This window comes from Arthrobacter sp. MDT2-34-1 (assembly GCF_059091365.1).
In genome coordinates this window covers 1,198,704-2,094,123 of sequence record NZ_JBNHGO010000001.1, presented here as the reverse complement: position 1 = coordinate 2,094,123, position 895,420 = coordinate 1,198,704, and the positions used below count along the sequence as shown (strand labels likewise).

Sequence of the window (895,420 nt, the reverse complement as noted above, 5' to 3'; positions counted from 1 at the left end):
CGATGGAGGCGGCGGCCTGCGGCGGCGGCAGTTCGAGGGAGGCAGCTGCGGTGGGTCCGAGGCCGTTCTTGATCAGGGCGGCCTGGAGGCACATGTCTATGCCTCCTTTAAGGGCATTGACTCCGACCACTTTGCCGGCCAAGTCCTTGATGCTTGAGATGGAACCATCGGTCACGACAGCACCGTTGTACGGTGCTTCCTTGCTCACTGCGGCGGCAGTGGCGACGAACTTCAATGGAGTCCCTTGACTCACACCTTTCAGGACGGGAACAGGGGAGGCCTCCCCGATCATGTAGCTGCCCTGTAGAACGCCGGTGACAATCGAAGAACCTGCATCGACCAAGCTGGACTCGAGCTTCAATCCTTCTGCTTTGAAGAAACCCTGCTTATCGCCGAGCGCGACTACCGCGGCTTCCTGGCCGGGAACCATCGCCACCGAAACCGGCGTCAAGCCGTCGGCACCTTCCGCGGCTGATGAAGAGGCGGCACCAGAACAGCCAGTGAGAGCGGCAACACTGACGGCGGCAGCGACGGCGGTGAGCCGCAGGTTCCGATTGGACATGTCATCTCCTTTGGAAGGTTTTCCTTCCATTTGGAAGGAGGGCGTTTGCCCGTTGTGCATTTCGGCCGGCCTTTTCCGATAGGCGGTTCGGCGACTCACCTAAGCCTTGGGGTCCAACTCACAAGGTTCAAATCTTTTCTTCTATATGGAACGCACAGTATCTTTTTGGAGCCTGGAAACCGAATTGACGTTTCACATAGCAGAATCTTGTTGATGATGAGTGATCCTGTGTCCGAGAGTTGGGGAGCACTGGCGTGATGTACTTCGCGCAGCCTACCCATGTCCCGAAAATATGGAGATCCAGTTGAGCCTCTCGGAAAACTACGAAATGGCCGGTTCGACCTTTGTCGTGACCGGCGTTTCATCAGGTATTGGGCAGGCCCTCGGGCGGCTGCTGGTCGCGGCGGGGGCGCGGGTAGTGGGCATCGACCGACAGGCGCCGGCGGACGAACTGACTGATTTCATCGAGGCCGATCTGACCGATGCCGATGCCCGTGAGCACATTGGCCGAGAACTACCAGATCAGCTCTCTGGCCTCTTCAATGTCGCAGGGGTTCCAGGTACAGCTCCTGTGGAAACTCAACTGATGGTAAACATTGAGGGCTGTCGGCTCATGACGGAGCTGTGTCGCCCGCGGATTGAGCGAGGTGGGTCAATCACCAACATCGCTTCGCTCGCAGGCTCCGGATGGCGGAACAGGGCGGAGCTGATCCGCGACTTTCTGATCCTTGGAGATCCGGTAGCGCAGCTGGTATGGCTCGCCGAACAGGGAATCGCTGGCGCGGCGATGTACTCCTTCACCAAGGAGTGTGTCATTCTCCTCAGTTCACAACTGGCTGTGGACTTCTTGCCTGATGGAATCCGAGTTAACTCAATCAGCCCAGGGCCTGTGGATACCCCCATCTTGGCTGATTTCCGCCAGACCATCGGAGACCGGGTCATTGATGGATCCGCAGCCGTTTTGGGCCGCCTGGCCACGCCTGAGGACGTTGCAGCCGCGGCGCTGTTCACTGCGAGCCCCGCTGCGGGATGGGTCAACGGGATTGACCTGCCGGTGGACGGTGGGCTCTCTGCCTATCGCTTGGCAAGCGCCTAAAGACCGAAGTCCCAGCAAGATTCGAGGATATCCATGAACACTCATCTCGTTCCGCAGGTGGCGGCCGGAGTACGCCCGATTGTAGAGAAGGTACTCGAAAATCGGCCGGCCGAACATGTCTTCACCGTCGACGGCCTGCGGAAGAATACGCCTAATCTGAAGGCCTTAATGGGCTCCTACTCCCTGGGCTGCCAGATCGACGAGGTTTCCATCCTCCGACTGGAAGATCGTGAACTGACGGGACGGCTCTACACTCCTCAGGCCGGTAGCCAGGAAACGCTTCTGATCTACATTCACGGTGGCGGATGGGCCTACGGCAACGCGGACTTCGTCGCTGATACCGCGGCATACATGAGTATGGCCACCGGCTGCCGTGTGCTGTCTATCAGCTACCGGCTCGCGCCTGAGCACCGCAGCCCTGCGGCTCAGGAGGACGTGACCGCCCAACTGCGCAGGATCTGTGCAGAGCCCGGCGCGTATGTTGATGGAGCACGGCGTTTGGTGATCGTTGGCGACAGCGCAGGCGGATATCTCGCTCTCTGCGGGGTGCTGAGCATTAATCCGGATGAGCGGGTGGCCGTAGATTCCATGGCACTGGTTTACCCGGTGGTAGATCCTCCTCACCAGCATGACAGCTACCGGACCAATTCCGACGGGGGCACGCTTACAGCCAACCGTATGGAGATGTTCTGGAATCTGTACGAGCCCAATCCGGCGGCCCGTAAGTCGGCTTTGGACGCTGCCTCGCCTCAATCGCCCCTGGAGAGCCTGCCGATGACCACGGTCATCACTGTCGACCTAGATCCCCTCCGTGATGAGGGACAGGCTCTGGCTGAACGTCTCGCGCAGGCTGGGCGGCTCGCAGGCGCGGTTAACCTCCCTGGCCAGGTACATGGCCTGATGTGGATGCGCGGACAGACATCTGATGCCGACCTCATCTTCAATGAGCTCAGGTCTCTTGTGAGCGCATGAATATTGCACAACTAGCCGTTGTCTCCGATCCCGCGACTCTGCAGGAGATTGACGCCATCACCTTTGATGCCCCTGAGGCGGTGGAAAACACCGTCGCTCGGGGTTCCTCGGCCTTTGAACAATGGAGCAAAACTCCTGGCGAAGAACGGGCGAGGCTCCTGAACCTAGCTGCAGAGGAATTGCGTAGCGGGGCGGTGCCGTTGAGTGATTTGCTGACCCGCGAGCAGGGTAAACCCCTGCCCATGGCGCTGGCAGAGGTGCTCAACGCGGCAGAGATGCTTTCCGGCAGCAACGCTCCGGAAGTTCCCGTTGTTAGATCGGCAAGAGGTGGAAATCAGGTCGTCCGACGCTCACTTGAGCCGTTCGGGGTGGTCGCAGCAATTTGCCCATCGAACTTTCCTCTGCTGTCGCTGGCGTCCCGGATGGCGCCGGCGCTGCTTGGGGGAAACGTCGTCATCGCCAAGCCAGCGCTCTCCACGCCCCTGACGACTCGCAGAGTGGCAGAGTTATTCGCTGACATCCTGCCTGCAGACGTGTTTCAAGTGGTGACTGGTGACCGGACTGTGGGTGAAGTCCTGCTGGGCCATAGCCTGGTGCGACGAGTGTCTATCGGCGGGTCCGTACGCACCGCAGGAGCCGTGGCACGGAGCCTGGGCGCAGCGGTGGAAAAGGTTCAGTTCCAGATCAGTAGCAACGACGCAGCCGTGGTTATGCCAGATGCCGATATCTTCGCTGCCGCCGCCGGAATAAGTGCTTCGGCCTTTCGGAACTCGGGGCAGGCCGATTACTCAGTTAGGCGGGTCTACGTACCGGAATCCCGGCTGGATGAGTTTCTCCAGGCAGCCAGCTCATTCTGTGAGGACCATGTCGTTGGCCACGGGCTCCATCCCGAGGTCACTGTCGGCCCACTGCATTCCCTCAAGGCGCTTGACCGGGTTAACGGTCTGGTTGAGGAAACTTTGCGCTACGGTGGCCGGATGGTGGCGGGCGGCATGCCGGGCACGGATTTGCCCGGTTACTTTGTGGCTCCCGCACTTCTGTTCTGCCCCAATGGCGATGAACCCCTGGTTACTCACACCCAGACCGGCTGCGCGCTTCCGGTGGTGCCGTACCGTTCAGCCGCAGACCTATTGGAGAGGCTTGGCCGGGAGGCCGGTTCATTTACGACATCCCTATGGACCGACGAGCCCGATGCTGCGGCGGCCACAGCGGCAGGCACTCGCCTGCGGTCAGTCTGCGTCAATCATCACTCCAACACAATCGACGTCCAGTACGCCCAGACGTACGGCGCGCCAAACAGCTTCATCGCACCGCGAACAATCAGCATTTTCTACTAAATTTTCCGATCCGAGCGATCACCAGACTACTAAGGAGCACGAAAATGTCGCCTTCGAAAGCCCCGGGTTATCCCCGGCGCCAGGTAGCGATTATTGGTGCCGGGTTTGCAGGGGTGGCCATGGCCCACTATCTGCAACAGGCCGGTATCCACGACTTTGATGTCTTGGAGCGGGCCTCTAGCCCCGGTGGCACCTGGCGTGACAATAAGTACCCCGGGGCGGCGTGCGACGTCCCTTCGCTGCTCTATTCCTTTTCGTTCTACGACAAGAAGGACTGGCGGGATTTCTTTGGTACACAGGCAGATATCCACAACTACATCAACGAGTCCTGCCAGGCGCTCGGTATTGACCGCCACATCCGCTACGACACTTCAGTCATTAAAGCGGCCTTTGATGAGGAAGCGTCCGCGTGGACGCTCACCACGGGCACCGGTGAACAGCTTGAGTACGAGCATGTAGTTTTCGCCGTCGGCCAACTCAGTGAGCCCCACATTCCAGCGATTGACGGCCTTGAAGGTTTCAGTGGCACGTACTTCCATTCGGCGCGCTGGGACGATTCTGTGGACTTGACTGGTAGAAAGGTTGCCATTGTCGGCAACGGTGCAACAGTTATTCAGCTGGCTCCCGCCATCGCAGATTCGGTTGGGGATCTGAAGGTTTTTCAACGTTCGGCCAATTGGATCATTCCCAAGCCGGTACGTCCCCGAAACCCGTTGTATGACCGGCTCGAAAAGTCCAAGGCAGGCCGAAAGCTCATTCGGGGCTGGTTGTACACCCAGCGTGAGCGCCGCATTGCCGTCATGACCGACGACGAAGCCAACGCGAAGATGACCGAAGCGTCGCGGCAGTACTTCGAACAATCCGTTCAAGATGACACGTTGCGTTCGCGTATGATTCCCGACTATAAGCTCGGGTGCAAGAGGATTTTGATCTCAAATCATTATTTGCAGACGTTCAACCGCGCGAATGTCGATTTGGTCAGCGACAAGATTGTCCGGGTGTCGGAATCGGGTGTCATGACCGCGGACGGAATTGAGCACGAGGCAGACGTGATCGTCTTCTGCACTGGGTTCAAGGCCACGGAGTTCCTTGGCTCAATCCACATCACCGGCCGCGGCGGCCGGTCCCTGCACTCGGTCTGGGACAAGGGCGCCAGCGCGTACTTGGGCATCTCTGTCCCGGAGTTCCCAAATATGTCCATCATGTACGGGCCTAATACAAACCTGGGGTTCAACTCAGTGGTGTATATGCTTGAATCACAGGCAAGTCACATCGTCCGACTCCTAAAAGCCAGGAGGGTACTGGGCGCAGCCGAGGTAGAGGTCAAGCAAACGGCTGCGGAAAAGTTTGAGATTTGGGCGCAGCAAAAGCTGGACAAGACCGCTTGGGCGTCTGGCTGCACCGCTTGGTATAAGACGGAAAGCGGCAAGATCACCAACAACTGGCCGTCGCACACCTATGCCTACCGACTCCTCACACGTTACGCGCCTTTGACCGGTTACCGGTTCGCTGCTGCCCGGCCTGCCGAACGCCCGTCCGATCACCGGGAGAGTGTGGGGGCCTGACATACAGTAATCCGGTGGGAACAGAGAACACTTCGGTTCGTAATGCGCTCCGGCTGGCCAAGCTGTTGCTGAGCCAGGACCGGGTGCGGGTTACCGATGCGGCAAATTTTCTGGGTGTGGCCCCGTCCACAGCCCATCGCTTGCTGACGACGTTGGTGGGGAGAGGATACGCCCAAAAAAACTCCGACCATGCTTATTCGGTGGGGCGCGTACTGCAGCGGCCGAGTCTTCGCCATGACCTGTATGCAAAGGTCAAGGACGCATCCCAGCCGTTCCTCGAACAGCTGGCGGAACGGACCAATGAGACGGTCAATCTCCAAGCGCTGGAACACGACGAAATCCGGTTTGTTCTCTGCGTCGAGGCTCGGCGAGGGAACCGAGTGGGCGACCGTACCGGCCATGTGCTGCCGCTTTTCAGTTCAGCAGGCGGCCGGGCAATCCTCGCTCATCCTGCCTCAGAAGCAGTGCTGGAACAGGTAGCTGTCCTGGCAGAGGCCGACCCAGCATATTCCCGGTTCAAGGCTGAACTGCCAGTCATCCGGAGCCAGAGATTCGCCGTCAACAAGGATGAAACACAACCAGGCATCACGGCAATAAGTAGAGGGCTCCTGGTCCAGGCGGAGACGGTCATGGCCGTCAGCGTCGCGATTCCGACCTTCAGGCATGACCCGGAGTCTCATGTCTATTTTCTGCGGGAACTAGACAATACCTGCCGCCGGATCGAGGCGGCGCTCACAGAAGTGGAGGAAGAAGTTGGATGATTTCAAGGGGCGGACCCTGCTTGTAACCGGAGGTTTCGGCGGCATCGGCAGGAGCACAGCCGAATATTTCCATAGCCGGGGAAGCAACGTGTTTGTAATCGACTACGACGCAGAAGCGGCCAAGGAAGTAGCGACTTCGCTAGACCCTGGCCAACGCACGGCTGGTTTTGCTTCGGCCGACGTCACCTCGGCCGAAGCCTGCGTAAGGGCGGTAGAGCAATGCGCATCCAGCTTTGGAACCATCGACTTCGTGGTGCCTTCGGCAGGCATATTCGGCCACGGTCCCTTGGACGGAGCGGACCTGAAGCAATGGCGGCAGATCATGGAAGTCAATGTGATGGGCGTCGTCAATACGCTTCAGGCCTGCATTCCGCACCTGGGCGAGGGCAGCGCCGTCGTGAATCTCAGCTCCATGGCCGGTAGCCGGAGCAACGCCGGAGTGTCGTCCTATTCCGCTTCCAAGGGTGCAGTCGAAAGCCTGACGCGGTCGATCGCGCGCGAACTCTCACCCCGGACTCGGGTCAATGCCGTGGCCCCCGGAATCATCGCCACGTCAATGGGAGATACCGCTGCCGGTGCCGCCGGAGAGCCCCCGATTCCGCTCGGCCGCCGAGGCGAGCCGTCAGAAGTAGCCTCTGTCATCGGCTTCTTATGCTCGAAGCAGGCCAGCTACATAACGGGTGAGACGATTCACGTCAATGGTGGGCTGCTAATGAAATAAACTCCCACGCGCGGGTAAAGCCTGCAGCGTCGGTCAGTTTGTATTGCCCTGCATAACGTTCGGGGACGGGCTTGGGAGTGTACTTGTGGCCTTGCCGTTCAACACAGCGCTGAAGCGTTTCTGACTGCGGGGTCGAAGGACCGGTCATCCGCGCGAAGCTAGCAGCGGAACTGCCGCTCTCACATGAGGCGGTAAATCTATGGTTGGCCTAACCTGACAGCCTCGGTTGTAAAAAGCACGCGGACCAACGACTGAACTACCTGAATCACATTATCTACGCCGATAACCGTGAGTATGTCCCGGCAGTGTCTCGATGAAGCATCCGCTAACGGGACATACATGAACCTTGGTGGACATGAATCCCATCGCGCTGGGGCCGTTCACAGGCGTTCCTAAGTTCCCGCTCATCTTTGTCGCGGTGTGCGGCCGGCTTGCGAGACTGTCAGGCCGAGGCGCGCAGGGTTCGGCCCTGAGCAGGGAAGGAATGCGACTTAGACAACCATGCTCCTCCATTGCGGACACTTGTATGGCACTGCTCATTGTTCTCCGGCCAGTGCCCGCATATCAAACGGAGACCCGGTGTCGCGTGAACTACGGCCAAAGGGGGATACTCGTGAGGCCAACCGCTCCCCGGTCGGGAACCGGGTACTACAGTGAGTGCATGGCTCCCAGCCGCAATCCCCTCGACGACCTGCGCGAAACAATCGGCCATCTGGCCGATCAGCTCAAGCTGCACGGTTCGGAGCGCGTCGACGACTTGGTCGGCGATCGCATCGGTGCGAGGCCCGGGCCGGCCCGGCCGCTGTCCGAGGTGCAGGCCGAGCTCGACACACTGGTCGGACTGGGGACCGTGAAGGAACAGGTGCGGGCCCTCGTCGCACTGCTCCAGGTCCAGGCCCGCCGTAAGGCGCACGGCCTGCCGGAGGTGGCCACATCACAGCATCTGGTGTTCCTCGGAAACCCGGGCACGGGCAAGACCACCGTGGCGCGGCTTCTGGCCGAGATGTACCGCGCGGTCGGTCTACTGCAGAAAGGCCACCTGGTCGAGGTCGATCGTTCGGGCCTGGTGGGGCAGTACGTCGGCGCGACCGCCATCAAGACGGACCGGGTGATCCGGCGTGCGCTGGACGGCGTCCTGTTCATCGATGAGGCCTACGCGCTGGCCCCAGAGGACGGCCGGGCGGACTTCGGCCCCGAGGCGATCGAGGTCCTGCTCAAGCGGATGGAGGACTACCGCCACCGCCTGGTCGTGATCGTGGCCGGGTATCCGCAGCTGATGGAGTCCTTCCTGCTCTCGAACCCCGGACTGCGCTCCCGATTCGCCCGCGAGATCACGTTCCCCGACTACTCCATCGACGAACTCCAGACGATCTTCCACCGGATGCTGGCCCAACACGAGTACACGCTGGAGCCGGGTGCGGACCAGATGCTGCGCCGCATTTTCACCGGCCTCCACGCGGGCGAGGACTCCGGCAACGCACGGTTCGCCCGCACGCTGTTCGAGCAGTCGCTCAACCGCCAGGCGCTGCGGCTGTCGCTGGACGAGGAACGAAGTCTCGATGCGCTCGATCGTGAAGCCGTCATGACGCTCACCGAAGACGACATCGTCGAGGCCGCGCTGGCCTTGGGCGAGGAGCCGGAACCGGAACCAACGCCGGAACCGGAGCAGTCACGCTGGCGGCGCTGGCTGGCCTAACCGGCAAACAGCGGTTGCGATCCGAACAACCAGCTGCCGGAGCATCACCAAAGGGAGACGGAAGGCCCGCGACGTTGCGGGCCTTCCGTACCTTATAACTTCTCCCCATGGCTGCCGAGGCGTCTTTGCCCCGGGACCGCAGTGGTGGCCAAACCAGCTACCCTGCCGGGAGCGCCGGCGGGGCTGGGCAGCCGCTGGGCCACCTCGCCCTGCGTGTCAGCCGCCGAAGAGCGGGGCGATCGACTTGACCAGCTGCTGGATACCGAGGACGCCGAACAGCAGGGCACAGATGCCCAGTGCGATGTTCGTGTGCAGCCGGTTGGCCCACGCCTTCGGGATCCGCTTGCCGTTGAGGAGGCCGAGCAGGGTCAGGGCAAGGAACGGCATGAACAGCGAGCCGAGGACGCCGTAGGCCAGGATCAGCGCGATCGGCTTGCCCATGATGAACAGCAGCATGGGCGGGAAGGTCAGCCAGAGCACATAGAACTTGAAGTACTTGCCCCCCACGCGGGTGTCCGGATGGCCGGAGGGCTTCTTGCGCATGTGGCCCCAGAAGTCGGCGAACATCAGGGACACGCCGTTCCAGACGCCGATGATGGAGGAGAACGACGCCGCCCAGAAGCCGACCAGGAAGGCGGTGCCGACGACCTCGCCGTAGCGATCGTTGAGGACGTTGCCCAGATCCAGCAGGCCCTCATCGCTTCCGCTGATGGAGACTCCGGCCGAGCGGACGACCTCCGCGCCGACGATCAGCATGGCAATGACGAAGATGCCGGTCATGACGTAGGCCATGGAGTTATCGATGCGCATGACACGCATCCACTTGGGGGTGTACCAGCCCTTTTCACGCAGCCAGTAGCCGTAGGCTGCCAGCGTGATGGTGCCGCCGACGCCGCCGGCGAGGGCCAGGGTGGACAGGAGGCCGCCTTCTGCCGGGATCGAGGGGATCAGCCCCTTGAGCATTTCGGGGATGTTGGGAACGGCAATGATGGCCAGGCCCACGACGGTGACGAACATGATGCCGACCAGCGCTGCGGTGATTTTCTCGAAGGTGGCATATTTGCCGAACCAGATCATGACGAAGCCGGCCAGGCTGTTCAGGATGGCCCACGCCCACAGCGGGAGCACCGGGAACATGGCGGCCAGCGGCAGCGCTGCCGCGGAGGTGGCGGTGGCGCCGTAGACGAAGCCCCAGATGATGATGTACGGGCCGAAGTACCACGTGGTCCAGCGGCCGAGTGTCAGCCAGCCTTCGAAGATGGTCTTGCCGGTGGCCAGGGTGTAGCGTCCGGCGCCTTCGACCAGGACGATCTTCATGACGACACCGACGATGACGGCCCAGAAGAGCTGGTAACCGAATTGGGTGCCGGCCACCAGGGTGGCGACCATGTCCCCAGCCCCCACGCCGGTGGCCGCTACGACGAGCCCGGGGCCGACAATTTTCCATTTGGCGGGCTTGCCGCCGTCGTCGTCAATCCGGTCGGCGTGGTTCACCGCTCCGGTTGGCGCGTTGTACTCAGACATTTGGATTTCCTGTTCTTGGAAGAATTGGTGCAATCGACGTGAGGCTTGTTCCGTCAGGGCAGCCTCTGGTTCTTTCCCCTTTCTCGATCGGGCTCGCAGCGGGCAGGTGTCAGGACGCCTGGGGTTCCAGCCGCCGGCAGAAAAGAGCCATCAGGAGAACCAGGGCGGTGGGAACGGCGAGGGCCGTGAGGCCGGCAAAGGGTACGACGGCCGCACCGACGATGGCGCCGCCCAGCATGCTTCCAACGGCTGCCAGCTGGCGCGCCGAAACACGCCGTTTGCGCCAGGTTCGGCCCGCTCCGGCCTCGGCGAAGAATTGCGAGAGCGTGGAGGTGACGACCACGGTGTTGATCTCGGGGACCGCCAGAAGTCTCGCGGCGAGGCTCTGGCAACCCATGGCCACCCCGATGAGGGCGGTGATGACCAGTCCCAAAGATCCGCCCCCGTTCATGAAAGCGAGGGCGGTGCTCGCGGCCAGGAGCACCCCGGTGGTGAGGAACAGCATCCGTGGGGCCGGGGATCCCCGCTTTGTTGCCTCCAGCAGCCTGTTGCACAGGCCCGCCACCATGCATCCGACGCAGAACGCGAGGAGGGCGACCAGCGGGTGGATCAATTCGGCCCAGTCCCCGCTCAGTCCGATTCCCACCAGGATCAGGTTTCCGGTCATGTTGGCGCCGAAAATGCGGTCCAGTCCGAGGTAGGTCAGGGCATCAAGGAAGCCCGTGCCGAACGAGAGCACCGTCAAGAGGAGCGGATCGGGAAGCAGCCAGCCGCGCCGGGCACTCTTTGCCGGACGCCTTTCCGTCAGCGTCATCCGAGCGGTCCATAGCGTCCGGATCCGTCCGATCGGGGATCGCTGGCCGCCACCGGAGCGCCGGCGGAATCCACCGTGACCAGCTGCATGTGCCCCAGCCCGTCGGTGAAGTCCGGCTCCATGCGGGTCCTGCCGAGGCTCGCGGCCAACTGCTCCCGCGTCCCGGCATCCACGGACTGTTCAATGACGGCCACATCGGCACCCTGGTCGTCCTGCACGATCATCCAGCGCGGGCCCAGCAGCGCAGACGCCGGCGATTCGCCCGCCCACTGCCTCAGCAATACCTGGGCGTGGATCTGCGGCTGGGCCTTGCCGCCCATGGTCGACTGGATGTAGCGGATGCGCTCGTGCTCGTCGGTCACCATGACCGGCATCAGCGTGTGCGGCGGCATGGCTCCGCCCCGGAAGGCGTTCGGCTGCGAGTCGTTCAGCGAGAACATTGAGCCCCGGCACTGCAGGATGACGCCGGTAGCCGGATCCATCAGGTACGAGCCGAAGGCCGAATACAGGCTCTGGATCCAGGACACGCTCAATCCCGTGCTGTCCACGCACGAAATTCCGACCGTGTCTCCGTCGGCCCGGGCCGAGGCCAGTGCGGGGGTTCCCGACGACGGCAGGTCCTCCAGGCCGTAATTGCGGTAGAAGTACGGTTCGGAGTCTTCGCTGAGGATGTTGTCCCGCAGGTGGTTGCAGATCCGGGCATTGACCTGCATGGCCTCGACGACATCCGGCGAGGTCACCGCATGGCCCGTCGCCGCGGACAGGTTCTCCAGTAGCCGGATCAGTGCGAAGCCCTGGGTGGGCGGCGGGCTGGTGTACACGGTGTGGCTTTCGCCGCGATGGGACAGCGGCGCGGCCGTGACCGGGACGACCGATGCGAAGTCGTCGGCGCTGAATTCGGCGCGATGGCCCTGCATAAACGAGAGCAGTGACTCGCCCGTCGTGCCCCGGTAGAACTCCTGGAACCCCGCCGAACCCATGCGGCGCAGCGTTTCCGCCAGCGCCGGGTTCGACACGCGCTTGCCCGGCTCAAACGAGGAACCAAACAAGGCGGAGACGAGTTCGGCACTTATTCCTCCGGCAGCTGCTGCTTTGACCGCTGCCATCGTCACCGACCGGGACAGCTGATAGCCGCCGGCGAGTTCGGCCGCCCTTTCGAGCAGGGTCGAGGGATCCAGACGCCCGTACCGCTCGTGCAGGTGCTGCCAGCCGGCGGGGGCTCCGGGAACCGTGAGGGTCGCCGGTCCCCGGGCCGGCATCTTCTCGCCAAACCGATCCCTCATGTCCGCCAGGCGGCCGGCACCGGGGGCCCGGCCTACGGCAAGCACGCACTCAGGCTCTGCATCGGGTTCCTTCACCAGCGCCACCAGATCGCCGCCGATGGAACAGTTGTGCGGATAGACGACGGACAGGACGGCGGCCGCGGCGATGGCCGCGTCGACGGCGCTCCCGCCTTCCTGGAGAACGGCCCACCCGGCCTCCGTGGCCAAGTGGTGCGGTGTTGAGATTGCTGCTTGATTCATTGCGGGGGCTTCCTCTGCTAGTTCACAGAACCGGTAGGGTGGTTGGACCACTTTGGGTAGCATAGTGAGGTGAGTCACTAAACCACAAGGTGTGGTGCCGGGAAATACACTTTTAATTGCCGGGAACTTGTGCGGTCAGGGGGGAGACCCGCTAGCCGGTACCCATAGAGAGGACGAATATGCGGAGCCTGAGGCAGGAGCCTTTATTGGTATTCAGCGATCGCGTAGACGTCCTCGCCGAGGCAATTCGGACCCGGATTGAGGACGGTACCCTGAGCCCCGGAGCTAAACTTCCGAGCGAACGGGAAATTGCCGAGAATTACCGCTTGTCCAGAAATACGGTGCGGGAAGCCCTGCGTGAGCTCGAGGCCGTCGGCCTGCTGTACCGCCGCCCCGGCAGCGGCACCTACGTAGCCGACGAACCGCTTTTGGCCTTCGGCTCCTCGTCGCTGACCGGCAGTACCGGTGCCGGAGACCCGATGAATCACGTCATGGATCTCCGCCTTGTCATCGAACCGGGGATCGCCAAGCGGGCGGCCATCAGGGCACGGGGCCAGGTCTCCAAATTGCGGTCGATCCTCGATGCCGCCACCAAAGAGGCGGCCCGCCCCCAGCCTTCGAACGCGGAATTAAGAAAACTGGATTTGGATTTCCATGCGGAACTGGCCCGGCTCTCCCTGAACCCGCTGCTGACCGAATTGTTGGCGATGTCCAATGACCTGATGGCCCCCTCACGTGCCGACGAATTCCTGACGCTGGAGCGTGTCCGAAGCTCTGTGATGTGGCACGGCCGCATTTTTGAGGCTGTTTTGGCGCGCGACGGAGACGGGGCCTTCGATGCCATGGAGGAGCACCTGATCGACATCAAGGGCCACACCGAAAAGGGACAGTGAATACGGGGCAATACCGCCGCCCGCGAGGCTTAGCCGGACCGGCGCGCGGTTAGCACTCGACGACGTTGACGGCCAGGCCTCCCATCGCGGTTTCCTTGTACTTGGAGCTCATGTCCTTGCCGGTTTCACGCATGGTGATGATGACTTCGTCCAGCGAGACGCGGTGCGTCCCGTCGCCCCAGAGCGCCATCTTGGCCGCGTTCACGGCCTTGGCGGCGCCGATGGCGTTGCGTTCGATGCAGGGGATCTGCACCAGGCCGCCGATCGGGTCGCAGGTCAGTCCCAGATTGTGCTCCATGGCGATCTCGGCGGCATTTTCCACCTGCGCGGGACTGCCGCCCATCACCTCGGCCAGTCCCGCTGCGGCCATCGAGGACGCGGAACCCACCTCGCCCTGGCAGCCGACCTCGGCGCCGGAGATGGAGGCCTGCTCCTTGTAGAGGACCCCGACGGCGGCGGCAGCCAGCAGGAACTTGACGATGACGTCTTCCTTGTCCGCCTGCGTCGCCTTGTCCATGCCGGGCGCGTAGTGCGTGGCGTAGAACATGACCGCGGGGATGATGCCGGCCGCTCCGTTGGTCGGTGCGGTGACGACGCGGCCGCCCGAGGCGTTCTCCTCGTTTACGGCCAGGGCCACCAGGTTGACCCATTCCTGCCAGTATTTGTGGTCCCGGTCCTTGTCTTCCTTGCGCAGCCGCTCATGCCAGGCGGGGGCCCGGCGCCGGACGTTCAGCCCGCCGGGCAGGACACCTTCGCGCCTGATGGCGGAGTCCTTGCATTCCTCCATCACCTGCCAGATGTGGATCAGGCCTGCGCGGATGTCCGCCTCGGAGCGCGAGGCCTTCTCGTTGAGCATCATGATGTCGCTGATGCCCAGGCCGGTGTTGCGGCAGTGTTCGAGCAGTTCCGCCGCCGTCCGGAAGGGGTAGGGGAGCGTCGCCTGGGCGGCATCCGGCTCCCGGGCGGCGGCACCTTCCTCGCCGTCGCGGACCACGAAGCCGCCGCCCACGGAAAAGAACGTCGCCTCGTGAAGGACCGAGCCGGCGTCGTCGGTCACCTGGAATTTCATCCCGTTGGTGTGCCGGGGCAGCACGGTGAGCGGGTGCTGCACCATGTCCTCGACCCGGTAGGCCAGGACCCGCCCGGCCGAGCCTTCGACCCGCGCGCACATCTGCAGCTCGCCGGTCGAGGCCATCTCCGCCAGGCGGGATTCGACGTCGTCGGGCAGGATCTGCTCGGGCTGGAAACCTTCCAGCCCGAGCATCACCGCCGTGAACGTGCCGTGGCCGCGGCCGGTGGCCGCGAGGGACCCGTACAGGTCCACCCGCAGCCCGGCCACCCGGTCCAGCACGCCGCTTGACACCAGTTCCCCGGCAAAGACCGCGGCCGCCCGCATCGGACCGACGGTGTGCGAACTGGACGGACCGATGCCCACGGTAAAGAGGTCGAAGACGCCGACGGCCATGATGGCTCCTCAGCGCCCTTCGGTTGCGGAAACCGGTGCCAGGTCCGGGTAGAGCGGGTGCGCCTGGGCCAGTGCCTCCACCCGGGCCTTCAAACCGGACAGGTCCGCGGCCGGCCCGGCGATGAGGGCCTCGGCGATGATGTCCGCGACCTGGCGGAACGCCTCGTCGCCGAAGCCGCGGGTGGCCAGCGCCGGCGTGCCGATGCGCAGGCCGGAGGTGACCATGGGCGGCCGCGGGTCGAACGGCACCGCGTTGCGGTTCACCGTGATGTCGATGGCCGCCAGCAGGTCCTCGCCCTGCTGTCCGTCCAGCTCGGAATTGCGCAGGTCGACCAGGACCAGGTGCACGTCCGTGCCGCCGGTCAGCACCGTGATGCCCTTCTCCGCGACGTCGTGCTGCGACAGCCGCTCGGCCAGGATCCGTGCGCCCGCCAGCGTACGCTGCTGGCGGTCGGCGAATTCCTTGGAGGCGGCAACCTTGAACGCCACGGCCTTGCCCGCGATGACATGTTCGAGCGGCCCGCCCTGCTGGCCGGGGAACACCGCGGAATTGATCTTCTTGGCGATGTCCGCCTCGTTGGTCAGGATGATGCCGCCGCGCGGCCCCGCCAACGTCTTGTGCGTGGTGGACGTGACAACGTGGGCGTGCGGCACCGGGCTGGCGTGCAGGCCGGCGGCCACCAGGCCGGCGATGTGCGCCATGTCCACCATCAGGTACGCCCCGACGTCGTCGGCGATCCGGCGGAATTCCGCGAAGTCGAGCTCGCGCGGGTAGGCGGACCAGCCGGCGATGATCAGCTGCGGCCGGTGCTCGTGCGCCAGCCGCTCCACCTCGGCCATGTCGACCCGGTGGTCCTCCTCGGAGACGCCATAGGCGGCCACGCTGTAGAGCTTGCCGGAGAAGTTGATCTTCATGCCGTGGGTCAGGTGTCCGCCGTGGGCCAGGTTCAGTCCCAGGATGATGTCGCCGGGCTTGATCAGGGCGTGCATTACCGAGGCGTTGGCCTGCGCGCCGGAGTGCGGCTGGACGTTGGCGAAGCCGGCGCCGAACAGCTCCTTGACCCGGTCGATGGCCAGCTGCTCGATCACGTCGACGTGCTCGCAGCCGCCGTAGTACCGGCGCCCCGGGTAACCCTCGGCGTATTTGTTGGTCAGCACCGAGCCCTGGGCCTGCATGACGGCGACGGGGGTGTGGTTCTCGGAGGCGATCATTTCCAGCCCGGACTGTTGGCGGCGCAGCTCGTTGTCGATCTGGGCGGCAATTTCCGGATCGAGGACACCCAGGTCCGCGTTCAGGCTGGTGCTGGCGACCGCCGTCATTGCCGCGCTCACGCTACTTCACCACCGTTGGCGGAGGCGTACTCCTCGGCGGAGAGCAGCGGGCCCTCCTCCGACACCTGGACGGTGAACAGCCAGCCGGCACCGTAGGGGTCGTTGTTGATCACGGCGGGGTCGGCCACGGCGTCGCCGTTGACTTCGATGACCTCACCGGTCACCGGGGAGTAGAGGTCTGAAACGGATTTGGTGGACTCGATTTCACCGCAGGTCTCGCCGGCCGTCACGACGGTACCGACCTCGGGGAGATCCACGTACACGATGTCGCCCAGCGCCTCGGTTGCCACGGCAGAAACGCCGATTTTGGACGGGCCGGAACCGTCGGCGGCCACCCATTCGTGCTCCGCGGAGTATCGTAGTTCGGCGTTGACTTTGCTCACTGTGATGCCTTTCTTAAACACGCTTTTTGTTGAGGAGATGAGAGGAGGTCGCCTCGGCCCCTTTAGTGCACCCGTTGTGTTCGCCTTGACGCTTCGGGGCGGAAGCACGTGCGGACGGCGATCATGGCTTCGATGAAGCGGTCGCTGGTCGCCAGATCCCCGGACTCCTTGGCTCGAGGATCAGGGCGCGGGCACCGGGAACGACGGGGCGGGATTAAGGTGGGGCGAGGGCCGGCAACCAAGTCTTTGAGCGATGGCTGCGGAGGACGCGCCGCTGCAGGTAGGAAGTCATGAGGAACTCCAAGATTGGGCCGGCCCGAGGGCTCGGCTGGGATTTGGGTTCCTCCCCGCTCTGTATTTGACCTGAGAGATTCCGCGGAGTGTGTTCCGCTTGCACCGTCGGTGAGCCAGGCTGCTGCCTGACTGCTTTCCAGAGTTGCCTAGCCGCGGCGGTACATGGGCCTGAGAGATTCCTGGGGAGGATTTGCTCCTACGGCGCCTGCCCGAATGGTGTGCGGAGAGGACTCTCCCGCCACGGTTCAAAAGGCATTCAGTTGTGGGTGATTCGCCTCACACCCTACACACAGTGCCGGTGCGATCCCAAATTTCCGCCACCAGACGTCAGGCCCCGTCGCCGCTCCAGGGTTGCGCCGGCCGCCAATTCAAGGTCGCGTCCCGCCGGCCGTCGTTCTCCGGTCCCGCCGGTCCAGTTCAGGGCCACGTCCGCCTCCGCCGGTCCAGTTCAGGGCAGTGTCCGCCGCTGCGCGTGCGGCCGAACGCCGACGCCTACACAATGAATGGATTCATCAGTATGCTTTGCGTTGATGTCGTCGAGAGGAAGGCTGATGACCGAGGCGCCGGTACCGCCGGGCCGTTGACAAGAATCGACAGGTTGCGACAACGGGTTGGAACGAATGGCGCTTTGCGCCGGAAACGGAGATTTTGATGAGCAACGACATAGGACGCACGCCGCTATCGCCGGAGGAACTCGAATCCCAGTCCGGGACCGCGCTGCCGGACAAGGAAGTCGCGTCCATCCTGGATCTGAATGCCGATCTCGACCTGGCCATCGATGCGGCCGCGCCGATCGACCTGGCCGTCGCGGCTAACGCCAACGTGGCGGCCCCCATCGATGCCGCCGCCTCGGCGAACCTCCTCTCGTCCGGCTCCACGGCGCAGGCCCTGTCCGACCAGGGCGTCATCATCAATCAGGGCATCACGGCCGACGCGACCGCCGAGTCGACCCAGGACAGCACCATCGACCAGGGCAATGACACCGTAGAGGACGCCGGGGCAACGGCCGGTTCCGCTGCCGGGACGGGCGCCGCCGTCGGCGCTTCCGGCCTTGCCCAGGAGGGCGCCGCCGGGCAGGAGGAAACTGCTCCGGCGCTGCTGCCCGACGGTACCCTTCCCGATGGCACCCTGCCCGACGGCACGTTGCCGGACGGGACCCTGCCCGACACCGGATCCGTCACGGACGGCCTCGGGTCGACCCTCGACGGGAACCTGCTCAACGTCAACGTCGATCTGGCCGCGGACGCCGATATTGCCGCCCCGATCAACGGCGCCGTGGCAGCCAACGCCAACGTTGCCGCGCCGATCGACGCCGCGGTGGCGGCGAATATCGGCTCGATCGACAGCAACGCCGTCGCGGTGGCGCAGCAGGACGCCATCATCAACCAGCAGATTGACGGCAGCGCCGAGGCCAGCGCCGGCCAGCAGTCCGATCTCGAACAATAGCCCCTGAATGAGCATCAGTCCGAGCCGGCCGCCGGCCACGAGTGACCCGTTGCCCGGCGGCCGGTCGGCTGCCCCTTTGATTGACGTCCCGGCGCTGGCCGACGGGGTGCAGCTCCTCGGACCGGCGCGGGGATCCGGCTACCGGGAGCCGCCCGCGCTAGTCCGGCGCGCGGACGGCCAGACGCTCCAGCTCACCCCGCTCCTGTATGCCATTCTGGAGGGCGTCGACGGCTCCCGGAGCCTCGACCAGATTGCCGAGCACGCCGGCGAGAAGTCCGGCAGGCTGATCACTGCCGGAAACGTGCAGACCCTGATCGACAAACAACTGCTGCCGCTGGGCCTGCTGCGGCTCGCCGACGGCTCGCAGCCCGACGTCAAAAAGGCGAGCCCGCTCCTGGGCATGCGCTTCCGCTACACGGTCACGGATCCCGCGCTGACCCGGAAGCTGACGGCTCCGTTCGCTGTCCTGTTCCATCCGCTGATCGCCCTGCCCGTAACCCTGGCCTTCCTGGCGGCGTGCTGGTGGGTGCTCATGGTCAAGGGCCTCGGCTCGGCAACGCACCAGGCCTTCGCCAACCCGGGGTTGCTGCTCCTGGTCTTCGCCATCACCATCCTCTCGGCCGGCTTCCACGAGTTCGGCCATGCGGCCGGGGCGCGCCGCGGCGGCGCAACGCCGGGAGCCATGGGCGTGGGCCTGTACCTGATCTGGCCGGCCTTCTACACCGACGTCACCGACTCCTACCGCCTGGGACGCGGCGGCCGGCTCCGCACGGACCTGGGCGGCCTTTACTTCAACGCCATCGTCGTGGTGGGCACGATAGGCGCCTGGTGGCTCACCGGCTTCGACGCGCTGCTGCTGGTGGTGGTGACCCAGATCCTGCAGATGGTGCGCCAACTGCTGCCCCTGGTCCGCTTCGACGGCTACCACATCCTCGCCGACGCCACCGGGGTTCCCGACCTGTTCCAACGGATCAAGCCCACCCTGCTGGGGCTGCTGCCCTGGCGGTGGTCCGACCCCGAACCCAAGCTGCTCAAGCCCTGGGCCAGGGCCGTCGTGACCGCCTGGGTCCTGACCACGGTGCCGCTGCTCCTGTTTTGCCTGGCCATGATGGTGGTCTCGCTTCCCCGGGTCCTGGGGACGGCCTGGGCCAGCATCATGGACCAACACAGGCTGCTGGCCGATGCCGGTGCGGACGGCGATGTCGCCGGCATGGCCGTGCGTGTCCTGGCGATCACCGCCGTCGCGCTTCCCGTTCTCGGGATGGCCTACATCCTGCTGCGCCTGGCCCGCCAGCTTGGCACGGCGGCCTGGGCGAAAACCCGTGGCCGGCCGCTCCGGCGGGTGACCGCCATGGCCGCCGCCGCCGCCGTTCTTGCCGGCCTGGCCTGGGCCTGGTGGCCCGACGACGGCGCCTACCGCCCGGTGCAGCCCTACGAACGCGGAACCCTGTTCGATGCGGCGGCTTTCTTCGCCCCGATGTCACCGCCAGGGCTGGCAGAAGGCGGCGCAGGACAAACGGTGGCGGCATGGCCCTCCGGCACCGACCTGCCCACGGCGGAGGAACCGCAACTGGCGATGGTCCTCGTTCCCCGCGAGCTGCAGGCCGGGCATCAGGAGACCGCTACGGCGGACACCGCCGAGGCTTTACAGCACGACGGCGGTTCCGGCACCACCGTTACTGAGGCCGGCGCCGGCACACCGCCGGCCTGGGTCTTCCCGTTCGACCGGCCGCTGGCCCCCGAGGAGGATGGTAACCAGGCCCTTGCCGTGAACGTTGAGGACGGATCCGTGGTTTACGACGTCGCCTTCGCCCTGGTGTGGGCCGAAGGCGGGCCGGTAGACGCCACGAACGAGGCCTACGCCTTCGCTTCCTGCCGGGACTGCACCGCCGTCGCCGTCGGCTTCCAGGTTGTCCTGATCCTCGGCCAGGCCGACGTCGTCGTCCCCCAAAACCTTTCGGCGGCGGCCAACTACAACTGCGTCGAGTGCCTCACCTACGCCCTCGCCAGCCAGCTTGTCCTCACCCTCGACGGCCCGCTCAGCGACGCAGGCATGGAGAAATTGGCAACCCTGTGGGAAGAGATCGCGGCCTACGGCCGGTCGCTCGAAGACGTTCCCCTGGACCAAATCCAGGCCCGCCTGAACGACTACAAGATGCGCATCCTCGGCATCATCGAACAGGACGCCGCCATCAGTGACGGCAACGCCGACACAGGCACCGACGCGGCGTCCGAAACAGACGAGACCGCCGACACTGGCTCGTCTCCCGAGGCAACACCTCCGGCGGACACCGGCAGCGGATTGCCGCCCGCCCCGGCAGAGGCACCCGCCGGTGAACCCGAGCCCGGAACGGCGACAACATCCCCCGCACCCATGCCCACCGGTACGCCGCAGCCCGAACCCGCCCCCGTGCAGGAGCCTGCCCCCGCACCCACTCCCGCCGACGAGCCCGCTCCGGCGCCGAGCGGGTGACACCGGGCAGGTTGCCGCCATAACGTGGCGAGCGGCTACGGCCGGGGCCCCGCAGCGCTTGAGTACCGCCGGTGCCCCGCTCCGTCTGGGTAGCCCGGGGGCAGCAGGGTCACCGGGTGGCGTGGGCGGGTTCCTCCTCGAGGTCCTCCGGTGACCGAAGGTCCATCTCGAGCAGCGGCACCATCTTGGACTTGGTGATGAAGCGGTGGGCCAGCCATAGGGCGATGAAGACCGGCAGCCCGATGTAGGAGGAAAGCACCTCCATGCCCCGCCCGGCCAGCACGGCCTCGTAATTCTGTCCGGCGATCACCAGGACCAGCATGGCGAAGGCCAGCAGCGGGCCGACGGGGAACAGGGAGGCCTTGTACGGCAAGTCGCTGACCTTATTGCCCTGCGCCAGAAAGCCGCGCCTGAAGCGATAGTGGGAGATCGCGATTCCCGCCCACACGATGAAGCCGCACAGGCCGGACATGTTCAGCAGCCAGGAGTAGGCCGCGCCCTGACCGACGATCGCTGAGAGGAACCCGAAGAGTCCCACGGCCGCGGTGGCCAGGAGCGCCGGAATCGGCACGCCGCGCGCATTGGTACGTTGGAAGATTTTCGGGGCCTTGCCGTCATGGGCCATGGCATAAAGCATGCGCGTGGAGGCATACAGTCCGGAGTTGCCCGCCGAGAGGATGGCGGTCAGGATCACCGCGTTCATCAGAGCCGCCGCGAAGGCAATCCCGGCGCGCGAGAAGACGAGCGTGAACGGGGATACTGCGACATCGGCCTCGCCGGAGGCCAGCAGACTCGGATCGGTGAACGGGATGAGGCAGCCGATGATGAAGATGGCGCCAATGTAGAAGAGCATGATGCGCCAGAAGACCGTGCGGATGGCCTTGGGCACTTCGCGGCGCGGGTTCTTGGCTTCGCCCGCGGCGACGCCCACCAGCTCGGTGCCCTGGAAGGAGAACCCGGCGATCATGAAGACCGAGATGATCGAGACCCAACCGCCGTGGAAAACTTCATCGCGGTTTTCCCAGTTGCTCAGGCCTGGCGAATTATCCCCGAGGATGCCGAAGATCATCAGCACGCCGGCGATCAGGAAGAGCACGACTGCGGCGACCTTGATCAGGGAGAGCCAGAACTCCGACTCCCCGAAGGACTTGGCGGAGAGGGCGTTGAGCCCGGTCAAGACGAGCAGAAAGATCCCGGCCCACACCCAGCCCGGGACTCCCGGGAACCAGAAATCCATAATGATTCCGGCGGCGACCAGCTCGGCGGCCACCGTGATGGCCCAGTTGAACCAGTAGTTCCAGCCGATCGCGAACCCGAAGGACGGCGAGACAAAACGGGTGGCAAAGGTCTGGAAGGAGCCGGCGACCGGAATCTTGGCCGACATTTCGCCCAGCGACTGCATCAGCAGGAACACCATCAGTCCGACCAACGCATAGGCGGCCAAGGCTCCGCCGGGACCCGCTTGGGAAATCGTGCCGCCCGAGGCCACGAACAGCCCCGTGCCGATCGCACCGCCGATGGCGATCATTTGCAGGTGGCGGCTGCTCAGCCCGCGCTTGAGTTCGTTGTCGGCCCTGCCGGAGGTGCGGCCCGCCCCTGTCCCTGGAAAAGATCCGCGTCGTGTTTCTGCAGCTGGTGTGGGCGCCACAGCACTGTCGTCTGTATGCGTGGGGGAGCTGAGTCCCATTGTGCCTCCGGAAGGTAGCAGCGGTGGTTCAGCTTTCCGGGCGGGCCGCCGGAAAGGACGGTGATCAAGCTAACACGCGCAGAAAATGAGTCATTAAGCAGGGCGGATGTTGCTGACAAGAACTTCAAAATCTTACGAGTACCGGCGTCCCCGCACGAAAAGCAGCAGAGTTGCTAATCCGGTCGCGCTTTTGGGTAGATGTCTCTTGTTCATCTGGTAGGGGCCAGTGCTGGATGCCCAATGGCTGACATGCAGGTTCAGCGGTGTCCCTGGAAGGCCTGCCATGTCAGCTCGGCCAGGGCGGCCTGGCCGGCGGGGCCGGGGTGAAAGTAGTCCAGGGTGCTGATCTCGGTGGCGGAGAACTTGTAGGCGTACACGGCGCCCCGGTCCCAGTGGCAGTTCCCGTACCGTGCACACGTCTCCGCGAGGATCTCATTGAAGGCCCGCTCGCGGGCAACCACTTCCTGCCGCTGGTTCTCGGTGAGCTCGGCGCCAAGCACGGAGGGGCAGGTTCCATTGGCCGCCCAGACCCGTCTGGCCTCCTGATCGGTGCGCAAAACGGACCACAGGCGATGAAGGTCGGGAATGCTGCTGACGTAGATGCGGGCCCGCGGCAGCCCGCGTTGCAGCGAATCGAGGGCAGCCGCGACGTGCCTGGCGAAATCGGCGGTGGACGTCATCGCTGATGCCGACGAGGCGCACAGGTCGTTGGCTCCGATGAGCAGGGTGATGTAGTCCGCCTTCTGGGCCACGGCCATGGACGCCTGTCCAGGAAGATCTGCCGCCTTGGCGCCGCTTGCCGAGTCGTTGAAGTTGTTGTTGTTGATCTGGGGGTGCAGCGCCGCCAGCCGCTCGTAGTGGCTGCGGATGTCGTCGGACCGCCCGTCGCCGGTTGACCAGGACTTGGCCGGGTAGTTGCCGGGCCGGCAACAGGTGTTTGCGGCTTGGGTAATGGAATCTCCGAGTCCCGCAATGGCACTTGGATACGATCGCGGGGCGACGGATCCAGGCAGAGCAAGCAGCGCCAACAGCATCAGCGGCAGGATCAGGAACCGGACGGTGCTGCCCACGGAACCCCTTCCATGTCGAAGACTCTAACCACCGGCAGCGACTGTCGCCATAGAACCGGGACGGTAGATGAACATCCAGAGCGTGACCGAAGCTGAGCAGGCCGGCACCAAGCGGCAGATGGCGCGTGTCTTGGCACCGGGAGCGGCCTGTCCACGTAGGGTCGAGTCATGGATGGGCACCAAGCGACCGAACTGGAAGGGCAGACGACGATCAACGAGTTGCTTGACGAGCCGGTCGGCGTTGCACCGATCCAAATGACACTGCCGATCTATGTCCAGCTTGCGGCGGGAGAGTTCCGCCGCCTTTCCTGAATTCCTCACGCCGTCTGAGTGCTATCGACATCGGCTAGGTCCAGCGCGAAGCCGCCGGCCGGCGCCGCCAAGCACTGATCAAAAGCCAGATACTCCAGACGAGGCTCGCCGCGATGCCAACCAGGGTCGGCAGGGCGTTATTCGGCGAAAATCCTTCGGCACCAATGACCCAGCCCTGCACCAGGTAAGCCAAACCGGTCAGCCCCAGCAAGGAGCCCACGAACCTTGATACCCGGCCGCTCCAGATGATAGCGACGGCAAACAGCACAAACGAGAGCCCCAGCAACAGACTTTGGTAACTGCGGGCGCCCCATTCCAGCCAACGAATCCCTTCCGCGACATCGAAGCGGGCGGCCTTTTCCGCCTCCGGCGCGGCTGCCCAGGCATCCACTGCCTGCTTCAGGGCAACGCCGTCAACGGCTTGGAGGACCGCATAAAGCGGCAGCGCGGCTGCAGCGGCGACGCCGGCGAACCTGGACACCCAGGAAGTCGCGCCGCGGTGGAGGTCCAGGGCCGCGAACAGGACCAGCAGCCCGGCAATCAGGATTGTCATCCCCGCGAACTGGCCCACATGAATCCCGGTCCAGGCAGCACTGTTCGCGTACTCGGAGAAGGCTGCTGCATGATCATTGGCGTTGGCAGCGCCAGGGTGGAATATTCCGGCCAGCAAGGAGACCAGCACCCCGGCAAAGAGCAGAGTTGCGGCCAGCCGCAACCGCGAGCGGGTGGGCACTGGTGAATCCTGCTCATCTGCGCGAGTGGGCCGGACGACGCCGTCTTGATCCATGATCCGCCTCCCGACGGCGGCCCGGCTGCGTCTGCTGTCTTGAGGGGTCAGCCTTGGGCCGCCACTATGCAACGGGGTAAAGCCCTCGTATTGCCAACAGTGTGCTCCGGACTTCGGCACTTGTCGAGACGGCGGGAGCGGCAGCGGTAGGGTGCCCGCAAGGGACGTTCAGAGGGCCACAGGACAAGCCGGGTCGGCATCCGCTGCTCTCCACTCGGGGCCGCTACACTGGCGCCATCGACGGTTGCCGGCGGGTCTTTGGTGCCGACGGCGGCGCCCGGACGTCGCCGGACGAGCAGGGCACCGCCGTCGCGATGGCATTGACGAAGTGAGGCGGACGGCGCGATGGCGATGGACAAAACGGCACTGGTAACCGGAGCGTCTTCCGGCATCGGGGAACACACCTGCCGGGAACTGGCACGCGGCGGCTTCACCGTCTACGCCGCCGCGCGCCGCGTGGAGCGGATGCGCCCGCTGGAAGCGCACGGGATCCGCGTCCTCGAGATGGACCTGACCGACGACGCGTCGATGGTGCGCGGGGTGGAGCAGATCCTGTCGGAGCAGGGACGGCTGGACGTGCTGGTCAACAATGCCGGGTACGCCTCCTACGGCGCCATCGAGAACGTGCCGCTGGAGGACGCCCGGCAGCAGTTCGAGGTGAACCTGTTCGGGCTGGGGCGGCTTATCCAACTGGCGGCCCCGGCCATGCGGGCCCAGGGCAGCGGGCGGATCATCAACGTCTCCTCGATCGGCGGCGTGTTCTACGAACCCCTCGGCGGCTGGTACCACGCGGCGAAATTCGCGGTCGAAGGTTTGTCGGACTGCCTTCGCGTGGAGCTCAAGCCCTTCGGCATCGACGTGGTGATCGTCGAGCCCGGGCCGATCCTGACCGAGTGGGACGCCATCGCGGTGGAGAGTCTGCAGCGGAGTTCCGAAGGCACGGCGTATGCGCAGCAGGCGGAGAGCGTGGCGCGGGCGATTGGCGGGGCCTACACGGAACGCACGGGAACGCGGCCGGAGGTCGTTGGCCGCCGCATTGCCCGGGTGGCGGGCGCGCGGCGCACGCGCAGCCGGTACCCGGTCGGGAGGGGCGCGCGGACGATCATGGGCGCCCGCCGGCTGCTGCCCGACCGGGTCTTCGACGCCGTGCTCACCAGAATCTACCAGCGCTGAGCCTGCGCCTCGCAGCCTTGGGTGGGGGATGCGGACCGTTACTGCTCTGCGGGGAGCATGCTGCCCGTCTCCACGAAGCGCTGGTGCCAGGACAAGGCCTCCCCGAGCAGGTGCGGGGTGTGCTTGCCGAAGCTGTCCCGGCAGGCGCGGTCGAAGTAGTCCTGCAGCATCGGGCGGTAGTCCGGGTGCGAGCAGGTCTCGATGATCTTGCGCGCCCGCTGCTTCGGCGCGAGGCCGCGCAGGTCGGCCAGCCCCTGCTCGGTGATCACGATCATCGTGTCGTGCTCGGTGTGGTCGACGTGGCTGGCCATCGGCACGATGCTGGAGACCTTCCCGCCCTTGGCCATGCTGGGGGACATGAAGACGGACAGGTAGCTGTTCCGGGCGAAGTCGCCGGAGCCGCCGATGCCGTTCATGACCTTGGTGCCGGCCACGTGCGTGGAGTTGATGTTGCCGTAGATGTCCGCCTCGATCATCCCGTTGAGCGAGATGCAGCCCAGCCGGCGGACCAGCTCGGGGTGGTTGGAGATCTCCTGGGTGCGCAGGATGATGCGCTCGCGGTAGTAGTCGACGTTGGCGTTGAACTCCTCCAGGCCGGTGCGGCTAAGCGAGAAGGACGTGGCGGAGGCCATGCGCAGCACACCCTCCTTGAGCAGCTGCAGCATGCCGTCCTGGATGACCTCGGTGTAGGCGGTCAGGCCGCGGTAGCCGCCGGCCGCCAGGCCCTCCAGCACGGCGTTGGGGATATTGCCGACGCCGGACTGCAGCGGGAGCAGCTGCTCGGTCAGGCGCCCGCGCCGGACCTCGTGGTCCAGGAAGTCCAGCAGGTGGCCCGCGATCTGCTGCGACGCGTCGTCGGGCGGGTTGAAGGGGGAGTTCCGGTCGGGCGCGTCGGTGTGCACGACGGCCACGATCTTGTCCGGATCCACCTGCAGGTAGGGTTCACCGATCCGGTCATCGGGATGCTCGAGCGGGATCGGCCTGCGCTCAGGCGGCAGGGCGGTGCCGTAGTAGACGTCGTGCATGCCCTCGAGACCCACCGGCTGGGCGTTGTTGATCTCCACGATGACCTGGCTGGCCTGCCGGAGCCAGGTCATGTTGTTGCCCACCGAGCTGGACGGGATGAGCCGTCCGTCCTCGAGGATGCCCACCGCCTCGACCACGGCCAGGTCGACGTCGCCGAAAAACCCGAACCAGGTGTGCTGGGCGACGTGGCTGAGGTGCATGTCGATGTAGTCCAGCTCGCCGGCATTGATCCGTTCGCGCAGCGCCGGGTCCGACTGGTAGGGCAGGCGCAGCTGCATCCCGTCGACCTTGGCGAGGGCGCCGTCCAGCTCGGGGGCCGTCGAAGCGCCGGTGAGTACGCGGATCTTGAACTCCTCCCCGGCCGCGTGCGCGGTTTCCATCCGTGCCGCGAGCGCCTGCGGCACCGCCTTCGGATAACCGGCGCCGGTGAAGCCGCTCATGGCCACGGTCATCCCGGGTTTAATCAGTTCAGCCGCCTGCTCCGCGCTCATCACGCGCTCGAGCAGGCGGGCATTGCGAATGCGGTCTTGCATCGTGCCCCTTCGTCTGGATCTCCCCCTCCACTGTAGGGGCCGGGCACCGGTGCCGGGGCTCGGGGCCGAGAAAACGGCGCCTTTGGCGGCGGGCGGAGGCGCCGCGCGCGGCGGGATTTCCGGGCCGGGCTAGTGCTGCCGCAGCTGTTCCCGGGCGGTCAGCCGAACGCATGAAGTCAGTTCGTCCAAGACCGGCGAGCTGATTTTCCAGCGTTGCCAGTACAACGGCACGTCCACCGGCAGGTCGGGGGCCAGTTCGTGCAGCGTCCCGTCGCGGACGTCCGCCAGGCACTGTTGCTCCGGCAGCAGGGCCCAGCCAAGGCCCAGCCGGACCGCAGCGGCAAACTCCGCCGAGGCGGGCAGATAATGGCGCGGCGCCCCCAGCGCAACGCCGGTCAGTTCTCGGTAGAAGCGCTCCTGCAGGTCGTCCTTACGGTCAAAATCCAGCACCGGCGCGGCCGCAAGCCACGCCAGGTCGTCGTCCGCTGTCCCGGCGGGCCGCCAGTGCTCCAGGTAGGCCGGGCTGGCCACCGCCCGGTAGCGCAGCGCGCCGAGGGCCTCCACCGAGCAGCCCTGGACCGGTTCCGGCGTCGCCGTCACCGCCGCCGTCACCCGTCCTGCCCGCAGCAACGAGGTCGAATGCTGCTCGTCTTCGCGGTGGACTTCGAAAAACACCCCGCGGCCGCGCGGCATGCGGGCCAGCGCGCCCATGAACCAGGTGGCCAGCGAATCCGCGTTCACCACGAGCGGCAGGGCCACGCCGTCACCGTCGCCGCCGAGTTCGCGCTGCGCATCGGCCTGCAGGACCCGCACCTGCCGCGCCAGCCGCAGGACCACGTCTCCGGCCGCCGTCGGCCGCACCGGGGCGGTTCGCTGCAACAGGACCTGCCCCGCCGCTTGCTCCATCGCCTTGATCCGTTGGGACACGGCCGACGGCGTGACGTGGAGCACGCGGGAGGCGGCATCGAAGCTGCCCTCCTGAACGACGACGGCGAAGGTCGCCAGGTGGTCGAATTGGAAGGGTTGCATAAGGTCAGCTTACGTAACGCAAGTTTCTTTAGCTGTACTGATGCTCGGGTTGTCAGTAGCGTCGACTGTTGTGACCACCGCTATTGCTCCCACCGTTTTGTTGGGCCTGGGAACCGGGCTGGCCCTGATCGTCGCCATCGGGGCGCAAAACGCCTTCGTGCTGCGCCAGGGCATCCGCGGCGAGCACATCGGCGTCGTCGTTCTCATCTGCGCGGTGTCCGATGCAGTGCTGATCACCGCCGGCATTGCCGGCATCGGTGCCGTGATCCAGGCCGCTCCGGCGGTTGTGGACGTCATCCGTCTGGGCGGGGCGGCGTTCCTGCTGGCCTACGCGGTGTTCGCCGCCAAACGGGCAATCCGGCCGGGCGTGCTGACCGCCTCGGCCAATCGCTCCGGCGGGGGACTGGCCGCAACGGCTGCCACGGCGCTGGCCCTGACCTGGCTGAACCCGCACGTCTATCTGGACACGGTGCTCTTGCTTGGTTCCATCGCCAACACCCAGGGGCCGGAACTGCGCTGGTATTTCGGCGCCGGTGCCGTGGCGGGCAGCCTCATCTGGTTCGGCGCCCTCGGCTTCGGCGCCCGGCTGCTGCGTCCCTTCTTCGCCCGGCCGGGCTCCTGGCGCCTGCTCGACGGGCTGATCGCCGTCGTCATGCTGGCGCTCGGGCTGCGGATGGCCTTCGGCCTCTGACCCGATATGCGAGGATGCCGGTATGGCCACCTCATTGCTGCTGCTGGCGGACACCCACGTGCCGAAGCGGGCGCGGCACCTCCCGGACCAAGTGTGGGACGCGGTGGAGGCGGCCGACGTCGTCTTCCACGCCGGCGACTGGGTCACCGCCGGGCTGCTTAACGACCTGGAAGAGCGGAGCCGGCGGCTGGTCGGGGTGTACGGCAACAACGACGGCGATGACCTGCGCGCGCGGCTGCCGGAGATTGCCCGGGCGACGATCGCCGGGGTCCGGTTCGCCATGGTGCACGAAACCGGGTCGGCAAAGGGGCGCGAACAGCGCTGCCAAGCTCGCTTCCCCGATGCCGACGTGCTGGTGTTTGGCCACAGCCACATCCCCTGGGACACCACGACGCCCGGCGGCCTGCGGCTGCTGAACCCGGGTTCGCCCACGGACCGCCGCCGCCAGCCGGTCTGCACGTACATGACCGGGACGGCCGACGGCGGCCGCCTCTTCGACGTCGAGGTGGTGCCGGTGGACAGGGCTGCCGGCCGAGGGCGCTAGTTGCCGGCTACCGCTTTGCTGACCTCGGCCGGGCTTTCGTACTGCTTGTCGGGGAGATTCTTGAGCGCCGAGAGGACGTCGTCCCCGGCTCCGGATTGTTCCGCCTTCTTCACCAGGTCGGCGGCGGATGCCGGGTAGTCCACGCCGCCCAGGGCCTTCTGGATGTCAATGGGACTGGGATTCTCTGCCATGGGAAATCCTTCCGATCGAATAGGAATCCCCACGCTACGTGCTGGGCCGGGCAGTGGGAAGGGCCCATAGGGGCGCGGGCGCGCATAGCCGTAATTCGAGCCGCCGCGCGCACCGACACGCTTGTGTCAGATCACGGTTTTGCAACGTTGGTTACTTTACGGTAACGTGCAGTTCGTGCGCGGGCGAGATGACCGTGCCAGGGGATGCCGGAACTTCCGGCATGAACTACCCATGGAATGCCCGGACGCTGCCCACGCCTTTCGCCGTCAGAATGGCAGACGTCCACATGACCTCGATTATGCGAGTGGCTGACGGCGGTGCGGAGACGTTCGGGGACGGACTGAGCACAAGGCGGCCTCAACGGAGCATTGTGAATCCAAACAAAAACCTGAACCTCAGCCGTGCCCTGCGTGGCGGCCTCGCCGCCGTCGCCCTGACAGGAGCCAGCGTTGCGCTGGTCGGACCGGCCGCGAACGCCGCCGATGGGGCAACCTGGGACGCACTGGCCCAGTGCGAATCCGGCGGCGACTGGAACATCAACACCGGCAACGGCTACTCCGGCGGCCTGCAGTTCGCCCCGGGGACGTGGGCGGCTAACGGCGGCAGCGGTTCTGCCGCTGATGCAAGCCGCGCCGAGCAAATTGCCGTGGCCGAGAACGTCCTGGACAGCCAGGGCTGGGGCGCCTGGCCCGCCTGCTCGTCCAAGCTGGGCCTGGCCGGCGGCGGCGGAGGGTCGCAGGTGAGCAGCCAGTCGGCCCAGATCCAGCAGGCACCCGTCCAGCAGGCACCGGTCGCCCAGGCGCCGGTCCAGCAGGCCCCGGTCGCCCAGGCTCCGGCCCCGGCACCGGCCGCACCCGCGGTCCAGGCACCGGCGGTCAGCGGCGAAACCTACACCGTGCAGCCCGGCGACACCCTGGGCAAGATCGCCCAGTCCCTGGGCCTTCAGGGCGGATGGCAGGAGCTGTTCGCCGCCAATGTGGACACCGTTTCCGATCCGAACCTGATCTTCGTGGACCAGGTTCTGCAGCTGCCCGCGCAGTAACCGGCATGACCCGCAGCGCCCCGTTCTCCGTCAGGAGGACGGGGCGCTGCGGGTTGGGCCCAAAAGACGCGCCCTAGACTGGTAGCAACCGAGTGAGAGGACGGGCCGCTGCTGTGTCCACCGTTGAGAATCGCCCGTGGCTGCAGAACTACCAGCCAGGCGTGCCGGCCGAGATCGATGTACCGACAGAATCCCTGTCGCACATGCTGGAAGACTCGGTCCGCCGGTTCCGGAGGAAGACGGCCCTCGACTTTTTCGGCGCCACGACCAGCTATCGCGAGCTGGGCCGCCAGATCGACCGGGCGGCGGAAGGCCTGCGCCGGCTTGGCGTAGGCCCGGGCAGCCGCGTGGCCTTGATCCTGCCGAACTGCCCCCAGCACGTGGTGGCCTTCTACGCCGTGCTGCGTCTGGGCGCCGTCGTCGTCGAACATAATCCGCTGTACACCGAGCGAGAACTCCGCCACCAGTTCGAGGACCACGGGGCGACGGTTGCCGTTGTCTGGAACAACGTGGTGGCCAAGGTGCAGGCGTTTCCGCCGGACATCGAGGTTAAGTCGATCGTGTCAGTGGACCTCGCCCGTGCGATGCCCCGGGCCAAGCGCCTGGCCCTGCGACTGCCCGTCCCGGCGGCCAGGACCGCGCGGAAGGCGCTGACCACCCGGGTTAAGGGAACCGTGACGTGGGAGAGGCTGCTGCAGGCCAGGCCGCTGAAGAAGTCGCACCCCCGGCCGGCGGTGACCGACCTGGCGGCCATCCAGTACACCTCCGGCACCACCGGCAAACCCAAGGGCGCCATGCTCACGCACCGGAACCTGCGGGCCAACGCGGAGCAGGGCCGCGCGTGGATGCACGGCGTGTCCGAGGGCAAGGAGGTCATGTACGCGATCCTGCCGATGTTCCACGCCTTCGGGATGACCCTGCACCTGACGTTCGGGGTGCTCATCGGCTCCCGGGTGGTCCTGTTTCCCAAGTTTGACGTGGACCTGGTGCTGGCAGCGGCGAAGAAGACCCCGCCCACCATCTTCTGCGCGGTGCCGCCCATCTACGAGCGCACCGCCCGGGAGGCCAGGAAGCGCCGGGTGGATTTGGGGTCCGTGCGGTTCGCCATCTCGGGTGCCATGGACCTGCCGCAGGCCACCGTGGACCTGTGGGAGGAGACCGCCGGCGGCCTGCTGGTGGAGGGTTACGGTATGACGGAGACCTCGCCGGTGGCCCTGGGCAACCCGTTCGCGCCGACGCGGCAGAACGGCACGATCGGTGTCCCGTTCCCCAGCACGGAGATGCGGGTGGTTGACCCGGAGGACCCGGCGCGCGACGTGGCGACGGGACAGCCGGGCGAACTGCTGATCCGCGGCCCGCAGGTTTTCCAGGGGTACTGCGGCAAGCCGGAGGAAACGGCGGAGGTCCTGCTCGACGGCGGCTGGGTGCGCACCGGCGACATCGTCACCGTGGACGCGCAGCACAACGTCCGCATCGTCGACCGGGTGAAGGAACTGATCATCACCGGCGGCTTCAACGTCTCGCCGTCCGAAGTCGAAGACGCCCTCCGCTCACACCCCGACGTCGTGGAGGCCGCGGCGGTCGGCCTTCCGCGCCCGGAGGGCGGCGAGGAGGTGGCGGCCGCCGTCGTGCTTCGCCCCGGAGGCGCCGTCCAGCTGGACGAACAGGGGTTGCGGGACTACTGCCGCGGCCGGTTGGCCGCGTACAAGGTCCCGCGCCAAATCGTCGCGGTTCAGGAGCTGCCCAAGTCGATCCTGGGCAAGGTGCTGCGCAAGCAGGTCAAGGAGCAACTCGCCGCCCGGTGAGGGGGCGTGCTGGCGGGCCCGGCAACAAGGGGGCGACGACGAGCAGAATGGGTGGAACCAGCGGGGGCGGGGGTGACGCGAACAAGGGGTGACGCCAACAAGTGGGTGACGCGTCACATTTCGTGCGCGCGGCAGGCGCGCGGTGTGAGCCGTGACATAGTGGTCACCGGTGGCAGCGCAATGACCGCGCTCTCCGGTTGGGGGAGATCCGCGGGCGCTGTCACTTGATTTTTTCGAACTGAGGAAGTGACATGAAGCGAACATTCCTGACGCTGCTGGCCGGTGTCTCGGCGCTTGGCCTGGCGGCTTGTGGATCCGGATCGCCCAGCGGCGGCGAAGGCAACGAGGCCGGGGGGAACGAATCCGCCGGCGCCGGCGACCTGACCAAGGTGACCGTTGGCGTGATCCCGATTGTGGACACCGCCCCGCTGTGGCTCGGTGACTCGAAGGGTTTCTTCGAAGAAGAGGGCCTGGACCTGGACATCCAGAACGTCGCCGGCGGCGCGGCGGCCATCCCCGCCGTGGTCAGCGGCGGGTTCGACTTCGCCTTCGGCAACGTCGTCTCGGTCATGGTCGCCAACGACAAGGGCCTGGACATCCAGCTGGTGGCCAACGGCAACTCCACCTCGGGAGACACCTCGCACGACTTCGGCGGGGTGGTGGTGAAGGGCGATTCGGACATCAAGTCGCCCAAGGACCTGGCCGGCAAGACCGTGTCCGTGAATACTCTCTCCAACATCGGCGACACCACGATCCGCAGCGTGATCGAGGCCGACGGCGGCGACCCCGAGAGCGTGAAGTTCGTCGAGATCGGTTTCCCGGACGCCCCGGCCGCGCTGGCCAACGGTCAGGTTGACGCCGCGTGGATCCTGGACCCGTTCCTGTCCCAGTCCGTCGAGGACGGCGGCCGCGTGGTCTCCTACAACTTCGCCGACTTCGACAAGAACCTGGACATTTCCGGCTACTTCGCTACCGGCGAGACGGTTTCCGGCGATCCGGAGCTGGTCAAGAAGTTCCAGGCCGCGATGAACCGCTCGCTGGAGTACGCGCAGGAGAACCCGGACGAGGTCCGCGAGATTGTGGGCACCTACACCAAGATCGACGAAGACGCCCGCGCGGAGATGGCCCTGCCCACGTTCCGCAAGGACTTCAACATGGAGGCGGCGCAGAAGCTCGCCGACGCCGCCCTGAAGTACGGCACGCTGCAGAAGCCGGCGGAACTGGACAAGTTCTTCCCGTAGGCTTCAACGTCTTACCCCGGTACGACGGCGGGACCTCCCGGCCGTCTGCTGCCCACGACAGCGCCTCTCCCGGACGGGAGGGGCGCTGTCTGCATTCCGCTGAGGCCGCTAGATGCGGCTGCGCTCGCCGGGGTCCCGCCACTTGCGCACCGGCGGCGTCCAGTCCTCGATGGCGTCCAGCAGTTCGGCGGCGGAGCCTGCCACGATGACCGCATCCCGGTAGTCCTGCTTGAGGAAGCCGCCTGCGACCAGGCCGTCGATGGTCGCCAGCAGCTGGTCCCAGAAACCGTTGATGTTCAGGAAGGCCACCGGCTTCTCGTGGATCCCGAGCTGAAGCCACGTCCAGGCCTCGAAGATCTCCTCCAGCGTCCCGATGCCGCCCGGCAGCGCCACGAAGGCGTCGGCCAGGTCCGCCATCATTTGTTTGCGCTCGTGCATGGAGTCCACCACGTGCAGGGTGCTCAGCCCGACGTGCCCCACTTCGGTCTTGTCCAACGATTCGGGGATCACGCCCACCACGTCGCCGCCGGCTGCCACCGCACTGTCCGCGACGACGCCCATCAGGCCTACCTGCCCGCCGCCGTACACGATACCGATGCCGCGCGAGGCCAGTTCCGTGGCGAAGCGCTCCGCCTCCCGCGCGTAGATGTCGTCCCTGCCGCTGGCCGATCCCGTGAAAACTGCAAGTCGCATGCGGCCATTATTCCAGCGCCGCTAGACTCGCTGACCATGAGCGACGTGGACGAGCAAGGCCGCACCGACCCTCCGCTGGCGGCGGGGGAGGCGGAGACCCTGCTGGGTTTCCTGGAGTTCCACCGCGCCACCTTCGAATGGAAGTGCGCCGGCCTGGGTGCCAAGGAGTTGGCGGCGCGGCTGGCTCCGTCGAGCATGACGTTGGGCGGGATGCTCAAGCATCTGGCGTTCGTCGAAGACTACTGGTTCTCCGTGCGGTTGCACGGGCAGGACCCGCAGCCACCCTGGGACACTGTGGACTGGAAGGCCAGCCCGGACTGGGACTGGCAGTCCGCGGGTGAAGACACACCGGAACAGCTCCGCCGCATGTGGAAAGCCGCCGTGGCACGCTCCCGCTCCCTGACCGCTGAAGCCCTGGCCGACGGCGGCCTGGACGGGACCGGCTCGGCGGCCGGGTCCACTACCGGGGTTCCCGGCTTGCGGTGGATCTTGGTCCACATGATCGAGGAGTACTCGCGGCACAACGGGCATGCCGACCTGCTGCGCGAGGCAGTGGACGGACTGGTCGGGGAGTAGCGGTCCCGCTGCTACTCGGCTTCCCCGCGCGGATACTCGTCGTCCTCGTCGGACTTGACCGGTTCGAGCTGCTCCTGCAGGTCGGCCTCGTTCGCCTCCCAGGTGGAGGTCATCGCCGGCGACGCTTCGTGTTCCAGGTCGTCACTGCGGACTGGAAGGGCCTGTTCCTGCACGTCCGCCTCGTTGGCTTCCGTGATGTCCGCTTCGTGCTGGCTGTTGCTGGTCATCGGGTCCCTCCTCCAAGTTGCGGTGGCTATTGGTACACATTGTCGGCTTAATCGTGAATCCTATCCACCGGCGACGGACTGGATAATCAGCAGTTCCTGACCCGGTTCCACGAGCGTCGCCGGTCCCTGCAGCGTGCGGATGTCCTCGCCGTCGAGATACAGATTGACGTAGCGGCGGATGGCACCGGTTTCGTTGCGGACCCGGCGGTTGAAGACCGGGTAATCGCCGGCCAAGGCGTCCAGGATCTCCGCCACTGATCGCGGGCCGGATGCCGGCACGGTCAGCTCACGCTGCTCGCCGGTCACCTTGGCCAGCAGGCTGGGCACGACGACAGTGACCGCTTTTTCTGCCACACCCACCACGGGATTCCTCCTTACAGGGTGGCCGCGCGGACGCACAGGACGTCCGGCAGCCCCGAGGCCACTTCCACGAAGACTTCGCCCTCGTCGGCACTGGCGTATACCGAGCCGCCGCGGGTGCCGAAGTAGACGCCGGCCGGATCGCCGGTGTCCACGGCGGCCGCGTCGCGCAGCACCACGTTGTAATCCTGGTCCGGCAGCCCGGTGGCGAAACGCGCCCAGGTGGCGCCGCCGTCGTCGGTCCGGTGCACGGCGAGATGCCCGTCCGGCGGGATCCGCTCGCCGTCGGCCTTGATCGGGACCACCCACGCGGTCCGGGACCTGCGCGGATGGGTGAGCATGACGAAGCCGAAATCGGTGGGCAGCCCGTCGGCAATGGACTGCCAGTTGTCGCCGGAATCGTCCGAGCGGTAGACGCCGTGGTGGTTCTGCGCGAAGAGCGTGGACGGGTCGGCGGCATCCCGCGCGATCTTGTGGACGCATTGGCCCACCTCGGGATTCGGATCGGGCATGAAGTAGGCGCTGATGCCGTGGTTGCGTGCCTGCCAGCTGGCGCCGCCGTCGGTGGTCCGGTAGACGCCCCCGGTGCTCATGGCCACGTGCACGGTGTCCGGATCCTTGGGGCTCGGCAGCACCGAATGGACCGCCGCTCCGCCGTAACCGGCCCCCCACTGGTCCTTGTCCGGGTGTTCCCACAGGCTGCGGTTGAGCTCGAAGTGCTCGCCGCCGTCGGTGGACTTCCAGACCGAAATCGGTTCGCAGCCCGCCCAGACTACGCCCGGCCGGTCCGCGGCGTCGGGCTGGATCTGCCAGATCCGCTCCACCGCGGCGCCGTCGTTGTCGCCGAAGCGGATGGCGCCGTTCTCCGGTTCGGTCCAGGTCTCGCCGAGGTCCTCCGAGCGGAAGATCGTGGGCCCCCAGTGTTCGGAACGGGCTCCCACCAGCAGGCGGGTCGAGCCGCCGCGCTGGTCGATCCCGATGCTGGGGATCTCGTTCATCAAAAAGTGCGGGCCGGACAGGGACCAATTGGTCCGGTCGCGGCTGGTAGCCAGCCACAGCCCTTTCTTGGTCCCGATCGCCAGGACCGTCTCCCCAGTAGCCATGCCACCCATTCGACCACCGGGCCACCGGCTGCGCAACGGTTTTGCGACGAACGGCCGGGCTCGGGGCAGAATGGGGAGGCCGGCCGTACTTCAGGAACGAGGACATGAGCACGCATCCGCCGAACCAGCCAGGGTCCCGCCTCTGGCTTTGGGTCCTGATGGCGGCCGCCGTGCTGACCCAGACGTCCCTGAACGTGTCGCGGCCGGTGGTTTCCTACAAGCTGCTGGCCCTGGGCGGAGACGCCGCAGTCATCGGCGTGGTCACCGCCGTCTACGCCGTGCTGCCCGTGGTGGCGGCGCTGTGGCTGGGGCGGGTGAGCGACCGGATTCCGTCGCTCAAGGGCATGGTCGCGTTGGGTGCGGCCCTGCTGGCGGTGGCCACGCTGGGGCTGGCCCTGGCGCAGGGGTTCGCGGTCATCGCGATCTCCATGGCCCTGCTCGGGGTGGGGCACCTCGTGTTCACCATTGCCGGCCAGTCCGCCATCGGGCGCTATGCGCCGCTGAACCAGATGGACAGCGGTTTCGGCTGGTTCACCGCAGCGTTTTCGCTGGGCCAGTTGGTCGGCCCGCTGTTGGCCGGGCTGCTGCTGGGCAGCGAGACCGCGGGAGTGGGGCCGAGCTGGCTTGGCGCCATCGACCTGACCCTGCTGCTGGCGGCCGGCATTGCCGCAGCCGGGGCGCCCGTGATGCTGATCGGCGCGCATCCCGGCGCCGCGGCCCGGCGGCTCCGCCGCGGCAAGAACGACGGCGGCGCCGCGCGGGAGCTGGTGGTGAAGGAGCCGGTGAGCCAGATCCTGCGGCGGCCCGGCGTGGCCTGGAACATGCTCGCGTCCATGGCGCTGCTCTCGGTGATCGATATCCTGGTGGCGTTCCTGCCGCTGGTCGGCGAGGAGCTCGGGGTGCCGCCGCTCTGGGTGGGCGTCCTGCTGGCGGTGCGCGCCGGCGCGTCGATCATCTCGCGGATCCTGCTGCCCTGGTTGGTCCACCGCTGGACCCGGATCCAACTGCTGGTGGTCAGCCTGCTGGGCTCCGGCGCGGCGATCGCGGTGACGCCGTTCGTTCTGGAGCCGTTCTGGGTGGCCGCGGCGGCGCTGTTCGTGGGCGGCTTCCTCCTGGGCCTGGGCCAGCCGCTGACCATGACGCTGATTAGCCACGCGGTGCGGCCGGAGTCCCGGGGGTCGGCGCTGGCGCTGCGGCTGCTGGGCAACCGGGTGGGGCAGGTCGTGCTGCCGCTGGCGGCGGGTCTGGTGGCCGCCCCACTAGGCCCCGGCGGCGCCATCTGGTTCTCCTGCGCGGTGCTGGGGGCCGCCGCCGCGGCACGGTTGACGGTGCGCACCGGCGGTGGCGGCGGCGGCCGGCAGCCGGCCGACTGAAGCCGGCCAGACGGCTCCGGTTCGGGCGCACGCTCCGGTTCGGGCGCCTGCTCCGGTTGTTTAGTGGAGCAGGCGCCCAAAACGGAGCGACGACGGCGCCAGCCAAGCGCCGCCGTCGTGCTTGGGATGTTGGGAAGTCCCCGGGACTAGACCCCGAGCGTCTCGCGCAGGCGGGCGACGTGGCCCTTGGCGTCCACGTCGTACTCGGCGTGCTTGATGGTTCCGTCCGGACCGATCACGAAGGTGCTGCGGAGCGTGCCGGTGAAGACCTTGTCGCCGAACGTCTTGTCGCCGTAGGAGCCGTACGCCTTGGCCACGGCGAAGTCTGGGTCGGAGAGCAGCGAAAACGTCAGGCCCTCGGCGTCGCTGAACGCCTGGATGGCCTCGGGGCCGTCCGGCGAAATGCCGATGACGTCGTAGTTGGCGGCCTGCAGGGAGTTGAGGCTGTCGCGGAAGTCGCAGGCCTCGGTGGTGCAGCCGGGGGTGGCGGCCTTGGGGTAGAAGTAGACCACCACGTTCCCGCCGGCGTAGTCGGACAGCGAGACCTTCTTGCCGTCGGCGTCGGAGAGGGTGAACTCGGGGGCGGACATGCCGGGCTGGAGCTGGGACAAGAAGATCCTCTTTCGTGGGAGGTAACAGTGGAAACCGTGCTTTCGTCACCGAGTCTAATGGCGAGGCCGGCCGGAGCATGCCGCTGCCCCATCAATGCGTGAGGCATCGAGCGCTCCGGATATGGTCAAGTGTTGGACGCCGGCCAGGGAGGGGCGGAAGCTCGGGGCCGGCTCAGATATCCAATACCAAGCGCCCGCCCTTGCAGCGCGAGACGCAGATCATCATGGTGTCCCCGGCCGCGCGCTCCTCGTCCGAGAGCAGGCTGTCCCGGTGGTCGGGTTCGCCGGATATGACCGGGGATTCGCAGGTGCCGCAGATGCCCTCGCGGCAGGAGTTCAGCACGGGAATGCCAATGTCCATCAAAGCCTGCAGGATGGTGGTGCCGGCGGGGACGGTGACCTCGGTGCCGTCAGCGGTCTCGACCACAAATTCGCTGTCTGCTTCCGCCGCGGCCGGGACGGGGGCGGGACCGGCAGCAAAGCGCTCAAAGTGGTACCTGGCCGGATCCGCCCAGTCCGCGGTCAGTTGTTCGAGCGCGCCCAGCAGCGGAGCGGGTCCGCACGCATAGACGTGGGCGTCGGCGTCGAGTTCGGCCAGCAGCGGTTCGAGCGGGAAGAGGCCGGACTCGTCGTCGGCGTGGAAGCGGACGCGCTCGCCGTAAGCGGCCAGTTCGTCCTTGAAGGCCATCGAGGTGCGGCTGCGGCCTAGGTAAACCAACGTCCAGTCCGCGCCGGCGGCCTCGGCCTGCCGGACCATCGCCAGGATCGGGGTGATGCCGATGCCGCCGGCGATGAACAGGTAGCTGCCGGCCGGTTCCAGGGCGAAGTTGTTCCGCGGGCCGCGCACCTGCAGCTTGGTGCCGGGCCGCAGCTCGTCATGGATCCAGGCCGAGCCTCCGCGTCCGGCCGGTTCCCGCAGCACGCCCAGGCGCCAGAAGTCGTCCTCCGGCCGGGAGCAGAGCGAGTACTGCCGCAGCAGCCCGTTGGGCAGCAGCACATCCACGTGCGCGCCGGCCTGCCACGCAGGCAATGCCTCGCCGCGGGGATGCTGTAGCCGCAGTGCCACCACCGAGTCGGAGGCGGGCTCGATCCGGGTGACCTCGACGTCGAAGAAGCCGTCGTGCGGTGCGGTTTCCATGCAGGTGTCTCCTTGTATTGTGCCCGGCGAACGCCCGTGGCAGGGGGCTAGCGGGCGCTTGCTGTGTTCCGAAATGGCCGGCTCCGGCGGCCTGTTCCCACCGCCGGGCCGAACGGCTTCCCAACCTAGGCCGAGCCGGACAGCACCTCATTGACCGCAGTGACGACGGCGCCGCCGTGGACGAGTTCCCGGGCGGTGCGGACGCGCGGGTACATCACCACGTCCCTGTTGATGTGGTCCACCGCCCGGCCGTCGGCCGACCTGGACGAACGGACCATCTCCAGCACTGCCCGACTGGCCGGTGCCAGCGTGGCGGACGCGGTCTCCGGCTTGGCCAACCGCAGTTCCAGGGCCTGGCAGGCCATGAGAAGTTCGATCCCCACCACAGTCTCGATGTTCGCCACGACCTGCCGGGCGTGCCTGCCGGCGTTGTTGGCCATGGAGACATGGTCCTCCTGGTTGGCGCAGGTGGGGATCGAATCCACACTGTCCGGATGCGAGAGGGTCTTCGAGTCCGAGACGAGAGCAGCGGCCAGGTACTGCGGAAGCATGTAGCCGCAGTCCATGCCGGTCTGCTCGCTGTCGATCAGCATGTCCGGCAGCCCGCGGTTGAGGGTGCCGTCGTCAAGCCGGAAGAGCCGGCGCTCGGTGATGTTCCCGATCTCGGTGACCACAATGGAGATAAAGTCCGCGGCGAAGGCCACGTATTCGGCGTGGAAGTTGCCGCCGGAGACTGCCTTGAGGGAGCGGCTGGCCGGAAGCGCCGGAAAGATCAGCGGATTGTCGGTGGCGGCGTTGATTTCGTTGCCGATGATCCCGGCAGCGAACTCCAAAGTGTCCTTGACCGGGCCGAAGACCTGCGGCACGCAGCGCAGCGAGTACGCGTCCTGGGGCGGCTGGCGCACAGGGTCGGCCTCGGCGCTGCCATCGACCAGGGAACTGCCGGCCAGCAGTTCCCGGATTCGGGCGGCCACCTCGATCTGGCCCTTTTGGCCGCGGGCTTCATGCAGTTCGGCGATGAAGGCGTCGCCGAAGCCCATCAGCGCCTCGATGGTCATGGCGGCCGTAATCTGCGCGGTTTCCAGCAGGTTGTGTGCGTCGAACAGGGCAAGAGCCGCCTGGGCGCAGGAGAAGGAGGTGCCGTTGAGCAGTGCCAGGCCGTCCTTGGCGCCCAGAGGCAGCCGGTCCAACCCGGCGGCGGCCATCGCGTTCTTGCCGCTGGTTATGGCGCCGTCCAGGAAAGCCTCGCCGGAGTCCAGTTCCTCGTCTTCGCCGGTGTGCGGGCGGGTCATCACAATGGCCACGTGCGCCAGCGGAATCAGGTCCCCCGAGGCACCCAGCGAGCCGTACTCGGGGATGGCAGGGCAGACACCGCGGTTGAGCATTTCAGCCAAGGTGGTGACGATCTCCGCCCGGATGCCGGAGTGGCCCTGAACCAGGCTCACGATCCGGATGAACATGGTCGCCCGCACCACTTCCTCGTCCACATAGCGGCCGACGCCGGCGGCGTTTGACAGGACCAGCCGGCGGGACAGCTCCGCAGTGTCGGAAGCCTCGTCGAAGGCCCTGCGTCCGGCGAGGGAACCGAAACCGGTATTGATGCTGTAGATCGGCGCGGTAGGGTGGCCGGCTTCCATCTGCTCCACCACCGATCCGAGCCAGGCCCGGCTTGGTTCCATCCGGGCCAGCGCCTCGTCGGAGATCTCCACCGGCCGGCGGAACCGCGCCACCTGGATCACATCTTCGAGCGTAGTGCGGCTGATCCCCACTACGACGGGGGTTTCAGTGACGGTCTGGGTGTTCATCGGCGATCTCCCTGGTTGATTGAAAACTGGTCGTGGACTCGAGCGATTCGGTGAGGTTCCGGGCGGCGCAGCCCAAGGCATTGAGCGCGGAATTGATCCAGGCTGTGGTGCCGCAACGGCTTTCGGGGCCGGCGACGTTGAGCGAACTAACCACCTCGCCGCGGCAGAAGACCGGCACTGCGACGGATACCGAGCCCGAATCGAGCTCGCCGCGTGAGACGGCGCGGCCCGCGGCGCGGATCTGCGGCAAGGCCGCCTGAACCTGCTCGGCCGTCGGAGTGTGGTCCGTGAAGCGCGGCAGCTGGCGGTCCAGCACTTGGCGGACGACGTCCTGCGGCGCCCAGGCCAACAGGATCCGCTGCCCGGCCCCGGCATGCAGCGGCAGCATTTCGTTAATTGCGAAGGTGTATTTGAGCGACTTATCCGGCTCGACCCGTCGCAGGCACATGGCCTGGGTGCCTACCCGGATGATCAAGACGGCCGTCTCGCCCACCGCATCAACCACATCTTTGAGCACTGCCGTGCCCACCTCTGCGAGGTGGGACTGAACGTGGTGCCGCCCGGTGAGTTCCAGCAGGGCCCGCCCGGGCCGGTAGCGCCCCCCGTCTTCCTGGACGAAGCCGCGGTCCTTGAGCGTTTTGAAGTACCGGTAGGCGGTGCTTTGCGGGATGCCCAGCTTGGTGGCCACCGCGTCGATGGTGGCATCGCCGTCGGCAGCGACCTCGGCCAAAATGGCCAGTCCGCGCTCGAATGATGTCAACCCAACCTCCTCACAAACCTTCCGGCATCCGGGGCACTCCAGAGATGCTCCACCGAGGCTGGCCGCACCGGCAATTGCCATTCTCACAGAATGAGAATGGGATTCCGCTTCAGTCTCAAAACACCGCTACGTTGAGGCCATTCCCTGCCGCAACGATGAGTGAGGCCTCCAATGACAACCGACTTGCCGGTGGCAGCAGCCCCCGCCATTTCCGACGATCCGTATTCGGACGCGAACCTGACCGACCCGTATCCGCTGTTCGAGCGGATGCGCCAAGCCGGACCTGGGGTGTGGCTGGACAAGTACGGTGTGCCGGCGTTCACCCGTTTCGGTGCGTGCAAGGACATCCTCGACGACTACGCCACCTTTATTTCCGGTGCCGGCGCGGGGCCGAAAAACCTGCACCACGAACCGTCATGGCGTCCGCAGGGCATCATGGAGTCCGACCCGCCCCTCCACACCGCCATGCGCCAGGCGATGGCCGGCGTGATCTCCCCCAAGGGGACCCGGGCCCTGCGCGGGCAGTTCCAGGAATTCGCCGACGAGCTGGTGGAGCAGGTGCTGCAGCTACGCGAGTTCGACGCCGTGACCGACTTCGCACAGGTCTTCCCGCTGCGGGTATTCGGCGACGCGGTGGGAATTCCCCGCGCGGGGCGGGCCGAGAACCTGCTCGCGCTCGGTGCGATGAACTTCAGCACTTTCGGCCCGGACGACGAGCGGTCCAAGGAGTTCTTCCGCCTGGGCGCCGGCACTAATGACTGGGCCATGGCCAATACAGCCCGGGAGCGACTGGCGGAGGGAAGCTTGGGGGCACAGATCTGGGACTACGCCGACCGCGGCGAGATCACCGAAGCCCAGGCCGCGCTGCTCGTGCGGGCCATGCTCTCGGCCGGGCTGGACACCACCATCTTCTCGATCGGCAACACGCTGGCTGCGCTGGCACAGCATCCGGGGGAGTGGACCAAGGTCCACGAGAATCCCCGGCTAACCAAATTCGCCATCGACGAGGCCTTCCGGTACGAGTCACCCTTCCAGTCCTTCTTCCGCACCACCAGCCGCGATACTGTCTTGCACGGTCTCGAGCTGGCGGCCGATACCAAGGTGGCGGTCTTCGTCGGCGCGGCCAACCGCGATCCGGAGCACTGGGGACCCGACGCCCACGAGTACCGGATTGACCGGCAGGCCGGCGGTCATTTGGGATTCGGCATGGGAATCCACCAATGCGTCGGCCAGCCTATCTCGCGGCTGGAAATGGACGTGCTGCTGACCACCCTGGCCAAACGTGTGAAGACCATCGAGTTAACCGCCGAACCCGTGCCCTTCCTGCACAACACGCTGCGAGGCTGGCAATCCATCCCCGTGCGCATCATTCCGGCCTAGGGGGCGGCTGAGGCGGACTGCAACCTGGGGAGGGACCGCCCAATTCCCGACGGCGGTGGCACCCGGCATAGCATCGAAGGCGTGAGCGACGCGGAACAACCCTGGGCAGGCCACCCGAAAGGCAGCCGGGGATACCGCAACAGGCTCCTGGCCCTGCTCTTCGGCGGCTTCGCCACGTTCGCCCAGCTGTATTCGGTGCAGGCGGTGCTGCCCGGCATCGCCCGAACCTTCCAGGTCAGCGCGGCCGACGCGGCGCTCAGTCTTTCCGCCGCCACCATCGGCCTGGCCCTGGCCGTCATGCCCTGGTCCGCGGTGGCGGACCGGGCCGGCCGCAAGCGCACCATGACGTGGGCGATCGGCGCCGCCGTGATCCTGGGCCTGGCGCTGCCGCTGGCGCCGAATTTTCCCGCCTTGCTGGCGCTGCGCTTCCTGGAGGGCGCCGCACTGGGCGGCATCCCCGCCGTCGCACTCGTCTACCTGAACGAGGAGGTGCAGCGGCTGCACGCGGCGGTCGCGGCCGGCACCTACGTGGCGGGCACTACCGTGGGCGGCCTGGCCGGCCGCCTCATCGCCGGGCCGGTAGGGGAGTGGGCCGATTGGCGCGCCGGCGTGCTGGCGGTCAGCGCCGCCGCCGCGCTCGCCGCCGTGCTGTTCGTGCGGCTGGCACCGGCCCCGCGCGGTTTCCGGCCGATCGTGCGCGGGCAGGGGCCCGGGTTGGGGCAGCGGATCCTGGCCAACCTGCGCTCGGGACCGCTGCTGGCGCTCTATGCCCAGGGATTCCTGCTGATGGGCGGATTCGTCGCCGTCTACAACTATCTGGGCTTCCGGTTGGAGGCACCGCCGTTTTCCCTGCCCGCGTCGCTGGCCTCCCTGCTGTTCCTGGCCTATCTGGCCGGCACCGTGAGTTCCCGGGTGGCCGGCGGCCTGACGGCGCGGACCGGCCGGCTGCCCGTGCTGCTGGGCGGGATCGTGGTCAGCATTGCCGGGCTGGCGGTCACCCTCGCCGATTCGCTCGCGCTGATCCTGCTGGGGCTGGTGGTATTCACGGCCGGATTCTTCGCCGCGCATTCGGTCGCGTCGGGCTGGACGCCGCGGCTGGCGACGGTCGGCGCGGCCCAGGCGTCCAGCCTGTACAACCTCTTCTACTACGCCGGTTCCAGCCTGTTCGGCTGGGCCGGCGGCCTCTTCTTCGGCCGGTTCGGGTGGACCGGCGTCGTCGCGTTTACCGCCGCGCTCGCCGTCATCGCCGGTACGACGGCGGTGCTCGCCCTGCGTACGCGAGGCGCCGGATAACGGGAACGCCAGGAAGCCTTGTACAAGTGCATGCATAATGCATGCACGGTGGCTAAAAGCTCCAGGGCCGCGTTGCCGGTTCGTCACGCCGGAATCCGGGCTGCAAGGGGCCTAAGCTGGTGGGCGTGAACCCGGAGAAGACAGCCGTACAGCGGCAGGGACGGAGCCTGAACCGGCAAATCCTTGCACTCGCCATCCCCGCCTTCGGCGCCCTGATCGCCGAGCCGCTGTTTTTGGCGGCCGATTCGGCCATCGTGGGACACCTCGGGGTGGCGGAACTGGCCGGAATGGGGCTGGCCGCCACCGTGGTGCAGACCGTCGTCGGACTGATGATCTTCCTCGCCTACTCCACCACGCCGGCGGTGGCGCGGCTGCTGGGCGCCGGCCGGATGGCGGATGCATACGGGGTCGGGCGGGACGGCATCTGGCTGGCGCTGGCCGTCGGCGTGGTGCTGGCCGCCGCGGGCTGGGCTTTCGCCCCGGACCTGACCGCGGCCATGGGGGCCAACGGGCAGGTGCAGGGGTTCGCGGTGGACTACCTGCGCTGGTCGATGCCCGGCTTGCCGGGCATGCTGATCGTGCTGGCGGCCACCGGGGTGTTGCGCGGCCTGCAGGACACCAAGACCCCGCTGCTGGTCGCCGGCATCGGCTTCCTCGCCAACATCGGACTGAACTTCCTGCTGGTCTACGGGATGGGGCTTTCGGTGGCCGGGTCCGCCATGGGCACCAGCCTGGTCCAGTGGGCCATGGCGGCGGTCTACCTCGTCATCGTCTACCGCGGAGCCGTCAGGCACCGCGTGCGGCTGCGGCCCACCTGGGTCGGCCTGAAGGCCACCACCCAGGTGGGATCCTGGCTGATGCTCCGGACCTTGAGCATGCGAATTGCGGTACTCGCCACCGTTTTTGTGGCCACCTCGCAGGGCCCGGTAAGCCTGGCCGGCCACCAGCTCGTGATGACGATGTACAGTTTCCTGGCCTTCGCGCTGGACGCCATCGCGATCGCCGCGCAGGCCCTGATCGGGAAGGAACTGGGGGCCTCGAACAAGGCGCTGGCACACTCGCTGACCCGCCGGATGATCGTCTGGGGAGTGGGATTCGGCGTGGTGACCGGCCTGCTGCTGGCGGCGGTGGCGCCGGTGCTCGGCTGGGTGTTCACATCCGACCCGGCCGTCCATCAGGCGTTCACGGCCGCGATCTGGCTGCTGGCCCTGAGCCAGCCGATCTGCGGTCTCGTCTTCGTCCTCGACGGCGTGCTGATCGGCGCCGGCGACGCGCGGTACCTGGCCATTGCCGGCGTGGTGAACCTGCTGGCGTACGCGCCCCTGCTGGTGTGGGTGGCCACGGCCGGGCTGACCGGCACGGCGGGACTCGTCTGGCTGTGGGCGGCCTTCGGGCTCGGCTACACCGCGGCCCGCGCGGTCACGCTCGGCTGGCGGGTCCGCAACGATGCGTGGATGGTAACCGGGGCACACTAGGCTTGAACCGTGACGATCCCGAGTACTACCCAGGCGGCCGTGTTCTGGCAGCCGGTCCTGATCCGCGCCCTGGTGGCCGCAGCCTTTGGCGCCACCACCATCTTCTGGCAGGAACCCGACCGCACCGTGATGGCACTGGCCGGCGGGCTGTTCCTGTTGCTCAGCGGCGGGGCGGTCTGGCTGCTGGCGCGCAAGCCGGCCGCTGCGGCCCACCGCCAGCTGCTGCTCCTGCAGGCCGCCGTACTCGCGGTGGCCGGCATCCTGACCTGCGCCCTGCAGACGGTGCCGATGTTCACCGTGCTGGCCACCGCGGCGCTGCTGGTCTCCGGCGGGGCCGAGCTGATGCTCTGGTGGAGCAATCGACCGACCCGCTGCCACGAGGTTCCCGGGAACCCGGCGGCTGCCGCGGCCGGTGAGGCCGGGTCCGTGCTGGCCCGCGACTGGCTGATCACCGGTGCCGTGTCCGTGGGCTTCGGCGTCGCGCTGCCCTTCTTCGCACACTTGGGCCCGCATGCGCTGCTGGGGGTGCTGGGCGGGGCGGCGATCATCATCGCCGTCGTCCTGCTGATCGCCGCCCTCAGCCTGCGCCACGACGCCAGACATCCCACGGCCGGCTGAATATCGCCCGCGGGTGTGGCCGGCGCCACTGGTGCCTGCGCGGCAACTTCTACGGCCGGTAGACTGGATGCAGGCTTTACCCGTCAGCAGGAGGAAATCATCGTGGGCAAGAATGCGTCTGGCCGTCCGGGCGAAGGACGGATGTCCGTCAAGGGCCCGCTGATCTTCTCGGCTGTACTGGCCGTGATCGCCGGCACGCTGACCATGGTCTTTGCCACCGGCGGGTCCGGAAACCTGCTGCGCTGGGACCTTGGCGTGACGGCGGCCGGCATCGCCTTCATCGCCTCGCTGCTGATCGTTGCGGTGCTGACCATGTCCACCAAGGAAAACCCGAGCCACCTCAGCGAGGGCTCCGGGATCCATCGGGTCTCCTCGAAGATCCCCGGCGGCGCGGGCACCGTTCCGGCCCCAGGTACGCCGCAGAGCCGGGCCCAGGTGGAAGAACAGCAGGCGGCGGAGGCCGCCGCGAACCCCGAGGCCACCAACCGCCTTTCGGGGAACGACGACGACGGCGACGCGCGCCGCTAATGCCTGGCGCCGGCCCGGCCGGACCCGACGAGCATGGCAGCATGACTTCCGGCCAGCCTTCCCCGCACCTGCCCGTCCCGGCAGATCCCGGCGACACCGCGGCGACCGGCGGCGGACAACCGCCCGAGGCCAAGACCACGGTGGCCGCGGAGCTGTGGTACCGGTCGGATCCCCTGCTCTTCAGTGAGGAACTCCAGTCGCGGTTGGCGGAGGAATTCCCCGGCGCCTCCTTTTCCGACGGCGTAGCCCTGCTGCCGCACGCCGCGCACTCCTTCGACATCAACGGCGTCTCCGGTGTGAAAACGATCCGGCTGAGCACCGGAGTGGCCGTTCCCCGCGGGCCGCTGTCCGCGGCCGAGGCGCTGGCGGCAACCCCCGCGGACCAAAGCTGGTCCTGGCCGGACGCCGAGCAGCAGGTTCCCGGCTGCACGCACCGCATCCTGGTCACGGAGGTGGTGGCCAGCGGCTTCGAACCCAAGCCGCGGGTCGAGTCTTTCCAGCGGGTGCTGCGCCTGCTGGCCGCCGAGACGCGGCCGGCGGCGGTCCGGTGGCTGCACAACTCGCACTGGCGGGACCCCCTGGAGCTTGAGGCGGCCCACCCGCTGGCGGGCCCGGTGAACATGCGGTTCTTCCTGGTCAGCAACGACGAGGGCGCCATGGTGGTGGACAGCCTGGGCATGTACCAGCTGGGCCTGCCGGACGTGCAGGTGCACTTCCGCGACAAGGATCCGAACCAGATGGTGGAACTGGCCTTCAACGTGGCAGCGTACCTTTACGAACACGGGCCGGTCATCGAATCCAACAGCCGGCTGAACGGCCCGGACGACCTGGTGTTCACCGCCAGCTGGGAAGATTCGCTGCTGCCGCCGCTGCGGACGGTCATCGACCTCGATCCCGGCCCGCCCTACTCCGCCGGCAGCCGCTAGTACCGTCCTCCGGTCAACCGTTGGCGGCCGACTTGCGGGCCCGATAGGCGGCCACGTGTGTGCGGTTGGCGCAGTTGCCGGTATCGCAAAAACGCTTCGACCGGTTCTTCGACAGGTCCACCAGCACCGCGGTGCAGTCGTCCGCGGCGCAGATCCGCAGCCGGTCCAGCTGCTTCTCGCGGATCACGTCCACCAGCGCCATCGCCGCCTCCACGGCCATGCGGACCTCCAGCGGCGCGTCCGGGCTGGTGGCATGCAGGTGGTAGTCCCACTGGTCGTGTTTGACCAGCTGCGGGATGGCGCCGGCGTCGGCCAAGATCGTATTGACAACGACGACGGCGCGGTCCTCCGTCGCGGACCAGACCTCCTTGAGCACGGGGCGCAGGGCGCGGACCGCCTCCAGCTCCGCCGTCGTATGCGTGCGCGAGCCGGTGAAGCCGAAGTCCGCCACGAGGGCATCGAGATCCGCTACGCTGGCGAGGGTGTCCGGGAAGACCTCGGCCGTATTGATCAGCCGGGCCGCATCCACCAGCGAGTGCTCGGTGTCATGAGCAAAGACCACATTGACCCCTGACAGTGGCGGCGATATTGTCAGTAGTATACCGCTCATGACTCCTGACAGACCTGTTCTGCGCCGGGAGCGAACCCGCACTTCCCCAAGGATCCGTCATGGCCTCCACCGCCGCCGAACAGCGTACCCAGACAGCCCCGCCGCGCCCCGGCTCCGCCGTGGCCGGCGTCGGCATCGCCCTGGCCTCTTCGGCGATCTTCGGACTCTCGGGACCCTTCGCCAAGTCGCTTCTTGAGGCCGGCTGGACGCCGGGCTCGGCGGTGGCTGTGCGCATGGTGGCCGCGGCGCTGGTGCTGTCCCTGCCCGCCGCGTTCATGCTGCGCGGCCGGTGGGACCAACTGCGGCAAAACTGGAAGACCATCGGGCTGTTCGGGCTAATCGGCGTGGCCGGCTGCCAGCTTTTCTACTTCAATGCCGTTGCCAGCCTCTCAGTGGGGGTGGCGCTGCTGCTGGAGTTTTTGGCGCCTGTGCTGATTGTGTTGTGGCTCTGGCTGACCAGCCGCCGGCTGCCGCGGCCCGCGACCATCGCCGGTACCGTGCTTGCGGTGGCCGGCCTCATGCTCGTCCTCGACGTCTTTGGGCCGGTCAAGCTGGACGTTGCCGGCGTACTGTGGGGGCTGGGTGCCGCCGTGTGCCTGGTGGTCTACTTCTTCATCACCGCCAAGCAAAACGACTCGCTGCCGCCGCTGGTGCTGGCCGCCGGCGGCCTGCTGGTGGGCGGTGTGGCCATCGTCGTCCTGGGCGCGGTGCAGATCCTGCCGATGTCCTTCAGCACGGCCGGCGTCGAGCTGGCCGGTTGGCAGACCCAGTGGTGGGTGCCGCTGGTCGGACTGGTGCTGCTGTCCACGGTGCTGTCCTATGTCACCGGCATCATGGCCGCCCGGGCGCTCGGTACCAAGGTGGCTTCCTTCGTCTCGCTGACCGAGGTGCTCTTCGCCGTCATCTGGGCCTGGCTGCTGCTGGGCGAGCTGCCCGCGGCCATCCAGTTGGTCGGCGGGGCTCTGATCGTGGCGGGCGTGGTGCTGGTCCGGGCGGACGAGCTGCGCGGCCCTAAACCGGCGGTGAACCGGAAGTATCTCCAGCGGGCTAGCGAACGATCTTGAAGTTGAAGCGGGGCGTGCCGAGCGCGCTCCAGAGGCGGAGCCAGGCCGGCAGGAGCATTTCGGCGCCGCGGGCGGTCGTGATGTCGCCGAGGTCGATCACGTCCTGATGTCCGAAGGCCTTTAGGAGCTCGGTGACCGTATTCTTGGCGTCGGCGTCGTTGCCGGACACGAAGACCGTTCCGGGGTCGGAGAGCAGCCCGGGGCGCGCCTGGAGGTCGGCGGTGAGTGTGTTGAGGGACTTCACGACGCGCGCGGCCGGGAAGGCGCGCTGAATCTGTTCGCCGAGGGAGTCAGTGTCCTTGACGAAGAGGGTCGGGGGCATCCCGGTGCTGGGGTCCAAGGGGTTGGCGATGTCGAGCACGACTTTGCCGTCGAGGTTTTCGGCCCCGGCCTGGGTCAGCACGTCCAGGGAGGCGCTGCCGTTGGTGGCGTTGATGATCAGCTCGGCCCCGGCTGCGGCGTCGGCGAAGCGGGTGACTCCGATGCCGGGGTTATCGGCGGCCCAGACGGTGAAGGGCGGGGTACCCATGGCATCTGTCTCGGTCCTGGACAGCGTGGCTTCGGGATCGCGGGTTCCGATGGTGACGGTGTGGCCGAGCTCGGCCAGGCGGGCCGCGATGGTTTGGCCTACCCTGCCGGTTCCGAGGACTGCTGTTTTCATGATGGTCTCCTGTCCAGCTCGGGTTGCCCCGGTCGAGTGGGACTCCCTCACCACATACTGTGCTCCTTCCGAGGGTGGCGGGCCAGTGGTCGAGGAAGTCGGAGGCGGTGCCCTGCCGGGGTGGTGCGATGCCCCGGCGGGGGAGCAAACTGGAATCAGCCAGCATCCACGATCCGAACCGGAGGCCCGACATGTGCCGGAATATCCGCCAGCTCCATAACTTCGAGCCCGCCGCCACGAACGCCGAAATTGAGGCTGCCGCCTTGCAGTACGTGCGCAAGGTCAGCGGCAGCAACAAGCCGTCGAAGGCGAACGAGGAAGCTTTCAACCGGGCCGTTCACGAGATCGCACACATCACCGCCCACCTGCTCGACGACCTGGTGACCGCGGCGCCGCCGAAGAACCGTGAGGAAGAAGCCGCGAAGGCCCGTGCCCGCGCCGCCGTTCGCTACGGGGCCGCCGTCTAGGCCCGGCGCCGTGAGGCGGCCCGCGGGGAGGCTGGTGAGCCGGGAGGCTGCTGAGCCGCCTGGCGGGTTGCCGCCCCCGCCCGCTACCGTCCGAAGCGGCGCAGGCGCAGGGAGTTGGCCACCACCAGCACGGAGCTGGCGGCCATCGCGGCCCCGGCGATCATCGGGTTGAGCAGCCCGAGCGCGGCCACCGGGATCCCGAGCGTGTTGTAGGCGAAGGCCCAGAACAGGTTCGACTTGATGGTGGAGAGCGTCCGGCGGCTGAGCTCGATGGACTGCACCACCTGGCCGAGGTCGCTGCCCATCACGGTCAGGTCCGCGGCCTCGATCGCCACGTCGGTTCCGGCGCCCATGGCGATGCCCAGGTCGGCCTGGGCCAGCGCGGCGGCGTCGTTCACGCCGTCGCCCACCATTGCCACCGTCTTGCCCTCGTCCTGCAGCCGCTTGATCGCGGCCACCTTCTCCTCGGGGAGTACGTCGGCGAAGACGTCCCCGGGGGCGATGCCGACCTCGGCGGCCACCTCGGCGGCCACCGCTGCGTTGTCGCCGGTGAGCAGGATGGGGTGCAGCCCCAGGTCCTTGAACCGTGCGATGGCGGCCGCCGAGTTCTCCTTCACGGTGTCCTGCAGGCTGACTATTCCGGCGATGGTGCCGTCGACGGCGACCCAGACCGCCGTGGACCCGGCCTGCTGCTGCTCCCGCAGGGTTCGGCGGTGGGTGTCGGTGAGGGCGATACCGTTCTCGTCCATCCAGTTGTTGCGGCCGACGACGACGGTGCTCGCGCGTCCGTCGCGTTCGGTGATGGTGCCGCGGACTCCGCCGCCCGCCGTGCTGTGGAAGTCGGAGAGGGCGGGCAGCGCATCCTCGCCGGCTGTCGCGCCGGACGGCGTGGCGGTGCGGGCCGCGACCTTGCGGGCCGCTTCAACGATGGCCAGCGCGATCGGGTGTTCGGAGCCGGCCTCGACCGCGCCGGCCAGCAGCAGGACCTCGTCTTCGCCGCGGTCCGCCAGGGCCAGCACGCCCTCCACCGCTTGCCGCCCGGTGGTCACGGTGCCGGTCTTGTCCAGCACGATGGTGTCCACGTGCCGGGTGTCCTCGAGGATCTGCGGCCCCTTGATCAGGATGCCCAGCTGGGAAGCCCGGCCGGTGCCGGTGAGCAGTGCGGTAGGCGTGGCGAGCCCGAGCGCACAGGGGCAGGCAATCACCAGCACCGTCACGGCCGCGGTGAATGCCGCCTGGAGGTCGCCGGTGAAAACCATCCAGAGGATGAAAGTGACGACGGCGATGACCAGCACCACCGGGACAAAGACGGAGCTGATCCGGTCGGCCAGCCGGGCAATCGGGGCCTTGCCGGCCTGCGCCTGGCTGACCAGGCGGCCCATTTGCGCCAGCGTGGTGTCCGAGCCGACCCGGGTGGCGCGGACCAGCAGCCGGCCGGAGGTGTTGATGGTGGCACCGGTGACCGTGTCGTCCACATCCACTTCCACCGGCACGGATTCGCCGGTGAGCAGCGACGTGTCGACGGCGGAGTGCCCGTCCACCACGTAGCCGTCGGTGGGGATCTTTTCGCCCGGCCGGACCACCATGATGTCGCCCGGGACCAGGTCGGCGGCCGCCACCTTCACCTCGGCGCCGTCCCGCAGCACGGTAGCGTCCTTCGCGCCCAGGTTGAGCAGCGACTTCAGGGCGTCGCCGGCCCGCTGCTTGGCGTTGGCTTCCAGGTAGCGGCCCAGCAGCAGGAAGGTGACCACTACGACGGCCACCTCGAAGTACAGTTCGTGCTCGGACATGTTGCCGCCCACGTGTTCGGTCAGCATTGGGTCCATGACCAGCTGCCAGGCGGAGAAGAAGAAGGCGGCCAGCACGCCGAGGGACACCAGCGTGTCCATCGTGGAGGCGAAATGCCGGGCGTTGATCGCCGCGGCGCGGTGGAACGGCCAGGCCGCCCAGAACACCACCGGGATGCTGAGCGCGAATGCCACCCAGCCCCAGTGCGGGAACTGCGCGCCGGGGATCATCGAAATGATGAAGATCGGCAAGGTCAGGACGGCGGCCGTCCAGAGGCGCGGACGCAGCTGGCCGGCTGTGCCGCCGTGGGCCATGTGGTCCTCACCCTCCACGTGATCGGCGTGGGCGGCGTGCTCGCCGTCGTCACCGTGTCCGCCGCCCCCGGAGTGGTCGTGGTGGTCCTGGCCGCCGGGGCCGGTGCCGTGGTCCGCCTCCGGGTTCCCGTCGCGCCCGTGGCCCCTATCCCCGTGCCGTGGGGCGGGCGCGGAGTGCGGCTGCGGCTTCACCCGGGCCTTGTAGCCGGTGGCCTTCACCGTGTCCACCAGCTGCTGGTTCGTGACGCCGTCCGGGACGAGCACGACGGCGGACTCCAGCGGAAGATTGACGCTTGCCCGGACTCCTTCGATCTTGCCGAGCTTGCGTTCCACCCGGTTCACGCAGGAGGCGCACGTCATGCCCTCGATCGCCAGTTCGACGGTTCTGGTCGGGTTCGGTTTTGCTTCAGGATCCATGGTGCCGGGATGGGAGGACATCGGTTGGTTGTCTCAATTCTGCGTGGGACGGTGCGGGGGCAGCGCGTCCGCTGGTTCGCGAAAAAAGGGGGGGCCGACGGCGGCCGGAGGGCACCGTCGTCGCACTGGCCAAAGGCCGTCTGGCCTGAAGCGATCTGGAGCTAGGCGTTCTGCGCGACGACGGTGTACCCGGCTTCGGCGACGGCCTCGCCAATCTGGGCCGGGTCAAGATCCGCCTCGGAACTGACCGTCGCCGTGGAAATTCCGCCCTTGTTGAGTTCGATGCTGACGCCGCGGACGCCGTCGAGGGCCTGCAGTTCTTCCGTGACGGCGTCCACGCAGTGGCCGCAGGTCATGCCGTCGATGCTGATGGTGGTGGTGCTCATGACTGTCTCCTTGGGGTTGGGTTCGCGGGGAAGGTCAGCGCAGCAGTCGGCCGATGGCGTCCGAGGCTTCCTTGACCTTGTCCTCGACGATTTGCGGGTCGCCGCTGAGTTCGGATTCCTTGGCGGCGCCGATGACGCAGTGTCCGATATGGTCTTCGAGCAGGCCAACGCTCACCGCGTGCAGGGCCTTGTTGACGGCGGCGACCTGGGTCAGGATGTCGATGCAGTACTTGTCGTCCTCCACCATGCGGGCGATGCCGCGGACCTGGCCCTCAACGCGCTTGAGCCGGCGCAGGTACGCTTCCTTGTCCGACGTGTAGGCGTGCCCGATGTGCTCGTCGGCGGGGGAGGTGACGGGTTCGGTTTCCGCGGGCAGTGCTGTGTGGCTCATGGCTTCCTCATTCGGTGGGCTACGCCACCAATCTATACCCCCTAGGGGTATCACGCAAGGGCGCCGGCTGGGCCGCGAGTCACTGGTGCTGCGGGACGCGCAGCGTTCGGAAGGCGAGCCAGGCTGCCGCGACCATGAGAACCGCGGCCAGCCCGGCGGTGACGGTCACACCGCTGTCGAAAGCATGGACCGCGGAATCCAGCAGGGCGGTCCCGGTGCGTTCGGGCAACTGACCGGCGACGGTGATGGCGCCGCCGAGGGTCTCGCCGGCGGCATGCTGCTGTTCGGCGTCCAGCCCGGCGGGCAGGGCGATGTTCCGCCGGTAGGCACCGACCAGAATGCTGCCGAGCACGGCGGTCCCGAAGACAGAGCCCACTTCGTAGGCCGTCTCCGACACGGCGGAGGCGGCGCCGGCCTTGGCCGCGGGGACGCTGGACAAAATGAGGTCGTTCGAGAGCGTCTCGGAGGCGCCGACCCCGGCACCGAGCAGCGCGAAGGCCGCCATCAGGGTCACCGCCGAGGCGTCCGGGGACGACGCCACCAGGGCGTAGGCCGCCGCGGACAGCAACAGGGCGCAGGCCACGAGCCGGTGCGGGGCAATCCGGCGCACCAGCGGCACCGCGAGCAGGCCGGCCGTGATGGTGACCGCCAGGCCGGGCAGCAGTACCAGGCCGGCCCGCAGCGGGCTGAGTCCGAGGACCAACTGGAGATGCTGGGAGACGAAGTACAGGAAGCCGACCAGGGAGAACACGGCCAACAGGTTGACCAGCACGGCGCCGGTGAATGGGCGGTGGCGGAACAGCCGGACATCCAGCATCGGGTTCGCGCGGACCAGCTGGCGGCGGACGAACAGCCAGCCGGCCAGGATGCCGAGGGTGAACGTTGCTGCCGCAACGGCGGGATTTCCGCCGCCGGCCAGCTGCTTGATGGCGTATACCACGGGGAGCAGGGCGGCGACGGAGAGCAGGATGCTGGCCGCATCGATAGGGCCGGGCTCGGGATCGCGCGACTCGGGCACGAACGCCGGCGTCAGCACCAGCATGGGCAGCAGCATGGGGACCGCGAGCAGAAAGACCGAACCCCACCAGAAGTGCTCCAGCAGCAGGCCGCCCAGCAGCGGGCCGAGGGCGGCGCCGGCGGAGAAGCCGGCGGCCCAGATGGCGATCGCCAGGCGCCGCTGCGCCCGGTCCGTGAAGATGTTCCGGATCAGGGACAGGGTGGCCGGCATCAGCATGGCCCCGAAGATGCCCAGGCCGGCGCGTGCGGCAACCAGCAGTTCGGCGCTGGGGGAGAACGCGGCCAGCGCGGACAGTGCGGCGAAACCGGCCGCGCCGATCATCAGCATCCGGCGCCTGCCAAACCGGTCGCCCAGGCTGCCCATGGCCACCAGCAGGCCGGCAAGTACCAGGGGGTAGATGTCGATGATCCACAGGAGGGTGGTGCCGCTGGTGCTGAACGCCAGGGAAATCGCGGGCAGCGCGAAGCTGAGCACCGTGTTGTCGACGGCGACCAGCAGGACGGGAAGCATCAAGACCGCCAGGGCGGTCCATTCTCGGCGCCCGGCGCGCTGGGTGACGGTAAGCATGGTGGGTCTTTCGGAATCGGGGAAGTCGGATCTACTGTACCGTCTGGACGGTTTACCTGCAAAGCGGCAGCTCCGCGGGCGGGGGGAGTCCTAGGATGGGTGAATGGCCAGTGCGAGAGACCGGATCCTCGACAACTTCGAGGACATCCTGATCAAAGAGGGCGAGCGAGCCGCCACGATGGACGCCGTCGCGGCGGCGGCCGGGGTGTCGAAGGGCGGGCTGCTGTACCACTTTCCGTCCAAGGAGGCGATGGTGGACGCCCTGTGCGAGCGGCTCTCCGCGCTGACCGCCGCCGACGCGGAGCAGATCATCAGTGCCCCGGAAGGAGCGGCCCGCTACTACGTGCGCACGTCCAGGTTCGTCGATTCGCCGCTGGACCGGGCCATCGTGGCCGTGGCGCGCCTGGTCCAGCAAGGCCACCCGTCCGCGGCGAGGACCTTTGCCGGGATCCAGGAACTCTGGCTGGATGCCTTGGAGCAGGCGCTTGGCAGCCGGCCGCTGGCGCAGGCCGTGAAGCTGATCGGCGACGGCCTCTACTACAGCGCGACCTTCTTCTCGCCGGATGCGCAGCAATACCAATTGGCCGACGGCGAGATGGACGCCTTGCTGGAACAGGTCGACACGCTGGTGGGCCGGGGCTGATCCGCGGCCGCCGGACATAGGGTGTTCGTGGGGACGATAAATCGTTTACGCACCGATGAGAGGAACCACATGTCTACTCCCACTGGCCACGGGGAGCATCCCGAGCCCGCGGCTTCCCAGCAGCCGCCGTCCACGCAGGGCGCCTACCCCGCCTACCCCGCCCACCCGCAACAGGACGCCTACCCCGCCTACCCGCAACAGGGCGCCGGCCAGGCATACCAGCAACCAAACGAGCCTTACGGGTACCCGGGACAGCCCGGTCCCGGGCAACCCGTTCCCGGCAGGACCATGGGGATCGTCGGCTTTATCCTGTCCCTGCTCGGACCGCTGACGGTGGCCGGGCTGATCGTCAGCATCATCGGCATGGTGCAGTCCAAGCGCGCGGGTGCCAAAAACGGCTTTGCGCTCGCCGGCATCATCATCGGCGCCGTGGGCACGGTGCTGCTGATGCTGTTCATCATCATCGCGCTGGCAGGCGTCGGTTACCTCATGGAAGCCTGTGGCGAGCTGGGACCGGGCACGCACGTCGTGGACGGCGTCACCTACACCTGCAGTTAGTCACCTGCACCTGTAGTTACCCCGCCACATTCCGGTGCCGGGAGTTGGCACGGTTGAGCAAAATTTTGCCGTGACCGTGCCTGGGCCTGGTCAGTACACTGGGACGCATGACCGAGCAGGAACCGGGATTTACCGGGGCCCCGGCTCATCAGGAGGGTGCGGGTCTTACCGCGGGGGCGGCCGGTGCTTCGGTGCCGATCGGGGACGGTGAAGCACCGAACCTCGTCGATCCAGCCGCAGTCGACACGACCGTGCGCAGCACTGCACAGCGGTACCGCACGTTCAGGGGAATCCTGGTGAATACGGCCCTGGCCAACATCACCACCAGCTACCTGTGGTTCGCGTTGACGTTTTGGGTGTATTTGGAGACGCGCAACGTGATCGCCACCGGGGTGATCGGCGGGGCATACATGCTGCTGATTGCGCTTTCCAGCATCAGCTTCGGCACGTTCGTGGACCGCTACCGCAAGCTGGCCGTGATGCGCTTCGCCGCCGTATTCACCTTGGCGATGTTCCTTCTGTCCGGGGCCATGTTCCTGCTGACCCCGCAGGCCTGGCTTTTGGACCTCACCCGGCCGTGGTTCTGGGTCTTCTCCCTGATCATTCTGATCGGCGCGGTGGTGGAGAACATGCGCAACATTGCCCTCTCCACCACGGTGACCATCCTCGTCGACCCGGAGCGGCGGGCCAATGCCAACGGTCTTGTGGGCATGGTGCAGGGCCTGGCGTTCATCGTTACCTCGGTGCTATCGGGGCTGTCGGTCGGCCTGCTCGGTATGGGCGGGACGATCGCGGTCTCCTTGGTGCTCACGGCGCTCGCCTTCCTGCACCTGCTCACCCTGCGCATGCCGGAGGAGGTGCGCGCGGCCGCCACGGACGCTCGCGGCAGCTTCGACGTGCGCGGTTCCGTCGCCGCCGTGCTGGCCATCGCCGGACTGTTCGCGCTGATCCTGTTCTCCACCTTCAACAATTTCATCGGCGGGGTTTACATGGCGCTCATGGATCCCTACGGGCTGGAACTGTTCCCCGTGGAACTGTGGGGCGCGTACCTCGCGCTCGGCTCCACCGGATTCATCGTGGGCGGCGCGGTGATCGGCAAGTTCGGGCTCGGGCGTAATCCGCTGCGCACCATGCTCATCGCGGTGATCGTGATGGGGGCCATCGGCGCGGTGTTCACAATTCGCGAGTGGGCCTGGCTGTACATTGCCGGGATCTGGCTCTACCTGGCGCTGGTGCCTCTCGTGGAGGCCGCCGAGCAGACGGTCATCCAGCAGGTGGTTCCGCTGCAGCGGCAGGGCAGGGTGTTCGGATTCGCCATGGCCTTCGAATCCGCGGCTGCGCCGGTCACCGCGTTCCTTATCGCGCCGATCGCGCAAGTCTGGATCATCCCGTACGCGCGCTCGGGTGACGGCGCCGCCACCCTCGCACCGCTCCTGGGCGAGGGCACGTCCCGCGGCATCGCCCTGGTGTTTCTCGTGGCCGGGATCGTCATGATCGTGGCCGCCCTGCTGGCCTTCCTGACCCCGGTCTATCGTCGGATCTCGGCCTCGTACGCCGAGGCGGCGAGTGAGGCGCCTGCCGAGGCGCCGGGGACCTGAGCCCGGCCGAGGAAAGGCTCCGGCATCCAGCCTGACGTCCCCGTGCGGGCTCTACTGCCCTGCGTGCTCTACTGCGCGTCCGGGTGCAGGGCCGGCTGCAGTTCTGATAGCAAGTGCTGGACCCGGTGCTTGATGTCGTCACGGATCGCCCGCACGCCGGCAGCGTCCCGGCCTGCGGGGTCGTCCACGTCCCAGTCTTCATAGCGCCGGCCGGGGACCACCGGGCATTCGTCGCCGGAACCCAACGTGACCACCATCTGCGCCTTGTTGACCGATTCGTGGGTGACTGCCGTGGGACGCACGGCGGACAGGTCGATGCCCTCTTCGGCCATGGCCTCGACGACGGCGGCGTCCAGCCGTCCCCTTGGCCGGGTTCCGGCCGACCGGGCCTCGATGCCGCCCTCGGCGAGCTGGGAGAGGTAGGCGGCGGCCATCTGTGAGCGGCCGGCATCCCGCACGCCCACGAACAGGACGGTCGGGCGGGTGGTGCCCGTTGTTGAGGCTGTCATGGCGGACCTCCGCGTCGATCGGCTCCCGGCCCGCTGCCCGTGCCGGCTGCTTCTCTTCACTGTGCCAGAACTTCGAGCCGACCCATAGGTTCGCCGGGCAAGAAAGCCGAGCGCCGGCAGCGGGAGCCAACCGCCGGTCCCGGGAACTCCCGGGGTCGCATCCAGGCATTTTCGGGATGCGGCCGGCCGGCAGGGCAACCGGGCCGCGCAGAAGCTACTGTGCCCCGTCGGCGTTGCCCGCCGCGGCGTTCTGCTCCGCGACTGCCTGCATCGCCTCCGGTGACATGTGCATAATCTCCCAGACGTGTCCGTCCGGGTCCGCAATGGCGGCCCCGTACATGCCCGGCATCTCTTCTTCCGCCGGCCGGTAGATGGTGCCGCCGCCCGACCTCGCGTTGGCCACGAACCGGTCCACCTCCTCGGGCGACTCGGCGCTGAGGGCCACCAGCACTTCCTTGGCAGCCGAGCCCAGATGCGGAGTGCCGTTCCGGAGGAACTTGCCGAAATGCTCCTGGGTCAGCAGCATCACCACGATTGTGTCGGAAATGACCACCGACGAGGCATCCGGCGAGGAGAAGTCCGGATTCAGCGTATAACCCAGACCGGTGTAGAAGTCCGTGGCCTTCTTCAGGTCGCTGACGGGCAAGTTGATGAAAACCATGCGGTCCATTGGCTGTTCCTTCCAGGCGGGCCCGCGGCCGGCGCGGCGCAACGGGAGTGCGGACGAGGTCCACTGTGGCACTCCGGCCGGTACGAGCCAACAGCTACCGGCAGAGGTAGTTGTCGCCGCTGCCGGCGGCACCCGCGTGCAGGCCTCACTTGTCCGCGGGAAACCACAGACCTACGGTGGAAGTAGTAGCGGCGAGGCACAAGGAGGCGCGAGATGGCGGAATTGCGGATTGAACAGTGGTGGCTGAAGCTGCCAACCGGCCACAAGCAGTGGTTCCGGGAAAACCTGAGGGCAGACGTCGTGGACGCAGATGCGGCGGCGGCGGTCTACGAGGCGGGCGGCCCGGACCTGAAGGAAGCAACGCTGCCGGAAGAAGATTGGGAGTTCATCGAGACCCAGTCGGAGTTCGTGGACTGATAACGACGACGGCGACCCGCGGCTCCCGGCGGATCGCCCACGCGGCGGGTAAGTTGGTGTGAAACGGCCCACGTGGCCGCCAGACGACGTGCTCGAAGGGGTGGCCCGATGGCCGGAATCATCATCGTAGGAGTAGACGGCAGCGATACCGCCATGAAGGCGGCGCGCACCGCGGCTAAACTCGCCGCGTCGATGGGCGCCGAGCTCCGGGTGGTTACCGCCCACGAATCCGATGCGACCGAAGTCGTGGAGATCGGCAACGACAAGTGGTTCATCCACGAGTCGGAGCGGGCCGAGAAGGTAGCCAGGGACGTCGCGGCAGAACTGGGCGCGGAGGGCCTGAGGACCAGCTACACGGCGGTGCTCGGCAAGCCCCAAGACGCGCTGGTGGCAGAGGCGGAACGCGTCAACGCCCGCCTGATCGTGGTCGGCAACGTGGGCATGCAGGGGCTGGGCCGGGTGCTCGGCAGCGTGGCCAGTTCCGTGACCCACAAGGCCGCCTGCGACGTCTACATCGCCAAGACCGCCGGTACCGCCGGCTGATTCTGAGGATCGTGAACGAACTGCAGGTGGCCGGCCGTTCCCAGGTGCCGCCGTTCCAAGTGATGAGCATCCTAGACCGGGTCGCGCAGATGCGCGCTGCCGGCCGGGACGTGGTGTCGTTGTGCGCGGGGGAACCTGCGGGCGGCGCCCCGCGGGCAGTGTCCGAGCGGGCCGCCGAGATCCACGCCTCCGGCCGGCCGCTGACCTACACCAGCGCGCTTGGCATCCAGGAGCTGAGGGCAGCGATCGCGGGCCACTACCGGCGCTGGTACGGGTTGGACGTGGCGGCGGAGGAAGTGGCCGTGACCACGGGGTCATCCGGGGCCTTCATGTTGGCGTTCCTGAGCGCGTTCAATGCGGGCGACCGGGTGGCGCTGGCGCGGCCGGGCTATCCGGCCTACCGGAACATTCTGCGAGCGCTCGGCTGCGAGGTGGTGGAGATCGACTGCGGTCCGGAAGCCCGCTACCAGCCGACGCCGGAACTGCTGGCCGCAGCGGCGGCGGCCCATGGGCCGCTGGCCGGCCTCGTGCTGGCGTCGCCGGCCAACCCCACCGGCACCATGGTGTCGCGGAGCGAGCTCGCCGCGCTCACGGCCTGGTGCGCCGAGCATGGGGTTCGCCTGGTCAGCGACGAGATCTACCAGGGCATCACGTATCCGGCCGATCCCGCGGAACCGGATGCCCGCGGAACCTGCGCCTGGGAACTGGACCGCACCGCCGTCGTTATTTCTTCCTTCTCCAAGTACTGGGGGATGACGGGGTGGCGGCTGGGCTGGGCGCTGATGCCGCGCGACCTCGCGCCGGCCTTCGATGCGCTCGCCGGAAACGTGGCGCTGTGCCCGCCGGCCCCGGCCCAGCTGGCGGCACTGGCGGCGTTCGAGGCGGACTCCTACAGGGAGGCGGAGGCCGCGGTGGCCGCGTTCGCCGAGGTGCGCGCCCTGTTGCTGCAGAACCTGAGCCGGCTCGAGTGGGGGAGCGCGGCACCGGCCGACGGGGCCTTCTACCTGTACGCCGACCTCGGGCGGCAGTTGGAGGGCTTCGCCGATTCGGCCGAATACTGCCGGGCGCTCCTGGAGGAAGAGGGCGTGGCACTGGTCCCCGGCGCCGACTTCGATGCCGTCAACGGCACCCGCTCCGTCCGGCTGTCCTTTGCCGCCGGTGCCGACGCCGTGGCCACGGCCATCGAGCGCATTGTGCGCTTCCAGGAGGGCCGGAGCCGCTAGCTCCCGGCCGGGCACGCCCAGGGCCGGCCCCTGGCTCTACTGACCGGGCACGTTGATCAAGCGTGGGAAGGGCGGCTGGCAGCCGCATGCGCCACGGATGCGGCCGACCCCTTCAGGTTGTACGTGCAGTTCAGTTGGTTCGAGAAGCCGCTGACCGGATGGCCGTGGCGAGGTCGCGGGGACGGCTCCACATAGGCCAGTGCCCCGTCGGGAGGTCAAGGACGTCGAGGTGCTCGATGTTCGCGACTTCGGCAAACATGGCATGGCCTGCGCGGGCCAGTTCCAGCACCTGCGCGCTCGGGATCGAGCAGCACACCAGGGTGGTCCGGACCGTGCGGCGGGCATCGTTCGTGAGCTCGACGGGCTGACGCAGCACGGGTCCGGGCTCAGGGACGGCCCGGGCCTGAAAACGCTCAAGGACCTCTGCGCTCAGGCCTTCGAGGCTCGCCTGCTGCGCGAGGACGTCGAGGGGCGGCAGCGGAAGCTCCTCCAACTCCTCCGGGAGGTCCGGGGCGAAGGCGCTTCCCGTCGCCACGGGGCCGGAGTCGACCCACACCACTCGATGGACAAGCTCAGGGTGACGGTCGAGGACGAGGCTGACGGGGGCGTTCGCCCCGCTGTGGGCGACGAGAGTCGCGGGCAGATCCTCGGAGACCCCGAGTTCAGTGAAGACGTCCAGGACCGCCGCGGCTTGATCGTCGAGAGTCTTCGCCGCACGCTCGGGATCGTCCCCGTCGAGACCGGGCAGCGTCATCGCGATTGCGCGGGAGCGGTCGGTCGTCAGGTGTTCAAGGACTTCATCCCACGCCCAAGCGCCCAGCCAGTGGCCGGCGATGAGAATGATGGTCGGAGTGCTCGTGGTAGTTGTCATGGCCCTACCCTCGCAGGCACTGCGGACAAGGGTATGTCACTATTTATGTCATGATTCTGTCGGCGCCTGAACTGTGAAGCGGGTCGAGCGGCTCCATGCCCTGTCCGAGATTTTGCGCCGCAGCGGTGCACGGGGGGTTTCCGCCGACCGGTTGGCGAGAGAGTTCGCGGTGTCCGTGCGCACTATTAAGAGAGACCTCGACGCGTTAGAGAACAGCGGTGCGCCTGTGTGGTCTCGCCCGGGCCCCGGCGGTGGCTACGGCTTGGCTACAGGCGCGTCGCTGCCGCCCGTCAGCCTGTCCCCGGCGCAGGCCGTGGCGCTCATGGCAGCCGTGTCCGCTGCACCCGATGCCCCCTACGCCGATCTGGCAGCAGCAGGTATCCAGAAGATCCTGGACGTCCTCGATCCCAAAACACGAGCACGGGCCGACGAGCTGGCCCACCGCGTCTGGGTCAACGCGCTTCCCTCCTCGTCGCGTTCCATCAAGTCGGCACTGGAGGAAGCGATGGCCGAGCAGCGCGTGATCCGCATTCGCTACACGTCGGGAGACGAGACCACGACTACCCGCGACGTTGAGCCAGTGCTGTTCGCCTCCACGAACGGCCAGTGGTACCTGGTCGGGTGGTGCCGGCTGCGCAACGCCATGCGATGGTTTACCGTGTCACGCATCGAGCGGGCCAGCGTACTCACGGCGGCTTGCGGCGGCCACACCATCCAGGAGGTCGGAGAACCCCCGACGAACGCCAGGCCGGTGCACGGCCGGGGCGAGTGAGCCACTCAATCAACCTCTCCGCTCGATACAACTGGCCTCCGACTCGGCCATGTCCGGGCCGGCCGCGTTCACGCGGGCGGGCCGGAAGGCGTCACACCGGCCGTTCCCAATCCTCCACCGGTCCCTCGACCGTGGTGAACAGCGGATGCGGGTCGGGGACCCGGCCGGGGCTTTGCCGCTCCAGCCCCTGGTTCAGGACCACGGCGTGGGCCGGGTCCCGCACCGCGAGTTTGGCGATCAGATGCTTCAGTTCGAAGCTGAGCTGTTCCGAATGGACCGGCAGGCGAGGCTGCCGCTGCCTTGCGGCAGCACCGGCCGCCGAGGTTCCCGGACACCGGATCAGGCTGGTGTTGAAGGCATATCCGCGGGCCGCAGCCTCGGCTGCCAGCCCCTCCAGGTAGGCGCCGATGGCCGCCATCGGGTCCTCCGCGGCACGGAACCGCTGCAGCTGCGGGTGGTTGCGGTAGCCCTTGGTTTCGCCTGCGAGAACCTTTTGCGCCAGCAGGGCCTCCCGCCAGCAGGCCACCAGACCCCTCCGGTCGAGCAGCCGGGGGTGCAGGCTCCATATCCGCATTGGACCAGAATAAGCACACCTCGCCCGTCCGGGGCGGCGGCCGAGCGGACGGCACCAGCCGCGGTCCGGGCCGGCCGGCGGGGGAGGGAGAACTATATCGTGTCTGTGAGACAATAGGTGGCAATGTCTTCGCAGATTTCTTCCCCCCAAAAAACTTCCGACCGGCCCCAGGTGCGTCCCGCCGCCGAGGGCTGGAACCAGGCCGTCACCAGCGAGGGCCGTCCGCTGCTGCAGTTCAAGTCCCCGCGGGTCACGCAGCCGCCGGTCCATCTCGCCGACATGACGCTGGTCGAGCGGCAGGAAAAAATGAAGGAGCTGGGACTGCCGGCGTTTCGCGCCAAGCAGCTGTCCACGCATTACTTCCAGCACTACACCACCGACCCCGAGCGCATGAGCGACCTGCCCAAGGAGCGGCGCGCGGAACTGGCCGAGACCTTCTTCCCCACCCTCCTCACCGAGGTCAAGCGCCTGACCACCGACAACGGCGACACGATCAAGTTCCTGTGGCGGCTCTTCGACGGCTCGCTGGTCGAATCGGTCCTGATGCGCTACCCGGGCCGGGTCACGCTCTGCGTTTCCAGCCAGTGTGGCTGCGGCATGAACTGCCCGTTCTGCGCCACCGGCCAGGCCGGCCTGACCCGCAACATGTCCACCGCGGAAATTCTGGACCAGATCGTTAAGGCCAACCGGGTCATCGCCGAGGGCGGCCTCGGCGGCAAGCGCAAGGACGCCGGCCCGGACGCGGGGCGGGTTACCAACATCGTTTTCATGGGCATGGGCGAGCCGCTGGCCAACTACAAGCGCGTGATGAATGCCGTGCACCGCATGGTGGACGAGGCGCCCGAGGGCCTGGGCATGAGCGCCCGCGGCATCACCGTCTCCACCGTGGGCCTGGTGCCGGCGATCAACAAGCTGGCCGACGAGAACCTTCCCTTCACCTTCGCGCTCAGCCTGCACGCCCCGGACGACGAACTGCGCGACGAACTGATCCCGGTGAACTCCCGCTGGAAGGTCGACGAAGCACTGGACGCCGCCTACGGCTACTACCAGCGCACCGGCCGGCGCGTCTCCATCGAGTACGCGCTGATCAAGGATATGAACGACCACGCGTGGCGGGCCGACCTGCTGGCCAAGAAGCTCAACAAACGCGGCCGCGGCTGGGTGCACGTCAACCCCATCCCGCTGAACCCGACCCCGGGTTCCATCTGGACCTCGTCCGACCCGGACGTCACCCGCGAGTTCGTGGCCCGGCTCAACGACGCCGGCGTCCCCACCACGCTGCGCGACACCCGCGGCAAGGAGATCGACGGCGCCTGCGGCCAGCTGGCGGCGACGGAGTAACCCCTCACAAACAACGACGGCGGCGGGCCGGGTCCTCGGACCCGTCCGCCTACTGCATCCCTTCGGATTGAGCCTCGCGGAGCGCGGCCAGGCTGGTGGGGTCGCCCGTCGTGTCCGGTTCCGGGGCGCGGCCCCACAACCAGCGATAGATAGCTTCCGCAGACCCGCTGACCCTTGCCCCGACCGCGCCGCCGGACGTGAGAACGACGCCGGGCTTGTCGTAGGACGTTCCGGATTCACCCCTGCCTCTCCAGCGGCCGGGCTGCAGACGCCAGACGGAGGCATTGTCGGAGGCTGCCAGTTCAACCACATCCGCCACCGGCGTGAACTCGAAGCCGGGCAGGGTTCCCCACCAGGCCCACATCACCTCCACTGCATGGGCAATCCCGTCGGCGGCCATATGGGGATCGACCGGTGCTGAGTCTGCGCCGGTGGTGAGCTCGGCGTCGATGCGGTGCATCGTGGCCTCGTGAGCCTGCATGCGCCGAATGGAACCCACCGTTTTGGCCGGCTCCAGCCAAAACCATGCCGGATCACTGTCGCGGCGTTTGTGGAGTTCGGCGAGAAGATCGGCCGTGTGCTGCCCGAACAAGCCCAGTACGGCGCCACGGCTGCCGGGATGCTGCGGTTCCTGCGCCTCGAGGCGTTCGGAGTCGGCATCCGTCTGGGCCTCGTCGCGAAGTATTGCCGCCCAAAACGCATGCACCGTGGTCAGGTGCCACAACAGATCGTCCGAGGTCCACCCGGGGCACGTCGGCACCGCCGCATGCGGATCGCTGTTCCGCAGGGTGTCAATGAAGCGGTCCGACTCGTCGGCGATGACGTGCATGTAATCGGTCATGGCCGTCATTGTTCCACCGCATGCGGGGAACGAACAGGCCCGGATCCCCGCTGCCGGTTGTCCTCCACAGATGCGCGTTCGCCGCACCCGTCCGGAACTGTGCACCCGCGTTCCTTGTGCCGGTGCACCCGGCCTTAAGGGCTGCTGTCGGGTACCGAGTCCAGGTGCTGCCGGGGAACCCTGTCGCGGCTGTACGTGATCTCGGTGAAGCCGTGCGGTGCGGGTTTGCCGTCCTCGCCCAGGTTCACGAACACGATCTTCTCGATGGTCAGGATCGATTGGCGCGTGAACATGTTCCGCACCTCGGCCCGCATCGTCAGGGACGTCCGGCCGAAATGCGTGGCCTTCAGGCCCATCTCGATCAGATCGCCCTGGCGGGCGGAGCTGACGAAGTTGATCTCCGACATGTACTTGGTGACTGCCTTGCCGTTGCCCAGCTGGACGATGGCGTAGATGGCCGCCTGTTCGTCGATCCACCGCAGCAAGCTGCCGCCAAAAAGGGTGCCGTTGGCGTTGAGGTCTTCGGGGCGCACCCACTTGCGGGTATGGAAGGAAGTGTCGTCGGTGCCCATGCAACGACTGTATCGGAACGGGGCCGGCGGCTCGTCGGGAGTCATTGTGCCCGCCGAGACGCCGGCCGGCGCTCCTAGGATTCGTCGAGCTTCTCGACGTCGTCGGCCTTCTTGGGCACGTGGGGAATCGACTCGGTCGTCGGCGGCACCACGGGGGTGAGGACGGAGGCGTAGGCGTGTTCGCTGGAGTACTTGAGGAACGCCAGGTGCGCCTCGTACCGGTCGAGGACGTCGTTGATGACCTGTTGCTGGGTCAAGCCCATGAGGTCGTAGCCCTCGCTGCCGGTCTGGGTGAACACCTCGAGCCGGTAGTACGTGTCGATCTCGCGGGGCATGCTGCGGCCGCCGAAGGTCGGAACGGGGGCCTCGACCGCGGCCACTTGGTAGTGGAAGTCGCGGTGGTCGTCCATATTCACCACGAGGATGTGCTCGTCGATGCCGGTCTTCGGGTTCGGCGTCGTCGTCATTTCTGCCTCGTAGCCGAGTTCGGTGAATTCCTTGGCGACGTCCTGCAGCGCGGGCTGCACGACCCTCTCGGCGAACTGTGCCACGGCCTTGTTCGACGGGTAGGACCGCAGCCGCGCCAGGCGCTGCCGCCAGGTCTTCTCCGGTATCTGCCCGCCATGGGCGGCAGCAGTGCGCCGTCGCAGCACCTGCCCCTCGCGCTCGGCCCGTTCCATCCTGAGCACCTTCGAGAAGGAGGCCATCACCAGATACGCGATGACGGTCACCGGCAACGCGAAGATCAGGGTTGCGTATTCCATGGTTGTCACGCCGCCGGCCACCAGCATGGCCACCGTGAGGAACGCGGTGACCAGGGCCCAGAAGATGCGCAGCCACTTGGCGCCGTCCATCGCCGGATCGGGAATCATGGAGGAGAAGTTCGACATCACCATCGCACCGGAATTGGCGCTGGTGAGGTAGAACAGCAGGCCCGAGAGGGTGGCCAGACCGATCAGGAACGGCGCGCCCGGGAACATTTCCAGCAGCGCATACCACCCGTGCTCGGGGCTGTTGATGGCTTCCTGGGCGAACTCGGTATTGCCGGCGAGCACCTCGCTCATGGCGCTGTTGCCGAAGATTGAGACGATGAAGAAGTCGCAGAGGACCGGGGCGGTGATGGCCGCGATGACGAATTCCCGCAGGGTCCGGCCGCGCGAGATCCGTGCCAGGAAGAGGCCGACGAACGGGCCCCAGGCCAGCCAGAAGGCCCAGAAGAAGAGGGTCCAGCCGGCCATCCACGCCGAACCGTCTTCCTCGTAGGCCAGGGTCTGCAGGGTGCGCTCCGGCAGCGAGAAGATGAAGCGGCCGATGTTCTCGACCATGGCGTTCAGCAGGAACGAGGTCTTGCCCGTGACCAGGATGTAGAGCATCATCGCTCCGGCCGCCCACAGGTTCAGTTCGGAGATCCACCGGATCCCCTTGTCGACGCCGGAGGTACAGGCCGCCACGGTCATGACGACGGCGACGAGCACCAGGGCAATCTGCAGGGCCAGGCCCTCCGGCAGGCCGAACAACCAGCTGAAGCCGACGTTGAGCAGGACGACGCCGATGCCCATCGACGTGGCGACGCCGAAGACGGTGCCGACCAAGGCGAAAATGTCGATGACGTCGCCGGTCGCCCCGCGCACGCGCTTACCCAGCAGCGGGTAGAGCGCGGCCCTGATGGACAGCGGCATGCCCCAGCGGTAGGCGAAATACCCCATCGCCATGCCGAGAAGGGCATACATCGACCAGCCGGCCACCCCGTAGTGGAACATGGTCCAGACGACGGCGTCCTGCGCGGCTTCCGCCGATTCGGGTGCGGCGGTGGGAGGGTTGATGTATTGCGTGATCGGGCCGGTGACGGAGTAGAAGAGCATGTCGATGCCCACGCCGGCGGCGAAGAGCATGGCGACCCAGGTGAAGAGGTTGTACTGGGGGCGTGAGTGGTCGGGGCCGAGCCTGACGCTGCCTTCCTTGGAGAGGGCCACCCACAGGACGAAAAGAATGACGAGGGTGACAGTCAGGACGTAGAACCAGCCCAGGTTGGTGGCGATCCAGCCGACCATGGTGTGCATCGTGCCGGCCGCGTTGCCCGGGGCCATGATGGCCCAAATGGAGAAGGCCAGGACGATCACGGACGAGATGATGAAAACCCGCCAGTTGACCCGGGGGCCGCGGTTCTCGGTGAGTTCGGCGGGCCCCTTGCTCAGTTCCGTGCTGGATATGGGCGGGCGCTTGGCCTCGGAATCGGCATCGGCGGGCTTGCGCCGTTCCGCCACGCCGAAGCGACTGCGTTCGACGAGTGGTTTCAGCGCCTCATTGTTCGAGATGCTGTCGTCTTCGGCGTTAGCCATCGGATTCTCCTTCTCTCGCGGGCGGCGCCTGCCGCTTTTGTCAGCGGCACGTCGCCCAAAAAACCGTGGCGGTGAACAGCGTAGACCTCCCAAGCCTGTCCGTGCCCACCTGCGGGGGAGCAATTTTTCCGGGCCCCGCCTCCGTCTCCCCGCCCGGACGCCGCTGGGGACAAACCCGCGGCGCGGCTCCGCCATGCGGTGCTCCTGGCCGCGCGCTGCTGCCCGCCGTTGGTCGGCGGCCGGGCTGCTGCCCGTGGTCGTTCGGGTCCGTCTTCGGGCGCTGCCGGCTGGTTCCGGGCTGCGCTCCGGCAGGGGAGTAGGCCAAAAAAGTGGGACCCCGGCCTGAAACAGGCAAGGGTCCCACTAGTAGTTGCGGGGGTAGGATTTGAACCTACGACCTCCGGGTTGTGAACCCGGCGAGCTGCCGAACTGCTCCACCCTGCGGCGTTTCTGACTGTAGACCCCCCAGTGGCCAAATGGCGAATTTGGTGAGGAGCGTCACCGCACGCTCCGGGGAAACCTGTGATTCAAGTGCGACGGCGGCCGGGCCACGTCGGCCCGGTGGTTCGGGTCTTATCGCATGGCGCCCTGGGTCACCGGAGCACTCCCAGGGTGCCCCGCGGCCGGGGTGTGCGCACTGGGTACCTGCCGAGGTGGTGGGCCCTGCGTCAGGACCTCGGCGGAGGGGAACTGTCCCTTGTGCCGGACGAGGATCCGCATGGCCGCCACGATGATCGCCGACGCGGTTCCGGCGATCAGGTCCGTCATGGTGTCGAAGTTGGTGATCTGGGCTTCGGTGCCGAGCACGGCATCGGAGGCGAACTCCGCGATCTCCCACAGCAGGGCGACGAAACCGCTGAACGCGACGATCATCACCACTGCGAGCCAGGGCGGCATCGAAAACCCGTAACGGCGGCCGGTGATGCCCAGGGCAAAAACGATCCCGAGCGCGACGACGAACCCGGAGTAGAAGTGCACGACCGTGTCCCACGGTGTCCATATGGCGTAGAAACCCAGTTGGCTTCCCAGGTACGGGCCGCCGAGCAGCAGCACTGCGTAGAGCCCCTGTAGGCGTGCGGGGATCTCAACGTGCGCCCACCGCTCCACCAGCAGAACCGGGAACGAGGCCAGTAGCAGTGCGACGGGGATGACGGCTGCCGTGGGCTCGCCGCGCATGAGCGCGCTGAGTGCAGAGAATGCGAAGAGGGCTTCGGCCGCGATCAGTGGGGCGTGGCGCCTGAGCGTGCCGCTGGACGTCACCGTTTCTTGTATGTCGTTGCTTTCACTCATTCAGTCAACCTTCACAAAGTTCATGGGAGCGATTTGGGTGCGGTGCCGAAAGGCACGGCAGTGCCCTCCGGCGAGGACAGCAGTTTGAGAGCGCGGGACACCTCCCCGACGCGAGTGGAAGACGTCGCGGAAATCTCGGCCCGGGGGGTTGCTCTAGGGGTTGGGGGTTCTTTCCGGGTCGTGGGCCGGAGGAACGTCGGTGGGGGCTGACGCGGTGTTTTGGAAGAGCCGGGGCGTGGCGGCGGAGAGTTCGTTGGCGAAGCGGACCAGCATGGCTCCGAGGATTTCCCTGTCTTCCGGTGACCAGCTGGAGAGTATTTCATCGAACGCTGCCGCGCCGGCGGCGCCGATCTGCTGTTGCAGTTGAATACCGGCGGCGGATGTCTGTAGGAGGGTTGCCCGCCGGTCGGCGGGGTCCGGCCGGCGGTCGATCAATTCCCTGGCTTCGAGGCGGCGGATTTGCGGGGTCATGGTGGATTTGTTCACTCCCCACTGCGCGGCCAGGTCGGATAGCCGCATCGGGCCGCTCCTGGTCAGGTGTTCCAGCAGTGCCGTGTCGGTGGGCGAGAGGTCCTCCGCTTCGGGGCCGAAGACGTATCGGCGGATCTTTTTCCTGCTGGCCCATTGGAGCAGCAAGGCGAAGCCGTGGCGGACCTGCACCCCTGGTGTGGGCTGCTCACCGCCGGTCTCATTGCCTCTGGAAAAATCTGACATGAAACCAACCTAGCAAAATCGGTTCGGTTCGCCTAACCGAACTGTTTTTCGTTAGGCTGGGGCTGCGTGGTCCTGAGCAGGAAACTCCAAGCACTCCAGCCCCAGTATCTGTCCGGGCCCGTCGCGCAACCCGACTGGACAGGCTCCGCGCCGGATCTGCACCATCGAAAATATGGATGATTATCTCTACCTGATCCAGCCGGCGACAGTAGTTCTGATCGCCGTTGCCTCAGCACTGGTGATCACCGCGCTCTTGCGGGTTGCAGTGAACCAGCTCTTCCGGCGTGTGCCGAACATCCGGGATGTCTCGGCCCGCGGGCGCAGCCCCTTCCGGGTGGCGCTGGCCGTCGTCGGAATCCGGGTGGGATTGCGTATCACTTCCGCCGATGAGCCGTGGCACACCGCCGTGGACTTCGTCCTGATCGTGGTGCTCATAGCTGCGCTGGCCTGGTTCGCCGTCGTCGTACTCCTGGTCATTGAGGCGGCCATCCTGGCCAAGTACCGCACGGACACCAAGGACAACCGACGACTGCGCCGGCTCAAGACGCAGGTGATCCTGGGGCGCCGTGTGGCAGTGGCGCTGATCGTGACGATCGCGGTCGCCTGTGTGCTGTTAACCATTCCCCAGGTCCGAGCCCTCGGTGCCGGTATCCTGGCCTCCGCCGGCGTCCTGTCCGTGGTCGCCGGCCTCGCGGTGCAGAGCTCCCTGACCAACGTCTTTGCCGGCATGCAGCTGGCCTTCACGGATGCCATCAGAGTGGATGACGTCGTCGTGGTCGAGAACCAATGGGGCACGGTGGAGGAGATCACGATGACGTACGTGGTGGTCCACATTTGGGATGACCGGCGGCTGATCCTGCCCTCCACCTACTTCACCAGCACCCCCTTCGAGAACTGGACCCGCCGGACCGCCGCCCTGCTGGGAACGGTGGAGCTGGACGTGGACTGGCGGGTTCCCCTGGACGAGCTGCGCGAGCACCTCAAGGCCGTGGTGGAGGCGGCCGAGATCTGGGACGGACGCACCGCCATCCTGCAGGTCACCGACGCCGTCAACTCGCTGGTCCGCGTGCGCATCCTGGTCAGTGCCGTGGACAGCGGCACGCTGTTCGACCTTCGCTGCCTCGTGCGGGAATCCATGGTTACCTTCCTGCAGCGCGAATACCCGCAGGCGCTGCCCCGGCAGCGGTGGGAAGCCGTCGGCCCGGTGAACAGTGGCGAGACCTCCGTCGCTGGCCGCCGTCGTCCCGCGGCCGCGGCGATGACCGGCGCAGGCGACTCCCAGCTGTTCACCGGCTCCATCGACGCCATCGAGCGCAACCAGGCGTTCACCGGTCCCGGCGACGAGGTCTACGAGGAACGCGAGCGAAAGGCTAACCAGGGCGGGTAGGCACGCATCCTCGTGGCGGCTCCTGGGGGGGTGCGTCGGGTTTGTACGGCGCTGGGGCTCCACTCGGCTGTGTCTGCGCACGTCCGCGGCGCCCCGACTGAAGCCGTCCGCGCTTCTTGCAGGCCGCGACCACCTCATCCATCGGTGGTGAAAAGCCCGAAGAACTTCCAGGTGGTTTTCGACACCGGGAGTGCCACTGCAACCAGCAGAACCAGCATCAGCTCAACGATGAGCCACGTCGGGACGCGGCACCTTGGCGACCAAACCGTCGTCGACCATGGGCCCTCGGCGCAAGCGCGGCCAAGGACCTGACTGGGAGGAGTCTCTGAACGCCCCCTAGTTTCCGAATGGTATCCAACCAAAAAGAAAGGCCCTCCGACCGGGATAAATTCCTAGTCAGAGGGCCTTCATTCGGTGCGGGGGTAGGATTTGAACCTACGACCTCCGGGTTCGGATCAGTTCAATCCTAACAGGCCGGTAACGAAGGGTATTTCCCCTAGTCAGCGCCGAGTTACAGGCACGCCAGAGCGTTCAGACCGGAGGTCCGTCGATGACTGGGATCAACTCAGTGGGTGAACAGCGTTCTGGATTGTTTCAGCGCTTTCGTGCCCAGCCTTGTCCCTGGCCACACGACGCCGCTGATAGGGGACGCTGTCTCCTCGCCGATGACGGTGATAGAACCGGTGTAACCCTCCTTCCGCAGGGACTCCACGACCCGGATGCCGGCCTGGCCGTTGCCGACAATTACGATGCGGCCGGCATTCAGGCGTGTGGGCGTGTCATCCGCGTCAGATCTGGCTTTCCGGCACGTCGACTTCAATTGCTTCCAAGCCGTCTCCCACGATGATTTGGCAGCCCAGGCGGGAGCGGTGGGTGCGTTCTGCGGCGGTGCAGTCGAGCATTTCGTCCTCGTCGGCGCTGACTTCAGGCAGTCCTTCCAGATGATCTTCGCGGACGTAGACGTGGCAGGTGGCGCACATCGCCTGGCCGCCGCATTCTCCGACGATCCCCGCGACGCCGTTTTGGACTGCGGCGCGCATCAGGTTGGTCCCTGCTTCTACATCGAGGACATCGCCGGTGCCGCCGCTGTGGTTGTAGGTCACTTTTGGCATTTCGTACACTCCTTCAACGGCCATGCCGCCCAGGGGCATGGCCTAAATGGTGATCGGCTGTTTTGGTCGTGTTCAGTCCCATAGGACGGGTAGGTGCAGAATTCCGCGGAACACGTAGCCTCCGTCGACGGCCGGGTCTTCGGGGCTGAGGCGAAGATTTGGCAGCTCCTTAAAGAGTCCCGGGAGCGCCACGCCGACTACGGAGGAGCGGGCTACCACGAACCGGCGCAGAAGTGGACGCCGCCGCCAAAAGCCAGATGTGGTTTCTTAGGCCTGTTGATGTCGTATATCTCGGGGTTTTCGAAGACCGCGGGATCCCGGTTGGCGGCGCCGACTACGACGCCGAGGCGCGCACCCTTGGGCACGAAGACGCCTTCGAGCGTGGTGTCCTGCGTGGCCTCGCGCGGGTACATGCTGTGGGAGCCACCCAGCGGACCGATTCTTCGAAGGCATCCGACCAGCGGCTGTCTGCCAGCACCTGGGCGAGCTGCTCCGGGTTGGACAGGAGGGCCCAAAGTGGTGGTGCCGATGGCGCGTCGCGCGGTTCGTTGAGGCCACCGCCGAGGGTGATGTTGATGTTTGCGCGGATGGACTCGATGGGGAACGGCATGCTGGTGAATTGGGAGAGCATGCTGGCGTCCGGCTTCTCACGCAGGCAACCGGTGGGTCCGCCGGTCGTCTCTACATTGAGGCGGGTGCAGCAGGCCAGCTCGGCCCGACCGCGACCAAGGTTGAGGTGCCGACATCCGTGGCGATCTTCCCGAAGGAGCTGTACCGGTCAACCCGGCGCTTGGCCGAACACCACTTCATCGTGGTCCGGTGGACTCCCCAGGAAAAAGGCGGGCACTTCCCGGCGTCGGAGCAACCCGACGCGCTCGTCGCCGACCTCCGGGTGGCGCTAAAGAGATCGTCACCACTACAGCGTGACAGCGAACCTCTCGCACGAGCCTTGAGGGTTGGTATCTCGCTCAGCCCCCGAGCGATCCGCCGATAGAACGAGCGCCGTCTGTGAGAACTGCCGCGAAGTGCTCTACGTCCTCAGGTGCAAGACGCGACGGGGGCGCAGCGACCGCGAGGGCGGCACGGACTCGTCCGGTTACGTCGTGAATGGCTACGGCAACCGAGTGAACGTCTGCCTCGCTCTCGCCGAAGTTTGCTGCATAACCGCGCTCCCGGATCGTCTCTAGCGCTGCTTCGAGGTCCTTTCGCGTCTTGAGGGTGGAGTCCGTCAAATTACGCAGCTTCCCCGTCGGGTAGAGGCTGTGGAGAGTCGCCGTATCCAATTCCGCGAGCATCGCTTTGCCAGCGGCAGTCGAGTGAGCGGGCATGATCATCCCTGTCCTCTTGCCGACACGGACTGACCGAGTGCTTTCGATCGAGTCGATGAAGAAGATGTCGGAACCTCGAAGCTCGGCAAGGTGGACCGTCTCGTTGAGGCTACTGAGAACGTGCTCCATTACCGGCTGCGCAATCGTGCGCAGGTCTACCTGCTGCACTACGGCCAGGGACATACGGATTAGTTCGGGCCCAGCAACATAGGCTTTGGTCTCGGGATTCTGGCTCACGAATCCGCGATATTGCAACATCTGCACCATCCGATGTGCCGTAGACCGAGCTACTCCCAGCGTGCGGCTAGCGTCTGCGATGCGCACGCTCTTGTGCTCGCTAAAAAGGCTGAGTAGTCGCAGGGCGTTGTCGACTGAACCGATGGGGTAGCTGGGTAGCTCCCCCTCGGGCAGGCTCGCCGTCTCGCGCGCGGCTTTCGGCACGGTATCTCCTTGTATCTGCGGGCTTGACATAGTGCTGTCCCCCATTTTCATTCATTGGTGGACTCATCGTCGACTCCACTCAGGGTACTGGTGAACTAGCGCGCGAGCACGCCCCCGTCTACGGGTAGAGCCACACCGGTGATGTAACTCGCATCCTGACTCGCTAGGAATGCTACGACGCCAGCAATCTCATCCGGTTGACCGGCGCGGCCCAGCGGAATCTTCGAGGTAGAGGTTTCTTTCTCTTGCTCAAAGCTGGTGTCCGGCTTTGCCCCGAGGAACGAGGGCAGCATGGGCGTGTCGAAGAGCCCGGGGCACACTGCGTTCACCCGGATACCGTCAGGCGCGCCGGTGAGGGCCATGGCCTTCACGAACGGAATGAGGGAGCCCTTAGTAAGGGAGTACAGCGGGCTGAAGCGCGACCCGACAATGCCGGAAACCGACGAGGTGATGGTGATGGACTTGCTCCCGGTCGACCGTTTGAGGAGTGGCATTGCGAGGGTTGTCGTGTAGAACGCACTCTTGGTGTTCACCGTTGTGATGCGGTCGAAGGTTTCTTCATCGACTTCAATGCCCGCGGGGCCGGGGATGCCGACCTGGTGGTGAACGATGTCGACGCGCCCGTGGGTCGCATCCAGCATGCTGTAAAACTTCTCCACGCCGTCCACGTCGGAGGCGTCGAGAGCGTACGGGGTTGCCGTGTGGCCCTCAGCGGTAATCTCACCGGCCACACGTTCGGCGGACTCGGCATTGAGGTCCACTACGTAAGCGTGCGCGCCGTCGCTTGCAAGCCGATGGCTGATGGATCGTCCCATGCCCGAGCCGCCGCCGATTACTGCCGCGATCTGTCCGTCGAATCTGCCCATGTGTCTATGTCTGCCTTTGCTTGCTGGTATTTGAAATCGTGGGTCACGTTATTTGTTCGACCGTGAGCCTGTTCTTCTCGGTGACGAGGCGTCCCCAGTGGAGCCCTGGGAAGTGGGCTGCAGCAAAGGGCAGGTCTTCGTCTTGAATTTTGCGGCGGATGCGCTCAATTGAGGCAATCGCATCCTGGTGATCCGCGTGGTTCCTGAAGTCCCAGTTCTCTTCGAAGAGTTCGGGCTGGGAGTGCACGAGATCCCCCAACAGGAGCCCGCTCTCAACTCCGGAGGTCAGCTGGAAGACGACGGACCCCGGAGTGTGGCCTTTGGCGTCGAGCGAGGTGATGCCTGGAAGCACTTCGTCATCGCCCGTGAAAAACTCCATGCGATCGGCGAGGGGGTTCATCTTGGCGTAGGCGGAGTCCGTCTCGACGTTGATGTACCTGACCTCGAAGGCCGGTGGCTCATAGTCCGCCGTGACGTAGTGATTCCAGTCGCGCCGGTCGCAGTGATAGGTGGCGTTCGGGAAGAACGGCATGCCGTCGAAGCTCGCCCAGCCGATGTGGTCGAAGTGGAGGTGCGAGAAAATCACGTCCGTGATGTCGGACGGCTGAACGTTCAGTGCGATGAGGGACGAGCGCAGTCCACCGCCGCTGAGGGGTCGCATTGCGTCGGGCCCGATGCCAGCGTCGACAAGCACGGTGCGGTCGCCTGTCCGGACCAGGTAGCCGCCGAGAGTGTTGAGGACGTGGTCGCCGCAGAGGAAGTGGCGGTGCGGTTCCCAATCCTCCTCTGTCACGTTTGTGTAGGCACCCGTCGGGGAAGAAAGGATTTCTCCGTCGATGAGCGGGTCGATGCGCATGTCGCCGATGAACATTTCCATGATCCGGACATCGTAACTCGGTTCTGCCTCTCGGAACAAGTCCCCTGCCCGAAGTCGGGTGCCCTAGGACGTCGTTGCATCTTGACGTCCCACGCAGCTATCGGCGATAGTGTTCTGAATAGAAGATTGCTGTTCCGCTAGTTACGCGCCCACAGAAATGAGACGCCGATGTCACTGACTCCCGAACAGATTACCGACTTAGTCGACAACTACCTCGAGACGCTGGGAAAGAACGATGCGGACGCTATGGCAGCCCTGTACGCTGAGAACGGCTCCATCGAAGACCCGATGGGTTCCGAGCTAAAGACCGGCGCAGCCATCCGCGAGTTCTACTCGCGCCCGCGAAACTTTAAGTTCATCGAGCGACTCGGCGTCGTTGCGGTCACCGGCCTCTACGCAGGCTTCCAATTCCACATCGAGCTGCAGATGGAAGACAAGTCCGTGCACGTCTACATCCACGAGATCATGCAGTTCGACGAGAACGGCAAGATCGTGACGATGCGCGCCGTGCCCGACTTCACCCTGCGCGACCAGGTTGCAAAGGTATTTCCCGACTCCGAGGTGAACTAGCAATGACCCGCACCGATGGGATGGCGATAGCCGCCTTCGTGTCCACGGCGATGACGAAAACGCAGATGGGGGCCTGGACGCACGCTTCGACGGACACGCGCACCCTGAGCGCTCAGTACTACATCTCGCTCGTGCAGATGTTAGAGCGCAACGGCTTCGACTTCATTTTCTTTGACGACCGGCTCGCTACCCCATCGGCGTATCAGGGCAGCCACAAAGCCTCGGTTGAACGCGGAGCTAAGCCGATCAAGTTGGATCTCTTGATCATGCTGGGGATGCTGAGCGCCCAGACATCCACAATCGGACTCGGCGGAACATACTCCACCACATATTCGATGCCGTACGCGGTGGCTCGAGCTTTCGCTACCTTGGATCATCTCTCAGAGGGGCGCGCCCTTTGGAACGTGGTGACGTCGCGAAACTCCGATGAGGCGGCCAACTTTGGTGTCGACTTCAAGGCTGCTGAGGACCGCTATGCACGCGCTCACGAACATCTCGAAGTGGTCACTCGTCTGTGGGAATCGTGGGGTCCGGATGCGCTCAAGCTTGACAAGCTGAGCGGCGAGTTCGCAGACCCGGACGCGGTGCATCGCATTGACTATCAGGGCGAGTTCTTCTCGTCGGATGGCCCCCTATCCGTGCCTCGACCTCCGCAAGGGTGGCCGACACTTCTGCAAGCGGGTCAATCTCAAACCGGCCAGGAGTTTGCAGCGCGGTGGGCTGATCTAATCTTCACCAGTCAATACGACATGTCCGTGGCGCAAGAGCACTACCGAGGCCAAAAGGCCCTCATGACCGCCGCCGGGCGCGAGGCCACTCGCACCCGCATCATGCCCGCCATCCTGCCGATCGTGGGAGAAACCGACGAGATAGCGAAGGCCAAGGAAGCCTATTTCAACAGCCTCTTGGACCCCATCGAATCCCTGGTCTACCTATCTGAGCAGGCCAACTTCGACTTCGGTTCTCTGCCGCTGGACGAACCGCTGACGGACGAACTTCTGGCTTCTGTCAGAGGCGTGCGCGGATCAGTACTTGGCTACATTAAGGCGGCGCGGAAGGACTTCGGAGGCGAAGCGACTCTTCGAGACATCGCTATCTCGAAGGCTCAGAAAAGTGGTACGCGATTCGTAGGTAGCGCCGAGACAGTGGCTGATCAGCTGGAGGAATGGTTCCAGTCCGAAGCGTGTGATGGCTTCGTGATCACTGCTGCTACTTCTCCTGGGTCGTTTGAGGACTTCGCGCGCCTTGTTGTGCCGGAGTTGCGCCGTCGCGGCATCACGCTGAACTCGGCCGACCGTGAGGGCACGTTCCGCGAACGCATGGGTCTGGAGACGCGCGTCACCAGCTAAGTAAATCCCGCATCAGGCGATAATCTCTGTTGCAGAGTTGCTAGAACCAATGAGCCGAGGGGATCGTGCATCCCCTCGGCTCATTCGTTCTGTGCGGCCCCATGGCGAGCCGGCTGTACTTAGATAGCAAGTTGTTGACACCTGCTGACGGGTGGTTGTCCCCCGAGGGCGCTGTGAGCGCGGTGGTTATTGTAGAAGTTTGGCCACCCGGTGAGGCCGGTAGGCCCAACCTTCCTGAAGCGCGCGGTTGAAGCGTTCTGCCTTGCCGTTCTGCCACGGATGCCTGGGTTTAATAATCTTGTGCTTGCGCCTAGGTTCTTAGGGACGGAATGTAAGTTGCGAGAGCGCCGATAAGCCAGCGCGTTATCGGTCATGACACTTTCCATCGGTGCTCCGTGCCTTGCCTTGAAGGCCAGGGCCCGGGGCAGGAAAGCGGCGCAGGTAGCGCCTTTCTCATCAGTCAGGACCTCGGCATAGGCCGGCCGGGAATGATCGTCAACGGCCACATGCATGTAGCGAAACCGATGCCGCGCCCGCACACTGACTCGCTGCGTCCGTGGGCACACCACCCGCCGCCGGCGGGGATACTACCAAGTTTTTTCACGCCCACGTGCAGCAGTTCACCGGCGGCTTCGCGTTCGTACCGGTGTTTCGTGGCCCGACCGGCGCGGATCCTCACCTTGGTGACCGGGTCCAGCTCCCAAAGCCTGGGCATGTCTGCCCGGGCAAGGATCCGCGAGACAGTGCGCGGATGCACGCCGCAGCGCATGCCCAGTTCGAGTAGGCCTTCACGGTGCTCGGCACGTTGCCTGAGCACGTCCGCGACGAGCTTTTCCTCCGTAGCTTGCGGGCACGAGCGGGGCTTGGAGGAGCGGTCTTCCAGCCCGTCCCAGCCATGCTCCCGGTAGCGGTTGAACCACCGGTAGGCACAGGTGCGGGAGACGCCCATCTCCTTAGCCACGTGTGCTGCCGGCCGGCCGGACAAAATACGCTCAACGAGTATCCGCCTACCGGCAAGGGCTAGACGGGAGTTACCGTGGACCATGAAGACCTCGTAGATTCACTTGGCAGTTGTGGTAACCACCAACCTAAGAGGTTTTCACCCTCTCACCCTGTAACCAACGTGCTGTCTCAGTACGGCTCAAGCCCCGCGCCCAAGTGGCTTTCGAGGTCGCGGAAATGCCGTTCCGCTGCGGCTTCGTCGTACACCGGGGTGTCGCTCATGCTGTACCCGTGCGGGGCACCGGCGTATACCTCCTGTGACAGGGGCACCCCGGAGGTCTCGCACACGCGGCTGATCTCGGTCATCCCCGACGGTGTCATCGACGGGTCCTCGTCTGCGTGCCGGAACATCAGCCGTGCCCGAGCGTCGGCCAGGCTCAGGTGCGGACTGTCTGCCTCTTCGGTGACAAGTCCCCCGCCGTGGAACCCAGCCATAGCATCCACCACCTCGGGGTGGTCGCCAGCGGCCCGCATCGCGATACGAACCCCCATGCAGTAGCCGAGCGTCGCGATGGTCTGCGAGCCGCTGTGCTCTTGCAGCGCCTTGATGTAGAGGCGGGTATCCGCGCGCGACAGGTCACTTGTCAGGGCTTGCATCCGCGGGACTGCTTCCGCGAAGTACGCTTCGCGGGCGCCGGGCGCGTGGAGGTCACCCGACGGTGAGGTCTCTTTCATATCGCCGGACCGGTAGAAGATGTTTGGTGCCAGCACCGTGTATCCCCACGAGGCTATGCGATCCGCTATCTGCCAGATTCTTGGGCGCAACCCGATCGCATCCATGTATAGGAGCACTGCACCGCGGCTGGTGCCGGCATCGGGTGTAGCGAGCCACGCTTCGGCGAAGCCATCGGATGCTTGAACGGTAGTGAGTGTCATCAGTTCTATTCCTTACGTGGTTCAGTAGCGCGTTTCGCGCAGGCGGGTAATGGCCAAGCTCGAGATTTTCCATTCGCCGTCTATCTTTTGGTAGGTCTCGTGATAGTGGCCATGCCCGTTCACCCGCCTGATCGGCGTTCCCCGAACGATATGACCCTCGGGGAACTCAAGGATGTCCTCCATTGCCCATATGCCCCTCGCCTCAGTCGGCGACTCGAACGAGACCTCCGGCATGTGACCGTGGTGCACAGAACGATCAGACTTGAGAAGCGACTCGATGTACTCGCGGAAGTTCCGGCCGCCGGTATACGCCATCAGCACGCCGAGCAGGACTATTCCACGGGTCATCGGTCGATCCCGGTGGAAGCACGACGGCCGCGACACTGACGTCGCACACGGCGTCAGGGGTAAAGAGGGTTTCGAGCTCGTCCCATTGCCGCGTATCCATAAACCTGAAGTAATTTGCTTTCAGATTCTTGATTTCCTCTATCGCGAGGAGACGTTTCAAATTGTCCATAGACAGGACCTCATATCTTTTCGAATTCTTGTGCTGATGCGGCGCCTCCTTGCGCCTCAATACAGCGAAAGGCCCCCAGTCTCGTTCCGAGGCATATTGCCTCTGGCTGGGGGCCTTTTTCTGCATAGTGTTAGATCAGGCGTGCTCGTGCTCTGCGTTGAACTTTTCGATGAAGACCTTCTGCGCGTCGGCGGTTTCCTGCGCGTTAAAGTTTCCACCTTCGATGACCTCGTCGTAGGAGGTAATCAGACTCTTGCTGGCGCCGGTGAAGTGCGGGATAACCTCCTGCGCGAACAGTTCGAAGCTGTGCATACGAGCACGGAACCGGGCGAAGTCCGCATCCTGGATAAGGAAGCTTCCGAAGCCCCCGCCCGACTTCTCGATGAGGCGCTCGATTTGGGCGATGGCCTGGTCCGGCGTACCAACGACGAAGTTGCCGGACGCGATCATGCGGTCCAGGAGGGCGTCGAAGTCGCTCAGGTCCTGCGCCGGCGCCGGGTTGACGCGCGTGCCGTAGTCGACAAACCACTGCAGGCCGTACTTCAGGTCTTCGCGAGCCTGCTCGTAGCTGTCGGCGAGGTGGACCTTGCCGACCATGCGCCAGTCCTTGCGCGACACGGTGTGTCCGTGCGCCGCAGCCTCTTCTTCGACGATCGACCAGTGACCTGCGAGACGCTCGATACCGGCGGGGTCGGTTGCGGCAACGGACAGGAGACCGGTACCGAACTTGCCAGCGACCTGGGGGCCGGAAGGCGACATAACGCTGACCACCGCGACGTCAATGTCGGAATAGGGGCGGATCTGGAGCTTTGCGTCGACGAGTTCGAACCAGTCCGTCTTCATGTTGACGGTCTCGCCGCGGAACAGCTGAAGGATGGCGTCAAGCGCGTCCTGCAGGCGCGGACGGCTGTCGCGCAGGTCGCGTCCGATCATGCGTGCGTCCGTGGCCATCTGGCCGGGGCCCACGCCGAACATGACGCGGCCGCGGGTGAGGTGGTCCAGAGTGGTGATGCGCTCGGCGACCATGAAAGGGTTGTGGAGCGGGAGCGTCTGCACACCCGTGCCGAGCTTGATGTGTTTGGTGCGCTCAGCGGCAACAGCGATCACGAGTTCCGGTGCGCCGATGTTCTCGACGCCACCGGAGTGGTGCTCGCCGATCCATGCTTCGTCATAACCGAGGCGGTCCAGGTGCTGAATCAGTTCGATGTCCTGCTCGAACGAGACAGTGGGGTTGAGCGTCGGCTTGTGGTACGGCGCGGTGAAGATGCCGAACTTGAGTCGATCCGGGTCAGTGAACTTCATTTGTTCCCTCGTCTACATACGTATTTGGATTAGATGTTCCTCGCACCGGGTAGGCGACAGGAATTTCACATTTCTATAAAGAATGATCTTCCTCACAGCGGAACACAAGAAGGCTACGGGATTGTTTCAGGTCCGTCAAGCAAATCAATACCCTCCCAAGGAGTGTTCAGGATGCAGGCGAACGCTTCTGATATGGATCGCTGGGCGTTCCTAACGAGGCCTCGTTGGGCTTCGTGAGGAACGCTACCGCATCCTCTAGCGCGCTCCTCGGGCTGTCCTGTACTGTATGTCGGAACCGCATTCTTCATATGGCCTTAACTTGGTACGAAAGAGGTAAACGTGTCTAACAATGACGTTCAGAACATGACTGCTGAGCAGGGCGCAACGGCTGAGGTAGAGCTGCTGCCCAAGTGGCCATTCCCCCGCGAAAGCCCACTAAATCCGCCCAAGTGGGGCCTTGACGCGCTCGAGTCCGGCGAGATGCCTCGCATGCAGGTTTGGGACGACGTCCCCGTATGGGTCGTCACGAAGTATGAGGACGTGCGTCGGACGCTGGCGAACAAGAACCTCTCATCCGACATGAACCGACCCGGCTTCCCCATCACCAGTGCAACTCAGGCGGCAACGCGAGGCGGACGTACGTCGCTGACCCGGATGGACCCGCCCCGCCACACGGCCATCCGGAAGATCCTTGTTAAGGACTTCATGCCGGTGCACATTGAAAAGCTTCGTCCCAGGATCGAGGCGCTTGTCGATGGATTTCTAGACGAAATGGAAGGCAAGGGAGAGGTTGATCTTCTCGCCGAGTTCGGTAAGAAGATACCAACTACGGTCACGCTGGAGTTCCTCGGCCTCCCTGAGGAGGATGGGCCGTACATGAACGCGCGAGCTGCCAGTGCCCTCAGCCACACCGCAGACCCGGTGGATGCGCGACGGGACAGCATGGAAATGCTCGAGTATTTCTCGCGCAAGATCGACGAAGAAGACGCCAACCCCAGCGATGGGCTGATGGGGCGCATCGTCAAAGACAGCCTCCGCACTGGGGAAATCTCCAAGGAGGATCTGCAGCACCTGCTGGTCCTGCTTGTGCTCGCTGGATTCGACTCGACGGCGAGTGTGATCGCCATGGGAACGGGTTTGCTACTGGAGAACCCGGAGCAGCTTGAGTGGGTCACCCAAGATCCTGAGCGCTGGCCAGCTGCTGTTGAGGAAATCCTGCGCTACACGAGCGTGAACCAGACCGTCCACTTCCGCCAGGCCACTGCCGACATCGAGGTCGGTGGCAAGGTCATCAAGGAAGGGGAAGGTCTGCTGTTGTGGTCCGCGATCGCCAACCGTGACCCCAAGGTTTACGCAAATCCTCACAAGTTAGACCTGAAACGGGGTGGCAAGAACCAGCTTGCGTTGGGATTCGGAATCCACCAGTGCCTCGGACAGGGGCTGGCGCGACTCGAGTTGCAGATCGCATTCCGCCGTCTCTTCGAGGCATACCCCGACATGAAGCTCGCGGTTCCTTTCGAGGACTTGACCTTCTTGAACGCGATGATCTACGGGCCGACCTCGCTCCCAGTCACGCTGGGTCAAAGAGCAAAATAGCACTTCGGATGCGGGCGCAGGTCGAAACCACCGGAATGACGTGGGCAGTCAAGTCGACTTTCACTAAATATGTTCGGCGAAGCGGGGGAGAAGTAGAGTTGGCCGAAGGCAGCGGAGTTCTGCCGAACGGCCAGTTCTACTTTTCCGTCGCGGAGGCAACGGACTTTAGCGCTTCTGACTTACGCGGGCCCCTTCGCCTAACCGGGCAGGTGCGCTTCAGCGCCCACATGGGCTTCTTGGACGTCATAGTAAAAGACCCGTGGCTGGTGCTCGACGAGAACGGAGAGGGAACGCTCACCATCGCAGGAGTGGACGGCGCGCCGGACCGTCTCTTGCTGGCCGAGCTAAGCGGTGCTCTGGCGGCGCCAGCACCTGAGGGCGTCACGGGGTTTGTGGTTCCCCAGGTTACGCTCGCACCGGCCGCCGTGGACTTTTTTGGCGGCGTGTACGCGCCGGGCACGTTGTTCGATCCCCTACATGTCCGCGTATAGCCGACGCAGCTATTAGAAACGGGGCCCTGTTCGAGTTGAACGAACAGGGCCCCGTTTTTTGTACAAGCGGGGGGAATTTACCGGGTGGTCCAGCCTCCGTCGATAACCAGCTCTTCGCCTGTCACATACTTGGACTCCCTCGAAGCCAGGTAGAGCATGCCGTAAGCAATGTCAGATGCCTCACCCAAATGCGGGGGGAGCGGAACCATCTCGACGAGGCGAGCCTCGATCTCTTCCCGGGTCCCACGGGCCATTGCCGTGTAAACGGCTCCCGGGTGGATGGAGTTTACGCGGATGTTGTCTTTGGCAAACCACTGCGCAGCGTGCTTCGTAAGTGACCGAACCCCGCCCTTCGAAGCGCTGTAAGCCGCGCTTCCTCCGTCGGAGGGCCCGCCGACGATCGCTGCTATCGAAGACACGTTCACGATGGAACCGCCGCCACGCTTCTGCATCTCCGGGATGACAGCTCTCATGCCGAGCCAAGTCCCCGTTAGGTTCACCGAGAGTACGAAGTTCCAGTCGTCCATCGTTGAGTCGACGACACCCTTGAATCGCTGAACTCCGGCGTTGTTGACGAGTACATCAACGTGCCCAAACTTCTCGACCGCGAACTCTACGCCGGCAGCCCAATCGTCCTCCGAGGAAACATCAAGCTTTACCGGCGCTACCCGGCCTTCGACTCCGCTAAAAGCCTCTATTTCGCGCTCGAGCGCCTCAAGGTTGACATCGGCAGCGACAATATTTCCGCCTTCTTCGGCGAACAGTTGGGCTGCAGCCAGCCCCATCCCGCTTGCTGCTCCCGTGATGATGGCAACTTTGCCGTCCATGCGTCCCATGTGGGTTCCTTTCTAGTTTGATGCGAAGTTTGGTACGGGTCCGAGTGAACGGCCGAACTTCACTCGCCCCTGGGAGTCGATGAGAAGCGCGCTGAGTTCACCGTCTCGGAACGGGGTGTCTGTCTTAAGTGGAACCGCGACTTTTTGGTGGTTCCACGCCGTCACGTCCAGGGTCATTTCAAGGAGCTCTTCCTCTGAGAACTCATTTCGGAGGCCTGCGAGGAGCTCGTCGTCGAGTTGCTCTTGCGGGTCGATCATGTGAGCGTCTGCGTAGCGAAGAGCTAACCGCTCGCGCTCAGTGAGCCATTCGAGCTCGTTGTTGCGGACCGCCGCGACCAACTCCGGCTCTGCGATCACTGCGTCGTTTTCCATGACGCGCACAGTCATACACATGCGGCAGGTGTGGTAGAACGCGCCGCGGAGTCGCGTGACCTCGGCTGTCCGTGAGTCGAGATTGACGAGCTTGAGTGCCTTGTCATGCCACACCATGCCGGCCTTCTGCAGACCCATTAAAGGCAGCTCAGGAGCAGAAACTGGTAGTCCCGGCTTCGTACCGAACAGTTTGCTGTGGGTGATGTGAAGGCGGGTCAGTTGGTCCGTTACATAGATGGCTTCCAGCACATCGCGGATGCGATCGGCGCCGAATGCCTCGCGAACGGGGTCGAGCAAGTTGTCATCAAGTTCCGGTACGTAGTCCACGAACTGATCGATCACCGCGCCGAGGTGCTCCCCACCGGGGACGGCGCGGCCGTCTTCTGCATAGTCGCTATCGGTAAGCAAGTTGAGTATTCGAGCATGAATGAAATGCACAACTTCTGGTGTGAACTCATTCCTCACGGCGGCCCATGCCTGGTGCAAAATTTCGAAGACCTCAGAAGAACGTTCGGCCATTTTTCCCGGGTCGCTCGCCAGCACGGGAGGCACTGTGGGCGGAGCTTGAATGGCACCGGAAAGGTCGATTCGCATTGCTTTCCTAACGTCATTGTTCTCGCATGGACCGCTGCAGGAAGCGGCCACGTCGCTGCGTCATTATTCTAGCAGAACGTAGTTCTTGACCGTAGACTCTCCGTGTGCTGATATGGACCGACCCGCGCCTACGGTTTCGAGAGGCTTGTAACGCCGTACGTATTACGCGGTTCTCCAAATCCCGAACCATTCTCAAAGAGGAGAAACATGTTCACAACAACCAGCCGCGCAAAGCGGACAAGCGCGGCCGTCCTGGCCATCGCTGGCGTCGGCGCCATTCTTGCCGGGTGCGCTTCCGCAGGTGCAAATGATGCAGGGTCGTCCGGTGAAGGTCTTGACGCGATGGAGCCGGTCGTCCTCACGTTCGCAGACCTACAGCCTCTGGGTGGATTCGCTGCCAACGCCGCGGAAAAGTACTTCGAAGTAGTAGAAGAGCGAACGGACGGCAAAGTAACTTTTGAGCCGTACTGGGCGGGGTCATTGTTCCCAGCCACGGAGGCGCTCGACAGCGTCTCGAACGGCGTCGCAGACATCGCGTTCTACTCGACCAGCTTCTCCCCGCAGGATATTCCGCTCGGCGCGTGGCTGCTCCAGGCCGGAAACCTTGCCGATAAGTCGTTTCCCCAGGGCATCCTGGAGAGCTACGGCGCTACGACGGCACTCAACCGGCAGAACGAGACGCTCCAGGAAGAATATGCCTCGCATGGCGTCATGCCTCTTTACATGGCCGGCTCGCAGTACTTCGACATGCTGTGCACGTCCGACGTTTCGACGCTTGACAAGGCGGCTGGCAAGGTGACACGCACCAACAGCAGTAACTCGGCCGCCGAGGTCGAGGCTCTGGGAATGACGTCCATGTTCGCGCAGGCAACCGAGCTCTACGAGGGCATGCAGCGCGGCATCATGGATTGCGTTTCCGTCTCAGCCCCCTACTACTCCGACACCGGCCTGTATGAGGTTGGCAAGTTCTACGTGCCAGCGACCCTCAACGCAACGCCCGGCGCCGGTTACATCATGAACACCGAGCGGTTCGAGTCGCTCCCCGCCGAGGTTCAGGAGATCCTCATCGATGCGACGGTGGACTGGCAGGTCGAGTACGCCAAGCAGGTACTTCAGCAGTACGCCGAGGCGATCGAAAACATCGACAGCATGGACGTAGAGATTGTTGACGCGTCGGAGCTAAATGAGGTTCTTACCGAGTTCCAAGACGCTCGCTTCGCGAAGATGGCGGATAGTGCGCCGGTCGACGCCGCAGAGGCTCAGGAAATCCTCGATCAGTTCTCCGAGCTGACTGAAGAGTGGAAGCAGATCGTTGTCGAAGAAATGGACCTTCCCCTGACGGGCACCAGCGTCGAGCAGGTGCGTGCCTCTTACAGCGCCCCGCACGACAAAATCGACTGGGACACTTTCGCAGAGGCGCTCCGCGCGACCCTTCCGAAATAAGGGGTTACGCTCCCATCAGTTGGGGCTCTTGGCCGGAAATCCTCGGTCAGGAGCCCCGAACTGATCAAACACAAAACCGATACGAAAGGTATCAACATGACCGAAAGCAGCGTCGCTGTCGGCGAACGTTCTGCGGCGCCGTGGCAGCCGCCGGCGTTCGTGCGGCTAATCGAACGGCTTTCCGGAGTCGCAGCGGTCATTGCGGGCATAGTGCTCGCCGTGATGGCGCTCCAGATCGCAGCCGATGTCACAGGCCGCTACCTCTTCAACCAGCCACTACCCGGAACCCTCGAGTGGGTGAGTAACTGGTGGATGCCGACGATCGCTCTCTTGGCGTTTGCAGGCACCGAGGTGGCTGGCGAACACATCAACGTAACTATTGTCTCCGACCGGATGCACGGGCTGCCGAGACGGATCATCGACTCGTTCACGTCCATTTCCCTCGCCGGCATGTCGATTTGGCTCGCGTTCCTGTGCGCCGACGCTGCCATGAATTCCACGGCGAAAGGCGAGACCGCGCGTGGAACCACTTGGCTTGAAGTCTGGCCCATCAAGTGGGTACTCGTAGTGGGATTCGTGCTTCTCGCGCTCGCTGGCCTAGCTCGGGCATACCGCGCTTGGCGTACTCCGGAAGGCACCACAAATGACTGAGCTCTCCTTAACCACGCCCGTAGCGACCAGGCCCGAGCCTGCGAAGGGCAAGACCCCATCCATGCTCGCTCTCGGCATTCTCGCCGCGGCGGTTGTAATCATCGGCCTGATGTTCTTTGCTGACCTGAGCCGAGTCACTATCGGATATCTCGTGATCCTGCTCATGCTTCTGATGCTTGCACTGCGCATCTACATCAGCGTCGCCATGATTATCGCGTCGAGCATCGGCCTGCTGGCCCTCGGTGGCACCCGCGTCCTTGAAGGGTCGTTGAAGGAGATCGCCTTCAGCTCGGTGGCCAGTTGGTCGCTCAGCGTTATCCCGCTATTCGTGCTCATGGGCATCGCCTTCTGGCGCGGCGGGCTTGCCACCAAGGCCTATGGCGCCGCTCATCAGTGGCTCGGCGGAATCCCGGGCGGATTGGCTGTCGCGACGAACTTCGCCGGCGCCGGCCTCGCCGCCGGCAGCGGCAGCACGATCGGTATCTCGTACGCACTCGGAAAGATGTCGCTGCCCGAGATGCTCAAAGCCGGGTATAGTCCGCGGCTGGCGACTGGTTCTGTCGCAATGGCGGGAACGCTCGGCGGGATCATTCCGCCCAGCGTGATGCTGGTGATCTTCGCCGGCATTGCGCAGACTCCGGTGGGCCCTCAGCTGCTCGCCGGTATCGTTCCCGGAGTGCTGCTCGCTATCGGCTACGGCGTGATGATCATCGTGCGATCAATGATCAATCCCTCGATCGCTCCCAAGGTTCAGCTCGAAGGCGTCACATGGGGCACGCGATTCCGGTCGTTCCTCGGCGTCATTCCCATCGCCTTTGTAGTGCTGGTCGTCATCGGCGGCCTGATGGCGGGTATCTTCACTGCGACGGAATCGGCCGCATTCGGAGCGATTGCCGCACTCTTGGTGAGTTGGCTTTCCTTCAAGAAGGGCAGCCGCGGCTGGAAGACGACCGCAAAGTTCGTCGGAAGCACAGTCCGCGAGAGCGTGATTTCGACCGGCAGTATCTTCCTGCTGCTGATCGGTGTCTCGGTGCTCACGCGTGTCATGGCTCTCAGCGGTGTAGCGCAGAGTCTGTCGGACCTCCTGATTAGCTGGGATCTGAGCCGCGTAAGCATGCTGCTCGTGCTGATCGTGCTTTACCTCATTCTCGGCATGTTCCTCGACCCCCTGTCGATGATGCTGCTGACGGTGCCGCTGCTTCAGGCCCCTCTCGAAGTTCTCGGCGTGGACATGCTGTGGTTTGGTGTGTTCCTCGTGATCCTCGCGGAAATCGCGATCGTGACGCCGCCTGTCGGAGTGCTCGGTTACATCGTGCATCGAATGGCGCAGAATCCCGAGGTCAACCTCGGGAAGAAGGTAACTCTGGGTGACGTCTTCATCGGCGTCTTGCCATTCATCGCAGTGAGTCTCGGGTTCCTGGTGCTGATGATTTTCTTCCCAGACATCATTAGCTGGCTCCCGAGCATCTCTGCTGCTCAGTAGGTCCAGGACCGGGGCCTGGTGGCGATTTCTACCATCAGGCCCCTTTCTGTTTGCACAGGCCTATGTTGACCAGAACACGCGGCTCGCGTAAAGTTAGCCACAGCAGACTTGGATTCTGCTATGTAGACGATCGCCCAGCGTGGTTCAGCCAATTTTGGACCTAAGGTCGCGTAGCGGATCGGAGAGGATCAGTATGAGGACCAGTCGCGTCGAAGCCCGCTCTCGCTTCATGGAGTTGATCTCTGACAAGACACAACCCATCGGGGCCTTTGTTACGTCCTCGGACCCGAACGTGACTTCATTGTTCGGCGCCGTCGGTTATGACTACGTCATCATTGACGCGGAGCACGGCATCCTCGGTCTGAGAGAGATCTTGGAGCACGTGCGGGCTGCTCAGAACAGCGGTCTAGTTCCGCTGGTGCGACTGCTGGAGGCGTCCCCGGCGCTGGTGCAGCAGGCCTTCGACTTGGGCGCCTCTGGGGTGATCATTCCGAAGGTAGAGAGCGCCGAGCAGCTCTCGGCCTTGGTTCGCGGCAGCCGCTATGAGTCTGGTGGTCGTGGGTTCTGCCCGAGTGTGCCCGCTGCCGATTGGTCGCGTCGCCACTGGGATGAATACTCTTCTCATGCAAATTCGAATGGTCTCGTCATTCCTCTTATTGAGACGCAGCGTGGGGTCGAGAACATCGCGGAAATCGCTGCCGTGGACGGCGTCGACTTCATATTCTTTGGACCTGCCGACCTGTCGCAGGACTTGGAGATCGACCTCGACGCTGACCGGGACCAACTCCGAGAGCACTGGAATGCCGTGCGCGATGCAGCTCACGCTGTAGGAAAGTACGTGGGTTGCTCCCTTAACTTTGGCCTCGAAGGCACCGATTTCGGTACGGGTGCTGGTGACCTGGGCTCGCTTCGGGGAGCGATAGAGCGTCAACTCAACGACCTACGCGCGCGGATGCGCGACTGAACAGGATGGATACCAGCATGAACACCACAACCAGCACGGATCTGTCGGAGTACGACAACCTAATTCTCGACCCGAACTGGTATGTCACCGCGGACTATCACGCGGCATTCAAGCAGATGCGTGACGAAGACCCGATTCGCAAGGTCAACGACGAAGCGTTCGGTAAGGACTACTGGCTCCTTACGCGCCACGAGCACCTGCGTGACCTGCTCATGGCCAACGATGACTTCAGCTCGCGCGTGGGCACGCGTGTGCCGCGCAGTCCGAAGCGCACGACGCCAGAAGAGCGTTACCAGTTGCACCAGATCGTTCAGATCTCGCACCTCGACGAGCCGCTTCACGGCGTGTACCGCCGCCCGATGAACAAGCACTTCAGCGCTCCAGCGGTTGGCCGTATGGGTCACGATATCGACAGCTTCGTTGATGAACTGCTCACCGAACTCGCTCCTAAGGGTTCCGCCGACCTCATCGAAGACATCGCGGCGGAGCTTCCCGTGCGAGTCGTCCTGCGTCTGCTCGGTGTTCCTGAAGAGGACTGGCCCATCCTCCGCGAAGCGGCCTGGCAGTTCCTTGCCGCAGCTGACCCTCGTTTCACGATTGACAATGACCCTGTGGCCACCTCGATTCATGGACGCGAGCGGCTGATTGAGTACTGCACTCAGCTCGCGCTTGAGCGCCGTAAGTCACCGAAGGACGACTTCGCCACACTGGTCGGCGAGGTCGAAGTCGACGGAGACAAGCTCAGCATCCATGAGATGGCAACGTGGTTCGTTTCTATCGTTAGCGGTGGCCTCGCAACGACACGAAACGCGATTGGCGTTGGCACGTGGCTGTTCATGGAGAACCCTGACCAGCGAAAGCTCCTTCTCGACAACCCGAAGCTCATCAAGCCCGCCACGGAAGAGATTCTCCGCTGGAACGCACCAGCCCGAAATCGGCTTCGTGTTGTCAATGAAGACATCGACTTCCACGGTACGCGGTTCCGCCAAGGCGACTGGGTCGTCGGAATCATTCCCTCTGCTAACTGGGACGAGCGCGTCTTCGAGAGCCCCGAGAGGTTCGACATCACACGTGACCCGAACCCGCACCTGTCCCTCGGCGCCGGAGTTCACATGTGCCTGGGCCGCGCTCTCGTCCGTCTGGAGATGGCGGCACTGCTGCCCAAGCTGCTCCGCGCATTCCCCGACCTGCACACGAAGGAAGAGACGCCGCGCTGGATCCCTGACGCAGCCGCAGGTGGGTTCAGCGCCATGCAGGTGGAGTTCACGCCGACCGAATACCGTCCCGAATCATGAGCGATAAGACAGGCTGCCATGCGCTGACTGTCGACGGATCCGTCTTGGTGATCACCGGGGCGGGCGGAGGAATCGGCGAGGCTATCGCCGTTTCCTTCGCCCGTCGCGGTGCTCGGGTTGTCGTGTCCGACATTGAACTGGATGCAGCGGAACGCGTCGCCGCTCACATCACGGAGGAGGGCGGCGCCGCCGTCGCAGTCCAGGCCGACGTCACGTCACTCGAATCCATCCAGGCTCTCGCCGACACGGCTTACGCGACATACGGGCAGGTCGACATCCTGTGCAACAACGCCGGCACAACCCTCCGTCCATTTCGGGCGATTTGGGAAGCATCCGCTCAGGACTTCGAATGGGCGATGCGGGTCAACTATTTCGGCGTGGTGAATGGCCTACTGGCATTCCTTCCCCGGATGCGCCTCCAGACTGGACGACGGCACATCGTCAACACCTCGTCCATGTCGTCGCTCGCCATGGTGCCTGGGCACGGAATGTACATCGCATCCAAGGCGGCGGTAGACGCACTCTCGGAGCTTTTGCGCGAAGAATTCGCCGATCATGGCGACGACATCGGGGTTACGGTGGTGCACCCGAGCAACGTCCGCACCCGCATTTCCACGGGCGAACGCCTGCGCACGCCCGAGGAACGATCCTCCGAACGCGAGGTCGTGGCGTACCCCTACAAACGCGTGCGACCCGTGAAGAACGCCCCTCTCCACCCAGCGGTAGTCGGTGAGATGGTGCTGGCGGCGGTTGAAACAGGTCTCGACTATTGCCTTACCCATAAAGGCGATCTGACCCATTTGCGGGAGCGGGCGGATGCGCAGGAGGCCAGCTTTAAGGCGGTATCTCAGAGCGCTCAAGAATTCGGAGAAGATTAGTGGCTGAGTATATAGCGAGAGAAATCGTATCCGGGCTCGGATTCCTGGAGGGCCCGCTCGCATTGAACGATGGGACCCTGCTGGTGACCGATGTGGCCTCCGGGTGGATCCACGCGGTCAACACGGAGACGGGTGCGGTGAAGGACGTCGCACGCGTGCCCGGCGGCCCGAGCGCTCTGGCGGTCGGGCCCGACGGTCTGATCTACATCTGCTCCGGAATCGCTATTGCCTTCATGAAGAACACGGAAGGCAAGAACGCGCCAGCGCCCCGCGGTACAGTGCCCGACAATGTCGGCACTCCCGGCATTTACACCATGGATGCGTCGGGTACGATCCGCGAATACCTCACCGAGGTGAACGGTCACCCCCTCGTCGCCCCCAACGACCTTGTCTTCGACGAACACGGTGGTTTCTACTTCACCGACCACGGCGCGACGCTTGCGCGGACTGCAGAACTTGGTGGCGTTTACTACGTCGCCGCCGATGGCACCGCGACCGAACTCATTCACGAGCCGCGCGTTTCTCAGCCGGTCACGAGCCCCAACGGGATTGCGCTGTCACCGGATGGAACGAAGCTCTACGTTGCCGAGACGCCGACAGGTCGCGTCTGGGAGTGGGCCATAACGGCTCCTGGCGTACTCGCCGCACCGGATGAAGCGGTGCCGGGGACGGGAGCACGTCTCCTCAACGCCCAAGCGGGCTACCACCTCTTCGACTCGATGGCGGTCGACGGTGAGGGATACCTCGCGGTTGCCACATTGCGCCGCGGTGGCGTGACGATCATCAGTCCCGACGGCCGTGGCGAAGAGTTCATTGAGCCGCCGGTCGCCGACACCCGAGTGACGAACGTGTGCTTTGGTGGTCCGGATCTTCGCACGGCCTATGTGACGACTGCAGACCGCGGTGCTGTCTTTGCCTACGACTGGCCGCGGCCGGGTCTCGCTCTTCCCTTCACCGAACGCTGCACGTGGTCGGCCTAAGCTTAAGGATTCGTACGACATGAGTAACGAGACAGCCAGCACGGCTTTTGCCGCGGTCTACACCGCACCCCAGCAGATTGCGTACAGAAACTTCCCCCTGCCGACGATCGGCGACGATGACCTTCTCCTCGAAGTGATCATGTGCGGTGTGGATGGCTCTGAGGTTCACATGCTGAACGGGGAGTACGACTGGCTCAACGAGCGAGTTCCTGTGATTCTCGGCGACGAGATCATTGGACGCGTCGTCCAGATCGGGGCTGGCGCCGCTCGTACGCGCGGCCTTAGCCTCGGCGACCGCGTCGTTGTCGAGTCCCGGTGGCCCTGCGCTGGTTGCCGCTCGTGTGATCTTGGGCAGTACTATCTCTGCGAGAACCGCAAGCGCTACGACGGCTACGGCACTCTCTCCTGTGGTGAGCCGCCGCACCTCTGGGGCGGCTACAGCACGCACGTGTTTGTGCCGGCGAAAGCCCTCGTCTACAAGGTCCCCGAGACCCTCAGCAACGAAGCGGCATTGGTCGGATGCTCGGCTCTCGCCAACGGAATCCGATGGACTGAGGTGGGCGGTGTCGGTCCGGGCAAGCACCTTGCGGTCGTTGGCCCCGGGCCACAGGGGCTCGCGTGTGCGCTGGCAGCGATCGAAGCCGGCGCCCGAGTTACCTTACTCGGTACCGCCGACGACGCGGCGCGACTGAAGATGGGGACACGGCTCGGAGTCGACTCGGCCATCACCGTCTCTGACGACAATGAAGAAACGAAGCAACGGGTTCATGAGGCTGTGGGCGAGGTGGATATCGTCATCGATGCCGCCGGAGTCCCGTCTGCGAAGAACCTGGCTCTGGACTTAGTGCGCCCCATTGGTGTCGTCGTCAACGTCGCCGTCACCAATCCGTCCGCGCAACCGCTCGACTGGAACAAGGTTCGCCGGAAGGAGACCCTCCTCGTGAACCCGGTCTCGCATCCACACAAGGTGGGCGACGGCATGGACCTTGCGGTCGCTCTCGCGGCCAAGGGGTTCGACATTGGTTCGTGGGTGAGCCACCGTTTCCCACTGGCGAATGCTGCAGAAGCGCTCGCCGTGGCCGGTTACAAGACGGAGGAACGCCCGGTAAAAGTCGTCCTCGACATGCAGATGGAAGTGGTAGCAACGTGACAGAATCAAAGGCTGGCGCATCCGGCTACCTTGACTGGGGCGTTAAGGCGAGCCTGCGTGAGTACGTGAACGCTCTGGCCGACGGTACGTATGTGCCAGACGGCGGAGCCTCCATTCTCGATTCGGGGGAGTTTCGCTTTCCCCTCAATTTTGCGCGAAGCTTCGACCTCAACACCGAGGAGGGTTCGCTCGAATTCGGTGGGTCCATCGAGTTGGAAGCCCATCGGGGCATCATGAGAGTGCAGCTATGCGACCCGCGAGTCACCTTTGGTGTGGACGCCGTCACCCTTTCAGTCTCCAACCGGCTCGGCGGTGACTACCGGATCGACTTGGCGCAGGAGGCGCGGGCCAACACTTCTGCGGTGACTATCGATGGCAGCTCCTTCACCTGGGAGGGTGCGCTGAAATTGACGGCCGACGGTGCGGGCATGTTTGAGTTTCAGTATGCGCCGCAGACGGAGCTCGATCCCATCCGTCTGACCATGACCCTGGCGGACTGACCGCCACCTTGAGCGGAGAGTAGGCAATCATGCTGTTAGTGCTTTCACCCGACGGAACGTCTCTGCGCATGGATGACGCCCACAACTTCAAGCAGCTCAGTCTCTCTGCCCGGTCCGACGTCAAAGACGCGGCAGCGCTAAGCGACTGCCTCCACACAGATGACGGGCACATTTTCATCCCCGAGGCGAAACTGCGCCACCTCGCCGGGGACCTTGCTTCTGACCCCGAATGGCAGCAGCAGTTCGAGGGCATGGTGAGCTATGCCACGCAGAAGGGCTGGACGGATGAGTCCGGTGCCGTTCGCGTGCACGTAAGATAACGGCCGCTCCGTGGTGCACGGTTCGGGCCAAGACTAAGCGGCAGTGACCGATGAGCTTTTCGACCCCCGCCCATTTTAAACTCGTCATAGCCCCCACCAATGGGGGTGGAGAGCCTGAGTTCCGAGACGGTGCGCTCGTCAAGTTTTGAGACAATCCATCGTTGATTCCGATTACGCGGCCAGAGGTTCTGGATCGCGGGTTTGATGGGCGGCGAGGGCAGCGGCCGGCGCGGAGGGTGGCGATTCCGTCGGTCAGGCCGGCGAGGTTGCCGTTGTTGGCGGTGCGGCGGCGGTGCTCCTCGTTGAGTGCGCGGATCGCGGGCTCTCGATAGAGGGTGGTGCGGCCGAGGCCGGTTAGAGGGGCAACGGCAGTGAAGGTCACGGCGTTTCCGTTCCGGCGGAGATTGCCGCATACCCGCTCGACGCGGTTCAGGGAGTTCGTATCGGTCATCCTGTTTTTCAAGTTGTCGAGCCGGACGATGAGCTGCTTGGTCTTTAGGCTTCTGCGACCCATCATCGTCGCTCGGCGTCGTGGGCGAGGGCTTCGGCATCAACCCGCTGGGCGGCCAGGACCGGTGAGTTCGGCGTTGCGGGGAGTTGCTCGACACGGCTGTCGCATCCGGGTGCGCCGACCTGCAGGCGCACATCACCTACGCCCCGACCGTCACCGAGCGGGCTGACGGCGACCGCGGCTACTGGTGTTTCATGCCACACAACCCGGGGCAGCCGATTACGGAGGCGCTCCTCGCTTGGATAAGATTTCGGCGCGCGGCATCGTGATGACGAGGCGCTCGAGGCAAACAGGGGCACATAGGGTGGCAGCTGTGCAGGAATTTGGTCATCGGGAGGCTGGTGCCACTCCGGAGGTGCCCAGTCCTCGATCTCGTCAGGAACTTCCGGTTCGGGCATTCAGGGAAGAAGGACATGCGCCCACAGTGGCGATAGCGCTCCATTCAGACAGAAGGCCAACCAGTCTCGTGTTTCGTCACGGGCAACTCGGGGCGGCCGACCATCGGAGTCCCTCCTCGCGCATGAACATCAGTTGTGAGAGCGGGGTGAAGTTCATGCGGGTCTCTCCTGGACGGTATGAAGCAGCCCACAACCAGCGTTATGACCGCGCCCCCCGCGCCCAGTATGAGGGCAATGTCAAACCCTGCCGAGGTGGGAATCGGGACTCCGTTGTACGTGGATGTGTATGCCGCGAGCACGGCCCCGATAGCCGCACCGGCGCTTGAGGTCCCGATGGACCGGAACAGTGTGTTCAAGCCGTTGGAGGCCCCGGTTTCGCTCTGAGGTACGGAGCGCATGATCAGCATCGGCATAGAGCCGTAGCCGAACCCGATTCCCACGCCGATGATCAAATTCGTAACGACCAGGTGCCATACCTCGGATGCGAAGAACAAGGCCCACGTGAATGCCACGATGAGAGCAATTGCCCCGATAATCAGAAGGAGCTTAGGACCGAATTTGCCAGCAATGCGTCCCGCAACGGGGGAGAGGACCATCATGACCAGGCCGGACGGCATGACGACGAGACTCGCCTCTAGGAGCGAGAGCCCGTAGCCAGGTCCGGACCCCGCCGGGAGTTCGAGCATTTGCGGAAAGATGACGTGTGATGAGAAGAGCGCGAAGCCCATGGTGATCGAGGCAAGGTTTGTCAACAAAACCGGGCGTCTTTTTGCGACGCGCAGGTTGACTAGCGGGGCGGAACTGCGGAGTTCGAACCACACCCATAGGACCATGACACCGAGGCCGCCTAGGCCGAGCGCGATGGTGGGCGATGAAGTCCATCCCCACTCGTTTCCTTGAGAGATTACCAAAAGGAGACAGACGAGCGCGATCGTCAGGCCGACCGCACCGATGTAATCGAACTTGCCACCGGTCCGCAGCGTGCTCGCCGGCACTACGCATGCAGTGAGTATGAAGACGAGTGCTCCCAGACCGCCCGACATCCAAAACAAAAAGTGCCAGTCGCTGGTCTGAGTGATGATGGCACTGACGGGCAGGCCGGTGGCTGAACCGACGCCGAGCGTCGCGCTCATGAGGGCGACCGCCGAATCAACTCGGTCGGGGTGGAGGACATCTCGCAGGATTGAGATCGCAAGAGGGATGACGCCAGTCATCGCGCCTTGAAGCGCGCGACCGACGATAACGCCAATGATGCCTGAAGAGAGTGCAGCAATTATCGAGCCTGCGACCATTACCCCAAGAAGCACCAACACGACTCGGCGCTTTCCATACATGTCGCCGAGTCGACCCGCGATGGGCGTGATTACTGTGGCGGCGAGGAGAGTCGCGGTCAACACCCACGCGGTGTCTGCGCGGCTGGCACCCAGTAGCTCTGGGAGCTTGGCCTGTATAGGAACCACCAGCGTGAACATGAACGACGCGCACACTCCGGCTGTGGCGAGCACTGTCACTACCGCCCACTGCGGTGTCGCCCGGGTTAGCCGCTTCCGTCTCGCATCGTCCGATGGCATCATGTCTGCAGGCTATCTCGCGTAGTCTGTTTAACGGAACTGCATTCTCCTCAACCGAATACGACGGCAGCTATTGCGAAGTTCCACGCTCCAGAATTTGTAGCTTGCACTTTGCTTGACCGGCCATCTCCAGCCATGTATTCTGTTCTCGACTATGGGCTATGATTCTAACTGAAAGAACACCGGATAGAGGAGTGGATGATCGTGACATCCCCAGTGCAAACAGATCCCGGGACGGATCAGATCGTCGTGGCTCCGCTGCTTCAGCGAGACTGGTCCCACTTCATCGGCAATGAGTTCGACCGCGAGACCAAGGGTGCGCGCGTATCGGTCACGAGTCCCGCGACGCAGGAGGTCATCGGAACGATTGTGGACGGCACCCTCGAGGATGTCGACCGAGCCGTATCAGTCGCCGTGTCAGCCCAGAAGCAGTGGGCGCGTCTGGGAAATCGTCAGCGGGCTAACCTCATGCTCAAGGTCGCAGAGCTGATCGAGGAGCACGCCGAAGAACTCGCGCTCCTGGATTCGATCGACAACGGTAGTCCTCTGACGATGATGCGGGGGGACGTCGACCTCGCGTTGCGACAGCTGCGCTACATGGCCGGACTCTCACTGGAACTCCGCGGCGAAACTATCCCCACCGATAACTTCGACAGCGTCGATTTCACCCAACACCAGCCGTATGGAGTGGTGGGCCGAATCATCCCGTTCAACCACCCCCTCATGTTCGCGATCACAAAGACAGTGGTTCCGCTCATCACGGGTAACACGGTCGTTCTCAAGCCGTCGATGGAGACGTCCCTCTCCGCACTCCGTTTCGCCGAAATTGCCGCTGGCGTACTGCCTCCGGGAGTACTCAACGTTGTGACGGGCCGGGGATCAGTGGTCGGTAACCATCTTGTCGCGCATCCGCAGGTACCTCGTATTGCGTTTATCGGCAGCGTCGGTGTGGGTCTCGAAATTCAGCGCACGGCGGCGACTGACACCGTCAAGGTCGTCACGCTTGAACTGGGCGGCAAGAACCCGCTCATCGTCTTCGGAGACGCGGATGTTGACGCCGCGGTAAGCGGCGCTGTTCGCGGGATGAACTTCACCTGGCAAGGCCAGTCGTGCGGTTCGACGTCTCGAATCTACGTTCACCGCAGTATCTGGACAGAATTCATTGGACGTATGGGGGAGCGTCTCGACGAGCTTGTCGTTGGTGACCCACTTGATCCGAACACTGACGTGGGCGCAATAGTTTCGCAGCGGCAGTTCGACACTGTGAACACGTACCTCGAAGAAGGACTGGCAGATCGCTCTGCGCGTCTCGTCAGCGGCGGGTCCCCTGTAGACGGACCGTCCGGCTGCTTCATGCGCCCCACTCTCTTCGCTTACGACAACGGCACAGACGGATCGCGTCTGGTCAATGAAGAGATCTTCGGGCCGATCGTCGTCGCAATACCCTTCGACACATACGACGAAGTAATAACTGAGGCGAACCGACTAGACGTCGGACTCACCGCCAGTGTCTGGACGCGCGACCTTGGCATTGCCATGAGCGCATCGCGCGACCTCGAGGCCGGATATGTCTGGGTCAACGAGAGTTCGATGCACATTCCCGGTGCGTCATACGGGGGCCAGAAGAACAGCGGCATCGGCCGAGAAGAAGGGCTGGAGGAGTACTACTCCTTCACACAGCAGAAAAACGTCTACATCAACTTCAGCGAAAGCGGTGATCGAAATTAGTGAAACATTCGATGGAATCATTATCGGTTCTGGCCATCACGGCCTCATCCTCGGGTCATATCTCGCAAAGCAGGGACTGAAGGTCGCTGTCCTTGAGCGTCGGATGATGTACGGCGGCGGTCTGAGCACAATTCAGCCCGGCCCTCCCGGCTTTTATCAAAACCCGCATTCAATCAACCACTTCCACATCACCGAGACCCCTTGGTACAAGGACCTCGGGCTGAGTGCCAAAGTCCAGTACGTAACCCCTCGTTACGACTTTGCACAGCCCCACGCGGACGGAACAGCCCTCGTGTTCTCACGCGACCTCGAGGAGACGGTGGCATCCATCGCGCGCTTCTCGAAGAAGGATGCACAGACTTTCCGCGAGTGGAACCGACGCGCCGACGCGATTTCCGAGGCTATCTTCCTCCCCGAGCGCTACTCCGAACCGATCCCCGAGGCCGAGCGGAACGAGCTGCTCTCGCAGAGTGCCATGGGCCGCGACTTCCAGACAATCCTGGACCACCAGCCCCTCAACCTCATCAACGAGCTCTTCGAGGACGAACGCGTCAAGCTCCTCCTCCTCTTCAAGCTGTCGATCTTCGGGACCGTCCTCTACGACGCACTGTCGGAGAAGAGCCCCGGCGGTCAGGCACTGCGTGGGTTCGACCTGAATGCTGGCTATCAAGTTGCCGTCGGCGGCAGTTGGAATCTTGCCCGCGGACTGATGGAGACTTTCATCGCTGCCGGCGGTACGTTCTATAACCACGCCGAGGTCGATCGCATCAACATAGAAGCGGGTAAGGCCACCGGTGTGACCCTCCACGATGGCAGGGTGCTGAATGGCAAATTCGTCGCCAGCACGATTGATGTCCCACAGACGTTCAATAACCTGGTTGGTACGGAACAGCTGCCACCGGACTATCAGGAGAAGGTCGCAAAGTTCAAGCAGACGGCCTGGACCCTTTTCGGCGTGCATCTGGCATTGAAGGAATCCCCGCAGTACATCGGGTCCGATTTCGACCCGAACATCAACCACTCACTCAAGTACAACGTGGGCGCTTCGTCGGTAGATGAGCTTTTCGAACTCCACAAGCAGGTCGCTCGCGGAGAAGTTCCTAATCCGATGTCGTTCGGAACCGGCCACATCACCCAATTCGACGCCCTTCAGGCTCCGAAGGGCAACGCGACCGCCTACGCGTGGCTCGCCATGCCGTTTGCGCCGGGCGGAGATTCCGCGAATGTGAACCACATGCAGGATGAGGTCACCCACAACGTGATGGAGAAGTGGCGCGAGTACGCTCCGAACCTTACGGACAAGAACGTTCTTCACACATACGTGCACACCGCGCATGACTACAGCCGTGACATCACGAACATGGTCAACGGTGACATCTTCATGGCCTCGTTCGCTGGCGACCAGTCGATGTACAACCACTTCGGCTACCGCACCCCGATCGAGGGCCTGTACATGGCTGGCTCCCCGACTCACCCGGGCGGTGCTATCTCGGGTGGCGCAGGCTACATCGCCTCGAAGATCATCACGGAAGACCTCGGCATGAAGCCGTGGTGGACGCCCGTTGATGCTAGGGCCGCTCTGCAGTCGATTCGCGAGAATGAGTGATCTGAGTATGCGTAAGCTCGGCCACATCGATCCCGAGAGAATCGCCCGCTTCATCAACCCTCGATCAGTCGCCGTCATTGGCGCTAGCGAGTCCTCCCCGAGGCACGCGGTTCATGCGCTCATGGAGAGCGGTCTCGAGGTTTACTTCGTGAACCCGAACCGCGACACCGTGTTTGGGCATAAGGCGTACAACTCGCTGGAGGCCATCGAAGGAGACATTGATGCGGTGCTCACACTCGTCAACGCGAAGGTTGCGGTCGAGGTGGTCGAGCAAGCAGCTAAGCGCGGAGTCGGCGGCGTGGCAATCAACGCCGCCGGCTTCGCGGAGGTCGGCGGCGCAGGCGTGGAGCTTCAGGAGCGGCTCGTAGCCGCTGCAGGCGACATGCCCGTGCTGGGACCGAACTGTAATGGCTTCGTCACGGTCCCCTCTGGCGCCTTCCTCGCCGGTGCGCCCAAGCTTCCGCTCAAGCCGGGCGGCGTCGGGATGATTACTCACAGTGGTGGGTTCATCACCGACGTGGCGGTGTCATCCGTAGATCGTCTCGTGGGTTTCTCGTCCCTCATCTCGACAGGCAACGAGGCGTTGACTGACATGGTCGACTACCTCAACTATCTGGTCGATGACACCGCCACAAAGGTGATAACGCTGGTCATCGAGAGCATCAAGCGACCGGAGGCGTTCTTTGCCGCGATCGCTCGGGCTCGCGCTGCCGGCAAGCCGGTCATCGCCCTGAAACTCGGACGAAGCGAGCGTGGCCGCGAGGTCGCCAAGTCACACACGGGCTCGATCCTTGGCGACGGCTGGGTCTACGATGCCGCGTTCAAGCAGCACGGCATCATCGCCGCGCGTGACCTGGATGACCTCATCGACCGGGCGATGCTCTTCGACCAGCTACCCGTGGACCGCTGGTCAGCCGCGGCACGCACGGCTGTGTTGACGGTGTCGGGCGGCTCAGCGTCTCTCGCGAGTGACATAGCCGAGGCAGAAGGCATGGCATTGGAAGCCATGGATTCGCTAACGGAATCAGTGACCACTCTTCTTCCGGGCGCTGGCACCATGAACCCGATCGACTTGACCGGGTTCGTGATGGGTAAGCCAGACTTGATCCGCTCGATTGTAGATCAGTACATCGAGTCACCGGATGTCGACGCAATCGTCGCCCTGTGGACTTTGGGTGTCGAGAGCGAGGGATTCGCGAAATCGTTCACGCAACCCTTCGCTAACGCGGCTGCCGCGACTAACAAGCCGATCGTTCTCTCCGCTGTCGCGGCTGCCCGCGTTAGCCCGTGGGCGCAGAACCTGCGTGACGGCGCATTGGCTGTCGGCCACGGCATCCGGGGCACGATGCGCGGGCTGTCGGCGATGGCAGCGTTCGCCCAGTTTGACGGTTCACCCCTTGGCGATGAGCAGCGCGCTGCCAAGGTGGAGCGCCCGACTGACCTACTTGAGACGAGTGAGGGTATGCTTGTCCGTTTCGGCGAGGCGATGCGGATCTTCGAGAAGGCGGGCATCCCGGTTTCTCCGTTCGTGGTTGTCGGCGAGAGTGATGATCCCGCGTCGGTGCAGTTGCCGTTTGATGGGCCGTTCGTAGTGAAAATTGCGGACTGCCCGCACCGTTCTGACATCGGTGGCGTGCGTGTGGGTGTCCAGGCCGGTGACGTCGCGACGGTCGTGCAGGAGCTGCGCAGTATTGCTGAGGAGCACTCCTACCCGCTCGATATCGCCATTCAGCCGCTCGTGAAGGGCGACGGTGAGCTGTTCATCGGCGGTAAGGCTGACGGTGAACTCGGGCCGATGGTCGTCGCTGGCCTCGGCGGGATCTACGTCGAAGCGCTTGGCGCCGTGAGTGGGCGAGTTGCTCCCATCTCGTCGAGCGACGCGGATGCGCTACTCACCGAAATCGACCGTCTCGGCAACTTCGCGGGCAACCGCGGGCAGCGGCCCTGGGACCGCGAGAGCGCCACGCAGGCGGTGCTGGCCGCTTCGCGGCTCGTCGACGGGGCCCGCGATTGGATGCAGTCTCTCGACATCAACCCGCTGCTGAACACGGAGCAGGGCTTTACCGCGGTCGACGCCCTCATCTACCTGCGGTAAAAAGCAACAAAGTGTGAAGGCGGACCTCATGAAGTTTTTGATGATTTTGCGCAGCTGGTAGTTCAGCGATTCGATCGCCTTGGTGGTGTAGACGATCCGGCGAAGCACCGGAGGAAAGGCCAGGAAAGGGATGAAACTTTTCCCAGCTGTTACGCCAGGAGGCAACCGTGGCCGGAAATTTCGTTCCCAGGGGCGAGATCTCGAAGTCATTGAGCGCTGCTTCGGCTGTTCGGGCAGCCACTTCGTCTCTTCAGGCCGGTCGGTGAGGCAGAAGTACGCTACGGGAGCCGCCCTTCATGCTTTGTTGCGTGCATCACGATTGGTTGCCTCCGCAGGGCCACATTGTACCGCCTTGAGCATCAACACGTTTTGTCCACCGCGCTTTTATGAGCGTGCCCCACAAGGAGCACCAATATGACCGACGTTCTTTGGATTTCCGAACTTGGCCTGAACGACCTTGACCGGGTCGGGGGCAAAAACGCCTCGCTTGGCGAGATGATCCGCAGCCTGAGCGCGGCCGGGGTCAGGGTCCCGGACGGTTTTGCCACTACGGCAGACGCCTACTGGCGCTTTCTGCGAGAGTCCGGCCTTGACAGGCGTATCGCGGGGATTCTCGAGGGCCTGGACAGCGACGACGTAGCCGACCTTACCGCAGCCGGAGCGCAGATCCGGGACCTGATCGGCCAGACCCCGTTCCCGGCCGGTTTCGAGAAGCAGATCCGCACCGCCTACGCCACCCTGGTGGATAAGCACGGTGGGGATGCCGAGGCTTCCTGGGCGGTGCGCTCCAGCGCCACGGCCGAGGACCTGCCTGACGCCTCCTTTGCCGGCCAGCAGGAGACCTTCCTGAACATCCGGGGCGTGGAGAACGTCCTGCGCGCGATCAAGGACGTCTTTGCCTCGCTCTACAACGATCGGGCCATCGCCTACCGGGTTCACCACGGCTTCACTCACTCCGAGGTCGCCCTTTCGGCCGGTATCCAGCGCATGGTCCGCTCCGACCTCGGCGCCTCCGGCGTCATGTTCACGATGGACACCGAGTCAGGGTTTACCGACGCGGTATTCATCACCTCCTCCTACGGCCTGGGGGAATCGGTGGTCCAGGGCGCGGTGAATCCGGACGAGTTCTACGTTCACAAGCCTGCCCTGGCCGCGGGCCGTCCAGCGATCCTGAAGCGCGGGCTTGGCGAAAAGGCTGTGCAGATGACCTACACCGAGTCCCGGGAGGTCGGCCGGACCGTCGATTTCGTTCCCGTGCCCCCGGCGCAGCGCCGCCGCTTCAGCCTTACGGACGAGGAAGTCCAAAAGTTGGCCCGGCAGGCGGTGGCGATCGAGACACACTACGGCCGGCCCATGGACATCGAATGGGGCAAGGACGGGGTGGACGGGGAACTATACATCCTGCAGGCCCGGCCCGAGACCGTCGAGTCCCGCAAGGCCACCGGCACTATCTCCCGCTACACGCTCAACGAGCGCTCGGCGGTCCTGGCCGAGGGCCGGGCCATCGGCCAGCGCATCGGCGCCGGCCAGGTGCGCGTGCTGACCTCGATCGATCAGATGGCCTCGTTCCAGCCCGGCGACGTCCTAGTGGCCAACATGACGGACCCGGACTGGGAACCGATCATGAAGAAAGCCGCTGCCATCGTCACCGACCGTGGCGGGCGTACCTGCCACGCGGCCATCATCGCGCGGGAACTGGGCGTCCCTGCCTTAGTTGGCACCGGGAACGCCTCGAAGGTTCTGGTCGATGGTGCGCCCGTGACCGTCTCCTGCGCCGAGGGCGAGTCCGGCTTCGTCTACGAGGGGCTGCTCGATTACTCACTGCAGGAGACCAGCCTGGAGACGATGCCGCCGGCACCGGTGAAGATCATGATGAACGTCGGCACCCCCGAACAGGCCTTCAGCTTTTCCCGGCTCCCGCACAGCGGTGTCGGGCTGGCCCGCCTGGAATTCATCATCAACCGTCAGATCGGCATCCACCCCAACGCCTTGCTGGCCGTGGCCGGCGAGATCGAGCGCCCGGCCACGCTCTCGGATGGCACCGTGGAGGAAATCCGGGAAATAATCGCCGCCTATGACGGTCCGCGGGACTACTACGTGAGGCGCCTGGCCGAGGGCATCGCCACCATCGCGGCGGCGTTCGCCCCGGAACCGGTGATCATCCGGCTCTCGGATTTCAAGTCCAACGAGTACGCCAACCTGCTCGGCGGCCCCGCCTTCGAGCCGGCCGAAGAGAACCCAATGATCGGCTACCGGGGCGCCTCCCGGTATCTCTCGGACTCGTTCCGGCAGGCCTTCGAGCTCGAGTGCGAGGCACTGAAGTTCGCCCGCAGCAAGATGGGCCTGACCAACATCAAGCTCATGGTCCCCTTCGTGCGCACCTTGGACGAGGCGCGTGGCGTGACCGAACTGCTCGCCGCCAACGGGCTGAGCCGCGGCGAGGACAACTTGGAAATCGTCATGATGTGCGAGGTGCCCTCCAACGCCCTGCTGGCCGATGAGTTTTTGGAGTACTTCGACGGCTTCTCCATCGGATCCAACGACCTGACCCAGCTCACCCTCGGCCTGGACCGGGACTCGGCGCTGGTCGCTGGGGCGTTTGACGAACGCAACCCGGCGGTCACCAAGCTCTTGGAAATGGCCATTGCAGCCTGCCGCGCCCGCGGGAAGTACGTGGGCATCTGCGGCCAGGGACCCAGCGACCACCCGGACTTCGCCGAATGGCTGCTGCAGCAGGGCATCAGCTCGATCTCACTCAACCCCGACGCCGTGACTGACACCTGGCTGCGCCTCGCGAAGGCCTGCAACCGCTCCGCGGTCTGAGTGGCCGACATGCAGAGGCAGGGCATCGCGGGAGCCGGACAGCACCCCGCCCCCGCAGTGTTCTTCCTATCGGACAGCACCGGCATCACCGCAGAGACGCTGGGCAACACCCTGCTGACCCAGTTTCCCGGCCGGCGGTTCGAACGCCGCACCATTCCCTTCATCGCCTCCGTTGGGGAAGCGGAAAACGTGGTGAAGGCTATCGACGCCGTCGCCGCGGCTGACAGGCGGCCGATCGTCTTCTCCACGGTAGTTAATCCGGAGATCCGGGCGCTTCTCTCGCAGAGCAGCGGGCATTTCATTGACCTGCTCGGCACCCACATCGCCCAGCTGGAGGACGCCCTGCAGACCAGGGCCAGCGCGGAACCTGGCAAGGCCCACGGACTTGGTGACGCCATCCGCTACCAGTCCCGCATGACCGCCGTCGAGTACGCCATCGAGCATGACGACGGGCAGTCCATCCGCGCCCTGGAGCGGGCGGAGCTGATCTTGATCGCCCCCTCGCGGTGCGGTAAAACTCCGACGACAATGTATCTGGCCCTGCAGCACGGCATCCTGGCCGCCAACTTCCCGCTGATCGACGAGGACTTCACCAGCCGGGCCCTGCCGGAACCGCTGCGCCCCTTCGCCCGCAAATGCTTCGGGCTGACCTCCCTGCCGGTGCGGCTGAGCCAGATCCGCCAGGAGCGCCGGCCGGACAGCACCTACTCCTCGTTGTCCCAGTGCAGTTGGGAACTGCGAAACGCCGAGGACCTATACGCGGTCAACCGAATCCCGTTCGTGAACTCGGCATCCATGTCAGTGGAGGAAATCTCCGCCACCATCCTTCAAAGGATGAAACTGTAATCAATGATCCCGACTCGGGAGCTGCCTAGTGCCCACAGCGGCACCGCCCCGGAACGTCGGAGCAGACTTTAAGGACAGGAAAATGAGCACGATCAATGCTTCCCCTGGCATCAGGGTTACCTCTGACACGCCATATAACATCCCTTTCGGCCGCATCACCATCGCTGCCGTCGTCGAATGGCGGGGGAGGATTGCCTTGTTTAGAAGAAGGCGCAGCTCTGGCCACGACAGCGGCCGTTGGCACTGCATTACCGGTTATGTGGAAGCCGGGGCAACGCCCGAACAGCAGACTCTTGAAGAGCTGTATGAAAAACGGGGCTGCAGGCCAAAGACCTTTTAGCCCTCCGGCAAGGACCGGACCTGGTGATCCCCGACGGCTCGGGAACTCCCTGGCTCATTCACACTTTCACTGCCCTGACATCCCGCCGGAGATTGAAAACCAACTGGGAACACGACTCCTATCGGTGGGCCGCCCCGCACAAGGCGAAGCGATTCACTAATCGCGTTATCTGGCTGGACAACGTGCTCCACGCGACCGGCCATTGCCCCTGACCTTCCCGCCACTCCAACCTTGGGCGGGCACCACAACCGTCACAGCAGCTAAACCAGTGAGCGAGTCAGTGGAAGCCATGGGCAAAGGCGACGCCAGTCGTGAACAGCAGGTCGCCAGCGCCGGGGCTCAAGCCAGCGACACAGTACGACTAGAAGGCGTGGTGGAGCATGGCGACGCCCGCGGGCGCGAGCTGGGTTACCCTACGGCCAACATCTCCGTGCCAGACGGGGAAATTCGGGACGGTGTCTGGGCGGGCACCGTCCACCTTTGGCCTCAAGGGGCTGGCAAGTCCTATGCTGCCGCAGTCTCGGTGGGGCGCCGCGCGACGTATTACCGCAAAGGGACCCGGCTTCTGGAAGCACACCTTCTGGATTACAGCGGGAACTTGTACCGCCGCACCGTTCTGGTGACCCTGCACGTTTACATACGTCCTCAACGCAGATTCCACGGAACCAAGGATCTTGTAACCCAGATCCGCGACGACGCGGCGTGCGTACGATCCTGGGCCGCCGGGTCGTCGCCCTTTTCAGCAACTCGTCAACAGACGGATCTCGGAATCGTGATTTCCCCGTAGATGAGGAGAAGTATGAGTCACAAGACCCTTGCCTTCGCCGAAAACTTCCCAGTTTTTGAGTGGGACCGCCCTGCTTCCAGATGACCGAATCTTGATCAGATAGCTCTCCGGCTACGTGCAGGAGGCGACCGTTGATCAAACTGCGGATGCCGGAGAGCTTCTCTGGGTACGGTATTCATAGTTGAACTCGCAAAGGATTCACGCGTTTGAAATATCCGGAATTACTTGCCAGCCGGTAGATTTTGAAGTACCTCGACTTGTCGCCTAAACCAGAGCGCGAGAGGCCCAGTTCAGCGCTACTTCTTGTCCATGCGGCGAAGTTGTGTTCCAAAGATCGCGAATACCGCTCCGACGCCTGCCACGAACGCACTCACACCATATGCGAGCACCGACGTCATTAGTGAGGTGCGGAGGGACGCGGCTGTCGCAAGCGATGCGCTCTGCTTCCGGAGTTCGCGCTCCTCCTCGCTATCCTTCTCAACGCTTCGCAAAGCGTCACTGATATCGGCGAATGTGCGTCCGCCCGCGCCACGCTCAGCGTTGTCCTTTATAACCAGAGCCTGCACGTATGCCGTCACCGGGTCCTGCACGCTCTTGCCGGGGAATGCAGGCGCATTTGCCGGCACTGCGATTCTCTCCTCTCGCAGTTGCTTCGTAACTAGTAACCAGGCAGCGGCGCCTCCAACTAGAAACGTCGCTCCCGCAATGTTTGCAATGCTCCCCACCCTGTGCAGGGCGGAGAATATGGGTTGCGTGCTCATACATGATCCTTTCGCAGCGGGGTGGGAAGCCGCTAATACACTCGAGCCTGCGAGCTTTCATTCGAATGGGCGCCGAACCGCACAGTGAAAGTTCGGAGCGACCTTCAGACTTCTTCTTGTAAGCCGTACACAATCGGTCCAGAGGCAACCCTAAAAACAGATTACTTGATCTTTTCTGACTCTCCGAGTACATGCCAGATGCGTGCATGGTGACTAGCCGTCGATCTTGTCCAGCGCTCTCAGGCTCAGTGATGCGTCCGCCGGCTTCGAAGACTTCACCACGGGCGGCTGTCCGCCCTGACGGATGCGCCGCGCACCAGAACCGAATTGTCCTATGGCCCGGATGTGAAGGCCGCCGAAGTCCATTACCGCGCCAACCCGCTTGAGCGCTGAGGCGAGACCCGGAGCCTCCATCGACGATCAAGGCGCGCGGGGCAGGAAACTGCTCCAGCAGCGCGGTCCAGACCGCGGCCTTCTCGGTATCGCACCACTGCCAGCCGATCACGTGCCCGCCAGCGATCGCGATCAGGCAGCACCAGCCGCCGGAGAGATAGATCCCGTCGAGCTGGACTTCGTCGTGGATCTGACCCGTGGCCGGTATCTGCGGGACCACCTTCCAACACCACGCGATCTGCCGGCGCAGGGTCCTACCGGTAGCAGTCCCATCGGCCCGGGCGCGGGAATACTTGCCCAACAGCCAGCACAGGAACGCCTCGAGGTCGTGCCGGCGTGCCACGTCCGGGCGAGCGAGCTCTGCGCACCGACGTGCTGGCCCTGCAGTCCTTGCACCGCCACCGGGCCGAGCCGGCAGTGGTTTTTCCGTTGCGTTTTAGCGTCCCGCCGCAGAGAGCACACTCTTCCGGATAATCAAGGACCCTCTACGAATAAGGACCCGGAGTATGCCGGACCGGATTCAGCGGCACCAACACGGCGAAGCAGGGGCCACCGGACACACATAAATGGCCTATAACCCTGAAGTGAGTAGGCATCAAGGGCATGATGCTCCGACCGAGACAGCGATCAGGGCCCGTCTGGAGTTCTGTGAGATAGAACACCATTCCTGCTATCCTAATAACGCGCAGGGCCGAGCCGATGGTCCACAGGGGATACAAAGGAGTATTTATGTTCAAACACACCATCCAGCGTGTAATCGCACTCTCGCTCATCGCGGGGTTAGGTCTAACTGCGTGCTCCCCTGCCGGCTCGGCTACGGAAGGCTCCGCCGAGGGCACGCTTGATTCGATGGAGCCGATCACACTGACATTCGCCGACCTGAGCGGTGCCGACTCGGCCATCGGTCGCGCTGCTCAGACGTTTATGGACACAGTCGAGTCACAGACCGACGGGAAAATCACTTTCGAACCGTACTGGGGTGGATCGCTGTTCCCGCCCACTGAGGCGCTGAGCAACCTGCAGTCCGGCGCGGTCGACATCTCGTTCTTCTCGCCGGGATTCGCGCCGCAAGATGTGCCAATTTCTTCGTGGCTTACGGCGGCTGGTGTGCTCACAGACCAGTCCTATCCGCAGAACATGCTGGAAGGTTATGGAGCGACCACACAGCTGTATCGCCAGAGCGAACCTCTCTTGGCGGAACTCGAGGAAATCGGCCTTGTTCCGCTCTACCTCAGCGGCTCACAGCCCTTCGACATGCTGTGCACAGAAGAAGTGGAAAGTCCGGAGCAAGCGGATGGCATCCGCGCACGAACGAACAACGACTTCGCCGCGGCTGAAGTCGAGTCACTGGGTATGACTTCGATGTTCGCGCAGTCCACGGAGCTCTATGAGGGACTCCAGCGCGGCATCATGGACTGCGTCTCTGTCACGGCGATGTACTACGCCGACACGGGCCTCCTGGAGGTCGCCAAGCACTACCTGCCCGTGACGCTTGGGCACCAGATGGGAGCAGGTTACGTTATGGGCGTCGGCCGGTGGGACTCTCTGCCTGCCGAAGCACGAGACATAATCCTCGACGCGACTGTCGATTGGCAGGTCGCCTACGCGCAACAGCACATCCTCGCAACTAATAAGTTCGTAGAAAAGGCCGACGAACTCGGCGTCACCTTCGTCAACCCGAGCGAACTGGACAGCGCACTGAACGACTTCCACGTGGGGCGTTTTGAGGCTCTGTCTGAGTCTGCGCCGGCGAACCTCTCCGACCCGCAGTCCGTCCTGGACAAGTGGAGCGCCATCTCCGAGGAGTGGAGCGCGATGGTCGTGGAAGACATGGGGCTTGAGCTATCACCGCGCACCCCAGACGCCATTCGCGAGGCATACATGATCTCGGTGGACGAAATTGATTGGGATTCCTACGCGCAGAAACTCCGTGAACTGCTCCCGAGCAGCGACTGACTCTTCCACGGTCGGATAGCCAACAGAATCGATTAGCGAAAGACTTGCAATGAACCAGAACAATGTCATAGTCCTGGGTTCCGGCGCGGCGGGTCTGACAGCGTCCATCGCTGCAGCTCATGCGGGGGCCTCTGTAACTCTGTTCGAGTCCACTCCCTATCTAGGTGGCACGACCGCACTGTCGGGCGGAGTGGTCTGGTTCCCGGGCGACAGAGAGGGCACGGGCGACGTGCCCTCAGACAGCAAGGAAGACGGTCTAACCTACTTGCGCAGCTTCATCGACGGCGATGTTGACGATGATCTCCTCGTCACATATGTCGAGGAGGGGCCGAAGCTGATGGAGAAGCTCTCCGAATGGGCAGGCATTGAGTGGATGCCCGTGCCCTATCCCGACTATCACGCGGACCGGCCCGGCGGCCGATCAGCTGGAAGGTCGTTCGAGACCCGCCCTATCCAGTTGTCGCCCGAGGTTGCGGCGGTTATCCGTAGCGCGCTTGTCTGGCGGCTTCGGGCTACGCATGAGGAAGGTATTCACCAGTCGTTCGATCCTGCCGTGCTTGCGGAGCGCGACGAGAAGAACATTCAGACCGCAGGCAATGCTCTTGCAGCGTTCCTTATCGAAGGCGCATGGAAGGCCGGAGTGAAAACGCTGGTCGACACCCGCGTCCTCGGATTACACGTCGAGGACGGTCAGGTCACCGGCGTCGACACCGCAGACGGGTTCGTCGAAGGTCGCGTGGTCATCGCGACGGGCGGCTTCGAACGCGACAAGGAACTGGCGAAGGCGTTCCTCCGCGCGCCAATTGCAGGCTTCATTGGATCGCCCGGGGCAAAGGGAGACGGGCTGCGGATGGCGCTCGAAATTGGCGCCAGGGTCGGCAACATGAGCGAAGCCTGGTGGTCGCCCGCAATGCGGATTCCGGGGGATTCGATCGACGGTGAGGAGATTTGGCGCATCGTGTACCACGAACGGTCCCGGCCAGGATCCATCATGGTCGATCAGAACGGACGCCGTTATTGCAACGAAGCGCAGAACTACAGTGACGTCGGGCGCGCTATGCATTCCTTTAACCCGCACACGAGCAAGTTCGACCGAGACCCGTCGTGGCTTGTCTTCGACGAAGACTACCGCTTGCGTTACCCTCTCGGGCCTGTCTTGCCCGGTGAGCCCGTACCTTCCTGGTGGGTTACTGCCACCTCGCCGGAAGAACTGGCGGAGAAGATCGGACTACCCGCAGATAATCTCAAGAACACAATCGCCACCTTTAATGAAAATGCGGCGAAAGGTGTTGATCCGGATTTCGGCAGAGGCGACTATGTTTACGACCGGTTCGTTGGTGATCGTAAGACGGAGCACCCCAACCTCCGTCCGCTCGACTCGCGTCCTATCTACGCGATAGAACTCCGCTCTGGACTTCTCGGCACTAAGGGCGGGGCTAAGACCGACACCGAGGGGCGCGTGCAGAACTACCGTGGCGAGTCGATTCCGGGGCTATACGCGGCCGGCAACTCCTCGTCGAGTTGCTTCGGCCTCGCCTACCCTGGCGCCGGCGCGACTATCGGGGCCGCCATGCTGTTCGGAGAACGAGCTGGAACCGCTGCTGCGACCGACCTGCGATAGCCCGGGGTCAGCAATGAACTGGTCCCCAAAAGTTGGACCGGCTAAGTAAGAGCCTAGGCCGCGAGGGCCTGAGCACGGTATTGCACCGGACTCAGGCCCTTAAGCTTTGTTGAGATTCTTTCGGTGTTGTACCAAGCGGATGTACTCGTGCAGTGACGCTTCCAACGCTTCGGTGTTGAGGAACCGGACTCGGTGGAAGAGCTCTTCCTTGAGGTGTCCGAAAAAGTTCTCCATCAGGGCGTTGTCGAAGCAGTTGCCTTTGCGTGACATCGATTGGGCGGCGTCGGCGCCTTGCAGAAGATGCCGCCAGGAGATGTGCTGGTACTGAAATCCCTGGTCGGAATGCACGAGCGGTTTCTGCCCGCACTCGAGCGTTGCCCAAGCCTGACGCAGAGAGGTGTTGGTGAGCTCCAGGTTCGGGGACGGGCCCAGCGCGTAGGAGATGATCTGCCGGTCGAAGAGGTCCATGACCGGCGAGAGGTAGAGTTTCCGTTCGGTATTCTTCGCGACCGACCACCCCTGCTTGGCCAGCTCTGTGTGGATGCGGCGATGCCGGTACCGGCCGTGGTTCTTTGCGAAGATCTCCGTCACCGCGGCCTTGAGTGCCTCCTTCGGCTCCGGGGCCTGGAGGCGGGCCTGGTGATAGAAGAACGTCGTCCGGGACCTGCAGCAAAACAGGGAGGGGCAAGTTCAGCCTTGAGGGCGATGATGGCCTGAACCTTCACCGTCGTTCCTGCGCCCTCAAAGCCCGCAATTTTCCCAGGTAAGCTACCTCCGCCCGCCCGCCCGCTCGCGCCGCACCGCTCCAGTTCGGGCAACTTCGCCGATGGCGCGTCAGGCCTCTTGGGTCTGCCTTTAGGCCGTGGACGCAACGCATCCGCGCCCTCACGGCGATACGCCGCTACCCACGTTCTCAGTAGTGCGGGTGAGGGCAAGCCGGCTTCAGCTGCGAGATCCTGGGCCAGTCTCACCGGAACCGTTCGAGCGATGCGAGCTTGAACTCGAACGAGTACGAACGTTTTGTCGGTTTGGTCATCAACGCTCCCCGGCCGTAAATCCTCCATCGCCGACGCAGCCGGTTGACCGGGTTTCGCGGCACACCCAGGAATCTGGCCGTTGCACTATCTGCGAGGCCCTTTTTCGAACCACGCTACAGCGGCCTCGCGTTGATCCTCGGATAACGAACTACGTGGCTGCATAAAACTGCTCCCCAGGAGTCGGAACACAATTTCTCAGTCCAACTTCCGGGGAGCAGTTCACGACCAGCTAACTGTGTTCGAGCTTCCGTCGCTCAGTCAAGCCACGGAGGCTCGAACGCATTGTCTCGGGCTTCCTTGTAGGCCTTCCAGCCGTCATTCTTGAGCACGTCATTGAGCACGCGACCGTCGTGCGCCTGGGCGCGCGACGACATCTGGTTTGTGACGGTGTTGAGTGCGAGCGCCAGTTCACGCTGGTGCTCCCAGCCCATGAGGTTCATCGCGCCGTTGATAACTTGACGGTTGAGGGCGACGGCTTCTCGCGGCATAGCTGCAACGCGTCGGGCCAGATCGAGAACCTTGGTCATCATTTCGTCGTGCGCGAAGACCTCCATCACCAGGCCGATCTGCTGAGCCTTCTGGGCTGTGATGAGTTCGCCGCTAAGTGCGAGGAACTTCGCCCACTGCGGTCCAACGTGATAAGCAAGCGTCTGTGCGCCACTAGAGCCAAATCGTGTTTCGAGGAGACCGAACCTTGCCTGGTCGGATGCGATGATCATGTCGAGGTGGGTGGCGATGATGAGGCCAAAGCCGTAGCAGAGCCCGTTAATGGCTCCAATCGTGGGTTTGGTGCCACCGCGGATGCGGTCTGTCTCGCGAACGTTCGCTTCGAGGAATCGGTAGAAATCGAGAGGTGTTTCGAGCTTCAACCCTCCGATGTCCCCTCCAGCGGAGAAGGCTCGTCCGGCACCGGTCAGTACGAGACACCGGACTTCGTCGTCGGCTTCTGCGCGGTCCATGGCGGCAAGAAGTCTGTCAGCCATGGAGCCCGGCCCGTGGTCGATTACGTTCAGGCGATCTGGGTTGTTCAGCGTGATCAGCGCAACGCGGTCGACCACCTCGTACGTGACGAGGGAGGAGTCGGCGGTGGTCATGATGCGGTTTCTCGTCTCTGTCTCGGCTTGAGGGTTGAGCCCTCTAAAGGAAGTTCGCTCCACCATCGGCGACGATCGTCTGTCCGGTGATAGCGCCAGCAGCCTCGGATGCGAGGAAGAGCGTGGCGCCTACGATATCGTCGGGCACCAGACGACGCGGCACAGACTGCCCCGCAACAATCTTCGCCGCCTTCTCCGGTGATCCGGAGTCCCGTTCAATGCCTGTGTCTACGGATCCCGGCATGACGCTGTTCACGGTAATGCCGTCGGCTCCGAGTTCGCGGGCTAGGCCGCGGGTAATGCCAACCACTCCGGATTTCGATGCGACGTAGTGAAGGTAGTTGGGTCGACCGAACAGCACGGTCGACGATGACATGTTGATGATCCGGCCAAAGCCCTGCTTGCGCATGGGAGCCGCTACTGCGCGGCAGCACAGGAAGACGCCGGTGAGGTTGACGTCGATCACCTGCTGCCATTCGTCTAGTGGAATCTCGTCGAACGGGCGCATTGTGATGGTGGAAAAGATCGCCGCGTTATTGATTAGAACGTCGATGCGTCCGTACGCTTCCATCGTCGAGGACACCATCTTTTCGACGCTCTCGGCCTCGGCAACGTCGACCGTAACGGCGAGAGTGGTGTGCCCCGCGTTGGCTAGCTCGGCGGCAGTGCGCTTTGCGCCGTCCGCGTCGCGGTCGGCAATGACAACCGCGTATCCGGCTGCTGCGAAATCGGTGGCCATGGACTTGCCGATTCCCTGCCCGGACCCGGTGACTATGGCTACGCGCTGAATGTCAACGCCCTCGCTAAGCGTTCCGCTCTCTCGACGATCGATCTGGCTTACAGAATGCATAGTATGAGCGTAGAGCTTAGCAGCGGCGGCGTCAACGCGCGGCGAGACATAAATCCTAGATCTCAAGCCCGAGCCGTTATGCCGGGCCCATCTTGGACCCACGTCGGATCCAGGTCGGTCACGGACGGGCACCCCATTAGCGACATCGTACGGAGGCGGTCAGCGCGGGTGAGTTCGAGTATCCGGTCGAACCGGGGCCGCCGGCATAACCAAGGCCATAGAGATATGGGCGTCCAGACATCACAGCCTTCGCGCCGAGTGCGAGGGCCTTTATGACTTCCGTGGCGCGCCGTACTCGGCCATCCAGGATGACTTCAACCTCGGTGTCAACTTCGGCGACGACTTCTCGAAGGGCGCGAAAGGTTGCGCGTCCGGAGTCCAACTGTCTGCCCCCGTGGTTGGAAACGATGACCGCATCCGCGCCACTCTCCACCGCCTTTCGTGCCTCCTCGGCGGTCAGAATTCCTTTCACAAGCAAGGGCCGCATCCACAAACCGCGTATCCAGGTGATGTCATCCCAGGTCGGTGAATGATTGACCACGGCCTCGGCCATGTCATCAAGCGCCAGTGTTTCCCTCCGGTCCGCGCCCGGCCTGATGCCGTGCGCGAGAATGACATTCATGCCCCCGCGTACGAAGCGGTACAACCACCGCGGCCGCCATACGACCTGCGGCGCAAATTTCACCATGTTTGCGACATCGACATCATACGGCGGTGTTGCTTCGTTTCGAGTGTCGCGCTCGCGGTTGCCCACGAACGGCGTATCCACCGTGACGACGAGAGCACCGTACTCGGCTCGCTCGGCGCGCTGAATGAGAGCCTCAGCGCCCGGCCGACCGCTGTAGAAGTACAACTGAAACCACAGTTTTGCGTCTAGGGAGAGGACTCATGTACATCCTCGAGTGTGCGCGACGAGCCGATTGCCAATGTATAAATTGTGTCGGCCCGAGCTGCTGCCGCCGCAACCGCAGTCTCCGCGGCGGGATGCACCATGCTGTTGAGTCCGGTGGGGGACAGCAGAACCGGCATCGAGACAGGGGTGCCGAACACTGTCGTCGACACGTCCGGGGAGGGGACGTGCGTCGCCATCCGGGCCCGTATCGACACGTCATGGAAGACCTCGCGGTTCGCGCGCAGCATCACTTCACCATCTGTGCCCCCATCGACCATGTCGAACACCATGCGAGGGAGCGTCCGTCGGGCTCGGCGGCGGGCGGGCGACGTGCGGGAGGTCGTTGACCAACTGATCGCCCGGGTCCGAGAGCGGGATGCGGAGGAGTAACTAGCGGTGCCACCCCGGGGTTCCACAGCCCCAAGCCGACGTGATGCCGCTCGACCCGCGGGACGTGGGCGCTTTTCTCGATGAGCCCCTCCCTGAGGATAGGGTACTCATCTTCGACAGAGGCCGGTACATGCGCTCGACAGTGCGCACGATGCGAGTATCCGGGCCCGACTCATTTCGGATCGGGATTGGAATTGGCGTCGCCATTGGTCACTGTCTTGCACGTCCGAATCGCAGTACGGTCCTCATTGCTGGTGACGGCGGAATGAGTATGTCACTTGCGGATCTCGAGACCGTCGCGCGATACCGGCTCCCACTCGCGATCGTCGTGTTGAACGACCAGGGCTACGGGTCTGAACGTGTCTTTCTCGAGCAGGACGGGATGCCCACGACAGAAGCGCACCTAGACGACATGGACTTTGCGCCCATCGCAAGCGCGATGGGGTTTAGCACCACGCGTACAGTCCGCACGCTTGCCGAACTCCGTGAAACTCAAGACCTGCTCTCCGCTGTCACCGGTCCCGTGCTTGTCGACATTAAGGTCGCGCAAAATGTCACGGTTCCACTGGTGCGGTTGGACTAAATGACCGGATGCCATGGTCCGTTCGGAACCATGGCATCCGGTTGTCCAGTACTAGTTATCGAGTACCGGTTACCGCAGCGTCGGAGCGAGGACGTTGTTATACCAGTCCTTCATCTCCTGGCTTGGCACTCCTCGGGAGATAGCGGCATCGGTGGGAAGCGTGTGCCGCTCGGGGATGAGGTCGCCAAACGTGCCCGGGGGGAGCGGGCTGAGCACGCCGTCATCCGGAGCAGTGATGGCTAGCTGGCCTGCCGGCGACAGGAGCCAGTTCTGGAACACTTGCGCGGCATTGGGGTGTTGTGCCCACCCAACGATGCTCGACGACACCACTGAAACGACGGGCGGCTGGCTTTCAATCCACTCAATCGGCGCCCCTGCCTCAATGAGCGGGCCCACTGACGAGTAGTTGACAACCGCGCTGGCGGCGATCTCGCCAGAGGCGAGAGCATCTGCCATCTGAGCTGCGCTCTCGTAACGGATCGGGTTCAGATCGGCGTACTTCTCAAGATCGCCATTGTCACCCGTTACTTCGAAGGTGTTATACCAGGCGACTACGGGAGCAGTCGAGTCGGTTGTGGGGGGTACCCCGCCGATGGCCCCAGCCAATTCCGGCTGGAAGATGTCCACCGCCGGGTCCTCGATGGGGTCAGCGCCGAGCTCTTCTACGAGTTGCGTATTCACAGCAACGCCGGTCGCGTTAGCGATCACGAACTGGCTGAGACCGTCGTTGAATTCCGAGTCCGTACCCTCCCAGTACTCGGACCGCATGGGGCCTTCACTCATGACGAGATTCGAGGCGTTGTCTTCGAACCATTGCGTGGAGAGCAAGGCTGCCACATCTGCACCGGGTGCATTGTTGGCCTTTTCCTGCTCAAGCTTCGCAACAGTCTCTGCCGTTGGCTGGCGCAGGATGGTGAGGGTGATGTCGGGGTAGTGCTGAGCGAATCCCTCCTTGAGCCGGTCCTCGAAGCCGGGGTAGACGAGGTAGAGCACGACCTCGCCCTCCTCGTTGGCGGCCTCGACGATCGCCTCCCACTCGGCGCCGCCGCCGGCGTTCGGATCACCGGCTTCGGCCAACGACGGATTCTCTGAAGGGCTCTCCGTATTGCCGCCCGTGCTGCACCCGACCAGAGCCAGGGCGGTCATCCCCGCGACGAATAAGCCCGCCGCGGCGCGTCGTTTCATAGGTTTCATGCTGTGCCTTTCTTTTTAAGGGTGCTCGGTGCAACGTGACGCGCTCTATTGCGGCATGTGCTTCAAATAAATTGAGTCGTACCACTCGTGCATTTCATCGGTGGCTGACCCCGTGTTGATAGCGGCGTCTGTTGGCAATGTGTGCTTGTCGGGGATAACGCTCTCAAGGACTCCCGGTGGCAGCGGGCTGATGACGCCATCATCAGGGGCGGTGAGCGCGAGCTGCCCAGCTGGCGATAAGAGCCAGTTCTGAAGTACCTGCGCCGCGTAAGGGTGCTGTGCCCAACCAACAATGCTTGACGACACGACCGACGCGACGCGCGGCTCGTTCATCACCCATGTAACCGGAGCACCTGCACTAATGCCCGGTCCGACAGACGAGTAGTTCATCATGAGACCGACAGCAATCTCGCCCGAGGTGAGGGCATCTGCCATCTGAGCGGTGCTCTCGTAGTAGATCGGGTCTAGCTCTGCGAGCTTCTCCAGAGCCGACTCACCACCCATCCCGCGGAAGGTGTTGAACGCGGAAACCAGCCGCCCTGTGTCGGAGCTGGGTCGTATTAAGCCGATTGCACCCGCGAGTTCGGGCTGGAGAACGTCCGATTCGGCGTTTTCGATCGGATCAGCTCCGAGCTCCTCGACGAGTTCAGTGTTGACTCCAGCGCCTACGCCGTTTCCTACTACGAATTGCGTAAGGCCATCGTTGTATTCGCCTTCGGTCCCAGCCCAGTATTTTTCACGCATCGGGCCTTCGCTCATGACGAGGTCAGCCGCGTTGTCTTCATACCAGGCCGTCAGAAGGAGTGCCGCGACATCCGCACCCGGAGCATCGTGAAGTTTTTCCTGCTCGAGCTTCGCCACAGTCTCAGCGTTCGGCTGTCGCAGGATGGTGAGGGTGATGTCGGGGTAGTGCTGAGCGAATCCCTCCTTGAGCCGGTCCTCGAAGCCGGGGTAGACGAGGTAGAGCACGACCTCGCCTTCCTCGTTGGCGGCCTCGACGATCGCCTCCCACTCGGCGCCGCCGCCGGCGTTCGGATCACCGGCTTCGGTCAACGACGGATTCTCTGAAGGGCTCTCCGTATTGCCGCCCGTGCTGCACCCGACCAGAGCCAGGGCGGTCATCCCCGCGACGAATAAGCCCGCCGCGGCGCGTCGTTTCATAAGTTTCATGCTGTGTCTTTCTATTGAGTCGGTGCGAGGGGACGGGCTTCACTGCGTTAGCTGTAGATCTCTGTTGTTTCGCAGGGTCCCCGAGTCCCTGGAATACAGCAGCGCAGCTTCCTTCCGGAACGTCACCGCCACCTTGTCCCCAGCCTTGAAGTCCCACGTGCGCGCCGGCGCGACGGCAGACCATACGCCAAACCCGAGGTCCACGGTCCACTCGCTGTGCTCACCGCTGTAGATCACATCCTCAACGGTCCCGTACGACAGCACGGTGCGGTGGGCGCCGGGGGATCCGGCTTCGGCCGGTGTCATCAATTCGATATCGGAGGAGCGCACGAAAAGGTCGTGCTGGCCGCCCGTAGTTCGACCGAGATCGAGGGGGAGGTCTTGTGATGAATCGCTAACTCGCCAGGTCGAGTCGGCAGGCAAATGGTCCAGAGCGACCTCATTGGTTATGCCGAGGAACCGAGCAACGTAAGGAGTGGCTGGCCGAGAGAATACTTCGACCGGTGGGCCCACCTGTACCCGCTTGCCGAGTCGCATCACGACGACCGTGTCGCCGATCTGGAGTGCTTCTGTCTGGTCATGCGTCACATAGAGACCGGTGAAGTTCTCGCTGCGGTGAAGCGCCCGGATGTCTTGCCGCAGTTGTGCACGCAACCGGAAGTCGAGGTTACTGAGGGGCTCGTCAAACAGCATTACCTCGGGCGACGCAGCCATAGCGCGTGCTAGAGCGATCCGCTGCTGTTGGCCACCGCTGAGGTCCGCCGGGTAGCGGTCGACGTACGGGTCGCACTCGACGAGTCGTAGCGTCGCCAGTACTTTCTCCCTCATCGTGCTCTTCGACCAGCCCTTGGACTTCATCGGATACGCGACGTTCTGACCAACGGTCATGTGCGGCCAGAGGGCGTAGTTCTGGAACACCATCCCAATCGGGCGCTTGTGCGTCGGAACATCCTTGGTCTTACCTGAGTGATCAAATACCGTCATGTCTCCGAAGGAAATGCGCCCCCCGTCGGGTCGTTCAAGACCTGCTACAGACCGCAATAGCGTTGTTTTTCCGCAGCCACTGGGTCCCAAGAGCACGACAAGTTCACCGGCGGCTACTTCCAAATTGAAGTCGTTGACCGCTGGCTCTGCCTGCTTCGGAAAAGTCTTCGATATGTGAGAGATGGTGACCGCGCTCATGCTTTTACCTTCGGTTCTGTCATTTCTAGTTCTTTCTGAATTTCGGTTGGCCGGGTCACAGCATGTTCCTCAGGGATCGGACACCGGCAACAGTGGCAGTTATAGCGAACGCCACCAGCGTCACGATGACGATCAGCAGGGCGAGGACGGAAACTTCTGCCGTCGTTCCCGACACCCACCGGTCGTAAAGGAGGGTTGCGAGGACGTTAGTCTTCGCCGTAACCACAAGAGCGGCGGTCGAGAACTCGTGCAGGAGCAAAATCAGCACGAGCGCGAATGCAACGCTGATACCGCGTCGCGCGAGCGGAACATCGACTCGAAGGGCTGTTCGCAGAGGGCCAGCGCCGCTTGCGCGAGATGCTTCGGCGTACTCATCGCCCGTGAGCATCATCGACGACAGCTGAGGCCTTACCGCGAACGGCAGAATCACTGTGATGAACGCGATTACCAGCATTCCCCATGTGCCGTACAGATTGAACGGCGGTCCGCTATAGGTGAATAGCAGCGCCAACGCGAAGACCGACCCGGGCAGCGCGAGCGGCACGTTGATCAAAAGTTCGATCGTTGACTTTACAAACCGTGGGGTGTGGGTCCGATTCAAAAGCGCAACCGAGACGAGGTATGCGAGCGGCACGACGATTATCGTGGCTAGGCCAATGGTCAAGGCGGTTACCCGTAGGGCATCCAGCACGATGGGGCTTCCCAGGGCGGAGGTCCACCCGTTGAACGACCAGGTGCCCGGCTGCAGTCGTCCCGACCAGAACGGCGACAGCGAAACGAATACCAGTACAAGCACCGGAAGCACCGCCGTGATGAAGGCATATAAGGCGATCGGGATGACCGCGAGCCAGCTAGTGCGTGCGTGGCCGAGCCTGCTCTTGCCCACGACGGAGCGGTAGCGAACCTCATCCCGAAGTGACAGGCGCTGCAAGATGACAACCAATAGACCTCCAACAAGGAGGGGGAGCGACAGCGCGGCGCCGAGCGCGTAATCGATCGGGTAATCCTGCGAGATGCGGAACAAGAGCGTGGTCACTACGGCGATGTCGTTTCGTGCGCCCAAGATGAGGGGGGCAGTGAACTGACCCAGGCCGATTAGGAACACCATCCCGCCAGAGAAGGTGATCGCGGGCCGAAGCAGAGGGAGTGTTACCGTCCAGAACACGCGCCAGGGTGTGGCGCCCGCGGCTTCTGCGGCCACCTCCAACTCGTTGCCGCGCTGCTGGAGTGCCGACCGCACGAAGAGATAGACAAACGACGTCAACGAGAACGCGGTGATGAGAATGATCGCCGGCAAGGTGAAGATGTCGATGGGGCCGGTGGTTCCCTCGAACCAGCCGGTGGAGCGAAGGAGCTGGTTGATTAACCCGTTGCGAGGCGAAAGCAAGTAGGTCCACCCCACGACGGCCGCGACCTGCGGAACGATGAGGGGGATAAGGGGGACTACCGAGACGATTCCCGCTACCCGCGGCGGTACTCGCATGGCGCACCATGCAAGAAAGACTCCGAGCACGACCGCGATGGCCGAGGACGCAAGCGATAACAGGAAGGTGTTTCGCAGGGCGGCCCCAACACCGGGGAAGCTGAGCGCGGACCCGAAGGCCTCAGGTTCGAAAAGAAGTCGTCCTTCAAACACAACCAAGGGCCAGGCAATCAGGACGACAATGGCAGCAAAGAGGATCAGCCAACCCCACCCGCGAAACGGGCGGTTGGAGTTGCGGCCAAGTTTGCTCGAGGGGCTTTTTTCCTGGACGAATCGCTCACGTTCTGTGAGCACATGTTCGGTCATTTGTTGCGCTCCTTCGCGCCTCGATCTCTACACAGCCGATTCCACAGTAGGGAACACCGATCCGATGATTAGAACATGAGGCTAACGAGTGGGCAGGGAAAGTTCAAGCGTCACTGATAACAAATGCGCGCAGGTCGGTTATCCCGCATCAGATCCCGAGTTGAATGACGTCCACCCCCCGAACGCGATCGAGCAGATAAACAATCCCGCGATCATCGATCGTCACATCGTTGGATGATGCGCGCGCTTCCCCGGCTGGAGCGGCGGGTATGTGCCAAGCGACACGTTTCGGTGCCTATGGCTCGGCAAGATCGAATACCTGCAATCCAGACGAGAACCACGCGAACGGGACGATGGTCCCGGTAAAGCGCTCGGACGGTTGGTGGCAGCCGGTGAACTTTTCTTGCGGGGAGCCGTCGACATCGATCCCCGGAACGTTGATCACAGAGACGGGCACGGGAAGTGACTCGTTCGTTATGTCGTAGACCACGGCGAACGAGGGCGGTGCTGGGTAAAGCTTCGCCGCATCCTCGTCTGCGACGATCATGTAGTCGCGACCCCTGATGGGTTCATGGAGCGGGAGGGCGGTATGGGTTGGATGCGGGAAGGTGGGGCTGCGGCGAGATTCGCCGACTGCGAACGGGGTCTTAATGTCCGAAATGTCCAGGATGACGAGACCGTGGTGCCAGTAGCTCACGTAGAGGTGGTCTCCTCGACGTAGCGGATGGTGGCAGCGTGGGGGTGGGAAGTCGTCCCACGGATACGGTTCACCACCCTCTTCCCATTGGCCTGGCAGCCACCAACGGGAGACCTCGGTGGGCTGCGTGGGGTCACGGAAATCCAGGATGACGACGATGTTTCCTCTATACCCGTTCAAAGTTGCCGAGACATACGCGTAGCGTCCGTCGAAATCAAAGCGGTGCACTCCTCGACCGGGAGCCTTCCACTTGCCAAGCAGTTGTGGCTTCGTGGGGTCCGAGATGTCGTAGGCGACAAGGCCGCCGACGAAGGGGTCAGACGCGGGAGCGCCGTTCCGTTCATGATTCACCAGCATGATGTTTCCCATTGCCCTGACCTTGTGGGAGTGCCATCCCTCGGGCATTTCCGTGCGAGCGAGGAGAGCCGGATCGCTCGGGTTCGAAATGTCGTAGATGCTTGTGCCAGCTGGTGCGTCTATGTGACCCACGAAGAGCAGGTTGCCTTCGGTTCGCACTTGGCCGCCGCCCGGGCAATCGATGTGCGCTAGGAGGGTGGCGTTCTCGGATGTCTTCACGAGCGTATCCTTCCGACGTTCGAAATGACCGGATAGCAGAATGGACGTCTGATTAACATAACGTTTTGCGGCGTGGGGACGGTAGCATGATCAAGCGTCGTGGCGCCGCTGCTACGACAGTATGGGAGGACACCTTGGCCAACCCCTTCGCCGGCGTAAGGTTCCGGTTGACGTCGCGGCTGGATCCCGCCTCGGTCGAGGATTATCGAAGAGCCGCTCGACGACGTCTGCCCGGTATGGTCTGGGCCCACATCGAAGACGGCGCAGAAGATATGATCACTCTCCGTGCAAATCGCGACGCCTTTTCCACATGGGCCCTGCGGCCGAGAGTGTTTACTGGTCGGCGCGCCAGTGATCTTTCTGCCAAGCTCGGCAGCACGGACATATCTTTGCCTGTCTATATTTCTCCCACCGGAATGACGGGTTTGGTCCACTGGAAAGGTGAACTCGGCGGCGCGCGCGCCGCCGAGATGGCCGGAACGCGGCTGGTGCTCAGCACCGCTGCGAGCTACACGGTCGAAGAAATTGCCAAGGGTACGCGCGAAGACCATTTCTTTCAGCTCTACCCATATCGGAGTGACGCAACTGGTGAGCGTGGCATCACTGAAGAGTTCATGAACCGCGCATACAACGCAGGCTTCCAGGGGTTGTTCGTCACAGTCGATGTCCCGGTCCCGGGGAACCGTGAAGCGGAACGCCGACACGGGATGGGAACAGCGAGGACAGCACCGACACTCACCCCGCGACGCATGATTGATGCGGCGCTCAAGCCCGGGTGGGTCCTAGGCTTCGCAGGCCGTCAGCGTTCAGCAGCGAGAATGCTTGCCGAGGTCCGCGGAACCACGAATGCTGTCGAGGCGGCTCGCGTTCAGTTGCAACTCAGCCGACCCGACCTGCGTTGGAGCGACTTCGAATGGATGCGCGACCAGTGGAAAGACCGTCCTCTCATCGTCAAGGGCGTGATGCATCCGGATGACGCAGCCAAAGCCGTCGAACTGGGTGCCGACGGGGTAGTCGTATCGAACCATGGTGGCCGCCAGTTGGACGGGGCACAAAGCGCTCTTGATGCATTACCGGCGATCGCCGACCGGGTGAATGGCAGAGTGCCTATCTATTTCGACAGCGGAGTGCGACGGGGAAGCGACGTCGTGAAGGCGCTCTGCCTAGGGGCAACCGCCGTAGGGATCGGGCGTCCCTTCCTTTATGGTTTGGCGACGAGCGGAGCCGAGGGAGTGGCTCATGTGCTCGAAATTTTCCGAGAAGAGATTGCGAGGACTCTGACGCTCATGGGTGTCGGGTCTCTTGCCGAGCTCGAAAGATGCATGGTCGTGCCCACCGCGGCTGCTAGAGAGTGAGCGACGGATGTCTGTGTCGTCCCTCGACCACGTCGTGCTACCTACAGAGCGCCCGGAAGAACTCATCCAGTTCTACGAGAGACTGGGCTTCGTTCTAATGGGAGTGGATGGATGGCGACGCGGGGAAGCTCGGGCCTTTTCGTTCGCTTGCGGTGATTCGAAGATAAATGTCCACCCACCCGAGGTGTGGCAGGATCCTCGATCTACTCTGCGGGGGTCGACCGCGACTCCCGGATGCGGGGACTTCTGCTTCGTTTGGACGGGATCCGTCAGCGACGCGATGGCGGTGATCGCCGCGGCTGGCGGTGAACTCATTGAAGGTCCCGTGACCCGGCGTGGCGGTCGAACCGCGGGGACCGAAACCGGAGTAAGCGTTTACACTCGAGACCCGGACGGGAACCTCTTGGAGTTTATCGCCTATAGCTAGCAGGCCCGCCGGGTCCAGAGTTCAGTTGTCCCGCTCTTACTCGGTGTCTGGGTACCGTCCAGGCTCTGCCGGGTGCGATAACCCGAGACGCTGGCGCACGGTTAGGCCTTCTGGCGTCTCCTCCGGAACAAGACCTCGGCGTCTCAGTTCGGGAATGAGGAGCTCGGCGACATCTTCAAACGACCCAGGCACTGAAGCTGGCAGAATTGCGAATCCATCGCACGCGCCCGTGGTGAACCACTCCTCCATGGTGTCGGCTACTTGAGAAGGTGTTCCCTCCAGCCGTCGACCCCGCTGCTCCGCTCGCGACTGCACGAGCTGTCTCAGTGTGAGTGAGTCGCCGAAAATTCTTCGCGCTCCCTCGATCTGAGAGCCCAGCATCCCGCGGGAACCCGCGACAGACTCGAGCAGGTCGTCGCTCAGCGGTTCATCGAGTGGGAGCTTCTTGAAATCGACGTTCCCCTGCTCGGAAAGGAAGATTAACTGCTCGACTGGATCTATCAGGCCGTTGATGTACTCCACCTTCGATGCGACCTGTTCGACTGTTTCAGCAACGACGACGGGCAGGGCGGGCAGAATCTTCGACGAGTCCGCATCCCGACCGTTCTTCTGCAGTGCCTCTTCATGGCTGCTGTAATGCTCTCGGGCGGCATCTACCCCGTGCGGCGACGTGAACACGAGGTCGGCCCACTTGGCCGCGAACTCTCTGCCGCGTGGTGATTGGCCAGCCTGCAAGAGCACAGGCCATCCCTGAGGGGGGCGAGGCACCGTCAGAGGCCCGCGAGAGGAGAAAAATTCCCCCTCGAAATTTATCGGTCTAACGCTTCCCCGCCGGGCGAAAACTCCGGTTCCTCGATCGATTTCCAAAGCGTCGGGAGCCCAGCTTTCCCATAGCTGTGTCACCAGTCGTAGAAACTCATCGGCACGCTCGTACCTGGAGTCGGGGTTTAGGTAAGCAGAACCGTAGTTCGCAGCTTCATCGCTATTCAGGGACGTGACAATGTTCCAGACGGCACGTCCGCCTGACAGGTGATCGATTGTTGCGAATGCTCGGGCGACATCGTACGGCGAGCCGTAGGTCGTCGAATAGGTGGCACCGAGTCCGATGCGAGATGTCGTGGCGGCGATGGCTCCCATGAGCGCGAGAAGATCGAGTTTGACCGTGCGGGAGCCACGCTCGACAGCATCGTCGATCGAACCGCCGTATGCCGCTGGCATCGCCTGTCGGTCGTCAAAAAAGAGCAGGTCGAACCCGGCTTGCTCAAGCTCTTGCGCGAGAGAGATGTAGTGGCGGGCGCTGAGAATTTGTGTATCAGTACCAGTGTTGAGCCACGATGCTGTAGACGATTTCGTGACCGATGCGGACGCAAACGCCGCGAGGATCAGGTAGTCACTTCGTTTATTGATGTCATTCACCTTTTCCGGGCGTGCGTGCAAGCGGCACTGATCGGTTTTCTCTGTAGAACAGGCTTCCCACATGGGGAACACTATTGGCTAGCCAGCCCGAGTACAAGGGAGCTCCCACCTACCCCGAGCCCAATGTGCCGAGGTCTTCACCGCGCAGTTGTCGATCGGGAGCGGCACCCAGGATGTCCTCGCGGGTTATCAGACCCCTGACTTTCTGAGACACGAGTTCAGCGGCTGGCGACAGCGCTGCATCCTTACGCCGGATCACCGCGTAGCGCGCACCCGTGTTGTCCAACTCCACGGGCAGGCTGGCTAAATTGAGGTCCGGGCGCAGGCGAACGAAGGCTTCTGTTGCGTAAAAAAGGGCATCCGTAGAAGCCGCAATGCGTCCGAGGACGTCGTAGTCGTCTATCTCAATCGTTGGGAGCTGAAGGCCGATGAGGGAGTAGGATGACGCCTTGTCGGGATCGCGAACGAACGAACCTGTAATGACTGGGTAGTTTCGCAACTCAGACGGCCTGATGGGTCGCCCGAGCAGAGGGTGGCCCTGACGCACGAGAACGGCGGGGCGGATATCTGGAAGCCAGTCACCGCTAAGACTTTCGACGATGGTGAACCCAGCAGGGTCATGCGGGACGCTGCCCACGTAGAACTCGATTTCGCTCGCGAGAAGCAGATTGAGAAGGTTCTTGTTCGAGTCACGGATCACGCGTAGACGAGTCCCCGCGGATTCGGTAAGAAATGACCGACCGAAGTCCGACATAAACATCGCGGCCGTCATGGGAGCAACGCCGAAGGCTACTGAGTCGCCACGACCCGTGGCGACCGCGTGCAGATTCTCGTCGGTGAGATAAGCCCTTTGGAGAAGCTGTTCGGCGTGAGCGACGAAACGTGCACCTGCGGTCGTTAGACGGGCACCTCCGCGTCCACGCTCAAAAAGCACAACCGAGTATTCGGCCTCGAGCGATTGAATGCTTCTCGTCAGAGCGGACTGCGACATCGGTATGGCTTCGGCCGCAGCACTAAAGCTTCCCAGTTCGGCCACGAGCGCCGCGTGCCTCAGTTTGTGGAGATCGAGCATTAGGATCCTCTCACTATGTGCGGGGTCTTGGATGTGTCCCCTTGCGACCAAGTATGCGTACGATGCATGTAAACACGCAAAATATGCATTGGACGCAGGCATGGGCGCTGCGCTGTACTTAGGACATGGAGACACACATCACAACAAGTTTTCGCGATGCCATGGCAGCCTTGTCCGCCCCGGTCACTATCATTACGAGCATCGAGGAGGGCGTTCCTCACGGCACGACCGTAACGGCTTTTGGTTCGCTCTCGATGAACCCGCCGATGGTAATGGTTTCGCTCGATCGCTCATCGAACCTCCTCGGCGTCATCAAACGCACCGGCGGTTTCGGCGTCAACATCCTCAACTCGACGCAGTCGTCGCACTCGAATGGCTTCGCTCGCAAGGGTGTTGACAAGTTTGCCGGCGTTCCGTGGCGCCTCGATGAAGGCATGCCGCGCATCCTCGAGAGCCTTGGATGGGTATCCTGCACGGTCGCGACGATCGTGCCGGGCGGCGACCACGAGATCGTCCTCGGTAACGTAGTCAGCGCCGACGTGGGCGAAGGCGAACCCCTCATGTACTTCCAACGCCAGTACGGTACACACCTCTCACTTACGGACGCGGCTGAGCGCCGTGACTCCTCAATGCTTACACGGGCAAGCAATGTCGCATGACGCTAAGGGCAGACTGCGGTTTGCCTACTTCACAGCTTTCGATCCTGGCGGCTCGCCGATGGTCAACTGGGACCAGCCGGGCCAGAGGGATTTCGATTATTTGAATCTGCAGCATTGGATCGATCTAGTTCAGGCTCTCGAAAAGGCAAAGTTTGATGCAGTCTTTTGGGCCGACCACAGCGGCGTTCACGATCGCTATGAGGGCTCCTGGGAAGCGGCTGTTGAAAGCGCTGTCCAGTTCCCTGTTGCTGACCCAGGACTATTGTCCGCCGCTCTCGCTAGCTCGACGACGGATATCGGACTAGCTTTCAGCGCCAACGTAATTCAGGACCACCCATACTCCTTTGCGCGCAAGCTCTCGACGCTCGACCACCTCACGCGGGGTCGCATCGCCTGGAACATCGTGACGTCGTTCCAAGAGTCTGCTTGGCGCAACCTTGGCCACGAGAACCGCGGTGTTCACGCCGAGCGTTATGAACGAGCTGAGGAATACCTTCAAGTGCTCTACAAGCTCCTCGAAGGTTCGTGGGCAGATGACGCGGTCGTGCGTGACCTCGCTTCGCGCACTTTCGCTGACCCACGCCGAGTCCGCGAAATCAACCACCAGGGGCAGTACTACACGGTTCCGGGAATCCACACGAACGAACCGTCCCCCCAGCGCACACCGGTTCTGTTCCAAGCGGGAACATCTGAAAACGGTCGCCAGTTCTCCGCGCGCAATGCCGAAGCCATCTTCGTCAAGGCGTTCAACCCCAGTGGTGCGCGTGTACTGATTGATGACATGGAGCGCCGTCTGGCCGAGAACGGCCGTGCCGCATCCGACCTCCTCTACTTCCAGGCTGTGCGCGTTGTCACGGGCTCGACTGAGGAGGAAGCCAAACGTAAGGACCGCGAGGTCCAGGAGTACCTCAACTCCGCTACTAGCCTCGTAATGCAGAGCTCCATGATGGACACCGACCTTGCGACGATTGACCTCGACACCCCGATCGGCGATTTCACAGGCGACGCGCTGCAGGGCAAGTTCCGGGCTCTCGCCGAAAGTGCTCCCGACAAGAACTGGACCTTCCGGCAGGTCGTCATGGAGCTCGGCGTCGACCGCTTCGTTGGCACCCCGGAGCAGGTCGCTGACCACTTGGAAGAGTGGCGTGACGCGGGCATCAGCGGCATCAACATTACCAACCATCCGGGAGCGACTGACATGTACGACTTCCTGGAGCATGTCGTACCGGTGCTGCAGGATCGCGGACTCATGCAGCGCGAATATGCACCCGGAACCATGCGCGAGAAGTTGTTTAACGCTGGTCCTCAGACCGCGGGCCCGCGACTGAACGAGCGTCACCCGGCTGCCGGGCATCGAATGGAGCAAGGCGAGTGATTGATGTGGACACCGCGACGACGAATTTTTCCGCCGTCGTTCGCGGCAGACGGTCGATTCGGGACTTCGAATCCATGCCTGTCTCCAGAGGAATCATTGAAGCCGCACTTGATGACGCCAGACATGCGCCGTCGAACTGCAACACTCAACCGTGGCTGGTGCACATCGCATCGGGGCAGACGCGCGATCGCCTGAGCGCGGCGTTGCTTCGCGACCGGGACAACGCGGGAGAGTCGTACGATTTCTCGTTTGATACCGCTGAGTATCCGAGTAGATTTCTGCCGCGCATCCAGGACAACGGTCGGCGAATCTACGAACCGCAGGGAGTAGAGCGCGGTGACAAAGAGGGTCGAGCTCGCGCCGCGTCGCGAAATCTAACGTTCTACGACGCGCCTCACGTCGCGCTGTTCTTCATGCCTGCCGTAGGTGACAACGTGCGCGTGGCCGCCGACCTCGGGATGTTCCTTCAGACGTTTCTGCTTGGACTAGAGGTGCGCGGGGTCGGTAGCATCCCGCAGACGTCAATCGCGCGACACGCCCCGGTGGTACGTGATGTACTCAACGTTGATGGTGATCAATTACTCCTGTGCGGTGTTTCGTTCGGGTACGCAGTCACGACGTCGCCCGTGAACCTCGTGGGCTCACCGCGGGTGGGGCTGGACGAGTTCAGCGTCTTTCATCACTAATTAGGTAGTTCGACGCGATTGATTGCTCGGGGAGCCTGAAAGGCTCCCCGAGCAATCAGGTGGCGCGTCCGTCGATCCCTCCGATACCGATGCTGTTGGCGTAATCGCGGTGGAATTCAGTTGGCAGGTAGGCTTCCTCCATGCGGCGCACGTCGGCGTAGCTCTTCACCAGGAACTCGTTGCGGTCGAAACGGCTGTCCATCGACGCGAGGGCTTTTTCTACCGGTTCTAGTTCGCCGGTTTCTTTGACGGCTGAAAGCAACTGCCAGCTGTAGTGCATGTTCAGGGGGAAAGTGAAGCGCAGAATATTGATTGCTTGACCCATTGCGCTCATCTCAGCGACGCTTGGCGCGGGGCCAGCGGTGGCCGAACTCGCGATGCAGAAGGCTGGTCCTTCCGTGGCCGCCAGTGCTTCGCGGCATTCATCCCAGGTGGTTAGTCCCTCGTAGAAGATGACATCAACGCCTGTTTCTTCTCGGTAGAGACGTCCGCGTCGAATGGCCTCGTCAAGGCTTCCCCCTTCAGCACCTCGCGCGTCGGTGCGTGCGACGAGCACGAAGTCAGGATCGAGAGCGTCGCGGGCGTCGACTGCGGCGCTTAGCCGGCCGATGGCTTCCGCATCAGAGACAATGCGGCGACCAGCGACACTTCCGGCCTTCTTCGGTTCGACCTGGTCCTCGATGTGAATCCCGGCTACTCCCGCCCGAATGAAGTCTTCGGTTGCTCGCCACATGCTCACGATACTGCCGTACCCGGCATCCGCGTCACAGAATACGGGGATGTCGACGACCTTCGCCACTTTCGCCGCGTGGTCGACCATCTCACTGAGCGTGAGGAACCCGGTGTCTGGGTAACCGTAGAGTGCGGCCGTGGCGGCACCTGAGATCTGAAATGCCTCGAACCCGAGCTTCTGGGCCATCAGCGCCTCATAGGGCATGACGCCGAACGGGACAAGAGTGGTTGTCGGGGATTCGAATACGTCGCGTAGCCGCTTGGCTTGAGTGCTCATGATTTACGTCCTTCTGTTGTCGTAGTGCAAGGTTACGAGTCAGCGAGCCGGGCCATGATCGGTGTTGCGGTGAAGAGGGCTTCCCGTTCAGCAGGGTCGAGTGCTTCGATCTGCTGAAAAAACCACGCCTCTCTTTTTCTGCGCGCCTGGTCGGCCGCCTCGCGACCACGTTCAGTGAGGGACACCGCCACCCGTCTCCGATCTTCGGGGGTCGGCTCGCGGGAGACGAGGGACGCCCGCACGAGGGCGTTTAGCGTGCGGTTCATGGAAGGAGGGGTGACGCGCTCAAGTTCACTGAGTTCGCTCGGGGAGAGGGGCCCGAACTTCATAAGAAGGAGCAGCACGGAAAGGTGACCGTAAGAAATCTGCTCATCCAGTTGCTCGATGCGCATCCGGCGTCCTAGACGCGAAATAGACAGCCTGAGCTCGTGAACGGAGACGGCTTCGTTGTGATCGAGCATGAGCTTACTATAGGTAATTAGCGGCGCTAATCAAAGCCCTATGCAGGTGGAGTTAGCCGTGCTAACATTCTTCCCATTGGAATTGCGTTCTATTAGAGCGCGAGACTGCCTACAGGAAGGGCTGCGTCACCATGAGCGAAGTTACATACATCGTGGCTGAAAACGGTGATTACACGATTGAAGCGGGCGACGATGAGTCGCTCATGACCATTGCGGTCAACAATGATGTGCCCGGCATCGAGGGTGAGTGCGGCGGCGAGATGAACTGCGGTACATGCCACGTGGTGGTGGACGAGGCGTGGGCATCGAAGCTACACGAACCGAGCCAGTCTGAGCAGGAGATGATCGAATTTCTCGATGATCCCCAGCCGAACAGTCGTCTCGGATGCCAGATCCGGATGGCGGCTAACCTGTCCGGCATCCGCGTCACGGTAGTCACGGACTGACACGACCATGCAGAATCATTACGATGTCATTATCGTCGGTGCTGGTCACGGAGGCGTCATCGCTGCAACGTCGCTGGTGAAGGCTGCCTTCGCCGGCCGCATCGCTCTTTTTAGCGACGAGGCGTCGTTACCTTATGAGCGCCCCCCGCTGTCGAAGGCGTACTTGAAGGGCGAAGCGACCGAAGCAGAACTTTTGTTCCGTAAGCCCGAGTACTGGGAAAATTCTCCGGTCGACCTCCATCTGGATACCCGAGTCGTCACAGTGAACGCCCGCGATAAGACCCTCACCACAGCCAAGGGCGAAACAGTGGGCTTCGGTAAGCTGGTCTGGGCGGCGGGGGGCCGCGCGCGGACTCTGCCCGTACCGGGCGGTGACCTAGCCGGGGTGCACAGCGTTCGCACCCTCGTGGACGCTCAGCGGATCGAGGCAGAGCTCCCGAACGTGGCGAATGTCGTCATAATCGGTGGAGGATATATTGGTCTCGAAGCGGCTGCAGTGCTCAGATCCATGGGACGAAACGTCACCGTCGTGGAGATGCAAGAGCGCCTCTTGGCGCGCGTGACGTCCCAGCCCATCTCGGATTTTTATCTCCAACTGCACCGCGAACACGGCACGCAATTCGTGTTCGAAACCGGAGTAACTGAACTGCGGGGCGAGGGCGGAAGGGTCGCCGGCGTGATCCTCGATGACGGCCGCGCACTGCCCGCAGATGCCGTAATCGTCGGCGTCGGTCTCGTCGCCAATATCGAGCCGGTGCAGGCAGCCGGAGCAGAAGTTGGGTTCGGGGGCATCGTCGTCGATGAGTTCTGTCGCACGGCGATCGATGGAGTCTACGCAATTGGTGACTGCGCCACCCATGTGAATCGGTATGCTGGTGGCGACCAGGTTCGTCTGGAGTCCGTCCAGAACGCTACGGAACAGGCGAAGGTGGTTGCCAATCACATCGCGGGAGTTGGCAAGCCCTACGATGTCTTGCCGTGGTTCTGGTCCGACCAGTTCGACGCGAAGCTCAAGACCGCGGGCCTCCTGCGCGGCAGGTACGAAGTGGTTCTTCGCGGAGAGCCGACCGTTGAGGGCTTCAGCGCGGTGTATCTCCGCGACAACCGCATCATCGCGATCGATGCCGTCAACCGGATTGGCGATTTCACCCATGCCAAGGCGCTCATTAGCCAGGCGGTCGCCGTCGACCCCGCCGTCGTCGCGGATGCGTCGCGACCCCTGAAAGACCTCATGCCGGCCTTGCAACGGTAGCCCGCGCAGCCGACAAATTCGCGGGGCATCCAACATCACGGAAAAGGGAACATGTGAACGACACTGAAGAGTTCGAACATGAAGTCGACCTGCTGGTGGTCGGGTCCGGTGCGGGCGGGTTCGTCAGCGCGCTCGCTGCTAAGGACGCTGGCCTCGACACCCTCCTCGTGGAGAAGGCCGAGTTCTACGGTGGATCGACCGTCTTGTCGGGCGGATCTATCTGGGTTCCGAACGCGCCCGAGATTGTTCGAAATGGTCTGAACGTCAGCCGGCAGAGCGTAATCGACTACCTCACGTACATCAGCAACGGTGAAATCGCACCTGCGCGAATCGAAGCTGTCGTCGATGGTGGGCCGGAGATGCTCGAGTTCCTGGAGCAGCTCAGCCCCCACATGGTCTTCGAGTGGCGACCCGGATACCCGGACTATCACCCTGATGCACCCGGAGGTTCGAAAATCGGGCGCTCTGTGGAGGTCAAGCCCTTCGACCGACGAGAGCTTCGTGAGCTCGGGGCGGAGATGCGTGAACCGACCCTGCGTACGCCCCGAGGTATGTGGATCGGCTCGAACGATCTCCACGCCTTCCTCGGGCTGCGTCGCAGCTGGAAGGGCAAGGCGATGTTCGTGCGGTTGCTGTTCCGCTACATTCACGCGCTCCTCACCGGTGCGAAGATCACCACGCGAGGCGAGGCGCTTATCGGACGACTCCGCCTCGCTCTCCGCGATGCTGGTGTGCCGGTATGGCTGCGCACGCCAATGGAGTCGTTGATCATGGAGGACGGCAAGGTGGTCGGTGCTGTCGTGACGCGCGACGGCCGTCCCTCCCGCATCCGGGCTCGTCGCGGCGTTGTGATCGCATCGGGCGGGTTCGAGCAGAACCTTGAAATGCGTAAGCAGTACCAGCCAATCGTCACTGAGAAGTGGACGTCCGGAGCTCCGGAGAACACGGGCGACGGCATTGTCGCCGGGCAGAAGCTGGGCGCCGCTACCGACTACATGGACGATGCTTGGTGGATGCCCGCAATCCCTTGGGGAAATGGTCGCATGGGCGTGTTGCTCTTTGAGCGGCAGATGCCGGGACAGTTCATCGTAAACGGTGCTGGTGAGCGCTACACGAACGAGTCCGCGCCGTACACGGACTTCATCCACGACATGATTGCCGGTGAGGAGTCTGGCGTGCAGCACAACCCGTCGTGGCTCATCATCGACAAGACATCGTGGCGCAAGAACATGTTCTCGACTCACCTCCCGCTCCCGAAGATCCCGTTTGCGCCGGTGCCTACCGGGTACTCCGTGCCGAAGGCATGGAGTGAATCGGGCGCGGTCAAGTCGGCCCGCACCCTCCGTGAGCTCGCCCAGGAGATCGGAGTGCCTGCAGACAAACTTCAGGCGACTTTCGAGCGCTTTAACGAGTTTGCGTCAAAGGGTGTAGACGAGGACTTCCACCGGGGCGAGAGCGCCTATGACAACTACTATGGTGACCCACGTCTCAAGAACCCGAATCTGCGAGTCATGGATGACGGGCCCTACCTTGCGTTCAAGGTTGTTCCCGGCGACCTGGGTACTAAGGGTGGGTTGCTAACCGACGAGCACGGTCGTGTGCTCTCGGCTGACACCGGGGCGCCGATCGAGGGTTTCTACGCCACCGGCAACGCTGCGTCGGCTGTCGTTGGTAATGGCTACCCAGGCCCTGGTGGAACCATCGGTCCGGCAATGACGTTCGGGTACCTCGCGGCGTTGCACGCTGCGCAAAAGGTCAGCTGAGGCTTCTCTACCAGCTCATAAGAAAGGGCGCCATCCGCAACATACGGATGGCGCCCTTCGCCTTTGGCCCTGCTTAGATGAGGAAGCGCTCGTGCACCGACTCCGGGAACAGCTCTTCGGGTTGAAGGCGCTTCGAGGTGAGTCCCTGCTCGAAGGCGTATCCGAGGAACGCGCTGAGCGTCACTCGGTTGGCTGCGAGTCCGTATGGCCAGAGGTCGTCACCGAACACCCGACGCGCCTCGAGGGCGCGATCGACCGCCCACGGGACCGGCGTATGCGGCGCCGTGTAGTCGGTCATCCGCTCAAGGCTCGGGTCCTTCGCTTCGGCGAAGGCGTCCACGAGATTGGATGCGAGCCACGGATGCTCTTCCAATACCAATGACGTTCGGGTACCTCGCGGCGTTGCACGCTGCGCAAAAGGTCAGCTGAGGCTTCTCTACCAGCTCATAAGAAAGGGCGCCATCCGCAACATACGGATGGCGCCCTTCGCCTTTGGCCCTGCTTAGATGAGGAAGCGCTCGTGCACCGACTCCGGGAACAGCTCTTCGGGTTGAAGGCGCTTCGAGGTGAGTCCCTGCTCGAAGGCGTATCCGAGGAACGCGCTGAGCGTCACTCGGTTGGCTGCGAGTCCGTATGGCCAGAGGTCGTCACCGAACACCCGACGCGCCTCGAGGGCGCGATCGACCGCCCACGGGACCGGCGTATGCGGCGCCGTGTAGTCGGTCATCCGCTCAAGGCTCCGGTCCTTCGCTTCGGCGAAGGCGTCCACGAGATTGGGTGCGAGCCACGGATGCTCTTCCAATACCGCAGCCTGCACGACGACGAGGTGCATGATGGGGAAGATCCCGGTGCGTGAGTAGTACTCCTGTTCAACCTTCTGCGTGTCGGAGAAGAGTTGAACGATGCGACCGGAGCCATCCGCGAAAGCGTCGGGCTGGTGGGGAACGAGCATGGCGTCGAGTTCGCCGTCCAGCATGAGCTGGTTGAGGGAGCGTTCTCGCTCCGCGCGAATGCGGATGCCCTCGGGGAGATCCACAGGGAGCGTCTCGATCCGCCCAGGGGCGTTGATTCCGCCCTGCACCCAATCGATCTCAGTCAGGTCGAGCCCCCACTCGTGCTGGAGCATCGCCCGCTGGTAGATCGTCGCCGTCACCGTCCACTCGGGTATGCCGATCCGAGCTCCGGCCAGCTTCTCAGGCGCGTCAACGGCACCGCCAGCGGGCACGAATATGCCCGACTGGCGGAACGACCGGGACAGGAAGATCGGTAGCCCGACAAGGGACTTGTCTCCGCGTCCGACGAGAGTGCTGTACTTGCCGAGGGACATCTCGGAGATGTCCCACTCGCGGAACTTCGTGAGGCGATAGAAAATCTCCTCCACTGGGTGCAGCATGCAGTGAAGGTCGACGCCGTTGACGTCCACCGTGCCCGAGATCAGGTCGCGGACCTGGTCCGAGTCATTGACTGCGAGTGTGAGGCGGGGACGCTCGCGGTTCGTCACTTAATCTTCATCTCGTTGATGACCTTGAGCTCGGTCATTGCCTCTAGGCCCCACGGCCCCTTCTCGATGCCAATTCCGCTCCACTTCCACCCGGTGAGCGGACGAGTGAGCCCGGAGGTTCGGTGCCCGTTGATCCAGACGGTTCCTGCGTCGAGTTGGTTGGCGATTTCACGCGCCTTCTCGACGTCGTTGCTCCAGACGGATGCGCCGAGGCCGAACATCGTGCCGTTCGCCTTTTCGAGTGCTTCTTCGACGCTGGCGCAGCGGACTACCGGTAGTACGGGCCCGAATTGCTCCTCGTCCACGACGCGCACGCCGTCGGCCACGTCGGCGATGACAGTGATCTCGTGGAAGTAGCCCCGGCGGTCAATTCGGTTACCGCCGGCCACGATCCGCGCACCATGCTCGCGAGCGTCGGCGATGAGGCTCTCAACGTGTTCGCGCTGCATCGGGGTGGCCAGTGGTCCAATGGTTGTCGCAGGATCAAGCGGGTCGCCGACCACTGCAGCGTTTGCACGCTCGGCCAAAGCGTTGACGACGCGGTCGTAGATGTCGCCAACCACGTAGAGGCGCTTAAGTGCGAGGCAAGCTTGGCCTGTGTTGGCGAATGCAGCGGTGAAAAGCTTGTCGGCGATTGCCTCGACATCAACGTCAGGTAGAACGATTGCAGCGTCGTTACCACCGAGTTCAAGAGTGACCTTCTTTAGGTCTTGACCAGCAGCGGAGGCAATCGCCTTGCCCACGGGGATCGACCCGGTGAAGGTCACCTTGCGAGGTGTTGGGTGCGACACCATCCAGGCACCAAGCGGCTCAGGACCAGAAACCACGTTAAGCACACCGGCCGGAAGGAGGTCCATGATGAGTTCAGCGGCGCGCAGGGTACCTGACGGGGTGAACGGAGAGGGCTTCACGACGAGCGTGTTGCCGGTGATCAGCCCCGGCGCGAGCTTGAGCGCGAACATGAACATTGGCCCGTTCCACGGCGTGATCGCCGAGATGACTCCGATGGGCGCCCTCGTCGCGACGACTCGTTCCTTTTCGTTATCTTCGATCACCACGTCCTCAAGGCGCATGTCGGCGAAGTGGTGTATGTAGTTGGCCAGGCTGTCAACCTCGAAGAGGGCGAGGTCTATCGGCTTGCCGAGTTCCTTGGCAACGAGTTCGCCGAGTTCTTGCCTAGCCCCGCTGATGCGCTCCGCTGCTTTGTGCAGGATGTTGGCACGCTCATCGATTGGTGTGCGTGCCCATGCCGGAAACGCGCGCTCTGCAGCGGCAAACGCTTCGTCGAGTTGTTTACGGGTGCAGATCGGAGCGCGAGCCACGACCTCTTCGTTGGCGGGGTTTAGAACGTCGAAGAAGTCCTCTCCTTCGACGGACTTGCCGTCGAGCACCATATTCATTGTGGGTACCGTTGTGGTGGGCGACATTGCGCGGACCTTTCGCGTGAGCCGATGAGTTGAGCCAGTTCGAGCCGCAGACGACAGGGTCGTGCGCAACGATGCTCTATGCAGACCATCGTTCCACTGGAGGGAACGGTAGTCAAGATGTTACCCGCGGCAGCGCGACCTAATGAGCCGCGTTCCACACGTCTGCGAGCTCACTCACTCTGACCGCAGCACCGAAGGTCAGGGAGGTTTGGAGAACGCGCACCCCATTTGAACCCAGGAGCTGATCGAGGCCGGTGCTGAGGAACGCGCTGTAGCGATGCTTTTTAGGGGGTTTACTCATTTGGTCTGCCTTGGCGTAAGTCTCCGTGGGTACGCATCCGGCGAGCGTGCTGCGGCGATCAGGGGTCTCCAAGTAACCCCAGTCCGGGGAGGCCTTGGCGGGGCCTCGCAGTATGCGATGGGAGTACCTGTTCCTGCCATGAAGAGCACGCGATTCGTCCAGTCGGTTGAGGTCTGAGGCAGGATGGGCAAGAGCCCCTCCATCTTTGGATGAAAAGCATTGTGGGCGCATTTCGCACCTGCTAGGTTGGTGACGTTGCGTCCTCCAGACCTAGATTCTGCCTCACAGACCGATACCGCTCGCGGCGCTAGACACGGCTAGCGGGAAAAGCTTGCCGTGTCGCGTGCAATTTCGTAATTCAACGAGAAAGTGAACCTAAGTGGTCGAGAACTCGCGTCACATCCATCTGAACCTCATACCTAACACGAACCTGCTCCACAACGGGCTCGGCAGGTACCACCAGGCACGCGGTACGGAGTCAGAGAACCCCGTCGACACTATGGAGCTCTATCTCGAGTACGCGAAGCTGGCGGAGAAGGGCGGGTTCACGACGCTCTTCCTGGCCGACGTACCCGGTGCGGCAGGAAGGCCCATCGCCGATGCCGGTTCTCCAGAACCCCTCACAGCGCTCGCGGCAATCGCTGCAGTTACGCAGACCCTCGGTCTCGTCGCGACGATGTCGACAACTTTCTATGACCCGTACAATTTCGCCCGTCTGGTCGGTTCGCTCGACCTCATTTCGAATGGAAGGGCGGGGGCGAATGCGGTAACGAGCGGCGTCGATCTTCCGGCGCTCAACTACTCGATGGAGGCCCTGCCCGACCGCACGGCTCGTTACGAGCGTGCGGATGAATTCCTCACCGTGGCCAATGCCCTATTCCGCAACCGTGAGGTTCGGCACAATGAGTTTGGCAACCTTGAGCTGTTCGGCGACCCTATCGACCACAAGGGCAAGCATTTCTCGGTGCGGGGGCCCTTGAACGTCGCTCCCAGTCGCCAAGGCGCGCCTATGATCGCTCAAGCGGGTGCGTCGGGGCCTGGAATCAAACTTGCCGCCAAGCACGCGAATATCGTCTTCACCAACGCGAACACGCAAGCCGGTGCTCTCGAGTACCGCGAACAACTAAACGCTGAGCTGCGTGCCGTGGGGCGTGCTGAGAACAGTGTGCCGATCCTCCCGGGAATCACTCCGTTCTTGGGGAACACACGGGAAGAGGCGCAGCAGCGCAAGGACGAGCTAGATTCCCATCTCGATCACGCTGCCCTTGCTCCCTTCGTTCTTCGCGGGTTCGGTCTCAGCTTCGAGTATGACGATCTCGACGATCCGTTTCCCACCAAGACGCTTCCTCATCCCGAAGAGATCGTGGACCGCATCAAGAGTGCGTACGGTAACTACCTCGGCCTTTACCTGTGGCTCCGCGAGAACCCGGGTGTGACTGTACGCCAAGTCGTTTCACAAACTGCAGGTGGCTTCAGCCACCGTAAGTTCGTTGGGTCTTACGACGAGTTCGCCGATGAGTTGATCGGCTGGTTCGCATCCGGTGCGGTGGATGGCTTCACCGTGATCCCTGCGCTCGGAGTGCCGTCCATGCGCGATGTCGTCGAGGAAGTGGTGCCCCGACTGATCGACCGCGGGTACTACCGGTCAACGCAAGACACTCGCTCCCTGCGGGAGCGCTTCTCATGATGGGGGAAACAAGCATGCTCCTCACTAGGCAACCGTTCCAGCTCGCCTACGTGACTACGGATATCGACAGGGCGGTCGCCGGGTACGAGCGGGAACTGGGTCTGTCGAAGTTCCGTCGCTCCGAGCGCGAGCTACAGGTCACCTCGCAGGGCGAAGCAACGTCGATCTCCCTTCGCCTCGCCATGGCCTTCATGGGGGACTCGATGATCGAGATCATCGAGGCGGTCTCGGGCGATAAAATCTTTACCGATCGCCTCCCCGACAGCGGCTTTGGTATTGCATTTCACCACTTCGGTTATGTCGTGAGACCCGAAGTCAAGTGGTATGACTTCCGTGAAACACTGGATCCTGCCAGGGTGGTAATGGAAACAGCGGGTGACATGTCCTTCGCGTATCTTGATGCGAACCCGACGCTCGGTCATTGCCTTGAGTATCTGCACTTCAGTGCTGAAGCCTTCGACGCCTTGGTCACGAGCGTTCCACGCCACGACTGATCGGCATCCGTTCGCGCTGTCTACGCGTCGTCGGTGATCCGACGTTGTACTGGGTACGCCGGGTCGTTGTAACCAGGGGTGGACGGATGACCCGGCGAGACGAGACGATCGACCAGGGCCTCGTCGCTGGCGTCAAGCCGGGTCGCGAAAGCTGAAAGGTATGACTCCCACTGGGCAAACGTGCGGGGGCCCGCGATGACGGACGTGACGTCTCTGCTGCGCAGTACCCATGCAATAGCGAACTCGGTCAGCGTAAGTCCACGTTCCGCGGCATGGCTCGCTAGTTCTTGAGCGATCGCGATCGACTCCGGTCGCCATTCGCTTTGCATGATTCGTACGTCATTCCGCCCTGCCCGAGTGTCAGGGGCGGGAGGCTCGGTGGGCGAGTACTTGCCCGTGAGTATGCCTCGGGCGAGGGGGCTGTAGGTGACCACGCCCACGCGGTAATGTCGTGCCGCGGGGAGGTGCTCGCGTTCAACGCTGCGCTCGACGATGCTGTACACCGGCTGCGTCGCGATTGGCCGATCGATGCCCAGATCGTCCGCAATCTGGCAAACCAGCCCGACCTGCCAGGCACGAAAGTTGGAGACGCCGAAGTAACGTATTTTGCCTTGGCGGATCAGGTCCCCGATCGCCCGTACGGCCTCGGGTAGCCCCGCTTCTTCGAACGGCCGATGAAGGTACAGGACGTCGATGTAGTCGGTGCCGAGACGGCCGAGGCTTGCATGGACGGCCTCAAAAATCCATTTGCGCGACTGGCCGCGCTTGTTGACCCCCGTGCCCCTAGCGTTGCCCAGCTTGGTGGCCAACACCCAGTCGTCACGATCTGCCGCTATCGCCGCACCGATCACCGTCTCTGATCGGCCGTCATTGTATGCGTCCGCCGTATCGATGAAGTTCACGCCGTGACTACGTGCACTGGCGATGATGTTTGCCGACGTTTCCTCATTGGTCTGCCCACCGAACATCATTGCTCCGAGGCACAGACGAGAAGCTTGCAGGCCGCTCCTGCCTAGGTGTCTGTACTCCATCGTCGCCCTTCCCTTCATAGCCAGAGGTCAGTACAACTAACAAGCTTCCCCATGCCTATCAGCCGTGCGCGTCGGCGCCGGCCCTCCTTCTTGGCCGAGGCGGTAGCGCATTGACAGTTGCGGCCGGATCAAGATTGCGAACATTATTGTGTCCATGGCCCCCGTAGAAGAACATCTGCGAGGATTAGTTGGGTTACTCGAGGGACGCATTCGTGGTTGATCCTAGCTACGTCGCGAAGGAGCGTCGGCATCTGCCCAGCTCTTTAACAATAGTTTCAGGGGCAGCTGGGCTGACCCTGGGATTGCCCGCACGCAACCAATCCTTGTTGAGTCATCGTGAAAGTAGCAGTGCTTCCCCTTGGCCGCCTCCACCGCACAGAGCTACGGCCGCCTTGCCTGTGCCGCGGCGTTGGAGTTCGTAGACGGCGGTGACAACAACACGCGCTCCTGAGGCACCGATCGGATGGCCCAGGGCAATCGCTCCACCATTGACGTTGACCATGTCCAAGCTGATTCCGAGCTGGTTGGTCGAGTGCAGGGCTACAGACGCGAATGCTTCGTTGATCTCAATGAAGTCCAGATCTTCCACCGACCAGCCGGCCGTATCAAGTGCCTTGTTAATGGCCCGGGCGGGTTTGTCCGGCAGTGAAGTATCCGGTCCTGCTGTCTGTCCCGGAACGCCAACTATCGCCAGAATTTCTAGCCCGTGGGCTTCGGCGTAGCCGCGTGTGGTCAGCACCGTGGCAGCAGCGCCGTCGTTCAGAGGCGAGGCGTTGCCGGCGGTTATCGATCCGTCGGGGGAGAAAGCCGGCCTGAGCTTGGCCAGGGACTCCTCATTGCTGTCCCGTCGCACACCCTCGTCTGTGGCCAGCAACACTGTCTCTCCGCGGCGTTTTGACAACTTGATCTGGACGATCTCGGCGTCGAAAATGCCGGTGCTTTGGGCGGCGGCTGCGCGGCGATGGGAGCTCGCAGCGACCTCATCTTGTTCGCTGCGTGAGATGTTGAGGTTTCTATTTGCGCGGTCAGTGGCCAGGCCCATGGCCGCTTGGTCAAAGGCGTCGGTGAGCCCATCGTGGGCAGCAGAATCTACCAGCGCAGCGTTCCCGTACAGGTGGCCGGCGCGAGAACCAAGCAACAGATGCGGGGCGTTGCTCATCGATTCCTGTCCACCGGCGACGACCACTGCGGCTTCTTCCAACCGCAGCATCCGGCTCGCCTCAATGATCGCGCTCAGTCCCGATAGACACACCTTATTAACCGTGGCGGCGTGGGCCGTGAGCGGGATTCCCGCGGCGACGGCTGCCTGCCGAGCAGGGTTTTGTCCGGCACCAGCCTGAAGAACATGTCCCATGATGACGGCATCAACGGCGGCCGTCCCGATGCGCGCCCGGTCAACGGCAGCGGCGATCGCCGCCCCACCCAGTTCGACGGCGGTCAAAGGGGCAAGTTGTCCCATCAGCCTGCCCTGAGGCGTTCGGGCGGCTCCGACAATGACAACATCTTCAGCGCGGGTCATATGCTTCTCCTGGGAAGAAAGGGGGGTGCAGGCGGAATGGGTTCATCAGCCGCCAGCCACCCGAGGTGGGATTATGAGGCGGCGGGGATAGGAGCGCGCAACCTCGGATGGAATGCGGTGCCTGTTTCGCGATCCAATAGCGGGGTCAGCCCGCCGGTGTGGAAGGGATAATTGGCGCCCAAGATCATGCACAGGTCTATCTGTTCCGGTCCCGCAACGACTGACTCGTCCAGCATTTCCCGGACTTCCTCAGCGAGTGCAGCCAGAATTCTGCCGCGGACTCTGTCGGGATCAATGGGCTGCGATGCCGGCAGCAAGGGCGCCGCGGCGGGGGAGAGCCGCCCCTCGTTGTCCAGATAGCCAGGCAGCCCCGCTGAGACGAGCGCAGCCAAACTCCGGCTCACACCGAAGCGCTGAGGATAGGCCCGGTGCATGGTCTCACAGATATGCAACTGCACTGCCGGTCCAATGAACTGGAGCAATTCCAGCGGCGTCATGGGCAAACCCAGCGGATCCAAGGCATGGTCCACTCCAACCGGATCCCCGCCGTCGTCAAGCAGCGAGAGGACCTCGTCAAAGAGCCGTGTCAAAAGGCGGTTCACCACAAACCCCGCCCTGTCTTTGACCAGCACGGGCGTCTTGCCCAGCCGTTTGGCAAGTTCAAATGCTGTTGAAAGAGTCGTTTCGTCCGTCTTCGGCGCGGAGATGATTTCCACCAGGGGCAGCACGGCCACCGGATTGAAGAAGTGGAAGCCGATCAGCCGCTCTGGCCTGGTCAGAGACGCGCCCATCGCCTCAATCGATAGCGAGGAGGTGTTGGTCAGCAGCAGCGTCTCCGGCCGCAGCAGCGGTTCCAGCTCGGCGAACACAGCGCGCTTTACTTCCAGCTCCTCGAAGACAGCTTCAATCACCACGTCGCAATCCGCGAAGGCGGCCTTGTCGGTGTCCCCGCTAATCAGGGCGCCTACGGCTTGGGCATCCGCGCTTTGCATGTGACCGCGAGCCACCTGCTTCTCCAGCTGTCCGAGAATCCACGTGATCGCCGCGTCGATGCGCTCCTGCGACAGGTCAGTGATCCGCACAGGGACACGCAGTCGTTGCGCAAAGACGAGGGCGAGTTGGCTTGCCATCAGTCCGGCGCCGACAACGCCGACCGAATCCACTGGTCGAGGTTCAACCGCGGGCCTGCCGGCCGGTTTCTTCGCCAGCGACTGGGTGAGGTGAAAGGCGTAGATGCTGGCGCGGGCCTGATCCGAGAGCAACAGTTCGCCGAAGGCCCTGATCTCCGACTGCTGCCCGAAACCGCGCGCAGATCCAGCCGTAGCGGCAATCAGTTCCAACGCTTGGTAGGGAGCGGGAACGGCGCCGTGCAACCGCGCATCGAGTTTCGCCCGGATGGTCTCCAAGTGCCCATCATCAGTGCTCGCAACCCCGGGCTCCGGGGTATGGTCGGCTCGGGAGGGCTCCCGGATTGCGCCCGAGAGAATACCTGCCGCGAAATCCAAAGAAGCAGCCAGGAAGCCGGTCTCCGGGAGCACGGCATCGATCAAGCCGAGAACAGCTGCGGCATGGGCGGAGAGATTCCTGCCTGCCAACGAGTCGGTGACCACTAGGTTGGCGGTCTTCGTGGGACCGAGCAGCGCGGATGTGCGGGAGATCCCACCCCAGCCGGGGATAAGGCCGAGCCGGACTTCTGGGAATCCCAGAGCGCGGGCCGAGTCCGCCGCAGTGCGATAGTCCGCGTGAAGTGCCAGTTCCAGTCCGCCGCCCAGCGCGATTCCGTTGACGAAGGCAAAGGTGGGAACCGGTAGGGCGGCCAATCGGCCAAACGTTTCCAAACCTTGCCGGGCCACTTCCTCGGTCTGTTCTCGCGTGGCGGCCTCGACCATTTTCTTCAGGTCAGCTCCGGCACAGAATACGGATCCCGTACCGGTCACGGCCACCGCATCGACAGCGGACAAATCCAAGGCCAAAACTGCCGCTTCCAACTCGGCTAGTGAGGCCGGACTCAGCGTCGCAGGGCGGGCGCCGGGAGTCGCCAGAGTCAGAATGGCGAAGCGGAAACCAGCATGATCGACATACGCAGTATCGGTCCCGGTGAATATCTCGGCGTTTGTTACAGAATGTTCTGACTTGCCTTCGGCGCCTGCTGGCTTTTCGCTCATGGTGCTTCCTCACATGTCGACTGCTAGCCAGTCTGATGTGAAATTAGGTTTCACGTCAAGTGATACTGCGTGTCAATGCGTTACTCTTGCTGAAGCCGCCGCTGGATTTCGCGGGCGATCTCGACCCCAGGAGTCGAGCGAGGAAAGACCGCAACAACAACGTCGTCAGCGCTTCCGGGGACACCTGGTAAGACGCCATGCAGCCGTCGCACCTTGTTGAGTTCCGCCCACAGTTCCGTAACAGTGGAAGGGCCGTCGTCGCCCCTCATTAAGGCGCGGAGGAAGTAATTGTTAGTGCTGACGACCGCGGAGGCGAAACGGATCCCGTCCAATGGGGCCAATCCCGGCAACGTCCGGTTCAGGTATAAGTTGAACAACCGCTCGTAGCGGAAGACGGTGACCAACTCCTTGTTTCGCAGCGCGGGGATGGCATTGACCACCGCGTATCGCTGTCTGGCAAGCTCGCCCTGTTGTTCGTAATGCTCGAACACCAAGGCGGCAGCCTCACAGACGGCCAGCCAGGGATCCTGGTGCCCCCTATTTAAGAAGGCCTCCGTCTGGTCCACCAATTCGTCATGGTCGGCGAAAACCACGTCCTCCTTGGAATGAAACTGGCGGAAGAAAGTGCTGCGGGATAGACCGGCGGCGTGGGCTATTTGCTCAACGCTGGTCGCCTCGAAGCCGTTGGTCGCGTAAAGCCGCACCGCCGTTGCTGCGACAAGAGAACGAGCGCCAGCCGGGTGTTTGGCCCCTTGTGCACTTTCCTTCACGTGCATGAGTCCCGCCCTGGTTGAGTCATTTTCCACGCTCCAACGGTACTACCGTGGTCTAACACCGCAGAGACTTTCATGTGAGGTCGGGCGCGAGCTCCATCCCGTTCCGATGCCCCGCGACCCGTGAACGACGCAGCCGCGGAGTTAGGGGACTGGCGCCGTCCTCATGGTCGCCTCACCTCTCACCGCCCCGGCCGCCTGGGAGCAGCGGCACCCCAGAACTTAAGGTGCGGCGGCCAGAGGAGGCCGCTTTGAGCAGACCCTCGGAGCCAAGCCACGGGAAATTAATCCGGCCCGCACTCATCCTTGTAGAACCACTAACGAGGAGCCTTCAACAGCAGGGGGCAATGCAATGAGCAATCCATCAGTTAATGCGGAGATCAAAGCAAAGCACCGGGCATGTGGGCACTCGGCGACTATCCCGCCGTCGCCACGGAAACACAAGCGTCCGGTGTGTGATTTGCCGCCCAGCCCAACGAGTGCTCAACGAGCTCTGGGGATATGTGAACCTGCGCAAGAACCTGTTCCTGCCGACGAAGAAAGCCAACGGCTGGGGCACCACGAAATCAGGCCGAAGTACACGCACCTACGACGCTCCGAAAACACCCCTTCCAACGCGTCATCGACAGCGGCGTTCTCGCTGCGGAGAAGACCGCACAGATCGAAGAACTGCGCAGGAACACCAAACCTGCGGAACTGACCAGAAACATCGTCAGGGTCCAGCAAGAACTCATCAAAGCGGCCAAAGTCAAAACCCTCGCGTTCAGGGACCAGGTCTCGCGAGCACATTAGGTGAGGCACGCAGGGAACGTTTCGCGAGCATATTGACGTGAGGCACCATGTCCTCCTCGGGCTTCCTGCGCAGGATAGCATCCTGTTCTTGAAAACGGAATGATGTTCCGCAAGATCCATCAAATGTGCATACAATCTTGACCAGCCCTGCGTCGCGGCCTCGGACCTGCCGGGCCAGCATCCTTCCCGCATCATGCCGCGGGCGATGTTTCACCTCCGAGTACCTAAAGAAGCGGCCGCTCGAACAAAGAATCCCATCCACCATGAACACCGCACCCGCAACCCCGACGGCGCCCGCCCGTCTGGCTTCCTTCATCCTGTCCCTGACACTCATCGCCGTCATCGTGCCTTTGGCGATCGATCTTTACGTGCCCGGAATGCCCCTCATGGCCAGCGAGTTCGAGGTCGGGGACGCCCAGATCCAGCTTTCCCTCGCCTCCTACCTGCTCGCGATGTCCCTCGGCCAGCTAGCCTTCGGGCCGCTGTCGGACGCACGCGGGCGCCGCCTCCCTCTTTTTGCCGGGCTTGTTCTCTTTTTCATCGGCGCACTCCTCACGGCGACCACAACCAACTTCTGGCTCATGGTCATCTTCCGGTTCCTGCAGGGGCTCGGCGGATCGGCCACCATCGTCGTCATGTACTCCACGATCCGCGACCGCGTCCAAGGGGCTCGGGCCGCTCGTCTCTACTCCGTCGTCGTGGCGCTCGGCGCAATCGCCCCCGTCGTGGCTCCCGCCGTAGGAGGCCTCATTATCGACAGTCACGGATGGCGCTGGTCCTTCGCCTCCATGGCCCTCGCAGCATTCGTCGTCGCAGCTATTGCAGCGAAAGGCATGCCCGAATCCCTCGCCGGCGGGGACCGCACACCCCTGAACTTCCGCAGCCTGGCGCCTGGTTACGCCGCGGTGTTGCGGAATCACCGCTTCATTATCCCGGCCCTTGGGCTATCGGTCTTCTACGCGATGCTGTTCCTTGTGATCGGCGGCGCCCCTTTCCTCCTCCAAAATACTTACGGGCTCGACGCCCTGACCTATGGTCTGGTCTTCGGGGTCCTGTCCATCAGCATGGCGGTGGGCGCCCCGTTTTCCGGATGGTTGTCCGGGCACCGGGGCCTCGACCGGGCAGCACGAACCGGCGCGGTCCTCGTCCTGCTTGGAAGCGTGGTCACCGCGGGATCCCTCGCTGCAGGAGCATCCATCTGGCTCGTCTTAATCGGCTTGATCATCCTCCTCGTGGGAGTCGGCATGGCCGAGCCCCCGTTGGTCAGTGCCGCCATGGGAGCGGCATCCACACATATCGGCGTCCACTCAGCAGTTATGGGAACCATTCAGTATGCCCTCAGTGCCCTGGCCACCCCACTCGGCGGCGCAGCCATCGGCCAAAGCCCTACGGCGTGGGGCGCTCTATTGCTCGCCGTCGCGGGCATCGGGCTGGCCTTAACCTTCGGCGGATCCCGACGCGCGAGGGATGCCGCAAACAACCCCCTCGGAACTCGTAGAAGACCCGAGGTAACGGCGATCCAGCGGCAAACCGGATAGTCGGCAAGCGGGATTGGGGCGTGCTTCCTCATGCGTTGAGACAGTTGGTGATGGGCGCACGATGGCCCCGCCGCTGTGCGGGCCTGCAAGTCCTTGGCCTACGTGGGGAAGTCCTTCCGCTGCTTCAAGTCTTTCGTTCTGCTGATCTGCCCTGGCTCCGCCGACCTTCCCCGACGAAGCCCATCGCCGCGGTGACCAGGCACCTCGGGTTGATCGCAACGATGTCCACCACCTTCTATGATTCCTACAACGAGGCCAGGGCTCATCGGATCGCTCGACCTGATTTCCAACGGCCGGGCCGGGTCAATGCGGTGACCAGTTCGTCCGACATCTCGGCCCTGAACTACTCCCTGGACAGGCATATGCAGGTGCATGTAGTGATCCCATTCGCCGCAGCACGCTCCATTTCGTGACCGCGCTCTTGGCACAATGTTAAGGTTTCACTCCCAGGTCGACAGATACCCCTTCGACATCGAGGTGCTGCTCAAGCCTCCCCAATTTGCTGGCGAGTTGATAAGGCAGCCTCGCTGGCGCCCAAGTCTTGTGTTAGCGAAGCTAGTGAGCCATGCTAACTACATGGAATCTGACATGAGTTCGGGCGCGGAGCTCCGTATCCTGATTCAGCGTCTCGCGCGCCGGGTACGAAGTCAGCGGAGCGATGAGTCCCTCCCCGACGGAAAACTGAGCGTGCTGTTCCGTCTCTCCGGCGGAGCGCTGGGGCCGGTTCAACTCGCTGCCCTCGAAGGGGTGCGGGCGCCGTCGATGATCCGCACCATCAACTCCCTCGAAAAGGATGGGTACGTCCAGCGCCGCGCCCATCGGGAAGATGCCCGACGAGTGGAGGTCACTATCACCGAGGCGGGTATGAGACTCGTCGCAAGCACCCGTCAGATGCGTACCGAATGGTTCATGGAGAGGCTGTCGGCTTTGGATGCGCACGACCGTGCGGTGCTTGAGGCTGCCGCCCCCGTGCTCCGTCGTCTCCTCGGCGAGGAGTAAACACATGTTCCGTTCCCTGCGGCACTTCAACTTTCGGCTGTGGGTCGTCGGTCTGCTCGTATCCAATCTCGGCGTGTGGATGCAGCGCATCACCCAGGACTGGCTTGTGCTCACCCAGCTCACTGACCACAACGCTACTGCCGTCGGTTTAGCCACGGCCCTGCAATTCCTTCCCCAAGTGCTGCTGGTGACAATAACCGGCACGGTGGCCGACCGTGTGAATCGCCGTACGCTGGTCGCCATCACCCAGGCTGTCATGGCGATCCTAGCAGCTGGCCTGGCCCTTTGCGTGGCTTCTGGCGTGCTCGACCTCGCCCTGCTGCTGGCCTTCTCGCTTGCCTTGGGAGTCGCAAGCGCCTTCGACAATCCTGCTCGCCAGGCCTTCATTGGTGAGATCGTGCCAAAGGATGATCTAACCAACGCGGTGGCGCTCAATGCCGCGTCGTTCAATCTCGCACGTCTGCTTGGACCCGCGGTGGCAGGGCTGCTAGTGGCGGGGATCGGCGCAGGCTGGGTGTTCGCGCTCAACGCCGCGAGCTTCATCGCGGTCCTGATCTCACTTGCCGCACTACGTCGGAGTGAGATCAATACGGTCCAGTCAATACCGCGACGGGGCGGTCATTTTCGTTCGGGGTTGCAGTATCTATTGGGTCGCCCCGATCTGTGTGTGGTGATGATCGTGATGTTTGTCTTTGGAATGCTCGGGATGAACCTTCCCGTGATCACCGTGACTATGACGGGCACCGAGTTCCAACAAAATGCCGAGGTCTTTGGACTCATCAACTCATCGGTGGCGGTCGGATCCATAGTGGGGTCCCTCGCGGTCGCGAAGCAGGAGTCCGTGCGGTTGCGTAATCTCGTCATCGCCGGCCTGCTCGTCGCAGGATCGGCCGGCATCACAGCGGTCACACCCACTGTCTTATGGTTCGGCGTCGCGCTGGTTTCCGTGGGCTTTTCGACCATGCTGCTGGTCTCGAACGCGATGTCGTACATGCAGGTCGCGACGGAAGGGGCATACCGGGGCCGCATTCTTGCCCTCTACCTCGCCTTCTTCATGGGCGCAACGCCGATCGGCGCACCATTGTCGGGCTGGATCGCCGATACCATCGGTCCGCGGTGGACGCTGGCAGCTGCGGCTTTTGGCGGCTTCCTCGTGGTCATCATCCTCCTAGGGTGGGTCGCCGTGCACCGTCGGATACGCATCAATCTCCACCCGGACCGGCCCTTCCGGCTCCAAATGTCCTACGGCCGACCGCCAAATTACCCAGAAGTTCTGCTCCCATCTACCTTCGACACGTGAGCGACTCTCGCTCATCCATGACTTCCCATACTGCAAAGGAGAGGATGGCTACCTCCGGGCGGATGAAGGAAACGTCTCGAACGCCCGACGCGATTTACATGGCCGTCTGGACGCTCCGTCCTCTCTGGTTGCGGACAACTTGGCCATGCGGGACTCACCCCAGCGCTGGTGCACTGGAGGCAGCCCGTTCCAGTAGCAGGGCGGATGGCAGATTAGAATTAAAGGATAGGAAAATGAGCAGAGTCAATCAGTCCTGGGGCCCGGGGCTCCTCCCGCCGCAGCCGCCGGCGTCCTCATAGGAAACGCCGTTATCGCCACAGTAATCGAGTGGCGGGGCCGGATTGCACTATTCCAAAGGAGTTCACGTCTTGGTCACGATAGCGGTCTCTGGGGCTGCATCACGGGATTCGTAAAAGACGGTGCTAGCCTGGAACAGCCAGCTCGTCAAGAGTTATTCGAAGAAACCGGTCTCCAGGTGAATGACCTTTTGGATTTCCGGCAAGGACCGGTCCTGACGGTCTCACACGATTCGGGTGCGATTTGGCTGGTTTTCACTTTCACAGCCGTGACATCCCAACGTCGGCTGAAACACTGGGAACATGGCTCCTACCGGTGGGTCACGGCCCGTAAGTGAACCGCTATGGCAACCGCGCCGCCTGGCTCGACACCGTCCCTGGCGCAACCGGCCACGTGGCAACCGACGGTCCGACAGTCACCGAGACGCCGAGCAGTGGCTCTGGCCGAAGACCACCTCGTGTGCCGCAGCGCAGAGCATTCGAAGGGCGGTCGCCGCAGGTTGAACGGATAGCCGGGTCCTTGACCTCGAAGACCACCTCCACGGACGGATAGAAAGTCTCCGTTTCCGCCGCCGGGAAGTAGGCCCCGGTCTCGAACTTGATCCGGTAGACGTCGGCGTCGACGGCCTCGGGGCCAAGGTTCTTGATCCGGCCGCCGCTGTCCGTGCGCCCTGCCGCGATCTCCTGCATCCTGACGCCCTCTGCGCATCCAGCACGGCTTTGACGCTGGCCGCGGGCCTGCCGGCGTCGGTGTCGAGGACGTGGGTGGTGATGTGGCTAGCGTTCACGGGTTCGCTACTCAACACCGGAGTCTCACATGACGCCGCAATCTAAGAGGAACTGCGCCGGATGAACCTGGCCTGCGAGGAAAAGTTTGGGCGCGTCTTTCTGATCCGAGCCGCGGGCCGCAGCGCGGGGAGATCCTGGCGCAGCTCACCAGCCGGCTGGACCACTCGCCGGAAGAAGAGATCGCGGTGGTAGGGCCACAGCTGCGCGAAATCGCCACCCTGCGGCTGGAGGACCTTGTCGCCGAGTGTCTTGTCGCCGTAGGAGCCGTACGCCTGAGCTACGGCAAAATCCGGATCGGAAGGCAGCAGGAAGGTCAGGCCCTCGGCGTCGCTGAAGGCCTGGATGGCATCGGCGAGATGCCGATACCGTCGTAGTTGGCGGCCTGCAGCAAGTTGAGGTTGTCGCGGAAGTCGCAGGCCTCAGTGGTGCAGGCGGAAGTGGCGGCCTTGGTGCGGAGGTAGACCACAAGATTCCGGTCCGCGTAGTCGGACAGTGAGACCTTCTTGCCGTCGGCATCGGAGAGGGTGAACTCCGGAGCGGGCATGCCGGGCTGGAGCTGGGACACGAATATCCTCTTTCGTTGGAACAAGCAGTGCGAACTAAGTCTTTGGCGGCTAGCATCGATGAGGCGGTGGCCGGCGCAGCGGTTGCCGCCACCAACCGCCGGGACCGGCAGACAGAAGCGAACCGGCCTGGGATACCGCCGAACGGCGCCAGTAACTCGCGTAAAGCCTGGACGACAAGGGCGACCGGGAAGCCGTCAACTCTCGGCTCCTGCAGTCCCCAAGGCGCCCACCCCTCAGCCGCCGTCGCACAGAAACCATCAATGGCCAAGACGTCAAAGATGGCCAAGCAAGGGCGGCAAGGCAGGACGCTGGAACACGGAGGACTCGAACGCTAGGTTCTTGCTGTCCTAGGCTCGCCTCCAGATACCAGTGCAACCCCTGCGACGGCGTCTGGTCCCAGGCCCGGTAAACTAATTTGCTGTTGAGCTGCTCGCCAATTTTCGGGGCAGCTCAACGGCATGACGGTTCGAAACGATGAGGCTCAAAGGGCTAGCAGAATCCAGGCAGTGACCTGGCAGAGCCTGCCGAATTGTAAGGCATCCATGAAGCCGGTCAGGACACCGAGCTCTGCTGGGAGGTCAGCGGTTGGCCAGTGAATCCGACCGGCACGGACGAGAAGCACGGGTATGACTGGCCACCGGAAGGTGCTTTTTCGCTCGGCAGGGTAAGGGTCTAGAAAACCACATTTCCCGGCCCAGAGCACCCTTTCCTTGTCTATAGCGCCTCACTCATGAATACCCCGGGCTAGCCCAGCATGAGCCCGGCGAAGAAGTCTGCCAGTTCCCGATGTGCGTCGAGCGGCAGGACATGGGCGACGTACTGGTCTGGGCGGACCACCACCATGGCGCCCTGCTGGCGGTCGATGCCGCGCTGGTCGAAGATGTCATCCCCGGACTTCAGGTCGGGGGTGAAGACTTTCTCGTAGTCCTTCAGCCCAAAGGGAGCCTTCTGCGGGAACAGGAAGGATGGCACGTCGTTGGCGTCCAGTTCCCGGTGGTTCTGCTGGAAGACGGCGCGGACATCGAAGACGGCGTCGGCGTCGGCGTCGGCGGGAGTGTATCGCCGGACCGGAGAGTCTTCGGAGTCGGCCAGGAACCGGCACAGTTCGGCCAGCCGTGAGTCTGCCTCGCCGGGGTGGGCGGAGTCGGCGAAGGCGTAGATCCGCCAGCGGCCGTCTGCCTGTGCGACGTGGCCCAACCCCACGGGTTTGGCGTCGGCCAGGCGGACAACCGGGGCCGAGTGGAACCGCTCGCCGATCGGGAAGCCCTTGGCCAGATGCTCGTGGGTGTCCTCGCCGGTGATCATTGACGGCGTGTAGTCGGTGGCGAAGCCGGCGGTAAAGCGGCCGGCCTCAACGAATTGCCGTTCCAGCTCGGCCGGTTCCAGGCCTTCGTCGTCGGGCCGGTTCGGGTCTTTCGGGCGGGAACTGACGGTCTTGGACCAGCGGATGTCGAAGTCGATTAGTTCCTGGGCCACGGCGTGGCGCTCGCCGGAGTACGTGTCCAGCAGGGACTCGGGGCTGCGGCCTTCCAAAACGGCCGCGAGCTTCCAGCCCAGGTTGAAGCCGTCCTGCATCGAGACGTTCATGCCCTGGCCCGCCTTGGCGCTGTGCGTGTGGCAGGCGTCGCCGGCGATGAAGACGCGCGGGGTACGCTGGCCGCGCTCTTCCGGCATGACGTCGTCGAACCGGTCGGCAATGCGTTGGCCCACCTCGTAGACCGACCACCAAGCAATGTCCTTGACCTCCAACGTGTAGGGATGCAGGATCCGCTGCGCCGCCTCGATGATCATGTCCGAGGTGAACCGCTGCCGGGCCTCACGGTCGGCCGGATCGAGGTCGCCCAAGTCCACGTAGAGCCGGATCAGGTAGCCGCCTTCGCGCGGGATAAGCAGGATGTTGCCATCCTGGGCCGACTGGATGGCGGCCTTGAAACGTACGTCGGGGAAATCCGTGACGACCAGGACGTCCGCCACGCCCCAGGCATGGTTGCGGGCGTCGCCACGCAGTTCCAAGCCGATCGACCGACGCACGGAGCTGCGTGCGCCGTCGCATCCCACCACGTACTTGGCGCGGACGGTCACCTCTTCCGACGGGTTGTCGGCGTCGGTCCGGCGCATGGTCACCCGCACCGGGTAGTCGCCCAATCCCTCGACCTCGACGCCGGTGACTTCCAGACCGTAGTCCGGTTCCAACCGGCTGGGGGACTTGCGCATGTGCTCCAGCAGGTAGTCCTGCATCCGGGCCTGATTGACGATCACGTGCGGGTACTCGGACAGCCCGTCCGCAACGTCCTGGACCCGTCCGCTGCGAACGATCCCCGAGCGGTCCTGGTCATCCGGCCGCCAGAACACCGTTTCGTTGACCCAATAGCCTTCCCGGACCAAGCGCTCGGCCAGACCGAAGGCGTTGAACATTTCGACTGTCCGGCAGGCCACGCCGTCGGCCTGCCCCAGCGCCAGCGGGCCTTCCCGCCGTTCCACCACGCGGGTGGTGATGCCCGGGAACTCGGCCAGCTGGGCGGCCAGCACAACCCCGGCCGGTCCGGTGCCGACCACCAGGATATCCACTTCTTCCGGCATTCCGCCTTGGCTTTCCGTGCGGTTTTCCGCAGCCGGCCGGAGTTCAGGATCGCCCGGATGGTAGCCGTCTAGATAAAACTGCATGATGCTCCTGGTGGTTTGTCGGGCCGTGCCCGGGACCGGATGTTGTCGTGTCGCATCACATCGTAGTGATTGGCGCCACGGATCAGCCAAGAGATTCTGTGCAGCAGAATGCTATGTGGTGGGCAGTACGCCGTCGTCCTGAAGTTCGCGCAACACTGCTTCGCAGCTGGCCTGGAGGGCCTGGATGACCTGCGGTTTCTGGATAGCGCCGGCGCGGGACAACGGCGAGCTGATCGATACGGCCAAGGCGGCGGGCCGGCCTGCGGTTGCCAGCGGTGCGCCGACGGCAGCGAGGTCCGCTTCGGTGCGCCCGAGATTGACGGCATACCCCTGCGTCCGTGCTTCCGCCAGTTCGCGCTGCAGGCCTTCCAGTTCCGCCGCTGCGAGGCTGCCGCCGGTTTTTTGCGCCTGCCGGCCGGTGTAGAGCTGCGCGACCGACGGCTCCGGCAGTGTGGCCAGGATGGCCTTGCCGCCGGAGGAGAGGTGCGCCGGAAGGACCGTGCCGGTGCGGTTGCCGACCCGGAGCAACTGAGGGCCCTCGGCCGTGAACAGGTAGCGAGCGGTGACGCCGACCCACTCAACGAGGTTCACAGTTTCGCGCACCGAGTGTGCCAACGCCTCAAGGTGTGGGCGGGCGATCGAGACGGCGCTCCGGGCAGGGTCGGCGGCGGGGTCGGCGCGCAGGGTCGGACCGGCGCAATAGCGCCGCTGGTCATCCTGCAAGGCGAAACCCCGGTACACCAGCATGGCCATGAGCCGGTGGGCAGTGGACGGGGCCACGTCCAGAGCCTTGGCCGCGTCGGTGATCCGCAGCCAGTCCCGCTCCTGGAGAAGCATGATCAACTGCAGCGCCCGGTCGACGGAGTCCACGGCATAGCCGGGCTTCTTCACGATGCTCATTTTCTGCACAGCAGAAGTCTAGTCCGGTTGGTAGTCCGTTCTGCTTATCTTTCATGGACGGGCCGCAAGTAGGCGGCCGTGGGTTCCTATAAGACCCTCTTAGAGCCCATGGAATGTTCCGGCTTCGGGGACCGAATGACTGTTAGACACGCGGCGTGTTTTGCCGGGAGGTTGTTGCTGCTGCGATGTACAAGCTCGCGCCCGTGGCCATCATTGCCTCGCAACTGCTTCAACTCCACTGCTTTTCACGCCGATTACCGTGATTATGCAAATTAATTGTCTCAGGCGCCCGTGCAGACACTGTCTGCACGATTTTCGCCCTTCACTCGACGCCCTCGGTTCGGGTGCTGTGGCAATTGGTTCGAGCGAAGGAAGTTCCCGCCGCTCCGCCTCCGGCAGGGCTCGGCGATGATTGTACTGACGGACTTCAGATGGACGCGGAGAAGTCACACGATATATTTGACGCGTTTGAGACTGCTACCGAACCCCTGCATCTATCCAGCACTGAGGCGCACTGCACGCCGCCGAAGCGGCTGTAAAACGCTGGAGACACCGGAGTTGACGAATGGCGAGACTCCAACTGCCCTGTCACTAAGTGACACATGCTGATCGGGCAGTTGGTGCTCCACACCGGTGCCAACAGTTTCTTTGCGCGGAAAACTAGACTGCCCGGAGCCTCCGTGCGGCGTTGACCATGCTGGAGGTGTCCGCGAGGTCGGTGTACGCGGCCCGGTTCACCGCCGTGTCGTGTCCAAAGAAGGCCGCCCGGACCACCTCAGGCACCTGATCGAGCAGCAGCGAGTTCAGCGTCGCACGCCAGACATGCGTCCGGGCCGTCTGCAGAAGCTCGATATGAGCGACTCGCCCAGCTCGATGTAGAGCGGCGTGGTTGCCTTCTGACAGTTGTCGCGGTGCCAGGCAATCATCTGGTCCGTCGGCGCACCAATGACGTGCGCCGAATCGTTTACTGCTGCGTTCTGCCGTGCCAGCAGGCGCTCTGCGACCCGAGTGTCCAGGACGGGCACCCGGCGAGGCCTATGTGTCTTGGAGACGGACTCCGTCACCGTCACGTGGAGAGTGTCGTCGTCGGTGTCGATGTGCTGCCAGGTAAGTGCATTGGCTTCCGATACGCGTAGACCCGTGGTCGCTTGCAACAGGGTGAGCTCAATGGCATTTCGTCTTTTGGCGATACGGTCCGCGAGCGACCAGCGTCCTCGTCTCGGCTTGGTCTGGCCCTCGGCTGGATCGAGCGCCAGGAGGTAGTCGAGGACTGCGGCGTACTGATCCTTCGTCAGGGCCTGACCGCCTCTCTTGCTGCTGACCCGCTTCGAACTCCTCAGATCTATCGACATCCCTGACAACGGGTTGCCGTTGATCACCTTGCTGGTGCGCTGCAACACCTCCTTCGCGATGCGCAGTGTGCCCCGCGAAAGCGGCAACGCGTAGCGGCTGCCCACACCCTTCTGAAGCGTGCGGATCCCGGGGAAATTGCCGAGCTGCACGAGGACCGCCTCGGCAACTGCGAGCACTCGGTCGCTCAGCTCCTGGCCGAAGCCTGTGGAGGAGTCATACTCCCGAAGGAGGGCGATAGTAGTGTAGGCGAGTTCTCGATGCCGAGGGTCGCCTGAGTGGGAGAGCACGTCCGCGTAGCGGAGCAGGTGCTTTGCCTGGATCGGGTCAATAGCTTGGGCTACCTCGCCCGAAAGGAAAGACTCGGCGACTGCGCGTTCAAGGTTTTCATACGCAGCCCGGAAGTCCTCGCGCTCGACGATCATCTCGCTGAGTCGGTCAGCGGCGGTACGCGACGTCACTTCTTTTTCTTCTCCTTTGGCGGGCGCAGGTTCTTGCCACTCAGCTCAGAAGCGAGATCGATGCGAATGTCCTCGATTCCCCGCACAGCGCCATTAATGTTCCGCTTCAAGAAGGGAACTGCATAGATGTGAAACTGGTATCCGCCAAGCCCGCGGTTCTGGATCTCGGTCTTGATGGTCTCCACTTCAGCGGTTATCGTCGATAGCGCGAGCTTACGCAGATGAGCCTCGATTTCCTCGGCCGTGTGATCTGCGAAAGCGTAGGCCGTCACGTCGAGCTCGAAGCCAATGAATACTCCGAACGCGTTCGACTTCTTAATCGCTGGCGTCTCTGATGCGGGTGGCAAAAGAATCGACGCGAGGAGGTCAACCTTCTCGCCGTTGAGGCTCTCCTTCAAGAGTTCTGACTCCACTAGCCAGGTATCGAAGTCGAAGTCGTCTTCCTGGACCTTCCCTATAGATTCGAAGGCAGCCTTCACACCGCGCCGCGCGCTCGATCCGACCTTGCCCGCGGTATCCCCGTACATCTTCGACTCGCCAAATATTAGCTGGTAGTTACCTTCCGAGACCTCAAGCAGGTGCACGCCATCGGTGCCGTGGACGTAGTGCTCCGACGAGGTCTTGAGTTCCATTTTTGAGAGGATCTTCGGCGCGCCCAGATGTCCTTCAAGGAAGGAGTAAAGGAGGAGTTCGCCGCCCTCACCGGCGGTGGAGTCAGGGGCTTTGAACTGCGTTTGTGTTTTCCTGAAGAACTCGCCCATGCGGCTCGGATCGTCGAGCATCTTCTCCAGATTCTGACGGGAAAGCACATAACTGATGCTGTTATTCACCAGTTCCTTGAAGAGAGGCTTTACCGCGAAATCCCCGCCGTCGACGCGAAGCACATGAAGGCGCAGGATTGTCTTCAGGTGTATGTCGAACCGCTCGGGGTCGTAGAAGAGTGCTAAGAATCGATCGCGATTCATCAATGAGAGCGGCAGAACGGCGCCGCTCATCGAGCTGCCGCCACCATCAGTTGCGCATCACGCCAAGTGATGGTTCCAGGTATGCCACTTCTGTCCGAAAACATGTGCCGGCTCTCCTTCGCGCCAACGGCACGTGTTGAGTTCTTCTCGGGTCACATCCCAAGGTACCGGCGACCGGACAGAATACTCGATCTTTGACTGTGCGCGAGCCTGAGACGGTAACCAAACCTCGCATCTATTCCGCACATTCAATGACAGTCGACGAAAGCCGATGACAGCAGAAAGCGCCGTGGACTAGGGATGATCAAAGGTGTGGTACCCCGCAGAAACGCCTGATAGAACCGTATTCTTACTCGAAAGGCCACCGGGTCGACGCCGGTCGGAAGTCACCAAAGCCCCGGAATTCCGGGGCTTTCCTTTACTGTCATCGCGTCGAAGCGCTCACTGAGCAGTGCGTCATCACGTACTCAGATGCGGTTGCGACCGATTGTCTTTCAGCGAAAGTGTCTGAAGTCACCGATAGCCTGATGCCAGCAAATCAATTAGAGGAGTCACCGCATGTCATCAGTCCCCATCGCAGTGTCGCGACTTGGCGATGGCGATTCGCGCGAATCGCAAGATGTTCGGGCGGTGGACTGGCTGCTAAAGCAGCCCGGCGGTCCCATCGTGGTCGTAACTCCGCAGCGTGCTTTTGAGGGTGAAAGTCTGAAGCGACTGATTGCACGGCCGGGGGTTACGCACTATGCGTGGCGAGGGTTTATTAGCAGGTCATTTGACGGCCAGCGCGTGCTCTACGCATGGCCTGACCGCAAGCGTCTGAACCACATCTGGAACAGCGAAGCTGATGCAATCGCAGTCATTGAGTGGAACAAGAATGAGACCGCCGAATGGATTGAAGACACCGAACCGCTCCAACTCTTCCCAGGCCGAATTGTCGCGCCTCACAGACGCGAGGAGAAGCTTGAGCCGTTGCCGAACGGAGTCGACGGGATATTAGAGCACATCGCGAGCATGACGGCAGGCTGCTCATCCGGGTTGAAGTGGAACGAGGAGGACAAACTCAAGGCAGACATGATGAATCGTCCGGACCGCTGGGCTGCCATCACAGTCGAGCAAGTGCGAGTTAAGTGTCGCCAGCTTGGGATGCGCCCCGATGACGTTGACACAATCTCTGGGTTTCTTCACCGCCGGAAGGAAGGACACCGTTTCAGCGTGAGGTCTTCGTACCGGACTTTCCAGTTCAACTAGCGCAGTGAGTGCCGAAGGCGGGCTTAGTGTCGCGAGGGCAACCCACATGGCCGTGGCAGATCTGGCGGTGACGCTTGGGCCCTACGCCCAAGAGACTGCTGCTCATCTAAGACATCAGCGTCGGTGCTCACAAGCCCCGCACAAGGTTAGCGAGGAACCGCTTCAGGCCTCCAACCAGCTATCCGCCGTTGAGCTTCCTTCGACTGCGGACGATAGGGTCTTGCTGGATTGCTAAAAGCTAGACCGGAGTCTAGAACGGAGCCGAATAGTATCCAACAAAAACAAAGGCCCTCTGACCGGGATAATCCCTAGTCAGAGGGCCTTTTTCGTTGCGGGGGTAGGATTTGAACCTACGACCTCCGGGTTATGAGCCCGGCGAGCTACCGAACTGCTCCACCCCGCGGCGTAGTAATGACTCTAGACCCACCCATGGCCAAACGACGAATTTGGTGAGTGGGGTCACTGATCCGGGCCATGGCCATGGTCCTGCAGACGACGACGGCGGCGGTCGCCTTCCCCGCGGAAGGTGACCGGCCGCCGTCGTCGGCAGAACCATGGGAGGGTCAGCGCAGGTGGTCCACCAGCTTGCCGGCAATGCCGTTGTAGTTGGCCGGGGTGAGCGCGAGCAGGCGGTTCTCGGCGTCCGGGGACAGGCCGAGGCCGGAGACGAACTCCTTCATGCGCTCGGCGTCGACGCGGTGGCCGCGGGTGAGCTCCTTCAACCGCTCGTACGGGTTCTCCATGCCTTCGACCCCCGCGATGGCCTCGGCACGCATGACCATTTGGATGGCCTCGCCGAGCACCTCCCAGTTCTGGTCCAGGTCCGCCGCCAGCACCTCGGCGGGAACGCTGAGTCGGTCCAGGCCCTTGGCAACGTTGGAGATGGCCAGCAGCGAGTGCCCGAAGGCGACGCCGATGTTCCGCTGGGAGGACGAGTCGGTGAGGTCGCGCTGCCAGCGGGAGGTGACCAGGGTGGCCGCCAGGGTGTCCAGCAGGCCGTTGGAGATTTCCAGGTTCGCCTCGGCGTTCTCGAAGCGGATCGGGTTGACCTTGTGCGGCATCGTGGACGAGCCGGTGGCTCCTTCGACGGGGATCTGCGCGAAATAACCGATGGAGATGTAGCTCCAGATGTCCGTGCAGGCGTTGTGCAGGATCCGGTTGAAGCGGGCGATGTCGGAGTAGAGCTCGGCCTGCCAGTCGTGCGACTCGATCTGGGTGGTCAACGGGTTCCAGGTCAGGCCGAGGCCCTCGACGAAGCTCTTCGAGACGGCCTGCCAGTCCGCCGAGGGAACAGAAGCGTAGTGCGCCGCATACGTGCCGGTGGCTCCATTGATCTTGCCCAGGTACTCGGTGCGGGCGATCCGGTCCAGCTGGCGGGTGAGGCGGTGGGCGATGACCGCCAGCTCCTTGCCAAGCGTGGTGGGGGTGGCGGGCTGTCCGTGGGTGCGCGAGAGCATCGCCACGTCGCGGTGCTCGCGGGCCATCGACGCGAACTGCTCGACCAGGGCGCGGGCGGCCGGCAGCCAGGCGTGTTCCACGGCCCCCTTCACTCCCACCGCGTAGGAGAGGTTGTTGATGTCCTCCGAGGTGCAGCCGAAGTGCACCATGGCGGTGAGGTTCTCGATGCCCAGCTGGCCGAGCCGGCGGCCGATGAAGTACTCCACGGCCTTCACGTCGTGGACGGTGACGGCTTCGATCTCCGCCAGTTCGCGCACGGCATTTCCGTCGAAGTCGGTGACGATCTTGCGCAGCGCCGACTGCTGCTCCCCGGTCAGCGGTCCCGCCCCGGGCAGTACGGACTGGTTGGCCAGGTGGATCAGCCACTCCACCTCCACATGCACGCGGTCGCGGTTCAGCGCGGCTTCGGAGAGGTAGTCAACCAGCGGCGCAACCGCCTGGTGGTACCGCCCGTCCAACGGACCGAGCGCGATAGCGGGGGTGACTTCTGCCAAGGGAACACGGGAAGTTTCAGCCATGGCCCTATTCTTTCATGTCCCATGCCGCCGCTTCCCGGGTGACTTCGCCTGCACAGAAGCGCCGCGTCCTCCCTCATGCACATGGCCGGTCTGCGTCAGGCCCCGCGGACGACGCCGCCCTAGCCTCGGAGGAAGTCGAGGCGCAAAGGAGGCCACGGTGATGTTTTGGCAAACGGCGACGGCGGAGGCCGGGCCGGGCGACCCGGCGGACCCGGGATGGGGGCCGGCCCCCGGCCGGCTGCTTTCCTGTGAGCAGGAACTGCTGGCCGTGCGGGCGGACCTGGCCGGCGCGGCCGCGGCCTGGGTCTCGCCAGCCGGCAAGGCCTTCCGGGAGCGGCTGCACGAGTACCGCACCGGGATGGCGGAAGCGGCAGAACTGCTCAGGCTCGCGGCAGCGGCGGTCGGTGCGGCAGAGGCGGCTGCCGACGCGGCCCAAACAGCGGCGGCCGCCATGTACGGCCCCCGCCCGTGACGTCCGGGACCCGGACGGCCTGTCCCGGAGATGCACGGTGGCTGACGACGACTGGCTGCCCGGCGGAGCCCGGTGGTGGGAAGGCGGCGCCGGGTATCGCCGGTACGCCGGCTATCGGGTTACGGGCGGCATCGGCGGGGTCACGTTTGAGTGGCAGGAGCTGGCTTCGGCAGCCGTCCGGCTGGAGTCGGCCGCCGCCACCATCGGGGACCTGTGGCGCCAGCTCCTGTCGGTGCAACTGCCGCTGGCCGATCCGCGCTGGACGCTGCTGCCGGAGCGGTGGGCGGCCGAAACGGCAGTCCAGGCTGCAGCGGGATCGTTGGCGGCCCTTGCGGACAGCGCCGGGGTTTTGGCCGGAAAGGTGCGGTTGGCACACGGAACCTACCTGGCAACCGAGCAGGCCGTCTCCGCCGCGCTGCAGGCGGTCGACTCGGCCACCTGGTGGGCGACGGTTCCGCTCGGCATGGCCGCCAACGAGGGGCTGCCGACCCGGGCGGGCGGCGACCGGCTGCTCGGCCAGTTCCCGGCAGCGGTGGCAGGAGCCCTGGGCGGCCCGGCAGCGGGGATCCTGCTCCGGGACGGCCGGCAGGGCGGTCCGTGGAACAACCCGGCCACCGAACACCTGGCCCCGCTGCTGGTCGCCGCGGCACGGCAGGCGGGGCTGCTCCGGGCCGGCGCCATCGAGGTTGCACGCGCGGCCCCGGCGGCCGAAGAGATCGATCCCGCGCCGGCTTCCCTGGCCGGGCTGCTCCACCGGACGGCCAGCGCGGACCGCGCCGGCGACGGCACCGTGGAGGTGCTCGAAGTGTCCGCCCCCGGCGGCCGGAAGCGGTGGGTGGTCGCTTTGCCGGGCACCCAGGCCGCGGGCTCGGCCGAGGCAACCGCCAACCCGTTCGATGAGACCGGCATCGCCGAAGCTGTCGCAGGCAGGAGCGCGTTCGTCTCGGCCGCCGTGTCGCAGGCGCTCGGGGAGGCCGGCGCCGACGCAGAGGATTTGGTGATGCTGGTCGGCTACAGCCAGGGCGGCATCCACGCCATGAACCTGGCCGCCGATCCGGCCTTCCTGGCCAACCACAACGTGGGCTTCGTCCTGACGGCCGGCTCGCCGGTGGCCGGCATCAACCCCGGCCCGGGCGTCCGGAGCGTTCACCTGGAACACGTCCAGGACTGGGTGCCGGGCACCGACGCCAGGCCGAATCCGGACCGGCGCGAACGGGTCACCGTGACCCTGACCAATCCCGCGGCCACCCCTGCCGGCGAGGGCGCCGGGCTGGGACCCGGGCATGACCTCGGGAACTACGTGCGGGCGGCCCGCAACATCGACGCGAGCCCGGATCCGTCGGTGCGCGAGGCGACAGCATTCCTGGGCGCTGCGCTCGTTGGCGGCACCGCCCGGCAGCATCTGTTCAGCCTGCGCCGGTCGCAGCCTGACGGGTCAAAGCCGTCCCGCGCGGCCATACCGGGCCGCCGGAAGGGACCGCTGCCGGCAGGCCGGGGCGGGCAGGGGTAGGTGCCGCACCGGAGTCAGCGGCGAGTCAGCGGGTGCGGGTCAGGGTGCCCACTACCAGCGAGACCAGGCTGATGATCAGCGAGCCGAGGATCGCCGTCCAGAAGAAGGAGTCGACGACGAATTCGACGGGCGTGAAGCTGGACAGCCAGGCCGTCAACACCAGCATCAGCGCGTTAATCACGATGGTGAACAGGCCGAGCGTCAGGATGGTGACGGGCAGCGAGAGGAAGGAAATTATCGGCCGGACAATAGCGTTGACCAGGCCGAAGATCAGACCGACGAAAAGGTAGGCCAGCACCGTGCCCAGGGACTCGTTGCCGGCGACGTCGGCCGCTGCGGAGGCCTCGATGGCCAGGCCGGGCAGGATCCAGCTCGCCACCCACAGCGCCAACGCGTTGACGAGGACCCGCACAATGAACTTTCCCATGCGTGTATGCTGCCACATCCAGGCCGCAGCGGCGCGGAAAACCCGGTCAACGGCGCACGTATCCTTTAAGGCATGACTCCTCCTGAGAACCCCATCAAGGAAGCTGCGGTTCCGGCAGCAGGTGCGTCGGGCCAAATCCACCCCCGGCCCGTGCTCGACAGGCTGCCCAAATATGCTGCCGGCAAACCGCCGGCTGCGATCCAAGGACTGCAGTCCTACAAATTGTCCTCCAACGAAAACCCGCTGCCTCCGTTGCCAGCCGTGCTGGAAGCCGTGAACGCGCAGACGACGGGCATCATGCGCTACCCCGATCCGTTGTGCACCGCGTTGCGGACCGAACTCGGCCGGTTCCTGAATGTCCCCGCCGACGACGTGGTCACCGGCGCCGGAAGCCTGGGCGCCCTGGTGCAGATCCTGCAGACGTTTGCCGGACAGCACGAGGACGGCACCGAAGACGAGGTAATTTACGCGTGGCGGTCCTTCGAGGCCTACCCGATCATGGTCGGACTCTCCGGTGCCCGCAGCGTGCAGATTCCCAACCAATCCGACGGCTCGCATGACTTGGACGCCATGTTGGATGCCGTGACCGACCGGACCAAGGTCATCCTGCTGTGCACGCCGAACAACCCGACCGGACCGGCCCTGACGGCGGCGGAAGTGGAAGGCTTTGTCCGCAACGTGCGGGACGACATCATCGTGGTCATCGACGAGGCCTACACGGAGTTCGTCCGCGACCCGGAGGTGGTGGACGGCGTGGCCATGTACAAGAAGTACCCCAATGTGGTGGTGCTCCGGACCTTCTCCAAGGCCCACGGTCTGGCCGGCCTCCGGGTGGGCTATTCCATCTCGCAGCCGGAGATCACCCGGCACCTGCGCGTGGCTGCCACCCCGTTCGCCGTATCGAGCCTGGCCGAGCATGCGGCCATCACCTCGCTGCGCCACTACGACGAAGTTGTAGAAAGGGTACAAAGCCTCGTCGACGAACGGGACCGCGTGGTCGCCGGGCTGAACATGCTCGGCTGGAAGATCCCGGAGACGCAGGGCAACTTCGTCTGGCTGCCGCTGGGCGATCGGGCGCAGGAGTTCGCGGAGCTGGCGGGCCGGCAGGCACTGTCCGTGCGGGCCTTCGCGGGCGAGGGCGTGCGGGTCAGCATCGGTGAAGTCGAAGCCAACAGCCGCTTCCTGGCGCTCTGTGAGAACTATACAAACGGCCCGGGCGTTTCCTGACGGTAATGTGACCGGTCCGAACGGCACCTGCCATTAGGCTAGGACGAGATAAACGACAGATATATGCCGGGTCAGGAATGTATTCCCGGCCCGGCATATATGAACAGCGAAGATCTCTGCCGCAGGGCAGCGGATCGGCGAGGAGTTCGTATGGGCGCTGAGCACCTGCCCGCCTCGGAATTCGACATCGAAGAACTGGAACAGTCGCTGGTATCCAGCGACCCCTCGGACGCGCCCGCGCTGGTGCAGCTGATGGCCCCAGACGGAACCGTCCGGGACGATGCGAAGTACAGCCCCTACGCAGCCCACCTCGACGGCGAGACGCTGCGCGGCATGTACCGCGATATGGCGCTGGTCCGCCGGTTCGACCAGGAAGCCACCGCCCTGCAGCGGCAGGGCCAGCTGCTGCTCTGGCCACCCCTGCTCGGGCAGGAAGCGGCACAGATCGGCTCCGGCCGCGCGCTGCAACCGCAGGACTATGTGTTTCCGACCTACCGGGAGCACGGCGTCGCCCTCACCCGTGGCCTGGACCTGTCCCGCGTGCTCAAGCTCTTCCGAGGCGTCAGCCAGGGCGGCTGGGACCCGCGGGAGACGAACTTCCACCTCTACACGCTGGTGCTGGCCGCCCAGTCCCTGCATGCGGTTGGCTACGCCATGGGCATCCAGCGCGACGGCGACGACGGCGTGGCCGTTGCGTACTTTGGCGACGGGGCCAGCTCGGAAGGCGACGTCCACGAATCAATGGTGTTCGCCGCCTCCAACCAGTCGCCGGTGGTGTTCTTCTGCCAGAACAACCACTGGGCCATCTCCGTGCCGACGGAAGTTCAGTCCCGCGTTCCGCTCTCCAACCGTGCCACCGGCTACGGCTTCCCGGGCGTCCGGGTGGACGGCAACGACGTCGTGGCCGTCCACGCGGTCACCCGTTGGGCCGCTGAACATGCCCGCTCGGGCAACGGGCCCGTGCTGATCGAGGCGTTCACGTACCGGATGAGCGCCCACACCACCGCCGACGACCCGACCAAATACCGTGAGGCCGCCGAGGAAGAGGGCTGGCGGGAACGCGACCCGTTGCTCCGGCTGGAACGGTACCTGCGCAGCACCAACACTGCCGGCGACGAATTTTTCGACGAGGTCTCCGCCGAAGGCGACAAGCTCGCCGCAACCACCCGCGCCGACGTCCTGGCCATGGAGGCCCCGGACTTCGAGGACCACTTCGCCAACGTCTATGCCGATCCGCACCCGCTGGTCCGCGAGGAACTGGAATGGCACCGGCAGTACCAGGCCGGTTTCGCCGATTACGCCACCGAAGACAACGCCGCCGGGGAGGCCCGCTGATGACCACCATGACGATCGCGAAGGCCATCACCAGCGGGCTGCGCGAGGCCCTGGCCAATGATCCGAAGACGCTGGTCATGGGCGAGGACATCGGCAAGCTCGGCGGGGTCTACCGGGTCACCGAAGGACTCCTGGCCGAGTTCGGCGCCGACCGCGTGGTCGACACCCCGCTGGCCGAGTCCGGCATCCTCGGCACCGCCATCGGGCTGTGCTTCCGCGGCTACCGGCCGATCTGCGAGATCCAGTTCGACGGCTTCGTCTTCCCGGCGTTCAACCAGATCACCACCCAGTTGGCCAAGATCCGGACCCGCAGCTCCGGACTCCTGTCGGCCCCCGTCGTCGTCCGCATCCCCTACGGCGGCGGCATCGGATCCATCGAGCACCACTCGGAGTCCCCGGAGGCGCTCTTCGCGCACACTCCCGGCCTGCGCATCATCACCCCCTCGAACGCGCACGATGCCTACTGGATGACCCAGCAGGCAGTGGCGAGCCAGGACCCGGTCATCATCTTCGAACCCAAGCGCCGCTACTGGCTCAAGGGCGAGGTGGACACCGAATCGGCCGGCCGCGACGCCTTCAGCGCGCAGGTGGTCCGCGAAGGCACTGACGCGACGATCGTCGCCTACGGCCCGCTGGTACCGGTCGCCCTGGCCGCGGCGAAGGCGGCGGAAGAGGACGGCAACAGCGTGGAGGTCATCGACCTGCGCTCCATCTCCCCGATCGACTTCGACACCATCACCGCGTCGGCGGAGAAGACCGGGCGCCTGATCGTTACCCACGAAGCCCCGACCTTCGGCGGCATCGGCGGGGAAATCGCCGCGCGCGTCGGCGAACGCGCCTTCCTGAGCCTGGAGGCGCCGGTGCTCCGCGTCGGCGGCTTCCATATGCCTTACCCGGTGGCGAAGGTGGAGGAACAGTACCTGCCGGACATCGACCGCCTGCTCGAGGCCCTCGACCGTTCGCTCGCCTACTGATATCGGAGTTTCCATGTCGAACACGCAGATTTTCAACCTCCCGGATGTCGGCGAGGGACTGGTCGAAGCCGAAATCGTGTCCTGGAAGGTCAAGCCGGGGGACACCGTGGCGGTCAACGACGTCATCGTGGAGATCGAGACGGCCAAGTCACTGGTCGAGCTGCCCAGCCCCTACGCGGGCGTGGTGTCGGAGCTGCTCGTGCCGGAGGGTCAGACCGTGGAGGTCGGCACCCCGATCTTCGCCGTCGCCGCCGAAGGCGCCGCCCGGCAGTCGGCCGTCCCGGAGCAGCCTGCCGCTCCGGCGCGCCCCGCGGCCCCCGTTCCGGATCAGCCCGTGCCCGAGGCCACCGCCGAGGGCGGGCCGTTGGTCGGCTCCGGCCCAAAGGCTGATCCGGTACGGCGGCGCCCGCGCCGCGGCAGTGCGTCCGCGTCCCCTCCCACAACGACGACGGCGGCGCGCCCTTCCGCGGCTCGCTCGGGCGGCGGGGACGCACCCGCCGCGGAGATCCAGCTGCCCGAGCCGCACGGCCAGGCCCAGCACGTGCCCCCGGTTCCCGCCGACGACGACTCCGCGGTTCCCGGGGCCGCTCCCGCCGCCGGTGCCGGGCATGCCCGAGGCGAAGCCGTCCAGGCAGCCGTCACCCGGCTGCTGACCCGGGTGCTCGCCAAGCCGCCGGTGCGCAAGGCCGCCAAGGACCTGGGCATCAACCTGGCGGACATCACCCCCACCGGCAAGGGGGGCGAGGTCACCAAGCAGGATCTGCTCAGCTACCAGGCCCAGCGCGAGGCCGAGCAGGCGGCTGCGCCGACGTTCTGGGCCCCGCGCAAGGGACTGGACAACCGGATCGAGCGGGTCCCGGTCAGGGGCGTGCGCAAGGCGACCGCCAAGGCCATGGTCGAGTCGGCCTTCAGCGCCCCCCACGTGAGCATCTTCGTGGATGTGGATGCCTCGCGGACCATGGAGTTCGTCCAGCGGCTGAAGAAGTCCCGCGACTTCGAAGGCGTCAGGGTCTCGCCGCTGCTCATCCTGGCCAAGGCCGTCATCTGGGCCGCCGCGCGCAACCCGAACGTCAACGCCAGCTGGGTGGAGACGGAGTCCGGCGACGAGATCCACGTCAAGCACTTCATGAACCTCGGCATTGCCGCCGCCACCCCCCGCGGCCTGCTGGTTCCGAACATCAAGGACGCCCAGGACCTCTCGCTCAAGGAGCTTGCGGTAGCCCTCAACGACCTGGCGACCACGGCCCGTGCCGGCAAAACCAAGCCCGCCGACATGCAGAACGGCACCCTCTCCATCACCAACATCGGCGCGCTGGGAATCGACATCGGCACCCCGATCATCAACCCGGGCGAAGTCGCCATCGTCGCGTTCGGCACCATCCGTCAGAAACCGTGGGTCGTCTCCGGCGAAGTCATTCCCCGCTGGATCACCACGCTGGGCGGGTCGTTCGACCACCGCGTGGTGGACGGCGACCTTTCCGCCAGGTTCATGGCAGACGTCGCCGCGATCATGGAAGAACCGGCGCTGCTGCTGGATTGACGGTGCGCCGCGGCATGCTGGGTTAACGGCGCCGCCGCCGCATGCCGGAGGGACTCTGTCCCGCGCGCGGATGCCCGCCGGGCCGCGGTTGGTTATGATCGCGGTGTGGCGAGGAGGAGCACCATCAGGTGATTAAGACAGCGAACAACGCAGCGACCCACGGGGCAGAACCTACAGTGATCCCGACGGCGGATCTGTACGACCAGTTCGGCGACGAACTGGCGTCGCTGTCGCTCCAGTTCGGCAACTTCGGCGGCCGGGCGTCGTTCAGCGGGCCGGTCCGCACCATCAGGTGTTACCAGGACAACGGGCTGGTGAAATCCGTCCTCAACTCCCCGGGTTACGGCGCCGTGTTGGTGGTCGACGGCGGCGGTTCGCTGGAGACGGCCCTGATGGGGGACATGATCGCGGCGGCCGCCGTGGCCAACGGCTGGTCAGGGGTAATTATCAACGGGGCGATCCGGGACCGGGCGGCCCTCGCGCGGCTGCCGCTCGGCGTCAAGGCGCTCGGCAGCAACCCGCGGAAGAGTGCCAAGGACGCCAGCGGGGAAGCAGACGTTCCCGTCGAGATCGGTGGCGTGCTGTTCCGGCCGGGCGCCACGGTCCACGCCGACCTGGACGGCATCCTGGTCGGCGCCTGACCGCGGCCGTGGTGTTTACTCGGAGGACGGCGTCCGGGATCCGCTCTGCAGCGATTAACGACCTCCTGCCCTGACGGACCACCAAGGGTGGCGTTCCGGCTGTGAAAGACTGGGAGCATGAGTAACAACAGGCCCTCGGGTCAGCGCAACGACTCAGGCGTGCCCAGGATCGACTGGAAGGGCACCCTGTGGGCCATGGCGGCCGTCTTCCTGCTCAGCTACGTCATGATCTGGCTGATGCCGGGACTGCACCCCATCCTGCGGATCCTCATCGTGATCGGCCTGTATTTTGCCGGCCGCTACGCGTACTACCGCTATTTCAAGAACCGGCGCCGGCCATAGCCTTTGCGAGGACGGGCGCAAGCCGCCGCACGCCCTCGCGAATGGCCTCTTCGGGCACGGCGCTGAAAGCCAGCCGCAGCTGGCGTGACGGCTCCTCGGAGGGGCTGAACGCCGCCCCCGGGATGAAGACCACGCCCGCCTCGATCGCGTCGTAGAGCAGCGGGTAGGTGTCGACGCCCTCCGGAAGGGTGATCCAGACGAAGAAGCCGCCGTCGGGTTCGGTCCAGGTGGCCCCGTCGGGCATGAATTCGTCCAGCGCCGACAACATGGCGGCGCATCGGGTGGCGTACAACCGGCGGTAGGTATCGATCTGCCCCACCCAGTCGTGTTCGTCCAGGTAAGCGGAAATCAGCATCTGGTTCAGGGTCGGCGGGCACAGGGTGACGGCCTCGTTGGCCAGGTAGAAGCTCCGCTGCAGGTGGTCGGGCAGCAGCGCCCAGCCGATCCGCAGGCCCGGTGCCAGAATCTTGGAGAAGGAACCCAGGTAGACCACGTCGTCGGGATTGTCCGCGCGCAGCGGCCGCAAGGGCTCGCCGTCGAAGCGCAGCAGGCCGTAGGGGTTGTCCTCAAGCACCAGGACGCCGGCCTCGCGGCAGATGTCCACGATCTGCTGCCGGCGCTCGGCGGCCAGCGTGATGCCGGAGGGATTGTTGAAGCTGGGGATGGTGTAGAGGAATTTGATGCTGCGGCCCTCGCCCTGCAGCTCTTCGATGCGGCGCTGGAGTTCCGAGGGGACGAGACCGTGTTCGTCCATCAACACCGGCTCCACCTGGACCTCGTAGGCCTCGAAGGTGTTCAGCGCGCCCACGTAGGTGGGATCCTCGCACAGCACCACGTCGCCGGGGTTGCAGAAGACTTTGGCGGCCACGTCCTGGGCGGACTGGGAACCCGCCGTGACGACGACGTTCTCCGGATCCACGCCCGTAATGCCTTCGCGCGCCATGACCTCGCAGATCTTCCGCCGCAGGTCCTGGGTACCCTGGCCGCCGCCGTATTGCAGGGCGGTCATCCCATGCTCGGAGATCAGCCGCTGCGCCATGCCGGCGATCTTCTCCAACGGCAGAGACTGCAGGTAGGGGTTGCCGCCGGCCAAGGAAACCAACCCGGGGCGCATCGAGATGTCGAAGACGTCGCGGACGGCTGATTGTTTGATGTTGGCGGCGCGCTGGGAGAACAGGTGCTGGTGCCGGTGCGCCGCAGTGGCGCGTTCCAGCGCCACTTCCGTTTCGGTGGGCAGGGTTTCGGAAAGGTCTGCATCCTGTGAAGTCACTCACACAGGATAGCCCGGGGCGTTACGGAATAGGAAACAGAAGTTTTCTATTAGTGCTGCCCGGGGCTAGAGCCAGCCCGCGTCCCGGGCCTTGAGTGCGGCCTGGAATCGGCTTTCCGCGCCGAGCTGCTCCAGCATCCAGGCAATGTGGCGCCGGCAGGTGCGGACGCTGATGTCCAGCCTCCGGGCGATCACCTCGTCCGAGTACCCGGCGGCCATGGCGTTCAGGATGGAGTGCTGGATGCCGTTGAGATCCGAGGCGCCGTTTTCCTGCCCGTCCAAGACGTAGGGATCGGCCAGCTCCCAGGCCACGTGGAACAGGTTGATGAAGACCTGGATCAGGTTGAAGTCGCGCACCACCAGCGCGCCGCGGTCTTCCGGATGCAGTTGGCGCCCGATTAGGGCCAGGTTGCGGTCGAAGATCATGATCTTGAGCGGAACGTAGGGCAGGGTTCGGTACTCGCCGCCGGCCGGCGAGATCGCGGCGACCGCCTTGCGTGTGGGCACGTGGTCCAGGGTGCTGGCGTGGCTGATGTTCTTGCGCACGACCCCGCGGTTGAGCAGTTCGATGTCCTTTTGAATGCCCTCTTCGTGAACATCGGCGGAGGCCCCGGAGCCCGGCTGGCTGATCAGCACCTGCTCGGAAACGTCCCGGCCGTAGTCCACCAGCAGCTTGCGGATTACCCCCGGGTCTTCGAGGACCTCCACGGAGGAGTCCAGCGACACCCGTTTGCGGGCTGCAAGGTACGTGGGCACGAGGGCCGCCATGTCCGCACGGTGCCCGCTGATCTTGGTGCGCAGGTCAATTAGCAGCCGCTCGTCGGAATCTACCAGTTGCGACAGGGCGACGTCGGGGGAGATGGCGACATAGCATTCGACATTCGGTGCCGGCTGCTGCAGCAATTGCCTGCTGACCAGTTCGCCGATGGCGATGTTTAGGTCGCGGATGGTGTAGCCGAGCGCCGTGGACATGCTTTCTTTGGTCCAGCCGGGGTGGGCCACGGCGTATTCATAGACCTCGAATGCCGTCCCGCTCAGCATAGGGCGCTCCTCCGGTTGATCCATTTACGTATCACGCAGGGCCTGCTGTTTCATGTGCGGTGCGGCCGCTCTTTGGCCAGTCTAAAGCACTTCTTCGGCCCATCTTGCGTCCTTCATGACCGGCCACTTCCTGCCATGGCCACATTATGCCATCACCTCGCGGCCTTTGAGTGACGATCTTTGGGAGGCGCTCCTTTCCCCGGATTTTCGGGGCGGCAGGCGGTTTTGACCACCTGTCCGGAACGTGACAGCACAAGCCGTGAGGCACGATCATGGCATGTCCGGATGTTGCAACGAGTTTGGCTGGACAGGCGGAGCAGAAGCACGGAACTCTTGAACATGTCGGGGGCGAGCAACCCGGCTGGATTTGTCACTGTACGAACCTAAGCCATGTGAAGGGAATGACATGTTCAAGAAGATCGCAAGCATCGCGGCAGGTCTGCTGGTTGCTTTGGGGGCGGTCTCTGCGGCCACTCCGGCAGTAGCCGCCGATCTAGGACCGGTTCCCCATTCTGAAAACGCCACCGCTTCCGCCTATATCTGGGACTGGTAAAAAGCCGCCCCATCTCATCGGCATTGTGCTGATTCCGTAACCAGGATGACGCCGGCTATCCCTCCCCAACCACCAGAACATCGAACCAGGAGTAGCGCATGAGCCAGCTGACAGCCATCCGCCCAACAAGTTCGGTGAACGTTAAATCGTACTGGTGGGTTCTGTCTATTTACACGGGTAGGCAGGACGTAGTCGACGCAGTCATAGGAGAACTGGTTACACCGCTGGTCGCCCACGCTCGCCGCGAAGGCGTGGGCCGCTGGTACTTCAACCACAGTGCCGACCAGATGGGGCCTCACCTGAAGGTCCGGTTCCTGGGCCGCCGCCCAATCCTCGACAGCCTTCAAAGGTTCGAGTTGGCGGCCCGGGACCGGGTCCTCGACATCCTTCCAGGCATCACGACCCAGGAAAGCTTCGTATTGCCTTTCGGCAGCGGGGATTCCATTCAGCTCTCGCCGGCCGATGCCGCCGTCCCCGTGCCCGAAGCGGACCTGGACCGTTTTGGGGGACCCGATGGGCTGGAGCTCGCGGAGGAGGTATTCGAACTTTCCTCCGAACTGGCCATGTGGGCCACGCAGCGTTTCAGCAAGGCCCAAGGACGTTCGGCGCTCGCCTCCCTGCTCCTCTGCGACGCGGCGTGGGCCATGATGTATGGGCCGAAGGCGCAACAGTGGCCGGACCGCGGCAGGCTGTCCTGGGACTACTGCTGGGACAACCATCTTCGGGTATCCACTGCCGAGCTGGGCCGTTCGGCTCCCAAGGCGCGGCACAGCCTCACCGCAGGACTGGTTGCCCGCACCGCACCGATGCACCGCCTGATGGCAGCGACAGCGGACGAAAGCAGCGTCCAGAACTGGCGCCGCCGCTGGATCAGGACCCTTGACTCGTACCTGTACCGGGCGGACCGGGCGCGCGTTAGCCGCAGCGCGCAGCAATTGACGTTTTCCCAAGCCCACCTGCTGATGAACCGGTTGGGGTTCACGACGTGGGAAGAGGCGGCACTCGGCGTCTACGCCAGGGCCTGGTCGCCGGAAGTCGAATCCTCGTTGTTGGAGAAGAGGACAAAATGAGCCCGTTCGGTTTCTCGTCGATTGGACCCGAATCCATCAAGGATCCGGATGTCAAGAACGAAGGAACAGCATCATCACTGGATCAGGTCGGGGTGCTGGGTGCGCACGCCCAGGATGATGACCTCTGGAACCTCACCGGCAGCAACTACTCGCGCGACGCCGCGTGGGCAGACCAGGCGTGGCAATAGGAGAACGTCCGCCGGCATCTGCGTCGGTGCCCACATCATTCCTCCCCCAACAGGATCAGGCCGGAGCGACCCCCAACGCTCCGGCCTGATCCTTTCTTCGCGGTTGGGCTGTTTCCACCCATCACGCCGTGATGCGGACGGCACGCCCGCATGCCCTAATCAGTTGTAGAGCATGCCGCCGTCTACCAGCAGCACCTGGCCGGTGACGTAGTCGGAGTCGGGGCCGGCGAAGAAGGACACGATCTTTGCCACGTCTTCGGGCGTCTCGATCCGGCCGAGGGCGATGCCCTCCACGTTCTCCTTGAGGTTCTGGCCGATCGGCTTTCCGTTGATCTTGCTGAGTTCCTTGTCGATGAGCTCCCACATGCCCGTTCCGACAATGCCGGGCGCGTAGGCGTTGACCGTGATCCCCTTGGGTGCCAGCTCCTGTGCCGCCGCCTGCGTGAAGCCGCGCACGGCGAACTTGGAGGCGGAGTAGGCGCTGAGGATCGGGAAGCCCTGGATGGCCGCGATGGAGGCAGCCGAAATGATCTTGCCTCCGTGGCCGAGCTCTTCGAACTTGGCGGCCGCAGCCTGGATGCCCCAGACCACGCTGTTGACGTTCACGTTGAAAATCTGGTCGAGTTCCTGCTCGCTGATTTCAAGAACCGGCTTGACCTGGGCAATGCCTGCGTTGTTGACGATGACGTCGAATCCGCCGAGCTGGTCGGCTGCCGTGTCGACAGCCGCGACGACGTCGTCCCTCTTGGCAACGTCGGCTGCCACGAAAACGGACTTGCGCCCGAGGCCTTTGATCTCCGCCGCGACCGCCTCGCCCTTGGCGCGCTGCGGTTCGATGTCGGCGATGGCGACGTTGAAGCCGTCTTCGGCCAAACGAAGAGCGATGGCCCGCCCGATGCCTTGGCCGGCGCCGGTTACGAGAGCGACCTTGTCCTGCACAGTCATTAATGTCTCCTTTGTACTGCTTCCAGCCCGCCGTTGCGCTTATCCCAGCGCGACGACCGGCTGCGGTGGACACCGTCGAATTACAACCGGTGTCACTACGCGCAACACAGACCCGTCAGGATTCATTCCTTTGCATATTATTGCGGGCGGGGGCAGGCCGAGCCGAAGCAGCGCCGCCGCGCCCGTCCAGCGGCCGCCTAGTGGCCGAAAATGTCCGCGTCGGTGATGTCCGCGGTGCCCCGGTCCAAGGCGGAGATCCGCGCCAGCTCGCCGGCCTCCAGCATGAAGTCGAAGATGGCGAAGTTCTCGGCCAGCCGGTCCGGGTGCGCGGACTTGGGGATGGGCACATGCCCCAGCTGGGTGTGCCAGCGGAGCACGATCTGGGCCGGGCTCTTGCCGTACTTGCCGGCCAGCGACTGAACCGCCGGCTCCCGCAGCAGGTCCCCGCCTTTCCCGAGCGGGCTCCAGGACTCCGTGACGATGCCGCGCTGGCGGTGTAGCTCCACCAGATCCCCGCGGGTGTGTCGGGGATCCAGTTGGATCTGGTTGACCTCGGGTACCAGCCCGGCGTCGAACAGCCGTTGCAGGTGCGCTGGTTTGAAGTTGGACGTGCCGATGGCCCGCACGCTCCCGTCCTCCAGCAAAGTGGTGAGCCCCTCGAAGGCCTCTACGTAGCGGTCCTGCCCGGGGTTCGGCCAGTGGATCAGCAGCAGGTCCACGTAGTCGACGCCCAGCCGGCGGGCGCTGGCCTCGCAGGCCTGCCGCGCGCCGTCGACGCTGTGCCACTGCTTATTGAACTTGGTGGTGATGAAGACTTCCGAGCGGTCAAGCCCGCTGCGGCGGAACCCCTCGCCGACACCTTCCTCATTCCGGTAATTTTCCGCGGTGTCGAACAGCCGGTAGCCCAGGTTGAGCGCAGTTTCGACCGTCCGGGCGGCTTCCGCATTGTCCAGGGGCCAGGTTCCCAGTCCCAGCAGCGGCATCTTGGCCCCGTTGCGGAGGGTCACGAGCGGAGCAAGCAGGTCGGCCACGGTCACAGTCTCCTCTGGTTGTCCTTCAGGACCCGGTCCCGGGCCCGTGGCACCCAGCCTAGGGGTGATCGTGCCGGCTGTGCACCCCGGGTGCCGGCCGCAGCCGGCGGCCGACGGAGAAGAGGATGCCGCAGGGCGCGGATTCCCCGGGCCAGGCGGGAAGAGTCCCCTAACCGGCAGCGGAGGCGGTGTCCGCCGAACCTGCGTCGGGTGCGGCGGTCCGGGTCTCCAGCCAGGCCAACACGTCGGAGAGCAGGATCCGCCGGTGGGTTCCGCGGTACTGGACCGGAATGGTCCCGGCGTCGGTCAGGCGCCGCATGTAGGTCAGCGACACGCCTGCCACCTCCGCCGCCTGAGAGGTGTTCAACAGTTCGACGGCGGAACTGACCATCACCGCATCGCCGTGGGCAAAGCGGCGGAGCATATCGACGACGGCGTCCGCGGCTTGGGCGGGCAGCTTCACCGTGGTGCCGTTCACGAAGACGGTCACGTCGGCGCTCTCGTCGAGCGCCCGCTGCAGCCGCTGCGCCTGGGCGGCCGGGAGGGCATCGGTGGTGCGGGGAGTCAGCTGGGCCATGGGGACAGCGTAAGACACTTCCCGGCCCGCACCGGGGAAGGCGTGCGGCGCCGTCGTTGTTGGCGTGGACGTGTCCGGCGGCAGCCGTCGGGATTCCCCGGCGGCCCGGCGGCGGGCGTTGACCTTCCCCCCGACGACCCCGGCTGCGGCCATGGACATTCCCCGACTGCCCGGCGCCAGGTAAGCGTAAACTGCTGTTCGCGACGGACAGCGTGCGCCGTCCGCGGAAGTGAACATCCGCCGACTCCCGAGGAGACCATCGTGGGCAGACCGTTCTACGCCGAATTGAAGGGCGCTGTGCACGCCGCGCACCGGTCGGTGCCTGCGGCCTGACATGGAGCACATCGCCAGCCTCCCCTTCGGATACGCGGTCAGCGCGCTGTTCGTGATCGTGATGCTGCGCGCCAACGCCACGTACTGGGCCGGCAGGGGAGTGGCCGCCGGCGGGCGGCACACCCGTCTGGTCCGGCAGTTGGATTCGCCGGCCATGCGCCGCGCGGAGGCTTTCATCGCCCGCTGGGGAGCCCTCGCCGTCGCGCTCTGCTTCCTGACGGTGGGCGTCCAGACCGCGGTAAACGCGACGGCCGGCCTTGGCCGGATGCCGCTGCGCAGGTATTTGCCGGCCGTCGTGGTCGGCTCGGTGCTGTGGGCGGTGCTGTACGCCACCGTGGGCCTGGCCGCCCTCAACGCCTGGCTGGCCGCGGCCGCCGGGTCCCCGCTGGGCATCGCCGTCGTAGTGCTGCTGGCAGCAGCGGTGGTCGCCGTCATCGTTCTGGCCCGCCGGCGGCGCGGACGCCGCCCGGCTCTCTCTGACGGCGGTTAACCTCCGGCGCGGACGCACGTGGCGCCTGCCTCATCGGCATTCGCCCCTGCATTGGTGGCCCCGGCGGCGGAAACATTAGGCTAGGGGTATGTCCGCTTTAAGAAACCGCCGTGCTGCCGCCCTTCCCGCAAAATTGTCTCGCTCCTGGCTTTTGGCTTCGGCGGCGGACGAAGCGAATTTCGGGCCGGCGCTCGCCTCTGAAGCAGACTCCGTCATTTTCGACATGGAAGATGCCGTGCCGGCGGAGGGCAAGGCCGCGGCGCGGGAACGGGTGGTGGAGGCCCTGTCCACCGGCATGACCGCTTGGGTACGCGTGAACGGCATGGAAACCGACTACTGGGCGGACGACCTGGCCGCCCTGTCCAAGGCGCCGGGCCTGCGCGGCGTCATGCTGGCGATGACGGAAAGGCCCGAGCAGGTCACGCACACGGCCATGCGGCTGCAGGCCGGCACCCCGGTGCTCGCCCTGATCGAATCCGCCGTCGGCATTGAGAACGCCACCGACATCGCCCGCGCGCCGGGCACCTTCCGCCTCGCCTTCGGCGTGGGCGACTTCCGCCGCGACACCGGGGCCAGCGATTCTCCGATGGCCCTGGCGTATGCCCGCTCCCGGCTGGTGGTCGCCTCCCGCGTGGGCCAGCTGCCGGGCCCCATCGATGGCCCGACCGTCGGCGCGCTCGGCGAGGAACTGCTGGAAGCGTGCAAGGTGACAGCGTCCATGGGCATGACGGGCAAGCTCTGCCTGCTCACCGACGCCGCCGACACCATCAACAAGGGACTCTCACCCAGCGAGTCGGAGATCAAGTGGGCGCACGAACTCCTCGACGCGCACGCCGCCGGCGCGGTGGTGGGCGACGGTTCCTACCTTCCCCGGCTCGCCCGCGCCGAAAAGATTTCATCGCTCGCGGACTCCTACGGACTCTGGAACGCCTAAGCTCCTCGTTCACGCTCCACGTTCGGGGCGCGCAGGGTTCCGGGCGGCACCGTCGGCGCCGGCCCGGGTGTTGGTTCAGTCGCGGACGCCGGTTCAGTCGTGCAAAACAGCTCCCGCAGCTCAGCCCCGGACGCCGAACAGCTCCCGCAGGCTCAGCGCCGGCCGCCCGGTGAGCAGGTCCACGTCGTGGGTCACCAGGTCCAGTTCCCCGGCGGCAATTGCCGTGTAGGTGCTGACCCAGGCATCCAGCTGCCAGTCCGGGGCGCCGTAGTGCGCCCGGCTCGCGTAGGCCTCCTCCACCGTTTCGTTGAGGAACGACGTCGGACGGCCCGTTGCCTCCGCGATGGCCGCCGCCGCCTCGGCCAGGGTCACCGACTCCGGGCCGGTCAGCTCATAGGTGAAGCCGGCATGGGGCATCGGTTCGGCCAGGATGGTCGCGGCCGCCCGGGCTACGTCCTCGCGGGCCACGAAGCCCGCCTTCCCGTCGCCCGCCGGACCACGGATCACGCCCGATTCGTCGGCGAACGACGGCAGGACGTCTGCGTAGAAGTTGTTGCGCAGCAGCGTGTGCTTCAGCCCGGTTCCGCGCAGTTTCTCCTCGGTGGCGTAGTGGTCCCTGGCCAGCGTGAACGTTGCGTCCTCGGTCGCACCGATGAACGAGGTGTAGACAATGTGCTGCACGCCGGCATCAATGGCGGCGTCGATGAAGGTGAAATGCTGCTGCAGCCGGTCCTCGGCTTCGGCGGCGGACACCATGAATACTGTCTCGATGCCTTGCAGCGCGGCGGCGACGGCGGCCTTGTCGCCATAGCCGGCAGTCGCCGTCGTCGTCCCGGGCAGCTGCGGTGCACGCGACGGGTCGCGGACAATCAGCCGCTGTGGAAGGTTTTGCTCCGCCAGCATCCTGGCGACCATGCCGCCCACCTCGCCGGTGGCGCCGGTGACGGCAATGGGGGTTTCCATGGGGGAGACGGGTGTGCTCATAGCACCAGCCTAATAGGCGCGGCAACACCCGCGCGGGCGGGGAGGCGTTTGCTACCGTGGGGACGTGCCAGCAGCCCATAGTCCCGCCGGTCGGTTCGCGCCCAGCCCCTCGGGGGAACTGCACGTCGGCAACCTGCGCACCGCGCTGCTCGCCTGGCTCTTTGCCCGCAGCACCGGCCGCCGCTTCCTCATCCGGGTGGAGGACCTTGACCGTGCGCGGGCCGGGTTCGAGGCCCGGCAGCTGGCGGATCTCGCGGCCATCGGCCTGGACTGGGACGGCGAGGTGGTGCGCCAGACCGACCGCGCGGCGGTCTACCGCCACGCGCTCGGACAGCTGGCTGAGGCCGGCCTGCTCTACGAATGCTTCTGCACGCGGCGCGAAATCGCCGAGGCTCCCAGCGCGCCGCATGCTCCGGAGGGGGCGTATCCGGGAACCTGCCGCAACCTCACCGACGCCGAACGCGAGGAACGCCGCCAACTCCGCCCCGCGGCCCTGCGGCTGCGCGCTTCCACCGCCAGCTACACGGTGCCCGACCGGCTGCACGGCGACTACACCGGCGTCGTTGACGACTTCGTGCTGCGGCGGAACGACGGCGTACCCGCCTACAACCTCGCGGTGGTGGTGGACGACGCCGCACAGGGCGTGGACCAGGTGGTGCGCGGTGACGACCTCCTGACCTCCGCCCCGCGGCAGGCATACCTCGGGTCGCTGCTGGGGCTGCCGCCGGTCGAATACGTCCACGTGCCGCTGGTCCTCAACGAACGACGGCGGCGCCTGGCCAAGCGCGATGGCGCGGTGACCCTGGGCGCACTCGAGCTGGCCGGGCTGGACGCGGCCGCGGTGCGCGGTCTGTTGCTGGCCTCGCTGGGCTTGCCGGACGTTCCGCTGGCCAAGCTGCTGTCCGAGTTCGGTCCGGACGCAGTGCCGCTTCAGCCGTGGATCTTCGAGCCGCCGGAGCTGGTTCCCGACCCCACCTGACGGCAGGCGGGAAGCTGCCCGCTCGCCCGGGACTCATAACCGCGGACAACCTGGCCGGCACAGCGGCGGACTTCACCGCGTGTTTGCCGGTGCGTCGCCCGGCGCCGCTAGTCTTCGGCAGATGGGCGGACTATTCGTGGCGCTGGGCGACAGCTTTACCGAGGGCGTGGGGGACTACAACGCCAATTTTCCCAATGGCGTGCGCGGCTGGGCCGACCGGGTGGCCAAGCAGCTGGGCAAGCAGGACCCGGACTTCCGCTACGCCAACCTGGCGGTACGCAGCAAGCGGCTCCACCAGATCATCGCGGACCAGCTGGAACCGGCCATCGAGATGCAGCCAACCCTGGTCTCCTTTTATGCCGGCGGCAACGACATTTTGGAGCTTAAGCGGAGCATGCCGGAACTCCTGGCGGAGTACGAATCCGCCGTCCGCCGGCTGGCCGAAACGGGTGCGCGGTTGATCCTTTTCACCGGCTTTGAGGTCATGCTCCCGCCCGTCCTAGAGCCGATGCGGCGGCGCAACTGGGTGTTCAACGAGGCCGTCCGGGACCTGTCCCGGCGTTACGGGGCGGTGCTGGTGGACCACTGGGCGTTCGACCTCTATCAGGACCGGAGGATGTGGGACACGGACCGGCTGCATATGTCCGCGCTGGGGCACAAGTACATGGCGGCCAGGGTCTTGGAGGCCCTCGGCGTGGAGCACACACTCAGGCTGAAGCGGCCGGAGGCTCCGGTGCGGGCGGGCTGGCGCGCGGCACTCCGGCGCGAGCGCGACTGGCTGCAGGAGTGGGTGGTCCCGATGTTCGGCCGCAAGCTCAGGGGCGTCACGCTGGGGGACAATCTGGCGCCGCGCTGGCCGGAGCCGGTCCAGGTCTCGCACGGGCTGAAAAAGCTGGCCAGACAGCGTGCCGCTGCTTCCGCCGGCTGACGTCCCGGCAGGGCTCTGGCCCGGCTGACCTACGGCTGACCTCCCCGCAGTTCTTACCGGCCTGCGCGGCGGCGGCTGTACGCTGTTGCAACAACAGGGGACCGCGGCCAGGCCGCGCCGTCGGTGAGGAGGGTTGTGGCCATGTCCGTCCAGGAACCGCGCGATCCCGTGCCGGCGCTCGACCTTCCGGCGGCGTTCCGGGAACCCACCATCAAGGTCCGGGCCGGCTGGGTCACCGCCGTCCTGCTGACCAACCTCGGCATCAACGCGGCCTTTTTCGGCCCGCTGCAGGTCTTGTTGGCCCAGCAGTCGCAGGCGTTCGATGCCGTGAACAAGGAAGCCGTCCTGGCGATGGCCACCGGCTTCGGCGCCGCCGTGTCCCTCGTCGCCAATCCGGTCTTCGGGGCGCTGAGCGACCGCACCACCTCCCGGTTCGGACGACGGGTGCCGTGGGCCCTGGCCGGCGGCGTCCTGGGCTTCGCCGCGCTGCTGCTGCTGTCCGGCGCCCCCAACATCGCGGTGATGGTGATCGGCTGGTGCCTGGTGCAGGCGGGTTGCAACGGTGCCTACGCGGCCGTGACGGCCAGCATCCCGGACCGCGTGCCGCGGCGGCAGCGCGGCCAGATCGGCGGGTTGGCGGCGATCGGGCAGACGTTGGGCATTGTGATGGGCGCGGTGCTGGCCAACCTGGCCGGCGGCTTCGTCCTCGGCTACATCTACTGCGCCGTATTCCTGCTGGCCAGCATCATTCCGTTCGTGATTGCGGGCCGGGACACCCCGTTGCGCAAGGCCGACCGCCCGCCCTTCGCCTGGCCCGGCTTCCTGAAGGGCTTCTGGATCTCCCCGGCCAAGCACCCCGACTTCGGTTGGGCGTGGCTGACCCGCTTCCTGGTCAATCTGGGCAACAACATCTTCACCCTCTACCTGTTCTTCTTCCTCCAGGACGCCGTGGGGCATCCGGACCCGGCCGGCGGCGTGCTGCTGCTGACCGGCGTCTATGCGGCCGCGGTGGTGGTGATGGCGGTGGTGGGCGGACCTCTCAGCGACCGGGTGGGGCGCCGCAAACCGTTCGTCATCGCGTCCTCGATCACCATCGCGACGGCGTCGGTCATCGTGGCGATCACGCCCGCGTGGCCGGCCGTGGTCGGCGCGGCCATGGTCCTCGGCGCGGGCTTCGGCATGTTCCTGGCCGTCGACTTCGCCCTGCTCACGGAAGTGCTGCCGAGCGCCGCCGACCGGGGCAAGGACATGGGCGTCATCAACATCGCGGCCTCGTCGCCGCAGGTCATCGCCCCCTTGATCGCCGCCCCCACCGTGCTCTACCTCGGCGGCTACACCGCGCTGTTCGCGCTCTCCGCGGTGATCGGCCTGCTAGGCGCGGTCTTCGTGGTCAAAATCAAAGGCGTGCGGTAGCCCGATGCGCACGTCGACGCGCTGACCCCGTCGCCGCTCCGGGCTCAGACGGCGCCGCTCGGGGCCGGGCCGGCGGGTGGCCGCGGGAGCGGCTAGTCGATGAAGGCCGCTTTTGAGCTGTACTCCTGGTAGAGCCGCGCAGCGTCGCCGACCGGCAGCTGGCCGTACTTCAGGGCCGTCAGCAGCCCGTCGAGCTGCGCGCTGGCGGACTCGGCCGTCGAGATCTGCTCCGCGCTGTTGCGGGAGTTGGCAAGGCCGGACGCAATCGCGGCGATAAGGGAGAGGATCGACGCCAGGATACAGATGACCTGCCAGACGATCGACGTGCTGGATAGCGAGAAAGCGCCCGCCACGGCCGTGTTGAAATTGTTCTGGCCGAAGCCCGGTCCCGCCGTCAACGCGGCGACGACCGAGCTCCCGACGATGCTGACATTGGTCAGGCGGTTGCGTTTGGGACGCGCGCGGCGAAGAAAAGCCCTGATGTCATCACGGCGCTGGTCGATTTGCCGGGTCAGGTCCTGGCGGTTCTGTGCGTCGTCCATGATGTCCCCGCGCCTTCCGTTAACCAGCCCCGCCCCGTAGCCGCGAGGTATCGCTGCACCGTATATCAGATTGCCCGCCGACGGCTACGTTTTTTTCGCGGACCGAGCAGGATTCGAGAAGCCCGCGGCCCCGCGTGGCTGCTACTGTCGGTCGTGATTCGTACGAGGGAGATCGAGATGAGCACCAATCAGAAGTCCGATGCGGGCGGCTTCTCGGAGGCCGAGCGTGCCGCCATGAAGGAGCGGGCCCAGGAGCTGAGGGCACAGGGCCGCAGCGGCCAGAAGAAGGCCGACAACGAGCGCGCCGTGCTCGACGCGATCGCCGAAATGCCCGACGCCGACCGTGTCCTCGCGGAACGCATTCACGCGCTCGTCACCGCGAACGCGCCGGAGCTTCTTCCCAAGACCTGGTACGGGATGCCTGCATACGCCAACACGGACGGCAAGGTCGTCTGCTTCTTCCAGGGCGCGGCCAAGTTCCAGGCCCGCTACGCGACCTTCGGATTCAACGATGCGGCCTCGCTCGACGACGGACCGATGTGGCCGGTCTCGTTTGCAATAGTTGAGTGGACCCCGGCAGTGGAAGAAAAGGTCGGGGCGCTCGTCAAGGCCGCGACCGCCTGAGGGCCCTCTCCGACCAGCGGAAACCAGCGACGGCGGGTGGCTGCGTGAGGCGACCACCCGCCGTCGGATGTGAGGCAGGGTTACTCGACGACCTCAAAGGTGATGGTCTCGGTGAACTCGCGGCCGTGCACATCGGTCGCGGTGACCGTGGCGGTGTGCTCGCCGACGGCCAGGCCGGCCGGAAGTTCGAGTCGCCACAGGTGGGAGGTGCGGTCGTGCAGGCCGCCGCCGTGCACAAACTGCTCGATGGTGGCGGTGGGATCGGTGTACTCGGCACCAATCAGCGGGACGTCGTCGGCGGTCATCGACTGGGTGCGCGCGGCTTCAGTGCTTTCGCCGCCATCGATGGAGACCTTCACGGTGGAGCCGGTGGAGCCCATCCAGAAGTTGGTGGTTAGCCAGGTCTCCCCGAGTTCGCCCTGGGCCACCGCGTTCGGGTTCTCCGGGGACGGGGCTTTGCCACGCTGGTTCTTGTATTCGTCGAACCAGGCACGGTAGGCGGGGGAGTTGATGCCCAGAGCCATCTGGTCGGAGCCGTCGTCGCCTGTGGCTGTGAAACGCTCGCGGACCTCCGTGTTCTTGATATCCAGGGTCAGGATGCCGGGAGGGGTCCCGTCACGCTGGATGGCGGTGGGGAAGCCCTCCGCGAGCACCCGGCCGTTGTACCAATGGCCGGACACTGCCGGGACGGTCAAGTGGGTGAACGGCAGGCCCGTGTCGCCGAGCTCGTCGCGCCAGCCGGCCATGAGGTCGCCCTCCCGGAGGTTCTCCGACATATGGGTGTGCCCGCCCAAAGAAACGACTTCGCGGCCCTCGAGTATCCCGTAAATCGCCTGGAGCTGCTTCGTGGTGTGAGAGTCGCTGTAGTAGAACTCGAGCAGCGGGCTGTGGCCGGCCAGCACGATCACCCGGTCCTTGGGCACCTTCGCGATGTCCTGGCGCAGCCATTCAAGCTGGCGCTCGCCGAGGGCGTACGTGTAATTGCTCTTCTTCGCGGGGATCGCCGTCGGATATTCGATGTTGCTCATGGCGACGACGTGGGCCTTGCCGGCGTCGTACGAGTAGTATTCCGGGCCGAACTGGCTGCGGTAAGTGTCAAACTCGTGCTCTCCGTCGAGGGCGTCGAAGTCGAGGTCGTGGTTGCCGGGCAGAAAGCGGGCCGGGCCGTTGAGCTTGGCGGTCAGTTCCCGGGTCTGCTCGAAGAGGGACAAGTCATCGCCGACAATGTCGCCGATGAAGAGCGCGCCGCAGCCGGCATAGTCTGAGCGGGCGGCCAAGTCGGCGAAGGCACCGTTCTGCGCGAACTCCACCTCTTTTTGGTTATAGGTTTGTACGTCGGCCCCGAATGCGCAGTGTTGCTCCGGGGACTGGGTGAGCTTGCTCTTGGCCAGCGGGAAGTTAACCCTGTCAGGCAGCGACCCGGTCGGGGCGATGCCGCCGAACTTCAGGTCGGGGGATCCCTCCGGCAGGTGGTGGTAGAAGAACTGGGCGACGTTGTCGTCGTCCACCGGCACCTGGTAGCCGCGGGGCTGGGTAACGAAGACGGTCATGTTGTCGAACGCCGGCAGTTCGTAGCGGCCATGGCTGTCCGTGGGGACAACGTCGCGGCCGTTGGAGACGGTGACACCGCGCAGGCCCGGTTCGTTGACGTCTTGCCTGGAGTTCTTGTTCTTGTCATCAAAGACGGTGCCGTCGAGGGTCTGCTGGTTGGCATCCGGAGCATCAACGACGTCGATGCCTCCCCGGTAGGCCGAGGCGGCCCAGTCAGTATCGACGGGGGCGGGAGCGGCGGTGGCGGCGGGGCCGAGCATGGAGCCGGCAGCCAGCAGAGCCAGAGCCCCGCCGGTCAGGCGCAGGGGCCGGGACAGCCCGGCTGGTTTCGGAGTTGGGGACGCGTGCACGAATTGGACCTCCGGTTGAGTGATGGCCGGCCGTTGGAGGTGGCCGGCCCCTCAACTGTTGCCCGTGTGAATGAACGGGGATCGAAGGGGAAACGAGGTGCGCGCCACGTTTTAGTGACACGCACAGCCAGCCACGCCCAGCCAGCCGCGCAAGCGCCGCCCACACGTGTGCCCGTCCGAATCCACCCGCCGCACCCCAGTAGGCTGGGTGGGTGGAAGCCCAGATACTCGCGACCGTCTTTTGCGGCCTGCTCATCGCCGTCGGCATTGCCGGCATCGTCGTCCCCGTGCTGCCCGGCACCATCACCATCGGCATCAGCCTGCTGGTCTGGGCCATCGTCCTGCAGAGCACTTTGGGCTGGGTGGTCTTCGCGATCGGCATGGTTTTCGTGGCCGCCGGCATGCTGGCCAGCCTGGTACTCACCGGGCGCCGGCTGAAACAAAGGCAGGTGCCCAACTGGTCAATCCTGGCGGGCGTGCTGGTTGGTGTGGTCGGGATGTTCGTAATTCCCGTCGTCGGGCTGTTCATCGGGTTTGCCGCCGGGCTCCTGCTCAGCGAATACGCACGACGGCGGGACTTCGGCCAGGCGATCGGGGCCAGCTGGGCTGCGCTCAAGGCCGTGGGCCTGGGCATGCTGGTGGAGCTCGGCTGTGCGTTTGCCGCCGGCGCCGTCTGGGTGATCGGTGTGCTGGCGCATTTCTTCTTCTAGCGGGCCCCGGGCCGGCTATCCGAGCCACCGGCTCGTTTAGGCCGGCGCGGCGGTGCGGCGGTGCCGCTCTGGCTTCAGGCGATCAGTCCTGCTTTAACAGGCCCGTGGTGCGGTAGGGGATCACCTCGCGCAGGAACATCTGCGTGGAGGTGCGGGTGATGCCCGGGCAGAAGCGGATTTCTTCGCTTACCCGGTACAGATCGTCCGGGCTGCTGGCCACCACCCGGATCAGCAAGTCCGTATCGCCCGCAGGGGCGTGGCACTCCAGCACTTCCGGAATCTTCCGGAGCGCTTGCACCGCATCGTTGAGCTTGCTCTGATCCAGTTCCGCACTCACCATCGCCATCACCCCGCGGTTCAAGGCTTCCGGCAGCACTCGGGCCGAGTGCGTGCGCAGGCAACCCGAGGCCGCCAGGCGCTCCAGCCGCGAGTGGACCGTGCCCGGGCCAAGCCGAGCCGCTGGGCCAGCATCATCACCGGAATACGCGGGTCCTCATCCAGCGCCAGCAGGATCCGCCGGTCCGTCGCATCGAGTTGCTGCAAAATGACCACTTCCTGTCGAATGCCGTACTCCTGCTTGAACAGTCTGATCAATTGTAGGCCGAGCGCTTGCACGAATTGTCGGAAAGGTGCTCTGATACCTATCAGATCGGGCGAAGCCACAAGCTGTTAGTCCGTTGAGGTGCACGGTTCAGGCCCACGAAGCCGGAGCAGTGTCTGCGGGCCCGCGAAGCCCCGACCTTGTTGTTCACACAGCTGAAGACCCCTGCCAGTCCGGATGCCGGACCGCCAGGGGTCTTGCTGTTTCCCACTAAAGCTTCAGGCCTTATCACCAGGCGACGGTAGTTCCCATTCCCAAGCATCCTGCCCATAAACGGACATGACCAATGTCCCCTGCGTTTCTGGAACATCCAGCAGGACCAGGCCAGTTGCCTTTTCCGCTGGACCCATTTCATTGGGGAGCAGTTTTGCTTGAGGCAGACACATACTCGTCGCAATCGTGCTGAGATGGCCGTTGAACGTAGTCCCCTCGGTGCTGATGAATTTGAAGTCATTAGCGGTGACCCAATAGGTCGGCGGTTGCTCGTTCTTAAGTTCGGCCATCGTTTCCACGTCCATGTGGAGGGCGATGAGGTGCCCGTTCTCCGAATTCTCGGCGTACGGTTCGGTGCAATCAACTTCTACGTCGATTTTCTTGATGACGAAGTTCACTAGTTGCGTCTTCTGATCTGGAGCTGTCAAACCAGCTGGTTCTCCGACCTCCTTGATAAGGTTTCCGCGGACGCTAGTCCGCTTCTCAGCGGACTCCTTCGTCGCAGGAGCGGGGGACTCCGGACTCGGTTTTAGGGGCGCGGCCGATGTTTCCTGATCCTCGGGAACCGGAACCACGGTGGGTGGTTGCGCTTCGATTGACGTACTCCCGCAAGACACTAGGCTTACCGCAGCAAGCAAAATCGAGGAAGTTACAAAGGCTCTTTTCATGTTGTCCCCAAATGTGTAGATGTCAATGACTCTGAAGCTAGCGCCTACTGCAGACGTTTTGTCGTCCTCTTGGGCGAGATGTTCTCACCAGTACTATCGGCAAGCCCATTAGTCAGGTTCGTCAACTGCTTCAGTGATTATTTGACCGCTTCGAGAGTACTTCGCGCGGGCGCCACGGACGTCGCAGGCAGGTAAACGACCGTGGGTTCGACGCCGGCTTCCCGAACTTGAGTTGGTAGCGTCTTCCACGAGCTCCCCGGGCCTGCAACACTGTTGGGCAGGACTTTCGCTGTGATGGATCGCCCCCCGGCGGCGTCGACCCCCAGAACGTGGGGACAAGCCCTGCAAATTCACGGCCGGGTCAACCTTGGAGAGGTAGCCATGAAGCTAACCAACAGCAAGGCATACAGCGGTATCGCCGTTCATGATCTGCAGGAGGCGCAACGCTTTTACGGTGAGACTCTCGGCCTGAAAACGTCCGAGGAGTACGGGCTGATGTGGCTGCATCTGGCCGGCGGCCGGGACACGCTTGTCTATGAACAGCCTGACGCCCTTCCGGCGAGCTTCACGATCCTCAACTTTCAAGTGGATGACATCGATACGGCCGTGACCGGACTGGCCTCGCAGGGAGTGCGTTTCGAACGTTATGAGGGTTTTGCCCAGGACGACAAGGGCATCTTCCGCGAAGAAGGCCCCTACATCGCATGGTTCAAGGACCCGTCAGGGAACGTACTCTCCGTTTTGCAGGAGAAGTAGTAGTCCGAGCTCGACGCGGCTGGCGCCTCAAATAGCTTGGGATCATTTGGTGTGCACGCGGGTCCATGCGCTACCCTTACACACGTGTGAATGCGCAGGTAACACGCGCATCCGGGGCTTTAGCTCAGTTGGTAGAGCGTTTCGTTCGCAATGAAAAGGTCAGGGGTTCGATTCCCCTAAGCTCCACTGAAGATTCGGGACTTGTTTGGTCCCGGTTCCCAGACAAGACACTTTCCACACGCGCCTTGGCAGCGATAAGCGCCTCGAGGCCAACGCTTTCTCTTGTCACGCCGCAGGATTAGGGCGCCAACGGACACCTCGGCTTTGGCAGCAGCATCCATCTCCCAGCCACATCCTGCGCGGACATGTGGATTTGGAGATCGACGTTCGACGTTTCATGACCCGGTCCCTGCTCGCTCCAGCCTTGACGGACGGCCCTGGGCGCTGTGGACTGGGCGGATGCGGCAGCAGCGGGGGCGCGGCCGCCAACGACGGAAGGCCGAAACATGGACAAGCACCATCAAATAGTGGTTGTCGGCGGCGGCAATGCGGGAATCTCACTGGCCGCGCGGCTTCGCCGGTGGAAGGTCGAGGACATCGCAATCATCGAACCTCGGGATCAGCACTACTTCCAACCGCTGTTCTCCCATATAGGAGCCGGGGCTGCACGGATGGCCGAAGCGGTCCGACCCCAGGCAGATGTCATGCCGCAGGGGGTTGACTGGATCCGCGGGGAGGCGGCCGATGTGCGGCCGGAGGAGAACGACGTCGTCCTGGCCGGAGGCGATCGCGTTGGCTACGAGCACTTGGTGGTCTGCCCGGGCCTGCAGTTGGACTGGGGCGATGTCCCGGGGCTGGCCGAGGCCATGGTTTCGCCGCACGGCTCGTCCAACTACGACGCCGCACTTGCCCCCAAGACATGGGACCTGGTGCGAGGGCTGCGCTCCGGCACGGCGGTATTCACCCAGCCGCCGGGGGCCGCAAAGTGCGCAGGCGCCGCCCAAAAAATTGCCTACATGGCCTGTGACTACTGGCGCCAAGAGGGCGTGCTAAAGGACATCGACGTCCAAATGGTGGTCCCGACTCCTACCGTCTTCGGGATGCCGGAGGTGGACCGGGAGCTGCAGCGCAAGATCGACGAGTACGGAATCACGTTGAGGACCTCCACCACCGTCGCCTCGGTCAACCCCGCGGCGCAGACCCTGGTGCTGGACGGCGGGTCGGGGAACCGGGAGATCCGGTACGACCTGCTGCACGCGGTTCCGCCGCAGTCGGCGCCGAACTGGTTGAAGGCCACGTCGCTGCCGCAGAAAGGGAGCAGTGGCGGCTTCGTCGAGGTGGATCCGGAGACCCTGCGCCATCCGCGATTTCCCAACGTCTGGTCCCTCGGCGACGCCGCCGGAACACGGAACTCCAAGTCCGGCGGGGCGCTCCGCAAACAGACCACGGTACTGGCGAAGAACCTCACCGCTGTTCTGGGCGGGCGCGCGCCTGACGCGCGTTACAACGGCTACTCAGTCTGCCCGTTCACGCTGAGCCGCCGCACCGCGTTCTTTGCTGAGTTCGACGACCAATATCGCCCCCAACCGAGCTACCCGGGCCTGAGGATGGCCAAGGAGCGGCGCTGGCAGTGGGTGATGGACCGGCGGATTCTACCGCAGGTCTACTGGCATCTGATCCTGAAGGGACGGGCCTGAGTATCTCGCAGCGAGGCAGGATACAGGCGGCCGGACCGCTGCCGACAGGACGGAGCGGTTCTGGCCGGTTTTTGCGAGCCAGCGTCTTTATGACGTTCGGCTAGAGCGGTTCGATAGCGGCAACTGGCACGCTTTGCCGAGATTCCTTACGGATGAGCCCTTACGTCCGATTGCATCCCTTAGCACCCGTGCCCGCATTCGCGCAGTGCGGCAGCACTATGAACGGATCCAGTTTGATGAAGGCCCTCATCCGCGCGCTTCTGGGAGCAGTCCTCGGGACGACTATGCTCGCATCAGCCCTGGTTGTCAGCACTCCGGCCCAAGCCGCGGCACCGCGCAGCGCGACCTACCAGACCTACACCGCTCCAAACGGTGTCAGCAGCAAATACCACGTCTACGCCAACGGCATCGATACGAAGAAGCCGGTCGGCGTCCTATTCGTCTTCCACGGCGACTACTCCTACCCGGCGCAGTCCTATGTCCACCACCCCAATGGGTCCATCATGAAGAAGATGGCGGCCGAGGCCGTCAAGAAGAACATGATCATGGTTCCCGTCATCACCCCCGACAAGAAGGGCGGCATCACTTGGTGGGAGGACACCGACCGCAACGGTGACTACTTCCGGGCCCTGGCCGGAACACTGATCGCCGGATACAAGCTCGATGCCCGCCGCATCTGGTTCCACGGCTACTCCGGCGGAGCCGAGTTCATCACCTATGAGCTCCTCACAGACCGCCAGGAGTGGATAAAGGGCGGCGGGGCCACCATCGTCGGCGGCGGCGGATACACGGGCATGGAGACAGCCGCTCCCGCGGCGGTGAAGAAGATGAAGCTGCACTGGATCTGCGGCAGCCGCGACGGACGCGGCGGCACCAGCCTGAAAACCTGGTCAGCCCTGGGCGCCGCCAAGAGCGCGGAGAAAAAATACAAGAGCCTCGGGTTCATCAATACGAAGATGACCATCCTCCCGGGTGTCACGCACTACACCTATGACATGCCGAAGTTGATCGCCAACGACCTGAAGGCCATGCCGGCCGCCGTCGCCCCAGCCAAGGCCAACTCCGGCGATGTCGCAGCCGTGGACTCCGCAGGCAAGCTCTACCTATACCCCTCAGCCAAGGGGAGGGACTTGAACAAGCGCTCCTACGTTTCGGCCGGATGGGGAGCAGCGCGAGCGGTGGAGATCGCCGACTGGAACGGCGACGGCATCCAGGACCTGATCGCCAACTGGAAGGACGGCCGGCTCACCGTCGACTACGGGCAGAAGAACGGTGGCTTCAAACGCTCCACTGTGGGCACGAGCGGATGGCAGCACAACACCATCCTCGTCACCAGGTGGAGGACCGCCGACAAGTACCCGGGCATCATCGCCAAGAACCGTGACGGCAAGCTGTACTCCTACGCGAATCCCGCCGGCACAAAGCCCGAGCGGCGGAAGTTGCTGAGCTCCGGCAACTGGAAGGGCATGGACGTGATGGCTCTGGACTTCGACGCGGACCAGAAGATGGATCTGATCGCCCGCACCGCGGCCGGGCAGTTGAAGCTCTACCGTTCCAACGGCAAAGGTAACCTCATCAGCGAGACCCGGAAGGTGATCGCCAAGTCAGGTTGGAATGCCATGACGCACCTGTCCGCTGTCGAGGATCATGTGACCGCCGGTCAGTCCGGCATCCTCGCCCGCGACAGGAAAGGCAACCTGCACTTTTACCCGGTCTCCTCGAAGAAAATCCAACAGCGAATCACTGTAGGTGTAGGCGGCTGGAACGGCCTGAAGATCGGCTCCTAGCTGGGAGTGCCCCGGGCCCCGAGTCCCGGGCCGGCGACAGGCGGCTGCCGCCTGCAGCGAGACAGGAGGTGGGCCGGCCTATTTGGAAGCGCCGCTTCCCAGCGAGGCCAAGAGTTCGTCACAGGCGCGTTCACACCGGCGGCAGGCCTCCGCGCAGACCTTGCAGTGTTCGTGCATCTCCGCGTGCTGCCCGCATTCGTCGGCGCACGCCTTGCAGGCAGTCCGGCAGGCCTCCAGAAGTGCCTTGGTGATATTGGCGTCGTAGCCGGTGTGGCGCGAGAGGACGCGGCCGGCGGCTGCGCAGATGTCGGCGCAGTCCAGATTGGTGCGGATGCACTTGGTGAGGTCGGCAACCATGTCCTCCGAAAGGCACATGTTACGTTACCTTGACAGATACCCCCGGGGGGTATAACTTCAGTCTCACCGGAACAAGCGTCACGAGCCCGACAGGGCTTCAACGCAGTGAAGGTCCTCACCGGCTTCGGCGGCGGAGCGTCATTCCAACGGTCTGGCGTTCCCACTTCCCGCAGCCAGCACCGATGATGTGTGAGGAGAACACCATGGCCGAGTCCCTAAACCGGGAACTGTCCCTGACCGCCAAGTCCGCCCAAGGATGCTCCTGCTGCGCCCCGACCGGCGTCTCGAAAGAACGGACCGCGCGCCGCGAGCCGGAGGCTTCGTCGATGGTGCCGGCCGTTCAGGCAGAGTACCGGGTGGCCGGCATGACCTGCGGACACTGCGCCTCCAGCGTTACGGACGCGTTGGGCGCTCTCGACGACGTGAGGGACGTTCAGGTCGCCCTCGTTCCCGGCGGCATTTCCACCGTCACCCTTCTGGCGGTATCGCTCGTCAGCGACTCCGCCGTTCGGTCGGCCATCGCCGACGCCGGCTACGAGCTTATTGCCTCTTGAAGATCAGGTTTCCCGCGAAGGGCCGCCCCGCCTTTGAAGGCAGGGGCGCCCGCGAAAGAAGAGCCATGAAAAGCGAGCATTCGCAGCACCTCGACAATTCCGGCCAGCACACCCAAGGACCTGGCCCGGAGCACCGGCATCAGGGCCAGGGTCCGATGATGACCGACCATGAAACGCACGGGCAGGCCATGCCGGACGTGCCCGCACATTCGGCGATGGACGAAGAACATGCCGTCCATACGCATGGCCAGCACGCCGGGCACAGCACGGCCATGTTCAAGAACAAGTTCTGGCTGTCCCTGGTCCTTGCGGTCCCGGTGGTGTTCTTCAGCCCGATGTTTGCCATGCTCCTGGGGTACACCGTTCCGGGGTTCCCAGGGGCGGCGTGGGTCCCGCCGGTACTTGGCACCATTATTTTCTTCTATGGCGGCACCCCCTTCCTGAAGGGCGCAATGAAGGAACTGCGGTCCCGGCAGCCGGGCATGATGCTGCTGATTGGGATGGCCATCACGGTCGCCTTCGCCGCCTCTTGGATCACGACCCTCGGCATCGGCGGGTTCGACCTGGACTTTTGGTGGGAACTGGCCCTGCTGATCGTGATCATGCTGTTGGGCCACTGGATGGAAATGCGTGCCCTGGGCTCCGCGCAGGGAGCGCTCGACGCGCTGGCTGCCCTGCTGCCGGACGAGGCGGACGTGGTCAACAGCGATGGAAGTGTCCGAACCGTGCCGGTCGGGTCCCTCGCCACCGGCGATATCGTGCTGGTGCGCTCAGGTGCCCGCGTGCCCGCAGACGGGCGGATCATCGACGGCGGGGCCGAGTTCGACGAATCGATGATCACCGGGGAATCCAAAGCCGTCGGCCGGGCGACCAACGATACGGTGGTGGCCGGTACGGTCGCCACGGACAACTCGGTGCGGGTCCAAATCACTGCCGTTGGCTCCGACACGGCGCTGGCGGGCATCCAACGCCTCGTGGCCGAGGCCCAGGCATCGTCGTCCCGGGCGCAGGCCCTGGCCGATCGGGCTGCTGCCCTGCTGTTCTACTTCGCGCTGGTGGCCGGCATCATCACCTTTGGCGCCTGGCTGCTGCTCGGAAGTCCTGACGAGGCCGTCGTTCGCACGGTGACCGTTCTGGTCATCGCCTGCCCGCATGCGCTGGGCCTCGCGATCCCGCTGGTCATCGCTATCTCCACCGAACGCGCCGCCCGCTCTGGCGTGCTGATCAAGAACCGCATCGCTCTGGAGCGGATGCGCACCATCGACGTCGTCCTGTTCGACAAGACCGGCACGCTGACCGAAGGCGAACACGCGGTCACCGCCGTCGCCGCAGTGGAGGGCGTGACTGAAGGCGAGCTGCTGGCCCTGGCTGCTGCCGCCGAATCCGACAGCGAACACCCCGTCGCCCGCGCGATCGTCCGGGCTGCCGCCGAACACGCCGAGGCGGCACGACTGGGTCTGACCGGCCGCAACTTCACCTCCAGCACTGGCCGGGGCGTGCGCGCCGTGGTGGGCGGGGCCGACATCTCCGTGGGCGGGCCGAACATGCTCCGGGAGTTGCATCTAGCCGAGGCGGCGGACGTAGCCCAAGAAACCTCGGCCTGGATGGATCGGGGTGCTGGTGTTCTGCACGTGGTCCGCGACGGCAAGATTATCGGGGCGCTGGCCCTGGAAGACAGGGTGCGTCCCGAGTCTCGGGCGGCAGTCAGGGCCTTGCAGGAGCGTGGGCTCAAGGTCGCCATGATCACCGGGGACGCCCGCCAGGTCGCAAACTCCGTGGGTCGCGATCTGGGCATCGACGAGGTCTTCGCCGAGGTCCTGCCGCAGGACAAGGACAAGAAGGTCACCGAACTGCAGCAACGCGGTCTGAAAGTGGCGATGGTCGGCGACGGCGTCAACGACTCGCCAGCTTTGGCCCGCTCCGAAGTGGGCATCGCCATCGGAGCCGGTACAGACGTGGCGATGGAATCTGCCGGCGTCGTGTTGGCGGGCAACGACCCCCGGTCCGTGCTGTCGATGATCGACCTGTCCCGGGCCAGCTACCGAAAGATGATTCAGAACCTGATCTGGGCTACCGGCTACAACATCATCGCCGTGCCGCTGGCCGCCGGTGTGCTTGCCTTCGCCGGAGTCGCCATCTCCCCGGCCATCGCGGCGATCCTGATGTCCGTTTCCACCATCGTGGTCGCCCTCAACGCCCAGGTGCTGCGGCGGATTGACCTGGACCCGGAGCGAATCCAGTAGCCAAAGCCTCTGCTTGCGCGGAAACGTGAAATAGGCCGAGCAGGAAGTGAAATAGGGTACCCGCAGGCCAAGGAACTGGCACAGACCATCATTGAAGACCAGGAAGGCGAAATCCAGGAAATGCAGGACCTCCTCGCCAGCCTCTGACCACTCTCCCGCGGTGAACCATTGCCGTCCGGGGCTGGTTGTGCAATTATCTGCGTATGCATGCAGGTAACAAGGGTTGCAGGCTCGACGTAGACAGCCAGTATGTTGAGCTGGCCGTCGAGGTCTTTGCGATGCTGGCCGACGCCACCCGCGTGCGCATCATCCTGGCCCTGCGGGATACGGAGCTGCCGGTGAACGAACTGGCCGAGACGGTGGGAAAGCCGCCGGCCGCGGTATCGCAGCATCTGGCGAAACTGCGCCTGGGACGCATCGTGGCGACGCGGCATGAGGGCACCAAGGTGTACTACCGGCTGGAGAACGAACATGCCCGGCAGTTGGTTGCCGATGCTGTTTTCCAGGCGGAGCACTCCCTCGGTGGTCTTCCGGCACATCACAGCACCCCCGGGCCGCAGGCATCATGAGCGCGCATCCGCAGGCCGGACACTCTTCAGCCGGAGAGGCAGGAGAGGCCGGAGAGGCCGGAGAGGGCGGAGAGGCCGCAGACGAGCACGGGCGCGACCACGGCGGTCACGGGCCCAGCGACGATGACCACGACCACGGCAACCACGGGCACGTCCACAGCCACGGCGAGCACCAGCACGGCCATGACCACGCTCATCCGAAGGGGCTAAAAGGGTTTTTTCACGGGCTTTTTGTCCCGCATAGCCACGACACCGCCGACTCCATCGACGATGCGCTGGAATCCAGTGCAAAGGGCATCCGCGCGGTAAAGCTGAGCCTGGCAGGGCTCGGCGCCACCGCCGTGCTGCAGCTGGTTGTCGTGGTGATCAGCGGCTCGGTCGCCCTGTTGGCCGACACGATCCATAATTTCTCCGATGCGCTGACCGCCATCCCGCTGTGGATCGCCTTCATCCTGGGGACGCGGCGGCCCACCCGCCGCTATACGTTTGGCTTCGGCCGGGCCGAGGACCTTGCCGGACTGTTCATCGTGGCCATGATCGCGCTTTCGGCCCTGGGCGCCGGCTGGCAGTCCAGTGACCGGCTGTTGAACCCGCAGCCCCTGCACAACCTGGGCTGGGTCCTCGCGGCAGGGCTCGTCGGTTTTGCCGGCAACGAGTTGGTGGCCATCTACCGGATCAGGGTCGGGCGGAGCATCGGCTCGGCCGCCTTGGTGGCCGACGGCATCCACGCCCGCACCGACGGCTTCACGTCGCTGGCCGTGGTTCTGGGTGTCATTGGGGTCTGGCTCGGTTTCCCGCTGGCCGACCCCATCGTTGGCCTGGTCATCACCGCCGCGATCATTGTCCTGCTCTGGGGCACCGCCCGGGACATCGGCCGCCGCCTGCTCGACGGTGTGGAGCCTGAGCTCGTCGACCGTGCCGAACAGATCCTGCTGGCCGAGAGCGAAGTCGAGGGACTGTCGGACGTGCGGCTTCGCTGGAATGGCCATCGGCTCAATGTTTCCGCCACGCTTGTGGTGGACCCGGCCATGAACATCGACAGTTACCATCTTCTCCGGCGACGACTGACCGCCGGACTCCGCGAGGCGCTTCCCGGAATCGGCTATCTGTCTTTGACGCCTACACCCGCCGAAGCCCTCCGCCCGGGCTCCGGGTTCAGCGGGCAGGCGTAAATGAGTGTCGGCGGGAAGGAGCAGGGCGTGGGTTTCACATCGGCCGACCGCAGGTACGAGCCCTACGTCCGTCCAATCGATCCGTCGGTGGAACGGCGCGCAGAAACCTGGGCCTGGCGCGGGTGGGACGTACACCTGGAACACGTCGGGGCCCCTGAAGCGCCGGTGCGGATGCTTCTGGTGCACGGCGGGGGAGGGAACGCTGCGGCCATGTGGCCCGTTGCGGCGCATCTGTCGCAACTGGGATCCGTCGTCACGCTCGTTGACCTTCCGGGCTATGGACGTACGCGTCCCCGCGGAAGCGTGCACATTTCGTACCAGGATTGGCAGCGGCTTCTGGCGGACCTTGCGGCGCGGATCGCCGACCAGAGGCCGCTGCTGCTCCTGGGCGCCAGTATGGGCGGCATGCTGGCGCTGGATGCGGCTGCCTTGAGCGGCAGGGGTGACCGGGTGATCGTGACGTGCCTGCTCGACGGCACCGACCCCGGCGTTCAATCGGCCGTCGTGCGTGCCCCGTGGATGGCCCGTCTCGCGGCGCCCTTCCTCAAGACCATCAGCGGGCCGCTTCAGCGGATACCTTTCCCGCTGCGGTGGGTCGCCCCGATGCGGAAGATTTCCAACGACCCTGGGCTATCCGCCCAGGTCCTGCGCGATCCGCGCGGCGGGGGAGGCTCCATGCCGCTGAGTTGGTTCCGGTCGTTCCTGGAGGCCGGCCCGGCAGTGCCGCCGGAGTCATACGGCGGACCGCCCGTCCTGCTGGTCCATCCGGGCGAGGATCGGTGGACCCCCTCAGGGATCAGCAGCCGGTTCCTGAGCCGGCTTGCCGGGAACCATCGGCTGGTCGAACTCGAGGGATGCGGTCATTTTCCAGTGGAAGAACCGGGGTTCCAGAACTTCCTCGACGTCGTCCGCGTGGAAGTCGAAACCGTGTCCGGAGCCTGACCCGCACCCGCCGCCGCCGGGCGGTTCACCTGAGCGATCGGCCGAGGCCTAACAGCGCGGCAAGCCGCCGGTCGGTGTCGGCCAGCGCGGCCGTATCGAAGGTGTTGGTGGTGACCATGAGCTCGTCGGCACCGGTCACCTCCAGCAAGCGTCCGAGCCGCCGGCCCACCTGGTCGGCGGTTCCGTGCACCGAGGCGGCCAGGGATTCGGCCACCAGGCGCTCCTGCCGGGAGGTCATCGGAGCTGACCGGACGGAGTCGGCGGGCGCCAGCGGCGGAAATTCCCCGCGGGTGCGTGACTGCGCCATTGCCCACGCCTCGGGCAGCAGCAGGTCCCGCGCCTCGTCGGCGGTTTCGGCAACGGCCACGGCCACGGAGGCGATGACGTACGGTTCGGGGCAAGAGGCGGAGGGCCGAAAATTTTTCCGGTAGCGCCCCAGAACTCCGCGGGCCAGTTCCGGATTGCTACCGGTAAAGGCAGGACCGCCCACCACGACGGCGAGGCCGGCCTGGGCGGCAAACTCCACCCCCTTGCCGGTGGCCAACACGAAAAGGGGCGTCGCACCGCCGTCGTCCGGGCGGGCAGTGACGGGGGCGCTGCCGTCGAGATAGGCCATGAGTTCTGCCAGGTCCTCGCCGAAGCGGTCCGCGGCGTTCTTCTCCTGCCGCAGCGCGGAGCGTACCGCCGGCGTGAATCCGACCGAACGTCCTATCCCGAGATCGATCCGGCCGGGAAAAAGTGCCTGCAGGGTGGCGGCCTGTTCGGCCACCACCAGCGGTTGGTGGTTGGGCAGCATCACTCCGCCGGAGCCGACGCGGATGCGTTCGGTCTGCGATGCCACCGCGGCCATCAGCACCGTCGGAGCCGAACCGGCGATCCCCGCCACACCGTGGTGCTCGGCCACCCAGAAGCGGTGGTAGCCCAACTGCTCGGCATGCCGGGCCCGGCAGATGGTGGCGCCCAGGGCCGCCGACGCCGAGGTGCCCTCACGGGCGTTGGCGCGGTCCAGGATGGAGACCGGAAGGGAGGCAGGCTGCATACCAGTCACAACGTGGCCGGCAGGCTGGTATTCCATCCGCGCCGGTCCCGCCGCGCTCAGTGACGGTTCAGCCACCGGCCCCGGCGCATGACGCCGGTGACCGCCAGGGCTTCATCGATGATCACGAGGTCGGCCAACCTGCCGTGAGCGAGGGTGCCGACGCTGCCGGCCAGGCCGATGGTCCGGGCCGGGACCACGGTGGCTGACCGGAGGGCCCGGTCGAAGGGCACTCCGGCCTCGACGGCGTTCCGCACCACGTCCATCATGCCGGCGGTGCCCCCGGCGATGGCTCCGGAGGCCAGGCGGGCCACTCCCGCGTGCACCCGCGTCTCCGCCGGTCCCAGGGAGTACACGCCGTCGGATAATCCGGCGGCCGCCATTGAATCGGTGACCAAGGCGATGTTGTCGGCGCCCAGCAGTTCGAACATGGTCACGACGAGGTCGGGGTGCAGATGGATGTTGTCCGCGATGAGCTCCACGACGGCGTCGCCGGCCCGGGCGGCCCGGAGGCACGCGCTCACGGCGCCGGGGGAGCGGTGGTGCAGCGGCTCCATTCCGTTGAACAGGTGCGTCACCGTGGGCACCGCCGGCCCCTCGCCAGACCTCCGGGCGAGGGCAGTCCGTGCGTGGCGCAGGGAGCCGGCCGCGACCGCGGTCTCCGCCGCCGTGTGTCCCAGCGAGGGGACCACGCCGTGGCCGGCGAGCAGTTCCACGAGTTCGTCGGCGCCGGGCAGCTCCGGCGCGTACGTCATGGTGCGCAGGAAGCCGCGGCCGCCAGCGAGCAGCTCCCGTGCCAGGCCGATGTCCGGTTCCAGCAGCCAGCGCGGGTCCTGGGCGCCGCAGCGTGCAGGTGACAGGAACGGCCCCTCCACGTGGATGCCCGCTATCTCGCCGTCGGCGGCGATCCGCGCGAGGATGTCGAGTCCGCCGAGCAGATCCCGGGGCGGAGCGGTCACCAGGCTCGCCAGCAGGGTGGTGGTGCCAACAGCATGGATGCCGGCCGCCGCGCGGCGCGCGTCCGCTTCGGGGGCGGTGGTGAAATCGACGCCGAAGGCACCGTGGCAGTGCAGGTCGACCAACCCGGGGATCACCCGCTGGCCGGCGGGAACGTCCACGACGGTGTCCGCCTCGCCAGGCGGCAGGGCCTCCGCCGGGCCGACGTAGCTGATCTCCGCGCCGGACACCGCAACGGCTCCGTCCCGCAGTTCAACCTCGCCAGTGTGGATTCTGCCCCTGAGGATTGTCCGGCCGCCCGGCAGCGGAACCCGTTCCGCTTCGCGGAACGGGCCGGGGGAGCCGTTGGTGCTGCCGGCGCCGTGGCGTGTCATGGCGGAATCGAGGCCTATCCGGCGGAAAACCGGGAGCCTGCCTCGACATCCGTGAGGACGGTGACGTCCGGGTGCAGCTGGAGCACCGAGGCCGGGCAGTCGGGGTCGATGGGCCCGGTTAGCGCCCGGTGAAGGATGTCAGCCTTGTCCCGGCCCTGCACCATCAACAGCAGCCGCCTGGCATCCAGGATGGTCCCCAGGCCCTGCGTGATGCAGCGGGTGGGGACGTCGTCGAGCGACGGGAAGAACCGGGCATTGGCCCGGCGCGTCGTCATCGTCAGCTCCTCGACCCGGGTCCGGGAATCCAGCGCCGAGCCGGGTTCGTTGAAGGCAAGGTGGCCGTTGTGGCCGATGCCCAAAATCTGCAGGTCGATTCCGCCCGCCGACGCGATGGCCGCTTCATAGTCCGCTGCCGCCCGGTCCACATCGGCCCGGTCGGCGTCCGGCAGCAGGACCGACGCCCGGTCGAGCCCCAGCGGGCGGATCACTTCCCGGTCGATCACCTGCGCGTAGCTCTCCGGGTGCCCGGCCGGAAGTCCCACGTATTCGTCCAGCGCGAACCAGCGGACCCCGGACAGATTGAGTCGGCGCCGTGCCAAGGACTGATACAGCGGCAGCGGCGATGACCCGGTGGCCAGCCCGATGACGGCGCGGGGCAGCTCTTCGACGAGGTCGGCGACGATGTCGGCGGCCAACGCGCCGATGTCTTCAGCGCCGTGGTGCGAAACCTGGAGCTTGCGTTCCTGCTCGGCCAGCGGGTTCATAGGAGTCCTGTCTGTCGGATGAGTCCGCCCGGACGGATGCGCGCCGCGCTGCACGTGCTTTGCGGCAAGGGCAAGTCAAACTTCATGCGCTTTTCCTTGTGGGACGGGTCGGAGCCTCCGGGTGTGCCGTCAGGGCCTGCACCCCGGAGAAACGTTGGAGCAAGATTACCGGATGCCACCGGCCCAAGCCGGTAGATGCGGGCGCACCATGCCGAGAGCGAATTCCAACGTGTGCGCACGGCGCATGTGTCAGAGCACGACGTCGAAGCCCGCCTCGGGCGACAGCGTGCCGTTGGCCTGCACTTGGACGAGGTGCCGGCCGGGGTAATGCACGCGCGTGGTCATCTGGCGGAAGGCGTGGGCTTTGCGGAACTGCCGGGCCTCGCCCGCGGCGAGGTCGGCCACCGCCAGCTTGAAGACCTTCGGAGCCAGCGAACCGTTGGCCTTGACGTAGCGGACCACATAGTCCACCGCAACCCGAGCCGGGGTGGCCGCTTCATTGCGGATCTCGACGGCGAAGCCGAGCTCCCCGGGCAGGTGGACAGTGTCCCGGTCGAGTTGCGGGACGGCCACCGAGAGGGCGTCGGAGGTGTAACCCAGCGCTGCGAGGGCACCGGGGTGGGCCTTCTTCACGAGCGTGCGCAGCCCGTGCCGTACGACCCGGGCGGTGTGGGCACCCGGCGCGGCGTTCCACCGGGCCGCGGTCGCCACCACGTCCTCCGGGGCGTGGCGCGAGACATCGTTCAGGTGGTTGGCCACCGAGCGGCGGACGGCGCCGCTCTCGTCCTGGAACAGCTCGTCGAGGATCGGCAAGGTGGCCGCCGGCCGGGCGACGATACCGGGAACCCGGACGGCCCACGGCAGGTACGGCCGCGTCCCTTCGCTGGCCAGCCGCCGCACCTGGTCATCCGGGTGGGCCGTCCAGTCCCGGATGATTCCCAGCGCCCGGTCCAGGTCTCGGATCAACAGCCGGCGGATGGCGAACTCGCTCGTCATCCGCGGAGTCAGTTCCGCGAGCAGCGCCATCGCGTCGTCGAAGGCCCGCTGACTCCCGTCTTCCAAGGCGCGGGTCACGGCCGCCTCACCCACCGGCCAGAGCATCCAGCCGGTGAAGGCGCCGTCGTCCAGCGCCGCGCGGATCACGGCGGCGGCCGGTTCGTAACCGGCAGCCAGGTCGACGAGGAGCGCTTCCGCCAGCACGTCGGCGCGGGCCCGCAGGGGCAGCGGCTCAAGCCGACCTCCCGCTTCCCGAAGCGCCGGCCACGCAGATTGGTCACCGGTTCCGGCCAGGCAAGTGCCCAGTTGCTCGACGGCGGCCGGCCCCAGCAGGTCGTTCATGATTCCCATGCGGTCCTCCGGGTCGGGCCAATAAGCTTTCCGAAGCCAGCCTATGGCTCTTCGGGCAGGCGGGCCGCCGCCGTGCTCCTCCGTGTGCCGTCTCAGGGACCGTGGCTGTCCTGAATTCCGCCTCAAGGGTGTTCGGGGTCACGGTCGGGCACTAGAGTCACCTGACATGGACATCATCCTGGTACCCGGATTCTGGTTGGACGCATCCTCGTGGGCGGAGGTGACCCCGCCGTTGGTCTCCGCCGGGCACCGGGTACACCCGCTGACCCTGCCCGGACTGGAAGCGCCGGATGCGCCGCGCGCGGGGATCGGACTGCGCGACCACATCGACGCGACCGTCAAGGCAGTGGACGGCTTGGACGGGCCGGTGGCCCTCGTGGGCCACTCCGGCGGCGGGGCCATCATCCACGGCGTGGTGGACCAGCGGCCGGACAGGATCGCCCGTGCCGTCTACGTGGACAGCGGCCCGCTGGGCGAAGGCGGCGTGATTAATGACGAGCTGCCCGCCGAAGGGGACGAGGTGCCGTTGCCGGACTGGAGCCTCTTCGAGGAGGAAGACCTGGTGGACCTCGACGAGGAGCTCCGCGCCGCGTTCCGTGCCCGGGCCATCCCGCAGCCAAGGGGCGTCGCCTCCGATCCGCAGCACCTCTTTGACGAGCGGCGTTTTAACGTGCCGGTCACGATGATCACCTGCGAGTTCACGCCCGAACAGTTGCAGGGCTGGATCGACGCCGGCGCACTTCAGGTGGTTGAACTGGCCAGAATCCGGGACGTGGAGTACGTGCACCTGCCCACGGGGCACTGGCCTCAGTTCACCAAACCGGCCGAGCTCGGCGAAGCCATCCTGGCCGCCGTGACCAAGACCGTTGAGGCAACCGGGGCGCAGTGAGCACGGCCAAACTGCTGCCCGCCGTCGAGGCAGCGCTCGCCGGGAACGGGCTCGCTTACGAGGTCCTCGACTGCGACCCGGATCTGGCGGACACGGCGGCGTTTTGTGCGCATTACGGCTTCGCCCTGGAGCAGTCGGCCAACACCATCTTGGTGGCGTCGAAAAAGGTGGAACCGGCCAGGTACGCGGTGTGCGTGGTGCTGGGGACCGCCCGGCTGGATGTGAACAAGACGGTCCGCGAACTGATGGGCGTCAAGCGCGCGTCCTTCGCCGACGCGGAGACCACGCAGGCGGTGACCGGCATGGAGATTGGGGGAGTGACAGCCGTCGGGACCTCCGGCCACCCGATCTACATCGACGCGGCCGTGCTGGACCATGAACGCGTGGTGATGGGCGGCGGCAACCGCTCCAGCAAGCTGCTGCTCAAGCCGGAGGAGCTGGCCAAGCTGCCCCTCGCCGTCGTGATTGAAGGGCTGGCGAAGCCCGGCGTGCCGCTCAGCGCCACCGACAGTTCAGGGAACGGGTAGCAGAGGCTTCCCTAATCTTGGCTTGCCTTACCTTGCTGGCGGGGATACAGGCCGGCGCCTAATCTGGTGCCATGGGACTCACAGGAAAACTCGCAGAAGCGTTTAACGACCAGGTCACGCTGGAACTCCAGGCCTCCGTGGTCTACCGCCAGCTCGCCATCGAGATGGATGCCATCGACCTGCCCGGGATCGCCGGCTGGTTCCGCGCCCAGGCCGAGGAAGAGGTGGTCCACGCGAACAAGTTCATCGAGCACATGATGGACCGCGGCGCCCACCCCAAGATCCAGGCCATCACGGCTCCGACAATTTTCGCCGAGACTGTACTGCAGGCGTTCGAAGCCTCGCTGGCACACGAGAAGAAGGTCTCCGAGTCGATCCGCGACCTGTACCGGCTCGCCCAGCAGGAGGGCGACATCGACTCCATCCCGCTGCTCAACTGGTTCGTCGACGAGCAGTTGGAGGAAGAAGCCACGGTCGGTGAGATCATCGGCCGGGTCAAGCTGGTCAACGACGACGGGCCCGGCCTGCTGCGCCTGGACGAGCAGCTCGGTTCCCGCACCGGCGAAGCCAGCAGCTAGCAAATCGACAGGCGGCGTCGGTGCCCAGGCGGACGCCGACGCCGCCTGCTCGTGTCGGCCATCAAACGTGCTGGTCGACGATGACCGGGTTGCCGTCCGGGTCCTGCAGAACAAAGCTGGCAGGACCGGTGGTTGCCTCGTCTGCTTCCGACAGGAATTCCACGCCCTCCGCTTTCAGCTGCCGCTGGAGGTCGCGCACATCTGCGAATGAGTCGAGGGTCTGGGCGTCCTGATTCCAGCCCGGGTTGAAGGTCAAGGCGTTCTTGTCGAACATTCCCTGGAAGAGCCCGATGACGGCCTCACCGTTTTTCAGGATCAGCCAGTTCTGCGTGATATCACCGCCGTGCTTGCTGAACCCGAGCTTTTCGTAAAACGCGGCGGAAGCCGCAATGTCCTTCACTGCGAGGCTGAGCGAAAAAGCGCCGAGTTGCATGTGTTGCTCCATTCTCCGAAATCCTGGACTTCTCGCATCATAGCCACGGGGTGTCCGGGGTGGAGCACATAGACGAACGGACCCCGGGCCCGGACAGCGGGAGCGACTATCCATGCTCCGGCAGCCCGGAGCTAGGGCTCCGGGTTGTGCCGGTGGTCCTTTCGGCCGCGGACACGCTGCTCGTGCTCCAGTCGGCGGTGTTCCTCGCGCTCGTGTTCGAGTGATATGAGTTCCGGATGGTTGAGCCGCGAATGCTGGCGGCCGTAGAGGAAGTAGATGGCGAAGCCGATGAGCAGCCAGATAACGAAGCGCACCCACGTGAGCGTGGTCAGGTTCAGCATCAGCCAGAAGCACAGCACCGCGGAGAGAATTGGCACCACGGGCGAGCCCGGGACACGGTAGGCGCGGGGCAGATCCGGCCGCTTCCTCCTGAGCACGACGATGCCGATGCTCACCAGCACGAAGGCCGAGAGGGTGCCGATGTTGATCATTTCTTCCAGAACGTCCACGTTGGTGAACCCCGCCACCAGGGCAACCAGGGCCCCGGCCAGGATTTGCACCCGAGCCGGAGTCTTTTGGTGCTCGGTGGTGTGGCTGAGCCATCGCGGCAGCAGGCCGTCACGGCTCATCGCGAAGGCAACCCGGGCGAGGCCCATCAACAGGACCATGATGACGGTGGTGAGCCCGATCAGGATGCCGATCGAAATGACCTGCGCGGCCCAGTCCGCCCCGACTCCGATGAACGCCGTGGCCAGCGAGGCCTCGTCGGCTTCCGCCAGCTCCCGGTAGGACACCATGCCCGTCAGGGCCAGGGTGACCAGGATGTACAGCACGGTCACGATCGCCAGGCCGCCGAAAATGCCCCGCGGCAGCGTCTTTTGCGGGTTGCGCACCTCTTCGGCGCTCGTAGCCACGACGTCGAATCCAATGAAGGCGAAGAACACCAATGCCGCACCCGCCAGGATGCCCACCACGCCGTACTGCTGGGGCTCGGCGCCGCTGAGGAAGGAGAACAGCGACTGCGTCCAGACGTTCCCCCCGGCGCTCGCCGTGGCGACCGGCTCCGGCACGAACGGCGTGTAGTTTTCTGCCCGTACGTACGTGAAGCCGACAACGATCACGAACAGGACAATGGCAACCTTGATGATGGTGAAGACATTGTTTACCCGCGCCGACAGCTCGGTGCCAAGAACCAGCAGGGTCGTGAAGACGGCAACGATCAGCAGCGGACCCCAGGTGAGCTCCAGACCGAAGACATTCACCGTGGTCGGGACATTAATGTCGAAGAGCAGGAAGACGTTGCTGAGATAGATCCCCCAATACTTCGCAATGACGGCCCCCGCCGTGAACAGCTCCAGAATCAGGTCCCAGCCGATGATCCAGGCCAGCAGTTCGCCCAGGGTCGCGTAGGTATAGGTGTAGGCGCTGCCGGCCACGGGAATGGCTGACGCGAACTCGGCGTAACACATGATGGCCAGCGCGCAGGTGATGGCCGCCAGCACGAAGGACACGGTCACGGCCGGGCCTGCGTAGCTGCCGGCGGCCTTCGCGCCGACGGAGAAGATGCCCGCCCCGACGGCGACTGCCACACCGAGGACCATCAGGTCGAAGGTGCTCAGCGTGCGCTTCAGCTCCCGCCCTGGCTCCGTCATGTCCGCAATGGACTGCTCGATTGACTTGGTCCGAAAGAGGCTCATGGGACCAGTATTCTCAGGATGGACTACCCCGAAAACCCCACCCGGGGCTGAGGGGGCGAACAGCCCGGAGAACGGGTAGGGGATGGCGCCTCGGAGCCAATCCGGGCCGCCCACGACAGTGTTATGACGGGACGGTGTAGCGGCGCGCCATGAGGGCGGGACGCGGGTGAAGCAGGTCAGCCGACGGCCACCAGATCCGGCGGGTTCGCTGCCGCCCCGTCGGTCGGTGCCGGGAGGGCGGAGGCGCATGTTCCGGCAGCTGCGGCAACCAGCTCGGCAGGCACTCCGGAGGCCAGCGCCGCGGCTGTCTGCTCGTGGAAGACGGCCTTCGCCTGGTCCAGGGCCCATTCCGCCGCCTCGACCTGTCCCGCGCGGACAGTAACGGCCTCCAGCGCTTTCTTCTGCCCCGGGGTCAGGTCGGAAACTGTCTGGACCTGCCCTCCAGGCAGTGCCGCCGTTGCAGCTGGCCGTCCGGTATAGATCGTGGAGTCCAACTCCGCGATCGACAGGGGCAGCGTATTGGTATCGGTCACGGAATCCATCGATGTCCCTTTCCAAGGGAAAAAGGCAGCGCTTGGTCGCTCGGTGAGAGAGCGCGTGCTGCGTTCTGGAGACAGACAGACCTGCCTCCTAAATCGAAGCCTACAGCACCGTTGCAATACGACAGATGCCGGGGCCGGGCTTGGCCCGGGCAGAGCGGCTCCACGGCAACCTGACCGCGGCTTATCCTTCAGGGGTCGTACGGGTTGGCCTTTCGACGGGGCAGCGCGGTGCCGACTGGGTCGCCGGCATCGCGCTGGGCAGAAATAAAGGCCTATTCTGCTCTCCGCTGTGGATAAACCATTGACCTTAGGAAGATCAGTTTGCTTATAATTCTGCATGCCTGATCTATCCAAGTGGCACATGCCCCGGCTTCTCTCCACAGCAGCGAGGCTTGTCGAATACGAGTGGAACGAGCGGCTGGCCTCCCTCGGCTTGACCCATGCGGGTGCGACTGTCCTGGAGATCCTTGCCGCGGAGGGGGCGATGGCCCAAGCACAACTGGCGAAGCGGGTGCGGGTGCAGCCACAGACCGTGGGCAAGACCCTGGCACGGCTGGAAGCGACTGGTCACATATCCCGCGTCCGCGGCGAGAACGACCGGCGCGAGCAACGGGTCAACATCTCCGAACGCGGCAAGGAGACCTTCCACCAGGTGGTGAAATTGGGACGAGAGCTTCTGGGCGAGGACGACGAGACCGAGCAACTCAAGAATCAACTCATCGGTGTCGTCCGGGACCTCGGCAACGACAGGTTCGGCACCAAGAGGCCATTGCGCCCCGGCTAAACCGGCGGACCAACGACGGAACCTTTTCCGTGGCTGGTGTGGTTGGGCCTCCGATGATCTTGACCGATGGCCGTGGAGCAGGGACGCCCTCAGCCTGGCGGATTAGCTGAAGGGAATGGTCTGAATACCAGTTGAAAGCCGTCGTCGAACTGGAAACGGCTGACCCCGATCTTGTACACCGGCTCAAGGTTCTCCGGGACCAGCACCTCGGACGGTGTGCCGGCTGCGACCACCCGGCTTTCGTGGAGTAGCAGGACGCGGTCGCAGTAGGCAGCGGCGAGGTTGAGGTCGTGCAGGACCACGACGACGGCATGGTTGCTGGTCCCCGCCAGGTCGCGCACCAGCCTGAGGATCTCGTGCTGATAGCGGATGTCCAGATGGTTGGTCGGTTCATCGAACAGCAGGTGCGTCGCTTCCTGCGCCAGCGCCCGGGCGATCAAAACACGCTGCCGTTCCCCGCCGGAGAGCAGGTCGAAGCTCTGGTCCGCCCGGCCCAGCATGCCGACCCGTTCCAGTGCCCGGGCCGCGGCCTGTTCGTCCCGCGCCTTACGCCGGCCCAGCCGCGGTTGGTGCGGGGTGCGGCCGAGCAGCACCATGTCGGAAACCAGCAGGGGCAGGTCGCCCGGTGTCTCCTGCACGACCACTGAGACCGTCCGGGCGCGCTCCTGCGCGTTGAGCTGGCGCAGTTCCTTATGGTCCAGCATGACCGTTCCGGTGTGCGGGGCCAGCGATCCGTACAGGATCCGCAGCAGGGTGCTCTTGCCGCTGCCGTTCGGTCCCACCAGGCCCAGGACTTCGCCGTGCCGGGCGTGGAGGTCAACGCGGTCCAGGACGTCGCGGGAGCCGTAGGAGAAGGAGATGCCGGAGCCGGAAATCACTGGCCGAACCGCTCGACGATCCGCTCGAGTCCGGTGACCGACAGCGGTGACGGCGGCTCGGTGAAGTTGAACAGTTGCACGAGGATGTCGTCGTTGGCCACCGCGGTCATGGAGGAGGCTCCCTTCAAAGATGTGACGGCGTCGGCCACTCTGCTTGGGTCCCCGGCGGAGTGGAGCAGGATCAGGACATCGGGGTTGCGGCCGATGAGTTCCTCGCGGGTGACCTCGAAGACCCGCTGGTCGACGTCGTCGAAAACGTTTTTCAGCCCGGCGGCCTCCAACTGCGGTTGGGCCATGGACCTTGTGCCGTAGGCGTAGGTGCTTCCGCCGCCGACCGTCGGGTAAAGGACGGCCGCAGTGCGGCGGCCGGTGTTGGCCGTCTCGGAGGTGATCTGCTCCACCTGGGCCTTGAGCTCGCGGGCTGCTTCTTCGGCCCGTTTTTCGACGCCGAAGATCTTGCCGTAGGTGCGCAGCTGATCCGCAACGGTGCTGAATTCCGGGGTTTCCGAGGCGTTGGGGCAAAAGGACGGTTCCTGCAGCATGGGGATGCCCGCGGCGGCTAGTGTTTCACGGTTAAGGTTTTCGGCCGTGCCGAGGACCAGATCCGGTTGTTGCGCCAACACGACTTCCTGCGAAATCTGCAGGTGGCCCGTGGTGTCCAGGCGGTCGGTCAAGAGCGGAATGCGGGCGAGTTCGCCTTGCGTGGCCGGGTCGAAGTATTCGGCCGGGTAGACGCCTGCGCGGGCCACTACTGTGTCCATGACACCGAGTGCGGCCAAGTAGGAGACCGGTGAACTGTCCAGCATGACAACCCGTTCCGGCGGCGCGTCCAGGGTGACCGCGGCGCCGCAATTGGTGATGGTCAGCGGGTAGCCATCGGCCTCGGGTGCCGCAGGTGTTCCGGCGTTCCCGGCGTTCCCGAAAGTGTCGGCGCAGCCGGCCAGACCGAGGGCGAATGCCGCCGCGGCTGCAGCGGACAGCAGGTGGGCGGCAGCTTTCATGAATTCTCCTCGGGCTAGTGGATGTGGGCGATAACGCGGACGTGGGGTGACACTCAGCCCGCCGGGCGCATCCTGCGGATGAGGTAGAGCAGGAAGGGAGCGCCGATGAAAGCCGTGATGATCCCGATCGGCAACTCCTGCGGCTGCAGCAGCATCCGTGCGAGCAGGTCGGCCCAGATCAGGAAGATGGCACCGAGCAGGGCAGAGACCGGGATGACCCGGGAGTGGGCGGCACCGACCAGCCTGCGGGCGAGATGCGGAACTACCAGTCCAACGAAGCCGATAGATCCGGAGGCAGCGACGACCACACCGATGCACAGGGAGATGACGATCAGCAGCTGGGTGCGGAACCGGCCGGGTGCAACGCCGACGATGTGAGCGGTTTCGTCGCCGATGGCCAGCGCGTCCAAGCGCCTTCCGGCAAGGGTCAGCAGGCAGCTGGCAATCAGGACCACCACGACGACGATGGCCAAGGTGCTTCCCCACTGGGCCAAAGCCAGGGACCCAAGCAACCAGAACATGACGGACCGGGCGCCCTCTGCCGAGCCGGAGGCGAAGACCAGAAAGCTGGTCACGGCGGTCAGCGCGTATCCGATCGCAACGCCGGCCAGCAGCAGCCGCATTGAGGTCACCCGTCCGGCCGAGCGCGCGATAAGGAAGACCATCATCGACGCGGCCAGCGCGCCGATGAAGGCGCTGGCGGGCAGAGCGTGTTCGCCCACCCCCAGACCGACGCCGAACAGGATCATGGCTGCCGCACCGCTGGAGGCTCCGGAATTGATGCCGAGCAGGTAGGGGTCGGCCAGCACGTTGCGCACCATTGCCTGCAGCGCTGCTCCGCACACCGCCAATCCGGCACCTACGACGCATCCGAGCAGCACGCGAGGCATCCTGACGTCCCAGACGATCGTCGAGGCTGTCGGATCGGGCTGATACCCGGACGGCTGGCCCGGCATATGCGACAGGATCACTTGGACCACGGTCGCGGTATTCAGCATGACAGGCCCGGTCGCCACAGACAGCACCATTCCGGCGACGAGAAGCGCGGCCAGCGCCACTACCCAGAAGAGATGACGACGCCGGAGCCTTGCCCGCAGCAGCGGGTCCCCGCCGCGTGGGGTCTGGCCGTCGCGCACGTCGCGTGCGCGTGGGGTAGGGGCCGATGACGGAAAGATGATCAGTGCCTCCAACAAGGCTGGGTCAGTACTTGCGAAGATTCAGTGGTTGCTGGCCGAACCAGCGGTGGCGGAGCAGGTCGACGGCGGCGTGCAGCATGGCGTTCAGCGTGTCGGTGCTGCGGGACAGGGCGCGCAGGGCGAATCCGGGGCCGTTGAGCAGAGACAGGCCGAGCTGCCCGCCGGGATCCATGGGGGCCAACCGGTCCTGCAACTCGCGCACCAGGTCGCCGTCCACCCGCGGGTCCACCACGAGCATCGAGCCCAGGTGCGAATAGTCTTCGAGGAAGAGCATGCTGGAGAGCGGCGCGTCCGGATCGCCGGGGCGGATCAGCAGGTTGTCCAGGGCGAGCAGGCGGCCGTCGCGGTAGATGTCGTTGCGGATGCGCACCTCCTCGTACCGGAAGGGCCTGCCGTCCGGGGACCAGCCGGGAGTGACCACGTCACACATCACCAGGGAGGAGTCCGCGGCGAGCTCGACGACGGTCTCCTGGCGGTAGGTGGCCTCCCGGTACGCGATGAGCTGGTCGGGCAGGTACTCCAGGCTGGCGCCGGGGCCGAGGCGGAACCGGGTGCGCTGCACGGCCGGTTCGCCCGGCGTCCGATAGATCTTGGTGGCGGACTGGGTGGTCAGCAACAGGCGGGCCTGGTCCTCGACCTGGACGTCGACCTCGTAGACATCCCCGCCAAGGTAGCCGCCGCCCGGATTCACGATCGTGTAAGCGACCTGCGCGGACGCGTCCAGGTAATGCGGTCGGATAACCCGCAGCGCGCCCTGGTGGTATTGCGAGGTGGCGACGCCGCGGCCGCCGCGCAGGCCCACCGTCAGGCGCAGCTCACCGGTGGGAAGCTGCACGCCCGCCGGCTGGGCCGCGCTCACTGCGCCAGGTCCTGCATGAGCACGTCGCGGCGCAGCCAGTCGATGACCTTGTCCAGGCCTTCGTCCGTCTTCAGGTTGGTGAAGCAGAACGGCTTGTCTCCACGGAATTCCTTCGAGTCGGACTCCATTACCGACAGATCTGCACCCACGTGCGGCGCCAAATCGGTCTTGTTGATGATGAACAGGTCCGACTTGATCATGCCCTGGCCGGCCTTGCGCGGGATCTTTTCGCCCTGCGCCACGTCGATGATGTAGATGGAAAAGTCCACCAGTTCCGGACTGAACGTCGCCGAGAGGTTGTCGCCCCCGCTTTCGATGAACACGACCTGCAGGTCCGGGTGCCGCTTGATCAATTCCTCCACGGCGGAGGAGTTCATCGAGGTGTCCTCGCGGATGGCGGTGTGGGGGCAGCCGCCGGTTTCGATGCCGATGATCCGGTCCAGCGGCAGCACGCCGTTGGCGGCCAGAATCTTCGCGTCTTCAATGGTGTAGATGTCGTTGGTGATGGCGGCCATGGAGATTTCGCCGGACAGGTGCCGGGTGAGGCGTTCGACCAGCTGGGTCTTGCCGGCGCCGACGGGGCCGCCGATACCGATCTTGATGGGTTCCATTGTCTTACTCCTTGTTCCGTGGGCCGGCCGCGGTGCGGCCGGGTCTGTTGCGTGCGACGGCGGGTCAGGACATGAACATCCGGGCGCGCTGCCGCTCGTGGCGCATTTGGGCGATTTCCAGTCCCGGGGCGGCGGCGCCGAAGTCGCCGCGTCCCAGTCCGGCGATCCTCGCCGTTGCAACGGTGATCTCCGGATGGGCCTGGCGCAGCACCCGCTGCCCGGCGTCCTGGCCGATCGGGATGCCGCGGATGGCATTCTGCGTCAGCGAGGTCGCCGTCGAAAACAGGTAGGTGCCCAGCAGCTCCGGCAGCGGAACGTGCAGGCTTCGCCCGGCGATGGCGAACGCCAGCGCCGGATGTCCGCTGCATTCGCCGCTCTCGACGTCTTCGCGGTACTGCTCGATCTCGTCGCTGTCGAGGATGACCGAGGCAATCTGGAGCATCCGCGCACCCATTTTCACGCCCGCCTCGCGCACCTGCCGCGGCAGGGCCTGCGCCGCCAGCATCGCGTCCAGCTCCCGCAGTTCCGCCGTCGAGCGGGCTTCCAGGGCCAGCCGGATGGCAAGGCCGTCGCTGTACGTCAGCTGGGTGTGGATGAACTGGCCGAGCCAGACCGCAAAGGTCTTCTCGCCGTGGACCAGCCCGCGTGACAGGAACGTCTCCAGCCCGAACGAGTGGCTGAAGGCGCCCGTGGGCAGGGCGGAGTCGGCCAGCTGCAGCAGGGGCAGCAGGTACGACGACGGGTGGCGCCCGGGTGCCTCAGTGCGTGTGTTCGGCATGTCGAAACGGCACGGGCATGACCCGCTCCTGCCGGGAGTAGGGCACCTGCATGTGCTGCAGGTAGTCTTCGACGGTGTGGTCGTACTGCACCACCATGACCTCCGCCCGGTAGTCGCTTCCGGCGTCGAAAAATTGCGCCTGCAGGTGCCGGTTGCCCAGGCTGTGGGCCACCACGCCCATTTCCCGGATGGTGCGCGGGGCGATCACCAGCACGTCCGTGGGCAGGACGCTGACGACGATGACGTTCGACTCGTCGCGGAACAGGATGTCGCCGTCGCGCAGGTCTCCCGGGGTGGCCAGGCGTATGCCGATTTCGCGGCCGTGATCGGTGGTCACGCGCTGGACGCGTTTGACCAGGTCGCTGCTGGGAAGTGCTACCTTCTCCTCGTGCAGGCCGGCAAGCTCCGTGTGCGGAAGATCGTGCCGGTTGGCGATGACGCGCTCAATAATCATTGACTACGTCCTTTCGGGTATGGCTCGGTTTAGAACAGGAAGTAGCGCTGGGCCATGGGGAGCACGGTCGAGGGCTCGCAGGTGGCTACTTCACCGTTGACCGTGACGGTGTAGGTTTGCGGGTCGACCTGGATGTCCGGCGTCTCCCCGTTGTACTTCAGGTCGGCCTTGGTCAGGGTGCGGATGCCGTGGGCCGCGCGGACGGTCCGGCGCAGGTTCAACCGGTCCGGGATGCCCTCGTCGATGGCGATCTTCGGCATGAACGTGATCGAGGACGAGTGCACGGCGCTGCCCAACGCCCCGAAGTTGTGCCGCAGGGTCCGCGGCTGCGGGGTAGGGATGGAACCGTTCGCGTCGCCCATGATGGACTGCACGATTTGTCCGCCCTTGATCACCATTTCCGGTTTGACGCCGAAGAAGGCCGGGTCCCAAAGCACCAGGTCGGCGAACTTACCCACCTCGACGCTGCCGACGGAGTCGGCGATGCCGTGGGCGAGCGCGGGGTTGATGGTGTACTTGGCGACGTAGCGCTTGAGCCGGAAGTTGTCGCCGATTTCCGGGTCTTGCTCGAACTTGCCCCGCTGGCGCTTCATAGCATCCGCCACCTGCCAGGTCCGCAGCACCATCTCGCCGACGCGGCCCATGGCCTGGGCGTCCGAGCTGGTGATTGAGAAGACGCCGAGGTCGTGCAGCACGTCTTCGGCGGCGATGGTCTCCTTGCGGATCCGGGAGTCGGCGAAGGCTACGTCTTCGGGGATGTCAGGGTTCAGGTGGTGGGCGACCATGAGCATGTCCAGATGCTCGTCGAGGGTGTTGGTGGTGTAGGGCAGGGTCGGGTTGGTCGAAGCCGGCAGGACGTTGGGCAGCCCGGCGACGCGGATGATGTCCGGGGCGTGCCCGCCGCCGGCGCCTTCGGTATGGAAGGTGTGGATCACGCGGCCGTCGATGGCGCGGATGGTGTCCTCCACGAAACCGCATTCGTTGAGGGTGTCCGCGTGGATGGCGACCTGCACGTCGAACTCGTCGGCGATCCGCAGCGACATGTCGATCGAGGAGGTTGTGGCGCCCCAGTCCTCGTGCACCTTGAAGCCGATGGCCCCGGCCCGGATTTGCTCGGCCAGCGGACCGCGCGCGCTGGCGTGGCCCTTGGCAAGCAGTCCGATGTTGATCGGCAGGTCGTCCACCGCCTGCAGCATCCGGCCGATGTGCCACGGCCCCGGCGTCACGGTGGTCGCCTTGGAGGCATCCGACGGCCCGGCGCCGCCGCCGATCAGGGTGGTGACGCCGTTCGCCAGGGCCACCGGCACCTGGTCGGGGCTGATGAAGTGCACGTGCGTATCGATGCCGCCGGCGGTGAGGATCTTGTGCTCCCCGGCGATCACGTCCGTCGCGGCACCAATGGTGATGTCGACGCCGTCGGAGATGTCCGGGTTGCCGGCCTTGCCGATCTTGAAGATGTGCCCGTCCCGCAGTGCCACGTCGGCCTTGTAGATGCCGCTGTAATCCAGCACGACGACGTTGGTGATGACCGTGTCCGGAATATCCTGGTCGCGGGTGCGCTGTCCGTTCTGGCCCATGCCGTCCCGGATGACCTTCCCGCCGCCAAAGACAACTTCCTCGCCGTAGCGGGTGTAGTCGTGTTCGATCTCCAGCAGCAGGTCGGTGTCCGCCAGCCGAATCGCATCGCCGGTAGTCGGCCCGTACATCTCCGCATAGTGCCTGCGGTTCATCTCGAAGCTCATCGCTGTTCCTCCCCGCCGCCGTCGGTCTTCTCCGCAGCATTTTGCTCGGTCTGCTCCGCGGCCTCGCCGCGTCCGCCCGCCTTCTTGGCGGCGCCGCCGGCCTTCGGGCCGCGGGATTCGTCGACCAGGTCCATGCCGTACGTGGTGTGGAAGCCGGCCGCCTCGACGCCGACGTTGGGCAGGTCGATGTCGTATTCGGCCGCCAGTTCGGGCTCAGCCTCGGCGTTGATGCCGGCGGTGCCGCCGATGGCGTCGGTGTAGGCCGGGGGGACGCTGGCGCCCAGCGACCCGTTCATGTGGTTCCGGAAGCCGTAGACCTCGCGGTTCCCGGCGATCTCCACCAGGTGCACACTGCGCGCATCGCCGGGCTCGAATCGCACGGCCGTGCCCGCCGGAATGTCCAGCCGAAAGCCGCGCGCGGCGACCCGGTCCATATCGAGCGCCGGATTAACCTCGGCGAAGTGGTAATGCGAACCGACCTGGACCGGCCGGTCGCCCCGGTTGGTCACGTTCATGATGCGGGTCTCGGCGCCCTCGTTGCAGATGATGGGCTCGCCGCGCAGGATGTATTCTCCCGGTTTCATGGGTCTCTCCTCAGGCTCAGCGGATCGGGTTATGGACGGTGACCAGCTTGGTGCCGTCGGGGAAAGTGGCCTCGACCTGCACATCGGCGATCATCTCCGCCACGCCATCCATGACGTCGCCGCGGGAGAGGATCGTGGTCCCGTAGCTCATCAGGTCCGCGACGGTCCGGCCGTCGCGGGCGCCCTCGATCAGTTCATAGGTGATCAGGGCCACCGCTTCGGGATGGTTGAGTTTCAGGCCGCGCTGCTGGCGCCTTCGGGCAAGGTCGGCGGCGACCACAATCATGAGTTTTTCGTGCTCACGGGGCGTTAAATGCATGTAGAACTCCCTAGTCCGTAACAAAAAGAAGTGTCCACCCGTTATCTACAACCGGTCAGAGACTAGACCGGGAGGCCCGTGGATAAGGCAAGGATAGCCACGGAGATCGCACCCGGCAAATTGGTGGGAATCCGGTGGCATCACCGCCTCACAATTGCTTGACATCGAGCTTCCCTGTGTCCTTCACACCCGGTCGGCTCGTCCTGCTGAAGCGACCGCGACCAAGGTCACACGGTCTCGGACCGGTAGCCCGGAGCAGGCGGAAGGACTTCCGCCCCGTCCCACCAAGCGAGCGCGCGCGTGGCGTAGAACGTAAGCCACTTGGACGGCTCACCCGGCGGCACGTCGACGTCGAACCATACGCGGCCGGGGTGGCGGCGTTCCTGCAGCCAGGTGCTGTCCGGCTGGCGCGCGGCACGGATCACCTCCACGGCGTCGGCGAGCCGGGGATCGGGAGCCGTGCCGTCGTGGAGCGTGGCCGACCTGAAGTAATCCACGGCATTCAGTGCGCTGTAGAGCCAGCGGAACGGGTAGGCGAAATGCACGGCCCAAGGCCCGACGAGTTCACCGGTCGACCGGGTGTACAGCAGCCGGCGTTCCAGCAGGTACTCTTCGCCGGCGTGGCGGGCGGCGCGGAGATCGTCCGAGCCCCCGGCGACGGACTCGTAGTACAGCAGCCCTTTCAAGGTGTTGAGTGTGGAATGGAAGGACGAGCGGGTGGAATCTTCGATCCATTCGCAGTTCCAGCCGCCGTCGGGCAGTTGGTGCTCGATGAACCAGGTGGCGATCCCGCCCACGTCCGCACCCAGCCAGGCGCCGTTGGCCAGGGTGAAGGCGTTGATGCAGCAGTCCACCTCGCCGTCCCAGTAGGGCAGGTTCTCGTATTCCCAGCGGCTATTGGCGGCGAGCAGGTCCGCCGTGCCGGCAAGCGCTGTTGCGTCGAGGCCCCAGTCCCGGAGGTAATTGAGCGACCAGGTTGTGGCCGTCCACGGCTGTCCGGCGCCCTCGGCCGCTTCCGGCCCCTGGAAGTCGAAGTCGCTGGGGAAATAGGCCCCGCCGGCCCACTGGCCATCGGGGTCTTGGTGCGCGAGCAGCCGCGCGCCGAAGCTCTCTGTGGCCACCTTCGCTTTTGTCGCGGCCCACCGTTCGGGGGGCGCATGTGCGAGGTCCCGTTCGACCTGCCAGCGCAGTGCCGGATCGGAGTCGAGCAGCCAGCCGACCAACGCCGCCTCGGGCTTCATGATCAACAGAGTAGCGGCCCCCGTAAAAGAACAACATGGCCTCCGCGCCCCGCCCCGCTCGGGGAGGGGAACCGAAGGACTGCGCTGGGCGGGCACGACGTCGTGGCCGGAGACCGCCGCCGCGGAAAAGTGGCCAAAGGCGGTCACAATGGGTGAATGCGATCACAGAGATGGGAGGCCCGGCCGGGGCAGCATGTTGAAGCCACCGATGCCGGACCTTATGGCCAACACGCGAACGGAGCGCCCTGATGAAGACACTGATTCCCGGATTGCCGCTGAATATTACCGACCTGACACTGGACCATCTGCCCGTGCCGGCTGCCCAAGTGGCCGAGGGCGCGCCGACTACCGGCCTGCATGGCTTGGGCCGGCTGGGCGACCTCGGCGTTGGAGTCTGGGAAATGTCCACCGGCAGCATGAACGATACGGAAGCCGACGAACTGTTTCTGGTCGTCTCCGGCAGCGCCACCGTGGAATTCCACCACGACGACGCCCATGACGCCGCCGGGACGGCGGTCCCGTTGGCCCCAGGCTCGCTGATGCTGCTGTCGGCAGGGATGCGCACCACGTGGACGGTGCACGAAACCCTGCGGAAGCTCTATCTCACGCCAGAGCGGGAGTCATCCTACGCGGAGTGATGTATCGGACTGCTCCGTCCAGCCGGTCGGCTTCTCCGCCGAAGATGGTCTTGAAGCAGTGTGCGGCGGCCGTCCGAGCCTTGCGAGAGAAGGAAGGCGACGTCGGTGCCCGGGTGAGCGCCGACGTCGTCCCATAATCCCCGAAGCTACTTGACCTTGTCCTTGAGGAACTGCACGGACCGGCTCCAGGCCAGCTTGGCCTCCTCGGGACGGTAGTTGCCCTGCGGGTTCTCGTCGTTGTGGAAGGCGTGCGGGGCGTCGTAGAAGTAGTAGGTCACTTCCGCGCCGGACTCGCGGCGGATCTGCTCCTCCTGCGCCTTGGCCTTCTCCACCGGGTAGGACTTATCCTGTTCGCCGTAGTGGCCCTGGATGGCGGCGCGGACCCCTTCGTACGATGTGGGCACGCCCTGGCCCACACCGTAGAACGGCACGGCCGCGCTGATGCGCTCTCCCTGCTGCGCGGCCAGCGCTAGCACAAAGCCGCCGCCCATGCAGAAACCGATGGCACCCACCGTGGAACTGGTGACTGACTCGTGGGCCAGCAGGTAGTCCACGGCGCCGGCCAGCAGCCGGGCGCCATCCTCTTCCGGCAGCTTGGACATCATCGCGGCGGCTTCCTTGCCGTCGTGGGCGATGCGTCCGCCGTAGAGGTCCGGTGCCAGCGCGACAAAACCTTCGGCGGCGAGGCGGTCGGCAACATCGCGGATGTGGTCCACCAGGCCCCACCACTCCTGGATGACGATGACGCCGGGGCCCGACCCGGACTCGGGCACGGCCAGATAACCATGGGCCTCGGTGCCTGCGGATTCGAAGGTGACGTTCTGGTACGTCGGGTTGTCGGCCAAAGTCCTACTCCTGATCACTCGGGGGCATTCGTTGCCAGTCTAGGACAGCGGCGCATGTTGTCGTGCTTGCCGGGCGGCGGAGGGCCCGTGGCATGGCCAAGCCGGTTGTCGGGGCGGAGAATCGGTCTATGGAACAGCTGAGGAAGACTTTCACCGCCCTTTCGATTGCTGCCGGGCTGGCCGTTACAGTGTCGGCCTGTGACGCCACCGGAGACGACATATCCCAGCCCGAACCCGGCCAGGCGCAGCCGGCCGAAACCCCGGCCGGGGCCGGCAACCCGAGCCTTGGCGGCACCGGATCTGCCATGCCCGGTGAACGCAATGCGCGGGCCGCGGTCGAAACCGCGGTGAATGCCGTCCGCGGCAGTTCCGCGATCGAACTCGACTACAGCGACCGGCTTCAGGCCTGGGAGGTGGACGTCTTCGACGTCGATGCCGAGCTCGAGGTGCAGGTCTCGCCGGACGGCAGCGAGGTGCTTGAGCAACGGGAATCCGGGGGTGCCGAACCGGAGCAGGCCCGAGAGTTGGAGCAAACCAGGGTTTCCATGTCCGAGGCCCTTGTCACCGCCGCGGAAGCCGAACCGGGGAACGTGGACGAAGTGACGCTGGGGGATGAGGACGGCCTCCCGGTGTGGGAGATCGAGATCGACCGCGAAGACGGCTCCAGCGCCGACGTGTTGATCGACGCCGTCACCGGTGAGCAGATCCGCTAGAGGGCGAACCTTTCGAAGGCCATTCGGGTGCATCATTGCCCTCGGGCCTTTTACCCGGGGCCGAATCTGTCGTGGTGGCCACCTCTTATGCCCATGCCTGCTGGCGGTAGTGCACGGCGCGTCCGCCCACCATGGTCATGGCGGCAGCCACGGTGTGCAGGTCTTCTGCAGCCAGATCGAAGGGCTGGCGGTCCAGTACCACCAGGTCCGCCAACGCGCCCACCCGGAGCAGGCCGCCCTGATCAAGGCGGTTCAGCCTTGCTGAACCGGAAGTATAGGCGGCCATGGCAATCTCCAAGGCCAGGGCCTCGCTTGGTATGAGAGGCTCTTCCCCCGACATTTCGGGGCCGCGGCGGCTGACGGCTACATGGATAGCCTGCCAAGGGTCGGGGGTGGAGACCGGCCAATCCGATCCCATTGCCAGAGCGGCGCCGGAGGAGACGAGGGAGTTGAAGGGGTATTGCCAGCCAGCCCTCTCGAGTCCCAGGATCGGCAAGGTCAACTCGGTCATCTGCTCGTCATTCTGCGCCCAGAAGGCCTGGGCGTTGGCTGTGACTCCGAGCCTGGCGAAGCGCGGCACATCCTGCGGGTGGACGATCTGGATGTGTGCCATATGGTGCCGTCTGGCGGTGCCGCCTGCGTTGGTGTTGCGGGCGTGCTCGATGGCATCGAGCCCGTCGCGCACCGCGCGGTCTCCAATGACGTGCATGTGCAGGTCAAAGCCCGCACCGTCCAATGCTGCGACCGCATCGAGGAGCACTTCCCTGGGCATATACGTCAGGCCGCGGGAGTCCGCTGCGCCGTGGTCGTTGGAACCTCCGGTGCAGGTGCACGGGCGCAGGTAGGGATCCAGCATCGCCGCTGTCTGATTCTCAGCCACCCCGTCCACCATGATCTTGGCGCTCGTGGTGGTGAAGCCCGCAGCTCCGTTCTCCCGTCGCCGTTCTTCGAATCCTTCCACCAGCTCGGCGAGGTTGCCCGACGTTGTGGTGCGCGGCACCCACAAAGCTCCTGTGGCCCGTGCGGTGAGCATGCCGTTTCCGGCCAGCTGCCGGTATATCCGGCTGACGTCCGGGTAGCCCGCATAGTCCCCAAGGATCGCTTCCTGCCAGCCCGTGACGCCTTGCGCGTGCAGGAATCGCTGTGCCTCGAGCAGTGCTTCGGCCAGTTCCGCATCGGTGGGTTCCGGCACCAGCTTGCCCACAAGGTCCATGGCGCCCTCATGCAGAGTGCCGGTGGGGTTACCGTCGCTGTCCCGCTCCAGCCGCCCATCAGCAGGGTCCGGTGTTCGGGCATCGATGCCGGCCAGCTGAAGGGCCCGGGAGTTGACCCAGGCCCCGTGGTGGTCTCGGTTAAGGAGAAACACCGGCCGGTCTGCAACGACCTCGTCCAACTGCTCCTTGCGAGGGGCGCCGCCGTGGAAGTCGGCCATGGACCAACCACCCCCGGTGATCCACTCCTTGTCGGGATTAGCTGCGGCGTATTCCCGCACAGTGGCGAGCGCGGCCTTTGCCCCTGAGACCTCCGACAGGTCACAGCTGAGTCGTTCAATCCCGCCGTAAACGGCGTGTACGTGGGCGTCGGTGAAACCCGGGCACAGCAGCCTTCCGCGCAGATCTACCGTTTCCGCCGCTTTGCCGGCCGCGGCACGCACCTCATCGTCCGTGCCGACGTCCGTGATCCGCCCGCCGGTCACGGCGACTGCCGTAACGTCCGGTCGCAGGCGCACCCCGTCGAAGATCCTGCCGGAGTGGAATACCCAGTCGGTCATGCTGCTCCTTTGCGGTCCTTTCCTGGGCCGGCGGCTTTTCCTCGACCCGCTGCTCGTCTCCGCCGGGGATGATGTCAGGTGCGAATGATGAGCAGGTGCACATCATGAGACAGGCAATCAGCCGCAAAGTCAACACCGTTGACTCTGCTTGCCTTACACCCCTCGGGCCCGCGGCGCGCCCGGGGCACTAATGTGATCCAGATCACAGCCGGGACTGTTGTGGTGAGGTGGGCCACTATGCCACTCTTCAGTCAGCGCCGTTGACAACGCCGTTGACTTTACCGACAGGTGTCGATCGCTCCATTAGCCTTAGCCCCTCGAAGGGAAACACATGCTTCCGACCAGTTCCATCCCACCTCTCACGCCCAGGGTAGTCATTGGATTTCTTGGTACCTGGGTAATGGCTCTGCTTGCGGCCAACCTTGTACCCGTGCTGATCGGGGCGCTCATTGCGGACCTCGGCATGTCCATCACTGCGGCCTCTGCGCTGGCCACGGCAATGTCACTGGGCACCGCAGCAAGCATTTTCGCCTGTACCAAGTTGGTCGCTAAGGGAGACCGTCCCAGAGTTGCGCGAATAGGCCTGCTGGTTATGGCCCTCGGTTTCGGTGTGGGCGCCGCGACTCTGAACGAGACCGCCGTTGGCATCGGTATTGTGCTTGCGGGTATCGGCGCCGGCACAGTGGTGGCTGCCGGTACCGCAGCTTCCGCTGCTACCCGTGATCCGGACAAGACGGTCAACATAGTCATGATCGTCAACCGCCTGGCTGCGGCGGCACTTCTGGCTATCGTGCCGGTCCTCGGCAGCGACCTCCGCACGATTCTGCTCATCCTGACGGCAGTAGGGCTGGTCGGACTGCTCGCCGCTGGAGGATTGCCCAACGTGCCCATCGAGGTGGCCCAGAAACCCGTCTCGGGGCGCCAGTTCGGGAGCAAGGCCATCATTTTGGCGTTGGTTTTTGGGCTTTGGAGCATGACCGAAGACCTCGTCTACGCCATCTCCGGTGTGATTGGCACTGAATATGCCGGGATGACACTCGAGGACCTTTCCCTCGTCCTTTCGCTCAGCGTTGTCGGCGGTCTCGCGGGCGCGCTGCTTTCCCCGCTTGCCCTGAAGCTCCTGGGCCGATCGCTGGCCATCGGACTGATAATCACCATCGGATCCATCTGCAAATACCTGGTCTTGACAGCCGACGAAGCAACCACAATGTCGGCAGGCATTGTCGTGGCTGGAACGATGTACGGCGCCGTGCTGGCGCTGGTCTTCGCGCTGGCCGCGCGGATGGATCTATCAGGCCGCGTGGCAACCCTGGTCACGGGCGTTTACATCGTGGGCGTTGCACTGGGACCGGTCGTCGGCGGCAGCCTGATCGGTATCATCAGCACGGATGCTTTGGGACTGGCCATCGGTATTCCCAGCCTCATTTTCGGAGTGCTGCTGTACGCAGTATCCCGCGCCAGCGGTGTTGCGGAGCGTGGTGGTGAAATCGTCGAGTCAGTGAGGACCCAACAGGACGCAGTCGTGTAGCTGGGGAACAGTGAACGGCGAGAATCCGTCTCCGCCCTCCTCCACCTGACACCACGGCATCCGATGTGCGAGGCTACAGGTGTGGCGCACATCTTGGGGCGGGAAACCTAATGGGGGCAGAGGCGGAACTCGCTAATCCCCGGCAGCGGGCAAAAGGGCTCAATCGCGAAATCATCATCGATGCCTGCCTGCAGCTGACTGACGAGTCCGGTGCTTCCGCACTAACGTTCCGCCGCATCGGGCGAGCCCTGGGCGCGGACCCCACCGCACTGTACAGACACTTTAAAGACAAAGACGAACTGCTTCTGGCGCTGACAGACCGTCTGATCGGCGAAGCCCTCCGTGATTTTGAGCCAACCCAATCCTGGCGAGAGGACATCCGGGAGTTGCTCATTCGCGGGCGCAGGGCCTACCTGGCACATCCCCAAGTGGCTGCCCTCGCCGCCGTGCGTGTGACGCGGCAAGAGTCCGAGATGCGCTTCGTGGAGACGATCCTCGCCACCTTACGAAAAGCAGGATTCGAGGGTGACGACGTTGTCAAAATTTACCGGGCTTGCGCCGACTTTATGCTCGCCTGGACAGGTTTCAGTGCTGCCCTGAAGTTACTGGGCGAGAAGTCGGCAACGGACGTTCGGGCTTGGGCAGAAGCCTACGCCCAAGCTCCGGCCGGCCGCTTCCCGAACGCTGCGGCTGCTGCAGCCTCCATGTCAGCTATCGACGACGACGAGAACTTCCTATTCTCGCTGGACCTGCTGCTTGACGGCATTGAAGCCCGCTTAGCCGGGTAACGCCCTGCTCGTTTAGGATGCTGCGGGCGCCGCGAAACCCAGCGTCTTGTCGATGATGTTCTCCAACGGCTGCTGCTGGATGTAGCGGGCGAAATTGTCCGCGAACTGCCCGGCCAGCTGGGGCAGCCAGCCCCGCGCGTCGCCGCTGAGGTGCGGCGAAATGATCACGTTGTCCATCTTCCAGAGCGCGTGGTCGGCCGGCAGCGGCTCGGTTTCAAACACGTCCAGGGCGGCTCCGGCGATGGCGCCGGATCGCAGCGCCGCCACCAGGGCGTCGGTGTCCACGCACGCCCCGCGGCCCACGTTCACCAGCCGGGCCGTGGGCTTCATGGCCTCCAGCACGGCTGCGTCGACGAGGTGCCGGGTCTCCTCGGTCAGCGGTGCCACCATCACCACCCAGTCGAAGGTTCCGACGACGGCGGCGAGCTCCGACGACGCGTACACCTCGCCGAAGTCCGCGTCATCGCTGCGGGCAGTGCGCCCGGCCCCGGCAACGTGCAGGCCGAGGGCCTTGAGCACACGCGCGATCTCGCGTCCGATGGCACCGGTGCCCACGATGAGGGCGCGGCCGGACTCCAGTCGTTCGGTCTCACGGTGCCGCCAGGTGCGCTCCCGCTGCAAAGACAGCAGGCCGGGCAGGTCCTTGGCGAAGGCGAGCATCCCGGCGAGGACGAATTCGGCGATCGGCCGGTCGAAGATGCCGCGGGCGTTGGTAACCACCACGCCTGAATCCCGCAGTTCCTGGAACAGGAGCTTGTCCACGCCGGCGGCGGCCACATGAATCCACTCCAGCGAGCCGGCCGCATGCCAGGCATCCTCCAGCGCGGGGGAGAAAAAATCCCAGAGGAACAGCACCTGGGCGCCTTTCAGGGCCTCCTCCAAGCCGTCCGCGGTGGCATAACGCACCTCCGCGGCGGCCTCCACGTCCTCCATGCCCGGCGGCAGGTGATCTTTGTACAGGACGGTGACGACGGGTCTGGCGGCTGCGGCCATCAGGCTTCCGGCGCCTTGTTGCGCCGCGACTTCAGCGCGCCCAGCTGGTCGTCAACTTCCGTGCTGGCCTCCAGCCATTCGAAGGCCTCCTGCACTTGCGGCGAGTCCGGGTCCGACCATGCGATTTCGTTGCGGGCGGATGCCTCGGCCTCGATGCGACGGGTCTCCCGCTCGGCATCCCGGGCAGCGGACTGCATCCCGGTTGCGCTGCCGGCTGCCGCCGAGGCGGCCTGCTGCATGCCGAGCGTGGCCTGAGCGACGTTGTGGCGTGCCTGGAGGGTCTGGTACCGCAGGCGGCTCTCGTCTATCCGCGAGGACAGGCGGGCGAGCTCCCCGTCCAACCGGCGCCACTGATCGGCCATGCGCTCATATTGCCGGGCGAGGGTTTCCACGCGCTTCGACGCCGTAATGCTCCGGTGCAGGAACTCGCGGGCCCCGTCGTCGTCGCCGCGGGCCACGCACTCTTCGGCCTGGCGGTCGCAGTACGCCTGCTCTGCTTTAGCCTCATCCAACAGCAGCCCGATGCGGCGGCAGTCGGCCGCGATGTCCGCGACGCTGCGGCGGGCCTGGTCCACCGCATCGGACTGCTGCTGCTGGCTGGCCTCTATGGCCGCCAAAGGATCGACCGGAGTCTCCCTGGCCGCGCGGTTGGCGCGGATGATGCGTCCAAGGCGGTGCTTGATGGACACGTTAGCTCCTCATGGGATCGGGCCGACGCCGCACCGGGGCGGGCCGGCGGCGCGGCGGGCCGGACCGGGGGTGGGGCGGGACGGCGGGGCTGCGCCCGTCGCGGACACCGCGGTAGGCCGAGGACCATGCGTGCAGCGCCTCGATCTCCCGAGACAAATGCCGCCCGGCCAGTTCCAGCTGTTCGGCGTCGGCAGAGTACCCGGCTTCCACCAGGTGTTGCCGCAGTTGGCCCGACAGCCGGGTGAGTTGTTCGGTCCGCCCGCCCAGGCTGGCGGCGAGGGAGCGTTTGACCTCCGGGACCGGCTCGCCTTCCGCCAACTTCAGCTGTTCGTCCAGGGACCGGGAAGCCGTTTCAAGCCTGGCGGCCACCAGCGGCAGCTCCCCGACGGGGCGGCCCTCCGCCCGGGCGGAGGCGAGTGTCCGTTCCGTCGCTTCCGCCGAGCGCTGCAACCCGAGCCGCTGGCGGGCCAGGCGGCGGCCGGCGGCGTCCTTGCTGAAACTGCGGACGGTGAGCGACCCCCGGCGCAGCCCGTTCCGCAACCGGCGGGAGCGCCGGATCCTGCGGATCACCAGCCAAACGCTCACCGCCGCGGCCGTCCCGACGCACAGCACGGCGATGCCGGTGAACATCAGGATTTGCATGACCATATCGGCCAAAAAAGTTCCGGTACTGGCGGGCACTGGTGTCAAGGGCATGCCTCAAGTTTGCCCCCGGATGAGCGGTTCCTGCCAGTGGGAGTGAATTGCCGGGCAAAACGGCGGGGCAAAACAGCCGGGCACAACAATGGAGCCGGCTCCCGTACGGGAACCGGCTCCATTGGAAAAGACTAGAGCGGCGTTGCCGCTGCCGTCTTAGAGGCCGCGGATGTTGGCAGCCTGCAGGCCCTTGGGGCCCTGCACGGTTTCGAATTCGACCTTCTGGTCTTCACGCAGTTCGCGGTATCCGCCACTGTTCTCGATAGCCGAGTAGTGAGCGAAGACGTCGGCCGAGCCGTCGTCCGGAGCGATGAAGCCGAAGCCCTTTTCAGAGTTAAACCACTTGACGGTTCCAGTTGCCATTTTGTACTCCTCCGAGTATTTACACGGCCCGCGGACTTCACGGGTCGCTTGCAGCGGTGTTTTTCGTCCGCCGTTCAGAGAAGCACAAACCCTTCGGTGAAGGGCCTGTTGCTCAAAATCAAATGCGCAACACAACAACTACAAAAATTACTGTACAGGACTTTGGCCGGGAATCCGAACGGCGCTACCACGGCACCCCCTGTTCAGGGCGCGTTCAGGTTGTTATCGTAAAGTGATCTTCATCTACGGGGCACTCGCCCTATTCCGCGGCTGGGAAGTCGGACCCGAACCACTGAAGGCTGCATGAGCATATCTGTATCTCCCCCGACAACTTCTACCCGTAGCAAGCGCGGTTCTTCCGCCGCCAGCGGCTACTCCCAGCTGTTGAGCACCGTGCGGGATGCAGGTCTGCTGCGAAAGCGCAGGGGGTTCTACATCAGCCTCTTTGTTGCACTGGCGCTGGGGCTGGCGGGCGCGGTCACCGGATTCGTACTGCTTGGCGACAGCTGGTTCCAGCTGTTGATTGCCGGCGCACTGGGCATCCTGTTCACGCAGCTGGCGTTCCTGGCCCATGAGGCCGCCCACCGGCAGGTCTTCGAAACCGGTCCTGCCAACGACCGCGCCGGAAGGTTCCTTGCCAACGCCGTCGTGGGCATCAGCTACCAGTGGTGGATGAACAAACACACCCGGCACCACGGCAACCCGAACACCATCGGGAAAGACCCGGACATCGAGCAGGACACCGTCTCCTTCCTGCCCGAACAGGCTGCCGAACGCCGCGGCCTGATGGCCTGGTTCACCCGCCGGCAGGGCTACCTGTTCTTCCCGCTGCTGATGCTCGAGGGCATCAACCTGCACGCCACCTCCATCAGGTCGCTGTTTGCGCGCGGCCCCGTCAAGGGCCGCAAGAGGGAAATTTCCGTGCTGTTCGCGCGGCTCACTCTTTATATCGCGGCCATCTTCTTCTTCCTCCCGCCCGGCATCGCGTTCGCGTTCCTCGGAGTGCAGTTGGCCGTCTTCGGGGTCTACATGGGTGCGTCCTTCGCGCCGAACCACAAGGGCATGCCGTTGATCCCCAAGGACTCGAAGGTGGACTTCCTCAGCCGCCAGGTCCTGACCAGCCGCAACATCGTCGGCCGGACCCCTACCGGAAGCGGCGCCATCAACGCGCTCATGGGCGGGCTTAACTACCAGGTCGAGCACCACCTGTTCCCGAGCATGCCGCGGCCCAACCTGGCCAAGGCCGCCCGGATAGTGCGCGAATACTGCGCCAACCACAGCATCCCGTACACCGAAACGTCGCTGCCCAAGTCCTACGGCATCGTGGTCCGGTACCTGAACAAGGTTGGCCTGTCGGCGCGGGACCCGTTCGACTGCCCGATGGTCTCGCAGTACCGCCGCCTCTAGCGCTCAGCAGGTTCCCTACAGTTGCCGGTGTCCAAGGCGGACACCGGCAACCGTCGTTTCTAGAGCTGGGTGAAGGCGGCCGTCGCCGGATCCGCGCCGATGCGACCGCCGGCGTCAAGCGCCGTGATCGCGGCCAGGTCCTCCGCATCGAGCGTGAGCCGTGCCGCGGTCAGGTTTTTCGCTATCCGGCCCGGGTTGGCGGACTTGGGGATCACGATGTTGCCGTTGGCCAGATGCCAGGCGAGCACCACTTGGGCCGGGGTCGCCAGATACTTTGCCGCGATGGCGGTGACAGTCCGGCTCTCCAAATCGGCGCCCTGGCCCAGAGGGCTGTAGGCCTCGACGGCGATGCCGTGCCGGCGGCTGAGCGCCGCCACTTCGCGTTGCTGGAAGGTCGGGTGGATCTCGATCTGGTTGACCGCCGGCACCGTGCCTCCGGCGGCCAGCAGGGTCTCCAGATGCTCGGACAGGAAGTTGGAGACGCCGATGGCCCGGCTGAGGCCTTCGGCGTAGAGTTCTTCGAGCGCCTGCCACGCCTGCACGTACAGGTTCTGCGAGGGCACCGGCCAGTGGATCAAGTACAGGTCCACGAAGTCCAAGCCGAGTTCGCGCAGGCTGTTATCAAAAGCCCGGCGGGCGTCGGCCTGTTCGCCGTTGCGGAGCTTGGTGGTGATGAACAGCTCCTCGCGCGGGATCCCGCTGGATCTGATCGCCGCGCCCACGCCGGACTCGTTGCGGTAGGCGGCGGCGGTGTCGATGTGGCGGTAACCGGCCTCCAGCGCAGCTTCAACGGCCCGCTGCGTTTCAGCCGGCGGCACTTTGAAAACGCCGAAGCCCAACTGCGGGATGCTGACGCCGTTATTGAGATCGATCGTCGCGGGCACTACGGTCATCGGGAATGCTCCTTCGGTGCAGGGGGGGGCGGAACTACTTCTTCGGGACCAGCACTCCGTAGACGCGCATCTCGGCCAGATGCTGGCCGTCATGGTCGTGAATGGAGATATCCACGATGTTGTTGCGGCCATAGCGAGTGCGTTCGACGCCGGTGGCCACCAGGCGGGCTTCGGCCGCGCCGGGCGCGATGTACGTTATTTCCGCCTGACGGGAGACCGACGGCCGGCCCAGCGACTCGCAAACGAACGCGAAGCACGTATCGCCGAGCGTAAACAGGTAGCCGCCGTGCAGGATGTGGTGACCGTTCAGCATGTAATCCTGGACGCCCATGGTCATCACTACGCGGCCTTCTTCGGCCTCCAGCACCTCGATGCCAAGGTGCTGCGACGCCTTGTCCGAGGCATAGCGGTGGCGGACAAGCTCCTCGACGGTCGAAAACTGCTCGTCGGTGGCGGGGGTAGTCAACAGGGCCTCCGGATGTGGCACGGATCATGGGCGTGACCAACGCTACCAATATCCACACCGGTCGATGCTCATCGGCGGCCTGCAAAACCGGTTTGCAGCGGCGCGGGGCCGGGCTCAGTCGTCGCTGGAGTGTATTTTCCGCCGTGTGCTGAGCAGGTCCACGCCGGGGCGGTAGGCAATGTAGTTCTCGGCCGTGTCCAGCACCTGGACCACATGGGCCCGGTCGCCGCCTACCAGCCCGATGCCCAGTTCGGCCCGCCGGTAGAGGTTCTGTTGACCGACTTCCGCCACTGAGACATCGAACCGCTTCCGGACCTCGGCGATGATCGGCCGCAGCACGGATCGCTTTTCCTTGAGCGAATGCACGTCGCCCAGGAGCAGGTCGAACTCAATCCAGCCGATCCACATGCTGACGAGTCTAGGGCAGGTGGTCCATCGCCTCGCACGGGCTGGAGTTCGGCTGCGCGCGGTGGATTCCCATGGCCAACACCTCGACCAGGGCAGAAAGCGTGCGCACGTCCTCCGGCGACAGGCCGGAGAGCAGGTCCTGCTCGGCACGTGCGACGCGGACCTCGAGCTCCGAGAGTGCGGCGCGTCCCTGCGCGGTGGGAACGATTTTCCGTGCACGCCGGTCGTTCGCGGCGGGGACGCGCTCCACCAGCCGGGCGGCCACGAGTTTGTCGAGGATGTAGGTCAGCACAGTGCGGTCGATCGCCAAGTGCGACCCGAGGGCCTGCTGGTTCGGCGGGTCCCGATGAACGACGGCGGAGAGGATTTGGTAGCCGCGGATGCCTTCCGGCATGCCGGTGACGGCCTCCTCGAATTTTGACTGGTACCCGCGCAGGACCATGCCGAGGTTCCAGCCGAAGTCGCCGGGAACCGGGCTGTGCGTCCTGTCCGCTGTGGCGGCTCGTTCTCCTGTCATGACTCTCATGATAACGAATCATGCGAAGTTGCACAGATAATCTGTAATGAATATAGTCTGTCGGACAGCATATTTGCAGACTGGAGTTGGAATGAAGCGTGGCACCGTTGGCATCCTGGGGGCTGGCCGGGTGGGCACCGCCGTCGCCCGACAGGCGCTCACAGCCGGCTACCGGGTGAAGATCGCGACGTCCAAGCCGGCCGCAGAGATCGCCTTGCTGACCGAAATCATCACGCCGGGGGCGGAGCCGGTCGACGCCGCGGAAGTGGGGGAGGCGGACCTGGTTCTCGCCGCGATCCCGCTGCACCGTTACCGCACGCTGGATCCGGGCCGGTTGGCCGGCAAGACCGTGATCGATGCGATGAACTACTGGGCACCGACCGACGGCGTGATCAGCGATTTCGAGAACGACCCGCGCGGCAGCAGCGAGGTCGTCCAGGATTTCCTGGCGGGAGCGCGACTGGTGAAAACCCTGAACCACATCGGGTACCGGGAACTCGAAGAGGAGGGCCGCGATCCGGGTTCCGCCGACCGCCGAGCCTTGGCTCTTGCCGGCGATCACGACGACGCCAAATCCCTGGTCGCGGCCTTCATCGATCGCCTGGGTTACGACCCGGTCGATGCCGGCCCGCTCTCGGCCGGCCGCGCCTTCCAGCCGGGGACCCGCATTTTCAACGCCGCCCATGCCGCCGACGAACTTCGAAACCTCTTGGCTGAGGCCACCGAACCGGCGCGTTCATGACGGCATCGACAGGCAGAACAGGACAAGACATGGAAATCGGTGCCTACAGCTTCGGCGACACGCAACTCAATCCGGACGGCAGCCAGCGGGAGACGTCGGAGGCCATCCACAACCTCTTTGAGGCGATCCTCCACGCCGACAAGGTTGGCTTGGATTACTTCGGGATCGGCGAGCACCACACCACCAGCATGCCCGCGTCCTCGCCGGGCGCGATCGTCGCCGCGGCCGCGGCCGCCACGCAGCAGATCCGGCTCGGGAGCGCCGCCAGCATCATCTCCACGGACGACCCCGTTCGCGTGTTCCAGCAGTTCTCCACGGCGGACGCGATTTCCGGGGGCGGCCGCGTCGAGATCACCGCGGGCCGCGGTTCCTCGGTGGAAACGTTTCCGCTGTTCGGCTACGACCTGGGCGACTACGACGAGTTATATGCGCAGAAGCTGGATCTGCTGATGGCCATCAACAACAGCCGCGCCCCCGAAGTGACGTGGAGCGGATCCCGGCGGCCGCCCATCGCGGACCTGGCCGTCGTGCCGCGCCCTGCCGTCGGGCCGCTGCCCATCTGGCTGGCCACCGGGGGCAACGCCGGTTCTTCCGCCCGGGCCGGGCAGCTCGGACTGCCCGTCTCCTACGGGATTATCGGCGGAGCCCCGCACCGGTTCGCTCCACTGGCCGAGCTTTACCGGCGCACCGCGGCCCAGGCCGGCCACAGCGGTCCGCAGATCAAGGTTTCCGTTGCCGCCCTCGGGCTGGTGGCGCCGAGCAAGCAGGAGGCCCTCGACCGGTTCTACCCCGGCTGGCACAACCTCAACGTGGAAATGGGCCGGCTGCGCGGCTGGCCCGCGCCCGACAAGCGCGCTTTCCTGGCCCAGGCCGAGGCCCCGGGCGCCTATTACGTCGGCGATCCGGACGACGTGGCCGAGCGGATTGCCCACCTGCACGGATACCTCGGACATGTGCGCCACTTCCTGCAGACCGACATCGGCGGGCTGCCGCACGAGCACCTGATCGACTCCATCACGCTGCTGGCCACCGAGGTCAAGCCGCGGGTTGAGCGGCTGCTGTCCCGGAAGTAGGCACGACACGCCGCCGGCGCGCCCGTTGGCCATGTCGATCCGCGGCTCGAAGCGACGCCTCCGCCGCCGTCCTAAGCTAAGGGCGTGGATAAAGCGGTGGACAGACAATCGGACCAGGCAGAGCTGGCGGCAACAGTCATCCTGCTGCGCGACGGGCCGGAGGGACTGGAAGTCCTGATGCTGGAACGCCCCGGCGGTGGATCCTTCGCGGGGGCCTGGGTATTCCCCGGCGGCAAGGTGGACCCGGGGGACTACCGTGCCGCCGAAGCCGAAGCCGAAGCCGAAGCCAAACCCGACGCCGAAGCCGAAGCCGAAGCAGACGTCGACGTCGACGCCGAAGCGGGCACCGGCACAGAGGCCGGCGGCGCCGTCGAACGTGACCAGGGTCGGCAGCTGGCGGCGGCAAGGATCGCAGGGGCCCGTGAGACCTTCGAGGAGACCGGCCTGCGGATCGCCGGTCAGGACCTGGTACACCTGTCCAACTGGGTCCCCCGCCACAGCCTCGTCCGCCGCTTCCAAACATGGTTTTTCACGGCAGTGGCCCCGGTCGGCGAGGTCGTGCTCAACGACGGCGAGCTGGCCGGCTTCGCCTGGATGCGGCCCGGCGAAGCGCTCCGCCGGCATGAGACGGGGCTGCTTCGGCTGGTCCCGCCGACCTGGGTCACCCTGCATGAACTGGGCCGCTTCAACACCGTTGCGGACGCACTGGAAGCCGCTTGGAACACGGAGCCCTTCAACTATGAGAGCCACGTGCTTGACGACCCGGCCAGCGGACAGGTCATCGTGTGGGCGGGCGACGCTGCCTACCCCGGTCCCGGGCCGGCGGCGGCCGCCGGGGCCAGGCACCGGCTCTCCACCGCCTCGCTGCCCTGGCGGTACGAAAGGAACCGTTAGTCCCCTGCGTCGCCGGCCCGGCACGCCTACACTTGAGGCACCTGCTGCCACAACCGACCGGGAGGCCGCCATGAAGAAAGCCATGAAGAAGAAGTCCTTGAGGGATTTGAGCGGGGGGCAGCGGCTGCGTGTCGCCACCATGGCCGGGCTGCAGTTTGTCTTGCAGACGGCCGCTCTGAAGGACCTGAAGAAGCGCCCGGCAGCCCTGGTCAACGGGCCGAAGCCGGTGTGGTTTGCCGCGTCCTTCCTCAACTTCATCGGCCCTGCGGCCTACTTCCTGCTCGGGCGAAAGCGCTGAACTCCTCAGCACAAACCGTTGATCTATTCAATTCAGCGGTGCTAATGACCGTCGCGCAGTGTTGCCCGCGTAACGATGGCCTAGAGTGTTTGACGTCACCAAGTGGCGTCGACCACACTTGAGCTAGTGAACGCATGTTCGGCTAGCGAACAGCGCGGTCTGTATCCCCGTTCTCCTCGGGGCAGAAGGAGTGGAAATGAAATGTGCGCTGTATAGGGCGCCGCACCTCGTCGGGATGCTCCCATGAGCGCCCCCGCGGTGACAACTGACAGCAAGGGGCCGGCGGCCAGCCGGTCCCGCCGGCGCCCGTCGAAGAAGCGTCCCACCAAGCAGCTGCTGGGCCTCGCCGGGATCCTTGCATTCCTGCTGGTGTGGGAACTGGTGCCGCGGGTGGGGATTGTTGAGGCCCGCTTCCTGCCTCCTGCCTCCGAGGTGCTCGCCGTGCTGTTCAACGATTTCGGCCTGGCGGCGTTCTGGCTCGCGGTGGGCGAGACCATGCTCGCGTGGTTCCTTGGCCTGCTGATGGCGGTGCTGCTGGCCGTGGTACTTGGCTTCATCATCGGTTCGTCAAACTTCCTGCGGAAGTTCACCAACTCCACGGTGGAGTTTTTGCGCCCCATCCCGTCGGTCGCGTTGATTCCGCTGGCCGTGCTGCTGTTCGGCGTGAAGATCGAGTCCTCGCTGATGCTGATTGTCTACGCATCGTTTTGGCAGGTCTTCATCCAGGTGCTGTACGGGGTGGCCGACGTGGACAACGTGGCGATGCAGACGGCGAAGTCCTACGGCCTGGGCCGATTCGCCCGGGTCCGCCACGTGGTGTTCCCCACCGCCCTGCCGTACCTGATGACCGGGGTGCGCCTGGCCGCAGCGGTGGCGCTGATCCTCGCCATCACGGCCGAACTGGTGATCGGTTCCCCGGGCCTGGGCCGGGAAATCGCGCTGGCGCAGTCCGGCGGCGCGATCGCGGGCATGTATGCGTTGGTGCTGGCCACGGGGCTGATCGGCGTGCTGGTCAACCTGGTGATGCGCTTCATTGAGCGCAAGACCTTGTCGTGGCATGAATCGATCCGTTCCGAGGTGATCGCGTGAAAGTCCTGAAAAGCATTGCCTACGCGCTGGCGCTGCCGGTCATCCTCGTGCTGATCTGGTGGGCCTCGACGCTGGGCGCGACAAACTTCTTCGTGCCCACGCCGGCACTGCTCGTCGACGCGTTCGCCGAGACCTGGTTCGGAGAACGGCTTTTGTCCGACGTGCTGCCATCGATCGGGCGGCTGATCATCGGGGTGGCCGCGGCGATCATCCTGGGCATCGTCGCCGGCCTGCTGATCGGCTCGATCAAGTGGCTGCGCGACTTCACCGAGCCGGTGCTGGAGTTCTTCCGCGCCATCCCGCCGCCGGTGCTGATTCCGGTACTGATGCTGCTGATGGGCATCACCGACACGATGAAGATTGTGGTTATCATCTCCGGCTGCATCTGGCCGGTGTTGCTGAACACCATCGAAGGCGTCCGCGCCATCGACTCGGTGCTTTCGGATTCGGCGCACACCTACGGCATCGGCGGCATGGCCCGCGTGCGCCACCTGGTGCTGCCCTCTGCGGGTCCGCAGATCATGGCCGGCGTCCGCCAGTGCCTGTCGATCGGGCTGATCCTGATGGTCATCTCCGAGATGTTCGCCTCGTCCTCGGGGCTGGGCTTTACCATCGTGCAGTTCCAGCGTTCCTTCGCGATCCCCGAAATGTGGTCCGGCATCGTGGTGCTGGGCCTGATCGGTGTTGCCATGTCATTCATCTTCCAATGGACCGAGCGCAAGATCCTGCGCTGGTACCACGGCCTGCGAGAGGTAGAAAATGCAGCCTGAAACCACCCCGGTTCCGACCGGCAAAACCCTGCCCGAAGGCCAGGCCATGCTCTCGGTGCGCGGCGTCAAGAAGGTCTACCACACCGACGGCGGTGACATCGAGGCGGTGCGCAACCTCACCTTCGACCTGCGGGCGGGGGAGCTGGCCTGCCTGGTCGGCCCGTCCGGGTCCGGCAAGACCACCTTGCTCAAGTGCATCTCCGGCCTGCTGGCCCCTACCGAGGGTGAGGTGCTGCTGGACGGCGCCCGGGTGACCGGCCCGCCCAAGAAGATGGCCGTGGTGTTCCAGGAGTACGGCCGCTCGCTGTTCCCCTGGATGCGGGTGCGCGAGAACGTGGAGCTGCCGCTGAAGAACGCCGGCATGGGCAAGGCCGAGCGCGACAAGCTCGTGGACGACGCCCTCGAGGCCGTGGGCCTGGACCACGTGCCGCAGTCCTACCCGTGGCAGCTCTCCGGCGGCATGCAGCAGCGCGTGGCCATCGCCCGGGCAGTGGCCTACCAGCCCGAGGTGCTGCTCATGGATGAGCCGTTCGCCGCGGTCGACGCCCAGACCCGGGCCGACCTGGAGGACCTGATTCGCACGGTCTGGAAGAAACTGGGCGTCACCGTCCTGTTCGTCACCCACGACATCGACGAATCGGTCTACCTGGGCCAGCGCGTGATTATCCTGTCCTCCTCGCCGACCGTGATCCAGGAAGACCTCGAGATCGACCTGCCCGACGAGCGCGACCAGCTAAACACCCGGGCACTGCCACGGTTCACCGAACTGCGCCACCACGTCTACGAACAGATCCAGCTTGCCAAGCAGGGCCACCGCCCCGCCGCCGCCACCCAGGCCGGCAGCGCCGGCTAGCGGGAGGCAGTGGGGCGCCGGCCGCATCCTGGCCAAGGGTGCGGCCGGCTCCGATCCTCAACCAGCTCCCCGGTCCCGCCCGCCTTCCGAGATCGACTGCTCAGATAACGCCCTTCTCAGCTGAAAGGGCCTTATCTGAGTAGCCGATTGGGTGGGGTTGGGGTGGGGTTGAGGGAGGGGTTTGGGAGAGGGGAGAGCCGGCCTGCGGCGCCCGGTGCGCGGCGCCCGTCTCGGCCGGGAAGGTGATGCGGCGCAGCAGGTCGCGCAGAACGCGGCGCCCGTCTCGGCCGGTCAGAAGGCGATGCGGCGCAGCAGGTCGCGCAGCGTTTCCCGTTCCTGTTCGTTCAGCCGGGCCAAGGACTCGTCCGACGCCTCGCGGATGATCGCTTCGGCCTGCTTGTACAGCTTCCGGCCCGATGCCGTCGCAACGATGACCTTGGAGCGGCGGTCGCGCGGGTCGGCTTCACGGGTGACGGCGCCGCGCCGCTCCAACTGGTCCACCAGGGCCACGATCTGGCTGGGGTCCAGGCTCAGGAAGTCGGCGAGTTCGCGCTGCGACGGGTTCTCCCCGCTGCACGCCAGCGACAGCACCGAGTAGGACCGCACCTTCAGGTCAAGCTCGGCCAGCATGTTGTTGGCCAGGCCGGACCCCAGCGAACGCGCCCGCGCCGTGAGGAACTCGATTTCGTTGGCCAGATCGGTGCCGTACAGCCGTTCAAGGCCGGCGGTCGCCGACGGGCGGACGGCCGTTGTTGCTGCGGACATGGTTCCTCGCTAGAAGTAGGTGCTGCCCAAAATGATTGACTTTTTCAATCATATGGGTTGTCATGGGTTCTAGACCAGCATAAACCGCAACGCACCTCCACCGTGCGGGACGAAGGAGCAGCAGATGTCTTTGGCCGGAAAAACAGCGATCGTCACCGGAAGCGGCCGGGGCCTCGGCCTGGCCTACGCGCAGGAGCTTGCCCGCCAGGGTGCCTTCGTTGTGGTCAATGACGTGGACGCGCAGGTCGCGGAGGAAGCCGTCGCCAGTATTACCGGCGCCGGCGGCCAGGCCACGGCCGTCGTGGCCCCGGTGGGGCCCACCGAAACTGCCCGCCAGCTGGTGGCCGCCGCCGTCGAGACCTTCGGCCGCCTGGACATCCTGGTGACCAACGCCGGAGTGCTGCGGGACAAGTCGCTGCTGAAGATGACCGACGAGGACTTCGATCTGGTGATCAACGTGCACCTGCGCGGCACCTTCACCTGCGTGCGCGAGGCCTACGCCTACTTTAAGGAGAACGCTGTCGCGGGACGGATCATCACGATCGGTTCGCCTACCGGCCAGCGCGGCAACTTCGGCCAGACCAATTACGCCGCGGCGAAGGCCGGCATCGTCGGGATGGTCCGGACCTGGGCGCTGGAGATGAAGAAGGCCGGCGTCACCGCCAACGCCGTGATTCCGGTGGCAGCCACCGCCATGACGAAGACCGTGCCGTTTTTCCAGAAGGCCGTGGAGGCGGACGAGCGCGGCGAGGCCATGCCCGACTTTTTCCGCAAGGAGCTGGGCTTTGGAACGGCCGACGACGTTGCCGGGCTGGTTGCCTACCTCGCCTCCGATGCGGCAGCCAACGTGACCGGCCAGGCGATCGGGGTGGGCGGCGACCGGCTGCAGTTGTGGTCCCATCCGGAGCCCGTCGCGACCGAGTTCCTGGACGGCGGCTGGAACTACGAAGCGCTGAGCGAGCGCTTCCAGGACCTGTTCGGCGGCCGGCTGCAGAGCGTGGGCGAGACGTTCCCCGAGCTGCCGGCGGACCTGCAGCCCGAGTCGGCGGCGAAATAGCCATGCCTGCCACGCGTTACGAACCGGCGCTCGACGTCGCGTCGCTGACGGCGATCGATATGCACGTCCACGTCGAGATCGACGGCCACGGACACCTCTCGCTGCCGCAGGAACTGATGGACGCGTCGAGCGCGTACTTCAAGGCGGAGGAGCGGACGCCGTCGCTGGATACGATCGCCGAAACGTACCGGGAACTGAAGATGGCGGCCGTGGTGTTCACCGTGGATGCCCGCACCCGCCTGAAGCACGAGCCGAACAGCATCGAGGACATCGCCGAGGGCGCCGCCCGCAACAACGACGTGCTGATCCCGTTCGGCTCCGTCGATCCGCTGACGGGTCCGGAGGCCATTAACCGGGCCAAGCGCCTGGCCGAGGACTACGGGGTGCGGGGCTTCAAGTTCCACCCCAGCCTGCAGGGCTTCAACCCGTCCCACGAGCGGTTCTACCCCCTGTGGGAAGCCCTGCAGTCGCTGGGCCTGCCGGCGGTGTTCCACACCGGCCAGAACGGCATGGGGGCCGGCACCCCCGGCGGCTCCGGGATTAAACTCGGCTACTCGAACCCGCTGCTGCTGGACGAGATCGCCGCCGACTTCCCGGGATTCCGGATCATCATGGCGCACCCCTCGGTGCCCTGGCAGGACGAGGCCAACTCGATTGCCACGCACAAGTCGAACGTGTTCATCGACCTGTCCGGCTGGTCGCCAAAGTACTTCCCGGAATCCCTGGTGAAACTCTCCAACTCCGTCCTGCAGGACAAGGTGCTGTTCGGCACCGATTACCCGCTGATCACCCCGCAGAAGTGGCTGGGCGGGTTCGCGGACCTGCCGATGAAGGACGAAGTCCGGCCGAAGATCCTCAAGGACAACGCGGTGCGCCTGCTCGGGCTGGGCGGGGGGCAGGCATGAGCACGGTGGCCCAAGAGAAGGCCGGCACCGCGGCCGGACCCTTCTATCCCTCCGACCAGTACGGCTACGCCGCGCTGCTGACCGACGCCGAACGCACCGTGCTCGGCCGGCTGCGCGGCGTGCTCAAGGAGCAGGTTCAGCCGCTGCTGGCGGACTACTGGGAACAGGGTGAGTTTCCGTATCAGATTGCCCAGCCGCTGTATGACCTGAACCTGATGGCGCCGTCCGAACTGACCGACGGCGGCGGGAAGCCCTCCGGACTCTACGAGGGCTTCCGCAACTTCGAGCTCGCCCGAACAGACGCCTCCGTCGCCACCTTCTACAACGCCCAGTCAGGACTGTTCCGCACGGCCGTGACTCTGGGCGGCAGCGCCAGGCAGGCTGCCGAGCTGGACCCGAAGATCCGCAGCTTCGAGTTGAAGGGCGTCTTTGCGCTGACTGAACCGGAACACGGATCGGATATCGCCGGCGGGCTTGAGACCAGCGCCCGCCGCGAGGGAGACGAATGGGTGATCGACGGCGCCAAGCGCTGGATCGGCGGGGCCGCCGCTGCCGACGTGCTCGCCGTCTTCGCCCGCAACCAGGCCGACGGACAGGTCAAGTGCTTCCTCGTCCCGACCGATGCCCCCGGGGTCGGCATCGCCAAGATCTTGCGAAAGACCTCGCTGCGCATGATGCAGAACGCCGACATCGCCCTGGCCGGAGTCCGCGTACCGGACTCCGCGCGGCTGCAGAACGTCAACTCGTTCGCGGACGTGGCCTCGCTTCTGCGCAACATGCGCTCCGACGTCGCCTGGATCGCCGCGGGCGTCCAGGCCGGCGCCTATGAGGCTGCGCTGCGCTACGCCAAGGAGCGGCGGCAGTTCGGCAAGCCACTGGCCGGATTCCAGCTGGTTCAGGAGAAGCTGGCCACCATGCTCGGCAACCTCACGGCCTCGCTCGGCATGGCGGTGCGGCTGACCCAGCAGCAGGAGGACGGCATCTACAAGGACGAGAACTCGGCGTTGGCCAAGATGTTCTGCAGCGCCCGCATGCGCGAGACCGTTGCCCTGGCCCGGGAAGTCGTGGGCGGCAACGGCATCACCCTGGACACCGACGTCGCGCGGTTCCATGCCGACGCCGAGGCCGTCTATTCCTATGAAGGCACGCACGAGATCAACGCCCTGATAGTCGGCCGGGCAATCACCGGCACGGGCGCATTCCGCTAGAACCATCCATCTTTCCAAGGAGCCTCTATGAGCAACACCGTCGTCAGTCTCGAAGAACTGCCCAACCTGGTCGGCAAGGACCTGGGCTACACCGACTACCGTGAAATTACCCAGGACCAGGTCAACACCTTTGCCGATGCCACCGATGACCACCAGTGGATCCACACCGACCCGGAAAAGGCCAAGGAAGGACCGTTCGGCGCGCCGATCGCCCACGGCTTCCTGACCCTGTCGCTGGTCATCCCGCTGTGGAGCGAATTGTTCGACGTGGAAGGCGTCACGACCAAGGTCAACTACGGCCTGGACCGCGTGCGGTTCACCAGCCCGGTGAAGGTCGGCTCCAAGGTGCGCCTGCATTCGGTGATTTCTGAGGTCACCGAGGTGAAGGGCGGCGTCCAGATCAAGACCAACAACACCATCGAGATCGAAGGCGCGGAGCGCCCCGCGGTCATCGCGGAGTTCTTGGCGCGCTTTTACGCCTGACGCCGGGCCGCTCCTTGTCCTGCTGAGCGCCGGCTGCACAAATCCGCCCTAACTGTTGATTTATTCAACTATTGTATCTACATTGTATTTAGGTGTGGCGCCGATCACAGTCAGTCTCCCGACGGCGGGGGCGGCGGCGCCTAGGACCGCGAGGAGCATTTCATGAAGAAGCACTTGGCGAAGTTGTTGGCCGGTGGCGCGATTGCCGCGATGGCATTGACCGGCTGCGGCTCCGGTTCCCCCTCCGGGTCGAACGAAGCGCCGGCGGAACAGTCCGGCGCCGCCGGCTCCGGGCTCACCAAGCTCACCGTAGGCGTGCTGCCGATCGCCCCGTCGGGAGCCATGCAGTACGGCATCGATGAGGGCATCTTCGAGAAGCACGGCCTGGAACTGGAGTTGCAGGCAGGGCAGGGCGGCGCTGCCATGCTGCCCGCCGTTTCCACCGGCACCCTGAACTTCGCCGTCGGCAATCCGCTGTCGGTGATGACGGCGGTGGACAAGGGCCTGGATATGAATATCGTCACGGGCTACAGCAACTCCAAGGCCGAGGGCGAGGATATCAACGCCGTGATCGTCAAGGCTGATTCCGGGATCGAGGACTTCGCGGATCTGGAGGGCAAGACCACCGCCGTCAACACACTCAAGACCCAGGGCGACCTCACCATCATGGAATCGGCGGCGATCGACGGGGGCGACCCGTCCAAGCTGAAGTTCAGCGAAATGCCGTTCCCGGACATGGAAGCCCAGCTGGAGCGCGGAAACGTTGATGCCATTTGGGTGCCTGAACCCTTCCAGTCGAAGGCGTTGGCCAACAAGGACTACAAGCTGCTGGGCTACCCGAACCAGAAGGCCTTGCCGGGCCTGCCCACCATGGTGACCTTCACCAGCGGCAGCTACGCCGACCAGAACGCGGAGATCGTGGCCGACTTCAAGGCAGCCGTTTCGGAAACCCTGACGGCCGCGGAAGCGGATCCGGCCGGCGTCCGTGCCGTCCTGCCGGACTTCATGGGCATGCCCGAAGAAGTGGCGAAGGGCCTGAAGATGGAAACGTTCGACGCCGAGCTTCCGGTGGATGTTCTCAGCGACATGGGCGAGCTGATGGTCAAGTACGGGTACGTGGACAAGGCTCCGGACGTGCCGGCCATGGCCGTCCAGTAGCCTTCGTTCTTGGCCTCAGGCGGCGGGGCGGTTCCCGGGATGCGGGAGCCGCTCTGCGGCCTGTTGCAGGGGTTCCCGTCGTTGACGGCCTCCACTATGTCCGTAGATACTGTGACCTAAGGCACACTCTTGCTGCATGGGGCGGTGAGTGGGAGAGGGACCCGTGAAGAGAATTGGAACGGCGGTTGCGCTGGCGGCAGTGCTGGCGGTAACGGGCTGCGGTGGGGGCAGCCCGTCCGGTGGCGGTGATGCGGCCCCGACCGGCGGCACCGAAGCCGCCGGCGGAATGACTCCCATCAAGGTTGGGGTCATCCCGATCGTCGACGTGGCTCCCATCTATCTGGGTGACCAGGAGGGATTCTTCGAAGAAGAGGGGCTGGATCTCGAACTCGTCCCGGCACAGGGCGGCGCGGCCATCATCCCGGCCATCACCAGCGGTCAGATGGATTTCGGCTTCAGCAACGTCACGTCGCTGGTGATTGCCCGCTCCAAGGGGCTGAACATGCAGATGGTGGCCAACGGCGCTTCAACCACCGGCAACCAGGATGAGGATTTTGCGGCCGTGATGGTCAAGCCCGACAGCGGGATCAAGGAGATTGCTGACCTGACCGGCAAGCGCATCGGCGTGAATACCCTGAACAACATCAGCGACTCGACGATCCGTGAGGCGGTGGAGCAGGCCGGCGCGGACTCGTCGGACCTGAATTTCGTCGAGATGCCCTTCCCGGACATGCCCGCGGCGCTGGCCAACGGCAACGTGGACGCGATCGCCGCCGTCGAGCCGTTCGTGACCATTGTCGAAGGCGATGGTGCAGTGCCGGTGTTCTCCAACTATGCCTATCCGGTGGAAAACCTTACGGTCGCGACCTACTTCACCTCGGACGACATTGCCGGGGAGAAACCGGACGTCACCCAGGCCTTTGTTCGGGCGATGAAAAAGTCGTTGGCGTTCGCCGACGAGAATCCTGACCGGGTGCGCGAGATCCTGCCCGAGTACACGCAGCTTGACCCCGCGGTTATCGAAAAGCTGACCCTGCCGAAATTCCCGCAGGAGGTCAATGCCGAGTCCATCCAGGAGATCGCCGACATCTCCCTGAAGAACGGCCTGATCGAGGAGATCCCTGATATGGAGGCGCTCCTGCCGCGGCAATAGGCGTCCACCGGCCTGCGTTGGCCGACGTGTTGCTGAGGGTCTGGCGGTGCGGCTAGGGGCGGGCCGTCGGTGTAAACGCCTCTCCGCGCTCGCGGAGGGGCGTTTCACTGTTCCCGGGCGGGTCGAACGGCTCCTTCTGTGGCGGGGCACCACCGGTTGTGGTGCGGCGAAGGCCGATGGTACACCCGCATCTTCAACTATTGACTTTCTCAACTAAATTGCCTTAGGTTGGAGTTGTCCAGTGTGATCTGGTTCACCGCTGAGCCGTGAGTCCGGCCCCCGCCCGCGGGCTTGAGGGTCGGGGCCGCTCGCGGGGCTGTCCAGACCCGCTCGCCGGGTACGTCGGAAGGTATGTCGCCATGCATAATCAAGGTCTTGGGGCCTGGATCCACAAGCGCCGCATGAAGTCCGCCGCGAAAACCGCCGTCATCAGCAGCGCGGGTGAACTGAGCTACGGGGAGTTCGCGGGCCGTGTGGACCGCCTGGCGAACGCCCTAGCGGACCGCGGCGTCGGCCGCGGCGACCGGGTGGCCTACCTGGGGGAGAACCACCCGGCGTTCCTGGAAACCTTTTTTGCGTGCGGGACCCTGGGCGCCATCTTTGTTCCGCTGAACACCCGGCTGGCCCCGCCCGAGGTCCAGTTCGCCCTGCAGGACTCCGGCAGCCGCATCCTGGTCCATGCCCGCAGCCTGCAGACGCTGGCTGACCGCGGCAGTGCGCTGCTGGGGCTAAACCGGCGGATCGTGGTGGAAGATACCCCGGCGGGAACCGTTGCCGAGGCAGCCGAGCCGGGCACCGTCGTCGAACTTTTGGAGGAAGTCATTGCCTCCGGCGGCACAGAACGCCGTGATGAGGCAGTGACGCTGGATGACCCGGCCATGATCCTCTACACATCCGGCACCACGGGCCGGCCTAAGGGGGCGCTGCTCACGCACGGCAACATGACCTGGAACAGCATCAATGTGCTCGTGGACTTCGACATGGCCAGCACCGACGTCGCCCTGATGATCGCCCCGATGTTCCACGTGGCATCCCTGGGCATGGGCGTGCTGCCAGCCCTGCTCAAGGGGGCCACCGTGGTGCTGGAGCCCAAGTTCGATCCGGGGCGGACCCTGATGCTGATCGAGAAGTACAAGGCCACCAGCATCAGCGGCGTGCCGACCACCTACCAGCTGCTGTGCGAGCACCCGGACTGGGACAAGACGGACATCAGTTCCCTGAACAAGCTGACCTGCGGCGGATCGGCCGTGCCCATGCGGGTGCTGGAGGCCTACGAGGCCCGCGGGCTGTCCTTCACCAACGGCTACGGGATGACCGAAACGGCGCCGGGAGCCACCACGCTGGCGGCGGAGAAGTCCCGCTCGAAGGCCGGTTCCGCCGGGCTCCCGCACTTCTTCACGGATATCCGGATCGCCGATCCGCTGGGCGAGGTCCTGCCCCCGCGGGAGGTCGGTGAAATCCAGATTTCGGGTCCCAACGTCATCCGCGAGTACTGGAACCGGCCCGATGCCACGGCCGAGAGCTATGCCGACGGCGTATGGTTCAAGTCCGGCGACATGGGCTACGTGGACGACGAAGGCTTCCTCTTTATCTCCGACCGGCTCAAGGACATGATCATCTCCGGCGGCGAGAACATCTACCCGGCCGAGGTGGAGCAGGTCATCCTGGAGCTGGAGGCGGTCAGCAGTGCCGCCGTCATCGGCGTCCCGGACGAGAAATGGGGGGAGGTGCCGCGTGCGGTGGTCACGCTCCGCGAGGGCTTCTCGGTGTCCGCCGAGGAGATCCAGCAGCACCTGGACGGGCGGTTGGCCCGCTACAAGATCCCCAAGTCCGTGGTGTTCGTGGAGGACCTGCCGCGGACGGCCAGCGGAAAGATCCGCAAGGCCGACCTGCGGAAGGAATACTCGAACTAGACGGGGCTGCCCCCGGGCGCCCGGGATGCTTGCGGGCGCCCGCCTGCGCCGGCCAACTTCCGGGCGCCGAATTGCCTGCGGGCGCCGGCCTGTCTGCGGGCCCGGGCTACTTGCGGGCGCCGGCCGGCTGCGGCGACTGCGGCTGCTGGACGCCCGGCTGGTCGGAAAGCCGGTCGATGAGCGCGAGGCCGCGGCGGGCCCAGGTAATCTCCTGTTCCGCACGGGCCACGAGCCCTTCATAGGTAAAGCGCTTGAAGGCCTTGACCCGCGTCCGTTCGCTCGCCGGGGTGCCGGCCAACCGGCGATTGAGCATCTCGCTGCTGTCGTCGTCGATCTCGCGGATCCGCTGCTCCCACTGCTGCCGGAGCGCGGTGTGGTGCTCAATGTGCGCGCGCATCTGTTCGCGCGCAGCGTCCGGTTCGGCCCACTCCAGGTAGGCCGCCTTCAGGTGGGCTGGATCCCGCACCCGGGTGTAGTCGAGCGTGGTGTTCATCCACTCCCGGAAGGCCTGCAGCCCGGCGGCGGTGATGTGGTAGCGGCGCTTCCTCCCGCGCTGGCCCCAGATGACCTCCTCCCCGTCGAGCAGCCCTTCCTGCTCCATCCGCCGCAGTTCCGGATAGATCTGGGAGTCGGGCGCGTGCCACACATTCCCGACGGACGACTCGAATTCCTTATAGAGGTCGTAACCGGTCATGGGTTCGACGCTGAGCAGCGCCAGCAAGGCGTAGCGGAGACTCACTGATTCAACTTCCTTTTCAGTGTTGTGTTGCCAATCACTATATCCATCGGTAGTCGGATGGCCACGCGAAAATCGATGTTGATCGTGGATCGTGATCCCGAAGCCGTCGTTTACGGGATGCCGGGCGCTCCGCCCGCCCGACCTCCGTGCCCCGCCGGCTCCGCGCCCGCCCCTCCGCAGCCGCCTTCTCCGCGCCCGCCGGCTCCGCGGCCGCCCCGTCGTGTGGTCGGCCGCGCTAATTGCGCGCCGGCCCAACCGGTTCCAAGGTCCGGTCCAGCGGGTGCTCAAGCTCGTCCTTCAGCATTCCGCCGAAAATAAGCGCCAGCACAGCCAGGAGCGGCAGGGCGAGGCCGATCAGCAGGAAAATCAGCCAGACAGGCACGACTTCGCCCAACGGCCCGGCGAGCGCCATGGAGACCGGCATCAACGCCAGCGAGACGAAGAAGTCCAGGCTGGAGATCCGACCGAGCAGGTGCGGCGGCACGCGGCGCTGCAGCAGCGTGCCCCAGATGACCTGGCCCGCGCTGCCGGTCGCGCCGACTACGAACAGTGCCGCGGCCATCCACCAAAAACTGCCGGTGAAGCCGATGACGGCGATCGGCAGGGCGCCGGCGCCCCAGAACAGCAGCATCATGGTCAGGTAGCGCCGGGGCAGCCGCAGCGAGGCAGTCACCATCGCCCCGGTGGCGCCGCCGATGCCGAAGATGCCAAGCAGGAAGCCAAACGTGCGCGAGTCCCCGCCCAGTTGGTCTGCAACCGCAAACGGCAGCAGTACCTCAATGGGGCCAATGAAGATGAGCACGCTCACGACGGCCCACAGCAGCGTCCAGAGCAGCCAGGGAGTCTTTAGCGTGTAGGCCACGCCCTCGCGCAGATCCGCCAGCACGGAGCCGCGCTTGCCCGGGGGCTCGTCTGCAGCGGCGACCGACGCCGTCGTCCCTGCATCCGGAGCCAGTTCCTGTCCGAGGAAGTTCAGGATGATCAACGCGGACAGGTGGCACAGCGTGATCCACCCGATGGCCGCCCCGGGGGAGAAGGAGGCGACGATCATGCCAGCTGCAGCCGGTCCGGCGGCCTGCTGCAGCAACGGCCGCATGGTGCCCTCCATGCCGTTGGCCGCCAGCAGGTCCTCGGCCGGCAAAATCCGCGGCAGGATGGCCGAGTAGGCGGGAAAAAAGAAAGCGGCACCGACTCCCAGCAGGAAGGCGGCTGCGGCCAGGTGCCACAGTTGCAGCAGCCCGGTCATGGCCAGCAGGGCCACCGCGCCGATGGCCACCAGGTTGGCCGCCTCCACGCTGATAATCAGGCGGCGGCGCGGAAGACGGTCCGCCGCGATGCCGCCGAGCAGCACGAACGCCAACAAGCCGACGCTGGCACAGGTGGCGACGAGCGAGAGCTGAATGGGTCCGCCGCCCAGGGCGATGACCTGATACACCATGGCCACGGCCCACATGCCGGCGCCGAAGACCGAGATGGCCAGGGCCGAAATGAGGATGCGGTAGTTGCGATGGGCGAAGGGCCGCAGCGCGCGGGGCGTGGACATGGTTGTTCCTGGGATTAGAAGGAAAGGCTCACATAGTATCCACCCAGTGATTGAGAAATGCAAACCACTTATCACCCCCTATGTTGGTAGTGGCTTTCCGGCTAGACTCGCTGCAGGTCGGTCAAGGGTGACCGGCGCCACACGAGGAAGGAATTCCGACGATGGTCGACCCCAAGCACGCGCCGTCCCAGGCGGCCCGGACATTGCTCGACGACTTCTCGCTCGAGATGACCGGCAAGGATGTTCCCGCGCTGGAAGATGCCGCCGGCACGATTCCGGCGGGAACGCGGATCAACGTCACCTTCCTGGGGAACGAGGACCTGCCGACGCGGGTTGCGGCGGCGGCCGCCGTCAAACGGCACGGCTTCTTGCCGGTACCCCATGTCTCTGCCCGGCGGTTGGCGTCGCGGGCCGAGTTGGAAGACTTCCTGCAGGCGTTGTCCGCCGATGCGGCACCGGAGGACGTCTTCGTGGTCGGCGGCGACCCGGCCGAGCCGATGGGGCCTTATCCGGACTCGCTCGAGGTCATCCGCAGCGGGCTCCTGCCCCGGTACGGAATCCGCCGCGTGGGCATCAGTGGCTACCCGGAGGGGCATCCGGACATTTCCGGCGAGGTGTTGTGGAAGGCGCTGGAAGACAAGCATGCCGAACTGCAGCGGCAAGACCTTGAAGCGGTCATCATCACGCAGTTCGGCTTCGACACGGATCCCGTCTTCGACTGGCTGGCGGAGGCCCGCCGCCGCGGGATCCACGCGCCGGTGCGCATCGGCATCCCCGGGCCGGCCGGGGTCAAAAGGCTGCTGAACTATGCCAAGCGGTTCGGAGTGGCCTCGTCGGCCGGGATCGTGCACAAGTACGGCTTTTCCCTGACCAACCTGCTGGGGACCGCCGGGCCGGACAAGTTCCTGGAGGAATTCGCCGGCCGTTATGACCCATCGGTGCACGGCACGGTGAAGCTTCACTTCTACACGTTCGGCGGAATGAAGGCCACGGCCGACTGGGTCAAAGACTTCCGCGCCGGACGGTAGCGCTGCGCGAACGGAAGTTCATCGGGGACGGTGACTCCGCGCCGCGGCCATGGCAGCCGGCTTCCGGCGGCTGCGCTGTCCACGTTCAGACGGAATTGTCCATCTTTTGGTGCGCCATGGCGCCCTGACAAGGGACGATGCGTGAGCAGGTTTTAATACCTGGACAGCGCCGCCCCTGAGCGGCGCTCGCCGGCCGGAGTCAGAGCCGGATCGGGCCACCGGCGTGGCCCCGCCGAGGTTGGCTGATGGAGCCCTTGAGGGCGTGGTGCGCGGTTCCCGGCCCTGTTGCGCGCCGCCGCTCTGTGATTAGGTGAAGACAGGGCGCACCAGCGCTTGAGGGAAGGAGATTCATGAGCGAGGAAATCAACAACCCGGACCGCTACGACCGTACGGAGCGGGAAGAGAACCAAGGCGGCGAAACCTCCCGGGACGAGGAATTGCTCCCGCCGGGTGAGTTGCCTGCGGATGCCAAGAAGGGCCTGGCCAACGTCTACGGCGATGCCGACCGGACGGCTATTGACGATCCAGTCAGCGCGCCCGGCCCCGAAGACGCCGCGGCGATCGAGCACATGGAGCAGAATTTCCGCGTCGGCGAGACCGAATCGGGCGAGCGGTACGTGGAAGAGACCGGCGGCCAGGACAACGGCGCCTGACGAGCGTCCCGCCTGAGCGGCGGCGCCAGGAGAGCGGCAAACGGCGGGGAAAGTGCCACAGGCACCTTCCCCGCCGTCCGCCGTCGCGGCCTACCGCAGCCTGGCTCAGGCCTTCCGGCCGGAGCGCCAGCCGCCGGGGTAGTCCTGGCGGACCGCCTGGGAGTACGGCACCGGGCTTACGATGGCCCGCACGTTCAGCTGCCGGTGCGGCTCCACGGTGGTCTTGCGGGTACCGCCGTCGGGCTCGCCCCAGAGCACCGTGACCTCGGTGCCCTCCGGCACGTCGGCGTCCACCGTGGCCAGGGACAGCCCCCGGTTCTCGTTGGCGGAGTAGCCGGTGAACATGGACAGGCCGATCGTCTCGCCGGCGGCATCGAGCACCGCGTCGTAATTGGACGAACCGTAGTTGGCCAGCGGCAGGTCAAAGTACTTGTACGGCGTGCCCTCGGTGTCGAAGAGCGAGGCGAAGATCTTCGCCATGTCCTCGGCATTCCATTCGAGCGTGACCTTCTTGCGCTGGTCGGCCGGGTCAATCTTCTCCAAGGCCTCGCGGCCAATGAAGTCGTGGTCGAACTTCACCATGTGGCCGTACCCAAGCTCCCACGGGTTGAGGTAGTAGTCCTCGATCTTGTCCGAAACGAAGCTGCCGGCGACCGCGTTGACCGCCTCGTAACTGTCGGCGCCGAGCCATTCGCGGTAGGGGCGCAGCTCCTCGCCGGTGTAAATGGCGGGCAGCGGGGAGGGGATCCAGCCCGATTCCAGGGTGTTGGACGGGTAGGCGCGCGAACCGACGGCCAGCAGGCCGAACTCCTGGCCGGCCTCCAGGATGGTGTCTCGTACCTGGTCGTACGTCTCGTATGGTCCCCAAATCTCCAGCCCCGGTGCGCCGGCCATGCCGTGGCGCAGGGTCTGGACCTGCCGGCCGGCGACCTGCATCTGGTCCATGTTAAAGAACTTCAGCTGTTCAACCTGGCCGCCGTTGACCTTTTCGATGATCTTCCAGGCGTTCGGGCCCTGGATCTGGAAGCGCCAGTACTTGCGCTTCACCGGCTGTCCCATGGGCCGCGACGGGGAGCGCCGGTCCACCTCGATGTCCACGTCGTAGCCGCCGGTCTCACCGTGATAGATCAGCCAGTTGGCGGCGGGGGAGCGGCCCACGTAGACGTACTGGTCCTCCGTTTCGTGGAACAGGATGCCGTCGCCGATGACGTGCCCGGCGGGCGTGGTGGGCACGTACTGCTTGGCCTTGTTCACGGGGAAATTGGCTACCGAGTTGATGGCGGTGTCCGAAATCAGCTTCAGGGCGTCCTTGCCCCTGATGAACAGGTTGTCCATGTGGTGCGACTGGTCGAACAGGACCGCGGACTCGCGCCAGGCGCGCTGCTCGCTGCGCCAGTTGGTGAATTCCGGGGCGACGACGGGGTAAATGTAGGCGCCGATCTGCGAGTTGCGCAGCATCTCGACGGTGTTGCCGGACTGGTCCAAAACTTCCTGAAGATTCTTGGCGCTCATGGGTTCTTGTCCTCCTCGATGGCGGGCCGGAGTGTGACGCATTGCACATTTCCAAGATACTCCGACTCTATACCTATGGAGATAGTTATGTCGACGGTTGAGGGCGGAATTCTTGCTGAAGGCCCTACGGCTGCTGCCGGCCGCTGGTTCTCGCCGGCGCTGGAAATCACGAGCCCGGGCGGCGGAGCGCCAAGCCTGCCGGGCAGCGCATGGTGTACAAAGCGAAAGGGTGCCCTTCCCGACGTCGGAAAGGGCACCCTTTGCGGTCCGTTGACCGGGACGTGGGTCAGCGCTCTCCGGCAGCCACGAAGGGCTTCCCCGCGGTTGCGCGGCTGACGGCTTCGGCGAACTCTGTCTCGATGTCCGGCTGCGGCTTGTGCGTGAAGAGGCTGACGACGACGGCGACGGCAACGTTGAGGATGAAGCCCGGAACGATCTCGTACATGGTGGCCGAGAGCGCCGAGGTGCCCCAGATGAACACCGTGACCGCGCCGGCCAGCATGCCGGAGAGCGCGCCGGCGACGGTGAGCTTGCGCCAGAACAGCGACAGGATGATGGTCGGCCCGAACGATGCACCGAAGCCGGCCCAGGCGAAGGCCACGAGCCCCAGGATGGTGTCGTTGCGGCTCCAGGCCAGGAGGCCCGCCACGAGGGCGACGACCAGCACGCCCAGGCGGCCAAGCATCACCTGGGTCTTCGCCGGGGCGTCCTTGCGGGCGAAGATCTTGTACAGGTCCTCCACTAGGGCAGACGAGCACACGATCAACTGGGAGGAGATGGTGCTCATGATCGCCGCCAGCACCGCGGCCAGCACGAAGCCGGCGATGAACGGGTGGAACAGGATCTGCGCGAGGTCCAGGAACACCGATTCGGCAGACTTGGCGTCCGTGAGGGTGGCGCCCGGGTTCTGCTGGAAGTAGGCCACGCCCACCAGCGCGGTGGCAACGGCGCCGAATACCGTCATGAGCATCCAGCCGATGCCGATCCGGCGGGCGGCCTTGGCCTCGCCGGGCGTGCGCAAGGCCATGAAGCGGACGATGATGTGCGGCTGCCCGAAGTAGCCCAGTCCCCAGGCCGCAGCCGAAATGCCGGCGACCGCACCCCCGGTGAACAGGCTGAGGTGGCTCGGATCCACTTCACGGATGGATTCGACGGTCGCAGCCAGGCCGCCGGTGGCGAACACACCGACGATCGGAACCAGCAGCAGGGCCGCGAACATCAACAGCCCCTGGGCCACGTCGGTATAGCTGGCGCCGAGGAAGCCGCCGAACAACGTGTACAGGACGGTGACGCCGCCGACCACGAGCATGCCGACCCCATAGGTGGAGCCGAAGGAGGATTCGAAGAAGACGCCTCCGGCCACCATGCCGGAGGAGACGTAGAAGGTGAAAAAGACCAGGATGATCACGCCGGAGACTATCCGCAGCAGCCGCGAGCGGTCCTTGAGCCGGTTCTCCAGGAAGCTGGGAACGGTGATGGAGTCATTGGATACCTCCGTGTAGGAGCGCAGCCGCGGGGCCACGAACTTCCAATTGAGCCAGGCGCCAATCGTCAGGCCGATCGCAATCCAGGCTTCGAACAATCCGCCGACGTATAGCGCCCCGGGCAGGCCCATCAGCAGCCAGCCCGACATGTCCGAGGCGCCGGCGCTCAGTGCCGCGACGCCGGGCTTGAGGCCGCGGCCAGCAAGCATGTAGTCGTCCAAATCGCTCGTGCGCCGGTAGGCCCACCAGCCGATGGCCAGCATGCATGCCATGTAAATCAGCATGGCGATGATTTGGAACATCTGGTCGTTCACGAGGTTTCCTCCGCCGTGTCTCGGTTTGGTGCGCCTCAGTCTTCCAGCGGGGTACAGGCGTGGCCAATTGCCGCCGCTTTGTGTCACCCGGGACGAAGAACAGCGGGGGAACCGGCGGGCCGCTGAAGGCCGGGGGAGAAGTTCATCTACGGCGGGTTACAGTGGCTCGGGCCAAGGTGTAGCCTCTATCTGGCCTCAATCCACCTTTTCGCCGAAAGTTGCGTCACGTCCCGATGCTGCTCCGCCTCATCCGCCATTACGGCCGCCCCTATCTTCCCTACGTGTTCGCCGTGGTGGTGCTGCAGCTGATCGCGACCATCGCCGCGCTGTACCTGCCCAGCCTGAACGCCCAGATCATCGACGAGGGCGTGGCCCGCGGCGACACCGACTACATCTGGGGCACCGGCGGCCTCATGCTGGTGGTCAGCTTTATTCAGGTGGCGGCCGCGATCGCCGGGGTCTATTTCGGCTCGAAGGCAGCGATGGCCCTGGGCCGCGACCTCCGCCGCGGCATTTTCCACAAGGTCACCGGGTTCTCCGCCCGGGAGGTAGGACGATTCGGCGCGCCGAGCCTCATCACCCGCGGCACCAACGACGTCCAGCAGGTGCAGATGCTCGTGCTGATGGGCCTGAACTTCATGGTGATGGCACCCATCATGTGCGTCGGCGGCATCATCATGGCACTGCGCGAGGACCTGCAACTGTCGTGGTTGGTGTGGGCATCGGTGCCGCTGCTGTTCGTCGTCGTCGGTTTGCTGGTCTGGAAGCTGATGCCGCTCTTCCGCATGATGCAAACGAAGATCGACAACATCAACGGGGTGCTCCGTGAGCAGATCACCGGCATCCGCGTGGTCCGGGCGTTTGTCCGCGAGCCCTACGAGGCCAAGCGCTTCGAGAAGGCCAACCGCGAACTGACCGATGTCTCGGTCTCGGTCGGCAACCTGTTCGTTTTGATGTTCCCCTCGATCGGCATGATCCTTCACCTGGCCACGGCGGCGGTGCTGTGGTTCGGCGGACTTCGCGTGGACGCGGGCGAGATGCAGGTCGGTGCCCTGACGGCGTTCCTGCAGTACCTGCTGCAGATCCTCATGGCGGTGATGATGGGCACCTTCATGGCGATGATGATTCCCCGGGCCTCGGTCTGTGCCGAACGCATCGGCGAGGTGCTCGACGTCGAGCCCTCCGTGCATGAACCCGCCGAGCCGCAGCAAGCCCGGGAACCGGCCGGCGTCGTCGAGTTCCGCGACGTCACCTACTCCTATCCCGGCGCCGAGGAACCCGTGCTGCGCAACGTCAGTTTCACGGCCCGGCCTGGGCAGACGACGGCGATCATCGGCAGCACCGGCGCGGGCAAGACCACCCTGATCAGCATGCTCCCGCGGCTGTTCGACGCCGACAGCGGTGAGGTGCTCATCGACGGCGTTCCGGTCACCCGGATGGAGCGCACCGACATCACGGACCGCGTGGCGCTGGTGCCGCAGCGGCCGTACCTGTTCTCCGGCACGGTGGCACACAACCTGCGGTTCGGCGATCCGGACGCCACGGATGAAGAACTCTGGGAGGCGCTGCGCGTGGCCCAGGGCGAGGACTTCGTCCGTGCCAAGGACAAGGGGCTTCAGTCGGCGCTCTCGCAGGGCGGCACCAACGTGTCGGGCGGCCAGCGCCAGCGGCTGTGCATCGCCCGCGCCCTGGTGGCCAAGCCCAAGGTCTTCCTGTTCGACGACTCGTTCTCCGCGCTGGACGTGGCAACCGACGCCAGGCTGCGGGCCGCCCTCAAGGGGACCACCGGCGACGCGACAGTCATCATCGTCGCCCAGCGCGTCGCCACCATCATCGACGCGGACCAGATCCTGGTGATGGAGCACGGACAGATCGTGGCCCGCGGCACCCACGGGCAGCTGCTGGAGAGCTCGGAGACCTACCAGGAAATTGTTCAATCCCAGACTGCGGTGGAGGAAGCGGCATGACGCCGGACAAGGAAGCCCCGGCCGAGGTGGCCACCGGGCCGGACCCCGTGACGGCGCCAACGCCGGGAGCCGCCGCTGAAGCCGAGGCCGAGGTGCTGGACGAACAGTTCCAGCCGGGCGAGGCCGACCAGGACTTCATGACCGGGACGCCGGTCCGCAAGGCCCAGCACTTCTGGCCGTCCGCCAAGCGCCTGTTCGGGCTGCTGAAGCCGGAGAAGGCCGGGATCATCCTGGTGCTGGCCATGGTGCTGGTGGCAGTGGTGCTTAACGTGATTGCGCCCAAGGTGCTGGGCAACGCCATGGACGTCATCTTCAGCGGCGCGATCGGCGCGAACCTGCCCGCCGGCGCCAGCCAGGAAGAAGTCATCGCCGGGCTCCGCGCCCAGGGCCAGGACCAGTTCGCCGACATGCTCAGCGGCATGGAACTGGTTCCCGGGGTCGGCATCGACTTCCAACTGCTGGGCAACCTGATCCTGCTGGTGCTGGGGATGTACGTGGTCGCGTCGCTGTTCATGTGGCTGCAGGGTTGGCTGCTGAACCAAATCGTCATGCGGGTGGTCTTCGGGCTGCGCCGCGACGTGGAAGCCAAGCTGAACCGGCTGCCGTTGAACTACTTCGACACCCGCCAGCGCGGCGACATGCTCTCCCGGGTGACCAACGACGTCGACAACATCCAGCAGGCGCTGCAGCAGGCGTTCGCGCAGCTGATCATGTCCGCGCTGAGCCTGCTGGGCATCACCATCATGATGTTCATCGTCTCCTGGCAGCTGGCCCTGATCGCCTTGATCGCCCTGCCGCTTTCCGCCGTGGGCGCCGGCCTCATCGGCACCCGCAGCCAGAAGTTGTTCACCGCGCAATGGAAGAACACCGGAGCGCTCAACGGGCACATCGAGGAATCGTTCAGCGGCCATGATCTGGTCCGCGCCTTCGGCCGCGAGCAGCAGTCGGTGGAACAGTTCGACGAAAAGAACGAGGAACTCTACAAGGCCTCGTTCGGCGCGCAGTTCGTCTCCGGCATGATCATGCCGGTCATGCAGTTCATCTCCTACCTGAGCTACGTCGGAATCGCCGTGGTGGGCGGCCTGCGCGTGGCATCCGGTTCCATGACCCTGGGCGATGCCACCGCGTTCATCCAGTACTCGCGTGAATTCAACCAGCCGCTGGGCCAGATGGCGGGCATGGCCAACATGCTGCAGTCCGGCGTCGCCTCGGCCGAGCGCGTCTTCGAACTGCTCGACGCCGACGAGCAGGCCCCGGACACCGCCACCGAATCGCTGCCCGCCCAAACCGAAGGGCAGGTCCGGTTCCACAACGTCAGCTTCAGCTACAGCCCCGACAAGCCGCTGATCGAGGACCTCTCCTTCGCCGCGCGGCCGGGCGAGACGGTGGCGATCGTGGGGCCGACGGGCGCGGGGAAGACCACCCTGGTGAACCTGGTGATGCGCTTCTACGAACTGGATGCCGGCCGCATCACCCTCGACGGGGTGGACATCACCGCCCTCAGCCGGGCCGAACTGCGGTCCAAGGTGGGCATGGTGCTGCAGGACGCCTGGTTGTTCGGCGGCTCCATCTACGAGAACATCCGCTACGGCAACCTAAACGCCACCGAGGAAGAAGTGATGGCGGCCGCCAAGGCCACCTACGTGGACCGCTTCGTGCGGGCGCTTCCGGACGGCTATGACACGGTGATTGACGAAGAGGGCAACAACGTCTCCGCCGGTGAGAAGCAGCTGATCACCATCGCGCGCGCGTTCCTGGCCAACCCGTCCCTCCTGATCCTGGATGAGGCGACCAGCTCGGTGGACACCCGCACGGAACTGCTCGTCCAGCACGCCATGGCAGCGCTGCGCACGGACCGCACCAGCTTTGTCATTGCGCACCGGCTCTCCACTATCCGGGACGCCGACGTGATCCTGGTGATGGAGGACGGCAAGATCGTGGAGCAGGGCAACCACACGGAGCTGCTGGCGGCCGAAGGCCCGTACTTCCGGCTCTACATGTCGCAGTTCGCGGCGGCCGCGGATCCGGTGTCCTGATCCCCTGAACGGGAGGACGACGAGGGCGGCGCCCGCTTTGGCGGGTCCCGCACCGCGTGCGGGCCCGCCCGGAGGCGCCGCCCCCAGGTTTCAGGCGCAGGCACCGCCGCCAAGCGCCGCCCACAGGCCCCGCCCACAGGCCCCGCGCGCAGGCACCGCCGTCGGGCTCTTAGCGCGAGGCGCTTTCGGCGATCCGCTCCGCCGCGCGGCGCAGCAGCGGGAGGTGGCTGGCGATGGCCGTCTCCAACGTGTCGGGGGTGGCCAGCATATTGACGCCGACGGCGGCGAGCACCGTGCCGCCGCTGTCCCTCACGGGCACGGACAGCGTGCGGTGGCCCTGCTGCAGTTCGCTGTTGTTGACCGCGTAGCCCTGCCGCCGGACCTGCTCGATCTCCTGGCGGAAACGCCAGGTGCTGTCGATGGTCTGCTCGGTCAGCCTGCTGAGGCCGCCGTCGACGGCGGACCGGAGGCCGTCCTCGGACAGCCCGGCCACCAGCACCTTGCCCATCGACGAGGCGTGCGCCGGAATCTTGGCGCCGACGGTCAGCCCCGCGCGGATCATGCGCGGCACGCGGGTGGCCGCGATGCAGATGACGTCGCCGCCGGCCAGCACGCCCGCCGTGCACGGTTCGTTGAATTCCCCGGTCAGCCACTGAACCGCCCCGCGGGAGGCCCGGACGAGCGGAGAGCCCGCGACGTAGCCGTGGCCCAACTCCAGAGCCTGATGGGCCAGCGAGAACAGGTCATCCCGGCAGCGCACATAGCCAAGGCTGACCAGCGTCCGGAGCACCCGCGCGGTAGCCGCACGGTTCAGGCCGGCGCGGGCGGCAACCTCGGCCGCCCGCATCTGCGGATGACCGTCATCGAAGACGCTTAACACCGAGAGGCCGCGCGCCAGGGTGCGTGCGGACGGCTCTGTCATGGCCCTGGTCACGGGCGCGTCGGAGGTGATGCTCATCACCGTCGAGGATACCCGGCGGGCCGCCGGATCGTGACGGCGGTTGCCTGCGCAGCGCTACTCGGTGGTGCCGGATTGGTCCTCGAGGACGCCGCGGACGGAGGACTCGGGAACCCACATCACGTCCCCGTGCTCGGCGTTGGCCACCCGGGCCATCACGAAGAGCAGCCCGGAGAGCCGGTTGAGGTAGCGGCCGGTCTCGGAATTCACCACGTCGCCGTACTCATCCAGGGCCGCCCAGACCACGCGTTCGGCGCGGCGCACCGCCGTGCGGGCCTGGTACAGCAGCGCAGCGGAGAGGGTTCCGCCCGGCAGCAGCATGCCGCTGAGGTCCTTGGCTTCCTGCCTGAAGTGTTCGATGGCGCGTTCCAGCCGCTCCACATGCTCGGGGATGATGCGGGCGTCCGCCGCCTGATTGCCGCGATACGGCACCAGCAGGTCGGCCATCAGGTCGAACAAGTCGTTTTGGACGCTGACCAGCATGGCGCTGACCTCCGGGGACACACCCCCGCTCGCCATGGCCACGGCCACAGCGGCGTTGGCGGCATCCACTTCGGCATGCGCGACCACCCTCGGGTCGTTCTTGGACACCTCGCCGTGGCTGCCGAAGGCGGTGTACCCGGTGTCGCCATAGTGGTCCATCCGGGTCTGATCATCGCTTTGAAAGTCGCCATCTCCACTCATGCCTGCCATCATACTGACGGGACGTTTGACATCGAAGAGCCGCAGCAAGCCCGGAGCGCCGCACGCGTACAGCCGGTGACAACAGTGAGGATCAGTGATGAGCAGCGAATTTACCGGCCCCTTGCCGACTGTCTCCCGGGATACGGGTGATGACGGGCAGCGGGGCTGGAATACCGTCGACAAGACGGTTTTCTTCGTTTCAGGCAGCATTATTGTTGCCATCTGCCTGCTGGGTGTTTTCTTTACCCAGCAGGTGACCGAAGTAACCGGATCAATTCTCGGCTGGGTGACCAACTCCTTCGGTTGGTTGTTCATCCTCGGCGCCACCGGCTTCGTAATCTTTTCGCTGGTGCTGGCCTTCGGCCGGTATGGCAACATTCCGCTCGCGCAGGAGGGCGAAACCACCGAATTCTCCACGTTGTCGTGGATTGCCATGATGTTCAGCGCCGGCATGGGCATCGGCCTGATGTTCTTCGGCGTCTACGAACCGGTCACTCATCTTGCCTCGCCGCCGCCCTTCGTGGATGCCGCTCCGGGATCCCCCGAGGCCGCGAACAGCGCGATGGCCTACACGCTCTTCCACTGGGGTCTGCACCCGTGGGCCATCTACTCGGTGGTTGGCCTGGCCCTGGCCTATTCGACGTACCGGATGGGCCGCGGCAACCTGATGAGTTCGCCCTTCCAGGCGATCTTCGGCAAGGAGCGGATTGAGGAAAAGGGCTGGGGCAAGCCGATCGACATCCTGGCGATCATCTGTACGAAATTCGGTTCAGCGACCTCGCTGGGCCTGGGGGCGCTGCAGATTGCCGCCGGATTGGCACTGCTGCGGACCGGCCGGTTCGAGGAGAACCCCGGCGTCGTGGCTCCGATCCTGATCATCTGCGTGCTGACCGTGGGTGTGGTGATTTCGGCGGCCAGCGGCGTTGCCCGCGGCATCAAGTGGCTGAGCAACACGAACATGGTGCTGGCCGCGGTGCTGCTGGTGTTCGTCTTCGTGGTGGGTCCCACCGTCTTCATCCTGGATCTGGTCCCCGCCGCGATCGGCGACTACCTGGCCAACATCGTCCCCATGAGCTTCCACTCGGCCGTCTTCGGCGGCACCGAGTGGCTGGCCAACTGGACCATCTTCTACTGGGCGTGGTGGATCTCCTGGACCCCCTTCGTGGGCACGTTCATCGCCAAGATCTCCCGCGGGCGGACCATCAAGGAATTCGTCCTGGGCGTGCTGCTGGTCCCCACCGCCGTGAGCGTGGTCTGGTTCTCGGTGTTCGGCGGTGCGGGCATCCACCTCCAGCTGGGCGGTGAAGATATTGCCGGGACCGGAGACGAGGCGGCCGGTTTCTTCGCAACCCTGCAAAACTATCCGTTCTTTTTCGGCGCGGCCATCGTGGTGATGGTGCTGACGGCGGTGTTTTTCGTCAGCGGCGCCGACGCCGGCGCCGTCGTGCTGGGAACGCTTTCCTCCCGCGGCCGAAAGGAGCCGTGGAAGCCGCTGGTCATCCTCTGGGGCGTTCTCACCGGTACCGTCGCGGCCGTGCTGCTGTTCGTCGGGGGGCTCGACGCGCTGCAGACGTTCACCATCCTGGCGTCAACGCCCTTCGTGCTGATCATGGTGGGGCTTTGCCTCTCGCTGTACGTGGACTTGCGCCGGGATCCGCTGCGGCAGCGGCGCATGGGCCCGGTGCGCGGAGCCGTCAGCGTCCCCAGCACCGTGCCGTTCGCGGTGCCGGTGACGTCCGAGACGCCGGTCGTCCAGCCTGGCCAAGCCGGGCGCATCAACGGCTCCGGCGGCCCCGACCATCCCGCGGGGGGACTGCCGGAGGACCTCGGGGACGGCAAAAAACACGGACACCACGCGTAGCGGGACTAGCTGGAAGGTGGCGGGACCGGCGCGGCTTAGCCGGTCCCGCCCGCCCGGCAAGTTACCTCCGGGTAACATGGCGGCATGCACCTGATCTTCCGCACCCTCCTGCTGCTGCTGACGGCCCGCCGCCGTCCTGCCCTGGACATATGGGATTCGTCCACGCTGTCCCTGCGCGTGCTGCCCACCGACATCGACATCGCCATGCACGTCAACAACGGGATGTATTTCTCGCTGATGGACCTCGGCCGCTTCGAGCTGATGGTGCGCGCCGGCGTGTGGGACACCTTCCGCCGCAAGGGCTGGTCGCCGGTGGTCGGCGCGGAAACCATTTCCTTCCGTAAATCGCTCACACTCGGCCAGCAATACAGCATCGAAACCCGGATCATCGGATTTGACGACCGCGCCATCTTCTTCGAGCAGCGCATGGTGGCCGACGGCGAGATCCATGCCCGCGCCTACATCGCCACCCGGCTGGTTTCCAAGCAGGGACCGGTCTCCAATGAGGAGATCTTCGCCGCCGTCGGCCAGCGGCCGCCGGCGGACCTGGTTTTGCCCGAATGGCTGCACGAGTGGCGGGAGAACAACGCCCTGCCCAGCACCCGCCGGCCCGCCCCGCACCGCTGGGTGCGCTGACTCTGGTCGGCCGCAGCCCGTTCCCCTAGGCTATGGGAAAGGAGGTGAGCGGTCATGATCGCAGCACCCGGAGACCGCATCGTCATCAGGGGCAGGACGGTGGACTCGGCTGACCGGCACGGCGAAGTCATCGAGGTCAGGGGCGACGGCGGAGCCCCGCCCTACTACGTGAGGTTCGACGACGGCCATGAGAGTGTCGTCTTCCCCGGCACGGACTGCAGCATCGAGCACGCTGCCGGGTAAGAAGCCGCTGCCGGGTCAGAAGCCCGCTGCAGGTCAGGCCCGAGCCGGCTAAACGGCCAGCCGGCGGGCGCGCAGGACGCTGTCCGTGATCGTGGCGGTCTGCCCGTCCGGGCCCGTGACCTCGCGGGGGACGGAGTCGAGCGTGTCGAGGGCCCAGTCCGGGGAACCTAGTCCGAGTGCATCGGCCAGCTCCCCGGCCGTGGGCAGAGGTTCCTCGGGTTCCGGATGTCCCGACCAGGGCGGAAACGATTCGTGGCCGACAACCAGCAACGTGCCGCCGGGTGCTACCGCGCGGGCCGCCGTGGTGAGAATGGCGTTCCGCGGCAGCTCGACCGGCGAGTGCAGGAATTGGGCGCAGACCAGATCGTAGCTTTCCTGCGGTTCCCAGCGGGCCAGGTCCTGTTGGAGCCACCGGATGCTGTCCGCAACACCGGCTTCGTCTGCGTGTTTGGCCGCCCGTTGCAGCGCGAGCCCGGACATGTCGAGGCCGGTGACCGTCCACCCCTTGCCGGCGAGCCAGATGGCGTCTGCGCCCTCGCCGCAACCCAGCTCCAGGGCGGTGCCGGACGGCAGGCCGGAGACCTCGCGGACCAGCATGGCGTTCGGCCGGCCGCTCCACACCTGGTCCCTTTGGCTGTAAAAGGACTCCCAGAACTGGTCGGGCTCTTCCCTACGGTTGTGATGATGCTCCATGCCTGCAGACTCTACGCCCGCGAGGTGACGGCGGCGACGGCCCGGCAGCCGGCCCCCACTGCCGGGAAGGGAAGAAATAAAGACGGGCACCGCCGTCGTTGTGCAGGATGTGTGCCCGCGGCAACCACCCCGGGCGTCCCGCGACGAAAGGCCCCGCCGACGTGAACGTACCTCTGTCCATCCTTGACCTGGCAACCATCGGCACGAACGAAACCGTGGGTGAAAGCCTGGCCGGCAGTGTGTCCCTGGCGCAGCGGGCGGAGGAACTGGGCTACCGGCGGGTGTGGTACGCCGAACACCACAACATGGCGTCGATCGCGTCCTCGGCCACCAGCGTGCTGATTGCCCACGTGGCGGCGCACACCAACAGCATCCGCCTGGGCGCCGGCGGCATCATGCTTCCGAACCATGCCCCGCTGACCATCGCCGAGCAGTTCGGCACGCTGGAGGCGCTCCATCCTGGACGGATCGATCTTGGCCTGGGCCGCGCGCCGGGCAGCGATCAGAACACCTTGCGGGCGCTGCGCCGCGATCCGATGAGCGCCGAATCCTTCCCACAGGACGTGCTGGAGCTGCAGGGCTACCTGACCGGACAGTCGCGCATCAAGGGCGTGGATGCGACACCGGGCAAGGGCACCAACGTGCCGCTGTACATCCTGGGCTCCTCGCTGTTTGGCGCGAAGCTGGCCGCGGCGCTGGGGCTACCGTACTCGTTTGCCTCGCACTTCGCGCCCAATGCGCTGCAGGACGCCGTGTCCGTCTACCGCCGCGAGTTCCAGCCGTCGGAGCAACTCGCCGAACCGTACGTGATCGCCGGTGTGAACGCCATCGCCGCGGACAGCAACGAGGAAGCGCAGGAGCAGTTCCGGGTTGTCCGGCGCAGCCGCGTCTCGCTGCTGTTCGGCCGCGACCGGACCTTTACCGACGAGGAAGCGGATCTCATCCTGGACTCGCCGCAGGGCCAGCACGTGGAGCAGATGGTCAAGTACTCGGCCGTCGGGACGCGCGAGGCGGTGGCGGAGTACCTGGAAGGCTTCGCCAAGCATGCCGGCGCCGACGAGCTGATTGTGGCGTTCCAGGCGCCGACCGTCGCGCAGCGGCTGCGCGCGCTGGAGCTGACGGCCCAGGCCGCCGGGCTGGCCGCTTGAGCCGCCGTCGTTTGGTTACCGCTTGGCCGCGATGTAGTAGGCGTTGAACGGGTCCTGCTCGACGTCCTTGACGACCGTCCCGGAAAAGCCCGCATCCGCCAGCATGGACAGGGCAAGCTGCTGGCCCCATGCGGTGCCGAGTCCCGCGCCCCCCTGGCCCAGCGAAACGCTCATGCAGTGCATCACCGAAATGGTGTAGAGGAAGCCCGCCCAGGGCAGCGACACGTTGTCCTCCACGTTGCTGGAGGCCCTCATGTCCACCATGAGGAAGGTTCCGCCGGACCGCAGGGCCGCGTGGATCTCGCCGAGCACGCGCGCCGGCTGGGCCTGGTCGTGGATGGTGTCGAAAGCGGTGACCAGGTCGAACCGTCCCGGTTCCTTCAGCTCGGCGACGTCCCGGACCTCGAACGAGGCATTGTGCAGGCCCATGCGCGCCGCTTCCTGCCGTGCCCGGGCGATTCCCTCCGGCGAGAAGTCGTAGCCGGTGAACCGGCTGGCGGGAAACGCCTGCGCCATCAGGTTGATGGCGTGCCCGCTGCCGCAGCCGACGTCGGCCACGTCGATGCCCCGGCGCAGGCGTTCGACCAACCCGTCGGCCAGCGGCAGGATCTCCTCGATCAGTCCGGCGTCGAAAACCGCCGAGCTTTCCTCCGACATCAGCTGGTGGAAGCGCGGATAATCGGCGTAGGACAGCCCGCCGCCCTGGCGGAATGCGGCGACGACCCCCTCCTCCACGCCGCCGAGCAGCGGGATGTACTGAAGCAGCCGCGCCAAGTTGTCCGGGCCGGCCGCCCTGGTCAGCGAGGCGGCGTGTTCGGCCGGCAGCCGGTAAGTGCGCGCAACCGGGTCGTACACCACCACTTGCGACGCGGCCAGGCCGTTGAGCCATTCGCGCACGTAGCGCTCGTCCAGCTCCGCGGCGTCCGCGATCTGCTGGCTGGTGGCCGGCGGCAACGCCGCCAGGGTGTCGAACAGCCCGGTCTGGTGACCGATGCTGGCCAGCATGGCCAAGGCGCCGTCGTTCAGGATGGTCAGGCAGCGCTGCGCGAAGGCTTCGGCGGTCTCGGTATCGAACTGTCCGGCAGCTTCCTGGATGGTGGTCATGGCTTCTCCCGTGGTCTGGAAGCAGGCACCTGTTGCCTGCTTCAATCCCACGGTAGGGAGCCGGCGGCACCGGCAACATCGGGCAAGTTCTGTGGGTTCGGGCGGCGCGGATGGGGCAAAAGATGCAGGCGTCAGGCTCGGGCCAACCATGCGGGCGTCAGTGCCTGCCTACGTGGCAGGCGTCAGGGTCCAGCCAACGGTGCAGGTGTCAGCGCCGGGTCAAGGGAGCGGTGATGCCGTGCTCGTGGGCCCACGCGGCGGCCGCGGTGCGGGACGAGACACCGATCTTGAGGAAAATGTTGGCCAGATGCCTGCCGACCGTCTTCTGGCTGATGAACAGTGCGGCTGCCGTTTCCTTGTTCGTGGCACCGCGGGCGATGCAGGCAAGTACCTCCGCTTCCCGATCCGTCAGGCCGCCCGGGGACTTTTGGCCGTCCAGGCGGCGCACATCCGGCTCCGCCCCGAGCTCCCGGTAGATGGCCACGGCCGTCGCCTCTTCCGACGCCGCGGTCTCCGGCTGGCCCAGCTCGCGGTGCACGGCCGCGAGCAGTTCGTACACCCGCGCGGTGTCGTGCCGGTGATGCAGGGAACGATAACCCTGCAGCGCGGACCTCAGCACGGGGAGGGCCTGCGCGGCCTGGCCGCCGGAAAACAGCAGGACCCCGCGGGCATGCCGTGCCCAGGCCAGGAAACCGGGGCTGCTGAAGTCACCGGCAGATTGCTCCAGTTCGCGGCAGTATTCCTCGGCTTCCGCCGTCAACTTCAGCTGCACGGCGAGTTCTACCGCGGGGAGCAGCATTTGTGCCCGGGTCAGCCGATCGTCGGACTCCAGCGCTGCCGACAGGCCGGCCCACGCGGCGTCGAGATGTCCGCGCGCGGCCAGCAGTTTGGCCTCGCCGGGCTGTGGCTCAACACCCAAGTCCCGCGCCCTGGCGTAGGAGTCGGTGGCGCCCTGCAGGTCGCCGCGCAGCCGGCGCAGCTCGCCGAGTTGGTAGTACCCTTCACCGGCGGCCCACACGTTTCGGTCCGCCAGTTCCGAGCTGCTTTGGGCGATCTCGCGTTCCACTCCGTCCCAATTGCCTTCTATGCTGCGGATTTGGAGCCGGTGGATGTGGCACACGCCGGAAAAGACCATGCCGCCCGCCAATTGCTCGCACCAGCGCTCGGTAGCTTCGGTCCATGCCCGCATCCGCGGCAGGTCGGCCAGCTGGTAGCAGGCGTGGAGTACCGTGCAATAGATGTCTCCCGACCAGGTTGGGGGCACCTGCCCGGCGAGGACCGGGAGCATCGCCTCGTCCAAGGCCGCGAAGCCCGAGGCCGTCCGCCCGGCCCGCAGATCGGCCAAACCTGTCAGGGTGAGGCTGAAGGAATGCAGCACGGGCGCGTTGAACCTCCGCCCCATCTGTTGCAGCTCCTCGGCGGCGGCCAAGGCCGGCTCCGGGTCTTCGGCAAACAGCAGCGCGTTGACGGTGTCCAGATACAGCAGGTAACCGTGGACCGGGCTCTGCGGGGCATCCAGCAGCATGCGCCTGGCGCGGTTGATCCAGCCGGAGGCGATCATCAGGTCCCCGCGCAGCGTCCACAGCAGTCCCAGATCCAGGGCCTTCATGGCGGCAGCGAGTTTTTCGCCGTCGTTCTCGTAGCGGTGGAAGACTTCCTCGGAGTCCATTACCGATTCGCGAACATCCCCCACCCACCAGGCGGCGTCGCCCAGCCGGGCCAGATCCTCCACGTCCAGTGGCGAGAGGCTGCGGGCCTGCTCGAATCCGTCATAGGCTGGGCGCCATTCCCCGCGCGCGTAGGCATCGCGTGCAGTAGCCAGCAGTGTTTCGATTGGCTCCATAGCGCTCCTGCATTTCAGGGTAGTCCTCCCGCAGCCGGCAGGGAACTGCGTAATCATCGCCATAATCGGGTTTGCAGCGGAGGGCTGCCGGTACAGTGGTGCCGAAACCGGACCACAGTTTCCGCAAGGAAATGTCCCCAAGAAGGAGCAAACATGAGTTCAGCCGCCGTTGCGCGACAGGGTGTCCTGGCCGACGCCCTGGTCCCCAGCACCGCCTTGGCCAACACCGCGCTGGTTGTGGGCGGGGCAGGCCTGACCGCCGTCATGGCGCAGCTGGCCGTGCCGCTGTGGCCGGTCCCGATCACCGGCCAGACCCTGGCCGTCCTGCTGGTCGGCAGCACGCTGGGCCCGGTCCGCGGCATGCTGTCGATGGCACTGTACTGGGTGGCCGGCGTGGCCGGCATGCCGGTGTTCAGCGACGCCTCCTCCGGCCTGGCCGCCGCCGTTGGCCCGACCGGCGGCTACCTGGTGGGCTTCATCGCCGCCGCGGGGCTGACCGGCTGGCTGGCCAAGCGCAACTGGGACAAAAAGTTCCTGGGCGCCACCGTTTCATTCTTGGCGGGCACCGTGATCACCTTCGTCTTCGGCATGGCCTGGCTGGCCATTTCCCTGGGCGCCGACCTGCAGCAGACGCTCGAGTGGGGCCTGTACCCGTTCATCATCGGCGGCATCGTGAAGTCGCTGATCGCGGCAGCCGCCATGCCGGCAGCGTGGAAGCTGGCGGCCCGACTGCCCAAGGACTCCGCCCGCGCCTAGCGGCTGGGTGGCTAAGCGCCTGGGCGGCGGGCGGCGGGCTTTCGCGCCCGCTGCAGCCTGACAACTTCACAGCGCGACGCCGGTGCCCGGGTGGGGATTCTTCCTCGCCCGGGCACCGGCGTCGTTGTCTGTGGTGTCGGCCGGCGGGCCGGGTGACGCCGGTTGTCTCTCTCCCACGCCTGGTCCCACCAGCGTTCACCGACATGATTCCCATGCGCACTCGACACGCATTCCCCCGCACTGGGACACGTATTCTCCTGCGCATTCGAGTGGTGAGAAGATGCAGCGAACAGGGCCGTTTCGCTGCATCTTCCCGCCACTGGATGGTGAGCGATCCGGGTTCGCAGGTTCAGGTTCCACCGTCGCCGCGCTGATCGCTTAGGTTGGGATGGTGACGGCGCAGCAGGAAATCAGGGACTTTGTGGTGCGGCTGGGGGAGTTCGAGACGGGCCCGGCGAGCCGCAACTTCTTCTCGTCATCCGTGCCGGCGAACGCAGCGCGCCGGCACAACATCGCCAGGTACCTGGAACAGATGCTGGAACGCCGGCCCAAGGTCCTGCTGGTCGGGGAGGCGCCCGGGTACCGCGGCATGACGGTGACCGGAGTCCCCTTCACCAACAAGGCGCTGATTTCAGGCCGTGACCCGTTCGGCATGTTCGGCCCGGGCAACGGTTACGTGGTTCCGCCGGAGGTCCTGACCGTGCCGGCGGAGCCGACGGCAACGGTGATGTGGAACGTGCTGGCCGATCTGGACTTCCTGCCATTGCTCTGGAGCGCGTACCCGTTCCACCCGCACCAGCCCGGACGGCCGCACTCCAACCGGACGCCCTCGAGCGCCGAAATCCGGGCCGGCTTGCCGCTCTGGCAGGAATTGGCCCGCATTTTCGGCATCGACACGGTCGTTGCCGTGGGGAACATAGGGCACCGCAGCGTCGCGGCGGCCGGGCTCAACGTGCCGAAGGTCCGCCACCCGGCCCACGGCGGCAGGGAGCTGTTCCGCCGGGGGCTGCAGGAGTTGCTGGAGGCCGGCATCAACCACGGCGCGGCGACGTAGGTCACTATGATCATCCGGGGGCCTGCCCGACGTCAGGTCGGCCCGGCGGCAAGGCTGCACGGCCGCTTTCCGAACGCGGTCTCCGGCACCGGGAGCCACGGGGGCCGGAAAGCAAACCAGCCAGGGGCGCGAACGGGCACCCGGCCGGTCGCCGGGCGCCCGTTGCCGCCAACCCAGAGAGGGACTACACCGCCTCGAGCACGCTGACGTAGTTGGCGATCGCCAGGCCGCCCATGTTGTGCACGGCCGCCCGCCGGGCGCCGGCCAACTGCATGTCGCCGGCAGTGCCGGACAGCTGCATGGCGGCCACCACGTGCTGCGAGACGCCGGTGGCGCCGACCGGGTGGCCCTTGGCCTTCAGCCCGCCGGACAGGTTCACCGGCAGCTTGCCGTCCCGGTACACCCAGCCTTCCTCGATGGCGCGGCGGCCCTCGCCGGCCGGGGTCAGCCCCATGACCTCATACATGATCAGCTCGGCGATGGTGAAGCAGTCGTGCACCTCCGCCAGGTCCAGGTCCTCCAGCCCCACCCCGGCCATATCCAGGGCGCGCTGCCAGGCGGCGCGGCTGCCGGCGAAGGCGGTGGGATCGCGCTTTTCGGCCGGCATGAAGTCGTTCGCGTGGCCGAACCCTGCCAGCCGGACTGCAGCCGCCGCGGCACCGGAACGCGGCGACTCGGTGCTGAGCACCACGGCGGCGGCACCGTCCGAGACCGGAGAGCAGTCCGTGCGGCGCAGCGGCTCGGCGACCACGGGGTTCTTGTCCGAGACCGTCCGGCAAAACTCCTCACCGAGATCCTTGCGCAGCTGCGCGTAGGGGTTGGCCACACCGTTGCGGTGGTTCTTCGCGGCAATCGAGCCGAGGACGTCGCCCACCTCGCCGTAGCGCTTCTGGTAGTGCTTGGCGGTCTCGGCAAACAGGCCGGCAAACCCGGTGGAGCTCGGCTTGCCGGCGGCCTCGTAGTCGGCGCCCAGCAGGGCAGCGCCCACCACGTCGGCGCCGGCATGGGTCATCTTCTCGGCGCCGATCACCAGCACGTTGTGCGCCGTGCCGGCCAGCAGCGACTTGGCACCCTGCTGAACGGCCGCCGAACCGGACGCGCAGGCGTTCTCCACCCGGGTTGCCGGCACGTTCGCCAGATCGTCGGAGACCTGCAGGGCCAGCGAGGACGCAAAGCCCAGCGGCACCATGCCGGAGTTGAACTGGCCCAGGTAGATCTCGTCGATCTGCCCCGGCTCCAACCCGGCGTTGGCGATGGCCTCCCGGGCCACCCCGACAATCAGCGATTCCAGCGTCTCGTCGGCCAGCTTGCCGAAGGGGGAGTGCCCCCAGCCGGTCAGCAGGATGTCCCGGCCGAAATGTTGCTTCAGGCTCATCAGTGAGTTCCTTCCAGCGCTGTTTCCCGTGCGCCGGCCGGTTCGGCGGCGGCTTCGTCCAGTTCAGGGGCGACGGCGAAGTCCGGCTCGGTCTTCTCCCGCACCTCGGCCACGGTGACGCCCGGCGCCAGGCGGACCAGCCGCAGCGGGAGGGCACCGCCGTCGTCGTCAATGTCGAAGACGGCGAGGTCCGTGATGATCCGGTTGACCACCTTCACTCCGGTCAGCGGCAGCGAGCATTCGTTGACGATCTTGGGCGTGCCGTCCTTGGCGACATGCTCGGTGAGCACCACCACGCGCGGGGTGCCCGCGACCAGGTCCATGGCGCCGCCCATGCCCTTGACCATCTTCCCCGGGATGGTCCAGTTGGCCAGGTCGCCCGCGGCGGAGACCTGCATGGCGCCCAGGACGGCGGTCTTCACGTGGCCGCCGCGGATCATGCCGAAACTGGTGGCCGAGTCGAAGATGGAACCGCCGGGCAGCACCGTCACGGTCTGCTTGCCGGCGTTGATCAGATCCGCGTCCTCATCGCCCTCGTACGGGAACGGGCCCATCCCCAGCAGGCCGTTTTCGCTCTGCAGCACCACCCGCACGCCGTCCGGCAGGTTGTTGGCCACCAGCGTGGGGATGCCGATGCCCAGGTTGACGTAGTCTCCGTCGTTCAGTTCGGCGGCCGCGATGGCCGCCATCTCGTCTCGTGTCCAAGCCATGATGTGCTCCTTCTGGTCTTAAATTTCAGGCGCCGACGGCGGCGGGGCGGGGGCGGACGGTACGCTGCTCGATGTCCTTGGCGCGGTCCGAGGCCTGCACGAGGCGCTGGACATACACGCCCGGGGTGACGATGTGGTTCGGGTCCAGCGCACCCGGCTCCACGATCACCTCGGCCTCGGCGATGGTGACGCGGCCGGCCGTGGCCACCACCGGGTTGAAGTTGCGGGCGGTGTAGCGGTAGACCAGGTTGCCGTCCGTGTCGGCGGTGTGGGCGTGGACGAGGGACAGGTCAGCTACGATCCCGCGCTCCTGCACGTAAAGCTCGCCGTCGAACTCCTCGTGCGGCTTGCCTTCGGCGATCACCGTGCCCACCCCGGTCTTGGTGTAGAAGGCCGCGATGCCCGCGCCGCCGGCGCGGAGGCGCTCGGCGAGCGTGCCCTGCGGGTTGAACTCGACCTCCAGCGTGCCGGCCAGGAACTGCTGGGCGAACAGCTTGTTCTCGCCCACGTAGGAGGCCAGCACCTTGCGGACCTGCCCGGCCTCGATCAGCACGCCCAGACCCTTGCCGTCGACGCCCATGTTGTTGGAGACCACCGTCAGGTCCTTGACGCCGGAATCGCGCACCGGGTCGATCAGGTCCGCGGGGATGCCGGAGAGCCCGAATCCTCCCACCGCAATGGTCATGCCGTCATGCAGCACGCCTGCCAGAGCGGCGGCGGGTCCTGCGGTCAGTTTGGACATATGCTTCCTCCTCGTTGAGTGCCGTCCGCAGCCACTCGTCCTGACCTGGCGCGGAACTTGTCCATCTTGTGGACAGCTGTTATCCGGCAGACTAGTGCGGCCGCCGCGCAACCGTCAACGGGCGGCCAAGAACTGCATTCACAGTGTGGACAGCGGCGGGTAGACTGTCCACATTGTGGATCGGCGGGGCGGCATAACCGACCCGGCCCGGCCGCCAGACCGCCAGGAGGACAATTGCCGGACAAGCAGGTACAAGGAGCTCAAGTAGTCGGCCGGGTGGCCCAGCTGCTGCGGATCGTCGGACGCGCCCCGGAAACGGGCGCGGCCCTGGCGGACATCGTCCGGGCCTCGGGCCTGACCCGGCCCACGGTCTACCGGCTACTGAACTCCCTCGCCGCCGAGGGCCTGCTGGACCATCATGCTGAGACCGGCACCTGGCATCTGGGCCCGGAGCTTTATGTGCTCGGGTCGGTGGCCGCCGGCCGCTTTGCGATCGAGGACCTGGCCCGGCCGCGCCTGCAGCGGTTGGCGGACGAAACGGGCGAGAGCGCCTTTCTGTCCATCCGGCGGGGCGACGAAACCGTCTGCCTGGTCCGGGTGGAAGGCAGCTTTCCGGTCCGCTCCTTTGTGCTGCACGAAGGCGTCCGCTTCCCGCTGGGCGTCGCTTCGGCCGGGCTGGCCATCATGGCCTTTCTGGAGGATGGGGAGATCGACCGGCTGCTCGACGACGGCGGTGCCCGGGTTGAGCGCTTCGGACCGGCGCATGCGCCGGACAAGATCCGCGCGAACCTGGCCGAAACCCGGCAGCGGGGCTATACCGTCAACCCGGGGCTGATCCTGGAGGGCAGTTGGGGGATGGGTGCGGCCGTCTTCGACCGGCACGGCCAGCCGGCCTGGGCGCTGTCGCTGACCGGCATCGAACAACGGTTCCGGCCCGACCGGCAGGAGTTCCTCGGCAAGCTGCTCCTGGAGGAGGCGCACATCCTCACGCAGCAATTGCGTGAACAGCCCCAGGTCCGCCGTTAGGCTCGAGGCAGCCGGGCACCTTGGACCGGCACCAGAACACCCTAGGAGCAACGATGGCAGGGCACAACCCGCTGCGCACCGCCGTGATCGGCTACGGACTGTCCGGCAGGGTCTTCCACGCGCCGTTGCTGGAGGCCGCGAGCGGGTACTCGCTGGACGCGATCGTCACGGCCAATCCCGAGCGGGCGGCACAGGCGGCGGCCGGGCACCCGCGCGCCCGGATCGTGTCAACGGCGGAAGAACTCTTCAACGCGCCGGAGCCGCTTGACCTCGTGGTGGTGGCCACCCCGCCGGCCAGCCACTACGCGCTCGCCGATGCCGCGATTGACCGCGGCCTGCACGTGGTGGTGGACAAGCCCTTCGTCCCCGCATCCGCCCAGGGCGACGCCCTGCTGGCCAAGGCCGGACGGGCCGGCGTGGTGCTCTCCGTCTTCCACAACCGCCGCTGGGATTCGGATTTCCTGACCCTGAAACAGCTGATCGGCGACGGCGAACTCGGCCGGGTCCACACCTTCGAGTCCCGCTTTGAGCGCTGGAAGCCGGAGGGTCTGCGGGCCTGGAAGGCAACGGCCGGCGTCGCCGGTGGCGGCGGCATCCTCTTCGACCTTGGCGTCCACCTGATCGACCAGGCGCTCACGCTCTTCGGGCCGGCCGCCACGGTCTACGGCGAAATCGCCCGCCACACCGCCCCCGCAGCATCCGCCGCCGACGAGGATGCCTTCGTCTCCCTGCTGCACGAATCTGGGGTGCGCTCGCGGTTGTCGATGAACCTCATCTCAGCGCTGCCCGCGCCGCGGTTCCATGTGCTCGGCTCGGCCGCCGCCTTCACCTCCTGGGGGCTGGACAGCCAGGAGGCCGCGCTGGCGGCGGGCGCGGTTCCCGGGGCAGCCGGATACGGCGAGGAGCCCGAAGAGCGCTGGGGAACCCTCGGCACGCCGGGCCACACCCGCAGGGTTCGCTCCGTCGCCGGCGCCTACCCGGAGTACTACCGGCAGCTGGCCGCGGCCATCCACGAGGGCGCCCCGGTTCCCGTCGAGCCCGCGGACGCCGTGGCAGCCATCCGCATCATCGAGGAGATCCACCGGCAAAACCGGACATAAGGGCGGGGCAGCGGCGCCGACACAAGATGCCCCAGAGCGGCCGTGGGCCCCCTCCCGCGGCTTCCGTCCAGCCGCCGCTTCCGTCCAGCCGCCGCAGCCGTCCCGCCGCCGCAGCCGTCCCGCCGCGGCTTCCGCCCAGCCGCGGGTGTTCCCTGATCAGCCGTCGTCCTGCGGCAGGCGCGATACCGGGGCCGCGTGCGGAATGTGCCAGCCATAGTGCAGGGAGACCACACGGAGCCCGAACACCACCGCGGCCACGCCCACGGCGGCCAGCGTTCCGTAGACCCCGGCAAACCACAGCACCACCACCAAGGCCGAACCCAACATGGCGGGCACGGCATACAGATCGTCCGGGCTGAACAGTTGGGGCACCCGGTTGGCCACGACGTCACGCAGTATGCCGCCGCCCACGGCAGTGGTCAGGCCCAGCAGCGCCGAGGCGACAGGGTTCATGCCCAGGCTCAGGGCCTTGACCGTCCCGGTGATGCAGAACAGTGCCAGCCCGCCGGCGTCGAAGATCAGCAATGGACGCTGCATGCGTTCCACGCTGCGGAACAGGAAGAAGACCACCAGCGCTGCCACCACCGGCGGGACGAAGTACAGCGGATTGTTGAAGGCACTGGGGACGGTATCCAGAATTACGTCCCTGATGATGCCGCCGCCCAGACCGGCCAGGGAGCCAAGGAACACGGAACCGATGATGTCGAATTTCCGGCGGGCCGCCAACAGGCAACCGGACATGGCAAAAAAGAAGGTGCCGAAAAGATCCAGTACCAAGCCAACGGTCATGCCTGCCATCCAATCATTGCCCGCCCCTGTTCCTGCCTTTGCCCGCCGTTGCGCGGCCACAAAAACCAGTCCGGTGGTGCCCCGGGCCGGCCGACGGCCCCGCCCTGAGTCACCCGGCCCGGCCGTAACGGTGCTCTGGGCGCCCGGTGCTGCCATAGCGCAAATGGATTTCGACGGCGCCGTCGTCCGCCAAAGCAGACAGGTACCGCTGGGCAGTGGCCCGGGAGATGCCAACCGTCTGCGCTACTTCCGCCGCGGACCGCTGCAGCCCGGGTGCCAACGACTCCAGTACGGCGGCCTCCGTGGCCGACCGGGTCCGGGCCGCCACGGCGGCCTCGGCCGGGTGCAGGGCGTGCAGCGCGCGGTCCACCGTATCTTGGTCCACGGCCGGCTGCTCAGCCAAGAGGCGGCGGTAGCGCGCGTAGGCACGCAGTTTTCTCGCCAGCTGCTCCGACGTGAACGGCTTGATCAGGTAGCCGAGCGCGCCGCGGCGCAGTGCTTTGCGGATGGACGCTGCGTCAGCTGCGGCGGTCAGCATGATCGTGTCCACGTCGACTTTCCGCAGCAGGTCCAGTCCCAACGCATCGGGAAGGTACACATCCAGCAGCATCAGGTCCGGTGCCTGGCCGTGAGCCGAGCGCAGCGCCTGCTCGGCGCTTCCGACAGGCGCCAGCGCGCTGAACCCGGGGACGGAATCAACGTATCCGGCATGCAGGCGCCCCACGTGAAAATCGTCGTCGACAATCAGCACCTGTAGATCAGTCATGGTTCCCTCCTGGTGGTACAGGTGCGACCGTGCCCGGCAGCCTCGCGCAGAATACGGCTCCCGGCCCGAACGTGCGCCCTGGATCTGCCACCCAGACGTCCCCGCCGCGGCGCCGAGCCAGCCGGCGGCTCAACGACAGCCCGAAGCCTTGGCCGTGGATGTCGGGCAGGCCCGACACGTCGTCCGGCGGCGCGGTCTTGATCGATGGGTGTTCTCTCGAAGGGTCTGCCGTCGAGTAGCCCTCGGCGAAGATCTGGTCAATGCCGGCGGCCGCTTCTCCGGCGGCCGGGTGGTCGGCGGCGAGGCCGGACAGCCCGTCTCCTGAATCTGCCACCACCAGGTGCAGCGTTCCACCGTCTTCCGTTAACTCGTCCATGACCTCGACTTCCACCCAGCGGTCCGGGTTGCTCCCGAGCACAGCGGCCCGGACGGCGTTGTCCACCAGGTTCCCGATCACCGTGGTGACATCCTGCGGGTCGGTGACCCGGCCGCGCACCAGCGTCTCGGGACCGACCCGGAGCACCACGCCGCGCTCGGCCGCCTCCATGCTCTTCGCTCCGATGAAAGCCTGCAGGTAGGCGTCCCGCAGCAGGTCGGCCTGTTCGGCCGGGTAGTTCAGCGGTCCGGTCTGCATGATGGACGTGAGGTATTCCTGGGCGCGGTCCGGGTGCCCCGTGGCGAGCAGGCCGGAAATGGTGTGCAGCCGGTTGGCGAATTCGTGCCGCTGTGCCCGCAGCGCGGTGCTCAACGCGCCCACGGCGTCCAGCTGGCGGGTCAGCGACTGGACGGCCGTGCGGTCGCGCAGCATGATCACCCAGCCCAGTTCGGGTGCACGCGGAACTACGGCGCCGGTGCCCGTTCCGGGACGGTAGCCGCGCCTGCCCGGGGTGCGGCTGGCCTGGACTTCGCGCGCGGATAGGATCAGCACCCGGGAACCAACCACCAGCTCCACGGTGGGCGATTGCGGATCGGCGGCGTCCAGCAGCCCGGCCAAGGCATCGGGCAGCACAGATGCCCCGGCGCCGGGGATCTCCAGCTCGGCCAGCGGCCGGCCGACGAGGTCCGCGTCGATGGGAAAGCCCAGCAGCCGTTTGGCCTCGCGGTTGAACACGGTGATCCTGCGGTCCGCGGAAACACCGATGACGCCCTCGTCCACGCCGCGAAGCACCGCCTCCTGGTCCTGGGCCAGCGCCGCGATCTCCTCCGGTTCGAGTCCGAGAGTCAGGCGCTTGAGCCTGCGGCCCAGCAGCAGGGAAGCGGCCATCCCCAGCGCCAGAGCCCCGGCAGTCGTAAGCGCGATGGGCAGGATGCTCCGGGCCAGGGACTGCAGCACGTCCTGGCTGGAGAAGCCCACACTGACTTCGCCCACCACGGATGCGGACCCGGGAGCGTACACGGGAACCTTGGCCCGCGCGGAATGCCCCAGCGTGCCCTGTTCCTGTTCGGTGACCTCGCGGCCGGCCAGTGCTTCCGATGGGTCGGTGCTGACCATGCGGCCCAGCTCGGCCGGATTGGGGTGGGCCAGCCGCAGGCCTGTGTCGTCGGTGATCACAACGAACAGGGCTCCGGTCCGGAGCCGGACGTCCTCGGCCAGTGCTTGGAGCGGTCCGTTCTCCAGCGCCCTTGCGGACAGCTGATCGGGCCCGGCATCGACCAGCGCGGCGGTCTCGGCGCGGACGTCGCCGGACGCCGCGACGGCCCGTGCCGCGGCGAGGGCCTGGCCTTCGGCGTCTTCGCCCAGCCGCTGGTAGGTCAGCCAGCCCAGAACGGCGGCGGAGAGAAGGAGCACCACGGCCACGACGGCCAGTTGGAGGAACAGCATGCGGGCCGAAAAGCCCATCCGGGGCGGTCGCCTGCCCCCGTTCTCCATGGTGCCTCCTGGGTGCGGCCCTCGGCCTGTGAGCTAAATGAGCAAAACGTGCTCAATAAGCAGTATGCACCTGAAGGGCGTTTAACCGCCATTCGTGACCCAGACCACCCTAATGTCTGTAAAGCCGGTCACACCGGCTGCATTAGACAAAGGAGTTGCTGTGCTGGTTTTCCTCGGCTTCGCAATGATCGCGGTCTTTATGGCGCTGATCATGACCAAGAAACTGACGCCTGTTTTAGCCCTGATCATTGTGCCGACTGTTTTCGGCCTCTTCGCAGGGGCCGGCCTTGGCCTGGGCGACATGATCCTCGAGTCGATGAAGTCGTTGACATCCACAGCGGCGCTGCTGATGTTCGCCATCATCTTCTTCGGCCTGATGATCGATGTCGGACTGTTCGACCCACTGGTGCGCTTCATCCTGCGCACGTTGGGCAACGACCCGGCCAAGGTTGTGCTCGGCACCGCGGTGCTGGCCGCCGTCGTCTCGCTGGACGGCGATGGTTCCACCACCTTCATTCTGACGACGGCGGCCATGCTGCCGATCTACCTGCGGCTGGGCATGAGCCCGGTGGTGCTCACCTGCGTCGCCGGCCTAGCCAACGGCACCATGAACATTGTTCCATGGGGAGGTCCGACGGCACGCGCTGCTGCCGCCCTGGATGTCTCCCCGACCGACGTGTTTGTGCCGATGATTCCATCCCTGCTGGCAGGCATCCTTGTCGTGATGGTCTTCGCCTGGACGCTCGGTTTGAGCGAGCGCAAGCGGTTGGCGGGCGGCAATCCCAAGGCCACCGCCAAGGGCAAGCCCGATCTGTGGGCGGATGCTGCCCGGGACGACGACGGCGGTGCCGGCAGCTCCGCTGGAAACTCCGGCGTTGGCAGGGGCCGCGGCAGGCGCGGAGCCGGGTCCGGGAAGCCCGTCCCGGGTACCTCGCCGGTCGGCGCTCCGGCCGGTGGCTCTGTCGCTGTTCTGGAGGCTCCAGAGGAAGGCCCGGTGGGCGGATCCCTGACCGACTCCGCCCTGGACCCCAACCGGGCCACCCTGCGTCCGCATCTGTTCTGGTTCAATCTGGCCCTGACCGTGGCCGTCATGGTGATCCTGGTGCTGGACGTCGTTCCGCTGGCCTACGTCTTCATGGTCGGGGCCGCCATTGCCTTGGTGGTCAACTTCCCGAACGTCAAGGAACAGGCCAACCAGTTGGTCGCGCACAGCAAGAGCATCGTCGCCGTCGTCTCCATGGTGATGGCAGCCGGGGTCCTGACCGGCGTGCTGAACGGCACCGGCATGGTCGACGCCATGGCAGCCTGGCTGGTGGACATCATTCCGGACTCGATGGGGCCGTTCATGGCCGTGATCACCGGGGTGCTCAGCATCCCCATGACCTTCTTCATGAGCAACGACGCGTTCTACTTCGGTGTGCTGCCGGTGCTGAGCGAAACTGCCGCCCACTTCGGCATCGCCCCCGCCGAGATGGCACGGGCCTCCATCACAGGCCAGCCCGTACACATGCAGAGCCCGCTCGTCCCTGCGATCCTGCTGCTGGTGTCGCTGGCCAGCGTGGAACTGGGCGACCACCACAAGAAGGTGCTGTGGCGTGCCACCGTCGTTTCGCTGGTGATGCTGGCCGTCGGTGTCCTGCTGGGCGCCATCCCCTGGGGCTGAGCCACCACCACACTAACGACGGCGGCGCCCGGGTTCTGGTCTTGACCAGCCCGGGCGCCGCCGGCATTTAACTCCTCGTCCTCCAGAGGCTATCCGTGAGGCATGCCGGGGCGCCCTGATGCGGACTGTTGATCGGCTTTCCCGAATGCATTTTCCAATCGGAAAAAAGGTTTCTCAAACAGTTAAATAAATGCAGATAAACATTTAGTGTTTCTGCTTCGCCCGCGGCGATCGGAATATTGGCCTTTCAGGATTTCACTGGATACACATCCGGGTAGGTAACCAGATTCCTGCATTCCCGACGCCGATCACGAAATAGTTTTCACCTTCCATCAGGCTACGACTGCAGGAAGCCCAAGCCAGCCGCCGTGATGAAACTCGGAACCGTCTTATCGCGGCGGACAACTATGACCACCACGATGACGGAAGCTCTCGACGGTGCAGCCCGTGAGGAGATGTGGATGCCCCTATCCCCTGAAGAACAACAACAGCTCGAGGCCATAGAGCACTACCTCGGCCTGGAGGACCCTGATCTTGCACGAAAATTGCGGTCAGGGTTTGATGGCACTTCAGTCAAGGGTATCTGGGTGCCGCTGATGCTGCTGGTCGGGATTATGGCTCTGCCCGTGGGTGTCGCTGCGAAGCTTGCTGGCGTCGCCCTCATAGGATTCGTTCTCGTGGCGGCCAAAGCCTACGGAGTTTTCAGCAATTCACGTGTCGAAAAACCTCAGGGGAACACGCGTGAAAGAAGCCGGGAAAAGCCGGATAGGCGATAACAACAGCATAGCGGGCACAGTCTGCCGATAGACGTGAGCCGCAGTCGAGCATTGATTGGAAGGAGTTAATGTGACACAGGACAAGATTGTTTTCACCCTGACGGCGTCACCGCGCGAAGGCGACGAACGCGTTTTCCGCGACAGCATCGACCTGATCGTTGAACACGGCGTCGGGGGCGCCATTTTCACACCGGTCGAAATCAGCAGCACACAAGCGGTCCTGCAAGGGGAGATCATGGCTGATCTCCGCTTAGTCACCGAGCGTGGACTGGCGGAATACCTGGCGGACACTTTGACGTCGAAGGAGAGTATTCTCCTGGACCTCACCCTGCAGTTGGAGGCCGACAGCCGCCCCCTGCCCGTCGCCCGCGCGGCGGCCGCATGAAACGCTAGCCCAGCAGCAGGGCGACCAGCAGGACGGCGGGCAGCGAGAGCAGGGAGCTCAGGAAGATGATGTCCCGCACCAGGGTGGACTGCATCCTGAACTGGCTGGCGAACAAAAAGACGTTCTGCGCAGTGGGCAAGGCAGCCATGACCACAACGCCGAGCAGCGGGGTGCCGTCCAGTCGGAAGAGGAAGTGCCCGACCACCCACGCGAGGGCCGGCATCAGCAGAAGTTTCACCACCGTGCCCAGTGCCACGTCCGCACGCAGGCTCCGCTGGGTCAGTGGCTTCTGCCCGTACAGGCTCATGCCGAACAGCATGAGCAGTAGGGGGATGGAGGCGTTGCCCACCATTTCTATCGGTGCCCAGAGCACCTCCGGAAGGTGCAGCCCGGTCAAAGCCATCAGGGCCCCGGCGGCGGTAGCAACGGTGACGGGGTTGAGGATGGAGCGCATTACGCTGCGCCACAGCGGGGCAGCCGCGGGAGCACCGCCGTCGGGATGAAGGTGCTTAGCGGCAGCAGTCTTCCGTTGGCACCACGCAAAAATGGATAAGTAGATCGGCGCGATGACCAGCAGTTGGGCCAGCAGCACCGAAACCACCGGATCTGCGCTGCCCACTGCATAGAGGGCGATCGGTACGCCGATGTTCCCGGCGTTCACGTAGGTGGAAGCCATCGCACCGCCGGCCGTTTGTGCGGCCGACCGCCGCAGCAGGAAGCGGCTGAACAGCGCATACACCGTGCCTGCAACGGCCGCCGTGATCAAGGCAATGGGGGTGTAGACGCCGACCACCGACGCGAGATCAGTGTCCGCGAGCAACACCAGCATCAGCGCCGGATTCGTGATGTAGAAGATCACCGGCGTGAGCCCGCGCTGCATGTCCGGCGCCTTCTGCGGCAAAATTGCCGCGGCCGCGAAGCCCACCGCAACGATCACCAGCACTACGCCGAAGCCGAGCAGCACTCCTTCCACGGAACCTCCTGAAATCACGGCAATGTCCGGCCGGCCAGAAACGGCCGACCGGACAGAGCATCACACGGTAGAACGGAAAAATCCGCCCGCCCCGCAGCGTGCGGAGCGGGCGGAAGGTCCTAGCGGACCAGGCAGGGGCGTTTGGGATCGAACTCCCAGCCCTGCACCAGGTACTGCATGGAGACGGCGTCGTCGCGCGCGCCGAGGCCGTGCTCCAGGTACAGGGCGTTCGCCTCGGCCAGCCGCTCGCGGTCCAGTTCCACACCCAGGCCCGGGGCCTGGGGCACCTTGATCTGGCCGTCGCGGATCAGCAGCGGTTCCTTCGTCAGGCCTTGGCCGTCCTGCCAGATCCAGTGCGTGTCCAGCGCGGTGATTTCGCCCGGGGCGGCGGCGCCGACCTGGGTGAACATGGCCAGTGAGATGTCGAAGTGGTTGTTTGAGTGCGAGCCCCAGGTCAGACCGAACTCGTTGCACAGTTGTGCCACGCGGACGGAGCCGGCCATGGTCCAGAAGTGCGGATCGGCCAGCGGAATGTCGACGGCGTTGGTGCGCACTGCGTGGGCCATTTCGCGCCAGTCGGTGGCGATCATGTTGGTGGCGGTCTGCAGTCCGGTGGCCCGGCGGAACTCCGCCATCACTTCGCGGCCGGAGAACTTGCCTTCGGCGCCGCAGGGGTCTTCGGCGTACGCCACCACGGCCTGCATGCGCTTGCCCAGCCGGATGGCGTCCTGCAGCAGCCAGCCGCCGTTCGGGTCCAGCGTGATCCGCGCGTCGGAGAAGCGCTGCTTGAGCGCGATGACCGCGTCGACTTCCAGGTCGCCGGCCTGCACCCCGCCCTTGAGCTTGAAGTCCTGGAAGCCGTAGCGGGCCTGCGCGGCCTCGGCCAAACGGACCACGGCCTCCGGGGTCATGACCTCTTCCCGGCGCACCCGTTCCCAGTCGTCGGCGCCGTGGGGTTCGCGCAGGTACGGCAGGTCGGTGGCGTCCGGGTTGCCCACGTAGAAGAGGTAGCCGAGCATCGGCACCGCGTCGCGCTGCTGGCCGTCGCCGAGCAGTTCGGCCACGGGAACACCGAGGAACTGGCCGTGCAAATCCAGCAAAGCGGATTCGATGGCGGTCACGGCGTGGACGGTGGTGCGCAGGTCGAAGGTCTGCAGCCCGCGGCCGCCGGCGTCGCGGTCGGCGAAGGCCGCGGCGATTTCCCGCAGCAGGCTGCGGAAGCGGGCCACCGGCCGGCCGGTGATCAGGGCGCCGGCGTCTTCGATGGTGGTGCGGATTTTCTCGCCGCCGGGGACCTCGCCCAGGCCGGTGCGGCCGTCGGAGTCGGTCACGATGACCACGTTGCGGGTGAAGAACGGCCCGTGCGCGCCGGAGAGGTTCAGCAGCATCGAGTCGTGTCCGGCGACCGGGACCACCTCGACGGCGGCGATGGTGGGTTGGTTGCTCATGCGTTATTCTCCTGCGAGTTCCATGGTGCCGTCGATGCGGCGGTTCAGCTTCCAGGGGTTGGACTGCTGCACCGGTGCCGGCAGCAGGGCTTCGGGGATGTTCTGGTAGGCCACCGGGCGCAGGAACCGCTCGATCGCCAGGGTCCCGACCGAGGTGGTGCGGGTATCCGAGGTGGCCGGGAAGGGTCCGCCGTGGACCATCGCGTGCCCGACCTCGACGCCGGTCGGCCAGCCGTTGGCCAGGATGCGGCCTGCCTTGCGCTCCAGGACAGGCAGCAGCGGGGCCACCGTGGCGTGGTCCTCGTCCCGCATGTGCAGAGTGGCGGTCAGCTGCCCTTCGAGCCGCTTGGCGGCGGTGACCAGGTCCTCGGCGGAGGTGTAGCGGACCAGCAGCGAAGCGGCGCCGAAAATTTCCTCGTGCAGCACGTCATTGGTCAGGAAGGTGCGGACATCGGTGCCGAAGACCGCCGGCGCGGGGGCGTTCTGCGTGGCGCCTTCCTGGCCGCGGGCCACCAGGTCCACCCCGTCCTGCCGGCCGAGGGAGTCGACGCCGGCGGTCCAGGAGTCGGCGATGCCGCGGGTCAGCATGGTCTGGCCGGCGGCCGGAGCCAGGGCGCGGCTCACGGCCGCCGCGAACGCGTCCCCGGCCTCCCCGGCGGGCACGAAGGCAAGCCCGGGAGCGGTGCACAGCTGGCCGCTGGAACCGGTGACCGAGCCGACGTAGGCCGCGGCCAGCGCGTCCAGGTCGCCCTTGAGCGCGCCGTCGAAGAAGAACACCGGATTGATCGAGCTCATCTCCGCGTAGACGGGGATCGGTTCCGGCCGTGCCGCGGCGGTCGCCACCAGAGCGGTGCCGCCGGAGCGGGACCCGGTGAACCCGACCGCCTTGATGACCGGATCGGCGACCAGGGCCTGCCCGATCTTGGCGCCGGGGCCGTAGACCAGGGAGAACACGCCCGGATGCAGGCCGGCCTCGGCCACGGCGTCGGCAATGGCGTGGCCGACGATTTCGCTGGTGCCGGGGTGGGCGTTGTGGGCCTTGAACACCACCGGGCAGCCCGCGGCCAGCGCGGAGGCGGTGTCGCCGCCGGCGGTGGAAAAGGCCAACGGAAAGTTGCTGGCACCGAACACGGCGACCGGGCCCAGCGGGACCTTGCGCTGGCGGATGTCGGCCCGGGGCATCGGCCGGCGGTCCGGCTGGGCCGGATCAATGCGCACGCCGCGGTGGTCGCCCTGGCGCACTACCGCGGCGAACAGGCGCAGCTGGCCGGTGGTGCGGCCGCGTTCCCCGTTCAGCCGCGCGGCGGGGAGGCCGGTTTCGGCCATCGCGCGTTCGACCAGCTCTTCACCGACGGCTTCGATGTTGTCGGCGATCTTCTCCAGGAAGGCGGCATGCGTTTCCGGATCCAGCGTGCTGAAGGAGGCGAAAGCTTCCTCGGCCGCGGCAGTGGCGGTCGCCAGCTGGGCAGCGTCGATCAGGCTGTAGGCCGGTTCGAGGACTTCGTTGGTGGCAGGGTCGAAGCCGTTGACAGTGCCGCCGGTACCGGTCACGGCTTCACCGGCGATGATCGAATGGCCTGTCAGAGTTGTCTGCGTGCTGGGCATCGGATGCTCCTTCTGGACTGGGGATGGTCTGCGGTGGCTGCTGGGCGGAAAGCGGCCGCCCCGTGCAGGGCGGCCGCTTCCCGGGCGCGGAACCTAGGCGTTCTGCCGGACGTCTGCCGGGCGGATGCCGGCGGCCTCAATCAGGGCCGACAGGTCGGCGATGTCCTTCTCGGTCAGGTCCTGCAGCGGCGGGCGGACGAAGCCTGCGTCGCGGCCGACGGCCTTCAGGCCGCCCTTGACGATGGAAACACCGTATCCCTTAACCCGGTCGCGGATGTCCAGGTAGGGGAGCACGAAGCGGTTGAGCTTCTCGGTCACGGCATCGCGGTCTTGGTTGCGGACGTCGCGGTAAAAATCCAGGGCGAACTCCGGCACGAAGTTGTACATCGCCGAGGAGTAGGTGCTCATGCCCAGCTGCAGCAGCGGCAGGGCAAAGGTCTCCGCCGTCGGCAGCCCGCCCAGGTAGAACAGCCGGTCGCCGTTCTTGGCGTAGACCTTGGTGAGGTGCTCGATGTCGCCGAGGGCGTCCTTGAAGCCGATGAAGTTCGCGTGCCGGTCGGCCAGGGCCGCCACCGTGTCCGCGGCGTAGATGGCGTTCGCCCTGTTGTAGACGATGACGCCGATGTTCGTGGCGGCGCATACGGCCGAAACGTGCGCCAGCAGGCCGGCCTGGTCGCATTCGGTCAGGTACGGCGGCAGCAGCAGCAGGCCCTCGGCTCCCGCGGCCTCCGCGTCCTTGGCGTTCTGGATGGCTTGGGCGGTGGAGCCGCCTGCCGAAGCAAGCACCGGAACCCGGCTGCCGGCTTCCTCAACGGCCATCCGGACCACGCGGGCGGACTCGGCCGGAGTCAGGCTGAAGCCTTCGCCGGTGCCGCCGGCGGCAAACAGGCCTGCGACATCGAAGCTGGACTGCCAGTCCAGGTGGTTGCGGTAGGCGGCTTCGTCGATGTTCAACTCCGCATCAAACGCCGTCACTGGGAATGACAACAGCCCGTCCTTGAGCTTGTCTGCGAGTTCATGGGGCGTGTACTGGGCCACGTGCATCTTCCTTTGCGATGGTGCCGCGGGCGGCGGGTTGAATGCGTTGGCTCCACCCTAGGAAGACAACGTGATGCCTGTCCAAGCCCTCTTTTGTATGGATTGATGCACTAAGAGTATTGACATTCGGAGGCGCGGTGGTGGTCGGCTGGCAGCTAGGAGGCTTTGGCCCACACGCTCTCCAGCATCCTGCGTAGCGCGGGGTTGTGCGAGTTCCGGTTCCAAATGGCATGCAGTTCCACCGAGTCCGGCGCGAGTTCGGGCAGATGCAAGTAGCTGACGCCATCGACTCCCAGCAGTTGTGCCGATTCGGGCACGAAGGCCACACCTCGGCCGGCCGCCACCAGCGCCACCATGGTCAGGATCTGGCTGACGGTGTGCACGACGTTGCCGTGCTCGATCGGGATTTGGCGCACCACCAGATCGTAGAAATAGCGCGCCTTGATCGGTGAATGCATGATGAGCGGCACGTCTTTGAGGTCGGCCACGGCCAGCGGACGTGCCAGTTGATCCAGCGGGTGCCCGCTGGGAACTGCGAGCATCAGGTTTTCCGACAGCATCAGGTGCGATTCGAAGAGGTCTGTGTCAAAGGGCGGGCGGGCCAGCCCCAGGTCAAGGTCGCCGTCCATAATGGCCTGGACCTGCTCCCCGGTCACCAGTTCCTCGAGTTCGACGTCGACATCGGGCAGTTCCAGTGCAATCTCGGCGAGCAGGGGTCCGAGTACGCTGAAGGCGGTGGCGGCAGTGAAGCCGATCCGGATCTCACCCGCCCGGCCGGCGGCGATGCGGCGTGCCGTTCGGGGCGCCCGGTCTGCCGACACCACCAGCTTCCGCGCCTCGGAGAGAAAGGCGTGTCCGGCGGCGGTCAATGCCACCTTGCGGTTGTCCCGCTCCAAGAGTTCGACGCCGATGCTGCGCTCCAGTTTCTGGATCTGCCTGCTGAGCGGGGGCTGGGTCATGCTCAGCCGTTCGGCGGCGCGGCCGAAATGCAACTCTTCGGCGACAGCGATGAAACTTCGGGCCTGATCCAGGGTGAACATGATGCCTTTCAAGTATCATTCAATGCACTAATGGGCTTGGACATGCATCGTAGTCTCTTTCTAAGCTCGATGTCCGAGCCACTAGTGACCTGTCTCATATGAGTCGGGTCACGGCCGAGACCCGTTCGAACATCGCTGTTCATCGAGCAAGGAGCCCGAAGTGAAAGCACTCTCCATCCGCCGGACCGTTCTAGGTCTGACCGCTGCCTCTGCTGCGCTGGCGTTGACCGCTTGCGGCGGCAACGTTGGGGGCGGCACTGCCGCCGAGGGGGACACCTTCCCCAACGGACCCATTACCCTGACCGTCGGCCAGGCTCCGGGCGGGTCGACGGACCTGATCGCGCGCACCGCGGCCGAAGGCATGGCCGACGAGCTCGGCGTCGCTGTTCCGGTGGTGAACAAGCCCGGTGCCAACGGCGCCCTGGCAACGCAGGAAGTCGCGGCAATGGAGCCCGACGGACAGAACCTCGTCCTGCTGAATGCCTCGCTGATCACGATCACTCCGCTGGCAGTATCTGAAGACGAAGCCGTCAGCCTTGACGACCTGGATGTCATCAAGGGCCTCTCTCAGGACGACTACGTGTTGGTTGCCAGCGCCGAATCCGGTTTTGAAAACCTGGACGATATCAAGAACAGCTCCAAGAAGCTGACCTTCGGCACCACCGGCGTGGGCACCGGCTCGCAGCTGTCCCAGGCCATCCTGTTCGCCCAGGCCGAGATCAAGGGCACCGCGGTGCCGTTCGATTCGGGTTCCCCCGCGCTGACCGCTGTCATGGGCAACCAGGTCCAGCTGGCCACCATCCAGCTGGGTGAAGCCAAGCCGCAGATCGACGCCGGCAAAGTCAAGCCGATCGTTGTCTTCTCCGACGAGCGCAACACCTTCCTGCCGGACGTCCCCACCGCCATCGAAGAAGGCTACGAAGTCCCGGTCTCCCAGTACCGCGCCCTGGCTGCCCCGAAGGGACTGCCCGAGGATGTGAAGGCCAAGCTGGTCGAGTCGGTCGAGGCCGCCCAGGCCACCGACACGTACAAGGCCTTCAACGAGAAGAACATGCTGACCCCCAAGGAAATCTCCGGCGAGGAAGTCGTCCAGCAGTGGAACGACTTGGCTGCCAAGTACAAGGAGCTCACCGAGAAGTACGACATCTCGCTGGCCGGCGAGTAGCAACACCCACGTGAGGCCGTCCGGCCTCCACAGCGAATCGAGTTAAACCATGACGCCCCACCGCGAGACGCCAGCAGAAGGCACTGAGTCAGTCGACGTCGTCGACGATGACCTGACACCGGAGGAACTGGCTGCCCAATGGGAAGCCGAGGCCGCACCGCCGGCAGGACCCATTGCCAACCTCGCATCATCCCTCGTGGTGCTCGCGCTGGGCGTGGCGGGGCTCGTCATGTCGCTCGGTCTGGGGCTGGGAACGCCCTCCCAGCCCCGGCCCGGCATGTGGCCGTTCGTGGTCAGCCTGATCATCGCTGTCCTCGCGCTCGCCCAACTGGTTGTTGGGCGGCGTGGGGGCCGCGACGGGGAGAAATTCTCCAAACTGTCCTGGCTTGCGGCCATTGGGTTTGTGACCCTGCTGATCATGGTGTTGCTGATGCCGCTGATCGGCTTCGAGGTCCCTGCACTGCTCCTCTGCCTGGTCTGGATGAAGTTCCTCGGCGGTGAATCCTGGCGTGGCGCCATCATCTACTCGCTGCTGATTGTTGCCGCGTTCTACGCCATCTTCATCCTTGCCCTGGGAACGTCGATTCCCCACCTGTTCTAGCGGGTTGTGCACTCCCACGGTGTCGGCTTTGCCGCCAACGTGGGACCCTCGCGCCCCACCCTCGCCCACTGATCCAAAGGTTCTCGCATGGATTTCCTGCAACCGGTCATGGACGGCTTCGGCGTCGTCCTAGAGCCCTCCAACCTGCTGTACTGCCTGCTGGGCGTTGTTATCGGCATGCTGATCGGCGTACTGCCTGGCCTCGGTCCGGCAGCCACCATCGCCATCCTGCTGCCGCTGACCTACGGGATCGAGCCCGTCACGGCCATCATCATGTTGGCGGGCATCTTCTACGGCGCACAATACGGCGGCACTATCACCTCGGTGCTGTTGCGACTTCCGGGCGAAGCCAGCTCCGTCGTCACCGTCTTCGACGGCTACCAGCTCGCCAGGAAGGGCAAAGCCGGAACGGCGCTGGGCATCGCCGCCATCGGCTCCTTCATCGGCGGCACGGTGGCCATCATCGGTTTGACCTTCCTCGCCCCGCTGGTGGCAGGTTTCGCATTGGACTTCGGCCCGCCCGAGTACGCAGCCTTGGCCATGGTCGGCATCCTGCTGGTCGCCACGATCAGCAACGGCGCCAAAATCAAGGCATTGATCGCCGCCGCCTTCGGACTTCTGCTGGCCACCGTGGGCCGCGACATTTTCACCGGTGCCGAACGCTTCACGTTTGGCAACCTGAGTCTGGCCGACGGCATCGACTTTGTCCCGGTGGCCATGGGCTTGTTCGGCGTCGGCGAGATTCTCTACAACCTGGAAGAACGCCACCGCGCGGCCCAGGCGCCGGCAACAGTGGCAAACGTTTGGCCGTCCAAGAAGGACCTCAAGCAGTCGGCCGGGGCTATCGGGCGCGGCTCTGTGCTCGGCTTCTTCCTGGGCATCCTGCCTGGCGGCGGCGCCACGATCTCCTCGCTCGCCGCCTACGCCGTGGAGAAGAAGCGCGCCAAGAACCCGGAACGCTTCGGCAAGGGCGCCGTGGAGGGTGTTGCCGGTCCGGAGACCGCCAACAACGCCGCGGCGACAAGCTCCTTTATTCCGCTGCTGACCTTGGGCATTCCCGCCAATGCCACCATGGCGATCATCTTCGGCGCGCTGCTCATTCAGGGCGTGACCCCGGGCCCGCAGCTCATTGTCGAGAACCCGGATCTGTTCTGGGGTGTGGTCAACTCGATGTACATCGGCAACATCCTGCTGCTGATCATGTCCATCCCGCTGGTCGGCTTGTTCGTCCGCATCCTGCGGGTGCGCGCCGCCATCCTCGCTCCGATCACCGCACTGATCACCTTGCTTGGCGCCTACACCATCCGCAACTCGATGTTCGACGTGCTGCTGGTGGTCCTCTTCGGCGCCGTCGGGTACCTGATGAAAAAATTCGGATTCGAGCCTGGACCGCTGGTGTTGGCCTTCGTGCTCGGTGCGCTGCTCGAGTCCAGCCTGCGGCGTTCGCTGTTGGTGCTCGACGGAGACGTCGCCGGATTCATGGGCCGGCCGATCTCCGGCACGCTGGTAGTTCTGTTCGTGCTGGTCGCTGTCTGGCCGATGGTCAAGTCCGCCATAGAGCGCCGGAAAAACTCCCGTACCCAAGCTCGCACCGAAACCAAGGAGAACGCATGAGCATCCTCGTCGGCTATGTACCCACCCCCGTGGGAGAGGCAGCCGTGTCCGCCGCCATCGCGGAAGCCAAGCTCCGCGGTGAAGACCTGCTGATCGTCAACTCCACCCGTGAAGGGGTGCTGGTGGATAAAACCGTGGCGTCGGAGAACGACCTCCTCCGCCTTAAGTCGGCAGCCAATGAGGCGGGCGTGGCCGCAGAAGTGCTTCGCCCCACCCACCGCGACGACCTGGCCGACGAGATCCTTGAGCTCGCCAGCGAACGCGAGGTCTCGCTCATTGTCATCGGTCTGCGCCAGCGCACGCAGGTGGGCAAATTCATCATGGGTTCGCACGCTCAGCGCATCCTGTTGCAGGCAGACCGGCCGGTGTTGGCCGTCAAGGCAGCCGAGTAGCCACAGCCGGTTCACCCCCGCAACAGCGAAGCGGCAGCAGACTTTGGTCTGCTGCCGCTTCCGTATCCGGACCCAGTGACCTTACGGCGGGTGCAGTTCACGGGGTAATCAGTGCCCGGATTCGCTCTCCAACCGCAGCCGCGAATTGACCAGGTGGGTGCGCATGGCGGCAGCCGCGGCCAGTGCATCGCCGGCTTCCACTGCGGCCAGCACCGCCGCATGTTCGGACGCCACGGCCGAGAGGCGGGACGTTTCGGCTTCGGATCCGCTGGCCTCCAGCCGGTAGCGGGGCATGGCAATCATGGCCGGGCCGAGGGCCGCGATCGCATCCAGAAAGTAGGGGTTGCCGCTGGCCTCGGCGACGGTGCGGTGAAACTCGAAGTCGTGGGATAAGGCCGCGGCCGGGTTGGAACCGGAGCGAGAGAAGTCAGCGTTTGCGGCGCGCAGGGCCGCCAACTGCTGGTCGGTCCGCCGGACGGCGGCCAAGGCAGCGGCTTCGCTTTCCACGCCGGTGCGGAACTCCACCAGCGCCCTCCGGTCCTCCAGAGTCCGCACGGGCCGGAGGCCGCGGGGGCCTTCCGCTTCCGCCGGTGGCGTCAGCGCGAAACTCCCGCTGCCGCGCCGGGTATGCACAAGTCCCTCCGCCTGCAGCCGGGTGATGGCCTCGCGCACCACTGTGCGGCTCACGCCGTGCTCTGCGATCAGCGTGTTCTCGCTGGGCAGCTTGTCGCCGGGAGCGATATCGCCGTCGACAATGCGCCGACGCAGGTCGTCAACCAAGGTGACCGTCAGGTTCGGTTTCAACAATCGCTCCCGTTTTCTCCAGGGCAGGGTGAGAGGGGAACGACGACGGTGCGCGGCCCCGTCGTCGTCATGGGATAAGGCTAGGCGCGGCCGAACTCCACGCTGTCCGTGGTCCAGGCGCGCGCCTGTTCGCTGAAGGTGAAGCCGAGGCCCGGACGGTCCGGGACGATCATCCGGCCGTCGCGGGTCTCGAGGCGCTCGTTGAACAGCGGGTCCAGCCAGTCGAAGTGCTCCACCCAGGGCTCGCGCGGGTAGGCGGCGGCCAGGTGGAGGTGGATCTCCATCGCGAAGTGCGGCGCGAGGTCCAGCCCGGCCTGGTCCGCCAGCGTGGCCAGGCGCAGGAACTGCGTGATGCCGCCGACCCGGGGAGCGTCGGGCTGGATGATGTCGCACGCGCGGGCGGCGATCAGGCGTTCGTGTTCGGCCACCGAGGCCAGCATCTCGCCGGTGGCAATCGGGGTGTCCAGGGCAGCGGCCAGCGCGGCATGGCCTTCGGCGTCGTAGGCATCCAACGGTTCCTCGATCCAGACCAGGTCGAACTGCTCCAGGCGGCGGCCCATCCGGAGGGCGGTGGCCCGGTCCCACTGCTGGTTCGCGTCCACCATCAGCGGCACGCCGTCGCCGATGTGGTCGCGGACCGCGGCGACACGGCGCAGGTCCTCGGCCGAGTCCGGCAGGCCGACCTTGATCTTGATGCCGCCAATGCCGTCGGCAAGGGAACGGCTCGCCCGGTCCTTGACCTCGTCGATGGAGGCGTTGAGGAAACCACCGGAGGTGTTGTAGGTCCGGACCGAGTCCCGATGCGCACCGAGGAACTTGGCCAGCGGGAGCCCTGCCCGCTTGGACTTGAGGTCGTAGAGCGCAATGTCCAGCGCGGCCAGGGCCTGGGTGGCGACGCCGGACCGGCCCACCGACGCGCCTGCCCAGAGCAGCTTGTTGTAGAGCTTGGCGATGTCGTTGGGGTCCTCGCCGAGCATCGCCTCGGCGACTTCCGTCGCGTGGGCGTATTGCGCCGGGCCGCCGGCCCGTTTCGAATAGCTGAAGCCCAGGCCCTCGTGTCCCTGCACGGTGGTGATTTCGGCAAAGAGGAAGACGACTTCCGTCATGGGCTTCTGGCGCCCGGTAAAGACCTTGGCGTCAGAGATGGGCGTGGCCAGCGGCAGCGTGGCAGTGGAGAGCTTGACGTGCCGGATGGCATCGGCGGTGTAGGGCATGGCGGTCCTTACGCGGGGATGGCTACTAAGACTGATTGTACAAGTCAGACACTTGTCATACAAGTATTGCTCCATAGCGACGCTTGCCAGAGCCAACCCCGGTTTTACCCCGCGTCGACCTGCGGATGTCCCGGCGCCGGGCCGGGCACGGGGTTAGCCGATCGGGGTTACCAACGAGCCGTCGCGCAGGTAGCTGCGCAGGTTCTCCAATGTCAATGCGGCCATGTCGGCGCGGGTCTCACGGGTGCCGCTGCCGATGTGCGGTAACAGGACCACGTTCTCCAGCTCCATCAGTTCGGCCGGCACATGCGGTTCGTCGGCAAAGACGTCCAGCCCTGCGCCCGCCAGGCGTCCTCCGGCCAAGGCGGAGACCAGGGCATGTTCGTCCACAATTGTGCCGCGGGCGATGTTGATCAGGTAGCCTCCCGCGCCGAGCTTGGCCAGCACCCCGGCGTCGACCAGGTTCACCGTCTCCGGTCCTCCGGCAGCCGCGATGACGAGCACCTCGACGGCCTCGGCCAGTTCGGCGGGGGAGGAGTGGAACGCGTAGCCCGAGTCTTCGACGGCGCGGCGGCTGTGGTAGTGGATCTCGCAGTTAAACGCTTCCAGCCGCTTGGCGATGGCCTGGCCGATCCGGCCCAGGCCGAGGATGCCGACCTTTCTGCCGGAGGCCCGCGTGGTCAGTGGGTAGGACGTGGTCGAGGCCCATCCGCCGAGGCGGACGAACCGGTCGGCGGCGCTGGTTCGGCGCAGTACATCCAGATAGAGGGCCAGCGCGGTGTCGGCCACGCAATCGGTGAGCACATCCGGGGTGTTGCTGACGTGGATGCCGCGTTCGTTTGCCTGCTCGACGTCGGTGGCGTCGTAGCCGGCGCCGAAGTTTACGATGGCTTCGAGGTTCGACAGCCGGCGCATCAGGTCGGAGCCGACACCATGGCGGCCGGAGCACACCGCCACGCGGATGCCGGGGGCGTGCCGCAGCAGGAATTCGCCGCGTTCCGGGCCGTCCGGGAGCAACAGTGCGTCGAACTCATCCGCCAAGGCGGCGGTGACAACGGGGTTCACCGGTCCAACCTGAAGGACCTGCCGGCCGTCGGAGGGTGTGGAAGCAGCGGCGCGCACGGCCGTACGGGTGGTCATGCCAGAAGAGTAAGGACCTTCGCGGAGGCGCGTCCAACACGGATACTGCATGGACCGATACCCGGCGGGACACGTTCCATCCGTCCCGCGGAACCGCTGGCCGTTTTCGCGGGCGGGCCTTTAGGGAACAAGGGGCCCCGTCGCCTGCTTCACCGGCCCGGTGTCCGGCTGGGCCGTATGAGCGGCGGCCCGGCGCGATGCCGTCCGGAACCACGCCAGGGGGCCAAGGATGGGCACCGCGAGCACCAGCAGGGACCAGCCGGCTTTCGCCGACCGCTGCCGTTTGCTCCGCCCGATGCTGACCAGCGCTCCGACCGCCAGGAAGAGGGCAAATGGACCGGCACAGACGGCAGCCGATATCCACGTGACCGAGTCGAACAGCATAGGATCCCCCTTCCTTGGCCGTGCCCGGCGCCGGCCATAACAAAGGCCGCAACAATCACGAGTCTAGAAGCGCACCGGCGCCGCGGCTATCCGCCGGGAGGATGAGTTCGGGCGGTTCCACTCCTCCCCCGGTAGCAGGGGCCGCCTCAGCCCTCCGTGCGGAACCTGGCCAGCATCTTGTGCAACGTGTTGAGGTTCCTGGTGGTCGTCACCGGCTTGTACATCGTTTTGGCCATTTGCTTGGACAGTTTGGACTCCAAAGTGTTGCCTTTGGGCACCTCCCAGTACAGGACGTCGCCCCCCGGAGACGCCCGTTCTTCGGGCGAAAGTTCCGGGCAGTCCTCGAGCAGTTGTTCCACAACATCCTCACCCGTGGTGAGCACCGCGTAAGCGTGCCGGGGAACGCCGTCGTCGGCCGGGGTGAACGGGTAGCCCTCGACGATGGCGGCCAGCTCGCTGGGAGTCTTGACGATAACCCAGGCGTCGTAGCCGAAAGCCGCCCGCAAGCTCGCTTCGACTCTTTGCTTGACCACGCCGGGGTCTTGGGTCTCCGCGCGCAGCACGACGTTGCCCGAGGCGAGGACGGTCTCCACCTGCCCGAAACCGGCTTCGGTGAGGACCCGCTGCAAGTCCTTCATGGCAATCCGGACGCCTCCAACGTTGATGCCGCGCAAAAAGACGCCATAAGTCCGTAAGGAACCGGATTCGCCGTATTTATTTTTCATGGTGCTCCGCGGTCGGATGGACAGGAAATCATTGTATGCACCGGCCGTGATCGCTTCACGGTCTACCCATTGAGGGACTAGGCGAAGCAAGGTACGCGATTTCGCATATGTATCACCAGGGAGGCGCAAAATCGAGGAAATAGGCCGTCGTAGGACTAAACCATTCACCAAAATTTCGTGTTGCTCATGCTTGTTAAACGGGGGATCCATTCCCTTGTCTAAGCACGTCACCCCTCCTAGGCTGAATGTAACGGAACGGCTTTCTGAAGGACGCCGGATCCAAGTGTGGGGAACTGCGGTTGGCGGCGGCTGAGGGCGCGGCTTCATGGGGACACGGGCGGATGGATACCGCCCGCCTAGGGGGAATCAGAGCATGACTCTGGAGACAGTATAAAGAAGCGGTGGGGGACGTTCCTTGCTGGACGTACCTGAGGGGATTCATGGCTTATGTACTGAGTGTCGATGTCGGCACAAGTTTCACGGCAGCAGCGACAGCGCGATACGGGAGCGGAGACCGAAAGCCTCAGCAGCCGCAGGCTGTCCACTTGGGTTCACGTGCGGCGGCCGTGCCGTCGGTGATCTATGTAGGCGAAGACGGCGCAGTTCTGGTCGGAGAGGCAGCCGAACGGCGGGGCACGACGTCCCCTGACCGGGTGGTTCGAGAATTCAAGCGGCGGATCGGCGACTCGGTGCCGATGATGGTCGGAGACCTGTTTGTCGCACCTGAGGACATTTTCGCCGCCGTGGTCCGGTGGGTCGTAGACCGCGCCCAGGAACGTGAAGGCGAAGCTCCGGAAGCGGTAGTGGTGTCGCATCCGGCCAGCTGGGGTGACTACAAGACCGGACTGATCCGTGACGCCTTGGCCGGCGTCGGGCTCGCCGACGTCATGTTGTTGAGCGAGCCGGAAGCAGCCGCGCTCCATTACGCCTCCCAGAACCGCGTGGGCACGGGGAGCCTGGTCGCCGTCTATGACTTCGGCGGCGGTACCTTCGACGCGGCAGTCCTGCACAAGGGTGACGCAGCCTCATTCACGCTGCTGGGCAAACCGGAAGGTTTGGAGCGGGTGGGTGGAGCTGATGTCGACGACGTCGTCTTCGCGCACGTCGTCGCCAGCCTGGACGGCGGGCTGAGCGCGGTGGACCCCACCTCCACGCAAGCACGCGTGGCGCTGGACCGTATCCGGCGGGAATGCGTGGAAGCCAAAGAAGCGCTTTCGGCCGATTCCGAGGCAACAATCCCTGTGTTGCTGCCGGAGCTGCAGACAGGCGTCCGCCTAGTGCGGTCCGAATTTGAGGGCATGATCGAGGAGCTGGTGCGGGACACGCTCCACTCCCTGCGCCGGGCTCTCGACACAGCGCAAGTGGCTGCCGAGGACCTCACCGCCGTCCTCTTGACCGGCGGCTCGTCCCGCATCCCCTTGGTTGCCCAATTGCTGTCCGCCGAACTGAAGCGTCCCCTCGCCGTGGATGCGGACCCGAAGGCCGCCATCAGCCTGGGGGCAGCGTACTTCGCGGCCCGAAACAGGCTCGCGGTGCCATCCGAATACGCTGCCGATCCGGAGCCCCGGCCGGTGCCGGAAGCCGTCGCAGTCGAAGGCCGCGCCTTACCGCAACCACACGTCCACGCCCACGCCGCGTCCGCGGTGGAAGGCGCCGGCACCGCACGGAAACCCGTGCTGGCCATGCGCGCCGCTGCCGTAACAGTGGCGGTCGCCGCCCTCACGGCGTTGACGGCAACCGCCGCCCAAAGCCCTCACGAATTCGGCCTGTTCGGTTCCCAACCGGGCGTCGCCCAAGGCAGCGCCGGGGAGCGGAACGGCTACGTACCCGGGGGAGCTCCGGAGGAAAGCGAAGGGGCCGGGCCGGCCAATTCCGTGATGGCGGCTGAACCGGCGCAGCCGGGCATGAGTCCCGTGGTTTTCTGGGAGAACTCAGCTGCAACGTCCTCCGGCGCAGCGGCTCCGAGCACGGAAGGCTCACCGGGCTATGGCGGCACCGCGGGCTTCGCTCAGGACCAGGTGACCTACGCGCAGGACCGGGCGACGACGACGACGCCGAACGGCCAATCGTCGACTCGCCCGGGGGGCGTGTCTACGCCGGCCGGCGATTCCGGGCAGGGCCCGGGATCGAAGCCGGACAACGGCATCAACACTCCTGCCCCGGGACCCACGGGAACCCCCGAGCCGCCCGCGGCTCCCCAGCCAGGCACCACTCCCCAACCTCCCGCCCCCGAGCCGGAACCGAGTGTTCCGGCTGTGCCGACAACGACACCGGAACCGGATCCGGTGCTGCCGCCTCCGGCCACCGACCCCGCGCCGCCTCCGGCCCCCGACCCTGCGCCGGAACCTGTTCCGGAGCCCGCGCCGGAGCCCTCATCAACACCGTCAGAGACGGTGGTTGTCGATCCTCCGCCGACCGCGCCAGCCTGGGTGGACCCGACGCAGCCGCCGGCACCGTCGGGTGACCCCACCGATGCGCCTGCTCCGGGGCCGGCATGACAGGTGCGACACCGGCGCAGCCGGCGGCACGCCGTTTGGTGAACCGGGATGCCGCGCAACTGCTGACGGAAGCCGCGACGGAATCCGAGTCGCGTTTACTGGCTACCGTGTCCGGTCCGGGAGGATCGGGCAAGAGCCTGCTGCTAGAAAACTTGGCGGCGGCCTATGAGGAAGCAGGAGTCCCCGTCAGCTCGGGCAGGCCCGCACTGGGGGAAGACCCTGTGGACGAAGGCACCACGGTACTGATCGACGACGCCCACCAGTTGGACGACGCCGAACTGGAGCGCGTCCATCGATTGGCCGAAGGGCAGAACGTGAACCTCGTGGTCGCGTATCGGACGTGGCCGCAGTTGCCCGCCCTGCAGCGGCTGACGGCGGTGATGGAGGCGCATCGGCGGCCGGTGTTGTTGGGCCCCTGGACCCGTAACGATATTGCCCGGCACGCAGCAGCTGTCCGCTCTGACCGGCTTCCTGCTCCCGTCCTTGATCAGGTCTTCCGGCTGACCGGGGGCCTGCCTTGGCTGGTCCAGCATGTGTTGGAAGCGATCGACGATGCCCGCCCAATACCGTCAGATCCGGTGAAGTTCGGCGGGTTGGTCAACCATGTGGGCCACGAGCTCGACCGGCTGGAACCCAACCTTCGGGAGCTGCTGCTGGCCCTGGCCATCGGTTTCGATCCAGCCGGGCCGCTGCCTTCCGGACTGCCGGAGCTGCCCGGCGGAATCGGGCCGCTGATGTCGCAGGCCACGGCCGCAGGGTTGGTGTTGCCCGAGGGAAACCTTGCTCCGCTCATGCGCAACGTCCTGGTTCATGTCACCCCGCAGCACCACGTCCGGGCCTTCCAGCGGGCCCTGGCCGACTGTTTAGCCAACAACACCGCATCGGCGCCCGTGGACGTGGCCCGCGGACTGGTTCGGGGCGGACTCCAGGATCCACGCGTGGCCCGCGTCCTTGAAGACGCCGGCGACGGCGCCCTGGCTTCCGAGCCCCGGGTGGCCGCGACACTGTACGGTGAAGCGGCGGCAGCCGGCGCCGACGAAGCGGCAACGGCGGCGCGCCGGGCCCAGGCGGCACTGGCCTCCGGAGACCTCGAAGCAGCCGGCCGCATCCTTGACCGTCTCCTGGCCCGGCCGGAGGCACCGGACAGGCTCCGTGGAGCGGACGTGGCGGCGTCGCTGTGGGCGCAGCGGGGCATGCTGGCGCGCAGCGCCCAGGTCTACCGGTGGCTAGGATCACCCGCCATAGAGGCGTCCCGGGCGCAGGCCGCCGTCGTCATGATCGGTACGGGTGACCCCGACGGGGCTCGAAGCCTGCTTGCCGGCAACCAAGCCGACAACTCGCCAACCCTGACGAACGTAGCCGTCTCGTTGATGGGACAAGGCATCGCCGCGTCCACCGGCGAGCACACCGAGCAGGCGCTGCCGGCTCTGGTACGCGCTTCCGACATGCTCACGGCCTCCGGCGCCGCCATTCCGCTGCCGGACAGCCCGGCAGCCCTCGCGGCCTTGGTGGCCCTGCACAGCGGTGAGCTCCCCGTAGCGGCAGCCGTCCTCGACGACGCACTGCGCGGACGCCAGGGAGGCCCGGCGGCCCGGTTGAGGCTGCTGCTCCTGCGGGCCTGGGTCTCCATGCTGCAGGACCACCCGGACAGCGCCGGGGCTGCCATCGCAGAGGCGACCGCCAACGGAATCCGTCCCACCCCGCGCGACGAATTGTTGCTGGACGCCCTGCAGGTCGGGCTGGCGCGGCGAACCGATGACACCGCTGCCTTGGTGCGCGCCTGGGACCGGGCGCGGGGCCGGCTGCTGCACGTCGCCGTGGATCTTTACAGCCTTTTGCCGCTGGGCGAACTGGCAGTAGCCGCTGCCCGCCTGCGTGATTCCGCGAGGCTGCAGCCGCATTTGACGGAGGCGTGGGCGCTGCTGGGGAGACTGGGCGAACCGGCGCTGTGGTCTACCTCGCTGCATTGGTACGCGGTCCAGGCGGCCCTGTTGGCGGACAGCCCCAGCGAGCTCGCCCCGCATGCCTCGGCGCTGGTGCGGGCCTCGGGGACGTACCGACTGGCGGGCGTGCTCGCGGCGGCCGGCAGGGCGTGGGTGACGGTGCTGGCCGGCAGGATCGATCCGAAGCTGGTGGAGGAGTCCGCCCGCGCGCTCGCATCCGTAGGCCTCACCTGGGACGGGGCGCGCCTCGCCGGGCACGCGGCAGCGCACGCGGACGAGCGCAAGGATATGAGCCGCCTCCTGGCTTGCGCCAGGGACCTTCATCCCGGCACGCGCGGGACTATGGACGCGCCGACAGAGGTCACTGGCGCCGAGCACGCCGGGCAGGCAGCGGTCCCCGCCGGAGCAGCACAGGGACAAGAAAGCGCCGTCTTGAGCGAGCGGGAGCGCGAAGTCGCCCGGTTGGTACTGGAGGGCAAGACGTACCGGGAGATCGGGGCCGCGATTTTCATTTCGCCGCGTACCGCCGAGCACCACATAGCGCGTATTCGACGGCGGCTAGGGGCTTCGAACCGCGCCGAACTCCTGACGCAGTTGCGGCTTGCGCTCGGCGAAGACAGTTCCCCGCAGTAAGTTCGCGGACTTCCGGGCCTGGGGCCCCTCCCTACCTAGTCCCCGTCCACCGCGATCCCCCTGGAGGGGGCGGGCGGCGGGGGAGGAAGCCCCGATGCGGGCGACAGCAGCCCGGCCGTAGCTTTGAACCAAGCCAAGCAACTCAGCTCGGCGGGCCACCATCCATAATTTTGGCCAGATCCAGTAGGAATAAGAATGGGGATTCACATAATGCCTACGCTCGCAAGCTCTCTTCTCGAATTCATCATGAATCTGCTCCGTGATCCGCGCGCAGCCGCCGAATTCCAGGCAGACCCGGAGGCCGCCCTCGCCGAGGCCGGCTTGGGCGACGTGTGCTCCGATGATGTGGACGCCATCATGCCGGTCATCCTCGACTACGCTCCCGTGGATGCCAGCTCGTCCTTCGACCGCGAGTACAACACCGGCGGCAACCACTCCGGCGGCGACACCGGCGACTGGTCCAGCGACAACTCCGGCAACAATGGCGGTGGCTGGGGCGGCGGCCACGGTGGCGGCGGCCACGGTGGCGGCGGCCACGGCGGAGGCGGCCACGGGGGTGGCGGCCATGACGACGATGACCACGGTCACGGCGGCGGCAGGGGCAACGATCATGATGACCACGCCCACGCTGTGCAGCAACTGACGCACATCGTGAACAACTACTCGTACACCTCTACGATCGACGATCGGGACACCATCACGGATCAGTCCGTCAACCAGAACATCTGGGCCGACGGCGACGTGAATCAGTGGTTCGACAACGACGCCGTTATCGCCTCGGGCGACGACTCTGTTGCGGCTGGCAGGGACGCCACCGTGGATAACTCGACGGATAACTCCAACGACTACTCGAAGGATTACTCGACCGACAACTCCACCACCGTGACAACCGGTGACATTGAGGGCGATGTGACCGTCGGGGATACCGACATCTCCGTCGAGGACTCCTTCAACGTCGAGGATTCCTACAATGAGGATTCCTACAACGAGGACTCTTACAACGAGGACTCCTACAACACGGATGTCGACCTGGACGTCGAGGTGGAAGACTCCTTCAACGACAACTCCGACCATTCGAAGGATTACTCGACCGACAACTCCACCAACGTGGAGACCGAGGACTCGTACAACGGCAATACCACCGGGATCGAGGTCGAGGACTCGTTCAACGAGGACAATTCCACCACCGATATCAACGTGGAGGATTCCTTCAACGAGGTCGAGGTCGAGGATTCGTTCAACGAGGTCGAGGTCGAGGATTCGTTCAACGACAGCTCCACGAACACGGACGTGCAGGTGGACGACATCAACGCCGAGTTCACCGACAACTCCGTCAACGACTCCGTCATCGTCGCGGACAACGAAGTGGACATCGAAGACAGCGTTGTTGCCGAAGAGGTCGACTTCTAACCGACCCGATAACTGAATCACGACAGATCAGCTGTCCAGCAGGAGGCCGGGGGACCTCCTGCTGGACAGTGTCACGGTCCGGCCGCGGGGCCGGAAGTCAAAAGGGGATACGGTGGTCGAGCTCGTCAAGCTGGTGGATCAGGGCCAGGAATTGGCCAAGAAGGGTGAGCGCGCAGACTTGCAGCGGCGCCTGGAACAGACCCGCAAGCGATTGCAGGATCCGGCCACCCGGGTGATCGTCGTCGGTGAATTCAAGCAGGGCAAAAGCCAGCTCATCAACGCCCTGGTAAATGCGCCGGTTTGTCCCATCGACGACGACGTCGCCACCTCGGTGCCGACAGTGGTCAAGCACGGGGAGCCTGCCTCAGCCGTGATCCTGGTTCCGAAGGAACGCGCCGACTCCAGCGACGGGGACGTTGAACTGGAGCGTCGCCCGGTCGCCTTGGACGAGCTCGCCGAGCACGTCTCGGAACGGGGGAATCCGGGTAACGAGCGCCGGCTGGCAGCTGCGGAAGTCTCCCTGCCCCGGAAGGTTCTGCACGGCGGACTCGCCCTGGTGGACTCGCCGGGGGTCGGGGGACTGGACTCGGCCCATACCCTCACCACGCTGACGGCATTGCCGACGGCGGACGCCGTGCTGTTGGTCTCGGACGCATCCCAGGAGTTCACCGAACCGGAGATCCGGTTCCTGCGGCAGGCGCAACGGATTTGCCCCAATGTGGCCGGCGTCCTGTCCAAGACGGATTTGTACCCGCAATGGCGCCGCGTGGCCGAACTGGACAGGGGCCATTTGAAGCGGATCGGGGCAGACGTGCCGCTGATTCCGATCTCCTCGGAACTTCGCCTCCGGGCGGCCGAAATGCGTGACAGCGAACTGAACGCCGAATCGGGATTTCCGGAGCTGGTGGCCTACCTCCGGCAGAAGATCCTGGGCCAGACCGAGCGGCTCCAGCGGCGGTCCGTGGCGCAGGACCTGATTTCCGCCATGGACCATCTGCGGCTGTCGCTGAAGTCCGAACTGAGCGCGCTGGAGAATCCGGACGGCACCCCGGAGATGCTGGCCGAGCTGGAAACGGCCAAGGAACGCGCCGACGAGCTCCGCCGTCGTTCTTCCCGCTGGCAGGTCACGCTCAATGACGGCATGAGCGATCTCATCGCCGATATGGAATACGACTTGCGAGACCGGCTGCGCAGCATTTTGCGGGACGCCGAGCAGTCCATTGATGCCGGGGATCCCGGTCCGCAGTGGGAACAGTTTGTGCACTGGCTGGAACAGCGTGTGGCCGCGGCCGTCTCCGACACCTTCGTGTGGACGAACGAACGGTCGTTGTGGCTGGCGGAAAAGGTCGCCGAGCACTTCAACCAGGACGACGTGACCCTGCCGTTGCTGCAGGTCGATTCCACTGAGAACGTGCTCGACCCGGTCGAGGAAATCCCGGATCTGGATGCAGGACGCCTTGGAACGGTCCAGAAAATACTGATTGGCATGCGCGGTTCGTACGGCGGTGTGTTGATGTTCGGCCTCCTCACCGGGATCGCGGGTATGGCGCTGATCAACCCGATCTCGGTCGGCGCCGGCCTGCTGCTGGGAGGCAAGGCCTACCGCGAAGACAAGGAAGCCCGGTTGAAGCGCCGCCAATCGGAGGCCAAGGCCCTGGTCCGGAAACAAGTCGATGAGGTCGTGTTCCAGGTGGGCAAGCAGCTCAAGGACCGGCTCAGGATCGTCCAGAGGGCCACCCGCGACCACTTCACCGAACTGGCCGAAGAGCACCATCGCTCGCTGGCGGATTCGGTACTGGCGGCACAGAAGGCGGCAAGCCGGTTCCACCAGGAACGCGACCTGCGGATCAAGGAGCTTAAGGCGTCCCTCGCGCTCGTGGAGTCGCTGCGCAAGCAGGCGTTGGCGCTGGACGCTGCACCGCAAGTGGCTGGACAGGCATGAATACCGCGGCAGCCGGAGCGGATGTCGAAGCGGCGCGCGGGCTGGTCCAGGAAGCGATTGCAGCCTACCGCGACGAACCGGCCGTGCGTCAGGTGTTGGAGGAGTATGCCCGCCGGCTCGACGAGCCGCTGCGGATCGCCATTGCGGGCATGGTCAAAGCGGGCAAGTCAACCCTGCTCAACGCCATTATCGGCGAAGAGATTGCCCCGACCGACACGGGAGAGTGCACCCGGGTGGTCACCTGGTACCGCTTCGGCGACACTCCGCGGATTACCCTGCACCCGCGTTCTGGAGCGCCCCGGGACCTGCCGACCAAGCGCACCGACGGCCGGTTGGTGTTCGAGCTTGGCGGGGTCCAGGCAGAGGACGTCGACAGGCTCGTGGTGGACTGGCCGTCCCGAACCCTGCGGGACGTGACGTTGATCGACACGCCGGGCATTGCCTCGCTCTCCCGGGACGTGTCGGCCCGCTCCACCGATTTCCTGACGCCGGCCGACGCGCCCTCGGAGGCCGACGCGATCATCTACCTGCTGCGGCACCTGCACGCGTCCGACCTGGGTTTCTTGGAGTCCTTCCGTGATACCGCGGCCGGCCAGAGCGGTACCGTCAACGCACTGGCGGTATTGTCCCGTGCGGACGAGGTTGGGTCCGGCCGGATCGACGCCATGCTCTCCGCCCGGGACATCGCTGCGCGGTACCGCCGTGACGGGGCGTTGCGTTCACTGGCCCTCGGGGTAGTGCCGATCGCCGGCCTGCTGGCCCAGTCGGCGCGCAGCCTGCGGCAGGCGGAATACGCCGTCCTCGCCGAGCTCGCTTCCTTGGACAGGCGGGAACGGGAGCTGCTCCTGCTGTCCGCCGACCGCTTCGTCCGTCCGGGAGGTCCGCTGTCCGCCACGCCGGAAGCGCGGGCCAAGTTGCTGGACAGGTTCGGGCTCTTCGGGCTCCGGCTGGCAGCCGCGCTGCTCCGTGGAGGCATCTCGGAGCCGACCGCGCTGGCCCACGAACTGGCCCGCCGCAGCGGGCTGGACGAATTGCTGGCTGTGATGACCGGGCAGTTCCAAGCCCGGGCCGGACAGTTGAAAGCCCGGACGGCCCTGGTCGGCGTCGAAAAGCTGCTGAACGACCACCCCCGCCCGGGCGCCGCGGGAGTCGCGGCCGGCTTGGAACGGCTGCTCGCCAGCGCCCACGCCTTCCGTGAACTGCGTCTGCTGGCGGCCGCCCGCACCACCGGGCTGCCGCTGGAGCCGGAGTTGGCCGCCGAAGCTGAACGGATGATCGGCGGCGAAGGCGTCTCGGCGCCCGAACGCCTGGGGCTTCCGCGTGACGCCCCGGGCGAGGTCCTGCGGGAGCACGCCGTGGCATGCCTGAGACGTTGGCACGCCGTGGCCGGCGACCCGCTGCGCGGCCGTGCCGTCGCCGAGGTCTGCCAGACCGTCATTCGCAGCTGCGAGGAACTGTTGGCCGGAATGCAGCCTGCTTCAGGCAGGCGGCCTGCCTCGCCGCCCCTGGTGCTCGGCACGGAACCATTGGTTGGCCCCGCTCAGGACGCTGGCGATTACCGCCGCGCCGGCTAGCACCAGCTGCAGAACCAGCATGATCCTGATGCCCAATTCCTGATCGCCGGGAGCGGCCAGGAATTCGTCGGCCAGCAGGGTCACCGCCCCGTGGACGAACAGCATGGCGAGCAGCACGAAGCGCACCTTGCCATGCCGGCGCATAAGGGCCCGCAGCAGCACGGCCTCGATCAGCATGACGAGCGCCAGCACGCCCAGGGTTCCCCAGAAAACCACGACCGCGAGCGCTTCCACGGTCTCCTTGTCGGCGCCCTGCTCCAAACCGTCGATGAGCCCGCGCAGGTGCTTGAGGATCTCCTCCTGCGCGAAATACGCGAAGATCCCCGCAATCAGTCCCGAAACAAAACTGAGGATCCACAAGGCGCGGACCCTCTTGACAGCAGGCGGCGGCACCAAAGTCCCGATGATCGGAGGCGGCGTGAGGTCGGACATCTGCGGACGCGGTGGCGCGGGACGTTCCGGTTCGCCGGACATTCCCCCGGTTCCCTGAGCTCCAGGCGCCCCCATCCCTGGTTCCTGAGACATGGAGATAATCTAGCCGCCACCCAAAGCGACCGCAATGCTCGTGCCCGGGCGTGACCGCCCTCCGGCCGCCGTGCCCACGACGACGGCGGCGTGCGGCATCTCAGCGGTCAGGGCGGGCTTCCGCCGCCGCTATCCGCCCACATGGATCCCGGGCCGGTGGGCAGGGTCAGGCTCATTCTGCCTGATGATTTCGCGCACTACGGGAGCCGTGTCTCCCTCTCCCAGGAGCAGATAGCGGAAGAGGTGGCCGAGCGGATTGCCTTCAGACCATTCGAAATAGGCATGGGGGCGAACACCCGTTGCGTCCCGCACGGCCAGGAGGATGGCGGCAATAGCATTCGGGGCCGCGGGGCTTTCCGCACGAAGCACCCGGTACCCGCCGACGTCGATGCCGCGGACGCGAAGCACCTTGGCGAAGGCCGAAGGGTCCACGATGTCGATTTCGAGGAACAGGACGTCCGCCGTCCCCGGGACCGGATTCATGTGCCGCTGCGCGTCTTCCTTGGCACTGTAATCGTCGTGGTTGCCGGGCCGGCGCTTGGCGATGATGTTCAGCGAGCCGTCGTTGTCCAAGGAATCGCTGATGAACCGCCGGGCAGTCTGGTCGAATTCGATACGTTCGGCGCGGAGTTCTATGGTGCGGGCGACGCGGGAGACGAGCGAGACGCCGACCATGCCGACGATGAACAGCCCGCAGATGCCGATGCCCTCGGGTTTTTCCAGCACGTTGGCCAGCAGTGCGTAGAGCAGCACCAAACTGAGGGCGCCGTACCCGGCAGCGGTGCGGCGTTTGTGGCGGCGCGCAGTCGTGACGGCGACAGCGACGGCCGCCGACACCATCATGGCCAGGATGCCTGTGGCGTAGGCTCCGGCCTGCGCGTTGACATCCGCCCCGAAACCCACGGTGAGCAGGATGCTGACCCCGGTGTAGACCAGGACGACGGGCCGGATCGCACTGGTCCATTCGGGGGCCATTCCGAAGCGCGGCAGGTAACGCGGGACGATGTTGATCAGCCCGGCCATCGCCGAGGCTCCCGCGAACCACAGGATCAAGACCGTTGCCGCGTCATAGATCGTGCCGAACCCCTCGCCGAGCAGTGCGTGCGCAAGATAGGAGAGGGCCCGGCCATCCGCGGGGCCGCCCGCGGCGTAGGCCTCGGGCGGGATGAGGACGGCCGTCACGAAGCTGCTGCCCATCAGGAAACCGCTCATAACAGCCGCAGCACAGGTCAGCATCTTCCGGGTATTGCGGACCCGTGAGGCGAGGCGTTGTGCGGGAGTGTGCCCCTCGGACGCCACGAGCGGCATCATGCTCACGCCGGTCTCGAATCCAGACAGGCCCAGGATCAGCAGAGGAAATGCCAGCAGCAGGGACAAGGCCAGGTTGCCGGGGCCGGGGCTGGCAACGGCCATGGCCTGCGCCCAGTCGCTGATGCGGCCGGGGTCCCGCGCGATGAGCGACAGGCCGGCCATGATGACGGCCGCATTCAGGATCACAAACGCGGTCACCAGGGGCACGGCAATGGCTACAGCCTCGCCGAATCCGATCAGGAAGATGCCCCCGAGGACCAACAGCAGCACGACGGTGACTGGAACCGGGTGGCCCTGCAAGAAGCCGGGAGAGTAGGGATTCTCGAGCAAATGCACCGTTGCGTCGGCGGCCGAGAGTGTGATGGTGATGATCCACGATGTGGCAACGAAACCGAGCAGGACGAGGATAACAACCTTCCCCTTCCAAAACGGCAGGAGCCGGTCGAGCATGGCCACCGAGCCTTCCCCGTGCGGGCTCTCCGCCGCCACGCGCCGGTAGAGCGGGAGCATTCCCAGCAAGGTGAGCCCCACAATGAGCAGCGTTGCCAGCGGCGACAGCGGTCCCGCAGCGATCAGGGCAATTCCGGGCAGGTAGGAGAGCGTGGAGAAGTAGTCAACGCCGGTCAGGCACACGACCTTCCACCAGGGATGGGGCGTCCCGCGCGCTGCGCTTTCGCGGCCCACCGGCGGAACTTTGTCCATCAACAGCCAGCGGCTAAGCGCGCGGCGAAGCGGCGGCGGGGGAGCCGGCCTCGGGACAACAGCCGGGACCGTATGTTCGAGCGACCAGCGCACCGATTTTCTCCTGTCGCCCCGGCCGGGCGGGCCCCGTTGCCCGGGGCCCTGTCGCAGGGCGCTCCCACAGTATAGATCCGTCATTGACCGGGAACGAGAGAATCTTGTGGATTCCGCATCCGGTTCCGCGCAATGGCGGGCCTGCTGATTTTCACCGTGAGTGGTCCTGGTTTCAGCGTGGCCGGGGGATTGCCGCAGTGGCCGGGTTACAGCGCATCGAGGCTCAGGGCCGTGACGAACCCGAGCGCTGCCGTGAGGCCGGTGAGGATGTGATGCTCTTCGAAGGCCTCGGGGATCATGGTGTCAGCGACCATGGCCAGGATGGCGCCCGCCGCCAGCGCGTTGATGAACGCCAAGAGCTCCTCCGGTGCGTCTTGCAGCGCAAGGTAGCCGACCAGGGCGCTGGCTCCGGAGAGCACGGCGATGGTGCCCCACACGCCAAAAACATAGCCCGCGCCCCGCCCGGCCTTCTTCATGCCGGCGCTGCTGGAGAGCCCTTCGGGGATGTTGGAAATGAACACGGCTCCCAACATTGCGGGGCTGACTGTTCCCCCGGCGACGAGGCCGAGGCCCAGCACGAGGGATTCAGGGATACCGTCCAGCAGGGCGCCGGCGGCGATCGCCAGGCCGCTGCCCGGGGTATCTCCTTCGGCGGGCTGCTGATTGCCGGACCGTTTGCGGTGCCTGGCCCCTTTTCTGGCCAGCAGGGCGTTCGTTGCCACGAAGAGACAGGCGCCGACGAGGAAACCTCCGATGGTCGCGCCGATCCCGCCGGTCGTTACCGCTTCGTCGACCAGTTCGAAGGCGAGCGCCGAAATAAGGACGCCGGCGCCGAATGCCATGACCGTCGAGACAACCTTGACGGGAATGTCCCATTTCCAAGCGACGGCACAGCCGAGCACCAGCGCGGCACCGCCCATCGCCCCTACGGAAAACGCGGTCATCCACAACGGCATGGCTGTTCCTCCCGTCCAGGCTCAGGCTAGCCGCGGGAAGGCGCAGCCGCCATGGCGGGAGAGGGATTGTTTAGCCGGATGGGAGGGATGGACGGCCGGGCGCTGGCGGTGCCGGCGAGCCGGGTCGCAGTGCTACTTGGCGGGCCGGCCCAATCCGGTGCGCGCCATGGCGTCGGCATAGGCTTCGTGCATCGCGTCCAGCCATTCCTGCTGGCGGGCAGGCGAACCCGCGAAGGCCCGGCCGCTGAGCGCCCGAACCTTGTAGGTCTTGAAGCCGCGCCGCCAGAGCAGCGGGTTCTCGGTCTTCAGCAGCAAGCCGGCGAGCCGCTGGGCTTCGGTTCCGTGTGCCACGAGCACCGAGGCCCGCGGCACCAGCGTCAGCATCTTCAGCAGCGGCTTGAGGCCGGCGTTGATCTGGTCGGGGGTGAGCTTGCCGTTGGCCTCGCCCGGGGTGAACCACGGATGCACGTTCCACGGCATCACGTATTGGGGCCGCAGGCCGAGCTGCCACTGCAGCCCGAGCATCCGCGTCGTTGCCTCCTGGTCTCCCGGCCAGATGAAACCCGTGTCCGAGGCGTGCCCGATGTTCGAGTAGAGCGAGACGATCCGGCATTCATCGGCGTCGTGTATCGGATCCACATAAGGAACCTCGGTACCCGGCTTCAGGTCCCGCAGTTCGTCGCAGAGACGGTTAATGTCGGCGACGCCAGAGTCGTACCTGCGGTCCATGAGGTCCTTGTGCTGATCGGATACTGCCGGGCTGGTCATCGGGGTGCGGGTCTCCTGGAGGGAAGGGAAGGTGAACGGTAGGAAATCGGTGCGCCGGGGAACGACGGCGGTGCCGCCGTGGGAACGGGCAGCCGCCTGCGGCGACGGGAGGCGGCTATTGAGCATAGCAACCGAAGCTGGGCGCCTCCTGCAGACCGGCGGCGGAATCCCGGGCATCGGGCGCGGCTCCTGTGACGAAGATGACCCGGCGGTTAAGCAACGGTGAAATCAACGCTGTGCCAGCCGGTGGCGCCATCCGGAGCAGGCGGTGCCGCCGCCTCGGTCTGCAGCGTTCCGTCCGCCTCCCAGGCGCGCACCCGGAGCCGGTGCGGCCCGGCCGGAACCTCGTCCTGCACCGAGTACCACTGGCGCCAGGTGTCCACGGAAGCCTCCGCCGCCAGTTGGGCGTCCACCCAGTCGCCGTCGTCCAATTGCACCTGGACTTTTGAAAGGCCCCGGTGTTGGGCCCAGGCCGTTCCCCCAAAGGCCAGGGTCCCGGCCGGCAGGCGGGCTCCGGGCCGAGGCACCTCGATTCTCGAGGCCGTCTTGATCGGACCGCGGTCCGACCAGCCGCGGGTGGTCCAGTAGGCGGCCTTGTCCGCAAACCGCGTGAGCTCCAGGTCAACCACCCACTTGGTCGCGGACACGTATCCGTACAACCCCGGCACCACCATCCGCACGGGGAAACCGTGCTGCAGCGGCAGGGGCTCCCCGTTCATCCCGACCGCGAGCAGCGCGTCCCTCCCGTCGGTGAGCACTTCCAAGGGGGTCGAAGCAGTGAAGCCGTCGACGCTGGTGGACAGGACCATGTCCGCCTCCGGCAGGGGGCGTGCACGCGCCAGCAAGTCGCGCAGCGGATACCCTAGCCAGCGGGCGTTGCCGGCCAGGTTCCCGCCCACCTGATTCGAAACGCACGTCAGCGTGGTGTAGCTCTCCACAAGGTCGGCCTTTAGCAACTCCTGGAAGTTAATGCTGAACTCTTCCTCAACCAGTCCGTGAACGCGCAGCTGCCATTGCCCCGGATCTACCGACGGGACGATGAGCGCAGTGTCGATGCGATAGAACTCCTCGTTGGGGGTTACGAAGGGAACCACCCCGTCCACCGGTGCCTGCACATCCTCCGGCAATGGCCCGGCAGGCCGCGCGGGGGCCGGCAGCCCCAATGCCTGGCGCACCTGCCGTGCGCTGTTCCGCGCCGCCGAAACTGCGCCGGCCGCGATCCCCATGACGACGGCGACACCCGCCATCGCCGCGGCGTTCGCCAGGAAGCGGCGGCGGTCCGGAACCTCCGGCATGACGGCCGCGTCGCCCACGGACAAGGGCGCGGGCCTGGGCAGGAGTCTGATCAGCCGGCGCAGGCAGAGCAGGCCAGCCGCGGTTCCCAGCGCCGTCGGAATGGCATCGGCCGGCACAGCCCCGGCGCGGGTGAGCACGCAGGCCGCCATGCCCGCCGCGAGCATCACCACCACCAGCGCGCCGGCGGTCCAGCGCCGGGCCGCGAGCAGGCCGGCCGCGGCGGCGATCAGTACCGCAACGATCGCCATCGCGATGAACAGCACGAGTTTGTCCGCCGTCCCGAAAGTCGAAATGGCGAATTCGGTCAGCCAGGTCGGGGAGAGTTCCACGACGGCGGCGCCCACCGAGCCGAAGGGGGAGGCGGCCGGGCCGAAAAAAGCTGCCGCCAGTTCAGCCGTGCCAAAGAGCGCGGCCGCGGACGCGACGCCCGCCAGCATGGCCGGCGACCGCCCGGTCAGCGTGGCCTTCGTGGCTGGCGGTGCTGCCATGCCGTGTCCTTCGCTCGATGACGGGCCGGATGTCTCCGAACGGGTGGCATCGTGCCCTGCTCCGATCATCTACCCGAAGCAGGGCGCAGGACAACCACCATGGGTGTTGGCAGGGCGGCCTCCCGCGCCGGGCGAAACAATGTTGCCTGCCGTTCACCGGCCATTAGTTGACTCTTCAACTATCAGGTGCTACGGTAGATGCATAAGCATGAAGTTCACCCGGGCTTCACATCCTAACTTCAACCAGGAGGCACTAAATGGCCGTACAGCTCACCCCCGGAACCTGGAATCTCGACCAGTCCCACACCGAGGTCGGCTTCTCCGTCCGCCACGCCGGCATCAGCAAGGTGCGCGGCCAATTCACCGACGCCGACGCCACCCTCGTGGTCGGCGACAGCCTGGCCACTTCCTCCGTCGAAGCCGTCGTGAAGACCGCCTCGTTCGACTCCAACGATGACAACCGCGACGCCCACGTCAAGGGCGAAGACTTCTTCAACGTGGAGCAGTATCCGGAGATGACCTTCAAGGCCACCAGCGTCGAAGGCACTCCGGAAGAGTTCCGGCTGGCCGGCGAGCTGACCATCAAGGACACCACCAAGCCGGTGGTCTTCGACGTCGAATTCGGCGGCATGGCGGTTGACCCGTTCGGCGCCACCCGCGCCGGCTTCTCTGCCACCACGCAGATCTCCCGCAAGGAATTCGGCATCACCTGGAACGCCGCCCTGGAAGCCGGCGGCGTGCTGGTGGGCGACAAGGTCACCATCACGGTTGACTCGGCCTTCGTGCTGCCGGCCAACTAACCCACGCGACACCCAAAGGCAGGGCCCGGATCCGTTCCGGGCCCTGCCTGCTGCGTTAACGCCCGGGCGTAACTGCGCTGCTGCGGAGCTGTCCGGGGACCCGGGACCGCGCGCGCCAAGCCGGGGGCACCGCGGCTCCCCGGGTCCCGGGCGGATACGCTGGCATCGTGAAGATCGCCATCCTCGATGACTACCAGGACGTGGCACTGGGCTGCGCCCCGTGGGAGCAACTGCCGGCGGGCATCGCCGTCGAACGCTTCACGGACCATTGTGACGACGTCGGCGCTCTCGCCGAGCGCTTGGAAGGGTCGCAGGTGGTGGTCACCATGCGCGAGCGGACGCCCATCACCGCCGAGCTGATGGACCTGCTGCCCGGCCTGGAGCTGGTGACCACTACCGGCATGCACAACGCCTCGATCGACCTGGACGCCGCGCGCGCCCGCGGGGTGACCGTGTGCGGAACGCAGAAAACGACGCAGGCTCCGGCCGAGCTGGCCTGGGCGCTGGTGATGGCTGTGGCCCGGGAGATCCCACAGAACGACAGGGACGTGCGGGCCGGGATCTGGCAGGCCCGGATGGGGCTCGACCTGGCCGGGTCCACCCTCGGGCTGCTGGGCCTGGGCAGGCTGGGGCAGCTGATGGCCCGCTACGCGCAGGCGTTCGGGATGGACGTGCTGGCGTGGAGCCCGCACCTGACCCGGGAGCGCGCGGCCGGCCACGGGGCGGAGTGGGTGTCCAAGCAGGACCTGTTCCGGCGCTCGGACATCGTCAGCGTCCACCTGAGGCTGGCGGAGTCCACCCGCGGGATTGTCGGCGCCGCCGAGCTGGACCTCCTCGGTTCCGGCGGCCGGCTGGTCAACACCTCGCGCGGACCGCTGGTGGACGAGGACGCCTTGGTGGCTGCGCTGGCGGGACGGCGGATCGCCGGCGCCGCGCTCGACGTCTACGATGTGGAGCCGCTGCGGCAGGACAGCCCGCTGCGCGGCGTGCCTAACCTGATCCTCAGCCCGCACGTCGGCTTCGTCACCGAGGAGGCCCACAGGCTGGGGTACACGCAGATGCTCGAGGACATCCTGGCCTACCTCGACGGGGCGCCCATTAACGTCCTCACCTGACCGGCGGCGGCACGCGGGAGCCCGTCGCGAGCTTCGGGGAAGTCTCCTACGAATCGCCCCTAGCTCGCCGCCATGCCGGCCGGGACAAGTTCCATGGCGTGCTCCTCCACGTAGTCCAGAGCCAGCCGCACGGCTCCGGTGGCCACAATCGCATCGCCGAACCCGGAGACCGCCACCCGCGGCGGCGTCGCGGTGAGCTTGGGGAGCTCCCGGTTGATGGTGGGCAGCAGGGCCGACGCCGAGGCGGCCACCGCACCGCCGATCACCACGAGCTCCGGGTTGAGGAAGGTGCCCAGTATCGCGACCACGCGGGCCATCCGTTGGCCGATGCGCTCCAGGATTTCCTGCGCCACCGCGTCTCCCCGGGCCGCGGCCTCGAAGACGAAACGGGCCGACACGCGCGTGGTGCCCGGCCCCACCAGTTCGCGGATTACGGTGGGCCTGCCTGAGGCCAGGGCCTCGTTGCCCCAGTAGCGGGCCAGCCGCGCGATGCCGTCCTGACTGCCCACCCCGTCCACCAGTTCCAGGGTGCCCACTTCGCCCGCGCCGCCGTTGCAGCCGTGCAGCAGCCGGCCCGATTCGATCAGGCCGGTGCCCAGCCGCTCGCCGGCCAGCATGACGGCCAAGTCGTCGACGCCCTTGCCGGCGCCGCTCCAGCGCTCCGCCAGGGCCGCCAGGTTTGCGTCGTTCTCCAGCAGCACCGGCCAGCCGTAGCGGGCAAAGACCTCGGTCTGCAGGCCAATGTCGAAGTGCTCGGAAAGTTCATGTCCGGGTGCCACGTTGCCGTGGCGATCGACGACGGTGGACACCCCGATGGCCGTCGCCAGCACCGATTCCGGCGGCAGTCCGGCCTCGGCCAGGGCGGCGGCTACTGCCCGCTTAATCGTGGAGCGACGCGAGTCCGCCGGAGCCGGCGGCTTCTCGAACCGCTCTGAGATGCGGGCCAGCACCAGGCCGTTCAGGTCCGCCACCAGCACGGTGGCGGTGGCCATGCCGACGTCCAGTCCCAGCACGCAGCCCGCCCCGGGGTTGAACTGGAACCGCCGCGCCGGCCTGCCCTTCGCCGTGCCGAGCACGCGTTCGCCGGCCACCTCGCGGGCCCAGCCCCGGGACACCAGGTCGTCGCAGACCGCGATGACCGTGGCACGCGTCAGCCCGGTCGCCTCGATCAGGTCGCTCCCGGTCACTGCGCCGTTCTCGCGCATCACCGACAGGACGGCTTTCAGGTTGGTCAGCCGCAGGACCTGCGGAGTGGTGGCGGTGGTGCTCACATCGATCCCCTTGACCTCGTCCGGCAGTATCAGGATAATAATAATGGAACATAAATTTAGAGGCTAAATAAAAGGAGTTCCCATGGCAGTACGGATTGGCATCAACGGTTTCGGGCGCATTGGCCGCAACTACTTCCGGGCGGCCATGGCGCAGGGCAAGATCGGTGCAGACCTCGAGATCGTGGCGATCAATGACCTCGGCTCGCCGGAGACGCTGGCGCATCTGCTCAAGTACGACTCCGTGGTCGGCCGGCTGGGCGCCGACGTCACGGTCGCCGACGGCGACCTGGTGGTCGACGGACGGACCATCAAGGTGCTGGCCGAACGCGACCCCGGAAACCTCCCTTGGCGCGAGCTCGGCGTAGACATCGTGATCGAGTCCACCGGGCGCTTCACCAGCTCCACGGATGCCGAGAAGCATTTGGTCGCCGGCGCCCGCAAGGTCCTCATTTCCGCTCCCGCGAAGGGTGATGTGCTCAGCGTGGTGATGGGTGTCAACGACGGCGAGTACGACGACGGCGCCCACCACCTCGTCTCCAACGCCTCCTGCACCACCAACTGCCTGGCCCCGCTGGCGAAGGTGCTGCACGAGAACTTCGGGATCGAGCAGGGCCTGATGACCACCATCCACGCCTACACCGCGGATCAGAATCTGCAGGACGGGCCGCACCGCGACCTGCGCCGGGCCCGGGCGGCCGCGATCAACATGGTTCCCACCTCGACCGGGGCCGCCAAGGCGATCGGGCAGGTGCTGCCCGAGCTCAAGGGCCGGCTGGACGGCTTCGCCATCCGCGTGCCCGTGCCCACCGGTTCCGCCACGGACCTCACCGTCACGGTCGGCCGCGAGGTGACGGTCGAGGAAGTCAACGACGCGTTCAAGGCGGCAGCCGCGGATCCGCGCCTGGCCGGCATCCTGACCTACACCGAGGATCCCATCGTCTCCTCGGACATTGTCACCGACCCGGCCTCGGCCATCTTCGACTCCGGCCTCACCAAGGTCATGGGCAACCAGGTCAAGGTCGTGGGCTGGTACGACAACGAATGGGGCTACTCCAACCGCCTGGTGGACCTGACCTCGCTGGTGGCGTCCAAGCTCTCCTGATTCCGCTCCGATCCCGCTCCCGGACACTGACTCCGGACTGACTATTCAGCAGGCGCCCTTTCCAGTCGTGAAAAGGGCGCCTGCTGATTCTTCGATGGGACTAGGGGGGTGAGAGCGCCGGCGGGACAGAACTTCCGGGGCGCTCTGATGTCCGAAGTGCTCTCTCGCCGGTATCAGGTGTACATCAGCGAGCCGGGTGTGGTGAGTTTCTCGCCGGTCTCCAGCCACGTCTTGAGGCCGGACAGGACCATCGGCCAGCCGCCGTACACCTGCTCGTTGGCCCCCTCGCGCAGCTGATCGTGCGTCACGGTGAGGCGGCAGGAGTCCTCCACCTGTTCGATCTCCCACGTCACCCGGGACGTGCCTTCGGCCGCGACGTCCTCGCCCCACAGTGCGCGCATCGTCTGGACCAGCCGGCGCGGCGGGTCGACTTCCAGGTTCTCGCCTTCGCTCAGCGGCGCATCGGCCCGCGGGTTGGTCACCGCGTACCCGGACCCCGGCGTCCAGTCCGTCTCGATCCGGTTGCCGAACTGGTACTTGCTTCTGGTCTCGCTGTCCGTGATGGCTTCCCAGAGCTGTTCCGGGGTGGTGCGGATATAGATCTCGAAGATTTTCTCCATGGGACTTTCCAATCGGGATTTGAGGTCGCTGAGGGCAGCGGCCCATGGTTGTGCATACTTGCTCACCCAGCGGTCGTGGATGAGCCGGATGGGCACCGGATTCAGGAAGTGCAGTTTCTCCCGGCCGCGGCGGCGGGTCACCACCAGGCCGGCCTCTTCCAGTTGCTTCAGGTGCTTCATGACGCCAAAGCGCGTGATGCCGAACCGCGCTTCGAGTGCGGTGAGGGTCTGCCCGTCCTCGCGGAACAGTTCGTCCAGCAGCCCGCGCCGGGTGGGATCCGCCAGGGCCTTGAACACGGCATCCATGCGCCCATAATAGGTGACTGTTTAGTCACATGTCGAGAGAGCCCGCTCAGGCATCGGGGATGAGGACCGCTTTGACCAGCGGCCGCCCGACGGCGTCGGTGCTGGCTTCGGCTGTCAGCCGCAGCGCTTCGACGGCCCGGCCCATGGGGTAGGTCGTAATGAGGCGCTCGCCCAAATCCGGACTGGTGGCAAGGAACGCCAGGGCCTGCTCGAAATCCGGCCGGGTGGAGATGAAGCTGTTCAGGACCGCAAGGTTCTTGCTGGTCCGGACCACGGGCGCAGGGGCGGTCCCGGTGGCGTACATCGCCACCATGACCAGGCGGCCCAAGGGCCGCAGTTCCTGAACGGCACGTGCCAGGTTGATACCAGCACCGGTCGCTTCAATCCACACATCGTAGGTGTTGGGTTGCTGCTCGGTCGTGCTGCCCAAGCCAAGGCCTTGGGCCAACTCAACCCGAGCCGCGTGGCCGGGACCTTCACGGCCAATCATCGTCACCTCGGCGCCGGCGTGCTGCGCCATCAGGCCGGCGAGCAGGCCGATGCTGCGGGTGGTCGAGACTGCCACGCGCTCGCCGGGCTGGATGCGGGCGACAGTAGAGACCGCGCGCCAGGCGATGGACGCGGGCTCTGCTAGAACTGCCGTGGTGTCCGGAACCGACTCCGGCACCGGCACCAGATTGCGCCACGGAACGAGAGCCCGTGAAGTGGCTTGGCCATGCTGGGTCAGCCCCAGACCGGAGCGCTCGGCGCAAAGATGTGGCTGGTCCGCCCGGCACGCCTCGCAGTCGCCGCAGCCCACGGTGGAAATGGGCACTACCCGGGTGCCCGGCGCGAGCCATTCGGGAACCAGCAGCCCGGTGCGGACCACCGTGCCGACCGACTCGTGCCCGAGCACCATGCCCAGCGGAACCGGCGCCGCTGCCGCGTCGGCACGGTAGACGATAACGTCCGAGCCGCACAGCCCGCAGAGGCTGACCCGCAGTTCCACCTCGTCCGCTGTCGGCGCCCGCAGCAGGTGGTCGATCAGCCCGACGCCCCCGTGCGTGTGGGAAATCCGCGCCAGCGCCCGAACGGTCGGTTGCCGGCCGGAAAGATTGCTGGAGACAGTTGCCACGTCTTGTTTCCTCGAACTTCTGTGGAGCCTCAAACGGCCGTGGAGTCCCAGCCCTGAGAGCCTTTGGCGGCGTCGCCGGTTAGTCCGTTTTGCGCAGCGCCGAGCCCTTGTGGACAGCCAAGTGGTCCGTCTTGTCGCTCTGGACTTCGTACTGTGGCTCATCCTCGGAGCAGCGCCTCGTGCGGCCCCGGAATTCAAAGTCCTTGGTGTGGATCTTGGTGACTCTGCCGTGGATTTCGCCGGCCTCTGAATTCCAGCGCACTCTATCCCCAACCTTGAATGAAGCAGCCATGGTCAAGTCTTAGCATTTTTAGCCGAAGGACGCTTCCCCAACCAGCAGTTGCTGCACTTCACCGCGTATGACGGCGGCGCTTCAGGTGGGCTGCGAAACCCGCCCAAGCACCGCCGTCGTTCTGCGGAGGATCAGTAACTGGCCGGGGTGCCGGCCGTGCCGTCCCCGTCGGAGGGGATGTACTTGGCCGCCAGGGCCTCGGAGCCGCGGGCCAGCAGCGCCACGTCCGCCCCGACGCCGACGAAATCGGCGCCCCACTCCATGTAGCGGCGGGCGGAGGCTTCGGCGAAGGCGTTGACCCCCACGAACTTGCCGGCCGCCTTGGCGGCCTTCAGCGCCTTCTCCACGCCGGCGACCACGTCCGGGTGCTCCTGCTGGCCAATCACGCCGATCGACGCGGCCAGGTCGGACGGGCCGATGAACACGCCGTCCACGCCGTCCACCGCGGCGATCTCCGCGGCGTTCTCCACGGCCTCGGCGGACTCGATCTGCACGATCAGCGTGAGCGTTTCCTCCGCGCGAGTGAGGTAGTCCGGGATCCGGTTCCAGCGGGCCGAGCGGGCCAGCGCGGAACCGACCCCGCGCACGCCGGCCGGCGGGTAGCGGGTGGCCGCGACGGCGGCGCGGGCCTGTTCGGCCGTGTGCACCATCGGAATGATCAGTGACTGCGCGCCCAGGTCCAGGTACTGCTTGATCAGCACGGTGTCGTTGACGGGCGGGCGGACCACGGGAATGCCGGGGTAGCCGCGCACGGCCTGCAACTGCGCCAGCACAGACTCCAGCCCGTTGGGGGAGTGCTCGGCGTCAATGAAGATCCAGTCGAAGCCGGCCCCGGCACAGAGTTCGGCCACCAGGGGCGAGCCGGAGCAGACCCAGATGCCGGCCAGCGGCCGGTCGGCGGTGGACAGGGCGTCCTTGAAGGACGGGTCGGGCTCTACTCGAAACGGCACGTGATGGTTCCCAACTGCCCGTAGTCGGCGAAGACGGTGTCCCCCTTGTGTACCCACATGGGGCGGGTGAAGGACCCGGCGAGGATGGTTTCCCCGGCCTTGAGGTGGTCGCCGTGCGGGGCAATCTTGTTGGCCAGCCAGTAGACGCCGGCGGCCGGATGGTTGAGCACGCCGGCGGCGACGCCGGTCTCCTCCACGGTCTGGTTCTTGTACAGGATGGCGGCGATCCAGCGCAGGTCCACGTCCTGCGGGCGGACCGGGTTGCCGCCGATCACCATGGCACCCATGGCGGCGTTGTCGGAGATGGTGTCAACGATGGTGCGGCCTTCCATCTCGATCCGCGAGTCCAGGATCTCGAGCGCGGGAACCACGTACTCGGTGGCGTTCAAAACGTCGAAAATGGTGGCGTTGGGGCCCTTGACGTCGCGGTTGAGCACGAAGGCCAGTTCCACTTCAATGCGCGGGTGGGTGTACTGGTCCCACTTCACCGTGCAGCCGTTCTCCAGGATCATGTCATCGAAGATGATCCCGTAGTCCGGCTCGCTGATGCCGGTGGCGTACTGCATGGCCTTGGACGTCAGGCCGATCTTCCGGCCCGCCAGCGTACGGCCGGCGGCCTCGCTGCGCTCGCGCCACAGGTTCTGCACCTTGTAGGAGTCCTCAATGGTCATCTCCGGGTAGCGGGCGGTCAGCCGTTTCACCGGCGTCCGTGTCCGGCCGGCCTCCACCAGCTCGTCGGCGATGGACTCGATCGTTGACGGGTCAAGCATCCTTGGCACCACTTCCTAGTTCTTCGCAGGCCGCAGCCGCCCGGGGCGGGCGTTCGGCAGTCCGCGGCGCCGCACGGGAAGGGCGCCAGCACCATCTTACGGCGGCGCCTGTCACCGCCCGGAAGTTGGTTACAAGGGGAGCGAACGGCGGCGGCCTGGATCGGGTCTTGGAAGATCCCCGGCGGCCGGTGGCGTGTCCGACGGACTGTCCATTAACTGCCCGAAGCCGCAGAATGGCGCTATGGAGGATACAAAACTTAACGCACTGGCACTGGTCTGCACCCTGACACCGTCGCCTAAGCCGTCGAGCAGCGAACTGCTGGCCCGGCAGGTGCTCACGCAATTATCGGGACACGGCGTCACGTGTAACCTCTTGCGGGTTGTGGACCACGACGTCAAACCCGGCGTGCAGACCGACATGGGCAACGGCGACGCCTGGCCATCCATCCGCGCCAAAGTCCTGGCCGCCGACATCCTGGTGCTGGCGACACCGATTTGGCTGGGCCACGCCGCGAGCCAGGCGCAACTCGTGCTCGAACGCCTGGACGCGGAGCTGTCCGAAACCGACGAGCAGGGCCGGCCCAGCATGTTCAACAAGGTCGCGCTGGTGGCCGTCGTCGGCAATGAGGACGGCGCCCATCACGTGACCGCCGAGCTGTACCAGGGCCTGGGCGATATCGGGTTCAGCCTGCCGGCGCAGGGGGCCACGTATTGGGTGGGGGAGGCGATGCACGGTACCGACTTCCAGGATTTGCCGGAAACCCCGGACGTGACCGTGGCAACGACGGCCACCGCGGCGCGCAATGCCGTTCATCTGGCCCGGCTGTTGCGCCGCGAACCGTATCCGGCCGGGTAAGCGGGCGGGCCGCGGCTAGGGTAGGCGGGTGAACTACTTCCTCCGCAGGCCGTGGACCGGGCGGATCGGCGCGCTGCTGGGCATCCTGCTGATGGCGCTGAGCCTGCGCGCCGCGGTCTCCGCCGTCGGTCCGCTGCTGGGCCGGCTTGGCCCCGAACTCGGCTTCGACGCCACCAGCATCGGCGTGTTGGCGATGCTGCCGCCGCTGGTGTTCGCCGCCGCCGGCCTGGGCACCCCGGCGCTGATCCGCTGGCTCGGGCTGGAAAAGGTGCTGGTGGCCGCCGTGCTGCTGGCGGTCGCCGGCCAGTTAGGCCGCGCCGCCGTCGACGGCGTGTGGCCGTTTCTTTCCCTGAGCGCGGTGGTGATGGCGGGGTACGGAATCGGCAACGTCGTGCTGCCGCCGCTGGTCCGGAAATACTTCCCGGACCGGGTGGGCGTGGTGACCGCGGGCTATGTGACCCTGCTGGCGGTCAGCACCGCGATGAGCCCGCAACTGGCGGTCCCGGTGGCGGACGCCGCGGGCTGGCGGACATCGATCGCGCTCTGGGCCTCGGTCAGCGCCGTGGTGCTCATCCCGTGGGCGGTGCAGGCGGCACGGGACCGCCGCAAGCGCCGGATGGACGACGCCGGCGGGCGGGCTGCGGCGGCCTCGCCTGGACCCCGTGCGGACGAGGGCCCGCCCGGACCGGTCCGCGGCGACGGGCCTGCCGTTCGCGCCCGCGAAGCCGCGGCGGGGCCGGTGAAGCTGAATCCGTGGCGTTCGCCGGTGGCCTGGGGCCTGGCCATCTTCCTGGCCGGCAACTCCGCGCAGACGTATGTGTACTTCGCGTGGCTGCCGCCGTACCTGACCGAACACGGCATCGACGCCGCGACGGCGGGGTCGGCGCTGGCGTACTTCGCCATCCTCGGGCTGCCCGCCAGCCTGCTCGTGCCATTGATCGTGCCGCGGCTGAGGCACCCCATCGCCGCCATCCTGGTGTTCACCGCCTGCTGGGTGGGCGGGCATCTGGGCCTGCTGCTCTCGCCGGAGAGCGGCACCTGGTGGTGGATGACCCTCTCCGGGCTGGGCCAGGGCACCTTCGCCACCGCGCTGCTGATGGTGAACCTTCGCTCGCGCACCACGCACGGCTCGGCGGTCCTGTCCGGCTTCAGCCAGGGCATCGGCTACGCCGGCGCGGGCGTCGCCCCGCTGCTGTTCGGCGTGGTGCACGAGGCCACCGGCTCCTGGACCGCTTCGTTCGCCATGCTGGGCGCCTGCATCGTGGTCATGCTGGTCGGCGCCGTCATGATCAACGGGCCCAGGAACATCGAAGACCCGCCCGCGGCCGGCGGCCGGCGCAGGAACCCGCGCTACCGCGTCAACGGCAGGGTGCCGTCGAAGGCTGCGTCGGCCGGCACCGGGGGAACAGGGCGGGCAGGCTAGAGGGCGGCCGCCTTCGCCGGGCCCGGCTCAAGCCGGCCACTGATCGTCGCCCCGCCGCGGGAAGGCAAGGCGATGAGGCATGTCTACCTGGGCTCCCACGCATCGTCGCGCGAACTGCGCCCGGTGACTTCTGCGGGCAGCTGACCGGAGGCGAGCTGGTCCAGGGTAACCGACTCCAGAACTTCGCGCAGGCTGCTGCGCGCGGCAATCCAGACCGGCTGGAGAACCGCCGCCGGGTCCTCGTATTGAACCGCTTCGGGCCGCACCCCGTGCACGCTCACCAGCGGCCCGTCCACCGCGCGGATGATGTCGGCGACGGTGATCTCCACCGCGGTGCGGGCAAGGTGCCAACCGCCGCCCTGGCCGCGGCGGCTGCGCACAATGCCGCTGCGCCGCAGGTCGGCGAGAATCGACAGCAAGTAGTTGTGCGGGATGCCCTGGGCGGCTGCTATGGCCTCGGCCGCCAGCGTCCCGGTCTGCGCTTCGGACGACCGGGCGATGACGATCAGGGCGCGCAGGGCGTAGTCGGATTTGGCGGTGATGTGCACCCGCCCATTGTCTCAGGCGCCGGCGAGCTCCAGCTCGGGCTCCTCCTCGCGGCGTCGGCGCAACTCCCTGCGCACGGCCTGCGTGATCAACAGGCCGGCCGCGACCGCCAGGACTGCCAGCGTGAGCCACACCGGGGCGGAGTTCTTTTCCGCCCCGCCCCACGTCTCCATCATGGTCTTGGCGTTGGTCAGGATGATGAGGCTTCCGGCTGCTACGCCGAGGACCGCCGCGGCCAGGTGTCGAACCAGCCACGCCGAGACGGGGGCCGCGATGACGCCGCCGGCGAGCAGGGCCAGAACCCAGGCGAAGTTAGTGCCCTCCCGTCCGAGCGCGAGCAGGAAGCCCACCGAGGCGCTGACCGCAACGATGAACTCGGTGGCGGAAATTGAGCCGATGACCTTGCGGGGTTCGATCTTGCCGGTGGACAGCAGCGAGGTGGTGCCGATCGGCCCCCAGCCGCCGCCGCCGATGGCGTCCATCGTGCCGGCGACGAGGCCAAGCGGCATCAGGACGACGGCCTTGACCTGGCCCTTGAACTGCGGCCGGCGGCCGGACAGGATCAGGAACCGGAACAGGACGTAGGCACCGAGCAGGAAAAGCAGCAGGGCAACCCACGGCTTGGCGACGTCGGCCGGCAGGCTGACCAGGAAGTTGGCTCCCATGAAGGCGCCGATGCCCCCCGGAACCGCCATGATCCCGACGATGCGCCAGTCGACGTTGCCGAACTTGTGGTGGGCGAATCCGGAGATCAGCGCCGTGCCGACCTCGGAGAGGTGGACTGCTGCGCTGGCCGCAGCGGGAGCGATGCCCACGGCAATCATGAGGCTGGACGAAGTCACGCCGTATCCCATGCCGAGCGAGCCGTCGACCATCTGGGCGAGGAGGCCGACGATGGCCATGAGGAACAGATTGCGCATGTGAGTGCCTTTCCCCCGAAACACTAGTAAGTTACTAGAGTTTGGAGTGTATGGACACCACGGGTGCGTGTCGATAGCAATCCGTCGTGAGCAAACATCCCTGAGCAAATCTTGAGGAACGTGCGCGGTTGGCCGTGCCGCTCCCGCGGAAACGTAGGACGGAGCGTGGACTGGGAGGCACAACACGGTTTGCCTGCGCATGGCGGCGCGGCTGGTGCTGCCGGCCCACTGGGCCTGATTGTCGGCATGTCGGTGATCGAGGCGCCGCTGAAATTTCAGGCGCCCTGCATCACCATTCCGCTGGGGCTGGGTATCGGCCGGGGCAGAACCGGAGTTGCCCTGGCGTTGATCCTTCCGCCGGTCGCCGTCACCACTCGCCCGGCAGCGTGTAGGGCCGGGACCAGAGCGCGATCTGCAGGACCACTGCCTTCAGCCATGCCTGCATCATGGCGTCGACCTTCTCCACGGGATCCCCGCCGCTGGCCAGGAACGGCCGCATCGTGGTGACCACCGGCCCGATCAGCGCGATGAGGTGGCGCAACGGGACGACCTGAGTGGACCCCACGTGGTCGGTTTCGTTCTTGTGTTCGGGGGTGTGCCGCAGGGCGATTTCGTTTTGGTAGTCCAGCCACTCCTGGTCGTAGGGCTTGGTGCAGGTATCCCTGATCCACTGGCCAAACCGGCGGCGGACCGCATTCAGGTAGTCCGCAATGGGCGGGCCGTCGGGCCGGGAGAAGTGCGCGACCAGCTGGGGTTGGCCGCCGACGAATCCGTACCAGACGTCGAGCACGTCCTCCACCTGGCCGTCAAGGATCTCGCCGGCCCGGTGCAGCAGGGTGGCGTCCTCCTCGCCAAACATGGCGCTGGCCTTGAGCTCATCGAGCTCGGCCAACGTGACCGGTGAATGCGCCACCGTGCCGTACTCGTAGCCGGGGATGTCTGAACCGCTGGATGCATGGACCGACATGGCAGTGCCTCCGCTGGAAGGTTTGGGACCGGCGCCTTGAACGGCCATTTATACTCCGCGACGCCGGTGGGGTCAACGATGCCTAGTTGCCGAAGGCCGGCGGCGGGACCACGTCCGGCCGGGCCTCTTCCTCCTCCTTGCTCCTGGTGGCGGGGACCGTGACGATAATCGAGGCGATGGCGACCACGACCATGAAGACGTTAAACAACAGCCCGACCGCCCCGCCGAAGCGCAGCGCCACGTTGTCCTGCCGGCCGATGAACAGGCCCCAGGACTGGATGAGTTCCGGGTTCACCGCCTGGGCGGCCACATACAGTGCCGCGGAGATGGCCACGCCGATGGCATTGCCCAGCGAGGACGCCATCTTGTAGATGCCGGACGCCGCACCCACCTGGGCGTCCGGGACGTTGGACAGGGCGGCGTCGGTGGACGGGGTGGCGTAGAACCCCAGGCCGACGCCGAACAGGGTGAACCCGATGACGGTGAGCACTATGTACTCTTCGATGTGCAGGAACGTGGTGGAGCACAGCAGGATGCCGACGCCGGTGATCATGCTGCCCCACAGCATCGGCTTCTTCGGGCCGAAGCGCTGCAGCAGCTTCTCGCCCACCCGGATGGTGGCGAGGATGGCGATCAGGTAGCCGAGCGTCAGCAGGCCCGATTGCAGCGAGCTCAACCCGGCGGCCACCTGCACCAGTCCCAGCGAAACGATCAGCGTGCCCGCGGCTCCGTTGAGCAGGAAGTTGGACAGCGTCGCGCCGGTGAAGGTGCCGTTTCTGAAAAGCTTCAGGTCCACGAACGCGAAGTGGCGGCGGCTTTCGATCTGCAGGAACAGCAGGCCGAACACCACGAAAGCGGCCACCAGCGCGACCCCCGGCCAACTGAACCAGCCGATGGCCGGCCCCTGGGAGATGTACACGTTGATGGCCACCAGCATGACGATGAAGCAGGCCAGCCCGCCCCAGTCGAAGCGGTGCCCGGCGGCCTCCGGATCAGCCGCCGCCCGCGACTCGGGCGTGCCCCGGAGCAGGAACAGCGCCAGCACCGACAGCACGATCGAAATCCAGAAGATGGACCGCCAGCCCAGGAAGGAGGTGGCCATCAGGCCGCCGAACAGGGCGCAGAAGCCCGAGCCGCCCCAGGAGCCGATGGACCAATAGGAGAGTGCCCGCTGCCGGTCCTTGCCCTCGTAGTAGCTCTTGATCAGCGCCATGGTCGAAGGCATGATGCACGCGGCGGACAGGCCTTGGATCGCGCGGCCGCCCAGCAGCATGAAGTCGGTGAGGCCGCCGAGGTTTTCCGGTGTCAGCGCGATGAGCAGGGAACCGAGAATGCTGAGGTAGATCCCGGCGTACATGATCTTGGCCCGGCCGATCCGGTCGGCGAGTCCGCCCGCGACGACGATGAAGATCCCGGAAAACAGCGACGTGATGGAGACGGCCAGGTTGGCCAGCGTCTGTTCGACCCCAAGCTGGTCCCGGATCCCCGGGATGACGTTGAGCAAAGTCTGCGCGAAGAGCCAGAAATTGATGACGGCCAGGACGATGCCCAGCAGCCACTTGTCGGTAGGTTTCCAGTCCGTGCGGACCGTGGTCGTGGTGGATTCGGTCATGGCAAACGACCCCTTACATTGCCTTACTGTGCCAGGTACTCCAGAGCTGCAACGGCCTGCGCCTGGGTGGCGACGGAGAGCGTCGGGTCGATGGCGGGAGCGAAGAACGGTGAGTGGTTGGCCGGAATGTCTTCGGAGACAGTGCCGTTCTCCACGGCTTCCCGGTAGACGTCGGTCGGAACGGAGCCGACCGTCCAATAGGTGTAGGGCACCCCGAGGGCATCCGGAATCCGGCTGAAGTCCTCGGAGGCCGTGACGGGTTCGGCGCGGTAGACCTGATCGTCCCCAAAATGCCGGCTGAAGGCGGCCGTGATGCGCTCGGTCGTTTCGGCGTCGTTGCTGGTCAACGGGAACTGGTCGTAGTACTCGAACTCAGGGTCGCGGGGCGATCCGGCGGCCGCACACTCGCCGCGGACAATCCGTTCGATCGATGCCATGATCCGTTCCCGCAGGCCCAGGTCGTACGTGCGCAGGTTCAGCAGCAGTTCGGCACGGTCCGGGATGATGTTGGATTTGGTGCCCGCGTTGGAGGCGCCGACAGTCACCACCGCGAATTCGCCCGGCTTGGTCTCGCGGGAAACGATGGTCTGCAGCCGCAGCACGATCGATGCGGCCAGCACCACGGGGTCCACGGAGTTGTGCGGCATGGAGCCGTGGGCGCCGCGCCCGTAGACCGTAATTTTCAGGGAGTCGCCGGCCGAGAGGATGGGGCCGGCCGTGGTGCCGATCTTCCCGGCCTCGGTGGGCATCACATGCTGGGCGAAGGCGACGTCCGGTGTAGGAATCCTGGCGGCCAGGCCGTCGTCGACCATTGCCCGGGCTCCGGCGGCAGTCTCCTCTCCCGGCTGGAAGAGCGCCACGTAGGTGCCCGCCCAGCGGTCCCTGTGTCCGGCCATCAGCTTTGCCGCACCCAGCAGGGACACGATGTGCATGTCGTGGCCGCAGGCGTGCATGACGCCGGTGGTCCCGCCTCCGGGAAGCTTCGCGGTGGTCTCTGCGGCGTAGTCCAGGCCGGTGGCCTCGGCGACCGGCAGCGCATCGATGTCCGCCCGTGCCAGCACCGTGCTGCCGGAACCGTTGGTGAGGACCCCGACGACGCCCGTCCCGCCGATCCGCTGGACCTCGTAGCCGAAGCCGGTCAGCTCCCGCGCGATCAGGTCGGCGGTGTGGTGTTCTTCCATGCTGAGCTCGGGGTTCCGGTGCAGGTCCTTGTACAGGTCCCGCTGCCAGCCCAGCTCCCGCTCGAGTGAGCCGGCGAGGCCGTCCGTGATCGCCATGGTTGCCCTCCTGGTCCGCCGGCCGAAGTGGGGGCCGGCTGGTTAGGCGTGCTTCCTCCAACGGTAGGACCTGGACCGTTCAGACACAACGACGACGGCGGTGTCCCGGCCACCTGCGATTCCGCATCCGAGGCACGGGCGCCGCGCACGGCGGGCCAAAGGCCGCGGTTCGCGATTCAACCGGCTGACATTTCCACCGGCCAGGCGGCCAGCTCCACCACGGACCCGCCGCGCAGCACGGCCAGCGGGAACTCCACGCCGATGGCATCCGCGAAAAGCAGCCGTTGCAGGCTCTGCGCACTGGCCACCGGCTGCCCGGCGGCCCGGATCACGAGGTCGCCCGGCCGCAGTCCGGCCTGCTCGGCGGGGGAGCCGGGCAGCACCTCGACCACCCGCAGCGCGTTCCGCTCGCCGGTCCGCATGATCTCCCGCGGGGACAACGGCAGCGGCGTACTCACCAGGCCGAGGTAGGCGCGCCTCACGCGCCCGTCGGCCAGCAGCGCGGAGATGATCCGGCGGGTCGTGGCGTTGATCGGCACGGCCAGGCCGAGCCCGATCCCGGCGACGGCCGTGTTGATCCCGACCACCCGTCCGGAGGCGTCGGCCAGGGCGCCGCCGGAACTGCCCGGGTTCAGTGCGGCGTCCGTCTGGATGACGTCCTCAATCACCCTCCGGTTCCTGCCCGCGGCCACGGGGATGGAGCGGCCCAGCGCGCTGACCACCCCGGCCGTCACCGAGCCGGAGAGGCCCAGCGGGCTGCCGACGGCGACGACCAGTTGGCCTACGCGCAGTTTGGACGCATCGCCCAGCTCGACCGGGCGCGGCACCGTGAGCCGGCCGCGCAGAACGGCGAGGTCGGAGAGCGGATCCGCGCCGACCACGTCAACGTCCGTGCGTGACCCGTCCGCGAAGGCCGCATGGCCGCCGTCGGAGTTGGCCACGACGTGCGCGTTGGTGAGCAGGTAGCCGTCCTCGGTGAACACCACGGCCGAGCCGCCGGACGGGAAGCTCCTGTCCCGGCGTCGCACGTCCATCTGAATGCCCGCCACGTGCGGCGTGACGGTCTCCGCTATGCGCACCACGGACGCCGAATACGAGTCCAGCGGGTCCTGGGCGGCGTGCGCCGCCTGCGGGTCGGCATGCGGTTCCGGGATCGTGTTCACGGCCCACCTCCGGGAGCTTTGGCTTGCTCACTATGGAACCGCAGAATGGCCCGGTTTAATCCGGCTGCCGCTACGCCTTCAGTGAACCCGGGAGTTAACCACGCGACGGCGGGCGGCCGGCTGGTTGCCGGCCGCCGCCGTCGCGGGACTCAGGAGGGGATCAGAACGGGTACTGCGCGATGTCCGGGCGGACGGTGAGCCATTGGGTCTCGGTGAAGGAGTCCATGTTGGCTTGGTGGCCGCCGATGCGGGAGCCGTTGCCGGAGTTCTTCGTGCCGCCGAACGGGGAGTTCGCCTCGTCGGAGACGGTTTGTTCGTTGATGTGGACCTTGCCGGAATCGACGCGGTCGGCGATCTGCATGGCCAGGCCCACGTCGCCGAGGATGGACAGGGAGAGCCCGTACTCGTTGGCGTTGGCCAGTTCCACGGCTTCGTCCACGGTGGAGAACTTCATCACCGGGGCGACCGGGCCGAAGATCTCGTCCTTCCACGCGGTGTTCTCCGGGTCGAGGTCGGCGAGCACGGTGGGGGAGTAGAACGGGCCGTCGTTGGTGCCGCCGGCGGCCAGCCGGGCGCCGGCGGCGACCGCGTCCTGCACGATCGAGTCGATGCGCTTGAGCTGGTGCTCGTCGATGATCGGGCCGAGCGCGACGGTGCCGGTCTTGGGGTCGCCGACCGGCAGGTTCTTCGCCTTCTCGGCCAGCGCGGCGACGTAGTCCTCGTAGATGTCCTCGTGGACGATGTGCCGGCCGGTGGTCATGCAGATCTGGCCCTGGTGCATGAACGAGCCGAACGCGGCGGCGGACGCGGCCTTGGCCAGGTCCGCTCCGGGCAGCACGATCATGGCGTTGTTGCCCCCGAGTTCCAGGTGCGCGCGCTTGAGGTTCCGGGCGGCGGATTCGCCGATCTTCCGGCCGGCGGCGGTGGAGCCGGTGAAGGAGATGACCCGGACTTCGGGGGCTTCGACCACGGCCGCGCCGATGTCGGCGCCGCCGGGCAGCAGGGAGAGCAGCCCGGCGGGCAGGCCGGCTTCTTCGAAGACGCGCATCAGGCTGACGCCGCCGCAGACGGCGGTGCGGGGGTCGGGCTTGAGCAGCACCGCGTTGCCCAGCGCCAGCGCCGGGGCGACGGCGCGGATGGAGAGGATCAGCGGGAAGTTGAACGGCGCGATGACCGAGACCACGCCGACGGGGCGGCGCCGGGCGAAGGACCAGCGGTCCTCGTTGGAGGTGAGCACGTCGCCGGCCGGCAGCGAGGGCAGCGCCGCGGCTTCGTAGCATTCGTTGGCGGCGATGTGGGTTTCCAGGCCGGCCTTGGGGCCGATGCCCCCGGATTCGCGCACGATCCAGGACTGGATTTCCTCGGCGTGTTCCTCCCACAGCGCGCCGGCGCGGCGCAGCACGGCGGCGCGTTCTTCCGGTTTGCGGGCGGCCCAGTCCTTTTGGGCAGCGGCAGCTACTGCTGCCGCTTCCTGCACGTCCTCGACCGAGGCCAGCCCGTAGCGACCCAAAGTCTCGCCGGTGGCGGGCTCCACCGAAGCGGCGGTGCCGGCACCGCCGTCGCGCCAGCCATTGACATGGATCTTGCCCTCCCACAGGGAGGCATCAAGCAGGGACATATCCCGTCCTTTCAGGTTGAGTGCATGGTTGTGCGGGCCGCAGCGGGGCGGCCGGGCGGGGAAGGGTTTTCAGTCGGCGGCTTTCAAGACGGCCTTGATGGTCCCGCCGGCGGTGGAATCGGCTATGGCCGTGTCGATCTGGTCGAACCCGTAGTACTTCACCAGCTTGTCGAAGGGGAACCGTCCGGCCTTGAACAGGGCGATCAGTCCGGGAATCAGCTGGGCGGAGGTGCTGGAACCGCCGAGGGTGCCGATGATCCGCTTGCCCCAGAGCGTGCGCAGGTGGTCCACCGAGAACCGCGCCTGCGCCGGCGCCCCGCCAATCAGGATCAGCGTGCCCAGCATGCCCACGGCGTCCGCGGCTTCTTCAACCACCTTGATGTTGCCGGTGCATTCGAGCACGTAGTCGGCCGGGCCGCCGCAGATGCGCTGGATCTCCTCGAGGGCGTTGGTGTTGCCGGAATTGATGGTGTGGGTGGCACCGAGTTCGCGCGCCAGCTCCAGCCGCGAATCGTGCAGGTCGATGGCGATGATCGTGGCCGCGGGCGTGTTCTTCGCGGCCATGATCGCGGCCAGGCCCACGGCGCCGGCTCCATATACGACCAGCGACTGGCCGGGTTCGGGCTTGGCCGTGTTGAACACCGCGCCGGCACCCGTCGTGATGCCGCAGGCCAGCGGCCCGAGCAGTTCCAGCGGGATCTCCTTGTCCACCTTCACCAGCGACGACGCCAGTGCGAGCGAGTAGTCGGCGAAGGACGACTGGCCGAAGAAGTGGCCGGACACCTTGCCTCCGTCGGCCCGGGTGTAGGCGGACTTGCCGGCGTCGGGACCCTTGAACCGGGCACCACTCACCAGCGCCTCGCCCAGGCGCAGGCAGTACCGGTGCTCGCCGCGCAGGCAGTTCTTGCATTCGCCGCAGTAAGCCCAACCCATGATGACGTGGTCGCCCACGGCGACATTGGTCACGCCGTCCCCGATGGCCTCCACGACGCCGGAGCCTTCATGGCCCAGCACGCCGGGCAGCGGCAGCGGCATGTCTCCGGCCTGGGTGATCAAGTCCGTATGGCAGAGGCCGACGGCGGCCACCTTGACCAGCACTTCGCCGGGCCCGGGCTCGTCCAGCTCCAGCTGCTCGGGGACAAACGGGGCATCCTTTTCTTCGACTACCAGCGCATTGATCTTCATTGCCATGCTCCTAACGGTCTTGCCGGCTATGTTGACGTGTCATCTAGTCGAACGTTTCACAACGACGGAAAAGTCCCCGGGCTGCACCTACGCCGTCGTTCCGAGTTCCGCTTCCATGTCGGCGGCGCTCATCACCCGGCCGAAGAAGGTGCCGATAGCGTCCAGGGTGGCGGCCTGGGCAGCCTCCGACCGGCCTCCAGTGGCGTCCGAGAGGAACGCCACCTTGTAGTCGTTCATGAAGGCACTGCGCGCGGTCGATTCGCAGCACACCTCGGTCAGCGTGCCGGCGATGACCAGCGTGTCTATCGTGTTCAAGCCGCAGATGGTCGACAGGACACTCTTCAGTTGCGTGTTGTGGAACGCGTCGTAGCGGTGCTTGTCCAGCACGTAGTCGGCGGCTTCGGGCTTGAGTTCCTCGACGATCTCAACTCCGCTGGTTCCGCGGCGCATCCCGGCCGCCCGCAGCCGCTGGTTGTAGGCAGTCTCCAACGGCGAAACGTCGAATGTATCCAGCAGAACGTGGCGCGTGTAGATGACCGGGATGCCTGCCTGCCGGCATGCCGCGGCGGCGGTCACCATTTCCGGCAGCCGGTGGCGTGCCATGGGCACTTCCATCGGCGCGCCTTCCAGCACGAAATCGTTCTGCATGTCGATCATCAGCAGTGCGGTCCTGGCCGCATCAATGCGCCACATGTTTGCCCCCTGTCGGCTCCGGCCGGTCCGGGCATTCCGCCCAGGCCGGACTTGAGACCTAGGCTACATGTTCCCTCGCGTCTCGCTGCCCCGCTGACTTGCTGCCCTGCGGCGGCTGCCGCGAGAAGACTATTCCTGCTCGGCCAACTCCCGCCGTGCCGCTGCGGCGGCCTTGCGCGTCCGATCCGCGGTCTTGGCCGCGGACACCAGGTCTTCCTCGGCAGCCTCCATCTTGCGATCGGTCGAGGCGACCTCCCGTCCCAGGTCCTCGATGCGCCGCTTCAGTTCGGCGAGCTCGCCCACGAGTTCGTCCCGCCGGTTCTGCAGTTGATCAAGCTTGTCCAGCACCTTCTGTTCCGATGCTTCGGCGTCTTCCTTGCGCTGCTCCGCCTTGTCCAGCGCCGCCCTCGCCTGCCGGCGCCGCCGCTCGGCCTCTTCGGCTTCCTGCTTGGCAGCCCGTTCGGCCTTGGCGGCCCGGCGCTCGGCGAGTTCGTCCCGCGAGGACCGCTTCGGCTGGAGGCGTGGCGCCGGCTCGGCAGCAGCATCCGGGGGAGCGCCTGCCCCGGGCAGGGCCACCCGGCCGTCCAGGTCCACCGGGTCGATCCCGTTCGACGACAGCGACTCGGTCAGCAGGCCGCTGGTTACGGCCGCCGCCGCACCGGCATCCGCCATCGCCGCATGCAGCGTCTGCTCCGCCTCGGCGACCGCCGCGGCACTCACCTTTTGCCCGAGCTCATCGGCCAGCTTCCGGCCCTCCGCCGCCACGGCGGCCAACAGTTCCCGGCGCTGGTCACCCAGTCGGCGCAGTAGTTGCGGATCGAGCTGTTCCTGGGCTTCGCTCATGGCGTGGCCCAGTTCCACGATTCCCGCGATGTCAGCGCTCCGCTGCCGGCTCAGGAGATTGACCAGCCAGGCCGCGGCCGACGGCTTTGCCAGCGCTTTGATTTGCCGGGCGAGCTCCTTGTGGCCGTCCTGGGCTGCCTCCTTGGCCCGAGCGTTGCGGGCAGCGGTGAATTCGCCGGGAAGCAGCGCGTACAGCTCTCGTGCCGCGCTCTCCAGGTCCATGTGCCCCAGCCTAATAGGAGCGGCCGTCCGCGGTTGTCATCGGGCTCGGCTGGCGGGACAGTGACGATCCAAACCCCGTCCGGGCGGCAGCTGTCCGCGGGCCACGCGCCGCGATGGCGGCGGCACCAGCTGAGGTCAGGGCACGACGCCGAAGCCGCCGCTCCAGGCGATCTTCTCGCTGGCGGCCAGGGTGATCTGCAGGAAGCCCATGGCTTCCAGTTCCCGAGCCCGGGACAAGGCACCGGCGTCGATAATACGGAGTCCGGCGGCGGCGACCACCTCGGCCAGCATGGTCTTGGCCTCTGCGTCGTCGCCGGCCACCAGCACCGTGGTGGTCAGCCCGCCGACAGTCCCGGCAGCCAGCGTGGCGGCCAAGGTGGTGTTGAAAGCCTTGAGCACCGCCGAGTCCGGCAGCGCCGCGGCTAGTTCCGCGGCCGCGGAGCTGTCCGCCGCCACGGTCAGGGAGTCGAAGGTCTCGAAGTTCACCGGGTTGGTGATGTCGACGACCACCTTGCCGGACAGCTGCCCGGAGCGCTTGCCGAGGATGTCGGCCAGGGCGGGATAGGGCACGGCCAACACGACGATGTCACCGGTGACCGGCTTGTCCTCGTCGGAGTGGCCGAGCATCTCGACGGTGTTGCCGCCCTTGGTGACGACCCCGGAAATGGCCTGGCCCATGTTTCCGGTACCGATAACGCTGACGTGTGCCATGGAGTGCTCCTCGATCACGGATGGATACTGGAAGACGCAGCCAAGACGCTAGCGGCAGGAGCTGAGGCAGTCAACGGCTACCGGGCCTTCCTGGTCTCCCGGTCGTTGGCCTTGCGCAGCGCCTCGACGAGCTCTGACTTGTCCATCCTCGACCTGCCGGGGACGTCGAGCTTCTTGGCCAGATCGTAGAGGTGCTGCTTGGAGGCGTTTGCGTCCACCCCGCCCTTGGTTTCCCGAGAGGTGCCGGCGCCGCCCTCGGCCTGCGGGTCGGAGGGGCCCTTCTTTTCCTTCGGTTCCCAGTGGTCGCCCACCTTCTCGTGCGTGTGCTTGAGCGCGCTGTAGGCCACGCGGTGGGCACGCTCCTCGTCGCCGTACGTCTCAGCGGCGGAATCATGGGCTTCCGCGAACGTCTCCTGGGCCTTCTTGCCCGACCGTTGCAGCGTGCTGGGCAATTCGGTCTGCTTCGGCTTGCCGCTCTTCGTCGTCTTCGGCATCTGAACCACGTCCCTCCAGAAAGGATTGTTCGCCATTCCACCTCCAACGTGGCACAGTTCGTGGGCGCTGCCAAGGGAGATACGCCGGGGTGTGGAAGCGCGAACAAGGACGGCGGGACGGCCGCCTGCCGACGGGAGTGGCGGCGATGCCGGAGGGCGCGACAGGCACCGGCACAATGGAAGGGTGAGCCAGCCAATCCCGCAGGAACCCGCGCACCGCCACGTCCTTTTCGACCTGGCCGCGATGGGCGAAGGCCTGGTCTTCGCCGAGTCACTGGACGACCTGGCCGCAGCCCTGACGGGCAGCCCTGGGGACGAGGAACCCGCAACCGTAGGCACCCGGACGGGCACCGCCGTCGTACAGGCCCCGCCGGGCACGGGCAAGACCACCCTGGTTCCGCCGCTGGTCGCCAACCTCGTGGCCGCTGCAGCGGCTGGCGGCCGTCCGCGCATCGTGGTCACCCAGCCCCGCCGGGTCGCCGCCCGTTCCGCCGCCAGGCGCCTGGCCGCGCTGGATGGGAGCCGGCTGGGCGAACGCGTCGGCTATACGGTGCGCGGGGAACGCCGGGCGGGCCCGCAGACGCTGATCGAGTTCGTCACGCCGGGAATCCTGCTGCGCAGGCTGCTCACCGATCCCGGCCTGGACGGGACGGACGCGGTGATCCTGGATGAAGTGCATGAGCGCGGCCTGGAGACCGACCTGCTGGTCGGCATGCTCGGCGAGGTCCGCCAGCTGCGCGGGGATCTCACGTTGGTGGCGATGTCGGCCACCCTGGACGCGCCGCGCTTCGCCGCCTTGATCGGCGCGGACGACGGCGAAGGGCCGGCCCCGGTGGTCGACTGCCCTTCGGCGCTGCATCCCCTGGACGTGCGGTGGGCTCCCGCCTCGGTGCCGCGGCTGGACGGGCGGGGAGTGGCCCGCGGTTTCCTGGACCACGTCGCGTTCACCGCGGCGGCCGCGCACGCCGAGGCGCTCGCGGCCGACCCCTCGGTGGACGCCCTGGTCTTCGTGCCGGGAGCCTGGGAAGTGCAGCAGGTGGCCGCGGCGATCCGAGACAGGGTCCGCGGCGGCACGGGCGGTGGCGGCACCGGCACCGAGGTGCTGGAGTTGCACGGGCGGGCGGATCCGGCCACGCAGGACCGCGCCGTTTCCGGCCGGGAACCCGGCGGGCCGCCGCGCATCATCGTCTCCACCTCGCTGGCCGAGTCCTCGCTCACCGTGCCGGGCGTGCGGTTGGTCGTCGACTCCGGGCTGTCGCGCGAACCCCGCCGGGACGCCGCCCGCGGCATGTCCGGTTTGGTGACGGTGTCGGCCTCGCGCGCTTCCGCCGACCAGCGCGCCGGCCGCGCAGCCCGCCAGGGGCCGGGCACCGTGGTGCGCTGCTACGAACCGAAAACCTATGGCGCCGCGCCCGCCCATCCCACCCCGGAGATCGCCGTCGCCGACCTCACGGGCGCCGCCCTGGTGCTGGCCTGCTGGGGTGCCCCGGGCGGCGAGGGGCTGCGGCTTCCGGACGCGCCGCCGGCGCCGGCCATGGCGGATGCCGTGCGCACGCTGCATGAGCTGGGCGCCATTGACGACGGCGGCCGGGCCACCGATGTGGGGCGCGTCCTCTCCCGGGTCCCGGCCGATCCCCGGCTGAGCCGGGCCCTGCTGGATGGTGCGGCGGTGGTGGGCCGGCAGGTGGCCGCGGAAGTGGTCGCCTTGGTCTCCGGCGAGGAACGGGCACCCGGGGCCGACCTCACGGTGCTGCTGTCCCGGCTGCGTTCGGCAGGCCGCGGCGACCCCGCCGCGCGGCGCTGGCGGGAGGAGGCGCAACGGCTGGAGGGCATCGCACGGCAGGAGGCCGCCGCCGTCGTGCCTTCCACCGGTAAGGTGGTCCCGGCGGAGCATGCCGGCTTCGTGGTGGCGCTGGCCTTTCCCGAACAGGTCGCCCGCCGCGTGCCCGGTCCCGGGCAGACCTACCTGCTGGCGTCCGGAACCCGGGCCGGGCTTCCGTCCGGCAGTGCCTTGGCCGGGCACGAGTGGCTGGCTGTGGCCGAGGTGTCCCGTGCGCAGGGCCGCGACGCGGCAGGCACGGGGGCGGTGATCCGCGCCGCCGCCCCGTTGGCGGGCGACACGGCGGCCGCGGCGGCACGGCATCTGGTGACCGACCGGGTGGAGGCTCGCTTCGAGTCGGGCAAACTCGCGGCCCGCCGGGAACGCAGGCTTGGCGCCATCGTGCTCTCCTCGGCACCGGTCCGGCCGTCGCGGGACGAGGGCCGGGAGGCGGTAGCCCGGGCCCTGGAAGAGCGCGGGCTGGGCATCCTTGGCTGGTCGGAGGCAGCCAAGGGGCTGCGCCGCCGGCTGGCCCTGCTGCACCGCGAGCTGGGCGCTCCCTGGCCGGACGTCGCGGACGCAGCCTTGCTGGGGCGGCTGGCCGATTGGCTGGCGCCGGAACTGGAGGCACTGGCCGGCGGGAAGCCGGCCGCCGCAGTGGACCTGGCCGAGCCGCTGCGCCGGCTGCTGCCCTGGCCGGAAGCGGCGAGGTTCGATGAGCTCGTGCCGGAGCGGCTGGAGGTTCCCAGCGGCTCACGGGTGCGGATCGACTACCCGGAACGGGACGGGGGAGAGCGCCCGGTAGTGGCGGTCAAACTGCAGGAGTGCTTCGGCTGGGCGGACACACCCCGTCTGGTGGGCGGGCGCGTCCCCGTGCTGTTCCACCTGCTCTCGCCCGCGGGCAGGCCGCTGGCCGTCACCGAAGACCTGGCGTCTTTCTGGTCCGGTCCCTACGCGCAGGTCCGCGCCGAGATGCGAGGCCGCTACCCGAAGCACCCGTGGCCGGAGGACCCGTGGACCGCGCCCGCCACCGCGCGGACCAAGCACCGGAGGTAACGGCCGGACAGTGCCGCCCTGGCCCGGGCGCCGGACCGGCGGTTCGGCACGGTCCGGCGGGTGCCGCGCCCCGGCGGTTGCCCACGGTCCGACGCGTGCCGCCCCGACCGGGCGGACTGCCGCCGTCAGCGGGTCTTGTCCGGCGGGTCCCAGTCAGCGGATGAAGTGGCGGGAGATGAGCAGCCGCTGGATCTGGTTGGTGCCCTCGAAGATCTGCATGACCTTGGCCTCGCGCATGTACCGCTCGGCCGGGAAGTCCCGGGTGTAGCCGGCCCCGCCGAGCACCTGCACAGCGTTGGTCGTCACGCTCATCGCGTTGTCGGTGGCCACCAGCTTGGCGATCGAGGCCTCCCGGCCGTAGGGCAGGCCGGCGTCCTTCAGCCGCGCCGCCGCCAGGTACATGGCCCGCGCGGTTTCCACCTCCACCGCCATGTCTGCGATCAGGAAGGCCAGCCCCTCGTGCTCGATCAGCCGCTTGCCGAAGGCCTCGCGCTCGTTGGCGTAGGAGGCGGCCAGGTCCAGCGCGGCCTGGGCCAGCCCGGCGGCCACCGCCGCAATGCCCAGCCTGCCCGAGTCCAGCGCCGCGAAGGCGATCGCCAGGCCCTGGCCTTCCTCGCCGATCAGGCGGTTGGCCGGGACGTACACGTCGTCGAAGTTCATCGTCGCCGTGGTCGAGGCCGTCAGCCCCATCTTGTGCTCGGGCGGCGCCGCGCTCAGTCCTTCGGCATCGGCCGGAACCAGGAAGCAGGAGATCCCGTGCCGGGGATCGTCGGACGTCCTGGCCATCACCGTGTAGAAATCGGCCTCGCCGGCGTGCGTGGTCCAGGCCTTCGCACCGCGGATCACGTAGCCATCGCCCTTCCGGACGGCGCGGGTGCGCATCGCCGCCGGGTTGGAGCCCGCGTGCGACTCGGAGAGGCAGTAAGCACCCAGCGTGTCGCCCGAGAGCATGTCCGGCAGCCAGGTCTTGCGCTGCGCATCGCTGCCGAAATGCACCAGCGGGAAGCAGGAGAGGGCATGGACGCTGACGCCCACCGCCACGCTGCCCCAGGCGGCGCCGAGTTCCTCCAGAACCTGCAGGTAGACCTCGGCCGGCTGGCCGCCGCCGCCAAACTCCTCCGGGTACGGCAGGCTGAGCAGCCCGGTTTCCCCCAGCATCCGGAAAACCTCGCGCGGGAAGCGTTCGGCTGCCTCGGCCTCGGCCGCCTGCGGCAGCAGCTCGCGGTCCGCGATGTCGCGGACCAGCTCGATCAGGTCCTGCGCTTCCTCCGTCGGCAACAACCGTTGCACAACCATCGCCACTCACCCCTCCGGCTACCGGCCTGGGTGTCGGACCGGCGCCTGGATTGCCGCAGCCAAGCCGGGTTCGCCGGGACGCTGCGGTGCGTCCATGTCATTGCGTGAGTCAACTACAACACGGCAACAGGGGCCTGACAAGCATGATCCGCGGCGCGTGTGCGGGCCGGTGTGGGGCCGGTGTGGGGGCCGGTGTCGCGGCCGGTCGGACCGCACTGCCGAGCAACAGGAGCAGTCGCTGGACATCGGCGACGGCCGCAGTCCTCCAGAGCGGCCGAGCTGTGCGAGAGCGGTCTTCCGCGACGGGCCTGTGTCGACTTTCGGCCGCTCTGGAACTTGGCGCGGAATGCCGGCACACTGTGTCGGCCGCTCTGGAGCCTCGCGGCGGAGTGCAGGCACCCTGCGTCGGCCGCTCTGAAGCCTCGCGCCGGCGCGGCTGTCGGCACAGGCACCAGTGCCGGCTTTGCTGTGACTGGTGACCCGGCGAGGCGGGAAGCGTAGGCTGGGAAGCGAGTCCTGCAGCAGCAGAAAAGGTGATGTGCCATGGACCGGACGTGGAAGCGCTGGCTGCCCGCCGCCGTCGTGCCCGCAGTCATTGCCGGCGGAGTGCTCACCGGTTCCCTGCAGGCCAACGCCGCAACCGATCTGCCGGACAAGACCCCGCAGCAGCTGCTGGAATTCGTGGCGGACAGCGACGTCCGAGAGCTCTCCGGCACGTTGGAACAGGACTCCGCGCTGGGGCTGCCGGAACTTCCCGAGGACCTGCCCGCGGACGAGGGCGGACAGGTGGCCGAGGCGCTGGAACTGTTGACCGGTTCCCGCACCGCGCGCGTCTACCTGGACGGGCCGGACCAGGCCCGGCTGCAGCTCTTCGACCGCTTTGCGGAGCGCGACGTGATCCGCAACGGCACCGATGCCTGGGTCTACAGCTCCAAGGAGAACGAGGCGGTCCACCTGACGCTGCCCTCCTGCGCGGACGCGGGCAAGAATCACGACGGCGGTGCGTCCCGCCCGGGCGGCGCCTACACCCCCGAACAGCTCGCCGATCACCTGCTGGCCAAGATCGGCCCGGAAACGAAGGTGTCCGTAGGCGCCGACACCGAGGTCGCCGGCCGCAGCGCCTATCAGCTGCTGGTGGAGCCGAACAGCACCGCCACGCTCGTGGGATCCGTGACCGTCGCCGTCGACGCCGAGACCGGCCTGCCGCTCAGCCTCCGGGTCGCTGCCCGGGGACAGCAGGATCCGGCGTTCCAGCTGGGTTTCAGCAAGCTGAGCCTCCAGGCCCCGGACCAGGGCCTGTTCGAGTTCACCCCGCCGGCCGGTGCCAGCGTCACCGAAAAGGCCGTGCCGCGGCACGGAGAGCAGTCACCGTCCGGACGCCATGGCCGGCACGGCGGTGGCGCTGCCGCGCTGCGAGATGACGTCACCCTCCACGGCTCCGGCTGGGAGACCGTGGCGGAAGTCCCCGCCGGGGCCCTGCCGGAGGGCTGGGAAGACTCGCCCTTGCTGGCCCAGGCCACCGAAGCGGTGGACGGCGGCAGGCTGATCTCCACCGCCCTGGTCAACGTGTACCTGACCGACGACGGCCGCGTTCTGGCCGGGTCGGTCCCGTTCGAGTCGTTGCAGGCAGCCGCGGAGGCCCGGTGAACGGCAGCGGCAACCCTGCCGCGCTGGTCATCGAGACCTCCGGACTGACCAAACGCTTCGGCCGGCAAACCGCCGTCGACTCCCTTGACCTGGCCGTCCCGCACGGCTCCGTCTTCGGCTTCCTGGGCCCCAACGGCTCGGGAAAAACCACCACCATCCGCGTCATGCTCGGGCTGGCCGCCGCCACCAGCGGGAGCGTCCGGATCTTCGGGCAGGACATGCCCGGGTCTTTGCGGGACGTGCTTCCGCGGGTCGGAGCCCTCATCGAAGGCCCGGCGTTCTACCCCTTCCTGTCCGGCGCCGCGAACCTGCACCGGCTGGACACCGCGGACCGCCATGCCCCGTCAGAGACCCGGCGGGCGAGGATCCACAGAGCGCTGGAGCGGGTCGGCCTGACCCACGCCGCGGACAAGAAGGTGCGCGCCTACTCGCTGGGCATGAAGCAGCGGCTGGGCATCGCCAACGCCCTGATGATGCCGCGCCAGCTCCTGGTACTGGACGAACCCACCAACGGGCTCGACCCGCAGGGCACCCGCGAAGTCCGCAGCCTGGTCCGTTCGCTGGCGGGGGAGGGCACCACGGTATTCGTCTCCAGCCACCTGCTCTCCGAGGTGGAGCAGATCTGCACGCACGCGGCCGTCATGCGCGCCGGCCGGCTGGTGGCGCAGGGGGCCCTGGACGAGGTGCGCCGGGCGGGGCTCACGCATGTGAGCGTCCAGACGCCCGACATCGAAGCCGCGCGCGGCGTGCTGCGCCGGTTGGGCCTGGAACCCGAGGTCCCGGACGCCGCACTCGACGGACACGTGAACGCTCCGATGAACCAACGCGGTCTGTTGCCTGAGCACATCGCCGCCGCCCTCGTGGCGGACGGCGTCCGGATCCGCGGGTTCGCCGTGGAGGCAAGCAGCCTCGAGGACCGGTACGTGGAGCTGACGGGGGAGGGATTCGACGTTGTCCAGTGAGCAGCAGCCGGGCAGGGGTGGCGACCGCCGGCCGGGGCCGGAAATCGTGGAAGTCGAGGCCGCCGACGAGGAAAATCCCGGCGCCTCGGCGGCCGCTCCGGCCCAGGGACGGGAAAACGGGAAGTCCGCCGGATGGGCCTTCTTCGGTTCCGAGCTCAGCGTGCTGTTCCGACGTGGCCGGACGTGGGCCATGCTGCTGGCCCTGGCCGCCGTACCGACGCTCATCGCGGTGGTGGTCCGGTTCGCCGCGGACGAGGGAGGGCCCGGCGGCGGTCCACCGTTCCTCAACCGGATCACGGACAACGGGTTGTTCGTGGCGCTGACCGGGCTGGTGGTGTCCATCCCGTTGTTCCTGCCGCTGACCGTCAGCGTCGTTTCCGGGGACACGATCGCCGGCGAGGCGGGCCACGGCACGCTGCGTTACCTGCTCAGCGCCCCGGCCGGCCGGCTGCGGCTGCTGGCCGTCAAGTACGGTGCGGCCGTGGCCTTCTGCATGGCGGCGGCGCTCGCCATCGCGGTCACCGGCGCGCTGATCGGCGGCCTGCTCTTCGGCGTCGGGCCGGTGACCCTGCTGTCCGGCGACACGATCGGCGTCGGCGAGTCCTTGGCTCGCCTGCTGCTTGTGGCCGCCTACGTTGCCTTGTCACTGGCAGGGCTGGCCGCCATCGGGCTCTTCATCTCCACGCTCACCGATGTTCCGGTTGGGGCCATGGCGGCGACGGCGGTGCTCGCCGTCGTCACCCAGATCGTCGGCGCGCTGCCGCAGCTGGAGTGGCTGCACCCGTGGCTGTTCACGCACCACTGGCTCAGCTTCGCCGACCTGCTGCGCCAGCCCATCTCCTGGGACGCCTTCGGCGCCAACGCCGTCCTGCAGGGCGGCTACATCGCCGTTGCCTGCGCCCTCGCCTACGGCCGCTTCTGCACCAAGGACGTGCTGTCCTAAGACGATCGCCGCCGGAGATGGACTGTGGCCGTCCGCCGCCGCTTGAAGTTGTTACGACATCCCGGCCTGTTCGTCGGGCTGATGGATGCCGATGGTGTTGTTTTCGGTGTCCAGGTAGTAGCCCTGCCACGCCATTCCCGGCAGTGCGTACTTCGGCAGGGCCGTTCGGCCGCCGGCCTCCAGGATTTTCCGTTCGGTGGCGTCGTAGTCATCCACCTCCATGGTGACCACCCAGGCGTTGGTGCCCTGGCCGCTGTCCGGGGTGGGGGCGGGGCGCTGCATGAGGCCCCCGTTGATGCCGGGCTGGTCCTCCGGGCCGGTCACGACGCCGTAGTAGGGAGTGCCGGTGACCTGTGAATAGTCCTCGAACGTCCAGCCGAACACGGTCGCGTAGAAGTTTTTGGCTCGTTCCAGGTCTTCTGCCTGGATCTCAAAGTGCACGGGACGGGCCATGGCGGGCTCCTTCGCTGGACGCGGATGCTGATGGTGTGGTGCCGGTGCTGATTAAGCGAGGCGGTGGCGGCCGGTTCCACGGCTCCAGGGAAGCCAACTGCGGGTGCGGCGCGGCCGGCTTAGGTGGCCTTCCTTTTCCAGCGGATCAGCCGCATCATCCGGAAGACGCCGATCCTCGCCGGCCACAATGTGCCCTGTTCCGGGGCCGGGTATCTGGGCCGCTGCCAGATTCGGCATTCCCGTGCTGTCCCCGGATCCGTGGACGGGCTTAGGTCCCATCCGCTCCATGTCCGTCACCGGATTGGCTTCCGGTCGTTTGTGATTTTCCCGCATGATTGGCCCCCATCGCCGCTCAGTTAATCCCCTGCGGCCTAGAGTAAACCGGATAACCAGGGAATGGGGAGAATCCCGAGAATTTTTTGTTGCCTTGGAAGGGCCGGCTGCTGCGACAGCGCTGTCAGGCGGGCGAGCAAACGACGGCGGTGGGCTGGCTCCGAGAGCCGGCCCACCGCCGTCGTGCTTGTGGTTTTGGAAGTTTAGAGCTGCGTGCCGATGGGGCCGCTGTCGTTCACTTCTCCGCGCCAGGCGCCGGTTTCGGCGCCGCGGGTTTCAATGAACTCCTTGAACTTGCGCATGTCCGACTTCACTTGCTTGTCGTCGATGTTCAGGGCGGCGCCGACCTTCTCGGTGAAGGTTTCCGGATCCCACTCGAAGCGCACCGAGACCTTGGTGCTGTCGGCGCCGAGCGGGCTGAACGTGACGACGCCGGCGTGGGACTTGCCGTCGACGCTGCGCCAGGCGATGCGCTCGTCCGGCTGCTGCTCCACGATCTCGGTGTCGAACTCGCGCTCCACGCCGCCGACCTTGGTCCTCCAGTGGTTGGTGGTGTCGGTCAGCTGGGTCACGGACTCAACGCCGGACATGAAGTTCGGAAAGGATTCGAACTGCGTCCACTGGTCGTACGCAGTGCGGACCGGAACGGCTACATCAATGGTTTCTTCCACGGTTTGCATCAGTTGCCTCCTTTGGAATCGGGCCAGGGCCGCTGTTGCGCCCCTCGAGGTGGCCTCGTGGCCTACGCTACACAGGCTGGTGAAAGGTGACAACTCGATAGACAGCTTGCTGACCATTTTCCGCGGTGCGTAGGGTGGCGTGTGTAGCTATCGCAGAGTCAACCGGCAGGAGTGAATCATGCGCGCTGTAGTGTTCGAGGACTTCAAGACTTTTCCCACCATCAAGGACGTGGAGCGGCCGAAGCCGCGGGCCGGCGAGGTGCTGCTGAAGGTCGCCGGCGCCGGAGCCTGCCACTCCGATGTTGCCATCTACAACGACTTCGAGGCCGGCGGCCCGGGGGCGGTGCCGCCGCCGTTTACGCTCGGCCACGAAAACTCCGGGTGGGTCGAAGAGCTCGGGGAGGGCGTGGAAGGCTTCAACATCGGCGATGCCTATCTGGTCTATGGGCCGATTGGCTGCGGGCACTGCAAGGCGTGTTCGCGCGGCCAGGACACTTACTGCGAGAACGCGGCCAAGATGCCCTACCTCGGTGTGGGACTGGGGCGCGACGGCGGGATGGCCGAGTACGTCACCGTCCCGGCCAGGAACCTGGTGCCGCTCGGCGACGCCGATCCGGTGGCCGCGGCGCCGCTGGCCGACGCTGCGCTGACTCCGTACCACGCCATCAAGCAGTCGCTGCCGCACCTGGCCGGCGGCGGCAAGTACGCGTTGGTCATCGGGCTGGGCGGCCTGGGCCAGATCGCCGTGCAGATCCTCAGGGCGCTAACCGGCGCCACCGTCATCGCCACCGACATGAAGGAAGAAGCGATGCGCAAGGCCGAAGAGGCCGGCGCCGTGACCGTTTCCGGCGGCGAGGGGCAGGCCGAGCGGATCCGTGACATCACCGGCGGCCGGGGCGTCGATGCCGCGTTCGACTTCGTGGGCGTGGGCCCGACCGTCAAGACCGCCGCCGCTTCCATGGCCCGGCTGTCCAGGTTGACGGTGGTGGGGATCGCCGGCGGCACGCTGGAGTGGAGCTTCTTCACTAACCCGTACGAGTCCGTCATCACGAACACCTACTGGGGCACCATCGAGGACCTGCACGAAGTGGTGGACATGTACAAGGCCGGGCAGATCGTTCCGGAGATCGAGCGCTACAGCATGGACGATGCGCTGGAGGCCTACCGCAAGCTACAGGCCGGCGAGCTCAGCGGCCGAGCCGTGGTGGTTCCGCACGGGAGCTAGGGAATTGAAGTACCGGCGGCGGGGTTGTGGCGGATATGAAGCGCATCGGTTTCCTGTCCTTCGGCCACTGGAGCCCCGCCGTCGGCTCGCCGGTTCCCACCGCCGCTGAAGGGCTGCTGCAGAGCATCGAGCTCGCGGTTGCGGCCGAGGAAGTTGGGGTGGACGGCGCGTATTTCCGCGTGCACCACTTCGCGCGGCAGCAGTCCTCGCCGTTTCCGCTGCTGGCAGCCATCGCCGCGAGGACCAACCGGATCGAGATCGGCACCGGCGTGATCGACATGCGCTATGAAAACCCGCTCTACATGGCCGAAGAGGCGGCGGCCACGGACCTGATCAGCGGCGGGCGGCTGCAACTGGGGATCAGCCGCGGGTCACCCGAGCCGGCGTTGAACGGTGCGGCGGCCTTCGGGTACCGGCCGGCCGAGGGCGAGACCGATGCGGACATGGCCCGGCGCCATACCGCGGTGTTCCGCCGGGCCATCACGGGTACGGGCATGGTCCCCGCCGACCCGAACCACCTCCAGGGCAGGCATGCCGGCATGCTTCCCGTGGAGCCTACGTCCCCGGGGCTGCCGGAGCGGATCTGGTGGGGTGCGGGCTCCCGCGCCACCGCCGTGTGGACCGCGGAGCAGGGCATGAACCTGATGAGCAGCACCCTGCTGATCGAGGACACCGGCGTGCCCTTCGACCAACTGCAGGCCGAGCAGATCCACCTGTTCCGCGAGGCTTGGCAGAAGGCCGGCCACGCGCATGTTCCGCGGGTGTCGGTCAGTCGCAGCGTGATGCCGATTGTCGACGACGAAGACCAGCGCTACTTCGGGCTCCGCGGCCAGGCCGACCAGCACGACCAGGTCGGCATGCTCGACGGTACGCGCTCGCGGTTCGGCAGGAGCTACATCGGGGATCCGGACAAAATCGGCGCCGAGTTGGTCCGGGACCAGGCGGTGCAGGCCGCGGACACCGTGCTGCTGACGGTGCCGAACTACTTGGGCGTGGAGTACAACGTGAAGATGCTGGGCAACATCGTGCAGCACGTGGCACCGGCCGCCGGCTGGCGCTGAGAAACCAGGCCGCCGTCGGCTCGTCGCCGGGGTGGCTGGCCGACGGCGGCGGGCCGCTGGGACTGAGTCCCGGCCCGGCGCGCTACAGCAGCACGTCGTTCAGGTCGTAGGAAACCGGCTCGTCCAGTTGCCCGTAGGTGCACGACTCCGGATCACGGTCCGGCCGCCAGCGGACAAACTGCGCGGTGTGCCGGAAGCGCTCGCCCTCCATGTGGTCGTATTTGACCTCCAGCACCCTTTCCGGGCGCAGCGGCACGAAGGACAGGTCCTTGCCGCCGCTCCAGCGGCTGCCCTCCGTGGTCAGGGGTGTGCGCTCGCCGGCCTCGTGCTGTTCCCGGTTCCAGGGATGGCCGTCCGAATCGGCAATCAGCGGCTGCAGCTCCTCAAACAATTCCTTGCGGCGTTTCATGCTGAACGCCCCGGCCACGCCCACGTGCACCAGGGTTCCGCCGTCGTTGTACAGGCCCAGCAGCAGCGAGCCCACCAGGCCCGGCCCGCTCTTATGCACGCGGTAGCCCGCGACCACGCAGTCGGCGGTGCGCTCGTGCTTGATCTTGAACATGCTCCGCTTGTCCGGCTGGTACTTTCCGTCCAAGGGCTTGGCCACCACGCCGTCCAGCCCGGCCCCCTCAAACTCTCCGAACCACCGCTCGGCCACCACCGGGTCGGTGGTGGCCCGGGTCAAATGGATGGGATTGACGACGGCGGAGAGCGCCTTCTCCAGCGCGGCCCGCCGTTCCTCAAAGGGGCGCGAGGTCAGATCGTCGTCGCCGAGGGCGAGCAGGTCGAAGGCCACAAATCGGGCGGGAGTCTGCACCGAGAGGAGCTTGACCCGGCTGGCCGCCGGATGGATGCGCTGCTGCAGCATCTCGAAGTCGAGCCGGTCGCCGCCTTCGCCCACCAGGATGATCTCCCCGTCCACGACGCAGCGCTCGGGCAGCTGCTCACGGAACGCGTCCACCAGTTCGGGGAAGTAGCGAGTCATGGGCTTCTCGTTCCGGCTGCCGATCTCCACCTCGTCGCCATCGCGGAAGATGATTGACCGAAAGCCGTCCCATTTTGGCTCGTACGTCATTCCGCCGTCGGGGATCGTGGCCACGCTCTTGGCCAGCATGGGCGGAACGGGTGGCATCACGGGCAGGTCCATGCGCCCATTCTCTGTGCTGGCCCAGCCGGTGTCCATGCCGGCGCAGACAGGGAGGACGCCCCGGCGCTAGGAATCCGGGCCCGCGCGGGCTTAGACCCGGCGGTAGATATCCGCCACCGGACAGTGGAAGGGATCGGAGGCGGCTATTCCGACGGCGCCCAGGTAGCGGACTATCGCCCCATAGGAGGCCAGCAGGCTGGTCTCCGTGTACGGGATCGAGTGCTCGCGGCAGTATTGGCGGACCATCGGCGCCGCCTTGCTCAGGCAGGGACGGGGCATGTCGGGGAACAGGTGGTGTTCGACCTGGCGGTTCAGACCGCCCATCAGCAGGTCCATCATCCAGCCGCCGCGGATGTTGCGGGAGGCCGTCACCTGTCGGGTGACGAAGTCCGGCCGGCTGGATTTCGAATAGATCGGCATGCCTTTGTGGTTCGGGGCAAACGACGCGCCCATGTAAAAGCCGAAGACCGCCATCTGCACGCCGATGAACGCGAACGCCTGCCCCAAGGGCAGAAGCCAGAAGACCACGGTGAGCAGCACGGCGGCGCGGGCCGCGAGGATGCCCAGCTCCAGCCAGCGGTGCTCCACCTTGGCCTGCCGGACCAGGTACTTGAAGGAATCCGCGTACAGGCTGAAGCCCAGGAACGGCAGCAGCGGGAACAGCAGGTAGCCCTGGAGCCGGGTGACACGGACCATCGCGCCGCGGCGCCCGGCCGCGGCATCAGGATGGAAGGCGATGGACCCGGTCCTGATGTCCGGGTCCTTGTCCACGGTGTTGGGAAACCCATGGTGCTTGGTGTGTTTGCGCATCCACATGGCGTAGCTGATGCCCACCAGGCAGGTGCCAACCAGCCGGGCAGCCCATTCGTTGACACGCTTGTTCTCGAAGACCTGCCAGTGGGCCGCTTCGTGCGCCAGGAAGGCGAATTGGGTGAACAGTATCCCCATCCCGGCCGCGATCAGCAGTTGGAACCAACTGCTCCCGAGCAACGAGAACCCGGTCCACGCCGCGGCCAGCAGCATCATGAGCACGGCGAAGAGGGTGATGTAGTAGCCCCTGCGGCGGCTCAGCAAGCCCGCCGACTTCATGCGGGCCATGAGGGCCAGGTACCCGGCAGCAATACTGTTGGGTGCCCGGGACGGGCGATCCGGTTCGCGGGCGGAATTGGGCTGGGGAGCCGTATTGGTCTGGGGCTTGGGCTGAAAGTCCATGACATGCCTTGCGTCCGGCGGGGTAAATACAGTCGGTGCAGCCGGCCGTCAAGCTTCAGCACCATCTGTTGTGAATGTACCGGCGCCGCGCAAGGCTGTCACCGGTAGGAGGCGCCCCGGCCTTCATCCGGACCAAATTCGCAGGCTGTGAGGACCAAGGGGCTGTCGCGGGCGGATCTCGGCTGCACTTTGAGGCGCTGTTGCACGCCGCCATTCCAAACCCTGGCCGTCTCAGAAAGCAAAGATCAGCAGGCGCCCTTCCCGCGAGCGGGAAGGGCGCCTGCTGATCAGTCGATGCCGGACCTGTTAGTCGGCGATGTAGAACAGGCGCTTGTTGACGAATTCGTCCATGCCCAGCGGGCCAAGCTCGCGTCCGAAGCCGGAGCGCTTCACGCCGCCGAACGGGATGTCGGCGCCTTCGCCGACGCCGTTGACGTTGGCCATGCCCACCTCCAGTTGCTGGGCAATCTTGCGGGCGCGCTCCTCGTCCTTGGAGAAGACGACGCCGCCCAGCCCGTAGTCGGTGTCGTTGGCCAGTTCCAGGGCTTCCTCGTCGCTGCTGACCTTGTAGACCACGGCCACCGGGCCGAACAGCTCTTCGCGGTAGGCGCGCATTTCCGGAGTGACGCCGGTCAGGACGGCCGGGGCCAGGTAGGCGCCGGGGCCATCCTGGAGGGTTCCGCCGGCGTGCAGCGTGGCGCCCTTGTTGACGGCGTCCTTGAGCTGCTCGTGCAGTCCTTCGGCCGCCGCCCGGGAGGAGAGCGGGGCGTAGGTTCCCTCGGCCTCTTCGGCCGGGTCACCGGGCTTAAGGTCCTTTGCCAGGTTGGTCAGCTCGGCCACGAAGTCGTCGTAGATGTCCTCCATGACGATCATGCGCTTGTTGGAGTTGCAGGCCTGCCCGGTGTTCTCGATGCGCGTGGCCCACGCCTGCTCGGCCGCGGCCTTGACGTCGTCGGTGTCCAGCAGCACGTAGGGATCGGAGCCGCCCAGTTCCAGGACGGCCTTCTTCAGGTTCTTGCCGGCGAGCTCGCCGATGATGGCGCCGGCTCGCTCGGAGCCGGTCAGCGAGACACCCTGCACCCGCGGGTCGGCAATGATGTCCGCGATCTGCTCGTGGCTGGCGAAGAGGTTGATGTACACGCCGTCGGGCACGCCGGCGTCGTCCATGATTTTCTGGATGGCCAGGGCGGAGCGGGGGCAGGTTTCGGCGTGCTTGAGGATGATGGTGTTGCCCAGCATCAGGTTCGGCGCGGCGAAGCGGGCCACCTGGTAGTAGGGGTAGTTCCACGGCATGATGCCCAGCAGCGGGCCGACCGGCAGCTTCTGGATCATGGCGCGGCCGCCGCCGATGGCCTTGATTTCCTGATCCGCCACCAGGTCGGGGCCCTCAGTAGCGAAGTAGCTGAAAATGTCGGTGCAGAACTCGGCCTCGCCCTTGGACTCGGACAGGGGCTTGCCCATTTCCTCGGTGATGATCGCGGCGAGCTCGTCGGCCCGCTCGGTGAACAGTTCCGCAATGCGGGACACCACCTTGGCACGGTCCGTGATCGGCGTGGCCTTCCACGCTGTGTAGGCAGCCTGGGACCTGGCGAGGGCGTCCTTGACCTCGGCGTCGGTGGCAGTGGGGAATTCCTCGACCACCTCGCCGGTGGACGGGTTTTGGACCCGGTAGCCCGGCTGGGTGGATGAAGCGGCGTGGGAAGTGGTGGTCACAGCCCTGATCTCCTTCAGATAATGACATAGCAGCGGGACGGCGGCGCGGCCGTCTCCGGTTTCCATCTTGTACCGTCCGGCCGGTTATGTGAAGTGAGTTACGCTCACGGCATGGAAGTAAGAAGCCCGGCGCGGCGTGAATTGACGGGCAGCGCGGGCCGATCGGTGCAGCATCGGGCCATCCGGCCGTCCTGAGCGGCCGCCGAACGGCTTCCGGGCTCCCGTCCTGAGCGGCCGCCGAACGGCTTCCGGGCTCCCGTTCCCAGCGGCCGCCGAAGCGCCGCCGGGCTCCCGTTCCAAGAAACCACCGAACTGCTTCCGCGCTCCCGTTCCTAGCGGGGGCCGCGCAGCCTGTCCATCTCCCGCCGGTCCTTCTTGGTTGGCCGGCCGGCACCCCGGTCGCGCTGCGGGATTCCGAGCGAGGGCATCGCCGGGCGCGGCGGCGTGTGGTCCGTGAAGCAGTGCGAGGCCGCCTCGGCTCCCACCCGCTTGGCGATCAGCCGGCGCACTTCCAGGATCCGTTCGTAGCCGGGCTGCCGCACCCGCAGGGTGTCGCCCGGGACCACCGGCTGGGAGGCCTTGACCGGGTTGCCGTTAAGCCGGACGTGTCCGGCACGGCAGGCGGCGGTGGCCGCGGAACGGGTCTTGTAGGCGCGGATGGCCCACAGCCACGCATCGACGCGCACCGAGCTCGGGGTATTGGCGGAAGTGTTCATGCCACTCCGAGTCTAGCGTCGCCGCGGCGGCATCCCGCGGCGGTCCGATTGCGCCGTCGCCGCGCCCCGGCCCTTGGGCGGTGTTTCCTTTCACTGCGAGTTCACAGCCAGTTGGCCCGCAGGTCCACTGGCGCTGTGAAGCTCGATGGCGGGGAAACCCGGACAACCACTACGAAGGGCGTCATATCCCATGGCATCTCGCCTGCTCAAAACATTGACCACCTCCGCCGCGGCCGTCGCCGTCGGCGCTACCCTCGTGGCCGCCCCGGCGGCCGGCGCGCAGAACAACCCGGGCGGGCAGGATGAAGCCCCGCTGCTGATCGGCCACCGCGGGGCCGCCGGCACCGCCCCCGAAAATACGGTTGCGGCCTTCAAGGACGGGCGCGCCTCCGGCGCCGACTTCTTCGAGATCGACGTCCAGCTCAGCGCCGATGGCGTACCGTTCCTGTTCCACGACGACACTCCGGCCCGGACCACCAACGTGGAGGAAGTATTTCCCGAGCGTGCCGGGGACCCCATCACGTCCTTTACTTGGGATGAATTGCAGCAGCTCGACGCCGGATCCTACTTCGGCGCCAAGTACCAGGGGGAGCGGATCCCGCACCTGGATGACGCGGCGAAGATCGCCACGGTGAAGACCGGCGTGTACATCGAAATCAAGTCGCCGAAGAACTCCCCGGGCATCGAACAGCTCGTCGCCGACGAGCTCCGCACCGATGCCGCCTGGACGAAGCTTGTTGCCGCCGACAAGGTCCAGGTCCTCGGCTTCGACGAGGCCTCCAACCGCACCTTCGCCGACCTGGCCCCCGAGATCGCGCTGCAGCAGCTCTCGAGCACCGTCCCGGGTCCGGCCACGCTGGAATCCTGGGCGGCCTTTGCCGATTCAATCGGCACCAACTACCGCACCCTGACGGCGCAAAATGTTGCAGACGCCAAGGCCGCCGGGCTGGTCGTCGGCGTCTACACCGCCAACTCGCCCGAGGCCGTCCAGCACTCCGTCGACCTCGGCGTCGATGCCGTCACCGGTGACTTCCCGATCCAGACCATGCGCTACCTGGACGGGCGGAAGCCCTTCCCCGCGGGCACCGGCCTGGAAATCGCCGGCGCGGTGAATGACCCCGCCGGCAGCGACGTTCAGCCGGAGACCGGCGAGCACGTGGTGCTGCGCAACACCGCCAACCACAGCATCGACGCCAGCGGCTACATCATCCGCGACGCGGCGAACAATATCCTGGCTGTGGGCGAGGGCTACGTGCTTGCCCCCGGCGCGGAGTTGCGGGTCTACACCGGTCCCGGCACCAACAGCGCCGAGGCCTACTACAACAATGGCACCGCGTCAGTACTGAACAACACCGGCGACTCCATTGCGCTGTGGGCCCCGCAGGGCACGCTGCAGGACGTCTTCGCCAACTAGGCGGCAGGTTCTGCAGCTCCGACGCCGGCACCTCGGGCGGCCTTGCCCGAGGTGCGGGCCTCGTTAATCGCGTTGCCCAAACGTGCGCCCGAAGCTGCGACGGCGAAGCTCTCGCCGGGCGGCGGGAGGACGGACCGGGCGTCCCCCAAAGTACCGACGGCTGTGCTCTCGCCGCGTGCCATTCCGGCCGGCCCTGCCTGGCGGACCGGGCATTTTGGTGCTCAGACATCAAACGTCTAACGTTTAGAGAATGATTTTAGAGCGACGGCCCAGCGGCGGCAGCAGCGGGGACCACGCGCTGGGCAGCGACCACGCGCCGGGCGGCGACCATGCGCCGGGCAGCGACGAGGCTCCGCGGGAGTTCGCCGAGGCCCTGGTGCCGGAGCTCAACGTGCAGGAGCCTGCCCCGGCGCCCGCCGCCGCGGACCGCCGCTGGTTCATTGCCGCGGCCGTAGCCGCCGTGATACTCATCGGGTTGAACCTCCGGGCTGGTATTGCCAGCGCGGCCGCGCTCTTCCACGACCTGCAGCAGCTGCTGGGGTACGGGCCGCTGGTCGCCGCACTGCTGCCCACCGTTCCCGTGTTGTGTTTCGCCGTGGCCGGAGCCGCGACCGCCTGGCTGAGCAGCCGCATGGGGCTGGAACGCGCCATCGCACTCGCGCTGACACTGCTGATTGCCGGCTTGGGCCTGCGCGGAGTCGAATCCGTCGGGATGCTGCTGGCCGGCACGGTGGTGTCCATGTCCGGACTGGCGGTCTGCAACGTGGCGCTGCCGGCGTTCATCCGCAAGTACTTCGCGCACCGGCCGTCGACGATGACCGGGGCCTACACCATCTCCATGTCCGTCGGCGCCACCCTGGCCGCGGCCGTCAGCGTCCCGCTGGCCGCACAGTTGGACTCGCCGTCGCTCGCGCTGGCCGTCTGGGCGCTGCTGGCCGTCGTCGGGCTCGCGGTGTTCCTTCCCATGGCCGTGGTCGGCAGGCGCGGGTCGGGCACACCGACGCGAGTCCATTCGTCGCCGTGGCCGCTGCTGCTCACGCGCAAGGGCGCGCTGCTCACCGGCCTGTTCACCATCCAGGCGCTGCTCGTCTATTCCGTGATGGGCTGGCTGCCGTACATCCTGATCTCGCGCGGGGTGGATGCCGCGGCCGCCGGGCAGCTGCTCGCGCTGGTCCAGCTGGTGTCCATCCCCGCCGTCGTGCTGCTGTTGTCCATGGCGGCGCGGCCGGGCCTGCTGCGGCCGGCTTTCATGATGACCTGCGCGGCGTCGCTGGTGGGCTACCTCGCCTTGCTGGTGCTGCCTGCCGAGCTCGCCGTGCTGCCCGCGGTTTTGATCGGACTGGGTTTCGGGGTTTTCCCGCTGCTGATGCTGGTGATCAGCCGCAGCGGTTCGGACGCGGCCGAGACCACCGCGCTGTCCACGCTGGCCCAATCGGTCGGCTACCTCTTCGCCGCACTGGGCCCGTTCGGGCTCGGCCTGCTGCACGATGCACTCGCCGACTGGACCATCCCGCTGGTGCTCCTGGTGGCCGGCGCGGCGATGCAACTGCTGCTGGCCCATGCGGTCAGCGGCCTGGTGCGGGAGGCGCGGCCGTGAGGTCCGGCCCGCTCCAGCGGCCGCCGCTCGCGGAGGAAGTGACGTCCAGGCTGCGGGAGTCCATCGCGGCGGGGCGGTGGCAGCTGGGTGCCCGGATCCCTTCGGAGCCGGAACTGATGGCGAGTCTGGGCGTCTCCCGCGGCACGCTGCGCGAGGCGGTCAAGGCTTTGGCCCACGCCGGGATGCTCGAGGTGCGCCGCGGCGACGGCACGTACGTGCGCGCCACCAGCGAGATCAGCGGCACCGCCCGCCGCGCCTACCGGGAGTACGACGACGAGGACGTGCTCCAGGTGCGCTTCGCGCTCGACACCCAGGCGGCGCGGCTGGCGGCGCAATCGTCGCGATCCGAGCCGTCGGGCCCCGGCGGCGCCGTGGAGGCGCTGCGGGAGAGGCTGGCCCGGCGCCGGCATGCGTGGGCCGAACAAGACCTGGAAGGCTGGATCGCTGCGGACTGGGACTTCCACCTGGCCGTGGCCGAGGCCTCCGGCAACCAGCTGTTGCACGAGCTGTACGGCAGCTTCGGCGATGTGTTCCACGGGACCAAGATGGCCCAGCGATTGCGGGACGGCTTCGATGGATGCCTACGCGCCGGACACGAGGACCTCGCGGACGCCATCGCGGCCGGAGACGAAGAAGCCGCGGTGCGGACCGTCACCGCCAACCTGCGCTACTGCCTGAAATGGATGCCGCAGCACGGCCAATAACGCCATGCTCACGCCGTGCTGCGGCGGGCTCTGGCCGCCGCGGCCGCGCGTGTGGCATGATGCCGCCCCGCCGGGGTACCTTGAATCACGAAGCCCGGACTGTCGGGACGCAGGGAACGAGGAAAGCTGGCGATGTCCACTTCGACGAAACCGTCCGGGAGCACCCGGAAGACGTGGCTGAAGATCACCGCGGCGGTGGCCGGCGCCGTCGTCGTGCTCCTGCTGTTGGTGTTGCTGGCCAAATGGATGCGCACGATGCCGGGCGTCCAGGACTTCCTGGCCGCCTACCCGGGCCGTTCCGAACTGCCCGAATCCGCGCCCGTCGGGCTGCCCGCCTGGCTGGGCTGGCAGCACTTCCTCAACTTCTTCCTGATCGTGTTGATCATCCGCACCGGCCTGCAGGTACGGGCCGGTACCCGCTCGCCGGCGTACTGGACACGCAACAACAAGGGCCTGGTGAAGACCAAGAACGCGCCCACCAAGATCACCCTGAACCTGTGGTTCCACCTGACGCTGGATGCGTTGTGGGTGCTGAACGGCATCGTCTTCATGGTGCTGATCTTCGCGACCGGGCACTGGATGCGGATTGTGCCCACCAGTTGGGACATCTTCCCGAACGCGCTGTCCGCGGTGCTGCAGTACGCCTCGCTGGACTGGCCGCTGGAGAACGGGTGGGTGAACTACAACGCGCTGCAGCTGCTGACCTACTTCGCCACCGTCTTCATCGCCGCCCCGCTGGCCATCGTCTCCGGCCTGCGCACCTCGGCCGCCTGGCCCAAGCGGGCCGCGGTCAACAAATACTTCCCGATTGAGGCGGCCCGGGCCATCCACTTCCCGGTGATGGTGTACTTCGTGCTGTTCATCATCGTGCACGTGACCCTGGTGCTGGCCACCGGCGCGCTGCGCAACCTCAACCACATGTATGCGGCCACGGACGACGGCGGATGGACCGGTTTCTGGATCTTTGCCGCCTCCGTCGCGGTGACCGTGGCGGCTTGGTTCCTGGCCCGGCCGATCTTCCTGCGCCCGATCGCCTCGCTGACGGGCAAGGTCACGAGCCGCTGACCGCGCGGCCGCCTGATCGCCGGCCGCTGACCGCGTGGCACGCGTGGCCGCCGCCTTACCGCCAGCCGCTGACCGCCTGACCGCGGCTGAAGGCTGCACCGCTACACTGCTCGCCATGATCACCGTTGCGGCCATCGCCGCGTGCCTTGTCTTCGCGCTGTTGGCCGTCTTCCAGATCCTGCTGGCCGCGGGCCTGCCGCTGGGCCGGTTCGCCTGGGGAGGAAGCCACCGCATCCTGCCGGCGAAGCTGCGCATCGGGAGCGCGGTCTCGGTGCTCCTGTATGCGTTCTTCGTGTTCGTCATCATGGACCGCGCGCAGTTTCTCGACGCGTTGCCGGAGACCGCGTCGCTCGTTCTTGGCTGGGTCCTGACCGCGTACCTGTTCGTCGGCGTCCTGATGAACGCCATCTCGCGCAGCAAGCCCGAGCGGTGGACCATGACGCCGGTCGCCCTGGTCTTGGCCGCGCTGAGCCTGGTGGTTGCCCTCGGTTGACGTGGTTTCCCGCCCTTGGCGGGCGAGCTGCAAGGCTTTTCGTCGGTGGCCGTCCAGCCGTTTGCGGGCCTCACGGCCCTTCGCGGGCGGGGGGGGTCCGGCGATTGACGGTCAGGCAGGGGAGGGGCTTGCCCCGCGGGCGGGGCGGGCTCACGATTGGTTCACTACCGGCCGATCGGAGGAAGCCATGCAGGTCCGTATCCGCCGCGCACTGACAGCAGTTGCCGTGCTCGTCACCGTCCCGGCGGCCCTTGCCGGCGGCCTGGTCCTGTGGCTGCGCTTCAGCCCCCGGCCGCTGGCGGTGCTGCTGCGGGTGCTGTCGGAACGGGACGGCCGGCGCACGGCCCGCGCGATGGCCCGGCACGTGCCGGACGGAATCAGCGAAGTATTGGATCAGGAATACCTCAGCAACCACGGGCATACCCGCCTGGACGTGTTCTTCCCGGACAAGGCGGCCGAGGATTCGCTGCGTCTTCCGACAATTGTCTGGATCCACGGCGGGGCCTGGATCTCCGGCACCAAGAACGACGTCGCCAATTACCTTCGAATCCTCGCCTCCTACGGCTTCACCGCCGTGGGGGTGGACTATTCGCTGGCCCACGTGCGCCGCTACCCCGCGCCGGTGCGCCAGACGGCCGCCGCGCTGCGCTACCTGGAACACAATGCCGAGCGGCTTCACATCGATACCGAGCGGATCGTGCTGGCCGGGGACTCGGCGGGCGCGCAAATTGCCGCGCAACTGGCGCTCGTCATCGCCGATCCCGACTATGCCAAAAGGCTCGGCATTGCCTCGCCCATGAAGCCGGAGCGGCTGCGCGCGGTGCTGCTGCACTGCGGGGCGTACGACCTCTCGCTCGCCGGGGCGGACCAGGCCGGGAACCAGAATTACCTGCGCACGGTGCTGTGGTCCTACACCGGGGCCAAAGACTATCTGGAGCGTCCGTACGTCGCGCTGGCCTCCGTGGCCAAGCACGTGGGCGCCGATTACCCGCCGGCTTTCGTGTCAGCGGGCAACACGGACCCGTTGCTGCCGCACTCGCTCGGGCTGGTCGAAGCGCTGCGGATCAAGGGCGCGGCCGTGGAGGAGTTCTTCCCCCACACGGAGGCCGGCCTAGGGCACCAGTTCCAGTTCAACCTGGAGTTGGAAGCGGCGTGGCAGGTGCTGGAGCGCAGCGTGGCGTTCCTCCGTCGCCACACCGGCTGATGCCGCCCGAGTTGAATCGGCGCCCCGCTACGAGGAGTGTTCTTCGGTGTCTGCATCACCCGGCCGGCGCCGACGCCTCCCCGGGCACCGCCGTCGTACGCTGGAAACCTGTCCAGCGAAGGGGGAACTTTCAATGAACGACGCCGGCTCGCGCCTCATATTCGGCTGCATGGGGTTGGGTGGTGGCTGGGGGAGCGGGCCGCTGGAAGCGGCCGATGTGGCGGCCGCGCACGCGGCCGTGGCGGCGGCGCTGGAGGCCGGGATCACGACGTTCGACCACGCCGACATCTACGCCCACGGCAAGGCCGAGGCCGCGTTCGGGCGGGTGTTGGCCGGAAGTCCCGAGCTGCGCGACTCGATCCGGCTGCAGGGCAAATGCGGCATCCGGCTGCCGGCCCCCGGCATGGTCGGGCACTACGACTCCTCGCGGAAAGCCATCCTGACCCGCACCGACGAGAGCCTGCGCCGGCTGCACACCGATCACCTGGATACGCTGCTGATCCACCGGCCCGATCCGCTGACGCCGGCCGAAGAGATCGCCGCGGCGTTCAACGAGCTTCGGATGGCCGGGAAGGTCCGCCGCCTTGGTGTCTCGAACATGTCCGGCGAACAGATGCGCTGGCTGCAGTCGGCGCTGGATGAACCGCTGGCGGTGAACCAGCTGGAAATGAGCCTGTACCGACGCGACTGGCTGGAGTCAGGGGTGCTGGTGAACCACCCGGAGGGACCGGGGATCAGCTTCCCGCACGGCACCTTGGAATACTGCGCCGCCCACGGGGTGGAGCTGCAGGCCTGGGGAGCGCTGGCCCAGGGCCGGTACAGCGGGCGTGCGGCAGCGGAGGCCGCGACACCGGATGCTTCCGCGCCCGCGGATGCCTCTCCCCCGGCGGATCAAGCAGCGGCAGCCCTGGTCACGGAACTTGCCCGGGACAAGGGGTGCCCGCCCGAGGCCGTGGTGCTGGGCTGGCTGCTGCGGCATCCGGCAGGCATCCGGCCGGTCGTCGGTACCAGCAGCCCGGACCGGATCCGGGCCTGTGCCGAGGCGGAAGCGGTTGGAGCATCGATGACCCGCGAGGAGTGGTACTCCCTGTGGGTGGCGGCCCGAGGCAGGCCGCTGCCTTAGCTGCCCGCGCCCGGCCCCGCAGCTGCGGGCGGGGCCGGGACCATGCGTCCTAGACGAAGGCCGGCTGTTCCAACCGGCGGAACGCGGAATCGTGGAAGACCAGGGGCTCGTGGGTGCCGTCGTGCGTGGACAGTCCGTGCACCTGCAGCAGCACGACGTGGTGGTCCCCGGCCGGGACTTCCTGGTGCACCGAGCAGTCCAGCCAGAGCGCCGCGTCGTTGAGGAAAAGCGCGCCGTCGTCGGTGCCGTGCAGGCTCAGGCCGGCAAAGCGGTCACCGGTCCTGGACGCGATCTGGCGGCAGACGCCGTCGTGCCCGGTGCCGAGCACCGAGACGCCGATCCGGTTGGCCCGCCGGACCAGCGGCCAGGTCCGTGAGGTGTTTTGCACGGCGAACATCACCAGCGGCGGCTCGAGGGAGACGCCCACGGTGAACGAGGAGGCGACGATGCCCTGCGGCTCGCCGTCGACGGTCGCGCACAGCGCCGCGATGCCCGAGGGGAACCGGCCGAAGGCGGAGCGCAACGTGTGGGGGGTCAGGTCATGGTGTAGCGACATGGCGTCCTTGGGGCTTGGGCGCATCCGCTGCGGCCGAGCTGCTGCGGGTGGATACGCGTACTTGCCTGCCGACATCCCCGGCGGGCCGAATCATCACCTGGAGCACCCCGCTACGGTAGAGGGTTGCCGGCCAACCAGCCAGGGCTGTGAAGTTGGCGCTCTTGATTCGTCTCCACGCTAAGAGCGGGGAAGGGCCTGGGTCAAACGCCGGTAACAGTTCGTCAAATGCAGCGTTTTACTCCCGGGCCACGCGAGGTGGCTGCTGCCCGACGGGCGGCCGTGCGACGGCTGCTGCCCCGAAGGCTACTGTCCGACTGCTGGCGCCACGGCTACTGCGCGGCGGCGCCCGGGCGCACGGTCTGCTGCCGGAACGGATGCGCCGGGTAGACGCCCAGGATGCGGATTTCGGTGGTGAAGAAGTCCAGTTCCTCGAAGGCGTGGACCATGGCCGGATCGTCCGGGTGGCCTTCGACGTCCACCATGAACATGGTGGCGGCAAACTCGCCGCCCACCATGTAGCTCTCCAACCGGGTCATGTTGATGCCGTTGGTGGCGAAACCGCCCAGCGCCTTGTACAGCGCGGACGGCACGTTCCGCACGCGGAACACGAAGCTGGTCACGGCCGGACCGGGAAGTTCCTCGCGGGACGGGACCGGCCGGCGGTCGGCCAGCACCACGAACCGTGTGGTGTTCGTCGGATCGTCTTCGACCTTTTCCGCGAAAACCTCCAGGCCGTAGAGTTCGGCGGCCATCGGCGGCGCCAGGGAGACCTTGGTCGGGTCCTTCCATTCGGCCACCTCCCGGGCCGAACCGGCGGTGTCGCCGGCGATGACCGGAGTGAGCCCGAGCCTGCGGATCAGCTTGCGGCACTGGCCCAAAGCATGGATGTGGCTGTGCACCTCCCGGGCCTGCTCCACGGTGGCCCCGCGTACGCCCAGCAGGCTGAAACGGATGGGCAGGAAGAATTCCTCCACGATCTGCAGGGTGGTCTTCGGCAGCAGGGCGTGGATGTCCGCCACCCGCCCGGCGATCGAGTTGTCGATGGGGATCATGGCCAGTTCCGCCTCGCCGCCGGTGACGGCAGCGAACGCATCCTCGAAGCTGGCACACGGCACCGCTTCCCAACCGGGGCGCACTTCCAGGCAAGCCATGTGGGAGTTCGAGCCGGGTTCACCTTGGTACGCAATCGCTGGAGCCATGGGCGAAATTATCCCACCGGGGCGGGCCGGCGCTTCATTCCGGGCAACCGGGCGGCGTCATATAACCGGGACCGGCCCGCCAACCGCTTAGTACAGATGCGATTCCTGGGTGATGCCGTAGGGCACGTCGTCGCTCAGCTCCACCGTAAACTGCCCGGGGCCGGTGCGAGTGACCAAGATGCCGCAATCGCCGTCGATGGCGGCGAGCTTTTGCAACTCTTCGACCGCAGCATTCAGGAGATCGTGCGCTTCGGAAGCCGTCTGTGCGGTCAACGACTTGGTAGCCAGGGAAGTGGCCATGGTTCTGCCTTTCGTGGCCGGAGGTTTCCGCGCAGGAGAAACGCGGGATGGAAGCTTCCGGCCGGAACGAGCCTGCCATGCGGAACGGTGCATGGAACTTTACATTCTGCCATCCCAGATGACATCAGATGAATTTCGCACCGGCGTGGCGTGCGCCACACCCGGCGTGGCGGCGTGGTGCTGTGGACCGGTGCAGGCGGGACCCCCCCCGCGGATGCAGGGAGCCGTCGGGGGGAGGGTGGGGGCAGCCGGAAGTGAACCCGGTCCTAGAACGGGTTGAGCAGCCGGTGGACGAACTGCCGGGTGCGCTCCTCCCGCGGTTCGCGCAGCACCTGTTCGGGGTGTCCGCGTTCCACCACCACGCCGCCGTCCATGAACACCACTTCGCTGGCCACTTCACGGGCGAAGGCCAGCTCGTGGGTGACCAGGGCCATGGTCCAGCCCTCGTCAGCCAGTTCCTTGATCACGTGCAGCACGTCGCCCACCAGTTCAGGATCCAGTGCGGACGTGGGCTCGTCGAACAGCAGCAGCGAAGGTTTGAGCGCCAGCGCCCGGACAATGCCGACCCGCTGCTGCTGTCCGCCGGAGAGCTGATGCGGGTACTGGTCTTCCTTGCCGGAGAGCCCGACACGGTCCAGCAGCGACCTGGCCTCGCGCACCGCTTCGGCCTTGGACCGCTTCTGCACCTGGACCGGGCCCTCGATGATGTTCTGCAGCACGGTCATGTGCGGGAACAGGTTGTAGTGCTGGAACACCATGGCGCTTCGGTCGCGCAGGGCGGCGATCTGTTTTCGGTTCACCGGCGAACCGAAATCCACGGCCGGCCCGCCCGAAAAGGCGACCCGCCCGCCGTCGGGGATTTCCAAGCCGTTCAGGCAGCGCAGCACGGTGGTTTTGCCCGACCCGGAGGGTCCGATCAGGGCCAGTACCCCGCCCGTCTGGACGGAGAGGTCGATGGACTTGAGCACCTGGTTGCTGCCGAAGGACTTGCGCAGCCCCTCTACGGAGAGCACCGGCCCTGCGGCGGAGCCGGGCTGCGAAGCGGCGGCGGAGGGGACGTCAGTGGGCGACATAGCGGTCCAGCCTCTTCTCCAGTCGGGACTGCCCGGCGGAGAGCACCAGGCAGAACACCCAGTAGACCGCCGCGGCCTCAATGTAGAGCAGCATGAACTCCTGGCTGAACGCCGCGATTTCCTGGGCGGCCCGGAACGCCTCGGTGACCAGGATCAGGGAAGCGAGGGAGGTGTCCTTGACCAGCGAGATGAACGTATTGGACAGCGGCGGCACCGACACCCGCGCGGCCTGCGGCAGGATGATGCGGCGCAGGGTGGTGGTGCCGGCCATGCCGATGGTGTGGCCGGCTTCCCACTGGCCCTTGGGGACGGACAGAATCGCGGCGCGGATAATTTCGGCCGCATAGCCGCCCACGTTCAGGGAGAACGCGATGATGGCGCTCGGCCACGGTTCAAGCACCACGCCGATCGACGGCAGACCGTAGAAGATCACGAACAGCTGGACGAGCAGCGGGGTGCCGCGGATCACCGAGACGTAGGCGCGCGCGATGCCGGCCAGGATCCGGTTGCGGCTCAAGCGCATCAGGGCCACGACGAGCGCCAGCAGCAGGCCGATGGCGAAGCTGGCCAGCGAGAGGGGGATGGTGCCGGTCAGCCCGCCCTGGACTATAGGCCAGAGTGAACTGCCGACGAGCTCCCAGTCGATGTCCATACGGTTACGTTAGCGTCTCCCTTTGAAGCGGCCGGATTTACTTGCTGACGTCCGCGCCGAAGTACTTCTCGGAGATCTTTGCCAGCGTGCCGTCGGCGCGCAGCTCCTCCAGCGCCGTGTTGAAGGCCTCCACCAGCTCGTCGCTGCCCTTCTGGAAGGCGAAGGCGCTCTGCGTTTCTTCGTCCGTTTCGGCGGCTACCTTGATGTCTTTGTTGTCGTTGGTGGCCTGGTAGTCCAGGTAGGTCAGCTTGTCGTTGACCGTGGCGTCCACCCGGCCCTGCTCCAGCAGCGAAACCGCCTGCGCCCAGCCCTCCACGGCCTCGACATTGGCTCCGGCGCCCTTGGCCAGTTTGTAGAAGTTGCTGGTCAGCGACTGGGCGGACGTTTTGCCCTCCAGATCCGCCAGGGAGGAAATGTCGTTGTTGTCCGACTTCACGACGACGACGCCGGTGCTGACCGTGTACGGGTCCGAGAAGTCGTACTTGGCCAGGCGGTCTTCGTTGATCGAAACCTGATTGGCGATTACGTCGAAACGGCCCGCCTCCAGCCCCGCGAAGATGGCGTCCCACTGGGTCTCTTCAAACCGCACGTCGACGCCGAGCTTGTCCGCCACCGCGGTGACGACCTCTACGTCGTAACCGGTCAGGTCGCCGGTGCCGTTCTCGTGGAAGGAGAACGGGCGGTAGGTCCCCTCGGTCCCCACGGTGATCACGCCTGCGTCCTGGATCTCCTGCAGCGTGGTCGCGGCGGAGGAGGTCGCCGGCTCCGACCCCGACGGCGAGGACGTGCTGCAGCCGGCCAGCACCAGGGCGGCGGCTGCGGCGGCACCGAGGACGGACAAACGACGACGAATCATGGTGGAAAACCCCTTGTGATGTGGGACGACGAGCCAACCGGCGGGTGGCCGGCAAACGCTGAAGCTACCACGTGCAACAACGGGTACCTCAAGATATGTTCCGAACTGTGTCGGCAATGTGAGCAGCCGCACTCCCGGCGGCGCGCACCGGCGTCGTTATTGTTCTATTCGGGTGCCACCCGCACCACGAGTGCGCCCGGATCGACGCGCATCATCAAACGGGACCCCATGCCAATATGGTCGCCGTCCAGCTGCATCTCCTGGGGCCGGCCGGCGTGGATCTCCACGTGCTTGCCCTGGTAGTAGTCAACCGAAGGATCCACGCTCCGGCCGCGTTTGGCGAGCCCGGCCAGCACGCCGAGCCAGCCCAGCCGGCCACGCGGGGAGATGGTCATGACGTCCAGCAGGCCGTCGTCGAGCTGCGCACCGGGGAACATCTCGAATCCGCCCTGGATCTTGCCGCAGTTCCCGCCCATTACGCTGCGCATCCGCACGGTCATGGGCTTGCCGCCGTCTATGGTGACCGTGGCACGGACCGGCTTGCCCGGAAGGTTGCGCAGGCCGGCTTCCACGTACGCCAGCCACCCGATACGGTCCTTGAGGCCGTCGTCGGTGCCGCCAATCACGGCGGCGTCGAAGCCGAGGCCGGCCATGACCAAAAACACGGAGTCACCGCCCGACCTGTCCACGGTGGCCCGGACCACGTCGATCCGCCGGTCCCGGCCGGCCAACGCGATGCCGGCAGCGGTCTCCGGGTCGTCAACCGGCAGGTCCAGGTTGCGGGCCAGCAGGTTGCCGGTGCCCAGCGGGATCACGCCCAGCGGCATGTCGGTCGCCGCCAGCCGGCCGGCCACCCGCCGCACCGTTCCGTCACCGCCGGCGGCGATGACCAGATCGACGCCCGCTTCCAGCGCCTGGTGCGCCTGGCCGGCGCCCGGATCTTCGAGCGTGGTCTCGAGCCAGAGCGGCGGCTGCCAGCCGGTCTCGGCGCACAGGCCCTCGACCAGCGCCACCAGGTCGAAGTTGAACTTCTTGGACGGGTTCCAGACCACCGCGGCACGGCGGGAAGCTGGGGGAGCGGATTCGGTCATGGTGTCCTTACTGTCCTGTTTGCCGGCTGAAGGCCGACGTCCCGACGAACCCATTCAAGCACCATCCCGCCGGTGCCGCCCGGCTCGACATCGCTGCTGGCCGCTTATAGGTTCTAACAGGACACCCTCGGATCCGGGAGAAGAATTGCTTCGGCGCGCACTTGCATCAATCACCGCCCTGCTGCTGACGGTAGCGGTCTCTGCCTGCGCTCCGGAGCGGGAATCGCCGGATCCGACCGCCCGGGCACTGGCGGAAGCGTTGGCTGCCAATGACGTGTCGAACGTGGCCTTCGCCGATGCCACCGGCGCCCAGGTGCAGGAACAACTGGCCGCGCTGACCGAGGGGATGGCCCCCTTGGAGCCCGAAGTCACCGTGGAAGGCGTCGAAGAGGTCGAATCCAACCTCTTCCGGGCCACCCTTTCCTATGACTGGCCGGTGGCCGATGCGGAGCAGGGCTGGAGCTACACCACCAGGGCCGACCTGCACTACGCCGAGGACACCTGGCACGTGCGGTGGAAGCCCGAAATCCTGGAGCCCTCGCTTGCCGAGGGCGAACGGCTGGTGCTCTCCACCGAGGAACCGCGGCGCGGCCAGATCCTCGACGCCGAGGGTGAGGCGATCGTGAAGAACCGCCCGGTCAGGGTCGTTGGCATCGACAAGACAGGCCTGGACACAGCGACCGCCGAGGACTCCGCGCGCGCGCTGGCCAAGCTGGTAAACATCGATGCCGCCGCTTATCTGGAAAAGGTTGAAGCCTACGGGCCCAAGGCATTCGTGGACGCCATCACGCTGCGTGAGGACGCCTTTGACAAGTTGGACCAGAAGAAGCTGAAGGACATCGAGGGCTTCCTGGCGGTAGGTGACCAGATTCCGTTGGCGCCCAACCGCACCTTCGCCGCGCCGGTGTTGGGATCGGTCCGGGAGGCCACGGCCGAAGACATCGAGAAGTCCAAGGGCACCGTGGCCGCGGGCGAGACCGTAGGCTCGTCCGGCTTGCAGGAAGCCTTCAACACCGAGCTCTCCGGCACGCCGGGAGTCACCGTCTCCGCCGTCGGGCAGCCCGCCGAAGAGGGCGGCGAAGCGCCGTCCCGCCAGCTGTTCCGCCAAGACCCGGTGGACGGCGAAAACGTGAAAACCACGCTCGTGCCGAAGTTGCAGTCGGCAGCCGAGGACATCCTGGCCGACATCGACTCGCCGAGTTCGATCGTCGCGCTGCGGCCGTCGACCGGTGCCGTCCTGGCGGCCGCGAACGGTCCGGACAGCGAAGGCTACAACACCGCGTTCCTGGGCCGGTACGCCCCCGGTTCCGCCTTCAAGATCGCCACCGCGCTGGGCATGCTGCGCAACGGCGCGACGCCCGATTCCGCCGTCACCTGTGACCCGGAACTGGTCGTGGACGGCCGAAGCTTTGAGAACGCGGACAGCTACCCCGCCGAGTTCACCGGCCGGATCACCTTGACCGAGGCCATCGCGCACTCCTGCAACACCGCGTTCATCGCCGAGCACCGGGAACTTTCCCAGGACCAGCTGGCTGATGCCGCCGGCGTCCTGGGCATCGGCATGACCGCGAACCCCGGCATCGAGGCCTTCATGGGCGACGTGCCGCGGGAGGACACCAAGGGGACCGCGCACGCGGCCTCGCTGATCGGCCAGTCACGGGTGCAGGCGTCGCCGCTGGCGCTGGCCACGATGATGGCGGCCGTGGTGGAAGGCGGTTCGGTCGTGCCGACGCTGGTGGACGGTCACGACCCCAAGGCCGAGCTCCCGGACGTGCCTGAACTGACCGCCGGGGAAGCCAAGCAGTTGCGCAGCATGATGCGCTCGGCCGTGGTGGACGGCTATCTGGCCAACCTGGCCGACCTGCCCGGGAAGCCCGCCATCGGCAAGACCGGCACCGCAGAGTACGGCTCGCAGGACCCGCCGCAGACCCACTCCTGGGTGATCGCCGGCCACGGGGACCTTGCCATCGCGGTGTTCGTGGAGGACGGCGAGCTGGGCTCCGAAACCGCGGGCCCGCTGGCCGAGGCTTTTCTGGAAGCCGCCGCCGGCTAGGCATCAAACGACGACGACGACGCCGGCGCCCGCCAAGGTGCCTGAAGGCACCGAAGGCGGGCACCGACGTCGCCAGCGGCCGGCCAAGGCCCGGCCTTCGCCCGCCAGCCGCCGGCCTGCCTGCAGAGTTCCAGGCTTACCAGCGGTGGGCCACGTCAATCACCAGGCGGGACATGCTGCCCGGGCCGTCCAGGGTGAAGACCCGGAACGGCAGGCGGGCGCGCACGCCGAGGCCGATGGTGGTGTACCCCTCGAAACTGCCGCCCCAGGAGAGCTGGCGGAAGGTGGTGTAGCCGGTGACGTTCACCAGCTCCTTCGGGTTGGCAGGCCGGTAGGTGCCGCGCCCGTTGGAGTCATACGCCGGAGCCTTCACGACCACGGCCAGATCGGCGCCGCCGCGCAAGGGGATTACATGGCCGGATCCTTGGGCCCGCACCGTCCCGTACCTCACCGAGTAGCCGGCCACGTCGCCGCGCAGGTCCACAACCATGCGGTCGAAACAGGCGTGCCGGCCGGTGCGCACGTTGGTAATGGGTGCGGTCGTGGTCCCCGGCGCGGACTCCGGCGTCGAGCCCCAGGTGATGCCGCAGTAGGGCGCCGCGGTGGCGGGGCCGGGCGCCACCAATCCCAGGCCGAGAACCAACAGGATTACGGACAGCCATGTGGGGAGCTTGCGCATGGCACACCGCCTTTCATGGGGGTGACAGATGCACTCAGGATAGGGGCGTTTTCCGCGACGGGACCCGGCACGTCCGCGATAACGCCGCAACCGTTACGGCACGCGGCCCGGGCACGCTTTTCTTGATCCTTCGGTAATCGGAAACGCACTCCGCCCGTAACCAAACACGGCGGGGAGAAGTGTTACGACGTTTCGTAACATAAATCACAGTGCTGCAATTTAAAGGCGCGGCCAGTGGCATAATTCCAGCATTAGCCGGTTCGGACCCCCACGTTTTTGCCGGGCCGGCGATCCCCCAAAGAGCCGGTCCCGCGTGAACATACCGCGGGGCCGGCTCGATTTAAACGTCACACCATAGGCGCCGCCCGCAGGCGTCCCCGGCGCCCCTGCAGCCCCTGCAGCCCAGTGCAGACCCCTTCAGCCCACTTCGAAGGTCCTGAACCCGCCGGTGGGCGGGCCGTACGTCGCTTCGACCGCGTCCACCCGCCCCGGCGCCGTGCCGGATTCGAACGCGGCCGCGAACTGCCGCACCGCATCGCGCGGCCCCTCTGCCACCACGCCCACGGTGCCGTCCGCCTGGTTCACGGCCGAGCCCACCAGCCCCAGGCGTTCGGCGCGTTCCCGTGCCCAGTACCGGAAGCCCACTCCCTGGACCCGGCCGCTCACCGTCGCGCTCAGGCGGACGTTCCCGGTGGGTTCCTGTTGCATGCTTCGCTCCTGTTCGAACATCGGTCCAGCGTACGACGGCGCCTCGCTTCAGGCAGCGCCGGAACCGTAGGGGCGCGTGATGGCCTCCAGAAAGTGGCCGTTCGGGTCGGTGAAGTACACGCCGCGGCCGCCGTCGTTGCGGTTGATTTGCTGGGGTCGGCTGCGGCCCGGGTCTGCCCAGTAGGCGATTCCGGCCGACCGGATGCGCGTGAGGATCCCGTCGAAGTCGTCCTCGGCGATCAGGAAGGCGTAATGCTGGGGCTGCACGTTCCCGGCGGTGTCCGCGTAGTCGAGTGCCACGCCGCCCTCCAGCAGGACCGTCATGAAGTGTCCGAACATGGGCTGCGGCGGATCGAGGCCGAAGATCTCCGCAAAGAATTCCGCCGACGCCGTTTTGTCTGCGGCGTAGACGATGGTGTGGTTGAACGAGACGGCCATGGCATGCTCCGAAGGCGGTGGCCGGGACGGAAGCCGGCCCCAATGCTGGCTCCATTCAACTCCGGCCAGGCCCGCCGGACAAGCGCAGAACCGGGAAGGTCCGGGTTAACGAAGCAACGGACGACGCCGGCGCCGTGTGGTCGCCGAAGCCGTCCGCTCCGTTGGGGTGGCTGTGCCGCCCCGTGCTGATGTCAGCCCTTCTGCGGCAGCCGCCAGACCGTGCAGTCCTGCGTGCTGATGGCGCGGCGCGAGCCGTCCGACTCATCACGGATCCACACCAGGCCGACGCCGGGCGCGGTACGGTCGACGCGGCCCCGGTACTGGACGGCATTGTCCATGCGGGCCTCGACCGAATCGCCGCGGCGCAGATGTCCGAGATTGCGGATACGGGTGGGGGTGGAATTGACCAGCGGGGACTGACCGGGTGCGGATAGTGTCATCCGTGACCTCCTGTGTTGTGGCGGTAAGGGCGTGCTGTGCCAGGCGGATCAGCTGTGGGGCCGACCCTGCCGTGGCATCGTTCGGGGACTGCTCGTCAGGCGTGAAGCGCCGGCTCCTGCCGGGTGGCGGCGAGCGCTGACGACAGGGGCTGCGAGGCGGCAGGGCGCGGGAAAGAGCTTCTCCGCTGATCCCTGCTGCAAACTTGTTGGTGGTCCCTCAGCTGTCCGTTGGCAGTCTCACTTTAAGGAACACCTTTGGAGGGCCGGATTATTCCGCCGGAGCAGGAAAAGTTTTTTGGGCCCTCGCCGGTGGCCGCAAACGGAGCCAGGCTGCGTCCACGGCAGACGGCGGGCGGTTTCCCGCGGCGCTGCGGCGCCACTGGCCAGGCCCGGAAGCCTCAGGGGCCAGCACGCGAGCGGCAGGTTCAGTCCCTGGGCGGCAGCTGCTGCAGCGCCCAGGTGTTGCCGTCCGGGTCGCTGAAGTAGACGAACTTACCCCACGGCTGCGCGTCCACGTCGCTCGCTGCGACGCCGCGGCTGAGCAGTTCTTCCCGGGCCGCTTGGGCATCGGCAACGACCATCTGGAGCCCCTGCTGCGAGCCGGGTGCCATCTCCGTGATGCCCTCGCCGATCACGATGGAACAGGCCGAGCCGGGCGGCGTGAGCTGCACGAACCGCAGGCCGTCGCTTACCCGGTGGTCGTGGTCGGCGTGGAAGCCGACCTGCTCAACGTAAAAATGTTTGGCCCGGTCGACGTCGGTGACCGGCACAGCCACCAGTTCGAGTTTCATCTCCATGCCGGACACGCTAGCGCCGGCAGGGCGCCCGGCGGTAGGGGTTGGCGCGGGACTGCGGTCAGGCCCGGTCCGCAACCAGATGGAGCCGGTACCCCTCGGACGTTTCGAACAGGGGCCGCGGGTGGGAGCCAGGCGGCACGGGTGGGAGCAGCTGTGGCCAGCCAGAGATGATGCACCCGATGGCGGCCGCGGCCAGCTAATCCCCGAAATAGCCGCGCTCCAACAGGGAGCCGGGGTGGTACAGGCAAACGGACGTGCGATCACCCGAATCCCAATCCGCTTGCGTAGGGAACAAGAGCCGGTGCGTTCCGTCCGGAATCAACCGGGCTTCGAGAAACTGGGACATCACCTCGCCGCACCGGGGTCCGGCCTCGCGTTCCAGTGCTGACTGACCCGGATACAGCTCGCCGGCGTGGGTGATGGTGCCGAATATCTCGCCTTCATGCGGTTCCTGGCAGGGCACCTGAAACAACGCGGTGGTCGTGGGGCCGGAGGAATACTCCCAATCGAAGAACGCACAGTCGCCGACGGCTGCCTCACTCAGGGCCGAGGGCTCCACGCCGGAAGACCATTGCGTGGCGAGGAAGTCGTCGATGTAGGCACTAGTGCCCTCCGGATCCGCTGCTCCCACGGTCTCCGCGGGTGCCATGGTCGGGCGACCCGGCGGGGGAGAGGCCAGCCGGACGGGTCCCCGGGATGTGCCGGCGGCAGGGCCGCTGGCGTACCCGCCGCCGGAGGCTGGCGGAGTGGCACTAGCCGTGGCCGGGGATGCCGCTCCAGCTTCCGCCCCCGGTTCCGTGCAGCCCGCGAGCAGCAGCGCGAATAGCGCCATGAGGGCGGCCATCGGCCTATTCCGCATGTTCCCCCGATGCCGGCTCTGCAGCCGCCCGACCGGCGGCTGGAATTGTGAGCAGCCTAGCAGGGTGTGCCGGAGGGCCGGGGCGCGCCCCGCCCACGGCCACACTGCTAGCGGACCCATCGGTCCGGCTTGCGTCGCGGGGCCTTGCCGCCGTGCCGGGCGGGCCAGCCGGGCTTTAGACGGCTGCGGCAGCAGCGGCGTCGGCCGTCTTCTTCCGGTGGATGGCCAGGAAGGAAGAAATCCTGCGGACCGCCTCCTCGATATCCTCCACCGACGGCAGGATTACGAACCGGAAGTGATCCGGCGTGGGCCAGTGGAAGGCGCTGCCGTGCGAAACCAGGATTTTCTCCTCCTCGAGCAGGTCCAGGACAAACTTCTCGTCGTCCTCGAACGGATAAACGGCAGGATCCAGCTTGGGGAACAGGTACATCGCCCCGGCCGCGGGCACACAGCTGACGCCCGGGATCTGGTTGAGCAGCCGGCAGGCCAGGTCGCGCTGTTCGTGCAACCGGCCCCCGGGCTTCACCAGGTCCCCGATGGACTGGTAGCCGCCCAGCGAGGTCTGGATGGCGTGCTGCGCCGGGACGTTCGAGCACAGCCGGAGCGAGGCCAGCAGTTCCAGTGATTCGCGGTAGGCCGCGGTCTCGGCGCGCGGCCCGCTGATGGCCACCCAGCCGGCGCGGTAGCCGGGCATCCGGTACGCCTTGGAGAGCCCGCTGAACGTCAGCACCGGCAGGTCCGGGGCCACCGAGGCGGTGTGGACGTGCACGGCGCCGTCGTAGGTGATCTTCTCGTAAATTTCGTCCGAGAACAGCACCAGATCGTGCTTGCGAGCCAGGGCCGCGAACTGTTCCAGCACGTGCCGCGGGTAGACGGCGCCGGTGGGGTTGTTCGGGTTGATCAGCACGATCGCCCGTGTCCGGTCGGTGATTTTGGCTTCGACGTCCGCCATGTCCGGCCACCAGTGGTTGTCCTCGTCGCAGAGGTAGTGCACGGCCTTGCCGCCGGAGAGGGTGACCGACGCGGTCCACAGGGGGTAGTCGGGCGCGGGGATCAGCACCTCGTCGCCGTTTTCGAGGAACGCTTGCAGCGTCATGGAGATCAGCTCGGACACCCCGTTGCCGATGAAGATGTCCTCAACGCCGATCTGCATCAGGCCCTTGGTCTGGTAGTACTGCGAAATGGCCGTGCGGGCGGAAAAGATGCCCTTCGAATCGCTGTAGCCTTGGGCGCCGCGCAGGTGGTGGATCATGTCCACCACAATCGACTCCGGCGCCTCCAACCCGAACGGTGCCGGATCGCCGAGGTTCATCCGCAGGATGCGGTGGCCCTCCGCCTCCATCTTCTTGGCCGCGTGCAAAATCGGGCCGCGAAGTTCGTACCGGACGTTCTGGAGTTTGCTGGAATGTTGCATGGGACGCATGCCCTATTTTTTCACAGAGTGCATCGGGCGTTCATGTGGGCTTCACCACTGCGCGGGTCTGGTGCCCGGTGCTGCATCGGCCTACCGTGGTTACGCTCCCATAGCGGCACCGGCACGCGGTGCCGGTGCCGTGCGCCCCGAACCGGAAAAACGGAGGAAAGCCAATGGCTCTCACGCACATCAATCCAGCGGGCATGTTCCGCAGTCCGGCCTTTTCCCAAGGCGTGCTCGTGGACGGCCCGGGCCGGCTGCTGATCGTCGGCGGCCAGAACGGGATCAACGCGGACGGCGAGATGGTCAGTGACGATCTTGCCGGCCAGACCAGGCAGGCGATGCGCAACGTGCTCGCGGTCCTCGAGGAGGCCGGCGCGACGCAGCAGGACGTGGCCAAGCTGAACATCTACCTCGCTGCCGGGCAGGACGCGAACGCGGGGTACGCCGCGGCCGCGGAGGTGTGGGGGCCGGTGCCGACGGCAATCACCGTCCTGCAGGTGGGGTCCGCGCGGCCCGGCGTGCTGGTGGAGATCGACGCGCTCGCCCAGGTCCCGCCGCGGCCCGAGTAGCCGCGGCCAGGGACCGCAGCCACCGCCGTCGTGCGCTGCCCTGCCGCCCTGGCGCGGTGGCGGCCTGCCCGGCCCGGGTTGCCTACTGCGGGCGGACCGTGTGCTTGCTGACGATGGAGACCCGGTTGAAGGCGTTCATCGCGACGGTGATCCAGCTGACCGCGGAGAACTCGTCGTCGGTGAGTTCCTCGCGGGCGGCGGAATAGGCTCGCTCCTGGCTGTGGTGGTCCGGCAGTTCGGTCAGCGCCTCGGCCAGGGCCAGCGCGGCCCGTTCCTTGTCCGTGAAAACCTCGGTGTCCCGCCAGGACGGAAGCACGGAAAGCCGCTGGGCCGTCTCGCCCTCGCCCAGGGCCAGCCGGGTGTGCATGTTCAGGCAGTACGCACAGCCGTTGATCTGCGAGATGCGCAGGTTCAGCAGTTCCACCAGCTTCCGGTCCAAACCTGCCGCTTCGGCCGCTTCGCCGACCTTGAGTGCCAGTCCGTTGAGCGCGCGATAGGCTGCCGGCGTCTGCTTGTCGATGTAGAACTTGGCGGGACGATTGTCGGAACTCACTCATGCCTCCTGTGTTGCTGGTCGGCCTTCATTCTCTCAGCACTGCCGACGGGAGCCGCGGAGGAGTAGCGTGTGCCCCATGGAATTCGATGCACCCTTCACGGAACCCACTGCACGGCGGATCCGGGTGCGGCTGGGTGGAAGCCTGGTGGCCGACAGCACGCGGGCCAAGCTGATGGTCCAGTATGGCCGGGACGGTCTGCCGACCTACTATCTGCCGCGGGAGGACGTCGCGGCAGGGGCGCTGGCCAATGCGCGCCCCGGGCCGGCGGGCCAGCAGCTCTGGGATGTGGCCATCGGCAAGAAGCGCGCGGAGGCCGGGGCATGGGAGCATCCGGAAGCGCACGGTTCGATGAGCGACCTGGCTGGCCACGTGACTTTCTCCTGGCGGCAGCTGGAGTGGTACGAGGAAGACGAGCGGGTGCTGGTCCATGCCCGTGATCCCTATAAGCGCGTCGATACCCTGCGCAGTTCGCGGCGAGTGCAGGTCTACCTCGCCGGCGAGAAAGTGGCGGACAGCATCCGGCCGCTGCTGCTGTTCGAAACCCACCTGCCCACCCGCTACTACTTGCCGGCCGAGGACGTGCGGACCGACCTGCTGGAGTCCAGCGACACCGTCACGAGCTGCCCCTACAAGGGCGAGGCCCGCTACTGGTCGGTCCGGGTAGGCGAAGACGTTGTCCGCGACGTTGTGTGGAGCTACCCGAACCCGATCCCGGAAAACCCCAAGATCCGCGATCTTTTCTGCTTCTACAACGAGAAGGTGGACCTCGTGGTCGACGGCAAACCCCAGGAGAAACCCGACACGCCCTGGTCGTGATTTCCGCCCCCGTTTCGCTCCGGTCCCGCGCTGCCATCGAGAGCGGCTGATACCCGACGCGGGCACGTCAGGGACGGCCGTTCCCGCATGGCTCGGCCGCTCTGGATGATTTCGGCTGCTGCCGCTCTCCTCCGCCCTCCCGGTGGCCCGGGCCGCGGTCGGGACGGCGGCTGCTTATACCTTCTCCTCCCGGGAGAAGAAAAGACTTTCGCGCATTTTTTCACCGGTCGCCTGTTGCATAATCAGCATGCTTATGGTCTCTTGGGGGAGAAGCGCTTCTGGTCCGCGCTTCCCGGATAGAGAGTGGGCCTCTGGTGCAATACAACGACAAGGATGACAAAGAGATACAGGTCTTGTTCCGCAGGGCGAGACGCGCCAAGGGGTCCCTGCGCGCCGCCTTGGAAGAGGAGCTGGTGCTGGGGCACCTGGGCATTGCGGAGGGGATCGCCCGCAACTATTCGGGCCCGGGCAGGGAGCTCGATGACCTGAACCAGGTTGCGCGGCTGGGGCTGCTCAAGGCGGTCCGCGGCTTCGACCCCGACCACGGTGCCGATTTCCGTGCCTACGCGGCCCCCACGGTCCACGGCGAACTGAAGCGCTATCTTCGAGACAGCTCCTGGATGATCCGCCCGCCGCGCCACCTTCAGGACCTGCGGACGGCGGCGATCAAAATGACCTCCGAACTAGCGCAGCGGCTGGGCCGCGAGCCCGGGCTGCAGGAGCTGGCCGACGCGCTCGCCGAAGACCCGGAAACGGTCGCCGAAGCCCTCAACTGCCACGGCAGCCTGCGGCCGGAATCACTGGAAGGGACCCCCGAGGGACAGGGCCTGGCGGAGACGCTGGCTGCCTCCGACGGCGGGACCGAACGGACCGAGGAACTGTTGATGCTTCGCGGCGCCATTCGGGAGCTGGAGCCGCAGGAACGGCAGTTGCTCTTCTACCGGTACTTCCAGGAAGAATCGCAGCGCCTCATCGGGGAACGCATCGGCATGACCCAGATGCAGGTGTCCCGCGCGCTCGCCAGGATCCTGGTCAAGCTCCAGCACCGGGTGCTGGGGGAACGGCAGACCCCCGGGCGGCAGCGGATGCGGACGGCGTAGCGACCGGCAGTTGTGCGACGGCGGCCAGGACGTCGTCCGGGCCGACGGCCAGCAGGGCAGGGTCGGGGTCGGCGGAGAACGTGTCGCCCAGGCGCAGGCTCTCGTCGGTCAGGACCGTATGGGGTCCGGGTGGCGGACCCCATACGCTGACGGGTGCCGGCCCGAAAATGACCACCGACGGCCGGGCATAGGCCGACGCCAGGTGGGCGGCACCTGTATCGGCGGAAATGACGAGCGCGGCCTCGGCGATCGCCGCGGCAAACTCCGCCAGTGGCAGCGTCCCCGCGACGACGGTGTCAGGACCCAGCCCGGCCAGTTCGGCCACGGCCTGTGCCCGGGGCCGTTCCGCCGCGCTGCCGGTGAACACGATGCGGTGCCCTTGGGCTGCCAGTTCCCGGGCGACCGCGGCAAACCGCTCGGCGGGCCACAGCCGGCTGCCGTAGGCGGCACCGACATGGAGTACCGTCGCTCCCGGGCAGGGGCTCTGGACGGCGGGCTGGTCCAGCCGGTAGTCGAGCGGATCCACGTCGATTCCGTGCCACTGCAGCAGCCGGGTCCAGCGCTCGCGTTCGTGCGCGCCTTCCGGCCATGAGGGGCCGTCCCACCCGGGGGCGCGGTGGCCAATGCGTTTGGCGGGCTGCAGGGCTTCCAGCCGGCCGCGGCTCTCCGGCCCGTTGCCGTGCAGGTTCACGGCGATCTCTACCCGGCCGGGCGCCAGCGCCAGGGGAACATCGAGGCCGTGGGTGGCCAGCAGGTCGTCTACCGAGCCGGTAAGTCCGAGGATGGGCCGCAGCCAGGCCTGGGCAGCGTAGATAATCCGGTGTTCCGGGTAGGCCGCGCGCAGTGCCCGCAACGCCGGAACCGCGACCAGCAGATCGCCCAGTTTGAGCGCCCGGAGCACCAGCAGTTCCGGGCGTCCGTCCCGTTCGAGTCCTTCAGCTTCTGCCACTGCACCCATCCTTCCTTCCGGCTCTGCCCATCCTTCCAGATGCCCGCAGCGTGCGCCTCCCGCGGCAGCGGTTGCCGTGGCGGGAAGTGGGCGACACATAAGTAGTAGCAGGAGAAGTGTTTAGGTCGGAGCCGCGCTGGGAACAGTGCTGGTATGAGCACAACTGCTGCACACCCGCTGCGGGCCATCCTCTTCGACCGGGACGGCACGCTGGTCACGGACGTGCCCTACAACCCGGACCCCGCGAAGGTCCGGCCGGTAGCCGGCGCCCGCGCGGCCGTTGACGCGGTCCGGACCGCCGGGCTGCCCTGCGGGGTGCTCACCAATCAATCAGGCATCGGCCGGGGCTTGCTGAGCCGGGAACAGGTCGACGCCGTCAACCGGCGGGTGGAAGAGCTGCTGGGACCGTTTGACGTGTGGGAGATCTGCCCGCACAACCCGGACGACGGATGCCCCTGCCGGAAACCGCAGCCCGGGATGATCCTTGCGGCCTGCCGCCGGCTCGGGTTCGCTCCGACGGAGGTGGCCTACGTCGGGGACATTGGGGCCGACGTCGAGGCCGCTGCCGCCGCCGGCGCCACCGGTGTCCTGGTACCGACCCCGGTGACCCGGCGCGAAGAGGTGGAGGCCGCCGCCATGGTCGCCGAAGACCTCACTGCCGCGGTCTCGCTGCTGCTGGAGGGCCGGCGATGAGCCGCGTACTGGTGGCGCGGCTGGACAGCGTCGGAGACGTACTGCTGGCGGGCCCGGCGGTGCGGGCAGTTGCGGCAGGCCACGACGGCAATCCGCGCGACGTCATGATGCTGTGCGGCCCGCAGGGCAAAGCCGCCGCGGAATTGCTGCCCGGCGTCACAGGCGTGTTCAGCTGGGCCAGCCCGTGGATCGTCGACCCCGCCCCACCGGCGACCCGGGAACACGTGGCCGCGCTGGCGGACTGGGTCCGGGCCTCAGAGATCTCCGAGGCCGTCATCCTCACGTCCTTCCACCAGTCGCCGTTGCCGCTGGCGCTGCTGCTGCGGCTGGCCGGCGTCGGGCGCATCACCGGCGCTTCCGTCGATTACGCCGGGTCGCTGCTGGATCAGCGGCTGCGCCCCGGCGAGGACTTCCCGGAGGACCAGCCGGAGGCCGAACGGGCGCTGCAGATCGCCGCTGCCGCCGGGTACCGGCTTCCGCCCGACGACGACGGCCGGCTGCAGGTGCAAGGCATCCCGGACACCACCGACCTGACCGGCGGCGAACCGTACATCGCCGTGCACCCCGGCGCCTCCGTCCCGGCGCGCGCGTGGCCGCCCCTGCACCACGCCGCAGCCGTCGAACTGCTGATCGGCGCCGGCTACCGGGTGGTGGTCACCGGGGGCCCGCAGGAGCAGGAACTGACGGCCACCGTCGCCGTCCCCGGCGCGCTGGACCTGGGCGGGCAGACCGACCTGCGGAGCCTGGCGGGGGTCCTGGCCGGCGCGTCCGCCGTCGTGACCGGAAACACCGGGCCGGCGCACCTGGCCGCGGCCGTGGGCACGCCGGTCGTGTCCCTGTTCGCGCCGGTGGTTCCGGCGGTCCGCTGGGCACCGTACAAGGTCCCGGTGGAGCTGCTCGGGGACCAGCAGGCGCCCTGCCGGCTCAGCCGGGCGCGCAACTGTCCGGTTCCCGGCCATCCCTGCCTGTCCCAGGTGGCCCCCGAGGAAGTGCTCGAGGCTGTACAGCGGCTGACCCGCGGCGTGACGTACTTGTCCGCCAGGAGAAAGACGAGGAACGCATGAAGATCCTGCTTTGGCATGTCCACGGCGGCTGGACCGACGCTTTTGTCCGCGGCCGCCACGAATACCTGTTGCCCGCGACGGCGGAGGGCGGGCCGTGGGGCCTGGGCCGCGCCGGCCGCGACTGGCCGTCGTCGGTCCGGGACGTGCACCCGGACCGGCTGCGGGACGAAGAACCCGACGTCGTGGTGCTGCAGCGGCCCGAGGAAATCGAGGAATGCGAGCGGCTGCTGGGCCGCCGGCCGGGACGGGACATCCCGGCGGTGTTCCTGGAGCACAACACCCCCAAGGGGGACGTGCCCAACTCGCTTCACCCGCTGGCCGACCAGCAGGACATGACCGTCGTGCATGTCACCCACTTCAATCGCCTCTTCTGGGACTGCGGAACAGCCCGGACCACCGTGATCGAGCACGGCATCGTGGATCCCGGTCCGCTCTACACCGGGGAACTGGAACGCCAGGGCGTGGTGGTCAACGAGCCGGTCCGCCGCTGGCGGGTGACCGGAACGGACCTGCTGCCGGCCTTCGCCGAGGCAGGACCGCTGGACGTGTTCGGCATGGGCACCGAGCAGCTGGGCGCGGCCACCGGGCTGGGCCCGGACAAGCTGCGCGTGCGCGGCGACCTGCCCGGTCCGCTGCTGCACGCCGAACTGGCCCGCTGCCGCCTCTACCTGCACCCGCTGCGCTGGACCTCGCTGGGCCTGGCGCTGCTGGAAGCCATGCATCTGGGCATGCCGGTGGTGGTGCTGGCCAGCACAGAGGCCGCCCGGGCCGTGCCGCCGGAGGCCGGCGCCATCTCGTCCGATGTGGACCAGCTGCGCCGCGAAGCGGCCCGGCTGCTGAAGGACCCGGACGAGGCCGCTGCGCGCGGAGCAGTCGCGCGCGAGGCGGCGCTGCGGAACTACGGGGTGCAGGCCTTCCTGGACAACTGGGACAGCCTGCTGGCAGAGACCACCACGGGCGCCGGACGGGTCATTGCCGCCAACGAGAGGAGAGAGCCGTGAGGATATCGATGGTTTCCGAACATGCCAGCCCGCTGGCGGCGCTGGGTGGTGTGGACGCCGGCGGCCAGAACGTGCATGTAGCGGCCCTCTCCGCCGCCCTCGCCCGGCGGGGGCACAGCGTGAGCGTCTACACCCGCCGCGACGATCCGATGCTTCCCGCCCGCGTCACGATGCGGCCGGGAGTGGAAGTGGTCCACGTCAACGCCGGACCGCCCGAACCGGTCGCCAAGGATGAGCTGCTGCCCTACATGGGCCAGCTGGCCGACGGGATCAGCGCCGACTGGGCGGACAGCCCGCCGGATCTCGTACACGCGCACTTCTGGATGTCGGGGGTGGCGGCCCTCGACGCCGCCCGCCGCCCGGGAAGCCCCCAGGTGCCGGTGCTGCAGACCTTCCACGCGCTCGGCACCGTGAAACGGCGGCACCAGGGCGCGCAGGACACCAGCCCGGCCGAACGGGCCTGGCTGGAACCGTCCGTCGGCCGCAGCGTGGACCGGATCATCGCGACGTGCTCGGACGAAGTGTTCGAACTGGCGGCCATGGACATCCCGCGCGGCAATATTTCCGTTGCCCCCTGCGGCGTGGACCTGGGACTTTTCAAGGCCGACGGGGAGGTCGAACCGCGCGGCCGCACCCACCGCATCGTCACGCTGGGCCGCCTGGTTCCGCGCAAGGGCATCGACCTGGCCGTCCAGTCCCTGCGGTTGCTCAAGGACCGGGGACTGGACGACGTCGAACTGATCGTGGTCGGCGGCGCCTCCGGTGCCACCGGGCTCGCGGCCGACCCCGAGGCCCAGCGGCTGCGAGGCCTCGCCCGTGAGCTCGGCGTGGAAGACCAACTGGTGCTGCGCGGCCAGTTGCCCCGGGAAGAAATCCCTGCGGTGCTGCGCAGCGCCGACGTCGTCGTCTGCGCGCCGTGGTACGAACCGTTTGGGATTGTTCCGCTGGAAGCAATGGCGTGCGGCGTTCCGGTGGTCGCGGCCTCGGTCGGCGGGCTGATCGACACCGTGGTGGACCGCAAGACCGGCCTGCACGTGCCGCCGCGGGATCCGGAGGCGGTGGCCGAAGCCGTGGCCGAGCTGCTGGCGAATCCCCAGCTGCGCCGCGACCTCGGCCGCGCCGGCCAGCAGCGCGTGCGGAACCGCTACTCCTGGGACCGGGTGGCCGCCGACACCGAAAAGGCCTATCACCTGGCGGTCAGCAGGAGCGCGGGCGCCGTCCCCGCCGGCGTCCGGCAGTTGGAAGGGGAAGCACTGTGAAGCGCCCAGCCGCCATGGCCAAGACAGCAGCACGGACCACGGCACTCGCCACCGCCGCTGCCCCAGCCGACCCCGCCGGCCCGGCCGGCCCGGAGGCTTACCTGCGGCCGCCCGCACCGGGACCCGCCCTCGTCCCGGTGCCCGCGACCGGCCGGGAGCCGGTTGGGACCCAAGCGGTGGACGCAGTCCTGGCGCACCTGCAGGCGGTGGCACCGGCGGTGGAGTCGCTGCGCGCCCAGGCCGGCCAGCTGGCCGGTTGGGGGACGGAGCTGGCCCGGCGGTTGACGGGCGGCGCGCGCCTGCTGGCGGCCGGCAACGGCGGCTCCGCGGCGGAAGCCCAGCACCTCACCGCCGAACTGGTGGGCCGCTTCGACGGCGAACGCCGGGCCTTCTCCGCCATCTCGCTGCACGCGGAAACCTCGGCGGTCACGGCCATCTCCAATGACTACGGCTTCGACCAGCTGTTTGCCCGGCAGGTGCTGGGCCACGGGCGTGCCGGCGACGTGCTGCTCCTGCTGACCACCAGCGGCAAGAGCGGGAACCTGCTGCGCGCGGCCGAAGCTGCCCGCAGCATCGGCGTGACCTGCTGGGCGCTGACCGGCCAGGCGCCGAATCCGCTGACCGAGTTGTGCGACGACTATGTGGCAGTGGAGGCGCTGCCGGCCAATGTGCAGGAGGGGCACCTGATGGCGCTGCATGCCCTCTGCCGGGCGTTCGACGCCGAGGTGGCGCGCCTCGAGGGAGGCGCCGCGGGCGGGCGCGGGCAGGGAGGCCGGCCATGAGGATCGTGGTGGTGGGTGACGTACTGCTGGACGCGGACGTGGAGGGTGCGGCAACCCGGCTGAGCCCGGACGGACCGGTGCCGGTGGTTGACGCGGCCGAAACGACCTACCGCGCCGGAGGAGCCGGGCTGGTGGCACGGATGCTGGCCCGCGACGGCCGGGACGTCCTCCTGGTCACGGCACTGTCCGACGACGGCGCTTCCTCCCGGCTGCGCGACGCCCTGGACGGCGTCCGCGTGGTGGCCGGGCCATCCGGCGCCCCCACGCCGGTGAAAACCCGGATCCGTGCCGGCGGGCAGTCGGTGGTCAGGGTCGACGAAGGCTGCGCCCCGGCACCGGTGCCGGTACCGACACCGGACATGCTCGACGCGCTCGAAACGGCCGACGCCATCATCGTGGCGGACTACGGCCGCGGCCTGGCGGCCGCACCCGGGCTGCGCGACGCCCTGGCCTCGCTCGTGCACCGGATCCCCGTGGTATGGGATCCGCACCCGGCCGGCCCGGTCCCGGTCGAGGGCGTGGCCGCGGCGACGCCCAACCTGCCCGAAGCCCTGCGGATCGCCGGCCTGCGGGACAGCGGGACCCGGGAGGCTGCGCTGGCCGCGGCGGAACTGCGTACACGCTGGAACAGCCGCGCCGTCGTCGTCACGCTGGGCGGGGAAGGGGCCCTGATCCAGGCCGACGGCGGCCTGCCGCAGGCCGTACCAGCCCCGACGCTCGACCCGGCCGACACCTGCGGCGCGGGGGACCGGTTTGCCGCCTCCCTGGCGGTGGCGCTGGCCTCCGGACGGCCGCTGGCCGAGGCGGTGGAAGAGGCCGTCGGGCAGGCTGCAGCCTTCCTCTCCGCAGGCGGGGTGGCATCGCTTCGTCGGGAAACGGCCCCGGTCCAGCTGCGCGGTCCGGGGGTAGACGCCATGCGGATCGCCGCGCAGACCCGCGAAGCCGGCGGCACGGTGGTAGCCACCGGAGGCTGCTTCGACTTGCTGCACGCCGGGCACGCCAGAACCCTGGCCGCCGCCCGGAAGCTGGGCGACTGCCTGATCGTCTGTCTCAACTCGGACGATTCGGTCCGCCGCCTCAAAGGCGAAGAGCGTCCGATCATGAACCAGGAGGACCGCACCGAACTGCTGCTGGCGCTGGAGTGCGTGGATGCGGTGCTGGTCTTCGACGAAGCCACCCCTGAAGCAGCGCTGGAAAGGCTGCGGCCGGACATCTGGGTCAAGGGCGGGGACTACACCGCGGACCAGCTGCCGGAAGCACGCCTGCTGCAATCCTGGGGCGGGCAAACCGTCACCGTGCCCTACTACCCGGCGCGTTCCACCACCGGCCTGGCCGCCGCCCTGGCCAAGGTCGGCTGACACGCCGGACTGCTCCGCAGATCCGGCGCGCCCTGAACTGAAGAATCCCGAACCTGAGGAGGAAACCATGAGCATTGCCCCAACGAACCCCGGCCGCGTCCTGGTCACCGGCGGAGGCTCCGGCCTGGGAGCCGCCGTCGTGGAGGCGGTCCTCGCCGCCGGCGGCACGCCGGTCGTGCTGGACCGTGACGTCAGCCGGGTGGGTCGGGCCAAGAGCATCGAGGTGGACGTCGCCGACCGAGCCGCCGTCGAGGCGGCCGTGCAGCAGGCCGCCGACACCCTCGGCGGGCTGGACGCCGTCGTGACGGCGGCCGGGATCGACCGCTGCGGGCGCCTGGAAGACGTGCCGGCCGAGGAATGGGAGAAGGTCATCGGGGTCAATCTGATGGGCACCGTCTCCGTGGTGCGCGCGGCCCTGCCGCATCTGATGTCCTCCCACGGGCGGGTCATCACGGTCGCCTCGTCGCTGGGGATCAAGGCCGTCTCCGACGCCACCGCCTACTGCGCCTCCAAGTTCGGCGTGGTCGGCTTCAGCCGGGCGCTGGCGGCCGAAACCCGCGGTCAGGTCGGAGTGACCACCATGATTCCGGCCGGCATGAAGACCAGGTTCTTCGACGACCGGACCGAACAGTACAAGCCGCAGGACGACTCCCGGCTCAACGACCCCGAGCGGGTGGCCGATGCCATCATCTTCGCGCTGTCACAGCCGAAGGGCTGCGAGGTGCGCGAGATGGTCATTTGCCACGAAGAAGAAGACTCGTGGCCCTAAGCTCGCGCAGGTCCGCGTAGACATCCTCTGCGCGGACCTGGTCCGTCAGGGAGAATTCGTGGCTGCAGCGTCCGGCGGTCCAGCCCACCTGGGTCAGGTCGGAGCCGCAGGCCGGACACTGCGTCATCCAGGACATGTGGATCCGGTGCAGGGTCCGGCCCAGCGCCCCGGCCATGATCATGTTGCCGGCCCAGTAGATGCCCACCGTGGGCGTTCCCACCGCCTGCGCCAGGTGCCGCGGCCCGCTGTCGTTGCCGACCATCACGTCACTGGCGCGCAGCACGGCGGACAGTTCATCCAGTTCCAGCCGGCCGGCCACGGACTCGATGCTGCCCCCGCCGCCGGCACCGGACGCCCCGCGGGCCAGGCCCACAACCTCCTCGGCCAGCGCCACGTCGGACTGATCGCCTACCACCAGGACCTGGCATCCGTCGTCGGCCGCCCATGCGGCCACCTGGGCGAACTCCGACGCCGGCCACCGCCGCCGCGGGTCCGTGGCGCCCGGGTGGATGGTCACCAGCGACGGCCGGCCTTCCTCGAGGAGCCCGGCCAGCAATGCCTCTTCATCGGCGAGGGGCTGCAGTTCCGGCTGCAGCGCGGCCGGAGCCGCGCCGGCCAGGCCCACCACCTCCAGCGCGCGCAACACCTCGTGCTGGTAGTACAGGTAGGGGATGGTCCGCTCGAGCGCGGCCGCGTCCGGGGTCCGGGTGCCCACCGTGTGCCGTGCGCCCAGTTCCAGCAGGAACGGGTTTGAGTTCCGGCCGCCGCCGTGCAGCTGCACGGCCAGGTCGAACTGCTCGCCGCGCATCAGCTGGTGGAACCGGGCGATGGCCTGCGGATCCTCCGGCCCCGGGCGAACCCCGTGCGCGAACGGCAGCGGTTCCACCCGGTGCACCGGGCCCGGCCGGCCGCGGAACAGGGCGGCATGGGCCTCCGTGCCCAGCAGGGTCACGCTGGCCTCGGGATAGGCGGCAGCCAGCGACTCGAGTGCCGGAACCGAAAAAAGCACGTCGCCCAGCCCTCCGCCCCGGAGCACCGCAATCTTCCGCACCCCCTCGAAGGGCTCCAACACCGGCCCAATGCCCCGGCCATGCCGGGCCTCGGTACTGAGCCTCTGGCCACCGAAAGCGGCGCCGCCTGTGGGAGAACCAGCCATCTCCACCTCCTGGATTAACGTTCCGCCTGCGGCGCAGCCACCCGGCGCGGGGGTGCCGTGCCTGCCGCAACCCCCTGGGCCCGCCCCCGCGGGCCCCTCGTGAACTTCACCCTAAGGTGCATTCGAGCCGCTGGCCAGAGCCGGAACCGGGACCGGAGGCAGGAACCGGCCCGCAGGAACCGCCCGCACCGGGCGTCCTGAAACCGGCAGCGTGTCTGAAACCGGCGGCGTGTCTGAAACCGCGCGATGGGGGGTAGGGAACCAGTACCACGCATTGTTGCCGGTGTTGCGTGCCCGCGATGGGCACTGCACCGCCGCCGCGTGACAGTGGACTTTGGCCAGACACCAATGGGCAGGCCCAGGCCGCCTTGGAGGGGAGGAGCAATATGACCACCGATTCCGATACCGCCCGGGACCTTGCCTTACTGGAGGTGCACGACCCGCGGGACGGCAGCCTGGTGGGCGTGCTGGAGGAAACAAGCTCCGACGAGGTGCGGGCGGCCGTCGCCGCCGCCAAGGCGGCCCAAGCAGGCTGGGCAGCCACCGACGCTGCCGCCCGCGGCGAACTGCTGGAAGCGGCCGCGGCGGCCTTGCAGGAGCACTCGCAGGAGCTGGCCGCGATGAACGCGCGGGAGACCGGTCGGCCGGAACATGAAGCCCTGGAGGGCGTGCTGGCCGGGGCCGGGACCCTGCGCCAGTACGCCCAGCTGGGCCCGGTGCACCGCGGCCGAAGCCTGCGCGGCGGTTCGCTTGCCGCCGACTACACCGTGAACGAACCACGGGGCGTGGCCGTTGTGCTCACGCCTTGGAACGATCCGGTGGCGGTGGCCGCCGGGCTGCTGGGTGCCGCGCTGGCGACGGGAAACACGGTGTTGCACAAGCCAAGCGAACGCTGCCCGCATCTGGGTGAGCTGCTCGGCCGGATTCTCTCGGAGGTGCTGCCGCCGCAGGTCATGACCACGCTGACCGGCGGCCCGGCGGTCGGGGCGGCGCTGGCCGGCCACCCGGATGTCGATGTGATCGCGCACGTCGGATCGAGCCTGACCGGCGCCAGGATTGCCCGGGCCGCGGCGCTCACCGGCGCCCATGTCATCCGCGAGAACGGCGGAAACGATCCGCTGATCGTTGACGCCGGCGTGGATCCGGCGTGGGCGGCGGAGCAGGCGGCCATCGGGGCGTTCGCCAACAGCGGCCAGATTTGCACGTCGGTGGAGCGCATCTATGTGCACCGCGACGTCGCGGGCCCGTTCTGTGAGGCGCTCGCCGCCGAGGCCCGCAAACGCAACGACGGCGGGGCGGTGGCGCCGCTGGTGGACCGCAGGCTCCGGGACAGCGTCAACGCCCAGGTGGCCGAGGCGCTCGCGCTAGGGGCGACGGCCGCCGAGGGCGGCTCGGTGCCAGAGGGGCCGGGCGCCCATTATCCGGCCACCGTCCTGCTGGACTGCACGGACCGCATGACCGTGATGCAGGAGGAGACCTTCGGCCCGGTGGCGCCGGTCCGGGTGGTGGACAGCTTTGACGACGGGCTTCAGCTGGCGGCGGAGGGCCGGTACGGCCTGGCGGCCACGGTGCTGACCGCGGACCTGGAGCATGCGCACCGGGCCGTTGCCGCGCTCCAGGTGGGCACGGTCAAGGTCAATGCCGTCTTCGGGGGCGCCCCGGGCGGCTCCGCCCAGCCCCGCCGGGACAGCGGCGATGGCTTCGGCTACGGCCCCGAACTGCTGGACGAGTTCTGTGCGGTGAAGGTGGTCCACGTGGGCCTGCCCGGCGGGGTGCGGCCATGAGCACGCCCCTGTCGGACGTTTCCGGGCTGGCCGGTTGGCTGCCGTCCCGGCTGGCGGAGGCCGCCCCGCGGGTCACCGTGGTCGGTGACGTGATGCTGGACGGCTGGTTCAGCGGCCGGATCGAACGGTTCTGCCGGGAAGCCCCGGCCCCGGTAGTGGATATGACCAGGCGGGAGTACGCGCCGGGCGGCGCCGCCAACACGGCCATGAACCTCGCCGCACTCGGCGCCCGGGTGCGCATTCTCGGCCTGGTCGGCGGGGACGACGCCGGGCGGCGGCTCGCTGCCCTCCTGCAGGGTGCGGGGGTGGACATTTCGGGGCTGGTGGAACACGAAGACGTCCTGACCACCACCAAGTACCGCATCATCGGCGGCGACCAGATCATGCTGCGGCTGGACGAGCGCACGGAGCGGGTGCCGGAAGCGGCGCAGGAGCGGCTGGCCGCAGCAGTTCCGGACGCGCTCGCCGGCAGCGACGCCGTGGTGGTCTGCGACTACGGTTCCGGCGCGTTGGGCGGTGCCGTGCGCAGCGTGCTGGCCCGTCACCGCGGCGGCCGGCTGTTGGTGGTCGACGCCCACGACCCGCGGCCCTGGTCGGAGGTTGCGCCGGACCTGGTCACGCCGAATGCCGCCGAAGCTGCCGCGCTGCTGGGCGTGACGCTGGATCCCGACACGGACCGGGCGGCCGCCATAGCCGATCACGCCGGGGAACTGCTGGAGGCGACCGGGGCGGGCGCCGCCGTCGTCACCCTGGACAAGGACGGCTCCTTCCTGCTCACGCCCGACGGCGGGACTCACCGCACGTGGGCCACCCCGGTCACCGAGAAGCAGGCTTCGGGCGCCGGCGACACCTACGTGGCCTGCCTGACTCTGGCGCGGGCCGCGGGGCTGCAGCTGAGCACCAGCCTGGACCTGGCCCAGGCCGCCGCGGACGTCGTGGTGCGCCGGCGCGGCACGTCGGTCTGCAGCACCACCGACCTCGCCTCGCATCTGGGCACCTTCTCCGATGCGGCCCTGGATGCGGAGGCGCTCGGGCAGGCGATCGCCGCCGAGCGGGCCTCGGGCAAGCGCATTGTGCTGACGAACGGGTGTTTCGACGTGTTGCACCGCGGCCACACCCGCTACCTGAACCAAGCCAAGCAACTGGGCGACGTGTTGGTCGTGGCGCTGAACAGCGACGCATCTGCCCGGCGGCTGAAGGGGCCGGACCGGCCGATCAACCCGGCCGCCGACCGGGCCGGCATCATCGCCGCGCTCAGCTGCGTGGACTACGTGACCGTGTTCGACACGGACACGCCCATCCCGCTGATCGAAGCGATCCGGCCCGACATCTACGCCAAGGGCGGGGACTACTCTCCGGAGATGCTCGAGGAAACGGCGGTGGTAGAAGCCTGCGGCGGCGAGGTCTGCATCCTGGACTATGTGTCCGACCACTCCACCACGGCGGTGGTCCGCCGGATCCGCGGCTCGGCGCCCCCGGCGGAAACAGGTCCCGCCCCGGCCGCGGGAGCGAATCCGGCCTCGGGACTTGATTCGGCGTGAGCCGCAGGAGTTCAGCCAGCTGGGCCCTGGCTCCACCGGAAACAGGGCCGGAGCTGGACGTGTTGGTGCCCAGCTATGGCCGGGAAGCGGAGCTGGCGGTGACGCTCGCCGGGTTGGCGGCGCAGGACGGCCCGGAGTTCTCGGTCATCGTCAGCGACCAGACCGACGGCGCCCCCGCCTGGGAGCACCCGGCCGCCGGGGCGATGATCCGGGTGCTGGAAGCCCAGGGGCGCCCGGTCCGGCTGGAGCGGAATCTGCCCCGGCGCGGGCTGGCCGAGCAGCGCGACTTCCTGCTCCGGCTTGCCACGGCTGAACTCGTGCTGTTCCTGGACAACGACGTGTGGCTGGAACCGGGCATGCTGGTCCGGATGACGGCGGCCATTCGGGAGGCGGGCTGCGGATTTATCGGTGCAGCGGTGCAGGGCATGTCCTACCTGGACGACGTGCGGCCGGGGGAGCAGGAACCCTTCGAACTGTGGGACGGCCCGGTGCGGCCCGAGCGCATCCGCCGCGAGGACCACCGGTTCGGCCGCTGGCAGCTGCATAACGCGGCAAACCTGACGCATATCGCCGCCGGGTTGGGCATTCCGGACGGTGGCTGGCGGCTGTACAAGATCGCGTGGGCCGGCGGCTGCGTGCTGTACCGTCGGAGCGCGCTGCTGGAGTGCGGCGGGTTCGGATTCTGGCAGGAACTGCCGCCGGCCCACGCCGGGGAAGACGTGGTGGCGCAGCTGAGGGTCATGGAACGCTACGGCGGTGCCGGCATCCTGCCCTCCGGCGCCGTCCACCTGGAATCGCCCACCACGGTCACCGATCGCTCCACGGAAGCCGCGGACGTGGTGCTGCGGGATTAGCCCCGGCGCAACCTATCCCGCTTCCTGCCACCCGCCGCCGACCGTGTAGCTGGCGACCAGCGTGCCCGCCCCGGGCTGCATCGAGTCGTCGGGATCGTCGTAGAGCTGCGCCGCGTCAGCCTTGCTGTTGGACAGGATGGACTCCGCCGCTTCCTTGGCCTCGGCCAGCGAGGCCCCGAACACCTCGCTGCGGGCAGGCAACTGGTCGGTGCGGACGATTTCCGCATCGGTTTCGCTGAGCGGGACCGTATAGCCGCGGTGCTCGTCGCTGACCGGGAACTCGAAGCTTTCCCCGTCCGGCGCGGCCGGAATGGTGTACTCCAGGTAATAGGACATGGCGGTGCTCCTTTCGGCGCTGTCGGCCGCCGGTCAATCACGGCGGCGGCCCGGGCCCCCAGCCTGTCACAGCCGAAATGCGGTGCATAGGCCGCAGGAGTCCAACCCCCTCCGGCGGGGCGTTCCCGTCCCGGCCGCCCCGGATTCGCCCGCGGCCGGTTAGCCGTGCAGCGTCGTCGTCGTTAGACTGGCAGTTGCGTAAGGGAGTATCCAGATGCGCTGCAGCCGTCAACACGTAGGGCGCCGACGCCCGGCCGGTTGCAGTGGCCGGCCGTGCCGGAGGAGAGACTTGCGGGCTCACCGCTACCCGCTTACGGAAGGAAACCCATGAGCGTTTCTCCCCTGATTTGGGGCATCACGATCGCCGTGATCCTCGCGTTGCTCGCCTTCGACTATTTCTTCCACATCCGCAAGGCGCACGTGCCCTCGCTGAAGGAAGCGGCCATCTGGTCCGCCTTGTACGTGGGCATCGCCATCGTCTTCGGGATCCTGGTGCTGATTTACGGCGGCGTGGACATGGGCTCCGAGTACTTCGCGGGCTACATCACCGAGAAGGCGCTGTCGGTGGACAACCTGTTTGTCTTCCTCATCATCATCGCCAGTTTCAAGGTGCCGCGCGAAGACCAGCAGAAAGTGTTGCTGTTCGGCATTGTGTTCTCGCTGATCGCCCGCACCGGGTTCATCTTCCTGGGCGCGGCGCTGATCAACACGTTCGCCTGGGTGTTCTACGCCTTCGGCCTGATCCTGATCATCACGGCGGGCAACCTGCTCAAGCCCGGACACGACGGCGGCGAGGCGGACAACTTCATCATCCGGCTGGCCAAGCGCTTCTTCCACACCACGGATTACTACGACGGCGACAAGCTGTTCACCGTCAAGGACGGCAAAAAGGCGATGACGCCGATGCTGCTGGTCATGGTGGCCATCGGCGGCACGGACATCCTGTTCGCCCTCGACTCCATTCCCGCGATCTTCGGCCTGACGCAAAACGTCTTCATCGTCTTCACCGCCACCGCATTCTCGCTGATGGGCCTGCGCCAGCTGTACTTCCTGATCGACGGCCTGCTGGACCGGCTGATCTACCTGTCCTACGGCCTCGCAGCAATCCTGGCCTTCATCGGCGTGAAGCTGATCCTGCACGCACTGCACGAGAACAACCTGCCCTTCGTCAATGACGGCAACCCGGTTCCCGTGGTCGAGATCACCACCGGACTTTCGCTCACCGTCATCATCGGCATCCTGGTGGTCACCGTCGTCGCCTCGCTGCTGAGCAAGGCCGGCAAGGCACAGAACGCCATCAACAACGCACGCCGGCACGCGGTCAACTACATGGATCTCTCCTACACCGCTGACCCGGCAGAACGTGAACGCATTTACCGGCTGCTGGTGGAAGAAGAGCGCCAGATCGTGCAAATGGATCCGAAGTACCGCAACAAGGCCAAGGACGTGGACATCATCCGCGAACAAGTGGCCGAGGCCCACCGCCAGCACGCGGAATACCAGCGGAGCTAAGGCCGCCCGGGCCGCCCGGGCCGGTCGGACAAACGTCGGCTGACCGGCCCGGCGCACTGATTCGCCGGGCCGGTCGGGACAGGACCGGCCCCCCTTCAAGGGCAAAACGTCCGGTGCTACCGTGAGTCTACTGATCAAGAAAACCCGCAGTTCCAATAGCAGGGAAGGTGATCACCATGACCGAGCAGGTCAACACGACCCACGCAGCCAACAAGAGGTACGCCGAGCTGTACAAGAAGCCGGGACCCTGGATCACGGTCTACGTGGACGCCAGCACGGGGACCGTGGACTCCCTGCGGGCAGGCGATGTGCTGCCGGACAGGCTGCGGGAATCGCTCGGGAAGCAGGGCGCCGCGAAAGCGGACATCGAGGCCGTGATCGACGCCGTTTCGCCGGCCACCGGCGTTCCGTCTCCGGTCTCCCGCTTCGTCCTGGTGCGCGGCGGTGAGGCCGAAATCAACGAGCTGCTCCCGGGCGAAATGTCCGGCCCGGAGGTGGTTCACACCGGCCCGATTCCGGACCTGGTGCCCCTGTTAAAGGCCCGCGGCGACGATTTCCCGTACGTGGTGGCCGAAGTGGGCCGGGACGGCGGCGAGGTCCACCTGCAGTACGCTCGCCGGAACGGCGTGGTGGAAACGAGGACGGTGGAGGGCGAGCGGGAGAACCTGACCAAGGTTCCCGGCGGCGGCTGGTCCCAGGGCCGCTATCAGCACCGCACCGAGGAAATCTGGCGCAAGAATGCCGATGAAATCGCCGCCGAGATCGACCGCGTGGTGCAGGCCAGCAAGGCGCGGCTGCTGATTGTGGCCGGCGATATACGGGCCCGGGAACTGGTGGTCGACCAGCTTTCCGAAGCCAGCCGGGCGATCGAAGTCACCATCGAGTCGCACACCCGCACAGGCGGCGCGGACAAGGACGCGCTCCGTGCCGAAATAGCCGCCCGGGTGGCCCATGTGTGGACGGAACAGCGCAAAGCCATCCTCGACCGCCTGGCCAACCAAACCGGGCAGGCCCATCCGGAGTGGACGGCGGGCCTGGGCGAGTGCGTCCGGGCTCTGCAGCAGGCGCAGGTCGGCACGCTGCTCATGAACGACGACGCCCTCGCCGATCACAACGTGCATGCCCTGACGGCCGAACCGTGGATCGCTACGGCGGGGGAGCAAGCCGTCAATGGCGACCTGCTGGCCAAGGTGCCTGCCCCGGCGGCGCTGGTCCGGGCAGCGGCGCTGACCGACGCGCGGGTGACCATGGTCCCCGAAGGAGCCCTGCCGGGAGGCAAGAGCATAGCGGCGCTGCTGCGCTGGCCCACCGGCCCCGACGTGCCGCGCGGCTAAGGTCCGGCCAGCGGGCGAGGGGGCCAGCGGGCAGCCGGGCGGCTAGACGGCCGAGGCGCTGAATCCGCCCAGTGCCAGCGCCACGGGCACCGCGGCGGCGGCTGCCCCGGCGTGCGGCCGGCAGGCGGACGGATACGGCAGCGCCGGCCGGACCTCGACCGCGGCCTGCCCGCTGAAGAGTTCCGGCAACCGGTAGCCGAATCCCTCGGCCGCGTCGAGCAGTCCTGCCGCCAGCTGTGCGGCCTGTTCCTGGAAGCCGGTGCGCAGCAGCCCCATCACAATCCACGCGGTCTCCTGCGTCCAGACCGCCCCCGAGCGGCGGCGCGTGGGCCAGAACCCGGGGTTCGCCGTCGACAGGGTGCGGACGCCGTAGCCGGAGAACAAGGTCCGGTCCATCAGCCGCGCGGCCACCGTCCGGGTCTCCTCGGGGTTCAGCAGCCCCGTGCCCAGCAGGTGTCCCATGCCGGACCCGACGCCGTCCACCCGCTGCTTCCGTTCGTCGAGTGCCATCGCCGGGTACGGTCCGGCGTCGTCGGCGCACCAGAACCGGCTGCGGAAGTTCTCCGCCAGCCGCGACGCGTAGTCGCGCCACTCGGCGCCGGCGTTCATGTCGCCGAAGTAGTCGAGCAGCACGGCCGCGGCACGGGCCGCCTCATAGGCGTAGGCTTGGAGTTCGGCCGAGGCGACCGTTCCGGTGGCCGGCCTACCGTCCAGATAGTGGTAGGCGGCCCGCGTGTCGCCGGACCCCTGGTGTCCCGGACCCTGCAGGGCGGGAACCGGCGTCTCCAGGAAGCCGTCGCCGTCGGGGTCGCCGTCGATGCGCAGCCAGTCCAGCGCGGCCTCCAAATGGGGCAGCAGGTCCCGGACGGCATCCTCCGGCATCCCCGAGTGCCAGGCGTCGTGCAGCAGCACGATCCACAGCAGCGTGGCGTCGGGCGACCCGTACAGGACCGGGGGCAGTTGCCGGACCACGGCGTCCGCGGGCATCGACAGGCGGCGCTGCCGCACCTCCTGGACCATCAGGCCGGGCTGTTCGCCCGATTCCGCCGACTCGGCCGTGCCCTGCCAGGCTGCCACTGCCCGCAGCGTCCCTTCCGCTACCGCGGCGTCGACCGGCAGCAGCAGCCTGGCGGCGACCAGCGCCTCCCGGCCGTACAGCGTCAGGAACCATGGGGCCCCCGCGGCCAGGAAGACGTCGCCGGGGGTTTGGCGCCCGGCCATCCGCAGGCTGTTAAGGTCGGTCATGGAGCGGCTCATCAGTCGTTGCAGCCGGGGATCCCCGGCCAGCGACGGCGTGCGCAGCGGGGGCGCGGCCGCGCCGGTCAGGGGAGCCTCGGCGTCGTCAAGCTCCAGGCTCCAGGACAGGACGACGACGGCGCCCGGCTTGAGCAGTTCCGTCCACTCCAGCCGGACCAAGCTGCCGTCGAAGCTGACCCGGGCGCCTTCGGCCGTCAGCGCGGCGCGTGTCTTGTCCCGCCAGCTCCAGATGGCGCCGCCGGGGGCCACCGAGCCGGCCTCGCCCGCGGCCCCGGCGCGCACCTGCTCCAGAGGAATGGCATCGGCCACCAGGTCGACGCGGACCTGGAGTTCCAACTCGTCCTCGAGGGCCGACGTGAACGTCAGCGCCTCGGCCAGTCGGCCGCCTTCTGCCGCCCGCGAGCGGTTCAGGGTGACCAGCGGATCGGCCCCGTCCTCGGCGGTCCGGATGAAGGAGAAGAAGTCGGCGCGCCCGGCCGAGCGCGACTGGGTGGAGATCCACTCCGGTTCCTGCCCGTTCACCGCCAGCAGGCACCGGGCCAGCACCCGGTCGTCCCCGCAGTAGACCCCTTGGGCCCCGGTACCCCGGATCTGCCCGTGGGGCTCGCTCCAGGCTTGGACGGGTGCCGCAAATACTCCCGTGAGATCGTGCAGGTACGGCTGGCGGTAGACCATGGAATCATCTTGGCAGCATCGGCTGCGCGGGAACAATCTTCGGCCGGCCGGACACCGGCCGGATGGATTCAGGCGACGGTGCCGGAGGCGTCCCGCCCGCCGGGTGTCCAGGACAGGTGGATCAGGACCCCGTCCGTCGTCTCTTCGATCACCAAGCGCAGCTCGTCGCCGTAGAGCTCCCGGGGCCCGGAAGGGCCGCTTTCGCTTTGCTGGACCAGATCGACCAACGCGGCCGCCATCGCCCGCCCCCAGTCTTGGTGGTTCTTGCTGTTGGCGGTTGCGGTGGCGGTATAGGTGGCGTTCATTCTGCGCACGTCCTGACTGCACGTTTAGAACCTGCCGCACGACGCTGTGCCGCAGGTCCCATCAGAGTAGCCAGCACCAGTGACCCCGATCTACCTTTTCGCGTACATTACTCGTATGTGACGTCGGTCATACGCGGCAGGGGGGTCATGATGAGGGGCAGCGGTCCCGGGGGAGCGGGCCGCGACGAAGCGGTCCGCAGGCTGCGGGAGGACATCCTGGCGGGCGGTTTGGAGCCGGGCTCCAGGGTGACCGTTGCGGGGCTCGCCGGCCGCATCGGTGCGGAGGAAGCCTTGGTGCGCGACGCCGTCGGCGATCTCACGCAAGAAGGCCTGATCGAGGCCACCGGGCACGAACACCGGATCGCCAATCCCGGTCCCCAGCAGGCCATCCAACTCCTGGATGTGATGGGCGTGGTGTTGGTAGCGCTGTTCGAGCGGGCAGCCCCGCGGCTGTCGCCTCAGGAGATCGACACCATGGCCACGATGGCGGACGACCTTCGGGCGGCGACCGACCGGGAGGACATCCTGGGCGCCTACCGCGCCGCCGGCAGCCTGGTAACCGTCATCCTGGGGGCCGCGGATCACCAGGAACTGAGGGCCGTAAACATGCACGTCCTCGACCGTTCGCTGGCCCGGTTGCACCTGTTCCAACACGCCCTCGCCTATCCTCTCTGGGCCGACGGCTGGCGCGAGACCGTGCAGTACCTCCAGCGGGGCCAGCATGAGGCGGCGGTGGAGCGGCTGCGCCAAACATTCTGGATCCTCGCCGAAGGGCTGGGCCAGGAGGGTTCCTAGCCCGCCTGCCGGGCAGCCGGGCCGCGACGGGATAAAGTGATTCCCGGCCGGTTTTGATTCCGGCCGCCCGCCCGGCCTTTCGACCCATGGACCACGCTTGCCCTCGCCCGCACAACTGACCGCCGACGCCCCACCGAGCCCGGATTCCCCACCGCCTCAGGGTGCCAGCCCCGCCCCGCGGCGGCCTGCCCCGCTTGCCGGCCGGCTGACCGTGCTCGTCGGCGTCCTGCTGCTGGCGCTCAGCCTGCGGCTGGCCGTCTCCGGCGTGTCGCCGGTGCTGGCGGATATTGCCGCGGATCTGCCGTTCGGCACGGCCTCCGCCGGTGTGCTGGGCATGCTGCCGACCGCCGCCTTCGCCGCTGCCGGGTTCGCAGTTCCGTTGCTGATGCGCCGGATCGGCATGGAAGCACTGCTGCTCGTGGCACTGGGCATGGCCGCCGTCGGCCAACTGGGCCGAGCGCTGGCCTCCGACGTGCCGGCGTTCCTGGTCCTGTCCGGCCTCACCATGGTTGGCTACGGGATCGGCAACATTTTGCTGCCGCCGCTGGTGAAGCGCTATTTCCCGGACCGGATCGGCCTCATCACCGCGCTTTACGTGACCTTGCTGGCGGCCAGTACGGCGCTCAGCCCGCTGCTTGCCGTGCCGCTTGAGCAGGCTGCCGGCTGGCGGTTCTCGATCGGAGTGTGGGCGGCCGTGAGCGCGGCCGCCCTCGTGCCGTGGCTGATGACTGCGTGGACGGAACATTGGCGCCGCCGCACCGCGCGCCTGGTGCTGCAGCCCTACCGGCCCGGCGGCTTGGACATCCTCCCGCCGGATGAGGGCAGCGCCCGGCAGCTGGCCGGTTCCGGGCCTGCCGTGAGTCCCGGTACGGGAGTCGGCCCCGGCGCTGCCGTCCCCGGGGCGGTAACCGTCCCCGGGCCTGCGGCCGGCCCCGCAGGAGCCGACGGGCCGCCCGTTGCGGAAGCCTCGGAGCCCGCAGCGGGAGCTGAGGCCGGTTCCGTCGGGACGACGTCGGTCCGCGTCTGGCGCTCGTCGGTCGCCTGGGGCCTGGCCCTGGTGTTCGCCGGGACCTTGTCGAACACGTTTGCCATGTTCACGTGGTTGCCGCCGTTGCTGGTGGACAGCGGGATGCTGCCCCCGACGGCGGGCACCATGCTGGCCTACTACGCCATCCTGGGCCTGCCCACCAGTCTGTTGGTGCCGCTGATCGCGGGGCGGCTGCGCAGTCCCCTGGGCTTGGGCCTGCTGTTCATCGGCTTTTACACGGCCGGATACGCCGGGCTGCTGCTGTCACCCTCGTTCGGCACCTGGTTGTGGATCACCCTGGCGGGGCTCGGCCAGGGCACCTTTGCGCTGGGCCTGCTGCTGGTGAACCTCAGGACCCGCACCACGGCCGGCGCGGGGCTGCTCTCCGGGTTCGCGCAAGGCATCGGCTACACGGTCGCCTGCGCCGGCCCGCTGATGTTCGGGCTGCTGCGCGAGGCCAGCGGCGGCTGGGGTGCTTCCTTCGGCCTGCTGGGCGGTGCCTTGCTCATCCTGGCGGTGGGCCTGGTCATCGTGGGCCGGCCCCGCTATCTGGAGGATTCGGCCCGGGATGGATAGCGGCCGCTGAGGCACAGCCCGTGGTTGGATGGGGGAATGCCGAGCCATGCCCTTGTGTCCCCGCCCAAGCTTGAGCCCGGTGACCGGGTCGCGATTCTCTCCCCTTCCTTTGCTGCCCCCGGGTTCGCGCCGGATGTCCACGAGCAGGCGATGCGTCGACTCAGCGCCGAAACGGGACTGGTCCCTGTGGAATACCCGACGACCCGGAAGCTTGGCGCTTCCGCCGCGGAACGCGCCGCTGATCTGCACGCCGCTTTGTCCGACCCAACCATCCGGGCCATCCTCGCGACCATCGGCGGCGACGACCAGGTAGCCCTCATTCCCCATCTGGACGCCGGTCTCGCCGCCGCGAACCCCAAGATCTTCATGGGCTACAGCGACAACACGAACCTCTTGAACTGGCTGTGGTCGGTCGGGATAGCAGGCTACTACGGGGGCTCGACCCAGGTGCACCTCGGAGCCGGGCCGCACATTGACGACCAGCACCTCGCGTCGCTGAAGGCGGCGCTCTTGACGGGCGGTGAGCTGGAGATTGTTGACCCAGGCGAGTCCGAGGACTTCGGGCCGGACTGGCTGACGCCACAAGCCCTTGTCGACTTCGGTGAACGGGAACCCACGCAGCCGTGGACGTGGGCGGGGCCCGAGCGGGAAGCGACCGGCCGCACCTGGGGCGGGTGCCTGGAAGTCATCGATCAGCTGGCCATGGCCGGTCGGCTGCCGCCCCTGGGAGCCCTCGAGGGGTCGATCCTGATCCTTGAAACCAGTGAGGAGTTGCCTCCGGCAGCGTGGGTCAAGAGATGGGTCCGGGCATTGGGGGAACGGGGCGTCCTCTCGGCGGTGGAAGGAGTGATCGTCGCCCGGCCGCCGGTGAGCAGTCACGGTACCGTCGCGCCAGCGGAGGAGCGTGACCGGCTCCGCGCCGCGCAACGCGATGCAGTCCTCGCCGAGATGAACCGCTACAACGACCACGCCGTCGTCTGCATCGGAGTCCCGTTCGGCCATACCCGTCCGCAATGGATCGTGCCCTACGGCGGGACAATGCGGCTCAATGGCCGGGAGCGAACCATCACGGCCGATTACAGTTGACCGCGGTGGCAGGCGGTCCGGGCGACGGATGCGCGGCTGCGTGACCGTCCCCGCGCCTGCAGGCAGGCACGCATTCCTCGCCGCGGCCCCGCCCGGTAAGCTGGCGCCACAGTCGACCCGCGGGAGGCGCCATGAAGTTCAACGACCTGCTCGCAGATGCCTACGGCAGGATCCAGGAGCGCGTCCACTCCGTGCTGGACGGGCTGGACGCCGGACAACTGGCCGACCGGCCCGGCGGTGACAGCAACTCGATCGCCTGGCTCATCTGGCATCTGACGCGCATTCAGGACGACCATATTGCCGATGTCGCCGGCACGGACCAGTACTGGCTGACCGGCTGGGCGGAGCGGTTCGACCTGCCGCTGCCTCGGAAGGACCATGGCTACGGCCACACGTCGCAGCAGGTGGCGGTCGTTCGGGTCGAATCGGCCGACCTGCTGCGCGGCTACTACGACGACGTCCATGCCGGCACCCTCGAGTATCTGGCCGGACTGAGCGAGGATGATCTGGACCGGATCGTGGACACCCGGTGGGACCCGCACGTCAGCCTGGGGGTGCGGCTGGTCAGCGTCCTGGACGACTGCCTGGAGCACGTCGGACAGGCCGCCTACGTGAAGGGCATGCTCTCGCGCACCGAAGCCTAGCGGCGGGCCACGCGGGTTCCGGCGCCCCCGCGGCGGCCGCAAGCCGCGCCGTCGGGCGTCGCCGCCTTGTTGCGCGCCAGCCGCTGGACTACCATTCAAGGAGTCAGTACAACTGCATACAGCCTTCGACATGCGGCGGGAGAGTCCTGCTGGGTACCAGTCAGCAGGCGCCGTAGGAGCAATACCTCCCCAGGAATCTCTCAGGCACCTGTACCGCCGCGAAGAGGCAACTCTGGAAAGCAGCCGGACCGTTCAGGACCGGCTCACCGACGGTGCAAGCAGGAGGCGGCCCCTTGGGCCACAGCCTGCGGAATCTCTCAGGTTCAGTCACAGAGTGGGGAGGAACCCTTCACTACCGGCATGGTCAGCCCAGCCGGGGATAACTGGAGTTCCTCACATGACGGCTAAGTCCACCAGCGCTACCCGGCCCGGCAGCGCCTCCTTCACCGACCGACACATCGGCCCGCGCCGGAACGACGCGGAAACCATGCTCAAGCAGTTGGGCTACGGCAGCATCGACGAGCTGGTGGACGCGGCGGTGCCCGCCGACATCCGCCAGCAGGAACCGCTGGCGCTGCCCGCCGCACGCAGCGAGTCCCAGGTCCTGGGGGACCTGCGCGCCCTCGCCGCGAAGAACGTGACGGCCGTGCAGATGATCGGCCAGGGCTACTACGACACCATCACGCCGCCGGTGATCCGCCGCAATGTGGTGGAAGACCCGGCCTGGTACACCGCCTACACCCCGTACCAGCCGGAGATTTCGCAGGGCCGGCTGGAGGCGTTGCTGAACTTCCAGACCATGGTCCAGGACCTCACCGCGCTGCCGATCGCCAACGCCTCCCTGCTGGACGAAGCCACCGCAGTGGCCGAAGCCGTGCTGTTGATGCGCCGGTCCAACAAGTCCAAGTCCGCCGGCAAGACCGTGCTGGACGCGGACCTGCTGCCGCAGACCATCGCCGTCGTCAAGGGCCGGGCCGAGGCGCTGGACTTCGACGTAGAGGTTGCCGACCTCTCCGCCGGCCTGCCGGACGGCGACATCTCGGGCATCGTGCTGCAGCAGCCGGGAGCCTCCGGCCGGGTGTTTGACCAGGCTCCGGTCATCGCGCAGGCCAAGGAGCGCGGCGCCTTGGTCACCGTGGCCGCCGACCTGCTGGCGCTGACCCTGATCACGCCGCCGGGCGAGCAGGGCGCGGACATCGCCGTCGGCAACACACAGCGTTTTGGCGTTCCGCTCTTCTTCGGCGGCCCGCACGCGGCCTACATGGCCGTCCGCAAGGGGCTGGAGCGTTCCTTGCCCGGCCGCCTGGTGGGCGTCTCGAAGGACGACGCCGGCCGCCCCGCCTACCGCCTGGCGCTGCAGACCCGCGAGCAGCACATCCGCCGCGAGAAGGCCACCTCCAACATCTGCACCGCGCAGGCACTGCTGGCCGTCGTTGCCAGCATGTACGCCGTCTACCACGGCCCCGAGGGCCTGAAGGCGATCGCGCTGCACGCCAATGAGGCCGCCCGCACGCTGGCAGGCGTGCTCACCGGCGCCGGGTACGCGCTGGCGGCAGACCGGTTCTTCGACACCCTCACGGTGAAGGCTCCGGGCAAGGCCGCCGAGATCGCCGCCGCCGCCGAGGCCAAGGGCGTGAACCTGCGCCGCATCGACGCCGACCACGTCGGCATTTCCGCCGATGAAACGACGACGGCGGAGCACCTCGCCCTGGTCGCGGAGGCCTTCGGCGTGGAGGACGCCGCCGGCAAGACCGCCGAAACGGCCGGGAACGCCGGCTTCGAGCTGCCGGAGGAGCTGCTGCGCAGCTCCTCCTACCTGGACCATCCGGTGTTCCACAGCCATCGCTCCGAGACCCAGATGCTGCGCTACCTGCGCCGGCTGTCTGACCGAGACCTGGCCCTGGACCGGACCATGATCCCGCTGGGCTCGTGCACCATGAAGCTGAACGCGACGGCGGAAATGGAGGCGATGACCTGGCCGGAATTCGCGTCCATCCACCCGTTCGCCCCGGCCAGCCAGACCGCCGGCTGGCGCGAGCTGATCACCGATCTGGAGGAACGCCTCGCGGCGATCACCGGCTACGCCGGCGTCTCCATCCAGCCCAACGCCGGTTCGCAGGGCGAATACGCCGGCCTGCTCGCCATCCGCCGCTACCACTTGGCCAACGGCGACGACCAGCGCGACGTCTGCCTGATCCCCGCCTCCGCGCACGGCACCAACGCCGCCTCGGCCGTGCTGGCCGGCATGAAGGTTGTCGTGGTCGCCACGGCACCGGACGGCACCATCGACCACGCCGACCTGCGCGCGAAGATCGACCAGAACGCCGACTCGCTTTCGGCCATCATGATCACCTATCCGTCAACGCACGGCGTGTACGACGCCGACGTGCGCGACGTCTGCGAGGCGGTCCATGCCGCCGGCGGGCAGGTGTACATCGACGGGGCCAACCTCAACGCGCTGGTAGGACTCGCGCAGCCGGGCAAGTTCGGCGGCGACGTCTCCCACCTGAACCTGCACAAGACCTTCTGCATCCCGCACGGAGGCGGCGGCCCCGGCGTCGGGCCGGTAGCGGTGGCCGAACACCTGGTGCCGTTCCTGCCGGGCAACGCCGCGCTGGCCGAACACGAAGGCAAGGGCGTGCCCGTCTCGGCCAGCGAGTACGGCTCGGCCGGCGTGCTGCCGATCTCCTGGGCCTACGTGGCCATGATGGGGGCCGAGGGCCTGACCGAGGCAACGAAGAGCGCCCTGCTGGCCGCGAACTACGTCGCCGCCCGGCTGAACGAGCACTTCCCGGTGCTCTACACCGGCAACGACGGGCTGGTCGCGCACGAGTGCATCCTGGACCTGCGCGAACTCACCGCCAAGTCGGGGGTGACCGCCGAGGACGTGGCCAAGCGCCTGATCGACTACGGCTTCCACGCGCCCACCCTGTCCTTCCCCGTGGCCGGCACCCTGATGGTGGAGCCGACCGAGTCCGAGGACCTGGGGGAGATTGAGCGGTTTATCGACGCGATGATCGCGATCAAGGGCGAAATCGACCAGGTGATCGCCGGCGACTTCCCGCTCGACGCCAGCCCGCTGCGCCTGGCCCCGCACACCGCCGCCGCCGTGGTCAGCTCCGACTGGGACCGGCCGTACACCCGGGAGCAGGCCGCCTTCCCGGTACCGGGCCTGCAAGTGGACAAATACTTCGCCCCGGTCGGACGGATCGACGGCGCCGGCGGCGACCGCAACCTGATCTGCAGCTGCCCGCCGCCCGAAGCCTTCGAGAACTAGAGAGGTCAGCACCGCATGACTACCGAGACCACCACCATGCCCCGGCACACCGCGCTCTACGAGGAACACGAGCGGCTGGGTGCCTCCTTCACCGACTTCGGCGGCTGGATGATGCCGCTGAAGTACAGCAGCGAATTGGCCGAGCACCGCGCCGTGCGCAGCAGCGCCGGCCTGTTCGACCTCTCCCACATGGGCGAAGTCTGGGTCACCGGCCCGGAGGCCGGGAAGTTCCTGGACTACGCGCTCGTCGGCAAGCTCTCCGCCGTCACCGAGGGCCGGGCCAAGTATTCGCTGATCTGCAACGCCGACGGCGGCATCATCGATGACCTGATCATCTACCGGCGTCCCGCCGACCAGCACGGGGACCGTTACCTGGTGGTGCCCAATGCCGGCAACGCCCCGACGGTCGCCGCGGAACTCGCCGCACGGGTCGAAGGTTTCGACGCCACGGTGGAGGACGCCACGGCCGAGACCTCGCTGGTGGCAGTGCAGGGACCGAAGTCCGTGGAAATCCTGCTCCAGCTGGTGCCCGCCAACCAGCATGGCACGGTGCGGGACATGAAGTACTACGCCGCCGACGAGGTGGACTTCACGGTGTCCGGGGCGCCGCTGAAGCTGCTGCTGGCCCGGACCGGGTACACCGGCGAGGACGGCTTCGAGATCTACGTCCCGAACGCCAACGCTGCCGCGCTCTGGAACGCCCTGCTGGAAGCCGGGCGGGGCGCCGACCTGCTGCCGGCCGGGCTGGCCTGCCGCGACTCGCTCCGGCTGGAGGCGGGCATGCCGCTGTACGGCAACGAGCTCAGCCTCGAGACCAGCCCGTTCGACGCCGGCCTGGGCGGCGTGGTGGCGCTGAAGAAGGACGGCGACTTCGTGGGCCGCGGCGCCCTCGAGGCGCAGAAGGAGAAGGGCTCGGCCCGCAAGCTCGTGGGGCTCAAGGGGCTTGGCCGGCGGGCCGGCCGCTCCCACTACCCGGTGCTGAAAGACGGCCGGACCATCGGCGAGGTCACCTCCGGCCAGCCCAGCCCCACCCTCGGCTACCCGGTGGCGCTGGCCTACGTGGACGCCGAGCATGCCGAGCCCGGGACCAGGGTGGACGTTGACCTGCGCGGCAAGCCCGAACCGTTCGAGGTTGTAGAGCTGCCGTTCTACCGGCGGGAGAAGTAGTCCTCACCCGCTACAAGGGTGCCGCCGTCCCCGCGGCCGCGGGGACGGCGGCGCCGCACCTCTCCACACAGACAGGAAAGGGATGACATGGCCGTAGGCGTTTTCGACCTTTTCTCCGTAGGCATCGGTCCCTCCAGCTCGCACACGGTCGGCCCGATGCGGGCCGCCTCCGCGTTCGTGCGGGAGGTGGCCGACGCCGGCCTGCTCGACAGGGTTAACGGGCTGCGCGTGGACCTGTACGGCTCCCTCGCCGCCACCGGTCGCGGGCACGGGACGTTCACCGCCGTGCTGCTGGGGCTGGAGGGCTTCGAACCGGAGCACATCCTGCCCGACCAGGTGGAGGAGCGGCTGGCGGACATCGCCGCCTCCGGTCGGCTGCGGCTGGGGGCGGAACTGCCCGGCGCCGCCGCCCGGCCGTTGGACTACGGGGTGCAGGACATGGTGCTGCACCCGCTGACCGTGCTGCCCCGGCACACCAACGGCATGAGGTTCCAGGTGCTGGAATCGAACGACGACGGCGAGGCACGGATCCTGCACGAAGCCACCTTCTTCTCCGTGGGCGGCGGCTTCATTGTCCGCGGCGGCGAGGAGGAAGCCGCCCGGAATGAGCTGGAGTCCTCCAAACAGCAGCTGCCCTATCCGTTCCGCACGGCGGCGGGGCTGCTGGAGCACTGCAGCAGCACCGGCCTGGCCATCAGCGACATCATGATGCTCAACGAGGAGGCCTCCCGCCCGCGGGAAGAGATCGAGGCCGGACTCGTGCACATTTACAACGTGATGGAGGAGTGCAAGGACTCGGCCATCCGCCGCGAGGGCGAGCTGCCCGGCGGACTCAACGTCCGCCGTCGGGCCCCCGCCTGGCATGAGCGGCTGCGCAAGGAAGACCCGGACCGGGACCACAAGTACTGGCAGGAATGGGTCAACCTGGTGGCGCTGGCGGTGAACGAGGAGAACGCCTCGGGCGGGCGGGTGGTCACCGCGCCCACCAACGGGGCCGCCGGCATCATCCCCGCCGTGCTGTTCTACGCCACGCACTACGCACCCGGCATGGAACAGGCCACCCGCGAGGACAAGGAGCAGGTGGTCGTGAAGTTCCTGTTGACCGCCGGTGCCATCGGGGTTCTCTACAAGGAGCAGGCTTCCATCTCCGGCGCCGAGGTCGGCTGCCAGGGCGAAGTCGGCTCAGCCTCGTCGATGGCTGCCGCGGGACTGGCCGAAATCCTCGGCGGAACCCCGGCCCAGGTGGAAAACGCGGCCGAAATTGCGATGGAGCACAACTTGGGGCTCACTTGCGATCCGATCGGCGGGCTGGTGCAGATCCCGTGCATCGAACGGAACGCCATCGGTGCCGCCAAGGCCGTGAACGCGGCCAAGATGGCGCTGATGGGGGACGGCACGCACCGGGTGTCGCTGGACGAGGTCATCATCACGATGCGCGAGACCGGCCGCGACATGAGCGACAAGTACAAGGAAACCGCCACCGGCGGCCTCGCCGTCAACGTCGTGGAGTGCTAGGAGGCCACGTCCTCCAGGTCCTGTCCTGACGGGCGCACGGCCGGCGGGCCCGCGGGACGCCGCGGCGGCATCGGCGGCCGGCGCGGGACGACCGGCTTTCGGGCACCCGGCAGGTCGGCGGCCGAGGTTTCGGCGGGCTGCGGCCGGGTAGGTGCGGGCTGCGGCGCACGCGGTGTCCCCGGCCGGTGGCCCGCGACGCCGCGCCACTGTCCGGCACCGGCGCGCAGCCGCCCCGTACCGGACTTGGCAGCGGCGCCAATCCTGCGGGAAGCGGGAGCAATCTTGCCGCCCAGCTCCTTGGCACGACCTGCGGCCTCCGCCCATGGCAGGGCGGAGATCGCCGGGCCGGCGGCGCGTGCCGCGGCCGAAAGCCGTTCGCCAGCCCGGCGCCGGCCACCCGCCTCGGGCCGGTTGAGTACCATCAGGATGGCCGCGAGCAAGGCGACCGGGATGGAGACCAGCACGGCAACGGCGCCGGCATACATGGCCAGGAAAACCTTGGCGGGGGAATCAAACAGGCCGGTTACGAAGGCCGCGGCTCCCAGCAGCAGCCAGAGCCAGAAAACCATGACGCCGCAGAGCGTGGTGCGGGCCCGGCGGTAGGTGCGGAGCGACCGCCCGTGCACGGTGTGCTTAGCCGCCTCCACGCTTCCTACTCCCCAACGACAGCCCCACGAATAGGGGCACCTGAGCACATTGTAGGCAGCCGCGTGCGCCGGGCGCGCAGGGCACGCCGGGGGAGCGGGCCGGCGAATGCGGGCCCTGCCGGAAGCGGGGCCCGACCGAGGGTTCAGCTGCGTCTGGGGCGGTGCTAGTCTGGCCGCAGACCGGCCCCGCACCTGCCGGCGAAGGATGCACCAGGACCACCGAATCACTGTCGACAAACAGGGAGGAAACCTGGACCATGACCAGTTCAGCGACGCCCCACATACTCATCCTGGGCGGCGGCTACGTCGGCCTCTACACTGCCTGGGGAATCCGCAAGCGGCTGGGACCGTCGTCGGCACGGATCACGGTGGTTGAGCCCAACTCCTACATGACGTACCAGCCGCTGCTGCCGGAGGTGGGCGGCGGAGAAATCGAACCGCGGATCGTCACGGTCAACCTCCGCAGTGCGCTGAAGAAGGTGGACATCGTCCGCGGCAAGCTGGTTTCACTCGACGTCCAGGCGAAGAACGCCCGGCTGCTCGAGCTCGGCGGCGACCAATTTTCGGTGGCCTACGACCATGTGGTCTTCGCCGTCGGTGCGGTCACCAGGACCTTCCCCACGCCTGGGCTGGAGCAGCACGGCATCGGGTTCAAGACCGTGGAAGAGGCCGTTTACTGCCGTGACAAGGTGCTCGACAACGTGGCCCTGGCCGCCGGCACGAGCGACCCGGAGGAACGGGCCAGGGCACTCACGTTCGTGGTGGTCGGCGGAGGGTATACCGGCGTCGAGGCCCTGACCGAGTTGAGCGACCTGTCCAAGCTCGCCGTGGACGCGCATCCGGAGCTGGACCGTTCGCAGTTGCGCTGGGTGCTGGTCGAGGCGCTGGACCGGGTTGCCCCCGAGGTCGGACCGAATCTCTCGGAGTGGACCCTGGGCCAGCTGCGCCAGCGCGGCATCGATGTGCGGCTGAACACCACCATGCCGTCCTGCGAGGACTCGGTGGCCGAGCTCAGTACCGGCGAGCGCATTCCGGCTGGTCTCATCATCTGGACGGCCGGCATGAAGCCCAATCCCGTGCTGGACGACACAAACGTGCCGCGCGGCCCGAAGGGACACGTGAACGCCAACGCCCGGCTGCAGGTCATCGACGATGCCGGCCAGGTAGTGCACGGCGCATGGGCCGCCGGCGACTGCGCCCAGGTACCCGATCTGGAAGCGGAGAAGCAGCCGGCCTACTGCCCGCCGAACGCCCAGCATGCGGTGCGCCAGGCCAAGCTGCTCGCCCAAAACGTGGTCAACGCCGTGCAAGGCCGGCCGCCGGCCGAGTACCGGCACAAATCGCTGGGCACGGTCGCGACCTACGGCGTCGGCCGGGGCGCCGCGAAGATCTTCGGCTACGAGCTAAAGGGCAAGCCCGCCTGGTACGCCGCCATGGGCTACCACGCCCTGGCGCTGCCCACCTGGATCCATAAGTGGCGCCTGCTGGCAGGCTGGAGCCCGCTGGTGTTCGGCGGCCGGGACATCACATCGATGGGCGCGACCCAGCACCCGCGCCGCGCCTTCGTGGAGGCGCACGCCGGCACGCAGAAGGGCCGGATGTAGGCCCCCGGGCAAGCAGGCGGGCCCCGGGCAAGCAGGCGGGCCCCGCGCAAGAAGACAGGGTGTGGGGCAGGCCGCCGGCAGGGCGCTGGCCCGGGCTGCCGGCTGAGTTGGTGCCGGGTCGCCGCCGGTAGCTCCGCGACTGCCCGCCGGCGGTGTGGAAGCCCACTGCCGCGCCCTCCCGCGCCCGGGCTTGGCACCACTGGGGCGGCCGAGCCCAGCCGGCGCCGCCAAACGTGAGCCAACTCTCCATTGTTACGGCGGGAGACCCTTCTGCTGCGAAGCCTGCCGCCGGAAGTTCGGCGCGGGGAGTAGCCTGCTGGACGGAGCCCGACCCGGGCAGCGAGGAGAGCAGTATGTCCAAACACCCCAGTGGCGCACTGCTTTTCGTCCTGACCTGCGCCATGGGCGTCGGCCCGCTGCTGAACTACGGCCTGAGCACCGTCAGCCCGCTGGTCATTGACGACCTGGGCATCAGCGAGGGCCAATTCGGCCTGCTGGCCACGGCCATTTTCGCCAGCGCCGCGGTCTCCAGCATGTGGCTGGGCAAACTCAGCGACCGGATTTCCAGCCGCGCCCAGCTGATCCTGATCTTCGCCGGCACAGCGGTGGCCCTGGTGGTCGCCGCACTGTCCCACCACTACCTGGTCCTGGTGATTGCCGCGCTGCTGGCCGGCCCCGCGCAGGCCATTTCCAACCCGACCACGAACCGGATCATCATGACCCAGGTTCCGGCACCCAAGCGCCCGGGCTGGATCGGGGTCAAGCAGTCCGGCGTTCAGGGCAGCCAGCTGTTCTCGGGCTTGTTCTTCCCCGTCGCCGCGCTCTGGGCCGGCTGGCAAGGCGCCACCGCCCTGGCGGCCGTCGTCGCCGTCGGGCTGCTGCTCTACGGCCTGCGCCAACTCCCGGAACGGGGCACCGAAACGACGGCGGCGAAGGGGCCTCCCGCCCACGCGGCGCCTTCCGCCACCCCGGCGGCCGTTGCCCCGGCCGCACCTGGCGCAAGCACCCCGGCCGCCCCGCCGGGCCCAGCGGGCCGCACGAAGCAAACCGAGGGTACCGGCGCGCCGGCCCGGTTCCCGCTCTCGGTCTGGCTGTTCGCCGGCTACGCACTGCTGTCCGGCCTGGGCATGCAGGCCACCAACGTCTACTTGCCGCTGTTCACCGTCCGGGAGCTGGACTTCAGCCTGGTCATGGGCGGCGTGGCAGCCGGCGTCTCCGGCGTCGTCGGGGTGACCTCCCGGGTGCTGTGGGGGCGGCGCATGGCCAAGGGCGTGCGGGCCTCCACGCTGCTCATCCTGCTCGGCATCGGGGCGCTCGGCGGAGCGGGGGCGTTCCTGGCCGCGGGGTCGCTCGGAATCCCGGCGTTGCTCTGGGTGGGCGTCGTCCTGCACGGGGCCACCGTGCTGGGCACCAACGTGGTGGTGATCGCCGGGGTGATGCGCGTGGTTCCGGCCGAACGGGTCGGAGCGGCCTCCGGGATTGTCTCGATGGGGATGTATGCCGGTTTCGCCGCCGGTCCGCTGCTCATGGGCCTGTTGCTCGAGGCCACCGGCAGCTTCGATACCGGCTGGCTGCTGGTGGGCGCCGGATACCTGCTGTGCTCGGGGCTGGCCGTCGCCCTCCGCGCCTACGGCAACCGCGCCGGCGTCGTACGTTGACCTGCCTGGCACGACCGGTCCGGGGCAGGGCCGGCGAGTCGCCTCGGGTAGCTTGGTGAATGGTTAGATTTGTAATTGCAGGAAGGCACATGGTGAAAAAGCGCGCGCTCGGACGGTCGGGATTGCACGTATCGGAACTGAGTTTTGGGGCCGGCGGGTACTGGGGCATGAAGGCTTTCCCCGAACGGCAGGCGGCGCATCTGATCGGCCAGGCGCTCGACGGCGGCATCACCGCCTTCGACACCGGCCCGAATTACAGCCGCGGCAACGCCGAAGAGCGGTTGGGCCGGCTTCTCAAGGGTCGCACCGAAAATCTGGTGATCTCCACAAAGGTCGGATCCCACTGGATCAACAACCGGAATGTGAAGGATTACTCGGCCCAGGCCATCGAAAAGAGCGTGCACGGCAGCCTGCGGCGGCTCCAGCTGGACCACCTGCCCTTGCTGCACTTCCATGGTTTCCCCCGTCCGGCCGGTCCCGCGATCGACACCGTGTTGAAGCTGAAGGAACAGGGGAAGGTCGGGGCGCTCGGCGTCTCCACCGGCCGCGGCGGGGCAGCGAAGGCGCTGAAGCTGGGCATTTTCGACGCCCTCATGCTGGAATACAACATCGTGGACCGGTCCCTGGCGCCGGTGATCTCCGAGGCTCAGGAAGCCGGAGTGGGCGTCAAGCTGAAGTCACCGCTGGCCCAGACCCTCTACTCGCGCGACATCTTCAAGATCACCGGCCCCAGCGACGTCTGGTACCTGTTGCGGGCGCTGAAGAACCACCGGCACAAGTTTGTGCAAGGCCGGAAGTACCGGTTCATCAACGACGTCGACGGCCTCTCCGCGAGCGAGATCGCCCTGGCCTTCGTGCTCAGCCATCCAGGGGTCTCCAGTGCGGTGATCGGCACCGTGAAACCGGAACACCTGCGCTCCAACCTCAAGGCGCCGCAGGTCCGTTTGCCGGCGGAGCTGTTGGAACGCATCGAGCAGGCAGGCTCTGCGGCCCGGGGATGAGGGTGCACGCCCCGGAGCCGAAGCGGCCGGAAGGAATCGCCGCTTTCGCCCCTGCACGGGCCGCCCCTGCACGGGCCGCCGGTGCAGGGCTTTGCTAAGGCAGGTACGCCGAGGCGGTCCAGAGATGGAAGACGGCGTAGGCCCGCATCGGCGACCAGGGCCGGCCGAGCGCGCGGGCCTCGGCCGCGGTTTTCACTCCCAGGGCCCGCCGCAGCACCAGATCGCCGTCGGGATAGGCATCGCTGTCGTGCAGCGCCCGCATGGCGAGGTACTCGACCGTCCACGGGCCGATGCCGGGCAGCGCCAGCAGGCGGCGGCGGGTGTCTGCGTGGTCCGCATCCGGAGAGAGGTCCAGCCCGTCCGCGCAGGCTTCGGCCAGGACCTGGACGGTCCGGGCGCGGGCGCCGGTCAGGCCGACGGCCTCCCGGAGGGCGTCGGGGCCGGCGGCGGCCAGGGCCTCCGGAGTGGGGAAGAGCACCAGGCCGGTGACCGTCCGCGGGCCGAAGGCAGCGACCAGCCGGGCCGTGAAAGTGCGGGCCGCGGCGAGCGAGACCTGCTGGCCGATCACGGTGGAGACGGCACCTTCGAAGCCGTCCGGGTACCCAAGGATCCGCAGCCCGGGGCGGTCGGCGAGCAGGGGCCCGAGCACCGGGCCGGTGCCCAAGGCCGCCGCCACCCGCTCCGGTTCCAGGTCCAGGTCGAGCCAGCCGCGCACCGCCGTCGTAATCTCCCTCAGGGCGGCGGGGGAGTCGCTGCCGACGTCCAACTCGACGGCGTCGGGCGACAGGGTGGCCGTGACCGGCACCGGTCCGGTGCCGGTGTTGAACAGGCGGGTGCAGGTGCCCGCGGCCACGTCGACGGTTTCCAGGCCGGGTACCGCATGGGCGGCCAGGGCAGCCAGCGCGGCCGGGGAGTCGAACGGCGGAAACAGCGGCAGGCCGACCTGCATGGGTCAGCGGGCCTTGACCGCCAGCACCGGACAGTCGACGGTCAGCAGGATCTCCTGGGCGGTGCTGCCCATGATCAGCTTGCCCACCGGGGAGCGCCGGCGCAGGCCGATGACCAGCAGCGAGACCGAGAGCTCGTCAACCAGTTCCACGATCTCGTCCACGGCGTCCTTGCCGCGGACATACTGCTTGAACTCTGCCTGCAGGCCGGAATTGTACAGTTCCTGCTGCACCCAGGCCGCGTCGTGGGTGTCCGAGAACGACTCGTCCTTCTGCGCCCCGCCCGGACTGGCGTTGACGACCACCAGCTTCTCATTGTTCTGCGTGGCCATTTGAATGCCCTTGCTCAGGGCCGCACGGCCCTCGGGACGCGGGGCGTAGGCAACAAGAATCGTCAACGTGCTCTCCTTACCGGATAACTCCTGCGGTGCCGGCTCCAGGTCGAACATGCACGTCCGGTTCCCCCGAAGCCAGCGGGTGCACATCATTGTGGCACGCATCCCACGGTGCGGCGGATGCGTGAAGTGATTGTGAAAGCCGGTGTCAGTTCCAGACGCCGGAGGAGCCGCGGCGGTGGCTGTCCACCAAGTGGGTGTCGATCATGCCGATGGCTTCCATCAGGGCGAACATGGTGGTGGGGCCGACGAAGGCAAAGCCGCGCTTGCGCAGGGCCTTGGACAGCGCGACGGACTCCGGCGATGTGGTGGGCACGTCCTGGATGTGCCGCGGCGCGGGCGTCTCCTTCGGCTGGAACGACCAGACGAAGTCGCTCAGGCCGCCTTCTGCGCGCAGGTCGATGGTGGCGTTCGCGTTGGTGATGGCGGCGCGGATTTTGGCCCGGTTCCGCACGATTCCAGCGTCCTGCATCAGCGCCTCGACATCGTCTTCGGTGAACGCGGCGACGGTATCCACGTCGAAATCATGGAACGCTTGCCGGAAGGCGGGACGTTTGCGCAGGATCGTGGCCCAGGAGAGCCCGGCCTGGAAGCCCTCCAACGTGATGCGCTCATAGACGCCTTGCTCGCCCCGGACGGGCATGCCCCATTCGGTGTCGTAATACTCGCGCAGCAACGGATCCGTCGCCGCCCACGTGGGCCGGGCCAGGCCGTCCTCGCAGAGGACTACGCCGGAAGCGGTTGTCTCCATGATTCGATTCTCTCCTACCGCGGCACAGCCCGCAGGCCCGCCCCCACATGCTGTGGAAGACCGCGAACCCTTATGCCAGGCCGGTCACCCGCATGGTCAGATTCAGCCGGCCGCCGGTCAGCCCGCAGGCGGGATCGGCCGTGCCCGGGTAGATCCTGGGCACGCCGTGGTAGGCAAACCGGGCCGGTCCGCCGAAGACGAACAGGTCGCCGGAGCGCAACCGGACGTCCGTGTACGGCTTGGTCCGCGTTTCGGTGTTGCCGAAGCGGAACAAGCAGTCGTCGCCCACGCTGAGCGAAACCACCGGGAAGTCCGCCTGTTCGTCCTTGTCCTGGTGCATGCCCATCTTCGCTGTGTCGTCGTAGAAGTTGATCAGGGCCGTGTCCGGCTCGTAGCCTTGCGCCGCGGCCGGATCCCCCGATGCGTCGGCCAGCGCCCGACGGCCCCACTCGGCCAGCCAGTCCGGGAACTCCAGCACGCGCGCGCCGTTCACGTCGTCGGCGGTGCGGGTGTACTTGTACGGCGCCCAGTGCCAGCCCAGGCACAGCGTCCGCACGCTCATTTCGTGGCCGCCCGGCAGCTTGGCGGCGCGGTAGGGGACCGGTCCGCGGCCGAATTCCCGGCAGGCCCGGACCAGTTCCCGCTGCTGTTCCACGGTCAGCCAGCCGGGCACATGCACCGCGCCCGGCGCGATCTCGCGCGGGCCGGCCGGAGCGTCCTCGAACAGGGTGCTCACGCCGCTGCCTCCAGTCCCAGCAGGTAGGCCTTGGCCTCCGGCCCGCCGAGGTAGCCGCCGAAGGCGCCGTCCGAGCGCAACACGCGGTGGCAGGGCACGACGACGGGCAGCGGGTTGGTGGCGCAGGCGCTGCCCACCGCGCGCACTGCCTTGGGATTTCCGACGGCGGCGGCCACCTGCGCGTAGCTTTCGGTCCGGCCGTAGGGGATCGCGGGCAGGTGCCTGAGCACTTCCGCCCGGAATCCCTTGGACAGCCGGCGGTCCAGCCGGAGGTCGAAGGAGCGCCGCCGGCCCGCGAAATACTCGTCCAGTTGCCGGGCGGCGGCCTCAAGCCGGGCCGGAGCATGCAGGATCCGGGGGCTGACGCTGGCTGCCAGACCGGCCAGCACGGCATCGTGGTTTTCGCCATCGAAGGCCACGCGGACCAGTCCTTCCTCCGTGGCGGCCAGCAGCAGCTGCCCCAGCGGCGTGTCGGCGGTTGCGTAGGCCAGGTCGAGGGTGCCTTCGGCGGCGGCCTCATGTTCCAGCCTGGTGTGCAGCCGCTCCAGCAGCGTCGGATCCAGGCGGGTCAGCACGTCGAGCCCGGGTCCGGGCGCGGCATCCCGGGCCGCCGATTGTGCGTTGGTCATCGCAGAACTCCTTCACTCGCGTGGTGTGCGGCCGCTCCCGCGTCCTGCTCCCGGCCGCCGCGGTACGACGCCCGCAGCTTGGCGATGCCGTCGGCGGCCGCGCGGCGGACGGCTCCGGGGGTGGAGCCGGTCAGTGCGGCGGCTTCGGCGTACGGCAACCCGGCCAGGTAATGCAGCGCGACCGCTTCGCGCTGCCTCAGGGGCAGGGCAGCGACGGCCTGGTGCAGTTCGTCGTCGTCATTCCCGGGGATTCCCAACGTCGACGGCGACTCGGGCAGATACCCTGCCGGCACCGGAGCGCGCTCCCGCCGCCGGACCACGTCGATGGCCTTGCGGTGGGCGATGGTGACCAGCCAGGCCTCATGGTTCGCGGCGGCGGGCAGCCCCGGATAGGCCCTGAGCGCGGACAGGAAGGTCTCCGACCAGGCATCCTCGGCGTCCGGCCCGGGGCCCAGCACCACCCGGCAGACGCGCAGCACCGTGGCGCCGTGGTCGCTGACCAGTTGCTCGAAGGGTTTCATCTGCACACCCTGTAGACGCCCGCGGGGCGCATTCCGTGAGGCGGGCATCAGAAAAGCTTGCCCGCCTTCTTATCCGCCGGCTCTTCCAGCTCCAGCAGGAAGCGTTTCCGTTCCAGCCCGCCGGCATAACCCACCAGCGATCCGTCCGCTCCGACCACCCGGTGGCACGGCACCACGATGGACAGCGGGTTCTGGCCGTTGGCATGGCCGACGGCCTGGGCCAGGTGCGGGTCGCCCAGCTCTGCCGCCAGCTGGCCGTAGGAGCGGACCTGGCCGTAGGGGATGTGACGCAGCAGGGCCCACACCTTCTGCTTGAAAGGGTCGCCCTTCAACGTCAGGGGCAGGTCGAACTCCCTGCGCCCGCCGGCAAAGTATTCGTCCAGTTGCGCAGAGGCTGCTGCAAAGACTGCTTCGCGGCCGACGGCGGTGCGCTCGCCGAACGTGTCGGCAGTCGGCAGCCGCTTGTGGCCCGGGAAGTAGAGCGCGGTCAGCGACCCGTCCTCGGCGACGGCCGTCAGTTCCCCAAGCGGGGTGTCGATGAGGGTGTGCACGCGGGTCATGGCGCTCCTTCGTCCGCTTTCATTCTCTCCCGTGCAGACGTTCCGGCGCGCGTTAAGGTGAGCCCCGCGCTACTGTTCCCGCTTCCTACGGGCGGCGGCAGCCCAGGACGACGTGTCTCCGCGACGGCGTGCCGCCGGGTGCCGATCAGCCGCGGTAGCGGAACACGGTGTCCTGCCATTCCTTGTGCGCGGCCGGGTCGCTGCCCATGCTCACGTGTTTAATGTTCGTGTAGTCCTCCAGCGAATAGGCGGACATGTCCTTGCCGAAACCGGACGCCTTGTACCCGCCGTGCGGCATTTCGGAGACGATCGGGATGTGGTCGTTGATCCAGACGCAGCCGGCCTGGATCTCGGCCGATGCGCGCAGCGAACGGGCCAGGCTGCTGGTCCACGCGGAGGCAGCCAGCCCGTACTGGGTGTCATTGGCCAGTGCGAGGCCCTCGCCGTCGGTGTCGAACGGGATCGCGGTCAGCACCGGGCCGAAGACCTCCTCGCGGACTATTTCCGCGTCCTGCCCGATGCCGCTGACCAGCGTGGGCCGGTAGTAGGCGCCGTCCGCCAGGTCGGCGCCGGGAGCCGCGCCGCCGGCCAGGATCTTCGCCCCCGCGTCCCGCGCCCGGTCCACGAAGCCAGCCACCTTGTCGCGGTGCGCGCGGCTGATCAGGGAGCCCATGTCGGTGGCATCGTCGGTCGGGTCGCCCACCACTACCAGTTCCATCAGCTCGGCGACCCGTGCGGTGAAAGCGTCGAACAGCGGCCGCTGGATGTACGCCCGGGTGGCGGCGGTGCAGTCCTGGCCGCCGTTGATGGTGCAGCCGGCCACCGCCCCGTGCGCGGCGGCTTCCAGGTCCGCGTCGTCGAACACCACGAACGGTGCCTTGCCGCCCAGCTCCAGGTGCACGCGGTTCCCCCGCGCCGCGGCCAGCGCCATGATGCGGCGTCCGACGGCGGTGGAGCCGGTGAAGGACGTCATGGCCACATCCGGGTGGGTCACCAGAGCCTCGCCCGCTTCCCGGCCGCTGCCGGTGACAATGTTGACCACGCCGTCCGGTATTCCGGCCGCGGCAGCGGCTTCGGCGAAGATCAGGCTGGTGCCAGGCGTGAGCTCGGAGGGCTTGAGCACAATGGTGTTGCCGGCGGCGATCGCCGGAAGGATCTTCCACGCGGCCATTTGCAGCGGGTAGTTCCACGGCGCCACGGAACCCACCACGCCGATCGGCTCGCGCCGGATCATCGAGGTGCCGCCGGTGCCGTATTCACCGGCCGCCACTCCCTGCAACTGGCGCGCCGCGCCCGCGAAGAACGCCGCGTTGTCGACCGTCCCGGGAACGTCGAATCCGGTGGCCAGGCGGATGCTCTTGCCGGTCTGCGCGGTCTCCACCGCCGCCAGTTCCGCGGCCCTGCGGTCCAGTTCGGCCGCCAGCTTCAGCAGGGCCTCGGAACGTTCCGCGGGCGTCGCGCCGGCCCAGGCCGGGAAGGCGGTCTTGGCCGCCGCCACGGCGTCGTCCACGTCGGCCCCGGAGGCATAGGCGATGGCCTCAGCAGCCTCGCCGGTGGCCGGGTTCACGCGCGTAACGCGTTCTCCGCGGCCCTCGCGAAGTCCGCCGTTAATGTACTGGTGCATCCTTTGTCTCCTTTACGAGTCGAAGCCCATGCCGGCGGCGTCCATGGCTTTCAACCAGGGGCCGCGTCGTCCCCGGTTGCGGTCGGCGCGGATCAGGGCGGCGGTGGTGAGTTTGATGCCGAGCCAGGCGAGCGGCTCGGGCGGGAACGGCAGCGGCTTCCGCCGCACCAGCTCCAGCTCCGTCCGTTCGGTCGGCCGGCCCGACAGCAGGTCCAGCATCACGTTGGCGCCGAAGCGCGACGCTCCCACGCCCAAGCCGGTGAAGCCGGCGCAATAGGCCACCCGGCCGGCGTAGGCGGTGTCGAAGAAGGAGAAGAAGCGGCTGCAGGTATCGATGGCACCGCCCCAGGCGTGGCTGAAGCGCACGTCGGCCAGTTGCGGGAAAGTGGCGGCGAAGTGGGCGGCGAGGCGGCGGTACGTTTCCGGGCGGTGGTCGTAGCCGTGCCGGAGCGACCTGCCGTAGTGGTAGACGGCGTCGTAGCCGCCGAACAGCATCCGGTCCTGCCCGTCGGCGTCGGTGGTCAGCCGGTAGTAATGGAAACGGTTGTCGTTGTCGGCGATGCCGAACCGCTCGGACCAGCCCAGCGATTCCCGTTGCCCGCCGGTCAGCGGTTCCGTCATCAACGCGTAGTCGTACACCGGGACGGTATGCAGCCGGGTGCGCGCCAGCAGCGACGGGAAGGCATTGGTCGCCAGCGCGACGCGTCCGGCGGCCACGGAGCCGGCGTCGGTGCGCAGCAGGATGGACCCCGCCCGCCGGGACAGGGAGCGTGCCGGCGTGTGTTCATACATCTCGACGCCGGCGCGCAGGCAGGCGTCGCGCAGCCCCCAGGCGAGTTTCGCGGGGTGCACCATCGCCGTTCCCCGCCGGTCCCGCAACCCTGCCCGGTAGGCGGGGGAGGCCACCTGCTGTTGGACGGCGGCCTGGTCGAGGAACTCGAGCGAGGGGTCCTCGGCGGCCTCCTCGGCAAGCCAGCCGACGTGGTGCTCTTCGGTGGCCACGGACAGCGTGCCGGTGCGTTCAAAGCCGGCGTCGATCCCGTACCGGGCCAGGCTCTCTTCGATCTCGTCCAGGTTCTGCAAACCGAGCTTGTCCAGCAGTTCGTTTTCGCCCGGGAGGTGTCTTTGCCCGTTCGCGCTCCCATGGGTCAGGCTGGCCTCGCAGAAGCCGCCGTTGCGGCCGGACGCGGCCCAGCCGATGCGATTGCCCTCCAAAAGCACCACCGAGCGGTCCGGGTCGCGCTCCTTGGCCAGCAGCGCGGTCCACAAGCCCGTGTAGCCGCCGCCGACCACCGCCAGGTCCGCCGTTACCGTGCCGCGCAAGGACGACAGCGGTGCGGGGCGCGAGGGATCATCCAGCCAGAACGGCGTCGGGGACGCCCCGGCCAAGGCGGCGTCGAGGCGTGCGGCCGGGATCTGCTCTTCGGCACGGTCGTAGAACGTTTTCATGCCGGCGCCCCCTGCCGTTCGAAAACCGGTTGGCCGGCCACCAGTGTCAAATCGGTGCCGACGGTGTGCAGTTCCTCCGGGGGCAGGCTGAACGGGTCGAGGGTCAGCACGGCCAGGTCGGCCGGCGCTCCGGGAGCAATGCGGCCGGCGTCGTCCTCGCGGTTCAGCCACGCCGAGCCGGAGGTATAGGCGGCCAGCGCGGCCTGCAGGGACAGCGCCTCGCCCGGAAGCAGCGGCCCGTCGGAGCCGTCGTCCGGGTGCCGGCGGTTCACCGCCACGTGGATGGCCTGCCAAGGATCCGGGCTGGACACCGGCCAGTCCGAGCCCATCGCGAGCCGGGCGCCGGAGGCGGCCAGGGAGGCGAACGGGTACTGCCAGCCGGCCCGTTCCTCGCCGATCAGCGGCACGGTCAGCTCGCGCATCTGGGCATCGTTGCAGGCCCAGAGCGCCTGCAGGTTCGCGGTGACGTCGAGTTCGCCGAAACGGGCGACGTCGGTTGGGTGGATGATCTGCAGATGCGCCATGTGGTGCCGGCCGCTGCCGGGGCCGTTCGCGCGCCGGGCATGCTCGACGGCGTCGAGTCCCTCCCGCACGGCACGGTCGCCGATTACATGCAGATGCAGGTCGAATCCGGCGTCATCCAGCGCCGTCACCACTGCCACCAGAACGTCCTCGGGAAGATAGGTCAGCCCACGGCCCGCCGACGGACCGTCCGCCGCGTTGCCCGCGGCGGCAGGGCCTTCGTGTCCCGCCGCGCCGGCACAGGAGCAGGGCTGCAGGTACGGCTCCAACATGGCGGCGGTCCGGTTCTCCGGCACCCCGTCCACCATGATCTTGGCGCTGGTGGTGCGGAAACCGGCCGCCGCATTTTGCTCCCGGCGGGCGATGAAGTCTGCGACCAAGGCGGGGACCGTGGCCAGGCTGGTGCTCCGCGGCACCCAAAGGGCTCCGGCGGCGCGGCCGGTCAGCAGGCCCTCGTCCAACAAGGCCCGGTACGCGGCGCTGGCCTCCGGATAACCGGCGTAGTCGCCCAGGATCGCTTCCTGCCATCCGGTGACGCCTACCGAGTGGAGGTAGCGCTGGGCCTCCAGCAAGCCGGCCCGCATGTCCTCGACCGTCGCCCGCGGGATGACCCGGTTGACCAGGTCCATGGCACCTTCGTGCAGGGTTCCGGCCGGGTTTCCGAAGGCATCGCGCTCCAGCAGGCCGTCTGTCGGGTCGGGGGTGGCGGCATCGATGCCGGCCAACTCGAGCGCGCGGCTGTTGACCCAGGCGCTGTGGTGGTCCGCGTTGACCAGATAGACGGGGCGGTTCGGGACCACCGCATCCAGCGCCTGCCGGGTCGGATAGCCGCCCGGAAAATCCGCCTTGTGCCAGCCGCCGCCGGTGATCCACCCCCCGTCGGTGGAGGAGGCGCACGCGGCTATCCGGGCCAGCACCTCGTCGGCACCCGCGCACAGGGACAGGTCGCACCCCAACCGTTCCATCCCGCCCATCACGGCATGGACGTGGGCGTCCGTGAAGCCGGGCGCCAGCAGTCGGCCGCGCAGGTCCACGACGGTGGCATGAGGTCCCGCCGCCGCCCGGGCTTCGGCGTCCGTTCCGATGGCGGTGATTACCCCGCCCGTGACAGCAACCGCCGGGGTTCCGGGCAGCAGGCGGCGTCCATCGAAGATCCTGCCGGAGTGAAAGATCCAGTCCGCCGCCATGGCCGCTCCTCTGACCCGGCGGATGCCGGAAATGAATGGGTTTCACTTATGACACAGTGGCCGGGTCCCTTTGTCAACGGTTTTGGCCCGGTTCCCCGGTACGTGACGGCGCCGGTCCGGCTTTGCCGGCAGCCCGGGAGCTCCGGCGTCGAAATACGCAACGAAGTAGTTGCTTAATCCGCGTGAGCGTAGGCTACCCTTACTTTTGTTCCCGTTCCTTGATCCGAGGAGGCCCGAGTTGGCCCTTTCACGCATGCGCGGATTGGCTGCCGCCGCCGCCGTCGTCCTGATGTCCCTGACCGCCTGTTCCACCGGTCCCGCGGGCGGAGGTTCCGAGGGCGGCCCGTCGGCCGCGGCGTCGGACCAGTTCCCGGTGACGGTGGAACACGCCTTCGGCGAGACGGTGATCGAGGAGCAGCCCGAACGCGTGGCCACCGTGTCCTGGGTTAATTCCGATGTGTCGCTGGCGCTGGGCGTGGTTCCGGTCGGCATGCCCAAGGAAGACTGGGGCGGAAACGAGAACGGGTCCACCCCGTGGCGGGACGCCAAGCTGGAGGAGCTGGGCACCGCGATCGGCAGCGAGAATGCGCCCACCCTGTATTCCGAGGCGGACGGCATCGCCTTTGACGAGATTGCCGAGCTGGCCCCGGACGTCATCCTTGCCGCCTACTCCGGGTTGACCCAGGAGGACTACGACACGCTCAGCAAGATTGCCCCGGTCGTCGCTTACCCGGAGACTCCCTACGGCACGGACTGGCAGGACTCCACCCGGCTGATCGGTCAGGCGCTCGGGCGCAGTGCGGCTGCCGAGGATCTGGTGGCCGACACCGAGCAGACGATCGTGGCCAAGGCCGCGGAGTACCCGCAGCTGGCTGGCAAGAGCTTTATTTACGGCAACCTGGAACCGGCCAAGGGCGACGGCGTGAACGTCTACACCGCCAACGACAACCGGCCCAAGTTCCTCACCAGCATCGGCATGGTCCAGGCGGATGTTGTCACCGAGGCCACCGCCGGCTCCGACGAGTTCTTCATTCCCTGGTCGGCCGAGAAGGCCAACGAACTGGAATCCGATGTGTTCGTGACCTGGGTGCCGGACGACAAGACCGCCCGGCAAATCACCAAGGACCCGCTGCTGGGCCAGATCCCGGCGATTAAGGACGGCGCGCTGGTGGCGGACTCGGACAATACGCTGACCCTGTCCATTTCCGCCGCGTCGCCGCTGAGCCTGCCGTGGGCGCTGGATACCTTCCTGCCCATGCTCGCCGAGGCCGCTGACGCGGCTGACGCCGCCGCCGCCAAGTAGCCCGCGGCCGCCGATCCCCAGGACGACGGCGAGGGGCCACGCTCCGCGCAGCGTGAGCAGTGCCGGGGGTGCCCCTTTGCCTGTCCCGTCGCATAAGGTTTCCGGAGATTGCCTAACGCGGAAGGGGTGGGGCGGTGAAGACCCGCGGGACCAGCCAGTCGTTGTCCGCCGGGCTGCTGATCGCCGGCATCCTGCTGGTGGCAGCCAACCTGCGCCCGGTGCTGACCAGCGTGGGCCCGCTGCTGGACCAGATCGGCGCGGACACGGGACTGGGCACCACCGCCCTGGGCGTGCTCGCCGCGATCCCGCTGCTGGCCTTCGGCGCGGTGTCCCCGCTGGCGCACGGGTTGAGCGAGAAGTTCGGCGTCGAGCGCACGGTTTTCGGGGCCCTGATGCTGTTGGTGGCCGGGACGTTCCTGCGGCCGGTTCCGGGCGCCATCGCGAATTTGTGGATCGGCACCTTCCTGGTCGGTGCGGCCATCGCCGTCTGCAACGTGATGCTGCCCGCGCTGCTCAAGCGGGACTTCCCGGAACGGATGGCCTCGCTGACCGGCGCCTATTCGGCGGTGCTGGGCGGCTGCGCCTCCCTCGGCGCCGGCCTGGCGGTGCCGCTGGCGCTCCTTCCGGTGGGCGGCGGACCGGCCGGCTGGCGCTTCGCCCTGGCGGCGTTCGTGGTGCTGGCGGTGCCGGCCGTGCTGCTGTGGCTTCCCCGCCTGCGCGGCGGCACCGCGGCCGAAGAGCGGGCCCGTGCCGCCGCCGCGGCCCCGGCGCTGGTGCGCGGTTCGGTGTGGAAGTCCGGCCTCGCCTGGCATGTGACGGTGTACATGGGGTTGCAGTCGATGACCTTCTACATTCTCATCACGTGGCTGCCCACTCTGGAACGTTTTCACGGCCGCGGGGACCTGGCCTCCGGCTGGGACCTCATGTTGTTCCAGCTGATCGGCGTGGTATCCAGCCTGCTGACCCCCGTTGCCCTGCGCGGGCCGACCCAGCGCCTGGCCGCCTCGCTGCCGCCCCTGGTGGTGGTGGCAGGCGGCCTGGGCATGATGCTGATGCCGCAGGTCATGCTGTTCTGGGTGCTGGTGGCGGGCTTCGGCTGCGGCAGTTCCCTGGTCACCGCGCTCTCGCTCTTCGGCTTGCGCACCCGCACCCACCGCGAAGCCGGCGCCCTCTCCGGGATGGCCCAGTCGATCGGCTACCTGCTGGCCGCCGCCGGTCCGCCGATTTTCGGCGGGCTCTTCGCCGCCACCGGGGCTTGGGAAACCTCCCTGGCGCTGCTGTGCCTGATTGCCGTGGCGCAGGCGGCCATCGGGCTGCTGGTTGGACGGGACCGCTTCGCCTTCACCCCGGTGAGCCCCACAGCGCCGGCCGCGTGAGCCCCGCAGCGCCGGCCGCCTGAGCCCCGCAGCGCCGGCCGGGTGAACGGGCAAGCGACCTGTCGGGCGGCCGCCTACATGCCCTGGCGGTAGGTCTCCAGCTGCCGGAACCGGCGCTGCAGCGACTCGCGCCGGTGCTCGTCCTCGCCGGCGGTGAGCTCGATGTGGCGGCGGCCGAAGCGCCACAGCAGCAGATCGTCCAGCAGGCGGTCCGGTCCGGGGGAGTAGCGGTGTTCCAGGGCGGCGCGGACATCCGTGATGGTTTCCGGATTCAGCAAGGCCGCCAGCTCGGTCGTGGTCTTCAGGCCGTGCGCCGCCAGCAGCTCCGCCGCCCAGCCCCAGTCGTCGTCGGACTTGCGGTCCACGTGCGGCAGCAGGGTCTGCCAGACCTCGCGGACCCGGCGGGGGGTCAGCGGCGCGGCGCCTTCGCCCTCTTCGTCCCAGTAGCCGGTGACGGTTTCGTAGCGATCGTGGAGTTCGGCGAAGGCCGATTCGACCGCTTCCAGCATGGCGGCCGTGGCCGTGAACTGGCGGTCGAAATAGGGGCTCCAGGCACGCGGGTCAGCGGACTTGAAGCGGATATCGTGCTCCAATTCCGACCAGGCGTGCGAAAGGATCGTACGGATTTGTACTTCGAAGAGGTAGCTGCCGGTGGCGCGGGCAGGTTCACCCAGGGCCTGCTGGTACGCCTTCACCGCGTTGTTCTGCAGCGTGCGCAGGATCAGGTGTCGGCTGGCGTACCCATAGGTGCCTGACTCGATCGAGCCGATATCCTTCTCCCGGTCGGCACGGCAGTCGAAGTCGCTGCGCTGGCGCTTGATCAACGCTGCGGCCTGCCGGATCTGGTGCGGCAGGCTGACGATCACCCGCACGCCCACCAGATCCTGGATTTCGCGCAGCGGATCGGGGAATTCCAGCGCCGGGGCGCCGCCGGGTTCGGCCGGCTGGAGCATCCGCGACGCCTTGTCGCGGAAAGACTCCACGCTCTTGGTCCGGGCCGTGACGAACAGCGGCGTGAGTTCGGCGGTGCGGAAGATGTTGCGGATGTCCGACTGCAGCTGCGAGGTGACCGTTTCCAACGCCGGGCGAACCCGCTCGTAGTGCGCCGTGCTGGCTTCCACCTGCGGGCGCAGTTGCTCATCCAACCGATCCCAATGCATGCCCATGCTCCTGGCTCTCCTGCGGTAGCTTCATGCGGTAAGTGAACAACCTACCAAGACAGCGGCCGCGGAACGTATCCGCAGGATGCCGGGAGCGGACCGCAGGCCGCGGCCCGTCCCGGCAGGCCCGCGGCGAACGCGCATAGCCCCGGCGCGCCCGCCGCGCCCGCTCAGCCCGCCGCGTGCGTGTCCGCCAGCTCCAGCACCTCGTCCAGGACGGCCAGGCCGGTGCGCGCATCCTCCGCACTGATGTTCAGCGGCGGCACCACATGGATCCGGTTGAAGTTGGCGAACGGCAGCAGCCCACGGGACTTGCAGGCCGCGATCAGCTCGTTCATCTCCGGGCTGGAGGAACCGTACGGCGCCAGCGGCTCGCGCGTGGCCCGGTCGCGCACCAGTTCCACCGCCCAGAAGGCCCCGACGCCGCGGACCTCGCCGACCGACGGGTGCTTGGCCGCCAGCTCGGCAAGCCCCGGGCCGAACACCGTGGTGCCCAGGTCCGCTGCATGCTCGACCATCTTCTCGTCCCGCATCGCGTTGATCGTGGCCACCGCCGCGGCGCAGGCCAGCGGGTGCCCGGAATAGGTCAACCCGCCGGGGTACGCGCGGTGGGCGAAGGTCGCGTAGATCTCCTCGGAGATCGCCACGCCGCCCAGCGGCACGTAGCCGGAGTTCACGCCCTTGGCGAAGGTGAGCAGGTCCGGCACCACGCCGGCGTGGTCGATGGCGAACCACTTGCCGGCACGGCCGAACCCGGCCATCACCTCGTCGGCGATGAACACGATCCCGTATTTGGTCGCCAGCTCGCGGACACCCTGGAGGTAGCCGGGCGGGGGCACCATGATCCCCGCCGTTCCCGGAATGGACTCCAAAATGATCGCGGCAAAGCGGTCGGCGCCCTCCAGCTGGATCGTGGTTTCCAGATGTTCCAGCGCGCGCTGGCATTCCTGCGCCTCGTCCGCGGAGTGGAACTGGCTGCGGTACAGGAAGGGTGCGTGGAAGTGGACCGTGCCGGCGTTGCCGTAGTCGTTCGCCACCCGCCGCGGGTCGCCGGTGATGTTGACCGCCAGCGCCGTCCCGCCGTGGTAGGAGCGGTAGGCGGAAAGCACCTTGTAGCGGCCGGTGTGGAGCCGGGCCATCCGGACCGCGTGCTCCACGGCGTCCGCGCCGCCGTTCGTGAAGAAGACCCGGTTCAGGTCCCCGGGGGTCAGCTCGGCGATCAGGCGCGCGGCCTCGGACCGGGCGGCGTTTGCATGCTGGGGTGCCACGGTGCACAGCAGCCCGGCCTGCTCCTGGATGGCCGCGACCACCTTGGGATGCTGGTGGCCGATATTGGTGTTGACCAGCTGCGAGGAGAAGTCCAGCAGCCGGTTGCCCTCGCCGTCCCAGACCCAGGACCCCTCCGCCCGGGTGACAACCATGGGCGTGATCTGTTCCTGGGCGGACCAGGAATGGAACACATGCTGCCGGTCCAGCTGATAGGCGCGGCGGCCGGCTTCCAGTTCCGCCGGGCTCAACGGTGTGCCTGTGGTGGTGGTCATGGCTCTCTCCTCCTAGATGTTCTGCGGGAAGCCGAGGTTGATGCCGCCGTGGCTCGGATCCAGCCAGCGCGAGGTCACAACCTTGCCGCGGGTGAAGAAGTGCACGCCCTCGGAACCATGCGCATGGCTGTCACCGAACAGCGAGTTCTTCCAGCCGCCGAACGAGTAGTACGCCATGGGCACCGGGATCGGCACATTGATCCCCACCATACCCACCTGCACCTCGTTCTCGAAGCGGCGGGCGGCACCGCCGTCGTTGGTGAAAATCGCCGTGCCGTTGCCGTACTGATTCCCGTTGATCAGCGCCAGCCCTTCGTCGTAGCCCGGCACCCGCACCACCGACAGGACCGGTCCGAAGATCTCATCCGTGTAGATGGACATCTCCGGTGTCACCCGGTCGAACAGCGTCGGGGCCAGGAAGAAGCCGTCGCCCTCCGCATCCGGCTCCACGCTGCGCCCGTCCAACACCAGTTCGGCGCCTGCTTCAACGCCTGCCGTGATGTAGCCGGCCACCTTGTCCCGGTGAGCCGCCGTGATCAGGGGGCCCATGTCCGTGCCGCGCAGGCCGTCGCCCACGCGCAGCTTTGCGGTCCGCTCGGCGATCTTGGCCACCAGTTCGTCCGCGACGGATTCCACTGCCACCACCGCGGAGATCGCCATGCAGCGCTCGCCGGCCGCGCCGTAGCCGGCGTTCACCGCGGCATCCGCGGCAAGGTCCAGGTCGGCATCGGGGAGCACGAGCATGTGGTTCTTGGCCCCGCCCAGCGCCTGCACCCGCTTGCCGGAGGCCGTGCCGCGCTCATACACGTAGCGGGCGATCGGCGTCGATCCGACGAAGGAAACGGACTTGATCTCAGGGTGCTCCAGCAGGGCGTCCACGGCTTCCTTGTCGCCGTGCACCACGTTGAAGACGCCGTCGGGCAGCCCGGCTTCCTTCCACAGCTCGGCCATCCAGTTGGCGGCCGTGGGGTCCTTTTCGCTGGGCTTCAAAACCACGGTGTTGCCGCTGGCGATCGCCACCGGGAAGAACCACATGGGTACCATCGCGGGGAAGTTGAAGGGGGAGATGATCGCCGCCGGCCCCACCGGCTGCCGGATCGAGTGCACGTCCACTTTGGTGGAGGCGTTCTCCGTGTAGCCGCCCTTCAGCAGGTGCGGGATGCCGCAGGCGAATTCCACAACCTCCTGCCCGCGCGACACCTCGCCGAGCGCGTCGTCCAGCACCTTGCCGTGTTCGGCGGTGATGATGGCGGCCAGTTCGCCCTTGCGCGCGTTCAGCAGCTCGCGGAAGTTGAACAGGATCTGCATGCGGCGGGCCAGCGACGTGTCGCGCCAGGCCGGGAACGCTGCCGCCGCCGCCTGCACCGCTTGATCGACGACGGCGGTGCTGGCGAGGGCGACGCGGGCGGAGACTTTGCCGGTGGCCGGGTTGCTCACGTCGCCGAGTCGGCTGTCGGGCTGCGGGGCCGTGTAGGTCCCCTGGATCCAGTGCTGGATGGTCTGCATGGTTCTCCTTGTTTCGAGTTGTTGCCCGCACTTGGCCCCCGGCCAGGAAGTGAACGGGGACACGTGCGATGGGTCTTCCCCTATCCTCGGGTGCCCCGTCCGCCCGTGCCACTGACACTCTGTCGGAAGATACGCGTTGGGGCTTACACTGTGTCAATGCAGCTGAGCGTGCGGGACGTACTCGACCTCGAGGTGGTGCGGGCCGGCGAACCCGAGGTCCTCTCGGGCGCCGACGCCTTGGCCTCGCCCGTCCGCTGGGTCCACGTGGCCGAGTTGCGGAGCCTTGCCGGCCTCCTGGAGGGCGGCGAGCTGGTCCTGACCACCGGCCTGGCGTTCGAGGACTCCGCCGCCGAAGCCACCCGCTACCTCGCCGAGCTGGCAGCGGCAGGGGCCGCCGCCGTCATCGTCGAAATCACCGCCCAGAGGCCCCGGGCCGCCGCCGCACTGCGCGAGGCCGGCCGCACCGCCGGCCTGCCGGTCATCCTGGTGACCCGCCGCATCCGATTTGTGGAGGTCACCGAGGTGGTGCACCGCATGCTGGTGGCCGGACAGCTGGCGCAGCTGGAGCGATCGCGCCAGGTGCACGAGGTTTTCACCATGCTCAGCCTGGAGAACGCCCCGCCGGAGGAGATTGTGGCCCGGGCCGCCGAACTGATCAATGCTCCCGTGGTGCTGGAAGACGTGGCCCATCTGGTGCTCGCTTTCGCCCCGGCCGGCATGCCTGCTTCGGAACTGCTCGACGGCTGGGCCGAACGCTCGCGCCTGGTGCACTATCGCGAGGAGACGGCCCGTGCCGGCTCGGCAGGCTGGCTGCAGGCGCCGGTGGGACTGCGCGGCCAGCGCTGGGGCCGCCTCGTGGTGCCGGTGGCAGGCGAACCGTTGGCCGGCGGGCGGGCGGACGGGACTGCCGAAACCGCCGACGCCGACGCCGCCATGGTGCTGGAACGGGCCGGCCAGGCCCTGACCATCAACCGCATGGCGGAACGGGACCAGCGCGAACTTGCCCATCAGGCCCGCTCCGGCCTGCTGCACGAACTCCGCCGGCCCGGCGCACTGGAAGAGCCCGAGGCCCTGGCCCGAGCTGCGGCCCTGGGGCTGGCGTCCGCTCCGGTCTACCTGCCGGTGGTGTTCCAGCTGGCGCGGCCTGCCGCCGAAGAACCGATCGAACTGCAGCGGCGGGAGCGGGCGCTGCTGGACTTGCTGAACAGTGTGGCCGCGGCCGCCCGGGTGTCGGTGCTGGCAGCCAGCCTGCAGGCCGGCTCCATCGGGCTGCTGGTCTCGGTGCCGGCCAGGCAGCTGGAAGACCCCGTGCTGGAACGGCTGTGCGGCCAGTTGGCCGAGCAGACCAGCCCCGACTGGACCGTGGGGGTTGGCCGCGGCCGGCAGGAGCTGCTGGCCGCTGCCGCGGGGATGGACGAAGCGGCACATGTGGCCGAGGCCGCGGCCGGGCTCGGCACCGGCAAACGGTTCTACCGGTCTTCGGACGTCCGGTTGCGCGGCGTGCTCTCCCTGCTGCGCGACGATCCGCGCGTGGCCGCCTTCGCCGACGCCGAACTCGCCGCCGTCGCCCACGACCGCGACGCCCTGGACCTGCTGCAGCGGTACCTGGAGGCCGGTGGCAACAAGGCCCGGCTCGCGCGCGACGGTTACCTCAGCCGCCCCACGCTTTATGCGAGGCTGGCGCGCCTGCAGGAGCAGCTCGGCGTCCCGCTCGAGGACGCCGAGTCGCGGACGTCGCTGCACGTGGCCCTGCTGCTGCACAGGATGCGCGGATGACCGACCGGCCCGGCGCAGGCTAGGCCGGCAGCGAACCCTTGCCAGCGGTGGCCGACCGGCCGATATGGTGGAGGCATGAGCCAGAGCAGCGACACGGCGGAGTTCAGCACCAAGGGCGCCTACGTCCACAGCGGCGAAGAGTTCGACCGGGACACGAACTACATCGAGGACCGGATCGTGGCCGATCCCGATGCCGTGCGTGCCTCGGACGGGCCGACCGGCGGCACCATCGGCAACCCGAACGGCGGCCTCGGCGACGGCGCCAAAGCCTGGCCGGTTGAGGCCGGCCGCTACCGCCTGGTCGCCGCCCGCGCCTGCCCCTGGGCCAATCGCGCCATCATCGTCCGGCGCCTGCTCGGGCTCGAGGACGCCATTTCACTCGGCCTGCCCGGCCCCACCCACGACGCCCGTTCCTGGACCTTTGACCTGGATCCCGGCGGCCGGGACCCGGTTTTGGGCACCGAGCGCCTGCAGGAGAACTACTTCAAGCGCTTCCCGGACTACCCCCGCGGCATCACCGTGCCGGCCATCGTGGACGAGGCGAGCGGCGCCGTCGTCACCAATGATTACCCGCAGATGACCCTGGACTTCTCCACCGAGTGGAAGGAGCACCACCGCGAGGGCGCGCCGGACCTGCTGCCGGCCGACAAACTCGAGGAGATGCAGCCGGTCATCAAGCGCATCTACACCGAGGTCAACAATGGCGTCTACCGCTGCGGTTTCGCCGGGTCGCAGGAAGCCTACAACGCCGCCTACGACCGGCTCTGGGCGGCCATGGACTGGCTCGAGGAGCGCCTCACCAGCCGGCGCTACCTGATGGGCGACACGATTACCGAAGCCGACGTCCGCCTCTTCACCACGCTGGCCCGCTTCGACGCGGTCTACCACGGCCACTTCAAGTGCAACCGGAACAAGCTGACCGAGATGCCCGCGCTGTGGGGCTACGCCCGTGACCTCTTCCAGACCCCGGGCTTCGGCGACACCACCGACTTCGTGCAGATCAAGCAGCACTATTACATCGTGCACGAGGACATCAATCCCACCCGGATCGTCCCGCAGGGCCCCGAGCTCTCCGGCTGGCTGACCGATCACGGCCGCGAGGCCCTCGGCGGCAGCCCCTTCGGGGACGGCACCGCACCGGGTCCGGTGCGCGAATCCGAACGTGTCACCGCCGGCCACAACCCGCTCTACCCCGCTTAGCAGCATGTCCCGCGGGGTGCATGACGACGGCGGTGCCCGCCTGGGCGCGGGGACCGTCGAGGACCGCCCCGCGGGCGGCGTCCGCCTCGACGCGGGCGCCCTCGATGACGGCCCCGCGGGCGTAGCCCGCGCCGAGCCGCGCGACGCCGGCCGTTCCGGCCACCGCACCGCCCGGCCCCGCATTGCCGTCAGCTACGCCCGGGACGCCGCGTCGCATCCCGTCTGGTTCTCTGACGTCCTGGCCTCTCTGGCCCGGCACGCGGCCGCAGGCCTGGAAGCCGCCGGCGCGAATCCCGTCGTCGTGAATTCCGCGTCGGGCCACGTCTTCAGCGCGCTCGACTATGACGGCGTGGTCATCCTGGGCGGCGGGGACGTGGACCCGGCCCGCTACGGCGGCGACACCGACGAAAAAACCGTCCACGGCGTGGACACGGCCGCCGACGAGACCGAGATCGACCTGGTCAAGGGGGCTATTGCCAACGGCCGGCCGGTCCTCGGCATCTGCCGCGGACTCCAGCTGATCAACGTCGCCTTCGCCGGCACCCTCTTTGAGGATCTGGGCCCGGAGTCGTTCCACAAGATACATCGGCCGCAGCCGCCCATGGCCAGCCATCCGGTGCGGATTGCCCCCGACAGCCTGCTGGCGGCGGCGCTCGGCACCGGCGAAGTCGCGGTCCAGTCCGGCCATCACCAAGCGGTGCGCCGGTTGGGTGACCGGCTCCGCGTCGTGGCCACTGCGGCCGACGGCGTGGTGGAAGCCGTGGAACTCGCCCGCCCCGATGAAGGCTGGCTGCTGGCGGTCCAGTGGCACCCCGAAGAACCCGGGTCGCCCGAAGGGCAGTTACAGGCGCTGCTCAAGCCCTTCGTCGAGGCGTGCCGGAAGACGACCGCCGGCCTGGGCTGACAGGGGCCGGCACTAAGCCAAATGCCTCTCGGCGTAGGCCTTCATGGCATCCCGCACGAAAGACGCGCCGGCCTCGCCGCCGTAGTTGGCGCCGAACCGCGGGTCGGCCACGTACATCTCGCCCAGACCGGTGAAGTAACCGTAGGACACCTGCTGGCCGCCGTTGGCACTGGAAAGCCAGTCGAACTGGCGCTGCGCCAGGGCCTGAGCCTCCGCGCTGTGGGCGGCTACCCCGGCCTGGCTGGCCGCGACCCAGTCGGCCATCAGCTGGCGGGACCGTTCCGTCCAAGCCTTCCGCTCCGCGTCGGACATCCCGCGCCACCACTTGTCGCCCTTGGCATACGCATCCTTGCCCCAGCGCTCTTCGACCTCCTGCTTGTACTGCGTGTGGTCGAATCCGTCGAACATTTCACTGGCCACGAGATCCTCACCCCTTTCTGTCTTGTCGATGGTGGTCTTGACGGAGGCGATCTGCCGTTCCAGGCGATCGCGCTCCTGCAGGAGCAGTTCCAGGTGAACGCGCAGGGCGGCCGACGCGTCCCGGGTGCCCTCGAACACCTTGCCGATCTCCGGCAGCCCCAACCCGAGCTCCCGCAGCAGCAAAATGCGCTGCAACCGAAGGAGGGCTCCGTCGTCGTAATAGCGGTAGCCGTTGTGGCCGATACGGCTCGGCTCAAGCAGGCCAATGTCCTGGTAATGCCGGAGGGTTCTGCTGGTTGTTCCCGCCGCCTTGGCGACCTCCTGGATCGAGTATTCGCCCCGTCCAACCTGCGGTGCTGTTCCCATGGCAACCACTATGGAGCTTGACGCAGCGGCAAGGTCAAGTGGTCCGGTGCGGCGGTTCCCTGGCCGTCCGGGATAGCATCGGCAGGTGCACACCGACCGGCCCGCAGATTCTCCCCGAGGCCCCGGCGGCGGTGCCTCCCCGCCCGGCGGGCAGAACGTGGCGCACCGCCAAGGCATTCGGATATCAGCGCCGCTGGCGTTGTTCCTGGCGTCGTTGGCAGGGGTCGGACTGGCCATGCAGAGCCGCCTCAACAGCCAGTTGGGCATCGAGCTGGGGGACCAGGTGGGAGCGGCCCTGGTCAGTTTCGGTACCGGGTTGGCGGCCGTTCTGCTCTTCACACTCGTGCACCCGTCGGTGCGGGGCAAGCTGCGCGCCGTTCCCCGGCTCCTGCGGCAGCGGGCCTATCCGCGCTGGTACCTGGGGGCCGGGTTGGTCGGCGCCTTCTACGTGTTCGCCCAGGCGGCCACCGTCGGGCCGATCGGGTTGTCGCTGTTCACCATCGCCATTGTGTCCGGCCAAATGGCTTCCGGCCTCCTGATGGACCGGTGGGGGATCGGGGCCGGACGGAAAATCGCGGTCAGCGGCGCCAGGTTCGCCGGCGCGGCGCTGGCTTTCCTGGCCTCGCTCATTGCCGCCAGCGCCCACCTCGGAACGTCAAGGACCGCGGGGCTGCTCGTACTGTTCATGCTGATCCCGCTGGTGGCCGGGTTGATGCAGAGCGTGCAGCAAGGCGTTCTCGGCCAGGTCGGCGCGGCACACGGCAGCCCGGTGATTTCCACGCTGCTGAACTTCGGGGTGGGGACGGTCGCCCTGCTGGCGGTCTGGGCCGCCCAGGCGCTGATGACCGGGCGAACCGACCTGATCACCGGCGACTGGTGGCTGTACCTGGGCGGGCCGCTCGGAACCTTGATCCTGGCCGCCGGCACCGTCGCGGTGGCCAGCACCGGCGTGCTGCTGACCACACTGACGGTGATCGGCGGGCAACTGGTGGGTGCGCTGGTGTTGGATCTCTTCTGGCCCTCCGCGGGGAGCGCGGTCGGGCCGCAGACGCTGGTGGGCATCGGGCTGACGGGCGCCGGGCTGCTGATTGCTGCCCGTTCCGGCCGCGCACGCCGTTCCGGCCGCGTTCGCTAGGTAGGTCGGGCGCCGCGGGCGGACCGGCAGCGCACGTCAGGAAGGCCGGTGCCGCGGGCGGCCTGGCGACGCAAGACAGGAAGGCCGGTGCCGCGGGCGGCCCGGCGGTGGGCGGCGCTACCATGGCCCAATGGACGACGGCGGTGCCTCCTGCGGCCCGGTGCGCTCGGTCTTCGGAGCGGATCCGGAGAGCCGAGCGGCCCTGGCCGTCCTGCAGATGCTGCGCGACCTTGAGCCATGGCTGCTGCGGGACGGGGCCGCCGTCGAGCAGGGGTCCGCGCTGGCGCTGCTGGACGATCAATTCGCCGCGGTCCACAGCGTGAGCAGCCTGCTGAACCAGTCCTTGGCCGCGGCGACGGACAATGTGCTGGCGCTGCGCCGGCTGCTGTTCGAGGAACCGGGGGAGCACGGAACAACGTCGTACCGGGTGCACACGCACTCGCCGTACTCGCTGGTGCGGACGGTCATCGAATGCACCTCCACGGTGCTGTGGGCACTCCAGCCGGAAGAAGGCACGGAGCGGGCGCGGCGTGGCCTGGTTCTCATTGCCCGCGACGTCTTCAACGCCGCGTCGTTCTGGGATGCGTATCTGGGTGACCTGCGGCCGGAGCGGCATGCCCGGGCCATGGATTAATTCGACGGGCTCCGCGGCGCGGTCAACGAGGCCGCCGAGTCGCTGCAGCTGCCGCCGATTTTCGCCGCCAAGGCCGACGGTTCTTGGGGCTACGCCACCAAGAACCGTACGCAGACTTCGATCCTGAAGGACCTGCGGGAGGGGGACCTGCCGCCGTCGTTGATGTATGTCTGGCAGTTCTGCAGCGGGCATTCGCACGGGCTTCAGTGGGCATCCGCACAGGGGGTCCGGTACCCGGATCCGTTCAGCGACTCCGGGATCGAGGAGTTCCGCCCAGGGAGCATGCAGCAGCTGCGGCGGATGTGCGAGGTGTCGCTGGGCCTGGTGCCGCGGGCCTGGGACGTTTTCGACAGGGAGCGCCGGGTGTGGCCCTTGCTCTGACCCCAGACGGGGAATCAGCGGTAGGAGCGGTGCAGGTTTTCCTTGGCGGAGGCGCCGCCCGGGCGCCCGGAAATCCACGGTCCGGTGCCCTCGGACGGGTCCAGCACGCCGGTTTCCAGCCAGGTGTAGTCGCCCGCGAGCACGTGCGAGGCCAGCCGGCCGTCGCTGGAATCGGAATTGCGCCAGAGGTCATCGAAGAGGTGGCCGATCCGTTGCCGGGCCTGCAGGCAGAAGGCGTCGGCCAGCTGGTAGGCCGACCTGCCCTGGGCGGCGTCCCGGCTGCGCAGCATTTCGGCGTGGCTGCAGCAGGCGGCCATGGCAAAGAGTTCGGCGCCGATATCCACGATCCTGCCCAAAAAGGCCTGCCGCTTTTCCAACCCGGCCTGCCACCGGCCCATCCCGAGGAACGTCTGCCGGGCCAGCCGGCGGGAGGACCGTTCGATGAACCGCAGGTGCCGGGCCAGCAGGCCGAACTCGCTGTACGACCGCGGGTTCATGCCGCGGCCGGCGAGCAGCCGGGGAAGCCAGCTGGCGTAGAAGCCGCTGGCGCCCAGGGCCGCCTTCGCCTTGGCCCGGGCGTCTGCGTCGGGCGAGGCCAGGTCGCCGGCCGCGGCCAGGTGGGCGTCGACGGCCTCGCGGGCAATCAGCAGGTGCATGATTTCGGTAGAGCCTTCGAAGATCCGGTTGATCCGCATGTCGCGGAACGCTTGTTCCGCCGGAACGGCGCGCTCGCCGCGGGCAGCCAGAGACGCGGCGGTCTCGTAACCCCGGCCACCGCGGATCTGGACCAGTTCGTCGGCAATCCTGAAGGCGGATTCGCTGGACCACAGCTTGGCCAGCGCCGCTTCAATCCGGATGTCCTTCATGCCGGCATCCGCGAGCCCGGCAGACAGCTCAAAAACCGCGTCGAGAGCGAAGGAGCCCGCGGCGATGAAGGCGATCTTCTTGCCGACCGCTTCGTGCTTGCCCACGGGTTTGCCCCACTGGACCCGCGCATTGGACCATTCGCGGGCGATCTTCAGGGACCACTTGCCGTTCGCGGCGCAGAGCGCGGGAATGGACAGGCGCCCGGTATTCAGCGTGGTCAGGGCGATCTTCAGGCCCTGGCCTTCACGGCCCAGGCGGTTGGCTGCGGGGACGCGGACGTTGTCGAACCGGGTCACGCCGTTTTCGATGCCCCTCAGGCCCATGAAGGCGTTGCGGTTTTCCACCGTGATCCCGGGGGAATCCGCTTCCACCACGAAAGCGGAGATGCCGCCGCGCTGGCCGTCATGCTCCGGCACCTTGGCCATCACCACTACCAGTTCCGCGATCACGCCGTTCGTGGTCCACAGCTTGCTGCCGTTGAGCAGGTACGCGTCGCCGTCCTCGGTGAGGGTCGCGGTGGTGCCCAGGCGGGCGGGGTCGGAGCCGACGTCGGGCTCGGTCAGCAGGAACGCCGTCACGGCGCCGGCCGCGCAGCGGGGCAGGTATTCGCGCTTTTGCGCCTCGGTGCCGAAGACTTTTACCGGCTCGGGCACGCCAATGGACTGGTGGGCCGAGAGCAGCGCGCCGAGCGAGGGGTGCACAGAGCCCAGCAGCATCAGGGCGCGGCCGTAGTACAGCAACGACAGCCCGAGGCCGCCGTATTCGACCGGGATCTTGATGCCAAACGCGCCGATCCTGGCCAGACCGGCGAGGTACTCGTCCGGGATTTTCGCGTCACGCTCGATCCGCGCCCCGTCCATGCTCCGGACGAACTCCGCCAGCGTCGCCAGGAACGATTCGCCGGCCTCGCGCTCGGACGGAGTCGGCAGCGGATGTGGATGGATCAGGTCCAGGTCGAAGCGGCCCATGTACAGGCCCTTGGCGAAACTCGGCCGGTTCCATTCGGTTTCGCGGGCTGCCTCGGCGAGTTCCCTCGCCTCGCGCTCGCCGGTCTCGGCCGGTCCGGCTGTCCCTGCTTCGGCCGGCAATGGTCCCGCGTCGGGCGCCGTGCCGGCGTTCCCGGCCTTCGCTCCCGCAGCGGCTGTGCGGGCGGCAGTTGTCTGGTCGGTCTCGGCGCTCATGGCAGTCCCCTTCGACGCGGGCCTGCGGGCGCCAGGCCCTGTGCTGTCCCCTCATGTTACTGCCCGGTAGCGCTTTTGCCGAGGGAGGATTTTGAGAACGGGAATAACTGCGAATAGCTGAAGCTTCAAGTAATTAGTTATTGCACGCAACCCCGGGAGCACCATGGACTTCGGCATTTTTACCTTCGGCGAATTAACGCGCGGCCCGGGCGGGGAGTCGCTGTCGCCCCGCCGGCGCCTGGAGGAACTGGTCCAGCTGGCCAAGATTGCCGACCAGGCGGGCATCTCGTTCCTAGGGCTGGGCGAGCACCACCGCAAGGACTTCGCCATTTCGGCGCCGGAAATCGTCCTGGCTGCCATCGCCCGCGAGACCACCAACCTGCGTCTGGCCACGGCGGTGACCGTGCTGTCCACCCAGGACCCGGTGCGCCTGTTCGAGCAGTTCGCCACGCTGGATCTGCTCTCCGGCGGACGCGCCGAGGTCATTGCCGGCCGCGGCGCCTTCACCGAGTCCTACCCGCTTTTCGGGTATGACACGGCCGACTATGACGGACTGTTCGAAGAGAAGCTTCAGTTGCTGCTGGCCGCCCGCGGACAGGAGAACCTGACCTGGAACGGCACCTACCATCACAGCATCCGGGGCATGGACGTGTCGCCGCGGCCGCTGCAGGAGAGGCTTCCGGTCTGGGTCGGGGTGGGCGGCACGCCTTCTTCCTTCGAGCGGGCCGGACGCCTGGGGCTGCCGCTGTACCTGGCGCTGCTCTCCGGTCCGCAGCACTTCGTCCGGCACATTGAGTACTACCGTGAGTCCGCCGCGGCGCACGGGCACGACCCGGCCGCGCTGCCGGTGGGAACGGGCGGCCACTTCTTCGTGGCTCCGACCTCGCAACAGGCACGCGACACGTTCTACCCGTACTACCGCGCATACTTCGAGCAGAACATGCCGCGGCCGGCCGGACACTTCCCCCGCGAGACCTTCGAAGCGTGGGCCGGCCCGGGCGGCGGCCTGCTCGCCGGCAGCCCGCAGGAAGTGATCGACAAGATCATGGAGCAGTACCAGCTGTTCGGCCATGACCGCTACATGGCCCAGGTGGGCCTCGGCGGGCTGCCGTTCGCGGACACCGCCCGGTCCATCGAACTCCTGGCCACCGAGATCATGCCGGTCATCCAGCGGGAGACGCATCCGGCCAAGCAGCCCTAGCGCGCCCCGGCCGACGGGCCCGGCCCCGCGCGGCCGGGGTCAGGCGCCGCGCTCGGCGGACTCCGCGTGCCGCAGGACCGCGTCGGCGCAGGCGGCGGGCTGCTCCCAATGCACCATGTGCCCGGCGTCCTGCACGGCTACGTGGTGCCAGTGCGGGTGCCGGGCCAGGAAGTCCGCGACCGCGGCGGGCGGCCGGGTGGAATCGCGGGTGCCGGTCACCACGAGGGCGGGAGCGGCCACCAGCGCCGCGACCTCGGGTGCCGCCCCGGCCAGCCCCGCGGGCAGGCTACGGCGCACGACGTCGGGGTGCCGCCTGAAGGGGGCCCGGAATGTTTCGCGGTCCGCGCCCTGCGGCTCGTTGCCGCCGCTAAACCACCCGCGAATCAGCTCCTCGCCGGCGGCCAGGTCCGCGGCCGGATCGGAAGATTCCCCGCCGAACAGGCGGCTGAGCTTGTCGACGGTTGCCGCCGACGGCGGCACCGGCACCATCCCCACCACGGTGAGCGACGCCGTCGTCCGCGGGAAGCGCGCCGCGATGGTGGCGGCGATGTTGCCGCCCAGGGAGTGACCGACCCAGTGCACCGGCCCGCCGCCGAAGCGGCCGACCAGGGCCGCGGCGACGTTCTCCACGGTCCAGTCGAAGCCGGCGGGCGGACCGCTGCCGTAGCCGGGAAGATCCGGGGCCGCGACGTCGCGGCCGCCGGCGGAGAGCCGGGCGGCCAGCGGTTTCCAATAGCCGGCGGAGCAGGCCCAGCCGTGCAGCAGGACGATCGGATGCGTCATGGCTCGATTATGCCCGGCAGTCCGCCCTGAACCGGGCGCCCCCGGGCGGCGGATGATGCGGGCGGGAGATGCACGCGGGTGCCGCGCTGTCCGGGCGCGCGGCCTGCGTGCGGGTCCGGCAGCAATTAGGGCAGGAAAGCGGTTCTTAATCGCGGAGAACATAGGTTAGCCTTACTTGAGTCGCTTTTTCCGGCCCGAGGGGGTATGCGCATGCCAGCTGATCCGGCGGCGACGGCGCCTTCCCATCCGGGGCCCGGGCCTCGGCTGGGCCGCGCTTCGGGCGGCGCCAACGGGACCGGCAGGCCGTCCTCCACTGCTTCCGGTGCGGCACGGCTGCCGCGCAGGGTGCTGGTGGGTATCCCGGCCGCCCTGGTGGTGCTGGCGCTGATCTGCTGTGCCTCGCTGGCCCTCGGGGCGCGCCCCATCGGCGTGGAGACGTTCATCCAGGCCTTCGCTGCCTTCGACCCCGCCAACGGAGACCACGCCGTGGTCCACTCGCGCATTCCGCGGACCGTCACCGGGCTGCTGGTGGGAGCGGCCTTGGGCGTCGCCGGCGCCGCCATGCAGGGCGTGGCGCGCAACCCGCTGGGCGATCCCGGCATCCTGGGCGTGAACGCCGGGGCCGCGCTCGCGGTCGTGGCGGGCATCTTCCTGTTCGGCGTGACGCAACTTTCCGGTTACGTCTGGTTCGCGTTCGCCGGTGCCGCGCTCGCTGCCGTGCTGGTCTACGGGGTGGCCAGCATCGGACGGGAAGGCGCCACCCCGATCAAGCTGGCGCTGGCCGGAGCCGCCCTGTCCGCGGGGCTGAGCTCGCTCATGTACTCGGTGCTGGTGACCAACCAGGACACGCTGGAGGGGTTCCGCTACTGGCAGGTGGGATCGGTGGCCGGCCGCGGCTGGGACCTGATCGGCCAGGTGGCCCCGTTCATCGCCGTCGGACTGGTGGTCACGCTGTTCACCGGGAGGATCCTGAACAACTTGTCGCTGGGCGACGACGTGGCCCGGGGCCTGGGCCAAAAGGTGGGCCTGTCCCGTGCCATCACGGCGCTCGGCGTCGTGATCCTGTGCGGCGCGGCGACCGCCATCGCCGGCCCGATCGCCTTCGTGGGCCTGATCATCCCGCACATGGTCCGCGCCCTGACCGGACCCGACTACCGCTGGATCCTGCCCTACTCCATGGTGCTGGCCCCCGTGCTGCTGGTCGGCGCCGACGTGGCCGGCCGCTTCCTTGCGCCGCCCGGCGAGATCGAAGCCGGCATCACCACCGCAGTGATCGGCGCGCCCGTGTTCATCTGGCTGGTCCGGCGGCGGAAGGCGGCCGGGCTGTGAGCAAGGTGGACACCCCGCGCGGAAAGCGCCCGGAATCGGCGCAGCAGGCCGCCATGCCCCAGGCCGCCATGCCCCAGACCGCCGTGCCCGAGGCCGCCATGCCCCAGACAGCCATGCCCGAGGCCGCCATGCCCCAGGCTTCGGACCGGCCAGTGCAGGGTTTATCGTCGAGGGCAGGGTATATGGACGGTGCGCTCGAAGAATTACCCCGCACCCGCGGAGGCGGCGGCCAGCGAGCCGCGGCTTCCGTCAGGGCCGGACGACGCAGCCGGCGGCGCGCGGCGCTCATCGCCGCCCTGGCTGGCATCGTCGTCGTCCTGTTTTTTGTCAACGTCCTGCTGGGCAGCTACACCGTGACCATCCCGGACTTCCTCCGGCTGCTGGCCGGCGAACAGATCCCCGGGGCCAGCTTCATCGTGATGGAGCACAAACTGCCGCGTGCCGTGATTGGCGTGCTGGTCGGGCTCGCGTTCGGCCTGGCCGGCAGCATCTTCCAGACCATGCTGCGGAACCCGCTGGCCAGCCCGGACATCATCGGCATCAGCTACGGGGCCAGCGCCTCCGCCGTGACCGCGATCGTCGTGTTCGGCGCGGCCGGCGCCGCGGTCTCCGCAGCCGCCATGGCCGGGGCGCTGGTGGTGGCGGGGGGAATCTACGCGATTTCGTACCGCTCCAGCACGGTGTCCGGGGCGGCCGGCTCGCGGCTGATCCTGGTGGGCATCGGCTTCGCCGCGGTGATGCAGGCGCTGGTCAGCTACCTGCTGACCCGCACGGATATCCGCACAGCCCAGGGCGCGCTGGTCTGGCTGAACGGGTCGCTGAACTCCAGCAATTGGGACCGGGCCACGGTCCTGGTGGCCGGGCTGGCCGTGCTGTTCGTGGCCGTGGCACTGTTGGCGCGCAGCCTGCACGGCCTGGAAATGGGCGACGACGCCGCTGCCGCGCTGGGTGTCCGAGTGGCCCCGGCCCGGCTGGGCCTGATGGCGGTGGGGGTGCTGCTGGCCGCCGCGGCCACCGCGGCGGCAGGTCCGGTCGCGTTTATCGCGTTCCTGTCCGGGCCGATTGCCCGCCGGTTGCTGGGCGGCGCGGCATCGCTGCCGGCGGCCGCGCTGGTGGGCGCCCTGATCGTGCTGGCCGCCGACTTCGCCGCGGCCAACCTCATCCCGATGTATCTGACCGACGGCGCCTCGCTGCCGGTCGGGGTGGTGACCGGCGCGCTGGGCGCGCCGTTCCTGCTCTGGCTGCTGGTCACCACCAACCGCCGAGGCCAAGGAGGCTAAGTGCGCACGCTCGAATCCCGCAACCTGACGCTGGCATACGACCAGCGCACCGTGGTGCAGGACCTCACCGTCCGGCTGCCGGAAGGCAAGGTGACGATCATCGTCGGGGCGAACGCCTGCGGCAAGTCGACGCTGCTGCGCGGGCTGGCTCGGCTGCTCAAGCCGGGTGCCGGGTCCGTGCTGCTGGACGGCAAGGACATCCACCGGCAGTCCACCCGCGACGTGGCGAAGGTGCTGGGCCTGCTGCCGCAAAGCCCGGCGGCCCCCGACGGAATCACCGTCGCGGAACTGGTGGGCCGCGGCCGGTATCCGCACCAGGGCTGGTTCCGGCAGTGGACCCGGGAGGACGACGACGCCGTCAGCGCGGCCTTGGCGGCCACCGACACCCTGGAACTCGGCGACCGGAACGTGGACGAACTCTCCGGCGGCCAGCGCCAGCGGGTGTGGATCGCGATGGCGCTGGCCCAGGAGACCGACGTGCTGCTGCTGGACGAGCCGACCACGTTCCTGGACGTGGCCCACCAGGTGGAGGTGCTGGACCTGATCACCGACCTGAACCGGCGCCGCGGCACCTCCGTGGCCATCGTGCTGCACGACCTGAACCTGGCCGCCCGCTACGCCGACCAGCTCGTGGCGATGAAGGATGGCCGGGTGGTGGCCGAGGGCGCCCCCGCGCAGGTGGTTACCGAGGAGCTGGTGCAGACGGTGTTCGGACTGGAATCGCGGGTGATCGCGGACCCGGTGTCCGGAACGCCGATGGTGGTTCCGGTCGGCCGCCACCACTGCGCGGCGCCCGCCCCGGCCGAAGACGACGCCGACCCGGTCCTGTCCACGACGGACCTCAAGCATGAAGAACCCGCGGCGTGAGCGAGGCCGGCCGGCGCCGACAACCGCCCGCACAGGGGCCCGGCGGCGCCGGAAGGAAAACCCGGCGCGCCGAAGGAACGGACATGGAGAACGGAGCACGATGACCGCCGTAGCAACTGAAACATCCGCCGTAGTGCCGGTGCTGGCCTTCGGCGTAGCCGTCGCCCGGGTGGAGGACCTCTCGCCGAGCTACCGGCGGGTTACCTTTTCCGGGGAGTCGCTCCGCCGTTTCGGCGTGGACGGGCCGACGCTGGATCTGCGGATCAAGGTGATGATCCCGTCCACCGGCGCCGACGGGCGTCCGCTGCCGCTGCCGGCATTCGGCGGCCCCGCGCGCCCGGCCCCTCCCGTGACGCCGGGCAACCAGGAAACCATGGCGGCCGGCACGGACACCGCCGTGGAGCTGGGCGGCGGCTGGTACCAGCAGTGGCTGGCCATGGACCCGGCCCGACGCGGCTCCATGCGCACCTACACCGTCCGCGCCTTCCGGCCGGCGGAAGGCGGGCGGGGGCCCGAACTGGACGTGGACTTCGTGCTGCATTTCGACGCCGACGGAAGCGGCGGTCCGGCGTCGTGCTGGGCGGCCGCCGCCGTCCCCGGCGACGAGGTCACCATCATCGGCCCGAACGCAGCGGCGGCCAACTGCGCGACGGCGAAGAGCTACGGCGGCATTGAGTGGCGGCCCGGGCTGGCTTCGCACGTGCTGCTCGCCGGCGACGAAACCGCCGTTCCCGCCATCGCGTCCATCCTGGAGAGCCTCCCGGGTCACATGACGGGCCACGCCGTGCTCGAGGTCCCCGACCCGGCGGACTTCCAGGACATCCGGTCTGCGGCGGACGTGCAGATCTCCTGGCTGGCGCGGGGCGGCCGCCCGCACGGCGAACTGCTGGACGAAGCGGTGCGCGCCGCCGTCGTTGTGCCCGGAGCAGGCCTGACGCCGGCGACGGGGGAGGACCCCGAAGAAGTGGACATTGACCAGGTGATCCTGTGGGAAACCACCGCCGGTTCCACCCGGCCGTTCTACGCCTGGATTGCGGGGGAGGCGGCGGTCATCCGCGGGTTGCGCCGTTACCTGGTCCGGGACGTGGGAGTTGACCGCAAACAGGTGGCGTTCATGGGCTACTGGCGGGCCGGCAAAGCCGAACTGTAGGGCGCCGGCACCCGCCTGTCCCGCCCGGCGGCGGCATCGCGGGCCGGGGACACGGGCGTGGTGCACGGGCCCGCCGGCTCCGCGGCGCCCGCGGCCAAAATTCCCGGGCGAAACCGGGTGGGACGCTGCCATACTTGCTCCATGGGCGTTGAGGGACAGCGGGACCAGGACGGATTTTGGGTCATCGTAGCCGAAGGGGAGCAGCGCATTCGGGAGACTTTTCCGGAGTTGCCGTGTTTCGGCCTGCGCGGGTGGGACGGCGGCGTCATGGTCGGCGAATGGATTTTCGACGGCGGCCCGCACGGGCTGCTGCATGGCGACCCGGGGCTTGGTTCGCCGTATGCGCAGGTCCTGACCACGGCCCACGAGGTAAACCAGAGGATTCGAACCATGCGGCTGGGCGCCCGCGCCGTGGTGGAGGACAAGGACGCCTACCTGCGGCAGCTGGACGAGTTGGACCGCCAGGAACCGCGCATGGTGGGCATCGCCGTCGACGGTGAACGGGTGGAATTCGCGCTCTGGCAGGACGGCGGCAAATGGTGGGCCGGTGCCGAGCGTGGGCGTTACGGCATCATCATCGAGGCGGCCGGGCTCGAGGCGCAGACGGTGGCGCTTGAAAGCGTGGCCGACATCGAGCCTTGCCTGGCCGCGCGGCGTCAGTGGCTGCGGCAGGTCCGCGGCGAAGCCGAATGAGGGCGGTGGGTGGCCCCGCCACCCACCGCCCTGCCGTTTCCGGGAAGGCCCCCTCCCCGGGATTCCTGCTGCCGGTCAGAGGTGGTTCATGCCCTCCGTGAGGACGGAGCGCAGGATCTGCTCGATCTGGTCGAATTCGCGCTGTCCGATGGTCAGCGGCGGAGCGAGCTGGACTACGGGGTCTCCACGGTCGTCCGCCCGGCAGTACAAGCCGGCGTCGAACAGCGCGTTGGACAGGTAGCCGCGCAGCAGGTGCTCCGACTCTTCGTCGTTGAACGTCTCCTTGGTGGCCTTGTCCTTGACAAGTTCGATCCCGTAGAAATAGCCCTCGCCGCGGACATCGCCGACGATCGGCAGGTCCAGCAGCTTTTCCAGCGTCTTGCGGAAGGCCGGGGCGTTCTCCTTGACGTGGTTGTTCAGGCCCTCGCGTTCGAAGATGTCCAGGTTGGCCATGGCAACGGCGGCCGAGACCGGGTGCCCGCCGAAGGTGTAGCCGTGGTAGAACGTCGTGTCGCCATGCTTGAACGGTTCGAACAGGCGGTCCGAGGCGATCATCGCGCCGATCGGCGAGTAGCCGCTGGTCATGCCCTTGGCGCAGGTGATCATGTCCGGCACGTAGTCGAAGTCGGTGGAGGCGAACATGGAACCGATCCGGCCGAACGCGCAGATGACCTCGTCGGAAACCAGCAGAACGTCGTACTCGTCGCAGATTTCCCTCACCCGCTCGAAGTACCCGGGCGGCGGCGGGAAACAGCCGCCGGAATTCTGCACCGGTTCCAGGAACACCGCGGCCACGGTGTCCGGGCCTTCGAACTCGATGGCTTCGCCGATCCGGTCCGCGGCCCAGCGGCCGAAGGCCTTCGGATCTTCCAGGCCCGCCGGCGCGCGGTACTGGTTTGTGTTGGGGACACGGAAGGCGCCGGGCACCAGCGGTTCGAAGGGTGCCTTCATGTCCGGGATGCCGGTGATCGAAAGCGCTCCCTGCGGGGTGCCGTGATAGGCGACGGCGCGGGAGATCACCTTGGTCTTGTTGGGCTTGCCCTTCAGCTTGAAGTACTGCTTGGCCAGCTTCCACGCGGATTCCACGGCTTCGCCACCGCCGGTGGTGAAGAAGACCCGGTTCAGGTCGCCCGGGGCGTGGTGCGCCAGGCGTTCGGCCAGTTCGATGGCCGCCGGGTGGGCATAGGACCACAGCGGCATGAAGGCCAGTTCCTTGGCCTGGCGGGCGGCCGCCTGCGCGAGTTCCTCGCGGCCGTGGCCCACCTGGACCACGAAGAGCCCGGCCAGGCCGTCGATGTATTCGCGGCCCTGGTCGTCGTAGATGAGGTGGCCCTCGCCGCGGGTTATCACCGGTACGTTGCCGCCGGCAACCAGTGGTGAGTGTCGGGCCATGTGCATCCACAGGTGGTCGCGGGCCGCCTGCTGGCGGTCCGTTCCCATCGGAGTGGTGTAGGTCCGGCGCATCGGGGCGTCGGTCGTGGTGCCGGCGGGCGTGCCTTGGCCCGGGAGGCTGGTGCTTGGCGATGCTGATGTCTGTGTCATCGGGTTCCCCAGTTGTATTCCTGCTTGCGCAGAGAGAGATACATGAATGTTTCGGTGCTCAGGACACCGGGAATGCCGCGGATCCGGTTGACCAGCCGCAACAAATCCTGGTCGTTTTCGCAGATGATTTCGGCCAGAATGTCGAACGAGCCCGCGGTGACCAGGCAGTAGTGCACCTGGTCCAGTTCGGCGATCTTGTCCGACACTTCCAGCAGGTCGGCAGCTGTCTTGATGCCCAGCATGGCCTGCCGGGCAAACCCCAGCTGCAGCGGGTCGGTGACCGCGACGATCTGCACGACGCCGGAGTCGATCAGCTTCTGCACCCGCTGCCTGACGGCTGCTTCGGAGAGCCCGACCGCCTTGCCGATGGCGGCGTAGGAGCGCCGGCCGTCTTCCTGCAGTTGCTCGATGATGGCCTTGGAGACCTCGTCAACCGCAGGGCTGTGGCCGTTGCCGATGAGGCCGTGGCCGGCACTGGGCAGCAAGGTCAAGCGTATCCACCTCCTAAGCGAATACCCGCCACCGGCAGGGATTGCTGACTATTGAATCCGTTGTGTGATGAGAGCGCAAGTGCTGAATCCGAAAAGATTCGCCGCGGAGGCTATCGATATACGCAGAACTAGAGGCTACTATCTGTTTGTGAAGCAGCTCACTTCAGCTTTCGCGTGCGGCCCTTCCGTCCGCCGGGTGCATACTTCGCGGATGCGCCCTCCGGGAGGGGACAATCCACGTGCAGGCAGCGGGGCATGCTTCGGATTTCGTCGTGTAACCAAAAATTTACAACTGAAACTATTGTCGGGGTCTCTGCGGTCTGCAAGTATCGACGCACCAGCGAGGCCCGATCCGTCAACAGGAGCACCAGATGCCGAAACGACTACCTGAAGACCCACGCCTGCGACGCCTGATCGCTGCGCAAATGTCCCGCCGGAACGTTCTGATGGGCGCCGGCGGACTGACTTTGGCCGGCCTGCTCGCTGCGTGTGGCACGGGCGGCACGGGCGGCTCGTCGAACACCGGCTCGGCCGGTGCGCTGTCCCCGGCGGAAGACCTGTCGGACCAGGAAAAGGAAGTCAACTGGGCCAACTGGACCCTGTACCTGGACTACGACGACTCCAGCCAGACCTACCCGTCACTGGAGGCCTTCACCAAGAAAACCGGGATCCAGGCCAACTATTCCGAGGATATCGACGGAAACGACACGTACTTCGGAAAGGTCCAGGGCCAGCTCGCCGCCGGGCAGGACATTGGACAGGACATCATCACGCTCACCGACTGGATGGCGGCACGACTGATCCGGCTCGGCTACACCCAGGAACTGGACCACGCGAACATCCCGAACGCGGCCAACCTGTTGGAGACCCTGAAGAACGTGGACTTCGACCCGGACCGGAAGAACTCCCTGACCTGGCAGTCCGGATACGCGGGCATTGCCTGGAACAAGGAAGCGGTCCCGGGCGGGCTGCGGACGGTATCCGATTTGTGGAAGCCCGAGCTCAAGGGACGCGTGGAAGTGCTCGACGAGATGCGCGACACCATGGGCCTGCTCATGCTGGACAACGGCGTGGACATTTCCGGTGACTGGGGCACGAGCGAATACGACGCCGCCCTGGAGGTGCTGCAAAAGCAGATCGCCGACGGCCAGATCCGTCAGGTCAAGGGCAACTCCTACAAGGAAGACCTGATCTCCGGCGACGCGCTGGCGGTGATCTGCTGGTCCGGCGACATCACGCAGCTGAACTTCGAGGAGGGCGACAAGTGGCAATTCGCGCTCCCCGAGGCCGGCGGAACCCTGTGGTCCGACAACCTGCTGGTGCCCATCGGCTCGCCGCACAAGAAGAACGCGGAAACGCTGATGGACTTCTACTACGATCCGGAAAACGCGGCGACCGTAGCGGCCTACGTGAACTACATCTGCCCGGTGCAGGGAGCCAAGGAAGCCATGGAGAAGATCGACCCGGAACTGGTCGACAACCCGCTGATCTTCCCGACGGACGAAGACCTGGCCAAGGTCAAGGTCTTCCGCAGCCTGGAGGCCGACGAGGAAACCGACTTCGGCAACCGTTTCCAGCAGGCGATCGGCAACTGATGACCCAGGCACCACTGAGGACAGAGCACGCCCACGCAGTCGGCGAAGACAGCGGCGCGGATCTGGTGCTGTCGTCCGTGACCAAGCGGTTCGGCGATTTCGTGGCCGTCGATGACCTGGACCTGACCATTCCGGCGGGCCAGTTCTTTGCCCTGCTCGGCCCCTCCGGCTGCGGCAAGACCACCACCCTGCGGATGGTAGCCGGGCTGGAACAGCCCACGTCCGGCAGCATCAGCATCGGCGGCAAGGACATCAGCAAGGCCAGCCCGCACCAGCGGCCCGTCAACACCGTGTTCCAGAACTACGCCCTGTTTCCGCACATGAGCGTGCTGGACAACGTGGCGTTCGGGCTGCGCCGGCGCAAGGTCCGCGACGCCCAGGAGCAGGCGAAGAAGGCACTGGCGCTGGTGGAGCTGTCGCACCTGGGCGCACGGCGGCCGGCCCAGCTCTCCGGCGGTCAGCAGCAGCGCGTGGCGCTGGCGCGGGCCATCGTCAACCAGCCGGCGGTGCTGTTGCTGGACGAACCGCTGGGCGCGCTGGACATGAAGCTGCGCCGGCAAATGCAGGTGGAACTGAAGAAGATCCAGACCGAGGTCGGACTGACCTTTGTCCACGTCACCCACGACCAGGAAGAAGCCATGACCATGGCGGACACCGTGGCCGTCATGAACGCCGGCAAGGTGGAGCAGATGGGTGCTCCCCGCGAGCTGTATGAACTGCCGCGCACCGTGTTCGTGGCCAACTTCCTGGGCAAATCCAACCTGGTCGCCGGGGAGATCATCGAGGACCGGGGCGACGCCGTCGTCGTCAATGCCAACGGCAACCGGCTGGCCGTGCTGAAGGAGCGCGCGACCGTGCACCGGGGCAAGGCGCTGATCGGGATCCGTCCGGAGAAGCTGAAGATGATGTGGCCGGACGATGCGCCGGCCGAAGCCGCCAACGTCCTGCGCGGCACCGTGCTCGACACCTCGTTCACCGGGGTCAGTACCGAGTACCTGGTAGAGGTTGCCGGGATCGGCACGGTGGGCGTCTTCAGCCAAAACCACGGCCAGCAGCTGGCCCAGCCGGGCGACGCCGTCGTGCTCAGCTGGGACACGGAACACGCCTTCGGCCTCGACGGCGACGAGGAACCGCAGTACGGGGCGCCCGAGGACGGTGTCTGATGAGTGCGCTGGCCACCGCAGACACGTCATCGGCGCCGGATCAGGGACGCGGCAGCGGCGAGCTTAAGGAGGAACGCCGCCGGGGGCGGATGGGCTATTGGCTGATCCTGCCCGGCTTCTTCTTCCTGCTGCTGTTCTTTGTGCTCCCGGTGTTCTCGCTGCTCGCGACCTCGCTCTACACGAAGCCGCCGGGGGCCGACATCGGCCAGTTCGTGCCGGCGCTGGAGTTCAACAACTACGTGCGGGTGCTGGGCAGCTACTGGCCGGAGTTGCTGCGTTCCTTCGGGTTCGCGCTGGTCGCCACCGCCGCGGCGCTGCTGATCGGCTATCCCATGGCCTACCTGATCGCGGTCAGGCTGCGCGGGCGCGGCCTGCTGCGGGGCATCCTGCTGGTGCTGATCATCGCGCCGTTCTTCACCAGCTTCATCCTGCGCACGCAGGCCTGGAAACAGATTCTCGCCGACGAGGGCCCGGTGGTCTCCGTGCTCAGGGCGTTCGCCTTGCTTCCGGAGGACGGGCGGCTCACGGCCACCGCCTTCGCCGTGGTCTGCGGCCTGACCTATAACTTCCTGCCCTTCATGACCCTGCCCATCTACGCGAACCTCGAGCGGCTGGACACCCGGCTGATCGAGGCCGGCAACGACCTCTACGCGAACGGTTTCACCACCTTCAGGACCGTCACGCTGCCGCTGTCGATGCCCGGGGTGATGGCCGGAACGCTGCTGACCTTCATTCCGGCTGCCGGGGACTACATCAACGCCTCCCTGCTGGGCAACAACCAGAACACGACCATGATCGGCCAGGTCGTCGACTCCCGGTTCTTCCGCATCGTCGACTATCCGGGCGCTTCGGCACTGTCCTTTGTGCTGATGCTGGCCATCCTCGCCCTGGTCTTCATCTACGTGCGCCGTTTCGGCACCAAAGAACTGCTGTAGGGGGCTCTGACGTGAAAAACTCCTTCGGCCGCTGGCTGGTCCCTGTGTTCGGCGGCCTGGCGTTCGTCTTCCTGCTGGTCCCCATCGCCTACGTCTTCGTGTTCTCCTTCAACGACGCCGGGCGCACCAACCTCACCTGGCGCGCCTTCACGTGGGACAACTGGACCAACCCGTGCGGCGCCCCGGCAGTCTGCCAGGCGCTGGGCAACAGCCTCCAAATAGGCGCGGTTGCCACGGTGATCGCCGTCCTCCTGGGCACGGCCATCGCCATCGGGCTGGTCCGCTACCGGTTCCGGTTCAATTCCACCGCCAACATGCTGATATTCCTTCCGCTGGCCACCCCGGAAGTAGTCCTCGGCGCCTCGTTGCTGGCGCAGTTTCTGAACGTGGGCGCGGAGCTGGGCAAGGGCACCATCATCATCGCCCACACCGTCTTCTGCATTTCCTTCGTCGTGGTCACCGTGAAGGCCCGGGTCGCCAGCCTCGACCCGAAGCTGGAGGAGGCGGCGGCCGACCTCTATGCCTCCCCGATGCAGGCGTTCTGGCGGGTCACCTTCCCGCTGCTGCTGCCGGGGATCGTGGCGGCGGCCCTGCTGAGCTTCGCGATCAGCTTTGACGACTTCATCATCACCAACTTCAACTCCGGCAACGTGGATACCTTCCCGAAGTTCATCTACGTGGCCGCCACCCGCGGCATCCCCGCCCAGGCGAACGTGATCGGCTCGGCGATGTTCATCATCGCGCTGCTGATCGTGATCGGCGGGCAGATCCTCGCACACCGCCGCGCCAAGATGCTGGCGGCACGCTGACCCGCCCGACTCGCTGACTAGGAGCCCTTCATGATCGACCGGAACCGGCTGGCGGTGCTGTTCGCGCGCGAACTACAGGACTTCGAGGCCAAGCATCCCCAGTCCAAGGCACTGTACGACGGCGCGTCCCACCTCTTCGGGAAAGTCCCGATGACATGGATGAACAAGAGGGCGGGCAGCTTCCCCCTCTACCTCGCCCGGGCCCGCGGCTGCCGGGTGTGGGACGTGGACGGACTCGAATACGTGGACTTCGCGCTGGGCGACACCGGCGCGATGGCCGGCCACTCCCCGCAGCCCACCGTCGAGGCGATGATCCGGCGTGCCGCCGACGACGGGGGACTGGCCACCATGCTGCCCACCGCGGACGCCGAGTGGGTGGGGGCGGAGCTGGCCCGCCGGTTCGGCGTGGAGCGCTGGAGCTTCTCGCTCACCGCCACCGATGCCAACCGGTGGGCCATCCGGCTGGTCCGGGCCCTGACCGGCCGGAGCAAGATCCTGTTCAACCCGTACTGCTACCACGGGTCGGTGGACGAATCGCTGATCGTGGCCGGACCCGACGGCGAGGGCATGAACCGCCCGGGCAATGTCGGGGCACCGGTGGACGTTACGGAGACCAGCAGGGTCGCCGAGTTCAACGATCTTGCCGCCCTGGAGCGCCAGCTGGCCTACGGAGACGTGGCAGCTGTGCTGATGGAACCGGCACTGACCAACATCGGCATCGTGCTGCCGGAGCCGGGCTACCTGGACGGCGTGCGGGAACTGACCCGCCGGCACGGCACGCTGCTGATTATCGACGAGACGCACACCTTCTCCGCCGGCCCCGGCGGGGCGACCGCGGCGTGGGGGCTCGAGCCGGACGTGGTGGTGATCGGCAAATCCATCGGCGGCGGCATCCCCTGCGGCGCCTACGGGCTCAGCGCGGAACTGGCCGAACGGGCACTGGGCCGGGCCGATTTGGACCTGGTGGACATGGGCGGCGTGGGCGGCACCCTGGCCGGAAACCCGCTGTCCGTCGCGGCCATGCGGGCCACGCTCGAACACGTGCTGACGGACCAGGCCTTCGCCGCGATGACCGCGCGTGCCACGGAGTTCGCCACCGGCGTGCAGCGGGTGATCGATACGTATTCGCTGCCGTGGTCGGTGTCCCGGTTGGGTGCGCGGGCCGAATACCGCTTCGCCAACCCGGCGCCCCGCAACGGCACGGAGTCGGCGGCCAGCCACGACGGCGGGTTGGAGGACTTCCTGCACCTATACCTGGCCAACCGCGGCATCCTGCTCACCCCGTTCCACAACATGGCCCTGATGTGCCCGCAAACCACCAGCGCCGACGTCGAACGGCACCACGAGGTCTTCGAAGAAGCCGTCCGGGAACTGACCGGCGGCTGAGGCGGCGGGCGCCGAGCCGTCGGCTTGGGATACTGGATGGATGACGATCGCCAAATCCGCCATCCTGTTTGTCCTCGCCGCCGTCGCGGAGATCGGCGGCGCCTGGCTGGTCTGGCAGGCGGTGCGCGAAGGCCGGGACTGGTGGTTCGCCGGCTTGGGAGTGATGGCCCTGGGCCTGTACGGTTTCATCGCCGCCCAGCAGCCGGATGCGAACTTCGGCCGGGTGCTGGCCGCGTACGGCGGAGTGTTCATCGCCGGATCACTGGCCTGGGGCATGCTGCTGGACGGTTTCCAGCCGGACCGCTGGGATTTCATCGGCGCCGGCCTCGCGCTCGCCGGGGTCGCCGTCATCATGTACGCACCGCGCAGCGTCGCGTAGCGCCGCGCCGGGCCGCTGCCGGAACGGTTTCTTTGTTAATCTGGTCCGGTGACTTTCGCGCAGCGTTTTGTGGCCTTGGGGGATTCGTTCACCGAGGGGGTGGGAGACAAGGATCCCAGCCTGCCCAATGGTGTACGCGGCTGGGCCGACCGGGTAGCCGAGCAGCTGATGCTCGCCGATGCCGGCTGGGGCTATGCCAACCTTGCCATCCGCGGCAAAAAGATCACCCAGGTACTGAACGACCAGATCGACGCCGCCGTAGCGCTCCAACCGACCCTGGTCACCCTCTATGCCGGCGGCAACGATCTCCTGCGCCCGCGGGTGGACATCGACGCGCTGATGGCAGGGTACGAAGCCGGCGTGGCCAAGCTGGCCGCCACCGGTGCCGACGTCGTGCTGTTCACCGGCTTTGACACGGTGGCCTCGGCGGTCTTCAGCAAGACCCGCGGCCGCACCGCCATCTACAACGAGTGGGTGCGCGAGATCGCCGACCTGCACGGGGCGAAAATCGTTGACTACTGGCGGATGCGCGAGTTCCGCGACTGGCGTTACTGGGACGACGACCGCCTGCACATGTCCACGGCCGGGCACACGCTGATGGCCAAGAAGGTGTTGGAAGTGCTGCAGGCCGAGGACATCATCGACCTGCCGGCGCTGCCGGACCTGGCGGCGCTGACCCGCCGGCGCGCGATGGCCGCCAATGTCCGGTGGGCCCGGGAGCACCTGGGCCCGTGGATGGGACGCCGGCTGCGCGGCACGTCCTCGGGGGACTCGCTCACCGCGAAGTACCCGCAACTCACGGGGCTCCACACCACCGGACGGGTCTAGTGCCGTACGGGCAGAAGCGGAAGTGCCGGCCCGCCGGCCCTAACAGTTGAAGCCTCAAGTTTTATGGCAGAATAGAGGCATGACTTCTGCACGCTGGCTCGACCCCGAAGAACGCCAGGCCTGGCTGGCCTTGCTGGCGGTGTCCACCCTGTTGCCGGGCAACCTCGACGCCCCGCTGTACCGGGAGGGCAAGCTGACGCTCTTCGACTACAACGTGCTGGCCATGTTGTCCGAGGCTCCGGACCGGTCGCTGCCCATGAGCGAGCTGGCCTCCCGCACCTATTCTTCGCTGTCCCGGCTCTCGCACGTGGTCAAGAAGCTTCAGGGCCGCGGCTGGGTGACCCGGGCGCAGTGCGCCGATGACGCCCGGGTGACCATGGCGTTGCTCACGGATGCGGGGATGGACGCGATCGTGGCCCTTGCGCCGGGGCACGTCGAAACCGTGCGGCAGGCGGTTTTCGACGGACTGGACCGCCGGGATGTGCAGGACCTGGAACGCATCGGCAAGAAAATCGTGCAGCAGTTGGAGCCCAGCAGCTGGGTGCTGCGCGAACCGCGGCTGAACAGCTGAGCCTTGCTCCCGGAGCCGCGGTTCGCTGTCGCCGTCGGGGACCGGCCGTTGGTTTGATCCAAACCGCCGCTGCCCCTAAGATGGAAAGGCGTTAAGTCACGCAACTTGGCACCCCCTTGCCCAGGCGGGGGGATGGCAACGTTGTGTGGCGTCCGTGTTTACCTAGAATTGAGGGTCGCGGATAGGCCGCGCCTCCCCCGGGAGGCAAGCGGCTTATTGCACCTGACTTCACCGTCTTCCCCGCGGCGAGGCACTTCGGCTGGATCTCACCCCGCCAGGTTCACCTCCGGAAAGTCGCAGTAATAACGGTGTCACAACTGGTGGCGGGCGCTCTTACACGCAGATTCGCAGGCGCTTTACTTACGTTTCTGCGTCAAGTCCGTCAATATTTACTACAACTGGAGGAGAGATCATGGCAGCACACTGCCAGGTGACCGGAGCCGAGCCCGGCTTTGGCCACAGCATTTCGCACTCGCACCGCCGCAACAAGCGCCGGTTCGATCCGAACATTCAGAAGAAGCGCTACTGGGTTCCGTCCCTGCGCCGCAACGTGACGCTGCAGGTTTCGGCCCGCGGCATCAAGACCATTGACGTCCGCGGCATCGACGCTGTCGTCGCCGAGCTCCTCGCGAAGGGTGTGAAGCTTTAATGGCCAAGGACAAGGACGTACGTCCCATCATCAAGCTGAAGTCCACCGCCGGCACCGGCTTCACCTACGTGACCCGGAAGAACCGTCGTAACGACCCGGACCGCATTGTCCTGAAGAAGTACGACCCGGTCATCCGCAAGCACGTCGAATTCCGAGAGGAGCGCTAAACATGGCCAAGAAGTCCAAGATTGCTCGCAACGAGCAGCGCAAGGTCGTTGTCGAGCGTTACGCCGCGAAGCGTGCCGAGCTGAAGAAGACCCTGGTCGACGCCAACGCGACCGACGAGGCCCGCGAAGAGGCCCGCCTGGGCCTGCAGAAGCTGCCCCGCAACGCGTCCCCGGTCCGCGTCCGCAACCGCGACCAGATCGATGGCCGCCCCCGCGGCACGCTCCAGAAGTTCGGAATCTCGCGCGTGCGTTTCCGTACCATGGCGCACAACGGCGAACTGCCGGGCATCAAGAAGTCCAGCTGGTAGAAATCCGGCCGGCTTCCCGGTGAAGCTGCATCAAGGCGGCGGTCCAGCAGGGCCGCCGCCTTTGCCATGCCCGGAGCGCTCCGGCAGGCAGCGGGGAGAACGAGGGCCGTGATCGACCGCTGGAACAGTCCATCGCCGTAGCTCCCACGCTGAAGCGGTGATCGTGTCGCGCCAGCCGTGCCACACGAAACCGGGGCAGCCGCGGCGCGCGGAAACGGCCCATCATATGCTCTCGGCGCAAAAAGCGGACCCCGCGGGGCTGAATCGGCCCGAAATCGGGGTATTTCGCTAAAAATTCCGCCAGATTCCGCGGATTTTGCCGGATCGGGGCGGCCAAGCTGGTAAGTTTTCGCTCAGTAGCTTTTCCGCAGCCTGCGGAGGCTCTGACCAAACCGAAGCAGTCCAGGAGGACAAAAATTGGCTATCAATCGCAGTGAACTTGTTGCAGCTGTTGCAGAGAAGGCCGGCACCAGCCAGACCGCAGTGAACGGTGTCCTGGACGCCGTGTTCGACATCTTCGCGACCTCCGTCGCCAAGGGCGAGAAGATCACCATCCCGGGCTGGCTCGCCGTCGAGCGCACCGACCGCGCGGCCCGCACCGGCCGCAACCCGCAGACCGGCGAATCCATCCAGATTCCGGCCGGCCACAGCGTGAAGCTGACCGCTGGTTCCAAGCTGAAGGCTGCTGTCGCCAAGAAGTAGTTTTCCCACCAGGCTTCCGCAGGACCGTCACCGGCAACCGGTGGCGGTCCTGCTCTTTAACGCCTTAACTTCTACCGGCGGTAAAATAGCCGGGCGGGGCGTGCGCCACAGGCACGCCCGGAAGCATCGGGACGGAGGACTCGGCATGGTCCAGCGGGAAGCGCGGCTGCTGCGCGGCTGGCTCGGCGCTGCCGTGGCCACCTCCGCCGCCGCGTTGTCGCATCTGGCCGGCGGGGGACATGCGCCCGCCCTGGCCGTCTGGTCCCTGTCCCTCGCCCTCTCCGGGCTGGTCTGCGTGGGCCTGGCCGGCAAGTCATTGTCCTGGCCGCGCCTGCTGGCCGCGGTGGGGGGCAGCCAGGCCATCTACCACCTGCTTTTCCGGGCGGGCCACGGCGCCCCGGCGGGAATGACCCCCGGCGCGGGAGCCCATGCCGGCCACGGCCCGGCGCTGCCTCCCGGCGACTGGGTGGCGGCCGCACCGGCCCCGCCGGCCGGGGCCGAGGATCCGGCGATGCTGGCAGCCCACCTTGCCGCTGCCGTTGCAACGGTCCTGCTGCTGCGCCGCGGCGAGCAAGCTGCAGCGGCCCTGGCCGGAACGGTGCTGTTGGCAATCCCGCGCCGGCTGTACGGCTGGCATCCGGTACCGCGGGCCAGGCTGGCCAGCCCCGGGGCACGGACTGTCCGTACCCTCGCCGCGCTTGGAGTGCCGCTGCTTTCGCTGCGGCACCGGGGGCCGCCCCTGCATCACGCTTTCTGACCGGCGCCATCCGCGCATCCCCCGACGAAAGAACGTGATGAACCCCCTGATGAACACCCCTGCACCCGTCCGCGTTGCCGCCTCCGGGTCTTCGGCAGCCAGGCAGCGCCGTGACGACGCCCGACGCCTCGCCCGGCAGGCGGCCCTGCGCCGACTGCTCGCGGCCGCCTTGGCCGCCATGCTGCTGTGGCTTTCGGCGGCGCTGACGCTGGCGCGCCCGGCCGCGGCCCACGACGAACTGATCGGATCCACCCCGGAAAACGGCGCCGTCCTCGACGTCCAGCCCGAGAGCATCGTGCTGGAATTCAGCGCGAATGTGATGGATATCGGCACCACCACCCAGGTCCTGGACAGCGCCGGCACCGACTGGGCCGCCGGAGCACCCGTGCTCGGCGGCCGTGAGGTCACCATTCCCCTGCAGGACGGGATGCCCGACGGCGACTACCAGCTGGGCTGGCGGGTCGTCTCCAGCGACGGCCATCCGATCGAAGGAACCACAAAATTCTCCCTTGCGGCCGGCGGCACGGCCTCGGCCCCGGCATCCGCAGCCGCGGCCGGCGGCACCGCCGAGGCTGCCGGGGAAGAGGACGGTGCCGGCGGCGCCGGACTGTTCCTCGCGCTGGGCGCCGGCACGCTGGCTATCCTGGCCGGACTGGCCGCCTTCGTGATGAGCAAGCGGGGCGGAGGCGCTGGCGGTCGTGGCTGAGCGGCTGACCCCTGCGGCTGACCGGCGTCCTGCGGCAATCACCGCCGACGGGATCGGCAGGGGATGGCTCCTGGCCGGTGCGGTCGTCCTGGTCCTGGCGCTGGCGGCAGCCCTGCTGTACTCCGGGGCGGCCGCCACCCGCCAGCTCTCCGACCCCGGCGCCTTGACCCGATGGGCGCTGCCAGTGGCCAAGGCCGCCAACAACACGGCTTTGGCAGCCGTCATCGCAGCGCTGCTCTTCGCCGTCGGCATCCTTCCCCGGCAGTTGCGTCCCGGCCGCAGGCCGGGCAACGGCGACCAGGGCCCCGAGCATCCCGCCTTCACGGCCGCGCTGCGGCTGGCCGCGGTCGCCGCCGTCGTCTGGACGCTGGCGGCCATGGCCGTGCTGGTCTTCAGTTTCTCCGACGTCGCCGGGCTGCCCGTGAGCGGGGACGCCAACTACACCGCCGGATTCATCGGCTTCATGACGGACATCGGGACCGGCCAGGCCTGGCTCGCCATCACCATAGTGGCCGCCGTCGTGGCCACGCTGATCTTCGGCCTCCGCTCCCTCCCGGGGCTGGCCGCCACCTTGGCGCTGGCCACCATCGGCGGGCTGCTGCCGATGGCCCTGATCGGGCACTCGGCCGGCGGCGACGATCACTACGGGGCCGTCAACTCGATCGGGCTGCACCTGCTGGGTGCCTGCCTCTGGGTGGGCGGAATCATCGTCCTCGCGGTCATTTCCGGGACACTGGGCACCAGGGACATCACCGGGCAGGTGCTGCGTCGCTACTCATCGCTGGCACTGATCAGCTTCGGCCTGGTGTTCTTCTCCGGCATCATCAACGCGTCCATTCGGATCACCTCGCTGGACCAGCTTTCCACCCCCTACGGGGTGCTCGTGGTGATCAAGGCCCTCGCCACGCTGCTGCTGGGGGCCATCGGCTTCATGCACCGGCAGTGGATCATCCCCGAACTCGCAACGAAGTCCGGCAAGCGCGTCCTGTGGCAGCTCATCACCGTCGAACTCCTCATCATGGCGGCGGTCTTCGGCGTGGCGACGGCCCTGGCCCGCACGGCGCCGCCGACGCCCGAGGAACTGCCGCCGGACGCGTCCCCGGCGCGCATCCTGACCGGTTACGAACTGCCGCCGGAACTGGTCGGGAGCAGCTGGCTGACCGTCTGGCGGTGGGACTGGCTGTGGGTGACGTTCGCCCTGGTCACCGGCATCGCCTACCTGGTCGCGGCCGCCAGGCTGCGCCGGCGCGGCGACGGCTGGCCGGTGGCCCGGACCATCAGCTGGATCGTCGGCCTGCTGGCGCTCACCTATGTCACGTCGGGGGCGCCGGCAGTCTACGGGATGGTGCTGTTCAGCGCGCACATGCTGGACCACATGGCCCTGACCATGGTGGTGCCGCTGTTCCTCGTCCTGGGCTCGCCGGTCACGCTGGCGCTGAAGGCGCTGCCGCCGCGCCGCGACGGCAGCAAGGGCCTTCGCGAATGGATCCTCTGGCTGGTGCATTCGAAGTATTCCGCGGTCATCACCCATCCGCTCTTCGCGGCGGCGAACTTCGCCGGTTCGATCATCATCTTCTACTACTCGCCGCTGTTCGGCTTCGCCCTGCGCGAGCACGTGGGGCACGAGCTGATGAACCTGCACTTCCTGCTCACCGGCTACCTGTTCATCCTCTCGATGATCGGCCAGGATCCGCTGCCGCGGCGCGCGCCCTACCCGTTGCGGCTATTGCTGCTGTTCGCGACGATGGCCTTCCACGCATTCTTCGGCGTTGCCCTGACCAGCTCCACGGCCCTGATCCAGGCCTCCTGGTTCGGCAGCATGGGACGCGAGTGGGGACTGCCGGCCATGGACGACCAGCAGCTGGGCGGGGCCATCATGTGGGGCATCGGGGAAATACCCACCCTCTGCATCGCCGTCGGAGTGGCCATTGCCTGGTCGCGGTCCGACGCGCGGGAAACAAAGCGTAAAGATCGTTCGGCCGATAGGAATAACGACGCCGAACTGGCGGCTTATAACGATATGTTTGCCAAGATGGCCCGGCAGGATGCACGCCTGGTCCCGCCGGGGGCAGCAAGGCCTGCCGCGGGGCCCGGCACGGACTCCGGCGACCATGAACTTCCGACAATCACCACCGGGCAGCCGCCCGTTCCGGAACCGGATGACGCCGGCCGGACACAAGGAGAAACCAGATGACTGAGGCAGCCGACACCATCCGCAGCAACTACCGGGTCCGTGCCTCGGACCTGGTGGGGCGCAACTGGCTGAACACCGGCGGCAAGCAGCTGGGGCTGGAAGACCTGCGGGGCAAGATTGTGCTGCTGGACTTCTGGACCTTCTGCTGCATCAACTGCCTCCACGTGCTGGACGAGCTGAGGCCGTTGGAGGAAAAGTACAAGGACGTGCTGGTCACCGTCGGGGTGCACTCCCCGAAGTTCGAGCACGAAGCCGACCCCGTGGCGCTGGCCGCGGCCGTGGAGCGGTACGAAATCCACCACCCGGTACTCGACGATCCGGAGCTGGACACCTGGCAGGCCTACGCCGCCCGGGCGTGGCCGACGCTGGTGGTCGTGGACCCCGAGGGCTACATCGTGGCGCACCTGTCCGGAGAGGGCCACTCGGGCGGCCTGGCGTCGCTGGTGGAAGAGCTGGTGGCCGAACACGAAGCCAAGGGCACGCTGCACCGCGGCGACGGGCCGTACGTGCCCGCGGAAACCACCGCCGGCGACCTGCGCTTCCCGGGCAAGGCCATTCCGCTGCCCGACGGTGTCGGTTCCGCCGGCGGGTCCTTCCTGGTCAGCGACACCGGCCACCACCGGCTGGTGGAATTGGCCGCGGACCTGTCGACCGTGCTCAGGACCTACGGTTCGGGCGTGAAGGGCTGGCAGGACGGGCCGGCCGATGCCGCGCAGTTCAACGAGCCCCAGGGCGTGGCCTTGCTTCCGGAAGGAATCCGCGGGAAGGCGGGCTACGACGTCGTCGTCGCCGACTCCGTGAACCACCGCCTCCGCGGCCTGTCCCTGGCCACCGGCGAGGTGACCACGATCGCCGGCAGCGGCGTGCAGCGGCTGCTCGATGCCGGCTCCCAGCGCACCGCGCCGGGGCTCGCCGAAGCCGGTCCCGGATCCGTGGCGGACGAAGCGGCTTCCGGGGAAGCGCTGGGGGAGGAACTGGCGGAAGCCATCGCATCGGGCCGGGAGCAGCTTCCCGCCGATCCGCTCGCCGTCTCGCTCAGCTCGCCGTGGGACGTCCTGTGGTCGACCCGGTTGGAGGCGGTGGTGATCGCCATGGCCGGCGTGCACCAGATCTTCACCTTCGACCCGGCCTCCGGCGCCGTCGCCATCCTTGCCGGTACCGGGCTGGAAGGCCTGCAGGACGGCGAGGCCACCGCGGCCTGGTTCGCCCAGTCGTCGGGCCTGGCCGAGGACGCGGCAGGAGGCATTTGGGTCGCGGACTCGGAGACGTCGGCCCTGCGCAAGATTTCCTTCGTGGAGGTCAAGGGCGAGCAGCGGGCGCACGTCTCCACCGCCGTCGGCACCGGTCTCTTCGACTTCGGATTCCGCGACGGGGAGGCAGCCGAGGCGCGGCTGCAGCATCCGTTGGGCGTGGCCGTCCTGCCTGACGGCTCGGTGGCCGTGGCGGATACCTACAACGGGGCGGTACGCCGTTACGACCCGGTGAGCGGGACCGTCTCCACCCTGGCGCGCGGTCTGGCCGAGCCGTCCGACGTCATGCTGGACACGTCCGCCGTGGCCGGCGGAGGCGAGCCGCTGCTGCTGGTGGTGGAAGCGAACAAGCACCAGCTCGTCCGGCTTCCCGTCCCCAAGGAAGCCCTGAAGGTGGACGAGGGGGCCTCGCAGACGCAGCGGCCCAAGACCGAGGTCTCGGCCGGGCCGCTGGCGCTGACCGTCCGCTTCGCGGCCCCCACCGGTCAGAAGCTGGATGACCGCTGGGGAGACCCGACGCAGCTGAAGATCTCTTCTTCGCCGGAAAACCTGCTGGTTTCCGGCGCCGGCACTTCCGTGGGGCTGGTGCGCGAACTGGTGCTGTCCGACGAGGTCGCGGAGGGCGTCCTGCACATCACCGCACGGGCGGCGGCCTGCGACGGCGAACCCGGCGGCGAGATCCCGGACCATGCCGCCTGCCACCTGTACCAGCAGGACTGGGGCATCCCCGTGGTGATTGGCTCCGGAACCGGCGAGATGACCCTGGACCTGCGCGGGCTGAACTAGGCGGCCGCGCGGCAGGACTGACAACGCCGGAGGCGGACAGGACAGCCTGTCCGCCTCCGGCGTCTGGTTAGGAGCGGACTCAGTACTCCACGACGGGGGTCAGGGTCACGTTGCCGTCGATGACGGACAGCCGGCCGGTGAAGCCGAATTCCTGCTCGATCTCCCGCTCGACGGAGGCGCCGGTGAACAAGTCGATTTCCACGACGTTCAGCTTGGCGACGCCTGTCAGCGGGCTCAGCACCCAGCTGCCCTTGAAGGGTTCTACCTTAACGTCCGGGTACTTCACGATCGACCAGTTGATGGTGTCGTCCCGGACGCGGTCCATCGCGGCGCTGAACGGGCAGCCGGAGGGCTGCAGCACGCGCTGCTCCGCGCACGAGTCGAGGAAGGCGTTGACCTGGGCGCCCAGGTCCTGAACCAGCTTGGGGGTGGCCGCCGTCGCCAGCGAGAGTTGGGCGTCCGGCGCGTTTTCCGGGCCGGTCAGTACGGATTCCACGACCGGGGCGGCGAAGTAGTCGCTCGCGTAGTGCGCCTCGAAGGTGCCGGGATAGAACACCGCAAAGGAATTCCTGCCTTCCGGCAGCGCCACCCGGGTACCGTTCAGTGAGGCCTCGTTCTCGTTGATCACGTCCACGCTGATGGTGGGAAGAGTGCTGGGCACGAAGGACCACTGGTTGAAAAAGAACCACGTCGTGCCGGTCTTTTCCAACGTGAACGTCGAGGTGTGCGGCGCCCCGCCAACCGTGTAGTGGACGGGCAGGTCCACCTTGTCCTCGCCCGCCGGCACCGGATCGCCGACTTCCAGGTCTTCGATGTCCTCCACCGAGGCCTTGAGCGCGGCGCCGTCGAGCATGGCGGCGTTGGCGTCCGGCACGGTTGCGTGAAGCAGACCGAGCGCCGCACCGCCGTCGCCGTCTTCCAGCGCTTTGAAGTACGCCTTCACCTGGTGCTGCGGGCTGAACACGAACGCATTGACCAGCATGATCGTCATGGCGGCAGCGGCCACGGCAAGCATCAGGCACAGCAGCCACGTGGCCACGGTCCTGAGCACTGTCGAATTTCCCACCCGCCCTACGTTACCTGCTGAGGGCGCCCGTTACCTGTCGGCGCGGTTCCCCGGACCGGTGTCAGCTGCGTTACATGCCGGCGGCTGGGCGTTCTGCCATAATCGGCCCATGGAACTGGCAACCGAGGACCTCAGGCATCTGCGGCGCTGCGTTGAACTGGCCCGTGAAGCGTTGGACGACGGCGACGAGCCGTTCGGTTCGGTGCTGGTCGACGCCGGCGGCAACGTTGTGTTCGAGGACCGCAACCGGGTCAAGGACGGGGACCACACCCGGCACCCGGAGTTCGAGATTGCCCGTTGGGCCGCCAGGAACCTTCCACCCGGGGAACGCAGGGCGGCAACCGTCTACACCTCGGGCGAGCACTGTCCGATGTGTTCGGCGGCGCACGCCTGGGTGGGCCTCGGACGGATTGTCTACGCAGTGTCATCCGAACAGCTGGGCCGGTGGCTGGCGGAGTGGGGCGTCGGGCCGGCGCCGGTGGCCGCGCTGCCGATTCAGCAGGTGGCGCCGGGAACCTTGGTGGACGGGCCGTCCGGCGAACTGGCGGACGAGGTCCGCGCGCTGCACCGGCAGTACCACCGGCGCTGAGCGCCGCCGGGGACGGTTACTTGACCGCGAACGGCGGGCGCATCAGCCCGTCGTCCACGGACTCCGCCGGGTCGGAGCCCAGGTCCACGATCCTGTTGCCGGCGTCCACGTGCACGACCGACGGCACGAAGGACCTGGCCTCGTCGTCGGTCATGTCGGCATAGGTAATCAGGATGACGAGATCGCCTTCGTGCACCAGGTGGGCGGCGGCACCGTTGATGCCCAGCACGCCCGATCCGCGTTCGCCGGCGATGGTGTACGTCTCCAGCCGGGCGCCGTTCGTGACGTCCACGATGGAGACCAGCTCGCCGGGAAGGATATCGGCGGCGTCCAGCAGGTCGAGGTCCACGGTCACGGACCCGACGTAGTGGAGATCCGCGTGCGTGACCGTGGCACGGTGGATCTTGGACTTGAACATTTTGCGCATCATCGCCTACCAGTTTAGTCCCCGCCCCGGCCGCCCCCGAAAGGGTTCCCGATCTGGCCCGCCGCCGGCGGCAGGTCTAGGGTGTACCCACAGGGGGCAACAACCTGCTTCAGCGAGGGCGATCGACGCAGGAGGCATGTGATGAGTTCGGAAATCGGCAGCAGCCGGCGGGACGGCGGGGTGCGTCCGGGCGACGATGTTCCGGCAGCCGCCCGCGAACCGCGGGACGGCGGGACCGAGCCCGCGCAGGCCGAACCCCCGCCGACCGAGGCCATGCCGGTGGCGGGCGAGGACCGCACCCGCAACGACCCTCCGGAGACGGCCGTGTTCGGCCGCCGGCCCACGGCGGACGACATGGACCCGGACGCCGCCGGCGGGAGCCCGGATGACGGGATGTATACCGAGCGGGGCTACCGGGACACCAGCGCCTACCGGCCCGAACCAACCCTCGACGAGGACTTGCTGTACCAGCGGCAGCACAATGCCTACGGCGGGCTGAGGCTGGGGTCTGCGTTCTTCGGCTGGCTGGCCGCCACGGCCATGATCGTGTTGCTCACCGCGGTCGCCGCCGGTGCCGCCGCGGTTTTCGGCCTCGCCAACGAGGCCGACGTGCGCGGCAGGCTGGACGACATCTCCGCCGGCAACGGGCCGGACGCCATGATCGCGGGGGCGGCACTGGCGGCCGGCATCCTGATCGCCTATTTTGCAGGCGGCTACGTGGCCGGACGGATGGCGCGCTTCGATGGCGTCCGGCAGGGCTTCGCGGTCTGGCTTTGGGGCCTGGTCATGGCGGTCATCGCGGGCGTGATCGGGCTGTCCGCCGGCGGGCTCGGCCTGCTGACGGGACCGGCGCCGGTGATCGACCGCCCCATCGGGCAGTTGGCGGTGCCGGGCCTGGTGGCGCTGGCCGTGGTGCTGCTGGCGAGTCTCGCCGGGTCGCTTCTGGGCGGTGCCGCGGGCATGCATTACCACCGGGCCATCGACCGTGCCGGCTTCCTGGCGGACGACGACGAGTAGGACGGCCGCTTCCCGCAGGGATGGGACAAACAAAGGCACCCCGGTCCGAGGGGCCGGGGTGCGCAGTGCGTGTGGAGCGGGCGACGGGAATCGAACCCGCGTATCGAGCTTGGGAAGCTAGCGCTCTACCATTGAGCTACGCCCGCACAGGATCCGCCGTGCAGGCGGATCCGGTCAACAACGAAACCGAGTTTACCCCAGTTCTGCGGCTGGCCGGAATTCAGGCCGGCTGGCCGGCCGTGGAGGCTTCCCGTTCGCGGGCTTCGGCGATTTCCTCTGCCCGGGCACGGTTGGCTTCCTCCGTCAGCGCCGCGCCGGCCGAGGCATCACGGGTCAGGTTTTCACCGGTCTCGGGGTCGAACAGATGCATCTTTCGGGTGTCCAGCCACAGTTCAGCGGAGCGCCCGCCGCGAATCCGGCTGGCGGCGTCCAGCGTGACCACGATCTGCGGCCGCAGTTCCTCGGCGTCCATCTCGCTGGCCAGCGAATTCAGCAGCTCCCGCACGGCGGGGTCCGGGTCGAAGTTGATGTAGCCGTACTGCTCGTTGCCCAGCCACTCGGTGTGGGTCAGTTCGGCCATGAACGTGGATCCCCGGTCCTTCTTGTGTTCTTCCACCAGGGAGGCGTCCTCAAAGAACTCGGGCCGCAAACCCGCGAGCACCACCTTCCTGCCTTCGGCCGCCCTGGCCCTGTCACCGGACACGGGGATGTCGCCGATCGGCGTCTTCAGGACGTTGCCCTCCAGGGTGGCCGGCAGGAAGTTCATGGACGGCGATCCGATGAAGCCCGCCACGAACAGGTTGACGGGCTGCTCGTAGAGTTCCCGCGGGGAAGCGATCTGCTGCAGCAAGCCCTTTTTCAGCACCGCCACCCGGTCGCCAAGGGTCATCGCCTCGGTCTGGTCGTGCGTGACGTAGACGCTGGTGACTCCCAGCCGCCGTTGCATCTGCGAGATCTCGGAGCGCATCTGGCCCCGCAGTTTCGCGTCCAGGTTGGACAGCGGCTCGTCGAACAGGAAGGCATCGGCCTGGCGCACGATCGCCCGGCCCATGGCCACGCGCTGCCGCTGGCCGCCGGACAGGTTCCCCGGCTTGCGCTCCAGGTGGTCGGTCAGTTCCAAGGTCTTCGCGGCGTCGGTGACGCGCCTCCGGATATCGTCCTCGGTGAACTTGCCCTTGGCCAGGCGCAGCGGGAACGCGATGTTCTCGAACACGGTCAGGTGCGGGTAGAGGGCATAATTCTGGAACACCATGGCCAGGTTCCGGTCCCTGGGGGCCTTTTCGTTGACGCGCTCGCCGTCGATCAACAGGTCGCCGGAGGTGATGTCCTCCAGCCCCACGATCATGCGCAGGAGGGTCGACTTGCCGCAGCCGGACGGTCCCACCAGGATGATGAACTCGCCGTCGGCGATGTCGATGCTGACGTCGTTGACGGCGGCGAAACCGTCGCCGTACTCCTTGACGAGGTTCTGCAGCGTGATCGATGCCATGGGATTTCCTTTCCTGCCGCGGGCTCAGCCCTTGACGGCGCCTTGGGTCAGGCCGGAGACGATTTGGCGCTGGAACAGCAGGACCAGCAGCACGATGGGAATGGTGACGATGATGGCCGCCGCGGAAATAGCGCCGACGGGGGATTCGAACTGGGAGGCGCCGGTGAAAAAGGCCAGCGCCGCTGGAACCGGCCGCGCCGCTTCGGTGGACGTCAGCGAAATGCCGTAGACGAAGTCGTTCCACGCGATGAAGAAGGCAATGATCGCCGTCGTAAAGACACCGGGTGCGGCCAGCGGCACGATGGCCTTGCGGAACGCCTGCCAGGTGGTGGCCCCGTCAACCTGTGCGGCCTGTTCCAGTTCCCACGGAATCTGGCGGAAGAACGCGGCCAGGGTCCAGATGGAGATCGGCAGGGTCAGCGAGAGGTAGGGGATGATCAGCCCGGGCCAGGTGTCATAGAGGCCGATGTTCCGCCAGATGTTGAACAGCGGCGTGACGATCGAGATCACCGGGAAGATGGACACCGCCAGCGCGGTGGTCAGGATGACCTTCTTGCCGGGAAAATTCAGCCGCGCGATGGCGTAGGCGCACAGGGTGGCCAGCACGACGGCGATGAAGGTCGCAATCAGCGCGATGCCGATCGAGTTCCGCAGCGAGCTCAGGAACAGCTCCTGCGCCGAGCCGACCAGGATCTGCTCGTAGTTCGAACCCGTCCAGGTGTTGGGCAGGAACTGTCCGGAGGTCAGTTCGCTGGGCAGCTTGAACGAGGTGGCCAGGATGGACGCCACCGGGAACAGCGCATAAATAAGCACCAGCACGGAGATGATGGTCCAGATGACCCGCTCCTTGGTCCGCGACGCTCTCATCACTTGCCTCCTCTCTGGCCGGCGAGGTCCACTTTGAACAGCTTGACGGCGATAAAACAGATCAGCAGTACGCAGACGAAGAGCAGCACGGACACCGCCGAACCCAGCCCGATTTCCAGCCGCCCGATCGAGGTCCGGTAGGCCAGCAGCGACAGCACCTCGGTGCCGAACGCGCCGTTGGTCATGATGAACACGTTGTCGAAGATGCGGAACGCATCCAGCGCGCGGAACAGCACGGCCACCATGATCGCCGCCTTCATGTTCGGCAGGATCACGCGCCGCATCCGCTGCCACCAGGTGGCGCCGTCGACCTCCGCCGCCTCGGTGAGTTCGTCGGGAACCTGGGCCAGGCCGGCGAGCAGCAGCAACGAGATGAACGGCGTGGTCTTCCAGATCTCGCTGGCCATGATCACGCTCAGCGATGTTCCGGTGTTGGCGAACCAGTTCAGGTCGGGATCAATCCCGGGCACCCAGTCGAACCATGAGTTCACGAAGCCGGAGTTGATATCGAACATGTAGAACCAGGCGAACGCGGACACCACCGTGATGATGCCGTACGGGACCAGGATCGCGGTGCGCAGCCAGCCTCGCACCGCCTTCAGCGCCTTGTGCATGACCAAGGCCAGCGCGAAGCCCAGGACGAGTTCGACGACGACGGTCACCACGGTGATCAGCAGCGTGACGCCCAGGTCCCGCCACCAGACGATGTCCGTGAGGATCACGCCGTAGTTGGCCAGCCCGATGAACTCGCGCTCGTCCGGCGCGGTGAGGCGGTAGCTGAAGAGCGAGTCGAACACGGCCTGCAGGATCGGGTAGGCGGTGACCGCCAGCATGATGACGAAGGCGGGACCGGCCAGCAGCCAGCCCAGCCGCCGCTCGGCCCTGGCGCGGTCGCTGTACTGCTGGACCGCGCGCCGCCGTCCGGCCCGTCCGGTCCCGCTGGCGGGCTGGGTGGGGATTTCGATCGAGGTGCTCACAGCAGGTTCTCCCCCCGTAGAACGGAGACGATGAAGTCTGAGGTTTCCTGCGGCGTCGTGGCCGGATCCACTTGCGACGGCGGGGCGAAATTCTGCTGCAGGCTGGTGGAAACTTCGTTGTAGAAGACGGTCTGCGGCCGCGGCGCGGACAACTCCAGGGACTCGCGGATGGTGTCCGCCATCGGGAAGGACTCCTCGATCCGCGGATCCTCGTAGGCCTCCGTATTTGAAGGCGGGTTGCCGTTGGTGATGAAGTACTCGGCCTGGTTCTCCGGGGTGACGATGCACTCGATGGCCGCGTAGGCCAGGTCGGGATGCTCGCTCGCGGCGCCGACGCCCAGATTGATGCCGCCCAGCGGCGGAGCGGCGGGGTCGGTTTCGTTCATCTGCGGGTACAGGGTCCAGCCGATGTCCTCGATCAGCGAGGGGTCCACCGTGCCTTCTTCCGCGGCGGTGTTCGTGGCCGGCCAGACGAACGGCCAGTTGACCATGAACGAGCCCTCGTCGCCCTGGAACAGGATCATGGAGTTGTTCTCGTCCTGGGTCGGCAGCCCCGGGCCGCCCAGCCCCTCCCGGCCGATGGTGGAGATGACCTCCGCCGCAGCCGTCCCGGGATCGCTGGCCAGCCCCAGCTCTATCTGATCGGCGTCCGCCTCGGGGTTCTCCAGGATCTGACCGCCCGCCGACTCGACCAACGCGTTCAGCCACACGGTCATGGACTCGCCGCGCTGGCCCTGGACGCCCAGGAACTTCTCCTGCTCGGCCGCGGCATCCATCAGCTGCTGCCACGTGACCGGCTGCGTCATGTCCAGCCCGGCGGCTTCGGCCACCGACTTCCGGTACCACAGCAGTTGGGTGTTGGCCCAGAACGGGACGGCGACCAGCTCGTCTTTCCACGTGGCCCCCGCGAGCGCGCCTTCCACCACGTTCTGCGTGGTGCGCTCCGCAACATCGTCCGGGACCGGCGCCAGGAACCCGGGCTCGGCCAGTTCGGGGATGAACGGCGGGTCCAGGCTCATGATGTCCAACGACGAATCGCCGGCCGCAAGGCGCCGGGCAAGCTGCTCCCGCTGGGAGGCCGCGTCATTGGGCAGCAGCGACGTCTCGATCCGGTACGCGCCGTCCGCCTGATCGGTGCACAGTTCCGCGATCGTCGCCTGCCCCCCGTCGTCGGGGTTGATGTACCAGGTCAGGGTGGGAGTTCCATCCTCGGGGCTGCAGCCCGCCAACAGCGTGGCTCCCAGCGCCAGCGTCACCGCCGCCCCCACGCGGGCTGTCGCGCGCCGGTGGCGCCGCCGGTTTTCGTCCTTGGGCATCGGCATGAGCCTCCCATTCTGGTAGACGCACTGGCCGCCCGGCTTCCGTTGCGCTTTGTGCCACGCAGCCTTGTGAAATAGAGCGTATTCTCCTGCAGGCGAATGCGCCATGGTTCGGCGGAGGTCAGGGACTGCGGGCCGGGGAATACCGCACGGCGGGCGGCACGTTGTGCCCCGTACTGCCGGAGTGCCCGGCAATTGATTTGAGGGACGGCGAGCATGACCACTCCACGCGACGAGACCCGCCGGCGGGAAAGCTGGCTCCGGTTCAGGGACAACCGGAACCAGGCGCTGGCAGCGGAGCACGGCTGGCTCACGCTCACCTCGCTGCAGTGGCTGCCGGCCGAGCCCGCGCGGCTGGAAAAGATCACCGGCCTGTGGAGCGCCAACGGGCCGGCATCCGGCGGCGGCCACGCCTCGTTGACGGCGAGCGCCGAGGACGGCCTGTATCTGGCGGACAGCGGGGAGCCGGCCACCGGCACCTTGACCGCATCCCTGGGAAACGAGGAGTCGCTGCTCTGGGTGCGCCGCGGCAGTATCGCCGTCGAATTGGCCGTCCGGGGCGACCGGTACGCCATCCGGACGCGGGACAACGACTCGCCCAAGCGGCGGGACTTCGCCGGGGTCCCGGTGTTCGATTACAACCCGGACCTGGTGGTGGCCGGCCGGTTCCAGGCGTATCCGGAGCCCCTCGCGCTGCAGATAGCCACCTCGAACCCGGCGGTGGGAGGCATCGCCACCGCCGTCGGCACGGTCAGCTTCGAATTGGGCGGAACCGTCCATACCTTGGTGGCGGAGCAAGAGAAACTGGGCGCCCTGTCGCTGAACTTCCACGACGAAACCAACGGAGACAGCACCGCCGGCTGGCGTTCCGTGGTGACCCGCCGTCCCGGGCCCGACGGCACGGTGCTGATCGATTTCAACCGGGCCACCAACTTCCCCAGCGCCTTTACCGCGTTCGGCACCTGCCCGATGCCGGTGGAAGGCAACATCATTGCGGCACCGGTGGAGGCCGGGGAGCGCCGCATGGGCTGAGCATCGCCGGGAACGGTGGCGCTTTGCCGCTCCTCTACGGCAGGATCAGTGGATGGACCCAACGGCGGGAGACTTCCGCACCATCACCGATGACCTGGCCGGCCGCTTGGCGGAGCTCCCTGACGATGCCTGGGACGACCCCGCGCTGGAGCTGGAGTGGAGCTGCCGCGAGACGGTGGCCCACGTCATGGACGACTTCGCGTTCTACGCCCTGCAGCTGTCGGGGCGGAACCCGCCGCGGGACGGCTACGTGGCGCTGCTGGACCCGCCGCCCTGGCGCCCGGGCGGGCCGCAGATCCTGTTCTGGCCCGACCCTGCCACGGGAACGGCCGGCATCGTCGGTTGTTTCGATGCCGCCGCGGGACTGCTGTACGCGGTGACGGCCACGGCCACCCGCACCCACCGCGGTTACCATCCGGCCGGGACCTCGGATGCCTCCGGATTCGCGGCGATGGGCATCGCCGAAGCCGTGTTGCACGGTTTCGACATACTGGCCGTCCACGGGGTCGGCTACCGGCCTGACGAAGCCGTCTTGAGACGGGTGCTGAACCGCATCTTTCCGGCCGCACGGCGCACCGACGATCCCTGGCAGGATCTGCTCCACGCCAGCGGCAGGACGCCCGAAACCCGCGGCCGGAAGTGGCGGTGGGACTCCTCGGTCCGCGGCTGAGGACCCCAGCGCGGCTGCGGAGCATTCGCGGCGCCGGGGCCGTAGGCTGGTAGCAGGCCTGCCACGAGGCAGGAGGACCGACGGAAGCCGCCATGACCGTAGACAAGAACACCCGACGTCTCGAGGACGACATCGAGACTGATTTCTCGGACAAGATGAGCTACGGCTCCTACCTGTCCCTGGGCCAGTTGCTCTCCGCCCAGCACCCGGTCAGCCGCCCGGAGCACCACGACGAGATGCTGTTCATCATTCAGCACCAGACGTCCGAGCTGTGGTTGAAGCTGGTGCTGCACGAGCTGCGCACCGTCCGGCAGAAGCTGCGCGACGACGACTTGCGGTTCGCCATGAAAGGCATCGCCCGGATTAAGCACATCCAGCGCTCGCTGACCGAGCAATGGTCCGTGCTGGCCACGCTGACGCCTTCCGAATACGCCGAATTCCGGGGCGATTTGGGTTCGGCGTCGGGCTTCCAGTCCTACCAGTACCGTGCCGTGGAGTTCCTGCTGGGCAACAAGAACAAGGGCATGCTGGCCGTCTTTGCGGACGATCCGGCCGCCCAGGCCATGCTGAGCGAGCTGTTGGAACAAAGCAGCGTGTACGACGAATTCCTGGCCTACCTGCACCGGCACGGCTACCCGGTTCCGGCGGAGCTGCTAAACCGTGACGTGACCGAGGCCCACGAGTTCAACCAGGAACTGGTGGGGACGTTCAAGGCGGTCTACGAGAATGCCGGCGCGAACTGGGACGTCTATGAGGCCTGCGAAGAACTGGTGGACCTGGAGGACAACTTCCAGCTCTGGCGCTTCCGGCACCTGAAGACGGTGGAGCGGACCATCGGGATGAAGCAGGGCACCGGCGGCTCCTCCGGCGCCGGCTTCCTTCGCCGGGCGCTGGAGCTCACCTTCTTCCCGGAGCTGTACGCGGTGCGCACGGAAATCGGCAAGGCCTGACCGCCGGCTTCTAAGCTGCCGGCGGAGGCCGTTCGTTCCCCCGCCGACAGCGGCCCGGTGGCCGCCACCGAGAGAGCTGCGGCCCGCCTGGTTCAATCGTCGCACCGCTGACACCGTTCCGACCAGAGGCCCGGTGCAAGTGCCCGGGCGAAGGCCGCGTCATGCGTCGGGGGAGAGCGCCGGTCCCGTGTATTTTTGAAGGGTGCTGATCTCCGACCGCGATATACGTGCCGAACTGGACTCCCAACGCATCGTCCTGGATCCGTTCCAGCCGGACATGATCCAGCCCTCAAGCGTGGACGTGCGGCTTGACCGGTTCTTCCGGCTGTTCGACAACCACAAGTACGCCCACATCGACCCGGAGTTGGAGCAGCCGGAGCTGACCCGGCTGGTGGAAGTGGACCCCGAGGAACCGTTCGTCCTGCATCCCGGCGAATTCGTGCTCGGCTCCACGTACGAGACCGTGACGCTGCCCCATGACATCGCGGCCCGGCTGGAGGGCAAGTCCTCGCTGGGGCGGCTGGGCCTGCTGACCCACTCGACCGCAGGGTTCATCGATCCCGGTTTCTCCGGGCACGTGACGCTGGAACTCTCCAATATGGCGACGCTGCCGATCATGCTCTGGCCGGGCTCCAAGATCGGCCAACTGTGCTTCTTCCGGTTGTCCTCGCCGGCGGAGCATCCGTATGGTTCGGGCGTATACGGCAACCGCTACCAGGGCCAGCGCGGCCCCACGGCTTCGCGCAGCTACCAGAACTTCCACCGCACCGTCATCGAACGCTGACCCTGGCCGGGCGTCTCAGGCGCGGGGCGTACTCGCGCGCTGGATCCGTGCCGGTGTCTTGACCGGCAGCAGCGCCAGCAAGCCGGCGACCAGCACGACGAGGATGCCCAGGATGCCGTGGCGCTGTTCGCCGAAAACGGTGATGGACAGCGCAAACAGGGACGGGGCCAGGAAGCTGACGGCGCGCCCGGTGGTGGCGTAGAGGCCGAAGAATTCGCCCTCCTCGCCGCGCGGCGCGAGCCGGGCCAGGTAGGCCCGGGACGACGACTGGGCCGGCCCCACGAACAGGCACAGCAGCAGGCCGAAGACCCAGAACGTGGTGTCGCCGGTCCAGGCGTTGCCCATGAACACGTGGTTGCCCGGGCCCAGCGCGAAAATGGCGACGGCGGCGACGATCAGCCCGACCAGCGCCCCCACGATGACGTTCTTCGGGCCGATGCGGTCGTCCAGGACCCCGCCCGCGACCGCGCCGACCGCGGCGACAACGTTCCCGGCGATGGCGAAGACAATTACCTGGCTGAGCGAGAAGCCGAAGGTGCCGGCGGCGATCACCCCGCCAAAGGTGAACACCGCCGCGAGCCCGTCGCGGAAGATGGCGCTGGCGATCAGGAAGAAAATCGTGTGCGGGCTGGAGGTGAAGATCGCCTTGATGCGGCGGAAGAGCAGCCCGTAGGACGCAAAAAAGCTCAGCGACGCGGCGGCAGGCTGGCGCGGGATCTCCGGGACGGCAAACAGTACCGGCAGCGCGAAGGCCATGAACCACACGGCGCAGAACACCGCCACCAGGCGGATGTTCAGCCCGTTCTCCGCCGTCGCCCCGAACCAGCCGGTTTCGGGCAGGACAAACCCGACCAGCACCAGGGCCAGCGCCACGACCCCGCCGACGTAACCCATGGCCCAGCCGAAGCCGCTGACCTTGCCGATGGTCGACGGCGTGGAGATCTGGGTGAGCATCGCGTAGTAATTCACGTTCGCGAACTCGAAGAAGATGTTGGCCAGCGCGATGAGTCCCACGCCCAGGAAAAGGAAGCCGGGGGAGGGGAAGACGAAGAAGCACAGGCCGGTCAGTACCGCGACGGCGACGCTGTTGAGCCCGAGCCACAGCCTGCGGCGGCCCCCGGTGTCGGAGCGTTGCCCGGTGACCGGGGCCAGGAGGGCGATGGCCAGCCCGGCGATGGCCAGCCCGTAGCCGAGGATTTCGGACGCGAAGGCCTCGCCGCCGAAGGCATCGCTGGTCAGATAGACGGTGAACACAAAAGTTGTCATGACCGCGTTGAAGGCGGCGGAGCCCCAGTCCCAGGAGGCCCAGGCCAGGACGTGCTTTTTATTCAACCGCTCCGCGGCCACGCCGCCCGCCGTGTGGGTTGCCGGAATGCCGGCCGACTCAGTCATACCGCGATGCTATCCGTTTCGCCTGCTGCGAACTTTGAGCAGCGCCGGGAGCCGCGTGAATCTTTGGCGAACAGCGGGATCACGAGCCCGCCGCGGCCTTCCCGGCCGCTGTCCGCGGCCCTCCCGGCGGCTGTCCGCGGCCCTCGGCGGGCGCCGCGCCGTCTATGCCATGGGTAGAATGGACCTTGGCCCTGTCCGTCTAAATCCTTGGCAAACCCGAAGGAAGTTCCGGAGTATCCTCGTGCTGATTGTGCTCACCCTGCTTTTTGCGGTGGCCTTTATAGCGCCCTTAATATTCCGGAAGCTCGGCCGCTCAACGTTCTATATCCTCGCCGCGGTTCCCGCCGCCGGATTCGTCTGGCTGATCGCCACGTTCGACAACTACACCGGGTCCAGCCAGGCGGCGCTGGACGGCGCTCCGAACGCCCCGCCGTCGGAGGTCTTCGCCTGGGTCCCGGGCCTGCAGCTGGAACTGGCCTTTCGGATGGACACCCTCGCGGCGGTGCTGTGCATCCTGATCCTGGGCGTCGGCGCCCTGGTGCTGTTCTACTGCGCCCGCTACTTCAAGGCCGACGATCCGGACATCGGTCCTTTCGGCGCGCAACTGCTGGCCTTCAGCGGCGCCATGTTCGGCCTGGTCACCGCCGATGACCTGATCCTGCTCTACATTTTCTGGGAACTCACCACCGTCCTGTCCTACCTGCTGATCGGGTACGCCAGGCACCGCCTCTCGGCGCGCCGGTCCGCGTTGCAGGCCCTGATGGTTACCACCCTCGGCGGGCTGACCATGCTGGTTGGCCTGCTCATGATCGGCCAAACCGCCGGCACCTACCGGATCTCCGAGATCCTCGCGGCAGCCGGAACGCTGATGGCACACGGCCAGATCATCGACATAGCCATCCTGCTGGTACTCATCGGCGCGATCAGCAAGTCCGCGTTGGTTCCCTTCCACTTCTGGCTCCCGGCGGCCATGGCGGCGCCGACCCCGGTCAGCGCCTACCTCCATGCCGCCGCCATGGTGAAGGCCGGCATCTACCTGGTGGCGCGGCTGTCGCCCGGATTCTCCAGCACCGACTACTGGCACGGCGTCGTGCTGGGGCTCGGGCTGCTGACCATGCTGGTGGGCGGCTGGCAGGCCATGCGCCAGAACGACCTGAAGCTGATCCTCGCCTACGGGACGGTCAGCCAACTGGGCTTCCTGACCCTGGTGGTCGGGCTCGGTTCGCAGGAAGCCGCGCTGGCCGGAATGGGCCTGTTGCTGGCCCACGGTTTCTTCAAGGCGACCCTGTTCCTGGTGGTGGGCATCATCGACCACCAGGCCGGAACGCGTGACATCCGCGAACTGTCGCACCTGTACCGCAAGGCCCCGAAACTGTTCGTGGTCGCCGTCATCGGTGCCGCGTCGATGGCGGGCCTGCCGCCCCTGCTGGGCTTCGTCGCCAAAGAGTCGGTCTACGAAGCCTTCATCCACCGGGCCGAAGTCTCCGGCTGGGTGGGGGGCCTGCTCCTGGCCGGCGTGGTGGCCGGATCCATCCTGACCTTTGCCTACAGCGCCCGCTTCGTCTGGGGCGGGTTCGCGGCCAAACCCGGCCGCGCGGCCATCGAGTTCAAGCCCATTCCGTGGGCCTTCCTGGCGGCTCCTGCCGTGCTCGCCGTAGCCACCGTGGTGTTCGGGCTCTGGCCAGCCCCGGTGGAAGCCGCCGTCGCCCCCTACGCCGGTCTCTTCACCCTGGACACCGCAGCCACGCACCTGGCGCTGTGGCACGGGGTGACGCCGGCTCTCGGGCTGACCGCTGTCACCATCGCCGCCGGTGTCGCCCTGTTCCTGCTGCGCACTCCGATAGCGGCCTTCCAAGCCAGGATCAGCTTCATCCCGGACGCGGACCGGATCTACCGCGGCATCATCGGCGTGCTGGACGAGGTGGCCATCTGGGTCACCGGCCGGACCCAGCGGGGCTCGCTGGTCTTTTACCTGTGCGTGATCCTGATCGTGGCGATCGTGACTCCGCTGAGCGCCATCGTCCTGATGGACGCTCCGCTGCCCGAGAGCGTGGTGTGGTTCGATACCCCGGCGCAGGCCATCGCGGGGCTGATCGTGGCGGCAGGAGCGCTGGGTGCCATCCGCGCGAACAAGCGCTTCATGGCGGTGCTGATGGTCTCGGTGGCCGGCTATGGCCTGGCCTTTATCTTCGCCATGCAGGGGGCGCCGGATCTGGCGCTGACCCAGATGCTGGTGGAAACAGTCTCCCTGGTGGCCATCGTGCTGGCCCTTCGGTCCCTGCCGGCGCGGCTGTGGCTGCGCACGCCGGGGCGCTTCAAACTGCTGCGCGCCATCATCGGCGCCGCTTTCGGCCTCACGATGATAGTGATCGCGATGACGGCGATGGCGGCACGCACGGCCGATCCGGTGTCCCTGGCCCTGCCGCAGCTGGCCTATGAGGGCGGCGGCGGCAAGAACATCGTCAACGTCATTTTGGTGGACATCCGGGCCTGGGACACGTTCGGCGAGATTTCCGTGCTGGCCCTGGCAGCTACCGGCGTGGCCAGCCTGATCTTCATCCGGAGCCGCGGGGAGAAGCGTCCGGAGCCCGTGGACGCCGTCGCCAGCGGATCCGTGGGGCGCGGTTACGAGACCGTGGCGCACTCGGACCGCGAGGCGGCGGCCCTGGCGACGGCCCGCAAGTTCGCCGTCGTCCCGCGCGACGCCTGGCTGGTGGCCGGCCGCACCCTGGCGCCGGAACGCCGCTCCATCATCTTCGAGGTGATCACCCGCCTCCTGTTCCACTCGGTGATGATCTTCTCCGTCTACCTGCTGTTGACCGGCCACAACCTCCCCGGCGGCGGGTTCGCCGGCGGCCTGCTGGCCGGCATCGCGCTGACCGTCCGCTATCTGGCCGGCGGACGGATCGAACTGGCCGAAGCCACGCCCATCAGCGCCGGCCTGCTGCTGGGCCTGGGGCTTGGCGCCGCGGCGCTGACCGCCGTCGTCCCGCTCTTCCTGGGCGGCCAGGTCTTCCAAAGCGCGATCCTTGAATTCAGCCTCCCGGTCTTCGGCGACCACAAGTTCGTCACCTCGACGATCTTCGACATCGGGGTCTACCTGGTGGTGGTGGGCCTGGTGCTGGACGTGCTGCGCAGTTTCGGCGCCGAGATCGACGAACGCACGGAGGAACGGACCCACGGCCGCCGCAAGACCGCCGAACTGCAAGTGCCCGCAACGATCGAGGAGGAGGTGTCCCGGTGACCGTGAACCTGACGCTGCTGCTGGTGATGGGCGTGCTGTTCGCCGTGGGCGTCTACCTGATCCTCGAACGCAGCCTGACCCGGGTCATGCTCGGCCTCATGCTCATCACCAACGGCGCCAACCTGCTGCTGCTCAGCACCGGCGGCCCGGCGGGCCTTGCCCCCATTTTCGGCAGCGACATCCCCGCCGACGCCTACAGCGATCCGCTGCCACAGGCGTTGATCCTGACCTCCATCGTGATTTCCTTCGCCGTCACCGCTTTCATGCTGGCCATCATTTACCGCTCCTGGGTGCTGGGGCGGCAGGACGAGGTGCAGGACGACATCGAGGACCGCCGCGTGGCCAACCAGCCCACCTTCGACGCCGAGGACGACGCGGAAATCCCAGCCGAGACCACCGAGTTCGTCCCGCCCGACGAAGCCGAGGAAACGCCAGCCACCACCAGGTCGCGGATGGAGAGAAAGCAGTGAACGCCGCCACCATCGCGCCGCTGGCAGTAGTCCTGCCGCTGTTGGGTGCTGCCCTGGCGTTCGTGCTGATCCGCCACCCCAACGCGCAGCGCAGGACCGGCGCCATCACGCTGACGGTGACGCTGGCACTGGAAGCCGTGATGCTGGCCTCGGCCTGGGCCAACGGCGCGCAGGCGGTGAACCTCGGCGGCTGGCTTCCCCCCTTTGGCATCACCCTGGTGGTGGACGAGCTGTCCGCCCTGATGCTGGTGGTCTCCTCGGCCGTCAGCCTGGCGGTGCTGCTGTACGCCTCCGGCCAGGGCATGACCGACGGCGACGAAGAAGGCCCGGTCTCGATCTTCCACCCGACCTACCTGATCCTGGTGGCGGGCGTTTCCAACGCGTTCCTGACCGGCGACCTCTTCAACCTGTACGTCGGCTTTGAAATGCTGCTCACGGCCAGTTACGTGCTGATGACGCTGGGTGGCACCAGCCCCCGGATCCGCGCCGGGGTGACGTACGTCGTTGTCAGCGTCATTTCCTCGGTGCTGTTTTTGGTCTCCATCGCGATGATCTACGCCGCCACCGGGACCATTAACATGGCCGACCTGGCGATCAAGCTCGGCCAGTTGGATCCTGCCACCCAGATGACGCTGCACCTGATGCTGCTGGTGGCCTTCGGCATCAAGGCGGCGGTATTCCCCCTGTCCTTCTGGCTCCCCGACTCCTATCCGACGGCGCCGGCGCCGGTTACCGCGGTGTTCGCCGGCCTGCTCACCAAGGTGGGCGTCTACGCCATGATCCGCACGGAGACACTGCTGTTCCCCGGCGACCGGCTGAACACGTTCCTGATGATCGTGGCGGTGCTGACCATGGTGGTGGGCATCCTCGGGGCCGTGGCCCAGATCGACATCAAGCGCATGCTCTCTTTCACCCTGGTCAGCCACATCGGCTACATGGTGTTTGGCCTGGCGATGTCCTCGGTGGTGGGGCTCGGCGCGGCGGTCTATTATGTGGCGCACCATATTACGGTGCAGACCAGCCTGTTCCTGGTGGCCGGGCTGATCGAACGACGCGGCGGAACCACGAACATGGACCGGCTGGGCGGCCTGGCCAAGCTGTCGCCGCTGCTGGCCATCCTGTTCTTCGTCCCGGCCATGAACCTGGCCGGCATCCCGCCGTTCTCCGGCTTCCTGGGCAAGATCGGCCTGGTGCAGGGCGGCGTGGAACTGGGCACCCCGGTCGCCTGGGTGCTCGTGGCGGGCAGCATGGTCACGTCGCTGCTGACCCTGCTGGCCATGGCACGGGTCTGGAACCGCGTGTTCTGGCGCCGCCCCGAAGACGCCGAGCACCCGGACCCGGTCCTGGTGGCCACCAAGCCCGACGGGTCCGCGCTGCGGACCACCCGCCACGTGGAAAACAAACCGCACGGGCGGTTCACCGGCCGCGGCGTCGTCCAGCTGCTGCCGCTGCCCATGGTCTGGCCGACGGTCGGGCTGGTGGCGATGGGCGTTGCCCTGACCGTGTTCGCCGGGCCCCTGTTCGAGCTCAGTGACCAGGCGGCGCGGGAGATGCTGCAGCGCACCCCGTACGTCGAGGCCGTCCTGGGTGAGGGCGCAATGCAGGAGGTGGGCCAATGAGGAAACCGCGCATCTCCATCTGGGTCGAGCTGCCGCTGCTGGCCTGGCTGGTCATCCTCTGGGGCTCCCTGTGGCAGGATTTCAGCCCGGGCAACCTGATCTTCGGCCTGCTGATCGCGCTGCTCATCGTGAACCTGTTCTACCTGCCGCCGGTCGAACTCAGCGGGCGCTTCAATCCGCTGGCCGCGGGAATTTTCGCCGCCACGTTCGTCTGGCAGGTCGCGGTCGCAAGCGTCGAAGTCCTGTGGCTGGCCCTGACCCGCGGCCCGACGCTGCGCAACGCGGTGGTGGCGGTCCGGCTGCGAAGCCACTCGGATTTGCTGGTGACTGCCACCGGGCATGCCATTTCGCTGATCCCCGGCAGTTTTGTGGTGGACGTGGACCGCTCGACGTCCACGCTTTACCTGCACGTGATCGACGTTGACACCGAGGAGGCCGCCGAGCGTTTTCGCGCCCAGGTGCGGCGGATCGAGGCCGGCCTGATCCGGACGATGGGCACGAAGGAAGAACTGGCGATGGTCAAGGCCGAAGGTACCGGCAGGGGAGGTGCAGTGTGAACGGGGACGTCATTCCGGTCGCGCAAATCGTCGTGAGCGCAGTGCTGGCCGGGGCCGCTGTACTGTCGCTGATCCGGCTGGCCCGCGGGCCGTCGCTGCTGGACCGGCTGCTGGCCATAGACGTGCTGCTGGCGATCGTCTGCGCCGGACTCATCGTGGACATGGCCGCCGGCGGCCACATGAACAACCTGACGCTGGTCGTCGTCATTAGCGTTGTCGGCTTCATCGGCTCGGTCGCCGTGGCTCGTTTCGTGACGGACGGGCGGCCCCGTGAACACTGACTTGATACTCGACATCGCGACCGCCGTCTGCCTGATCGCCGGCGCGGGGATGTCCCTGGCCGCGGCCATCGGCCTGCTGCGGTTTCCCGACCTGCTCTCGCGGATGCATGCGGCCACGAAGCCCCAGGTCTTCGGCCTGCTGCTGCTGCTGACTGGACTGGGATTGCAGCTGCGCAGCTGGGTGGCGGTGCCCGTGCTCCTCATAGCCTGGCTGTTCCAGTTGCTGACCGTGCCGGTGTCCGCCCACATGGTGGGCCGGGCCGGCTACCGCACCAAACACCTGCGCAAGGAAATCCTCAGCGTGGACGACCTCGACGCGGTGGTGGAGGCGGCGGCACGGGAAGACGCCGCGGCGTCCTCAGATGACGCACCGCTTGCCGGTGCCGGTGCCGACGGCGGCAGCCGTGCTATGGCAGGCGGGCAGGACGCCGGGAAGCCGGGGGAACGGCGCAGCGCGGGGGCGGCGGCCGTTCCCGGGCGGACCGACCGGGGCGGCGCCGGGCCCGCGGGAACTCCGTAACCTGCGGACCAAGGGGCGGTAACCTGCCGACCAACGGGGGCGCGTGCCTTGGGCGGGTGCCGGCGGCCGGTAACAGAACGCGATGGGGGACGGGCCCGCGGCCCGTCCCCCATCGGAATCCTCGAGGGACCGCTTAGACCATTTCCCGGGTCTTGTCGTAGCGGATGACCGCCTTGGCGGTGGCGCGCTTGGTCAGCACCTGGATCACGCGCGCCACGGTGCCGGACACCACGGCGAAGGCTACCGCCGCCCGCAGGCTGTTCTCCAGGTCATCGTCGCTCTTCGGCGCATCTTTTCCGGTGACCATCTTCCAAACAAGCCCCAGCAACTGGCTGGCTGCCAGGCCCGCGCCGATACTCACCAGTGTGCCCAAGAGCCTCAACACAACGCTCATGCCCGCTCCCTTCCGGGGCCGCAGCCCCGTCTCAACTGCTGTTCCGGTTCCCAGCCTACTGCCCGGCACCCGCCCGGGCCGTGTGCCGTCGTGCATTTTCCCCGGGTCTGCGCCCCGAATGCCGCGCCGCCGCGGGCGAGTGTAGACTGGTGCGTGCTGCCAGACAGCATCTAGTGACGACAGGGGAGCGTCCGACCGGCCGGTGCACACCGAGACCGGGAGGGACGCTGAGAGTGCGGATAGACCGCAGACCCTCGAACCTGCTCCGGTTAGTACCGGCGAAGGGAGTCGAGTTCTCGGGGCGCGCCGCGTGGCCGCCCTCCCCTCCTGCAACCAGGAGGATTCCAATGAGTACCGTTTCGAATGCACCCGCCACACCCACCCCTGCCCGGAAGCAGCGTTACGGCTGGCGGGTAGTGGACATCGTCGTGGCCTCGGTGGTCGCCGTGGCCGTCGGCGTCATCTTCTGGGCCTGGTCGGCGGGCTGGCCGCTGATCGAGGGCCTGACCATAGCCTTCCCGCCTTCCGCCGGGCTGTACACGGGCGGCTGGCTAATGGCGGGCGTGCTGGGCGGGCTGATCATCCGCAAGCCCGGGGCCGCCATCTACTGCGAGATGCTGGCCGCGGTTGTCTCCGCGCTGCTGGGCACGAGCTTCGGCATGACCGTCCTGGTCTCCGGCCTGATCCAGGGCCTGGGCGCCGAGGTCGTCTTTCTGCTCTTCCTGTACCGCAGGTTCAACCTGGGCGTGGCGCTGCTGGCCGGCCTGGGCGCAGGCCTGGCGCTGTCCATCAGCGAGAACATCCTCTACAACATGCTCTGGGCCGCCGAGTGGCAGCTGGCCTACGTGGGCTTCGCGGCGGTGTCCGGCGTGGTGATCGCCGGGCTGCTGCCGTGGCTGGCGGTCAGGGGCCTGGCGAAGACGGGTGCGCTGTCCTCCTTCGCCGCGGGACGCACGGCAGACGCCTGAGCCGTTTGATGGGAGCGCAGAGTACGACGGCGGCGCCCGGCCCGGTGCCGGTCCTCGCCGAGGGGTGGGGCTGGCGGCATGCCGGCCGCAAGGATCCGGCGGTGCGTGCGGCCAGTTTCAGCATCGCCCCGGGCGAACGGGTACTGCTGCTGGGCGCCTCCGGGGCCGGCAAGTCCACGCTGCTGCACGCCATGGCCGGCGTCCTCGGCGACGAGGGCGAAGGCGAGGAGACCGGCCGGTTGAGCGTGGCGGGGGTGCGTCCCTCCGAGGCCCGCGGCCGGGCCGGCCTCGTGCTGCAGGATCCGGAGAGCCAGCTGGTGCTGGCCCGGGTGGGCGACGAGGTGGCCTTCGGGGCGGAGAACCTGTCGCTGCCGCGCGGGCAGATCTGGGACCGGGTCCGTGAATCCCTGGCCGATGTCGGCCTGGCCGTGCCGCTGGAACATCCCACGTCGGCGCTCTCCGGGGGCCAAAAACAGCGGCTGGCGCTGGCTTCCGTCCTGGCCATGCGGCCGGGGCTGCTGCTGTTGGATGAGCCGACCGCAAACCTGGATCCCGCCGGGGTGCGGGAAGTACGGGACGCCGTGGCCCGGGTGCTGGACCGCACCGGCGCCACCCTGGTGGTGGTCGAGCACCGGGTGGCGGTCTGGGCGGACGTCGTGGACCGCGTGATCGTGCTCGCGGCCGGCGGCGGCGTGCTGGCCGACGGGCCGCCGGGCAAGGTGCTCGCCGAAGGCGCCGCCCGCGACCGGCTGATCGAGGCAGGCGTCTGGGTTCCCGGTCATACCCCGCGGCTGGAGCTGCCCGCGGCGCCGGCCCCGGGCGGGCCGTTGCTGCGGGCGGCGGCACTGGACGTGTCGCGGAACCGGAAAGCCGCGCCGGTGCTGCGCGGGGTGGACCTGGACCTGTTGGCCGGGCAGGCGCTCAGCGTCACCGGCGCGAACGGTGCCGGCAAATCCACCCTGGCCCTCACCCTCGCCGGCCTGCTGGCACCCGCGGGAGGGGATCTCTCGGCGACACCGGCCTTGCAACGCGGTGCCGGCCTGTCACCGGCGAAGTGGAAGTCCGCGCAGCTGGTGACCCGGATCGGCAGCGTCTTCCAGGAACCTGAACACCAGTTCCTCACCGGCACGGTGCTCGACGAACTGGAATTCGGTCCCCGCCGCGTGGCCAAACTGCCCGAGGCGACCGTCCGGCAGCGCGTGGACACGATCGCCGAGCGGCTCCGGCTGACCCGCCTGCTGCAGGCCAACCCGTTCACCCTCTCGGGCGGCGAGAAACGCAGGCTGTCGGTAGCCACCATGCTGGCCACCGGCCCGGACATCCTGATGCTGGACGAGCCGACCTTCGGACAGGACGCCAACACCTGGGCCGAACTGGTCACGCTGCTGGCCGAGCTGGTGGCCGAGGGCCGGAGCGTGGTCTCGGTGACGCACGACGACGACTTCACCGCCGCGCTCGGCGGCGCCGTCATCCGGGTGGCGGACGGCGGCGTTCGCCCGGCCCAGCCGCTTGGGAGGGCAGCATGAGCATGGACCTGATGAACCCGCGGCTGGCCGCCTCCCCGTTCAGCCGCGCCAACCCGGTATCGAAGCTGGCCGCCGCCGCCCTGGTCACCGTGGTGGTCATGCTCAGTGTGGACTGGGTCAGCGCCTCCGTGGTGCTGGCCGCCGAACTGTTGCTGATGCCCGTGCTGGGTGTCAGCCCATGGCTGCTGCTGAAGCGCGGCTGGCCGCTGTTGGCGGCGGCTGCCGTCGGGGCCTGGGCAACGGCCTTGCTGGCCGAGAAGACCGGGGCCGTGCTGTTCCGGTTCGGTCCGCTGATCTTCACCGAGGACTCGGTGGCCGGCGGCGTTGCCATCGGCCTGCGGTCGCTCGCCGTTGCGCTGCCGGGAATTTTCCTGCTCCTGACGACCGACCCGACGGACCTGGCGGACGCCTTGGCGCAGAAGCTGAAGCTGCCCCACCGGTTCGTGCTGGGAGCGCTGGCCGCCATGCGGCTGGTGGGGCTGCTGGTGGAGGAATGGCGCACCCTCGGTCTGGCGCGCCGCGCCCGCGGTGTCGGGGCGGAGAACCGGCCGCTGGCCAAGGCGGGCGCGTTCGCGGGCCAGGCGTTCGGCCTGATCGTGCAGGCCATCCGCCGGGCCACCCGGCTGGCCGTCGCGATGGAGGCCCGCGGCTTCGGCGCCGGGCCCCGGACTTGGGCGCGCGAATCCACCTACAGCATGGTGGATGTGTGGGTGTTGCTCGGCGGCGCGGTCGTCGCCGGCGCAGCCGCCGCCGCCGCCGTGGCCGCCGGGACCTGGAACTTCATCTTCGTGTGAACCGGCCCCCGGCGGACCCCGGCGATCGACGATCCATGAGAGCCGGGGTCCGCCGATCCATACAGGGCTAAGGCTTGAGCACCACCTTGATGCAGCCGTCCTCCTTCTTCTGGAACTTCTCGTACATCTCCGGCGCCTGCTTTAACGGAACCTGGTGGGTCGCCAGGTCGAGCACGCCCAGCGGGTCCGACGGGTCGTCGACCAGCGGCAGCAGATCGTCGATCCACCGCTTCACGTTGCACTGGCCCATCCGCAGCTGGAGTTGCTTGTCGAACATGGTCAGCATCGGCAGGGGGTCCTTCATCCCGCCGTACACGCCGCTGATCGAGATCGTGCCGCCGCGCCGGACGGCGTCGATGGCGGTGTAGAGCGCGTCGAGCCTGTCCACCCCTGCCGCCTCCATCGCCTTGCGGCCCACGGCGGACGGCAGCAGCCCCACCGCCTGGTGGACCGCGCCGGCCACGGGCGAGCCGTGCGCCTCCATGCCCACGGCGTCCACCACCGAGTCCGGCCCGCGGCCGTCCGTACGCTCCCGCAGGTCGTCCGCGACGTCGCCGTGCAGGTCCAGCGTCTCGATGCCGTGGCGCTCCGCCATTGCCCGCCGCTCCGCCACGGGGTCCACCGCGAGCACCCGGTAGCCGAGGTGCCGGCCGATCCGGGCGGACATCTGGCCGATGGGACCAAGGCCGAGCACGGCCAGGGAACCGACCTCCGGCGGGGCCGCGTACTGCACGGCCTGCCACGCGGTGGGCACCACATCGGAGAGGTACAGGTAGCGCTCGTCCTCACCGGCGTGGGGCACCTTGATGGGTCCGTAGTCCGCGTGCGGCACACGCAGGTACTCGGCCTGTCCGCCGGGCACCGAGCCGTAAAGCCGCGAGTAGCCCAGGAACTGGGCATTGTTGTTGTACTCGCGGACCTGGGTGGTCTCGCACTGGGACTGCAGGCCCTGCCGGCACATGAAGCAGTGGCCGCAGGAGACGTTGAACGGGATGACCACCCGGTCCCCGGCCTTGATGTGCGTGACGGCCGAGCCGACCTCCTCCACGATCCCCATGGGCTCATGTCCGATGATGTCGCCCTTGTCCATGAAAGGAGTGAGCACCTCGTAGAGGTGCAGGTCGGAGCCGCAGATGCCGGTCGAGGTGATCCTCACGATCGCGTCCGTGGGCTCCTGGATCCGCGGATCCGGGACCTCCTCCACGCTGACCGAGCGCTTCCCTTGCCACGTCAGAGCCTTCATTGTCCTCCTTCTCAGGGCTGCCGCCCCGGACGGAACGACAGCATGCTGATCTTTCGGTCCAATCGACCCTAACACTGCACCAACGCGGTGGTCGAAGCGGGTATCGATCCCGGAAGGCGTCCAGGCCGAGGGGCATTTTTCATCAGTCCGACGGCAGGACGGCGTCCTACGAACCGACCAGGACGAAGACGTTGCCGTCGGGCGCACGCATCACGGCCACATGCCCCGACTCGGTGGCGAAGGGCGCCTCGATCCATTCCACTCCGCCGTTGGAAGACAGCTCCTCGTAGGCGCGCCGGACATCGCCCACGAAGACTTCGACCTCGAGGCGCCGGTTGTCGGGGTTGTCGCTGAGAACGAGTTCGGAACTGTTCCCGTCCGGAAAACGCATGCCCACCAGGGTCCATGCCAGTCCTGCCGGCGTCTTGCGGTTGATCCGCCAGGACTCCCGCATCCCGAGCCCGGCATAAAACCTGACGGAGGCCTCAACGTCGAGGGTCGGCATGCAGACGCATTCAAGCTTCATGAACATGGGCGGTGGCTCCTCGGAAGACCCGGTCGGGGCAGCGTTAGGCGCGATGTTTCCTCACCGGTTACTCCTCCTGGCTGCCCTGGGCCAGCAGCGCCGTCAGTTCCTGGGTCAGATCGGGGGAGACGGGGATTTCCTTACCGTCGATGCTCTTGACCGGGGCAAGCAGGCGGATGCTCGAAACCAGCCAGACGGCGTCGGCTTCATAGAGGTCGTGCGGCTCCAGCGGGCCGTAGCCCAGCTGCCACCCGGCGGCTTCTGCCGCCTTGAACAGCACCGACTGGGACGTGCCCGGCAGGATGCCGCTCTCCAGCAGCGGCGTCACCAGCGTCTTCACGCCGTCGCGCACCCGTGCCATCAGCACCGTGGACGTGGGCCCTTCCAGCACGCGGCCGTCGCTGGACGTGAAGATGGCGTCGTCGGCGCCGTTCTTGTGCGCATAACGCAGCGCCGCCATGTTGACCGCGTAGGAGAGAGTCTTGGCCCCCATGAGCAGCCACGGGGCGCGTTCGGCCAGCGAGCTGTCGTACCCGCGGTCGAGCAGCAGCACGGAAATGCCGTCGGTGCGCTGGCGCCGCCCTGCCGCCGGCGGCAGCGAGGCCTGAACCCAGGCCGTGGGTGTGGGTGCACCTTCCACGCCGCGGGTCACCAGCAGCTTGATTACCAGCTCCTCGGCCGGCGGGTGCTCGGCGATTGCCGTCGCGATGGCACGCTCCCAGGCGTCCGGGGAGGGAAGCTGCAGGTCCATGGCCCGGGCGGAGCCGGCAAGCCGGTCCAGGTGCGCCCGCAGCTTGCGCGGGACCCCGTTGACCGCCAGCAGGGACTCGAAGATGCCGTCTCCGCGGGTGGCCCCGAGATCGGTGGCCATCAGCTGGGGCCGGGAGGCATCTGCGACACGTCCCGCCTCGTGGGCAGGGTCCAAAAACACCAGAACTGTCATGGCTCCAGCTTAGTGAGTCTGCCCCCAAACGCCGGGTAGGCTGGGAGGATTGCGCCGGCACACGGCGGGAGGGGAGGAACAGCCGCGTGCTGTGGTCGTTTGCGGGGCTGGGCACATTCCCCGAGTGGGCCGTCGTGATTCTGGGCGTCGTGGATATGGCCATCCGCGTTATCGCCCTGGGCGTGATTCCCGGGAACCGCCGCCCCAATACCGCCATGGCCTGGCTGTTGGCCATCTTCTTCATCCCGCTGATCGGGCTGCTGCTCTTCTTCATGTTCGGCCGGTACCGCCTCTCGGAGCGCCGGATCGCCAAGCAGTCGGAGATCAACGGCCGGGTGTGGGCCGCCACCCGCAACCTTAAGGAGCCGACCAGCGAGCAGGAAGCCCCGGCCTGGGTGCATTCGGCGGCAGAGTTGAACCGGCGGCTCGGCGCCTTCCCCATGGTGGACAGCAACCACGTGGAGCTGTATCCGGGTTACGACGAGTCCATTGCCGCGATGACCGAGGCCGTGCGCGAGGCGCGTGAGTTCGTGAACATCGAGTTCTACATCATGAGCCGCGACGAAACCACCGGCAAGCTCTTCACCGCCCTGGAAGAAGCCGCCGCCCGGGGTGTCCGCGTGCGCCTGCTGTTCGACCACATCGGCACCCTCCGCGTCGCCGGCTACCGCAAGTTCCGCCGCTGGCTCGAGACCACCGACATCGACTGGCGCCGCATGCTGCCCGTGCTGCCGGTCCGCGGCCAGTGGCGCCGGATCGACCTGCGAAACCACCGCAAGATCCTGGTGGTGGACGGCCGGGTGGCGTTCACCGGGTCGCAGAACCTGATCGAGCCCGGCTACCGCCGCACGTCCAGCCATGAAATCGGCCGCAAATGGGTGGAACTGATGGCGCGCTACGAAGGGCCCATCGTCACGGCGCTGAACGTGGTGTTCGCCACCGACTGGTCCAGCGAAACCGACGACACGCTCGAAGGCGAGCTGTTCACCCCGGCCCCCTTCCGCGAGCCCGGCCCCATGACCTGCCAGGCCCTGCCCAGCGGCCCAGGCTTCGCAACCGAGAACAACCTGCGCTTGTTCAACACGCTCATCTACGCGGCGGTGGAGCGGCTGTCCATCTGCAGCCCGTACTTCGTGCCGGATGACTCGCTGCTCTATGCCATTACGACGGCGGCCCAGCGCGGCGTAGAGGTCGAATTGTTCGTATCCGAACGCGGCGACCAGCTGCTGGTCCATCACGCCCAGCAGTCCTACTATCAGGCGCTGCTGGAGGCCGGCGTGCGGATCTACCGCTACCCGAAGCCGCTGGTGCTGCACGCCAAGCACTTCACCGTGGACGATGAGGTCGCGGTCATCGGCTCCAGCAACATGGACATGCGCTCCTTCTCCCTGAACATGGAGGTCTCCGTCATGATGCTCGGGGACCACATCGTTGAGCAGGTCTCGGAGATCCAGGACAGCTATCGGGTCATTTCCCGGGAGCTCACGCTCGAGGAGTGGAGGCAGCGGCCCCGCTGGCAGCGCTACGTGGACAACGTGGCCAGGCTGACGGCCACGCTGCAGTAACCGGGCCCCACTCGGGGCGGTGCTTGTTGCCCTCCGTGAACGCCGCCAGGATCTGCCGCTTGAAGTCCGGCCGCGGGTGCGCCGCGGTGGACTGCGTTACTCCGGGAACGTTGCCCCGAGCGCCGAGAGCACCCCGTAGGCCTTGGCGCGGACCTCGTCCCATTCGTCTTCGGGCACGGAATCGGCCGTGATCGCGCCGCCAACGCCCAGGCTCAACCGGTTGCCGTCCATCACGAGGGTGCGGATCACCACGGACAGGTCCGCGGCCCCGTCCAGCGAAAAGTAGCCCACGGCACCGGAGTAGACGCCGCGCGGTCCGGTCTCCAGCCGATCCAGGATGTCCATGGTGCTGATCTTCGGGGCGCCCGTCATCGATCCGGCGGGAAAAGCAGCGGCCACGGCCTCCGCCCGCACCGCCCCGGGCAACAGCTGCGCGTCGATCGTGGACACCATCTGGTGCACCGTCGCGTAGGACTCGATGGCGCACAGCCGGCTGACCTGCAGCGAGCCCGGCACGGCAAAGTGGCTCAGGTCGTTGCGCAGCAGGTCCACGATCATGATGTTCTCGGCGCGGTCCTTGGCGCTGCCGGCGAGTTCCTCGACGACGCGGGCATCGGCGTCGGGATCCTGGAGGCGGCGGCGCGTGCCCTTGATCGGTTCGGCCCGCAGCCGGCCACGGGCGTCGAGGCCCAGGAACCGCTCGGGCGACGTGCTGGCCACGGTGAGCCGCCCGAACCGCAGGAGGCTGGCAAAGGGCGCGGGGTTGCGGCTGCGCAGGGCCAGGTAGGTGTCCAGCGGATCCAGCGGTTCCGCCGCAGTCGCCTGCAGCTCCGTGGTCAGGCAGACCTCGTAGGTGTTTCCCTCGGTGATTTCCGCCTGCGCTTCCCGGATTTTGGCCAGGTAGGCCTCGCGCGTGTCGCGGGAACGGAATTCCGGCGCCTGTGGCGGCGGGGCCGGAGCCGGGGCCGGGCCGGCGGCCGGGGACAGTCCGCTGACCACCGCACCGGTAGCGGCGAGCCAGGCGTCGGCGTCGTCCCCCGCGGACGGGCCGGCCAACGCGAGGAGCCACGTGCACTGCCGCCCGTGGTCGAGCACGACGGCCCGGCCGGCGAACAGCAGAGCGGCATCCGGCGCCCCGTCCGGCACCTCGGCACCGGCTTCCGAGCCCCCGGTCTCGCGCTTGAGCCCGTAGCCCAGGTAGCCCAGCCAGCCCAGGGCGAAGTTCCCGGGGACCCCTGCCGGCAGGGTGACGGTGCGGCGTCCCCACACGGTGTCCAGCCAGCGGAAGAAACCGCCACGGATCCGGGCGGTGGCGTTGCCCTGGCCGACCACGGTGGTGCCGTTGCGGTGTTCGGCCCAGGCGCCGAAGGCTCCGCCATCGTCGGCCAGGACGCTGATCCGGTTCCGGTCGGCGGATTCACGGGTATTTGAACTGTCCAGCCAGACGCTGCGGCCGGAGCCGGCGTACAGGCGCCGGTAGATGTCTTCGGCGTCCGGATAGGCGGCCAGGCGTTCGGCGACCAGGCGGACGCCCTCGCGGGCCGCGCGCTCCGGGGCCAAAGCGTGTTCCAGGGCGGGCACCGAGGCCAGCGCGCCAAGCACCTGCCGGGGATCGGTGCCGAAGGGACCGGCTTCGACGACGACGTCGGCGGCCGCCGCGACGTCGTCGCCGGCCAGCCAGGCCTCTTCCTGCTCCGCCCAGACGTCCCAGAACGGTTCATACGCAGCGCCGTCCCGGGACAGGGCGCGGGTGCGCCGGTCGGCGGAGGGCGCCTGCAGCCAGATCACGGCGTCGAGGAGCCCGCGGGCAGCGGCATGGGCGGCACCGACGCCCTCGAACACCACCACGTCGGCCGGCTCCGTGGTGCGGGATGCGCCGTCGCCGTTTGCTTCCCAGTCCCAGGCGGTCCAGTGCGCGCTGTCCCCGGCGGCCAGGGGCCGCAGCACGGTTTCCAGGTACCGCTGCTGCCCGCCGGCCAGGCCGTGCCAGCCGGGGTAGATGTCCTCCAGGTGGAACAGCGATACCGTGCGGTGGACCCGCAGCATCGCTGCCAGTTCCACGGCCAGCGTGGTCTTGCCGGCCCCCGAGCGCCCGTCGACGGCGATCAGTACGGGCTTAGTGCGCACGGATTTCCCCGCATCCGGTCGCGGCGGCGGCCCAAACCGGGGGATGCCCCCGGACGGGATCGCGGCGGCAGGGGCTGCCGGTGCTGGCGGCGATGATGCGGTACATGTCCTTGAGTCTATGAGAACCGGGCTACAGGAACGCCAGCATGAGGCCGACGGCGATGAACAGCGTGCCGAAGACCCGGTTCATCATCATCAGCCCGCGCGTGGTCCGGGTAAAGCGCTGGAAGGACCGGGCCGCGGCGGCGAAGAAGAACCACATCACGAGGATGTCCACCACCACCACGGTGGCGATCAGGACCAGGTACTGCTGCAGCTGGGGCTGGTCCAGCCGGATGAAGCCGGGCATGAAGGCCAGGAAGAAGACGATCGCCTTCGGGTTGAGCAGGTTGACCCAGAGTCCGCGCCGGAACATGGAGAAGGCGGGCTCGTTGCGCCGCGACTCTTCGATTTCCGCGCTGCCCGTCGGCTTGGCGAAGAACTGCCGCAGGCCCAGGTAGATGAGGTACACCGCGCCGGCGTACTTGATGGCGGCGAACAGCATCGGCGAATTGGACACCAGCAGGCCCAGGCCCAGCGCCACGATCACCACGTGGATGACCAGGGCGGCCTGCTGGCCCAAAATCCCCCAGATGGAACGGCGGAAGCCGGCGTTGAGCGAATTGCTCATGGTGTTGATGGCGCCGGCGCCGGGGGTGAAGCTGATGACCAGGGTGGCGCCAAGCAGCGCCAGCCATAACGAGATTTGCACCAGATGATCCTACGGTGCGGCCCGGCAGGTTTCGGTCAGCGGGACTCGAGCACGGCCATGGCCGCGTTGTGGCCGCCCAGGCCGCTGACCCCGCCGCCGCGCCGCGCGCCGGCCCCGCAGAGCAGGATCCGCTCGTGCGCCGTGCCCACGCCCCAGCGCCGCGCCGGGGTGTCGAGCGGTTCGTCGTCTTCGGCGAACGGCCAGTCCAGGGGACCGTGGAAGATGCTGCCGCCCGTCAGGTTCAGCTCCCGCTGGAGGTCCAGGGTGGTCTTGGTTTCGATGCACGGCTCTCCGCGTGGATCGCGCAGGATGCAGTCCTCGATCGGCTGGGCGAGCACGGAATTGAGCGAGGCCAGCACGGCGTCCTGCAGCCGCTGCCGCATCGCGTCGTTGTTCTCCTCGGTGATCAGCCGGTGCGGGGTCTGCAGCGTGAACACGGTGAGCGTGTGGGCTCCGGCTGCCTGCAGTTCCGGCGAGAGGATGGAGGGGTCGGTCAAGGAGTGGCAGTAGATCTCGGCGGGCAGCGGATCCGGCACCCGGCCCGCGGCCGCTTCGGCGGCGGCACCTTCCAGCTGCGAGTACAACTCGTTGATGTGGAAGGTGCCGCCGAACGCCGCCTCCGGCGCCACCGCGCCGTCCCGCAGCTTCGGCAGCCGGGACAGCAGCAGGTTCACCTTCGCTTGCGCGCCTTCCGGCGCCGCCTCCGGCCGGGTGGCCGGCCCGGCCCCGGCGGCGGCGAGCAGCCCGTTGAGCACGGCGGGGGAGACGTTGGCGAGCACGCGTTCCGCCGAGACGACGACGTCGCCCGCGCCGCCGTCGTCGTACGTCACCTCTCCCTCGGGGGAGACGGAGGTGACCCGCGCCCGGGTCCGCAGCTCCGCGCCGGCGCTGCGGGCCGCCTTTTCCAGCGCCGCGCTCACCGCACCCATGCCGCCTTCGGGCACATCCCAGTCACCGGTCCCGCCGCCGATCACGTGGTAGAGGAAGCATTTGTTCTGCTGCAGCGAGGCGTCGTGGGCGGCGGCAAAGGTGCTGATCAGGGCGTCGGTGAGCACCACCCCGCGGACCAGGTCCGAGCCGAAACTGTGCTCGAGAACCTCGCCGATCGGCCGGTCGATGAAGTCGTGCCAGGCCTCGTCGTCGCCGACCCTGCTGCGCACCTCGGACCGGCGGGGCAGCGGTTCGGTGACGGAGGGCCAGAGTGCCCGGGCCAGCCCGCTGGTGCGCTGATAGAACCCGGTGAAGGGCTCGAAGTCGGTGGCCGCGCCCACCGCGGCGAAGGAGGAGCGGGTGGCGTCCGGGTCCTGGTTGTCCACCAGCAGGCCCGCCGCGGTCCCGGGCAGGGGAGTGTAGGACGAGAAGCGCCGGCGCAGCAGCCGCAGGTCCAGCCGCAGGTCCTCGATGATGCGACGCGGCAGCAGGCTGACCAGGTAGGAATAGCGCGAGATGCGGGCCCCGGTGCCGGGAAAGACTTCCGCCGAAACCGCGGCGCCGCCGACCTGGTCTTCGCGTTCGAGCACGAGGACGCTCCGCCCGGCGCGGGCAAGGTAGGCGGCCGCCACCAAGCCGTTGTGGCCGCCGCCGGCGATGATCACGTCGTAGTGGGGCATATCAGTCCTTCCGTCCCGCCGGCGGGATCAGGCCGGCGGGATCAGGGTTTGCGGGCCAGGATCTCGCCGTTGGGAATCAGGAACCACGCATCCGGGGCAGCGGCCCACGTCAGCCATCCCCGGGCTATCCGTTCCAGTCCGGCCCGGTCGATCAGTCCCCGCTCCAGCGACTGTTCCGCGTAGCCGGAATGCAGGACCCGCTCCGACCAGACTTCGCCCTGCCAGCGGCGCTGCTCCTCGGTGGCGTACAGCCAGTTGGATGACGACGGAGTGATGTCGTGGAAACCGGCCGCCTGCGCCCAGGCGATGAGGTGCCGGCCGGCGTCCGGTTCGGCGCGGTTGCCGCGGGCCAGCTGCTGGTAGGTCTCCATCCAGTCGTCGAGTTCGGGCAGTTCCGGGTACCAGCTCATGCCGTGGAAGTCGGCGTCCCGGACGGCCACGATGCCGCCCGGCTTGACCACCCGCCGCATCTCGTAGAGCGCGGCCACCGGGTCGGTCAGGTGCTGGAGGACCTGGTGGGCGTGCACCACGTCGAAGGTGTCGTCATCAAACTCGAGGTCGTAGATGTTGCCCGCGACGAAGGTGGCGTTCTCGATTCCGCGCAGGGCGGCGAGTTCGGCCGCCTGGGTCAGGACATCGTCGGACCGGTCCAATCCGGTCACCTGTCCCGGGGCCACCCGCTCGGCCAGGTCAACGGTGATGCTGCCCGGGCCGCAGCCCACGTCCAGCAGCATCATGCCCGGCTTGAGCTCCGGCAGCAGGTAGGCCGCGCAGTCCTCGGCGGTCCGGATGGCATGGGCTTTGACCACGCTTTTGTGGTGTCCGTGGGAGTAGACCTCGTCCTTCATAGTGGGAGACTACTCCGCGCCCCCGCGGCCAGGCGGCTGCCGTGCCGGAATGTTGCGCTATTTGTCGGCCGACGCGACTTCGTTCGATGCGACTTCGGCCGACGCGACTTCGGCCGACGAGACTTCGGCGCAGGCGGTTTCGGTGGCGGCGATGATGTCCGCCAGGAACGCCGCGAGCCGCTGCCGGTCTTCCGCCGGATAGTCGGAGAGCACCCGGCCGATGTTGCGGGCCAGCGGCGCGAACATGGCGCCGCCGGTGGCGCGGGCCAGGTCCGTCAGCTCCAGGTGCACCTTGCGGCGGTCGGTGTCGCTGCGGGTCCGCTTCACGTGGCCGGAGCGGTCCAGCCGGTCCACCAGCGCGGTGGTCGCCGGCGAGCTGAGGTGCAGCTCGTTCCGCAGGCTGCCCGGCGTCACCGTGCGGCCCTCGGCGGCGGCCCGGACCATCGCGGCCAGGGCGTTGAGGTCGGTGCGGTGCAGGGCGTCCCGCTCGCTGACCGCTTCGATGTAGCGTTCGCTCTCCACGACGAACTGCTGCAGCAACAGCAGCAGCCGCTCTTCACTGTGCGCCACGTTCCTCCCTCCGGCAACCTCTCCAAGGATAGTTCACCCGAGACTTATCTCTACGCTGGAACTACTCTATAGTGGAGCTTGTTTTAGTCGGTCGACTTGCAAAGGTCCGGTTCCCATGGCCCGTTGGCTCAGAATGCTCCTGCCCGCCCTGGTGGCGGTTGCCTGGCTCGCCGCCGCGGGCCTGGGCGGACCGACCTTCGGCAAGCTCTCCGAGGTGTCGACCAACGACCAGGCCGGATTCCTTCCGGCCGCCGCCGAATCCACCGCCGCGGGCGAATGGCAGGAGCGGTTCCTGGATGCCGATGCGGTCCCGGCCATCGTGGTGGTCGAATTCGACGACCCGCTCCAGCCGCAGCAACTGGCCGAGTATGCCCCGCTGGCCGAACAGCTGTCGGAGGCCATCGGGACTGCGGGAGGCGGCGCCGCCGGGGTGGTCGGCCCGATTCCGTCCGAAGACTTCGAAGCGGTGCAGTTCATCGCCCCGGTGCCCGAGGACCTGGATACCGGCGAGGTGGTCGCCGGCCTGCGCGCCGTGCTGGCGGCCGAACTCCCGGTTTCCGCCACCGGCTATGTGACCGGACCGGCCGGGTTCATCGCCGACCTGGTGGAGGCCTTCGGCGGGATCGACGGGCTCCTGCTGGCCGTGGCGCTGGGCGCCGTGTTCGTCATCCTGCTGCTGGTCTACCGCGCGGTCCTGCTGCCGTTCCTGGTCCTGCTCACCTCCGTGTTCGCCCTCTGCGCGGCCATCCTCGTGGTGTACTGGTTCGCCCTGCAAGGCTGGATCCGGCTCAGCGGGCAGAGCCAGGGGATCTTGTTCATCCTGGTGATCGGCGCCGCCACCGACTACGCCCTGCTGCTCACGGCCCGCTACCGCGAGGCACTGGGCGGGCAGGAGTCGAAATGGGCGGCAATGAAAACCGCCTACCGGGGGTCCGTCGAGCCGATCGCAGCCTCCGGCGCCACGGTGATCCTGGCCCTGCTCTGCCTGCTGTTCTCGGACCTTAACTCCAACCGCAGCCTCGGGCCGATCGCCGCGGTCGGCATAGTGTTCGCCGTGCTGGCCGCGCTGACCTTCCTGCCCGCCGTGCTGCTGCTGGCCGGCCGCGCCGCCTTCTGGCCGATCGTGCCCCGTCCCGGCCACCACCTGCACCGCGCGCGGCCCGACCGCCCCGTGGCCGGGACCGAGGGCCTGCGCGGGCTCTGGCTGCAGGTGGCCCGGCTGGTTGCCCGCAGGCCGCGGGTGACTTGGCTGGCTTCGGTGCTGGTCCTGGTGGCCGGGGCGCTGGGCGTGCTGCAGCTGCAGGCGCACGGCGTGCCGCAGTCGGAGCTGGTGATGGTGCAGACGGATTCCGCCGACGGGCAGGAGGCCTTGGGCCGGCACTTCGACGCCGGTACCGGCAGCCCCGCCGTCGTCGTCGCCGATGCCGCGGCGCGGGACGAGGTGCTGGACGTGGTCCGCAACCAGGAGGGCGTGGCGTCCGCGGAGTTTTACACCCGCGGCGACGCGGTGGTTGAACTGGACGGCCGGGTGCTGATCAATGCCACGCTCCGGGACGTGCCGGACTCCGACGCCGCCGAGGGCACCGTCGCCGACCTGCGCGGGGCGCTGGACGGCGCCGATCCGGGCGCGCTGGTCGGCGGCGTCACCGCGGTGGCGCTGGATACCAACCTGACCGCGCAGGCCGACCTGCTGAAGATCACCCCGATGGTGCTGGGCGTCATCCTGCTCATCCTGATCCTGCTGCTGCGCTCGGTCCTGGCCCCGGTGCTGCTGGTGCTGTCCGTGGCGCTGTCCTATCTCACCGCCCTGGGGGTCTCGGCGTGGGTTTTCAACCAGGTCTTCGGCTTCCCGGGGGCGGATGCATCGGTGCCGCTGTTCGGCTTCGTGTTCCTGGTGGCGCTGGGCATCGACTACAACATCTTCCTGATGACCCGGGTGCGCGAGGAGTCCCTGCGGCTGGGCACCCGGCCCGGCATCCTGCGGGGGCTGGGCTCCACCGGCGGCGTCATCACCTCGGCCGGCGTGGTGCTGGCGGCGACCTTCGCCGCGCTCGCGGTGATCCCGATCCTGTTCCTGGTCCAGCTGGCGTTCATCGTGGCGTTCGGGGTCCTGCTGGACACGGTCCTGGTGCGGTCGCTGCTGATCCCGGCGCTTTCCTACGATCTCGGACCGAAGATCTGGTGGCCGGCCAAGTTGTCCCGGCGGGGCCTCCCGCGGGACCCGGCGGAGCAGAAGTTGAGTCTGGTGCGCTCAACTTGATTGACAAAGCCCGTCGTCCGAGTAAACTTGAGTGCAGAAGGCTCACATCGGCTGCCGCCCATTGCGGCGCCGCCCGGATACTCCGGGGGTCGGGCCGCCACAGTAATCCAGGCCGTTGCGGCGGCCGCAAAGGAAGGACACGCGTATGTCTCGTGCAGTAGGTATCGACCTCGGAACCACCAACTCCGTTGTTTCAGTTCTGGAGGGCGGCGAACCCACCGTCATCGCCAACGCCGAGGGCGGCCGCACCACGCCGTCCGTCGTCGCGTTCTCCAAGTCGGGCGAGGTGCTGGTCGGCGAGATCGCCAAGCGCCAGGCCGTCAACAACATCGAGCGCACCATTGCCTCGGTCAAGCGCCACATGGGCACCGACTGGAAGGTGGAGATCGACGGCAAGAACTACACCGCCCAGGAAATCTCTGCCCGCATCCTGCAGAAGCTCAAGCACGACGCCGAGTCCTACCTGGGCGAGAAGGTCACCGACGCGGTCATCACCGTGCCGGCGTACTTCAACGACGCCGAGCGCCAGTCCACCAAGGAAGCCGGCGAAATTGCCGGCCTGAACGTGCTGCGCATCGTCAACGAGCCCACCGCGGCGGCCCTGGCCTACGGCCTCGACAAGGGCAAGGAAGACGAACTGATCCTGGTCTTCGACCTCGGCGGCGGCACGTTCGACGTGTCCCTGCTGGAGGTCGGCAAGGACGAGGACGAATTCTCCACCATCCAGGTCCGCGCCACCTCCGGCGACAACCGTCTCGGCGGCGACGACTGGGACCAGCGGGTGGTCGACTTCCTGCTGCAGCAGGCCAAGTCCAAGGGCGCCGACCTGTCGAAGGACAAGATCGCCCTGCAGCGCCTGAAGGAAGCGGCGGAGCAGGCGAAGAAGGAACTGTCATCGGCCTCCTCCACCAACATCTCCCTGCAGTACCTCTCCGTCACCCCGGAGGGACCGGTGCACCTGGACGAGCACCTGAGCCGGGCCAAGTTCCAGGACCTGACCGCGGACCTGCTCGAGCGCACCAAGAAGCCGTTCCACGACGTGATCACGGAAGCCGGCATCAAGGTCTCCGACATCGACCACATCGTGCTGGTCGGCGGCTCCACCCGCATGCCCGCCGTCGTCGAACTGGTCAAGGAAATGGCCGGCGGCAAGGAGCCGAACAAGGGCGTGAACCCCGACGAGGTCGTGGCCGTTGGCGCCGCCCTGCAGGCCGGCGTCCTGAAGGGCGAGCGCAAGGACGTCCTGCTGATCGACGTCACCCCGCTGTCGCTGGGCATTGAGACCAAGGGCGGCGTGATGACCAAGCTGATCGAGCGCAACACCGCGATCCCGACCAAGCGGTCCGAGACGTTCACCACCGCGGATGACAACCAGCCCTCCGTGGCCATCCAGGTCTTCCAGGGCGAGCGCGAATTCACCCGCGACAACAAGCCGCTGGGCACCTTCGAGCTGACCGGCATCGCGCCGGCGCCGCGGGGCGTGCCACAGGTCGAGGTCACCTTCGACATCGACGCCAACGGCATTGTGCACGTGTCCGCCAAGGACAAGGGCACCGGCGCCGAGCAGTCGATGACCATCACCGGCGGCACCGCGCTGTCCAAGGATGACATCGACCGCATGGTGCGGGAGGCCGAAGAGCACGCCGCCGAGGACAAGAAGCGCCGCGAGGCCGCCGACGTCCGCAACTCGGCCGAGCAGTTGGCCTACTCGGTGGACAAGCTGCTCGCCGACAACGATGACAAGCTGCCCGAAGAGGTCAAGACCGAGGTCAAGGCCGACGTCGACGCCCTGAAGTCCGCACTGGAAAAGCAGGACAACGACGACGAGGTCAAGGCCGCGTTCGAGAAGCTGCAGGCATCCCAGACCAAGCTGGGCGAGGCCATCTACTCGCAGGCGCAGGCCTCCGGCGCGGCCGGTGACGGTGCGGCTGCCGGCGACGGTGCCTCCGATGCCGGCTCCGGTGCGGCCGACGAGGACATCGTGGACGCCGAAGTGGTCGACGAAGACGAGAAGAAGTAACCATGGCCGAAAAAGGTAACGAAGAAGAACACCAGAGCGAGCCGGTGAACTTCCGCGACAACCGCAAGATCGATCCGGAAACCGGACAGGTCCGCGGTGCCGCGGGAGCAGCCGGGAACGCCGGGCAGGCCGCGGAAGCAACCGCCGCGGCCGGCCAGGGCGCCGACGCCGACGCGCTGGCCCAGGCGGAGCAGATCCTGAACGGGGCCGAGGTCCCGGCCGGGGAATCTGTTGCCCAGGGGAGCACGTCGCAGGAGGCCGAGGAGTTGAAGAACGACCTGCTCCGGCTGCAGGCGGAGTACGTGAACTACCGCAAGCGGGTGGAACGCGACCGCGCCGTGGCCGGCGAGATGGCCGTCATCGGCGTGCTGAACTCGCTGCTGCCCGTTTTGGACGACATCGATGCTGCGCGCCAGCACGGCGATCTCGCGGACGGACCGTTCGCGGCCATTGCCACCAAGCTGGACGGTGTGCTCAAGACCTACGGCCTGGCCCGCATCGAGGAGACCGGCGTCGAATTCGACCCGAATATCCACGAGGCCTTGATGCAGCAGCCCGACGCCGAGGTGGAGCTGGACACCGTCAGCCAGGTCCTGCGCCTGGGCTACCGGGCCGGCGACCGGGTACTGCGCGCCGCCCAGGTAGTGGTAGCCGTACCGGCAGAATGACACCGGCAGCGGGCGCCACGGCGCCCAGCCCCTGATGACGGGTTGGCCTTCGGACGCTCGGAGGCCAACCCGTCACCGTCCGGGGGCGCCGGTGCCCATAGACTTTGTGACAACTGAAAGGAGGCGCCTGCATGGCTAGCCAGGACTGGGTCGAGAAGGACTTCTACAAGATCCTCGGTGTCTCCAAGGACGCATCCGACGCGGACATCAAGAAGGCGTACCGCAAGCTCGCGCGGACCCACCATCCGGATACCAACCGGGGGGACGAAGGTTCGGAAAAGAAGTTCAAGGACATCTCCGAGGCCTACTCGGTCCTCTCGGACCCGGGGGAGCGCGAGCAGTACGACGCGATCCGCGCCATGGGCAGCGGCGCGCGCTTCAGCGCCGGCGGTCCCGGCAGCGCCGGCGGGCCGGGCGCGGGCGGCTTCGAGGACATCTTCGGCAACCTGTTCGGCCAAGGCACCCGCACCCGCCCCGGCTCCGCGGGCACCGTGCCGCCGGAGTTCGCTGATCTGTTCGGCGGTTTCGGCGGTTTCCCGCAGCAGCAGCCCCCGCGCAGGGGCGCCGACCGCACCGCAACCACCAGCATTTCCTTCGCCGGTTCCATCAACGGCACCACCATCGGGCTGCGCGAACCCAGCGGCGAAGTGATCGACGTGCGGATCCCGGCCGGGATTAAAGACGGCCAGAAGGTCCGCGTCCGCGGCAAGGGCCAGGCCGGCCCCGCCGGCGCGGGCGACCTGATGGTGACCGTCAACGTCAAGCCCCACCCGTTCTTCCAGCGCGACGGCGACAACATCCGGATCCACGTCCCGGTCACGTTCCCGGAGGCCGCGCTGGGCGCGCAGATCGACGTGCCGACCCTGACGGGTGAATTCGTCAAGGTCAAGGTGCCGGCAGGAACACCCTCCGGCCGAACGCTCCGCGTGAAGGGACGCGGGGTGAAGACCTCGAAGAACACCGGCGACCTGCTCGTGACCATCGACGTGGTGGTCCCGCAGAACCTTGGGAAAGAGGCCGAAGACGCGGTTAACGCCTTCGCGGCGGCGACTGCCGGGTCCGACCCGCGCGGGAATCTTGCCGCCAAGGCCAGGCTGTAGCGGGACGTTACGACAGGTCGGGACAGTCCGGACGGGAAACGCGCGAAGCGCAGGAGGGAGAGCACCATGAGCATCGATATGAACGCGCCGATCTTCGTGATTTCGGTGGCGGCCGAACTGGCGGACATGCACCCGCAGACGCTGCGCCAGTACGACCGTCTCGGCCTGGTCTCTCCGTCGCGCCAGCGGGGCAGGCAGCGCCGCTATTCGCAGAAGGACGTGAACACCCTGCGTGAGGTCCAGCGGCTGTCCCAGGAGGGCGTCTCGCTGGAAGGGATCAAGCGCATCCTCCAGCTGGAAAACGAGGTCGCCGCGCTCAAGGCCCAGGTCCGGGACCTCTCCGAGGAACTGATGGCACGGCAGCGCCGGGGCACCGACTCCAGCCGGGTGTTCGCCGCCGGCCTCGCCGGCGACGTGGTGACGCTGGCCCGCGGCCAGCGGCCGCGTCCGCGCAGCCAGGCGCTGATGGTCTGGCGGCCGCAGCGCTGACCCGTCCGGCCGGCGCCTGTGACCGGACGCCCGCAGCTGCCGGCCCCGGGCAGGCGGCTGCGGGCAGGATGGCGGCGTGGAGCTACTTGATCATTTCGCCGTCGGGGGCGACCACAAACCAGACGTCGTTCACGCCCTGTCCGGTCGTGTCTCCCGGGGCCTTGTCCTGCGCCCAGTAGTAGATGGGCATGCCGTTCAGCGTCACCTGCTGTTGCCCGTCCGGGGTGTCGATGAGGCCCACCTCCGCGGTGACCCCGTCGAGTTCCGGCTCTTCCTCGGCCAGCACGGGCGGCCACGCGGCCAGGCAGTCGCCCGTGCAGGCGCTCTCGCCTGAGTCCGGAACGTCCTTGGTGAAGTAGTAAACGGTCATGCCTTCGCCGTCCACCACGATTTCGCCCAGGTCGGATTCGGCCGTCGTGAGGGTAGAGGCGGCGCCGGATGCCTGCGCGCCGCCGGTCTCCCCGCCGTCTGTCTTCGGCGCCGCCGGCGTGGTCATTCCGGGGGCGCCCGTCGTCGGCGCCTCGCCTGCCGGCGGCGCCTCCGGGCCGGCAGGCGTTTCCGTACCCGAGCCTCCTCCGCACCCGGCGAGGCCCATCATGGCGGCGGCCAGCAGGGCTGCCGCGGCTGTCTGCGTGATTTTCATGGGGTTCCTTTTGCGGTCTCCCGGGCGGTGCCCGGAACGTCGTGCCGCGGGGCGCGCGGCCCGCTATTGGCAAAGACGCCGGCCGCACCCACAATGGTTCAACGTCGGGCGGAGTGGATCCCGCGGGCTGGATGAACCGGAACGCCGCCGCCGTCGTCGTACCCGGTAGGACGCCGCGTGGGACGCTGCGCGGGGACGTCCGCCGCCGGCGGGGCGGCCGGGGCTGCCGGGAGGAAGGAGGCGGCCGTGGCATTGGACGACGAGGCCGTGGCCCGCCTCTACCGCGACCACGCCACGGCGCTGCGCCGGTTCGTGCGCGCGGCGACCTCCGACGCGGACCAGGTGGAGGACGTGGTGCAGGAGACGATCCTGCGGGTGTGGAAGCGCGGCCCGGAAACCGACAACATGCGCGGCTACCTCTACCAAACCGCCCGTCACGTCATTATCGACGGCTACCGGCGCCGCACCCGGCGGCCGGGCGAGACCGGCCTGGGCGAGGACGAGCCGGCCAGCGAAGAAGACCAGCTGGAGCGGCTCCTGCTCCGCGTGGTCATGGAGGAAGCGCTGGCACGCATCAGCCCCGAGCACCGCAACATCATCCTCGCCCTGCACTACCAGCGGCTCACGTCGTCCGAAGCAGCCCGGTCGCTGGGCATTCCGCTGGGCACTGTGAAGTCGCGGGCGTTCTACGCGGCCAAGGCCCTGCGGGCCGTACTGGACGAGATGGGGGTGGGGCAGCAGTGAATGCCAACGAGGAACAGCACCAACTGCTCGGCCTCTATGTGCTGGGCGGACTGGACCGCCGGGAACGGGCGGGCTTCGAAGAACACCTGGCATCCTGCCCCGCGTGCCGCCGGGAGGCCGCGGAGCTGGAAACGCTGCCCGATCTGCTGGACGCGCTGCCACGCGACGCCGCCTTGGAGCTGGCGGCACCGCCGCAACACGAAGTCGAGGAACGCACCCGGGAACTGGTGGACGAACTGGCCCGCCGGCGGCGGAAGGAGCGACGGCGGTGGGCCGGGTTGGTGGCGGCGGTGGCGGGCGTGTGCCTGGTCGCCGGGGCGGCCATCGGGCCGTTGCTGACCCAGCAGCAGCAGCCGCCGGCGACGGAGAGTTATGTGATGACCGCCGACGGCGGCCTGCAGCTGGAGCTGGCGCTGGTGCACAAGGCGTGGGGCACCGAGATGCAGGTAGCGGGAGAGCAGCTGCCGCGGGACGGACTACTCACCCTCTGGGTGACAGGAGACACCGGCTACACCTACCAGGTGGCCTCCTGGCAGGCGACGCCGGCGGGCCGCGCCACGCTCACCGCAGCCTGCGCCATGGCCACCGACGAGATTGTCCAGGTGGAGCTGCGCAACGGGGCGGACACAACGCTGGCGGCCGTGGTTACGGACTGAGCCTGCGGGGTCCAGTGCGGTTTAGCTCAGGCGGGGATCAGTTCCGGCGGTAGGCCAGGTCGAAGATCATCCGCCCGGCGTCGTGGGCCTTCTGCTCGAAGCTGGTCATGGTCCGGCCGTCGAAGCGGGGCGCCCAGCCGCCGTGCTCATCCATGCCTTCACCGGTGCTGGCATTTCCGGTACTGACCGGGATCTTGCCTTCGCGCACCGGGGCGCCGCCCACCACGCCTTCCACGCCGCTTTCCCAGACCTGGGTCAGCGGGCTGTCCTTGCCGGTGCGCTCGCCGGCATGCAGGTTGCGGAAGTCCGGCGAGGCGTCGGCCACCCGGCGCATCTGGATCGCGTAGTCGGACCAGTCGGTGGCCAGGCGCCAGATTCCGTCCGGCTGCAGGACGCGGGCGGCGAGGTCTGCGAAGCTCTCCTGCACCAGCCGCCGCTTGTGGTGGCGGGTCTTGTGCCACGGGTCGGGAAAGAACACCCAGAGCTCGGCGACCGAGGACTCGGGCAACATGGTCGCGAGGGCGTCAGGCGCGTTGACCTGCGCCACCCGCACGTTGGACAGGCCGTGCTGGCCGATCCGCAGGAGGGTCTGCGCCAGCCCTGGCCGGTAGACCTCCAGAGCCAGGAAGTTCCACTCCGGATGCTGCTCCGCCGCATGGCAGACGGCCTCCCCGAGGCCGGATCCGATCTCCACCACCAGGGGCGCCTCGCGTCCGAAGGCTGCCGCCGCGTCGAAGACATAGTCCGGGTCCACGGTGGTGTCGCCGCCGTGGCGCGGGAGGTCCACGGCGAACCTGGGGCCGTATTCGTCCCAGGCCTGCTGGCGGCGGCCCTGCAGCCGGGATCCGCGGCGCACAAAGCTGACCGGACGGGCGAGGTGGGTGGGCTGCGCGAGGGGCGCACCGTCGTCGTTCGCGGGAAAATCAGGGGTGGGGGAGTCGCTGGTCATCCCCACCAGAGTATCGCCCGTGCGCGGGCGGCCCGGACGTGCTGCTAGACTGGTGCTACTCGGAGGCGCAGTTTGACGCGTTTCCCTGCGTCGATGAACGCTTTCAATTGCGCCGCCGCTTTCCGTCTAACGACGTGACCGGACAGGTCCGGGCGGTTGGCACTGTCTGATTTTTCTTCGGCGACCCTGGGCTAACCTGCCGCGGGGACACTGACCGGAAGACATTCTCACTTTCTTATGACTACTTTTGTTGCCCTTGGCGTGCCCAAGGCCCTTGCTTCGAAGCTCGCTGCCGATGGCATCGACGCCCCGTTCCCCATCCAGACCGAGACGCTGCCCGATACGCTGGCCGGCCGGGACGTGCTGGGCCGCGGCCGCACCGGCTCCGGCAAGACGCTCGCGTTCGCGCTGCCGCTGGTCGCAAGGCTGGCCGAGCGCGAGGCCGCCCATTTCCGCAAACCCGGACGCCCGCTGGGCCTGGTCTTGGCGCCGACCCGTGAGCTGGCCACCCAGCTCAATGCCACCATTGAGCCGCTGGCGTCGGAGCTGGGCCTGAACACCACGGTGATCTACGGCGGCGTCTCGCAGCAACGCCAGGAAAAGGCGCTGCGCGCCGGCGTCGACATCGTGATTGCCTGCCCGGGCCGGCTCGAAGACCTGATGAAGCAGAAGATCATCACGCTGGAATCGGTGGAAATCACCGTCCTGGACGAGGCCGACCACATGGCCGACCTGGGCTTCCTGCCCGTGGTGAAGAAGCTGCTGGACACCACCCCGGCCGGCGGGCAGCGCATGCTGTTCTCCGCGACCCTGGACAACGGCGTTGACAAGCTGGTGCAGCGTTACCTGTCCAGCCCGCTGACCCACTCCGTGGACGACCCGCAGGCCGCGGTCACCACCATGGAACACCATGTGCTCGTAACCCGCGATGCCTCCGAAAAGAAGCAGGTGCTCAACCGGCTGGCCGCCGGAGCCGGGCGCCGCGTGCTGTTCACCCGCACCAAGCACCACGCCCGGAAGCTGGCCAAGGCCCTCACCGCCGCCGGCATCCCGGCGGTGGACCTGCACGGCAACCTGTCGCAGAACGCCCGCGACCGCAACCTCGCCGAGTTCTCCTCCGGCCATGTGCGCGTGCTGGTCGCCACGGACGTGGCCGCCCGCGGCGTGCACGTGGACGAGGTGGAACTGGTGATCCACGTGGATCCGCCCACCGAACACAAGGCGTACCTGCACCGTTCCGGCCGTACCGCCCGCGCCGGTTCCGACGGCACCGTCGTGACCCTGGCGCTGCCGGAACAACGGCTGGAAGTCGGCAAGCTGATGAAGGCGGCCGGCGTGGACGTAGCCTTCGAAAGCGTCACCGCGTCCTCGGACCTGCTGGTGAAACTGGTGGGCGAGGTGGCCGCACCGGTCGATCCGCAGTTGCGGGCCCAGCAGCAGGCAGCGAACCAGCCGCAGCACGGCGGCGGCACTTCCACCGGCGCCAACGCCCAGCGCAAGCGGGCCATGCGGTCCGGCGGCCGCGGCGGACGGACCCGCTCCGGTGAAGCCCGCCAGGCCTCCGGCGCCGCACGCGCCGGCGGTCCGGAGAGCGGCCAGCGCCAGCCGGCCCGCGGCGAAAACCGAGGCCAGGCCGGCCGGGACGTTGCGGCCCGCAGCCACGGCAGCCATCGCAGCGCCGCCGGGGCGGATACCGCCGGGCGCCGCGGCCAGTCGGGCACCGCGGCAGGCGGCCGCAGTGCGGGGCCGGCGCGTTCCGGCGGCCCGGCCCGGTCGGGCGGCGCGCCGCGCACCGCCGGCGGTCCGCAGCGCTCTACGGCCGGCGGCACCCGCCCGGTCTTCCGGTCGGAGACTCCGGCTTCCGAGCGTCCGGCACGCCGCGGCCCGCGCCGCGCCACGGCGCCGGCTTCGCAGGAAAAGCGCCGGACCAGCTAGGCCGGGCGTAGAGCCGAAGGCCGCAGGGCGGCCCCTCCGTACGGAAGGGGCCGCCCTGCGGCCTTTAATTTTCGACAGGGAAGTCTTGTCGTGCCGGGGGCCGCACTGCGATGCTCCCCCGACGACCCGCGCCCCAACTGCACATCGGGGGCCACTCAGGGACGTCCCGTATGGCGGCCGGGCGCCTCCGTGGCCAGAATGGTGGGATGAAGGCACTCCTGAACGTTATCTGGCTCCTGTTCGGCGGCATCTGGCTGGCGCTGGGCTACTTCCTGGCCGGCATCGTCTGCTGCCTGCTGATCGTGACGATCCCGTTCGGCATTGCGTCGTTCCGCATCGCGGGCTACGCGCTGTGGCCGTTCGGCCGCATGGTGGTGGACCGCGGCGGGCGCACCTACTTTATGTCCACGCTGGGAAACATCATCTGGCTGCTGGTCGCCGGCATCTGGATCGCGATCGGGCATGTGCTGACGGCGGTGGCGCAGGCGATCACCATCATCGGCATCCCGCTGGCGATCGCCAACCTCAAGATGATTCCGGTGTCCCTGACGCCGCTGGGCAAACAGATCGTGCCCACCGACAGGGCGTTCCCGGGCTACATTCCCGGCTATCAGCCGGGACCCGTTACCTGGCGCTGACCCGTCGGTGCGGCCGGCCGGCCATGCCGGCGGCTACTCGATCTGCAGCCGGCGGCTGTCGCTGAGCCCCGGCGTGCGGCGGGCCGATGCCGGCACCACAAAACGCCGTCCGGTGACCACCGTGGGAACGATGCGGACGAAATTGTTCTTTTCGCCCGACTGCCAGGGGAACAGCGGCAGCATTGCCGATTCTAGGACGTCCTCAATGCTGCTCATCCGCTGGGCGCTGCCGCGCGCGACGGCGCTCCAGGCGACGCCGGTGGCCGGATCGAAGCCGTCCACCTCCAGAACCACTTCGCCGGCGAGGGCGGCGTCGAGCTTGGTTCCCGGGGCGGAGCGGAACACGATGCTGCCGTGATCCACGACGTAATTGACCGGAAAGATCTCCGGGTGGGAATCGACGACGACTCCGAGCCGGCCGAAGTCAGCGCTGCGGAACAATTTCCAGCAATCGGCCACAGGCAGCTGTGTCGTCGATGAAGGCATCTCGTTCGCGGTGGTCATGGCATCAGTCTATTGACCGCCGACAGGCTGGGATAGGGCGCGGATTCCGCCGGTCGGGTGCCGCTGCGGCTCGCCGGGGCGGCCCCGGAATTCAGGCGCCCAGGTGGTGCACTGCGTCCCATTATGTGTTGGAATTACCACACGAGCCGCATGCGGCTGAAGGAGACGGCCGGGCGCATCCATCTGGCTTTGGGGAAGGCAGTGCCTGTGCCAGAGGAGGAGCGCTGCCATGTCCGAACTATCTCCTGATCTGTCCGGGGAGTGGCGGTTCGACCCGGCCCATACCCGGATCGGATTTTCCACCCGCCATGCCATGGTGACCAAAGTCCGGGGCGCGTTCAACGACGTGGAAGGCATCATCCAGGCCGACGTGGACAACCCGGCCAACTCGTCCGTCAAGGTCACGATCAAGGTCGCCAGCATTGATACCCGCAGCCCGCAACGCGACGAGCATCTGCGCACGAACGACTTCTTCGATGCGCCGAACTATCCGGAGATTACGTTCGTCAGCACCCGCATCGATCAGGTGGAAAGCGCAAACTTCATTGTGAACGGCGACCTGACCATCCGCGGCATCACCAAGCAGGTTGCGGTTCCGATCGACTTCATCGGCGTGGAGCGGGACCCGGGCGGGCAGCTCCGGGCGGGCTTTGAGGGCTCCCGGCGCATTGACCGGCAGGAGTTCGGGGTCAAATGGAACACGGCCCTGGACTCGGGCGGCATGCTCGTGTCGGACCGCGTGATGCTGGAGTTCGAGGTCTCTGCGGTCAAGGTCGAGGACGCCGCCGCGCAGTAGGGAACCGGCGCAATGAGGGACCAACTCCGGAGGCCCGGCCGCCCTCAAACCCCGGCGCCCTCAGGGCCCGGCCGCCTCAGTCCCCGGCGGGATAGACCGACACCAGTGCCGCGAACCCGCGGCCGCCGACCTCGGCCGCGACCGAGCCGACCACGGTGTCGTAGGGATGCAGCGGCTGGGCGGTGCCGCCAGCCGTCGCCTGGGCCTGGCCCTGCAGCAGCACCAGGTACTGTCCGGCCGACAGCCGCAGCGGCTGTTTCTTCGAGAGCTCGACGATCAGCAGGCCGGCGCCCCAGGCCCCGCGGCGGGTCATGACGTTCAGCGCGCGGCACGGCCCGGTGGGCAGGCTGCAGTCCGCGCTTCTCCCGCCGTCGAACCGGAACGGGCGGTAGCGTTCCATCCGGTGCTGGCTGCCGTCCACGGTCAGGAAGGCGACGTCGCCGTCCACAACGGTGAATATTCGGTCCACGCCCGGATATTCGGAGAAGCTGCCGTCCGAGCTGATGTCCGCCAGGCTTAACCGCCAACCGGGGAGCCCGTCCGTGCCGACGTCACCGGCCGCCAATTCCCTGGTGACGCCGCCGCCGTTCCGCCACCGCTGTTCCTTGAGCGCGGCTGCGCGAATGATCTCCACTGGGACTCCTTGACCGGATGTTATAGCTGCCGGTCCCAGTTCAGCACATAAGCGTCCTGGTAGCCGTCCGGGCCGCTGACCGCCGCGGCCTCGTTCCGTACGAACCCCAGCGACGTGACGATGCGCCGGGACGCGGTGTTGGCCGGATGGACCAGCGCCAGGATCGGCGGCAGTTCCAAGAACTCGTTGACATGGGCGACGACGGCGGCCACCGCCTCGCGCCCGTAACCGCGGTGCCACACGGCGGGGTCGAAACGGTAGTAGAGATTCAGCACCGGGCGGCCGGACAGCGCCACGTGCTTGACGCCGGCAAACCCGATGGCGTCTTCGCGGCCGGGCAGGCGGACGGCGAAGTAGCCCACGCCGTGGTCCTCCCACTGCCTTTCCCAGCGCTGGAACAGGCCCTCGGCTTCCTCGTTCCAGATGAGCGCGTCGGAAGGATTGAACCGCGTGGTGCGCCGGTCGGAGAGGATCCGGAACATGGCACTGATGTCCTCCGGCGTCGGCTGGTTCAGCAGCAGCCGGGCAGTTTCCAACATGGTTTCCGTCAGGGCCACCTCCGTCCGCCTCCTGCACGTCCCCGCTACAGCCTATTCGCCGGATGCCCTTCCGGGCAGGGGCGCCGGGGCGACAAGATGGAGGCGGGCAAGGAGGCTTCGGTGGCGGGGGAGCAGAGCTCCGGGGGCGGTGATCCTGCGCTCCGCAGCCTGTGGATAACTTTACATTCAAAGTTGAGTGGACTACACTCAACTTAGTTTCAGGGCCGGCACTAACGGGGCTGGCCAGATCCATTCCGGAGCGAACGGAGAGATGCGTTGGACGCTAAATTCACCACCAAAAGCCAGGAAGCGCTGTCGGCCGCGGCGATGAACGCCTCGACGGCGGGCAATCCGCAGATCGAGCCCGCCCACCTGCTCAAGGCCCTGATGGACCAGCGCGACGGCGTGGCCGTAGCCGTGCTGAAGTCCGCCGGGGCCGATCCGGACTCGGTGAGTGTTCAGGCGAGCACCGCGATCAAGGCCCTGCCGTCGTCGTCGGGATCCTCCGTGGCGCAGGCGCAGTACTCCCGGGGCCTGCTCCAAGCCGTCCAGATCGCCCGGCAGGAGTCGGAAAAGTGGGGGGACACCTACGTGTCCACGGAATTTCTGCTGCTGGGCCTCGCGGCGGACAACGCCGCCGTCGGGAAGATCCTGCGTGACGCCGGTGCCTCCCATGAAGCACTCTTCGCCGCCCTGCCCGGCCTGCGCGGAGACCGGAAGGTCACCACCTCCGATCCGGAGAACACGTTTCAGGCGCTGGAGAAGTTCGGCACCGACCTGACCGCCATCGCCCGCGCCGGGAAGCTGGACCCGGTGATCGGCCGGGATGCGGAAATCCGCCGCGTGGTCCAGGTGCTCTCGCGCCGCACCAAGAACAATCCCGTGCTGATCGGCGAACCCGGGGTCGGCAAGACCGCCGTGGTGGAGGGCCTGGCCCAGCGGATGGTGGCCGGCGACGTGCCTGAATCGCTGCGCGGCAAGACGCTGATGTCGCTGGACCTCGCGGCGATGGTGGCCGGCGCCAAGTACCGGGGCGAGTTCGAGGAACGGCTGAAGGCCGTGCTGGAAGAGATCAAGAGCTCGGACGGGCAGATCGTCACCTTCATCGACGAGTTGCATACCGTCGTCGGCGCGGGGGCCTCCGAAGGCTCGATGGACGCCGGCAACATGCTCAAGCCGATGCTGGCCCGCGGCGAGCTGCGGCTGATCGGCGCCACCACGCTGGACGAGTACCGCGAGAACATCGAGAAGGATCCGGCGCTGGAGCGGCGCTTCCAGCAGGTCTACGTGGGGGAGCCGAGCGTCGAGGACACCATCGGCATCCTGCGCGGACTCAAGGAGCGTTACGAGGCGCACCACAAGGTATCGATCGGGGACTCCGCGCTGGTGGCCGCCGCGACGCTGTCCAACCGCTACATCTCGGGCCGGCAGCTGCCGGACAAGGCCATCGACCTGGTGGACGAGGCCGCCTCCCGGCTGCGGATGGAGATCGATTCGGCGCCCGAGGAGATCGACCAGCTGCGCCGCGCCGTCGACCGGCTCACCATGGAAGAACTGGCGCTGGCCAACGAGACCGACGCGGCCTCGCGGGAACGGCTGGAAGCGCTGCGTGCCGACATGGCAGACAAGAAGGAGCAGCTGGCGGCCCTGAACACCCGGTGGGAGGCGGAGAAGGCCGGGCTGAACCGCGTGGGTGACCTGAAGGCCAAGCTGGACGAGCTGCGCTCGCAGGCCGACAAGTCCCAGCGCGAGGGCGACCTGGCCGAGGCATCCCGGATCCTGTACGGGGAAATCCCGACGCTGGAAAAGGAGCTGGCCCAGGCGCAGGCCGCCGAGGAACAGGGCGGCGCGGGGCGGGATCAGATGGTCTCCGAGGAGGTGACCGCCGACGACATCGCCGAGGTCATCTCCGCGTGGACCGGCATCCCGGCCGGCCGCATGCTGCAGGGCGAAAGCCAGAAGCTGCTGCAGATGGAGGAGCACATCGGCTCACGGCTGATCGGCCAGTCCAAGGCGGTTGCCTCGGTCGCGGACGCGGTACGGCGCGCCCGGGCGGGCATCAGCGACCCGGACCGGCCCACCGGCTCGTTCCTCTTCCTGGGTCCCACCGGCGTCGGCAAGACCGAGCTGGCCAAGGCGCTGGCGGACTTCCTGTTCGACGATGAACGGGCCATGGTCCGGATCGACATGAGCGAGTACTCGGAAAAGCACTCCGTGTCGCGCCTGGTCGGCGCCCCTCCGGGCTACGTGGGCTACGAAGAAGGCGGCCAGCTGACCGAGGCAGTCCGCCGCCGTCCCTACTCCGTGGTGCTGCTGGACGAGGTGGAGAAGGCCCATCCCGAGGCCTTCGACATCCTCCTGCAGGTGCTCGACGACGGACGCCTCACCGACGGGCAGGGCCGCACCGTGGACTTCCGCAACGTGATCCTGGTGCTGACCTCCAACCTCGGCTCGCAGTTCCTCGTGGACCAGACCATGGACGCAGACACGAAGCGCGAAGCGGTCCTGAACGTGGTGAACGCCAGCTTCAAGCCGGAGTTCCTCAACCGGCTGGATGACGTGATCATCTTCGACCCGCTGAGCATCGAAGAACTCTCCCGGATCGTGGATCTGCAGGTGGCGGCGCTGGCTGCGCGGCTGGCCGAACGCCGGCTGACCCTCGAGGTCACGGACGCCGCCCGCGAGTGGCTGGCCCTGACCGGCTTCGATCCCGCCTACGGCGCCCGGCCGCTGCGCCGGCTGGTCCAGCGCGAGATCGGCGACAAGCTGGCCCGCGGCCTGCTCGCGGGCGCGATCAGCGACGGCGACACCGTGCTGGTGGATGTGCCGGAGATCGACGTCGACGGCGGGGCCGGCGGGCTGATCGTGCAGTCGAAGGTGGGGGCGGTCCGGGGCGGCTGACCTGAGCGGCCCGGCCGGGTCGCGGAAGAAGTCCGGCGGCCCCGCCACGGCGGGACCGCCGGACTGTTCCGTGCCGGGTTACAGGTCGACCAGCGACCCGGTGATTTCCTGGCCCTCCTCGGCGATCTTGAAGCAATCGATCCGGCGGTCGCCCTGCGCCCACGTCTCCTTTGACGGCATGCCGTAGGAGTCCTTGAGGTCCGGCTGGTCGGCCGCGGAGTCGTTGAGGGCAACGGCCGTGCAGACCTCCTGGGCCTTGATGTTCAGTTCGTCGGCGCCCGGGAATTCTTCGTCGTCCCCGTAGGAGAAGGTGCCCACCAGTTGCGCCTCGTGCGGCGTGTCACAGGTGACGACGGTTGCTTCACGCATGACGGCCTCGAAGTCGGTGAAGCACTGGCCCTGCTGGAAATCGAACGGCGAGACGTTCTCCGCGACGACGCCGTCCCCGTTGGGCGTCTCTGCGGCGGTCTGCGACGACGCCGGACTGGCCGCCCCGCCGGCAGGGGAGCCGCCGGTCAGGCTGGACACGATCATGGCGATAATCACGATCGCCACAATGACGACCGCGCCGATGATGACCAGCGGCTTCCAGTCCATTTTCCGGGCCGGGCCCGCGGCGGGACCGCCGGACGCTTCGTCAGCGGCGCCGCCGCGGCGCAGGGCGTCGGCGGCGGTGGAGTACCACTTCTTTTCCGGCGCGGAGCCGTCGGTGCCGGGCGGCGCGGGCTCCCAGGCCGACGGCGGGACGGCCGCAGCCGGCGATGCCGGCGCCCCGGTCGCGGCACCGGCCCCGGGGGCGGGGTTGCGGGCCGCGTCGGGCTTCGAGGTTTCCGGTGTACCCGTGACGGCGGTGGCCCCGCGGGCGGGGTGAGGCGAGTCGGGCTTCGAGGCTTCCTCCGCTGTCCGGTCGCCTGCCGGAGCGTCGCCCGCCGGGCCCTGGTCGCCGGCGGGCGCCCCCGCGGGTGCGGTGCCGCGGGCCTTGACGGCGCGGTCCTCCCGGGTGCCGCCCACCAGTTGGCCGGCGGCATCGGCTTCCTTCTCCACCTCTTCGGCTTCGGCGGCAGCTTTGGCCAGGTCGGCCTCGGCCGCGGCATCCTCGCTGATGCTCGCTTGCCCCAGGGTTGGCTCGGCCAGCTCCACCTCGTCCGCGCTGACGTGCAGGCTGGGGTCGGGTACCTCGAGGCTCTCGGGGCGCTCCAGCGGAGGCCTCCCGTCGTCGTCAGGCCGCTTGTCCTGTTCGCTCATGGGGAAACTTGCCTTCCGTGCGTGTTGTCTTCCGGGAGAACGGGAGAACCGGTCCACGATGACTTTAGCCAACATTCCCGCGTTGCTGCACGATTTAGTCCTTTCGGGGGCCGGGAGGCCCCCTCGCGGCCACTGTACGCCTGCCACGAGCGGTCGTGAAAACCATGTACCCTATAGGTACGACAGAATTGATCAATTATTCCGGGACCTCGTGCGCCAGTCGTGCGACCACTTCCGGATCGACGTACAAAGGGGGTCACGCCATGGGGCGCGGCCGTCAGAAGGCAAAAGCAACCAGGCAGGCCCGGGACATGAAGTATTTCAGCCCGGCCACTGACCTGACTGCACTCCAGCGCGAACTCGGCGCTGCGAAACGCCATAACTCCGACACGTTTTCCGAGGAGCCATATGAGCCGGACTACTCGGACTACGTGGACAAGTACGCAGATCAGTACGACGACGACGAAGACCACGGCAGCCGCAACGTAGGCTAGCCGGCTTCGGCCGTTTCTTCCCGGACGGGACCACGCACCAGCCTCACCTTCCTGCACCCTCTCGGGGTCTGCCAGCGGGGGCGCATGGCGTGCGCGGAAGTGCCTGCCCGGACTCCCGAACTCAGGCGCCGGACTGCTGCGGCTCCGGGGCGTCCGCCAGGGGCCACACCTCGATCACCCGGCGATGCCTCGGGTCTCCGTCAGGACGCATGTCCACCAGGGCCGCCTGGCCCACATGGACGGTGTCGCCGGCGTGGAGGCGGCCTTCCGCCTGGTGACTGATGTGCGGCCGGAAGTGCCGGCGGGTATGGTGCGGACTCAGCACATGGGAATCCTCGCCGAGTGCGTCCAGCACGCCTTCGTGCAGCAACTGCAACCGTGGTTCCGGCTGTACCAGCGAGACGGGGACGGAACCGTTCCGGCCGAAAAAGTCGTCGGCGCCGATACACACGTCAAACCCCGGTCGTCGGGAGAGAGCCCGGCCGACGCGCCAACCCACGGCGTCGGCCGGCTCCCGGGTATCGAAGCGGGCCAGCGTGATGTGCAGCGGCCACCGGCTGCGCGGGAACGTGTAGCCGGCGCTCACCGGCCTGACGAACGCCACCACCACGTACGCACCCATCCGTCCAGTGTGCCACCCGGACCGCCCAGCCGGCAGGCCGGACAAAACCGCCCCCGCACCGTCGCGTTCGCGGTGCAGGGGCGGTCCGGTGTCCGGACGGGCCTAAGCGTAGGAGTTCACCAGGTGGACGGCACCGCCGTCGACGCCCTTGGCGCCCTGGACATAATCGATGCCGCCCAGGGACGGGTCGGCGGGACCGACCTGGCCCATCACCCACGCGGGCACGCCGCGCTCATTCAGGCGCTGCAGGGCGGCATCGGCACCGGAGCGCTCCACAATGGCAACCATGCCGACGCCGAGGTTCAGGGTCCGTTCCAGGTCGGCCTGCGGGACGTTGCCCAGTTCGCCGATGAGCTTGAAGATGGCCGGCAGCTCCCAGGTGGAACGGTCCACGGTGGCCATGAGTCCCTGCGGCAGCACGCGCGCGAGGTTCGCGGCCAGGCCGCCGCCGGTGACATGGCTGAAGCCGTGGACGCCGGCTGCTTGGTAGCGTGCCAGATCCAGGCAGTCCGCCGCGTAGACGCGGGTGGGCTCCAGGAGTTCCTCGCCCAGTGTCCTGCCGAATTCGCTGACCTGCCGGTCCAGTGCCCAGCCGGCATGGTTGATCACCCGGCGGACCAGGGAATACCCGTTGGAATGGAGGCCCGAGGAGGCCATGCCGATGACGACGTCCCCGTCCTTGACCCGCTCCGGGCCCAGCAGGTCGTCGGCCTCGACCAGGCCGGTGGCGGCGCCGGCAACGTCGTATTCGTGTTCGCCCAGCAGGCCGGGGTGCTCGGCGGTCTCCCCGCCCACCAGTGCAGTGCCGGCCACCTCGCAGGCGGCGGCGATGCCGCGCACGATGTCGGCGATCCGCTCCGGGACCACCTTGCCGCAGGCGATGTAGTCGGTCATGAACAGCGGTTCCGCCCCGACCACCACGATGTCGTCCACCACCATGCCGACCAGGTCGAAGCCGATGGTGTCGTGGATGTCCATGGCCTGGGCGATGGCGACCTTGGTGCCCACTCCGTCGGTGGAGGTGGCCAGCAGGGGCTTGCGGTACTTCAGCAGTGCCGAAACGTCGTACAGGCCGGCGAAACCGCCGACCCCGCCGATGACGTTGGCGTTGTGAGTGGCCTTGATGGCCCCCTTCATCAGCTCGACGGCCTTGTCGCCGGCCTCTACGTCGACGCCGGCGCTGGCGTAGGTGATCTGGCCCTGTTCGGGGGAGGTCATACTCGCTCTTTCTTGTCGTCGGCGGTCAGGAGCTTCTCCAGGTCCGAATCCGGCCCGGGGTCGCATGAGCCGTGTTCCTGGTCCGCCTCGCCGCGTTCCAGCAGGTTCTTGCCCAGGCGGTCGGCGGTGGGCAGTTCGATCGGGTACTCGCCCGTGAAGCACGCGGTGCACAGCCGCTCGCGGGGCTGTTCGGTCGCCTCGATCATGCCCTCTTCGGAGATGTAGCCCAGGCTGTCGGCGCCGAGCGACGCCCTGACATCTTCGACGCCGATGCCGTTCGCGATGAGCTCGGCCCGGCTGGCGAAGTCGATGCCGTAGAAGCACGGCCACTTGATGGGCGGAGACGAGATGCGCACATGCACCTCGGCCGCACCGGCTTCACGGAGCATCCGGACCAGGGCCCGCTGGGTGTTGCCGCGGACGATCGAATCGTCAATCACCACGAGCCGTTTGCCCTGCACCACCGACCGCAGCGGGTTCAGCTTCAACCGGATGCCGAGCTTGCGGATGGTCTGGCTGGGCTGGATGAAGGTCCGGCCCACGTAGGCGTTCTTGACCAGTCCCTGGCCGTAGGGGATGCCCGAGGCCTCGGCGTAGCCGATGGCGGCCGGGGTCCCGGATTCCGGCGTCGGAATCACCAGGTCGGCCTCGGCCGGGTGTTCCTTGGCCAGCTTCCGGCCCATCTCCACGCGGGCAGCGTGGATGCTGCGGCCGTTAATGGACGTGTCCGGGCGGGCCAGGTAGACGTATTCGAAGACGCAGCCGGCAGGCTTTTTCTCGGCGAAGCGCTGGGAGCGCAGGCCGTTCTGGTCGATGGCGATGAATTCGCCGGGTTCGACTTCGCGGACGAAGGATGCGCCCACGATGTCCAGCGCAGCGGTCTCGGAGGCGACCACCCAGCCGCGCTCCAGCCGGCCCAGCACCAGCGGGCGCACCCCGGCCGGGTCGCGGGCGGCGTACAGCGTGCCTTCGTCCATGAAGGTGAAGCAGAAGGCGCCGCGCAGCTTGGGCAGCAGCTCCAGCGAGCGTTCCTCGAGGGTCTGGCCCTCCTCGCCGGCCATGAGCGCGGTGACCAGCGCGGTGTCCGTGGTGTTGCCCTGGGCCAGCTCGCCGCGGTCGGGCTTGCCGAACTTCTCCAGCACCTTCTCGTACAGCTCCGCGGAGTTGGTCAGGTTGCCATTGTGGGCCAGCGCGACGGTGCCGGTGGCGGTGGCGCCCAGCGTCGGTTGCGCATTTGCCCACGTGGAGCCGCCGGTGGTGGAGTAGCGGCAATGGCCGACGGCGATGTGCCCGCTCAGCGTGTTGAGGGTGGTCTCGTCGAAGACCTGGGACACCAGGCCCATGTCCTTGTAGACATTGATGCGTTTGCCGTCGCTGGTGGCAATACCGGCGGACTCCTGTCCGCGGTGCTGCAGGGCGTACAGGCCGTAGTAGGTAAGTTTTGCTACTTCTTCGCCGGGTGCCCAGACGCCGAAAACGCCACAGGCGTCCTGGGGTCCCTTTTCGCCGGGGAGAAGTTCATGGGAGAGTTTTCCGTCACCGCGTGCCACCCGCCCATTCTCTCATGCGCCCGGCGCGCGGCCGCACCGGGGTGACGGGGATTACGGGGGCCTGCCGGCAGGTTACGCCTGGCGTTCGCCTTCGGTTCCGCCCCCGGTTTCGCGGTCCCGTTCGCGGGTGACGGCGGTGCTCCCGTCCCGATCACGGGGCGTCTCCGGGACGTCGGCGGGGCCCGGATCCGCAGCCGGGTCCGCGGACTCTTCCTGCCCGGGTTCGGCAACTGCCGTCAGGTGCTTCGCGCGTTTGACGCTGGCGCGGTCGATGAGCAGGAACAGCAACGATCCAACCAGGATGCCGGCCAAGCCGAACAGCACGGCCAGGAAGGCAAAAACGGTGCCGCGGGTGAACTCCGCGTTCTCCGGCCCGGTGTAGGCGGACACGGCGGCCAGCACGACGCCCAGCACGGCCCAGACGGCGATGAAGGGCGCATACTTCGGCGCCCGGCGAACGGTGACGTCGCGGCGCTCCGGCTCGATGGGTCTGCGGTCGCGAGCCGGTTCTTGCTCAGAAGTCATACGTTCCAGCCTACCGGGCGAAGAGCGGCAGCCTGTCCGCCAGTTCGGCCCGCAACCCGGAGGCAGCGACCCTGCCCTCGGCGACGGCGGTGTCCCACCCGAGCGCCCCCGTCACCAAGGCAAGCCAGGTGGCGGGGTCGGTTTCCACCACGTTCGGCGGTGTGCCCCGGGTGTGCTTGGGGCCTTCGATGCACTGGGCGACGCCGAACGGCGGCACCCGCACCTCCACGCTGTTGCCGGGGGCACGCTCGGCCAGTTCCTCCAACGCGTACCGCACCGCCGTGGCAGTGGTCTTTCGGTCCGTGGCCCCGCCGCGCCACGCACCCACGGCGGCGTCGCCCTCCCGAGCCGGGATCCGGCGTCGTACTCCCATCGATTCAGGTCCTTCCGGGGCTCAGTCCAGCAGCGCGATCATGGGCGGCGCCAGCCGCAGCCTGCCCACCGGCTGGCCGCCGCCGAGGACGGGCTTGACCACGTCCTCCAGCACCGGGCCCACCTTCTCCACGTCGACGGCGCCGCAGGCGGCCAGCAGTGTCAGCGCGATCAGGGAACCGGCGCGGCCGCTGCCGTCCAGGATTTTCACCGCCACCGAGACGCCATTGGGGGTGGCCATCACCATCACGCCCTCGGCGCCGGACTTGGCAAAGACCCCCAGCTGCTCCATCACCACGGTGTTTTCCTGGCCCCAGCCGTGCACCGCCCACGGGTAGTCCAGCATGGCGGTGGCGATGGTGGCGGCGCGGGCATCGGCGTTCTTGTCCGCCGGAGCCTTCGCCAGCTTCCCCACGGCCCGGGCCAGGCCGGTCAACGACAGCGCGGGCGCCGGGGCGCCGCAGCCGTCGACGGCGATGTGCTCGATCTTTTCTTCGGCGTACTCCTCGAGGACCTCCATCACGCGGCGCTGGAGGGGGTGGTTCGGTTCCAGGTAGGTCTGGGTATTCCAGCCGTTCTCCACGCAGGCCCAGAGGAAGGCGGCGTGCTTGCCGGAGCAGTTGAAGGACAGCCGCTGCTGGCCGCGTTCGGTGCGGACCAGCCAGCCGCGCGCCTGCTCGTCCTGCGGCCAGGCCGGCGGGCAGCGAAGATCGGCGTCGGTCAGGCCGGCGGCCTTGAGCATGCCCTCCACCACGTCCATGTGCTCGAGCGACCCCACATGGCTGGCGCAGGCCAGGGCCACCTGGTCGCCGCGCAGCGGGACGCCGGACTGCATGGCGGCCAGGGCCTGGAACGGCTTGAGCGTTGAGCGCGGGAAGATCGGTGCGCTGATGTCGCCGAGTTCGGTCACCACGGTGCCGTCGGCGGCCATGACCACCGCGGAGCCCAGATGGCGGGACTCGATGAAACCGTTGCGTTCGACGACGGCCAGTTCCACGGCGTCCGCGGCTTTGAATGTCTCGGGCATGGACCCAGTTTAGGGGCCGGTGCAACAACTTCGAGGCTCCGCCCCGCGACCAGTAGGCTAGTTCCTTGTGAAGGTACTTGTGATCGGCCCCGGCGGCCGCGAGCACGCAATAATCCGTTCCCTGCTGGCCGATCCCTTTGTCACCGAGGTGCATGCCGCCCCCGGCAACGCCGGGATCGCGCAGATCGTGCCCACGCACCAGGTGGATGCGGGCGACCCGGCGGCGGTGACCGAGCTGGCCCGGCGGCTGGAGTCCGACCTGGTGGTGGTGGGCCCGGAGGCCCCGCTGGCCGCCGGCGTGGCCGACCCGTTGCGCGCGGCGGGGATCCCGGTGTTCGGCCCCAGCAAGGAAGCGGCCAGGCTCGAAGGCTCCAAGGCCTTCGCCAAGCAGGTCATGGCCGCGGCGAACGTGCCCACCGCCATGGCGCACGTGGCCACCAACGCCGCCGAAGCGGCCGAGGCCCTGGATTCGTTCGGGGCCCCCTACGTGGTCAAGGACGACGGGCTGGCGGCCGGCAAGGGCGTGGTGGTGACCGAAGACCGCGACGCCGCCCTGGCACATGCCCAGGCCTGCTTCGACGCCGGCGGTTCCGTGGTCATCGAGGAATTCCTCGACGGCCCGGAAGTCTCCCTGTTTGTGATTTCCGACGGCGAACGCGCCATCCCGCTGGTGCCGGCGCAGGATTTCAAGCGGATTTTCGACGGCGACGAGGGCCCGAACACCGGCGGCATGGGCGCCTACACGCCGCTGGCCTGGCTGCCGCCCGGTTTCGTGGACGAAGTCATGGACCGCGTCGCGCTGCCGACCATCCGCGAGATGGCCCACCGCGGCACCCCGTTCGTGGGCGTGCTCTTCTGCGGGCTGGCCGTGACCGGCCGCGGCGTGCGGGTGATCGAATTCAACGCCCGCTTCGGGGACCCGGAAACCCAGGCGGTACTGGCCCGGCTGCGCACACCGCTGGGCGGGCTGCTGCTGGCGGCAGCCAAGGGGGAACTGGATGACAGTGAACAGCTGGTCTGGTCCAGGCGGTCCGCCGTCACGGTGGTGCTGGCCGCGGAGAATTACCCGGGAACTCCGCGCACCGGGGACCGGATCCGCGGCCTGAAGAAGGCCAATGCCTTGACCGACGTGCACGTGATCCACGCCGGGACCGCCCTGGACGGGAACGGCAAGGTGGTCAGCGCAGGCGGGCGGGTGCTCGCCGTCGTCGCGCTGGGTGAAGACCTGGTGGAAGCCCGCGAACGTGCCTACGAAGGCATCGACGCCATCAGCCTGGAGGGAGCGCAGTACCGCAGCGACATTGCCCTGCTGGCGGCCGAGGGCAAGATCAAGGTGCCCGCGTCCGGCACGAACTCCCGGGCCGGCGCACAGAGAGACTGAGGACGTCAACCATGGCATTTGCCCCCGAAGTACTCGAACTGCCCGGCTGGAAGCACGTCTACTCCGGCAAGGTCCGCGACCTTTACGTTCCGGCCGCTTCGCAGCAGGTGGAGACGGCCAGCGACGACATTGCCGCCGAAGGCCTGTTGGACCGGCGCAACGACACCGTGCTGGTGGTGGCGAGCGACCGGATCAGCGCCTACGACCACGTGCTGTCCAGCGAAATCCCGGACAAGGGACGGATCCTCACCCAGCTGAGCCTGTGGTGGTTCGAACAGCTCGCCCAGGGGGACAACCCGGTGGCACACCACGTGGTGTCCACGGAGGTGCCCGACGCGGTCGCCGGCCGGGCGATGGTCTGCAAGAAACTGGACATGTACCCGGTGGAATGCATCGCCCGCGGCTACCTCACCGGGTCCGGCCTCGCCGAGTACCGGCAATCCCGGACCGTCTGCGGGTTGCCGCTGCCCGCCGGCCTGGTGGACGGCTCCCGCTTGGAGCCCGCCATCTTCACCCCCTCGGCCAAGGCCGAGGTGGGCGAGCACGACGAGAACATCACCTACGACGCCGTGGTCCAGACCGTCGGCGCGGAGACCGCGGCCCGGCTGCGTGATAAGACGCTGCAGATCTACACGCGCGCCGAAGCTATCGCCCGGGAGCGGGGAATCATCCTGGCTGACACCAAGGTTGAGTTTGGCGTCGATCCCACGACGGGGGAGATCACGCTGGGCGACGAGGTGCTGACCCCCGACTCCTCGCGGTTCTGGGACGCGGACACCTACGAGCCGGGCCGGGCGCAGCCGTCGTTCGACAAGCAGTTCGTGCGCGACTGGCTGACGTCGCCCGCCTCCGGCTGGGACAAGAACTCGGACGCTGCGCCGCCGGCCCTGCCGGAGGACATCGTGCAGAAGACGAGGGCGCGTTACGTCGAAGCCTACGAACGGCTCACCGGCCGGACGTTCGCCTGATCGGCAGCGGCGCGGGGCCCGGGCCGGGTGCTCCCGGCCGCGCCCAGGGGGTCGGGCAGGGGGCCGGCCGGTAGAGGGCGGGCCGGCAGCCCTGCCTGGCCGGCAGGGGAGTCGGGAGCTGATTCCGGGAGGCGGCCGGCCGCAAGCTCGGCGGCCGCCAACCGGGCCGCGGCTTCGGCGACGGCTGCCGGATAGCCGCCGGCACCGCCGTCGTCGGCCGGACCAAGGGAACGCAGCGCGTCCGCACGTTTCAGGGCGCGGAGCATGGCAGCGGTGGCCGGGCGCGAGACGTCCGACATGTCCGGGTAATCGATGGCCAGCGCCGGATCCAGTTCATAGGCCAGCCAGCGGGACCGGAGGCCGTCATGCCGGGCCGTAGCTTCATGCCAGTCCCGGCTGTCCTGGTAGCGGATGGCGGCGGCGGCCGTACGGCTGATCCGCCAGACGGCGGGCGCGGCGCAGCCGGCAGCGAGCAGCAGCCAGAGCGGCACGGCGGACGGGAAGACGGCCGCGGCGGCGAGCACCACGGCCAGGGCGCAGCACAGCCCGGAGAAGCAGTACCAGAACGCGGTGTCCGGATCGGGGCGGCGGCGCAGGCCGCGTTCCACCGTGTAGGAGGTCAGGAAAACCACGGCAGCCAGCACGGCCGTGGCGACGGCCAGCTGCGCGAACTCTGCGAGGAACATCGGCACCCCTGCTGACGGAGTTATCTTCCATTCCAATACGGGGCGCGGGCAGAGTCAATGGTGAGGGCGAGGCGGCGCCTACGGCTCACTTGTCGACGCGGCCGACGACGTCGTCCAACTGCTTGAAGACCAGGGCCTGCGGCGCCTTGCTCATCACCGTCCGCTGGAGCTTCTGCTTCCACGGCTTCTGCTGCCGTGCCATGGCTGCCATCTTGCGCGAGCGCTCGACCACCTTGGCGGTGCGCGGGCCCCGCGCCCGTTCGTAGTTGCGCAGGGCCGTGGTGATGTTCCAGTCGGCGTTCAGCGCGCCGGCCAGCGCGACCGCGTCCTCGAGGGCCTGGCTTGCGCCTTGGCCGAGGAACGGCAGCATGGGGTGCGCGGCGTCGCCCACGAGGGTGGCGTGGCTGCCGGACCAGACGGCGGCGGGTTTCCGGTCGAACAGTTCGTGCGCCATGATGTCCTGGCTCTTGGTGGCGCCGATGACCGCCCGGACGGCCGGGTGCCAGCCCTCGAAGCGCTGCAGGGCCAGGGTGCGCCAGAGGACCTCGTCGTCCTGCGCCAGCACGTGGTTGGGCATGGTGGCGTACCAGTAAATGAGGCCGCCCGGCAGCGGGATCATGCCGAAGACCTCCCCGTTGCCCCAGGACTCGCCCCAGGGCAGCCAGCCCGGATCGAGGTCGCCGATCGGGCAGACCGCGCGCATGGCGGTGATGCCGGAGGCCCGCGGGGCGCCGTCGCCGATTAGGTCGTGGCGGACCAGCGAGCGCAGGCCGTCGGCGCCGACCACCAGGTCCGCGTGCAGGGAGCCGCCGTTGTTCAGCGTGACCGTCCCGCCGTGCTGATCGCGCCGGAACTTCACGGCCTGCAAACCCAGATGCACCGTGTTGACGTAGAGCGAGTCGTTCAGCAACGTGGTGAGGTCCGAGCGGTGGATGGAACGCAGCGGGTGGCCGTAGCGCTGCCGGAGGTCGTCGCTGCTGAACGTGGACAGCACGTTGCCGAACTGGTCGTGCGAGCTGCCGCCGACCGGGAGGGAGGCCTCTTCAAAGGCGTCCAGCACGCCGAGCCGCTGCAGGGCGCGCGTCCCGTTGGCCCAGATCGTCAACCCGGTGCCCAGCTGCTGCAGCGTTCCGGCGCGTTCGACCACGTGGACTTTCCAGCCGGTTCGTTGCAAGGCCCGCGCAGTGGCGAGCCCGCCGATTCCGGCCCCTACGATGAGCGCCGAGCGCTGCAGAGACCCCATGGGTCCATACTTCCCGCTTTTGGGCCGGGTTCACAACTTTCGTCCGGTACAAACCGGTTCCGGGAGCGGAAAAGCAAGAACTCCCGCCGCTCCGAAGAGCAGCGGGAGTTCCCGGTGATTGGTCGGGGTGACAGGATTTGAACCTGCGACCTCGTCGTCCCGAACGACGCGCGCTACCAAGCTGCGCCACACCCCGATACCGTCGCCCCCGCCGTCGTCGTGACGGCCGCGAAAGCAACTGTTCAAGGATAGCGGAGACAGCCCCCAAAGGAGAAATCGGCGAGGGCCCGGGCAGGCCTCGGTCAGACGGACGCGGCCCGGCTAGGCCTCGGTCAGACCAGCGAGCGGCCAGGCCCCGGTCAGACCAGCGAGTCCTTCCACGCGGCGTGCAGTTGGGCGAAGCGGCCGTCGCCGGCGATCAGTTCCGCCGGCGGCCCATCCTCGACCACCCGGCCCTCGTGGATGACCAGCACCCGGTCGGCGATCTCGACGGTGGAAAGCCGGTGCGCGATGATCAGCGCCGTGCGGTTGCCCAGCAGCGTCTGCAGGCCCTCCTGGACGTGGCGCTCGCTGGGAATGTCCAGCGACGCGGTGGCTTCGTCCAGGATCAGCACCGCCGGGTCGGCCAGGAACGCGCGCGCGAAGGAGATGAGCTGCCGCTGGCCGGCCGAGACGCGGCCGCCGCGCTTGTTCACGTCGGTGTCGTAGCCCTCGGGCAGAGACAGGATGAACTCGTGGGCGCCGACGGCGCGGGCGGCGTCCTCGATCTGCGCTCGGCTGGCCTCCGGGTTGCCCAGGGCGATGTTCTCCGCGACGCTGCCGCTGAACAGGAACGCTTCCTGCGTGACCATCACGACGGCGCGGCGCAGGTCTTCGTTGGACAGCTGCCGCAGCTCGATCCCGTCCAGGGTGAGCGACCCGGAGGTCAGGTCATAGAAGCGGGCGATCAGTTTGGCCACGGTGGACTTGCCGGCCCCGGTTTGCCCGACGACGGCGACGGTCTGGCCGGCGGGAATGTCCAGGTTCAATCTGGGCAGGACCACCCGCCCGTCGCCGTAGCCGAAGACGGCATCGCTGAACCGGATTGCCCCGCGGGCGTCCTTGAGCGGGACCGGGCGGTCCGGGGGGACGATGGTTGGTTCTTCTTCCAGCAGCCCGGAGACCTTCTCCAGCGCGGAGGCCGCGGACTGGAAGGAGCTGTAGAACATGGCGATCTGTTCTGTGGGGCGGAAGACCTGTTTGGTGGCCAGCAGCACTGCGACCAGGGTGCCGATGGCAAGATCGCCGTCAAGCACCCGGAAGCCGCCGATCAACAGCACCACGGCCACGGTCAGGTTGCCGACGCCGTTCAGCACCGGCTGGAGCACGCCGAAGTACTTGATGTTCCGCAGGGTCGCGCCGCGGTAGTCGGCGGCCAGCTTGTTGTAGCGTTCGGAGTTGTCGTGCTCGCGGCGGAAGGCCTTGACGGCCCGGATGCCGGTCATGGTTTCCACAAAGTGCACGATCAGCCGGGCCGACACCACCCGGGAGGCGCGGTTGGCCAGCTCGGAGCCCTTTTGGTACCACCGGGTGACGAAGGCGATGGGTATGGCGGCGACCAGGATGATCAGCCCGCTCTTCCAGTCCAGTCCGGCGATGCTGATGGCGGTGAAGAGCATGAACATCACGCCGGAGGTCAGCTGAGTGACGCCGTTGTCCAGCAGTTCCCGCAGCGCCTCCAGGTCCGACGTCTGCCGGGAGATGATCCGGCCGGAGGTGTAAGTTTCGTGAAACTCCAGGCTCAACCGTTGGGTGTGCCGGAAGACTCGGACCCGCAGGGCCAGCAGCATGGCCTGGCTGAGCCGGGCGGTGACGTAGATGTAGGCCGCCAGCAGGGATCCGCCGGCAATCGCGACGGCGGCGTAGGCGGCGCCGACCAGCACCAGGGGCATAGTGTCGCCGCCGGTGAAGGCCGGCAGCGCATTGTTGATGCCGAAGGCCACCAGTACCGGACCGGCGGCTCGGGCGGCGTTGCTCGCCACCACCAGCACGATGGAGAGCGCGAACAGCCGCTTGTGCGGAGACACCAGTTCGCCCAGCAGCCGCAGGGAGCGCCGCCTGACGGCTCTGCGGTCGGTTTGGTCCAGGTTGATGTTGTCTTCGCCGGCGACTCCGGTCATGGAACTCATCGGGCTTCCTTTGCATCCAGGACGTCTTCGACGGTGGGCTCGGCCGCCAGCGAGGCGATCACGTACCGGTAGTGTGTGCTGCTGCGCAGCAGCTCCGAGTGGCTGCCGACCGCAGTAATCCGTCCGTCCTGCAGCAGCGCCACCCGGTCGGCCAGCGCCACGGTGGAGGGCCGGTGGGCCACGATCACGGTGGTGGTGCCGCGCAGTTCTTCCCGCAGCCGCTGCGTTACCGCTTCTTCGGTCCGCACGTCCAGGGCCGAGAGCGGGTCGTCCAGCACCAGCACGGCCGGCTGCGCGGCGATGGCCCTGGCCAGCGCGATCCGCTGCCGCTGCCCGCCGGACAGGCTCAGTCCTTCCTCGCCGATCCGCGTGTCCACGCCCTGCGGCAGGTCATAGGCGAACCCGGCCTGCGCCACTTCGAGCGCCCGCGAGAGGAGGATGTCTGGATCTTCCCCGCGCGGGCGGGCACCGAGCAGCACGTTGTCCCGGACCGAGGTGGAGAACAGCGTGGAGTCCTCGAAGGCCACCGACACGCGGGCGCGCAGCTCGGCCAGCGGGAGATGACGGATATCCGTACCGTCCAGAAACACGGCGCCGGAGGTGACGTCGTACAGCCGGGGAATCAGCTGCAGCAGGGTGCTCTTGCCCGAGCCGGTGACCCCTACCAGCGCCAGGGTTTCACCCGCGCGCACGTGCAGGTCCACGCCGTCGAGAACCGGGGCCGCGTCCGCGGCGGCGTCGGGATAGCGGAAGACTACGTTGGACAGGCGCAGTTCCCCGCGCACGGGGCCGGCCGGTGCGGGAACGTCCGGGTCGATGATGGTGTTCTTCGTATCCATCACGTCGAAGTGCCGGTCCAGGGCGGTCTTTGCCGTCAGCGTCATGCCCATCAGGGAACCGATCGCTTCCACCGGACCGGCCACCACGGCGGCGGTGGCAAAGAAGGCGACCAGGTCGCCCACGGTCATGTGCGCGCCGGAGACCTGCATGATGCCGATGACCAACGCGGCGCCCAGCACCAGATCGGGCAGTGACACGACGGTGGCGAGGAACTTGGACAGCGTGCGGGCCTTGGCCAGTTCGGTCTGGCGCAGTTCTTCGGCCTGGCCGTGGAAGTTCTCCAGCGCGTACTTGCCGCGGCCGAAGGCCTTGAGCACCCGGATCCCGTGCACCGATTCCTCCACGGTGGTGGCGAGGTCGCCCGCCTGGTCCTGGCTCAGCCGAGAGGAAGCGCCGAACGCGGTACGGAAGCGGAACCCCTGCCAGACGAGTGGCACGGCGGCGGCCAGGAAGATCAGTCCCAGCAACTGGTTCAGCGCGAACATCAGCGCCAGCCCCGCGACCACAGTCACCAAGGAGACCACCAGCATGAGCGACCCGAACGCCAGCCAACGCCGGATCAGGCCCAGGTCGGCCATGGAGCGGGAGAGCAGCTGGCCCGAGCCCCAGCGGTCATGGAAGGCGGCCGGCAGATGCTGCACGTGCCGGTAGAAGCTGGTGCGCATGCCCATCTCCACGTCCGTGGCGGGCGCGATCGCGAACACGCGCCGCAGGTACACCAGGCCTGCCTCGGCCACGCCCAGGACCGCAATGACGACGGCGGGGCCCCAAACTTCCGAGGGGCGGCCGCCGGTATGGATGGTGTCTACCAGGCCGCGCAAGACCTGGGGAATGGCCAGTGCCACCAGGCTGGCGCCGAGGGCGCTGAAGAATCCCAGGATCAGCCGGGGGAGGATGGGCCGGACATAGTGTTTGAGCCGGGCGATCGAGCGCCAAAGGGATAACTCAGTCATGTGGTCGATTCGTTGCAGTGGTTCGGAGGGCTTCGTGTACTGCAGCAACTATCCTAGCGACCGCGTTGAGGCGCGGGTCACTGTTGGCCCGGCCCGAGCCGACGCGTTGGGAAACCGATGCTTGCTAGGCTGTGCGGAACCATTCACCAACGGGGGCGGGCATGGATCTGACGGACGTCGCGAACGGCTTCGGGGTGTTCCTGTGGATGTCAATGCTCTTTCCGCTGCTGCGGGTGGCCGGCGTCCTGCTCTTGGTGCTGCGGAAACCGGCCGGCTGGCTGGTGCTGCTGGCGGAACCGGTCCTGTCCATGGTGTTGATGGGCGTGGCTGGCGCATTTAGCCTGGCCGTCCTGGTGTTGCCTGCGGTGGCCGCCTACGGATGGTGGCGGTGGCGCCGACGGTCGAGGACCGGCGGGGTTCTTGTCCATCCGGTCCAGCGGCCCGACTGGCTGGCCGCGGCCGGGCTGATCGTGCTCGTCCTGCTGTTCTTCGGCATCGACGTGCTGCCCATGATGCTGATGCACATGGCGGACCCATGGGCCATTGTTGAAGCGGCGGTCGTTAGCCTCCTGACTCCGCTGCTGTACCTCGGTCTGGCGCGCGGTGTCATCGAAGCCTGGTGGATCGGCGTCGCCCTCTCGCTGATGGGGCTGACCAGACTGGCAGCGAACGCAAACCCGCAGGTCCTCTTTGCACTGGACTCCATCGTGTTCACCGTCCTGCTGGGAATTTTGAGTCTGTACGGCTGGTCCAAATGGCGCGAGGCGCACGCGGAGACGGCCGCTTCGACGTAGCATCGCGGCGCCGTCCTTCGGCTTGGCGCCGTGCTTCGCCCCAGCATTGTGCTTCGGCTTGGACCGCGGCCCTCGGGCACTACTCCTACACACTGGGCCCTTTTGATGGCTATCGAATCTGTGTACGAATAAAATTGTGGTATGGCTCTTGCACCGTTGGAACGCACCGGGGAGATGGAAGCATCTCTGGACCAGGCGTGTGTCCTGCTGCAGGATGTTGCCGACCGTTTTCCCGCCGAGTCGGGGTCCCTGTCTACCCGGGACCTGGCCAACACGGTGGCGGCGGTCGAGGGTGTTTCGAAGCTCGTGGAGTTCCTGCAGGCCGTCGGCGCGCACGCGGTGGAGCGGGCGGACATCGCCGCCAACGGGGAACATGCAACGGTGTCAGGACTCGGAGCAAGCGCCGGGGCCGGCGCAGAGCCCGGTGCCGCCACGTCGGGCACCGCGGGGGCGGGGGAGTGGGCGGACCCGGCGGCGGCGATCAGCACCGGCGGCGTGGACGCAGCGGCCCCGGAGGGGTCCGGGTCCAAGCGGGTGCGGCGCCGCCGCAAGACGGAGTTCGCGAACACGGCGGAGTATCTGCGCTCCCGGTTGGGAATCGGGATTGTCGAGGCGCGGCGCCGGCTGCGGGTCGGCAAGGCGATCACAGCGCCGGTGCGGCTGGACGGGGAACCGGGTGTTCCGGCACTGCCGGTCTTGGCCGAGGCCATGGCCGGCGGGAAGGTCAGCGGCCCGGCCGCTGCCGTGGTGGTTGATTCCCTGGACCGGGCCCGCCACGCCGGCACTCCGGAGGCGTTGCAGGCGATGGAAGCGTCGCTGGTCCGGCAGGCCGCGGACGCCGACGCGGACACCCTGGTGATGGTGGCCAGGACATGGGAAACGGCGGTCGACCAGGACGGTGCCGAACCGTCCCAAGAGGAACTGCGGGCCCGGCAGGGCATGTTCTACCGGGGCCGGCGCCGCGGCCTGCACCAGTTCGTCATCAACACCACCGACGCCCAGTACGAAGCCCTCGCCACCGTGATAAACAGCGCCGCGAACCCGCGGATCCGCCCCGACGCCATCGAAACCGCCGCCACCGGCAGCACCCCTACGGACACAGGTGAAGCAGACGCAACCGGCAACGCCAACACCGCAAAGGCGGGTCCGGCCGGTTCTGGGGAGTCCCGCACCGAAAGTGACGGAACCACGGTCGCCGGCACGGCCAGCAGCGGCGGTAACCACGATGTTCCCGGCACCGGTCCCAGCGCCGGTGCCACGGAGGCAGGCAGGGGCGGAGCCGGTGCCGCTGAGGGTGACCGCGGCTACATAACCGGCGCGAGGGGCGAACTGTCCTCCGGGGCCGAAGCCAGCAGCGATAGTTCCGCCGGTGTGGATCCGACCGTGGTGGAGGCGATGGATGACGCCACCCGGGCGCAGAAACTGCTCGCGGGACTGGTCGGGGCCTGCCGGATCGCGCTGAACACCGGCAGGCTTCCGGACTCGGGCGGGCACCGCACCCAAGTGATCGTCACCACCGGATACGACCAGCTGGCCGGGCTGCTCTCCGGCGGCGGCAACGCGGTCTTCACCGGCCCCGTCTCGGCCACCACGGTGCGCCGGATGGCCTGCGACGCCGAGATCATCCCGGCGGTCCTGGGATCCGAGGGCGAGGTCCTGGACTTGGGCCGGTCGCAACGGTTCTTCAACCGCGCCATCCGCCGGGCACTGGTCGCCCGGGACAAGGGCTGCGCCTTCCCGGGGTGCAGCATGCCCGCGTTCTGGACCGAAGCGCACCACATCATCCCGTGGTGGGCCGGCGGCCGCACCGACGTCAACAACGGGGTGTGCCTCTGCCTGCTCCACCACGACCTGATCGAGCAAGGCAACTGGGAGATCAACGTCGTCCACGGCATCCCCTGGTTCACCCCGCCGGACTACATCGACCCGCGCCGCAAACCGCTGCGCAACTCCTACTGGCAAACCCACATCCCACCCCAACCACTCCAAGCCTGACCTAGCGATTCGGCGCGGGCGGGCGCGCAGGGCGCAGCTGAGGAAGTCTTAGCGGGCGGGTGCGCAGGGCACCGGTGGGGAAGTCTTAGCGGGCGGGCGCGCAGGTGACATCTGAGGAAGTCTTAGCGGGCGGGCGCGCAGGTGACATCTGAGGAAGTCTCAGCGGGCGGACGCGCAGGCACATCTAAAGATGCATTGCGGGTTGCACAGAAGAAGGCGAGAGCTGGTGTGAGACCAGATGGACAAGCGTGCTTCTGTGCTCAGCTGAGCCCGGGGCCGGGCCCGGTGGGGCGGCCTTCGGCAGGGACTTCGCCGGCCGGATTAGCCGGTGTCAGTGTCAGCAACACAGCCTCCGGGCGGCAGGCGAAGCGCACCGGAGCCAGACGCGACGTTCCCAACCCGGCCGACACGTTCAACGGGACGCTACGCCCCTCGTGCTCCCAGTACGTCAGCCCCCGGGCGCGCCACGTGGGCAGATCGCAGTTGCTGGTCAAGGCCCCGTAGCCGGGTAAGCGGACCTGGCCACCATGGGTATGCCCGGCCAGCATCAGGTCGGCGTCGTCGGCAGTGAACCGGTCCAGCACCCGCTGGTACGGGGCGTGGGCCACCGCGATCCGCAGGAATGCGGCCTCATCGGCGGATGTCGAACCGTTGGGGAAACCCGAATAACGGTCGCGCTGCAGGTGCGGATCGTCAACCCCCGTGAAGTCCAGCCGAACCCGGTCCACCACCACGGACTGGTGCCGGTTGGTCAAGTCGATCCAGCCCGCGGTGCCGAAAGCCGCATGCATCTCGCGCCACGGCAGTTCACGCTCCGCGTAGTCCTTGGGCTGAGAGGAGGGGCCGGTGAGGTAGGAGAACGGGTTCTTCATCACTGGGGAGTAGTAATCGTTGGAGCCCGGGACGAACACGCCCGGAACGTCCATGAGCGGTGCCAGCGAGTCCAGCAGGGGCTGCACGGCCTGGTGATGGCTGAGGTTATCGCCGGTGTTGACCACCAGGTCCGGTTCCAGCGACGCCAGCTGCCGCAGCCACCTCTGCTTCAGCGTCTGCCCGGGAGTCATGTGGATGTCGGACAGGTGCAGGATCTTCAGGGGGCCTCGTCCGGCGGGCAGGATGGGCAGCGTTTCTTCGCGGACCTTGAAGAGGTTCCGCTCGATAACGGAGCCGTAGACGAGCGCGGCCCCGCCCGCAGCCGTGGCCCCCAGGGCCAGCGTGCCTGCGGTCCGGAGCCGTGCCCGCAACAAGTCAGTGTCCACGGTTAGTCGTTGCCTCCTCCGCCGTTGCCTCCGCCGTTTCCGTTACCCCCGCCGTTGCCGTTGCCTCCGCCGTTTCCGTTGCCGGAATCGCCGGAATCGCCGGAGTCACCGGAACCGCCGGAGTCACCGGAGCCGCCGCCCGAATCCCCGTCGTCGCTGCTGTTGCTGGAATTCGAGTTGTTGTTCGACTCGGCGGGTGCCGGAGTCTGGACCGGTCGGGGCGGATACATCATGCTGCTCGGCGCGGAGCCGAACTCGCCCGTCTTGTACAGGCCGGCGACCTTCTCCATGTAATCGGTCCACTGCCCGCCGGCAATGGTCGCACCGTCCACGTAGTCGCGCGTAACGCCGTTGATGGGGATGTTGTTGATCGATTTGTAGGCATGAGGGTTGCCCACCCAGGAAGCAGTGGAGATGCCCTTGGTGTAACCCACCGTCCAGGTGTACTCAGACTTGTCGGTCGTGCCGGTCTTGACAGCGGCGGGAACGCCAATCGGATGGATTCCTCCCAGCTGCAGGTTGACCAGGTTCTCCAGCGGGACGCTGACGGCAGCAGCTACTTCCTCCGAGATCGCCCGTTCGCAGGACTTCTTCGGCACCTCGTACTCGTTGCCCTGGGCATCCGTCACGGAGGTCAGCGCGATCGGCTTGCAGTACACGCCGCCGCTGGCGAACGCCGCGAACGAAGCCGCCATCGTCATCGGGGACACGTTGGTCGTGCCGATGATGAAGGACGGGTGCTCAATGCTGATCGGTTCCTTGTCCGTCGCCGTCCGGACGCCGAGGCGCGTTGCCGCATCCCGGATGTCGCAGAGGTCCAGCTGCGCGGCCATGGCTGCGGTAGCGGAGTTGATCGACCACGTCAGGCCCTGGCTGGCGGTCATGGTCCGCTCGAAACCTGGCAGCGCATTCTGGAAGTCCCACTCACTGAACCACGCGTCCGGGGGCAGGCAGCTCGCGTTCCAGTTGTACTGCGCCGGGTACTCCGTCCGGCGCGCGTCGACCGACGCGTTGAGCGCCTTGCCCGCTTCGAGCCAGGCGACCATGGTGTAGGGCTTCATCGTGGAGCCGGGCTGCCAGCCGTTGCCGCCGCCCATATCGGCGTCGACGTTGTAGTTCAGCTCCGTATTGGCCGCGCCGTCTTCGGGGCTGTAGTTGGTGTTCTGGGCCATCATCAGGATGTTGCCGGTGCCCGGTTCAATCGAGACCATGGACGAGCCGACGCCGGACTCGTCGCCCACCGGGACTTCCTGCTCGATCTGCTTCTGGCCTTCCTTCTGGAGGCGGGAGTCGAGCGTCGTCTTGATGGTGAGGCCGCCACGGGCCAAAAGCTTCGCCCGTTCGGTGGAGTCCGCACCGAACGCGTCGGACTGCATGATGGCGTGCTGCACGTAGCTGCAGAAGTAGTCGGCGAAGTTTGCCGCGACACAGCCGGACCGTACCGGCTTGAGATTCAAGCCCAGGTCGCTGGCAACGGCTTCGTCGTACTCCGCCTGGGTAATCTTGCCCGCGTTGCGCATGGCGGCCAGGACCGTATTGCGGCGCTCCAGCGTGGCTTCCGGGTTGTTCACCGGATTGAAGTAGTTGGGCGACTGCACCATGCCGGCCAGCATGGCCGACTGCTGGATGTTCAGCTTGGACGCCGGAACGCCGAAAAAGGTCTTCGCAGCGGCTTCAATGCCGTAGACCTGGCCGCTAAACAACACGATGTTCAGGTAGCCCTGCAGAATTTCTTCCTTGCTGAATTCCTTTTCGACGGCGATGGCCAGCTTCGCCTCGCGCAGCTTGTCGCCGATGTCCTTGGTGCCGCTGATGGTCAGCTCTTCGGCCCCCTTGCCCGCGGAAGCGCCGGCGTCGATCAGCACGTTGTTCACATACTGCATGGTCAGCGTCGACGCGCCCTGCAGGTCCCCGCCGGCCATGTTCGTCACCGCGGCGCGCATGATGCCTTGGGGGTCCACACCGTTATGTTCGTAGAAACGAACGTCCTCGATGGAGATGATGGCGTCCTGCATGTGCTGGGAGACCTTGTCCAGGGTCACCGGGACGCGGTTTTCGGCGTAGAACGTGGCAATCAGCTTGCCGTCGGCGGAGAGGATCCGCGACGGCTGGGACAGCGGCTGCGTCTGCAGTTCGTCCGGCAATTGGTCGAAGTATTCGATCGATGAGGTTGCCCCGACACCGGCCACGGCTGCGGCCGGAACCAGCAGACCGGCTGCGAGCACGCCGCAGAGCGCACTGATACCCAGGAAGCCAACAACTTTGCCTAGGGTGGTCGCAGTGTCGAAGAAGGGGGATTTGCGAGCGGCCATGGGGTTCAGTTTACAAGCAAGCGCTACCCTTTGAGTTATGACCAAATGGGAATACGCGACAATTCCGCTCATTATCCACGCGACCAAGCAGATTCTTGACCAGTGGGGGGAGGACGGCTGGGAGCTCGTCCAGGTGTTCCCCGGCCCGAACGGAACCAATCCGGTCGCCTATTTGAAGCGGGAGAAGCAGTAGCCATGACGGAAACCACTGAAGCCCGGAAGTCCACCGTCGAAGCGCGGCTGGCCGGCTTGGGACTGTCCCTGCCGGACGTGGCAGCTCCGGTGGCCGCCTACGTCCCGGCGGTCGTCTCCGGGAATTATGTGTACACCTCCGGGCAACTGCCGTTCGTCAACGGCGAACTTCCGGCCGCCGGCAAGGTGGGCGACGGTGCCGGCCTGGTCAGTGCCGACGAGGCGAAAAACCTCGCCGCGACGGCCGCCGTGAATGCCCTGGCAGCGGTCAAGAGCGTCATCGGTGACCTGGACCGGATCACCCGGGTGGTCAAGGTCGTCGGTTTCGTGGCCTCCGATCCGGCATTCACCGGCCAGCCGGGTGTGATCAACGGCGCCTCCGAGCTGCTGGGGCAGGTCCTCGGCGAGGCCGGCGCGCATGCCCGGTCCGCCGTCGGCGTGGCCGTGCTGCCGCTGGATTCGCCGGTCGAGGTAGAACTGATTGCCGAATTCAGCTAGTCCGCTGCGCGAGGAGCAGCGGCTCTTCCCCGTGGTACCGGACCAGCTGGGCGCGGCCCACAGCTGGTTCCACCACGGGGAACGTACGCCGCGCAAGCCCCGGATGGCCTCCTCGGTCGTCCTCGTTCGGGACGGCGCGGCCGGCACGGAAACGTACCTCGGCTACCGGTCGGGCTCCTCTCCGCTGGGCACGGTGGCCTTTCCCGGCGGCAGCGTGGAGGAGAGCGACGGCGACCCGGTGACCTGGTACGGCCCCTCGCCGAGCAAATGGGCCGAGATGCTCGGGCTGGACGACCACCGCCTGGCCCACGCCCACGTCGTGGGGGCCATCCGCGAGCTGTTCGAGGAAACGGGCGTGTTGCTGGCCGGTCCGGATGAATCCACCCTGCCGGAGTCCACCTCCGGCGCCGACTGGATGCGGACCCGCGAGGCCGTCGCCGCCCAGGAGGTGTCCTTCGGCGAAGCGCTCGGCAAGCGCGGACTCGGCGTCCGCACCGACTTGCTCAAACCCGTGGCCCACTGGCTCAGCCCCGATTTTGCCCATCGCCGCTTCGACACGCGCTACTTCGCTGCGGCCCAGCCGGCCAATCAACGGCCGTCCCTGCTGGAAAGCAAGGGCGTGTGGGCCTCCTGGCTGCCGGCGCAGGAGCTGGTGGCGGGGCGGACGACCACGACACTGGGCGATCTGGTGGACCAGCCCGACACCCGCGGGTTGACGTTCAGCGAGGTGACCTCGCCCGCGGTGGAAATCATCGTGGAGAAGATCGCCGGCGCCCGCGGCTGCATCGCCTACCTCTCGCACAAGCGCCCCCAGCGGCTCTACCACCCGGAACTGATCCAGGTTGACGGCGTGCCCATGCTGGAGGTCGCGGCCAACGCGGCCACCGAAGGCGGTGCCGCCCCGCGGGGACGCTGAGCCGCTCCGCCAACACGGACCCAGCCCCGATGGGCCCGTGCCGGACGGTCAACGGCACCCACCATTTCAAGCCACGACGACGGCGGGGGCCCACCATCGGTGAGCCCCCGCCGTCGTACTTATGTGGCGAAGATCAGCGCGAACGCTGGCGCAGCCGCTGGATGTCCAGGATGACTACCGCGCGCGCTTCCAGGCGCAGCCAGCCGCGCTGAACGAACTCGGCCAGCGCCTTGTTGACGGTTTCGCGGGAGGCGCCGACCAGCTGGGCCAGCTCTTCCTGCGTCAGTTCGTGTGCCACCAGGATGCCGTCCGTGGCGGGGCGGCCGAAGCGGTCGGCAAGGTCCAGCAGGGCCTTGGCTACGCGGCCGGGAACGTCGGAGAAGACCAGGTCGGCCAGCGAGTCATTGGTGCGGCGGAGGCGGCGGGCCAAAGCCTGCAGCAGCTGCGCCGACACCTCGGGGCGGGTCTCCAGCAAACCACGCAGGTTCTCGTTCTTCAGCCCGGCGAGGCGGGTCTCGGAGACGGCGGTCGCCGAGGTGCTGCGCGGGCTCGGGTCGAAGAGGGCCATCTCACCGAAGAGCTCGCCCGGGCCGAGGATGGCCACCAGGTTCTCGCGGCCGTCGGCAGCGGTGCGGCCCAGCTTGATCTTGCCGGAGACGATGAAGTAGAGCTGGTCGCCCTGGTCACCTTCGCGGAACACCGATGCGCCGCGGGACAGGTCGACCTCGGTCAGCTCGTCGGTCAGCGCGGCGAAAACGTCGTCGTCAAGAGTGGCAAAAAGAGGTGCGCGGCGAAGGATCTCTACGTCCATGAATTCTCCAAGTTAGTACTGTTTGGCTGGGGTTCAAGCTGCTCTCCCGTGGGGGCACTGTTCTCCATTTTGCCGTATGTAAAGCCCGTGTGACATCTTCCACAAGGCTTTTCGCTCCCAGAGGAGGAAAGCGCCGGCATCGAGCACCGGCACGGGCTGCCGGAGGTGACAACCCGTAACGGCGGTTAATAATTCCCGCGGGCGGACCGCCTAGACTGATGCACATCCCACCGCAACGGAGAATGAGTGATTTTCGGCCTGACCATCCTGGACGTTGTCCTGCTGCTGATCCTCTTGGCGTACCTGGTCTCAGGTCTGCGCAAGGGGTTCCTGCTCACCCTCGGCGGCATCGCCGGCATCGCCCTGGGAGCGGTGGCAGCTTTCTTCGCCATCCCCCTGGTCAGTGAATGGGTCCCCGACAGCGCCTGGCGGCTGACCGCAGCCATTGCCGTGGCCATGTTGCTCGTGGTGCTCGGGCACGCCCTGGGAACGGGTATCGGCGCGGCCATCCGGCGCCGGATGGACTTCCCGCCGCTGCGGCCGCTGGACCGGCTGCTGGGCGGCTTGATGAATCTCGCCGTGACCGCGCTGGTTATCTCCATGCTGGCGTTCAGCCTGGGCACCATGGGCGTGCCGTTCATCTCGCAGCAGATAGCCGCGTCCAAGGTGATCGCGTCGATCGAAAACCTCACCCCGGATCCGGTGAAGGCGTGGGCGGCGCAGGTGCGCTCGATCGTTGTTGCGGACGGCATCCCGCTGGTCCTCGACCCGCAGGTGCCGCAGGAGTCGGCGCCGGTTCCCGATGCCAGCACCGATACCGCGGCCCTGAACGAGGCGGCGGCCTCCGTGCTGCGGATCGCGGGGACGGCCTTCCAATGCGGGCAGAACCAGACCGGGTCCGGCTTTGCGGTGGCCCCGGACCGCGTGCTGACCAACGCCCACGTGGTGGCCGGCGTCAACGAACCGGTGGTGGAGATCCCCGACGGCCGGGTGCTGCCCGGACGGGTCGTGTTCTTCGACCCGGTGCGCGACCTGGCCGTCCTGGCCGTGGACGGCTTGGACGTGCGGCCGCTGCCGCTGGCGGGCGAACTGTCCGAAGGCGACCTGGCGGCGTTCCAGGGCTACCCGGCCGGCGGTCCCTTCCAGAGCAAGCCGGCCACCGTGCAGGGCCGTTCGCAGGTGCTGGTCCAGAACATTTACGGTGCGGACCCGTCGTCGCTCGAGGTCTACACACTGGCGGCGAACGTGCAGCAGGGCAATTCCGGCGGACCTTTGCTTGATGCGGACGGAAACGTGGCCGGCGTGGTCTTCGCCAAGTCCACGGAGGACGTGCCGGTGGGCTACGCCCTGACCCTGGCGGAGGTCCAGCCGGTCGTCGACGCAGCCCTCGGCTATCAGGAGACGATCTCCGCCGGCCAATGCGTGACCCGCTAGCGGCTCTCCTGCGGTAGCCAGTCCAGAAACTGGCCGTGCGGGCCGCTGACCGCCACCGGGCGCCCGTTGTGCGAAAGCAGGAAGCGGCCCCGGCGGGTCCGGTCGTCCAGGCCGGGAATGCCGGAGTCACCATCCGGCAGCGGCATCACGCCGGGACCTTCGTGCGCGAGCCAGTGCACGCCCCGCTCACGGATGAGCCCCTCCACCAGGGTGCGGAACCGCCGACGGTCCGGCTCGGGCAGGTAGGCCAGCACTGCCGAATGGAAGACGACGACGGCGGCATCCCCGGGCGCCCGGGCCACCAGTGCCGGCAGCTGCTCGGTCAGGTCGCCGGCCACCAGCCGGGCCGGTGTGCGGCGGGCAACCTCGATGGCCTGGTGCAGCCGACGGATGCGGAACTCCTGCCCCGGCCAGATCAGGGCCTCGAGCCAGGCGACGTCGTCGGCATCGCCAATGTCCAGCGGATTCAGGTCGATTCCGGCGCGCCAGCAGACTTCGGGCAACGACTCGGGCAGCGGCGGCCGGCCGGAGGTGGAGCATTCCAGCAGCGGCGGCTGCGCTTCACCGCCGGCGGGCGTGGCTTCCGCCCCGGCCCCCGCGGACGCCGATTCCGCCGCAGCCCCGGAGGGCGCCGTTTCCGCCCCGGCCCCGGCGGCAGGCCAGGACCGCGGCGCGGGGACCGCACCGCCGTCGTACTGGTAGCGGTACAGGTCGGGGTAGAGCAACAGCCCCGCCGAGGCGCCCACCTCGATCAGCGCCAGCGGCTTGGCTTCGGAGGCGGCGATGGCCGCCAGGGACGGCAGGAACACGGCGCAGCGGCCGGGTTCATTCGTCTGCGTGGTGCGCGCCAGTGCCACGTCCCGGACCGAGTCCCACCGCGACAGCAGGAAGTCTCGGAAGGCCGCGTACTCCGTCGCGCCGGCACCAAGGGAGCGCGCGGCCGCCAGGATCAGGTTGGGCTGGCGCTTCGAGGCGGGCAGGGCATCGATCAGCGCCAGGACCTCGGGATCGTCGCTGATGCCCAGGGCCCATTCGACGTACACCGGGGACTGGCCGGCGGCCTCGTGCAGGCCGAAGTTCCGGTACCAGCCGGCGGTGTCTCCTCGCTGTCCACCCATCGTCGCCGCGGCCCTCCCGCTACAGGGCCTCGGCGAGGTATTCGACCGCCAGCCGGTAGCCGGTGATGCCCGCACCGGCGATGACGGCGTCCGCGATGCCGGAGATGTAGGAGTGGTGGCGGAACTCTTCACGCCGGTGGATGTTGGTGATGTGCACTTCGACCACCGGGAGGGCCACGCCGGAGAGGGCGTCGCGCAGTGCCACCGACGTGTGGCTGTAGCCGCCGGGATTGATGACGATCGCATCGGCCGTGCCGCGGGCGGCGTGGACCGCGTCGATCAGCTCCCCTTCATGATTGGACTGCACGCACTCGGCGGTCCAGCCGCGGGCGGCCGCGGCGTCGGTGGCGAGCCGCTCGACGTCGGCCAGCGTGGCGGTGCCGTAGACGTCCGGTTCCCGCGTGCCCAGCAGGTTCAGGTTGGGGCCGTTGAGGATCAAAACACGGCGGGTGCCGGGGATATCTGCAGTCATGCCTTTTACTATGCCTCAATCGCGTCTCGGGGGAGCTGACCTGTTCCAGCGGGGCGTCCTGGCCTCGCGGTGTGATGCCGTGGCCCGCCCGCCGCCAGGGGCGGGAGGGCCACGGCATCAGCCGACTGTCCGGGCGTCAGGCCTTCAGCGAGGTCGCGATCTGCTGCATGACGGTGTTGTCCGCCAGGGTGGTGGCGTCGCCGACCTCGCGTCCTTCGGCCACGTCCTTGAGCAGGCGGCGCATGATCTTGCCGGAGCGGGTCTTGGGAAGTTCCGGCACCACCAGGATGGTGCGCGGCTTGGCGATGGGTCCGATTTCCTTGCCGACGTGGGCGCGTAGCGTGGCGACGATGTCCGGCTCTTCCGCCGCGCCTCCTCTCAGGATGACGAACGCCACGACAGCCTCGCCGGTTGTTTCGTCCTTGGCGCCGACGACGGCGGCCTCGGCGACGGCGGGGTGGGAGACCAGCGCCGATTCGATTTCGGTGGTGGAGAGGCGGTGGCCGGAGACGTTCATGACGTCGTCGACCCGGCCGAGCAGCCAGATGTCGCCGTCCTCGTCCTTCTTGGCGCCGTCGCCGGCGAAGTACATGTTCTCGAAGCGGGACCAGTAGGTCTCCTTGAACCGTTCCGGGTCGCCCCAGATGCCGCGCAGCATGGCCGGCCAGGGCTCGCGGATCACCAGGTAGCCGCCGTGGCCGTCCGGGACGGAGTCGCCAAGTTCGTCCACGACGTCGATGGCGATGCCGGGGATCGCGACCTGCGCGGAGCCGGGCTTGGCGGCGGTGATTCCGGGCAGCGGGGCGATCATGTGCGCACCGGTTTCGGTCTGCCACCAAGTGTCCACGATCGGGGCCTTATCGCCGCCGATGACCCGCCGGTACCACATCCAGGCCTCCGGGTTGATGGGTTCGCCGACCGAACCGAGCACCCGGATGGAGGACAGGTCGTACTTGGCCGGGATCTCTTCGCCCCACTTCATCATGGTGCGGATCGCTGTCGGGGCGGTGTAGAGGATGGAGACCTTGTACTTTTCCACGATCTCCCACCAGCGGCCCTGGTGCGGGGAATCGGGGGTGCCCTCGTACATCACCTGGGTGGCGCCGTTGATCAGCGGAGCGTAGGTGACGTAGGAGTGGCCCGTGACCCAGCCGATGTCCGCGGTGCACCAGAACACGTCCGTCTCCGGCTTCAGGTCGAACACCACCTTGTGGGTGTAGGCGCACTGCGTCAGGTAGCCGCCGGTGGTGTGGAGGATGCCCTTGGGTTTCCCGGTCGTGCCGGAGGTGTAGAGGATGAACAGCGGGTGCTCGGCGTCGTGCGGCACGGGCGTGTGCTCCGCCGACGCGGCCTCCACCGTGTCCGCCCACCACACATCGCGGCCCTGCTGCCAGTCGACGGGTTCGCCGTTGCGCTTGACCACCACCACGTTGGTCACCGTGTGGCCGGGGGCGGAGAGGGCCTCGTCCACGGCGGGCTTCAGCGGCGACGGCTTGCCGCGGCGCCAGGTGCCGTCGGCGGTGACCACCAGCTTCGCTTCGGCGTCGTCGACGCGGGAGCGCAGCGCGTCGGCGGAGAAGCCGCCGAACACCACCGAGTGCACGGCACCGATCCGGGCGCAGGCCAGCATGGTGATCACGGCTTCCGGGATCATCGGCAGGTAGACGGCGACCCGGTCGCCCTTGGTTACGCCCAGGGATTCGAAGGCGTTGGCGGCCTTCTTTACCTCCTCGGTCAACTGGGCGTAGGTGTACGTGCGGGTGTCGCCGGGCTCGCCTTCGAAGTGGATCGCCACCCGGTCGCCCAGCCCGTTCTCCACATGCCGGTCCAGCGCGTTGTAGGCCGCGTTCAGCTCGCCGCCGACGAACCACTTGGCAAACGGGGCGTCCGACCAGTCCAGCGCTTGGCTAAAGTCCGTGTCCCACGAGAGGACCTCGCGGGCCTGCTTGGCCCAAAAAGCCGGGCGGTCCGCCTCTGCGTCTGCGTAAACGTCCTGTTTGGCTACGGCTGCGGCGGCGAATTCAGCGCTGGGCGCAAATCTACGCTTCTCGTGGAGCAGGTTTTCCAGGGCGTCGCCGGTGGCGGCGGTCGACTGCGTTCCGTTGGCTTCAGACATGTGGGGGCCCCTTCGTCGTGCTGGGTCATTGGCGTGCCCCCGGCTTGTCAGCCGGGCGCACCTGCTGCTTGCCAGCCTAATCCTTTGTGCGCCGCCGGCGGTGTTGAGCGTCACACTGCACGATGTAAATGGAGGTGAATCTGCGGTGAACGGCACCCGGTGGCGCCGTCGCCCGCGGGAATCCGGCTAGTGAAGGGTGGGTTCCTTGACTACGCTGAGACCAGCGCCAGAAGGTTGCGCGGCGGCCCAAGCCCGCGGTGCAACCCGCAACGACCCACGGCGGGCCCGGCCCGCGCTGCAACCGTAAACGACCGGAGGATCGAAGATGTCCCAGAGCTCCCAGACCCACGGCACGGCAGAAACTGCGGTGGCCGGCCCGTTCACCGTGCGAGACATGGTGGTGGGCGCCGGCATCGTCCTGCTCTTCCTCTCGTCCGTGATGCCCCTGCAAGTTCTCCAAGGCATCGGCGTGAACCTATGGAATTCAGGCGGCCTGTTCCAACTGGGGCTGGGCATCCTGCTTCCGGCGGTGGTCTTGGTCCTGTTTGTCGTGCGGCGGCTGGCCCCGCAGACGCCGCTGCGGGTGGGCTCTTTGTCGGTCGACCAATTCGCCTCGGTGGTCGCTTCGCTGGCGCTGGCGTTCTACTTCCTGACGATCGTTACCGTCTTCAGCGTGAGCGGAGTCATCGGATTCATCGGCGCGGTGGTGCTCTTTGCGGGAACCGTTTGCGCGCGCTGGATTCCGCAGCTTGCCGTCGATTTCGCCGGCCGTCCCGAGGCCGTCGCCCACCCCGTGGCGCGCGACGCTGTTCCGGCTGCACCCCGGCCCAAGCAACCCAAGCCCGCCACCGGGCAGCCCGGCGCGAACCAGCCCGGCGCGAACCAGACGGGGGTCGGACAACCGGCCGGCCACAGCGGAGCCGCCCGCCAGGGAACGGCCAGGGCAGGTGCCGTCCGGATTGACGAGGCGGCGGAAGCGCGCGGCGCAGGGGTCCCCGCCGGGTCCGCAGCACCTGCTCCGTCCGGCGCACACTACGCCGGAGCGCAACAACCTTCCACCGGGCAGTTCGCTGCACCCTCGGGTAAGGGAGCGGCCGGAGTGGCAGGCGCCGCCGCGGCCGCCCACGCCATGAACTCGCCGGAACACGGCACCGGCACCGGCACCGCGACGATCGCGTCGGGACGGGACACCGACGCCAGCCCGATCAGCACGCAGCGGGCCGAGGACCTTGAACCGGACGATTCCCTGTCGCCGGGGGCGGCAGACGGTGAGGCCGTCGGCATCCCCGTGACCGCCGATGCGAGCGGATCCGCAACGGCGCGCGCCGCCGCGTCCTCGGCGAGCGGCGTGGCCACGGACGTCGGCTACTCCGCCGGAACTGTGGTGGGCGGATCTGCCGCGTCCGCCGGCGGCCGGCAATCCCGGGAGCCTGCCACAACGGGCCGCACCGGGGCCGCGGATCTTCCCGGCGGCACAGGCGAGCATGGCGCAGCCGAACGGCAGGACCAGTCGGCCGTTCCCGCCGGCGGGCCCGTCGGTGGTGCAGCCGCCAAGCCGACCGCCGGTGCGGCCGTCGGCGGTGCAGCCGCCAAGCCCACCGGGGCCGGAGCCAGTGCCGCCACACCCGCCGCCGGCGACCAGACGACGACAGCAGCCACCACGGCCATGCCGTCGGTCGGGGAGAAGGTAACCGCCCGCGCCGGCGCCGACGCTGCCTCGGCGTCTGCTCCCATCAGCGCCACCAGGGAACACTACGAGGACGAGGAAGCCGAAGGGGAATACGAGGCCTTTTGGTTCGCCGTCGGGCGCACCCGCCCGGTGCTGGACGAGAACACCGGCCAGGTCATGTTCACGGTGGAGCCCGGGTCGTGGATCCTGGCGCTGCAGGACCGCGGCGACGAATTTCTGGTGCAGCACACGGACGGCCGGGTGGGCGTGTTGAGGGACCTGACGAACATTGAGCGTGCCTGATCGGGCGCCGGCCACCCGCCGGCGCAAGACCGAAGAGTCCCTGCTGGCGCGCAAACGCCGCGCCCGGCGGATCAACAAGGAGCTCGCCGAACACTACCCGTATGCGGTGGCGGAACTGGATTTCTCCAACCCCTTCGAGCTGCTGGTGGCGACCATCCTCTCCGCGCAGACCACCGACGTCCGGGTCAACATGACCACTCCGGTGCTCTTCCAGCGCTACCCGGACGCCCGCGCCCTCGCAGCAGCCGATGAGGCCGAACTGCAGGAGCTGATCAAGCCCACGGGTTTCTTCCGGGCCAAGTCCCAGAGCCTGCTGAAGATGGCCAACCAGATCGTCGACGAATTCGACGGCGAGGTTCCGGGAAACCTGGACGACCTGGTCAAGCTCGCCGGCGTCGGCCGAAAGACGGCGAATGTGGTGCTGGGCAATGCGTTTGGGATCCCGGGGATCACCGTGGATACGCATTTCCTCAGGTTGTCCCGCCGCTTTGGGTGGACCGGGTCGACCGACGCGGTCAAGGTGGAATTTGATGTTGCGGAGCTGTTCGAGCCCAAGGACTGGACCATGCTCTCGCACCGTGTTGTTTTTCACGGCCGCCGGGTGTGCCACGCCCGGAAGCCGGCGTGCGGCGCCTGTCCCGTCGCCCAATGGTGCCCGTCCTACGGCGAGGGAGAGGTGGACCCGGAGAAGGCGCGGAAACTGCTGAAGTATGAACTCGCGCCGGGACGCGAAGAACTGCTGGCCCGGATGATGGCCGGGGAGACGAGGCGGGAGCTTCGCGCAGCGGGCTTTCCGCTGGGAGCCTGACGATGAGCGCCAAGCAGGACCTGCAGCGGCTGGTGGAGCTGCCGATGGACCAGCGGCTCTCCGTCCGCGAACGGGAGCGCTGGTACGACGTCGCGCTTGACCAGGGGACGGCGCGCCCGGCCGCGGTGCTCCTGCTCTTCGGCGCCCTGGACGACGCACCGGCCCACTTCCACGATTCGGCCGTCCCGGATGATCTTGACCTGCTCTTCGTGGAACGCGCCGCGGGCCTCTCCTCGCATCCCGGGCAGGTGGCGTTTCCGGGCGGCCGCATCGACCCCGACGACGACGGACCCGCCGCCGCGGCGGTCCGCGAAGCGGTCGAGGAGACAGGCCTGGACGCGGCCGGCGTCGAAGTCCTGGGTGTCCTTCCGGACATCCCGCTGTCGGTCAGCAACTTTTTGGTGACGCCGGTCTTGGCCTGGTGGGCCGCTCCCTCGCCGGTCGACGTGGTCGACTTTGCCGAGTCGGCGCAGGTCTTCCGTGTGCCGGTAGCCGACCTGCTGGATCCTGCCAACCGGCGGATGTCGGTGCTCCGCCGCGGCGGGCAGGTCTTCCGCAGCCCCGCGTTCCTGGTCCACGGAGTGGTGGTCTGGGGCTTCACCGCCATACTGCTCAGTCACCTGTTTGACGACCTGGGATGGTCGTTGGACTGGGACAGGTCGCGCGAAATCCCGGCACCGATCGCCCCGCGCCCTGCGGCCCGCTGACGGCTGCCCCGCGCCCGCTGACGGCTGCCCCGCGCCCCTCCGGCCGGGCTGACGGCTGCCCCGCGCCCCTCCGGCCGGGCTGACGGCTGCCCCGCGCCCCTCCGGCCGGGCTGACGGTCATGGACCGGTGGCCAGCCGGGGGAGGCGCGCTGCCTTACTTGGCGTCGGCGTAGGAATCGACCACTGCCACACTGACCGGGAAGGCAACAGGGATGGCGCCGAAGACCAGGCGGGTGGCGGCAGCTGCGGACTCCTCCACCAGCCGGCAGGCCAGTTGGGCACGGTCCTCGCGGACGTGCAGCATGACCTCGTCGTGGAGGAAGAACACCATTTCCCCCACGAAGGTTCCTTCCGCCGCGAAGGCGCGAAGCCGCCGTCGTAATTCCGCCAGCCAGCACAGCGCCCATTCAGCGGCCGTGGACTGCACCACGAAGTTGCGGGTGAAGCGGCCGCGGCTGCGGGCCAAGGTATCGGCCCGTCGCTGCTCTTCGGCCGTGGCGGTGCGTTGGGAGGCCAGCCAGCGTTCCGACGGCGGAGGGCAGCTGCGGCCCAGGTAGCTGCTGACCACCTGCCCCGCCTTGCCGGCCCGGGCCGCGCGCTCGACCACCGCGATGGCCTGCGGATACGTCCGGGTGAGCTGGGGCATCAGCCGGCCGGACTCGCCGGTGGTCGCACCGTACATGGCCCCGAGCATCGCGATCTTCGCCTTGGCACGGTCGCCGCCGAATCCGGCGTCGGCAATGCCCTGGTAGAGATCCTTGCCGCGGCCGGCCGCTGCCAGGGCCTCGTCCTGCGCCAGCACCGCCAGCACCCGGGGTTCCAGCTGCGCTGCGTCCGCGACGATGAGCTTGTGGCCGGGATCAGGGCGGACGGCGTCCCGAATCTGGCCGGGTATCTGCAGGGCCCCGCCGCCGCGTGAGGCCCATCGCCCGGTGACCACGCCGCCCACCACGTACTCGGGCCGGAAGCGGCCGTCCCGGACCCAGGCGTCCAGCCACGCCCAGCCATTGGCAGTGAACAGGCGGGCGAGCTTGCGGTATTGCAGCAGCGGCTCGATCGCCGGATGGGCGTGCTGCTTCAATTCCCAGGAGCTGGTGGTTTTGACCTCGATGCCGGCCCGGTGCAGGGCGCGGATGAGCTGCTGCTGGGAGTCGGGGTTGAACGTGGGATTGGCCAGCTCCTGTCCGAGCCTGACGGCGAGCTCCTCCAGCTTGTCCGGCCGCTGGCCTTCCCGCGGGCGTGCCCCCAATTGGTCGGTAAGGATGCCCAGGTGCACGTCCTCGCGCCACGGCACGCCGGCGTGCTCCATCTCGGCTGCGATCAGGGCGCCTGCCGATTCGGCCGCCAGCAGCAGCTGCAGCCGGCCGCGGTGGACCGACGCGGCCACGGCCGCCAACTGGTCCTGCAGCTCGGCCACGAGGTCCTCGAGGTCGGTGCCGCCGGGCTGTGGTTCGTCAAAGAGGGTGAACTGGTCCGGGGACTGCTGCGGCGGCGGCAGCTGACGGGGCAGCTCTTCGTCCTGATGCGCGGCCGGCGCCTCCCGCAGCGCGCGGATATACCCGGTGTCCGGGGCGTGGACCGACAGCGCCAGGATGTTGCGGGCGAGCGTGAGATCGTGGCTGCGGTCCACGCCGGTGCCGGCGGCCAGCAGCGGCTGATACGCGGCGCGCGTGGCTTCGAAGACCCAGCGGGGTCCCTCGCCGTCCAGGCTCCGGATCGTCGAGGCAAGTCGTCCCTGAGGCACGACGACGGGCGGCCCGGAGGGGGTGCCGTGCGCGTCGGTGCGCTGCAGGTAAGCGACGGGTTCTGTGCCCTCCGGCACGGAAATGTTCCGCGCGGCGGAGGCCAGGACCATGTACACACCTCAATTCTGCACCGACCGGTCCTCCACACGCCCCAAGCCGTCCCTTGCGGCCCACATCCGGAGTTGGCGTGGCGGGCGCGGGCCGGGAGTTCAGCGAAGATCGGGGCATGCCAGGACACCACACCGCCGCCGAGCGGTCCCGCTGGAAACCCGCGGAAGCGACGGACGTCGTCCTCGTCGGCGGCACCGACCGGCTGCGGGATGAAGTGGCCAGGATCGCGGCGGCGGCCGGGCTGGCACTTCGCCCCGACGGACGTCCCGGCGGATTGCAGGGAACCCCGGATGCCGCTCGTGGAGCCACCCCGATGCTGCTGGGCACCGCCGGGCATCACCGGGTGCAGCGGAGCGGCGGGGACATCATCGTGGTCGGGTTCATCGACGAGGCACCGGCCCTGTGGGACCTGGCGGCCTCCACGGGGGCCGGGCGGGTGGCGGTGCTGCCCGAGGGTGCGGTGTGGCTGGCGGAATACCTGAGCCGGACCTGGCGGCGCGAAACGGCCGGGAAGGTGGTTGCCGTGCACGGGGCCAGCGGTGGAGTAGGGGCCTCTGCCCTGGCCGCCTGGCTGGCCGCGGAGGCTGCCCGCTCGGGAACGGCCACGGTCTTGGTGGACGACGACCCGCTCGGCGGAGGACTCTCGGCTGCCCTGTGTGCCGCCGACGTCCCGGGCCTAACCTGGCCGGATCTGGCGGCGGTGCAGGGAACGGTGAACCCGGTCCAACTAGCGGCGTCCTTGCCGGCGACCGGCGGATTCTCCCTGCTGTCTTGGCCGGGAACAGGGGACCCCGCCCTGCACGGCACCCCGCAGGACGAGGTGGAGGCGGAGATCATGGCGGCCGCGTCAGGCGCTTTCGGCTTGGTGGTTGTCGACACCGGACGGCTGAGGAGACCGCCCCAGGCCGGGCCTCCGGCCAACGATACTGTGCTGCTGGCCCGGACGGACAGCCGCTCCCTTCGGGCCGCGGCGGCCGCGGCGGCAGCGGCCGAAGCCGGAACGAACCTGCACTTGGTGGTGCGGGGACCGTTGCCGGCCGGAGCCGACGAACAGCTGATCGCCGACGAGCTGGGGGTGCCGTTGGCCGGCTATGTGCCGCACCTGCGCGCGGTCCCGGCGGCACAGCGGGGAGGGCGCCTGCTGGATCTGGCCTCGAACAGGCGGATCCGCGCGTTGTGCGCCGGCCTGCTGGCGCGCCTGAACCCAGCACCGGGGCAGGGCAGCGGGTCATGAACGGGGCGGGACGCAGGCGGGCTGCCCCGGCAGCGGTCTCCGCCATCGGATTGGAGCCCTTCCGTCGCGCGGTGCTCTCCGATCCATCGCCGGTGACGGGAGCCCGCCTGGCAGCAGCCGTTCAGTCGAGCGGCCGTTTGCTGGGAACGGCCGGTACGCTGCAGGCGGTGGACTCACTGGCCGCAGACTTGCGCGGGCTGGGGCCGCTGCAACCGCTGGCGGACGCGGGAGCCACGGACATCCTGGTGAATGGCCCGCAGGACGTCTGGACCGACGGCGAACGCGGTCTGCTCCGTGCCCCCGTCGCTTTCGCCGGCGACGCCGAGGTACGGGCGCTGGCCGTACGCCTGGTAGCAGCCGGCGGGCGCAGGCTCGACGACGGGAACCCGTGCGCGGATGTGCGCCTTGCGGGTTACCGGGTCCATGCTGTGCTGCCACCGGTTTCGACCGGCGGGACGCTGCTCTCGATCCGGCTCCATCGTCCGCGCCGCTTCACGCTCGCGGAACTGCTCACCGCCGCGCCGCAGTGGCAGCCCTATCTCGAAGCCGTCGTCCGGCAGCGCCTGAACTTCCTGATCTGCGGAGCCACCGGGTCAGGCAAGACGACCTTGCTTTCGGCGATGTTGGGGGTCGCCGGCCCGCAGGAACGGATGGTCTTGGTCGAGGATGCCGCCGAACTGGACCCGGACCATCCGCATGTGGTGGGCCTGCAGAGCCGGACCAGCAACGTCGAGGGCACCGGGTCGATCGGCATGGCGGAACTGGTTCGGCAGGCCCTGCGGATGCGGCCGGACCGGCTGGTGGTCGGAGAGTGCCGGGGAGCCGAGGTCCGCGAGTTCCTTGCGGCGATGAACACCGGCCACGCCGGAGCCGGCGGCACCATCCACGCAAACTCCGCCGCGGCGGTCCCGGCCAGGCTGGCGGCCATGGGCGCGCTCGCCGGGATGAGCGCCGAAGCGGTCGTACTTCAGGCCGCGAGCGCACTGGACCTGGTGATCTCGATGCACCGGACCGGGGAAGGGCGCTGCGTGCAGGAGATCTGCCTGCTGCGGCGCGATCCCTCGGGTGGCTTGCAGACCATTCCGGCGCTGGCCGCTGACGGAGCCGGCATCAGGCACGCGGCTGGAGCGGACGAACTCCACGAACGGTTGTTCCCGTGACCGGCCTCGCGGTCTTCCTGCTGACTGCGGCGGCCTGCCTGCTGCTGTTGCCGAGGCGCGCATCCCGGCCAGCCGAGGTGCGCCGGGGCTTCGGCTGGGCGTCGGCCGGCAGCCGGACGCGGCGCCGGTCCGCCGCCGCCGAATTGGACCAGCTGCCCCTCTTCGTGCGGCAGCTGGCGGCGCTGTTGCGTGCCGGGCGCACGCCGGCCCAGCTCTGGCCGGATATGCTCACCGTCTACGCGGCGGCGGGACCGCCCGACCGGTCCACTCCGGGTGCACGGCGGCGGGACCGAACGGGGCCGGCGTCAGGTGCGGCAGCGCGGGAAGCCGGGCTGTTGCTCCCGACCCTTGAGGCGGCAGCACAAGCCGCGGACCTGGGCCTGGGAATCGGGCCGGTTCTGCGCAGGCAGGGGCCGGGCGACGGCCGGCGGGTACGCCCCGAGGCCGCCGCCGTGCAACGGATGTGGCACGATCTGGCTTCCTGCTGGGAGGTTTCCGAGAGGACCGGGGCACCACTGTCATTGCTGCTGGAGAATTATGCGCGGCACCTGCAGCATCGGCTTGATGCCAGGGCTGCCCGGAGAACCGCTCTGGCGGGACCGAAGGCCACCGCGGCCCTGCTCGGGTGGCTGCCGCTACTGGGACTTGGGCTCGGCGCCACGATGGGTGCCGACCCCGTCGCCACGCTGCTGCTGTCACCGACGGGGTGGCCGGTCCTGGTCACCGGGGCGGCGCTCATGGTTGGCGCGCGCTTCTGGTCCCGGCAGCTCGTGCGCCATGCTGCCGGAAGGGAGGGCCTGTGATTCCGGCGCTGACCGGTGTACTGCTCTTTGCTGCTGCCTGGCTGCTGTATCCGGGACTGGTCGGTGCCCGCCGCATCCCGGCGAAGCTGCCGCTGGTTTCAGGCGGATCCCGGAAGGGTGGCGGCAGGGACGCAGCGGCCGATCCTGCCCTGCACCTGGACTTGTTGGGCGCGATGCTGGCAGCGGGACTTCCCTTGCCTCACGCAGTGGCTGCCCTCGCTGCCACCAGCCAGGGAACGACGAAGACGGCTTTGGACCAGGTCGCCTCGGCGTTGTTGCTGGGCGTGGACTGGCAGGAGGCCTGGGCGCTCGCAGAGGGCGGTTCCGGACTGCACGTGTTGCGTGACTCCCTGCGCTTCGGTGCCGCAACGGGTGCGCCCTCGGCGGCGGTGCTCTTTGCCCAAGCCGACCAGCTGCGGCGGCGCGGGCATCAGGAAGACCAGCAGCGTGCGGCCGCGCTCGGCACCCGGCTTGTACTTCCGCTGGGGCTGTGCGCCCTTCCCGCCTTCATCGCGCTGGGCGTCGTGCCGGTGCTCGTCGCCCTCGTGCCCAAGCTGTAAGCACTCCTCCACAGCGCAGGCTTCATCCCGGAGTGTGCACCGGGACCAAGCCGGCGGTGCCGGGCTACTGGCCCGGTCGGGGAAGCTCGAATAACCGCAATCCGGCGGTCTCATCCAGGAGGAAAACATGTTGTCACTGGCCGAAATCCGGGACCGCACACCACGTTCGCTGCCGCCGAACTCTGCAGTGCAACTACCCGAGGACAAGACGGCGCGACAGATCGCGGCGGCGCAACCACCCGGGGCCACGGCGAGGCAACCGTCCGCGGCGCAACCACCCGCGCCCGCTCAGCTGACCGCGACGGCGCAACCACCCGGGGCCACGGCAGGGCAACCATCCCCATCAGCGGAACCGACCGGGAACGCCGCGGCACAACGGTCTGCGGCGGCACTACTGCCCGCGGCGCCAGACGGCCCCGGCAGTCTGGCGGATGTCATTGACTTCCCGGCAGGCGGTCGGAACAGGCTCGCCCGGAGAAACTGGCGGCACCTGACCGGCTCCGAAGCCGGAATGGCTACCGCCGAGTATGCGATCGCGACGCTTGCCGCGGTGGCGTTCGCCGGTCTCTTGGTCCTGATCCTGCGAAGCGGCGAAGTCCGCGGCATGCTCACGGACTTGGTGGAGCTGGCGCTGAGGGCGGTCTGACCGATGTCTGTGCGGCGCCCCGCCCGCTCCAGCAGCGGCCGGTGTGCCCCGGCCGCCCAGCGCGCCGGCGAGCGCGGCAGCGTCACGGCGGAGTTCGCCGTTGTCCTGCCCTCCGTCGTCGTCGTGCTGGCTTTCCTGCTGGCCGGTGCGGCCGCCGGAGCAGCACAGCTGAATGTGGAGAAGGCCGCACAGGCGGCGGTCCGGCAGCTCGGCCGCGGCGAGCCGGAGACAGCAGCCGCCCACACGGTCCGCACCATCGCTGGGGACGGCGCTACGTTGGCGTCCGGCAGCGGCGGCGGCTGGGTTACGGTCCATGTTACTGCTCAGGTATCCGGTCCATGGCCCGGGGTTGGCGGCTGGACGCTGGAGGCCCGGGCAACCGCGCCTGCCGAGCCGACCGGCGGGCCGGTGATTCCGTCAGGCGCAGGACATGGAGCCGGCTAAGCGACGGCCGGCGCCCCGTGCCGCACCACCCGGTGCGGGTGCCGGTTCCGGAGCAGCCGGACCCGACAGCACCGACCACGACCACGGCGCCGGCGCTGGCGTCACCGGACCGCACGGCACGGACCACGGCGCTGGAACGGTGCTGTCGGTGGGGCTGGTGCTCATGCTGTGCCTGATGCTCGCGGTGCTCGTCACGGTGATGCAGGCGGGCTTGGCATCGGCGCGGGCGGGGAAGGCGGCCGACCTGGCTGCCTTGGCCGGCGCCGATGCTGCCCGCGGCCTGCTGGCCGGCGAACCATGTACCCTGGCCGCAGACGTGGCACGCAAGCAGGACGCCGAGCTGCTGGCGTGCCGCCGTTCCGGACCCGGCGGTGTGGTGGTCGACGTCCGAACCCGAACCCGGCTGCCCGACGTGCTGGGGTGGCTTGACGGACAGTGGACGCATGCCGAGGGCCGGGCACGTGCGGGGCCACCACCGGGCGGGTAAGCCATCAACAGCGTGGGGTGGGCCAGCCCCAAGGCGATAACCATCGGCAGCGCGGACGAAGCGCTGTTTCCCGCCAGGCGCGTGCAGTGTTTGCCGAGCCACGCGGGGCGGCGGGGCCCCTTAGCTAGGCGACGGCCGCCTGGTGCCTGTCGGAAGGGGCAGGGCCAGCTTGGGAAAGCAGAGCCTCGATCAGCGTGACCGCCCCCGACTTGTCCAAGGGATTGTTCTTGTTGCCGCATTTGGGGGACTGCACACAGGAGGGGCAGCCCGTTTCGCACTCGCAGGACCGGATGGCGTCCCGGGTGGCCGCCAGCCAGATCCTGGCTGCCTCAAAGCCACGCTCGGCGAAGCCTGCGCCGCCGGGATGCCCGTCGTAGACGAAGATGGTCGGCTTGCCGGTATCGGCATGCAGTGCCGTCGATACCCCGCCGATGTCCCACCGGTCGCTGGAGGCCACCAGCGGGAGAAGCCCGATGCCGGCATGTTCGGCCGCATGCAGGGCACCGGGTACACGGGCCGCGACCAACCCCGCCGACGTCAGTTGCTGCTCGCCGATGGTGAACCAGACGGCCTTGGTGAACAGTTCCCTGGCACCAAGATCCAGCGGCTCTTCGCCCAGGATCTCGTTGGAGATGAAGGCCTTGCGCTGGAAGGAGACGACTTTGGTGGTGACCTTGACGTCGCCGAAACAGGCCTGGACTTCGCCCCACTGCTCGGTTCGCTGCGCGCCGAGCACTTCGATCTGCGTGACGTCGCGGGCCTGGGTGTAGTAGTCCGGACTTCCCCGGGTCACCATCGCGCAGTGGTCCTGCTCGTTCAGTTCATCCACGACGTATGTCGTGCCCTGGTGCACGTACACGGCGCCATTGTGTGCCTGATAGTGCGACTGCGGGGAGTCCATGGTCCCGAGCAGTGTCCCGGATTCCGTTTCGACAATGCTGATGGGCCCGCCGCCGTCGGCCCGCAGGTTCACCATGGCCGCCGCGCTTTCCGGATGGGTCCAGTACCAGCCGGCCGGCCGGCGCCGGAGATAGCCGTCGGCGGTCAACTGGTCGAGCAGGGCGGGAGCCGCGCCGCCGAACAGCCCGATGTCCGCGGGCGTCAACGGAAGCTCCTGGGCCGCGGCGCACAGGTGCGGTCCCAGGACGTAGGGGTTCGACGGGTCGAAAACGGTCGCCTCCACGGAGACGTCGAAGACGGCCTCGGGGTGGTGGACCAGATACGTGTCCAACGGATCGTCGCTGGCCACAAAGGCAGCCAGCGCGTCCTGCCCGGACCGGCCGGCGCGGCCGATCTGCTGGAACAAGGAGGCGCGGGTGCCCGGCCACCCCGCGACCAGGACGGCGTCCAGTCCGGAGATGTCGATGCCCAGCTCAAGCGCCGAGGTGCTCGAGACGCCCAGCAGTTGCCCCGACCTGAGCTTGGCTTCCAGCTCGCGGCGTTCCTCCGGCAGGTAGCCGGAGCGGTAGGCAGCCACCCGCCCGGGCAGCGAGGGGTGGACGTCGTCCAACAGCCGTTTGGTGATGGAGGAAATCGTCTCGGCACCACGCCGGGACTTGATGAAGGCGATGGTACGCACCCGCGCCGCGACGAGATTGGCCAGCAGGTCGGAGGTCTCGGCAACCACCGTGCGCCGTTCCTTGGCGCCGTTCTCGCCTTTGAGCTCGGTGAGCTGGGGTTCCCAGAACGCTACGGTCGTGGAGCCGTGCGGCGAGCAGTCTTCGGTTACCGCCTCTGCTTCCGCGCCGATCAGCCGACCGAAGGAGGTTGCGGGGTCCGCGGAGGTGGCGGAAGCGCCGATAAACACGGGGTCCGCCCCGTAACTGGCGCAGACGCGGCGCAACCGCCGCACGAGATTGGCAACATTCGAGCCGAAGACACCGCGGTAACTGTGCGCCTCGTCAATGATCACGAAGCGGAGCCGGCGGAAGAACCGTGCCCACCAGGCGTGGTTGGGCAGGATCCCGAAGTGCAGCATGTCCGGGTTGGCCAGCACGAAGTTGGCATGGTCCCGGATCCAGCGGCGGGCACCCGGATCGGTGTCGCCGTCGTAGGTTTCCGCCCGCACGGTGGGCAGCTTCAGCGCCTTGATCGCCGCCAGCTGGTCGGCCGCCAACGCCTTGGTCGGGGCCAGGTACAGGGCGACGGCGCCGCTCGGCTCGAGACTCACGGTGTCTGCCAGGGCCGTCCGGTGGATGGCGTCCAGGGCCGGCATCTGGTAGGCCAGCGACTTTCCGGAGGCAGTTCCCGTGGCAATGATCGTATGGCGGCCCTGATGGGCACCCTCGGCGGCGCGCACCTGATGGCGCCACGGCTCGTGCACACCGAGCGAGGCATAGGCGGCACGGATGTCACCGTGGACCCACTCCGGCCACGGCTCGACCACCGCCTCCCGGGCCGGAAGCTCGCGGACATGCACCAGTTGCTCAGGCTCCGGACCGGAGCCGAGCAGCGGAATCAGAGAATCGTGCAGGGCCACCCGAACATTGTGTCACCACACCGGGGCGCGGCGGGCAGCACCCGCAGTACGGCAGCTGCGGGCCGTGCGGGCCGGCTGCACGGGTGAGCGCGCCGCACCGATCGGCCAAGCAGCACGGGTGGGCCGGGCTGCATGGGTGGGCCGGCCTGCATGGGTGGGAACGCAGCACCGGTGCCAGGCAGCAGGCGGTCAGCCCTCCGCCACGGGCTTGAGGATCATCACATCGCAGACCGTGTCCCAGCCCAGGTGCCGGTACAGCATCTGGCCGTCGTGCGAGGCGATCAGCAGCCCGGTGTCCACCATGTGCTCCAGCACGGAGGCGATCAGCGCGCGCATCACGTGCGTGGCCAGCCCGCGCCTACGGTAGTTCAGGTCCGTTTCGATGTGGTCGAAGACCGCGAAATTGTCGACGGCGGCGGCGACGCCGTGGGCGGCCTCGTTTCCTTCATGCACCACCCGGACCTTGTGGACGTTCCCGTGCTTCTCGACCTCGGTCTTGTAATCGGGGTCGCGGTACCACGGGTCCTCGGCGTCCTGGCCGGACATGTCGGTGACCATCAGCGACTGGGCGTTGTGGTGCACCCGCAGCCCATGCTGCGGCGCCAGCTGATGGATCCGCTGCGCGTCGCGCGTCAGCACGGTGAAGATCCGTCCCGGTGACTTGGTGGTGTCGCGGGCCACGGCGGCGAATTCCTCGTCGCCGGGTTCGAACGCGAAGTACTCCCAGTCCCCGGTCTTGTCCGCCAGCAACACGGCCGGGTGTCCGTCGACCTCTTCGGCGGAGTAGCCGCGGCAGGCCGACCAGCCGGCGACCCAGGCGGCAAGGACGTCGTCGGGGACGTCAGTCGTATATTCGTGACCCATAGCAGGACTGTACCGAACAGCGGGCGCGGGCGGCATGCCTAATCGATGACAACCCTGTCACAATCCCTGATTACCGGCCACCGCGTAACCTTGATGCGTGGCTTTGAACCGGATTGTGCTTTATTACGCTTTCACCCCGTTGCCGGACCCGGACGCCGTCCGGCTCTGGCAACGCGCGCTGTGCGAGAAACTCGGCCTGCGCGGCCGGATCCTGATCTCCAAGGACGGCATCAACGGCACCGTCGGCGGAGAGCTGAACGCGGTGAAGCAGTACGTGAAAACCACGCGCGAATACCCCGCCTTCCGCGGCCTCGACGTGAAGTGGTCCGAGGGCGGGGCGGAAGACTTCCCGCGGCTGAGCGTCAAGGTTCGGGACGAGATCGTATCCTTCGGTGCCCCGGGAGAGCTCAAGGTGGACCAGGGCGGAGTGGTCGGCGGCGGGACGCACCTGCGCCCCGAGGAGCTGCACCAGCTCATCGACGCAAAAAAGGCGGCGGGCGAAGACGTGGTTTTCTTCGACGGCCGCAACGCCTTCGAAGCGCAGATCGGCAAGTTCAAAGACGCCATCGTGCCGGACGTGGCCACCACCCACGACTTCATCAAGGAACTGGACTCCGGCAAGTACGACGATCTTAAGGACAAGCCCGTGGTGACGTACTGCACCGGCGGCATCCGCTGCGAGGTGCTGTCGTCCCTGATGGTCAACCGTGGCTTTCAGGAGGTCTACCAGCTCGACGGCGGAATCGTCCGTTACGGCGAAACCTTCGGCGACGCCGGGCTGTGGGAAGGTTCGCTCTACGTCTTCGATCAGCGCATGCACCTGGAGTTCACGCCGGACGCCAAGACCATCGGGGAATGTGTCCGCTGCCAGGCGCCGACCAACAAGTTCGAGAACTGTTCCAATCCGGACTGCCGCCAGCTGACGTTGTACTGTTCCGCGTGCGCAGCGGAGCCGCAGACCCTGCGCTGCCCGGACGGCTGCCCGGAGCCTGCCGCCGCCTGACTGCCGCTGCTGACTGCCGCCGGCCGGCTCCCGTTGTGTGGCCCGGCGGCATCCGGGCCGTCCGTCCCCGGGCAGGGGAGCGTCCCGGAGCTGTTTTGTGGACGTCGCGGGCTGCCCAACGGCATCAGGTTCCGCGGCGGGTCAGGCGTTCGCGGTCTCGGGCCACAGGCCCGCGGTGGCATCCTGCGGTTCGGTGTCCTCGACCTCGGTCTTGAACACGCTCATGCCCCGCGCCTGGTAGTTGGCCACGGCCGCCGGCCCGTCCAGCGAACAGGTATGCACCCAGACGCGCCGCACCGGCGGAAACCCGTCCCAGCGGCCATGCAACTGCCAGGCCTGCCGGATGCCTTCGGTTAGCAGGGCACCGCCGAAGCCGCGGCCGATCGCCTCGGGGAACAGGCCGAAGTACATGATTTCGACGTCGGTGCCGGTCTCGCCGGGCCGGCCCAACAGTTCCACGTAGCCGGCCGGAGCGTTGCCGGTGTACAGCACCCAGGTTTCCGCCCCGGGGGCACGCACTGCCTGTTCCCATTCGCTGCGCGTGAGCACCAGCCGGTCGGCCCAGTTCCAGCTGCTGCCCACACTGCGGTAGAGGAACTTGCTGAACTCGGGGCTGATCTGCCGCACCCGCACCACGGCGGCATCATCCGGCAGCGGGCGCGAGCCCGGCACCAGCTGGGCCGGATCGGTCTGTTCAAGGTAGGTGGTGGTGACGAGCATGAGGTCATTTAACCATCAGGGAACCGCCCCGGAGGCACGGGCAGCAGTGACCGGCGGCCGCTGAAGGGCCGCGGGCACCTTGGCCGGCAGGTCCGGGGCGTGTCTGTCCGGGTTACTAGACTTGGGCCGTGGATAGTGCAGATTTCTCCGACGTTCCCCATGCGCCCGCCAGCAGCGACCGGCGGCTGCTGGCGGACCTGGCCGCCGACCTGACCACCCTGGATTACAGCGTGGACGGCGTCGCGGCGCTGCTCGGAACCGAGGCGTGGGAGGCCTTGGACCGCGACCAGCTGGTTCCGGCCGTGCTGGCCACCGCCCGCCTGCTGGAGGATCCGGCACAGGGCCGCCTGGCCGCCGTCGTGCGCCTGTGGCTGTTGGGTCGGAGCGTGCCGCCCGGGCTGCTGGCGCGGGCGTTCCCGCGCACCGGGGTGGACGGGCTCGCCGCCCTCCGGCTGGCCGAGCGCGACGGCGGTGAGTGGCGGGCCGCCGTCGACCTCCGCCCGTACGCCTTCGGCGAGACCGAGCTGTGGGTGGCCAGCGACCTCGGGGCGCACCAGCGGCCCGGCGTCCTCCGGCACGATCACGTCCTGGGCATCGGCCAGGCCTCGCTGACGCTGGCCCAGCTGACCGTCCGCACCGAGGTGGAACGGGCCCTGGACCTTGGCACCGGGTGCGGGATCCAGCTCTTCCACCTGCTGGGCCACGCCCGCCACGCCACCGCGACGGACATTTCGGAGCGGGCGCTGGCCTTCACCCGGTTCAACCTCGCCCTCAACGCCGGCGCCCTCGGGCTGGACCCGGACAACCTGGAGGAGCGGGTCAGCCTGCGGCTGGGCAGCCTGTTGGAGCCGGTGGCGGGGGAACGGTTCGACCTCGTGGTATCCAACCCGCCGTTCGTGATCACGCCGCGTCGCCCGGCCGAACGCGCCGACGAGCAGTTCACCTACCGCGACGGCGGACTGCCCGGCGATGACATCGTGGCCACCCTCTTCCGCTCCCTGCCCTCGGTGCTGGCCGACGGCGGCGTCGCACAGATGCTGGGCAACTGGGAAATTCCGGCGGGCGCGGGCAGCTGGCACGCCCGGTTGGAGCAGTGGCTGGCGCCGGACACCGACGCCTGGGTCATCCAGCGCGAGCAGCTCAGCCCGGCGCAGTATGCGCAGACGTGGCTGCGGGACGCCTCGGTGAACCGCGACCCCGAGCTGTTCGAATCCGCGTACGCCGCCTACCTGGACGATTTCGCGTCCCGGGACGTGGAGGCCCTCGGCTTCGGGCTCGTGTGGCTGCGCCGCTCCCTGCCCGACGCCGCGGCCGCCGCTGCAGGCGCAGGATTGCTGCGGAGGTTCGAGGAGATCACCTATCCGATCGAACAGCCCATCGGCCCGCACCTGGCCGCGGCGGTCGAGCGGGCCGATTGGCTGGCCGAGCACGCCGCGGACTTTGGCCGCCAGCACCTGCGGGCGGCCGAGGACGTGACCGAAGAGCGGCACCAGCGGCCGGGCGCCGAACATCCCGGCGTCATCTTGCTGCGCCAGGGCGCGGGGCTGCGCCGGACCAACCTGATGAGCACCGAGTTGGCCGGGTTCGTTTCCGCGTGCGACGGCGAGCTGGGCGTGGACCAGATCATCGGTGCGCTGGCGGCGCTGTTGGGCCGCGAGGAGCCGGACTTCGCCGGGCAACTCTCCGCCGAAGTGCGGAACCTGGTGGCAGACGGCTTCCTGGTGCCTGCCGGCGAATAGGAAATTGTTGCCGGATTGCAGTCCGGGATTGGCCGGCAGCCCCGCCCGGGAGCGGTGACCGGCATTACACTTACTGATCATGACTAAGGCTTCAAGCACGACGACCGGCCGGGCGGCCACGGCAGCGGCGGCCACTCCGGCCGAGCCGGCGGCCGGAGACAGGGTCAATATCTCCGATGCCCGCGCCATCCGTGCGCTGGCCCATAACGTGCGGCTGAAGGTCATCGAAGAGCTCTTTGATACGCAGCAGCCGGCCACCGCCACGGAGTTGGCGCAGCGGCACGGGCTGACACCCAGCGCCATGAGCTACCACCTGCGGGCGCTGGAAAAGTGGGGATTCGTCAAACGGTGCGTGAACCAGGGCGACGGCCGGGAACGGCACTGGCAGGCCGCCGCCGGACGCCTGGACGTGACCAGCGTGGCGGACAGCCGTGCCGCCACCATGGGCGTGGTGGATGTGGAACTGAACGACCTGCGCGAACGCCTGTCCAAGTACGTCAAACGGGACAAGCAATTGCCGAACCCGGACACCTGGCGGCAGGAGGGGCACCTGGCTGCGCTCAGCACGGGGCGGTTCTACCTGACCGAGGAACAACGGAAGGACCTCGGCCGGCGGATCGGCGAGATCCTGCTGGAATACAGCCCGACGACCAATCCCGAAAACCGGGGAGAAGGGGCGGAAAAGCTGTACTACGTCTTCTCCTTCCTGCCCGGCGACATCGACAACGATTAGGGCCTTGCCGCGGGCATCGGCAGCGGTCCGTTGCCGCGGAGGCAGCCGGCTGCACGCGCTGGCGTTTTCTGTTTCGCGGTACTGTTGCGGCTAACCTAGTGCTGACGGTCCTCCACCCCGCCGGGTTGGGGGACGTATTTACAAGCGCATCAACACCCTTTCTTTACGTAGGAGCACAGTGCCAGCCAAGGCCCGCGAAAAAACCGGTAAGAAACTCGTCATCGTCGAGTCCCCGGCCAAGGGCAAAACCATCGCCGGGTACCTCGGCGAGGGCTTTGAGGTCACGGCTTCCATGGGGCACATCCGTGACCTGCCCCAGCCCTCCGACCTGCCGGCCGAGCTGAAAAAGACGTCGGTCGGCAAGTTCGCAGTGGATATCGAGAACGATTTCGAGCCGTATTACGTGGTGTCTCCGGACAAGAAGAAAAAGGTGTCCGAGCTCAAGTCGATGCTCAAGGACGCCGACGAACTCTATCTGGCAACTGACGGTGACCGCGAGGGCGAAGCCATCGCGTGGCATCTGCTGCAGGTGCTGCAGCCCAAGGTGCCCGTGCACCGCATGACGTTCAGCGAGATTACCCGCGAAGCCCTGCAGCGCGCCCTGACCGAGGTCCGCGAGGTGGACACCGACCTGGTCGACGCCCAGGAGACCCGCCGGATCGTGGACCGGCTCTTCGGCTACGAACTCTCGCCGGTGCTCTGGCGCAAGGTCAAGGCGGGGCTCTCCGCCGGACGCGTGCAGTCCGTGGCTACCCGGCTGGTCGTCGAGCGCGAGCGCGAGCGGATGGCGTTCCGGGCGGCCTCCTACTGGGACCTGGTGGCAACCGTGGCGCCGGAGGACGCGGCCAAGGGCGGGGTGTTCAAGGCGAAGCTGGTCTCGGTCGACGGCAGCCGGGTCGCCGCCGGCAAGGACTTCAACGATCTGGGCCAACTCAAGGCCCGCTCCGCCGTCCATTTGGACGAGGCGGCCGCCACCGCGCTGGCAGACTCCCTGCGCAGCGCCAGCTTCTCCGTCCGCGCGGTAGAGAACAAGCCCTACACCCGCCGGCCGGCGGCGCCGTTCACCACCTCCACCCTGCAGCAGGAGGCGGCCCGCAAGCTCCGGTTCTCCGCGCGCTCGACCATGCAGGTGGCGCAGAAGCTGTACGAAAACGGCTACATCACCTATATGCGTACCGACTCGCCGGCGCTAAGCGATCAGGCCGTGAACGCCGCGCGGCGCCAGGCCTCCGAGCTGTACGGGCCCGAGTATGTCCCGGATGCCCGCCGCGTTTACAAGGGCAAGGACAAGAACGCCCAGGAAGCCCACGAAGCCATCCGGCCCGCCGGTGATTCTTTCCGCACACCCGGCCAGGTGCGCAGCCAGCTTTCCGGCGACGAGTACCGGCTGTACGAGCTGGTCTGGAAACGCACGGTGGCCTCGCAGATGGCCGACGCCAAGGGATCGACGTCGACCGTGCGGCTCGGCGCCACGGCCGGGGACGGGCGGGACGCGGAGTTCACCGCATCCGGCACCGTCATCACGTTCCCCGGTTTCCTGGCCGCCTATGAGGAGGGCAAGGACGCCGGACGCGAGGACGAGGACGATGCCACCGGCGGGCGCCTGCCGAACCTCGCCAAGGGCGACGCGCTGGACGCGCAGGCGGTCGACGCCGTGGGGCACGAGACATCGGCACCGCCGCGCTACACCGAAGCATCGCTGATCAAGACGCTGGAAGACCGCGGCATCGGCCGTCCGTCCACCTACGCCGCCACCATCTCCACCATCATGGACCGCGGCTACGTCCGCACCCGCGGCTCCGCCCTGGTTCCGAGCTGGATCGCGTTCTCCGTGGTACGGCTGCTGGAGGAGTACTTCAGCGACTACGTCGACTATGACTTCACGGCGGAACTCGAAGAGGACCTGGACCGCATTGCCCGCGGCGAGGCCAGCCGGACCGAGTGGCTCTCCGGCTTCTACTACGGGGACCGCAAGGAAACCGGCCTGAACACCGTGGTGAACGACCTGGGCGAAATCGACCCGCGCCGGATCAATTCGATCGAGATTGCCGAGGGAATCACCCTGCGGGTGGGCAAGTTCGGCCCGTATCTGGAACGCAACGGCGAGGGCGACGGCGAGGAGCCGGAGCGGGCCAATGTCCCCGACGACCTGGCTCCGGACGAGCTGACCCCGGAGAAAGCCCTCGAGCTGATGGAAACCCAGGGGCCTGGCGAGCGCGAGCTTGGAAAGGACCCGGAGACCGGCCGGACGATCGTGGCCAAGGAAGGCCGTTACGGCGCCTACGTCACCGAGGTGATCCATGAGCCGACGGCCGAGGAACTGGCCGCGCAGCCGGTGGAGTATTACAAGAACGGCAAGCCCAAGCCGCCGAAGAAGCCCGCCAAGGTCAGGCCTCGCACCGGTTCCCTGTTCAAGTCGATGAGCGCGGACACCGTCACCCTCGAGGACGCGCTGAAGCTGCTGAGCCTGCCGCGGGTGCTTGGCACCGATGCCGAGGGCACCGAAATCACCGTGCAGAACGGACGCTTCGGCCCGTACCTGAAGAAGGGCAGCGATTCGCGGTCGATCGGCTCCGAGGAGGAAATCTTCACCATCACGCTGGAACAGGCGCTGGAGATCTACGCGCAGCCGAAGACCCGGGGCGGCCGCACCGCTGCCGCACCGCTGGCCGAGTTTGGCGTGGACCCGGTGTCGGAGAAGAACATCGTGGTCAAGGACGGCCGGTTCGGCCCCTACATCACCGACGGCGTCACGAACATCACGGTGCCGCGCGCCACCAGCATCGAAGAGCTGACACGCGAGCAGGCCATCGAACTGCTGGCGGAGAAGCGCGCGAAGGGACCGGCGAAACCGGCGGCGAAGAAGCCGGTACGGCGCAAGGCCGCCGCCAAGAAGTAGCGGCCGCCCCGGCCGCCGCCCGCCGCGGTGGGGGCCGGACCCGGTGCCCGTTTGCGGTGCCCGTGCCGCAGGCCTGCATAATATGAACATGCGTCTGGGTGTTCTCGACATCGGTTCCAACACGGTGCATTTGTTGTTGGTGGATGCCCGCCCGGGTGCCCGGCCGGTGCCTTTTGCCTCGCACAAGCGGCCGCTGTCGTTGGTGGCGTACCTGGATGCCGACGGCAGTATCAGCGAAGAGGGCCAGCAGGAACTCATCGGCTTTATCCGAGAGGCCTGGCGGTTCGCCGGGCTGCACGGAGCCGAAGACATGCTGGCCTTCTGCACCTCCGCCATCCGCGAAGCGACCAACGGCAGGGCAGTATTGGACCGGGTCAAGGCGGAAGCCAATGTCACGCTGCAGGAGCTGACCGGCCCCGAGGAGGCCGGCATGACCCTGGTGGCCGTCCGCCGCTGGTACGGCTGGGGGTCGGGCACCATCCTGGACCTGGACATCGGCGGCGGCTCCTTCGAGATGGCCATCGGCCACGACGAACTACCCGAACACGCCGTATCGGTGCCGCTGGGAGCGGGCCGGCTGACCCGGGAGTGGCTGCCCGAGGACCCCCCGAGCGTGAAGAGCATCAAGGACCTGCACGGGTATATCCGCGAGACGCTGGCTCCCGCGGTCGAAGAAATTTCTGCCTACGGCCGGCCGGACATGGTGGTCGGAACCTCCAAGACCTTCCGCTCGCTGGCACGGATCGCCGGGGCCGCACCCTCGGCCGCCGGCCCGTACGTGCGGCGGGAACTGCACCGCACGGACCTGTCCCTTTGGACGCGGCGGCTGGCCGCCATGCCGGTCAGCGACCGTGTCAATCTGCCGGGTGTCTCGATGGTGCGGGCGCCGCAACTGCTCGCCGGGGCGATGGTCGCCGAGGCGGCGATGGAGATGTTCGAGACCGAGACGCTGCAGATCTGCCCGTGGGCGCTGCGGGAGGGGCTGATCCTCAAACGCTTCGATCACCTGCTCTACGACAGCGACGCCCCGGTCAGTCCCGTGGGCACCATGCTGGTGCGGCAGGCGCTGGAGCCGGCCCCCGCCGTCGAGAAGGTGGGCAGTTAGCAGCCGCGGCGCAAAACCGCGGACACGTCACGCGGCAGGGCTGCGGTGGAGGGCTTAAATGGCGACGCCGGCGAACGTTGCGGTCGGTTGGGGGAGTCAACCGCTGTTCGCCGGCGCCTGGACCGGAACCAGCAGATCCGGTCCATCATCACTCGCACCTTGATGAGGTGTTTAAGACACTAGACGGGGACCTTGGGACAACGCCGTTAAACACCTGAACGGCACCTGTGAGTTCTTCCCCGCCGGTGTGCGCGGAGGCCCGAACGGCGGCACGCGCCGGATGACGGCACCATGATTCAATGGCAGACATGACTGCTGACGCCACGGAAACACCAACCGCACGCCGCATCGCTTTCCTGGGCTGTGGGTCCATGAACGAGGCCATCCTGGCCGGGCTGCTGGCCTCCGGAACACCGGCAGAAAACGTGACGGCGACGGTGCGCCGCAGCGAACGCGCCGCGGAACTGCGCGGACGTTATCCCGGCCTGACGGTGCTGGCGGAACAAGACGACCCGGGGGCCAACGCCCATGCGGTGCAGGGCGCCGACGTAGCCGTGCTGGGGGTGAAGCCGGCGGGCATCGCGGACCTGTGCCGGACCATCGCGCCGGCTCTGGATAAGCGGACCGTGGTGGTTTCCGTGGCCGCGGCAGTCACCGTTGCCGCCATGGAAGCTGCCCTGCCGGAAGGCCAGCCGCTGGTGCGCAGCATGCCCAACACGCCGCTCAAGGTGCGCCGCGGGGCGGTCGGCGTCTCCGCCGGCAGCCACGTGAGCGATGCCCAGCTGGAGGCCGCCCGCGAAGTATTCGCCGGCGCCGGCACGGTCGTCGTGGTTCCGGAACACCAGCTGGACGCGGTGTCCGCGGTCAGCGGTTCCGGCCCCGCCTATGCTTTCTACCTGGCCGAAGCGATGGCCGCCGCCGGCGTGGAGCTGGGCCTGGAACCGGAGCTGTCGATGACGCTGGCCCGTGAGACCGTGGCCGGCGCGGGCATCATGCTCGCTGCGCCGGATGCCGACCCGGCGGTCATGCGCCGTGCCGTCACCAGCCCGAACGGCACCACGGAGCGCGCCATCGCCTCCTTCGACGACGACGGGCTGCCGCAGGTGATCGCGCGCGGTGCCGCGGCCGCTGCCGAACGGGCGGCCGAACTGTCGCGCGAGCTGGCCTGAGCCGTAAGGGGGCCTGGGTCCGCTGGACTTGCGGGCGGCCCCGCTACGGGCGGCCCCCCTACGGGCGGGCCGCGAAACGCTCCAGCAGGTCCACGTGCCCGGAGACGATCAGCATGTCCCGGCTGGAGACCTTGGTTTCGGGCCGCGCATAGGTGAAGTCTTCGCCGGGCGACTTCACGCCCACCACCGTGACGCCGTACCTGGAGCGCACCTGCGACTCACCCAGCGTGAAGCCCTGGGTCTCCTTCGGCGGGTACATCTTGACGATGGCGAAACCGTCGTCGAACTCGATGAAGTCCAGCATCCGGCCGCCCACCAGGTGCGCGGCGCGGCGGCCGGCGTCGGCCTCCGGGTAGATGACATGGTTGGCGCCGATGCGCGAGAGGATCTTGCCGTGCGACGGTGTGATGGCCTTGACCCAGAGGTGCTCGATGCCCAGGTCCACCAGGTTCACGGTGATCAGCACCGAGGACTCGATCGAGGTGCCGACACCGACGACGGCGGAGCTGAACTCCTGGGCGCCCAGTTGGCGCAGCGCGTCGATGTTCGTGGCGTCGGCCTCCACCACGTGGGTCAACTGCCCCGACCACTTCTGCACCAGGGCCGGATCACGTTCGATCGCCAGCACCTCGCGGCCCTGCTTGACCAGTTGTTCCGCGGTCGAGGAACCGAAGCGGCCCAGACCGACCACCAGCACGGGGGCGTTGTGGGCGGGACGTCTGTTCGATGCGGACTTGTCAGCCAATGATGGGCCTCTCTTCGGGGTAGTGGAACAGCTGGCGGCGCTCGCGCAGCGCCAGGGCGGCGGCCAACGTAATGGTGCCGACGCGGCCGGCGAACATCAGGGCGCAGAGCACATATTTGCCCTCGGGCGGCAGCTCGGCGCTCAGGTTGGTGCTCAGCCCGACGGTGGCGAACGCGGAAATGACCTCGAACAGCACTCGGTCCAGGCTTTCGCCGGTGAGGGCCAGCAGCAGGCCGGCGGCGAAGGCCACCAACGTGGCACCCATGACGATCACCGAGATGGCCACCCGCATGGCGCCTTCGGGGATGGTCCGGCCATGGACCTTCACGTCCCGGTCGCCGCGGGCCTCGGCTGCGATGGCCAGGAACACGATCGCGATGGTCGTGACCTTGATGCCGCCCGCGGTCGAGGCGGAACCGCCGCCGGCGAACATCAGGGCATCGGAAAAGAGCATGGTGGACGGCTCGATGTCGTTCATGTCCACCAGGTTGAAGCCGAGCGAGCGGGTCATCACGGACGCGAACGTTGCGTGCAGAACCTTGTCCCAGGTGCTCATGCCGCCCAGGGTCTCCGGGTTGCTCCACTCCATGGCGCCCCAGACCAGGGCGCCTACCACCAGCAGGATCAGGGACACCTCGACCGTGAGCTTGGTGTGCAGGTTCCATTTGCTGAAGCGCCAACCGCGCTCCAGAAGCACCATGACCACCGGGAACCCGAGGCTGCCCAGGAAACCGCCGACCATCAGCGGCAGCAGGATCCACTCATCGGTCTCGTAGGGGACCAGGCCATCGGAGTGCGGGGTGAACCCCGCATTGTTGAACGCCGAGATGGCATAGAAGATGCCGTGCCAGGCGGCCTGGGGAAAGGATTCGCCGAGCATCAGGAAACGGGGGATCAGCACCAGGGCGAGCACCACCTCGATGATCACCGAGGTGGTGATCACGATCCGCAGCAGCGCGCCGACCTCGCCCAGGCGGCCCGCGTTGCTCATGGCGGACTGGGCGATCAGCTTGCCGCGCACGCCCAGCCGCTTGCTCACCATGAGCGCCAGCAGCGAGGCCAGCGTCAGCGTGCCCAGGCCGCCGATGAAGATGCCCAGCAGGATCACGGCCTGGCCGAGGAAGGTCCAGTGGCCGGCGGTGGACACCACGGTCAAGCCCGTGACGCAGACCGCCGAGACTGCCGTGAAGAAGGCGTCGTGCAGCGGCGTGATGACCCCGTCCCGGGCCGCGGCGGGCAAGGACAGCAGCCCGGTGAAGACCAGGATCACCGCCACGTAGACGATCAGCGCCAGCCGTGCCGGGGAACTGTTGGCAACGCTGTCCACGAAGTCGCGGAGCGTGCGCAAAAGCGAGAATCGTTCGTGTTCCCGCCCGGCTAGCCAAGACGGCTGCTGTCTGGTCATCCCGATCGCTTCTGTCCGGCTCCGAAATCGCTGACTTGCTCCTTGCAGTAGTAAATCATCAATTGATCGCACGGGGCGCGGGAAGAATGCGCGCGCACCGGTGCTTTCGCGTAGCCTGTCTGTGATGTCAGCGACCCCAGTTCCCGCGGTTCCCACTCTGGCGGTGTGGAGTGAATCCGTCTTGGCCTACAATTTCGGCGCGCATCATCCCATGTCCCCGATCCGGCTGGACCTGACGGCCAGGCTGGCTGACGAATTCGCCATCTTCCACCGCCCGAACGTCACGTTGGCCGCAGCCGAAATCGCCGGCGACGCGGCACTGCAGACCGTGCACGACCCGGCCTACGTGGCCGCGGTGAAGGCGGTCAGCGAAAACCCGGACGCCATCGACGACGAGCGCGGCCTGGGCACCGAAGACGATCCGGTGTTTCCGGGCATGCACACCGCCAGCGCCCGAATCGCCGGGGCCTCGCTGCAGTCCGCGGCCGCGATCCTGGACGGCTCTGCGCTGCATGCGGTGAACTTCGCCGGCGGCATGCACCACGCCGCGCGCGGCAAGGCCAGCGGGTTCTGCATCTACAACGACTGCGCCCTGGCCATCCAGCACCTGCTGGATAACGGCGTGCAGAGGGTCGCGTACGTCGACGTCGACGCGCACCACGGCGACGGCGTCCAGTCGATCTTCTACAACGACCCGCGGGTGCTGACCATCTCCCTGCATGAAACCGGCACCCACCTGTTCCCGGGGACGGGCTTCGCGAACGAGAGCGGGGGCCCGGAGGCACCGGGCAGTTCCGTCAACGTCGCCATGCCGCCCCGCTCCGGCGACGCCGCCTTCCTGCGGGCCTTCCACGCGGTGGTGCCGCAGCTGGTCAGGGCCTTCGCCCCCGAAGTGATCGTCAGCCAGCACGGCTGCGACAACCATGCCCGCGACCTGCTGAGCAGCCTCCGGCTGAGCGTGGACGCCCAGCGGCAAATGATGCTGGACACGTCCGACCTGGCGCGCGAGGTCTGCGGCGACCGCTGGATCGCCACGGGCGGCGGCGGCTACGACGTCTTCAATGTGGTGCCCCGGTCCTGGACGCACATGCTCGCCATTGTTTCCGGCCGGGCCATTCCGTTGCACAGCGAGGTGCCGCAGTCCTGGCATGACTACGTCGAGGTGCGGTACGGCCAGCAGGCACCGCTGTACATGGGCGACGACGCCGACCTGTGGTGGCGCTCGTGGGAGGTCGGCTATGACCCCAACGACGGCGTGGACCGCACCGTGATGGCCACCCGCAAGGAAATTTTCCCCTACCACGGGCTCGATCCCTGGTTCGACTAGGCCGTTACTGGGTTCGCCAAGCCCCCAGCGGATGGGGCGGCAGACCCTGGCCGGGCGGCCGCGCCAGACGCAGTCGTCCACCGAACCCGGTATCGTGCCCGGCGCCGGGACCAACGCCGGGGGTGTGCCCCGGAGCATATATGCGGTTAGGGTAATGCAATGGCCATCGATGATGTCTTTGCAGTGATTGCGGAAGGTACCCGCCGGGACATACTAGGGTCGCTCCGTGACGGCGACAAGGCGGTTGGCGAACTGGTCGAAGAGCTGGAGGTGAGCCAGCCGACCGTCTCCAAGCACCTGAAGGTGCTGCGCGAAGCCGGACTCGTGTCCATGCGCGCCCAGGGCCAGAAGCGCTACTACTCGCTGCAGACCGGGCCGCTGCAGCATGTGGCCGACTGGATCATCGGGTTCGGGGTCGATGTCCTGCCCGCCGCCGAGGCGGGGCCGGTGTCGCCCGCGGTGGCAGCCGCCGTCATCGCCCCGCAGGAACCCGCGCATGCGGTGACGGGGCGGAGCCTCGAGGTTCCGGTTCCCGCCAACCTCAGCCGGTCGCTCGGCCAGGCGGCCAACAAGGCGACGACCAAGGCCGCGGACATCTTCGCGCATCTGCCCAAACTGCCGCGCCGCCGCCGCGGCTGAGCGGCGGGCCCTGATGCCGGTGCGCGCGGCAGCCCGGCCTCGAGCGCAGGCGGCTCACGCGGCGGCAGCCCGGCGGAGTACCAGAGGGGCCACCCGTGCGGGGACGCGGAGGGCCCCGGGCCGTGATGAGCCGCACATTCGGGCCCCGACGGGCGGGCGTGTTCGCCCGTGACGGCCGGCACTTTCCGCCCTGCCACCCCGCCCAGCGGTGCCGGAACTGCCCCGTTCAGTGCGACAAACCGGCCGACTGTACCGCCGTCCGGCGCGTTACGAGGTGGTTCGGCGATGTGTCAGGTGTGTTTCTTAGATCCCGCTTCTTATGGTTTTCTGTGTGAGGGCCCGCAGCAACCTGAGTGCCCCCATACGTCAGCTAGTGAAGGGACGCACCCATGGATGCCCACCTGCTTGAAGTCCGCGACGAAGTCTTCCGGCGCAATCCAGGCGAAACGGAATTCCACCAGGCCGTCACCGAAGTCTTCGAAACCCTCGAGCCGCTGGCCGCCCGGCACCCCGAATATTCCGACGCCGCCATCCTGCAGCGCATCTGCGAGCCGGAACGCCAGATCATCTTCCGCGTGCCCTGGGTGGACGACGCCGGCAACGTCCAGATCAACCGCGGCTTCCGCGTGGAGTTCAACTCCGCGCTTGGCCCCTACAAGGGCGGCCTGCGCTTCCACCCCTCGGTCTACCTGGGCATCATCAAGTTCCTGGGCTTCGAGCAGATCTTCAAGAATGCCTTGACCGGCATGCCCATCGGCGGCGGCAAGGGCGGGTCCGACTTCGATCCGCGCGGCCGGTCCGACGGCGAGGTCATGCGCTTCTGCCAGTCCTTCATGACGGAGCTCTACCGCCACATCGGCGAATACACTGACGTTCCGGCCGGGGACATGGGCGTGGGCACCCGCGAAATCGGCTACCTGTTCGGACAGTACAAGCGCATCACCAACCGCTACGAGTCAGGCGTCCTCACCGGCAAGGGCATCGGCTGGGGCGGCTCGCTGGTCCGCCCCGAAGCCACCGGGTACGGCGCGGTGCTGTTCGCGCAGGAAATGCTCAAAACCCGCGGGCAGAGCCTGGACGGGCAGCGCGTGGCCATCTCCGGCTCCGGCAACGTGGCCATCAACGCCGTCGAAAAGGCGCAGGAACTCGGCGCCACGGTCGTCACCGCCTCCGACTCCGGCGGCTACATCGTCGACGAGGCCGGCATCGACGTCGAACTGCTGCGCCAGATCAAGGAAGTCGAGCGGGGCCGCATTTCGGAGTACGCCGAGCGCCGCGGCTCGGCCGTGCACTACGTGGCCGACGGCAACATCTGGGACGTCGACTGCACCGTGGCGCTGCCGTGCGCCACGCAGAACGAGCTGGACGAGAAATCGGCCCGGCGCCTGGTGGAGTCCGGGCTGGTCGCCGTCGCCGAGGGCGCCAACATGCCGTGCACGAGCGAAGCGGCCTCCATCTTCCAGGACGCGGGCCTGCTGTTCGGCCCGGGCAAGGCCGCCAATGCCGGCGGCGTGGCCACCTCGGCCCTGGAGATGCAGCAGAACGCCAGCCGCGACGCCTGGACCTTCGAGTACACGGAGCAGCGCCTGGCGGACATCATGGTCGGCATCCACGACCGCTGCGCCGAGACCGCCGAGGAATACGGCATGCCCGGCAACTACGTGGCGGGCGCGAACATCTCCGGCTTCAAAAAGGTAGCCGACGCCATGCTCGCCCTGGGCCTCATCTAAGGCAGCCAGCACAGCCCACAACACTGATGACGACGACGGTGCCCGCCACGGCGGGCACCGTTTCGTTCTGGTGCGCACGGGGTCATCCCGCGGGTCATGCAGGCTGGCGGACGTTCCGGCCCGGCCTCCGCAGCGACGCCCCGAGTAAACTCACCCCATGGTGCAAAGACTCATCGGGCTGGACATCGGCGGCAGCAAGACACACGGCATCCGGCTGGACGACGGCTTGCCGGTCGCCGAAGCCACGGCGGGCAGCGCCAACGTGCAGAACGCCAGCCCCGCCCAGGCCGCCGCGGCCCTGGCCGAGGTCTTCGGCCGGCTCGGCGCGCCCGGGATCGCGGCGGTCTATGCAGGGGCGGGCGGGATCGACACCGAGGGCGACGCGGCGGCGCTGCGCGCCCTGATCGCCCCGCTGGCCCCCGGGGCGGTCGTCCATGTTGTCCACGACACCCGCCTGGTGCTCGCCGCCGGACGAGTCCGCACCGGGATCGGCGTGGTCGCAGGAACCGGATCGTCGGTGTGGGGCATCAGCGAGGCCGGGCTTGAGGTCCGCGCCGGCGGCTGGGGGCACCTGTTGGGCGATGAGGGCAGCGGCTACTGGCTGGGGCGGGAAGCCGTCCGGCACGCACTCTCCCGCCTGGATGCGGGCCTGCGGCGGGACCGGCTCACGGACCTGCTGCTGGACGACTGCGGGCTGCAGGAGCCGGCCGAGCTGATAGCGCTGTTCCACTCGGCGAAAACCGACCGGCGGTTTTGGGCGGGCAAGTCCCGCCTGGTGGTGGCCGCCGCCGAAGGCGCCGATCCGGCGGCGGAGGCGATCGTCGACCGCGCGGCCGCCGACCTGGCCGGCCAGATTGCCCTGGTCGCCCGGCGGCTGGGCATGGGCGGCCCGGTGGTGCTCGGCGGCGGGCTGGGTATGAACGTCCCGCGGTTCCAACGCTCGCTCGCCGCCGCACTGGAACCGCACGGGATCGCAGACCTCCGCCCGCTGGACCGGGAACCGGTCTTCGGCCTCGATGTGCTGGCCGGCCTGGCCTGAGCGCGGCCGGCGCCCCACACCTACGGCTGTAGGACCGGGCGCCCCGGCGTCGTCATAATCTGTCATGTCCCGGGCCCGCGTTTTCCTTCCCCCGCGGACCGGGCGTACAGTTCCGGGTATGACGACTCGTTGGTATGCGTATTTTGCGTTGGCTCTGGAGGGGCCTGACGTAACCGCTTAGCGCCTACGCATACCAACCTTCAGAGCCAACAGGGCAGAGATGATTCTCTGCCCTTCGCCATTTCTCCGGCGGGTTCTGTAGCGAAGTCCCGCCGCCAACAGACGGGACACCGACCATGAATTCAGCAGCCAACCAGCTCTTGGAAACCGAAGCGCCGACGCGGGCCGGCGTCGAAGCCGCCGACCCGGCCTCGCCGCGCAGCACGAACAACCTGCGGGTGGGCGGCTTCAGCCCGCTGCCGTCACCGGGCGAGGTGCTGCAGGAACAGCCCCTGACCGCCGAGGCCGCCGCCGTCGTCGCCCGCGGCCGGGAGGACATCCGGGCGGTCATGGACGGGGTGGACGACCGGCTCCTGGTGATCGTGGGACCGTGCTCGATCCACGACACCGCCGCGGGCCTGGACTACGCGCGCCGCCTGGCGCAGGTGGCACGTGAGCACCGCGAAGAGCTGCTGATCGTGATGCGCACGTACTTCGAGAAGCCGCGGACCACGGTGGGCTGGAAGGGGCTGATCAACGACCCACAGCTGGACGGCTCCCACGACATCGCCGCCGGCCTGCGGCTGGCGCGGACGTTCCTGCTGGAGGTGGCGGAGCTCGGCCTGCCGGTGGCCACGGAGTTCCTGGAACCGATCAGCCCGCAGTACCTGGCGGACCTGGTCAGCTGGGGAGCGATCGGTGCGCGCACCACCGAAAGCCAGATCCACCGTCAGTTGGTCTCGGGGCTCTCCATGCCGGTCGGGTTCAAGAACGGCACGGACGGCGGGCTGCAGGTTGCGCTCGACGCCTGCCACGCAGCGGCCGCGGCTCAGGTGTTCCTGGGGATCGACGGCGAGGGACGGGCGGCGCTGGTCTCCACCAACGGCAACCCCGACACCCACGTGATCCTGCGCGGCGGCGCAAGCGGCCCGAACTACGGAGCCCAAGAGGTGGCGGCGGCGTCCGCAGCGCTGGCGGAAGCCGGCCTGAATCCGCGGTTGATCGTGGACGCCAGCCACGCCAACAGCGGCAAGAGCCACCACCGCCAGGCCGAGGTGGCGCTGGAGATCGCCGCGCAGGTCGAAGCGGGCGGCAGCGCCATCGCCGGCCTGATGCTGGAGAGCTTCCTGGTGGGCGGGGCACAGAAACTGGAGGTGTCCCGGGACGGCGGGGGAGCGGCGTTGGTTTACGGGCAGAGTGTCACGGATGCCTGCATGGAGTGGGACGTCACGGCGGATGTGCTGGCCCAGCTGGCGTCGGCCGCGGGGAATCGCGCCACGAAAGCGGCCCGAGGGTAAAAGGCCGTGCTTGGTTAAAATGCTTAAGCTACAGTGTGCACTTTCACTTTTGCCACAACAGCCTCTAAAGTATCTAGGAAGACGGTTGTTGGGGCGGGGCAAGGCGGCACGCCGCCGGTGTTGCTTACAGTAAAGGAACAGTGCGTAATGGCTGACGAGAACAATTTCTCGAGTGTGCGCTTCTTGACGGTGTCGGAAGTGGCCGCGGTCATGCGCGTGTCCAAGATGACCGTTTACCGCTTGGTGCATTCGGGCGAGATGCCCGCCGTGCGCTTTGGACGTTCCTATCGTGTGCCCGAATCGGCCGTGGAGGAGTACCTGCGCGGCGCCGTGATCGACCGGGAGACCGGGACGGCCTGACGCTCCGGAGCGGGCCGGCTGCCGTCCGGCGGTCAAACCGGGGGGCGCGGAGGCGGTACCCTGTTAAGGAACGTTTTACGTCATCGTCGAAAACCGTGAGTTGACGTGTGCCCCGCCGGGCACCGGCAGCTGACGAAACTATCAGTGAATGAGGGACTCGTGGGTTCAGTTATCAAGAAGCGCCGCAAGCGTATGGCCAAGAAGAAGCACCGTAAGCTGCTTCGCAAGACCCGTCACCAGCGCCGCAACAAGAAGTAGGACCGACAACCGGTTCCCTTCTCTTCCAAGGCCCGCCAGGAAACTGGCGGGCCTTGTGCCGTTAACCGGTTTTCATCCCCGCCGGCGTGGGTCCGGCCGTTACGCCGCCGGTCGCCGGAATCTGTTGACCCCGCGCCAGAGACCGTAGACCGCGCCGGCACCGGTGGCGGCCTTGAGGCCCAAGGTGGCCGCCCGCCGGCCGCTCCTGTAGTCGTAGACCGGCCAGTTGTTCTCCCGGGCGTGCCGGCGCAGCCTGGCGTCCGGGTTGATCGCCACCGGGTTGCCCACCAGGGTCAGCAGCGGGACGTCGTTGTAGGAGTCGCTATAGGCCCAGCAGCGCGCCAGGTCCAAGCCTTGGCGGATGGCCAACTCCTCGACCGCGATAGCCTTGGCCGGCCCGTGCAGGATGTCCCCGATGAGTCGTCCGGTGTAGGCACCGTCTTCGGTTTCACCCACCGTGCCCAGGGCGCCCGTCAGGCCCAGCCGGTCGGCGATGACGGCGGCCACTTCAACCGGCGTGGCCGTGACCAGCCAGACCTTGCGGCCCACCCGCAGGTGTTGGTCCGCCAGGGCCCTGGTCCCGGGCCAGATCTTGGAGGCGATGACTTCGTCGTAGACCTCGTCGCCCAGTTGTTTGACGTCGTCGCTCAGCAGGCCGGTGGCAAGGGCCAGTGCCGTGTCGCGGATCGACTGGATGTCCTTGAGGTTCTCACCCCGCATCAGGAAGCGGGCCTGTTTGAAGCCGAAACCGGCAGCGTCGCGCATCCGGAAGGCGCCGCTCTGGTACATCTTGCGGGCCACGTGGAACAGGCTGGCGCCGCGCATCAGGGTGTTGTCGACGTCGAAAAATGCCGCTTCCGTCCCCGGGTCCGTGGAGACCGAGGCGCGCTGTGCATGGCCGGCGGCGGTCTTGGGCATGCTTCGAGTCTAACGAGGCGCCGGAGATTGTCCGTTCAGCGCCACTGGCCGCTACCGTGGAAGGCATGAGTGGATCCGACACGCGCCCCGGGCACGAACTGGTGCTGCTGACCAAACCCGGCTGCCATCTGTGCCAGGCGGCACGGGAGACCGTCGGGAGCGTTGCGGGGGAGCTCGGTCTCGCCTGGGAAGAGAAGAACATCCTCGAGGACCCCGAGCTCGAACGGCGCTTCGCCGAGGAGATCCCCGTGGTCATGATCGACGGCGTCCAGCGGGACTTCTGGCACATCGATCCGGACCGGCTGCGACGGCTGCTCACACAGTAGTCCGGGGCGGCCCGGCCGGCGTCACAGGAGTTGGAGAGCGGCGCGGGGGAGCTTAATCTTGGGGGGACACAAGCCTGCGGTTGGACAGCCGCCGGCGGCACCCAGGACCCGGAACGGCTGGAAACGGCACGGCCGGAGCCCCGCAGCAGGCATCGGAGCGACAACAGTGACCCACCTCCCGGATACCGAGGCTGCCAAGCCATCCGGCCACGAGATCCCGCCGGCCGCGCTCGCACGCCTGACCATCTACCTCCGGGCCCTGAATTCGCTGGTGTCCGAGGGCACGGAACGCATATCGTCCGAGCAACTGGCCGAGGCCGCCGGCGTGAGCCCGCCCACCCTGCGCAAGGACCTTTCCTACCTCGGGTCGTTCGGTACCCGCGGCGTGGGCTACGACGTCCGGCTGGTCGGCCAGGAGATTGCCGCGGCCCTGGGGCTCACCCAGGACTGGAAAGTCGCGATTGTCGGCATCGGCAACCTGGGCCGGGCCCTGGCCGGCTACTCCGGATTCACCACCAAGGGATTCGGAGTCGTGGCGCTCTTCGACGCGGATCCGCAGGTCGTCGGGTCCGAGGTCTCGGGGATGCGCGTCAGCCCGATCGGTGACTTGGAACTTATCCTGCGGCAGACCGGCACCAACATGGCGGTCCTGGCCGTGCCCGCCGGCGCGGCCCAGGGGCTCTGCGACCGGCTCGTCGAAGCCGGCGTCACGAGCATTCTCAGCTTCGCGCCGGCGGTGCTGCAGGTTCCGCCATCCGTGCAGCTGCGCAAGGTGGACATGGCCACCGAACTGCAGATCCTGGCGTACCACGCGCAACGGGCGCAGACGACGGAGCACGGCTGAACACTGCTGCGCCCCGCCGGGTTCCGGCCGTCAGGCGGCCGGAACCCGCTCCCGGTCAGCGGCCGTAGACGCCGAACTTGTGCGCCTTGGTGGCCTGGAAGAACCTGTTCGACGCCGGCAGGAACAGCAGCACGATCGCCGCGATGCCCAGCAGCACGGACAAGGTGCCGAACCAGATGTTGAAGAGTCCGAACAGCGAGAGCGCGGCGAACACCGCCCCGGTGATGCGGGCCCAGTTCTTGCCCGCCTTCACGCCGAAGGCCACCATCAGGTACAGCCCGACGGCGATCACCGCGGTGATGACGATGAACACTCCTGCCGTACCGCTCATCATTTCCGCCAGCTCGGCGTCGGAGAACTGGCCGCCCTGCTCGCCCAGGGCTTCGCGGACCGACGGGTCGTTGAGCACCATCGCCATGGTGCCGTCCAGGTTCGCCAGTTCCGTCAGCATTTCGATGGCGGTCAGCACGGCGGCAGCAATGATCAACCAGAACGCAATGACGACCTCGCGCGGCGCCGTGGGTTTGGCGGCGGTCTGCGCCTGCCCGCCGGGGTAGCCGTACTGGCCGGGCACGGCGTTCTGGTAGCCGTACGGGGACTGCCCGTACTGCTGGCCGTACGGGGACTGCCCCTGCTGGCCCTGGCCGTAGGGCTGCTGCCCGTACTGTTGTCCATACTGGGGTCCGGACTGCGGCGGGTTCTGCCCGTACTGTCCGTACTGCGGGGCGTTTTGCCCGTAGGGAGGCTGCTCCGAGCCGGGCTGCTGAGGCGCGTTCTGGCCGTATTGCGGCAGGTTCTGCCCGTACCGGGGCTGTTCCTGGCCTCCGGGCCGGCCCTCCCCGTCACCGGGCTGGTTCGGTTCGTTTACTGGGGTGCTCATGGCCGGTTCCTTTTCATCTCATCCACACGGGTCGCCCTCCGTGCGGCCGGCCTGCGCGCCGGCCGCAGAGGTGCTTGGCAGCTGTTAAGGCAACACTACAATGCAGGCCAGTGCCGCGGCGGTCGGCCGGAAGGATGATTTTCTTCCCGGGCAGCCGGCGGGGCCAGACACTACACCCCCGCGGGCGGACAGCGGGGCTTTTGGGCAAACACCGGCGGTTTGAGACACTTGTACCCATGCCCGAAGCTACCGTCCACCTGCTCCGCCACGGCGAGGTCCACAACCCCGACCGCGTGCTTTACGGCAGGCTGCCGAGCTTCAGGCTGTCCGCGCTGGGCCAGGAAATGGCCGAGTGTGCCGCGGGCTACTTTTCCGAACGCCGCGACGACGGCGCCAGGATCAGCTACCTGGTGGCCTCGCCGTTGACCCGGGCCCAGGAGACCGCGGCCCCGACCGCCAAGGCGCTCGGCCTCGAGATCGTCACCGACGAGCGGATCATCGAAGCCGAAAACCACTTCGAGGGGCTGGCGGACATCCGCTCGCACCTGAACCAGCCCCGGCACTGGCCGCACCTTTATAATCCCTTCCGGCCGTCCTGGGGGGAGCCGTACGCGGCGCAGGCCGCCCGGATGCGCGAGGCCATCGACGACGCCCGCCGGATAGCCGTGGAACGCGGCGGGGAGGGCGCCGAGGCGGTCCTGGTCAGCCACCAGCTCCCCATCTGGGTGACCCGGCTGGCCGCCGAGGGCAAACGGCTCTGGCATGATCCCCGCCGCCGCCAGTGCACGCTGGCCTCGGTGACTTCCCTGGAGTTCGACGGCGGCCGCCTCGCCGGGGTGCGCTACGCCGAGCCGTGCGCCCACCTCCTGCCCGGTGCCGCGAACCTGCCCGGAGCATAATAGAATTACTACGCGTTGTAGAAGTGGGACACCCCCAACCCCACGAAGAAAAGTGTGACTGTGACTGCCGATAACCCCCGTTCGTTCAATCGCCGTACCGCGTTCAAAGTCGGTGCGGGGCTGCTGGGCGCCCTCTCGCTCGCCGCCTGTTCCGTCGAGGATCCGTTGGCTCAGCAGGCCAACGCCGGCGACAACAAGAACTACATCGCCGGCGACGGCTCGGTCACCGAGTACGCGCCCGACTCGCGCGGCGAACCCGTCCAGCTGACCGCCAAGCTCTTCGACGGCACCACCGTCGATGCGGCCGACTGGGCCGGCCAGGTGACCGTCCTTAACTTCTGGTACGCCTCCTGCGCGCCCTGCCGGCTGGAGGCTCCGGACCTGCAGGCGCTGAGCGAGGAATTCGCCGACGGCGCCCGGTTCTACGGCGTCAACATCCGGGACGAGCGCCCCACGGCAGAGGCCTTCGAGCGCAACTTCGGGGTGACGTACCCCAGCTTCATGGACAAGAACGGCGACGTCCTGCTGGCGATGACCGCCTACGTGCCCCCGCAGGCCGTCCCCACCACGCTGGTGCTGGACAAGGAGGGCCGCGTCGCCGCCCGGATCCTGGGTGTGGCGGACAAGGGCACGCTCCGGGCCCTGATTAAAGACGCAGTGGCCGCCTAGCAATGGGGTGGGCGACGGCCGCGCTGCCGATGACTGTGGGCGGCGCCTTCGGCGACACGGTGCTCAACGGTTCCGTGCTGCTGGCAATCCCCGTGGCCATGCTGGCCGGGCTGGTCTCCTTCCTGTCCCCGTGCGTGCTGCCGCTGGTGCCCGGCTATCTGGGCTACGTCACCGGCCTGACCGGCGTGGATCTTGAACGCCAGCGCCGCGGCCGGATGTTCGCGGGCATTGGTTTGTTCGTGTTGGGCTTTTCCATCGTCTTCGTGATCATCGGGGCGATCTTCGGCCAGCTTGGGGCCTGGTTGAAGGGAAGCGAAGCCGGCTGGGTCACCCAGGTGCTGGGCGTCGTCGTCGTCGCCATGGGCATCATCTTCATGGGCGGGCTGTCCTACTTTCAGCGGGACCGCAAGATCCAGTCGCGGCCGCCGGCCGGGCTGTGGGGGGCGCCGGTCCTCGGCATGACGTTCGGGCTGGGCTGGGCGCCCTGTATCGGCCCCACCTTCTCGGCCGTGCAGGCGCTGGCCTACTCGGGCGGCGCGGATGCGGCCAAGGGTGCGTTCCTGGCCTTCGTGTACTGCCTGGGACTGGGGGTTCCGTTCCTGCTGATCGCGCTCGGCGTGCGGCGGGGGATGGGCGCCATGGCGTTCTTCCGCCGGCACCGGTTGTTCCTGCAGCGGGCCGGCGGCGCCATGCTGGTGGTTTTGGGCCTGCTGATGGCCAGCGGGTTATGGGGAGACTGGGTGACGCAATTGCAGGACTGGTTTGCAAATGAAGTGAGGCTCCCGATCTGATGAGTCAGACACCCGAAGGCGCTGGACGCCACGACCAAGCCGATGCCACCGCAGCGGCCGGACCGGGGACGGATCGCGGCGGCCGGACCGTGAAGGACCGCCGGCCCGCCGACGACCGGAAACGCAACCGCGGCCGGGACGACGTTGCCGTCCCCGCGCTGGGTCTCGCCGGCATGCTGCGCTGGGCCTGGACCCAGCTGACGAGCATGCGCACCGCGCTGTTCCTGCTGCTGCTGCTGGCCGTGGCCGCGGTGCCCGGCTCGCTGTTCCCGCAGCGCCCTGCCAACCCCGCCGTCGTGACCCAGTACATTGCGGACAATCCCGCGGTCGGGCCGTGGCTGGACCGCTTCCAGCTCTTCGACGTCTACTCCTCGGTGTGGTTCTCCGCCATCTACCTGCTGCTCTTCCTGTCGCTGATCGGCTGCGTCATCCCGCGCGCGATCCAGCACTACAAGGCCATGCGGTCGCAGCCGCCCAGGACTCCCCGCCGGTTGTCCCGGCTGCCCGAGTACGGGTCCATGGCGGTCCCCGCCGACGCCGGCGTTTCCGCCCGCTCCGCCGTCGAGGACGCCGCCCGCTTGCTGAAGCGCCGCGGGTACCGGGTGGATGTGCGCGACGCGGACACCGACCGGCCCTCCGTCGGAGCGGAGCGCGGCTTCACCAAGGAGATCGGCAACCTGGTCTTCCATACCTCGCTGATCGGCGTGCTGGTGTCCGTCGCCATCGGCGGGCAGTTCGGCTACACGGGCCAGCGGATCCTGGTCGAGGGCGAAACGTTCGTGAATTCGCTCATCGGCTACGACAGCTTCAATCCGGGAACCGGGTTCACCGAGGACCGGCTGGAGCCGTTCTCCATGCGCCTCGACGAGTTCGATGTGGTCTTCGACCGGGAATCACAAACCCACTACGGCCAGCCGCTTGACTTCACCGCCACCCTGACCGTGCGCGGCGAGCCGGGGGCGCCCGAGGAGCAGCAGGTGCTGAAAATCAACCACCCGCTGACCCTCGGCGGAACGAACGTGTACCTCATGGGCAACGGCTACGCGCCGGTCGTGACCATCCGGGACGGCGAGGGCAACATCGCCCACCAGGGCCCCGTCATCGCCATCCCGAACGACGGCGCCTACACCTCCACGCTGGTGATCAAGGCGCCGGACGCGCAGCCGGAACAGCTGGGCTTCGTGGGGTTCTTCCTGCCGACCGCGATGGAGGGCGAAGACGGGGTGGCCTACGGCAGCGACCCCGATCCCATGAACCCCCGGTTGTACCTGAACTCCTATTACGGGGACCTGGGCCTGGACAACGGCGACCCCAAGAATGTCTACGTCCTGGACACGACCGAGCTGACCGTCCTCAACGACCGCAACCAGGAGGACGGGGGCATCGAACTCGCCGCCTACGAAACGGCGGAACTGCCCAACGGGATGGGCAGCGTCACGTTCGACGGCCTCGTCCGCTATGCAGCGCTGGACATCCACCATGATCCCGGCAAGGTCGGTGCCCTTGTGTTCTCCTCGCTGGCCCTGGCCGGCCTGGGTGCCTCCCTGTTCATCGGCCGCCGCCGCGTCTGGGTGCGGGCCGGCACCCACGAGGACGGCCGCACCATGGTCGAATGGGGCCTGCTGGCCCGGGGCGAGGACCACCGGCTGGCCCCGGAAGCGGTCGCCCTCAGCAAACTCTTCCGCACCCAGTGGCTGACGGATGCCGCCCCCGGGGCGCACAATAGCAAGAGCGCCGCCGGCGTTGACAACCACTAAGGACATCTCTTCCCATGCCCACGATTGACCAGACCATGGCCCAGTACAGCGAGCTGTTCATCCTGCTCGGTGCGATGGCATTCACCGTCGCCTTTATCGCCTTTTGCTGGGATTTGGTGACATCCAGCAAGACCATCAAGGCTGTGGAAGACCGGCTGGCCGCCGGGCACGACGCGGCCGAGCAGGGCGTGCTCGTCGGCGCCGCCGGTGCGGCGTCGACAGCTGCAGGCGCGAGGGCGGCCGGCGCGGGCGCCGGCGCCGGCGCCGGCGTCGAGATGGCCGCGGACTCGATGAACTACGGCAAGGAACGGCGTGCCGCCGCCCGGATCGGCGTGGCCCTGAGCGTGCTGGCTACCGTCATCCTGGCCGCCGGCGTGGTGGCCCGCGGCCTGGCCGCCCACCGCGTGCCGTGGGGCAACATGTACGAGTTCTGCACCACGGGTGCGCTGATGGTGGCAGTGGTCTACCTGATTGCGCTGACCCGCAAGGACCTTCGCTTCCTCGGCTCGTTCGTGATCGGCCTTGTGGTCGTCATGCTGATCGCGGCGTCCATCGGGTTCCCGACGCCGGTGGCCCACCTCGTGCCCGCCCTGCAGAGCTACTGGCTGATCATCCACGTCTCGGTCGCCGTGCTCGCGTCGGCGCTGTTCACGTTGACGTTCGCCATGTCCGTGCTGCAGCTCGTGCAAGCGAAACGCGAGGCCCGCGGCCGCGCCGGCAAGGCGGACAAGCTGGCATTCATGCGGCTGGCTCCCTCGGCACTGACACTGGAGAACGCCGCCTACCGGCTCAACGCCGTCGGCTTCGTGTTCTGGACTTTCACGCTGGTGCTCGGCGCGATCTGGGCCGAACAGGCCTGGGGCCGTTACTGGGGGTGGGACACCAAGGAAGTGTGGACCTTCGTCATCTGGGTGGTCTACGCCGGCTACCTGCACGCCCGCGCCACCCGCGGCTGGACCGGTACCCGCGCAGCCTGGCTGTCCATCGTCGGTTACCTGTGCGTGGTCTTCAACTTCACGATCGTGAACGTCTTCTTCGCCGGCCTGCACAGCTACGCCGGGGTCTAGGACAAGCCGCCGGCATCGGCCGAAGGCCGCGGCCCCGAATCAAGACATAGGACCGCAGCCTCCGAATCAACAGAAGGCCCGCAGCCCCATCGGGGCGGCGGGCCTTCTGCGGGTCCGGGGACCTGCGGGAGCCGGATGCCGGCGTCAGGTCAGCGGGCGCCTAGCGGGGGCCGTTCTCCGGGTCGTCTTCGCTCAACTGGCGGTCGTCATGGGCCGCGGGCTTGTCCTCTCCGCCGTGCTTGGGGTCCTCGCGCTTCTTGAGCTCCTGCTCCTTGCGGTTCAGTTCCTCTTCACGTTGTTTGGCGCGGCGCTGCGCATCGAGCGTGCGCAGGAAGGCGATGTCATCGTCCGGGGCCACCGGGCGGGGAGCCTGCTGGGCCTGCCGGCCGCCCGCTTTGGGGCGGCCCCACACGAACCACATCAGGGCTCCGATCAGGGGCACCAGGATGATTGTGAGGATCCATCCCGGTTTTGAGATACTGCGCACCTCGTGCGGCCGCGACCGGATGCACTCGATGAGGGCATAGATCACCACCGCGAGGGCCAGTACCGCGAGCAGGACATAGAGACGGACCATGAGTCAATTGTAGGTGAGCGTTAAGCCGGAGGCTGATGAATCTTCGGACCGGCCGGTCGATCTCGCGGGCAGCGTAAACTTGAGGTGTGGCTTTTTGGAAATTCAGCGCCCTGCGTCTCGGCATCATGGCCGTCATCTTTGTCATCTGCCTGTTTTTGAGGCTGGGTGTCGTCTACTCGGCCCTCGCCGCAGCGATCATGGGCTGGTGCATCACGTACCTGTTCTTCCGCAAGATGAGGGACGAAGCGGGGGCGGCACTGGCGCGCCGGTTCTCCGCCGGCGCGAAGGCACCGAGGACGTCCACGGAGATTTCGGACGCGCTGGCCGAGGACGCCGCCGTCGATCGGCACGGCGAACTGAACGTGGATTCCTACCGCAGGACCCGGGACTCCGGGCAGAAGCCGGACGGCACCCGGCCCGTGGACCGGGGCTGACCCGGCCTCGGGCGGGCCGCCGCGGCTACCGGCCGGAGGCCGGCTACGACAGCCGGCTCAGCACCACGCCGAGCGCGAAGGCGGTGGCGAACCCGAGGTTGATCATCCCGGTCTGCTTGAGTACCGGGATGAGGCTCTCGCGCTTCTTGCCCTTGAGCATCAGCCAGCTCGGCGTCAGGCATGCCGGCACCAGCAGCAGCACCAGTAGGATCCACGGGAAGTCGTAGACCATGATGAGCGGCAGCAGGAGCGCCACCGCGAGCATCATGACGTAGCTGACGCGCGCCGCCTCGTCACCCATCCGGACGGCCAGCGTCAGTTTCCCCACCTCGCGGTCCGTCGGGATGTCGCGGACGTTGTTGGCCATCAGCAGTGCCGTGGCGATCAGGCCGGTCCCGACCGCGCCGAGGAAGGACGGCCAGCTGACCTGCAGGGCCTGCGTGTAGGTGGTCCCCATGGTGGCCACAATGCCGAAGAACAGGAACACGTACACTTCGCCCAGCCCCCGGTAGCCGTAGGGGTTGTTGCCGCCGGTGTATCCCCAGGCGGCGATCACGCAGCCGACGCCCACCAGCAGCAGCGGCCAGGTCTGCGACAGGATGATCAGGGCGAGCCCGGCCACCATGGCCAGCCCAAAGCTGGCGAACGCGGCGGCCTTCACCGCTTTCGGCTTGGCCAGCCCGGACCCGGTCAACCGCAGCGGGCCCACCCGCACGTCATCGGTGCCGCGGACACCGTCCGAGTAGTCGTTCGCGTAGTTCACGCCCACCTGGAACAGGACCGCGATGAGCGCCGCGAGGAGGGCATGCAGCGGCCGGAAGGAACCCAGGTCGTAGGCGGCCGCGCTGCCGATGATCACCGGAGCGACCGCCATCGGGAGGGTGCGGGGCCGTGCCCCTTCGAACCATTGCCCGGCTGTAGCCACTGTGGAGAGTCCTTACCTGTGGGGGTTCATGCATCGTTGGCTGCGGGCAGCCGCAGCACCGGTCTATTCTCGCCCATGGAAGCGGAAGGCCGGTGCAGCCGTCGCCGCAGGAGTGGCCGATGTCACGGCGACGGCGGTTTCCCGCCACGCGAGCCGCGGTCGTGGCCGGCTCCCTCCGCCGCCGCACGGCGCAGGAGATCGGCCACGGCCAGCCGGTCCGGCTTGCCGTTGGGCAGCAGCGGCAGCGCTTCGAGGCGCACCAGGTGGCGCGGGACGGCGGGGGCGCCCAGCGCCCGGCGCACCCGGGCCTCGATGTCCGCCTCCGCGGCGGAGCCCACGACGGCGGCGCAGACTCTGGTGCCCCACTCGGGATCGTCGATGCCCGCCACCAGCGCGGCCTGGACGCCCGGCAGCCCCTCGATCACCTCGGCGACGGCCGCCGCGGACACCTTGACGCCGCCGGTGATCAACACGTCGTCCGCGCGTCCGATGACGGTCAGCGCGCCGGCGTCGTCCGTCTCGCCGAGGTCCTCGGTGCGGAACCAGCGCGTGCCGCCGGCCGCGCTGAAATGGGCGTCGGTCAGCTGCGGATTGTCCAGGTAGCCGCCGGCAACCACGTCGCCGCCGATCAGGACCCGGCCTCGCTCCAGCCGCAGGGTAACCCCCTGGAGCGGGACGCCGTCGTACACGCAGCCGCCGCAGGTCTCGCTCATGCCGTAGGTGCGCACGATCTTCAGCGACTGTTTGGCCGCCTCCGCCCGCAGCGCCTCAGGCATCCGGGCGCCGCCGAGCAGGATGGCATCGAACCGGCGCAGCGCCTTGAGCGTTTCGGGCTCCGCCGCGGCGAGCAGCCGGTGCAGCTGGGTGGGCACCAGCGAGGTGATCCGGAACCGGTCGGTCAGGGCGGCTGCCGCGTCGGTGAACGCGCGGGCGGTGAACCCGCCGGACAGGTCCATCGCCCGGGGCCGGGTGCCGGCGTAGAGGGAGCGGACCAGAACCTGGAGGCCGGCCACGTAGTTCGGCGCCAGCGTCAGCAGCCACTGCCCCTCGCCGCCCAGCCGCAGGGCGGTGCCCATCGACGACGCGGCCAGCGCGTCGATCCCCAGCATGGTGGCCTTGGGCGTGCCGGTGGACCCCGAGGTCCGCACGACCGCGGCGGTCCCGGGAACCAGTCCGGGCGAGGACACCGGCACCGGGGTGCCGTCCGGGGCGAGTTCGACGGCGGGGCCCTCGCCGCCCAGCGCCGCGGTCAGCGCTGCCAGGGCCGGCTCAATGTCCATGCCGCCCGCCCTAGAAGTAGTAGGGGAACGACGACCAGTCGGGGTCGCGCTTGGCCAGGAAAGCTTCCTTGCCTTCGACGGCCTCGTCCGTCATGTACGCCAGGCGGGTGGCTTCACCGGCGAAGACCTGCTGGCCCGCCAGTCCGTCGTCGGCCAGGTTGAACGCGAACTTCAGCATCCGGATGGCCTGCGGGGACTGCCGGGCAATGTCCGCCGCGTATTCCAGCGCCACCTCCTCGAGCCGATCATGGTCCACCGCCTCGTTGACGGCGCCCATGCGGACCATGTCCTCGGCCGAGTACTCCCGCGCAAGGAAAAAGATCTCGCGGGCGGCCTTCTGGCCGATCTGCCGCGCCAGCAGTGCCGAGCCGTAGCCGGCGTCGAAGCTGCCGACCGTGGCGTCGGTCTGCTTGAACTTGCCGTGCTGCCGGGAGGCGATGGTCAGGTCGGACACCACGTGCAGGGAATGTCCGCCGCCGGCGGCCCAGCCGTTGACGACGGCGATGACCACCTTGGGCATGGTCCGCATCAACCGCTGGACTTCCAGAATGTGCAGCCGGCCGGCGCGGGCCGGGTCGATGAATTCGGCCGACTCGCCGGCCGCGTTTTCCACCGGGTACCGATAACCGTCGCGGCCGCGGATGCGCTGGTCACCGCCCGAGCAGAACGAGTGGCCGCCGTCCTTGGGCGAGGGGCCGTTGCCGGTGAGCAGCACGGTGGCCACATCCGGCGTCATCCGGGCGTGGTCCATGGCGCGGTACAGCTCGTCCACGGTGCCGGGCCGGAAGGCGTTGCGCACTTCCGGCCGGTTGAAGGCGATGCGCACCGCCGGCAGGTCGCGCACCACGCTGCCGCTGGCGTCGCGCTCCACCTGGCGGTGGTAGGTCATGTCCTGGAAGTCGAAGCCTTCCACCACCCGCCACCGCGCCGGGTCGAAGAGGTCGGAAACCTTCTCCGGCAGGGCAGGCTGCGCCGGGACTCCGGCGTGGCCGGCGGTAGTGTTGGCGGTGCTGGCTGGGGCGGGGCTCTCGGAAGTCACCCTTCGAGTTTATCGTTGCCGTTTCGCGGCTGCGCCGGGAGCAGTGCCTCCACTAGGCTGTTCGAAACCTGACCCCTTCCGAAAGAGCGACCGTGGGCCATCACCTTGAAATAGTCCGGCACGTCAACGCACCGGTCGACGCCGTGTGGCGCGTGATCACCGACATCCCCGGCTCCGCCCGGACGCTGAGCTCAGTGACGCGGGTCGAGATCCTGACGCCCGGCGACTACGCCGAGGGCTTCCGGTGGCGCGAAACCCGCAAAATGATGGGCAAGGAAGCCACGGAGGAGATGTGGGTGGCGGACGTCGACGCGCCGGCGTCGACGACGGTCAAGGCGGCATCGAACGGCGCCGACTACACCACGAGGTTCACGCTCGCGCCCGTGGACGGCGGCACCCGGCTGGCCATGTTTTTCGGGGCCGAGCTGGAGAACCCGGGAACGCTCTCGAGGCTGATGATGGCGCTCTTCGGAAAGCTGGGACTGCGCGTGGCGCGCAAGCAGATGGCCAAAGACCTGGAAGAGATCGCCGCCAAGGCCGAGGGCCGGGACGAAACCGCCGGTTGAGCCGGCCGGGTTCCGTCGGGGCGCTGTCTCGGACCTTCTGCGTCACGGCAGTTGACCCCTCCCCGGCCGCGTGGGATTCTTTATAGAACGGTCGGTCGGTAATTTTAGTCGCCTGCGGCAGCCGAAGCGACCGCTCATCGTCACCGTTGAACGATCAAGCGCGAGGGATTATTTCTATGGCTGAGGCATTCCTGATTGGCGGGGCGCGGACCCCGGTTGGCCGCTACGGAGGGGCGCTCTCGGCGGTCCGTCCCGACGACCTGGCGGCGCTGGTCGTCAAGGAAGCCGTGGTCCGGGCAGGCATCGATCCGGATGCCGTCGAGGAGGTCATCCTCGGCAACGCCAACGGGGCGGGCGAGGAAAACCGCAACGTGGCCCGCATGGCCTGGCTGCTGGCGGGCTACGGCGACCACGTTCCCGGCATCACCGTTAACCGGCTGTGCGCCTCCGGCCTGAGCGCCATCATCCAGGCGTCGCACATGATCAAGGCCGGCGCCGCGGACATCGTCATCGCGGGCGGCGTCGAATCGATGAGCCGCGCACCCTGGGTGCAGGAGAAGCCGGGCAAGGCCTTCGCCAAGCCGGGCGAGATCTTCGATACCTCCATCGGCTGGCGCTTCGTCAACAAGCGCTTCGCCAGCGGCGACCTCAGCCGCGACGGCAAGATGACCTATTCCATGCCGGAAACCGCCGAGGAAGTCGCCGACGTCTACGGCATTTCCCGCGAGGACGCAGACGCCTTCGCCGTGCAGTCCCACCAGCGGGCCATCGCCGCCATCGAGGGCGGCCGGCTCAAGGAAGAAATCGTCCCGGTGACGGTCAAGGGGCGCAAGGGCGACACCGTCGTCGACACCGACGAGGGACCCCGCCCCGGCACCACCCTCGAGGTCCTGGCCGGCCTGAAGCCCATCAACCGCGCGGACGGCGTGGTGACCGCCGGCAACTCGAGTTCGCTCAACGACGGCGCCTCGGCCATCGTGGTCGCCTCCGAGGCCGCCGTCAAGAAGTTCGGCCTGACCCCCCGCGCCCGCATTGTCGACGGCGCCTCGGCCGGCGTCGCACCGGAGATCATGGGCATCGGGCCGGTGCCGGCCACCCGCAAAGTGCTGGACCGCGCCGGCTGGAGCATCGACGACCTCGGCGCCGTGGAGCTCAACGAGGCCTTCGCCACCCAGTCGCTCGCGGTGCTGCGCGACCTGAAGCTGGACCAGTCGATCGTGAACAACGACGGCGGCGCCATCGCCTTGGGGCACCCGCTCGGTTCCAGCGGATCGCGCCTGGTGGTCACCCTGCTGGGCCGGATGGAGCGCGAAGGCGCGCAGCGTGGCCTGGCCACCATGTGCGTGGGCGTCGGCCAGGGCACCTCCATGATCGTTGAGCGGGTCTGATGCTCTTCGACGACTACTCCTTCAGCACGCTGCGGCTGGACGAGCGGGAGGACCGCGTCCACCTCGCGCTGAACCGCCCGGAGGTCCGCAACGCCATCGACCAGGCCATGGTGGACGAACTGCATGCCGTCTGCGCCGTCCTGGAACGGGCGCCGAGAATCCTCATCTTGTCCGGCACCGAGGTCAACGGCAAGGGAATATTCGCCTCCGGTGCGGACATCTCCCAGCTGCGCGAACGCCGTCGTGATGACGCCTTGGCCGGAATCAATTCCACGGTATTCCACCGCATTGCCCAGCTGCCGATGCCGGTCATCGCGGCGCTCGACGGCTTCGCACTGGGCGGGGGAGCGGAACTGGCCTACGCCGCCGACTTCCGCATCGCCACGCCTTCCGTGAAGATCGGGCAGCCCGAGGTCGGCCTGGGCATCATGGCCGCGGCGGGGGCCACCTGGCGCCTGAAGGAACTGGTGGGCGAGCCGCTGGCCAAGGAAATCCTGTTGGCCGGCCGCATCCTGGACGCCGAAGAAGCGCTGGCGGCCCGCCTCGTCACCGAGATCCACGAGCCGGCCGCGCTCCTCGACGCCGCGCATGCGCTGGCCGACCGGATCGGCAAGCAGGATCCGCTGGCCGTGCGCATCACCAAGTCGGTGTTCCATACCCCGCGCGAGGCGCACCCGATGATCGACACCATCGCCCAGGGCATCCTGTTCGAGTCGCAGGCCAAGTTCGACCGGATGCAGGCCTTCCTAGACAAGAGCGCGGCCAAGAGCGCGGCCAAGAGCGCAGCCCGCAGTGCGGTCAAGACGGCTGCCGCCGCCCCGGACGGGGACGCCGTCCGACGCCCCGGCGCCGCAGAGCAGCAAGGATCGAAGTGAGCGAGATGAATTCTGTGCAGACTATTCCCAACAACGTCGGTGTCCTCGGCGGCGGGCGCATGGGCGCCGGCATCGCCCACGCGTTCCTGACGGCGGGAGCCGACGTCGTCGTGGTGGAACGCGACGAGGCCGCCGCCGAGGCGGCCCGCGAGCGCGTGACGGGGGCCTTGGCCAAGAGCGTGGAGCGCGGCACGGCCACCGAACCCCTGGACGCGCTCAAGTCCCGGCTGTCGGTCTCCGTCGACTACGGCTCGTTCGCCGCGTGCGGGCTGGTCGTGGAAGCGGTGCCGGAGGACTTCGAGCTGAAGGCCACCGCGCTGAAGGCCGTCGAGGCCCAGCTGTCCCCGACGGCCTGGCTGGCGACGAACACATCCTCGCTGTCCATCGCCAAGCTGGCCGACCAGTTGCAGCGCCCGGCGAACTTCTGCGGCCTGCACTTCTTCAACCCGGTTCCGGCCTCGCAGCTGGTCGAAGTGGTGCTGGCCCCGAAGACGTCGGAAGAGCTCGCCGCCGCCTCCAGGAGCTGGGTCGAGGCACTGGGGAAGACCGCCGTCGTCGTCAACGACGCGCCGGGGTTCGCCTCCTCGCGGCTGGGGGTGGCCATCGCGCTGGAAGCCATGCGCATGGTGGAAGAGGGCGTGGCATCCGCGGCGGACATCGACGCCGCGATGGTGCTGGGCTACAAGCACCCGGTCGGCCCGCTCAAGACCACCGACATCGTGGGGCTGGATGTGCGCCTCGGCATCGCCGAGTACCTCCATTCCACGCTCGGGGACCGGTTTGCCCCGCCGCAGATCCTCCGCGACAAGGTGGCCCGCGGCGAACTCGGCCGCAAGTCCGGCAAGGGTTTCTTCGACTGGGAGGACTAGCCGGGCGGCTGTAGGCTGCTGCAATGTCGTCCGAACGGTCCCGCGATGCCGGCGCTGTTGCCTGGGAAGGCGCGGTCAACGCCCGCAGGGTGGCGGGGGACATCTTCCGCATGGGCCGCGCCGAATGGCTGACCGCCGCGGGCTGGCAGCAGGCGTACGACGACGGCGTGCGCACCATCGTGGACCTGCGGAACCCGGGCGAGCGCTCGCGCCGGCCGACCGATCCGGTGGTGCCGGCCGGGGCGCTGGATAAATTCACGGTGCTCAACCGGCCGACCGAAGAGCCCGGGCACGCGAAGTTCGCCAACAGCGCCCCGTACATGAACCACCCGCGTTTCTACCTGGAAAACGTGCGGGTCTTCCCGCACCTGATCGCCGAGGTGTTCCGCACCCTGGCACACGCGGAGGGCGCCGTCGTCGTCCACTGCTCCGCCGGGCGGGACCGCACGGGCATGGTCTCCATGATGCTGCTGCAGCTCGCGGGCGTTCCGGCCGAGCGGATCGCCGACGCACACGAGCTGGGCATCCGCGGCATCAACGACTGGCACCGGGTCAGCCCCTACCCGCATCCGGTGGAGCGGTACGTTGGCGGCGACGAGCTGGAGGCTCGGGTGGCGGAGATGCGCGGGTCCCTGCTGCAGGTCTTGGCCCAGCTGGAGGTGGAGCCGTTCCTGCTGCGCCATGGCCTGACGCCCGCCGACGTCGACGCGCTCCGGCGCCGGCTCGCTTGAATCCTTCGGCGGGCGGGCGTCATGCGGTCACCGAAAAGGGGCTGTGCCGGCTGCGGCTGTCATGTAGGCTGGATACGTTACCGACCGACCGTTCAGTATTTTATGTCCCGCCCCATCCTGCGCCAGCACCGGGGCCGGGCGAAGAAAGGGCTGTCAACGATGACCTCTACCGCCGTTGATGTCGAAATTGTTCCCAGCTACATCCAGGATGCCTGGTGGACCCCCGAGGGCGATGTGTCCGGCACCGAGGTCCGCGATGCCAGCACCGGCGCCGTGCTCGCCCGGGTCAGTACCGACGGCCTCGACCTCGCCGCAGCCGTCGAACATGGCCGCACCGTCGGCCAGGCCTCGCTGGGCCGGCTGACCTTCCACCAGCGCGCGCTCAAGCTCAAGGAGCTGGCCCAGTACCTGAACGCGCGGCGCGATGCGCTGTATGAGGTTTCGCACCGCACCGGCGCCACCAAGATCGACAACATGATCGACATCGACGGCGGGATCGGGGTGCTGTTCACCTTCGGGTCCAAGGGGCGGCGCGAACTGCCGAACTCGCAAATCGTGGTGGACGGCCCGGCAGAGGTGCTGGCCAAGGACGGCTCGTTCATGGGCCAGCACATCTACACCCGGATTCCCGGCGTGGCCGTGCAGATCAATGCCTTCAACTTCCCGGTATGGGGCATGCTCGAGAAGTTCGCGCCGGCCTTCATCGCCGGCGTGCCCACCATCGTCAAGCCGGCCACTCCCACCGGTTACGTGGCCGCCGCCGCTGTGAAGCTGATCATCGAGTCCAACATCCTGCCGGCCGGTTCACTCCAGCTGATTTCCGGTTCTGCCCGTGACCTGCTGGATCATTTGGATTACCGCGACGCCGTGGCCTTCACCGGGTCCGCCGACACCGCGAACCTGCTGAAGTCCCACCCGAACGTGGCCCAGGGCGGCATCCGTTTCACCGCCGAGGCGGATTCGCTCAACGCCGCGATCCTCGGGCCCGACGCGGTGCCGGGCACCCCGGAGTTCGACGCGTACATCAAGTCGCTGGTCACCGAAATGACGGCCAAGGCGGGCCAGAAGTGCACCTCGATCCGCCGCGCCATCGTCCCCAAGGACCGCATGCAGGACGTCGCCGACGCCGTGCGTGCCCGGATCGAACAGCGCGTCGTCGTCGGCGACCCGAGGGCCGAAGGCGTCACCATGGGCGCGCTCGCCTCGGTGGAGCAGCTTGACGACGTCCGCGCAGCCGTCCAGGCCATGATCGATGCCGGCGGCGAGCTCGCCTACGGCACGCTCGATTCGCCGCAGGTCACCCGCGCAGACGGGACCGTGGGCGACTCCGAGGGCGCCTTCATGTCGCCGGTGCTGCTGACCTGGGCCGATGCCGAGGCCGACGCCGTGCATTCGCTGGAAGCTTTCGGCCCGGTTTCCTCCGTCATCGGCTACGAGGACCTGGACGACGCCGTGCGGCTGGCCGCGAAGGGCTCCGGTTCACTGGTGGCCACCGTCGCCACCAACGACCCCGAGGCCGCCCGCGTGCTGGTTACCGGGATCGCCGCCCACCACGGCCGCGTGCTGGTGCTCAACCGCGAAGACGCCAAGACGTCCACCGGCCACGGTTCCCCCGTGCCGCACCTGGTCCACGGCGGACCGGGCCGCGCCGGCGGCGGCGAGGAATTGGGCGGCATCCGCTCCGTGCTGCACCACATGCAGCGCACCGCCATCCAGGGTTCGCCGAACATGCTTACCGCCGTGACCGGCGTGTGGCATACCGGCGCCGACCAGTATTTCGACGACGTGCACCCGTTCCGCAAGAACCTGGCCACACTGCGGATCGGCGACGCCATCCGTTCGGAGCTCCGCCAGGTCACGCTGGAGGACATCACCGCGTTCGCCAACGAAACCGGCGACACCTTCTACGCCCACACCAACCAGGAGGCCGCCGCCGCCAACCCGTTCTTCCCCGGCATTGTGGCGCACGGTTACCTGCTGCTCGCCTGGGGTGCCGGGCTGTTCGTGGAGCCGGCACCGGGACCGGTGCTGGCGAACTACGGCTTGGAGAACCTGCGCTTCATCACTCCGGTGGCAGCCGGCGACTCGATCCGGGTGACCCTCACCGCCAAGCGCATCACCCCGCGCGAGACGGACGAATACGGCGAGGTCGCCTGGGACGCGGTGCTGACCAACCAGAACGACGAGATCGTCGCGACCTACGACGTGCTCACACTGGTGGAGAAGTAGCCGGAGCTCCTCCTCCTGCCGCGTCCCCGGCGGCCCGGGCCCCGGGGACGGGCAGGAACACCACCGTGTGCCAACGCCAGAAGGCGAACAGCACCAGCAGCACGGTGGCGCCATACAGCAGCTGCGGCGTCGGCTGGCTGGGAAAGACCAGCGAGGTGGCCAGCTGCACCACGGCAAAAGCCAGCCACAGCCACCAGGCCTCATAGATCCGGTGCGCCAACCCCAGATACACCACCGTCATCACCGCCGCGTAGAACGCCTGGAGCAGGAGGACGGTCAGCAGGCCGCCCTCCAAGGGAAAGCCCGCCTGAATGTCGCTGGCCACGAAAACCACCGTGGCGGCGATGAGGACCAGCACGGCGGCCGCCCAGGTTCGGCCCGATGCCCGCTGCACCCACACCGCCGGGCCGGCTGCACCCGGCGCAAGGAGCGGGGCGGCGGACCGCCAGCGCCACGCGCCGTAGCAGGGCAGCAGCAGCGCCACGCCTATCGAGGCATCGACGAAGAACCCGCCGCCGCCGTCGAAAGCCGGCGTGAGCAGCAGCAAGAAGACCAGGGCCTCCTGCACCAGCAGCACGGGCCAGGCCCAGCGGGAGTGGAGGCCGAACAGGAAGACCGTCAGCAGGCCCACCGACGCCTGCAGGTAGCCCACGGAAACCAGCGCGCCGGCAGGACCGTCCAAAACCTTCAAGGCCATGATCCAGTCCATGCCGCCGCCCTCCCGTCAGCTGGTTATGCGGCCCGTCCCGCTGGGCCAGGCCCGGGAGCGGCCGGACGACCGGGAGCGGCCGGACGCCCCGGTCGCACCGGCGCCAACCGGTGTTTGCTCCGCACCGGCCGCCGCAAGGCCGCCTGCCAGCCCAGGTAACCAAAGACCTGGAGGCCGGCCGCTATCGCGCCGTACAGCGAGACCCAGACCGGTGCGTCCCGGATGGCGGAGAGGAACATGGTGGACAGCGAGAGCGCAACGCCCAGCCACCACGACTGCAGGATGCCGTGGGCGAAGCCCAGGTACATGACGGCCGGGAGTGCGGCCAGCAGGGCGTTGAACAGGTACAGGGGGCCGATCTCGGCAACCGGGGTGACGCCGGCGAACCCGTTGAGCAGGAACAGCAGCAGCAACAGCCCGGCACCGATTCCCCACTCACGCCCGTGGGCGGAGCGGAGCGGGACACGGACGCCTTCCCGCCGGTACTGGGTCCACTTCCACAGGCCGTAGAGGGCAGCAGCCAGCACAAAAACGGTGCTGGTGTTCAACCGGCCGTAGGGGATCCCGGTGGCCAGCAGCACGGCGGTTGCGGCCACCGGCAGCAACCAGGCCCACGGCACGCGGTAGGCGAACAGGACAATGGCGGCGATCGTGAGCGCCATGCTGAGCGCCGAGACCCACCCGAACTCCCCATCCATATCGATCACGTCCCCATAACATCGAATGGTGAGGTCAGCCTAGCAGGGGAGGACGGCGAATTCAGCAGGTACGCCGGCTCCGTCGGGCGGCCGCGGATCCGCGGGGGTGCGGCCGGCGCTGCCGCCGGGAATCAGGCGTTGGTGCGGGCCGGCGCTGCGCCGGGAGTCAGGCGATGACGCGGGCCGCGGCAGGCAGGTGGAGGCCGTCGAACATCATGGCGATCAGGTCGTCGGCGAGCTTCTGCGGGGACAGCGATCCGCCCGGTTTGTACCACTCGACGATGGAGTTGATCGTGCCGAACAGCAGCCTGGCCGTGGTCCTCGGGTCGATGTCCCCGCGCAGGGAGCCCTCGGCCCGGGCGGCGTCCACCAGGTCCGCCACCTTGTGGTCGAACGCGCGCCGGCGGTCCAGCGCGTCGCGTTCGATCTCGGTGTTGCCGCGCAGGCGCAGCAGCAGGGTGACGTAGGGCAGTTTTTCGCACAGGACCTGGACGGTGCCGCGGAGCACGAACTCCAGGCGCGCGTCCGCCCGGCCGGCGGAAGCCGACGGGTTTTCGAGCACGCCTTCCAGGCTGCCGAGGGCCTCATCCAGGGCCAGGCGCAGCAGGTCGCCCTTGGAGGGCACGTGGTGGTAGATGGCGCTCTTGGAGATGCCCAGGTTCTCGGCGAGGATGCCCATGGAGGTTGCCTCGTAGCCGTGCTTGTTGAACACGGCGACGGCGACGTTCAGCACCGACTGCTGGTCGTAGCCCGGGCGGCCGCGGCGAGCGGTCTCCTGGGTCCTTGTTTTCGCCATGGTCCTATTCTCCCACGACCGTTAGGTCAGTTATGCGGCGGGCGGCGCCTGCACAGGCCTGCTGCCGCCCGCCGTTCCCACATCCGTCAGGCGTTGTCGCGCAGGTCGTAGACCCGGCGCAGCTTGCCGCTGGACCGCGCGAGGGTGCCGGGGTCCGCAACCACGATCTTGCAGCTGGAGCCGACGTGGATCTTGATCTGGCGCTGAAGCTCCCGGGCCGCTTCGGTTGCCTTGGCGGGGGTGCAGTCTTCGCGGCGTTCGATCTTTACGGTCAGCTCGTCCATCCGGTGCGGCCGGCTGATTTCCAGCTGGAAGTGCGGGCTCAGGCCGGGGATGCGCAGGGCGATCTCCTCGATCTGGGTGGGGAAGAGGTTCACGCCGCGCAGGATGATCATGTCGTCCGAGCGCCCGGTGATCCGGCCGATGCGGCGCATATTCGGCCGCCCGGTGCCGGGCAGCAGCCGGGTGAGGTCGTGCGTGCGGTAACGGATCACCGGCATGGCCTCCTTGGTCAGCGACGTGAACACCAGCTCACCGGACTCGCCGTCGCCCAGCACCCGGTCGGTGAGCGGGTCGATGATTTCCGGCCGGAAGTGGTCCTCCCAGATGGTGGAGCCGTCCTTGTAGTCCACGCATTCGCCGGCGACGCCGGGGCCCATGACCTCGGAGAGGCCGTAGATGTCGCAGGCGTCGATGTCGAGCTTGCCTTCCAGCTCGTGGCGCATCTCATCGGTCCACGGCTCGGCGCCGAGCACGGCGACCTTCAGCGACGTCTTCGCGGGATCGACGCCGGCGTGCTCCATCGCGTCCACGATGGTGAGCAGGTAGGTGGGGGTGCAGAGAATGGCGTCCGGTTCGAAGTCCTGGATCAGCTGGATCTGCTTCTCGGTCTGGCCGCCGGACATGGGGATGACGGTGCAGCCGAGCTTCTCCGCGCCGTAATGTGCCCCGAGCCCGCCGGTGAACAGGCCGTAGCCGTAGGCATTGTGGACCTTCCAGCCCTTCTTGACGCCGGAGGCGCGGATGGAGCGCGCGAACAGCGTCTCCCAGTTCTGGATGTCCCGGCGGGTGTAGCCCACCACGGTGGCGCGGCCGGTGGTGCCCGAGGAGGCGTGGATCCGGGCCACCTCCTCCTGCGGCACGGCAAACATGCCGAACGGGTAGGAACGGCGCAGGTCTTCCTTGTCCGTGTAGGGGAACTTGGCCAGGTCGGACAGTTCCTTGAGGTCCTCCGGGCGGACGCCGGCGTCGTCGAACTTCTGCTTGTACATGGGTACGCGCTCATAGGCGTAGGCGACCGTGTGCTGCAGGCGCTTCAGCTGGAGGGCTTCCAGCTCGTCCCGGCTCATCAGCTCCTCCGGGTCGAGGGTGTCCTCGGCGGCGGGAGTCGTCTTGCGGGCTTTCGTACCGGTGGTGGTCGTCATGGGAACGGTCCTTTAATGCGGGTCGGGCAGTGCTGTCGGTGAAGGCTGGGGGCGTCGCTGTCGGAAGCTGCGGCGCAGTCAGGGCTTTCGCTGGTTGCGGGCGGGGTTGGGGACGGTGCGGGAACGGCCGCGGAATTCGAGCAGAACGTCGGCACCGCCGTCCGGTTTCTCCTGGGTGACGGTGATGTCGTACAGGCCGCTCCGCCCCGTCTGGTTGACCAGCCGGGCGGTTGCGGTCAGCAGCCGGCCGGCAAATCCCGGGTTGAGGAAATTGACGTCGACGCCGGAGGCCACCGTGATGGTGCTGCCGTCGCCGTCGGGGTCGTTGCAGGCCAGCGCGAAAGCCACGTCGGCGAAGGCGAACACCATACCGCCCTGCGCCATGCCGAAGCCGTTGAGCATCTCTTCGCGCAGCCGCATCTCGATCACGACGTCGCCAAACTCCGCCTTCACGACTTCCACGCCCATCCAGCGTGCGGCCTGGTCGTTGACGAAGGCCGGGTGCACTGGCCGTTCGCCCGGCTGCAGCTCGTTGCTTTCCGCCGGAACGTCCCGGGAAGTGTCGACGTCGATGTCCGTCATGGAAGCCCCTCGCTGTTCATTACCGAATGTTCATTAGGTAATCCTGATTTGTGATTCAAGTCAAGGCGGCCGGGCAGCGCCGGGCGGGTTAGGCCGGCTCGCTGGCGCCGATCGCGTCGAGGGCGAAGGCGTAATCCCAGGCCCGGTCCTTCCAGGCTTCGTACCGTCCGGACGCGCCGCCGTGGCCGGCGTCCATCTCGGTCTTGAGCACGATCGGTTCGGTGCCGGTTGTGGCCTCCCGCAGGGCCGCCACCCACTTGGCCGGCTCCACGTACAGCACCCGGGTGTCGTTGAAGCTGGTGACCGCGGCGATCTTCGGATACGCGGCCGACCGGACATTCTCGTAGGGCGTGTACGACTTCATGTACGCGTAGACCTCCGGGTCCGTGATCGGGTTGCCCCACTCCTCCCACTCCAGCGCCGAAAGCGGCAGGTCCGGGTCCAGGATCGAGGTCAGCGCGTCGACGAAGGGCACCTGCGCCACGATCGCCGCGTACTTCTCCGGCGCCAGGTTGGCGACGGCGCCCATCAGCAGGCCGCCGGCGGAGCCGCCCATGGCCGCGATCCGTCCCGGATCCGCCCAGCCCGAGGCCGCCAGCCACTCGGTGGCGGCGACGAAGTCCGTGAAGGTGTTCTTCTTGCGCAGCTTCTTGCCGTCCTCGTACCAGTGCCGGCCCATCTCGCCGCCGCCGCGGACGTGCGCCACCACGTAGACCACGCCGCGGTCCAGCAGCGATAGCCGCGCCGTGCTGAACGCCGGGTCCATGCTCACCTCGTAGCTGCCGTAGGCGTAGACCAGCGCCGGGTTGCTGCCGTCACGCCGCACCGAGGCCTTGCGGACCACCGACAGCGGAATCCTCGTGCCGTCCGCCGCGGCCGCCCACTCCCGCCCGGCCACGTAGTCCGCCGGGTCGTAGCCGCCGAGCACCGGCGTTTCCTTGCGCAGGTGCAGCGTGCCGGTGGCCAGCTCGTAGTCGTAGAGCCGCGGCGGCGTCAGGAACGAGGTGTAGGCCAGCCGGATCACCGGTGCCTCGTAGTCGGATCCGCCGACGCCGGCGGTGAACAATTCCTCGTCGAATGCCGGCTCCGCCGGGGCAGCCTGCGCGGCCGTGCCCAAACCGGCCAGGGGCAGCACCTGCACGCGCTCGATGGTGTCCTGGCGGATGGACAGCACCATATGGGTGGCGGTCACCCCGGCTCCGTTGACCCGCACGGCGTCGTCGTGCTCCACCACGGTGTCCCAGTGCTGCTCGGCCAGGGGCTTGGAGAACTCCGCGAGGTCGGCCAGCGAGACCATCGAGTTCACCGCGTCCTTGTTGTGGGTCAGCAGCACCTTGTGGGCACCGTCCAGCAGGAACGGCTCGGCGTCGTACAGCACCCGCTCGCCGCGCGGGATGAGCGTCCGCAGCCCGGCTTCCGGGGCGGCGAAGTCGAGCAGGCGCGTCTCGGAGTATTCGGAGCAGCCGATCCCGATCACCAGGTGCCGGCGGTCGGAGGAGAGCTCGAACCCCATCCACATGGCCGGGTCGTCTTCCTGGTAGATCACGACGTCGGAGGCCGCCGGTGTGCCGATGGTGTGCGCCTTGATCTGGAACGGGCGCCAGGACTCGTCGACCACCGTGTAGAACACGCGGCTGCCGTCGGGATCGAACGCCAACGAGTAGAAGACGTTCTCCACGACGTCGTCCAACAGGTCGCCGGTGTCCAGGTCCTTGATCCTCAGGGTGAAGCGCTCGTCGCCGGCGAAGTCGGCGGCGTAGGCGTAGAGGCTGCCGTCTTTGGTCACGGCAGAGCCGCCCAGCGAAAAGAACGGCTTGCCCTCGGCCTCGGCATTGCCGTCCAGCAGCACCTGCTCGCCGGGCACCGGCCGGCCGGCGTCGACCTGCGGGGGAGTCCAATCGGCCGCCCGGTCGCGGGTGTCCGCGGCCCGGACCCGGCAGTGGATGCCGTACTGCTTGCCCTCTTCCATCCGGCCGTAGTACCACCAGCCGTCCTTGCGGACCGGAACCGACAGGTCCGTTTCCTGGGTGCGGTTCTTGATTTCACGGAAAATGGCCTCGCGCAACGGCTGCTGGTGCCCGGTGACCGCCGCCGTGTAGGCGTTCTCCGCCTCCAGGTGCGCAACCACCTCCGGGCTCTCCTTGTCCCGCAGCCACTCATAGTTGTCCACGAAGACGTCGCCGTGATGGGAGCGCTCGACGGGAACCTTGCGGGGCGACGGCGGTTCCGGCAGGGCTGCGGGGGAGGAGGCGGGGACGGTTTCGGCGGGGCTGTGCGTCATGCCACCAATATATAGAGCCCGCCCGCCCCGCCGGACGGGTTCGGCTGAGGGTGGAAGCACCGGGCCGGAAGTTATCCCGGCTGATCCCTGACGGCCGCCCTTGGCCTTGACGGTTGCGGAAAATGCGCTATATCCTGAACGAACGGTCGGTAATTATTTCGCGGCCGGATTTCGTACAGTGAGGTGACCATCGTGGCAACGCAGACCCAGGCCGGCGACTCCCAGTTGCACGCCGTGCCGTCCCCCGAGGACGAGGCCGGGAAGGCCTACTTTGACAAGATCATTGCCGAGGATTCCCGGATCGAGCCGGCCGACTGGATGCCGGAGAAGTACCGCAAGACACTGGTCCGGCAGATGTCCCAGCACGCGCACTCCGAGATCATCGGCATGCAGCCGGAGGCGAACTGGATTACCCGCGCGCCCAGCCTGAAGCGCAAGGCCATCCTGATGGCCAAGGTGCAGGACGAGGCCGGCCACGGCCTGTACCTCTACTCCGCCACCGAGACCCTGGGCACGCCCCGGCACGTCCTCAACCAGCAGCTGCTCGAGGGCAAGGCCAAGTACTCCTCGATCTTCAACTACCCGGCCAACAGTTGGGCGGACATGGGGGCCATCGGCTGGCTCGTCGACGGCGCCGCGATCGCCAACCAGGTGCCGCTGTGCCGGGCCTCCTACGGCCCCTACGGCCGGGCGATGGTGCGGATCTGCAAGGAAGAGTCCTTCCACCAGCGGCAGGGCTTCGAGATCCTGCTGGAACTGGCCAACGGCACCCCGGCGCAGAAGCAGATGGCCCAGGACGCAGTCAACCGCTTCTACGCCCCGGCGCTGATGATGTTCGGCCCCACGGACACCGACTCCCCGAACTCGCAGCAGTCGATGGCCTGGAACATCAAGCGGTTCTCCAACGACGAGCTGCGCTCGCGGTTCGTGGGGATGATCCAGGAGCAGGTCAAGGTCCTGGGCCTGACCCTGCCCGATGACAAGATCCGCTACAACGAGGAAACCGGCATGTGGGAGCACGGCGAACTCAACTGGGACGAATTCTACGAAGTCCTCGCCGGCCGCGGCCCCTGCAACGCGCAGCGGATGGAGCGCCGCCGCGAGGCACACGAGAACGGCGCCTGGGTGCGCGAAGCAGCAGCCGCCTACGCGGACAAGAAGGCACAGAAAGCACAGGTGGCCTGAATGGCAACTGGAGACCAGACCGCAATGGCCCGACCCGTGGAGACGGCGACGGCGGAAGCCGCGTCGTCCGACAAGCAGCCTTGGCCGCTGTGGGAAGTATTCGTCCGCTCCTCGCGCGGGCTCTCCCACGTGCACGCCGGTTCGCTGCACGCCCCGGACGCCGAGATGGCCGTGCGCAACGCGCGGGATCTTTACACCAGGCGCAACGAAGGCGTCTCCCTCTGGGTGGTGCCGGCGTCGGCCATCGTGGCCAGCGATCCTGACGCGAAGGGCGAGTTCTTCGAATCCCCCAAGGGCAAGGATTACCGCCATGCCACGTACTACACGAAGAGCGAAGGGGTGAAGCACCTGTGAGCGGCGAAAGCGCCACCCGGATCACGCCGGGCAACGCCCTGCGCCCGGAGGACATTGCCGCGCAGGTGACCGAAGGCACGAAGGCCAGCCACGACGTCGGCGAGTACGCGTTGCGCCTCGGCGACGACGCCCTGATCCTGGCCCAGCGGCTGGGCTGGTGGATCTCCCGCGCGCCGGAGTTGGAAGAGGACGTCGCGCTCGCCAACATCGCGCTGGACCAGATCGGCCACGCCCGGTCGTTCCTGACCTACGCCGGCTCCGCCTGGGGCAAGTCCGAAGACGACCTGGCTTACTGGCGCGGGGAGAACGAATTCCGCTCCAGCTACCTCGTCGAACAGCCCAACGGCGACTTCGGCAGGACGATCGCCCGCCAGTTGGTCATCGCCACGTACCAGCACGAGCTGTACTCGCGGCTGGTCGACTCGCAGGACGAGACCCTGGCGGCCATCGCGGCCAAGGCGCTGAAGGAAGTGGACTACCACCGCGACCACGCGGCGCAGTGGACGCTGCGGCTGGGCGACGGCACGGAAGAGTCGCACCGGCGCATCGCCGCCGGCTTCCTCTCCATCTGGCCGTACGTGGAGCAGTTGTTCCTGGACGATGAGCTGATCGACCGGCTGCCCGGCATCGCGGTGCGGCCCTCGGAACTGCGCGAAGGCTTCGACGCCTTCATCGCGGACGTCTTCGCGGAGGCGACCCTGGAGGTCCCGGACGTCCAGCCCGCCATGACGGACAAGACCCGCGTCAAACACAGTGAACACCTGGGCTACCTGCTGGCTGAGATGCAGGTGCTGGCCCGCGAACACCCCGGCGCCACCTGGTAACCAGGCCGGCCATCGGAGTAACGGAGCTATTCATGTCCACCAATACGGCCCAACGGCCGGCAGGAACCGAAGCGGCGCGCGTCTGGGACGTTGCGGCCACCGTCTGTGACCCGGAGATCCCCGTGCTGAGCATCGAGGACCTGGGCATCCTGCGGTCCGTGTCGGTGCTGGATGAAACGGACGACGGCGGGCGGCCGGCCGTCGAGGTGACCATCACCCCGACCTACTCCGGCTGCCCGGCCATGGATGCCATCCGCGACGACATCGTCGCCGCGCTGGCGTCCGAGGGCTACGCCGACGTCCGGGTGAAGCAGGTGCTGGCCCCGGCCTGGACCACGGACTGGATGACCGCCGAGGGCAAGGCCAAGCTGAACGAGTACGGCATCGCCCCGCCGTCGGGCATGGCGCCGGTCCGCACCGGACCGGTCAGGCTGGGCCTGAGCGTCAAATGCCCGCGCTGCGATTCCCTCAACACCCGCGAGCTGTCCCGCTACGGCTCCACGTCGTGCAAGGCGCTGTACCAGTGCAACGACTGCCATGAACCCTTCGACTACTTCAAGGTGCTCTAGATGACTACTTCCACCACGGAGGCCACGGCCGTCAAGCGCCGCGCCACCTTCCACCCGCTGACCGTCGCCGAGGTCCGCAAGCTCACGGACGAGGCCGTCGAGGTCACGTTCGAGGTGCCGGAGGAACTGCACGGCCAGTACGATTACGTGCCCGGCCAGTACGTGGCGCTGCGCACCACGCTCGAAGGCCAGGAAATCCGGCGCAGCTACTCCATCTGCGCCGAGCCGAAGCCGGGCGAAATCCGGGTGGCGATCAAGCGCGACATCGGCGGATTGTTCTCGAACTGGGCCAACGACCACCTCAAGGCCGGGGACGTCCTGGACGTCATGAGCCCCACCGGCGCCTTCATCTCCAAGCACCAGATGACGGAGATCAACCACCCCGAACAGATCAATGCCGACGCCGGGGCCACCTTCGTGGCGTTCGCCGCCGGGTCCGGCATCACGCCGGTGATCTCGATCGCGCGGACCGTGCTGGCCGCCAGCGACAGCGTCCGGTTCGACCTGGTCTACGCGAACAAGGCCGCCATGGACGTGATGTTCGTGGAGGAACTGGCCGACCTGAAGGACAAATACCCCACCCGCTTCGCGCTGCACCACGTGCTCTCCCGCGAACAGCGCATTTCGCCGCTGCTTTCCGGCAGGATCGACGCCGAGAAGCTGACCAGCCTGTTCGACAACGTGCTCCGCACCGACGACGTGGACGAATGGTTCCTCTGCGGCCCCTACGAACTGGTGCAGCTGTGCCGCGACACCCTGGCCGAACGCGGCGTGCCGGCCGAGAAGATCCGCTTCGAGCTGTTCAGCACCGGCGAGCCGACCAAACCGCAGGGCAACATCGGCCGGCCGGTGCAGCTTGACCCCAGCGCGGACAACTACGAGATCAACTTCCGGCTGGACGGGCTCTCCGGCACGGTCGCTTCGCCCAAGCATGCCCGGGAGTCGGTGCTCAACGCCGCGCTGCGCGTCCGCCCGGACGTTCCGTTCGCCTGCGCCGGCGGTGTCTGCGGCACCTGCCGCGCCAAGGTTGTCTCCGGCACGTTCACCATGGAGGAGAACTACGCGCTGGAACCGGACGAGATCGAGCGCGGCTACGTGCTGACCTGCCAGACCCACCCCACCGGCGACGAAATCACCGTCGACTACGACGCCTGACCGATCTTAAACAGCACCGACCCCGAAGGAGTCCCATGAGCATGATTGAGCTGTCCATCCAGGACAACATCGCCGAAGTGGTGCTCAACGCACCGGGCAAGATGAATGCGCTGGACGAACAGGCGGTCCATGATCTGGGCAAGGCGTACGACGACGCCGCCGCCGCCGGCGTCCGGGCGCTGCTGCTCCGCGGCGAGGGCCGCGGCTTCTGCGCCGGCCGCGACATCTCGGCGGTGGACCCGGCGACCGACGATGCCTACGGTTACCTGTCCGGCGTCGTCACCCCGGTGCTGCGGAAGATGGCGGAGTTCCCCGCGCCGACCTTCGCCGCCGCGCAGGGGGCGGCGCTCGGCGTCGGGCTCGGCCTGCTGATCGCCACCGATGTGGTGTACGTGGCCGACAGCGCCAAGATCGGCTCGCCGTTCGCCAACCTTGGAGCCACCCTGGATTCGGGCGGGCACTGGCTGTTCACCGAGCGGCTCGGTGCGCACCGCACGCTGGACCTGATCTACACCGCCGAGCTGATGAGCGGCGAGGAAGCGGTGAGGGCCGGGCTGTTCAGCCGGGCCATGCCGGCGGACGAGCTGTTGGAGACCACCCGCGGCATCGTGGGCAAGGTGGCCCAGGGCGCCACCGGCGCCTTCCGGGCGTCCAAGGAGCTGGTCGCGAACATCCGCGACCAGCGGCTGGGCTTGTGGCTCGCCACCGAAGAGGAAAACGCCGCGCAGGGCCGGCTGTGCAAGAGCGACGACTACGCCGAAGGCTTCAAGGCCTTCCAGGAGAAGCGCAAGCCGGTCTTCAAGGGCTGACGGCGGGCCGAGGCCGGTGCCGCGCGGCTAGCCCGGCGCCGCGCGATGAGCCTGTGCCCGCGCGGACGAACGGTAGGCTTCCAGGCGAAGCCCGTTCGCGCTGCCGGGCTGCCGGCCTCTGCTCCAGGAGTCACATGAATGCCGCCCCGCCTGCCGTCACCACCGTCGCCTGCCCAGACCGGGACCTGATGGCCGCCCTGGAACCCCTGCCGGCGGGGATCCGCACCGTCTATTGGGATTTCGACGGCGACCCCGAGGACGTCCGGCCCGAACAGATCGAGGCCGTGGTGCTGCCGTACCCGGACATGTCCCGGGCCGTCGCCCGCCTGCCGAAGCTGGCGAACCTGAAGCTCGTGCAGGCCCAAACCACCGGGGTTGACGGGATAGCAGCCGTCGTCGGACCGGACGTCGCCATCGCCAGCGCGGCGGGAGTGCACGCCGCCGCCACCGCCGAACTCGCCGTCGGGCTCGTGCTTGCCTCCTTGCGCGGGATCGACGTCGCCGCGCGGGACCAGCCCGAGGGCCGGTGGCGCCACGTGCGACGGCCGTCGCTGGCGGACCGTAAGGTGCTGCTCGTCGGCGTGGGCGGCATCGGCCGGGACATCGCGCGGCGCCTGGAGCCCTTCGACGTGCAGCTGACCCGGGTCGGGACCCGCGCCCGGGACGACGGCGACGGCCACGTCCACGGCACGGACGAGTTGACCGAACTGGCGGCGTCCCACGAGGTGCTGATCCTCATCACACCCCTGACGGAAGCCACCCGCGGGCTGATCGATGCGGCGGTACTGGCGGCCCTCCCGGACGGTGCGCTGGTGGTCAACGTGGCGCGCGGGGCGGTGGTCGACACGGCGGCCCTGACCGCGGAAATCGTCTCCGGCCGGCTGAGGTGCGCGTTGGACGTCACCGATCCCGAACCGCTGCCGCCGGACCACCCGCTGTGGCGGGCCGGCAACGCGCTGATCACGCCGCACCTGGGCGGCGACACCACGGCATTCGAACCGCGGATCGTCCGGCTCCTGAAGAATCAACTGGCGGCGGTCGCAGCCGGCCGGGCGCCGCAGAACCTGGTGCAGCCGGGCCGCTTTCGGCCCTGAGTCCACGAAAGCCCCGCCGGTGGCCTGCCGAGGCTTCCGGGTCTGGACAACCGTCCCTGCCCGCGGGCAGGATGAAGGCGGCGTGTCGGCAGCGGTGTTACGCGCCGGGAGGGAAGACCCATGGGCATCATCGTGGCCAACATGTTCCTCACCCTCGACGGCGTGTACCAGTCGCCGGGCGCGGCCGACGAGGACCCGGAGGGCGGCTTCGACTACGGCGGCTGGCAGGCGCCGTTCTTCGACGAAGCATCCGGCGAGGCGATCGGGGCGGTCATCGACCGGATCGACGCGCTGTTGCTCGGGCGGAAGACCTACGACATCTTCGCGTCCTACTGGCCCAATGCCGGCGAGGACTCTCCGATCGCGGTGAAGTTCAACGCGGTGCCGAAGTACGTCGTGTCGACCACGCTCACCGAGCCCGCCTGGGCGGGCACGACCGCGTTGCACGATGCGATGGCGGCCGCCCACCTTCGCGAGCGGCACGACGAGGTGCACGTGTTCGGCAGCGGCGACTTGTTGCAGTCGTTGCTCACCGAGGACGTGGTCGGCCGCCTCAACCTCTTTCTGTATCCGCTCACGGTGGGCAGCGGGAAGCGCCTCTTCGGCTCCGGCACCATCCCGGCATCCTTCCGCCTCGCCGGCCCCGCCCGCTCCTTCGAGAAGGGCGCGGTGGCGCTGGTATATGAGCGTGCGGGCGGGGTCGAGACGGGCAACATGAACGAAGTCGCTGCGCCCCCGGACGGGAACGGCGGCTGAGCGCGCGCGCTTCAGCGGGTGTCCAGGTCCTCGAACACCAGGAAGGTCTGGGTGTCGAGGATGCCGGGCATGGACTGGATCTGGTCAAAGATGACCCGGCGCAGGTCCACGTTGTCCACGGCACGGACCAGCAGGATGACATCGAAGTTCCCGCCGACCAGGGCGATGTGGTGCACCTCGGGAATGGCGCGCAGGGCTTCGCGCAGCTCGCGCCAGGAGTGCTGGCGCAGCTTCAGGGTCACGTAGGCAGATGCCTTCAGTCCCGCCTTGATCGGGTCCACCAACGCCGTGAACTTGGTCAGCACGCCCGCCTCGGTCAGCCGGGCGATGCGCGAGTAGGCGTGGGCGCGGGAGATGTGCACGTTTTCAGCGACCGCGGTCACGGACAGCCGGCCATCCCGGGTCAGCTCCGCCAGGATCCGGCGGTCGATCTCGTCCAGCTGCGGGACCTTTGCGGCGGCACCGTTGGCCATCTGTCTACACCTCGCGGGGTTATCCAGCTCACATTAACAATTCGTCTCCAAGACTACGGTCAGACGGGCAGATAATCCACGTTTTCCCGCATAAGTGGATACGAAAAGTAGCCGAATCCATACTAAAGCTACACAGTTTCTTCACCAGAGCCGCCCGCGCCATGCGGGGCGGCAGGCAACGGCGCCCGCCGACCAAGGATTCGAGGGAGACACCATGACCATCTCAACCGGTAACCCGATCGAGGGTTCGATGTCCGACCCGTCAGGCCGCCCCGGCATGGATGATCAGGTCACCGCCGAGGCCTACATGCTGCCCTCCGAGCAGCCCGTGCAGCTGGTGGACCCGGCTGGCCGGCACGTGCACAACGACAAGTACCCGCTGCCCGACGGCGAGGCCCTGCTGGGCGCCTACCGCGAACTGGTGGTCGGTCGCCGCGTCAACGACCAGGCCAACGCGCTGGTCCGCCAGGGCAGGCTGGCCGTCTACCCCTCATCGCACGGGCAGGAGGCCTGCCAGGTGGCGGCGGCCCTGTGCCTGGGCCGGGACGACTGGCTGTTCCCCACGTACCGCGATACCGTCGCCGTGATCGCCAAGGGCGTCGACCCGGTGCAGACCCTGACCCTGCTGCAGGGCGACTGGCACGGCGGCTACGATCCCTACGAGCACAAGGTGTCGATCCAGGCCACGCCGCTGGCCACCCAGCTGCTGCACGCCGTCGGCGTCGCCCACGCCGCAAAACTCAAGGGCGAGGACACCGTCGTCGTCGCGCTCTGCGGTGACGGGGCCACCAGCGAGGGCGACTTCCACGAGGCGCTGAACTTCGCCGCCGTGTTCCACCTCCCCGTCGTGTTCTTCGTGCAGAACAACCAGTACGCCATCTCCGTCCCGCTGAACAAGCAAACGGTGGCGCCGTCGCTGGCGCACAAGGCCATCGGCTACGGCATGCCGGGCGAGCGGGTGGACGGCAACGACACCGCCGCGTTGCTGTCCGTGCTCGGCAAGGCCGTGACCCGTGCCCGCGACGGCGGCGGCCCCGCCCTGGTCGAGGCACACACGTACCGGATGCAGTCGCACACCAACGCCGACGACGCCACCCGCTACCGCACCGACGACGAAGTGGCCGAGTGGGCGCCGAAGGACCCGCTGGTGCGCCTGCGGACATACCTCAAGGAACTGCACCTCCTGAACGAGGCACTCGAAGAGGAAATCGCCGAGCGGGCGGAAACCGTGGCCGCGCAGATGCGCGACGGACTCAACGCCGAGACCGACGTGGACCCGGAGGACCTGTTCCGCTTCGTCTACACCGAAAAGACCAGCCAGCTGCGCGAGCAGGCCGCCATGCTCCGCGACGAGCTCTCGCACGAGTCGGCCTGAGCGCCGCCGCCGACTAAAAGGACACAGCATGAGCACAACAATGACGTTCGCCAAAGCGCTGAACACGGCCCTGGCCGATGAGATGGAAGCCGACCGCTCCGTCGTCGTCTTCGGGGAAGACGTGGGCCCGCTGGGCGGCGTCTTCCGCATCACCGACGGCCTCACCAAGCGGTTCGGCGAGGAACGCTGCTTCGACACCCCGCTGGCCGAATCCGGCATCATGGGCATGGCGATCGGCATGGCGATGAACGGCCTCCGCCCGGTGGTGGAGATGCAGTTCGACGCGTTCGCCTACCCGGCGTTCGAGCAGGTGGTCTCGCACGTGGCCAAGATGCCCAACCGGACCCGCGGCAGGGTCAAGCTGCCGATGGTCATCCGGATTCCGTACGCCGGCGGCATCGGGGGAGTGGAGCACCACTGCGACTCCTCGGAGTCCTATTACGCGCACACGCCGGGCCTGACCGTGGTGGCGCCGGCCACGGTGGAAGACGCCTACACCATGCTCCGCGAGGCCATCCGCTTCCCGGATCCCGTGGTGTTCCTGGAGCCGAAGAAGCTCTACTTCTCCAAGGAGCAGCTGGACCTCGAAGCGCTGCAGTCGCAGTGGGCGGCCTCGGAGACCGTGCAGGGATCCGGAGCGGGGCAGGCCGGAACCTCGGGGTCGGGCATCGGGCGCGCCGTCGTCGCCCGCGAGGGAACCGACGCCACGCTGATTACCTACGGTCCGTCCGTGCCCACCGTCATGCAGGCCGCCGCGGCCGCCGCCGAGGAGGGGCGCTCGCTGGAGGTCATTGATATCCGGTCGATCGTGCCGTTCGACGATGAAACCGTGATGGCGTCGGTGCGGAAAACCGGCCGCGCCGTGGTCGTCGCCGAAGCCCCCGGCTTCGCGTCCGTCGCCTCCGAGATCGTGGCGCGCGTGCAGGAGCGCTGCTTCCACTCGCTGGCCGCCCCGGTGCTGCGCGTGACCGGTTTCGATATTCCGTATCCCGCGCCGAAGCTGGAGCGGCACTACCTGCCCAGCGTGGACCGCATCCTGGACGCGGTGGATGAACTTCAGTGGGAGGACGCGTAGCCATGTCGCGACAGGTGTTCAAACTGCCCGACCTCGGCGAGGGCCTGACCGAGGCCGAACTGGTGAACTGGCTGGTCAAGGTCGGCGACGAGATCCGCGTGGACCAGCCGGTGGCCGAAGTGGAGACCGCCAAGTCCATGGTGGAGGTGCCCAGCCCGTTCGCGGGGACCGTCGCTGTGCTGCACGGCGCGGCCGGCGACACCCTGGACGTGGGCAAGCCCCTCATCTCCGTCGACGCTCCGGGCTACGTGCACGACGACGGCGCCCAGACTGCCGCGCCGCAGGCCCCCCGGGCGGGGGAGGCCGCCGCCGCGGTCGCGGCGGGAGACGCTCCCGACCCGGACCGTGCGGGGCCAGGCGCCGGCCATCCCGACGGCGAGGCCTACCGGAGGGAGGAGCGCGCCGGCATCCAGGAGCCTGCCGAATCCGGCTCCGGCAACGTGCTGATCGGCTACGGCACACCCGGCGGGTCGGCGGGGTCCAAGCGCACCCGGAAACCGAAGACCGGCCGCGTTGCCGTGGCGACCCCTCCGGCGGCCGCCCCGGCGGCGGTGGCCTCCCCGGCGGTAGCTCCGACGACCGCGGCAACGCAGGAGGAACCCGTGCCGGCCGCGAGCGGACGGGCCCCGCTGGTCATCTCGCCCCTGGTCCGCAAGCTGGCCCGCGACTCGGGTCTCCGCTTGACCGACATCGCCGGCACGGGCCCGGACGGCATGGTGCTGCGCAAGGACGTGGAGGCCGCGCTGGCCGGAGCCGCGGCCCCCTCCGGCGCAATGGCCGGAGCAGCGGCCCCCGCCTCCGGCCTGGCCGGAGCCCCGACGGAGGGTCGCACGGCGGGTGCAGCCGGCATCGACGCCCGTACCGGTCTGGGCATCGCCACCCGCACCCCGATGAAGGGCGTGCGGAAGACCGTGGCTCAGGCGATGTCGCGCAGCCGCAGCGAAATCCCCGAGGCCACCGTCTGGGTGGACGTGGACGCCACCGCCCTGCTGCAGATGCGCGCCGACCTCAAGCGCCGCGACCCGGAGAACACCCCGGGGCTGCTGGCCTTCATCGCGCGGTTCGTGCTGGCCGGCCTGGCCAAATATCCGGAGTTGAACACCCGGGTGGAGGGCGAGGAGATCGTCGGCTTCGACGGCGTGAACCTCGGCTTCGCCGCTCAGACCGACCGCGGTCTGATGGTGCCCAGCGTACGCAACGCCGACAGGCTCAGCGCCCGGCAGCTGGATACCGAGATCAGGCGGCTCACCGCCGTCGCCCGCGACGGCAAGGCCACGCCGGCCGAGCTGACCAGCGGCACCTTCACCCTGAACAACTACGGCGTGTTCGGCGTGGATGGCAGCGCCGCCATCATCAACTACCCCGAGGTGGCGATCCTCGGCGTCGGCCGGATCATCGACAAGCCGTGGGTGGTGGACGGGCAGCTGGCGGTCCGAAAGGTGACCGAACTGGTGCTGGCCTTCGACCACCGCGTCTGCGACGGCGGCATCGCGGGCGGTTTCCTGCGCTACGTGGCGGACGCGATCGAAAACCCCGGCAGCGTCCTCGCCGACCTGTAGCAGCTCCCCGCCGGCCGGCGCCCGACCGGCCGGCGGCAGCCCGAAATTATCCCTAGCTGGCCCGTCCCGCCGGCGCTACCCTTAGGGCATGGTCACTCTGCCAGAGGCGTACAAAAAGTACCTCTCCCGCCTGTCTGCACACCATGCCGAGGCGCTGCGGCCGGTGTTCCTCGAGTCGGCCGCCGAGGGGGAACACGGCGTGATGGTCCGTGGCATGGGCTCCAAGCATGTGCAGGCCTACGTCGACGACTCCGTGCCGTTCGGCGAGGTGCGCGAGGTGCTTCGCTCCGTTCACGAACTCTAGCGCGGGACGCTCGCCAGGAGGCCGCAGCCAGTCGGCCGCGGTCTGGTGGCTGGGTGTGCCGGAGTGGTCGGCACGGTACCGTGGCAGGATCAGGCTGCGCTGTCCGCGCGGCCGGTGTTCGACGCGACGGAGGGTGACTACCCGGATGAGCGATGCCGCCCGATCAGAGGACAAGGCCGGGGAGCCGGCGGAATGTGTGCAGGTGGCACCCGGCAATTACGTGATCAGGACCCGGGAGTATCTGTTGAACTCCGGGCTGGTCGTCGGCAGGAACAAGGCCTTGGTGGTGGATACCGGTGCCGGGCCGCGGCAGGCACGGCGGATTTACGCGGCCGTACGCGCGCTGACCAAGCTGCCGCTCGTCGTCGTGAACACGCATTTCCACTTTGACCACGTCTTTGGCAACGCCTACTTCGCGGCCCAGGGCGTGCAGGACTTTTACGCCCACCGCAATTGCGCGCACGACGTCGCAGAGAACGGCGTTCTCCAGCGTGAGGCAGTCGGGGAAACAGAACCCGAAATGGCGGCCGGCGACGGGGAGCATACCGGGATCAAGATGCCCAACAAGCTGGTGGACACGGAAACCACCGTCGACCTGGGCGAGGTCAGCGTCAAACTCTTCCATCTGGGCCGCGGCCACACCGACGGTGACCTGCTGGTCGGTTCGCCCACCACGCTTTTTGCCGGCGATCTGGTGGAGCAGGGTGCCCCGCCCGCCTTCGAAGATTCCTACCCGCGCGACTGGGTGGAAGCGCTGCGCCGGATCTCCGGGCTGCGGCACGAGTACGACGTGTTGGTGCCCGGCCACGGCCAGACCGTCAGCGACGCCTACGTGAAGAACATGTGCGAGACCATGACCCTGGCCGTCCGGATGGGTGAACAGGCCAGCCGCGACACTCCCGCAGACTCCACCAAGGCCATCCCGATCCTGCCCTACGGGCCCGTGCAGTCCCGCGCCCTGCTGCAGCGCCTCAGCGCCAACCGGTAAGGGAGCGGCGGCGGCGAGCGGGGCGCGGCGTCGGAAAGGGGTGGGGGAGCGGCGTCGGAAAGGCGTGCGTCAGCCCAGTTCCAGCCGCATGAGCACGCGCGGGAACCCGTTTACCACCGAGTCGGTGTCTGCCGCCTTCGTGAAGCCGGCCTGTTCGAAGAGCCTTCGGGTGCCGACGTAGGCCATGGTCAGGTCGACCTTCTTGCCCTCGTTGTCGACGGGGTAGCCCTCAATCGCGGGGGCACCATGCAGGCGCGCCAGGTCGACGGCGCCCGCGAGCAGATGATGCGCGATTCCCTTGCCGCGATGCCCTGGACGCACCCGGATGCACCACGCCGACCACACATCGACGTCGTCCACGTGCGGGATCTTTCGGTTGCGCGCGAAGGCCGTGTCCGCCCGGGGATGCACGGCGGCCCAGCCGACCACCTCGTCGCCGTCGTAGGCGAGCACCCCCGGCGGCGGGTCCTGTCCGCACAAGCGCTCGACGAGGGCCGCTCGATCCTCGCCCCGCAGCGAGGCGTTGTCTTTCGACGGAAGGCGGTAGCTGAGGCACCAGCAGACGTTGGCATCGGCGCGCTTTGGCCCCAGCATGGCTTTCACATCGCCGAAGACCGTTGCCGGACGCACCTCGATGGCCATGGGATCACACTGCCACCGCCGTCCGGTGCTGGCAATGCTCCGGGCCGGGGCGCTGAGCAATGCTTGAGCGCGGCCGCTGGCAATGCTCCGGGGCCCCGCCCGCCGGCCGGCCCCGTGCCCGGCCGCCGCTGCCGTTCCCGCGGGTGATCTAATGCCGGCGCGACTGGAGGCCGAACAACCAGGTCAGCAGGGCGCTAAGCAGCATCCCCGTGCCGGTGATCAGGCCCATTCCCGCCCAGAAAAACAAGGGGAGCCTGCCGGTGCCGGGGACGGGTGCGGCGCCGGCCTGTTGCGCGAGCAGGTAGAGTCCCGCGGCGGCGCCGATGCCCAGCACGGCCAGCAGCCAGCAGAGCCTCGGCCACCACGCGGACGCCGCCCAGAAGCTGCCGTAGCCGGACCAGATGTTCCAGTCGCTGCCGCGCCGCAGCACGACCGGACCGGCGGCCAGCACCCAAAAGCCGGCCACCAAAAAGGCCGCCACCACGTCCGCCGGGCGGTGCCAGCCGTTGATCAAGGTAGCGGCACCGGCCAGCACGGCATACAGACCGCCCGCGGCCGCGGCGAACGGCCGCCAGCGGGGCGAGACCACCAGGAAGATGGCCAGGGCGGCAGCGGTGGCGATGGTGGTGTGCCCCGACGGCAGCGAATTGTGTTCCAGCGTGGGCACGCCGCGGTCGGGCCGGTCCAGAACAAGGTTCTTCAGGATCCACGTCGTCGCCGCCGACGCCGCGACTACCCCGACACCGACCACCGCCGGCCCCCACCGGCGTCGTACCAAGGCCGCCACCAGCAGCACGACGGCCGCCACGGCGACGGAGATATCCGGCAGCAGGTCCAGGAAGTCCAGGAAAACGCCGCGGCCCAGCCGCCAGCCGGAGTCCGCCTCCGCCCAAGCCGATTCGTCGGCGAACTGCCCGGTGGTGGTGCGGACGAAGGCGTAGTAGTTCAGCACAAAGGCTCCCGCGCACAACAGTGCTCCCAGCCAGAACAGGGCAGGAGCGTGCGCCGCCGGACGGCTGGGCGCGGGCCGGGAGCGGACACGGGAACGCTGCGGAGTCATCGATTCTAGGGTCGCACACAATGCTGACAGCTTCCGGGAAGGGCGGCCGCCGTACAGTTGGAGGTGATGACACCGCACCAGATTCCCGATGTTCCCGGGCTTTCCGACCGGCCGGAGCTCCCCGACCTCGCCGACCTGCTCGCCACCGCACGCGTGGTGTCGCTGCCGATGAAAGTCCGCTTTCGCGGGGTGATGCAGCGCGAGGTGCTGCTGTTGGAGGGCCCGGCTGGCTGGGCGGAGTTCTCGCCCTTTCTTGAGTACGACGACGACGAAGCCGCAGCGTGGCTGGCGGCCGCGGTGGAGGCGGGCTGGCGGGGTTTCCCGACCCCGGTCCGGGACAGCGTCCCCGTCAACGCCACGGTGCCCGCGGTGGCGCCGGCCGAGGTACCCGGCGTGTTGGCCCGCTACGACGGTGCGCAGACGGTGAAGATCAAGGTTGCCGAATCCGGACAGGACATCGACCAGGACGTGGCCCGCGTCGCGGCGGTGCGTGCCGCAGCCCCGCACGCCGCGCTCCGGGTCGACGCCAACGGCGGCTGGGACGTGCCCGCGGCGGTGGAGGCGTTGACCAGGCTGGCCGCGTATTCGCTGGAGTACGCCGAGCAGCCGGTCGCCGACATCGCCGGGCTGCGCGCCGTGCGGACCGAACTGAGGCGGCGCGGGATCGCCACCCCGATCGCGGCCGACGAAAGCGTGCGCAAGGCCGCCGACCCCCTGCGGGTGGCCCGCGAAGACGCCGCCGACCTGATCGTGGTCAAGGTGCAGCCCCTCGGGGGTGTGTGGCGGGCGCTGGAGATCGTCGCACAAGCCGGGCTCCCCGCCGTCGTGAGTTCCGCCTTGGACTCCTCCGTGGGAATCCGTGCAGGCGTGGCGTTGGCTGCGGCGCTGCCGGAACTTCCCTTTGCCTGCGGACTGGCGACGGTGTCCCTGATGGACGCGGACGTGGCGGCGGAACCGCTCGTGCCGGTGGCCGGCCGCCTCCCGGTGCGCGACGTGGTGCCCGACGCGGACCTGCTGGATCGTCTTGCTGCGCCGGAGGACCGGCGGCAGTGGTGGCTGGAACGGCTGACGCGGACGTACCGGCTGCTGGAGCCGTGACGTAGGGGCGGGGGAACGGCTCCCTAGGCGGGACCGTCCCGGCGGCCGGGGGACGTGCCGAAAGAGCAGGGGGATTGGCAGCGCCATCGACCTCGCCTGCGGGCCCGCTGGAGCAGTGAAGCGCCTGTGCTCCTGACGTGCTTCGGGGCTGCGGGAAGCAGCCCCCGGCCGGAACAACCTCAGGGTTTGGGCCCGGTTCTATATGCGCGGCTCCTCAAAAGCTGAATGTGAGGCTCAATCGTCCGAACGCAGTCTGACCTTGCCGACTCCATCCACTGCGCCATCGAAACGCGGCCCTCAAACTGTCGGAGGCGGCCGGTAGCGTGTGGATATGGAGGGCGAGGGCGACGAGCTTCGGTTCCCGGTTCCGGGACAGGAACTGGTGATGGACCTTGGCGTGCCCTCGCGTCCGGACAGTTCCCTGCTCGAGGCGCTGCTGCAGCACGTGGTGGCAGAGGCACTGCTCCGGCGTTATGGCATCGGGCCTGATCGCGCCGGTTTCTTTCCCGCGGCCGCTGACCCTGATGCGTCTGCCGCCGCCGAGGCGGCCAACACTGCAGAGATTCCTTCGCCCACCGAAGCCGACGGCGGCGGGCAGCCAGCCATGCCCGAGGATCCCGGAGCGTCCCAGGGATCTGGCACCGGACAGCCGACGGCCGGGACCACTGAGGAGGGGGCAGGTCTGCCCGTGGTGCCGGAGGGCACCGGTGGTAAACCTGTGGTGCCGGAGGGTGGGGTGGGGGTGCCTGCCGTGCTGGCCGGTTTGTTGGCGGTGGTGGAGCCGGCGGAACTGGATGACGTGCAGACCATGGATTATCTTTTGGCTGCGGCGCGGGTGGAGGCGTGGGTGCAGTCCTGCCGGGTGAAGGCGTTGGACCGCTTCGCCCGGCTGCGTCCCGGTGTGGGCGGGGACCGGGACCCGGAAGGCTTTTCCCGCTTCGCGCACCAGGAGATCTCGGCGCATCTGTGCACCGGTGACGCGGCGGCGCGGGCCATGCTGGCCGATGCCCGGCAGATCTGCACGCACCTGCCGGGCACTCTCGAGGCGATGGGCCGCGGTGACCTGGACTTGCCGCGGGCGAAAGCGCTGGCCCGCGGCTGCGCGGACCTGCCGGCCGAATGCCTGCAGGATTTCGAGGCCGCGGTGCTGCCCGGCGCCGGGGACGTCACATTGGATACGGTGCGGTCCCGTGCCCGGCGGATGCGGGACCGCCTGCACCCGGAATCCTTGGAGCAGCGGCACCGGCGGGCAAACGAGTCCCGGGACGTGCAGTTGACCGACCAGGACGACGGGATGACCGAGTTGTGGATCCGCACCAGCGCGGACAAGGCGCATCTGGTCTTCGACCGGATCCAGACCACGGCCCGCTCCCTCCAAGGCCCGGGCGAGGCCAGGACCCTGCCCCAACTGCGCGCCGACGTGTTCTGCGACCTCATGCTCCCCGGCCGCACCGGCCGGACCTGCACCCCGAACACGGATGCAGCGGAAGACGCGGGACCGGCAGCACCGGAGCCGGCCGCGGCACCGACAGAACCGGCCGCGGCACTGGCATCAGCCGGCAGCGGAAGCTGCAGGTTCGCTGAAGACCCCGTTGGGACCGGCACTGTCGCGGTCCCTCCGCCGGCACCGGCCGGAGGAGGTGGTCGGGCCGCACTCGGCCGCGGCTGCGGCGGTAACTGCGGCGGTGCGGGGCCGGGGATGCTGGTCACCATGCCCCTGGCCGCGCTGCTGGGACTGGGCGAGGAGCCCGGGGACCTGGCCGGGCACGGGCCGATCCCGGCAGACATGGGACGGGAACTGGCCCAGCTGGCCAGGTCCTGGTTGCCGGTGCTCACCGACGACCACGGCCAGGCGATCGCGGCCGCCCGGCAACTGCGGATTCCGCCCGAATGGCTCAAACGCCTGGTCCGTGTCCGGGACCGGCACTGCCGCTTCCCCGGCTGCCGCCGCGCGGCCAGATACTGCGAGATCGACCATGTCCGAGGCTGGGACGACGGCGGGCCAACTGTGCCGGAAAACCTGCAGTGCCTGTGCAGCGCCCACCACGCGGCGAAGACCGCCGGGCACGCCCGGGCCGAGGCCGGCCCACACGGTCAGATCACGTGGACCACGCGCACCGGCCACCGCAAGACCACCCACCCGGACGAGGGCTGGGACACCCTCCTGCCCCGGCCGAAGGAAACGGAAGCGGCAGCCACCGGCGAAAACGAAGACAACACCCGCGGCGCCAAAGGCGCAGGCGGAGACACCGACGATGGCGCCACACAAGCAGCCGACGGCGCCGCCGCCCGCGACACCATCGACCGCGGTGACCAACCACCAAAACGTACGCTCGGCGGCATCGAACTGCCGGACGACAACACCGACCCCAACGCACCACCCCCATTCTGACCTCGGCGCTGCAATGCGCTTGGCCGATTCTGCGGGTGACACCTCTGACGCCGAGGCCAGCCGTGAAAAAACTCGTTGCCTCGCCCTGGAAGAACGCGAAGCCTCGCGGTCCCGGCCCAGCCCGGCAAGGTGTTTTGCCTGCCGTTGGCCGAAAATTCACCACTGCTCGGCCTGCCGGTCGACTTCGATCAGCACACTGGAGGACGATCCCACAGTTCAATGCAGAAGGTGAAAACGTGACCGAAACCAAGAAGCGCTACCTGCCGATGCTGGGCCATGTGTCCGGAAAACGCAGCGCCGTGACCTGCGCGCTCAAGTGCGACAACGCCTGTGCCAAGGGCGTCTGCAACACCTCGGACAATAACTACTTCCGGGACATCGTCTCCGCCGAATACTCCCGCCGCCGGATGATGGGGCTGGGCGGCGCCGGCGCGCTGGCGCTGATGTTCGGCGGAGGGGCAGCCGCGGAGGCACAGGTTGGACTCGCCCCGGCTGCCAAGGCCGGGCGCGGGCGGGGCAACGCAAGCAAGCTCAAGTTCGACGGCATCAAGGCCGTGCCCAACAACGTGGACGACGTCGTGGTACCCAAGGGCTACAACTGGAATCCGGTCATCCGCTGGGGAGACCCCCTGTTCCACGACAGCGCGGAGTTCGATCCGGAGAACCAGACCAAGGAGTCCCAGTCGGGCCAGTTCGGCTACAACAACGACTACTTGGACATCATCGAGATCCCGGGCAGCAACGGCAAGCGTGCGGTCCTGTTCGCCAACCACGAGTACACCAACGAGGGCATCATGTTCCCGCCGGACATGCCCGTCGAACGCCAGCGCGAGGTAGCCATGGCTGCGCACGGGCTGTCCGTCGTGGAACTGGAGCGCAAGGGCAAGGGCCAGCCGTGGACCTACGTCCGCGGGGCCAGGCTGAACCGCCGCTTCCTGATGGACACCGAATACGAACTGACCGGACCGGCCGCCGGCTCGGACCTGCTGAAGACGCAGGCCGATCCCACCGGCCGCATCGTGCTGGGGACGCAGAACAACTGCGCCGGCGGCACCACCCCGTGGGGGACGGTGCTCTCGGGCGAAGAGAACTTCAACCAGTACTTCAAGGTGTCCGCCCCGACTGCCGAGCAGCGCCGCTACGGCCTGACCAGCGCCAACCCGTCGCGCGGCTGGCACATCCCGGAGCCGCGCTTCGACACCGATCGGCCCGAGGGCAGGAACGAAGACAACCGGTTCGGCTGGATCGTCGAGGTGGACCCGTTCGATCCCACCTCCACCCCGCGCAAGCACACCGCCCTGGGACGGTTCAAGCACGAGGGCGCCAACGTGACCATCGCCGCCTCCGGCCACGCGGTGTCCTACTCCGGCGACGACGAGCGCTTCGACTACCTGTACAAGTTCGTCTCCAAGGGCACCTACCGCGAGGGCGACAAGAAGCACAACATGACCCTGCTGACCGAGGGCGACCTCTATGTGGCCAGCTTCAAGGGCAATTCCCCAAAGAACCAGATCGACGGCTCCGGCGTGCTGCCCTCAGACGGCGCGTTCGACGGCACCGGACACTGGATCCAGTTGACCCGCGACGGCGAATCGCTGGTGCCGGGCATGCGGATCGACCAAGTGCTGGTGTACACCCGGCTCGCGGCCGACGCCATGGGTGCTACCAAGATGGACCGCCCGGAGGACGTGGAGATCAACCCGGCGACCGGCAAGATCTACATGGCCTGCACCAACAACACCGCCCGGACCCGCGCGCAGGTGGACGAGCCCAACCCCCGGGCCAACAACCGCCACGGCCACATCATCGAAATGACCGAGACCGGTGACCAGACCTCCACCGAGTTCACCTGGCAGCTGATCCTGGTGGCGGGCGATCCGGCCGTGGACGATTCGGTCTACTTCAGCGGCTACCCGGCCGACCAGGTGCAGCCGATCTCCTGCCCGGACAACCTGGCCTTCGACTCGGCCGGAAACCTGTGGGTCTCCACCGATGGGCAGCCCGGCACCATCCAGCGCAACGACGCTCTCTTCCGTGTGACGCTGGAAGGACAGGAACGCGGCAAGGTGGAGCAGTTCATGGCCGTGCCGATCGATGCCGAGACCTGCGGCCCGCTGATCCACGACGACGACGGGCTGGTGTTCGTCGCCGTCCAGCACCCGGGCGAGGACGGCAGCTGGGGAGCCCAGCGCTCCATGTTCCCGGACTACGTCGGGGACAGGCGCCGCGCCAAGCCGGGCGACGCCGCGATGCCCCGGCCGTCCGTGATCCAGATGTTCAAGGGCAAGAACGGGCACCTCAAGGGCTAGCCCGGCCACGCCGACGGAAGGCAGGCGGCCGCGTCCCTCGGGGCGCGGCCGTCTGCTTACCATGAGGGGGTGACTGCGCAGCTGAGCTCGATGGATACCGCCCGACTGGCCGTGAAGGCCTTGGTCTGGGGCGGAGTGCGCGACGTCGTCATCGCGCCGGGTTCGCGCAGCGCCCCGCTGGCGTACGCGCTCGCCGAGGCCGAAACACACGGCGACCTGCGGCTGCACGTCCGCATCGATGAGCGGGGCGCGGCGTTTACCGCGCTCGGGCTCTCGCTGGGCTCGTTGCGCCCGGTTCCGGTGGTCACAACCTCCGGAACGGCGGTGGGCGAGCTGTTGCCGGCGGTGATGGAAGCCAATCACGCCGGCGTTGAACTGGTGGTGCTCTCCGCCGACCGCCCGGCCGAAATGCGCGGCACCGGTGCCAACCAGACTACGGTGCAACACGGACTGTTCGGCATCCACGTGCGCTCGGCCGTGGACATCCCGGCCGGAGACGACCCGACGGACGCCATCCGCTCCATCCTCCTCAACGCGAAGGGCATCCCGCCGGCCCCGCCGGCCCCGGCGGCCGCGACGGCCGAACTGCTCTCGCTGGCGGCCACGCCGTCGGCGGCTAACGCAGCGACCACGGCGGCCGAAACGGCGGCGCATCCGGGTGCGGTCGGTCCCGTGCACATCAATCTCGCGTTCCGCGATCCGCTGTTCCCGGATACGGATACGGCTACTGACCACGCCGCGGCGCCGGTGCGGGCAACGGACGACGGCGGTGCCTCGGCACCCGGGGCGATAGCACCCGGGCGGGCCACCAGTTGGAACGCGGGCCAGGCGGAACCGACTATCCACGCGACCGAGGAACGCCGCACCGTGGTCGTGGCGGGACACGGTGCGGGAGCCGGAGCCGAAGCCTTCGCGCGTGCACACGGGCTGCCGCTGCTGGCCGAGCCGTCCTCCAACGCGAGGTTCGGCCCGAACGCCATCGGACCCTACCGCCTGCTGCTGGGCCACCTCGGGCCACAGATCGAACGGGCCGTGGTCTTTGGCCGCCCGACGCTCTCGCGGCCGGTGCCCGCCCTGCTGGCGCGGGAGGACGTCCAGGCCGCGCTGTTCCAGCCGGATCCGGTCCCCTGGTACGAGCCCGGGCGCCGACGGGAGCGGGTGATTTCCGAGCCGGCGGACCTGTCGATCTTCTCGGGCCAGGGGTCCGGCGCGTGGTTGCGGCTCTGGCGGGACGCCGCCGATGCGGCCGATGCGGCCCTGATCAAACGCCTGGACGTCGAACCGGAGCTGACGGGCCTGCGGGTCGCACGTTCGGTCTGGCTCCACACCCGCGGCCGGCTGGTGCTCGGTTCGTCCAACCCGATCCGCGACGTGGACCTGGCCGGGACGCCCACCGACATTCCGGACGCTTTCGTGCACGCCAACCGTGGGGTGGCCGGCATCGACGGCACCGTGGCGACTGCGGCGGGCATCGCGCTGGGAGCACGAACCGGAACCCGGGCACTCATGGGCGACCTGACCTTCCTGCACGACGCCGGATCGCTGCTGCTCGGACCCGGGGAGCCCGAACCCGACCTGCAGATCGTGGTGGTCAACGATTCCGGCGGCGGGATCTTCTCGACCCTGGAACACGGAAAGGTGGGGGAGCACGCGGCGTTCACGTCCGCCGTCGAACGCCTCTTCGGCACCCCGCACCGCGCGGACCTTGCCTCGCTGGCGGCTGGCTACGGGGTCCGGCACCGGCTGATCAAGGACGCGGACGAACTGGACGCCGTCCTCTCCGAGCCGGTGGCAGGGCGCAGCGTGGTGGAGGTGCGCACTGACCGAAGCCGGCTGCGGGCCGTGCACGCGGAAGTGGCGGCCGCCGTCGCGACCGCCACTTCCCGTCTGCTGGGGTGAGCCTGCCCGGTGTGCTGGGCGAGCCTGCCCAGATTGCTGTGGGAGCCTGCCCGGTGTGCTGGTTAAGCCTGCTCAGAGGACCTTCGAGAGGAACGCCTTGGTGCGTTCGTGCTGCGGGTTGGCCAGCACGTCCTCGGGCTTGCCCTGCTCCACCACCACGCCGCCGTCCATGAAGACCACGCGGTCACCCACCTCGCGGGCGAAGCCCATCTCGTGCGTGACCACCATCATGGTCATGCCCTCGTCGGCCAGCTTGCGCATGACCTCCAGCACGTCGCCCACCAGTTCCGGGTCCAGCGCCGAGGTGGGCTCGTCGAAGAGCATCATGTCCGGGTTCATGGACAGGGCGCGAGCGATGGCCACCCGCTGCTGCTGCCCGCCGGAGAGCTGGGCGGGGTAGGCGTTCTCGCGGTTTGCCAGCCCCACCTTCTCCAGGTTCTTCCGGGCGACTTCCATGGCTTCGGCCTTGCCGCGCTTCTTGGCCCGGCGCTGGGCCAGGGTGAGGTTGTCCAGGACGTTCAGGTGCGGGAACAGGTTGAACTGCTGGAACACCATGCCGATCCGGGTACGGACCCGGTCCAGGTCCGTTTCCGGGTCGGTGATGTCCACGCCTTCCACCAGGACGGTGCCGCTGGTGGGCTCCTCGAGCCGGTTCACGCAGCGCAGCAAGGTGGACTTGCCGGAGCCCGAGGGCCCGATCACGCAGACCACTTCGCCCTGGTTCACATGAAAGTCAATGCCCTTGAGGACCTCGTTGTTGCCGAAGTTCTTGCAGAGGTCCTTGACCTCGATGGCCGGCCTGTCGTGGCGCAGCGATTCTTCAGTCATGGGGTTACCGGCTCCTGTTGTTGCGCTTCTCCAGCCAGGCGACCAGCTGGGTGAGCGGCAAGGTGATGATCAGGTACATGAGCGCCGCGGCGACCAGGGGAGTGGCATTGGCGAACTGGGAGACGCCGTCGCGGGCAAAAGTCGTGAGTTCCCGATTGCCCAGGGCCATGCCGGCGATGAAGAGCAGAGAGGTGTCCTTGATCAGGATGACCAGCTCGTTGGTCAGCGGCGGCGTGACGATGCGCACCGCCTGCGGCAGCACCACGGAGACCATGGTCCAGCTCGGGTTCATGCCCAGCGAGCGGGCCGCCTCCCGCTGCCCGGCGGGGACGGCCTCGATGCCGGCGCGGAGTGTCTCGGCAATGTAGGCGGCGGAGACGACGATCAGACCGATCAGCCCGGCCCCGGTGCTGCCTCCCGGCGGACGCCACTGGAACGCGATCGGGACCGCGAAGGCGAAGCCGAAGATGACCAGCAGGGCAGGCAGGCCGCGGAACAGCTCGATGTAGGCGGTCGCCACCCACCGGTAGGGGGCCACGGGCGAGAGCTTCATGAGCGCCAAAAGGAGACCGAAAAGCAGGCCGCCGACGAAGGCGATCAGGGTGTAGACGACCGTGTTCTTGGCCGCCGTGACGATGATGGTGGGGAACTGCTCACCCAGGACTTCCGGGTTCAGGAAGCTCGTGCGGATGGCCTCCCAATCGGCCACCAGGGCGACGGCGGCGACGGCGGCGATGAAGATGGCGTAAAGGACCCCGCGGAAAAGTCGGCGGCGGGTCGAAGGTTTCACTGGTGATGCCTTCCAGCTGTAAGTCGGCGGCCCCCGTTCCCGCTGCTTCACGCACGGGAACGGGGGCCGGAGGGCTTGCTACTCGGTGAAGTACTTGTCGTAGATTTCCTGGTACTTGCCGTTGTCGCGCAGCGTCGAGAGGGCATCGTTGACGGCCGAGACCAGGGCCTCGGACCCTTCCTTCTTCGCCGCGAAGCCGTAGGACTCGTCGGTCTTGTACTCCTCGACGATGGTGAACTTGCCGTCCTCGGTGTGGCCGATGTTCACCGGCAGGTCCTGCAGCAAGGCGTCGACCTGGCCGGCCTGGATGGCCTGGTACATCTCGGCATCGGACGGGAAGGCGACGACTTCGGCGTCCTCCGGCGCGTTCTCCCGGGTGTAGGCCTCGCCGGTGGTGCCCTGCTGGACGCCCACCTTCTTGCCGGAGAGATCGCCCACGGCCTTGATGTCGGAGTCCTTCGGGACCAGCAGCGACTGCAGCGAGTCGTAGTAGGGGTCGGAGAAGGCGATGTTCTTCTTGCGGTCTTCGGTGATGGTCATCGCGCTGGCGCCGAGGTCGCACTGCCCGGCGGCCAGGGTGACGCCCGACTGCAGGGCGTCGAAACCGACGTCCTGGATGGCCACCTCAAGGCCCATCTCCGAAGAGATCTCCGTGATCAGGTCGATGTCGAAGCCCGTGTACTTGCCGCCCTCTTCGAACTCAAACGGGGGGTAGGGGATGTCGGAGCAGACGGTCAGCGTGCCCGGCTGGACGAGGGGCAGCTCGGATCCCGCGCCGGCAGTGCCCGTGGCGCCGTTGCCGCCGGCGTCGTCCGAACCACCGCACGCGGTCAAAGCGAGTGCCGCCACGGCCAGAAGGGAGAACCCCTGGACCGCCTTGGATGCGTTTTTGCGCATAGTTACTACCTTTGTCTCGTTGGAAATCCGGCTTAAGTGTAACGGGAATGCCCGCAACAGGTGATATGCACCACAGGCTACAGCCATTGCCTATTGGAAAACAGCGTAGTCGGCGGGAGGCCGGTTGGCCCCCGGCCGTGCCGATTGTCGGTGAATAGTTATCTGCGGCGCAAACCGAGCGCCTCGATCATCGGCCGGAACTTGGCCCAGGTCTCCGCCAGCTCGGCCTCCGGATCGGAGCCGTCCACGATGCCGCAGCCGGCATAAAGCCGGACCCGCTGGGGACCCTCCACCACGGCGCCGCGCAGCGCGATGCCCCATTCACCGTTGCCAGCGCCGTCGGTCCAGCCCACCGGGCCGGCGTACGGCCCGCGGTCCATCTGCTCCAGTTCGCGGATCAGGGCGCCGGCGACCTCGGTGGGGGTGCCGCACACGGCCGCGGTGGGGTGCACAGCTTCGGCCAGTTCCAACGACGACGGCGGCTGCCCGCCGTCGTGCGCCAGCTCGGCCGAGACGTCGGACGCCAGGTGCCATACGTTGGGCAGCTCCAGCACGAACGGCTCGCTGTGCGAACTCATCGCGGTGGTGAAGGGCTCGAGTTTGCGGGTGAGCGAGTCGATGGCGATCCGGTGCTCGTGCAGCTGCTTCTCGGAGCCGGCGAGCACGCGCTGGGCGTAGTCGGTGTCCGATTCGCCGGCGTGGCCGTGGGCCCGGGAGCGGTCGAGCGTGCCGGCCAGCACGCGGGCGCGCGCCACGTTATTCTCCACCTTGATCAGCATCTCCGGCGTGGAGCCGATCAACCCGTCCACCGAGTACGTCCAGCAGTCCTTGTACCGCGCCGCGAGTTCGCGCAGCACCTGGGCGGTGGCGATGGGCGCGGCGAGATTGGCCACCACGTCCCGGGCCACGACGAGCTTGCTCAGGTTCCCGGCCTGGATGCGCTTGACCCCGGCCGCGACGGCATCCATGTACGCCTGCTCCGAGACCTGTCCCGGAACGAGGGAGTCGGCGGGATCGGGGCTGCGCTCTACCGAGATTTCTTCCAGCCAGCCCGCGAGCACGGCCTCGGCCGTCTCGGCGCTGAGGTGTGCATCGGCGTCGTACGTCAGATAGGTGAGCCAGGCGCGGTCGCCATCCAGGCCCACCAGCACCTCCGGCACCACCAGGCGGGAGCTGTGGGTCGAGGTGTAGGAGAACGCGAAGGAGCCGAAGGCGACCGGCCCGGTTCCCGGGCCGCCCACCCGGTTGTCGATGTCGGCGGTGGCCTGGATCCCGCGCCACCATGCGGCCGCCCGCCGGAAGCGGTCCGGCCCGCTGGCCGTGAACCGCGCGATCTCGCCGAAGCCGGCGAGCCCGCCCTCGCGCCGCACCCAGCAGAGCACGTCGTCGCGCACCAGATACTCCATGAGCCCTTGGGTGTCGGGCACCGCGGGCCACTCGACCGTGATGCCGCGCAGGGTCCCGCGGGGCAACCGGTCAGCGGCCTCCGGTTCCGTGCGGCCGGCCGCTGCGGCAGGCCCGGTTCCGGGCAGGCCGGACGAGGGGGACAGGGGGGAGGTCATGGTCATTAAGCCTACTCTGCCCGGCAAACGCCACCGCCCGCGAAGCCCGGGTTCGCGGGCGGCCGCCGGTCTTTGAGACAATGGCCCAGTGAATCGTGCATCGCTGGAGAAGCGCCCGGATGAAGTAGCCGCCATGTTCGATGACGTGGCGCCGAAGTACGACCTGGTTAACGATGTGCTGTCGATGGGCCAGACCCGCCGGTGGCGCCGGATCGTGGTGGACGCGGTGGACGCCGAACGTGGCCAGAAGGTCCTGGATCTGGCCGCCGGGACGGGCACCTCCAGCGAACCCTATGCCGATGCCGGCATCCACGTGGTCGCGTGTGACTTCTCCCTGGGCATGCTGCGCGTCGGCAAGCGCCGCCGCCCCGACATCGACTTCGTGGCCGGGGACGCGACCAATCTGCCCTTCGCGGACAACTCCTTCGACGCCGTGACCATCTCCTTCGGCCTGCGCAACGTCAGCGATCCGAAACTGGCGCTGCGCGAAATGCTGCGCGTGGCCAAGCCCGGCGGCCGGCTCGTGATCGCCGAGTTCTCGCACCCCACCCTCCCGGTCTGGCGCACCGTCTACACCGAGTACCTGATGCGCGCGCTGCCGGCGATCGCGTCCAAGATTTCGTCCAACCCCGACTCCTACGTCTACCTGGCCGAGTCCATTCGCGCCTGGCCCAACCAGGACCAGCTGGGCGAGTGGATCACCGGCGAAGGCTGGCAGGACGTGGCCTACCGCAACCTGTCCGGCGGCATCGTCGCCGTGCACCGGGCCGTCAAGCCCGGCCGCGACGAGGCGGCCAACGCCCGGGCCCAGGCCGCGCTGCGGCGCCAGAGCAGCAGGCACACCCTGTAGCCATGTCAGTTCTCATTGTTGGGGCGGGGCCGGCCGGTTCCACGGCCGCGTACTACCTCGCCCGCGCCGGCGTGGACGTGACCGTGCTGGAAAAGACGGCCTTCCCGCGCGAAAAGGTTTGCGGCGACGGCCTGACGCCCCGCGCCGTGCGCGAAGTCCAACTGCTGGGGCTGCCGCACGAGGAATCCGCCGGCTGGCGCCGGAACCGGGGGCTGCGGCTGATCGCCGGCGGCCGGCAGCTTGAGCTGCCCTGGCCGGAACTAAGCGACTTCCCGGACTACGGCCTGATCCGCACCCGGATGGGCTTCGACGAGCAACTGGCCCGTCACGCGGCGGCCGCCGGCGCCGTCGTGCTGGAACGCCACTCCGTTTCCACCGCCCTCCGGGACGAGGCCGGACGGGTCACCGGGGTCCGCGCCAATGTGCTGGACGGGCGCGGACGCAAGACCGGGGAGACCAAGGACTTCTTCGCCGACGTGGTGCTGGCCGCCGACGGCAACTCCACCCGCACCGCCCTGAGCCTGGGCATCGAGAAGCGCGACGACCGGCCGCTGGGCGTGGCCGTCCGTACCTACTTCACCTCGCCCCGGCACGACGACGACTGGATGGAGGGATGGCTGGAACTCCCCGACGCGGCCGGCAACCCGCTGCCCGGCTACGGCTGGGTCTTCGGCGTCGGCGACGGCACATCCAACGTGGGCCTGGGCATCCTCAACTCGTCCAAGTCCTTCGGCAAGCTGGACTACCGGCAGGTGCTCCGCGAGTGGACCGCCGGCATGCCGGCGGAGTGGGGCTTCACCGAGGAAAACCAGGTGGGACAGGTCCGCGGTGCGGCCCTGCCGATGGGGTTCAACCGGACGCCGCACTACAGCCCCGGCCTGCTGCTGCTCGGCGACGCCGGCGGCATGGTCAGCCCGTTTAACGGAGAGGGCATCTCCTACGCCATGGAGTCCGCCCGCTACGCGGCCGAGCTGATCGCCGACGCGCACGGCCGTTTGTCCGGGACCGGCGGGCAGCTGCTCAGCATGGCCGGGTTCGACGCCGCGATGGCCCGCTACCCGGACATCATCCGCGGGCACTGGGGCAGCCACTTCACGCTGGGCCGGATCTTCGCCCAGCTGATCGGCAAACCGGCCATCATGAAACTGGCCCTGCGGACCGGAATGCCGGTCCCGCCGTTGATGCGCTTCGTGGTGCGGATGCTGGCCAATTTGACCGACTCGGGCGGCAAGGGATTTGAGGATAGAGTTATTCATCTGCTGGAGCAACTGACGCCGCCGGCATCGAACCAGGCCGGCGGCCACAAACCGGCCGGCCATACCGCCCCCACGATTAGTTAGTGTTGAACAGTGACTGACGCCAAACCGAGTTGGACTCCCGCCGGCCAGAACCCGCCGCAGTCGCCGGAGCTGGATACCGCGACTGCCGCCCTTGCCACCAGCCTGAACCTGCCGGACGGCTTCGCCCCGGTGGCCCAGGACGCCGAGCTCGGTCCCGCGGTTTCCACCGCCCTGGCGCGCGTGGAGAAGCAGTTGCGCGCGGCCATCGCACACTCCGATCCGTTCGCCGACGCCACCAGCCGCCATCTCGTGGAAGCCGGCGGGAAGCGGATCCGTCCGCTGCTGACCATCCTGGCCGCGCAGCTGGGCAACGGCTCCGTTCCCGACGTGGTGCAGGCCGCCGTCGTCGTTGAACTGACGCACCTGGCCACGCTCTACCACGACGACGTGATGGATTCCGCGCCGTACCGCCGGGGCGCCCCGACCGCGCACGAGGTGTGGGGCAACCAGGTGGCCATCCTCGCCGGCGACCTGATCTTCGCCCGCGCCTCGCTGCTGGTGTCCCAGCTGGGGCCCGAAGCAGTCGGCATCCAGGCGCGCACCTTCGAGCGGCTCTGCCTGGGACAGTTGCACGAGACCGTCGGCCCGCGCGAGGACGAGGATCCGGTGGAACACTACCTCTCAGTGATCGCGGACAAGACCGCCTCGCTGATCGCCACGTCCGGCCAGCTCGGCGCCATGTTCTCCGGAGCCGGCGAGCAGGCCGTGAACGTGATGCTGGAATACGGCGAGAAGGTGGGCGTGGCGTTCCAGTTGGCCGACGACGTGATCGACGTGACCGGCCTCAAGGCCAAGTCCGGCAAGACCCCGGGCACCGACCTGCGTGAGGGCGTCCCCACCCTGCCGGTCCTGCTGCTGCGCCAGGCCGCGGCCGACGGCGACGCGTCCGCCGCCGCCGTGCTGGACCTGGTGGACGCGGACCTGACGTCGGACCAGGCCCTGGCAGACGCCGTCACCGCGCTGCGCGGGCATCCGGTCACCGCCCAGGCCTGGGCCATCGCGGGCGAATGGGCCGACGCCGCCAAGGCCTCCCTTGCCCCGCTGCCCGAGAGCACAGTCAAGGCCGCGCTGACGGCCTTCGCCGAGGCCGTCGTGGACCGCGAGGTCTGACCGACGGGTCCACCTTGACTATGCCAACCCTGCCGGCGCCGTCCTTCGGGGACTAACGGGTGACCGTAGAACAAGCACTGGTGTCTTTCGCCCTGGTGGCCGGCCTGCTGACCCTGGTTCCCGGGATGGATACCGCTTTGGTGCTGCGCTCAGCCGTCAGCCAAGGCCGGGGCAGGGCGTACGCGACGGCGTTGGGCATCAACACCGGAGCCTTGGCCTGGGGCATCGCGGCCGCGGTCGGGGCGTCGGCCCTGTTGGCCGCCTCGGAAACGGCGTTCACGGTGCTGAAGGTGGCCGGCGCCGCTTACATGGCCTGGCTGGGCACCCGGATGCTGTGGAGGTCGTTCCGAAAACCTGCCACGCGCCTCGCAGACCCCGGCGCCCCGGCCGCTCCGGCGTCGTACGTCAGGGCGTGGCTCACCGGCGTCGGGACGAACCTGTTAAACCCGAAGGTCGGCGTCTTCTATGTGGCGATGATCCCGCAGTTCATCCCGCCGGGCGTCTCCCCGGCGCTGATGGGCATTCTGCTGGCCCTGGTGCACAACCTGGAGGGGCTGGTGTTCTTCTCGGCCATCATCTGGGGCACGCATGCGGCCCGGAAGTGGCTGCGCACTCCGGCCGTGACGCGTTCCATCGACCGGATCACGGGCATCGTGCTGGTCGGTTTCGGCGTCGCCCTGGCGGCCGAGAGCCGCTGAACCGGCCGGTGGCTCAGTCTTCCTCTTCGTCGTCGTCGCCGAAGACCCACTCAAACATCTCGAAGACGAACTCGCTGAAGGTCGCCTCCTCGCTCTGCCACTGCGGCTTCGGGCCGTTCGTGCGGATCCAGACGATGGGGTCCGGCACGTCCAGGTGTTCGGTTTTGAAACCCCAGTTCGCTTCTTCGTCCATCTCGTCCAGGAACAGCAGGTAGCCGCCTTCGATCTCCAGTTCGTCCGGGTCGAAGAAGAAGTCGTGCGCCTCCATCAGGTCTTCGCAGCCCCCGAGCGCGTGGTAGAACTCCACCAGCGCCTGCGGGACCTGGAACTTGTGGGCGCCCAGCAGCCCTTCGAGTTCGTCGTAGGAGAGGCCGTCGTCCTCGGTCCACTTCCGGTCCAGGTACTTGGGCACGAGGGCACGGAATTTGTCCACGAACATTTCGGGCATGGTTTCTCCCTGGAACGGTTGATTGGAGGCTTGGTTCCATCCTATGCGGCGGCACCGACTGCGCTGGACGGCGACGGCGGCACACACGGCCCGCCGGTGCCCTCGGACGGCCCGTCGTCAGTCCCGGCGGCGGGTGGCCAAACCGGGGTAGTCGATGACGATGCCGTCCGAATCCACCACGATCTCGGCGCTGAAGTCCCCGGAGGTGTAGGTGACCGCGGCGGTGCCCGTGCGGTCGTCGTAGGCGCGGGAGCCGCTGTAGATCTGCTGTTGGCCGAGCACGCGCAGGCTCGGCATCTCCACCCACGCGACCGTCAGTTCCGCGGCGGCGTCGGCGTCGTGAACCAGGCCCAGCCGCAGGATCGGCATCGTGTTGGTGGCCGGGCACAAACCCAGGTCGCAGTCCACCGCCCCGACCAGGGAGTCCGGATCGGCGATCCCCGGTTCCGGCAGGTCGCTGTCCCCGGACACCCTGGTCGCGGCACTCCAGTTGCCGTCGGGCGCGCGGTCCAGCACCAGATGCCGGCTCCAGCCCCGCCCGTGGACGGAAACCGTGAGGCTTTCGGTGAACCAGTTGCCGGTGGTCGTGAGGGACCAGCTGGCGGCGTAGCCTGCGGTGCGGGAGGCGCCGTGGGCGCTCAGGCGCTCCGGTTCCAGGTTCAGGGTCGCCGTGTCGGCGCGCTGGGGATCGTCGCTTCCCAGCCAGGTGACCGTCCGGCTTTCGTGCGTCTCGTGTCCCATGCCCCCAGCCTTGTGTCTGCACCGGGTATTGGCAAGGGACCGGCCGGCTAGCCCTTCGTCCGGGACACCGAACCCAGCCGCCGCACCGTCAGGGCAAGCCACAGGTGCACCCGGTCCGCGGTGAGGGCGGGATCGTAACCGGTCAGCTCCACGATCTGGGACAGCCGGTAGCGCACGGAGTTCCGGTGCAGGCCCAGCTCCTCGGCCACGGCCGCCACCGAGCCGTTGAGCTCCAGATAGGCCTGCAGCGTGGGCAGCAGCGCCGCGTCGTGGGCCGCGTCGAACTCGGCCAGCGGGTCGAGTGCCTCGGCCGCAAGATCGGCCAGCGGCACGTCTTCCGACGCCAGCAGCAGGGAGGTCAGGGACAGCCGCTGCGGCACGTTCAGCCGCTCGCCCCGGCCCACCGCCTCCTTGGCCTCGAAGTAGCTCCAGCGCAGCCCGTTCGCCTGCGCATAGCTGCCGCCCACCCCGACCGTGGCGGCGAAGCCCGCGTTCTGCAGGTACGCACTCAGCTCCCGGCCCAGCGCCTCGCCCGATTCGGCGCCCTGCACCACCAGCACCAGCCGCTCGTCGACCAGGCCGGTGACCACGCCGTCGAACGCGGCGGGCAGCGGCAGCGTGGGCAGCGCGCGGCGCTGGGCGGCGGCCACCTGCACCATGACCACCAACTGGCGCCGTCCGGCGTCGATCCCCACGTTGCTCAGCCGCAGGGAGGCGTCACCGCCCTGCAGCACCCCGCGCACCACGTCCAGCAGCACCTGGCCCACGGAACTGCGGTCGGCCGCGCGGCGGTGCGCCTGGTTGCTCAATTCCAGGCTGATCAGGCTCTGCGCGTAGTCCACGATGGCGTTGCGCTCGTACGGCTTGCCCAGGGCCAGCGTGCAGCGGTCCTTCAGGCCGGTGGCGATGGGAAGCTCATGCCAGCCGTTTTCCTCGCCGCCGCCGGTTCCGTACAGCCGGGTCCCGTATTGGGAGAGCACGACGTCGGTGCCCACCATCGCCGACAGGGTGCGCAGGAGCGCGGGGAGGCCGCCGCCGCCCAACAGCGAGGCGGCCAGCGCCTGGTGGTCCTTGAGGAGGTGCTCCAGGCGGTTGTAATGGTCGGCGGAAATGGCGTCGGCGACCATCTTGCTGATCGCCACGAAGGGTGTCTCGTAGGGAACTTCGAAGACCGGAAGCTCCAGCTGGTTCGCGGCGGCGAGCACGCCCGCCGGAACCCGGCGGTGCGTCAGCCCGAGCGCGAAGCCCATGCCGACCGCGCCGGCCTCGTGCACCCGCTCCACGAACCGGCGCTGCGCGGCAGCGGTCTTCTGCCGAAGGCCGGTGGTCAGCACCACTTCGCCGCCGGTCAGGAAGGGCAACGGGTCCTCGAGCTCGGTCGAAGCCACCCAGGTGATCGGCGCGTCCGGGTCGCCCTGCGCGGTACCCACCAGCTTCAGGTGCAGCGCGGGGGAGGCCAAGAGTTTGGCGAGAGTGACAGCCATGCCTTCACTATACGGGCCGCCGTTGTGCAGGTGCACTATTCGTCAACGAGCGGCGCGGAGCGGCCCGCCGGGCGACGGGGCGGGCACCGAGGCTCCAGTGCTCTCGCGTCGCGCCATGGGGCCGGGCCGGTTTTCGGGGCAGCCGCCCCACGGCGCTAGGATGGTCGGCGGCGTCACACGCGTCACACCACTGCCAGCCCTACACCGTGAGGTCCCTTCATGAGTACCCGTACCCCGCAGGCAGCGTTGGGCGCCAAGCCCAAGCGCGAGATGTGGTCCACCCGCAAGGTGTTCATCCTCGCGGCGATCGGCTCCGCCGTCGGCCTGGGCAACATCTGGCGCTTCCCGTACGTCGCCTACGAAAACGGCGGCGGCGCCTTCATCATTCCCTACCTGGTGGCGCTGTTGACCGCGGGCATCCCGCTGCTGTTCCTGGACTACGCCGTCGGACACCGCCACCGTGGCTCCGCCCCGCTGGCCTACCGCCGGCTGGCGCGAGGCGCCGAAGGGCTGGGGTGGTGGCAGGTGGCCATCTGCTTCGTCATCTGCGTCTACTACGCCGTCATCATCGCCTGGGCGGCGATGTACATGATCTACTCCGTCACCGAGGAGTGGGGGGACGACCCCGCCGGATTCTTCATGGAATCGTTCCTCCAGGTGAGCAAGGACGTGAACATCGGTTTCGACTTCGTGCCCACGGTCCTCATCCCGCTGGTGGTTGTCTGGGCGGTGGTGCTGCTGGTGCTGGCCGCGGGCGTCCAAAAGGGCATCGGACGGGCGAACATCGTGTTCCTGCCGCTGCTGCTGGTCATGTTCCTGCTCCTGGTGGTCCAGTCCCTGTTCCTGCCCGGTGCGGCCGACGGGCTGAACGCGCTCTTCACTCCCGACTGGGGTGCGCTCACCAACACGACGGTGTGGGCCGCGGCCTACGGCCAGATCTTCTTCTCGCTGTCCGTTGCCTTCGGCATCATGGTCACCTACGCCTCCTACCTCAAGCACCGGACGGACCTGACCGGATCCGGGTTCGTGGTGGGCTTCGCGAACTCCGGTTTTGAGATCCTGGCCGGCCTCGGCGTCTTCGCGGCGGTCGGCTTCATGGCCTTCAGCGCCGGCGCCGAGGTCGGCGACGTTGCCGCCGGCGGGATCGGGCTGGCGTTCGTCGCGTTCCCGACCATCATTTCGGAGGCCCCGCTGGGCGGACTGCTCGGCGTGCTCTTCTTCGGCTCGCTGGTGTTCGCAGGATTCACCTCGCTGATCAGCATCATCGAAGTCATCATCTCCGCGGTCCAAGACAAGCTCGGCATGAGCCGGGTCAAGACCACGTGGTGCGTCGGCATCCCGCTGGCGTTGATTTCCATCCTGCTGTTCCCGACCACCACCGGCCTGAACCTGCTGGATGTCACCGACGCCTTCGTCAACAGCTTCGGCATCATGGCCTGCGCCCTGGCGACCGTGCTGCTGGTGACCTACGGATTCCGCAAGCTGCCGCTGCTGGGCGGACACGTCAGCGAGGTCTCGTCCATCAAGCTGGGCCTAGGGTGGCGGATCATGGTCGGCATCGTCTCGCCGATCGTGCTGGGCTACATCCTGATCAGCGAACTGATCAAGAGGATCCAGGAAGGCTACGGCGACCCGCCCATGCCCGACTGGTTCGTGAACGTCTTCGGCTGGGGCATGGCGGGGTCCCTGATCGTGGCCGGCTTCATCCTGTCGCTGATTCCCTGGAGCAAGAAGTCGGCGGCCAACGACCCGGAGCTGGATGCCCACACCCTGAAGGAGACACAGCCGTGAGTACCGCAGCAATTGTCATGCTGATCATTTCCATCCTGACGGTCTGGGGAGGCCTGGCACTGGCCCTGGTCAACCTCAGCCGCCACCCCGAAGACGAGGGTGCCCTGCCGGCGGACCGCGCACCGGAACTCTAACCCGACGGCCGCCGCGGCGGCGTCCTGCGGCCTCCGTGCCGGCGGGCGCCGCCGTCGCTGCCTCTGGCCATCTGCACGGCAACATTGCGCATTCGCTGTGCGGGCCGCCATAGGCAGCTGCGGGCCGGGAACCGTAATCTCGCTGTAGAGCTCGGCGTCCCGTGGCCCGGCCTGTCCGCCGGTCCCCCGCGAAGCTGCCGCTGCGATGCGAGTGTGCGGATCCTCCGGGCTGTCCGCTGCATTCCCACCCTCAACGTGAAAGGCACATCATGACCACTCAGACGACCCAGCCCCAGTTCCGGCTGGAGCAGAAGCGCGACGTCTCGGCCGGCTTCCCCGGCCCGAAGTCCGCCGAACTGGCCGCCCGCCGCAGCGCCGTGGTTGCCGGCGGCGTCGCCTCCGGCGTTCCGGTCTACGTGGCCGACGCCGACGGCGGCATCATCACCGACGTGGACGGCAACTCGTTCATCGACCTGGGCTCCGGCATCGCCGTGACCAGCGTCGGCGCCTCCGACCCCGCCGTCGTCGCCGCGGTGCAGGAGCAGGTCGCCAAGTTCACCCACACCTGCTTCATGGTCAGCCCCTACGAGGGCTACATCGCCGTCGCCGAAAAACTGGCCGAGCTGACCCCGGGCGACCACGAGAAGCGTTCCGTCCTGTTCAACTCCGGGGCGGAAGCCGTGGAGAACGCCGTGAAGGTGGCCCGCATTGCCACCGGCCGCACCGCCGTCGTCGCCTTTGACCACGCCTACCACGGCCGCACCAACCTGACGATGGGCCTGACCGCCAAGGCGACCCCGTACAAGTCCAGCCCGGCCGGCAGCTTCGGCCCCTTCGCGCCGGAGATCTACCGGGTGCCGATGAGCTACCCGTACCGCGAGGAAGCCGACATCAAGGGCGAGGACGCGGCACGCCGCGCCCTCACGATGATCGAGAAGCAGATCGGCGCCGAGAACGTGGCCGCGATCCTGATCGAGCCCATCCAGGGCGAGGGCGGCTTCATTGTCCCGGCCGAGGGCTTCCTCCCCGCGCTGGCCCAGTGGGCCAAGGACAACGGCGTGGTGTTCATCGCGGACGAGGTTCAGTCCGGTTTCGCGCGCACCGGTGCCTGGTTCGCTTCGGAGCACGACGGCGTGGTGCCCGACATCATCACGATGGCCAAGGGCATCGCCGGAGGCATGCCGCTGTCCGCCATTACCGGCCGCGCCGAGCTGATGGACGCCGTGCACCCGGGCGGACTGGGCGGTACCTACGGCGGCAACCCGGTGGCTTGCGCCGCCGCGCTGGCTGCCATCGACACCATGCAGACCCAGGACCTCAACGCCCGGGCCCGCCACATCGAAGAGCAGGTCATGGGCCGGCTGCGGAAGCTGGCCGAGGAAGTCGACATCATCGGCGACCTGCGCGGCCGCGGCGCCATGCTGGCCATGGAGTTCGTCAAGCCGGGCACCGGCGCGACCACCAAGGAGCCCAACGCCGAGGCCACCAAGGAAATCGCGGCCGCCTGCCTGCAGGAAGGCGTTATCATCCTCACCTGCGGCACCTACGGCAACGTGGTGCGCCTGCTCCCGCCGCTGGTCATTGGCGACGAGCTGCTGGCCGACGCCCTGGACGTGCTGGAAGCAGCCATCCGCAAGGTGGCGGCGGCCTAGTACGGGCAGCGTCCGAACGGGCGGCTGCCGGATCCCTCGCCAGCGAGGGTTTCCGGCGGCCGCCCGCGGCCGTTCTGGAGGTCGCTCCGGCCGCCCGCCCCGTCCTGCTCCCGGCCTGTTGCCGCCGGCGGTCTCGGGTTAGAGTCGGAACCATCATCGCGTCACGGGGTGCGGATGTTGCCGGCACCGTCGCATCCGCTGCTCCACGGACAGGGACAGGGGTAGTTTGCATGCGTTATGTGGTGGGATACCAGCCGGACGAGCGGGGAGCCGATGCCGTGGCATTGGCCGTGGCAATCGCCCGAACGCAGGGGACGGGGCTGGATATCGTCTATGTGGTGGCAGACAGCGCCCCCTACGTGGCGTTGAATCCCGAAGGCAGCCGCGTCAGCGCCAGCGAGCAGGAAGTCCTCACCGCCCGCCGCGAGGCCCTGAAGCTGGTCCCGGCAGACGTCAACGCCGAATTCAAGGTACGGTCCGCCGAATCGTTCGCCGAAGGGCTGATCGCGGCGGGCGAGGAAGCCGGCGCCAGGCTGATCGTCATCGGTGCCAGCAGCAACAGCCTGTTTAAACGCTTCACGGTGGGCAGCGTGGCCAATGCCCTCCTGCACGCCTCGCCGATTCCGGTGGCGTTGGCGCCCCGCGGGTACCAGCGGACAGAGCCGCTGACCCGGCTGACCGCGTTCATCGGCGAGCGGCAGGGCGCGCAGGCCGCCCGGGACGTTGCCCTGAACGCGGCCTCGCGCCGCGGCCTGCAGCTGCGCCTGGTTTCCCTGGTCTCCCTGGACACCCGTGAAGAGCCGGACAGCGGCGAGGCTATCCACAGTGCCCACCTGCACGCGAACTCCGTGCTGGCCCAGGCCGCCACCGAGCTGCCTCCCGGCAACGCCACGGTGACCGTGGCCCATGGGCGCAACATCGAAGAGGCCATCGATTCGTTGGACTGGGACGACGGGGAACTGGTGGTCATGGGATCCAGCCGGCTCGCCCAGCACAACCGCCTGTTCCTCGGTGCCACGGCGTACAAGGTCCTGCGTTCGCTGCCGGTGCCCATGGTGGTGGTTCCGCAGGAGGTGGACGGGGTGCGGGACTAAGGGGTGCGGGGAACGCGGGGGATCGCCGGGGGGCTCCGGATCAGGCCGCCGGCAGGCCGCTGCCGTGACTGTTGCGGCGCCGGGCGGTTCCGGTCTCCGCCCTGGCCGCCGGTAGCGGCCGTGTCTTGGCCGCCCGCCGCCATCCGGCACTGGTAGCCTCCGTCACAAGCGGGTGTTTGTCTCACGTCATGTGTCAGCTTCCCGCCGTGACGCGCCTCAGGCGCACGTCGACGAGGGGGATTCTGCATGAGTGCTGTGCGCCGCTACGTTCTGCCGGTGGTTTGGCTGGCGATTTTCGCCGTCATAGCTGCCGCGCTCTTCAAGCTCGCCTTCGTGGATGGCATGCGCGCGGAGGCGGTCGACCAGCAGCCTTCGGCCCGCCTGGTCACGCCCAGCGTACCCGCGGCCGTGGGCACGGTGATCAACGTGGTCCAGCTCGAGGGATCGGTTGCCGGCGACCCGGCCGTGACCGTGCGCAGCACGGCGGAAGGCACGGTGAACCACCTCTTCGTAGAGGCCGGCGCGAACGTGGCCAAGGGTGATGCGCTGTTCCAGGTGCAGAAGCCGGTGGAACCCGACGCCGTGCAGCAGGTTTCGCTCGAACCGGATCCGGAGGATGAACCGGCCTTACCGGCTGCCCCGGCGTATACCTACGTGAACGTGGTGGCCCCGGCCGCCGGCAAGCTGACCGACCTGTCCGTGCTGGTGGACCAGCAGGTCTCGGTCGGTGCCGAAGCAGCCGTCATTTCCCCGGGCACCTTTTCGGTGACCGGGACACTGACCGCCGAGCAGCAGTTCCGGCTGCTCGACCGCCCCAGTTCCGCCACCGTGACCGTCATGGGCGGTCCGGCTCCCTTCGAGTGCAAGGCCGTGACGGTCGGGGAGAGCCCGGCAGCCGGCGCCCCGGGACCGGTGCCGGAGCAGCCCGGGGATCCGTTCGGGCCGGCGGCCCCGGCGGCGACGGGCACTGTCAACTGCGCCGTACCGGCCGATGTCAGGGTTTTCCCCGGGCTGGGCGCGACGATCGATATCACGGCCGGAACCGCCGAGAACGTGATCGTGGTGCCCACCACGGCGGTCCGCGGATCGGTGGACACCGGCCTGGTGTGGGTGGTGGAGGACGACGGCGGGACACCGGTTGAGCGCCCGGTCGCCCTGGGACTGACCGACGGGATGCAGGTGGAGATCGTCGACGGGCTGGACGAGGGCGACCTGGTCCTGCAGTTCATTCCCGGCGCGCCGGGGGACCAGATGATGCCCGGGATGGAAGGCGATTTCGGCATGGTGGGCGGATGAGCGCTGCGGCGGCGGGGGCCCCGCTGCTGGAGTTGCAGGGAGTGACGCGGAGTGTGCACATCCCGGACCGCGGCCCGCTGCACATCCTGCAGGGCATCGAGCTGAGCATCGGTACCGGCGAGCACGTGTCGATAGTCGGCCGGTCCGGGTCGGGAAAGTCCACCCTGCTGAACATCCTGGGCCTGCTGGATGTGCCGAGCACCGGCGAGATGTTCTTCGAGGGGCGGGCGGTTTCGTCCCTCGGGGAAAAGCAGCGCGCCATGGCCCGCGGTGCCCGCGTGGGATTCATCTTCCAGCAGTTCAACCTTCTGCCGGGCCGTACAGCACTGGAAAACGTCATGACCCCGCTGCTCTATGCCCGCGGCCGGCAATTCTGGCGGCGCGAGCGGCTGGCCGCCGAAATGCTCGATCGGGTCGGCCTGGGCGACCGGCTGGGGGAGAAACCGCACAGGCTCTCCGGCGGTGAGCAGCAGCGGATCGCCATCGCGCGGGCGCTGGTGCGCTCGCCCAGGCTGATTCTTGCCGATGAGCCTACCGGCGCCCTGGACATCGAAACCGGGCAAAACGTGATGGCCCTGCTGGACGAGGTGGTTCGGGAGTCGGGTGCGGCCCTGGTGACCATCACGCACGATGCAAACGTGGCGGTCCTGGCCCAGCGGCACTATCGGCTGGGCGACGGGATTCTGCACGCTTCGGAGCAGGCAGCATGACCGGCGCCGTTGCCCTCCTGGTCGAGGCATGGGCCGAGCTGCGCATCCACAAGACCCGGGTCCTGCTGGCCTTGATCGGCGTGGCGCTGTCCGTCGCGGCCCTGACCACCGTCGTCGGGCTCGGCAACATGGCCAGGGAAGGCATCGTGCAGGGGCAGGAACAATCCGGAGGCCGCGCAGCGACCGTGACGGCTGAGGTCCACCTGCCGACAGGAACCGAAGAACCGGCGGTCCGGCAGGCCGCCTTCGAGGGGCTCGTGGAACGCTACGGCGTGGAATACGCGAGCCGCCGGGCCTTCGCCCAGGTTCCCTTCCAGTTCCCCCACGGCGTCATGACGGCCGAGACCACGGTGGTGGACCGCAGCTACGGCGAGATGCGGCGGGTCAACCTGGTCACCGGCCGCTGGTTCACGGAAGCCGACGCCGCGGCGCTTGCGCCGGCGGTGATCATCAACGAAGCATTCCACCGGCAGCTGGGTGCACCGGACCTGGCGCTGAACCCCGTGGTGCAGATCTTCCAGCAGCGGCCGATCGCGGCCACCGTGGTGGGAGTGATGCCGGACTTCCACCAGGAAGCCATGGCCCAAGCAATGATGCTCACCAACCAATACGAGCGTTGGGGCCTCGGCGGGGAGGCAGGTCCTCCTCCCGTGCTGGAAATGTGGCTCCCGGTCGAGCTCGAGCCGGGCCTGAGCGCGGCGATCGCCGGTGACCTTCAGGCCCAGTTCCCCGATGCCCAGGCGAATGTGTACCGCAGCGACTATGCCGCCTGGGGCGACCCGTTCGAGGGCATCCAGTGGGCGGTAGGCGGCATCGCCGGCCTGGTGCTGCTGTTGGGCGCCGTGGGACTGCTCAACATTTCGATGGTGACGGTCAGGTACCGGGTGCGGGAAATCGGCATCCGGCGCAGCTTCGGGGCGACCTCCGGCCGGATCTTCTTCGGCGTCATGCTCGAATCGGTGGTCGCGACGTTCGTGGCCGGCGTGGCGGGGGTGATGCTCGCCGTCGCCGTGGTGAAGAGCCCGTGGATCCAGGACCTGATCGCCCAGGGCATCAGCGAACTGCCGCCGTTCCCGGTGGAAGCGGCGCTGCTGGGCATCGGCGCCGCGACGGCCGTCGGCGCACTGGCCGGCCTGATCCCGGCGGTGGTGGCCGTGCGGGTCAAGGTGATCGACGCGATCCGATACTAGTGCGGGGCCTGCCCGGCGGGACGGACCGAAGCGGCAGAGCCCGAAGTGCCCGAGGGTGCGTTAGCCTCCGGGTATGCCTCTCCTAAGTCGTGCCGTTCACGCGGCGAAGGGACACGTGTCCCACAGGTGGTCCATGCCGGTGCCCGCGGCCCGCCTTTGGTGGGGGCTGACAGACCCGGAAGCCTTGCCTCATTGGCTGGGGAAGTTAACTTCCGGGCGGTTCGTCGGCGGGGATGTGGTGACCATCCAGCACGCGGAAAACTATTGCTGTACCAGCCGGATTCTGGAATGTGAACCGGAAAAACTGCTGCACATGACGTGGGACTTTCCGGACGAGCCGCCTTCGCAGGTGCGGATCACCCTCACCCCGGTCGGCAGTACGACCACCCTGAACCTGGCCCACGACGGGCTGGGGAGCGAAGCGGTCAATTACCTGCCCGGTTGGCACGCGCATCTTCTCTACTTGGAAGCGCTCACCCTGGGCCGGCCCCGACCCATGTCCGACTTCTGGTCAACGCACGACGGGCTGTCCGGCCTCTAAGCCGCCGCCGGCGGCTGGGGTGCCTGGGCGGCCGCCGGCTCCCCGCCGGCCTTGGGCGCCCGCTTCAGGGCCACGGCCATGTCCGTGGTCAGGATGGCCAGGGAGAGCCAGACCAGGCCGAAACCGATCCAGCGTTCCAAGGGCATGGGCTCGTGCAGGAAGACGAGGGCGATGATGAACTGCAGGAGCGGGGCCAGGTACTGCAGCATGCCGACAGTGCTCAGCGGCAGCCGGCGGGCGGCGGCGCCGAAGAACAACAGGGGCAGCGCGGTGATCAGGCCGCTGGCGGCCATCAGCCAGAAGTGGCCGCCGCCTTCGGAGAGCAGGGTTGCCTGGCCGCCGGCCATCAGGATGAGCATGACGGCCACGGAGACCGGGGTCAGCACCAGCGTTTCCACGCTCAGGCTGGTGACGGCGTCGACGCGGCCGCCGATGTTCTTCTTGACCAGGCCGTAGAACCCGAAGCTGAGCGCCAGGATCAGGGCAATCCACGGAACATTGCCGTACCCGAAGGCAAGCACCAGCACGGCGGCGAAGGCAACGCCCATGGCGGCCCACTGCGCCGGGCGCAGCCGTTCCTTCAGCAGGATGACCCCCAGCAGGACGGAGACCAGCGGATTGATGAAGTATCCCAGCGCGGCCTCGATGGCGTGTCCGTTCAGCACCGCGAACACGTAGGTCAACCAGTTGATCGCGATGAGGCCCGCGGCCAGGGACAACGTCCCGAAAGTGCGCCTGTTGCCCAGCGCGGCGCCGAAGGTGCGCCAGCCGCGCAGCGCCGTGATCAGCAGGAAGCAGAACAGCAGCGACCAGACAATCCGGTTGGCGACGATCTCCAGCGGGCCGGCGGGTATCAGCGCGGTGAAGTACAGGGGGAGGATGCCCCAGAGGCCGTAGGCCGAGAGGCCGTAGGCCATGCCGGCCCGGGTCTCGGTGTCCCGCCCCCCGCGGGACGCAGCGCTGGCGCCGCCATCCTGGCTCCCGGCCACGCGGGCGGGAGAAGAGGGCTCCGAGGTGGCACCGCCGTCGTTCATGGACACGCTGGCGACAACCTCCGGTCGGTGGGTTCTATTCCACCCACCGTACCCCCGCGCAGCCGCGGCCGTCAGAACTTCCCGCCGGCCAGCTTTCCCACCAGGTCGCTGAATTCGTCGAGCGGATGCTGGCGGCCCCCGGAGGGATCGCGGTGGTACGTGACGGCCAGCGACTGCAGCGGCGGGACGCCCACCAGCCGCGCGCGGTCGCCGGCGGCGGCCAGGGCCTGCTGCGGGCCGAACTGCGCCAGCGCCTCCGGCCCGAAGAACGAGCAGGCGGGGACGCTGACGCCGGTGAAGCGCGCCGGAAAGGCCAGCCGGTCCAGCAGCACGGTGTGCCCGGCCAGCGCGGTGCGGGCGTGGGCGCGGTGCATGGCCGAACCGAAGGAGGCCAGCTCGTCGTCGCTGAGCGGGTCCACCGATTCGCAGAACAGCTCCACCGACTCGTGCACACCCGTCGACGAGCGCGTCACGGTGAGCACGCCGATGGACGGCACCTCCGTGCCGGGGCGGGGACGGCCGACCACGACGATGTTGCCGGTCATCGGCGCGAGACGGAAGCAGTAGTCGGTGAGGTCGGCAACGTCCCACGGTTCGCTGACCGGCTCGTGGATGCCCCAGCCCAGCGGCCCGGCGCCGGTCAGCTCGGTGAACAACGCGGCGGTGAAGTCGCCGATGCGGGTGGATGCGCTGGCCGGATGCAGGATCTCGCCGCGGGCCTGGATCACGCCGTCGGATCCGGCCGGTGCCTGGAGGTAGTCCGGTGCCAACTGTTCCTCGGCGGCGAAGACGTCCCCGCCCCAACGGTACTGCTGGCCGGTGAACCCGTTGTAGAACGTGCCGTCCGCGGCGCTGGCCATCCAGATGCAGCCCTCGCGCTGCAGCAGCTGGTACAGCGGCAGCGTCAGCTTGCCGGTGCTGGGCGTCATCACCACGAACTGGCGTTCCGATGCGCGCGCGGCCACATACGCGCGGGTGAGGGCGGGGGAGAGGAACGCGAGCGGCTTGTCCTGGAAGACGACGGCGGTTCGTTCGGTGTGGAAATCGAAGGCGGAGGCGTGCATGCCCATCCCTATTCTCCGGAGTTGGGCAGTTGGTGGGTGACGACGGCGCCGCGGCACCGCACGGCGATATTCTGCGCCACCCGGTAGCCGAGCGAGTCGCCGTCGGGGATGCCGTTGCGGACGGTGATCTCCTGCCACCACAGGTCCTGGTGCTCCGGCTCGGCGAAGTCCGGGTGGTCGGAGAAGATCGACGGGATCGGGGTGCCCTCGATGGCGTTCACGGTGGCGCCGGCGAGCAGCCGGGACACCTCGCCGGGAACCCGGACCAGGCGCGGCAGCTCGACGGCCAGCAGCGTGGTGCCGTTGCCGTCCTCGACCTCCAGCAGGGCGTTTCCGGCGGCCTCGCGGACGTACTCCTGCGGCACCACGGCCAGCAGCGAAACCATGACCACGTCCTGGCCCGGCTCATCGAGCGCGACGACGGTGACGGTGTTAGACATTGGCGGTCGCCTCCAGCGGGGTCCACAGGGTCTGTACGGTCTGGACGGGCCCGCCGGAGCGGACCAGCAGGCCGCGGCCGGGCGGCAGCCGGCGGGCGCGCACGTTGTTGAGCAGGCCGCCTTCGGAGCGGTCGCCGGAGAGGATCAGGCCGGTGCTGCCGGAGTCCCGCAGCGCGGCGAAGAACTGTTCGTACATGCCGCGGCCGGCGCCGCGCACCCGGCGGGTGAGGATCACGTTCAGCTGCAGTTCCGGGCCCATCGGCAGGTATTCGATCAGCGAGCGGAGCGGGCCGGCGCCGCCGGCCGTGAGGATGTCGTAGTCATCGGCCAGCAGGACGATCCGCGGAATGCTGTCCGCCTCGCCGATGCTGTCCTGCATCGCGTCGCCGCCGGTGGTCCGCTTGGACAGCTCCGAGGCGATCGCGTTGGCCAGCGGCTCGGCCTGGGCGGCGCTCGGCGCGTAGCCGCCCAGGTAGGCGTCCGGGACCACGTCGGCCAGCGCCCGGCGGGGATCGAAGACGGCGAAGACCAAGTCCCGGGACGGGTACTGCGCCACCAGCGAGGCGACCAGGGAACGGACCAGGTTGGTTTTGCCGGACTGCTCGTCGCCCATCACGATCAGGTGGTGCTCGCCGCGGACGACGTCCAGCATTTCGGGGCCCAGGTCGGTCTCGCGCAGGCCGAGCGGCAGCAGGCCCTGGAGCGCCGGGACCTCGAGCTGGGCGGCTTCCACCACCTGCGGCAGGATGCGCACCTGCATGGCGCGGGCATCGGTGGAGGCGGCGACGGCGGCCACCATGTCCCGCGTGCCCTGCGTGGCCGTGTCCGCGTCGGCGACGCCGTCGATGCGCGGGAGCGCGAAGTGGCCGAAAAGCCTGGCGTCGGTCAGCGCGCGGCCCGGCCGGTCGGCGGGCATGGTCTCGGCCAGTTTGCGGCCGTAGGAGGAATCTGCCGGATCCGCCAGGCGCAGCTCGATCTTGGTGCCGAAGAAGGACTGCTGGGCCAGCCGGATCTCGTTTTGCCGGTTGGCGGTGGTGATCACGTGGATGCCATAGCCGCCGCCGCGGGCGATCAGCGCATGCACGGCCGGTTCGATGTCCTCGAATTCGTCTGTCAGCAGGCCGTAGCCGTCCAAGACCAGCACGACGTCGGCGCTGGGCAGTTCGGGAATCTTGCCCTGGGCGCACAGCCTACGCAGGGTGGCCAGCGAATCCACCTGGTACTTCTCAAAGACGATCTCGCGCTCGCCGAGCATGGCCAGCAGTTCTTCCACCGTGCGGCGGACCACCTCGCGGTTGGTCCGCACGGCCACGCCGCCCACGTGCGGCAGGCCCTCCAGCGGGATCAGCGAGTTTCCCAGCAGGTCCACGCAGTAGATGCCCACTTCCTGCGGGCTGTGCGTGAGGGCCAGCGAGGCCGCGATGGTGCGCAGCGCGGTGCTCTTGCCCGACTGCGGCCCGCCGATGATGGCCACGTTGCCGCCCGCCGACTTCAGGTCCAGTTCCCACACGCCCTGCCACTGTTTGGCCGGGTCATCGAGCAGGCCGATCGGGACCTTCAGCCCGCCGCCGGAGGCGAGCCGGATGCCCTGGCTGGTGGTGGTCACCGAACCGGCGGCGGTGTCCAGAGCCAGCGCCGCCGGCAGCGGCGGCAGCCAGATGGGATCCACGGCGCGCGGGAATCCGGCCAGGGTGGCCATCAGCGTGGACAGGACGGTCGGACCGGTGGTGCGCTTGGACGCCCCGGTACGCGCCGGCCTGGTGGCAGCAGCGCCGGCGTCGTCCGCCCGCTCCAGGCTGGCCGCATACGTGGGCATCGGCAGCACCCGGGGGCCGTCGTCGCCGGCGGTTTCGTCCGCCTCCTGGGCCTGGACATCCTCCAGCGGCCCGGAGACGTACCCGGCCTTGAACCGGGTGTAGACCGTGGTATCCACCTTCAGGTAGCCGTATCCCGGGACCGGCGGCAGGTGGAAGGCATCCGGCGTGTCCAGCACGGTGCGGGATTCCGATTCGGAGAGCGTGCGCAGCCCGATCCGGTAGGACAGGTAGGTCTCCAGCCCGCGCAGCTTGCCGGACTCGATCCGCTGGCTGCTCAACAGCAGGTGCACGCCGATGGACCGGCCGATCCGGCCGATGGAGAGGAACAGGTCGATGAAGTCCGGCCGGGCGGTGAGCAGTTCGCCGAACTCGTCGATGATCACCACCAGGTGCGGCAGCGGTTCCATGGCCTCGCCGCGGGCGAGCCGTTCCTGCCGGTGCAGCTGGTAGTCGGTGATGTTGGCGATGTTGCCGGCGGCCTTGAGCACTTCCTGCCGCCGGACCACCTCGCCGTTAAGGCTGGAGTAGATTCGTTCGATCAGGCTCGCGTCATCGGCCAGGTTGGTGATCACGCCGGAGACCTGCGGCGCGTCGGCGAAGGGAGCGAACGTGGCGCCGCCCTTGAAGTCCACCAGCACCATGGACAGCAGTTCCGGCGGATGGGTGGCCAGCAGACCCAGCACCAGCGACCGCAGCATCTCCGACTTGCCGGAGCCGGTGGCGCCGACGCAGAGCCCATGCGGGCCCATGCCGAACTGCGCCGATTCCTTCAGATCCAGCAGGGTCGGCCGGCCGCGGTCGTCGGGGCCCAGCGGGATCCGCAGGAAGTCCACTTCGCTCCGCGGCTTCCAGAGCCGCCTGATGTCCGCCTCGTCCAGCGCCGGGCTCAGGCCGAGCATGTCCAGGAAGCTGTCCGAGCTGGCGGCGGTGTTGTGTTCCAGCGAGTCCGCCGAGAGCCGCATCGGTGCCAGTTCCCGGGCCAGCGCCTCGGCGGTCGGCACGGCCAGGGGGTCCAGGGTTCCCTGTTCCACGACCGGCTCGACCGGATCCTCGCGGTAGTTCTGGATCGTGAATCCCGAGTCCGACGGCGGGGCGCCGGAGACCGCGGAATCCGCGGCCGCGCCGGCCTGCGTGACGCGCACGCTGACCTCGCCGGGCTCCTGGCCGCGGTCGGCCACCAGATAAACCACCGTAATGCCCAGGTGGGCCAGTCCGGCGTGCCGGTCCGGCAGCACGAGTTCTTCGGGCAGCCCGCCGTAGCAGTCGGCGAGCACCAGCAGCCGCGGCAGGTGCTGGCTGGCGCCCCGGGCGTTCTTGGAGGATTCGGCAGCCACCACCGCGCGGCGGTTCAGCTCGTCGGCGAGCACGGCACCGAGTTCGTCCAGGGACCGGGCCATCCGGCGGACCGGGCCGGTGGCGTGGGCCTGCTTCTGGTCCGCCAGATGCGGCAGCCACAGGGCCCAGTCCCAGTCGCCCAGCCGGTCTTCGCCGGCCGCGATCCCCACGTGCAGGTCCTCGGGCGAGTGGAAGGCACAGGCCTCGGCGAGCAGGTTCCGGGCGGCGTTGAGCACGAACCCGCGGGAGCCGATGATGCTGACGTTGCCGGCCGAGTCCAGCGGCAGGGTCAGCGGCAAATCCGGCGACGACTCATACCGCCGCTGCAGGATCCGGACCTCGTTGTCCATGAAAGTGTCGCGCTGGGCCGTAACCGGGCCCTGCTCGTTGACGGTGATCTGCCGGCTGATCCGCTCGCCGGAACCGATCCGCACGTGCAGGAAGTCCTCGTTGCCGCGCCGCCGCTCCCAAAGCCGCTGCGTATTGCGGACGATGTCGAAGAGGGCAGTGGGCTCCGGGTTGCTGGTGCGCGCCGTGGTGATGGTGCGCTGCTCGTCGGCGCGGAGCGTGGCCCGGGACTCCTCCAGGTATTCCAGGTAGCGGTCGCGTTCTTCGGCCCGGGCGCGGGCCGCCCGGCCGCGCTGGCCCAGCATCATGACGATGGACGCGACGACGGTCACGATCATCGCGATGGCGCCGACGGCGGCCAGGCTGTTGCCGCGGAAGAGCATCATCACGGTCATGGACAATCCGGCGCCCAGCAGCGGGATCAGCGCCATGGCGTTCATCCTGCCGGCCTTCTCGCCCATGGGCGGCGGGGCCTCCAGGCTGAAGGGGGCGGCCTCGCGCGCCGGGGCGGTGGTCCGGGCCGGCCGGTGGAAGATCTTCACGCTCATCGGCCGGTGTGCTCCATCGCCAAAGCCAGCGCGGTGGAGGCCAGCTCGGCCGCCTGCAGCCGGACGGCGCGGGACATCAGGGCCGGGTCGAGTTCCACTCCGCCGGCCAGGTGCCGGTCGTAGCCCAGGGGCAGCACGGAGATTCCGTCCCGCGCGAGCAGCTTCGCTTCGGCCATCGGGTCCAGCGGGGCGTCGGCATCCGTCCGGGTCAGTACGGCCAGCAGGCCGGTCCCGGCCAGCTCAGGGGTGGCCGCCCACGCGGCCGCCGTGCGCCGCACGTCCTGGACCCCGGCCACCGAGGCGGGGGCCACCAGCACGGCCAACTGTGCGACGCCGATGGCCCAGTTGGTGTCAGGGTTCTCGCCCGGGCCGGTGGCGCAGTCGTATACCGCCACCGGGCAGTACCGGGAGATGTTCTGGCCGGCCGCCGAGAGCGCGGCATTGCCGGCATGCCCGCCGAGCGCACGTTCCCCGGCCACCCAGAGGTTGGGCCCGGCGGCGGCCAGCTGCCGGCGCAGGTCGTCGGCGCTCCCGGCGGGGGAGTAGTGCAGGACGGCGGCGGCGTCGTCGATGGCCGGTGCGTCCGGCACCCCGAGCCGCAGCGCCAGGGTCCCGCCGGCGGGCGCCAGGTCGACGGCCGCGATGGTGTCCTGCCGGGCGGCCGCATACAGCGATGCGAGCAGCGCCGCCGTCGTGGTCTTCCCGGCCCCGCCCCTGCTGCCGATCACGGCGATCCGGCGCCCCGTGCTGACCGCGGCCTGCGCGCCGGCCGTGGCGGCGACCAACCGCCGCGGGTAGTCGTCGGAGGAGAGCAGGCCCCTCGCCGCCAGGACGGTGCGGACCAGCCAGGGCTCGCCGCGCCGGCCGCGCAGGCGGCGGCGCCGCTGTTCGGCATCGGACTCGAACGGGCCGGGCTTGGCGGGTTCGGCGGCCGGAGCCGGCGTGCTCCACGGGTCGGCCACCTGTGTCCGGCCGGGCAAGCCCGCGCCGGACGGGGCGGCCGGGGGCACGGAAGCCTGCCGGGGCGGGCCTGCCGGGACGTGCCCGGTGGCGGTATTCTCCCGGGCGATCAGGTCCCTGCGCGACATCGGTTCCATGGAATCGGTTCCAACCTGTCTCAGTCGAAGGTGGTCAGCAGCGAGGCGAAGACGCCGAACAAGCCGATGACCAGCGGGACGGCGGCCAGGATGGCCAGCGTCTCCATCCGGTTGGCCAGCAGGCGCAGTTTCGCGGCGGAATGGTCGGCCAGCGTGACGGTCAGCGAGATCACCACGGCGATGGCCAGCACCAGCAGGCCGGCCGCCACGAACCAGCCGTGCCCGGGAGAGAAGGCCAGCACCGCGCACGCCAGGGACAGCGTGCCGACGGCGGCCGCCAGGTACAGCGCGATCCGGTCGGTGGCCAGCGGAAAGGCGCGCGCCCGCAGCCCGGTGGCCAGGGCCAGGCAAGCGATCAGCGGCAGTGTCCAGGCCTGCCGCTCGGTGTCCGTTCCCAGGATCCACAGTCCGGCGGCCACCGAGAGCGCCGCCAGCGCGGTGCCGAAGCTGAGGCCGCGGTGCGCCGAGCCGATGGCCACGTGGACGTCGGTGCGGCCGATGCGGCCGCCCTTGGCCCGCCGGTCGTCCAGCGTGGCCAGTCCGGACGCGGAGAGGGCGATCTGCGGCAGCAGGCCGAGGGTCGCGCAGCTGAGCAGCGCGGCCACGCCGGCGGCCAGCACCGGGGCGCCGAAGAGAGCCAGCGAGGCAGCCCAGAAAACGGTGAGCAGGGCGAGCAGTCCCGCGGCAGACATCAGCGCCCGCGGACGCTGCGAGATCAGGCCGGCACCGACCAGTGCCGCGGCGCTCGCCGCGGCGGCCAGCAGCACGTGCGTCCCGGGATCGGAAGGCAGACGCAGCACGCCACCCACGGCCAGCAGCCAGCCGGTGCCCACCAGCAGCGGGCCCAGCACCGTGGCGGTCACCCGGCCCAGGTAGATGCCGGCGGCCAGCAGCACCGCGGCCAGCGCGAAGAAGACGGCCGCGGCCATTGCCGTGGCGGCGCCCTCGAGCAGCAGGTGCACGCCCAGGTACAGTCCGACGGCGGCGAAGACGGCGCCCGTCCCGCGGCGGACCCGCTCGGTCCAGCGGCCGCCGATGTCCTCGGTCTGTTCCACCACGGCGTCGGTGATGTCGTACACCACCGGTGCAGGCGGGGCCTCGGAAACATTCACCAGCCGGAGCATGGCGCCGTCGGCAATGCCCGCCTCGCTCAGCGACGCGTCCTCGCGGATTGGATCGCCGGCGGGGGTGATCAGCGTTTTCACGGCGACGGCGGCGGCCGGCTGGTCATCGAGCAGGTCCAGGACCTGCGGCAGCAGCAGGCCGACGGGCGTTTGCGACGGGAGCAGGACGTCCACATGGCGCTGCGGCCCGGCCACGGTCACGCGGGTAAAGGTTTCGGCCATGCTCAAGCGGCTCCTCGGTGGGTGACGGGCGGCAGGCGGGCGCCGTCGTCGTCCGCCGGATGGCCACCGAGGTGGAGGACGACGGCTGACTGCGTCCGCTGCTGCCGTTCCTGCCGCAGGTCTTCCAGCAGGTTGGTCACGAACGAATAGCCCACGCAGACGGCGGCGATGACAGCCGCCATGGCGATGCTGAAGAAGAAGGTGCGCACGCTGGACTTCCAGCGCCGCTGGAGCGGGTTCGCGCCGTACAGCAGCGCCGTGGTCAGCCGGGCACGCCGGACAGCCACTGACTCAATGAGCTGGTTGTCGTAATCGTGAGCCACGTCTCTCCTCCCAAGCGGTGCGTCGCCTACCGAGCTTATCGCTCCAAACGATGGATAAATTCCCGCGTGTCCCGCTCAGGATGGGGAGATGTACCCATTAACGTCGATTGACGCGGTGCGAGCCAGCGCGTTCTATGGTAAAGGCGGGGAACCGCTCGAAGACAACCGGCCGGGCGGCAACCCGGCGCACCGCGGACGCAGCAGGCGTCCGCCGGCGGAAGCGGCAGCTACAGCCCCGTGACGGGGCACGGAGGTGGAGCAATGAGCGGCAACCAGTTCATCAAGATGGAAAAGAGCGCGTTTGTCGACGCCGGGAAGGCCAGCGCGGCGGCCGATACCGAACTCCAGGCGCTGATGAAGGAGCTTGAGGCAGTTCCCGAGCCGATGCGTGGCAACACCGCCGGCGACTTCTGGGAGAAGTTCAAGGGCATCATGGGCCGGGCCAACATGGTGGCGTCCGGGCTGCAGAAATCGCTGGTTTCCATTCAGCAGGGCCAGTCCGAGGTCAACACCACCATGCAGCTGGGCGAGCAGCAGCAGGCCGACGACGCCGATGCCACCGAGGGCAAGGCGGCCTGGGACGACGCCGTCTTCCGCAACCGCGGCTAGCCTGCACCGGAAGCAGGCAGGCTCCCGCCGCTCAAGCGGCAATGACCCACAGACGATCTTTTTCCGGCCGAGGCCGGGCATGAGGAAGGAAACATCATGGCAGACCAGAATTCATTCGCCTTCTCCGACGGCGGAGCATCGCAGGCCCAGGACAACCTGGACCGGGTGAAGAAGAAGCTTAACGCGCTGGTGGAAACCCGCAAGAAAGACGCCGCGGACCTGCAGGCCAAGTTCCAGGCCACCGACATCGCAGAGCAGTACGACCGGGTGGAGCAGGCCTGGGCAGACGCGGGCTTCGCGTTCGCAGGCATCATGGCGGACGTGCACAAGCTGCTGGAGGATGCCAAGAGCACCGCCGGCAACACCATCAAGACGGCCGGCGCGAAGATCGCCAACATCTAGACCGGCAGCATCCAGATCGCATCCAGTCCGCCAAGGTCCGGCACGAAAGGCAAACAGCAGTGGCACTCGACGGCTGGGACATCGAACCCACCAAAGTCCAAACAATCGTCACCACCGCCAGCGGGCGGGCCGACAGCTTTGAGACGGATTTCCCAGCCCTGGGTACCGCCGTCAGCGACATCGTCGCTGCCGCAAAGTCCGGCCCGGTAATGGACGCGCTCAACGGCTGGGCGGAGAAGACCGTCCAACCGGGCCTGAACAGTGTTGCCGGACGGCTGCAGACCACCTTCCAGGGCACCATGGACGCGGTGAATTCCTACGTCATGGGGGACGCGCAGATGGCGTCGGATGCCCAAAACCTGATCGGGACGCTGCCCGAGGAGGCAGACGCCTCGCGGCCGCACCGGCCGCACGGACCCACTCCGCTGGCGCTCTGATCGACCGGTCCCGCCACTTTCACAAACATCAAGTCTCACGCACCGAATAAGGGGAAGCAATGACGGCCTGGGATCCCTACGCCGAGGAATACCCGCAGCGGCCCGACGCGGAACTGCTGCGCACCCACGCCAAGGCGCTGGACGACAAGGCCGAAGACATTGACGACGCCGTCGAACTGATCGAGAGCGACTGGAGCGGGCTGGAAGCGGTCTATAAGTCACCGGAGGCCCCGCAGGTCTACGTCGCGGTCAAACCGATCAGGACCACCACCGAGGACATCAAGTCCGACACCGCGGCCATCAAGTCGGCCATCGAGGCGTTCGCCGACTGGGCGGACACCTTCACCTCCCGCTACGACGCACTGGTGGCCCGCTGGCACGGCGTGCGGGCGCGGATCGCCAACGAAGGCAGCGATTGGCGCAAGGACGAGGACCTGGTCAACGACGACAACCGGATCCTCAGGGACGCCAACGCGCTGGCGGCCGAGCACATGGCGGCCGAGCGAACCTGCGCCAACGCGATTGCCGCACTCTACGGCGGCATCACCCTGGTCGAAACCACGCAGGACGGCCCCGGCACCGGCCAGCAGGCCTACGGCTACTCGGCAGAACAGCTTGATTCGGCGACCGGCGAGGGCCACATTCCCTGGGGCAAGCCGACGGAGTGGGACAAGCCGTGGTACGCGGACGCCTGGGACGGCATGGTGTCCTTCGGCAAGGGCGTCTGGAGCGGGATCACCGGCACGGTGACCGGCCTGTGGAACATGGTCAACTTCACCGACGGCGAGACCTTCGCCGCCACCTGGAAGGGCATCGGCCAGATCGCCCTGAACGTGGCCATCGTCTCCAGCCCGATCTCCGCGCTCGTGGCCGAGTCGATCGGCGGCCCGGGCACGGTCAAAAAGGCAGGCGAGGAACTGCTGGCCGTCGGCAAGGCGGCCATCCACTGGGACGACTGGCAGCGCGACCCGGCCTACGCCGCCGGCGCGACGGCGTTCGATCTCTCCGCCATCCTCCTGACCGCCGGCGGCGGCGCCGTCGCCAAGGCCGGCGGCGTGGCCAACAAGGTCACCGCGGTCAGCCGAGCCGGCGGGGCAGCGGCCAAGGTGCTGGACTTCTCCGGCCTGTCCAAGACCGCGGGCCTGACCACCCGCGCCATCGATTTCTCCACCAACTTCAAGTTCACTGCCATCGATGTCACGACCAGCGGCTTCAAGACGGTCACCGGCACGGTCCGCCCCTACGTCAGCACCGCCGGCCACGCTTTCACCGACGGGCTGCGCAACGCCGCCTCGGGCCTGCGCGCCGGCGCGGACAACTTCACGACGTCGCTGCGCACCGGCACGGACAACCTGGCGAACGCGCTGGGCGGCCCGCGCCTGGCTACCGCGGGCGGCGGTTACACCACCGGGCGCCGCTTCGATGTGGAGACGCCGTCCGGCCGCAACGCCAACACCATCATGAACTTTGACGCGGACGGACCCAAACCGTCGTCGCGCACCGGCGGCTACACCGTGCCGGAACGTCCCGGCCCTCCGCAGTACGGCCAGCGGATTGAGACGCCGGAGGCCAAGCCGGCGCCGGCACGCACTCCCGACGAGCAGGCGCCGGCACGCACCCCCGACGCGGAGGCTCCGTCACGCACTCCCGACGAGCAGGCGCCGGCACGCACCCCCGACGCGGAGGCTCCGTCACGCATCCCCGACGCGGAGGCGCCGGCACGCATCCCCGACGCGGAGGCTCCGGGCTCAAGGGCCCCGGAACCCGATCCCGCCACACCCAAGGCGACCGCTGCGGGGGCCGGCGACGGCATCAACGCCTATGACGTGAACGGACAGCGGGTCAGCGACAGCTTCCGCCATCCGCAGGAACCGCAGCACGGCACCGCTGTGCCCGACGCGATCCAGAACCCGGAGGCACACGCCAGATATGGCCAGCACCGGGCCGATGACCTCTACCAGGACGTCGAGATGCCGGACTGGGCGGACCTGCCCAAGGACCAGCACGGCCGCGTGGCCATCAACAGCGACCTCGACGCCATCGTGGACCGCTCCCAGCCCGCCTACGGCACCGACGAGCTCGGGAACCCCTTGGATAGAGCCGAGTACGCGAACCGGTACAGCGAGTTGGACGAGTTCCGCCCGGACGAGTACCGGGCGGCCTATCCGGACAACGCCGGGGCGGTCGAAGGAACCATCCGGACGTACTCTTCATACGACGAGCTGCAGTCAGACTTTGGAAGTGTCCAGCTGGACCGGATCGGCCCCAACGGCGGAGCCTACCTGGCCATCGAGGGAACCCCGTGGCACATGCGCGGCCTGCCGGTCGATACCCTCGGCAAGGAGCTGCACCACTTCGAGCTTGGCCGCCTGCCCGAGGGCGTCGAGGTCGAGGTCTCCGAAATCGCCCCGGCGTTCGGGCGCCCGGGCGGCGGAACCCAGCTGCGGTTCCTCGACACCACCCAGGGCCCCGATCCCAAAGCCATCGGCGTCGACGAACTGATCCGCAGGGAAGGCCTCCACGAGACCGGGCCGCGCCAGTTCGACCCGCCGTGGGCGCGCAACGCCGGCGACCCGGTGGACCTGCTGGCCAAGCACGACCTCGACTTGTCCGCACGGAAATCGGTCATTGACGCGGTCGAAGAGCAGGGCATCACGCTAAAACCCACGACCGTCTACGAGGTGGATGGCCGCGGCAAGTTTTACACGAACTCCGCCGGCCACATCCAGCAGATCGAGGCTCCCAGCGGATTCAAGGGCAACTGGAATCCCGAACTGAACAACCCGCGGCCCAACGTCCGGTACCACATCGACGGCAACATCGTGGTCCACACCGACGGGTTCGGGCGCCCCACGGCACTGCACGCCCACGACCTCGAGTACTTCCCCAAGAACCAGGCCGACACCTGGCGGCATCCGGGCAACCAGACCCACGTGGGCGGGCACGGCGGCGGCGACTACGACGGCGGCCACCTCCTCGCGGCCATGTTCGGCGGACCGGGGGAGAAGATCAACCTGATTCCCCAGCTGAACATACAAAACCGGAACCTCGGCCTGGGCGCCCTGACGCCCATCGAGCGGTTGCGGCTGACGGGGGCCGCCGACACCTGGTATGACACCGAGCTTTGGATCCGCAACCGGCTCCGCGACGTGCCTCCCGGGGGCAGCAAGCCCTCGGTCACGTGGGACGTCCGCCCGATCTACGATGCTGGTGGGGGAAACCGTGTTCCACATATGGTGGAACTCAAGGTAACGGTTAACGGCCAAACCCGGCGCTTCGACTTCGAAAACTAAGGAATGTACTCCCCGTGACATCACAGCTGCTCTCCGACGAGTTTTTGTCGGCCATGGCAACCGCGGCCTCTTCGCGGTTCCGGACCTATCAGGAGATCCGGCTGGAGTTCGAGATCTACGGTGCAACCGTCTCCTGGACGGAGATGGCACTAACGGCTGAAGGCGCATGGGTCAGCATTGACTTCTCCGACGCCGCGCCGCTGGACCGCAGGGCGTTAAAGTCTGACAAAGCCGCCAGCTACACCAAAGGTAAGGGCACATGGTTCGCTGCCCGGCTGACCCTGGTCCCTGACGAAGAGCCGCGGTTCGAACGGTTCGACACGGAGCCGTTGGAACCTGCCCCGGGCGCCCTCCAGATGCCGGTACCTCCCGCTGCGGTCCAGGCCGAGCTGGCCCTGTTTCCGCGCGAACAGGAACGGGTTCCCGGCTGGATGCGCGACATCCTCGAAAGCAACGGTTTGGACGTGCCGTATCTCGACCCGGCGACCGAAGAGCTGGTGCTTGGCAGTGAACGGGCTCCGTTCCAGGATCCCGCCCAGTAGCTCCCCCGCACTCTCCCGGAAGAAGGAACCCATTCCATGTCCGAACAGACGCCTGTGCTGCTCCGCCAACAGCAGTTGGCCGAGATACTCGCCGGCTGGATGCTGCAGGCCGTCAACTCCGAGCCCGGCTGGGACCGGATGGTGCTGGAGCTGAAACCATCCGCCGACGCCATGCTCATGCGCATCACCCAAGACCGCGGCGGCATGGCCGCGGCCAATGCCGGCGCCCTGAAGCCCGGCACCGCGCCCTTCGACGCCGCCGTCGAACTGCGCAGCCTCAGCGCGGGGGAGAACGGAGAATCCTGGCGCTCGGCAGCCGTGAACCTCTCCGCACGGGACTGGCCGGAACCGAAATACTCCCTGGACACCTACTTCAATTTCGACCAGCCCGCCCCCGATTTCGGTCTGGGAGAACCGGCCGACCAGGGGCCCGCATCAGCAGCGGGACAGGAACAGGCCGGCCGGCGCGGGCTGGACAACCGCTTGGTCGCCGACGCCGTGGCGAAGTTCAGCGAGAATCCGGGGAAGGCGGCGGCCGTCAATGTGTTGCGCCACCTGATCGGCAGCGAAGTGTTGCTTGATGCCACAGATAATCCCGGGCGCCCGGGCATCAGCGTCGTCGAAGTCCACGGTTCGCCGTCCGTGCTCGCCTTCACCTCGCAGGAGAAGCTGGCCGAATTCCGGGCCTCCACGGGCCGGCCGGGAGCGCCGGTGTCCTGGGTCCAGCCCGGCGAGGACCTTTTGAAGTTCGTCGACGGACACCGGGACATTGCCTACCTCTACATCAATCCCGCGGGCCCCGCCTGCGCCCTCGGTCGTCCGGAGATCGGCTTCGCGGCCGGGAGCCTGGCCAATGTCGCCTTGAAGCGGGCCGTGGCGGGCCAGGGCGGCACCGACGCCGTCGCGGAAGAGCTTAAGCGGCCCGGCGCCGTCGTTCTGGCGGTTGACCGTTCGGACGAGGGTGGCTCCGACGGGGGTCCGATCCTGCTCAAGGGCCAGGACGGCGGGCCGATTCTTCCCGTGTTCTCGTCCGGGCCGGAAGTTGCCGCTTTCCGCCCGGCGGCGCAATTCAGGGAAGTGCCGGCAACCTGGGCCATCGACATGCTGCGCCAGAGGCCCGAACTGTCGATGGTGGTGGACCCCGCCGGCCCGGAAGCGCTGCTCCGCGCCTCGGACTTCTGACATGGCCTCCCACCTGGGGCAGCTGGATGAAGCCCTGCTGACGACAGCTGCAGAGTGGTTCGGGGGCAGCAGTTCCCTGGAGGACGGCGCCTGGACCGTCCGGAACAACTACGGCGTGGGGATGTCCATCGCTGCCGAGGCCGACGGCTTCGTCTTTCGGGACGTTATCGCGCCTTACTGGCCCGGGAGACCGGAATACGTCCGCACCACGGACCCGGAGGCCCTGCTGCGCTGCCTGTTGTTCCGGGCGGCGTTCTGGCAGCGCAAACGCCGCGGCCTGCGCTTTCTGGCTCTCTCCGACCAGGGGATGGATGACGCCGGCGGCTGGACGCTTCGCAGCAAGCCGCACAAGTCGCCCGCCGTGCTCGAACGTACGGGACCCGGCGGCACCGTCAGCGCCGGCTTTCCGGTGGCACGCGACGCGCGGATCTTCACCCGGTATGCTGCACTTCCGCTGGGGTCCCTCGTGGTGTCACTCGTCGCGGCCGACGGTGCCCCGCTGTTCGGGCCGGGCAGGCCGGGCCACGTTCTCCAAGGGCTGCCGGGCCGGCTGGCGGAACTGCCGCCTGAACGGATGGACAAGGCCGTCCAGTACGCCGCCATAGCCGAACCGCTGATCCGTGACGATCAGTGGGCGTTCATGAACGCGGCCGGAGAGCGCACGACCGTCAGCGCGACCGCCGACGGGTACATCCTGGACTTTGAAATGCCGCACGACAACGCGGACCGGAAAAGGTCCTACGTGCGCACCGAGGACCCGGACATACTTACGCGTTGCCTGTTGTTCCTCAGCGGCCGGGCCAACCGGTTCCTGGAGGCAGCGGACGCCGGGGACGGTTTCCTGCCCTACACCGACCGATACGGTTGCCGGGTCGAGGACCCCGACCAGGCATACCCCGTCACCCTCACCGGCACCAGCGAGCGGGGGGAGTTCCGGGCCTTCTTCCCGGCCGGCACCGGGGCGCGCCACCTGACCTATTACTCCGGGGCGCCCATCGAGGAGCTGCTGGCGTCGATCGAGTCGGACGACGGCTCGCCGCTGTTCGGTCCGGACCGGCTGGAAGCCGCCGGCTGAGGGCCGAACGATGCCAAAAGCCTGAGGAGCCGCACCGGTCCCTGGCCCGGCGACGCACCGCCGGCGCCCGGGAGCCAGTGAGATACGCGGCACACTGTTAGGAGGGAAACCGGCGGGCATTTAGAATAGGAAACTGTGCGCTTATTGCGCAGGAGGATTCCCGAAGAAGAAGGACTGCCCGTGTCTAACTCTGCCGAGGCCATCACCCAGCGTCCCCTGAGGGTGGCTATCGTCGGCGCCGGACCAGCCGGCGTTTACGCCGCCGACATCCTCACCAAGGCGGAGCGGGATTTCGAGGTCAGCATCGACCTCTTCGACCGCTACCCCGCGCCCTACGGGTTGATCCGCTACGGCGTGGCCCCCGACCACCCGCGGATCAAGGGCATCGTCAACGCCCTGCACAAGGTGCTGGACCGCGGCGACATCCGCTTCCTGGGCAATGTCGACTACGGCCGGGACCTGACCCTGAGCGACTTCCGGCACTTCTACGACGCGGTGATCTTCGCGACGGGCGCCATCCAGGATGCCGAGCTGGACATCCCCGGCGTTGAGCTCGAAGGATCCTTCGGCGCGGCCGACTTCGTGTCCTGGTACGACGGCCATCCGGACGTGCCCCGCGACTGGCCGCTGGAGGCCAAAGAAATCGCGGTCATCGGCAACGGCAACGTGGCGCTGGACGTGGCCCGCATGCTCTCCAAGCACGCCGACGACCTGCTCAGCACCGAGATCCCGGACAACGTCTACCGCGGCCTGAAGAACTCTCCCGTCACCGATGTGCACGTCTTCGGCCGGCGCGGTCCGGCGCAGGTGAAGTTCACCCCGCTGGAGCTGCGCGAGCTTTCGCATTCGCGCGACGTGGACATCGTGCTCTACCCGGAGGACTTCGACTTCGACGAGGGCTCCGACGAGGCGATCCGCTCCAACAACCAGACCAAGACGATGGTCAACACCCTGACCAACTGGCTGGTGGAAGAACAAGACACCGGCGCTTCCCGCCGCCTGCACCTGCACTTCCTGCACACCCCGGTGGAGATCGTGGAAGGCAGCGGCGACGGCGCCGGGCACGTGGCAGCGATCAAGTTCGAGCGCAACGAACTGGACGGCACCGGCAACGTCCGCGGCACCGGCGAGTTCGTCGAATACCCGGTCCAGGCCGTCTACCGGGCCATCGGCTACTTCGGCTCCGAGCTGCCCGAGGTCGGCTACGATGCCCGCCGCGGCGTCATTCCCAACGAGGGCGGGCGCGTACTGGACGAGGACGGCAACCCGGTGCCGGGCATCTATGCCACCGGCTGGATCAAGCGCGGGCCGGTGGGCCTGATCGGCCACACCAAGGGCGATGCGCTGGAGACCATCGGCTTCCTGCTCGAGGACCGGCTGGACCTGCCCGCGGCCTCCGACCCCGCCGAGGATGCGATCATCAAGCTGCTCGAGGAGCGAGGCGTCGCCTACACCACGTGGGAAGGCTGGCTGAAGCTGGATGCCCATGAGCGTGAGCTCGGGGCCTCCTTCGTCCCCGAAAACAACGACGGCGATGTTCCCGCCGTCGAGCGCGAGCGCGTCAAGGTGGTCCCGCGCGAAGAAATGGTGAAGATCTCGCAGCACTGACCCGCGGAACCGGGTACGCGGTTCCGCGCGGGGAGCCCGCCCGACCCAGCGCCGCGCCGACGCGCGTTGTGCGGCGCGCGGCTAGCGCTTGAGGTAGAAGCGCAGGACGTCGCCGCCGGGAAGTTCCACGCGGACCTTGTCGTCGCCGGGCGTGCTGAGGCGGGCTTCGGGATAGGTGGAACGCAGGCAGCTGAGCAGCGCCTGGTAAGGATCCGGGAGCGAAGCATCCGGTCCTCGTGGGCCTCCCGGCTCCGGGCGGTGGAGCCAGGTCCGGAAGCGGGCGCCGCACCGCTGCAGCAGGGACTGTACTGGAGCCACCATCGCCATCCTTGCCCGCTTCACTGCCGGCCGCCGGCCGGTCTGATTCCGCGTTTCTGCCCTTACGCCCAGTATGGGAGCCGGCGGCCCTTTATCTGCGAGGCGTCCCGGCATGTCGCGGAAGGACGGGTGTTGGGCCCGCAACGACTATGCTGAAGCCGAGCCGGTGGCCGGCCGCATCCACCGGCGCCCCGATCCGCGTCGGGCGCTTCAGGTCCCACGCAGAAGGAGGCAGGGCACACCGCATGGCCAGACCGCAGAACCCGCAGCGCAAGCCGCAGCTGCTCGAGGACATCCTGGCCTATCTGCAGGACAAGAACCTGGCGGACCTGTCCTTCCGCCCGCTCGCCGAAGCCCTGGGCATCAGCAGCTACATGCTGGTCTATCACTTCGGGCACCGGGAACAGCTGCTCGAGGAGATTGTGCAACGGGTCGAAGCCGATCTCTCCGCGCCGTCGCCGGAGCAGTTGGCCGGCCTGGCGGTTCCGGAGCTGCGGCAGTTGCTGCTCCAGGTGTGGGAGCACTCGCAGACCCCGCACAGCCGCGCCCTGCAGCGCCTGGGATTCGAAGCGGCCATCCAGCAGGCGGCCGCCAGGCACACCACCCATCCGGCGCCGCCGGCGCGACCGCCCGGGTTCGTCCGGTGGCGCGATGCCGCCACCGGGTGGCTGCGGGCCCGCGGGGCAGGGGAGCAGACGGCGGCGGCCGAAGGAACGCTCTTCGCCGCCGGCGTGTGCGGCCTGTGGTTCGGGCAGGTGGTTGCCGACCAGACCGGGGAGCCGGCGGCGGCGTTCAACCTGCTCCTGGAACGTTTCCTGGCGGCCGCCGCCTGAGAAGTCCGCGCGGCGCCGTGGTGACACCCTGCGGGAGCCGCCGCTGGACGGAAGGGGCGCTCCGCCGTCGTGATTCGGCAGGGGCTCGCATACTCTGGGGGAGTGACGAACGATATACCGCTGAACGAAGAACAGACCCGACGCGTGGTTGCGCTCGCCATGGACCTGGCCCGCGAGGGCAAGACCGGCGAGCTCGCGGAATTCCTCGACCACGGGCTGCCCGTGGACGCGCTGGATTCCGACCACAACACCCTGCTGATGCTGGCCGCCTACCACGGGCAGGAAGAGACGGTGGGCATGCTGCTGGAACGCGGGGCCAATCCCGATATCCGCAACGTGCGCGACCAGTCGCCGATCGCCGGCGCCCTGTTCAAGGGCGAGGACGCCGTGGTGTCCAGGCTGCTGGCGGCTGGGGCGGACCTGGATGCCGGCACGCCGTCCGCGCGCGATTCGGCCAGAATGTTCGGCCGCGAGCATCTGCTGGACAAGTAGCAATCCACTAGAACGAAAAAACTGCCCGGGACCGGCCGCAAGGGCTGGTTCCGGGCAGTTTTATGCCGTCAGGCGGGGCAGTTACGCCGAGTCGGTGTTCACGTCGACCGGGGAGATCTTGCCGGCCTGCAGGGCCTCGATGGCCTTGCGCACGCCTTCGCCGTAGGCCGGGTCGGCCTTCGTGCAGTTGGCGATGTGGCGCTCGATGGTCGCCTGGGAGGCGCCGTCGATGGCACGGGCGGTGTTCTCGAACAGGACCTGGCGCTGCTCGGCGGTCATCTTCTCGCGGAAGAGGATGCCGGGCTGCTCGTAGTAGTTGTCGTCGTCCTCGCGGAAGTTGAACCGGTCGGCCACGGCGCCCACGGCCTGGGCCGGGTCGCGGTAGGCCGGCTGTTCCTGCCAGCGGCCGTAGCCGTTGGGCTCGATGCCCGGGGTCGCACCCTGGTTGCCGTCAACGCGCATGGAGCCGTCACGGTGGAAGGAGTTGACCAGCCCGGCGCCGCGCGGGTAGTTCACCGGGATCTGGTGGTGGTTGACACCCAGGCGGTAGCGCTGCGCGTCGCCGTAGGAGAACAGGCGGCCCTGCAGCATGCGGTCCGGCGAGAAGCTGATGCCCGGAACCACGTTGGCCGGGGTGAAGGCGGCCTGCTCGACGTCGGCGAAGTAGTTCTCCGGGTTGCGGTTCAACTCCCACTCGCCCACCTCGATCAGCGGGTAGTCCTTCTTGGACCAGACCTTGGTCAGGTCGAACGGGTGGTACTTGTAGGTCTCCGCGTCGGCCTCGGGCATGATCTGGACCATGAGCTTCCACTTCGGGAAATCGCCCTTGTCGATGGACTCGAGCAGGTCGCGCTGGTGCGACTCGCGGTCCACGCCGACCAGCGCGGCGGCCTCGGCGTCCGTGAGGTTCTTGATGCCCTGCTGCGTGCGGTGGTGGAACTTCACCCAGTAGCGCTCGCCGGCGTCGTTGATGAAGCTGTAGGTGTGCGAACCGAAGCCGTGCATGTGGCGGTAGGACGCCGGGATGCCGCGGTCGGACATGACGATGGTGACCTGGTGCAGGGCCTCGGGCAGGTTGGTCCAGAAGTCCCAGTTGTTCTCGGCGCTGCGCAGGTTGGTGCGCGGATCACGCTTCACTGCGTGGTTCAGGTCCGGGAACTTCAGCGGGTCGCGGAAGAAGAACACCGGGGTGTTGTTGCCGACCAGGTCCCAGTTGCCCTCTTCGGTGTAGAACTTGACCGAGAAGCCGCGGATGTCGCGCTCGGCGTCGGCCGCGCCGCGCTCGCCGGCGACGGTGGAGAAGCGGGCGAACAGTTCGGTCTTCTTGCCGACCTCGGAGAAGATCTTGGCCTTGGTGTACTTGGTGATGTCGTTGGTCACCGTGAAGGTGCCGAAAGCACCGGAGCCCTTGGCGTGCATCCGGCGCTCGGGGATGACCTCGCGGTCGAAGTGGGCCATCTTCTCCAGGAACCAGACGTCCTGCAGCAGCATCGGACCGCGGGGACCCGCGGTCAGGCTGTCCTGGTTATCGGCTACGGGCGCGCCCGCAACAGTTGTCAACGGCTTGGTGTTATCAGCCATTTAGTTATCGCTCCTTGTCGGATCTTCCAATTGAAGGTCTTTCGTGGCAGTGCAGGCGGGGCAGGTGCCCCAGAAGGTGACCTCGGCTTCGTCGATCGCGAAACCGTGGCCCTCGGCCGCCGTCAGGCACGGTGCCTCGCCCACGGTGCAGTCGACGTCGGCAATATTGCCGCACGACCGGCACACCACGTGGTGGTGGTTGTCGCCGACCCGGGCCTCATAGCGCGCCGGGGACCCCGAGGGCTCAATCCGGCGCAGCAGCCGGGCGTCCGTCAGCGCCGCCAGCACGTCGTAGACGGCCTGCTTGGAGACGCCGCCGAGTTCGTCCCGCACCACACCGATGATGGTGTCGGCGTCGGCATGCGGGTGCGCGCGGACTGCTTCCAGCACCGCCGCCCGCGGACGGGTCACGCGCAGCGACGCCTCGCGCAACAAGTCCTCCGGATCCCTCATCTCGACCATGAAACGATTCTGCCACCTTTTTTGGACTGAGTCCAGAAAATTATCTGGACTCAGTCCAATCATTACGACGGCGGTGCCGACCGCCGGGAGGCACCTCGCCCTGCGCGCGCTGCCCGCCGGGGCGCGCTGCCCTCCGGGACGCCGCGCCGGCAGCCGCGGCGCCGGCTGCAGGGCTCCCACGCCCGGGCGCGCTGCCCGCCGGGCCGCCACGCCGGCTGCCGGGGCTCGAACCGCCCGGGAAAGGTGCTGCGGGCAACTAGAATCTCCGCCATGCCCAAGTTGTTCGCCGATACGGCGCCGCTCAAGGAGAGCCCGGATTTCCGCCGGCTGTGGATCGGAACCTCGCTCTCCGCCATCGGCGCGCAGTTGACGGCAGTGGCGGTAAGCCTGGAGGTCTACCAGCTCACCGGGTCGACCTTGGCGGTGGGCGGCGTCGGCGTCGTCGGGCTGATCCCGCTGGTGCTGGCGGGCCTCTACGGCGGCTCCGTGGTGGATGCCTACGACCGGCGCAAGGTGGCGCTCTATTCCGGCCTGGTGTTGTGGGCCTGCACCGCCGTGTTTGCGCTGCAGGCGTGGTTCAGGTTGGAACAGGTGTGGCTGCTGTACCTGGTGATCGCGGTGCATTCGGCCGCGGCCGGGCTCAACCAGCCGGCACGCAGCGCCATCGTGCCGCGGCTGGTCCGGCGCGAGATGCTGCCGGCCGCCAATGCCCTGACCATGATGACGTTCGGGCTGGGCATGACCATCGGTCCGCTGGCGGCCGGGGTGCTGGTGGCAGGGGTGGGCTTCGGCTGGACCTACACCCTCGACGTCCTCACCTTCACGGCGGCCATCTGGGCGGTGGTCAAGCTGCCGCCCATCCCGCCTGAGGGCGAGGTCCGGAAGGCCGGCCTGCGCTCGGTGGCCGAAGGCTTCCGGTTCCTGCGCAGCCGTCCCAACATCCGCATGACGTTCCTGGTGGACATGGCCGCGATGGTCCTGGCCCAGCCTCGCGCCCTGATGCCCGCCATCGGTGCGGTCATCATCGGCGGCGGCGAGGCGACGGCGGGCATCCTGCTGGCCGCTGTCGCCGCCGGGTCGTTCATCGCCGCGGTGTTCTCGGGGCCGCTGGGAGGCGTCCGCCGGCAGGGGCTGGCGGTGCTGTGGTGCGTGGTGGTGTGGGGGATAGCCGTCGCGGGGTTCGGCGCCGTCGTCGTCATGGCCGGGCAGACAAACGCCGCGGCCGCCGGGGACGTGAGCGGATGGCTCGTGCCGGCGGCCCTCTGCCTCGCCGCGGCAGGTGCGGCCGATACGGTGAGCGGCGTCTTCCGCAACACCATCCTGCAGGCGGCGACGCCGGACGCCATGCGCGGGCGGCTGCAGGGCATCTTCATCGTGGTGGTGGCCGGCGGCCCGCGGCTCGGCGATGCCGTCGCCGGCGGCGGCGGTCAATGGCTGGGCGAAGGTTTTGCCGCGCTCGCCGGCGGTGTCGCCTGTGTCTGCGCCGTCGGGCTGCTGCACAGGTTCCAGCCGCGGTTCTCCCGCTACAACGACAGGCACCCCGAGCCCTAAGCGCCTGGGCGGAACATGGCGCCGGACTCCAGCGTTGGAATAAGTGACCGGTGGATACACTGAAAGACGGAGCCCTGTGCCTGCATGGCACGGGGCCGATGGGCGCGGGAGAGGACTCATAAGCGGTGCACAACCACTTCAATGGACTGAAAACGGCCGGCCTGCTCGGTGGGCTCTTCGCCCTCCTGCTGGCAATCGGCGCGCTGCTGGCCAGTGGGACCGGCAGCGCCAACTGGATCTGGATCATGGCCCTGATCGGCGTGGGCACAACCGCCTACAGCTACTGGAACAGCGACAAGCTCGCCATCCGCAGCATGCAGGCCTACCCCGTGACCGAAGCCGACCAACCGGGCATGTACCGGATCGTCCGTGAACTGTCTGCGCGGGCGAACCAGCCGATGCCCCGGCTCTACGTGTCCCCGACGAGGGCCCCCAACGCCTTTGCCACCGGCCGCAATCCCAAGAACTCGGCCGTGTGCTGCACCGAGGGCATCCTGCGCCTGCTGGATGAGCGCGAATTGCGCGGGGTGCTGGGCCACGAGCTGATGCACGTCTACAACCGCGACATCCTGACCTCCTCCGTGGCCGCCGCGGTGGCGGGCGTGATCACGTCGGTCGCGCAGTTCCTGTTGTTCTTCGGCGGCCGCGACCGCAACGCCAACCCGCTTGCGCTGATCGCCATGTCGCTGCTGGCTCCGCTTGCCGCCATGCTGATCCAGATGGCCGTCAGCCGCACCCGCGAGTACGACGCGGACGAGGACGGCGCCGCGCTGACCGACGATCCGCTGGCCCTGGCGTCGGCGCTTCGCAAGCTGCAGTACGGCACGCAGCAGGCGCCGCTGCCGCAGGACCAGAGGTTGGTCAACACCAGCCACCTGATGATTGCCAACCCCTTCAAGGGCGGCGGCGCGAAGAAGCTGTTCAGCACCCACCCTCCGATGGACGACCGCGTGGCGCGGCTGGAACGGATGGCCGGACGCCCGCTGGGCTACTGAGGCAGGCATGCGGCTGCTGCTGATCCGGCACGGGCAGACCCACTCCAACGTCCGCGGGCTGCTGGACACCGGTGCCCCCGGCGCCGAGCTGACCGACCTGGGGCATGCACAGGCGCGGGCGCTGCCGCAGGCGCTCGACGGCGAGCCGATCGACGCCCTGCTCGCATCCACCCTCGTGCGCGCCCAGCTCACGGCGTCCCCGCTGGCCGCCGCCCGGAAGCTTGAGACGGACGTGCGGGACGGGCTGCGCGAAATCTCGGCCGGCGAGCTGGAAATGCGCGGCGACCGCGATTCCATCATTGCCTACATGACCACGGTCTTCGCCTGGGCGGCGGGCGACCTGGAGCGCCGGATGCCGGGCGGGCCGGACGGCCACGAAACGTTCGGACGCTTCGATGCCGTGATTGAAGAAGCCCGATCCTCCGGCATCGGAACCCTGGCGGTGGTCAGCCACGGCGCCATGATCCGCAGTTGGGCCGGCGCGCGGGCGTCCAACCTGACGGTCCCGTTCGTGGCCCGGAACCAGTTGAGCAACACCGGGGTGGTGGTGCTCGACGGTGGTCCCGACGGGTGGGAGGCGCTCACCTGGATGGGCCAGGCCGTTGGCGGGCCCGAACTGGCCGACCCGCTCACCGACGGACCGACCGCCGATCCGGTCAACCCCGGGAGCGTCCCCTCCGGCCCCGACTCCCGGGACTGACAAGCAAAAAACCGCGCAGACCCGGAGCGGCCGCCGGCCGATGTCACACATCTGCCGGCGGCGGTGTCCTGTCTCTGTAACCACACACGAGAGGGAGTTCACGGTGAGCGCTAAGCATCGGATTGTCATCATAGGGGCGGGCTACGCCGGAGTCATGGCCGCAAACCGGCTCGCCGGCAGCAAGGAGCTGGCGGGCAGGATCTGCGTGAGCGTCGTCAACCCTTCGGCCGACTTCGTCGAGCGGATACGGCTGCATGAGGTCGCGGCGGGAGGCCGGGAATCGGCCGCCGTTCCGATGGAGTCGCTACTGCACCCGGAGGCCACCCTGGTGGTCGGAACGGCCTCCCGGATCGATCCCCGATTGCGCACCGTCCACTTCGACGACGGCCGGGCCGCGCTGGAGTATGACTTCCTGATCTACGCTCCCGGCAGCGCGAGCCAACCCGTCCCCTCGGGATCAGTCGGCTTCACGCTGCAGGACGCATCCTCCGCCGCCCGCCTGCAGCACGCGTTGCAGCAGTTGGCTCCCGGCGCCGTCGTCAGCGTCATCGGTGGTGGCCTGACCGGCATCGAGGCAGCTGCCGAAATTGCCGGGGCGCTTCCGCGATTGAAGGTGCGGCTGGTCTCGCGCGGGCGGACAGGTGCGGACCTGTCCGAGCGGGGCCGCCGAGCCCTGCTGGCACAGTTGGCGGACATCGGCGTCGAGGTCATGGACGGAACCCGGGTGGACCGGTCGGACGCGCAGCGCATCATCCTGCCGGACGGCACGGCCGTGGACTCGGACTGCACCGTCTGGGCGGCCGGTTTCAGCGCTTCCGGCCTCGCCGAAGCGAGCGGGTTGGCCACCGATGACCACGGCAGGCTGCTCGTCGACTCAACGCTCGCCTGCCCCGGGTACCCGGAGATCGTCGGCGCCGGAGACGCCGTCCGCGCCCAGGACACGGTGGCCTCGCACCTGCGGATGGGCTGCGCCGTGGCCATGCCCATGGGCGCCCACGCCGCAGAGAACGTCATCGCCCGGATCCGGCAGCGCTCCCCTCAGGAGTTGTCCGTCGGGTTCATGGTGCGCTGCATCAGCCTGGGCCGGCGGTCCGGACTTGTCCAGCCGGTGCATGCGGACGACACCCCGCGCCGGTTCGCCCTGGGCCGCAGGGGCGGCGCCCTGGTCAAGGAACAGGTGTGCCGCATGACCCTGTCGTGGATCCGGGGCGAGCTCAAACGCAGCGGATCGTACAGTTGGCCCCGCGGCCCCCGCACCGCCGCGGCACGGTAACCGCAGCGCTCGGAGGGGGCCGAGGGGCGCGACCGCGTACTCGGTTTTTGCAGGCCTGCTTACCGGCGGGAGCGGGGCAAATACCCGGCTTCCGGTGGGCAAACACGGGGATATATCCGGCCCACTACTCGACTCTTTCGGATCCGCCTGAGTTTCGTTGCCGCCGGTTTAGTCCGCCTGTTAGTGTCGCCGGATCCGCGCCGCGCGGGGTTCAGTTGGGGGAAGAGAGTTCATCATGCGTTTTTCGTCATTGGTGGCCGCGACGACGTTGGGGCTCGTCGTCGCATTGGCGCCAGCCGGTCCGGCGCTCGCCGGCCCCGCCGAACGGCAGGCCGCCTGCACAGCCCTGGGCGGAACGCTCAGCGGCAACGGCAATAATCAAACCTGCACCGTGAAAACCGTCGTCGTAGGTCCGGATGTTCCGTCAGGCACTCCGACGACCACGTTCAGCCCGGACCGGCCCGTGGGCGATCCTGTCACCGTGGACACGTCCCTTCCATCCCGGCAGCCGGATCCCACGGTGACAACCGAGGAACGCAACGTCGGCGACGCGACCGTCGTCAGGACCGAGCGGGCCGGCACCCCGGTCGTGACCGAGGAAGAGCGCGATGCCGGCGAGGCCGTCAGCGAGGACGTCGTTGTTCCCGGCACTCCGACGTCGACAACCCGGACGGAGCGGGGCACGCCGACGAGCACCGAGACGCCCGCGACCACCAACTGCCGCAGGGTGAACAACGAGCGGGCGGCGAAGCCCGTGGAGAGATGCGAAAGGGCCGTCCTGACCACGACGACGACGCCCACAACGATCGTCACCACGACGACCACCCCGCAGGAACGAGTCACCACGACGACCCAGCCGCGGGAAACGCTGATTACCACGACGACGCCGTTCACGGAGGTCTTCACCAGCACCCAGCAGCGTGAAATGTGCACCACGACGACCTACCAAACGGTGATCGCCACCGCGACGACGCAGCAGACGGAGCGCACGGCGACGACTACGCAGCCGACAACGCGGACCACCACCACGACGATCACCACGTTCAACTTCCCGCGCGGCACCGACGTCCCCACCCCCACTGGCGTGCCGGTGGTGACGCAGGAAACGGAACCAGGGACTCTTGTGGTGACGGAAGCGGTGGTTCCCGGCACGCCGATCGTGACCACCGGAACCCGGCCGGGCGACGAGGAATCGGAGACTGAGTGCGCGCCGATCGCCCCCGTGGTGACGGTCACCGAAGGGGAAACGAGGCAGGAGGTTACGACGGCGACCGTGCCCGCAGAGCCGGTTGTCACCGTGACCCGTGAGGACATCGAACCGCTTGTCGTCGAGACCGAGGCCCCGGGGGCGCCGATCGTGACGACCGACGTCCGCAGCACCGGGCAGACCTGCTACAACAACCCCTCCAACGCAGAGCAGAGGAGCAACCGCTGCGCAGCCTAGCTCCGAACGGGTTCACTGACGCTGCCGCCTTCCCCTCCGGGAGGGCGGCAGCGCCACGCGGGCATGCCCAAGCCGGACGGCTACTGCAGGCGGCTAGAGTCCGTGCACCAGGAGGTTTCGGTGCGGTTGCACCCAACCCTTGGCCAGTGCTGTTTTCGCGTCATATCCATCGGCGATCAGTTTGGCCTTGATTCCGGAGGCATCGAGTCCGAGAAGGCCCGTATGCTCCAGCCGGCCACACCCGGCGGCGTAAAGACCGGCTGCCGGATTGTCCACGATCAAGCACATTTCGCGGGGATCAGGAGTGTCCATCAAGGCGGCGTAGAACGCGTAGCCGTTCATCTCCGTCAGGAACCGTACGCTGTCCGGGACTACGTCCAGGTGTTCCAAGCGCTCCGCCGGTATGTCATCCGCGGTGCTGGATGGGGCCGACAGCGCCGACACCCGGGGAGGCTGGTGGCTGGTGCAGCCTGCCAGCGCCAGCAGTACCGCGGCTGCAACGCTCAGTCTGGTCAGCGTGCGCATGATCTCCCCGCCTCTGGTGAAACAACGTTTGCCTCACGCTAAGCGGGAAATGATCAGCAAAGGACGAAACGAACGTTGCGATGCGGTAACTAAAGCACCGAGGGGTGGAAATTGGGCGGAATTGAGGAACTTATGGCCGAGTCCAACGAACGTTGGGCTAAAGCGGCCAAAAGAGCCCAAGGGTTGGCGGACAACGGACTGGGCGCCGCCGTGAAGGTCTACTACACGCGATTCTGGCTAGTGGGCGTGATCGTCCTGGTCCCGATTGGTTCCCTGGCGGCGGCTCTGGCGTTTGGGGCTTCTTATGGTGACTGGCCAACGTACCTACCGTTCGGCTTCATGCTGGCAGGGCTAGGCACCATGATCGGAGGCCTGATCTTCAACTCGAAAAGGCTCGTACCGGCAGCCGAATATGGAAACGTCGACGTGACCCTGTCGCTGACGAGCGAGGAACGAAAGCACGTCCGCCGGCAGGTAGCAGGCAAGGCGGCAGTCGTTCCGGAGCATCTCACGGTAACGCGCGGCGCGGCTGTGCAGATGCGAAAGGCTCTTGCGACGCAGCTGTTGATAATGCCGTTCTACCCTTTGGTTTTCATCCCGCAAGCCATCAACGGCGCCGGACGGAATGATCCATTCGGCTGGGTCTTTGCAGGCATGGTATTTCTCTTCATGATCGGGCTCCTATTTCTCATACGGGATTTCCGCCGCTCGGGTCAATTCCTCGCACGCACGGCTGGTCAGCCTTGAGGGGTGCCCTTGCCAATCCGTTAATAGGGGAAGTCGCTACGGTGCGGGTGGCGGCAGGGCCGATGACAAGACAAGGACCGCAGCCGCTGGTCTTATGGCTGCGGTCCTTGGCACTCCCGCGGACTCTCTACGGACTAACGCCTGGTAACCACCTGAGCCAGGCGTTTCGTTCCCGGACTACCGGTAGTTGATGAACTGCAGGTCGACGTCCAAGTCGGAGCCCTTGAGCAGCGAAATGACTTCCTGCAGGTCGTCCCGGGACTTCGAGGTGACGCGCAGTTCGTCGCCCTGGATCTGGGCCTTCACACCCTTGGGGCCCTCGTCCCGGATGATCTTCGAGATCTTCTTGGCCTGGTCCTGGGCGATGCCCTCCTTGACGCCGGCCTCGATCCGGTACTCCTTGCCGGAAGCGAACGGCTCACCGGCGTCCAGCGACTTCAACGAAATGCCGCGCTTGACCAGTTTCGACTGAAGCACGTCCAGAACGGCCTTGACCCGTTCCTCGGAGTTGGCCTTCATCAGGATTTTTTCGCCGCTGAAGTCAACCTCGGCGCCGACTCCCTTGAAGTCATAGCGCTGCGCGATTTCCTTCTGCGCCTGGTTCAACGCGTTGGCGACTTCCTGCTTGTCCACCTTGCTGACGATGTCGAACGAAGAATCGCTGGCCATGGTTCCTCCTGGGTCGGGGCGTATGTGTCTCGCCACCAGCCTACTGAATCGCATCCGATGGCGCGGCTTTCCCAGCTGGGACGCAGGTTCCGTCCATTGTTCCTTCATCCGGGTTGGCGAGAATCGAGAAGCCGTATCGACACCAATCTTCAGGAGAAGCACACACATGGCAGCCCGCCCGCAGTACATAGTCACTTCGATGAGGGTTGCCGCTGGTTCGTTCCTGACCGTAACGGCCGTCGCCACAGTGGTTGTGATGGGCTCCGCGCCGGCCTCGGCGGCCACTGCCTCCTTGGCGTCCGCGCAGGCGCCCGCCGCGGCGGCCGGCGCCGTGACGATGATCCGTCGGGACACCCAAGAGCTGGAGCGTGAACTCCGCCAGGACCTCGCGGCAGGGGCCGTCTTCGATGGTGCCACCGGCGATGGCGGCTTGGCAGGCCTGGGCGACCCGTCCAGCGCCGCGGGCGCCGACTCCAGCGCCGCGGGGGAGAGGAATGGTTCCGGGCTCGCTGCCAGGTTGGACGGCATCCGCCGCGAGATGGATCAGGCGGTGCGGATGCAGCTGGTCACCGCGGAGCAGGCAGAGCGGTTCGTCGGGCAGATGGAGGAGCGGATTTCCCGGGGTTTGTAGACCCCGCGGAGCCCGATTCGATTCTTGGACCGATCTTTGTGTAAAGTTGTCTTGCTTCCTCACGGGGAAGCGGTCTTCTTCTGAAGAAGGCGTTCGGCAGATTACCCGAGCGGCCAAAGGGGGCTGACTGTAAATCAGCTGGCATTGCCTACGGGGGTTCGAATCCCTCATCTGCCACCGAACGGGAAACCCCGTCTGACCAGGTGAATCACTGGTCGGACGGGGTTTTTCCGTACCTGCCGGCCATGCCGGCCGCCGCTGGTTCATTCCCCGGCACAGGGTTGGGGACCGGCGTCGATAGACTTGACCGCGGATGTGACCGGCGACGACCAACTGCCACGACGAGGAGTTTTCTTGCGACAATTCACCGCCCGCTTCGCGACGACGGAGGAAATCGAGGCATGGGACAGCCATGTCACGGCCAACCCCAACGGCGGCAACATGCTCCAAGCCAAGGCCTACGCCCAGGTCAAGGCGGACCACGGGTGGAAGCCGCTGTACCTGGCGTATGAGACCGAGGACTACACCAGCTACAACCTGGTACTGGAAAAGCACGTTCCGCTGCTGGGCAACTACTGGTACATGATCAAGGGTCCCGACGTCGCCTCGCCCGAGGACCTGCCCAGCATCTTCGAGGCCAACCGCAACTTCTGCCGGGAGCAGGCACGCGGCGTGTTCGTGATCCGGATCGAGCCGGATGTCGAGGCCACGGACGGAACCCGCGCGCTTCTAGCGCGCGAAGGCCTGGTCAAGATGCCCGACCTGCAGCCGAACGACCACACCGCAATCGTCGACATCTCCCCGGAGCCGGACGTCGTCCTCAAGAGCTTCTCGTCCCGCGGGCGCAACGCCGTGCGCCGCGCCATCCGAGAGGGCGCCGAAGTGGTGACTGCCGAACCGACGGAAGAGAACTTCCGGGCGATGTTCAACCTGATGGGACAGGTGCAGCAGGGCCAGAAGAACGTGCAGGTCCGCTCCTTCGAGTACTTCAAGGCGTTCTGGGGCAACTTTATTGCCGCCGGGCAGGGCCGGCTGCTGTTCACGTACGAAGACGGCAAGCCGTCGGTGGGCGCGTTCGTGGTCAACTACGGACGCAAGGGCACCTACAAAGACGGCGGATCGCTGCCGCGCCGGAAGCAGTACGGCGACTCCCACCTGATCCAGTGGACGGCCATGAACCAGCTCAAGGAGCTGGGCATTACCAGCTACGACCTGTGCGGGACTCCGCCGTCGTCGGAACTGAAGAACCCCGAACATGAGTACTACGGGCTGGGCCTGTTCAAGACCAGCTTCACCAAGACCATCACCGACTTCGTCGGCTGCTATGACCAGGTGATCTCCCCGTTGAAGTACAAACTGTGGTCCGCGGCCGGGGAAAAGATTGCCCGCGGGCTCTACGTGCGCCGCCGCCACCAGCCCTTCTACTGAGCGGCGCCGCCGGCCCGAGCGCCGGCACTTCGCAACAGCCCGCCCGGCCCTGTAGCCGCCCGGACAGCGAGTGTTCAGGCCGCTTCGGCCAGCGGCAGCGGGTGGATGTCCCAGAGGAAGCAGTACGTTTTCGGCCCGGAATGGTGCATCACGTTGTAGTACAGCCACTGCCAGGCAGTGGCGCCGTTATGGTCTGCCGGAGCAGGTGGACAGTCGGCTGGCGTGTACCACCGCCCTTCGCTCCAGATGCAGTGCAGGTCGCCCACGTAGGTGGCCGCCGGTCCGGCGCCGGGCCTGCCGTGCGGCAGCCCGATCCTGCCCTTCAGCGCGGCGCCCTCACCCACGGCGTACAGCTCGTTCCGTGACGGGTCGTGGGCAAACGGCAGCTGCTCCTCCAACTCGTCCATCACGGCGAGGCTCTTGGAAATGGCGGCGTCGAGTTCCAGTCCGTCGGTGACAATCAAGACGGTGAAGCGGTTCATGTCGAATCCTCCGGTCGCGGTTTCTGGTGGAATCGACCTTAGGGATCCGGCCACGGCGGCCGGTAGCCCCCGCGGGGGATTGTGGATAACGGCCGCGGCGCCGGCTCATGCGCTGAGCGAACAGGGGGCGACAGGCCGCAACCCGGCGCGTTAGCGTGGGGGTATGGCAACCATCGATATCACCGAGGCCCAGTTCCCGCAGACCATCGAAGAGAACGACATTGTGTTCGTTGACTTCTGGGCCGACTGGTGCGGCCCGTGCAAGCAGTTTGCCCCCGTCTACGATGCCGCGTCCGAGGAACACGGCGACATCGTCTTCGCCAAGGTGGACACCGAAGCCGAGCAGGGCCTGGCCGCCGCGGCCGGTATCACCTCGATTCCGACCCTCATGGCCTTCCGCGAAAAGGTGCTGGTGTTCTCCCAGCCCGGCGCCCTGAACTCCAGCCAGTTCGGGCAGTTGGTGGACGCGGTCAAGGGACTGGACATGGAGGAAGTCCACGCCCAGGTGGCCGCCCAGCAGCAGGCGGCGCAGGACGGCCAGGCCTCCGAATAGCTACAACGGTCAAGATGCCAGAGGGAGCAGGGCGCATGCCCTGCTCCCTCGGGCTTTAAGGCGAGCGGTGTTTTCGGTGTCAGTGCCGCGTTGGTGGCGCGTTAGTGCCGGCGGTGGTCCTGCGGCGCCAGCCGCGGTCCGAACGCGGGCTTGCGGAAACCGCTCAGCACCAGCATCCGCACCACCCGCTGGCGGTGGCCCCGCCACGGTTCCAGGAGCTCGAGCATGCCGGCGTCGTCCGTCTTGCGTCCGGTGAGGGCGTAGCCGACGAACGCCGCCAGATGGAAGTCGCCCACCGACACCGAGTCCGGATCCCCGTGCGTGCGCTGCGCGGTCTCGGCCGCGGTCCACGGTCCGATCCCCGGGACGGTGCACAGCTTGCGGGCCAGTTCTTCGCCGGCCGGCAGCAACGCCAGCCGTTCCAGGGCGCCGGCCGAGGAACAAACCCGCATGATGGTGCCCGAGCGCTTCGAGTCCACCCCCGCCCGGTGCCAGTCCCAGGACGGGATGCGCCGCCACCCCTGCGCCGTCGGCGGGACCATGAGCCCGCTCGGTGCGGGCCCCGGCGCCGGAGACCCGTGGCGGCGGACGAGGTATTTGTAGGAGTAGCGTGCCTCGATGGTCGTGATCTTCTGCTCCAGGATCACCGGCACGAGCGCATCGATCATCCGCCCGGTCGCCGGCAGCCGCAGCCCGGGATGCCGCCGGCGGGGCTCACGCACCAGGCGGGGCAGGCCAGTATGGAAATCCGGGGTGTCGAACCCCGACCAGTCATCGTCCGCCCCCAGCAGCGCGGGGAGCCCGGTCAGCGCTTCCTCGGCACCCGGCCCCCATGCCCGTCCCATGACGACGGCGGTGCCCCGGCTGCCGTCGTGCCCTCCCGGACCGCGGGTGAGGCGCAGGGTTGCCGCGCCGGAGGAGGTGTTCAGCGTCAGCCAGGCGCCGGCGTCGTCGATCCGGGCGGTGGGATCCTGCGTGCCGCGGGACAGGATGGACAGCGTTCCGCGCAGGTCATACGGCTCCGGAAACTCCACCAGTGCGGTGAGCCCGGTGCCGGGCGCGGTGGCGGTGGACAGCATGGATTAATCGTCCCACGCGCTCCGGACAGTTCTTTCACCCGGGCCTGTTCGGGCAAGACCCTTTTCGGGCAAGCAGCCGCGCAGGCGCGGCACACGGCGGCCGCAGGCGGGCCCCGGGCATGAACCCGTCTTACGCCGGATGTGCCCCCGGATACGCTGGCGGGTAGATTTGGGCCCATGAAATATGCCAATTCTGTTCTGGACCTGATCGGCAACACCCCGTTGGTCAAGCTGAACAAAGTGACCGAAGGTCTTGCCGCCACCGTCCTGGCGAAGGTGGAGTATTTCAACCCGGGCGGTTCGATCAAGGACCGCATCGCGGTGAAGATGATCGAAGAAGCCGAAAAGGACGGGCGGCTCAAGCCCGGCGGCACGGTCATCGAACCCACCAGCGGCAACACCGGGGTGGGCCTGGCCCTGGTGGCGCAGCAGAAGGGCTACAAGTCCATCTTCGTGACCCCGGACAAGGTGGGCCTGGAAAAGCGCGACGTGCTCAGGGCCTACGGCGCCGACGTCGTCGTCACCCCGACCTCCGTGGCGCCGGACAGCCCGGAGTCCTACTACGGCGTCTCCGACCGGCTGGTGACCGAGGTCGACGGCGGCTACAAGCCGGACCAGTTCAACAACCCGGCCGCACCGGCCAGCCACTACGAGTCCACCGGCCCGGAGATCTGGCGCGACACGGACGGCCGGGTGACCCACGTGGTGATCGGCGCCGGCACCGGCGGAACCATCACGGGAACCGGCCGCTACCTCAAGGAAATATCCGCCGACCGCGCCGGCGGTCCCGTGAAGATCATCGGCGCCGACCCCGAGGGATCGGTCTACTCCGGTGGCAGCGGACGGCCGTACTTCGTCGAGGGCGTCGGCGAGGACATGTGGCCGGACAACTACGACAAGTCGGTTCCGGACGAGGTGCTGGCCGTCAACGACGCCGAGGCCTTCGCGATGACCCGGCGGCTGGCCCAGGAAGAGGGGCTGCTGGTCGGCGGTTCCTCCGGCATGGCCGTGGTGGCAGCGCTCAAGGTGGCCGAGGGGCTGGGGCCGGACGACATCGTGGTAGTGATCCTGCCGGACTCCGGACGCGGCTACCTGGGCAAGATCTTCAACGACGACTGGATGAAGTCCTACGGCTTTATCGCCGGCGGAGACGAAGCGACGGTGGGCGAGGTGCTGCGGGGCAAGAGCGGCACGCTGCCGGACCTGGTCCACACCCATCCCTACGAGACGGTGCGCGACGTCATCGGGATCATGAACGAGTTCGGCGTCTCGACCCTGCCGGTGCTCTCGCAGGAGCCGCCGGTGGTCATGGGCGAGGTGGTCGGCGCAGTGAACGAACGCGAACTGACGGCCAAGCTGTTCAAGAACGAAGCGAAGCTGACAGACAAGGTCGGCGACCATCTGAGCGCGGCGATGCCGCTGGTCGGGGCGCTGGAACCGGTCTCGGCCGCCCGCGAGAAGCTGCAGGCGGTCGACGGCGTGCTGGTGACGTTGGCCGGTGCCCCGGTGGGCGTGCTGACCCGCCACGACCTGCTGTCCTACCTGACGAGCTGAAGGAGAGAAGAATGAGCGCAGAGAACAACCAGGGCTTCAACACCCGCGCCGTGCATGCCGGCCAGGTGCCGGACGAGGCCACCGGCGCGGTGGTGCCGGCGATCTACCAGTCTTCGACCTACGCGCAGGACGGCATCGGCGGGCTGCGCAACGGCTACGAATACGGCCGCGGCACCAACCCGACCCGCGATTCCCTGCAGGTGCAGCTGGCGGCGGTGGAGGGCGGCAAGCACGCCTTCTCTTTCGCCTCCGGGCTGGCAGCCGAAGATGCGCTGATCCGTGCCCTGCTGTCCCCGGGCGACCACATCGTGCTGGGCAACGACGCCTACGGCGGAACCTACCGGCTCATTGACCGCGTGCTCGGTGCCTGGGGGATCGGCCACACCGTGGTCGATATGTCCGACGAGTCGGCCGTGGCCGCCGCGGTCAACGGGCACAAGGCCCGGTTCCTCTGGGTAGAGACCCCTTCCAACCCGATGATGAAGGTCACCGACATCGCCGCCCTCGCCGAGCTGGCCCACGCCGCCGGCGCGCTGCTGGTCGTGGACAACACCTTCGCCTCTCCGTACCTGCAGAACCCGCTGGCCTTCGGCGCCGACGTCGTGGTGCATTCGACCACCAAGTACATCGGCGGACATTCGGACGTGATCGGCGGTGCCGTGGTGCTCAACGACGACGCGCTCGCCGAGAAGGTCGGTTTCGTGCAGTTCGCGGTGGGGGCCGTCTCCGCGCCGCTGGACGCTTTCCTGACCACCCGCGGGCTGAAGACGCTGGGCGTGCGGATGGACCGGCACTCGGCGAACGCCCAGGCCGTGGCCGAATGGCTGCAGGGCCGGGCCGAAGTCGAGGCGGTCTACTATCCGGGCCTGCCCGAGCACCCCGGCCACGAGCTGGCCAAAAAACAGATGCGCGGCTTCGGCGGCATGGTCTCGGTCTCCTTCACGGGCGGCGAGGCGGCGGCCCGCAAGGTGGCCGAGTCCACCGAGGTGTTCACGCTGGCGGAATCGCTGGGCGGCATCGAGTCGCTGGTCAACTACCCTGCGGAGATGACCCATGCCTCGGTGAAGGGCACCGAACTGGCGGTGCCGGAGAACCTGATCCGGCTGTCGGTGGGCATCGAGGACATCGATGACCTGATCGCGGACCTGGAAAAGGCCTTCGGCCAGCTCTAGGCACCCATAGAGGCGGCGGTACCGGCAGGCCGGTCCGCCGCCTCTGGCGCGTCCGGGGCCGGAAGAGAATACTGTGTCCATGGATGCGAACAAGCAGTACCCTCCGGCCAGCGTCGTCGCCGGTCTGCAGTCGCGCAAGGCCCACGAACTGATCGAGTTCCTGACCGGGGCCATGGGATTCATCGAGCATGCACGGTTCGAGGAGCATGGCCTGGTGGTGCACGCGGAACTGCTCTGGCCCGAGGGCGGGATGGTGATGGTCTCCAGCCACGCGGAGGGGACCCTGTGGGCCCGGGAACCCGGTTCGGCCCAGCTGAACGTCTACACGCGCGACCCGGACGGCGCGTACGAGCGCATGAAGGCGGCCGGGGCGTCGATCATCCGGGACCTGCAGGACACCGACTACGGCGACCGAGGCTTTGGCATCAACGACCCGGACGGAAATCTGTGGGCCATCGGAAAATACCGCGGGCAACCGCTGCCGGCCGACTCGGCCAAGGAACAGGACGTCAGCTACGAGGGCCACGCCTGAGCCAGCACCGGACGCACTTATGATTGCCCCATGAAATCCGGATCCCTGCTGGCCCTCTGCCGGCTGCACGCCTTGAAGCCCGATGCCAGCAAGGTGGGAATCACCGGGATCGACAAGCGCCCGGTCGACGGACGGGTGCCGGTTCACCCGATGGGCTTGCGCGCCGATGTCCAGGCGGATCGCAAAAACCACGGCGGAGAACTCAAGGCCCTCTACGCCTATGCCCAGGAGGATGCCGACGCGTGGTCGGCCGAGCTCGGGCGCGACATCGCGCCGGGGCTGTTCGGCGAGAACCTGCGGACCACCGGCCTGGACGTCAGCGGGGCGCTGGTGGGGGAGCGGTGGCAGGTGGGCCCCGACGTCGTCGTCGAAGTGACGATGCCGCGGATACCGTGCGCCACCTTCGCCCGCCACATGGAGGAGCCCCGGTGGGCCAAGCGTTTCCTGCGCAAGGGGTTGCCGGGCGCCTATCTCAAGGTCATCGCCACCGGCTCGCTGGCGGCCGGTGACAGCATCGAGGTCCTTTTCCGCCCGGCGCACGGCGTCAGCGTGGCCGACTCCTCGCTGGGGCTCAGCCCCGGGCAGGCGCAGGCGCTGCGGGCCTCCGAGACCAGTGGGGAGATTGCGCTGCACGGCAACGTCGCCAAGGCGGTCCGGAGGGCACTCGGCCGAGTCCAGGCCTGAGACGCAGGCCGCGCTCCTCGGACGCCGGTTGTCCGGCGCCGCCCAGGGCCGTAGGCTTTATGCAACTTGTTGTGCAAAGGAGTGCATCGTGGCCGTGGCCTACCCGAAGTTGTTCGAACCGCTGGACCTCGGCTTCACGGTCCTGCCCAACCGGGTGCTGATGGGGTCCATGCACGTCGGGCTGGAGGAACTGCCCGGCGGCTTCGAGCGCATGGCGGCCTTCTACGCCGAACGCGCCCGCGGCGGCGTCGGACTGATCGTGACCGGCGGCTTCGCCCCCAACGCGGCCGGCAGGCTGCAGCCCGGCGGCGCCATGATGACGACGGCGGAGGAGGCCGCCCGCCACACGATCGTCACCGGCGCCGTCCACGCCGCAGGTGGGCGGATAGCGCTGCAATTGCTGCACGCCGGACGTTACGCCGCGCATCCCGAGCCGGTAGCGCCCAGCCCGTTGCAGGCCCCGATCAGCCCGTTTACGCCCCGCGGGCTCAGCGAACCGGAGATCGGGCAGACCATCGAGGACTTCGCGAACGCGGCCGCGCTGGCCTGCGAAGCAGGATACGACGGCGTCGAAATCATGGGGTCCGAGGGCTACCTGATCAACGAGTTCATCGCCGCCCGCACCAACCGGCGGACCGACGGCTGGGGCGGCAGCTACCGGAACCGGATCCGCTTTCCGCTGGAGGTTGTCCGCCGGACCCGCGAACGGGTGGGCGAGGATTTCATCATCATCTACCGCCTGTCCATGCTGGACCTGGTGGAGGGCGGTTCCACCTTCGAGGAAGTCGCCGAACTGGCCCGCGGAGTCGAAGCGGCGGGGGCCACCATCATCAATACCGGCATCGGCTGGCACGAATCCCGCGTGCCGACCATCGCCACCTCGGTCCCGCGTGCCGGCTTCTCCTGGGTCACCCGCCGGCTGATGGGCGCCGTCGGAATCCCGTTGGTAGCCACCAACAGGATCAACAACCCGGATACCGCCGAGCAGCTGCTGGCCGACGGATACGCCGACATGGTGTCCATGGCCCGCCCGCTGCTCGCCGACCCGGCATTCGTGCTCAAGGCGTCGCGCGGACGGGCCGACGAGATCAACACCTGCATCGCCTGCAACCAGGCCTGCCTGGACCACACCTTCGTCGGCAAGACCACCTCCTGCCTGGTCAATCCGCAGGCCTGCCACGAGACCGAACTGCTGATCGCGCCCGCCGCCGCGCCCAAATCGCTGGCCGTGGTCGGGGCCGGGCCGGCCGGGCTGGCCTGTGCCGTCACTGCGGCCAGGCGCGGGCACCGCGTCACCCTCTTTGAAGCGGCGGACGGCATCGGCGGCCAGTTCAACCTGGCCAAGCAGATCCCGGGCAAGGAAGAGTTCCACGAGACCATCCGCTATTTCAGCCGCCAGCTGGAACTGCTCGGCGTGGAGGTGCGGCTGAAGACCCGGGCCACCGCGGCGGCCCTGGCCGAAGGCGGGTTTGACGAGGTCGTCCTCGCCACCGGCGTGCTGCCGCGGGTCCCTGATCTGGACGGCGTGGACCACCCGAGCGTGCTCGGCTACCTGGACGTGCTGCGCGACCACCGGCAGCTCGGTGAAATCGTGGCGGTGCTGGGCGCCGGCGGTATCGGCTTCGACGTCAGCGCGTACATCACGCAGGCCGGTCCCAGCGCCACCCTGGATCCGGGCCGGTTCCGCGAGCACTGGGGGGTCGACGACGACCCGGCGGCGCCCGGCGGCCTGGCCGCTCCCCGGCCCGAACGCCCGGCCCGCACCGTTTACCTGCTGCAGCGCAAGGAATCCAAGCTCGGCGCCGGGCTGGGCAAGACGACCGGGTGGATACACCGGGCCGAGCTCAAGAGCCGCGGCGTGCAGATGATCCCGGCCGTGACCTACCGCAGGATCGACGACGACGGACTGCACCTGACCGTCGACGGCACCGACACGGTGCTCGCCGTCGACAGCGTGGTGCTCTGCACCGGCCAGGAGCCGCAGCGGGAGCTGCAGGAGGCGCTCGAAGCTGCGGGGCTGCCGGTCCACCTGGTCGGCGGCGCCGACGTGGCGGCCGAACTCGACGCCAAACGCGCCATCAACCAGGCGACCCGTCTGGCCGCGGCGCTGTAACGGAGCGAGCCCTCATGTCCTTGCCGCACGCCATCCTCACCGCCTTACTGGAGCGGCCCGGGTCCGGGGCGGAACTGGCCCGCCGCTTCGACAAGTCGTTCGGCTTCTTCTGGCCGGCGACGCACCAGCAGATCTACCGCGAGCTCGCCAAGCTGGAACAGAACGGCCTGGTCGAATCAACGGGCCGCGACTCCAGCCGCGGGCGCGCCAAGGAGTACCAGGTGCTTGCCGGCGGCCGGGAGGAATTGCGGCGCTGGACCGACGAACAGCAGAACCCGCGCCCCGTCCGGGAGGAGCTGATGATCCGCCTCCGCGCCTCCTCGGTGCTCGGAGACGTCCCGATCCACGGCGAAATCGAGCGGCATCTGGGCCTGCACCGCGCGCAGCTCGCGGCCTACCGCCAGCTCGACCAGCGGGGCACCTGGACCGACGCCAATCGGCTGCAGCGGGCCGTGCTGCAGGCAGGCATCATGTTCGAGCAGGCCTGGATCGAGTGGGCCGAGCAGACCCTGCAGGGGGAGTAGGAACACGACCCGGGGCTCGGCGCCGGGTGCCCTGCTGTGCCAAAGGTCACCGCCCGCCGTCGTGCTCCCCGTCCCCGCCCACCCGGAGCGTGCCGTACACTGGATACATCCCCCACTGTCGGTATTCCCTTAGTTCTGCGCGATAATGCCGTTTACGGTCTTGTCGAAGCGTCTGATTGTGTGTGGGCCCGCCTCTATGCGGCGGGCAGTTTCATGTTTGGGAGCGCCGGCTAAAGAAAACGCCGCCAGGTCTCTCCGCAGCTTGCGGATGGCCAGCGAAGCGGCGGAAAGCCCTGCCACGGGATTGTAATAGCGCCGGGCTTTGAGTCAGAGGACCGCGGACATCAATGTGCCGCGGCCACCGGTCCCCAGCTGAATACGAGGAACTGCCCCGTGTCCGAAAACACTGTTAACACCCTGCCCGAAAACACCGACGCCGCCCCGGCCGTCGAAGACGAGAACACCGTACTCTTCACCGACTTCGGCCTCGACGGCCGTGTCCTGGCCGCGCTGACCGACGTCGGCTACGAGAAGCCCTCGCCCATCCAGGCCGCCACCATTCCCGTCCTGCTCGAAGGCCGCGACGTCGTCGGCCTGGCGCAGACCGGCACGGGCAAGACCGCAGCCTTCGCTGTTCCCGCCCTCTCCCGGATGGCCGAACTGCCGCCGACCAAGAACACCCAGATCCTGGTGCTGGCCCCCACCCGTGAGCTGGCCCTGCAGGTGGCCGAGGCCTTTTCCTCCTACGCCGCCCACATGGACGACTTCACCGTGCTGCCCGTCTACGGCGGCTCCGCGTACGGGCCCCAGCTGGCCGGCCTGCGCCGCGGCGCCCAGGTGGTTGTCGGTACCCCCGGCCGCGTGATCGACCACATCGAAAAGGGCTCGCTGGACCTGTCCGAACTCCAGTACCTGGTGCTGGACGAGGCCGACGAGATGCTGCGCATGGGCTTCGCCGAAGAGGTCGACCAGATCCTCTCCAAGACCCCGGAAAGCAAGCAGGTTGCCCTGTTCTCGGCGACCATGCCGACCGCCATCCGCCGGATCGCGAAGAAGTACCTGAAGGACCCGGCCGAGATCACGGTCAAGGCCAAGACCACCACGGGCACCAACACCCGCCAGCGCTACCTGCAGGTCATGGGCCCGCACAAGCTGGATGCCATGACCCGGATCCTGGAAGCCGAAGATTTCGACGGCGTCATCGCCTTCGTGCGCACCAAGATGGCTACCGAGGACCTGGCCGACAAGCTCAAGGCCCGCGGCTACCGGGCCGCCGCCATCAACGGCGACATCCCGCAGCAGCAGCGTGAGCGCACCGTCGAGGCCCTGCGCGACGGCAAGATCGACATCCTGGTCGCCACGGACGTCGCCGCCCGCGGGCTGGACGTCGAGCGCATCACCCTCGTGGTCAACTACGACATCCCGCACGACACCGAGTCCTACGTGCACCGCATCGGCCGCACCGGCCGTGCGGGCCGCTCGGGCGACGCCATCCTGTTCATGACCCCGCGCGAGAAGTACCTGCTGCGGGCGATCGAGAAGGCCACGCGCCAGCCCGTCGAGCAGATGCACCTGCCCTCGGCGGAGACCATCAACAACCTGCGGATGCGCAAGTTCGCGGAACAGATCACCGAGACCCTGGCGTCCGAGGACGTCTCGATCTTCCGCGACCTGATCGCGAACTACGAGACCGAGCACGACGTGCCGGCCGCCGAGATCGCGGCCGCGCTGGCGGTCATGGCCCAGGGCGGTCGCCCGCTGCTGGTCCAGGACCTGCCCGAGGCACCCAAGGGCCAGCGCGAGCGTGCCGGCGGCGGACGCGACGCCATGAATTCGCGGGGCCCGTCCCGCACGCTGACCGAGGGCAACGCCACGTACCGGATCGCCGTGGGGCGCCGGAACCGCGTGATGCCCGGCTCCATCGTCGGCGCCATCGCCAACGAGGGCGGCCTGTCCGCCGCGCAGATCGGCGGCATCGACATCCGCTCGGACCACTCGCTGGTCGAGCTGCCCGCTGACCTGAGCAAGGACCAGCTGCGCGCGCTGTCCAAGACCCGCATCGGCGGCGAGCTGATCCACCTGGAGCTGGATGGCGGCCGCAAGCCGCGCCGGGACCGCGACGACGTCGCCGGCGGACACCGCGGCGGCTTCCGCAGCGACCGGGGCGACCGGCCGTTCAAGAAGAAGTTCGAAAGCGACCGCCCCTACAAGAAGAAGTTTGAGGGCGACCGCCCGTACAAGACCGACGGCGAACGCAGCTTCAGCGGCGAACGCAGCTTCAGCGGGGACCGCTCCGACCGTGGATTCGGCGGGGAGCGCAGCGACCGCGGCTTTGGCGCCGCACGCAAGCCGCGCCACACCCGCGGCTAGCCTCCGCGCAGGCCGCGCCACACCCGCGGCTAGCCTGGCCGGTTTGGCTTTCAGCCAGGAACCACCCCTCCGGGGCACTTGTCATTGCACAGGTGCCCCGGAGGCGTTTAACGGCCCCGCCCGCCGCGTTCTCGCGACGGCCCCGCCGTGTTCAACCAGCCCGCCGGGTGCCGGAAACCACCGTGGAGGCGAGCTGCTCGGAACGGGCGATGGCCGGAACCAGTCCGCGCGCTGCGAAGGCCGCCGCCGCTGCCTCCGCCTGCCGCTCACTCGTTTCCACCAGAACCGATCCGCCCGGCGCGAGCCAGTCCGGCGCCCCTTCCGCGACCCGCCGCATGACAGCCAGGCCGTCAGGGCCGCCGTCGAGCGCCCACGGTGCTTCGTGGAGGCGGGCTTCGGGCGGCAGCAACGTGATCTCCTCTGTGGGCACGTAGGGGACGTTCGCCGCCAGCACGTCGACGCGGCCGCGCAATGCCGCGGGCAGGGCCGCGTACAGGTCGCCCGCGTGCACCTGTGCCCCCGGCAGGTTCGCGCGCGCGCACGCCACCGCCGCCGGATCCACATCTGCGGCGTGCAGTTCGCTGGGCCTGAGCAGTGCGGCCAGTGCCGCCGCCACGGCCCCCGAACCACAGCACAAATCGACGACGACGGAGGTGGGCACAGGGGCCAAGGCCGCGGCCTGCCGGACCAGGAACTCGGTCCTCCGCCGGGGGACGAAAACCCCGGGGGCAACGCGAATGCGCAGGCCACAGAACCCGGCCCAGCCCAGGACTTGTTCCAGGGGCGTCCCGGCTGCCCGCTGTTCCACCTTGGCGGAAATTTCTTCCCGGGGACCGCCCTCGGCGAGCAGCAGGTCGGCCTCTTCCTCGGCGAAGACGCAGCCTGCCGCGCGCAGCCGGGAGGCGATGTCGTCCCGGCCCCATGGCTGGGAAACCTGCATGTCGAGTCCTTTCGAATGACGCCAGAGTACCCTTTCGTCCGCGTCCGCTGGCCGCCTCGCTGTGATCTTGACTGCAGTCCATCCACCCGAAACGCCTCCGGGGACAGGCCGCCTGGGGCTCTCCGCGGAGGAGACCGCCGTCGGACGTGTGGCCTTCACCACGGGGCACGATTCCGATTTCTTTCAGGGGCGAATTGCTGGTAATGTATTTCTCCGTTGCCCCCCTAGCTCAGTGGTAGAGCGCGTTCTTGGTAAGAACGAGGTCACCGGATCGATTCCGGTGGGGGGCTCGGAATGGCAAAGCCCGCGTCTGCGTCGCGAGACGCAGCGCGGGCGCTCCCATTCGTGGCGGTGTAGCTCAGCTGGTTAGAGCGCACGACTCATAATCGTGAGGTCCCCGGATCGAGTCCGGGCACCGCTACCAAGACCCTGAGGGGCCCGACTGGAACTTTGGTTCCGGCCGGGCCCCTCGGCTGTTAAACGCCCCCGCTGACCCCGAAGGCCGCCCCGCGACCGCAGCCGGCGGGGTCAGGGGAACTCTCACGTCCTTTACTAGAGTGGACGCCATGCCCGCCCTCTACCTCGCCCACGGCATCGCCTGGACCCCCGCGGGCCCCCGGCTGCGCCTGGCAACTCCGGACGGCACGCCGAAAGACCTGCCCGTGACGCAGGGGTTGAGACTGGGCTTCCGCGTGATGGACCCCCAGCGCTACTGCCTGGGCAGCCACCGGGTACTATCTGCCGCGGAGCGCACGCATGTGCCGTGCCGGCTGCAGGCTCCGGCGGAGCGGGGTCACCAATGTGTGAACTGCTTCCTCAATGACGACCTGCGCTTCATGCATGACAGCCACCGCAGCGGCCGGGCCCCCGAGGGGCTGCTGGCTTACCTCGCCCAACCCCATTGGCTGTACGTGGCGACGTTTGCCAACGGTGCCAGCAAGGTGGGCACGGCGGCCCACGTGCGGAAAGCGTTGCGGCTGGCCGAACAAGGCGCGGTGGCCGCCCGTTACGTCGCGCGGGCGCGCGATGGACGGGTGGTGCGGGTACTCGAGGACGCGGTCTCGGGCAATACCGCCCTGACGCAAGCCGTGCGCAGCGCCGCCAAGTTCGCCGGGCTGCTGGCCCCGCTGCCGGTGCCCGAGGTGGACCGGCTCAACTCCGGCCATGCTGCCGCTGTGCGCGAACTGCTGCCTGCCGTTCAACTGGAGGGCTTCGACGTCGTCGACGAACAATGGCAGGTCCCGGAGCTGGCGGCACCGGTGCTGGAGGAGGGCATCAAAAGGGGCTATCCGGGTAGCTTTGCCTCGGGCGACCACGGGTTCATCGTGGAGGGCCTTCTGGGCAGCGTCGCGGCCGCGCGGCTGCAGGACGGCGGACCGCTCTTCCTGGTGGACCTGGGCGGGGTGAAGGGCCGCCGGATCGCCGTCGGCGACTTCGTCTCGGAGCAGCGCGTCATCCAGGAACAGCTGTTCTAGGCGAACGGCAGGCGTTGCCGGAGCCCGCAGTCCCGCACGGCTCCGCGGTTCGGCTGGCAGGGGCGTGGCCGGTAACCTTGAGGTATGAATCCTTGGGACCTTGGCTCGCCGCTGTACCGCAAGCTGGTCATCTCTGCCATGGTGCTGATCGGCGTCGGGATCCTCCTGTCTGTCATCGCCGCGTCGGCGAGCATCCAATGGCTGATCTGGGCTGCACTGGCCGCCATCATCACGGGTTTGCTGACCCACCTGGCCGGGCTGCTGGTCCGGTTCCGCGACGCCCGGGCCCGGCAGGCAGCCGCCCACCCGCGGGGCACACGGCCAGCGAAGCGTCGATAGTCCCATCCACTCCATCTGAAGGAGATCCATGTCCGAACAAGCCGGGGTCAACCCCGACCTCGCCGGCCGCACCTACCCGGCCGGCCCCGCCTATACCGTGGGCCGCGAGAAGATCCGGGAGTTCGCATCGGCGGTCAAGGCCACGCATCCAGCGCACTTCAACGTCGAAGCCGCGCAGGAACTGGGCTATGTCGATCTGGTGGCTCCGCCCACCTTCGCCATCATTGTGGCCCAGCGTGCGGACGCCCGGCTGATCGAGGACCCGGATTCCGGGATCGATTTCTCCCGTGTGGTCCATGCTGACCAGCGGTTCGTGCACCACCGGCCGATCGTCGCCGGCGACGAACTGGTGGCCGAGTTGCACGTTGACCAAGTGCGAGCGATGGGCGGCGGCGCCATGATCACCACCCGGGCGGAAATCAGCACCGTCGCCGGCGAGAAAACGGCCACCACCACGTCGTCGATCCTGGTGAGAGGGGAAGGCCAGTGAGCGTTGAACTGAACGAACTGACTGTTGGACAGGACATTGGCTCACGGAGCATTGAGGTTTCCCGCGCGGACCTGGTCAGGTATGCCGGAGCGTCCGGCGACTTCAACCCGATCCACTGGAACGGACGCTTCGCCGAGCAGGTAGGCCTCCCCGGCGTCATCGCGCACGGCATGTTCACCATGGGTGCCGCGGTGCAGCTGGTGACGGACTGGATCGGCAACCCGGCCGCCGTCGTCGACTACCAGACGCGCTTCACGAAGCCGGTCCTCGTGGAAGATCTCGACGGACCCGGTGCCACGATCGACGTCAGCGGCGCCATCGGGGCCATCGACCAGGACAACGGCACGGCACGGGTCGACCTCACCGTAACCGCTGCAGGCGTGAAGGTACTGGTCAAAGCCCAGGCGGTCGTCAAGATTTGGTAAACCGCACCGCGCCCACGGCGGGTGAGAGGCCTGCACCGTGACTGAAACGATTCTTGCGCCGCTGACTACGGTCGGTGTGGGCGGTCCCGCCCGGCAATTCATTGAAGCAGGCTCCGAGTCCGAGATCATCGAGGCTGTCCGTGCCGCCGACGAGTCCGGAGACCACCTGCTCGTCATTGGCGGCGGGTCCAACCTCGTGATTTCCGACGACGGTTACCCCGGCACCGTGGTGGCCATCGCCAACCGCGGCTACATCATCCGCGAGGAAGACGGCGCCGTCGGACTAACGGTGCAGGCGGGCCACCCATGGGACGAGCTGGTGGCGCTGACGGTCGACAACGGGTGGGCCGGGCTGGAGGCCCTCTCCGGCATTCCCGGACTGACCGGGGCAACGCCCGTTCAGAACGTCGGCGCTTACGGATCCGATGTCTCGCAGACCATCGTCCGGGTGCGAACCTGGGATCGTAAGACCGGGGCTGTCCGGGAATTCGCGAACCGCGACCTCACCTTCGGCTATCGGGATTCGGTCCTGAAACAAAGCACGTCCAATGGATCTCCACGCTTCGTGGTACTGGAAGTCGAGTTCCGCCTGGCCCCCAGCCGTCAGAGCCTTCCGGTCCGTTACGCCGAGCTGGCACGCGTGCTGGGTGTCGACGTCGGAGGCGTGGCCAAGGCCGCCGACGTTCGCCGTGAGGTACTCCGGCTCCGCGCCTCCAAGGGCATGGTCCACGATTTAGCCGACCGGGATACGTTCAGCACGGGCTCGTTCTTCACGAACCCCATCGTCGACATGGACACGGCGGCGAAGCTGCCGGCTGATGCGCCACGCTGGCCGGCCGAGGACAAGGCCAAGCTAAGTGCTGCCTGGCTGATTGACCACGCGGGCTTTTCGAAGGGCTTTGGGCTTTCGGGAACGTCAAACGGTCCCCTCAGCGGCTATGAGGTGGCGGGCGGCCGCGCCTCGCTTTCGACCAAACACACGTTGGCGATTACCAATCGCGGCGGCGCCAGCGCCGAGGATATCCTCGCGATTGCACGCGTAGTCCGGGACGGAGTTGAACGGTCCTTCGGGATCCGGCTTCAGCCTGAGCCCCTTCTGATTGGCTGCAGTCTGTAGCGGCAGGCCTCTTGGCCCTCCGCACACCGGGTGCCCGGTGCCCGCATGAGTGCGCCTATGAATGCCCGGCCGCTTCGGACACGAGGTCGTCGTCCGCCAGCGCAGGTTCCTGCCGCGTGAGGTGGGTGAAGTAGGCCGCTGTGCCTGCCAAGGCCACGAGGCCTCCGCGTGCGAAGGCCTCGCGCTGGAACCGGGAGCCCGTGCCTCGCGCCTGGACCTCCTGGCATAGGAGCCCGATGCCGGTCTCGTCCCCGGCGTCGGCAAGGGCCTGCCGGGTGTGCTCCAAGAGCAGGGAGATCACGGTGTCGGCACGGCAAGGAACGCCGGTGAGTGGATGCAGGAGATTGCCGGCGATGCCCCAGCGGCTGGCTTGCCAAGCGGACAACCGGAGTACCGACGCCGGAACCGGTGCAGGGGGCAACCCGGACCTCCACTCTCTCGTCGCCGTCTCCACGAGTGCCCTGGACAATCCGGCGATCAACACTGTGTCGCTGGCCTGAAGGCAGACATCGGCCACCCGGATCTCGACCGTCGGGTGCTTGTGGGACAGCCGCGCGTCGAGATAAAGCATGGCGTGGTCGAGTACGACGCCGCTGTCCAAGGCACGCCGGAGCGAGCGGTGGTAGGCGGCAGCCGAGCCGAATATTTCCGAAGGCCCGGTGCCCGGCCAGCGCAACCAAGCCTGGGTTCTGAAACCGGCATACCCAGTGTCGCGGCCCTGCCAGAACGGGGAATTGCTGCTGAGGGCGGCGAGTACGGGAAGCCAAATCCGAATGCGGTCCAGCACAGCTACGCCCTCCTCCTCAGAATCCACGCTGACGTGGACATGGCAGCTGGAGGTCAAGGACTCTTCTGCGGTCAGCCCGAACTGCGCCCTCAGTGCCTGGACGCGGGTATCAGGAGCTGGATGCGGTGCGGCCGGCGACGGCGATGTGGCCAGCGCAACGGCCCTTGCTCCGGACGCGCGGGCACAAGCGTCGGCCAAGGCTCGTCCGGCCAGAATCTCGGCTGCCAGATCGGACAAGGCTGCGCGGGGCGGGGAGATGACCTCGATCTGTTCCTGCTGGAGTTCGGTTGCGAGCGTCGGGCCGGTTGAGGCAGAGGCAGCAGCGACTTCCGTTTGCCCAGATTGCTGGGCTTCTCCCGCTGTGAGCCGATACTGGTCCATGACGGCTGCCGCGCGCGGCACAGACAGGCCCGTGGCGGGGTCGACCAGCAGTAGCTCCTCTTCGACACCGAAAGTGCGCATGCAACCACCTTTCGCCGGGCTTGTGTTGAGGGTGACGGCCGGGATGCCGCTGCTTAGCCGGGCTCACCAAGAGAGTACGTGCGGGAAGCCGGGCGGTCCACAGCGGCAACCGAACCTCGCCTCACTTCGTTGGCGATCCCCAAGAGGTGTGTGCGGACTCGGCGTCGTGCGTCCAGGCCGCGCCGAGCGAGAGGTCCTCGGACATTCGGGGACCCTGTCTGGCGCGGCATGCTCCTAGGGAAGGTCTTCCCGTCTGATCGTCGCGTCAGCCTGCGGGTCCTCGACCTGCGGTGCTCCTGCCGGTCGTGGAATGCGCTGCCGTTCAACGCGGCGCTTCGAATGTGCGGAAAGCTCGTCATGCCGAATCATGAAGCGGATGATGCTCGGGCGAAGCGCACGAAGATTGACCAGCCCGCTGCCGCAAAGCCAGCAGACCAGTCGGTAGCTGTGGTTCACTTGGACCAACCGGTCGGTACCGTGGTCCATGAGCCAATCGGGCGACAAAAACTCATGCATCGGTGCCAGCAAATAATCGGCGGGCAGTAACCGCGCGAAGGCACCCTGCGGTTCGAAGCACTGTTCCAACTGAAGCATCATCCACCATTCTTCTGAGAGGTAGGCAGGACCGCAGGTCTCCAGGAAGCGCCGCAGGTGAGCCTCCAACCTGAGTGAGCGGTCGAGCTGGATTGGTCTCACCTGACGTTGTTGGACGAAGAACTCCCGAAGCACATCCTCGATTCGCGCCTTGGGCCTCGCATACCTGGTCACTGTTGAATCCTCTTGCTGTTGGTTTCACGTTGGGTCGGTTAAACGGTGGCGGGGTGTTGTCCCATGGGCCGTCCGTGGCTTCGTCGCCGGTGTCGCCCTCGCCGCCGGTACAGCGTCGGGGACTTTTGGCCCCGTTGCCCGGGCTTTCCGTGGCTTCTTCTGCGCCGGGTGCTGCGGGGAGCGTGAGTGTCCAGCCTTCGTCGGGGGTGGTGGTGTGGGTGTGGCCGGAGCGGGTGGTGAAGTGGAGGGTCCCGTCGGGGTCTTGGGTGACGGTTCCGCCGCCGTGGTGTTTGGTTTTGTGCCCGGGTTTGCACCTGGCGCTGAGATTTTCCAGGACTGTTTGGCCGCCGTCTTCCCAGGCGATCGTGTGGTCTATCTCGCAGTGGTCCGCCGGGACGGTGCAGCCGTAGTCGCGGCAGTGGCGGTCTCGTAGCCGGACGAGGCGTTTGAGCCATTCGGGCGGGTGGCGCAGGTCTTTGGCGGCGGCGGTTGCTTTGCCGTAGTCATCGGTGAGGACGATCAGCCAGGACTTGGCGAGGGCGGCAAGGTCGCGGGTCATATCGGGCGGGATGGGTCCGTAGCCGGTGAGGTCGCCGGGTTCTTCGGCGAGCCGGAGCAGGGTGTGCAGGGGCGCGGTCACGGCGACGGACGCGGTAACGTTCCCGCCCCCGCAGGTGCAGGGACCTTGCCGTGCCGTACCCGGTGGAGCGCCTGCGGCTGCCGTGTTGCGGTCGGAGTCCGCCGCAACTTCCGCGTCTGGGATTTGGGAGCCGGTTTTCTTGCGGGCGCCAGGTGGAGCGCCTGTGGCTGTCGTTGCCGGTGTCGTTGTGTTCGTCGCGGTCCCGGATCCGATCACCGTTCCGGAACGGGTCGGTCGCCGCGGGCCGGCTGCTCCTTGGTTGTCGGCCGCTGCCTCGTCGTTGGCGGTGGCTGTTTGGGTGGCGGCGGTGTCGTCGGCGGCGGGTCCGGTGTCTGTGGCGGTGGCCGTGGGCTGGTAGGCGTGGCCGGGGTAGCGCAGGAGCATGTCGGTGAAGACGTCGGCGCGGAGTTGGCCCAGGGTGCGGGGTTCGTCAACGGTTTGGAGTTTGCGGGCGTGGGCCTGCATCAGGTTGTAGGCGAGCAGGGCTTTGTCGGCGCTGGCGCGGATGTAGAGTTCGGCCATCCCGTCGTCCTGGGGCTGGTAGTGGACGGTGCGGCGTTCCATCGCGGCGCGGTGCCGGGTCTCGAGGGGTTCGGGGTGCAGTCGGTCGCGGGCGGTGCGGGCCCGGGCCTGCACGGATTCCAGGGTGATGGTCCCGGCGCCGGGAAGAACCTTGGCCTCGTAGCGGGCCAGGGCCTCGGGCGGCAGGCCGGCGCCTTTGCGGGCGATGGCGGTGGCGCGGGGCAGATCGAGGTCGCCGGCGTCGAGGGCGGCGAGGGTGGCGGGCAGGCAGGTGGCGATCTGGTGTGCGTCGGCCAGTTCCGCGGCCGCGCGTTGGCGGGGCAGGGCCAGGATGGGTGCGAGTTCGGCGGCGGCGTGCCGGCAGATCCCGTCCGGTGCCCCGGCGTCGGGCCCGGTTGCCGGGCGGAGCACGGCCAGGCGGTGCACGGCTCGCAGCCTGTGGGACTGGGTCCAGGCCTCGTGTTTGCGCACCGCCTGGAGGTAGTCGAGGGTCGACCAGTCGTCCAGGGTCGCGGGGTCGGTGCCGGAGAGCAGGCCGGCCAGTTCTGCCGGTTCCAGCTCCTGCCAGTCGTTCGCCCACCCCCGCCGCACCGGTGCTGATTCGGTGGCACCATTGTCGGGCGCGGCACCATTGTCCGGCGCGGCACCATTGTCGGGCGCGGCAGGGGTGCCGGAGGATTCCTCCGGCTCCTGCGCATCGTCCAACGGTTCCGCTGCCATACTTCAACGCTACGCAGCCCACGCCGCGGGTAGAACGGGTCTTCGAGGAAAGTGCACAACCTGCCGTCGACACCTGCCTGTGTAGGACAACTCAGCCGGCGAATGGCTGAACGGGGAACCGTCATTCCCCTGTGTAGGACAACTGAGCAGGCGGACGGCTGAACGGGGGACCGTCCTGCCCTGTGTAGGACAACTGAGTAGGCGGACGGCTGAATGCGGAACCTCCATGCCTGTGCAGGACAAGTCGGGAGGCGAACGATTCGACGCCGAGCCGTCACACGCCGGTGGAGGACGGGATCGCCTGCATAGCGTCTTGATGTGGACAGCTCAGGATACGGCGCAGCGGGACTTCCATGGGCAGTCTGCGCCGCCGGAAAAGCGAACTGCCACCAGCGGGAGCCCACCCCAGCAGGGGACCGTCATCAAAGGGGAGGGGCCCGTCCCTAAACAGCAGGAGCCCGTCCCCAAAGGGACGGGCTCCTCGTGGCCTCAGGCCACTATGGCTTTCGCGGCTCGCGAAGCGGCTCCGGCACTCCTGCCGGCAGGTCCTAGAGGTTGCCGGTGGCGATGCGCAGCATGCGGCGCAACGGTTCCGCCGCGCCCCACAGGAGCTGGTCGCCCACGGTGAAGGCGCTGATGTACTCGGGACCCATTTCCAGCTTGCGGATACGGCCGACCGGGATCTCGAGCGTGCCGCTGGCCGCCACCGGCGTCAGGTGCTCCATGGTGGCTTCCTTGGTATTGGGAACCACGCGGGACCACTCGTTGTCGGCGTCGATGATCCGCTCGATTTCGGCCACCGGCAGGTCCTCGGTGAGCTTCAATGTCAGGGCCTGCGAGTGCGACCGCATGGCGCCGATACGGACACACAGGCCGTCGAACGGGATCCGCTTGTCGTCGCTCAAGCCCAGGATCTTGTTGGTCTCGGCGGGGGCTTTCCATTCTTCCTTGGACTGTCCGTTGCCCAGGTCCTTGTCGATCCACGGGATCACGGAACCGGCCAGCGGCACGCCGAACTGGGAGGCATCCAGTTCGGGGCTGCGCTGCTGGGCCAAAATCTTACGGTCAATTTCCAAGATGGCGGAGGAGGGCTGCGCCAGCTCGTCGGCCACCGCGGCGTTCAGCGTACCGAACTGGTTCAGCAGTTCGCGCATGTGCCGGGCGCCGCCGCCGGAGGCCGCCTGATAGGTCATGGACGTGCCCCACTCGACGAGGCCGTTCTTGAACAGGCCGCCCAGGCCCATGAGCATGCAGGAGACGGTGCAGTTGCCGCCGATGAATTCCTTCACGCCCCGCGCCAGGCCGGCGTCGATCACGTCGCGGTTGACCGGGTCCAGCACGATGATGGAGCTGTCCTGCATCCGCAGGGTGGACGCCGCGTCTATCCACAGGCCGTCCCAGCCGGCGTCGCGCAGCTTCGGGTACACCTCGGCGGTGTAGTCGCCGCCCTGCGCCGTCAGGATGATCGGCAGCTTTGCCAGCGTCTCGATGTCGTACGCATCCTGCAGCTTGCCCGCACCCGCAGCAAAGGACGGGGCGTCGCCGCCGGCGTTCGACGTGGAGAAAAACACGGGGTTGATGAGGTCGAAGTCGCCTTCATCCTGCATGCGCTGCATGAGGACGGAGCCGACCATGCCGCGCCAACCGATCAGGCCGACGGACTGGGCAGATGAAGTGGCTGCAGGGGAAGTCATGCATTCCATTTTACGGACCGGGTCAATTTAAGCGCTGTGAGTTACACAAGGTAGGCGCTGCGGGTTACACAAAGTAGGCGCGGCGGCTGACACAAGTTGCCGCTGTGAGTTGCCCAGAGTGGGTGGAGCATGCCTCACAATGACGACGGCGGTGCCCGGAGCCGGCGATTCCCGGCCCGGCCTGTCCGCTCCGGCCGGGCCTACACGTCGGGCCTTAGGCGCTCCTACTCCTGGCCGCGGACCCAGAGCGAGATGCGGTAGCGGGTGCCGTTGGCCGCGGTGTGCCAGTCCTCGGTGGGCGTGACGCCCTCGAACTTCCATTCCGGGCCGAGCTGCGGGGCGTACGTGTCGCCGTCCGTCTCCAGGTCGATGACCGTCACCGAGGCCGCGTTCGCGTGCTGCCTGGCGAGGTTGAAGATCTCGCCGCCGCCCAGGATCCAGATTTGGTCGCTGCCCGGGCTGGCCGCCGCCTCCGCCAGGGCGTCTTCGATGGTTTCGACGACGACGGCGCCCGCAGCGGCCAGCTGCCCGCGCAGTTCCGGCCGTCGGCTGACCACGATGTTGGTGCGACCCGGCAGCGGCCGGTACTTGTCAGGAAAGGACTCCCAGGTCTTGCGTCCCATGATCACCGGATGGTTCAGCGTGGTCCGCTTGAAGTGTGCCAGGTCTTCGGGCAGGTGCCAGGGCATGCCGCCGTCGCGGCCGATGACGCCGTTGCTGGTCTGAGCCCAGATCATGCCGACCACCGGAGCGGAGAGCGCCCCGGACCGTCCGGCCCCGTGCACGGCTTCGGCGACGCTGTCCGGGTAGGGGCGCGTGGCTGCGTGGTCGGCACTCATACGGCCACCGGTGCCTTAATGGCCGGGTGGTGCTGGTAGCCGGCCACCTCGAAGTCCTCCAGCGAGTAGTCGAAAATGCTCTCCGGCTTCCGCAGGATGTTGAGCGTGGGGTAGGGGTACGGGGCGCGCGACAGCTGCTCGCGGACCTGGTCCACGTGGTCGTCATAGATGTGCACGTCGCCGCCGGTCCACACGAAGTCGCCCGGCTCCAGGCCCACCTGCTGGGCCAGCATCAGGGTGAGCAGCGCGTAGGAGGCGATGTTGAAGGGCACGCCCAGGAACATGTCGGCGCTGCGCTGATACAGCTGGCAGGACAGCCGGCCGTCCGCCACGTAGAACTGGAAGAACGCGTGGCACGGCGGCAAGGCCATGTTCTTGATCTCGGCCACGTTCCACGCGGACACGATGTGCCGGCGCGAATCCGGATTGTTCTTCAGGTCCTCGACCAGCTGGGCGATCTGGTCGATGTGTCCGCCGTCGGGCGTCGGCCAGGACCGCCACTGGACTCCGTAGACCGGGCCGAGCTCGCCGTCGGCGTCCGCCCATTCGTTCCAGATCTTGACCCCGCGCTCCTGCAGCCATTTCACGTTCGAGTCGCCGCGCAGGAACCACAGCAGCTCCAGCGCCACGGACTTGAAGTGCACGCGCTTGGTGGTGATCAGCGGGAACCCCTGGGCCAGGTCGTAACGGAGCTGGCGGCCGAAGACGCTGCGGGTGCCGGTGCCTGTGCGGTCGGATTTGGCCGTGCCGTTGGCCATGACGTCGCGCAGCAGGTCCTCGTACGGGGTGGGAATCGCGTTCACAGCGTCCAGTGTAGTTGAGGGGTGCTGCGGCGGCTGCCGAGGGACGGCAGGCTCACGGTGCGTCCGGTGCGAACCCGCGCGGGCGCCGCAGCTGGCCGCGCACCAGGTTCAGGACCGTCTCATCGTCCAGTCCCGCGTCCCGGGCGGCGCGCACCAAATGTACGACGGCGAGGCCCACCTCGGCGGAACCCGCTGCGGTTTGGTGCGTGGCGGCTGCCGTGTCAGCCACGGTAGTGCCATGGCGCCGGCGGCTGACGAGCAGGCCCGCGGCCTCAAGCTCCTTGTACGCACGGGCCACGGTGCCGGCGGCCACACCCAGATCTGCGGCCAGGCTGCGCACCGGGGGCAGGCGCTGTCCGGCAGCCAGCGTGCCGACGGCGATGAGCGAGGCGACCTGGCTGCGGATCTGTTCGTACGGAGGAGTGGGTGCCGCCAGGTCCACCCGGATCTGGGTGCTCACGGTGTTCGGTCCTGGCGAACAGCGGACTCGTCGCGGTCCCGGCCAAGGTCGGGAGGCCCGCCGACGGCGTTGCCGGAGTGTTGCGTGACGGCGTGGCCGACAAAGCTGGCCATCGAACGGCGCGGCCGCGATGCTCCCGGTAGAAGCGCCAGCACGATGGCGGCCAGGTAGAGCACGGCCGTGGTGATGCGGAGCGCTGTATGCAGGCCGGGGGAAAGCTGGTGGAGGTAGGACGAGATGCCGCCGTCCAGGAACCAGCCCCAGGCCGCCGGATGTGCGTTGAGCAGTTGGGCGGTCAGGGCGAACAGCCCGGCGGCGGTCATCCGCGCAACGCGGAAGCCGGAAACGCAGCGGAGCAAGTTGTCCGCCTCCGGGGTTGCCTCGAACAGCGGGGGACGGCGGTGCACCAACAGGACGGCCGCTGCGCCGAGCAAGAGCAGGGCAAGACCGGCCACGGCGAAGGCTGCCAGCAGGTCGGGCTGTCGGCCCGGGGCGGCGGCATTGAAGCCGATGGCGACGGCCAGCAGCACCGCGCCGGCGGCAACGGCGGCAAGGAGCGGGCGCGGAACCAGCCGGGTCGCAGGCATCATCCGGTCGTCAGAGGGCGGGCCGGAAGTGGCTTGGCCGGACGATCTGGTGTGGCCGCGCCAGAGCCGAACTTCCCCGGCTGCGACAACGGCCAAAAACACGGCCACCGGCACCGCAAACGCCAGAGGCAGCAATAGTAAGGGCGAAGCAGGGAAGATGGGGTTCCCGTCGTCGGAGACGGTGGCCGGCTGGACCGCGAAACCGGCCCACCCACCGACAGCAACCAGCGCAACTGCGGTGAAGACCATCGCGACGGTGTGCATGGACTCCGTGATCTCCTGCCCCGCGGCATAGCTGCCGCGGTAGATGACCGGACGGCCCGGAGTGCCGTCGGGGGCCAGCAGGGGAGGGCGCCACAGGGCCATGGCGATCATCAGCGTGACCGTGAGCCAGCCTGCCAGTTGCTGGGCGGGTTCCCAGCCGGTGGCCGGTGCCGGTCCGTCGAGGATGAGGGCCGGCGCCTGGTGATTGGCGAAGCTGACTGCCATGGTGCCGAGCGTGGCGAAGAGCAAGGTGGCCGTGCGGAACAATCGATTGATGAGGATGCGCCGCAAGATGTCGTTGTCCTCGCGGTTGAGCGAGTCCACGGAGCGTCTGCGCACGATGACCGCCGTCGCCGCGGCGACGCCGGCCGCGAGCGTCAGGATGCCGATCAGCAGGATCGGGGCAAAGTAGCTGCCGGGCTGGCGGCCGTTGTGCCCGCCGGAGACCTCAACACCGGCGAAGGATTGGGAACCGCTGAATCCGTCGATGCCCGGCAACTCCCGGACGACGATCGCCGCGATCACGGCCAGCACGGCCGCCGAAATCATGACTGAGAGCAGCGCCGAGGGGATGTAGTCGCGGATGCGCCGGATAGTGATGTCGGCGCGGCGGACCCTGCCGCGGGGCTTGGGCCAGGTGTATTGGCCGATGATGTAGATTCCGGCCAGGCTGACCAGCGGCACCAGGACGGTCAGCAGGTCAGCCAGCCAGGAAGGCGCCGGTGTATGTCCGGCGTAGTAGGCGGCCGGAATATCGCCGACCTTCGAGGCCGCAGACAGCCCGCTGGCGAAGAACGCGATGAGGGCCGTCCAGAACGCATGCATCCGGGCGGCGTCCAGTCCGGCCCCGTCCGATGGCTCGGTGTCCACGCCGGAGCCCGCCTCCGCGAGGATGGCTGCACTGGCGCCGGCCCTGCCAGCGATGATCCGCAGCACGCCGTAGATGATGACGGCGCCGAACAGCAGGCCGGTGATGGTGCTGGTCAGTAAGTCCACGATCCCCCTCGTGCTGTATCAATGGATCAAGTATTTGATACAAAGCGGCAAGGGGTCAAGGGTGGGGGTTGCCGGGCGGCGGCACGAGCACTCGTCAGGTGCCGCTAGTCGTCGTAGGCGTCGAGGATTTCGAGCGCGACGATCCGCCCGCCCCGGTGCTTGGCGATGTGGCAGACCAGCACGGCTCCCGGCCGCAGGTAGGGATCGTCCGTGGGCAGCTGCGCGGCGAGTTCGGGATCCATCCGGTCCGCCAGCACCTGGAACAGGTTCGGCAGCACCGGCCGGTGGCTGCAGACGGCGGTGGGCTTACCCTTGTCGAGCATCTGGATGAGGGCGGCCCGGGCCTTCTTCGGGTTGCGCTCGTTGTTGTGTTCGGTGATGGCCTCGACGGTCCGCAGCTTGGTCTGGGTGTGCAGCACGTACGGGGTGACGGTCTGAACGCAGCGCAGCCAGGGGCTCGAGACGATCCGTTTGGGCTTCCACACGGACAGCATTCGGCACACGGCCAGCGCCTGCCGCCGCCCGGTGGCGACCAGCGGGCGCTCGCCCTCGGCCTGCGACCAGGCAGACCGCGGTTTGGCCTTGGCATGGCGGACGACGACGAACGGATAGGTATCGAGTTCGTCCCGCCGGTGCGCGGCCTCCAACGCGTCCAGCGGTTCCACGTCGGAACGGTTGGTCAAGAGTTCACGGGCCCGGGCGGGCGGACACCACAGCACGCGGTCCACCTCGTCGCCGTCGGGCACGGGGTCCTGTTTCTCCAGCTTGGCGGCCCAGTACACCACCTGCTTGAGTCCGGCGCTGACTCGGTAGCGGATGGTGGGCAGCGGGATGCCCAGGCGCACCTGGACGCCGATTTCCTCGTGGACCTCGCGGACCGCGCACTCGGGCGTGGTTTCGCCCCTGTCCAGCTTGCCCTTGGGCCAGGACCAGTCGTCGTAGCGCGGCCGGTGGATGAGCAGCACTTCCAGCCGGCCCTGGCGGACGCGCCAGCACAAAGCCCCGGCGGCGGTGATCCTGGCGCCCGGGGGAGCGCCGGCGTCGCTGGTCTTGCTCTGCGTCATCAGCGGCGGGTGGCGGTGCGCTGGCGGGAGCGGGAGGCGAGCAGCCAGGACTGGATATCCGAGAGCGGGTTGCCGTCGTCGTCCTTGTGGTGCCTGGTCCACGCGCCGTCGCTGTCCAGGTGCCAGCTGGCGGTTCCGGGGTCCATGTAGCGGTCCATCAGTGACAGCAGGTCGTTGATGTCCTCGCGGGAGTTCAGTTGCACCAGCGCCTCCACGCGGCGGTCGAGGTTGCGGTGCATCATGTCGGCGGAGCCGATGTAGACCACCGGTTCGCCGCCGTTGGCAAACCCGAACACGCGCGAATGCTCCAGGAACCGGCCGAGGACGGAGCGGACCCGGATGTTTTCGCTCAGCCCGGGGACGCCCGGACGCACCGCGCAGATCCCGCGGACGATCACGTCGACCCGCACGCCGGCCTGCGAGGCGCGGTAGAGCGAGTCGATGACGGCCTCGTCCACCATCGAGTTCACCTTGATCACCACGCGCGCGGCGCGGCCGGCCTTGCTGTTGGCGATCTCCTTCTCGATCCGGTCGATCAGGCCGGAGCGCACCGATCGGGGGGCCACCAGCAGCCGCTTGAAGGTGGACTTCGGGGCGTAGCCGGAGAGCTGGTTGAACAGCTTGGACAGGTCCTCGCCCACCTGGTAGTTCGCCGTCAGCAGGCCCAGGTCCTCGTAATAGCGGGCGGTGCGCGGGTGGTAGTTGCCGGTGCCGATGTGGCAGTAGCGGCGCAGCCCGTCGCCTTCCTGGCGGACCACCAGCGAGAGCTTGCAGTGCGTCTTCAGGCCCACGATGCCGTAGACCACGTGGACGCCGGCCTGTTCCAGCTTTCGCGCCCAGTCGATGTTGGCCTGCTCGTCGAACCGGGCCTTGATCTCCACCAGCGCCAGCACCTGCTTGCCGGCTTCGGCGGCGTCGATCAGCGCGTCCACGATCGGCGAGTCACCCGAGGTCCGGTACAGCGTCTGCTTGATCGCCTGCACCTTCGGGTCGGCGGCGGCCTGCTCCAGGAAGGCCTGCACGGAGGTGGAGAACGAGTCGTACGGGTGGTGCAGCAGGATGTCGCGCCGGCGCATGGCCGCGAAGACGTTGGCGGCCTTGGACGTTTCGCTTTCGTTCAGGTGGCGGCTGGTGTGCGCCAGCTGCTTCGGATACTTCATGTCCGGCCGGTCGATCTGGTAGATCGCCTCCAGCCCGCGAAGGTCCAGCGGCGCGGGCAGCGCGTACACCTCGGATTCTTCGACGCCGAGTTCGCGCACCAGCAGCTCGCGCACGCTGGGGTTGATGTCCGTGGCCACTTCCAGCCGCACGGGCGGCCCGAACCGGCGGCGCAGCAGTTCCTTCTCCAGCGCCTGGAGCAGGTTCTCGGCGTCGTCTTCTTCGACTTCCAGGTCCTCGTTCCGGGTCACCCGGAACGTGTGGTGCTCCAGCACTTCCATGCCCTGGAAGAGCAGGTCCAGGTGCTGGGCGATGACGTCTTCCAGGGTGATGAACCGGGCCGTGCGGCCGGGGATCGAGCCGGCGCGGGGGCCGTCCACGGGGATCAGCCGCGAGAGCTGGTCCGGGACCTTGAGGCGGGCAAAGAGTTCCTTTTCGCTCACCGGGTTGCGCACGATCACGGCCAGGTTCAGCGAGAGCCCGGAGATGTAGGGGAAGGGGTGGGCCGGGTCCACGGCCAGCGGCGTCAGGATCGGGAACACCCGCTCCCGGAACATCACGGACAGTTCGGTCCGTGCCGCCTCGTCCAGCTCGTCCCAGCGCACGATGTGGATGTGTTCGTAGGCCAGCGCCGGGCGGATCTGCTCGGCGAAGATCCGGGCGTGGCGCTGCTGCAGCTTGTGCGCGGCGACCTTGATTTGTTCGAGCTGCTCGATCGGGGAGAGCCCTGCGGCGGACGGCACGGCCAGCCCGGTGGCGATCCGGCGCTTCAGGCCCGCCACCCGGACCATGAAGAACTCGTCCAGGTTGGAGGCGAAGATGGAGAGGAAGTTCAGCCGCTCCAGCAGGTAGAGGTCCTCGTCCTCGGCCAGTTCCAAGACCCGTGCGTTGAAGTCCAGCCAGCTGATTTCCCGGTCGAGGAAGCGTTCCAGCGTGAAGTCCCCGTCGGGCGCCAGCGAGGGCGCGAACTCCGGAATGTCGATGCGGTCCTGGGTGGCGCGGGCAGGGACCATTTCCGAGGAACCCAGCCGGGGAATGGCTGCGGCTTCGGGTTCGATGACCATGCTCTCTCCTGGGGCGTTGGGGCGGGCCGGACTCACCTCATCGTAGAGGCGTCCGGTAGCTACAAGGTTACCGACTCTTGCCCGCCGGCCTCTTCCTGCGGTGCGTACATCACATCCGCGTCCCAGCGGGTGAAACCCAGCTTGCGGTACAGCCCGACGGCGGGCTCGTTTTCCGCGTCGACGTAGAGCATGATGGCGTGCTCGCCGGCGTCCTGCAGGTGCTTGATGCCGGCGATGGTCAGCGCCTTGCCCAGCCCGGTGCCCTGCGCCTGCGGCGTGACGCCCACGACGTACACCTCGCCGATGGACGGGTGGCTGCCGGAGCGCGGGTGGACCTTGGTCCAGTGGAACCCGAGCAGGCCGCCGCCGTCCTCGCGCTCGGCCAGCAGGAAGCCGGCCGGGTCGAACCAGTCCTCGGCCATCCGCGCCTTCAGGTCGGAGAGCGTCATCGCGCCCTGTTCGGGGTGGTCGGCGAAGGCAGCGGCGTTGGCCGCCAGCCACGCCTCCTCATCCCTGCCGGGCACGAAGGAACGGATGGCCACGCCGGGCGGCAATTCGGCGGCGGGCAATCCGGTCGGGTGGGTCAGGCGCATCCGCCACAGTTCCCGGACCGGGGCGAAACCGAAGCGCGCGGCCAGCCGCCCCGCGGCCTCATGGCCGCCGTGCGACCAGGCCTTGAGGCCCGTCAGTTCGGTGTGCTGCCGGACGGCTTCGACCAGCCGGGTCCCCACCCCTTCGGCGCGGTAGGAAGGGTGCACCACCAGTTCCAGGACGTTGTCGGTGCCGGCAGCGGTGGTAAGGCTGACGACGGCGACGCCGGCCAGCGCCGTCGCGGTGGCGGGATCGGAGCGCTCTTCGCCCGCGTAGGTCGCCAGCACCAGCACGTCGGCCGACTCCGCAGCCCGCAGGTTCACCCACGTCTGCTCGGAGAGCGGGGGATTGCCGTCGGCCTCCTCGGCGGCGGCGGCCAGCGCCTTGATGTCCGCGAGGGTCTCGGCGTCGGGGGCGCCCTTGATGGTCAGCACGGGCCAGAGGTCCGAATCCGATGCAGTCATGAGCACAGACTATCCGAGCGGCCTCCGGCGGCGGGAGGGCGCCGCGGTCCGGCGCAGACCGGGCCGCCTCAGCCGACGCCGCTGGGTTCTTCTTCCGCCTCGCGTACCAGCGTGAACCGGTAGCCGACGTTGCGGACCGTGCCGATCAGCTGCTCGTGGTCCGGGCCCAGCTTCGCCCGCAGCCGCCGCACATGCACGTCGACCGTGCGCGTGCCGCCGTAGTAGTCGTAGCCCCAGACCTCGTGCAGCAACTGGTCGCGGGTGAACACCCGGCCGGGGTGCTGGGCCAGGTACTTGAGCAGTTCGAATTCCTTGTAGGTCAGGTTCAGCGGCTGTCCGCCGACGCGCGCGCTGTAGCTGGCCTCGTCGATCACCACGCCGGAGGCGTGGATCTCCGTGCGGGTGTCCTGGTCGCCGGCACGGGCGCGGGCGATGACCAACCGCAGCCGCGCCTCGACTTCGGCCGGTCCGGCGGTTGCCAGCACCACGTCGTCGGCAAGCCAGTTGGCGCTGACGGCGGCCATGCCGCCTTCGGTGAGCACCAGCATCAGCGGTGCCCCCAGGCCGGTGGCCTTCAGCAACTGGGTGAGCGAGCGCGCCCCGGCCAGGTCCTTACGGGCGTCAACCATGACCACGTCGGCCGGGTCGGTTTCCAGCAGGGCGGTCGGTTCGGCCGGCAGGATGTGGACCTTGTGGTTCAGCAGCTCGAGGGCGGGCAGGACGTCGATCGACGAGCCGGAACTGTTGGTCAACAGCAGAATGTGCGGCATGGTTCCTCCAGGGGTTTCGCGGCGCACATCATCGGGCCGGGCCCGGCAGGTCCTCACACGCGCAGGCGCAGCCTGCCGGACGGTGGCATAAGTATAGCGCCGCGCCCCGCCGGGCCGCGGTTTCTCGCCCCGCCCCTGCGTCATAGGGCAGTATGACTAGCGTGAAAACGTGGATCGTCGCCGCAGCCGCTGCCGCCGTACTGTGCGCCGTCATCGGCGCCTCCTACCTCTCCCTCCCGGTGCTGACGGCGGCGGTATGCGTCGCCGCGGTGGTGATCGGGATCGGCTGGCCGGTGTTGCTGGGCGTGCCCGCCAAGAAGACCCTTGCCGCCGTCATCTCCCTGGCCGGGATTGCGACGGCGGTGCTCGCCGGGATCGCGCCCGCCGGCATGCCGCTGCTCTGGATGGCCGTGGTGATTGCGCTCGGCGTGATGGCCGTCTTCCTGATCCAGCTGCTCCGCGGCACCGGCCAGCCCCGGCGGCTCGAATCGACCTTCGGCGCCAGCGCCGGCCTGGTGCTCACCTCGCTGGGCGCCGGCTGGGTGGCCGCCGACCGGCTCTCGGCCAATGCAAACAACGGCGGAATGATGCTGGTGACCGGGATCAGCATGCTGGTGGCCATCGGCGTCTGCCTGCTGCCCTGGCCCGACCGGATCGTCGCGCCGCTGGGCGTGGTCCTGGCCCCGCTGGCAGGGGCCCTGGCCGCCCCCTTGTTCTCCACCGTCCACATGCTGCCCGCCGCGGCGGTGGGCGCCGTCGCCGGCATCATCCTGGTCAGTTTCCGCCGGCTCGTGCTGGCCGACGGCGGTCCCACCCGGCTGCCGGCGATGCTCGCCGTCGGCGCCGCCCCGGTCATGGCCGCCGGATCGCTGGTCTACTTCCTGGAGCGGATGCTGCTGCGCTGAAATGAGCGGGGCCGCCGAATGAGCGAGGTCACAGTGCGGGCCGGCGTCACGGGCAGGCATCCTGCGGCCGGGGCCGTTACTATGGAGCCATGTCGTATCTCGGTCTTGAAATTTTCTACCTGTCCCTGCTGGTCCTCGCCGGCCTTGGCATCGCGGGCTTTGCCTCGCTGGTGGTTTACCGCCTGTTCAAGGGCCAGAAGTAAGCGACCAAAGCTTAACGATGCCGATTGAACTCCCGACGGAGCTGACCCCGGAACTGGTGCCGCTGTCCTGGCTGCTGGGTACCTGGGAAGGTGCCGGCCGGTTGGGTGCGGGCGAGGAGGGGGACGAACATTTCGTCCAGAAGGCCACGTTCACGCAGAACGGCCTGCCCTACCTGCAGTACACCGCCGAGAGCTGGCTGACCGACGAGGATGGCAACCGGCTGCGCCCGCTGTCCGTGGAAACCGGCTTCTGGGCGCTGGACCGCAAGCTCAACGACGCCGACGTCGGCCCGGGCTTGGTCCCCGCCGAAATCGTGCCGGCCCTGAGGTCGGCGGACGAGGTCGAAGAGCTGCGCAACGCCGACGGCGGCTTCGATATCACCGCGACCATCGTGCACCCGGGCGGTATCTCCGAGCTCTATTACGGGCAGATCAAGGGTCCCCGCGTGCAGCTGAGCACCGACATGGTGATGCGCGGTTCGCAGTCCAAGGACTACAGCGCGGCCACGCGCATCTTCGGCCTGGTCAACAACGATCTTTACTGGCGCTGGGACGTTGCCGAGGCCAAGGGCAAGGACCTGGCCCCGCACGCCTCGGCGATCCTGGCCAAGCGCGCCTGACCGGGGAGGGAATTTGGCACGGCCGCCGGGAGTTGACGCCGGTATGACCTACCGCAGCCCTTTGCTCCTGCAACACGGCGCCGTCGAAGCCTCCGGGGCCGACGCCGGCGTCGCCGCCCACTACTCCGACCCGCTGCGCGAACAGCGCGCCCTGGCTCGCGGCGAGGCCGTCACGGACCTTTCCCACCGCGGGGTGGTGACGGTGGCCGGCGAAGACCGGCTGAGCTGGCTGAACACGCTCTCCTCGCAGCTGCTGCTGAACCTGAAGCCGGGCCAGTCCAGCGAAGCGCTGCTGCTCACCGTGCAGGGCCGGATCGAATACGACGCCCGCATTATCGACGACGGCGAACGCACCTGGCTGATCGTCGAATCCTTCGAGGCGGCGCCGCTGGCCGCATGGCTGGACAGAATGAAGTTCATGCTGCGGGTAGAGGTTGCCGATGTCTCCGCCGACTGGGCCGTGGTGGGGTCGGTCAGGCCGGTCCCGGCCTTCGAGGGCCGCCTCGTGTGGCAGGATCCGTGGCCGCAGATCGGTGCCGGCGGCTATGCCTACACCGGCATCGAGGAACCCAAGCACCCCGGCCTGGAACGGTCCTGGTACGAATACCTGCTGCCGGCGGCCGACCTGGAATCGGCCGTCTCCGGGCTGCAGCTGGCCGGCGTCTGGGCCGCCGAGGCGCTGCGGATCGCCGCGTGGCGGCCACGGGTCGGGGCGGAGACCGACGAGAAGACCATCCCGCACGAACTGGACCTCATCCGCACCGCCGTGCACCTGGAGAAGGGCTGCTACAAGGGCCAGGAAACCATCGCCCGCGTGCACAACCTGGGCCGCCCGCCGCGCCGGCTGGTGTTCCTGCAGCTGGACGGCTCGCAGCACACGCTGCCGGTCCCGGGCAGCGACGTGATGCTCGGCGACAAGCGCGTCGGGGCGGTCACGTCCGCCGCGCAACACTACGAGATGGGACCGATTGCGCTGGCCGTGGTCAAGCGCTCGGTCGATCCGCAGGCGCAGCTGACCGTGCTGGACGACGGCGAGAGCTACGACGCCGCCCAGGAAGTGATTGTCACCCCCGATGCCGGCCAGGTGGTCGGCCGCCAGACCGGGTTCCTGCGCCCGCCGCGCTAAGCCGCAGTCGTCAGTTCCGCTTCTGCAGGATCACCGAGGTCTGGGTGCCCGCGTCCCAGAATCCCAGGCTCGCGGCCAGCGCGCGGGAGGCCCTGTTCTCTTCGTGCGAGCGCCACTGCGGAATGAGTCCGGAGGAAAGCGCCTCATGGCCGGCGATCGCCGCGATCAACGCGCCGGCTCCGCGGCGCCGGTAGGCGGGGGCGGTCAGCACGCCCACGTGGCCGAGGATCTGCTGCCACTCCTGGTAGCCGGCGCCGGCCATCGGGGTGCTGCCGTCCAGCAGCACGAACGACTTGTCCATGCCGGCCAGCCCCGCTTCGTGCGTGTCATCGGGCGGGCACCTGTCTTCCAGCCGGGCGACGTCGCTGCCCGCGGTGGACACCAGGGCCTCCCGTTCGGGCTGGACCACCGGCAGGTCTTCGGCGTAGGACAGCACGGCTTTGCCCAGCCCGTGCCCGCCGTGCTCCCGGCTCAGCAGCATCAGCGTCTGGTGTTCGGCCAGGTCGTCGTCCGAGTACCGGGCGGCCGCGGCGACGGCCCATTCCGGCCCCACAAGCGCTGAGCGGCCGAACAAGCGCACGAAGGTGAGAGTCCCGGCGTCCTCGTTGATCCTGGTCAGCCGGTCGCCGGCCGCGGTGAAGGCGTTGTCGGAGAATCCGAGCAACCGTGCCCACGCCAGCAGCACAATGTCAGCCGTCCCTGCGTCCAATCGCATACCTGCCACACTACTGAACGCTTAGCCGAAGAGAACCCTTGCCTCGTCGTAACGATGCTGGGGGACGGTTTTTAGATTGTTCAGCGCCGACTCGAAGCCCACGTGCACGACGTCCGTGCCCTTCAGAGCCACCATGGAGCCCCAGCGCTTCTCCACCACCGAGTCCACGGCCGCCATGCCCAGGCGGGTGGCCAGCACGCGGTCGTAGCCGGAGGGGACCCCGCCGCGCTGGATGTGCCCCAGCGTGGTGGCGCGCGTTTCGATCCCGGTGCGGGCCTCCAGTTCGGGGGCCAGTCGCTCGCCGATGCCCCCGAGCCTCGGCCGCCCGAAACTGTCCACGCCGCGCTCGGCGTGCGGGCCCAGTTCGCCGTCGGGCACCCAGCCCTCGGCCACCACAACCAGCGGCGCGCGGCCGCGCTTCTGCGCGTGCAGCACCCAGTCGGATACCTGGTCCATGCTCACGCTCTGCTCGGGGATCAGGATGGCGTGCGCGCCGGTGGCCATGCCCGCGTGCAGCGCGATCCAGCCCACGTTGCGGCCCATCACCTCGGCGATCATGCAGCGGTGGTGCGATTCGCCGGTGGTGCGCAGCCGGTCGATCGCCTCGGTGGCGATCTGCACCGCGGTGTCGAAACCGAAGGTGTAGTCGGTGGCTTCCAGGTCGTTGTCGATGGTCTTGGGCACGCCGACGATCTTCAGCCCGCTTTGGGTGAGCCGGTAGGCGCCGGCCAGGGTGCCCTCGCCGCCGATCACGATCACCGCGTCCACGCCCAGCCGGTCCAGCGTCTGCTGGATCTTCTCCGGCCCGCCGTTGGGGCCCTCGAACGGGTTGGTGCGCGAGGTGCCCAGGATCGTGCCGCCCTGCTTGGAGATGCCGCGCACCTGGTGCCGCGGCAGTTCCATGATGTCGCCCTCCAGCACGCCGCGCCAGCCGTCGCGGAAGCCGACAAACTCGTGCCCGTGCGCGGTGATGCCCTTGAGCACGATGCCGCGGATCACCGCATTCAGGCCGGGGCAATCCCCGCCGCTGGTCATGATGCCAATCCTCATGGGTACTCCTTCTCGGTTGCTGGCCGGTCGGCGCGAGCACCCCATTGAGCCCGCCTCAATCCTATGCAGGAACCGGGGCCCGAGTCATTCCGGCCGCGAGCGGCTCCGGCGGCGGGGAGCCCTGCCGGGCGGGACGGCGCCTCAGGCGGGCAGCAGGCCGTGCTGCATGGCGACGACGACGGCGCGGGTGCGGTCGTCGACGTCGAGCTTGGCGAAGATCCGCAGCAGGTGCGTCTTCACCGTGGTCTCGGCGATGAACAGCCGGGCGGCGATTTCCGGGTTGCTCAGGCCGTCGGCCACGGCCCCCAGCACCTCGGTCTCCCGGGCCGACAGCGCCGGCGGCGCGGGCGAGCGCAGCCGGGAGACCAGCTTGGCCGCGATCGGCGGGGCCAGGACCGTTTCGCCCCGGGCAGCGGCGAAGACCGCGGCGATCAGCGCCTCGCCGGGGGTGTCCTTGAGCAGGTAGCCCACCGCGCCGGCCTCCACCGCGCGGACGATGTCGGCGTCGCCGTTGTAGGTGGTCAGGATCAGCACCTTGGTGCCCGGCCGGGCGGCAACGATCCGCGCGGTGGCGTCGGCGCCGTCCAGCCGCGGCATCCGCAGGTCCATCAGGACGACGTCGGCGCCCGCGTCCAGCGCGGCACTCACTGCCGCGTCGCCGTCGGGAGCCTGGGCCACCACCTCCAGCCGGTCCTCGGTGCCCAGCAAGCCGGCCAGCCCGGCGCGGACCACGGGGTGGTCGTCGGCGATGACGACCCGGATGCGGGGGGCCCCGGTGGCGGCACCGGTGTCGTTGCCCGGGCTGTCCGGTCGGGGTTCAGCGGACATTGCCGGCTCCTTGCAGCTGCAGCGGGATGGTCATGGTCAGCCGGGTGCCGTCGCCCGGCGCCGAGCGCACGTCGAGGCTGCCGCCGATTTCGGACAGCCGCTCGGCCATGGCGCGCAGCCCGTAGCTGTCGCCTGAGGTCCGGGCCGCGGGGACGAAGCCGGCGCCGTCGTCGTCCACGGAGAGCACCAGGGACGCTCCGTCGAGGTGCAGCCGCAGCCGTGCGGAGCCCGCGCCGGCGTGCCGGCGGACGTTGTTCAGGGCCTCCTGCGCGGCCCGCAGCACCACCACCTGCTGCGCCGGCGTCAGTTCCGGCAGCGCCGCCGGCAGCTCCACGCTCAGCCGGGTGCCGTCCAGGGCGGTGGCCTCGAGCCGCCGCAGCGCGCCGAGCAGGTCGCCGCCTGCCAGTTGCGTGGGGCCGGAGGCCGCGATTAGGGCCCGCGCTTCCTGCAGGTTGTCCCGTGCGGTGTCCGGATCCCGGCCAGGGAGGACGCAAGCACCGCCGGGACCGGGGTGCCGGCCTTGCGCAGCTGCGCCTGGGCCACCTCCGAGAGCATCACGATCGAGGTGAAGCCCTGCGCCAGCGTGTCGTGGATCTCGCGGGCCATCCGCTCCCGCTCGGCCATGGCGCCTTGGCGCTCGTGCGCGGCCCCCAGTTCCGCCCGGGCGGCGTTGAGCTCCGCGATCAGGTCCGCCCGCTGCTCGCTCTGTTCGATGATCTTGTAGATCCACAGGCCCAGCAGCGTGCTGGCCAGGAAGGAGATCACCGCCTGCAGCCCGGCGGCGAGCAGTCCGGCGGCCCCGGTGCCGTACAGGTGCAGCTGGCCGGCGGCCACGAGCACGCAGATCAGCGCGGAGGCGGCCACGCCGTTGCGCTCCGACCCCGCGAACATCCACACCTGCGGGAACGCGATGAAGAGGATGATCGAGCCGGCGCCGGAGAGGAACGCCAGGTAGGTCACCACGGCGATCAGCAGCACCACGTACAGCTTCGGCTTCCAGGTGTGCAGGTCCTTCGCCCGGGTCAGGAACGGGTAGGCGGCCCCGAGCAGGACGAGGGACGCCACCGCCGATGCCTTGGCGGGATTCCCCGCCTCGGCGCTGACCCAGACGATGACGGCGACGGTCGCCAGCGCCACGTAGAACCCGAGGTGCCACCACTTCAGACCCCGGAACCAGATCGAGTCCCCGACGGACGGCGGGGCAGGCGCCGGCGGGACCGCTGATTCACTCATGGCATCACCTTACGACGGCCCCGCCGCCCGGCCGGCGCGGCGCCCTGCCGCGGGGGACTACTTCTGCGGCGGCCAACGGAACATCAGCCGGGTCAGCACCAGACCGGCGGCCAGCCAGCTGAGGATCACGACGGCGGACATCCCCAGGTTCCAGCTCCCGCCGGGCTCCACGGCCTCCCAGCCCTCCGGCAGGAACACCGAGCGCATGCCGCTGGCGGTCCAGCGCAGCGGCGTCAGGTCCGCGAGGCCGCGCAGCCAGTCCGGGATCTGCGGGAACGGGAAATAGACGCCGGAGATGAAGGACAGCAGCAGCGGCGGCACGGCCGCCATGGTGGAGGCGGAGGGCCCGGACCTGGCCAGGCAGGCGAAGGCGATCCCCACCGCCGACCAGGCCGCCGTGGACCCCAAAAGCAGCCACGCGAACGTCAGCCAGGCCTCCGGCGTCGCCGGCAGGGGCACGTCGAACAGGAACCGCGCGCCCAGCAACAGCAGGGCCGATTGCGTCAGGATCAGGACCAGCGTCATGCCGGTCTTGCCCAGGAAGTAGGACAGGCTGGGCAGCGGCGTTCCGGCCAGCCGCTTGATGCTGCCGTTGAACCGTTCGGCGGCCACGTAGGCGCTGAGGTTTTGGAAGCCGCTCAGGACCGTGCCCAGCGCCAGCATCGCGGGCAGGAAGTACTCGGCCGGGCGCAGCAGCGACTCCGGCCGCGCCGGATCGCCCATCGACGCGTCCTCGCCGAAGACGGTGCTGAACAGGCCCATCATGATCAGCGGGAACAGCAGGGTGAAGACCACCGCGGCCGGGTCGCGCGAGAACATCCGCACCTCCAGCAGCGTCCGTTTCCAGCCCAGCAGCACGGCGTTCGGCCGCCAGGCCCGGCCTGCCCCGGGGCGGCCGGATGTCGAGGGGGCGGACGCGGCGGGGCCGGATGTCGAGGGGGACGGGGCGTTCATGCCGCGTCGGTCCTGTCCGTGCCGTGCTGCTGCAGCAACTGAAGGTAGATGTCCTCGAGGTGCGGCACGCGCACCTGCAGGTCGGCCGGCTCGCGCCGCCCGCCGCCGCTGAGCCGGTGCACCAGCGCCGCCGGCTCGTCGGTCGTCTCAAGGTGGTCGCCGGCCTCGTCCGTCCAGCTGACCCTGGGCCGGCGCAGTGCCGCCCCGCCGATCGTTGCGGGCGTGCCTTCGGCCACCAGCCGTCCCGCGGCGATGACGCCCAGCCGGTCCGCCAGCTGCTCGGCTTCGTCGAGGTAGTGCGTGGTGAGCACGATCGTGGTGCCGTCGGAACCCAGGCGGCGGATCAGCTCCCAGAAGGACCGCCTGGCCTCCGGGTCGAAGCCGGTCGTCGGTTCGTCCAGGAACAACAGGTCGGGATTGCCGATCAGGCCCATGGCCACGTCCAGCCGCCGGCGCTGGCCGCCGGAGAGGGCGCCGATCCGTGCGCCGGCCTTTTCCTCCAGCCCAACGGCGGCGGTCACCTCGTCGACCGGGCGCGGGGCGGGGTAGTAGGCGGCGAGGGCGCGCAGCGATTCGGCCACCTTCAGCTCGCCGGCATCGGTGGCCTCCTGCAGCACGACACCGATGCGGGCACGGAACGACGGCGCCGCCCGGTACGGGTCGACGCCGAGCACGGCGGCGCGGCCGGAGGTCGGCTTCCGGTGGCCCTCCATCATCTCGATGGTGGTGGATTTGCCGGCCCCGTTGGGCCCGAGCAGTGCGTACGTTTCGCCCGTGAGGATCTGCAGCGTGATGCCGTCCACGGCGCGGAAAGTTCCGCCGCCGGCACGGGGGTACTCCTTCACCAACCGGTCGAGGACGACGGCGGCGCCCGGCGGGGCAGGATCGGAGGCGGCCGGCACCGGGTGGCCGGGGGCCGGCGCGCCCGCGGCGTCCAACGCGGCGCGGGCGGTGGCGTGTGTTCTCATGCTTCCAGCATGCTCCGCCCGGGGCCGAGGCCGGCACGTCCGTCCTGCCGACTCCCTTGTCCTCCGGCCGGTGGACAGCGGATCAGGATTTGCCGGCGAGCAGCTTCTCCAGCGCGATGCTGCCGTCGTACTTCGGCAGCAGCAGCCACAACACCAGGTAGGTGCCGATGCCGACGCCGGGGAAGAGGAAGACCAGCAAGGTGGCGATCCGCACCCACATCACGTCCCAGCCGAACTTGGCTGCAATGCCGCCGCAAATGCCGGCGACCCAGCGGTCGGGGCCGCGACGGACGGGGCTGGAGCGGAGCACGCGGTAAAAGGTATCCATGGCACCATGCTTTCGTGTTCGGGAGCTATTGTCACTGCCGGTTCGTCGAAGGCGGCCCGCGCGGGTGGCGCGGGCCGCCTTGGTTGTCGGTCGGGTGCGGTCCTGTCGGTCCCGGGCTAGCGGTCCCGGTTGCGGGTGGCGCTCAGGACGCCGGCGACCACCAGGGCGATGCCGGAGCCGATCAGCAGGGCGATCATCACATAGGCCCAGTTGAAGCTGATGTCCCACCAGGTCCCGGCGAGCACCAGCAGGCCGACGGCCACGGCGATCAAGCCCCAGATGATGGTGCCGACGCGGGGACGGCGGTCCTGGTCGCGGTTCAGTTGGCTGCTCATCGGATTTCCTCCAGTTCGCTGACGGTCACGATGTCGACGTTGCTGGCCACGCCCCGGACGGCCAGGACGATTTCCGGCGCCCCGCCGTCGTCGTTGATGGTGTAGCTTCCCGGCTGCCAGAACCCGGACTGCCGTCCGCTGTCCGCGCCGGTGACGTATTCGACGTTGCCCAGCGCCATCTGCGTTTCCACCTTCACCGGGACGTCGTCGGGGATGATGACGGTGATGGAGGAGGCCACGGCGTTGACCGGGACGAGGGCCGGGCCGCCGAAACGGGAACCGGAGACGGCGCGCAGGTCCACGGTGCCGTCGCCGGCCACGACGCTGTAGCCGTCACCCTGGGCCGGGGTCGCGGCCGAGGTCCAGGTCCGGCTCGAGGCGATGGCGTAGTTGGAGGCCGTCCACTGCGTTCCCGCGGAGAAGGCCAGCGCCAGGACCAGTCCCACAGCGGCCAGGAAACCGAGGACGCCGGAGGTGCGGCCGACGGCGCCCAGCACCACGACGCCGATGCCGATCACGACCAGCGCCGCGGCGATGGCGACGGGCACGACATTCCGGCCCAGCTCAACGAATTCCAGCGCGTTGAGCCCCAGGACCACGCCGGCGGCCAGCATGGCGGCGCCCAGGGTCAGGGCGATGGCCGCACCCGAGGGGCCGCGGGGGGCGGGCTTGTAGGGCCGCGGCGCGGGCTGCGGATACGGGCGCGGCTGCGGATAGGCCTGCCGCGGCGGGCCCTGGTGGCCGCCGTGGCCCGCGTTACCGTATCCGGTCGCGGAAGCCGGCGTCGAACCGTAGGCAGTGCCGGTGGTGCCGGAGGTGCCGGGGGCACCGTAGTAGGCGGAGGTACCGCTGCCGGTGGCCGGTGCGGGCGGGAAGCCGTCCGCTCCGGTCGGTGCCGAATCCGGTGCGCCTGCCTTGTTGCGCGTGGCGAGCCAGTAGATGAAGAACCCCACCGCGCCCAGCCAGATCACGGCCCAGACGAAGCCGCCGAAGCCCCAGCCGCCGTCGTTGTTGAACCCGAAGATCCAGCTGAACGGGCGGCTGAACACGCCGAGGACCGTGAAGATCACCGCGCCGGTCATGCCTGCCGTCCAGTTGCTGCGGCCGGCTTCTTCGGCATGGATCCGGCCGTCCGGCTCGGGCAGCAGGGCCCAGGCCACGCCGTAGAGCAGCACGCCGATGCCGCCGAAGACGGCGAGCAGGATGAACAGCCCGCGGACCAGGATCGGGTCCAGCCCGATCCGGTGCGCGACGCCGGAGGCCACCCCGCCGATCCAGCGGTCCTGCCCGCGGGAAACCCCGAGGTTGCGGAACCAGCTGAAGAACGCGTTGCTCTGCGCCGGGAAGCCGCCGGCGGGCGGCGGCGGGTAAGCGCCGGCGCTGCCCGGAGGCGGCGGCGGGAAGTTACCGCCGCCTCCGTCATGGCCGGCGTAGCCGGTCCCGTCGGCCCCGGCCGCGTTTGCGTAGCCGGGATCGTGGTAGCCGGCGCCCAGCGGCAGGGTGGGGTTGGTGCCCGGAAGGATGGGCTGGGTCGGATTGGCGGGTGCGTCGTCGTCCTCTGCCGCCTGGATGGTCCGGGGCTCTGCGGAAGCGGGCGCCTGGGGCGCTGCCGGGGCGGATTCCTGCCCGGATTCGGGGACTGCCGGTTGCTGGTCCGGTTCGTCTGTTCGGTCGGTGCCGTCGTTATCCGACGGGCTCGGTGCGTGTGAGGTCATGGTTTGATCATTCCAACCGGCAGCCCTCTCCTCTATGGGGTGCCACCCTGACCCTTCCCTGACCGGCCGGCCGGGTTCCCCTGATTCGGCGCCCGGCGGTAGGTCGGGTACGCCCACGCGTGCTTGGATTGACCCATGAGAGAACCGCTCGTCCGCTCCACCGAGGACCGCATTATCGCGGGCGTGTGTACCGGCCTGGCCCGGCACTTGAACACCTCGGTCGGGATCGTCCGGGTCGGCATGGTGGTCCTGGCGCTCGCCGGGGGAGCCGGCGTGCTGCTCTATGTCTGGCTCTGGCTGCTGGTGCCGACCGCGGCCGACGAGGCCCTGGCAGCCGAGCGCGCCTTCAATCCCCGCGGCATCGCGGAGAACTTCGCACGGGGATTCGGCGCCCCGCGTCCCGGCCAGGAGGGGAACGGCCGGCCGGTCGGGCAGGCGGCCGGCCTGCCTGCGGGCCGCCCCGTCGCGCAGCCCGGTCCGCCCCCCGCCCGTCCCGGCGGGCAACCCGGAGCGCTTCCGCAGGCCGCGGCCGGCGCCCCGCGGCTGATGCAGCGCGGCGGCAAGGAAATCCTGATCGGCGCGGCCCTGGTCCTCGCGGGCGGCGCCGTCGTCGCCCAACTGGCGGGCATCAATCTGCCCTGGGGGACCTGGCTGCCCGTCCTCGCCATCGCGGCCGGCGCGGTGATCGCGTGGATGCAGCTGGACGATTCCCGGCGCAGCGGCCTGATGGACCGCGCCGGGGCAACCGGGGCCCAGGGCGCCGTGCGGTTGCTGGCCGGGCTGGTCCTGGTGGTGGCCGGCATCGTCACAATGGTGTCCGGTTCGATCACCTGGGAGGCCATGTGGCCCACGCTGTTCGCCTCGCTGGCCGTCCTGGCCGGGGTCCTGCTGGTTTTGGCACCGTGGGTGCTGAAGTACTGGCGGGACCTGGAGACCGAACGCTCCGGCCGGATCCGCGAAACCGAACGCGCGGAGATCGCCGCGCACCTGCACGATTCGGTGCTGCAGACGCTCGCCCTGATCCAAAACCGCGCCGGTTCGGAACACGACGTCACCCGGTTGGCCCGCGCCCAGGAACGGGAACTGCGCGAATGGCTCTACCGGGACAGGCGGCAGGAAGAGGGCAACCTGGTGGACCGCGTGAAGGCCGTGGCCGCGGAAATCGAAGACGCCTACGGGCATCCCGTGGACATGGTCGCCGTGGGCGACAGCGCCATGACCGACCGGCACGAGGTCCTGGTGCACGCCACCCGGGAGGCGGTGCAGAACGCGGCAAAGCACGCCGGCGGCCCCATCTCCGTCTACGTTGAATGCACCCCGGGCAGCAGCGAAATCTTCGTCCGCGACCGCGGTCCCGGGTTCGAGCCCGCCGCCGTGCCGCCGGACCGGATGGGCGTGCGCGAATCGCTGATCGGCCGGATGGAGCGGCACGGCGGCCAGGCAAAAATCCGCAACACCGGCAGCGGCACCGAAGTCCATCTCAGCCTGCAGCACCCCCAGGAAGGAACCGCATCGTGACCGAACCCATCCGCGTGGTCGTCGTCGACGACCACGCCATCTTCCGTTCCGGCTTGAAAGCGGACCTGGACGGGCGGATCGAGGTGGTCGCCGAGGCCGCGACCGTGGAGCAAGCCATCGCGGCCATCCACGAGCAGCGGCCCGCGGTCGTCCTCCTGGACGTGCACCTGCCCGGAGGCAGGGGCGGCGGCGGGGCCGAGGTGGTCGCGGGCTGCGCCGACCTGCTGGCGGAGACCAAATTCCTGGCGCTGAGCGTGTCCGACTCCGCCGAAGACGTCGTCACCGTCATCCGGGCCGGCGCCCGCGGGTACGTCACCAAGACAATCTCCGGCGCCGAAATATCCGACGCCGTGGAGCGCGTGGCCGGCGGTGACGCGGCCTTCTCGCCGCGGCTGGCCGGGTTCGTCCTGGACGCCTTCGGCACCGCAGCCGTAGCCAACGTTGACGACGAACTGGACAAGCTCTCCGCGCGCGAACTGGAGGTCATGCGGCTCATCGCCCGCGGCTACCAGTACAAGGAGGTGGCCAAGGAACTGTTCATCTCCATCAAGACCGTCGAAACGCACGTCTCGTCCGTGCTGCGCAAGCTCCAGCTGTCCTCCCGGCACGAACTGACCCGCTGGGCCGTTGACCGCCGGATCCTGTAGCAGGGGCGCCGGGCCCTGTTGTACCCCCGAGCGCCGGTGGTAGCTTGGGGGAACTGTCAGGACCGACGAGCGCAGGAGGATTCATGACCGACTCCCCACGGCACGACGAACTTCCGCTGCCGGACTACGACCACATACCCCTGGGCACGCTCCCGACCCGGATCACCGGGCTGGACGAGCAGGGAATGACGGAGCTCCTGACCTACGAGCGGGAGCATGGAAACCGGCTCCCGGTCGTCCAGGTCCTCGAGCGCCGGCTCGAGGAGTTGCGCGCCGGAGCAGAGCCAAGCGGGACCACGATGCCGGACATGCCCGAGGTCGGCGGAAGCCAAGGCGGCTCCGCGGCGCAGCCGGAAACCTCGGGCCCACGGGTCGTGCCGCCGTTCCACGGCAATCCGGCCCACCAGTCCCAGCCGGAAAAGTAGCCGGAACGCCACCCGGCCGGGCTGCCCCTCGGCAGTCCGGCCGGGAGCGTATCCGGCGGCTACTTGGCCTTCGCCAGGAAATCCTGCAGCCGGCCGACGCCGGTAGCCAGGTCTTCGTCGCCGAGGGCGTAGGACAACCGCACGAAGCCGGACGGCCCAAAGGCCTCGCCGGGAACGACGGCGACCTCGACCTCGTCGAGGATCAGCGCGGCGAGCTCGGCGGAGGTCGCCGGACGGATGGTGCCGTCCGCCGTCGGGAATTCCTTGCCCAGCAGCCCGCGGACGTCGGCGTAGGCGTAGAACGCGCCCTCCGGCGTCGGGCATTCGACGCCGGCTATGGCGTTCAGGCCCTCGACCATGGCCTTGCGGCGCCGGTCGAAGGCAACCTTCATCTCGTCCACCGCGGTCAGCGGTCCGGACACGGCGGCCAGCGCCGCCATCTGGGACACGTTGGCCACGTTGGAGGTGGCGTGGGACTGCATATTGGTGGCGGCCTTGACCACGTCCTTCGGGCCGATCATCCAGCCCACCCGCCAGCCGGTCATGGCGTAGGTCTTGGCCACGCCGTTGAGGATGACGACCTTGTCGCCCAGCTCCGGCGCGGCCGTCGCGATGGAGGTGAAGGGCACGCCGTCATAGGTGAGGTGCTCGTAGATTTCGTCGGTGATGACCCACAGGCCCTTGGACGCGGCCCACCGGCCGATCTCGGCAACCTGTTCCGGCTGGTAGACGGCACCGGTCGGGTTGGACGGGGAGACGAAGAGCAGCACCTTGGTTTTGTCGGTCAGCGCGCCTTCGAGCTGGTCGACGGTGACCAGATAGCCCTGCTCCGGCCCGGCGAAGACCTCCACCGGGACGCCGCCGGCCAGCCGGATCGCCTCGGGGTAGGTGGTCCAGAACGGCGCGGGGACCAGGACCTCGTCGCCCGGATCCAACAAGGTGGCGAAGGATTCGTACACGGCCTGCTTGCCGCCGTTGGTCACCAGCACCTGGGCGGGGTCCACCCGGTAGCCGGAATCGCGCAGCGTCTTGTCCGCGATGGCCTGCTTCAGTTCGGGCAGGCCGCCGGCGGGGGAGTAGCGGTGGAAGCGCGGCTGGCGCGCGGCCTCGATGGCGGCCTCCACGATGTAGTCCGGGGTCGGGAAGTCCGGTTCGCCCGCCCCGAAGCCGATCACCGGGCGCCCGGCAGCCTTCAGCGCTTTTGCCTTGGCATCGACGGCGAGGGTGGCGGATTCGGCGATGGACGCGATGCGCCGGGAGACGCGGGCGTTGGCAGGCATGGTGTTCCCGTCTTCAGTAGCGTGTAGGACTGTTCCTTAGTCTAGGTGCAGGCCGAGTCCGGGTGCAGCCCGTCGGGGGTACGGCCCGTTGCCGGGTGCCCGCCCGGCCCCTTGGTCAGCGGGCCGGCGGAAATGTTGCATAATGGATCAGTCGCCTTGTGGGCGGCAAACGGGGTTCGGTTCGACGTCGGCGCATCGCTGGCGTAAACTGGATCTTCGGTGTTGAAAACGCCATGATGTTCCATGCCCGCGCGGCGGGGGCATCCGGCAGTATTCGGCTCCATAGGGTAGTGGCGCAATTGGTAGCGCAGCGGTCTCCAAAACCGCAGGTTGCAGGTTCGAGTCCTGTCTGCCCTGCGCAGAACCGCCGCAGGCATAAACTGCAGCAGTTCAGCATCCCAGCACGAAGCAGCGGTCCAGGCCGGCCGAGGCCGTCCGGGGGCCGGACACCGGACAGAATGAGTGAGGCCAGGTTGACCGATACGTCTTCCAGCAGTCCCCAGGGACGCCCCACCGGACGAAAGACCGAGAAGCGCGGTCTCTTCGCCCGGATCATTTTGTTTGTCCGCCAGGTCGTTGCCGAACTCAAAAAGGTCGTCACGCCGACCCGCAAGGAATTGCTGAACTACACGCTGGTGGTGATCGCTTTTGTGGCGGTCATGATGTTGATCGTCACGGCACTGGATCTGGTTTTCGGCCAGGGCGCGTTCTTCGTCTTCGGAGACGGCATACCCGAACAGTAACGTCCGCGTTGCGGCAGCCGTACGGATGGATACGACGACGGCGCAAAGCCGCCGCGAGTCAAGTGAGCTGAAGAAGAAAGCAGGAAGCTAAGTGTCCGACCAGGAACTCGAAGCCCAGAACTCCGAAGAGAACGCGGAGCTGGAAGCCGACGAGCAGGTTACCGGGACCGGCGCCGACGAGGTGCCGGCTTTTGGCGTTGACGCCGCAGAAGAGGCTGCCGGTGCCGATCTGGCGAGCGAGCTTGACCAGGCCGCCGACGACGCCCCCGTCCTCGACGAGGCCGCCGAAGCCGCCGCCGAGGCGGACCTGACCGAAGCCGAGGCCGCCGACGGGGCCCCGGAGGAGACCGGGCCGGCCGAAGAAGCCGAAGAGGTTGAGCAGACCGAAGAGGAAGCCCTCGAAGCCTTCCGTGCCAAGCTGCGCCGCCAGCCCGGCGACTGGTACGTCATCCACTCCTACGCCGGCTACGAAAACCGTGTGAAGGTCAACCTGGAGACCCGCATCCAGACCCTGAACATGGAAGACTTCATCTACGAGATCCAGGTCCCGATGGAAGAGGTCGTGGAGATCAAGAACACCACGCGCAAGCTGGTCAAGCGCGTGCGCATCCCGGGTTACGTGCTGGTCCGGATGGACCTGACTGACGCCTCATGGGGCGCCGTCCGCCACACCCCCGGCGTGACCGGGTTCGTCGGCAACGCCCACAACCCGGTGCCGCTGAGCCTGAAGGAAGTTGCTTCCATGCTGGAGCACACCATCACGGGCACCAAGACGGAAGCCGGCGGCAAGGCTGCGGGCAAGTCGACGGCACCGAGCACGCCGATCACCGTCAACTTCGAGGTCGGCGAGTCCGTCACCGTCAACGACGGGCCGTTCGAGACGCTGCCGGCAACGATTTCCGAAATCAAGCCGGAATCCCAGCAGCTGGTGGTGCTGGTGACCATCTTCGAGCGCGAAACCCCGGTGACGCTCTCGTTCAGCCAGGTCACCAAGATCCACTAACCAAGACTTCGTGCGGATACGGACCCGCTTTGTCCGAATCCGCACGGCCGGCCGCCAAGCCATGGCGGCCAACCACCGCCGGCACGCTCCTGTGCCGCCGGTACGTAATGTGAGAGAAGGACCCGATATGGCCCCCAAGAAAAAGGTCACCGGCCTCATCAAGCTCCAGATCCAGGCAGGCGCCGCCAACCCGGCCCCGCCGATCGGTCCGGCGCTTGGTCAGCACGGTGTCAACATCATGGAATTCTGCAAGGCGTACAACGCCGCCACGGAATCCCAGCGCGGAAACGTGATCCCGGTTGAAATCACGGTCTACGAAGACCGTTCCTTCACCTTTATCACCAAGACCCCGCCGGCCGCCGAGCTGATCAAGAAGGCCGCAGGCGTGCAGAAGGGTTCGGCTACCCCGCACACCAACAAGGTTGCGAAGCTGACCCAGGCGCAGGTCGATGAGATCGCCGGCACCAAGATGGCTGACCTCAACGCCAACGACATCAAGGCTGCCGCCAAGATCATCGCCGGCACCGCCCGTTCCATGGGCATCGAGGTGGAGGGCTAAACACCCTCAACCCGGAGGCCAGCAGGACAGATGTCCAGCAAGGCCTTCACCAAGACAATTCACAAAACGACGGCGACACAGCTCGCCACAGGTGGGAACACCGCCGTCGTTGTGGCAGGGCCGGGCGCGGTCCGCAGACCACAACTGCACAAGGAGAAAAAGCAGATGGCAAAGCGCAGCAAAGCATATGAGGCAGCTGTAGCCAAGATCGAGGCGGACAAGGTTTACGCCCCGGTCGAGGCAATCACTCTCGCCAAGGAGACCAACCCGTCCAAGTTCGACGCGACCGTCGAGGTGGCTTTCCGCCTCAGCGTCGACCCGCGCAAGGCAGACCAGATGGTCCGCGGCACGGTGAACCTGCCGCACGGCACCGGCAAGACCGCCCGCGTGCTGGTCTTCGCCACCGGCGACAAGGCCGAGGCCGCTATCGCCGCGGGCGCCGACTTCGTTGGCTCTGACGACCTGATCGAAAAGATCCAGGGCGGCTGGACCGACTTCGACGCCGCCGTGGCGACCCCGGAACTGATGGGCAAGGTCGGCCGCCTGGGCAAGGTCCTCGGCCCCCGCAACCTGATGCCGAACCCGAAGACCGGAACGGTGACCCCGGACGTTACCAAGGCCGTCAACGACATCAAGGGCGGCAAGATCGACTTCCGCGTCGACAAGCACGCCAACCTCCACTTCATCATCGGCAAGGTGTCCTTCGACGCCAACAAGCTGGTGGAGAACTACGCCGCCGCCCTGGAAGAGGTGCTGCGCCTGAAGCCCTCGGCCTCCAAGGGCCGGTACATCGCGAAGGCCACCATCACCACCACCTTCGGCCCGGGCATCTCCGTGGACCCGAACGTCACCAAGGTGGCCGTGGAGGCCTAACCGGGACTTCAGGTTCGCCGGCAACGGCGGACACTTCGGCTATGGCCGCAGCAGATGCTGCGGCCATAGCCCGTTTAAGCGGGAGATAGTGCGGCGCGGCGGGATGCAGTAGTGTGATTGGCACTACTCAATCACTGCCTCGCGCCGAGGAGCACGCATGCCCACGACCTCGATCACGATCGCGCCGCTGCCGATCCCGCCCGCCCTTCAGGGCCCGGGCGGTGCGGACTTTGCCGCCTCCGCCGAGCTGGCCAACCTGGTCAACGGGCTGATCTGGGGCAACAACGATTTCTGGGTGAGCCCGGCAGTGAGGCTCGAGGGGGCGCGGCCGAACGACTACTCGGTGACGTATCTCTGGGCGGCCAGGGACGGGGACCGGCACGTCGGGCGCGCCCTGCTCGAGCTGTCGCTGCGGGACAACCCGCGCAACGGGTACGTCTTTGTGGCCGTACATCCCGACTACCGGCGGCGGGGCGTGGGAAGCAGGCTGCTGGCCGAAGCCGAGGCCTGCGCCGCCCGCCGGGGCCGGACCACCCTGCAGGCCTGGAGCGAACATCCTGCCGGATTCGATTTAGGAGGCCCGGACATGCTCCGGCCGGGGACCGGGTCCGGGGCCCTGCCGGCGTCCGCGCCGGCCGTGCGCTTCGCGCTGGCCGGCGGCTTCCGGCTCGAACAGGTGGAGCGGTGCAGCAGGATGCCGCTCCCCGCCGACCAGGACAGTCTGGCGGCCCACGCGTCGGCGGCTGCCGGGAAGGCCGGCGCGGACTACCGCCTGGTCGAGTGGGCCGACGGTTGCCCGCCGGACTGGGTGGACCAGTACGCGGCCCTGCGGCAGCGGATGAGCACCGACGTCCCGCTGGGTGACCTGGACTACGAGGAAGAGGCGTGGGATGCCGCCCGCGTCCGCCACCATGAGGAGGAGCTGCGGCGCAAGGGCGGCCGCTGCCTGGTGGTCGCGGCCGGGCATGTGCCCAGCGGCCGGCTGGTGGGCCATACGGTGCTGGAATTCTTCCCGGAGCAGCCCGAGGTGGTCTTCCAGGAGGACACGTTGGTGCTGCGGGCCCACCGCGGCCACGGCCTAGGCCTGTGGATCAAGGCCCGCAACCTGCAGCGGGTGGCGGAGGCGTGGCCGCAGGGGCGCCGGCTCTACACCTGGAACGCCGACGAAAACTGCCACATGCTGGACATCAACACCGCCCTCGGCTTCGCTCCGGCCGGGTACGAGGCCGCCTGGCAGAAGAAGCTGGGTCCCGGGCCGCAGGCCGGGGAGACCCGCCCGGCCGGCGCCGCGTGACGGCGTACCGGGCGTGTTCGTACACGTGTCGCCGGAGCGTCATGCTACGCGCCGGTAACCGGCAGCGGCGGTTACGATGTCAGCGCGCCGGCATGCTGCCGGGCGTGGCGGGAGGGCCAATGGAACGCAGGACGCTGGTTGACACGGTGGCGGAAGACCTGCTGGAGCAGATCATCGCCGGCCGGATGGCGCCCGGCGACGCGCTGCCCACCGAAGCCGAGATCGCCGCCCGGTCGCAGGTCAGCCGGCTGACTGTCCGGGAAGCCCTCACCATGCTGCGGGCGATGAACGTGATCAGCATCCAGCGGGGCCGCGGCACGTTTATCAATCCGCCCGGGTCGTGGACCTCGGTCGAGGCCGTCGTCCGCGCCGCGGCGCACAGCATGAGCGACTCCGCCGCCTCGCGGCAGTTGCTCGAAGTGCGGCGCCTGGTCGAGTCCGGGGCCGCCGCGCTGGCTGCGCTCCGCCGCACCGCTGCGGACCTGGAGTTGCTGCGCGGGGAGCTGGAGTCGATGGCCGCCGCGGACGCCGCGGGCGACGCGGATGCCTTCGTCGAAGCCGACCGGCTGTTCCACACGGTGGTCCTCAAGGCGTCCGGCAATATCCTCTTTCCGGCGGTCTTCGTGCCGATGGGCCGGGTGCTGGCCGACGCGCGGCGGGAAGCGTTTGGGGCGCAGGCCGTGCGCACCCGCACCCTCGCCATGCACCGCAGGGTGCTCGCCGCCGTCGAAAGCGGGGACGCCCAGGGAGCCCGCGAGGCGATGGAGGATCACGTGGACCAGGTCCAGGACGACCTCGACGCCAATGCCGCCGGCCCGGCGAGAGCCTCCGCGCTGCGGTCGGCCGCCGGCTGATCCGTCCGGGGGTGCAGTCGTGGGCGCGGCTCCGGGCCGCCGATTTGGCGTCCGGCGGCAGGATCCCGTAACCTTGAAGAACCAAAGACCGTCGGTCGTTGAAATCCTCCACGTTTTCAACCGAAAGTCCCATGCCTGGGACGGCCTGCGCAGGTGAACGAAGCATTGCCCCGCCGCCGTAACTCCGGTGCGGGAACCAAGCCCCGTGCGCCTGCATGGGGCGTTTTTTATGCGTGCGACCCGAACCACCGGCACTATTCCCCGGAAGGAGGGTTATGGCAACGCCAACCAAGGTGGCAGCCGTTGAAGAAATCACCAGCGATTTCAAGGAATCCAGCGCTGCAGTCCTAACCGAATACCGCGGGCTTACCGTTGCACAGCTCAAGGAGCTGCGTGTTTCTCTCGGCCAGGACACCAAGTTCTCGGTCGTCAAGAACACCCTGACTGGCATTGCAGCCAAGGAAGCCGGCATCGACGCGTTCGAAGGCCAGCTTTCCGGACCCACTGCTATCGCCTTCATCAAGGGTGACGCCGTTGCAGCCGCCAAGTCCCTGACGGATTTCGCAAAGTCCAACCCGCAGCTCATCATCAAGACCGGTATCTTCGAGGGCAAGGCCCTGGATGCAACCGCCGTTGCTGCGCTGGCCGCTCTCGAATCCCGCGAGCACCAGCTGGCCCGCGTCGCCGGTGTCCTCAAGGCGCCGATGTCCGCACTGGCCCGCACCCTCGATGCGCTGCGCATCAAGCAGGAGGAGAACGGCGGCGCCGCTGCCGAAGCTCCGGCCGAAGCTGCCGAAGCCGAAGCCGAAGCTCCCGCTGCCGAAGCAACCGAGGCCCCGGCCGAGGCTGCCGCCGAAGAGCAGTAAGACTCTTCACCAACCAACTCTTGGTGCGGACACACCAGCCGCATCACCTATCAGGAAGGACGCCAACCATGGCGAAGCTCACCAACGAAGAGCTCATTGAAGCTTTCAAGGAACTGACCATCATCGAGCTCTCCGAGTTCGTCAAGCTGTTCGAGGAGACCTTCGACGTCACCGCTGCAGCCGTTGCCGTTGCGGGCCCCGCAGCCGGCGGCGCCGGCGAAGCCGCTGCTGAGGAGCAGACCGAGTTCGACGTCGTCCTCGAAGCTGCCGGCGACAAGAAGATCGCAGTGATCAAGGAAGTCCGCGCGCTGACCTCCCTGGGCCTCAAGGAAGCCAAGGACCTGGTCGACAGTGCTCCGAAGGCCGTCCTCGAAGGCGCCACCAAGGAAGCCGCCGACAAGGCCAAGGAAGTTCTCGAGGCTGCCGGCGCGACCGTCACCCTCAAGTAAGCTCTCTTTAGCTTCTGCAAAGCCCCGCCGCCCCACCGGGCGGCGGGGCTTTGTGCTGTGCGGGCCGGACGCCGCAGGCCGGGCCCGGCGGGCTCAGGCCGGGTCGGAGATGTCGGCGACGGTGGCGCCGAGCGCGGAGGTCAGCGCATCGGCGTCGACGAAGGCGGAGTAACCGTGTTCCCCGGCGCCCAGCGATATCCGCCGGCCGCGGATGGACTCGTCGGCGTACACGGGCCAGGCCGTGCTGCTGCCCAGCGGGGTGATGGTGCCGCGCCGGTATCCCGTCGCCGTGTAGGCAACATCGGCGTGCGGTAGCGAAAGTTTGTTGACCCCCAGCAGCGAGCGGAGCTTGGGCCAGGAGATCTGCCGGTCGCCCGGAATGAGGGCGAACAGGAACGAGCCGTCCTTGTGCTTGATGACCAGGGTCTTGACGATGTCGGCCTCGGCGATGCCCAGCAGCTGCGCGGCCTCCGCGAGGCTGCGGGCGCCGGCGCGTTCGGCGACGTCGACCTTCAGGGAGTGGGCTTGGGCGCCGGCCAGGAAACGCTGCAGGCCGGCCGGCAGGGCAGGGGCACCGGAGTCGTTGCTCATGCCCGGTTCAAGCCCCGGCGCCCGCCCGGTATTCCCGGCCGGGCCGCCGGGGGCCGCCCGGAACCGCTAGTCCCGGTAGAGCAGCAGCGCCTCGCCCTGGCCGCCGCCGCCGCACAGGGAGACCGCGGCCTTGCCGGTGCCGCGCCGGCGCAGTTCCAAGGCGGCCGTCAGCGCCAGCCGGGTGCCGGAGGCGCCGATCGGATGGCCCAATGCGATGGCCCCGCCGTGGATGTTGCACTTCTCCAGCGGGTAGTCCAGGTCCTGCAGCGACTGCACCGCCACGGCCCCGAAGGCTTCGTTGATCTCGATGAAGTCCAGGTCGGCCGTGGTCCAGCCCGCACGCTTGAGCGCCTGGGTGATTGCGTTGGACGGCTGCGACTGCAACGAGGTGTCCGGTCCGGCCACCTGCCCCGGACGGCCGACGACGGCGAGCCAGTCCAGGCCGTTGTCCTCGGCAAAGCCGCGGGTCGCGACCACGACGGCGGCCGCGCCGTCGGACAGGGGGGAGGAGTTGCCGGCGGTGATAGTGCCGTCCTTGGCAAACGCCGGGCGCAGCGGGGCCAGGCTTTCCACGCTGGTCTGCGGGCGGACACCCTCGTCGCTGTCGACCACCAGGTCCTCGCCCTTGCGCTGCGGCACCGCGACGGGGACGATCTCGTCGTCGAAGACCCCGTTCTTGGCGGCGGCGGCGGCGCGCTGGTGGGAGGCGGCGGCCACTTCGTCCTGCGCTTCGCGGGGAATGCCCAGCTCGGCGTTCCGGCGCTCGGTGGAGACGCCCATCGACTCGTGGTCGAAAGCATCGGTGAGGCCGTCGTGGGCGGTGGCATCGAGGGCGGTCAGGCTGCCGTAGGTCCAGCCCTGGCGGGAACCGGGCAGCAGGTGCGGGCCGTTGGTCATCGACTCCTGCCCGCCGGCCACCACCACCTGCGCCTCGCCGCAGCGGATCAGCCGGGCGGCGTCGGTGACGGCGGCCAGCCCGGAGAGGCAAACCTTGTTGATCGTCACGGTCGGCACGTTCCAGCCCAGTCCGGCGGCGATGGCCGCCTGCCGGGCGGGGTTCTGGCCGGCGCCCGCCTGGATGACGTGCCCCATGATGACCGCGTCCACCTGTTCGGGGGCGACGCCGGAGCGGTTCAGCGCCGCGGCGATCGCTTTGCCACCGAGTTGGACGGCGGTGAAGGACGCGAGCTGGCCGTTCAGTCGTCCCGTGGGCGTGCGTGCGCCGTTCAGGATGACGACGTCGTCGCGGCTGCTGTTGTTCTCGGCCATGGTGTCGATGCCTCTTTTCCGCGCCTGTGGCCTGCGCAAGCAGGGGCCACATGGCTGCTGCCGTGGGTATGATCTGCTTCACAGATTACCCGTGTTTGGGCAACTCGCCTGGAGCGCGGGCCGGAAATTGCGGGCGGGCCGGTATATGCTGGTGGCGTTGTCCCGGGGAAGACAACCGCGAAGACGCCCCTTTCGCACCGCAGGCCGCTCGAATCCCGATGGCGGGGGAGCGGTGACTGGTGCCTGCCCGGCATGTTGGACAAGCCGCGACGCGGTGCCGTACACTAAGTATTTGCGTCTTCCCTCAAAACCTTTGGCCTTCATATAGCGGTGGGCTTCGCCACGCCCTATCTGTGTTTAACTGCAGATCGTGCGGCGGGCAAGGATCATATAGCGGATCCAGGTGATGTCCGGACCCCATTCGGGGTGCCGGCGGTGCGGAAGCGCAGGACAAGCCTGAAGGTCTGTGGAAGGATCCCTCTTGGTCGCCTCGAGCACCTCTAATACCGATACCGCTAACAGCCTGCTGGACGCCTCGTCGAACGACGGAGCAACCCGGCGGCTCTCATTCGCCAAGATTCACGAACCTCTTGACGTTCCCAATCTGCTCGCCCTTCAGACCGACAGTTTCGACTGGCTGGTCGGCAACGAACGCTGGAAGGCGCGCGTAGCCAAGGCCCAGGAAGAAGGCCGCCAGGGTGTGGCCGGCACCTCCGGCCTCGCCGACATCTTCGAAGAGATCTCCCCGATCGAGGACTTCCAGGGCACCATGTCCCTGAGCTTCTCGGAGCCGGAGTTCGCCGATCCGAAGTACACCATGGCCGAGTGCAAGGACCGCGACGCCACGTACTCCGCGCCGCTGTACGTCAAGGCCGAGTTCATGAACAACAACACGGGCGAGATCAAGCAGCAGACCGTGTTCATGGGCGACTTCCCGCTGATGACCGACAAGGGCACTTTCGTCATTAACGGCACCGAGCGCGTCGTCGTCTCGCAGTTGGTCCGCTCGCCTGGCGCCTACTTCGAGAAGACCGCCGACAAGACCAGTGACAAGGACATCTTCACCGCGAAGATCATTCCGTCCCGCGGCGCCTGGTTCGAGCTGGAAATCGACAAGCGCGACCAGGTCGGTGTCCGCCTCGACCGCAAGCGCAAGCAGTCCGTGACCGTGCTGCTCAAGGCCCTGGGCTGGACCGAGGGCCAGATCCTGGAGACCTTCGGCGAGTACGACTCCATCCGCGCCACGCTGGAGAAGGACGCCACGCAGACCCAGGAAGAAGCCCTCCTGGACATCTACCGCAAGCTGCGTCCGGGCGAGCCGCCGACAGTCGAGGCCGCCCAGTCCCTGCTGGACAACCTGTACTTCAACCCCAAGCGCTACGACCTGGCCAAGGTCGGCCGCTACAAGATCAACCGCAAGCTGGGCATCGACAAGCCGCTGACGGATCCGGACGCCTCGGTCCTGAACAATGACGACATCGTCGCCATGATCAAGTTCCTGGTCGCCCTGCACGCCGGCGAGACCACCATCCCGGGTAAGCGCGACGGCGCCGACCACGACGTCCGCGTCGAGATCGACGACATCGACCACTTCGGCAACCGCCGCATCCGCGCGGTCGGCGAGCTGATCGAGAACCAGGTCCGCACGGGCCTCTCCCGCATGGAGCGCGTGGTCCGCGAACGCATGACCACGCAGGATGTCGAGGCGATCACGCCGCAGACCCTGATCAACATCCGCCCCGTGGTGGCAGCGATCAAGGAATTCTTCGGCACGTCGCAGCTGTCCCAGTTCATGGACCAGAACAACCCGCTGGCCGGCCTGACGCACAAGCGCCGCCTGTCCGCGCTGGGCCCGGGCGGCCTGTCCCGCGACCGCGCCGGCATGGAAGTCCGTGACGTGCACCCCTCGCACTACGGCCGCATGTGCCCGATCGAGACCCCTGAAGGCCCGAACATCGGCCTGATCGGCTCGCTGGCCTCCTACGGGCGGATCAACGCGTTCGGTTTCATCGAGACCCCCTACCGCAAGGTCGTCGACGGCCAGGTCACCGACCAGGTCGACTACCTCACGGCCGACGACGAGATCGAGTGCGTGATCGCCCAGGCGAACGCTCCGCTCACCGAGGACCTGCACTTCGAAGAGGACCTGGTCCTCAGCCGGGAGCGCGGCGGCGGCGGCGAGCCGGTGCTCGTGCCGGCCACCGAGGTCGACTACATGGACGTCTCCCCGCGCCAGATGGTGTCGGTGGCGACCGCCCTGATTCCGTTCCTGGAGCACGACGACGCCAACCGCGCGCTGATGGGCGCGAACATGCAGCGCCAGGCCGTGCCGCTGCTGCGTTCGGAAGCCCCGCTGGTCGGCACCGGCATGGAGCGCTACGCGGCTGTCGACGCCGGCGACTCCGTGGTTGCCGCCAAGCCGGGCGTGGTCACCGAGGTCTCCGCGGACCTGGTCACCGCCCTGAACGACGACGGCACCGAGACCCGGTACCCGATCATGAAGTTCGCCCGCTCCAACCAGGGCAACGCGTACAACCAGCGCGTCCTCGTCTCCGAGGGCCAGCGGCTGGAAACCGGCAGCATCATCGCCGACGGTCCGTCCACCGACCAGGGCGAACTGGCGCTGGGCAAGAACCTGCTCGTGGCCTTCATGTCCTGGGAGGGCCACAACTTCGAGGACGCGATCATCCTGTCGCAGCGCGTGGTCTCCGACGACGTGCTGACCTCCATCCACATCGAGGAGCATGAGGTTGATGCCCGCGACACCAAGCTCGGTGCCGAGGAAATCACCCGCGACATCCCGAACGTGTCGGAGGAAGTGCTCTCCCAGCTGGACGAGCGCGGCATCATCCACATCGGCGCCGAGGTCGACGCCGGCGACATCCTCGTCGGCCGCGTGACCCCCAAGGGCGAGACCGAGCTGACCCCGGAGGAGCGCCTGCTGCGTGCGATCTTCGGCGAGAAGTCCCGCGAAGTGCGCGACACCTCCCTGAAGGTCCCGCACGGCGAGTCCGGCACGGTGATCGGCGTGCGGATCTTCGACCGCGACAACGACGACGAGCTGCCCCCGGGCGTGAACCAGCTGGTGCGCGTGTACGTGGCGCAGAAGCGCAAGATCACGGACGGCGACAAGCTCGCCGGGCGCCACGGCAACAAGGGCGTCATCTCCAAGATCCTGCCGGTCGAGGACATGCCGTTCCTGGAAGACGGCACCCCGGTCGACGTCGTGCTGAACCCGCTGGGTGTCCCCGGCCGCATGAACGTGGGCCAGGTGCTGGAAATCCACCTCGGCTGGGCCGCGAAGCAGGGCTGGAACATCGAGGGCAACCCGGACTGGGCCAAGGACCTGCCGAACCTGCCCCGCCAGTCGGGTCCGACGACGGTGGCCACGCCGGTGTTCGACGGTGCCAGCGAGTTCGAGATCACCGGGCTGCTGGATGCCACCAACCCGACCCGCGACGGCGAGCGCCTGATCGGCGCCTCCGGCAAGGCCCGTCTGTTCGACGGCCGCTCCGGCCAGCCGTTCCCGGATCCGGTGTCCGTGGGCTACATGTACATCCTGAAGCTGCACCACCTGGTGGACGACAAGATCCACGCGCGTTCCACCGGCCCGTACTCGATGATCACCCAGCAGCCGCTGGGCGGCAAGGCGCAGTTCGGCGGCCAGCGCTTCGGCGAAATGGAAGTGTGGGCCCTGGAGGCCTACGGCGCCGCGTACACCCTGCAGGAACTGCTCACCATCAAGTCCGACGACATCCACGGCCGCGTCAAGGTCTACGAGGCGATCGTCAAGGGCGAGAACATCCCGGAGCCGGGTGTTCCCGAATCCTTCAAGGTGTTGATCAAGGAAATGCAGTCGCTCTGCCTGAACGTGGAAGTACTCTCCACCGACGGCACCGCGATCGAAATGCGTGACTCGGATGAAGAAGTCTTCCGGGCCGCGGAAGAACTGGGCATCGACCTTTCCCGGGCCGAGCCGAGTTCCGTCGAAGAGGTCTAGCCGCGCCGGCCGGCCGCCGGTGCCTTGGAGCACCGCGGCCGGCCCGCCGCACGGCGCCCTCTGTCCGTAACCCGACAGACTTTCAGATTTAGAGAACAAGAGAGAACAGGGACCATATGTCCAGCGAATCCTCCTTCGGCCTCATGCGCATCGGCCTTGCCACCGCGGACGACATCCGCGACTGGAGCTACGGCGAGGTCAAGAAGCCGGAAACCATCAACTACCGCACCCTGAAGCCCGAGAAGGACGGCCTCTTCTGCGAGAAGATCTTCGGACCTTCCCGCGACTGGGAGTGCTACTGCGGCAAGTACAAGCGCGTGCGCTTCAAGGGCATCATCTGTGAGCGCTGCGGCGTCGAGGTCACCCGTGCCAAGGTCCGCCGCGAGCGGATGGGCCACATCGAGCTGGCCGCCCCGGTCACCCACATCTGGTACTTCAAGGGTGTCCCCTCCCGCCTGGGCTACCTGCTCGACCTGGCGCCGAAGGACCTGGAAAAGGTCATTTACTTCGCCGCCTACATGATCACCAGCGTGGACGAGGAGCGCCGCCACGAGGAACTGCCCAACCTGCAGGCCGAGCACGACCTGGAGAAGAAGCAGCTGGCCGATACCCGCGACTCCGACATCGCGGCGATCGCCAAGGACCTCGAGGACGAGCTGACCCGGCTGGAGGGCGAGGGCGCCAAGGCCGCCGAGAAGAAGAAGGCCCGCGACTCCGCCGACCGCCAGATGGCCAACGTGCGCAAGCGTGCCGACGCCGAGATCGAGCGCCTCGACATGGTCTGGGACCGCTTCAAGAACCTCAAGGTCGCCGACCTCGAGGGCGACGAGGGGCTCTACCGCGAGCTGCGCGACCGCTACGGCCTCTACTTCGAAGGCGCCATGGGTGCCGAAGCCATCAAGAACCGCCTCGAGAACTTCGACATGGCTGCCGAGGCTGAGTCCCTGCGCGACATCATCAAGAACGGCAAGGGCCAGCGCAAGACCCGCGCCCTGAAGCGTTTGAAGGTGGTCAACGCTTTCCTGACCACCACCAACTCGCCGCTGGGCATGGTGCTGGACGCCGTTCCGGTGATCCCGCCGGAGCTTCGCCCGATGGTGCAGCTGGACGGCGGCCGCTTTGCGACCTCCGACCTGAACGACCTGTACCGCCGCGTGATCAACCGCAACAACCGCCTGAAGCGCCTGCTGGACCTGGGCGCGCCGGAAATCATCGTCAACAACGAAAAGCGGATGCTGCAGGAAGCCGTGGACTCGCTGTTCGACAACGGCCGCCGCGGCCGTCCGGTCACCGGGCCGGGCAACCGTCCGCTCAAGTCGCTGTCCGACATGCTCAAGGGCAAGCAGGGCCGCTTCCGGCAGAACCTGCTGGGCAAGCGCGTCGACTACTCCGGCCGTTCCGTGATCGTGGTCGGCCCGCAGCTGAAGCTGCACCAGTGCGGCCTGCCCAAGCAGATGGCGCTGGAGCTGTTCAAGCCGTTCGTCATGAAGCGGCTGGTGGACCTGAACCACGCGCAGAACATCAAGAGCGCCAAGCGGATGGTGGAGCGCTTCCGCCCGCAGGTGTGGGACGTGCTCGAAGAGATCATCACCGAACACCCGGTGCTGCTCAACCGTGCACCTACCCTGCACCGGCTGGGCATCCAGGCGTTCGAGCCGCAGCTGGTCGAAGGCAAGGCGCTGCAGCTGCACCCGCTGGTGTGCGCCGCGTTCAACGCCGACTTCGACGGCGACCAGATGGCCGTGCACCTGCCGCTGAGCCCCGAGGCCCAGGCCGAGGCGCGCATCCTGATGCTCTCCTCGAACAACATCCTGAAGCCGTCGGACGGCCGTCCGGTGACCCTGCCCTCCCAGGACATGATCATCGGCCTGCACCACCTGACCACCAAGCGCGAAGGCGGAACCGGCGAAGGCCGTGTCTTCGCCAGCCCGGCGGAGGCCATCATGGCCCACGACGCCGGCGAGCTGCACCTGAACTCCGTCGTCAAGATCCGCGTGCCCGGCTTCGTGCCCAGCGCGGACCAGCCGGCACCGGAGGGTTGGGAAGAGGGCCAGGAAGCGCTGATCGAAACCTCGCTCGGCCAGGTCATCTTCAACGACACGCTGCCCGATGACTACCCCTGGGTGGCGAACGTGGCGGACAAGGGCCAGCTCTCGGCGATCGTGAACGATCTGGCCGAGCGCTACCCGAAGGTCGTCACCGCGGCGACGCTGGACAACCTCAAGGACGCCGGGTTCTACTGGGCGACCCGTTCCGGCGTGACCGTGGCGATCTCCGACATCGCGGCCCCGGCCGAAAAGGCCGCCATCATGGAGGGCTACGAGACCCAGGCCGCCCGCGTCGAGTCCCAGTACAACAAGGGCCTGATCGCCGACGACGAGCGGCGCCAGGAACTGATCGACATCTGGAACAAGGCGACCAACGAGGTTGCCGACGCGATGCGGAAGAACCTGACCAAGGAGAACACCATCAACCGCATGGTGTCCTCCGGTGCCCGTGGCAACTGGCTGCAGGTCCGCCAGATCGCCGGTATCCGTGGTCTGGTGGCCAACCCGAAGGGCGAGATCATCCCGCGCCCGATCAAGTCCTCCTACCGCGAGGGCCTGTCGGTGCTGGAATACTTCATCGCCACGCACGGTGCCCGCAAGGGCCTGGCCGACACCGCGCTGCGTACCGCCAACTCGGGTTACCTGACCCGCCGCCTGGTGGACGTTTCGCAGGACGTGATCGTGCGCGAAATGGACTGCGGCACCGAACGCGGCCTGAACACGGTCATCGCCGAAGCCGACCACAACGGTGAACTGCGCCGGCACGAAGAAGTGGAGAACTCCGCTTACGCCCGCACGCTGGCCACCGATGTGGTGAACTCCGAGGGCACCGTGGTGGCCACGGCAGGCGCCGACGTCGGCGATGTGCTGATCCAGGAACTGATCGACGCCGGCATCACCGAGATCAAGGTGCGCTCCGTGCTCACCTGTGAGTCCGCCGTCGGTACCTGCGCGCTCTGCTACGGCCGCTCGCTGGCCACCGGCAAGACCGTGGACATCGGCGAGGCGGTCGGCATCATCGCCGCCCAGTCGATCGGCGAGCCCGGTACCCAGCTGACCATGCGTACCTTCCACACCGGTGGCGTAGCCTCCGCGGAAGACATCACCCAGGGTCTGCCCCGTATCCAGGAGCTCTTCGAAGCCCGTACCCCCAAGGGTGTCGCGCCGATGGCCGAAGTGGCCGGACGCGTGTCCATCGAGGACGGCGAGCGCCAGATGCGCGTCATCGTCACCCCCGATGACGGCTCGGAAGAGATCGCCTACCCGGTGCTGCGCCGTGCACGCCTGCTGGTCGAAGACGGCCAGCACGTGGACGTCGGCCAGCAGCTGGTCACCGGTGCCAAGGACCCGAAGCAGGTGCTGCGTATCCTCGGCCCGCGCCAGGCGCAGAAGTTCCTGGTGGACGAGGTCCAGAGCGTGTACCGCAGCCAGGGCGTCGGCATCCACGACAAGCACGTGGAAGTCATCGTCCGCCAGATGCTGCGCCGCATCACCGTGATCGAGTCCGGCGAGACCGACCTGCTGCCGGGCGAGCTGGCCGAGCGAAGCCGCTTCCAGGCGGAGAACCGCAAGGCCGTCTCCGAGGGCAAGCAGCCGGCCAACGGCCGTGACGAGCTGATGGGCATCACCAAGGCCTCGCTCGCCACCGAGTCGTGGCTGTCGGCCGCGTCCTTCCAGGAGACCACCCGCGTCCTGACGCAGGCGGCCATGGAGGGCAAGTCCGACCCGCTGCTGGGCCTGAAGGAGAACGTCATCATCGGTAAGCTGATCCCGGCCGGCACCGGCCTGGACCGGTACACCCAGGTGTCGGTGGAGCCGACGGAGGAAGCGAAGGCCAACCTGTTTACCGGCCCGAGCGCCTTCGGCGACTTCGACTACGCCGGCGCCGACGGTTCGCTGACGCCCGAGTTCCACGCCATCCCGCTGGATGACTACGACCTGGGCAGCGACTACCGCTAGCCGCCAGTATGGAACCGCCTCCTGCTCCCCGATACCGGGGCAGCGGGGGGCGGTTTCCGCGTTTAACGGCCCCGGCGGCCGCCGCGCACATGAGATTCTGGGAACATGGCCAATTCCCCGTCCGGTGACTCGATGCTGGACCGGCTGGTGCGCATCCTGTCTGCGTTCGAGCCGGACAAGCCGGCGATGAACGTCGCCACGCTCTCCCGCCGGGCGGATGTGCCGCTGGCAACGACCTACCGGCTGGTGGAGGCGCTGTCCCGCCACGGGCTGCTGACGAAGGAGGGCCCCGGCGAAATCCGGCTCGGGCTGCGGCTGTGGGAGCTGGCCAACCGGAGCTCGCCGGCCGTCGACCTGCGGCAGGCCGCCATGCCGTTCATGGAGGACATCCAGTCCGTGGTGCGCCAGCACACCCAGCTGGCGGTGCTGCGCGAGGACGAAGTCCTGGTGATCGAGCGGCTCTCCAGCCGCGGCTCCGTGGTGAACCAGGCCCAGATCGCCGGCACCATGCCGGTGCACCGGACCTCGATGGGCATGGTGCTGCTGGCCTATTCGCCCAACCATGTCCAGGAGTCCTACCTGACCCGGCATCCGGAGGCCGTCACGTCGGCCGACCCGGTGTCCTTCGACCTGCGCCGGCACCTGGCCGACATCCGCAAGCGGGGCTACGCCGCGTTCGACGGGCGGATCGACGTGGACACCACCGGCATCGCCGTCCCCGTGCTCGGCCCGGCCGGCCGGCCGCTGGCCGCCCTCGGCGTGGTGGTGCCGCTGGGCTTCGAGAACTTCCACGCCGTGGTGCCGGCGCTGATGACGGCGGCGCGCGGCATCTCCCGGGCCATGGGCGTCGCGCTGTGACAGCGGCGGCCACCGCCGTCGTAATTCTCATTCAATAAGAACGCCGGGGCGGAATCCGTGTCGCCGGGCTCACACTGGTGAAGAGACGGCTTCCTCTTCGACCCAGGAGACTTACCCATGGCGCAACCGCAGATCATCAAAACCAAGGTAGGAATCGTCGGCGGGGGACCGGCCGGCCTGATGCTCAGCCACCTGCTGGCCCGGCACGAGATCGATAACCTCGTGGTGGAATCCCGTGACCACGACACCATCCACAACACCCACCGGGCCGGCATCCTGGAGGCGGGCTCGGTCAAGATGCTGACCGACACCGGCGTCGACGGCCGGGTGCTGACCGAGGGCGACGAGCACGCCGGCATCGATCTGCGCTTCAACGGAGAGTCGCATCCGCTGGACTTCAAGGACCTCGTGGACGCCACCGTGACCCTGTACGCGCAGAACGAGGTGTTCCTGGACCTGGCCGCCGCCCGCAGGCGCGACGGCGGCGACGTGCGCTACGAGGCCGAGGTCACCGAGGTGCTGGACCTGGAGACCACCACGCCCAAGTTCAGGTTCACGGACAAGGACGGCGCCGCCTTCGAGGTGCACTGCGACATCCTGGTGGGTGCCGACGGCTCCCGCAGCTTCTGCCGCCGCGCGGTGAAGGGGGAGCAGGACTACAAGATCGAGTATCCGTTCGCCTGGTTCGGCATCCTGACCGAGGCCCCGAAGAGCGCCCCGGAACTGATCTACGCGAACTCGCCGCACGGCTTCGCGCTGATCTCCCAGCGCAGCGAGACCGTCCAGCGCATGTACTTCCAGTGCGATCCGGCCGAGAACGTGGACGACTGGAGCGACGACCGGATCTGGGCGGAACTGCAGAAGCGGGTCGACGGGCCCGACGGCTTCCAGTTGAAGCAGGGACCGATCTTCGACAAGACCGTGCTGGCCTTCCGCTCCTTCGTGCGGGAACCGCTGTCCCACGGGCGCATGTTCCTGGCCGGCGACGCCGGACACACGGTGCCGCCCACCGGGGCCAAGGGCCTGAACCTGGCCTTCGCGGACGTCAAGGTGCTCTTCGAGGCCATCGACTCGTTCTACTCCACCGGCAGCGACGCACTGCTGGAGGGCTACTCCGACCTGGCGCTGCAGCGGGTTTGGAAGGCGCAGAACTTCTCCTACTGGATGACCAGCATGCTGCACACCCGCACGGATGCCTCGCCCTTCGAGACCAAGCGTGCACTCGGCGAGCTGGCCACCGTGACCGGTTCCCGCTTCGGGCAGCAGTACCTGGCCGAGTCCTACACGGGCTGGCCGCACAAGTGACCGCTCCGCCCGCACCACGCCGGGCGCGCAAACCCTTAAACCATCCACAGCCACAACGGAAAGGAGTCCCGATGAGCGACGCACAAGCTCCGGACGAGGCTTTCGAGGACGAGACGTTTGACGACAGCCACCTGCTGGACCCTGCCGCCACCACGGATTCGCAGGAAAAGATCAGCCAGGAAATTGCCGACAGCCACGAGGCGTACCGCAAGAGCGTGGAGGCCGGCGGCGCCGAAGAGACGCAGCCGCGCATCGACTTTGCGCCGTACCGCTCCTCGCTGCTGCGCCACCCCACCAAAGACCTGCACCACGCGGACCCGGAGACCATCGAGCTGTGGAGCCCGGCCTTCGGCGAGCGTGACGTGCACGCCCTGGAGTCGGACCTGACCATCCAGCACAACGGCGAGCCGATCGGCGAGCGGATTATCGTGCAGGGCCGTGTCCTGGACGGCGACGGACGCCCGGTGCGCAACCAGCTGGTGGAGGTCTGGCAGGCCAACGCCGCCGGCCGCTACGTGCACAAGCGCGACCAGCACCCGGCCCCGATCGACCCGAACTTCACCGGCGTGGGCCGCTGCATCACCGGGCCCAACGGCGAGTACAAGTTCACCACCATCAAGCCCGCCCCCTACCCGTGGAAGAACCACCACAACGCCTGGCGCCCGGCACACATCCACTTCTCGCTGTTCGGCACCGACTTCACCCAGCGCATGATCACCCAGATGTACTTCCCGGGCGACCCGCTGTTCCCGCTGGATCCGATCTACCAGTCGATCACCGACCCGGCGGCCCGCGACCGCCTGGTCGCCACCTATGACCACTCGGTCACCAGCCACGAGTGGAACACCGGCTACCGCTGGGACATTGTCCTTTCCGGCAGCAACCGCACCTGGATGGAAGAAGGCGAGGAGCACTGATGAGCGAGTCCACCACCAAACTGGTGCCCACCCCGGGCCAGACCATAGGCCCGTTCTACGGCTTCGCGCTGCCCTACGAGAAGGACAGCCAACTGGTCCACCGCGCGCACCCCGGGTCCATCCGGCTGCACGGCGTGGTCTACGACGGCAACGGCACCGTGATCCCCGACTCCATGCTGGAGATCTGGCAGGCCGACGAGCACGGCAAGATCTCCCGCGAAACCGGTTCCCTGGTCCGCGACAACCACACCTTCACCGGCTTCGGCCGCGTGGCCGTGGACAACGTGGGCCACTACACCTTCACCACGGTCAACCCGGGTGCCACCGAGCCGGGCAAGGCCCCGTTCATCTCCCTGGTGGTCTTTGCCCGCGGCCTGCTGAACCGGCTGTTCACCCGGATCTACCTGCCGGAGGAAACCGAGGCGCTGGCGAACGACCCGCTGCTGTCCTCGCTGCCGGAAGAGCGGCGGAACACGCTGATCGCAGAGCGCGAACCGAACGGCGACCTCCGCTTCGACATCCGGCTGCAGGGTGACGGCGAGACCGTCTTCCTGACCTACCCGGGGATTTAGGCCTGTATGAATCCGGCGGACCACGCTGATTTCGGGCTGCTGTCTCCGGCCTCGGCCGGGACAGCAGCGTCCCGTTTAACCAGCGACTACCAATTCATCCAAGCCATGCTCGACGTGGAGCTTGAATGGACCCGCGTGCTGGCCGACGCCGGCCGGGTGGCCGCCGAGGCCGTGCCGGCCGTCGAGCGGGCCTCGCACGCCGACCTCTACGACGCCGCGGGGCTGGCCGAGCGGGCCCAGGGCGGCGGCAACCCGGTCATCCCGCTGCTGGCCGACCTGAGGGCGGAGACCAGGAAGCACGACCCGGCCGCCGTCCCGGCGATCCACCGGGGCGCCACCAGCCAGGACATCCTGGACAGCGCCCTGATGCTGATGGCCCGCCGCGCGCTGGCCGGGATCGTCACCGACCTCAAGTCCGCCGCCGCGGCCCTGGGCCGGTTGGCGGACGAACACCGCGCCACCGTCACGGTGGCCCGCACCCTGACCCAGCATTCGCTGCCGTCGACGTTCGGGCTCAAGGCGGCCAACTGGCTCTCCGGCGTCGCCCAGGCCGGCGTCCGGCTGGAGCGGGTGGCCGGCGGACTGCCGCTGCAGTGGGGCGGCGCGGCCGGCACCATGGCGGCGCTCACCGACCTGGCCGGCCTGCCCGCCCGCCCGGCGGCGGAGGGCGCCGGGCAGGACGACAACGGCGGTGCGTTGGCCTTGGCGGCCCGCCTCGCCGGGCGGCTGGGGCTCGCCGATCCGCTGGCACCGTGGCAGACCAACCGGCTGCCGGTCACCGCGCTGGCCGCCGCGCTGGCCGATGTGCTGGCGGCCGCCGGCAAGGTCGCCAACGACGTGCTGCTGCTGAGCCGGCCCGAAGTGGGCGAGGTCTCCGAACCCGCCGCCGACGGCCGCGGCGGCTCCTCGGCCATGCCCCAGAAGCAGAATCCGGTGCTGTCCGTGCTGATCCACAGCGCCGCCCTCGCCGCCCCCGGGCACCTGGCCCAGGTCCAGGCCGCCGCGGCCGGGGCAATCGACGAGCGGCCGGACGGCTCCTGGCACGTGGAGTGGCAGGCGCTGCGCCAGTTGCTCCGGCTCGCCGGCGGGGCAGCCGCCAAGCTGGCCGAACTCTCCGAGGGCCTGGTGGTCCGCCCGGAGAAGATGCGCCGGAACCTGGAGATCACCGGCGAGCTGGTGGTCAGCGAACGCGTCATGGCCACGGTGGCGCCGATGCTGGACGGCGGAACCCCCGGCGCCGGCAAGGCGAAGGTCCAGAGCCTGGTCAACCAGTCGCTCGCCGGCCAGGGCAGCCTGTCGCAGCTGCTGCGCGAAGCCGTGCCCGGCGACGTCCTCTCCGACACGGCGCTGGCCGAACTGCTGGACCCGGCCGGGTATACCGGCCAAAGCAGCGGCCTGATCGACCGGATCACGTCCCACTACGCAGAATGGAGCCATTCGTGACCGTTCCCGACATCACCCCCACCCTCCTGTCCGAGGGCAAAGGCAGGCCGGTGCTGCTGGCCGGCGCCGGACTGGGGACCGGCGCCAAGGCGCTCTGGGCCGACGCCGTGGAGCACCTGCAGGACTTCCAGGTGGTGGGCGTGGACCTGCCCGGCCACGGGGCCAGCCCGGCCTCGACCGGACCGTACACCATGGCCGAACTCGGCCAGGCGGTCGTGGCGATGCTGGACAAGCTGCGCGAAGCCGGCGACATCGACCCCGGCACCAAGGTGTACTTTGCCGGCGTCTCGATGGCCGGTGAACTGGCCCTGCAGCTGGGCCTGGACCACCCGGACCGCTTCGCCGGCCTGGGCGTGGTCTGCTCCGCCGCCAAGATCGGCGAAGCGGCCGCGTGGCTGGAACGCGCGGAGACCGTACGCCAGGCGGGCACGCCCACGATGGTCACCGGCTCGGCGCAGCGCTGGTTCGCGCCGGGCTTTATCGAGAAGCACCCCGAGCGCACCACCCGGCTGCTGCACACCCTGCAGAACGCGGACCGCTTCGCCTACGCCCACGCCTGCGAGGCCCTGGCCGGCTTCGACGTCCGCGAGCGGCTCGGCGACATCACCACTCCGGTGATCGCCGTCGCCGGGGCGCTCGACCAGGTGTGCCCGCCCGAGTTCGCCGAAGCAGTGGCCGCCGGCGTGCAAAAGGGCAGCTCCGCCGTCGTCGACGGTGTGGCCCACCAGGCGCCCGCCGAGGCACCCGCGGAAACCGCCGCGCTGCTGCGCGATTTCTTCCTGGCCGCCTGAAACCGCAGCCGGACCGATGACTGAACAACCAAGGAGTACACGCCGTGAGCGATAACCGCACCTTCGATCCTGCCCAGACCCAGCAGGAAGTGTACGACGAGGGCATGGCCGTGCGCCGGCAGGTGCTCGGCGATGCCCACGTGGACCGCGCGAACAGCTCGATCGATGAGTTCACCCAGGACTTCCAGGAACTGATCACCCGCTACGCCTGGGGGACCATCTGGACCCGGGAGGGGCTGCCGCGCACCACGCGCAGCGCCATCACGCTCACCGCCATGATCGCCAAGGGCCACTGGGAGGAATTCGCCATGCATGTCCGGGCGGCGCTGACCAACGGCATGACCCGCGACGAGATCAAGGAAGTCGTGCTGCAGTCGGCCATCTACTGCGGCGTCCCGGACGCCAACGTCGCGTTCAAGGTGGCCAAGGGCGTCTTTGCCAGCCTTGACGAGGATCACAAGGGCTCGATATAGTTCATATAACGTACATGCGTTCGTGTAGCGAACACTTCGGCTGGAACGGAAGAGCCCGCGACGGTTCCCGCCGAAACGGTATGTTCCGCGCGGACCCCCGTGTCGACGGAGCGGTCCGGTCCGGCCTGAGCGCCGGGCCGGGCCGTTTGCTGTAACCCAAAGGCGCACCCCGGAAGTGCGCCGCGAAGGAGCCTCGAATGAACCAGGCATATCTGTATGACGCCGTCCGCACCCCCTTCGGCAAGTTCGGCGGTGCGCTGGCCGGCGTCCGCCCGGACGACCTGGCGGCCGAAGTCGTCAAGGCGGAAGTTTCCCGCGCCCCGGGCCTGGACCCGGAACGCATCGACGAGGTGATCTTCGGCAACGCCAACGGCGCCGGGGAAGAGAACCGGAACGTGGCGCGCATGGCCACGCTGCTGGCCGGCCTGCCCACCTCGATCCCGGGGACCACCGTGAACCGGCTGTGCGGCTCCAGCCTGGACGCCGCCATCATCGCCTCCCGGCAGATCAACGCCGGCGAAGGCGACCTGGTGCTGATCGGCGGCGTCGAGTCGATGAGCCGGGCGCCGTGGGTGCTGCCCAAGACCGAGAAGCCCTACCCGGCCGGCGACATGACCCTCGCGTCCACCACCCTGGGCTGGCGCCTGGTGAACAAGAAGATGCCGCGGGAATGGACCGTCTCCCTGGGCGAGGCCACCGAACAGCTGCGCGAGCGCCACGGCATCAGCCGCGAACGGCAGGACGAGTTCGCCGCCGCCTCGCACCGCCTCGCCGACGAGGCCTGGAACGCGGGCAAGTACGACTCGATGGTGGTGCAGGTTCCGGGCACCGACCTGGCCCGCGACGAGTCCATCCGCCCCACCAGCACCGTTGACGTCCTGGCCGGGCTGAAGACCGTCTTCCGGCCGGCGGGCGACGGCCCCGAGGGCGGCACGGTCACGGCCGGCAACGCTTCGCCGCTGAACGACGGCGCTTCGGCGGCGTGGCTGGGCAGCGAGGCCGCCGCCGGGCTGCTGGGGACCGGGCCGCTGGCCCGGATCGCCGGCCGCGGCGCCGCCGCGCTGGAGCCGCAGTTCTTCGGGTTCGCGCCGGTGGAGGCCGCGAACCAGGCCGTCAAGCGGGCCGGCATCAGCTGGTCCGATGTCGCCGCCGTCGAGCTCAATGAGGCCTTCGCCGCGCAGTCGCTGGCCTGCATCGACAACTGGGACATCGACCCGGCGATCGTGAACGCTTGGGGCGGGGCAGTGGCCATCGGCCACCCGCTGGGCGCCTCGGGCATCCGCATCCTCGGCACGCTGGCCCGCCGGCTGCAGGAATCGGGCGACCGCTGGGGCGTGGCCGCCATCTGCATCGGCGTGGGCCAGGGCCTCGCCGTCGTGCTGGAAAACGTCAACTCAACCAAGAACTAAGGAGGTAAGCGGGTGCCTACATTCGCTGCTACTGCCCGGGACGCCGTGGCCGGCATCCAGGACGGCGCCACGGTGCTGATCGGCGGCTTCGGCAACGCCGGCCAGCCGATGGAACTGATCGACGCGCTGATGGACTGCGGCGCCACCGACCTGACCGTGGTGAACAACAACGCCGGGCAGGCGGACGCCGGGCTGGCGCTGCTGATCAAGGAGCGCAGGGTCAAGAAGATCATCTGCTCCTTCCCGCGCCAGTCCGACTCCTGGCACTTCGACACCGCCTACCGCGCCGGCGAAATCGAACTGGAACTGGTGCCGCAGGGCAACCTGGCCGAACGCATCCGCGCCGCCGGCGCCGGGATCGGCGCCTTCTTCACGCCCACCGGCTACGGCACCATGCTGGCCGAGGGCAAGGAGACCCGGATGATCGACGGGCGCGGCTACGTGCTCGAGACGCCGATCCACGGCGACGTCGCGCTGATCAAGGCGCTGACCTCCGACCGGAAGGGCAACCTGGTCTACCGCAAGACCGCCCGCAACTTCGGACCGATCATGGCCGCCGCCGCCAAGCAGAGCATCGTGCAGGTCTCCGGCATCGTGGAGACCGGCCAACTGGATCCCGAGGTCATCGTGACTCCGGGCATCTACGTGGACACCGTCGTCGAAATTGCGCCGCAGGCCGCAGAGGGAGAGGCAAACCAGTGAGCGAGAAACTCAGCCGCGAAGATCTGGCCAGGCTGGTGGCCCGGGACATCCAGCCCGGTTCCTTCGTCAACCTTGGCATCGGCCAGCCGACGTCGGTCTCCAACTACCTGACCGCCGAGCAGGACATCACCCTGCACACCGAAAACGGCATGCTGGGCATGGGCCCGGAGGCGCAGGGCGACCAGATCGACCAGGACCTGATCAACGCGGGCAAGGTCCCGGTCACCGAGGTGCCGGGCGCGTCCTACTTCCACCACGCCGACTCCTTCGCCATGATGCGCGGTGGCCACCTGGACGTCTGCGTGCTCGGCGCGTTCCAGGTCTCCGCCACCGGCGACCTGGCCAACTGGCACACCGGCGCACCCGACGCCATTCCCGCCGTCGGCGGGGCGATGGACCTGGCCACGGGGGCCAAGGACGTCTACGTGATGATGTCCCTGTTCACCAAGGACGGCAAGCCGAAGCTGGTGCCCGAATGCACCTACCCGCTCACGGGAGTGGGCTGCGTCACCCGCGTATACACTAATGACGCGGTCTTCCTGATTACCGAGGAAGGCGTGCGTGTGCGCGAGACGTTCGGAACCACGCTTGAGGAACTGCAGTCCAAGATGGACATCAAGCTGCTTCCGCCCACCGAGTAAAAGGAACCATGACCGAGACCAAGACGCCGGGCGACCAGTTCGTCCAGTCGCTGGCCCGCGGATTGACCGTGATCAGGGCCTTCGACGCCGACAACGTCACCATGACGCTCAGCGAGGTCTCCAAGAGGACCGGCCTGACCCGTGCCACCGCGCGGAGGTTCCTGCACACCCTGGTCGACCTGGGCTATGTGCGCACCGACGGCCGCGTCTTCGAACTCACCGCTCTGGTGCTCCAGCTGGGGTATTCCTACCTCGCCGGGCAGAGTCTGCCCCAGCTGGTGCAGCCATTGCTGGAAGAGCTTTCCGCGGAGCTGCATGAATCCACCTCCGCATCGATTCTCGACGGCGATGAGATCGTCTACATCGCCCGCATCCACACCCGGCGGATCATGACCGTGGGCATCATGGTGGGCACGCGTTTCCCCGCCTACGCCACGTCCATGGGCCGCGTGCTGCTCGCCGGCCTGCCCGCCGGCCGGCTGGAGGACTATCTGGCCTCGGCCGAGCTGAAGCCGTTGACGTCACGGACCATCTCCGACCCGGACAAGCTTCGGGCGGAGCTGGACAAGGTGCGGAGCCAGGGATGGGCCCTGGTGGACCAGGAACTGGAGATCGGCCTGCGCTCGGTGGCCGTTCCGGTCCTGCATCCGGACGGTTCCGTGGCCGCCGCCTTGAACATGTCCATGCAGGCATCGCTGGCAGACGGCACCCGGGACGTGGACGCCGTCGTCGCGGAAGCCCTGCCGAAGCTGCAGGCCGTCGCCGCCAAGGTCACCGACGCGCTGCGCGCCCAGCAGTAGGTCCCGAAGGCGGGCGCGCCGGCCCCGCCGCCGGCAGGAATCGAGTTCCCCAGGGAGGATTGCGCATATGGGAAAACGTCAAACCATGTTTTCGCTCCGGGCCGCCTCCGGCCTGGCCGGCGAACTGCTCGTGACCCTGGGAGCCATCGTCCTCCTCTACGTCGTCTGGCAGCTGTGGTGGACCAACCTGGACGCCCGGGCGGCGCAGCAGGACGCGGTCACCGCCCTGTCCCGGCAATTCGAAGGCCCCGCCGTGAGGGCCGCCGCCGAGGACTTCGGGCCGCCGCAGCCGGGCGGGCAGCCCCGGGACGGCGAGACCTTCGGGATCGTCTACGTCCCGCGCTTCGGCGATGACTTCACCGTGCCGGTCTCGGCGGGGGTGGGTCCCGAGATCCTCGATTCGCTGGGGCTGGGCATGTACGACGGCACGGCGATGCCGGGGGAGGTCGGAAACTTCGCGGTGGCCGGCCATCGCCAGACCTACGGCAAGGTCCTCGACAACATCGACGCGCTCCGGCCCGGGGACCGCATCCATGTGCGCACTGCCGACGGGTACTTCACCTACGTCTTCGAGGAGCACACCATCGTGACGCCGGACCGGACGGATGTACTGCTGCCGGTGCCGGAAAAACCAGGGGCCGAACCTGTCAGGGCGATGATGACCCTGACCACCTGTCATCCACGGTTCGGCGACCGGGAGCGGTACATCGCGTACGCCGCGCTGGAATCATGGCGCCCCGCCGAGGCGGGACCGCCTGCCGACATCGCCGGCCTGGTCGCCGCGCAGGCAGGAGCCTGAGGTGTACGCCTGGATCTTCCGCAACCTGCCCGGCCCGTTCGCCGTGCGGATCATGCTGTCGCTGATGCTGCTGGCGGCGGTCGTCCTGGTGCTCCTGGAGTTCGTTTTCCCGTGGATCAGTTCCCTCGGGCTGCTGGAAGGCGAGGCAACACTCAGCCAGGGCCGGGCAGACGGCGGGGCCGGGGAGCGGTCAGGGTAGGACGACCCGCGTTGCCGCGGACCCGGCAGGCGCGTCGGATTAGCGGATGTGACCTGCATCATTTATATTTCTGCAAGGGCCGGTAAATGCCGGCCGACGCAGGGCACCGAAGCAATCGGATCGGCGCGATCTCCGCCCTGCCAGGACAGCCGAGTTGGGGACAGGACATTTCACGTGACATCACGACTGCGCGCTGCGCTGCTCACCGGCACTGTTGCCGCCGCTCTCGCCCTGGGCAGCGTTCCCGCCCACGCCGGCAGCCAGGATCCGGCCGGGCAGCAGGGCCTGATCCCCGGTGACACCGCTCCCGAGCCCGGCCCGGACGCGGTTGCCGTAGGGACGGTTGGGTCGGCAGCGGCGGTGAACGCGCCGGTTGAAGAAACTGCCCCTGCCAAGCCGGTTCAGGCGGAGCAGGAAGAGGCCCTGGCTGACGCCGTGGTTACCCTGCTGGTCGAGGCTCCCGCAGATAACGACGGCGGACCGATGGACGGCGCCGACGGCACCGACGGGGCCGCGGGCGCGATCGATTTTCCCGCGGATGGCGAAGAGGTGGCCTCCGCGGAAGGCGCCTCGGCCGAGGACTCAACTCCGGCACCGGAAACCATACCTACTTCTCCCGCCGCCGATCCGTCCGCACCTGCAGTGGAGCCCCCCACGGAGGCTGCGCCCGCACCCGAAGCTCCTCCGGCTGCAAAACCCGCTCCCGTGATCGAGCCCATAGTGGTGGGCGGACGCACCCTGACCCACAGCGACTTCAACATCCCGGATGACATCGCCGCCGGCGACGAGGAAACCGTCATGCGCTGGATGGAAGAGAACATGGACCTCGTGCTCGAGTCCGAGGGCATGACGTACCTGATGAACCTCATCATGGAGTACCTCATGGCGGGCGACCTGGACGGCCTGGCCGCGCTGATCCGGGAAATGAGCGCCTCCGATCCTGCAGCGGGGGAGGAGCTCATCCTGTGGATGTACGAGCTGTTGGACGGAATCGGTGAATGGCCGGGCGACTTCGGCGAGTGGCCGGTTGTCGATGAGCCCGGACCGGAGCAACCCGCCAAGGAACCTGCGGCAGTTATCATCCCGGCCTCGCAGCCCCAGCCGGCAGTGCCGTCTAACGTGCTGCCGGGGGCCGTCCCGGCCGGGGCGCTGGCGGACACCGGTGCCGCCGGCACCGCCTGGCTCGCCTCGGGCGGAGTGGGCCTGTTGATGCTCGGCTCGGCCCTCCTCTGGTGGCGGCGCCGCACGGCCTGAGGTAGCCGGCCCGGTCCTGCACCCGGGCGTTCACCCCGCCGCCAACTGTCGTTGACCTTGGCATGGCTGAATGTCCTGCGATGGATCCTGAGACAACGCCGCGGCGGAAATTCCTGCCCGAAATCCAAGCCCTGCGCGCCCTTGCGGTGCTGTTGGTGGTGGCCTACCACCTGGAGCCGCGCTGGCTGCCCGGCGGCTACGTCGGAGTGGACGTCTTCTTCGTCATCTCCGGCTTCCTGATCACCGGCCACATGCTCCGCGAGGCGGCGGCCACCGGCACGCTGTCCCTGAGGTCATTCTGGGCCGCCCGCATCCGGCGCATCCTGCCCGCGGCGCTGCTGACCGTTGCCGTCGTCCTGGCGGCCACGCTGGCGCTGCTGCCCATGAGCCAGTGGGAGCGCATCGGGGGCCAGGCCCTGGCCTCCACCCTCTATTTCCAAAACTGGGTCCTGGCCGCCGACTCCGTCGACTACCTGGCCGCGACCGAGACGCCGACGCCGCTTCAGCACTTCTGGTCCCTGGCCGTCGAGGAACAGTTCTACCTGCTGTGGCCGCTGCTGGTCCTGCTGGCCGTCTTCGCGGCGCGCCGAACGAAGCAGGGCCGCCGGGGGATCGCAGCCGCGATCTTCGCCGCCGTCGTCGCGGCGTCGCTGGCCTATGGCATCTGGGCCACCGCCGGCGGCAGCCCGGCCGCCTACTTCATCACGCCCACCAGGATCTGGGAACTCGGGCTGGGTGGGCTGCTGGCCGCCCTGCACCGGGACACGCGCCGCTGGCCGTACCTGCGCAGCCTGCTGGCGGCAGCGGGCCTGGCCGCGATCACGGCCTCGGCGTTCCTCTTTAACGCGAGCACGCCTTTTCCCGGGGCGGCGGCACTGCTCCCGGTGCTGGGCACCATGGCCGTCATCGCTGCCGGACGGACCGGCGGGCCGCTGTCCCTGCACCGCCTGGTGGACTGGCGGCCTGTCCAATGGACGGGGAATGTCTCCTACTCGCTCTACCTCTGGCACTGGCCCCTGATCGTGTTTTTCACCATCCTGGCGGATCGGGAGCCCGGGCCGCTCACCAGCCCGCTGCTGCTGGCCTGTTCCTTTGGCCTGGCCGCCCTGAGCTACTACTTCGTGGAGACACCGGTGCGCCGCTTTGGCTGGTTCAGCGCCAACTCCTGGCGGCCGCTCGCCGCAGGCGCCGCGGCCACCGCGCTGGTCGGCACGCTGGCCTTCGTGCCGGCCAACCAGCAGGAACGCATCCTGGCCCAGCGTGCCGAGGCGACGTCCGCGCTGCTGGCCGCCCCGCCGCCCGGCTTCGGCGTCGCCTCGATCACGGAGGACGGCCACCGCGCCTTCGCCACCGAGACCCCGCTGGTGGTCCCGGATCCCGCCCGGGCCGGAGCCGACCAGTCCGGCCTCGGCGATTGCGCCGTCACCTCGATGGCGGCCGAAACCAAGGAATGCACCTACGGGGACCCGGAGGGGGACTTCACCCTGGCGCTGGTGGGAGACTCGCACGCGGGGCAGTGGTTCAAGGCCTTGGAGCCTGTCGCCCGAGAGCGGGGTTGGCGCCTGCTGACATACATCCATCATTCCTGCCCGTTCAACGCGGAGCAGCGCAAACTGGAAGCGAAGGGGGAGTCCGTCTGCCGCGGGCCCAACGAACAGACCATGGAACGGCTGACCAGCGGCGGCGTGGACGCGGTCCTGACCTCGTACTACGCGGAGTCCTCCTTCGTGGACTCGGGCACCGGCCAGCGGCCCGGCGCGGCGGGCTTCGCCGAGTACTGGAACCAACTCGCCGACGCCGGCATCGACGTGTACGCGCTCAAGGACACGCCCCGCCCGCGTGAGGGCGCGATCGCCCGGGACTGCGTGGCGGTGAACTACGACGACCCGGCCGAATGCGGCCAGTCGCGCCGCGACGGCCTCGACGGGAAGGACCTCACCGAGGATGCGGCCATGCTGGCCCCGCGGGCGCGGGTCATCGACCTGTCGGCGCACTTCTGCGACCGGGAGACCTGCCCGGCGGTGATCGGCAACGTCCTGGTGTACCGGGACCTCAACCACGTCTCCGGCACCTACATGAAAACGCTGGCCCGGCCGCTGGAAACGGCCTTGCTGCTGGCGATGGAACGGCCGTGACGCCGCGGCCGGCCCGCCGTGCAGCAACCGTTGGGCAGCCGCCGGGCCACCGCGTCGTGCGCGACCCGCATACTCTGCTAGACTTATGTTCGATTGTTTTTGTGTGGCAGTGGATGAAGGCCGTTTCGGATGATAACGGAACGGGGCCTGTTTCCGGTCCGCGGGGTTCTTGCGCGGAGAATGCCACACTTTTGCACGCCTACGGTCGCTTCGATTCCGCAGCGGGTGCGAAGACGACCGACAGTGCCTGGCCCTGCATGACAGACGGGGCAAAGCCCAAGAAAAACGGAGAACACGAAAGTGCCTACGATTAACCAGCTGGTCCGCAAGGGCCGCTCACCTAAGGTGAATAAGACCAAGGCGCCTGCCCTCAAGGGCAGCCCGATGAAGCGCGGCGTTTGCACCCGCGTTTACACCACCACCCCGAAGAAGCCGAACTCCGCGCTCCGTAAGGTAGCCCGCGTCAAGCTCGCCGGCGGCATCGAAGTGACTGCCTACATCCCCGGTGTGGGCCACAACCTGCAGGAACACTCCATCGTGCTGGTGCGCGGCGGCCGTGTGAAGGACCTGCCCGGTGTCCGCTACAAGATCGTCCGCGGCGCCCTCGACACCCAGGGTGTCAAGAACCGCCAGCAGGCCCGCAGCCGCTACGGCGCGAAGAAGGAGAAGAAGTAATGCCCCGTAAGGGTCCGGCCCCCAAGCGGCCGCTCGTAGTTGATCCGGTACACGGCTCGCCGCTGGTTACCCAGCTGATCAACAAGGTTCTCGTTGATGGCAAGAAGTCCACCGCGGAGCGCATCGTGTACGGTGCCCTCGACGGTGTGAAGGCCAAGTCCGGCGGCGATCCCGTTGCCGCCCTCAAGAAGGCCATGGACAACGTCCGCCCGACCCTGGAGGTCCGGTCCCGCCGCGTCGGCGGCGCCACCTACCAGGTTCCGGTCGAGGTCAAGCCGGGCCGTGCTACGGCCCTGGCCCTGCGCTGGCTGGTCGGCTACTCGAAGGCCCGCCGCGAGAAGACGATGACCGAGCGTCTCATGAACGAGATTCTGGATGCGTCAAACGGTCTCGGTGCCGCTGTGAAGCGTCGCGAAGACACCCACAAGATGGCCGAGTCCAACAAGGCCTTCGCCCACTACCGCTGGTAAAGAGTCGATACGACGACGGCGCCAACCGCCGTCGTCGTATCCCTCACCTACAAAGGGAGACATTGTGGCACTGGACGTGCTAACCGACCTCACGAAGGTCCGCAATATCGGCATCATGGCCCACATCGATGCCGGCAAGACCACCACTACCGAACGCATCCTGTTCTACACGGGTGTGAACCACAAGCTCGGCGAAACTCACGACGGTGCGTCGACCACTGACTGGATGGAACAGGAAAAGGAACGCGGCATCACCATCACCTCCGCCGCGGTGACTTGCTTCTGGAACCAGAACCAGATCAACATCATCGACACCCCGGGCCACGTGGACTTCACTGTGGAGGTGGAGCGTTCGCTGCGCGTCCTCGACGGTGCCGTTGCTGTCTTCGATGGTAAGGAAGGCGTGGAGCCGCAGTCGGAGACTGTGTGGCGCCAGGCCGACAAGTACGAAGTTCCGCGCATCTGCTTCGTCAACAAGATGGACAAGCTCGGCGCCGACTTCTACTTCACGGTAGACACCATCATCAAGCGCCTGGGCGCAAAGCCGCTGGTCATGCAGCTGCCAATCGGCTCCGAGAACGACTTCATCGGCGTCGTCGACCTGATGACCATGAAGGCACTGGTATGGGAAGGCGACGCCAAGGGCGACGTCACCATGGGTGCTGCCTACGAGACCCGGGAGATCCCCGCGGACCTGCAGGCCAAGGCCGAGGAATACCGCGCGCAGCTCGTTGAGACCGTGTCCGAGTCCTCGGACGAGCTCATGGAGAAGTACCTCGAAGGCGAAGAGATTTCGATCGACGAGCTGAAGGCCGGCATCCGCAAGATGGTCGTCAACTCGGAGATCTACCCGGTCTTCTGTGGTTCTGCCTTCAAGAACCGCGGTGTGCAGCCGATGCTCGACGCAGTCATCGACTACCTGCCGTCCCCGGTCGACGTTCCCTCGATGGTCGGTCACGACCCCAAGAACGAGGAAATCGAACTGACCCGCAAGCCGAACGAGGAGGAGCCGTTCTCGGCCTTGGCCTTCAAGGTTGCGGCGCACCCGTTCTTCGGCCAGCTGACCTTCATCCGGGTCTACTCGGGCAAGGCCACTTCCGGTACGCAGTTGCTGAACACCACCAAGGGCAAGAAGGAGCGCATCGGAAAGCTGTTCCAGATGCACGCCAACAAGGAAAACCCGGTGGAAGAGGTGCACGCAGGCCACATCTACGCGGTGATCGGCCTGAAGGACACCACCACCGGCGACACCCTGTCGGCCGTCGATGCACCCATCGTGCTCGAGTCCATGTCCTTCCCGGAGCCGGTGATCTTCGTGGCCATCGAGCCGAAGACCAAGGGCGACCAGGAAAAGCTCTCCACGGCGATCCAGAAGCTCTCCGCCGAGGACCCGACGTTCACCGTTTCGCTGAACGAAGAGACCGGCCAGACCGAAATCGGCGGCATGGGCGAGCTGCACCTGGACATCCTGGTGGACCGCATGCGCCGCGAATTTAAGGTCGAGGCCAACGTGGGCAAGCCCCAGGTTGCCTACCGTGAAACCATCAAGAAGGCTGTCGAAAAGGTCGACTTCACCCACAAGAAGCAGACGGGTGGATCCGGCCAGTTCGCGAAGGTCCAGGTCTCCTTCGAGCCGCTGGACACCAGCGACGGCACCTTCTACGAGTTCGAGAACAAGGTCACCGGTGGCCGTATTCCGCGCGAATACATCCCCTCGGTCGACGCTGGCATCCAGGATGCCATGCAGCTCGGCATTCTGGCCGGCTACCCGCTGGTCGGTGTCAAGGCCATCCTGCTCGACGGCGCATACCACGACGTCGACTCTTCGGAAATGGCCTTCAAGATCGCTGGTTCCCAGGTCTTCAAGGAAGGCGCACGCCGCGCCAACCCGGTCCTGCTCGAGCCGCTGATGGCCGTCGAGGTACGTACCCCTGAGGAATACATGGGCGACGTGATCGGCGACCTGAACTCCCGCCGTGGACAGATCCAGTCCATGGAGGACGCTAGCGGCGTGAAGGTTGTGCGCGCTAACGTTCCGCTTTCCGAAATGTTCGGCTACATCGGCGACCTGCGTTCCAAGACGCAGGGCCGCGCGGTGTACTCGATGCAGTTCGAAAGCTACGCTGAGGTCCCGAAGGCTGTTGCCGACGAGATCATCCAGAAGACGCGCGGCGAGTAAACCCCAGGGTGGCGGGTCCTTATCCGTAAGGATCCGGCACGCCGTGCAGGCGGCCGGTCGGCTCACGCAGCCGGCCGCCGGCACCACCCACTGACGGAACCGCGCAAGTTTTTGCCGGTACCTGACGGAACCAGTAATTTCACCAAATACAAAAGCCCGAAGTAGACTTGTTCAAGTTTCGGCCGTGACAATCGCGTCCGAAGAGCAAATCTTCTCAACACGTTCTAGGAGGAACCCGTGGCGAAGGCAAAGTTCGAGCGGACTAAGCCGCACGTCAACATTGGCACCATCGGTCACGTTGACCACGGTAAGACCACGTTGACCGCTGCCATTTCCAAGGTGCTTGCTGACAAGTACCCCGATCTCAACGAGCAGCGTGACTTCGCAGCTATCGACTCTGCCCCGGAAGAGCGCCAGCGCGGCATCACCATCAACATCTCGCACGTCGAGTACCAGACCGAGAAGCGCCACTACGCACACGTGGACGCCCCCGGCCACGCCGACTACATCAAGAACATGATCACCGGTGCCGCCCAGATGGACGGCGCAATCCTGGTGGTTGCCGCGACTGACGGCCCGATGGCCCAGACCCGCGAGCACGTTCTGCTGGCCCGCCAGGTTGGCGTTCCGACGCTGCTGGTGGCCCTGAACAAGTCGGACATGGTTGAGGACGAGGAACTGCTCGACCTGGTCGAAATGGAAGTCCGTGAGCTGCTCAGCTCGCAGGAGTTCGATGGCGACAACGCACCGGTCATCCGCACTTCCGGCCTGAAGGCCCTGGAAGGCGACGCCCAGTGGGTCAAGTCCGTCGAGGACCTGATGGACGCCGTTGACGAGTACATCCCGGACCCGGTCCGCGACAAGGACAAGCCGTTCCTGATGCCGGTTGAAGACGTCTTCACCATCACCGGCCGCGGCACCGTGGTGACCGGCCGCGCCGAGCGCGGTACCCTCGCCATCAACTCCGAGGTCGAGATCGTCGGCATCCGCCCGGTCCAGAAGACCACGGTTACCGGTATCGAGATGTTCCACAAGCAGCTCGACGAAGCATGGGCAGGCGAGAACTGTGGCCTGCTGCTGCGCGGTATCAAGCGCGAAGACGTGGAGCGCGGCCAGGTTATCGTGAAGCCGGGTTCGATCACCCCGCACACCGATTTCGAGGCCAACGTCTACATCCTGTCCAAGGATGAAGGCGGCCGCCACAACCCGTTCTACTCGAACTACCGTCCGCAGTTCTACTTCCGCACCACCGACGTGACCGGCGTTATCACCCTCCCCGAGGGCACCGAAATGGTCATGCCGGGCGACAACACTGAGATGACCGTTGAGCTCATCCAGCCGATCGCCATGGAAGAGGGCCTCGGCTTCGCTATCCGTGAAGGCGGCCGCACCGTTGGTTCGGGCCGCGTCACCAAGATCACCAAGTAACTCTGTGATCTGCTGACCGGAGGTTTCCGGTCGGAGGCAGGAGAACCCCCGCCGTCTCAGGACGGCGGGGGTTCTTTCTTTTAATGATGCGCCGGGTGTGATGCTGCGCGCACGCTCCGGGCGCGCCTTCGGTCATGGTCCTTCCGTTTTAGATGTTCTGGTGCAGGCAGAGAATGTTGCCCTCCGTGTCCGGGAACCAGGCGCAGCGCTGGTGGCCGGTCACCGCGATGTGGTTCTCGGTCTTGAGGCCCGGCAGGTCGTAGTCCGCGAAGTCGACGCCGCGGCCGGCCAGTTCGGACATCTCGGTTTCCAAATCGGCCACCTCGAAGCTGATCGAGGTGTGGTCCGACGTGTCGGCGTCCGGTCGGACGATGAGTTCTACCGCGGTGGAACCGTCGCTGGAGAAAAGGAACGAATCCTCTCCGAGCGGGCCGGCCGGCTGCAGGCCGAGGGAATCCTGGTAGAACGCGCGCGCCCGGTCCATGTCCTTCACGGGCAGGACCGTCGTCATGGTTTTGGTGCTGAGCATGGTTGTCCGGCTTCCTGGGAGCATCTGCGGTGGACACTCCCAGAATAGTCTCGGCCGGGGCCCCGGGAACTGGCGGACGGGCACGAATTTTGACCGCCGACCAGTAGGATCAGACCATGGAATGGCTGATCGTGTGGATCGTCCTGGGCCTGGTTGCCGCGGTGGTCGGGGCGGTGTCCTGGGGCAGGCGGTACTTCCGCCACGAACTGGACCGTGCCCGCCGCATCCGGCGCGCCGACGGCGGGCGGTAGCGAAGCGCCGGGGACCGGCGAACGCGCCGGCGGGCCGTCAGGCCTGACCCGGTGCTGCCACCGCCGGCTCGGTCTGCCCTGCCGCCTCGCCGGCACCGGCACGAGTGCGGCGCGCGGCCACATCCTTCAGCCAGTGGAAGGACGCCTTGCGGATCCGCTGCTGGGTGGCGAAGTCCACGTACACCAGGCCGAAGCGCTGGCTGTATCCGGCCGCCCATTCGAAGTTGTCCATCAGCGTCCACACGTAGTAGCCGCGCAGGTCGATGCCGGCTGCGGGCCCGTCCGGCGCCGTCGCGGTGAGCGCGGCCTCCAAATGCGAGGCCAGGTAGTCGATCCGCCGCACGTCGGCGACCGACGGCTCCTTGGTCAGCGCGTCGCGGACCACCACATCCTTGAAGCTGGCGCCCCCCTCGGTGATGTAGACCGGCGGCAGATTGGGGTAACGCCCGGCCATCTGGGCCAGGGCGACCTGCAGGTAGTCGGGTGCCACGGGCCAGCCGAATTCTGTCCGGTCATACCCCGGCCACGCGGCCAGGTGGAACGGCAGCTCGCCGCCCTGCTCCCAGAGCAGCTCGGGCAGGCCGTCGGGGATCGCCTCCGGCCCGGTCAGCGGCCCCGGGCCGATGCCAATCCTGGTGGGGAAGTAGTAGTTCAGCCCGTAGAAGTCCAGCGGCTGGCTCATCACCGCCAGGTCCTCGTCCGGAATCTCGCGCAGGTACTGGAGCGCGGGCTTGAGCACCGGGTTGAACGTTGGGTAGCGGCCCAGCAGCACCGGGTCCGAAAACATGCCGTTGTGGAGCACGTCGTACAGTTCCACCAGCACATCGTGGGCCAGCCCGTCCTTGGCGCCCACCACGGGGGAGTAGACGTTCGTGATGCCCGCCTCGCCCGTGATCCCGCCGGCCCGCAGGGCCGAGAGGCTGAGCCCGTGCGCGAGGATGAGGTGGTGCGCGGCCGGCAGGGCGTCGAACAGCCCGGCCTGGCCGGGAGCATGGACGCCGAGGCCGTAGCCGTTGAGGGTGACGGTGGTCGGCTCGTTGATCGTGACCCAGCGGTCCACCCGGTCGCCGAACTTGTCCGCGGCGATCGCCGCAAAGTCGGCCAGCCGGTACGCGGTATCCCGGTTGAGCCAGCCGCCCGCGTGCTCCAGCGGCAGCGGGGTGTCCCAGTGGTAGAGCGTGCACATCGGGGAGATGCCCCGGGTCAGCAGTTCATCCAGCAGGCGGTCGTAGAAGTCGATGCCCCGCTGGTTGACCGGCCCCTGTCCGCCGGGCTGGATCCTTGGCCAGGACAGCGAGAACCGGTACGAGTCCACACCGAGCTCGGCCATCAGCGCGACGTCCTCCGGCATCCGGTGGTAGTGGTCGCAGGCCGCGTCCGCCGTCGCGCCGCCGGCAATCCGCCCGGGCTCGTGCGAAAACGCGTCCCAGCCGGAGGGTCCGCGGCCGTCTTCGGCCACGGCGCCCTCGATCTGGAATGCCGCCGTCGCCACTCCCAGGGTAAAGTCGGACGGGATCATTGCCGCCAGGCGCCCGCTGTCCATTGCCATTCGCTGCTGTCCTCCTGAAACCTGGTCTCCCGTGTGCGGCGCCCGCCGGAGCGGGCTGGCACCAGCATCGCACTGCCGGCTGGTCCGCGCCATAGCAGGGCAGCCGGGGTGCGGGCTTCGGCCCGGGGGCCGATTCGCAATCAGGGCCAAAGTCTGCCACACTAGATGAGTTGTTCAAGCGCTTTTGCATGTCTTCGTGCGAAGCTGGGTCCCGCCCGGGATAATGCCCGGGGCAGGGTCAGGCTCCACGGATTTCAAAGAAGCCCAAATATAACCCACCCTCCATTTTGAGCGGGCGGAGTGCGCAGAATGTTCGCGACACGCCCGACCGCGGGGGTCGGAGCCTCAGCAGGGTGAGGAACCCGGATTCATCCGGATTCAGTCTGCCGGAGGAGCGCCAGGCAGGAGCGATCCAGCCGTCGGGGCGCATCAGGAGAAAGTCAACAGAGCAGCACTGAGAAAGAGAGCGGAGACGCCATGGCGGGACAGAAAATCCGCATCCGTCTGAAGTCATATGACCATGAGGTCATTGATGTTTCAGCACGGAAGATCGTTGAGACGGTCACGCGTGCAGGCGCAACGGTAGTGGGCCCCGTGCCGCTGCCCACCGAGAAGAACGTGTACTGCGTTATCCGGTCGCCGCACAAGTACAAGGACAGCCGGGAGCACTTTGAAATGCGCACCCACAAGCGGCTGATCGACATTATCGATCCCACGCCCAAGGCCGTCGATTCGCTGATGCGGCTCGACCTGCCGGCGGACGTGAACATCGAAATCAAGCTGTAGGGGAGTGAGTATTTTGTCTACCACTACACGCCAAGTAAAGGGACTGCTGGGCACCAAGCTCGGCATGACCCAGGTCTGGGACGAGAACAACCGGCTCATCCCGGTCACGGTCGTCAAGGCCGACTCCAACGTCATCACCCAGCTGCGCTCTGCGGACGTCGACGGCTACACCGCCGTCCAGATCGGCTACGGCCAGATCGACCCGCGCAAGGTGACCAAGCCGCTGGCCGGCCACTTTGAGAAGGCCGGGGTTACCCCGCGCCGCCACGTGGTTGAGCTGCGCACCGCCGATGCCGGCTCCTACGAGCTGGGCCAGGAACTCTCCGTGGAACTGTTCGAGACCGGCCAGAAGGTCGACGTCGTCGGAACCACCAAGGGTAAGGGCTTCGCCGGTGTCATGAAGCGTCACGGCTTCGCCGGTGTGGGTGCCTCGCACGGCGCGCACAAGAACCACCGCAAGCCCGGTTCCATCGGTGGCGCGTCCACTCCGGGCCGCGTTTTCAAGGGCATGCGCATGTCCGGTCGCATGGGTGCCGTCCGCCAGACCACGCTGAACCTGACGGTTCACGCTGTGGACACCGAGAACTCGCTGCTCTTGATCAAGGGTGCCGTTCCCGGTGCCCGCGGCTCGGTCGTTCTCGTCCGTTCCGCTGTGAAGGGAGCCTAGTTCAATGGCCAACACGCTCAAGGTTGACCTGCCTGCAGAGATCTTCGACGTCCAGACCAACGTGCCGCTGCTGCACCAGGTCGTCGTCGCCCAGCTCGCTGCTGCCCGGCAGGGAACCCACAAGACCAAAACCCGCGCCGAGGTTTCCGGTGCCGGCCGCAAGCCGTTCAAGCAGAAGGGCACCGGCCGCGCCCGCCAGGGTTCGATCCGCGCCCCGCACATGACCGGCGGCGGCGTCGTGCACGGCCCGACCCCGCGCGACTACAGCCAGCGCACCCCCAAGAAGATGAAGGCCGCTGCCCTGCGCGGCGCCCTCTCGGACCGGGCACGCAACGGCCGCATCCACGTCGTGGAGGCACTGGTTGCCGGCGACAAGCCGTCCACCAAGGCCGCTACCGAGGCCCTGCGCGCCATCACCGACCGCAAGAACCTGCTCGTAGTCATCGAGCGCGCCAACGATGTGGCGGCCCTGAGCCTGCGCAACATCGAGGCTGTTCACACCATTTACGTGGATCAGTTGAACACCTACGACGTGCTCGTTTCCGACGACGTGGTCTTCACCCAGGCCGCCTACGAGGCATTCATCGCAGCTAAGGCAACTGCCAAGGAGGACGCCAAGTGAGCGCGACCACCACAAAAGATCCCCGCGACGTGATCCTTGCTCCCGTCGTTTCGGAGAAGAGCTACGGCCTGATCGACGAAGGTAAGTACACCTTCCTGGTCGACCCCCGCTCGAACAAGACCGAGATCAAGCTGGCCGTGGAGAAGATTTTCTCCGTCAAGGTCGACTCGATCAACACCATCAACCGTGCCGGTAAGCGCAAGCGGACCAAGTTCGGATGGGGACAGCGCAAGGACACCAAGCGCGCAATTGTCACCCTGAAGGAAGGCACAATCGACATCTTCGGCGGTCCGCTTTCTTAAGCGGAGACCACTTTAACGAGGAAATGAACTATGGGAATCCGTAAATACAAGCCGACTACACCGGGCCGTCGCGGCTCGAGCGTAGCCGACTTCGCTGAAATCACGCGATCGACGCCGGAAAAGTCGTTGCTGCGCCCGCTGACCAAGTCAGGTGGACGTAACAACTCCGGCAAGATCACTACCCGCCACAAGGGCGGCGGACACAAGCGCCAGTACCGTCTGATCGACTTCCGTCGCCACGACAAGGACGGCGTGCCCGCCAAGGTCGCTCACATCGAGTACGACCCGAACCGCACCGCGCGGATCGCCCTGCTGCACTACGTTGATGGCACCAAGCGCTACATCCTGGCTCCGGCCAAGCTGAAGCAGGGGGACACGGTCGAGGCCGGCGCCAGCGCCGACATCAAGCCGGGCAACAACCTGCCGCTGCGCAACATCCCCGTCGGTACGGTCATCCACGCCGTGGAGCTGCGCCCGGGCGGCGGTGCCAAGATGGCCCGCTCCGCCGGTGCCTCCGTGCAGCTGGTGGCCAAGGAAGGCAAGTACGGCCAGCTCCGGCTGCCGTCCGGCGAAATCCGCAACGTTGATGTGCGCTGCCGCGCAACCATCGGCGAGGTGGGCAACGCCGAGCAGTCCAACATCAGCTGGGGCAAGGCCGGCCGCATGCGCTGGAAGGGCGTCCGCCCGACCGTCCGCGGTGTGGCCATGAACCCGATCGACCACCCGCACGGTGGTGGCGAGGGCAAGACCTCCGGTGGCCGTCACCCGGTCAACCCGAACGGCAAGCCCGAGGGCCGCACCCGCCGCCCGAACAAGGAAAGCGACCGCCTGATTGTGCGTCGCCGTCGTACTGGCAAGAACAAGCGATAGGAGCCTGGGAACATGCCACGCAGCCTGAAGAAAGGCCCCTTCGTCGATCAGCACCTCTTCGTGAAGGTAGCTGCAGAGAACGAAAAGGGCACCAAGAACGTCATCAAGACGTGGTCCCGCCGTTCGATGATCGTGCCCGACATGCTCGGACACACGATTGCCGTACACGACGGACGCAAGCACATCCCGGTGTTTGTCACTGAGTCGATGGTCGGGCACAAGCTCGGCGAATTCGCCCCGACGCGGACCTTCCGCGGCCATGTGAAGGACGACCGCAAGGGCAAGCGCCGCTAGGCGCTGCTCTTACGGCAGAAGACGAGAGAAGGAAAGCAATGGAAGCCAAGGCTATTGCGCGCCATATTCGCGTGACGCCTATGAAGGCCCGGCGCGTCGTCAACCTTGTTCGTGGCAAGCAGGCGAATGAGGCTCTGGCAATTCTGAAGTTTGCCCCGCAGGCAGCTTCGGAGCCGGTCAGCAAGGTACTCGCGTCGGCAGTCGCCAACGCCCGCGTTATCGCGGACCGCGACGGCGTCGCCTTTGACGAGAGCGACCTGTACATCAGCGAAGCATTCGTAGATGAAGGCCCCACCATGAAGCGGTTCCAGCCGCGCGCCCAGGGGCGTGCCTACCGCATCAAGAAGCGGACCAGCCACATCACGCTTGTTGTCGCTACCCCGGAGAAAGAGGAGGACCAGTAAGTGGGACAGAAAGTAAACCCGCACGGATTCCGACTCGGTATCACCACCGACCATGTCTCCCACTGGTTCGCTGACAGCAACAAGGCCGGCCAGCGCTACAAGGACTTTGTCCGCGAGGACGTGAAGATCCGCCAGCTGATGTCCACGGGCATGGACCGCGCGGGCATCGCGAAGGTTGAGATCGAGCGTACCCGTGACCGCGTGCGTGTGGATATCCACACCGCCCGCCCCGGCATCGTGATCGGCCGCCGCGGCGCCGAAGCGGACCGCATCCGCGGCGAGCTGGAGAAGCTCACCGGCAAGCAGGTGCAGCTGAACATCCTCGAGGTCAAGAACCCGGAGATCGAAGCGCAGCTGGTTGCCCAGGGCATCGCCGAGCAGCTGACCTCCCGCGTGGCCTTCCGCCGCGCCATGAAGAAGGCTATGCAGTCCGCCACCCGCGCCGGCGCCAAGGGCATCCGTGTCCAGTGCTCCGGTCGCCTCGGCGGCGCCGAAATGAGCCGCTCGGAGTTCTACCGCGAAGGCCGTGTGCCCCTGCACACGCTGCGGGCGAACATCGACTACGGCTTCTTCGAGGCCAAGACCACGTTCGGCCGCATCGGCGTCAAGGTCTGGATCTACAAGGGCGACGTGACCGCGAAGGAACTGGCGGCCCAGCAGGCTGCCGCTCCGTCCTCGCGTGGCCGCGGCGACCGTCCGGGCCGCCCTGCCGGTGGCGAGCGCCGTCGTCGTAATGACCGTGCTGCCGCTCCCGCCGCAGGCGAGGGCGCAGCCAAGGCCGAGGCACCTGCCGCTGAGGCAGCAGCGCCGGCGGCAGAAGGAGGAGAAGCTTAAATGCTTATCCCACGTCGAGTTAAGTTCCGTAAGCAGCACCACCCGGGTCGTTCCGGCGCTGCTTCCGGCGGCACCGAGGTCAGCTTCGGCGAGTGGGGTATCCAGGCTCTGACGCCGGCATACGTCACCAACCGCCAGATCGAAGCGGCCCGTATTGCGATGACCCGCCACATCAAGCGTGGCGGCAAGGTTTGGATCAACATTTATCCGGACCGCCCGCTGACCAAGAAGCCGGCCGAAACCCGCATGGGTTCCGGTAAGGGTTCGCCGGAATGGTGGGTCGCCAACGTCAAGCCGGGACGGGTTCTGTTCGAACTGTCCGGTGTCAATGAAGAGGTAGCTCGCGAGGCCCTGCGCCTGGCGATCCACAAGCTGCCGTTGAAGGCACGCATTGTGCGTCGCGAAGGTGGTGAATAGAAATGGCAGTTGGTTCAAAGGAACTGGCAACCGATCAGCTCGAGACTTTCGATAAGGACCGTCTCGCAGAGGAGCTGCGCAAGGCCAAGGAGGAGCTGTTCAACCTCCGTTTCCAGTCCGCCACCGGTCAGCTGGAAAACCACGGCCGCCTGAAGGCCGTCAAGCGGGACATCGCGCGCATCTACACCGTGCTGCGTGAGCGCGAGCTGGGCATTCGTCCCGAGGTCGTTGCTTCTGCGGAGGCTCCGGTCGAGGAGAAGAAGGCCAAGAAGGCTAAGAAGTCTGACAAGGCCGAAGCCGAAACCGCCGGGACCGAAACCCCCGCTTCGGAGGATGAGGCCAAGTGAGCGAAAACACGAACAAGGATGCAACTGTGGAAGAAGCCACTCCGGCTCGCGGTTACCGTAAGACCGCCCGCGGCTACGTCGTCTCGGACAAGATGGAAAAGACCATCGTGGTCGAGGTTGAGGACCGCGTGAAGCACGCGCTGTACGGCAAGGTGATCCGCCGGACCGAGAAGCGCAAGGCCCACGACGAGCAGAACTCCGCCGGCATCGGCGACCTGGTTCTGATCGCCGAGACCCGGCCGCTGTCCGCCACCAAGCGGTGGCGCCTGGTCGAGATCATCGAAAAGGCCAAGTAGGACCTACGTCCTGCGCGGGGCCCGCCTGCCGAGCGGGCGGGCCCCGCACCCTTAAGTTTCCCTTCCGGCACCATGGATCCCGGTCCGCCGGAGCAGCCGGAAGGGTTTGGAAGGGTCCGTGGTTTCGGCCGCAGACCCTTTGAAAAGCACAAGCCCCTGGCCGTGATTTCACGTCCGGGGTGTCTTGGTCATAAACTAGTAATCTTGCCTGTGCCGTTTGGAAAGACCATCCATCCTTCCGCATGGACAGAATAGGCAAATTCCCGCAACCGCCTTCGGACCGCACACGCGTGCGGCCAGGGGGAGTTACGGTGCGGGCTACCCATATCCGTTCCGCAAGGCTCAGCAATGAGAACCGGCGCGACGACAGGAGTAATAAGTGATTCAGCAGGAGTCGCGACTGAAGGTCGCCGACAACACGGGTGCCAAGGAAATCTTGACCATCCGCGTTCTCGGTGGATCCGGCCGTCGCTACGCAGGCATTGGCGACACCATTGTTGCCACCGTCAAGGATGCAATTCCCGGCGGCAACGTCAAGAAGGGTGACATCGTCAAGGCTGTCATCGTTCGCACCAAGAAGGAACGCCGCCGTGCGGATGGTTCCTACATCAAGTTCGATGAGAACGCAGCCGTGATCCTCAAGAACGACGGCGACCCCCGCGGTACCCGTATCTTCGGCCCGGTCGGCCGTGAGCTTCGCGACAAGAAGTTCATGAAGATCATCTCGTTGGCTCCGGAGGTGCTGTAGTCCATGGCTAAGTACAAGATCAAGAAGGGTGACCTGGTTCAGGTCATCACCGGTGCCAAGGCTGAGCGCGGCGGCGACCGCGGCAAGCAGGGCAAGGTCCTGAAGGTGTTCACGGAGTCCAACCGGGTGCTGGTCGAAGGCGTTAACCGCGTCACCAAGCACACCAAGGCCGGGCAGTCGGAACGCGGCACGAAGACCGGTGGCATCGAGACCGTTGAGGCCCCGATCCACATCTCGAACGTGGCGATTGTCGATCCCGAGACCAAGAAGCCGACCCGCGTTGGCTACCGCACCGAAACCGTCGAGCGTGATGGCCGTGAGCGCACTGTGCGCATCCGCGTGTCCAAGGCCTCCGGGAAGGACCTCTAATGACTGAGACTGTCACCAAGATCGTCCCCCGCCTGAAGACTCGCTACGCCGGCGAGATCAAGCAGGCTCTGCGGGACGAGTTCAAGTACGAGAACGTGAACCAGGTTCCCCGCCTGGTCAAGGTCGTAGTCAACATGGGTGTTGGAGATGCCGCCAAGGACTCCAAGCTCATCGACGGCGCCGTGCGCGACCTGACCCAGATCACCGGTCAGAAGCCGCAGATCACCAAGGCCCGCAAGTCCATCGCCCAGTTCAAGCTGCGCGAAGGCATGCCGATCGGCGCCCACGCGACGCTGCGCGGCGACCGCATGTGGGAATTCGTGGACCGCCTGGTCACCCTGGCCCTGCCCCGTATCCGCGACTTCCGCGGCCTCAACGGCAAGCAGTTCGACGGCAACGGCAACTACACCTTCGGTCTGACCGAACAGTCCATGTTCCACGAGATCGATCAGGACAAGATCGACCGCGTGCGCGGTATGGATATCACCGTAGTAACCACTGCAAAGACCGATGACGAGGGCCGCGCGCTGCTGAAGGCGCTGGGCTTCCCGTTCAAGACCGAAGATTAATTAGCTACGTGAAAGGTCCCGCCCCGGCGCCCAGCGCTGACCGGAGCGAGGAAACCGTTACGAGGAAGGGCAAGAGCCCACAATGACTATGACAGATCCTGTCGCAGACATGCTCACGCGTCTGCGCAACGCCAACTCGGCATACCACGACTCTGTGTCGATGCCGTACAGCAAGCTCAAGGCTCGCGTCGCCGACATCCTGAAGGCCGAAGGCTACATCGCCGGCTGGAAGGAAGAAGAGGCCGAGGTTGGCAAGAAGCTGACCCTGGAACTCAAGTTCGGTCCGAACCGCGAGCGTTCCATTGCCGGCATCCGCCGCATCTCCAAGCCCGGTCTGCGCGTTTACGCGAAGTCCACCAACCTGCCGCACGTACTCGGTGGCCTGGGCATCGCAATCCTGTCCACCTCTTCCGGGCTGATGACTGATCGTCAGGCCGGCAAGAAGGGCGTGGGCGGCGAAGTCCTCGCTTACGTCTGGTAACGGAAAGGAAGAGATTAAATGTCACGTATTGGACGTCTCCCCATCACCGTTCCCGCAGGCGTTGAGGTCAAGATCGACGGCAACGTCGTCTCCGTCAAGGGCGCCAAGGGCGAGCTGAGCCACACTCTGGCTTCGCCCATCACGGCCTCCCTGGACGAGAACACCATCACCGTCTCCCGCCCGAACGACGAGCGCGAATCCCGGTCCCTGCACGGCCTGACCCGCACGCTGATCAACAACATGATCGTCGGCGTCACCGAAGGCTACAAGAAGAACCTCGAGATCGTCGGCACCGGTTACCGCGTGCAGGCCAAGGGCTCGGACCTCGAGTTCGCCCTCGGCTTCAGCCACCCGGTGGTCGTCAACGCACCCGAGGGAATCACCTTCGCCGTGGAGGGCGCCACCAAGCTCTCCGTTTCCGGTATCAACAAGCAGCAGGTCGGCGAAGTTGCTGCCAACATCCGCAAGCTGCGCAAGCCCGACCCCTACAAGGGCAAGGGCGTTCGCTACGCCGGCGAGCAAATCCGCCGCAAGGTCGGAAAGGCTGGTAAGTAAACCATGGCGATCAGCATTAATAAGAAGCGGACCTCGAAGTCCAAGTCCGCAGCACGCGGCCGCCGCCACCTGCGCGTCCGCAAGCGCATCACCGGTACCGCGGTCCGTCCGCGCCTGGTGGTCAACCGCTCCGCACGCCACATCTTTGTCCAGGTTGTCGATGACAGCAAGGGCATCACCGTGGCTTCCGCTTCCACCATGGAAGCCGACCTGCGGGCGCTCGACGGCGACAAGTCCGCCAAGGCAAAGCGCGTCGGTGAGCTCGTTGCCGAGCGTGCCAAGGCTGCCGGTGTTGAGGCCGTGGTCTTTGACCGCGGCGGCAACCGGTACCACGGCCGTATCGCAGCGGTTGCCGACGGCGCACGTGAAGGTGGGCTGGCACTGTGACCGCTGAGAACAACGAAAAGGAAACTCAGGTGACTGAAGCAACTGAGACCGCTGCCGCGGGATCCGCTGAAACCACCGCTGCTTCCGGCCAGGAGGACCGCCGCGGCGGCCGTCGTGGCGAACGCGGTGGCAGCGACCGTGGTGGCAACGACCGTGGCGGCCGCGGCCGTGGCCGCGACAACGCCCGCGACGCCGAGAAGGACAAGTTCCTCGAGCGCGTCGTCACCATCAACCGCGTGTCCAAGGTCGTCAAGGGCGGCCGCCGCTTTAGCTTCACAGCCCTGGTAGTTGTCGGCGACGGCAACGGCATGGTCGGCGTGGGCTACGGCAAGGCCAAGGAAGTTCCGGCGGCGATCGCCAAGGGCGTGGAAGAGGCCAAGAAGTCCTTCTTCCGCGTGCCGATCATCGCCGGCACCGTCCCGCACCAGGTGCAGGGCGAAGCCGCTGCAGGCGTTGTCATGCTGCGTCCGGCTGCTGCCGGTACCGGTGTGATCGCCGGTGGCCCGGTCCGCGCCGTGCTCGAGTGCGCCGGTATCCACGACGTGCTCTCCAAGTCGCTCGGCTCGGCCAACGCGATCAACATTGTGCACGCAACAGTCGATGCGCTGCGTCGCCTGGAGGAGCCCCGCTCCGTGGCTGCCCGCCGTGGCCTGCCCCTGGACGAGGTTGCTCCGGCTATCCTGCTGCGCAACATGCAGAAGGCAGGTGCGTAATGACCACACCCAAGAATCTGACTCCGTCGGATGCGCAGTTGGAAATCACGCAGATCAAGTCCGTCATTGGCGGCAAGCAGAACCAGCGCGACACGCTGCGTTCACTGGGCCTGAAGCGCATCGGACACACCGTTGTCCGCAGCGCCGATGCAGTGACCGTCGGCATGGTCAACACTGTTTCTCACCTGGTGAAGGTTGAGGAGGCGAAGTAAAGATGGCAGAAGAGAACAAAACTCTGAAGGTCCACCACCTGCGTCCTGCCCCCGGTGCCAAGACCGCCAAGACCCGTGTCGGTCGTGGTGAAGGCTCCAAGGGCAAGACCGCCGGTCGCGGTACCAAGGGTACGAAGGCCCGTTACCAGGTCAAGGCTGGCTTTGCCGGCGGCCAGCTGCCGCTGCACATGCGCCTGCCGAAGCTGCGCGGCTTCAAGAACCCGTTCAAGGTGGAATTCCAGGTCGTAAACCTGGACAAGCTCAACGAGCTGTTCCCCGAGGGCGGCGAAGTGACCGTGGACGCCCTGGTGGCCAAGGGTGCGGTTCGCAAGAACCAGCCCGTGAAGGTCCTGGGCACCGGCGACATCACCGTCAAGGTCGATGTGAAGGTTGACGCCTTCTCCGCCAGTGCCGCTGAAAAGATCGCCGCCGCCGGCGGCACCGTGACGGCGCTCTAGCAGCCCGTGACTGGTGGGGTCTTTTAGCAGCCTCTGACTGAACTCGTGGTGGCCGGTTTATGCCGGCCGCCACGAGTTCAGCCGCTTTAAGGCACACCACGTATTCTTAACCCGTTTAATGCGAACGGGCCGAGCCGATAGACTCGGATCTTGTGACTTGCCGCGCAGCGGCATCAGAAACTTCTTGGGAGGACGCTTGCTTAGCGCAATTGGCCGGGCATTCCGGACGCCGGACCTGCGGCGCAAGTTGCTGTTCACGCTCGGCATCATGACGGTCTACCGCATGGGCGTCTTCATCCCCGCCCCCGGCGTGGACTACGGCAACGTGCAGCAGTGTCTGGCGCTGGGCAACACCAGCGGCGGGCTGTACCAGTTCGTCAACCTCTTCAGCGGCGGTGCGCTGCTGCAGGTGTCCATCTTCGCCCTCGGCATCATGCCGTACATCACCGCCAGCATCATCGTGCAGTTGCTGCGCGTCGTCATTCCCCGGTTCCAGGAACTGCATCAGGAAGGCCCGCAGGGCCAGTCCAAGCTCACGCAGTACACCCGTTACCTGACCATCGCGCTGGGCCTGCTCAACGCCACGACGCTGGTGTCGCTGGCGCGGACCGGCGCCCTCCTGGGGGACTGCCCGGTCCCGATCATCCCCGAGGACAACCTGGTCACGATCTCCCTGATCATCCTGACCCTGACCGCAGGCACCGGCCTGATCATGTGGATGGGCGAGCTGATCACCGAAAAGGGCGTCGGCAACGGCATGTCCCTGCTGATCTTCATCTCCATCGCCGCCGGTTTCCCGAGCTCGCTCGGCGAGATCTGGAACACCCAGGGCGTGAACGTGTTCCTGGGCGTGCTGATCGTCGGCCTGCTGACCGTCGCCGCGGTGGTCTTCGTGGAACAGTCGCAGCGCCGCATCCCCGTGCAGTACGCCAAGCGCATGGTGGGACGCCGCACGGTCGGCGGCACCAGCACCTACATTCCGATCAAGGTGAACATGGCCGGTGTCATCCCGGTAATCTTCGCGTCGTCGATGCTGTACCTGCCGTCCCTGATCGCCCAGTTCAACACGCCGGCCGACGGCACCACCGCGCCGCCGGAGTGGGTCAACTGGATCAACACCTACCTGGTCAGCGGGGACTCGCCGTTCTACATGGCGGTCTACTTCGCCCTGATCGTCTTCTTCACCTACTTCTACGTGGCCATCACATTCAACCCCGAGGAAGTCGCGGAGAACATGAAGAAATACGGCGGCTTCATCCCGGGCATCCGGGCCGGCCGCCCCACGGCCGAGTACCTGCAGTACGTACTGGCCAGGATCACGCTGCCCGGCGCGCTCTACCTGGGCATCGTCTCGCTCATCCCGCTGATCGCCCTGGTACTGATCAACGCCAACCAGAACTTCCCGTTCGGCGGCGTCTCCATCCTCATCATGGTTGGTGTGGGCCTGGAGACCGTCAAACAAATCAACGCTCAACTACAGCAACGTCACTACGAAGGACTTCTGCGATGACACAAATGCTCATTATCGGCCCGCCCGGATCGGGCAAAGGCACCCAGGCCTCCCGCATCTCCGACCGGCTGGGCATCGTCGCGATCTCCACCGGAGACATCTTCCGCGCCAACGTGAAGGAAGAGACGCCGCTCGGCGTCGAGGCCAAGAAGTACATCGACAAGGGCGAGTTCGTGCCGGACAGCGTCACCAACAACATGGTGCGCGACCGGTTGAAGCAGCCCGACGCCGCCGACGGCTTCCTGCTGGACGGCTACCCCCGCACCGGCGGCCAGGTCGACGAGTTGGACAGCATCCTGGCCGAGGCCGGCTCGCAGCTGGACATCGTGCTGCAGCTGACCGCCGACGACGAGGAGCTGGTCAAGCGCCTGCTCGGCCGCGCCGCGCAGGAAGGCCGCAGCGACGACAACGAAACCGTGATCCGGCGCCGGCTGGCCCTGTACCACGAGCAGACGGAGGCCGTGGTGAGCCGTTACGCTGACCGCGGGATCGTCGCGACCGTTGACGGCATCGGCGACATCGACGAGGTCACCGAGCGCATCATGTCCGCGCTCAAGTCCGTCACGGCCTGACACCCCGCCAGACAGTTAGAAGAGGCAGCCCATGGCCTTCGGCCAGCCCAGCATCGAATACAAGACCAAGGACCAGATCCGGAAAATGCGGACCGCCGGCCTGGTGGTCAGCCGCGCCCTGGACGCTGCGGTTGCCGCAGCCGTCCCCGGCGCGACGACCGCGGATGTGGACGCGGCCTTCGAAGCGGTGCTGGACGAGGCCGGGGCCAAGAGCAATTTCAAGGGCTACCACGGCTTCCCCGCAACGGTCTGCGTGTCCGTCAACGAGGAAGTGGTCCACGGAATCCCGGGCGGCAAGGTGCTCGGCGACGGAGACATTATCTCGATCGACGGGGGCTGCAGCATTGACGGCTGGCACGGCGACTCCGCCCGCGGCGTGATCGTGGGCACCGCCGATCCGGAAGACCAGCGGCTGTCCGACGTCACGGAGGAGGCCATGTGGCACGGCATTGCCGCCCTCGCCACCGGCCACCGCGTGGGCGACATCGGCAACGCCATCGACGACTACGTCTCCTCGGTGCCGGGCAAACCGTTGGGCATCCTGGAGGACTACGTGGGCCACGGCATCGGCACCGCCATGCATCAGGCCCCGGACGTGCTGAACTACCGGACGAACCACCGCGGCCCGAAGATCCGTCCCGGGCTCTGCCTGGCCATCGAACCCATGCTGGTGCGCGGGGACATCGAGACCAAGGTGCTGGACGACGACTGGACCGTCGTGACCACGGACGGCTCGCGGTCCTGCCAGTGGGAGCACACCGTGGCAGTGCACGACGGCGGCATCTGGGTTTTGACCGCCGAAGACGGGGGAGCGGCCAGGCTGGCTCCGCTGGGGGTTACCCCGGTACCGCTGGACTAGACGCCCGCTGCCACACCCTTGGCCTGACGTCATCGAAAGGCCGGGCCCGCTGGATCCATCGTCCAGCCGGCCCGGCCTTTCGCGGTTAATCCGCAGCCCGCAGCCACGATCCCGGGCCCTGCGGCCAGCCGACTGGCTCCGCACCCTGATCCCGGCTCGTCGCGGCCAGCCGACTGGCTGCGCCCGGACACCGCACCACCCAACCCTGGCCCGTCAGTCGATAGGCTGCGCGCGGACACCACCCTCCCGAAAGGACCTTGCCCATCATGATGGGAGCCCACCACGCCCTCTCCGGCGCCGCCGCCTGGATCGCGGTCACCAGCCAGGTCCACATACCGCTGGATGCCCTGACGACGCCGATGGGCTGGGGCGGGCAGAGCCTCACCCTGGGCTGGGGGCTGCTGGACGTGGGACCGCTTGGTCTGATCACCGGTGCCATGGTGACCGCCGGCGCCGCACTCGTCCCGGATGCCGATCACCGCCACGCCACCATCGCCCGCTCGTTGCCGCCGCTCTCCAATGCGGTCTGTGCCGGTATTGGCGCTGTGGCCGGCGGGCACCGCAGGGGCACCCACTCGCTGATCGGCCTGGCGGCGTTCGTCGCGATCGCGTGGGTCGCCGGGCTCTGGACTGCCGAGACCGAGCGGTTCGGCACGGTCTACCCGGGCGCCGGTATTCTGTGCGTGTTGCTGGTGGCCTTTGCCGCCAAGGCCCTGAAGTTCCTGCCCGACGGGCTGCAGAAAATTCCGTGGGCCGTCGGCCTGTCTGTGGCGGTCTTCATCGCCCTGTACGCCCCGGAACAGCACAACTGGTTCCCGCTGGCCATGGGCATCGGCGTCGTCACGCATGTGCTCGGCGACATGCTGACCACCGGGGGAGTGAACCTGCTGTGGCCGCTGCGAATCAAGCCACCCAAGGTGTGGCGTAGGATCCCGCTGCTCAACGCCATCTGGCGGCGGAACGGCTACTTCGCCCTGCCGCTGCTGGGCAATGCCGGTTCGGCACGCGAGTGGGCGCTGCTGGTCCCGGTCAGCGCCTATGTGGTGGTCCTACTCCTCGGGGCGTGCCTCGACGTCGGGCAGCAGAGCCTGGTGGCCATCGGGGCCGGCTAGCTGCTAATCGCCGGATTCGAGAAGAGTGTGAGGGCTGCACCGAGCGGCCACGAGCGCCAACGGGCCGGCCGCTAGGCCGCTTTCGTTCCGGGCGGAGGCGTGCCCGGCGGTGGCGGCGCGGTGTTGATGTAGGTGTGCCCGGTGGGGGTCGTGGTTTCGACCTGGTGCAGGGGCCCGCCGACTGTCCGGCTGGACCAGCCTTCGGCTTCTTTGTCCTGGTTACAGCGTTCGCACAGGCCCTGTCCGTTGGTAATGGTGGTTTTCCCGCCGTCGGACCAGGCGACGATGTGGTCGATGTGCCGGATCGGGGCGTCGCACCAGGGGCCGGAGCAGACCTGGTCGCGGGCGATGACCATCCGGCGTAGTCCGGCCGGGAACCTGCGGGCTTTCGAATCCATACCGAGTAGTTGCCCGGTGCCGCGGGCGGTGTAGAGGCGGCGGATCCAGACGTCCGCAACGCCGCCGGGTTTCAGCTCTTTGCTGCGTCGGGCGGTCTGCCGTGCGGTCTTCCAACCAGGTTCGGTGCCTGCCGGCGGCGCATTCCGCTCGGGCGCTTGGCCCGGCGGCTCCTGGCCGGTCAGCGTTCCTGCCGGTGCTCTTTGGCCGGCTGGCCTCTTGCCGGCCAAGCCCGCTGCGTGGCCGACGCCGGCCTTGGCGTGGCCGGTAGATACGGGCGGGTTTTGCGGGAGGCGGATGAGGTCCCGGGCGTATTGGGCCGGGACGACGCCGTAGCCAGTGAGCCAGGCCGGTTCGCTGTCGCCTTGGAGCAGGGCGCGGTCCGTCATGACGAGCTGTATTTCGGTGCGGGCCGGGTCGGCGGTGGAGGCACCGGTGACGCGTTCGAACATGGTGTCGGCCATGGCCTGGCCGCGAGTCCTGGCGTCGCCGTTGTTGCGCAACCGGTCGGCTTCGCGGTGCAGCGCGGCCATCAGGGCCACGCCCTGGACGACGGGCAGCAGTGTCCGGACGGCCACCATGGTGTCGGGTTGGGGGCGGGCGGAGACGTGCCGGTCGGCTTCGGCTCTCGCGGCGCGGTTCACCACGGCGCGGGGGTCCAAACGGTAGGCGATCCGTTTGGCCTCGGCTTCGAGTTGCCGGTTGCCCAGCCCGTGCAGGCGGGCCGGGTTGCCGGCCAGTTCCTGGTCCACCGCGGCCCGGTCTTCCTTGGTCAGGCACGCGGCTTCGCGGACCAGGGTCGCTGCGCGCCACTCGTTCAGATGCCCGGTGGCCAGGGCGCTGAGGGTGTGAGGCATTTCGGTGACAAGGATCTTCGCGACGCCGAGCATGAGCGCGGCGCGGTGCGGGGATTCCCGCCGCGCCAGCCCGATCTGCTTCGCGATGCCCTGGCCCTGCCGGTTCTTCGGGACCCCGGCGGCGGCGCGCCGGGCCCGCGTGGCCTCATCCAGGGCTACCTGCAGCTTGGCCTGGGCGGCGGCCGCCGCGTCCTTGGCGTTTTCCAGCGCGGTGATCCGGTCCACCAGGTCCTGTTCGGAACCGAGCAGGTCGACCCGGGCCAGGGCGCCGGCGAAGGCATCGATCCCGGGCGTCCCGACCGGGCCACCGCGTTCGGCGTGCGCAGGCCGCGCTCCGCGCGCTGCTTCGCGTGCCTCGGCTGCTTCGGGTGCTGCTGGTGGCTCGGGTCCGGCCGGATCAAACATGTCGGCGTCTCAATCTTCGGCGTGCCCGCGGCACGGCAACGACTACGAGAGGTCATGGAACAAGGTCCACAGACGCCGCCGGGCCCCCCGCCCCGATGGCCAACGATGCTGCTGAACTACTAAGAACAGGCTATTAGCCGGGTACGACAGTTTCGGAACCCGCAGCGGACCGGTGGGCAGGGGGAACTGCGGACCGTGCTGGACGCTGCGCCTCATCCTTGCCCATCCTCATCCTCCGGGCGAGGATGAGGCCATGGCTTCTTCCATTACCGACGTGCCCGGCGTCCGCGTGGGCCAGGTCCAGAAGATCGGCGACGGCTGGCTCACCGGCGTCACCGTGGTGCTGCCGCCCGCCGGGACGGTCGGCGCAGTGGATGTCCGCGGGGGCGGGCCGGCCACGCACGAGACCGACGCGCTTGAGCCCACCACGCTGGTGCCCACTGTGGATGCCGTGGTGCTCGCCGGGGGCAGCGCCTTCGGGCTGGTGGCCGCGCACGGCGCGCAGCGCTGGCTGGAGGAGCAAGGGCGCGGCTTCCGCACCCAGAATGCGGTGGTGCCGATCGTTCCGGCCGCTGCCCTTTATGACCTGGGCCGCGGCGGGGACATCAGGGCGCGGCCTGATGAGCAGATGGGGTACGACGCCGCTGCCTCCGCCGGCGCGATGGAGGACTTTGGTGTGGTGCAGCGGGGCAATGCGGGCGCCGGCACCGGGGCTGCCATGGGCTTCCAGCAGTACAAGGGGGGAGTGGGGACCGCCTCGCTGCGCATGGGCGGCGCGAACGAGGGAATCGTGGTCGGCGCGCTCGCGGTGGCCAATGCCGCCGGCAATCCGTTCCATGGGACCAGGGGAGCATCGCCCGCGGCGCAAGCAGAAAAACCGCTTGGCACACCCGGCGCGGCAGGAGGGTCCGGAGCACCGGGAGCGGCGGGAGCACCGGGAGCGGCGGGAGCACCGGGAGGAAGCGGCTCACAGGGAGCCGGGCCGCTGAACACCACCCTGTGCGTCGTCGCCACCAACGCCGTGTTGGATCCGGCGCAGGCCAAGCGGACGGCGTCGGCCGCGCACGCCGGCCTGGCCCGGGCCGTTAGCCCGTCGCACACCCTGATGGACGGGGACGTGATCTTCGTCCTGGCCACCGGGGCGCAGCAGTTGGTGCAGGACGGGCCCATTGATCCCCGGGCGGAACTGCACGTGCTGGCCGCGGAAGCGGTCACCGCGGCCATTTGGGACGCCGTGGTGAGTGCCGAACGGGTGGAGGCGGCCGGCGTCGTACTGGAGAAGTATCCGCACCTCGGCTGAAGTCTGTCGCGCGCGGGCCCCAGGCGTTACCCGGATTTAACTTTATCCGGCTTCCGGAGTACAGTTGTCTGTTGGTTGTCTCTACTTTCATGCCCATCTTCGGGTGCATGGCGCCCGCGAAAGCCTGCCGGAAACGTACGGCTCAGTGGGAGTGTAGCGGCAAGCGAAACCCTAAAACTAGCCACCGCTCCGGCGATGGTTACTGACGTTAGCGGAGGATATGGCTAAGAAAGACGGTGTCATTGAGATTGAAGGCACTGTGCAGGAGGCTCTGCCCAATGCGATGTTCCGCGTTGAGCTGACCAACGGGCACGTTGTGCTGGCTCATATCTCGGGAAAGATGCGTCAGCACTACATCAGGATCCTCCCCGAGGACCGCGTTGTGGTGGAACTCAGCCCGTACGACCTCTCACGGGGCCGTATCGTCTACCGCTACAAGTAAAGGCTTATGCCGCAGGCAACTGCGGAAAACCGTAAGTAGTTACAAGGCAGCATCAGCTAACAACGCAAAGGAAAACCATGAAGGTCCAGCCGAGCGTCAAGCGGATTTGTGACAAGTGCCAGGTGATTCGTCGCAAGGGCAACGTCATTGTGATCTGCGAGAACCCGCGCCACAAGCAGCGCCAGGGCTAAGACTCCTGCTTCAAGCAGGGGCAGCACGCCCACGCGTAGTAACTCAAGATAAAGGCAGCGCAGCAGGGCAACCTGCACACCCCCGGCACGGAGGCCGGGGACCCGAACAACGGGGTTGCGCTGCTTCAGACCTCCGGATACAACAAGGAGAACCGCCACTATGGCTCGTCTCGCTGGCGTAGATATTCCCCGCGAAAAGCGGGTAATTATCGCCCTGACTTACATCTACGGCGTGGGTAAGACCCGTGCAGAGCAGGTTATCGCGGAGACCGGCATCAGCCCGGAAACCCGCGTCAAGGACCTCACCGACGCTGAGCTCGTGCAGCTGCGTGACTTCATCGAGGGCAACTACAAGGTAGAAGGCGACCTCCGCCGCGAAGTTGCAGCCGACATCCGCCGCAAGGTTGAGATCGGCAGCTACGAAGGCATCCGCCACCGCCGTGGCCTGCCCGTCCGCGGACAGCGCACCAAGACCAACGCTCGCACCCGCAAGGGCCCGAAGCGCACCGTCGCCGGTAAGAAGAAGACCCGCTGATTCCCAGCCGGTCAGATAGCTACCAACCAACTTTGTAGGAGAAGCAATGCCCCCCAAGACTCGTGGAGCGGTACGCAAGCCGCGTCGCAAGGACAAGAAGAACATCGCGCTGGGCCAGGCGCACATCAAGAGCACCTTCAACAACACCATCGTGTCCATCACGGACCCGACCGGTGCCGTCATCTCGTGGGCCTCGGCCGGCGAGGTTGGCTTCAAGGGCTCCCGCAAGTCCACCCCGTTCGCCGCGCAGATGGCTGCCGAATCGGCCGCCAAGCGTGCCCAGGAGCACGGCCTGAAGAAGGTCGACGTCTTCGTGAAGGGCCCGGGATCCGGACGCGAGACCGCAATCCGTTCGCTGCAGGCCGCTGGCCTCGAGGTTGGCTCCATCCAGGACGTCACCCCCAGCGCGCACAACGGTTGCCGTCCGCCGAAGCGCCGCCGCGTCTAAACAGCCCAAGGATACTTTTGGCCGCCGCACAGATTCCTCCCACTTTTGCGGGAGAGTCTGTCGGCGGCCGAAAGTTCCACGCTGGAGGCTGACCAGCCGCCCTTTTCCACCAATTCGTGCTGCGTCATATAGCGGATGCTCGCTGAAAGGAAATCTAAGTGCTCATTGCACAGCGCCCCACCCTTACTGAAGAAGTAGTGGCCGATAACCGCTCCCGGTTCGTCATCGAACCGCTGGAGCCGGGCTTTGGCTACACCCTCGGAAACTCCCTCCGCCGCACGCTCCTGTCCTCGATTCCGGGGGCTGCCGTCACCAGCATCCGCATCGACGGCGTGCTGCATGAGTTCACCACCGTGCCGGGTGTGAAGGAAGATGTCACCGAGATCATCCTGAACATCAAGAACCTGGCTGTCTCCTCCGAGCACGACGAGCCCGTGGTTGCCTACCTGCGCAAGCAGGGACCCGGTGTCGTCACCGCCGCGGACATCGCGCCGCCGGCCGGCGTGGAGTTCCACAACCCGGACCTGCACATCGCCACGCTGAACGAGAAGGGCAAGTTCGAACTCGAACTGACCATCGAACGCGGCCGTGGCTACGTGTCGGCAGCCCAGAACAAGTCCGGCGACCAGGAGATCGGCCGCATCCCGGTCGACTCCATCTACTCGCCGGTGCTGAAGGTGACCTTCAAGGTTGAGGCAACCCGTGTTGAGCAGCGCACCGACTTCGACCGCCTGATCGTCGACGTCGAAACCAAGGCCTCCATTGCACCGCGCGACGCCGTCGCCTCTGCCGGAACCACCCTGGTTGAACTGTTCGGCCTGGCCCGCGAGTTGAACACCGCCGCCGAAGGCATCGAGATTGGCCCGAGCCCCACGGACGCCGCCCTGGCTGCCGACATGGCCCTGCCGATCGAGGACCTGGAACTGACCGTCCGTTCCTACAACTGCCTTAAGCGTGAGGGCATCCACACCGTGGGTGAACTCGTAGCCCGCTCCGAGGCCGACCTGATGGACATCCGCAACTTCGGTGCCAAGTCCATCGACGAGGTCAAGGCAAAGCTGGTGGAACTGGGTCTGTCGCTGAAGGATTCGCCCCCTGGGTTCGATCTGGCTGCCCGCGCCGCAGCCATCGACGAGGACGAAACCTTCGAGGACGAACTCTAAAACGCAAGAATTCTGCCGCCACGGCGCTCGGGAGCGCACAGCGGCACCATTGAGGAGAAAACATAATGCCTACCCCCGCTAAGGGTCCGCGCCTCGGAGGCGGTCCTGCCCACGAGCGCCTGATGCTCGCCAACCTGTCCGCCGCGCTCTTCGAGCACAAGCGGATCACCACCACGGTCACCAAGGCCAAGCGCCTGCGCCCGTTCGCCGAGCGCCTGATCACGTTCGCCAAGCGCGGCGACCTGGCCTCGCGCCGCCGCGTGCTGGCAGTGATCAGCAACAAGGGCATCGTGCACGAGCTGTTCACCGACATCGCGCCGGTGATGACCAACCGCGACGGCGGCTACACCCGCATCACCAAGATCGGCAACCGCAAGGGCGACAACGCCCCCATGGCCGTCATCGAACTGGTGATGGAGCCGGTGTCCCCGAAGCAGGCCGTCGTGAACGAGGCCGAGAAGGCCACGGCCAAGGCTGCCCCGGCTCCGGTCGAGGAAGAGACCGCTTCGGCCGAGTCCGCTGAATCGCCCGAGTCGGCGCAGTCCGGCGATTCCGCTGACTCTCCCGAGTCCGCAGAGTCCGCTCCGTCGGCCGAGTCCGCCGAGGAAGCTGCCGAAGAGAAGAAGTAGTTCTTCGCCTTCACTGCTTGAAGCCCGCCGTCCCCTTCCGGGGCGGCGGGCTTTTGCGTATCTTCAAGCCCCCCCATGACGACGCCGGGGCCCGCCTCGGGGGCGCGGGGTCCGGTCCCGCGGGAGCTTGGTGCGGCCGGTTCGCCGCGACGCGGTTCAGCGTCGTGGACGGGAATCGGCCGGCTGGCCAGCGGCATGCGCCGGGGCCGCCACGTCGACACCAGCGCGAAGGCCAGCAGCAGCTCGGCAACGTCTCCGCCGTAATACATCAGTTCGCCGGCAAGCCTCAGCTCGGCGGCCGGCGCCGGGACCTGGACGAACAGCCCCGCGTAGAGCAACTGGGACAGGACCGCATGGCCGGCGATGGCGACGCCCAGCACCACCAGCCGCGCCGGCACGGAGGGCCTGCGCGGTGCCGGGTCCGGCCCGGCGATCACCCAGGCGAAGAGGCAGCCGGCGGCCAGGAAGTGCAGGTGGACGGCGTGGTGCAGCAGCGGGGTGTCCGCCGCGAGGCTGTAGAGCGGCGTGAAGTACAGCCCCGCCAGCCCGCCGAGGGTGAGTACCAGCGCAGTCACGGGGTTGGCCACCAGATGGGCCGGGTGTGAGCGCAGCACCCTTCCGATCACCCTGCCGCAACGGCGCGGCACCGACCTCAGCAGCAGAGTCACCGGCGCACCAAGCACTAGGCCGATCGGCGCATACATGCCAATCAGCAGGTGCTGGACCATGTGGGCCGGCAGCCCGCCCGGCGGCAGCGGCATCAGCTGCGGCGCGAGGCCCAGCGCCAGCAACAGCGCGCCGGCGAGGAAGGAAACGGTCCGCCGGCGGCTCCAGCCGCGGTCCTCGCGGCTCCGCAGCCACGCCAACGCCAGGTAGGCGACGGCTGCCGCCGCCACGAGGGCCGGTAGCAGCACGCCGTCGAACGCGGCCGGCTGATGGTTGTGGACCGAGTGGGCGCCGATCACGCTGGTTCCCGCCCGGGGGTGCCAGCCCTCAGGTCTACCACCCGCCCGGACCGTTGCAGCAGCCAACCGCCGATCACCAGCAGTGCCCCGAAGATCAGGAAGAGAATGTCGGCCAGCATCTGGTACTCGCCGCCGATGACGTGGTGAATGGCGAGGATGTGGTGGTCGATGATCCCCTCCACGAGATTGAAGAGTCCCCAGCCGAGCAGCATCCAGCCCCAGAGGGTCCGGGATGCCCAGACCCGTCCGCGCGAGGTCGTCACCCGCGAGTACAACAGGCCCAGCCCGATCAGCACGGCCAGCCAGGTCACCGTATGGAACAGCCCGTCCCACAGCGTGTTCATCTGCAGGCCGTGGACGGTGTTCGCCGGGAACGAACCTACGTCGATGTTCGCGGTGTCCGCGCTCGTGAGCATGTGGTGCCACTGCAGGATCTGGTGCAACAGGATGCCGTCCACGAAGCCGCCGAGCCCCACCCCGAGGACGATCCCGGGCAGGGCGATCCGGCGGTTGTGATCCGTGGTGGTTGCCGTTCCGGGGCTGCCTGCCATCGCTCCTCCGAACCTCGCGGTCCCGCCCGTGTGTGCGGGCGCTGTCCCAGCAACATAGACCGAATGCCCGCCCCCGTCGACAGTCCGCCGATGCCTGGCAGGTCGCCGCCTGCAACCAGCCGCGGGCGCCGGCGGCATCCGGAGGACTCGGGGGCTCCCGGTAGCATGGAATCCATGCCTCCGACTGTTTCCCCCGTCCCAGGCCGGGACGGCGGGCCCTTGCGTGTCCGCCTGGATCTTGCGTACGACGGCGGCCCCTTCAGCGGGTGGGCCGTGCAGCCCGGCCGGCTGACCGTGCAGGGCGCGCTCGAGGAGGCGCTGGCAATCATGATCCGCCGGCCGGTCCGGCTGACGGTTGCCGGCCGCACCGACGCGGGGGTCCACGCCCGCGGGCAGGTGGTGCATTTCGACCTGGACCCGGGGGAGTGGCACGGCTTGGCCCGCGGCCGCGAGGTCGATCCCGCCGAAGCCCTGGTCCGGCGCCTGCGCGGCGTGCTGGCCAAGGTGCTCGGCGGCCGCGTCGGCGCCCCGGTACCCTATCGGGACCTTGCCGGGGCCATCGAGGTTAAGCGCGCCGTCCTCGCCCCCCACGGGTTCGACGCCCGGTTCTCCGCCCTCTGGCGCCGCTACAGCTACCGGATCGCGGACCGGGCCGAGACGTGGGACCCGCTGTCTCGCAACACCACGCTGTGGCACAAGCACGCCGTCGACGTCGATCTCCTGAACCGCGCAGCCGCCAAGCTCCTGGGCATCGGCGACTTCCTGGCGTTCTGCAAGCCCAGGGAAGGCGCCACCACCATTCGGGAGTTGCAGAAGTTCGAATTCGCCCGAGGAGCCGACGGCGTTGTCACGGCCACGGTGCAAGCCGACGCGTTCTGCCACAACATGGTGCGTGCCCTGATCGGCGCATCGTTGTTGGTGGGCAGCGGCGAGCAGGCGCCGGAGTGGCTGCGCGACCGGATGCTGGCGAAGGTAAGGGACTCGAAGAGCAAGCTGGCTCCGCCGCACCCGTTGGTGCTGGAAGAGGTGCTCTATCCCGACGGCGGCGAACTGCTGCTCCGGGCAGAGCTGACCCGGGCAAAACGCGCGGATCCGGACGAGGGGTGAGGGTGGTTGCTTCCGGCGGTTCCCCCATAAGCCGCCGGAAGCCATAACCGGTGATTCCGGATCCCCCAGCAGGTCCCTTGGACCGTGGGCATAACTCTTGCACGGTAGCCGCCGTCAGCTCAAGAGTTTCAGACGTCTGACTTCTTCAGCCGTTACCGCCGTGTCACGCGATCGGGGGGTGAAGCTAGGCGGCCTGCGGTGTCAGTTCGGCACGGAGCGGCCAGTCCTGGCCTTCCAGAATGACTTGGGCGCTGACGCCGGTGTGCACGTTGACCACGATCGGGGCCATCAGGTTCACGGTGGTGCCCGATTCGCCGGGGTTGGCCACCACCAGCACCATGGCGTCCTCGGAGGCATTGAGGTCCAGGGCGGCACGATCGTCGTCGGAAATCACGGGGGTGTACTGGTTCAGGTAGGTCGCCGCGTCCAGGACGAAGAGGCGCTTGCCCGGTTCGGCCACGGGCTGCAGGGAGTACAGGCCGGCCGCTCCCGCGATCTCGTCGAGGGTGAAATCGACCAGCGGTGCCAGTCCCGGGGGAGGGGCCACGAAGGTCAGCGCGGCGCTCATCGCAGGAAGTCCATGAGCGTCGGCTGCAGCACCCGCGCGGTTACCTGCAGGGCGGCCTGATAGGCCACTTCCTGCATCTTGAGGTCCAGGATGACCTTTCCGATATCCGGATCCTCGATTCCGGAGCGGCGGGCTTCAAGCGAAACAGCTTCGTCCAAGTTCGTCTCCTGGGCTTTCAGGATCTGGGCGTGGCGGGTGCCGACCTCGGCGCGTGCGTTGATCACTGTGTTCAGCCGGGCGTCGATGGCGTTCAAGTCTTCGCTGACGCTGCCAGTGCCGTTGAGCTTTGCGATCATCGAATCCAGCAGGGCGAAGACCGACGGGCCCGTGCCCGTGGAATCGTCGCCGAAGACCGCGGCAGCGCTGGCATCGACGCGTACCGTCTGGTGTTCCCCGGGTCCGATGCGGCGCTCGACCCCGGTGGCGTTCGGTTCGGTCACGGTGTACGGCGCGGTTGGGGGGTCTCTATACACGTCCGGTTTGTCGGAGTTCCCCGCAAACACGTTGCGTCCCAGGTACTGCGTCCGAGTCGCAGCCAACAGGCTTTCCTTGATGCTTTCCAGCTCCAGGGCGACGGCCCCGCGGGCCGTCTGCGAGATGGAACCATTGGAAGCCTGAATCGTCAGGTCGCGGGCCTTGTTGAGCAAGTCGGTGACCGTGCCCAGCGCGGAGTCGGCGGTGGTGAGCCAGCCATTGGCGTCGTCGATGTTGTGCTTGTATTGCGCGTTGGCGCGCATATCCGCACGTGTGCGCATGGAATCGGCGGTGCCCGTCGGATTGTCCGAGGGGCGGGCAATCAGCGACTCGCCGGCGGCCAGCTCCTGCAGCTTGGCAATACGCGCCATGTTGTCCTGCAGGTTGCGCTGCGCGAAGCTGCTCATCGTTTGGTTAGTGACTCGTGAAATCATGGCTACCTCCCGACCAATCCGGTGCGGTTGATCAACGTATCGAGCATTTCATCAATCGCCGTCATGACCCGAGCGGCGCCCTGGTAGGCGTGCTGGTATGTCAGCAGGTTGACGTTCTCTTCGTCCATGTCCACCGACGCGTTGGACAGTTGCAAGGTCTTGGCGGACTGTGAGGCAATATCCGCGAGGTTGGACTGCTGGAGTTCCGTTTTCGCGGCTACGCCGATGGTCGTGACGATGTTCTCCCAAACGCGGTCAGGGGAGCCAGCCCTAATGCCGACTTGGGACAACTCGTCTGCAACGGAACCATTAAGAGCGCCCTTGGCCGGATCTCCAGCCTTGAGGTCGCCTACCGTTTTGACCGCAACGATCAGTCCAAGTGCCTTGTTCGGCAGCTCGGGATCGAAACTGAAAAACTCCGGTGGGGGATCCTCGCCGGGCGCAGTTTTCGCGTAGACGCTGTTCACCGAGGCCTTCAACGTGGTGGCGAAAGTGTCGTAGCTGGCGGCGGCCTGCCGCAGCGGCCCATCTCCCTGAGCGTTGCCCAACATGGACATCGCGCCCGCGATTTCGCCGCCGTCGAGAACCACCGGCATGCCGACCCGACTCGGACTCGCCCATTCAAGCCGCACGCCTTTGGTGCCAGAGATGTCCGTATCCGAGTCCGCCGTCACGGTGATTCTCTGGGCACTGGAACCAGTCACGATCGCATTCCCGCCGATCAGCACATCCACTTGCCCGTCACTGCCGTGGCGAACCGTGGCCCCGGTGAGGGCAGCCAGCCGTTCGGTCAGCAGGTTGCGGTGGTCCATCAGCTCGTTGGCGGACCCCCGGTTGGCGACGGCAAAACGAATCTTCTCGTTGAGGTTGGCTACCTGGGACGCCGTGCCGTTGACTTCCGCGGTCATCGTGTCCACATCGGAGCGCAGGCGGGAGAACTGCTCGCGAACCTCCTGGTAACCGCGCTTGACCATGTTGGCCAGGATGTTCGCCTCTTCCAGCACCACCGCGCCGGCGGCGCCGTCATCCGGCCGGTTCGACAGGGCCTGCCAGGAAGCCCAGAACTCCTGAAGCTGCGTCGAGATGCCGTTTTGGCCCGGCTCGCGCAGCGACGCTTCCAGGCCAGACATCGTATTGGCGCGCACGGCAGAATAGCCGGCGACACCGGCCGAGAACCGGACGCGCGTGTCCAGGTGCATGTCACCCAGCCGCGCAATCGCGTCCACGGAAACGCCCTGGCCGATCTGCACTCCGCCGGTCAGCAGGCCGGTGCGGTCGAGGGCTCCGATGGACGAGGTGCTGACCCGCTGGCGGGTGTAGCCCTCGGTATTGGCGTTGGCGATGTTCTGGCCCACCACGTTCAAACCTTGGCGGGCAGCCACCAGACCGGTGTACGCGGTGTTCAGGCCGCTGAAGGTACTCACTGCGAAAACCTCAGATCGTTGTGTCGAACAGCTGGGAGCGGTTGCCCGAAAGCCCCGCCGTCCCCTGCGAGTCGTAGGTCCCGGCATCGGGATTGAAATTGGCCAGCGTTTCCTGGGTGGAGCGGGCCGCTGCACGCAGGAACTTCTCGTTCACGTCGCGCAGTTCGCGGATCTGCAGGGTCAGCTGGGTCAGCGCCTGCAGATGTCCCGTGAAGATCTCGCCCCAAGGACCCACCGGAGCCTGTTCGGTCAGCTCCCGCAGCGTGGCGCCTTCCGGCGTACCCCACTCCCGGGCCAGTGCGGCCACCTCCACCGTGCGGGCCAGGCCGGCGTCGCGCAGCCTTTCCAACACCTGTTCCACCTCCCGGGTGGCGTGCTGCAGCCACCGGGACTTGCCGGCGGTCAGGAGCAACTGCTCCTCCTCGAGTTTGAAGACCAGCAGTTCAAGAAGTTCGCGTTCGTGCCACAGCATGGCGGACAGTTCATGGGCTCCCATGTCAGGCACCTCCCCTGGTTGATTCTGCGGACACAACCCCCGCGGGTCCGCGTCAAAAGCCGCACTAAATGAACAAGAAGTAACGGCATGGCTACATTCCTATCTATCGGCAGCACCACCCCCTTGCGTTAGGAGCATTTGATGGTAGGTTTCACCAAGAGATGAATCGTTCTTCCGGGGCCGCACCCCTCGGTAGCTGGGATGGTTCGTCCACGTATTTCTGGGCACGGAGGGGGACATGTCAGTGAATCGCGCTGACCGCAATGCACTGGTGGTTGAAAACCTCCCGCTCGTCGGATATCTGGTCTCCGAAGTGTGTGCCAAAGCCACCCACCTCTCCCGCGACGACCTCGCCTCTGCCGGCTCGGTAGCCCTCATCACCGCCGCCGACGCCTTTAATCCGGATCTCGGCGTTCCATTCGGCGCCTTTGCCCGCCGCCGCATTATCGGCGCCTTTGCCGACGAGATGCGGGCCATCGACTGGGCTCCGCGCTCCGTTCGCAAGCGCATCAAGCAGACGCTGTCCGTCCGCGAAACCCTGACTGCCGAACTCGGCCGCTACCCGAGCGTTGACGAGCTTGCCGCCGCGCTCGGGGTGGACCGCGAGACCGCAGAGGCCGCCATGGATGATGCCTCCCGCACCGTCTCCGCCCTGGATGACACCACGGCCGAATTCCTGGTCTCCGAGACGGCGTCGCCCGAAGGCTCGCTCCTCACCGAGGAGCGGCTCGCCTTCCTGAAGGCCGCCGTGCACCACCTTCCCGCGAAGATGCGCTACATCGTGGAGCAAATCTACTTCGAGGACCGCACCGTCAAGGAAATTGCCGAAGAGCTCGGCGCTACCCACTCGGCCGTCTCCCAGCAGCGCTCCGAGGCCATCCGCCTCCTCCGGGACGGCCTGCACACGCACTATTCCGACGACGACGACGCCAGCCATGTGCCCGAGTCACGGATCGCTCCGTCCCGCCGGAAGGCATACCTGACTGCGCTGGCCGACCAGACCATCGGCGGGATTACACGCTTCGCCGCCACGCAGCCACGGGCCGCGGTTTCTTGACCTATTCGCAGCAGCCCGCCCCGGCGGCCCGCACCGCGAAAAATTTTTTGCACTTCTCCTAACGGATCCTCGTAATCCTCCGATAGCTACAAGTGCCAGCCCATGGACGGGCCGGTGAATTTGTACCATCTCATGGAGGAGTTTCATCATGGCTTTCGCCATTAACACCAACGTTGCGGCCCTGAACTCGTACCGCAACCTGTCGAACACCCAGAACGACATTTCCAAGTCCCTGGAGAAGCTGTCCACCGGCCTGCGCATCAACCGCGCTGCCGATGACGCAGCCGGCCTGTCCATCTCCGAGGGCCTGCGCTCGCAGGTCAACGGCCTGAACGTTGCCGCCCGCAACGCCCAGGACGGCATCTCGGTTATCCAGACCGCTGAAGGTGCACTCACCGAGGTCCACTCCATCCTGCAGCGCATGCGTGACCTGTCCGTCCAGGCTGGTAACGATTCGAATAACGAAGAATCCCGTCTCGCGATTAAGGCTGAGGTCGATGGCTTGGCTTCGGAGCTGAACCGTATCTCTGCTAACACGCAGTTCAACGGAATCAACCTGATGGACGGTTCTGAGAAGTCCTTCCAGGTCGGTGCCAACGGCAATGCAACCGGGGATGATTCGAACACCATCAAGGTCACCCTTACGGACTTGGCAACAGCTCTTACGGGTGTGGTGAGCGTGGCCGCTGGTGGCGGTGACCTCAAAGCAGACATTGCGGTTGATACCGCAGCAAATGCGGCCTTGGCTATCGAAGCCATCGACAAGGCCATTTCGAATGTTTCGACTTCTCGTTCCGAGCTTGGCGCCCGGCAGAACCGTTTCGAGTCGGCTATCAAGAGCATCAACATCTCTGCTGAGAACCTGTCGGCATCCGAGTCTCGTATTCGTGACACCGACATGGCTTCGGAGATGGCTAAGTTCACCAAGAACCAGATCATGTCCCAGGCCGGCACTGCGATGCTGGCTCAGGCCAACCAGATCAACCAGGGTGTGCTGCAGCTCCTCGGCTAAATCCGGGTAGCTAACGGCTGAATGCGGCCCGGCAGCGAGGCGAACGAATTGGACCTCACACTCTTCGCTGCCGGGCGTCAGCATTCCTTCTAGTAAACAGACTTCTTTCAGGAGGAACTGGCGTGGCGTTTTCGATTGGCGGCATGGTTAGCGGCTTGGACACCGCCACCATGATCAACCAGCTGATGCAGTTGGAAGCGCGTCCGCAGTCTCTTCTAAAAAACAAGGTCTCCAGCACCCAGACGCTGGTCAGCGCTCTTCAGGCGCTCAACACGCGCATCGCCGATCTCGGAAAAACTGCCACCGAGACGAGCAAAGCGAACGCACTCAGCATCTACTCCGGCACGAGCAGTTCCGACAAAGTTTCTGTGACCGCTGCTGAGGGGGCAGCCTCGGGTGCCATTGACTCGGAAGTCGTGGAGTTGGCGAAGGGGCAAGTTTCTGTCTCAGCGCTCCTCAGCGACTGGCCTGAGTCCGCAACTGTCCTCACGATCGCGCTCAAGGATGGCATGATCAGCGTGCCCACCGAGGGCAAGACGTGGGATCAGATTGTCCGAGAGATCAACGAATCCGGACAAGGCGTCACGGCGACCAAAGTCTCAGTCGGCGATCCAGCAAACCCGGAATTTCGTTTGCAATTGGCCGCGGAAGAAACCGGCGTTGACAATGCCTTCACCGTCACATCCGACGCGGCGTCCTTCAACTTCGTAGACGTCGCTCCTGCCAAGGACGCCAAGCTGAAGCTTTGGGCGGGAACCGCCGTCGAACAAATCATCTCGTCGTCCTCCAACACATTCGCTGACCTCCTGCCAGGCGTCAGCGTCACCATCGGTGCTGACGCGGTTCCTGGCGAGAAATCGAGCATCACGGTAGCTCGCGACGACGAAGCCGTCACTGCCAAATCCAAGGCACTGGTTGACGGCTTGAAGGATTTGTTCGCCTTCATCTCCAAGAACTCATCCGTGAACGTCTCCACGTCCACCGGGTCAACGACGACCAAGGGCGGGATCTTCACCGGGGACAGCAGCGTCCGCGATATTCAGCAGCGCATGATGACCGCTGCAACGAGCCCGATCGACGGACGGTCGCCGTCGGAAATAGGCATCAGCATCACCAAGGACGGCTCGATTGAGTTTGACGCCGAGAAGTTCGGCAAGGCGATGACGCAAGACTCTGCGTGGGTCGAGAAGGTGGTCCAGACGATTGCCGGTCGCGTGGCTACTGCTGCAACGGATGCCTCGGACAAGTACGACGGCGCCATCACCAAGCGAATCCAAGGCCAGGAATCCCTGGTCCGCAGCATGAATGATCAAGTTGCCGAGTGGGATACCCGGTTGGCGATGCGCCGCTCCACACTCGAACGTACGTGGGCGCAACTTGAAGTAACGCTGAACGGCCTGCAGTCGCAGGGGGACTGGCTCAACTCGCAGCTGGCCACCCTGCCCTCATGGGGGAGCACGAAGAAATGACACTGACATACGGGCCGGGCTTCGGAGCCCAGGCCAAGCGCAACCAGTTCCAGCGTGACGCGATCATGTCCGCCACGCCCGCCCGGCTGCTGACCATGTTGTATGACCGGCTGCTCTTGGACCTGAACCGGGCGGAGACCGCGCAGCAGAACCAGCACTGGTCGGTGGCGTCAGAGAATCTGATCCATGCGCAGGCCATCGTGTCCGAACTCATGTCCTCGCTAAAGACGGACGTGTGGGACGGGGGAGAGGGCCTGAAAGCGCTCTACACCTACACGCTGACCGCGATGATGAATGCGAACATCCATCGCGATGCTGCCCGGACCCGCGAATGCATTGAACTGATGGAGCCGCTGCGCGAGGCCTGGCACGAGGCCGCCGGGCAGCTCCCGGCACAGCCTTCCCGTGGCGTCGGCCTCGGCGGCGAACTCGGTATCGCCTGACATGCCGGAGGGCGAAGTTTCCGCGCTGGAGCGCTGGACGTCGGTGCTGGACGAACTCGAACTGGCTCTTGCCGAGGCGGCCGAGACCCGTGGCCAAGGTGGCAGGCTCACCGAAACAGCCGAGACCGTTGGCCATGGCAGTGGATTAAACGAACCGGCCGAGACCGGGGGCCATGCCCCCGGGCTCACCGGAACTGCCGGGACCGAAGGCCAGAGCAGCGCGCCCGCCGAAGTTGCTCTCCCCGGGGACAAGACTTTGGAAGCGGCAGTGAGCAGCCCGCGCACCGCCGTCGCGCGGTGGAAGGCCCCGCAGGGGCTGGGGCCGATTCCGGACGAGCTGGTGGAGCGGGCGACAGAGCTCGCCGCCGCGCAGCAGGCAGTGATCCAGGAATTGCGCGCCGAGATGCGGCAAAACCGGCAGGAATCCGCGCTTCTGGATGCCGTTCCCACCCCTGGTACTTCTGGTCGTTCCGTCTACCTCGACGTAAACGGTTAACCAATCTCAAGATTCACCTAACGCGCTCCCGTCTTCTGCCGATAACTGGATAGTGAGCACGGATCGCTCACAGAACAGGCCATGGATCGGCCGCCCACATGCCAGTAGTAAGACGGGTCTTTGCTGTGTTCGAATCTGTGACGGGGGCTGCCATGCAGAGCGCCCTGGACGGCCTCGCCATGCGCCAGCGCGCCATCGCCAACAACATCGCGAACGTGAACACCCCCGGCTACCATGCGCAGCGCGTCCAGTTCGAGGATGCACTCGCAAAATCGGTGGCCCACGGGAACGGCAGCGCCAGTGCCACGATGGAACGCTCGCTGGAGCCCACCCGGCTCGACGGCAGCAACGTCAACCTGGACACCGAGACGCTCTCCAACATTGAAACAGTGCTGCGCTACCAGTTTGCAGCCCGTGCCGCCGAGAGTCCTTTCAGCGGCGTCCGCACGGCGATGAGGACCAACTGATGACTTTCGACGCCATTGGAATCGCCGGGACCGGCCTGACCGTCCACCGCAAGTGGCTGGACGCCGTCTCCGATAACCTCGCCAACGCGAACAACGCCACCAGCACCGACGGCGCGGCCTTCCAGGCGCGCTACGTGATCGCCCAGGAAGGCCAGGGCGTCTCCGGCGTCTACGTGGCCGGTGCCGAATTCGGCGAGGCCGAGGGCCGCATGGTCCACGAGCCCGACCACCCGCTGGCGGACGAGGACGGCTACGTCCGCTACCCGGACATCGACCTGTCCCAGCAGATGGGCAACCTGATCCTGGCCCAGCGCGGCTACCAGGCCAACGCGGCCGTGGTGGACCGGGCGAAGACGACCTACGAGGCCGCCCTCCAGATTGGACGCAACTGATGCCGCTCTCTTCCATTCCGCCGATTCAGGGCGTGACCGGCACCGGTTACCTGCCGGCCGCCGAGGCTCCGCAGGCCACCAACGGCGTCGGCTTTGCCACCTCCCTGACCGGTGCCATCGACAACCTGCAGCAACTGCAGTCCACGTCCAATGAACTGGCCATCCAGGCCGTTACCGGCGACCTGAACGACATTCACAACGCGACCCTGGCCTCCACCCGCGCCGCCGTGACGCTGGAACTCGTGGCAGCCGTCCGGAACAAGGGCGTTGACGCCTTCAACGAGATCATGAGGATGCAGGCCTGATGCCCGGCAAGGTCTCCTCCTGGTTCTCCCGGCTGGGCAAAACGGTCAGCGAGTTCACCGTCGCCCAGCGCACCATCGCGATCATCGGCATCGCCGTCGTCGTGCTCGGCATTGCCGCCCTGACGACGTGGGCATCCAAGCCCTCCTACACCCCGCTGTTCTCCGGTCTGGCCGCGGCCGACGCGAACACCATCGTGGAGCAGCTGCGCACCGACGGCGTGCCGTACGAGTTGACCAACGGCGGCGGGACCATCCTGGTGCCGGAAGACAAGGTCTACGACCAGCGGCTCAAGGCAGCGGCGGCCGGCCTGCCGAGCTCGTCCACCGGCGGCTACTCGCTGCTCGACGACATGGGCGTGACGTCCTCGGAGTTCCAACAGTCGGTCACCTACAAGCGGGCCTTGGAAGGCGAGCTGGCCTCCACCATCGAGGCGCTCGACGGCGTCAAGACCGCCTCCGTGCGGCTGGCCATCCCGGAGGAGACGGTCTTCGTCTCCGAGAAGGGCGAGGCCACCGCCTCCGTGTTTGTGGACACCGAAAAGACCACCCTGTCCGCCGACCACGTCCAGGCCATCGTTCACCTGACCTCCGCCTCGATCGACGGCATGAAGCCGGAAAACGTCGCCGTCATCGACGCCGCCGGCACCGTGCTCTCCGCCGTGGGCGTGGGCGCTACCGGCTCCGCGGACAAGCAGGCCTCCGACTACGAGGAGCGGGTGCGCGCCTCGGTGCAGAGCATGCTGGACCGCGTGGTCGGGCCCGGCAATTCCTCCGTGGTGGTTGCCGCGGACATGAACTACGAGTCCGCCGAGCGTGTGGAAGAGACCTTCACGACGCCGGACGGCGCGCCGGCCCTGAACGAGTCCGCGCAGACCGAAGAGTACGAGGGGACCGGCGGGGGAGCGGCCGGCGTGCTGGGCCCGGACAACATCGCCGTACCGGGCAACACCGGCGGCGACGGAACCTTCACCTCCGAGTCCGAGACCAAGAACAACGCGCTGAACAAGGTGACCGAGACCCGCGCCATCCCGGCCGGGGCAATCAACCGCCAGACGGTGTCCGTGGCCTTGGACGCCGACGCCGCCGGGGCCCTGAACGTGGCCAACATCGAGGGCCTGGTGACCACCGCCGCCGGCATCAACGCCGACCGCGGGGACGAGGTCACGGTCGAACTTGTGCCGTTCAACACCGCCGGCGCGCAGGAGGCCGCCGAGGCGCTCGCCGCCGCGCAGGCCGCCGAGGAAGCCGCGCGCCAGGCCGAACTGATCCGCACCGCCATCATCACCGCCGGCATCATCCTGCTGGTGATCATCGCCCTGCTGATTTACGCCCGCTGGTCCCGCCGGCAGAACCGGGAGCCGGTGGACCTGGGCGAGCTGCAGGATTTCCAGCCCGAGATCGAGGCGCCGCAGGAGCTGCAGCTTCCCGCGAAGCCCATCATCGTGCCGGAGCCGATCCCCGTGGTCACCGGCCCGAACACCACCGCGCTGGAGCTCGCCGGCCCCCCGGAGCTGTCCGACGAGCAGAAGGAAATGAATCGCAAGCGGGCGGAGATCGACGCCCTGGCCGCCCAGGAACCGGACAAGACCGCCGACTTCCTGCGCTCCCTGATGGATGACAAGCAGAACGCATGAGCGAGTTACTGACTACGTTGACCGGCACCCAGAAGGTGGCGGTGGTGCTGATGCAGATGGAACAGGCCCGGGCCGCCGAGGTCATGAAGCGCTTCAGCGAGGCCGAGGCGGAGCTGATCACGGCCGAACTCGTGAGCATGGGCCGGGTGGACCCCGAGACTGCCGAGGAGGCGTTCAAAGAATTCCACGACATGACGGTCAAGGGCCGGCGCCGGCCCCGCGGCGGCAGGGAGTTCGCGGCCGGGCTGCTGGCCGCCTCCTTCGGCGCGGAAAAGGCCGCCGGCGTGCTCGACCGACTGGCCACCTCCATGGCCGGGAAACCGTTCGAGTTCCTGGATGACGCCGACCCCACCCAGCTGATCACGCTGCTGAACGGCGAGATCCCGCAGACCATCGCGCTGGTGCTCGCGCACGTGCGCCCGGAGTTGGCGTCCACGGTGATCGCCGGGCTGGAGGATTCGGTGCGGCCGGAGGTGGCGCAGTGCATCGCCACCATGGGCACCGCCACCCCCGAAGCCGTGTCGATCGTGGCGGACACGCTCAAGGTGAGGGCGGGCGCCGTCGTGCCCCGCCAGCAGGTGGAAGTAGTGGGTGGCGTCGGGCCGCTGGTGGACATCATTAACCGCGCCGACGTCGCCACCGAACGCGCGCTCCTGGAGGCGCTGGAGGAACGCGATCCGGAGCTGGCGGAGGAAGTCCGCTCCCGGATGCTCACCTTCGAAGACATCACCAAGCTCGAACCGCGCGACGTGCAGCAGGTACTGCGCGGCATCGAGATCGCGGTGCTCGCGGTGGCCATGAAGGGCGCCAGCGAACCGGTCACCGAGCTGATCCGCAAGAACGTCTCCGAGCGCAACCGCGACATCCTCGACGACGAGATCAAGGCCACCGGACCGCTGCGCATGTCGCAGATCGAAGAGGCCCGCGCGGACATCGTCCGCTCGATCCGCGAGCTCGAGGCCAGCGGCATCATCACCGTCCAGCGCGCTGCGGAGGAGGACGAATATGTCTACTGACGCCGCGTTCTCCAGGATGAGCTTCCCCGAGCTGAACACCGGGACCGGGGCCTTCGCCAAGCTGCGCTACACCGAACTGCGCAGCGACGACTCGCAGGACAAGGCGCTCGAACAGGCCAGGGTCCGCGGCCACGCCGCCGGCTACACCGCCGGCATGCGCGAAGGCGCCGAGCTGATGCGCGAACGCCAGCTCGCGATGGAGCAGGACCACGCCGCCGCGATGGCGGACGCCCGCGCCCGCCTGCAGCACGCCGTGGCAGCGCTCGGCGCGGCCACCCGTGCGCTGGAGGAGCGGACCGCGCCGGTACTTGCCGCCGCGCAGGACACCCTGGCCGCCGCGGCCATGGAACTGGCCGAAGCCATCCTGGGCCACGAATTGTCCGACGGCGCGGCCTCCGCCCGTTCGGCCCTCACCCGGGCACTGGCCGGGGTGGATGCCTCGCGCGTGCACACCGTGCGGATGAATCCGGCGGACCTGACCATGCTGGCGCCGGAGACGCGGCAGCAGGCCGGTGTGAGCTTCAGCCCCGATTCGTCGCTCGCGCCCGGGGACGCCGTCACCGAATTCGCCGACGGCTTTCTGGACGCGCGGATCGGCGCCGCGCTGGCCCGTGCCAAGGCCGCGCTGCTGGAGGCCCGGCAGTGACCGCGGTCGCCTGGCGCCCCCGCGCCGACCGGTTCGCCGGCGCGCTGGCGGCGGCCCGGCCCCCGCGCTACGGGATGGTGTCCTCGGTGGTGGGCCTCGGCGTCGAGATCATTGGCCTGGATTGCGCCATCGGCGACCTGGTGCTCATTGGCGACGGCCAGGGCGTGGAGGCCGAGGTCGTGGCCACCGGCCGGGACAGCATCCGTTGCATGCCGCTGGGCCGGCTCACCGGGATCAATACCGGCACCCCGGCCAAGGCCAAGGGGGCGCCGGTGCTGGTGCCCACCGGCAACGGGCTGTTCGGCCGGGTGCTGGACGGGATGGGGCGGCCGATCGACGGCAAGGGGCCGCTGGTCTTCGACTCGCTGGTCCCGCTGGACAACGACACCCCGTCCGCCATGCACCGCGCACGGATCGAGACGCCGCTGCAGCTGGGCGTGCGCGTGCTGGACACGCTCACCACCGTGGGCAAGGGCCAGCGCATGGGCCTGTTCGCCGGCTCCGGCGTGGGCAAGTCCTCGCTGCTGTCCATGATCGCCCGCGGCACCGACGCCGAGGTTTCCGTGATCGCGCTGGTCGGGGAGCGCGGGCGTGAAGTCCGCGAGTTCCTCGAAGACGACCTCGGCGAGGCCGGCCTGGCCCGGTCCATCGTGGTGGTCTCCACCTCCGACGAACCGGCCTTGATGCGGCTGCGCGCCGCCTTCACCGCCACCCGGATTGCCGAATCGTTCCGCGACCGCGGGGCGGACGTGATGCTGATGATGGACTCGCTGACCCGCGTGGCCATGGCCCAGCGCGAGATCGGCCTCTCCGTCGGCGAGCCGCCGGCCACCCGCGGGTATCCGCCGTCGACCTTCTCCCTGCTGGCCCGGCTGCTGGAACGCGCCGGCACCGCCGAAACCGGATCGGTGACGGGGATGTACACGGTGCTCGTGGACGGCGACGACCACAACGAACCGATCGCCGACTCGGCCCGCTCTATCCTGGACGGGCACGTGGTGCTGGACCGCAAGCTGGCCGTTTCCGGGCACTACCCGTCAGTGGATCCGCTCGGCTCGATCTCCCGCGTGGCATCCAAGGTCAACAGCCCGGAGAACTCCCGCGCCGCGGGCGCCCTGCGCAAGGTGCTGGCGGCCCGCAAGGCCGCGCAGGACCTGCTGGACGTGGGCGCCTACCAGCCCGGTTCCAACCCGCTGGTGGACGCGGCCGTCCAGCACGAAGACGACATCAACCTGTTCCTGCAGCAGCGGATGGATGACCAGACGCCGGCCGCGCAGTCGTGGGAGCAACTGCACCGCCTGGCCCGCACCCTTGGAGGTATGTAGAGATGGCACGATCCTTCCCCCTGGCCGGGCTGCTGCGGCTGCGCCAGCTTCAGCAGGACCAGGCCGCCGGCAACCTCGCCGCCGCGAACCACCGCGCCCGCGAGTCCGGCGCCCGGGTGGTGGCTGCCCGCGACGAGTTGGGCGAGATCATCAGCGAAGTCTCCGATGCGGCCACGCTGCACGCGGTGGCCGCGGCCCGCTCCGCCTCGCGCAGCATGCTGGCCGACCTGGAAAACCTGGACCTGGCCCGGCGGAACGAGGCGCAGCAGGCCCAGCAGGAGTTCCTCGCCGTGCGCAAGCAGTCCGTGGGCCTGGAGAAGCTCGAGACGCGACACCTCGCGGCCGAGGCGTTCGAAGAGCTGCGGCGCGAACAGCTGGTGCTGGACGAACTGTCCACCGGCGCCCGGGGCGGCGACGGACGATGAGCATGACCGACACCCTCGGGCGGATCCAGCAGATCCAGTCCACACTGACCCAGCTCGCCCAGCCCGCCCCCGCCGCGGAAGCCGCGGCCAGGGCCACCGCGGCCGGCAGCACCGGCGGCGCCACGGCAAGCGCGTTTGCCGACGCGCTGACGGCAGCAGCCCAGGCCCCCGCAGGCGCCGCTTCCGGGCCCGGCGCCGCGAACGGGACCGGTGCCGCGACCGGGACCGCCGCCGAGCTGATTAAGGCCACGGAGAAGTACGTGGGCCTGCCCTACGTCTGGGGCGGCAACGACGCGTCCGTCGGCCTCGACTGCTCGTCCTTCGTGCAGCATGCTTTCCGCGACATTGGCATCGACCTGCCGCGCGTCACCTGGGACCAGATGAAGGAAGGCACGCCGGTGGCTTCCATGGCCGACGCCAAGCCCGGCGACCTGCTCTTCAGTTTTGACGGCGGCCACGTGTCCATCTACCTGGGCAACGGCAAGGCCATCGACGCCCCGCAACCCGGCGACACGATTAAGGTCCGGGACGCCTGGGAGAACGACTCCAACCTCACCACCATCCGCCGCATCCTGCCCGAGGAGTCCTCGGTCCAGGCAGCAGGCGCCGGTTCCGGCGTGGCTGCCGGCGCCGCCGGATTGAGCGCGGACCAGCAGAGCGCGCTGACCGAACTGATCGGCGCAGCCCAGCTCTCTACGTCCACTGGGCTGAGCTCCATGCTCACCGGGCAGAACGGCACGGCCGGCGCGATCACCGCCATGCTCTCCGGCCAGACCGGAAACACTGGACTGGCCTCGATCAACGGCGGTCAGGGCTCCGGCGGCGCCGGACAGCTGACCGACCTGCTGGCCGCCGCGCAGGCGGCCATGGCGAGGGGACGAACCGCATGAGCCTGCCCGTGAACTCCCTGCCCGTCGCCCCGGCGTCCTCCGCCCGTGCCGGCGCGCCGGCTGCCGCGCGCTCCTCGTCTCCCGGCTTCGACGCCGCCATGCAGGATGCGCTGAGGCACGGTTCCGCTGCTTCCGCCAAGCGTTCCAAGCACGACGGCGGTGCCTCCGCCGGGGGCGGTGCCGAGGCTGCCGCCGGTGCCGCGGGTGCCGCCGAGTCCGGAACTGCCCGGGCCGAAGCCGGTCGCGGTGCTGCATCGCAGCCAGGCGCCGGCACCACCGGTTCTGTCACAGGTCCGGCCCGCAGTACCGCAGCCACTGATCCAGTGCCCTGGCCGCTCCTTGCCGGGCAAGGCCTCACCGCCGGCGAAACGACGATCGCGGTCACGCAGGTCAGCGAAGAGGGTGGCGACGCGGCTCAGCCCGCGGTGCCAGCCGATGCTGCCGCTGGACGTGAGCAGTCGGCCGGCGGGGGCGCTTCCAATGGCCTCGGTGTAGCGGGTGCAGCCGGTGCATTTATCGGTACCGGTCGCTGGCCTGTCTCTGCCCACGGCACCGCAGGCGGCGCCGGAGCATCCGTTGTCGCCAGCCCGGTTAGCCACGCTGCTTCCCACGCCGCAGCAGCAGCAACCCTGGCTGGTGCCCCGTCCGCCGCTGGCCATGTTGACGGCGAGGGCGTCGCCGGGCAAGGCGCAGGAAGTCCGGCTGTCACCTTGGCACGTGCTGCCGCAACAGACACCGGTGCACCCGGGCCGGCCGCTGGAGCAGCGACAGCCGCCGCGACAACCCCCGCGGCCGGAACCGGCGTGGAGCCGGTGGCCGGGACAGGCGACGCAGCCCGGAGCCAGCCCGCCGACCCTGTCGCGCAACCGGCTCCCACCCAGCCCGCAGCCCAGGCGACCATTCCTACGCAGCAGACCACCGGCGTCGTGCTTCCCGGACAACCCGCCCCGGGCACTCCGGCTCACGGCGGAGCCGCGACTGGTGTGGCCGCAACGGCAGCGACCGCCACAGCCGCGGCCGCAGCTGTGCGCGGCGAGAGCGAACAGCTGCAGCCGGGCCTCCAGGTGCCGGTCGCCGCGCAGCCGGTCCCGGTGTCCCAGCCGGCGGCTGCCGCTCCCGCCACGGCGCCCGCTCCCGTCCCGCCGCACCAGCAGCTGCCGTTCACCGCGCAGGTGGCCCGCCCGCTCTTCACCCTCGCGCAGGCCAAGCCCGGCGAGCACGTGATGACCATCAGCGTCACCCCTGACAACCTGGGCCCGGTTACCGTCCGAGCCCACGTGACGGGGGAGGGCGTCCGCGTGGAGCTCTTCGCGCCGAATGACGCGGGCCGCGACGCCTTGCGCGCCGTCATGGCCGACCTGAAGCGCGATCTTGCGGCCACCGGCCTGAACGCCAACCTTGACCTGTCCAACCAGAACCGCCCGAACGATGCGCGCCCCGGCATGCAGTTCGGCCCCGACGGCCGGCCCTCCGGCGGCCCCCAGGGGCAGGAAGGCCGCCCCGGCGCGGCCACCCGAACCGCCGCCGACCCGGCCCCGGACACCACCGACCCATCCGCCCTGAGACGCCCCTACGGGATATCGACCAGCCTCGACGTGCTGGCCTGAGACAAGGAGAACCATGCCCACCGACTCAGTCGCGCCCGTTGGCACAGTCGCCCCGACGTATACCGCCCCGCCCGTGCGCGCACCGAAGCAGTCCATGGACGGCGAGATGTTCATGCACCTGCTGGTCACCCAGCTGCAGAACCAGGACCCCAGCTCGCCGATGGACACCAACCAGATGATCTCGCAGTCCACGCAGCTGGCCATGATGGAAAGCATCGCGACCATGACCACCACCAGCGAGGAGAACTTCTCCCTGCAGATGCGTGGCGTAGCCGCGTCGCTGGTGGGCCGCGAGGTCAGCTACTACGGCGCGGACGGTTCGCTCGTCACGGGAACCGCCACTTCGGTGTCCTATGCCGGGCCGGTCCCGCAGGTGATCGTTGACGGCCGGGAAATCCCGCTGGATCTGGTCGCCGGGATCACCGCGGCCGGCGCCCCGGGGGAGTCGGGTACTGGTGAAGCCACCAACGACGCCGGCGCCTCCGGCTTGGGTGCCAACGACGCCGGTGCTGCCTCGGGTGCCAGCGGCACCGATGCGCCGGGCACCGACTCCGTGGCCAGCGCCGCCGGTACCACCGGGGGTGCCGCCGCCTGAGATGTTTCCCCCTAAGCCGGCTTATGCCGCCACCAAATTTTCCCAATCACTGAATTACCCGTCCGTTCCACCCTCCGAAAGGCGCTGATCATGCTCCGCTCGCTCTACTCCGGAATCTCCGGACTCCGCTCCCACCAGACCATGCTTGATGTCACCGGCAACAACATCGCCAACGTCAACACCACCGGCTTCAAGGCCTCCTCCGTCCAGTTCCAGGACACCCTGTCCCAGATGACGCAGGGCGCAGGCGGCCCGCAGGCCCAGGCCGGCGGCACCAATCCCGCACAGGTGGGCCTCGGCGTGCAGGTGGCCGGCATCTCCACCAACTTCACCCAGGGCTCCTCGCAGGCCACGGGCAAGGCCACCGACATGATGATCTCCGGCGACGGATTCTTCGTCACCACCAAGGGCGGCGAGCAGCTCTACACCCGCGCCGGCGCCTTCGAACTCGATTCCATGGGGCGCCTCGTCTCCCCGGACGGTGCAATCCTGCAGGGCTGGATGGCAGATGCCGACGGAAACATGCCCGTTGGCGGCCCCATTGGCGCAATCGATCTTTCCCCCGACGCCATTTCCAAGGCCCGTGCCACTTCCGAGGCAGTGCTCGCAGGGAACCTTCCGTCTGACGCGAAGCAAGCAGATGCCCTCGTCCGCGATGTTGAGGTCTTTAAGGCGGACGGCACCAAGGCCAGCCTCTCCCTGACGTTCACTCGGACACCAGACGGCTGGGATGTCTCCAAGACCGGCAGCGGGACTGTCGGTGCATCGCTTGCGCTCAACGGGAACGGCGTCCTGACGCCTAGCGGCCCCATGGCGGTTGACGGCATCAACGTTAATCTGACGAGTCTCAGCGGTTACGCAGGCATGACTACCGTTGGATTCGACAGTCAGAACGGTCGTGCGGCCGGAACCCTTGAATCCTTCACCATGAGCCCGGATGGCACACTCATGGGATCCTTTAGTAACGGGGACCAGGCTGTCGTCGGCCGCGTTGCACTGGCCAACTTCACCAACCCGGCAGGCCTTGAAAAGGCTGGCTCTTCGTCGTACCGCGTCACGGCCAACTCCGGCCAGGTGGAACTTGGAACCGCCGGCACCGGTGGCCTCGGTACACTCTCCGGCGGCTCGCTGGAAATGTCGAACGTTGACCTGTCGCAGGAATTCACCAACCTGATCGTCGCGCAGCGCGGCTTCCAGGCCAACGCCCGCATCATCACCACCTCCGACGAGGTGCTGCAGGAACTGACTAACCTGAAGCGCTAAAATTTCGGAACTTTTACCCTGTTTCCTAGCAGACATAGGAAAATAGCCCCGGTCCGATACGTTCGGACCGAGGCTATCTCCTATTTGTGTGACCTGCATTACACTCGTTCCAATACCGGGGAGGCAGGTTCATGTCTAGTACACGCATCTAATACGGCGGCGGGTGGGACCCGATCGTCGTCGAGCAGGAGCTCGGCGTGCCCCGCTGGACATCCCGCCCGTCCTCTCGCCGGTGCTCACCGTGGGCGGACTGTAGTGGGGGCTGCTGCGGCTCCGCTAGTGGTTGGGGCCGTGGTCTCCGCGGGCACCGAGCATAGGAGCTGCGGACTCTTGTTCAAGTGCAGTCAGCCCAAGCGAATCGAGGCAGGGCATGCGTAAGAGGCAGCATATCGCTGTATATATGTCCATGGCGATCTTTGCACTGTTGGCGGCGCTATTCGCCGCGCTCGTTTTGGATTCGAGTCAAGCAGTTCCTAAAGCAGCTATCCTTCTGTGCGCTGTTGTATTGCTCGCGACTGCAGTTTGGGGATACGTAATGAATGTTCAACGAAGGTGACGCTTCAGACGTGCATCGCCGTTGCCCAAACCCCTACCTCTTCAAGCAAGAGAGATTGCAGACCATTTCTTCGTCACCCCTAAGACCACGTACCGCCCTTACCGGATTCCGCCGCGCTGCCGAAAGCCGCGCCCGGTCCCGGTAACCTTCACACGTGAGCAATCCGACGGTCACAGGGATGACCCACCGGTTGCGGTCCGCCTTCCCGGAGCTGCGAAATGATTACCACCGAAGTGCAGCTGCGCGACGGTTCGCGGGCAGCTGCACGGCCGCCTGCACCGTTCGCAGGCGGCCGCTATTTCTTTGCCGCGAAATCAAACCTCTGTTCACCAGTTGCTTCAGTTGCGTGGCACTACTCCTACACACTGGGCCCTTTTGATGGCTATCGAATGTGTGTACGAATAAAATTGTGGTATGGCTCTTGCACCGTTGGACCGCACCGGGGAGATGGAAGCACCCCTGGGCCAGGCGTGTGTCCTGCTGCAGGATGTCGCCGACCGCTTCCCCGTTGAGTTGTCGTCCCTGTGCACCCGGGACCTGGCCAACACGGTGGCGGCGGTCGAGGGCGTGTCGAAGCTCGTGGAGTTCCTGCAGGCGGTCGGCGCCCACGCGGTGGAGCGGGCGGACATCGCCGCCAACGGGGAACACGCGGCGGCAGGACTCGGAGCCAGCGCCGCCGCCGGCGCAGACGCCGGAGTGGAGCGGGCGGATATCGCCGCCATCGGGGAAAACACCGCGGAGCCCGGTGCCGCCGCGTCGGGCATCGCGGGGGCGGGGGAGTGGGCGGACCCGGCCGCGGCGATCAGCACCGGGAGCGCGACCACCGCGGCCCCGGAGGAGTCCGGGGCGCAGCAGGTGCGGCGCCGCCGCAAGACGGAGTTCGCCAACACGGCGGAGTATCTGCGCTCCCGGCTGGGAATCGGGATTGTCGAGGCGCGGCGCCGGCTACGGGTCGGCAAGGCGATCACCGCGCCGGTCCGGCTGGACGGGGAACCGGGTGCGCCGGCGCTGCCGGTCTTGGCCGAGGCCATGGCCGGCGGGCAGGTCAGCGGCCAGGCCGCGGCCCTGGTGGTCGATTCCCTGGACCGGGCCCGCCACGCCGGTAGCCCGCAGGCGTTGCAGGCGATGGAAGCGTCACTGGTCCGGCAGGCCGCGGACGCCGACGCGGACACCCTGGTGATGGTGGCCAGGACGTGGGAAACGGCGGTCGACCAGGACGGTGCCGAACCGTCCCAGGAGGAACTGCGGGCCCGGCAGGGCATGTTCTACCGCGGCCGGCGCCGCGGGCTGCACCAGTTCGTCATCAACACCACCGACGCCCAGTACGAAGCCCTCGCCACCGTGATGAACAGCGCCGCGAACCCAAGGATCCGCCCCGACGCCATCGAAACCGCCGCCACAGCCCCTGCCGCCACCCACCCTGCCGCCAACAGCCCGTCCGACGCGGGACCGGCCGGTTCTGGGGAGTCCCGCACCGAAGGTGGCGGAACCACGGTCGCCGGCACGGCCAACGGCGGCGGTAACCATGATGGAACTGGAACTGGAACTGGAACTGGAACTGGAACTGGAACTGGAACTGGAACTGGAACTGGAACCGGCACCGGTACCACGGAAGCGGGCAGGGGCGGAGTCGGTGCCGTTGATGCGGGTGGGACGGACGGGGCCGCTGCGGAGGGCAGCGCGGCTGCCGGAGCCGGTCGCCCCGGCAGGGATGATTTCGCCGGCGTGGATCCGGCCGTGGTGGAGGCGATGGATGGCGCCACCCGGGCGCAGAAGCTGCTCGCGGGACTGGTCGGGGCGTGCCGGATCGCGCTGAACACCGGCAGGCTTCCGGACTCGGGCGGGCACCGCACCCAGGTGATCGTCACCACCGGATACGACCAGCTGGCCGGACTGCTCTCCGGCGGCGGTAGCGCGGTCTTCAACGGCCCGGTCTCGGCCACCACGGTCCGCCGGATGGCCTGCGACGCCGAAATCATTCCGGCCGTCCTGGGATCCGAGGGCGAAATCCTGGACCTGGGCCGGTCCCAACGGTTCTTCAACCGCGCCATCCGCCGGGCCCTGGTCGCCCGGGACAAGGGCTGCGCCTTCCCCGGGTGCAGCATGCCCGCGTTCTGGACCGAAGCCCACCACATCATCCCGTGGTGGGCCGGCGGCCGCACCGACGTCAACAACGGGACAACTTGTAAATATGACCCCTTGTGCGCAGTCGCAGCAAGGTAGCCTTCCCGACTTGTGTCACCCGACGCAGTAAGGTCGTGAAGCCCGGATGGCTCGTCAAATGGACCGAGGTTATACGGGGTGCAGGACGGGCGGGCCATGCACCTACAGCGGAAGCGAGGAGGTCGGGGTGTTCGATACGCAGCACGTCCTACTAAACGGTTAACTACAAATAGATGCCTGAGGCACAATAGTGGTCGGAGATCATCGGATTGCGGAAGGCACGGGCTACGTGAGCACATCATCAGCAAGGCGTTCAAAGGGGTCAATTCAATCCTCGCCGTGGCATGGGAGTCCTGACGACCTGGCAAGATTGGTCGCCCTGTTTATCTCCCTCCAGCAAGACGCTCTGGCGAAGGTTGTCACCGAACAAGCCCAAAGCCGCGCCTCTGAAGTGCGGGAATTCGAAGAGCGGATGGAGGAGGCTGCTGAGTTTTTTAAAGAAGACCTTAAACCCCATACGAAGGAATACCTTGGGCACCTGTTGAAGAAAACCAATATTGATTACGTCAAGATCAGTGATCAATTGGCCTTGAAGGCTATGGTTCCCGCAATGACGGTTATGTACAAAGAGTTCAACACGAAGGACACCGGAGAACCTAATGCCGTCCTCGATAGGCTCAATGTCAGGCAAGTTCGCGAAGTGGAGATGGAGTACGGGCGTGTCTTCGACTCAACGGGAGACGGTATCAAAATCTCTATGAATCGGGGCGGCGCGGAAGCTGTCGTGGTCGGCGATGAAATGTTCGTAAATGGTGCAATCAACCGGCTCAAGGAGATTTTCCGCCAACAACGACCGGCAAATTGGTGGATGCGAAGCCCAGGGTTTTTAATTCCTCTTCTAGCAGCGACTACGCTCGGTTTTATCTACTCGCTGATGCAAGTGATACGGCCTGAGTCTGTGGAAGCTACGTGGTGGCTGAGCGTGCTTATGCCCGCAGTTTTCTACGCACAATGGTTTGGTATCCGGTGGCTGATACCGGCCTTCGAATTAGTTCTTCCCAACAAGAAGTCCAGATCGCAGGTAGCCGTCGGTGTGTTAGTTGGATGGGTGATGTCGTTGGCGGCAAGCATTGTGTACGGAGCCTTGTCCGCTGGGTAAGGCGAGGTGCGGCGAAGCCGCAGCTTTACTTGAAATAGCAACATAACTCGGAAGCAAGTGAACAAACGCACCCAAGCCAGCCACAATGGACGTGGCAAGTAACGCAGCGCCCGCAGGACGCTCTGCGTCCGAGGACGAACGGTTACGCGGCAGCTAGTGACAGCCGTGTAATTCGTGTGGCAGGATAGGCGCTAGCAGTAACCGGCAGAACCAACTCAGGGCCGGATAGATACTTAATATGCAGGGTGGCCGTCCTGAGGGCCGAGCGACGTGGTAGGCCCGCGTTCCCGATAATGCTCACGGTTAAAACAGAGAGGGCCCATCCGGAGCGAGACCGGATGCTGAAGCCCCTGTCTTAGCCGAATCTTTCTTCTTCTGCTTTTTGGCGGACTTCAGCGATTCCTTGTCGGTTTCGTTCTCCTGGGGTCCCAATGTCTACTTCTGCTGTCGGCTCTTCACATGGCCGGCTCACCGCTGCCGGATGGTTCTTCTCGCTCTACCCGGACGCAGGCGAGGGCGGCGGCTGTTTCCGCTCCTCGAACAAGCCCAACCGTGCGTTCGTCGCCAAAGGCTCAGCCGCAGATCCGGAGCGCGCTGCTGCCGAAGCCGCTCGGCGCGCTGGGTCCAAACTGCGCCGTTACTGCGCAGCGAATCGGCTCAACCGTCTGGGGACGCTGACTTACGCCGGGACCGGCTGTCATGACTCCCAGGAACTGCGGTCTCACCTAGGCGCTTTTTTCCGCGACCTTAGGTCGGGGCTTGGTGGCTCTCCCTTGCCTTACGCGTGGGTTCCTGAGTGGCATAAGACCGACCACGGGCTGCACGCGCATTTCGCGGTCGGTAGGTACATTCACCGCCGTCTGATCAAAGAGGCCTGGGGCCGCGGGCATGTCCACATCAAGCTGCTGGGCGACTTGCCGGTCGGGTCGGGGGCGCTAACCGAGGCGCGCAAGGCAGCCGGGTATCTGTCGAAGTACGTCTCGAAGAGCTTCACGGAACCGGGGTTGCAGGTGTTCGGACTTCACCGCTACGACGTGGCCCAGGGCTTTCAGCCGGTCAAACTATCTCTCAGCGGCCACTCTCCCAGCGATGTTCTGGAGCAGGCCTCGGACTATCTGAACGGGCCTCCGGTGACCCAGTGGTCGTCGGCCTCTGTGGAGGACTGGGCCGGTGCTCCTGCAATTTGGGCGCAGTGGGGTGCATGATGCTGGATCAGTGTGTGCTTGGTGCGTGGCTGGAGGCCAGTTGCGCCGCCCAAGGGGTTCCGGTCCGTGTGACCGATCCCGGTGTTCTCGCCCGGATTGGCGTGCTCATGGGCGGCGGCGCGCCCGGAACGGACGGACGCGGCAGCGGCCGGAGTACCGCCGCGGCGTCATAGTTGCCAAACGGGCTGAATTCGTGCCGGGTCCAGCGCCCGCGCTCCCGGCGTCCCCGGCAGAATGGTCGCGTAGTCCAGAACGGCCTTGATGATCGCGGCCTGCCGGTCGAGGTTCAGCGTCTCCCATGTCTCCTTTATGCGCCCTCCGGTGCCGATCAAGCCGTCCAGAGCGGTCGAGTTCGACGCCATCGCCAGCTGACGCTCGGTGGCCTTGATCCGAGTCTCGATGGGCCCGCGCGCAGCCTTCCACTCCGCGGATGAAATTTCCTTGGCCGCCCACAGTTCCGAGAGTTCTTTCATCTGGCTCCGGTCTGCCTCCAACTCTGTCAGCAGCTTGCTTTGCAGCTCGTCCGCTGCCCGACGCCCCGTCAGAGCATCAGACATCTCCGGTGTGTCAAGGCGCATAAGTACGGCAGCGGCAAGAAACTCTTCCAGTGGCGGAGCCACGATCGTGATGCCTCCGCAGCCTCCGTGGTCCGGACCTGACACGCACACGTAGCGGCGGGATTCTAAGCGGGCGGCGGAGAACAGCTTGTTTCCGCATTTTCCGCAGCGCAACAGGCCCGACAGCACGTAGCGGCGCGGCGCTCGGGTGTTCGTGCGTTTCTTGGTTTCGAAGCGGGCGAGGATCTGCTGCCGCTGTTCCGGGGTGATGATTCCTGCCCATTGAGCGTCCGCAACCACGACGCCTTTGTGCTCGCGCAGCCCGGCGATCCGTGCCGACTTCAGGAGCGCGTTTAGCGTCATGGTCTGCCATAAGCCGCCAGCGGTGGTCTGCACTCCTTCCTCATTGAGCCAAGAACAAATTGAGCGTGAAGATTCCCCAGCCAGGAACCGGGCCACAGCCTGACGCAGGATTTCAGCCTCGGCATCGTTCACCGTCATGCGGTCCTGCTCGTACCCGAAGGGCCGATGGTGGCCGCCGTTAGGTAATCCCTGCTCCGCCAGCTGGCGGGCCTTGCGCTGGAGGCGCTGGGACTTCCGCCCGGACTCCTTGGACGCAATGGCCGCCAGGATGCGGGCCATGAACAGGCCGTCATCGTTACCAAGGTCAATGTCAGCGGTTACCGACTTCACCTGTGTCACCCCGGCCTGCTCACACAACCGGGTGAACTGCTCCAACTCCATCGGCTGCCGGGTCAGCCGGTCCATGTTGTAAACAATCACGGCATCCCGGTACCCCTCGGCAAGGTCAGCGAGCATCCGCTGGTACTGGGGCCTGGGTTTCCCCTTGTAGGCGCTGATGTCGTTGTCGACGTACTCATCCCCGACCGTCCAACCGTGGTCCGCGGCGAGCTTGCGGCAGTCCTCCAGCTGGCGCGTGACACCCAAAGCCTCCCCTGACTGGTCCGAGGAGATGCGGGCGTAGATCGCGGCGGAACGGGGTAGTTTCATGGGGTCAGACTAGCAAGACGCCACTAACGGGGTGTGCCTCTGCCTGCTCCACCACGACCTGATCGAGCAAGGCAACTGGGAGATCAACGTCGTCGACGGCATCCCCTGGTTCACCCCGCCGGACTACATCGACCCGCGCCGCAAACCGCTGCGCAACACCTACTGGCACACCCACGTCCCACCCCAACCACTCCAAGCCACTGGATGATGAGGCAGGTCTCCCGCGATGCCCGCTGTCCAGTCTTGCTACGGGAGCTACGGGATGAATCACCACCCAGACAGCAGCTGAGGCCTTCTTTAGGGTCGCTGAGTGAATGTCTTGCTGTGGCAAGACCCGGAATCAGGATCAAGTCCAGCCACTCTCCGCGTGACGCGCGCGACAAGTGGGCTGGGCAGCTAACCGCGGGGCGCGCGCGGCCGAAGGTAGTAGGTAGCGGCTCACCGGAGCCCTCGAGAGACCTGGGACGGGGCCAATGATCGTAGTAACGCGGCTGAATGACAGCCAGTTTGCGGTCAACCCTGACCTGATTGAGCGCGTCCATTCCAACCCGGACACCACTTTGGTGATGGTTGACGGCGCCAAGTACATCGTCACCGAGACGATGAGCCAGGTCATCGAGATGATCGCCAGCTACCGCGCCTACGTGCTGCACCTGGCCCGTGAGCTGCCGCCTTCAGTCCACCAGCACGGTCACCCCCAGCTCGGCCTCGTGCCGCCAGCCGCCCCGGCCCCCGGAGACGACTCCGCGGACCCCGGCAACACTGTGCCGCTGCGCCCTAGGAATACGTAAATGGATCCCGCAACACTTATTGGCCTCCTGCTGGCCTTCGGCTCGCTCTATGCCATGATCACCCTCGAGGGCGCCCACGTCTCGGCGCTCCTCATCCCGGCTCCCATGATCCTGGTCTTCGGAGCAACTATCGCCGTGGGCTTGGCCAGCACCACCCTCAGGGACGGCCTGCACGCCTTCAAAGCGTTGCCCCGGGCTTTCACCGGCAAGGTGGCGAAGCCCCAGACGGTCATTGACCGAGTCGTCGAGCTGGCCGAAAAGGCGCGCAGCGAGGGCCTGCTGGCACTGGACGCAGAAGCGACCGAGGAAAAGGACCCGTTCATGCAGCGGGCGCTGCAGAACATCGCCGACGGCACCGACGGCGAGGAACTGCGGATCCTTCTCGAAGACGAGATCAGCACGAAGGCGCGCGCCGATCGCCAATCCTCCAAGTTTTTCATGGGCATGGGCGGCTACGCCCCGACCATCGGCATCATCGGCACCGTCGTATCGCTGACGCACGTGCTGGAAAACCTCTCCACCCCGGACACCCTCGGACCGATGATTGCGACGGCGTTCGTCGCCACGCTGTGGGGATTGCTCTCCGCCAACTTCATCTGGCTGCCGATCGGCGGCAAGCTGAGGCGCTTGGCCGACCTGGAAACCGAGCGCATGACCCTGCTGATGGAAGGCATGCTGGCCGTCCAGGCCGGCAGCCAGCCGCGGCTGTTGGGCGAACGCCTGCGTGCCATGGTTCCGGAGCATGAGATGGGCGCGGGGAAGCCGGCCAAGGAAGGCAAATCCGGGAAGTCCGACGACAAGCCTGCGGTCAAGGCAGCATGAAGTCGCGGCGCCCGCGCCGGCCTCTCGGCGCGGAAGAGGACGAGCACCCGGACGAGCGGTGGATGGCCTCCTACATGGACATGGTCACCGTGCTGATGTGTATGTTCATCGTGCTCTTCGCCATGTCCACGGTGGATGCGGCAAAGTTCGAGAAGCTGGCCAACTCGTTGGCCACGGGTTTCGGCGTGGAACGCACGCAGGCGGTCGACACGGCCGAAGGGGTAGTGGTCCCGTCTGAACTCATTGACGAGGAGGGCCAGGGGTTTACCAGTGGCGACGCCGAAGAGGACACCGAGGGTGAACTGAAAACCGATCTCGACGTGGCCATCAAGGAAGTCAACGACCTGCGCAACATCCAGGCAAAGATCACCAAGGGGCTGCAGGAAGAAGGCCTTGAAAAAGCTGTCCGCTTCCAGCTTGACGAGCGCGGCCTGACCGTTCGCCTGATCGGCAGCGAGACCTTCTTCGAGCCCGACTCGCCGGTGCTCACCCGGCAGACCATCAAGATCCTGAACGTGGTGGGTCCGGTGCTGAGGCCGGTCGGCTACGAGCTGAAGGTGGAAGGGCACACGGCCCAGGTGCGCCACCTGGACCCGAACGCACTGGACTGGGAGCTTTCCTCGGAGCGTGCCGTGAACGTGCTGCGCCATCTGGTGGAAGACAGCGGCGTGGTTTCGAACCGCATCTCCGCGGTCGGGTTCGGCGAATCCAGGCCGCTGACCCGCAGCGGGAGTGATGCAGATCTCGCCATGAACCGCCGCGTGGACATTGTGGTGCTCTCCGGCCAGCCGGAGGCCATCCGCAACCTGATTCCCGAAGTCATGAAGGATCCTGCCGGTGCCGCTAAAGAGGCCGCCGCGGAACGTGCGGAATTGGCCAAGAAGGCCGCCGAAGCTGAATCTGCGGAAAAGGCGGAGGCCGAGTCGGCTGAAACCGAAGCCCCTGAGGACAAACCTGCCGAGCGCGTAGCAGGCGAACCGGGTAAAAGCTCCGGGCGCGACGTGGTTACCGGTAGTGGCCGCAGCGGCGGCCCGGGGCCGGACGCCACCTACGCGCCGGCGCCCGGCGGGGCATCCTCCGACCACTGAGCGCCCGCCTCTGGCACCGGCCGGCCGGCGTTGGTAGTCCTCCCACTGAGCGCCCGCCTCTGACACGGCCGAGTTGGACGTGCGGCGGGGCACCCCACCCGCATTATCCAAACTCCTAACATGCCGAACCACGCTGCCGATAGTGCCTGCTGTGACGGTCCAGGAACATGCGCACTCTAGCGCGCCCGAAAAGCCGGCCAGAGCCGTCGAAGTTTACGACTTCCGGCGGCCGACCACCCTGGCGCGCGAGCATTCCCGCGTGCTGGAGTTGGCCTTCGAAACATTCGCCCGACAGTGGGGCACCCAGCTGACTGCCAAGGTCCGCGTGATCTGCACGGTCACGTCGGAGCAGGTCCAGATGCAGACCTACGACGAGTACGCGGCCTCGTTGCCGGCCAGTACTGCGATGGTTCTCTGCGCCCTCGATGACATCACCGGCAAGGCCGTGATCCAGTTTCCGACCAAGGCCGCGATGACGTGGGTCGACCATATGCTGGGCGGCAACGGCAGCCACGACTATCCGGACCGCAAGTTCACGCAGATTGAACAGGCCCTGGTCAGCCGGTTGATGGAGGATGCGCTGGAGGACCTGCGCTACTCGCTGGGTTCCCTGCTCACCACGCCCATCAGCCTGGACCAGATCCATTACAACTCGCAGTTCGCGCAGGCGGCGGCCACCAACGACCTGATGATCGTTGCCACCTTCGAAATCCGTGTCGGCGACCTGTCCGCGCCCGCCACGGTCGCCATCCCGGCCGAGGTACTGCTGACCCAGCTGCGTGATTCGTTCGCGATGAGCAGCCCGGCCAACGCGCGAAAACTGCTGGAGACCCAGCTGGTGCAAATCCCGGTGGACGTATCCCTGCAGTTCGCCCCCATGCGCGTCCGGCCCGGCCAGGTCCTGGACCTAACCATCGGTGACCTGCTGCCGCTGCCGCACCCGCAACACCGCCCGCTGGATGTTGCCGTCAACGGCGAACGGCTGGCACACGCCGCCGTTGGCGCCAACGGCAACCGCCTGGCCGGAGTCATTGTTACAACCGAGGAGAACGCCCGATGACACAGACCCAGACCCTTCAGGCTGCTGCCGCCGACGCGCTCCTGGGGCTGCTGCCCACCAACACGCCGCTCTACGCAGTGCGCCAGGATGAAGGCGGGCCGCTGCCCGGGCAGGTAGCCTCCGCCGTCGTCGGGTCCTTCGTCGGCGGTACCTCGGCCGACGTGGCCTTGGTGGTGGCCGACCAGGCCGCGCTGTCCGCCGCCGCGGGCACCGATTCCCCGCTTGTTTCGGCCGCCGACCTGCTGCGCCCGGCGCTGGAAGCGGCCACCTCTGTGCTCGGCGCCGGGGTGCTGGGGGAGGCACGCGTCGGCAACGCCGCGGCACTGTTCTCCGATCCGGAAGCCGCCGTCTTCAAGCTCACCGGCGGCGACGGCGAGGCCGGCGGCTGGTTCGCCATCCGGCTGCGCGAGAACCCGGCCGGCCACGGCGCCGACGACTCGGTGTTGGCCAAGCTGGGCCGCATCAACAACGTCGAAATGGCCCTGACGGTGGAAATCGGCCGCACGCGGATGTCCGTGCGCGATGTGCTGAACCTGGAACCGGGCGGCGTGATCGAACTGGACCGCTCGGCCGGCGCCCCCGCCGACGTGCTGCTCAATGGCCGCCTGATCGCCCACGGCGAGGTCGTCGTCGTCGACCAGGACTACGCCGTGCGCATCACCAAGATCCTCGACGTGCCCGAAGGACTCCTCTAAATGGAGACAGTCGTCCTTGCCGTGCGGGTAGCGCTCTCGCTGGCCGTGGTGCTGGGGCTGCTCTGGGTGCTGCAGCGCCGCTTCAGCCGTGGCGCCCGCACCGGCGCCCGCAAGCTGGTGCGCGTGGTGGAACGCCAGACCATCGGGCCCAAGGCCGCCGTCGTGGTGGTCGACGCCGACGGCCAGCGCTTCGTGCTGGGCGTGACGGACCAGGCGGTGCACGTGCTGGACAGCCGCGAAGCGCCGGTCGAAGAGGCCGCCGAGCCCGCCCACCGCGCCCCACAGACCGCGGCGGACAGCTTTTCCCGGCTTTTGGAGCTGGCCACCGGCCGCGCCTCGGGCGAGGTCCAGGCCGGTGGGGACGTCACGGCCCCATCGGGGTCGGTCGACGCCGCCGTCGCCGCCCGTCCGGCAGCACCTTCCGACGGCGACGCCGGTGTCCCTCGCCGCGCGGCCCGTCGTGCCCCCGCTATGCCCGAGCCGCCCGTCGAACAAACGTTTCAAGAGCACCGTGACGTCGCGCAGGAGTTCGACGAGCCGCACCACGACGGCGACGTCATTCCCCTCCGGCAGGCCGGGCTGTATCCGATCGACGGCGGACGGCGTTCCGTTCGCACGGGCCGCCGGGCGTTCCGTCCGGCCGGCTGGCAGGAGCAGGCTCCGGATTCCCCGCTGGCCGGGTCCATCTTGTCTCCGTCCACCTGGAAGCAGACCGCCGAAGCCCTGAAGCAGGTCCGTTCGCGTTGAGAAGCACCGGCATCATGGCCTTGACGGCGGGCCGCTGGCCCCGTCTGGCCACCGCAGCATTGCTGGCATTACTGCTGGCAGTGGCCTTTGCCGTCGCCGCCGCCATCCTGAGCGCGCCGTCGGCCTTCGCGTCGCCGGTCGCCCCGGTTCCCCCCGTTGACCCGCTGGCCCCCGTGGAACCGGGCTCGCCGGACGGCGACGGCGGGTTCTCGGTGGAGATCAACGGGCCCAACGGCACGCCGTCGTCCGCCGTCATCACGCTGCTGGGCATCACGCTGCTGTCGGTGGCCCCCGCGCTGCTGCTGATGATGACGTCCTTCACCAAGATCTTCGTGGTGCTGGCGATGACCCGAAACGCGCTGTCCCTGCCCTCCATCCCGCCGAACCAGGTGCTGGCCGGGCTGGCACTGTTCCTGTCGCTGTTCATCATGTGGCCGGTGCTGACCCAGGTGAACGAGCTGGGCGTCCAGCCGTACATGGAAGGGACCACGGACTTCACGGATGCGGTGGGCGCCGCCGCCGCTCCGCTGCAGAACTTCATGCTGGCGCACACGCGCGAAGAAGACCTGGCGCTGATGATGCGGGCGGCCGACCTGCCCAACCCGGAGAATCCCGAGGCCGTGCCGCTGCAGACCCTGATCCCGGCGTTCATGATTTCCGAGTTGCGCGCCGCGTTCATCATCGGGTTCGTCATCTTCGTGCCGTTCCTCGTGATCGACCTGGTGGTGGCCTCGGCGCTGATGTCCATGGGCATGATGATGCTCCCGCCGGTGATGATTTCGCTGCCGTTCAAGATCCTGCTGTTCGTGCTGGTGGATGGCTGGGGCTTGATCATCACCGCCCTGGTCGGAAGTTACGGTACCTAGCCGTGGATACAAACGCCGTCCTCGACATCGGCCTGCAGGGCCTGCTGGTCGCCGCCAAACTCTCCGCCCCGGTGCTGGTCACCGCGCTGGTGGTGGGCTTCGCCGTCTCCCTGGTCCAGTCCATGACACAGATCCAGGAAATCACGCTGTCCTTCGTGCCCAAGGCCGTGGCCGTGGCCGTGGCGCTGCTGATCTGCGGACACTGGATGATTTCCGAGATGGTTTCCTTCACGCAGGAGATGTTCGAGAAAATCCCCGGCCTGCTCGGCGGCGGATAATGAACATCCCGCTCGACCAGGCGTGGATTGAGGCCACCATGCTGGCAGGTGTCCGCATGGTGGCTTTCCTGCTGATTGCCCCGCCGTTCTCCTACGGAGCCATCCCGGCCCGCATCAAGGCGATGCTCGGCGTCGGACTGGCCCTGGCGGTGTCCCCGCGGGTGGCCAACGGGTACGAGCCGATGAGCACGGCGGGATTCTTCGGCGCGCTGGTGCTGGAGATCCTGGTGGGCGCCCTGCTGGGGTTCCTCGTGCTGGTGGTGTTCTCCGCGGTGCAGTCGGCGGGCACGTTGATCGACCTGTTCGGCGGCTTCTCCATGGCGCAGGCGTTCGACCCGCAGTCGATGGTCAACGGCGCGCAGTTCACCCGGCTGTTCCAGATGGCCGCGCTGGCGCTGCTGTTCGCCTCCGACGGCTACCAGTTGATCATTGGCGGGCTCGCGCGCAGTTTCACCGCGCTGCCGCTGGGCGGGGGAGTGGACCTGGCCGAGCCGGTGCAGCTGATCATCACCGGTGTGACGCAGATGTTCCTGGCGGCGGTGCAGATTGCCGGACCCCTGCTGGTGGTGCTGTTCCTGGCCGACGCCGGCCTGGGCCTGCTCACCCGGGTGGCCCCGGCGCTGAACGCGTTTGCGCTGGGCTTCCCATTGAAGATCTTCCTGACCCTGACCCTGGCCGGCGTGGTGTTCGTGGCGCTGCCGCGGATTGTCTCCTCGCTCGCAGGACAGGCCGTGACGGCACTGACGGGGGTGGTGGGCTAGATGTCGCAGGACACCTCCGAAGAACGAACAGAGCAAGCCACCGCCAAGCGGATGAAGGAAGTCCGGCAGAAGGGCCAGCTCTCCAAATCCCAGGACCTCACCGCGTGGCTGGGCGTGGGCGCGGCCGCGTTGATGCTGCCGATGACCATCGGCAGGGCCTCCCAGGCCGGCACCGACCAGATGTTCACCGTCACGCGGATGATCCAGTCACCGGACCCGGGGCTGGTGGTCAAGGCGCTCGAGGACGGCCTGGGCACGATCATGTACACGCTCACGCCGATGTTCCTGGCCGTGGTCGCCGTGATCATCGCGGGTGCGGCGCTGCAGGGCGGCATCCACTGGAAGAAGTTCAAACCCGAGACGCAGCAGTTCAACCTGGTCAACGGGCTGAAGAAGGTGTTCGGCCTGCAGGCGCTCTGGCAGGGTGCCAAGGCGCTGCTGAAGACCGTGGTGGTGGGGCTGGCCCTGTACTTTGTGATCCAGGGGCTGGTCCCGGTGCTGATGACCGCCGGCGGGCTCTCGGTCGGATCGCTGCTCGAGGCTGCGGGCGGCGGCACCGCCGGGCTGCTGCAGACCGCGATCATCGCCGGCCTGGTGCTGGCCGCGCTGGACGTGATGGTCGTGATCCGGCGCAACCGCAAGAAAACCCGGATGACCAAGAAGGAAGTCCGCGACGAGAACAAGAGCTCCGAGGGCGATCCGCTGATCAAGTCGCAGCGGCGCTCGCGGCAGTTGGCGATGAGCCGCAACCGCATGATCGCCGCGGTGGGAGGCTCCGACGTCGTGCTGGTCAACCCGACCCACTACGCGGTGGCGCTGAAGTACGAACCGGGAAAGTCGGCGCCGCGCGTGGTGGCCAAGGGGGCGGGCAACATTGCCGCCCGCATCCGCGAGGAAGCCGAAACCACCCGCGTGCCGGTGGTGCGCGATGTCCCGCTGGCCCGGGCGCTGCACGGCGCCTGCGAGATCGGCCAGGAAATCCCCCTGGAGCTCTACAACGCCGTGGCCCGCGTGCTGGCCTTCGTCATGAGCCTGAAGGCCCGCGGCACCTCAGCCAGTACAGCCGCAGGCGTCCACACTATGGCGGAGCCGGCCATGACCGACGCCGACGCTGCCGCCCACGCTTCAACCCGGCAGGGCCGCCGAGCCTTGTCCCTACCGTCACCCGGAGGTGACTGATGAACCGCAACCTCTCCAAGCTCGCCGTCCCGATCGGCGTGGTGGGCATCGTCCTGCTGCTGGTGGTGCCGATTCCGGCTGGACTGCTGGACGTGCTGATCATCGTGAACATCCTGCTGGCGCTGGTGATCCTGCTGACCACGATGTTTGTGAAGAAGCCGCTGGACTTCTCCGTGTTCCCGTCGCTGCTGCTGGTGGCCACGCTGTTCCGGCTGGGCCTGAACGTGGCGTCTACCCGGCTGGTGCTGGGCGACGGCTATGCCGGGCAGGTGATCGAGGCCTTCGGCCACGTGGCCGTGGGCGGCTCGATCATCATCGGCGCGGTGGTGTTCCTGATCCTGGTGGTCATCCAGTTCGTGGTGGTCACCAAGGGCGCCGAGCGCGTGGCCGAGGTGGGGGCGCGCTTCACGCTGGACGCGATGCCGGGCAAGCAGATGGCGATCGACGCCGACCTGAACGCCGGGCTGATCACCGACGTGCAGGCCCGGGAACGCCGTGCCGCGGTATCCGCCGAAGCCGACTTCTACGGCGCGATGGACGGCGCGTCGAAGTTCGTCAAGGGCGACGCGATCGCCGGCATCATCATTATCATCATCAACATCGTCGGCGGCATCGCCATCGGCATGCTGCAGCGCGGCATGGAAATCGGCGACGCGGTCAGCACCTACACCCTGCTGACCATCGGCGACGGCCTGGTCACGCAGATCCCGGCGCTGCTGATGGCCGTGTCCACCGGCATGGTCGTGACGCGTTCGAATGCCGACTCCGAAATGGGTTCCGACGCCTCCGACCAGCTGACCCAGTCCCGGCAGGCGCTGATGATCGCCGGCGGCGCGGCCATTCTGCTGGCCCTGATCCCGGGCATGCCCAAGATCCCGTTCATCCTGGTGGGCGCGTTCCTGATCTTCATGGCGCAGCGGCTCAAGGCCACCGAGGCGGCCAAGGCCAAGGACGAAGACGCCGCCGCCGCCGAGGCGGGTCAGGCGGCTCCCGCTTCGGAGACTACCGAGGACCTGATTGAACAGATGCGGGTGCACGCGCTGGAGATCCAGCTGGCCCCGGACCTGGTGGATTTGGTCTCCGGCGCCTCCGACGACCTGCTGGCGCGGGTGCGTGCGCTGCGCCGGAAGATAGCCATGGAACTGGGCGTCGTGGTGCCGCCGGTGCGCACCCGCGACAGCATCGACCTGCCGATGTCCACCTATGTGATCCGGATTGCCGGCGTGGAGGCCGGCCGCGGCGAGGCCCCGGCCGGCAAGGTGTTGGCGCTGGGGGACAACCTGGAATCGCTGCCGGGCATCGCCACGGTGGAGCCGGTGTTCGGGTTGGCCGGCAAGTGGGTCCCGGCGGAGATGCGGCACAGCGCGGAGATGGCGGGAGCCACCGTGATCGACCGGGTCTCCGTGCTGGTCACCCACCTGTCCTCGTTGATCTCCGCCAACGCCGCCCGGCTGCTGACCCGTGAGGACGTGCGCGTGCTGACCGAGGGTGTGAAGTCGGTGAACCCGTCCGCGGTGGACGAACTCACCCCGTCGCTGCTGTCGCTGGCCGAGGTGCAGCGCGTGCTGCAGGGGCTGCTGGCGGAGCAAATCCCGATCAACGACCTGCCACGCATCTACGAGGCGCTGGCGCTGAAGGCCAAGTCGTCCACCGACCCGGAGGGGCTGGTGGAGGCGGCCCGGCAGGCGCTGGGCCCGGCCCTGACCGCGCAGTACCTGGACGGGCAGTTGCTGCGGGTGATCATGATCGATCCCACGCTGGAGCAGTCCATGCTGGAGGGCATGCGCCCGTCCGAGCACGGCACTCAGATCCTGCTCTCGGTCGAGCGGACCGAAGCCGTGCTGGCCTCGCTGCGGGATGCGCTGGAGAAAGTGGAAGCCAACGGCCTCACCGCGGTGCTCGTGTGCGCGCCCGCGCTGCGCCCGGCCATCCGGCGGCTCGTCTCGGCGCAGGCCGGGGGACTTCCGGTACTGTCCTATCAGGAGGTCACCTCCGCCAGCGTGAAGATCGAGACCGTGGGGGTAGTACGTGTCGGCCAGACGGCTGCAGCTTAAGGGCGCTTCCCTCCAGGAACTCAAGGCCAAGGTCCTGGCCGACCACGGACCCGACGCGAAGATTGTCGCGGCCGAGAAGGTCACGGTCGGCGGCATCCGCGGCTTCTTCGCCCGCGAGCACTACGAAGTCACGGTGGAACTGCCGGCCTCGGCCGTGCGCGGCCAGCATGCCCTGGACCAGAAGGCCCGCGCCGGAATCGCGGCGCTGCTGGCCGACGCCGAGCGCACCGAATCCAGGCTGCACGGCAAGGCGCCGGAACTGCACGTCTCCACCCACACCGACCAGTTCGCGGTCATCATGGACAACCTGACCCTCAACACGGCGCGGCCCACCCGCCTGCCCAAGGGCGCCCGACTGGAGGAACCGCCGCCGGAGGCTGCCGGGCAGGCGGAGCGCCCCGGAGCCGCGGCGGCAAGGCCCGGCTGGGGGCGGCGGCGGAACGACCCAAAGCCCCCGAAGGACGCTGCAGCAGATTCCGGCGGCGCAACCGCGCCGGGACCCGGGGCCGGGGCAGGGGCCCTGGAAGCCCCCGCCACGGCAGTCCCCGTTGCGGAAGGCTCCGCCTGGGCAGCGGCCGTCGGGGAAGTCGCAGCCGCAACCCCGGCGGCTTCGGCGCTGCACGCAGCAGCCCAAGCTGACGCCTCCCGGGAGGCCGCCGGACCCGCCAACCCGACGGCCGGGACGGGTCGGCGCGCGGCGGCCCGAGCCACTGAGGCCGGGGCGTTCGTGGCGGAGCGGGCCGGGCAGGCGGGGCAGGACGATGAGGCCGGGCAGGCCGGGCAGTCGGGCGGGGCTGCCACCGAACCGGCTGCCCGGCGCTCGGCTCTCACCGGCGGCGACGCGGGCTCCGGCGCGGGCGCCGGCGTCGTCGTTGGCGCCGTCTTGGAGGATGGGCTGCCGCCGGCAGCGGAGGCACAACCCGCCGCCGCCGAAAGGGCCCGCCGGCCGGCCGTTCCGGTGCCGCTCTACGGGCCGGGGGACCTGGTGCTGGTAATCGGCCAGGGGGATATTGCCTTGGAGGCTGCCAACTCCATGGCTGCCGCGGCCCCGGCTGTCAACGGTGCGCCCTCGGAGGCCGCCGACTGGATATCGGGCGGCGGCAACATGGTGAAGATGGCCGGTGCGCATGCCGCCGATGTCCGGCGACCGGTGCAGGACCGGAACAGTGCGATCGGTGCCCGTGCCCGGGGCGTGGAGCGGGGACAGAGCGTGTTCGTGGCCTTTGGCCTGGGCCAGGCGCTCACGCCGCCTGTGGAGATGCTCGCGCTGCTTCCGGCACTGGGGGCGGACCAGATCTGGCTGGCGGTGGACGCCCGGCGAAAGGTCGAAGACACCGACCGCTGGGTGCAGGCCGTGCAGCGGGTGGTGGTTCCCGACGGCCTGGCGGTCACCGGAACGAGGCACACCGGCTCGCCCAAGACCGTGAACACCCTGGGGGTGCCGGTGGGTTGGGTGGACGGCGCGCCGTCCGAGACCGCCTGGCTCTGACTGCCGCGGCGGGTCGAGCGGGCCTGCCCAGGCGCCAAGTTCAGCTGCGATAGAGTTGACGCGTGCTGGTGCTGACGCGAAAACCCGGAGAGCGGATCCTGATCGGTGACGATATTGTCATCACCGTGCTGGACGCCCGCCGCGACGGCGTCCGCCTGGGCATCGAGGCCCCGCGCGGCGTGAAGATCCAGCGTGATGAGGTGGTCCAGGCGGTCAGCGAGGCCAATATGGCGGCCGCCCAGAGCGGCCCGGAGGCCGAGGAACGCATCAAGGCCCTGCTGGGACTGAACCTTCCCGGCAGCAGCGGCCCCGGCATCCCCGGCAGCTGATCCGCTCGCCGGCAGCCCCACCGGTGCCGGCAGCTACCCGTTCACGGGCGGGGCCAGGGGCACCGGCCAGGCACCGGCGTCGTCGTGCTGTTGTGGCCTTTTTGACCTAACCCGGCACGGCAGGATAACCTTGGTAGTCGTTGTGCGTGTCCAACCTCGATACGCTATGTCCGTGTGGCGGCCCAGTTGCAGGGCCAACCTGGTCCACGGAAATAGCCGAGACTTTCTGGGCCACTGGTTACATTTCAGTCCTCACCTGAAGTTCCGGTAGCGCATCACCAACTTTGCGCGTGTGTTCTGTGAAGAATGCGCCGCTACCTTAGAACACCAAACGAAGGCAAAAACCGTGCGTACGTACACTCCGAAGCCCGGCGATATCAACCGCCAGTGGCACGTCATTGACGCCACCGACGTCGTCCTGGGTCGTCTTGCCAGCCAGACCGCAACACTGCTGCGCGGAAAGCACAAGCCGACCTTTGCTCCTCACATGGACATGGGCGATTTCGTCATCATCATCAACGCTGAGAAGGTCGCCCTGACCGGCGCCAAGCTCGAACAGAAGCGTGCCTACCGCCACTCCGGGTTCCCGGGTGGCCTGTCCTCCGTCAACTACGCCGAACTGCTGGAGAAGAACCCGGTTCGTGCAGTTGAGAAGGCCATCAGGGGCATGCTGCCGAAGAACTCCCTGGCTGCCCAGCAGCTGTCCAAGCTGAAGGTCTACACGGGTGCCGAGCACCCGCACGCTGCCCAGCAGCCGAAGACCTTCGAAATCACCCAGGTCGCCCAGTAGCGCCGGCCACCACTAGAAACTTAATTCAAGGAGCATCGTGGCTGAAGAGCTGAACACCGCTGCTGAGGGCGAAACCCTCACCAGCTACACCTCGGAATCATCCGAGGTCACCGAGACCGCCAAGAAGGAACGCCCCGCCCTCACCGTAGGCGGAGGCGCCGTGGGTCGCCGCAAGCAGGCTATCGCCCGCGTACGTCTGGTTCCGGGTGCCGGCAACTGGACCATCAACGGCCGTGAGCTGGCGAACTACTTCCCGAACAAGCTGCACCAGCAGGAAGTGAACGATCCGTTCAAGATCCTGGATCTGGAAGGCGCGTACGACGTCATCGCCCGCATCCACGGCGGCGGCCCCTCCGGCCAGGCCGGTGCGCTGCGCCTGGGCGTTGCCCGTGCGCTGAACGAGATCGACCGCGAGAACAACCGCCCGACCCTGAAGAAGGCCGGTTTCCTCACCCGCGACGCACGCATCATCGAGCGCAAGAAGGCTGGCCTCAAGAAGGCCCGCAAGGCGCCGCAGTACTCGAAGCGCTAAACCGCTTCCGAAGCTTTTGCTTCCACGCGAGGTCCCGCAGCATGGCTGCGGGGCCTCGCGTGTGTTTAAGCGGCCATAGCGAGGGGGCGGGCCGGGGTGTAAGGCCGCTTGCGGCGGGGTCAGAAGCCAAAACAGGGCGCAGCACGCGGCCGCCGGCGGGAGGTGAACCGGCTCCTTGGTGCGCTGCCGTAAAATAGGTCGCGATGTCTAGATTATTTGGTACCGACGGAGTCCGCGGACTGGCCAACGGATTGATCACTGCAGAGCTGGCGCTCGAGGTCGCGCAGGCGGCCGCAGTGGTCCTTGGCCACCGGCAAGTTGAAGACGGCAAGCGCCCGACGGCGGTGATCGCCCGCGACCCGCGCGCCAGCGGCGAGTTCATCAGCGCCGCCGTGGAGGCCGGCCTCGCCAGTGCGGGCGTCGATGTCTACGACGCCGGGGTGCTGCCCACCCCTGCGGCCGCTTACCTGGTGGGGGACCTGGCGGCCGACTTTGGCGTGATGATTTCCGCCTCGCACAATCCGGCCCCGGATAACGGCATCAAGTTTTTCGCCCGCGGCGGGCACAAGCTGCCGGACGAGGTCGAGGACGCGATCGAGCAGGAGATGGCGCAGCCGCGCGTCCGGCCCACGGGCGCAGAGATCGGACGTATCCAGCGTTTTGCAGACGCCGAAGACCGCTACATCCTGCACCTGCTGCAGACCCTGCCTTCCCGCCTGGAGGGCCTGAAGGTGGTTCTCGACTGCGCGCACGGCGCGGCCAGCGGCTGCTCGCCGGAGGTGTTCCGCGCCGCCGGTGCGGACATTGTGGTGATGGGTGCCGAGCCGGACGGGCTGAACATCAACGACGGCGTGGGGTCCACTCACCTGGAGAAGCTGCAGGCCGCCGTCGTCGAGCACGGCGCTGACCTGGGCATTGCCCACGACGGCGACGCCGACCGCTGCCTGGCTGTGGACGAGCGCGGCAACGTTGTGGACGGCGACCAGATCATGACTATCCTGGCGCTGGCCCTGCGCGACGCCGGCCGGCTCAAGGACGATGTCCTGGTTGCCACGGTCATGAGCAACCTCGGCATGAAGCTGGCCCTGCAGGATGCCGGCATCCGCATCCAGGAAACCGCCGTGGGCGACCGGTACGTGCTGGAATGCATGCGCGCGCACGGCTACTCGCTGGGTGGCGAACAGTCCGGGCACGTGATCTTCTCGGAGTACGCGACCACCGGCGACGGCGTCCTGACCGGGCTGCAGTTGGCCGCACAGGTGGCCAAGTCCGGCAAGCCCCTCTCGGAGCTGTCGCAGCGGATGGTCCGGCTTCCCCAGGTCCTGATCAATGTCAAGGACGTGGACAAGTCCGGGGTCGAAACCAACCAGCCCCTCCAGCAGGCCGTGGCTGCCGCGTCCGCCGCGCTGGGTGGGACCGGACGGGTGCTGCTGCGCCCCTCCGGCACCGAGCCGGTCGTGCGCGTGATGGTCGAAGCCGCTGACATGGAAACCGCCCAGGCAACCGCCGAGGAGCTGGCCCGGACCGTGAAGGCGCACCTGTCGCTGGAGGCGGCCGCCGCCGAGTAGGGGCGCCGCCGCAGACTGGGCGGGCGGGAAGCCGGTCCGGCGGCCGGCGGACCTGCCGGGACCCAAGGACCGCGTGCGGGGCAGCCATCAGCGCCGGGCCTTCACCAGCACCACCTCGTAGCTGTCCGCCGTCGGCGGGTTCCCGGTGTCGAACTTCGCGTTCACGACGGCGAGTCGGCGGCCGAACAGCGCGGCGGTGGTCGGGGTCTGGAAAGCGTCACTGGTGATCACGGACCGGACCTCCCCGGAGTCAATCCGGCGGTCCAGCCTGATCACGCTGATCTGGTTGTCCATGTTTTGGACCGCCCAAAGCCAGCGGCCCTTCAGCACCAACCCGTCGACGTTGGGGACGCTGACGCCGGAGATTTCGGCGCTGGCACCGGTTTCCGGGTTCACGGTGTATAGCGCAGCGTTGGCCGAGTGGGCCACAATCAGCTGCCGCCCGTGGTCGGCCGCCACTATGCCGTTCAGGTTGAACGCCGCGGGGGTTTCCGCGGCAGGGCCGCTCAGTTGCAATGTCCGCGGGCTGCCCAGCTGCCCGCGGTGGCCGATCGGCACGAAGTACAGCTCGCCTTCGCGCGAGTTCGTAAACCAGGCGCCGCCCCGGCCAAGGGTTACGTCGTTGATGAAGGAGCCGGCGGGGTCGTTCAACTGGAACTCGGCCACAGGTTCCGCGGTCCGGGTGTTGTAAACATAGGCCTTGCCGGTAGGTCCGCCGGCCACGAAGAGCAGGTTCCGCCGCGTGTCGGCAGCCATGCCGACGGCGAACCGGCCGTCCGGTGCGTCGATGAACTTCTCGGCGGTGCCCCGCCGTACGTCGCCACGGAAGATATCGCCCGCCAGCAGGTCGCCGGCGTAGAAGGTGCTGCCACGGCCGGCGGCGATGCCCTCCGCGGACGTCGCGTCCGGCAGGTCGATGATTCGGTCCGTACACTCCGGTGACGAGCCGTGGGTGCCGGCGACAACGTGGCCGGCGGAAGCCGGCAGCCCCGTCAGCATCAGGGCGACGGCGGTCAGCAGGGCGGCGGCACATCGTGCCGCCAGGGAAAGGGGGAGGAGGGGTCGCATGGAGGTTCACCTGATTCTTGCGCGATGGTGTCGGGAGTTCCCTCCAGCAGGCTCCCGATGGTGATGCTCATAGCGTACGCCGGGCCGGCGGAAACGTCAGGCCCTCCCGGCGGCGCTGCCCGAACGGCCGGCAGCGGCGGTAGCGGCCCGCTTCCGGACGTCGCCCTTACGCCTGGTTGCGTGCCTGCAGTGCGTCCCGAATTTCGGTGAGCAGCGCGACCTGAGGGTCGACGGCCTCTTCTTCCTTGTTGATCCCCAGGCGGCGGTTGCGCCGCTCGATCATGTGGTTCATCGGTGCCACGATGACGAAGTAGATCGCCGAGGCGATGAGCAAAAAGTTCACGATGGCGGTCAGCAGGACGCCGAACGCGACGTTGTTCCCGTTGAAGTTCCAGAGCAGGAAACTGTCGAAATTAGGCGAGCCGACCAACCCGGCGATGAACGGCATCAGCACGCTGTTGACCAAGGCGTTGACCACGCTCCCGAAGGCCCCGCCGATGATCACGGCCACGGCAAGGTCAATGACGTTGCCCTTCATGATGAACTCTTTGAATCCGTTTATCATGTGGCCAATGTAGCGCCTCGGGGCAGGGACCTGGGGGCGCGGGGGCAGGGACGGAGGCCGCCCCGGGATGAGGCCGCCGCAGGATGGGTGGCTGCGCCCGCTCACGAATAGCGGGCGGCTCCGGGTAACCCGAAGTACTCCTCGAGCGTCTCGATGCCCCGTTTGGCCATGTCCGCGGCCACTTTCTTTCCCACGTAGCGCAGGTGCCAGGGTTCCGGCGAATAACCGGTCATGGCCTCGGCGCCGGGCCGGTAGCGGATGATGAATCCGAAGCGGGCGGCGTTGTGTGCCGCCCAGTTGCCCGCCGCCGTGTCGGCGAAACACTGCTGCAGGTTGCAGACCCCGGTGGCGTCGCCGATGTCCAGGGACAGCCCGGTTTGGTGCTCCGAATAACCGGGCCGCGCCGAAATCATGTCCGCGGCGGCCTCGCTGCCGTGTTGCCGGACCCAGTGGTTGTAGGTGCTGGCCTGCGTCGCGTAGGACCGGAACCCGCTGATCATGATCATGAACGCGCCGTCGGCGGCGGCCGCGTTGAACATGTCCTCGGTGGCAGTTGCCACAGCGTCCCGCAGCAGCGCCGATTCCCCGCCCGCGCCCAGGGCCACCGCCGGCTGGCGCAGGTCTCCGGGGTAGTAGTCCAAGGGATCGAGCGGACGGGCCTTGTTGACGACGACGGCGATGCTCGCCGGATCTGTGTGGTCCTCCCCGGCGGCCGCGGCGCCGTCCTTCTTGCCGCCCCCCGCGCCGTCCTTCTGGCCGCCGTCCGAGGCCCCGCCCTTGCTTCCGCCGTCCTTCCGGCCGCCGCCGGTGGCGTCGCCGTCTTTCTTCGGAGCCTTCGGGCTTTGTTCGGGGACCGGAAGGGACGTGGTTTCCTCGGCCGGGGTCGGTGCCGGTGCAGTCGGTGCGGCCGTCGCCGTGCCGGCGGACGCGGCGGGAGGCGGAGCGGTTTCCCCCGCCGGGGCGCAACCGGTGAGCAGGGCCAGCGCGGCGGCCAGGCCGGCTGCGAGCACCGGCGCCCTCAGAACGGCCATGTCAGGTTTTCCGCAGCAGCATTCTGCGGATCGAGTGGTCCGCGTCCTTGGTGAGCACCAGCTGTGCCCGCCCGCGTGTCGGCAGCACGTTCTCCCTCAGGTTCGGTTCGTTGATCCGCCGCCAGATGCCCAGGGCCGTCTCGGTGGCCTCCTCGTCCGTGAGCGAGGCGTAGCGGTGGAAATAGGATTCCGGATCCGTAAAGGACGTCCGCCGCAGTTTGTGGAAACGGTTGACGTACCACTGCTCAATATAGGACGTCTTGGCATCCACATAAATGGAGAAGTCGAAGAAATCGCTGAGCGCCAGCCCGGTGCGTCCGTCCGCCCGCGGGCGCGCCGGAGCCAGGACGTTCAGGCCCTCCACGATCAACACATCCGGACGGTGGACCACCACTTCCTTGTCCGGCACGATGTCGTAGGTCAGGTGCGAATACCAGGGCGCATGCACTTCCTCTGCCCCGGACTTCACCTCGGACACGAACCGCAGCAGCGCCCGCTGGTCGTAGGACTCGGGGAAGCCCTTGCGTTCCATCAGCCCGCGCCGCGCCAGTTCGGCGTTGGGGTAGAGGAAACCGTCGGTGGTGACCAGCTCCACGTTCGGGGTGTCCGGCCAGCGCCGCAGCATCTCGCGCAGCACGCGGGCCGTGGTGGATTTCCCGACGGCGACCGATCCGGCCACGCCGATCACGAACGGTGTGCGGCGGCTGGTTTCGCCCAGGAAGGTGGTGGTGGCCTTGTGCAGCTCGCCGGCCGCGCCCACATACAGGTTGAGCAGCCGGGAGAGCGGCAGGTAGACCTCGCGGACCTCGTCCAGGTTCAGGGCATCGCCCAGGCCCCGGAGCCGCTCGATATCGTCCTGGTCCAGGGGCTGTTCAATCTCGTTGGACAACCGGGACCAGGTCTGCCGGTCCAGCTCCACGAATGGTGTGAAGTTACTCTCACCGTTGGACGCCGTCGTCTTCGGTGTCGCATCAGTCACCTATGAATTGTGCCTGCTGCGGGATTCAAATCCCAAAAGGCGCCCCGCTGCGGCGCGGCGGATTGCCCCGTCCCGCCTTCGCAGCGGCCGCCGGGATGGCGTGCGGAACCCTCTGTCGGTGACGGTCCCGCGGGCAGGTACCCTTAATCCCATGTGTGGAATCGTAGGTTATGTTGGCCGCCGCGACGGCGGGGCCGGAGTCAGCGCTGCTGATCACAGCGCCCTGGACGTCGTTCTCGAGGGCCTTCGCCGCCTGGAATACCGCGGTTACGATTCCGCGGGAGTGGCAGTCATCTCCAGCTCCGGGATCGAGGCGCGGAAGAAGTCGGGCAAGCTGAGCAATCTGCTGGACGAGCTCGAGTCCGCCCCGCTGCCCGAGTCGCTGACCGGCATCGGCCACACGCGCTGGGCCACGCACGGCGGCCCCACCGACGAAAACGCGCACCCGCACCTGGCCGACGGCGACAAGCTCGCCGTGATCCACAATGGCATCATTGAGAACTTCGCCGAGATCCGTGCCTCCATGCTGGCCAAGGGCCACACGTTCCGCTCGGAAACGGACACCGAGGTGGCCGCGGTGCTGCTCGGAGACCTCTACCGGTCTCTGGTTGCGGAGGATCCCGCCACCGCGACCCTGGCCAAGGCCATGCAGCTCGCCTGCCAGCGGCTGGAGGGCGCCTTCACCCTGCTGGCCATCCACCAGGACCAGCCCGACGTCGTCGTGGCCGCACGCCGTAACTCGCCGCTCGTAGTCGGACTGGGCGAGGGCGAGAACTTCCTGGGCTCCGACGTCTCCGGCTTCATCGACTTCACCCGCCGCGCCGTGGAGCTGGAGCAGGACCAGATCGTGACCATCACCCCCGACTCCTTCGAGATCACCGACTTCTTCGGCAACGCCGCCCAGGGCACCGAATTCGAGGTGAACTGGGATGCCGCCGCCGCGGAGAAGGGTGGCTACCCGTCCTTCATGGAGAAGGAAATCAACGACCAGCCCGAGGCGGTCGGCCAGACCTTGCTGGGCCGCTCGGACCTGCACGGCAGGCTGACCCTGGACGAGCTGCGGATCGACCCGGAGCTGCTCAAGACCGCCAACAAGATCATCGTGCTGGCCTGCGGCACCTCGGCCTATGCCGGCCAGGTGGCGAAGTACGCGATCGAGCACTGGTGCCGCATCCCGGTGGAGGTCGAACTCTCGCACGAGTTCCGGTACCGGGACCCGATCGTGGACGCCAACACCCTGATTGTGGCCATCTCTCAGTCCGGAGAGACGATGGACACCCTGATGGCCGTCCGGTATGCCAAGGAGCAGGGGGCCAAGGTCCTCGCCATCTGCAACACCAACGGTTCGACCATCCCGCGCGAGGCCGACGCCGTGCTGTACACCCACGCCGGACCCGAGATCGCCGTCGCCTCGACCAAGGCCTTCCTGGCGCAGATCACCGCAGCCTACCTGCTGGGCCTCTACCTGGCGCAGCTGCGCGGGAACAAGTTCCAGGGCGAGATCAAGGACATCCTGGCCGACCTGGGCAAGATCCCGGCGAAGATCCAGAGCGTGCTGGACAACGCCAAGGACATCAAGGACCTGGCCGTGCTCATGGCCGAGAGCAAGTCGGTGCTGTTCCTGGGCCGGCACGTCGGCTTCCCCGTCGCCATGGAGGGCGCGCTGAAGCTTAAGGAGCTGGCCTACATCCACGCCGAAGGCTTCGCCGCAGGCGAGCTCAAGCACGGGCCGATCGCTTTGATCGAGGAAGGCCAGCCGGTCTTCGTGGTGGTACCTTCGCCGCGCGGCCGCAACTCGCTGCACGCCAAGGTCGTCTCGAACATCCAGGAAATCCGCGCCCGAGGCGCCAAGACCATTGTCATCGCCGAGGAAGGCGACGTCTCCGTCAAGGACTTCGCCGAGTTCGTCTTCTACGTTCCCGAGACGCCGACGCTGCTGGCTCCGCTGCTCACCACGGTCCCGCTGCAGATCTTCGCCTTGGCACTGGCGACGGCCAAGGGCTACGACGTGGACCAGCCGCGCAACCTGGCCAAGAGCGTCACCGTCGAGTAGCAGGCAGTTGGCAGGCATGTCCACCCGGTTACTCTTCGCGGCGCCCCGGTCTCCGTACAACAGGATCGGGGCCTGCTCCGTTCCCAGACGTCCAGTCCGCGCCCGCCACGCGGCGCTCCGGCGCCGCGTCCGGCTGCTGTCCGTGCCGCCCGTGCGGTGCACCCTGATTTCCACCGGGGAGCCGGTCCTGGCTCCGCGGTGCGCCCGCTCGCCGTGGTCGGTTCGGGCGGGAGCCGAAGAATGATCGTGGGCATCGGCGTGGACGTGGTGGAAGTTTCCAGGTTCCGCCGGCAGTTGCAGCGCACCCCGGCCTTGCTGGAGCGACTGTTTACGCCCGCGGAACGCGAGCTCAACACCCGGTCCTTGGCCGCCCGCTTCGCCGCCAAGGAAGCGATCGCCAAGGCACTGGGGGCTCCGGCCGGCATGAACTGGCAGGACTGCACCATCTGTGTCGACGCGGGGGGAGACCCCTACCCGGAATTCACCGGCACTGTCGCCGCGGCGTCCGCGGCCAGGGGTGTGAAGTTCTGGCACCTGTCCATGAGCCACGACGGCGATCTGGCAACTGCCATGGCGGTCGCCGAGAAGTAGCGGCCGGCAGCCGGGCGCGCGTCGGGGCCGGGCTAACGTTCCACCCGATAGTGCAGGTACACGACGCCGTTGCCGAAGCGGCGCTCGTCCAGCAGCTCGAGCCCGACTCTCAGGTCCTCCGCCAGAAAGCGCTTCCCGCCGCCCACCACGACCGGCGAGACGAAAAACAGGCATTCATCGACCAGTCCCGCCGCGAAGGCGTGGCCGGCCAGGTCGGGCCCGCTGATGCTCAGGTCCGCCGCTGCCGAGGCCTTCAGGCGCCGCACCGCCTCCGGCTCGAATTCCCGCTCGATCCGGGTTCGGGCGCTTGAAACCGTCTGCAGGGTCCGGGAATAGACCACCTTGTCCTTCCGCAGCCACGACTCCGCGAAGGCCCGCTCGACCGGGGAAACCTCCGGGCCGTCGGGCACGGTTTCCCAGACGGCCATCACCTCGTACATGCGCCGGCCGAAGAGATAGGTGCCCACCCGTCCCTCCAGATCGTTGACGAAGGAATGCACCTCCTCGTCGGGAACGCTCCAGTCGAAGTTGCCGTCCCGGTCGGCAATGTAGCCGTCCAGCGACATGATTGCGGAATACAGCAGCTGTGCCACGATGACTCCTGGGCTATTGGGCAGGGCGGGGGAGGGTCCGCCCATTGTTCCCCAACCTTGCGCATCGGCGGAAGGCCGGGGCTGTCGTTCCGGCCCGCTGCGCTGTTCCCCCTTGCTCCGCCGTCGCGATCGCCGTCGGGCGGACCGGTGCCGGGCCCTGTTCCGGGCAAAGCGTGCGATGTATCCTGACAGCCGGCGCCCGCCGCTCGCCGCACATTGAGGGGGAAGAGCCGTGCCAGCATCGGAGCAGTACGCCAGCGTCCGCTACCTCGTAGATGACGTCGGGGCGGCCGTGAACTTCTACACCGGTCATTTCGGCTTCACCGTCAACATGCGCTCGCCCGCCTTCGCCGACGTGACGCGGGGGCCGTTGCGGCTGTTGCTCTCCGGGCCGGCAAGCTCGGGGGCGCGCGCGACCCCAACGGATTATGCGGCCGCCGGGCGCAACCGCATCCACCTGGTCGTGCAAGACCTGGACGCGGAGATCGACCGGCTGCGCGGGGCGGGACTGTCGTTCCGCAGCGAAGTGGTTGCCGGTCCCGGCGGACGTCAGATACTGCTCGCCGACCCGGCTGGAAATCTGGTGGAACTGTTCCAGCCCGCAGGGCAGGGGGCAGGGTAACGGCGCCCGTCTTCAGCTGCCGCCCAGGCTTCTGACGTACGCATACGCCTCGTCGACGACGCTGAGCCACTGTTGCCCGGCAGCCGACGCGTCGCCGGCAGCCGACGCGTCGTCGGCGATCGCCGGGAAGGCCACCCATTCCTTCATCGTCCGACGTCCCATGGTGACCGGTTCCGCCGCTCCGGAAGCAACAAACTCTTCCGCGCGCTGCCGCGGAACCTTCACGATCAGCCGGCCGCCGTGGCCGAGGAACGCGAAGATCTTTCCGGCCACCCTCAGCCCGTCACTGCGCAACATCGTGCCGCGTTCGACCAGCGGGTCATCCGCAAACCGGCGGGCGAGAGTCTCCAGCAGGACGAGGCCCTGGTCGCCGTCTGATGGGGAGGCAGGCGTCATGGCTTCGTCCCGGCGTCAGGCTCGGATGAAGATGGCGGATGCGGCCGCGGATTCGACCATGAGGTCGCTCATGCCGACCACAACGTACCAGTACGTTCGTCCCCGGACGGCGCCCGTGTCCACGAACCTTTCGGGATTGCCGCGGCGGCGGTGCACGCGCCGGAGGGCTCCCGCCTGCGAGGGAATGAACGCCGCCGCGGCGCCGTCGGACTCCCAGCGGTAGATGGCATAGTGCCTCGGCAACGTCCCGCTCGTCGCCCCCCGCCAGACGAGTTCGACGCCGGTTCCGTTCCACCGGGCGCTGACGATCAGCGGCGAGTAGGGTCGCTGGGCGCCCAGGTGGGACATCACCGGGGTCATCGCCACGCGCCGGTAGAACTTGTCCTGGACGAGGCCGATGCCGCCCAGCCGATTGGCCCGGACGGACTTGGCGGAGAAGTAAACCTGGCCGCGCACCGCCGGCGTGGCCCGGCATTTCGCCGTGTGGTTGTAGAGCTCGCGGGGGTCCTGCCAGTCGGCCCCCTGGGCGGGGTCGCCCACCTTGTAGGCCGCCTCGCCGATGTAGAGCTTGCAGACCGTGCCGCCCACCTGGGCCGCCCACCAGTTGACCAGGGTGTTGTAATCGGCAGCCGGGTTCCCCTGGTGCCAGTACAGCTGCGGGACCACGTAGTCCAGCCAGCCTTGTTTGACCCAGAGCCGGGAGTCGGCGTACGTGGCGTCGTAGCTCTGCAGGCCGGAGGTGGCGGAGCCCAGGCTGTCGGTCGATCGGTTGCGCCAGATGCCGAAGGGGCTGATGCCGAACAGCATCCGCGGTTTGGCCGCGAAGATCGCGGCGCTGAGGTCGCGGACGAAAGCATTGACGCTGCGCCGCCGGAAATCCGCCACGCTCTCGCCGGCCAACCGGTAGGCATTGTAGGCAGCGGAGTCCGGGATGGTTTGCCCGGCGACCGGGTAGGGATAGAAGTAGTCGTCGAGGTGGACGCCGTCCACGTCGTACTTGGCAACGACTTCGGTGATCACCTTGATGATGAAGCTGCGGACGGCGGGGATGCCGGGGTTGTAATAGCGCCGGCCGCCGTAGGCGAAGCTCCAGCCCGGGTTTTTCCGCGCCGGATGCCAAGAAATCAGGTCCGCCGGGTCCGCCGTCATGGACACACGGAACGGGTTGAACCAGGCATGCAAATGCAGGTTGCGGGCATGCGCCTGGCCGATCGCGTAGGCCAGCGGATCGTACCCGGGATTCCGCCCCTGGGTGCCGGTCAGGTAGCGGGACCACGGCTCTCCCGCCGTCGACGGCCAAAAGACGTCTGCTGCGGGACGGACCTGCAGCAGCACGGCGTTGAGGTTTCGGCTGCGGGCAAGGTCCAGCCAGCTGCGCAGTTCGGCCTGCTGAACGGCCGCCGACAGGCCGGGGCGCGACGGCCAATCGATGTTCAGCACGGTCGAGAGCCAGAAGCCCCGGAACTCGTGCTTGGGCGCGTCCGTGACCCGCGCCCGTTCACGGGCGGTAATGCGGTAGACCCGGTTAATGACCGCCGCCGCAAGGCTGACCTCCAGCGTACCGCCGGGGGCCGTGGCCGCGCGGGAGAGGCTGCCGCCCAACAGGCCTGCCGCGCCGAGCACGGTGAGGGCGGTCGCCGTCGTGAAGTGGCGCCGGGAGACGGCGCCTGTGGAACCGGAACCGCTGCCAGTCATGGCCAGCCCTGCCTCACGAGAACCTGATGGTAGCTCAACGATACGCCCGCATTCGTGCCGCCGACAGTGGCGGAAACCGTGATGCCGACAGTGCGGAGAGCGTGACACGGGCCGGCGGGTGGCCGTGGCCGGGCCCGGCGCCAGGGTGTGCCGCCGCCCGTGTGTTCAACGCAACGCGCGCCGGGGCAGCGGGCCGGAAACGCCTGCCGCGCCGCCTCGGGTGGCCCGCCGGGCGGACAACCGGGGGATATCCATTGTCAGGACCATGGGGTATGAAGGGAACAGGGACCACAACCGATCATCAGGAGTTTGCACATGGAAGTTTGGCCGGGAGACGCCTATCCGCTGGGGGCCACGTATGACGGCAACGGCACCAATTTCGCCGTGTTCAGCGAGGCAGCGGAGGCCGTTTTCCTGTGCCTGTTCGACGACGACGGGGCCGAGACCAGGATCGAGCTCAAGGACGTCGACGGCTACGTCTGGCACTGCTACCTTCCGCAAGTCCAGCCGGGACAGAAGTACGGCTTCCGGGTGGACGGGCCGTACGACCCGGGCCAGGGGCAGCGCTGCAATGTGAACAAGCTGCTGCTGGACCCCTACGCGAAGGCCGTCAGCGGCCAGATCGACTGGGCCCAGCCACTGTTCGGCTACAACTTCGGGGACGAGGACTCCCGCAACGACGAGGACTCTGCCGGGCACATGATGCTCGGCGTCGTCGTGAATCCGTTCTTTGACTGGGACGGCGACCGCAAGCCGCGCACCCCCTACCACCGCTCGGTGATCTACGAGGCCCACGTGAAGGGCCTGACCCAGCTGCATCCGGAAATCCCGGAAGAACAGCGCGGTACCTACGCCGGCATCGCGCATCCGGCGGTCATCGGGCACCTGCAGAAGCTGGGCGTCACCGCGATCGAGCTGATGCCGGTCCACCAGTTCGTCAACGACAGCACGCTCCAGGAGAAGGGGCTGTCCAACTACTGGGGCTACAACACCATCGGCTTCTTCGCGCCGCAGAACACGTATTGTTCCTCCGGCGACACCGGGCAGCAGGTGCAGGAGTTCAAGGCAATGGTCCGGGAACTGCATCTGGCCGGCATCGAGGTGATCCTCGACGTCGTGTACAACCACACGGCCGAGGGCAACCACCTGGGCCCGACGCTGTCCTTCCGCGGACTCGACAACGCGGCCTACTACCGGCTGGTCGAGGACCAGCAGCAGTACTACATGGACTACACCGGCACGGGAAATTCCCTGAACGTGCGCCACCCCCATTCGCTGCAGCTGCTGATGGACTCGCTGCGCTATTGGGCATCGGAAATGCACGTGGACGGCTTCCGCTTCGACCTGGCCTCCACCCTGGCCCGCGAGTTCTACGACGTGGACCGGCTGTCGACCTTCTTCGAAATGGTGCAGCAGGATCCGATCGTGTCCCAAACCAAACTCATCGCCGAACCGTGGGACATCGGCCCGGGCGGCTACCAGGTGGGCAACTTCCCGCCGCTGTGGACCGAGTGGAACGGCCTGTACCGGGACACGGTCCGCGATTTCTGGCGGGGCGAGCCCTCCACGCTGGGCGAATTCGCCTCCCGCATCACCGGCTCTTCGGACCTGTACGAGGCCACTGGGCGGCGCCCGGTTGCCTCCATCAATTTCGTCACCGCCCACGACGGATTCACGCTGCGGGACCTGGTGTCCTACAACGAGAAACACAATGAGGCCAACGGCGAAGACAATAACGACGGCGAATCGCACAACCGTTCGTGGAACTGCGGGGTAGAGGGGCCCTCCGACGACCCGGCGGTCCTCACCCTGCGCGCCCGCCAGCAGCGGAACTTCCTGGCCACCCTGCTGCTGAGCCAAGGCGTGCCGATGATCGCGCACGGGGATGAGTTGGGACGCACGCAGCAGGGCAACAACAACGTGTACTGCCATGACTCGGAATTGTCCTGGGTGGACTGGAACAACGTGGACCAGCCGCTGCTCGAGTTCGTGGCCACCGTCAACCGATTAAGGGCCGAACACCCGACCTTCCGGCGGCGCACGTTCTTCGACGGGAAGCCGGTCCGCCGGGGCCAGGGCGAACCGTTGAGCGACGTCGTCTGGCTGACCACGGAGGGAACACCGATGGAGCCCGAGGACTGGGACGAGGCCCTCGGCCGCTGCATCGGCGTCTTCCTCAACGGCCAGGGCATCCGCGGGCGCGACGACCGCGGGCAGCGGATTACGGACGAGCACTTCCTGGTGTACTTCAACGCCGCCGACGACGACGTGCCGTTCGTGCTGCCGCCGCGGGAGTACTCGGCGGCCTGGGACATCATCATCGACACGGCCGGCGGCGACCAACTGCCCGGCCCGCTGACGGCCGGAACGAAGGTGCCGGTCGCCGCCAAGTCCACGGTGGTCCTCAAGGCCCACACGGCGCCGGAGGAAGAGCCCGACCACTCGGTCGCCGCCTCCGTTGCCGCGATGGCCGAGGCGGAGCGGACGGCCGGGGCCGAGCCGGCCGCGGCCGAGCCGGACGGGGAACCCGGGCAGCAGGGCGCCGGGAGCGAGACGGGGCAGGCGAAAGGATGAGGGCCCCGGCTTCGACCTACCGCCTGCAGATCAGGGAATCGTTCACGCTTCATGACGCCGCCGAGCTGCTGCCCTACCTGCACCGGCTCGGCGTCGACTGGGTGTACCTGTCGCCCCTGCTGACCGCAGAGCCGGGGTCCGACCACGGCTACGACGTTGTCGACTTCAGCGCGGTGGATCCGGCCCGGGGCGGGATCGACGGGCTGCGGACGCTCTCCGCCGCCGCCCGGAAGAACGGGATGGGCCTCCTGGTGGATATCGTGCCGAACCACATGGGCGTGGCCACCCCGGCCAACAACCGCTGGTGGTGGTCGCTGCTGTCGGAGGGCCGCGGCTCCCGCTATGCGGAAGCGTTCGACATCGACTGGGATGCCGGCGGCGGCAAGCTCCGGCTGCCCGTGCTGGGCGACGGCGACGCGGAACTCGAGGCGTTGGAGCTGGCGGACGGCGAGCTGCGCTACTACGACCACCGCTTTCCCCTCGCCGAGGGGACCGGCGACGACGGCGCTACCGCCCGCGAAGTCCATGAGCGCCAGCACTACCAGCTGGTGAACTGGCGGCGGGCCGATGCCGAACTCAATTACCGCCGGTTCTTCGGCGTCAACTCCCTGGCCGGGGTCCGGGTGGAGGTGCCGTGGGTCTTCGACGAATCCCACGCCGAGATCAAGCGCTGGTTCGACGAGGGCCTGGTCGACGGGCTGCGCGTGGACCATCCCGACGGGCTGGCAGATCCGAAGGGCTATCTGCAGCGGCTGCACGAGCTGACCGGCGGCGCCTACGTCCTGGTCGAGAAGATCCTGGAGCCGGGGGAGGAGCTGCCGGCCGACTGGGCCTGCGCGGGCACCACCGGGTACGACGCGCTGGCGGACGTGGACCGGCTGCTGGTCGATCCCGACGGGCGGGAACGCCTCACCGACGCCGCCCCCGTCCAGCCCTACCAGCACATGATCCACGACACCAAGCGGGGCATTGCCGACGGTATCCTGCGCTCCGAGGTGCTGCGCCTGGCCCGGCTGGTTCCGGCCGGCGCCGGCCTGGACTTCGAGACGGCGGCCGATGCGATCGCGGAACTGCTCAGCTGCTTCCCGGTGTACCGGAGCTACCTCCCGGTCGGCGCGCAGTACCTCGAGGAAGCCGGAATCGCCGCCCAGGTCCGCCGTCCCGACCTGGCCGACGCCGTCACCACCCTGCTGCCGCTGCTGAATCCGCAGGGAGTGCTCACCGAACTCGCGGTGCGGTTCCAGCAGACCTCCGGCATGGTGATGGCCAAGGGAGTGGAAGACACCGCGTTCTACCGCTACACCCGCCTGACCTCCCTGAACGAGGTGGGGGCGGACCCGTCGATCTTCGCGGTGGAGCCGTTCGAGCTCCACACCCGGTTGATCCGCCGGCAGCAGGAACAGCCGCTCGCCATGACCGCGCTGTCCACCCACGACACGAAGCGCAGCGAGGACACCCGGGCCCGCATCTCGGTGCTCGCGGAACTGGCGGACCAGTGGCCGGATTGGCTGGCCGAGCTGGACCGGCTGGCACCCTTCGGGGACCTGCCGTTCGCGGACCTGCTCTGGCAGGCGGCGCTGGGCGCATGGCCGTTCAGTCGGGCACGGGCCCACGCCTACGCGGAGAAGGCCGCCCGGGAAGCGGGCAACAGCACCTCGTGGATCGACCCCGACCATGACTTCGAAAAACAACTCCACGCCGCCGTGGACGCGGCCTTCGACAACCCGGAGGTGAACCGGCTGCTGGTCAACCTGGCGGAGAGGATCAAGCCCTTCGGCCGGAGCAACTCCCTCTCGGCCAAGCTCATCCAGCTGACCATGCCCGGAGTGCCCGACGTCTACCAAGGCACCGAGTTCTGGGACCATTCGCTGGTGGACCCGGACAACCGCCGGCCGGTGGATTTCACCGCCCGCCGCCGGGCGCTGGACAACCTGGACCGGGACGGGACGCCGTCGGTGGAAGACGGCGCGGCAGCCAAGCTGCTGGTGGTCGCCCGGGCACTTCGGCTGCGCCGCGACCGGCCCGAGCTGTTCACCGGCTACGAGGTCGTCCCGGTCCGGGGCGCGGCGGCCGGCCACGCCTTCGGCTTCGACCGCGGCGGCGCCATCACGCTGGCCACCAGGCTCCCGGTGCGGCTGCAGCGCGACGGCGGGTGGCGGGACACTGCCGTCGTCCTGCCCGCCGGACGATACCGCGATGTGCTGAGCGGGCGGAGCCATGCCGGCGACGGCGTCCTGCCGTTGGCCGGCCTGCTGACGGAATTGCCGGTGGCGCTGCTGGTGCGCGAACAGGAGGAGACGTCATGAGCCGGGACTTCGCGGTGTGGGCCCCGCGTGCCGGAAGGGTTGAACTGCAGGCCGGCGCCGCACGGCTGCCGATGCAGGGCCCGGACGACGCCGGCTGGTGGCGTCTGGCAGACCCCGCGGCCGCGCCCGAGGGGGAAAGCGACTACGGCTATCTGCTGGACGGCGGGGACGCGGTGCTGCCGGATCCACGCTCGCGCCGCCAGCCGGACGGGGTGCACGGGATGTCGCGGACCTTCGATGCCGGGGCCCACGCCTGGCAGGACCAGGACTGGGTGTCGCCGGGGCTGGGCGGGGTGATCTATGAACTGCACATCGGCACGTTCACCTCCGAGGGGACGCTGGATTCCGCCGCGGCCAAGCTCGACTACCTGGCCGGGCTCGGGGTGGATTATGTGGAACTGCTGCCGGTCAACGCGTTCAACGGCACCCACAACTGGGGCTACGACGGAGTGCTCTGGTACGCGGTGCAGGAGAGCTACGGTGGGCCGGCCGCCTACCAGCGGTTCGTGGACGCCGCGCACGCCAAGGGAATCGGCGTCATCCAGGACGTGGTTTACAACCACCTGGGCCCCAGCGGAAACTACCTGCCGCGGTTCGGGCCGTACCTGAGCAGCGGCAGCGCCAACACCTGGGGCGAGTCCGTGAACCTGGACGGACCCGGATCGGACGAGGTCCGCCGCTTCATCATCGACAACGTGCTGATGTGGTTCCGCGACTACCACGTGGACGGCCTGCGGCTGGATGCGGTGCACGCGCTGCGGGACGAGCGCGCCGTGCACATCCTCGAGGAGATCGCGGCGGCGACGGACGAGTGTGCCGCCGAGCTGGATAAGCCGTTGTTCCTGATCGCCGAGTCGGACCTCAACAATCCGCGGCTGATCGAGTCCCGGCAGGTGAACGGCTATGGCCTGGCCGGCCAGTGGAGCGATGACTTCCACCACGCCGTGCACGTGAACCTCACCGGCGAAACCAGCGGCTACTACGCCGACTTTGCCGGACTGGGGGCGCTGGAAAAGGTGCTGCGGGACGGCTTCTTCCACGACGGCGGCTATTCCTCGTTCCGGGAACGGCACCACGGCCGGCCGATCGACAAGGACCGGGTGACCGCCCGGCAACTGGTGGTCTGCACCCAGAACCACGACCAGATCGGCAACCGTGCCGCCGGAGACCGGCTCACCGGCACCCTCGGCTACGGGCAGCTGGCACTGGCCGCCGTGCTGAACCTGATGTCTCCGTTTACGCCGATGGTGTTCATGGGCGAGGAGTTTGCGGCGTCCACCCCGTGGCAATTCTTCACCTCCCATCCCGAACCGGAGCTCGGCGAGGCGACCTCCGCCGGCAGGCTCAAGGAATTCGAGCGGATGGGCTGGGATCCCGCGGTAGTGCCCGATCCGCAGGACCCGGCGACGTTCCACAACTCGAAACTGGACTGGGCCGAGCCCGGCACGGGCGACCATGCCCGGCTCCTCGAGCTCTACACCCGGCTGATCGCCCTCCGGAAGCAGCATCCGGAGCTGACGGAACCGGACTTTGCGTCCGCGTCGGTGGAGTCCCATGCGGAGGAGGGCTGGCTGATCCTGCGGCGCGGCTCCTTCGCGGTCTGCTGCAACTTCTCCACCGAGCCGCGGCGGCTGCCTGTCGGGCCGGGCACACTGGTCCTGGCCACCGACGACGGCGCCACGCTCGCCGCCGGGGACAACGGCGGCACAACAGGGTCTGCGTCCGGGGACGGCGTTGCGCTCGCAGCCGGGGACATCGCCGGCACAGCCGGCGGGACCGGGTCCGCGGAGGCCGCAGCAGTCGGCCGGCTGATGCTGCCCGCACACTCGGCCGCCATTGTCCGCAGCGTGCCCACCCGCTGAACCGAGGGGATTGCATGATCCGTGCCTGGTCCCCGGAGGACATCCGCGCCGCCGAACGGCCGCTGCTGGACGCCGGGCAGGGCCCGCTGCTGATGGCCCGCGCCGCGGCCGGGCTTGCGGCCGCCGTCATCCGGGAACTGAAGCGCGTCCGGGGCCGGGTCTATGGCGCCCGGGTGGTGGTGCTGGCCGGCAGCGGCAACAACGGCGGCGACGCCCTCTTCGCCGCTGCCTCGGTGGCCCGCCGCGGCGCCATGGCGACGGCGGTGCTCACCTCGGAGCGGGTGCACGCGGCGGCGCTGGCCGCGTTCGAGAGGGCAGGAGGATCCGTGCTGCGGCTGGCGGCGGAAGGAGCCGGCGAGGGCCCGGCCCGCCAGGCCCCGAAGGCTGGTGAGGCTCCGCAGCTTCGGGAGGCTGCACGGGTCATCGGCGAGGCGGCCGCGACCTGTTGTGCCGCCGACGTGTTGGTCGACGGGATGTTGGGCACCGGCGCATCCGGGGCACTGCGGGGACCGGCCCGGGAGCTGGTCCGAGCGGTCCTTGAACCGGAGCCGGGCCGCTGCCGCCCGCGGATCGTGGCCTGCGACCTGCCCAGCGGCGTCGACGCCGAAACCGGCGAGGTGAACCACCCCGTGCTGCCGGCGGACCTCACGGTCACCTTCGGCGGAGCCAAGACCGGCCTGATGCTGGATCCCGCGGCGGCGTCCGCCGGCCGGGTGGAAACGGTGGACATCGGCATCGGGGACCTCCTTCCGGCGCCGCGGCTGCGGCGGCTCCAGGTACAGGATCTGGCCCGCTTGTGGCCCGTGCCCCGCCGAACCGATCACAAGTACACCCGCGGGGTGCTCGGCGTCGCCGCCGGCTCTGCGTCCTATCCCGGGGCCGCCCTGCTCGCGACCCAGGCGGCCGCCGCCACCGGCGTGGGCATGATCCGCTACCTCGGCCCGGCCGAGGTGTGCCGCCAGATCAACGTGCTGACCCCCGAAGCGGTCTGCTCGCAGGAGTCCGTCGCCGCCTCCCGCGTCCAGGCGTGGCTGGTGGGGCCGGGAACAGACGGCGACGCGGAGCAGCACCGGCGCACCAGGGACGCCCTGGCGTCCGGGCTGCCGGTGATTGCCGACGCCGGTGCCTTCGACGTGCTTCCCGCGGAGCCGGGACCCCGGGTGGTGCTGACGCCCCACGCCGGCGAACTGCTGCGCATCCTCTCCGCCCAGGGCGTGGAGACCGACCGGGAGCACATCGAGGCGGCCCCCGCGGAGTTCGCCGCGCTGGCCGCAGGGCTCACCGGGGCCACCGTTCTGCTCAAGGGCTCCGTGACGGTGATCGCCGCCCCGGACGGCGCCCTGTTCAGCCAGGACGACGGGCCGGTATGGCTGGCCACGGCCGGTTCGGGTGACACCCTGGCCGGGATCCTCGGCGCGCTCGCGGCGACCGTCCGGACCGAAGACCTGGAGGCGGCCGGTTTCGCCGCGGCCGAGCACGGGGCGGTGGTGGCTGCCATGGCCGCCTGCCTGCACGGGCTCGCCGCGACGGAGGCTTCCACGGAGGCATCCATGCGGGACGGCGCAGGGCGGGAGGCGCGGGCGCGGCCGCAGCCTCGGGGGACGGAGGGACGCCCCGCAGGGCGGCGGGCGTCGCCGTCGTCGTCACCGGGCGCGCCCCTGGCCGCCTCCGCTATCAGCGCCGCCCTCCCCGCGGTTGTGGGCAGGATCATTGCCGGTAGGGACCGGTAGCCGCACGATGGCATGATGAGGGGATGGCGTATGAGGCTGCAGAGAACCGGTACCAGAACATTCCCTACCGCCGGGTGGGCCGCAGCGGGCTGAAGCTGCCCGCCGTCTCGCTGGGCCTCTGGCACAACTTCGGCGACGACAAGCCGTTCGAAGTGCAGGGCGCGATCCTGCGCCGGGCCTTCGACCTGGGGGTGACGCACTTCGATGTGGCCAACAACTACGGCCCGCCGGAGGGCAGCGCCGAAACCAATTTCGGCCGGCACATGCGCCAGGATTTCCTGCCCTACCGGGACGAACTGGTGATCTCCACCAAGGCCGGCTACCTGATGTGGCCCGGCCCGTACGGCGAGTGGGGTTCGCGCAAATACCTGCTCTCCAGCCTGGACGCCTCGCTGAAGCGGATGGGCCTGGACTACGTGGACATCTTCTACAGCCACCGGCCCGACCCGAACACGCCGCTGGAGGAGACGATGGGCGCGCTGGACCAGGCCGTCCGGTCCGGCAAGGCCATGTACGCGGGCATCTCGTCCTACACCCCCGAGCAGACCCGGGAGGCTGCACGGATCATGCGCGCGCTGGGGACCCCGCTGCTGATCCACCAGCCCTCATACTCGATGCTCAACCGCTGGGTGGAAGGCGGCAGCCCGAACCTGCTGGAAGTCCTGGAAGACGAAGGCATGGGTTGCATCGCGTTCTCGCCGCTGGCCCAAGGCATGCTCACCGACCGCTACCTGAACGGCATCCCCGGTGACTCCCGTGCCGCGCAGGACAAGTCGCTGTTCCCGCAGATGCTCTCCGACGAGAATCTGGACCGCGTCCGCGGACTGAACCAGTTGGCGGCGGACCGAGGCCAGTCGCTGGCGCAGCTGGCCATCGCCTGGGTGCTCCGCCGGCAAGCCAAGGGCGCCGCGGTGACCTCGGCCTTGATCGGGGCCTCGAGCGTGCAGCAACTGGAGGACAGTCTCGCCGCCGTGGCCAAACTGGACTTCACGGCCGAGGAAGCAGACGCGATCAACCGGTTCGCGGTGGACTCCGACATCAACATCTGGAAGCCGCAGGGCTAGCGGCGCCAAGGCCTCCAAATGCGGTATCCGATCCGACTGGCCTAGGATTTCATTGATCAGGGGAAAAACCGCGTGACGGGGTACCCGGCGATACCTGTTTCCACTACGCTGTAGGGGTGCCGACCGCACCGCAGGGGCACGGCGCGGGGCACCGGAGGCAGGATCCTCCCGAGGGATGGCAACCTCAAGTAACCACTGTTGGGCCGGGGGCAGTCCCGTCTTTTTTCCGGCACCAGTGAGCGGCAGCGGCGATAGGAAGCCGGGGGGCCCGCCAGGCCGCTCATCGATGACAGGCGGACGCGCCTTCCGCGTTCCCGGCCTCCCGGAAAAGCACGGAAGCACTCTCAGCAATGAAAACTTCAGCAAGACTGCGCGTGTGGTTGATGATGACCGGCGTAATCCTGGGACTTCTCGCGTCAATCGGCGTAGCGGCACCGGCCGGTGCCAGCAGCGTGGCGGTACCTGCTTCGCATTCCGACCACGATTACGGCGACCACCACGACGACGACGCCACCCTGAAGCTGCGCATTTATGATGACGGCGATTACCGGGTAAGGGGCGAGGACTACGAAGCGAGGCGCGTCCACGTCTGGATCATCAACGTTTCGAAGCATAAGGTCGTGGATCATTTCTACGTCCGGACCCATGACGGCGACTTCACCGTCCGTGGCGACGACCTGAAGTGCGGCAAGACGTACAAGGCTGTCAGCTACAGCCGCGACGACGGATGGGTGTCGAGCGACCGCGTCAAGTTCCGGTGCGACGACGACGACGACTACGGCCACGGCCACCACTAGGAGATCACCCTTAAGGTAGGTATCCCGCCAGGGGTGCCCCAACGGTGGGGAGGGACGGGGATCTCCCGGACCTCTTCACCGTCCTGAGCCACAGCATCACTTAAAACGGCAGTGAGGAGCCGCAGGCCCGAAAACGGCGCCGGCGGCTCCTCACCGATGTGGTCCGGTTGTGACCCGGTTCTAGGCGAACCAGGTATCCGGCGGACCCAGGTAGAGCAGCAAGCCGAAGACGGCGGCAACGGCTGCTATGACGACGGCGATAGCCGCCAGCGGGCGGGCGAGCACGGCGGCCTGCAGCTTTTCGAGGAAACCGTGCGGGGCGTCACCGCCTGCGCCGAGCCGCCAAACGTCGCCGAGCAGGCCGTGGCGGTCCATCGACTTCTCGACGGGAATCGTCGCATACGGAATGGCGGCAGAGACCACGGCCAGGATGCCGCGGCCTGCCGACCACCTTTGGTTCACCCAGGTGAAGCAGGTGCTGACGACGTAGCAGAGGAAGACAAAGCCGTGCAGGCCGCCCGCGATACTGACCGCCAGGCGTGCTTCCGGCACCAGCGCCCGCAGGAGCAGGGCCAGTAACAGCAACGTCCACGTCACCGCCTCGGCGAAGGCGACGGTACGGAACAGGGTACGCGGAGACATGCACGTCCTAGGAGACTAGTTGGCTTCGGCAATCGTGCCGTGGGTGTCCTCGGGGGTAGGGCACCCCCACTAATTTAGCCGAGGACCCGGCCACACCCGAAATGTTTCTGCACACAAGGCAACTTTGCATGGTGTGCAACTTAGCCCTACACTGGCCCGATGAGCGCACAAACTCCGGTTCCCCTTGAAGGGCTCCGTGAACGAAACAAGGCGGCTACGCGCGGTGCCATCACCGCGGCCGCCTTGCGGCTGACCAGGGAACAGGGGCCGGGCGGCTTTACGGTGGACCAGGTGGCAGCAGAGGCGGGCGTTTCGCGCCGGACCTTCTTCAACTACTTCCCCTCCGTCGAGGCGGCGGTCACGCGGCCGGTGGAAGAATTTTTGGCCGAGTCCTTCAAGCGGCTCGATGAGCGCCCGGACGACGAACCGATCATGGACGCGGTCCTGGCCACTTTCGGCGGGGAGATCAGTCAGGGCCGGCTTGCGCTGCTGTGCGAGATCTACCAGATGGGTATCGACGACGCCCAGTTGGAGCGCGTGCAACTGCAAGCCTGGAGCCAGGCCAGGCAGTCGCTCGAAGACGGACTGCGCCCCCGGCTGCCGGAGAACGCCGGCGAGCTCATGGTCACGGCGCTTGCCGGTTCGCTGATCGCCTGCGCTCAGGCGGCCATGCGCATGGCCGCCACCCAAACCCCCGCCGGCGGGGCACCCGAACCGTCGGCCTTCCGCCAGCAGTTGCTCGAGAGCCTTGACCTGCTGCGCAGCGGCTTCAACCCCCACTCCAAGGACTGACCCCATGGCCTCACTGCTCTACAGACTCGGTAAGCTCGCCGCGCGCAAACGCTGGTGGTTCGTCTCCGTGTGGCTGGTGGTCATGGTCGCCGTCGGCGGATCCGTCGCTGCCTTCATGGGCACCCTCTCCAACAGCTTCACGATTCCCGGCACTCCCGCCCAGGCGGTTGCGGACGACCTGCGGGAAAAAATGCCGGCCGCCTCGGGCGGCCTCGGCACCATCGTGTTCACGACGGCGGACGGCCGGGCGTTCACCGCGGGGCACCAGGACGCCATTGCGGCCATCGCCGCGGACCTCACGAAGCTGGACGCGGTCAAGAACGCCACGAACCCGGTGGAATTGCAGGCCGCCCTGGACAATGCGCCACGGACGATCGCCGCCGGCGAAGAGAAGCTCGACGCCGCCGCACAGCGGCTTGAGGACGCCCAGGCCGAGCTGGACGCAGGCAAGGCGCAGTTGGAGCCGGGCTTGCAGCAGCTGAAGGCGGCCGAGGCGCAGATCGGGCAGCTGGAGGCAGCGGGCCAGGTGGCGATGGCCGAGCAGGCACGTGCCCGGCTGGAGCCGCAGCGGGCGCAGCTGGAAACGGCACGGGCCCGGTTGGCGGAAGCCGAACGCCAGCTGGCAGACGGCCGGGCGGAGTACGAGTCAGGCGTCGCCGATCTGGAGGCGGGGAAACTGCGGCAGCAGTCCTCCGAGGGGCTGCGGTTCGTATCCGCGGACGGCTCGGCCGCCTTCGTCCAGGTCCAGTTCGAGCAGGGCATGATGGAGGTTTCCAAGGAGGACCGCGAACAGGTCCAGCAGGTCACCGAGGCCGGCCTGGTGCCGGGACTGCGGGCGGAGTACAGCAAGGACATCGTCGAGGACATCTCCAGCCTGTTCGGAGCCGCCGAGATCATCGGCATCGCGGTCGCCGCCGCCGTCCTGGTGCTCATGCTCGGCACGCTCATCGCGGCCGGACTGCCGCTGCTGATGGCGATCGTCGGCGTCGGGGTCGGCGTGGGCGGCACCATGGCGCTCAGCGGTGTCATCGAGATGAGCTCGGTTTCGCCGGTGCTGGCGCTGATGCTGGGCCTGGCCGTGGGCATCGACTACTCCCTGTTCATCGTCAACCGCCACCGCACCCAGCTGCTCTCCGGCGTGCCGCTGATCGAATCGATCGGCCGGGCCACCGGCACCTCCGGCAACGCAGTGCTCTTTGCCGGGCTCACCGTGATCATCGCCCTCGCCGCGCTGGCGGTGCCGGGCATTCCGTTCCTGACGGTGCTGGGACTGGCCGGAGCCGCAACGGTGGCGGTCGCCGTCGTCGTCGCCTTGACCCTGACCCCGGCGATGCTGGCCATCATGGGCAGGCGCATTCTCTCCCGACGCGCGTGGGCCAAGGCCGGCCTGCCCGGCCCGGCCGCCGCCGACGCAGAGACCACGACGAGGGTGGCGGACTTCCACAACGACCCCAAGCGCAGCTGGGGCAAGACGGTGACGAAGCACCCGTGGCTCGCGCTGGCCGCGGGCGTGGCGGTGCTGGGCCTGATGGCGGTGCCGGCCGCCGAGTTGCGGCTGGGCCTGCCGGACGGCAGCTCCGAGCCTGGGGACTCGACGGCCTACCAGTCCTACCGCCAGCTGGGCGAGAGCTTCGGCGAGGGAATCAACGGCCCGCTCATCGTGGTGGCCGACCTCCCGGCGGGCCTGGAAGGGACCGGGACCGACGAGGCGCTGCTGCGGTTGTCGCAGGAGCTGCGGGCGATGGACCACGTCCCCGCAGCCGTTCCGACCGGCACCAGCGGGGACGGGCGCACCGCCGTGCTCCAGGTCATTCCCGCAGAGGGCCCCGCGGCCGAAAGCACCGAGGAGCTGGTCCATAACCTCCGGGCGCAGGCCGGCGCCCTCAAGCAGGAGACCGGCGTCGCGATCTCCGTGACCGGGCAGCCGGCGATGCAGATCGACGTCTCCGACAAGCTGGCGGACGCCATGCCGGTCTATCTGGCCATCGTGATCGGGCTCTCGCTGATCCTGCTGCTGCTGGTCTTCCGCTCCGTCCTGGTGCCGCTGCTGGCCACCGCCGGTTTCCTGCTGTCACTCGGGGCCAGCTTCGGCGCCGTGGTGGCGATCTACCAGTGGGGCTGGCTGGGCGGCATCTTCGACGTCCACGACCCCGGGCCGATCCTGAGCTTCCTGCCGATGATCATGATCGGCGTGCTGTTCGGCCTGGCGATGGACTACCAGATGTTCCTGGTCTCCGGCATGCGTGAATCCTATGCGCACGGCGAGGACGCCAGGGCCGCCGTGGTCAGCGGCTTCAACCACGGCGCCAAGGTAGTCACGGCCGCGGCAATCATTATGGTCTCCGTGTTCGCCGGGTTCATCTTTTCCCACCTGACCATGGTCCGGCCGATCGGCTTCGCGCTGGCCCTGGGCGTGCTGCTGGACGCGTTCGTGGTGCGGATGACGCTGATCCCGGCGGCGATGCACCTGTTCGGCAAGGCGGCCTGGTGGATGCCGGCGTGGCTGGACAAGGTGCTCCCTGACGTGGATGTGGAAGGCGCCAAGCTGGCGCAGCACGCCCGGCGGCCCGAGCAGGCCGAGGCGCAGCCCGCCGGGGCGCGCTAACGTCCCGGACGGGCCCGGGGGTGCCGGCCTCCGGCGAGCCGGAACGATTCGTCGAGCAATTCTTCGAGATGGCCGGGTTCGACTTTGTCCAGGCGCATCAGCACCAGCAGCCGGGAACGCTCGTGGTGCGGGGTCCAAAAGAAGACGTCCGGAGCCGTCGCGGCCAGGGCGTCGCGCTCGTCGGACTTGACGGTCAGCACGCCCGGCTTCCACATCCGCGCCATCAGCGACTTGGCGAACCAGGCGGGCTGGCCCCAGCTGGGCCGCTCGGTGACGCCGGGCAGGGCCAGACAGAGGCGGCGCACATCGTCCTCGGTGGGCATGTCCTCACCCTGCCACGTGCGGCGCCGGCGGACCAGCCTCCCCGCCCGGCCGGCCTTACCGGCTGGCCGGCCGGGGCCGCGATCAGGCCCGGTCAGTTCCAGCGGTATCCGTGGGCCTGTTCGTAGGCCGCGAGCAGGCGGTGGGCCACATGGCCGGAGGTAATCAGCGGATGGATCATGAAGGCCCGCAGGGCCGCCGCGCGGTCTCCCTGCCCGCCGCGGATGACCTCCTGCTCCACGGCCTTGAGCTGCGTCATCAGTCCGGCCTGGTGCAGGGTCAGCGGCTTTACCGGCAGGGGACGGGCGCCGTCCGCATCCACCACCGACGGAACCTCCACGACGGCGTCGTCCGGCAGTTGCGGGATGGTGCCGGCGTTGCGCACGTTGAGGATCAGCTCCGTGCGCTCGCCGGACAGCAGGGCGCGCATCACGTCCAGGGCCACCTGCTCGTAGCCGCCGGCGGCCAGGTCCTGTTCGTCGCGCGAGACGCCGATCTCGCGGGCCTCGGAGAGATAGCCCTCCTCGCGGCGGCGCAGGGCGTCCTCCCAGTCCGCGTAGGGGGTTCCGGAAGCCTGCAGCCTGGCGTACAACTCCTGCTGCAAGTCGTGGATGGACTCGCCGCGGGTCTGGGCGGCGCCGGCCAGGGCCAGGGTGGCCTCCCGGCGGAAGTAGTAATAGAACAGGTAGGCATTCGGAATGGCGCCGAGCACCTGCAGTTCGCGCGTGCCGAAGATCCGGCCCTCTTCGAACGACTGGAGCCGCCCCGGCTCGCCGAGCAAACCGGGAAGCCGGTCCCGGCCCTCGTGCTCCAGCCCGCGCAGCCACCCCAGGTGGTTGAGGCCCGCATAATCCACGCCCGCCAACGAGCCGCGGCGCAGCGTGACCCCGGCGGCCCTCGCCGCGCGGCGCACCAGCCCGATGGGCGTGTCGCAGATCCCGACCACCCGATGGCCGAGCAGCGGCAGCACGGCTTCGGTGACCAGCCCGGCGGGATTGGTGAAGTTAATCAGCCACGCGCCCGGGCACAATTCATTCATCCGCCTGGCGATGTGCAGGGCGGCGGGGACGGCGCGCAGGCCGGCGGCTATCCCGGCGGCGCCGGTGGTCTCCTGGCCCAGCAGGTTCAGCCGGGTTGCCACCCGTTCGTCCAGCGTCCTGCCCAGGGTGCCGCCGGGACGGATGGCCGAGAAAACGACGTCGGCGCCGGCCAGGGCGCTATCCAGGTCGCGGGCGGACTCGATCTTCGGCGGCCGGCCGGCCCCGGGCAAGGGAGCATCCTCCAGCACCCGGACGATCGCCCGCTGCCGGCTGGCGTCTACGTCGTGGAGCACCAGCCGGTCCACCAGGCCGGCCGCGGATCCGTTGGCCAGTGCGCGATAGACCAGCGGCACCCGGAACCCGCCGCCGCCCAGTATGGCAAGTGTTGCCACTGCTCCCCCCGAACCATTGACATTGGATAACGATCGGGCCGCCCGCGGCCCGGGACCCGGCCCTTGCTTGTATTGTGCCAGCATGGGCCAACCACAGGCCCTGGCGGCTGAACCTGCGCCCGCGCCGAAGATCGTCGGCCGGTGCCTTCGCTGCGGTACGTTCGACGCGGTGCCTTCCGCCCCGCGGCGCAGGCCTTCAGCCGGAAGCATGCTTCGGATGGGAGAATGGATCCGTGAGCTCTACAACGTCACTGCTGCCCTATGACCGCCAAGCCGTCATTGACCTGGCCGCCATCCGCGCCAACGTGCGGCATCTGCGTGAGGTCGCCGCTCCGGCCCGGGTGATGGCGGTGGTCAAGGCGGACGCCTACGGCCACGGCGCCGTCCCGGTGGCCCGGGCCGCACTGGAAGCCGGTGCGTCCTGGCTGGGCGTTGCGCACTTCACCGAGGGGCTGGCCCTGCGCGCGGCGGGCATCGACGCGCCCATCCTGGCCTGGCTGCACACCCCGGACACGGACTTCGCCGCGGGCATCGAGGCCGGGATCGACGTCGGCGTGTCCGGTTGGGAACTGGAGCCGGTGGTCAAGTCGGCCCGGCGGCTCGAACGGCCGGCACGCGTGCACCTGAAGATAGATACCGGGCTGGGTCGCAACGGCTGCCCGCCGGCGCTCTGGGAGGACCTGGTCAACCGGGCCGTGGAGTACCAGGAACAGGGGCTGCTGCGGGTGGTCGGCGTCTTCTCCCACCTGGCGGTCGCCGACGAACCGCACCGGCCGGAGACGGACGAGCAGGTGGACCGCTTCCGCGAGGCCGTAGCGGTGGCCGAGAACGCGGGGCTGGACCTGGAGGTCCGCCACCTGGCCAACACGCCCGGCACGCTCAGCCGCCCGGACGCGCACTTCGACATGGTCCGCGTGGGGCTCGGCATTTACGGGCTCTCGCCCTTCGAGGGGCAGACCCCCGAGGAACTCGGGCTGGTGCCGGCCATGACGTTGCGAGCACGGGTGGCCAACTGCAAACGGGTGCCCAGCGGCCAGGGCGTCTCCTACGGGCTCAGCTACCTGACCTCCGGGCCGAGCACGTTGGTGCTGGTGCCGCTGGGCTATGCGGACGGCATCCCGCGCAGCGCCGCCAACGTCCAGGTGTCCATCCGCGGCCGCCGCTATGACGTGGTGGGCCGGGTGGCCATGGACCAGTTCGTGGTGGACCTGAGGACCAACGACGCCGAAGACCTCGTGGGTGAGGAAGTGATCGTTTTCGGGCCGGGCCGGGAAGTCCCGGACGCCCAGGACTGGGCGGCGGGCGCCGGCACCATTAACTACGAGATTGTCACCCGCGTCAGCCAGCGGGTCCCGCGCTACTACACCGGAACCGCCGACGAACGGGAGGGCGGCGAGGCCGCGACTCCGGCGGCCGCGGCACCCGGAGTCACGGCGTCCGCGGCCGAGCAGGCAGCGGCGGCGGCCCAGGTCCGGGCAGCGCTGGCCGCGATCGACGACCGGAACACCGACAGCGCCGGGGATCCCGGCGCCGTGCTGGCCTGAAGGCCGTGCTTACGTGAAGGATGACACCGACCGGACAGGGGGAGCACCTGCCATGACGCAGCAGCAACCGGCCGCGCCGGTGTGGGAGCGCGAGTTCCACGTAGGCTCGGCCGAGGAAACGCAGGCGCTCGCCGCCCGGCTGGGCAGGATTCTGCGCGCAGGCGACCTGGTGGTGCTCAGTGGCGGGCTGGGGGCGGGCAAGACCACCTTCACCCAGGGGCTGGGAGAAGGACTCGGCGTCCGGCCCGGCATCATTTCCCCCACCTTCGTGCTGGTCCGCAGCCACCCCAGCATGAACGGCGGGCCGGACCTGGTCCACGTGGATGCCTACCGGCTGCAGTCGGACGGGGAGATCGACGACATCGACCTGGAAAACACCATGGACCAGGCCGTGACCGTGGTCGAGTGGGGCCGCGGCCGGGTGGAGCACCTCTCCGAGAGCTGGCTGGACATTTCGCTGGTCCGGGCCACCGGGGCAGACCTGGCAAACCGGCCAGCCGAGGGAGCGCAGGACGGGCCGCGGGGTGCGGCACCGGGTGCCGTCGGGCCGGGCGACACCGCCGTGCCGGCCGCCGGGGGTGGCGCCGCGGGAGCGCAGCGGAGCACCGGCGTGGTGCTCGACTTTGACGAGCCCGACGACGGCGAGCCGCGGCTGATCCGCATGGCCGCCTACGGGCCGCGCTGGGCCGCGTACATGTTTGCCTGACCCGCAGCAGATTTTTCCCGTCGCGCCGGTTGCGGAGGCGCCGCCGGGCCTGCAGGCAGCGCCGTTTCATCGGCGCGGGTGAATTCGGGCGGACGGGGACCTCGGGGAGCCCGCGGTCTTCACGGCCCCCTGGCGCAGGTCCATAATCGATGGCGTCATCAGACCACGAGGAGGCCCGCCATGGAGACCAAGCTGAACCCGTACCTGGGATTCCGCGACCAGGCCAGGGAAGCCATGACGTTCTACCAGTCGGTGTTCGGCGGGGAATTGACGCTGAACACCTTCGGCGATTTCCAGGCCAGCGACGACCCGGCGGAGACCGACAAGATCATGCACTCGCAACTGTCCACCGAGCGCGGGCTGGTGCTCATGGCAGCGGACACTCCCGCCAGCATGGAATACACCCCCGGGTCCAGCCACTCGCTCTCGCTCAGCGGCGACAACGAGGCCGAACTGCGCGGCTACTGGGAAAAGCTGATCGACGGCGCCGACGTCACGGAGCCGTTGCAAAAAGCGCCTTGGGGCGACACCTTCGGCATGTGCACGGACAGGTTCGGCATCCAGTGGCTGGTCAACATCGCCGGCACGCCGCAGGACGCCGGCACACCGCAGGCGTGAGCGCCGCCCGACATGGCCCGCCCGCGCGGCCGCCGCGGGGGCCCTAACCCTGTCCCGGCCGGGTGCGGCGCCTCCTGATCGGCGCCCGAAAGCCACCCCGCGTGCCTCAAGTAAAATTGACGCGTGCTCATTCTCTCCATTGATACCTCCGCCATCGCCAGCGCCGCGTTGCTGGCCGGACAAGGAGAGACCCTGGCCGCGTTCGCCACCGAGGACACGCGCACCCACGCCGAGGTGCTGGCCCTCGGGATCAGCAAGATCATGACGACGGCGGACGTCACCGGCGCCGACGTCGACGCGTTGGTGGTGGGCGTGGGCCCGGGACCGTTCACCGGGCTGCGCTCCGGCATCGCTACCGCGCGGGCGCTGGCCTTCGCCTGGGGCAAGCCGCTGCACGGGGCGATGAGCCTGGACGCCATCGCCGTGGACGCCGCTCCGGACGCGTGGCGCGCCGGCGTGGACGAGTTCGTGGTGGCCACCGACGCCCGGCGCAAGGAAGTGTACTGGGCGCGCTACCGCAGCACCGGCGGCACGCACGAACTGCTCGACGGCCCGCATGTCGGCGCGCCCTCGGACGTTCCGCGCCTGCCCGCCTACGGCATGGGTGCCGGGCTGTATCCGGAGCAGCTGCTGGCCGTCACGGAGTACAGCGGCACCCAGCCGACCGCCGAAGCGCTGGGCCGCACCGCCGTCGCCCGCCTGGACAAGGGGCTTGCCCTGCCGGATACCACGCCGCTGTACCTGCGCGAGTCCGATGCCAAGGTTCCCGGACCGCGGAAGCGCGCCCTGTGACCGCCCGCACGCCGCGGCCGGCGGGCGGCATCCGGCCGATGACCGAGGCCGACGTGCCGGCCGTGGACGCGCTGGAACGGAGGCTGTTCCCGGACGACGCGTGGCCGACGGAAATGTTCTACGAGGAACTGGCACAGGACACCCGCAGCTACTTCGTGGCCCAGGACGCGCTCGGCACGGTGATCGGCTACGCCGGGCTGATGTGCGTGCGGCCGATCGCCGATGTGCAGACCATTGCGGTGGTCCCCGAGCGCGAGGGGCAAGGCATCGGCACCACGTTGCTGACCCTGCTGATCGACCTGGCACGCAGCCAGCGGGCCGACGACGTCTTGCTGGAAGTGCGCGCGGACAACCCCCGGGCGCAGCGGCTCTACCGCTGGTTCGGCTTCGAGCAGATCCATGTGCGCCCGCGCTACTACCGGGGCGGTGTTGATGCCCTGATCATGCGGCTGCGCCTCAAGGACTGGGCAGGTGCTCCCGGCACCGAGGCCCGCACCGGCACCGACGGCGGCACCGGGACCGGCGGCGGCACCGATGGCGGGACCGGCGGCGGCACCGGGACCGGCCGGACAACCCACGAACCCGAGACGACGGAGGACACGCCATGAACCGCACCGAACCGCTGGTGGTGGGCATCGAGTCCTCCTGCGACGAAACGGGCGTGGGCATCGTCCGCGGGGATACGCTCCTGGCCAACACGGTGTCCTCCTCGATGGAGGAACACGTGCGCTTCGGCGGGGTGATCCCGGAAATCGCCTCGCGCGCCCACCTCGACGCCTTCATCCCGACGCTGGAACAGGCGCTGGACACGGCCGGGGTCACCCTCGGCGAGGTGGACGCGCTCGCGGTGACCTCCGGCCCCGGGCTGGCCGGTGCCCTGATGGTCGGCGTGTGCGCGGCCAAGGCCCTGGCGCTGGCCACCGGCAAGCCGCTGTACGCCATCAACCACCTGGTCGCCCATGTGGGCGTCGGCGTGCTGGACGGGGGAGCGCTGCCGGAGAACCTGGGCGCGCTGCTGGTCTCCGGCGGACACACGGAGATCCTGCGCGTGCGCTCGCTGACCGACGACGTCGAACTGCTCGGCTCCACCATCGACGACGCGGCGGGTGAAGCCTACGACAAGGTGGCCCGCATCCTGGGCCTGGGCTATCCCGGCGGCCCGGCGATCGACAAACTGGCGCGGGAGGGCGACCCGAGGCGCATCCGGTTCCCCCGCGGACTGAGCCAGCCCAAGTACATGGGCTCGGCCGAGGCCCCCGGCCCGCACCGCTATGACTGGTCCTTCTCCGGCCTGAAGACGGCCGTGGCCCGCTGCGTGGAGCAGTTCGAGGCCGCCGGGGAACCCCTGCCGGTGGCCGACATCGCCGCGTCCTTCCAGGAAGCCGTGGCGGACGTCATCACCGCGAAGGCGATGCTGGCCTGCACGGAGAACGGCATCACCAACCTGCTGCTCGGCGGCGGCGTTGCGGCGAACTCGCGGCTGCGGGCGCTGACCGAGGAACGCTGCGCGGAGCACGGCATCTCCCTGCGGGTGCCGCCCGTGTCCCTGTGCACGGACAACGGGGCGATGGTCGCCGCGCTCGGCGCCCAGGTGGTCATGGCCGGCGGCAGGCCCTCGGGTCTGGAATTCGCTCCGGATTCGTCCATGCCGGTCACCAGCGTGCACCTCTAGGGCGATCCGGCCCGCGCCCGCCGCGCAGGACGCACACCGTCTATCCCAATCCTCGGCGGGGTCCTAGGCTGAAACCACGGCGGGGCACGCCGGCCCCTCCTCACAACTCTCCCATCCGGTCGGACGGCGGAACGACGGAGGTCAACGTCATGGGATCTTTTGCCGGACGAATGAAACTGCCGGCGGCGGTGGCCGTCACGGCGGCACTCCTGCTGACGTCCTGTTCCCGCACGGGTGAAGAAACGGGAGAGGGGCCGGAAGCGGGAGGCGCCGGAGGCTTCGAGAGCGGCTCCTTGATCGGCGTGTCCCTCTCCGCCGACACCGCGTACGCCGAAGCGCTGTTCACCGAACAGATCGAGGGCTCAAACTTCGAACCGAATGTCCAGGTTGCCGAAACCGCCGCTGAACAGCAGCAACAAATCAGCACCATGCTCGAGGGTGAACCGGAGGTGCTGATCGTGGACCCGGCAGACCCGGCAGGCCTGGGGGAGCAGTTGGCCGCGGCGCAGGAGGCGCAAATCCCGGTCATCGCGTTCGGCACCATGGTCACGGGCACCGGCGCGGTCGGCTACCTGGTGGGCGCGGATGCCTTCCAAACCGGTGAGCTCCAGGCCCAGGCACTGCTCGACGGGCTGGCCGAACGGCAGGGCGAAGGACCCTACAACGTCGAGCTGTTCAGCGGCCACCCGGACGACGGCGGCGCGCGTCTGGCGTTCGACGGAGCCATGAGCGTGCTGCAGCCCAAGATCGACGACGGCACCGTGGCCGTGCTGTCCGGCCAGACGGATTTCGAGGCAACCGCCGGCGAAAACCCGGATGCGGCGGCAGAACGGCTGGCCGGCCTGTTGCAGGAGGAATATGCCTCCGATGACGTGCACGGCATCCTGGCCGCCGATGACGCCACCGCCCAGGCCCTCATCCGGGCCGCCGAAGACGGCGGGCAGGACTCCGCCGTCGTCGTCGGCAGCGGATCCGCCCCGGAAGCCGTGGAATCAATCATGGCCGGCAAGCAGTACGCCACCACCTACGCCGACCCAGCGGCCATGGTGGGGGAGGCCCTGACGGTCGTCAAAGGGTTCGCGCAGGACGATGCACCCGAGGCCGACGAGGAAGAGTCTTACGGCAACGCGCAAACCAGCGTGGCCGCCTACCTGACCGAAGCGGAGCCGGTCACCAAGGAGAACGCCGCGGAGGTCTTCGCCGACAACCAGGAGCTGCTCCAGCTCGTCAAGTAGACGCCGCGGGATCTTCCCGTTCAGGCGCGCAGGCGCCGGGCCAGGCCCCTGGCCGCCAGCGCGGCCAGGCCGCCTGCCGCCAGCCAGGGACCGGCCACGATGACCGGGTCGAGCCACTGGTGGCTCAGGTCGGCACGCTTCGCCCCGGTCCGGGAGGCCAGCCCGTGATGGCTGAACTCGCTGCGCACACCGGATTCGGTGACGGGATTGTCCGGACGCAGGGTCGCGAAGGAGCGGAGGTGGCTTTCCCAGGCGTCGACCCGGTCGGCGGCCAGCAGGATCACCCAGTGGGCCGCCCGCGCCTCGCTGTACTTCCGGTAGGAGTACCGCCGCAGGGCGCCCGAGAGTCCCTTGGGCGGCGTCGACGTGCCGAAGACGGGCGTCAGCATGCGGTGCTCAAGGGATCGCTCGCGCGGCCATTTCTCCTCCTGGCGGTCGGGAAAGTCCCAGTGTGCGCCGGTGGCTCCGGGATCGAAGCGTTCCTTCGGCACGGCCGGACGGTCCTTCGGATCCAGGTCGGCACCCCAGCCCGGGATCCGGGCGCGGAGTTCTTCGCTGGTATGCCTGCGCTCGGGTTTTTCGGCTCTGTAGGGCATCGGGGGTCTCCTAGCCGGCATCGGGCACGATGAGCGGCTTGATGCAGCCATCGAGTTTCGACGAGAAAATGTGATAACCGTCGGAGATATGCTCCAGCGGTATGCGGTGGGTAACGATGTCGTTGGGTTTCAGGTAACCGTTGCGGATGTGCTCGAACAGCCGCGGCCACTGGCGCTTGACCGGGCACTGGTTCATCCGCAGCGTCAACCCTTTGTTCAGGGCGTCCCCGAACTTCACCGCGCTGAACATCGGCCCGTAGGCACCCATCACGGAAATAGTCCCGCCCTTGCGGACCGAATCGATGGCCCAGTTCAGGGCGACGGGCGAGCCGCCCTGCAGCTTGAACTTGGCGGAGGTGAGGTGCTGGGTCAGGTTGCCGTCCGCCTCGGCGCCCACGGCGTCGATCGCCACGTCCGCTCCCAGGTCATCCGTCACCTTCTTCAGGTGCACCACGATGTCGTCATGCTCGACGAAGTTGTAGGTCTCCGCATGCGCGAAGGAACGGGCCATCTCCAGCCGGTACTCCAAGTGGTCGATGACGATCACGCGCCCTGCTCCCATGAGCCAGGCGGACTTTGCGGCAAACAACCCCACCGGTCCGGCCCCGAACACCACCACGGTGTCGCCTTCGACGATGTCGCCCAACTGCGCCCCAAAGTAGCCGGTGGGCAGGGCATCGGTGAGCATCACGGCGTCCTCGTCGTCCATCCAGTCCGGGATCAGGGCGGGGCCGACGTCGGCGAAGGGCACCCGGACGTATTCGGCCTGGCCGCCGTCGTAGCCTCCGCAGGTGTGGGAGTAGCCGTAGATGGCGCCCACCGCCGTGGCATTCGGATTCACGTTGTGGCAGTTGGAGTACAGGCCCCGCGCGCAGAAGTAACAGGAACCGCAGTACACGTTGAACGGCACCATGACCCGGTCGCCGGGTGCGAGGTTCCGGACCGACGGCCCCACCTCGTAGACCACGCCGATGAACTCGTGGCCGAAGGTCATCCCGACCCGGGTATCGGGCATCATGCCGTGGTAAAGGTGCAGGTCCGAGCCGCAGATACCGGCCAGCGTCACCCGGACTATGGCATCGTTGGGGTGTTCAATGGCGGGAATGTCTTTTTCTTCTACCCGGGTCTTGTAGGGCCCGCGGTACACCATGGCTCTCATCGGTGCCTCCTGGGGGAAGCGGATAGTCGAGTGCCCGCAAGCTTCACACGCCCGGCAAGCAACGGTCAAGGCCCTCAGGCGTCCGGGAGGCCCCCCGCCCGGGAGACCGTGTTGCCGGAGACCGGCGTGGCCGGTCCTAGGCGCCGTCTTCCGGGTCCCGCGGGGAGGCCGGTTCCTTGTCCCCGTCTTCCGCCCGGTCCTCGGGCCCGCGGTCGACGTCCGGTTCGATGGCGGCAGCCAGGCCGGCCGAGCCGGCGTGCGGCGGCGCGTCGGAATCCTGCTCCGGATCCGGGGCGTCCGCCTGGTACAGCGCCTCGTCGTCAGCGTGCTTGTCCCCGGCCATGCCCAGCCCTTTCCCGCATCCGGCTCTGTATTCCCTGGGGCAGAGCCTACGCCTGTTCGGGACCAAACGGGACCGGTTTCCGGCTCTCAGTTGCTCCCGCGAAGCTGGCTGACCACGTCGAGGACGACGGCGCGCAGGTCGCCGCCGTGTTCCGCGGCAACCCTGCGCTGGCGCTGGTAGCCGGCGCCGGCTTCGAGGATCTTCTCCACGTCTGCCAGTTCGTCGCTGCAGCCAAGCTTTCGGGCGACCGGTTCCAGCCGGTTCAGCACGTGTTCGCGCAGGTGCTCCGTGACCGGCATTTCCTTGCCGGCGGCGTTGAGGATGATGATGGCGTCCATGCCGTAGCGGGCGGCACGCCACTTGTTCTCCTGCACGTGCCACGGCGGCATGGTGGGGATGGCCCAGCCGTTGTCCAGGGCGGTGGAGAACTCGTCCACCAGGCATTGCGTCAGCGCGGCCACGGCCCCGACGTCCTGCAGGGTGGACAGCCCGTCGCACACCCGCATCTCGATGGTGCCCAGCGCGGGAACCGGCCGGATGTCCCAGCGGATCTCGCTGATCGTGTCGATCACCCCGGTGGTGAACATGTCCTCGACGTAATCCTCGTACACCGCCCAGCTGGGGAACTGGAACGGCAGCCCCGCGGTGGGCAGCTGCTGGAACATCAGCGCGCGCTGCGAGGCGTAGCCGGTGTCCTCTCCCGCCCAGAAGGGGGAGGAGGCGGAGATCGCCTGGAAGTGCGGGAAATAGTTGACGAGCCCGTCCAACACCGGCAGGGCCTTGTCCCGGTGGTCCAGGCCCACGTGCACGTGCACGCCGTAAATCACCATCTGGTGCCCCCACCACTGGGTACGGTCGATCAGCTTGGCGTACCGTTCCTTGTCGGTGACCGGCTGCAACCGCGGCGCGGCAAACGGATGGCTGCCCGCGCAGAAAAGCTCCACCCCCATCGGGTCGGTGACGTCGCGGACGGCCGCCAGGGCGCTGCTCAGGTCCGCTTTGGCCTCGCGGACGGTGTTGCAGACGCCGGTGACCAGCTCCACGGTGTTCAGCAGCAGCTCTTGCTTCACGTGCGGGTGCTCGTCATCGTCCCGCAGCTCCGGATGCCCGGCGCGGACGGCGTCCAGCACCTGCTCGGCCACCGAGACCAGTTCGCCGGTCTGGGCATCCACCAGCGCCAGCTCCCACTCAACCCCGAGGGAGGATTGGGCGGACCGTGCGAAATCGATGTACAAACGTTGCTCCGTCTTTGGCTGGACCGGCTGCCGCCGGAGGTATGCGTCTGCTGGGGCCGCGGGGCCAGACACAGCTTGATTCTAGTGCGTCAGGGCCTGGCGCTGCGCTCGCGGCTGCGGGCGCCGGCGGCGGGAACGGGCTCGACGACGATGGCGATCCGGTCCTCGCCGACCCTCGTCAGCACCAGGGTCGCCTTGTTCGGCCCCTTGCCGGAACCGGTCAACAGGGTCTTGCGCAGCTCGTCCGGTGCAACCGACGTGCCGCGCTTCTTGATCTCCAGCGTGCCGATCCGGCTCGCCTTCACCCAGGCCTTGAGCTTCTTGACGTTGTACGGCTTGACCTCCAGCACCCGGTACGCCCGGGCGAACGGCGATGGCTGCAGCTGCGGGGCGCAGATGTAGGCGATGTGCTCATCCAGCAGGTGCCCGCCCAGCCCGCGGGCCAGGTCGGCCACCAGCCCGGCGCGGATCACGGCGCCGTCGGGCTCGTACAGGTACCCCGCCGCCGGTCCGATCGCCACGTCCTGGTTGGCCGGGTCGTAGCCGACGGCGCTGGTCAGCTCGGCGGTGCCGCCGGCTCCGGTGACTAATGCCGCCCGCCGGATGCCCGGCCGCGCCAGCCGGTTGAACCACAGCGCCGCCTCGACCACGTCGCCGTCGACGGATACCCATTGGGCCTCGCAGTTGTCGGGCAGCGCCTCATGGGGAATCCCCGGGCCGAGCTTGACCCCGACCGGCATTCCCCGGTCAGCCAGCCTCTCCACGAAGGACAGCGGCGGAGAAAACGCCTCCGGGTCGAAGATCCGGGTGGTGCCCGAGGCCGTCGTCGTCCGCCGCGCCGGGTCCAGCCACACGCCGTCGATCCCGGTGAGGTCCAGTCCCTCCGCATCGGCATTGACCACGGTCGCGGTCGGCCACGGCATCAGGTTGATGGTGGCCACCGCGGCGGTGGTCTCGTCCCGTTCCACGGCGGTGACTCTGCGGTCCAGGCTGGCCAGCGCCATGGCGTCCGCGCCGATTCCACAGCCCAGGTCCGCGACGTGCTCCACCCCGGCGGCTTGGAACCGCCGCGCGTGCAGGGCCGCGATGTTCAGCCGCGTGGCCTGTTCCAGCCCCGCCGTGGTGAACAGCATTTTCTCCGCGAACGGACCGAACTTCGCCTTGGCCTTCGCACGCAGGCGGGACTGTGTCATGGCGGCTGAGACCAGTTCGGGGGAGTGGCCGGCCTTGCGCAGTTCGGTGCCGGTGTGCAGGCTCTCCGCTTCGGAATAGGGGCCGAGCGAATTCAGCAGCTCCCAGCCTTCCGGAGTGAGAATCGGTGCAATGCTCTCGGCGTGGGTCTCGGGTGCCATGGTTTCAAGCCTAGTGCAGCGGATTCAGGCGGCCGACGCAGGCAGGCGGACCGGCCGATTCGTGCCTTAAAAGCGGCGATGGGTAGTTCTCCCCATGGCGGGATATGCTGGGACTCCGTAGGGTCGGTAAGGAAGCTTACTGTGAGGAGGCGTGCATGATGTCCACATCCATCGACGGGTACGACATTGATACAGACGCTTGCCAAGCCGAGATTGAAGCGGAACTTGGCGAGCTGATCGAAGCCGGCAACAGGGCACACCGGGGCTGGCAGGCCCTCTGGGATGACGTCGCCGCAGGCGTCGCTGCACCTGCCCCGGGCTGGAAGCCGGAGCTGCGGCGCCTCGCCTGAACGACTCCTGCAATCATTCCCGGCCGGACCGGTTAGGACGAAGGGGACGCTGGTCGCGGCCGCCTGCCGGCCGTAGCATGGGCGCATGATCGAATCGGCGGCAACGTTCCTGTCCGCGGGCCGGTACTTCCGCGAGGTGCTGGCAAACGTGCCGCCGACCGCATGGAACGCACCCGGGCTGGACGATTGGAGCGTCCGGACGCTCGCCGGACATACCAGCCGGGCGCTGTCCACGGTGCTGACCTACCTGGGGCGCCCCGCCAAGACTGTCCAGGTGGAATCGGCCGCGGACTATTACCTGGCCACCGGACTGGCCAATGATCCCGGCGTCACCGAACGGGCCGTGGCAGCCGGCAAGGAGTTGGGCCCGCACCCGGTGGACATGGTGGACCGGCTGCTGGCCCAGCTGGAAAACACGCTGCCGCTGACCGAGGACCGGGTCATCGAGACGGCCGCCGGCGGGATGCGCTTCAGCGACTACCTGCCCACCCGGATCTTCGAACTTGCGGTGCACACGCTCGACCTGTCCCGGGCCTGCGGCCTGGTGGCGGAGCTGCCGCGCGGCGTGGAGCTGGAAGCCGGGCGGCTGGCCATGGAGATTGCCGCCGAACGCGGCGACGGGGCGCAGGTGCTGCTGGCCCTGACCGGGCGAACCATGCTGCCCGGCGATTTTTCCGTGGTCTGACGCCGTGTCGCCCTGCCGACCCTGCCGGCCTCGCCGGCCGGGCCCTCCGGGGCCCCGTGGCGGCAACAACTCCGCCGTCCGGCCTCAGGCGAAGTAGACGCCGATCCTGTTGCCCTCGATCTCCTCGATGCGGATGTCGATGTCGTACACGTCGCGCAGCACGTCCGGCTGCATGATCTGCGCCGGCGGGCCCTGGTGCACCAGGCGGCCGGAGCGCATGGCGATGATCGAGTCCGAGTAGCAGGACGCGAAGTTGATGTCGTGGATGACCAGCACCACGGTCTTGCCCAGCTCATCGGTCAGCCGGCGCAGCAGCCGCATCATCTCCACCGAGTGCTTCATGTCCAGGTTGTTCAGCGGTTCGTCCAGCAGCAGGTAATCGGTGTCCTGGGCCAGCACCATGGCGATGAACGCCCGCTGCCGCTGGCCGCCGGAGAGTTCGTCCACGAACTTGTCCGCCATCGACGTCAGGTCCAGGTACGCCAGCGCCTGCTCGATCTGGACGAGGTCGGCCGGCCCCGGCCGGCCGTTGTTGTGCGGGAAACGGCCGAAGCCCACCAGATCCCGTACGGTCAGGCGGACGGTCAGCTGGTTGTCCTGGCGCAGGATGGCCATCTTGCGGGCCAGTTCCTTGCCCGCGGTCTTGCCGACGTCGAGCCCGTCGATGGTCACCGCCCCGGCGTCCATGGGCAGCAGCCGGGAGACCATGGACAGCAGCGTGGACTTGCCGGCGCCGTTCGGCCCGATGATCGAGGTGATGCCGCCGTCCTTGATGTAGCAGCTGACGTCGTCCACCACGGTCTGCGTGCCGTAGGTCTTGGAGACTCCGGAGACGTGGATCATTTGATGGAGCCTTTCAGCAGCAGGGCGATGAACAGGATGCCGCCGGCGAATTCAATGACGATGCTCAGCGCGGTATCGAAACTGAACACCTGCTCGAGGACCAGCTGGCCGCCGACCAGGGCGATGGCGCCCAGCAGCACGGCGATGGGCAGCACGTACACGTGCCGGAAGTGCGAGCACAGCAGGTAGGCCAGGCTGGCCACCAGCAGGCCAAAGAACGTGATCGGTCCCACCAGTGCGGTGGATACGGCCACCAGGATGGCGCAGAGCATCAGGACGGTGGTGACGGCCCGCCGGTGGTCAACGCCCAGGTTCAGCGCCGTGTCCCGGCCCAGCGCCAGCACGTCCAACTGCCGGCGCATCCGCCAGACCGGGACGGTGGCCGCGGCCACGGCCAGCGCGGACACGGCCAGCAGCACGCCGTCCACGTTGTTGAAGCTGGCGAAGAAAAGGTCCTGCAGGATGATGAATTCGCTCGGGTCGATCAGCCGCTGCAGCAGCGAGGAGATGCCGCGGAACATGGTCCCGAACACGATGCCCACCAGCAGCATCAGGTGCAGGCTCTTGCCGCCGCCGGTGAACAGCCAGCGGTAGATCAGGAAGGAGAAGCCCACCATCAGCATCACTTCGATCACGAAGCGCACCGGCGCGCCCAGGCTCAGCAGCGCCTGCCCGCCGATCGCGAAGGTCAGCCCGGTCTGGATCAGCATGTAGAGGGCATCGAAGCCCATGATCGACGGAGTCAAAATCCGGTTGGCGGTCACCGTCTGGAACAACACCGTGGACACGCCCACGGCGTACGCCACCAGCAGCATCGAACCGACTTTGATGGCACGCCGGGGCAGGATGTAGCCGAGGTTGCCGCGCAGGTCGATGGTCATGAACACCGCCACGAGGGCGGCCGTCAGCAGGCCCAGCAGGATGATCCAGGTCCGCGGCCGGACCGTGGTGAGGGTGCGGCGCTTGCGCTGCGTCAGGGCGGCGGGAAGTACCGAATCAGCCATTCTTGCGGGTCCTCAGCAGCAGGTAGAGGAAGACGGCGCTGCCGACGGCGGAGACGATCACGCCCACCGGGATTTCGTAGGGGTAGCGGATGGTGCGGCCGATGATGTCGCACAGCAGCACAAAGCCCGCACCGAAGACCGCAACCCAGGGAACCGCGCGGCGGGCGCTGTCGCCGAACGCCAGCGACACCAGGTTGGGCACCACCAGCCCCAGGAACGGAATGGCGCCGATGTTGACCACCACCACGGCGCTGATCAGCGAGACGATGACCAGCCCGAGCGTCAGGATCCGGCCGTAGTGCAGGCCCAGATTGGTGGAAAATTCCTGCCCCATGCCGGCCATCGTGAAGCGGTCCGCGCACAGGTAGCCGATCACCGCGAGCAGCGCGACAATCCAGAGGAGCTCGTAGCGGCCGCGGAGCACACCGGAGAAGTCGCCGATCATCCAGCTGTTCAGCGTCTGCAGCAGGTCAAAGCGGTAGGCAAAGAACGTGGTCACCGCGGCGATGACGCCGCCCAGCATGATGCCCACCAGCGGCACGATGAGCGTGTTGCGCAGCGGGATCCGGCGCAGCACCAGCAGGAACAGGCCGGTCCCGGCGGCCGCGAACACGGTCGCCACGGACATCTTGGCCAACAGGGTGGCACCGGGGATCGCCACCGTGACCACCAGGATGCCCAGCGAGGCAGACTCCACGGTGCCCACGGTGGACGGCTCCACGAATTTGTTCCGCGCCATCAGCTGCATGATCAGCCCGGCAATCCCCAGCGCCGCGCCGGCCAGGATGACCGACAGGGTGCGCGGCAGCCGGCTGATCCAGAAAATGTCCCAGGCCTTCTGGTCGCCGGCCAGCAGGGCAGGCAGCGACACGTCGCTGACGCCCACAAACATGCTGGCAATGGCCAGGACGACGACGGCGGTGGCCGCCCAGGCGAGCTGGGACCCGGATCCGCGGGCGCGGGAGCGTCCCGCCGCGGCTGCTGCCGCCGGGGCCGGACTGGAAATCGTGGAGGAAGCCATGGGTCGGGCCACCGCGCAGGCCGCCGGCGGAACACCGGCGGCCGTACGGGTGCTACTTCGTGACGGCTGCCTGGACGGCGCTGATCATGGCGTCCGTATTATTCAGGCCGTAGCCCACTAGGTACCAGGAGGCCGAGTCCAGATAGGTGATGCTGTCGTTCTTGGCGGCGCTGGTGCCGTTGACCAGGTCGTTGTCCAGGACGGCCGCAGCGGCTTCCCCGGATTCGCCGACGGCGGAGTCGCGGTCGATCACGAACAGGTGGTCCGGGTTGGCCTCGGCGACGAATTCGTGCGAAATGGCCTCGCCGTGCGGGCCCTCGGACTTCACATCGGCGGCGGTCTGCACGCCCAGGACATCGTGCACGATGCCGAAGCGGGACCCTGAGCCGTAGGCCGTCATCTCGCCGCCGCTCGTCATCAGCACCAAACCGGTGCCGGCGTCGGCAGCTGCGGCCTTGGTGTCCTCGATCCGGGTGTCGATGGCCGCCAGCTTTTCTTCGACTTCGGCTTCCTTGCCGAAGATCTCGCCGAGGGTCGCGGAGACTTCCTTGAAGCTCTCGATCGGAGCGGCGGTGTCCACGCTCAGGTCGATGGTCGGGGCGATTTTGCTCAGCTCCCCGTAGGCCTCGGCGGTGCGGCCCGAGATGATGATCAGGTCGGGTGCGCCTTCGCTGATGGCCTCGAAGTCGGGTTCCTTCATGGAGCCGATCTTGGTGTATTCGTCGCCGGCGTACTGCGCCAGCGATTCGGGGAACACGGCCGCCTCCGGGACGCCGTCGACCTCGACGCCGAGGGCGGTGAGGCTGTCCAGCACCCCGAGATCGAAGGTGTAGACCGTCTCCGGGTTCACCGGCACGTCGGTGGTGCCGGAGGCGTGCTCAACGCTGATCGTCTCGGCACCGGTGCCTGCCGCGGCGTCGGTCTGCTGGCCGCAGGCGCTCAGGGCGAGCATGGAAACGGCTGCGGTCATGGCCACCAGGCCGGACTTCAGGGGCTTTTTCACTGACTCTCCATTGTTCGTCAACGCCGTCCCGGGCGGGTACCGGCATTAGGCAACATAAACGTTTGCTATTTGCGCGCAGCTTGAAAGCTACCGGGTTAGGTTAGCCTTACGCAACTTGGCCGGTTGACGGAGGCGCCGATCTTCGTCACATAGGCGGCGGCGCGGAAACCGGAGGGCCCGCCGCTGGCACTCGCCTTGACCGAGTGCTAATCCTTCTCATAGAGTCGCAGTTAGCACTCACCCCGTGTGGGTGCTAACAAGGAACCGCCTGCCGGCACCGCGACGACGGCAGACATCTCCTTGGCCAACCTATTCGTAGCGCATGAAAAGGAGAGAGCCGAGTGTCGGTCTCCATTAAGCCTCTTGAGGATCGTATTGTTGTCCAGCCGCTCGAAGCAGAGCAGACCACGGCCTCCGGCCTGGTCATTCCGGACACCGCCAAGGAAAAGCCGCAGGAAGGCAAAGTTGTCGCGATCGGCCCCGGCCGCGTCGATGACAATGGCAACCGGGTTCCCGTTGACGTAGCCGAGGGTGACGTCGTCATCTACTCGAAGTACGGCGGAACCGAGGTCAAGGTCGGCGGGGAAGAGTACCTGGTGCTCTCCGCCCGCGACGTGCTGGCCATCGTCACCAAGTAAGGCCCATCAGCTGAGTCCGGCGGCTCGGGCGCGCGCAGTCGACGCCCGCAGCCGGAATCACGGACAACCGAAATGCCCCGGCTGCCTCCTCTAGCAGCGCAGCCGGGGCATTTTGCGTGAAAGGAACAAATTCATGGCAAAGCAGTTGGAGTTCAACGACGCCGCCCGCAAGGCGCTGGAAGCCGGCGTCGACAAGCTCGCCAATACCGTCCGGGTCACCCTCGGCCCGCGTGGCCGCAACGTGGTCCTGGACAAGAAGTGGGGCGCCCCCACCATCACCAACGACGGCGTGACCATCGCCCGCGAGGTGGAACTCGACGATCCGTACGAGAACCTCGGCGCGCAGTTGGCCAAGGAAGTCGCCACCAAGACCAACGATGTTGCCGGTGACGGCACCACCACCGCTACCGTCCTGGCCCAGGCGCTGGTGAAGGAAGGCCTCCGCAACGTGGCCGCCGGCGCCGCCCCCGGCGCCCTCAAGCACGGCATCGAGGTAGCGGTCGAGGCCGTTGCCGCCCGCCTGCTGGAGAACGCCCGCGAGGTCGAAGGCAGGGTCGCCGAGGTCGCCACCATCTCCGCCCAGAGCCCGGAGGTCGGCAAACTGCTGGCCGAAGCGTTCGACAAGGTGGGCAAGGACGGCGTCATCACCATCGAAGAGGGCTCCAGCATGGAGACCGAACTGGTGCTCACCGAGGGCATGCAGTTCGACAAGGGCCTGCTGTCGCAGTACTTCGTCACCGACCAGGAGCGCCAGGAGGCAGTCCTCGAGGACGCGCTGATCCTGATCTCCCAGGGCAAGATCTCCACGGTGCAGGAGTTCCTGCCGCTGCTGGAAAAGGTGCTGCAGGCCAACAAGCCGCTGTTCATCATCGCCGAAGACATCGACGGCGAGGCCCTGTCCACCCTGGTGGTCAACAAGATCCGCGGCACCCTCAACGTTGCCGCCGTAAAGGCGCCGGGCTTTGGCGACCGCCGCAAGGCCATGCTGCAGGACATCGCGGTGCTCACCGGCGCCCAGGTCGTGTCCGCGGACCTCGGCCTGAAGCTGGACCAGGTGGGTCTCGAGGTGCTGGGCACGGCACGCCGCATCACCGTCACCAAGGACAACACCACCATTGTTGACGGCGCCGGCTCCGAGGCCGACGTGGCCGACCGCGTGTCCCAGTTGCAGGCGGAGGTGCTGCGCACCGATTCCGATTGGGACCGTGAGAAGCTCCAGGAGCGGCTGGCCAAGCTGTCCGGCGGCATCGGCGTGATCAAGGTCGGCGCTGCCACCGAGGTCGAAATGAAGGAGAAGAAGCACCGGATCGAGGACGCTGTGTCCTCCACCCGCGCTGCCCTGGAAGAAGGCATCGTGGCCGGTGGCGGCACCGCCCTGGTGCACGCCGCCCAGGCTCTGGACACCGACCCGAACGTGCTGGCGCTCGAGGGCGACGCAGCCACCGCCGTCGGCCTGGTCCGCCGCGCGCTGGCCCAGCCGCTGCGCTGGATCGCCGAAAACGCCGGCCACGAGGGCATGGTCGTCGTCTCCAAGGTGGGCGACATGGAGCTCAATAACGGCTTCAACGCCGCTACCGGCGAATACGAGGACCTCGTCGCCGCGGGCATCATCGACCCGGTGAAGGTGACCCGCTCGGCCCTGCGCAACGCGGCCTCGATCGCGGCACTGGTGCTGACCACCGAAACCCTGGTCGTCGAGAAGCCGGCCGAAGAGGACGGGCACAACCACCAGCACTAGCGCACGCCGCCGGCTGTTGGTCGGGCTTCGCCCGTCCGGAGGGGATCCTGCCCGTGCAGGGTCCCCTCCGTCGTCGTGGGGTCCGGGGTGGTGAAAGCCCCGGAGCCGGGCGCGCACGTTAGCTCCGCCACATCGGTTGCCGCGGGAAATAGTGGGCAGGGCGGAATCGTTTTAGGATGTAACCAACCCCGGAACCCGATCCCCGCTGTCGGTGACCGGCGGCCGCCACCGGTATCGCTCGAAAGGCCCTGCAGTGTCCGAAGAATTCAATCCGTTCGCTTTCGAGGGTCTGACCTACGACGACGTGCTCCTGCTGCCAGGCCCGACGGATGTGATTCCGTCCGAGGCCGATACCAGCTCCCGCCTGACCCGCCGCATCACGGTCCAGACCCCGCTCCTCTCCGCCGCCATGGATACCGTGACGGAATCGCGGATGGCCATCGCCATGGCGCGCCAGGGCGGCCTGGGCGTCATCCACCGCAACCTGTCCATCCAGGACCAGGCCGAGCACGTGGACCGGGTCAAGCGCAGCGAGTCCGGCATGATCACCAACCCGGTGACCATCGCCCCGGACGCCACGCTGGCCGAACTGGACGAACTTTGCTACAACTACCGCGTGTCCGGACTGCCCGTGGTGGACTCCGAGGGCAAGCTGGTGGGCATCTGCACCAACCGCGACACCCGTTTCGTGCCCCGCGCCGACTATCCCACCACCAAGGTGCACGAGGTGATGACCTCCATGCCGCTGATCACGGGCAAGGTGGGCATCAGCCGCCCGGAAGTCATCGAACTGCTGGGCAAGAACCGGATTGAGAAACTCCCGCTGGTGGACGACGCCGGCATGCTGCAGGGCCTGATCACCGTCAAGGACTTCGACAAGGCGGAGCAGTACCCGCTGGCCACCAAGGACGACGACGGCCGGCTGCGCGTCGGCGCGGCTGTGGGCTTCTTCGGCGACGGCTACGAGCGCTCGATGACCATGATCGAGGCCGGCGTGGACGTCCTCGTGGTGGACACCGCCAACGGCCACAGCCAGGGCGTACTGGACATGATCGCCCGGCTGAAAAAGGACCCGGCCGCGGCCCACGTTGACGTGATCGGCGGCCAGGCCGCCACCCGCGAGGGCGCACAGGCGCTGGTCGACGCCGGTGCCGACGCCATCAAGGTGGGCGTGGGGCCGGGCTCCATCTGCACTACCCGGGTGGTGGCAGGCGTTGGCGTACCGCAGATCACGGCGATCTATGAGTCGGCCAAGGCGGCCATCCCGGCGGGCATCCCGGTGATTGCCGACGGCGGCCTGCAGCACTCCGGCGACATCGGCAAGGCCCTGGTCGCCGGCGCGGACACGGTGATGCTCGGCTCGCTGCTGGCCGGCGCCGCGGAATCCCCGGGGGACCTGGTGTTCGTCAACGGCAAGCAGTTCAAGGCCTACCGCGGCATGGGCTCGCTGGGGGCCATGCAGACGCGCGGGAAGAACACCTCCTACTCCAAGGACCGCTACTTCCAGGCCGACGTGCCCGACGACGAGAAGCTGATCCCCGAGGGCATCGAAGGCCAGGTGCCGTACCGCGGCCCGCTCTCGGCCGTCGCGCACCAGCTGGTCGGCGGACTACGCCAGACCATGTTCTACACCGGTGCCCGCAACATCGCCGAGCTGAAGGCCAAGGGCAAGTTCGTGCGGATCACCGCGGCGGGGCTGAAGGAGTCCCACCCGCACGACATCATGATGACCGTGGAGGCACCGAACTACAAGCGGTAGTCCCGCAGTCGCCGGTGGCGCCGTTCCCCGCACCGGGGCAGCGGCGCCACTCGCGTTAACCAGCGGCAGGACCTTCGCCGGCGCCCCGCGACCAGCCCCGCGTATGGACGGGACAGCGCCTCGGCTCGTGCGCCCGGGCGTGCGCGCGGCCGCCGACCGCGGCGCGGGTGAGCCAACGGAGCCGGCGTCGGAAGATCAGGAGCGCGAGGAGCACGAGGGCCGCGGTGTCTGGCCAGCGCGGCGCCGGCCAGTTATCCGGCGCGGGCGGATACGCCCCATCGGCCAATCCGGCGGCCCGCTCGAAGTGGTTGCGCGAGGAGGGGAACAGCGCCCCGTCGATGATGTACGCCGCCGGAAAGGCGAACGGGCCGGCGAGCAGATTGGCTACGGCCCACTGGTCAACATGCCGTGACTCGTGGAGGGCGAGGGCCTCGTCCCCGGTCCGGGTCTGGGAGATGTTCGGGCCGTAGCGGACATACTGGCCTTCATCGGCAATGCCATATCCGTTGACGCTCAGTGGACCGGCCGGGTCCACCGGCGGCATCCACGCAACGAACACGTCCCCGAGCATTGTTCCGCCACCGCTGGTGCGCGGCGGGGGCCAGAACATGACCAACAGCGACGGTCCCGCGCACGCTTCCATATCAAGGCTGCGCCCGGTCAGGACCCCGACGCCGCTGATGGGGGCCACCAGAAAATCGCGGGTGATGCGCCACGGGGCCGGCGGTGAAATCTGCAGGCGCGGCTCGGGCTTGATCTGCCCGTCGGCAGTGATATGGCTGTGGCAAACGATCTGCGGGGAGAGTGCCTCCTGGACCCGGGCTCCGGCTCCGGCGACCAGGAGGGCCGCCACCACAAAGAGGGCTGTGCCGCGCACCCGCTGGTGGGAAGCGCAAACGGTACACGATGCGGCTCGCCGCAACCGGCGCGAATGAAGGGAGGGCATGGACCAGACCAGCCCGGCGATGCCAAAACACAGGGTGGCCGCCAAGCGGCTCGCGAACGGTCGCATGCGCCCGACGGACCGCCGGAATCTTCCTCCCATGACTGACCACTTCCCGCTCCGGCTACCTGCGGCCGGCCCGCGGCAACCGTCAAGAGAGGGGGCCTGCGGTGCGCTTGCCGGCCGTGCGGCAGGTCGAGCGTACCGCCTGCGCCGGGACGACGCCAGCAGTCGGAACAGGAGAGCCGTGCAGCCGTCACGAGGGGGTCCGCCCTGTCCGCCAGGCGCCGGCGAAAGTCCTGTCCCTGCCCGTTGCAAGGTGAAGCGTTCCAGTGGTGGGATAACCTAGAGCTGTGACTTACGAGATTGAAATTGGCCGTGGCAAGCGTGGGCGCCGAGCCTACTCCCTCGATGACGTGGCGATCGTCCCCTCGCGCCGGACGCGCGATCCCAAGGACGTCTCGGTCAGCTGGCAGATCGATGCCTACACGTTCGACGCGCCGGTCATCGCCGCGCCGATGGACTCGGTCATGTCGCCCGCCACCGCCATCGCGCTGGGCAAGCTCGGCGGCCTGGGCGTCCTCAATCTCGAGGGCCTGTGGACCCGGTACGAGGATCCGCTGCCGGTGCTGGACGAGATCGCCGCGCTGGGCACGGAGAACTTCAGCCCGGCCGCGACCAAGCGGATGCAGGAGCTCTACTCCGCCCCCGTGCAGCCGGAACTGATCACCTCCCGGCTGGCCGAGATCCGGGAAGCCGGGGTGACCGTGGCCGGCTCGCTGACGCCGCAGCGCACCCAGGAGTTCTACAAGACCGTGGTGGCCGCCGGCGTGGACATCTTCGTGATCCGCGGCACCACCGTCTCCGCCGAACACGTCTCCAAGACGCAGGAACCGCTGAACCTGAAGCAGTTCATCTACGAGCTGGACACGCCCGTGATCGTCGGCGGCGCCGCCGGCTACACCCCGGCGCTGCACCTGATGCGCACCGGTGCCGCCGGCGTGCTGGTGGGCTTCGGCGGGGGAGCGACGACGACCACGCGCCGGGCGCTGGGCATCCACGCCCCGATGGCCTCGGCGATCTCCGATGTGGCGGCCGCGCGCCGGGACTACATGGACGAATCGGGCGGCCGCTACGTGCACGTGATCGCCGACGGCGGCGTGGGCTTCAGCGGCGACATCGTCAAGGCCATCGCCATGGGGGCGGACGCCGTGATGCTCGGTTCCGCGCTGGCCCGGGCGGAGGAAGCTCCGGGCCGCGGCTGGCACTGGGGCCAGGAGGCCCACCACGACGAACTGCCCCGGGGCGACCGCGTGAACGTGGGAACCGTCGGACCGCTGGAGCGGGTGCTGCACGGCCCGTCCAACCACACCGACGGAACCTCCAACCTGGTCGGTGCGCTGCGCCGGTCGATGGCGACCACCGGGTACTCGGACCTGAAAGAGTTCCAGCGCTGCGAAGTGGTGCTGGCCCCGATCCAGGCCCGCGACTGATCCGACCATGCTGGGAGGCTGATAGGCGATGACCACCGGAGCCCTGAGTCCCGAGAGCCGCGAGCAGGCGCTGGCCGCGCTGCGCGCCACACAGGAGCGCGGGGCCGAGCTGGACGTGCTGATCGTCGGCGGCGGGGTGGTGGGCGCCGGGGCCGCCCTGGACGCGGTCACCCGCGGGCTGGACGTGGGCATCGTGGAGGCCCGGGACTGGGCCTCGGGCACGTCGTCGCGGTCTTCCAAGCTGATCCACGGCGGGCTGCGGTACCTGGAGATGCTGGATTTCGCCCTGGTCCGCGAGGCGCTGCAGGAACGGGGACTGCTGTTGGAGCGGATCGCGCCGCACCTGGTGCGCCCGGTGCCGTTCCTGTACCCGCTGACCAGGCGGTACGTGGAGCGGCCCTACGTCGGCGCCGGCGTGGCCTTGTACGATGCCCTGGCCATCGCCTCCGGGCGCGGCCGCGGCGTCCCCTTCCACAAACACCTCTCCCGGCGGGGAACCCTCCGGGCGGCACCCAGCCTGAAGAAGGACGCCATGGTGGGGTCCATCCGCTACTACGACGCGCAGGTGGACGACGCCCGGCTGGTGGTCAACCTTGTCCGCACCGCGGCGGCGTTCGGGGCGCACGCGGCAAACCGGTTGGCGGTGGTCGACTTCCTGCGCGAGGGCGAACGCGTGGTCGGGGCCCGGGTGCGGAACCAGGAGGACGGCAGCGAGTTCAACATCCGGGCCAAGCAGGTGGTCAACGCCACCGGCGTGTGGACGGACGAGACCCAGGCCATGGTGACCGAACGGGGCCAGCTGAGCGTCCGTTCTTCCAAGGGAATCCACCTGGTCGTGCCGCGGGACCGGTTCCAGTCCACGGTGGGGCTGATCCTGCGCACCGAGAAGTCGGTGCTGTTCGTGATTCCGTGGGGGCGGCACTGGATCATCGGCACCACCGATACCGACTGGAATCTGGACAAGGCCCATCCGGCGGCCTCGTCCAAGGACATCGACTACCTGCTGGAACACGTCAACCGGGTCCTCCAGCGCCCGCTCACCCGGGAGGACGTCGAGGGAGTCTACGCCGGGCTCCGGCCGTTGCTGGCGGGCGAGAACGATTCCACCGCCAAGCTCTCGCGCGAACACGTGGTGGCGCACCCGGTCCCCGGGCTCGTGGTGGTGGCCGGCGGCAAGTACACCACGTACCGCGTGATGGCCAAGGACGCGGTGGACGAGGCGGCCCGGGCCCTCGACGAGCGCGTCCCGCCCAGCTGCACGGACACCATCCCCCTGCTCGGCGCCTCCGGTTTCAAGGCGGCCTGGAACAGGCGCAGCCGCATGGCGGACCGCACCGGCATCCACGTTGCCCGGGTGGAACACCTGCTCAACCGGTACGGAGCCATGGCCGGCGATGTGCTGGACATCATCACCGAACGGCCGGAGCTGGCCGAACCGCTGCCCGGCGCCGACGACTACCTGGCGGCCGAGGTGGTCTATGCGACCACGCACGAGGGAGCCCGGCACATCCACGACGTGCTCACCCGCCGGACCCGGATCTCCATCGAGGCCTGGGACCGCGGCGTCTCCGCCGCCCCGGTCGTCGCCCGGCTGATGGCGCCCCTTCTCGACTGGAGCGAAGGACAGGTGGAACGCGAGGTGAAGCACTACCTGGCCCGGGTCGAAGCCGAACGGCTCAGCCAGGAGCAGCCCGACGACGTCACGGCCGACAGCGCCAGGATGGGCGTCGACGACATCGTTCCGCTGGCCTGAGGGCACCGGGCAGGATTCGTTTTCTACATGGTTGCGAAGTACCTTTAATGGGTGCTCAAGACTGCCCTGAAACCCCGCTGGATAGCGGCCCTGGTGCTTGCGCTGGCGCTGTCCACGGTGTTCGTGCTGCTGAGTCAGTGGCAGTTTTCCACGTCGCAGAGCGAACCGCCCCCGCCCCCGGGCGAGACCGAAACGGTCAAGCCGCTCACCGACGTCTTTGAACCGGGCATCCCGATGACGGCCGCCACCGCGGACCAGATGGTCACCTTCGACGGCAGCTTCGTCCAGGGCGGGCAGGTGCTGGTCCGGAACCGCCTGCAGGACGGCGAAGAAGGCCTCTGGGTGGTCGACCCGTTCACCGTGGACGGCGTGGAGCAGTTTGGCGAAGACGTGGTCATCCCCGTGGTGCGCGGCTGGGTCGAGGAACCGGCGGATGCCGTTCCCGCCCCGGACGGTGAGGCCACCGTCGTCGGGCGGCTGCTGCCCACGGAAGCCCCGCTGCCCGGAAGCCTGCCCGCCGGCCAGGTGGCTTCGCTGTCGGCGGCCGAGCTGATCAACCGCTGGAACGCGCCCGGCTACTCCGGCTTCGTGGTCGGGACCGGCTTCACCGTGGGCGGCACGGACCTTGGCACCGCGACCGAGGGGACTTTGATGCAGCCGGTGGTTGTCGGACCGCAGCCGCAGGAAGCGCCGGTCAACTGGATGAACGTCTTCTACGCGGTGGAATGGGTGGTGTTCGCCGGATTCGCCATCTTCCTCTGGTGGCGGCTGGTGGCCGACGACTACCGCCGCGACCTGGAGGCGGCCGAAGACGCGGCCGAAGCGGCCCGCCATGCAGCCGAATCCGGGCGGGGGAGCGCGGCGGGCCCCTCCGGCGCCCGCCAGGGCGGCGCCGCCGCCGCCGACCAGACCACACCCAGCTCACCCCACACAACGAGGTAGTCCACGTGACCGAAAACGCCCCCGACCGTTCCGCCGCGACCCAGCGTCCGGTCAAACGCCGCTTCGGCGGAACCCACGCCCAGATCCGCTCCGCCCTGACCTTCTACAAGGTCACCTCCTACATCACCGGCATCATGCTGCTGCTGCTCTGTGTGGAGATGGTGCTGCGGTACGGCTTCAACCTGTTCCTGTTCGCCGGGGCCACCAACACCCTGACGGGCGAGACCTTCGCGCTGGGCCTGGCGCAGGCCGAACCGTCCGTGATCGACGGCCTGAACCTGTCCATCGCGGTGCTGATAGCGCACGGCTGGCTGTACGTGCTGTACCTGATTGCCGACTTCCGGCTCTGGTCGCTGATGCGCTGGCCGTTCAGCAAGTTCGTGCTGATCGCCCTGGGCGGCGTCATCCCGTTCCTGTCCATCATCCTGGAACGCAAGGTGCACCGCGAGGTGGAAGAAGAACTGGCCGCCCATCCCGAAGCCGCCAAGCGCTACTGACCGGAGCCTGGCGTGCGCTACCTCACGCAGCGGGGGCGGACGCCGGAGTGCGAGGCGCCGGACCCGGCGACTATCCTGTAAGGGTGACTACTCCTCCCCCCGCCACTACGGACCACCGGCCCGTCCTCGTCGTCGACTACGGGGCCCAGTACGCGCAGCTGATCGCCCGCCGCGTGCGCGAGGCCAACGTGTATTCCGAGATCGTTCCGCACACCTACACCACCGAACAGCTGATGGCCAAGAACCCGGTGGCCATCATCCTCTCCGGCGGGCCCTCCAGCGTCTACGCCGAAGGAGCGCCGAGGATCGGCGCGGACCTGTTCGAAGCCGGCGTCCCGGTGTTCGGCATCTGTTACGGCTTCCAGGCCATGGCGAACGCCCTGGGCGGCAAGGTGGCCAGGACCGGGCTGCGCGAGTACGGTGCCACGGACGCCACCGCGGTGGGGGAGGGGCGGTCCATCCTGGCCGGGGTGCCCTCCGTCCAGAACACCTGGATGAGCCACGGCGACTCGGTGCAGGAAGCACCTGCAGGCTTCGACGTGCTGGCCAGCACGGCCGGCGCCCCGGTGGCCGCCTTCGCGAACGACGAGAAGAAGCTGTACGGCGTGCAATGGCACCCCGAGGTCAAGCACTCGGCCCACGGCCAGCGCGTGTTGGAGAACTTCCTGTTCCGTGGTGCCGGGCTCGAGCCCAACTGGACCACCGGCAACATCGTGGAGGAGCAGGTGGAGCGCATTCGCGCCCAGATCGGCGACTCCCGCGTGATCTGCGGGCTGTCCGGCGGCGTGGACTCCGCCGTCGCCGCGGCCCTGGTGCAGCGCGCGGTCGGCGACCAGCTGACCTGTGTCTTTGTGGACCACGGACTGTTGCGCGAGGGCGAAGCCGAGCAGGTGGAGCGTGACTTTGTCGCGGCCACGGGCGTGAAGCTGTACGTAGCCAACGAACAGCAGCGCTTCCTGTCCGCGCTGGCCGGCGTCACCGACCCGGAGACCAAGCGCAAGATCATCGGCCGCGAGTTCATCCGCGCCTTTGAAGCCGCCGAAAAGGCCGTGCTGGCCGAGGCGGCCGCCGAGGGGGAGTCGGTGAAGTTCCTGGTGCAGGGCACGCTCTACCCGGACGTGGTCGAGTCCGGCGGCGGCGAAGGCGCCGCGAACATCAAGAGCCACCACAACGTGGGCGGGCTGCCCGAGGACCTGCAGTTCGAGCTGGTGGAACCGCTGCGGACGCTGTTCAAGGACGAGGTCCGCGCGGTCGGCGCCCAACTGGGCCTGCCGGCCGAAATCGTCGGACGCCAGCCCTTCCCCGGACCGGGTCTTGGCATCCGGATCATCGGCGAAGTCACCCAGGAGCGGCTGGACCTGCTGCGCAAGGCGGACGCGATCGCGCGCGCCGAACTGACCGCTGCGGGCCTGGACCAGGAAGTCTGGCAGATGCCGGTGGTCCTGCTGGCCGACGTGCGCAGCGTGGGCGTTCAGGGCGACGGCCGCACCTACGGACACCCGATCGTGCTCCGTCCGGTCTCCTCCGAGGACGCGATGACCGCAGACTGGTCGCGGCTTCCCTACGACCTGCTGGCCAGGATCTCCAACCGCATCACCAACGAAGTGGACGGCGTTAACCGCGTGGTGCTCGACGTGACGAGCAAACCGCCGGGAACCATCGAGTGGGAGTAGCCACAACGGGCGACCGCTGCCCGCCCGCAGCGCGGCTGCGGGTGAACTGCGAGGCAATTTCGCCGAGCAGTGTTGCGGTCGCCCGTTTGGCGTTTAAAGTCCGATACCTTGTTTGACATGCCGTTGTGGTCGAGGCAAGTCGCCGAGAGTGAAGTAAAGGGGGCAGCCGTGTCGCTGGCCAGCGTAGCTGAGGCTGCTGAAGACGTTGTGGCATCGTGGCTGGACAACCTGGGCGATCTCGCCGGGTCGGACACGCTGCTGCGGTTCGCCCCGACGTCGTCGAACAGCATTGACCTGACGCATGCCCACCCTTCCGGCCTGGCGCAGTTGCTGGCCGGCCGCCGCACCCGTCTTTCCACCCTGCTGCGCGAGCCGAACCAGTACGCCGCGGCCATGCGTACCGCCCGCAGCCTGCGCGCCAAAATCTACGAACTGGGTTCGGACCGCGGTATCGACGTCGGGTATCTGGCCGCCGGAACGGCCTCCTGGCGGGTTCCCGACATCGGCCGGTCGGAGTCCCTGAATGCCCCGGTGATGCTGATCCCGGTGGCGCTGACCGTCCGCCCCAGCCAGGACGACTTCGAACTGCAGTTGACCGACCGCGCCCGGCTGAACCCGGCGCTCGTCCGCCACCTCTCCGCGGAGCAGGGGATCGGTATCGACGCCGAGGCGACCGCCCGGCTGGCCTACAGCACCGCCCGCCTGGATCCGCACCCGGTGCTGGAACGGCTGCGCCTGCTCACCGCCGGCGTGCGGAACATGACCATCGAACACCATTTGCTGGTGTCGACCTTCGCGGACCTGGAAGCAGTCACCGACCCGGTCCTGCTCGATGCCGGGCACCCGGTGATCCGCGCGCTGGCCGAAGCCGGAGCCGGATCCCAGGCCGGTCCCCGTCCCCGGGCCGGCCGGAACGCCGTGCCCGTGCCGGAGGTGGAACTGCCGCCGATCGACGAACGCGATCCGCAGGATGAGTTCCTGCTGCTCGACGCAGACGCCGCGCAGCAACGGGTGCTGGACCTGGTCCAGGCGGGGCATTCGCTGGTGGTTTCCGCGCCGCCGGGCACCGGACAAACCCAGACGGCACTCAACGCTGCGGCCGCCCTGGCCTACGAGGGCAAGAGCGTGCTGGTGGTCGCGGAACGCCGGGGCACGCTGGTCGAATTCACACAGCAGTTGGAAACCGTGGATTTGGGGTCGCTGGCCCTGCAGTTGAGCGCGGACCTGACGCCGGAGCAGCTGCGTCGGGCGATGATCCGCGCGATCAGCCGCAACGAGAAGGCGCAGGAGCCGCAGCTGCAGAAGCTGCACACCACCCTCACCGAGCACCGGCACAAGCTGATGGAGCATGTGAAGTCGCTGCACAATGTGCGCAGCCGGTGGCGCTGTTCCCCCTACCAGGCGATGCAGTCGCTGGCCAAGCTCACCTCGCTCGATCCGGCTCCGGCGACCACCGTGCGGCTGAAGCGGTCTGTGCTGGACAACATCACCGACCGGGCGGAGCTGGCGGCACGGCTGGTCCGGGCGGCCGAGTTGGGCAGCTTCAGCAAGTCCGCGACCACCAGCCCGTGGTTCGGTGCCAAGCTGCTCAACCGCAAGGAGACCGAAGACGCCCACCAGCTGGCCGCCGACCTGGCCAAGGACGTCCCACGGCTGCGCGAACGGATGAACAAGGTCGCCGAACACTCGCAGATCGCCCTCGCCGGGACGTTCCGCGAGTGGGGGGAGCAGCTCCAGCTGCTGGTGGAGGTCCGCGGCAGCCTCGACAAGTTCACCCCGGACATCTTCGACCGGCCGGTCACAGACCTGATTTCCGCGACCGCGCCGAGTTCCTGGCGGCGCGACCGCGGAATCGAAATGAGTTCGATGACGCGTTCCCGGCTGCGCAAGGTGGCCAAGGAATACATCCGCCCGGGCGTGCACATCTCCGACCTGCATGAGTCCCTCTTCGAGGTGCAGCAGCAGCGGACAAAGTGGGCCGACTACGCAACGTCGCAGCGGCATCCGGCGGTGCCCTCCGGGTTGGCGGACCTGAACGGCTTTTACCGGGAGGTGGCGCAGCGCCTCGAGAAACTGGCCGCCCTGCTGGCACCGGTGCCCGAAGACCGGGCCCTCGCGGCCCTGCCCGACGGCGAACTCCAGGAACAGCTGGACGCCCTGGCAGCGGACCGCGAAACGCTGGTGAACCTGCCCGAACGTACGCTGCTGCTGGAGCAGATGCGCGAACACGGGCTGACCGAACTGCTGGACGATCTGGCCACACGCGAAGTCGGTGCGGGCGAGGTCAGTGCTGAACTGGACCTGGCGTGGTGGCAGTCGGCACTCGAAGCGATGATCAGCGGCGACGACTACCTGGCCATGTCGGACGGCGACAATCTCCGCAAGCTCGAGGCGGTCTACCGGCTCGCGGACAACGCGCACATCGCGTCGGGGCCCGCCCGGCTGCGCTGGGAACTGGCACAGAACTGGCGGCATTCGCTCAAGAGCAAGCCCAAGGCCGCGCAGCGGTTGCGCGACCTGCTCAAGGCCGGCGAACCCACCCTGGCCGCGTTGGGACAGCAGTCGGAGTCGCTGGTTTCGGCGCTGTTGCCGATCTGGACTGCCTCCCCGCTGGTGCTGCCGCTCCTGCTCCCGGAAGGCAAGCACTTCGATGCCGTCATCATCCTCGACGCCGAGGCCACCAGCCTGCCGTCGGCGCTGACCGCGGTCTCCCGGGCGCACCAGGTGGTGGCGTTCGGCGACGGCGAGTTGGGCCGCGCCGAGCCCTTCGAAGTCAACGTGGACCGGCGGAATGACCCCGTCACCGGCGAAGCACCGCAACCGTTGGCCAGCTGCTTCCACGCGCTCTCCGAGGTGCTGCCGGTGGTGGCGCTGACCACCGCCTACCGTGCCGTCGACCTCGACCTGACCCGCTCGCTGAGTGAGAAGTTCTACGGCGGATCGCTGTCCCGCCTGCCCGGCGCAAGCTCCATCCGCGGTGGCGGCCTGGAAGTGGAATATCTGCCCGACGGTACCGGGATGCCCGGCGCCGGACACGAAGGCGTGGAGAGCGTCCCGGCCGAACTCAACCGGGTGGTGGACCTTGTCTTCGAGCACATCAGCCTTCGGCCGTCGCGGTCGCTGGCGGTGGTGACGGCCAGCGCCCGGCACGCCGCCCGCGTGGCGGAGGCCATCCGGCTGCAGATGCCCAATTATCCGGCGGCGGCGGATTTCTTCAACCGCCGGCAGGAGCCCTTCCGCGTGGTTCCCGTCGAACGCGCGTCCGGATTGGTCCGCGACGATGTGATCTTCTCGCTCGGCTTTGGCCGGACGCCGCACGGGCGGGCGGTCCACGACTTCGGACCCCTGTCGGCGCCGCACGGGCGGTCGCTCTTCGCGACCGCGGTCACCCGTTCCCGGCAGTCGCTGCACGTCCTCAGCTGCTTCCGCCCGGAGGATCTGGACCCCGAGCGGCTGCGGCATGGGGCCGCCGACTTCCATGACCTGCTGGACCGCCACCTCGGCGACGGCCGGTTCGCGGCGCCCGAACTGTCTCCCGGGATCGACGACCCGCTGGTCGCGGACCTCGTGGAGCGCATCCGCACCCGCGGCGCACGCGTTTGGGACCACTATTACGGGGTCATCGACATCGCCGCCAGCACCGGAACGGTGCAGTATTCGCCGGATATTGAACCGGCCCTGCCCGTGGCCCTGGAGTCTGACGGCAGCCCGCAGTACCAGGAGCTGACGGTGCGGGAGCGCAGCCGGCTGCGCCCGCAACAGCTCGAGCGGCTGGGCTGGCGGCCGCTGACGCTGTGGACCATCGAGGTGTTCACGGATCCGGAGAAATGCGCAGACCTGATCGGAGGCTACTTGGGACTGCAGAAGCCGGAAGAACCGGCAGGCAAGGACGACCGTCCCGCCAGCGCACGGGGACCGAAGCCGGCGGCGGAGCAGACCCCGCGGGCGGAGGAGTCTTCGCACTCAGCAGGCTCGGCGGACGAGGCCGGCGAGGCCGGCGAGGCGGGCGACGACCGGTTGCGGCCGCGCCGGGCCAGGCGGAACCAGTCGCCGACGCTGCCGACCAAGGCAGCGGAGGACGACCCCCGTGCGTGGGGTGACCGGGACGAGGACCGGGACGCCTGGCTGCGGGAGCAGCGGCCGCCGCACTGGGGCTAGGCCGGGAGCCGGTCCGCGGGCCGGCCGGTCCTGGGCAGTCATCAGCCGACCAACACGAGGAAGACGTTGCCCCGGCTGGAGGCGCCGGCCAGCGCGGTTGCGTCGGACGGTGCCGCCGCCACCACCACGAGCCCGTCGGGCTCGCCCGCGCCGAGCAAGCCGGCCGCGGCAGCGCCGTCGTCGGCCTTCCACAGCACCGGAACGGCCCGAGCCAGGACCGTGCTTTCGGCAGGCTCTTCGAACCCGTTGCCGCTGCTGAGCACGATGTCCACCAACTGGCCCGGCGACACCAACTGGACGGTGGAGGGGTCTGCGGGGCGCACGGGCACGGCCACCGTCCCCGGCGGCGCCCCGGTCAACAGGCCGGGACCGACGATCGAGGTGTCCACGACAGGAGAGCCGGCGCGCAGCGCCGTCGCCAGCCGCTGGCCCACCACCAGGGCCGGACTGTCGGCAGTTCCCTCGGGTACGGAACCGGCCGGCAGCTCGCCCAGCACCACATCGTCGGCGGACAGGTGGGCGCCGGCCGGGAGGTCGGACGCGGCGACCACCACGGAGTCGGTGGGGTCCGGCACAGGGGTCAGCTGCTGCACCACCAGCGCCGCGGCCGCACAGAGCAGCAGGGCGGCCAGCAGCCGGTAATGCCGGCGCAGCAGGCGGCGCGGCGACAGTGCAGGGCGGGCGGTGCGGGACGCGGCAGCAACGGGCATGCGGCCACGCTAGAAGCATCGGGCCCGCACGGGTCAGCGGGGAGGGCCCGCCTGTGGATCAGCGCCGCCGCCGCTTCGCGGTGTAGGAGCGGCCCGCCGGCATCCGATGCGGCTAGCTGGCTGCTGCCGCCGGGGCCGGGGCGGCGGCAGGCTTGGAGGCTTCGGCCGCGGCGGGCTTCGCCGCCTCGGAAGAGGCGGTTGACCCGGTGCCGGCGGATCCCGAGGCGGCAGCGGGGACGGAGCCTGCCGAGGAAGAGTCGCGCGAATCGGTGCGGTAGAAGCCCGAGCCCTTGAAGACGACCCCGACGCTGTTGAACTTCTTGCGCAGGTTGCCGCCGCACTCGGGGCAGACGGTCAGCGATTCATCGCTGAAGGACTGCTGGATGTCGAAGGCATGGGCGCAGTCTTTGCAGGCGTAGGCGTACGTGGGCACAGTAATTCCTCCTGAAAAAAACTTGGCAGGAGCAGGAAGCGCCCGGCCAGGCGTTGGCACTCACCCGCTCAGAGTGCCAATTCTACACCGTCCGGCGGGGGAACCACGTCCAACCGTCGGGCGACACGGCGCCGTCCAGCGGCGCGTCGAGCACCGTAGACTCGAAGGCTCCCGCCGCCACCACCTCGTCGGCGTAGAAAACCCCGACAAACCTCGGGCGGTCTTCGCCGTCGCCCAGCGACGCCAGGAACCGGTCGTAATAACCGCCGCCCTGGCCCATCCGGTTGCCCTCGGAGTCGACGGCCAGCCCGGGCACGAGCACCAGCGGCAGGCCGGCCATGATTTCCGCTCCGAAACGTTCTCCGACCGGCTCGTCGATCCAGGCCCGGGGACTGCGGACCAGCTCCACCCCGCTGAACCAGCGTGCCCACCTGAGCCGGTAGTCCGGTTCGCAGATCGGGACCACCACCTGGTAGCCGGCCTCCTCAAGGGCCGGCAGCAGCATGCGCGTGGACGGTTCGGAACCGACGGACAGGTAGGCCGGCACGATGGTTCCGGCCGGGACGTCCAGCCGCCGAAGACCGTCCAGCACCTGGTGCGCCAGGGCGGTCCCGGCCTTGATCTGCTCTTCCTCGGGGCGGGCCCGGCGGCGTGCCCGGAAGAATGCGCGGGCGGTTTCCTTGTCCATGCCGGTTTGCATCTCCATGGCCGACATCGTAGTTGCTTCCTCCCGGATCGGCTTGCTTCGCACCTTCGTTCGGTAGTCTGAACCCATGACGTCTCATCGCACGGTACGCAAAGCTGTCATTCCGGCCGCTGGTTTGGGAACGCGTTTCCTGCCCGCCACCAAGGCCATGCCCAAGGAAATGCTCCCCGTGGTGGACAAGCCGGCCATCCAGTACGTGGTCGAGGAAGCCGTGCGCGCTGACTTGAGCGACGTCCTGGTCATCACCGGCCGCAACAAGCGCCCGCTGGAAGACCACTTCGACCGCGTGCCCAACCTCGAGCAGATCCTGGAGGAGAAGGGCGATCTGGAGAAGCTCGCCGCCGTACAGGCAGCCTCGGAACTGGCGGACATCCACTACCTGCGCCAGGGGGATCCGCTGGGCCTCGGCCACGCAGTCCTGCGGGCCCGCCAGCACGTGGGCGACGAACCGTTCGCCGTGCTGCTCGGCGACGACCTGATCGACGAACACGACGACCTGCTGACCCAGATGATCGCGGTCCAGCAGCAGACCGGCGGCTCCGTGGTCGCCCTGATGGAAGTGGACCCCGCCCAGATCAGCGCCTACGGCTGCGCGGACGTTACCCCGATGGGCGACGGCGGCTACGTGCGGATCAACGAACTGGTGGAGAAGCCATCGCCGGACGAGGCCCCGTCCAATCTGGCGGTCATCGGCCGCTACGTCCTGCACCCGTCCGTCTTCGACGTGCTGGAGGACACCAAGCCCGGCCGCGGCGGCGAAATCCAGTTGACCGACGCGCTCGAAGCCCTGGCCGGCCGCGAAGGCGAAGGCGGCGGCGTCTACGGCGTGGTCTTTTCCGGGCGCCGGTACGACACCGGCGACAAGCTCAGCTATCTCAAGGCCGTCGTGACCATCGCCTCCGAACGTGAAGACATCGGGACGGAACTGCGGACCTGGCTGAAGAGTTTCATTGACGGCTCGGGCGACTGAGCCCCGTCGCGACCGCTAAGAACTTCACATGGGGTACGGACCGGCAATCTGGCCAGCGACGCTGGCATGCGGGGACTTGTCGCTGCGCCCGATCCGGTACCGGGACCGGAGCGAGTGGACGGCCGTGCGGCGCCGCAACGCGCGCTGGCTGGAACCGTGGGAGGCCACGAACCCGGCTCCGGACGGGTATCTGCCCTCGTTCTCGGAGATGGTCCGCTCGCTCAAGCACCAGGCACGACTGGCCACGGCCCTGCCCTGGATCATCACCGAACTGCAGGAGGGGAGGCCCCGGCCGGCGCTGGTCGGGCAGCTTACTGTCTCCAGCATCGTCTGGGGCTCTGCAATGTCGGCCACTTTGGGGTACTGGGTGGATGAGGCGCGTGCCGGCCGCGGGATAGCGCCCACGGCGGTGGCCATGGCGACCGACCATTGCTTCCAAACGCTCGGGCTCCACCGGATGGAGATCAACATCAGGCCGGAGAACCGCGCCAGCCTGCGCGTCGTGGAGAAGCTCGGCTTTCGCGACGAAGGACTGCGTCCGCGGTACCTGCATATCAACGGGGCCTGGGCAGACCACCGCAGCTTCGCGCTCACTGCCGAGGAGGTTCCCGGCGGCCTGCTGGACCGCTGGCTGGAGCACGGCGACGTCGGCCCGACACCATAAGGCAGCGCCGCACGGAATCGTTATCCGACACACCGTGATGAATGCCGCGTACGGCATGCTTGAGCTTCTACGGTTTTGAGAGTGGACATTCAGAGCTCTGTGATCTTGGCGGTCATCGTCGGGCTGTGGTTTGTCTGGGTAGGACCGTACGTGCTCCGCGGAGCATTCCGTCCCGTGCTGGCTGAACCGGCGCCGGGACATGCAGCACCACTAGTTTCAGTACCCGCAACCGCCTCGGGCGGCAACCAGGGGATCATCATGGAATACAACGCCCAGCCGGCACCCTCGACAGCGTCGCCCGTGCCCCCGCCCGCCCGGCAGCCCGAGTTCCGCATCCGCTACGGCCGGACCGCGCTGGCACTTGCCGGGGCCTCCGCCCTGTTGGTGTTCGTCGTCGGCGGCGCCCTGGCGCTGGCCGGCGCAGTTTCGGGCCGCGTGCCGGGCTTCGCGCTGCTGGCGGTGGGCGCCGTCGTCGTTATCCTGCGCTCCCTGGCGGTCCGCGACCGCAGCAAGCGCGCCGCCGCACGCGCCCGGCAGGCCTCCCGCGCGGCATCGGCATCGCAGCCGGCGGGAGCCGCGAAGAATCCCCGGAAGCCCACCGAACTGTTTGACGGGGCCGCGGGGGACACCGGGGCCGCGCAGCAGGCCGCCCAGCCCGGTCCGGCGCCGCTGACGGCCGCCGAGCTGCGCGAGGAAGCCCTGAAGGTCGCCGCCGACGCCGGCGACACCGCCGCGCCGGGTCAGCCGTCCGGCACTCCCTGGCAGCCGGTCGACGTGCCCAAACCGACGTATGTCGCGGCGGCCAAGGCCACCCGCCCGGCTCCCGCGCCGCTGCCGGTCCCCGAGGTCAAGAAGCCGCAGACCAAGACATCGATCAAGCAGACCGCCGCGCAGCGGACCGACGAGGCCGCCGCCCGGACATCAGAGAAGACTGCCGCCACGCAGCAGCCGGCGGACGGCGCCTCGGCCGCCGAGGCATCCGCCCAGCAGTCGGCCGCGAACCGGCTCAATCTGGACGACGTCCTGCAGCGCCGGCGGGCCTGACCCGAGGCGCCCGGCAGGTTGGCTGCGGCCCGTCCACACCCGGACGGGCCGCAGCCTTTTCCGGTCTGTGGTTGCGAGCGTTCCGGGCCGCGATGGTGTGCAATGGAGACATGGACGCAGCGAACGTTGACCTGATGGCCACCGAGACCGCCGGCATCGACGTGTTGGAAAGTCCCGGCATGCGCGAAGCGCTGGAACTCGCCGTCGGCACCGTCGGCGGGACGGTCCGGTCCTGGCAGCTGGCGAAGCTGCAGCACCGGCCCGGGGCCGGCGCGACCGGGATCTACACCGTGCGGCTCCGCGGGCACGACGGCGGCGAGCGGACCGAGTACGTCTGCGTCACCACGGCGCCGGTGCCCGACTGCGGGCTTCCGCTGGTACGTCTGGACGGCGGGCCCGTCCCGCTGACCGCCTGGCTGTATCCGTCCGACCCGGTGCTGGTCGGACTGCCCGCGGCGTGCGACCCGGCTGCGGTGGGCCGCAGCGTTTTCGGCGGGGGAGAAGCGGACCTGAAAATGGTCAGCTACCGGCCGCTGCGGCGGGCCGTGCTGGAAGCCGTCCAGGACGGACACCGGGTCTTTTTGAAGGTGGTCCGTCCGGACCGGGCGGCGCAGCTGATGCTCCGGCACCGGCTGCTGACCGACGCCGGGCTGCCGGCCCCGGTTGCCTCCGCCGGACCGGCCGACGGCGTGGTGGTGCTCACGGAGGCGAAGGGGGTGCCGCTGGCCCAGGCGTTGATGGACGACGGCGCCGCCAGCCTGGCGCCCGAAACCCTCCTGGCGCTGCTGAATGAGCTCCCGGCCGGTGTGCTGGAGCTCTCGCGGCGCCCGGCCTGGGCCGACCGCGCAGCCGACTACGCCAAGGCAGCGGCGGCCGTGCTCCCCGACGAGCAGGACCGGGTGTTTAACCTGGCCGATCGGGTGGAACAGCTGCTGGCGGCCACCGATGCCGGCCCGCTGGTCCCGACGCACGGCGACTTTTACGAGGCGAACCTGCTGGTGGACGGCGGGAAGATTACCGGACTCATGGACGTGGACTCGCTGGGTCCGGGCCATCTGGTGGACGACCTGGCCTGTTTCCTCGGGCACCTGGCCGTGCTGCCCGCCGTGCACCCGGGGTACGTGCATGTCCCGGCGGCGCTGGAACGTTTCGCTGCCGCCTTCGACACCGTGGTGGACCCGGCGGCCCTGCGCGGCCGGGCCGCCGGCGTGGCGCTGTCGCTGGTGGCCGGGGCGAAGACCCCCGGGGAGGGTGACGGGTGGCAGCAGGACGCCCGGCAACGGCTTGCCATCGCCGAGGACCTGGCCGCCGGCGCGGCCTGACCGGACCCTTCCCTCAGGCGTCGGCGACGAGGCGGTAGCCCATGCCGCGCACGGTGGCGAACTTCTCCGCCCCGAGCTTATTGCGCAGGTAGCGCACGTACACATCCACCACGTTGGAGCCGGGGTCGAAGTCGTATCCCCAGACCCGCGAGAGCAACTGCTCGCGGCTGAGCACCTGCCCCGGATTCCGCAGGAAGGCCTCGGCGAGGGCGAACTCCCGGGCGGAGAGATCCACCTCCCGGCCGCCGACGCTGGCCCGCCGGGTCCGCAGGTCCAGGCTCAGCGTGCCGCTGCCGAGGACGGCCAGGTCGGCCGGCTGCGCCTCGGAGCGCAGGCGCAGCCGCACCCGGGCCAGCAGCTCCTCGAACCGGAACGGCTTGGACATGTAGTCGTCCGCGCCGTTCTCCAGCCCGGCAACGGTGTCGTCCACCGAGCTGCGGGCGGTGAGGATGATCACCGGGATGTCGTTGCGGCCCTCGCGCAGGCGGCGCAGCACGGTGAAGCCGTCCTGGTCCGGCAGTCCCAGGTCGAGGATGGCCAGCTCGAAGTCCCCGGTCATGGCCAGATGGTAGCCCTCCCGCCCGGTGCCGGCGACCGTGGGCACGTAGCCGGCGGCCTTCAGGCCCTTGGCGATGAAGGAACTGATCCTGTCCTCGTCCTCAATGATCAGAATCTGGCTCACGCGCTCTCCTCCTTGTCTGCGCCCGCCTCCGGGCCGCTGAGCACGACGGTGAAAGTGGATCCGGCGCCCGGGGCCGAGGCCAGTTCGACGCTGCCGCCGTGCGCCGCGGCGATGGCGCTGACGATGGTCAACCCCAGTCCCGAGCCTTCCGCCCGCGTCCCGTTGCTGCCGCGTGCGAAACGGTCGAAAATCCTGCCCTGGTCCTCCGGGAGGATGCCCGTTCCCTCGTCCCTGACCCACAGCCGCAGCTCATTGCCGCGCACGGCCGAACCGATCGCCACCGTGGACCCGGGCTCGGAGAATTTCACGGCGTTGGCCACCAACTGCAGCCAGGCCTGGGTAATCCGCCGCCCGTCCAGCTGCCAGCGGGTTTCGGCCCGTGCATCGACGGTCCAGCGCTTGGCGCCCAGCGGCCGGGCCTTGTCCAGCACGTCGTCGGTCAACTGCCCCACCTCGACGTCGGACGGGTTCACGAAGCCGGGACGTTCCGCCTTGGCCAGCAGGACCAGGTCGTCGACGAGCAGCCGCATCCGGTCCAGCTCGTCCAAGGCGATGCCGCGCACCGACTCGACGTCCGCCGGGTCGTGCGGGTCCTGCAGTTCCAGGTGGCCCTGCAGGATGGTGATGGGGGTGCGCAGCTCGTGCCCGACGTCGTCCAGCAGCTGCCGCTGCGCCGTCATGGACGCCTCCAGGCGGTCCAGCATGTCGTTAAAGGTGCGGGAGAGTTCGGAGATGTCGTCGTTGCCGCCCACCGGGATGCGCTGGGTCAGGTCCGCGTCGGTGATCCGTTGTGCCGTTTCGCGCACCAGCCGGATGGGTGCCAGCAGCCGGCCGGCCACCTGCCAGCCGACGACGCCGATCAGTACCAGCGAACCGAACCCGATCAGTGCGTAGGTCAGGAAGATGTCGTCCAGTTGCTGCAGCTCGGCGTCGTAATCGTAGGCCAGCACGAACGTGCTGTGGGCCGGGTCGGACGAGAGCTGCACCGGCACGGTGACCACCCGGTACGTCGTGGTCGGCGTCTCCATGGTGCTGAGCACCACCCGGTCGGACGCAGTTGCGTCCGGGCCCAGCAGGGCTACGAGTTCGGCATCCCGCTCGAGCCGGAGCCGCACTGACGGGCTCGCCGTGTATGTCACCTTCCCGTCGACGAGGCCAAGCATGCCTTCGTTCGCGGAGGGAAGCGTCCGCTCCATCGCCAAAAAGACCAACCGGCTGGCCTGCGTGAAGGGTTCGCCCGTGTCGGGGTCGATGCCTGTCTCCGCCAGAGTCTTGAACTCGCTCACGCTGCGCTGGAGCGAGTCGTCCACCCGCTGGATGATATGGGACCGCTGCAGCGCGAACGCCACCGAGCCGGCCACCAGCAGGCCCAGGGCCGAAAGGGCGAGCACGGCGGCCAGCACCCGGACGCGGACGGACGGCCCGCCCGACGGCCTACGCACGGCCGCCGGAAAGGATGCGGCCGCCAGTCGGAGCGCCGCCGCCGCGCGGGCTGCCGCCGCCACGCGGAGCGCCGCCGCGGTGCCGGACGGCGTGGGGGTGTAGGGACAGGGGGACGGACTCAGTCATCGTCCCCGCCATCGTCGTCCCAGTCGTCCGTGTCATCGTCGTCGTAGTCCTGTGGCGGCGCCGGCTGGACCGGAACCGGTCCGGTGCCTTCCGGCGGGCGGGTCGGAGCGGCCGGGGACGAGGGGACGGTGGGCGTGGGCGTGGGGGACGGCTGCTCGCTGCCGGCCGGAGCAGGTTCGCCGGCAGGGGACGGCGGCCCGGACTGCGTGACGGTGATGGACGGGCCCAGGTCGGTGGGCCCGGGCTCGCGCAGGGTCGCAGCAAGTGCGGCGCCTCCGGCGCCCAGCCCGAGCAGCACGGCCAGCGCCACCAGGGCGGTGCGGATGGCTGTACGGGGCATGACACCAGTATCCACGGCGCAGATGAGACCAAGATGAGAACCCTGCCCAGCGGCCCAACCCCGCGGCGCAACGGGCCGCGTCGGCCGCGGGTCAGTCGGGGCTGTCGGCCGCGGCGTCCGCGGCACGGCGGGCGATGTCCGCCTCGACCGTCCGGCCCAGGGCGTCCAGCGCCGAGGCCAGCCCCAGCTGCGCCGCGACGCGGAGTGTGCGGCTGACGTCGGGCTCCTGCAGCACCAGCTTGAACATCGGCACGGCGTCGTCGGCCCGCCCCATCTCGGCCAGCACATGGGCCGCGAAGAGTTCGGCATTGCCGGCCGAGGCTGCGTCGTCGGCAGCGGAGTAGAGGTCCGCCGCCTGCAGCGCCGCCGAGACCGCTCCGGTGCCGTCCTCCAGCGCCCACAGCCCCCTCGCCCGCGTGTCGCTGTAGTCCGCCTCGTACCACCGGGCCCCGTAGAGGTGCGCCAGCCGGATTGCCTCGTCCAAGACCGTGAGCCCGTCCGGGTCGCCGGCCTCGCACAGGGCATGTCCCAAGGCATGCAGGGCCTGCGGCAGCGCGGCGTCGTCGTCCTCGGCCTTGCGGGCCGCGGCCACCGCCGCCTCGAAGCAGACCAGCGCGTCCGTGTCGCGGTCCTCGCGGGAGAGCAGCGTGCCGGTCGCCAGCAGGCCGCGGGCCGCCTCGCCGAACTCGCCGCCGTGGCTGAATTCGGCCACCGCCCGGCGCCAGCAGTCCAGGGCGTCGGCGGTCCGGCCGGCGTGCCGGTGGGCGTGGCCCAGGCTCATCAGCGCCCGCGCCACCTGCGCATGGGGCGCCTTGGTGTGTTCCAGCCGCGCCAGCAGCTTGGACAGCACCTCGCCCGCCAGTTCGTACTCTTCGGCCTCCAGCAACTGGTTTCCCAGCGCCAGGCGCAACGTGAGCTCTTCCTGGACCTCGCCGCGTTCGGCCTGGGCGACCGCCGCCTGCCAGGCCAGCACCGAGTCCTCATAGTCGCCGATGCCGGCGCAGAGCCGGGCCAGCACGACGGCGGCACTGATGGCACCCTTGCGGACCCCGGCCGCCGCATACAGTTCCAGCGCGGTCAGCGCTTCCTCCAGCCCGGCCGCGCCGTCGCCGCCGGCGGCATTGGCCTTCAAGAGCCACATGCTGGCGGTGGTGGCGCGGTTGCCGGGCAACGCCAGCATGCGGTCGGCAACTGCGGTGGCCCGTTCCGGCTGGTCGGCCTGCAGGTAGGTGTTGGCCAGGTACATCAGCGCGCCGGACAAGCTGTCCGTCCGGCCGGAATGCTCGTAGCCGGCCACCGCGTCTTCCAGCAGCGCGATCGCCTGCTTCGCTTCCCCACGCTGGGAACGGACGACGGCGATGGCCAGCTGGACGTCCGCCGTCACCGACCCCGGGGCACGGGCCTCCAGCAGGCGGTCCAGTTCAGCCTCCAGGAGCGGGAGGTCGTCGTCGCCGGCTTCGCGGAACAACGCCGTTCCCAGCCGCTCACCGGCCGCGGCCTCGGCTTCCAGCCCGTGGCTGCGGAGCAAGGCGATGCGGGCGTGGAGATATTCCCGGGCCTGCTTCTCTTCGCCCGCCAGCTGGGCGAGCGCAATCAGCACCGAGTACAAGCCCAGCCGGACGTCAAGTTCGGTGTCCGAGGACCGGGCGAGTCCGGCCTGCGCCAGGGCACGGGCGCCCGCGTGGTTCTCGGCATAGGCTGCCTCGTAAGCGCGGTCCAGGCAGTCCCTGGCTGACGACGGGAACCGTGCCGGGTCGGGGCCGGCGCTCTCCAGCACGGCGCGCAGGCGGTCGGCGATCAGCCCGCGCGGCACCGTTGCGGCGGACTCAGGCACGGCCGCCCCGCCTCCGCAGCGCTGTGCCGTGGAACCCAGCTGGCGCGTTCCCCATGGTCTTAGTTCTAGCCGCGAACCGGGGTGGGCGCAATGCCCCGGCGCTCCCCGAAGGGGCGCGCCGGAACCTCGCCTACAGACCGCCGGCCGGCGCGACAAATATGCAAAGGAAGCATTGCAAAGAAACGCTTGCAAAGATTTGTTTGCACCGCTACGCTGGTGCCCATGGAGCAGCAGAGAGAGCAGGAAAGCGAGCCCGGACGCGGCGGCTACGGCGACGAACGCCACGTAGACGTGGTCGCGCTGAAGGCCCTCGCGCATCCGCTCCGGGTGCAGCTGCTCAACGCGCTGTCCCAGTACGGCCCTCAAACGGCCAGCGGACTGGCGGAACGGTTGGGGGAGTCCAGCGGCGCCACCAGCTATCACCTGCGCCAGCTGGCCAGGCACGATTTCGTCCGGGAGGTCGAAGGCCGGGGCACGGCCCGCGAACGCTGGTGGCGACGCACTCCCGGCAGCCTGACCATCAGCGCCGGCGATCTGTCCGGCACTCCGGCCACCCGGGAGGCGGCCCGCCTGGTCACCCGCGAATTCGAGCGCAGCCGCGCCGACCTGCTGGCCGACTTCATGACCCGCGGTGCCGACCTGCTGCCGCAGGAATGGCTGGAGGCGTCGGTGGCCAGCACCATCAACGTCCGCCTGACCCGTGAACAGCTGGCTGACATCGCCGAACAGGCAGCCGCCTTTGTGCGGAAACTGGCCGAACCCTACCTGGAGCAAAATGCCGAGGGCGCGGAGGACGTCCGCCCGGTTCAGCTCCACGTCAATGCCTTTCCCATCATCGACTCCCGGTCGGACCGGCCGGCACACCACCTGTGAGAGCCCATCATGACAACTGTCCCCACCCAGCCGTACCGCCCGCCGTCGTCAGCCCTCGCCGGCATCCGGACACCGGTCTTGGAGTCGCTGCTGATCCGCGCCGGACGCGCACTGGTGCGGGCCGGGGAGCGGCGGGCGCGGCTGAAAGCGCAGCGCCTGCGGCCCGGCCCGTGGGCCGCCGCGGTGGCGCCGCGGGAACGTCGGGACGCGTTGCTGCGCGCCCGCGACGAACTGCGCACGGATGCGCAGGCGGCGGCGCACAGCGGCCTCCGCGTCCGATAGCCGCCTCGCCCGCCGCCCTACACTAGCCGCCCCCCTACACTGGGGGACATGGAATTCGACACGCGCGTGGCCGCCTACGGCGTGATCGTTGCCAACGGCGCCGTGCTGCTGGTCCGCTGGACCGGCGCAGGCTGGCCGCGCTGGACTTTGCCCGGCGGCGGCCTGGAATACGGCGAAGACGCCGCAACCGGCGCGGTCCGCGAGATCCGGGAAGAAACGGGCTACGCCGCCAGGCTCGAGCAGCTGCTGGGCGTGGACAGCAAGCACATTCCGGCCGCGAAGCGCCTGCACGGGCACCGGCCGCTGCACGCCTTCCGCGTCATCTACGCGGCCAGCGTTGTCGGCGGCGAACTGACCGACGAGGCCGACGGCTCCACGGACCTTGCCCGGTGGATCCCGCTCCATGAGGTTCCGACGCTGGACCGGGTCGACCTGGTGGATCTGGGGCTGCGCCTCTACTTCCCGGACGGCGTCCCGGCGGGCCATTCCGCAAACGGCCGGTGAGCGCTATGCTGATCCAGTTGCCGGGCTGACCAGCCCGCCGGACAACCCCGAGGAGGTGGGTGTGATGACCGTTTATCCCGCAGATCCTGCTGCCATCACCAGCCCAGCCTCCGTACCCCGCCCGCGCCGCGGCTAGCGGCCGGAACGTCCCCGCGCGGAGGCCTCACGCCCCGAGGTAACCGTCGTGACCGACACCCATCACCCGCAGTCCTTGCTGCGCAGCTACGGCTACACCCAACACACCGCCGCGCAGTTCGACCATCATTTTCCCGATCCGGCGCTCCGCAACGCCCGGGTGGTGCGCACCGACCGCGGCCGCGTCCTGCTGGCGGCCGACGGCGGCCTGCTGCACCTGGCCACCGCAGGCCTCAGCCCGCAGCCGGCCACCGGAGATTGGGTGGCGTACGACGCCGCCCGGCCAACTTCCGCCGGCAGCCCGGCCATCGCCGGGCTGCTTCCGCGGTTTTCCGCCCTGTCCCGCAAACAGGCCTACGACCCGCTGGCGGCCGAGCAGATCCTGGCCGCCAACATGGACCTGGTCGGCATCGCGGTGCCCTTCGACCGGCCGCTGTCGGCCAACCGGCTGGAGCGCACCCTGGTGGCCGCGTGGGATTCCGGGGCGCTGCCGGTGGTCATCCTGACCAAGGCCGACCTGAGCGGCCGCCATGACGAGGTCGCCGCCCAGATCGTCGAGCAGGCCGCCGGCGCGGACGTCTTGGCGACGAGCGCTGAAACGGGCGACGGGCTCGATGCCGTGGCCGAATACCTGGGCCCCGGCCGGACGATGGTGCTGCTGGGGCCCTCGGGCTCGGGCAAATCCAGCCTGATCAACGCGCTCGCAGGCCGGGCGGTGCAGGACACCGGAGCCGTCCGGGCAGGCGACGGGAAGGGCCGGCACACCACCACGGCGCGCGAGCTCATTCCCCTGCCCAACGGCGCTGTGCTCATGGACACTCCGGGCATCCGCGGCTTCGCGCTGTGGGACGCGGAGGAGGGGCTGGCGACCATGTTCGCGGACATCGAAGACCTGGCCGCCGGCTGCCGGTTCAACGACTGCGCCCACGACGCCGAGCCCGGCTGCGCCGTGCGCCAGGCCCTCGCCGCCGGGAGCCTGGAGCAGCGGCGCTGGGACAGCTACCGGAAGATGGAACGCGAGCTGGCCCGCCTGCACCTGCGGCAGAACGTGGCGGAGCAGCGCCGGGCCGGCCGGCAGTTCGGTAAGGCGGCCAAGGCCGCCGCACAGGCCAAGGACCATCGCGGCAGGCGCTGACCGGGTGCTCGCGGGCCGCGCCGTTGACTAGACTCGGTGGCAGCACCTGTGGGCCTGCCGGCCGCAGGACCCCCCCACGGAAGGTTCAGCATGCCCGAGCCCACGAGGCCGGCCGCCCGGCCGGATGAGCTGCAGGCCGAACGCTCGGCCGGAGCCGGTGCAGGCCCCATGGCGCAGTTCCGCGCCGTCACGAAGACCTACGCCGGACAGGCGGCGGTCCAAGACCTGACGCTGGACATCGACCGCGGCGCGATCACCGTCTTCGTGGGCCCTTCGGGCTGCGGCAAGACCACCTCGCTGCGGATGATCAACCGGATGGTGGAGCCGACCTCCGGGTCCGTCCTCGTGGACGGCCACGACGTCTCCGGCCGGCCCGCAGCGGCCCTGCGCCGGTCCATGGGCTACGTCATGCAAGCCGCCGGGCTGCTGCCGCACCGCACGGTGCTGGACAACATCGCCACCGTGCCGCGGCTGAACGGCGTCCGCCGGGCCGCGGCCCGCAAGCGGGCCGACGAGCTGCTCGCCGTCGTCGGGCTGTCCCGGGAGCTGGGCGGCAGGTATCCGGCCCAACTCTCCGGCGGCCAGCAGCAGCGCGTCGGAGTGGCGCGGGCGCTCGCGGCGGACCCGCCGATCCTGCTCATGGACGAGCCATTCAGTGCGGTGGATCCGGTGGTCCGTGCCGAGCTGCAGCAGGAACTGCTGCGGCTGCAACAGCAGCTGGCGAAAACCATCGTCTTCGTCACGCACGATATCGACGAAGCGGCCCTCCTCGGGGACAAGCTGGCCGTCTTCGCCACCGGGGGCCGGCTGGCCCAGTTCGCCCCGCCCGAGGAGGTCCTGCGGGCGCCGGTGGACGATTTCGTCGCCGGTTTCGTCGGCCGGGACCGCGGCTTCCGCTCGCTGTCCTTTAGCAGCGCGCACGGGCTGCCGCTGCTGCCTGCCCGCACCGCGACCGCGGACAGCGTCGGCGAGGCGTCCCGGGAAGGCTGGCTGTTGCTGACCGACGACGACGGCGCACCGGCGGGGTGGCTGCCGCCCGGGGAAGTGGACCCGGCGCGGGCCCGCATCGGCGGGTCGCTGTTCACCGTGGGGTCCAGCCTGCGCCAGGCGCTGGATGCGGCGTTGTCGTCGCCGTCCGGGGCCGGCGTCGCCGTCGACGCCGACGGGCGGGTGGCCGGCCTGGTCGATCCCGCGGCCGTGCTGCAGAGGCTCCAAGCGGGCGGCAGCTGATGGAGTGGTTCCTGGCGAACCTGCCCTATGTGCTGGAGCTGAGCGCCCTCCACCTGTTCCAGTCCGCGCTCCCGCTGGTACTCGGGCTCGTGCTGTCGCTGCCGCTGGGCTACCTGGCCTGGCGGATCCGCGCAGTGCGCGGCGTTATTCTGTCCCTCTCCTCGGTGCTGTACACGATTCCCTCGCTCGCCCTGTTCGTGATCCTGCCGGTCATCCTGGGTACCGGGATCCTGGAAATGTCCAACCTGATCGTGGCGCTGACCGTGTACTCGGTCGCGCTGCTGGTCCGCGCGGTGGTGGACGCGCTGAACTCCGTGGACGACGGCATCCGGCAGGCCGCGGTGGCCATGGGCTACCTGCCGGTCCGCCGGTTTTTCAGCGTGGACCTTCCGCTGTGCATTCCGGTGCTGGTGGCCGGGCTGCGGGTGGTGTCCGTGAGCAACATCTCGGTGGCCAGCGTCGGCGCGCTGATCGGCGTCCGGAACCTCGGTTTCCTGTTCACCGACGGGCTGCTGCGCTATTTCATGACCGAAATCGTGGTCGGGATCCTGATGACCCTGGTGCTGGCGGCGCTGATGGACGTGCTCCTGCTGGCGCTTGAGCGGGTGCTCACGCCGTGGCGGCGCCCGGGTGCGGCCGCCGGCGGAACCGGGCCGCGGACGCGCGGCGCGACCGGCGCGCTGCCGGCGGCCGGCGGTGCCGGGGCGGGCTCCCTTGCCGCCGCAGGGGAACGGCCGGACGCCGCGGAAGCGGCGGTGCGCGGATGAACCTGTTCGAGGAAACCGCGGCGTGGCTGGCGGATCCGGTCAACTGGGCCGGTCCGGCGGGCGTGCCGGCCAGGCTGGCCGAGCACCTGTACTACAGCGCCCTGACCCTGGTGATCGCCGCGGCCATCGCCGTGCCGCTGGGGCTGTTCGTCGGCCACACCGGAAGGGGGCGCCTCGCCGTCGTGGGCATTGCCAGCGGACTGCGGGCCATGCCCACGCTGGGCCTGCTGACCCTGTTCGTCATCCTGATGGGCCTGGGCCTGATGCCGCCGATCTACGCCCTGGTGATCCTGGCCATTCCGCCGCTGCTGGCCGGCACCTATTCGGGGATCGCCGCCGTCGACCGCCAGCTGGTGGACGCCGCCCGGGCGATGGGCATGACCGAGTGGCAGGTCCTGTTCCGCGCCGAATTGCCCAACGCGCTGCCCGTGCTGCTGGGCGGGGTGCGTGCCGCCGTGCTGCAGGTCATCGCCACGGTGGCCGTCGTGGCCTACATCAACCTGGGCGGCCTGGGCCGGTATCTGATCGACGGGCTGGCGGTCCGCGACTCGGTGCGGCTGTTTGCCGGTGCGCTGCTGATCGCGGCGCTGGCACTGGTCGTGGACGCCTTGCTGGCCGCGGTGCAGAAAGTCGCCGTGTCGCCCGGCCTGCGCGGCTTGAGGGGGCGGGCTGAAAGGCAGAACAAGTAAGGTTGGAACAGCCAGTGCCGGCACATGAGGAGATGAGCATGAAGGACCACCCCGGGAACAACGCCAGCAACCGCGGACACGACAAAAACCCGGCCGCGCGGCGCAGCGTGCTCGCCGCAGGGGCGGCCGCCCTCGCCCTGGTGCTCGCTGCCTGCGGCGGGGGATCCGACCCCCTGCAGGACCCGACGCCGGCACCCGAAGGCAGCACCGGCGGGTCCCTGGTGGTCGGTGCCAGCGGCGGCACGGAGAGCCAGATCATCGCCGAAATCTATGCGGGCGCCCTGACCGCCGCCGGCTACGACGTCACCACGAAACCGGGCATCGGCTCGCGCGAGGTCTACGTCAGCGCCGTCCAGGAAGGGTCTGTGGATATCATCCCGGACTACAGCGGCAACCTCCTGCTGTTCTTGGACACCGAGGCGACGGCGGCCTCCGCCGGGGACGTCATGACAGCCCTGGCTGATGCCCTGCCCGAGGGACTCGGCGTGCTGGAGCCCGCATCGGCGGAGAGCAAGGACGCGATGGTGGTGACCAAGGCTACGGCGGAGGAATACCAGCTGACGTCGATCGAGGACATGGGCCCGGTGTGCGGCGAACTGGTGCTCGGAGCCAACCCCGAATTCGCCGAGCGCGAGTACGGGCTGCCGGGGCTGGAAGCCAACTACGGCTGCGTCCCCAAGTCCTTCGAACCGATCAACGACTACGGCGGACCGACCACGCTCAACGCCTTGATCACCGACAAGATTCAGGTGGCCGACATCTACACCACCACCCCGTCCATCGAGGACAACGATCTGGTGGTGCTGGAAGACCCGAAGAACAACTTCATTGCCCAGCAGGTGCTGCCGCTGATCCGCAGCGACGCCGTGGACGAGCAGGCGGCCCGGGTGCTCAACGAGGTTTCGGCAGCGCTGACCACCGAGGACCTGATCGACCTCAACCGCCAGGTCAGCGGGGACGAGAAGCGCAATCCGGCCGACGCCGCCGCGGACTGGCTGGCGGAAAAGGGCCTGGCCGGCTAGGGGTTAGGCTCCCGTTCACGCGCCGCTTCGGTCTCCGGGGCGGCGCGTGCCGTGTGCGAAGATCGTTGGATGGCCCAGTACAAGCAGTCCAACAAGCTCCACAACGTCCTCTACGACATCCGCGGTCCGCTCCTCGAGCATGCCCAGCGGATGGAGGCCGAGGGCCAGCGCATCCTCAAGTTGAACATCGGCAACCCGGCGCCGTTCGGATTCGAAGCTCCGGACGCCATCCTGGTGGACATGATCCGCAACCTGCCCACCGCGCAGGGCTACAGCGATTCGCGCGGCATTTTCTCGGCCAGGACCGCGGTGTCGCAGTACTACCAGACCCGCGGCATCCAAGAGATCGGCGTGGACGACGTGTACCTGGGCAACGGGGTCAGCGAGCTGATCACCATGAGCCTGCAGGCGCTGCTGAACAATGGGGACGAAGTGCTCATCCCGGCCCCCGACTACCCGCTCTGGACCGCGTCGGTGTCGCTGGCCGGCGGCCACCCGGTGCACTACCTCTGCGTCGAGGAAGAGGGCTGGCTGCCCGATCTCGAAGACATCGAACGGAAGATCACGCCCAACACCAAGGGCATCGTGATCATCAACCCGAACAACCCCACCGGCGCCGTCTATCCGCGGCACATCCTCGAGGGGATGCTGGAACTGGCGCGCCGGCACAACCTGGTGGTGTTCTCGGACGAGATCTACGAGAAGATCCTGTACGAGGATGCGGAGCATGTGAACACGGCGCTGCTGGCCGACGACGTGCTGGTCATGACGTTCAGCGGCCTGTCGAAGGCCTACCGCGTGTGCGGCTTCCGCAGCGGCTGGATGGCCATCTCCGGGCCGAAGCACCTGGCCGCGGACTACATCGAGGGCATCAACCTGCTCACCAACATGCGGTTGTGCGCGAACGTGCCCGCCCAGCATGCCATCCAGACCGCCCTGGGCGGCCACCAGAGCATCAACGACCTCATCCTGCCCGGCGGCAGGCTGCTCGAGCAACGCAATAAAGCCTATGAACTGCTGAACGCCATCCCCGGCGTCAGCACGCAGCAGGCCAAGGGCGCGCTCTACCTGTTCCCCAGGCTCGACCCGGAAGTCTACGGGATCAAGGACGACGAGCAGTTTGCGTTGGACCTGCTCAAGCAGCAGAAGATCCTGATCTCGCACGGCCGGGCGTTCAACTGGACGCAGCCGGACCATTTCCGGCTGGTCACGCTGCCCAACGTGGACGTGCTGACCGAAGCCGTGGGGCGGATCGAGGAGTTCCTGGCCGGATACCGGCAGTAACAGCCGCGTCTGCGTAGCCGCGCCGCCGGCGGCTCGGTAGGCTGTCGCCACCCGCACCGCCGGCCAAGCCGGCCGGGGCCGAACAGGAGGACCAGGTGGAACAGACCGGATTGCCCGAGTTCACGCGGACGCCGTCGGAGATGCTGCGGGTCGGCCCGGGATTCGGCCTGGCAGGTGTGGATACCGGCTCCACACCCGGATTCCTCGGCGGCAGGACGGAGGGAAAACTCCTGCTCAGGGCCTCCGACCGCCGGCTGTCCGAACTGCAGGAACGCCTCTTCGCGCAGAGCCGCGCCGGGGCGCCGGACGCGGTCCTGCTGGTGCTGCAGGGGATGGATACCTCCGGCAAGGGCGGGATCGTCCGGCACGTGGTCGGAGCCGCCGACCCGCAGGGGATTTCCCACCGGGCCTTCAAGGCGCCGACGCCGGAGGAGCTGGAGCACGATTTCCTCTGGCGGGTGGAGCGGGCCTTGCCCGGTCCCGGCATGATCGGAGTGTTTGACCGGTCGCACTACGAAGATGTGCTCATCCACCGCGTGCACGGGCTCTCGCCCCTCGAGGAGGTGGAGGCACGCTACGGGCAGATCAACGACTTCGAGGCGATGGTGGCCCGCCGGGGCATCCGGATGATCAAGGTCATGCTGCACCTGGGCAAGCGCGAACAGGGCAAACGGTTGCGCGACCGGCTCGACCGGGCCGACAAGCACTGGAAGTACGATCCCGGCGACGTGGACGCGCGGCGGCGCTGGGACGAATACCAGCAGGCCTACCAGGTCATGTTGGAGCGGACCAGCACCGTCGACGCGCCGTGGTTCGTGGTGCCGGCCGACCACAAATGGTATGCACGGATCGCCGTGCAGGAGCTTCTGCTGCAGGCACTGGAAGACATCGACCCGCAGTGGCCGCCGGCGGACTTCGACGTCGAGGCGGAAAAGGCCCGCCTGGCTGCCTCGTAACGCACGCCCGCCGGGTTCGCCGGTCCGATGCCCCGGAACGGGCTGGCCAGAGGGGTGACACCGGGGACGCGGCGGTTCCGCGGCGGACTAGAGGGGTGACACCGGGGACGCGGCGGTTCCGGAGCTGCCCGGGCTGGCCGGCGACGGCTCGGTCCCTGCCGCCTCGCGTGCCGCGTCGAGCCGCTGCCGTGCGCCTTCCAGCCATGCCTCGCAGCGGGCCGCCAAGGCCTCGCCGCGCTCCCACAGCGCCAGGGACTGTTCAAGGCTGGCGCCGCCGGCTTCCAACTGGCTGACGACGGCCACCAATTCCTCGCGCGCCTGCTCATAGGAGAGGGAGGCGACGTCGGGCGGTGCGGGCTGCTCTGTCATGGGGTCTCGCTTTCGGTGCCGGTGTTGTGTGGTGGTGTCTGGGATTCCGGGAACGGCGTCAGGGAAGGGCTTCGGCGGATACTTCGCCCACGGCCACCCGGAGCCGCAGCCGTGTTCCGGCCGGTGCGTCCGCCGCATCGCGCAGCACCCGGCCATCGGGCAGCTGGGCCACGGCATAGCCGCGGTCCAGTGTGTTCTGGGGGGACAGTGCGCGCACCTGTGCCTTCAGGTGGGCGACCCGGTCGCTGTCACGGTGCACGGCCGCCGAGACGGCCTGGTGGGCCCGGGAGACGAGCCGGTGGAGATCTTCCGCCCGGACGTCCACCATGCCCGCGGGGTTTGCCATCACCGGGCGGCTGCGCAGCGCGGCCAGGCGTTCGGTTTCTCGGTGGACCAACTGCTCCACCCGGCGGGCAAGCAGGGCGCGGGCTTGTCCGATGCGGTGCAGTTCCTCGCTGACGTCCGGGACGATGCGCTTGGCGGCGTCGGTCGGCGTGGAGGCACGCAGGTCCGCGACCTCGTCGAGCAGGGGCCGGTCCGCTTCGTGTCCGATGGCGCTCACCACCGGCGTGCCGGCGGCGGCCACCGCCCGGACCAAATCCTCGTTGCTGAAGGGCAGCAGGTCCTCCAGCGAACCTCCGCCGCGGGCGATGACGATGACGTCCACATCGTCACGGGCGTCGAGCTCGCCGAGCGCCTGCATCACCTGGGCCACGGCATTCACGCCCTGGACGGCAACTTCCCGGACCTCGAATTCGACGGCCGGCCAGCGCAGCGATGCATTCCGGATGACGTCCTTCATGGCGTCGGAATCGCGGCCGGTAATGAGGCCGATGCGGTGCGGCAGCAGGGGCAGCCGGCGCTTGCGGGACGGATCGAAGAGGCCTTCGGCGGCCAGCGCCCGGCGCAGCCGCTCCAGCCTCACCAGCAGGTCGCCGAGCCCCACCGGCCGGATGTCCCGGGTCTGCATGGTCAGCCGCCCGGTCTTGACGTACAGGTCCGGTTTGATCTGGGCCACCACCCGGGAGCCCGGTTCCAGCGGCAGCTCCAGGCGCGCCATCACGCTGCCCCAGACCACCAGGCTGAAGGATGCCTCGGCGTCGGTGTCCCGCAGGGTCAGGTAGGTGGTGGCGTTCCGGCGGTTGAGCTCAATGACCTGGCCTTCGACCCACGTGGGCGGCACGCGGTCGATGTGCATCTTGAGCTTTTGGGACAGCAGCCGCAGCGGCCACGGGTTGTCCGCCGTCGTCTGGTTGGCAGTCGGGGGCAGGGTCGATTGTCCGGTGCCGGCGCCTTGGACCGCGCTTGACTCCATGAATTGCCCCTTCCGGAGGTGTGATTCCGACGGCTGCCGGAGACCCTACATTCTTACCAGTTATCCCTGTCAATCGGATTCTCTGTTGTACTGGGTAGGGGTAGGCGGCGCTCTTCGAGCCCCGCCGGATCTGCCTGAAGCAAGCAAGGAAACGGAGGAGACCGTGCGGACGTTGTTGGCTGCGGTCGGCGGGCTGTTGGCCGTGCTCCTCGCCGGGGCCGCGCTCTGCGGGGCCTGGGCCGACCAACGGGTGCTCGACCGTGGGGGCTTCGTGTCGCTGGCCGCCCCGCTGGGCGAGGACGCCGGGTTCCGGTCGGCGCTGGCCGCCACCATCACGGAAGAAGTTGCCGGCAGTGCCGAGTTGCCGGCCGGCCTGCAGGAACTCGTGCGGCCCATCGTGGAGCGAACCGCTGGAGCGATGACCGAACTGGCCGGATTCCCGCGGGCCCTCAACGAGTCGCTGGCCCTGTCGCACGCGCATACGTTCTCCGGGACTTCCGGGGGAGAGGCGGCCGTCACGCTGGATATCGCCCCCATGGTGGCCCTGGCGGTTTCGCGGGTAGCGGACGCGCTGGGTACTAATATCCGGAGCCCCGAGCAGGTGTTGTTGCCGCTGGGCTCGGCAGAGGCGGGCGGCGTTTTGGCCTCGGTGCGGGACCTGCCGTCGCAGTGGTGGGTTGCCGCGGTGGCAGCGGCCGCGGCACTGGTGCTGATGCTGCTGGCCGCCCGGCGTCCCGCCACGGCGCTGGCCTGGGCCGGTATTGGCGCGGCATTACTGGGCGGGGTCCTCTGGCTGGCCGCCGGGCTTGCACCGCCGCTGGCAGTGAATGCGGCGGGCGAAAGTGCGTTGGCCCAAGTGGTCCTGGGGAGGCTGGTCGAGTTGGCCGTCGCCGACTTCCGGCCCTGGGCCGCCGTCTTTGCCGCCGCCGGACTGGGGGTCGCGGTGGCCGGTTTCACCCTGCGTGCGGTGCTGGGCGGGGCCCGGCGGACCGGGCCCACGGGCTAGCATAGAGGCATGGCCAGTACTGCTGTTTCCCTTTCCATGCCTACCATTCCCCGCAAGCGCCGCACCCCGGACGAGGTCTGGGCTGCCGCACCCGTGGACGGTGACAAGAAGGTGCTGCTGGCGGCCCCGCGTGGATACTGCGCCGGCGTCGACCGGGCCGTGATCGCGGTGGAAAAGGCGCTGGAGCATTATGGCCCGCCCGTCTACGTGCGCAAGCAGATCGTCCACAATGTGCACGTGGTCTCCACGCTGGAGGAAAAGGGCGCCATCTTCGTCGAAGAGACCGACGAGGTGCCCGAAGGCGCCCTGGTCGTCTTCTCGGCGCACGGTGTTTCGCCTGCGGTGGTGCAGTCCGCCGAGGACCGCCAGCTGCGGACCATCGACGCGACCTGCCCCTTGGTGACCAAGGTGCACCGGGAAGCGGTGCGGTTCGCCCGCGACGGCAACGAGATCCTGCTGATCGGTCACGAGGGACACGAAGAAGTCGAAGGGACCTACGGGGAAGCGCCGGACCACACCACGATCGTCAACAACCCGGACGAGGCGCGGACAGTGCAAGTGCGGGATCCGGAAAGGCTGATCTGGCTGTCGCAGACGACGCTCTCGG

861 protein-coding genes, 9 tRNA genes, 8 pseudogenes and 4 riboswitches (2 of these 882 only partly in view) are annotated in these 895,420 nt (G+C 67.6%); of the genes and pseudogenes, 511 read left to right on the top strand and 367 right to left on the bottom strand.

The features are described from left to right. Positions 1–562 carry the 5' portion of an ABC transporter substrate-binding protein gene (locus AC5RVV_RS09825; RefSeq protein ID WP_494001130.1) on the bottom strand. It extends 401 nt beyond the left edge of the window, so the window shows 562 of its 963 coding nt (coding positions 1–562); its start codon is at positions 560–562; its stop codon lies beyond the left edge, outside the window. 292 nt (positions 563–854) lie between these two features. Here AC5RVV_RS09825 and AC5RVV_RS09820 point away from each other — a divergent pair, with 292 nt between their 5' ends. The 7 genes from AC5RVV_RS09820 (at position 855) to AC5RVV_RS09790 (ending at position 8,710) form a co-directional block, all read left to right on the top strand. Further along, positions 855–1,658, top strand: a complete 804-nt coding sequence (locus tag AC5RVV_RS09820) for a coniferyl-alcohol dehydrogenase (RefSeq protein WP_494001129.1) — start codon at positions 855–857, stop codon at positions 1,656–1,658. 33 nt (positions 1,659–1,691) lie between these two features. Continuing rightward, positions 1,692–2,630 carry an alpha/beta hydrolase gene (locus AC5RVV_RS09815; RefSeq protein WP_494001128.1) on the top strand — a complete coding sequence of 313 codons (939 nt, stop codon included), beginning with the start codon at positions 1,692–1,694 and terminating at the stop codon, positions 2,628–2,630. Beyond that, positions 2,627–3,967 (top strand): aldehyde dehydrogenase family protein, encoded by a 1,341-nt coding sequence (locus tag AC5RVV_RS09810; protein ID WP_494001127.1) that lies wholly within the window; start codon positions 2,627–2,629, stop codon positions 3,965–3,967. The genes AC5RVV_RS09815 and AC5RVV_RS09810 overlap by 4 nt, the downstream gene beginning before the upstream one ends. A gap of 44 nt (positions 3,968–4,011) precedes the next feature. Beyond that, entirely contained in the window at positions 4,012–5,532 is a 1,521-nt protein-coding gene (locus AC5RVV_RS09805) for a flavin-containing monooxygenase (protein ID WP_494001126.1), read from the top strand. 14 nt (positions 5,533–5,546) lie between these two features. Next, a complete protein-coding gene (locus AC5RVV_RS09800) occupies positions 5,547–6,293 on the top strand; it encodes an IclR family transcriptional regulator (RefSeq protein ID WP_494001125.1) in 747 nt (248 codons plus the stop codon). Continuing rightward, positions 6,286–7,014, top strand: a complete 729-nt coding sequence (locus tag AC5RVV_RS09795; protein WP_494001124.1) for an SDR family NAD(P)-dependent oxidoreductase — start codon at positions 6,286–6,288, stop codon at positions 7,012–7,014. The genes AC5RVV_RS09800 and AC5RVV_RS09795 overlap by 8 nt, the downstream gene beginning before the upstream one ends. 661 nt (positions 7,015–7,675) lie before the next feature. Next, the gene (locus tag AC5RVV_RS09790; RefSeq protein ID WP_494001123.1) at positions 7,676–8,710 is read left to right on the top strand and encodes an AAA family ATPase; all 1,035 of its coding nucleotides are present in this window, start codon (positions 7,676–7,678) and stop codon (positions 8,708–8,710) included. A 216-nt stretch (positions 8,711–8,926) separates the two neighbouring features. Here the strand turns inward: AC5RVV_RS09790 and AC5RVV_RS09785 are convergent, their stop codons facing one another. The 3 genes from AC5RVV_RS09785 to AC5RVV_RS09775 all read right to left on the bottom strand — a co-directional run bounded on the left by AC5RVV_RS09785 (position 8,927) and on the right by AC5RVV_RS09775 (position 12,571). Then, entirely contained in the window at positions 8,927–10,234 is a 1,308-nt protein-coding gene (locus AC5RVV_RS09785) for an Nramp family divalent metal transporter (RefSeq protein WP_494001122.1), read from the bottom strand. 109 nt (positions 10,235–10,343) lie between these two features. Further along, entirely contained in the window at positions 10,344–11,048 is a 705-nt protein-coding gene (locus AC5RVV_RS09780) for a YoaK family protein (RefSeq protein ID WP_494001121.1), read from the bottom strand. Continuing rightward, on the bottom strand, positions 11,045–12,571 hold the full coding sequence (locus AC5RVV_RS09775) for a gamma-glutamyltransferase (protein ID WP_494001120.1): 1,527 nt from the start codon (positions 12,569–12,571) through the stop codon (positions 11,045–11,047). Before AC5RVV_RS09775 ends, AC5RVV_RS09780 begins: the two co-directional genes overlap by 4 nt. A 179-nt stretch (positions 12,572–12,750) precedes the next feature. On the opposite strand from AC5RVV_RS09775, the gene AC5RVV_RS09770 reads away from it, so the two are divergent. Beyond that, the gene (locus AC5RVV_RS09770) at positions 12,751–13,464 is read left to right on the top strand and encodes a FadR/GntR family transcriptional regulator (RefSeq protein ID WP_494001119.1); all 714 of its coding nucleotides are present in this window, start codon (positions 12,751–12,753) and stop codon (positions 13,462–13,464) included. 49 nt (positions 13,465–13,513) lie between these two features. Here AC5RVV_RS09770 and AC5RVV_RS09765 read toward each other — a convergent pair whose 3' ends face one another. The 3 genes from AC5RVV_RS09765 to gcvH are packed head-to-tail and all read right to left on the bottom strand — an operon-like array spanning position 13,514 to position 16,644. Beyond that, complete coding sequence (locus tag AC5RVV_RS09765; RefSeq protein WP_494001118.1) at positions 13,514–14,929, bottom strand: L-serine ammonia-lyase; 1,416 nt, start codon at positions 14,927–14,929, stop codon at positions 13,514–13,516. Between the two features lie 9 nt (positions 14,930–14,938). Beyond that, positions 14,939–16,249, bottom strand: coding sequence for a serine hydroxymethyltransferase (gene glyA / locus AC5RVV_RS09760; protein ID WP_494001322.1), 1,311 nt, complete (start codon positions 16,247–16,249; stop codon positions 14,939–14,941). An 8-nt stretch (positions 16,250–16,257) separates the two neighbouring features. After that, positions 16,258–16,644: a glycine cleavage system protein GcvH gene (gene gcvH / locus AC5RVV_RS09755; RefSeq protein ID WP_494001117.1), complete on the bottom strand. Its 387-nt coding sequence runs from the start codon at positions 16,642–16,644 to the stop codon at positions 16,258–16,260. A 440-nt stretch (positions 16,645–17,084) separates the two neighbouring features. Then, a riboswitch (glycine riboswitch) is annotated at positions 17,085–17,186 on the bottom strand. Positions 17,187–17,589: 403 nt separating this feature from the next. Here gcvH and AC5RVV_RS09750 point away from each other — a divergent pair. Together AC5RVV_RS09750 and AC5RVV_RS09745 are read left to right on the top strand one after the other, a co-directional pair. Further along, positions 17,590–18,384, top strand: coding sequence for a peptidoglycan-binding protein (locus AC5RVV_RS09750; RefSeq protein ID WP_494001116.1), 795 nt, complete (start codon positions 17,590–17,592; stop codon positions 18,382–18,384). Between the two features lie 76 nt (positions 18,385–18,460). Further along, positions 18,461–20,857 carry a hypothetical protein gene (locus tag AC5RVV_RS09745; RefSeq protein ID WP_494001115.1) on the top strand — a complete coding sequence of 799 codons (2,397 nt, stop codon included), beginning with the start codon at positions 18,461–18,463 and terminating at the stop codon, positions 20,855–20,857. Between the two features lie 109 nt (positions 20,858–20,966). Here AC5RVV_RS09745 and AC5RVV_RS09740 read toward each other — a convergent pair whose 3' ends face one another. Beyond that, on the bottom strand, positions 20,967–22,544 hold the full coding sequence (locus tag AC5RVV_RS09740; RefSeq protein WP_494001114.1) for an amino acid permease: 1,578 nt from the start codon (positions 22,542–22,544) through the stop codon (positions 20,967–20,969). A gap of 257 nt (positions 22,545–22,801) precedes the next feature. Continuing rightward, positions 22,802–23,614: an SGNH/GDSL hydrolase family protein gene (locus tag AC5RVV_RS09735; RefSeq protein ID WP_494001113.1), complete on the bottom strand. Its 813-nt coding sequence runs from the start codon at positions 23,612–23,614 to the stop codon at positions 22,802–22,804. Between the two features lie 168 nt (positions 23,615–23,782). Between AC5RVV_RS09735 and AC5RVV_RS09730 the strand changes: the two genes are divergently transcribed. Then, the gene (locus AC5RVV_RS09730; RefSeq protein ID WP_494001112.1) at positions 23,783–23,926 is read left to right on the top strand and encodes a hypothetical protein; all 144 of its coding nucleotides are present in this window, start codon (positions 23,783–23,785) and stop codon (positions 23,924–23,926) included. 34 nt (positions 23,927–23,960) lie between these two features. Here the strand turns inward: AC5RVV_RS09730 and AC5RVV_RS09725 are convergent, their stop codons facing one another. Continuing rightward, positions 23,961–24,713, bottom strand: coding sequence for a hypothetical protein (locus AC5RVV_RS09725; RefSeq protein ID WP_494001111.1), 753 nt, complete (start codon positions 24,711–24,713; stop codon positions 23,961–23,963). Between the two features lie 351 nt (positions 24,714–25,064). Between AC5RVV_RS09725 and AC5RVV_RS09720 the strand changes: the two genes are divergently transcribed. Beyond that, on the top strand, positions 25,065–25,886 hold the full coding sequence (locus AC5RVV_RS09720; protein WP_494001321.1) for an oxidoreductase: 822 nt from the start codon (positions 25,065–25,067) through the stop codon (positions 25,884–25,886). Positions 25,887–25,924: 38 nt separating this feature from the next. On the opposite strand, the gene scpC is transcribed toward AC5RVV_RS09720, so the two are convergent. Beyond that, the gene (gene scpC, locus AC5RVV_RS09715) at positions 25,925–27,445 is read right to left on the bottom strand and encodes a succinyl-CoA:acetate CoA-transferase ScpC (protein ID WP_494001110.1); all 1,521 of its coding nucleotides are present in this window, start codon (positions 27,443–27,445) and stop codon (positions 25,925–25,927) included. Between the two features lie 129 nt (positions 27,446–27,574). Beyond that, positions 27,575–28,474, bottom strand: a complete 900-nt coding sequence (locus AC5RVV_RS09710) for a LysR family transcriptional regulator ArgP (protein WP_494001109.1) — start codon at positions 28,472–28,474, stop codon at positions 27,575–27,577. 40 nt (positions 28,475–28,514) lie between these two features. Between AC5RVV_RS09710 and AC5RVV_RS09705 the strand changes: the two genes are divergently transcribed. Together AC5RVV_RS09705 and AC5RVV_RS09700 are read left to right on the top strand one after the other, a co-directional pair. Beyond that, a complete protein-coding gene (locus AC5RVV_RS09705) occupies positions 28,515–29,165 on the top strand; it encodes a LysE/ArgO family amino acid transporter (protein WP_494001108.1) in 651 nt (216 codons plus the stop codon). A 22-nt stretch (positions 29,166–29,187) separates the two neighbouring features. Continuing rightward, the gene (locus AC5RVV_RS09700) at positions 29,188–29,709 is read left to right on the top strand and encodes a metallophosphoesterase family protein (RefSeq protein ID WP_494001107.1); all 522 of its coding nucleotides are present in this window, start codon (positions 29,188–29,190) and stop codon (positions 29,707–29,709) included. Here AC5RVV_RS09700 and AC5RVV_RS09695 read toward each other — a convergent pair. Then, the gene (locus tag AC5RVV_RS09695) at positions 29,706–29,900 is read right to left on the bottom strand and encodes a DUF2795 domain-containing protein (RefSeq protein WP_493979809.1); all 195 of its coding nucleotides are present in this window, start codon (positions 29,898–29,900) and stop codon (positions 29,706–29,708) included. The two genes, AC5RVV_RS09700 and AC5RVV_RS09695, sit on opposite strands and share 4 nt — an antisense overlap. Before the next feature lie 371 nt (positions 29,901–30,271). Between AC5RVV_RS09695 and AC5RVV_RS09690 the strand changes: the two genes are divergently transcribed. The 3 genes from AC5RVV_RS09690 (at position 30,272) to AC5RVV_RS09680 (ending at position 33,989) form a co-directional block, all read left to right on the top strand. Then, positions 30,272–30,943 (top strand): transglycosylase family protein, encoded by a 672-nt coding sequence (locus AC5RVV_RS09690; RefSeq protein WP_494001106.1) that lies wholly within the window; start codon positions 30,272–30,274, stop codon positions 30,941–30,943. Between the two features lie 113 nt (positions 30,944–31,056). Beyond that, positions 31,057–32,748 carry a long-chain-fatty-acid--CoA ligase gene (locus AC5RVV_RS09685; protein ID WP_494001105.1) on the top strand — a complete coding sequence of 564 codons (1,692 nt, stop codon included), beginning with the start codon at positions 31,057–31,059 and terminating at the stop codon, positions 32,746–32,748. A gap of 251 nt (positions 32,749–32,999) precedes the next feature. After that, positions 33,000–33,989 carry an ABC transporter substrate-binding protein gene (locus AC5RVV_RS09680; RefSeq protein WP_494001104.1) on the top strand — a complete coding sequence of 330 codons (990 nt, stop codon included), beginning with the start codon at positions 33,000–33,002 and terminating at the stop codon, positions 33,987–33,989. Between the two features lie 108 nt (positions 33,990–34,097). Here the strand turns inward: AC5RVV_RS09680 and AC5RVV_RS09675 are convergent, their stop codons facing one another. Continuing rightward, positions 34,098–34,682, bottom strand: a complete 585-nt coding sequence (locus tag AC5RVV_RS09675; RefSeq protein WP_494001103.1) for an LOG family protein — start codon at positions 34,680–34,682, stop codon at positions 34,098–34,100. A 36-nt stretch (positions 34,683–34,718) separates the two neighbouring features. Between AC5RVV_RS09675 and AC5RVV_RS09670 the strand changes: the two genes are divergently transcribed. Then, positions 34,719–35,258 (top strand): DinB family protein, encoded by a 540-nt coding sequence (locus AC5RVV_RS09670; RefSeq protein ID WP_494001102.1) that lies wholly within the window; start codon positions 34,719–34,721, stop codon positions 35,256–35,258. Between the two features lie 11 nt (positions 35,259–35,269). Here the strand turns inward: AC5RVV_RS09670 and AC5RVV_RS09665 are convergent, their stop codons facing one another. Genes AC5RVV_RS09665 through AC5RVV_RS09655 form a run of 3 tightly spaced genes read right to left on the bottom strand, consistent with a single transcriptional unit; the run spans position 35,270 to position 36,957 of the window. Then, positions 35,270–35,485 (bottom strand): Rv3202a family protein, encoded by a 216-nt coding sequence (locus AC5RVV_RS09665; protein WP_493979815.1) that lies wholly within the window; start codon positions 35,483–35,485, stop codon positions 35,270–35,272. Between the two features lie 60 nt (positions 35,486–35,545). Next, on the bottom strand, positions 35,546–35,848 hold the full coding sequence (locus tag AC5RVV_RS09660; RefSeq protein WP_494001101.1) for a MoaD/ThiS family protein: 303 nt from the start codon (positions 35,846–35,848) through the stop codon (positions 35,546–35,548). 11 nt (positions 35,849–35,859) lie between these two features. Beyond that, complete coding sequence (locus AC5RVV_RS09655; protein ID WP_494001100.1) at positions 35,860–36,957, bottom strand: WD40/YVTN/BNR-like repeat-containing protein; 1,098 nt, start codon at positions 36,955–36,957, stop codon at positions 35,860–35,862. Positions 36,958–37,052: 95 nt separating this feature from the next. Between AC5RVV_RS09655 and AC5RVV_RS09650 the strand changes: the two genes are divergently transcribed. Then, positions 37,053–38,321, top strand: coding sequence for an MFS transporter (locus AC5RVV_RS09650; protein WP_494001099.1), 1,269 nt, complete (start codon positions 37,053–37,055; stop codon positions 38,319–38,321). A 146-nt stretch (positions 38,322–38,467) separates the two neighbouring features. Here AC5RVV_RS09650 and bcp read toward each other — a convergent pair whose 3' ends face one another. The 4 genes from bcp to AC5RVV_RS09630 form a co-directional block, all read right to left on the bottom strand. Beyond that, on the bottom strand, positions 38,468–38,932 hold the full coding sequence (bcp, locus tag AC5RVV_RS09645; protein ID WP_494001098.1) for a thioredoxin-dependent thiol peroxidase: 465 nt from the start codon (positions 38,930–38,932) through the stop codon (positions 38,468–38,470). Between the two features lie 172 nt (positions 38,933–39,104). After that, the gene (locus AC5RVV_RS09640; protein WP_494001097.1) at positions 39,105–40,070 is read right to left on the bottom strand and encodes a PDR/VanB family oxidoreductase; all 966 of its coding nucleotides are present in this window, start codon (positions 40,068–40,070) and stop codon (positions 39,105–39,107) included. A 125-nt stretch (positions 40,071–40,195) separates the two neighbouring features. Continuing rightward, a complete protein-coding gene (locus AC5RVV_RS09635; RefSeq protein ID WP_494001096.1) occupies positions 40,196–41,875 on the bottom strand; it encodes an HAL/PAL/TAL family ammonia-lyase in 1,680 nt (559 codons plus the stop codon). After that, positions 41,853–42,635 carry an IclR family transcriptional regulator gene (locus tag AC5RVV_RS09630; RefSeq protein ID WP_494001095.1) on the bottom strand — a complete coding sequence of 261 codons (783 nt, stop codon included), beginning with the start codon at positions 42,633–42,635 and terminating at the stop codon, positions 41,853–41,855. The genes AC5RVV_RS09635 and AC5RVV_RS09630 overlap by 23 nt, the downstream gene beginning before the upstream one ends. Positions 42,636–42,806: 171 nt before the next feature. On the opposite strand from AC5RVV_RS09630, the gene AC5RVV_RS09625 reads away from it, so the two are divergent. From AC5RVV_RS09625 to AC5RVV_RS09600, 6 genes are all read left to right on the top strand, one after another. Beyond that, entirely contained in the window at positions 42,807–44,015 is a 1,209-nt protein-coding gene (locus tag AC5RVV_RS09625; RefSeq protein WP_494001094.1) for a cytochrome P450, read from the top strand. 81 nt (positions 44,016–44,096) lie between these two features. Further along, complete coding sequence (locus AC5RVV_RS09620) at positions 44,097–45,308, top strand: MFS transporter (protein ID WP_494001093.1); 1,212 nt, start codon at positions 44,097–44,099, stop codon at positions 45,306–45,308. A gap of 119 nt (positions 45,309–45,427) precedes the next feature. Next, entirely contained in the window at positions 45,428–46,783 is a 1,356-nt protein-coding gene (locus AC5RVV_RS09615) for an MATE family efflux transporter (RefSeq protein ID WP_494001092.1), read from the top strand. 9 nt (positions 46,784–46,792) lie between these two features. Continuing rightward, positions 46,793–47,401, top strand: coding sequence for a hypothetical protein (locus AC5RVV_RS09610; RefSeq protein ID WP_494001091.1), 609 nt, complete (start codon positions 46,793–46,795; stop codon positions 47,399–47,401). A gap of 102 nt (positions 47,402–47,503) precedes the next feature. After that, complete coding sequence (locus tag AC5RVV_RS09605; protein ID WP_494001090.1) at positions 47,504–47,929, top strand: hypothetical protein; 426 nt, start codon at positions 47,504–47,506, stop codon at positions 47,927–47,929. Positions 47,930–47,970: 41 nt separating this feature from the next. Beyond that, positions 47,971–48,855 (top strand): DUF4261 domain-containing protein, encoded by an 885-nt coding sequence (locus AC5RVV_RS09600; RefSeq protein WP_494001089.1) that lies wholly within the window; start codon positions 47,971–47,973, stop codon positions 48,853–48,855. Positions 48,856–48,868: 13 nt separating this feature from the next. On the opposite strand, the gene AC5RVV_RS09595 is transcribed toward AC5RVV_RS09600, so the two are convergent. Next, a complete protein-coding gene (locus tag AC5RVV_RS09595) occupies positions 48,869–49,417 on the bottom strand; it encodes a CGNR zinc finger domain-containing protein (protein ID WP_494001088.1) in 549 nt (182 codons plus the stop codon). Positions 49,418–49,524: 107 nt separating this feature from the next. On the opposite strand from AC5RVV_RS09595, the gene AC5RVV_RS09590 reads away from it, so the two are divergent. After that, complete coding sequence (locus AC5RVV_RS09590; protein WP_494001087.1) at positions 49,525–50,529, top strand: EamA family transporter; 1,005 nt, start codon at positions 49,525–49,527, stop codon at positions 50,527–50,529. Here AC5RVV_RS09590 and AC5RVV_RS09585 read toward each other — a convergent pair. After that, a complete protein-coding gene (locus tag AC5RVV_RS09585; RefSeq protein WP_494001086.1) occupies positions 50,513–51,190 on the bottom strand; it encodes an NADPH-dependent F420 reductase in 678 nt (225 codons plus the stop codon). The two genes, AC5RVV_RS09590 and AC5RVV_RS09585, sit on opposite strands and share 17 nt — an antisense overlap. A 191-nt stretch (positions 51,191–51,381) precedes the next feature. Between AC5RVV_RS09585 and AC5RVV_RS09580 the strand changes: the two genes are divergently transcribed. Then, entirely contained in the window at positions 51,382–51,657 is a 276-nt protein-coding gene (locus AC5RVV_RS09580; protein ID WP_494001085.1) for a DUF2277 domain-containing protein, read from the top strand. An 83-nt stretch (positions 51,658–51,740) separates the two neighbouring features. Here the strand turns inward: AC5RVV_RS09580 and AC5RVV_RS09575 are convergent, their stop codons facing one another. The 4 genes from AC5RVV_RS09575 to AC5RVV_RS09560 all read right to left on the bottom strand — a co-directional run bounded on the left by AC5RVV_RS09575 (position 51,741) and on the right by AC5RVV_RS09560 (position 56,538). Further along, the gene (locus AC5RVV_RS09575) at positions 51,741–54,197 is read right to left on the bottom strand and encodes a heavy metal translocating P-type ATPase (protein WP_494001084.1); all 2,457 of its coding nucleotides are present in this window, start codon (positions 54,195–54,197) and stop codon (positions 51,741–51,743) included. 140 nt (positions 54,198–54,337) lie between these two features. Then, on the bottom strand, positions 54,338–54,562 hold the full coding sequence (locus AC5RVV_RS09570; protein WP_494001083.1) for a heavy-metal-associated domain-containing protein: 225 nt from the start codon (positions 54,560–54,562) through the stop codon (positions 54,338–54,340). A gap of 34 nt (positions 54,563–54,596) precedes the next feature. Beyond that, complete coding sequence (locus AC5RVV_RS09565) at positions 54,597–54,953, bottom strand: metal-sensitive transcriptional regulator (RefSeq protein WP_494001082.1); 357 nt, start codon at positions 54,951–54,953, stop codon at positions 54,597–54,599. A 79-nt stretch (positions 54,954–55,032) separates the two neighbouring features. Beyond that, complete coding sequence (locus AC5RVV_RS09560; RefSeq protein ID WP_494001081.1) at positions 55,033–56,538, bottom strand: MFS transporter; 1,506 nt, start codon at positions 56,536–56,538, stop codon at positions 55,033–55,035. Positions 56,539–56,641: 103 nt separating this feature from the next. On the opposite strand from AC5RVV_RS09560, the gene AC5RVV_RS09555 reads away from it, so the two are divergent. The 3 genes from AC5RVV_RS09555 to AC5RVV_RS09545 all read left to right on the top strand — a co-directional run bounded on the left by AC5RVV_RS09555 (position 56,642) and on the right by AC5RVV_RS09545 (position 59,337). Further along, positions 56,642–57,181, top strand: a complete 540-nt coding sequence (locus tag AC5RVV_RS09555) for a TetR/AcrR family transcriptional regulator (RefSeq protein WP_494001080.1) — start codon at positions 56,642–56,644, stop codon at positions 57,179–57,181. 69 nt (positions 57,182–57,250) lie between these two features. Then, the gene (locus AC5RVV_RS09550) at positions 57,251–57,739 is read left to right on the top strand and encodes a DUF4190 domain-containing protein (RefSeq protein WP_494001079.1); all 489 of its coding nucleotides are present in this window, start codon (positions 57,251–57,253) and stop codon (positions 57,737–57,739) included. A 107-nt stretch (positions 57,740–57,846) separates the two neighbouring features. Continuing rightward, on the top strand, positions 57,847–59,337 hold the full coding sequence (locus tag AC5RVV_RS09545) for an MFS transporter (protein WP_494001078.1): 1,491 nt from the start codon (positions 57,847–57,849) through the stop codon (positions 59,335–59,337). Between the two features lie 68 nt (positions 59,338–59,405). Here the strand turns inward: AC5RVV_RS09545 and AC5RVV_RS09540 are convergent, their stop codons facing one another. Together AC5RVV_RS09540 and AC5RVV_RS09535 are read right to left on the bottom strand one after the other, a co-directional pair. Then, positions 59,406–59,846 (bottom strand): arsenate-mycothiol transferase ArsC, encoded by a 441-nt coding sequence (locus tag AC5RVV_RS09540; protein ID WP_494001077.1) that lies wholly within the window; start codon positions 59,844–59,846, stop codon positions 59,406–59,408. A gap of 214 nt (positions 59,847–60,060) precedes the next feature. Further along, positions 60,061–60,516 carry a VOC family protein gene (locus AC5RVV_RS09535; RefSeq protein ID WP_494001076.1) on the bottom strand — a complete coding sequence of 152 codons (456 nt, stop codon included), beginning with the start codon at positions 60,514–60,516 and terminating at the stop codon, positions 60,061–60,063. Between the two features lie 213 nt (positions 60,517–60,729). Between AC5RVV_RS09535 and AC5RVV_RS09530 the strand changes: the two genes are divergently transcribed. The 3 genes from AC5RVV_RS09530 (at position 60,730) to AC5RVV_RS09520 (ending at position 62,699) form a co-directional block, all read left to right on the top strand. Continuing rightward, positions 60,730–60,933: a hypothetical protein gene (locus AC5RVV_RS09530; protein ID WP_494001075.1), complete on the top strand. Its 204-nt coding sequence runs from the start codon at positions 60,730–60,732 to the stop codon at positions 60,931–60,933. A gap of 108 nt (positions 60,934–61,041) precedes the next feature. Then, entirely contained in the window at positions 61,042–61,476 is a 435-nt protein-coding gene (locus AC5RVV_RS09525) for a universal stress protein (RefSeq protein ID WP_494001074.1), read from the top strand. 62 nt (positions 61,477–61,538) lie between these two features. Further along, positions 61,539–62,699, top strand: coding sequence for an aminotransferase class I/II-fold pyridoxal phosphate-dependent enzyme (locus AC5RVV_RS09520; RefSeq protein ID WP_494001320.1), 1,161 nt, complete (start codon positions 61,539–61,541; stop codon positions 62,697–62,699). A 130-nt stretch (positions 62,700–62,829) separates the two neighbouring features. Here AC5RVV_RS09520 and AC5RVV_RS09515 read toward each other — a convergent pair whose 3' ends face one another. Beyond that, positions 62,830–63,570 carry an alpha/beta fold hydrolase gene (locus AC5RVV_RS09515; RefSeq protein WP_494001073.1) on the bottom strand — a complete coding sequence of 247 codons (741 nt, stop codon included), beginning with the start codon at positions 63,568–63,570 and terminating at the stop codon, positions 62,830–62,832. A gap of 73 nt (positions 63,571–63,643) precedes the next feature. Here AC5RVV_RS09515 and AC5RVV_RS09510 point away from each other — a divergent pair, with 73 nt between their 5' ends. Further along, on the top strand, positions 63,644–64,342 hold the full coding sequence (locus AC5RVV_RS09510) for a helix-turn-helix transcriptional regulator (RefSeq protein WP_494001072.1): 699 nt from the start codon (positions 63,644–63,646) through the stop codon (positions 64,340–64,342). Between the two features lie 91 nt (positions 64,343–64,433). On the opposite strand, the gene AC5RVV_RS09505 is transcribed toward AC5RVV_RS09510, so the two are convergent. Next, positions 64,434–64,916 carry a pyrimidine dimer DNA glycosylase/endonuclease V gene (locus AC5RVV_RS09505; RefSeq protein ID WP_494001071.1) on the bottom strand — a complete coding sequence of 161 codons (483 nt, stop codon included), beginning with the start codon at positions 64,914–64,916 and terminating at the stop codon, positions 64,434–64,436. A 123-nt stretch (positions 64,917–65,039) separates the two neighbouring features. On the opposite strand from AC5RVV_RS09505, the gene rlmN reads away from it, so the two are divergent. After that, on the top strand, positions 65,040–66,257 hold the full coding sequence (rlmN, locus tag AC5RVV_RS09500) for a dual-specificity RNA methyltransferase RlmN (RefSeq protein WP_494001070.1): 1,218 nt from the start codon (positions 65,040–65,042) through the stop codon (positions 66,255–66,257). A gap of 49 nt (positions 66,258–66,306) precedes the next feature. Here the strand turns inward: rlmN and AC5RVV_RS09495 are convergent, their stop codons facing one another. The 6 genes from AC5RVV_RS09495 to AC5RVV_RS09470 all read right to left on the bottom strand — a co-directional run bounded on the left by AC5RVV_RS09495 (position 66,307) and on the right by AC5RVV_RS09470 (position 72,013). Further along, positions 66,307–67,098: a maleylpyruvate isomerase family mycothiol-dependent enzyme gene (locus tag AC5RVV_RS09495; protein WP_494001069.1), complete on the bottom strand. Its 792-nt coding sequence runs from the start codon at positions 67,096–67,098 to the stop codon at positions 66,307–66,309. A gap of 134 nt (positions 67,099–67,232) precedes the next feature. Further along, positions 67,233–67,670, bottom strand: coding sequence for an acyl-CoA thioesterase (locus AC5RVV_RS09490; protein ID WP_494001068.1), 438 nt, complete (start codon positions 67,668–67,670; stop codon positions 67,233–67,235). 74 nt (positions 67,671–67,744) lie between these two features. After that, positions 67,745–70,009: a choline BCCT transporter BetT gene (gene betT / locus AC5RVV_RS09485; protein ID WP_494001067.1), complete on the bottom strand. Its 2,265-nt coding sequence runs from the start codon at positions 70,007–70,009 to the stop codon at positions 67,745–67,747. Positions 70,010–70,379: 370 nt separating this feature from the next. Beyond that, a tRNA-Val gene (locus AC5RVV_RS09480) sits at positions 70,380–70,453 on the bottom strand. Positions 70,454–70,582: 129 nt separating this feature from the next. Beyond that, complete coding sequence (locus AC5RVV_RS09475) at positions 70,583–71,299, bottom strand: DUF2238 domain-containing protein (protein ID WP_494001066.1); 717 nt, start codon at positions 71,297–71,299, stop codon at positions 70,583–70,585. Positions 71,300–71,452: 153 nt separating this feature from the next. Further along, positions 71,453–72,013: a MarR family winged helix-turn-helix transcriptional regulator gene (locus AC5RVV_RS09470; protein ID WP_494001065.1), complete on the bottom strand. Its 561-nt coding sequence runs from the start codon at positions 72,011–72,013 to the stop codon at positions 71,453–71,455. A 172-nt stretch (positions 72,014–72,185) separates the two neighbouring features. Between AC5RVV_RS09470 and AC5RVV_RS09465 the strand changes: the two genes are divergently transcribed. Continuing rightward, positions 72,186–73,400, top strand: a complete 1,215-nt coding sequence (locus AC5RVV_RS09465; RefSeq protein ID WP_494001064.1) for a mechanosensitive ion channel family protein — start codon at positions 72,186–72,188, stop codon at positions 73,398–73,400. Between the two features lie 788 nt (positions 73,401–74,188). Here the strand turns inward: AC5RVV_RS09465 and AC5RVV_RS09460 are convergent. The 5 genes from AC5RVV_RS09460 to AC5RVV_RS09440 all read right to left on the bottom strand — a co-directional run bounded on the left by AC5RVV_RS09460 (position 74,189) and on the right by AC5RVV_RS09440 (position 78,024). Next, complete coding sequence (locus AC5RVV_RS09460; RefSeq protein WP_494001063.1) at positions 74,189–74,512, bottom strand: 2Fe-2S iron-sulfur cluster-binding protein; 324 nt, start codon at positions 74,510–74,512, stop codon at positions 74,189–74,191. A 212-nt stretch (positions 74,513–74,724) separates the two neighbouring features. Beyond that, positions 74,725–74,925: a cytochrome P450 gene (locus AC5RVV_RS09455; RefSeq protein ID WP_494001062.1), complete on the bottom strand. Its 201-nt coding sequence runs from the start codon at positions 74,923–74,925 to the stop codon at positions 74,725–74,727. A 555-nt stretch (positions 74,926–75,480) separates the two neighbouring features. Next, the gene (locus AC5RVV_RS09450; protein WP_494001061.1) at positions 75,481–76,281 is read right to left on the bottom strand and encodes an IclR family transcriptional regulator; all 801 of its coding nucleotides are present in this window, start codon (positions 76,279–76,281) and stop codon (positions 75,481–75,483) included. 95 nt (positions 76,282–76,376) lie between these two features. After that, the gene (locus tag AC5RVV_RS09445) at positions 76,377–77,147 is read right to left on the bottom strand and encodes an SDR family NAD(P)-dependent oxidoreductase (RefSeq protein WP_494001060.1); all 771 of its coding nucleotides are present in this window, start codon (positions 77,145–77,147) and stop codon (positions 76,377–76,379) included. Positions 77,148–77,190: 43 nt separating this feature from the next. Continuing rightward, complete coding sequence (locus tag AC5RVV_RS09440; protein ID WP_494001059.1) at positions 77,191–78,024, bottom strand: MBL fold metallo-hydrolase; 834 nt, start codon at positions 78,022–78,024, stop codon at positions 77,191–77,193. A 168-nt stretch (positions 78,025–78,192) separates the two neighbouring features. On the opposite strand from AC5RVV_RS09440, the gene AC5RVV_RS09435 reads away from it, so the two are divergent. After that, positions 78,193–78,594: a nuclear transport factor 2 family protein gene (locus tag AC5RVV_RS09435; RefSeq protein ID WP_494001058.1), complete on the top strand. Its 402-nt coding sequence runs from the start codon at positions 78,193–78,195 to the stop codon at positions 78,592–78,594. Positions 78,595–78,596: 2 nt separating this feature from the next. After that, positions 78,597–79,943 carry an NtaA/DmoA family FMN-dependent monooxygenase gene (locus AC5RVV_RS09430; RefSeq protein WP_494001057.1) on the top strand — a complete coding sequence of 449 codons (1,347 nt, stop codon included), beginning with the start codon at positions 78,597–78,599 and terminating at the stop codon, positions 79,941–79,943. Positions 79,944–80,062: 119 nt separating this feature from the next. Here AC5RVV_RS09430 and AC5RVV_RS09425 read toward each other — a convergent pair. The 5 genes and pseudogenes from AC5RVV_RS09425 to AC5RVV_RS09405 form a co-directional block, all read right to left on the bottom strand. Then, positions 80,063–80,988, bottom strand: a pseudogene (locus AC5RVV_RS09425) (IS481 family transposase). A gap of 86 nt (positions 80,989–81,074) precedes the next feature. Continuing rightward, positions 81,075–81,821: a dienelactone hydrolase family protein gene (locus AC5RVV_RS09420; protein ID WP_494001056.1), complete on the bottom strand. Its 747-nt coding sequence runs from the start codon at positions 81,819–81,821 to the stop codon at positions 81,075–81,077. 21 nt (positions 81,822–81,842) lie between these two features. Beyond that, positions 81,843–82,169, bottom strand: a complete 327-nt coding sequence (locus tag AC5RVV_RS09415) for a nuclear transport factor 2 family protein (RefSeq protein WP_494001055.1) — start codon at positions 82,167–82,169, stop codon at positions 81,843–81,845. Beyond that, positions 82,078–82,338: a nuclear transport factor 2 family protein gene (locus tag AC5RVV_RS09410; protein ID WP_494001054.1), complete on the bottom strand. Its 261-nt coding sequence runs from the start codon at positions 82,336–82,338 to the stop codon at positions 82,078–82,080. The genes AC5RVV_RS09415 and AC5RVV_RS09410 overlap by 92 nt, the downstream gene beginning before the upstream one ends. 135 nt (positions 82,339–82,473) lie before the next feature. Beyond that, on the bottom strand, positions 82,474–83,640 hold the full coding sequence (locus tag AC5RVV_RS09405) for an LLM class flavin-dependent oxidoreductase (RefSeq protein ID WP_494001053.1): 1,167 nt from the start codon (positions 83,638–83,640) through the stop codon (positions 82,474–82,476). Between the two features lie 363 nt (positions 83,641–84,003). Here AC5RVV_RS09405 and AC5RVV_RS09400 point away from each other — a divergent pair, with 363 nt between their 5' ends. Together AC5RVV_RS09400 and AC5RVV_RS09395 are read left to right on the top strand one after the other, a co-directional pair. Further along, on the top strand, positions 84,004–85,236 hold the full coding sequence (locus AC5RVV_RS09400; protein ID WP_494001052.1) for a cytochrome P450: 1,233 nt from the start codon (positions 84,004–84,006) through the stop codon (positions 85,234–85,236). A gap of 8 nt (positions 85,237–85,244) precedes the next feature. After that, positions 85,245–85,727, top strand: coding sequence for an HtaA domain-containing protein (locus AC5RVV_RS09395; protein ID WP_494001051.1), 483 nt, complete (start codon positions 85,245–85,247; stop codon positions 85,725–85,727). A 77-nt stretch (positions 85,728–85,804) separates the two neighbouring features. On the opposite strand, the gene AC5RVV_RS09390 is transcribed toward AC5RVV_RS09395, so the two are convergent. Then, complete coding sequence (locus AC5RVV_RS09390) at positions 85,805–86,563, bottom strand: SDR family NAD(P)-dependent oxidoreductase (RefSeq protein ID WP_494001050.1); 759 nt, start codon at positions 86,561–86,563, stop codon at positions 85,805–85,807. A gap of 12 nt (positions 86,564–86,575) precedes the next feature. Continuing rightward, on the bottom strand, positions 86,576–87,529 hold the full coding sequence (locus AC5RVV_RS09385) for a carboxymuconolactone decarboxylase family protein (protein ID WP_494001049.1): 954 nt from the start codon (positions 87,527–87,529) through the stop codon (positions 86,576–86,578). A gap of 207 nt (positions 87,530–87,736) precedes the next feature. Between AC5RVV_RS09385 and AC5RVV_RS09380 the strand changes: the two genes are divergently transcribed. The 10 genes from AC5RVV_RS09380 (at position 87,737) to AC5RVV_RS09335 (ending at position 97,193) form a co-directional block, all read left to right on the top strand. After that, positions 87,737–88,972 carry a type 2 periplasmic-binding domain-containing protein gene (locus AC5RVV_RS09380; RefSeq protein ID WP_494001048.1) on the top strand — a complete coding sequence of 412 codons (1,236 nt, stop codon included), beginning with the start codon at positions 87,737–87,739 and terminating at the stop codon, positions 88,970–88,972. Positions 88,973–89,068: 96 nt separating this feature from the next. Beyond that, complete coding sequence (locus tag AC5RVV_RS09375; protein ID WP_494001047.1) at positions 89,069–89,623, top strand: TRAP transporter small permease subunit; 555 nt, start codon at positions 89,069–89,071, stop codon at positions 89,621–89,623. Further along, the gene (locus tag AC5RVV_RS09370; protein WP_494001046.1) at positions 89,616–91,106 is read left to right on the top strand and encodes a TRAP transporter large permease; all 1,491 of its coding nucleotides are present in this window, start codon (positions 89,616–89,618) and stop codon (positions 91,104–91,106) included. The genes AC5RVV_RS09375 and AC5RVV_RS09370 overlap by 8 nt, the downstream gene beginning before the upstream one ends. A gap of 193 nt (positions 91,107–91,299) precedes the next feature. After that, on the top strand, positions 91,300–92,070 hold the full coding sequence (locus AC5RVV_RS09365) for an HpcH/HpaI aldolase family protein (RefSeq protein WP_494001045.1): 771 nt from the start codon (positions 91,300–91,302) through the stop codon (positions 92,068–92,070). A gap of 17 nt (positions 92,071–92,087) precedes the next feature. Further along, on the top strand, positions 92,088–93,365 hold the full coding sequence (locus AC5RVV_RS09360) for a cytochrome P450 (RefSeq protein WP_494001044.1): 1,278 nt from the start codon (positions 92,088–92,090) through the stop codon (positions 93,363–93,365). Further along, entirely contained in the window at positions 93,362–94,243 is an 882-nt protein-coding gene (locus tag AC5RVV_RS09355; RefSeq protein ID WP_494001043.1) for an SDR family NAD(P)-dependent oxidoreductase, read from the top strand. Before AC5RVV_RS09360 ends, AC5RVV_RS09355 begins: the two co-directional genes overlap by 4 nt. Continuing rightward, complete coding sequence (locus AC5RVV_RS09350; RefSeq protein ID WP_494001042.1) at positions 94,243–95,223, top strand: SMP-30/gluconolactonase/LRE family protein; 981 nt, start codon at positions 94,243–94,245, stop codon at positions 95,221–95,223. Before AC5RVV_RS09355 ends, AC5RVV_RS09350 begins: the two co-directional genes overlap by 1 nt. Positions 95,224–95,242: 19 nt before the next feature. Beyond that, positions 95,243–96,373 (top strand): zinc-dependent alcohol dehydrogenase, encoded by a 1,131-nt coding sequence (locus AC5RVV_RS09345; RefSeq protein WP_494001041.1) that lies wholly within the window; start codon positions 95,243–95,245, stop codon positions 96,371–96,373. After that, positions 96,370–96,873, top strand: coding sequence for an HtaA domain-containing protein (locus tag AC5RVV_RS09340; RefSeq protein WP_494001040.1), 504 nt, complete (start codon positions 96,370–96,372; stop codon positions 96,871–96,873). The genes AC5RVV_RS09345 and AC5RVV_RS09340 overlap by 4 nt, the downstream gene beginning before the upstream one ends. A gap of 68 nt (positions 96,874–96,941) precedes the next feature. Then, positions 96,942–97,193, top strand: coding sequence for a hypothetical protein (locus AC5RVV_RS09335; RefSeq protein ID WP_494001039.1), 252 nt, complete (start codon positions 96,942–96,944; stop codon positions 97,191–97,193). Positions 97,194–98,146: 953 nt separating this feature from the next. Here AC5RVV_RS09335 and AC5RVV_RS09330 read toward each other — a convergent pair. Then, complete coding sequence (locus tag AC5RVV_RS09330) at positions 98,147–99,676, bottom strand: MFS transporter (protein ID WP_494001038.1); 1,530 nt, start codon at positions 99,674–99,676, stop codon at positions 98,147–98,149. 195 nt (positions 99,677–99,871) lie between these two features. Between AC5RVV_RS09330 and AC5RVV_RS09325 the strand changes: the two genes are divergently transcribed. The 3 genes from AC5RVV_RS09325 to AC5RVV_RS09315 are packed head-to-tail and all read left to right on the top strand — an operon-like array spanning position 99,872 to position 105,102. Further along, positions 99,872–101,401: an aldehyde dehydrogenase family protein gene (locus tag AC5RVV_RS09325; protein ID WP_494001037.1), complete on the top strand. Its 1,530-nt coding sequence runs from the start codon at positions 99,872–99,874 to the stop codon at positions 101,399–101,401. Beyond that, positions 101,388–103,007, top strand: a complete 1,620-nt coding sequence (locus AC5RVV_RS09320) for a phytoene desaturase family protein (protein ID WP_494001036.1) — start codon at positions 101,388–101,390, stop codon at positions 103,005–103,007. The genes AC5RVV_RS09325 and AC5RVV_RS09320 overlap by 14 nt, the downstream gene beginning before the upstream one ends. Further along, the gene (locus AC5RVV_RS09315; RefSeq protein ID WP_494001035.1) at positions 103,000–105,102 is read left to right on the top strand and encodes an acetate--CoA ligase family protein; all 2,103 of its coding nucleotides are present in this window, start codon (positions 103,000–103,002) and stop codon (positions 105,100–105,102) included. The genes AC5RVV_RS09320 and AC5RVV_RS09315 overlap by 8 nt, the downstream gene beginning before the upstream one ends. 33 nt (positions 105,103–105,135) lie before the next feature. Here the strand turns inward: AC5RVV_RS09315 and AC5RVV_RS09310 are convergent. After that, positions 105,136–105,328, bottom strand: a pseudogene (locus AC5RVV_RS09310) (transposase); the annotation flags it as partial. A 188-nt stretch (positions 105,329–105,516) separates the two neighbouring features. Here AC5RVV_RS09310 and ppsA point away from each other — a divergent pair. From ppsA to AC5RVV_RS09290, 4 genes are all read left to right on the top strand, one after another. Continuing rightward, positions 105,517–107,925 (top strand): phosphoenolpyruvate synthase, encoded by a 2,409-nt coding sequence (gene ppsA / locus AC5RVV_RS09305; protein WP_494001034.1) that lies wholly within the window; start codon positions 105,517–105,519, stop codon positions 107,923–107,925. A 9-nt stretch (positions 107,926–107,934) separates the two neighbouring features. After that, positions 107,935–108,771: a pyruvate, water dikinase regulatory protein gene (locus tag AC5RVV_RS09300; RefSeq protein WP_494001319.1), complete on the top strand. Its 837-nt coding sequence runs from the start codon at positions 107,935–107,937 to the stop codon at positions 108,769–108,771. An 82-nt stretch (positions 108,772–108,853) separates the two neighbouring features. Then, on the top strand, positions 108,854–109,111 hold the full coding sequence (locus AC5RVV_RS09295) for an NUDIX hydrolase (protein WP_494001033.1): 258 nt from the start codon (positions 108,854–108,856) through the stop codon (positions 109,109–109,111). 268 nt (positions 109,112–109,379) lie between these two features. Next, positions 109,380–109,898 carry a riboflavin kinase gene (locus tag AC5RVV_RS09290; protein ID WP_494001032.1) on the top strand — a complete coding sequence of 173 codons (519 nt, stop codon included), beginning with the start codon at positions 109,380–109,382 and terminating at the stop codon, positions 109,896–109,898. A gap of 296 nt (positions 109,899–110,194) precedes the next feature. Here the strand turns inward: AC5RVV_RS09290 and AC5RVV_RS09285 are convergent, their stop codons facing one another. Beyond that, a complete protein-coding gene (locus AC5RVV_RS09285; protein WP_494001031.1) occupies positions 110,195–110,659 on the bottom strand; it encodes a hypothetical protein in 465 nt (154 codons plus the stop codon). Between the two features lie 647 nt (positions 110,660–111,306). Continuing rightward, positions 111,307–111,504: pseudogene (locus AC5RVV_RS09280) on the bottom strand (IS1/IS1595 family N-terminal zinc-binding domain-containing protein); the annotation flags it as partial. A gap of 277 nt (positions 111,505–111,781) precedes the next feature. On the opposite strand from AC5RVV_RS09280, the gene dctP reads away from it, so the two are divergent. Next, entirely contained in the window at positions 111,782–113,008 is a 1,227-nt protein-coding gene (dctP, locus tag AC5RVV_RS09275; protein ID WP_494001030.1) for a TRAP transporter substrate-binding protein DctP, read from the top strand. 49 nt (positions 113,009–113,057) lie between these two features. After that, the gene (locus AC5RVV_RS09270; protein ID WP_494001029.1) at positions 113,058–114,629 is read left to right on the top strand and encodes an FAD-dependent oxidoreductase; all 1,572 of its coding nucleotides are present in this window, start codon (positions 113,058–113,060) and stop codon (positions 114,627–114,629) included. A gap of 53 nt (positions 114,630–114,682) precedes the next feature. On the opposite strand, the gene AC5RVV_RS09265 is transcribed toward AC5RVV_RS09270, so the two are convergent. The 7 genes from AC5RVV_RS09265 to AC5RVV_RS09235 all read right to left on the bottom strand — a co-directional run bounded on the left by AC5RVV_RS09265 (position 114,683) and on the right by AC5RVV_RS09235 (position 118,918). Then, complete coding sequence (locus AC5RVV_RS09265; protein WP_494001318.1) at positions 114,683–114,745, bottom strand: hypothetical protein; 63 nt, start codon at positions 114,743–114,745, stop codon at positions 114,683–114,685. Further along, a complete protein-coding gene (locus AC5RVV_RS09260) occupies positions 114,729–115,307 on the bottom strand; it encodes a DDE-type integrase/transposase/recombinase (protein WP_494001317.1) in 579 nt (192 codons plus the stop codon). Before AC5RVV_RS09260 ends, AC5RVV_RS09265 begins: the two co-directional genes overlap by 17 nt. Next, complete coding sequence (locus AC5RVV_RS09255) at positions 115,217–115,693, bottom strand: helix-turn-helix domain-containing protein (RefSeq protein ID WP_494001028.1); 477 nt, start codon at positions 115,691–115,693, stop codon at positions 115,217–115,219. Before AC5RVV_RS09255 ends, AC5RVV_RS09260 begins: the two co-directional genes overlap by 91 nt. 227 nt (positions 115,694–115,920) lie before the next feature. Beyond that, positions 115,921–116,760 (bottom strand): enoyl-CoA hydratase/isomerase family protein, encoded by an 840-nt coding sequence (locus tag AC5RVV_RS09250; protein ID WP_494001027.1) that lies wholly within the window; start codon positions 116,758–116,760, stop codon positions 115,921–115,923. Between the two features lie 43 nt (positions 116,761–116,803). After that, positions 116,804–117,610, bottom strand: a complete 807-nt coding sequence (locus AC5RVV_RS09245; protein WP_494001026.1) for an SDR family NAD(P)-dependent oxidoreductase — start codon at positions 117,608–117,610, stop codon at positions 116,804–116,806. Positions 117,611–117,746: 136 nt separating this feature from the next. Next, a complete protein-coding gene (locus AC5RVV_RS09240) occupies positions 117,747–118,475 on the bottom strand; it encodes an alpha-hydroxy acid oxidase (protein WP_494001316.1) in 729 nt (242 codons plus the stop codon). An 8-nt stretch (positions 118,476–118,483) separates the two neighbouring features. Further along, a complete protein-coding gene (locus tag AC5RVV_RS09235) occupies positions 118,484–118,918 on the bottom strand; it encodes an alpha-hydroxy-acid oxidizing protein (RefSeq protein ID WP_494001025.1) in 435 nt (144 codons plus the stop codon). Between the two features lie 17 nt (positions 118,919–118,935). Here AC5RVV_RS09235 and AC5RVV_RS09230 point away from each other — a divergent pair, with 17 nt between their 5' ends. Next, complete coding sequence (locus AC5RVV_RS09230) at positions 118,936–119,475, top strand: thiamine pyrophosphate-dependent enzyme (protein ID WP_494001024.1); 540 nt, start codon at positions 118,936–118,938, stop codon at positions 119,473–119,475. A gap of 69 nt (positions 119,476–119,544) precedes the next feature. On the opposite strand, the gene AC5RVV_RS09225 is transcribed toward AC5RVV_RS09230, so the two are convergent. From AC5RVV_RS09225 to AC5RVV_RS09205, 5 genes are all read right to left on the bottom strand, one after another. After that, positions 119,545–120,660 (bottom strand): ABC transporter substrate-binding protein, encoded by a 1,116-nt coding sequence (locus AC5RVV_RS09225; protein ID WP_494001023.1) that lies wholly within the window; start codon positions 120,658–120,660, stop codon positions 119,545–119,547. A 54-nt stretch (positions 120,661–120,714) separates the two neighbouring features. Next, positions 120,715–121,839 (bottom strand): hypothetical protein, encoded by a 1,125-nt coding sequence (locus AC5RVV_RS09220; RefSeq protein ID WP_494001022.1) that lies wholly within the window; start codon positions 121,837–121,839, stop codon positions 120,715–120,717. A 39-nt stretch (positions 121,840–121,878) separates the two neighbouring features. Beyond that, on the bottom strand, positions 121,879–123,021 hold the full coding sequence (locus AC5RVV_RS09215; RefSeq protein ID WP_494001021.1) for an ABC transporter ATP-binding protein: 1,143 nt from the start codon (positions 123,019–123,021) through the stop codon (positions 121,879–121,881). Between the two features lie 55 nt (positions 123,022–123,076). Beyond that, complete coding sequence (locus AC5RVV_RS09210; RefSeq protein WP_494001020.1) at positions 123,077–124,810, bottom strand: ABC transporter permease; 1,734 nt, start codon at positions 124,808–124,810, stop codon at positions 123,077–123,079. Between the two features lie 295 nt (positions 124,811–125,105). Then, the gene (locus tag AC5RVV_RS09205) at positions 125,106–126,083 is read right to left on the bottom strand and encodes an LVIVD repeat-containing protein (protein ID WP_494001019.1); all 978 of its coding nucleotides are present in this window, start codon (positions 126,081–126,083) and stop codon (positions 125,106–125,108) included. An 86-nt stretch (positions 126,084–126,169) separates the two neighbouring features. Between AC5RVV_RS09205 and AC5RVV_RS09200 the strand changes: the two genes are divergently transcribed. Together AC5RVV_RS09200 and AC5RVV_RS09195 are read left to right on the top strand one after the other, a co-directional pair. Beyond that, on the top strand, positions 126,170–127,438 hold the full coding sequence (locus AC5RVV_RS09200; RefSeq protein ID WP_494001018.1) for an alpha-hydroxy acid oxidase: 1,269 nt from the start codon (positions 126,170–126,172) through the stop codon (positions 127,436–127,438). 7 nt (positions 127,439–127,445) lie between these two features. After that, entirely contained in the window at positions 127,446–127,865 is a 420-nt protein-coding gene (locus AC5RVV_RS09195; protein ID WP_494001017.1) for a VOC family protein, read from the top strand. A 36-nt stretch (positions 127,866–127,901) separates the two neighbouring features. Here the strand turns inward: AC5RVV_RS09195 and AC5RVV_RS09190 are convergent, their stop codons facing one another. Beyond that, a complete protein-coding gene (locus AC5RVV_RS09190; protein WP_494001016.1) occupies positions 127,902–129,281 on the bottom strand; it encodes an NtaA/DmoA family FMN-dependent monooxygenase in 1,380 nt (459 codons plus the stop codon). Between the two features lie 109 nt (positions 129,282–129,390). After that, positions 129,391–130,353 (bottom strand): LysR family transcriptional regulator, encoded by a 963-nt coding sequence (locus AC5RVV_RS09185; protein WP_494001015.1) that lies wholly within the window; start codon positions 130,351–130,353, stop codon positions 129,391–129,393. Between the two features lie 125 nt (positions 130,354–130,478). Here AC5RVV_RS09185 and AC5RVV_RS09180 point away from each other — a divergent pair, with 125 nt between their 5' ends. Genes AC5RVV_RS09180 through AC5RVV_RS09170 form a run of 3 tightly spaced genes read left to right on the top strand, consistent with a single transcriptional unit; the run spans position 130,479 to position 133,073 of the window. Beyond that, complete coding sequence (locus tag AC5RVV_RS09180; protein ID WP_494001014.1) at positions 130,479–131,012, top strand: flavin reductase family protein; 534 nt, start codon at positions 130,479–130,481, stop codon at positions 131,010–131,012. Beyond that, a complete protein-coding gene (locus tag AC5RVV_RS09175) occupies positions 131,002–132,387 on the top strand; it encodes an NtaA/DmoA family FMN-dependent monooxygenase (protein ID WP_494001013.1) in 1,386 nt (461 codons plus the stop codon). Before AC5RVV_RS09180 ends, AC5RVV_RS09175 begins: the two co-directional genes overlap by 11 nt. Next, a complete protein-coding gene (locus AC5RVV_RS09170; protein ID WP_494001012.1) occupies positions 132,384–133,073 on the top strand; it encodes a nitroreductase in 690 nt (229 codons plus the stop codon). The genes AC5RVV_RS09175 and AC5RVV_RS09170 overlap by 4 nt, the downstream gene beginning before the upstream one ends. A 55-nt stretch (positions 133,074–133,128) precedes the next feature. Here the strand turns inward: AC5RVV_RS09170 and AC5RVV_RS09165 are convergent, their stop codons facing one another. Together AC5RVV_RS09165 and AC5RVV_RS09160 are read right to left on the bottom strand one after the other, a co-directional pair. Beyond that, positions 133,129–134,082: an isocitrate lyase/PEP mutase family protein gene (locus AC5RVV_RS09165; RefSeq protein WP_494001011.1), complete on the bottom strand. Its 954-nt coding sequence runs from the start codon at positions 134,080–134,082 to the stop codon at positions 133,129–133,131. A 32-nt stretch (positions 134,083–134,114) separates the two neighbouring features. Next, positions 134,115–134,543: a MarR family winged helix-turn-helix transcriptional regulator gene (locus AC5RVV_RS09160; protein WP_494001010.1), complete on the bottom strand. Its 429-nt coding sequence runs from the start codon at positions 134,541–134,543 to the stop codon at positions 134,115–134,117. Positions 134,544–134,674: 131 nt separating this feature from the next. On the opposite strand from AC5RVV_RS09160, the gene AC5RVV_RS09155 reads away from it, so the two are divergent. Genes AC5RVV_RS09155 through AC5RVV_RS09145 form a run of 3 tightly spaced genes read left to right on the top strand, consistent with a single transcriptional unit; the run spans position 134,675 to position 138,004 of the window. Continuing rightward, entirely contained in the window at positions 134,675–134,989 is a 315-nt protein-coding gene (locus tag AC5RVV_RS09155) for a 2Fe-2S iron-sulfur cluster-binding protein (protein WP_494001009.1), read from the top strand. A gap of 7 nt (positions 134,990–134,996) precedes the next feature. Then, complete coding sequence (locus AC5RVV_RS09150; protein WP_494001008.1) at positions 134,997–136,241, top strand: NAD(P)/FAD-dependent oxidoreductase; 1,245 nt, start codon at positions 134,997–134,999, stop codon at positions 136,239–136,241. Between the two features lie 53 nt (positions 136,242–136,294). Beyond that, complete coding sequence (locus tag AC5RVV_RS09145; RefSeq protein ID WP_494001007.1) at positions 136,295–138,004, top strand: FAD-dependent oxidoreductase; 1,710 nt, start codon at positions 136,295–136,297, stop codon at positions 138,002–138,004. A 73-nt stretch (positions 138,005–138,077) separates the two neighbouring features. Here AC5RVV_RS09145 and AC5RVV_RS09140 read toward each other — a convergent pair whose 3' ends face one another. The 3 genes from AC5RVV_RS09140 to AC5RVV_RS09130 all read right to left on the bottom strand — a co-directional run bounded on the left by AC5RVV_RS09140 (position 138,078) and on the right by AC5RVV_RS09130 (position 140,905). After that, positions 138,078–138,377, bottom strand: coding sequence for a hypothetical protein (locus AC5RVV_RS09140; protein WP_494001006.1), 300 nt, complete (start codon positions 138,375–138,377; stop codon positions 138,078–138,080). 129 nt (positions 138,378–138,506) lie between these two features. Beyond that, positions 138,507–139,505 carry a substrate-binding domain-containing protein gene (locus AC5RVV_RS09135; RefSeq protein WP_494001005.1) on the bottom strand — a complete coding sequence of 333 codons (999 nt, stop codon included), beginning with the start codon at positions 139,503–139,505 and terminating at the stop codon, positions 138,507–138,509. After that, positions 139,502–140,905, bottom strand: coding sequence for an aldehyde dehydrogenase family protein (locus tag AC5RVV_RS09130; protein WP_494001004.1), 1,404 nt, complete (start codon positions 140,903–140,905; stop codon positions 139,502–139,504). The genes AC5RVV_RS09135 and AC5RVV_RS09130 overlap by 4 nt, the downstream gene beginning before the upstream one ends. Before the next feature lie 707 nt (positions 140,906–141,612). On the opposite strand from AC5RVV_RS09130, the gene AC5RVV_RS09125 reads away from it, so the two are divergent. Together AC5RVV_RS09125 and AC5RVV_RS09120 are read left to right on the top strand one after the other, a co-directional pair. Then, complete coding sequence (locus AC5RVV_RS09125) at positions 141,613–142,920, top strand: NtaA/DmoA family FMN-dependent monooxygenase (protein WP_494001003.1); 1,308 nt, start codon at positions 141,613–141,615, stop codon at positions 142,918–142,920. A 50-nt stretch (positions 142,921–142,970) separates the two neighbouring features. Next, complete coding sequence (locus AC5RVV_RS09120; RefSeq protein ID WP_494001002.1) at positions 142,971–143,414, top strand: VOC family protein; 444 nt, start codon at positions 142,971–142,973, stop codon at positions 143,412–143,414. 20 nt (positions 143,415–143,434) lie between these two features. Here AC5RVV_RS09120 and AC5RVV_RS09115 read toward each other — a convergent pair whose 3' ends face one another. The 4 genes from AC5RVV_RS09115 to AC5RVV_RS09100 form a co-directional block, all read right to left on the bottom strand. Then, complete coding sequence (locus tag AC5RVV_RS09115; protein ID WP_494001001.1) at positions 143,435–144,445, bottom strand: aldo/keto reductase; 1,011 nt, start codon at positions 144,443–144,445, stop codon at positions 143,435–143,437. Between the two features lie 331 nt (positions 144,446–144,776). Further along, a complete protein-coding gene (locus AC5RVV_RS09110) occupies positions 144,777–145,964 on the bottom strand; it encodes an acetyl-CoA C-acyltransferase (RefSeq protein ID WP_494001000.1) in 1,188 nt (395 codons plus the stop codon). A gap of 71 nt (positions 145,965–146,035) precedes the next feature. Next, positions 146,036–148,129, bottom strand: coding sequence for a 3-hydroxyacyl-CoA dehydrogenase NAD-binding domain-containing protein (locus tag AC5RVV_RS09105; protein ID WP_494000999.1), 2,094 nt, complete (start codon positions 148,127–148,129; stop codon positions 146,036–146,038). 80 nt (positions 148,130–148,209) lie between these two features. Continuing rightward, entirely contained in the window at positions 148,210–148,935 is a 726-nt protein-coding gene (locus tag AC5RVV_RS09100) for a TetR/AcrR family transcriptional regulator (RefSeq protein WP_494000998.1), read from the bottom strand. Between the two features lie 1,022 nt (positions 148,936–149,957). Here AC5RVV_RS09100 and AC5RVV_RS09095 point away from each other — a divergent pair. The 5 genes from AC5RVV_RS09095 (at position 149,958) to AC5RVV_RS09075 (ending at position 154,165) form a co-directional block, all read left to right on the top strand. After that, complete coding sequence (locus tag AC5RVV_RS09095; RefSeq protein ID WP_494000997.1) at positions 149,958–151,232, top strand: multidrug effflux MFS transporter; 1,275 nt, start codon at positions 149,958–149,960, stop codon at positions 151,230–151,232. Positions 151,233–151,453: 221 nt separating this feature from the next. Continuing rightward, on the top strand, positions 151,454–151,645 hold the full coding sequence (locus tag AC5RVV_RS09090; protein WP_494000996.1) for a hypothetical protein: 192 nt from the start codon (positions 151,454–151,456) through the stop codon (positions 151,643–151,645). Positions 151,646–151,808: 163 nt separating this feature from the next. Further along, positions 151,809–152,231 carry a MarR family winged helix-turn-helix transcriptional regulator gene (locus AC5RVV_RS09085; RefSeq protein ID WP_494000995.1) on the top strand — a complete coding sequence of 141 codons (423 nt, stop codon included), beginning with the start codon at positions 151,809–151,811 and terminating at the stop codon, positions 152,229–152,231. A gap of 4 nt (positions 152,232–152,235) precedes the next feature. After that, positions 152,236–153,531 carry an MFS transporter gene (locus tag AC5RVV_RS09080; RefSeq protein WP_494000994.1) on the top strand — a complete coding sequence of 432 codons (1,296 nt, stop codon included), beginning with the start codon at positions 152,236–152,238 and terminating at the stop codon, positions 153,529–153,531. Positions 153,532–153,784: 253 nt separating this feature from the next. Beyond that, complete coding sequence (locus AC5RVV_RS09075) at positions 153,785–154,165, top strand: NUDIX domain-containing protein (RefSeq protein WP_494001315.1); 381 nt, start codon at positions 153,785–153,787, stop codon at positions 154,163–154,165. A gap of 4 nt (positions 154,166–154,169) precedes the next feature. Here AC5RVV_RS09075 and AC5RVV_RS09070 read toward each other — a convergent pair whose 3' ends face one another. Then, positions 154,170–154,517: a hydroxyisourate hydrolase gene (locus tag AC5RVV_RS09070; protein WP_494000993.1), complete on the bottom strand. Its 348-nt coding sequence runs from the start codon at positions 154,515–154,517 to the stop codon at positions 154,170–154,172. Positions 154,518–154,687: 170 nt separating this feature from the next. Between AC5RVV_RS09070 and AC5RVV_RS09065 the strand changes: the two genes are divergently transcribed. After that, on the top strand, positions 154,688–154,990 hold the full coding sequence (locus tag AC5RVV_RS09065; protein ID WP_494001314.1) for a 2-oxo-4-hydroxy-4-carboxy-5-ureidoimidazoline decarboxylase: 303 nt from the start codon (positions 154,688–154,690) through the stop codon (positions 154,988–154,990). Here the strand turns inward: AC5RVV_RS09065 and AC5RVV_RS09060 are convergent. The 6 genes from AC5RVV_RS09060 to AC5RVV_RS09035 all read right to left on the bottom strand — a co-directional run bounded on the left by AC5RVV_RS09060 (position 154,930) and on the right by AC5RVV_RS09035 (position 161,552). After that, complete coding sequence (locus AC5RVV_RS09060) at positions 154,930–155,181, bottom strand: redoxin domain-containing protein (RefSeq protein ID WP_494000992.1); 252 nt, start codon at positions 155,179–155,181, stop codon at positions 154,930–154,932. The genes AC5RVV_RS09065 and AC5RVV_RS09060 overlap by 61 nt on opposite strands. A 745-nt stretch (positions 155,182–155,926) precedes the next feature. Beyond that, positions 155,927–157,846, bottom strand: coding sequence for an FAD-binding monooxygenase (locus AC5RVV_RS09055; protein ID WP_494000991.1), 1,920 nt, complete (start codon positions 157,844–157,846; stop codon positions 155,927–155,929). 111 nt (positions 157,847–157,957) lie between these two features. Further along, positions 157,958–158,746, bottom strand: a complete 789-nt coding sequence (locus AC5RVV_RS09050; protein WP_494001313.1) for an IclR family transcriptional regulator — start codon at positions 158,744–158,746, stop codon at positions 157,958–157,960. Between the two features lie 660 nt (positions 158,747–159,406). Then, the gene (locus AC5RVV_RS09045; protein WP_494000990.1) at positions 159,407–159,529 is read right to left on the bottom strand and encodes a hypothetical protein; all 123 of its coding nucleotides are present in this window, start codon (positions 159,527–159,529) and stop codon (positions 159,407–159,409) included. Between the two features lie 20 nt (positions 159,530–159,549). Then, positions 159,550–160,557 (bottom strand): tyrosine-type recombinase/integrase, encoded by a 1,008-nt coding sequence (locus AC5RVV_RS09040; protein ID WP_494000989.1) that lies wholly within the window; start codon positions 160,555–160,557, stop codon positions 159,550–159,552. Next, positions 160,554–161,552 (bottom strand): HamA C-terminal domain-containing protein, encoded by a 999-nt coding sequence (locus AC5RVV_RS09035; RefSeq protein WP_494000988.1) that lies wholly within the window; start codon positions 161,550–161,552, stop codon positions 160,554–160,556. Before AC5RVV_RS09035 ends, AC5RVV_RS09040 begins: the two co-directional genes overlap by 4 nt. A gap of 528 nt (positions 161,553–162,080) precedes the next feature. Between AC5RVV_RS09035 and AC5RVV_RS09030 the strand changes: the two genes are divergently transcribed. Beyond that, positions 162,081–162,770, top strand: coding sequence for a hypothetical protein (locus AC5RVV_RS09030; RefSeq protein ID WP_494000987.1), 690 nt, complete (start codon positions 162,081–162,083; stop codon positions 162,768–162,770). A gap of 329 nt (positions 162,771–163,099) precedes the next feature. Here the strand turns inward: AC5RVV_RS09030 and AC5RVV_RS09025 are convergent. After that, positions 163,100–163,173 (bottom strand) — tRNA-Met (locus AC5RVV_RS09025). A 160-nt stretch (positions 163,174–163,333) separates the two neighbouring features. Continuing rightward, positions 163,334–164,746 (bottom strand): adenylosuccinate lyase, encoded by a 1,413-nt coding sequence (gene purB, locus AC5RVV_RS09020; RefSeq protein ID WP_494000986.1) that lies wholly within the window; start codon positions 164,744–164,746, stop codon positions 163,334–163,336. A 157-nt stretch (positions 164,747–164,903) separates the two neighbouring features. On the opposite strand from purB, the gene AC5RVV_RS09015 reads away from it, so the two are divergent. Both AC5RVV_RS09015 and AC5RVV_RS09010 read left to right on the top strand, forming a co-directional pair. Next, the gene (locus tag AC5RVV_RS09015; RefSeq protein WP_494000985.1) at positions 164,904–165,218 is read left to right on the top strand and encodes a hypothetical protein; all 315 of its coding nucleotides are present in this window, start codon (positions 164,904–164,906) and stop codon (positions 165,216–165,218) included. A 37-nt stretch (positions 165,219–165,255) separates the two neighbouring features. Continuing rightward, positions 165,256–166,728 (top strand): hypothetical protein, encoded by a 1,473-nt coding sequence (locus AC5RVV_RS09010; protein WP_494000984.1) that lies wholly within the window; start codon positions 165,256–165,258, stop codon positions 166,726–166,728. 25 nt (positions 166,729–166,753) lie between these two features. Here the strand turns inward: AC5RVV_RS09010 and AC5RVV_RS09005 are convergent, their stop codons facing one another. Continuing rightward, entirely contained in the window at positions 166,754–167,155 is a 402-nt protein-coding gene (locus AC5RVV_RS09005) for a phage holin family protein (RefSeq protein WP_494000983.1), read from the bottom strand. Positions 167,156–167,227: 72 nt separating this feature from the next. Between AC5RVV_RS09005 and AC5RVV_RS09000 the strand changes: the two genes are divergently transcribed. The 6 genes from AC5RVV_RS09000 to AC5RVV_RS08975 all read left to right on the top strand — a co-directional run bounded on the left by AC5RVV_RS09000 (position 167,228) and on the right by AC5RVV_RS08975 (position 173,214). After that, complete coding sequence (locus AC5RVV_RS09000) at positions 167,228–168,382, top strand: histidinol-phosphate transaminase (protein WP_494000982.1); 1,155 nt, start codon at positions 167,228–167,230, stop codon at positions 168,380–168,382. A 150-nt stretch (positions 168,383–168,532) separates the two neighbouring features. Continuing rightward, positions 168,533–169,717 carry a pyruvate dehydrogenase (acetyl-transferring) E1 component subunit alpha gene (gene pdhA, locus AC5RVV_RS08995; protein ID WP_494000981.1) on the top strand — a complete coding sequence of 395 codons (1,185 nt, stop codon included), beginning with the start codon at positions 168,533–168,535 and terminating at the stop codon, positions 169,715–169,717. Beyond that, on the top strand, positions 169,717–170,691 hold the full coding sequence (locus AC5RVV_RS08990) for an alpha-ketoacid dehydrogenase subunit beta (RefSeq protein ID WP_494000980.1): 975 nt from the start codon (positions 169,717–169,719) through the stop codon (positions 170,689–170,691). The genes pdhA (AC5RVV_RS08995) and AC5RVV_RS08990 overlap by 1 nt, the downstream gene beginning before the upstream one ends. 13 nt (positions 170,692–170,704) lie before the next feature. Beyond that, entirely contained in the window at positions 170,705–172,231 is a 1,527-nt protein-coding gene (locus tag AC5RVV_RS08985) for a dihydrolipoamide acetyltransferase family protein (protein ID WP_494000979.1), read from the top strand. Positions 172,232–172,359: 128 nt separating this feature from the next. Further along, the gene (rraA, locus tag AC5RVV_RS08980) at positions 172,360–172,872 is read left to right on the top strand and encodes a ribonuclease E activity regulator RraA (RefSeq protein ID WP_494000978.1); all 513 of its coding nucleotides are present in this window, start codon (positions 172,360–172,362) and stop codon (positions 172,870–172,872) included. 117 nt (positions 172,873–172,989) lie between these two features. Then, positions 172,990–173,214, top strand: a complete 225-nt coding sequence (locus AC5RVV_RS08975; RefSeq protein ID WP_494000977.1) for a hypothetical protein — start codon at positions 172,990–172,992, stop codon at positions 173,212–173,214. Here AC5RVV_RS08975 and AC5RVV_RS08970 read toward each other — a convergent pair. Next, positions 173,192–174,484 carry an aminotransferase-like domain-containing protein gene (locus AC5RVV_RS08970; protein WP_494000976.1) on the bottom strand — a complete coding sequence of 431 codons (1,293 nt, stop codon included), beginning with the start codon at positions 174,482–174,484 and terminating at the stop codon, positions 173,192–173,194. The two genes, AC5RVV_RS08975 and AC5RVV_RS08970, sit on opposite strands and share 23 nt — an antisense overlap. A 66-nt stretch (positions 174,485–174,550) precedes the next feature. Beyond that, entirely contained in the window at positions 174,551–175,525 is a 975-nt protein-coding gene (locus tag AC5RVV_RS08965; protein ID WP_494000975.1) for a helix-turn-helix transcriptional regulator, read from the bottom strand. 406 nt (positions 175,526–175,931) lie between these two features. Here AC5RVV_RS08965 and AC5RVV_RS08960 point away from each other — a divergent pair, with 406 nt between their 5' ends. The 3 genes from AC5RVV_RS08960 to AC5RVV_RS08950 all read left to right on the top strand — a co-directional run bounded on the left by AC5RVV_RS08960 (position 175,932) and on the right by AC5RVV_RS08950 (position 177,336). Then, positions 175,932–176,078 (top strand): hypothetical protein, encoded by a 147-nt coding sequence (locus AC5RVV_RS08960; RefSeq protein WP_493979969.1) that lies wholly within the window; start codon positions 175,932–175,934, stop codon positions 176,076–176,078. A 98-nt stretch (positions 176,079–176,176) separates the two neighbouring features. Continuing rightward, on the top strand, positions 176,177–177,148 hold the full coding sequence (locus AC5RVV_RS08955; RefSeq protein WP_494000974.1) for a lantibiotic dehydratase C-terminal domain-containing protein: 972 nt from the start codon (positions 176,177–176,179) through the stop codon (positions 177,146–177,148). Beyond that, entirely contained in the window at positions 177,145–177,336 is a 192-nt protein-coding gene (locus AC5RVV_RS08950; protein ID WP_494000973.1) for a hypothetical protein, read from the top strand. Before AC5RVV_RS08955 ends, AC5RVV_RS08950 begins: the two co-directional genes overlap by 4 nt. Before the next feature lie 159 nt (positions 177,337–177,495). Here AC5RVV_RS08950 and AC5RVV_RS08945 read toward each other — a convergent pair whose 3' ends face one another. The 3 genes from AC5RVV_RS08945 to AC5RVV_RS08935 all read right to left on the bottom strand — a co-directional run bounded on the left by AC5RVV_RS08945 (position 177,496) and on the right by AC5RVV_RS08935 (position 179,889). After that, a complete protein-coding gene (locus AC5RVV_RS08945; protein ID WP_494000972.1) occupies positions 177,496–178,281 on the bottom strand; it encodes an acetoin reductase in 786 nt (261 codons plus the stop codon). A gap of 197 nt (positions 178,282–178,478) precedes the next feature. Continuing rightward, the gene (locus AC5RVV_RS08940; protein ID WP_494000971.1) at positions 178,479–179,312 is read right to left on the bottom strand and encodes an aldo/keto reductase; all 834 of its coding nucleotides are present in this window, start codon (positions 179,310–179,312) and stop codon (positions 178,479–178,481) included. 169 nt (positions 179,313–179,481) lie between these two features. Beyond that, positions 179,482–179,889: a helix-turn-helix domain-containing protein gene (locus tag AC5RVV_RS08935; RefSeq protein ID WP_494000970.1), complete on the bottom strand. Its 408-nt coding sequence runs from the start codon at positions 179,887–179,889 to the stop codon at positions 179,482–179,484. 334 nt (positions 179,890–180,223) lie between these two features. On the opposite strand from AC5RVV_RS08935, the gene AC5RVV_RS08930 reads away from it, so the two are divergent. After that, a complete protein-coding gene (locus tag AC5RVV_RS08930) occupies positions 180,224–180,712 on the top strand; it encodes a DedA family protein (protein WP_494000969.1) in 489 nt (162 codons plus the stop codon). An 88-nt stretch (positions 180,713–180,800) separates the two neighbouring features. Next, the gene (locus AC5RVV_RS08925) at positions 180,801–181,646 is read left to right on the top strand and encodes an HpcH/HpaI aldolase/citrate lyase family protein (RefSeq protein WP_494000968.1); all 846 of its coding nucleotides are present in this window, start codon (positions 180,801–180,803) and stop codon (positions 181,644–181,646) included. A 120-nt stretch (positions 181,647–181,766) separates the two neighbouring features. Here the strand turns inward: AC5RVV_RS08925 and AC5RVV_RS08920 are convergent, their stop codons facing one another. Beyond that, positions 181,767–182,630: an SDR family oxidoreductase gene (locus AC5RVV_RS08920; protein ID WP_494000967.1), complete on the bottom strand. Its 864-nt coding sequence runs from the start codon at positions 182,628–182,630 to the stop codon at positions 181,767–181,769. Between the two features lie 64 nt (positions 182,631–182,694). On the opposite strand from AC5RVV_RS08920, the gene gluQRS reads away from it, so the two are divergent. From gluQRS to AC5RVV_RS08905, 3 genes are all read left to right on the top strand, one after another. Beyond that, complete coding sequence (gene gluQRS / locus AC5RVV_RS08915; RefSeq protein ID WP_494000966.1) at positions 182,695–183,609, top strand: tRNA glutamyl-Q(34) synthetase GluQRS; 915 nt, start codon at positions 182,695–182,697, stop codon at positions 183,607–183,609. A gap of 121 nt (positions 183,610–183,730) precedes the next feature. After that, positions 183,731–184,537, top strand: coding sequence for an SGNH/GDSL hydrolase family protein (locus AC5RVV_RS08910; protein WP_494000965.1), 807 nt, complete (start codon positions 183,731–183,733; stop codon positions 184,535–184,537). A 141-nt stretch (positions 184,538–184,678) separates the two neighbouring features. After that, positions 184,679–185,950, top strand: a complete 1,272-nt coding sequence (locus AC5RVV_RS08905) for an MFS transporter (protein ID WP_494000964.1) — start codon at positions 184,679–184,681, stop codon at positions 185,948–185,950. A 92-nt stretch (positions 185,951–186,042) separates the two neighbouring features. Here AC5RVV_RS08905 and AC5RVV_RS08900 read toward each other — a convergent pair whose 3' ends face one another. After that, positions 186,043–186,492: a hypothetical protein gene (locus tag AC5RVV_RS08900; protein WP_494000963.1), complete on the bottom strand. Its 450-nt coding sequence runs from the start codon at positions 186,490–186,492 to the stop codon at positions 186,043–186,045. 177 nt (positions 186,493–186,669) lie between these two features. Between AC5RVV_RS08900 and AC5RVV_RS08895 the strand changes: the two genes are divergently transcribed. Beyond that, complete coding sequence (locus AC5RVV_RS08895; RefSeq protein ID WP_494000962.1) at positions 186,670–187,116, top strand: iron chaperone; 447 nt, start codon at positions 186,670–186,672, stop codon at positions 187,114–187,116. Positions 187,117–187,196: 80 nt separating this feature from the next. Here the strand turns inward: AC5RVV_RS08895 and AC5RVV_RS08890 are convergent, their stop codons facing one another. Further along, the gene (locus AC5RVV_RS08890) at positions 187,197–189,017 is read right to left on the bottom strand and encodes a calcineurin-like phosphoesterase C-terminal domain-containing protein (protein ID WP_494000961.1); all 1,821 of its coding nucleotides are present in this window, start codon (positions 189,015–189,017) and stop codon (positions 187,197–187,199) included. A gap of 212 nt (positions 189,018–189,229) precedes the next feature. Here AC5RVV_RS08890 and AC5RVV_RS08885 point away from each other — a divergent pair, with 212 nt between their 5' ends. Further along, a complete protein-coding gene (locus AC5RVV_RS08885) occupies positions 189,230–189,727 on the top strand; it encodes a DUF456 domain-containing protein (protein ID WP_494000960.1) in 498 nt (165 codons plus the stop codon). Between the two features lie 82 nt (positions 189,728–189,809). Here AC5RVV_RS08885 and AC5RVV_RS08880 read toward each other — a convergent pair. Together AC5RVV_RS08880 and AC5RVV_RS08875 are read right to left on the bottom strand one after the other, a co-directional pair. Then, positions 189,810–190,270: pseudogene (locus AC5RVV_RS08880) on the bottom strand (Lrp/AsnC family transcriptional regulator). Between the two features lie 276 nt (positions 190,271–190,546). Beyond that, positions 190,547–190,939 carry a hypothetical protein gene (locus AC5RVV_RS08875; protein ID WP_494000959.1) on the bottom strand — a complete coding sequence of 131 codons (393 nt, stop codon included), beginning with the start codon at positions 190,937–190,939 and terminating at the stop codon, positions 190,547–190,549. A gap of 651 nt (positions 190,940–191,590) precedes the next feature. On the opposite strand from AC5RVV_RS08875, the gene AC5RVV_RS08870 reads away from it, so the two are divergent. The 4 genes from AC5RVV_RS08870 (at position 191,591) to AC5RVV_RS08855 (ending at position 195,449) form a co-directional block, all read left to right on the top strand. Further along, positions 191,591–191,965 (top strand): VOC family protein, encoded by a 375-nt coding sequence (locus tag AC5RVV_RS08870; RefSeq protein ID WP_494000958.1) that lies wholly within the window; start codon positions 191,591–191,593, stop codon positions 191,963–191,965. 113 nt (positions 191,966–192,078) lie between these two features. Then, positions 192,079–192,151 (top strand) — tRNA-Ala (locus AC5RVV_RS08865). Positions 192,152–192,471: 320 nt separating this feature from the next. Beyond that, complete coding sequence (locus AC5RVV_RS08860) at positions 192,472–193,662, top strand: NAD(P)/FAD-dependent oxidoreductase (RefSeq protein ID WP_494000957.1); 1,191 nt, start codon at positions 192,472–192,474, stop codon at positions 193,660–193,662. A 284-nt stretch (positions 193,663–193,946) separates the two neighbouring features. Then, on the top strand, positions 193,947–195,449 hold the full coding sequence (locus AC5RVV_RS08855; RefSeq protein WP_494000956.1) for an alpha/beta hydrolase family protein: 1,503 nt from the start codon (positions 193,947–193,949) through the stop codon (positions 195,447–195,449). 78 nt (positions 195,450–195,527) lie between these two features. Here AC5RVV_RS08855 and AC5RVV_RS08850 read toward each other — a convergent pair. Continuing rightward, positions 195,528–195,821, bottom strand: a pseudogene (locus AC5RVV_RS08850) (four-helix bundle copper-binding protein); the annotation flags it as partial. 188 nt (positions 195,822–196,009) lie between these two features. Here AC5RVV_RS08850 and AC5RVV_RS08845 point away from each other — a divergent pair. From AC5RVV_RS08845 to AC5RVV_RS08825, 5 genes are all read left to right on the top strand, one after another. Then, positions 196,010–196,360, top strand: coding sequence for a heavy-metal-associated domain-containing protein (locus AC5RVV_RS08845; RefSeq protein ID WP_494000955.1), 351 nt, complete (start codon positions 196,010–196,012; stop codon positions 196,358–196,360). 65 nt (positions 196,361–196,425) lie between these two features. Further along, positions 196,426–198,603, top strand: coding sequence for a heavy metal translocating P-type ATPase (locus AC5RVV_RS08840; RefSeq protein WP_494000954.1), 2,178 nt, complete (start codon positions 196,426–196,428; stop codon positions 198,601–198,603). A gap of 203 nt (positions 198,604–198,806) precedes the next feature. Next, positions 198,807–199,172 carry an ArsR/SmtB family transcription factor gene (locus AC5RVV_RS08835; protein ID WP_494000953.1) on the top strand — a complete coding sequence of 122 codons (366 nt, stop codon included), beginning with the start codon at positions 198,807–198,809 and terminating at the stop codon, positions 199,170–199,172. Beyond that, complete coding sequence (locus AC5RVV_RS08830) at positions 199,169–200,344, top strand: cation diffusion facilitator family transporter (RefSeq protein WP_494000952.1); 1,176 nt, start codon at positions 199,169–199,171, stop codon at positions 200,342–200,344. Before AC5RVV_RS08835 ends, AC5RVV_RS08830 begins: the two co-directional genes overlap by 4 nt. A 27-nt stretch (positions 200,345–200,371) precedes the next feature. Then, complete coding sequence (locus tag AC5RVV_RS08825; protein WP_494000951.1) at positions 200,372–201,286, top strand: alpha/beta hydrolase; 915 nt, start codon at positions 200,372–200,374, stop codon at positions 201,284–201,286. A 25-nt stretch (positions 201,287–201,311) separates the two neighbouring features. On the opposite strand, the gene AC5RVV_RS08820 is transcribed toward AC5RVV_RS08825, so the two are convergent. The 4 genes from AC5RVV_RS08820 to AC5RVV_RS08805 form a co-directional block, all read right to left on the bottom strand. Further along, complete coding sequence (locus tag AC5RVV_RS08820; RefSeq protein WP_494001312.1) at positions 201,312–202,325, bottom strand: MsnO8 family LLM class oxidoreductase; 1,014 nt, start codon at positions 202,323–202,325, stop codon at positions 201,312–201,314. Between the two features lie 56 nt (positions 202,326–202,381). Further along, a complete protein-coding gene (nagA, locus tag AC5RVV_RS08815; RefSeq protein WP_494000950.1) occupies positions 202,382–203,653 on the bottom strand; it encodes an N-acetylglucosamine-6-phosphate deacetylase in 1,272 nt (423 codons plus the stop codon). A gap of 14 nt (positions 203,654–203,667) precedes the next feature. After that, positions 203,668–204,417 carry a glucosamine-6-phosphate deaminase gene (locus AC5RVV_RS08810; RefSeq protein WP_494000949.1) on the bottom strand — a complete coding sequence of 250 codons (750 nt, stop codon included), beginning with the start codon at positions 204,415–204,417 and terminating at the stop codon, positions 203,668–203,670. 249 nt (positions 204,418–204,666) lie between these two features. Beyond that, positions 204,667–205,764 carry a DNA alkylation repair protein gene (locus AC5RVV_RS08805; RefSeq protein WP_494000948.1) on the bottom strand — a complete coding sequence of 366 codons (1,098 nt, stop codon included), beginning with the start codon at positions 205,762–205,764 and terminating at the stop codon, positions 204,667–204,669. Between the two features lie 166 nt (positions 205,765–205,930). Here AC5RVV_RS08805 and AC5RVV_RS08800 point away from each other — a divergent pair, with 166 nt between their 5' ends. The 3 genes from AC5RVV_RS08800 (at position 205,931) to AC5RVV_RS08790 (ending at position 207,758) form a co-directional block, all read left to right on the top strand. Next, positions 205,931–206,653 carry an alpha/beta fold hydrolase gene (locus AC5RVV_RS08800; protein ID WP_494000947.1) on the top strand — a complete coding sequence of 241 codons (723 nt, stop codon included), beginning with the start codon at positions 205,931–205,933 and terminating at the stop codon, positions 206,651–206,653. Next, positions 206,650–207,180 carry a YbaK/EbsC family protein gene (locus tag AC5RVV_RS08795; RefSeq protein ID WP_494000946.1) on the top strand — a complete coding sequence of 177 codons (531 nt, stop codon included), beginning with the start codon at positions 206,650–206,652 and terminating at the stop codon, positions 207,178–207,180. Before AC5RVV_RS08800 ends, AC5RVV_RS08795 begins: the two co-directional genes overlap by 4 nt. A 71-nt stretch (positions 207,181–207,251) precedes the next feature. Then, positions 207,252–207,758 carry a ferritin gene (locus AC5RVV_RS08790; protein WP_494000945.1) on the top strand — a complete coding sequence of 169 codons (507 nt, stop codon included), beginning with the start codon at positions 207,252–207,254 and terminating at the stop codon, positions 207,756–207,758. Between the two features lie 61 nt (positions 207,759–207,819). Here the strand turns inward: AC5RVV_RS08790 and AC5RVV_RS08785 are convergent, their stop codons facing one another. From AC5RVV_RS08785 to AC5RVV_RS08775, 3 genes are all read right to left on the bottom strand, one after another. Then, positions 207,820–208,203 (bottom strand): VOC family protein, encoded by a 384-nt coding sequence (locus tag AC5RVV_RS08785; RefSeq protein WP_494000944.1) that lies wholly within the window; start codon positions 208,201–208,203, stop codon positions 207,820–207,822. Positions 208,204–208,322: 119 nt separating this feature from the next. After that, a complete protein-coding gene (locus tag AC5RVV_RS08780) occupies positions 208,323–209,888 on the bottom strand; it encodes an amino acid permease (RefSeq protein WP_494000943.1) in 1,566 nt (521 codons plus the stop codon). 176 nt (positions 209,889–210,064) lie between these two features. Continuing rightward, the gene (locus tag AC5RVV_RS08775; protein WP_494000942.1) at positions 210,065–210,421 is read right to left on the bottom strand and encodes a hypothetical protein; all 357 of its coding nucleotides are present in this window, start codon (positions 210,419–210,421) and stop codon (positions 210,065–210,067) included. Between the two features lie 346 nt (positions 210,422–210,767). Between AC5RVV_RS08775 and AC5RVV_RS08770 the strand changes: the two genes are divergently transcribed. Further along, the gene (locus AC5RVV_RS08770; protein WP_494000941.1) at positions 210,768–211,214 is read left to right on the top strand and encodes a MarR family winged helix-turn-helix transcriptional regulator; all 447 of its coding nucleotides are present in this window, start codon (positions 210,768–210,770) and stop codon (positions 211,212–211,214) included. Between the two features lie 89 nt (positions 211,215–211,303). On the opposite strand, the gene AC5RVV_RS08765 is transcribed toward AC5RVV_RS08770, so the two are convergent. From AC5RVV_RS08765 to AC5RVV_RS08715, 11 genes and pseudogenes are all read right to left on the bottom strand, one after another. After that, positions 211,304–212,092 carry an ABC transporter ATP-binding protein gene (locus AC5RVV_RS08765; protein ID WP_494000940.1) on the bottom strand — a complete coding sequence of 263 codons (789 nt, stop codon included), beginning with the start codon at positions 212,090–212,092 and terminating at the stop codon, positions 211,304–211,306. After that, the gene (locus AC5RVV_RS08760) at positions 212,089–213,093 is read right to left on the bottom strand and encodes an ABC transporter substrate-binding protein (RefSeq protein ID WP_494000939.1); all 1,005 of its coding nucleotides are present in this window, start codon (positions 213,091–213,093) and stop codon (positions 212,089–212,091) included. Before AC5RVV_RS08760 ends, AC5RVV_RS08765 begins: the two co-directional genes overlap by 4 nt. Before the next feature lie 53 nt (positions 213,094–213,146). Continuing rightward, positions 213,147–214,286, bottom strand: a complete 1,140-nt coding sequence (locus AC5RVV_RS08755; protein WP_494000938.1) for a FecCD family ABC transporter permease — start codon at positions 214,284–214,286, stop codon at positions 213,147–213,149. A 7-nt stretch (positions 214,287–214,293) separates the two neighbouring features. Further along, positions 214,294–215,148: an urease accessory protein UreD gene (locus AC5RVV_RS08750; protein ID WP_494000937.1), complete on the bottom strand. Its 855-nt coding sequence runs from the start codon at positions 215,146–215,148 to the stop codon at positions 214,294–214,296. Further along, entirely contained in the window at positions 215,145–215,759 is a 615-nt protein-coding gene (gene ureG, locus AC5RVV_RS08745) for an urease accessory protein UreG (protein ID WP_494000936.1), read from the bottom strand. Before ureG ends, AC5RVV_RS08750 begins: the two co-directional genes overlap by 4 nt. A 64-nt stretch (positions 215,760–215,823) precedes the next feature. Beyond that, on the bottom strand, positions 215,824–216,537 hold the full coding sequence (locus AC5RVV_RS08740; protein WP_494000935.1) for an urease accessory protein UreF: 714 nt from the start codon (positions 216,535–216,537) through the stop codon (positions 215,824–215,826). Further along, positions 216,518–216,991, bottom strand: coding sequence for an urease accessory protein UreE (ureE, locus tag AC5RVV_RS08735; RefSeq protein WP_494000934.1), 474 nt, complete (start codon positions 216,989–216,991; stop codon positions 216,518–216,520). Before ureE ends, AC5RVV_RS08740 begins: the two co-directional genes overlap by 20 nt. 29 nt (positions 216,992–217,020) lie before the next feature. After that, positions 217,021–218,733, bottom strand: coding sequence for an urease subunit alpha (gene ureC / locus AC5RVV_RS08730; protein ID WP_494000933.1), 1,713 nt, complete (start codon positions 218,731–218,733; stop codon positions 217,021–217,023). 149 nt (positions 218,734–218,882) lie between these two features. Continuing rightward, positions 218,883–219,317: pseudogene (locus AC5RVV_RS08725) on the bottom strand (urease subunit beta); the annotation flags it as partial. Positions 219,318–219,333: 16 nt separating this feature from the next. Beyond that, positions 219,334–219,636: an urease subunit gamma gene (locus AC5RVV_RS08720; RefSeq protein WP_494000932.1), complete on the bottom strand. Its 303-nt coding sequence runs from the start codon at positions 219,634–219,636 to the stop codon at positions 219,334–219,336. A gap of 227 nt (positions 219,637–219,863) precedes the next feature. Next, a complete protein-coding gene (locus tag AC5RVV_RS08715) occupies positions 219,864–220,877 on the bottom strand; it encodes a squalene cyclase (protein WP_494000931.1) in 1,014 nt (337 codons plus the stop codon). A gap of 248 nt (positions 220,878–221,125) precedes the next feature. Here AC5RVV_RS08715 and AC5RVV_RS08710 point away from each other — a divergent pair, with 248 nt between their 5' ends. Beyond that, on the top strand, positions 221,126–221,515 hold the full coding sequence (locus tag AC5RVV_RS08710) for a cupin domain-containing protein (protein ID WP_494000930.1): 390 nt from the start codon (positions 221,126–221,128) through the stop codon (positions 221,513–221,515). 146 nt (positions 221,516–221,661) lie between these two features. Here AC5RVV_RS08710 and AC5RVV_RS08705 read toward each other — a convergent pair whose 3' ends face one another. Beyond that, on the bottom strand, positions 221,662–222,360 hold the full coding sequence (locus AC5RVV_RS08705) for a dienelactone hydrolase family protein (RefSeq protein WP_494000929.1): 699 nt from the start codon (positions 222,358–222,360) through the stop codon (positions 221,662–221,664). Between the two features lie 128 nt (positions 222,361–222,488). On the opposite strand from AC5RVV_RS08705, the gene AC5RVV_RS08700 reads away from it, so the two are divergent. Then, a complete protein-coding gene (locus AC5RVV_RS08700) occupies positions 222,489–223,073 on the top strand; it encodes a PepSY domain-containing protein (protein WP_494000928.1) in 585 nt (194 codons plus the stop codon). An 85-nt stretch (positions 223,074–223,158) separates the two neighbouring features. On the opposite strand, the gene AC5RVV_RS08695 is transcribed toward AC5RVV_RS08700, so the two are convergent. Next, complete coding sequence (locus tag AC5RVV_RS08695; RefSeq protein ID WP_494000927.1) at positions 223,159–224,844, bottom strand: amidohydrolase; 1,686 nt, start codon at positions 224,842–224,844, stop codon at positions 223,159–223,161. A gap of 331 nt (positions 224,845–225,175) precedes the next feature. On the opposite strand from AC5RVV_RS08695, the gene AC5RVV_RS08690 reads away from it, so the two are divergent. Further along, complete coding sequence (locus AC5RVV_RS08690; protein ID WP_494000926.1) at positions 225,176–226,372, top strand: MFS transporter; 1,197 nt, start codon at positions 225,176–225,178, stop codon at positions 226,370–226,372. A gap of 110 nt (positions 226,373–226,482) precedes the next feature. Further along, the gene (locus AC5RVV_RS08685; protein ID WP_494000925.1) at positions 226,483–227,160 is read left to right on the top strand and encodes a TetR/AcrR family transcriptional regulator C-terminal domain-containing protein; all 678 of its coding nucleotides are present in this window, start codon (positions 226,483–226,485) and stop codon (positions 227,158–227,160) included. A 12-nt stretch (positions 227,161–227,172) separates the two neighbouring features. Here AC5RVV_RS08685 and AC5RVV_RS08680 read toward each other — a convergent pair whose 3' ends face one another. The 4 genes from AC5RVV_RS08680 to AC5RVV_RS08665 all read right to left on the bottom strand — a co-directional run bounded on the left by AC5RVV_RS08680 (position 227,173) and on the right by AC5RVV_RS08665 (position 229,902). After that, positions 227,173–228,153 (bottom strand): D-2-hydroxyacid dehydrogenase, encoded by a 981-nt coding sequence (locus AC5RVV_RS08680; protein ID WP_494000924.1) that lies wholly within the window; start codon positions 228,151–228,153, stop codon positions 227,173–227,175. Next, a complete protein-coding gene (locus tag AC5RVV_RS08675) occupies positions 228,153–228,842 on the bottom strand; it encodes a PspA/IM30 family protein (RefSeq protein ID WP_494000923.1) in 690 nt (229 codons plus the stop codon). The genes AC5RVV_RS08680 and AC5RVV_RS08675 overlap by 1 nt, the downstream gene beginning before the upstream one ends. A 1-nt stretch (position 228,843) precedes the next feature. Next, positions 228,844–229,539 (bottom strand): hypothetical protein, encoded by a 696-nt coding sequence (locus AC5RVV_RS08670; RefSeq protein WP_494000922.1) that lies wholly within the window; start codon positions 229,537–229,539, stop codon positions 228,844–228,846. A 156-nt stretch (positions 229,540–229,695) separates the two neighbouring features. Continuing rightward, positions 229,696–229,902 (bottom strand): cold-shock protein, encoded by a 207-nt coding sequence (locus AC5RVV_RS08665; RefSeq protein ID WP_127512299.1) that lies wholly within the window; start codon positions 229,900–229,902, stop codon positions 229,696–229,698. A gap of 303 nt (positions 229,903–230,205) precedes the next feature. Between AC5RVV_RS08665 and AC5RVV_RS08660 the strand changes: the two genes are divergently transcribed. Beyond that, positions 230,206–231,309: a fatty acid desaturase family protein gene (locus tag AC5RVV_RS08660; protein ID WP_494000921.1), complete on the top strand. Its 1,104-nt coding sequence runs from the start codon at positions 230,206–230,208 to the stop codon at positions 231,307–231,309. A gap of 59 nt (positions 231,310–231,368) precedes the next feature. Here AC5RVV_RS08660 and AC5RVV_RS08655 read toward each other — a convergent pair whose 3' ends face one another. The 4 genes from AC5RVV_RS08655 to AC5RVV_RS08640 all read right to left on the bottom strand — a co-directional run bounded on the left by AC5RVV_RS08655 (position 231,369) and on the right by AC5RVV_RS08640 (position 233,593). Next, positions 231,369–232,202, bottom strand: a complete 834-nt coding sequence (locus AC5RVV_RS08655; protein WP_494000920.1) for an aldo/keto reductase — start codon at positions 232,200–232,202, stop codon at positions 231,369–231,371. A gap of 34 nt (positions 232,203–232,236) precedes the next feature. Next, positions 232,237–232,668 (bottom strand): hotdog fold thioesterase, encoded by a 432-nt coding sequence (locus AC5RVV_RS08650; protein WP_494000919.1) that lies wholly within the window; start codon positions 232,666–232,668, stop codon positions 232,237–232,239. A 114-nt stretch (positions 232,669–232,782) separates the two neighbouring features. Next, on the bottom strand, positions 232,783–233,076 hold the full coding sequence (locus tag AC5RVV_RS08645) for a DUF503 domain-containing protein (RefSeq protein WP_494000918.1): 294 nt from the start codon (positions 233,074–233,076) through the stop codon (positions 232,783–232,785). Between the two features lie 10 nt (positions 233,077–233,086). After that, positions 233,087–233,593 (bottom strand): MarR family winged helix-turn-helix transcriptional regulator, encoded by a 507-nt coding sequence (locus tag AC5RVV_RS08640; protein WP_494000917.1) that lies wholly within the window; start codon positions 233,591–233,593, stop codon positions 233,087–233,089. A gap of 91 nt (positions 233,594–233,684) precedes the next feature. On the opposite strand from AC5RVV_RS08640, the gene AC5RVV_RS08635 reads away from it, so the two are divergent. The 7 genes from AC5RVV_RS08635 to AC5RVV_RS08605 all read left to right on the top strand — a co-directional run bounded on the left by AC5RVV_RS08635 (position 233,685) and on the right by AC5RVV_RS08605 (position 239,312). Next, entirely contained in the window at positions 233,685–234,335 is a 651-nt protein-coding gene (locus tag AC5RVV_RS08635) for an NADPH-dependent F420 reductase (protein WP_494000916.1), read from the top strand. 29 nt (positions 234,336–234,364) lie between these two features. Then, on the top strand, positions 234,365–235,408 hold the full coding sequence (locus AC5RVV_RS08630; RefSeq protein WP_494000915.1) for an LLM class flavin-dependent oxidoreductase: 1,044 nt from the start codon (positions 234,365–234,367) through the stop codon (positions 235,406–235,408). A 96-nt stretch (positions 235,409–235,504) separates the two neighbouring features. Then, the gene (locus tag AC5RVV_RS08625) at positions 235,505–236,302 is read left to right on the top strand and encodes an NUDIX hydrolase (protein WP_494000914.1); all 798 of its coding nucleotides are present in this window, start codon (positions 235,505–235,507) and stop codon (positions 236,300–236,302) included. A 70-nt stretch (positions 236,303–236,372) separates the two neighbouring features. Further along, a complete protein-coding gene (locus tag AC5RVV_RS08620; protein ID WP_494000913.1) occupies positions 236,373–236,600 on the top strand; it encodes a PLDc N-terminal domain-containing protein in 228 nt (75 codons plus the stop codon). 243 nt (positions 236,601–236,843) lie between these two features. Then, complete coding sequence (locus AC5RVV_RS08615; RefSeq protein ID WP_494000912.1) at positions 236,844–237,689, top strand: ABC transporter permease; 846 nt, start codon at positions 236,844–236,846, stop codon at positions 237,687–237,689. Then, positions 237,686–238,459, top strand: a complete 774-nt coding sequence (locus AC5RVV_RS08610; protein ID WP_494000911.1) for an ABC transporter permease — start codon at positions 237,686–237,688, stop codon at positions 238,457–238,459. The genes AC5RVV_RS08615 and AC5RVV_RS08610 overlap by 4 nt, the downstream gene beginning before the upstream one ends. After that, positions 238,449–239,312 carry an ABC transporter ATP-binding protein gene (locus AC5RVV_RS08605; protein ID WP_494000910.1) on the top strand — a complete coding sequence of 288 codons (864 nt, stop codon included), beginning with the start codon at positions 238,449–238,451 and terminating at the stop codon, positions 239,310–239,312. Before AC5RVV_RS08610 ends, AC5RVV_RS08605 begins: the two co-directional genes overlap by 11 nt. Positions 239,313–239,603: 291 nt before the next feature. On the opposite strand, the gene AC5RVV_RS08600 is transcribed toward AC5RVV_RS08605, so the two are convergent. Next, positions 239,604–240,077, bottom strand: a complete 474-nt coding sequence (locus AC5RVV_RS08600; protein WP_494000909.1) for a MarR family winged helix-turn-helix transcriptional regulator — start codon at positions 240,075–240,077, stop codon at positions 239,604–239,606. Positions 240,078–240,201: 124 nt separating this feature from the next. On the opposite strand from AC5RVV_RS08600, the gene AC5RVV_RS08595 reads away from it, so the two are divergent. The 7 genes from AC5RVV_RS08595 to AC5RVV_RS08565 all read left to right on the top strand — a co-directional run bounded on the left by AC5RVV_RS08595 (position 240,202) and on the right by AC5RVV_RS08565 (position 247,954). After that, positions 240,202–241,134 carry an SDR family NAD(P)-dependent oxidoreductase gene (locus tag AC5RVV_RS08595; RefSeq protein WP_494000908.1) on the top strand — a complete coding sequence of 311 codons (933 nt, stop codon included), beginning with the start codon at positions 240,202–240,204 and terminating at the stop codon, positions 241,132–241,134. Positions 241,135–241,136: 2 nt separating this feature from the next. Beyond that, positions 241,137–242,039, top strand: a complete 903-nt coding sequence (locus tag AC5RVV_RS08590; protein ID WP_494000907.1) for an amidohydrolase family protein — start codon at positions 241,137–241,139, stop codon at positions 242,037–242,039. Beyond that, positions 242,036–243,247 carry an acyl-CoA dehydrogenase family protein gene (locus tag AC5RVV_RS08585; RefSeq protein WP_494000906.1) on the top strand — a complete coding sequence of 404 codons (1,212 nt, stop codon included), beginning with the start codon at positions 242,036–242,038 and terminating at the stop codon, positions 243,245–243,247. The genes AC5RVV_RS08590 and AC5RVV_RS08585 overlap by 4 nt, the downstream gene beginning before the upstream one ends. A 27-nt stretch (positions 243,248–243,274) precedes the next feature. Continuing rightward, positions 243,275–243,730, top strand: coding sequence for a MaoC family dehydratase (locus AC5RVV_RS08580; RefSeq protein ID WP_494000905.1), 456 nt, complete (start codon positions 243,275–243,277; stop codon positions 243,728–243,730). Between the two features lie 162 nt (positions 243,731–243,892). Then, the gene (locus AC5RVV_RS08575) at positions 243,893–244,888 is read left to right on the top strand and encodes an ABC transporter substrate-binding protein (RefSeq protein ID WP_494000904.1); all 996 of its coding nucleotides are present in this window, start codon (positions 243,893–243,895) and stop codon (positions 244,886–244,888) included. Positions 244,889–245,087: 199 nt separating this feature from the next. Next, entirely contained in the window at positions 245,088–246,041 is a 954-nt protein-coding gene (locus AC5RVV_RS08570; RefSeq protein ID WP_494000903.1) for an ABC transporter substrate-binding protein, read from the top strand. 359 nt (positions 246,042–246,400) lie between these two features. Further along, positions 246,401–247,954 carry an acyl-CoA synthetase gene (locus tag AC5RVV_RS08565; RefSeq protein WP_494000902.1) on the top strand — a complete coding sequence of 518 codons (1,554 nt, stop codon included), beginning with the start codon at positions 246,401–246,403 and terminating at the stop codon, positions 247,952–247,954. Positions 247,955–248,060: 106 nt separating this feature from the next. On the opposite strand, the gene AC5RVV_RS08560 is transcribed toward AC5RVV_RS08565, so the two are convergent. Both AC5RVV_RS08560 and AC5RVV_RS08555 read right to left on the bottom strand, forming a co-directional pair. Continuing rightward, positions 248,061–248,693, bottom strand: coding sequence for a PadR family transcriptional regulator (locus AC5RVV_RS08560; RefSeq protein ID WP_494000901.1), 633 nt, complete (start codon positions 248,691–248,693; stop codon positions 248,061–248,063). Positions 248,694–248,928: 235 nt separating this feature from the next. Next, positions 248,929–250,236 carry an MFS transporter gene (locus AC5RVV_RS08555; RefSeq protein WP_494000900.1) on the bottom strand — a complete coding sequence of 436 codons (1,308 nt, stop codon included), beginning with the start codon at positions 250,234–250,236 and terminating at the stop codon, positions 248,929–248,931. A 161-nt stretch (positions 250,237–250,397) separates the two neighbouring features. Here AC5RVV_RS08555 and AC5RVV_RS08550 point away from each other — a divergent pair, with 161 nt between their 5' ends. Together AC5RVV_RS08550 and AC5RVV_RS08545 are read left to right on the top strand one after the other, a co-directional pair. Beyond that, positions 250,398–251,264, top strand: a complete 867-nt coding sequence (locus AC5RVV_RS08550) for a methylenetetrahydrofolate reductase (protein ID WP_494000899.1) — start codon at positions 250,398–250,400, stop codon at positions 251,262–251,264. A gap of 350 nt (positions 251,265–251,614) precedes the next feature. Continuing rightward, on the top strand, positions 251,615–251,917 hold the full coding sequence (locus tag AC5RVV_RS08545) for a hypothetical protein (protein ID WP_494000898.1): 303 nt from the start codon (positions 251,615–251,617) through the stop codon (positions 251,915–251,917). Positions 251,918–252,022: 105 nt separating this feature from the next. On the opposite strand, the gene ligM is transcribed toward AC5RVV_RS08545, so the two are convergent. Together ligM and putP are read right to left on the bottom strand one after the other, a co-directional pair. Beyond that, a complete protein-coding gene (gene ligM, locus AC5RVV_RS08540; RefSeq protein WP_494000897.1) occupies positions 252,023–253,429 on the bottom strand; it encodes a vanillate/3-O-methylgallate O-demethylase in 1,407 nt (468 codons plus the stop codon). 286 nt (positions 253,430–253,715) lie between these two features. Then, entirely contained in the window at positions 253,716–255,227 is a 1,512-nt protein-coding gene (gene putP, locus AC5RVV_RS08535; RefSeq protein WP_494000896.1) for a sodium/proline symporter PutP, read from the bottom strand. A gap of 233 nt (positions 255,228–255,460) precedes the next feature. Here putP and AC5RVV_RS08530 point away from each other — a divergent pair, with 233 nt between their 5' ends. Both AC5RVV_RS08530 and AC5RVV_RS08525 read left to right on the top strand, forming a co-directional pair. Continuing rightward, a complete protein-coding gene (locus AC5RVV_RS08530) occupies positions 255,461–257,194 on the top strand; it encodes an ABC transporter ATP-binding protein (RefSeq protein ID WP_494000895.1) in 1,734 nt (577 codons plus the stop codon). Then, positions 257,191–259,230 carry an ABC transporter ATP-binding protein gene (locus AC5RVV_RS08525; protein WP_494000894.1) on the top strand — a complete coding sequence of 680 codons (2,040 nt, stop codon included), beginning with the start codon at positions 257,191–257,193 and terminating at the stop codon, positions 259,228–259,230. Before AC5RVV_RS08530 ends, AC5RVV_RS08525 begins: the two co-directional genes overlap by 4 nt. Positions 259,231–259,399: 169 nt before the next feature. On the opposite strand, the gene AC5RVV_RS08520 is transcribed toward AC5RVV_RS08525, so the two are convergent. Beyond that, the gene (locus tag AC5RVV_RS08520; protein WP_494000893.1) at positions 259,400–260,188 is read right to left on the bottom strand and encodes an IclR family transcriptional regulator; all 789 of its coding nucleotides are present in this window, start codon (positions 260,186–260,188) and stop codon (positions 259,400–259,402) included. A 57-nt stretch (positions 260,189–260,245) separates the two neighbouring features. Beyond that, positions 260,246–260,872, bottom strand: coding sequence for a cob(I)yrinic acid a,c-diamide adenosyltransferase (locus AC5RVV_RS08515; protein WP_494000892.1), 627 nt, complete (start codon positions 260,870–260,872; stop codon positions 260,246–260,248). A gap of 97 nt (positions 260,873–260,969) precedes the next feature. On the opposite strand from AC5RVV_RS08515, the gene AC5RVV_RS08510 reads away from it, so the two are divergent. The 3 genes from AC5RVV_RS08510 (at position 260,970) to AC5RVV_RS08500 (ending at position 263,612) form a co-directional block, all read left to right on the top strand. Beyond that, entirely contained in the window at positions 260,970–262,733 is a 1,764-nt protein-coding gene (locus tag AC5RVV_RS08510; RefSeq protein WP_494000891.1) for a BCCT family transporter, read from the top strand. A gap of 84 nt (positions 262,734–262,817) precedes the next feature. Further along, positions 262,818–263,369: an acyl-CoA thioesterase gene (locus tag AC5RVV_RS08505; RefSeq protein ID WP_494000890.1), complete on the top strand. Its 552-nt coding sequence runs from the start codon at positions 262,818–262,820 to the stop codon at positions 263,367–263,369. Positions 263,370–263,423: 54 nt separating this feature from the next. Next, positions 263,424–263,612, top strand: coding sequence for a DUF1918 domain-containing protein (locus AC5RVV_RS08500; RefSeq protein ID WP_494000889.1), 189 nt, complete (start codon positions 263,424–263,426; stop codon positions 263,610–263,612). 48 nt (positions 263,613–263,660) lie between these two features. On the opposite strand, the gene AC5RVV_RS08495 is transcribed toward AC5RVV_RS08500, so the two are convergent. After that, complete coding sequence (locus AC5RVV_RS08495) at positions 263,661–264,305, bottom strand: class I SAM-dependent methyltransferase (RefSeq protein WP_494000888.1); 645 nt, start codon at positions 264,303–264,305, stop codon at positions 263,661–263,663. A gap of 161 nt (positions 264,306–264,466) precedes the next feature. Between AC5RVV_RS08495 and AC5RVV_RS08490 the strand changes: the two genes are divergently transcribed. Beyond that, entirely contained in the window at positions 264,467–265,453 is a 987-nt protein-coding gene (locus AC5RVV_RS08490) for an LLM class flavin-dependent oxidoreductase (RefSeq protein ID WP_494000887.1), read from the top strand. A 15-nt stretch (positions 265,454–265,468) separates the two neighbouring features. Here the strand turns inward: AC5RVV_RS08490 and AC5RVV_RS08485 are convergent, their stop codons facing one another. Continuing rightward, positions 265,469–266,557: a class I SAM-dependent methyltransferase gene (locus AC5RVV_RS08485; protein WP_494000886.1), complete on the bottom strand. Its 1,089-nt coding sequence runs from the start codon at positions 266,555–266,557 to the stop codon at positions 265,469–265,471. A 208-nt stretch (positions 266,558–266,765) separates the two neighbouring features. Continuing rightward, a complete protein-coding gene (locus tag AC5RVV_RS08480) occupies positions 266,766–268,400 on the bottom strand; it encodes a LuxR C-terminal-related transcriptional regulator (protein ID WP_494000885.1) in 1,635 nt (544 codons plus the stop codon). A 153-nt stretch (positions 268,401–268,553) separates the two neighbouring features. Between AC5RVV_RS08480 and AC5RVV_RS08475 the strand changes: the two genes are divergently transcribed. Both AC5RVV_RS08475 and AC5RVV_RS08470 read left to right on the top strand, forming a co-directional pair. Continuing rightward, a complete protein-coding gene (locus AC5RVV_RS08475) occupies positions 268,554–269,156 on the top strand; it encodes a biotin transporter BioY (RefSeq protein ID WP_494000884.1) in 603 nt (200 codons plus the stop codon). Between the two features lie 391 nt (positions 269,157–269,547). Next, positions 269,548–270,210, top strand: a complete 663-nt coding sequence (locus tag AC5RVV_RS08470) for a uracil-DNA glycosylase (protein ID WP_494000883.1) — start codon at positions 269,548–269,550, stop codon at positions 270,208–270,210. Between the two features lie 184 nt (positions 270,211–270,394). Here the strand turns inward: AC5RVV_RS08470 and AC5RVV_RS08465 are convergent, their stop codons facing one another. From AC5RVV_RS08465 to AC5RVV_RS08455, 3 genes are read right to left on the bottom strand one after another with little or no spacing between them, the layout of a single operon-like run. After that, a complete protein-coding gene (locus AC5RVV_RS08465) occupies positions 270,395–271,585 on the bottom strand; it encodes an acetyl-CoA acetyltransferase (protein ID WP_494000882.1) in 1,191 nt (396 codons plus the stop codon). Then, positions 271,585–272,295 carry a CoA transferase subunit B gene (locus AC5RVV_RS08460; protein ID WP_493978990.1) on the bottom strand — a complete coding sequence of 237 codons (711 nt, stop codon included), beginning with the start codon at positions 272,293–272,295 and terminating at the stop codon, positions 271,585–271,587. Before AC5RVV_RS08460 ends, AC5RVV_RS08465 begins: the two co-directional genes overlap by 1 nt. Before the next feature lie 25 nt (positions 272,296–272,320). Continuing rightward, positions 272,321–273,037, bottom strand: coding sequence for a CoA transferase subunit A (locus tag AC5RVV_RS08455; RefSeq protein WP_494000881.1), 717 nt, complete (start codon positions 273,035–273,037; stop codon positions 272,321–272,323). A gap of 234 nt (positions 273,038–273,271) precedes the next feature. Here AC5RVV_RS08455 and AC5RVV_RS08450 point away from each other — a divergent pair, with 234 nt between their 5' ends. Further along, complete coding sequence (locus AC5RVV_RS08450; protein WP_494000880.1) at positions 273,272–274,063, top strand: IclR family transcriptional regulator; 792 nt, start codon at positions 273,272–273,274, stop codon at positions 274,061–274,063. A gap of 53 nt (positions 274,064–274,116) precedes the next feature. Then, positions 274,117–275,163, top strand: coding sequence for a Gfo/Idh/MocA family protein (locus tag AC5RVV_RS08445; protein ID WP_494000879.1), 1,047 nt, complete (start codon positions 274,117–274,119; stop codon positions 275,161–275,163). A gap of 156 nt (positions 275,164–275,319) precedes the next feature. On the opposite strand, the gene AC5RVV_RS08440 is transcribed toward AC5RVV_RS08445, so the two are convergent. The 3 genes from AC5RVV_RS08440 to AC5RVV_RS08430 form a co-directional block, all read right to left on the bottom strand. Continuing rightward, positions 275,320–275,952: a trimeric intracellular cation channel family protein gene (locus tag AC5RVV_RS08440; protein WP_494000878.1), complete on the bottom strand. Its 633-nt coding sequence runs from the start codon at positions 275,950–275,952 to the stop codon at positions 275,320–275,322. Between the two features lie 109 nt (positions 275,953–276,061). Continuing rightward, on the bottom strand, positions 276,062–276,718 hold the full coding sequence (locus tag AC5RVV_RS08435) for a response regulator (RefSeq protein WP_494000877.1): 657 nt from the start codon (positions 276,716–276,718) through the stop codon (positions 276,062–276,064). Continuing rightward, the gene (locus AC5RVV_RS08430) at positions 276,711–278,588 is read right to left on the bottom strand and encodes a sensor histidine kinase (protein ID WP_494000876.1); all 1,878 of its coding nucleotides are present in this window, start codon (positions 278,586–278,588) and stop codon (positions 276,711–276,713) included. The genes AC5RVV_RS08435 and AC5RVV_RS08430 overlap by 8 nt, the downstream gene beginning before the upstream one ends. 160 nt (positions 278,589–278,748) lie before the next feature. On the opposite strand from AC5RVV_RS08430, the gene AC5RVV_RS08425 reads away from it, so the two are divergent. The 3 genes from AC5RVV_RS08425 to AC5RVV_RS08415 all read left to right on the top strand — a co-directional run bounded on the left by AC5RVV_RS08425 (position 278,749) and on the right by AC5RVV_RS08415 (position 281,412). Beyond that, a complete protein-coding gene (locus AC5RVV_RS08425) occupies positions 278,749–280,251 on the top strand; it encodes a CitMHS family transporter (protein WP_494000875.1) in 1,503 nt (500 codons plus the stop codon). 407 nt (positions 280,252–280,658) lie between these two features. Continuing rightward, positions 280,659–281,027, top strand: a complete 369-nt coding sequence (locus AC5RVV_RS08420; protein WP_494000874.1) for a DUF3040 domain-containing protein — start codon at positions 280,659–280,661, stop codon at positions 281,025–281,027. 70 nt (positions 281,028–281,097) lie between these two features. After that, on the top strand, positions 281,098–281,412 hold the full coding sequence (locus AC5RVV_RS08415) for a hypothetical protein (RefSeq protein WP_494000873.1): 315 nt from the start codon (positions 281,098–281,100) through the stop codon (positions 281,410–281,412). A 4-nt stretch (positions 281,413–281,416) separates the two neighbouring features. Here AC5RVV_RS08415 and AC5RVV_RS08410 read toward each other — a convergent pair whose 3' ends face one another. From AC5RVV_RS08410 to AC5RVV_RS08390, 5 genes are all read right to left on the bottom strand, one after another. Continuing rightward, positions 281,417–282,385, bottom strand: a complete 969-nt coding sequence (locus AC5RVV_RS08410; RefSeq protein WP_494000872.1) for an AEC family transporter — start codon at positions 282,383–282,385, stop codon at positions 281,417–281,419. Between the two features lie 119 nt (positions 282,386–282,504). Then, positions 282,505–283,833 carry an enolase C-terminal domain-like protein gene (locus tag AC5RVV_RS08405; RefSeq protein WP_494000871.1) on the bottom strand — a complete coding sequence of 443 codons (1,329 nt, stop codon included), beginning with the start codon at positions 283,831–283,833 and terminating at the stop codon, positions 282,505–282,507. Positions 283,834–283,836: 3 nt separating this feature from the next. After that, entirely contained in the window at positions 283,837–285,438 is a 1,602-nt protein-coding gene (locus AC5RVV_RS08400) for an aldehyde dehydrogenase (NADP(+)) (RefSeq protein WP_494000870.1), read from the bottom strand. A 93-nt stretch (positions 285,439–285,531) separates the two neighbouring features. Further along, positions 285,532–286,476, bottom strand: coding sequence for a 5-dehydro-4-deoxyglucarate dehydratase (gene kdgD, locus AC5RVV_RS08395; RefSeq protein WP_494000869.1), 945 nt, complete (start codon positions 286,474–286,476; stop codon positions 285,532–285,534). A 155-nt stretch (positions 286,477–286,631) separates the two neighbouring features. Continuing rightward, a complete protein-coding gene (locus AC5RVV_RS08390) occupies positions 286,632–287,516 on the bottom strand; it encodes a LysR family transcriptional regulator (protein ID WP_494000868.1) in 885 nt (294 codons plus the stop codon). 160 nt (positions 287,517–287,676) lie between these two features. Here AC5RVV_RS08390 and AC5RVV_RS08385 point away from each other — a divergent pair, with 160 nt between their 5' ends. The 4 genes from AC5RVV_RS08385 (at position 287,677) to AC5RVV_RS08370 (ending at position 291,288) form a co-directional block, all read left to right on the top strand. Beyond that, positions 287,677–288,681, top strand: coding sequence for a tripartite tricarboxylate transporter substrate binding protein (locus tag AC5RVV_RS08385; protein ID WP_494000867.1), 1,005 nt, complete (start codon positions 287,677–287,679; stop codon positions 288,679–288,681). Between the two features lie 49 nt (positions 288,682–288,730). Next, on the top strand, positions 288,731–289,282 hold the full coding sequence (locus tag AC5RVV_RS08380) for a tripartite tricarboxylate transporter TctB family protein (RefSeq protein WP_493939986.1): 552 nt from the start codon (positions 288,731–288,733) through the stop codon (positions 289,280–289,282). Positions 289,283–289,369: 87 nt separating this feature from the next. Next, positions 289,370–290,896: a tripartite tricarboxylate transporter permease gene (locus tag AC5RVV_RS08375; protein ID WP_494000866.1), complete on the top strand. Its 1,527-nt coding sequence runs from the start codon at positions 289,370–289,372 to the stop codon at positions 290,894–290,896. Then, entirely contained in the window at positions 290,893–291,288 is a 396-nt protein-coding gene (locus AC5RVV_RS08370; protein WP_494000865.1) for a universal stress protein, read from the top strand. Before AC5RVV_RS08375 ends, AC5RVV_RS08370 begins: the two co-directional genes overlap by 4 nt. 108 nt (positions 291,289–291,396) lie before the next feature. Here the strand turns inward: AC5RVV_RS08370 and AC5RVV_RS08365 are convergent, their stop codons facing one another. From AC5RVV_RS08365 to AC5RVV_RS08345, 5 genes are all read right to left on the bottom strand, one after another. Continuing rightward, positions 291,397–292,092 carry a FadR/GntR family transcriptional regulator gene (locus AC5RVV_RS08365; RefSeq protein ID WP_494000864.1) on the bottom strand — a complete coding sequence of 232 codons (696 nt, stop codon included), beginning with the start codon at positions 292,090–292,092 and terminating at the stop codon, positions 291,397–291,399. A gap of 80 nt (positions 292,093–292,172) precedes the next feature. Further along, positions 292,173–293,306, bottom strand: a complete 1,134-nt coding sequence (locus AC5RVV_RS08360; RefSeq protein ID WP_494000863.1) for an L-talarate/galactarate dehydratase — start codon at positions 293,304–293,306, stop codon at positions 292,173–292,175. Positions 293,307–293,459: 153 nt separating this feature from the next. Next, complete coding sequence (locus AC5RVV_RS08355; protein WP_494000862.1) at positions 293,460–294,446, bottom strand: 2-hydroxyacid dehydrogenase; 987 nt, start codon at positions 294,444–294,446, stop codon at positions 293,460–293,462. A gap of 120 nt (positions 294,447–294,566) precedes the next feature. Beyond that, positions 294,567–294,830, bottom strand: a complete 264-nt coding sequence (locus tag AC5RVV_RS08350) for a PLD nuclease N-terminal domain-containing protein (protein ID WP_494000861.1) — start codon at positions 294,828–294,830, stop codon at positions 294,567–294,569. Positions 294,831–294,976: 146 nt separating this feature from the next. After that, positions 294,977–295,555 (bottom strand): DUF1697 domain-containing protein, encoded by a 579-nt coding sequence (locus AC5RVV_RS08345; RefSeq protein ID WP_494000860.1) that lies wholly within the window; start codon positions 295,553–295,555, stop codon positions 294,977–294,979. Positions 295,556–296,100: 545 nt separating this feature from the next. Between AC5RVV_RS08345 and AC5RVV_RS08340 the strand changes: the two genes are divergently transcribed. The 5 genes from AC5RVV_RS08340 to AC5RVV_RS08320 all read left to right on the top strand — a co-directional run bounded on the left by AC5RVV_RS08340 (position 296,101) and on the right by AC5RVV_RS08320 (position 305,555). Beyond that, positions 296,101–298,053 carry an Hsp70 family protein gene (locus AC5RVV_RS08340; protein ID WP_494000859.1) on the top strand — a complete coding sequence of 651 codons (1,953 nt, stop codon included), beginning with the start codon at positions 296,101–296,103 and terminating at the stop codon, positions 298,051–298,053. Beyond that, complete coding sequence (locus tag AC5RVV_RS08335) at positions 298,050–300,629, top strand: LuxR C-terminal-related transcriptional regulator (RefSeq protein ID WP_494000858.1); 2,580 nt, start codon at positions 298,050–298,052, stop codon at positions 300,627–300,629. Before AC5RVV_RS08340 ends, AC5RVV_RS08335 begins: the two co-directional genes overlap by 4 nt. A gap of 195 nt (positions 300,630–300,824) precedes the next feature. Then, the gene (locus tag AC5RVV_RS08330; RefSeq protein WP_494000857.1) at positions 300,825–302,039 is read left to right on the top strand and encodes an IniB N-terminal domain-containing protein; all 1,215 of its coding nucleotides are present in this window, start codon (positions 300,825–300,827) and stop codon (positions 302,037–302,039) included. 112 nt (positions 302,040–302,151) lie between these two features. Then, positions 302,152–303,981, top strand: a complete 1,830-nt coding sequence (locus tag AC5RVV_RS08325; protein ID WP_494000856.1) for a dynamin family protein — start codon at positions 302,152–302,154, stop codon at positions 303,979–303,981. After that, the gene (locus AC5RVV_RS08320) at positions 303,978–305,555 is read left to right on the top strand and encodes a dynamin family protein (protein ID WP_494000855.1); all 1,578 of its coding nucleotides are present in this window, start codon (positions 303,978–303,980) and stop codon (positions 305,553–305,555) included. The genes AC5RVV_RS08325 and AC5RVV_RS08320 overlap by 4 nt, the downstream gene beginning before the upstream one ends. Here the strand turns inward: AC5RVV_RS08320 and AC5RVV_RS08315 are convergent. The 5 genes from AC5RVV_RS08315 to AC5RVV_RS08295 all read right to left on the bottom strand — a co-directional run bounded on the left by AC5RVV_RS08315 (position 305,460) and on the right by AC5RVV_RS08295 (position 311,694). Then, positions 305,460–306,029, bottom strand: coding sequence for a hypothetical protein (locus tag AC5RVV_RS08315; RefSeq protein ID WP_494000854.1), 570 nt, complete (start codon positions 306,027–306,029; stop codon positions 305,460–305,462). The genes AC5RVV_RS08320 and AC5RVV_RS08315 overlap by 96 nt on opposite strands. Positions 306,030–306,209: 180 nt before the next feature. After that, positions 306,210–308,075: an APC family permease gene (locus tag AC5RVV_RS08310; RefSeq protein WP_494000853.1), complete on the bottom strand. Its 1,866-nt coding sequence runs from the start codon at positions 308,073–308,075 to the stop codon at positions 306,210–306,212. 317 nt (positions 308,076–308,392) lie between these two features. After that, a complete protein-coding gene (locus tag AC5RVV_RS08305) occupies positions 308,393–309,142 on the bottom strand; it encodes a ZIP family metal transporter (RefSeq protein ID WP_494000852.1) in 750 nt (249 codons plus the stop codon). Between the two features lie 132 nt (positions 309,143–309,274). After that, positions 309,275–309,910 (bottom strand): uracil-DNA glycosylase family protein, encoded by a 636-nt coding sequence (locus AC5RVV_RS08300; RefSeq protein WP_494001311.1) that lies wholly within the window; start codon positions 309,908–309,910, stop codon positions 309,275–309,277. Between the two features lie 212 nt (positions 309,911–310,122). After that, positions 310,123–311,694 carry a molybdopterin-dependent oxidoreductase gene (locus AC5RVV_RS08295; RefSeq protein WP_494000851.1) on the bottom strand — a complete coding sequence of 524 codons (1,572 nt, stop codon included), beginning with the start codon at positions 311,692–311,694 and terminating at the stop codon, positions 310,123–310,125. Positions 311,695–311,951: 257 nt separating this feature from the next. Between AC5RVV_RS08295 and AC5RVV_RS08290 the strand changes: the two genes are divergently transcribed. Together AC5RVV_RS08290 and AC5RVV_RS08285 are read left to right on the top strand one after the other, a co-directional pair. Then, positions 311,952–312,494 carry a YceI family protein gene (locus tag AC5RVV_RS08290; protein WP_494000850.1) on the top strand — a complete coding sequence of 181 codons (543 nt, stop codon included), beginning with the start codon at positions 311,952–311,954 and terminating at the stop codon, positions 312,492–312,494. 167 nt (positions 312,495–312,661) lie between these two features. Continuing rightward, entirely contained in the window at positions 312,662–313,609 is a 948-nt protein-coding gene (locus AC5RVV_RS08285; RefSeq protein WP_494000849.1) for a D-2-hydroxyacid dehydrogenase family protein, read from the top strand. 59 nt (positions 313,610–313,668) lie between these two features. Here AC5RVV_RS08285 and AC5RVV_RS08280 read toward each other — a convergent pair whose 3' ends face one another. Then, positions 313,669–314,880: an ROK family protein gene (locus AC5RVV_RS08280; RefSeq protein ID WP_494000848.1), complete on the bottom strand. Its 1,212-nt coding sequence runs from the start codon at positions 314,878–314,880 to the stop codon at positions 313,669–313,671. An 82-nt stretch (positions 314,881–314,962) separates the two neighbouring features. On the opposite strand from AC5RVV_RS08280, the gene gap reads away from it, so the two are divergent. Next, entirely contained in the window at positions 314,963–315,982 is a 1,020-nt protein-coding gene (gap, locus tag AC5RVV_RS08275) for a type I glyceraldehyde-3-phosphate dehydrogenase (protein ID WP_494000847.1), read from the top strand. Positions 315,983–316,155: 173 nt separating this feature from the next. Here gap and AC5RVV_RS08270 read toward each other — a convergent pair whose 3' ends face one another. From AC5RVV_RS08270 to hpaH, 5 genes are all read right to left on the bottom strand, one after another. After that, positions 316,156–316,908 carry an ArsR/SmtB family transcription factor gene (locus tag AC5RVV_RS08270; protein WP_494000846.1) on the bottom strand — a complete coding sequence of 251 codons (753 nt, stop codon included), beginning with the start codon at positions 316,906–316,908 and terminating at the stop codon, positions 316,156–316,158. A 46-nt stretch (positions 316,909–316,954) separates the two neighbouring features. Continuing rightward, positions 316,955–318,022 carry an alcohol dehydrogenase catalytic domain-containing protein gene (locus AC5RVV_RS08265; protein WP_494000845.1) on the bottom strand — a complete coding sequence of 356 codons (1,068 nt, stop codon included), beginning with the start codon at positions 318,020–318,022 and terminating at the stop codon, positions 316,955–316,957. A 79-nt stretch (positions 318,023–318,101) separates the two neighbouring features. Continuing rightward, positions 318,102–318,314, bottom strand: coding sequence for a hypervirulence associated TUDOR domain-containing protein (locus AC5RVV_RS08260; protein WP_494000844.1), 213 nt, complete (start codon positions 318,312–318,314; stop codon positions 318,102–318,104). 131 nt (positions 318,315–318,445) lie between these two features. Then, positions 318,446–319,264, bottom strand: a complete 819-nt coding sequence (locus AC5RVV_RS08255) for an HpcH/HpaI aldolase family protein (RefSeq protein WP_494000843.1) — start codon at positions 319,262–319,264, stop codon at positions 318,446–318,448. Continuing rightward, the gene (gene hpaH / locus AC5RVV_RS08250) at positions 319,249–320,034 is read right to left on the bottom strand and encodes a 2-oxo-hept-4-ene-1,7-dioate hydratase (RefSeq protein ID WP_494000842.1); all 786 of its coding nucleotides are present in this window, start codon (positions 320,032–320,034) and stop codon (positions 319,249–319,251) included. Before hpaH ends, AC5RVV_RS08255 begins: the two co-directional genes overlap by 16 nt. Before the next feature lie 241 nt (positions 320,035–320,275). Between hpaH and AC5RVV_RS08245 the strand changes: the two genes are divergently transcribed. Together AC5RVV_RS08245 and AC5RVV_RS08240 are read left to right on the top strand one after the other, a co-directional pair. After that, positions 320,276–320,890 carry a flavodoxin family protein gene (locus tag AC5RVV_RS08245; RefSeq protein WP_494000841.1) on the top strand — a complete coding sequence of 205 codons (615 nt, stop codon included), beginning with the start codon at positions 320,276–320,278 and terminating at the stop codon, positions 320,888–320,890. 28 nt (positions 320,891–320,918) lie between these two features. Then, a complete protein-coding gene (locus AC5RVV_RS08240) occupies positions 320,919–322,313 on the top strand; it encodes an MFS transporter (protein WP_494000840.1) in 1,395 nt (464 codons plus the stop codon). Between the two features lie 83 nt (positions 322,314–322,396). Here the strand turns inward: AC5RVV_RS08240 and AC5RVV_RS08235 are convergent, their stop codons facing one another. The 12 genes from AC5RVV_RS08235 to AC5RVV_RS08180 all read right to left on the bottom strand — a co-directional run bounded on the left by AC5RVV_RS08235 (position 322,397) and on the right by AC5RVV_RS08180 (position 334,564). Next, positions 322,397–322,861 carry an RrF2 family transcriptional regulator gene (locus tag AC5RVV_RS08235; protein WP_494000839.1) on the bottom strand — a complete coding sequence of 155 codons (465 nt, stop codon included), beginning with the start codon at positions 322,859–322,861 and terminating at the stop codon, positions 322,397–322,399. Between the two features lie 12 nt (positions 322,862–322,873). After that, the gene (locus AC5RVV_RS08230; RefSeq protein WP_494000838.1) at positions 322,874–323,779 is read right to left on the bottom strand and encodes a sulfite exporter TauE/SafE family protein; all 906 of its coding nucleotides are present in this window, start codon (positions 323,777–323,779) and stop codon (positions 322,874–322,876) included. Between the two features lie 367 nt (positions 323,780–324,146). Further along, complete coding sequence (locus AC5RVV_RS08225; protein ID WP_494000837.1) at positions 324,147–324,746, bottom strand: protoglobin domain-containing protein; 600 nt, start codon at positions 324,744–324,746, stop codon at positions 324,147–324,149. Positions 324,747–324,828: 82 nt separating this feature from the next. Continuing rightward, positions 324,829–326,358, bottom strand: a complete 1,530-nt coding sequence (locus AC5RVV_RS08220; protein ID WP_494000836.1) for an MFS transporter — start codon at positions 326,356–326,358, stop codon at positions 324,829–324,831. Between the two features lie 23 nt (positions 326,359–326,381). After that, positions 326,382–327,635 (bottom strand): amidohydrolase, encoded by a 1,254-nt coding sequence (locus tag AC5RVV_RS08215; RefSeq protein WP_494000835.1) that lies wholly within the window; start codon positions 327,633–327,635, stop codon positions 326,382–326,384. A 176-nt stretch (positions 327,636–327,811) separates the two neighbouring features. Beyond that, on the bottom strand, positions 327,812–328,798 hold the full coding sequence (locus AC5RVV_RS08210; protein ID WP_494000834.1) for a S1C family serine protease: 987 nt from the start codon (positions 328,796–328,798) through the stop codon (positions 327,812–327,814). Between the two features lie 160 nt (positions 328,799–328,958). Further along, on the bottom strand, positions 328,959–330,416 hold the full coding sequence (locus AC5RVV_RS08205; RefSeq protein WP_494000833.1) for a benzaldehyde dehydrogenase: 1,458 nt from the start codon (positions 330,414–330,416) through the stop codon (positions 328,959–328,961). Between the two features lie 69 nt (positions 330,417–330,485). Beyond that, positions 330,486–331,601: an NAD(P)-dependent alcohol dehydrogenase gene (locus AC5RVV_RS08200; protein ID WP_494000832.1), complete on the bottom strand. Its 1,116-nt coding sequence runs from the start codon at positions 331,599–331,601 to the stop codon at positions 330,486–330,488. Positions 331,602–331,688: 87 nt separating this feature from the next. After that, positions 331,689–332,294 (bottom strand): isochorismatase family protein, encoded by a 606-nt coding sequence (locus tag AC5RVV_RS08195; protein ID WP_494000831.1) that lies wholly within the window; start codon positions 332,292–332,294, stop codon positions 331,689–331,691. 129 nt (positions 332,295–332,423) lie between these two features. Next, positions 332,424–333,359: a transposase gene (locus AC5RVV_RS08190; RefSeq protein ID WP_494000830.1), complete on the bottom strand. Its 936-nt coding sequence runs from the start codon at positions 333,357–333,359 to the stop codon at positions 332,424–332,426. Between the two features lie 135 nt (positions 333,360–333,494). After that, positions 333,495–334,070 carry an NADPH-dependent F420 reductase gene (locus tag AC5RVV_RS08185; RefSeq protein ID WP_494000829.1) on the bottom strand — a complete coding sequence of 192 codons (576 nt, stop codon included), beginning with the start codon at positions 334,068–334,070 and terminating at the stop codon, positions 333,495–333,497. Positions 334,071–334,147: 77 nt separating this feature from the next. Continuing rightward, entirely contained in the window at positions 334,148–334,564 is a 417-nt protein-coding gene (locus tag AC5RVV_RS08180) for a ChaB family protein (RefSeq protein WP_494001310.1), read from the bottom strand. Positions 334,565–334,808: 244 nt separating this feature from the next. Here AC5RVV_RS08180 and hrpB point away from each other — a divergent pair, with 244 nt between their 5' ends. Further along, positions 334,809–337,439 carry an ATP-dependent helicase HrpB gene (hrpB, locus tag AC5RVV_RS08175; protein ID WP_494001309.1) on the top strand — a complete coding sequence of 877 codons (2,631 nt, stop codon included), beginning with the start codon at positions 334,809–334,811 and terminating at the stop codon, positions 337,437–337,439. A gap of 153 nt (positions 337,440–337,592) precedes the next feature. Here hrpB and AC5RVV_RS08170 read toward each other — a convergent pair whose 3' ends face one another. Next, a complete protein-coding gene (locus tag AC5RVV_RS08170; protein ID WP_494001308.1) occupies positions 337,593–338,735 on the bottom strand; it encodes an acyl-CoA dehydrogenase family protein in 1,143 nt (380 codons plus the stop codon). Positions 338,736–339,278: 543 nt separating this feature from the next. Here AC5RVV_RS08170 and AC5RVV_RS08165 point away from each other — a divergent pair. Genes AC5RVV_RS08165 through AC5RVV_RS08155 form a run of 3 tightly spaced genes read left to right on the top strand, consistent with a single transcriptional unit; the run spans position 339,279 to position 342,287 of the window. Further along, positions 339,279–340,382 carry a LolA family protein gene (locus tag AC5RVV_RS08165; protein ID WP_494000828.1) on the top strand — a complete coding sequence of 368 codons (1,104 nt, stop codon included), beginning with the start codon at positions 339,279–339,281 and terminating at the stop codon, positions 340,380–340,382. After that, positions 340,379–341,344 (top strand): ABC transporter ATP-binding protein, encoded by a 966-nt coding sequence (locus tag AC5RVV_RS08160; protein ID WP_494000827.1) that lies wholly within the window; start codon positions 340,379–340,381, stop codon positions 341,342–341,344. The genes AC5RVV_RS08165 and AC5RVV_RS08160 overlap by 4 nt, the downstream gene beginning before the upstream one ends. Continuing rightward, positions 341,334–342,287 carry an ABC transporter permease gene (locus tag AC5RVV_RS08155; protein ID WP_494000826.1) on the top strand — a complete coding sequence of 318 codons (954 nt, stop codon included), beginning with the start codon at positions 341,334–341,336 and terminating at the stop codon, positions 342,285–342,287. The genes AC5RVV_RS08160 and AC5RVV_RS08155 overlap by 11 nt, the downstream gene beginning before the upstream one ends. A 51-nt stretch (positions 342,288–342,338) precedes the next feature. Here AC5RVV_RS08155 and AC5RVV_RS08150 read toward each other — a convergent pair whose 3' ends face one another. After that, positions 342,339–342,740, bottom strand: coding sequence for a VOC family protein (locus tag AC5RVV_RS08150; RefSeq protein ID WP_494000825.1), 402 nt, complete (start codon positions 342,738–342,740; stop codon positions 342,339–342,341). 536 nt (positions 342,741–343,276) lie between these two features. Continuing rightward, entirely contained in the window at positions 343,277–343,753 is a 477-nt protein-coding gene (locus AC5RVV_RS08145; protein WP_494000824.1) for an SRPBCC family protein, read from the bottom strand. A 178-nt stretch (positions 343,754–343,931) separates the two neighbouring features. Here AC5RVV_RS08145 and AC5RVV_RS08140 point away from each other — a divergent pair, with 178 nt between their 5' ends. Both AC5RVV_RS08140 and AC5RVV_RS08135 read left to right on the top strand, forming a co-directional pair. Next, positions 343,932–344,978, top strand: coding sequence for an NAD(P)-dependent alcohol dehydrogenase (locus AC5RVV_RS08140; protein WP_494000823.1), 1,047 nt, complete (start codon positions 343,932–343,934; stop codon positions 344,976–344,978). Between the two features lie 35 nt (positions 344,979–345,013). Next, positions 345,014–346,039, top strand: coding sequence for an LLM class flavin-dependent oxidoreductase (locus AC5RVV_RS08135; protein WP_494000822.1), 1,026 nt, complete (start codon positions 345,014–345,016; stop codon positions 346,037–346,039). A gap of 82 nt (positions 346,040–346,121) precedes the next feature. Here the strand turns inward: AC5RVV_RS08135 and AC5RVV_RS08130 are convergent, their stop codons facing one another. The 4 genes from AC5RVV_RS08130 to AC5RVV_RS08115 form a co-directional block, all read right to left on the bottom strand. Then, on the bottom strand, positions 346,122–347,186 hold the full coding sequence (locus AC5RVV_RS08130; RefSeq protein WP_494000821.1) for an ATP-dependent DNA ligase: 1,065 nt from the start codon (positions 347,184–347,186) through the stop codon (positions 346,122–346,124). A gap of 90 nt (positions 347,187–347,276) precedes the next feature. Next, positions 347,277–348,398, bottom strand: coding sequence for a fatty acid desaturase family protein (locus AC5RVV_RS08125; RefSeq protein WP_494000820.1), 1,122 nt, complete (start codon positions 348,396–348,398; stop codon positions 347,277–347,279). Between the two features lie 306 nt (positions 348,399–348,704). Further along, positions 348,705–350,111, bottom strand: coding sequence for an NAD-dependent succinate-semialdehyde dehydrogenase (locus AC5RVV_RS08120; RefSeq protein WP_494000819.1), 1,407 nt, complete (start codon positions 350,109–350,111; stop codon positions 348,705–348,707). A gap of 332 nt (positions 350,112–350,443) precedes the next feature. Continuing rightward, a complete protein-coding gene (locus tag AC5RVV_RS08115) occupies positions 350,444–350,827 on the bottom strand; it encodes an RNA-binding S4 domain-containing protein (protein WP_494000818.1) in 384 nt (127 codons plus the stop codon). A 190-nt stretch (positions 350,828–351,017) separates the two neighbouring features. On the opposite strand from AC5RVV_RS08115, the gene AC5RVV_RS08110 reads away from it, so the two are divergent. From AC5RVV_RS08110 to AC5RVV_RS08080, 7 genes are all read left to right on the top strand, one after another. Beyond that, a complete protein-coding gene (locus tag AC5RVV_RS08110; RefSeq protein WP_494000817.1) occupies positions 351,018–352,241 on the top strand; it encodes a glycerophosphodiester phosphodiesterase family protein in 1,224 nt (407 codons plus the stop codon). 250 nt (positions 352,242–352,491) lie between these two features. Next, positions 352,492–353,838 (top strand): MFS transporter, encoded by a 1,347-nt coding sequence (locus tag AC5RVV_RS08105; protein ID WP_494000816.1) that lies wholly within the window; start codon positions 352,492–352,494, stop codon positions 353,836–353,838. After that, complete coding sequence (locus AC5RVV_RS08100) at positions 353,835–354,542, top strand: FadR/GntR family transcriptional regulator (protein WP_494000815.1); 708 nt, start codon at positions 353,835–353,837, stop codon at positions 354,540–354,542. The genes AC5RVV_RS08105 and AC5RVV_RS08100 overlap by 4 nt, the downstream gene beginning before the upstream one ends. A gap of 132 nt (positions 354,543–354,674) precedes the next feature. Continuing rightward, entirely contained in the window at positions 354,675–355,607 is a 933-nt protein-coding gene (locus AC5RVV_RS08095; RefSeq protein WP_494000814.1) for a cytochrome b/b6 domain-containing protein, read from the top strand. A gap of 115 nt (positions 355,608–355,722) precedes the next feature. Continuing rightward, positions 355,723–356,100, top strand: coding sequence for a hypothetical protein (locus AC5RVV_RS08090; protein ID WP_494000813.1), 378 nt, complete (start codon positions 355,723–355,725; stop codon positions 356,098–356,100). 187 nt (positions 356,101–356,287) lie between these two features. Then, a complete protein-coding gene (locus tag AC5RVV_RS08085) occupies positions 356,288–357,304 on the top strand; it encodes an alpha/beta hydrolase (protein WP_494000812.1) in 1,017 nt (338 codons plus the stop codon). Positions 357,305–357,437: 133 nt separating this feature from the next. Further along, entirely contained in the window at positions 357,438–358,427 is a 990-nt protein-coding gene (locus tag AC5RVV_RS08080; protein WP_494000811.1) for an aldo/keto reductase, read from the top strand. A 49-nt stretch (positions 358,428–358,476) separates the two neighbouring features. Here the strand turns inward: AC5RVV_RS08080 and AC5RVV_RS08075 are convergent, their stop codons facing one another. The 7 genes from AC5RVV_RS08075 to AC5RVV_RS08045 all read right to left on the bottom strand — a co-directional run bounded on the left by AC5RVV_RS08075 (position 358,477) and on the right by AC5RVV_RS08045 (position 364,154). Next, positions 358,477–358,983, bottom strand: a complete 507-nt coding sequence (locus tag AC5RVV_RS08075; protein WP_494000810.1) for a flavin reductase family protein — start codon at positions 358,981–358,983, stop codon at positions 358,477–358,479. A 52-nt stretch (positions 358,984–359,035) separates the two neighbouring features. Next, positions 359,036–359,150, bottom strand: a riboswitch (SAM riboswitch). A gap of 162 nt (positions 359,151–359,312) precedes the next feature. Continuing rightward, on the bottom strand, positions 359,313–360,182 hold the full coding sequence (locus AC5RVV_RS08070) for a prephenate dehydratase (protein WP_494000809.1): 870 nt from the start codon (positions 360,180–360,182) through the stop codon (positions 359,313–359,315). A gap of 87 nt (positions 360,183–360,269) precedes the next feature. Next, the gene (locus AC5RVV_RS08065) at positions 360,270–360,482 is read right to left on the bottom strand and encodes a hypothetical protein (RefSeq protein WP_494000808.1); all 213 of its coding nucleotides are present in this window, start codon (positions 360,480–360,482) and stop codon (positions 360,270–360,272) included. A gap of 266 nt (positions 360,483–360,748) precedes the next feature. Continuing rightward, positions 360,749–361,555 (bottom strand): amino acid ABC transporter ATP-binding protein, encoded by an 807-nt coding sequence (locus AC5RVV_RS08060; RefSeq protein ID WP_494000807.1) that lies wholly within the window; start codon positions 361,553–361,555, stop codon positions 360,749–360,751. Further along, complete coding sequence (locus AC5RVV_RS08055) at positions 361,542–362,201, bottom strand: amino acid ABC transporter permease (RefSeq protein WP_494001307.1); 660 nt, start codon at positions 362,199–362,201, stop codon at positions 361,542–361,544. Before AC5RVV_RS08055 ends, AC5RVV_RS08060 begins: the two co-directional genes overlap by 14 nt. A 43-nt stretch (positions 362,202–362,244) precedes the next feature. Beyond that, on the bottom strand, positions 362,245–363,063 hold the full coding sequence (locus tag AC5RVV_RS08050; RefSeq protein ID WP_494000806.1) for an amino acid ABC transporter substrate-binding protein: 819 nt from the start codon (positions 363,061–363,063) through the stop codon (positions 362,245–362,247). Between the two features lie 164 nt (positions 363,064–363,227). Next, on the bottom strand, positions 363,228–364,154 hold the full coding sequence (locus AC5RVV_RS08045; protein WP_494000805.1) for a diacylglycerol/lipid kinase family protein: 927 nt from the start codon (positions 364,152–364,154) through the stop codon (positions 363,228–363,230). A 145-nt stretch (positions 364,155–364,299) separates the two neighbouring features. On the opposite strand from AC5RVV_RS08045, the gene AC5RVV_RS08040 reads away from it, so the two are divergent. Then, positions 364,300–366,207: a penicillin-binding transpeptidase domain-containing protein gene (locus tag AC5RVV_RS08040; RefSeq protein ID WP_494000804.1), complete on the top strand. Its 1,908-nt coding sequence runs from the start codon at positions 364,300–364,302 to the stop codon at positions 366,205–366,207. Positions 366,208–366,343: 136 nt separating this feature from the next. On the opposite strand, the gene AC5RVV_RS08035 is transcribed toward AC5RVV_RS08040, so the two are convergent. The 7 genes from AC5RVV_RS08035 to AC5RVV_RS08005 all read right to left on the bottom strand — a co-directional run bounded on the left by AC5RVV_RS08035 (position 366,344) and on the right by AC5RVV_RS08005 (position 371,551). Then, positions 366,344–366,886 (bottom strand): AMIN-like domain-containing (lipo)protein, encoded by a 543-nt coding sequence (locus AC5RVV_RS08035; RefSeq protein ID WP_494000803.1) that lies wholly within the window; start codon positions 366,884–366,886, stop codon positions 366,344–366,346. Positions 366,887–367,303: 417 nt separating this feature from the next. Next, positions 367,304–367,594, bottom strand: coding sequence for an acylphosphatase (locus AC5RVV_RS08030; protein ID WP_494000802.1), 291 nt, complete (start codon positions 367,592–367,594; stop codon positions 367,304–367,306). A 48-nt stretch (positions 367,595–367,642) separates the two neighbouring features. After that, complete coding sequence (locus tag AC5RVV_RS08025; protein WP_494000801.1) at positions 367,643–368,032, bottom strand: VOC family protein; 390 nt, start codon at positions 368,030–368,032, stop codon at positions 367,643–367,645. A 191-nt stretch (positions 368,033–368,223) separates the two neighbouring features. Continuing rightward, entirely contained in the window at positions 368,224–368,472 is a 249-nt protein-coding gene (locus AC5RVV_RS08020; protein ID WP_494000800.1) for a hypothetical protein, read from the bottom strand. A gap of 425 nt (positions 368,473–368,897) precedes the next feature. After that, positions 368,898–369,269, bottom strand: a complete 372-nt coding sequence (locus AC5RVV_RS08015; RefSeq protein WP_494000799.1) for a glyoxalase superfamily protein — start codon at positions 369,267–369,269, stop codon at positions 368,898–368,900. Positions 369,270–369,465: 196 nt separating this feature from the next. Continuing rightward, complete coding sequence (locus AC5RVV_RS08010) at positions 369,466–369,918, bottom strand: septum formation family protein (protein ID WP_494000798.1); 453 nt, start codon at positions 369,916–369,918, stop codon at positions 369,466–369,468. Between the two features lie 385 nt (positions 369,919–370,303). Then, the gene (locus tag AC5RVV_RS08005) at positions 370,304–371,551 is read right to left on the bottom strand and encodes a pyridoxal phosphate-dependent aminotransferase (RefSeq protein WP_494000797.1); all 1,248 of its coding nucleotides are present in this window, start codon (positions 371,549–371,551) and stop codon (positions 370,304–370,306) included. A gap of 164 nt (positions 371,552–371,715) precedes the next feature. Between AC5RVV_RS08005 and AC5RVV_RS08000 the strand changes: the two genes are divergently transcribed. Continuing rightward, positions 371,716–372,114 (top strand): RidA family protein, encoded by a 399-nt coding sequence (locus AC5RVV_RS08000; protein ID WP_494000796.1) that lies wholly within the window; start codon positions 371,716–371,718, stop codon positions 372,112–372,114. Positions 372,115–372,196: 82 nt separating this feature from the next. Here the strand turns inward: AC5RVV_RS08000 and AC5RVV_RS07995 are convergent, their stop codons facing one another. Further along, complete coding sequence (locus AC5RVV_RS07995; RefSeq protein ID WP_494000795.1) at positions 372,197–372,667, bottom strand: carboxymuconolactone decarboxylase family protein; 471 nt, start codon at positions 372,665–372,667, stop codon at positions 372,197–372,199. Positions 372,668–372,746: 79 nt separating this feature from the next. Here AC5RVV_RS07995 and AC5RVV_RS07990 point away from each other — a divergent pair, with 79 nt between their 5' ends. Beyond that, positions 372,747–373,487 carry a DUF427 domain-containing protein gene (locus tag AC5RVV_RS07990; protein WP_494000794.1) on the top strand — a complete coding sequence of 247 codons (741 nt, stop codon included), beginning with the start codon at positions 372,747–372,749 and terminating at the stop codon, positions 373,485–373,487. A gap of 314 nt (positions 373,488–373,801) precedes the next feature. Next, positions 373,802–374,587 (top strand): sigma-70 family RNA polymerase sigma factor, encoded by a 786-nt coding sequence (locus AC5RVV_RS07985; RefSeq protein WP_494000793.1) that lies wholly within the window; start codon positions 373,802–373,804, stop codon positions 374,585–374,587. On the opposite strand, the gene AC5RVV_RS07980 is transcribed toward AC5RVV_RS07985, so the two are convergent. Continuing rightward, positions 374,520–375,545 carry a glycosyltransferase family 9 protein gene (locus AC5RVV_RS07980; RefSeq protein ID WP_494000792.1) on the bottom strand — a complete coding sequence of 342 codons (1,026 nt, stop codon included), beginning with the start codon at positions 375,543–375,545 and terminating at the stop codon, positions 374,520–374,522. The two genes, AC5RVV_RS07985 and AC5RVV_RS07980, sit on opposite strands and share 68 nt — an antisense overlap. Before the next feature lie 144 nt (positions 375,546–375,689). Here AC5RVV_RS07980 and AC5RVV_RS07975 point away from each other — a divergent pair, with 144 nt between their 5' ends. From AC5RVV_RS07975 to AC5RVV_RS07945, 7 genes are all read left to right on the top strand, one after another. Next, the gene (locus AC5RVV_RS07975) at positions 375,690–376,229 is read left to right on the top strand and encodes a D-glycero-alpha-D-manno-heptose-1,7-bisphosphate 7-phosphatase (RefSeq protein ID WP_494000791.1); all 540 of its coding nucleotides are present in this window, start codon (positions 375,690–375,692) and stop codon (positions 376,227–376,229) included. Further along, positions 376,226–377,293 (top strand): glycosyltransferase family 9 protein, encoded by a 1,068-nt coding sequence (locus AC5RVV_RS07970; protein WP_494000790.1) that lies wholly within the window; start codon positions 376,226–376,228, stop codon positions 377,291–377,293. The genes AC5RVV_RS07975 and AC5RVV_RS07970 overlap by 4 nt, the downstream gene beginning before the upstream one ends. Further along, entirely contained in the window at positions 377,290–378,294 is a 1,005-nt protein-coding gene (locus AC5RVV_RS07965; protein WP_494000789.1) for a glycosyltransferase family 4 protein, read from the top strand. Before AC5RVV_RS07970 ends, AC5RVV_RS07965 begins: the two co-directional genes overlap by 4 nt. Beyond that, positions 378,291–379,553, top strand: a complete 1,263-nt coding sequence (locus AC5RVV_RS07960) for a glycosyltransferase (RefSeq protein WP_494000788.1) — start codon at positions 378,291–378,293, stop codon at positions 379,551–379,553. The genes AC5RVV_RS07965 and AC5RVV_RS07960 overlap by 4 nt, the downstream gene beginning before the upstream one ends. After that, complete coding sequence (locus AC5RVV_RS07955; protein WP_494000787.1) at positions 379,550–380,335, top strand: D-sedoheptulose-7-phosphate isomerase; 786 nt, start codon at positions 379,550–379,552, stop codon at positions 380,333–380,335. Before AC5RVV_RS07960 ends, AC5RVV_RS07955 begins: the two co-directional genes overlap by 4 nt. Further along, positions 380,332–381,693 carry a PfkB family carbohydrate kinase gene (locus AC5RVV_RS07950; protein ID WP_494000786.1) on the top strand — a complete coding sequence of 454 codons (1,362 nt, stop codon included), beginning with the start codon at positions 380,332–380,334 and terminating at the stop codon, positions 381,691–381,693. The genes AC5RVV_RS07955 and AC5RVV_RS07950 overlap by 4 nt, the downstream gene beginning before the upstream one ends. A gap of 67 nt (positions 381,694–381,760) precedes the next feature. Beyond that, the gene (locus AC5RVV_RS07945; protein WP_494000785.1) at positions 381,761–382,462 is read left to right on the top strand and encodes an SDR family oxidoreductase; all 702 of its coding nucleotides are present in this window, start codon (positions 381,761–381,763) and stop codon (positions 382,460–382,462) included. Here the strand turns inward: AC5RVV_RS07945 and AC5RVV_RS07940 are convergent. Beyond that, entirely contained in the window at positions 382,428–383,618 is a 1,191-nt protein-coding gene (locus tag AC5RVV_RS07940) for a glycosyltransferase family 9 protein (RefSeq protein WP_494000784.1), read from the bottom strand. The two genes, AC5RVV_RS07945 and AC5RVV_RS07940, sit on opposite strands and share 35 nt — an antisense overlap. Before the next feature lie 386 nt (positions 383,619–384,004). Here AC5RVV_RS07940 and AC5RVV_RS07935 point away from each other — a divergent pair, with 386 nt between their 5' ends. Genes AC5RVV_RS07935 through AC5RVV_RS07925 form a run of 3 tightly spaced genes read left to right on the top strand, consistent with a single transcriptional unit; the run spans position 384,005 to position 387,797 of the window. After that, complete coding sequence (locus tag AC5RVV_RS07935; RefSeq protein WP_494000783.1) at positions 384,005–385,402, top strand: aldehyde dehydrogenase family protein; 1,398 nt, start codon at positions 384,005–384,007, stop codon at positions 385,400–385,402. Next, positions 385,399–386,943: a D-glycero-beta-D-manno-heptose 1-phosphate adenylyltransferase gene (rfaE2, locus tag AC5RVV_RS07930; RefSeq protein ID WP_494000782.1), complete on the top strand. Its 1,545-nt coding sequence runs from the start codon at positions 385,399–385,401 to the stop codon at positions 386,941–386,943. The genes AC5RVV_RS07935 and rfaE2 overlap by 4 nt, the downstream gene beginning before the upstream one ends. Further along, on the top strand, positions 386,940–387,797 hold the full coding sequence (locus tag AC5RVV_RS07925) for a glycosyltransferase family 2 protein (RefSeq protein WP_494000781.1): 858 nt from the start codon (positions 386,940–386,942) through the stop codon (positions 387,795–387,797). Before rfaE2 ends, AC5RVV_RS07925 begins: the two co-directional genes overlap by 4 nt. A 12-nt stretch (positions 387,798–387,809) precedes the next feature. Here AC5RVV_RS07925 and AC5RVV_RS07920 read toward each other — a convergent pair whose 3' ends face one another. Beyond that, entirely contained in the window at positions 387,810–388,133 is a 324-nt protein-coding gene (locus AC5RVV_RS07920) for a hypothetical protein (protein ID WP_494000780.1), read from the bottom strand. A 327-nt stretch (positions 388,134–388,460) separates the two neighbouring features. On the opposite strand from AC5RVV_RS07920, the gene AC5RVV_RS07915 reads away from it, so the two are divergent. Beyond that, positions 388,461–389,645, top strand: a complete 1,185-nt coding sequence (locus tag AC5RVV_RS07915; RefSeq protein ID WP_494000779.1) for a TerC family protein — start codon at positions 388,461–388,463, stop codon at positions 389,643–389,645. 176 nt (positions 389,646–389,821) lie between these two features. Continuing rightward, complete coding sequence (locus tag AC5RVV_RS07910) at positions 389,822–390,979, top strand: baeRF2 domain-containing protein (protein WP_494000778.1); 1,158 nt, start codon at positions 389,822–389,824, stop codon at positions 390,977–390,979. Positions 390,980–391,021: 42 nt separating this feature from the next. On the opposite strand, the gene AC5RVV_RS07905 is transcribed toward AC5RVV_RS07910, so the two are convergent. Both AC5RVV_RS07905 and AC5RVV_RS07900 read right to left on the bottom strand, forming a co-directional pair. Then, positions 391,022–392,911: a glycogen debranching N-terminal domain-containing protein gene (locus AC5RVV_RS07905; RefSeq protein ID WP_494000777.1), complete on the bottom strand. Its 1,890-nt coding sequence runs from the start codon at positions 392,909–392,911 to the stop codon at positions 391,022–391,024. Positions 392,912–392,979: 68 nt separating this feature from the next. Further along, on the bottom strand, positions 392,980–393,216 hold the full coding sequence (locus tag AC5RVV_RS07900) for a hypothetical protein (RefSeq protein WP_494000776.1): 237 nt from the start codon (positions 393,214–393,216) through the stop codon (positions 392,980–392,982). Between the two features lie 150 nt (positions 393,217–393,366). On the opposite strand from AC5RVV_RS07900, the gene AC5RVV_RS07895 reads away from it, so the two are divergent. The 7 genes from AC5RVV_RS07895 (at position 393,367) to AC5RVV_RS07865 (ending at position 403,303) form a co-directional block, all read left to right on the top strand. Beyond that, entirely contained in the window at positions 393,367–394,011 is a 645-nt protein-coding gene (locus AC5RVV_RS07895; RefSeq protein WP_494000775.1) for a GntR family transcriptional regulator, read from the top strand. A gap of 97 nt (positions 394,012–394,108) precedes the next feature. Further along, positions 394,109–395,614 (top strand): MFS transporter, encoded by a 1,506-nt coding sequence (locus AC5RVV_RS07890; RefSeq protein WP_494000774.1) that lies wholly within the window; start codon positions 394,109–394,111, stop codon positions 395,612–395,614. 36 nt (positions 395,615–395,650) lie between these two features. Then, positions 395,651–396,700, top strand: a complete 1,050-nt coding sequence (locus tag AC5RVV_RS07885) for a S66 family peptidase (protein WP_494000773.1) — start codon at positions 395,651–395,653, stop codon at positions 396,698–396,700. Between the two features lie 131 nt (positions 396,701–396,831). Next, positions 396,832–397,344 (top strand): mycothiol transferase, encoded by a 513-nt coding sequence (locus AC5RVV_RS07880; RefSeq protein ID WP_494000772.1) that lies wholly within the window; start codon positions 396,832–396,834, stop codon positions 397,342–397,344. Between the two features lie 126 nt (positions 397,345–397,470). Further along, positions 397,471–397,570, top strand: a riboswitch (glycine riboswitch). A gap of 171 nt (positions 397,571–397,741) precedes the next feature. After that, a complete protein-coding gene (gcvP, locus tag AC5RVV_RS07875; protein WP_494000771.1) occupies positions 397,742–400,621 on the top strand; it encodes an aminomethyl-transferring glycine dehydrogenase in 2,880 nt (959 codons plus the stop codon). A gap of 15 nt (positions 400,622–400,636) precedes the next feature. Further along, positions 400,637–401,788 (top strand): glycine cleavage system aminomethyltransferase GcvT, encoded by a 1,152-nt coding sequence (gcvT, locus tag AC5RVV_RS07870; RefSeq protein ID WP_494000770.1) that lies wholly within the window; start codon positions 400,637–400,639, stop codon positions 401,786–401,788. 87 nt (positions 401,789–401,875) lie between these two features. Further along, positions 401,876–403,303, top strand: a complete 1,428-nt coding sequence (locus tag AC5RVV_RS07865) for an L-serine ammonia-lyase (protein WP_494000769.1) — start codon at positions 401,876–401,878, stop codon at positions 403,301–403,303. On the opposite strand, the gene AC5RVV_RS07860 is transcribed toward AC5RVV_RS07865, so the two are convergent. After that, the gene (locus tag AC5RVV_RS07860; protein WP_494000768.1) at positions 403,300–403,950 is read right to left on the bottom strand and encodes a hypothetical protein; all 651 of its coding nucleotides are present in this window, start codon (positions 403,948–403,950) and stop codon (positions 403,300–403,302) included. The genes AC5RVV_RS07865 and AC5RVV_RS07860 overlap by 4 nt on opposite strands. 257 nt (positions 403,951–404,207) lie before the next feature. Here AC5RVV_RS07860 and AC5RVV_RS07855 point away from each other — a divergent pair, with 257 nt between their 5' ends. From AC5RVV_RS07855 to AC5RVV_RS07845, 3 genes are all read left to right on the top strand, one after another. Then, positions 404,208–405,554, top strand: coding sequence for an NAD(P)/FAD-dependent oxidoreductase (locus AC5RVV_RS07855; protein WP_494000767.1), 1,347 nt, complete (start codon positions 404,208–404,210; stop codon positions 405,552–405,554). A 353-nt stretch (positions 405,555–405,907) separates the two neighbouring features. After that, the gene (locus tag AC5RVV_RS07850; protein ID WP_494000766.1) at positions 405,908–407,212 is read left to right on the top strand and encodes an MFS transporter; all 1,305 of its coding nucleotides are present in this window, start codon (positions 405,908–405,910) and stop codon (positions 407,210–407,212) included. Positions 407,213–407,301: 89 nt separating this feature from the next. Beyond that, entirely contained in the window at positions 407,302–408,213 is a 912-nt protein-coding gene (locus tag AC5RVV_RS07845) for an aldo/keto reductase (RefSeq protein WP_494000765.1), read from the top strand. A gap of 94 nt (positions 408,214–408,307) precedes the next feature. Here the strand turns inward: AC5RVV_RS07845 and AC5RVV_RS07840 are convergent, their stop codons facing one another. From AC5RVV_RS07840 to AC5RVV_RS07795, 10 genes are all read right to left on the bottom strand, one after another. After that, positions 408,308–409,162, bottom strand: coding sequence for a DNA-3-methyladenine glycosylase family protein (locus AC5RVV_RS07840; RefSeq protein WP_494000764.1), 855 nt, complete (start codon positions 409,160–409,162; stop codon positions 408,308–408,310). Positions 409,163–409,165: 3 nt separating this feature from the next. Then, positions 409,166–409,558: a universal stress protein gene (locus tag AC5RVV_RS07835; protein WP_494000763.1), complete on the bottom strand. Its 393-nt coding sequence runs from the start codon at positions 409,556–409,558 to the stop codon at positions 409,166–409,168. Positions 409,559–409,703: 145 nt separating this feature from the next. Continuing rightward, a complete protein-coding gene (locus AC5RVV_RS07830; RefSeq protein WP_494000762.1) occupies positions 409,704–410,306 on the bottom strand; it encodes a DNA-3-methyladenine glycosylase I in 603 nt (200 codons plus the stop codon). Positions 410,307–410,376: 70 nt separating this feature from the next. Beyond that, complete coding sequence (locus AC5RVV_RS07825; protein ID WP_494000761.1) at positions 410,377–411,042, bottom strand: alpha-ketoglutarate-dependent dioxygenase AlkB family protein; 666 nt, start codon at positions 411,040–411,042, stop codon at positions 410,377–410,379. Next, positions 411,039–411,671, bottom strand: a complete 633-nt coding sequence (locus AC5RVV_RS07820) for a methylated-DNA--[protein]-cysteine S-methyltransferase (RefSeq protein WP_494000760.1) — start codon at positions 411,669–411,671, stop codon at positions 411,039–411,041. The genes AC5RVV_RS07825 and AC5RVV_RS07820 overlap by 4 nt, the downstream gene beginning before the upstream one ends. Next, positions 411,668–412,192 (bottom strand): RNA polymerase sigma factor, encoded by a 525-nt coding sequence (locus AC5RVV_RS07815; protein WP_494000759.1) that lies wholly within the window; start codon positions 412,190–412,192, stop codon positions 411,668–411,670. Before AC5RVV_RS07815 ends, AC5RVV_RS07820 begins: the two co-directional genes overlap by 4 nt. 47 nt (positions 412,193–412,239) lie before the next feature. Further along, positions 412,240–412,752, bottom strand: coding sequence for a methylated-DNA--[protein]-cysteine S-methyltransferase (locus tag AC5RVV_RS07810; protein WP_494000758.1), 513 nt, complete (start codon positions 412,750–412,752; stop codon positions 412,240–412,242). A 145-nt stretch (positions 412,753–412,897) separates the two neighbouring features. After that, positions 412,898–414,376 (bottom strand): gamma-aminobutyraldehyde dehydrogenase, encoded by a 1,479-nt coding sequence (locus AC5RVV_RS07805; RefSeq protein ID WP_494000757.1) that lies wholly within the window; start codon positions 414,374–414,376, stop codon positions 412,898–412,900. Between the two features lie 12 nt (positions 414,377–414,388). Then, the gene (locus tag AC5RVV_RS07800; RefSeq protein WP_494000756.1) at positions 414,389–415,825 is read right to left on the bottom strand and encodes an NAD(P)/FAD-dependent oxidoreductase; all 1,437 of its coding nucleotides are present in this window, start codon (positions 415,823–415,825) and stop codon (positions 414,389–414,391) included. After that, positions 415,822–417,534 carry an amidohydrolase gene (locus AC5RVV_RS07795; protein WP_494000755.1) on the bottom strand — a complete coding sequence of 571 codons (1,713 nt, stop codon included), beginning with the start codon at positions 417,532–417,534 and terminating at the stop codon, positions 415,822–415,824. Before AC5RVV_RS07795 ends, AC5RVV_RS07800 begins: the two co-directional genes overlap by 4 nt. Before the next feature lie 253 nt (positions 417,535–417,787). Between AC5RVV_RS07795 and AC5RVV_RS07790 the strand changes: the two genes are divergently transcribed. Both AC5RVV_RS07790 and AC5RVV_RS07785 read left to right on the top strand, forming a co-directional pair. Further along, positions 417,788–418,837, top strand: a complete 1,050-nt coding sequence (locus AC5RVV_RS07790; protein ID WP_494001306.1) for an iron-siderophore ABC transporter substrate-binding protein — start codon at positions 417,788–417,790, stop codon at positions 418,835–418,837. 134 nt (positions 418,838–418,971) lie between these two features. Further along, entirely contained in the window at positions 418,972–420,213 is a 1,242-nt protein-coding gene (locus AC5RVV_RS07785; protein ID WP_494000754.1) for an MFS transporter, read from the top strand. 74 nt (positions 420,214–420,287) lie between these two features. On the opposite strand, the gene AC5RVV_RS07780 is transcribed toward AC5RVV_RS07785, so the two are convergent. The 3 genes from AC5RVV_RS07780 to AC5RVV_RS07770 form a co-directional block, all read right to left on the bottom strand. After that, on the bottom strand, positions 420,288–421,379 hold the full coding sequence (locus AC5RVV_RS07780) for a GTP pyrophosphokinase (protein WP_494000753.1): 1,092 nt from the start codon (positions 421,377–421,379) through the stop codon (positions 420,288–420,290). Positions 421,380–421,543: 164 nt separating this feature from the next. Then, positions 421,544–422,914 (bottom strand): aspartate aminotransferase family protein, encoded by a 1,371-nt coding sequence (locus AC5RVV_RS07775; RefSeq protein ID WP_494000752.1) that lies wholly within the window; start codon positions 422,912–422,914, stop codon positions 421,544–421,546. Between the two features lie 12 nt (positions 422,915–422,926). Further along, positions 422,927–424,420 carry a CoA-acylating methylmalonate-semialdehyde dehydrogenase gene (locus AC5RVV_RS07770; RefSeq protein ID WP_494000751.1) on the bottom strand — a complete coding sequence of 498 codons (1,494 nt, stop codon included), beginning with the start codon at positions 424,418–424,420 and terminating at the stop codon, positions 422,927–422,929. Positions 424,421–424,576: 156 nt separating this feature from the next. Between AC5RVV_RS07770 and AC5RVV_RS07765 the strand changes: the two genes are divergently transcribed. From AC5RVV_RS07765 to AC5RVV_RS07755, 3 genes are all read left to right on the top strand, one after another. Then, positions 424,577–426,196, top strand: a complete 1,620-nt coding sequence (locus AC5RVV_RS07765; protein ID WP_494000750.1) for a PucR family transcriptional regulator — start codon at positions 424,577–424,579, stop codon at positions 426,194–426,196. Between the two features lie 75 nt (positions 426,197–426,271). Beyond that, positions 426,272–427,396 carry a glutathione S-transferase family protein gene (locus tag AC5RVV_RS07760; RefSeq protein ID WP_494000749.1) on the top strand — a complete coding sequence of 375 codons (1,125 nt, stop codon included), beginning with the start codon at positions 426,272–426,274 and terminating at the stop codon, positions 427,394–427,396. Positions 427,397–427,400: 4 nt separating this feature from the next. Next, on the top strand, positions 427,401–428,300 hold the full coding sequence (locus tag AC5RVV_RS07755; protein WP_494000748.1) for a gamma-glutamyl-gamma-aminobutyrate hydrolase family protein: 900 nt from the start codon (positions 427,401–427,403) through the stop codon (positions 428,298–428,300). A gap of 12 nt (positions 428,301–428,312) precedes the next feature. Here the strand turns inward: AC5RVV_RS07755 and AC5RVV_RS07750 are convergent, their stop codons facing one another. Beyond that, complete coding sequence (locus tag AC5RVV_RS07750; protein ID WP_494000747.1) at positions 428,313–429,086, bottom strand: MerR family transcriptional regulator; 774 nt, start codon at positions 429,084–429,086, stop codon at positions 428,313–428,315. An 85-nt stretch (positions 429,087–429,171) separates the two neighbouring features. Here AC5RVV_RS07750 and AC5RVV_RS07745 point away from each other — a divergent pair, with 85 nt between their 5' ends. Further along, positions 429,172–430,221 carry a DMT family transporter gene (locus AC5RVV_RS07745; RefSeq protein WP_494000746.1) on the top strand — a complete coding sequence of 350 codons (1,050 nt, stop codon included), beginning with the start codon at positions 429,172–429,174 and terminating at the stop codon, positions 430,219–430,221. 130 nt (positions 430,222–430,351) lie between these two features. Beyond that, a complete protein-coding gene (locus AC5RVV_RS07740) occupies positions 430,352–430,855 on the top strand; it encodes a hypothetical protein (RefSeq protein ID WP_494000745.1) in 504 nt (167 codons plus the stop codon). A 395-nt stretch (positions 430,856–431,250) separates the two neighbouring features. On the opposite strand, the gene AC5RVV_RS07735 is transcribed toward AC5RVV_RS07740, so the two are convergent. Beyond that, positions 431,251–433,284 carry an acyl-CoA dehydrogenase family protein gene (locus tag AC5RVV_RS07735; protein ID WP_494000744.1) on the bottom strand — a complete coding sequence of 678 codons (2,034 nt, stop codon included), beginning with the start codon at positions 433,282–433,284 and terminating at the stop codon, positions 431,251–431,253. 163 nt (positions 433,285–433,447) lie between these two features. Here AC5RVV_RS07735 and AC5RVV_RS07730 point away from each other — a divergent pair, with 163 nt between their 5' ends. Continuing rightward, positions 433,448–434,485 (top strand): LLM class flavin-dependent oxidoreductase, encoded by a 1,038-nt coding sequence (locus tag AC5RVV_RS07730; protein WP_494000743.1) that lies wholly within the window; start codon positions 433,448–433,450, stop codon positions 434,483–434,485. A 39-nt stretch (positions 434,486–434,524) separates the two neighbouring features. On the opposite strand, the gene AC5RVV_RS07725 is transcribed toward AC5RVV_RS07730, so the two are convergent. Beyond that, entirely contained in the window at positions 434,525–435,268 is a 744-nt protein-coding gene (locus AC5RVV_RS07725; RefSeq protein ID WP_494000742.1) for an alpha/beta fold hydrolase, read from the bottom strand. 210 nt (positions 435,269–435,478) lie between these two features. On the opposite strand from AC5RVV_RS07725, the gene AC5RVV_RS07720 reads away from it, so the two are divergent. From AC5RVV_RS07720 to AC5RVV_RS07700, 5 genes are all read left to right on the top strand, one after another. Then, entirely contained in the window at positions 435,479–436,597 is a 1,119-nt protein-coding gene (locus AC5RVV_RS07720; RefSeq protein WP_494000741.1) for a FecCD family ABC transporter permease, read from the top strand. Between the two features lie 182 nt (positions 436,598–436,779). Continuing rightward, positions 436,780–437,877, top strand: a complete 1,098-nt coding sequence (locus AC5RVV_RS07715; protein ID WP_494001305.1) for a FecCD family ABC transporter permease — start codon at positions 436,780–436,782, stop codon at positions 437,875–437,877. After that, positions 437,878–438,744: an ABC transporter ATP-binding protein gene (locus AC5RVV_RS07710; RefSeq protein WP_494000740.1), complete on the top strand. Its 867-nt coding sequence runs from the start codon at positions 437,878–437,880 to the stop codon at positions 438,742–438,744. Between the two features lie 100 nt (positions 438,745–438,844). Further along, entirely contained in the window at positions 438,845–439,894 is a 1,050-nt protein-coding gene (locus AC5RVV_RS07705; RefSeq protein WP_494000739.1) for a siderophore-interacting protein, read from the top strand. 141 nt (positions 439,895–440,035) lie between these two features. Then, entirely contained in the window at positions 440,036–440,587 is a 552-nt protein-coding gene (locus AC5RVV_RS07700) for a hypothetical protein (RefSeq protein WP_494000738.1), read from the top strand. A 75-nt stretch (positions 440,588–440,662) separates the two neighbouring features. On the opposite strand, the gene AC5RVV_RS07695 is transcribed toward AC5RVV_RS07700, so the two are convergent. Both AC5RVV_RS07695 and AC5RVV_RS07690 read right to left on the bottom strand, forming a co-directional pair. Next, complete coding sequence (locus AC5RVV_RS07695; protein WP_494001304.1) at positions 440,663–442,051, bottom strand: aspartate aminotransferase family protein; 1,389 nt, start codon at positions 442,049–442,051, stop codon at positions 440,663–440,665. Between the two features lie 74 nt (positions 442,052–442,125). Continuing rightward, positions 442,126–442,620 carry an Lrp/AsnC family transcriptional regulator gene (locus tag AC5RVV_RS07690; RefSeq protein WP_494000737.1) on the bottom strand — a complete coding sequence of 165 codons (495 nt, stop codon included), beginning with the start codon at positions 442,618–442,620 and terminating at the stop codon, positions 442,126–442,128. A gap of 371 nt (positions 442,621–442,991) precedes the next feature. Between AC5RVV_RS07690 and AC5RVV_RS07685 the strand changes: the two genes are divergently transcribed. The 16 genes from AC5RVV_RS07685 (at position 442,992) to AC5RVV_RS07610 (ending at position 457,805) form a co-directional block, all read left to right on the top strand. After that, positions 442,992–444,215, top strand: a complete 1,224-nt coding sequence (locus tag AC5RVV_RS07685; RefSeq protein WP_494000736.1) for an ABC transporter substrate-binding protein — start codon at positions 442,992–442,994, stop codon at positions 444,213–444,215. Beyond that, positions 444,215–445,378 (top strand): ABC transporter ATP-binding protein, encoded by a 1,164-nt coding sequence (locus AC5RVV_RS07680; RefSeq protein WP_494000735.1) that lies wholly within the window; start codon positions 444,215–444,217, stop codon positions 445,376–445,378. Before AC5RVV_RS07685 ends, AC5RVV_RS07680 begins: the two co-directional genes overlap by 1 nt. After that, entirely contained in the window at positions 445,378–446,313 is a 936-nt protein-coding gene (locus tag AC5RVV_RS07675; RefSeq protein WP_494000734.1) for an ABC transporter permease, read from the top strand. The genes AC5RVV_RS07680 and AC5RVV_RS07675 overlap by 1 nt, the downstream gene beginning before the upstream one ends. A gap of 11 nt (positions 446,314–446,324) precedes the next feature. Beyond that, on the top strand, positions 446,325–447,122 hold the full coding sequence (locus tag AC5RVV_RS07670) for an ABC transporter permease (RefSeq protein ID WP_494000733.1): 798 nt from the start codon (positions 446,325–446,327) through the stop codon (positions 447,120–447,122). A 30-nt stretch (positions 447,123–447,152) separates the two neighbouring features. Next, a complete protein-coding gene (locus AC5RVV_RS07665) occupies positions 447,153–448,508 on the top strand; it encodes a transaminase (protein WP_494000732.1) in 1,356 nt (451 codons plus the stop codon). A 40-nt stretch (positions 448,509–448,548) separates the two neighbouring features. Continuing rightward, positions 448,549–448,887 carry a YnfA family protein gene (locus AC5RVV_RS07660; protein ID WP_494000731.1) on the top strand — a complete coding sequence of 113 codons (339 nt, stop codon included), beginning with the start codon at positions 448,549–448,551 and terminating at the stop codon, positions 448,885–448,887. Between the two features lie 48 nt (positions 448,888–448,935). After that, complete coding sequence (locus AC5RVV_RS07655; protein ID WP_494000730.1) at positions 448,936–449,715, top strand: SGNH/GDSL hydrolase family protein; 780 nt, start codon at positions 448,936–448,938, stop codon at positions 449,713–449,715. 79 nt (positions 449,716–449,794) lie between these two features. Then, positions 449,795–450,286, top strand: a complete 492-nt coding sequence (locus AC5RVV_RS07650) for a MarR family winged helix-turn-helix transcriptional regulator (protein WP_494000729.1) — start codon at positions 449,795–449,797, stop codon at positions 450,284–450,286. A gap of 412 nt (positions 450,287–450,698) precedes the next feature. Then, complete coding sequence (gene rpmB, locus AC5RVV_RS07645; RefSeq protein WP_136785732.1) at positions 450,699–450,935, top strand: 50S ribosomal protein L28; 237 nt, start codon at positions 450,699–450,701, stop codon at positions 450,933–450,935. After that, on the top strand, positions 450,935–451,102 hold the full coding sequence (gene rpmG / locus AC5RVV_RS07640) for a 50S ribosomal protein L33 (RefSeq protein WP_127512989.1): 168 nt from the start codon (positions 450,935–450,937) through the stop codon (positions 451,100–451,102). The genes rpmB and rpmG overlap by 1 nt, the downstream gene beginning before the upstream one ends. A gap of 2 nt (positions 451,103–451,104) precedes the next feature. Beyond that, positions 451,105–451,410 (top strand): 30S ribosomal protein S14, encoded by a 306-nt coding sequence (gene rpsN, locus AC5RVV_RS07635; protein WP_127512988.1) that lies wholly within the window; start codon positions 451,105–451,107, stop codon positions 451,408–451,410. 417 nt (positions 451,411–451,827) lie between these two features. Next, the gene (locus AC5RVV_RS07630; protein ID WP_136785733.1) at positions 451,828–452,112 is read left to right on the top strand and encodes an HU family DNA-binding protein; all 285 of its coding nucleotides are present in this window, start codon (positions 451,828–451,830) and stop codon (positions 452,110–452,112) included. Positions 452,113–452,257: 145 nt separating this feature from the next. Continuing rightward, the gene (locus AC5RVV_RS07625) at positions 452,258–452,869 is read left to right on the top strand and encodes a hypothetical protein (protein WP_494000728.1); all 612 of its coding nucleotides are present in this window, start codon (positions 452,258–452,260) and stop codon (positions 452,867–452,869) included. Positions 452,870–452,906: 37 nt separating this feature from the next. Further along, positions 452,907–453,575: a copper resistance CopC family protein gene (locus AC5RVV_RS07620; RefSeq protein WP_494000727.1), complete on the top strand. Its 669-nt coding sequence runs from the start codon at positions 452,907–452,909 to the stop codon at positions 453,573–453,575. After that, positions 453,568–455,769, top strand: a complete 2,202-nt coding sequence (locus AC5RVV_RS07615; RefSeq protein WP_494000726.1) for a bifunctional copper resistance protein CopD/cytochrome c oxidase assembly protein — start codon at positions 453,568–453,570, stop codon at positions 455,767–455,769. Before AC5RVV_RS07620 ends, AC5RVV_RS07615 begins: the two co-directional genes overlap by 8 nt. Beyond that, a complete protein-coding gene (locus AC5RVV_RS07610; protein ID WP_494000725.1) occupies positions 455,766–457,805 on the top strand; it encodes an NHL domain-containing thioredoxin family protein in 2,040 nt (679 codons plus the stop codon). Before AC5RVV_RS07615 ends, AC5RVV_RS07610 begins: the two co-directional genes overlap by 4 nt. 79 nt (positions 457,806–457,884) lie before the next feature. Here the strand turns inward: AC5RVV_RS07610 and AC5RVV_RS07605 are convergent, their stop codons facing one another. After that, positions 457,885–458,871: a hypothetical protein gene (locus tag AC5RVV_RS07605; protein WP_494000724.1), complete on the bottom strand. Its 987-nt coding sequence runs from the start codon at positions 458,869–458,871 to the stop codon at positions 457,885–457,887. 109 nt (positions 458,872–458,980) lie between these two features. Here AC5RVV_RS07605 and AC5RVV_RS07600 point away from each other — a divergent pair, with 109 nt between their 5' ends. Continuing rightward, positions 458,981–459,460: a nucleoside deaminase gene (locus tag AC5RVV_RS07600; RefSeq protein ID WP_494000723.1), complete on the top strand. Its 480-nt coding sequence runs from the start codon at positions 458,981–458,983 to the stop codon at positions 459,458–459,460. Positions 459,461–459,476: 16 nt separating this feature from the next. On the opposite strand, the gene panD is transcribed toward AC5RVV_RS07600, so the two are convergent. Beyond that, positions 459,477–459,890 carry an aspartate 1-decarboxylase gene (panD, locus tag AC5RVV_RS07595; RefSeq protein WP_494000722.1) on the bottom strand — a complete coding sequence of 138 codons (414 nt, stop codon included), beginning with the start codon at positions 459,888–459,890 and terminating at the stop codon, positions 459,477–459,479. A 138-nt stretch (positions 459,891–460,028) separates the two neighbouring features. Between panD and AC5RVV_RS07590 the strand changes: the two genes are divergently transcribed. Further along, positions 460,029–460,904, top strand: a complete 876-nt coding sequence (locus AC5RVV_RS07590) for a hypothetical protein (protein ID WP_494000721.1) — start codon at positions 460,029–460,031, stop codon at positions 460,902–460,904. 72 nt (positions 460,905–460,976) lie between these two features. On the opposite strand, the gene AC5RVV_RS07585 is transcribed toward AC5RVV_RS07590, so the two are convergent. The 5 genes from AC5RVV_RS07585 to AC5RVV_RS07565 form a co-directional block, all read right to left on the bottom strand. Next, positions 460,977–461,050 (bottom strand) — tRNA-Gly (locus AC5RVV_RS07585). A gap of 74 nt (positions 461,051–461,124) precedes the next feature. Further along, positions 461,125–462,393, bottom strand: a complete 1,269-nt coding sequence (locus AC5RVV_RS07580; protein WP_494000720.1) for an ABC transporter ATP-binding protein — start codon at positions 462,391–462,393, stop codon at positions 461,125–461,127. Positions 462,394–462,417: 24 nt separating this feature from the next. Beyond that, the gene (locus AC5RVV_RS07575; RefSeq protein WP_494000719.1) at positions 462,418–463,260 is read right to left on the bottom strand and encodes a carbohydrate ABC transporter permease; all 843 of its coding nucleotides are present in this window, start codon (positions 463,258–463,260) and stop codon (positions 462,418–462,420) included. Further along, positions 463,260–464,219, bottom strand: coding sequence for a carbohydrate ABC transporter permease (locus AC5RVV_RS07570; RefSeq protein WP_494001303.1), 960 nt, complete (start codon positions 464,217–464,219; stop codon positions 463,260–463,262). Before AC5RVV_RS07570 ends, AC5RVV_RS07575 begins: the two co-directional genes overlap by 1 nt. Before the next feature lie 14 nt (positions 464,220–464,233). Then, entirely contained in the window at positions 464,234–465,553 is a 1,320-nt protein-coding gene (locus AC5RVV_RS07565) for an extracellular solute-binding protein (RefSeq protein WP_494000718.1), read from the bottom strand. Between the two features lie 219 nt (positions 465,554–465,772). On the opposite strand from AC5RVV_RS07565, the gene AC5RVV_RS07560 reads away from it, so the two are divergent. From AC5RVV_RS07560 to dcd, 4 genes are all read left to right on the top strand, one after another. Further along, complete coding sequence (locus AC5RVV_RS07560; RefSeq protein WP_494000717.1) at positions 465,773–466,588, top strand: DUF1684 domain-containing protein; 816 nt, start codon at positions 465,773–465,775, stop codon at positions 466,586–466,588. 52 nt (positions 466,589–466,640) lie between these two features. Then, positions 466,641–467,258: a DinB family protein gene (locus tag AC5RVV_RS07555; protein ID WP_494000716.1), complete on the top strand. Its 618-nt coding sequence runs from the start codon at positions 466,641–466,643 to the stop codon at positions 467,256–467,258. A gap of 92 nt (positions 467,259–467,350) precedes the next feature. Continuing rightward, on the top strand, positions 467,351–468,208 hold the full coding sequence (locus AC5RVV_RS07550; protein ID WP_494000715.1) for a tryptophan 2,3-dioxygenase: 858 nt from the start codon (positions 467,351–467,353) through the stop codon (positions 468,206–468,208). A gap of 202 nt (positions 468,209–468,410) precedes the next feature. Next, positions 468,411–468,992, top strand: coding sequence for a dCTP deaminase (gene dcd, locus AC5RVV_RS07545; RefSeq protein WP_494000714.1), 582 nt, complete (start codon positions 468,411–468,413; stop codon positions 468,990–468,992). A 15-nt stretch (positions 468,993–469,007) separates the two neighbouring features. Here the strand turns inward: dcd and AC5RVV_RS07540 are convergent, their stop codons facing one another. Next, a complete protein-coding gene (locus tag AC5RVV_RS07540; RefSeq protein ID WP_494000713.1) occupies positions 469,008–470,384 on the bottom strand; it encodes an MFS transporter in 1,377 nt (458 codons plus the stop codon). Between the two features lie 241 nt (positions 470,385–470,625). Between AC5RVV_RS07540 and AC5RVV_RS07535 the strand changes: the two genes are divergently transcribed. From AC5RVV_RS07535 to mnhG, 6 genes and pseudogenes are all read left to right on the top strand, one after another. Further along, a complete protein-coding gene (locus tag AC5RVV_RS07535) occupies positions 470,626–473,628 on the top strand; it encodes a Na+/H+ antiporter subunit A (protein ID WP_494000712.1) in 3,003 nt (1,000 codons plus the stop codon). Next, positions 473,625–474,098, top strand: a complete 474-nt coding sequence (locus tag AC5RVV_RS07530; RefSeq protein ID WP_493989594.1) for a Na(+)/H(+) antiporter subunit C — start codon at positions 473,625–473,627, stop codon at positions 474,096–474,098. The genes AC5RVV_RS07535 and AC5RVV_RS07530 overlap by 4 nt, the downstream gene beginning before the upstream one ends. After that, entirely contained in the window at positions 474,095–475,717 is a 1,623-nt protein-coding gene (locus AC5RVV_RS07525) for a Na+/H+ antiporter subunit D (RefSeq protein WP_494000711.1), read from the top strand. Before AC5RVV_RS07530 ends, AC5RVV_RS07525 begins: the two co-directional genes overlap by 4 nt. Continuing rightward, complete coding sequence (locus AC5RVV_RS07520; RefSeq protein WP_494000710.1) at positions 475,714–476,274, top strand: Na+/H+ antiporter subunit E; 561 nt, start codon at positions 475,714–475,716, stop codon at positions 476,272–476,274. The genes AC5RVV_RS07525 and AC5RVV_RS07520 overlap by 4 nt, the downstream gene beginning before the upstream one ends. Then, positions 476,271–476,555 carry an MrpF/PhaF family protein gene (locus AC5RVV_RS07515; protein WP_494000709.1) on the top strand — a complete coding sequence of 95 codons (285 nt, stop codon included), beginning with the start codon at positions 476,271–476,273 and terminating at the stop codon, positions 476,553–476,555. Before AC5RVV_RS07520 ends, AC5RVV_RS07515 begins: the two co-directional genes overlap by 4 nt. Continuing rightward, positions 476,545–476,922 (top strand): annotated as a pseudogene (mnhG, locus tag AC5RVV_RS07510) (monovalent cation/H(+) antiporter subunit G); the annotation flags it as partial. The gene AC5RVV_RS07515 and the pseudogene mnhG, both read left to right, overlap by 11 nt. Positions 476,923–477,208: 286 nt before the next feature. Here the strand turns inward: mnhG and AC5RVV_RS07505 are convergent. Further along, positions 477,209–477,469 (bottom strand): DUF4235 domain-containing protein, encoded by a 261-nt coding sequence (locus AC5RVV_RS07505; RefSeq protein WP_494000708.1) that lies wholly within the window; start codon positions 477,467–477,469, stop codon positions 477,209–477,211. A 171-nt stretch (positions 477,470–477,640) separates the two neighbouring features. Continuing rightward, positions 477,641–477,773: riboswitch (TPP riboswitch) on the top strand. 43 nt (positions 477,774–477,816) lie between these two features. On the opposite strand from AC5RVV_RS07505, the gene AC5RVV_RS07500 reads away from it, so the two are divergent. Genes AC5RVV_RS07500 through AC5RVV_RS07490 form a run of 3 tightly spaced genes read left to right on the top strand, consistent with a single transcriptional unit; the run spans position 477,817 to position 480,757 of the window. Further along, positions 477,817–478,437 carry an ECF transporter S component gene (locus AC5RVV_RS07500; protein WP_494000707.1) on the top strand — a complete coding sequence of 207 codons (621 nt, stop codon included), beginning with the start codon at positions 477,817–477,819 and terminating at the stop codon, positions 478,435–478,437. 8 nt (positions 478,438–478,445) lie between these two features. Further along, a complete protein-coding gene (locus AC5RVV_RS07495; RefSeq protein WP_494000706.1) occupies positions 478,446–479,963 on the top strand; it encodes an ABC transporter ATP-binding protein in 1,518 nt (505 codons plus the stop codon). Next, on the top strand, positions 479,960–480,757 hold the full coding sequence (locus AC5RVV_RS07490) for an energy-coupling factor transporter transmembrane component T family protein (RefSeq protein WP_494000705.1): 798 nt from the start codon (positions 479,960–479,962) through the stop codon (positions 480,755–480,757). The genes AC5RVV_RS07495 and AC5RVV_RS07490 overlap by 4 nt, the downstream gene beginning before the upstream one ends. Before the next feature lie 67 nt (positions 480,758–480,824). Here AC5RVV_RS07490 and AC5RVV_RS07485 read toward each other — a convergent pair whose 3' ends face one another. From AC5RVV_RS07485 to AC5RVV_RS07475, 3 genes are all read right to left on the bottom strand, one after another. Further along, positions 480,825–482,000: a zinc-dependent alcohol dehydrogenase gene (locus tag AC5RVV_RS07485; protein WP_494000704.1), complete on the bottom strand. Its 1,176-nt coding sequence runs from the start codon at positions 481,998–482,000 to the stop codon at positions 480,825–480,827. 166 nt (positions 482,001–482,166) lie between these two features. Then, complete coding sequence (locus AC5RVV_RS07480; RefSeq protein WP_494000703.1) at positions 482,167–482,532, bottom strand: VOC family protein; 366 nt, start codon at positions 482,530–482,532, stop codon at positions 482,167–482,169. A 61-nt stretch (positions 482,533–482,593) separates the two neighbouring features. Next, positions 482,594–483,469: an aminodeoxychorismate lyase gene (locus AC5RVV_RS07475; protein WP_494000702.1), complete on the bottom strand. Its 876-nt coding sequence runs from the start codon at positions 483,467–483,469 to the stop codon at positions 482,594–482,596. A gap of 86 nt (positions 483,470–483,555) precedes the next feature. Between AC5RVV_RS07475 and cls the strand changes: the two genes are divergently transcribed. Continuing rightward, complete coding sequence (cls, locus tag AC5RVV_RS07470; protein WP_494000701.1) at positions 483,556–485,034, top strand: cardiolipin synthase; 1,479 nt, start codon at positions 483,556–483,558, stop codon at positions 485,032–485,034. Between the two features lie 96 nt (positions 485,035–485,130). Here the strand turns inward: cls and pabB are convergent, their stop codons facing one another. From pabB to AC5RVV_RS07445, 5 genes are all read right to left on the bottom strand, one after another. Continuing rightward, entirely contained in the window at positions 485,131–487,161 is a 2,031-nt protein-coding gene (gene pabB, locus AC5RVV_RS07465) for an aminodeoxychorismate synthase component I (protein WP_494000700.1), read from the bottom strand. A gap of 130 nt (positions 487,162–487,291) precedes the next feature. Next, positions 487,292–487,912 carry a LysE family transporter gene (locus AC5RVV_RS07460; RefSeq protein WP_494000699.1) on the bottom strand — a complete coding sequence of 207 codons (621 nt, stop codon included), beginning with the start codon at positions 487,910–487,912 and terminating at the stop codon, positions 487,292–487,294. 35 nt (positions 487,913–487,947) lie between these two features. Further along, complete coding sequence (locus AC5RVV_RS07455; protein ID WP_494000698.1) at positions 487,948–489,522, bottom strand: phytoene desaturase family protein; 1,575 nt, start codon at positions 489,520–489,522, stop codon at positions 487,948–487,950. Between the two features lie 41 nt (positions 489,523–489,563). Continuing rightward, positions 489,564–490,370: a class I SAM-dependent methyltransferase gene (locus AC5RVV_RS07450; protein ID WP_494000697.1), complete on the bottom strand. Its 807-nt coding sequence runs from the start codon at positions 490,368–490,370 to the stop codon at positions 489,564–489,566. Between the two features lie 57 nt (positions 490,371–490,427). After that, entirely contained in the window at positions 490,428–490,940 is a 513-nt protein-coding gene (locus AC5RVV_RS07445) for a MarR family winged helix-turn-helix transcriptional regulator (RefSeq protein WP_494000696.1), read from the bottom strand. A 115-nt stretch (positions 490,941–491,055) separates the two neighbouring features. Between AC5RVV_RS07445 and AC5RVV_RS07440 the strand changes: the two genes are divergently transcribed. The 5 genes from AC5RVV_RS07440 to AC5RVV_RS07420 all read left to right on the top strand — a co-directional run bounded on the left by AC5RVV_RS07440 (position 491,056) and on the right by AC5RVV_RS07420 (position 497,477). After that, positions 491,056–493,200 carry an MMPL family transporter gene (locus tag AC5RVV_RS07440; RefSeq protein ID WP_494000695.1) on the top strand — a complete coding sequence of 715 codons (2,145 nt, stop codon included), beginning with the start codon at positions 491,056–491,058 and terminating at the stop codon, positions 493,198–493,200. A 145-nt stretch (positions 493,201–493,345) separates the two neighbouring features. Further along, entirely contained in the window at positions 493,346–495,220 is a 1,875-nt protein-coding gene (gene dnaK, locus AC5RVV_RS07435; protein ID WP_494000694.1) for a molecular chaperone DnaK, read from the top strand. A gap of 2 nt (positions 495,221–495,222) precedes the next feature. Beyond that, a complete protein-coding gene (locus AC5RVV_RS07430) occupies positions 495,223–495,888 on the top strand; it encodes a nucleotide exchange factor GrpE (protein ID WP_494000693.1) in 666 nt (221 codons plus the stop codon). 131 nt (positions 495,889–496,019) lie between these two features. Beyond that, complete coding sequence (locus tag AC5RVV_RS07425; protein ID WP_494000692.1) at positions 496,020–496,988, top strand: DnaJ C-terminal domain-containing protein; 969 nt, start codon at positions 496,020–496,022, stop codon at positions 496,986–496,988. A 66-nt stretch (positions 496,989–497,054) separates the two neighbouring features. Further along, on the top strand, positions 497,055–497,477 hold the full coding sequence (locus AC5RVV_RS07420; RefSeq protein ID WP_493978112.1) for a heat shock protein transcriptional repressor HspR: 423 nt from the start codon (positions 497,055–497,057) through the stop codon (positions 497,475–497,477). 82 nt (positions 497,478–497,559) lie between these two features. Here the strand turns inward: AC5RVV_RS07420 and AC5RVV_RS07415 are convergent, their stop codons facing one another. Continuing rightward, positions 497,560–498,120, bottom strand: a complete 561-nt coding sequence (locus AC5RVV_RS07415; RefSeq protein WP_494000691.1) for a COG4315 family predicted lipoprotein — start codon at positions 498,118–498,120, stop codon at positions 497,560–497,562. 246 nt (positions 498,121–498,366) lie between these two features. Here AC5RVV_RS07415 and AC5RVV_RS07410 point away from each other — a divergent pair, with 246 nt between their 5' ends. Together AC5RVV_RS07410 and AC5RVV_RS07405 are read left to right on the top strand one after the other, a co-directional pair. After that, positions 498,367–498,864 carry a sigma-70 family RNA polymerase sigma factor gene (locus tag AC5RVV_RS07410; RefSeq protein WP_494000690.1) on the top strand — a complete coding sequence of 166 codons (498 nt, stop codon included), beginning with the start codon at positions 498,367–498,369 and terminating at the stop codon, positions 498,862–498,864. Next, positions 498,861–499,520: a zf-HC2 domain-containing protein gene (locus AC5RVV_RS07405; RefSeq protein WP_494000689.1), complete on the top strand. Its 660-nt coding sequence runs from the start codon at positions 498,861–498,863 to the stop codon at positions 499,518–499,520. Before AC5RVV_RS07410 ends, AC5RVV_RS07405 begins: the two co-directional genes overlap by 4 nt. A gap of 37 nt (positions 499,521–499,557) precedes the next feature. Here AC5RVV_RS07405 and trmB read toward each other — a convergent pair whose 3' ends face one another. Beyond that, positions 499,558–500,469, bottom strand: coding sequence for a tRNA (guanosine(46)-N7)-methyltransferase TrmB (trmB, locus tag AC5RVV_RS07400; protein ID WP_494000688.1), 912 nt, complete (start codon positions 500,467–500,469; stop codon positions 499,558–499,560). A 237-nt stretch (positions 500,470–500,706) separates the two neighbouring features. On the opposite strand from trmB, the gene AC5RVV_RS07395 reads away from it, so the two are divergent. Then, a complete protein-coding gene (locus AC5RVV_RS07395) occupies positions 500,707–502,404 on the top strand; it encodes a DEAD/DEAH box helicase (RefSeq protein WP_494000687.1) in 1,698 nt (565 codons plus the stop codon). A gap of 206 nt (positions 502,405–502,610) precedes the next feature. Then, on the top strand, positions 502,611–503,042 hold the full coding sequence (locus AC5RVV_RS07390) for a YccF domain-containing protein (RefSeq protein WP_494000686.1): 432 nt from the start codon (positions 502,611–502,613) through the stop codon (positions 503,040–503,042). Positions 503,043–503,075: 33 nt separating this feature from the next. On the opposite strand, the gene AC5RVV_RS07385 is transcribed toward AC5RVV_RS07390, so the two are convergent. Continuing rightward, entirely contained in the window at positions 503,076–503,546 is a 471-nt protein-coding gene (locus AC5RVV_RS07385; protein ID WP_494000685.1) for a pyridoxamine 5'-phosphate oxidase family protein, read from the bottom strand. A 229-nt stretch (positions 503,547–503,775) separates the two neighbouring features. Between AC5RVV_RS07385 and AC5RVV_RS07380 the strand changes: the two genes are divergently transcribed. Beyond that, positions 503,776–504,342, top strand: coding sequence for a YceI family protein (locus AC5RVV_RS07380; RefSeq protein ID WP_494000684.1), 567 nt, complete (start codon positions 503,776–503,778; stop codon positions 504,340–504,342). Between the two features lie 76 nt (positions 504,343–504,418). On the opposite strand, the gene AC5RVV_RS07375 is transcribed toward AC5RVV_RS07380, so the two are convergent. Together AC5RVV_RS07375 and AC5RVV_RS07370 are read right to left on the bottom strand one after the other, a co-directional pair. Continuing rightward, entirely contained in the window at positions 504,419–504,976 is a 558-nt protein-coding gene (locus AC5RVV_RS07375; RefSeq protein WP_494000683.1) for a HutD/Ves family protein, read from the bottom strand. A gap of 20 nt (positions 504,977–504,996) precedes the next feature. Continuing rightward, positions 504,997–505,533: a GNAT family N-acetyltransferase gene (locus AC5RVV_RS07370; RefSeq protein WP_494000682.1), complete on the bottom strand. Its 537-nt coding sequence runs from the start codon at positions 505,531–505,533 to the stop codon at positions 504,997–504,999. A 258-nt stretch (positions 505,534–505,791) separates the two neighbouring features. Here AC5RVV_RS07370 and clpB point away from each other — a divergent pair, with 258 nt between their 5' ends. Then, entirely contained in the window at positions 505,792–508,416 is a 2,625-nt protein-coding gene (gene clpB, locus AC5RVV_RS07365) for an ATP-dependent chaperone ClpB (protein ID WP_494000681.1), read from the top strand. A gap of 78 nt (positions 508,417–508,494) precedes the next feature. Here clpB and AC5RVV_RS07360 read toward each other — a convergent pair whose 3' ends face one another. Next, a complete protein-coding gene (locus AC5RVV_RS07360; RefSeq protein WP_494000680.1) occupies positions 508,495–509,661 on the bottom strand; it encodes a septum formation family protein in 1,167 nt (388 codons plus the stop codon). 263 nt (positions 509,662–509,924) lie between these two features. Between AC5RVV_RS07360 and AC5RVV_RS07355 the strand changes: the two genes are divergently transcribed. Next, positions 509,925–510,155, top strand: coding sequence for a DUF3073 domain-containing protein (locus tag AC5RVV_RS07355; protein ID WP_494000679.1), 231 nt, complete (start codon positions 509,925–509,927; stop codon positions 510,153–510,155). Between the two features lie 121 nt (positions 510,156–510,276). Here the strand turns inward: AC5RVV_RS07355 and AC5RVV_RS07350 are convergent, their stop codons facing one another. From AC5RVV_RS07350 to AC5RVV_RS07325, 6 genes are all read right to left on the bottom strand, one after another. Beyond that, complete coding sequence (locus tag AC5RVV_RS07350; protein WP_494000678.1) at positions 510,277–510,777, bottom strand: 2'-5' RNA ligase family protein; 501 nt, start codon at positions 510,775–510,777, stop codon at positions 510,277–510,279. A gap of 102 nt (positions 510,778–510,879) precedes the next feature. After that, the gene (gene purM, locus AC5RVV_RS07345) at positions 510,880–511,995 is read right to left on the bottom strand and encodes a phosphoribosylformylglycinamidine cyclo-ligase (RefSeq protein WP_494000677.1); all 1,116 of its coding nucleotides are present in this window, start codon (positions 511,993–511,995) and stop codon (positions 510,880–510,882) included. Beyond that, positions 511,992–513,545, bottom strand: coding sequence for an amidophosphoribosyltransferase (gene purF / locus AC5RVV_RS07340; protein WP_494000676.1), 1,554 nt, complete (start codon positions 513,543–513,545; stop codon positions 511,992–511,994). The genes purM and purF overlap by 4 nt, the downstream gene beginning before the upstream one ends. 72 nt (positions 513,546–513,617) lie before the next feature. Next, positions 513,618–514,070, bottom strand: a complete 453-nt coding sequence (locus tag AC5RVV_RS07335; protein ID WP_494000675.1) for a hypothetical protein — start codon at positions 514,068–514,070, stop codon at positions 513,618–513,620. Between the two features lie 10 nt (positions 514,071–514,080). Further along, a complete protein-coding gene (locus AC5RVV_RS07330) occupies positions 514,081–514,443 on the bottom strand; it encodes a sterol carrier family protein (protein ID WP_494000674.1) in 363 nt (120 codons plus the stop codon). 21 nt (positions 514,444–514,464) lie between these two features. Beyond that, positions 514,465–515,469 (bottom strand): asparaginase, encoded by a 1,005-nt coding sequence (locus AC5RVV_RS07325; protein WP_494000673.1) that lies wholly within the window; start codon positions 515,467–515,469, stop codon positions 514,465–514,467. Positions 515,470–515,536: 67 nt separating this feature from the next. On the opposite strand from AC5RVV_RS07325, the gene purD reads away from it, so the two are divergent. Beyond that, positions 515,537–516,850, top strand: a complete 1,314-nt coding sequence (gene purD / locus AC5RVV_RS07320; RefSeq protein WP_494000672.1) for a phosphoribosylamine--glycine ligase — start codon at positions 515,537–515,539, stop codon at positions 516,848–516,850. An 11-nt stretch (positions 516,851–516,861) separates the two neighbouring features. Then, a complete protein-coding gene (locus AC5RVV_RS07315; protein WP_494000671.1) occupies positions 516,862–517,818 on the top strand; it encodes a phosphoribosylaminoimidazolesuccinocarboxamide synthase in 957 nt (318 codons plus the stop codon). Here the strand turns inward: AC5RVV_RS07315 and AC5RVV_RS07310 are convergent. The 5 genes from AC5RVV_RS07310 to AC5RVV_RS07290 all read right to left on the bottom strand — a co-directional run bounded on the left by AC5RVV_RS07310 (position 517,785) and on the right by AC5RVV_RS07290 (position 523,708). Beyond that, positions 517,785–518,504, bottom strand: a complete 720-nt coding sequence (locus AC5RVV_RS07310; protein WP_494000670.1) for a hypothetical protein — start codon at positions 518,502–518,504, stop codon at positions 517,785–517,787. The two genes, AC5RVV_RS07315 and AC5RVV_RS07310, sit on opposite strands and share 34 nt — an antisense overlap. Positions 518,505–518,589: 85 nt before the next feature. Continuing rightward, a complete protein-coding gene (locus AC5RVV_RS07305) occupies positions 518,590–519,747 on the bottom strand; it encodes an FAD-dependent oxidoreductase (RefSeq protein WP_494000669.1) in 1,158 nt (385 codons plus the stop codon). Between the two features lie 119 nt (positions 519,748–519,866). Further along, positions 519,867–519,943, bottom strand: a tRNA-Pro gene (locus AC5RVV_RS07300). A gap of 163 nt (positions 519,944–520,106) precedes the next feature. Beyond that, positions 520,107–521,915 (bottom strand): ABC transporter ATP-binding protein, encoded by a 1,809-nt coding sequence (locus AC5RVV_RS07295; protein ID WP_494000668.1) that lies wholly within the window; start codon positions 521,913–521,915, stop codon positions 520,107–520,109. Further along, positions 521,912–523,708, bottom strand: coding sequence for an ABC transporter ATP-binding protein (locus tag AC5RVV_RS07290; protein WP_494000667.1), 1,797 nt, complete (start codon positions 523,706–523,708; stop codon positions 521,912–521,914). Before AC5RVV_RS07290 ends, AC5RVV_RS07295 begins: the two co-directional genes overlap by 4 nt. 161 nt (positions 523,709–523,869) lie before the next feature. On the opposite strand from AC5RVV_RS07290, the gene AC5RVV_RS07285 reads away from it, so the two are divergent. Together AC5RVV_RS07285 and AC5RVV_RS07280 are read left to right on the top strand one after the other, a co-directional pair. Continuing rightward, positions 523,870–524,502 (top strand): nicotinamide mononucleotide transporter, encoded by a 633-nt coding sequence (locus AC5RVV_RS07285; protein ID WP_494000666.1) that lies wholly within the window; start codon positions 523,870–523,872, stop codon positions 524,500–524,502. Between the two features lie 141 nt (positions 524,503–524,643). Further along, complete coding sequence (locus tag AC5RVV_RS07280; protein WP_494000665.1) at positions 524,644–526,497, top strand: HNH endonuclease signature motif containing protein; 1,854 nt, start codon at positions 524,644–524,646, stop codon at positions 526,495–526,497. A gap of 260 nt (positions 526,498–526,757) precedes the next feature. Here the strand turns inward: AC5RVV_RS07280 and AC5RVV_RS07275 are convergent, their stop codons facing one another. Continuing rightward, entirely contained in the window at positions 526,758–527,756 is a 999-nt protein-coding gene (locus tag AC5RVV_RS07275; RefSeq protein WP_494000664.1) for a metallophosphoesterase, read from the bottom strand. 2 nt (positions 527,757–527,758) lie between these two features. Continuing rightward, positions 527,759–530,068 carry a transglycosylase domain-containing protein gene (locus tag AC5RVV_RS07270; protein ID WP_494000663.1) on the bottom strand — a complete coding sequence of 770 codons (2,310 nt, stop codon included), beginning with the start codon at positions 530,066–530,068 and terminating at the stop codon, positions 527,759–527,761. Between the two features lie 37 nt (positions 530,069–530,105). Between AC5RVV_RS07270 and sp36 the strand changes: the two genes are divergently transcribed. Genes sp36 through AC5RVV_RS07255 form a run of 3 tightly spaced genes read left to right on the top strand, consistent with a single transcriptional unit; the run spans position 530,106 to position 531,674 of the window. Then, positions 530,106–530,261: a Sp36 family protein gene (gene sp36, locus AC5RVV_RS07265; RefSeq protein ID WP_493978079.1), complete on the top strand. Its 156-nt coding sequence runs from the start codon at positions 530,106–530,108 to the stop codon at positions 530,259–530,261. Between the two features lie 2 nt (positions 530,262–530,263). Beyond that, positions 530,264–530,758, top strand: coding sequence for a RidA family protein (locus AC5RVV_RS07260; RefSeq protein ID WP_494000662.1), 495 nt, complete (start codon positions 530,264–530,266; stop codon positions 530,756–530,758). Continuing rightward, the gene (locus AC5RVV_RS07255; RefSeq protein ID WP_494000661.1) at positions 530,742–531,674 is read left to right on the top strand and encodes an NUDIX hydrolase; all 933 of its coding nucleotides are present in this window, start codon (positions 530,742–530,744) and stop codon (positions 531,672–531,674) included. Before AC5RVV_RS07260 ends, AC5RVV_RS07255 begins: the two co-directional genes overlap by 17 nt. A 133-nt stretch (positions 531,675–531,807) precedes the next feature. Here AC5RVV_RS07255 and AC5RVV_RS07250 read toward each other — a convergent pair whose 3' ends face one another. Then, the gene (locus tag AC5RVV_RS07250) at positions 531,808–532,485 is read right to left on the bottom strand and encodes a Crp/Fnr family transcriptional regulator (RefSeq protein WP_493966729.1); all 678 of its coding nucleotides are present in this window, start codon (positions 532,483–532,485) and stop codon (positions 531,808–531,810) included. 249 nt (positions 532,486–532,734) lie between these two features. On the opposite strand from AC5RVV_RS07250, the gene AC5RVV_RS07245 reads away from it, so the two are divergent. Further along, positions 532,735–533,919: a MarP family serine protease gene (locus AC5RVV_RS07245; protein ID WP_494001302.1), complete on the top strand. Its 1,185-nt coding sequence runs from the start codon at positions 532,735–532,737 to the stop codon at positions 533,917–533,919. Here AC5RVV_RS07245 and AC5RVV_RS07240 read toward each other — a convergent pair. The 3 genes from AC5RVV_RS07240 to acs form a co-directional block, all read right to left on the bottom strand. Further along, positions 533,916–535,037 carry a DUF2332 domain-containing protein gene (locus AC5RVV_RS07240; protein ID WP_494000660.1) on the bottom strand — a complete coding sequence of 374 codons (1,122 nt, stop codon included), beginning with the start codon at positions 535,035–535,037 and terminating at the stop codon, positions 533,916–533,918. The genes AC5RVV_RS07245 and AC5RVV_RS07240 overlap by 4 nt on opposite strands. A gap of 19 nt (positions 535,038–535,056) precedes the next feature. Beyond that, complete coding sequence (aroQ, locus tag AC5RVV_RS07235; RefSeq protein ID WP_494000659.1) at positions 535,057–535,509, bottom strand: type II 3-dehydroquinate dehydratase; 453 nt, start codon at positions 535,507–535,509, stop codon at positions 535,057–535,059. A 136-nt stretch (positions 535,510–535,645) separates the two neighbouring features. Next, on the bottom strand, positions 535,646–537,625 hold the full coding sequence (gene acs / locus AC5RVV_RS07230; RefSeq protein WP_494000658.1) for an acetate--CoA ligase: 1,980 nt from the start codon (positions 537,623–537,625) through the stop codon (positions 535,646–535,648). A 325-nt stretch (positions 537,626–537,950) separates the two neighbouring features. Between acs and AC5RVV_RS07225 the strand changes: the two genes are divergently transcribed. Genes AC5RVV_RS07225 through AC5RVV_RS07215 form a run of 3 tightly spaced genes read left to right on the top strand, consistent with a single transcriptional unit; the run spans position 537,951 to position 541,112 of the window. After that, positions 537,951–539,597: a hypothetical protein gene (locus tag AC5RVV_RS07225; protein WP_494000657.1), complete on the top strand. Its 1,647-nt coding sequence runs from the start codon at positions 537,951–537,953 to the stop codon at positions 539,595–539,597. Then, positions 539,584–540,405: an endonuclease III gene (gene nth / locus AC5RVV_RS07220; protein ID WP_494000656.1), complete on the top strand. Its 822-nt coding sequence runs from the start codon at positions 539,584–539,586 to the stop codon at positions 540,403–540,405. Before AC5RVV_RS07225 ends, nth begins: the two co-directional genes overlap by 14 nt. Positions 540,406–540,407: 2 nt before the next feature. Further along, positions 540,408–541,112 carry an NUDIX hydrolase gene (locus AC5RVV_RS07215; RefSeq protein ID WP_494000655.1) on the top strand — a complete coding sequence of 235 codons (705 nt, stop codon included), beginning with the start codon at positions 540,408–540,410 and terminating at the stop codon, positions 541,110–541,112. Between the two features lie 154 nt (positions 541,113–541,266). Here the strand turns inward: AC5RVV_RS07215 and AC5RVV_RS07210 are convergent, their stop codons facing one another. Beyond that, complete coding sequence (locus tag AC5RVV_RS07210) at positions 541,267–542,967, bottom strand: bifunctional 3'-5' exonuclease/DNA polymerase (RefSeq protein WP_494001301.1); 1,701 nt, start codon at positions 542,965–542,967, stop codon at positions 541,267–541,269. A 116-nt stretch (positions 542,968–543,083) separates the two neighbouring features. Here AC5RVV_RS07210 and ssd point away from each other — a divergent pair, with 116 nt between their 5' ends. From ssd to AC5RVV_RS07175, 7 genes are all read left to right on the top strand, one after another. Then, positions 543,084–544,202: a septum site-determining protein Ssd gene (ssd, locus tag AC5RVV_RS07205; protein ID WP_494000654.1), complete on the top strand. Its 1,119-nt coding sequence runs from the start codon at positions 543,084–543,086 to the stop codon at positions 544,200–544,202. Continuing rightward, the gene (locus AC5RVV_RS07200; protein WP_494000653.1) at positions 544,199–545,362 is read left to right on the top strand and encodes a TadA family conjugal transfer-associated ATPase; all 1,164 of its coding nucleotides are present in this window, start codon (positions 544,199–544,201) and stop codon (positions 545,360–545,362) included. The genes ssd and AC5RVV_RS07200 overlap by 4 nt, the downstream gene beginning before the upstream one ends. Then, the gene (locus AC5RVV_RS07195) at positions 545,359–546,165 is read left to right on the top strand and encodes a type II secretion system F family protein (protein ID WP_494000652.1); all 807 of its coding nucleotides are present in this window, start codon (positions 545,359–545,361) and stop codon (positions 546,163–546,165) included. Before AC5RVV_RS07200 ends, AC5RVV_RS07195 begins: the two co-directional genes overlap by 4 nt. Beyond that, positions 546,162–546,725: a type II secretion system F family protein gene (locus AC5RVV_RS07190; protein ID WP_494000651.1), complete on the top strand. Its 564-nt coding sequence runs from the start codon at positions 546,162–546,164 to the stop codon at positions 546,723–546,725. Before AC5RVV_RS07195 ends, AC5RVV_RS07190 begins: the two co-directional genes overlap by 4 nt. A 127-nt stretch (positions 546,726–546,852) precedes the next feature. Beyond that, a complete protein-coding gene (locus AC5RVV_RS07185) occupies positions 546,853–547,371 on the top strand; it encodes a DUF4244 domain-containing protein (RefSeq protein ID WP_494000650.1) in 519 nt (172 codons plus the stop codon). A gap of 3 nt (positions 547,372–547,374) precedes the next feature. Further along, positions 547,375–547,815 carry a TadE family type IV pilus minor pilin gene (locus AC5RVV_RS07180; RefSeq protein ID WP_494000649.1) on the top strand — a complete coding sequence of 147 codons (441 nt, stop codon included), beginning with the start codon at positions 547,375–547,377 and terminating at the stop codon, positions 547,813–547,815. Beyond that, the gene (locus AC5RVV_RS07175; protein WP_494000648.1) at positions 547,802–548,302 is read left to right on the top strand and encodes an Rv3654c family TadE-like protein; all 501 of its coding nucleotides are present in this window, start codon (positions 547,802–547,804) and stop codon (positions 548,300–548,302) included. The genes AC5RVV_RS07180 and AC5RVV_RS07175 overlap by 14 nt, the downstream gene beginning before the upstream one ends. 124 nt (positions 548,303–548,426) lie before the next feature. On the opposite strand, the gene AC5RVV_RS07170 is transcribed toward AC5RVV_RS07175, so the two are convergent. Next, positions 548,427–550,781 carry a DEAD/DEAH box helicase gene (locus AC5RVV_RS07170; protein ID WP_494000647.1) on the bottom strand — a complete coding sequence of 785 codons (2,355 nt, stop codon included), beginning with the start codon at positions 550,779–550,781 and terminating at the stop codon, positions 548,427–548,429. Positions 550,782–550,970: 189 nt separating this feature from the next. Then, a complete protein-coding gene (locus tag AC5RVV_RS07165) occupies positions 550,971–551,645 on the bottom strand; it encodes a GNAT family N-acetyltransferase (RefSeq protein ID WP_494000646.1) in 675 nt (224 codons plus the stop codon). A 97-nt stretch (positions 551,646–551,742) separates the two neighbouring features. On the opposite strand from AC5RVV_RS07165, the gene trhO reads away from it, so the two are divergent. Beyond that, complete coding sequence (gene trhO, locus AC5RVV_RS07160) at positions 551,743–552,648, top strand: oxygen-dependent tRNA uridine(34) hydroxylase TrhO (protein WP_494000645.1); 906 nt, start codon at positions 551,743–551,745, stop codon at positions 552,646–552,648. Between the two features lie 141 nt (positions 552,649–552,789). Here the strand turns inward: trhO and AC5RVV_RS07155 are convergent, their stop codons facing one another. After that, entirely contained in the window at positions 552,790–553,368 is a 579-nt protein-coding gene (locus AC5RVV_RS07155; protein ID WP_494000644.1) for a GNAT family N-acetyltransferase, read from the bottom strand. A gap of 128 nt (positions 553,369–553,496) precedes the next feature. Between AC5RVV_RS07155 and AC5RVV_RS07150 the strand changes: the two genes are divergently transcribed. From AC5RVV_RS07150 to proC, 5 genes are all read left to right on the top strand, one after another. Continuing rightward, complete coding sequence (locus AC5RVV_RS07150) at positions 553,497–555,107, top strand: DUF7059 domain-containing protein (protein ID WP_494000643.1); 1,611 nt, start codon at positions 553,497–553,499, stop codon at positions 555,105–555,107. 79 nt (positions 555,108–555,186) lie between these two features. Continuing rightward, entirely contained in the window at positions 555,187–555,840 is a 654-nt protein-coding gene (locus AC5RVV_RS07145) for an ArsR/SmtB family transcription factor (RefSeq protein WP_494000642.1), read from the top strand. Positions 555,841–556,018: 178 nt separating this feature from the next. Then, positions 556,019–558,739 carry a type I DNA topoisomerase gene (gene topA, locus AC5RVV_RS07140; RefSeq protein WP_494000641.1) on the top strand — a complete coding sequence of 907 codons (2,721 nt, stop codon included), beginning with the start codon at positions 556,019–556,021 and terminating at the stop codon, positions 558,737–558,739. Positions 558,740–558,827: 88 nt separating this feature from the next. Then, positions 558,828–559,844 carry a Ppx/GppA phosphatase family protein gene (locus AC5RVV_RS07135; RefSeq protein ID WP_494000640.1) on the top strand — a complete coding sequence of 339 codons (1,017 nt, stop codon included), beginning with the start codon at positions 558,828–558,830 and terminating at the stop codon, positions 559,842–559,844. A 308-nt stretch (positions 559,845–560,152) separates the two neighbouring features. Continuing rightward, a complete protein-coding gene (gene proC, locus AC5RVV_RS07130; RefSeq protein ID WP_494000639.1) occupies positions 560,153–561,013 on the top strand; it encodes a pyrroline-5-carboxylate reductase in 861 nt (286 codons plus the stop codon). 58 nt (positions 561,014–561,071) lie between these two features. On the opposite strand, the gene AC5RVV_RS07125 is transcribed toward proC, so the two are convergent. Then, the gene (locus AC5RVV_RS07125) at positions 561,072–561,710 is read right to left on the bottom strand and encodes a potassium channel family protein (RefSeq protein ID WP_494001300.1); all 639 of its coding nucleotides are present in this window, start codon (positions 561,708–561,710) and stop codon (positions 561,072–561,074) included. Positions 561,711–561,750: 40 nt separating this feature from the next. Beyond that, a complete protein-coding gene (locus tag AC5RVV_RS07120; RefSeq protein WP_494000638.1) occupies positions 561,751–563,163 on the bottom strand; it encodes a TrkH family potassium uptake protein in 1,413 nt (470 codons plus the stop codon). Positions 563,164–563,287: 124 nt separating this feature from the next. Between AC5RVV_RS07120 and AC5RVV_RS07115 the strand changes: the two genes are divergently transcribed. The 7 genes from AC5RVV_RS07115 (at position 563,288) to AC5RVV_RS07085 (ending at position 569,973) form a co-directional block, all read left to right on the top strand. Then, on the top strand, positions 563,288–564,490 hold the full coding sequence (locus AC5RVV_RS07115) for an acetoin utilization protein AcuC (RefSeq protein ID WP_494000637.1): 1,203 nt from the start codon (positions 563,288–563,290) through the stop codon (positions 564,488–564,490). 159 nt (positions 564,491–564,649) lie between these two features. Further along, positions 564,650–565,129 (top strand): ArsR/SmtB family transcription factor, encoded by a 480-nt coding sequence (locus AC5RVV_RS07110; protein WP_494000636.1) that lies wholly within the window; start codon positions 564,650–564,652, stop codon positions 565,127–565,129. Positions 565,130–565,518: 389 nt separating this feature from the next. Further along, entirely contained in the window at positions 565,519–566,859 is a 1,341-nt protein-coding gene (gene gdhA / locus AC5RVV_RS07105) for an NADP-specific glutamate dehydrogenase (protein WP_494000635.1), read from the top strand. 157 nt (positions 566,860–567,016) lie between these two features. Beyond that, complete coding sequence (locus AC5RVV_RS07100; protein ID WP_494000634.1) at positions 567,017–567,898, top strand: N-acetylglucosamine kinase; 882 nt, start codon at positions 567,017–567,019, stop codon at positions 567,896–567,898. A 296-nt stretch (positions 567,899–568,194) separates the two neighbouring features. Beyond that, the gene (locus AC5RVV_RS07095) at positions 568,195–569,355 is read left to right on the top strand and encodes a 3-deoxy-7-phosphoheptulonate synthase (RefSeq protein WP_494000633.1); all 1,161 of its coding nucleotides are present in this window, start codon (positions 568,195–568,197) and stop codon (positions 569,353–569,355) included. 147 nt (positions 569,356–569,502) lie between these two features. Beyond that, entirely contained in the window at positions 569,503–569,715 is a 213-nt protein-coding gene (locus AC5RVV_RS07090) for a helix-turn-helix domain-containing protein (protein ID WP_493978048.1), read from the top strand. Positions 569,716–569,874: 159 nt separating this feature from the next. After that, positions 569,875–569,973, top strand: a complete 99-nt coding sequence (locus AC5RVV_RS07085) for a 30S ribosomal protein bS22 (protein ID WP_003792170.1) — start codon at positions 569,875–569,877, stop codon at positions 569,971–569,973. A gap of 99 nt (positions 569,974–570,072) precedes the next feature. On the opposite strand, the gene AC5RVV_RS07080 is transcribed toward AC5RVV_RS07085, so the two are convergent. Beyond that, entirely contained in the window at positions 570,073–570,891 is an 819-nt protein-coding gene (locus AC5RVV_RS07080; protein WP_494000632.1) for an HAD family hydrolase, read from the bottom strand. 65 nt (positions 570,892–570,956) lie between these two features. Here AC5RVV_RS07080 and AC5RVV_RS07075 point away from each other — a divergent pair, with 65 nt between their 5' ends. Further along, complete coding sequence (locus AC5RVV_RS07075) at positions 570,957–571,217, top strand: glutaredoxin family protein (RefSeq protein WP_494000631.1); 261 nt, start codon at positions 570,957–570,959, stop codon at positions 571,215–571,217. 166 nt (positions 571,218–571,383) lie between these two features. Next, positions 571,384–572,061, top strand: a complete 678-nt coding sequence (locus AC5RVV_RS07070; protein WP_494000630.1) for a redox-sensing transcriptional repressor Rex — start codon at positions 571,384–571,386, stop codon at positions 572,059–572,061. 55 nt (positions 572,062–572,116) lie between these two features. Here AC5RVV_RS07070 and AC5RVV_RS07065 read toward each other — a convergent pair whose 3' ends face one another. Then, positions 572,117–572,941, bottom strand: coding sequence for a hypothetical protein (locus AC5RVV_RS07065; RefSeq protein WP_494000629.1), 825 nt, complete (start codon positions 572,939–572,941; stop codon positions 572,117–572,119). 236 nt (positions 572,942–573,177) lie between these two features. Between AC5RVV_RS07065 and AC5RVV_RS07060 the strand changes: the two genes are divergently transcribed. The 5 genes from AC5RVV_RS07060 (at position 573,178) to ccsB (ending at position 578,124) form a co-directional block, all read left to right on the top strand. Further along, a complete protein-coding gene (locus tag AC5RVV_RS07060) occupies positions 573,178–573,840 on the top strand; it encodes a histidine phosphatase family protein (RefSeq protein WP_494000628.1) in 663 nt (220 codons plus the stop codon). A gap of 54 nt (positions 573,841–573,894) precedes the next feature. Continuing rightward, positions 573,895–574,509, top strand: a complete 615-nt coding sequence (locus tag AC5RVV_RS07055) for a TlpA family protein disulfide reductase (protein WP_494000627.1) — start codon at positions 573,895–573,897, stop codon at positions 574,507–574,509. A 2-nt stretch (positions 574,510–574,511) separates the two neighbouring features. Continuing rightward, entirely contained in the window at positions 574,512–575,300 is a 789-nt protein-coding gene (locus AC5RVV_RS07050) for a cytochrome c biogenesis CcdA family protein (RefSeq protein ID WP_494000626.1), read from the top strand. Between the two features lie 173 nt (positions 575,301–575,473). Further along, positions 575,474–577,057 carry a cytochrome c biogenesis protein ResB gene (gene resB, locus AC5RVV_RS07045; RefSeq protein WP_494001299.1) on the top strand — a complete coding sequence of 528 codons (1,584 nt, stop codon included), beginning with the start codon at positions 575,474–575,476 and terminating at the stop codon, positions 577,055–577,057. A gap of 14 nt (positions 577,058–577,071) precedes the next feature. Beyond that, the gene (gene ccsB / locus AC5RVV_RS07040) at positions 577,072–578,124 is read left to right on the top strand and encodes a c-type cytochrome biogenesis protein CcsB (RefSeq protein WP_494000625.1); all 1,053 of its coding nucleotides are present in this window, start codon (positions 577,072–577,074) and stop codon (positions 578,122–578,124) included. A gap of 160 nt (positions 578,125–578,284) precedes the next feature. On the opposite strand, the gene AC5RVV_RS07035 is transcribed toward ccsB, so the two are convergent. Then, positions 578,285–578,701, bottom strand: a complete 417-nt coding sequence (locus tag AC5RVV_RS07035; RefSeq protein WP_494000624.1) for a PLD nuclease N-terminal domain-containing protein — start codon at positions 578,699–578,701, stop codon at positions 578,285–578,287. An 86-nt stretch (positions 578,702–578,787) separates the two neighbouring features. Here AC5RVV_RS07035 and AC5RVV_RS07030 point away from each other — a divergent pair, with 86 nt between their 5' ends. Further along, the gene (locus AC5RVV_RS07030) at positions 578,788–579,135 is read left to right on the top strand and encodes a DUF4229 domain-containing protein (RefSeq protein ID WP_494000623.1); all 348 of its coding nucleotides are present in this window, start codon (positions 578,788–578,790) and stop codon (positions 579,133–579,135) included. Between the two features lie 43 nt (positions 579,136–579,178). On the opposite strand, the gene AC5RVV_RS07025 is transcribed toward AC5RVV_RS07030, so the two are convergent. The 3 genes from AC5RVV_RS07025 to AC5RVV_RS07015 all read right to left on the bottom strand — a co-directional run bounded on the left by AC5RVV_RS07025 (position 579,179) and on the right by AC5RVV_RS07015 (position 582,301). Next, the gene (locus AC5RVV_RS07025; protein ID WP_494000622.1) at positions 579,179–580,060 is read right to left on the bottom strand and encodes a 1,4-dihydroxy-2-naphthoate polyprenyltransferase; all 882 of its coding nucleotides are present in this window, start codon (positions 580,058–580,060) and stop codon (positions 579,179–579,181) included. Positions 580,061–580,182: 122 nt separating this feature from the next. Next, positions 580,183–581,340 carry an AMP-binding protein gene (locus AC5RVV_RS07020; RefSeq protein WP_494000621.1) on the bottom strand — a complete coding sequence of 386 codons (1,158 nt, stop codon included), beginning with the start codon at positions 581,338–581,340 and terminating at the stop codon, positions 580,183–580,185. A 10-nt stretch (positions 581,341–581,350) separates the two neighbouring features. Continuing rightward, the gene (locus AC5RVV_RS07015) at positions 581,351–582,301 is read right to left on the bottom strand and encodes a 1,4-dihydroxy-2-naphthoyl-CoA synthase (RefSeq protein ID WP_494001298.1); all 951 of its coding nucleotides are present in this window, start codon (positions 582,299–582,301) and stop codon (positions 581,351–581,353) included. A 170-nt stretch (positions 582,302–582,471) separates the two neighbouring features. Between AC5RVV_RS07015 and AC5RVV_RS07010 the strand changes: the two genes are divergently transcribed. The 6 genes from AC5RVV_RS07010 (at position 582,472) to paaZ (ending at position 589,037) form a co-directional block, all read left to right on the top strand. Further along, entirely contained in the window at positions 582,472–582,945 is a 474-nt protein-coding gene (locus AC5RVV_RS07010) for an SRPBCC family protein (protein WP_494000620.1), read from the top strand. Positions 582,946–583,121: 176 nt separating this feature from the next. Next, positions 583,122–584,333: a thiolase family protein gene (locus AC5RVV_RS07005; protein WP_494000619.1), complete on the top strand. Its 1,212-nt coding sequence runs from the start codon at positions 583,122–583,124 to the stop codon at positions 584,331–584,333. Further along, on the top strand, positions 584,333–585,208 hold the full coding sequence (locus AC5RVV_RS07000) for an enoyl-CoA hydratase/isomerase family protein (protein WP_494000618.1): 876 nt from the start codon (positions 584,333–584,335) through the stop codon (positions 585,206–585,208). Before AC5RVV_RS07005 ends, AC5RVV_RS07000 begins: the two co-directional genes overlap by 1 nt. A 5-nt stretch (positions 585,209–585,213) precedes the next feature. Then, a complete protein-coding gene (locus AC5RVV_RS06995) occupies positions 585,214–586,077 on the top strand; it encodes a 3-hydroxyacyl-CoA dehydrogenase family protein (protein WP_494001297.1) in 864 nt (287 codons plus the stop codon). A 23-nt stretch (positions 586,078–586,100) separates the two neighbouring features. Then, positions 586,101–586,808: a tyrosine-protein phosphatase gene (locus AC5RVV_RS06990; RefSeq protein ID WP_494000617.1), complete on the top strand. Its 708-nt coding sequence runs from the start codon at positions 586,101–586,103 to the stop codon at positions 586,806–586,808. Positions 586,809–586,967: 159 nt separating this feature from the next. Then, complete coding sequence (paaZ, locus tag AC5RVV_RS06985; RefSeq protein WP_494000616.1) at positions 586,968–589,037, top strand: phenylacetic acid degradation bifunctional protein PaaZ; 2,070 nt, start codon at positions 586,968–586,970, stop codon at positions 589,035–589,037. Here paaZ and AC5RVV_RS06980 read toward each other — a convergent pair. The 6 genes from AC5RVV_RS06980 to AC5RVV_RS06955 form a co-directional block, all read right to left on the bottom strand. Then, positions 589,018–589,746 carry a nicotinamide mononucleotide transporter gene (locus AC5RVV_RS06980; RefSeq protein ID WP_494000615.1) on the bottom strand — a complete coding sequence of 243 codons (729 nt, stop codon included), beginning with the start codon at positions 589,744–589,746 and terminating at the stop codon, positions 589,018–589,020. The two genes, paaZ and AC5RVV_RS06980, sit on opposite strands and share 20 nt — an antisense overlap. Positions 589,747–589,769: 23 nt before the next feature. Next, complete coding sequence (locus tag AC5RVV_RS06975; RefSeq protein WP_494001296.1) at positions 589,770–590,444, bottom strand: nicotinamide mononucleotide transporter; 675 nt, start codon at positions 590,442–590,444, stop codon at positions 589,770–589,772. Between the two features lie 166 nt (positions 590,445–590,610). Next, a complete protein-coding gene (locus AC5RVV_RS06970) occupies positions 590,611–591,240 on the bottom strand; it encodes a TetR/AcrR family transcriptional regulator (protein ID WP_494000614.1) in 630 nt (209 codons plus the stop codon). A gap of 86 nt (positions 591,241–591,326) precedes the next feature. Then, on the bottom strand, positions 591,327–592,664 hold the full coding sequence (gene paaK, locus AC5RVV_RS06965; RefSeq protein WP_494000613.1) for a phenylacetate--CoA ligase PaaK: 1,338 nt from the start codon (positions 592,662–592,664) through the stop codon (positions 591,327–591,329). 78 nt (positions 592,665–592,742) lie between these two features. Continuing rightward, positions 592,743–593,246: a hotdog fold thioesterase gene (locus AC5RVV_RS06960; protein ID WP_494000612.1), complete on the bottom strand. Its 504-nt coding sequence runs from the start codon at positions 593,244–593,246 to the stop codon at positions 592,743–592,745. Positions 593,247–593,334: 88 nt separating this feature from the next. Next, entirely contained in the window at positions 593,335–595,527 is a 2,193-nt protein-coding gene (locus tag AC5RVV_RS06955) for a S9 family peptidase (RefSeq protein WP_494000611.1), read from the bottom strand. 192 nt (positions 595,528–595,719) lie between these two features. Here AC5RVV_RS06955 and paaA point away from each other — a divergent pair, with 192 nt between their 5' ends. From paaA to AC5RVV_RS06915, 8 genes are all read left to right on the top strand, one after another. After that, positions 595,720–596,712 carry a 1,2-phenylacetyl-CoA epoxidase subunit PaaA gene (gene paaA / locus AC5RVV_RS06950; RefSeq protein ID WP_494000610.1) on the top strand — a complete coding sequence of 331 codons (993 nt, stop codon included), beginning with the start codon at positions 595,720–595,722 and terminating at the stop codon, positions 596,710–596,712. Between the two features lie 24 nt (positions 596,713–596,736). Then, entirely contained in the window at positions 596,737–597,066 is a 330-nt protein-coding gene (gene paaB / locus AC5RVV_RS06945) for a 1,2-phenylacetyl-CoA epoxidase subunit PaaB (RefSeq protein WP_494001295.1), read from the top strand. Further along, a complete protein-coding gene (gene paaC, locus AC5RVV_RS06940; protein WP_494000609.1) occupies positions 597,063–597,890 on the top strand; it encodes a 1,2-phenylacetyl-CoA epoxidase subunit PaaC in 828 nt (275 codons plus the stop codon). Before paaB ends, paaC begins: the two co-directional genes overlap by 4 nt. Positions 597,891–597,922: 32 nt before the next feature. Beyond that, a complete protein-coding gene (gene paaD / locus AC5RVV_RS06935; RefSeq protein ID WP_494000608.1) occupies positions 597,923–598,459 on the top strand; it encodes a 1,2-phenylacetyl-CoA epoxidase subunit PaaD in 537 nt (178 codons plus the stop codon). Then, on the top strand, positions 598,460–599,614 hold the full coding sequence (paaE, locus tag AC5RVV_RS06930) for a 1,2-phenylacetyl-CoA epoxidase subunit PaaE (RefSeq protein ID WP_494000607.1): 1,155 nt from the start codon (positions 598,460–598,462) through the stop codon (positions 599,612–599,614). A 41-nt stretch (positions 599,615–599,655) separates the two neighbouring features. Continuing rightward, positions 599,656–600,423 carry an enoyl-CoA hydratase/isomerase family protein gene (locus AC5RVV_RS06925; protein WP_494001294.1) on the top strand — a complete coding sequence of 256 codons (768 nt, stop codon included), beginning with the start codon at positions 599,656–599,658 and terminating at the stop codon, positions 600,421–600,423. 134 nt (positions 600,424–600,557) lie between these two features. Further along, complete coding sequence (locus AC5RVV_RS06920) at positions 600,558–601,517, top strand: 2-hydroxyacid dehydrogenase (protein WP_494000606.1); 960 nt, start codon at positions 600,558–600,560, stop codon at positions 601,515–601,517. Between the two features lie 120 nt (positions 601,518–601,637). Continuing rightward, positions 601,638–602,273 carry a dihydrofolate reductase family protein gene (locus AC5RVV_RS06915; RefSeq protein WP_494000605.1) on the top strand — a complete coding sequence of 212 codons (636 nt, stop codon included), beginning with the start codon at positions 601,638–601,640 and terminating at the stop codon, positions 602,271–602,273. Positions 602,274–602,284: 11 nt separating this feature from the next. On the opposite strand, the gene AC5RVV_RS06910 is transcribed toward AC5RVV_RS06915, so the two are convergent. Beyond that, on the bottom strand, positions 602,285–602,746 hold the full coding sequence (locus AC5RVV_RS06910) for an Lrp/AsnC family transcriptional regulator (RefSeq protein ID WP_493978019.1): 462 nt from the start codon (positions 602,744–602,746) through the stop codon (positions 602,285–602,287). A 250-nt stretch (positions 602,747–602,996) separates the two neighbouring features. Here AC5RVV_RS06910 and pdhA (AC5RVV_RS06905) point away from each other — a divergent pair, with 250 nt between their 5' ends. The 5 genes from pdhA (AC5RVV_RS06905) to AC5RVV_RS06885 all read left to right on the top strand — a co-directional run bounded on the left by pdhA (AC5RVV_RS06905) (position 602,997) and on the right by AC5RVV_RS06885 (position 608,047). After that, positions 602,997–604,121 (top strand): pyruvate dehydrogenase (acetyl-transferring) E1 component subunit alpha, encoded by a 1,125-nt coding sequence (pdhA, locus tag AC5RVV_RS06905; RefSeq protein WP_494001293.1) that lies wholly within the window; start codon positions 602,997–602,999, stop codon positions 604,119–604,121. A 28-nt stretch (positions 604,122–604,149) separates the two neighbouring features. After that, complete coding sequence (locus tag AC5RVV_RS06900) at positions 604,150–605,196, top strand: alpha-ketoacid dehydrogenase subunit beta (protein WP_494000604.1); 1,047 nt, start codon at positions 604,150–604,152, stop codon at positions 605,194–605,196. A 2-nt stretch (positions 605,197–605,198) separates the two neighbouring features. Next, the gene (locus AC5RVV_RS06895) at positions 605,199–606,755 is read left to right on the top strand and encodes a dihydrolipoamide acetyltransferase family protein (RefSeq protein ID WP_494000603.1); all 1,557 of its coding nucleotides are present in this window, start codon (positions 605,199–605,201) and stop codon (positions 606,753–606,755) included. Positions 606,756–606,843: 88 nt separating this feature from the next. Then, the gene (locus AC5RVV_RS06890; RefSeq protein ID WP_494000602.1) at positions 606,844–607,059 is read left to right on the top strand and encodes a hypothetical protein; all 216 of its coding nucleotides are present in this window, start codon (positions 606,844–606,846) and stop codon (positions 607,057–607,059) included. A gap of 145 nt (positions 607,060–607,204) precedes the next feature. Continuing rightward, complete coding sequence (locus AC5RVV_RS06885; RefSeq protein WP_494000601.1) at positions 607,205–608,047, top strand: MBL fold metallo-hydrolase; 843 nt, start codon at positions 607,205–607,207, stop codon at positions 608,045–608,047. Between the two features lie 69 nt (positions 608,048–608,116). On the opposite strand, the gene AC5RVV_RS06880 is transcribed toward AC5RVV_RS06885, so the two are convergent. Both AC5RVV_RS06880 and AC5RVV_RS06875 read right to left on the bottom strand, forming a co-directional pair. Continuing rightward, positions 608,117–608,689, bottom strand: a complete 573-nt coding sequence (locus tag AC5RVV_RS06880) for a GNAT family N-acetyltransferase (RefSeq protein WP_494000600.1) — start codon at positions 608,687–608,689, stop codon at positions 608,117–608,119. A 148-nt stretch (positions 608,690–608,837) separates the two neighbouring features. After that, complete coding sequence (locus AC5RVV_RS06875; protein ID WP_494000599.1) at positions 608,838–609,749, bottom strand: phosphatase PAP2 family protein; 912 nt, start codon at positions 609,747–609,749, stop codon at positions 608,838–608,840. 66 nt (positions 609,750–609,815) lie between these two features. On the opposite strand from AC5RVV_RS06875, the gene AC5RVV_RS06870 reads away from it, so the two are divergent. The 4 genes from AC5RVV_RS06870 (at position 609,816) to menD (ending at position 617,447) form a co-directional block, all read left to right on the top strand. Further along, positions 609,816–610,847, top strand: a complete 1,032-nt coding sequence (locus AC5RVV_RS06870; RefSeq protein ID WP_494000598.1) for an o-succinylbenzoate synthase — start codon at positions 609,816–609,818, stop codon at positions 610,845–610,847. A gap of 331 nt (positions 610,848–611,178) precedes the next feature. Then, positions 611,179–613,239: an HNH endonuclease signature motif containing protein gene (locus tag AC5RVV_RS06865; protein ID WP_494000597.1), complete on the top strand. Its 2,061-nt coding sequence runs from the start codon at positions 611,179–611,181 to the stop codon at positions 613,237–613,239. Positions 613,240–613,475: 236 nt separating this feature from the next. Beyond that, positions 613,476–615,548 carry a PhoX family protein gene (locus AC5RVV_RS06860; RefSeq protein WP_494000596.1) on the top strand — a complete coding sequence of 691 codons (2,073 nt, stop codon included), beginning with the start codon at positions 613,476–613,478 and terminating at the stop codon, positions 615,546–615,548. 69 nt (positions 615,549–615,617) lie between these two features. Continuing rightward, the gene (gene menD / locus AC5RVV_RS06855; RefSeq protein WP_494000595.1) at positions 615,618–617,447 is read left to right on the top strand and encodes a 2-succinyl-5-enolpyruvyl-6-hydroxy-3-cyclohexene-1-carboxylate synthase; all 1,830 of its coding nucleotides are present in this window, start codon (positions 615,618–615,620) and stop codon (positions 617,445–617,447) included. Positions 617,448–617,519: 72 nt separating this feature from the next. Here the strand turns inward: menD and AC5RVV_RS06850 are convergent, their stop codons facing one another. The 4 genes from AC5RVV_RS06850 to AC5RVV_RS06835 form a co-directional block, all read right to left on the bottom strand. Beyond that, positions 617,520–618,275 (bottom strand): amino acid ABC transporter ATP-binding protein, encoded by a 756-nt coding sequence (locus tag AC5RVV_RS06850; protein ID WP_494000594.1) that lies wholly within the window; start codon positions 618,273–618,275, stop codon positions 617,520–617,522. A gap of 4 nt (positions 618,276–618,279) precedes the next feature. Continuing rightward, on the bottom strand, positions 618,280–619,065 hold the full coding sequence (locus AC5RVV_RS06845) for an amino acid ABC transporter permease (protein WP_494000593.1): 786 nt from the start codon (positions 619,063–619,065) through the stop codon (positions 618,280–618,282). 78 nt (positions 619,066–619,143) lie between these two features. Continuing rightward, complete coding sequence (locus AC5RVV_RS06840; protein WP_494000592.1) at positions 619,144–619,962, bottom strand: basic amino acid ABC transporter substrate-binding protein; 819 nt, start codon at positions 619,960–619,962, stop codon at positions 619,144–619,146. A 158-nt stretch (positions 619,963–620,120) separates the two neighbouring features. Next, complete coding sequence (locus AC5RVV_RS06835) at positions 620,121–621,368, bottom strand: isochorismate synthase (RefSeq protein ID WP_494001292.1); 1,248 nt, start codon at positions 621,366–621,368, stop codon at positions 620,121–620,123. A gap of 244 nt (positions 621,369–621,612) precedes the next feature. On the opposite strand from AC5RVV_RS06835, the gene AC5RVV_RS06830 reads away from it, so the two are divergent. The 4 genes from AC5RVV_RS06830 to AC5RVV_RS06815 are packed head-to-tail and all read left to right on the top strand — an operon-like array spanning position 621,613 to position 625,522. Then, entirely contained in the window at positions 621,613–622,374 is a 762-nt protein-coding gene (locus AC5RVV_RS06830) for a demethylmenaquinone methyltransferase (RefSeq protein WP_494000591.1), read from the top strand. Between the two features lie 2 nt (positions 622,375–622,376). Beyond that, positions 622,377–623,714 (top strand): geranylgeranyl reductase family protein, encoded by a 1,338-nt coding sequence (locus AC5RVV_RS06825; RefSeq protein ID WP_494000590.1) that lies wholly within the window; start codon positions 622,377–622,379, stop codon positions 623,712–623,714. A gap of 9 nt (positions 623,715–623,723) precedes the next feature. Beyond that, on the top strand, positions 623,724–624,824 hold the full coding sequence (locus tag AC5RVV_RS06820; protein ID WP_494000589.1) for a polyprenyl synthetase family protein: 1,101 nt from the start codon (positions 623,724–623,726) through the stop codon (positions 624,822–624,824). A 59-nt stretch (positions 624,825–624,883) separates the two neighbouring features. Further along, positions 624,884–625,522 (top strand): LysE family translocator, encoded by a 639-nt coding sequence (locus AC5RVV_RS06815; RefSeq protein ID WP_494000588.1) that lies wholly within the window; start codon positions 624,884–624,886, stop codon positions 625,520–625,522. Positions 625,523–625,535: 13 nt separating this feature from the next. Here AC5RVV_RS06815 and AC5RVV_RS06810 read toward each other — a convergent pair whose 3' ends face one another. The 3 genes from AC5RVV_RS06810 to AC5RVV_RS06800 form a co-directional block, all read right to left on the bottom strand. Then, on the bottom strand, positions 625,536–625,970 hold the full coding sequence (locus AC5RVV_RS06810; protein ID WP_494000587.1) for a hypothetical protein: 435 nt from the start codon (positions 625,968–625,970) through the stop codon (positions 625,536–625,538). 117 nt (positions 625,971–626,087) lie between these two features. Then, positions 626,088–626,711 (bottom strand): putative glycolipid-binding domain-containing protein, encoded by a 624-nt coding sequence (locus tag AC5RVV_RS06805; RefSeq protein ID WP_494000586.1) that lies wholly within the window; start codon positions 626,709–626,711, stop codon positions 626,088–626,090. Between the two features lie 47 nt (positions 626,712–626,758). Then, the gene (locus AC5RVV_RS06800) at positions 626,759–628,195 is read right to left on the bottom strand and encodes a PucR family transcriptional regulator (RefSeq protein ID WP_494000585.1); all 1,437 of its coding nucleotides are present in this window, start codon (positions 628,193–628,195) and stop codon (positions 626,759–626,761) included. 219 nt (positions 628,196–628,414) lie between these two features. Between AC5RVV_RS06800 and AC5RVV_RS06795 the strand changes: the two genes are divergently transcribed. From AC5RVV_RS06795 to AC5RVV_RS06760, 8 genes are all read left to right on the top strand, one after another. Next, positions 628,415–629,986: a sodium-dependent transporter gene (locus tag AC5RVV_RS06795; protein ID WP_494000584.1), complete on the top strand. Its 1,572-nt coding sequence runs from the start codon at positions 628,415–628,417 to the stop codon at positions 629,984–629,986. After that, a complete protein-coding gene (locus AC5RVV_RS06790) occupies positions 629,983–630,120 on the top strand; it encodes a methionine/alanine import family NSS transporter small subunit (RefSeq protein ID WP_494000583.1) in 138 nt (45 codons plus the stop codon). Before AC5RVV_RS06795 ends, AC5RVV_RS06790 begins: the two co-directional genes overlap by 4 nt. A gap of 269 nt (positions 630,121–630,389) precedes the next feature. Next, positions 630,390–631,772, top strand: coding sequence for a 4-aminobutyrate--2-oxoglutarate transaminase (gene gabT / locus AC5RVV_RS06785; RefSeq protein WP_494000582.1), 1,383 nt, complete (start codon positions 630,390–630,392; stop codon positions 631,770–631,772). Positions 631,773–632,002: 230 nt separating this feature from the next. After that, positions 632,003–632,866, top strand: a complete 864-nt coding sequence (locus AC5RVV_RS06780; RefSeq protein ID WP_494000581.1) for a universal stress protein — start codon at positions 632,003–632,005, stop codon at positions 632,864–632,866. A 246-nt stretch (positions 632,867–633,112) separates the two neighbouring features. Beyond that, on the top strand, positions 633,113–634,162 hold the full coding sequence (locus AC5RVV_RS06775) for an efflux RND transporter periplasmic adaptor subunit (protein ID WP_494000580.1): 1,050 nt from the start codon (positions 633,113–633,115) through the stop codon (positions 634,160–634,162). After that, positions 634,159–634,872, top strand: coding sequence for an ABC transporter ATP-binding protein (locus AC5RVV_RS06770; protein WP_494000579.1), 714 nt, complete (start codon positions 634,159–634,161; stop codon positions 634,870–634,872). The genes AC5RVV_RS06775 and AC5RVV_RS06770 overlap by 4 nt, the downstream gene beginning before the upstream one ends. Then, positions 634,869–636,062 carry an ABC transporter permease gene (locus AC5RVV_RS06765; RefSeq protein WP_494000578.1) on the top strand — a complete coding sequence of 398 codons (1,194 nt, stop codon included), beginning with the start codon at positions 634,869–634,871 and terminating at the stop codon, positions 636,060–636,062. Before AC5RVV_RS06770 ends, AC5RVV_RS06765 begins: the two co-directional genes overlap by 4 nt. 73 nt (positions 636,063–636,135) lie before the next feature. Next, the gene (locus AC5RVV_RS06760) at positions 636,136–636,603 is read left to right on the top strand and encodes an SRPBCC domain-containing protein (RefSeq protein WP_494000577.1); all 468 of its coding nucleotides are present in this window, start codon (positions 636,136–636,138) and stop codon (positions 636,601–636,603) included. Here AC5RVV_RS06760 and rarD read toward each other — a convergent pair. The 7 genes from rarD to AC5RVV_RS06725 form a co-directional block, all read right to left on the bottom strand. Beyond that, on the bottom strand, positions 636,600–637,637 hold the full coding sequence (gene rarD / locus AC5RVV_RS06755) for an EamA family transporter RarD (protein WP_494001291.1): 1,038 nt from the start codon (positions 637,635–637,637) through the stop codon (positions 636,600–636,602). The genes AC5RVV_RS06760 and rarD overlap by 4 nt on opposite strands. Positions 637,638–637,708: 71 nt before the next feature. Next, the gene (locus tag AC5RVV_RS06750; protein WP_494000576.1) at positions 637,709–638,701 is read right to left on the bottom strand and encodes a DUF6177 family protein; all 993 of its coding nucleotides are present in this window, start codon (positions 638,699–638,701) and stop codon (positions 637,709–637,711) included. 8 nt (positions 638,702–638,709) lie between these two features. After that, entirely contained in the window at positions 638,710–639,141 is a 432-nt protein-coding gene (locus AC5RVV_RS06745) for a hypothetical protein (RefSeq protein WP_494000575.1), read from the bottom strand. Further along, the gene (eccCa, locus tag AC5RVV_RS06740) at positions 639,134–643,189 is read right to left on the bottom strand and encodes a type VII secretion protein EccCa (protein ID WP_494000574.1); all 4,056 of its coding nucleotides are present in this window, start codon (positions 643,187–643,189) and stop codon (positions 639,134–639,136) included. The genes AC5RVV_RS06745 and eccCa overlap by 8 nt, the downstream gene beginning before the upstream one ends. Continuing rightward, positions 643,186–644,286, bottom strand: a complete 1,101-nt coding sequence (locus tag AC5RVV_RS06735) for a nucleotide-binding protein (RefSeq protein ID WP_494000573.1) — start codon at positions 644,284–644,286, stop codon at positions 643,186–643,188. Before AC5RVV_RS06735 ends, eccCa begins: the two co-directional genes overlap by 4 nt. A gap of 20 nt (positions 644,287–644,306) precedes the next feature. Beyond that, positions 644,307–645,632, bottom strand: coding sequence for a type VII secretion integral membrane protein EccD (eccD, locus tag AC5RVV_RS06730; protein WP_494000572.1), 1,326 nt, complete (start codon positions 645,630–645,632; stop codon positions 644,307–644,309). A gap of 2 nt (positions 645,633–645,634) precedes the next feature. Then, positions 645,635–645,955: a hypothetical protein gene (locus AC5RVV_RS06725; protein ID WP_494000571.1), complete on the bottom strand. Its 321-nt coding sequence runs from the start codon at positions 645,953–645,955 to the stop codon at positions 645,635–645,637. A 261-nt stretch (positions 645,956–646,216) separates the two neighbouring features. Here AC5RVV_RS06725 and AC5RVV_RS06720 point away from each other — a divergent pair, with 261 nt between their 5' ends. The 8 genes from AC5RVV_RS06720 to AC5RVV_RS06685 all read left to right on the top strand — a co-directional run bounded on the left by AC5RVV_RS06720 (position 646,217) and on the right by AC5RVV_RS06685 (position 655,103). After that, positions 646,217–646,564, top strand: a complete 348-nt coding sequence (locus AC5RVV_RS06720; RefSeq protein WP_493939538.1) for a hypothetical protein — start codon at positions 646,217–646,219, stop codon at positions 646,562–646,564. A 96-nt stretch (positions 646,565–646,660) separates the two neighbouring features. Then, positions 646,661–646,966, top strand: a complete 306-nt coding sequence (locus AC5RVV_RS06715) for a hypothetical protein (RefSeq protein WP_493939539.1) — start codon at positions 646,661–646,663, stop codon at positions 646,964–646,966. Between the two features lie 59 nt (positions 646,967–647,025). Continuing rightward, entirely contained in the window at positions 647,026–647,403 is a 378-nt protein-coding gene (locus AC5RVV_RS06710; protein WP_494000570.1) for a DUF6507 family protein, read from the top strand. A 59-nt stretch (positions 647,404–647,462) separates the two neighbouring features. Further along, entirely contained in the window at positions 647,463–650,696 is a 3,234-nt protein-coding gene (locus AC5RVV_RS06705; protein ID WP_494000569.1) for a glycohydrolase toxin TNT-related protein, read from the top strand. A gap of 14 nt (positions 650,697–650,710) precedes the next feature. Then, positions 650,711–651,238, top strand: a complete 528-nt coding sequence (locus AC5RVV_RS06700) for a hypothetical protein (RefSeq protein ID WP_494000568.1) — start codon at positions 650,711–650,713, stop codon at positions 651,236–651,238. Between the two features lie 36 nt (positions 651,239–651,274). Further along, positions 651,275–652,420, top strand: coding sequence for an SseB family protein (locus AC5RVV_RS06695; protein WP_494000567.1), 1,146 nt, complete (start codon positions 651,275–651,277; stop codon positions 652,418–652,420). A 1-nt stretch (position 652,421) separates the two neighbouring features. Beyond that, positions 652,422–653,495, top strand: coding sequence for a hypothetical protein (locus AC5RVV_RS06690; RefSeq protein WP_494000566.1), 1,074 nt, complete (start codon positions 652,422–652,424; stop codon positions 653,493–653,495). Between the two features lie 180 nt (positions 653,496–653,675). Then, positions 653,676–655,103 (top strand): FAD-dependent oxidoreductase, encoded by a 1,428-nt coding sequence (locus tag AC5RVV_RS06685; protein ID WP_494000565.1) that lies wholly within the window; start codon positions 653,676–653,678, stop codon positions 655,101–655,103. A gap of 81 nt (positions 655,104–655,184) precedes the next feature. Here AC5RVV_RS06685 and AC5RVV_RS06680 read toward each other — a convergent pair whose 3' ends face one another. After that, on the bottom strand, positions 655,185–655,424 hold the full coding sequence (locus tag AC5RVV_RS06680) for a hypothetical protein (RefSeq protein ID WP_494000564.1): 240 nt from the start codon (positions 655,422–655,424) through the stop codon (positions 655,185–655,187). A gap of 242 nt (positions 655,425–655,666) precedes the next feature. Between AC5RVV_RS06680 and AC5RVV_RS06675 the strand changes: the two genes are divergently transcribed. Beyond that, a complete protein-coding gene (locus tag AC5RVV_RS06675; protein ID WP_494000563.1) occupies positions 655,667–656,254 on the top strand; it encodes a TetR/AcrR family transcriptional regulator in 588 nt (195 codons plus the stop codon). 159 nt (positions 656,255–656,413) lie between these two features. Next, a complete protein-coding gene (locus AC5RVV_RS06670) occupies positions 656,414–656,746 on the top strand; it encodes an ankyrin repeat domain-containing protein (protein ID WP_494001290.1) in 333 nt (110 codons plus the stop codon). An 81-nt stretch (positions 656,747–656,827) separates the two neighbouring features. On the opposite strand, the gene AC5RVV_RS06665 is transcribed toward AC5RVV_RS06670, so the two are convergent. Next, positions 656,828–658,327, bottom strand: coding sequence for a catalase (locus tag AC5RVV_RS06665; protein WP_494000562.1), 1,500 nt, complete (start codon positions 658,325–658,327; stop codon positions 656,828–656,830). After that, positions 658,328–658,789, bottom strand: coding sequence for a Fur family transcriptional regulator (locus AC5RVV_RS06660; protein ID WP_494000561.1), 462 nt, complete (start codon positions 658,787–658,789; stop codon positions 658,328–658,330). It lies immediately after the preceding gene. A gap of 270 nt (positions 658,790–659,059) precedes the next feature. Here AC5RVV_RS06660 and AC5RVV_RS06655 point away from each other — a divergent pair, with 270 nt between their 5' ends. The 5 genes from AC5RVV_RS06655 (at position 659,060) to AC5RVV_RS06635 (ending at position 664,752) form a co-directional block, all read left to right on the top strand. Then, positions 659,060–660,340, top strand: a complete 1,281-nt coding sequence (locus tag AC5RVV_RS06655) for an MFS transporter (RefSeq protein ID WP_494000560.1) — start codon at positions 659,060–659,062, stop codon at positions 660,338–660,340. Between the two features lie 125 nt (positions 660,341–660,465). Then, positions 660,466–661,335 carry a zinc metalloprotease HtpX gene (gene htpX, locus AC5RVV_RS06650; protein ID WP_494000559.1) on the top strand — a complete coding sequence of 290 codons (870 nt, stop codon included), beginning with the start codon at positions 660,466–660,468 and terminating at the stop codon, positions 661,333–661,335. A gap of 7 nt (positions 661,336–661,342) precedes the next feature. Beyond that, the gene (locus AC5RVV_RS06645) at positions 661,343–662,035 is read left to right on the top strand and encodes a histidine phosphatase family protein (RefSeq protein WP_494000558.1); all 693 of its coding nucleotides are present in this window, start codon (positions 661,343–661,345) and stop codon (positions 662,033–662,035) included. Between the two features lie 103 nt (positions 662,036–662,138). Beyond that, positions 662,139–663,308, top strand: a complete 1,170-nt coding sequence (locus AC5RVV_RS06640) for an NAD(P)/FAD-dependent oxidoreductase (protein WP_494000557.1) — start codon at positions 662,139–662,141, stop codon at positions 663,306–663,308. Positions 663,309–663,543: 235 nt separating this feature from the next. After that, positions 663,544–664,752 carry a hypothetical protein gene (locus tag AC5RVV_RS06635; protein ID WP_494000556.1) on the top strand — a complete coding sequence of 403 codons (1,209 nt, stop codon included), beginning with the start codon at positions 663,544–663,546 and terminating at the stop codon, positions 664,750–664,752. 93 nt (positions 664,753–664,845) lie between these two features. Here AC5RVV_RS06635 and AC5RVV_RS06630 read toward each other — a convergent pair whose 3' ends face one another. Then, positions 664,846–665,277, bottom strand: a complete 432-nt coding sequence (locus AC5RVV_RS06630; RefSeq protein ID WP_494000555.1) for a hypothetical protein — start codon at positions 665,275–665,277, stop codon at positions 664,846–664,848. 132 nt (positions 665,278–665,409) lie between these two features. Between AC5RVV_RS06630 and AC5RVV_RS06625 the strand changes: the two genes are divergently transcribed. Then, complete coding sequence (locus AC5RVV_RS06625) at positions 665,410–666,024, top strand: hypothetical protein (protein WP_494000554.1); 615 nt, start codon at positions 665,410–665,412, stop codon at positions 666,022–666,024. A gap of 177 nt (positions 666,025–666,201) precedes the next feature. Here the strand turns inward: AC5RVV_RS06625 and AC5RVV_RS06620 are convergent, their stop codons facing one another. Then, on the bottom strand, positions 666,202–666,693 hold the full coding sequence (locus tag AC5RVV_RS06620; RefSeq protein ID WP_494000553.1) for a YajQ family cyclic di-GMP-binding protein: 492 nt from the start codon (positions 666,691–666,693) through the stop codon (positions 666,202–666,204). A 199-nt stretch (positions 666,694–666,892) separates the two neighbouring features. On the opposite strand from AC5RVV_RS06620, the gene AC5RVV_RS06615 reads away from it, so the two are divergent. The 3 genes from AC5RVV_RS06615 (at position 666,893) to AC5RVV_RS06605 (ending at position 668,752) form a co-directional block, all read left to right on the top strand. Next, positions 666,893–667,324 carry a hypothetical protein gene (locus AC5RVV_RS06615; protein WP_494000552.1) on the top strand — a complete coding sequence of 144 codons (432 nt, stop codon included), beginning with the start codon at positions 666,893–666,895 and terminating at the stop codon, positions 667,322–667,324. Positions 667,325–667,419: 95 nt separating this feature from the next. Then, positions 667,420–667,501 (top strand) — tRNA-Tyr (locus AC5RVV_RS06610). Between the two features lie 177 nt (positions 667,502–667,678). Then, entirely contained in the window at positions 667,679–668,752 is a 1,074-nt protein-coding gene (locus AC5RVV_RS06605; RefSeq protein WP_494000551.1) for a lipid II:glycine glycyltransferase FemX, read from the top strand. A gap of 74 nt (positions 668,753–668,826) precedes the next feature. Here the strand turns inward: AC5RVV_RS06605 and AC5RVV_RS06600 are convergent, their stop codons facing one another. Continuing rightward, complete coding sequence (locus AC5RVV_RS06600; protein WP_494000550.1) at positions 668,827–669,234, bottom strand: hypothetical protein; 408 nt, start codon at positions 669,232–669,234, stop codon at positions 668,827–668,829. 163 nt (positions 669,235–669,397) lie between these two features. Here AC5RVV_RS06600 and AC5RVV_RS06595 point away from each other — a divergent pair, with 163 nt between their 5' ends. After that, positions 669,398–669,787, top strand: coding sequence for a thioredoxin family protein (locus tag AC5RVV_RS06595; protein WP_494000549.1), 390 nt, complete (start codon positions 669,398–669,400; stop codon positions 669,785–669,787). Positions 669,788–669,888: 101 nt separating this feature from the next. On the opposite strand, the gene AC5RVV_RS06590 is transcribed toward AC5RVV_RS06595, so the two are convergent. Next, complete coding sequence (locus AC5RVV_RS06590; RefSeq protein ID WP_494000548.1) at positions 669,889–670,866, bottom strand: DNA-3-methyladenine glycosylase family protein; 978 nt, start codon at positions 670,864–670,866, stop codon at positions 669,889–669,891. A 177-nt stretch (positions 670,867–671,043) separates the two neighbouring features. Between AC5RVV_RS06590 and AC5RVV_RS06585 the strand changes: the two genes are divergently transcribed. The 7 genes from AC5RVV_RS06585 to AC5RVV_RS06555 all read left to right on the top strand — a co-directional run bounded on the left by AC5RVV_RS06585 (position 671,044) and on the right by AC5RVV_RS06555 (position 679,815). Beyond that, positions 671,044–672,420, top strand: a complete 1,377-nt coding sequence (locus AC5RVV_RS06585; RefSeq protein WP_494000547.1) for a cystathionine beta-synthase — start codon at positions 671,044–671,046, stop codon at positions 672,418–672,420. An 11-nt stretch (positions 672,421–672,431) separates the two neighbouring features. Continuing rightward, positions 672,432–673,592: a cystathionine gamma-synthase gene (locus AC5RVV_RS06580; RefSeq protein ID WP_494000546.1), complete on the top strand. Its 1,161-nt coding sequence runs from the start codon at positions 672,432–672,434 to the stop codon at positions 673,590–673,592. 79 nt (positions 673,593–673,671) lie between these two features. Further along, the gene (locus tag AC5RVV_RS06575) at positions 673,672–674,124 is read left to right on the top strand and encodes a VOC family protein (RefSeq protein ID WP_494000545.1); all 453 of its coding nucleotides are present in this window, start codon (positions 673,672–673,674) and stop codon (positions 674,122–674,124) included. Between the two features lie 30 nt (positions 674,125–674,154). Next, the gene (locus AC5RVV_RS06570; RefSeq protein ID WP_494000544.1) at positions 674,155–674,808 is read left to right on the top strand and encodes an MOSC domain-containing protein; all 654 of its coding nucleotides are present in this window, start codon (positions 674,155–674,157) and stop codon (positions 674,806–674,808) included. A gap of 88 nt (positions 674,809–674,896) precedes the next feature. Next, positions 674,897–676,921: an FAD-dependent oxidoreductase gene (locus AC5RVV_RS06565; protein WP_494000543.1), complete on the top strand. Its 2,025-nt coding sequence runs from the start codon at positions 674,897–674,899 to the stop codon at positions 676,919–676,921. A 14-nt stretch (positions 676,922–676,935) separates the two neighbouring features. Further along, positions 676,936–677,445: a PadR family transcriptional regulator gene (locus AC5RVV_RS06560; protein ID WP_494000542.1), complete on the top strand. Its 510-nt coding sequence runs from the start codon at positions 676,936–676,938 to the stop codon at positions 677,443–677,445. Between the two features lie 393 nt (positions 677,446–677,838). Next, on the top strand, positions 677,839–679,815 hold the full coding sequence (locus AC5RVV_RS06555) for a DEAD/DEAH box helicase (protein WP_494000541.1): 1,977 nt from the start codon (positions 677,839–677,841) through the stop codon (positions 679,813–679,815). Between the two features lie 151 nt (positions 679,816–679,966). Here AC5RVV_RS06555 and AC5RVV_RS06550 read toward each other — a convergent pair whose 3' ends face one another. Next, on the bottom strand, positions 679,967–680,755 hold the full coding sequence (locus AC5RVV_RS06550) for a putative protein N(5)-glutamine methyltransferase (protein ID WP_494000540.1): 789 nt from the start codon (positions 680,753–680,755) through the stop codon (positions 679,967–679,969). 218 nt (positions 680,756–680,973) lie between these two features. Here AC5RVV_RS06550 and AC5RVV_RS06545 point away from each other — a divergent pair. From AC5RVV_RS06545 to AC5RVV_RS06515, 7 genes are all read left to right on the top strand, one after another. Next, positions 680,974–681,045: transfer RNA gene (locus tag AC5RVV_RS06545), tRNA-Thr, on the top strand. Between the two features lie 57 nt (positions 681,046–681,102). Then, a tRNA-Met gene (locus AC5RVV_RS06540) sits at positions 681,103–681,179 on the top strand. A gap of 142 nt (positions 681,180–681,321) precedes the next feature. Further along, the gene (locus tag AC5RVV_RS06535; protein ID WP_494000539.1) at positions 681,322–682,230 is read left to right on the top strand and encodes a DUF2797 domain-containing protein; all 909 of its coding nucleotides are present in this window, start codon (positions 681,322–681,324) and stop codon (positions 682,228–682,230) included. Between the two features lie 84 nt (positions 682,231–682,314). After that, positions 682,315–682,569 (top strand): hypothetical protein, encoded by a 255-nt coding sequence (locus AC5RVV_RS06530; RefSeq protein ID WP_494000538.1) that lies wholly within the window; start codon positions 682,315–682,317, stop codon positions 682,567–682,569. A 28-nt stretch (positions 682,570–682,597) separates the two neighbouring features. After that, the gene (locus AC5RVV_RS06525) at positions 682,598–683,059 is read left to right on the top strand and encodes an FAS1-like dehydratase domain-containing protein (protein WP_494000537.1); all 462 of its coding nucleotides are present in this window, start codon (positions 682,598–682,600) and stop codon (positions 683,057–683,059) included. Beyond that, positions 683,056–683,484, top strand: coding sequence for a MaoC family dehydratase (locus tag AC5RVV_RS06520; protein ID WP_494000536.1), 429 nt, complete (start codon positions 683,056–683,058; stop codon positions 683,482–683,484). The genes AC5RVV_RS06525 and AC5RVV_RS06520 overlap by 4 nt, the downstream gene beginning before the upstream one ends. A 37-nt stretch (positions 683,485–683,521) precedes the next feature. Continuing rightward, positions 683,522–684,601 (top strand): UDP-N-acetylmuramate dehydrogenase, encoded by a 1,080-nt coding sequence (locus AC5RVV_RS06515; protein WP_494000535.1) that lies wholly within the window; start codon positions 683,522–683,524, stop codon positions 684,599–684,601. Between the two features lie 55 nt (positions 684,602–684,656). On the opposite strand, the gene AC5RVV_RS06510 is transcribed toward AC5RVV_RS06515, so the two are convergent. The 12 genes from AC5RVV_RS06510 to AC5RVV_RS06455 form a co-directional block, all read right to left on the bottom strand. Continuing rightward, a complete protein-coding gene (locus AC5RVV_RS06510) occupies positions 684,657–685,850 on the bottom strand; it encodes a carboxylate-amine ligase (RefSeq protein ID WP_494000534.1) in 1,194 nt (397 codons plus the stop codon). Positions 685,851–686,084: 234 nt separating this feature from the next. Beyond that, on the bottom strand, positions 686,085–686,336 hold the full coding sequence (locus tag AC5RVV_RS06505) for a hypothetical protein (RefSeq protein ID WP_494000533.1): 252 nt from the start codon (positions 686,334–686,336) through the stop codon (positions 686,085–686,087). Positions 686,337–686,358: 22 nt separating this feature from the next. Then, on the bottom strand, positions 686,359–688,500 hold the full coding sequence (locus AC5RVV_RS06500; RefSeq protein ID WP_494000532.1) for an HNH endonuclease signature motif containing protein: 2,142 nt from the start codon (positions 688,498–688,500) through the stop codon (positions 686,359–686,361). A gap of 548 nt (positions 688,501–689,048) precedes the next feature. Beyond that, positions 689,049–690,194 (bottom strand): aspartate-semialdehyde dehydrogenase, encoded by a 1,146-nt coding sequence (asd, locus tag AC5RVV_RS06495; RefSeq protein WP_494000531.1) that lies wholly within the window; start codon positions 690,192–690,194, stop codon positions 689,049–689,051. A 224-nt stretch (positions 690,195–690,418) separates the two neighbouring features. Further along, positions 690,419–691,033: a dihydrofolate reductase gene (locus AC5RVV_RS06490; RefSeq protein WP_494000530.1), complete on the bottom strand. Its 615-nt coding sequence runs from the start codon at positions 691,031–691,033 to the stop codon at positions 690,419–690,421. Further along, on the bottom strand, positions 691,030–691,791 hold the full coding sequence (locus AC5RVV_RS06485) for a thymidylate synthase (RefSeq protein ID WP_494001289.1): 762 nt from the start codon (positions 691,789–691,791) through the stop codon (positions 691,030–691,032). The genes AC5RVV_RS06490 and AC5RVV_RS06485 overlap by 4 nt, the downstream gene beginning before the upstream one ends. A gap of 97 nt (positions 691,792–691,888) precedes the next feature. Then, a complete protein-coding gene (locus tag AC5RVV_RS06480; RefSeq protein ID WP_494000529.1) occupies positions 691,889–692,296 on the bottom strand; it encodes a GntR family transcriptional regulator in 408 nt (135 codons plus the stop codon). Continuing rightward, a complete protein-coding gene (locus tag AC5RVV_RS06475; protein WP_494000528.1) occupies positions 692,293–694,143 on the bottom strand; it encodes a hypothetical protein in 1,851 nt (616 codons plus the stop codon). Before AC5RVV_RS06475 ends, AC5RVV_RS06480 begins: the two co-directional genes overlap by 4 nt. 104 nt (positions 694,144–694,247) lie before the next feature. After that, entirely contained in the window at positions 694,248–695,207 is a 960-nt protein-coding gene (locus AC5RVV_RS06470) for an NUDIX hydrolase (RefSeq protein WP_494000527.1), read from the bottom strand. Further along, positions 695,207–697,429 (bottom strand): RNA degradosome polyphosphate kinase, encoded by a 2,223-nt coding sequence (locus tag AC5RVV_RS06465; RefSeq protein WP_494000526.1) that lies wholly within the window; start codon positions 697,427–697,429, stop codon positions 695,207–695,209. The genes AC5RVV_RS06470 and AC5RVV_RS06465 overlap by 1 nt, the downstream gene beginning before the upstream one ends. 59 nt (positions 697,430–697,488) lie before the next feature. Beyond that, positions 697,489–698,484, bottom strand: coding sequence for a mycothiol synthase (gene mshD, locus AC5RVV_RS06460; RefSeq protein ID WP_494000525.1), 996 nt, complete (start codon positions 698,482–698,484; stop codon positions 697,489–697,491). 68 nt (positions 698,485–698,552) lie between these two features. Further along, positions 698,553–699,254, bottom strand: a complete 702-nt coding sequence (locus AC5RVV_RS06455) for a winged helix-turn-helix transcriptional regulator (RefSeq protein WP_494000524.1) — start codon at positions 699,252–699,254, stop codon at positions 698,553–698,555. A 152-nt stretch (positions 699,255–699,406) separates the two neighbouring features. Here AC5RVV_RS06455 and AC5RVV_RS06450 point away from each other — a divergent pair, with 152 nt between their 5' ends. The 3 genes from AC5RVV_RS06450 (at position 699,407) to ygfZ (ending at position 702,108) form a co-directional block, all read left to right on the top strand. Continuing rightward, entirely contained in the window at positions 699,407–700,159 is a 753-nt protein-coding gene (locus AC5RVV_RS06450) for a hypothetical protein (RefSeq protein ID WP_494000523.1), read from the top strand. 220 nt (positions 700,160–700,379) lie between these two features. Continuing rightward, the gene (locus AC5RVV_RS06445) at positions 700,380–700,982 is read left to right on the top strand and encodes a nitrobindin family protein (RefSeq protein ID WP_493980177.1); all 603 of its coding nucleotides are present in this window, start codon (positions 700,380–700,382) and stop codon (positions 700,980–700,982) included. A 43-nt stretch (positions 700,983–701,025) separates the two neighbouring features. After that, positions 701,026–702,108, top strand: a complete 1,083-nt coding sequence (gene ygfZ, locus AC5RVV_RS06440; RefSeq protein ID WP_494000522.1) for a CAF17-like 4Fe-4S cluster assembly/insertion protein YgfZ — start codon at positions 701,026–701,028, stop codon at positions 702,106–702,108. A gap of 10 nt (positions 702,109–702,118) precedes the next feature. Here ygfZ and AC5RVV_RS06435 read toward each other — a convergent pair whose 3' ends face one another. From AC5RVV_RS06435 to AC5RVV_RS06390, 10 genes are all read right to left on the bottom strand, one after another. Next, positions 702,119–702,823 carry a GNAT family N-acetyltransferase gene (locus tag AC5RVV_RS06435; RefSeq protein WP_494000521.1) on the bottom strand — a complete coding sequence of 235 codons (705 nt, stop codon included), beginning with the start codon at positions 702,821–702,823 and terminating at the stop codon, positions 702,119–702,121. Positions 702,824–702,844: 21 nt separating this feature from the next. Continuing rightward, positions 702,845–703,873, bottom strand: coding sequence for a 6-phosphofructokinase (locus AC5RVV_RS06430; RefSeq protein ID WP_494000520.1), 1,029 nt, complete (start codon positions 703,871–703,873; stop codon positions 702,845–702,847). Positions 703,874–704,014: 141 nt separating this feature from the next. Beyond that, positions 704,015–704,701 carry a response regulator transcription factor gene (locus tag AC5RVV_RS06425; RefSeq protein WP_494000519.1) on the bottom strand — a complete coding sequence of 229 codons (687 nt, stop codon included), beginning with the start codon at positions 704,699–704,701 and terminating at the stop codon, positions 704,015–704,017. Then, a complete protein-coding gene (locus AC5RVV_RS06420) occupies positions 704,691–705,035 on the bottom strand; it encodes an ATP-binding protein (protein WP_494000518.1) in 345 nt (114 codons plus the stop codon). The genes AC5RVV_RS06425 and AC5RVV_RS06420 overlap by 11 nt, the downstream gene beginning before the upstream one ends. Before the next feature lie 95 nt (positions 705,036–705,130). Then, positions 705,131–705,934 (bottom strand): histidine kinase, encoded by an 804-nt coding sequence (locus AC5RVV_RS06415; protein WP_494000517.1) that lies wholly within the window; start codon positions 705,932–705,934, stop codon positions 705,131–705,133. Between the two features lie 57 nt (positions 705,935–705,991). Continuing rightward, a complete protein-coding gene (locus tag AC5RVV_RS06410) occupies positions 705,992–706,888 on the bottom strand; it encodes an ABC transporter permease (protein ID WP_494000516.1) in 897 nt (298 codons plus the stop codon). After that, positions 706,885–707,856 carry an ABC transporter ATP-binding protein gene (locus AC5RVV_RS06405; protein WP_494000515.1) on the bottom strand — a complete coding sequence of 324 codons (972 nt, stop codon included), beginning with the start codon at positions 707,854–707,856 and terminating at the stop codon, positions 706,885–706,887. The genes AC5RVV_RS06410 and AC5RVV_RS06405 overlap by 4 nt, the downstream gene beginning before the upstream one ends. Before the next feature lie 82 nt (positions 707,857–707,938). Next, positions 707,939–708,184 (bottom strand): PspC domain-containing protein, encoded by a 246-nt coding sequence (locus tag AC5RVV_RS06400; protein ID WP_494000514.1) that lies wholly within the window; start codon positions 708,182–708,184, stop codon positions 707,939–707,941. A 116-nt stretch (positions 708,185–708,300) separates the two neighbouring features. Beyond that, positions 708,301–708,519, bottom strand: coding sequence for a hypothetical protein (locus AC5RVV_RS06395; RefSeq protein WP_493980168.1), 219 nt, complete (start codon positions 708,517–708,519; stop codon positions 708,301–708,303). Further along, positions 708,516–710,234 carry a PspC domain-containing protein gene (locus AC5RVV_RS06390; protein ID WP_494000513.1) on the bottom strand — a complete coding sequence of 573 codons (1,719 nt, stop codon included), beginning with the start codon at positions 710,232–710,234 and terminating at the stop codon, positions 708,516–708,518. Before AC5RVV_RS06390 ends, AC5RVV_RS06395 begins: the two co-directional genes overlap by 4 nt. Before the next feature lie 135 nt (positions 710,235–710,369). On the opposite strand from AC5RVV_RS06390, the gene AC5RVV_RS06385 reads away from it, so the two are divergent. The 3 genes from AC5RVV_RS06385 to AC5RVV_RS06375 all read left to right on the top strand — a co-directional run bounded on the left by AC5RVV_RS06385 (position 710,370) and on the right by AC5RVV_RS06375 (position 712,824). Then, on the top strand, positions 710,370–711,752 hold the full coding sequence (locus tag AC5RVV_RS06385; RefSeq protein ID WP_494000512.1) for an ATP-binding protein: 1,383 nt from the start codon (positions 710,370–710,372) through the stop codon (positions 711,750–711,752). Beyond that, positions 711,749–712,399, top strand: a complete 651-nt coding sequence (locus tag AC5RVV_RS06380; protein ID WP_494000511.1) for a LuxR C-terminal-related transcriptional regulator — start codon at positions 711,749–711,751, stop codon at positions 712,397–712,399. The genes AC5RVV_RS06385 and AC5RVV_RS06380 overlap by 4 nt, the downstream gene beginning before the upstream one ends. A gap of 83 nt (positions 712,400–712,482) precedes the next feature. After that, positions 712,483–712,824 carry a DUF8129 domain-containing protein gene (locus tag AC5RVV_RS06375; RefSeq protein WP_494000510.1) on the top strand — a complete coding sequence of 114 codons (342 nt, stop codon included), beginning with the start codon at positions 712,483–712,485 and terminating at the stop codon, positions 712,822–712,824. Between the two features lie 59 nt (positions 712,825–712,883). On the opposite strand, the gene AC5RVV_RS06370 is transcribed toward AC5RVV_RS06375, so the two are convergent. Beyond that, a complete protein-coding gene (locus AC5RVV_RS06370; RefSeq protein ID WP_494000509.1) occupies positions 712,884–714,104 on the bottom strand; it encodes a pyridoxal phosphate-dependent aminotransferase in 1,221 nt (406 codons plus the stop codon). 284 nt (positions 714,105–714,388) lie between these two features. Here AC5RVV_RS06370 and AC5RVV_RS06365 point away from each other — a divergent pair. The 9 genes from AC5RVV_RS06365 to rplL all read left to right on the top strand — a co-directional run bounded on the left by AC5RVV_RS06365 (position 714,389) and on the right by rplL (position 720,745). Then, a tRNA-Trp gene (locus AC5RVV_RS06365) sits at positions 714,389–714,461 on the top strand. A 116-nt stretch (positions 714,462–714,577) separates the two neighbouring features. Next, positions 714,578–714,847 (top strand): preprotein translocase subunit SecE, encoded by a 270-nt coding sequence (gene secE, locus AC5RVV_RS06360; protein WP_494000508.1) that lies wholly within the window; start codon positions 714,578–714,580, stop codon positions 714,845–714,847. A gap of 91 nt (positions 714,848–714,938) precedes the next feature. Continuing rightward, positions 714,939–715,850 carry a transcription termination/antitermination protein NusG gene (nusG, locus tag AC5RVV_RS06355; RefSeq protein WP_494000507.1) on the top strand — a complete coding sequence of 304 codons (912 nt, stop codon included), beginning with the start codon at positions 714,939–714,941 and terminating at the stop codon, positions 715,848–715,850. A 127-nt stretch (positions 715,851–715,977) separates the two neighbouring features. Continuing rightward, positions 715,978–716,409: a 50S ribosomal protein L11 gene (gene rplK, locus AC5RVV_RS06350; protein ID WP_493979247.1), complete on the top strand. Its 432-nt coding sequence runs from the start codon at positions 715,978–715,980 to the stop codon at positions 716,407–716,409. 165 nt (positions 716,410–716,574) lie between these two features. Beyond that, positions 716,575–717,282, top strand: a complete 708-nt coding sequence (rplA, locus tag AC5RVV_RS06345) for a 50S ribosomal protein L1 (protein WP_494000506.1) — start codon at positions 716,575–716,577, stop codon at positions 717,280–717,282. A gap of 157 nt (positions 717,283–717,439) precedes the next feature. Continuing rightward, positions 717,440–718,576, top strand: a complete 1,137-nt coding sequence (locus AC5RVV_RS06340) for a GNAT family N-acetyltransferase (RefSeq protein WP_494000505.1) — start codon at positions 717,440–717,442, stop codon at positions 718,574–718,576. A gap of 119 nt (positions 718,577–718,695) precedes the next feature. After that, positions 718,696–719,430 (top strand): FadR/GntR family transcriptional regulator, encoded by a 735-nt coding sequence (locus tag AC5RVV_RS06335; protein ID WP_494000504.1) that lies wholly within the window; start codon positions 718,696–718,698, stop codon positions 719,428–719,430. Between the two features lie 275 nt (positions 719,431–719,705). Continuing rightward, entirely contained in the window at positions 719,706–720,296 is a 591-nt protein-coding gene (rplJ, locus tag AC5RVV_RS06330) for a 50S ribosomal protein L10 (RefSeq protein ID WP_494000503.1), read from the top strand. Between the two features lie 68 nt (positions 720,297–720,364). Further along, positions 720,365–720,745 carry a 50S ribosomal protein L7/L12 gene (gene rplL, locus AC5RVV_RS06325; RefSeq protein WP_494000502.1) on the top strand — a complete coding sequence of 127 codons (381 nt, stop codon included), beginning with the start codon at positions 720,365–720,367 and terminating at the stop codon, positions 720,743–720,745. Positions 720,746–720,838: 93 nt separating this feature from the next. Here rplL and AC5RVV_RS06320 read toward each other — a convergent pair whose 3' ends face one another. Both AC5RVV_RS06320 and AC5RVV_RS06315 read right to left on the bottom strand, forming a co-directional pair. Continuing rightward, positions 720,839–721,336 carry an aminoacyl-tRNA deacylase gene (locus AC5RVV_RS06320; RefSeq protein ID WP_494000501.1) on the bottom strand — a complete coding sequence of 166 codons (498 nt, stop codon included), beginning with the start codon at positions 721,334–721,336 and terminating at the stop codon, positions 720,839–720,841. 66 nt (positions 721,337–721,402) lie between these two features. Continuing rightward, positions 721,403–722,605 (bottom strand): acetyl-CoA C-acetyltransferase, encoded by a 1,203-nt coding sequence (locus AC5RVV_RS06315; protein ID WP_494000500.1) that lies wholly within the window; start codon positions 722,603–722,605, stop codon positions 721,403–721,405. A 481-nt stretch (positions 722,606–723,086) separates the two neighbouring features. Between AC5RVV_RS06315 and rpoB the strand changes: the two genes are divergently transcribed. The 21 genes from rpoB to tuf all read left to right on the top strand — a co-directional run bounded on the left by rpoB (position 723,087) and on the right by tuf (position 749,662). Beyond that, positions 723,087–726,605 carry a DNA-directed RNA polymerase subunit beta gene (gene rpoB / locus AC5RVV_RS06310; RefSeq protein WP_494000499.1) on the top strand — a complete coding sequence of 1,173 codons (3,519 nt, stop codon included), beginning with the start codon at positions 723,087–723,089 and terminating at the stop codon, positions 726,603–726,605. A 116-nt stretch (positions 726,606–726,721) separates the two neighbouring features. Further along, on the top strand, positions 726,722–730,612 hold the full coding sequence (locus AC5RVV_RS06305; RefSeq protein WP_494000498.1) for a DNA-directed RNA polymerase subunit beta': 3,891 nt from the start codon (positions 726,722–726,724) through the stop codon (positions 730,610–730,612). A 105-nt stretch (positions 730,613–730,717) separates the two neighbouring features. Then, positions 730,718–731,470, top strand: a complete 753-nt coding sequence (locus tag AC5RVV_RS06300) for an IclR family transcriptional regulator (RefSeq protein WP_494000497.1) — start codon at positions 730,718–730,720, stop codon at positions 731,468–731,470. 117 nt (positions 731,471–731,587) lie between these two features. Continuing rightward, positions 731,588–732,775 (top strand): 4-hydroxybenzoate 3-monooxygenase, encoded by a 1,188-nt coding sequence (locus tag AC5RVV_RS06295; protein WP_494000496.1) that lies wholly within the window; start codon positions 731,588–731,590, stop codon positions 732,773–732,775. Between the two features lie 71 nt (positions 732,776–732,846). Next, positions 732,847–733,692, top strand: coding sequence for a protocatechuate 3,4-dioxygenase subunit beta (gene pcaH / locus AC5RVV_RS06290; protein ID WP_494000495.1), 846 nt, complete (start codon positions 732,847–732,849; stop codon positions 733,690–733,692). After that, positions 733,692–734,264: a protocatechuate 3,4-dioxygenase subunit alpha gene (pcaG, locus tag AC5RVV_RS06285; protein ID WP_494000494.1), complete on the top strand. Its 573-nt coding sequence runs from the start codon at positions 733,692–733,694 to the stop codon at positions 734,262–734,264. Before pcaH ends, pcaG begins: the two co-directional genes overlap by 1 nt. 6 nt (positions 734,265–734,270) lie before the next feature. Continuing rightward, positions 734,271–735,707, top strand: coding sequence for a lyase family protein (locus AC5RVV_RS06280; protein ID WP_494000493.1), 1,437 nt, complete (start codon positions 734,271–734,273; stop codon positions 735,705–735,707). Next, a complete protein-coding gene (locus tag AC5RVV_RS06275) occupies positions 735,704–736,498 on the top strand; it encodes an alpha/beta fold hydrolase (protein ID WP_494000492.1) in 795 nt (264 codons plus the stop codon). Before AC5RVV_RS06280 ends, AC5RVV_RS06275 begins: the two co-directional genes overlap by 4 nt. Positions 736,499–736,542: 44 nt before the next feature. After that, positions 736,543–736,971, top strand: a complete 429-nt coding sequence (gene pcaC / locus AC5RVV_RS06270) for a 4-carboxymuconolactone decarboxylase (protein ID WP_494000491.1) — start codon at positions 736,543–736,545, stop codon at positions 736,969–736,971. A gap of 197 nt (positions 736,972–737,168) precedes the next feature. Continuing rightward, positions 737,169–738,380, top strand: a complete 1,212-nt coding sequence (locus AC5RVV_RS06265) for a thiolase family protein (RefSeq protein WP_494000490.1) — start codon at positions 737,169–737,171, stop codon at positions 738,378–738,380. A gap of 12 nt (positions 738,381–738,392) precedes the next feature. Beyond that, on the top strand, positions 738,393–739,082 hold the full coding sequence (locus AC5RVV_RS06260) for a 3-oxoacid CoA-transferase subunit A (protein ID WP_494000489.1): 690 nt from the start codon (positions 738,393–738,395) through the stop codon (positions 739,080–739,082). Continuing rightward, on the top strand, positions 739,079–739,723 hold the full coding sequence (locus tag AC5RVV_RS06255; protein ID WP_494000488.1) for a 3-oxoacid CoA-transferase subunit B: 645 nt from the start codon (positions 739,079–739,081) through the stop codon (positions 739,721–739,723). Before AC5RVV_RS06260 ends, AC5RVV_RS06255 begins: the two co-directional genes overlap by 4 nt. 8 nt (positions 739,724–739,731) lie before the next feature. Continuing rightward, the gene (locus AC5RVV_RS06250) at positions 739,732–740,523 is read left to right on the top strand and encodes an IclR family transcriptional regulator domain-containing protein (protein ID WP_494000487.1); all 792 of its coding nucleotides are present in this window, start codon (positions 739,732–739,734) and stop codon (positions 740,521–740,523) included. A 67-nt stretch (positions 740,524–740,590) separates the two neighbouring features. Continuing rightward, positions 740,591–741,322, top strand: a complete 732-nt coding sequence (locus AC5RVV_RS06245; protein WP_494000486.1) for a class E sortase — start codon at positions 740,591–740,593, stop codon at positions 741,320–741,322. 1 nt (position 741,323) lies between these two features. Next, entirely contained in the window at positions 741,324–741,521 is a 198-nt protein-coding gene (locus AC5RVV_RS06240; RefSeq protein ID WP_494000485.1) for a hypothetical protein, read from the top strand. Between the two features lie 174 nt (positions 741,522–741,695). Then, entirely contained in the window at positions 741,696–742,775 is a 1,080-nt protein-coding gene (locus AC5RVV_RS06235; protein ID WP_494000484.1) for an LPXTG cell wall anchor domain-containing protein, read from the top strand. 80 nt (positions 742,776–742,855) lie between these two features. Next, complete coding sequence (locus AC5RVV_RS06230; protein ID WP_494000483.1) at positions 742,856–744,910, top strand: acyltransferase family protein; 2,055 nt, start codon at positions 742,856–742,858, stop codon at positions 744,908–744,910. A 300-nt stretch (positions 744,911–745,210) separates the two neighbouring features. Continuing rightward, on the top strand, positions 745,211–745,585 hold the full coding sequence (rpsL, locus tag AC5RVV_RS06225; RefSeq protein WP_493979224.1) for a 30S ribosomal protein S12: 375 nt from the start codon (positions 745,211–745,213) through the stop codon (positions 745,583–745,585). Beyond that, complete coding sequence (gene rpsG, locus AC5RVV_RS06220) at positions 745,585–746,055, top strand: 30S ribosomal protein S7 (RefSeq protein ID WP_127511056.1); 471 nt, start codon at positions 745,585–745,587, stop codon at positions 746,053–746,055. Before rpsL ends, rpsG begins: the two co-directional genes overlap by 1 nt. 64 nt (positions 746,056–746,119) lie before the next feature. Further along, on the top strand, positions 746,120–748,234 hold the full coding sequence (gene fusA, locus AC5RVV_RS06215; RefSeq protein WP_494000482.1) for an elongation factor G: 2,115 nt from the start codon (positions 746,120–746,122) through the stop codon (positions 748,232–748,234). A gap of 237 nt (positions 748,235–748,471) precedes the next feature. Next, positions 748,472–749,662, top strand: coding sequence for an elongation factor Tu (gene tuf / locus AC5RVV_RS06210; protein ID WP_493940539.1), 1,191 nt, complete (start codon positions 748,472–748,474; stop codon positions 749,660–749,662). A 148-nt stretch (positions 749,663–749,810) separates the two neighbouring features. Here the strand turns inward: tuf and AC5RVV_RS06205 are convergent, their stop codons facing one another. Further along, positions 749,811–750,191 carry a VOC family protein gene (locus tag AC5RVV_RS06205; RefSeq protein WP_494000481.1) on the bottom strand — a complete coding sequence of 127 codons (381 nt, stop codon included), beginning with the start codon at positions 750,189–750,191 and terminating at the stop codon, positions 749,811–749,813. Between the two features lie 116 nt (positions 750,192–750,307). Between AC5RVV_RS06205 and AC5RVV_RS06200 the strand changes: the two genes are divergently transcribed. Further along, a complete protein-coding gene (locus AC5RVV_RS06200; protein ID WP_494000480.1) occupies positions 750,308–750,442 on the top strand; it encodes a hypothetical protein in 135 nt (44 codons plus the stop codon). Between the two features lie 37 nt (positions 750,443–750,479). Here the strand turns inward: AC5RVV_RS06200 and AC5RVV_RS06195 are convergent, their stop codons facing one another. Beyond that, positions 750,480–751,991, bottom strand: a complete 1,512-nt coding sequence (locus AC5RVV_RS06195) for a glycoside hydrolase family 1 protein (RefSeq protein ID WP_494000479.1) — start codon at positions 751,989–751,991, stop codon at positions 750,480–750,482. A gap of 477 nt (positions 751,992–752,468) precedes the next feature. Between AC5RVV_RS06195 and rpsJ the strand changes: the two genes are divergently transcribed. The 24 genes from rpsJ (at position 752,469) to AC5RVV_RS06075 (ending at position 766,375) form a co-directional block, all read left to right on the top strand. After that, positions 752,469–752,777 carry a 30S ribosomal protein S10 gene (gene rpsJ, locus AC5RVV_RS06190; RefSeq protein ID WP_003803825.1) on the top strand — a complete coding sequence of 103 codons (309 nt, stop codon included), beginning with the start codon at positions 752,469–752,471 and terminating at the stop codon, positions 752,775–752,777. Positions 752,778–752,790: 13 nt separating this feature from the next. Then, the gene (gene rplC / locus AC5RVV_RS06185; protein WP_493979219.1) at positions 752,791–753,444 is read left to right on the top strand and encodes a 50S ribosomal protein L3; all 654 of its coding nucleotides are present in this window, start codon (positions 752,791–752,793) and stop codon (positions 753,442–753,444) included. Between the two features lie 4 nt (positions 753,445–753,448). After that, a complete protein-coding gene (gene rplD, locus AC5RVV_RS06180; protein WP_494000478.1) occupies positions 753,449–754,066 on the top strand; it encodes a 50S ribosomal protein L4 in 618 nt (205 codons plus the stop codon). Then, entirely contained in the window at positions 754,063–754,368 is a 306-nt protein-coding gene (rplW, locus tag AC5RVV_RS06175) for a 50S ribosomal protein L23 (protein ID WP_493941555.1), read from the top strand. The genes rplD and rplW overlap by 4 nt, the downstream gene beginning before the upstream one ends. A gap of 30 nt (positions 754,369–754,398) precedes the next feature. After that, positions 754,399–755,238 (top strand): 50S ribosomal protein L2, encoded by an 840-nt coding sequence (gene rplB, locus AC5RVV_RS06170; RefSeq protein ID WP_493979217.1) that lies wholly within the window; start codon positions 754,399–754,401, stop codon positions 755,236–755,238. Between the two features lie 12 nt (positions 755,239–755,250). Next, a complete protein-coding gene (rpsS, locus tag AC5RVV_RS06165) occupies positions 755,251–755,532 on the top strand; it encodes a 30S ribosomal protein S19 (protein ID WP_074701289.1) in 282 nt (93 codons plus the stop codon). A gap of 38 nt (positions 755,533–755,570) precedes the next feature. Then, positions 755,571–755,936 carry a 50S ribosomal protein L22 gene (gene rplV, locus AC5RVV_RS06160; protein WP_136784918.1) on the top strand — a complete coding sequence of 122 codons (366 nt, stop codon included), beginning with the start codon at positions 755,571–755,573 and terminating at the stop codon, positions 755,934–755,936. Beyond that, positions 755,937–756,770 (top strand): 30S ribosomal protein S3, encoded by an 834-nt coding sequence (gene rpsC / locus AC5RVV_RS06155; RefSeq protein ID WP_494000477.1) that lies wholly within the window; start codon positions 755,937–755,939, stop codon positions 756,768–756,770. It begins immediately after the preceding gene. Further along, positions 756,771–757,187: a 50S ribosomal protein L16 gene (gene rplP / locus AC5RVV_RS06150; RefSeq protein WP_493979215.1), complete on the top strand. Its 417-nt coding sequence runs from the start codon at positions 756,771–756,773 to the stop codon at positions 757,185–757,187. It abuts the gene before it with no gap. A 2-nt stretch (positions 757,188–757,189) separates the two neighbouring features. Further along, positions 757,190–757,534, top strand: a complete 345-nt coding sequence (rpmC, locus tag AC5RVV_RS06145; RefSeq protein ID WP_493979214.1) for a 50S ribosomal protein L29 — start codon at positions 757,190–757,192, stop codon at positions 757,532–757,534. Beyond that, positions 757,531–757,830, top strand: coding sequence for a 30S ribosomal protein S17 (gene rpsQ, locus AC5RVV_RS06140; protein WP_494000476.1), 300 nt, complete (start codon positions 757,531–757,533; stop codon positions 757,828–757,830). Before rpmC ends, rpsQ begins: the two co-directional genes overlap by 4 nt. A 379-nt stretch (positions 757,831–758,209) precedes the next feature. Then, the gene (gene rplN / locus AC5RVV_RS06135) at positions 758,210–758,578 is read left to right on the top strand and encodes a 50S ribosomal protein L14 (RefSeq protein ID WP_127511069.1); all 369 of its coding nucleotides are present in this window, start codon (positions 758,210–758,212) and stop codon (positions 758,576–758,578) included. 3 nt (positions 758,579–758,581) lie between these two features. Further along, entirely contained in the window at positions 758,582–758,947 is a 366-nt protein-coding gene (gene rplX / locus AC5RVV_RS06130; protein WP_493979212.1) for a 50S ribosomal protein L24, read from the top strand. Continuing rightward, positions 758,947–759,516 carry a 50S ribosomal protein L5 gene (gene rplE, locus AC5RVV_RS06125; protein ID WP_493989348.1) on the top strand — a complete coding sequence of 190 codons (570 nt, stop codon included), beginning with the start codon at positions 758,947–758,949 and terminating at the stop codon, positions 759,514–759,516. The genes rplX and rplE overlap by 1 nt, the downstream gene beginning before the upstream one ends. 82 nt (positions 759,517–759,598) lie before the next feature. Beyond that, the gene (rpsH, locus tag AC5RVV_RS06120) at positions 759,599–759,997 is read left to right on the top strand and encodes a 30S ribosomal protein S8 (RefSeq protein WP_136784914.1); all 399 of its coding nucleotides are present in this window, start codon (positions 759,599–759,601) and stop codon (positions 759,995–759,997) included. Between the two features lie 18 nt (positions 759,998–760,015). Continuing rightward, the gene (gene rplF / locus AC5RVV_RS06115) at positions 760,016–760,552 is read left to right on the top strand and encodes a 50S ribosomal protein L6 (RefSeq protein ID WP_494000475.1); all 537 of its coding nucleotides are present in this window, start codon (positions 760,016–760,018) and stop codon (positions 760,550–760,552) included. A gap of 3 nt (positions 760,553–760,555) precedes the next feature. After that, positions 760,556–760,939 (top strand): 50S ribosomal protein L18, encoded by a 384-nt coding sequence (gene rplR / locus AC5RVV_RS06110; RefSeq protein WP_127511074.1) that lies wholly within the window; start codon positions 760,556–760,558, stop codon positions 760,937–760,939. Continuing rightward, a complete protein-coding gene (gene rpsE / locus AC5RVV_RS06105; protein ID WP_493989347.1) occupies positions 760,936–761,652 on the top strand; it encodes a 30S ribosomal protein S5 in 717 nt (238 codons plus the stop codon). Before rplR ends, rpsE begins: the two co-directional genes overlap by 4 nt. Further along, complete coding sequence (gene rpmD, locus AC5RVV_RS06100; protein ID WP_127511076.1) at positions 761,652–761,864, top strand: 50S ribosomal protein L30; 213 nt, start codon at positions 761,652–761,654, stop codon at positions 761,862–761,864. The genes rpsE and rpmD overlap by 1 nt, the downstream gene beginning before the upstream one ends. A gap of 2 nt (positions 761,865–761,866) precedes the next feature. Then, entirely contained in the window at positions 761,867–762,322 is a 456-nt protein-coding gene (gene rplO / locus AC5RVV_RS06095) for a 50S ribosomal protein L15 (protein ID WP_493979208.1), read from the top strand. Positions 762,323–762,518: 196 nt separating this feature from the next. After that, positions 762,519–763,832 (top strand): preprotein translocase subunit SecY, encoded by a 1,314-nt coding sequence (gene secY / locus AC5RVV_RS06090; RefSeq protein ID WP_493979207.1) that lies wholly within the window; start codon positions 762,519–762,521, stop codon positions 763,830–763,832. Further along, entirely contained in the window at positions 763,829–764,404 is a 576-nt protein-coding gene (locus AC5RVV_RS06085) for an adenylate kinase (RefSeq protein WP_494000474.1), read from the top strand. The genes secY and AC5RVV_RS06085 overlap by 4 nt, the downstream gene beginning before the upstream one ends. A gap of 31 nt (positions 764,405–764,435) precedes the next feature. Next, positions 764,436–765,263 carry a type I methionyl aminopeptidase gene (gene map, locus AC5RVV_RS06080; RefSeq protein WP_494000473.1) on the top strand — a complete coding sequence of 276 codons (828 nt, stop codon included), beginning with the start codon at positions 764,436–764,438 and terminating at the stop codon, positions 765,261–765,263. 266 nt (positions 765,264–765,529) lie between these two features. After that, complete coding sequence (locus AC5RVV_RS06075; protein ID WP_494000472.1) at positions 765,530–766,375, top strand: metal-dependent hydrolase; 846 nt, start codon at positions 765,530–765,532, stop codon at positions 766,373–766,375. A 71-nt stretch (positions 766,376–766,446) separates the two neighbouring features. On the opposite strand, the gene AC5RVV_RS06070 is transcribed toward AC5RVV_RS06075, so the two are convergent. Beyond that, positions 766,447–768,033: an HNH endonuclease gene (locus AC5RVV_RS06070; RefSeq protein ID WP_494000471.1), complete on the bottom strand. Its 1,587-nt coding sequence runs from the start codon at positions 768,031–768,033 to the stop codon at positions 766,447–766,449. Positions 768,034–768,286: 253 nt separating this feature from the next. Here AC5RVV_RS06070 and AC5RVV_RS06065 point away from each other — a divergent pair, with 253 nt between their 5' ends. The 7 genes from AC5RVV_RS06065 to rplQ all read left to right on the top strand — a co-directional run bounded on the left by AC5RVV_RS06065 (position 768,287) and on the right by rplQ (position 772,741). Continuing rightward, entirely contained in the window at positions 768,287–769,333 is a 1,047-nt protein-coding gene (locus AC5RVV_RS06065) for a P1 family peptidase (protein WP_494000470.1), read from the top strand. Positions 769,334–769,553: 220 nt separating this feature from the next. Continuing rightward, positions 769,554–769,775 carry a translation initiation factor IF-1 gene (gene infA / locus AC5RVV_RS06060; RefSeq protein ID WP_005267757.1) on the top strand — a complete coding sequence of 74 codons (222 nt, stop codon included), beginning with the start codon at positions 769,554–769,556 and terminating at the stop codon, positions 769,773–769,775. A gap of 77 nt (positions 769,776–769,852) precedes the next feature. Beyond that, positions 769,853–769,966 (top strand): 50S ribosomal protein L36, encoded by a 114-nt coding sequence (rpmJ, locus tag AC5RVV_RS06055; protein WP_005267758.1) that lies wholly within the window; start codon positions 769,853–769,855, stop codon positions 769,964–769,966. A 160-nt stretch (positions 769,967–770,126) separates the two neighbouring features. Further along, on the top strand, positions 770,127–770,501 hold the full coding sequence (rpsM, locus tag AC5RVV_RS06050; RefSeq protein ID WP_493979201.1) for a 30S ribosomal protein S13: 375 nt from the start codon (positions 770,127–770,129) through the stop codon (positions 770,499–770,501). A 46-nt stretch (positions 770,502–770,547) separates the two neighbouring features. Continuing rightward, positions 770,548–770,949 (top strand): 30S ribosomal protein S11, encoded by a 402-nt coding sequence (rpsK, locus tag AC5RVV_RS06045; RefSeq protein ID WP_005267760.1) that lies wholly within the window; start codon positions 770,548–770,550, stop codon positions 770,947–770,949. Between the two features lie 158 nt (positions 770,950–771,107). Next, positions 771,108–772,112 (top strand): DNA-directed RNA polymerase subunit alpha, encoded by a 1,005-nt coding sequence (locus AC5RVV_RS06040; protein WP_493979200.1) that lies wholly within the window; start codon positions 771,108–771,110, stop codon positions 772,110–772,112. A 65-nt stretch (positions 772,113–772,177) separates the two neighbouring features. Further along, positions 772,178–772,741, top strand: coding sequence for a 50S ribosomal protein L17 (rplQ, locus tag AC5RVV_RS06035; protein ID WP_494000469.1), 564 nt, complete (start codon positions 772,178–772,180; stop codon positions 772,739–772,741). A gap of 218 nt (positions 772,742–772,959) precedes the next feature. Here rplQ and AC5RVV_RS06030 read toward each other — a convergent pair. Together AC5RVV_RS06030 and AC5RVV_RS06025 are read right to left on the bottom strand one after the other, a co-directional pair. Then, positions 772,960–773,637 (bottom strand): annotated as a pseudogene (locus AC5RVV_RS06030) (cytochrome c oxidase assembly protein); the annotation flags it as partial. Positions 773,638–773,702: 65 nt separating this feature from the next. Next, positions 773,703–774,257, bottom strand: a complete 555-nt coding sequence (locus tag AC5RVV_RS06025) for a DUF2243 domain-containing protein (RefSeq protein WP_494000468.1) — start codon at positions 774,255–774,257, stop codon at positions 773,703–773,705. A 174-nt stretch (positions 774,258–774,431) separates the two neighbouring features. Here AC5RVV_RS06025 and AC5RVV_RS06020 point away from each other — a divergent pair, with 174 nt between their 5' ends. Next, positions 774,432–775,364, top strand: coding sequence for a tRNA pseudouridine synthase A (locus tag AC5RVV_RS06020; RefSeq protein WP_494000467.1), 933 nt, complete (start codon positions 774,432–774,434; stop codon positions 775,362–775,364). 184 nt (positions 775,365–775,548) lie between these two features. On the opposite strand, the gene AC5RVV_RS06015 is transcribed toward AC5RVV_RS06020, so the two are convergent. From AC5RVV_RS06015 to AC5RVV_RS06000, 4 genes are read right to left on the bottom strand one after another with little or no spacing between them, the layout of a single operon-like run. After that, positions 775,549–775,932 carry a flagellar assembly protein FliW gene (locus AC5RVV_RS06015; RefSeq protein WP_494000466.1) on the bottom strand — a complete coding sequence of 128 codons (384 nt, stop codon included), beginning with the start codon at positions 775,930–775,932 and terminating at the stop codon, positions 775,549–775,551. Further along, on the bottom strand, positions 775,929–776,813 hold the full coding sequence (locus AC5RVV_RS06010) for a flagellin N-terminal helical domain-containing protein (RefSeq protein ID WP_494000465.1): 885 nt from the start codon (positions 776,811–776,813) through the stop codon (positions 775,929–775,931). The genes AC5RVV_RS06015 and AC5RVV_RS06010 overlap by 4 nt, the downstream gene beginning before the upstream one ends. A gap of 29 nt (positions 776,814–776,842) precedes the next feature. Next, positions 776,843–778,264 (bottom strand): flagellar hook-associated protein FlgK, encoded by a 1,422-nt coding sequence (gene flgK / locus AC5RVV_RS06005; RefSeq protein WP_494000464.1) that lies wholly within the window; start codon positions 778,262–778,264, stop codon positions 776,843–776,845. A gap of 10 nt (positions 778,265–778,274) precedes the next feature. Beyond that, positions 778,275–778,760 carry a flagellar protein FlgN gene (locus AC5RVV_RS06000; protein ID WP_494000463.1) on the bottom strand — a complete coding sequence of 162 codons (486 nt, stop codon included), beginning with the start codon at positions 778,758–778,760 and terminating at the stop codon, positions 778,275–778,277. A 244-nt stretch (positions 778,761–779,004) separates the two neighbouring features. Between AC5RVV_RS06000 and AC5RVV_RS05995 the strand changes: the two genes are divergently transcribed. From AC5RVV_RS05995 to AC5RVV_RS05900, 20 genes are all read left to right on the top strand, one after another. Next, a complete protein-coding gene (locus tag AC5RVV_RS05995) occupies positions 779,005–779,817 on the top strand; it encodes a sigma-70 family RNA polymerase sigma factor (protein WP_494001288.1) in 813 nt (270 codons plus the stop codon). A 148-nt stretch (positions 779,818–779,965) separates the two neighbouring features. Continuing rightward, positions 779,966–780,829, top strand: coding sequence for a flagellin N-terminal helical domain-containing protein (locus AC5RVV_RS05990; RefSeq protein WP_494000462.1), 864 nt, complete (start codon positions 779,966–779,968; stop codon positions 780,827–780,829). A 122-nt stretch (positions 780,830–780,951) separates the two neighbouring features. Beyond that, a complete protein-coding gene (gene fliD, locus AC5RVV_RS05985; protein WP_494000461.1) occupies positions 780,952–782,298 on the top strand; it encodes a flagellar filament capping protein FliD in 1,347 nt (448 codons plus the stop codon). Then, complete coding sequence (fliS, locus tag AC5RVV_RS05980) at positions 782,295–782,741, top strand: flagellar export chaperone FliS (protein WP_494000460.1); 447 nt, start codon at positions 782,295–782,297, stop codon at positions 782,739–782,741. The genes fliD and fliS overlap by 4 nt, the downstream gene beginning before the upstream one ends. Next, a complete protein-coding gene (locus tag AC5RVV_RS05975) occupies positions 782,704–783,237 on the top strand; it encodes a hypothetical protein (protein ID WP_494000459.1) in 534 nt (177 codons plus the stop codon). Before fliS ends, AC5RVV_RS05975 begins: the two co-directional genes overlap by 38 nt. A 125-nt stretch (positions 783,238–783,362) precedes the next feature. Next, the gene (locus tag AC5RVV_RS05970) at positions 783,363–783,704 is read left to right on the top strand and encodes a flagellar basal body rod protein FlgB (RefSeq protein WP_494000458.1); all 342 of its coding nucleotides are present in this window, start codon (positions 783,363–783,365) and stop codon (positions 783,702–783,704) included. Then, entirely contained in the window at positions 783,704–784,096 is a 393-nt protein-coding gene (locus tag AC5RVV_RS05965) for a flagellar basal body rod protein FlgC (RefSeq protein ID WP_493979188.1), read from the top strand. Before AC5RVV_RS05970 ends, AC5RVV_RS05965 begins: the two co-directional genes overlap by 1 nt. Continuing rightward, positions 784,096–784,401, top strand: a complete 306-nt coding sequence (fliE, locus tag AC5RVV_RS05960) for a flagellar hook-basal body complex protein FliE (protein WP_494000457.1) — start codon at positions 784,096–784,098, stop codon at positions 784,399–784,401. The genes AC5RVV_RS05965 and fliE overlap by 1 nt, the downstream gene beginning before the upstream one ends. After that, positions 784,401–786,035, top strand: a complete 1,635-nt coding sequence (gene fliF / locus AC5RVV_RS05955; protein WP_494000456.1) for a flagellar basal-body MS-ring/collar protein FliF — start codon at positions 784,401–784,403, stop codon at positions 786,033–786,035. The genes fliE and fliF overlap by 1 nt, the downstream gene beginning before the upstream one ends. Next, complete coding sequence (fliG, locus tag AC5RVV_RS05950; RefSeq protein ID WP_493979185.1) at positions 786,032–787,051, top strand: flagellar motor switch protein FliG; 1,020 nt, start codon at positions 786,032–786,034, stop codon at positions 787,049–787,051. Before fliF ends, fliG begins: the two co-directional genes overlap by 4 nt. Next, complete coding sequence (locus tag AC5RVV_RS05945; RefSeq protein ID WP_494000455.1) at positions 787,041–787,697, top strand: FliH/SctL family protein; 657 nt, start codon at positions 787,041–787,043, stop codon at positions 787,695–787,697. The genes fliG and AC5RVV_RS05945 overlap by 11 nt, the downstream gene beginning before the upstream one ends. Next, entirely contained in the window at positions 787,694–789,022 is a 1,329-nt protein-coding gene (locus tag AC5RVV_RS05940; protein WP_494000454.1) for a FliI/YscN family ATPase, read from the top strand. The genes AC5RVV_RS05945 and AC5RVV_RS05940 overlap by 4 nt, the downstream gene beginning before the upstream one ends. A 2-nt stretch (positions 789,023–789,024) precedes the next feature. Continuing rightward, complete coding sequence (locus AC5RVV_RS05935; protein ID WP_494000453.1) at positions 789,025–789,447, top strand: flagellar FliJ family protein; 423 nt, start codon at positions 789,025–789,027, stop codon at positions 789,445–789,447. A gap of 2 nt (positions 789,448–789,449) precedes the next feature. Then, positions 789,450–790,337 carry a C40 family peptidase gene (locus AC5RVV_RS05930; RefSeq protein WP_494000452.1) on the top strand — a complete coding sequence of 296 codons (888 nt, stop codon included), beginning with the start codon at positions 789,450–789,452 and terminating at the stop codon, positions 790,335–790,337. Further along, positions 790,334–791,944, top strand: coding sequence for a flagellar hook-length control protein FliK (locus tag AC5RVV_RS05925; RefSeq protein ID WP_494000451.1), 1,611 nt, complete (start codon positions 790,334–790,336; stop codon positions 791,942–791,944). Before AC5RVV_RS05930 ends, AC5RVV_RS05925 begins: the two co-directional genes overlap by 4 nt. A 13-nt stretch (positions 791,945–791,957) precedes the next feature. Beyond that, positions 791,958–792,539, top strand: coding sequence for a flagellar hook assembly protein FlgD (locus tag AC5RVV_RS05920; RefSeq protein ID WP_494000450.1), 582 nt, complete (start codon positions 791,958–791,960; stop codon positions 792,537–792,539). Between the two features lie 90 nt (positions 792,540–792,629). Continuing rightward, the gene (locus AC5RVV_RS05915) at positions 792,630–793,802 is read left to right on the top strand and encodes a flagellar hook protein FlgE (RefSeq protein WP_494000449.1); all 1,173 of its coding nucleotides are present in this window, start codon (positions 792,630–792,632) and stop codon (positions 793,800–793,802) included. A 970-nt stretch (positions 793,803–794,772) separates the two neighbouring features. After that, a complete protein-coding gene (locus AC5RVV_RS05910; protein ID WP_494000448.1) occupies positions 794,773–796,581 on the top strand; it encodes an HNH endonuclease signature motif containing protein in 1,809 nt (602 codons plus the stop codon). A gap of 229 nt (positions 796,582–796,810) precedes the next feature. Next, positions 796,811–797,680, top strand: coding sequence for a hypothetical protein (locus AC5RVV_RS05905; protein WP_494000447.1), 870 nt, complete (start codon positions 796,811–796,813; stop codon positions 797,678–797,680). A gap of 431 nt (positions 797,681–798,111) precedes the next feature. Beyond that, positions 798,112–798,885 carry a rolling circle replication-associated protein gene (locus AC5RVV_RS05900; RefSeq protein WP_494000446.1) on the top strand — a complete coding sequence of 258 codons (774 nt, stop codon included), beginning with the start codon at positions 798,112–798,114 and terminating at the stop codon, positions 798,883–798,885. Positions 798,886–799,052: 167 nt separating this feature from the next. On the opposite strand, the gene AC5RVV_RS05895 is transcribed toward AC5RVV_RS05900, so the two are convergent. Beyond that, a complete protein-coding gene (locus AC5RVV_RS05895; protein WP_494000445.1) occupies positions 799,053–800,453 on the bottom strand; it encodes a recombinase family protein in 1,401 nt (466 codons plus the stop codon). A 31-nt stretch (positions 800,454–800,484) separates the two neighbouring features. Between AC5RVV_RS05895 and AC5RVV_RS05890 the strand changes: the two genes are divergently transcribed. The 17 genes from AC5RVV_RS05890 to glmM all read left to right on the top strand — a co-directional run bounded on the left by AC5RVV_RS05890 (position 800,485) and on the right by glmM (position 815,502). Next, positions 800,485–800,661, top strand: a complete 177-nt coding sequence (locus tag AC5RVV_RS05890) for a hypothetical protein (protein WP_494000444.1) — start codon at positions 800,485–800,487, stop codon at positions 800,659–800,661. Positions 800,662–800,926: 265 nt separating this feature from the next. Beyond that, entirely contained in the window at positions 800,927–801,244 is a 318-nt protein-coding gene (locus AC5RVV_RS05885) for a flagellar FlbD family protein (RefSeq protein ID WP_494000443.1), read from the top strand. Beyond that, positions 801,245–802,066: a motility protein A gene (locus tag AC5RVV_RS05880; RefSeq protein ID WP_494000442.1), complete on the top strand. Its 822-nt coding sequence runs from the start codon at positions 801,245–801,247 to the stop codon at positions 802,064–802,066. Then, positions 802,063–803,154 carry an OmpA/MotB family protein gene (locus AC5RVV_RS05875; RefSeq protein WP_494000441.1) on the top strand — a complete coding sequence of 364 codons (1,092 nt, stop codon included), beginning with the start codon at positions 802,063–802,065 and terminating at the stop codon, positions 803,152–803,154. The genes AC5RVV_RS05880 and AC5RVV_RS05875 overlap by 4 nt, the downstream gene beginning before the upstream one ends. A gap of 142 nt (positions 803,155–803,296) precedes the next feature. Next, a complete protein-coding gene (locus tag AC5RVV_RS05870) occupies positions 803,297–804,214 on the top strand; it encodes a flagellar motor switch protein FliM (protein ID WP_494000440.1) in 918 nt (305 codons plus the stop codon). Further along, positions 804,211–804,909 carry a flagellar motor switch protein FliN gene (gene fliN / locus AC5RVV_RS05865; protein ID WP_493979153.1) on the top strand — a complete coding sequence of 233 codons (699 nt, stop codon included), beginning with the start codon at positions 804,211–804,213 and terminating at the stop codon, positions 804,907–804,909. Before AC5RVV_RS05870 ends, fliN begins: the two co-directional genes overlap by 4 nt. Continuing rightward, positions 804,910–805,656: a FliO/MopB family protein gene (locus tag AC5RVV_RS05860; protein WP_494000439.1), complete on the top strand. Its 747-nt coding sequence runs from the start codon at positions 804,910–804,912 to the stop codon at positions 805,654–805,656. A gap of 14 nt (positions 805,657–805,670) precedes the next feature. Beyond that, positions 805,671–806,522, top strand: a complete 852-nt coding sequence (gene fliP / locus AC5RVV_RS05855; RefSeq protein ID WP_494000438.1) for a flagellar type III secretion system pore protein FliP — start codon at positions 805,671–805,673, stop codon at positions 806,520–806,522. Positions 806,523–806,524: 2 nt separating this feature from the next. Further along, on the top strand, positions 806,525–806,800 hold the full coding sequence (fliQ, locus tag AC5RVV_RS05850; protein ID WP_494000437.1) for a flagellar biosynthesis protein FliQ: 276 nt from the start codon (positions 806,525–806,527) through the stop codon (positions 806,798–806,800). Next, positions 806,800–807,561 (top strand): flagellar biosynthetic protein FliR, encoded by a 762-nt coding sequence (locus AC5RVV_RS05845; RefSeq protein ID WP_494000436.1) that lies wholly within the window; start codon positions 806,800–806,802, stop codon positions 807,559–807,561. Before fliQ ends, AC5RVV_RS05845 begins: the two co-directional genes overlap by 1 nt. Next, positions 807,562–808,740, top strand: coding sequence for an EscU/YscU/HrcU family type III secretion system export apparatus switch protein (locus tag AC5RVV_RS05840; RefSeq protein ID WP_494000435.1), 1,179 nt, complete (start codon positions 807,562–807,564; stop codon positions 808,738–808,740). Then, positions 808,740–810,794 (top strand): flagellar biosynthesis protein FlhA, encoded by a 2,055-nt coding sequence (gene flhA, locus AC5RVV_RS05835; RefSeq protein WP_494000434.1) that lies wholly within the window; start codon positions 808,740–808,742, stop codon positions 810,792–810,794. The genes AC5RVV_RS05840 and flhA overlap by 1 nt, the downstream gene beginning before the upstream one ends. After that, positions 810,769–812,283 carry a hypothetical protein gene (locus tag AC5RVV_RS05830; protein ID WP_494000433.1) on the top strand — a complete coding sequence of 505 codons (1,515 nt, stop codon included), beginning with the start codon at positions 810,769–810,771 and terminating at the stop codon, positions 812,281–812,283. Before flhA ends, AC5RVV_RS05830 begins: the two co-directional genes overlap by 26 nt. Positions 812,284–812,345: 62 nt before the next feature. Continuing rightward, positions 812,346–812,612 carry a carbon storage regulator CsrA gene (csrA, locus tag AC5RVV_RS05825; RefSeq protein ID WP_494000432.1) on the top strand — a complete coding sequence of 89 codons (267 nt, stop codon included), beginning with the start codon at positions 812,346–812,348 and terminating at the stop codon, positions 812,610–812,612. A 346-nt stretch (positions 812,613–812,958) separates the two neighbouring features. Next, on the top strand, positions 812,959–813,402 hold the full coding sequence (rplM, locus tag AC5RVV_RS05820; RefSeq protein WP_493979145.1) for a 50S ribosomal protein L13: 444 nt from the start codon (positions 812,959–812,961) through the stop codon (positions 813,400–813,402). Positions 813,403–813,439: 37 nt separating this feature from the next. Next, the gene (gene rpsI / locus AC5RVV_RS05815; protein ID WP_493979144.1) at positions 813,440–813,934 is read left to right on the top strand and encodes a 30S ribosomal protein S9; all 495 of its coding nucleotides are present in this window, start codon (positions 813,440–813,442) and stop codon (positions 813,932–813,934) included. A gap of 203 nt (positions 813,935–814,137) precedes the next feature. Then, on the top strand, positions 814,138–815,502 hold the full coding sequence (gene glmM / locus AC5RVV_RS05810; RefSeq protein ID WP_494000431.1) for a phosphoglucosamine mutase: 1,365 nt from the start codon (positions 814,138–814,140) through the stop codon (positions 815,500–815,502). Between the two features lie 87 nt (positions 815,503–815,589). On the opposite strand, the gene AC5RVV_RS05805 is transcribed toward glmM, so the two are convergent. The 4 genes from AC5RVV_RS05805 to coaA all read right to left on the bottom strand — a co-directional run bounded on the left by AC5RVV_RS05805 (position 815,590) and on the right by coaA (position 819,145). Beyond that, positions 815,590–816,570: an SMP-30/gluconolactonase/LRE family protein gene (locus tag AC5RVV_RS05805; protein WP_494000430.1), complete on the bottom strand. Its 981-nt coding sequence runs from the start codon at positions 816,568–816,570 to the stop codon at positions 815,590–815,592. 166 nt (positions 816,571–816,736) lie between these two features. Continuing rightward, positions 816,737–817,135, bottom strand: coding sequence for a large conductance mechanosensitive channel protein MscL (mscL, locus tag AC5RVV_RS05800; protein ID WP_494000429.1), 399 nt, complete (start codon positions 817,133–817,135; stop codon positions 816,737–816,739). Positions 817,136–817,236: 101 nt separating this feature from the next. After that, positions 817,237–818,166 carry a M15 family metallopeptidase gene (locus tag AC5RVV_RS05795; protein ID WP_494000428.1) on the bottom strand — a complete coding sequence of 310 codons (930 nt, stop codon included), beginning with the start codon at positions 818,164–818,166 and terminating at the stop codon, positions 817,237–817,239. A gap of 1 nt (position 818,167) precedes the next feature. After that, positions 818,168–819,145, bottom strand: a complete 978-nt coding sequence (gene coaA / locus AC5RVV_RS05790) for a type I pantothenate kinase (protein ID WP_494000427.1) — start codon at positions 819,143–819,145, stop codon at positions 818,168–818,170. Between the two features lie 151 nt (positions 819,146–819,296). Here coaA and glmS point away from each other — a divergent pair, with 151 nt between their 5' ends. Both glmS and AC5RVV_RS05780 read left to right on the top strand, forming a co-directional pair. Further along, complete coding sequence (glmS, locus tag AC5RVV_RS05785) at positions 819,297–821,198, top strand: glutamine--fructose-6-phosphate transaminase (isomerizing) (RefSeq protein ID WP_494000426.1); 1,902 nt, start codon at positions 819,297–819,299, stop codon at positions 821,196–821,198. Between the two features lie 240 nt (positions 821,199–821,438). Next, positions 821,439–821,789, top strand: a complete 351-nt coding sequence (locus tag AC5RVV_RS05780; protein WP_494000425.1) for a holo-ACP synthase — start codon at positions 821,439–821,441, stop codon at positions 821,787–821,789. A 32-nt stretch (positions 821,790–821,821) separates the two neighbouring features. Here the strand turns inward: AC5RVV_RS05780 and AC5RVV_RS05775 are convergent, their stop codons facing one another. After that, positions 821,822–822,382, bottom strand: a complete 561-nt coding sequence (locus AC5RVV_RS05775; protein ID WP_494000424.1) for a dihydrofolate reductase family protein — start codon at positions 822,380–822,382, stop codon at positions 821,822–821,824. Positions 822,383–822,614: 232 nt separating this feature from the next. Here AC5RVV_RS05775 and AC5RVV_RS05770 point away from each other — a divergent pair, with 232 nt between their 5' ends. Then, the gene (locus AC5RVV_RS05770; protein ID WP_494000423.1) at positions 822,615–823,004 is read left to right on the top strand and encodes a VOC family protein; all 390 of its coding nucleotides are present in this window, start codon (positions 822,615–822,617) and stop codon (positions 823,002–823,004) included. Positions 823,005–823,016: 12 nt separating this feature from the next. Here the strand turns inward: AC5RVV_RS05770 and AC5RVV_RS05765 are convergent, their stop codons facing one another. Then, positions 823,017–823,400 carry a hypothetical protein gene (locus AC5RVV_RS05765; RefSeq protein ID WP_494000422.1) on the bottom strand — a complete coding sequence of 128 codons (384 nt, stop codon included), beginning with the start codon at positions 823,398–823,400 and terminating at the stop codon, positions 823,017–823,019. A gap of 15 nt (positions 823,401–823,415) precedes the next feature. Further along, the gene (locus AC5RVV_RS05760) at positions 823,416–825,095 is read right to left on the bottom strand and encodes a glycoside hydrolase family 10-like protein (protein WP_494000421.1); all 1,680 of its coding nucleotides are present in this window, start codon (positions 825,093–825,095) and stop codon (positions 823,416–823,418) included. 315 nt (positions 825,096–825,410) lie between these two features. On the opposite strand from AC5RVV_RS05760, the gene glgX reads away from it, so the two are divergent. The 6 genes from glgX (at position 825,411) to AC5RVV_RS05730 (ending at position 835,428) form a co-directional block, all read left to right on the top strand. Then, a complete protein-coding gene (glgX, locus tag AC5RVV_RS05755; protein ID WP_494000420.1) occupies positions 825,411–827,669 on the top strand; it encodes a glycogen debranching protein GlgX in 2,259 nt (752 codons plus the stop codon). Then, positions 827,666–829,975 (top strand): malto-oligosyltrehalose synthase, encoded by a 2,310-nt coding sequence (gene treY, locus AC5RVV_RS05750; protein WP_494000419.1) that lies wholly within the window; start codon positions 827,666–827,668, stop codon positions 829,973–829,975. Before glgX ends, treY begins: the two co-directional genes overlap by 4 nt. Next, positions 829,972–831,837, top strand: a complete 1,866-nt coding sequence (treZ, locus tag AC5RVV_RS05745; RefSeq protein ID WP_494000418.1) for a malto-oligosyltrehalose trehalohydrolase — start codon at positions 829,972–829,974, stop codon at positions 831,835–831,837. Before treY ends, treZ begins: the two co-directional genes overlap by 4 nt. A 14-nt stretch (positions 831,838–831,851) precedes the next feature. Beyond that, on the top strand, positions 831,852–833,567 hold the full coding sequence (locus tag AC5RVV_RS05740) for an NAD(P)H-hydrate epimerase (protein WP_494000417.1): 1,716 nt from the start codon (positions 831,852–831,854) through the stop codon (positions 833,565–833,567). A 23-nt stretch (positions 833,568–833,590) separates the two neighbouring features. After that, positions 833,591–834,631 carry an L-glyceraldehyde 3-phosphate reductase gene (mgrA, locus tag AC5RVV_RS05735; RefSeq protein WP_494000416.1) on the top strand — a complete coding sequence of 347 codons (1,041 nt, stop codon included), beginning with the start codon at positions 833,591–833,593 and terminating at the stop codon, positions 834,629–834,631. Between the two features lie 350 nt (positions 834,632–834,981). Then, positions 834,982–835,428, top strand: a complete 447-nt coding sequence (locus AC5RVV_RS05730) for a hypothetical protein (protein WP_494000415.1) — start codon at positions 834,982–834,984, stop codon at positions 835,426–835,428. A gap of 180 nt (positions 835,429–835,608) precedes the next feature. Here the strand turns inward: AC5RVV_RS05730 and AC5RVV_RS05725 are convergent, their stop codons facing one another. Continuing rightward, the gene (locus AC5RVV_RS05725) at positions 835,609–836,070 is read right to left on the bottom strand and encodes a DUF3817 domain-containing protein (protein ID WP_494000414.1); all 462 of its coding nucleotides are present in this window, start codon (positions 836,068–836,070) and stop codon (positions 835,609–835,611) included. Positions 836,071–836,229: 159 nt separating this feature from the next. On the opposite strand from AC5RVV_RS05725, the gene AC5RVV_RS05720 reads away from it, so the two are divergent. Together AC5RVV_RS05720 and AC5RVV_RS05715 are read left to right on the top strand one after the other, a co-directional pair. Further along, the gene (locus AC5RVV_RS05720) at positions 836,230–836,862 is read left to right on the top strand and encodes a TetR family transcriptional regulator (RefSeq protein ID WP_494000413.1); all 633 of its coding nucleotides are present in this window, start codon (positions 836,230–836,232) and stop codon (positions 836,860–836,862) included. A gap of 4 nt (positions 836,863–836,866) precedes the next feature. Then, positions 836,867–839,467 (top strand): MMPL family transporter, encoded by a 2,601-nt coding sequence (locus AC5RVV_RS05715; RefSeq protein WP_494000412.1) that lies wholly within the window; start codon positions 836,867–836,869, stop codon positions 839,465–839,467. On the opposite strand, the gene AC5RVV_RS05710 is transcribed toward AC5RVV_RS05715, so the two are convergent. Together AC5RVV_RS05710 and AC5RVV_RS05705 are read right to left on the bottom strand one after the other, a co-directional pair. Next, positions 839,464–839,790 (bottom strand): MmcQ/YjbR family DNA-binding protein, encoded by a 327-nt coding sequence (locus AC5RVV_RS05710; protein WP_494000411.1) that lies wholly within the window; start codon positions 839,788–839,790, stop codon positions 839,464–839,466. The genes AC5RVV_RS05715 and AC5RVV_RS05710 overlap by 4 nt on opposite strands. Before the next feature lie 92 nt (positions 839,791–839,882). Further along, a complete protein-coding gene (locus tag AC5RVV_RS05705; protein WP_494000410.1) occupies positions 839,883–841,220 on the bottom strand; it encodes a family 4 glycosyl hydrolase in 1,338 nt (445 codons plus the stop codon). A gap of 233 nt (positions 841,221–841,453) precedes the next feature. Between AC5RVV_RS05705 and alr the strand changes: the two genes are divergently transcribed. The 7 genes from alr to AC5RVV_RS05670 all read left to right on the top strand — a co-directional run bounded on the left by alr (position 841,454) and on the right by AC5RVV_RS05670 (position 847,787). Further along, positions 841,454–842,764: an alanine racemase gene (gene alr, locus AC5RVV_RS05700; protein ID WP_494000409.1), complete on the top strand. Its 1,311-nt coding sequence runs from the start codon at positions 841,454–841,456 to the stop codon at positions 842,762–842,764. Between the two features lie 52 nt (positions 842,765–842,816). Beyond that, a complete protein-coding gene (gene tsaE / locus AC5RVV_RS05695; protein WP_494000408.1) occupies positions 842,817–843,470 on the top strand; it encodes a tRNA (adenosine(37)-N6)-threonylcarbamoyltransferase complex ATPase subunit type 1 TsaE in 654 nt (217 codons plus the stop codon). 180 nt (positions 843,471–843,650) lie between these two features. Further along, a complete protein-coding gene (locus tag AC5RVV_RS05690) occupies positions 843,651–844,088 on the top strand; it encodes a VOC family protein (protein WP_494000407.1) in 438 nt (145 codons plus the stop codon). 123 nt (positions 844,089–844,211) lie between these two features. Then, on the top strand, positions 844,212–844,880 hold the full coding sequence (tsaB, locus tag AC5RVV_RS05685; protein WP_494000406.1) for a tRNA (adenosine(37)-N6)-threonylcarbamoyltransferase complex dimerization subunit type 1 TsaB: 669 nt from the start codon (positions 844,212–844,214) through the stop codon (positions 844,878–844,880). Between the two features lie 38 nt (positions 844,881–844,918). After that, positions 844,919–845,488: a ribosomal protein S18-alanine N-acetyltransferase gene (gene rimI / locus AC5RVV_RS05680; RefSeq protein ID WP_494001287.1), complete on the top strand. Its 570-nt coding sequence runs from the start codon at positions 844,919–844,921 to the stop codon at positions 845,486–845,488. Further along, positions 845,485–846,552 carry a tRNA (adenosine(37)-N6)-threonylcarbamoyltransferase complex transferase subunit TsaD gene (gene tsaD / locus AC5RVV_RS05675; RefSeq protein ID WP_494000405.1) on the top strand — a complete coding sequence of 356 codons (1,068 nt, stop codon included), beginning with the start codon at positions 845,485–845,487 and terminating at the stop codon, positions 846,550–846,552. The genes rimI and tsaD overlap by 4 nt, the downstream gene beginning before the upstream one ends. A gap of 149 nt (positions 846,553–846,701) precedes the next feature. After that, positions 846,702–847,787 (top strand): substrate-binding domain-containing protein, encoded by a 1,086-nt coding sequence (locus AC5RVV_RS05670; protein ID WP_494000404.1) that lies wholly within the window; start codon positions 846,702–846,704, stop codon positions 847,785–847,787. A 20-nt stretch (positions 847,788–847,807) separates the two neighbouring features. On the opposite strand, the gene AC5RVV_RS05665 is transcribed toward AC5RVV_RS05670, so the two are convergent. The 5 genes from AC5RVV_RS05665 to AC5RVV_RS05645 all read right to left on the bottom strand — a co-directional run bounded on the left by AC5RVV_RS05665 (position 847,808) and on the right by AC5RVV_RS05645 (position 852,472). Further along, the gene (locus tag AC5RVV_RS05665; protein ID WP_494000403.1) at positions 847,808–848,383 is read right to left on the bottom strand and encodes a hypothetical protein; all 576 of its coding nucleotides are present in this window, start codon (positions 848,381–848,383) and stop codon (positions 847,808–847,810) included. 10 nt (positions 848,384–848,393) lie between these two features. Further along, positions 848,394–849,542, bottom strand: coding sequence for a zinc-dependent alcohol dehydrogenase (locus tag AC5RVV_RS05660; protein WP_494000402.1), 1,149 nt, complete (start codon positions 849,540–849,542; stop codon positions 848,394–848,396). Positions 849,543–849,678: 136 nt separating this feature from the next. Further along, on the bottom strand, positions 849,679–849,885 hold the full coding sequence (locus AC5RVV_RS05655) for a hypothetical protein (RefSeq protein WP_494000401.1): 207 nt from the start codon (positions 849,883–849,885) through the stop codon (positions 849,679–849,681). An 86-nt stretch (positions 849,886–849,971) separates the two neighbouring features. Further along, on the bottom strand, positions 849,972–851,120 hold the full coding sequence (locus tag AC5RVV_RS05650) for a glutamate--cysteine ligase (protein WP_494000400.1): 1,149 nt from the start codon (positions 851,118–851,120) through the stop codon (positions 849,972–849,974). Between the two features lie 89 nt (positions 851,121–851,209). Next, a complete protein-coding gene (locus tag AC5RVV_RS05645; protein ID WP_494000399.1) occupies positions 851,210–852,472 on the bottom strand; it encodes a THUMP-like domain-containing protein in 1,263 nt (420 codons plus the stop codon). A 155-nt stretch (positions 852,473–852,627) separates the two neighbouring features. Here AC5RVV_RS05645 and AC5RVV_RS05640 point away from each other — a divergent pair, with 155 nt between their 5' ends. Continuing rightward, positions 852,628–852,822, top strand: coding sequence for a hypothetical protein (locus tag AC5RVV_RS05640; protein ID WP_494000398.1), 195 nt, complete (start codon positions 852,628–852,630; stop codon positions 852,820–852,822). Positions 852,823–852,907: 85 nt separating this feature from the next. Further along, positions 852,908–853,507: a maleylpyruvate isomerase N-terminal domain-containing protein gene (locus AC5RVV_RS05635; RefSeq protein WP_494000397.1), complete on the top strand. Its 600-nt coding sequence runs from the start codon at positions 852,908–852,910 to the stop codon at positions 853,505–853,507. 84 nt (positions 853,508–853,591) lie between these two features. Here AC5RVV_RS05635 and AC5RVV_RS05630 read toward each other — a convergent pair whose 3' ends face one another. The 4 genes from AC5RVV_RS05630 to AC5RVV_RS05615 are packed head-to-tail and all read right to left on the bottom strand — an operon-like array spanning position 853,592 to position 857,378. Beyond that, the gene (locus tag AC5RVV_RS05630; protein WP_493979500.1) at positions 853,592–854,350 is read right to left on the bottom strand and encodes an iron ABC transporter ATP-binding protein; all 759 of its coding nucleotides are present in this window, start codon (positions 854,348–854,350) and stop codon (positions 853,592–853,594) included. After that, positions 854,347–855,354, bottom strand: a complete 1,008-nt coding sequence (locus AC5RVV_RS05625; RefSeq protein WP_494000396.1) for an iron chelate uptake ABC transporter family permease subunit — start codon at positions 855,352–855,354, stop codon at positions 854,347–854,349. The genes AC5RVV_RS05630 and AC5RVV_RS05625 overlap by 4 nt, the downstream gene beginning before the upstream one ends. Continuing rightward, complete coding sequence (locus AC5RVV_RS05620) at positions 855,347–856,375, bottom strand: ABC transporter permease (RefSeq protein WP_494000395.1); 1,029 nt, start codon at positions 856,373–856,375, stop codon at positions 855,347–855,349. The genes AC5RVV_RS05625 and AC5RVV_RS05620 overlap by 8 nt, the downstream gene beginning before the upstream one ends. A 52-nt stretch (positions 856,376–856,427) precedes the next feature. Continuing rightward, positions 856,428–857,378, bottom strand: a complete 951-nt coding sequence (locus AC5RVV_RS05615) for a siderophore ABC transporter substrate-binding protein (RefSeq protein WP_494000394.1) — start codon at positions 857,376–857,378, stop codon at positions 856,428–856,430. 341 nt (positions 857,379–857,719) lie between these two features. Here AC5RVV_RS05615 and groES point away from each other — a divergent pair, with 341 nt between their 5' ends. From groES to guaB, 3 genes are all read left to right on the top strand, one after another. Next, on the top strand, positions 857,720–858,016 hold the full coding sequence (gene groES, locus AC5RVV_RS05610; protein ID WP_127511177.1) for a co-chaperone GroES: 297 nt from the start codon (positions 857,720–857,722) through the stop codon (positions 858,014–858,016). A 133-nt stretch (positions 858,017–858,149) separates the two neighbouring features. Further along, positions 858,150–859,754, top strand: coding sequence for a chaperonin GroEL (gene groL, locus AC5RVV_RS05605; RefSeq protein ID WP_494000393.1), 1,605 nt, complete (start codon positions 858,150–858,152; stop codon positions 859,752–859,754). A 253-nt stretch (positions 859,755–860,007) separates the two neighbouring features. Then, entirely contained in the window at positions 860,008–861,513 is a 1,506-nt protein-coding gene (gene guaB / locus AC5RVV_RS05600) for an IMP dehydrogenase (protein ID WP_494000392.1), read from the top strand. Between the two features lie 55 nt (positions 861,514–861,568). Here the strand turns inward: guaB and AC5RVV_RS05595 are convergent, their stop codons facing one another. Then, on the bottom strand, positions 861,569–862,390 hold the full coding sequence (locus AC5RVV_RS05595; RefSeq protein ID WP_494000391.1) for a hypothetical protein: 822 nt from the start codon (positions 862,388–862,390) through the stop codon (positions 861,569–861,571). Positions 862,391–862,809: 419 nt separating this feature from the next. Here AC5RVV_RS05595 and AC5RVV_RS05590 point away from each other — a divergent pair, with 419 nt between their 5' ends. The 6 genes from AC5RVV_RS05590 to AC5RVV_RS05565 all read left to right on the top strand — a co-directional run bounded on the left by AC5RVV_RS05590 (position 862,810) and on the right by AC5RVV_RS05565 (position 872,972). Beyond that, a complete protein-coding gene (locus tag AC5RVV_RS05590; protein WP_494000390.1) occupies positions 862,810–863,949 on the top strand; it encodes a GuaB3 family IMP dehydrogenase-related protein in 1,140 nt (379 codons plus the stop codon). 28 nt (positions 863,950–863,977) lie between these two features. Then, positions 863,978–865,702: a glycerol-3-phosphate dehydrogenase/oxidase gene (locus tag AC5RVV_RS05585; RefSeq protein ID WP_494000389.1), complete on the top strand. Its 1,725-nt coding sequence runs from the start codon at positions 863,978–863,980 to the stop codon at positions 865,700–865,702. Between the two features lie 51 nt (positions 865,703–865,753). Further along, complete coding sequence (locus tag AC5RVV_RS05580) at positions 865,754–866,644, top strand: SURF1 family protein (protein WP_494000388.1); 891 nt, start codon at positions 865,754–865,756, stop codon at positions 866,642–866,644. A gap of 5 nt (positions 866,645–866,649) precedes the next feature. Next, positions 866,650–867,141, top strand: a complete 492-nt coding sequence (locus AC5RVV_RS05575) for a DUF3817 domain-containing protein (RefSeq protein ID WP_494000387.1) — start codon at positions 866,650–866,652, stop codon at positions 867,139–867,141. A gap of 83 nt (positions 867,142–867,224) precedes the next feature. Further along, positions 867,225–868,814 carry a glutamine-hydrolyzing GMP synthase gene (gene guaA / locus AC5RVV_RS05570; protein WP_494000386.1) on the top strand — a complete coding sequence of 530 codons (1,590 nt, stop codon included), beginning with the start codon at positions 867,225–867,227 and terminating at the stop codon, positions 868,812–868,814. 117 nt (positions 868,815–868,931) lie between these two features. Further along, positions 868,932–872,972 (top strand): DUF4011 domain-containing protein, encoded by a 4,041-nt coding sequence (locus AC5RVV_RS05565; protein ID WP_494001286.1) that lies wholly within the window; start codon positions 868,932–868,934, stop codon positions 872,970–872,972. Between the two features lie 41 nt (positions 872,973–873,013). Here the strand turns inward: AC5RVV_RS05565 and cpaB are convergent, their stop codons facing one another. The 3 genes from cpaB to AC5RVV_RS05550 form a co-directional block, all read right to left on the bottom strand. Continuing rightward, positions 873,014–873,682: a Flp pilus assembly protein CpaB gene (cpaB, locus tag AC5RVV_RS05560; protein ID WP_494000385.1), complete on the bottom strand. Its 669-nt coding sequence runs from the start codon at positions 873,680–873,682 to the stop codon at positions 873,014–873,016. A gap of 112 nt (positions 873,683–873,794) precedes the next feature. Beyond that, positions 873,795–874,115, bottom strand: a complete 321-nt coding sequence (locus AC5RVV_RS05555; RefSeq protein WP_494000384.1) for an FmdB family zinc ribbon protein — start codon at positions 874,113–874,115, stop codon at positions 873,795–873,797. An 82-nt stretch (positions 874,116–874,197) separates the two neighbouring features. Continuing rightward, positions 874,198–874,821, bottom strand: coding sequence for a 5-formyltetrahydrofolate cyclo-ligase (locus AC5RVV_RS05550; RefSeq protein WP_494000383.1), 624 nt, complete (start codon positions 874,819–874,821; stop codon positions 874,198–874,200). 67 nt (positions 874,822–874,888) lie between these two features. On the opposite strand from AC5RVV_RS05550, the gene galU reads away from it, so the two are divergent. The 4 genes from galU (at position 874,889) to AC5RVV_RS05530 (ending at position 878,821) form a co-directional block, all read left to right on the top strand. Then, positions 874,889–875,791: a UTP--glucose-1-phosphate uridylyltransferase GalU gene (gene galU / locus AC5RVV_RS05545; RefSeq protein ID WP_494000382.1), complete on the top strand. Its 903-nt coding sequence runs from the start codon at positions 874,889–874,891 to the stop codon at positions 875,789–875,791. A 28-nt stretch (positions 875,792–875,819) separates the two neighbouring features. Then, positions 875,820–876,455, top strand: a complete 636-nt coding sequence (locus tag AC5RVV_RS05540) for a GNAT family N-acetyltransferase (protein ID WP_494000381.1) — start codon at positions 875,820–875,822, stop codon at positions 876,453–876,455. A gap of 81 nt (positions 876,456–876,536) precedes the next feature. Continuing rightward, positions 876,537–877,499 (top strand): hypothetical protein, encoded by a 963-nt coding sequence (locus tag AC5RVV_RS05535; RefSeq protein ID WP_494000380.1) that lies wholly within the window; start codon positions 876,537–876,539, stop codon positions 877,497–877,499. 110 nt (positions 877,500–877,609) lie between these two features. Continuing rightward, positions 877,610–878,821, top strand: a complete 1,212-nt coding sequence (locus tag AC5RVV_RS05530) for a phosphotransferase (RefSeq protein ID WP_494000379.1) — start codon at positions 877,610–877,612, stop codon at positions 878,819–878,821. Between the two features lie 13 nt (positions 878,822–878,834). On the opposite strand, the gene AC5RVV_RS05525 is transcribed toward AC5RVV_RS05530, so the two are convergent. From AC5RVV_RS05525 to AC5RVV_RS05510, 4 genes are all read right to left on the bottom strand, one after another. After that, complete coding sequence (locus tag AC5RVV_RS05525; protein ID WP_494000378.1) at positions 878,835–879,503, bottom strand: response regulator transcription factor; 669 nt, start codon at positions 879,501–879,503, stop codon at positions 878,835–878,837. Continuing rightward, positions 879,500–881,008 carry a sensor histidine kinase gene (locus tag AC5RVV_RS05520; protein ID WP_494000377.1) on the bottom strand — a complete coding sequence of 503 codons (1,509 nt, stop codon included), beginning with the start codon at positions 881,006–881,008 and terminating at the stop codon, positions 879,500–879,502. The genes AC5RVV_RS05525 and AC5RVV_RS05520 overlap by 4 nt, the downstream gene beginning before the upstream one ends. A gap of 56 nt (positions 881,009–881,064) precedes the next feature. After that, positions 881,065–881,412 (bottom strand): hypothetical protein, encoded by a 348-nt coding sequence (locus tag AC5RVV_RS05515; RefSeq protein ID WP_494000376.1) that lies wholly within the window; start codon positions 881,410–881,412, stop codon positions 881,065–881,067. 91 nt (positions 881,413–881,503) lie between these two features. After that, a complete protein-coding gene (locus AC5RVV_RS05510) occupies positions 881,504–883,246 on the bottom strand; it encodes a hypothetical protein (RefSeq protein WP_494000375.1) in 1,743 nt (580 codons plus the stop codon). 222 nt (positions 883,247–883,468) lie between these two features. Between AC5RVV_RS05510 and AC5RVV_RS05505 the strand changes: the two genes are divergently transcribed. From AC5RVV_RS05505 to AC5RVV_RS05460, 10 genes are all read left to right on the top strand, one after another. Continuing rightward, complete coding sequence (locus AC5RVV_RS05505) at positions 883,469–884,119, top strand: ArsR/SmtB family transcription factor (RefSeq protein ID WP_494000374.1); 651 nt, start codon at positions 883,469–883,471, stop codon at positions 884,117–884,119. A 9-nt stretch (positions 884,120–884,128) separates the two neighbouring features. After that, complete coding sequence (locus tag AC5RVV_RS05500; protein ID WP_494000373.1) at positions 884,129–884,401, top strand: hypothetical protein; 273 nt, start codon at positions 884,129–884,131, stop codon at positions 884,399–884,401. A gap of 48 nt (positions 884,402–884,449) precedes the next feature. Then, the gene (locus AC5RVV_RS05495) at positions 884,450–884,905 is read left to right on the top strand and encodes an NUDIX hydrolase (protein ID WP_494000372.1); all 456 of its coding nucleotides are present in this window, start codon (positions 884,450–884,452) and stop codon (positions 884,903–884,905) included. Between the two features lie 184 nt (positions 884,906–885,089). Further along, positions 885,090–886,175, top strand: coding sequence for a ribosome small subunit-dependent GTPase A (gene rsgA, locus AC5RVV_RS05490; protein WP_494000371.1), 1,086 nt, complete (start codon positions 885,090–885,092; stop codon positions 886,173–886,175). Between the two features lie 168 nt (positions 886,176–886,343). After that, positions 886,344–887,405, top strand: a complete 1,062-nt coding sequence (locus AC5RVV_RS05485) for an ABC transporter ATP-binding protein (RefSeq protein ID WP_494001285.1) — start codon at positions 886,344–886,346, stop codon at positions 887,403–887,405. Next, the gene (locus AC5RVV_RS05480) at positions 887,405–888,172 is read left to right on the top strand and encodes an ABC transporter permease (RefSeq protein WP_494000370.1); all 768 of its coding nucleotides are present in this window, start codon (positions 887,405–887,407) and stop codon (positions 888,170–888,172) included. Before AC5RVV_RS05485 ends, AC5RVV_RS05480 begins: the two co-directional genes overlap by 1 nt. Beyond that, complete coding sequence (locus AC5RVV_RS05475; protein WP_494000369.1) at positions 888,169–888,861, top strand: ABC transporter permease; 693 nt, start codon at positions 888,169–888,171, stop codon at positions 888,859–888,861. The genes AC5RVV_RS05480 and AC5RVV_RS05475 overlap by 4 nt, the downstream gene beginning before the upstream one ends. A gap of 38 nt (positions 888,862–888,899) precedes the next feature. Continuing rightward, positions 888,900–889,883, top strand: a complete 984-nt coding sequence (locus AC5RVV_RS05470) for an ABC transporter substrate-binding protein (protein WP_494000368.1) — start codon at positions 888,900–888,902, stop codon at positions 889,881–889,883. Between the two features lie 69 nt (positions 889,884–889,952). Then, positions 889,953–891,167 (top strand): pyridoxal phosphate-dependent aminotransferase, encoded by a 1,215-nt coding sequence (locus AC5RVV_RS05465; RefSeq protein WP_494000367.1) that lies wholly within the window; start codon positions 889,953–889,955, stop codon positions 891,165–891,167. 140 nt (positions 891,168–891,307) lie between these two features. Then, positions 891,308–892,123 (top strand): PPK2 family polyphosphate kinase, encoded by an 816-nt coding sequence (locus AC5RVV_RS05460; protein ID WP_494001284.1) that lies wholly within the window; start codon positions 891,308–891,310, stop codon positions 892,121–892,123. Positions 892,124–892,210: 87 nt separating this feature from the next. Here AC5RVV_RS05460 and AC5RVV_RS05455 read toward each other — a convergent pair whose 3' ends face one another. After that, positions 892,211–892,492, bottom strand: coding sequence for an exodeoxyribonuclease VII small subunit (locus AC5RVV_RS05455; RefSeq protein WP_494000366.1), 282 nt, complete (start codon positions 892,490–892,492; stop codon positions 892,211–892,213). A gap of 58 nt (positions 892,493–892,550) precedes the next feature. Further along, positions 892,551–893,807 (bottom strand): exodeoxyribonuclease VII large subunit, encoded by a 1,257-nt coding sequence (gene xseA, locus AC5RVV_RS05450; RefSeq protein WP_494000365.1) that lies wholly within the window; start codon positions 893,805–893,807, stop codon positions 892,551–892,553. A gap of 163 nt (positions 893,808–893,970) precedes the next feature. Here xseA and AC5RVV_RS05445 point away from each other — a divergent pair, with 163 nt between their 5' ends. Continuing rightward, the gene (locus tag AC5RVV_RS05445; RefSeq protein ID WP_494000364.1) at positions 893,971–894,813 is read left to right on the top strand and encodes a hypothetical protein; all 843 of its coding nucleotides are present in this window, start codon (positions 893,971–893,973) and stop codon (positions 894,811–894,813) included. A 9-nt stretch (positions 894,814–894,822) separates the two neighbouring features. Further along, a protein-coding gene (locus AC5RVV_RS05440; RefSeq protein WP_494000363.1) for a 4-hydroxy-3-methylbut-2-enyl diphosphate reductase crosses the window boundary here: on the top strand, positions 894,823–895,420 show its 5' portion. Its footprint extends 488 nt past the window's final position; the window shows 598 of its 1,086 coding nt (coding positions 1–598); its start codon is at positions 894,823–894,825; the stop codon falls past the right edge of the window.

What these genes read in the sequence shown, in the direction of transcription:
- AC5RVV_RS08670 (WP_494000922.1), bottom strand. Translation starts at nt 229,539, where the DNA reads ATGCCCTTGACACCAGTGCCCGCCAGTACCGGAACTTTTTTGGCCGAT.
- AC5RVV_RS08690 (WP_494000926.1), top strand. Translation starts at nt 225,176, where the DNA reads ATGCTTCCGACCAGTTCCATCCCACCTCTCACGCCCAGGGTAGTCATT.
- AC5RVV_RS09355 (WP_494001043.1), top strand. Translation starts at nt 93,362, where the DNA reads ATGAGCGATAAGACAGGCTGCCATGCGCTGACTGTCGACGGATCCGTC.
- rpmD (WP_127511076.1), top strand. Translation starts at nt 761,652, where the DNA reads ATGACCACACCCAAGAATCTGACTCCGTCGGATGCGCAGTTGGAAATC.
- AC5RVV_RS08715 (WP_494000931.1), bottom strand. Translation starts at nt 220,877, where the DNA reads ATGAAGCCCGAGGCGGCGTTGGTCGGCTGGCTGCTCGACTCCGATCCG.
- fliE (WP_494000457.1), top strand. Translation starts at nt 784,096, where the DNA reads ATGCCGCTCTCTTCCATTCCGCCGATTCAGGGCGTGACCGGCACCGGT.
- AC5RVV_RS08870 (WP_494000958.1), top strand. Translation starts at nt 191,591, where the DNA reads ATGAAGCTAACCAACAGCAAGGCATACAGCGGTATCGCCGTTCATGAT.
- AC5RVV_RS09535 (WP_494001076.1), bottom strand. Translation starts at nt 60,516, where the DNA reads ATGGACCGCATGGTTTTCATCAACTTGCCCGTCAGCGACCTGAAGAAG.
- AC5RVV_RS09415 (WP_494001055.1), bottom strand. Translation starts at nt 82,169, where the DNA reads ATGACCCGTGGAATAGTCCTGCTCGGCGTGCTGATGGCGTATACCGGC.
- AC5RVV_RS06780 (WP_494000581.1), top strand. Translation starts at nt 632,003, where the DNA reads ATGCGTTATGTGGTGGGATACCAGCCGGACGAGCGGGGAGCCGATGCC.
- AC5RVV_RS07750 (WP_494000747.1), bottom strand. Translation starts at nt 429,086, where the DNA reads ATGGGAACAGCACCGCAGGTTGGACGGGGCGAATACTCGATCCAGGAG.
- AC5RVV_RS09570 (WP_494001083.1), bottom strand. Translation starts at nt 54,562, where the DNA reads ATGAGCACCACCACCATCAGCATCGACGGCATGACCTGCGGCCACTGC.
- AC5RVV_RS08555 (WP_494000900.1), bottom strand. Translation starts at nt 250,236, where the DNA reads ATGTCCACGCCCCGCGCGCTGCGGCCCTTCGCCCATCGCAACTACCGC.
- AC5RVV_RS05475 (WP_494000369.1), top strand. Translation starts at nt 888,169, where the DNA reads ATGAACCTGTTCGAGGAAACCGCGGCGTGGCTGGCGGATCCGGTCAAC.
- AC5RVV_RS06205 (WP_494000481.1), bottom strand. Translation starts at nt 750,191, where the DNA reads ATGCTCAGCACCAAAACCATGACGACGGTCCTGCCCGTGAAGGACATG.
- AC5RVV_RS06395 (WP_493980168.1), bottom strand. Translation starts at nt 708,519, where the DNA reads ATGAGCAGCCAACTGAACCGCGACCAGGACCGCCGTCCCCGCGTCGGC.
- AC5RVV_RS08510 (WP_494000891.1), top strand. Translation starts at nt 260,970, where the DNA reads ATGAGCAGCGAATTTACCGGCCCCTTGCCGACTGTCTCCCGGGATACG.
- AC5RVV_RS06465 (WP_494000526.1), bottom strand. Translation starts at nt 697,429, where the DNA reads ATGGTCATCGAACCCGAAGCCGCAGCCATTCCCCGGCTGGGTTCCTCG.
- pdhA (WP_494000981.1), top strand. Translation starts at nt 168,533, where the DNA reads ATGGGCGCTGAGCACCTGCCCGCCTCGGAATTCGACATCGAAGAACTG.
- AC5RVV_RS09300 (WP_494001319.1), top strand. Translation starts at nt 107,935, where the DNA reads ATGCAGAGGCAGGGCATCGCGGGAGCCGGACAGCACCCCGCCCCCGCA.
- AC5RVV_RS08615 (WP_494000912.1), top strand. Translation starts at nt 236,844, where the DNA reads ATGAGCGCCCCCGCGGTGACAACTGACAGCAAGGGGCCGGCGGCCAGC.
- AC5RVV_RS08440 (WP_494000878.1), bottom strand. Translation starts at nt 275,952, where the DNA reads ATGACCGTTGGCTTGGTACTGGATCTTTTCGGCACCTTCTTTTTTGCC.
- AC5RVV_RS07280 (WP_494000665.1), top strand. Translation starts at nt 524,644, where the DNA reads ATGGCTCTTGCACCGTTGGAACGCACCGGGGAGATGGAAGCATCTCTG.
- AC5RVV_RS09775 (WP_494001120.1), bottom strand. Translation starts at nt 12,571, where the DNA reads ATGAATCAAGCAGCAATCTCAACACCGCACCACTTGGCCACGGAGGCC.
- AC5RVV_RS09370 (WP_494001046.1), top strand. Translation starts at nt 89,616, where the DNA reads ATGACTGAGCTCTCCTTAACCACGCCCGTAGCGACCAGGCCCGAGCCT.
- AC5RVV_RS07760 (WP_494000749.1), top strand. Translation starts at nt 426,272, where the DNA reads ATGAGCCAGAGCAGCGACACGGCGGAGTTCAGCACCAAGGGCGCCTAC.
- AC5RVV_RS06885 (WP_494000601.1), top strand. Translation starts at nt 607,205, where the DNA reads ATGAGCGATGCCGCCCGATCAGAGGACAAGGCCGGGGAGCCGGCGGAA.
- rpmC (WP_493979214.1), top strand. Translation starts at nt 757,190, where the DNA reads ATGGCAGTTGGTTCAAAGGAACTGGCAACCGATCAGCTCGAGACTTTC.
- AC5RVV_RS09165 (WP_494001011.1), bottom strand. Translation starts at nt 134,082, where the DNA reads ATGAGCACTCAAGCCAAGCGGCTACGCGACGTATTCGAATCCCCGACA.
- AC5RVV_RS06530 (WP_494000538.1), top strand. Translation starts at nt 682,315, where the DNA reads ATGAATCCTTGGGACCTTGGCTCGCCGCTGTACCGCAAGCTGGTCATC.
- AC5RVV_RS08960 (WP_493979969.1), top strand. Translation starts at nt 175,932, where the DNA reads ATGTTCAAGAAGATCGCAAGCATCGCGGCAGGTCTGCTGGTTGCTTTG.
- AC5RVV_RS06865 (WP_494000597.1), top strand. Translation starts at nt 611,179, where the DNA reads ATGGAGGGCGAGGGCGACGAGCTTCGGTTCCCGGTTCCGGGACAGGAA.
- AC5RVV_RS05645 (WP_494000399.1), bottom strand. Translation starts at nt 852,472, where the DNA reads ATGGCACCCGAGACCCACGCCGAGAGCATTGCACCGATTCTCACTCCG.
- AC5RVV_RS05900 (WP_494000446.1), top strand. Translation starts at nt 798,112, where the DNA reads ATGTCTACTTCTGCTGTCGGCTCTTCACATGGCCGGCTCACCGCTGCC.
- AC5RVV_RS06680 (WP_494000564.1), bottom strand. Translation starts at nt 655,424, where the DNA reads ATGGTGGCTCCAGTACAGTCCCTGCTGCAGCGGTGCGGCGCCCGCTTC.
- AC5RVV_RS05635 (WP_494000397.1), top strand. Translation starts at nt 852,908, where the DNA reads ATGATCGAATCGGCGGCAACGTTCCTGTCCGCGGGCCGGTACTTCCGC.
- rplR (WP_127511074.1), top strand. Translation starts at nt 760,556, where the DNA reads ATGGCGATCAGCATTAATAAGAAGCGGACCTCGAAGTCCAAGTCCGCA.
- AC5RVV_RS07385 (WP_494000685.1), bottom strand. Translation starts at nt 503,546, where the DNA reads ATGACCACCGCGAACGAGATGCCTTCATCGACGACACAGCTGCCTGTG.
- AC5RVV_RS06370 (WP_494000509.1), bottom strand. Translation starts at nt 714,104, where the DNA reads ATGCCTGCCAACGCCCGCGTCTCCCGGCGCATCGCGTCCATCGCCGAA.
- AC5RVV_RS07295 (WP_494000668.1), bottom strand. Translation starts at nt 521,915, where the DNA reads ATGAGTTCCATGACCGGAGTCGCCGGCGAAGACAACATCAACCTGGAC.
- AC5RVV_RS07100 (WP_494000634.1), top strand. Translation starts at nt 567,017, where the DNA reads ATGGTGCAAAGACTCATCGGGCTGGACATCGGCGGCAGCAAGACACAC.
- AC5RVV_RS07755 (WP_494000748.1), top strand. Translation starts at nt 427,401, where the DNA reads ATGTCCCGCGGGGTGCATGACGACGGCGGTGCCCGCCTGGGCGCGGGG.
- AC5RVV_RS06505 (WP_494000533.1), bottom strand. Translation starts at nt 686,336, where the DNA reads ATGGACCACGGTACCGACCGGTTGGTCCAAGTGAACCACAGCTACCGA.
- AC5RVV_RS07420 (WP_493978112.1), top strand. Translation starts at nt 497,055, where the DNA reads ATGAGCATCGATATGAACGCGCCGATCTTCGTGATTTCGGTGGCGGCC.
- AC5RVV_RS06955 (WP_494000611.1), bottom strand. Translation starts at nt 595,527, where the DNA reads ATGACGCACAGCCCCGCCGAAACCGTCCCCGCCTCCTCCCCCGCAGCC.
- AC5RVV_RS07540 (WP_494000713.1), bottom strand. Translation starts at nt 470,384, where the DNA reads ATGACTGAGTCGGCCGGCATTCCGGCAACCCACACGGCGGGCGGCGTG.
- AC5RVV_RS07005 (WP_494000619.1), top strand. Translation starts at nt 583,122, where the DNA reads ATGGCTGAGGCATTCCTGATTGGCGGGGCGCGGACCCCGGTTGGCCGC.
- treY (WP_494000419.1), top strand. Translation starts at nt 827,666, where the DNA reads ATGAGGGCCCCGGCTTCGACCTACCGCCTGCAGATCAGGGAATCGTTC.
- glmS (WP_494000426.1), top strand. Translation starts at nt 819,297, where the DNA reads ATGTGTGGAATCGTAGGTTATGTTGGCCGCCGCGACGGCGGGGCCGGA.
- AC5RVV_RS06375 (WP_494000510.1), top strand. Translation starts at nt 712,483, where the DNA reads ATGACCGACTCCCCACGGCACGACGAACTTCCGCTGCCGGACTACGAC.
- AC5RVV_RS07185 (WP_494000650.1), top strand. Translation starts at nt 546,853, where the DNA reads ATGTTGTCACTGGCCGAAATCCGGGACCGCACACCACGTTCGCTGCCG.
- AC5RVV_RS07730 (WP_494000743.1), top strand. Translation starts at nt 433,448, where the DNA reads ATGGACTTCGGCATTTTTACCTTCGGCGAATTAACGCGCGGCCCGGGC.
- AC5RVV_RS09215 (WP_494001021.1), bottom strand. Translation starts at nt 123,021, where the DNA reads ATGAGCGCGGTCACCATCTCTCACATATCGAAGACTTTTCCGAAGCAG.
- AC5RVV_RS09705 (WP_494001108.1), top strand. Translation starts at nt 28,515, where the DNA reads ATGCTCGGGTTGTCAGTAGCGTCGACTGTTGTGACCACCGCTATTGCT.
- AC5RVV_RS07325 (WP_494000673.1), bottom strand. Translation starts at nt 515,469, where the DNA reads ATGCCCGAGACATTCAAAGCCGCGGACGCCGTGGAACTGGCCGTCGTC.
- AC5RVV_RS05925 (WP_494000451.1), top strand. Translation starts at nt 790,334, where the DNA reads ATGAGCCTGCCCGTGAACTCCCTGCCCGTCGCCCCGGCGTCCTCCGCC.
- rpmJ (WP_005267758.1), top strand. Translation starts at nt 769,853, where the DNA reads ATGAAGGTCCAGCCGAGCGTCAAGCGGATTTGTGACAAGTGCCAGGTG.
- AC5RVV_RS09155 (WP_494001009.1), top strand. Translation starts at nt 134,675, where the DNA reads ATGAGCGAAGTTACATACATCGTGGCTGAAAACGGTGATTACACGATT.
- AC5RVV_RS07705 (WP_494000739.1), top strand. Translation starts at nt 438,845, where the DNA reads ATGACCGCCGTAGCAACTGAAACATCCGCCGTAGTGCCGGTGCTGGCC.
- AC5RVV_RS08550 (WP_494000899.1), top strand. Translation starts at nt 250,398, where the DNA reads ATGGTCGACCCCAAGCACGCGCCGTCCCAGGCGGCCCGGACATTGCTC.
- AC5RVV_RS06760 (WP_494000577.1), top strand. Translation starts at nt 636,136, where the DNA reads ATGCCTCTCCTAAGTCGTGCCGTTCACGCGGCGAAGGGACACGTGTCC.
- AC5RVV_RS09665 (WP_493979815.1), bottom strand. Translation starts at nt 35,485, where the DNA reads ATGACCAGCAACAGCCAGCACGAAGCGGACATCACGGAAGCCAACGAG.
- AC5RVV_RS07210 (WP_494001301.1), bottom strand. Translation starts at nt 542,967, where the DNA reads ATGGTCCTGGCCTCCGCCGCGCGGAACATTTCCGTGCCGGAGGGCACA.
- AC5RVV_RS09765 (WP_494001118.1), bottom strand. Translation starts at nt 14,929, where the DNA reads ATGGCCGTCGGCGTCTTCGACCTCTTTACCGTGGGCATCGGTCCGTCC.
- glyA (WP_494001322.1), bottom strand. Translation starts at nt 16,249, where the DNA reads ATGACGGCGGTCGCCAGCACCAGCCTGAACGCGGACCTGGGTGTCCTC.
- AC5RVV_RS08525 (WP_494000894.1), top strand. Translation starts at nt 257,191, where the DNA reads ATGACGCCGGACAAGGAAGCCCCGGCCGAGGTGGCCACCGGGCCGGAC.
- AC5RVV_RS06695 (WP_494000567.1), top strand. Translation starts at nt 651,275, where the DNA reads ATGTCCGAACAGACGCCTGTGCTGCTCCGCCAACAGCAGTTGGCCGAG.
- AC5RVV_RS07975 (WP_494000791.1), top strand. Translation starts at nt 375,690, where the DNA reads ATGAGCACAACTGCTGCACACCCGCTGCGGGCCATCCTCTTCGACCGG.
- AC5RVV_RS06295 (WP_494000496.1), top strand. Translation starts at nt 731,588, where the DNA reads ATGGCGCAACCGCAGATCATCAAAACCAAGGTAGGAATCGTCGGCGGG.
- AC5RVV_RS08020 (WP_494000800.1), bottom strand. Translation starts at nt 368,472, where the DNA reads ATGACACTATCCGCACCCGGTCAGTCCCCGCTGGTCAATTCCACCCCC.
- AC5RVV_RS09550 (WP_494001079.1), top strand. Translation starts at nt 57,251, where the DNA reads ATGTCTACTCCCACTGGCCACGGGGAGCATCCCGAGCCCGCGGCTTCC.
- AC5RVV_RS05455 (WP_494000366.1), bottom strand. Translation starts at nt 892,492, where the DNA reads ATGACAGAGCAGCCCGCACCGCCCGACGTCGCCTCCCTCTCCTATGAG.
- AC5RVV_RS09400 (WP_494001052.1), top strand. Translation starts at nt 84,004, where the DNA reads ATGACTGCTGAGCAGGGCGCAACGGCTGAGGTAGAGCTGCTGCCCAAG.
- AC5RVV_RS06745 (WP_494000575.1), bottom strand. Translation starts at nt 639,141, where the DNA reads ATGTCTAACACCGTCACCGTCGTCGCGCTCGATGAGCCGGGCCAGGAC.
- AC5RVV_RS07180 (WP_494000649.1), top strand. Translation starts at nt 547,375, where the DNA reads ATGTCTGTGCGGCGCCCCGCCCGCTCCAGCAGCGGCCGGTGTGCCCCG.
- AC5RVV_RS08545 (WP_494000898.1), top strand. Translation starts at nt 251,615, where the DNA reads ATGAGCGAGGAAATCAACAACCCGGACCGCTACGACCGTACGGAGCGG.
- AC5RVV_RS09530 (WP_494001075.1), top strand. Translation starts at nt 60,730, where the DNA reads ATGGCGGAATTGCGGATTGAACAGTGGTGGCTGAAGCTGCCAACCGGC.
- AC5RVV_RS07620 (WP_494000727.1), top strand. Translation starts at nt 452,907, where the DNA reads ATGAACCCCCTGATGAACACCCCTGCACCCGTCCGCGTTGCCGCCTCC.
- AC5RVV_RS05725 (WP_494000414.1), bottom strand. Translation starts at nt 836,070, where the DNA reads ATGTCTCCGCGTACCCTGTTCCGTACCGTCGCCTTCGCCGAGGCGGTG.
- AC5RVV_RS08600 (WP_494000909.1), bottom strand. Translation starts at nt 240,077, where the DNA reads ATGTCCGCAGCAACAACGGCCGTCCGCCCGTCGGCGACCGCCGGCCTT.
- paaE (WP_494000607.1), top strand. Translation starts at nt 598,460, where the DNA reads ATGACTACTTCCACCACGGAGGCCACGGCCGTCAAGCGCCGCGCCACC.
- AC5RVV_RS06580 (WP_494000546.1), top strand. Translation starts at nt 672,432, where the DNA reads ATGAGCGCAGAGAACAACCAGGGCTTCAACACCCGCGCCGTGCATGCC.
- AC5RVV_RS09295 (WP_494001033.1), top strand. Translation starts at nt 108,854, where the DNA reads ATGAGCACGATCAATGCTTCCCCTGGCATCAGGGTTACCTCTGACACG.
- AC5RVV_RS05485 (WP_494001285.1), top strand. Translation starts at nt 886,344, where the DNA reads ATGGCGCAGTTCCGCGCCGTCACGAAGACCTACGCCGGACAGGCGGCG.
- AC5RVV_RS05585 (WP_494000389.1), top strand. Translation starts at nt 863,978, where the DNA reads ATGACCACCGGAGCCCTGAGTCCCGAGAGCCGCGAGCAGGCGCTGGCC.
- eccD (WP_494000572.1), bottom strand. Translation starts at nt 645,632, where the DNA reads ATGGCCGAAACCTTTACCCGCGTGACCGTGGCCGGGCCGCAGCGCCAT.
- AC5RVV_RS06995 (WP_494001297.1), top strand. Translation starts at nt 585,214, where the DNA reads ATGAATTCTGTGCAGACTATTCCCAACAACGTCGGTGTCCTCGGCGGC.
- purM (WP_494000677.1), bottom strand. Translation starts at nt 511,995, where the DNA reads ATGACCTCCCCCGAACAGGGCCAGATCACCTACGCCAGCGCCGGCGTC.
- AC5RVV_RS06645 (WP_494000558.1), top strand. Translation starts at nt 661,343, where the DNA reads ATGCGGCTGCTGCTGATCCGGCACGGGCAGACCCACTCCAACGTCCGC.
- AC5RVV_RS08635 (WP_494000916.1), top strand. Translation starts at nt 233,685, where the DNA reads ATGAAGCGTGGCACCGTTGGCATCCTGGGGGCTGGCCGGGTGGGCACC.
- AC5RVV_RS06800 (WP_494000585.1), bottom strand. Translation starts at nt 628,195, where the DNA reads ATGGCTGTCACTCTCGCCAAACTCTTGGCCTCCCCCGCGCTGCACCTG.
- galU (WP_494000382.1), top strand. Translation starts at nt 874,889, where the DNA reads ATGACGTCTCATCGCACGGTACGCAAAGCTGTCATTCCGGCCGCTGGT.
- AC5RVV_RS06065 (WP_494000470.1), top strand. Translation starts at nt 768,287, where the DNA reads ATGGCTTCTTCCATTACCGACGTGCCCGGCGTCCGCGTGGGCCAGGTC.
- AC5RVV_RS05730 (WP_494000415.1), top strand. Translation starts at nt 834,982, where the DNA reads ATGAAAACTTCAGCAAGACTGCGCGTGTGGTTGATGATGACCGGCGTA.
- AC5RVV_RS07550 (WP_494000715.1), top strand. Translation starts at nt 467,351, where the DNA reads ATGACCGTAGACAAGAACACCCGACGTCTCGAGGACGACATCGAGACT.
- AC5RVV_RS06990 (WP_494000617.1), top strand. Translation starts at nt 586,101, where the DNA reads ATGTCGTCCGAACGGTCCCGCGATGCCGGCGCTGTTGCCTGGGAAGGC.
- AC5RVV_RS07765 (WP_494000750.1), top strand. Translation starts at nt 424,577, where the DNA reads ATGCAGCTGAGCGTGCGGGACGTACTCGACCTCGAGGTGGTGCGGGCC.
- AC5RVV_RS08165 (WP_494000828.1), top strand. Translation starts at nt 339,279, where the DNA reads ATGGACCGGACGTGGAAGCGCTGGCTGCCCGCCGCCGTCGTGCCCGCA.
- AC5RVV_RS07980 (WP_494000792.1), bottom strand. Translation starts at nt 375,545, where the DNA reads ATGGGTGCAGTGGCAGAAGCTGAAGGACTCGAACGGGACGGACGCCCG.
- AC5RVV_RS08125 (WP_494000820.1), bottom strand. Translation starts at nt 348,398, where the DNA reads ATGGACTTTCAGCCCAAGCCCCAGACCAATACGGCTCCCCAGCCCAAT.
- AC5RVV_RS08420 (WP_494000874.1), top strand. Translation starts at nt 280,659, where the DNA reads ATGACCACCACGATGACGGAAGCTCTCGACGGTGCAGCCCGTGAGGAG.
- AC5RVV_RS07855 (WP_494000767.1), top strand. Translation starts at nt 404,208, where the DNA reads ATGACCAGTTCAGCGACGCCCCACATACTCATCCTGGGCGGCGGCTAC.
- AC5RVV_RS08965 (WP_494000975.1), bottom strand. Translation starts at nt 175,525, where the DNA reads ATGCTGAGCGGGACGGCATTCGAGGTCTATGAATACGCCGTGGCCCAC.
- rplV (WP_136784918.1), top strand. Translation starts at nt 755,571, where the DNA reads ATGGAAGCCAAGGCTATTGCGCGCCATATTCGCGTGACGCCTATGAAG.
- AC5RVV_RS07940 (WP_494000784.1), bottom strand. Translation starts at nt 383,618, where the DNA reads ATGGCTGGTTCTCCCACAGGCGGCGCCGCTTTCGGTGGCCAGAGGCTC.
- AC5RVV_RS06265 (WP_494000490.1), top strand. Translation starts at nt 737,169, where the DNA reads ATGAACCAGGCATATCTGTATGACGCCGTCCGCACCCCCTTCGGCAAG.
- AC5RVV_RS08855 (WP_494000956.1), top strand. Translation starts at nt 193,947, where the DNA reads ATGCTCGCATCAGCCCTGGTTGTCAGCACTCCGGCCCAAGCCGCGGCA.
- AC5RVV_RS06525 (WP_494000537.1), top strand. Translation starts at nt 682,598, where the DNA reads ATGTCCGAACAAGCCGGGGTCAACCCCGACCTCGCCGGCCGCACCTAC.
- AC5RVV_RS08835 (WP_494000953.1), top strand. Translation starts at nt 198,807, where the DNA reads ATGCATGCAGGTAACAAGGGTTGCAGGCTCGACGTAGACAGCCAGTAT.
- AC5RVV_RS06230 (WP_494000483.1), top strand. Translation starts at nt 742,856, where the DNA reads ATGGATCCTGAGACAACGCCGCGGCGGAAATTCCTGCCCGAAATCCAA.
- AC5RVV_RS08805 (WP_494000948.1), bottom strand. Translation starts at nt 205,764, where the DNA reads ATGGGAATCATGAACGACCTGCTGGGGCCGGCCGCCGTCGAGCAACTG.
- AC5RVV_RS08170 (WP_494001308.1), bottom strand. Translation starts at nt 338,735, where the DNA reads ATGGTTGTGCAACGGTTGTTGCCGACGGAGGAAGCGCAGGACCTGATC.
- AC5RVV_RS06280 (WP_494000493.1), top strand. Translation starts at nt 734,271, where the DNA reads ATGAATCCGGCGGACCACGCTGATTTCGGGCTGCTGTCTCCGGCCTCG.
- AC5RVV_RS06895 (WP_494000603.1), top strand. Translation starts at nt 605,199, where the DNA reads ATGTCGCGACAGGTGTTCAAACTGCCCGACCTCGGCGAGGGCCTGACC.
- AC5RVV_RS09475 (WP_494001066.1), bottom strand. Translation starts at nt 71,299, where the DNA reads ATGAGTGAAAGCAACGACATACAAGAAACGGTGACGTCCAGCGGCACG.
- AC5RVV_RS07395 (WP_494000687.1), top strand. Translation starts at nt 500,707, where the DNA reads ATGACTACTTTTGTTGCCCTTGGCGTGCCCAAGGCCCTTGCTTCGAAG.
- AC5RVV_RS07790 (WP_494001306.1), top strand. Translation starts at nt 417,788, where the DNA reads ATGCGCGGATTGGCTGCCGCCGCCGCCGTCGTCCTGATGTCCCTGACC.
- AC5RVV_RS08110 (WP_494000817.1), top strand. Translation starts at nt 351,018, where the DNA reads ATGGCATCTCGCCTGCTCAAAACATTGACCACCTCCGCCGCGGCCGTC.
- rplD (WP_494000478.1), top strand. Translation starts at nt 753,449, where the DNA reads ATGGCCAACACGCTCAAGGTTGACCTGCCTGCAGAGATCTTCGACGTC.
- groL (WP_494000393.1), top strand. Translation starts at nt 858,150, where the DNA reads ATGGCAAAGCAGTTGGAGTTCAACGACGCCGCCCGCAAGGCGCTGGAA.
- dctP (WP_494001030.1), top strand. Translation starts at nt 111,782, where the DNA reads ATGTTCAAACACACCATCCAGCGTGTAATCGCACTCTCGCTCATCGCG.
- AC5RVV_RS08475 (WP_494000884.1), top strand. Translation starts at nt 268,554, where the DNA reads ATGAGTTCAGCCGCCGTTGCGCGACAGGGTGTCCTGGCCGACGCCCTG.
- AC5RVV_RS09000 (WP_494000982.1), top strand. Translation starts at nt 167,228, where the DNA reads ATGACTCCTCCTGAGAACCCCATCAAGGAAGCTGCGGTTCCGGCAGCA.
- AC5RVV_RS08430 (WP_494000876.1), bottom strand. Translation starts at nt 278,588, where the DNA reads ATGGAGAACGGGGGCAGGCGACCGCCCCGGATGGGCTTTTCGGCCCGC.
- pcaG (WP_494000494.1), top strand. Translation starts at nt 733,692, where the DNA reads ATGAGCGAGTCCACCACCAAACTGGTGCCCACCCCGGGCCAGACCATA.
- AC5RVV_RS08575 (WP_494000904.1), top strand. Translation starts at nt 243,893, where the DNA reads ATGAAGAAGCACTTGGCGAAGTTGTTGGCCGGTGGCGCGATTGCCGCG.
- AC5RVV_RS07115 (WP_494000637.1), top strand. Translation starts at nt 563,288, where the DNA reads ATGTCAGCGACCCCAGTTCCCGCGGTTCCCACTCTGGCGGTGTGGAGT.
- AC5RVV_RS09095 (WP_494000997.1), top strand. Translation starts at nt 149,958, where the DNA reads ATGAACACCGCACCCGCAACCCCGACGGCGCCCGCCCGTCTGGCTTCC.
- AC5RVV_RS06835 (WP_494001292.1), bottom strand. Translation starts at nt 621,368, where the DNA reads ATGGAGTATCTGGTGCGCGACGACGTGCTCTGCTGGGTGCGGCGCGAG.
- AC5RVV_RS09520 (WP_494001320.1), top strand. Translation starts at nt 61,539, where the DNA reads ATGAGCATCCTAGACCGGGTCGCGCAGATGCGCGCTGCCGGCCGGGAC.
- AC5RVV_RS06000 (WP_494000463.1), bottom strand. Translation starts at nt 778,760, where the DNA reads ATGGGAGCCCATGAACTGTCCGCCATGCTGTGGCACGAACGCGAACTT.
- AC5RVV_RS09635 (WP_494001096.1), bottom strand. Translation starts at nt 41,875, where the DNA reads ATGAACACCCAGACCGTCACTGAAACCCCCGTCGTAGTGGGGATCAGC.
- AC5RVV_RS07905 (WP_494000777.1), bottom strand. Translation starts at nt 392,911, where the DNA reads ATGGTCTACCGCCAGCCGTACCTGCACGATCTCACGGGAGTATTTGCG.
- AC5RVV_RS09680 (WP_494001104.1), top strand. Translation starts at nt 33,000, where the DNA reads ATGAAGCGAACATTCCTGACGCTGCTGGCCGGTGTCTCGGCGCTTGGC.
- AC5RVV_RS08760 (WP_494000939.1), bottom strand. Translation starts at nt 213,093, where the DNA reads ATGAAAGCTGCCGCCCACCTGCTGTCCGCTGCAGCCGCGGCGGCATTC.
- AC5RVV_RS07485 (WP_494000704.1), bottom strand. Translation starts at nt 482,000, where the DNA reads ATGAAGGCTCTGACGTGGCAAGGGAAGCGCTCGGTCAGCGTGGAGGAG.
- AC5RVV_RS08335 (WP_494000858.1), top strand. Translation starts at nt 298,050, where the DNA reads ATGACAGGTGCGACACCGGCGCAGCCGGCGGCACGCCGTTTGGTGAAC.
- AC5RVV_RS06975 (WP_494001296.1), bottom strand. Translation starts at nt 590,444, where the DNA reads ATGGATGGGGAGTTCGGGTGGGTCTCGGCGCTCAGCATGGCGCTCACG.
- tsaD (WP_494000405.1), top strand. Translation starts at nt 845,485, where the DNA reads ATGAACCGCACCGAACCGCTGGTGGTGGGCATCGAGTCCTCCTGCGAC.
- AC5RVV_RS06535 (WP_494000539.1), top strand. Translation starts at nt 681,322, where the DNA reads ATGCCCGCCCTCTACCTCGCCCACGGCATCGCCTGGACCCCCGCGGGC.
- AC5RVV_RS09460 (WP_494001063.1), bottom strand. Translation starts at nt 74,512, where the DNA reads ATGCCAAAAGTGACCTACAACCACAGCGGCGGCACCGGCGATGTCCTC.
- AC5RVV_RS05945 (WP_494000455.1), top strand. Translation starts at nt 787,041, where the DNA reads ATGTCTACTGACGCCGCGTTCTCCAGGATGAGCTTCCCCGAGCTGAAC.
- AC5RVV_RS09250 (WP_494001027.1), bottom strand. Translation starts at nt 116,760, where the DNA reads ATGACCACCGCCGACTCCTCCCTCGTCACGTACGAGGTGGTCGACCGC.
- asd (WP_494000531.1), bottom strand. Translation starts at nt 690,194, where the DNA reads ATGACTTCCCCTGCAGCCACTTCATCTGCCCAGTCCGTCGGCCTGATC.
- AC5RVV_RS08925 (WP_494000968.1), top strand. Translation starts at nt 180,801, where the DNA reads ATGTCCGCTTTAAGAAACCGCCGTGCTGCCGCCCTTCCCGCAAAATTG.
- AC5RVV_RS08435 (WP_494000877.1), bottom strand. Translation starts at nt 276,718, where the DNA reads ATGACTGATCTACAGGTGCTGATTGTCGACGACGATTTTCACGTGGGG.
- flhA (WP_494000434.1), top strand. Translation starts at nt 808,740, where the DNA reads ATGAACCGCAACCTCTCCAAGCTCGCCGTCCCGATCGGCGTGGTGGGC.
- AC5RVV_RS08230 (WP_494000838.1), bottom strand. Translation starts at nt 323,779, where the DNA reads ATGCGCAATCTGTTCCTCATGGCCATCGTCGGCCTCCTCGCCCAGATG.
- AC5RVV_RS08045 (WP_494000805.1), bottom strand. Translation starts at nt 364,154, where the DNA reads ATGACCGAATCCGCTCCCCCAGCTTCCCGCCGTGCCGCGGTGGTCTGG.
- AC5RVV_RS08370 (WP_494000865.1), top strand. Translation starts at nt 290,893, where the DNA reads ATGAGCATCCTCGTCGGCTATGTACCCACCCCCGTGGGAGAGGCAGCC.
- AC5RVV_RS08800 (WP_494000947.1), top strand. Translation starts at nt 205,931, where the DNA reads ATGGACATCATCCTGGTACCCGGATTCTGGTTGGACGCATCCTCGTGG.
- fliF (WP_494000456.1), top strand. Translation starts at nt 784,401, where the DNA reads ATGCCCGGCAAGGTCTCCTCCTGGTTCTCCCGGCTGGGCAAAACGGTC.
- AC5RVV_RS08990 (WP_494000980.1), top strand. Translation starts at nt 169,717, where the DNA reads ATGACCACCATGACGATCGCGAAGGCCATCACCAGCGGGCTGCGCGAG.
- AC5RVV_RS06875 (WP_494000599.1), bottom strand. Translation starts at nt 609,749, where the DNA reads ATGACTCCGCAGCGTTCCCGTGTCCGCTCCCGGCCCGCGCCCAGCCGT.
- AC5RVV_RS06335 (WP_494000504.1), top strand. Translation starts at nt 718,696, where the DNA reads ATGGAACGCAGGACGCTGGTTGACACGGTGGCGGAAGACCTGCTGGAG.
- AC5RVV_RS09110 (WP_494001000.1), bottom strand. Translation starts at nt 145,964, where the DNA reads ATGACCCGCGCTGAAGATGTTGTCATTGTCGGAGCCGCCCGAACGCCT.
- AC5RVV_RS07145 (WP_494000642.1), top strand. Translation starts at nt 555,187, where the DNA reads ATGACTAAGGCTTCAAGCACGACGACCGGCCGGGCGGCCACGGCAGCG.
- AC5RVV_RS05470 (WP_494000368.1), top strand. Translation starts at nt 888,900, where the DNA reads ATGAAGGACCACCCCGGGAACAACGCCAGCAACCGCGGACACGACAAA.
- ureE (WP_494000934.1), bottom strand. Translation starts at nt 216,991, where the DNA reads ATGATTATTGAGCGCGTCATCGCCAACCGGCACGATCTTCCGCACACG.
- pdhA (WP_494001293.1), top strand. Translation starts at nt 602,997, where the DNA reads ATGTCCGACCCGTCAGGCCGCCCCGGCATGGATGATCAGGTCACCGCC.
- AC5RVV_RS09725 (WP_494001111.1), bottom strand. Translation starts at nt 24,713, where the DNA reads ATGGATCAAGACGGCGTCGTCCGGCCCACTCGCGCAGATGAGCAGGAT.
- AC5RVV_RS09455 (WP_494001062.1), bottom strand. Translation starts at nt 74,925, where the DNA reads ATGTACCCGCGCGAGGCCACGCAGGACACCACGCTCGAAGGCGTCTTC.
- gcvT (WP_494000770.1), top strand. Translation starts at nt 400,637, where the DNA reads ATGACTACCGAGACCACCACCATGCCCCGGCACACCGCGCTCTACGAG.
- AC5RVV_RS09435 (WP_494001058.1), top strand. Translation starts at nt 78,193, where the DNA reads ATGTCACTGACTCCCGAACAGATTACCGACTTAGTCGACAACTACCTC.
- AC5RVV_RS05465 (WP_494000367.1), top strand. Translation starts at nt 889,953, where the DNA reads ATGGCCCAGTACAAGCAGTCCAACAAGCTCCACAACGTCCTCTACGAC.
- AC5RVV_RS07880 (WP_494000772.1), top strand. Translation starts at nt 396,832, where the DNA reads ATGAAGTTCAACGACCTGCTCGCAGATGCCTACGGCAGGATCCAGGAG.
- AC5RVV_RS09670 (WP_494001102.1), top strand. Translation starts at nt 34,719, where the DNA reads ATGAGCGACGTGGACGAGCAAGGCCGCACCGACCCTCCGCTGGCGGCG.
- AC5RVV_RS09175 (WP_494001013.1), top strand. Translation starts at nt 131,002, where the DNA reads ATGTCGCATGACGCTAAGGGCAGACTGCGGTTTGCCTACTTCACAGCT.
- AC5RVV_RS08290 (WP_494000850.1), top strand. Translation starts at nt 311,952, where the DNA reads ATGGCCGTACAGCTCACCCCCGGAACCTGGAATCTCGACCAGTCCCAC.
- gap (WP_494000847.1), top strand. Translation starts at nt 314,963, where the DNA reads ATGGCAGTACGGATTGGCATCAACGGTTTCGGGCGCATTGGCCGCAAC.
- AC5RVV_RS07350 (WP_494000678.1), bottom strand. Translation starts at nt 510,777, where the DNA reads ATGGGTGCGTACGTGGTGGTGGCGTTCGTCAGGCCGGTGAGCGCCGGC.
- AC5RVV_RS06560 (WP_494000542.1), top strand. Translation starts at nt 676,936, where the DNA reads ATGTCCTTGCCGCACGCCATCCTCACCGCCTTACTGGAGCGGCCCGGG.
- AC5RVV_RS06890 (WP_494000602.1), top strand. Translation starts at nt 606,844, where the DNA reads ATGGTCACTCTGCCAGAGGCGTACAAAAAGTACCTCTCCCGCCTGTCT.
- AC5RVV_RS06385 (WP_494000512.1), top strand. Translation starts at nt 710,370, where the DNA reads ATGAGAGAACCGCTCGTCCGCTCCACCGAGGACCGCATTATCGCGGGC.
- AC5RVV_RS09050 (WP_494001313.1), bottom strand. Translation starts at nt 158,746, where the DNA reads ATGAGCATCGTGAAGAAGCCCGGCTATGCCGTGGACTCCGTCGACCGG.
- AC5RVV_RS05840 (WP_494000435.1), top strand. Translation starts at nt 807,562, where the DNA reads ATGTCGCAGGACACCTCCGAAGAACGAACAGAGCAAGCCACCGCCAAG.
- AC5RVV_RS08400 (WP_494000870.1), bottom strand. Translation starts at nt 285,438, where the DNA reads ATGCCCAGCACGCAGACAACTCTGACAGGCCATTCGATCATCGCCGGT.
- AC5RVV_RS06410 (WP_494000516.1), bottom strand. Translation starts at nt 706,888, where the DNA reads ATGAACGCCCCGTCCCCCTCGACATCCGGCCCCGCCGCGTCCGCCCCC.
- AC5RVV_RS06010 (WP_494000465.1), bottom strand. Translation starts at nt 776,813, where the DNA reads ATGAGCAGCTTCGCGCAGCGCAACCTGCAGGACAACATGGCGCGTATT.
- AC5RVV_RS09085 (WP_494000995.1), top strand. Translation starts at nt 151,809, where the DNA reads ATGGAATCTGACATGAGTTCGGGCGCGGAGCTCCGTATCCTGATTCAG.
- dnaK (WP_494000694.1), top strand. Translation starts at nt 493,346, where the DNA reads ATGTCTCGTGCAGTAGGTATCGACCTCGGAACCACCAACTCCGTTGTT.
- AC5RVV_RS05655 (WP_494000401.1), bottom strand. Translation starts at nt 849,885, where the DNA reads ATGGCCGGGGACAAGCACGCTGACGACGAGGCGCTGTACCAGGCGGAC.
- AC5RVV_RS08580 (WP_494000905.1), top strand. Translation starts at nt 243,275, where the DNA reads ATGAGCAACACCGTCGTCAGTCTCGAAGAACTGCCCAACCTGGTCGGC.
- AC5RVV_RS06620 (WP_494000553.1), bottom strand. Translation starts at nt 666,693, where the DNA reads ATGGCCAGCGATTCTTCGTTCGACATCGTCAGCAAGGTGGACAAGCAG.
- AC5RVV_RS06900 (WP_494000604.1), top strand. Translation starts at nt 604,150, where the DNA reads ATGAGCACAACAATGACGTTCGCCAAAGCGCTGAACACGGCCCTGGCC.
- AC5RVV_RS05920 (WP_494000450.1), top strand. Translation starts at nt 791,958, where the DNA reads ATGCCCACCGACTCAGTCGCGCCCGTTGGCACAGTCGCCCCGACGTAT.
- ureC (WP_494000933.1), bottom strand. Translation starts at nt 218,733, where the DNA reads ATGAGCTTCGAGATGAACCGCAGGCACTATGCGGAGATGTACGGGCCG.
- AC5RVV_RS08790 (WP_494000945.1), top strand. Translation starts at nt 207,252, where the DNA reads ATGGGACTCACAGGAAAACTCGCAGAAGCGTTTAACGACCAGGTCACG.
- AC5RVV_RS08945 (WP_494000972.1), bottom strand. Translation starts at nt 178,281, where the DNA reads ATGACTGTGCAGGACAAGGTCGCTCTCGTAACCGGCGCCGGCCAAGGC.
- AC5RVV_RS06670 (WP_494001290.1), top strand. Translation starts at nt 656,414, where the DNA reads ATGGACCTGGCCCGCGAGGGCAAGACCGGCGAGCTCGCGGAATTCCTC.
- gcvP (WP_494000771.1), top strand. Translation starts at nt 397,742, where the DNA reads ATGACGGCTAAGTCCACCAGCGCTACCCGGCCCGGCAGCGCCTCCTTC.
- AC5RVV_RS09710 (WP_494001109.1), bottom strand. Translation starts at nt 28,474, where the DNA reads ATGCAACCCTTCCAATTCGACCACCTGGCGACCTTCGCCGTCGTCGTT.
- AC5RVV_RS07065 (WP_494000629.1), bottom strand. Translation starts at nt 572,941, where the DNA reads ATGAGCACCCCAGTAAACGAACCGAACCAGCCCGGTGACGGGGAGGGC.
- AC5RVV_RS08780 (WP_494000943.1), bottom strand. Translation starts at nt 209,888, where the DNA reads ATGAGCCTCTTTCGGACCAAGTCAATCGAGCAGTCCATTGCGGACATG.
- AC5RVV_RS09315 (WP_494001035.1), top strand. Translation starts at nt 103,000, where the DNA reads ATGAGTGATCTGAGTATGCGTAAGCTCGGCCACATCGATCCCGAGAGA.
- AC5RVV_RS07165 (WP_494000646.1), bottom strand. Translation starts at nt 551,645, where the DNA reads ATGGGTCACGAATATACGACTGACGTCCCCGACGACGTCCTTGCCGCC.
- AC5RVV_RS07685 (WP_494000736.1), top strand. Translation starts at nt 442,992, where the DNA reads ATGCCGAAACGACTACCTGAAGACCCACGCCTGCGACGCCTGATCGCT.
- AC5RVV_RS08445 (WP_494000879.1), top strand. Translation starts at nt 274,117, where the DNA reads ATGGCAGGGCACAACCCGCTGCGCACCGCCGTGATCGGCTACGGACTG.
- AC5RVV_RS05965 (WP_493979188.1), top strand. Translation starts at nt 783,704, where the DNA reads ATGACTTTCGACGCCATTGGAATCGCCGGGACCGGCCTGACCGTCCAC.
- AC5RVV_RS07390 (WP_494000686.1), top strand. Translation starts at nt 502,611, where the DNA reads ATGAAGGCACTCCTGAACGTTATCTGGCTCCTGTTCGGCGGCATCTGG.
- AC5RVV_RS09270 (WP_494001029.1), top strand. Translation starts at nt 113,058, where the DNA reads ATGAACCAGAACAATGTCATAGTCCTGGGTTCCGGCGCGGCGGGTCTG.
- AC5RVV_RS05895 (WP_494000445.1), bottom strand. Translation starts at nt 800,453, where the DNA reads ATGAAACTACCCCGTTCCGCCGCGATCTACGCCCGCATCTCCTCGGAC.
- AC5RVV_RS09105 (WP_494000999.1), bottom strand. Translation starts at nt 148,129, where the DNA reads ATGAGCGAAAAGCCAGCAGGCGCCGAAGGCAAGTCAGAACATTCTGTA.
- AC5RVV_RS06195 (WP_494000479.1), bottom strand. Translation starts at nt 751,991, where the DNA reads ATGGCAATGGACAGCGGGCGCCTGGCGGCAATGATCCCGTCCGACTTT.
- rplA (WP_494000506.1), top strand. Translation starts at nt 716,575, where the DNA reads ATGGCAAAGCGCAGCAAAGCATATGAGGCAGCTGTAGCCAAGATCGAG.
- acs (WP_494000658.1), bottom strand. Translation starts at nt 537,625, where the DNA reads ATGTCTGAAGCCAACGGAACGCAGTCGACCGCCGCCACCGGCGACGCC.
- rplO (WP_493979208.1), top strand. Translation starts at nt 761,867, where the DNA reads ATGGCAGAAGAGAACAAAACTCTGAAGGTCCACCACCTGCGTCCTGCC.
- AC5RVV_RS07000 (WP_494000618.1), top strand. Translation starts at nt 584,333, where the DNA reads ATGCTCTTCGACGACTACTCCTTCAGCACGCTGCGGCTGGACGAGCGG.
- AC5RVV_RS08820 (WP_494001312.1), bottom strand. Translation starts at nt 202,325, where the DNA reads ATGCAGCCTGCCTCCCTTCCGGTCTCCATCCTGGACCGCGCCAACGCC.
- AC5RVV_RS08975 (WP_494000977.1), top strand. Translation starts at nt 172,990, where the DNA reads ATGAGTAACAACAGGCCCTCGGGTCAGCGCAACGACTCAGGCGTGCCC.
- AC5RVV_RS08495 (WP_494000888.1), bottom strand. Translation starts at nt 264,305, where the DNA reads ATGGAGCATCATCACAACCGTAGGGAAGAGCCCGACCAGTTCTGGGAG.
- AC5RVV_RS05715 (WP_494000412.1), top strand. Translation starts at nt 836,867, where the DNA reads ATGGCCTCACTGCTCTACAGACTCGGTAAGCTCGCCGCGCGCAAACGC.
- mscL (WP_494000429.1), bottom strand. Translation starts at nt 817,135, where the DNA reads ATGATAAACGGATTCAAAGAGTTCATCATGAAGGGCAACGTCATTGAC.
- infA (WP_005267757.1), top strand. Translation starts at nt 769,554, where the DNA reads ATGGCTAAGAAAGACGGTGTCATTGAGATTGAAGGCACTGTGCAGGAG.
- AC5RVV_RS07495 (WP_494000706.1), top strand. Translation starts at nt 478,446, where the DNA reads ATGGGAGCGCAGAGTACGACGGCGGCGCCCGGCCCGGTGCCGGTCCTC.
- AC5RVV_RS09695 (WP_493979809.1), bottom strand. Translation starts at nt 29,900, where the DNA reads ATGGCAGAGAATCCCAGTCCCATTGACATCCAGAAGGCCCTGGGCGGC.
- AC5RVV_RS05910 (WP_494000448.1), top strand. Translation starts at nt 794,773, where the DNA reads ATGGCTCTTGCACCGTTGGACCGCACCGGGGAGATGGAAGCACCCCTG.
- AC5RVV_RS08050 (WP_494000806.1), bottom strand. Translation starts at nt 363,063, where the DNA reads ATGATTCGTCGTCGTTTGTCCGTCCTCGGTGCCGCCGCAGCCGCCGCC.
- AC5RVV_RS09815 (WP_494001128.1), top strand. Translation starts at nt 1,692, where the DNA reads ATGAACACTCATCTCGTTCCGCAGGTGGCGGCCGGAGTACGCCCGATT.
- rpsJ (WP_003803825.1), top strand. Translation starts at nt 752,469, where the DNA reads ATGGCGGGACAGAAAATCCGCATCCGTCTGAAGTCATATGACCATGAG.
- AC5RVV_RS07695 (WP_494001304.1), bottom strand. Translation starts at nt 442,051, where the DNA reads ATGCGCCGGACCTACACCACTCCGATGGGAACGGACCGCCAGCAGGCG.
- AC5RVV_RS08565 (WP_494000902.1), top strand. Translation starts at nt 246,401, where the DNA reads ATGCATAATCAAGGTCTTGGGGCCTGGATCCACAAGCGCCGCATGAAG.
- AC5RVV_RS07845 (WP_494000765.1), top strand. Translation starts at nt 407,302, where the DNA reads ATGGTGAAAAAGCGCGCGCTCGGACGGTCGGGATTGCACGTATCGGAA.
- AC5RVV_RS09490 (WP_494001068.1), bottom strand. Translation starts at nt 67,670, where the DNA reads ATGGGCACCGACGACACTTCCTTCCATACCCGCAAGTGGGTGCGCCCC.
- AC5RVV_RS08060 (WP_494000807.1), bottom strand. Translation starts at nt 361,555, where the DNA reads ATGTCGCCCACTGACGTCCCCTCCGCCGCCGCTTCGCAGCCCGGCTCC.
- rimI (WP_494001287.1), top strand. Translation starts at nt 844,919, where the DNA reads ATGACCGAGGCCGACGTGCCGGCCGTGGACGCGCTGGAACGGAGGCTG.
- AC5RVV_RS09430 (WP_494001057.1), top strand. Translation starts at nt 78,597, where the DNA reads ATGACCCGCACCGATGGGATGGCGATAGCCGCCTTCGTGTCCACGGCG.
- AC5RVV_RS07600 (WP_494000723.1), top strand. Translation starts at nt 458,981, where the DNA reads ATGGAACTGGCAACCGAGGACCTCAGGCATCTGCGGCGCTGCGTTGAA.
- AC5RVV_RS06450 (WP_494000523.1), top strand. Translation starts at nt 699,407, where the DNA reads ATGACTAGCGTGAAAACGTGGATCGTCGCCGCAGCCGCTGCCGCCGTA.
- AC5RVV_RS09360 (WP_494001044.1), top strand. Translation starts at nt 92,088, where the DNA reads ATGAACACCACAACCAGCACGGATCTGTCGGAGTACGACAACCTAATT.
- AC5RVV_RS07590 (WP_494000721.1), top strand. Translation starts at nt 460,029, where the DNA reads ATGAGTTCGGAAATCGGCAGCAGCCGGCGGGACGGCGGGGTGCGTCCG.
- rarD (WP_494001291.1), bottom strand. Translation starts at nt 637,637, where the DNA reads ATGAACGACGGCGGTGCCACCTCGGAGCCCTCTTCTCCCGCCCGCGTG.
- mgrA (WP_494000416.1), top strand. Translation starts at nt 833,591, where the DNA reads ATGGCGTATGAGGCTGCAGAGAACCGGTACCAGAACATTCCCTACCGC.
- AC5RVV_RS08130 (WP_494000821.1), bottom strand. Translation starts at nt 347,186, where the DNA reads ATGGACCTGCCCGTGATGCCACCCGTTCCGCCCATGCTGGCCAAGAGC.
- AC5RVV_RS06675 (WP_494000563.1), top strand. Translation starts at nt 655,667, where the DNA reads ATGGCCAGACCGCAGAACCCGCAGCGCAAGCCGCAGCTGCTCGAGGAC.
- AC5RVV_RS05720 (WP_494000413.1), top strand. Translation starts at nt 836,230, where the DNA reads ATGAGCGCACAAACTCCGGTTCCCCTTGAAGGGCTCCGTGAACGAAAC.
- AC5RVV_RS08950 (WP_494000973.1), top strand. Translation starts at nt 177,145, where the DNA reads ATGAGCCCGTTCGGTTTCTCGTCGATTGGACCCGAATCCATCAAGGAT.
- AC5RVV_RS08220 (WP_494000836.1), bottom strand. Translation starts at nt 326,358, where the DNA reads ATGACCGAATCCACCACGACCACGGTCCGCACGGACTGGAAACCTACC.
- AC5RVV_RS09540 (WP_494001077.1), bottom strand. Translation starts at nt 59,846, where the DNA reads ATGACAGCCTCAACAACGGGCACCACCCGCCCGACCGTCCTGTTCGTG.
- AC5RVV_RS06720 (WP_493939538.1), top strand. Translation starts at nt 646,217, where the DNA reads ATGAGCGGCAACCAGTTCATCAAGATGGAAAAGAGCGCGTTTGTCGAC.
- AC5RVV_RS09730 (WP_494001112.1), top strand. Translation starts at nt 23,783, where the DNA reads ATGGATGGGCACCAAGCGACCGAACTGGAAGGGCAGACGACGATCAAC.
- AC5RVV_RS06445 (WP_493980177.1), top strand. Translation starts at nt 700,380, where the DNA reads ATGCCGATTGAACTCCCGACGGAGCTGACCCCGGAACTGGTGCCGCTG.
- AC5RVV_RS07415 (WP_494000691.1), bottom strand. Translation starts at nt 498,120, where the DNA reads ATGAAAATCACGCAGACAGCCGCGGCAGCCCTGCTGGCCGCCGCCATG.
- AC5RVV_RS07610 (WP_494000725.1), top strand. Translation starts at nt 455,766, where the DNA reads ATGACTGAGGCAGCCGACACCATCCGCAGCAACTACCGGGTCCGTGCC.
- paaD (WP_494000608.1), top strand. Translation starts at nt 597,923, where the DNA reads ATGTCCACCAATACGGCCCAACGGCCGGCAGGAACCGAAGCGGCGCGC.
- AC5RVV_RS08665 (WP_127512299.1), bottom strand. Translation starts at nt 229,902, where the DNA reads ATGGCAACTGGAACCGTCAAGTGGTTTAACTCTGAAAAGGGCTTCGGC.
- AC5RVV_RS09130 (WP_494001004.1), bottom strand. Translation starts at nt 140,905, where the DNA reads ATGAATATGGTGCTCGACGGCAAGTCCGTCGAAGGAGAGGACTTCTTC.
- AC5RVV_RS08085 (WP_494000812.1), top strand. Translation starts at nt 356,288, where the DNA reads ATGCAGGTCCGTATCCGCCGCGCACTGACAGCAGTTGCCGTGCTCGTC.
- rplX (WP_493979212.1), top strand. Translation starts at nt 758,582, where the DNA reads ATGGCTAAGTACAAGATCAAGAAGGGTGACCTGGTTCAGGTCATCACC.
- AC5RVV_RS05625 (WP_494000396.1), bottom strand. Translation starts at nt 855,354, where the DNA reads ATGGCTGATTCGGTACTTCCCGCCGCCCTGACGCAGCGCAAGCGCCGC.
- AC5RVV_RS06915 (WP_494000605.1), top strand. Translation starts at nt 601,638, where the DNA reads ATGGGCATCATCGTGGCCAACATGTTCCTCACCCTCGACGGCGTGTAC.
- AC5RVV_RS07650 (WP_494000729.1), top strand. Translation starts at nt 449,795, where the DNA reads ATGACTTCTGCACGCTGGCTCGACCCCGAAGAACGCCAGGCCTGGCTG.
- AC5RVV_RS09390 (WP_494001050.1), bottom strand. Translation starts at nt 86,563, where the DNA reads ATGGGACGCATGGACGGCAAAGTTGCCATCATCACGGGAGCAGCAAGC.
- AC5RVV_RS08215 (WP_494000835.1), bottom strand. Translation starts at nt 327,635, where the DNA reads ATGGCGATCACGGACGGCCTCGCCGGCTCACTCGAGCGGGAGCTGGGC.
- rplL (WP_494000502.1), top strand. Translation starts at nt 720,365, where the DNA reads ATGGCGAAGCTCACCAACGAAGAGCTCATTGAAGCTTTCAAGGAACTG.
- glmM (WP_494000431.1), top strand. Translation starts at nt 814,138, where the DNA reads ATGTCTAGATTATTTGGTACCGACGGAGTCCGCGGACTGGCCAACGGA.
- AC5RVV_RS08195 (WP_494000831.1), bottom strand. Translation starts at nt 332,294, where the DNA reads ATGTGGCGCATTGATGCGGCCAGGACCGCACTGCTGATGATCGACATG.
- ureG (WP_494000936.1), bottom strand. Translation starts at nt 215,759, where the DNA reads ATGGAACCCATCAAGATCGGTATCGGCGGCCCCGTCGGCGCCGGCAAG.
- AC5RVV_RS08190 (WP_494000830.1), bottom strand. Translation starts at nt 333,359, where the DNA reads ATGGACCTGGAGAGCGCGGCACGAGAGCTGTACGCGCTGCTTCCCGGC.
- AC5RVV_RS06085 (WP_494000474.1), top strand. Translation starts at nt 763,829, where the DNA reads ATGACACAAATGCTCATTATCGGCCCGCCCGGATCGGGCAAAGGCACC.
- AC5RVV_RS07425 (WP_494000692.1), top strand. Translation starts at nt 496,020, where the DNA reads ATGGCTAGCCAGGACTGGGTCGAGAAGGACTTCTACAAGATCCTCGGT.
- AC5RVV_RS09200 (WP_494001018.1), top strand. Translation starts at nt 126,170, where the DNA reads ATGATCAAGCGTCGTGGCGCCGCTGCTACGACAGTATGGGAGGACACC.
- AC5RVV_RS06920 (WP_494000606.1), top strand. Translation starts at nt 600,558, where the DNA reads ATGAATGCCGCCCCGCCTGCCGTCACCACCGTCGCCTGCCCAGACCGG.
- AC5RVV_RS07990 (WP_494000794.1), top strand. Translation starts at nt 372,747, where the DNA reads ATGGAATTCGATGCACCCTTCACGGAACCCACTGCACGGCGGATCCGG.
- AC5RVV_RS05565 (WP_494001286.1), top strand. Translation starts at nt 868,932, where the DNA reads ATGCCGTTGTGGTCGAGGCAAGTCGCCGAGAGTGAAGTAAAGGGGGCA.
- AC5RVV_RS09700 (WP_494001107.1), top strand. Translation starts at nt 29,188, where the DNA reads ATGGCCACCTCATTGCTGCTGCTGGCGGACACCCACGTGCCGAAGCGG.
- rfaE2 (WP_494000782.1), top strand. Translation starts at nt 385,399, where the DNA reads ATGAGCACGCCCCTGTCGGACGTTTCCGGGCTGGCCGGTTGGCTGCCG.
- AC5RVV_RS07200 (WP_494000653.1), top strand. Translation starts at nt 544,199, where the DNA reads ATGAACGGGGCGGGACGCAGGCGGGCTGCCCCGGCAGCGGTCTCCGCC.
- map (WP_494000473.1), top strand. Translation starts at nt 764,436, where the DNA reads ATGGCCTTCGGCCAGCCCAGCATCGAATACAAGACCAAGGACCAGATC.
- AC5RVV_RS09640 (WP_494001097.1), bottom strand. Translation starts at nt 40,070, where the DNA reads ATGGAAACCGCACCGCACGACGGCTTCTTCGACGTCGAGGTCACCCGG.
- AC5RVV_RS07935 (WP_494000783.1), top strand. Translation starts at nt 384,005, where the DNA reads ATGACCACCGATTCCGATACCGCCCGGGACCTTGCCTTACTGGAGGTG.
- AC5RVV_RS08585 (WP_494000906.1), top strand. Translation starts at nt 242,036, where the DNA reads ATGAGCACGGTGGCCCAAGAGAAGGCCGGCACCGCGGCCGGACCCTTC.
- AC5RVV_RS06910 (WP_493978019.1), bottom strand. Translation starts at nt 602,746, where the DNA reads ATGGCCAACGGTGCCGCCGCAAAGGTCCCGCAGCTGGACGAGATCGAC.
- scpC (WP_494001110.1), bottom strand. Translation starts at nt 27,445, where the DNA reads ATGCAAGACCGCATTCGCAATGCCCGCCTGCTCGAGCGCGTGATGAGC.
- AC5RVV_RS05530 (WP_494000379.1), top strand. Translation starts at nt 877,610, where the DNA reads ATGGACGCAGCGAACGTTGACCTGATGGCCACCGAGACCGCCGGCATC.
- AC5RVV_RS09195 (WP_494001017.1), top strand. Translation starts at nt 127,446, where the DNA reads ATGTCTGTGTCGTCCCTCGACCACGTCGTGCTACCTACAGAGCGCCCG.
- AC5RVV_RS08030 (WP_494000802.1), bottom strand. Translation starts at nt 367,594, where the DNA reads ATGCAACAGGAACCCACCGGGAACGTCCGCCTGAGCGCGACGGTGAGC.
- AC5RVV_RS08065 (WP_494000808.1), bottom strand. Translation starts at nt 360,482, where the DNA reads ATGGCCACTTCCCTGGCTACCAAGTCGTTGACCGCACAGACGGCTTCC.
- AC5RVV_RS08720 (WP_494000932.1), bottom strand. Translation starts at nt 219,636, where the DNA reads ATGCATTTAACGCCCCGTGAGCACGAAAAACTCATGATTGTGGTCGCC.
- AC5RVV_RS05795 (WP_494000428.1), bottom strand. Translation starts at nt 818,166, where the DNA reads ATGGCCGTTCTGAGGGCGCCGGTGCTCGCAGCCGGCCTGGCCGCCGCG.
- AC5RVV_RS08200 (WP_494000832.1), bottom strand. Translation starts at nt 331,601, where the DNA reads ATGAAGATCAATGCGCTGGTAGTCGAAGAAAAGGATGCCCCGTTTGTC.
- AC5RVV_RS09080 (WP_494000994.1), top strand. Translation starts at nt 152,236, where the DNA reads ATGTTCCGTTCCCTGCGGCACTTCAACTTTCGGCTGTGGGTCGTCGGT.
- AC5RVV_RS07665 (WP_494000732.1), top strand. Translation starts at nt 447,153, where the DNA reads ATGATCGACCGGAACCGGCTGGCGGTGCTGTTCGCGCGCGAACTACAG.
- AC5RVV_RS05990 (WP_494000462.1), top strand. Translation starts at nt 779,966, where the DNA reads ATGGCTTTCGCCATTAACACCAACGTTGCGGCCCTGAACTCGTACCGC.
- AC5RVV_RS09625 (WP_494001094.1), top strand. Translation starts at nt 42,807, where the DNA reads ATGACAACCGACTTGCCGGTGGCAGCAGCCCCCGCCATTTCCGACGAT.
- AC5RVV_RS06300 (WP_494000497.1), top strand. Translation starts at nt 730,718, where the DNA reads ATGGCCAATTCCCCGTCCGGTGACTCGATGCTGGACCGGCTGGTGCGC.
- rpsG (WP_127511056.1), top strand. Translation starts at nt 745,585, where the DNA reads ATGCCCCGTAAGGGTCCGGCCCCCAAGCGGCCGCTCGTAGTTGATCCG.
- AC5RVV_RS07135 (WP_494000640.1), top strand. Translation starts at nt 558,828, where the DNA reads ATGCGTCTGGGTGTTCTCGACATCGGTTCCAACACGGTGCATTTGTTG.
- AC5RVV_RS06750 (WP_494000576.1), bottom strand. Translation starts at nt 638,701, where the DNA reads ATGCACGCCTCCGCCTTCGATTTCCACACCGAACGAACCGCCGTCGTC.
- AC5RVV_RS07950 (WP_494000786.1), top strand. Translation starts at nt 380,332, where the DNA reads ATGAGGATCGTGGTGGTGGGTGACGTACTGCTGGACGCGGACGTGGAG.
- AC5RVV_RS08080 (WP_494000811.1), top strand. Translation starts at nt 357,438, where the DNA reads ATGAACGACGCCGGCTCGCGCCTCATATTCGGCTGCATGGGGTTGGGT.
- AC5RVV_RS07565 (WP_494000718.1), bottom strand. Translation starts at nt 465,553, where the DNA reads ATGCCCAAGGACGAAAACCGGCGGCGCCACCGGCGCGCGACAGCCCGC.
- AC5RVV_RS07625 (WP_494000728.1), top strand. Translation starts at nt 452,258, where the DNA reads ATGGTCCAGCGGGAAGCGCGGCTGCTGCGCGGCTGGCTCGGCGCTGCC.
- AC5RVV_RS09465 (WP_494001064.1), top strand. Translation starts at nt 72,186, where the DNA reads ATGGATGATTATCTCTACCTGATCCAGCCGGCGACAGTAGTTCTGATC.
- AC5RVV_RS09675 (WP_494001103.1), bottom strand. Translation starts at nt 34,682, where the DNA reads ATGCGACTTGCAGTTTTCACGGGATCGGCCAGCGGCAGGGACGACATC.
- AC5RVV_RS06705 (WP_494000569.1), top strand. Translation starts at nt 647,463, where the DNA reads ATGACGGCCTGGGATCCCTACGCCGAGGAATACCCGCAGCGGCCCGAC.
- AC5RVV_RS08740 (WP_494000935.1), bottom strand. Translation starts at nt 216,537, where the DNA reads ATGCCGAACACACGCACTGAGGCACCCGGGCGCCACCCGTCGTCGTAC.
- AC5RVV_RS07330 (WP_494000674.1), bottom strand. Translation starts at nt 514,443, where the DNA reads ATGGGAGTACGACGCCGGATCCCGGCTCGGGAGGGCGACGCCGCCGTG.
- AC5RVV_RS05460 (WP_494001284.1), top strand. Translation starts at nt 891,308, where the DNA reads ATGCTGCGGGTCGGCCCGGGATTCGGCCTGGCAGGTGTGGATACCGGC.
- AC5RVV_RS06770 (WP_494000579.1), top strand. Translation starts at nt 634,159, where the DNA reads ATGAGCGCTGCGGCGGCGGGGGCCCCGCTGCTGGAGTTGCAGGGAGTG.
- AC5RVV_RS05845 (WP_494000436.1), top strand. Translation starts at nt 806,800, where the DNA reads ATGAACATCCCGCTCGACCAGGCGTGGATTGAGGCCACCATGCTGGCA.
- AC5RVV_RS08360 (WP_494000863.1), bottom strand. Translation starts at nt 293,306, where the DNA reads ATGCCCTACACCGCCGATGCCATCCGGCACGTCAAGCTCTCCACTGCC.
- AC5RVV_RS08770 (WP_494000941.1), top strand. Translation starts at nt 210,768, where the DNA reads ATGCCTGATCTATCCAAGTGGCACATGCCCCGGCTTCTCTCCACAGCA.
- AC5RVV_RS07240 (WP_494000660.1), bottom strand. Translation starts at nt 535,037, where the DNA reads ATGGGTGGACAGCGAGGAGACACCGCCGGCTGGTACCGGAACTTCGGC.
- AC5RVV_RS08000 (WP_494000796.1), top strand. Translation starts at nt 371,716, where the DNA reads ATGGCTCTCACGCACATCAATCCAGCGGGCATGTTCCGCAGTCCGGCC.
- AC5RVV_RS07850 (WP_494000766.1), top strand. Translation starts at nt 405,908, where the DNA reads ATGTCCAAACACCCCAGTGGCGCACTGCTTTTCGTCCTGACCTGCGCC.
- AC5RVV_RS07895 (WP_494000775.1), top strand. Translation starts at nt 393,367, where the DNA reads ATGAGGGGCAGCGGTCCCGGGGGAGCGGGCCGCGACGAAGCGGTCCGC.
- AC5RVV_RS09255 (WP_494001028.1), bottom strand. Translation starts at nt 115,693, where the DNA reads ATGGAGGATTTACGGCCGGGGAGCGTTGATGACCAAACCGACAAAACG.
- xseA (WP_494000365.1), bottom strand. Translation starts at nt 893,807, where the DNA reads ATGGAGTCAAGCGCGGTCCAAGGCGCCGGCACCGGACAATCGACCCTG.
- resB (WP_494001299.1), top strand. Translation starts at nt 575,474, where the DNA reads ATGCTGCGCTGGGCCTGGACCCAGCTGACGAGCATGCGCACCGCGCTG.
- AC5RVV_RS08685 (WP_494000925.1), top strand. Translation starts at nt 226,483, where the DNA reads ATGGGGGCAGAGGCGGAACTCGCTAATCCCCGGCAGCGGGCAAAAGGG.
- AC5RVV_RS08295 (WP_494000851.1), bottom strand. Translation starts at nt 311,694, where the DNA reads ATGGCAGCACCGCCAGCCACGAAGGCCACGCTGACCGGGCGGTCGCCG.
- AC5RVV_RS09805 (WP_494001126.1), top strand. Translation starts at nt 4,012, where the DNA reads ATGTCGCCTTCGAAAGCCCCGGGTTATCCCCGGCGCCAGGTAGCGATT.
- rpsS (WP_074701289.1), top strand. Translation starts at nt 755,251, where the DNA reads ATGCCACGCAGCCTGAAGAAAGGCCCCTTCGTCGATCAGCACCTCTTC.
- AC5RVV_RS09440 (WP_494001059.1), bottom strand. Translation starts at nt 78,024, where the DNA reads ATGGAAATGTTCATCGGCGACATGCGCATCGACCCGCTCATCGACGGA.
- AC5RVV_RS09555 (WP_494001080.1), top strand. Translation starts at nt 56,642, where the DNA reads ATGGCCAGTGCGAGAGACCGGATCCTCGACAACTTCGAGGACATCCTG.
- AC5RVV_RS07155 (WP_494000644.1), bottom strand. Translation starts at nt 553,368, where the DNA reads ATGCTCGTCACCACCACCTACCTTGAACAGACCGATCCGGCCCAGCTG.
- AC5RVV_RS07830 (WP_494000762.1), bottom strand. Translation starts at nt 410,306, where the DNA reads ATGGAGACAACCGCTTCCGGCGTAGTCCTCTGCGAGGACGGCCTGGCC.
- AC5RVV_RS08260 (WP_494000844.1), bottom strand. Translation starts at nt 318,314, where the DNA reads ATGGCTGCTTCATTCAAGGTTGGGGATAGAGTGCGCTGGAATTCAGAG.
- AC5RVV_RS07430 (WP_494000693.1), top strand. Translation starts at nt 495,223, where the DNA reads ATGGCCGAAAAAGGTAACGAAGAAGAACACCAGAGCGAGCCGGTGAAC.
- paaK (WP_494000613.1), bottom strand. Translation starts at nt 592,664, where the DNA reads ATGACGACCACCACCGGTACGAAAGCCCGCAAGACGACTCCCGCCGCC.
- AC5RVV_RS09565 (WP_494001082.1), bottom strand. Translation starts at nt 54,953, where the DNA reads ATGAGCCACACAGCACTGCCCGCGGAAACCGAACCCGTCACCTCCCCC.
- AC5RVV_RS06425 (WP_494000519.1), bottom strand. Translation starts at nt 704,701, where the DNA reads ATGTCCGCTGAACCCCGACCGGACAGCCCGGGCAACGACACCGGTGCC.
- AC5RVV_RS06510 (WP_494000534.1), bottom strand. Translation starts at nt 685,850, where the DNA reads ATGCGCACTTTCGGTGTCGAAGAGGAGCTACTGCTGGTCGACCCCGCC.
- AC5RVV_RS06400 (WP_494000514.1), bottom strand. Translation starts at nt 708,184, where the DNA reads ATGGATACCTTTTACCGCGTGCTCCGCTCCAGCCCCGTCCGTCGCGGC.
- AC5RVV_RS08135 (WP_494000822.1), top strand. Translation starts at nt 345,014, where the DNA reads ATGAAGCGCATCGGTTTCCTGTCCTTCGGCCACTGGAGCCCCGCCGTC.
- AC5RVV_RS08245 (WP_494000841.1), top strand. Translation starts at nt 320,276, where the DNA reads ATGGAGGATACAAAACTTAACGCACTGGCACTGGTCTGCACCCTGACA.
- AC5RVV_RS05640 (WP_494000398.1), top strand. Translation starts at nt 852,628, where the DNA reads ATGATGTCCACATCCATCGACGGGTACGACATTGATACAGACGCTTGC.
- AC5RVV_RS06775 (WP_494000580.1), top strand. Translation starts at nt 633,113, where the DNA reads ATGAGTGCTGTGCGCCGCTACGTTCTGCCGGTGGTTTGGCTGGCGATT.
- AC5RVV_RS07520 (WP_494000710.1), top strand. Translation starts at nt 475,714, where the DNA reads ATGAGGAAACCGCGCATCTCCATCTGGGTCGAGCTGCCGCTGCTGGCC.
- AC5RVV_RS07715 (WP_494001305.1), top strand. Translation starts at nt 436,780, where the DNA reads ATGGACGGTGCGCTCGAAGAATTACCCCGCACCCGCGGAGGCGGCGGC.
- AC5RVV_RS05860 (WP_494000439.1), top strand. Translation starts at nt 804,910, where the DNA reads ATGGAGACAGTCGTCCTTGCCGTGCGGGTAGCGCTCTCGCTGGCCGTG.
- AC5RVV_RS09750 (WP_494001116.1), top strand. Translation starts at nt 17,590, where the DNA reads ATGAGCAACGACATAGGACGCACGCCGCTATCGCCGGAGGAACTCGAA.
- fliG (WP_493979185.1), top strand. Translation starts at nt 786,032, where the DNA reads ATGAGCGAGTTACTGACTACGTTGACCGGCACCCAGAAGGTGGCGGTG.
- rplQ (WP_494000469.1), top strand. Translation starts at nt 772,178, where the DNA reads ATGCCTACCCCCGCTAAGGGTCCGCGCCTCGGAGGCGGTCCTGCCCAC.
- AC5RVV_RS05540 (WP_494000381.1), top strand. Translation starts at nt 875,820, where the DNA reads ATGGGGTACGGACCGGCAATCTGGCCAGCGACGCTGGCATGCGGGGAC.
- AC5RVV_RS07810 (WP_494000758.1), bottom strand. Translation starts at nt 412,752, where the DNA reads ATGACCCGCGTGCACACCCTCATCGACACCCCGCTTGGGGAACTGACG.
- AC5RVV_RS05930 (WP_494000452.1), top strand. Translation starts at nt 789,450, where the DNA reads ATGACCGACACCCTCGGGCGGATCCAGCAGATCCAGTCCACACTGACC.
- hpaH (WP_494000842.1), bottom strand. Translation starts at nt 320,034, where the DNA reads ATGCTTGACCCGTCAACGATCGAGTCCATCGCCGACGAGCTGGTGGAG.
- AC5RVV_RS08845 (WP_494000955.1), top strand. Translation starts at nt 196,010, where the DNA reads ATGGCCGAGTCCCTAAACCGGGAACTGTCCCTGACCGCCAAGTCCGCC.
- AC5RVV_RS06320 (WP_494000501.1), bottom strand. Translation starts at nt 721,336, where the DNA reads ATGAGCAACGACTCCGGTGCCCCTGCCCTGCCGGCCGGCCTGCAGCGT.
- AC5RVV_RS08090 (WP_494000813.1), top strand. Translation starts at nt 355,723, where the DNA reads ATGATCACCGTTGCGGCCATCGCCGCGTGCCTTGTCTTCGCGCTGTTG.
- AC5RVV_RS08300 (WP_494001311.1), bottom strand. Translation starts at nt 309,910, where the DNA reads ATGACCAGCCCGGCAGTATCCGATCAGCACAAGGACCTCATGGACCGC.
- AC5RVV_RS08115 (WP_494000818.1), bottom strand. Translation starts at nt 350,827, where the DNA reads ATGAACACTTCCGCCAATACCCCGAGCTCGGTGCGCGTCGATGCGTGG.
- AC5RVV_RS09180 (WP_494001014.1), top strand. Translation starts at nt 130,479, where the DNA reads ATGGAGACACACATCACAACAAGTTTTCGCGATGCCATGGCAGCCTTG.
- AC5RVV_RS08075 (WP_494000810.1), bottom strand. Translation starts at nt 358,983, where the DNA reads ATGTCGCTACACCATGACCTGACCCCCCACACGTTGCGCTCCGCCTTC.
- AC5RVV_RS08710 (WP_494000930.1), top strand. Translation starts at nt 221,126, where the DNA reads ATGAAGACACTGATTCCCGGATTGCCGCTGAATATTACCGACCTGACA.
- AC5RVV_RS08465 (WP_494000882.1), bottom strand. Translation starts at nt 271,585, where the DNA reads ATGAGCCTGAAGCAACATTTCGGCCGGGACATCCTGCTGACCGGCTGG.
- sp36 (WP_493978079.1), top strand. Translation starts at nt 530,106, where the DNA reads ATGACCAAATGGGAATACGCGACAATTCCGCTCATTATCCACGCGACC.
- AC5RVV_RS08025 (WP_494000801.1), bottom strand. Translation starts at nt 368,032, where the DNA reads ATGGCCGTCTCGTTCAACCACACCATCGTCTACGCCGCAGACAAAACG.
- AC5RVV_RS07505 (WP_494000708.1), bottom strand. Translation starts at nt 477,469, where the DNA reads ATGAGCGTTGTGTTGAGGCTCTTGGGCACACTGGTGAGTATCGGCGCG.
- AC5RVV_RS08185 (WP_494000829.1), bottom strand. Translation starts at nt 334,070, where the DNA reads ATGGCACACGTCAGCGTTATCGGTACCGGAAACATGGGCCAGGCCATT.
- AC5RVV_RS07500 (WP_494000707.1), top strand. Translation starts at nt 477,817, where the DNA reads ATGAGTACCGTTTCGAATGCACCCGCCACACCCACCCCTGCCCGGAAG.
- trmB (WP_494000688.1), bottom strand. Translation starts at nt 500,469, where the DNA reads ATGACCAGCGACTCCCCCACCCCTGATTTTCCCGCGAACGACGACGGT.
- AC5RVV_RS08095 (WP_494000814.1), top strand. Translation starts at nt 354,675, where the DNA reads ATGTCCACTTCGACGAAACCGTCCGGGAGCACCCGGAAGACGTGGCTG.
- AC5RVV_RS09470 (WP_494001065.1), bottom strand. Translation starts at nt 72,013, where the DNA reads ATGTCAGATTTTTCCAGAGGCAATGAGACCGGCGGTGAGCAGCCCACA.
- AC5RVV_RS05880 (WP_494000442.1), top strand. Translation starts at nt 801,245, where the DNA reads ATGGATCCCGCAACACTTATTGGCCTCCTGCTGGCCTTCGGCTCGCTC.
- AC5RVV_RS07455 (WP_494000698.1), bottom strand. Translation starts at nt 489,522, where the DNA reads ATGCCCCACTACGACGTGATCATCGCCGGCGGCGGCCACAACGGCTTG.
- AC5RVV_RS09790 (WP_494001123.1), top strand. Translation starts at nt 7,676, where the DNA reads ATGGCTCCCAGCCGCAATCCCCTCGACGACCTGCGCGAAACAATCGGC.
- AC5RVV_RS06200 (WP_494000480.1), top strand. Translation starts at nt 750,308, where the DNA reads ATGGAATGGCTGATCGTGTGGATCGTCCTGGGCCTGGTTGCCGCGGTG.
- AC5RVV_RS05710 (WP_494000411.1), bottom strand. Translation starts at nt 839,790, where the DNA reads ATGCCCACCGAGGACGATGTGCGCCGCCTCTGTCTGGCCCTGCCCGGC.
- AC5RVV_RS08390 (WP_494000868.1), bottom strand. Translation starts at nt 287,516, where the DNA reads ATGTTCACCCTGGATCAGGCCCGAAGTTTCATCGCTGTCGCCGAAGAG.
- AC5RVV_RS05505 (WP_494000374.1), top strand. Translation starts at nt 883,469, where the DNA reads ATGGAGCAGCAGAGAGAGCAGGAAAGCGAGCCCGGACGCGGCGGCTAC.
- AC5RVV_RS09330 (WP_494001038.1), bottom strand. Translation starts at nt 99,676, where the DNA reads ATGATGCCATCGGACGATGCGAGACGGAAGCGGCTAACCCGGGCGACA.
- AC5RVV_RS08015 (WP_494000799.1), bottom strand. Translation starts at nt 369,269, where the DNA reads ATGGAGATGAAACTCGAACTGGTGGCTGTGCCGGTCACCGACGTCGAC.
- AC5RVV_RS08520 (WP_494000893.1), bottom strand. Translation starts at nt 260,188, where the DNA reads ATGAGCATCACCTCCGACGCGCCCGTGACCAGGGCCATGACAGAGCCG.
- AC5RVV_RS09380 (WP_494001048.1), top strand. Translation starts at nt 87,737, where the DNA reads ATGTTCACAACAACCAGCCGCGCAAAGCGGACAAGCGCGGCCGTCCTG.
- AC5RVV_RS09720 (WP_494001321.1), top strand. Translation starts at nt 25,065, where the DNA reads ATGGACAAAACGGCACTGGTAACCGGAGCGTCTTCCGGCATCGGGGAA.
- AC5RVV_RS08505 (WP_494000890.1), top strand. Translation starts at nt 262,818, where the DNA reads ATGCACCTGATCTTCCGCACCCTCCTGCTGCTGCTGACGGCCCGCCGC.
- AC5RVV_RS08480 (WP_494000885.1), bottom strand. Translation starts at nt 268,400, where the DNA reads ATGGAGCCAATCGAAACACTGCTGGCTACTGCACGCGATGCCTACGCG.
- AC5RVV_RS09780 (WP_494001121.1), bottom strand. Translation starts at nt 11,048, where the DNA reads ATGACGCTGACGGAAAGGCGTCCGGCAAAGAGTGCCCGGCGCGGCTGG.
- AC5RVV_RS06305 (WP_494000498.1), top strand. Translation starts at nt 726,722, where the DNA reads ATGTCCAGCGAATCCTCCTTCGGCCTCATGCGCATCGGCCTTGCCACC.
- AC5RVV_RS08355 (WP_494000862.1), bottom strand. Translation starts at nt 294,446, where the DNA reads ATGACCACCCGTACGGCCGTGCGCGCCGCTGCTTCCACACCCTCCGAC.
- AC5RVV_RS06340 (WP_494000505.1), top strand. Translation starts at nt 717,440, where the DNA reads ATGCCCACGACCTCGATCACGATCGCGCCGCTGCCGATCCCGCCCGCC.
- paaZ (WP_494000616.1), top strand. Translation starts at nt 586,968, where the DNA reads ATGACCTCTACCGCCGTTGATGTCGAAATTGTTCCCAGCTACATCCAG.
- AC5RVV_RS08930 (WP_494000969.1), top strand. Translation starts at nt 180,224, where the DNA reads ATGGAGCACATCGCCAGCCTCCCCTTCGGATACGCGGTCAGCGCGCTG.
- AC5RVV_RS07315 (WP_494000671.1), top strand. Translation starts at nt 516,862, where the DNA reads ATGGCATTTGCCCCCGAAGTACTCGAACTGCCCGGCTGGAAGCACGTC.
- gdhA (WP_494000635.1), top strand. Translation starts at nt 565,519, where the DNA reads ATGGATGCCCACCTGCTTGAAGTCCGCGACGAAGTCTTCCGGCGCAAT.
- AC5RVV_RS08810 (WP_494000949.1), bottom strand. Translation starts at nt 204,417, where the DNA reads ATGAACCCGCTGGCCGAGCAGGAACGCAAGCTCCAGGTTTCGCACCAC.
- AC5RVV_RS06980 (WP_494000615.1), bottom strand. Translation starts at nt 589,746, where the DNA reads ATGGACTGGATCATGGCCTTGAAGGTTTTGGACGGTCCTGCCGGCGCG.
- AC5RVV_RS05690 (WP_494000407.1), top strand. Translation starts at nt 843,651, where the DNA reads ATGGAGACCAAGCTGAACCCGTACCTGGGATTCCGCGACCAGGCCAGG.
- AC5RVV_RS07380 (WP_494000684.1), top strand. Translation starts at nt 503,776, where the DNA reads ATGTCCGAACTATCTCCTGATCTGTCCGGGGAGTGGCGGTTCGACCCG.
- AC5RVV_RS06485 (WP_494001289.1), bottom strand. Translation starts at nt 691,791, where the DNA reads ATGGCCAACGGCACGGCCAAATCCGACCGCACAGGCACCGGCACCCGC.
- cpaB (WP_494000385.1), bottom strand. Translation starts at nt 873,682, where the DNA reads ATGCCCGTTGCTGCCGCGTCCCGCACCGCCCGCCCTGCACTGTCGCCG.
- AC5RVV_RS09035 (WP_494000988.1), bottom strand. Translation starts at nt 161,552, where the DNA reads ATGAGCGGCGCCGTTCTGCCGCTCTCATTGATGAATCGCGATCGATTC.
- AC5RVV_RS07335 (WP_494000675.1), bottom strand. Translation starts at nt 514,070, where the DNA reads ATGACTTCTGAGCAAGAACCGGCTCGCGACCGCAGACCCATCGAGCCG.
- AC5RVV_RS06025 (WP_494000468.1), bottom strand. Translation starts at nt 774,257, where the DNA reads ATGGCAGGCAGCCCCGGAACGGCAACCACCACGGATCACAACCGCCGG.
- AC5RVV_RS09335 (WP_494001039.1), top strand. Translation starts at nt 96,942, where the DNA reads ATGGATGACGCCCACAACTTCAAGCAGCTCAGTCTCTCTGCCCGGTCC.
- AC5RVV_RS08350 (WP_494000861.1), bottom strand. Translation starts at nt 294,830, where the DNA reads ATGCTGTTCGACTCGGTCACGTGGATATCGGCTGCCGTCTGTGCCGGT.
- AC5RVV_RS09820 (WP_494001129.1), top strand. Translation starts at nt 855, where the DNA reads ATGGAGATCCAGTTGAGCCTCTCGGAAAACTACGAAATGGCCGGTTCG.
- AC5RVV_RS07555 (WP_494000716.1), top strand. Translation starts at nt 466,641, where the DNA reads ATGGACCCAACGGCGGGAGACTTCCGCACCATCACCGATGACCTGGCC.
- AC5RVV_RS08330 (WP_494000857.1), top strand. Translation starts at nt 300,825, where the DNA reads ATGGGGATTCACATAATGCCTACGCTCGCAAGCTCTCTTCTCGAATTC.
- tsaE (WP_494000408.1), top strand. Translation starts at nt 842,817, where the DNA reads ATGACGCAGCAGCAACCGGCCGCGCCGGTGTGGGAGCGCGAGTTCCAC.
- AC5RVV_RS09150 (WP_494001008.1), top strand. Translation starts at nt 134,997, where the DNA reads ATGCAGAATCATTACGATGTCATTATCGTCGGTGCTGGTCACGGAGGC.
- AC5RVV_RS07865 (WP_494000769.1), top strand. Translation starts at nt 401,876, where the DNA reads ATGGCCGTAGGCGTTTTCGACCTTTTCTCCGTAGGCATCGGTCCCTCC.
- AC5RVV_RS05760 (WP_494000421.1), bottom strand. Translation starts at nt 825,095, where the DNA reads ATGACTGGCAGCGGTTCCGGTTCCACAGGCGCCGTCTCCCGGCGCCAC.
- AC5RVV_RS06795 (WP_494000584.1), top strand. Translation starts at nt 628,415, where the DNA reads ATGAGTACCCGTACCCCGCAGGCAGCGTTGGGCGCCAAGCCCAAGCGC.
- AC5RVV_RS08620 (WP_494000913.1), top strand. Translation starts at nt 236,373, where the DNA reads ATGAAGAAAGCCATGAAGAAGAAGTCCTTGAGGGATTTGAGCGGGGGG.
- AC5RVV_RS05630 (WP_493979500.1), bottom strand. Translation starts at nt 854,350, where the DNA reads ATGATCCACGTCTCCGGAGTCTCCAAGACCTACGGCACGCAGACCGTG.
- AC5RVV_RS08375 (WP_494000866.1), top strand. Translation starts at nt 289,370, where the DNA reads ATGGATTTCCTGCAACCGGTCATGGACGGCTTCGGCGTCGTCCTAGAG.
- AC5RVV_RS09210 (WP_494001020.1), bottom strand. Translation starts at nt 124,810, where the DNA reads ATGACCGAACATGTGCTCACAGAACGTGAGCGATTCGTCCAGGAAAAA.
- AC5RVV_RS08345 (WP_494000860.1), bottom strand. Translation starts at nt 295,555, where the DNA reads ATGAAAAATAAATACGGCGAATCCGGTTCCTTACGGACTTATGGCGTC.
- AC5RVV_RS07490 (WP_494000705.1), top strand. Translation starts at nt 479,960, where the DNA reads ATGAGCATGGACCTGATGAACCCGCGGCTGGCCGCCTCCCCGTTCAGC.
- AC5RVV_RS06735 (WP_494000573.1), bottom strand. Translation starts at nt 644,286, where the DNA reads ATGGAACCGATGTCGCGCAGGGACCTGATCGCCCGGGAGAATACCGCC.
- AC5RVV_RS08935 (WP_494000970.1), bottom strand. Translation starts at nt 179,889, where the DNA reads ATGGCCCAGCTGACTCCCCGCACCACCGATGCCCTCCCGGCCGCCCAG.
- AC5RVV_RS07250 (WP_493966729.1), bottom strand. Translation starts at nt 532,485, where the DNA reads ATGGACGTAGAGATCCTTCGCCGCGCACCTCTTTTTGCCACTCTTGAC.
- AC5RVV_RS06415 (WP_494000517.1), bottom strand. Translation starts at nt 705,934, where the DNA reads ATGAGTGAATCAGCGGTCCCGCCGGCGCCTGCCCCGCCGTCCGTCGGG.
- AC5RVV_RS07310 (WP_494000670.1), bottom strand. Translation starts at nt 518,504, where the DNA reads ATGTTCCTCGCAGAGTTCGCGCAGCTGGCCGTCGCCACGGCCGTGCTG.
- AC5RVV_RS05875 (WP_494000441.1), top strand. Translation starts at nt 802,063, where the DNA reads ATGAAGTCGCGGCGCCCGCGCCGGCCTCTCGGCGCGGAAGAGGACGAG.
- AC5RVV_RS08660 (WP_494000921.1), top strand. Translation starts at nt 230,206, where the DNA reads ATGAGCATATCTGTATCTCCCCCGACAACTTCTACCCGTAGCAAGCGC.
- AC5RVV_RS07795 (WP_494000755.1), bottom strand. Translation starts at nt 417,534, where the DNA reads ATGGCGGCGGACTGGATCTTTCACTCCGGCAGGATCTTCGATGGACGC.
- AC5RVV_RS06500 (WP_494000532.1), bottom strand. Translation starts at nt 688,500, where the DNA reads ATGGCAGCGGAACCGTTGGACGATGCGCAGGAGCCGGAGGAATCCTCC.
- AC5RVV_RS07900 (WP_494000776.1), bottom strand. Translation starts at nt 393,216, where the DNA reads ATGAACGCCACCTATACCGCCACCGCAACCGCCAACAGCAAGAACCAC.
- AC5RVV_RS06960 (WP_494000612.1), bottom strand. Translation starts at nt 593,246, where the DNA reads ATGACGGACATCGACGTCGACACTTCCCGGGACGTTCCGGCGGAAAGC.
- AC5RVV_RS05780 (WP_494000425.1), top strand. Translation starts at nt 821,439, where the DNA reads ATGATCGTGGGCATCGGCGTGGACGTGGTGGAAGTTTCCAGGTTCCGC.
- AC5RVV_RS08460 (WP_493978990.1), bottom strand. Translation starts at nt 272,295, where the DNA reads ATGGCTTGGACACGAGACGAGATGGCGGCCATCGCGGCCGCCGAACTG.
- AC5RVV_RS07800 (WP_494000756.1), bottom strand. Translation starts at nt 415,825, where the DNA reads ATGAAAACGTTCTACGACCGTGCCGAAGAGCAGATCCCGGCCGCACGC.
- ppsA (WP_494001034.1), top strand. Translation starts at nt 105,517, where the DNA reads ATGACCGACGTTCTTTGGATTTCCGAACTTGGCCTGAACGACCTTGAC.
- AC5RVV_RS09225 (WP_494001023.1), bottom strand. Translation starts at nt 120,660, where the DNA reads ATGAAACGACGCGCCGCGGCGGGCTTATTCGTCGCGGGGATGACCGCC.
- AC5RVV_RS06850 (WP_494000594.1), bottom strand. Translation starts at nt 618,275, where the DNA reads ATGACTGAAGAATCGCTGCGCCACGACAGGCCGGCCATCGAGGTCAAG.
- AC5RVV_RS08645 (WP_494000918.1), bottom strand. Translation starts at nt 233,076, where the DNA reads ATGTGGATCGGCTGGATTGAGTTCGACCTGCTCCTGGGCGACGTGCAT.
- AC5RVV_RS07805 (WP_494000757.1), bottom strand. Translation starts at nt 414,376, where the DNA reads ATGCACCAGTACATTAACGGCGGACTTCGCGAGGGCCGCGGAGAACGC.
- rpsH (WP_136784914.1), top strand. Translation starts at nt 759,599, where the DNA reads ATGACTATGACAGATCCTGTCGCAGACATGCTCACGCGTCTGCGCAAC.
- AC5RVV_RS09365 (WP_494001045.1), top strand. Translation starts at nt 91,300, where the DNA reads ATGAGGACCAGTCGCGTCGAAGCCCGCTCTCGCTTCATGGAGTTGATC.
- AC5RVV_RS07285 (WP_494000666.1), top strand. Translation starts at nt 523,870, where the DNA reads ATGGATCTGACGGACGTCGCGAACGGCTTCGGGGTGTTCCTGTGGATG.
- AC5RVV_RS08405 (WP_494000871.1), bottom strand. Translation starts at nt 283,833, where the DNA reads ATGAGCAACCAACCCACCATCGCCGCCGTCGAGGTGGTCCCGGTCGCC.
- AC5RVV_RS07675 (WP_494000734.1), top strand. Translation starts at nt 445,378, where the DNA reads ATGAGTGCGCTGGCCACCGCAGACACGTCATCGGCGCCGGATCAGGGA.
- AC5RVV_RS06070 (WP_494000471.1), bottom strand. Translation starts at nt 768,033, where the DNA reads ATGTTTGATCCGGCCGGACCCGAGCCACCAGCAGCACCCGAAGCAGCC.
- AC5RVV_RS09525 (WP_494001074.1), top strand. Translation starts at nt 61,042, where the DNA reads ATGGCCGGAATCATCATCGTAGGAGTAGACGGCAGCGATACCGCCATG.
- AC5RVV_RS07660 (WP_494000731.1), top strand. Translation starts at nt 448,549, where the DNA reads ATGACGATCGCCAAATCCGCCATCCTGTTTGTCCTCGCCGCCGTCGCG.
- AC5RVV_RS09650 (WP_494001099.1), top strand. Translation starts at nt 37,053, where the DNA reads ATGAGCACGCATCCGCCGAACCAGCCAGGGTCCCGCCTCTGGCTTTGG.
- AC5RVV_RS09375 (WP_494001047.1), top strand. Translation starts at nt 89,069, where the DNA reads ATGACCGAAAGCAGCGTCGCTGTCGGCGAACGTTCTGCGGCGCCGTGG.
- ssd (WP_494000654.1), top strand. Translation starts at nt 543,084, where the DNA reads ATGCCAGGACACCACACCGCCGCCGAGCGGTCCCGCTGGAAACCCGCG.
- AC5RVV_RS08860 (WP_494000957.1), top strand. Translation starts at nt 192,472, where the DNA reads ATGGACAAGCACCATCAAATAGTGGTTGTCGGCGGCGGCAATGCGGGA.
- AC5RVV_RS08985 (WP_494000979.1), top strand. Translation starts at nt 170,705, where the DNA reads ATGTCGAACACGCAGATTTTCAACCTCCCGGATGTCGGCGAGGGACTG.
- AC5RVV_RS09230 (WP_494001024.1), top strand. Translation starts at nt 118,936, where the DNA reads ATGCCGCTCGACCCGCGGGACGTGGGCGCTTTTCTCGATGAGCCCCTC.
- AC5RVV_RS07910 (WP_494000778.1), top strand. Translation starts at nt 389,822, where the DNA reads ATGACCGAGCAGGTCAACACGACCCACGCAGCCAACAAGAGGTACGCC.
- AC5RVV_RS07920 (WP_494000780.1), bottom strand. Translation starts at nt 388,133, where the DNA reads ATGTCCTATTACCTGGAGTACACCATTCCGGCCGCGCCGGACGGGGAA.
- AC5RVV_RS09285 (WP_494001031.1), bottom strand. Translation starts at nt 110,659, where the DNA reads ATGAGCACGCAACCCATATTCTCCGCCCTGCACAGGGTGGGGAGCATT.
- AC5RVV_RS06765 (WP_494000578.1), top strand. Translation starts at nt 634,869, where the DNA reads ATGACCGGCGCCGTTGCCCTCCTGGTCGAGGCATGGGCCGAGCTGCGC.
- AC5RVV_RS07770 (WP_494000751.1), bottom strand. Translation starts at nt 424,420, where the DNA reads ATGCAGACCATCCAGCACTGGATCCAGGGGACCTACACGGCCCCGCAG.
- AC5RVV_RS05670 (WP_494000404.1), top strand. Translation starts at nt 846,702, where the DNA reads ATGGGATCTTTTGCCGGACGAATGAAACTGCCGGCGGCGGTGGCCGTC.
- rplB (WP_493979217.1), top strand. Translation starts at nt 754,399, where the DNA reads ATGGGAATCCGTAAATACAAGCCGACTACACCGGGCCGTCGCGGCTCG.
- AC5RVV_RS07775 (WP_494000752.1), bottom strand. Translation starts at nt 422,914, where the DNA reads ATGACCACCACCACAGGCACACCGTTGAGCCCGGCGGAACTGGAAGCC.
- AC5RVV_RS08070 (WP_494000809.1), bottom strand. Translation starts at nt 360,182, where the DNA reads ATGGCTCCAGCGATTGCGTACCAAGGTGAACCCGGCTCGAACTCCCAC.
- hrpB (WP_494001309.1), top strand. Translation starts at nt 334,809, where the DNA reads ATGGGCGAAGGCCTGGTCTTCGCCGAGTCACTGGACGACCTGGCCGCA.
- AC5RVV_RS07840 (WP_494000764.1), bottom strand. Translation starts at nt 409,162, where the DNA reads ATGCAGGTCGGCCTGCCGCTGTTTCCGCCGTTCGACTCCCCGGCCGCG.
- AC5RVV_RS09245 (WP_494001026.1), bottom strand. Translation starts at nt 117,610, where the DNA reads ATGCATTCTGTAAGCCAGATCGATCGTCGAGAGAGCGGAACGCTTAGC.
- AC5RVV_RS07355 (WP_494000679.1), top strand. Translation starts at nt 509,925, where the DNA reads ATGGGGCGCGGCCGTCAGAAGGCAAAAGCAACCAGGCAGGCCCGGGAC.
- AC5RVV_RS08035 (WP_494000803.1), bottom strand. Translation starts at nt 366,886, where the DNA reads ATGCGCAAGCTCCCCACATGGCTGTCCGTAATCCTGTTGGTTCTCGGC.
- AC5RVV_RS06925 (WP_494001294.1), top strand. Translation starts at nt 599,656, where the DNA reads ATGATTGAGCTGTCCATCCAGGACAACATCGCCGAAGTGGTGCTCAAC.
- AC5RVV_RS08010 (WP_494000798.1), bottom strand. Translation starts at nt 369,918, where the DNA reads ATGGCACCCGCGGAGACCGTGGGAGCAGCGGATCCGGAGGGCACTAGT.
- AC5RVV_RS09545 (WP_494001078.1), top strand. Translation starts at nt 57,847, where the DNA reads ATGACCGAGCAGGAACCGGGATTTACCGGGGCCCCGGCTCATCAGGAG.
- AC5RVV_RS08500 (WP_494000889.1), top strand. Translation starts at nt 263,424, where the DNA reads ATGATCGCAGCACCCGGAGACCGCATCGTCATCAGGGGCAGGACGGTG.
- AC5RVV_RS09055 (WP_494000991.1), bottom strand. Translation starts at nt 157,846, where the DNA reads ATGCAGTTTTATCTAGACGGCTACCATCCGGGCGATCCTGAACTCCGG.
- AC5RVV_RS07080 (WP_494000632.1), bottom strand. Translation starts at nt 570,891, where the DNA reads ATGCCCAAGACCGCCGCCGGCCATGCACAGCGCGCCTCGGTCTCCACG.
- AC5RVV_RS08530 (WP_494000895.1), top strand. Translation starts at nt 255,461, where the DNA reads ATGCTGCTCCGCCTCATCCGCCATTACGGCCGCCCCTATCTTCCCTAC.
- AC5RVV_RS08485 (WP_494000886.1), bottom strand. Translation starts at nt 266,557, where the DNA reads ATGACCACCATCCAGGAAGCTGCCGGACAGTTCGATACCGAGACCGCC.
- AC5RVV_RS09585 (WP_494001086.1), bottom strand. Translation starts at nt 51,190, where the DNA reads ATGAAAACAGCAGTCCTCGGAACCGGCAGGGTAGGCCAAACCATCGCG.
- AC5RVV_RS07560 (WP_494000717.1), top strand. Translation starts at nt 465,773, where the DNA reads ATGACCACTCCACGCGACGAGACCCGCCGGCGGGAAAGCTGGCTCCGG.
- AC5RVV_RS08655 (WP_494000920.1), bottom strand. Translation starts at nt 232,202, where the DNA reads ATGACCGTAGTGCCCGCGACGATCGATCTCAATAACGGCGTCAGCATC.
- AC5RVV_RS09385 (WP_494001049.1), bottom strand. Translation starts at nt 87,529, where the DNA reads ATGCGAATCGACCTTTCCGGTGCCATTCAAGCTCCGCCCACAGTGCCT.
- AC5RVV_RS07035 (WP_494000624.1), bottom strand. Translation starts at nt 578,701, where the DNA reads ATGGTCCGTCTCTATGTCCTGCTCGCGGTACTGGCCCTCGCGGTGGTG.
- AC5RVV_RS07360 (WP_494000680.1), bottom strand. Translation starts at nt 509,661, where the DNA reads ATGAGCGAACAGGACAAGCGGCCTGACGACGACGGGAGGCCTCCGCTG.
- AC5RVV_RS06570 (WP_494000544.1), top strand. Translation starts at nt 674,155, where the DNA reads ATGAAATCCGGATCCCTGCTGGCCCTCTGCCGGCTGCACGCCTTGAAG.
- AC5RVV_RS06630 (WP_494000555.1), bottom strand. Translation starts at nt 665,277, where the DNA reads ATGCGCACGCTGACCAGACTGAGCGTTGCAGCCGCGGTACTGCTGGCG.
- AC5RVV_RS08840 (WP_494000954.1), top strand. Translation starts at nt 196,426, where the DNA reads ATGAAAAGCGAGCATTCGCAGCACCTCGACAATTCCGGCCAGCACACC.
- AC5RVV_RS07305 (WP_494000669.1), bottom strand. Translation starts at nt 519,747, where the DNA reads ATGGGGTCTCTGCAGCGCTCGGCGCTCATCGTAGGGGCCGGAATCGGC.
- AC5RVV_RS08640 (WP_494000917.1), bottom strand. Translation starts at nt 233,593, where the DNA reads ATGACAGGAGAACGAGCCGCCACAGCGGACAGGACGCACAGCCCGGTT.
- nagA (WP_494000950.1), bottom strand. Translation starts at nt 203,653, where the DNA reads ATGACACGCCACGGCGCCGGCAGCACCAACGGCTCCCCCGGCCCGTTC.
- AC5RVV_RS07815 (WP_494000759.1), bottom strand. Translation starts at nt 412,192, where the DNA reads ATGAAACCCTTCGAGCAACTGGTCAGCGACCACGGCGCCACGGTGCTG.
- AC5RVV_RS06825 (WP_494000590.1), top strand. Translation starts at nt 622,377, where the DNA reads ATGTCAGTTCTCATTGTTGGGGCGGGGCCGGCCGGTTCCACGGCCGCG.
- AC5RVV_RS06015 (WP_494000466.1), bottom strand. Translation starts at nt 775,932, where the DNA reads ATGAGCGCCGCGCTGACCTTCGTGGCCCCTCCCCCGGGACTGGCACCG.
- AC5RVV_RS09740 (WP_494001114.1), bottom strand. Translation starts at nt 22,544, where the DNA reads ATGGGACTCAGCTCCCCCACGCATACAGACGACAGTGCTGTGGCGCCC.
- AC5RVV_RS08270 (WP_494000846.1), bottom strand. Translation starts at nt 316,908, where the DNA reads ATGGATGCCGTGTTCAAGGCCCTGGCGGATCCCACCCGGCGCGGGCTG.
- AC5RVV_RS06715 (WP_493939539.1), top strand. Translation starts at nt 646,661, where the DNA reads ATGGCAGACCAGAATTCATTCGCCTTCTCCGACGGCGGAGCATCGCAG.
- rpsK (WP_005267760.1), top strand. Translation starts at nt 770,548, where the DNA reads ATGCCCCCCAAGACTCGTGGAGCGGTACGCAAGCCGCGTCGCAAGGAC.
- AC5RVV_RS08140 (WP_494000823.1), top strand. Translation starts at nt 343,932, where the DNA reads ATGCGCGCTGTAGTGTTCGAGGACTTCAAGACTTTTCCCACCATCAAG.
- AC5RVV_RS06810 (WP_494000587.1), bottom strand. Translation starts at nt 625,970, where the DNA reads ATGCCCGAAATGTTCGTGGACAAATTCCGTGCCCTCGTGCCCAAGTAC.
- AC5RVV_RS09590 (WP_494001087.1), top strand. Translation starts at nt 49,525, where the DNA reads ATGGCCTCCACCGCCGCCGAACAGCGTACCCAGACAGCCCCGCCGCGC.
- rplE (WP_493989348.1), top strand. Translation starts at nt 758,947, where the DNA reads ATGACTGAGACTGTCACCAAGATCGTCCCCCGCCTGAAGACTCGCTAC.
- AC5RVV_RS08145 (WP_494000824.1), bottom strand. Translation starts at nt 343,753, where the DNA reads ATGCAAACCGTGGAAGAAACCATTGATGTAGCCGTTCCGGTCCGCACT.
- AC5RVV_RS08515 (WP_494000892.1), bottom strand. Translation starts at nt 260,872, where the DNA reads ATGAGTGGAGATGGCGACTTTCAAAGCGATGATCAGACCCGGATGGAC.
- AC5RVV_RS08955 (WP_494000974.1), top strand. Translation starts at nt 176,177, where the DNA reads ATGAGCCAGCTGACAGCCATCCGCCCAACAAGTTCGGTGAACGTTAAA.
- AC5RVV_RS09185 (WP_494001015.1), bottom strand. Translation starts at nt 130,353, where the DNA reads ATGCTCGATCTCCACAAACTGAGGCACGCGGCGCTCGTGGCCGAACTG.
- AC5RVV_RS07290 (WP_494000667.1), bottom strand. Translation starts at nt 523,708, where the DNA reads ATGACTGAGTTATCCCTTTGGCGCTCGATCGCCCGGCTCAAACACTAT.
- AC5RVV_RS08920 (WP_494000967.1), bottom strand. Translation starts at nt 182,630, where the DNA reads ATGAGCACACCCGTCTCCCCCATGGAAACCCCCATTGCCGTCACCGGC.
- AC5RVV_RS08905 (WP_494000964.1), top strand. Translation starts at nt 184,679, where the DNA reads ATGTCCGTCCAGGAACCGCGCGATCCCGTGCCGGCGCTCGACCTTCCG.
- AC5RVV_RS07970 (WP_494000790.1), top strand. Translation starts at nt 376,226, where the DNA reads ATGAGCCGCGTACTGGTGGCGCGGCTGGACAGCGTCGGAGACGTACTG.
- rplF (WP_494000475.1), top strand. Translation starts at nt 760,016, where the DNA reads ATGTCACGTATTGGACGTCTCCCCATCACCGTTCCCGCAGGCGTTGAG.
- AC5RVV_RS06660 (WP_494000561.1), bottom strand. Translation starts at nt 658,789, where the DNA reads ATGGTCGAGATGAGGGATCCGGAGGACTTGTTGCGCGAGGCGTCGCTG.
- AC5RVV_RS07945 (WP_494000785.1), top strand. Translation starts at nt 381,761, where the DNA reads ATGAGCATTGCCCCAACGAACCCCGGCCGCGTCCTGGTCACCGGCGGA.
- AC5RVV_RS06020 (WP_494000467.1), top strand. Translation starts at nt 774,432, where the DNA reads ATGCCTCCGACTGTTTCCCCCGTCCCAGGCCGGGACGGCGGGCCCTTG.
- AC5RVV_RS08630 (WP_494000915.1), top strand. Translation starts at nt 234,365, where the DNA reads ATGGAAATCGGTGCCTACAGCTTCGGCGACACGCAACTCAATCCGGAC.
- AC5RVV_RS05550 (WP_494000383.1), bottom strand. Translation starts at nt 874,821, where the DNA reads ATGGAGATGCAAACCGGCATGGACAAGGAAACCGCCCGCGCATTCTTC.
- rplJ (WP_494000503.1), top strand. Translation starts at nt 719,706, where the DNA reads ATGGCAACGCCAACCAAGGTGGCAGCCGTTGAAGAAATCACCAGCGAT.
- AC5RVV_RS05765 (WP_494000422.1), bottom strand. Translation starts at nt 823,400, where the DNA reads ATGACGCCTGCCTCCCCATCAGACGGCGACCAGGGCCTCGTCCTGCTG.
- AC5RVV_RS07475 (WP_494000702.1), bottom strand. Translation starts at nt 483,469, where the DNA reads ATGACAGTTCTGGTGTTTTTGGACCCTGCCCACGAGGCGGGACGTGTC.
- AC5RVV_RS07215 (WP_494000655.1), top strand. Translation starts at nt 540,408, where the DNA reads ATGAGCGCCAAGCAGGACCTGCAGCGGCTGGTGGAGCTGCCGATGGAC.
- AC5RVV_RS09410 (WP_494001054.1), bottom strand. Translation starts at nt 82,338, where the DNA reads ATGGACAATTTGAAACGTCTCCTCGCGATAGAGGAAATCAAGAATCTG.
- AC5RVV_RS09505 (WP_494001071.1), bottom strand. Translation starts at nt 64,916, where the DNA reads ATGCGGATATGGAGCCTGCACCCCCGGCTGCTCGACCGGAGGGGTCTG.
- AC5RVV_RS06870 (WP_494000598.1), top strand. Translation starts at nt 609,816, where the DNA reads ATGACACCGCACCAGATTCCCGATGTTCCCGGGCTTTCCGACCGGCCG.
- AC5RVV_RS05500 (WP_494000373.1), top strand. Translation starts at nt 884,129, where the DNA reads ATGACAACTGTCCCCACCCAGCCGTACCGCCCGCCGTCGTCAGCCCTC.
- AC5RVV_RS09785 (WP_494001122.1), bottom strand. Translation starts at nt 10,234, where the DNA reads ATGTCTGAGTACAACGCGCCAACCGGAGCGGTGAACCACGCCGACCGG.
- AC5RVV_RS09345 (WP_494001041.1), top strand. Translation starts at nt 95,243, where the DNA reads ATGAGTAACGAGACAGCCAGCACGGCTTTTGCCGCGGTCTACACCGCA.
- AC5RVV_RS07700 (WP_494000738.1), top strand. Translation starts at nt 440,036, where the DNA reads ATGGGCGTTGAGGGACAGCGGGACCAGGACGGATTTTGGGTCATCGTA.
- AC5RVV_RS08695 (WP_494000927.1), bottom strand. Translation starts at nt 224,844, where the DNA reads ATGACCGACTGGGTATTCCACTCCGGCAGGATCTTCGACGGGGTGCGC.
- AC5RVV_RS06250 (WP_494000487.1), top strand. Translation starts at nt 739,732, where the DNA reads ATGACCGAGACCAAGACGCCGGGCGACCAGTTCGTCCAGTCGCTGGCC.
- AC5RVV_RS07450 (WP_494000697.1), bottom strand. Translation starts at nt 490,370, where the DNA reads ATGAAGGACGAGGTCTACTCCCACGGACACCACAAAAGCGTGGTCAAA.
- AC5RVV_RS06405 (WP_494000515.1), bottom strand. Translation starts at nt 707,856, where the DNA reads ATGAGAACACACGCCACCGCCCGCGCCGCGTTGGACGCCGCGGGCGCG.
- AC5RVV_RS07020 (WP_494000621.1), bottom strand. Translation starts at nt 581,340, where the DNA reads ATGGACATTGAGCCGGCCCTGGCAGCGCTGACCGCGGCGCTGGGCGGC.
- AC5RVV_RS07225 (WP_494000657.1), top strand. Translation starts at nt 537,951, where the DNA reads ATGTCCCAGAGCTCCCAGACCCACGGCACGGCAGAAACTGCGGTGGCC.
- AC5RVV_RS09580 (WP_494001085.1), top strand. Translation starts at nt 51,382, where the DNA reads ATGTGCCGGAATATCCGCCAGCTCCATAACTTCGAGCCCGCCGCCACG.
- AC5RVV_RS08180 (WP_494001310.1), bottom strand. Translation starts at nt 334,564, where the DNA reads ATGCCGAAGACGACGAAGAGCGGCAAGCCGAAGCAGACCGAATTGCCC.
- AC5RVV_RS06315 (WP_494000500.1), bottom strand. Translation starts at nt 722,605, where the DNA reads ATGGCCGAGAACAACAGCAGCCGCGACGACGTCGTCATCCTGAACGGC.
- AC5RVV_RS09810 (WP_494001127.1), top strand. Translation starts at nt 2,627, where the DNA reads ATGAATATTGCACAACTAGCCGTTGTCTCCGATCCCGCGACTCTGCAG.
- AC5RVV_RS09395 (WP_494001051.1), top strand. Translation starts at nt 85,245, where the DNA reads ATGCGGGCGCAGGTCGAAACCACCGGAATGACGTGGGCAGTCAAGTCG.
- AC5RVV_RS08900 (WP_494000963.1), bottom strand. Translation starts at nt 186,492, where the DNA reads ATGGACGACGCACAGAACCGCCAGGACCTGACCCGGCAAATCGACCAG.
- AC5RVV_RS07740 (WP_494000745.1), top strand. Translation starts at nt 430,352, where the DNA reads ATGGACGACGGCGGTGCCTCCTGCGGCCCGGTGCGCTCGGTCTTCGGA.
- AC5RVV_RS08700 (WP_494000928.1), top strand. Translation starts at nt 222,489, where the DNA reads ATGGAACAGCTGAGGAAGACTTTCACCGCCCTTTCGATTGCTGCCGGG.
- AC5RVV_RS07680 (WP_494000735.1), top strand. Translation starts at nt 444,215, where the DNA reads ATGACCCAGGCACCACTGAGGACAGAGCACGCCCACGCAGTCGGCGAA.
- AC5RVV_RS05620 (WP_494000395.1), bottom strand. Translation starts at nt 856,375, where the DNA reads ATGGCTTCCTCCACGATTTCCAGTCCGGCCCCGGCGGCAGCAGCCGCG.
- AC5RVV_RS06880 (WP_494000600.1), bottom strand. Translation starts at nt 608,689, where the DNA reads ATGGCCATCGAGGTGCGTCCGGCAACGGTCTTCGGCGATGTGAAAGCC.
- AC5RVV_RS07120 (WP_494000638.1), bottom strand. Translation starts at nt 563,163, where the DNA reads ATGACCAGACAGCAGCCGTCTTGGCTAGCCGGGCGGGAACACGAACGA.
- AC5RVV_RS07480 (WP_494000703.1), bottom strand. Translation starts at nt 482,532, where the DNA reads ATGTTCATGAAGCTTGAATGCGTCTGCATGCCGACCCTCGACGTTGAG.
- AC5RVV_RS08785 (WP_494000944.1), bottom strand. Translation starts at nt 208,203, where the DNA reads ATGGAGCAACACATGCAACTCGGCGCTTTTTCGCTCAGCCTCGCAGTG.
- AC5RVV_RS07110 (WP_494000636.1), top strand. Translation starts at nt 564,650, where the DNA reads ATGGCCATCGATGATGTCTTTGCAGTGATTGCGGAAGGTACCCGCCGG.
- AC5RVV_RS09655 (WP_494001100.1), bottom strand. Translation starts at nt 36,957, where the DNA reads ATGGGTGGCATGGCTACTGGGGAGACGGTCCTGGCGATCGGGACCAAG.
- AC5RVV_RS06430 (WP_494000520.1), bottom strand. Translation starts at nt 703,873, where the DNA reads ATGAGGATTGGCATCATGACCAGCGGCGGGGATTGCCCCGGCCTGAAT.
- AC5RVV_RS06455 (WP_494000524.1), bottom strand. Translation starts at nt 699,254, where the DNA reads ATGCCGCACATTCTGCTGTTGACCAACAGTTCCGGCTCGTCGATCGAC.
- AC5RVV_RS08830 (WP_494000952.1), top strand. Translation starts at nt 199,169, where the DNA reads ATGAGCGCGCATCCGCAGGCCGGACACTCTTCAGCCGGAGAGGCAGGA.
- AC5RVV_RS07060 (WP_494000628.1), top strand. Translation starts at nt 573,178, where the DNA reads ATGCCCGAAGCTACCGTCCACCTGCTCCGCCACGGCGAGGTCCACAAC.
- pcaH (WP_494000495.1), top strand. Translation starts at nt 732,847, where the DNA reads ATGAGCGACGCACAAGCTCCGGACGAGGCTTTCGAGGACGAGACGTTT.
- AC5RVV_RS09495 (WP_494001069.1), bottom strand. Translation starts at nt 67,098, where the DNA reads ATGACCGATTACATGCACGTCATCGCCGACGAGTCGGACCGCTTCATT.
- AC5RVV_RS07915 (WP_494000779.1), top strand. Translation starts at nt 388,461, where the DNA reads ATGAGCGTTTCTCCCCTGATTTGGGGCATCACGATCGCCGTGATCCTC.
- AC5RVV_RS07780 (WP_494000753.1), bottom strand. Translation starts at nt 421,379, where the DNA reads ATGGGCATGCATTGGGATCGGTTGGATGAGCAACTGCGCCCGCAGGTG.
- AC5RVV_RS08910 (WP_494000965.1), top strand. Translation starts at nt 183,731, where the DNA reads ATGGGCGGACTATTCGTGGCGCTGGGCGACAGCTTTACCGAGGGCGTG.
- AC5RVV_RS06575 (WP_494000545.1), top strand. Translation starts at nt 673,672, where the DNA reads ATGGATGCGAACAAGCAGTACCCTCCGGCCAGCGTCGTCGCCGGTCTG.
- AC5RVV_RS09115 (WP_494001001.1), bottom strand. Translation starts at nt 144,445, where the DNA reads ATGGAGTACAGACACCTAGGCAGGAGCGGCCTGCAAGCTTCTCGTCTG.
- gabT (WP_494000582.1), top strand. Translation starts at nt 630,390, where the DNA reads ATGACCACTCAGACGACCCAGCCCCAGTTCCGGCTGGAGCAGAAGCGC.
- AC5RVV_RS07735 (WP_494000744.1), bottom strand. Translation starts at nt 433,284, where the DNA reads ATGAGCGCCGAGACCGACCAGACAACTGCCGCCCGCACAGCCGCTGCG.
- rlmN (WP_494001070.1), top strand. Translation starts at nt 65,040, where the DNA reads ATGTCTTCGCAGATTTCTTCCCCCCAAAAAACTTCCGACCGGCCCCAG.
- AC5RVV_RS06595 (WP_494000549.1), top strand. Translation starts at nt 669,398, where the DNA reads ATGGCAACCATCGATATCACCGAGGCCCAGTTCCCGCAGACCATCGAA.
- AC5RVV_RS07075 (WP_494000631.1), top strand. Translation starts at nt 570,957, where the DNA reads ATGAGTGGATCCGACACGCGCCCCGGGCACGAACTGGTGCTGCTGACC.
- AC5RVV_RS09005 (WP_494000983.1), bottom strand. Translation starts at nt 167,155, where the DNA reads ATGGGAAAGTTCATTGTGCGGGTCCTCGTCAACGCGTTGGCGCTGTGG.
- ygfZ (WP_494000522.1), top strand. Translation starts at nt 701,026, where the DNA reads ATGACCTACCGCAGCCCTTTGCTCCTGCAACACGGCGCCGTCGAAGCC.
- AC5RVV_RS07965 (WP_494000789.1), top strand. Translation starts at nt 377,290, where the DNA reads ATGAAGATCCTGCTTTGGCATGTCCACGGCGGCTGGACCGACGCTTTT.
- AC5RVV_RS09420 (WP_494001056.1), bottom strand. Translation starts at nt 81,821, where the DNA reads ATGACACTCACTACCGTTCAAGCATCCGATGGCTTCGCCGAAGCGTGG.
- AC5RVV_RS09445 (WP_494001060.1), bottom strand. Translation starts at nt 77,147, where the DNA reads ATGGGCAGATTCGACGGACAGATCGCGGCAGTAATCGGCGGCGGCTCG.
- AC5RVV_RS07095 (WP_494000633.1), top strand. Translation starts at nt 568,195, where the DNA reads ATGAATTCAGCAGCCAACCAGCTCTTGGAAACCGAAGCGCCGACGCGG.
- AC5RVV_RS06390 (WP_494000513.1), bottom strand. Translation starts at nt 710,234, where the DNA reads ATGACCTCACACGCACCGAGCCCGTCGGATAACGACGGCACCGACCGA.
- AC5RVV_RS06075 (WP_494000472.1), top strand. Translation starts at nt 765,530, where the DNA reads ATGATGGGAGCCCACCACGCCCTCTCCGGCGCCGCCGCCTGGATCGCG.
- AC5RVV_RS09575 (WP_494001084.1), bottom strand. Translation starts at nt 54,197, where the DNA reads ATGTCCTCCCATCCCGGCACCATGGATCCTGAAGCAAAACCGAACCCG.
- AC5RVV_RS09090 (WP_494000996.1), top strand. Translation starts at nt 151,454, where the DNA reads ATGTCCACCACCTTCTATGATTCCTACAACGAGGCCAGGGCTCATCGG.
- ccsB (WP_494000625.1), top strand. Translation starts at nt 577,072, where the DNA reads ATGCCCACGATTGACCAGACCATGGCCCAGTACAGCGAGCTGTTCATC.
- AC5RVV_RS05495 (WP_494000372.1), top strand. Translation starts at nt 884,450, where the DNA reads ATGGAATTCGACACGCGCGTGGCCGCCTACGGCGTGATCGTTGCCAAC.
- AC5RVV_RS07820 (WP_494000760.1), bottom strand. Translation starts at nt 411,671, where the DNA reads ATGACCAACGCACAATCGGCGGCCCGGGATGCCGCGCCCGGACCCGGG.
- rpmB (WP_136785732.1), top strand. Translation starts at nt 450,699, where the DNA reads ATGGCAGCACACTGCCAGGTGACCGGAGCCGAGCCCGGCTTTGGCCAC.
- treZ (WP_494000418.1), top strand. Translation starts at nt 829,972, where the DNA reads ATGAGCCGGGACTTCGCGGTGTGGGCCCCGCGTGCCGGAAGGGTTGAA.
- rpmG (WP_127512989.1), top strand. Translation starts at nt 450,935, where the DNA reads ATGGCCAAGGACAAGGACGTACGTCCCATCATCAAGCTGAAGTCCACC.
- AC5RVV_RS06625 (WP_494000554.1), top strand. Translation starts at nt 665,410, where the DNA reads ATGGCCGAGTCCAACGAACGTTGGGCTAAAGCGGCCAAAAGAGCCCAA.
- AC5RVV_RS06490 (WP_494000530.1), bottom strand. Translation starts at nt 691,033, where the DNA reads ATGAGTGCCGACCACGCAGCCACGCGCCCCTACCCGGACAGCGTCGCC.
- rplK (WP_493979247.1), top strand. Translation starts at nt 715,978, where the DNA reads ATGGCCCCCAAGAAAAAGGTCACCGGCCTCATCAAGCTCCAGATCCAG.
- aroQ (WP_494000659.1), bottom strand. Translation starts at nt 535,509, where the DNA reads ATGACTGCAGATATCCCCGGCACCCGCCGTGTTTTGATCCTCAACGGC.
- fliP (WP_494000438.1), top strand. Translation starts at nt 805,671, where the DNA reads ATGGCCTTGACGGCGGGCCGCTGGCCCCGTCTGGCCACCGCAGCATTG.
- AC5RVV_RS09160 (WP_494001010.1), bottom strand. Translation starts at nt 134,543, where the DNA reads ATGCTCGATCACAACGAAGCCGTCTCCGTTCACGAGCTCAGGCTGTCT.
- AC5RVV_RS06470 (WP_494000527.1), bottom strand. Translation starts at nt 695,207, where the DNA reads ATGACGCAGAGCAAGACCAGCGACGCCGGCGCTCCCCCGGGCGCCAGG.
- AC5RVV_RS08605 (WP_494000910.1), top strand. Translation starts at nt 238,449, where the DNA reads ATGCAGCCTGAAACCACCCCGGTTCCGACCGGCAAAACCCTGCCCGAA.
- AC5RVV_RS06590 (WP_494000548.1), bottom strand. Translation starts at nt 670,866, where the DNA reads ATGCTGTCCACCGCCACCGCGCCCGGCACCGGGCTCACCGCACTGGTG.
- AC5RVV_RS09070 (WP_494000993.1), bottom strand. Translation starts at nt 154,517, where the DNA reads ATGCAGGAGATCGCGGCAGGGCGCACGGACAGCGGCGGCCGGATCAAG.
- AC5RVV_RS05515 (WP_494000376.1), bottom strand. Translation starts at nt 881,412, where the DNA reads ATGCCCCGTACAGCCATCCGCACCGCCCTGGTGGCGCTGGCCGTGCTG.
- AC5RVV_RS08315 (WP_494000854.1), bottom strand. Translation starts at nt 306,029, where the DNA reads ATGTCCGGCGAACCGGAACGTCCCGCGCCACCGCGTCCGCAGATGTCC.
- AC5RVV_RS06655 (WP_494000560.1), top strand. Translation starts at nt 659,060, where the DNA reads ATGCCCAAGTTGTTCGCCGATACGGCGCCGCTCAAGGAGAGCCCGGAT.
- AC5RVV_RS09030 (WP_494000987.1), top strand. Translation starts at nt 162,081, where the DNA reads ATGTCATCAGTCCCCATCGCAGTGTCGCGACTTGGCGATGGCGATTCG.
- rpsN (WP_127512988.1), top strand. Translation starts at nt 451,105, where the DNA reads ATGGCCAAGAAGTCCAAGATTGCTCGCAACGAGCAGCGCAAGGTCGTT.
- AC5RVV_RS05915 (WP_494000449.1), top strand. Translation starts at nt 792,630, where the DNA reads ATGCTCCGCTCGCTCTACTCCGGAATCTCCGGACTCCGCTCCCACCAG.
- AC5RVV_RS06245 (WP_494000486.1), top strand. Translation starts at nt 740,591, where the DNA reads ATGGGAAAACGTCAAACCATGTTTTCGCTCCGGGCCGCCTCCGGCCTG.
- AC5RVV_RS08455 (WP_494000881.1), bottom strand. Translation starts at nt 273,037, where the DNA reads ATGTCCAAACTGACCGCAGGACCCGCCGCCGCTCTGGCAGGCGTGCTG.
- AC5RVV_RS07580 (WP_494000720.1), bottom strand. Translation starts at nt 462,393, where the DNA reads ATGGCATCGATCACGCTGCAGAACCTCGTCAAGGAGTACGGCGACGGT.
- mshD (WP_494000525.1), bottom strand. Translation starts at nt 698,484, where the DNA reads ATGACTGCATCGGATTCGGACCTCTGGCCCGTGCTGACCATCAAGGGC.
- AC5RVV_RS06690 (WP_494000566.1), top strand. Translation starts at nt 652,422, where the DNA reads ATGGCCTCCCACCTGGGGCAGCTGGATGAAGCCCTGCTGACGACAGCT.
- fliN (WP_493979153.1), top strand. Translation starts at nt 804,211, where the DNA reads ATGACACAGACCCAGACCCTTCAGGCTGCTGCCGCCGACGCGCTCCTG.
- AC5RVV_RS05740 (WP_494000417.1), top strand. Translation starts at nt 831,852, where the DNA reads ATGATCCGTGCCTGGTCCCCGGAGGACATCCGCGCCGCCGAACGGCCG.
- AC5RVV_RS07090 (WP_493978048.1), top strand. Translation starts at nt 569,503, where the DNA reads ATGGCTGACGAGAACAATTTCTCGAGTGTGCGCTTCTTGACGGTGTCG.
- AC5RVV_RS08225 (WP_494000837.1), bottom strand. Translation starts at nt 324,746, where the DNA reads ATGTCGGTCCATGCATCCAGCGGTTCAGACATCCCCGGCTACGAGTAC.
- proC (WP_494000639.1), top strand. Translation starts at nt 560,153, where the DNA reads ATGACTGCTGACGCCACGGAAACACCAACCGCACGCCGCATCGCTTTC.
- AC5RVV_RS07575 (WP_494000719.1), bottom strand. Translation starts at nt 463,260, where the DNA reads ATGAGAGCGTCGCGGACCAAGGAGCGGGTCATCTGGACCATCATCTCC.
- AC5RVV_RS07260 (WP_494000662.1), top strand. Translation starts at nt 530,264, where the DNA reads ATGACGGAAACCACTGAAGCCCGGAAGTCCACCGTCGAAGCGCGGCTG.
- AC5RVV_RS05665 (WP_494000403.1), bottom strand. Translation starts at nt 848,383, where the DNA reads ATGCCCTACAGAGCCGAAAAACCCGAGCGCAGGCATACCAGCGAAGAA.
- AC5RVV_RS05480 (WP_494000370.1), top strand. Translation starts at nt 887,405, where the DNA reads ATGGAGTGGTTCCTGGCGAACCTGCCCTATGTGCTGGAGCTGAGCGCC.
- purB (WP_494000986.1), bottom strand. Translation starts at nt 164,746, where the DNA reads ATGGCTGAAACTTCCCGTGTTCCCTTGGCAGAAGTCACCCCCGCTATC.
- AC5RVV_RS05660 (WP_494000402.1), bottom strand. Translation starts at nt 849,542, where the DNA reads ATGAGAGCCATGGTGTACCGCGGGCCCTACAAGACCCGGGTAGAAGAA.
- AC5RVV_RS07725 (WP_494000742.1), bottom strand. Translation starts at nt 435,268, where the DNA reads ATGACGCATCCGATCGTCCTGCTGCACGGCTGGGCCTGCTCCGCCGGC.
- AC5RVV_RS06840 (WP_494000592.1), bottom strand. Translation starts at nt 619,962, where the DNA reads ATGCGCAAAAACGCATCCAAGGCGGTCCAGGGGTTCTCCCTTCTGGCC.
- AC5RVV_RS09405 (WP_494001053.1), bottom strand. Translation starts at nt 83,640, where the DNA reads ATGAAGTTCACTGACCCGGATCGACTCAAGTTCGGCATCTTCACCGCG.
- AC5RVV_RS05885 (WP_494000443.1), top strand. Translation starts at nt 800,927, where the DNA reads ATGATCGTAGTAACGCGGCTGAATGACAGCCAGTTTGCGGTCAACCCT.
- AC5RVV_RS08320 (WP_494000855.1), top strand. Translation starts at nt 303,978, where the DNA reads ATGAATACCGCGGCAGCCGGAGCGGATGTCGAAGCGGCGCGCGGGCTG.
- AC5RVV_RS05935 (WP_494000453.1), top strand. Translation starts at nt 789,025, where the DNA reads ATGGCACGATCCTTCCCCCTGGCCGGGCTGCTGCGGCTGCGCCAGCTT.
- glgX (WP_494000420.1), top strand. Translation starts at nt 825,411, where the DNA reads ATGGAAGTTTGGCCGGGAGACGCCTATCCGCTGGGGGCCACGTATGAC.
- AC5RVV_RS08150 (WP_494000825.1), bottom strand. Translation starts at nt 342,740, where the DNA reads ATGGCCCGTCCCGTGCACTTTGAGATCCAGGCAGAAGACCTGGAACGA.
- fliS (WP_494000460.1), top strand. Translation starts at nt 782,295, where the DNA reads ATGACACTGACATACGGGCCGGGCTTCGGAGCCCAGGCCAAGCGCAAC.
- rpsM (WP_493979201.1), top strand. Translation starts at nt 770,127, where the DNA reads ATGGCTCGTCTCGCTGGCGTAGATATTCCCCGCGAAAAGCGGGTAATT.
- AC5RVV_RS08895 (WP_494000962.1), top strand. Translation starts at nt 186,670, where the DNA reads ATGAGCACCAATCAGAAGTCCGATGCGGGCGGCTTCTCGGAGGCCGAG.
- AC5RVV_RS07050 (WP_494000626.1), top strand. Translation starts at nt 574,512, where the DNA reads ATGGGGTGGGCGACGGCCGCGCTGCCGATGACTGTGGGCGGCGCCTTC.
- AC5RVV_RS07175 (WP_494000648.1), top strand. Translation starts at nt 547,802, where the DNA reads ATGGAGCCGGCTAAGCGACGGCCGGCGCCCCGTGCCGCACCACCCGGT.
- AC5RVV_RS08205 (WP_494000833.1), bottom strand. Translation starts at nt 330,416, where the DNA reads ATGTCCCTGCTTGATGCCTCCCTGTGGGAGGGCAAGATCCATGTCAAT.
- AC5RVV_RS07720 (WP_494000741.1), top strand. Translation starts at nt 435,479, where the DNA reads ATGCCAGCTGATCCGGCGGCGACGGCGCCTTCCCATCCGGGGCCCGGG.
- AC5RVV_RS09770 (WP_494001119.1), top strand. Translation starts at nt 12,751, where the DNA reads ATGCGGAGCCTGAGGCAGGAGCCTTTATTGGTATTCAGCGATCGCGTA.
- AC5RVV_RS08595 (WP_494000908.1), top strand. Translation starts at nt 240,202, where the DNA reads ATGTCTTTGGCCGGAAAAACAGCGATCGTCACCGGAAGCGGCCGGGGC.
- AC5RVV_RS08590 (WP_494000907.1), top strand. Translation starts at nt 241,137, where the DNA reads ATGCCTGCCACGCGTTACGAACCGGCGCTCGACGTCGCGTCGCTGACG.
- paaB (WP_494001295.1), top strand. Translation starts at nt 596,737, where the DNA reads ATGGCCCGACCCGTGGAGACGGCGACGGCGGAAGCCGCGTCGTCCGAC.
- AC5RVV_RS08305 (WP_494000852.1), bottom strand. Translation starts at nt 309,142, where the DNA reads ATGCCGTTGTGGATGACCGCGTTTTCCGTAGGGGCGATGGGCGGTGCC.
- AC5RVV_RS06550 (WP_494000540.1), bottom strand. Translation starts at nt 680,755, where the DNA reads ATGCAGGTTTCCCAGCCATGGGGCCGGGACGACATCGCCTCCCGGCTG.
- AC5RVV_RS08680 (WP_494000924.1), bottom strand. Translation starts at nt 228,153, where the DNA reads ATGGCCGCAGCCGCCAGACCCGTCGTCACCGTCCTGTACAAAGATCAC.
- eccCa (WP_494000574.1), bottom strand. Translation starts at nt 643,189, where the DNA reads ATGAGCGTGAAGATCTTCCACCGGCCGGCCCGGACCACCGCCCCGGCG.
- AC5RVV_RS08380 (WP_493939986.1), top strand. Translation starts at nt 288,731, where the DNA reads ATGACGCCCCACCGCGAGACGCCAGCAGAAGGCACTGAGTCAGTCGAC.
- AC5RVV_RS06805 (WP_494000586.1), bottom strand. Translation starts at nt 626,711, where the DNA reads ATGGGACACGAGACGCACGAAAGCCGGACGGTCACCTGGCTGGGAAGC.
- AC5RVV_RS06435 (WP_494000521.1), bottom strand. Translation starts at nt 702,823, where the DNA reads ATGCGATTGGACGCAGGGACGGCTGACATTGTGCTGCTGGCGTGGGCA.
- ligM (WP_494000897.1), bottom strand. Translation starts at nt 253,429, where the DNA reads ATGAGCGCCAAGAATCTTCAGGAAGTTTTGGACCAGTCCGGCAACACC.
- AC5RVV_RS08105 (WP_494000816.1), top strand. Translation starts at nt 352,492, where the DNA reads ATGATTTTAGAGCGACGGCCCAGCGGCGGCAGCAGCGGGGACCACGCG.
- AC5RVV_RS09220 (WP_494001022.1), bottom strand. Translation starts at nt 121,839, where the DNA reads ATGAAACTTATGAAACGACGCGCCGCGGCGGGCTTATTCGTCGCGGGG.
- panD (WP_494000722.1), bottom strand. Translation starts at nt 459,890, where the DNA reads ATGATGCGCAAAATGTTCAAGTCCAAGATCCACCGTGCCACGGTCACG.
- AC5RVV_RS07885 (WP_494000773.1), top strand. Translation starts at nt 395,651, where the DNA reads ATGCCGAGCCATGCCCTTGTGTCCCCGCCCAAGCTTGAGCCCGGTGAC.
- AC5RVV_RS09325 (WP_494001037.1), top strand. Translation starts at nt 99,872, where the DNA reads ATGATCGTGACATCCCCAGTGCAAACAGATCCCGGGACGGATCAGATC.
- AC5RVV_RS06600 (WP_494000550.1), bottom strand. Translation starts at nt 669,234, where the DNA reads ATGAACCGCTTCACCGTCTTGATTGTCACCGACGGACTGGAACTCGAC.
- AC5RVV_RS06970 (WP_494000614.1), bottom strand. Translation starts at nt 591,240, where the DNA reads ATGGCGAAAACAAGGACCCAGGAGACCGCTCGCCGCGGCCGCCCGGGC.
- AC5RVV_RS09515 (WP_494001073.1), bottom strand. Translation starts at nt 63,570, where the DNA reads ATGACAACTACCACGAGCACTCCGACCATCATTCTCATCGCCGGCCAC.
- AC5RVV_RS07440 (WP_494000695.1), top strand. Translation starts at nt 491,056, where the DNA reads ATGGCCCGTTGGCTCAGAATGCTCCTGCCCGCCCTGGTGGCGGTTGCC.
- AC5RVV_RS06635 (WP_494000556.1), top strand. Translation starts at nt 663,544, where the DNA reads ATGCGTTTTTCGTCATTGGTGGCCGCGACGACGTTGGGGCTCGTCGTC.
- AC5RVV_RS06585 (WP_494000547.1), top strand. Translation starts at nt 671,044, where the DNA reads ATGAAATATGCCAATTCTGTTCTGGACCTGATCGGCAACACCCCGTTG.
- AC5RVV_RS06665 (WP_494000562.1), bottom strand. Translation starts at nt 658,327, where the DNA reads ATGGCTGATAACACCAAGCCGTTGACAACTGTTGCGGGCGCGCCCGTA.
- AC5RVV_RS08005 (WP_494000797.1), bottom strand. Translation starts at nt 371,551, where the DNA reads ATGCGTCCCATGCAACATTCCAGCAAACTCCAGAACGTCCGGTACGAA.
- AC5RVV_RS09560 (WP_494001081.1), bottom strand. Translation starts at nt 56,538, where the DNA reads ATGCTTACCGTCACCCAGCGCGCCGGGCGCCGAGAATGGACCGCCCTG.
- betT (WP_494001067.1), bottom strand. Translation starts at nt 70,009, where the DNA reads ATGGCTAACGCCGAAGACGACAGCATCTCGAACAATGAGGCGCTGAAA.
- AC5RVV_RS09600 (WP_494001089.1), top strand. Translation starts at nt 47,971, where the DNA reads ATGACTTCCGGCCAGCCTTCCCCGCACCTGCCCGTCCCGGCAGATCCC.
- AC5RVV_RS07270 (WP_494000663.1), bottom strand. Translation starts at nt 530,068, where the DNA reads ATGGCCGCTCGCAAATCCCCCTTCTTCGACACTGCGACCACCCTAGGC.
- AC5RVV_RS05805 (WP_494000430.1), bottom strand. Translation starts at nt 816,570, where the DNA reads ATGCGACCCCTCCTCCCCCTTTCCCTGGCGGCACGATGTGCCGCCGCC.
- AC5RVV_RS06615 (WP_494000552.1), top strand. Translation starts at nt 666,893, where the DNA reads ATGAGGGTTGCCGCTGGTTCGTTCCTGACCGTAACGGCCGTCGCCACA.
- rplP (WP_493979215.1), top strand. Translation starts at nt 756,771, where the DNA reads ATGCTTATCCCACGTCGAGTTAAGTTCCGTAAGCAGCACCACCCGGGT.